This window comes from Nonomuraea fuscirosea (genome assembly GCF_035917475.1).
In the GTDB taxonomy this organism is placed as follows: Bacteria; Actinomycetota; Actinomycetes; order Streptosporangiales; family Streptosporangiaceae; genus Nonomuraea; species Nonomuraea fuscirosea.
The window spans coordinates 5,508,316-6,419,099 of record NZ_CP109074.1 but is presented as its reverse complement, the minus strand read 5'-3'; the positions used below and the strand labels follow the sequence as shown (position 1 = coordinate 6,419,099).

The following is a 910,784-nucleotide window of genomic DNA, read 5'->3' as shown; positions in this document are numbered from 1 at the left end:
GCAGCAGGGCGGCCTGCGTCCGGTCGACGACGCGGACGCCCGCCGCGGGCGCGGGGTCGCCGCCTCTGACCCGCGTCATCAGCAGGTCCCAGCTGCGCTGATGGCGCGCGAACGTGCGCGGCGCCACCACCCGGCCGCGCTCCCGCTGGCCCGCGAGCGCCGCCTCCGGCGGCGCGTCCAGCAGCAGCAGGTGGAAGTCCGCGCCGTGCCTGCGCGCCAGCCAGGCGAAGCCCCGCAGCACGTACGCCCCGCAGCCCCGGTTGTGCGCGACGACCGAGTGACCCGCGAGCAGGGCCCGCCTGATGCGCCCGACGTGGGTGACGAACACCACGGCGCGGCGCAGCGGGTTGGGAGCCCAGGCGAGCCGGCCGTGCCAGTGCCGCTTCGACTGCGTGGAGTCGATCACCGCGACCGTGCCGGCCATGAGGGGGACGCTCTCGGCGCCGTGCAGCCCGTACAGGCGGCGCAGCAGCGTCGTCTTCCCCGCGCCCGGCAACCCGGTCAGGATGACCAGGGATCCGGGCGGGAACCGCAACCTCGCCCCCGGCACAGACTCACCCCCGCAACTCGCCGTCTCGTCCGCCACGCCGCGTCAGCATAGGGCGTGTGCGGTTCCAGCCTCCCCGAGGAGGGCCGGGAACGCGCGCGGAAGCGGATATTCGACCGTTCCGTTCCGGTCACGGACCCTCCGGCCCACCGCCGTGGCGATCGGGGCGGGGGAATCGGGGGATTGGTCGCGAGACGTGGGAAACCCCGTTAAGGTTACTGCCAACGCCTTGATCGGCCTCACTCCCCGAGCGGTTCGGAGTGAGGCCGATTTTCGTTGCTTCTGACCCCCGAGTCACATCCCAGCGATGTGCGACGCCTAGCGTCTGGATGCCCGGGTGGGGGAAGTTCCGAGCACCTTCGAGGCGTTATGGAGCTGTACGGAGCGACCGCCGGACCCCCCACGCCTCTGGTAACCGGGCGTCCAGTAAAATCGGTCTGCTCTTTATGATATTTCCGGACTTTTCGCCGTGTGTGGCGATATAGGAGGGTGTGGCATGACGACGGCTGCCCTGCAGACCGTGTTGACCGTTCCCGAGCGCTACCGTGGTCCCGTGGGTCTCGCCAACGGCGGATGGATCGCGGGAACCATGGCCGAGGCGCTGAACGGTGGTCGATCAGCCGTCGAGGTCACGCTGCACGCCCCCACGCCGCTGGAGACCGAGCTGCGGCTGGAACACGTGGCCAACACCGTGTCCCTGACCCACGGCGACAAGCTGCTGGTCGAGGCGATCCCGGTGGCCGAGGACCTGGAGGGTCCCGCGTTCGTGCCGTTCAACGACGCGGCCCGCGCCGAGGCCGGGTTCGCCGGGCTGAAGGCGCACCCGTTCGCCGAGTGCTTCGCCTGCGGCCTGCGCGAGCCGGGCGACGGCCTGCGCATCTTCCCGGGCCCCGTCGAGGGCACCGACCTGGTCGCGGCCGGATGGCGGGTGCCGCACACGGTGACGGGCGAGGACGGCGTGCCCGCCTCGATCGTCGGCGCGGTGCTCGACTGCATCTCCGGCTGGGCCCACTTCGGCCCGGGCGAGAGCGCACTGCTCGGCCGGCTGGCCGTGCAGATCCACCGCCCGGTCCTGCCCGGCGGACGCTATTCGGTGGTCGCCCGCCCGACCGGCCGCGACGGCCGCAAGATGTTCGCCCAGAGCGCCATCTACGAGGCTGACGGCACCCTGGTCGCCGCCGCGCGCGCCACCTGGATCGCTCCACGCTAGACCGGAGTCACGAAGGCCCCCGACCGTCAGGGCGGGGGCCTTCGTCATTCCTCGGCGGCGAGTCCCGCACGGGGTCACTCCGCGGCGGTGAGGTGGTTCACGACGGTCGTGACGCAGCGTTCGTCGAACAGGATCGTGTAGTGGTTGCAGTCCGGCACCAGCTCGTCCCGCAGCCCCGGCAACCGGGCGGCCCAGGGCAGGGCCAGGTCGTCGGGCAGCAGGCCGGTGTCCTGGTTCAGCAGCCCGCGCGGGGCCCGCAGCAGGCGCAGCGGCGAGGTGATCGCCTCCAGCGCGGCGGTGATCCGGTCCGGCTCCAGGCGCAGCCAGCGCCCGTCCTCCAGCACCGCCTCCCCGGCCGCGCGCGAGCGCAGCGCTCCGTCCGGCCCGGTCAGGTCGTAGCGCACGTACGCCTCCACGTCGGCGTTCCAGTTCCCGGCGAAGGCCGGATGCGCCTTGAAGAAGTCCACGTACGCCTCCGCCGACGGGTACGTGCGCCGCAGCCGCTCCAGCGCCGGGCCCAGCGTGGCCTCCGTGGCCGTGTCGGCGTCCATCCCCTCGGGCAGCGGTGGCAGCGGCAGGCCGCCGTCCACCAGCACGATCCGGGCGAAGTCGCGTCGCGCGCCGGCCAGCGCCGCCACGTACGCGCCCATCGAGTGCCCCGTCAGAACCGCGTCCCGGCCCGCCTTGACGTGCTCGGCCACCCGCAGCACGTCCTCGGCGTGCCGGTCGAGCCCGTACGGGCCGGGCAGGGAGGCGCTGTGGCCGCGCCCGCGCAGGTCCATCGCGACCAGCGACCAGCCGTCGGGCAGCCGCCGGCCGACCGCGCCCCAGGCCATCAGCGAGGCGGTGATCCCGTGCACGGCGATGATCTTGCGTGGCCCGCTGCCGAAGGTGGCGATCCGCAGGCCGCCGGCCTCATCGAATTCGACGCTCATGGTCGGAGCTTAGGTGCAGCTCAGCTGGGACGAATAGCCGGATAATGGGTGATATGCGGATCACCGTCATCGAACACGAGGCCGAGGCCGGTCTTGGGTACCTGGCCGGCTGGCTGGGACTGGCCTGCGAGGTCGTGCGGCCGTACCTGGGGGAGGAGGTGCCCGGCCGGGCGGCGGACGGGCTGATCGTACTCGGGGGCGCCGCCGCGGCCTGGGAGGACGAGCGCAGCCCCTGGCAGCCGGCCACCCGCGACCTGCTGCGCCGGGCCGTGGACGACGCCACGCCCACGCTGGCCGTCTGCCTGGGCGCGCAACTGCTCACCATGGCCTGCGGCGGCACGGTGGAGCGCGGGGCGCACGGCGTGGAGGTGGGCCTGCGCGAGGTCGCCGCCCTGCCCGCCGCCGCCTCCGACCGGCTGCTGTCCGGTGTCGGCCGGGCCGTGGCGATCCAGTACCACCAGGACGCCATCACCCGGCTGCCCGAAGGCGCGGTGCCGCTGATGACCGGCGATCCGTACCCGAACCAGGCCTACCGGCTGGGCGCGGCGGCCTGGGCGGTGCAGTTCCACCCGGAGGCCACGCCCGAGATCTTCGCCTCGTGGACGGCCGATCCGCCCCTGGAGGCGGCCGAGAAGCTGAACGCCGAGGTCGAGGCCGCCGAGAGCGCGCTGGTGTCGACCTGGCGACCGGTGGCACAGGCCTTCGCCGACGTCGTCAGAACCACCGCCCGCACCTGAGCTCGCGCGGAAGCCGCCCCTGCCCTCACTGGCGTCCGGTCCGGCGTCCGCGCCAGGCTGCGACCCCGCGGCCCCGCTCGCGCCCGTCCTTCTGGCGGCGGTTGACGAGGGTGTGGGCCAGGGCGTGCACGCCGGCCAGGACCAGCGGGAGCGCCAGCACGCCGCCGTAACCGGGCCGCACCGGGACCCCGGACGCCCGCAGCCGCCGCCACGCCCACACCGAGTACGGGAGCACGACGAGGGGCGCGGTCGCCACCCCGGGCGTGTAGCCGCGGAACAGCGCCGCCTGGGCCAGGTGCCCCACCCCGTGCGCCCCGAAGCCGGCCAGCGCCGCCTGGAACACGGCGCTGCGCCCGCCCGTGCGCGCCCCCAGCGCCGCCGCCCCCGCCACCACCCCGCCCATCAGCCCGATGGCCACGGTCACGTGCCGCTGCGAGACCTCCAGCCGCTCCCACGGCACGCCGGGGAGACGTGCCTCCAGGCGGGGCCGGGCCGCGCGGGCCCAGCGCGCCATCGTCGCCAGCTCCTCGGCGTCGTGCACGGCCCACGCGCCCAGCAGCCCCCACGCGACCGCCGCCGGCACCCGTCCGCCCGTTTTCCGCTCCTTCATCGGATTCCTCTCGCCCTTCGCAAAACGCAACGCAACGTTGCGTTCTCATGCTACGGCCGGGCGGGCGAGAGCTGTCAAGATGGAGGGGTGCCCAGGATCGAATCCACCGCCGCGCGGCTCGCCAAGCTCGGCTTCGCCGACGGCGCCAGGGCCGCCCAGCTCGTCCGCCAGTCCCCGGTCGATCTCGACGACGTCCTCGACCAGCTCGTCAACGTCGCCGATCCCGATCTGGCGCTGGCCTCCCTGACCCGGCTCGCCGAGCGCGATCCCGCCGTGCTCGACACCCTGCGCGCCGACGACGGGCTCAGGCGCAGGCTCCTCGCCGTGCTCGGCGTCAGCGCCGCGCTCGGCGAGCATCTCGTACGCCACCCCGCCCAGGTCGCGCTCCTGGCCGAGCCGCGACTCGGCGCCCCCGGCCCCGAGCTGCTCCGCGCCGTCGGCGCCGTACCGGATGGACCCGCGCGGAAAGCAGGCGCACCGGATGGAGACGCGCGAGAAGCGGGCGCTCCGGCGGAAGACGCACCAGTGGTGGGCGAGCAGGAGAAAGGCGCATCAGGAGGCGAGCCGTGGGCTACGACGCTTCCGGCGTCCGAGGCGCTGGTGGCGTTGCGGGTGGCCTACCGGGGCAGGCTGGCCCACCTGGCCGCCCGCGACCTCACCGGCCAGGCGACGCTGGCCGAGGTCACCTCCGAGCTGTCCGACCTGGCCGGCGCCGCCCTGGAGGCCGCCCTGGCCATCGCGCGGGCCGAGGTCGGGAGCGACGACGTCCGCCTCGCGGTCGTGGGCATGGGCAAGTGCGGCGCCAGGGAGCTCAACTACATCAGCGACGTCGACGTGATCTTCGTGGCCGAGCCGAAGGAGGGCGCCGACGAGGCCAAGGCGCTGCGGGCCGCCACCCGCCTGGCCCAGGCGATGATGCGGGCCTGCACCGCGACCACCCCCGAGGGCTCACTGTGGGAGGTGGACGCCGGGCTGCGCCCCGAGGGCCGCTCGGGGCCGCTGGTGCGCACGCTGGCCAGCCATCTCGCCTACTACCGGCGCTGGGCCAAGACCTGGGAGTTCCAGGCGCTGCTCAAGGCCCGGCCGGTGGCGGGCGACCTGGAGCTGGGTGAGGCGTACGTCGAGGCGGTCAACGAGATGGTGTGGGCGGCGGCCACCCGCGAGCACTTCGTCGAGGATGTGCAGGCGATGCGCCGCCGGGTCGAGGCCCACGTGCGCGCCGAGGGCGAACGCCAGCTCAAGCTGGGCCCGGGCGGGCTGCGCGACATCGAGTTCGCGGTGCAGCTGCTGCAGCTCGTGCACGGCAGGCTCGATCCGCTGCTGCGCCGCAGGGCCACGCTGCCCGCGCTGGCCGCGTTGTCGCGGGGCGGCTACGTGGGGCGCGAGGACTCCAAGGGGCTGGCGGAGGCGTACACGTTCCTGCGCCAGGTCGAGCACCTGCTCCAGCTGCACCGGCTGCGGCGCACCCACGTCGTGCCCACCGACGAGGACGACCTGCGCCGGCTCGGCCGGGCGCTCGGCATGCAGGCCGACCCGGTGGGGGAGTTCACGGCCCGGTGGCGGCGGCACGCGATGGAGGCGCGGCGGCTGCACGAGAAGCTGTTCTACCGGCCGCTGCTGCAGGCCGTGGCACGGCTGCCGGAGTCGGAGGCGAGGCTGTCCACCACGGCGGCGGCGGCCCGGCTGGAGGCGCTCGGCTACGTCGATCCCACGGGCGCGCTGCGCCACATCGCCGGCCTCGCCTCGGGCGTCTCCCGGCGGGCCTCGATCCAGCGCACGCTGCTGCCCGTCATGCTCGGCTGGTTCGCCGACACGCCCGACCCGGACGCCGCGCTGCTGGGGTTCCGGCAGGTCAGCGACAAGCTCGGCACCACGCCGTGGTATCTGCGGCTGCTGCGCGACGAGACGGCCGTGGCCGCCAGGATGGCCCGCGTGCTCGGCACCAGCCGCTACGCCACCGGCCTGCTCATGCACGCGCCCGACGCGGTCGCGATCCTCGGCTCGGACGCCGACCTCGCCGTACGCACCCCGGAATCGCTGCTCGGCGAGGCGTCGGCCGCGGTCACCAGGCACGAGGGCGCGCCGGAGACCGCCGTCGCCGCGGTGCGGGCGCTGCGGCGCAGGGAGCTGTTCCGCACGGCGGTGGCCGACATCTCCGGACTCATCGACATCGAGGCCGTCGGCTGCGCGCTCTCGCAGATCGCCGACGTGACCCTCCAGGCCGCGCTGGACGCCGCCCTGGGAGGCGCGCTCGGCCGGGCGGCCGGCGTCACCTCGTTCGCGATCGTCGCCATGGGCCGGCTCGGCGGCATGGAGTGCTCCTACGCCAGCGACGCCGACGTCATGTTCGTGCACTCGCCGCTGCCCGGCGTGGACGAGCGCGAGGCCACCGACGCCGCCTTCGCCGTGGCGAACGAGGTACGCCGGCTGCTGTCGCTGCCTGCCCCCGACCCGCCCCTGATCATCGACCCCGACCTGCGGCCGGAGGGCCGGCAGGGGCCGCTGGTGCGCACGCTGGCCTCCTACCGCGCCTACTACGCCCGCTGGTCGGCGCCGTGGGAGGCGCAGGCGCTGCTGCGGGCCAGGTTCTCGGCCGGTGACGCCCGGCTGGGGGCGGAGTTCACCTCCATGATCGACGAGCTGCGTTACCCGCGGCACGGGCTGCCCGGCGACGCCGTCAGGGAGATCAGGCGGCTCAAGGCCCGGATGGAGGCCGAGCGCCTGCCGCGCGGCGCCGACCCCGCGCTGCACACCAAGCTCGGCCCCGGCGGGCTGTCCGACGTGGAATGGGTGGCTCAGCTGCTGCAGCTGCGCCACGCCGGCGCGCGGTCGTCCCTGCGCACCCCCCGCACGCTGGAGGCGCTGCGCGCGGCCGTGACCGAGGAACTGCTCGATCCGGCCGACGAGAGCGTGCTGGCCGAGGCCTGGACCTTCGCCTCCCGCGTACGTGACGCGATCATGCTGGTCAAGGGGCGGCCCGGCGACAGCGTGCCGGCCGACTCGGGGGAGCGCAGGCGCATCGCCCAGACGCTCGGCTATCCGCCCGACGGCTCCGAGGACTTCCTCGACGACTACCGGCGAGTGACCCGGCGGGCCAGGAAGGTCGTGGACAGGGTGTTCTACGGCGCCTGAACATTGCGGCGCCACGCCGCGTGGGTGTATGAATGCGCGGTGTTATCCGTATATGTGGATCTGGCCCTCGGGCTGGTGGTGGCGTTCCTGCTGCTGTCGCTGCTGGTGAGCGGGCTCAACGAGGCTTTCGTGCGGGTGCTCGCCATCCGCAGCAAGTTCCTGTGGGCCTACCTCAGGGACACCATGGACGGCGCCGACAAGAAGAGCGGGTCGTGGCTGCCGGCCAGTGCGGCCGGCGTGTTCGGCGTGCTGCCGTTCCTGCGCGACCCCCGACCGGCGCACAGCGGCGACCCGGCGCCGGCCAAGGCCGGTGAGATGCCCGCGGCCAGGACCTCGCAGTCCATGATGAACCTGCTCTACGAGCGGGTCCGCGAGATCGACCACGCCAAGCGCGGAAAGACCAGCATCGCGGACATCCCGCCCGCGCGCTTCGCGATGGCCGTCATGGAGCTGGCCGCCGCGGGGGACCGCGACATGAGAGCGTTCCTGGACGGCCTGCGGAAGATCGACAGCCCCCTGTACGGGCACCTCAACGGCGTGTGGGAGAGCGCCCAGGGCGACCTCGACCGGTTCAGGCAGGGCGTGGAGAGCTGGTTCGACGGGGAGATGCAGCGGCTGTCCCTGCTGTACAAGCGCTACGTCAAGTGGGTGGTGGCGGCGCTCGGCATCGTGGTGACGCTGCTGTTCAGCATGGACGGGCTGGAGTACGCCAAGACGCTGCTGCGCGACAACGCCTACCGCGCCTCGGTGACGGCGGTGGCGGGGCCGGAGGCGTACGACCAGTTGCGGGCGAAGTGCCAGGGCGGCGATCCGGTACCGTGCGTCACCGAGGTGCTCAGCGAGCCCGCCCTGGTCAAGCTGATGGGCCAGGCCGTGGTCAGCGTGTCGATCCCGGCCGAGGGCGACCCGAGCGTGCACGCGAACTTCGCCGCCTGGTGGGAGCGGATCATGACGCCGAGCCACTGGCCCGGCTTCCTGCTGACGTACGTGGCGCTGCTGTTCGGGGCGCCGTTCTGGTGGGACGTGTTCCGGCGCATCACGGGCATCAAGGCGAAGCGCTGAGGGTCATGAAGCTCAGGGGGACGGGCTGATCCGGCCGCCGCCCGTGGCGGCCAGCGCGATCACGTCGGCCAGCGCGGACAGCTCGTCCTGGTCGTCGGTGAGCCGGGCGGTGGCCAGCCGCAGGTGGTGGCGGGGCGCGGGGCCGATCACGTAGCGGCTGCCGGGCGCGACCGAGATCCCGTGAGCGGCCAGCGTGACCAGGGCGGCGGGCTCGTCGCGTACCGGTACCCACAGCGCCAGCCCGTCCCGGCCGCCGGTGCGCACACCGCGCGCCGCCAGCTCGGCGGCCAGCCGGGCGCGGCGGCGCGCGTACACCTCGCGGGCGTGCGCCACCCGCTCGCGCACGTCCGCGTCGCCGAGCAGGTGGGCCAGCGTGTCCTGGAGGATCCTGCTGGTCCAGCCGGTGCCGAAGCTGCGCAGCACGCGGACCCGCTCCACCGCGTCCGCCGCCCCGCCGACGACCGCGATGCGCAGGTCGGGGCCGTGCGACTTGGAGTAGGAGCGGACCAGCACCGTACGGTCGGGGAACCGCGCGCCCAGGCTCACCATCGGCGAGACCGACAGCTCGCCGATCCCGTCGTCCTCGACGATGAGCGTCTTGGCCGGCTCCAGCAGCGCCGCCAGCTCCGCCGAGCGCTCCTCCGTCACCGCGTGACCGCAGGGCGACTGGCCGCGCGGCTGGTAGACGAACGCCACCGGCCGGGCGCGCAGGGCCTGCTCCAGCGCGGCCGGGATCGGGCCGTGCTCGTCGCAGGCGACCGGGATGATCTGCGCGCCGGTCCGCTCCAGGATGTCCAGCAGTCTGGCCCCGGTGGGCTCCTCGATCGCGATCCGGTCGCCCGGCAGCGCCGTGGTCTGGCAGAGCAGCTGGACGCCCTCGTACCCGCCGCCGACGGCCAGCCAGCCGCGCGCCGGGAAGGGCCAGCCGGGCTCGACGGCGCCGCGCAGGCCGGGCGTGATCGTCTCGCGGGCGTAGTCGTTGAGGCCCTGGGCGCCGGCCGCCGCCGCCAGCGCGGCCTCCAGCGGCGGCAGCAACGCCGTGTCGGGCGAGGCGATGGTCAGGTCGATGGCCAGGCGGTCGCCCCAGTGGCCGAGGCGTTCGTACCGGATCGGGCGGGGCACGTCGGGCGGGCCGAGCACGACCGTGCCGCGCCGCCGGTCCGTGCGGATCATGCCGTGGCGGCGCAGCTCCGACCAGGCCTCGGCCACCGTTCCCGAGCTGACGCCGAGCTCCCTGGCCAGGCCGCGGACCGTCGGCAGGCGGGTCTGGGCCGTCACCGTGCCCTCCCTGATCAGGTCGGTGAGCGCGGCGGCGATGCCGCGCGCGCTCGGGTCGCCGATCTGTCGCGCCAGCCAAGCGACGTCCACTTTGTCCCCCTGTAAATCTTTGTTCAGCAACAAAGATCTTCTTGTGCGGCTTGCGCCCTGAACATATGGTTTCTGACAATTAACGGCAACTAAAGTCCGTTTGGGGGATTTTGTGGCGACGATTCGCCTTGCCTTGCGGGATTGGGACCATCTCGTGCCGGTCGTGACCGGGGCCGTCCGGCCCGAGGGGTTCGAGCTGGACATCGACTCCCGCGCCGTCACGCCGGACGTGCTCCAGGAGCCCGGTCTCGACGGGGGCGAGACGTCCTTCAGCCGGTACGTGCTCGGCCGCGCCTCGGGCGATGACCGGCTCGTGGGGCTGCCCGTCTTCGTGATGCGCGGCTTCCGGCACCGGTGCGTCCTGGTCCGGAGCGACAGCGAGCTGACCTCGCTGGAGGAGCTCAAGGGCGCCAGGATCGGGCTCACCGGCTGGCCCGACTCGGGCAACACCTGGACCCGGGCGCTGCTCCGCGAGGCGGGCGTCGACCTGGTCGGCATCACCTGGACGGTCGGCCCCCTGGTGGCGGGCGAGACCGGCAAGGACAGGACCGGGCCGGTGCCGTTCCCCGACAACGTCTCCCTGACCGGCGACGGCCTGGCCGAAGGGCTCGCGGACGGCCACTACGACGCGATCATGACGCCGTTCATGCCGGAGGAGTTCTTCACCCCCGGCAGCCGCTTCCGCCCCCTGCTGCCCGACCACCGCGCCGCCGAGCGGGCCTACTACGAGCGGACCGGCTTCGTGCCCGGCATCCACCTGGTGACGCTCAAACGGGAGAGCGTCGAGCGCCACCCGTGGCTGCCGCAGGCCGTGACGGAGCTGTTCGAGCGCTCCAAGCGGCACTGGGTGCTGCGCCGGCGCCTGCTCGCCGACACCACGCCGTGGCTGCTCGCCGAGCTCGCCGACACCGCCGAGACCTTCGGCCGGGACTGGATGCCGTACGGCGCCGCCCAGAACGCCCCCATGGTCGCCGCCTTCTGCGCGGAACTGCACGCCCAGGGGATCTCCCACCGCCTGATCGGAGCCGAGGAGGCCTTCGCCGCATGAAGTCCCAGCTGAGGATCGCCGTAGGACAGTTCGCCTCCGCGGAGGACTGGAGCGGCAACCTCAAGACCTGCCACGAGCTCATCGACGCGGCCGCGGCCGGCGGGGCCGACCTGCTGGTCCTGCCGGAAGGCTCGCTCTCCCTCTTCGTGGACGAGCCCGGCCGCATCCGCGAGGCCGCCCAGCCGCTGGACGGGCCGTTCGTCAGGGGCCTGGTCGAGCGCACGCGCGGCTCCTCGACCACCGTGATCGCCGGCGTGCACGTGCCGGAGGCGGACGGCCGGGTGTCGAACGTCCTCGTCGCCGCCAGGGACGGCGAGGTCGTCGCCACGTACGTGAAGCTGCACCTGTACGACGCCTTCGGCCGCCGCGAGTCCGACAACGTCGTCCCCGGCACGAACGCGCCCGTCGTCATCGACTGCGCCGGCTGGAAGGTCGGCCTGATGACCTGCTACGACGTGCGTTTCCCCGAGATGGCCAGGCTCCTGGCCGACCAGGGCGCCCAGGTGCTCGCGCTGCCTTCCGCGTGGGTGCGCGGCCCCGCCAAGGAATGGCACTGGGAGGTCATGGTCACCGCCCGCGCCCTGGAGAACACCTGCTACGTGGCCGCCTCGGGCGAGTGCGGCCGGCGCAACATCGGCGCCAGCATGGTCGTCGACCCGCTCGGCATCACCCGGGCCCGCCTGGGCGACGCGCCGGGGCTGCTCTGGGCCGACGCCGACGCGGACGAGCTCGCGAGCGCCCGCCGTACCCTGCCCGTCCTCGACAACCGGCGCTTCGCCGTGGACCCGCGATTGGAGCGACATGCCTGATCACGACCTGCCTCAGCACGCCCTGCGCGGTCGGGCCATCCCCATGAGAGCCATGACCGCCGCCCTGTCCGCCGCCCTGTCCGCCGCGGTGCTCGCGCTGGCCGGATGCGGCGCCAACCCGGAGGAGGCCGAGGGGGTGCTGAACTCCCAGGAGCCGGCCGGCCCCGGCGCCGCCGCCCAGAGCAAGGACCAGAGCCTGCACGACCGGCTGCCCGCCAAGGTCAAGCAGGCCGGCAAGCTGATCTCGGTCAACAACGGCTCGTTCCCGCCGTACGAGATCGCCGGGGCCGACGGCAGGTCGCTGACCGGCGCCGCCGCCGACATGTCCGAGGCGCTCGGCCAGGTGCTCGGCGTCAAGATCGAGCACGTCACCGTGGACGGCCTGCCCAGCTCGCTCACCGGCATCGCCTCCGGCCGCTACGACTTCGCCATCGGCCCCGTGGGCGACTTCAAGGACCGGCAGAAGGCCAACGACTTCGTCGACTGGGTCAAGGAGTACGTCGTCTTCGCCGTGCCCGCCGGCAATCCGGACAAGATCGGCTCGGTCGCGGACACGTGCGGGCTGAAGATCTCGGTCATGGCCGGCGGCTCCGCCGAGAGCGTGATCAAGAACCAGTCCGCCACCTGCGAGAAGGCAGGCAAGCCGAAGATCACCGTGCAGTCGTACAAGGACCAGCCGACCTCGGTGCTGGCGGTCAGCTCGGGCCGGGCCGACGCGTTCTTCTCCTCCCAGGCGCCGCTCACGTACTTCGTCGAGCAGGCCGGCGGCAAGCTGGAGCTGGCCGGCAAGGGGCAGGCCAACGGGTTCGACGACCTCTACCAGGGGGCCGTGGTGGCCAAGGACTCGCCGCTGCGCGACGTGCTCAGGGACGGCTTCCAGAAGCTCATCGAGAACGGCACTTACCACAAGATCATGTCCAAGTGGGGCACCTCCGACAACAAGCTGGACCAGGCCGGCGTGAACCTGGCCGTGTCATGACCGGCGCCCACCGTCCGGCCGAGGCAGGCAGGACGGCCGGCACCGAGACGACCGGCACCGACGAGATGACCGGCACCGGCCGCGCGACCGGCGCCGGCGGGCTGCCCGAGATCGACGTGGCGGGCGCCGCGCGCACCCGGCACCCGCTGCGCTGGGTCGCCTCGATCGTGCTGCTCGTGCTGGCCGCGCAGCTCGTCAGCCTGCTGGTCACCAACCCCAACTTCCAGTGGGACGTGGTCGGCCGCTACGTCAACGCGCAGCTCATCGGCCAGGGCATCGCCACCACGCTGCTGCTCACCGTGATCGCCATGGCGGTGGGCGTCGTGCTGGGGGTGCTGCTGGCCGTCGGCCGGCTGTCGGAGAACCCGGTGGCGCGCGGCGCCTGCGGGCTCTACGTCTGGTTCTTCCGGGGCACGCCGGTGCTGGTGCAGCTCGTGCTCTGGTACAACCTGTCGTACCTGCTGCCGGAGATTTCCTTCGGTGTCCCGTTCGGGCCCGAGTTCGTCACCGCCGACACCAACGCGCTCATCACCCCGCTGCTCGCGGCCATCCTCGGCCTCGGGCTCAACGAGGGCGCGTACATGGCGGAGATCATCCGCGGCGGCCTGATGTCGGTGGACCCCGGCCAGAGCGAGGCCGCGGCGGCGCTCGGCATGAGCGACGCGCGCACCTTCCGCAGGATCGTGCTGCCGCAGGCGATGCGCTTCATCATCCCGCCGACCGGCAGCCAGGTCATCAGCATGCTGAAGGCCACGTCGCTGGTCAGCGTCATCGCGCTGGCCGACCTGCTCTACACCGTGCAGTCCATCTACAACCGCACCTTCCAGACCATCCCGCTGCTCATCGTGGCGTGCGTCTGGTACCTGGTGATCACCTCGATCCTGTACGTCGGCCAGTCGTTCATCGAGCGCCACTACGCCCGCGGCGCGACCAGGAACGCCCCGCAGGGCTTCTGGGCGTTCGCGGCCCTGCGCCGGCGCCGTTCCACGGAGGTGACCTCGTGAGCAGCGTCCCCATGGTGCACGCCCGCGCCGTGCGCAAGCACTTCGGCCACCTGGAGGTGCTCAAGGGCATCGACCTGGACGTCGGGGCGGGGGAGGTCGTGGTCGTCCTCGGTCCTTCCGGGTCGGGCAAGTCGACGTTCCTGCGCTGTGTGAACCACCTGGAGACCATCGACGGCGGAGCCATCCACGTGGACGGCGAGCTGATCGGGTTCCAGGCGTCCGGCAGCAAGGTCAGGCACCTGCGCAAGAAGGAGATCACCCGGCAGCGCGGGGAGATCGGCATGGTCTTCCAGCAGTTCAACCTGTTCCCGCACATGACCGTGCTGCGGAACGTCATCGAGGCGCCCGTCGGCGTCCGGGGCGAGCCGCGCGATCAGGTGCGCGAGCGCGCGCACGCCCTGCTGCGCCGCGTGGGCCTGGCGGACAAGGCGGGCAGCTATCCGCGCCAGCTGTCCGGCGGGCAGCAGCAGCGGGTGGCCATCGCCAGGGCGCTGGCGATGCGGCCCAAGCTCATGCTCTTCGACGAGCCCACCAGCGCGCTGGACCCCGAGCTCGTCGGCGAGGTGCTGGCCACCATGAAGGGCCTGGCCGAGGACGGGCTGACCATGATCGTGGTGACCCATGAGATCGGGTTCGCGCGGGAGGTGGCCGACCGGGTCGTCTTCATGGACGAAGGAGTGGTGGTCGAGTCGGGGACGCCGGCCGACGTGCTGGACAACCCGAGCAGTCCGCGGACGAAGGCGTTCCTGAGCCGCGTCCTGTAGCGACGGGCGCGTTCCTGAGCCGCGTGCTCCGGCGACGAAGGCGGTCCTCAGCCGCGTACTGTGGCTCGGATGGACACAGAGCGGCTCATCATGCGCAGGTGGCGCGAAGAGGACAGAGAGTCCTTCGCGGCTATGAACGCCGACCCCGAGGTCATGGAACACTTCCCCGCGCCGCTCAGCAGGCAGGAGAGCGACGTCCTGGTGGACAAGATCGAGGCGCAGTTCGACCGGCTGGGCTACTCGCTGTGGGCGCTGGAGGTGCGGGCGAGCGGGCAGTTCATCGGCTTCACCGGGCTGGCCCTGCAGACGTTCGACGCGCCGTTCCTGCCCGCCGTGGAGATCGGCTGGCGGCTCGCGCGGCCCGCGTGGGGGCAGGGGTACGCGACCGAGGCGGCCAGGCGGGCCGTCACGTACGCGTTCGACGAGGCCGGCCTCGACGCGATCATCTCCATGACGGCCGCGAGCAACCTGCGCTCCCAGGCCGTGATGCGGCGCCTGGGCCTGACCAGGGACCCGGCCGAGGACTTCGCCCACCCCCTGCTCCCGGCGGATCACCCCCTCTCCCCGCACGTGCTGTACCGCCTGCGCCGCCCATAGCCGCGCGCCGTCCACGCGGTCCGACGGAGGAACAGCCGGAAGTCAAGGCCGGGCAGTCCGCCGATCGTCACAGCCGATCGGCGGGCTACACGACGGACGTCAAGTCCGGGCACTCCGCCCATCGTCACGGTCGATCGGCGGGCTCCAGCACCACGACGGGGACCTGCCGGCCGGAGGCCGCCTGGAACTCGGCGAACCTCGGGACGAGCGCGACCTCCTTGGCCCAGAGCCGCTCCCGCTCCACACCCTCCGCGAGCCGGGCCGTCACCTCGACCCGCTCCGCGCCCACCTCGACCGTGGTCCGCGGATTCGCCATGAGGTTGTGATACCAGACCGGATGCCTCGGGCTGCCGCCGTTGGTGCCGAAGACGGCCCAGCCGTCACCGGCCGGCTGAAAGAACAGCGGGCTGATCCGCTCACGCCCCGTCTTGGCCCCGATGTGGTGCACCAGGATGAGCGGCAGCCCCCGCTCATCGAACCCGGGCAGCCGGGGCGGCACAGGCCGCCCCGCGGCGAACTCCTCCTCGCTGCTCCACCGCACGTACCCGGCGTTCGCCCGGAACTCCGCGATGATCCGCTCGTTCCACCCACCAGCATCAGGACCTTCGGCCTCGGGCATGGCATCCCCTTCCTTTATCCGGAGCACTTGCTCCTGTTGAAAGTAGCACAGAGCGGAGCATGTGCTCCGGATAAGCGGCTATGCTCGACCCCATGGCAGAGGCCGAACCCTTGAACCCCGCCCGCCGCCGCGCGCCGCGCGCCGACGCGGTCCGCAACCGGGAGGCGATCGTCGAGGCCGCCGCCGAAGTCCTGGCCGAACAGGGCGCCGCGGTGGACGTACGCGAGATCGCCCGCCGTAGCGGGGTGGGCATGGGCACCCTCTACCGGCACTTCCCGAAGAAGGAAGACCTCGTGCGCACGGTCGTGCGCAGAGAATTCGCGGAGTGGGCGGAATCAGCACGTCTGGCGGCGATCGACGCCGAGGACCCCTGGGCGGCCCTGGCCGACTTCTACCAGCAGGCCCTGACCGGCTACGCCCGCCACCGCGCGATCGTGGAGAACTTCGCCCTGACCTGGGCCGAACCCGACCTGGAGGGCATCCAGCAGCTCCGCCGCGTCATCGAGCGGTTGTGCGCCCGCGCCACCGCCGCCGGCCTGCTCCGCCCCGGCGTCACCACCGACGACCTGCTGCTCCTGCTGATCTCCCTGGGCCACGCCGTCCAGCTCACCGACGAGTGCCGCCCGCACCTGTGGACCAGACTCCTCCACATCTCCCTCGACGGCCTGCGCCCCGACCACCGCGCCCCCCTTCCGGCCGACCCGGACCGGCCCCGCTAGCCGCGAGCCGTAGGCCAGGGCGGTCAGCAGAGCAGGCGGCGGGCGGATTCGACGGTGCCCATGGGGGTTCTGGCGATGGTGTAGTAGTTGCCGCGGCCCGACCGGCTGCAGTACGCGTACGCCGTGACCGGGCTGGTTCCCCTCGGGCAGCAGCCGACCCGCTTGTCGAGCCCGCCCGAGACGTCGATCCAGACCTCGACCGTGATGGTCTGGCTGCCGCACGACCCGATACCCGTGATCACGTCGCCGTTCCGTCCCGGCGCGTACGCGTGCGGCTCGTAGCCGTTGCAGTGGCCGGCCGCCTGCGTGGCGGGCGCCGCCCGGGCGGCCGGGGCCGCGGACGCGGCCGGCGAGCCAGCGATGAGCCCGGCCAGGACGGTGAGCGCGGTGACGAGGGTTGCCAGTGCTCGCTTGAGAGGCATGGAACACTCCATTACTCGATGTGGTCCGGATGGACACAAGGAGTATCGAATCCCCGCGGGGTGCCGGACCAGGGCGACGTCATGACATCCGCCGGACATTCGCTCACCGGAACCCGTGCTCAGGCGGCGCTGAGGGCGTACAGGACCTCGCGCAGGGATGGCTCACGCTCGCGCAGCCAGATCAGCCGCAACGCCAGCGGGGGCGCGGCGAAGTCGAGCTCCACCAGCGCGCCCGACTCCACATCAGTGCCCAGGGCGAAGTCCGGCAGCAGCGCCGCCCCGAGCCCCTGCCTGGACCACTCGCGGGCGGTGGCGATGCTGGTCAGCTCTCTGCGGGTCACCCCCGTGCCGAACAACTGGTCGGCCGCCAGCCGGATCGAGCACCCCGGCGGGCTCACCAGCAGCGGCTCCCGGTCGCCTTCTGGAGCCGCGACCAGCGACAGCCGGACCTCGCCCACGTCCAGGTGGTCCATCCCGGCGGGCCGGGCGAACCCCAGCCCGCCGACCCGGTCGCCCAGGTCCAGCAGCAGGGCCGCGTCCAGCCGGCCGCCCGCCACCGCGTCGAGCAGCGGCTGCCTGGTGAGCGACTCGACGCTCACGTCCAGATCGGGGCGGCGCCGCGACAGGCGGCGGATCACGGCCGGGAGCTTGGCCGCGGCCAGCATCTCCAGGGCTCCGATCCGCACGCGGCGGCGGGCGCCCGTCACGGCCCTGCGTACCTCGTCGGCGTGGTCGAGCAAGCCCTGGGCCCGCGCCAGCAGCGTGCTGCCCGCCTCGGTCAGCCGCATGCCTCGCGGCGTGCGCTCGAAGAGCGTGACGCCGAGGCCGGCCTCCAGCCTGCGCACCTGCTCCGACACCGACGCCGGCGCCCGGCCCAGGCTGTCGGCGGCCGCCGTGACGGTCCCCGACCCGGCAACCGCTACAAAGCTTCTCAACTGCCGCAAATCCACGGCCTTCAGCATACGGCTTTCCCGAACGCCCCCGCAGGGTGTGCCCGTTGAGCCGCCGCACCACATTTCAGCAGGCTGAGGGGCATGTTCGGTTTCTCCCTCGCCTACTTCCTGGTGATCCTCGACACCACCGCCCTGACGATCGCGCTGCCCGACCTGCGCGCCTCGCTCGGCGGCTCGCTGGCCGGCCAGCAGTGGGCGGTGAACGCCTACACCGTCGCCTTCGCCGCCTGCCTGCTCGCCGGTGGCGCGGTCGCCGACCGGTACGGCGCGGCGCGGATCTTCAAGCTCGGCGTGACCGCCTTCGGGGTGATCTCCCTGCTCAGCGCCGCCGCGCCCGGCCTGGGCCCGCTGATCGGCCTGCGTGCCCTGCTCGGAGTGGCGGCCGCGCTCTGTACCGGTGGCTCGCTCGGCCTGCTCGCCGAGATGTTCCCTGAGCCCGCCGCCCGGGCCCGCGCCACCGGCCTGTGGGCCGCCATCACCGGCACCGCACTCGCCGCCGGGCCGCTGCTCGGCGGGATCCTCGTCGACCTGTACGGCTGGCGCGCCGTCTTCCTGCTCAACCCGCCCATCGCGCTGATCAGCCTGCTCGCCATGCGCGGGGCCGCCTCGCCGCGCGGCCACCGGCTGATCGACTGGCGGGTCCAGGTCCTCGCCTGCGCCTTCCTGGGCCTGGTCGCCGAGGCCCTCATCGACGCCGCGCCCATGGCCGGCCTGGCAGCCGCCGCCGTCCTCGCCGTCCTGGTGCTCGCGGAGCGGCGCAGCCACGCCCCCGCTCTGCCCGGCGGCCTGCTCGCCGCCACCTGGCCCCAACTGCTGGCGGGCACGGTGGCGAACTTCGCCTTCTCCGGCGCCCTGTTCGTGCTGACGCTGCTGCTGCAGGAGACCCGCCACCTGAGCCCCATGGCCGCCGGGCTGGCGTTCCTGCCGCTCACGCTGCCCATGACGGTCAACCCGCTGCTCACCGGCCGGCTGGTGGCCCGCTACGGTCCCCGCCCGCCCATTCTCGCCGGTCTCGCCCTCATCGCCGCCGGCCTGACCGGCGCGGCGCTCACCGGCCCACCGGCGCCATGGCTCGTCGTCATGGGCTTCGGCCTGTCGTTCGCCCTGCCTGCCCTGATGACCGGAATCATCGGCAGCGCGCCGCCCGGCACGGCCGGCACCGCGGGCGGCGTGCTGAACGCCTTCCGCCAGGTCGGCGCCACCCTGGGGGTGGCGGTCATGGGCGTCGCCGGACGTCCCCTGCTGCTCGCGGCCGCCCTGACGGCACTGACCTGCGCCGCGTACGCCCTGTCCACCCGCCGCTCCCGTACGCCCGCGGCCACCTGACCCCACCAGGCGGTCACTGGACGGTGCCGTCAGCGAATCGCCCGCCGACTCGCATCCCGGGCCCTGTCACCAGCGCAGACGGCCCGGCACCGATGTACGGTGCCGGGCCGTTCTGTTCCGCCTCTGTCCGGCCGACGTCGCTCAGCGACGGAGAACAGCGACAGGTGACGCCAGGATCTCCCAGCTCAGCGTCGTTTCACGGAGAATCGCCGAGGCCGGGAGACCCGCTGTCACACGTCGTAGTAGAGCTCGAACTCGTGCGGGTGCGGGCGCAGCCGGATCGGGTCGACCTCGTTCTCCCGCTTGTACGCGATCCACGTCTCGATCAGGTCGGGCGTGAACACGCCGCCCTCGAGGAGGTAGTCGTGGTCGGCCTCGAGCGCGTTGAGCACGTCGGTGAGCGAGCCGGGGACCTGCGGGACCTGGCGGGCCTCCTCCGGCGGAAGCTCGTAGAGGTCCTTGTCGACCGGCTCCGGCGGCTCGATCTTGTTGCGGATGCCGTCGATGCCGGCCATCAGCATCGCCGAGAACGCGAAGTACGGGTTGCACGACGGGTCCGGGACGCGGAACTCGATGCGCTTGGCCTTCGGGTTGGAGCCCGTGATCGGGATGCGGACGCACGCCGAGCGGTTGCGCTGGGAGTAGACCAGGTTGACCGGGGCCTCGTAGCCGGGGACCAGGCGATGGTAGCTGTTGACCGTCGGGTTGGTGAAGGCCAGCAGCGACGGGGCATGCTTGAGCAGGCCGCCGATGTAGTAGCGGGCCGTGTCGGACAGGCCCGCGTAGCCGACCTCGTCGTAGAAGAGCGGCGAGCCGTCCTTCCACAGCGACTGGTGGCAGTGCATGCCGGAGCCGTTGTCACCGAAGATCGGCTTGGGCATGAACGTGACCGTGTGGCCGTATTCGAGCGCCGTGCTCTTGATGACGTACTTGTACAGCATCAGGTTGTCGGCGGTCTTGAGCAGCGTGCCGAACTTGAAGTCGATCTCGGCCTGCCCGGCCGTGCCGACCTCGTGGTGCTGCATCTCGACCTCGATGCCGGCCTCGATGAGGTTGCGCACCATCTCCGAGCGCAGGTCGGTGAAGTGGTCCATCGGCGGGACCGGGAAGTAGCCGCCCTTGTAGCGCGGCTTGTAGCCCAGGTTGCCGCCCTCGGTCGCCTTGCCGGTGTTCCAGGCGCCCTCGATGGAGTCGATGTAGTAGTAGCCGGCGTTCTGCTTCGTCTCGAAGCGCACGTCGTCGAAGATGTAGAACTCGGCCTCGGGGCCGAAGTAGACCGTGTCGGCGATGCCCGTGCCCTTGAGGTATTCCTCGGCCTTGCGGGCGACGTTGCGCGGGTCGCGGCTGTAGGCCTCGCCGGTCAGCGGGTCGTGCACGAAGAAGTTGATGTTGAGCGTCTTGTGCTGGCGGAACGGATCGACCACGGCGCTCGTCGGGTCGGGCAGCAGGAGCATGTCGGACTCGTGGATCGCCTGGAATCCGCGGATCGACGAGCCGTCGAACATGAGTCCGTCGGTGAAGACGCTCGCGCTGAAGTTCTCTACCGGGAAGGTGAAGTGGTGCGTCGTCCCCGGCAGGTCGGTGAACCTGACATCGACGAACTGCACCCCTTCGTCACTGATGAACTTCAGGACGTCGTCGGCGGAGTTGAACACTCTCGAACCTCCCTGGGGACTGGCCATCATGCCGACGCTAGGACGTGGCCGTTTCCGTATGGTGTCTCGATTGTTTCGCACGTGTTACGCGGCGTCACGTGGGGTCGGTCGTCGTGCACTCGTCCGATTCCGGCTGGTCCAGCGCGTACGGGTCCTTGGGCTTCCCCGTGGCCTTGACCGAGTCGGGCGCGGAATCGTCGAAATAGGGATGGACGAAACCGTCGTCCGTGTCGCAGCGCGCCGGCGCGGTGGCGGCGCCCAGATCCTCCACCCAGGTGACGAGCCGGCCCTCCTGGCGGAACAGCTGGATCTCGCCGGTCACGTGCGCGACGACCCTCATCATGGTGAGCGGCCGGCCGGGCTGGTGCACCGCGTAGACGACGAGGTAGTTGAGCTTGACGCTCGCCCCGCGCAGCTCCTTCTCCTTGAACGTGCCCAGGGTGGCCCGGCCGTTCACCTTGATCACGTCGGTGGTGAGCTCGACGGAGCCGGGGGCGAAGCTGTGCACCATGTAGCGGGTGGCGTACTTCTTGTCCGTCAGGTTCTCGCGGAACCAGCCGCGCTGGTCGCGGTGCAGCAGCTTGGCGAAGGCCTCCGGCTTGCCGCCCAGCACGGTCTTCTTGTCGAGGTAGGCCGCGGCCAGCAGCTCACGCGCGCGATCGAGCCCCGTGGCGACGTCCTTCTTCGTCAGCCCGCCGATCGCCTCGGCCTCGGGCAGCGTGAAACCGGCCGCTCCGTCGGCGTACTTGTCCGCGGGCGATCCGGCGAACGGGCGCGTCACGTCCACCGGCGCCAGCTCGAACGTGTCGCCGGGCAGCGGACCCGAGGGCGCGAACAGATCGGGCCGCATGGTGACGACAACGGCGGCGGCGGCCAGCGTCACCGTGATGGCGGCCCCCGCCAGCCAGGCCCGCCCGGCCCTGCGGCGTCGTGGCGGCGGTGGCGTCGCGTCCCAGCCGGCCCGCCCGGCGTCGCGGCGGAGCCGGCCCGCCTCGCGTAAGCGTTCCTTGTCCTCGTTCGAGGCACTCCGCGCGCTCTTGGCGCCCTTCTTGGCCGACGAGCGCATCCGGCGCTGTTCGTCGGCGTCCATCTGCGAGACCAGATCGTTGAAGCGCTGGTCAAGATCATCCCCGTGTGGCATGGCGTACATTCTGGCGGCGTCGTGACGCGGTTGGGTCACGATCCGGACCGGGTTCCCGGCCGGATAACGTTGAGGGCATGAGCGGCAACGAGCCTCGGTGGACGCAGACCTGGCTGGGCGGAGTGCGCGCCGCCGGGGTCGATCTCGGATACCCGGGCGAGCGCCTGGGGCTGCCCCAGGAGGGCAGCGGATCGGTGGCGGGCTGGGGGCGCCGCATCGGCGCGCTCGTGATCGACTGGATGATCTGTACGTGGGTGGTCGTGCAGTTGCTGCTGAGGATCAACCCGGCCGAGTCGCCGTGGGCGCCGGTGGCCGTCTTCGCCGTGCAATACCTGCTGCTCATCGCGTTCATGGGCCAGACGTTCGGCCATCGGCTGATGGGCGTCAGGGTCGCCGCGATGGACGGCGGTGATCCGCGGCTGCTGCCCGTGCTCGTGCGTACGGTGCTGCTGTGCCTGGCCGTGCCCGCCCTGATCTGGGACCGCGACCACCGCGGGGTGCACGATCGTGTGTCCAACACGATGGTCGTCCGCATGTGACCCTCATCCAGGAAACCATACCGGGTTCAAAAATGTACCCGGTATGGTTTACGCTGTCCGCATGATGATGGCAGGGCTCAGGGAGCGGAAGAAGGAGCAGGCCAGGCGGCGGATCGCCGAGGTGGCGCTGCGGCTGTTCGACGAGCGCGGCTACGACGCCGTGACCGTCAATGAGGTCGCCGAGGCGGCGGGGGTCGCCAAGGTCACGCTGTTCGCGTACTTCCCGTCCAAGGACTCCCTGGTGCTCGACGGGGTCAAGGAGGACACGGCCGCGATCGTGGCCGGGCGCGGCGATCGCCCGCCGCTCCAGGCCCTGCGCGAGCACTACCGGCTGATGGGCCGGCAGGACCAGGGCGAGATGGACGTCGAAGGGCTGCTCACCAGGATCCGGGTGATCTCGTCCAGTCCGGCGCTGCTCGCGGGGGTCCAGCAGGCGCACATGAGCCAGCGCGAGGAGCTGGCGTGCGCGCTCGCCGAGGCGCTGCCGGAGCGCGGCCTGGCGCCCCGGCTCATGGCCGCGCAGATCACCGCCGCCGTCACCACGCTGCAGGAGGCGTTCTTCCACCGGCTCGCCACGGGCGTCCCGCTGGAGGAGGCCGGGCGGCTGCTCGGCGATGAGGTCGAGCTGGCCTTCGACCTCCTTGAGTACGGCTTTTCCATGCTAAAAGGAGAAATGTCGTGAAAAAGGGGATCAACTATGACGTTGGGATCCTGCCGGGGGAGGACAACTCCCGCAAGGTCTTCGACCCGGACACCGTCGCCCGCGAGATGCGGCTGATCGCCACCGAACTCCACTGCGACACCGTCAGGATCTCCGGCGGCGACCCCGCCCGCATCACCGTGGCCGCCGAGCACGCCGCCGCCCAGGGGCTGGAGGTGTGGTTCGCCCCGTTCCCCGTCGACCTCACCGAGGACGAGACGCTGGCGGTCTTCGCCGACTCCGCCGCCCGCGCCGAGGCCCTGCGCCGCTCCGGCGCCGAGGTCGTGCTGGTCACCGGCTGCGAGCTCACCGCGTTCTGCCGGGGGTTCATCGAAGGCGAGGGCTACCGCGACCGGCTCCAGGCGATGGTCTCGGGCGACATGGCGTGGTGGACCACGCTCATGCAGGTCATGCCGCGCTTCAGCGGCTACATGGCGCGGGTGGCCGAGAGCGTGCGGCCGCTGTTCGGCGGGCGGCTGACCTACGCCTCCGGCCCGTGGGAGCCGATCGACTGGGCCCCGTACGACATCGTCGGCGTCGACGCCTACCGCGCCGCCCACAACGCCCACGACTTCACCGACGAGCTGCGCGCCCAGTTCAAGCACGGCAAGCCGGTCGCCGTCACCGAGTTCGGCACCTGCGCCTACCAGGGCGCGGGGGAGCGGGGCGGCATGGCCTGGGCGGTGCCCGACGGCGCCGTGCGCGACGAGGACGAGCAGGTCCGCTACTTCACCGAGCTGATGGACGTCTTCGAGCGGGAGGGCGTTGATACCGCCCTGTGGTTCACCTTCGCGGCCTACAACCGCACCGGCGGGGCCGACCTCGGCTCGTACGGCGTGATCAGACTGGACGACGACGGCGCCTGGACGCCGAAGAAGGTCTTCGGCACCATGGCCGCTAGGTATTCGCGCAGCTGAAGATGGCCGTGCCCGGCAGGTGACGGCCGCGCAGCGGGCTCCACCCGCCCCACACCCCCTCATGGCCCTCGGGCCACTCGGGCTCCAGCAGCCCGGTGATCGTCAGGCCCGACGCCGCCAGCAGCCCCACCCAGTCGCCCATCGTGCGATGGTGCTCGACGTAGGTCAGCGTGCCGTGCTCGTCGCGCTCCTCGTACGGGCCGCGATCGAAGTAGGAACGGTCGGAGGTCAGCCCGCGCGGCCCGGGATCGTCGGGGAAGGCCCACCGGATCGGATGACTCACCGAGAACACGAACCGGCCCCCCGGCCGCAGCACCCTGCGCACCTCGCGGAAGACGGCCAGCGGATCGGCCACGAACGGCAGCGCGCCGTACGCGGAGCAGGCCACGTCGAAGCTCGCCGCCCCGAACGGCAGCGACTCGGCGTCGGCCTGCACCACCGGGACCCGCAGGCCGGTCGCGTCGTCGAGACGCTGGGAGTGACGCAGCTGGCGGTGGGAGATGTCGAACGCCGCCACCCGCGCCCCCCGCGACACCAGCCACCGCGCGCACTGGGCCGCGCCGCAGCCGATCTCCAGCACCCGCCGCCCGCGCACCTCGCCGAGCAGGCCCGCCGCGGCCTCGTCGAGGCCCTCGGGACCCCAGACGAAGCCGCTGTCACGCAGGAAACCACCGTGCTCGACCTGGTAGTCGTCGGCGTTGCCGTCCCACCAGCCGCGGTTGGCCCGCGACGAGGGCGACAGCACTAGCGCATCTTGGGGCCGCGCGGCATGCGGGCGCCCTTGGGCATCGGGCCCTTGGGCATCGGCATGTTGCGCGGCAGCGAACGCAGCCGGTCCTTCACCTCGTTGACCGACGGCTTCTTCAGGTTGCGCGGCAGCTTCATGATGTGCCGCTGCAGCTTGCCGAGCGGCACCTGCCCGTCACCGTCGCCGCACTGGATGTCGTAGATCTCGATGCCCAGCGCCACCCGCGAGATGCGCTTCTTCTCGGCCGTCAGCATCTTCGCCACCCGGTTGCCCGGCCCCTCGGACACCAGCACCACACCGGGATAGCCGACCACGAGGTGGACGATGTCCTGGTCACGGTTGACCGCGATGGCCGGGGTGACCTGCCAGTTGCCGCGCATGCCCTGCAGCACGGCCGCCGCCGCGCCGGTCTGGCCGTGCAGGATCGAGTATTGGGCCTTCTGCGCCAGCTGCCCGAACACCACCAGGCCGACCGTGAACGCGGCCAGGACGCCGATGAACACCGAATACCACAGGTAGTCCGTGACCAGGCCGATCACGACGACCACAGCCAGCGTGCCCACCGCCGAAAGGAAGACGATCGGCATCCCCTTGGGATTGGCCTGCTTGATGATCTGCGCGACCATGCGGAGCTGCTTGAGACGCCCCGGCTTCTCTGGATCCTCGGACTTTGCCATGCTCAGAAGGATACAAACCAACTGGTGCAGGAGGGAAAACGCGCCCCGGCCGTTTGCCCGTTGTGATTACATCTTCACCATTGCTGCCCGCCGAAGACCGTTCGCTTTCCGCGATGGGCCGGTGCAGGGTCGCGGACGGCGTCCGCGCCGCACCCCCGATGGGCCGGTACAGGGTCGTGGACGGGACCCGCGCCGCGCCCCCGATGGGCCCGCGCGCGGACGGCGCCCGCGCCGCGCTTCCGACGGGCGCGCGCAGGATCGTGGATAAGCCCCGCACCGCGGCGCCGCGCCCCCGATGGCACCGCGCCCTCGATGGCGCCGTGGCACCGTCACGCCGCCACGAAGAACTCCAGGACCTCCGGCACCAGCGCCTCGGGGGCCACGTTGTGCGCCTGGCCCTCCAGCACCCGCCGTACGGCGCCCGGGATCGCCCCCGCGACCGCCGCGCCCGCGTTAGCCATCCAGCGCGGGCTCAGCGCCCCGTTGAGCACGAGCGTGGGTCGCCTGATCCCGGCCAGCCGCGCGGCCGGCAGCGCGTTGCCCGGGCCGAGCACCTCGGCCTCGTAGACCAGCGTCCGGGCCATGGCCTCGGCCTGGGCCCAGAACGCGTGCGAGCGCATCGCGGCCACGTCGGCGGGCGGCACCTCCGCCGCCTCCACCATGAACCGCTCCACCGCCTCGCCGCGCCTGCCCGCACCGACCAGCGCGTCGAGCCGCCGCGCGAAGTCGAGCGGAAGCGCGGGCGCGCCGTCGTCCACGTGGTACGGCGGCTCCCACACGGCCAGCTTGGCGATCGCCGGATTGACCACCGCCGCCTCAAGCGCCAGCGCCGCCCCCGACGACCCCCCGAACACCATGACCGACCCACCGGCCCCGCTCGCAGAACCGCCCGTGGAGCCGCCCAATGAATCGCCCGCAGCGTCGCCCAAGGAGTCGCCCCGAGCGGCGCCCGTGGAGTGGCCCGCAGAGCCGCCCATGGAGTCGCCGGCAGCGCCGTCCGTGAAGTGGGCCGCGAGACCGCTGTCCGTGGAGTGGCCCGCGAGACCGTCCGGCGCTCGGTCGGGTGCGCCGATCGCCGCGTCGATGACCGCCGCGAGGTCCTCGATCTCCCGCTCCACCGCGTACGGCGCGGTGTCACCGCTGTCCCCGCGCCCTCGCCGGTCGTAGGAGTACACCGTGAACCACCGGGCCAGGCCGTCCGCGATCGCGGTCATCAGCGGATGCCGCCGGTCCGCGAACGCCCCCTGCACCAGCACCACCGCCGGCCCCTCGCCACGGCGGTCGAACGCGAGGACGGTGCCGTCCGCCGACTTCACCCGGCCGGCTGAACCAGGCACAGCGCCTCCCAGTGGTGACCGTCGAGGTCGGCGAAGCCGCGCTGGTAGCGGAATCCCGCCTCCTGCTTGACGCCCGCCGGGGTGGCGCCGGCCGCCAGCGCCTTGTCCACCAGCTCGTCCACCTGCGCCGGGTTCTCCAGCCCCAGCACCAGGATCGCCTCCGTGCTGCTGCCCGAGTCGGCGACCTGCTTGGTGGTGTACGTGGCGAACGTCGGCTCGGCCAGCAGCATCACCTGCGTCTCGTCGCTGATGACCACCGAGGCCATGTCGTCGGCCATGCCGAACAGGGTGAAGCCCAGCTCGGTGAAGAACTTCTTCGACCGGTCGAGGTCCTTGACCGGTAGGTTGACGAAGAGCTGCATCTCCGGATCCCTTCTCGTCTGCGGAACACCTCCAGTCTCCTGCGCACGGCCCCCACCGGTCTTGCACCTGAGCGCCAGGGCGATTGACGTTCAGCGCACGGGTCCTGCGCATGGGGATCAGGGCACGGGTCGAGCGCACCGGGCCGGGCGCATGAGATCAGCGCACCAGGCCGGCGGGTTCGTGGGGCGCTGCGTGCGTGCGCCGGAACTCGGCGGGTGGCATCCCGTACGCCCGCCGGAACAACCTGCTGAAATGCGCCGAATCCGGTAACCCCCACCGAGCCCCCACCGCACTGACGGACTGGCCGCCGCCCGCCATCAGGTCGGCCCGGCAGCGTTCGAGCCGGCGCTGCCGGATCCACCCGGCCACCGTCGTGTCCTCCGACTCGAACAGCCGGTGCAGGTAACGCACGGAGATGTGATGGGCGGCCGCGATCACCGCCGGATCGAGGTCGGCCTCGCCCAGGCGCTGCTCGATGAAGGCACGCACCCGCAGCAACAAGGTGCGCTGCCGGGAGTCGTCCGGCAGGGCGCGCTCCTGGTCGAGACGTTCAGCGACGGCCGCGCCGACCACGTCCGTCACCACGCTCGACAGCCGCGCCGCGCTGGCGGAGCGGTAGGTCTCGTGGTCGAGCGCCACCCGGCGCAGCAGCGGCACGGCCAGCGCGGCGGCGCCCGTCTCGGCTCCGATCGGCAGCGCGGCGAGCTCGGCCACCGCGTCGATCGGCAGGGCGAGCTGGTCGCGCGGGAAGCTGAACACCGCCAGCCGCACCTCGGCGTCGTAGCCCAGCTCGTAGGGGCGGGTGAAGTCGTAGATCGCGAACTCGCCCCGGCCGAGCACCGTCCTGCGGCCGTCCTGCTCAAGGCGCGGGCTGCCGTCGAGGGCGAGCACCACCCGGTAGTGGTCGGGGTTGTCGCGGCGGATCAGGCCGGGGGTGCGGTGCACGCTGTGCGGGGTGGAGGTGTGGATCCGGCCGACGCCCACGGCGCCGAGCCGGCCGAACCCGATCTCGCCCCGGAGCGGCGCGCCGGCGTCGATGCGCAGGTCGAGCGGGCCGAGCGTGTCGCAGACGATGCTCCGCCAGGCGTCGTGCCGACGCTCGGCGGGCAGGTCACTCGTGCGGATCAGAACGGCCATCGCGCGCCCTCCGTCGGCTGGGCTGCCCATGCTAACGACGCCCCCCGACACTCCGGAACGGCTAAACCCGCCGCACTCCGGAGACCGTCCGCCCGCCGCAACGAGACCCGCGACGTCCGGGAACGCCGACATCCGGGAACGCCCCGCCGTACACGGGGAAAAGCCCGCAGGCACGAAGAAGCCCCGGGGAACCGGCCCCGGGGCTGTTCGTGTGCGGTCAGGCGGTCTGGCGGGCCTCGATGGCCTGCTGGTAGAGCCGTCCGGCCCGGTAGGACGAGCGCACCAGCGGCCCGGACAGGACCCCGGCGAACCCGATGGCCTCGGCCTCGGCCTGCAGCTCGACGAACTCCTCCGGCTTGACCCACCGCTCCACCGGGTGGTGGCGCGGCGTCGGCCGCAGGTATTGCGTGATCGTCAGCAGGTCGGTGCCGGCCTCGTGGAGGTCGCGCATGGCCTCGGAGATCTCTTCGCGCGTCTCGCCCATGCCCAGGATCAGGTTGGACTTGGTGACCAGCCCGGCCTCACGGGCCGTGGTGATCACACCGAGCGAGCGCTCGTAGCGGAACGCCGGCCGGATGCGCTTGAAGATCCGCGGCACGGTCTCGACGTTGTGCGCGAACACCTCGGGCTTGCTGGAGAAGACCTCCTCCAGCTGGTCGCGGTTGCCGTTGAAGTCGGGGACCAGCAGCTCGACGCCGCAGCCGGGCAGCAGCGCGTGGATCTGGCGCGCGGTCTCGGCGTAGAGCCAGGCTCCGCCGTCGGGGAGGTCGTCGCGGGCCACGCCGGTCACGGTCGCGTACTTCAGGCCCATCTGCTGGACGGACTCGGCCACCCGGCGCGGCTCGTCGCGGTCGTATTCCTTCGGCTTGCCCGTGTCGATCTGGCAGAAGTCGCAGCGGCGGGTGCACTGGTCGCCGCCGATGAGGAAGGTCGCCTCGCGATCTTCCCAGCACTCGTAGATATTCGGACAGCCCGCCTCTTCACAGACCGTGTGCAGGCCCTCCCGGCGCACGAGCGATTTCAGCTCGGTGTATTCGGGGCCCGTCTTCAGCTTGGTCTTGATCCACGGGGGCTTGCGCTCGATCGGGGTTTCGGCGTTACGCACCTCCAGGCGGAGGAGCTTTCGGCCTTCAGGGGCAACGGTCACCTTCACAGCTTACGTCTCCTGAGGCGGCGGCCGGATCCAGGGTCGGAATTCACCCTTTCATCCGACCTTTCCCGGCCCGGCGTCACAGGGATCCGATGAGGCCGAAGCCGCCGATCGCCCGGGTGTAGTGGGCCAGCAGCTCCTCGTCGATCCGCCCGGAGTCGCGGGTGCCGAGCAGCTCGGAGTGCGGGGGAGAGTCGAGCACGCCGTCGTCGGTGAGCCGGAACCTGGCCAGCGCGCTCTGCCTGATCGACGCCACGCTCTCGCCGCGCAACGCCGCCGCCTGCATGGGCGCCAGGTAACCGGCGCCCGCAGCCAGCTCCTCCAGCTCGTCCAGATCCCGCTCGGAGACGGCGCGCAGGGCCCGCGCCCGCTGCCTGGCCAGCGTACGGGCTTCGCCGGCCTTGACCAGGCGGGTCAGCGCGTACCGGATCAGCAGCACCGGGCCGCCGAGCACCCGCCCGATCAGGCGGCCGAACGCGCCCGCCACCTCGTACGTGGTGCCGGGATGGTCCATGGCCCCCAGCGACGAGGCCGCGATCTTCGTCTGCGCCTCGTCCCTGACCCGCAGCGGCCCTGAGGACCCCAGCAGCGCGTCCCGCCAGGACTCCAGCGTGGCCAGCGCCTCGCTCACCACCCGCTCGCCGCCCGTCGGCAGCCGCGCGTACGCCGCCGCCAGCAGCGCCACCCGCTGCTTCGGCGGCAGCGCCAGCCACAGCGGCAACCCGATGACGAGGACGGGGGTGCGCGCCAGCCCGACACGGTCGTAGGCGGTCCGCGTGGCCAGGTCCCTGATCGCCACCTTCGCGGGCCGCGGGACCCCGATCCGTTCGGCGACCCGGTCCGCGACCGCGTACAGCTGCCCGGCCGCCGCGCGGTCGAGCACCTTGGTGTCGGCGGGCAGCGCGCCCAGGCGCGGCCGCAGCGCCCAGCCGATCGCCAGGCAGGCGCCGCCGAACAGCCACGACCAGATGAAGCCGGGCGCCCGCGCGATGGCCCACGCGCCCAGCGCGACGAACGCCAGCGTCAGCAGGTGCACCACGAGCGCGAGGACGAGAGCGAGGACCCGCTTCACGAGCGCGAACGGGTCACGGACGCGATGGGCGCCACCGACGGTCCCACACGGGGCCTGACGGGCGGTCCCACGCGAGGTCTGACGGGCGGTCCCACGCGAGGTCTGAGGGGCGGTCCCAGGCAGGGTGTGACGAACGGTCTCACAGGTGGTTCTGCGGGGGGTGTCACGGGCGTGATGGTAAGCCGGAGACGGTCCAGTTTCCGCTGCGATCAGGTGCCGATTCGGTCACCTGCGCAGCAGATCCTCCTCGTGCAGGTCGAACGGCTGCTTGCCGAGCGCCTCGGCCAGCCGCTTCTCCGCGATCGGCATGACCTCCTCGACCACGATGCGCCGGCCCGTCTCGGCCGACAGCGAGGAGACGCCGACGCCGGGGATGCCGCACGGGGTGATGCGGTTGAACCAGCGGGGGTCGTTGGCGCAGTTGAGCGCGAACCCGTGCATCGTCACGCCGCGCGCGACGCGCAGCCCCACCGCGCCGAGCTGGCGGTCGGGCAGCCCGAGCACCGGGTCGCCGGCCGCCCAGACGCCGGCCCGGCCGGGCACCCGCCGGGCCGTGACGCCGAAGTCGGCGCACACCTGGATCATCGTCTCCTCGAGACGGCAGGCGTAGGCGACCACGTCGGTGATCGCGACGATCGGGTACGCGACGAGCTGGCCGGGGCCGTGCCAGGTCAGGCGCCCGCCCCGGTCGACGTCGACGACGGGGGTGCCGTCGGACGGCCGCTCGTGCGGGGCGGTGCGCTTGCCCGCGGTGTAGACCGGCGCGTGCTCCAGGATGAGGACGGTGTCGGTGAGCTCACCTGCGGCCCGCTTGCCGTGCACCCAGCGCTGCAGCGACCAGGCCTGCTCGTAGGGAACGTCGACACCGAGTCGGACGATGGCGAGTGCGTGGGGATCGTCCCCTTGGATGGGGCGCATGAGCCTATTGTGCCGTTCCCTCACCCTTGAAGGGTAATCAGGGGGTCAGCAACCGTGGTTCGATCCTGAACTCCTTTACCCTTCCTTCGCTCTCGCTCTCCACCCGGTACGCGTACGCGCCCGGCTCGACGCTCACCGCCTGGATGAACTCCGTGCCGACGTAGTGCAGGCCCACGCCCTCGTCGGCGGCGTAGCCCATGGGCAGCTCGCCGCTCGCCACCGAGTCGTGCAGCAACTGCCTGCGCTGCGGGTCGGAGTCGTAGTGGACGCCGCACGAGTACGGCAGCAGCGCCATGCCCTCGGCCCACACCCGCAAGTCGGGGCCGAAGGAGTCGGTGTTGCCGCCGACGTGCCAGCACAGCGCGCCCGCGCTCTGGCCGGACAGCACCACCCCGGCCCGCCACGCCTCCTCGAACGCCTCGTCGAGCCCGTGCAGCCGCCACAGCGCCATGAGGTTGGCCACGCTGCCGCCGCTGACGTAGATGACGTCCTGCTCGAGCATCCAGGCCCGCGGGTCGGCCACGTTGGGCATCGGGAACACCGTGAGGTGGCTCAGCTCGACGTCCCAGCCGGCGAACGCGCCGTACATCTTCAGCGTCCAGTCCGACGAGTCGCCCATCGCCGTGGCCACCAGGCCCACCTTGGGGCGGTCCTGGCCGGTCAGGTCGAGGGCGTAGCGCAGCAGCGCGCTGGCCTCGATCTGGTTGTGGCGGCTGCTCGGGCGGAAGGACCCGCCCCCGATGGCGAGGATGTGTGATTGCCCTGACCGGGTCATGTCGGAGTTCTCCCAGCTGCTGAACGAGGATCGGGCACTAGATTACGGCGCGCAGGGCGTCGCCGAGACTCGTATGGGAGAAGGCGTAGCCGGCGGCGGTCAGCTTGGCCGGCTCGACGCGGTGACTGGGCAGCAGTCCCTCGCGGGCGAACTCGCCGATGCCCGCGGCCAGCGCGAACGCCGGCACCGGGATCGGCATCGTGCCCCTGCGCAGGGTCTTTCCGAGCGTCCTGGTGAACTCGGCGTTGGTGACGGGTCCGGGGGAGGTGAAATTGACCGCCCCCTCGATTTCCCGATTTTTCAGGACATGGAGGGCGGCCCCCACCCAGTCGTCCACCGTGATCCACGACCAGTACTGCTTGCCCGATCCCAGCGGCGCCCCCAGCCCCATCCGGAAGATCGGCAGGATCCGGCCGAGCGCGCCGCCGCGCCGGCTCAGCGCCAGCCCCGTGCGCGACCGCACGGTCCTGATCCCCGCCGTGCCCGCCCGCGCGGCCTCGTTCTCCCAGCGCTCGCACAGGTCGGCCAGGAACCCGCTGCCCCGGCCCCGGCTCTCGTCGATCACCTCGTTGCCGGTGTCGCCGTAGAAGTCCACGCCGGACGCCGACAGGAGCACCTCAGGCGGCCTGGAGAGCTGGACGAGCGCGTCGACGAGCACCCGGGTGGCGTGCACCCGGCTGGTGACGAGCTCGCGCTTGTAGGCCGGGCTCCAGCGCCTGTCGCCGATCGGCGCCCCCGCCAGGTGCACGACGGCCTCGGCGCCCTCCAGCGCGGCCAGGTCGACCACCTCTTCGCCCGGCTGCCAGTACGCCTCGTCGTCCTTCGCGGGGGTGCGGCGGACGAGCCGGACGACCTCGCGCCCGTCCGCCCGCAGCGCGTCCACCAGCGCCGTCCCCAGCAGGCCCGACGCTCCGGTCACGATGATCGTCATGCCCTCACAGTACGCCGGGGCGGGCCGGAGACGCGAAAGGCCGGGCCGGTCCCCGGAGGGACCGCCCGGCCGATCGGAGAGCCGTGTTACGCGAGCCCGAGCTGCGCCTCGAAACGCCCCTCCTCCAGACGGCGCTTGACCGTCGTGAGGAAGCGGGCGGCGTCGGCGCCGTCGACCAGGCGGTGGTCGTAGGTCAGCGCCAGGTAGACCATCGAGCGCACCGCGATGACCTCGCCCTCGGTGGTGTCGATCACCACGGGCCGCTTCACCACGGCGCCGGTGCCGAGCATGCCGACCTGCGGCTGGTTGAGGATCGGCGTGTCGAACAGCGCGCCCCGGCTGCCGGTGTTGGTCAGCGTGAACGTGCCGCCGGTGATCTCGTCGGGCGTCACCTTGTTGGCGCGCGTCCGCTCGGCCAGGTCGGCCGTCTTACGGGCCAGCCCGGCGAGGTTGAGGTCACCCGCGTTCTTGATCACCGCCGCGATCAGGCCGCGCTCGGTGTCGACCGCGATCCCCAGGTGCTCGACGTCGAAGTACGTGACCTCCATGGTCTCGTTGTTGATCGTCGCGTTGAGCTTGGGGTGCTGCTTGAGCGCCTCGATGGCGGCCATCTCGAAGAACGGCATGAACGTCAGCTTGACGCCCTCGCGGCGCAGGAAGTCGGCCTTGGCCTGGTCGCGCAGCCGCGCGATCTTGGTGACGTCGACCTCCACCACGGTGGTGAGCTGGGCGGCCGTCTGCAGCGACTCGACCAGGCGCTTCGACATCGTCTGACGCAGGCGCGACATCTTCTCGGTGCGGCCGCGCAGCGTGGTGTCCACCTCGACCGGCTCGGGCGCCGCGGCGCCCGGAGCCTGCGCGGCCGGAGCCTGGGCGGCGGCGGCCGGCTGGGCGGCGGGCGCGGGAGCGGCGGCGGGCTGGGCGGCCGCGGCCTTCTCGCGCTGCGCCTTGGCGGCCTCCAGCACGTCCTGCTTGCGGATCCGGCCGCCCACGCCGGTGCCGTTGATGGCGTCGAGGTCGACGCCGTGCTCGTTGGCGAGCTTGCGGACCAGCGGCGTCACGTAGGGGCTGTCGCCGGAGGAGGCCACCGGGGCGGGCTCGGCGGCCGGCGCGGGCTGCGCCGGAGGAGCGGCCTGGGGGGCCGGCGCCGGAGCGGGGGCAGGGGCGGGCGCGGCCTGAGCCGGAGCCGGCTGCGGGATCGAGGAGGCCGGGGGAGCCGGGGCGGGCTCGGGCTCGGGCTCAGGCTCGGGAGCCGGCTGGGCGGCCGCCTCGGGAGCCGGGGCCGCGGCGCCGGGCTGGCCGTTCTCGTCGATGACGGCGAGCTCGGCCCCGACCTCGACCGTCTCGTCCTCAGCGACGACGATCTTGGTGAGGACACCCGCGGACGGCGACGGGATCTCGGTGTCGACCTTGTCGGTGGACACTTCGAGGAGCGGCTCGTCGGCCTCGACGCGCTCGCCCTCCTTCTTCAGCCAACGGGTTACCGTGCCCTCGGTCACGCTCTCGCCGAGCTGGGGCATCTGTACGGAGACCGGCATCGTTATTCTTCTCTCGCGTTCTGATCTCGAGGGCTGGACTAGTTGTGGACGTGCAGCGGCTTGCCGGCCAGGGCCAGCATCGCCTCACCGACTGCCTCGGACTGCGTCGGGTGTGCGTGGATGAGCTGGGCGACCTCTGCGGGCAGCGCCTCCCAGTTGTAGATGAGCTGGCCCTCGGTGACGAGCTCGCCGATGCGGCGGCCCACCATGTGGACACCGACGACGGGGCCGTCCTTCTGGGCGATGACCTTCACGGCGCCCGAGGTGCCGAGGATCTGGCTCTTGGGGTTGCCCGCCAGGTCGTAGACCTGCTCGACGATCTCGATGCCGCGCTCGGCGGCCTGGGCGGAGGTGATGCCGACCGAGGCGACCTCCGGGTCGGAGTAGGTGATGCGCGGCACGCCCGCGTAGTCGATCGGCGGCGGGTTGAGGCCGGCGATGTGCTCGGCCACCATGATGCCCTCGGCGAAGCCGGCGTGCGCGAGCTGCAGGGTCGGGATCAGGTCGCCGATGGCGTAGATCCCGGGCACCGAGGTCTGGCAGTGCTCGTCGACCACGACCGCGCCGCGCTCGACGGTGATGCCCTGCTCCTCGAAGCCCATGCCCGCCGACACCGCGCCGCGGCCGACCGCGACGAGCAGCAGCTCGGCGTCGAGGGTCTTGCCGTTGGCCAGGGTGACGACCACGCCCGTCTCGGTGGTCTTGGCACCGTCGAAGAAGACGCCCAGCTCGTACTTGATGCCGCGCCGGCGGAAGGCCCGCTCCAGCAGCTTGGAGCTGGACTCCTCCTCGGTGGGCAGCAGGTGCGGCAGCGCCTCGACGATCGTGACCTCGGCGCCGAAGGAACGGTAGACGCTGGCCAGCTCGACGCCGATGACGCCGCCGCCCAGCACGATCACGGAGGCGGGCACGCGCTCCATCCTGAGCGTGTGCTCGCTGGTGATCACCCGCTCGCCGTCGATCTCCAGGCCGGGCAGCGTCTTGGGCGCGGAGCCGGTGGCCAGGACGAGGTTGCGGCCCTCGTAGACCTCGGAGCCGACCTGGATCCTGTTGCCGCCGACCAGGCGGCCCTCGCCCTCGACGACCGTCACGCCGGCGCCCTTGAGCAGGCCCTGCACGCCCTTCCACGCGCGTGTGACGATCTTGTCCTTGAAGGCGTGGACGCCCTGGACGTCGATGCCCTCGAAGCTCGCCTTGACGCCGAAGGACGCGCTCTCGCGGGTCTCGTCGGCGACCTCGGCGGAGTGGAGCAGGGCCTTCGTGGGGATGCATCCCCTGTGGAGGCAGGTGCCGCCGATCTTGTCCCGCTCGATCAGCGCGACCGACTTGCCCAGCTCGGCCGCCCTTAGCGCGCAGGCGTAACCGCCGCTGCCGCCCCCTAGGACGACGATGTCATAGGCCACAGGAAGGCTCCTTGTCGGGGTGTTCGTGATGCCGTCATCTTTTCATTTGTTTCAGATGCTCGCGTGCCGCTCTGCGAGTCCGATGAGGGTGCGGGTGAAGGCGCCCGTGCCGCCCTTCGGGATGTAACCGTACGGTTCGCCCTTGTTGAAGGCGGGGCCGGCCATGTCGATGTGGGCCCAGCGCACCCCCTGGGGCACGAATTCCTTGAGGAAGATGCCCGCCGCCAGCATGCTGCCCCAGCGCTCCGGCTGGAGGTTGGCGATGTCGGCGATGGGCGAGTCAAGGCCTTTGCGCAGTTCTTCGGGCAGCGGCATGCCCCACGCGCCCTCGCCCGCCTCGCCCGCGGCCTCGACCACGAGTTCGCGTACGGCGTCGTCGTTGGACATGACGCCGGCGGTGCGCCAGCCGAGCGCGACGATCTGGGCGCCGGTGAGGGTGGCCACGTCGACGATCAGGTCGGGGTCGTCCTCGGCGGCCCGCGCGATGCCGTCCATGAGCACCAGGCGGCCCTCGGCGTCGGTGTCGAGCACCTCGACGGTCTTGCCGCTGTAGCTGTGGATGACGTCGGAGGGGCGCTGCGCGGTGCCGCTCGGCAGGTTCTCGGCCAGGCAGAGGTAGCCGACGGCGTTGACCGGCAGGCCGAGCCTGGCGATGCCGATCACCGCTCCGAGCACCGCGGCCGCGCCGCCCATGTCGGATTTCATCCAGTCCATGGAGGCGGACGGCTTGAGCGACAGGCCGCCCGAGTCGAACGTGATGCCCTTGCCCACGAAGGCGAGCGTCTTGGCCGCCTCGGGGTGGCTGTAGGCCAGGCGGACCAGGCGCGGCGGGTTGACCGAGCCCTGGCCGACGCCGACGATGCCGCCGTAGCCGCCGTCCTTGAGCTGCTTGTCGTCCAGCACCTCGACGCTCAGCCCGGCCTTGCCGCCCGCCTGCTCGGCGAGCTCGGCGAACCTGGCCGGCCACAGGTCGGACGGAGGCGTGTTGACCAGGTCGCGCACGAGGGAGACCGACTCGGCCAGCACGCTCGCGCGCTGGGCGACCTCGTCGGACTGGCCGGTGACCACGGTGAGCTCGGCGACCGGGGCCTTCTGCTCGCCGTTCGTGCGGTAACGGGAGTAGGAGTAGGCGCCGAGCAGCCCGCCGAGCACGACCGCCTCGGCCTCGCCCGGGGTGCCGGCCGGCAGCGCGAGCACGGCGCGGGAGGTGCCGGCCAGCGCGCGCACGGCGGCGCCGGCGGCGCGGCGCAGATCCTCGGGCCCGGGGGAGTCTCCGAGGCCGACGGCGACCAGCAGCGGGGCGGCGATGGCGCCGAAGGCCGGCAGCTTGGCCAGCTCGCCGGGCTTGCCGGAGAAGCCCACGGCGCCGAGCGAGGCGGCGAGCTTGCCATCGAAGGCCGCGTCGAGGGAGTCGGCGCCCGACGCGGGAACCGGGCCGTCCTCGCCCGGTCTGAAGCCGACGATCAAGGCGTCGGTGTCGATGGAGACGGGATCTGCTGAGTTCAGCCGCACAGTGGTCACGTAAACCGATGCTATCCACGGTTTCTGCGTACTCACAAACAGGGGTTCATCCTACCAATCGCCGGCGGACGCCCGGCTGAGGAATAGTGCTAGTGTCATTAGCATCATGTTGCTGACGCTCGATCTCCACGACGCCCGCCCCCTGCACGAACAGGTGGCGAGCGCCATCCGCCGCGCCATCGGCGAAGGCTCCTACCGGCCGGGCGACCGCCTGCCGCCGGCCAAGGACCTGGCCGGCGCGCTTGGCATCAACACCAACACCGTGCTGCGGGCCCTGCGCGACCTGCGGGACGAAGGGCTGCTGGAGTTCAGGAGAGGCCGCGGGGTCAGCGTGGCGGGCCGCGCGGACGGCCGCGCCCTGCTCGCCCAGCGGGCGCGCGAGCTGCTGCAGGAGGCCAAGAAGTACGGCTACAGCCGTGAGGACCTCATCACCATCCTGGAGGAACTGAAATGAGACCCCGTGCCATGGCCGCCGTCTGGTGGCTGGCCGTGACGGCCGTGCTCATCCTGGCGCCCCTCGCCCTGCGTGACCGGCTGCCCGATCCCATGGCCACGCACTGGGGCTCGGCGGGCACCGTGCCCGACGGCTCCTCGTCGTTGACGGGACACGTGGTCACGAGCTCCGTCACCTGGGCCGTGATGTGGCTCGTCCTGTTCGCGCTGACCAGGCGGGGCCAGGCACGGCGCGCCTTCAGGTCCACCTGGTGGGGCTGCCTGTTCGGGTTCGGCACGCTGATGCTGGGCCTGACCGCCTCCACCTTGTCGGTCAACCTCGACGCCCCCGGCTGGCGCGCGGCCGAGCTGCCGGTCTGGCACGTCCCCCTGGTGCTGCTCGGCATGGTCGCCGCCGGCCTCGTGGCCGCCCGTCTGGGCCGGGGCCCGGAGGACGAGCCGTCCGCCGGCGAGCAGGCGCCGCCGCGGCTGCGCCTGCGCCCCGGCCAGCGGGCGGTCTGGGTCAGCCGCCTGGTCAACCCGTGGCTCACCGCCATCACCTTCGGCGCGCTGGTGCTCATCGTGGCGGCGATCGCGCTGAGCCTGACCGGCACGTCCGGCGCGACCGCCGTGAGCGCCGCCCTGCCCGGGTTCGTCATCGTGTTCGCGGTCGGTCTGGCCACCATGTCGCTCACCGTCAAGGTGGTCGGCGAGAAGGTGGTGATCGGGTTCGGGCCGTTCGGCTGGCCGACGCGGACCATCCAGCTGGCCAAGGTCGAGTCGGCGTGGGCCGAGGAGCGCCGGCCGGGCGAGGTCGGCGGCTGGGGCTTCCGGGGCGTGCCGGGAAGCGCCACCATCATGCTGCGCGGTGGCGAGTGCCTGATCCTGCGTTACCGTTCCGGCGGCCGGCTCGCCATCAGCATCGACGACGCCGAACGGGGCGCATCCCTCATCAACACCCTCATCGCGGAGCGTGTTTCGTCGTGAAAAAACCCCTCATCGTCTTCCTTGTCCTGGCCTTCGGGCTGTCCTGGGCCGCGGCGCTGCCCCTGTGGTTCGGCGGCGGGCTCGGCTCGCCGCTGATGCAGCCGCTGGGCGCGCTGATGATGTTCACCCCGTCCGTGGGCGTGCTCGGCGTGTGGGCCCTGTCGCGCACGCCGTTCCGCGAATGGGCCCGGCACACCGGGCTCACGCTGGGCGAGCGCAAGGGCCGCACCATCGCGATGATGCTGGCGGCCTGGCTGGGCGTGCCGGTCCTGACGTTCCTGTCCCTGTGGATCAGCGCCGCCGTCGGGCTCGTCTCGCTCGACCTGTCCGGGCTCAGCCTCTTCGGCGCCGGCCTGCGGGCGAACGGCGTCCAGCCGCCCGTGGACCTGAGCACCCTGGCCATCGTGCAGATCCTGATCGCCGCCGTGGCCGGGCCCGTCCTGAACGCCATCCCGGCGCTGGGGGAGGAGTGGGGCTGGCGGGGCTGGCTGGCGCCCCGGCTCGTCGCCTCGAACGGCGTGTTCGCCGGGCTGCTCATGTCCGGGGCCGTCTGGGGTCTCTGGCACGCGCCGCTCACCCTGCTCGGCTACAACTACCCGCGGCTCGGCTCGTGGGCGGCGCTGGCCTTCATCGGCTTCTGCATGCTGGCCGGGGTGCTGCTGGGGTGGCTGCGGCTGCGTACCGGGAGCGTGTGGCCCGCGGTGGTGGCGCACGCCTCGCTGAACGCCGTGGCCGGGGTCGCGCTGCTGCTCGGCGATGCCGCCGCCCCGCCGAACGAGGTGCTGGCCGGCATCACCGGTGTGATGGGCTGGGTGGTGCTCGCGCTGCTCTGCGTCGTTCTGCTGCGCTTCTTCCCGGTACGTCCGCCGCAGCGGGCGCCGCAGCCGGCCCCGGCCGAGTCGGAACCGGCCACCTGAACGAGCGGCGGCCCGCAGGGCCCGCCCGTGCGGCCGGTCGCCTTCGTGGTGGCCGGCCCGTTCAGGGGAGGAGGGCCCAGATCACCAGCGTGGCGGCCGTGGCCGTCTCCACGAGCGCGCCGAGCACGTCGCCGGTGATCCCGCCGAGCCGGCGCCTGGCGTGGCGGAGCAGGAGCAGGGCCACGCCCGTCCCGGCGAGCAGCGCGAGGGGCGCGCCGGCCGGGCCCGACAGCCATAGGACGACGTCCCGCACGAGGAATTCGGCCTCGGTCGGGTAGGTCCTGACCATGCCGTACACGTCCGTTCCCGCCGGAACCAGCCCGGGCGACCAGGACACGTCGCCGGGGACGCCGCTCCAGGCGCCGGCGAGCAGGCCGATCAGCACGGCCGTGAGCGAGGCGGCCAGGGTGGCCAGCCAGGCGGCGGGGCGGCGTACGGTGCCCGCGACCATCGCCCCCAGCCCCTCGGAACGGGCGGCGGGCACCCCCTCCCGGCAGGCCCACGCCAGCGTCAGCCGCCCGGCCACGCAGGCCGTCACCAGGGCCCAGTAACCGGCCTCCGCGACCGCCGCCACCTGGACGAGCAGCGTGAACACCAGCGTCATCACGCCGAACGGCCCGATGTCCGACTTTTTCATGATGTCGAGCGCCTGATCGGCCGGCTTGCCGCTCCCCAGCCCGTCCACGAGATCGGCCAGGCCGTCCAGGTGCAGCCCCCGGGTGAGCAGTGCCAGCAGCCCCACCGCCAGCGCCGCCCCCAGCAGGGGCGGGGCGGGAAGCAGCAGCGGCAGCCCGGCGAGGAGCCCGAGCACCAGGCCGACGGCCGGGGCCAGGACCATGGCCTGCCCCGCCACCTGCCGATCCACCCGCTCCACGCGTACGGGGAAGACGCTGAGCGTGCCCACGGCCAGCCGCACACCGTCCATCAGCCGCATAACGCACGATCCTAGGGCCCACTAGTGTGGCGGGATGCACGTGGTTGAACTGGAAGGCGTAGGCGTCCGGGTTGTCGGCAAAACACTGCTCGACGGCGTCGATTGGCAGGTGGACTACGGCGACCACTGGGCCGTCCTCGGCCCCAACGGCGCGGGCAAGACGACGCTGCTGTCGCTGGCGGGCGCCGTGCGGCATCCCAGCGAGGGCGCCGTCAAGGTGCTCGGCCACCGGCTCGGCCGGGTCGACCTGCGGGAGCTGCGCCGTCACATCGGCCTCGTCGCCTCCAGCCAGCGGCTGGTGGACGAGGAGCTGATGGAGGAGGAAGGGGCGACCGCGCTCGCCGTGGTGCTCACCGGGCACACCGGGACGAGCGTGCCGCTGTGGGACAAGTACGGCGACGGCGAGCACGACCGGGCCCACCGGCTGCTGGCCGACCTGGGCTGCAAGGACCTGGCCGAGCGGAAGTTCCGCGTCTGCTCCCAGGGGGAGCGGGCCCGGATCCGGGTGGCCAGGGCGCTCATGGGCGATCCCGCGGTGCTGCTGCTCGACGAGCCGTTCGCCGGGCTCGACCTGCCGGCCCGCGAGGACCTCATCACCGCCGTCGAGGACCTGGCCACCACCCGGCCCGTGCTCACCACCGTCACGGTGACGCACCACCTGGAGGAGGTGCCCGCCACCACCACGCACGCCATGCTCATGCGCGACGCCAGGGTGCTGGCGGCCGGCCCCGTGGCCGACGTGCTCACCTCCGGCCATCTCAGCGACTGTTTCGGCCGTCCGCTGAACGTGGACCGCATCGACGGCCGCTGGTACGCCCGCGCCGCCCGCCCCTGACCCGCCCGTCCTTCCTGCGGGGGTGCTCGTACGGCGAGGGCGGGGGTCAGAGTTCGAGGGGGCGGCCGGCGACCACCAGTGCCACGTACTCGGACTCGGCGGCCAGCCGTTCGTTGAGCCGGCCGAGCGCGTCCCTGAACGCCCGCCCGCTGGCCGTGGCGGGCACCACACCCATCCCCACCTCGTCGGAGACCGCCACGACCGGCCGCGGCGCCTGACGCCACGCGGCCACCAGGGCGTCGCAGGCGGCGGCGACCGGCGCGCGGTCGCCCTCCCAGGCGCCGTGCTCGTCGAACACCGCCGTCAGCCAGGTGCCCAGCCCGTCGATCAGCAGCGGGGTGGTGGCGGCGCTGATGGCCGTGACCAGGTCGGTGGTCTCGGCGGTGGCCCAGTGCGCGGGCCGCCGCTCCCGGTGCGCCCGCACCCGCGCCGCCCACTCGCCGTCACCCGCGCCCGCCGGTCCCGTGGCCACATAGGTGACGTACGGCTCGCCCGCCAGCCGCAGCTCCGCCTCGGCCGACTTGCCGGACCTGGACCCGCCCAGCAGCAGCGCCCGCCACGGGCCCGGCTCCCGTGCCACGCCGATGCCCGCGTCTGGGACCCCCAGAGGCCGTGACGCCGCTGTGAGGCCGCGTCCCGGCGTGATCTCCAGCTCCGTGCCGTCGGGGACGCTCAGGGCGCCCCACAGGCGCAGCCGCCGGATCAGCTCCCGCTCGGACCTGATCCGGTGGTCCAGGCCGGTCGCCACCACCACGGTCGCGTCGTCCGCCGATCCGGCCCTGCGCAGCTCGCCGAGACGCTCCGGCCGGTCGAGCAGGTCCATCAGGACGACGTCGTACCTGCCGTCCGTGGGCACGGCCCGGTCCGCAGGCAGGTACAGCAGCCGGGCGCCGTCCGGGGCGGACAGCCCGAGGCCGTCGGCATGGGCGTGGTAACCGTCCGGCGGGGCGTCGAAGGGGAAGCCCGCGACGCCGTCCACGACGACGCCGAACGGGCGGCGGTGACCCGGGGGCGGGCTCGCGCAGGAGACGCACCGGCAGCCGGGCTCCGGCCGGCCCGCACCGCCCGCCGTACCGGTGAGAAGGACTTTCACCGCGCCGAGCGTACAAGGAGCGGGAAAGCCTGGCGGAGCGGCCTGAGGGGTCAGCGGCGGGTTTGCGCGGGGGTGCGGGTGCGGCGGCGGGTGGCCACGACGGCGCCGGCCGTGAGCAGGGCCATCGCGCCCGCCCCGCCCGCGATCAGCAGCCCCGGCGGCCCGTCGGGGGCGGCCGGGGCGGCGGCGGTCAGCTCGGTGCCGCCGCGCTCGCGCATCGGGTACCCGGACACGGATACCACGTCACCCCGGTCGTTCACCCGGACCTGGGCGGCGGAGGCGAGGAGCCGGGCGGTGGTGGCGTCCTCGGCGCCCGCCACGCACCGCAGCACCCCCTGCGCCGGCGGCTGGTCGCCGGGGTAGGCGTCGGCGTCCCCGTCGCCGAAGTCCACCGTCACCGCCACCCGCTTGTGCCCGGAGGCCGCGGTGTCCCTGCCGCACACCGACGCGAACGACGGCAGCTCCCCGCCGGGGGAGTCGCCCGCGGCTCCCCCGGCTCCCTCCGGCGACACGGAGAAGCGCCAGCCGATGACGGAGCCGTCCGGCGGCGAGTCGGCGGGATCGGCCGCGAGCCAGGCCGTCCCGTCGCTGCGCCAGGCGCTCCACGACCGCGTGGCGCCGGGATCGGCGGCTCCGGGAGCCGGCCCGCCGGGGGCGACGGGCGGGGAGGCGAGTGCGGGAAGGGGAAGAGCGAGGAACGCGGCCGCCCCGAGGGCGACCCCGGCCGCAACACGATACGCGCGCAGCATCGATTGACCTCCGAGCTCGGGAGTAGGGTTCCAGTGCCTGCGGAGGGTGCGCCGGCGAACCCGCGGAAAAGGAGCGTATGGCATGACATGGCGGTGGCGTTATGAAAATGCAAAGGGTGGTGAGGTGACGGATCGCCCTTTGCCGCGAGAGGTTTTTCCCAGCCAGGCGGACGCGGAGTCCTGGCTCGGCGAGAACTATCGTGACCTGCTGGAATCCGGTGTCGAGCAGGTCGCTTTGCTCGAAGAGGACCGTGTTGAATACACGGGATTGTCATTGCGCCAGCAGTGAGTCCCGGATAAAAGAAAAACCCCTTGAGCGTCTTGTGGCTCAAGGGGTTTTTGTTGCGGGGGCGGGTTATGGGCGGGTCTGGGGGCTCACGGTCTTGGCGGGGTCACGCTCCACGACGTCGCCGAGCACCTCGTCGATCCGCTTCAGCACGCCGGCCTCCAGCTTGACGCCGGACGCCTTGACGTTGTCGCGCACCTGCTCGGGGCGGGTGGCGCCGACGATGGCGCTGGAGACGTTCTGGTTCTGCAGCACCCAGGCGATCGCCAGCTGCGCCATGGTGAGGCCCAGGTCGGCGGCGATCGGCTTGAGCTCCTGCACGCGGGCGAGCACGTCGTCCCGCATGAACCGGGCGATCATGGCGCTGCCGCTCTTGTCGGTGGCCCTGGAGCCCTCGGGCGGCTGCTGGCCGGGGACGTACTTGCCGGTGAGCACGCCCTGGCCGATCGGGGACCAGACGATCTGGCCCACGCCCTCCTTCTCGCTCAGGGGCACGATCTCGGGCTCGATGATGCGCCACAGCATGGAGTACTGGGGCTGGTTCGACACGATGCGGTCGAAGCCCATCTCGTCCGCGATCTTGAGCGCCTGGGCGATCTGGTCGGCGGTCCACTCGCTGACGCCGATGTAGAGGACCTTGCCCTGGCGGACGAGGTCGTCGAAGGTCTTGAGCGTCTCCTCAAGGGGGGTCGAGTTGTCGAAGCGGTGCGCCTGGTAGAGATCCACGTAGTCCGTCTGCAGGCGGCGCAGCGAGCCGTTGATCGACTCGGTGATGTGCTTGCGCGACAGGCCGCGGTCGTTGCGGCCGGGACCGGTCGGCCAGTAGACCTTGGTGAAGATCTCCAGCGACTCCCTGCGCACGCCCTTCAGCGCGCGGCCGAGCACCTCCTCGGCCTTCGTCCCCGCGTAGACGTCGGCGGTGTCGAACGTGGTGATCCCCTCGTCGAGGGCCGCCTGCACGCAGAGTTTGGCGGCCTCCTCCTCGACCTGGGAGCCGTGGGTGATCCAGTTGCCGTAGCTGATCTCACTGACCATGAGGCCGCTGCGGCCGAGGTGTCGGAATTCCATAGGTCCGACCTTAATCCCGGCGCGTGGGGTGATTCGTTTCGGGATAGGGTGCGCGACGTGCTGAAGCTAGTACGGCTGGCGCTGACGGCGGCCATCATGACCGCGATCGCGGTACGGCTGCGCCGCCGTGCCCGCCTGCCGCGGAACGAGCCCGCCCCGCCGGCGGCGCCCGGCCGCGCCCGCCGTACGGGCATGGGGGTGATCTGGGCCGGCATCGCGGCGATCGTGGCGCTGACGCTGGCCCTCGCCCTGCTGCCGGCCGGCGGGTGGCGGGCGCGGGCGGCGTACGAGGAGGCCCTGCCCCAGGACGCGAACCTCGCCACCGTGCCGGAGCCCGTCGCTCCCCCCGTGCTGTCCTCGCCCGCACCCACGGCGAGCGGGACCCCCGATCAAGAGCCCGGTTGCGCGCCCGTGCCGCGGCCGGTGACGGTGCGGCCGATCGACCCCAGAGTGAAGCGGGCCGTCGACCGGCAGTGGCGGCGGATCGAGCGGTGGCTGGAGGCGAACGCGCCCCGCACGTACCGGACGCTCCGGGCTCCCGGCAAGGCGCGCACGATCGCCGTCGCCGAGGCGCAGATGGGCGTGGACTTCCCCGACGACCTGCGGGCCTCCCTGCTGCGTCACAACGGCTCGCGCGGGGCGGCGGCGTTCGGGCTGGGGCTCGGCGTCCGGTCCGGCGGCGGGTCCCACCTCGGCGTCCGCCAGATCAGGGACGCATGGCGGACGTTGTGCGCCCCGGAGCCCGGCTCGGGCCGCTGGAACGGTCGGATGATTCCGTTCCTGTCCCGCCAGGGGCGCGCGACGGAGCACTTCACGACGTACGCGGTGGTCGACTCCACGGACGGAGCCGTCGGCTGGGAGGGCGCGGACGGCACGACAAGCCGCGTGCCGTCGTACTACGCGCTCATGCGAGCGGTGGCCGACGCCCTGGAGCGGGGCACGGCCCTCAAGCTCGGCGACGAGCCGGAGGGCCGGCACCCCACGGTCGAGCGCGGCGTCCTGCGCTGGGAGTGACGGCACCGGAGACCGTGCCCTCCGCCGGACCCCCGGCGACCAACGTCGCACCGCGAAACACGGGGGCGCTGTACCGGGGAACGGCCGAAATTTCGGAAAAAATCCGTTACTTCTTGGGCGGGACCGGCTTGCCGCCGGGCAGCACCGCGGGCGGCGGGAAGCGCAGCTTGCGGATCTGCAAGGCCCGCATCGCCGCGTAGAAGCCCACGCCTCTGACGCTCTCGTTCGGGAACTTCTCCGCGACCACCTTCTTCACCTTCCAGGCCACGTAGACCGAGGTGAAGAGCACGCCGATCATCATGATCGGCCAGCCGATCGTCACCACGTAGCCCAGCACCTGGGCCCGGATGGCCATCGGCCAGGGAACCCACGTGGCGAGCAGGATGACTAGCGAGAACGGCAGGAAATACTGGCTCGGCAACCGCCGCGAGTCGACCCATTCGCGCGCGAACTTGCGCGCTGGGCCCTTGTCACGAGCGGGAAAATACCGCTCGTCACCAGCGAGCATGCCCTGACGGGCACGATCGCGCTCGGCGGCCTGCTTGGCCCGCATCTGCCGATAGGCCTCTTTGCGGTCTTTCGGCGCGGAGACGTATTGGCGCCGTTTGCCTTCGGCAACGCGGCGCTTGGGTGTGGGACGACCTTTACCCTGGGGCTTAGGATCGTCAACGGGGACGGGGGTGTCGTCCACGGAGGTCTGGGAACGGCGTCGCAACACAGCGTCAACCCTACCTGGACTGCAACTTAGTGACGCCCTCGTGCGTTATGCGTAGGGTAATCCCAAGGCGGCTGCGCTGCACGGGATAACACCAGCACGACCTAGAAGGGGACGGCCGACGCGCATGAGCGTGATGAAGAGACTTTCGATGATCTTCAAGTCCAAGGCCAACAAGGCCCTGGACAAGATGGAGGATCCGCGCGAGACCCTTGACTACTCCTATCAGCGGCAGCTGGAGCTGTTGCAGAAGGTGCGCAGGGGGGTGGCCGACGTCGCCACCTCGCGCAAGAGGGTGGAGTTGCAGATCAACGGCCTGGAGAGCCAGGCCAAGCGTTATGAGGAGCAGGGGCGCAAGGCGCTGTCCGTGGGCCGTGAGGATCTGGCCCGCGAGGCGCTGCAGCGGCGGTCCAACCTGCAGTCGCAGATGACCGACCTCAAGGTCCAGCACGACAACCTGCAGGCCGAAGAGGAGAAGCTGACCACGGCTTCGCAGCGGCTGCAGGCCAAGGTCGACTCCTTCCGCACCAAGAAGGAGACGATCAAGGCCACCTACACCGCGGCCGAGGCGCAGACGCGCATCAACGAGGCGTTCTCCGGCATCTCCGAGGAGATGGGCGACGTCGGCCTGGCGATCCAGCGCGCCGAGGACAAGACGGCGCAGATGCAGGCCCGCGCCGGCGCGATCGACGAGCTGCTGGCCAGTGGCGCGCTCGACGACTACAGCGGCACCCGCGGCGACGACATCCAGGCCGAGCTCGACCGCATGGGCGGCGGCATGGACGTCGAGCTGGAGCTGGCCAGGATGAAGGCCGAGCTCGGCCAGGGCCCGGCGCCGCAGAGCGCCATTGAGCAGGGGCAGCCGCAGCAGCAGCCTCAGCCGCAGGCCCAGCCGCAGCAGCAGAGTGGCACCCAGCAGCTGCGCCAGCCTGGGGAGGGCGCATGATCGTCAGGATCATGGGCGAGGGTCAGGTGGAGATCTCCGCCGAAGACATCTCGGTCCTCAACGAGCTCGACACCGAGCTCGAAGCGGCCATCGACGCGGGTGACGAGCAGTCGTTCCGGGTCAAGCTGCACGCGTTGCTCGACAAGGTGCGCCATGTGGGCAAGGCGCTTTCCGACGACAGCCTTGAGCCGTCAGAGCTGATCCTTCCCCCCGCGGACGCCTCGATCGAGGAAGTCCGGGAGATGCTGGGCGACCAGGGCCTGATCCCGGGCTGAGCCCGTGAGCACGCGGTTCGCGTCCGATCGCGGCCTGACCAGCCGCATGGTTGTGACGATGTTCCTGCTCGGCCTGCTCTACGTGGTGTTCGTCGGCGTCCTGATCGCTCTCGGCGTACAGGCGCTGACCGTGCTGGTGCTGGCGGGCGGCCTGCTGCTGGTGCAGTACTTCCTGTCCGACCGCATCGCCCTGTTCGCGATGCACGGGCGGGAGGTCTCTCCGCAGGAGGCCCCTGAGCTGCACGGCCTGATCGACCGGCTGTGCGCCATGGCCGACATGCCCAAGCCACGGGTGGCGATCGCGGATTCCGACGTCCCCAACGCGTTCGCCACCGGCCGCAACCAGAAGAAGGCCGTCGTCTGCGTGACGACGGGCATCCTGCGCCGCCTGGAGCCGCAGGAGCTGGAGGGCGTGATCGCCCACGAGCTGTCCCATGTGGCCCACCGTGACGTGGCCGTCATGACGATCGCCTCGTTCCTCGGGATCGTGGCGGGGCTGATGACCCGCTTCGCGCTCTACACGGGGCTCGGTGGCCGCCGGTCCTCCAACGGCCAGGGCGGCGTGCCCATCGGGCTCGTGATCCTGCTGGTGTCGGTCATCGTGTACGCCGTCAGCTTCCTGCTCACCCGGGCCCTGTCGCGCTACCGCGAACTGGCCGCCGACCGGGCCGGCGCCCTGCTCACGCAGCGCCCATCCGCCCTGGCCAGCGCGCTGACCAAGGTGAGCGGCGAGATGGCCAGGATTCCGACCAGGGACCTGCGCGAGGCGGAGCCGTTCAACGCCTTCTACTTCGCGCCCGCCCTGGCCAAGGGCCAGACGCTGGCGACCTTGTTCTCCACGCACCCGCCGCTGGAGCGCCGGCTGGAGCAGCTGGCGAACATCTCGCGGCAACTCGGAAGGGGCTGAAACACCTCATGGGCTGGCTCGACTCGCTCCTCGGCCGGTCGAAGCCGGTCAAGCCCAACCTCGACGCGTTGTTCGCGCTGCCGTCGGCGGCCGTGACGCTGCAGGCCGCGACCGGGCTCGTCCCCACCGGTGCCGGCTCCGTGGCGTTCAGGGCCGCCGAGGGCGGCGCGTTCGCCACGCTCGAACGCGACGTCAAGGCGCTGCTCGGGGAGCGCGTCGAGGAGTCCGACGACGGCTACGGCTACACCTGGCTCCTGGTACGCCGCTCGCCCGACGCCCTCAGCGACCTGGTCACCGAGCTGCATGCGGTGAACTCGTCGCTGGAGGACGCCGGGTTCGGGCCGTCGCTGCTGTGCTCGCTGGTGTCGTTCGCCGGCCCGGACGGGGGGCGGCTGGCCGTGGTGTACCTGTACAAACGCGGCACCTTCTACCCTTTCGCCCCTACCTCCGGACAGAAGCGCGACAACGCGCTCGAACTGCAGGCCAGAGGGGCGCTGGAGGGCGAGCTGCCCCTGGAGAAGGACCTCAGCCGCTGGTTCCCCGTCTGGGGCGCCCCCGGCCTCTGACCGCGCCTTTCGCGAGAGGACTTGTCCGCGCGGGGCTCGGTCCCGGTGGGTTGCCTGCCTCTGCGGGTTTCGTGCGGGGCCTCCAGCTGGGGTGCTTATGTGCGACGATCGCCCACAGTGATCTAATCATTACGTGGAGCGAAGGTTGTTCGTGTTCGCCGCGTCCGCGTTCATCGTGGCGGCGGTACTCGGCAGCGCCTGGATGACCGGCCAGTTCACCACTCCCGCCGTGGACAGGACCGACGGCTACGTCGGCGAGCTGGCCGCCCGTGACCAGCCGTGGACACGCCTGTTCCGGGTCAGCGACGTGCTGGCCGGGCTGGCCTGCCTGCTCGGCGTGACGCTCGTGCCGAGGGTGGCGCGCGAATGGCCCGGCTGGCTGGCGCTGGCCGCCTTCGGGCTGCTCACCGTCGTGACCGGGCTCTTTCCGCTGGACTGCGCCACGGTGAGCGACCCGCTCTGCGGCCGTCAGGGGACCTCGATGGGCCACCTGATCCACCTCGCGGCGGGCGCGCTGGGCACGGCCGCCGTACTGGCCGCGATGGCGCTGCTCGGCGTGAGCTGGCGGTCGTGGGTGTCGTGGCTGTTCACCTGGCTCACCCTGGCCGCCACGGTGCTCACCGTGGCCGGTCTGGCCGGCGGCCGAGGCGCCGGGCTCGCGCACCGGGCCCAGCTCACCATGATCGCGTTCTGGCTCGTGTACGTGGCCCTGCGCCTGCTCGTCGCCGACGACCAGGAGGAGGACCAAGCCCTGACCCCCTCCATGAGAATCGCCCCCGGCCGCATGGGCGGCGTGGGCGGCGCCCGGGTCCGCCCGGACGGCGCGGGAGAGGGGTTCGGCGTAGTGAGCGGGGCTGGACACCCGCTGGAGGCGATGGACGGGGCGGATGCCGGGAGGCTCACGGGCACGGCGCAAGGACGGCGCGGTGCTGACGCCGCAGGCGAAGCGGGCGAGGACGGCGTCGCAGGCCGGGGTGTCGAAGCGGGTCCGGGTGGGGCCGGTGCTGGGGGTGCGGGTGCCGGGGCGGGTTTGGGTGGGGTGGTTGTCGGGTGTGGGAGGCAGCACGTTGTCGTGCAGGGGGAGGGGCCCGCGGTGCTGATCGCGGTGGGGGCGGCGGGGGCCTGGTTTCACTGGGATGCGGTGGCCGGTCTGCTCGCCGCCGCCGGGCACCGGGTCATCCGGTTCGACCGGCCCGGGCTCGGCCTCAGCCCGCCCTCGTCCGCGCCGCCGACCCTGTACGGCGAGGTGGCCCGGCTGGCCGCGCTGGCTCCGGCTCATCCTCAGCAGGTCACCGTCATCGCGCACGGTGTCGCCTGCTGGCATGCGGAGGCGTTCGCCCGGTTGCATCCGCTGTGCCTGGCCCGGCTCGTCCTGGTGGATCCGGCCTGCGTCACCGAACGGCCTCCGTCGGCGGCGGCCACCGGGACGGCGGGACGCTGGCTGCCCGCGCTCGGCGGGACGTGGGGTGCGACCGTCCTGGCCCGGCTGACCGGACCGGCCGCGCACCGGCTGCTCACCGGGCTGCCCGACCCGTCGGGGATCTACCGCACCGGCACGACGATCTCCGCGATGGCGGGGGAGTGGCTGGCGCGGGGCGGCATGGCCGCTGACCTGCGCAGGCTCCGGGCCGAGAAGCCGTTCCCCAGGGCGCCGGTCGTCGTGATCAGCGCGGGCGACCCGGACGGCTGCCGGGAGCGGCTGGCGTACGAACTCGGGGGCGAGCACGTCCGCGTACCAGGCCCGGGACGCCGCATCCAGCTCCACCACCCACACACCGTCGCCGACGCGGCCCTGCCTTCCGCTCACGCTCAGCATCAGCGGCAAGTACCCCAGATGCCCCAAGTGCCCGAGTTCGGTGCGGGGCCGCCCGGCAAGCCCACCACCGGCGACGACCCTCCAGCAGGCGGCGATCAGCGAGACAGCGGCGGTCCCTGAGCGGGCAACGGCCCTCCTGCGGGCGGCGGTCACTGAGGCGGTGACGGTCCTTTGGGGGGTGGGGGGCGTTGAGCTGGGGGTGGGGGTGGCGTTGGGGGAATGGGTGACGGATCTGTGGGCCACCCACCAGAATGGCGGGAAAGAGGCCATTTGTGGGGGTGCCAATGCCTGACCTGGCGGGTCTGCGGCCAGGGGATCCGGCGACGGTGGGCGCGTACGGGCTGTCGGGGCGGCTCGGCGAGGGCGGGCAGGGCATCGTCTACCTCGCCACGGCGCCGGACGGCACCAAGGTGGCGCTCAAGCTGCTGCGCGCCGACCTGGCGGGCGACGCCGAGGCGTCGGAGCGGTTCGTCCGCGAGGTGGCGATGGCGCGGCGGGTGGCGCCGTTCTGCACGGCGCAGGTCGTCGAGACCGGCCTGTACGGCGGGCGCCCGTACATCGTCAGCGAGTACATCGACGGCCCCACCCTCGCCGACGTCGTACGCCGGCAGGGCCCCCGCACCGGCACCTCCCTGCACCGGCTCGCCATCGGCACCATCACCGCGCTGGTCGCCATCCACCAGGCCGGCATCGTGCACCGCGACTTCAAGCCGTCGAACGTGCTGCTGGCCTCCGACGGCCCCCGCGTGATCGACTTCGGCATCGCCAAGGCGCTCGACCTCAGCTCGACGCTCACGGTGGCCGTGATCGGCACGCCCTCGTACATGGCTCCCGAGCAGCTCACCCAGTCGAACCCGGGGCCGAGGTCGGACATGTTCGCGTGGGCGTGCACGCTGCTGTACGCCGCCTCGGGGCAGCCGCCGTTCGGGCAGGACAGCGTGCCGGCGGTGGTCAACCGGATCATGCACACCGAGGCCGACACCGGCTCCATCGCGGATCCCGCCCTGCGCGCCCTCGTCACGGAGTGCCTGGCCAAGGACCCTGCCGGACGGCCGTCGGCGAGCGACGCCCTCATGCGACTCCTCGGCCACACCCCCGCCCCAGCCCCTCGGACGGCCTCCAGCGGGCAGCGGTTACCGGGCGTGCAGGGATCCGGGCTGCTCCAGGAGGGAAGCGCGGCGGCCGGCCCGCACGCGCCTGGCCGGCAGGCGCGGCCGGGGCCGCACACGTGGCCCACCCGGCGCCGGCGTACCGGCTGGGTGGTCACGGCGGTCGTCTCGGGCGCGCTCACGCTGGTCGCCGCCGCGGCGCTGGTGGCCGTCCGGCTCTCAGAAGGGTCCGGGGACGGCGGTACGACGCCCACGTCCACGGCCGCCCAGGTCGCCACCTCCGCCCCCGCCACCCCGCCCACGACGGCCCCCGCGACCCGCCCCGCCATCCGTTCGATCGCCCTGCCGGGCACGTCGGTGCGGGTCGAGGAGCGCGCCGGCGACCCCATCGAGCTCGTCTCCTACACCCTCGACAGCGGCAAGCGCCTCTACGTCAGGCAGCACGCCACCGGCGCATTCACCGCCGACAGCCGCTACTTCGAGTACGCCCTCGACCCCAGGACCGGCCGCGCGCTCGCCACCGACGCCGACTACACCACGGACGGCTACGCCACCGTCTCGATCGTCGACCACGCCACCGGCGGCAGGCGCGCGATCAGGCTCAGCCCCAGGCCGGTCTTCCCCACCACGCCGCGCTGGTCCCCCGACGGCAAGTACGGCCTGGTCACCCTCTTCAAGGGCGCGGAGAACAACACGGTCGAGTACGGCTACGGCATCGTCGACGTCACCTACGAGAAGGGCCGCGTGTTCGAGATCAAGGAGCAGGGCGCGGGGAAGTGGCGCTTCTTCTGGGACGCCGGCGGCCAGGCGGTGGGCACGTGGGTCGGCGACCGGATGACGTTCTACGACCTCAACGGCAGGCTCGTGCGCACGCTGCGGGACGTGGGCGCGCCGGTGTGGGTGGAGGGCGACGACGTCTCGCCGACCGGTTCCCGCTTCCTGGCCCACTGCACGACGGACGCGACCACGCTGTGCGCCCGCTCCACCTCCGGCGGCGGCGCGGACGCGGTGACGATCCCGTTCGCCGCCGTCCGCCTCATCGGCTGGTGGGACGACGAGCACCTGGCCGTGTGGCGGATCAAGGACAAGGGTTACGAGGCCGTCGTCATCGACCTGAAGGGGCAGGTCTCGCGGGTGCTGGCGACGGCGGCGGAGAAGGCCGAGTTCGACAAGATGGGATTCCGCTTCGCCCGCGTGCCCGCGTAGCCTCCGGCGGCGTCCTAAGATCGGGGTGGAACCCATGCGAAGGGGCTGGGCCTCGTGGACATCACCGTGATCGGCCAGGGTTCGGTCCTGGCCACGCCCGACATCCTGCGCCTGCACGCGGGCGTCGAGGTGCGCAGGACCTCCGCCGCCGAGGCGTTCGCCGCGGTGCGGGCCGCCGCCGCCCGGCTGGCCGAGGCGCTCAGGCGGGAGGGCGTCGCCCCAGACGACGTGACCACGGTGGAGCTGTCGCTGGGGCCCGAATACGCCAACTACCCGGAGGTGGCCGCGTACCGGGCCGTCCAGGGCGTCGAGGTCGTCGTCCGCGACCTGAGCAGGGCCGACCACGTCATCGACACCGTGGCGGGCGTGGGGGAGGAGGCCAGGCTCAACGGCGTGGCCTTCGAACGGTCCGACCCGGCCGGGGCGCTGGCCGAGGCGCGGGTGCGGGCGTTCAGGGACGCCGCGGCCAAGGCGGCGCAGTACGCCGAGCTGGCCGGGCGCCCGCTGGGGCGGGTGACGGAGGTGAGCGAGGACCTCTCCGCGGGGCCGCCGCGGCCGATGGCGCGGATGGCGGCCAGCTTCGCGGCCGACTCCGAAGCCTCGATCAGCCCGGGCCGCCAGTCGCTCACCGTCACGGTACGCCTCGGCTACGACTTCGCCTGACCTGAGCCCCGGCCCACCTCCTCACCCGCGTTACGGAAGGGCCAGCATGCGGTCCAGGGCGACCTTGGCCCAGTGGGTGGTGTCCTCGTCCACCGTGATCTGGTTGACGACCTCGCCCAGCACCAGCGACTCCAGCGCCCACACCAGGTGCGGCAGGTCGATCCTGTTCATCGTGGAGCAGTAGCAGACGGTCCGGTCCAGGAACGAGATGTCCTTGTCCGGGAAGGTCTGCGCCAGGCGCTTGACCAGGTTGAGCTCCGTGCCGATGGCCCAGCTCGACCCCGAGGGGGCCGCCTCCAGCGTCTTGATGATGTGCTCGGTCGAGCCCACGTGGTCGGCCTTGAGCACCACCTCGTGCCGGCACTCCGGGTGCACGAGCACGTTGACGCCGGGGATGCGGGCGCGTACGTCGTCCACCGACTCGGCGGTGAAGCGGCCGTGCACCGAGCAGTGGCCCCGCCACAAGATCATCCTGGCCCGCTCCAGCTGCTCGCGGGTCAGGCCGCCGTTGGGGCGGTGCGGGTTCCACACCACGCAGTCGTCCAGGGACATGCCCATCTCCAGCACCGCGGTGTTGCGGCCGAGATGCTGGTCGGGCAGGAACAGCACCTTCTGCCCCCGCGTGAACGCCCAGTCGAGCGCGCGGCGGGCGTTGGAGGAGGTGCAGACGGCGCCGCCGTTCCTGCCGCAGAACGCCTTGATGTCGGCGCTGGAGTTCATGTACGTGACCGGCACCACCTGGTCGGCCAGCCCGGCGTCCTCCAGCGCCTCCCAGCACTCCTCGACCTGGTCGAACGTGGCCATGTCCGCCATCGAGCAACCGGCCGCCAGGTCGGGCAGGACCACCTTCTGGCCCGCGCCCGTCAGGATGTCGGCGGACTCGGCCATGAAGTGCACGCCGCAGAAGACGATGAACTCGGCCCCGGGCCGCGCCGCCGCCTGCTGGGCCAGCTTGAACGAGTCACCCGTCACGTCGGCGAACTGGATGACCTCGTCACGCTGGTAGTGATGGCCGAGCACGAAGAGGCGGTCGCCGAGCGCCTCCTTGGCCTTGCGGGCCCGTTCCACCAGGCCGGGGTCGGAGGCCGGCGGCAGCTCGCCGGGGCAGTCGACTCCCTTCTCGCTGTGCGGATCGGCGCCCCGGCCGAGCACGAAGAGCGGCAGTCCAGTCTGGGTGGCCATGGCCGTACCCCCTTATCGTCGTTATGACGATACCCATCATGACACACGGATAAATGTGGTCATTCCGGGGGATGGGGCCCCGGGAATGTGTGGCATCGCCCAGGTGTTGGTAGCGTCATTAGCAAGGACGTCGAAAACAGACAGCCGGGTTAGGGAGTCAGCAGATGACGGTTGAGAGCAGCGAGACCACGGCACAGGGCCTGATCCTGACTGACGCGGCCGCCGCCAAGGTCAAGAACCTGCTCGAACAGCAGGGCGAAGAGGGTCTGCAGCTGCGGGTCGCCGTGCAGCCGGGAGGTTGCTCCGGCCTGCGCTACCAGCTCTTCTTCGACGACCGTTCGATGGACGGCGACGTCGTGTCGGACTTCGGCGGCGTCAGCGTGGTCACCGACCGGATGAGCGCCCCCTACCTGATGGGCGCCTCCATCGACTTCGTCGACACGATCGAGAAGCAGGGCTTCACGATCGACAACCCCAACGCCACGGGCTCGTGCGCCTGTGGTGACTCGTTCAACTAGAACGGGTCACCCGCGGCCGGCAGGTCCCGCTCGCCTTTGTGCGTGCGGGACCTTCGCGTATTCTCGTGGGGCTCATTGGCCTGCTGACAACGAGGAAGAAGAATCCCGTGCGCATCGCCGTAACCGGCTCCATCGCGACAGATCACCTGATGACCTTCCCTGGGAGCTTCGGCGACCAGCTCATCGCCGAGCAACTCGATCGGGTGTCGCTCTCTTTCCTGGTCGATGACCTCCAGATCCGCCGTGGCGGCTGCGCCGCGAACATCGCCTTCGGAATGGCCTGTCTCGGCCTCAAGCCGATCCTCGTGGGGGCGGTCGGCAACGACTTCGCCGACTACCGCTCGTGGCTGGAGCGCCATGGCGTCGAGTGCGGCTCCGTGCACGTCTCGGAGACCCAGCACACCGCCCGCTTCCTGTGCACCACGGACGAGAACCACAACCAGATCGCCTCGTTCTACACCGGCGCCATGGCCGAGGCGCGGCTCATCGAGCTGCAGCCCGTGGCCGACCGCCTGGGCAGCCTCGACCTGGTCCTGATCAGCCCCAACGACCCCGACGCCATGCTGCGTCACGCCGACGAGTGCCGCCAGCGCGGCATCCCGTTCGCCGCCGACATCTCCCAGCAGCTGGCCCGGATGGAGGACGAGCAGATCCGCCAGCTCGTCGACGGCGCCGCCTACCTGTTCAGCAACGACTACGAGAAGGGGCTCATCGAGCAGAAGACCGGCTGGTCCCACGAGGAGATCCTCGGCCGGGTCGGCGTCCGGATCACCACGCTCGGCCCCAAGGGCGCCGTCATCGACCGCCAGGGCGAGCCGTCCATCCAGGTCGCCCCCGCCCCCGAGCGGGGCAAGGCCGACCCCACCGGCGTCGGCGACGCCTTCCGCGCCGGGTTCCTGGCCGGCGTGGCCTGGGGCCTGCCGCTGGAGCGGTGTGGGCAGATCGGCAACCTGACCGCCACCCACGTGCTGGAGCGCGTGGGCGGCCAGGAGTACGAGCTCGGGCAGAAGGCGTTCCTGGAGCGGTTCGGCTCCGCGTACGGCGCGGAGGCCGAGGCGGAGATCGCCCCCCACGTCCGCTGCTACCACCCCTGAGCCGGAGAACGTGAGACGGGCCGCCCCTCATGGGGACGGCCCGCCACAAGACCGGCGGCCCGTCCGGCCGCCGTCAGGACGCCCGCTGAACGGCGTTTCAGCGCATGGCGTAGACGCGGTGCACGAACTCGGCGAGATCGCCGTCGGGCAGGTGCCTGGCCAGGTCCGCCTCGGTGATCATGCCGACGATGCGGCCGTTCTCCATCACCGGCAGGCGCTTGATCCGGTGCTCCTCCATCCGGGCCAGCGCCTCCTCCACGGTCGCGTCCGACGGCACCCAGACCAGCCCGACGGCCAGTTCGCCCGCCGTCACACGGGACGGATCGTGACCGGCCGCGACACACTTCAGCACGATGTCGCGGTCGGTGATGATACCGGTGACGCGGTCGTCCGGCCCGCAGACGGGCAGGGCGCCCACATCGCTCTCGCGCATCATCTGCGCCGCCCGGTCAAGGGTCTCGTGCGCCGCGACGCACTCCGCGCCCGTGCTCATGACGTCGCGGGCGGTCTCCTGCGGATTTCCGCTGATCATGACTTCCCCCCGGTTGTCGATGACTCCTCAAGGGAAGGCCCTACCCGCTGTGCGGGCGTGAATCGGCTGGTGAGCGACAGGCCGGAGATTTCAGTAGTTGCGCCGTACGTGGATCGCCCAGCCGCCCTCAGGCAGCTCGTACGACCCCACATGCCGATGCGACTTCAGCCTGCACCACGCCGGCACGTCCGTGTAGGCCGCGGGATCGTCGGCCAGCACGGCCACCACGGCGTTCAGCGGAACGTCGTTGATCTGCTCGGCGAGCATGATGATCGGGATCGGGCACTTCTTGCCGAGCGCGTCGATGGTCAAAGCCGGCTGGGTAACCTCGGTCATGCGACTCCCGCGTCCTGCCGGATCCGGCGCACCAGGTCGGGCAGCGCGGCGAGGAAGGCGTCGACCTCGTCCGCGCGGGTCCTCCTGGGCAGCGACACCCGGACATTGCCATGCGTCAGCACGCCCATCGCCTCTAGGACGTGCGATGGACGAAGCGTACTAGCGGTGCACGAACTTCCGGACGATACGGCGAAGCCCGCCTTGTCGAGCTCGGTCAGCAGCGCCTCCCCGTCGACGTACAGGCACGAGAAGGTCACGATGTGCGGGGCCCGGCCGACGGGGTCGCCGATGACCTCCACGTCGGGGACGGTCTCCTTGACCCTGGCCCTGATCCGGTCGACCAGCGCGGAGAGCCGCGCCTGCTCCCGCTCCGCCTCGGCGCGCACCGCGCGCAGGGCCGCGGCGGCCGCGACGACGGCGGGCACGTTCTCGAAGCCCGGCACCCGCCGCCGCTCCCGCTCGTCCTCCGGCAGGAACGAGCGGAACCGCGTGCCCTTCCGCACCGCCAGCACACCCACCCCGGCCGGGCCGCCCCACTTGTGGGCGCTGGCCGCCAGCACCGACCAGCCGGGCGGGATCGGCATCCGGCCCGCCGTCTGCGCCGCGTCCACCAGCAGCGGAACGCCGTGCGCGCGGCAGGCCCCGGCCGCCTCGGCCACCGGCTGGGTGGTGCCGACCTCGTGGTTGGCCGTCTGCAGGCAGGCCAGCGCCGTGCCGGGCGCGGCGACCGCCTCGGCGAAGCGCGCCAGGTCCACCCGCCCGCTCAGGTCGACGCCCACCGTCTCGACCGTGCCGCCCTCGCGTTCGTGCACCTGGCCCGCGTGCAGCACGCTGGAGTGCTCGACCGCGCTCGTCACCAGGTGGCGTCCGGCCCTGCGTCTTCCGTGTAGGGTGCCGAGCACGCCGAGATGCACGGCCTGCGTGCCCGACGCGGTGAACGACACCTCGTCAGGACGCGCGCCGAGCGCCTCGGCCACGTCCGTGCGGGCCTGTTCGAGCAGCAGGTGAGCGCGGCGGGCCGCTCCGTAGAGTCGCGCCGGATCGGCCCAGCCGGCGTCGATCGCCGCCAGCAGCGCCTCGCGCGCCTGGGGGTGGAGCGGCTCGCTGGAAGCCGCGTCGAAGTAGGCCACGGGATACATCGTCCCACTTCCGGCGCCATCGAGGGGTCGAGAGGTAGGGCGAGGCACCCGCACGCTAATGTGTCTGCTTGTCAGTCTGTGCTTGATGCAGAAAACAGCAATACGAGCGCCCAAGGGAGAGACTCTTGGGCTTCATCTGTGGGGTAGGCGATCCGTGAGTCCGACTCGCCGTACGACGCGGCGTTCGTTGGCCCGGCGCAGGGTGCCACGAGCCGCCGCTTTGGCGTTGCTGCTGGCCACTGCTACGGCGTGTGCTAATGACGTCCCCGAGGCCAACTGGTCTCGCGGCCTTCTTCCTGACCACATCACCGAAGAGGCCGGTGTGGTTCAGAGCCTGTGGAACGGGGCCTGGATCGCCGCACTCGCCACGGGCGCGGTCGTCATCGTGCTGATCCTGTGGGCGTCGTTCTTCCATCGCAAGCGCAGGGCCAAGGCCGAGCTGCCGCCGCAGGTGCGTTACAACCTGCCGATCGAGATGCTCTACACCCTGATCCCGCTGGTCATGGTGTCGGTGTTCTTCTTCTTCACCGCCCGCGACAGCGAGGTGCTGGCCAAGGTCGACGGGGATGCCACGGTCAAGGTCAAGGTCGAGGCGTACCAGTGGAGCTGGCGCTTCACCACGACCGTCAACGGCAAGACGCTGCCGCCGGTCGCGGGTGTGCCGGTGAACGACTTCCACCAGGGCCCGCAGCTGGTCCTGCCGACGAAGACGAAGGTCGAGTTCGACCTGTCGACCGACGACGTCATCCACTCGTTCTGGGTGCCGGAGTTCCTGTTCAAGCGTGACGTGATCCCCGGCATCCCCGAGGACAACCCCGGCCGCAAGTTCCAGATCAACACGCTCGGCAGGACCGGCGTGTTCGCCGGCCGCTGCGCCGAGCTCTGCGGCGTCGACCACAGCCGGATGCTCTTCTCGGTGAAGCTCGTAGACAAGCCGGACTGGGACCAGTACCTCGCGACCCAACAGGCTGGGAGTGCCCAGTGACCGCCATCCACGAACCACTGACGACAGCGCCGGTCAGGCCCATCACCAAGGGCCAGATCATCGCCAAGTGGATGTCCTCGACTGATCACAAGATCATCGGGCACATGTACCTGATCACGTCGTTCGCCTTCTTCCTGATCGGCGGCGTCATGGCGCTGATCATGCGGGCCGAGCTGGCGCAGCCCGGCCTGCAGATCACCAGCAACGAGCAGTTCAACCAGCTGTTCACCATGCACGGCACGATCATGCTGCTGATGTTCGCGACGCCGCTGTTCGCCGGCTTCGCCAACGAGCTGATGCCGCTGCAGATCGGCGCCCCCGACGTGGCGTTCCCGCGCCTCAACATGGTCAGCTACTGGCTCTACCTGTTCGGCAGCCTCATCGCCGTGTCGGGCTTCTTCACCCCGGGCGGCGCGGCCTCGTTCGGCTGGTTCGCCTACACGCCGCTGTCCAACGCGATCAACTCGCCCGGCGTCGGCGGCGACCTGTGGATCATGGGTCTGGCGCTGTCCGGCCTCGGCACGATCCTCGGCGCGGTGAACTTCATCACCACGATCATCTGCATGCGCGCGCCCGGCATGACCATGTTCCGGATGCCGATCTTCACCTGGAACATCCTGCTGACCAGCATGCTCGTGCTGATGGCCTTCCCCGTGCTGGCGGCGGCGCTGCTGGCACTGGAGTCGGACCGGAAACTGGGCACCCACATCTTCACCTCGGAGAACGGCGGGGCGTTGCTCTGGCAGCACCTGTTCTGGTTCTTCGGCCATCCCGAGGTGTACATCATCGCGCTGCCGTTCTTCGGCATCGTCACCGAGGTCCTGCCGGTCTTCAGCCGTAAGCCGATCTTCGGTTACATCAGCCTCGTGGCCGCGACGATCTCGATCGCGGGCCTGTCCATCACGGTCTGGGCGCACCACATGTTCCCGACCGGGCAGGTGCTGCTGCCGTTCTTCTCGTTCATGACGTTCCTCATCGCGGTGCCGACGGGCGTGAAGTTCTTCAACTGGATCGGCACGATGTGGCGAGGCCATCTGAGCTTCGAGTCGCCGATGCTCTTCTCGGTCGGCTTCCTCATCACGTTCCTGCTGGGCGGCCTGACGGGCGTCATCCTGGCCTCGCCGCCGCTCGACTTCCACATCAGCGACACCTACTTCGTCGTCGCCCACTTCCACTACGTGGTCTTCGGCACCGTCGTGTTCGCCATGTTCGCCGGGTTCTACTTCTGGTGGCCCAAGTTCACCGGCAAGATGCTCGACGACAAGCTCGGCAAGCTGCACTTCTGGCTGCTGTTCATCGGCTTCCACCTGACGTTCCTGATCCAGCACTGGCTCGGCATGCTGGGCTTCCCGCGGCGCTACGCCGACTACAGCCCGGCCGACGGCTTCACCGACCTCAACCTGCTGTCCTCGGTGGGCGCGTTCGTGCTGGGCGCCTCGACGCTGCCGTTCTTCTACAACGTCTGGAAGACCTGGCGCAGCGCGCCCAAGGTCACCGTGGACGACCCGTGGGGCTACGGCGGCTCGCTCGAATGGGCGACCTCCTGCCCGCCGCCGCGGCACAACTTCACCTCGCTGCCGCGGATCCGGTCCGAGCGCCCCGCGTTCGACCTGCACTACCCGCACGCGTCCGCCAAGTCCACCCAGGAGGTCGAGGGCTGATGAAGGTCCAGGGTTGGCTCTTCCTGCTGTGCGGCGTCTTCTTCGCCGGCGTCGACATCGCCTACTGGTTCTGGACCAAGGCGGCGACGGGCCACGGTGAGCCGGTCGGCACCACGGCCATGGCCATCTCGGTCGGCTTCGCGTTCATGGTGGGCTACTACCTGATGTTCACCGCGCGGCGGATCGGCGCGCAGCCGGAGGACGACAAGCAGGCCGAGATCAGCGACGGCGCGGGCGAGATCGGCTTCTTCAGCCCGAGCAGCTGGTGGCCGCTGTTCCTCTGCCTGGCGGCGGCCTTCGCCTTCGCCGGGTTCGTGATCGGCTTCTGGATGTTCCTGATCGGCGTCTTCCTGATCATCATGGCCATGATCGGATTCGTCTTCCAGTACTACCGGGGCCACTTCTCGCACTGAGGCACCACACCTGGAGCGGGCGTCTTCCTCTTGAGGAGGGACGCCCGCTTTTTGGTGTTCTTTACCAGTGTACGGATGTGGTGAATCAATTACTCAGGGTAATAAAGGAGGCGGAAGGGGTTCGATCTCGGGCGAGGGAGTACTTCGTGGGGCGAGGAGCGTATGGATCGGCCGGTTTGCTGGCCTTGGCGCTGCTGGCGGCGTGCTCGGCGCAGAGCCCGGCGCAGGACCCTCAGGGGGTCGCCATGGCCGGAGGGGCGCCCGGCGCCTCTGTGGGGTTCTCTCCGGCGGACAAGACGGCGAACGTGCCCACGGACCAGCCCGTGGTCGTCTCGGTCCAGGGAGGCACGCTGAAGAGCGTGCGGGTGGACGGGGGCAAGGCAGGGGTCCTCAAGGGCGTCCTCAGCGCCGACGGCACCCGCTGGCGCAGCCTCGGCACCGCCAGGCCCGGCACCTCGTACACGGTGACCGCCGTCTCCGCCGACGCGGCGGGCAAGCGGAGCGAGACCCGCAGCGGGTTCAGCACGGTCAAGGGCGGCAAGACGTTCGACATCGCGACCATCACCCCGAACAAGGACGACACCGGGCTGACGGTCGGCGTCGGCATGCCCGTCATGATCGCCTTCGACCAGCCCGTCACCGACCGGGTGGCCGTCGAGCGCAACCTCAGCGTGCACAGCTCCAAGCCGGTCGAGGGGGCCTGGCACTGGTTCGACGACCAGCACGTGGACTTCCGGCCGCGGAAATACTGGCCGGCGCACACGAAGGTGCGGGTGGAGGCCAGGCTGGCCGGCGTGCGCGGCGGCCCCGGCATGTACGGCAAGCGCGACGTGAAGCTCGACTTCAAGATCGGCCGCTCGCAGATCACCAAGGGCAGCACCAACGAGCACGTCCTGATCGTCCGGCGGGACGGCAAGCGGATCCGCAGCATGCCGATGAGCGCCGGGCAGGGCGGCCAGTGGAAGTACCACACGACCTCGGGCGTGCACCTGGCCATGTCGCGCGAGCCCGTGACCGTGATGACCTCGCCGGGGATCGGCCCCGGCTCGGCCGGCTACTACCAGCTGACCGTCTACAACACCGTGCGCATCTCCAACAGCGGCGAGTACGTGCACAGCGCGCCCTGGTCGGTCGGCTCGCAGGGCAACTCGAACGTCAGCCACGGCTGCGTGAACGTCAGCCCGGCCAACGCGGCCTGGTTCATCAAGAACACGCTGATCGGCGACCCGATCATCATCACGGGCACGCCGCGCAAGCTGGAGCCCACCAACGGGTGGGGGCACTGGCAGGAGAACTGGAAGGAGTGGCTCAAGTGGAGCGCGCTCAAGGACGGCCCCACCAACCTGCTCGACCGCTGACCGCCGCCCGGCCGGGCTACTACGGAACGTAGGAGGCGGTGGTCTAGGCGGGGCGGAAGGAGCCGCTGGCCTCGATCCAGCGGTCCAGCACGGCCGCCGCGCCGCCGGAGTCGACCGCCTGCACCGCGCGGGCGTACGCGTCGATCATGGCCGAGTCGAGGTCGTCGCCGGGCCCGTCGAGCGCCACCAGGGCCGCCGCCGCGTTGAGCAGCACCGCGTCGCGCACCGGCCCCGTCTTGCCGCGGACGAGGTCGTGCACCGCCTGCGCGTTGAACGCCACGTCACCGCCGCGCAGCGCGCCCACGTCGGCGCGCGGGATGCCGAGCACCGCGGGGTCGAACGTGGTCTGCGTCGCCGTGCCGTCCTTGACCACCCAGACCGTCGAGGTGGCGGCGATGGTGAGCTCGTCGAGGCCGTCGTCGCCGCGGAAGACCAGGGCCGAGACCCCGCGCTCGGCGAAGACGCCCGCGAGCACCGGCAGCATGCCCGCGTCGTAGACGCCGATGGCCTGGGCCGACGGGCGGGCCGGGTTGGTCAGCGGGCCGAGGAAGTTGAAGACCGTGGGGACGCCGATCTCCTTGCGGGTCGGCCCGGCGAAGCGCAGCGCGGGGTGGTAGACCGGCGCGAAGCAGAACGCGATGCCGGCCTGGCGGGCCACCTGCGCCGTCTGCTCGGGCGTGAGGTCGAGCCGGATGCCCAGGTGCTCGAGGACGTCGGCGGCGCCGCAGGAGGACGAGGCGGCCCGGTTGCCGTGCTTGACCACGCGCGCGCCCGCGGCGGCGGCCACGACGGCGGCCATGGTGGAGACGTTGACGGTGTGGGCCCGGTCGCCGCCCGTGCCGACGACGTCCACCACAGGGCCCTCGACGCTCAGCGGCGTGGCCAGGTCGAGCATGGTGCGGGCCAGGCCCACCACCTCGGCCACGGTCTCGCCCTTGGCGCGCAGCGCGATCACGAAGCCGGCGATCTGGGAGGGCGTCGCGGCGCCGGACATGATCTCCCGCATCGCCCAGGCCGACTCGTCGGAGGTGAGGTGCTCTCCGGACAGGAGAGCGGACAGCAGCGTGGGCCAGGTCGTCCGGGAGTCCATGGGCACCTACTTAGCGTTGAGTCGGGTGGCGGAACGACGGCGCATGAGGTCGGCCACGGTGTCGGCCAGGACCATCGGCTCCAGCGGCTGCGGCACGACGGCGTCGGCCTTGGACCACTCGGCGAGCCAGCGGTCGTCGCGCCTGGCGATGATCAGGCAGATGGGCGGGCAGTCGTAGACCTCGTCCTTGGCCTGGCGGGCGACGCCCATGCCGCCGGCCGGCTGCGTCTCGCCGTCGAGGATCGCCACGTCGATCTCACCGGAGGCCAGCCACTGGTGCACCTTGGGCTCGGTGGCGCACTCCACGATCTCCACGAGCGGTACGTCGGCCGCGGGACGCCTGCCGATGGCCTGGCTCACCTCGGCCCGGGTGGCGGCGTCGTCGCTGTAGACGAGAACCTTCATCTTCTCGTCGGTGCTCCCTGTGGACATCGGTCGCGCTCACTATCAGTCGAAGAGGTAGGGTCACCTGGATCGTACCGGTGCGACGGGGTGCGGACCCAGGCCACCATGCCTGCTGGGCGTTTTGTTCCAATTATCCCAGGTTGGCAGGCGGTTTGTACCTGCTAACGGGGGGTCGTGCGACCGACCGACCACCGGAGCCGCAATAATGCTGCCCGTGGCGACAGCATCCGCAATAACTTCGACGACGACAGCACAGTCGTACCGCAGACCGAACCTGGTCAGCGTCGGTACGATCGTCTGGCTGTCCTCTGAGCTCATGTTCTTCGCGGCGCTGTTCGCGATGTACTTCACCATCCGGTCGGTGAGCGAGGGCAAAGGCATCGAGTGGGGACCAGCGTTCCTGCAGGCCGGCGCCGACGCCTCTGAGGCAGCTCACCTGAACATCCCGTTCGCGACGGTCAACACGATCATCCTGGTTCTGTCGAGTGTGACGTGCCAGCTCGGCGTGTGGGCCGCAGAGAAGGGGCAGGTCGGCAAGCTCCGCTTCTGGTACGTCATCAGCTTCCTCATGGGCGCCGTCTTCGTCGCTGGGCAGCTGTACGAGTACATGGAGCTGGCGTCAGAGGGCGCGACCCTGTCCGCTAACGCTTACACCTCGGTGTTCTACCTGACGACGGGCTTCCACGGCCTGCACGTGACCGGTGGCCTGATCGCGTTCCTGTTCATGCTGGGACGCACGTACGCCGCGAAGCGCTTCACGCATGAGCAGGCCACCAGCGCGATCGTCGTGTCCTACTACTGGCACTTCGTCGACGTCGTCTGGATCGGTCTTTTCGCGACCATTTACATCATTCGTTAAGGAACGGGATCTCTGTGACTAGGATCACCGCTTGGCGGCGGCATCCCCTCGCGAGATACGCCGTCCTGATTTTGGCGTTGGCGCTGGTCGGGATGGTATACGCCGCCTTTGTCCAGGTGGGTAAGCCTGCCGACGCGGCACTGGCGGCAGGCAAGGTCGATGACGTGGCCGAGGGCAAGAGCCTGTTCATCCAGCACTGTGGCAGCTGCCACGGCATGAGCGCGCAGGGCACCACCACGGCGCCCACGCTCATCGGCGTCGGCGCCGCCGCGGTCGACTTCCAGATGAGCACCGGGCGCATGCCGGCCGGCGCCCCAGGGCCGCAGGCGCCGCGCAAGCCCCCGGCGAGCTGGGTCAACGAGACGACGACCCGCCAGATCGCGGCGTACGTGCAGTCGCTCGGCGGCGGCCCGCAGGTGCCCGGCCACGAGCAGGTCGACCCGGCCATGGGCGACGCCGGCAAGGGCGGCGAGCTGTTCCGCGCCAACTGCATCCAGTGTCACAACTGGGCCGGCGCGGGTGGCGCCCTGACGCAGGGCAAGTACGCCCCCAACCTCAACTCGTCGACCCCGACGCAGATCTACGAGGCGATGATCACCGGCCCGCAGGCCATGCCGGTCTTCAACGACACGACGATCACGCCGGAAGAGAAGCGCAGCATGATCGCGTACATCACCCAGGTTCGCGAGCAGCGGGACCCCGGAGGTTTCGGCCTCGGGCGTATTGGCCCGGTCACCGAAGGTCTCGTAGCGTTCGTAGTGGGCATCGCCGCCCTCGTACTTGCCGCCATCTGGATCACCGCGAAGAAGCGACAGAAGTCATGACAGACAACGAGCACGAGATCGAGCAGGCCGACGAGCGCGTACCCAAGCGCGTCATCGGCACCCCCGCGCCGGGCACCTCGATGCTCGGCGCCGCGGAGGCGCCCGAGGCCGTCGAGGAGGACGTCCCCGGCGTCACGCTGCAGGACGAGGCCAAGGCGCGCAAGGCCGAGAGGATCGTGGCGCTCTGCTTCACGATCACGTTCCTGGCCTCCATCGCGTTCATCGTCTCCTACGTCTACTTCCAGGTGGGCAGCCCCGAGGCGACCGGCACCTCCAACCTCGCCCTGGGCAGCTCGCTCACCATCGCGATCCTGGGCCTGGCGGTCGGCATCGTGATCTGGGTCCGCCAGATCATGCCGAAGTACTCGCTGGTCCAGGAGCGCCACCCGATGGCCTCCGCCGAGGAGGACCGCGAGGTCGTCGGCGAGACGTTCCTGCGCGGAGCCAACGAGAGCGGCTTCGTCAAGCGCAAGCTGCTGCGCCGCACACTGCTGCTGGCCGCCGCGCCGCTCGGCCTGGTCCCGCTGGTGCTCCTGCGCGACCTGGACAACAGCAAGATGCCGGGCGCGAAGTTCAACTCGATGCTGCGCCACACGGTCTGGGGTGAGAAGACCAAGGAGGGCAAGCCGCTCAGGCTCGTCGTCGAGGGCACCGGCCAGCCCATCAGGGCCGCCGACTTCAACTCGCCCGGCGGCATCCTGTCGGTCGTCCCCGAGGGCTACCAGCACGACCTCAACGCCCTGGCCAAGGCCACGCTGATCCTGATCAAGTTCCGCCCGGAGGAGATCAAGAGCGGCGTGCGGCAGAACTGGACGCACGACGGCATCGTGGCGTACTCGAAGATCTGCACCCACGTGGGCTGCCCCGCGGCCCTGTACGAGCAGAACACCCACCACATCCTGTGCCCCTGCCACCAGTCGACGTTCGACGCCGCCGACGGCGCCAAGGTCATCTTCGGCCCGGCCGCCCGGCCGCTGCCGCAGCTGCCGATCACCGTCGACGCCGAGGGCTACCTCATCGCCCAGGGCGACTTCGAGGTGCCGGTGGGTCCCAGCTACTGGGAACGCGGTGACGCCGAGGCCGAGGTCAGGGAGAAGGGAGGCCAGGCATGAGCGACGAGCTGAAGGCAACGCCGAAGGCCATCGCCGGGCCGTCGAACTTCCTCGACGAGCGTCTCGGCGGGGCGAGCTTCCTCAAGCGCAACATGCGCAAGATCTTCCCCGACCACTGGTCGTTCCTGCTCGGTGAGATCGCCCTCTACTCCTTCATCATCCTGCTGCTGACCGGCACGTTCCTGACGCTCTGGTTCAAGCCCAGCATGGGTGAGGTGCCCTACGACGGCTCGTACGCGCCGCTCAAGGGCGTCATGATGTCCGAGGCCTACGCGTCGTCGCTGGAGATCAGCTTCGACGTCCGGGGTGGTCTGCTCATGCGGCAGATGCACCACTGGGCGGCCCTGCTCTTCGTGGCCGGCATGATGGTGCACGCGCTGCGCGTGTTCTTCACCGGCGCCTACCGCAAGCCGCGCGAGATCAACTGGATCATCGGCGTGCTGCTGCTGACGCTGGCGCTGGCCGAGGGCCTGACCGGCTACTCCCTTCCTGACGACCTGCTCTCCGGTGCGGGTCTGCGGATCACCGAGGGCGTGGCGATCTCGCTGCCGCTGGTCGGCACGTACATCACGTTCTTCCTGTTCGGCGGCGAATATCCGGGTGAGGATGTCGTCTCCCGGTTCTACTCGCTGCACATCCTGCTCATCCCCGGCATCATCCTGGCGCTGGTCACGGCCCACATGGTGCTCATGTGGGTGCAGAAGCACACGCAGATGCCGGGCAAGGGCCGTGACAACGCGAACGTGGTGGGCGCGCCGTTCTACCCGGCCTTCATGGCCAAGGCGGGCGCGTACTTCCTGTTCACGCTGGCGGTGGTGGCCGGGCTGGCGACCTTCACCCAGATCAACCCGATCTGGCTGTTCGGCCCCTACACGCCCGCCGACGTGTCGGCCGGCTCGCAGCCCGACTTCTACATGGGCTTCCTCGAAGGCGCGCTGCGCATCATGCCGCCGTGGGAGATCAACCTCTTCGGCACCTCCCACGCGGGCACGCTGCCGCTGAGCGTCATCATCCCGGCGCTGGTGCCGATGGGCATCATCATGACGGGCCTGGCGCTCTACCCGTTCCTCGAACGCTGGGTGACCGGCGACCACCGCGAGCACCACGTCGCGGACCGCCCCCGCAACAACCCGCACCGCACCTCGATCGGCATGTCGGCGATCACGTTCTACGGTGTGCTGTGGCTGCTGGGCGCCAACGACGAGATCGCGGCGAACTTCCACATCAGCCTCAACTGGACGACGTACGCCGGCCGGGTGCTGATCTTCGTCGCGCCGGCGCTGGCCTACATGATCACCTACCGCATGTGCCTCGGCCTGCAGCGCTCCGACCAGGCGATCATCTCGCACGGTGTGGAGTCCGGCGTGATCAAGCGGCTGCCGCACGGTGAGTTCATCGAGGTCCACACGCCGCCGGCGGAGGACATCGAGGCCCACATGCGCGGCAAGACGCCGGTGCTGATGCTGCCGGTGGCCGAGGATCCCGCGGGCATCCCGCCCAAGGGCATGCGCGGGCCGCTCGGCAAGCTGCGCGCGCTCATGTCGAAGGCGTACGGCGGGGAGAAGATCCCGCTGGACGACGGGCACGGGCACGGCGACGGGCATGGCGACGGGCATGGCGACGGGCACGGGCACGACGAGGACGAGCACGCCGCGATCGGTTCCGGCAACGGCTCCGCCGGCGACGACCGCAGCATCACTCACTGACACCTGACGCCACACACCGGACGGGCCCGGACGAGTTCTCTCGTCCGGGCCCGTCCGGCGTTCGCGGGGCGCCTGCTTCGAGCGGCCGAAGCAGGCGCACAAGGTGGCTGCTCTCAGGGTGCGGCGGAGCCAGACCGCGGCACCGGGAGGGGTCAGTCGGCCTCGGGGAAGCCGATGGAGAAGGCCGCGTCGAGGTCGTGCTTGGAGTAGGCGCGGAAGGCGATGTGGGTCTCGGTGTGGAGCACCCCGGCCACCTTGTTGATCCGCCCCGGCACCACCTCGGCGATCTCCTCGTAGGCGGCGACCCTGACCATGGCCAGCAGGTCGTATTCGCCGGTGATGGAGTAGACCTCGCTGACGCCCTGGATCTCGGCGATCGTCTCGGCGACCTCCGGGATCCGGTCTACCTCTGCATTGATGTGGACGATAGCCGTGACCATGCATCAACTCTATCGTTTCACCTCAAAGGTCGCCCCTCCCGTTCGCGCCGCTGATCGAGATGCCGATAGGCGAGGTCGATGCGGGCCTTGTGCCGGGCCGCGCCCCGCGCGGGCAGGCTCCACTCGCCGTCGACCTCCACCAGGCGCACCCCCGGCGACTCCAGCCAGCGCAGGATGCACTCGGTCTCCTCGGCGCTGGCGGCGTGGACAGGACCAGGACCCGGCAGCACGACCTCCGCGGCGGCCGTCAGCGAGGCGACGAAAGGGGTCGGGTGGGCGCCCTTCTGCATCACCCCGGCCGCCGCCAGCCGCCCGTAGCGGACCACGTGGATGTCCCAGCCGCCGCCGAACGCGGGGCTGGCCGCGACGAGCTGCGGGATGCGCGTGATGGCGCTCAGCCGCTGCATGCGGGCCGCCGTGCGGACGAACGCGGCCAGCCGGTCGCGGTCGACCGAGGCCTCCTCGTAACGCTGCTCGACCGACAGGCGCTCCATCCGGGCCGCCACGGCGGTGAAGACGGGGGAGGCGTCGAGCGTCATGGCCCGCCGGGCGCTCTCGACGTGGACCGCGTATTCCCGCGGGCTCTCCCTGCCCTCGCACGGCGCTCCGCAGCGGCCCATCTCGTGCAGCGCGCAGGCCGCCCTGCGGGTGCGCAGCGTGACCGGCTGGGTGCACTGGCGCAGCGGGACCGCCTCGTGCAGCGCGATGCGGGCGTCGTCGGCCAGCCGGGCGCTGGTGAAGGGGCCGAGGTAGGTGGCGCCGTCGTCCTTCAGCTCGCGCACGATCGACAGGCGCGGGAACACCTCCGCCGTCAGCTTGAGCCACAGGACCTTCTCGGGAAAGCGGGAACGGCGGTTGTAGCGCGGCTTGGCGCCGCCGATCAGCCGCAGCTCCCTGACCTCGGCCTCCAGCCCGGTGGCGCAGACGATGTGGCGCACCCGCTCGGCGATGCCGATCATCTCGCGGATGCGCGGCCGGGTCTCGGCGGCGGTGAAGTAGGAGCGCACCCGGTTGCGCAGGTTGGTGCTCTTGCCGATGTAGAGGACCTCGCCGCGCTCGTCCTCGAACAGGTAGACGCCGGGCGCGTGCGGCACCGACTCGGCCAGGTGGCGCTTGCGCTGCTGCTCGGGCGTCGGCGCGCGGACGAACGACTTCAGCTCCTCCAGCGTGTGCACCTGGAAGGAGCCGGCCCGCTCGATCAGCCCGTGGAGCACGTCGACGGTGGCCCTGGCGTCCTCCAGGGCGCGGTGGCACGGCTCGACCGGGCTGCGGAAGAACCGGGCCAGCGTGGCCAGCTTGGCGTTGGGCGTCTCGTCGCGGGTCAGCACGCGCCTGGCCAGGTCGACGGTGTCGACCACCGGGTTGGCCGGCGGCGGATAGCCGAGCGCGGCGCAGGCGGCCTTGACGAAACGGGTGTCGAACCCGGCGTTGTGGGCCACCAGCGTGGCGCCGCGGATGAACTCGAGGAAGCTCGGCAGCACCGTCTCGATCTTGGGCGCGGCCATGACCATGCTGTCGGTGATGCCGGTCAGCACCGAGATGAACGGCGGTATCGGCCCTCCCGGATCGACCAGCGTGGAGAACTCCCCGAGCACCTCGCCGGCCCGCACCTTCACCGCGCCGATCTCGGTGATCGCGTCTTCGGCGGGCGAGCCGCCGGTCGTCTCGAGGTCGAACACGACGAACGTGACGTCGCTCAGCGGAGTGCCGAGCTCGTCGAGAGTGCCTTGAACCGGATCCACGAACCAAGACCATAGAGAGGTCGACCGACAGGAACGAGTCACCACCCCTCTTGGCGATTAGTTACCCTTCCCTTTATGTCCTCGGGAAGACTCGCCGGCCGCTACACCCTGCAACGCCCGCTCGGCGCGGGCGGCATGGGGAAGGTGTGGCTGGCCAGGGACGAGATGCTCGACCGCGAGGTCGCGGTCAAGGAGCTCACCCTGCCCGAGGGCATGGCGCCCAAGGATCGGTCACACTCGGTGACCAGAGCGGTGCGCGAGGCGCAGGCCACCGCGCGGCTGCGCCATCCCGGCATCGTGGCGCTGCACGACGTCGTGGTCGAGCAGGACCGGCCGTGGCTGGTCATGGAGCTGCTGCGGGGCCGCACGCTGGCCGAGACCGTACGCGAGTTCGGCCCCATGCCGGCCGCCCACGCCGCCAGGATCGGCGCCGACGTGCTGGAGGCCCTGAGCGTGGCCCACGCCCAGGGGCTGCAGCACCGCGACGTCAAGCCGGGCAACGTCTTCCTGACCGGGAGCGGCCGGGTGGTGCTCACCGACTTCGGCATCGCCAGGCAGGAGGGCCAGGCCACGCTGACCGAGCAGGGCCTGATGATCGGCTCGCCCGGCTTCATCGCGCCCGAGCGGCTGGAGGGTCATCCCGGCGGCCCCGCCAGCGACCTGTGGTCGCTCGGCGCCACCCTCTACGTCGCGCTGACCGGCGCGCCCGCCTTCGAGGGGTCGGTGGCCCAGCGCGTGCGCGACACGCTCACGCGACCCGTGCCCGTCGTGCCGGGGCCGCTCGGCCCCCTGGTGGCCGCGATGATGGCGACCCAGCCTGGAGCCCGTCCCGACGCGCGGGCGGCCGTCCAGGCGCTCAGGCAGGTCGCCGCCGGCGGTCCCGCGCCGCAGGTGCCCGCCGGCGGCGACACGACCGCGCCCACCAAGGTGCGCGGGCGCGGCGGGCTCGCGCTGTGGGGGGCCGCCGCCGTGGTGGTGCTCCTCGCGGCGGCCACGGGCGCGTTCTTCCTGCTGAGAGAGCAGGAGAGCACGCCGCCCGCGGCGTTCGACGTGCCGATGGACGTGTGCACGCTGCTCGCCGCGGCGGACGTGGGCGGCCTGCTGCGCACCCAGAGCCCGCCCAAGGCCCAGCCGGGCTCCGACGCGGTGGGCCCCAAGTGCGGCTGGCCCGCCCAGGGCACCGGCGTGGGCGTACAGGTGCAGAAGGACTCCGACACCGTCGACCCCTGGTCGATGACCGACGACTCGGCCCGCGCGCTCTTCCGCAACCAGAAGCGCTACTGGGCCAAGTACGACGACATCGACTGGACCTGGCCCGAGATCGGGGTGAAGAACCAGGAGCGCGCGAAGCGCACCCCGCTGCACGACATCGCCGGGCTGGGGGAGGAGGCGTTCGGCTTCGAGCTGAAGGGCCCCACCGGCCGCGTGCACTCCGCCCACGTCTACTACCGGCTGGCCAACCTCGTGGTGAGCGTCGAATACACCACGCTGGCCGACCGGCCGACCGACGAGGACGTCAAGCGCTCGGCCCTGAGAGCCGCGCAGGCGAGCGAGCGGACGTTGCGCGATGCCGGGTGACCTCTACCTGCTGGCAGGCCGCTACCGGCTGATCGAGCGGCTCGGGCAGGGCGGGGCGGGCACGGTGTGGCGCGCCATCGACGAGACGCTCGACCGGCAGGTCGCCGTCAAGCAGGTACGCGTGCCGCAGGGCATGGGGCCGCGCGAGCGGGCCGCGTTCGCCGACCTGGCCATCCACGAGGCCAGGTCCGCCGGGCGGCTGCGCGACCCGGCCATCGTGCTCGTGCACGACGTCGTCCTCGACGGCGACCAGCCGTGGATCATCATGGACCTGGTCACCGGCCGCTCGCTCGACAAGGTGATCAAGGAGCGCGGGCCGCTGCCGCCCCAGTTCGCCGCCCAGGTCGGGCTGCGGGTGCTGTCGGCGCTGGAGGTCGCGCACGCCCACGGCATGCTGCACCAGGACGTCAAGCCGGCCAACATCCTGCTCGACGCCGACGGCTCCGCCATGCTCACCGACTTCGGCATCGCCACGCCGATGGGCGGGCGGGGCGACCGGTTCGGCAGCGCGGGCTCGCCCGGCTACATGGCCCCGGAACGGCTCAACGAGCAGCCCTCGGGCCCCTCGTCCGACCTGTGGTCGCTGGGCGCCAGCCTGTACACGGCGGTGGAGGGACGCGCGCCGTTCGAGCGGGAGCTGCCCGCCGCGATCGCGGCGGCGGTGCTGCTGCACCAGCCGCCCTTCCCCGCCAGGGCGGGCCGCGACCTGGGCGGGCTGCTGATGGCCATGCTGGCCAAGGACCCGGCGGCCCGTCCCGACGCCGCCCGGGTCCGCGCGGAGCTGACCAGGCTGGCCGGCGCCACCGGCGGCGGACGTCCGCGCCGACGCGCGGCGTGGGCCGCCGCGATCGCCGCCGCCGTGGTCGTGCTGGGCGCGGGCGGCTGGTACGCGGCCTCGGCGCTCGGCGATCCCGCCCAGGACACCGGCCGGTACGCCGCGGCGCCCGACCCGTGCGCCCTGCTCGGCGACGACGAGGCAGCCCGGCTCATGAAGGGGGCCGTCGAACGCGATCCCACCAGGCCGGGCGAGTGCCAGTGGCAGCTGAGCTCCGGCTCCGGCAGGGGCAACCGCCTCATCGTGCGCGCCTGGGCCGAGCGGCCCACCCGGGACCTCGGCGGGCCCGAGGTGGCGCAGCGCCGCTTCACCAGCGAGCGGAGCACCAGGGCGGCGGCGGAGGGCACGTCCCTGCGGGCCTCCCACGGCAAGGTCAGGGACGTCGCGGGCCTGGGGGAGGCGGCCATCATCCAGAACGCCTTCGAGTTCTACCTCAACTCCACCGAAAGCGGTAAATCGGACAGCGTGCTGCTTTTCCGAACGAGTAACCTGCTGGGCGAAGTGGTCTGGCACCGTGAGGAAGCGACGCGGAAGGCCCCGGCGGACCAGGACACCGCGATCGCCGCCGCCCGCCTCGTCTTCGCGGCGCTGCCGAAGTGAGCCCCGATGCTGCAAGAACCTGGCAAGGGGCATGACTAGCATGTTTCCCCGCAAGTCAGGGCAACCCCAGGAGTCCCCGTGAATCCCGGTAGCGAGTACGAGCCGCCGACCACCCCCTACCAGGCGCCCGGCGGGCCGTCCGAGCCACCGAACACGCCCTACCAGACGCCCGGCGGGCAGCCGCCGCACTCGCCGTATCCCGGGGGACGGCCGCACTCAGGAGGGCAGCCGCCGCACTCGCCGTACGGGGCGCCAGGGGGACAGTCGCCGGACGCGGCCCAGCAGACGCCCGGCGGGCCGTACCCGCCGTCCGGAGGGTCGTACCCGCCTCCCGGAGGGCAGTACCCGCCTCCCGGAGGGCAGTACCCGCCGTATCCGCCGCCCGGCCGGCCGTACGACGCCCCCGGCATGGCTCCGACCCTCCCCCCGACCATGCCTCCGACGCCGGGGCCGCCGCGGCGGCCCAGGCCCGCCTGGATCATGCCCACGCTCGCCGCCGCCCTCGTCGTGCTGGTCGCCGCGGGAGGCGTGGGGGCCTACTTCCTCTACGGCAAGGTCACGGGCGCGAGCGCGCCCCCGACCGCAGCCCCGTCCTCACCCGCCGCGACGGCTTCCGCCGCAGCGGCCCCCGACGTGTGCGCCATGCTGCCCGCGGACGAGGCCGACCGGCTGGTGCCCGGCGCGACCGTGGCCAAGCGTTCCAGAGAGGGCGACTACACCGTCGACTTCACCTGCAACTGGGTCAACCAGCGCATCTCGTACGGCGAGTTCTGGCGCAGCAGGGAGATCGACGTCAGGATCGAGCAGCACAAGGGCGAGGGCGCCAAGACCGGCCGGGCGATGGCCCAGAACTCCTACGAGATCGAATACCGCGGCGGCAAGTACGGCGCCACCGCCACCCCGTCCCTCGACCCCGACGAGAAGCAGTACATCTCCCCGGTCAAGGACGTCCCCGGCGTCGGCGACGACGCCTTCGCCCAGTACACCTGGCGCCGCGACGGCAAACTGCTCTGGTACGCCTTCGGCACCGCCCACGCCCGCGTCGGCGACATGACGATCGAGGTCAAGTTCCAGGCCGGTCAGCAGCGCAAGGACTCCCAGGTGTTGTCCAACGAGAGCACCCAGGCAGTCACGGAGGAGAACGCCGTCCGCGAGGTGAGCGGCCTGGCCGGGCACTTCGCCAAGGGCGTGGCCGCCTGGCAGAACCGCAACCCCGGCGTGCTGGCCCAGGCGGAGAAGTCGGCCGAGGCCACGGTCTCGCCGAGCGCCGCGCCGACCCCCTCGCCGAGCGTGCTGGCCGCCTTCCCCGCCGACTGCGGCGCCGTGACGGAGACGGCCACGCGGCTCGTGCCCGAGCCGACCACCAGGGCGCGCGGCACCCAGGCCGGCGCCGACAGCCAGACCGAGTGCCGCTGGCTCAACCTCGACGTTCCCGGCGGCGAGGGCGAGAAGAGGATCCGCAGCGCGCTGATCACCGTCCACCGGTTCACGAACCGGGCGGGCGCGGTGGACGAGACCGCGGCCAGGTCCTACTACGCCAGCGGGTACGGCCGCGCCAAGACCACCGCCGGCTCCGCCCTGGGCAACATCAAGTGGGGCCCGCTGGACGAGGTCGAGGGGATGGGCGACCAGGCGTACCAGCAGTACGTGCAGACCAGGAGCGGCGACGTCGCCGCGGCCAGCGGGTCGGTCGTCATCCGCGAGGGCGCGGTGGTGGTCAGAGTCGACTTCTCCGGTCATCAGCGGCCCGAGGGCGAGGAGACCGACTCGCCCAAGGTCGAGCTCATGCCGGAGAAGGAGGCGATGCCGGGCGCGCTCGGCCTGGCCAAGGCCTACCTCCAGGCCCTGGCCGCCCATCCCGCCGGCGACTGACCGAGCCGCCGCAGATCGCCCGGCAGCCCCTTCGCGCAGCCCCTCGCCGGCCTCTCGCGCGGTCCCTCGGCCAGTCTCTCGGGCGGGCCGATCATGCGGGGACGTCACACGGGGACGTCACACGGGACCGAGGCGGTCAGCACGAGCAGCGGCTCGGTCAGCGCGAAGCGCCACACCCGCGCCCGCCGGTGCCCGCGCAGCCGGGCCAGCGCGATCTCCGCGCTGCGCGCCCTGACCAGGTCGCCCACCGTCCCGGCCTCGCCCGCCTCGATCGTAGGGTCGACGTCACGCAGCGCGACCAGCTCGACGTCACGCGCCTTGTAGATCTGCACGATCCCGTCACACCTGACCAGGCTCACCGCACCACCCACTCCTATCTCGCGGGCGGCCCCGCGCACACAGGGCGGCTCATGGGCCGCTCCTCGAACGTTGCCTGGCCACGTCGCGTACCTCGATCACCCGGTCGCAGCGCTCGGCCACCTCGGGGTCGTGGGTGGCGACGACCAGCGTGGTGCCGCCGCCGGCGACGGCGAGCAGCTCGTCCAGGACGACGGCGCGGTGGACGGCGTCCTGCTCGGCCGTCGGCTCGTCGGCCAGCAGCACCCGGGGCCGCAGCGCCAGCGCCCTGGCCACCGCGACCCGCTGCTGCTGCCCGCCCGACAGCTCCTCGACCAGGTGATCGGCGAACCTGGCCACCCGCAGCCGCTCCAGCGCGTCCGCGGCCAGCCGCATCGCCTCGCGCGGCGCGCACCCGCCCGCGCGGAGCGCGACCTCGACGTTCTCGGCCGCCGTGAGCAGGGTCAGCAGCCCGTACGACTGGAAGACCAGCGCCAGCCCGGCCCGCAGCTCGGGCCGCTCGTCCAGCGGCACGCCCCGCACCAGGACCCGGCCGCCGGCCGGCGGGAGCAGCCCGGCCAGCGTGGTCAGCAACGTCGTCTTGCCCGAGCCCGACGGGCCCATGAGCGCGACCCGCTCGCCGGGGGCGAATTCGAGGGTCAGGCCGTCGATGATCGTACGGCCCCCGGCGCGGCAGGTGAGGGCGCGACAGGCGAGCGCCGATCCGGTCGACACGGGCTGGATCATCTCCCTGACTGGAGAGGCGCGTCAACGGTCAATGAGGCTGCAACCCGGTTGCAAGTGGGACAAATAACGTTATATCTGCAAGCACTTGAGCCGCGCGATCACGTTTGTCCAGTACAGGGGCATGGGCAAACCATGGGGGATCGCGCGGCTCCTTTCATCTCCCGGCCTCGCGCCGGTCCTCGCCGGCCTTGGCCCGAGTCCTCGCTGGTCATCGCCCGGGTCCTTCCCGGTCCTTCATCGCCTCCGGCCGGCGGTTCGCCGGCTCAGGAAGGGGGCGAGCAACCCCGGCACCGCCCGATCAGCCAGGTCGAGCCCGTCGCCGTGGCCCACGTCCACCACCTCGTAGTGCCCCTTCCCCGCCGCCGTCGTGGCGCGCACGGTCAGGAGCCCGGCCCGGCGCTGGAAGTACGACTCGGTGATCGTCCAGCCGGCGATGCCCCTGCGCTCCAGCGCGACCGTCCGCCTGGCCACGGCGCCTCTCCTGATGACCAGATGCCGGGAGCTCAGCGCGTGCCCCAGGCTCGCGGCACCCGCCACGGCCAGCCACAGCCCGAATGCCAGCACCATCACGGGCAGCACCCAAACCCAGCTCCACACCAAGTCGCCCACCCCACCGTCCAGCCAGCCGATCACCTGACCGTCCCCCCGACCGTTCAGCCAGCCGGCCACCTGACCGTTCATCCGGCCGTCCACCGGCGCCGCTCCCCCCGCCACGCCCGTCGCCGGGCCCGGCAGCGGAGGCGTCACCAGGGCCCTTGTCAGGACCGCTGCCAGGGCGGTGACCAGCGCCGTCACCAGCGCCGTCACCAGGGCCGTCACCACCGCCCGGACGATCCGCCTGCGCCGCGCGGCCGGCGGGTGCGGTGTCAGGGCGGGCAGCCCGGCGCCGGCGACCAGGGCGGCGATCCGCATGGCCAGGGCGCGGGGGAGCGGCGGGGTGAGCGTGGAGGCGTCCTCGCTCTCGTCGCCCCCCGACGTGCTCAGCCCGGTGGCGACGGTCCTCACCCTCGCCCCGCCGCCCAGCCGCAGCAGCAGCGGCTCGCTGATCTCCACCCCGCGCAGCCTGCGTTCCTCCAGGGTGAGGGAACGGCTGGTCAGCAGGCCGCGCCGGACCCGGAGCCGGCCCGGCTCGCGTTCGAGGCGGTAACCGCCCCACGACTCGGCGAACAGCAGCCCCGCGCCCAGCACTCCGACCAGCAGGTTGGCCGCCAGCAGCACGGGCACCGCGAGCAGCGGCAGCGTCACCACCCAGTCCCACACCCCGGCCGCCAGCCGGCCGGTGACCTTCTTCAGCCCGAACGCGTCGAGCGCCTTGTACAACGCGCCGAGCACCACCGCCGCGCCGGTGAAGGTCCACACCGACAGCGGCGCGTACCTGAGCCACGACCAGCGCAGCTCCGCCACCAGCCCATCCGCCCGCGTCCCGTCCGCCAGCAGTCCATCCGCCCGCGTCCCGTCCGCCAGCAGTCCATCCGCCCGCGTCTTGTCCACCGACGTCTTGTCCACCGACGTCTTGTCCACCGACGTCTTGTCCGCTCGCTCGGTCGGCTCGCTCTGGTGCAGCAGGACGCGGCGCAGGGACTCGGCCTCGCGCCTGCCGAGGGAGTCGAGGACGAGTTCGGTGTCGTCGCCCGCCTGCTCTCCCGTGCCGACCTTGACCACGGTCAGGCCGAACATCCGGCGTACGGGGTCGGCGCGCAGGTCCACGCTGCGCACCCGGTCGCGCGGGACCGAGCGGTGCCGCCGGGTGGTGACGCCTGAGCGCAGTTCCAGGCGCTCGGGGGTGAGCCGCCAGCGGGCGGCGCGCAGCCGGAGCACGTCGTACGCGGCCGCACCGGCGACGATCAGCACCGCGACGCCCGCGCAGACCCCGACCACCCCCCAGAACGGCCAGTCCCTGCCCGCCAGAAACCGCACGACCCCGGCCACCGCCCCCACCACGACGGCCAGCGACTTCACCCCCGACGCCCACGGACTCCGCCCCGCCAGCCGCCGCCACCCACCCCCTCCCGTCTCCGCCACGCTCCCGACCTTGGACGCCCCTCCCACTCCCGCCGCGCCCCCGGCCCCGGGCCCACCGCCGCGTCCGGCTTCGGCCACGCCGCCGGTCTCGGGTACGTGTCCGGCTTCCGTCATGGCCCCCGCTTGCGTCGCGCGCCTCGCGTCGGCGTCGGCCGTTACCCCGACGCCGGCCCCCGCTGTGGGCGCGCCTCCAGGGGCCTGAGAGTGGGTGGTCACGTCGCGTCCCCCTGGGTGGCGTGCGTGATCGCGGTCAGGCGTTCGGCCAGGTCGGCCGCCACCTCGTGGTCCAGCGCCTCGATCTTGACGGCTCCCGCCGACGACGCCGTCGTCACCGTGACGTCCGCCAGCCCGAACAGGCGCTGCAGTGGCCCCCTCGCGGTGTCCACCCGCTGGATCCGCGACATCGGCGCCACCCGCCAGGTGTGCGTCAGCCAGCCCTTGCGCGTGTAGACCGCCTGGTCGGTGACCTCCCACCGCTCCACCCGGTACGCCGCCCGCGGCGCCACCACGGCCAGGACCAGGCACCCGGCCGCGAACACCGCGACGACGGCGCCCAGCCAGACCGGCCGCTCCGTCAGGAACCAGTACGCCGCCACCGCCGCCCCCGTCACCGGCACCATGAGGATCAGCCACTGCACGGTCCACCAGGCCACCGCCCGGGGATCGGCCCGGTGCCGCGGCGGCCGCAACGTGGTCGCGCTCATCTTCCCTCCTCCGCCCGCTTCGCGGACGCGCTGACGGCGAGCAGCGCGAAGCCGAGCACGCCGAGCACGATGGAGGCGAACACCTCGTATCCCCGCAGCACGGGAAGGAGGTTGACCACGAGCAGGTCGTGCGCCCACCGCCACCAGCCCAGCAGCGAGTTGATCAGGCCGCCCGCCCCTTGGAGGAGCAGCAGCCAGCCGAATGCCGTCAATGCCGCTTGCATGCCGCAAGTCTCATCGCGCCGGAACCGCCTCCGCGTCCGCCGTAGGTCTGCGCGGACACCGACTTTGGTCGCTGTCGCCGCGCCCGGACAGGCCGTAACCTCGGTGAACGTGACGCGACCGCGGGAAGACGGCCTCCGCGCCCACGAATACCGGTGGGCGCTGCCGTCGGTGCTGCTCGGCGACGGCGGCGCGGGCCGGCGGGTGCGGCGCTCGACCCGCGACTGGATCGTCGACACCGCCATGTTCCTGTTCGCCTGCGGCCTGACGTTCCTGTCGATGGTGGAGCTCGACGCGCAGAACCAGCCGGTGCCGCTGATGGCGGTCGAGCAGGTGACGGGGGCGCTCTCGTGCGTGTCGGTGTGGCTGCGGCGCAGGTGGCCGGTCGGGCTAGCGGTGGTGCTCGCCGTGCTCTCGTCCTATCTGGAGCTGGTCGGCGGCGCCGCGGTGGTCGCGCTGTTCACGGTGGCGGTGCACCGGCCGTTCAAGGTGTCGGGGCCGGTCACCCTGCTCAACCTGCTCACTTTGGCCCCGTACGTCGTCCTGCGCCCGCAGACCGACATGGAGAGGGGGTGGGCGGCGGCGCTCGGCGTCGCGGTCGTGCTGACCGTCTTCGCGTGGGGCATCGTGGTCAGGGCCAGGCGTCAGCTCGTCTGGTCGCTCAGGCAGCGCGCCGACGGCGCCGCCGAGGAGGCCAAACGGCTCGAACGCGAGCGCATCGCCAGGGAGATGCACGACGTGCTGGCCCACCGCATCTCGATGCTCAGCCTGCACGCGGGGGCGCTGGAGTTCCGGCCCGACGCGCCCGCGGCCGAGATCGCCAGGGCGGCCGGGGCGATCAGGACCAACGCCCACCTGGCGCTGCAGGATCTGCGCGAGGTGATCGGCGTGCTGCGCCACTCCGCGCCCGACGGCGACGACGTGGTGCCCGACCGGCCGCAGCCCACGCTCGCCGACCTGCCGGCGCTGGTCGAGGAGTGCCGTCATGCGGGCATGGACGTCCAGCTCGACTTGCGGGTCGCGGGCGCGCCGGAAGGGCTGGGCCGTAACCTCTACCGCATCGTCCAGGAGGCGCTCACCAACGCGCGCAAGCACGCGGGCGCGGTGCCGGTGCGCGTCGTCGTGGCGGGCGAGCGCGGCAAGGAGCTGTCCGTGGAGGTGAGCAACCCCCTGTGGGCGCGGCAGTCGGCGCGCATTCCCGGGCGCATCCCCGGCGCGGGGGCCGGGCTGATCGGGCTGACGGAGCGGGCCGAGCTCGCGGGCGGCCGGCTTGAGCACGGCGCGACGCCGCAGGGGGAGTTCGTGGTACGCGCCTGGCTGCCGTGGCCGGTGGAGACGACTCGGGAGGACGACACATGAGCACGCCCGCCGCGGAGCACACAGGCGCGCCGCCCGTCAGGGTGCTGATCGTGGACGACGACGCGATGGTGCGCGCCGGGCTGTCGATGATCCTCGGCGGCGTGGCCGACATCGAGATCGTCGCGGAGGCCGGCGACGGCTCCGAGGTGCCGCCCCTGGTGGCCGAGCACCGGCCCGACGTCGTGCTGATGGACATCCGCATGCCGGGCATCGACGGGCTCACCGCCACCGAGACGCTGCGCCGCAGGCCCGCGCCGCCCGAGGTGGTGGTGCTGACCACGTTCCACGCCGACGCCCAGGTGCTGCGGGCGCTGCGCGCGGGGGCGGCCGGGTTCCTGCTCAAGGACATCGCGCCCGGCGACCTGGTCCAGGCGATCAGGAAGGTGGCCTCGGGCGAGCCGATCCTGTCGCCGGCGGTGACCCGGCAGCTCATCACCCACGTCTCCGACGGCGGCGCGGGCGAGCGCACCCACCGGTCGAGGAAGCTGCTCGACCGGCTGAGCGAGCGGGAGCGCGAGGTCGCCATGGCCGTCGGGCAGGGCAGGTCCAACGCCGAGATCGGGCGCGAGCTGTACATGAGCGTGCCCACGGTCAAGGCACATGTCTCCCGGATCCTGACCAAGCTGGAGCTCAACAACCGGGTCCAGGTGGCGCTGCTCGTCTACGACGCGGGCTCGTAGCCGGCCAGCAGTTCCTCGATGGTGGCCCGGTGCAGCACCATGTCGTCGGGGTCGTCCGGCATGGTCTGCTCGCCGAAGCGGATCCTGCGCTGCCAGATCCTGGCCATGATGACGCCGTGCCGCAGGGCGGCGTACAACTCGTAGAAGTGCAGGTGGCGCGGCTCGTACCCGGTCAGGTCGCGGTAGGTGCGGCAGACGTCCTCCGCGCGCATGAAGCCGGGCATGCCGGGCAGGCCGCCGCCGGTGGTGAGGTCCTGGAAGAAGCGGTGTAAGAAGATCATCCAGGACAGGTCCAGCTCGCACGGCCCCACCGCGGCCATCTCCCAGTCGAACACCGCGACCGGCGTGAAGTCCTGGAACATCAGGTTGCCGATCCTGGCGTCGCCCCAGAGCAGCACGTCGGGCCCCGGATCGTCCGGCCAGAGCTGTTCCAGCCGGTCGAAGGCCCGCTCCAGCAGGGGAACGCGGTGCGCGCCGTGCGCCCATTCGTAATAGACGCGCTGCGCGTCGACGTGCGCGCGCAGCCCGGGAGCTCCGAACGGGGCCAGCTCGGCCGGGGTGAACGCGGTCCGGTGCAGCGCGGCCAGCACGGCCACGCTGCCGTCCTGCAGCCGGCGCTGGTCCTCGGGGGAGGCGTCGTACAACCAGCCGCCGAACGTGTACGGCATCACGTCCGCCGGCACCTCGCCCTCGGCCCGCTCCATGACGAAGAACGGCGTGCCGAGCGGCCCGGGATCCGGCTCGAACCAGAGCGTGCGCGGCGCTGGAATCCCAGCTTTTTCCCTGGCCAGGCGCATGATGGTGAACTGGGCCTCCAGGTCGTAGGAGGGGAAGACCGGAACGGCTTCCGGCGCTGGTGCGAGCCTGGCCACGCAGCGGGTGGCGCGCCCGTTCCAGGTGGCGGTGAAGAACAGGGTCTCGCTCGACATGCCGTTCTCCGACGGCCTGGACATCTCGGACACCGTGGCGCCGTCACCGACCTTGGCGCGCAGCCACGTGGTGGCGCGCCGGCGCAGTTCTTCCAGGTCACGGGTGGAGGTGCGCATCTGCTCCGTCACGACGGGCCTCCCGGATGGACATCTGTCCTTCGACAGTCGTATACCGCCTAGCAAGCGCTTGTCCATATACGGGTGGTCGTTACGGTCAGGTACGCAACAGCCGTACCCTTGTCTGAAAGGGCATGTCACGAAGGGACAAGTGGGATGAGTTCAGCGGGTGAAGGCCTGTCTCGCCCGCTTCCCGAGCAGGTGCGGCTCAACGTGGTCGATCTGGCCTCTCAGGTTCTCGGGACGATGCCCGCTGCCTCGGTGCCTCCGCCCCTGCGCGGCATCGCCAAGTTCGATCCCCGCAAACGGGCCAAGCTGGGCAGCGCGCCCATCGCGGCGCAGCTGGAGAACGACAAGAAGTTCCGTGAGCTGGTCGCCGAGTCCGTGGCCGCCGGCTGGCCCGAGCTGATCGCCTCGCTGGCCGAGGGCAACGTGCCGCCCGCCGCCGATCCCGTGCTCGTGGCCGCGGCGGCCTATCTCACCCGGCCGCCCGGCTGGGAGGAGATGATCGAGACCGCCCGCGCCGACCTGGAGCGCTCCGCCGTCGCGGCCGAGGGCTCGGAGCGCGAGGAGGTGGTGGCCCGGCTGCGCGAGCAGCTGGCCACGCAGAAGAGCGCCGCCAAGGAGGAGGCCGACCGGCTGCGCGAGCAGATCAGGGCGGCCCGCGCGGAGAACTCCGACCTGCGCCGCAAGCTGCACGACGCCCGCGAGCGCGCGAAGGGCGCGGTGCGCCGAGCCGAGGAGATGGAGCAGGCCGCCGAGGAGGCCAGGCACGCCGCCACCGCCGCCGGCAGCGCGGGCGAGTCCGAGCTGCGCCGGCTGCGCGAGCGGCTGGCCGACGTGGAGAAGCAGCTCGAAGCCTCACGCCGGGCCGCCCGCGAGGGCAGGAGCATCGAGGACGCCCGCGTACGGGTGCTGCTCGACGCGCTGCAGGACGCCTCGGCCGGGCTGCGCCGCGAGCTGGCCCTGCCCACCACGATCAGCCGGCCGGCCGACTCTGTCGCCGCGGTCACCGGCGAGCGCCCCGGTGTGCGCGGCGTCCCCGCGCGGGCCCTGGCCGACGATGACCCGCAGCTGCTCGACCAGCTGCTGGCCCTGCCCCAGGTGCACCTGATCATCGACGGCTACAACGTCACCAAAACCGGCTACGGCACCCTCACCCTGGCCGACCAGCGCAACCGGCTCATGACCGGGCTCGGCGGGCTGGTGGCGCAGACCAGGGTCGAGGTGACCGTGGTGTTCGACGGGGCGGAGCTGAACGCCCCCGTGCAGGTGACGGCCCCTCGCGGGGTGCGGGTGCTGTTCAGCGCGCCGGGGGAGATCGCCGACGACCTCATCCGCCAGCTCGTCCGCGCCGAACCGCCGGGCCGGGCCATGGCCGTGGTGTCGTCGGACCGCGAAGTCGCCGAGTCTGTCAGGCGGATGGGCGCCAGACCCGTTCCGTCAGGTTTGCTGCTGCGCAGGCTCGGTCGCGCCTAAGTTACGAAATGGCGGTTTTGGTGAACCACACCCGCCACTTCTGTACTATTTCGCCCCAGATATAATCCCTGGGAGGCGACACAGTGAGGTTTGGCCGGGTGCCGGTGGCCACGGGTCTCGCGTTCGGGCTGATGCTGATCCCCATGGGGGCGGCCACAGCTGACCCCAAGCCCACGCTCGCGCAGGCGAAGGCCAAGCTCGACAAGCTCAACGACAAGGCCGACAAGGTCGTCGACCGCTACAACACGGCGACCGAGCGCTACAAGAAGGCCAGGTCCACGTACGGCGAGCTGAACACGAGCTACAAGCGCAAGCTCGCGACGGTCGCGGACCTGCGGGCGGAGGTCGTCGGCATGGCGGTCTCCAGTTACCAGGCCGGCAACGACGTCACCTCATGGCCCGGTATCTTCGGCTCTCCCGACCCGCAGGACATGCTCGCCGGGCTGGCCCTGGCCGGGCAGGTCTCGCAGGAGAAGGCCGAGAAGTTGGCGGCCTTCGACCGGGAGAACCGGGGCCTGAAGGTCGAGCGCGGCAAGGCGCAGAAGGCGCTGCAGGACGCCGACAAGGAACGCGACGCGGTCGAGAAAGAACGCTCGGAGATCCTGAAGCTGATCAAGGATCAGAAGAAACTGCTGGAGAAGCTGGGCGCCTACAATCCGGGCAACCCCAACAGCGTGGGCCTCAAGTACACCGGCCCCGCCTCGGGCAGCGCGGCGGCGGCCCTGCGGTTCGCGTTCGCGCAGGTGGGCAAGCCCTACCGGTTCGGCGGCACGGGCCCGGGCGCGTACGACTGCTCAGGGCTGACCCAGGCGGCCTGGCGGGCGGCCGGGGTCTCGCTGCCCCGGACGACGTGGCAGCAGTGGTCGTGGGGCGCCAGCCGCAAGGTGGACATCAAGTCGCTGCAGCCCGGTGACCTCATCTTCAGCGCGGGGCTGGGGCACGTCAGCATGTACGCGGGCAACGGGCAGATCGTGCACGCGCCGCAGACGGGCGACGTCGTCAAGGTGGTCAAGCTCTCGGCGTACGGCAGCACCCTGGTGGGGGCCGTCCGCCCGTAACGCTGGTTTCCGGTCCCGCCGTCTCGCCGTTCGCGGCTTCCGGCGGGACCTTTTTTCTGCCTTCCGTTACTATGGATCATCGTTTCAACGACGGCTTCGTGCAGTGAAAGTCTTTCTTGATCTGCTGCGATGCCTACGGTTCCTGCCGTACATATGCGGATATTTCCCGTGCTCTCCCGCAAGGCGGTCACAAGCCTCGGGAGCGCTCCCAGGTGGAGAACGCATGATTTAGGCGTGAAATCTGTGACATAAGCGACAATTGGGACCTGACAATCTTGTGTTCGCGCAAGTGTGAGCAGGGTCACATTTCCATAACAGAACCTGGTGTTCCAGCAGGGGTTTCGAATCTGACAAGGTCCTCTGTCTGATCTTTACAGCCAGGCTCACGCTTTGCCGATCCTTGAACTTTGCGCGTAGCTTCTGGCGTCGTCGCGGTGCACAAGCCATGGCGCCGCGAACCCGCATCGGTCCCCTCCCGATGTGAGACAGATAGAGATCCGCCGGTCGTCCCCCGATATCCCCATGTTCATCGGGGCTTCGACCTGCCGAATCCGTGCAGCCAGGAGGCACGGAGCCGGGGACCCAGCGATCCCACGTTTCCCCAGGGATCAGGGGTGAATCGGCGCGCGTATCGCGCCGTAGGGCGACTTCCAGGCCCGAATCCGTCAGCTAACCCGGTAGGCGTTCGTGGAAGACACAAGGAGAAATCCTGTCCAGCTCCCTGCAGAACCCCCGTCTGTCCCGCCTTGCCCTGAGTGGCGTAGCGCTCACCATGACCGTGACGGCCGGAGGTGCCATCCTCCATGCCCCAACGGCTCAGGCGGAGACGACGAGCGAATCGACCGTCACGACGGTGAAAGCGGAAACCACCGCTAAGACCTCGAAGAAGGTCACGGCCGCCCAGCGAAGGGCAGCCAAGGTCGCTCGGCAGCAAGCGAAGGCCCGCAAGGCCGTCGCCGTGGCCAAGAACCAGATCGGTGACCCGTATCGGTACGGAGCCACAGGTCCTGGTTCGTTTGACTGCTCCGGTCTCGTCCAGTTCGCCTGGAAACGAGCCGGGGTGAAGCTCCCGCGGGTGGCGAGCAGCCAGTTCGCCCGCATCAGGAACAAGATCTCCTGGCGGCACCTGAAGCCCGGTGATCTCATGTTCTTCAGCGGGCTCGGTCACGTCGGCATGTACGTCGGCAAGGGCAAGATGATCCACTCGCCTCGGACAGGCGAACGGGTGCGCATCGACAAGCTGGGCGGTTGGCGCAGGTCGTCATTCGTCGGCGCGGTCCGTCCCGGCATGTGAAGAAGCCCCGCCCGGATCCACGGAGACTTTCCCGGACCCGGACGGGGCTCTCGCACGTCCAGACCATCCCCACGGAGCCACCCCGCTGGGCTCCCCACCCGCCCGGAGCCACTCCACAGGGCTCCCCACTCGTCCGGAGCCACCCCGTCGGGCTCCCCGCCCGTCCGGGGTCACCCCACGGCACGCCGGCATCCGGAACGCCGGTGCGGCCCGGCCGGGATGAAGCCCGTGCGGGTCCGGCTACGATCGGGCTTCGTGTCCGAGCAGGTGAGCCGACGAGCCGTGGTGGCCGGCCTGCTGCTCCTCGCCTCCGGCGGCGCGCCGCTCCCCGACTCCCCGATCCTTCCCCCGGAGGCCCGCGACCTCTGGCCGGGCCGCGACACGGTGATCCGCCGCGGACGGCACGCCACGATCGTGGGCCACGGCAGTGGTGACGACGGCCGCGACGGCAGCGATGGCGGCGGGCTGGAGGAGATGGCGGCTCGGGCCGACAGGGCCGGGCTCAGAGTGGGCCTGGTGCTCGGCAGACCCGTGCGCCCGCTGGTGATCGTGCCGGAATCCGCCCAGGAGGCCGCCCGCCTGGCGCGCGTGGCCCGGGCCGACGGGCTGGCCGCGCTGGCCGACGGCGGGCGCGTGATCATCGTTCCCGAGCTCTTCGCCACCCTCACCCCCACGGGTAAGGACGTGGTGCTCGCCCATGAGCTCACCCACGTCGTGGCGGGCACGGACGGCCTCCCCGTCTGGCTGTACGAAGGGTTCGCCGACTACGTGGGCTACCGCGACGCCGGGCTGCCCGTGATGACCGTCGCCGCAGAACTCGCCGCCGAGGTACGGGCCGGACGCCTGCCGGACGCACTGCCAGGCCCCGCTGACTTCGCGATGGACGATCGGGACCCGGCGCGGCCGGCGCGGGCGTACCAGGAGGCGTGGCTGGCGTGTCGCTTCCTCGCCGGCCGGTTCGGTGAGGAGACCCTGGTGAGGCTCTACCGTGCGGCCAGGGCCTCCGGAGCCGACCGGGCGCTCGCCGCACGCGGACTCACGACCGCCACACTGACGGCAGCGTGGCGCGCGTACGTGCGGGATCAGCTCGGGTGAAGGGCAGGCAGATGAGCGAACAGCAGGACGCGGAGGACTCACCGGGACAGGACGAGGCCCCGGACGGCGCCACGACGGCGGTGACCGCCCCGGAACTCGCCCCTGGGCCTGCAGCCGCGGGGGAGAGGCGTGGCGGGCCGGAGGGAGGGGAGGAGGGGGCTGTGGGGGAGCAGGAGCCCGGCAGCGACCTCAGGCGGCCGGCGGCGATCACGCTCGTGCTGCTCGGCCTCGCCGTCCTGGCCGTGGCCGCGTTCAGCACGCCCTGGCAGGCGCTGACCGGCGGCCCGCCGGACCCGTCCCGCGACTTCACCGCCGCCCAGATCGCGAAGGCGCGCGCCTTCGACGCGGCCACGAGCCTGCCCGCCTACCTCTCACTCGCCCTCACGGTGATCGTCGCCGGGCTGCTCGTCGCCACCCCGTTCGGCGCGAAGGTGACCGGCCGGCTCAGGGGCCCGTGGTGGTTGCGGGTGATCCTCGGCGTCCTGCTGATCACCGCGATCACCGAGCTGATCAGGTGGCCGCTGGGTGTCTGGTACGAGACGATCCTGCGCGACTACGGCCTGTCGGTCCAGGACTGGTCCGGCTGGGCGGGGGACCGGCTGAAGAGCATGGGCGTGCAGGCGTTCCTGCTCTGCGTCATGCTGCTGGCCCTGATGGCGCTGGCCCGCAGGGTCAGGCGCTGGTGGATCCCGGCGGCGGCGGGCGCCTTCGCGCTGACGGTGGCGGCGTCGTTCGTGTATCCGGTGGTGTTCGAGCCGATCTTCAACGACTTCACCTCGATGCGGCAGGGCCCGCTCCGTACCGAGCTGCTGGAGCTGGCCCGGCGTGACGGCGTGCCGGTCGAGGACGTGCTGGTGGCCGACGCCTCGCGCAGGACGACGGCGCTCAACGCGTACGTGTCGGGCTTCGGCGCCACCCGGCGCATCGTCGTCTACGACACGCTGCTGCGGGCTCCCGAGCGGGAGGTCGCGCTGGTCGTGGCGCACGAGCTCGGCCACGCCGAGCACGACGACGTGCTGCACGGCACGCTCCTCGGCGCCCTCGGGCCGGCTCTGGGCGTGATCGCGCTGTTCCTGATCTTCGGCCCGGTACGGCGGCGCACCGGCGTCACCTCGATCACCGACCCCCGCGCGACCGGCGCGCTCATGGGCCTGATCACCCTCGGCTCGCTGCTCCTCGGCCCCGCCCAGAACCTGATCAGCCGGCACGTCGAGGCCAGGGCCGACGCGCACGCGCTCGACCTCACCCGGGACCCGGCCACGTTCGTGGCCATGCAGCGACGCCTCGCATTGACCAATATTTCCGACTTGTCGCCGGATGCGGTGGAATATGTGCTCTATGCCTCCCATCCCTCCGCCCCCGAGCGCATCGCGCTGGCCCGCGCCTGGGCCGAGCTGAACGGCGTCCCGCGACCGTGACCCACCCCGCGAGCGGCCGGCCGAGCAGCGTGCTCTTCGTCACCAACGACTTCCCGCCCAGGCCGGGCGGCATCCAGTCGTTCGTGCACGGGCTTGCGCTGCGCACGCCGGACGCGGTGGTCTACGCCCCCGCCTGGCCGGGCTGCGCGGAGTTCGACCGGCGCCAGCCGTACCGGGTCGTCCGGCACCCGACGCGGCTGATGCTGCCCACCCCGGCCGTCGCCCGGACGGCGGCCCGGCTCGTGGCCGAGCACGGAGCGCGGACCGTCGTGTTCGGGGCCGCGGCCCCGCTCGGGCTGCTCGCCCCCCGCCTGCGCGGCGCCGGCGCGCGGCGGACGGTGATGCTCACCCACGGCCACGAGGCGTCCTGGGCGAGCGCGCCGGGCTTCCGCTCGGTGCTGCGCAGGATCGGCGCGCACGCCGACGTGGTGACCTACCTGGGCGACTACACCCGCGAACGGCTGACCGCCGCCATCCCGGAGGCCAAGCTGGTCCGCCTCGCGCCCGGCGTGGACGTCGAGCAGTTCCACCCCGGCGCGGCCCCGCCGGGATTCCGGGCCGCGCTCGGCCTGGCCGGCCGGCCCGTGGTCGTGTGCGTCTCGCGCCTGGTGCCGCGCAAGGGCCAGGACCAGCTCATCAGAGCCTGGCCCCAGGTGCTGCGCGCGGTGCCCGACGCGGTGCTGCTGCTGGTGGGCGGCGGCCCCTACCGGCGGACGCTGGAGCGCCTGGCGGCCGGGCGGGAGTCGATCAGGTTCACCGGCACGGTTCCGGCGGCGAGCCTGCCCGGCTACTACGCGGTGGCGGACGTGTTCGCGATGCCGTGCCGTACCCGGCTGAAAGGGGTGGACGTGGAAGGGCTCGGGATCGTGTTCCTGGAGGCGTCCGCGACCGGGCTGCCGGTGGTGGCGGGCGCGTCCGGCGGCGCGCCGGACGCGGTGCGGCCCGGCGACACCGGGCTCGTGGTCGACGGCGAGGACCCGGGCGAGGTGGCCCAGGCCGTCGTGGAGCTGCTGAGCGACCCGGACAAGGCGCGCAAGCTGGGCCGGGGCGGCCGCGACTGGATCGCCCGCGAGTGGGCGTGGGACCAGGTGGCCGCCCGCTTCCACGCCCTGCTCTAGTTCTGGCTCTCAGCCTTTGGTCGAGCCCAGCGTCAGCCCGGCGACGAACTGCTTGTGCAGCAACTGGAAGACGATCAGCGTCGGCAGCGCCACCAGCATCGACCCGGCCGCCAGCAGGTTGTAGTCGGTGAAGAACTGGCCGCGCAGGTTGTTCAGCGCCGAGGTGACGGGCAGCTTGTCGCCCGACGACATCAGCACCAGCGCCCACAGGAAGTCGTTGTACATCCAGGTGAACTGCAGCGTCGACAGCGCCGCCAGCACCGGCCGGCACAGCGGCAGCGTCAGCCGCCAGTACCGCTTCCACACCCCCGCCCCGTCCACCAGCGCCGCCTCGGTGATCTCCTCCGGGATCGTGCGCATGAAGTTCGCCATCACGAACACGCAGAAGCCGAACTGGAAGGCCACGTGGATGAGGATCAACCCCAGGTAGGAGTCATAGAGCGACTGCGAGTCCGACAGCCACTCGGGCAGCGGGACGAGCGTGTAGAACGTGTACAGCGGGGTGATGAGCACCTGCGGCGGCAGCAGGTTGCCCGCGGTGAACACGATCAGCAGGACCTTGCGCCCGGGGACGCGCAGCCGGGCGATCGCGAACGCCGTGAACGAGGCGAGGAAGAGCGTCACCACCACGCCGGGCACCACGATGATCAGCGTGTTCAGGTAGTAGCGCGGCAGTTCGGCCTGTGTCCACGCCTGTACGTAGTAGTCGAGCGTGAGATGTTCCGGCATCGACACGTAGCCGAGCCGGGCGGTCTCCTCGTACGGCCGTACCGAGGCGTACACCGCGAGCGCCAGCGGCAGCAGCCACCCCAGCGCCACCAGCCCCAGGAAGACGTGCAGCAGGACCCGCAGCGGCCGGACCGGGCGCCGCGGCGCGGCGGGCCGCTCCTGGGCGGGGGGAGCGGCGGCGGGGGCGGTGAGCGTCATCGTTCCTCCCTGAACAGCTGCGACAGGTACGTGACGATGAACCCGATCGAGATCACCAGCAGGATCACCGCGATCGCCGAGCCGAACCCGATCCTGCTGGCCTCGCCCACGATGTTCTCCGTGACCAGCACCGACAGCAGCTCCAGCCCGTTCCTGCCCTTGTTGATGGCGTAGACGACGTCGAACGCCCGCAGCGCCTCGATCACCGTGATGACCAGCACGATCACGTTCACCGGCCGCAGCGTCGGGAACACCACCCGGAAGAACGCCTGCCGCTCATCGGCCCCGTCGATCGCCGCCGCCTCCTTCAGCGCCGGATCGACCGCCTTCAGCCCCGCCAGATAGATGATCATGACGTAGCCGACGTGCCGCCAGGCCGCCGCCACCATGACCACCCAGATGTTGATGGAGCTGTCGCCCAGCCAGTCCACGCTCAGCCCGCTCACCGCGTTCAGCACGCCGTAGTCGGAGGAGTAGACGAGCTGCGCGATGAAGCCGACCACGGCCAGCGACAGCACCACCGGCATGTACAGGGCGCTCTGGTAGAACCGCGACAACCGCAGCCGCCGATCCAGCAGCACCGCGCAGAACAGCCCGAACGGCGTCGCGACCAGCCCCAGGAAGCCCAGCCACAGCACGTTGTTGCGGACCGCCGACCAGAACGGCGGATACTCGGCCGCCAGGTCGTGGTAGTTGCGGCCGCCGATCCACTCGATCGGCCCGATGCCGTTCCAATCGGTGCCGGAGAGCCCGACGGAGGCCAGCGTGGGCCCCCAGATGAGGCCCACGTTGACGACGATGGCCACCCCCAGCCCGATGACCAGGATGGTCACGTCGCGGGCGGAGTAGCGACGGGTCTTGACGGCCATCAGCGGAAGATGTTCGCCTTCTGCTGCTCGATGCTCTTCAGCAGGGAGTCGATCTCGTCCGGCTCGCCGACGAACGACTGCAGCGACGGGATCATCACCGTGGAGGCGAAGTCGGGCCGCGTATCGCGGTCGAGGAACTGCGCGATGTGGGTGGCCTTCGACACCAGCTCCGCGCCGCGCTTCTGCAGGGCGCTGTAGCCGGAGGTGTCGGCCTGGGAGCTGGCGGCCAGCGTGCCGGGGTCCAGCCCGGTGGCGATGTTCTGCGAGGCGGGCTGGGCGAAGTGCTTGAGCAGCGCCTTGGCGCCCTCGACGTTCTTGGCCTTGGCCGAGATCATGTAGCCGTCGATGGGGGCGTCGATCGAGTCGGTCCCGTACGCCGGGTTGATCTCGGGGAAGGTGAAGAAGTCGAGGTCGTCGCGGTCGGCCTCGGGGATCTGCTGCGCGACGAACATCCCGAGCAGGTACATCCCGGTCTTCTTCTGCGCCAGCGACTGCCCGGCCTCCTGCCAGGTGCGGCCCAGCGCGGCCGGCTGGTGGAACTCCATCAGCCCCCGCCAGGTGTCGAACACCTGCTTGACCCGCGGATCCGTCCACGACTCCTTGCCGGCCATGAGCGAGACGTGGAAGTCGTAGCCGTTCGTGCGCATGTTGAGGATGTCGAACGTGCCCATCGCCGGCCAGCCGTCCTTGTCGGCGAACGCGATCGGGATGAGCCCGTCGGTCTTCATCCTCCTGGCCAGCGCGGTGAACTCGTCGAGCGTGGCGGGCGGCGTGTACCCCTTCTCCCGCCACACGCTCTTGCGGTAGAAGACCGCCCACGGGTAGTACGTGAACGGGATGAAGTACTGCTTGCCGTCGACCCCGGTCGACTGGTCCTTGAACGCCTGCGTGTAGCCGCCGCCGATCTCCTGCCACACGTCCGAGATGTCGGTGGCCAGCCCCTGCTCGGCGAAGAACTGCATGCGGTAGCCGGCGAACCAGGTGAAGACGTCTTCCGGCGTGCCGCGCAGATAGCGGTTGATGTTCTCCTGGAAGGTGTTGTGGTCGACCGTGTTGATCCTGGTCGTGGCCTGCGTGAAGCCCTTGACCACAGTGTCGAGGCTCTTCTTCGGGATCTCGTCGGAGGCGTTCGAGCCGATCGTGACCGTACCCAGATCGCCGCCCGGCCGTCCGGGGGCGGGGGCCGGGGCGTCCGAGCCGCACCCGGCGAGTACGGCGGGCACGCCGAACGTGGCGGCGGCCCCGAGCAGGAGATGACGGCGGGTGATCGGCGAGCGTTGGGCCATGGTGGTTCCTCCTTGCCGGACCCTTCAAATTCCCCCGAGTTCCCTCACCTTCTTTCATCAGAAATCGAACATTTCCGACTGTCAACGCACAGTTTCAGAACGAATGCCCGAGAGCGGTGGTACCGGACCTGGGTCGTGCAGCCTGGCCGGCTCTGTCGGAACCTGTTGGGATCCGGCCGCCTCGCCGCTCAACCTCCCGGCCGGTCGATGCTTCCTGAGGGACGCGAAGAGGGCGGGCCACGTACGCGGCCCGCCCTCTTCGTAACCTCGCGGCTACATGCTCACGGTCAGTTGATGTCGAGCTTGCGCTGGATGGCGATGAGGATGTTCATCATGTCCACCTGGCCCTTCTGCAGGCTGGAGATCTGCCCGTCGACCTTGTCGAACCCCGCGTCGACCTTGGCCTCCAGGCACTCGACCTTGGCGTCGAGGCGGTCGACCTTGGTTTCGAGGCTCCCGACCCTGGCGTCGAGTTGATCGACCTTGCTCTCGAGACGCCCGACCCTGGTGTCGAGCTTCTGGACCGTTCCATTCAGGCTCTTGACCTGGTTGGCGACGCCGTTGATGCGGCGGGTGAGGTCTTCGCCCATCATGATCTGGTCGGTGCGGGTCTGGACGAACTCGTTGTGAACCTTGGTGGCGAACTCGACGCCGAGTTCCTCGATGGTGGCGTCCTTGATACTCACGATTGAATCCTCTACCTTTGTAGGTAGGGACCGGGGATTCAGTGTATCTCCGGTCCCGTGCTTTTCTTTGCCCCGAGGATACACCGGGAATCGGCGCCGGGAAGAGGGGAATCGAATGGAGATTCCCCTGTTCGGAAGGCGTATAACAGGCCTGATTCGGAAAAATCGACACATGTTGTGGCGGGTTATTCGTGAGAATATTTCGCTTTTTATCCGTGTCTATATGTGCGAATCGGGCACTGCATTTTTCCCAAGGACCTAGCGCCCGTCGTACAACCTGTCGATCTCGCCGGAGAAGTCCCGCATCACCACATTGCGCTTCACCTTGAGCGTCGGCGTCAGATGCCCGCTCTCCTCCGTGATGTCCGTGTCCAGGATCACGAACTTCTTGATCTGCTCGGCCTTGGACACCATCAGGTTGGCCCGGTCCACCGCACTCTGGATCTCGGCCTGCGTCGCAGGATCCTCGCGCAGCCCCGCCACGGTGGAGCCGGCCGGCACGGCCTCGGGGTCGAGCGTGATCAGGGCCGCGACGAACGGCCGCCCGTCGCCCACGATCATGGCCTGGGAGATCAGCGGATGGGCGCGCAGCGCGTCCTCCAGGGGTCCCGGCGCCACGTTCTTGCCCGCCGCCGTGACCAGGATCTCCTTCTTGCGGCCGGTGATCCGCAGGTAGCCGTCGGCGTCGAGCTCGCCCAGGTCGCCCGTGTGGAACCAGCCGTCGGAGTCGATCACGTCGGCGGTGGCGGCGTCGTTCTCCCAGTAGCCGGCGAAGACGTTGCGGCCCTTGGCCAGGACCTCCCCGTCGTCGCCGATGCGCAGCGTGACGCCGGGCAGCGGCTTGCCCACGGTGCCGATCTTGTTGGCGCCGGGCATGTTGACCGAGACGGGAGCCGAGGTCTCGGTCAGGCCATAGCCCTCGAAGACCTCGATGCCGACGCCCCTGAAGAAGTGGCCGAGCCGATCGCCCAGCGCGGAGCCGCCGGACACCGCCGCCGAGAGCCGGCCGCCGGTGGCCGCGCGCAGCTTGGAGTAGACCAGCCTGTCGAAGACCGCCCGCCGAATCCGCAGCCCGAGCGGCGCGCCACCCGAGCTCTCCGCCTTGCTCCAGGCCACCGCCACGTCCACCGCGCGGGCGAAGATCTTGCCCTTGCCGCCGGAGACGGCCTTCTGCTCGGCGCCGTTGTAGACCTTCTCGAACACGCGCGGCACGCCCAGCAGGAACGTCGGCTTGAAGTCCTGGAGGTCGGGGGCGACGTTCTTCATGTTGGGCGTGTGCGCGATGATCGCGCCCGCCTCGAACAGCACCACCTGGATCATGCGGGCGAAGATGTGGGCCAGGGGCAGGAACAGCAGCGCCGCCGGGTCCTTGCGCGCGAACAGCGGCTCCAGCGGCCCCCGCAGCACGTTGAGCGCGGTGAACAGCAGGTTGTCGTGGGTGATCCGGCAGCCCTTGGGCCGGCCCGTGGTGCCGGAGGTGTAGACGATCGTGGCCAGGTCGGACGAGCCGACCTGCCGCCTGCGCTCGTCGAGGTCGGCGTCGGTGACGGCGCCGGTCTCCAGCTCGCCGTCCACCCGCCACAGCGACTTCAGCCCGGGCGCGGCCTCCTTGACGGCCTCCTCGTGGGTGTCCAGCTCGACGAACGCCGCCTTGGCCGCGCTGTCCTCCAGGATCCACCTGACCTGTTCGGCGGAGGAGGTCTCGTAGATCGGCACGGTCACCGCGCCGGCGGCCCAGATGGCGTAGTCGACCAGCGTCCACTCGTACCGCGTCCGCGACATGAGCGCGACTCTGTCGCCGTGGCCGACGCCCGCCGCGATCAGCCCCTTGGCCACCGCGGCCACCTGGTCGCGGAACTCGGCGGCGGTGACGACGGGCCAGCCGTCGCCGGCCTTGCGGCGCATCACCACGGCGCCCGGCTCCTGCTCCGCCCGGCGGAAGACGGTGTCGGCCAGACCCGCGGACGCAGGCACGTCGACCAGGACGGGGACGCTGTACTCGCGCACGAACTCAACTCCTCTTCGGGGATGGCCTGGACGTTACCGGCTGAAGTTACGCGCCGGTAGCTCCGTCATTGAGGCGATATGAAGGGCATTTCTCACGCTAGCAGCAGCGGCTCTTAGGATTCCCCTCATGAAGGTCCATGTCGTCAGCGACGTCCACGGCAGAGCCGACGCACTGGCCAGGGCGGGTGACGGGGCGGACGCGCTGATCTGCCTCGGCGACCTGATCCTGTTCGTCGACTACGACGACCACGCGCAGGGCATCTTCGCCGACCTGTTCGGCGCCGAGAACGCCGAGCGGTTCATCGCCCTGCGCACGGCCAAGCGGTTCGACGAGGCCAGGGCCATGTCGGCGCGGCTGTGGGCGACCCTCGACGGCGATCCGCGCGAGCACATCGAGCGCAACGTGCGGGCCCAGTACGCCACCCTCTTCGCCGCCATGCCCACCCCCGCCTACCTCACCTACGGCAACGTGGACATCCCGCGCCTGTGGGCCGACTACCTCAGGCCGGGCCACCGGGTGCTCGACGGCGAGGTGGCGGAGATCGGCGGCCTGCGGTTCGGGTTCGTGGGCGGCGGGCTCAAGACGCCCTACCGCACGCCGTACGAGATCGCCGACGAGGAGTACGCCGCCAAGGTCGAGGCCGTCGGCGAGGTGGACGTGCTCTGCTGCCACATCCCGCCCGCGGTGCCCGAGCTGCTCTACGACGTGGTCGCGAGGAGGTTCGAGCGCGGCAGCGAGGCGACGCTGGAGGCGATCAGGCGCACCCAGCCGCGCTATGCCCTGTTCGGCCACGTGCACAACCCGCTGCACCCGCGCGCCAGGATCGGGCGCACCGAGTGCGTGAACGTGGGTCACTTCCGCGGAAAGGGCGTCCCGTATGCCATGGAATGGTGATCTGGCCGCCACCTCCACGGGTCCGCCGCGACCGGTGGTTTGTGCACTACGGTGTTCGCATGGCTGATCGCACCACTTCGAGCACCACCATCGGCGCCGGCCGCGCCGAGGTCATGGCGGTCATCGCGGACTTCCCCTCCTACCCGCAGTGGGCGGGCCAGGTGAAGAGCGCGGAGGTCCTCTCCCGCGACGAGGACGGCCGGCCGAGCACGGTCCGGTTCGCCCTGGACGCGGGCCCGATCAGCGACTCCTACACCCTCGCCTACGCCTGGCAGGGCGACGAGGGCGTCAGCTGGCAGGTGGCGGAGCCGGGCAGGATGGTCTCCGAGCTCAAGGGAAGTTACCGGCTGGCCGGCGCGGGCAGTGACACCGAGGTGACATACGAGCTGACGGTCGATCTCAGCGTCCCCATGATCGGCCTGATCAAGCGCAAGGCGGAGAAAGTGATCGTGGACACCGCGCTCAAGGGTCTCAAGAAGCGCGTAGAAGGCCGCTGACTTGAGCCCGCGCGTCCTGCTCTTCACCGGTAAGGGCGGCGTCGGCAAGACGACGGCCGCCGCCGCGACCGCCACGCTCGCGGCCCGCCGCGGCCTCAAGACGCTCATCGTCTCCACCGACACCGCCCACTCGCTGGCCGACGCGCTCGCGGTCGAGCCGGGCGAGATCGCGCCCGGCCTGCACCTGCGCCAGGTGGACACGCAGAAGACGCTGGAGCGCCACTGGGGCGAGCTGCGCGACTACGCCAGGGGCGTGCTGGGCGAGCTGGGCCTCGACGAGATCACCTCCGAGGAGATCACGGTCCTGCCCGGCGCCGAGGAGCTCATCGCCCTGCTCGAACTGCGCGAGCACGCCCGCGAGGGCCGCTGGGACGTGATCGTGGTCGACTGCGCCCCCACCGCCGAGACGCTGCGGCTGCTGGCCCTGCCCGAGGCACTCGACTGGCACGTCTCCAGGCTCATGCCGGTCGGCCGCAAGGTGCTGCGGCTCGTCTCGCCGTTCGTGCGCAGCGTGGCCCACGTGAGCGCCCCCGGCGAGGACGTGATGAACGCGGGCGAGCGCTTCCACCGCGGCCTCATGGAGGTGCGCGAGCTGCTCACCGGCGACCACGCCTCCGTCCGGCTCGTGCTCACCCCCGAGGCCGTGGTCCTCGCCGAGGCCAGGCGCACCCTGACCTCACTCAGCCTGTACGGCTACCGCGTCGACGCCGTCGTCGCCAACCGGGTCTTCCCGGCCGGAGGCGCCGACGAGTGGCGCGCCCAGTGGGTGGCGGCGCAGTCGCGCCTGCTGGCCGAGGCGGAGCAGTCGTTCGCGCCGCTGCCCATCCACGTCGTGCCCTACCTGCCCGCCGAGCCCGTGGGCAAGGACGCGCTGGCCGAGGTCGGGGCCGCGATGTACGGCGACGCCGATCCGTTCGCCCCCCACTCCGTCGAGCCGCCGCTGCGGATGAGCGCGGACGAGCTGTCGCTGGCGCTGCCAGGCGCCGGCCGCGAGGACGTCGACCTGGCCCGCAAGGGCGACGAGCTCATCATCACGGCGGGCCCGTACCGCAGGATTCTGGCGCTGCCGGCGGCGCTGGCCCGCAGGAAGATCAGCGGGGCGGCGCTGCGCGACGGGGTGCTCCGCGTGACCTGGGCCGCACAGCCGTACGACTCCGGGAGCGAATCCGCGACCTGATGAGTTGAATGGATGAGCGACCCACAAGTCAGGGAGGGCCCAGCATGACCGAGAGCAACGACAGAGGCACCGGCAGAAACACCGCCAGAGACAGGAACACCGCGGCCGGGGACACCAGGGACCCGATCGGCACGGTGGCCGACGAGGCGCGCAAGCTGTTCGACTCGATCCAGGGCCGGGCGACCCGCCAGGTCGGCAAGAGCGTGTTCAACTCCTTCACCGGCGGCGGTGGCCGCAGGGAGCGGGACGTGTGGGAGGAGGCCGTCTCCGAGCCGCATGACGAGTACATCTGCCGCGCCTGCCCGGTCTGCCGGGCGATCGCGGCGCAGCGTGAGTCCGGCGGCGACGTCACCGGGCACCTGGTCGCCGCGGGCGGTGAGCTGTTCGCCGCCTTCCGCGGCGCGCTCGACGCCCTGGGCCGGCCCGCGACGCGCGACAGCAGGCCGCGCGACGACCGCGACCGCGACGGACGCGATCGCGGCGACGTGGAACACATAGATCTGGGATAGAGGAGACACGGGGCATGCTCACGATCGGTGTCGACATCGGCGGGACGAAGGTGGCCGCCGGCGTGGTCGACGACAACGGCGAGATCGTCGAACACACGCTGAGGCCCACCGCCGCCGACCGGCCGGACGTGGTGGCCGAGACGGTGGCCGACGTCGTTCGCGAGCTCTCGCAGGGAAGAGACGTCGAGGCCGTCGGGGTCGGAGCGGCAGGGTTCGTGGACGAGACCCGGTCGATGGTGCGCTTCGCCCCCAACCTGGCCTGGCGCGAGGAGCCGCTGCAGAAGAAGATCAGCGGCATGGTCGGCCTGCCGGTCGTGATCGAGAACGACGCCAACGCCATGGCCTGGGGCGAGACCCGGTTCGGCGCCGGCCGAGGGCAGTCCCACGTGGTCTGCCTGACGCTCGGCACCGGCATCGGCGGCGGCCTGGTCTTCGACGGCGCCCTCTACCGCGGCCGCTGGGGCATGGGCGCCGAGCTGGGCCACATGCAGGTGCTGCCCGGCGGGCGGCTGTGCGGGTGCGGCAACGTCGGCTGCTGGGAGCAGTACGCCAGCGGCCAGGCCCTGGTCAAGGACGCCAGGGAGATCGCCGAGGCGGAGCCGGAGCGGGCCCGCACCCTGCTGGGCCTGGCCGGCGGCAAGATCGAGGGCGAGGAGATCACCGAGGCCGCCCGGCTGGGCGACGAGGCCTCGCTGGCCGCCTTCCAAAGCCTGGGCGACTGGCTCGGGCAGGGCATGGCCGACCTGGCCGCCATCCTCGACCCCGGCTGCTTCATCGTCGGAGGCGGCGTCTCCCGCGCCGCCGACCTGTTCATCGACCGGGCCAGGGAGGCCTTCGGCGAGCGGATCACCGGCAGAGGGCACCGCCCGCTGGCCGAGATCAAGCTGGCCGAGCTGGGCGCCTCGGCCGGGGTCGTGGGCGCGGCCGACCTGGCCAGGCGGCGCTAGAACCGCAGCCCGTACGTGACGATCAGGATCGCGACCTACAACGTCCACGGGATGCGCGACAGCGTGCCCGCGCTGGGCCGGGTCATGACCGCCGCGCGCGCCGACGTGCTGTGCGTGCAGGAGGCGCCCAGGTTCGGCCGCTGGCGGGCCGGGCGCGCGGCCCTGGCCGCCGCGGCCGGCCTCGCCGTGGCCACCCCCGCCAGGACCGGCGGAGTGGCCGTGCTGACCGGCCGGCGCGTGCGCGTGCTGCACGCCGAGAGCCACGCGCTGCGCTCCTTCCTCGGCCTGGAGCGGCGCGGGCTGGCCGTCGCCGTGGTGCGCGCCGAGGGGGCGTGCCTGGCCGTCGGCTCGCTCCACCTCGACCTGCACCAGGCGGCCAGGATGCACCACGCCGCCGAGGCGATGGCGATCATGGAGCGGGTGGCGGCCCGCCACGACGCCGCGATCGTGCTCGCCGGCGACATCAACGAGCGGGCGCACCAGCCGGCCTGGCGTTATCTCGCCGGCCGGCTGGCCGACTGCTACGCCGTCGCGCCGAAAGGGGACGGGCTGACCTTCCCCGCGGACCGGCCGTCCGCGCGGATCGACGCCGTCTTCGCCGCGCGCGGGACGAGCGTCCTGTCGTGCGGGGGAGTGGACGCGCCGGGCGCCGATCTCGCCGGGGCCAGCGACCATCTGCCCGTCGCCGCGGAGTTGCGACTTGGGCACTAGAGGGCAGAACAGGCTCTCCAGCCCGTAGCATTTCCTCATGACTCGTCGCTCTCAGCGGCGTGCGCTCTCCTTGATCTTGGCGACGTCCGTGGCCTTGACGCAGGTCACGCCCGCCGCGCATGCCGATCCCCGTCCCGCCCAGAGCGAGGCCCAGATCGAGGCATGGCAGCAGTCGACCAGCGTCCGCCTCCAGCCCGACGGCTCGCTGTCCGACGTGCTGGCGATCTCTCCCACCGACGTGTGGGCGGTGGGGCAGCAGGAGATCTGGGACGTCTGGAAGAACCGCGGCACCATCCGCCACTGGGACGGCGGCAAGTGGTCCGAGGTCAGCGTGCGCGATGCCACGGCCGCGGGCAACCTGCGCGGGCTGGCCGCCGCGTCGGCGTCCGACGTGTGGGCGGTCGGCGACGGGCACGACGGGGTCCCCTTCCTCGCCCACGGCGACACGAGCGGGTTCGACCGGCTCCGGCCGCAGGCCATGCGGGCGGGCGACTGGCTCGGCGGCATCGACGCAAAGTCGGGCAAGGTCGTGGCGGTCGGCAGCCGCGAGCGCAACGCGCTCATCCTCACCGGCCAGGGCAACTCCTGGACCGCGCAGGAGACCAAGGAGAAGGGCGCGCTCTACGCGGTGGCGGGCGGGTTCGCGGTCGGCGACACCGGTAACGGGCCGCTGATCATGCACAGCTCCGGCGGCACCTGGAAGTCCATGCCGGTGCCGTCCGTCCCCGGCGGCTACCTGCGCGACCTCCAGGTCGACAACTCCAAGCGGGCGCTGGCCGTGGGCGGCGTCTACCGCGGGCCCGGCGAGATCTCGCCGCTCGCCCTGGCCTGGAACGGCAAGCGCTGGCGCCGGTTGCGGCTGCCCGGCGCCGAGGCCAGGATCTACGGGGTGACCGGCGACGGCAAGGGCCGCTACTGGATGACGGGCTACGACCCCTCCGAGGCCGCGGAGCCGTTCATGACGCGGTGCGAGAAGGGGCGCTGCGAGGTCATCAGGGGCGAGGCCAAGAAGGGCAGGAGCAGCGTACGGCTGCAGGCCGTGACCTACCTCGCCGGCAAGGGGACGGTGTGGGCGGTCGGGCACGCGGTCGACAAGGCCGATCGCTACACCGACGTGGTGGAGACGTTCGCGCCCAAGACGACCACCCAGAAGTCCTGAGAGGCCCTGCGGGACTTCAGCGGACCTTCAGCGGACCACGCCGGCGTCCCGGTCCCGGCGCGCGTCCGGAGAACGGCGCCGGCGTCGGCGGCGCGTTCGCTAGAGGACCGCGCCGTCGTCCCAGCCCGAGTCGTTGGGCGGGCCGTCGCCCATGCGGACCACGAGGGCCACGAACCCGCCGATGAACGCCGCCACCGCGGTGAACAGCGCCCACCCCTCCATGTGCCAGCTGGCCATCGCCGCGACCAGGAGGTAGGCGGGGCCGCCGAACAGCGCCACCCACGCCAGCTTGGTCGCCAGGTCGACCTTGGGCAGCGGAGGCGGCGGCGGAGGCTCGAAGTGCCCCTCGTCCTCCTCGTCCTCGTCCCGGCCGGAGGGATCGTCCTCGGGATCGCGGCCGGAGGCGTCGTCGCCGTCCGCGTGCTCCGGCGGCTTGACCACGCGGCGGATCGGCTCGGCGGGGACGTTCTCGCTGTCCGGCCATGGCTGGTCGGCCGAGTCGCGCTCGGCTGTGTCGTTGAAGGACGCGACGATCTGCCGCCAGACCTCGTCCTCGTCACTCTGGGGCGTCACCTAGATGGGCCTCTCCGCAGCGATCGCGACTTCCCCCTGGGTGCGATCAGTCCCTCTGCAAGGGTACCGAGGCATGTGTCCGGATGAAGTCGAGGCTACCGGCAAAGATCCGGTCGGCATCGTTGTCCAGCGTCGCAACATGGTAGCTATCGGTAAGCTCCTCGATCGTGGCCTGCGGGACCTTCGCCCGGATGATCGCGACACTCGCGGGCTTGACCACATGGTCCTCCGTACTGTGGAAGACCAGCAGCGGTTGTGTCACCTTCGCCAGGTCGGCCTGCACCAGCGACCACAGGCCGGGCAGCGAGGCCGCCGCCTTCACCGGGGTGCGGGTGTAGGCCAGCTCTGTCACACCGGGCTTCTTGACATCGTTGGCGACGCCGGGGACCGACGCGACGAACCACTTGAGCAGGGGGGCCAGCCGCAGCAGCGGCACGTCGAGCGCGATCGACGGGTTGACCACCATCACGCCCCTGATGGCCGCGCCGTGCACCTCGGCGAGCCGCAGCGCCAGGCAGCCGCCCAGCGACAGCCCTGCCACGAACACCTCCGCGCACCGGCCCTGGAGGTCCGCGAACGCCTTCTCCACCTCGGCGTACCAGTCCTCCCAGCGCGTGCGGTTCATCTCCTGCCACCTGGTGCCGTGCCCGGGCTGGCGGGGCAGCGAGACGCTGACCCCGTGCCCGGCCAGGTACTCGGCCCACGGTCGCAGCGACTGCGGCGTCCCGGTGAAACCGTGGCACAACAGCACGCCGATCTGACCCGCGTCGTGGTGGTAGGGCTCCGCGCCTGGCATGAGCGGCATAACAGCTCCTCTGTGCTGTTTCATTCCGGCAATTTCCTCCAGAACGGCCCGATCGTCGCATGTTTCGAGGTGTTTGTGCGAGAGGTGATGTAGGAGCATGGCCGTCAAGGTGGGAAGATGACTCTGCCCGCCGGCGGATGACGGCCGGACGAAGTGCCCGCAGGACGACGTGCGCAGGAAGAGGTGCCAGGTGTTCTACTGGGTGGTCAAGGCCATCTTGGGGCCGTTCCTCCACCTCGTGTTCCGGCCGTGGACCGAGGGCGGCGAAAACGTGCCGAAGCAGGGGCCCGCGATCCTGGCCGGCAACCACCTGTCGTTCGCCGATCACTTCTTCGGCCCGCTGCAGATCCGCCGCAAGGTCATCTCGCTGGGCAAGGCCGACTACTTCACCGGCAGCGGCGTCAAGGGCTTCTTCACCCGGCTGTTCTTCAGCGGGGTCGGCACCGTGCCGATCGACCGCTCGGGAGGCAAGGCCAGCGAGGCCGCCCTGCGCACCGGGCTGCGCATCCTGCGCGAGGGCAACATCCTGGGCATCTACCCCGAGGGCACGCGCTCGCCCGACGGCCGCCTCTACAAGGGCAAGACCGGCGTCGCCCGGCTCGCGCTGGAGTCGCGGGTGCCGGTGATCCCGTGGGCGATGGTCAACACCTACGAGATGATGCCGCCGGGGCGGCCGCTGCCCAAGCTGGGCATCCGGCCGGGCGTGAAGTTCGGCAAGCCGCTCGACTTCTCCCGCTACTACGGCATGGAGGATGACCGGCTGGTGCTGCGCGCGGTGACCGACGAGATCATGTACGCGCTGATGGAGCTGTCGGGGCAGGAATACGTCGACAAGTACGCCGCCAGCGCCAGGGTCGAGATGGAACGCGCCGCCCGCGCCGCGGCGGCCAAGCACTAGACCCTGGGGTCAGGGCGGTGACTTTCGCAGGCTCCGCGGGCCCGCCTGAGGCGGTCACACGGAGGAGCGTAAGGCCTCCTCCGACTTGCGCATCGCGCTCGTCATGGCGCGCAGCTCCTCGCGGCTGAGCCGGTCGATCAGGTATTCGCGGACGATCTCCAGGTGGCCGGGCGCCACCCGTTCCAGACAGCTCATGCCCGCCTCGGTGAGCACCGCCAGCACGCCGCGGTCGTCGGACGGGCAGGTCGCCCGCCGGACCAGGCCCGCCTTCTCCAGCTGGGTGATCTGGTACGTCAGCGCGCTCTTCGAGGCGACTACGCCCCTGGCCAGCTCTGTCATGCGCAGCCGGCGGCCGGGGGCGTCGGCGAGCCGCACCAGGATCTCGTACTGCGGGTGGGTGAGCCCGGCGGCGGCTTTGAGCTGCTCTTCGATGCGCCGTTCGAGAAGGTGGGAGGTGGACAGGAAGGCGCGCCACGCCGCCATCTCGGTCGCGTCCAGCCAGCGGGGGTCTGTCCGGGGGTCCGTCACCGCATCAGTGTACTGTCGTTCGAATTTGAACGACCACTGCTAGAGTTGTCGTTCAAATTCAAACAATCATCGAGGAGAGCGCATGGTGGATCAGGCGCGTCCCGTCGTCCTGCTGCTGGCCAGGATCGCCGTCGGGGTGATCTTCCTGGTGCACGGCTACCAGAAGTTCGCGACCATGGGGATCGCGGGCACGACCAAGTTCTTCGAGTCCGTCGGCATTCCGCTGGCCGGCCTGGCGGCTCCGGCCGTGGCCGTCCTGGAGATCGCGGGCGGGCTGGCGCTGATCCTGGGCGTGGCGCTGCCCGTCGCGGGCGCGCTGCTGGCCCTCGACATGATCGGCGCGATCGTCTTCGTCCACGGCGCCAACGGGCTGGCGGGCGAGGGCGGCTACGAGTTCGTGCTGGCGCTGGCCGCGGCCAGCCTGGCCGTCGGCTTCACCGGGGGTGGCGCCTTCGCCCTCGACCGCGCACTCGGCCGCCGCCGCGGCACCGCACCGGCCATCGCATAGCCGCCGGAACCCGACGCCCAGGACCCGCGCACTCACCCGTGCGCGGGATCCCGCGGCGTCCCTGCCGGCGGCTCAGGCTCAGGCCGGTCGTCAGGGGGCTCCCGCCACGGATCCGGCGGCTTGATCCAGCCGGGCGCGGGATGCTTCGGTGGCTCCGCCGGTGGCTCAGGTCAGCCGGGCGCGGATCTGGGCGATGTACTCGGGTGTCGTACGGCAGCAGCCGCCGATCAGCGACGCGCCCGCCCGCTGCCACTCCACGGCCGCCACGCCGAACTCCACCGGGTCGGCCAGGCCCAGCCAGCGATGGCCGGCCGCGTCCCACGTCTCGCCCGAGTTCGGGTAGACCACGACGGGCAGGCCACCGGACAGGCACGAGATCAGCCCGGGCAGGTGACGGGGCGCCGTGCAGTTCGCGCCGACCGCCACCACCTGCGGATTGCCCATGAACAGCGCGGCGGCCCGGCGGATCGGCGTGCCGTCGTTGAGCCGCTCGCCGTCGCGGCAGGAGAAGCTCACCCACGCCTTCACCTCGGGCGCGCTCCGCAGCAGCCTGTCCAGCGCCCGCGCCTCCGGGTAGGACGGGATCGTCTCGCAGGCCAGGAGATCGGCCCCGGCCGCCGCCAGGATCTCCCAGCGCGGCAGGTGCCAGGCGTACAGGCCGTCCTCGTCGAGGTCGTAGTCGCCGGTGTATTCGGCGCCGTTGGCCAGGTAGGCGCCGTACGGGCCCACCGAGGCCGCCACCAGCCCCCGCCCCGCCTCGTCGCGGGCCTGCCCGGCCAGCTCGACCGACAGCCGCAGCAGCCGGGCCGCCTCGGCCGCGTCCAGCCCGCGCCGCGCGAAACCCGGCAGCGAGGCCTGGTAGCTGGCCGTGGTGGCGACGTCGGCGCCGGCCGCGAAGTAGTCGGCGTGCACGCGCCTGATCAGCTCCGGCTCCTCCAGCAGCAGCCGCGCCGACCACAGCTCGTCACGCAGGTCCGCGCCGAGCCTTTCGAGCTGCGTCGCCAGCCCGCCGTCCAGGACAAGTGTCGTCACTTATCCAGGGTATGTGCGGCATGACCACCCCCGGGACGCGACGATCACACGGCCAGGCAGGTCAGGCCGTTCCGCAGCGACCCCACCGTGATCGCCCGGCACCACCGGACACGATACTCGCGCGGAAGGCCCCACCCAGCCTTCCGGTGCGAGCTGCCCTGGCGAGCGGGGGCTCCCTGCCGGACGTCCGGTCGAAGCGGGCTCATGGGGGAGGGGTGGGCACGGCGGCGAGGTGGGCCAGGAGGCGAGGGTCGAGCACGACCACCTCACCCGCGCCGATCTCGATCAAGCCTCGGCGCTCGAACCCCCGCAGAGCCCGGTTGACGCTCACCCGCGTCGCGCCGATCTCGGCACCCAGACCGGCCTGCCCGCCGTGCAGCGGCACCCGGCCGCCCGCGCAGCGCCGTACCAGCCAGGAGGCCACCCGCGACGGCACGTCCCGCGTCGCCGCGTCCAGCAGCCGCTCGTCGAGATCCCGTACGGTGGCGGCCAGCGTGCGCAACATCCGCGCCGCCACGGACGGCTCCGAGGCGACCAGCTCCATCACGGCGGCGCGCGGCAGATAGGCGACCCGCACCGCCGTCATGGCCGTGCGCGTGGCCCGGTGCGGGCCGTCCACCAGCAGCGCCGTCTTGTCGAACGCGACCGGCGCCGCCTCCACGGCCAGGACGACCTCCCTGCCCTCCGCGCTCACCCGCCCCGCCTTGACCCGCCCCTCCAGCAGCACGATCAACTGATCGGCCGGGTCGCCCTCGGTGCACAGGACTTGCCCGGCCCCGTACCGCCGCTCGCGGCCCACCGCCTCCAGCGCGCGCAGCCGCTCCTCGCCGAGCCCGCCGAACATGGGCAGACCGGCCAGTGTGTACGTCATGTATCCCGTGATACACCACCCCCGTGACCCGCGATGCTGACCGCTCGGGCGACCGCGCCCTAACGTGACGGGGCATGGCGAGATACGTGGTGCACATGTCCTTCGACGGCGACCCCCGGCGACTCGCGGCCCGCCCCGCCCACCGGGAACACCTGCGGCGCCTCAAGGAACAGGGCCGGCTGGTGACCGCAGGCCCCTGGGCCGACGACAGCGGTGCCCTGCACGTCTACGAGGTGACCGACGAGGCGGAGCTGCGGGACATCCTCGAGCGGGACCCGTACACGGCGGTGGACGGCTACAAGATCGAGCTCCTACGGGAGTGGAGCCCGATCATGTAGCCGCCGGCGCCGCGCCGTCAGCCGCGCTTCCAGAACGGCCCGCGCCTCCTGCCGCCGGTTTCGGGCGGAGCGCCGTCGCCGGACTCGCGTCGGTTATCGCCGAGGAACGTGGTCAGGACCTCGACGGCGTGGTCGTGCAGGGAGCGCGCGTCGGCCCCTGGGCGCTCCGCCGCCTCCAGTTCGCCGGCCAGCCGCTCCAGTTCCTCGTGACCCCCGAGGTAGGCGGCCAGCGCCGCCAGTCGGGTGCCCAGGTCGGCCAGGTACAGCAGATCCGGCAGGGGCAGGGCGTTGAGGCGGTCGAGCTCGGCGGCCAGCTGGGGACGTACCGACTCCAGCCGATGCCCAGCGCGCCCGCCCGCGGACCCCGGCCGGGGGACGGACCCGCCTCTGCCCCTCCCCACGTACGGAGGCGCGGCGGGCACCGGCGGCCCGCCGAACGTGGGCGCGCCCCCGCCGAACACGGGCCCGCTCTCCGGCCCACCGGACGCGGGCGCGCCTCCAGGACCACCGGGCCCGCCCTCCGGTGCGCCGCCGCCGACGAATCCCTGGTCCAGTTCGGCCATCCCAGGCGCCGCCGGCATCCGCATCCGGGGCGCCGGCGGGGGAGCCGAGGCCAGCATCACGCCGGCCGCGAAACCGCCCATCGGCGGCGGCGCCGGCATCTCCCAGCCGCTCGGCGGCTCGACCGGCTGGATCACCCGGTGCTCCGGCCCCTCGCCGGCGACCTGCCTGGTGTCGACGGCCACGTACGCGGTGAAACGGCAGAGCACGCCGTACTCGAGCGACGTGCGCACGATCTGCTCCTCCAGGCCGTGCTCGCCCATGGCGTAACGGTCCTCCAGCTCCCGCAGGTGGGCTCGGGCCCAGACGGCGCGGACGGCCGGGCTGTCGACCGTCACGCCCTCGGCCCGCTCCTCCCACGGCGCGCCCGCCGCCATCCCGCGCACGGTGACCGACGAGCCCTCGCGGTAGCGCCCGTACGCGCGCAGCGGCACGCCCGGGAAGATCGAGCCGAGGTGGGTGAGCGTGCCGGGCTCGACGTCCAGATCCTTGATCTCCAGGTCGGTGACCAGCGGCGCGCCGATCCTGCGGTGGATGTGCTCCATGGCGGCGTCGAGGCGGTCCTCCGACTCGACCAGCTCGCACCGGCCCGCGCCGAGCCCGGCCAGCCGGCCGAGGAACCCGGCGTTCACCGCCCTGTCGATGCCGACCGTGTGCACGCGCATGGCCGACAGCGCGCCGCCCGCCTGCTCCAGGATCTGGTCCTCGTTGCCCACCTGGCCGTCGGTGACCAGCACCACGACGCGTTCGCGCCCGCTCTCGCCGTCCAGCAGCGCGATGGCCTGGCGCAGCGGCTCCAGCAGCTCGGTGCCGCCGCGGGCGTCCACCCGGGACAGGTGCTCGACCGCGCGGTAGCGGTTGCGGTCGGACGCCTGCGCCATCCCCTCGAACGCCTGCTCCACCACGGAGTCGAAGGTCAGCACCGCGAACCGGTCCTGCGGCGTCAGCGTGTCGACGATGCGCGCGGCCGCCCGCCGGGCGCACACCATCTTCCAGCCGCCCATACTGCCGGACCGGTCGAGCAGCAGCACCAGGTCGCGCGGGGTGCGCGGAGCCGGCAGCGGCGGTGGGAGCACGGTGAGCGCGAACGTGCCCCGGCCGTCGAGCTGCAGCGCCGTGGAGGCGTCGAACGACAGCCGCAGCACGAAGTCGCGGTCGAGCCGCTCGCCGGGACGCACGCGTACGGTACGGATCGCCTGATCGGGCCCGCTGGTCTCCTCCTCCACGACGTGCAGGCTGGAGGCCAGCTCGCGCAGCTCCAGACCGGCGGCGTCCACGCGCGCGGTCAGCGACAGCCGCACCGGTTCGGGGAAGCCGGGCAGCAGCACGGGAGGGCTGATCCTGGAGGCGTCGGGGACCGCGCCGGTGTCGGGCGCCGTGCCGTCACCGGCCGGCGGCCCGTCGATCGGCCGGCCGGGGATGTAACGCGGCGCCACGACCAGCGGGAACCTGAACGTGGCCGCGCCGTCCTCGTACGGCAGCGGCTGACTCATCGACAGGCTGACCGTGACGCGCTCGCCGGGCAGGATGTTGCCCACCCTGATCGTGAACACGTCGGGCCGCTCCTCCTCGGCGATGGCCGCCCGCCTGCCCTCGCGCAGCGCCCGGTCGTAGTCGGCCCTGGCCTGGCCGCGCTCCTTGAGCACGCCCTCGACCACGCGGTCGTCGGCCTCCATCCGGAACGCGGTGACGGCCGCGCGCTCGGGCAGCGGGAAGACGTACGTCGCCTCCAGGGTGACGTCGAACGGGTTCCTGAACCCCTGCGTGACCTCGACCCCGGCGATGAGCCCCGAGATGTCCGCGGCCACGTCCACGCTCTCCAGCGGCAGGTTGCCGCGCTCGGTCAGCAGCGCGCCGAACCCGGCGTCCGGCACCGGCAGGCACCGCGCGGGCTCCAGCGAAGTGATCTTCATATCAGATTCCTCTCTTCGAGCACCGCGAGCAGCGGTCCCGCCGCCGCCAGCACCGCCTGAACGTCCTCCTCCGACGGAACCCGCCCCGCGTCCAGCACGAGCCGCGCCCCGCCGCCCAGCCTGACCCCCGTAACCACCCGGCGACCGTCCCCCTCCCGCCGCGCCGCCTTCGCCGGGCTCGGCGTGCCCGCCGCCCTCTCCCGGGCCGTCACCCCCGCCGCATCCGGCCGCTCGACCCAGAACCGCCCCCGCCCCGCCCGCCCGCCGTCCCCCAGCAGAGCGCCTTCCACGGTCCCACCTTCACGGGACACGCCGTGGAGGGACCCAGCGTCCGAGGACGCGTTGTCCAGGGATGCACCATCCGGGTATCCGGCATCCACGGATCCGTTCTCAAGGGATGCGCCGTCCAGAGAGGCGGCTTCCAAGGACACGCTGTCCTGGGCTGCGTTGCCCGAGGATGCGTTGCCATGAGAGGCGCCGTTCCGGGACGCAGCATCCCTAGACGCGACATCCAGGGATGTGTTGCCCGAGGGTGCGTTGCCCAGGGTGGCGCTGTCCGGAGGGGGGCCCGCAGGGGAAGAGTCGTCTAGGAAGGTGGCGGTCTTGGGGTCTGGTGGGTGGGCCAGGTTTGCCGCTGACTCCAGCATGCGGTCCGTGGCTCCCGCCAGGGCCGTCTGGATTTCGGCGATCGAGCGGCCGGCGGCCTGTAGTCGTTTCACCGCCACCAGTTGCAGCAGGTGCCGCCGCCCGTAGCGGGCGATCCGGCCGCGCCGGGTCAGTGGCGGGTCGACCAGCCCGATGGTCGTGTACCACCTGATCAACCGCTCCCCGGGCACGTCGCGGACCCGGCCGTTGGCAGGAGGCGGCGCGCCGTCGCGCAGGGCGCGCGCCGCGTGCTCGGCCAGCTCGCCGATCGTCCAGGTGTCACTCATACGACCACACTGACACTGTCACTATTACACTGTCAACTACCGAAAATGTGGGAAGAACCACCCCAAATAGGACGTTGAGCCAGGTGTAAAGCCCACCCCTCGGGGAGGAGAAGAGCATGGCTACGATCACCGGCCCACTTTCGGGCGATGCAAAGAACACCGTCGCGGAAGCCCTCCAAGGCGCCCTGGTGGATCTGATCGATCTGTCCCTGGTCGCCAAGCAGGCGCACTGGAACCTCATCGGTTCCCACTTCCGCGCACTCCATCTCCAGCTCGACGAGGTCACCCAGCTGGCCAGGACCCACATGGACACCATCGCCGAACGCGCCGTCGCCCTCGGGATCAGCCCGGACGGCCGTTCCGCCACGGTCTCCCGTTCCACGAAGCTGCCTCAGCCGGAGAGCGGCTGGATCGAGGACGGCAAGGTGGCGGCGACGATGACGGACATCCTCGACGGCATCAGCAAGCGCATGTACGAGCGCATCCAGGCCACCGAGGAAGCCGACCCGGTCAGCCAGGACCTGCTGATCGCGGTGACGCAGGAACTGGACAAGCAGCACTGGATGTTCCAGGCCCAGCGCTGATGCGGGGGCGGAAAGCCCGGGCTCGCCAGCCCGGGCTTTCGCATGTCCGGAGGCCGGGGTGCCCGCGCCGAGGTGTTCGCGTGCCCTCGGCTGCAGGTGGGCTCGTGCCGGGGTTTTCGCGGGCCAGGCGGCAGGTGGCCCGTGCCGGGGTTTCGCGGACCTGGCGGCAGAAGGTTCGTGCCGGGGTTTGCGCGTGTCCGGTAGGAGGTGGCTGTGCCGGCTTTCTGCGTGCCCGGTAGCAGGTGGCCCGGGCTGGGGTTTCGCGTGTCCGGCGCGGGTCTTCGGGGTTTGCGCAGAGTTTGAACTCGCGAGTCCCTGCCATTCATGTCGGTGCGGTCGACTAGCGTGGCACCTAGAGGGAGGCCCAACGATGTCCCGCAAGACTCTCCTCCGCACGGGCCCGCTCTTGGCGGGCGGCATCAGCCCGTACGGACCGCTCGGCCTGACCGGCCCCGGCGGCCTCGCGCTGCCCCCGGGGTTCACCGGCAGGGTCGTGGCCCGGTCGGGCGACAAGGTCGCCGGCCTGACGTGGCACTCGGCGCCCGACGGCGGCGCCTGTTTCCCCGACGGAGCCGGCTGGATCTACGTGTCCAACTCCGAGCTGCCCCTGCTCGGCGGCGCCTCGGCGCTGCGCTTCCGCGCCGACGGCAGTGTCGCCGACGCCTACCGCATCCTGTCGGGCACCGATCTCAACTGCGCGGGCGGCGCGACGCCGTGGCACACGTGGCTGTCGTGCGAGCTCGGCCATCGGGGGCGCGTGTTCGAGTGCGACCCCTACGGCGCGCGGGCGGCGCGTCCCCGCCTGTCCATGGGGCGTTTCAAGCACGAGGCCGCCGCCTGCGACCCCGAGCGGCGCGTCATCTACATGACCGAGGACGAGCCCGACGGCTGCTTCTACCGGTTCCGGCCCGGCGACTGGGGCGACCTGACCGAGGGCACGCTGGAGGTCCTGTGCGGCTCCGGCCGTTGGCAGGCGGTGCCGTCGCCGGCGGCCCTGCTCAAGGAGGCCCGCCACCAGGTCGACGACGCCCGCCACTTCGACGGCGGCGACGGCTGCCACTACGCGGGCGGGGTCTGCTACTTCACCACCAAGGGTGACACCGGGCTGTGGGCGTACGACGCCCAGACCTCGTCGCTCGACCGGCTCTGCGAGGGCGTGCGCGCCATCACCGCCGCCCCGTCGGGTGACCTCTACGTCGCCAGGGAGCGCGCGGAGATCGACGTCATCGCGCCCGACCGCGCGGTGACCCCGTTCCTGCGGCTGGAGGGCTACGACGGGGCCGAGCTGACCGGGCTGGCCTTCTCACCCGCCGGCGAGCGCCTCTACTTCTCGGCCAGACGCGGCCGCACAGAGGGCCACACGTTCGAGGTAACGGGCCCCTTCCGCACCTGAGCCGAGCCTCCGGACAACCCTGGAGAGCCTGGACGATCTCCGTCCGTGGCCTGCCCCGGGCCGCTTGTGCCGGACCGGGGACGTCTCGACGGACCCCGCTCAGCCGGTCAGCCGGTGGGTGGGTGAGGCGGTGAACTGGTGGGACGGCTTGGCCGGGGCGGCTCAGACGGTGGGACGGTGGGCCGGGTCAGCGGTGGGGTGGTGGGTCGGTGGGTGGGTTCGGGTGGGGTGGGTCAGGTGGTGGGGTGGAGGGCTAGGGACCACATCTGTTCGTTGACCGGGACTCCGTTCTCCATCCCCTTCTCCTGCGACTCCAGCGAGAACCCCGCCGCCTGGTAGATGCGCCGGGCGCTCACCAGGCTGTCGCGGGTCCACAGGGTGATCCGCTCGCAGCCCTCGGCCCGGGCGTGCCGCAGGCACTCCTCGACGAGGCGGCGACCGATGCCGAGGCCGCGCGCGGCCGGGTCGACCAGCAGCATGCGCAGCTTGGCCGTGGTGGCGTCCTGGCGGACGTAGAAGACGCAGCCGACGCGCCGGCCGCCGGACTCGGCGATCCAGCCGGTGTCGCGGGTGAGGTCGAGGTCGCCGACGATCCGGGCGACGAGCTGCTCGAACTCGATGCCCCAGCCGTACTCGGAGCTGTAGAGGGCGCCGTGCCGCTCGACGACCCAGCCGAGGTCGCCGGGGCGCGGCGGCCTGATCACGTACGGCTCGCGCTCCCGCTCCGCCGCGCTCAGCAGGGACCTGATCGCCGCCATGCTCGACACCAGCCGCTCCTGGTCGGCCTCGGCCAGGCCGGACATCAGCCGCCCGATCACCTCGGCGGAGCGGGCGTCGAGCCCGGTGAAGACCTCGTCGCCGCCCGGGGTGAGCCGGACGAGCTGCTTGCGCGCGTCGGCGGCGGACCGCTCGCGGATGATCAGGCCGTCGGCCTCGAAGCGGGTCAGGATGCGGCTGAGGTAGCCCGCGTCCAGGCCGAGCAGGCCGCGCAGCTCGCCGGTCTCCATCCGCTCCGCCTGGGCGAGCTCGAACAGCACCCTGGCCTCGGTCAGCGAGTACGGCGAGTCGAGCATCCCCGCCTGGAGCGCGCCGATCACTTTCGTATAGAACCGGTTGAAGGCTCTCACCTCAGAGACCCTTGCTTCCGTCAACGAATTCATTGCCGCAGTCAACCATAGGAGGACCCCCGCTGTGAAGTACGTGCGCATAGGCGGATACGGCCCCGGCATCATCACGGTCGGCGGCGGGCTCACCAGGGTGACGTCACCGTCGTTCCTGGCCGCCCATCCCTCCCTGCCCGTCCTGTACGCCGTGGGCGAGCTCGAACGCGGCTGGCTCACCGCCTTCCAGGCCGACGGAAGCGACCTCGGCCCGCTCGACGAGCGCCCCAGCGAGGGCTCCTACCCCTGCCACGTCGCCGTGGCGCCCGAGGGCGGCCTGCTCGCGGCGGCCAACTACGGCGACGGCACGGCCACCCTCTACCGCCTCGACGAGCGGGGCGCGTTCGAGGGCGAGCCGATCGTGCTGCGCCACGAGGGCTCGGGTCCCGACAAGGACCGCCAGGAGGGCCCGCACGCCCACCAGGCCGTCTTCCGCGACGGGCTCGTGCACGTCTCCGACCTCGGCACCGACGAGATCCGCCGCTACCGCTACGACGGCACCGAGCTGGAGCCGATCACCCTGCCGCCCGGCACGGGACCGCGCCACTACGCCTTCTCGGGCTCCCGCCTGTACGTGGCGGGCGAACTCGACGGCACCGTCACCCTGATCGACGGCGAACGCCGCACGACCGTGCCCGCCTCCCGCCACGAGGGCGCCAACGCCCCCTCCCACCTGCAGCTCGACGGCGACCTCGTCTACGTCGCCAACCGTGGCCCGAACACGATCGCGGTGCTGCGCGCCGCCGACCTGTCGCCGGTCGCCGAGGTGCCCTCGGGCGGCGACTGGCCCAGGCACTTCGCGATCGATGGGGACCGCCTGTACGTGGCCAACCAGAATTCCGGCGAGGTCACGATCTTCACGCTGCGCGACGGCGTCCCCGAGCCGTCGGGGGAGAGGTACGAGGTGGAGAGCCCGGCCTGCGTGCTGATCCGTTAATCACTTCGCCAAGCCGGCACCGTAAGAGGAGCCCGGAGGTGACCATGGCCTCGTGCGCAAGATCCTTCTCGCCCTGGTCCTGCTGGTCGCCTCCTGTGGCGAGCCGCCGCCCGCCGCCCCGCCGCTCACGAGGGCGGCGCCGGCCGCCGAGCCGGCCCGGCCGGACGTGCAGGAGTCGTGGCGGATCACCCGGCACGGGGCCGAGCACGAGATCGAGGGGTACGCCGACCGGGTGAGCGTCCTGCCGGGGGAGCGGTTCGGGCTGCGCGTCTCCACGACCGCGCCGCGCTTCACGGCCAGTGCCTTCCGCATGGGGGCGAACCCGGCCAAGGTGTGGCAGTCGGAACGGGTCAAGGGGACGCGGCAGGCGCCGATGCGGCTCGTCCGCGGCACGGTGAGCGCCGCCCACTGGACCCCGTCGCTGACCGTGGACACCACGGGCTGGGCGGAGGGCGCGTACCTCATCCGGCTCGACGCCTCCACCGGCGCCCAGCGCTACGTGCCGATCACCGTGCGCTCGGCCTCCACCGCCGGGCGGGTGGTGATCGTGAACGCGGTCACCACCTGGCAGGCGTACAACCTGTGGGGCGGGCGCAGCCTCTACAAGGGCCCCTCCGGGTACGCCGACCGCTCCCGCGCCGTCAGCTTCGACCGCCCCTACGACGGCACCGGCGCCCGTCTCTTCCTCGACTTCGAGAAGGAGGCCCTGGCCGTGGCCGAGGCGAGCGGCGTGCCGCTGGCGTACCTGACCAGCCTCGACCTCGAACCCGGCACGCTCGACGGGGCCCGAGCGGTCGTGTCGCTGGGCCACGACGAGTACTGGTCGCCGGCCATGCGCCAGGTCGTCACCAGGGCCAGGGACCGGGGCACGAACCTCGCCTTCCTCGGCGCCAACGCCGTCTACTGGCGCATCGCCGTGGACGGCAGGAAGGTCGTCTGCGACAAGGAGGACGACTGCCCCGTGTGGCGCGCGTCGAAGCCGGAGAGCGCGCTGGTGGGGCAGATGTACGACTGCTTCCCCGCCGAGGGCGTCTACCGGGTGACCAGGCCGGGCCACTGGATCTTCGCCGGGACGAAGGGGCGCAGCTTCCCCGGCATGGTGGGCGTGGAGACCGACCGGGTCTCGCGGGGCTCGCCGCGCGACGTCCAGGTGCTGGCCGAGTCGCCGTTCTCGTGCGGCGGCCGGGCGAGCGTCACGCACAGCACGTACTACACGGCGCCGAGCGGGGCGGGGGTCTTCGCCTCCGGCACGATGCGCTGGGTGTGCGCGCTGCGCGGCTCACGCTGCGGCCACGGCGTCACCGGGGCGGCCGCCGCCTTCACCCGCCGCGCCACGACCAATCTGCTCACCCGCTTCGCCGCGGGCCCGGCGGGGAAGCGGGAAGCGCCTCGGACGGGATCTGCCCGTTTTCGGGGACAACGAGGGCTATAGCCCCTGGTGTCCCCGGCGTCGGTAGCCGACACCTGCACGAAATCTCCGCCAAATCAGGGTTTAGTCTCCGGGCCTGGCGTTTGGTCTAGACCACTGCGTGTGAGGGCGGGCACAATGCGAGTCTGACATGAAGGTCTGGTTCGTGACCCCCTATCGGGAGGAACCCGCCATGCGTATTGGAGTGCTCACCGGAGGCGGCGACTGCCCCGGCCTGAACGCCGTGATCAGGGCAGTGGTGCGTAAGGGGGTGAGCGTCTACGGCCACGAGTTCGTCGGCTTCCGCGACGGCTGGCGCGGCCCCTTGGAAGGCGACACGATGCCGCTCGACATCGGAGCGGTCCGCGGCATCCTGCCACGCGGAGGAACCATCTTGGGCTCCTCCAGGACCAACCCGATCAAGATCGAGGGCGGCGTCGACCGGATCAAGGAGAACCTCGCCTCGACCGGCGTGGACGCGTTGATCGCCATCGGCGGCGAAGACACCCTGGGCGTCGCCAAACAGCTCTACGACCGCCAGGTCAAGGTCGTGGGCGTGCCCAAGACCATCGACAACGACCTGTCGGGCACCGACTACACCTTCGGCTTCGACACCGCGGTCAACATCGCGACGGAGGCCATCGACCGGCTGCACACCACGGCCGAGTCCCACCACCGGGCGCTCATCTGCGAGGTCATGGGCCGCCACGCGGGCTGGATCGCCCTGCACGCGGGCATGGCCGGCGGCGCGAACGTCATCCTCATCCCGGAGAAGCCGTTCGACATCGACCGCGTCTGCGAATACGTCGAGTCCCGCTTCCGCACCCGCTACTCGCCCATCATCGTGGTCGCCGAGGGCGCCCACCCGATCGAAGGCCAGATGGAACTGCAGGCCGGCACGCTCGACGCGTTCGGTCACGTACGCCTCGGCGGCATCGGGGAGGTGCTGGCCAAGGAGATCGAGAAGCGTACCGGCAAGGAGGCCCGCACCACGGTGCTCGGCCACATTCAGCGCGGCGGCACCCCGACGGCCTACGACCGGGTGCTGGCCACCAGGTTCGGCCTGCAGGCCATCGACGCGGCCCACGAGGGCGACTACGGCAAGATGGTCGCGCTGCGCGGCACCGACATCGTCCGGGTCGGGCTCGACGAGGCCACGGCCGAACTCAAGACCGTTCCCGTGTCGCGTTACTCCGAGGCGGAGGTGTTCTTCGGTTAGCCGTTGTCCGGCCGGTTGTAAGTGACGTGAAAGCGGGCGGCCGTACCTTCTGAGGCAGCGGGGTTACCGCTACAACCCCCGAGGGGTACGGCTTGCGCCGCAGCGAGTCGGCGGCCCACTACGCGTCGCAAGCCGTACCCATGCACATAGCTCAAGCGCGGGGCGTGCCGAAGAGATCCACCTCCGGCGCGCCCTCGTCGTCGCGTGCGCGCAGCCGCCGCCGGTACTCCTGCTCGCTGCGCAACTCCTTCTCCGACGGCGACAGGATCACGGTGAGCAGCAGGCCGACCGTGATCAGGCTGATGCCCACGATGAGCGGCAGCAGGAAGTCGATGGCCTGGGCGCCCGCGACCGGCATCATCTCCGTGTGCGCGGCGACCGACATCGAGTACATCCCGGTGTAGTGCATGCCCGAGACGGCCACGCCCATGACCAGCGCCGCCCCGCCGATCCGCAGCGCGCCGCTGACCCGCAGCGTGAACCACAGCGCCACCGTGGCCGCGGCGACGGCGATCAGCACGGACAGCGTGACGATCACCGGGTCGTAGGACACCATGCCGGACATGTTCATCGCGGCCATGCCCAGATAGTGCATGCCGGCCACGCCGAGGCCGGTCAGGACGCCGCCGCCGAGCAGGAAGCCGGTCCCCGCGCCGCCGCGCGTGGCCCCGTGGGAGGCCAGGAAGAGGCCCATGCCCACGACGACGACGGCGAGGATCGCCGAGGCGGCGGTGAGCGGCACGTCGTACCGGATCACCGAGCCGTGCACGGAGAAGCCGAGCATGGCGATGAAGTGCATCGTCCAGATGCCGGTGCCGCCGATCGCGAACGCGGCCCCGACCAGCCAGAACTTGGTCTCGCGGCCGCGTGTCAGCCGCGCGCGCGAGGTCAGCAGGAGGCCGAGCATCGACCCCACGCTGGACATGATGTACGCGAGCACGGGCGTTAACAGCCCGAAAGAGAAGTGATCAACCGGCGACATTCCCCCACCCATCCCTTACGCACCGATAAGGGAGTATGAGCAGGGAGTCGTCGCGCGCGCAACTACCTTCGTCGGGCCTGCATCGGCTGGTGCTGCGGCACCGGGGCGGGATAGGTGAGCTGCTGCTGCTGGGCGGTGCGGCGGCGCAGTTCGAGCTTGGCCACGAGTTCGGCGTCCTCGTGCAGCTCCTCCTCCGAGGGCGACAGGATCACCATGAGCAGCATGGTCAGGGTGATCAGGCTGATCACGGTCATGAGCGGGACCAGGAAGTCGAGCGCGTCGGCGCCGGAGACGGGGGAGGCCTCGGGGTCGACGGAGACGTGCATGGCATACATGCCGGTGTAGTGCATGCCGGCCACGGCCAGGCCCATGACCAGGGCGGCGCCGGTGATCCAGATGGGCCGCTTGACGCGGAGGGTGAACCACAGCGCGACCGTGGAGGCCACGATGGCGATGGCCACGGAGGCGCCCACGGTGAGGCGGTCGTAGGAGACGTGGGCGGACATGTTCATGGCGTACATGCCGAGGTAGTGCATGGAGGCCACGCCGAGCCCCGTGAGCAGGCCGCCGCCGAGCAGTGCGATGACGCGCCCGCGCCCGTAGGAGACCAGGAACAGACCGGTGCCGACGACCACGATGGCGACCACGGCCGACGCGGCGGTGAGCCAGACGTCGTACTTGATCTGGATGCCCTCCACCTCGAAGCCCATCATCGCGATGAAGTGCATGACCCAGACGCCGGTGCCCCCGATGGAGATGGCCGCCCCCAGCAGCCAGCGCACGCGGGCGCCGCCGCGCGAGGCGTGCGCCTGCGCGGTGAGCCGCAGCCCGAGCATCGAGCCGATGCAGGACATGACGTAGGCGAGCAACGGCGTGAGCAGTCCGTAGGTGAAATGATTCACGGCGGTCATCTATCGGTTCCTTGCATTAGGGGTCCCCGGATTCTGCCATCCGGGATGTCCCTTTCGCATAGATATCGCAACTATCGGTCAACCCGGCGTGTCGGAAACGTGAGAGAGTCTCATGGCTATCGAGGGCCCGTTCTGGCGGGCGATCGCCGTCTTCCGCGTGGCCTCGCTGGCGTACGCGGCCGTCCTCATGGCCCAGCACGGCGGCTACGCCCGCCCGGTGCTCGGCTGGCTGGTCATCGGCGTGATGGCGCTGTGGACCGCGGGGGCCACGCTCGCCTACGCCCGCGCGGCGCTGCGCCGGTGGCCGCTGCTCGCCGCCGACCTGGTCGTGACGCTGGCCTGCCTGCTGGCCAGCCCGTACGTGGAGGGCGCGCGGCAGGGCGAGGCCGGCACGCTGCCCGTGCCCGCGACCTGGGTGGCCGGCCCCGTGCTGGCCTGGGCCGTGCACGGAGGCCGGCGGGCCGGCGCGCTGGCCGCCGCCGTCGTCGCGGCCGGCGACCTGTGGCTGCGCGTGCGCGCCGAGGACGTGCCCGTCTCCGTCAACGGCACGGTGCTGCTGTTCCTGGCCGGCGTCGTGGTCGGTGACGTGGCCCGGCTGGCCAGGCGGGCCGAGGAGCGCATGCAGCGCGCCACCGAGATGGAGGCCGCCCAGCGTGAGCGCGAGCGCCTGGCCCGCGGCATCCATGACTCGGTGCTGCAGGTGCTCGCCCTGGTGCAGCGGCGCGGGCAGCGGCTCGGCGGCGAGGCGGCCGAGCTGGGACGCCTGGCGGGCGAGCAGGAGGCGGCGCTGCGCCAGCTCGTCGCGGCCGGCCCGCCGCCACCCCGGGGCGGCGCCGACCTGCGCGCGCTCCTCGGCCGCCACGGCTCGCCCGAGGTCACGATCTCCACCCCCGCCACGCCGCTGGTGCTGCCCACCGAGGTGGCCGAGGAGCTGGCCGCCGCGGTGGGGGCCGCCATCGACAACGTGCGCGCGCACTGCGGGGCCGGGGCGCGGGCGTGGGTCCTGGCGGAGTCGTGCGACGGGGCCGTGACCGTCACGGTCAGGGACGAGGGGCCCGGCATCCCCGACGGGCGGCTGGAGCAGGCGGCGGCGGACGGGCGGATGGGGGTGGCCAGGTCGATCAGGGGGCGGGTGGCCGAGCTGGGCGGACGGGTGTCGATCGTGAGCGTCCCCGGCCAGGGCACGGAGGTGGAGATCACCGTCCCGGTCTGACTCCTGGGACGCGGCCTCGCGGGCGGGGTGCGGTGCCGCGTTAGAGTGACGGCATGGTGCGGGTCATGGTGGTGGACGACCATCCCATGTGGCGTGACGGCGTCGCCAGAGACCTCACGGAGGCGGGCTACGAGGTCGTGGCGGCCGTGGGCGAGGGACGGCAGGCGGTGCGCGTGGCCGGGGCGGTGCTGCCCGACGTGGTGGTGCTCGACCTGCACCTGCCCGACCTGCCCGGCCCCGAGGTGGCCGCGCGGCTGGCCGCGGTGGAGCCGGCGCCCAGGGTGCTGGTGCTGTCGGCCAGCGCCGAGCAGGAGGACGTGCTGGAGGCGGTCAAGGCCGGCGCGTCCGGATATCTGGTGAAATCGGCGGGCCGGGAGGAGTTCCTCGACGCGGTCCGGCGCACGGCCGACGGCGACGCCGTGTTCACGCCGGGCCTGGCCGGGCTGGTGCTCGGCGAATACCGGCGCCTGGCCGCGCAGTCCGGCGGCCCGGGCGACGGATCGGCGGGGGCGGCCGGCGGTGCTTCCGGTGGCCGGCCGAGGTTGACCGAACGGGAGACCGAGGTGCTCAGGCTGGTCGCCAAGGGGCTGTCGTACAGACAGATCGCCGAACGACTCGTGCTCTCCCACCGCACGGTGCAGAACCACGTGCAGAACACCCTCGGCAAGCTGCAGTTGCACAACAGGGTGGAGCTCGTTCGATATGCGATCGAGCGGGGACTCGACGCGGACTAAACTCGATGGGTCGCGACGTTGCCATCAACGGCGCTTTTCCCCATCATCCCCGGAGGTTCCACCATGACGATGTCCGCCCTGGGCGAGCCGTGCGTTCTGCTCAAGCTGGGCGAGATCGTCCTCAAGGGCAAGAACCGCGAGCTCTTCGAGCGCCGCCTCATCAGCAACATCCGCGAGGCGATCCAGCCGCTCGGCGTCAAGACCGACGTACGGAAGCGGCACGGCGTGATCGCGATCTTCCTGCCCGAGGGCGCCACCGCCGAGCAGGCCGACGCGGTGGCCCAGCGGGTCGCCGACGTGCCGGGGCTGGTCTGGATCCACCGCGCCTGGCGGATCGCCAAGGACCCCGACGCGGTGCTGAAGGCCGGGCTCGAACTGGTCGGCGAGAGCGAGGAGGCCAAGCGGGGCGCCCGCTTCGCGGTCCGCTCCCGCCGCCGTGACAAGCGCTTCCCGCTGCGCTCAAACGAGCTCGACCGGCTGGTCGGCGGCGCCATCAACGACGAGTACGGCCTGCCGGTCGACCTGAAGAACCCCGAGCTGACGGTGTTCATCGAGGTCGACAGGGACGAGGTGTTCGTCTTCACCGGCGGCATCCCCGGCCAGGGCGGCCTGCCCGTCGGCAGCAGCGGCAGGGCGCTGGTGCTCATGTCGGGCGGCATCGACTCGCCCGTGGCCGCGTACCGGATGATGCGGCGCGGCCTGCACGTCGACTTCCTGCACTTCTCCGGCATCCCGTTCACCACGTCGGAGTCGATCTACAAGGCGTACGCGCTGGTCAGGAAGCTCGACCGGTTCCAGGGCAGGTCGCGGCTGTGGGTGGTGCCGTTCGGCAAGGCGCAGCAGTCGATCCGCACCTCCGGCCAGGACCGGCTGGCGGTGATCGCGCAGCGGCGGCTGATGCTGAAGACGGCCGAGGAGGTCGCCCACCGCATCCGCGCCTCCGCCCTGATCACGGGCGACGCGCTCGGGCAGGTCTCCTCCCAGACGCTGACCAACATCACGGCCCAGGACAACGCCGTCGAGCTGCCGATCCTGCGCCCGCTCGTGGGCTGGGACAAGACGGAGATCATGGCCGAGGCCCGGCGCATCGGCACGCTGGAGATCTCCGAGCTGCCCGACGAGGACTGCTGCTCGCTGCTGGCGCCCAAGCGGGCCGAGACCCGGGCCAAGATCGAGGATCTCAAGCAGATCGAGAAGCGCCTCGACGCCGAGGAGCTGTGCGTCCAGCTGGCCGACTCGATCCAGGAATACACCCTGTGACCGCCCCGCCGCCGGCCCCGTGGACGGCGGGACGGCGGCTCAGGCGTCGACCTTGAACGGGTCGTGCTCGGCCAGCAGCTTGTCCAGCCTGGCCTGGTCGACCCGGTTGGTGACCTCCGACAGCTCCTGCCGGTCGCGCACCACCTTGCACAGGGTGATCGTCGAGGTGACGACGTACAGCAGGCCGAGGGCGAGGAAGGCCTTCACCCACGCCTGGGCGGGCAGGTAGGCCAGGGCGATGACCATGGAGGTCAGCGAGACGGCGAACGACAGGATCGCCTGCGCGTGGAAGGCGGCGGTCCGCGTGGGCTGGATGGGCTTCGTCATGCGGTCATCGTGCCGTCGCGCGGGCGTCGCGCACATGAGGATTCGTACTCAAGTTACCCATGAGTAGGAAAGCGGGCGCGTACCCGGGCGCGAGCCGCCGGCGCTCCGATGGCAGGATGGCCCAAGACGCGAGACCGGTGAGGGGAGTGATCGTGGAGGAGTCGCGCCTGCCTCCAGGCCAGTACGTCCCGCGCGGCCGGCCCGTGATCCACTACGGCCGGGTGCCCGCCTTCAAGCCGGACACCTGGGACTTCCGCGTCTTCGGCGCCACCGCCTCGGGCGAGGAGCGCCACTTCACCTGGGCCGAGTTCGAGCAGCTGCCCCGCACCACCCGCGTCGCCGACTTCCACTGCGTCACCAAGTTCTCCCTCATGGCCAACGAGTGGTGCGGCGTCACCCCCGACACGATCATGCGGGCCGCCCCGCCCGCCCCCGGCGTACGCCATGTGATGATCTGGGCCGAATACGGCTACAGCGCCAACCTGCGGATGGCCGACTTCGCCGCGCAGGACACGCTCTTCGCCCTGGAGCTCGACGAGAAACCGCTCAGCCCCGACCGCGGCTTCCCGGTGCGGGCCGTGGTCCCCCACCTGTACGCGTGGAAGAGCGTCAAGTGGGTGCGCGGCATCGAATACCTCCTGGAGGACCGCAGAGGCTTCTGGGAGGAGCGCGGCTACCACAACCTGGCCGACCCCTGGCGCGAACAGCGCTACTCCTACCAGGAAGAACCCGGCGAAGGCCCGGCCTGAAGTCACCCTTTCTTCACTCTCTGTTTCGCTTCGGACACGGTAGGTTGTCGACTACGGTTTCGGCATGCTGACCACCGCGTGCGTGGCGCTGTCCTCCCTCCTGGCCTTCCTGCTCGGCCTCGCGCTGGCGCGGCTCCTGTGGTGCCGTCCCGCGCCGCCGGGCGAGCACAGGACGGACGACGCGACCTTCACCGCGCTGCACCTCGCCGCGATGGCCGCCCCCGCCCTGCGGGCCGGCCTCGACCGTGACTCCGCCCGCAGGGCCGTGCGGCATCTGCGCGTCCTGCTCGGCACCCGCGCCGTCGCGATCACCTCCACGGAGGCGGCGCTGGCCTGGGAGGGGCCGTGCACCGACGACGTGCTCACCTACGCCCGCGCCACCCTGGCCGCCGGCCGCACCCAGGTCTTCCCCGGCCGGGCGCTGCCGCACGAGCGCGCGTCCGATGCCGGGCCTGATCGCGGGCCCGATCATGGGCCTGATCATGGGCCCGAGCATGGGGCGGTCGTGGTGCCGCTGACCGTGGACGGCACCGTGGTCGGCGCGCTGGCCGCCTTCGACGACGAGGTGAGCGCCGCGCTCGTGCGCACCGTCGCCGAGGTCGGCCGCTGGGTCTCCGGCCAGCTGGAGCTGGCCGAGCTCGACGTCTCCCGCCGCCGCGCGCTGGAGGCCGAGATGCGCGCCCTGCGCGCGCAGATCTCGCCGCACTTCGTCTACAACGCGCTCACCACGATCGCCTCGTTCGTCCGCACCGACCCCGCGCGGGCCCGCGAGCTGCTGCTCGACTTCGCCGACTTCTCCCGGTACGCGCTGCGCCGCGCGCACGACTTCACCACCCTGGCCGACGAGCTGACCTGCGTCGACCGCTACCTGCTGCTGGAGCGCGCCCGCTTCGGCGACAAGCTGCGCTTCAGCATGCAGGTGGCCCCTGAGGTGCTGTCCGTGCTGGTGCCGTTCCTGTGCTTGCAACCGCTGGTCGAGAACGCCATCAAGCACGGCATGCGCGGCCCCGGCACCCCCGGCGAGGTACGCGTCGTCGTCCGCGACGCCGGCCCCGAGGCGCACATCACGGTCGAGGACGACGGCGCCGGCATGGACCCGGAGTGCGCCAGGCGCATGCTCGACGAGGACCCCGCCCGCGAGGGCAGCGGCATCGGCCTGGCCAACGTGGACCTGCGCCTGCGCCAGATCTACGGCGACGGCTACGGGCTCGTGGTGGAGACGGCGCTCGGCGCGGGCACGAAGGTCCGGCTGCGCGTGCCCAAGAGTCAGCTCAGCTCTCTGTAGCCGAATCATTACGCTATGCTTGCGTGGCTCTGGTGACCTCTGCTTTCCTACGGCAGCGTGATGGACATGTTGAGAGTTCTGGCCGTCGACGACGAAGTGCCTGCTCTGGAGGAGCTCGCCTATCTGTTGCGCCAGGACGACCGGATCGAACACGTCACGACCGCGGCCGACGGCGTCACCGCACTGCAGGACATGGTCCAGATGGTCGGCGGCGGCGAGCGGCTCGACGGGGTCTTCCTCGACATCCGCATGCCCGGCCTCGACGGGCTCGACCTCGCCCGGCTGGTCGGCGGCTTTCCCAGCCCGCCCAAGCTCGTGTTCGTCACGGCGCACGAGGAGTGCGCCGTGCAGGCGTTCGAGCTGGAGGCCGTCGACTACCTGCTCAAGCCGGTCAGGGCCGAGCGGCTGGCCGAGGCGGTGCGCAGGCTGGAGGCCGCCAGCGGCCCCGCGCCGCTGCCGGGGCAGGACGACGTCATCCCGGTCGAGCTGGGCGGGCGCACCAGGTTCGTGCCGCAGCAGGCCGTCTGGTACGCCGAGGCCAAGGGCGACTACGTGCGCCTGCACACCGCCGACGGCAGCTACCTCGTCCGCATGTCGCTGGCCGCCCTGGAACGGCGCTGGGCGGAGGCGGGCTTCATCCGCGTGCACCGCAGCACGCTCGTCGCGGCGCGTCACGTCAGCGAGCTCAGGTTCGAGGGCGGGCGGGTGACGCTCACCGTCGGCACCGAGGAACTGCAGGTCAGCAGGCGGCACAGCCGGCAGGTACGCGAGCAGCTCGTCCGCCAGCACCGGGACGTGATCTCGTGAGGACGGCCCGGTGAACGCCACGCCCGGGGCCACCCCTGACGCCGGGTCCGGCCCCGCGCCAGGTCCCGCACCCGACCCCGGGCCCGACCCCGCGCCAGGTCCCGCACCCGACCCCGCCCTCAGCCCCACGTCAGGTCCCGCGCCCGGCTCAGTGCGCGACGGCGTGCGCGACGGCGTGCCGGGCGATCCCGTGGCCGCCCTCGCCGGGCGGCAGTTACGGCAGGCGCTGCGCACCGTGGGCGCCGTCGCCGCGCTGCTGGCCGGGCCCCCGGTGCTGGCGATGTGGGTGCCCGACCCCCGCGCCTGGGTCGTCCTGTCCCTGGCGGTGCAGGGAGTCTGGGTGGGCCTGGCCGTCCTGCAGCTCAGACGGGCGGAGCGGCTGGAGAGATGAACGTCGCGGTGCTGACCGGGATCGCGTTCGTCCTGGTGCTGGGCGTCATGGCGGGCGCCGCGCGGCCCCGCCGCGTGTCCGGCGTCCCCGTCGCCGCCAGGGGAGTGCCACCCTGGTGGAACGGGGCCGCGATCAGCTCCGAGTTCACCTCGGCCGCCGCCTGCCTGGGCACGGCCGGGCTCATCGCCACCCACGGCTCGCCCATGTTGTGGTACCCGACGGGCGCCGCCGCGGGGTTCGTCGTCATCCTGGCCCTCGTGGTCGCGCCGCTGCGGCGCTCGGGGACGTACACGCTGCCCGGGTTCGCCGAGTGGCGGCTGCGCTCGGCGCGGCTGCGCCGGCTGACCACCTGCTGCGTCCTCGTCGTCGGGCTGGCGTTCATGGTCGCCCAGCTGCACGCGGCGGGGGTCGTGGTGCGGCTGCTGACCGGGCTGCCGCCGTGGCTGGGCTGGGCGGCCGTCGCGGCGGCGGCGCTGGCCGTGGCCGTCGGCGGCGGGCTGGGCAGCGTGACGAGCGTGCAGGCCGCGCAGTTCTGGCTCAAGCTCATCGTCTTCCTCGGGGTCGGGATCGTCTGCTGGTGGCTGGCGGAGGAGGGGGCCGTGACCTGGTTCGAGGGCGCGTACCGGGGCGGGGGCGCCGGGCTGGCCGGCGCGGGCGACCCCTCGCTGCCGGGGGTGCTGGCCGTGCTGCTGGCGTGCGCGCTGGGCACGATGGGGCTGCCACACGTGATCATGCGGGTGCGCACCGACAGGGACGGCCACGCCGCGCGCCGCTCCATGGTGGCCACCCAGGCCATGCTGGCGGCCTTCTGCGTCGTGCCGCCGCTGTACGGGCTCATGGGGCACGCCCGGCTCCGCGGCGCCGCCGCGGACGAGATCGTGCTGCTGCTGCCCGCCAGGCTGTTCCCAGGGGCCACCGGGGAGGTGCTGACGGGCCTGCTGGCCGCGGGGGCGTTCGCGGCCTTCCTGGCCACCGCGGCGGGCGTCCTGGCGGCCGTGGGCGGCGCGCTGTCGGCCCGCGCGTCCAGGGCCGGGGCGCGCTCGTTCCGCGCGGCCGTGGTGGCGGTCCTGGCGGCTGCGCTCGGGCTCACGGCGGTCACCGCCCCCGGGGCGTCGGTGGCGCTCGTCCTGCTCGGGCTCAGCCTCTCCGCGGCCACGTTCTGCCCGCTGCTCGTGCTCGGGATCTGGTGGCGGCGGCTGACGGACGCGGGCGCGGCGGCCGGTATCGTACTCGGGGGCGGTTCGACGGCGGTCCTGGTGATCGGGGAGCAGACGGGCGTGCGCATGGGCGCGCTGACCTCCTGCCCCGCGCCGGTGGCCGTGCCGGTCGCCTTCGCCACGATGGTCCTGGTCTCCCTGGTCACGCCCGGCAGGACACCCCGTGACGTGGGCCGGATGATGGCCAGGATGCATCTGCCCGAGCATCTCGCAGGCCCCCTGACCTACCGCTCGTCGCACCGGGACGACCGCTGATCGCGGCAGCACTCTCCGTACATCGCTGACTACGCACCGTTCAGCGAGCTGTCCTTGAACAGGGTTTCTCCCGCAAGATCGCAACCGTAGTGTTTCGGCATCGGAGAGCTCTTCCGGCGCATCGGGAGGGACGGGCCGCACGGCTCACGATCGGCCCGATGCGCGGGATTCACCGGCGACGCGCAGGTCGCCGCGGCTGTCGGGCCCTTGACCGGGGGGTTGGGCCCGCCACGCCGGTTCCGTGAAGGGGCGCCCGCGAGGCCGTCGAACCGGGCCTCGTGATCCGGCACGCGGGGGCGGCCGGATCGCGTGAGCGGGCGCCCCTTTCATGGGCGCCGACCCGTCGGGCGTCTCGCCCGCGTCCGTGGCGATCAGCCGTCGCGCAGCTTCTTCAGCAGCGTGATGTCCTCGGCGTGCTTGGGCGCCTTGCCCGGCGTCTCGATGCAGAGCGGGATGCCGGCCGCCGCCGGATGCCGCATGAGGTCGCCGAACGGCTCGGCGCCGATGTGGCCGGCCCCGATGTTCTCGTGGCGGTCCTTCTTCGCGCCGCACACGTCCTTGGAGTCGTTGGCGTGGATCAGCTTGAGCCGCCCGGGCGCGATCGTGTGCAGCGCGTCCAGCGTCTCCTTCACCCCGCCCGCTGCGGCGAGGTCGTGGCCGGCGGCGAAGGCGTGGCAGGTGTCGAGGCAGACGCACGCGCGCGGATGCCAGTCGAGCGCGGCCAGATAGGGCTCCAGGTCCTGCACGGTGGCGCACAACATCGCGCCCTGGCCCGCCATCGGCTCCAGCAGCAGATCTGGCCCGCCCTCGGGGATCTCCTCCAGCAGCGGCAGCAGGTTGTCGTGCAACTGGCGCAGCGCCTCCTCGCGCGACTGCGTCACCGCCGAGCCGGTGTGCACCACGACCCCCTTGGCGCCGGTCTCCACCCCGCGCCGCAGCGTGTGGCGCACGATCGCGATGGAGTTGCCCAGCGTCTCGGGGCTGGGCGAGCCGAAGTTGACCAGGTAGGGCACGTGGATGTAGGTCTCCACCCCGGACTCGGCCAGCTTGGCGTCCTCGGCGGGCTTGCCCTCGGTGAGCGCCCACCCGCGCGGGTTGGTGACGAACACCTGGATCATCTCGGCGCCGATCTCGGCCATGTATTTCAGGCCGCCCGTCGCCAGGCCGCCGGCGACGGATACGTGTCCGCCGATCAGGGATTTCACGGTCATGATGACCCTCAGTTTAGGACCCGCGGGCGGATGCGGCGGCAGGTACGGCCGGGGCGCGCCCGGCGATTGGAGCATGACACGAAAACCGCCCCGCGCGGGGGCCGCCCGTTGGAGTTCTCACGGATGGACCGGGCACGTAGCGCATGTGTGTACTGCTGACATGTCACAAACGCTGACCGCGTTCAACGCGCGATCACCGGCCGAGGCGGAGGCCGGGCTGCTGAGCTGCTGCGCCTCGAAGGCCTTCGCCGGCGAGGTGGCCGCCCGGCGGCCGTACGAGAGCCTCGACCGGCTCCTCGCCACCGCCCGCGCCGCCGTGCTGGCGCTGGGCTGGGACGACGTGCTGGAGGCGCTGAGCGCGCACCCCAGGATCGGCGAGCGGCCGGCCGGGAGCGGGCGGGAGGCGTCCTGGTCGCGGCGGGAGCAGTCCGGCGTCGAGGACGACCTGCGCGCGGCGCTCGCCGAGGGCAACCGCGTTTACGAGGAGCGTTTCGGGCATGTCTACCTCGTCTGCGCAACCGGGCTGACGGGGGCCCAGATGCTGGACAGGCTCAACGAGCGGCTCGGCAACGACGAGGCGCGCGAGCGCGACGTCGTACGCGGCGAGCTGGCCGCCATCACCCGGCTGCGGCTGGGCCGGCTCATCGAGGAGGGGGCATGAGCTTCTCCACCCACGTGCTCGACGCGGTCACCGGCCGCCCGGCCGCCGGCCTGCGGGTCCGCCTGGAGCACGACGGCCGGGTCGTCGCCGAGGGCCGCACGGACGCCGACGGCCGGCTCAAGGGCTGGGACCCGGTGGCCGGCGTGCACCGCGTCGTCTTCGACACCGGCTCCTACCTGGAGGAGACGTTCTACCCCGAGGTGGTCGTCACCTTCGCCGTGACCGACCCCGCCCAGCACTACCACGTGCCGCTGCTGCTCAGCCCGTACGCCTACTCCACCTACCGAGGGAGCTAGATTGACCGTCAAGCTCGGCGCCAACCGCTACGGCAAGGCGGAGACCAGGCTCGTCCAGGTGGTCAGGCAGGGCCCCGTCCACCACGTCAAGGACGTCAGCGTCAGCACCTCGCTGTCGGGCGACATGGAGGCCGTCCATCTGACCGGCGACAACGCCACCGTGCTGCCGACCGACACGCAGAAGAACACCGTCTACGCCTTCGCCAGACGCCACGGCGTCGGCCAGATCGAGGCGTTCGCCCTCCGGCTGGCCAGGCACTTCGTCGCGTCGCAGCGCTCGATCCACCACGCCAGGGTGGAGATCGAGGAGTACGGCTGGAACCGGACCGGGCCCCACTCGTTCGTGCGCGACGGCGGCGAGGTGCGCACGTGCGTGGTGCACCACGACGAGGACGGCCGCAGCACGGTGGTGTCCGGGCTGAAGGACCTCGTGGTGATGAACTCGACCGGGTCGGAGTTCCACGGCTACATCGTGGACGAGTACACCACGCTGGAGCCCACCACCGACCGCATCCTGGCCACCGCCGTCGCCGCCCAGTGGCGCCACTCGGACGCCGGGTCCGACTACGCGACGGCGTACGCGGAGGTGCGGCGCTGCCTGCTCGACGCGTTCGCCGGCACGCACAGCCTCTCGCTGCAGCAGACCCTGTACGCCATGGGGGAGCGCGCGCTCACGGCCTGCCCCGAGATCTGCGAGGTCAGGCTCGCCATGCCGAACAAGCACCACTACCCGGTCGATCTGTCCCCGTTCGGCCTGGACAACGACAACGAGGTCTTCTTCGCCGCCGACCGCCCCTACGGCCTCATCGAGGGCGGCGTGCTGCGGGAGGACGCGCCCGACGCCGGATTCGCCTGGGAGTAGGCAGTAATGGATTTCTTGCGCCCCACGACATGGGACGAGGCGCTGGCCGCCAAGGCGGACCAGCCGGACGCCGTGCCCATCCAGGGCGGCACGGACGTGATGGTCGAGCTGAACTTCGACGTGCGCAGGCCGCCGGCGCTGCTCGACCTCGGCCAGGTGGCCGAACTGCGCGAATGGTCGACCGCGGGCGGCATGTGCCGGGTGGGGGCCGGGGTGCCGTACACGGCCGTGATCGAGGAGCTCGGCGCGACGCTGCCGGGCCTGGCCCAGGCCGCGCGCACGGTCGGCTCGCCGCAGATCCGCAACCGCGGCTCCGTCGGCGGCAACCTGGGCGCCGCCTCACCCGCCGGCGACAGCCATCCGCCGCTGCTGGCGGCGGGGGCCGTGGTCGAGGTGGAGTCGCGCGGGCGCGGCGTGCGGATGATCCCGGCCGCCGAGTTCTACCTCGGCGTCAAGCGCAGCGCGCTGGAGCCGGACGAGCTGATCAGGGCCGTGCACGTGCCGCCGGCCACCGGGCCCCAGTACTTCTCCAAGGTCGGCACCCGCAACGCCATGGTGATCGCGGTGTGCTCGTTCGCGCTCGCGCTGCATCCCCGCGAGCGGCGCGTCGGCACCGGCATCGGCTCGGCCGCGCCCACGCCGCGCCGGGCGATCGAGGCCGAGCGACTGCTGGCCGCGGAGCTCGACTGGGACGCGCCGCTCGACCCCGCGCTGCTGCGCCGCTTCGGCGACCTGTGCGCGCGGGCCGCCGCGCCCATCGACGACGTGCGCGGCACCGCCGCCTACCGGGTGCACGCGATCGGCGTCATGGCCCGCCGTACGCTCACCTGGGCCTGGAACGACCATCTGGGGAAGAGGGCCGCCTGATGCGCGTCACGTTCACCGTCAACGGCCGCGAGCAGAGCGCGCAGGACGTCTGGGAGGGCGAGAGCCTCCTGTACGTGCTGCGCGAGCGCCTCGGCCTGCCCGGCTCCAAGAACGCCTGCGAGCAGGGCGAGTGCGGCTCCTGCACGGTCTACCTCGACGGCGTGCCCGTCTGCGCCTGCCTGGTCGCCGCCGGGCAGGCCGAGGGGCGGCAGGTGCGCACGGTCGAGGGCCTGGCCGAGGGCGACCGGCTCGATCCCGTGCAGGAGGCGTTCGTGGAGTGCGGGGCCGTGCAGTGCGGCTTCTGCACGCCCGGCCTGCTGGTGCAGGCGCACGACCTGCTGGAACGCGTGCCCGAGCCGTCGGACGCCGAGATCAGGGAGGCGCTGGCGGGCAACCTGTGCCGGTGCACCGGCTACGAGAAGATCCTCGACGCGGTAAGGCTCGCCGCCGCACGGAAGGGCGCCGCCTCATGAACCTGCCCGACGACCTGCCTACCGGCACCATGCTCATCGACAACGTGCACATCGCCCCCGTCGCCGGACCCGAGGTCCGGTCAGGACACATCAGGATCGAGGGCGACCGCATCGCGAGCCTGGGCCCCGGGCCCGCGCCCGACGTCCCCGGCGCGACCAGGATCGACGGCGGTGGTTGCCTGGCCACCCCCGGCCTGGTCAACACCCACCACCACCTCTACCAGTGGGCCTCGCAGGGTCTCGTCCAGGAGGCCACCCTGTTCGAGTGGCTGACGGCGCTCTACCCGGTGTGGGCCGCGCTGGACGCCGAGGTGGTCAGGGGCGCGGCCACGGCCGGGCTGAGCTGGCTGGCGCTGTCGGGCTGCACCACCGCCAGCGATCATCACTACGTCTTCCCCAAGGGCCGGGGCGACCTGCTCGCGGCCGAGATCGAGGCCGCCCGCGAGGTGGGCCTGCGCTTCCATCCCGCGCGCGGCTCCATGGACAGGGGCGAGTCGAAGGGCGGGCTGCCGCCGGACTCCGTGGTCGAGGAGCTGGACGACATCCTGGCCGCCACCGCCGCGGCCGTGGACGCCTACCACGACCCGTCGCCCTCCTCGATGCTGCGCGTGGTGGTCGCGCCCTGCTCGCCGTTCTCGGCCAGCGCCGAGCTGATGACCGAGTCCGCCGCCCTGGCCAGGGCCAGGGGCGTACGGCTGCACACGCACCTCGCCGAGACCCTCGACGAGGAGGAGCACTGCCTGGAGCAGTTCGGGGTGCGCCCGGTGGACTACATGGAGCGGCTGGACTGGCTGGGCCCCGACGTGTGGTTCGCGCACGCCGTGCACCTGAGCGACGGCGACCTGGACAAGCTGGCCGAGACCGGCACCGGCGTCGCGCACTGCCCCTCCTCCAACGGGCGGCTCGGCGCGGGCATCGCCCGCGTCTCCGAGCTGCTGCGGCGCGGCGCGAACGTGGGCCTCGGCGTCGACGGCGCCGCCTCGTCCGAGCTCACCCCGCTCGTGGGCGAGATGCGGCAGGCGCTGCTGATCCAGCGGGCTCGGTACGGGCCGCAGGCGCTGACCGCCAGGCAGGCGCTGGAGCTGGCCACGCTGGGCGGCGCCCGCAACCTGGGACGTCAGGACGAGCTGGGCGCGCTGGAGCCCGGCAAGCTCGCCGACCTCGCGCTGTGGCAGGTGGACGGGCCGTTCACCGCCGCCGTCGCCGACCCGGTCTGCGCGCTGGTCTTCGGGCCGCCGCCGCCGCTGGCCCTGCTGCTGGTGGGCGGGCGGACGGTGGTGGCCGGCGGCGAGCTGAGGACCATGGCCCAGGACGCGGCCGGGCGCGCCGGAGCCGAGGCCCGCGGGCGGCTGGCCAAGCTGGCGGAGGGCGCCCACTAGGCTGGGAAATGTCGGAAACATGTAGGAAAGGCGGATCCCGTGTCGGCGCAACTCCCTGACGAGCGGCTGGCGCAGCTCAAGAGCACCTTCGCCGCGATCGACACCGACGGCGACGGCTACATCAGCGAGGCCGAGCTGCAGCGGCACTTCCCCGAGCTGCCTGCGGAGGCGCTCGGGGCGATGAGCCAGGAGGCCGACTCCGACCAGGACGGCCGCTACTCCTTCGAGGAGTTCGTCCGCACGATGGGCTGACCCTCGCCCGCTTCGACGTGATGCCGTGCGGGAACGCGGCCTCACGTCGCGCGGATCCACCGGCGTCCGCCTCGTGACGGATCAGGGGGCGGACAGGGCGCGCTCCAGCGGGGTCCTGAACCGGGGCGTCACCCTGACCTCGCCGACCCACGACGCGAGGAGGGCCGCCTCCGTCTCGATCGCGGCCTTCGCGTCCGCGCCCACGTCCTCCAGCAGCCGCCACACGATGTCGCCGTCCCGCCGCTGCGCCCAGCCGCCCACCACCCGGCCGTCCCACCACACGGTCGGGCCCACGTTGCCGCTGCGGTCGAACAGCTCGGCCCGGTGCTCGCCCGGCAGGTACCAGTCACGCTCCTGCCACCCCATCGGCGTCGGGTCGAGCGCCGGCAGCAGCGCCGCCCACGGCTCCCCGGCCTCCTGATCCCGCGGCAGGTCGTCGGGCAGCACGTAGCCGGTGCCGCCGCCGTCCAGCTCCACCGCCACCGCCCCGGTGGCGGCCAGCGCGCCGCGCACATCCTTCAGCGTCCACCCGGTCCACCACTTGAGGTCCGCCTCGGTGCCGGGGCCGAACGCCGCCAGCCAGCGCGCCACCAACTCCGTCCGCGCCTCGTCCGCGGTCGGTTGCGCCGGCTCCTGGGCCGGCTCCTGGGCCAGGGCCCAGTAGTGCGTGCCGCTGACCCAGGTGCCGGACACGCGCGCCCGGCGTACCAGCAGGCCGTCCATCGCCATCAGCGGCAGCAGCCGCGAGCCGACGCTCACCACGCCCTCGTACGGCTTGCCCACGGCCACCCTGACCTGCTCCCGCAGCCGCGGCTCCAGCACGCCCAGCCCGGTCGCCGTCTGATCGCCCGCCTCGGCCAGGATCCGCAGCACGGACGCCTCGACGTCCTTGAACCACGCCTCGTCCCAGCCGCCCGGTGCCAACGCCTTCAGCATCGAGGCGCGCTCCCTGCGGGCGATCGCCGGCATCGTCGAGTGGTGCACGACCGGCACCAGCTCCGCCGGCACCACGAACACCGTGCGCCGCATCCCGGTCATCCGCACCAGCGTGTGCTCGGCGTACAGGGCCCGCTCGACCGGCTCGGGCCCGGGCGCCATGAGGCGGGCGCCGGCCGACAGGAACACGGTGGCCGGATCGGTGCCGTGCAACGCCACCACGGCCGCCGCCACCTCCTCGGGCGTGCCCGCCTTGACGGCCAGCCGATGCCGCACTCCGAGCCGCGCCCGCCGCTCCCGCGTAGAAATTCGCACGAAACCCCCAATCCCGCGCTGAGCCTAATCGACCAGGCCGGCCACCGGGGAGGGCCGCACCCTCATCCGAGGACGCGGACGTCAGGCGTCTGGGCCGTCGCGGTGGCAAGCAGGTGGATCTCGTGGCGAACGAGGTGGGCGAGTACAAGGAGGTCGGGGCGTTCAACACCGTCTTCCCGCGTAAGGTGCGTGCCCTTGAGGTCACCGCGGACGGCGCGTGGACGCTCCAGGTGCTGCCCATCACGAAGGCCCGGTACTGGGCGATCAAGGCGAAGGGCGCCGGCCCCGACGTGATCCGCCTGACCGCGCCGCTCAGGGCCGCGCGGCGGATCACCCTCCGCCACCACGGCGAGTCCAACTTCATCGTGTGGGCCCTCGACAACCGGGGCCGTGTCACGAAGCTGCTCGCCAACAGGGTCGGCGACTACAGGGGCCGGGTGCTCCTCCCCGCCGGTACGCGTTACGCCACCGTCGAGGCGGACGGCGTGTGGAGCATCGCCCGGTAGGTGTGATCTTCGCGCGTGCCACCAGGACGGGGACCGGCGTGGTCTCCTGAGGGACCCCGATGTCAGGATGATGAGTCACGCCTTCCTGCCCGCTCGCACCGGGCAGGAAGGCGTGTCAGGACATTGTTCATCATCAGGTGGGAGTTCGTAGTGGTTCAGCACGTACTGGTCGCCCCCGACAAGTTCAAGGGAACGCTGACGGCGGCCGAAGTGGCCTCCCGGGTGTCGGCGGGTCTCGGCGTGCCCACCGTGGAGCTGCCGGTCGCCGACGGTGGTGACGGGACGGTGGACGCCGCCGTGGCGGGCGGCTTCGGCCGGATCACGATCGAGGTCACCGGGCCCACCGGCGAGCGGATCCCCGCCTCGTACGCCTGGCAGCCCACCGGCACCGCCGTGGTCGAGCTGGCCGAGGCGTCCGGGCTGCGCCGCCTGCCCGGCGGGCACGAGCCGCTGACCGCCACCAGCTACGGCACCGGCGAGCTGATCGCCGACGCCGTGCGCCGCGGCGCCAAGCGGGTGGTGCTCGGCCTGGGCGGCAGCGCCTGCACCGACGGCGGAGCGGGCATGGCCCAGGCCCTGGGCGCCCGCCTGCTCGACGACGAGGGCCGCGACCTGCCGCGCGGCGGGGCCGCGCTGAAGAGCCTGGCCCGCATCGACCTGTCCGGTCTGATCGACCTCGCGGGCGTGGAGTTCGTGGTGGCGAGCGACGTGGACAACCCGCTGCTCGGCCCGCACGGCGCCGCCGCCGTCTACGGCCCCCAGAAGGGCGCCACCCCGGACGACGTCAGGACGCTGGAGTCGGCGCTGTCCCGCCTGGCGGCCATCGCCACCGCCACCCACGGGCTCATGGGCGCGGTCGAGCACGACGGCCCCCCGCGCGCCATGGGCGTGGCGGGCGCGCCGGGCGCGGGCGCGGCCGGCGGCGTCGGGTTCGCCGCGATGGCGTTCCTGCACGCCGAGCTGCGGCCCGGCATCGGCTACCTGCTCGACCTGCTCGGCTTCGGCGAGGTCGTGCGCGGCGCGCGGCTGGTCGTCACCGGCGAGGGCTCGCTGGACGAGCAGTCGCTGCGCGGCAAGGCGCCGGTCGGCGTGGCGCGGGCCGCCGCGGCCGCCGGCGTGCCGGTGGTGGCCGTCTGCGGCCGCCGTACGCTCGGCGACGAGGAGCTGAAGACCGCGGGCATCGAGGCCGCCTACGCCCTGACGGACCTGGAGCCCGACGTGAGCCGCTGCATGGCCGAGGCGGGCCCGCTGCTCGAACGCCTCGCCGCCCGGATCGCCGAAGACCGCCTCGGAAGGTGATGGATGACCTCGTTCGACCTCGTCGTCAGATCCCGCAGGACCGTCACGCCCGAAGGTGAGCGGGCGGCGGCGGTCGCCGTACGGGACGAGAAGATCGCCGCCCTGTACGACTACGCCGCGCCGCTCGACGCCCCCGAGGACGTGGACCTGCGTGACGTGGCCCTGCTGCCCGGCCTGGTGGACACGCACGTGCACGTCAACGAGCCGGGACGGACCCACTGGGAGGGGTTCGACTCCGCGACCAGGGCCGCCGCCGCCGGTGGCGTCACCATGATCGTGGACATGCCGCTCAACTCCCTGCCGCCCACGATCGACGAGCCGGCCCTCGACGCCAAGCTGCGCGCCGCCGGCGGGCGGTGCCACGTGGACGTCGGCTTCTGGGGCGGGGCCGTGCCGGGCAACGTCAAGGACCTCGCGCCGCTGCACCGGCGCGGCGTGTACGGGTTCAAGTGCTTCATGTCGCCGTCCGGGGTCGAGGAGTTCCCGCACCTGACGGTCGCCGAGCTGCGGCTCGCCCTGGAGGAGGTGGCCGGGTTCGGCGGGCTGACCGTGGTGCACGCCGAGGACCCGGCGCTGCTGGCCGAGCCGGCCGGGCCGGGCTACCGGGAGTTCCTGGACTCGCGGCCGGGAGCCTCCGAGCGCAGCGCCGTCGAGCAGGTCGTCCGGGTGGCGGAGGAGTGCGGGGCCCGGGTGCACATCCTGCACGTCTCCAGCGCCGACTGCCTGGAGGTGCTGGAGGCGGCCCAGGCCAGGGGAGTGGCGGTGTCGGCCGAGACCTGTCCCCACTACCTGACGCTGACCGCCGAGCAGGTGCCGGAGGGCGGGACCACGTACAAGTGCTGCCCGCCGATCCGCTCCGAGGCCAACCGCGACCTGCTGTGGGACGGGCTGGCCCGCGGGGTGCTGAGCTGCGTGGTGTCGGACCACTCGCCCTCGACGGCCGACCTCAAGGTGCCCGACTTCGCCGCCGCCTGGGGCGGCATCGCCTCGCTGCAGCTCGGGTTGCCGGCCATCTGGACGGAGGCCGCGCGCCGGGGACACGGGCTCGGGGACGTGGTCCGCTGGATGTCCGCCAACCCCGCCGCGCTGGCCGGGATCTCCGGAAAGGGCGGGATCGAGGCGGGCAAGGACGCCGACCTGGTGGCCTTCGACCCGGCAGCCGACCTGCTGGTGGACGCCGCCCGGCTGCACCACAAGAACCCCGTCACCCCCTACCACGGCCGCACGCTCAAGGGCGCCGTCCTGACCACCTGGCTGCGCGGCCGTCCGGTGGACGGCGAGCCGCACGGACGACTGCTGATGGGAGCCCGCCGATGACCCCGTTCACCCGCCTGCCCGACCTGGCCCTGCGCACGTTCGGCGGCTCCGTCGTGGCGGCCAGCGACGAGTCGTTCGCCGAGAAGGAGAGCCTGATCAGGCCGGGGCGTCCGGCGTTCAGCCCGGAGACGTTCGGCGGCAAGGGGCAGGTGTACGACGGCTGGGAGACCCGCCGGCGCCGCTCACCCGGGCACGACTGGGCCGTGGTGCGGCTGGGCCTGCCCGGCGTGATCAGGGGCGTGGTGATCGACACGGCCTGGTTCAAGGGCAACTATCCGCCGTACGCGTCCGTGGAGGCGACGGCGGCCGACGGTCATCCGTCGCCGGACGACCTGGCGCGGGCCCGGTGGACGGAGATCGTGCCGCGGGCGGAGCTCAAGGGCGACACGGAGCACCACTTCGAGGTCGCCGGTGAAGACCGCTACACCCACGTGCGGCTCAACATCCACCCCGACGGCGGCGTGGCCAGGCTGCGCGTGCACGGCGAGGTCCGCCCCGACCTGTCCGTCCACGAGGGCCTCGGGCTCGACCTGGCCGCGCTCGCCAACGGCGGCCTGGTCACCGCCTGCTCCGACGAGTTCTACTCCGCCCCGAACAACGTCATCGCCCCCGGCCTGGCCCGGCACCAGGCGGAGGGCTGGGAGACCGCCAGGCGGCGCGACGACGGCAACGACTGGATCGTGATCAGGCTGGCCGGGCGCGGGCTGATCAAGCTGGCCGAGATCGACACCACCAACCTGCTGTTCAACGCGCCCGCCGCGGTCGCGCTGACGGGGCTGGACGGGGAGCGCGAGGTGCCGCTCCTGCCCAGGACCCCGCTGCTGCCGGACACGCCGCACCGCTTCCGCCTGGACCATCGGGAGCCGGTCTCCCGTGTACGGGTGGACATCTACCCTGACGGCGGCCTGGCCCGCGTCCGCCTGCACGGCCACCTCGCCTGAGCCGCCCCCGCCGCCCCGGCCGCCGGCTGGGGCGGCGGGACCGGCGGCGTCACTGCCAGAGGAAGACCACGCTGCCCGGCGGCCGCTCGCTGTTGGGCAGCGGCCGCTGGAACTGCACCACACCGCCGTTGCTCAACCGGTTGACCCGCACCTTGAACCCCAGCGCCTCCAACTCGGGCTTGGCGTCGTTGATGTTCTTGCCGATGACGCCGGGCACGACGCTGAACTGCTGGTCGTCGCGGGCCTCGTTGTCGCCGCGGAACCACTGCCACCAGTCCGTCTGGCACCGCGCCACCGTGATCATGACCGCCGCGCCCTGGTCGACCTCGGACTTGGCCTTGGGCGACTGGGCGATGACCGAGCACGGCTCGGCGTCGTCGTCGACCTCGTTGACCTGCACCTTGAAGCCCTGCCCGCCGAGGAAGCCGGCCGCCTCGTCCTTCGGCATGCCGCCGACGTCGGGCATGACGAGCCCGGCGCTGACGAAGATGTTGATCTTGGCGCTCTTCCTGACCTTCTCGCCCACCTGGGGCGAGGTGCGGATCACCTTGTCGCGCTCGACCTGCTGGTTGGGCAGCCGCTTGACCGTGCCGACGGTCAGCCCCGACTTGGCGATGGCGGCCCGGGCCTCGTTGCTCGACCGGCCCGACACGTCGGGCACGACGATCCGCTCGGGGCCGAGGGAGAGCACCAGCGTGACCGTCGAGCCCTTCTCCAGCTCGGCCTTGGCCGCCGGGTCGCTGCTGAGCACCAGGCCCTCGGCCACCTTCTCGTCGTACTTCCCCTCGGCCTGGCGCATCAGCAGCCCGCGGCCGGTGATGGTCTGCTCGGCCTCCGCCGCGTTCTTGCCGACCAGGTCGGGCACGGTGACGAGCTCGGGCTGGGCGAAATACCAGCCCGTCAGCCCGACCGCCACCACCATCACGGCGGCCAGCGCCACCAGGAACCAGCTGGGCCGGAACCCGCGCCGCCGCGGCTCCTCCGCCGCCCGCGGCTGGATCATCGTGTGCGCCGGCGCGGCCTGCGGCATCGAGCGCGCGCCCGTGACCGGCCCGCCCGCCGGATGGGCGTAGACCGTCGTCGGGTTCACGCCCGGCGCCATCGGGCCCGAGCCCGGCGGGGTCGTCGTGCGCGGCAGCATCCGGTGCGCGTCCACCGCGGCGACCAGCATGGCCGTCGCGTCGGCCGGCCGGTCCTGCGGCTCGCGGGCGGTCGCGTGCGCCACCAGCGTGTCGACCAGCGGCGGCACCTCGGGCGTCACCGAGGACGGCGCGGGCACGGTGTCGTGCACGTGCCGGTAGGCCACCGACATCGGCGTCTCGCCGTCGTACGGCTGCTGCCCCGTGACCAGCTCGAACAGCATGATGCCCGCCGCGTAGACGTCGCTGCGCACGTCGGCGGCGCCCGTGGTGACCTGCTCGGGCGCCATGTAGCCGATCGTGCCGATCATCACGCCGGTACGGGTCTGGTTGGTCGCCTCGATCGCCCTGGCCAGGCCGAAGTCGACGACCTTGACCCGGCCGTCGTCGGTCATGAGGACGTTCTCCGGCTTGACGTCGCGGTGCACCAGCCCGGCCTGGTGGGCGGCGCCGAGCGCGGCCAGCACCGGGATCAGCAGCTCCAGCGCCTCGCGGGCGGGCAGCCTGCCGCGCTCGCGCAGGATGTCGCGCAGCGTGCGGCCGGGGACGTATTCCATCGACAGGTAGACGACGTCGTTGTCGGTGCCCTGGTCGAAGACGTGCACCACATTGGGATGGGAGAGGCTGGCGACCGACTTCGCCTCGCCGATGAACCTTCTGACGAACGCCGGGTCCTCGGCGAGCGAGCGGTGCATGACCTTCAGCGCCACCGTCCGGTCGAGCCGGATGTCCAGCGCGAGGTAGACGGTCGCCATACCGCCCCGGGCGATTCGGCTCTCGATGCGGTAGCGCCCATCGAGGAGCCGTCCGACCAGGGGGTCCGCAGTCGTCGTATCCACCCCGCTGAGTTTACGGGCGTTTTGCCACTGGCAGGGCCCCACCGCCCGAAACCGATGCGGAGACGTTTCTCGTCGCGGGGCCCCGCTCTCGTCGCGAGGCCCCGCCGAACCCGGCCGGGCGGGTTCGGCGGCGTCGGCTCATGGGTTACGGGACGTCGGCTGGCGGGGTTACGGGGACGTCGGCTCGTGGCCTACGGAGTCGTCGGGGAGGAGGCCTCGGCGTAGCGGCGGCGGGGGATGCGCCCCGCCTGGCGGGCCAGCCGCCCGGCCGCGACCGCGCCCTTCATGGCCGCCGCCATGAGGTCGGGCCGCTGCGCCCTGGTGACGGCCGTGGCCAGGAGCACCGCGTCGCAGCCCAGCTCCATCGCCAGCGCGGCGTCGCTGGCCGTGCCGATGCCCGCGTCGAGGATCACCGGGACGGAGGCGGCCTCCACGATCAGCTCGATGCTGTGCGGGTTGCGGATGCCCAGCCCCGAGCCGATCGGCGCGCCCAGAGGCATCACGGCCGCGCACCCGGCCTGCTCGAGCCGCCGGGCCAGGGCCGGATCGTCCCCGATGTACGGCAGCACCACGAACCCGTCGGCCACCAGCCGCTCGGCCGCGTCGAACGTCTCGATCGGGTCGGGCAGCAGGGTCCGCTCGTCGGCGATGACCTCCAGCTTGACCCAGTCCGTGCCCAGCGCCTCCCTGGCCAGCCGGGCCGTCAGCACGGCCTCGCCCGCGGTGAAGCAGCCCGCCGTGTTGGGCAGCACCTTGATGTCGCGCCGGCGCAGCACGTCGAGCACGGAGCCGCGCGAGCCCGGGTCGAGCCGCCGCATCGCCACCGTGGTCAGCTCGGTGCCCGACGCGGCGAGCGCCTGGTCCAGCACCTCCAGCGAGGGCGCGCCGCCGGTTCCCATGATGAGCCGGGAGGAGAACTTCTCCCCGGCGATGATCAGATCATCCACCTTGCACCGCCGTCAGGATCTCCACGCGGTCACTGTCGCCGAGCGCCGTCGTCTCCCAGGCGCTGCGGGTGACCACCTCGTCGTTCAGGGCCACGGCCACGCCGGTGGTGGCCGAGGTCAATGTCTGTACGGCCTGCGCCACGGTGGTGCCGTCGGCCACCTCGTGCGCGGCCCCGTTGATGGTAACGATCATGAAATTCCCTGAAATCTCTCCGGCGAGCACAGCGCCGCCAGCTCGCCCTCCTCGCCCAGCAGGATGGCCGTCGTGAGCGGGGCGAGCAGCACTCCACCCCGGTGGTGCCCGGTCGCGAACGTCAGCCCCGGCGTCCCGCTGGGGCCGATGACCGGCAGGTTGTCCGGCGTGCCCGGCCGCAGCCCCGCCACCACGTCGGCGACCTCCAGCTCCGTGATGCCGGGAACCAGCTCCCTGGCGTCGCGCAGCAGCTCGTACAGCCCGCCGGCGGTGACCCTGGTGTCGAAGCCCATCTCCTCCTGGGTGGCGCCGACCACCAGCTCGCCGTCGCCCCGGGGGACCAGGTAGACCGATGAGCCGTGCACGGTGCCGCGTACGCACCGGCTCAGCAGCGGCTGCGGCGACCGCAGCCGCATGATCTGACCCTTGACCGGCCGCACCGGCACCTCGGCCAGCTCGCCGCTCCACGCCCCGGCGGTCAGGATCACCCGCTCGGCCCTGATGTCCGCGCTGGTCTCCGCCCGGGTCTCCGCTCCGGTCGCCGCCCTGCTGCCCGTCCTGGCGCCGGCCGTGGTGCACGCTCCGGTCTCCGTCCTGGCGCCCGGTCTGACCTCACCGTGCCCGCCGCCGTGCCCGCCGCCGTTCCCGGTCCAGCCGTTCCCGGTCCCGCCATTTCCGGTCCCGTACGGCTCCGGCGGCGCGAGGCGTACCCCGGTGACCCGGTCGCCTTCACGCAGCAGCTCGGTGACGCGGGCCCGCACCACCTCGGCGCCGCGCCGCTCCAGCGCGGTCAGCAGCGCCGCCGTCACCCGGCGCGGATCCACCCAGGCGTCGCCGGGCGCGAGCAGCCCGCCACGCACGGACGGGGCCAGCATGGGCTCCAGGCGGCGGCATTCGCGCCCGGTGAGCCGCTCGACCGGCAGCCCGAGTTTGTCCATGAACGCCGCCAGCTCGTCCAGCGCCGCCAGGTCGTCGGCCCCGAACGCGACGTCAAGGGTCCCCTCGGAGCGCAGATCCAGCGCGAGCGGATCGCCGCCCGCCGCGCCGTCACCGGCGAGCCCGATACCGGCGCCCGACCCCGGGCTCGCGCGCCCGGCACCGGCGCCCGGCCCGGCATCGCGATCTTCACCTGGTTTCGAGCCGGCGAGCCCGGCGTCCTCGGTGAGTTCGGCGGCGAAGGCGGGCCAGCGGCGCAGCGACGCCACTCCGAGCCGCAGCAGCGGCGCCTCGGTGTAGGTCACCTCGCTGACCGGGGCCAGCATCCCCGCCGCGGCATAGGAGGCGCCCCGCCCGGGCGCCGGATCGACCACGGTGACCTGCCGCCCCGCGCGGGCCAGCCGCCACGCCACGGAGAGGCCGACGACCCCGCCGCCCACGATCACATCCACCTGCGCTCCCTTCGCCGGCATGATCCGGATCAGGTGTCTTGCGGTCGAAGGCCCGTAGCAGCCTTCCTCTCAGCCCGGTGAACGGCCGGACTCCCGCGCGTCTTACGTGCACAGCCTACGGCCTCGGTGCGGCGGCCGCGCACCGCCCCCGTTATGGTCATGAACGTGAACCATGTCGTGGTGGTGGGAGCGGGCCTGGCCGGGCTGCGTACGGTCGAGGCCCTGCGAGGGCGCGGATTCGGCGGCCGGATCACGCTGATGGGCGAGGAGCGTCATCGGCCCTACGACCGCCCGCCCCTGTCGAAGGCCGTGCTGAAGGGCGACGCCGACACGAGCTTCGTCGACACCGACCTCGAGGCCCTGGAGGTCGACTTCTGGCCGGGCGTCAGCGCGAAGTCGCTGCGGGCCGGCGTCGTGGAGACCACCGAGGGCGAGATCGGCTACGACGGCCTGGTCATCGCCACCGGCGCCGAGCCGATCAGGCTGCCGGGCGACGGCCTCCAGCACGTGCTGCGCACCCTCGACGACGCTCACGAGCTGCGTGCCGTGCTCGTCCCCGGCGCCCGCGTCGCGATCATCGGCGCCGGCTGGATCGGCGCCGAGGTGGCCACCGCGGCCCGCCGCGCCGGATGCGAGGTGACGGTCATCGAGAGCGCGCCGGCCCCGCTGACCACCGCCGTCGGCGCCGAGATCGGCGCGCGCACCGTGCCCTGGTACGACGGCATCGACCTGCGCCTCGGCGCCATGGTGGACGCCGTCGACGAGGGCGGCGTGCGGCTGGTGGGCGGCGAGTTCGTCGAGGCCCACGTGGTCGTCACCGGCATCGGCGTGCGCCCCGCCGTCGGGTGGCTGGCCGACGCCGACATCGACCTGCACAACGGCGTCGTCACCGACGAGCACCTGCGCGCCTCGCTGCCGGGCACCGTCGCCGTGGGCGACTGCGCCGCCTGGTGGTCGCGCCGCTGGGGCACCAGGCTCAGGGTGGAACACTGGGACACCGCGCTCAACGCCCCCGACGTCGCCGCCGCGACGCTGCTGGGGGAGGAGGCGGTCTACGACCCGGTGCCCTACTTCTGGTCCGAGCAGTTCGGCCACATGATCCAGTACGCCGGCCATCATCCGGCGGGCGAACGGCTCGTCTACCGGGGCGAGCCCGAGGGCAAATGGTCGGCCGTCTGGCTCACCGCGGACGACACCCTGGCCGCCGTGCTGGCCGTGGACCGGCCGCGCGACCTCGTACAGGGGCGGCGGATCATCGACGCCGGCCACCGCCTGGACACGGAGCGCCTGGTAGATCCACAAGTCTCTCTACGGGATTGTGTTGTTTGAGCAAGCACGCCATGTGGTAGTTGTGGTTTCGTGACGCTTTCTGTTGCACAGATCGACCGGGAGACCGACCAGCTCGTAGACGAGTGGCTCACGCTCCCCGAAGTGGCTACGCGCCTTGACCTTTCGATCGGGCGGGCCAAGCAACTCCTGAAGGACCACAAGCTCCTCGGCGTACGCCGGGGCGGCGGCGGGCCACAGGTGCCCGCGGTGTTCCTCGACGGAAAGGACGTGATGAAGGGCCTGCCAGGCACCCTGACCGTGTTGCAGGATGCCGGCTACGACGACGTCGAGTCGCTGCGCTGGCTCTTCACCCCCGACGAGTCGCTGCCAGGATCGCCCATCGAGGCGATCAGGGCCGGCCGTCATACCGAGGTCAAGCGGCGTGCCCAAGCCCTCGGTTTCTGACGCGCGCCTCTATCTCTGCACAGACGGCCGCCGCGACCGCGGCGATCTGGCGGAGTTCCTCGACACGGTGCTGGCCGGCGGCGTGGACATCATCCAGCTGCGGGAGAAGAACCTGGAGGCGCGCGAAGAACTCGCGCTCCTCGAGGTCTTCCGCGACGCCTGCGACCGGCACGGCAAACTGCTGGCCGTCAACGACCGGGCGGACGTCGCGTACGCCGCCCGGCCCGACGTGCTCCACCTGGGGCAGGACGACCTTCCTGTGACGGTCGCGCGAGAGATACTCGGCGACGACATCGTCATCGGACGGTCCACCCACTCCGCCGCCGAGGCTTCCGCCGCGGCCGTGGAGGAGGGCGTCGACTACTTCTGCTGCGGCCCCGTCTGGCCCACGCCGACCAAGCCCGGCCGTCCCGCTCCCGGCCCGCCGCTGCTGCGGCACGCGGCGTCGCTGGGCACCTCGCGGCCGTGGTTCGGGATCGGCGGCATCGATCTCGCCAACCTGGACGAGGTGATGTCCCACGGGGTGAGCCGGGTGGTGGTCGTACGCGCGATCACCGACGCCGACGACCCGGGCGCGGCCGCCGCCGAGTTCGCCAAGCGCCTCTCGACAGCCTGACGACCGGCGGGCGACCGGCTGACCGGCGCAGGCCGGCAGGTGGCCTGCTGACCGCTTGGTCGGTTGGTCGGCCGGCGGGCCGGCGGGCTGGTCGTCAGGTCTTGCGGGATGTGGCGGCGATGGCCAGGTCGGTGAGCGCGGCGCGCGCCTGCGCCGTGACCGGGGCCGAGTCGAGCGCCGCCAGCGCCTCGCCCAGGTAGTCGCCGATCAGGTCCTCGCACTCCCGCAGCGCCCCGGTGTCGTCGATGATCTGCCGCAGCGTCTCGACCCCGCGCTCGTCCAGCGCGGGATCGCCGAGCAGCCGGCGCACGCTGCCGGCCTCGGCGGGCGAGGCCGCGGCCAGGGTGCGAGCCACGAGCATCGTCCGCTTGCCCTCCCGCAGGTCGTCGCCGGCGGGCTTGCCCGTCTGCGCCGGGTCGCCGAAGACCCCGAGGATGTCGTCACGCAGCTGGAACGCGATCCCGACCCGCTGCCCGAAACCGGCGCACAGCTCGTCCATCCACGGCGCCAGCTCCCGCCCGGCCAGCGCGAGGCCCAGCCTGAGCGGCTGCTCCACCGAGTATTTTCCGCTCTTGTACAGCGCCACCCGCAGCGCCGACTCGAACGAGTTCTCCCCGTGCGCCTGCTCCAGCAGGTCGAGATACTGGCCGCACATCAGCTCGGTGCGCATGTGGTCGTGGACGGGCTGAGCCGCCTCCAGCGACTCGCGCGGCAGCCCGCAGGCCCGCCACATCTCGCCCGACCAGATCAGCAGCAGGTTGCCCAGCAGGATCGCCGCGCCCTCGCCGAACTGCTGCGCCGACCCGTGCCAGCCAGAGTTCTCGTGCATCGCCTGGAAGCGGCGGTGCGCGGACGGCATGCCCCGGCGCAGGTCGCTCTTGTCCATCACGTCGTCGTGCACCAGCGCGCTGGCCTGCAGCAGCTCCAGCGAGGCGGCGGCGGTGAAGATGCCGGGCACGTCGGTGCCGCCGGCGCCGCGCCAGCCCCAGTAGCAGAACGCCGGCCGCAGCCGTTTGCCGCCGGACAGCAGTTTGTCGGCCGCCTCGCGCAGCGGCGCGAACTCGGGGTCGCCGCCGTCGGGCAGCTGCCGTTCGACGAACTCTCCGAGGGCGCGCTCGACCTGCGCGCGCAGGATCTCCAGGCCGGCTGCGTCAGTGGTCATGTCCATGAGACTAGTGGCCGGAAGCGAGGGTGCGGATCTCCAGGGTGTCTGTCTGACCGGCAGGTCTGCGAGATGTGGCGCTAATCTTGTGGGCATGGCTCTTGGTCGACCCTCCGTAAGGCCCGATCGTGTTCCCACCGTCCGCGACATGCTCGCCGCCGGTGGCCGGTCGTTCTCCTTCGAGTTCTTCCCGCCGAAGACCGACGAGGGGGCCCGGCAGTTGTGGCGGGCGATCAGGGAGCTGGAGTCGCTGCGGCCCACGTTCGTCTCGGTGACGTACGGCGCGGGCGGCTCCACCCGCGACCGCACGGTCGACATCGTCGAGCGGATCGCCCACGACACCACGCTCACGCCGGTGGCGCACTTCACCGCGGTCGACCACTCCATCCGCGAGCTGCGCCACCTCGTGGGGCGCTTCGCCGACGCCGGCGTGCGCAACATCCTGGCCGTCCGCGGCGATCCTCCCGGCGACCCGTCGGCCGAGTGGGTGCAGCATCCCGAGGGCGTGCTCTACGCCGAGGAGCTGGTCCGCCTGATCCGCCAGGCGGGCGACTTCTGCGTCGGGGTGGCCGCCTTCCCCTACAAGCATCCGCGTTCGCCCTCCATCGAATCCGACACCGAATACTTCGTCCGCAAGTGCCGGGCCGGGGCCGACTACGCGATCACGCAGATGTTCTTCCAGGCCGACGACTACCTGCGGCTGCGTGACCGGGTGGCGGCCCGGGGCTGTGACACGCCGATCATCCCGTGCATCATGCCGGTCACCCAGATGAGCACGATCGCCCGCTCCGAGCAGCTGTCGGGGGCGCCGTTCCCGCCGGACGTGGCGGCCAGGTTCGAGGCGGTCAAGGACGATCCCGCGGCGGTGCGGCGGCTCGGCATCGACCACGGCGCGGAGCTGTGCCAGCGGCTGCTCGACGAGGGCGCGCCGGGGATCCACTTCATCACGTTCAACCGGTCGAGCGCGTCGCGCGAGGTGTTCCAGCGGCTGGAGCGCATCCCGCTGTCCGCCTGAGCGCGAGCTGCCTGAGGACAGGCCGCCTGGGGACGGTGCGCGGCGTCAGGTCGTTTCCAGGACGTGCACCCGGGGCAGATCGCGGTGGCGGTGGTGGGCTTCGGCGACGAGGGCGTCGCGGGCGGCCGGGTCGCCGGTCAGCTCCTTCTGCAAGGTCGTGCAGAAGTCGTAGCCGCTCCACGGCCGCTGCCGGCCGCGCTCGATCGCGGTGTCACCGTCGACGAGTGCCCCGCCGCCGTCGAGGGTCTCCAGCCGATCAGGAGCCCCCCGCTCGCACACCTCGGGGGAGGGCCCGTAGGCGTCGTGGTAGTCCTTTCCCTGTTCGTCGCGGTCGCCGGTCTCGAAGGTCATCAGCACCTCGCGCAGGAGCCGTAGCCGGTGCCGTCGCGCGGCCAGATCAGGGTCCAGGGGGCCGGCCGGCTCGTCGTCCTCGTCTTCGAGGTCACGCCATCCCCATTCGAGCCTGCGCCGGACGGCCTCAAGAGGAGTGCCCGAGGGCAGGCCCACGCCGCCACCGTCGTTGTTGTAGTAGGAGGCGACGCCGGCGCAGGTGCGGCCGTCGTCGTACCAGAGCCCGAAGTGCAGCCCGTCGGTGCCGCCGTGCATGAAGGTGACGAATTCGGGCGGGTCACGGTAGTAGCGGCCGTGCACGCGCACGTCGATGCCGGCCTGGGTGCCGCGTCCGGGATCGGTGAACAGGTCCATGATCCCGTACGGGGCCAGTTCCAGCTCGTCGAGGGCCCGTTTTCCGGCCGGGCACAGGGACAGCAGGAAGGCCCGGAACCGGAAGATCGAGCCGGGCAACCCGAATCCCCAGTCGCGGGCGAAGCGGTCCTCGACCACGGCGCGTTCGCGCTCCACCTGGGCGAGGGCGGCCGGCCTCGCCCGTTCGCCCACCTCGCGTGGCCGGTTCGCCGCCCTCCACACCGCGTAGTCGCGCAGTTCGGCGGCCGAACGTGCGGCGGCCCGCCGATGGCGGGCCCGTTCGCGCGGCGCCGGCGCGGGATCGGACGCGCCGAAGATCGCCGCCTGCAGACGTTGCTCGGCAGTGGGGCCGTCGATGCCCGGGAACCGTGACCGGCGCTCCGCCATGGCGGCCTCGGCGGGCAGCCAGCGGCCCGGGTCGGCCGCCACCCGCCGGCTCGCCTCGGCGGCCGGCAGGGGAGCGATCTCCTGGTCGAACGCCTCCAGCGCCGCCGCCTTCCGCCGCCGCACCTGGTCGTCGATCTCGGCGCACGACGCGGTGTAGGCCTCCCACTCCCGGGCCGGATCCTCCGTGGGGAGGCCGGCGCGTTCGAGGAAGAAGTCGAACCGCTTCACGTGGGCGAGTTCGTCGTACTGGGCGGCTGTCCGCTCGCGCAGCACCGCGAGGTCCTGCCGGTCGTCCTCCGCCTCGCCCGGCCACCGCACGGGAACGTCGTCGGGGCGCTCGACCTGGTCGCGGTGGAGGACGACCGTCGTCTGCCGGCCGGAGACCGGCACGCGGGCCGTCAGCCGCGGGCCGTCCGCGGAGACGAGCTCCGCGTCGCAGCCGGCGAACGGGCCTTCGACGATCCTGACGAACTGACGCTCCACGGCCCGACCCCCCAACGATGCGAATGATCTCTGGGCAGCATGATAGAGATCGCCACCGACACGCGAATGCCGCTGATCACCGCGACCGCCGGACGTGCGGGCCCGCCACCCGCCCGCAGGGGGACCGGGCGGGTGACGGGCAGGGGACACCGGACAATCGGTAAAGGGTCGATCACTTTCCGTGACTAGTTTCTGCCCCGCGTCATGCCTGGTAAACCACGGGTCACGTGCGCGACTTCAGGTGAGCGGGAGCGGGCGACCGGCGATCGCGTACTCCTCGTGCCCGCCGGGGAAGACGAAGCGCGTCAGCAGGTCGGTGAAGCCCATGCTGGCGTAGAGGTGGCGGGCGGCCGTGGGCTGGTCGTGGGTGGACAGGATGGCCGAGCGCTCGCGGCGGCCCGCGCACAGCGTGGTGATCATGGCGCGGCCGATGCCCTTGCCGTGCCAGTCGGGGTGCACGTGGATCTCGGCCAGCTCGAACGCGTACCCCATCCAGGCGTCGGCCGCCTCCTGGCCCAGCCGGTCGGCCAGGCCGCGCCAGACGACGTCGTGCCACCACTGGCCGGGCGCGCCGCGGAAACCGTACGCGAAACCGACAATTTGCGGTTCGGTCACCGCCCCATCGGGGGATGAATCACGCAATTCCGCGAAATAACACTGAAAATGGGGATATGTCCCGTGGTTTCGCATGATGGTCTTGCGGCCGGCTATCTGGTCCACCGGCGGCTTCATCGCGGCCGCGTAAATGTCGATCACTGTCTCCAGCCGTTCGGTGAACTCGGCCGGACCGGCTCCGCGAAACTCGATCACCCGTCGCACACTACTCGACGTCCACGGGCGTACCCCCGGTGATGCGCACGAGCTCGTCGAACGTCGTCGGGAAGACGGTGTGCGGATGCCCGCCCGCGGCCCAGACCACCTCGTGCTTGCTCAGCCAGGTGTCCACCAGCGTGCGCACGGGCGCCGGATGCCCGACCGGGGCCACGCCGCCGATCGGCTGGCCGGTGGCCTGCCTGACGAACTCCGGCGTCGCCCGGCGCACCCGCTCGACGTCCGCCGTACGCGCGATCAACTCGACGTCCACCCGGTGCGCGCCGCTGGTCAGGACGAGCAGTGGCGCGCCGTCCGCGTCGAAGATCAGGCTGTTGGCGATGGCGCCGACCTCACAGCCGAGCTGCGCGGCCGCGGTCGCGGCCGTCGGGGCCTTCTCGGGCAGGACCACGATCTCGCCGCCGGCTCCCCTTTCGCGCAGTGCGGACTCGACGATGAGGGCGTTCGCGGGCAACTTCTCAGACATGACGACACTCTAAACAGGTTGGCGCCCTCATTACCCATTCATGATGGGTGGTGTATGGTCCTCTGATCCGTTCTTGACCGATGATGAGGTGGTGACGGTGGTGGCTCGACGGCTGCCCGGGGTGGCTGCTCTCCTGACCGCCGGCGCGGTCGTCCTCTCGGGGTGCGCGACGGGGGCGGAGCGCGAGCGAGCGGCCCTCTCATCCGACGTCTCAGCCCGGCCGGCCGCCGTACAGAACGCTCAAGCCGCCGGCTTGGCCCCCGTGACTCCGGCCGTCGTCGCCCCGCGCAAGACGCTCAAACTGGGTGCCAAGGGTAAGGCCGTCACCTGGATGCAGAAGCGCCTGACCGAGCTCGGCTACCGGCCGGGCAAGGCCGACGGCCAGTACGGCGGCACCACGCTGGCGGCCGTGTGGGCGTTCCAGAAGGTCAACGGCATCAGGCCGACCAGCACCGTCGCCCGCCGCACCTGGGCGGCCCTCGAAGCGCCCAAGGCGCCGAAGGTGCTGGTCAGGAACGGTAAATCGACCCGCGCCGAGGTCAACCTGACCAAGCAGATCATGGTCCTGTACGTCGGCGGCAAGGTCGAGCTGATCACCCACGTCTCCTCGGGCAGCGGCGTCCCCTACTGCGAGAGCGCCACCTGGCAGGGCAGGAAGCAGCGCTTCTGCGGCTCGGCCACCACCCCGACCGGCGACTACCGCACGACCTGGCGCGCGAACGGCTGGCACCGGTCCTACCTCGGCCAGCTGTACAACCCGATCTTCTTCAACGGCGGCATCGCCTTCCACGGGGCGCTGTCGGTGCCGCTCTACCCGGCCTCCCACGGGTGCGTGCGCATGCCGATGAACGTGGCCGAGGAGCTGCCCGGCATGCTCGGCAAGGGCGTGCCGGTGCACGTCAAGGGCCGCTTCAGGCGCGCCTGAGTGCTCTGCTAGATCTCGTCCGCGTGCGCGGCGTCCCAGCGCCCGCGGGCGTCCTCCATGGCGTCCTTGTGGTCGCGTGACCAGTCGGCCAGCCGCGCCACGGCCTCGGCCAGGCTGGCGCCCATCGGCGTCAGCCGGTAGTCGACCTGCGGCGGGATCGTCGCGTACGCCGTACGTTCGACCAGCCCGTCCCGGCACAGCCGCCGCGTCGTCAGCGTCAGCATGCGCTGCGAGATCCCCGGCACCGCCCGCTCCAGCTCCCTGAACCGGCGCACCCCCTTGGCCAGCTCCACGAGCACCAGCACCGTCCACTTGTCGCCGATGCGGTCGAGGACGTCCCTGATCCCGCAGTCGTCGTCACCGCACGGGCCCGTGGGCTGGAGGGTTACCCCGGTGTGCGCGACCGACATGAGAGTGCCTCCTTACGGCGAACGCCGCAACGCCCCCATTCTGGGGTCGTTGACCTGCAAGGACCACATTAGGGGTGTTCCATGATCGTCGTTACGGGTGTGTCCGGCGCGCTGGGCGGTTCGATCCTCGCCGGCCTGCGGGCCGCGGAGGGCGTGGAGGTGGCCGGGGGCAGCAGCTCCGGCGACGGGGAGCGGGTGCGTCACGCCGACTTCGACCGTCCTGAGACGCTGGAGAAGGCGTTCGCGGGGGCGAAGGTGCTGGTGTTCGTCTCGGCCGGGTACGCCGAGGACGACGTGGTGCTCGCCCGGCATGACGCGGTGGCCGGGGCGGCCGGGGCCGCGGGCGTCGAGCACGTGATCTACACCAGCCTGGCCGGGTCCGGTGAGCGGCTCACGATCGCCCTGGCGCACCGGTGGACCGAGGCGCGGCTGGCCGGGGCGCCCTTCGACGTCACCGTGCTGCGCAACGGCCTGTACGCCGAGATCGCGGCGGGCATGGCGCTCGCGGGCCTGCCGATGGCGGCGGAGAACGGGGTGTTCGCGGCGCCGTTCGGTGAGGGCCGGGTGTCGGTGGTGGCCAGGGAGGACCTGGCCACCGTGGCGGTGCGGGTGGCGGCCGAGGCGTGGCGCGACGTGGTCTCGGGCGGGGAGCGGCGGCATGCGGGGCGGACGTACGAGCTGGAGGGGCTGAGCGCGGTCGGCGGGCACGATCTGGCCGCGATCCTCGCCGAGGCGCTGGGGCGGCCGGTGACGTACGCGGCGATGCCGCTGGGGGCCATGCGGCCGGCGCTGGCGGGGATGGAGCCGTACCAGGCGGGGCACACGATCTCCACGTACGCCAACGCCGTCGCCGGGCTGCTGGAGGCCCGGGGGAGCGACCTGCCGGCGTTCCTGGACTCACCGCGCCCGGCCCGCGACCTGATCGCGGCGGCCGTGACAGCAGCCGTGGGGCTCAGCTCCGAGACGGTGGCTCGCTGAGGGCGGCGCGCCGGCCCGCGACGGCCGCCAGCACCAGTCCCACCGCCTGCACCAGTCCGGCGGCGAGCAGCAGGAAGGCCGTGGCCGGCTGCCACGGGGGCAGGCCGGCGGCGAAGTCGGGCGACTGGTAGGGCCGCGCCAGCAGCGCGACGGGGTTGATCAGCGCCACGAGGAAGCTCAGCGCGTAGGGGGCGATCAGCAGGCCCGCGATCACCAGCAGCGGTGTCCGCCCCCTGCGCCCCCGCCTCAGCAGCGCTCCGATGACCAGGTACGCCAGCGCCACCAGACCGGCGAACGCGGCGGTCCACCAGGTCAGCCGCCAGGCGTCCACACCCAGCGAGGTCAGGCCGCCCGCGTCGATCCGGCCGCCCTGCCACCCGGGACCCGCCACCTGCGCCCGTACCCCGGCCCGGACCGCCACGTGTCCCGCGCCCGCGTACGCCGCGACCAGGACCGGCCCCATGGCCAGCAGAACGAGACCGACCAGCCGCCCCCGGCCGCTGCCCGCCATCGGCGCTCCTCTCCGCTCGGCTCCGGGGGACAGCCTCTCAAAAGACCTTGAACCGAGCGACCCGGCGGCATCGGCCGCTCGCTCGTCCCTTCCCGGCGAGAGGCGGCGGCGGGTGCTCGCTCGTCCTTTCCCGGTGAGAGGCGGCGGGCGCGGTCAGGCGAGGGAGCGCAGGCCGGAGATCGCGATCTCCGCGGCCCGCCGGGCGGTGTCCAGGATCTCGTCGAACGAGCGGTCGTCCCGGAGGTCGGCCACGACGGCCAGCTTCACGGCCCCGATCAGGGCCCCGATCGCCGCCGCGGCCTCCACCATGCTCAGCTCCCCGGCGAAGGACCCGTGCAGTGTCCTGGCCAGCCGCAGCTGGGTGTCGAACAGCAGATGCAGCCCCCGGGCCTGCAGCGACGGCTCCGTGAGGATGAGACGCGTGCGTACCGCCGCCTCCTTCTTGCCGAGTGTCTGGTTCAGCGCGCTCTCGACGCTGGCGTCCACGAGCCTGCGCAGCACGTCCATCAGCGGCTCCTCCGGCGTCCTGCGGACGACGGCGCGGGTGGCCGTCTCCAGCCGTTCCTCGGTGTCGTGGAAGATCAGGTCGTCCTTGCTGGCGAAGTAGCTGAAGAACGTGCGCGTCGAGATCTCGGCCTGCGCCGCGATGTCCGCGAGCGTCGTCTCCTCGAAGCCCCGCTCCCCGAACAACTGGAACGCCGCCTGCACCAGCGCCTGCCGCGTGCGCTGCTTCTTGCGCTCCCGTAGACCCGCCATGCCGGGAATCGTACTGCATGGATTGAGGTGTTGCATCCATTGAAATTTTGCATCCATTGAGGTTTTCTGGAAGGGGACTGGGAAAGGAGCCCGATCATGTCCGAACTGACCATGCCCACCACCCGCCAGCGTCCGCTCGACCCGCCGGAACAGCTCACGGAGCTGCGACAACACGGCGCTCTGCACCGCATGACGTACGCGGACGGGCACCAGGGCTGGCTGGTGACCGGCTACGCGGCCGCCCGCGCGGTGCTGGCGAGCCCGCACTTCAGCAACCTGACGGACAAGCAGCACCCGCCGATCAAGGCCGCCAGGATGAACCTGTCGGACAAGGGCAAGGCCAAGCTGCCGCCCGGGTTCTTCCTGCGCATGGACGAGCCCGAGCACACGCGCTTCCGCAAGCTGCTCACCGGGCAGTTCACGGTGCGCCGGATGAAACTCCTCGAACCGCGCATCGCGGAGATCGTCGGCGAACGCCTCGACGCGATGGAGGCCGCCGGCGGTCCGGTGGACCTCGTGCAGGAGTTCGCGCTGCCGATCCCGTCGCTGGTGATCTGCGAACTGCTCGGGGTGCCGTACGAGGACCGCTCGGAGTTCCAGCAGGACACCAAGCTCCTGGCCAGCCTGGAGACCGCCGCCGATGACGCCCTGGCGGCCCTGGGGCGGATCTCCGCGTTCATGTACGGGCTGATCCAGCGCAAACGCGCGGAGCCGGGCGACGACCTCATCAGCGGGCTCGTCGAGACCGGCGAGCTGAACGACGAGGAGCTCACCGGTGTCGCGCTCCTGCTGCTGATCGCCGGGCACGAGACGACCGCCAACATGCTCGGGCTGGGGACGTACGCGCTGCTGACGAACCCGGACCAGCTCGCCTCGATGCGCGACGACCCGTCGGCGGTGGACAACGGCGTGGAAGAGCTGATGCGTTTCCTCACGATCATCCACCTCGGCCCGATCCGCACGGCGCTGCGGGACGTGGAGATCGAGGGTGTCACGATCGAGGCCGGGCAGACCGTCACCCTCCACCTGCCCACCGCCAACCGCGACCCCTCCCGCTTCCCCGGCGGCGACGAGCTCGACCTCGCCCGCCCCGCCGGCGGGCACCTCACCTTCGGCCACGGCATCCACCAGTGCCTCGGCCAGCAGCTCGCCCGCGCCGAGATGCGCATCGCCTTCCCCGCGCTGCTGCGCCGCCTGCCTGGCCTACGCTTGGCGGTAACACCCGAGGAGGTGCCGATGCGCTCGGACATGTCCATCTACGGAGTGCACCGCCTCCCTGTCACTTGGTAGGTCACATGAAGATCAAGGCAGACGAATCGGTGTGCATCGGGGCGGGCATGTGCGCGCTGACGGTGCCGGCGGTGTTCGATCAGAGTGAGGAGGAGGGCACGGTCGTGCTCCTTCAGGAGGCGCCGCCACAGGACCTGGAGGAGGCCGTACGCCGTGCCGTGACCCTGTGCCCGTCCGGGGCCATCTCGGTCGAGTGAGGGCCGGCACGCCCTTGACGCCCTCCTGACACCTCGACCGGCCGCCGTCGCGCCCTGTCCCGCGACGGCGGCTCTCGTCTTTCCACCCCGGCTCCACGGGGACCGGCTTCGGCCGAGGGCCGCTGGGCCGACTTCCGCCCGGGCCGGCTCCACTCGGGCCGGTCGCAGGCGCCGCTCGCCTCCCGGGCTTGCCTCGTCCAGGGCCGCTCGCCTCCCGGGCTTGCCCCGTCCAGGGCCGCTCGCCTCCCGGGCTTGCCCCGTCCAGGACCGCTCGCCTCCCGAACGCGTCCCGTGCGGCTGCCATCTGGACCTGCCTCGTCCGGGATCCACTCGCTTCCCGAACGCGTCCCGTCGGGGTGCCACCTCCCGGGCTCGCCTCCGTTCCCCAGCGTGGCGCGAACGCGGTGGTGAGCGGTCACCGGCGGGTACTTTTTCTTCATGGTCATCGAACCTGTGTTCGTGGAATCGGTTGACACCGAGCGTGATCGAAATTATGTTCGACCTAGTGACGGTGAGGCTCGCGGCTCAACGTCACCAGGACCTGGTCGCGGGCCGTTCGCTTCCCCAAGCGATCCCCGCGGCCAGGCTCCACGGGCGAAGGGTGCGTCCTCGTCGTCGGCGGAGACGAGCGGGCGTGTCCTGGCCGGACGGGGTGAGGGGAAGCTCCTCGTCCGGCCTGCCCGGCGGAAATGTCGGTGGCGTCTGCGATTGTTGGCACTACCGGCGGAGACGCCGGACGCCGCCCACGACTCCAAGGAGGCGCGCAAGATGGCACCACGGCCTAGAGAAACGCCCGGGCCCCGGTTGTCGGCTGCGGTTCGGGCACACCTGACCGATTCACGTTCCTGCCTGGCGGAGGCGGCCGGCGCTCGCACCCCGGCATCCCGATATGTGGCCGCCCACCTGGCGGCACTCCGAGCGGCGGCGGCGATCCTGGCCGCCCGGCCCCGCCCCATGGAGGGGCGCCGGCGCCGCCTGCGCAGCGCGTGGGAGCTGCTGCCGGAGGCGGAGCCGCACCTCGCGGAGTGGGCCGCCTACTTCGCCACCACCGCCGACAAGCGCGCGGCGGCGGAGGCGGGCATGGTGCGCCGCATCAGCGCCGCCGACGCCGACGAGATCCTGGCCGAGGCCGAGACCTTCGTCTCAGCGGTCGAAGACATTCTCGGCGTCCCAGGCCAGCCACAACTCCCGGTAAACGTGCCCTTGGCAGGCTGACCGACCCCACCCCCTCCGCCTGGTTCGGCCGAACTGCGGCAGCTCGGAGAGCTCCGTAGCCTCTCCGACGACGGCGCCATCTTCCGGTGAACATGCCACCGGCAGACCGACCGCCATGCGGCCGCGCCCACCCCACCCGGCCAGCCCCTCCGGCGGGATGCCGGTCTAGACGTCACTTGCCCCGAAGGGACCGCCCCCCTGCGGCGAGTCATCTGCCCTGCGAGTCCACCCCTCCGGTGGGATGTTCTCCGGAGGCCATTCGCCCGACCGGACCGCCCTTCCAGCGCACCCACGCTCGGCCGGTGACCCTCTCACGCCTTTCGGCAGGCCGCCGACGGCTACCACCCGGTGCTGCTGCCAGGGCTATGGCGCACTCGGGCACCGACGCATCCCGGCTCGAGCGGCACGGCGTCCCTGAGCGGCACGGCGTCCCTGAACAGCACCGGTGGACCGGCATGGGAACGGGGGCCGGGTCGGGGCCGGGGATGCCGAAGGGCCCGCCGGTGGGTGGCGGGCCCCAGGGTGAGGCGGGCGGTTTCGAGGTTGCGACCCCGGATTCAGGGTCTCGAACCGGCGGCCCCGGCGCGGAGGAATCCGGCCGGGGCCTCAAAGCTGACTGTCTCAAAGGGGTGGCCTCGGGCTGGAGGACCAGCAAGCCCGAGGCCGGACGACCTTAAGGACGGTCTCAGAAGGACTCGACGGCCCGGCGGGCCTCGGCGTCGAGGACGCCCCAGCTGATGAGCTCCTCGGTCAGCTCGCTCGGCGACTTGTCGTAGATCACGGCCAGGGAGCGCAGGTCCTCCTGGCGGATCGACAACACCTTGCCGTTGTAGTCGCCGCGCTGGCTCTGGATCGTCGCGGCGTAACGGGCAAGAGCGCCGGCCTTCTCCTTGGGCAGGGTCGCCAGGCGCTCCAGGTCGATCACAAGCTTGGGTGTCGGCCCGAGCGGGCTGGGGGCGGCTCCGCCCGGCAGCAGCTCGGAGACGGGCACCCCGTAGAAGTCGGCAAGCTCGGCAAGCTTCTGCACGGTCACCGCTCGGTCGCCGCGCTCATAAGAGCCAACGACTACGGCTTTCCACCTGCCACGCGACTTCTCCTCGACTCCATGCAGGGACAGCCCCTGCTGGGTGCGGATGGCGCGGAGTCGTGCACCCAGCGACTTTGCGTACTCAGACGGCATCGTGTGGCCCCCCGGCTCTCGTATGTATCGCTCTCAGTAGATTGTGCTCCCTTGCGGCGTATGCCCCGGCCACCGGGGGGTCTGATGCCAGGCTCGGCACCATCGGTAGCCATGGCCCTGGGTTTACCCCAGAACGCCGCGCGGTGTGGTTACGCACAGTGACGGTAAAGGGGTGGACGCCGAAGGTCAAGCTGATTGGAAAAAAGATGCCGAATCCGGTCCGGTAGGGAACGCCGCAAACGCCCCTCATGCCCCACTGGTAACGCTGCTTCGTCAGGGTTTGACGACATTTTCGGCACGGTCAAGGCTGGCGGGTGAGAACCATGACCGGGCAGGTCGAGGCCCTGACGATCTTGATCGAGGTGTCCCCGAGGAACACCCGCCTGAGTGGCCCGGTGTCGCTGGAAGCGCATATGATCATCTCGCCGGGCAGCCACGAGGTCGCGGCGAGCGCCTGGGCCACGTTGCGGCCCTCCAGCACTTCGACCTCCACGGGCGAGCGCCGCCGCTGCCCCCTGGCCGCGGCGCGCAGGTCGGCCGCGGCCTGGTCGCGCAGACGGGCGAGCATCTCTTCCTCGATCCTCACCCGCCTGCCGCTGCTGACCACCAGCGTGACCAGCCGCAGCGGCACGCCGAGCGCCGCGGCCGTCCTGGCCGCGTCCTTGACCGCCACGTCGCAGCCGGGGCCGCGCCGGTAGGCGACGGTGAGCCGGTCGAAGGCGGCCGGCGGCTCGTCGCCCCAGCCGCGCGGCGCGAGCAGCACGGGAACGGAGGAGCTGTGCAGGAGCTGGTCGGCGGTGCTGCCCACCGAGATGAGCCCCCTGCCGCGCCCCGGCGCCGAGCCGATCACCACGACGTCGGCGCCGCGCCTGCGCGCCAGCTCCACCAGCCCGCGCCCGCTGCCCCGGTGAGTGTGCGTGACGTACTCGGCGTCGTCACCGGCCAGCTCGCGGGCCTGGGCGAGGGTGGCGGTGGCCTGCTCGTGCAGGTAGGCCCGCCACGCGCTCTCCTCGGCCCTGGCCGGCCCCGGCGCGGAGGTGGCGGGCGGCAGCACGTTCGCCACCGTCAGCCGCGCCCGCGCCGCCTCCTTGAGCAGGACGGCCAGCGCCAGCCCGTCGCGCCCCCGCGGCCCCGCGACGTATCCGGCCAGGATGTTGTCCAGCTTCATTTGCCCACCTCGGCGTTCAGCCGTGAATGGCGATAGCCGTACAGGAAATAGCAGATCAGGCCGACGAGCATCCACAGCCCGAAGGCCACCCAGGTGACCCCGGCCAGCCCCGCCATGACCACGAGGCACAGGATCGCCCCCAGCGCGGGCGTGGCCGGGAACAGCGGTGTGCGGAAGCTGCGCGGCAGCTCGGGGCTGCGGTAACGCAGCACGAGCACGCCGACGTTGACGATGGCGAAGGCGAACAGGGTGCCGATGCTGGTCGCCTCGGCGAGCTGGCCGAGCGGCACCAGCCCGGCCAGGACGGAGATGAACGCGGCCACGATGAGCGTGTTGGCGACCGGCACCTGCCGGCGCGGGTTGACCCGCTGGAAGACGCGGGGGATGAGCCCGTCGCGCGACATCGCGAACAGGATGCGGGTCTGGCCGTAGATGACGGTGAGCACGACGCTGGCGATGGCGACGACCGCGCCGAAGGAGACGATCAGGCCGGGCCAGGTGGCGCCCACGGCGAGGTCGGCGATGTACGACAGGCTCGCCTCGGTGCCCTCCTCGTCGAACTCGGTCCACGGCATCGCCCCGACCGCGGCCAGGGCGACCAGCACGTAGACGGCGGTCACGATGACCAGCGACAGGATGATGGCCAGCGGCAGGTCGCGCCGGGGGTTCTTGGCCTCCTCACCGGCCGTGGAGGCGGCGTCGAAGCCGATGTAGGAGAAGAACACCTGGGAGGCCGCCGCGGTGACGCCGGCCACGCCCAGCGGGGCGAAGGGCGCGAGGTTGCCGGACCGGAAGGCGGTGAACGTCACCGCGCAGAAGAACAGCAGCACCGCGATCTTGATGAGCACGAAGAACGCGTTGGCCTTCGCGCTCTCGGAGGCCCCGTACAGCAGCAGCCAGGTGGCGAGCAGCACGATGACGATCGCGGTGACGTTGACCACGCCGCCGTCCTGGCCGGGGGAGCGGGTGATCGCGTCCGGCAGTTCGAAGCCGAACAGGGCGTGCAGGAAGGAGTTGAGGTATTCGCCCCAGCCGACGGCCACGGCCGCCACGGAGACGGCGTACTCCAGCATCAGGCACCAGCCGCAGATCCAGGCCACGAGCTCGCCCAGCGTCGCGTACGCGTACGAGTAGGACGAGCCGGACACCGGGATCGTGCCGGCCAGCTCGGCGTACGACAGCGCCGAGAACAGGGCCGTGATCGCCGCCAGCACGAACGCCAGCACCACCGCGGGACCCGCCTTCGGGACCGCCTGCCCGAGGATCACGAAGATGCCCGTGCCCAGCGTCGCGCCGACGCTGAACAGCGTCAGCTGCCACAACGTCATGGTGCGCCGCAGCTCGCCGCCTTCGCCGTGGCCCCCCTCGGCCACGATGCGGTCGGTCGGTTTGGTACGGAGCAGACGCCCGGCCAGTGTCATGGACGCCCCCTACAACGTGCTCGTCAGCGGCCACCTGCCGTTGGGTGTGACGATGGTTCCCGCCGAGCCGTCGAGTATGCGCTCGGCCTCGTCGAGCTTCCCGATGGCGGCCATGTCGCCGGTGGTCTCGACGAACCGGCAGACCGCCTCCACCTTCGGCCCCATCGACCCGGCGGGGAAGTCGAGCGCCCGCAGCTCGTGCGGGGTGGTGTGGCCGATCTCGCTCTGCTCGGGCGTGCCGAAACCGCGCATGACGCGCGGCACGTCGGTCAGGCTCAGGAACGCGTCGCAGTCGAGCGCCTCGGCCAGCATCGAGGTGGTGAGGTCCTTGTCGATCACGGCCTCCACACCCGTCAGCCGCCCGCGCTCGTCGCGCACGACGGGGATGCCGCCGCCGCCCGCGCACACCACGATCACGCCTTCGCCCGTCATGCGGCGGATCAGCCGGGTCTGGACCACGCGCTGCGGGGCGGGGGAGGGGACGACGCGCCGCCAGTGGCGGCCGTCCTGGGCGACCGTCCAGCCGCGCTCGGCGGCCAGCTTCTCGGCCTCCTCGCGCTCGTAGACCTGGCCGACGAACTTGGCCGGCTGCTCGAACGCCGGGTCGACGGCCGAGACCAGCGTCTGCGTGACCATGGCCAGCACCTGGCGGCCGGGCAGCGCGTTCTGCAGCGCCTGCTGGATCCAGTAGCCGAGCAGGCCCTGCGTCTGCGCGCCGAGCGCGTCGAACGGGTAGGGCCTGGTCAGCCCCGGGTCCGCAGCCGACTGGGCGGCCAGCAGGCCGACCTGGGGTCCGTTGCCGTGGGTGATGACCAGCTCGTGCCCGGCCGCGAGCCGGGCGAGCGTCCTGACGGCGGTGCGCACGTTGGCGACCTGCGTGTCGGCGTCCGGCCGCTGGCCGCGCCGCAGGACGGCGTTGCCGCCCAGTGCCACGATGACCCGCATTCAGTCTCCCAAGGTCGCGACCATGATGGCCTTGATGGTGTGCAGCCGGTTCTCGGCCTGGTCGAAGACGATCGAACGCGGTGACTCGAACACGTCGTCCGTCACCTCCAGCGCGTCGAGCCCGGTCCTGTCGTAGATCTCCCGCCCGACCTCGGTGCCGCGGTCGTGACAGGCGGGCAGGCAGTGCATGAACCGGACCGAGGGGTTGCCGGTGGCCTTCACCACGGTCTCGTTCACCTGATACGGCAGCAGCAGCTTGATCCGCTCGTCCCACACCTCGGCCGGCTCGCCCATGGACACCCACACGTCGGTGTAGAGGAAGTCGACCCCTTTGACGCCCTTGGTCACGTCGTCGGTCACGGTGATCCTGGCGCCGGTGCCGGCCGCCACCCGCTCGGCCGGCCCGAGCACGGACTCCGGGTCGGGCCACAGCGCCCTGGGGGCCACGACGCGGGTGTCCATGCCGAACATGGCGCCCGTCACCAGCAGCGAGTGCCCCATGTTGTTGCGCGCGTCGCCGAGGTAGGCGAAGGACACCTCGTGCAGCGGCCGGCCGGCGTGCTCGCGCATGGTGAGCATGTCGGCCAGTGTCTGCGTGGGATGCCACTCGTCGGTCAGCCCGTTCCACACCGGCACCCCGGACAGCGCCGCCAGCTCCTCGGCGTGGGCCTGCCTGCTGCCGCGGTACTCGATGCCGTCGTACATGCGGCCGAGCACCCGCGCGGTGTCGGCCACCGACTCCTTGTGCCCGAGCTGGGTGCCGGCCGGGTCCAGGTAGGTGGTGTGCGCCCCCTGGTCGTGGGCGGCCACCTCGAAGGCGCAGCGGGTGCGGGTGGAGGTCTTCTCGAAGATCAGCGCGATGTTCCTGCCGCGCAGCCGCCGCCGCTCGGCGCGGGCGTGCTTGGCCGCCTTCAGCTCGGCCGACAGGCGCAGCAGGAAGCCGAGCTCCTCCGGCGTGAAGTCGAGCTCCTTGAGAAAGCTGCGGTCGCGCAGGTCGACGGCCGTCATCGGGTGACGCTCACCGGGCTGCACTCATCTGGATCTGTCCCCCTAGACGGCGTCACGTTCGAGCGGGCAGCTCATGCACCGCGGCCCCCCGCGGCCCCGGCCGAGCTCGCTGCCCCTGATCGTGATCACCTCGATGCCGTTGTCACGCAGGTAGTTGTTGGTGGTGGTGTTGCGCTCGTAGGCCACGACCACGCCGGGTTCGAGCGCGAGCCCGTTGCAGCCGTCGTCCCACTGCTCCCGCTCGGCCGCGTACACGTCCTGGGTGGGTGTCAGGACCGTGATGTCCGGCAGGTCGAGGGCGTGCGCGATGGCCTTGTGCATGTCCTCGGGCGGGTGGTCGGTGACCTTCAGCTCCTTGGGGGTGTCGCCGGGCTCGATGGTGTACGCGGGCAGCATGCCGAGGCCCGCGTACTTGGTGAACACCCCCACGTCCAGCATGGTCATCACGGTGTCGAGATGCATGAACGCGCGCGCCTTCGGCATGTCGAGGGCCACGATCGTGTGCGCGGAGCCGGCCCTGAACAGCCGCTGCGCCAGCATCTCGACCGCCTGCGGCTGGGTGCGCTCGCTCATCCCGACGAGCACCGCGCCGCGGCCGATGACCAGCACGTCGCCGCCCTCCATGGTGGCCGGGGCCACCGACTGGCCGGGCATCCAGCAGTGGTAGCCGCCCTGGCCCGGCCGGTTGAAGCCGCCGGCGAACGTCGGGTGGTACATGTAGACGGCCTCCATGTTGACCGTCTCGCGCATGCGGGCCTTCTTCTTCATCGCGTTGATCGACACGCCGTCGTAGATCCAGCAGGACGTGTCGCGGGTGAACAGGTGGTTGGGCAGCGGCGGCAGGATGAAGCCGTCGTCGCCCGTGGCGTGGAAGGTCACCGCCTTGGGCTCGCAGCCCATCGCGATCAGCTCGCGCTTGGTGATGCCGCCGGTCAGGTAGAGCTGCAGCGTGGCGGAGTCGAGCGCGTCGAGGGTGTTGCGGATGTCGTCGATGGCGACGGGGCCGAGCCAGCGCTCGTCGATGACCGCGTCCAGGATGTGCTTGCGCGCCTCGGGGATCTCCACCGTCTCCCTGAGCAGGTCGGCCAGCTGATGGACGCGGACGCCCCGGTCGGTGAGCACCCGCTGGAACTCCTCGTGCTCCTCGACCGCCCGCTGCACCCAGAGCACGTCGTCGAAGAGGAAGGCGTCCTTGCTGGTGGGGGTCAGCCGTTTCAGCGCGAGGTCGGGCTTGTGCACCAGGACCTGGCGCAGCCGTCCGACCTCGGACTCGACATGGAAGGTCATCCCTGCTCTATCCCCCTCAAAAGGGCGTAAATCACTCAGCGGCCCCGCCCCGCGCGCGTCTGACCTGCCCCGCCGGGGGCGCGCCGACACCCCGGCGGCGCCGCGGCGGCCCGGGAAATTACCTGATCGAGGCCATCGGCTGAACCGGCGGCCGGACGGCCGCGCCCCCGGGGGGGTCACGCATCGTGGCTGGTAGCCCCTGGTACTGTGTGTCCCGACCGACACCCTTTTAAGACCCGTCCCGTGAGGCGGGAAAGGCGGTGAGATTCGCCATGTCCGATTCCAGCGCGCCCCCTTCCAGCGCGGCGAAGCCCGGAGCGTCCGGCTCCAGGGCAGTGCTGGAGGCCCCCGACATCCACCGGGCGCTGACCAGGATCGCGCACGAGATCCTCGAACGAACCAAGGGCGCCGACGACGTCGTCCTGCTCGGCATCCCCACCCGTGGCGCGACGCTGGCCCGCCGGCTCGGTGACCGCATCGAGCAGTTCGAAGGCCGCAAGATCCCCATCGGCTCCATCGACATCACCATGTACCGCGACGACCTGCGGCGCGGCCCCGTCCGCCCGCTCGGCCCGACCGAGCTGCCGCCCGACGGCATCGACGGCAGGGTCGTCGTGCTCGTCGACGACGTCCTCTACTCCGGCCGCACCGTCCGCGCCGCGCTCGACGCGCTCAACGACCTCGGCCGCCCCACCGCCGTGCAGCTCGCCACCCTGGTCGACCGCGGCCACCGCGAGTTGCCCATCCGCGCCGACTACGTCGGCAAGAACCTCCCCACCGCCAAGAGCGAGAAGGTCAAGGTCTACCTGCAGGAGATCGACGGCCGCGACGCCGTCCTGCTCATGAAGGGGGACGCCAAGTGAAGCGGCACCTCATCTCGGCCGGCGACCTGGCCAAGGACGACGCCCTGCTGATCCTCGACACCGCCGAGGAGATGGCGAGGGTCTCGGAACGTTCCATCAAGAAACTGCCGACGCTGCGCGGGCGCACGGTGGTCAACCTGTTCTTCGAAGACTCCACCCGGACCAGGATCTCGTTCGAGGCGGCGGCCAAGCGGCTGTCCGCCGACGTGATCAACTTCTCCGCCAAGGGGTCGAGCGTGTCCAAGGGCGAGTCGCTCAAGGACACCGCGCTCACCCTGGAGGCCATGGGCGCCGACGCGGTCGTCATCCGCCACAGCGCCTCCGGCGCGCCGCACCGCCTGGCCAACTGGGTGCGCGGCAGCGTGCTCAACGCCGGCGACGGCACCCATGAGCACCCCACCCAGGCGCTGCTCGACGCCTTCTCCATGCGCCGCCGCCTGGGCAACCTGGACGGGCGCAACGTCACCATCGTCGGCGACGTGCTGCACAGCCGCGTCGCCCGCTCCAACGTGCTGCTGCTGCACACGCTCGGAGCCCAGGTCACCCTCGTCGCGCCGCCCACGCTGCTGCCGGTCTCGGTCGGCACGTGGCCGTGCGAGGTGTCCTACGACCTCGACGCCGTGCTGCCCAAGTCCGACGTGGTGATGATGCTGCGGGTGCAGAAGGAGCGGATGAACGCCGCGTACTTCCCCAGCGAGCGCGAATACTCCCGCCGGTACGGCCTCGACCGGGACAGGTTCGCCAAGATGCCCGACGACGCGATCGTCATGCACCCGGGGCCGATGAACCGGGGCATGGAGATCGCGGCCGAGGTGGCCGACTCGGCGCGATCCACGATCGTCGAGCAGGTCGCCAACGGCGTGACCATCCGCATGGCCGTCCTGTACCTGCTCCTCGGGGGAGAGACCGCATGAACCTAGCCAACGTCAGGATCCTCGGCGGGGAGCCCGTCGACATCAGGATCGACGGCGGCGTCATCGCCGAGATCGGGCCGGGCGTGGCCGCGTCCCCGTCCGCCGGCGAGACCGTAGACGCCCAGGGCGCGATCGCGCTGCCCGGCCTCGTCGACCTGCACACCCACCTGCGCGAGCCCGGCCGCGAGGACGCCGAGACCGTCCAGACCGGCACCCAGTCCGCCGCGCGCGGCGGTTACACCGCCGTGCACGCCATGGCCAACACCTCGCCCGTCGCCGACACGGCCGGCGTGGTCGAGCAGGTGTGGCGGCTCGGCCGCGAGTTCGCCCACTGCGACGTGCACCCGGTCGGCGCCGTGACCGTCGGCCTGGAGGGCAGGCAGCTGGCCGAGCTGGGCGCGATGGCCGACTCCGCCGCCCGCGTGCGCGTCTTCTCCGACGACGGCAAGTGCGTGGACGACGCCGTGCTCATGCGCCGCGCCCTCGAATACGTCAAGGCGTTCGACGGCGTCATCGCCCAGCACGCCCAGGAGCCCAGGCTCACCTCCGGCGCGCAGATGAACGAAGGCGTCGTCTCCGGCCGGCTCGGCCTGACCGGCTGGCCCGCCGTCGCCGAAGAGGCGATCATCGCCCGTGACTGCCTCCTGGCCGCCCACGTCGGCTCCCGGCTGCACGTCTGCCACGTCTCCACGGCCGGCTCGGTCGACATCCTGCGCTGGGCCAAGTCCAAGGGCTGGAACGTCACGGCCGAGGTCACCCCGCACCACCTGCTGCTCACCGACGACCTGGTCGAGGAGTCGCCGGTGGGCGCGTACAACCCGATCTACAAGGTCAACCCGCCGCTGCGCACCCGCGCCGACGTCGAGGCGCTGCGCGCCGCGCTGGCCGACGGCACGATCGACGTCGTGGCCACCGACCACGCGCCCCACCCGGTCGAGGACAAGGAGACCGAGTGGTCGGCGGCGGCCATGGGCATGGTCGGGCTGGAGACCGCGCTCAGCGTGGTCCAGGAGGCCATGGTCGAGACGGGCCTGCTCGACTGGGCCGGCGTCGCCGAGCGCATGTCCGTCGCGCCCGCCCGCATCGGCCGGCTCGGCGGCCACGGCCGCCCGATCGAGGTGGGCGCCCCCGCCAACCTCACCCTCTACGACCCGTCCGTACGCACGAAGGTCGACCCCGCCGCCTTCGCCTCCAAGAGCAGGAACACCCCCTACGAGGGGATGACGCTGCCCGGCCGGGTAGTGGCCACGTTCCTGCGCGGCAGGCCGACCGTTCTCGAAGGGAAGCTGGTTTGAACACAGCGCTGCTCGTCCTGGAAGACGGCCGCGTCTTCCACGGAACCCCGTACGGAGCCGAAGGCGAGACGTTCGGCGAGATGGTCTTCAACACCGGTATGACCGGTTACCAGGAGACCCTGACCGACCCCTCCTACCACCGGCAGATCGTCGCCATGACGGCCCCGCACATCGGCAACACCGGCGTCAACGACGAGGACCCCGAGTCGGGCCGCGTCTGGGTGGCCGGCTACGTCGTGCGCGAGCCGTCCCGCGTCGTCTCCAACTGGCGCGCCTCCCGCTCGCTCGACGACTACCTCAAGGACCAGGGCGTCGTCGGCATCGCCATCCCCGGCACCCGTGCGCTCACCCGCCACCTGCGCGAGCGCGGCGCCATGCGGGCCGGCATCTTCAGCGCGCCCTCGGCGCCGGTCGAGGAACTGGTCGAGCTGGTCCGCGAGTCGCCCCGGATGGAGGGCGCCGACCTGGCCCGCGAGGTCGCCACCGGCGAGACCTACGTGGTCCCCGCCGCCGGCGACAGGCGCTTCACGGTCGCCGCCGTGGACCTGGGCATCAAGGGCATGACCCCGTACCGGATGGCCGAGCGCGGCTGCGAGGTGCACGTGCTGCCCGCCGACGCCACCTTCGAGCAGATCATGGCGGTCTCGCCCGACGGCGTGTTCCTGTCCAACGGGCCCGGCGACCCGGCCACGGCCGACGTCACCGCCCTGCGGAAGGTGCTGGAGGCCGGGGTGCCGTTCTTCGGCATCTGCTTCGGCAACCAGCTGTTCGGGCGGGCCCTCGGGCTGTCGACGTACAAGCTGCGTTACGGCCACCGGGGCGTCAACCAGCCCGTCCAGGACGTGCGGACCGGCAAGGTGGAGATCTCGGCGCACAACCACGGGTTCGCCGTGGAGGCGCCGCTCGACGGGCCGTTCGAGACCCCGTACGGGCCGGCCGAGGTCAGCCACGTCAACCTCAACGACCGCTGCGTGGAGGGGCTGCGCCTGCTGAACGGGCGGGCCTTCAGCGTCCAGTACCACCCCGAGGCCGCCGCCGGCCCCCACGACGCCGCCTACCTCTTCGACGAGTTCTGCGCGGTGATGGCCGCCGCCAGGGGCGAGGCCGCCGAGCATCCGATTCCGACCAGTTCTGTGAGGTCATGAGCCGTGCCCAAGCGTGAGGACATCAGGTCCGTCCTGGTCATCGGCTCGGGGCCGATCGTGATCGGGCAGGCGTGCGAGTTCGACTACTCCGGCACCCAGGCGTGCCGCGTGCTGCGGGACGAGGGCTTCCGCGTCGTCCTCGTCAACAGCAACCCGGCGACGATCATGACGGACCCCGAGTTCGCCGACGCCACGTACGTCGAGCCGATCACCCCCGAGTTCGTCGAGAAGATCATCGCCAAGGAGCGCCCCGACGCGCTGCTGCCCACGCTGGGCGGCCAGACCGCGCTCAACACCGCCGTGGCGCTGCACGAGTCGGGCGTACTGGAGAAATACGAGGTCGAGCTCATCGGCGCCGACTTCGACGCCATCCAGGCCGGCGAGAACCGCGAGCGGTTCAAGGAGATCGTCGCCAAGGTCGCCCGCGAGCACGGCCTGAACGCCGAGTCGGCCCGCTCGGTCATCTGCCACACGATGGACGAGTGCCTGGCCGGCGCTGCCGAGCTGGGCTACCCCGTCGTCGTGCGGCCCTCGTTCACCATGGGCGGGGCCGGATCCGGGTTCGCCTACGACGCGGAGGGCCTGCGGCGCATCGCGGGCGCCGGGCTCGACGCCTCCCCGACCACCGAGGTGCTTCTGGAGGAGTCGATCCTCGGCTGGAAGGAGTACGAGCTGGAGGTGATGCGCGACAAGTCCGACAACGTGGTCATCGTCTGCTCCATCGAGAACATCGACCCGATGGGCGTCCACACCGGCGACAGCGTCACCGTCGCGCCCGCGCTGACCCTGACCGACCGCGAATACCAGAACATGCGCGACGTCGCCATCGCCGTCATCCGCGAGGTCGGCGTCGACACCGGCGGCTGCAACATCCAGTTCGCGGTGGACCCGCGCACCGGCCGCATGATCGTCATCGAGATGAACCCGCGCGTGTCCCGCTCCTCCGCGCTCGCCTCCAAGGCCACCGGCTTCCCGATCGCGAAGATCGCGGCCAAGCTGGCCATCGGCTACACCCTCGACGAGATCCCCAACGACATCACCAAGGAGACACCGGCCTCCTTCGAGCCGACGCTCGACTACATCGTGGTGAAGGTGCCCCGCTTCGCGTTCGAGAAGTTCAGGGGCGCCGACCAGACGCTCACCACGCACATGAAGTCCGTCGGCGAGGCCATGGCCATCGGCCGCTCCTTCCCCGAGGCGCTGCAGAAGGCGCTGCGCTCGCTGGAGAAGAAGGACTCCTCCTTCTCCTGGAGCGGCGACCCGGCGCCCAAGGACGAGCTGCTGGAGGCGTGCAGGACCCCGCACGACGGGCGGCTGCGCACGATGCAGCAGGCCATCAGGGCCGGGGCCACGCCGGACGAGGTGTTCGCGGCCACCAGCGTCGACCCGTGGTTCATCGACCAGCTCTTCCTGCTGCACGAGGAGGCCGGGGCCGTGGCCGCGGCCGACGAGCTGACCGCCGAGGTGCTGGAGCGGGCCAAGCACCTCGGGTTCAGCGACGTGCAGATCGGCGAGCTGCGCGGCATCGACGAGGCCAGGGTGCGCGACCTGCGCCACGCCCTCGGGCTGCGGCCCGTCTACAACACCGTCGACACCTGCGCGGCCGAGTTCGCCGCCAAGACGCCCTACCTCTACTCCACCTACGACGAGGAGAGCGAGGTCCCCGGCGGCGACCGGCAGAAGGTGATCATCCTCGGCTCCGGGCCCAACCGCATCGGGCAGGGCATCGAGTTCGACTACGCGTGCGTGCACGCCTCGTTCGAGCTGTCGCGGGCCGGGTTCGAGACCGTCATGGTCAACTGCAACCCCGAGACCGTCTCGACCGACTACGACACCTCCGACCGGCTCTACTTCGAGCCGCTCACGCTGGAGGACGTCCTGGAAGTCGTGCACGCCGAGCAGCAGGCCGGGCCGGTGGCCGGGGTGATCGTGCAGCTCGGCGGGCAGACGCCGCTGGGCCTGGCGCAGGCGCTCAAGGACGCGGGCGTGCCCGTCGTCGGCACCTCGCCCGAGTCGATCCACCTGGCCGAGGAGCGCGGCGCGTTCGGCCGGGTGCTGGCCGAGGCGGGCCTGCCCGCCCCCAAGCACGGCACCGCCGTGACCGTCGCCGAGGCGGTCGAGATCGCCGCCGAGATCGGCTACCCCGTGCTCGTCCGGCCCTCCTACGTGCTCGGCGGGGCCGGCATGGCCATCGTGTACGACGAGGAGACGCTCACCACCTACATGGCGGCCCAGGAGGGCGGCCATCCGGTGCTGGTCGACAAGTTCCTCGACGAGGCCATCGAGATCGACGTGGACGCCCTCTACGACGGCACCGAGCTCTACCTGGGCGGCGTCATGGAGCACATCGAGGAGGCCGGGATCCACTCCGGCGACTCCGCCTGCGCCCTGCCGCCCATCACGCTCGGCAGCGCCGACATCAAGGCCATCCGCGCCGCCACCGAGGCCATCGCCGCGGGGGTGGGCGTGCGCGGGCTGCTCAACGTCCAGTACGCCATGTCGGCCGGCGTCCTGTACGTCCTGGAGGCCAACCCGCGCGCCAGCCGTACGGTGCCGTTCGTGTCCAAGGCCACGGCGGTGCCGCTGGCCAAGGCGGCGGCCCGGGTGATGCTCGGCGCGTCGATCGCCTCGCTGCGTGAGGAGGGCATGCTGCCCGCCTCCGGCGACGGCGGCACGCTGCCGCTCGACTGCTCCATCGCGGTCAAGGAGGCGGTGCTGCCGTTCAACCGGTTCCGCGGCGTCGATACCGTGCTCGGGCCCGAGATGCGCTCGACCGGCGAGGTCATGGGCATCGACGAGTTCTTCGGGATCGCGTTCGCCAAGTCCCAGGCGGCCGCCTACGGCCGGCTTCCGACCAAGGGACGCGCGTTCGTATCCGTGGCCAACAGGGACAAGCGTGCGATGATCTTCCCTGTGAAGGCACTGGCGGACCTCGGGTTCGAGATCCTCGCCACCGAGGGCACCGCCGAGGTGCTGCGCCGCAACGGCGTCCATGCCAAGATCGTGCGAAAGCACAGCGAGGGGACGGGTCCCGGAGGTGAACCCACGAGCGTGCAGGCCATCCTGGACGGCGAGGTCGACCTGATCGTCAACACGCCCTTCGGCAGCCCTGGACAGTCGGGGCCGCGGCTCGACGGCTACGACATCCGCACGGCCGCGGTGCTGCGGGGCATCCCGTGCATCACCACGGTCTCGGGGCTCGCCGCCGCGGCGGCCGGCATCCAGGCGATCGTGCACGGCGACATCGGCGTACGGTCCCTGCAAGAGCACGCACGGGCACTCCGGGGCTGACCCCGCACGGGAGGTGAAGACGACTGGCCGGCACACCGGTGCAGGTGACGGGCACGGTGCTGACGACGCGCCGGGTCGACGCCTACCATGCGCTGACGGTGGTGGCGCCCGGCATCGCCGAGCGTTACCGTCCCGGTCACTTCGTCTCCGTGGCCGTCGGAGGGGCCCACACGTCGATGGTGACGCGCCGCGCGCTGTCCATCCACGACGTGAAGGCCGACTACGGCGGCACGGTCGAACTCGTCTTCACCACCCGCGGTCCCGGCACGGCCTGGCTGGCCGATCGCCGCGCCCGTGACACGCTCGACCTGGTCGGGCCGCTCGGGCGGCCCTTCCCGCTGCCGCGCGACCCCGTCCACTGCGTGCTGGTCGGCTCCGAGTACGGCTCCGCCGTGCTGTTCCCGCTGGCCGACGCGCTGCTGGAGCGGGGCTGCCGGGTGGACTTCGTGCTCGGCGGGAGCGGGGCCGAGCGGGTGTTCGGGGCGATGCGGGCCAGGCGGATGGCCGAGACGACCACGCTGACCACCGAGGACGGCTCCCTGGGGTTGCGCGGCACGGTGACCGACGCGCTGCCCGCGGTCATCGCCGACACGCGGGCCGACGCCGTCTACGCCTGCGCGCCGATGGCGACGCTGCGGGCGGTGACGGCGGTGGCGATGGAGTTCGACATCCCGGTGCAGGTGGCCGTCGAGGAGTCGATGGCCTGCGGCATCGGGGTGTGCATGACGTGCGTGCTGCCCGTCATCGGGGACGACGGGGCGACCAGGATGGTCAGGGCCTGCGCGGAGGGGCCGGTGTTCCGGGGGGAGCGGGTGCGCTTCGAGGACGTGGGAACGATCCCGTTCGACGCGCTCGGCGCCCCCGGAGGCGGTGCACGACATGTCAGTTGATATGCGTACGTTCCTCGCTCACGTCGAGCTGGCGAACCCCATCACCACCGCCGCCGGCTGCGCCTCATCGGGGCGCGAGCTGGCCCAGTTCTTCGACCTGCACCGGCTCGGCGCCCTGACCACCCGCTCGATCACCATGGCGCCGCGCGCGGGCCGGCCCACGCCGCGCATGGCCGAGACGCCCTCCGGCATGCTGAACGCCGTCGGCCTCCAGGGGCCGGGCATCGACGCGTTCCTGGAGCGTGAGCTGCCCTGGCTGGCCCAGCGCGGCATCAAGACCATCGTCTCCATCGGCGGCGGCACCGTCGCCGAATACTCCGAGCTCGCCCGCAGGCTGGCCGACGCGCCCGGGGTGACCGCGCTGGAGGTCAACCTCTCCTGCCCCAACATGGAGGACCGCGGGCGCGTCTTCGCCCGCGAGGGCAGCGCCGCCGCCGAGGTCATCGCCTCCGTACGCTCCATCATGCGCTACGACGTGCCCGTCGTCGCCAAGCTCGCGCCCGACGTGGCCGACATCGTCTCCGTCGCCCGCGCCTGCGTGGACGCCGGGGCCGACGCCCTGTCCATGATCAACAATCCGCTCGGCATGGCCATCGACACCGAGGCGCTGCGGCCCTCGCTCGCCGCCGTCACCGGCGGGCTGTCGGGGCCGGCCATCCTGCCGCTGGCCGTACGGTGCGTGTGGCAGGTCCACGCCGCCCTGCCCGGCGTGCCGCTGATCGGCATCGGCGGCGTGATGAGCGGCCGGGACGCCTTCCAGCTCGTCCTGGCCGGCGCCTGCGCGGTCGGGGTCGGCACCGCGCTGTTCCACGACCCCTACGCCTGCCTGCGCATCGAACGCGAGCTCGAGGACCTGCTGCGGGCCCGCGGCTTCCAGCGGCTGGCCGACGCCGTCGGCCTGGCGCACCGCCCGCCGGGGAGCGCGCCCCGGCACCTGCTGGTCGACACCGAGGAGAGCACGCCGTGACTCCCGCACGGACTCCCGCACGGACTCCCGCACGGACTCCCGCACGGACTCCCGCACGGACTTCCGCACGGACTCCCGCACGCCGGGGAGGGCGCGTCCTGACTCCCGCACGCCGGGCCTCGGTTCCCTGACACTGAAGAGAGAGCACGTTTTGATCACCGAACGCCAGGAGAGCACGTCTTGACCACCGCCGCACCCATCGCCGTCGCTCTCGACGCCCCCGACCTTGAGACCGCCGCCCGCTGGGCCTCGCTGGTCACCCCCCACGTCAGCACGGTCAAGGTGGGCCTCGAGCTCTACCTGCGCTACGGCCCCGACGTGATCGCCTCCGTGCGGGGGGCCAGCGGGGTGCGCGTGTTCCTCGACCTCAAGCTGCACGACATCCCCAACACCGTCGCCGGCGCCGCGCGTGCCGTGGCCCGGCTGCGGCCCTCGATCCTCACGGTGCACGCCGCCGGCGGGCCCGCCATGATCAGGGCCGCCGTCGAGTCCGCCCCGCACACCCAGATCGCCGCCGTGACCGTCCTGACCTCCCTGACCGAGGGCGACCTGGAGCGCATGGGCCTCGCCGGGCCCGCCGAGGACGCCGTACGCCGGTTGGCAGCGCTGTCGGTCGAGGCGGGCGCGACGGCCCTGGTGTGCTCGCCCAACGAGGTCTCCGCCGTACGGTCGGAGGTCGGGGACGGGATCACGCTCATCACGCCCGGCGTGCGCCCCACGGGGGCCGCCACGCAGGACCAGATGCGCGTGGCCACGCCGGAGCAGGCTCTGGCGGACGGGGCGGACCTGCTCGTCATCGGGCGGCCGATCACGGGCTCGCCCGACCCGGGCGCGGCCGCCGCGGCCATCGCCGCCTCCCTGCGCCGCGCCTCCTGACGCCCGCCCCTCAGCGACTCGTCTTCTGACGCCCGCTTCAGGGGTCGCGCCTTCTGACGCCCGCCTCCCGGTGACTCGCCGAACGCCGGGACGCGGGGGACGGCGTCCGGTGGCGCGCGGGCACCGTGCCGCGGCGTCGCGTGCGACACGCCCGCGACGCACCGCTCACAAGATCATAATGCATCCGCGCAGGCCGCCGCGCCCTCTTGATCGATCTGGTTTCGGCCCTGGTGCGAGCCGGGTTTCGGACATCGGCCGCTGCCGGAAAGGCGATCATCGTTGCGTTTCGCGACATCGGCGCGAGCCGACGCGCGAAGGCGGATGTGAGGGCGATTTGATCAGCACAAGGTGATTTTACGCTCACGGAGAGTGATGAAGTGGATTTTGTGGGGAGAGAAACCGCTCTTGACGTTGCTTAGGGGGCGATGACCAGCTAGTTTCCCTTCCCGTCCGAGTACATCGACAGAAATTCGAGGTGACCCGGCGTGGCTCTTCCTCCCCTGACCCCTGAGCAGCGCGCCGCAGCCCTGGAGAAGGCTGCCAAGGCCCGTAAAGAGCGTGCCGAGGTCAAGAACCGGCTCAAGCATGGCGCGGTTTCTCTGGCTGAGGTGCTCAAGGATGGGCAGACCGACGACGTCATCGGCAAGATGAAGGTGTCGGCTTTGTTGGAATCGCTCCCCGGCGTGGGCAAGGTCCGCGCCAAGCAGCTCATGGAGCGGCTCGCCATCGCCGAGTCCCGCCGCGTGCGGGGTCTCGGTGCGAACCAGAGGGCCTCCCTCGAGCGCGAGTTCGGTGGCAACGAGAGCTAATCTCTGTTCCACAGGAAAGCGCGGGTTCAACGGGGGGTAGGAAGTGACCGACAGGTCCTGGTCCGGCGATGTCAGTGCCCACGAGGCGGTCGGACCCGGAGCGGAGGTCGGCTTCCCGCCCCTGAGAGAGAAACGCCTGACGGTCCTGTCCGGGCCGTCGGGCGTCGGTAAGTCCACGGTAGTCGCCGAGCTCCGGCGGGCACACCCCGAGGTGTGGCTGTCGGTCTCGGTGACCACCAGGAGGCCCCGGCCCGGCGAGGTCAACGGGGTCCACTACTTCTTCGTCGACGGCGAGGAGTTCGACCGGCTGGTGGACGGCGGCGAGCTGCTCGAGTGGGCCGAGTTCGCGGGCAACCGCTACGGCACGCCGCGCGAGCCGGTGCTGAAGAAACTCGCCAACGGGGTCCCGACCCTGCTGGAGATCGACCTCGAAGGCGCCCGCCAGGTGCGGGCCAGCATGCCGGAGGCGCTGCTGATCTTCCTGGCCCCGCCCAGCTGGGAAGAGCTGGAGAAGCGGCTGCGCGGCCGCGGCACCGAACCGGAGGACGTCATCGCGCGCCGGCTGGAGGCCGGGCGGGTCGAGATGGCGGCCGAGAACGAGTTCGACCTCACCTTGGTGAACACGAGCGTCCAAGACGTGTGCCATCGCCTGATAGCCTTGATGACTGACCCTCAGGGGGTCACGACAACCATCAACCGAGAGGTCTGACAATCGTGGCAGGCACCACCCCGGCCGCGGAGGGCATCACCAACCCGCCGATCGACGCGCTGCTCGACATCGTCGACAGCAAATACTCTTTGGTGATCATGGGTGCCAAGCGCGCCCGCCAGATCAACGCCTACTACTCCCAGCTCGGCGAGGGCCTGCTCGAATACGTCGGGCCGCTGGTCGAGACGCACGCTCAGGAGAAGCCGCTGTCCATCGCGCTGCGTGAGGTCTCCGAGGGCCTGCTCAACGCCGAGCCCATCGAAGGCGCGGTCTGACCCCTTCGATGAAGGTCGTCCTGGGCGTCAGCGGCGGCATCGCCGCGTACAAGGCGTGCGAGCTGCTGCGCTTGTTCACCGAGTCCGGCCACGAGGTGCGGGTCGTCCCGACCCGCGAGGCCCTGAAGTTCGTGGGCGCGCCCACCTGGGCCGCCCTGTCGGGCCAGCCCGTGTCGGCGGAGGTGTGGGACGACGTCCACGAGGTGCCCCACGTGCGGATCGGCAAGGGTGCCGATCTCGTCGTGGTGGCGCCCGCGACGGCCGACGTGCTGGCCAGGGCCGCTCACGGGCTGGCCGGCGACCTGCTGACCAACACGCTGCTCACGGCCACGTGCCCGGTCGTCTTCGCGCCCGCGATGCACACCGAGATGTGGCAGCACGCCGCCACTAGCGCCAACGTCGCGACGCTCCGCTCGCGCGGGGCCGTCGTGATCGACCCCGCGGCCGGCCGGCTCACCGGCGCCGACACCGGGCCTGGGCGGCTGCCCGACCCCGCCGAGATCTTCCAGGCGTGCCTGCGCGTGCTCGCCGGGCGGCCCCGTGACCTGGCCGGGCGCAAGGTCGTCGTCTCCGCGGGCGGCACCCGCGAGGCCATCGACCCCGTCCGCTTCATCGGCAACCGCTCCTCGGGGCTGCAGGGCTACGCCCTGGCCAGGACCGCCGCCGCCAGGGGCGCCGAGGTGACGCTCGTCGCGGCCAACGTCATCCTTCCCGACCCCGCCGGGGCCGCGATCGTACGGGTCGAGTCCACGGCGGAGCTGCGCGAGGCCGTGCTGTCCGCCTCCGCCGAGGCCGACGTGGTGGTCATGGCCGCCGCGGTCGCCGACTTCCGTCCCGAGTCGCGCCACGACGCCAAGATCAAGAAGACGGACGGCGAGCCCGAGGCCATCCGGCTGGTCAAGAACCCCGACATCCTCGCCGAACTCGGCGAACGCCGCCGCGCCGCGCGCACCGCCCTCACGGACGGAGATCGGGAAGCGGGTCCGGGTGCGGTGCCGCCACGAGTGATCGTCGGGTTCGCGGCCGAGACGCACGACGTGCTCGCCAACGGGCAGGCCAAACTCGCCCGCAAGGGGTGCGACCTCCTGGTCGTCAACCAGGTGGGGGAGGGGCTGGCCTTCGGCACCGCCGGCAACGCGGCCACCGTGCTGGTGGCGGGCGGCGAGGCGGTCGAGGTGCCGTTCGGGCCCAAGGAGGACCTGGCCGACGTGGTCTGGGACCTCGTGGCCGCCCGCCTCCCCTGAAATGCCCCCAAACCCCGCATGCTGGACACGACACCCATCTGTCGTACAAAACCGTTCATAACCAATTACTCGATCACCTGTTGCAACACCCCCGGACGCCTGCGGATACTTAGGTCGAAGGGGGATGGAATGCCGGTGGGTTCCGCTGTCAGGGATCGTTGTAGGACGCTGCTCGGAGACCAAGGGGAGATTCACTACGTCTTCCCCGCCTTCTGCTCGGGGGCGGAGGGAACGGGGAACTTCCTCATCGTGGTCACCAGTTCCGCCATATCCGTCCTGGCCACCAGGACACTGCGCTCCGATCGGCCCGTGTCGGTGTTCGCGGAGTTCCCGCGCGACACCAGGCTCGGGCCCATCCTGCCCGGCCACGTGATCGAGGTGGGATCGATGGTGTTCGAGTTCGACGAGGAGTACGCCGCCGTGGTGTCGGCCGCCGACGCGGAGATGTTCGCGCCGGAGACCCTCCCGCCCGATCCACTGCCCGAACTGTGACCGCGGCCACATGGTGGACGGTTTCGCGACCGGGCGCCGGGTAGGGCTAGACTTCGGCGAGGCCCAGGCATGCTCATGCGCCCCGGGCCTTACATACGTCAGCAGCCGCTGCATGAGGAGCCACTGAGTTGTCACGTCGCCTGTTCACCTCCGAGTCGGTCACCGAGGGCCACCCGGACAAGATCGCTGACCAGATCAGTGACGCGATTCTCGACACCATGCTGAAGGACGACCCCAAGAGCCGTGTCGCCGTCGAGACTCTGATCACTACCGGCCAGGTCCATGTCGCAGGCGAGGTCACGACCGAGACCTACGTCGACATCCCCGGCGTCATTCGGGAGAAGATCCTCGAGATCGGCTACGACGCCTCGCACAAGGGCTTCGACGGCGCCTCCTGCGGCGTGTCGGTGTCCATCGGCGCGCAGTCGCCCGACATCGCCCAGGGCGTCGACGACGCCTACGAGCACCGCGTGGGCGGCGACGGCGACGAGCTCGACCGCCAGGGCGCCGGCGACCAGGGCCTCATGTTCGGCTACGCCTGCCGCGAGACCCCCGAGCTGATGCCGCTGCCGATCACCCTCGCCCACCGGCTGGCCCAGCGCCTGTCCGAGGTGCGCAAGACCGGCACGGTCCCCTACCTGCGCCCCGACGGCAAGACCCAGGTCACCATCGAGTACGACGGCGACACGCCGGTCCGCCTCGACACCGTGGTCGTCTCCACGCAGCACGCGGCCGAGATCGACCTCAAGGAGATGCTGACGCCCGACATCAAGGAGCACGTGGTCGACCCCGTGCTCGCGGGCATCGAGATCGACACCGAGGGCTACCGGCTGCTGGTCAACCCGACCGGGCGCTTCGAGATCGGCGGGCCCATGGGCGACGCCGGCCTCACCGGCCGCAAGATCATCATCGACACCTACGGCGGCATGGCCCGCCACGGCGGCGGCGCCTTCTCCGGCAAGGACCCGTCCAAGGTCGACCGCTCCGCCGCCTACGCCATGCGCTGGGTCGCCAAGAACGTCGTCGCGGCCGGCCTCGCCGACCGGTGCGAGGTGCAGGTGGCGTACGCGATCGGCAAGGCGCAGCCGGTGGGCCTGTTCGTCGAGTGCTTCGGCACCGAGAAGCTGGAAGTGGAGAAGATCCAGGCCGCCGTGCTGCAGGTGTTCGACCTGCGCCCGGCCGCGATCATCCGCGATCTCGACCTGCTGCGTCCGATCTACTCGGAGACCGCCGCCTACGGCCACTTCGGCCGCGAGGGCTTCTCCTGGGAGTCCACCGACCGCGCCGAGGCCCTGCGCACCGCCGCCGGCCTCTGACCACCCACCACATCCCGGCCTGACCCGGTCCGGCCGCCGGGGCTGGTCAGGCCCGGCTTGGCTCGACCTGTGGCCTGGTCGGGCTGGGCTTGGCTTACGGCCTGACTTGACTTGTGGTCTGACCTCGCGCTGCGGTCTGACCTCGCGCTGCGGGCGGTCCAGACTGTCCCCGACGACCGGCGCCTCCCTCCGGGTGGCACCGGTCGTCGCGTATTCCACACGGCTTCGCGCGTCGTACGGGCCGCGTACTCGCGCGACTGGCGTCCCTGTGTAACGGCGTACCCGCGTCAATGGCGTCGGCAAGGCCTTGCGCACCGACGGGGCGTGCTCGCCCGGCCCGGCGCGCCCCGACGGGTCGGCGCACCTGCGGGCGCCGGTGCTGCCACGGGGCGAAGCGCCTCACGTAAAGAGGATGCGCCTCCTCGTAAGGGAGCGTGCGGTCGTGCGGCGCCTTCCCATAGGCCAGGCGCGCTCCTTCACGATCGCGACTCCGTCACGGTCGCAGTGCCGTCACGGTCGCGATGGCGGACGGCCGCTATAGGCCCAGGGATGCCGTGCCGCATGGATGTCATGGTGCTCGGTGACAGCTGAGCTGTGCTGCGCCGATGCGGTGGCGCATGGGGTGCAACGGCATCGTGGGGGTCGGACAGGTCACGTCAACGGTCGGGCTCTTAGGGGCCCTGTCGTTGTGGCGCCTGGGGTGCCGGACATGCCCGTGTGGGCCGTGCGGTGCCGTGCCATGCTCGCGCTGGTGTCGTCGGTGTGCTGGAGCAACATGGCGGTGGGCGTTCGGGTGGGCGATGGGGCGTGGGCGTTGCCGGGGGTGGAGGTCTGGTAGACGTTATGCGTGAGCCACTCCTCCGACGACGCCCTCCTGCCGCTCGAAGCCGTGCGGCCCGCGACGTCGGCGAAGGACACCAAAGGGGCGCCTGTCCCGGCTCCGGAGGACCCCGTGGCGCGGGTCGCCGTGGACAGTCCGCTGCCGCACCTCGACCGGCTCTTCGACTACCTGATCCCCGCCTCACTGCATGAGACGGCTCAGCCGGGTGTGCGGGTGCGGGTGCGGTTCGCGGGCAAGCTCGTGGACGGGTTCCTGCTGGAACGAGTGGCGGCGAGTGAGCACGAGGGCAAGCTCACCCCACTCGAACGGGTGGTGTCGCCCGAGCAGGTGCTCACCCCCGAGATCGCCGGCCTGGCCAGGGCGGTCGCCGACAGATACGCGGGCACCCTGACCGACGTCCTGCGCCTGGCCGTGCCACCCCGCCACGCCAAGGCCGAGGCGGAGGGCCTGAAGGAGGCGGAGGTCTCCAAGGGGACGGGGGTCCCCCAGGTTGCGGGGGTCTCCAAGGCGAGAATTTCCAAGGAGGCGGGGGTCCCCAAGGAGGCGGGAGCCCCCGAGAAGGCAGGGGTTCGCAAGGGGGCGGAGGTTCGCAAGGAGGCGGGACCGCCCGATCGGCCGGAGCTCGCGACGCTGCAAGCAACGACGCCGCACGCGGTGACGCCGGGATCGGCCACCCCGGAATCCGCTACCCCGGGATCAGGTGTCCCGGGATCAGCCATCCCGAAGGCCGTGGGTCAGGTGGGCGAGGGGAAGGCGGCGGGGGCTTCGCATGCGGAGGGGCCTGCGCTTGAACGGGTGGTTTCCTCCGGAGCCGGGTCCTCCGAGGTCGGGTCCGCTCAAGCCGCGTCTCCCGAGCCTTCCCGTGAGCCGGCCGGTGGTAAGGCGGGTCGGGTCGGGGAGGTGGCGGCGGAGGCGAGTGCGTGGGATGCGTATCCGGCGGGGGCCTCGTTTCTCGGGGCGTTGCGGGACGGGCGGGCGCCGCGGGCGGTCTGGTCGGCGTTGCCCGGTGCGAAGGGCTGGGCGGGGGCCGTGGCCGAGGCTGTGCGGGCCACGCTGGACGGTGGCAGGGGAGCGGTCGTCGTGGTTCCCGACGGCAAGGACGTGGCGCTGGCCGACGCCGCGTTCGCCCGCCTGCTCGGCCCCGGCAGGCACGTGGCGCTGACGGCCGATCTGGGGCCCGCGGAGCGGTACCGGCGGTGGCTGAAGGTGCTGCGAGGTCAGGTGCGCGCCGTCGTGGGCACCAGGGCCGCCATGTTCGCCCCCGTCGCCGGGCTCGGCCTGGTCGCCATCTGGGACGACGGCGACGACCTGCACGCCGAGCGCCTGGCCCCCTACCCGCACGCCCGCGAGGTGCTCGGCCTGCGCGCCCACAGGTCGGGGGCGGGGATGCTGATCGGCGGCTACGCGCGTACCGCCGAGGCCACCCAGCTCGTCGCCACCGGCTGGGCCAGGCCGATCGTGGCCGCCCGTACGACGATCAGGAGCCTGGCCCCGCGCGTGCACCCGGCCGGCGAGGACGCCGAGCTGGCCAAGGACCAGGCGGCCAGGCAGGCCCGCCTGCCGAGCATCGCCTGGCGGGCCCTGCGCCACGGGCTGGAGAGCGGCCCCGTGCTCGTCCAGGTGCCCAGGCGCGGCTATCTGCCCTCCCTGGCCTGCCAGCACTGCCGTACCCCGGCCCGCTGCGCCCTGCCCCCCACCAAGACGGCCGCGCTGGAGCCCCAGACCGAGGTGCCGCCGGCCGAGCCGGTCCCGCTGTGCCACGGCCCGCTCGCGCTGAGAGGCGGCCACGCGGCGCCGTACTGCCGCTGGTGCGGCCGGGTGGACGCCGACTGGCGCTGCGCCTCCTGCGGCAGCCCGCGGCTGCGCGCGGTGGTCACGGGGGCCAGGCGCACGGCGGAGGAGCTCGGCCGGGCCTTCCCGTCCGTGCCGGTGCGCACGTCCGGACGTGACGGGGTGCTGGCCACCGTGCCGGGCGCCCGCGCGCTCGTCGTGTCCACCCCCGGCGCGGAGCCGGTGGCGGACGGCGGCTACGCGGCGGCCGTGCTGCTCGACGGATGGGCGCTGCTCGGGCGGGCCGACCTGCGGGCGGGGGAGGAGACCGTGCGCAGGTGGATGAACGCCGCCGCCCTCCTGCGCCCCGCCGCCGAGCTGGTGGTGCTCGGTGACGCCGCGCTGCCCGCCGTACAGGCGCTGCTGCGGTGGGATCCGGTCACCCACGCCGAGCGCGAACTCGGCGACCGCGCCGAGCTGGGCTTCCCGCCGGCGGTGCGGATGGCCACGCTCACCGGCGTGGCGAGCGCGGTCAGGCAGATGCTCGACGAGGTACGCCTGCCCGCCGACGCCCAGGTCCTCGGTCCCGTGCCGGTGGGAGAGGCCGGCCAGGAACGCGCCATGATCCGGGTACGCCGGGCGGGAGGAGCCGCGCTGGCCGCCGCGCTCAAAGGGGCCAGTGGGGTGCGTGCGGCGCGTAAGACGCCTGATGTCGTGAGGGTGAGTGTCGACCCACTCGACCTGATTTAGACCGTTTCCCCGATTCGCTCATCCCGTGGGTAGCCGTTAGCGTGCCCCTGTGTCGATCGAATGGGTGAACCAGGCCATCGACGACCTGCGTGCTTGGGGGCGGGCGCGGGAAGTCGAAGTGGACGCGGACGAGGTCCGCCTGCTCTGCGACTACGCCAGCGACTACCTCAACGTCAACGAACTGGGCGATTTCACTCCCGAGACCTTCGACGAGCTGCTGCTGTCCATCTACCCGCGCAAGGTCATCGCCCCGCCGGAGAGCGCGCCCGAGACGGTCGCCGCCGCCCGCACCCTCGTCGACCACCTCAGCGATGCGGGCCATGTGAGCGCGGCCACCGTGGCGCTGATGCGCGAGCGGCTCGACGACATCGCCACCCGCATGCCCGGCGCCCTCGCCGACGAGGCGAACTTCGGCATGGCCAAGAGCCTGTTCAGCTCCATCGGCCCGGAATCGCTCGAGCAGTCGGTGGCCATCCCCTCGGGCGAGCTGCCCGACCTGGGCGAGGCGCCCTGCGACTGCCCCGGCTGCACCCCGCTGCCCGCCGTCCGGCTGGCCGGGCCCGACGAGCTGCGCGCCGCGCTGGCGGGCGTCCCGATGCTGGCCGTGGAGCCGCTGCCCGGCGGCGACGACCCGCTCGACGCCTGGGCGGCGCGTGTCGCCCGCCTGCTCGAACAGGACACCGCCGGCGCCGTCACCGGCTCGGCGGAGCTGGACGAGAGCCTCTACGACCTGTTCGACATGCTCTACCGCCTCCAGGTGCGGGTGCCCGTCACCGTGGTCGGCGACTACCTCGACGAGATCGCCGGCGACGGCGGCGCCGACCTGGACGCCGTGCTCGGCAGGCTGGAGTGGAGCGGCATGCTCCAGGTCTCCGGCGACACCGCGGAGCTCACGCCACTGGGCGTCTGGGCGCTGCGCGAGCACTACCTCTCCCTCGGCGTCGAGGCTCCACAGGCCCCCGACCTGGCCGAGGCCGACGCGCGCGGGCTCATCGAAGGACTGCTCGAAGGCGTGCCGACCGAGCTGGCCGAGGCCGACATCGACCGCTGGCTGTCCGGCCGGGTGCCGGGGGAGGCCGCCGCCGAGCTGCTCGCCGCCGCCTCCGGCGCGCCCGCCGTGGCCCGCGGCATCGCCGTCACCATCGTCGACCGGCTCGGCGCGGAGGCCGAGGCCCAGATCCGCGACTACCTGGAGGACCAGGAGCTGCGGCCGCACGCCATCCACTGGCTGGCCGCGCGGGGCCTGCCCGCGCCGCAGCTCACCCAGGAGGAGCTGCTCTGGGTCAGTGTCGACATGCTGGCCCTGGCGATGCCCGCGGCCCAGGAGGAGCCGGAGATCTTCGCCGAGAACATGGCGGCCTCCGGTCCTCCCGCCCATCTCATCGAGGAGATGTGGCGGGTCGACCATCCCGACGTCGTCGACGTACTCGAACTGCTCGGACGCTCGATCACCGACGGCACGGTGGCCAAGGCGGCGCGTAAGGCCGCGTTCAAAGCCCGCTCCCGCGCCATCCGTTGAGTACGCTCATGTGACCGGTGTGCAGTAAGTTTCGTGGGTGGCAAACAATGTCTTCGACCTCGCCGAGCTGCGCAAGCTGATCGATGAGCAGGCCGCCGTGCCGCCACGGCCCCCTGAGGAGACTCCCGTGGAGCACGAGGCGCTGACGTTCCCGCCGGTCCTCCTCGCCCCCGACGCGGAGCTGGCCAAGGCGGTGCCCGCGGTGCCGCTCGTCGCCGACGCGATCAGGCTCACCACCTGGACGGGCAACCGCCAGGTCAGCCAGGAGGGGCACCTGAGCGAGGCCGACGCGGCCGCGGCGGCCGAGGACCTCGGCCTGCCTGCCGCGCGGCTGCGCCTCATCTGGATCGTCGCCGTCAACACCGGGCTGCTGCAGATCCTCGGCGGCCGGGCCTCACGCGGGCCGCTGTCGATGCAGCTCACGGTGGAGGCCACGCTGGAGTTCTGGGACGGCGTGGTGATGGACGTGCTCGACCGCGCCGACGAGGGGCTGACCGGCTCGGCCGTGGTGGACGGCCACCTGGCCGAGATGCTGGCCACGATCTACTCCGTGCGCTCCGGCGTGGCCACCGCCAACCTCGCGCGGGGCATCCTGCAGTCCCACGAGGTCGCCTGCGCGCCCGGCCCGGTCGCGATGCGCAGGATCGCCGCCGCGCTGCCCGCGGAGCTCCTTGAGGCGCTGTCGCTGCTGACCTACTGCGGCCTGGTCGAGCAGACCCCGGCCGGCCGCACCGCGCTCACCCCGCTCGGTGTCTGGGCCGTCCGCCGCGACCTGCTGCGCGAGGGGCACGACGCGCCGACCGCGGCCGAGGTGGAGGTGTTCGCCGACCTGTCCGCGGCCGAGCTGGTGGAGGCGCTGGTCAAGGGCAGCGCCACGCAGAGCGCGGTGGCCGGGTGGCTGGAGCGCCGCGCGCCCGAGTCGGCCGCCCGCGACCTGATCGAGATCGCCAAGTCCGGCACGGCCGGCCAGCGCGGCGCCGTCGGCGCCATCCTGGAGGAGCTCGGCCCCGAGGCCGAGGCCCCCGTCCGGGAGGCGCTCGACCATCCCCTGATGCGCCGCTACGCCGCCTCCTGGCTGCACATCCGCGACCTGCCCGCCCCCACGCTCAGCTCCGACGACCACACCTGGATCGCGGTCGACTCCCTGGCGGCGCTCATGCACCTGTCGGCGCCCGCCGCGGGCCGGCTCGACCCGCCCGAGCCGGGCGAAGACCTGATCAAGCTGGTACGCGAGATGCCCGCGGTCGGCCATCCCGACACGATCGCCGTCCTCGACATGCTGGCCACGGCCCACGACGACCAGGCCGTGGTGAAGGCCGCGCGCAAGGCCGCGATGAAGGCCCGTTCGCTGGCCCACACCCGCTCGCGGACGGCGGGCCAGGGCCGGTAGCGGGGTCCGTGCCTGCACTAAACTGACCTGGTCCCGCGTACCGAGAAACGGAGTGACCCCTTGGCGATCCAGCCCATCCGGCTGTTCGGAGACCCGGTGCTGCGCACCCCGGCGACCCCCGTCGCCGACTTCGACAAGGAGCTCCGCAAGCTGGTCAAAGACCTCACCGACACGATGATGGACGCACCGGGCGCCGGCCTCGCCGCGCCGCAGATCGGCGTCGGGCTGCGCGTGTTCACCTACTACGTCGACGACCAGGTCGGTCACCTGATCAACCCCGACCTCGACCTGTCCGACGAGTGCGACGAGGAGGGCGAGGAGGGCTGCCTGTCCTTCCCCGGCCTGTCGTTCCCGACGCCGCGCGCCGTCCGCGCCGTGGCCAAGGGCTTCGACATGCACGGCGAGCCCGTCACGCTGGAGGGCACCGACCTGATGGCCCGGTGCTTCCAGCACGAGACCGACCACCTCGACGGCATCCTGTTCATCGACCGGATGGACCCCAAGCAGCGCAAGCTGGCCATGAAGGCCGTGCGCGAGGCGGAGTGGAGCGGCCTGGCCGCCCCCGTGATCAGGATGTCGCCCCACGCCACCGGCGGAAAGGCACTCTGACAGCATGCGCCTGGTCTTCGCGGGCACGCCCGAGACGGCGCTGCCGTCGCTGCGCACCCTGATCGACTCGCCCCGGCACGACGTCGTGGCCGTCGTCACCCGCCCCGACGCCCAGTCGGGCCGGGGGCGCAAGGTCCACCCGTCGCCGGTGGCCGAGCTCGCCGAGGAAGCGGGCATCGAGGTGCTGCGCCCGCAGAAGGCCGGCGACCCGGCCTTCCTCGACCGGCTGCGGGCCCTCGCGCCCGACTGCTGCCCCGTCGTGGCCTACGGCGCGCTGCTGCCGCAGGTGGCGCTCGACATTCCCCGGCACGGCTGGATCAACCTGCACTTCTCGCTCCTGCCCGCCTGGCGCGGAGCCGCCCCCGTGCAGCACGCCATCCTGCACGGCGACGAGATCACCGGGGCGAGCACGTTCCAGATCGTCAAAGAGCTGGACGCCGGGCCCGTCTACGGCGTGGTGACCGAGGAGATCCGCGCCTCCGACACCAGCGGGACGCTGCTGGAGCGGCTGTCGGTCTCCGGGGCCGGGCTGCTCGCCGCCACCCTCGACGGCGTCGAGGACGGCACCCTGGAGGCCAGGCCGCAGCCGGCCGACGGCGTCACCATCGCGCCCAAGATCTCCGTCGCGGACGCCCGCGTCGACTGGACCAAGCCCGCCATGCACGTCGACCGGCTGATCCGGGCCTGCACGCCCGGCCCGGGAGCGTGGACGGAGTTCCGCGGCCAGCGGGTGAAGCTGGGGGCGGCGCGGGTAGTCGAGGGCGAGCGCCCGGCGCCGGGAGAGATCGTCGCCACCAAGACGAGTGTGCTGGTCGGCACCGCCACCGACGCGCTGCTGCTGGGCGAGGTGCAACCGCAGGGCAAACGGCTGATGCAGGCCGGCGAGTGGGCCCGCGGGGTCCGCCCGGAGGCCAAGGAGAGCTTCACGTGACCGAGCCCGCCGCCCCCTGCCCGAAGCGGGCCGCACACGTACGACCGACCGCCCGTCCGGGCCTGGATGAGAGTTCGACGGGATGAAGACCAGGGGGCACCAGGGATCCGGCGGCCGGGGCGACGGCTCGGGCCGCGGCAGGAGCGGTGGATCGGGTGGCGGTCGGGGCGGCGGCGACCGCTCGGGAGGGCCGCGCAGGCCCGCCCGCGACCCGGCCCGCAACGCCGCCTACGACGTCGTACGCGCCGTCGACGAGCGGGACGCGTACGCCAACCTGCTTCTGCCACGTCTCCTGCGCGAGCGCGGCATCAAGGGGCGCGACGCCGCGCTGGCGACCGAGCTCGCCTACGGGACACTGCGCGGGCTCGGCACCTACGACGCCGTCATCGAGATGTGCAGCGACCGCGAGCCCGACCCCGACGTGCGCGACGCGCTGCGGCTCGGCGCCCACCAACTGCTGCGCATGCGCGTCCCGCCGCACGCCGCCGTCGGCACCACCGTCGATCTCGTACGCCTGCGCATCGGCCAGGGGGCGGCCAAGTTCGTCAACGCGGTGCTGCGCAAGATCGGGTCGAGGACGATCGAGGAATGGGTGCCCATCGTCGCGCCCGACCCGGCCGCCGACCCCGTCGGTCACCTCGCCGTCGCCCACGGCCATCCCCGGTGGATCGTCTCCGCCTTCCGCGACGCGCTCGGGCCGGGTGAGGGGCGCGCCGACGAGCTCGCCGACCTGCTCGCCGCCGACAACGCCAGGCCCCTGGTGACGCTCGTGGCGCGGCCGGGGCGCAGCTCGGTGGAGGAGCTCGAAGAGACGGGCGCCCTGCCGGGCCGCTACTCCCCGTACGCCGCCTACCTGCGCGAGGGCGACCCCGGGCAGATCGAGGCGGTGGCCGAGACGCGCGCCGCCGTCCAGGACGAGGCCAGCCAGCTGGTGGCGCTCGCCCTGACCCGGGTGCCGCTCGACGGCGACGGGGACGAGGTGTGGCTCGACATGTGCGCGGGGCCCGGAGGCAAGGCCGGGCTCCTGGACGCCATCGCCGTCCACGGCGACCTGGCCGGCCTGGACAGCGAATCCCGCCGCCGCGCCGGTGCCGCTCGTACGGTGGACGGGGCCGGCGGGGGCTCGGACGTGGACTCCGGTACGGGGGTGAGCTCGGGTTCGGGCGTGGAACCGGGCTCGGGCGTCGGTACAGGCTCGGGCATCGGTACAGGTTCGGGTGTCGGTACGGGCTCGGGCGTCGGTGGGGCCTCAGGCTCGGAGCCGGGCTCGGGTTCGGCTGAGGCGTTTCCCGGTGGGGCGCGGGTGCTGGCCGCCGACGTGCAGTATCACCGGGCGCGGCTGGTGTGGGAGACGACCAGGGACGCGACGGTCGTCACGGCCGACGGCACGGAGCCCGCGTGGCGGCCCGGCGTGTTCGACCGGGTCATGCTCGACGCGCCCTGCACCGGGCTGGGCGCGCTGCGGCGGCGACCGGAGGCGCGCTGGCGTCGCGACCCCGCCGGCATCGCCGAGCTGGGCAAGCTGCAGCGGAGCCTGCTCCGGGCGGCACTCGACGCGGTACGTCCAGGAGGCGTCGTCGCCTACGTCACCTGCTCCCCGCACCTGGCCGAGACCCGGGTCGTGATCGGCGACGTGCTGGCCCGCAGGGACGACGTCGAACAGCTCGACGCCCGCGCCTACCTGCCCGAGGTGGACGGGCTCGGCGACGGTCCGCACGCGCAGTTCTGGCCCCACCGCCACGGCACCGACGCCATGTTCCTGTCCCTCCTGCGCAAGCGCCCCTGACCCCCGCCCCTGGAGCTTCGGCCTCCGGCTGCCTGTGCTGGGGTGCGGGGGAGTGCGGGTGCCGTGTGTCTCAGCGGCTTGGGGGCGTCGGGGCGCGTGGTGTGGTGGGTGGGGGTGGTCCGATCGACGGCGTGGATCTCCTCGACGACCTGCACATGGCGGAGCTCGGGCCGATCATCTGCCTGCAGGACCTGCCCGGCCCCGTACGCCCCGTGCTGGAGCTGGTGTCGGTGTTCGGGACGGACACGTTCTTCCTGCTCTGCCTGCCGGTGCTCTACTGGTGCGTCAGCCCGGCGCTGGGTCTCCGGCTCGGTTCCGTGGTCCTGCCGGCCGCCGCCACGAACGTGATCGGCAAGCTGGTCCTGTACCAGCCCAGGCCGTACTGGATCGACGCCAGGGTCCAGCCGCTGCCGGCCGAGGGGGCGTTCGGGCTGCCGTCGGGGCACGCCTAGAACGGCGGGCCGCCTCGGCGGGCCTGTCGGCCGCGCTGATCGGCGCCGCCGCGCCGGCCGACGCGCCGTACACCGGGTGGGTCGTGCCGAGCAGCTGGAGCTCGGCCGGGACGATCGATCCCGAGAGCCTGGAGCCGATCGTCATCATGGCGGGCGTGCTGCTGGGCACGCTGGCCGGGACGTCGATCATGTACCGGCTCGGCTGGTTCGACGCGGGCGGTCCGCTGCGGTTGCGCGCCGCCCGCTGGGCTCTCGGCCAGGTCGTGGCGGTGGCCATCCGGTACGCCGGACGCGAACTGCTGCCGGGCGGTGCGGTGACGACGTACGCCGGGTACGCGCTGCTGGCCCTGTGGGTGCAGGTGGGCGCACCCGTGCTGTTCATCAGGCTCGGGCTCATGTCGCGGGCCGCCCGGGAGAAGGCCGTCCGCTGAGACGGTCCCACGAGGCCGGTCGAGGTGGTGCGGTCGTGGGCGGACGGCCAGGGCGGCCCGGGGCGTGGACGATCGGTCCAGGGCGGCCTGGGGCGTGGACGAACGACCAGAGCAGCCGGGCGGTGCGGGCTTGGGCGGCCAGGAGACCTGGAGGTGTCAATAGACTGGGCCATCATGGCCGTACAGATCTCGCCCAGCATCCTCGCCGCCGACTTCGCCAGGCTCGCCGACGAGGCCGCCGCCGTGCCGAATGCCGACTGGCTGCACGTCGACGTCATGGACTATCACTTTGTGCCCAACCTGACCCTCGGGCTGCCCGTGGTCGAGGCGCTGCGCAAGGCGACCGACACGCCGCTCGACTGCCACCTCATGATCGCCGACCCCGACCGCTGGGCGCCGCAGTACGCGGAGGCGGGGGCGGGCAGCGTGACGATCCACGCGGAGGCAGCCAAGGCGCCGATCCGTACGCTGCGGGAGATCCGCTCCCTCGGCGCCAGGGCCGGTCTCGCGCTCAGCCCGGCCACCCCCGTGGAGCCGTACGAGGACCTGCTGGGTGAGGTCGACATGCTGCTGCTGATGACCGTGGAGCCGGGGTTCGGCGGGCAGAAGTTCCTCGACGTGGTGCTGCCGAAGATCCGGCGGGCGCGTGAGCTCATCGGCCGGCACGGCGGCAGGGTCTGGCTGCAGGTCGACGGCGGTGTGGACGCCGGCACCATCGAGCGCTGCGCCTCGGCGGGCGCCGACGTGTTCGTGGCGGGCAGCGCCGTCTACGGGGCCTCCGACCCGGTGGCCGCGATCGACGAGCTCCGCGCCGCCGCCGTCCGCGCCACTTCATGACACACGGCGGTGGCACGAAGCCGTGACGTGAAGCCGTGACGTGACGGCGTGGCCGGAAGGTGTGGCCGGAAGGTGTGGCATGGAGGGCCCGTCAGCTGGGTAACTCTTCACTTATGAGCGACCATGGCATCTTCGGGCCCCGCTCGGTGACGTGGCGGGTGATGGGTGAGCCGATCCTGCTGGTGGGCGGTTTCCGTGCGCTGCTGATGCAGGGGCTGCACCCGCGGGCGATGCGTGGCGTCCTGCAGAACTCCGCGCTCATGGATCCGCACGAGTCCTGGTCGCGATTCGTCCGCACGACCGAGTTCGTCCGGGTGCGCACCTACGGCACCCTGGCCGAGGTCGAGCGCGCCGGCCGTCGCGTACGCAAGATCCACGCCAGCCTGACCGCCTACGACCCCGACACCGGCCGCACCTTCCGCCTCGACGAACCCGACGCGCTGCGGTGGGTGCACGTGGGCGAGGTCGACTCCTACCTGTCGGTGGCCCGCCGCGCCGGGGTGCGCCTGTCGGACGACGAGGCCGACACGTTCGTCGCCGAGTGGCGGCGGGCGGCCGAGGTGGTGGGCCTCGATCCGCAGGACGTGCCCGGCTCGGTCGGCGAGCTGCGCGACTACATCGACGCCGAACGCCTTGGGCTGCGCTTCGTGCCCGAGGCGGCTCATCCGCTGCGGCTGTCGCTCAACGCGCCGCTTCCGCGCCTGCTGACCCCGCTCAAGCCCGCCATGCCGGCGCTGACCCTGCTCGCGTTCGCCACGCTGCCGCGCTGGGCGCGCCGGCTCTACGGCCTGCCCGCGACACCGGTCGGCGACCTGTGGGCCACGGCGACGCTGCGTACGCTGCACACCGGGCTCGGCCTGGTCCCCGGGCAGGTGCGGTACAGCCCGGCGGCGCGGCGCGCGCACCGGATCATGGCCGCTTGAGCGAGCGCTTGGTCAAATAGGTGGGGGCGGTCGCGCTTCCCGTGACGGGCATGGCAGACTGGATGACGAAAGAGAGCTAGCGTGCTCCGGGGTCGGTGAAATTCCGAACCGGCGGTGACAGTCCGCGACCCGGCCGATGCCATCGGCCGGTTGACTCGGTGAAATTCCGGGACCGACGGTTAAAGTCCGGATGGGAGGAAGCGCGCGAGGTGTCCGGCGTCCCAGCCGGGCGCCTGCCGTGGTGCACGAGGTTGCGCCGCGGCGAGATCCCCCGGGGCCCGCCATGGCTTGGAGCTACTGGCGAGTAGGAGACCCCGGGTGGAGATACCCGCCGAAGACGTCGCCCCCATGGCGCGCGCCGTCGAGCTGGCCGGGCGCGGACACGGCACCACCAGCCCCAACCCCGTCGTGGGCTGCGTCGTGCTCGATTCCGCGGGCCAGGTCGCCGGCGAGGGCTTCCACGCGTACGCGGGCGGGCCCCACGCCGAGATCGTCGCGCTGGCGCAGGCCGGAGAGCGGGCCAAGGGCGGCACGGCCTACGTCACCCTCGAACCCTGCGACCACACCGGCCGCACCGGGCCGTGCAGCCGCGCCCTCCTCGACGCCGGAGTGGCCCGCGTGGTCATCGCCGTGCCCGATCCCACCCCCAAGGCCGCCGGTGGCGCGGCCCGGCTGCGCGCCCACGGCGTCGAGGTCACCTCCGGGGTGCTCGCCGAGCGGGCCGAGCAGGTCAACGAGGAGTGGCTGACGTACGCGCGGCTCGGCCGGCCCCACGTGACCTGGAAGTTCGCCGCGACCCTCGACGGCAGATCGGCCGCCGAGGACGGCACCAGCCAGTGGATCACCTCCCCTGAGGCCAGGGCCGACGTGCACCGGCTGCGGGCCGCCGCCGACGCGATCGTCGCGGGCATCGGCACCGTCCTCGCCGACGACCCCCGCCTGACGGCCCGCCCCTCCACCCCCGGCGAGGGGCCCGCCGCCGTCCCCGATGTCCCCGGCGTTCCCGGCATCCCCGGCGATCACCCCGGCCATCACGCGGGCGATCGCCCGCGGGTGCGGGTGCCGCTGCGGGTGGTGGTCGATCCCGACGGCAGGACACCCCCGTCCGCCCGGGTCCTCGACGGCCAGGCGCCCACGCTCGTCGCCGTCGCCGACGACGCCCGTACCGGCATCGAGACCGACCTGCTGCCCGCGCCAGGCCGCGCGGCCGCCCCGCCGCACGCGCCGGACCGCGAGGCCGGCGAGCCGTCCGCGCCGGGCCGTGAGAGCGGCGAGTCGTCCGCGCCGGATCGTGAGAGCGGCGAGTCGTCCGCGCCGGCCCACGAGGCCGATCTGGTACGCGTGCCGCGCCGCGGCGCCGGGCTGGACCTGGAGGCGCTGCTGCGGGAGCTGGCCGCGCGCGGCGTCGTGAGCGTCTTCCTGGAGGGCGGCCCGACGCTGGCCGGCTCGTTCGTCGGGCAGGGCCTGGTCGATCGGGTGGTGGCGTACGTGGCGCCGGCGCTGCTCGGCTCCGGGCGGGCGGCGCTCGGCGATGCCGGGGTACGCACGATCGGCGAGTTGCCTCGCCTGACATTTGACGAAATTTCCCAGATAGGGCCGGACCTACGGCTGATCGCCCGGCCCAACCCCCAACCAGGCAGGGAGAAGTGATGTTCACCGGAATCATCGAGGAATTGGGCGAAGTGGTGGCGATCAGGCAGGAGGGCGGCGGAGCCCTGCTGTCGGTGCGCGGCCCGGTCGTCACCTCCGACGCGAAACACGGCGACTCGATCGCCGTCAACGGCGTGTGCCTCACGGTCGTGGAGGTCACGGGCGACGTGTTCACGGTGGACGTGATCAAGGAGTCGCTCGAACGCAGCTCACTCGGCGCCCTCACCGAGGGCTCCGCGGTGAACCTGGAGCGGGCCGTCCGCGCCGACCAGCGCCTCGGCGGCCACATCGTGCAGGGCCACGTGGACGGAACCGCCGTGCTGCTGTCGCGCGACCCCGGCGAGAGCTGGGACGACCTGCGTTTCTCCCTGTCGCCCGCGCTGAGCCGCTACGTCGCGGAGAAGGGCTCGATCGCGATCGACGGAATCAGCCTGACGGTCACCACGGTTGACGACGAAAGCTTCGGCGTGAGCCTCATCCCGACCACGCTGAAGCTCACCACCATGGCCGGACGCCGGGTGGGAGACATGGTGAACATCGAGGTCGACGTGATCGCGAAGTATGTGGAGAGGCTGGTGGTCAGGCAGTGAACTGGGCCGAGGCCGGATTCGAGATATTCGGCACCCATGTGCTCTGGACCGATCTGGTCGGCAACATCGCCGCCCTGTCGACGGTCCTGCTGGCCATGCGCAAGTCGATGTGGACGTGGCCGGTGCAGTTCACCGGCTCGGTGCTGCTGTTCATCGCCTCGATCAACGCGCACATCACCGGTAACGCGCTCAAGCAGGCGTTGTTCGCGGGGCTGGCGATCTACGGCTGGTGGGCGTGGCGGCGCGGCACCCAGGACGGCAGGAAGCTGGCCGTCAGGCCCGCCCCGGTGTGGGAGCGGCTGGTCATGATCGGCCTCATGGTGCTGGGCACCGTCGTGGTGGGGCTGCTGTTCTACGCGACCGGCCTGTCGTGGGGCGCGCACGAGCCGCTGCCGAAGGGCGCCTTCCTGGTGGCCGCCGACGCCTACATCTTCGTCGGCAGCGCGCTGGCCACCTGGGCGCAGGGGCGCGCGTTCGTGGACTTCTGGATCGTGTGGGTGGCCGTGGACCTGGTCGGGGTGCCGCTCGCGTTCAGCTCGGGCCTGGTGGTCTCCGGCTACGTGTACGGCATCTTCTTCGTCCTGGTGCTGGTCGGGTTCGTGAAATGGCTGCGCGAATACCGTTCCGCGCGGCCGGTGGAAGCGGAAGTGGCGGTGGCACAGTGAGCGGCATCACGCTCGACCCGATCGAGCGCGCGATCGAGGACATCCGGGCCGGCAAGCCCGTGGTGGTCGTCGACGACGAGAACAGGGAGAACGAGGGCGACCTCATCTTCGCCGCGGCCAAGGCCACGCCCGAGCTGTGCACGTTCACGATCAGGCACACCAGCGGCATGATCTGCGTGGCCATGGACGGCAAGGAGCTCGACCGGCTCGGCCTGCCGCTCATGGTGTTCCACAACAAGGAACGCATGCGCACGGCGTACACGATCACCGTGGACGCCCGCGACGGCGTCACCACGGGCATCTCGGCGGCCGACCGGGCCAGGACGATCCGCACGCTCGCCGACTCGGCCACCGAGCCCAACGAGCTCGTCCGCCCGGGACACGTCTTCCCGCTGCGTTACCACGAGGGCGGCGTGCTGGCCCGGCGCGGCCACACCGAGGCGGCCGTCGACCTGGCCAGGCTGGCCGGGCTGTCGTCGGCGGGGGCGCTGGCCGAGGTCGTCAACGACGACGGCACCATGGCCCGGCTGCCCGAGCTGCGCCGCTTCGCCGACGAGCACGATCTCGCGCTGGTGTCCATCGAGCAGCTCGTCGACTACCGGCGGCGGGCCGAGAGCATGGTGACGCGGGTCGCCGAGACGCGGCTGCCGAACGCGTACGGGATGTGGCGGGCCTTCGGCTACGCCAGCGCGCTCGACGGCGGCGAGCACGTCGCGCTCGTCTTCGGCGACCTGGCCGGCGGCGAGAACATCCTGGTCAGGGCCCACTCCGAATGCCTGACCGGCGACGTGTTCGGCTCGCTGCGCTGCGACTGCGGGGTGCAGCTCGACCACGCCATGTCCGCCATCGCCCAGGAGGGCCGCGGCGTGATCGTCTACCTGCGCGGCCACGAGGGGCGCGGCATCGGGCTGCTGGCCAAGCTGCGCGCCTACAGCCTCCAGGACAACGGCAGCGACACCGTCGACGCCAACGTGGAGCTGGGGCTGCCGGTGGACGCGCGCGAGTTCTCCAACGCCGGCCAGATCCTGGCCGACCTCGGCGTCAAGTCGGTACGGCTGCTGACCAACAACCCGGCCAAGCTCAAGGGCATGGACGGCTACGGCATCAAGGTCCTCGGCCGCGAGCCCATGCCCGTGGCGATGAACCCGTACAACGAGCGTTACCTCAGGGCCAAGCGCGACCGCCTCGGCCACGACATCTCGGAGGCGTCGTGAGTCGGGCCCGCGCCGGGCACGTCGGGCACAGCAGTCACGACCGGCCGCGGCCGGTGAAGGAGGAGGCATGAGCGGGGAAGGACGGCCGGGCGCCACGGCGCCCGACGCGTCGGGGCTGACGGTGGGCGTGGTGGCGGCGAGCTGGCACGCCAAGATCACCGACCAGCTGGTGTCACGCGCGGTGCAGGCGTGCGCCGACAGCGGCGCGACGGCGACGGTCGTACGCGTGCCGGGCTCGCTGGAGATCCCGGTGGTCGCCCAGGCGCTGGCCCGCCGCTGCGACGCGGTGGTGGCGCTGGGCGCGGTCATCCGCGGCGAGACCGCCCACTTCGACTACGTCTGCGACTCGGTGACGTCCGGCCTGACCCGGATCTCGCTCGACGAACGGACACCGGTCGGCAACGGCGTGCTCACCTGCGAGACGATGGACCAGGCACTCGACCGCTCGGGCCTGCCGGGCAGCAAGGAGGACAAGGGGTACGAGTCGGCCGTCGCCGCGCTTGAGACCGCCCTCCTCCTGAGGGACCTGGCCTGATCTACGGTAGGTTTCCCTCGTGTCAGAGCCCGTGTCCCCGCCGCCCCTGCCCGTCACCTGGCGCCCGCGCCGGGGGCGTCTCGTCGCCTACGGTTTCGCCGTCGTGATCGTGCTGGGGGCGGTGGTGATGGCCGTCCTCATCGCGCCGCCGTTCCAGCTGCCCGACCGGGTGGCGATCGTGGCGTTCGGGTGCGCGGTGGCGTACGTGCTCCATCTGCTGGGCCGGGTGCGGGTGGAGGCCGACGAGAAGGGCCTGACGATCGTCAACGCCGTCCGCACCCACCGCTACACGTGGCCGGAGGCGCTGGAGGTGACGATGGTGGTGGGTGATCCGTGGCCGCGGATCGACTTCTCCGACGGCCACACCGTCGGCGCCATGGGCATCCAGGGCTCGGAGAAGGAGCGCGCCCGCCAGGCCTTGGCCGAGCTGAGGGCCCTGATCCGCGAGCGCGGGGAGGCGCACGAGGAAAGGCCCTGATCCGGGGGCTCAGGGAGACCGGGGTTCCGGTCCGTGCGGCTAGCCCGGCTCGGGGAAGAGCTCGTCCACCGTGTCGACGGTGAGGATGCGGATGAGCAGGTGCTGCAGGTGATCGAGGTCCTCGCAGGAGAAGATGGCCTCGCGGTTCTCCCGGCTGATCCACAGGAAGCGGGTCTGCAGGGCGACGTCGATCGCCCGCCGCGCCGCGGTTATCTTGCTCTGCTGCCTGGCCTCCTGGGACACGGGTCTGTCCCAGGGTTCGGGCGTACTGAGCTCCATCAGCATCAGTCCTCGCCGAACACTTCGGCCGCGGTGATGGCGGTGGCCGCCAGAACCGTCCAGGTGAGGACCTGGTCCCTGTCCTTGCAGGACTCGATCGCCGCCCGCCGCTCTTGCGTGATGTCCAGGTCTCTCTGCTCCAGCACTGCGAGCAGGCAGCGGATGGCGCCCGTCAGTTCTCCCCTGGCCTTCGCGGCGTCCTCGATGGGTTGGGTGAAGCGGTCGGGGATGTGGTCGGTGAGGTTGAGCTTGAGCATGTGTTCCTCCAGTTCGATGCGGATCTTCTCGTGCAGTTGCGTGCGCAGGAAGTCGTAGTAGAAGTAGCTGTGCTCGTCGCCGACCCGGGCCAGGCCGGTGCCCACGGCGAGCGCCGACTCGAGGTCGTCCGGCCGGGCCGCGGCGGACAGAGTGGCGAGCTCGGGGAAGCGCACCACCTCCTCCGGATCGCGGACGGCGGGCTGAGCACCACGGGGACGAACAAGACGCACGAGTGCTCGATCTGAAGCCCCTCCCGGTATCTGGCCGCGACCCGCTCGTCGGGGCAGATCACCAGCAGGATGACTCCGGTCTTCTTTCTCGCCATGAGACCGCCGACGTACCCGATCCAGGCCCAGACCTTCTCAGGCCGATATCGGCGCTGGACTTCGATGATGAGGTAGTGCCGCTTTCCCTGCGGATCGGCGACCGAGATGACGGAGTCGGCCCTGGCCTCCGCCACCAGCCGGTGGTGCATGTCCACCGACTCCTCGCGGGCGTCGCCGTAGCCTGCGCCGTCCGCTTCGAGGGCGCGGACCAGCAGCTCCACGCCCAGGTCCGGGCGGCGGCGGAGCATTTCTATCGGTACTTCGTGGGCAAGGCTCGGGGGCATGCCTTGTCGTCCTCTCGTTCGGTGAGCAGAAGCTTACAGTTCGTGACGGTCGCTCCGGGTGAATACGCGGGTGAATATCGCGGAGGCCGGGTGTGGACGTAGCCTGAAGGGGTGCTGCGGCGGACAATCAGGGCAATGGACATCGAGTCGCCGGACAAGCTCATCGAGCTGCTCGACCGGCACGCCTATCTGGCCGACGAGGGCCTGGCCACGGCGGCCTTCCTGGCGTTGCGCATGGGACGGCCGCTCTTCCTCGAAGGCGAGGCGGGGGTCGGGAAGACGGAGCTGGCCAAGACCCTCGCCGCGCTGCTGGACGCGCCGCTGATCAGGCTCCAGTGCTATGAGGGGCTGGACGCGGCCCAGGCCCTGTACGACTGGGACTTCGCCCGCCAGCTCCTCCACCTCAAGGCCGCCGAGGCGGCCGGGGTCACCGACGTGGCCAGGCTGGAGGGCGAGATCTACGACCGCCGCTTCCTCATCGCCAGGCCGCTGCTGAAGGCCGTCGAGACGCAGCCCAGCGTGCTGCTCGTGGACGAGATCGACCGGGCCGACGACGAGTTCGAGGCGTTCCTGCTGGAGGTGCTCTCCGACTTCACCATCTCCATCCCCGAGCTGGGCACGGTGAAGGCGAGCACGCCGCCGGTCGTCGTGGTCACCTCCAACAGGACCCGCGAGGTGCACGACGCGCTCAAGCGCCGCTGCCTCTACCACTGGCTGGAGCACCCGGGCTTCGACCGCGAGGTCGCCATCCTGCTGCGCCGCCTGCCGGAGTGCACCGAGACGCTGGCGGCGCAGGTGGCGCGGGCGGCCGAACGGCTGCGCCGGGCCGACCTGGTCAAGCCGCCGGGGGTGGCCGAGACGCTCGACTGGACGGAGGCGCTGCTGACGCTGGGCGCCAAGGAGCTCGATCCCGGCCGGGCCGCCGCCACGCTCGGCGCGGCGCTGAAATACCGGGAGGACGTCGCGGCGGTGCTCGGCAACGGGCTGCTCTCCCATGAATGAGCTGGCCGCCACCATGACGGGGTTCGCCAGGACGCTGCGCGCGGCGGGCGTCGCGGCCGATCACGAGCGGACCCAGAACCTGCTGCGCGCCCTCGACCACCTCGACGTGGACGATTCCGGCGAGGTCTACTGGGCCGGGCGGCTGACGCTGTGCGCCACGCCCGACGACCTGCCCCGCTACGACCGCTGCTTCGCCGCCTACTTCGGCGGGCAACGGGCGGCGCCGGCGCGTACGACGGTCACGAGCGTCACCCGGCACCTGGCCGCGCGCGACGGCGACGGCGAGGCGGGCCAGGACGACGGCACCACGGCCCCCGCGACCGCCAGCCGGATGGAGGTGCTCCGCCACCGTGACGTGGCCCGGCTGAGCGAGGCCGAACGGGCCGAGGTGCACCGGATGCTGGCCATGCTGAAGGGCGGCCGGGCCCGGCGGCGCTCGCGCCGCTTCGAGAGCGCCCACCGAGGCGGCCTGGACCAGCGCAGGACGATCCGCGACGCGCTCAGGAAGGGCGAGGTGGCCAGGCTCCGCCGCCGCAGGCACACCTCCAGGCCGCGCACGGTCGTGCTGCTGGTGGACGTCAGCGGCTCGATGGCCCCGTACGCCGAGACATTGCTGCGCTTCGCCCACGCGCTGGTCAGGAGCGAGCCCAGGGCCACCAGGGTCTACTCGGTCGGCACCCGGCTCACCCCGATCACGGCCGAGCTGCGCCACCGCGACCCGGGCACCGCGCTGAACGAGGCGTCCAAGGTGATCCCCGACTGGAGCGGCGGCACCCGGCTGGGCGCGGAACTCAAGGAATTCCTCACCCGTTACAGCGCCAGGGGCGCGATCGCGGTGATCGCCTCGGACGGGTGGGAACGCGGCGATCCCGAGCTGCTGGGCACTCAGATGGCCCGGCTGGCCCGGCAGGCGTACCGGGTGATCTGGGTCAACCCGCACAAGGGATACGCGGACTACCAGCCGCTCACCGGCGGCATGCGCGCCGCCCTGCCCCACCTCGACGACCTGGTGGCCGGGCACAGCCTGGCCGCCTACGAGCGACTCAGCGAAAGGCTCGCCCATGCGTGACGTGCTGCCGGAGATCATGAAGTGGTGGCGGTCGGGGCTCAAGTTCGGCCTGGCCACCGTGGTGGGCACGTGGAGCAGCGCGCCCAGGCAGCCGGGGGCGGCCATGGCGGTGCGCGGTGACGAGGTGGTCGGCAGCGTGTCCGGCGGTTGCGTCGAGGGCGCGGTGTTCGAACTGGCCGCCGAGGTCGACACCCCTGTCCTGCAGCGGTACGGGGTGAGCGACGACGACGCGTTCGCCGTCGGCCTGACCTGCGGCGGCATCATCGACATCCTCGTCGAGCCCGTCTCGCTGGAGACCTTCCCCGAGCTGGGGGAGATCGCCGCGTCGGTGGAGGCGCACCAGCCGGTCGCGGTGGCCACGATCGTCTCAGGCCCCGGCCAGGTGGGCGCGCGCCGGATCATCTGGACCGACCGCTCGGCGGGCACGCTGGGCCTGGACCGTCTCGACGAGGCCGTGGACGACGACGCCCGCGGCATGCTCGCCCAGGGCCTGACCGGCCTGCGTCACTACGGGGGGCAGGGGGAGCGGCGGCTGGACGACCTGGCGGTGTTCGTGCACTCGTTCGCGCCGCCGCCGCGGATGCTGGTGTTCGGGGCGATCGACTTCGCCGCCGGGGTGGCCAGGGTGGGCAAGTTTCTCGGCTACCACGTCACCGTGTGCGACGCGCGGCCGGTCTTCGCCACCGCCAAGCGGTTCCCCGACGCCGACGAGGTCGTGGTCAAGTGGCCGCACGACTACCTGGCCTCCGTGCAGGTGGACGAGCGCACGGTCATCTGCGTGCTGACCCACGACCCCAAGTTCGACGTGCCGCTGCTGGAGGTGGCGCTGCGCACCGGCGCGGGTTACGTGGGCGCGATGGGCTCCCGCCGCACCCACGAGGACCGTCTCGAACGGCTGCGCGAGTCCGGCCTGACCGAGGCCGAGCTGGCCAGGCTGCGCTCGCCCATCGGCCTCGACCTCGGCGCGCGTACGCCCGAGGAGACGGCCGTGTCCATCGCCGCCGAGCTCATCCAGCTGCGCTGGGGCGGCTCGGGACGCCCGCTGTCGGTGACGGAGGGGCGCATCCACCACGAGAAGCAGCCCGAGCTCCGGCCCGGCGCCGGGCCGGAGGCGCCGTGAGGACCGGCGGGGTCGCGGGGCTGCTGCTGGCCGCCGGCGAGGGCACCCGCCTGGGCCGGCCGAAGGCGCTGGTCGAGTTCGGGGGCGAGCGGCTGGTGGAGCGCGGCGTGCGGCTGCTGGACGAGGGCGGCTGCCATCCGGTCGTGGTCGTGCTCGGCGCGGCCACGGTGCAGGTACGCGGGGCGGTCACGGTGCGCAACCCGGACTGGGCCTCCGGCATGGGCTCCTCCCTGCGGCTGGGGCTGGCCGCGCTGCCGGAGGAGGCGGAGTCGGTGGTGGTGGCGCTGGTGGACCAGCCGCTGATCGGGCCGGGCGCGGTCCGCGCGCTGATCGGCTCGGGGGCCGGGCTGGCGGTCGCGACCTACGGCGGCCGGCGCAGGAACCCGGTGCTGATCGCCAGGGAGCACTTCGCCGAGGTGTCCGCGCTGGCTGTGGGGGACGTGGGAGCGCGGCCGTTCATGAAGGCGTATCCCGAGCTGGTCACCGAGGTGGCGTGCGACGAGCACGGCGACCCCGCCGACATCGACACCCCGCAGGACCTGGACCGCCTGCGGCTCAAGGCCGGCCGCCCGGGGGCGGCGCTCACCTAGCCGGACGCCCGGGTGCGCGGACGCGCGCGTACCCGGATGCGCGCACGTTCAGAAGCGCAGGGAGGCGATGGCGGCGCGGTGGTCGCTGCCGGTCGCCGGCGCGACGCCCGCCTCGGTGGCGGTCATGCCCTTGAACAGGATGTGGTCCGGCCGGGTGATCGGGAACTCGGCCGGCCAGGTGAACCCGAACCCGTCGCCCGCCGCGCTCTGGGCGTCGGTCAGGGGCGGCGTCAGCCCGCGCATGCCCCGGTCGGTGGTGGCGGTGTTGAGGTCGCCGAGCAGCAGGATGCGCTTGCTCGGGTCGGCGTCGATGAGCCTGCGCGCCTGCGCCAGCGAGGCGTCCCGCGAGGTGGTGTGGCCGGGCCTGGCCGAGGCGAGGTGCATGACGTAGACGGTCACCTTGCCCTTGGGCGTGGAGACGACCGCCCGCAGCGCGCGCGGCCAGCCCATGCCGACGTCGAGCGGCTTGGTGTCGCTGATCGGATAGCGGCTCCACAGGCCGACCGTGCTGACCGGGTAGTGGTACTTGAACATCTTGTTGAGCTGTTTGGCCGCGGGCCCGCCGCTGGTCAGCTCCTGGGCGGCCAGGACGTCGAGGTCCTTGGCGATCGCGCGTACGGCCTCGCCCGAGGCGCTGTTGCGCACGCCCACGTTGACGGTGCCGACGGTGAGGTCGCTGGGCCCTCCGGGCGGGGTGCGCAGGAGCGCGGAGCCGAACATCACCGCCCAGACCACCCCCGGCACCAGCGCGACGGCGGCGGCCCTGGTGGAACGTGCCATGGCGGCGGCCGCCAGCAGCACCGGGACCGCCAGCCCCAGCCAGGGCAGCAGGCTCTCCATGACAGGGGTGAATCCGCCGAACGCGGGGATCAGCTGATGACCCGCCAGGGCCACGGCCACCACGGCGGATACGACGACGACGACCCGGCTCAGCACTTGATCCAGGCTAGCGGCTCCCGAGGCGCCACGCCGACGCGATAGGGTGGTGCCGGCATAACAGAACATCATTCGGTTGGGCGGGAGAGCCGGGCATGCGCATCGGGATGGCACTCAAGTACTCGGGCGGTTTCAAGGAGACGGTCGCCGGGCTGGCCGACTACGAGCGGGCCGGGCTCGACATCGTGTTCGTGGCGGAGGCGTACTCGTTCGACGCCGTCAGCCAGATGGGCTACATCGCGGCGAAGACCGAGCGGCTGCAGATCGCCTCCGGCATCCTGCCGATCTACTCGCGCACGCCGACGCTGCTGGCGATGACGGCGGCGGGCCTGGACTACGTCTCCGACGGGCGTTTCACGCTCGGCCTCGGAGCCTCGGGGCCGCAGGTGATCGAGGGCTTCCACGGGGTGCCGTACACCGCGCCGCTCGGGCGTACCAGGGAGGTCATCGAGATCTGCCGCCAGGTCTGGCGGCGTGAGCGGGTCAGCTTCGAGGGGCGCCACTACACCGTGCCGCTCCCCGCCGACCAGGGCACGGGCCTGGGCAAGCCGCTGAAGCTGATCAACCATCCGGTACGCGCCCGCATCCCCATCGTGGTCGCCGCGATCGGGCCCAAGAACGTCGAGCTGACCGCCGAGGTGGCGGAGGGCTGGGAGCCGATCTTCTACGTGCCCGAGAAGGCCGCCGACGTCTGGGGCCCCGCCCTGGCCGCGGGCAGGGCCAGGCGCGATCCCGAGCTGGGCGAGCTGGACGTGATCGCGCAGGCGTCGCTGGCGATCGGCGACGACGTGTCGGGGCTGCTGGAGTTCGGGCGGCCGATGGCGGCGCTCTACATCGGCGGCATGGGCGCCAAGGGCAGGAACTTCTACAACGACCTGGCCAGGCGCTACGGCTACGAGAAGGAGGCCGAGCTGATCCAGGAGCTCTACCTGGAGGGCAGGAAGGAGGAGGCGGCCGCGCAGGTCCCGGCGGAGCTGCTGGAGAAGATGTCGCTGATCGGCAGCGAGGGGTTCGTCCGCGACCGCGTGCGGGCGCTGAAGGAGTCGGGCGTGACCACGCTGAACGTGACGCCGCTGGGCCGGACGCACGAGGAGCGGCTGCGGCTGATCGAGACCATCAGGGAGATCGCCGCCGAGTGAGGTGAATCACCCCGGATGGGGGAATCCGGCTGAATTAACCGGTGTTGTAGCGCCTCGTGAGGTTCTCCGTGGTGATCGTGTGGCTCGTCGAGCGGCTGCACATCGATCTGTGCCGGTGGCACGGATCGATGTGTCACTGACCGCCGCCCCCGCGTTCGTCCCTGTCCTCACCCGGGCGTGCCCTCGGCATGCCCTCGCACCGGAAGTCGTACCCCTCCGTGAAGAGATTCTCCTTCTCCCTGCAGTTGCTGCTGGGCCTCGTCGCCGGCGTGGCGCTGGGCTTCGCCGCCAGAACGTGGGACGTGACCTGGCTGACCGAGACCCTGACCCGGGTCGGCCAGATCTTCGTCCAGCTGCTCAAGCTGGCCGTCCCGCCCCTCGTCTTCACCGCCGTGCTGGTCAGCGTGGCGAACCTGCGCAACGTCAGCGGCGCGGCCCGGCTGGCGGGCAAGACGCTGTTCTGGTTCCTCGCCACCGGGCTGGTCGCCGTCGTCGTCGGCATCGCCCTCGGCCTGGTCATCAACCCCGGCCAGGGCGTCACCCTCGACACCGGCGCCGCCAAGGCCCCCGAGCACGCCGGCACCTGGCTCGATTTCGTCACCGGCATCCTGCCGACGAACATCGTCACCGCCTTCACCGAGATGAACGTGCTCCAGATCGTCTTCCTCGGGGCCGTGCTCGGCGCCGCGGCCCTCGCTGTCGGCGAGAAGGCCGAGCCGTTCCTCGGCCTCGCCCGCTCCGTGCTTGAGCTGGTGCAGAAGGCGCTGTGGTGGGTCATCCGCCTGGCCCCCATCGGGACCGCGGGCCTGATCGGCAAGGCCGTGTCCACGTACGGATGGGACCTGCTCGCGCCGCTGGCCAAGTTCAGCGCCGGGGTCTACATCGGCTGCTTCGTGGTGCTGCTGGCCGTGTACCCGGCCCTGCTGGCGGTCTGGGGCAAGGTCAGCCCCGTCGCCTTCTTCCGCAACGCCTGGCCCGCGATCGAGCTGGCCTTCGTCTCTCGCTCCTCGGTCGGCACGCTGCCGCTGACGCAGCGGGTCACCATCGAGCGCAACGGCGTGGACCGCGACTACGCCGCCTTCGCGGTGCCGTTCGGGGCGACCACCAAGATGGACGGCTGCGCCTCGATCTACCCCGCGCTGGCGGCGATCTTCGTGGCGCAGGTGTTCGGGGTACAGCTCGGGGTGGGTGACTACCTGCTGATCGCGTTCGTGTCGGTGGTCGGCTCGGCCGCGACGGCGGGGCTGACCGGCGCGACCGTCATGCTGACGCTCACGCTCAGCACGCTGGGGCTGCCGCTGGAAGGCGTCGGCCTGCTGCTGGCCATCGACCCGATCCTCGACATGATCCGCACCGCGACCAACGTGACGGGCCAGATGGTGGTGCCGGTGCTGGTGGCGCGGTCGGAGGGCCGCCTGGACACGGCGGTCTTCAACGCGCCGCCGCAGTCGCTCGACGACGCGCCCGCGCCGCGCGTCCCGCAGCCGGCCCTGGCCTGACCGTGCGGCGAAGGGAGGGGGCGGAGTTCCGCCCCCTCCCTTTCGCGTTCCCGTGAACGCTGCTGAACTTCGCACGGGACGCGTCCGGGGCGTTGGAGGGGCGGCGGGGGCCGTGGGGGCCTATGGTGGTCGGAAATCTCAACTTTCGAGTAATTGGCGGGGATATGTCCGACGCGACGGAGCGCGCGCCGTCCTTGATCGCTGACCGGTACCGGCTCGACGAGCGCATCGGCAGCGGCCCGATGGGCGAGGTGTGGCGCGGATACGACACGCGGGCCGACTGGGTCGTGGCCGTGAAGGTGCTCGGCGCCAAGGCCGCCGGCGCCGGCACCCGGGAGGTGCTCAGGCAGCACGCCCAGGCCGTGGCCAGGGTGATCCATCCGAACGTGGCCATGGTGCTGGACGTCGGTGAGCACGAAGGGGCCCCGTTCCTGGTGATGGAGTACCTCACCGGGAACAGCCTGCGCGAGGAGCGCGCCGCGCGCGGGCAGTTGCGGATCATGGAGGTGTGCGACCTGGTCGGCCAGGCGGCGGCCGGGCTCGACGCGGCGCACCGCGCCGGCGTCGTCCACGGTCAGGTCGATCCGGACAGCTTCCGCCTGGCGGGCAGCGGGGTGCTCAAGGTCGTCGGGTTCGGGATGGACGACCGCGAGCCGGTACGGGGCGACGAGCGGTACGCGGCGCCGGAACGGGCCGCTGGGCAGCCCGCGCAGGCACCCGGTGACGTGTACGCGCTCGGCTGCGTCTGCTACGAGCTGCTGTGCGGGCGGGTGCCCGTGGAGACGGCGGGGGAGAACGGGGGACGGCCCGTCCCGCCCAGCGCGATCAGGAACGAGGTCTCGCCCGAGCTCGACCGGCTGCTGCTGGCCATGCTCGCCGAGGATCCGGCGCAGCGGCCCACCAGCGGGGAGAACATCCGCAGGACCCTCGCCGCCATCGCCCGGCCCAAACCCGCCCCCCAGGCTCCTCCTGCGGCGCCCGGCGGGGCGGGCGCGATGGGCGCGGCGCCCGGTCAGACGGGCGCGATGGGCGCGGTGCCCGGTGTGGCGGGGGTGATGGGTGCGGGGGCGGTGGCCGGGTCCGGGCAGGGCGCCGGCTCGGGTGCCACCGAGGTGTTCCAGCACCTCGGCGGAGCGCCGCCGCGTGCCGGTGACACCGCCATCTACCAGGCGGGCGACCTGGAGCCCGCCCCGCCCTCAGGCCCCAACCGCAAGCTGATGATCCAGCTCGGCGTCGCCGTGCTGGTGATCGCGGCCGTGACGGTGGGCATGGTGATGTGGGCGGGAGCCAGGAGGGAGCCGCCGGTCGCGGTGCTGAGCCCGACGCCGACCCCCACGCTCACGACCGAGGAGCCGCCCCCCACCACGCCGTTCCCCACGCCCACCGACGATGACGACGGATCCGGCCTGGTGCGCACGCTCGATCCCGACGACGAGCCGACCTCGCTGATCGAGACCGCCGCGCCCAAGGCGACCCTCGGGGACGTGGCACCGGCCGGCGGGTACGGCAAGTGGCTGCAGCGGTTCGACGAGGCGATCACCGCGCAGGAGAAGGTGAACGGCATCAACCCCGCGGTCGCCGGCAAGGCCCACGAGAAGCTGCGGAAGGCGGCCAGGAAGGCCCGCGAGGGGCACGTCGACTCCGCGCTGGACCACGTCGCCGGCGTCTACCGCGACCTGGTGCGGGCCCAGGAGAAGGGCGACATGAACGGGTCGGGCCCCGCGGCGCGGTTCCTGCTCGACTGGCGCATCCCCGACCGGTACGGCAGGGGCGCCTGACAGCGGCGAACCGGCCCGCCTGACGGGGCTGAACGGCTCGCGTGACGGGGGGCGATCCCGCTCGCCCGACAGGGCGAAGCGGACGGCGGTGACGATCGGGGCATACCGCGTAGGTTGATCTCATGACCTTCGACTATCCGGCGCGCCGGGCGCGGGTGGCCGGGCTGCTGCCCGCCCACGGGGTCCACGCCCTGCTCGTCACCTCGCCCGTCAACGTCCGCTACCTCACCGGGCTGGCCAGCTCGAACGCCGCCGTCCTGGTCCGGGCCGACGGCGGCGCGCTGCTGGTCACCGACAACCGCTACATCGAGGCGGCCCGCGCGCTCGACGTCCCCAGCGAGGAGGCGGCCGACGTGGCGGGCCGGCTGGCGGAGCCGGGTACGGGGATCGAGGCGGCGAACATGAGCGTGGCCGCCTACCAGAGGCTCGGGGAGGGGCTCGTGCCGCTGGGGCCGGTGGTGGAGCCGCTGCGGGCGGTCAAGGACGAGGCCGAGCTGGACCGCATCCGTACCGCGTGCGAGATCACCGACCAGGCGTTCACCGACGTCTGCCCCGCCATCGCCCCCGGGATGACCGAGCGCGAGCTGGCCCGCCTGCTGGAGAGCCGCATGGCCGAGCTCGGCGCCGACAAGCCGGCGTTCGACACGATCGTGGCCGCGGGGGAGAACGGCGCCGTCCCGCACCACGCCCCCACCTCCAGGGAGCTGCGCGCGGGAGACCTGGTCACGATGGACTTCGGCGCACGGTACGACGGCTACCACGCCGACATGACGAGGACGGTCAGCCTCGGCGCGCCCGCCGCCTGGCAGCGCGAGCTCTACGACCTCGTCGCCGCGGCGCAGCGGGCCGGCCGGCACGCCCTCGTCCCCGGCACCACGGCCAGGCAGGTCGACACGGCGGCCCGTTCCGTCATCGCGGAGGCGGGCCACGGAGGCCACTTCAGGCACGGTCTCGGCCACGGTGTCGGCCTGGAGATCCACGAGGAGCCGTTCCTCGGCCCCGCCAGGACCGGTAGACTAGAGGATCGAGTTCCGATCACCGTCGAGCCCGGGGTTTATCTTCCTGGCCGGGGCGGGGTTCGCATCGAGGACACCCTGGTGACACGTGAGGGCGGGCCGGAACTTTTCACCAAGACGACCAAGGAGCTGCTCGTCCTTTAGAGCGGCCACACGCGGGAGAAGAACGAGTGGCGACGACCAACGACCTCAAGAACGGCATGGTGCTGAAGCTCGACGGCGGGGAGCTGTGGGCCGTTGTGGAGTTCCAGCACGTCAAGCCGGGCAAGGGCGGCGCGTTCGTGCGCACCAAGCTCAAGAACGTGCTCTCCGGCAAGGTCGTCGACAAGACCTTCAACGCCGGCGTCAAGGTCGACGTGGCCAACGTCGACAAGCGCGAGATGCAGTACTCGTACAAGGACGGCGACGACTTCGTCTTCATGGACACCGAGACCTACGACATGGTCAACGTGCCCCAGGGCACCGTCGGCACCGCCGCCAACTACATGCTGGAGAACACTCTGGCCACGGTCGCGTTCAACGAGGGCTCCGCGCTCTACGTCGACCTGCCCGCGGCCGTCGAGCTGACCATCTCCGAGACCGAGCCGGGCCTGCAGGGCGACCGCTCCACCGGCGGCACCAAGCCCGCCACGCTGGAGACGGGCGCCGAGATCAAGGTCCCGCTGTTCATCACCACCGGCGAGAGGGTCAAGGTCGACACCCGCAGCGGCGAATACCTCGGCCGGGCCTGAGGTGTCGGCACGCGGCAAAGCACGCAGAAGAGCGCTCGACATCCTCTTCGAGGCAGAGCTGCGCGGCGAGGATCCGCTGAAGATCCTCGCCGAGCGCGTGGAGCGGCAGGAGCCGCCGGTCAACGAATACACCTCGGCCATCGTCGAGGGCGTCGCCAGGCACCACGCGCGCATCGACGAACTGATCACCACCTACGCCGAGGGCTGGACGCTCGACCGGATGCCCGCGGTCGACCGTAACCTGCTGCGTGGCGGCACGTACGAGCTGCTGTGGATCCCCGACGTGCCGGAGGGCGTGGTCATCAGCGAGTGGGTGCACCTGGCGGGAGAGCTCTCGACCGACGAATCACCCCAGTTCGTCAACGGGCTGCTGGCCCGCTTCAAACAACTCAAGCCAAGCCTCACCCTTTAGACACCCCGTTTCGGCGGGCCTGGAGGGCGAGTTCGGGGTACGTTCCAACCACGCCGGCCCGCGCGGGCGCGCGTGGCCAGGTCTGGCGACATCCGCCCGGCCTGTGACCGCGCACCTGCCGGCCGTACGGACAAGTGGCGCGTCACCAGCCGCGACGCGCCCCTTTCCGTGCTTGTACGTCCGATACCGGCGCCCCGGTCCTGTGCCCGCGTCTCCACACCCCGCTTTCGTGGCCCGTCTCCGCGCCCGGTTCTGGGCCCGGTTCTGGGCCCGTGTGACCCGTGCGCCCGGTCTGCCCGGCCGGGCGGTCCCGCACCTCCTCCGATCCGCGGCAGCCCATGTGCTCCACGGCGAGCGGGAGCTCCCGCGTACGGCGTAGGCTGGGCCCGTCCACGAGTCCACGAGTCGAGTCCACGAGGAAAGCCCGGCGCGACGTGCACGTTCGCGAGGGCGACGGTCGCGAGGGCGGTCGTCGTCCGGGCGTCGCGAGGGAGAGGGAGGCGAGCCGACGTTGCGCGCTGAAGGCGTCACGAGGACCCCGGCGGTGCGGACCGCCGTCGTCTGGGACGCGTTGCGGTCCATGCTGGCCGAGCGCACGGCGGCCACCGGCCGCGAGTCGCTCGACATCGTCGACGCCGGCGGCGGCACCGGCGGGTTCGCGGTGCCGCTGGCGCTGCTCGGGCACGCCGTCACGGTCGTGGACCCGAGCCCCGACTCGCTGGCCGCGCTGGAACGCCGCGCCAAGGAGAAGGGCGTCGCCGTGCGCGGCCTCCAGGGCGACGCCGCCGACCTCGGCGAGCTGCTCAGCCGCGACTGCGCCGACCTGGTGCTCTGCCACAGCGTGCTGGAATACGTGGAAGACCCGATCAGCGCGCTGACCGCGGTCGCGGGCCTGCTGCGCAGGGGCGGCGCCGTCAGCGTGCTGGCCGCCAACCCCGTGGCCAGCGCCATCCACCGGGCGCTGTCGGGGCAGTTCGACGAGGCCAGGGCGGTGCTGACCGATCCGCGCGGCAGCTGGGGCGACCGTGACCCCACGCCCCGGCGGTTCGCCGCCGGCACGCTGGTCGAGCTGCTGACCGCGACCGGCTTCTCGCCCGGTCCCGTCCACGGCGTGCGCGTCTTCGCCGACCTGGTGCCTAGCCGGCTGGTGGACGGCGAACCCGGCGCGGCCGAGGCCCTGGTGGCGCTGGAGCAGGCCGCCGCGACCCATCCCGTGCTGCGTGACGTCGCGACTCAGCTGCACGTCCTGGGGCACCGTATCTAGGGCTCGCGGAGAGGAAAGAATCAATGGTGGCCTCCCTCGGTATAGAACGTCTGTTCGGATAGAATCGGTCGCGTGTCTCGCAAGCAGATCACCGGCATCGGCCCCGCTCCACGGACCGGGGCCGATGACAGCGGCTGCCCGATCCTCCACGTCGACATGGACGCCTTCTACGCCAGCGTCGAGCTGCTCGACCGGCCGGAGCTGCGCGGCCGCCCGGTGATCGTGGGCTCGCCGGCCGGGCGCGGTGTCGTGCTCAGCGCCACCTACGAGGCCAGGGCCCATGGCGTCCACTCCGCGATGCCGATGAGCAGGGCGCGCAGGCTCTGCCCGCAGGCCACGATCATCCCGCCCAGCCACGGGAAATACGCCGAGGTCTCCAAGGGCGTCATGGAGATCTTCCACGCCATCACCCCGCTGGTGGAGCCCATCGCCTCCGACGAGGCGTTCCTCGACGTCGGCGGCGCCAGGCGGCGGCTCGGCCCGCCCGCGGCCGTGGCCGCCATGATCAGGGAGCAGGTCCTCGACCGCTTCGGCATCACGTGCTCCGTGGGCGTGGCCAGCAGCAAATTCGTGGCAAAGCTCGCCTCCAAGCAGTGCAAGCCCGACGGGCTGCTGGTGGTGCCCGCCGGTCAGGTGGTCGACTTCCTCCATCCGCTGCCCGTCTCGGCCCTGTGGGGCGTCGGTGAGCGTACCGAGCAGTCGCTGGTGCGCCTGGGCATCCGTACGGTCGGAGACCTGGCCAGGGTGCCGCCCGCGACGCTCCAGCGCGAGCTGGGCCAGGCGGCGGGCGGCCATCTGGCCGCGCTGGCCTGGGGCCGCGACGAGCGGCCGGTGACCTCCCACGTGCCCGACAAGAGCATCGGCAACGAGGAGACGTTCGCGGCGGACGTGGACGATCCCGAGGTGATCAAGCGGGAGCTGCTGCGTCTTTCCGAGCGGGTGGCGGCGCGGATGCGTAAGGCCGGTCACGTGGGAAGAACTGTAAGTGTGAAGCTACGCCGAGCCGATTTCAGCACGATCACCCGCTCGCGCACGCTGCGTGAGCCCACCGACGTGGCCCAGGTCGTCTATGCCACCGCCGTCGAACTGTTCGAGGCGGCCGGTCTCGATCGGGTGCGAATGCGCCTGGTAGGGGTCAGGATGGAAAATCTGCGACCGGCCGCGGAGGCCACCCGTCAGCTCGGTCTCGGCGAGAAGGAGACCGGGTGGCGCGAGGCGGAGCAGGCCATGGACAAGGCCATTCAGAGATTCGGACCCGATGCGGTGCTCCCGGCGTCGCTAGTACGTGGCAAGCTTGATGAAATAGAGACATGACGTTCGATGTCCGGACTTGGTGGGGGCATCCGTGTCAGGATTTTGGGGAGAGGGGGGCGAGATGGTCCACAATAGAGCCATGACGTCACCTCCGGTTTGGTCTGCGTTGGACGTTTGCTTTCGCCTACGTCTACAGCCTCGTATTCTGGGGATGACCGACCGCGAGGTTCGGACACCCCGTGTCGTCCGTTGCCGTCTTCCCCGTCCTGGGGCCGTCCTTGGGAGGCGCCGTGCCGCTCTCTGAGCACGAGCAGCGCTTGCTCGACCAGATCGAGCAGGCCCTCTACGCCGAGGACCCGAAGTGGGCCAACACCGTAAGGATCAGCGATCCGCGCAGCCATTACAAGCGCCGCCTGGTCAAAGCCTCCATCGGCTTTGCCCTCGGTGTCGTGGTGATGATGGTCGGCGTCGTCATGAGCGGCAGCGCTCTGATCCCGCTCGGCGTCGGCGGTTTCGTGGTCATGCTCGCCGCGTGTCTGTGGGGCTTGTCCAGCTGGAAAAAGATGAACGGGTTCGGTGACTCCGCTCCCGCCGCCGGCGCCGCCGCTCCTCCGGGCAAGCAGGCCCGCCGGGGCAACCGGGGCACTTTCATGGAACGCATGGAAGAGCGCTGGCGCCGCCGTCACGACGAGCGCTGACCCGCCAGACCGACCGGTCGCGGCCGTCCCTCCGCAAGGAGGGGCGGCCGCGTCGGGCCGGGGTTCCTCCTTGCACAAAAGGCCCGTGAAAACCGTGGTTCCCCACCTGCGAAAGGCCAGGGTCACCGCTGCGAAAGGCCCGCGACGAGCCCCGCGACGGGGCCGCGACAAGGCCCGCGCGGAGTAACGGCCGTGCCGGAGACGACGACGCGGCCGCCCCCTCCAGGGGGAAACGGCCGCGTCGCCTCGTCCGCCGCTCAGGAGCCCTTCTGGGCCGCCGTCCGCCGCAACCCGATGTTCTCCAGCAGGTCGAACCCGTCGAGCAGCCGCTCACCCAGCAGCCGCAGCCGCCGCAGCGTCGACGGTGGCAGCAGGACCGCGCGCACCCGCCGTCCGCGTGACGTCGTCGCCGCCAGCGCCTGCCGCACCTTGCGCAGGTCCTTGCGCATGGGCTCGATCCGGCCCGCGTCCCTGGCGAACAGCACCCGCTCCACCGCCGAGGCGATGTTCGTGACGGCCGCGGCGGAGTCGGCGTCGAACTCGTACTGCTGGGTCAGCCGCCGCGCCAGCGCTCTCGGGGTCTCGCTGGCCCCGCGGGCCATGCCGTAGTCGTACAGGACGTCGTCCAGTTCGGCCCACGCGGCGGCCACCGACGTGTGACTCCTGCTCGACGCCATCCTGGCCGTCAGCTCGTCGGCGGGCTGCGCGACCTTGAAGCCCAGGCTGCGCACGCGCCTGTTCCTGGTCACCATCCGCACTCCCGCGGGGATCAGCAGGACGAGGAGCAGCGCCGCCGCCCCGATGCCGATCTGGGCGATCAGCGGCATCGAGTCGTCCGGCGGCAGCTCGCCCGGCAGGACCGTGCCCTCACGGTCCACCTCGCGCGGGTTGCGGCGGGCCGACGGGTCCTGGGGCTCGTCGGCCGAGGAACTGGTCGCCCCCGGCGTCGGCGACGTGGACTCCTCCGTGGCCTCAGGACGGGGCTGCGTGTACTCCGGCACGCGGGCGCTGCCCTGCCCGGCCGCCCCCGACGGGGTCGGTTCGAACGGCAGCCAGCCGACGCCCTCGAAGTACAGCTCCGGCCAGGAGTGGGAGTCGTTCGTGCCCACCTCCCACCGGTCGCCCATCTTGACGCCGCCGGTGTAGCCGATCGCCACCCGCGACGGGATGCCCACCAGCCTGGCCAGCACCGCCATCGACGCGGCGAACTGCTCGCAGTAGCCCGCCCGGTCGCGCAGCAGGAAGTCCCGCAGGGCCGAGTTGCCGTGCCCCTGCGTGCGCAGGCTGTAGGTGAAGCCGCCGGTCCTGGTGAAGAACTCCTGCAGCTTCACCGCCGCCTCGTAGGTGGTGCCGGCGCCCGCGGTGACCTCGTCCGCCAGCTGGGCGATCTCGGGGGGCAGGTTCTCCGGCAGCCGGAGGAAGCGCGGGTCGGTGTTCGGCTGCGCGCCGTCGAGCGATTTGAGCAGGGACGCGGTCGGCTTCGGCTCGCTGGTGAGCACCTCGTACTCGATGCCGGCGGCCTCCTCGCGGGTGGAGAAGACCATCAGCGTGTCCACGTCGGCCCGCCAGTCGCCGTCCACCCTGATCTGCCGCGGCGGGTACGGCAGCGGCAGGAACCGCAGCCGCGCCAGGTCGTCGCTGATCTGGACGCTGGTGACCACGTTGGTGATCTGCGGGTCGCGGCCGAGCCCCGGCGGCGGCGGCAGCGGGCCGTTCTCCGTCCTGTTCTGCGGCGCCCCCTTGGGCTGCGTCATCCCGAATTGCTGCCCGTCGAACGTGTCCAGCGCGTAGATCCGCAGGTAGCGCGGCGTGTCGTCGTTGTTGGTGTAGGTCAGCACGACCCGCCGCTCCGGCAGGTCCAGCTGCCCCTTCAGGCTGGCGATCGGGTTGGCGATGCTGATCGAGTTGCCCGGTCCCGAGCCCCTGCCGCCCACGCCGAACGTGAAGAACGACACCGGCTCCATCGCCGGCAGCGCCGCGGGCAGCAGCACCGCCAGCAGGATCGCGGCGAACCCGATGCGCTTGCCCGACAGCCGCAGGCCCCTGGTGTCGGCCGCGGCGCGGGCGCCGCCCGGCGCGGACCGGGACGGGGACGGCGACGGCGCCGACGACAGGGCCGAACGCGTCCTGCGCACCAGCACCGCCCGGCCCCAGTGGCCGACCCGTTCGCGTCCGTCGGAGATCAGCAGGCTGACGAAACCGAGCGCGGCCACGATGAACGCGGGCCAGCTGATCGGCTCGGCCAGGATCGTCGCCGGGACCGTGGCCAGCGCCAGCAGCGGCAGCCCGGCCAGGGCCGCCCGCCGTACGCGCGCGGCGAGCAGGTCGACCGCGATGGCGATGACCGCCACCCCGCCCGCGGTCAGCAGCGTGATGCCCCTCGTCTCCGGCACCGGCGCGGCGAAGCGCTGGATGTCGTCCCAGCCGGTGCCCAGCAGCCTGGCCAGCTCCAGCACCGACGACTTGGTCGGGATCACCAGCGCCCACGCCTTGCCGGCGGCGAACGCGACGGTCAGGTAGACCCACGTCGCGGCCAGGCCGAGCAGCGGCGCCGCCCACGCGGGCAGGGACAGGCGGGAGCTGATGAGGCCCGCCGCGACCACGGCCAGCACGGCGCCGAGCGACGTCCAGAACCAGGTCCCGCCCTGGAAGAGCGGATAGAGCAGGATGGCCGCGGTGAACGAGGCCACTCCCGAGGCGATCGTGAGTCTCATGCCGCGCCCCCCGTGCGGTCGACCGTATATCTGCCGCGGCTGGCGGCGTCCTGCCACACGGAGGCGATCGAGGTGCCCGCCGGCAGGCGGACGATGCGCCAGCCGTACCCGGCCAGGACCGTCTCCACCGCCTGCTGGTTCTCGGCGGCGGCCTGGCCGCCGCCGCTCTCCCAGGTGCCCACGTCGAGCAGGACGGCCACGCCCGTGATGCCGCTGTGCCGCAGCCGAGCCAGCTCCCTGGCCTCCTCGGGGTCGAGTGCGCCGAGCACCGCCACGATCAGCCCGTCGCCGCCGCCCTGCCGCAGCGCCGACACCCCCATCTCCAGGGAGCGGGCCGGGCTGTGGCGGATCACGGCGAGCGTGTCGAGCAGCGAGTAGCTGAGCCCGTCGTCGGTCAGGTGCTCGGCGCCCTGGTCGGTCACCAGCCGCAGGCCGAGGCCCTCACGCGCGAGGTGCACGCCGATCGAGGCCGCCGCGGAGACCGCCACCTCGAAGGACGAGCGCGGGCCCTCGCCGCGGTGGGCGTGCCTGCGGGTGTCGAGCAGGAGGGCGCCGCGGCTCTGCCACTGCTGCTCCTCCCTGCGCACCATCAGCTCGCCGTAGCGGGCGGTCGAGCGCCAGTGCACCCGGCGCAGGTCGTCGCCCTGCCGGTATTCGCGCGGCGCCACGTCGTCGTCGCCGGCCGCCGCCACACTCCTGGTCCTGCTGTCGCCGCCGCCCGTCCACTCACCCGAGAGCCGTACGTGGGGCAGCGCCGCGACGTGCGGCGTCACCACGAGCGTGTCGCTGATCGTGAACGAGCGGGTCAGCTCGACCAGCCCGAACGGGTCGGCGATGCGGATGGCCAGCGGCCCGATCGTGTAGCGGCCGCGCAGGTCCGAGCGCACCCGGTAGTCGATCTCGCGCACGCCACGCGGCTCCACCCGATCGAGCACGAACCGGGGCCGCACGCCCAGCGCGTACGGGACCGTGTCCTCGATCAGCAGCAGGCCGGTCGGCAGCCGGGTCACGTTCTCCAGCCGGAGGGTCACGGTGGCCTCACCGCCCACCTCGGCCCGCGGCGGGTCCAGACGCCTGGCGCAGCTCAGCCGGTAGCGCGTGCGCGCCACCACCATCGCGGCCAGCAGCGGCAGCGCCGTCACCAGGACCCCGATCCTGAACAGGTCGTTCTCCCCGAGGATGACGGCCATGAGCAGGGCCGCGATGCCGGAGGCGAGGAACGACCTGCCCCTGGAGGTCAGCGCCCGCAGTCCGGCCCTCACGACGCTCGCGTCTCCGGCACCGGCACGCGCCTGATCAGATCGGTCACCACCTGCTCGGGCAGCCGCCGCTGGCCCTGCGCCTCGACGCTGGGCAGCAGCCGGTGGGCCAGCACGGGGATGGCCAGGTCCTGGAGGTCGTCGGGGATGACGTAGTCGCGGCCGGTCAGCGCCGCGTGCGCCCTGGCGGCCCGGACGAGCTGCAGCGTGGACCGGGGGGAGGCGCCGAGCCGCAGGTCGGGGGAGTGGCGGGTGGCCACGACCAGGTCGATGGCGTACTTCTTGACCGCCTGCGAGACGTAGACGCCGCGTACGGCCTCGATGAGCGCGCGCACCTCCGCCGTCGTCGCGACCGGCTGGAGCTTGTCGAGCGGCGAGGTGCCCCCGTGCACGTCGAGCATCTCCAGCTCGGCGTGCGGCTCGGGGTAACCCATCGCCACGCGCGCGGTGAAACGGTCGCGCTGGGCCTCGGGGAGGGGATAGGTGCCCTCCATCTCGATGGGGTTCTGGGTGGCGATCACCATGAAGGGCGCGTCCAGCTGGTACGTCCTCCCGTCGACCGTCACCTGGTGCTCCTCCATGCACTCCAGCAGCGCGGACTGCGTCTTGGGGGAGGCCCGGTTGATCTCGTCGCCCACCACGATGTTGGCGAACACCGGGCCGGGCTTGAACTCGAACTCCCGGGTCTGCTGGTTGTAGGCGCTGACCCCGGTGATGTCACTGGGCAGCAGGTCGGGGGTGAACTGCACCCGCCGGACGGGACAGTCGATGGAGCGCGCGAGCGCCTTGGCCAGCATCGTCTTGCCGACGCCGGGCACGTCCTCGATCAGCAGGTGGCCTTCGGCGAGCAGGACCGTCAGCGTCAGACGGACGGCGTCGCTCTTACCCTCGATCACCGATTCGATCGCCTGCCGAATCCGGTGGGCGGTGGAGACCAGCTCGTCGAGCTGGGGAGGGACGTCATGGGTTACTGCCACCAGGCCTCCATGAGAAGTGCGACGGCTGTCCCGTTCGGTGCCTTTGCGGGAGCCATGCCATTCCTTTTCCATTGTCTGTACGACCCTACGACGCTGTGGGTTCTTCAGCGACATTTGTGGATATTCAGGGAACCCCGGCGATGTTCCGGTTCATGTCGCATACAGGTGCGAATCCCGTGACACAGCGCACCCGCCAAGCGCTCCACTTTCCTCCCCGCCGGGCTCCCCGTACGCCCTCCGCCCCTATTTCCGCGGCGATTCAAACCCTCGACACGCCCATGAGGGTTGACCGCGCGCTCACCCCCCTCCACTCCGCTCCATCGCTCTGACCTGCGGTAACGCAAGGGAAACCGATGATGAAGACGGTTCGAATCAGTTGACGGTGGGGAGAAGTGGAGTATGGTGGTGCGCAGTGGAGAGCCCGGCTCACCAGCGCTGAGCGCTTCACGAGGCACGGGAGGTGGGGCCGATGTTCCTCGGCACCCATCAACCGCGTCTGGACGACAAGGGACGGCTGTTCCTGCCGGCTAAGTACCGTGAGGAGCTGGCGGAGGGTCTTGTGATCACCAAAGGCCAGGAGCGATGCCTCTACGTCTTTCCCGTGGAGGAGTTCCAGCGCATTACCGAGGCTCTCAGCACCGCCCCGGTCACCGCCAAGGCGGTGCGTGACTACAGCCGCGTCTTCTTCGCCAGTGCGTCCGACGAGAAACCAGACAAACAAGGACGCATCACGATCCCGCAGAGCCTCCGCCAGTACGCGGGGCTGGAACGTGACTGCGTCGTCATCGGGGCCAACACCCGGCTGGAGATCTGGGACGCGCAGGCCTGGGACACCTATCTCAGCGCGCAGGAGCAGGCGTTCGCCGAACTGTCGGAGGAGGTGCTGCCAGGGATTCTGTAGTGACCACGGTCGATCCGTCGGTGATGTCGTTCGGCGAGGTCTCCACCCGCAACCACTGTCCGCCAGCTGATGCACCTTCCCCGGTGTCAGATGGCGGGCGTCCACGAAGAGGGTGCGGATGGGGACCTGGCCGGACGGCGCCGGGGTGGGGACCCAGGAAGAACCGGCGAACGATCGGCGATACGCGTCATCCGCGAGCAAGGACGCGAGAGGGGGGTTGGAGATGGACGACAACGTCGGCACGGGCGGTCACGTTCCGGTGATGCTCGAGCGCGTTCTGGAGCTGCTCGCCCCCGCGCTGGCCGGGCCCGCACCCGTCGTCGTCGACGCCAACCTCGGCCTCGGCGGCCACTCGGAGGCCCTGCTCGCCGCACACCCCGCACTGCACCTGATCGGGATCGACCGCGACCCTTTCGCGATCGAGTTCTCCACCCGCAGGCTCAGCCCCTACGCGGACCGGACCACCCTGGTCCACGCCTCCTCCGGCGACCTGGCCGAGGTGCTCGACCAGGCGGGCCGTCCGGTCATCGACGGGGCGCTGTTCGACCTGGGGGTCTCCTCCCCGCAGCTCGACGAGGCCGAGCGCGGCTTCGCCTACTCCTATGACGCCCCGCTCGACATGCGGATGGACACCTCGCAGGAGCTGACGGCCGAGCGGGTGGTCAACACCTACCCCGCCCGGGAGCTCGCGCGCATCCTGCGCGACTACGGCGAGGAGAGATTCGCTCAGCGTGTCGCGGGCCTGATCATCAGAGAACGGGCCAAAGAGGCAATAACCTCGACGAAGCGGCTGGCGGACATCGTGCGCGATGCGATCCCCGCCGCTACCCGGCGCACCGGGGGCAACCCCGCCAAGAGGACTTTCCAGGCGCTGCGCATCGAGGTGAACGCGGAGCTGTCCGCCCTGGAGGCGGCGCTGCCCGCGGCACTCGACGCGCTGACGCTCGGTGGGCGAGTGGTCGTGCTCTCCTACCACTCACTCGAGGACCGGCTCACCAAGCAGGCCCTCACGGCGCGAACCAAGGACACCGGCCCACCAGGGCTGCCCGTCCCGCTACCGGCTCACCAGCCGAGGTTCCGCCTGCTGACGAGGGGAGCGGAGCTCCCAAGCGACGAAGAGCTCGCCCGCAACCCGCGGGCGGCCTCGGCCCGGCTACGGGCGGCAGAGAGGATCCGTGTTGACGACTGAGCAGGAGACCGGCAGGGGTGCGCCTGTCCGCCGTGCCGTGCCCAAGACGGGCACGCGCCGGTCGGCGACGTCGTACCAGCCCAAGCCGCGTCCCCGTCCCGACACCCGCCCCGAGACCGACGGCAAGGAGCCGGCCGGCGAGCGTGAGCGCGCCGGCGGCAGCAGGCCCGTGGGCGAGCGCGCCGACGGCAGGAGAGCCGCCGGTGAGCGCGAGCGTGCCGAGGGCAAGAGCCCGGTCGGCGAGCGGGCCCGCCCCGAGGGCAGGACGCCGGGCGAACGGCCGCGCGCCGAGCCCAAGGCGCCGGCGCGCGGCCGGGCCAAGGCAGGCGCGACGCCGGTCCGCACGCGTCCCGCGACGAGCCGCACCGCGCCGCCCGCCGAGCGAGCGCGTCCCGCCGGCGCGGGCAAGCGGCCGGCCGGTACGGCACGCCCCGAGACCGGCGGCGCGACGTCGTCCCGTCCCGCCGCACGGCGGCAGCCGACGCGCCGGCAGCGGGCGCCGTTCGTGCTGCTCGTCGTCGGCCTGCTCTGTGGCGGCCTCGTCAGTCTGCTGCTGCTCAACACCATGCTGGCCCAGGACGCGATCACCGACGCGTCGCTGCGCGAGCAGATCGCGGTGGCCGAGCAGGAGAAGGAGAAGATCGAGCAGGAGTACCAGCGCAAGACGCAGCCCGGCGTCATCGCCGACCTGGCCGACAAGCAGGGCCTCAGCCGCAGGTGGGACGAGGTCAACCCGTGGACCGGCGGCACGACCGACACACAGCCCGGCCAGGCGGACAGCACACGGTGAGCGGTTCGGGCGGCAGGGGGCAGGGACCCGGCCGCGGCGCTGGCGGCGCCGGCTCTCAAGGAGGGCCAGGCGCCGCTCGTCGTACGCCGGGGGGACCGGGCAGGAGCGGGCGTCAGGGCGGCCGCTCCGACGGCGGCCGTTCTGACGGTGGCCGTTTCGACGAGGATCGTTTCGACGACGGGCGCTCCGACGGCGGCCGGTCCGACGGTGACCGTTCCGACGGCGGTCGTTCCTCCGGTACGGGCCGTTCCGGTTCGGCGGAGAATCCGCCGCGGCGGCCCCGCGACCGGCTCGACCCCCTCGACCTGCCGTTCGGGCACGACGACGGCCGGACCCGCCCGCCGCGCGAGCCGGGCGAGGAGCCGCGCGGCCGGTCGCGGCCCGGCGACGACGGCCCACAGGGCCGCTCACAGGGCCGCTCAGGGGGCCGCTCAGGGGGCCGCTCAGGGGGCCGCTCACGGGACGACGGCCCGCGCGGGCGCTCGCGCGACCGCGACGACGACGACCCGCCGAGGAGGCGCGCCCCGCAGTCGCGCGACGACGGCGACCGGCCCAGAGGCCGCGCGCCCCGGTCACGCGACGAGGACGAGCGGCTCAGAGGACGCGTCCAGGGGCGCGACGAGCGCGCGAGCGGCCGTTCCGGCGATCGAGCCGGTGACAGGGCCGGTGACAGGGCCGGTGAGCGAGGCCCCGGCAGGCCGGGTGACAGCTCCGCCGGCAGGGCGGCCGACCGGGCGGCCGACCGGGCCGCGGATCGGGCCGCGGATCGGGCGGGGGACCGGCGCAGGCCCGGCCGGCAGGAGGACGCGCCCGGACGCCGTACGCCCGCGAGCAGGCCCCCGGCAGGGGGATCCCGGCCGGACGCGGCGCGCGGCCGGACCACGGCGGGGACCTCGGGCCGGACCACGGGCCGGACCACGGGGCGCCGCGACGGAGACGGGCCGCCGCCCAGGGGCCCGCGCAGGCCGCCACCGCCGCCGCGCCCGCCACTGGTGCTGCGGTTGGGCAGCCCGCGCAGGCGGATCAACATCGGCCTCATCGGCATGACGTTCGTGCTGTCGATCTTCGCCGGGCGGCTCATCCAGATGCAGGGCCTGGAGTCCAAGGTGTACGCGGCGGCCGCGGCCGACCAGCGCCAGCACACCGAGACGATCCCGGCCAAGCGCGGCTCGATCACCGACGTCCACGGCAACGAGCTGGCCGTCACGGTCGAGGCCCGCGAGGTGTCGATCGACCCGACCAAGGTCCCCGCGGCCGTACGCGCGGGCGCGGCCAAGCTCCTCGCCCAGCAGCTCGGCAAGGACGAGCGGGAGATCGCCGCGAAGCTGAGCAGGACCGGCACCCACTACCAGCTCCTGGCCAGGGACGTCGACCCCGTCGTGGCCACCCGGCTGCTCCAGGCCCCCATCCCCGCGCTGGCGGCCAAGAAGACGTACCGGCGGCTCTACCCGGCGGGCGACCTGGCGGGCAGCCTCATCGGGTTCGTCGGCGACGAGGGCAGCGGCCTCGGCGGCATGGAGCAGGCGAAGAACTCCCTGCTGGCCGGCCGCGACGGCAAGAAACGCGTCGAGACCGGCCGCGACGGCCAGCAGATCCCGATGACCAGCAGCGAGCGCACCGCGCCGGAGGACGGCCAGGACGTGCGGCTGACCATCGACCGCGACATCCAGTGGGCCGCCCAGAAGTCGATCGGCGATCAGGTGCGCAAGTCCGGCGCCGAGAGCGGCACCGTGATCGTCATGGACGTGCGGACGGCGCAGATCGTGGCCATGGCCAACGCCCCCGAGCTCGACCTGAACAACTGGCGCAAGGCCCCGCAGTCCCACTACGTCAACAAGGCCGCCGCCGACGTCTTCGAGCCCGGCAGCACCAACAAGGTGATCACCGCGGCCGCCGCGCTGGAGGCCGGCGAGGTGACGCCCGACACGGTCTTCCAGGTGCCCGACCGGATCAGGTGCACCGACCAGGTGCTGCGCGACGCCCACGCGCACAAGACGGAGTCGATGACGTTCCGGCAGGCCATGGCCCAGTCCAGCAATGTGGCCACGGTCATGGCGGCGCGTAAGGTGGGCAGCGAGCGGCTGCACAGGATGCTCACGGCGTTCGGCTTCGGCAGCACGCCGGGCGGCGGCGTGCCCGGCGCCGAGGCGGGCCTGCTGCCCGACTACAAGAAGTGGTCGGGCAGCCAGAACTGCACGGTCGCCTACGGGCAGGGCGTGTCGGTGACCGCGCTGCAGATGGCCAGCGTCTACCAGACCATCGCCAACGGCGGCGTCAAGATCGAGCCGCGGATCGTGGCCGGCACGAAGGACGCGACGGGCAGGTTCGTCCCCGCTCCTCCCGGTAAGCAGACCAAGGTGGTGAGTGAGACGACGGCCAGGGAGATCTCGACGATGCTGGAGAGCGCTGTGGGCGAGGAGGGCACCGGCCAGCTGGCCGCCATCGACGGCTACCGGGTGGCGGGCAAGACCGGCACGGCCAACCGCTACGACGCCAGGCTCGGCCGCTACGACGGCTACACCGCCTCTTTCGTCGGGTTCGCACCGGCCGACGATCCGCGGCTGGTGGTGCTCTCGGTGCTGCAGAACCCGAAGAACGGCCACTTCGGCGGGCAGTTGGCGGCCCCCGTGTTCAAGGATGTGATGACGTTCGCCGTCAAGAGCATGAAGATTCCACCCACGGGCTCCGCCGCGCCGCAGGTGCGGATGCGCGCGGGACAGTGACCAGGGAAGGTACGCTCTCGCCGTGCGTCCCCCGTCGTCTATGCGTCCCACGACCAGCCCGCCTCGCCCGCTGACCGGGCTCGCGACCATGCTCGACGCCGATTCCGGCACGTCGAGGTCGCCCCACGCCGCCCTGACCGGCGTCACGATCGACTCCCGCGCCGTCAGACGCGGAGATCTGTACGTGGCGCTGCCCGGCAACCGCGTCCACGGAGCCACGTTCGCCGCCGACGCGATGGCCGGCGGCGCCGTCGCCGTGCTCACCGACCGGGCCGGCCGCGACGCGGCCGTGGCCACCGGGCTGCCGGTGCTCATCGTGCCCGACCCGCGCGCCCTGCTCGGGCAGATCTCCTCCTGGGTGTACGGGCAGCCGGCCCACGACATCCAGATCCTCGGCGTCACCGGCACCAGCGGCAAGTCCACCACCACGTTCATGATCGAGGCCGGCCTGCGGGCCGCCGGCCACCGGTCGGGCCTGGTGGGCGGAGTCGAGATCCACGCCGGCGAGCTGAGCTTCCAGCCCACGCTCACCACGCCCGAGGCGTCCGCGCTGCACGGCCTGTTCGCGCTCATGCGCGAGGAGGGCGTCAGCGCCGCCGCCATGGAGGTCTCCAGCCACGCGCTCGCGCTCGGCCGGGTCGACGGCCTCTACTACGACGTCGCCCTGTTCACGAACCTGTCGCAGGACCACCTCGACTTCCACAAGGACTTCGAGGACTACTTCGCGACCAAGGTGAAGCTGTTCCAGCCGGAGCTGAGCCGGGCCGGCGTGACCAACATCGACGACCACTACGGGCGTGAGCTGATCGGCCTGGCCAAGGTGCCGATGACCACGTTCTCCGCGCTCGGCGACCCCGAGGCCGAGTGGCGCGCGGTCGACGCCAGGCTCGGGGCCGACGGCAGCGCGTTCCGCGTGGTCGGCCCGGGAGGCGTCGAGGCCGACGCGCAGATCGCGCTGCCCGGCCCGTTCAACGTCGCCAACGCGCTCGGGGCCGTCGTCACGCTGGTCGAGGCCGGGGTGCCGCTGCAGACGGCGGTGCACGGCGTCGGCACGCTGACCGGCGTGCCCGGCCGCATGCAGCGCGTCACCGAGGCAGGCGACGAGTTCCAGGCCGTCGTGGACTACTCGCACAAGCCGGGCGCGGTGGAGTCGGTGCTGCGCTCGCTGCGGTCGGTCACCGCCGGGACCCTGACGATCGTGCTCGGCTGCGGCGGCGACCGCGACAAGGGCAAACGCCCTCTCATGGGGGAGATCTCCGCCGAACTGGCAGATGTCGCTATTTTTACCAGCGACAATCCCCGATCCGAGGATCCGCTGGCCATCCTCGCGACGATGATGGAGGGGGCCCTCCGCGTTCCGCAGCACGACCGCGCTCATGTGATCATTGAGCCCGACCGCGCGGCCGCCATCGGCCTGGCGATCGCCCGGGCCGGGCGCGGCGACGTGATCGTCGTGGCCGGGAAGGGCCACGAGCAGGGTCAGTACGTTTCAGGCGAGGTGATCCCCTTCGACGACCGCGAAGTGGTCGCCGAAGCGATCGACGCACGCAAGGAAAGCAGGAAGCACTAATGATCCCGTTGCCTCTGGCCAGGATCGCCGAGATAACCTCGGGCGCCCTGTCGGGCATGGCCGATCCCCGCGCGGTGGTGCGCGGGCCCGTCGTGATCGACTCGCGGGCCGTAGAACCGGGATCCCTGTTCGTCGCCATCAAGGGCGCGCGGGTCGACGGTCACGACTACGCCGCGCAGGCCGTACGCGCGGGAGCCGTCGCCGTGCTGGCCGGCCGGCCGGTCGACGCGCCCGCCGTGATCGTGCCCGACGCCGCCGCGGCGCTCGCCGAACTGGCCGCCGCCCAGGTCCGCACGCTGCCCAAGGTCACCGTGATCGGCGTGACCGGCTCGGCCGGCAAGACCAGCACCAAAGACCTCCTGGCCAAGCTGACCGGGCGGATCGGCTCGACCATCGCGCCCGTCGGCAGCTTCAACAACGAGCTCGGCCATCCGCTGACCGTCCTGCGGGCCGACCTCGAGACCCGCTTCATGGTGCTGGAACTGGCCGCGCGCAACATCGGCCACATCAAGGACCTGACCCGCATCGCGCCGCCGCAGATCGGCGTGGTGCTCAACGTCGGCACCGCGCACCTGGGCGTGTTCGGCGGCAAGGAGGCCATCGCCAAGGCCAAGGGCGAGCTGGTGGAGGCGCTGCCGCGCACGGGCGTCGCCGTGCTCAACGCCGACGATCCGCTGGTGCGGGGGATGGCCTCCCGTACGGAGGCGCGGGTCACCTACTTCGGGTGCGGCGAGTCCGCGGCGATCAGGGCCGAGGGCGTCGTGATCGACAACAGAGGGCGGGCCTCCTTCACGCTGCGCACCCCGTCGGGAGCCGCGCACGTGTCACTGAAGCTGTACGGCGCGCACGCGGTCTCCAACGCGCTCGCCGCGGCGGCGGCCGGCTACGAGCTGGGGCTGCCCGTGGCCACCATCGCCGAGGAACTGTCGGAGGCCACGCCGCGCAGCCGGTGGCGGATGGAGGTCACCGACCGGGCCGACGGGGTGACCGTGGTCAACGACGCCTACAACGCCAACCCCGACTCCATGAAGGCGGCCTTCGAGGCCTTCGCCACCCTCGGCAAGGGACGCCGGCGCTTCGCGGTCATCGCGGCGCTGCGCGAACTGGGCGACGAGGGGCCGGCCCTCAACGCCGAACTCGGCCGGCTGGCCGGCGGGGCGGGGCTCGCGGGGCTGATCGTGGCCGGCCCCGATGCGGGCCCGGTCCTCGACGGCGCCCACGAGGCCGCCCAGGCCACCGCCCAGGAGCTGGCGGCCCACACGACCTTCCCCCAAGGAGCCCCCGGCCCGATGGGTGCCGGGCCGACGGGCGCCGGGCCGGGTGGCGCGGTTCCGGGCGTTGTGGCTCCCGCCTGGCCTTCGGTGCCGGGCGCGGTGATTTCCGGCCCGCAGACACCCGCTGGGCCCGCGCAGACGCCCCCTGGGCCGCTCTCCGGCCCCCACGGGCCCGCGCCGCAGGACCGGCAGCCGACCGGCCCCGAGCAAGGGCCGCCCCAGAGCTGGTACGGACCCGACGCCGAGCACGGCGCACCCCAGGGCTGGCACGGCCCCGAAGCGGGCGGTGGGCAGCCGCAGGGGTGGCACGGGTCCGACGCTGGTGTGCCGCAGCCGGCTCCTGGGCCGGGATGGCAGGTGCCCGACGAAGGCGCGGTGCCTCCTGGGCAGGGCTGGCATGGGCAGGCCGCCGAGCACGGCGCGCCCCAGCCCGGTGGGCCGGTTCCGGACGCGGGCGGCCCGCGAGGCGGTCACGGCCCAGAGGCAGGCGGCGCGCGGTCGCCGGACTGGTACGGCCCCGAGGCGGGCAGCGCGCGGCCTCCGGGCTGGCATGGGCCCGAGGCGGGCGGTGGGCAGCCGCAGGGCTGGCACGGCCCCGAGGCGGGCGGTGGGCAGCCGCAGGGGTGGCACGGCCCCGAGGCGGGCGGTGGGCAGCCGCAGGGGTGGCACGGGTCCGACGCTGGTGTGCCGCAGCCGGCTCCTGGGCCGGGATGGCAGGTGCCCGACGAGGGTGCCGTGCCTCCTGGGCCGGGCTGGCACGGGCAGGAAGACGACGGCTCCGGTCAGGGGTGGCAGGGGCCTCCCACCGCCGGAGGACCGCTCATAGGCGGCATGCCGGGCGGAACCCCCGTGAGCGGGCCTCCCGGAGCGCCCGGTGGGTCCCAGGCGGGCGGGCCCCCGCCCGGGTTGCCGTCAGGGATGCCGTCCGGACCCCCGCCGGGAACGCCACCGGGCATGCCGCCGGTCGGGCCGCCGGTCGGTGGACCGGCGGCGGGGCCTGGGGGAGGGGCGTACTACGGGCAGCCGACGCGGATCGTGCACGTGCCGGACGCCGAGGCCGCGGCGGCCGAGCTGGGCTCGTGGCTGCGGCCCGGTGACGCGGTGCTGATCAAGGGACCGAGGGCCATGGGTCTGGAGCGCACGGCCGAGATCATCCTCGGAGGTTCCCCCCAGTGACCAACATCATCATCGCCGGCGCGGTCGGCCTGATCCTCTCCATGCTGGGCACCCCCCTGGCGATCAGGCTGTTCTCGCGGCGGGGTTACGGTCAGGAGATCCGCGAGGAGGGCGTCCAGGCCCACCTCGGCAAGCGCGGCACCCCCACGATGGGCGGCATCGTGTTCGTCCTGGCGTCGCTGCTCGCCTACGGCGCCTCCCACCTGGCCATGCTGGAGCCCCCGACGGTGTCGGGCGGCCTGGTGCTGTTCCTGATGACAGGGCTCGGCGCGGTCGGGTTCCTGGACGACTTCATCAAGATCTACAAGCAGCGCAGCCTCGGCCTGCGCAGCGGCGCCAAGGCGCTCGGCCAGCTGATCGTGGGCGCGGTCTTCGCCGTCCTGGTGACGCGCCAGCCCAACGTGTACGGCATCACCCCCGCCGAGACCCGCCTGTCGTTCCTGCGCGACTTCGGCCCGCCCTCGATCGGCATCGTCGGGTTCACCATCTGGGTGCTCATCATGATCGTCGGGTTCTCCAACGCGGTGAACCTCACCGACGGCCTCGACGGCCTGGCCAGCGGCGCGACCGGCGTCGTGCTGGCCGCGTACGTGCTGATCGGCAACTGGCAGCTGCGCAACAACTGCATCGACCAGCTCGGCCCCAACTGCTACTGGGTACGAGATCCGCTCGACCTGGCCGTGGTGGCCGCGGCCGTGCTGGGGGCGCTGATCGGATTCCTGTGGTGGAACGCCCCTCCCGCCCGGATCTTCATGGGCGACACCGGCTCCCTGGCGCTGGGCGGCGTGCTGGCCGGGCTGGCCATCGCCACCCGTACCCAGCTGCTGCTCATCATCCTGGCCGGCCTGTGCGTGATGATCACGCTGTCGGTGATCATCCAGGTCGGGTTCTTCAAGATGACCGGCAAACGGGTGTTCAGGATGGCGCCGCTGCAGCACCACTTCGAGCTCAAGGGCTGGGCGGAGACCACGATCGTGGTCCGCTTCTGGCTGATCGCCATGTTGTGCGCGGCGCTCGGTCTGGGACTGTTCTACGTCGAGTGGATGCCCCGATGAGTCTCACCTGCGTGGCCGGGCTCGGCGTGTCCGGCACCGCGGTGGCCAGGGTGCTGGCCGCGCGCGGCGAGCGGGTCGTGGTCGTGGAGGCCGCGGAGGGCGAGCGGCAGCTGGCCGCCGCGGCCGAGCTGGCCAGGGTCGGCGTCGAGACCCGCTTCGGCGAGATGGCGCTGCCAGAAGGCGTGACGCGGGTGATCACCACGGGGTGGGCGCCGCATCACCCGCTGATCGCCGCCGCGCTGCGCGACGGGGTCGAGGTCGTCGGCGAGGTGGAGCTGGCCTGGCGGCTGCGGCCCGCCCAGGCGGCCCCCTGGCTGGCGCTGACCGGCACCAACGGCAAGACCACCGCCGTCCGCATGCTCACCTCCATCCTGCTGGCGGCCGGGCGCAAGGCCCTGGCCGTGGGGAACGTGGGCACGCCCGTGGTGCGGGCGGTGGCGGAGCCGTACGACGCGCTGGCCGTCGAGCTGTCCAGCTTCCAGCTGCACTGGTCGAGCACGCTGGCCCCGCACGCCGCGGCGGTGCTCAACGTGGCCCCCGACCACCTCGACTGGCACGGCTCCATGGAGGAGTACGCAGCCGCCAAGGGCCGCGTCTTCGAACGCGCCGGCACCGTGATCTTCAACGCCGACGACCCCGAGGCCGCCCGGCTGGCCGCGCCCTACCCCGGCGCCGTCGGGTTCACCCTGCGGGTGCCGAAGCGGGGCGAGATCGGCGTGGTCGAGGACCTGCTGGTGGACCGGGCATTCGTGGCCGACCCGGTCGAGGCGGCCGAGGAGCTCGCGACGCTCGACGACGTGCGCCCCTTCGCCCCGCACAACGTGGCCAACGCCCTCGCCGCCGCCGCGCTGGCCCGCTCGCTCGGCGTGCCGTCCGAGGCCGTACGCCAGGGGCTGCGCGACTTCGTGCCCGACCCCCACCGGCTGGCGCACGTGGACCGGATCGGCGAGGTCGACTACATCGACGACTCCAAGGCCACCAACCCGCACGCCGCCGCCGCCGCGCTGGCCTCGTACCCGTCGGTGGTGTGGGTGGCGGGCGGGCTGCTCAAGGGCGCGGACGTGGACGAGCTGGTGCGCCAGGCGGCGCCGCGACTGCGCGGAGCGGTGCTGCTGGGCGCCGATCGCGCCCGGATCGCCGAAGCCATCGCGCGACACGCGCCGAATGTCCCCCTCGTGGACATCGCCGATCGGGACACTGGTGCGATGGAAAGAGTCGTCACCGAAGCCGCCCGGCTGGCCTCCCCAGGGGACACCGTGCTGCTCTCCCCGGCGGGGGCCTCCCTGGACATGTTCGCCAACTATCCCGCGCGGGGGGAGGCCTTCGCGCGTGCCGTACGCGAGCTGAGGGCGCGGCGTGAGCACGAGCGCTGAGGAACGGGTGCGGCGCCCTGCCGCCGCGCAGGAGGGGCCGGGAAGCTGGGCGCGCGAGCAGCTGGGCACGCTCAAGGAGCTGCTGGACAAGCCGCTGACGACCTACTACCTGATCATCATGTGCAGCGCGCTGCTGCTGGCGCTGGGGCTGATGATGGTGCTGTCGGCCTCCAGCATCGAGGCGCTGGCCAAGACCGGCAGCCCGTTCTCGTGGTTCATCAAGCAGTCGCTGTCGGCCGCGGTCGGCGTGCCGGTGATGTACCTGTGCTCGCGCCTGCCGGTCAAGTTCTTCCGATGGGCCGGCTACCCGCTGATGGCGCTGTCGATCATCGCGCTGGTCATGGTGCTGTTCATCGGCTCGGCCGAGCTGGGCGCGCAGCGGTGGATCTACATCGGCCCGTTCACCGTGCAGCCGTCGGAGCCGGCCAAGCTGGGGCTCGTGCTGTGGGGTGCCGACCTGCTGTCCAAGCGCGTACGGCAGGGCAGGATCGAGTGGCGCCAGATGCTGATCCCGCTCATGCCCGGCACCGCGATCCTGGCCGTCATGGTCATGCTCGGCCGCGACCTGGGCACCACGCTGGTCCTGTTCATGATCTTCCTGTCGCTGCTGTGGGTGGTGGGGGCGCCGGTCAAGCTGTTCGGCGGCATCATGGCGCTGGCGGTGCTGGCGGCGTTGATAATGATCAAGGTGGAGCCGTACCGGATGGCGCGCATCGGCGCCTTCCTCGACCCGTGGGCCGACGCGCAGGGCGCGGGCTACCAGGCCGTGCAGGGGCAGATCGCGATGGGCTCCGGCGGCTGGTTCGGCCTCGGGCTCGGCGAGAGCCGGCAGAAGTGGAACTGGCTGCCCCACGGCGAGAGCGACTTCATCTTCGCCATCCTCGGCGAGGAGCTCGGGCTGATGGGCACGCTGATCGTGGTCGCCCTGTTCGGGCTACTCGGCTACGCGGGGCTGCGCGTCGCCGTGCGGGTCAACGACGCCTTCACCCGGCTCGCCGCCGCCGCCATGGTGGCCTGGATCGTCGGGCAGGCCACCGTCAACATGGGGGCCGTGCTCGGCGTGCTGCCGATCACCGGCATCCCCCTGCCCCTGGTCTCGTACGGCGGCTCCTCGCTGCTGCCCACGCTCGCCGCGCTCGGCATGCTGCTGTCGTTCGCCAAACGCGAGCCCGGCGCGCGGGAGGCCTTGGCGGCTCGTGGCCCCGGACCGGCCGTGCGGGCCCTAAGCTGGCTTGGCCTGGGGGGTACGTCCAAAGGCCGAGCGACACGTTAGGGAGTGACCGAGATGAGGGTGGTCCTCGCCGGTGGGGGGACGGCCGGGCACATCGAGCCCGCGTTGGCCCTTGCGGACGCGCTGCGCCATCTTGACCGGAGCGTCGGCATCACCTGCGTGGGCACGGAGCGCGGCCTGGAGTCGCGGCTCGTGCCCGCCAGGGGCTACGAGCTGGAGCTGGTGCCGGCCGTGCCGCTGCCAAGGGCGATCACTCCGAGCCTGCTCACCGTGCCGGGCAGGCTCGCCGGGGCGATCAACGCCACGGCCGCCATACTCGACCGGGTCCAGGCCGACGTCCTGGTCGGCTTCGGCGGCTACGTGGCGACGCCCGCATACCTGGCGGCCAAGCGGCGCGGCGTGCCGATCGTCGTCCACGAGGCCAACCCGCGTCCCGGCCTGGCCAACCGGCTCGGCGCCCGGCTGACCGACCACGTGTTCAGCGGGTTCCCCGACACCGCGCTGCCCAAGGCCGAATACATCGGCACGCCGCTGCGCCGCGACATCGTCACGCTCGACCGGCTGTCCACGGGCGACAAGGCGCGCTCGTGGTTCGGGCTGGAGAACGACCGGCCGACGCTGCTGGTGTTCGGCGGCTCGCAGGGCTCCAGGTCGATCAACCAGGCCGCGCTCGCCGCCGCGCCCGTGCTGCGCCGGGCCGGCGTGCAGGTGCTGCACGTCATCGGCCCGAAGAACACCGTCGAGCACGAGCCGCCGCCCGGCGACCCGCAATACGTGCTGCTGCCCTACGTCGACCGCATGGACCTCGCCTACGCCGCCGCCGACGTGGCCCTGTGCCGCAGCGGGGCGCTGACCTGCGCCGAGCTGACCGCGGTCGGGCTGCCCGGCGCCTACGTCCCGCTCCCGTACGGCAACGGCGAGCAGCGCATCAACGCCGAGCGCATCGTCCGCGGCGGCGGCGGCCTGATGGCCGACGACGCCGAGCTGTCACCCGAATGGATCATCCACAACGTGCTGCCCGTCCTCCACGACCCCGAGCGGGTCGTCGTCATGTCGGAGGCCGCCTCCAGACTCGGGAGGAAGGACGCCGATATCATGCTTGCCAGGAAAGTGTTGGAGATAGCCCGATGAGTCTTGTCAAGCTGGTCGATCCCGTCACCGTGGAAGAGCTGGGGCGGGTGCACTTCATCGGCGTGGGCGGCGCCGGCATGTCGGGCATAGCCCGCATCCTGCTCAAGCGTGGTGTACGGGTGACCGGCAGCGACGCGCGCAGTTCCGAGCTGATCACCGAGCTGCGCGAGCTGGGCGCGACCGTGCACATCGGCCACGCCGCCTCCCACATCAGAGACGTCGACACCGTGGTCGTCTCGACCGCCATCCGCGACTCCAACCCCGAGCTGGGCGAGGCGCTCAAGCAGGGGCTGCGGATCATCCCGCGGGCCGCCGCGCTGGCCTCCGTCATGGCCGGGCGCACCGCGGTCGCCATCGCCGGCACCCACGGCAAGACCACGACCACGTCCATGCTGACCGTGGCGCTGCAGAAGTGTGGCGCCGACCCGTCCTACTGCGTGGGCGGCCAGCTCGTCACCACCGGGCTGGGCGCCGACGACGGGCAGGGCCGGATGTTCGTGGCCGAGGCCGACGAGAGCGACGGCTCCTTCCTCATGCTCGCCCCCGACATCGCCGTGGTGACCAACGTCGAGGCCGACCACCTCGACAACTACGGCGACCCGCGGGCCGTCCACGACAGCTTCGCCAGGTTCGCCGACCGGATCGGCTCGCTGCTCATCGCGTGCGCGGACGACCCCGGCGCGGCGGAGACGGCGCGCCGGGCGGCGGAGCGCGGGCTGCGGGTCAAGACCTACGGCGTGACCGGCGACGACTACCGGATCTCCGGCGTCAGGCCCGACGGGTTCGGCACGGTGTTCACCGTCGAGGGCAGGGGCGAGGTGCGCCTGGCCGTTCCCGGGGCCCACAACGCGCTCAACGCCACCGCGGTGATCGCCGTGGCCGACGAGCTGGGGCTGCCGTTCGAGGAGATCAGGCAGGGGCTGGGCGCCTTCACCGGGGCCAAGCGGCGCTTCGAGGCCAAGGGCGAGGCGGGCGGCATCGCGGTGTTCGACAGCTACGCCCACCACCCGACCGAGCTGGCCGCCGACCTGCGGGCCGCCCGCGACGTGGTGGCCTCCTACTCCGGCACCGGGCGGGTCATCGCGATCTTCCAGCCGCACCTCTACTCGCGCACCCGGTTCTTCGCCGACGAGTTCGGGGCGGCGCTCGGGCTGGCCGACGAGGCCATCGTGCTCGACGTCTACGGGGCCCGCGAGGATCCGGAGCCCGGGGTGTCCGGCGCGATGGTGGCCGAGCGGGTGCCGCTGCTGCCCGAGCGGGTGGCGTACGCGCCCGACCGGTCCTCGGTGCCCGGGCTGGTGGCCGAGCGGGCCAGGCCCGGCGACATCGTGCTCACCATGGGCGCGGGTGACGTGACCGAGCTCGGGCCGCAGATCGTCGCGCGCCTGTCCTGAGTCCTCGTTCCCGGGCGCCTCTCCCGCGCGGCGCCTGGCGCGGTGCGGCGGGGCCGCGGGTTGGGCGTGGCGCGCGGTGTCGGGCCGCGCGTCGGCGTAGGTTCGGTGCCGACATGGGCGCATGCTGGTGGGAGGGCGATGAAGGCGCGCACGGCTTTCCTGGTGCTGCTGACGGCGGGGGTGGTGGGCACGGCCGCGTGGCTGGTGTTCCTCTCGCCCGTGCTGGGAGTGCGTTCGATAGAGATCGTGGGAAATCTCACAGTGCCGAGCGAGCGCATCAAACAGCAGGCCGGCGTGCCCGACCTCCACCCCCTCGCCACCGTCAACCTGGCCGACGTGGAGAGCCGCGTCCTGGCCATCAGACAGCTCGCCGGCGCCAAGGTGGACCGAGTCTGGCCCGGCACGCTCAAGATCGAGGTGGTCGAGCGCGAGCCGGTCGCCGCCGTCCAGACGGGCGACAAGGTGGCGATCGTCGACGGCCAGGGCGTGGTGATCGAGGTGAAGAACGCGGTGCCGCCCATGCTGCCGCTGCTGAAGGTGGACCGCCCGGCCCAGGGCGACCCGGTCATGGCGGCGGCGCTGAAGGTCGTGCAGTCCGTGCCGGACGAGGTGGCGGCCAAGGTCAGGCAGGTCCGCGCGGGCACGGCCGAGGGGGTGACACTGATCCTCTCCGACGGCCGCACCGTCCTGTGGGGCGGCACCGACCGGCCGGGGGAGAAGGGCCGCATCCTGGTCGCGCTGCTCAAGAAAGAGAGAGCGGTCACCCTGTACGACGTCAGCTCACCCGACGTGGTGACCCTGAAGTGATCGTGATCGTCAGGGTCTGGCAACCGAGGGGCAACGGCATCGCCGAGCCTGTGCGAGGCGGGGGTCGCGCCGTGAGAGCCTGTAAGCCGGACTTTCGGCAGTGGAGGCCCGCGACCAGGCGTGACTGCGGAGCGAAACGGACAGCCCGCGACACGCCGGACGTGCTTGCGGCGCGGTTAGTTGACCCGCCTGGAGCGTAACTCCTACTGTCCGTATCAATCCTCAGGTTGACATAAATCTAAATCTCAACCTGAGGTTGAGAGTTACCCGAACTAACAAAAAGCGGAGATGATCCGCACCGAAATGGCAAGTCAACGAGCGGAAAGGCCCCTCGTCGTGGCAGCACCGCAGAACTACCTCGCGGTCATCAAGGTCGTCGGCATCGGCGGCGGCGGAGTCAACGCCGTCAACCGGATGATCGAAGAGGGACTCAAGGGCGTCGAGTTCATCGCGATAAACACCGACGCCCAGGCGCTGCTGATGAGTGACGCCGATGTGAAACTCGACGTGGGCCGTGAGCTCACGCGCGGGCTTGGCGCGGGCGCCAACCCCGATGTCGGCCGCAAGGCGGCCGAGGACCACCGTGAGGAGATCGAGGAGGTCCTCAAGGGGGCCGACATGGTCTTCGTCACGGCCGGTGAGGGCGGTGGCACGGGCACCGGCGGCGCGCCCGTCGTGGCCAACATCGCCAGATCGCTGGGCGCGCTCACCATCGGTGTCGTGACCAGGCCCTTCAGCTTCGAAGGGCGGCGCAGGGCCTCGCAGGCCGAGGCGGGCATCGAGACCCTGCGCGACGAGGTCGACACCCTCATCGTGATCCCCAACGACCGCCTGTTGTCGATCTCCGACCGCCAGGTGAGCGTGCTCGACGCGTTCAAGGCGGCCGACCAGGTGCTGCTGTCGGGTGTCCAGGGCATCACCGACCTGATCACCACTCCCGGTCTGATCAACCTCGACTTCGCCGACGTCAAGTCGGTCATGTCGGGCGCCGGCTCCGCCCTCATGGGCATCGGCCACGCGCGCGGCGACGACCGCTCGGTGGCGGCGGCCGAGATGGCGGTCTCCAGCCCGCTGCTGGAGGCCAGCATCGACGGCGCCCACGGTGTGCTGCTGTCGATCGCGGGCGGCTCCGACCTCGGCCTGTTCGAGATCAACGAGGCGGCCCAGCTCGTCTCCATGGCCGCCGCGCCTGACGCCAACATCATCTTCGGCACGGTCATCGACGACGCGCTCGGCGACGAGGTGCGGGTGACCGTGATCGCGGCCGGCTTCGACGACGTGCCCGGGCCGGCGGAGAAGCAGGTGCCGCGCCCGGCCGGGCGTCCCGCCGCCGCACAGCCCGCCGCACCGCCTCCTTCGTCTCCTGTACGGCCGAGCGTGGCGTCCCCGAGTGTGAAGTCCGAGCCGCCCGCGCTGCGCCCTGAGCCGCGCGCTGAGGTGCGTCCTGAGCCCCGCGGGGAGGTCAGGCCCGAGCCGCGCTCCGACTTCCGCGCGGAGCCGCGGCCTGAGCCGCGTACGGAGTTCAGGCCGGAGCCGCGCGCGGAGTTCAGGCCCGAGCCGCGTCCCGAGCCCAGGCCCGAGCCGCGTCCCGAGCCCGTGCGCCCGGTGGAGCCCGCGCAGTCGGCCGAGGCCGTCGCCGACGAGCCGGCGGACGAGCCGTCGGGCCCCGTCTCGATCCCCCGGCCCACGCCTGAGCCCACCACCCCGCCCACGCCCATCACCTCCCGCATGTCGGAGCCGCCCAAACGTCCTCGGGTGATCTTCGAGGAGCAGGAAGAGGAACTCGACGTGCCCGACTTCCTCAAATAACCGTCGGAAACCGCACATCGCCTGACGCCGCTCCCCGCAGGGACACGGGAGCGGCGCCGTCGTGTGCGCGTCCGGGTGCATGGGTGGGCGTACCGAGGAGAGCGAGGGGAGAGGGCACGTGAGAAGGGACGAGATCGCGGCCGGTCTCGCCGAGGTGGACGCGCGCATCGCGGCGGCCTGCCGCGCGGTGGGCCGCGACCGGGGCGAGGTCACGCTGATCGCCGTCACCAAGACGCGTCCGGCCGAAGACGTCCGCATCCTGTCCGAGCTGGGCGTGCGCGACGTCGGCGAGAACCGCGACCAGGAGGCCGCGCTCAAGGCGCGGGAGCTGGCCGGGCTGCCGCTCACCTGGCACTTCGTCGGCCAGCTGCAGACCAACAAGGTGCGCTCCGTGGTCGGGTACGCCGACGTGATCCACTCCGTCGACCGCCTCAGGCTGCTGGAGACGATCAGCAAGGAGGCGGTGCGCCAGGGCCGCTCGGTCGGGTGCCTGCTGCAGGTGGCCCTCGACGACGACCCGGCCAGGGGCGGCGCCCGCCCCGCCGACCTGCTCGCGCTCGCCGACGAGGTGGCCCTGGCCGACGGGGTGTGGCTGGGCGGCGTGATGGCGGTGGCCCCGCTGGGCGAGGAGCCCGCCAGGGCGTTCGACCGGCTCAGGGGCCTGGCGCTGCGCCTGCAGGAGCAGCACCCCAGGGCCACGATGATCTCGGCGGGCATGAGCGAGGACCTCGCGCAGGCGGTCGCGTACGGCGCGACACACGTGCGCGTCGGTACGGCGTTGCTCGGTCGTCGCAAGCCCTTCGTCAGGTAATGTCCCCTCAAGTGGGTCTTCAAGCCCGCGACCAAGTAGAGGTCGATCTAGCGGTGAGCTCCAGGGGGCACGCCTACCGCCCCGGACCCGGTGACGGTCCCCGGGGAAGTGCGACCATGAGCAGGAGGACGACGTAGCGATGGCCGGCGCGATGCGCAAGATGGCGGTCTACCTCGGTCTCGTGGAGGACGACCGCTACGAGAGATATGAGACCTACACCGACGACTACGCCTACGACGACGAGGTGCAGCGCAGCGGTGAGGAACGGCCCGTGGCGGTCCAGGACCGCGACGACGAGCCCGAGGCAGGGGTGCCCGCGCCCAGGCCCACCACGACGATCCTGGAACGCCGCACGACCGATCTGGCCCGCATCACGACCCTGCACCCCAGGACGTACAACGAGGCGCGGACGATCGGCGAGCACTTCCGCGACGGCACGCCCGTCATCATGAATCTGACCGAGATGGTTGACAGCGACGCCAAGCGGCTCGTTGATTTCGCGGCAGGTCTCGTCTTTGGCCTACATGGCAGCATTGAACGTGTTACCAACAAGGTGTTCCTGTTGTCCCCTGCCAATGTCGAGGTGACCGCCGAGGACAAGGCCCGAATCGCGGAACGCGGATTCTTCAACCAGAGTTAGAGTCTCTGTATGCCTATCGGACCCAACCCGGTCTCACCGAGGCCGGGCGGGCACATCAGAAGTGGAGGCGCGGCCGGGCCGTGGATGTCGTCGGTGGGATCTTGGTCGTTGTCCTGTCCCTCTATCTGGTGCTGCTCATCGGCAGGATGATCTTCGAGACGGTGCAGGCTTTCGCCCGGCAGTGGCGGCCTTCCGGCGTCGTACTGGTGCTGGCCGAGGCCACATACACCGCCACGGACCCGCCCCTCAAGTTCCTCCGCCGTTTCATTCCTCCGCTCCGGTTGGGTACGGTGGCCTTTGACCTAAGCTTCACTGTCCTGTTCATCGTGGTGCTGATCCTGATCCAGATCGCCGGAACGCTGCGATGAGCCGGGCCCGTGCGGCGCTCGGTCGTGATCCAACTCGTGTCCGCGCTGAGGTGATTCGGGTAACCGTCCTCCGGACAGACTCCAAGCGCGCCAAGGAGACCAAAAAATGCCGCTGACGCCCGCTGATGTGCGGAACAAGCAGTTCAGTACCACCCGGTTGCGGCCGGGCTACGACGAGGAGGAGGTCGACGCCTTCCTCGACGAGGTGGAAGCTGAGCTCGACCGCCTGATCCAAGAGAACGAGGAGCTCCGCGCCAAGCTGGCCGAGTGCCTGCGCGGGAAGGTGCCGGGCGGCATGAACATGCCCATGGCCTCCGCCCCGGTCCAGGAGCAGCCCAAGCCCGAGATGATGGCGCCGCCGCAGCCGGAGCCCATGCGGGCCCCCGAGCCGCCGCCGGTGCAGCAGCAGCCGGTCCCCGTGGCCATGAACATGCCTCCCGCCGAGGACAACATGGACACTGCGGCCCGCGTTCTCGCGCTCGCCCAGCAGACCGCCGACCAGGCGATCGCCGACGCCCGCCGGGAGGCGGACGAGACGGTGACCCGCGCCCGCCGTGAGGCCGACGAGATCCTCACCAAGGCTCGCCGTCAGGCCGAGCAGGTCATCGGCGACGCCCGTGCCCGCGCCGAGACGCTCGAGCGCGACGCGCAGGAGCGCCACCGCCAGGCGATGGGCTCGCTCGTGCAGACCCGCGACGAGCTCGAGCGCAAGGTCGAGGAGCTGCGCAGCTTCGAACGCGAATACCGCAGCCGGCTCAAGCTCTACCTGGAGAACCAGCTCGCCGAGCTCAATGTCTCCGCGGAGGGCAGCGGCGGCTTCCCGGTCATGTCCGGCGGCCCGCAGGGTCAGGCTCCCGCCATGTCGCACGCCGTGCCTCAGGGTGGCCAGCAGCCTCTGCCCGGTGGCCCCAACCCGTTCGGCGGCGAGGCTCCGCAGGGCGCCTTCCCCGGCGGTGACGGTCCCCACAACGACCGCCGGTAAAGTAACGGGTCACTAGGACCTGTCACTCGAAAGAGCCCTCTGTGATCCTTATCAGTGCTGGTTTGGTGCTCGCGGCAGTGGTTCTGCTGATCGCGGGCTTCGTACTGGCGAAGCCGTTCCTGATCATGTGGTCCATCGTGGTCAGCGTGCTGTCCGCGCTGTTCCTGGTGATCGGGGCGTTCCTACGGCGTAACGAGCTTTTTCCCGGAGGTGGGCAGGCCGCTGCGCCGGCCACCCCCCCGAAGGGGCTCATGCCGCCGGCTCCGCCGTACAACCAGACCGGTCCCACGGCTCACCAGCCACCCATGCGGCCCCAGCCGCACCCCCGACCGCAGCCGCAGGCGCCGCAGCGGACCGCCACGGTCCCCGCGCCCGCCATGCGCCGCCCCGCCGCGGGCGGCGTCGCGCCGGACGCGATCGTGCTGGTGATCCCGGGACGCAAGCGCTACCACGTACCCGGCTGCAGGCAGCTGACCGGCCGGGATCACGAGGAGCTCACCTACGAGGAGGCACGCGAGGAGGGCTTCACGCCCTGCACGGCGTGCCTGCCGGACGCAGCGCTCGGCGGACGGCAGCTGCCGCCTGCCGCCGACCCCGAGCCCGTCGCCGCCCCCGGTTCCGCCCCCGTCAAGGACGTCACGGCGAGCCGGGCCGAAAACTCCGCGGAGACCCGCGACCTCCGTCCGCCGGTCACCCCGCCGAAGCCCGACACGAAGGCTTCCACCCCCGACCCGGAGCCTGCCGCCGCCCACGAGGATGGCGCGCCCGGGTGGTTCGGCCGTCCTTCGGCCGACAGCACCGACTCTCCCTCCGCCGCCCCCGAGCCCGGCTCGGCCGCCGCGCAGGCGGAGACCTCATACTTCCGGCCGCCCCCCTTCGTCCAGAGAGCCGAAGGAACGTCCGCTTCGGGCAAGCCCACGTCCGGCAAGCCCTCCTCAGGCCGCCCGTCTCCGGCCACGCCCGCTTCGGGCGGGCCGTCCTCGGGCACATCCGCTCCTGGATCGCAGTCTTCCGGCCGCCCGTCTTCGGGCACCTCCGCCTCAGGTCGTCCGTCTTCTGGTACGCCCACCTCGGGCCGGCCGTCCTCCGGGACGCCCGGGTCCGGGAAGCCCAGCTCTGGTACGGGGGCTGCGAGTCCGGCGGCCGGTGCGAGTGTGTCCGCCACGCCCGCACCAGGCAAGCCCTCCACCGGCGACACCTCGCCCGGCGACGGCGGCACTCCGGGCAAGCCACAGACGGGTGCCGGCAAGCCTGGTCAGCCCGCCACGGGCACCACGCAGCGGCCAGGATCGTCCCCGGAAGCGTCCGGCGCCAGGCCCGGCCGGCCCGGCGTCGCACCGGGACAGCCGGGTGGAGCCGACACCAAGAGCGGGCAGACCGGCACCCGGCCGGACCAGACGGGCGACCCCGCTTCCAGGACCGGTGGCTCTGACGCCAAGGGAGGTCAGTCGAGCGCGACCCCCGGCCAGTCTGGCCCAGCCCCAGGTCAGGCGGGGGGTAAGGGCGGCCAGCCGGGTACGACGCCTGGCCAGTCCGGGAGCAAGAGCGGTCAGTCGGGCACTACGCCCAGCCAGGCCGGCGGCAAGCCCGGGCAGTCCACGGGCAAGACAGGGCGGCCCGGGGAGGCGGATGACCGGGATGACGACGGCCCGGGGCCCGCCACGGCGCCGCAGCCTCGTATAACCATTTCACCGGCATCGGGGCGTACAGGTACAGGAAGCACCGGAGCCGGCGCCAAGCCGTCCCAGCGTCCTTCTGGGCCTCCGGAGCAGGGGCCGTCGCAGGGGGAGACCGTGATCCTGCACGAGCGCCCCGCCTCCTCGTCCGAGTCGCAGGCCAAGCCCAAGGGCCCGCTGCCTCCCGGCACCCCGGCCCGTCCGACGGGCACCACGCCCGCCGCCGCTCCGGGAAAGGCCGAGAACGACGATCCCAAGGCCGCTCCCAAGGCGGCGACCGGCAAGGGAGGGACACCGCGAGCTGACGGCGGCCCGGCAACCCAGGGCGACACTCCCGCAGCCAAGGGCGGACCCTCCACGGGTGGGCCCCGACCTCCCGCTTCCGACGCTTCCACGAAGCCCCCGGCGTCCGGCGCCAAGGACGAGACGGTCTCCGGCAGCGGCAAGCCCACCTCCGGCTCCGGTGGTAGCGAACGCCAGGGAGTCGTGAAGGTCATCGTCGGCACCCGCCGCTACCACAGCACCGCCTGCCCCCTGGTCAGAGGCGCGGGCGACACCGGTATCGAGACGATGACCCTCGCCGCCGCCGAGGCAGCCGGCCTGACCAGCTGCTCGGTATGCCAGCACGACCGCCAGACCGTCTCCTGACCCCGCACCCCGCCCGCCTACCCAGCATCCCCGCCCACCCAGCACCCCCACGCCCTCACCTCCGCCTCGACCGAACGCCGGTCCGACACACCGACGCTTCGGGTGCGAGGCCGAGGGGCTCGGGCTTCTCACCGCAGGGAGGTGCCCGCTGGGCGGTGGGTGAAGGATCTTGTCGCCCGTCGCCCACCCGGATGTCGGCGACCGATGAAGACTGACCCCCGGTCGGGGGAATCCGGCCATGCGGTCGGGCCATTCACGGGACACGATGCCGCCGCTCATCCGGCCGCCGGCCGGTCCGCGTTCCCGAATGCCAGATATCGGCGCAACGCCTCTCGCCCACCGGGAACGAAAGGCCATCGATCCACGACCTCCCGCAGTTCGAGCTCTGTGAGCCAGGCGTGCCACGCGATCTCGGCCGGATCCGGCACTAACGGCTCCTTGATCACGGCCTCGTGCACACCGAACCAGACCGGGCTGACCCCGTCCCGGCACAGGAACGTGAACAGGAAACGCACCGGAACGCCGGCGCCCAGCTCCTCGGCCAGTTCGCGAGCCGCTGCGTCCTCATATGACTCGCCGACGTTCACGGCACCCCCGACCATCACGTCATAGCGGCCGGGAAAGCGAGGGTGCCGGTCCGCTCGGCGTAGCACCAGGATCCGGCCCGTCGGATCGCGGCAGATCGTCGTCGCGATCCGATGCGTCCATCGCCGGCGCTCCGCCTCCGCGCGATCCACGACCCCCAGCACGCGGTCTCGTTCGTCCACCCGCTCGACCAGCTCACCCATGCGGGACACGATCGCAGGCGCCACCGACAACCTGCTGCACGAGCGGCCCGAGCCAGTGATCCGCGTCATATGATCTGCCGGACCGGTAACGATCCCCAGCGGCAAGCCCACGATCAGCCTCGCCGCCATGGATGCCGAACTCGGCCCGTCCCCCTCACACAGGAAGAGATCCCGCATGCGCACCCTTTACGTCGTCACCCACCCGGAGGCGACACACCACGTCGAGAGGGTGGTCGGCGGCTGGCACGACTCACAACTGACACCAGCCGGCCTCCGCGCGGCCGGCTCGATCGCTCGGGCGTTGCGGGCCCGGATCCCGGGCGGTGCCGAGGTGGAGTTGTTCTGCTCGGATCTGCGGCGTGCCCGGCAAACGGCCGAGCCGCTGGCCGAGCTGTTCGGGGTGGAACCGGTGCCGGATCGCAGGCTGCGGGAGAAATCCTACGGAGTGGCGGGTGGGAGGCCGCAGGAGTGGCTGGATCAGCGGTTCGTCCCGCCACCGGCGGACGGGGAGCGGCTGGAGCACGACGAGGGCGTGGCGGGCGCCGAGACCAAAGGGATGTTGGCCCGGCGCGTCTACGCGGCCATGGACGAGATCGTGCGGCGGCCCTGCGAACACCAGGTCATCGTGACGCACGGCGGCTCTCTGACCTTCGTCGTGGCGTCCTGGATCAGGATGCCGATCCAGGCGGTCGGCCAGGTCGGTTTCCCGGTGCCGTCCGGCAGCATCACCACGCTGCGCGAGGACGACTATTTCCACAATCGTGCGGTCGTCGGCCTGGGTGACATCCGCCATCTCGGCTCCGCGGAATCCGCAGCGGGCTGACCTCGACCTGTTCCGGTGCTGTCGCCGAGCCTGTGAAGAGCGAGAGGGGCGCCCTGTGGCAGGGCGCCCCTCCAGGTCAGGCGCGGCGGAGCTGGAAGGTCAGGCCCAGGTCCTCGTCCACGTGCGACGGGAAGTCGGTCTGGGTGCCCTCCGTGAAGGTCGTGGCCAGGACCTCCTCAGTCACCACCTGCCCCTGCGTGCGCAGCGCCGCGGCCAGGTCGGCAGAGGTGGCGGTCCACCACAGGTCGATGCGGTCCGTGATGGACAGGCCGGTCGACTTGCGGGCCTCCTGGACCAGGCGGATGACCTCGCGCAGCAGGCCCGCGCGGCGCAGGTCGTCGTCGAGTTCCAGGTCCAGGGCCACGGTCTCGCCGGTGCCGGTGCCGATCGCGCCCGTCTCGACGGCCCAGCCCGAGCGGGGCTGCTCGTTGACGATCACCTCGTCGGGGCCGAGCATGATCTCGCCCAGCTCGTCCGCCTCCACCATGACCGTGGCGCCCGAGCGCAGGGCGCGGGCCACGCGGGCCGGGTCGGCGGCGGCCATCGCGGCGGCCACGAGCTTGGTCTGGGAGCCGAAGCGCTTGCCCAGGGCCCGGAAGTTGGGCTTGACCGAGTAGGACACGAGGTCGGCGCTGAAGCCGGACATGTCCTCCATGGCCTGGACGTTGAGCTCGTCGGCGACCAGGCCGCGCAGCTCGGCCGGCAGCGCCGGCCAGCCGTGCGCCCCCACCAGGGCGCGCCGCAGCGGCTGGCGGGTCTTGACGCCCGAGGAGGCGCGGGCCGAGCGGCCCAGCTCCACCAGGCGGCGCACCAGGGCCATCTGGTCCGACAGCGCCGGGTTGAGCAGGTCCTCGCGCACCTGCGGCCAGGAGGTCAGGTGCACCGAGGACGGCGCCCCCGGCGTGCGCAGGACGTCCCAGAGGTGGTCGGTGACGAACGGCGTGATGGGCGCCATCAGCCTGATGACCGTCTCCAGGCACTCGTACAGGGTCGCGAAGGCGTCCTGCGAGCCCTGCCAGAACCGGCGGCGCGAGCGGCGTACGTACCAGTTGGACAGGTCGTCGAGGAAGTCGGCCAGGCGGCGGCCGGCCCGCTGGGTGTCGTATTCGTCCAGCGCCGCCGTGACCTCGGCCACCGTCCGGTGCAGCTCGGCCAGCGCCCAGCGGTCGAGCAGCGGGCGCTCGGCCGGGGCGGTGGCCTCCGGCAGCCGCTCGGGCGTCCACGACTCGGCGTTGGCGTAGAGGGTGAGGAACGAGGAGGTGTTCCAGAGCGTCAGCAGGACCTTGCGGACGATCTCCTCCAGCGTGTTGTGCCCCACCCTGCGGGCCGACCAGGGCGAGCCGGAGCAGGCCATGAACCAGCGCAGCGCGTCGGCGCCGTGCTGGTCCATCAGCGGGATCGGTTCCAGGATGTTGCCCAGGTGCTTGCTCATCTTGCGGCCGTCCTCGGCCAGGATGAGGCCGAGGCAGAGCACGTTCTCGTAGGAGGACTGCCCGAAGACGAGCGTGCCGACGGCCATCAGCGAGTAGAACCAGCCGCGCGTCTGGTCGGTGGCCTCGCAGATGAACTGCGCCGGGTAGAGGCCCTCGGGCTTGCCGCGCTCGCCCCACTGGGCGAAGGGCATGGAGCCGGAGTCGTACCAGGCGTCGATGACGTCGGGCACGCGGCGGGCCTCGGCGCCGCACGAGGGGCAGCCGAAGGTGACGTCGTCGACGTACGGACGGTGCGGGTCGAGCGCCGAGACGTCGTGACCCGCGAGCGTGCTCAGCTCCTCCAGCGACCCGACGCACGTCACGTGGGACTCGTCCTGCGAGCACACCCACAGCGGCAGCGGCGTGCCCCAGTAGCGCGAGCGCGACAGCGACCAGTCGACGTTGTTGCGCAGCCACTCGCCGAAGCGGCCCCACTTGATCGTGTCGGGGTACCAGTTGGTGCCGGAGTTCTCCGCCAGCATCTGGTCCTTGACCGCGGTGGTGCGGATGTACCAGGACGGGAGCGCGTAGTAGAGCAGCGGCGTGTGGCAGCGCCAGCAGTGCGGGTAGCTGTGCTCGAAGTGACCGCCGCGGAACAGCAGCCCGCGCGCCCGCAGGTCCTCGGTCAGCTCCTCGTCGGCGTCCTTGAAGAACCGGCCGCCGACCATGGGCACGTCGTCGAGGAAGCGGCCGTCGGGGCCGATCGGGTTGACGACGGGCATGTCGTAGCGCTTGATGACGGCCAGGTCGTCGGCGCCGAAGGCGGGCGCCTGGTGGACCAGGCCGGTGCCGTCCTCGACGGTGACGTAGTCGCCGAGCACCACGTAGTGGGCGCCGGGGATGTCGACCAGGTCGAACGGGCGGGTGTAGGTGGTGTGCTCCAGGTCGCGGCCGGTGTGGCGGGACACCTCGGTCACGTCGTCGCCGAGCACCGACAGCAGCGGCTCGGCCACGACCAGGACCTCGCCCTCGGCCGTGCGGGCGGCCACGTAGGTGACGTCGGGGTGGACGGCGACGGCCGTGTTGGACACCAGCGTCCACGGCGTGGTCGTCCAGACCAGCAGCGCCGCGCCCAGCTCGGCCAGCGGGCCCGAGGTCACGGGCATGCGGACGTAGACCGACGGGCTGGAGACGGTCTCGTAGCCGCCGGGCTGGCCCAGCTCGTGGTCGGACAGCCCGGTGCCGCAGCGCGGGCAGTAGGGGGTGATCCGGAAGTCGCGGAACAGCAGCCCCTTGTCGAAGACGACCTTCAGCGACCACCACACGGACTCGATGTAGGACGGGTCCATCGTCCGGTACGCCTGCGACAGGTCGATCCAGTAACCCATCCGCTCGGTCATCTGCTCGAACGCGTCCACGTGCCGCAGCACCGACTCGCGGCACTTGGCGTTGAACTCGGCGATGCCGTACGTCTCGATGTCCTTCTTGCCGGACAGGCCCAGCTCGCGCTCGACGCCGACCTCGACCGGCAGGCCGTGGCAGTCCCAGCCGGCCTTACGCGGGACGCTGAATCCGCGCATGGACTTGTAGCGGGGGAAGAGGTCCTTGAACACGCGGGCCTCGACGTGGTGGACGCCGGGCAGGCCGTTGGCGGTGGGCGGGCCCTCGTAGAAGACCCAGGAGGGATTGCCGGCGTTCTGCTCCACCGAACGCTCGAAGATCTTCCCGTCCCTCCACCGGTCGAGGACCTCGCGCTCGAGCGCGGGCAGGTCGACCTGCGCGGAAAGAGAGCGGAAATACGGAGAAGACATCTCGGGCGGGACCTCCACGCTTGATCGGCCGGCAGGGCTGTTGCGTGAAGGGACGAAGCCAGGAGGCTCCGCGGTACCACCCTTCTTGGCCTCGCCCGGGGCGGGGCCCTCTTCATTGAAACTGCGGCCGGGTCTAATGAGCTCGAAGAGCCGTTCTTCCGGCGGCTCCGGGGTGATATCCCTCACATTCGGGGCCCCATCAACGCCTTGCAGACTCAAACCATAACGCAGAGCGGGAGCGAAGGCTTCCAGGTTTTCCCGGGTGGCGGCCCTGCCGGCGCCCGCGCTTCGGTACGTGAGTCGTAAACGGCGCAAAGTTGTGGGAATGGACGCCGCTGAGAAGGAGTTGAATGCGCGAGGCGGGATAGTACGGGGGAGGTAAACCGTCCGGCGGGTCGTTTGCCGTTCCGTTATGAGGATCCTAAGCTGCCCGCACCCTTTAGGCCCTTGTTCAGCATGGAGGCACAGGCATGGCGGCAGTCACGCAGACCGCTACACCGTCGATGTGGTCGGAGGAGGAGCTGGCCGAGGTACGCGACCGGCTCCAGACCGAGATCGACGAGCTCGAGGCGGACATCCACCGTCACGAGTCGGAGATAGCCTCCGGCGACGTCACCCAGGGCGCCGGCGACGACCAGGCGGACGCGGGAGCCAAGACGTACGAGCGCGAACGCGAGATCGCCCTTACCCTGAATGCGCGCGATCTGGTCGCGCAGAACGAACGTGCGATCGCCAGGATCGACGCAGGGACCTATGGAGTGTGCGAATCGTGCCACAAGCCGATCGGCAAGGAACGCCTCCAGGCGTTCCCGAGGGCGACGCTGTGCGTGGCCTGCAAGCAGAAGGAGGAGCGCCGGTAGCGGGCACCCCTGACGAGCCTGCCGAGGGCCGGGCGGAAAGCCCGGAGAAGGGCTCGGCGGAAGACCCGGTGAGGGGCTCTTCCGCCGGCCGGCAGGAGGGGGAGGGCCCGGCGGGGCGCGGGCCGCGCCGGGGCCTGTTCGCCGTCCTCGTGGCGCTGGCGGCCGTGATCTACGCGGCCGACCTCGTCACCAAGACGGTGGTGCTGCGCACGCTCGAAGGTGAGCCGCCGCTGGTCGTGCTCCCCGGTGTGCTGCAGTTCCGGGTGATCTTCAATTCGGGCGCCGCCTTCAGCATCGGCACGGGCATGACGTTCGTCTTCACGCTGATCGCGGCCGGGGTGGTCGTGGCCATCGTGCGCACCGCGCGCAAGCTCGGCAGCCGGGCCTGGGCGGTCACGCTCGGCCTGCTGCTGGGCGGCGCGCTCGGCAACCTCACCGACAGGCTGCTGCGTTACCCGTCGGGATTCGGGCGCTCCACACAGCTGCAGGGCCACGTCGTCGACTTCATCGAGGTCCTGCCCGGGAACTTCCCCGTCATCGACTACTTCCCCGTCTTCAACATCGCCGACTCCGCGATCGTCTGCGGCGGCATCCTGGCGGTGTTCCTGGCCTGGCGCAACGTGCAGATCGACGGGTCGAAGGAGGTGGGCGACGGTGAGTGAGCAGCGCAGCCTGCCCGTGCCCGACGGGCTCGAGGGAGAGCGGCTCGACGCCGCGCTGTCGCGGCTGTTCGGCTTCTCCCGCACCCGCGCGGCCGAGCTGATCCTGGCCGGCGAGGTGCTGGTGGACGGGCAGCGGCCGGCCAAGTCGGACCGGGTGCACGCCGGAGCGTGGCTCGACGTGACGATGCCGCCGCCGGTCACCACGCCGATGCCGGTGGCCGAGCCGGTGCCGGGCATGACCATCGTGTACGAGGACGACGACGTCATCGTGGTCAACAAGCCCATCGGGGTGGCCGCCCACCCCACCGTCGGCTGGACGGGCCCGACCGTGATCGGCGGGCTGCTCGGCGCCGGGCACACCATCGCCACCAGCGGCGCCGCCGAGCGCCAGGGCATCGTGCACCGGCTCGACGCCAACACGACGGGCGCCATGGTCGTGGCCAAGAGCGAGCACGCCTACTCCCACCTCAAGCGCGCCTTCAAGGAACGCACGGTCGACAAGCGCTACCACGCGCTGGTGCAGGGCCATCCCGACCCGTTCAGGGGGACGGTCGACGCGCCCATCGACCGGCATCCGTCGGGCGACGGCCGCTTCGCCGTCGTGGCCGGCGGGAAGCCGTCCGTCACCCACTACGACACGGTGGAGGCGTTCAGGGCGGCGTCGCTGCTGGACATCAAACTGGAGACCGGGCGTACCCACCAGATCCGGGTGCACATGTCGGCGCTGCGCCATCCGTGCGTGGGCGACCTGATGTACGGCGCCGATCCCACGCTGGCCGCCCGCCTGGGGGTGACCCGGCAGTGGCTGCACGCGGTGGCGCTGGGGTTCGAGCATCCGTCGAGCGGGGAGTGGATCTCGTTCAGCACCGACTATCCGCAGGACCTGCAGAAGGCGCTCGACATCGTCCGCGAGGAGTCCTGAGGCGTCGTCCGCCAGGCCCGGCCCAGGGGGCCGGCCTCGTCGGCGAGGAGATCTGAGCGGCCGCTAGGGCGTGCTACTGACCGTCGACCTGGCCGGGCGTCCTGGTCGGGGTGTCGTCCTTCTTGTCGTCCGTGGCCTCCCGCGACGGGGTCGCGCTCCGCTTGGGGGCGGGCGTCCTCGGCTGCTCGCGCGTGGGCGGCGGGGTGCTGCGCGGGCCGGTGCTCCGGGGTCCGGCCCGCTGCGGCACGGTGCTCTGGGGTACGGTACGGCGCTCAGGGGGCTGGGAAACCGGTGGGCTGGAGGACTTGGCCGGGTCGGTGGCGGCCGGCTTCGTCCCGGGGGCCGAGCTGCCGACCACGGCGGGGACGGTGTCCGGCACGCGCGGCAGGTCGTCCGAGCGGTTCGACCACCAGGCCGCGCCGCCCGTGACCACGGCCACGACGAGCGCGCCCCCGGCGATGACGGCCAGTGGCAGCGCCCGCCCGTACCCGCGCCTTCTACCGTGTCCGCCGCCGGGCCCGCCACGCCGCGTCACGCCGGGCCCAGCGGCGGGCCCAGCGGCGGGCCCAGCGGCGGGCAGGGTGACCGGGCTGGTCTGCTCCGGTGCGCCGCCCGCCAGGATCACGCTCAGCCGCTGCTCGGCCTCGTCCAGCGTCATGCGCTCGGACGGATCCTTGCGCAGCAGGCCCATCAGCACGGGGGCGAGCACGCCGGCCCGGGCCAGCGGCTCCGGCTCGGCGTGCATGACCGCCCCCAGCGTGGCCAGGGCGTTGTCGCGGTGGAAGGGGGAGTGACCCTCCACCGCCATGTAGAGCGTCACGCCCAGCGACCACAGGTCCGACGCCGGCCGGGCCCGCCCGCCGGCCGCGCGTTCCGGCGCCATGAAGGAGGGGGTGCCGATCAGGATGCCGGTCCTCGTGACCGGGGCCTCGTCCTCGGTGGTGGCGATGCCGAAGTCGGTGAGCACCGCCCGGCCGTCCTCGGTGAGCAGCACGTTGTCGGGCTTGACGTCACGGTGCAGCACGCCGGCCGCGTGCGCGGCGCGCAGCGCCTCCATGAGCTGCAGGCCGACGCTCGCGACGTCGAGTTGCGACATGGGCCCCTCGTCGCGGATCTGCTCGCCCAGCGTGCGGGAGTGCACGAGCTGCATGACGATCCAGGGGTGACCCTGCTCCTCCAGGACGTCGTAGACGGCGGCCACGCCGGGATGGGCCACCCGGCCCGCCGCCCGGGCCTCGCGGAACGTGCGGACGGCGAACTCCTCGCGTTCCTCGCCCGTCAGGCCGGTCGGAGGCAGCACCTCCTTGACGGCCACGTCCCTGCCGAGCACCTCGTCGTGCGCGTGCCACACCGTGCCCATGCCGCCCCGGCCGATCGTCCTGAGCAGCCGATATCGCCCACCGACCATCACCGCTGAATCGGACATGCACCGGCGACTACCCAAGAACGATCCGGACAAGCGCCGTGACGGCCGCCGCTGCCGCCAGAACCACCAGAAAAGGTGCGCGCAGCAGCAGCGCCACGACCGCCGCCCCGAGTCCCGCCGCGCGGGCCGGGTCGAAGCGCAGCGCGCCGTCCTCCGTGAACATCTGCACCGCGATCAGCGCCGCCAGCAGCGCCACCGGCACCAGCTCGGCGAACCTGCGCACCGTCGGATGGTCCAGCACTTTACGGGGCGCGGCCAGCCCGGCCAGCTTCAGCGCGTAGCAGCCCGCGCAGACGACGGCGATCGCCCACCACAGCGTCATCGCGCCATCACCACCAGCACGGCGACGGCCGACAGCAGCACGGGCACGCCCGGCGGGAAGAACGGGGTGGCGCACAGCGCGATCACCGCCGCGCCGGCGGCCAGCGCGGGCAGCTCGCCGCCGGCCTTCAGCCGCGGCCACAGGATGGCCAGGAACGCGACCGGGCCGACCACGTCCAGGCCCAGCACGCCGGGGTCGCCCAGGGACGAGGTGCCGTAGGCGCCGGCCAGTGTGGTGAGGTTCCAGGTCACGTAGAGGCTGGCGAACGTGGTCACGAAGCCCGTGCGGGCGGCCTCAGGGGTCGGCTGGGCGAGCGTGACGGCCGTGGTCTCGTCGATGACGCCCTGGGCGGCCAGCAGGCGGCGCGGGCCGCGTACCCGGAGCAGGTCGGCCAGGCGCAGGCCGTAGAGGGTGTTGCGGCCGCCGAGCAGCAGCGCGCCGAGCGCGGCGGCGGCCAGGTCACCGCCGGCGCCGACCGCGCCGGTCAGCGCGAACTGTGAGGCGCCGGTGAAGGCCAGCAGGCTGAGCACGCACGCCTGCGGCACCGACAGGCCCGCGGTGATCGCCGCGGCGCCGAAGGCGAGGCCGGACAGCCCCACCGCCAGGCCGACGCCGAGACCGTCCCGCACGGCGGCGGAGCGGTGTGTTGTCTCTTCCATGCCACCCGAGGCTAGGCGGTGGGAAATGTACCGGTCTTGTACGATCCTGCGGCCCGCTGGTACGCGGCCGGCGGCACGCCCATGATGCGTTTGAAGTGCCGGTTCAGGTGCGCCTGGTCGGTGAAGCCCACCTCGGCGGCCACCTGCGCGGGACGTACGCCGGAACGCAGCAGCCGGCCCGCCCGGCGTACCCGCAGCGAGATCAGGTAGGCGTGCGGCGGCATCCCCGTCGCGGCCTTGAACGCCCGCAGCAGCGCGAACGGCCGCGCCCCCACCGCGCCCGCCAGGTCGTCCAGCGTCGGCGGATCGACCAGGCTCTCGTGCAGCAGGTCGAGCGCCTCGCGGACCACCCCGGATCCCTCGGCGGGACCGCCGCCGGGCGGCCGGGGCGCGGCGTGCCGGGTCAGCAGCCGGGCGAACAGCGTCCGGCTCAGCGTCGAGGCGGCCAGCGCGTCGCCCCGCTCGGCCGCTTCGTGCGCCCGCGCCAGCAGCCGCGCCACCTGGTCGTCCCGGGCCACCTGCGCGGGGAAGTGCGGCGTGCCCGCGGGCGCGCCCAGCTCGGCGGCGATCGCCTCCAGCGCGCCGATCGACGGGTAGAGCATCCGGTACGCCCACCCGCCCGGCACCCCCGCGTGCCCGGTGTGCGCGGTGTCGGGGTTGACCAGCACGAGCTCGCCCGCCCCCGCCCGGTGCAGCGTGCCGCGATAGTCGAACTCCTCCACCCCCGACACGATGAGGCCGATCGCGTAGCCGTCGTGCGCGTGCCGGGCGAAGCGGTGGGTGACGTAGCGGGCCTTGAGCAGGTCGGTCTCCGGCACCGCCGGATGCCGCCAGAACCGGGCCTGCTCGTTCGCGGACGGGCTCATCGGGACGGCTTGAACGTCCTGGCGAACGTGTCGAAGTAGCGCCGGTCCTGCTTCCACCGGGCGTGCGTGGTCTCCCAGTAGAGGGCGTAGGGACGGCCGTCGTGGGTGTGGAAGCCCCGGTTGATCACGTGGATCGTCTCGCCGCCGCGCACCCTGGTGAACTCCCAGTCGGCGGCCCGCAGGCCGAGGTAGCCGGTGGGCCTGATGCCGATCCGCCGGTATCCGGCGAACTCGCCCCTCGCCCTGATCTCCCTCTCCAGTCCGGCCCAGTGCTCGACCGGGTCGTCCCACGGGATGGTGGGGACCGTCCACTCCACGATCAGCGCTCCCGGGCTGCCGGGTCCTGTGACGCGGATGCTGTCGCGTTCCGGGTCCTTCCTGGCCTGCCAGCGCGGCGGCAGGGCGATGCGGAAGCGGCCCGCCGCGTTGCTGTAGGAGCTCCAGCCCGCCGGGAGCGGCGTGCGCGTGACGGTGGGCTCGGGCGTGGGGGTGCGCGTCGGGGTGGGCTCAGGGGTGGCGTCACCGCTCGGCGTGGTGGTGACCTGGCCGGAGGTCGGCGTCGGGCGCGGCGTCGCGGGCGGCGCGGACCAGTGGTCGGACAGCAGCACGCCGGCCGTGCCCAGCGCCGCCACGGCGGCCAGGGCCGAGGGCACGCCGATCCACAGCGCCTTCGCGCGCCGGGCCGGCCGCTGCTTGGGCAGCGTCGGGTGCACCCCGCCGCCGGAGGGGACGGATCCGCTCGTGTCACGCCCGCGGTGTCCGGCCGGGCCGCCCGTCCGGCCGGCCGGTTCCTCCCTCCAGGGGAGATCGGGGACAGCCGGTGGGCGGGGGGCGGCGGCGATCGCGTACAGCAGCCTGGCGGCCTCCTCGGCGGGCATCCGGGCGGCGGGGTCGCGGCGCAGCAGCCCCATGATGACCGGTTCGAGCGCCCCGGCCCGCACCGGCGGCTCAGGGGCGTCGCGCAGCACCGCCGCCACCGTCGCCGCCCACGAGTCGCGCTTGTACGGCGGCCGCCCCTCGACGGCCGCGTACAGCGTCGCCCCGAGCGACCACAGGTCCGACTCGGGCCGGGCCGGTTCGCCGTTGAGCCGCTCGGGCGGCATGTAGGCGGGCGTGCCCACCAGCCCGCCGGTCGCGGTCAGCCCCGCCTCGGTCTCCAGCGTGGCGATGCCGAAGTCGGTGAGCACCACCCGGCCGTCGTCGGCCAGCAGCACGTTCTCCGGCTTGACGTCACGGTGCAGCACCCCGGTCGCGTGCGCGGCCCGCAGCGCGTCGAGCACCCGGCCGCCGATCACGGCGGCCTGGCCCTCGCGCAGCGGCCCGCTCTCGCCGATCACCTGGGCCAGCGAACGCGAGCGGACGAGCTGCATGACGATCCACGGCCGGCCGTCCTCCTCGACCACGTCGTGGATGACGACGACCGAGGGGTGGTCGAGGCGGCCCGCCGCCCTGGCCTCCCTGATGGTCCTGCGGTTCAGCTCGGCCCGCTTGGCGTCGCCGACGCCGGTGTAACGGACCTCCTTGATCGCGACCGTACGGTCGAGCAACTCGTCGTGGGCTCGCCACACCACTCCCATGCCGCCCTCGCCGAGCGGCTCGATCAGTCGGTAGCGCTTGCTGACGTGCACGCCGCGCAGTCTATTTGGCGGGCACGAACGTCGCGCAGAAGCCCTCGAAGAAGTCGTAGTCCGCCTTCCAGTGGCTTTTCAGCGTGTGCCAGTAGATCGCGTACGCCTTGCCGTTCTCGGTGACGAAGCCCCGGTCGCGGACGCGGGTCGGCCCGGTGTTGGTGTTCCAGGTGAAGTCCCAGTCCGCGGCGGCCTTGTGGAAGCCCTCGACCTTCTTGATGCCGATCTTCTTGTAGCCGCCGAAGCCCTGCTTGAGCCGCGGCTCCTGCTTCTTCCAGTCCTTGTACGGGTCCTTGCCCGGCTTGGCCGCCTGCTCGATCATGACGTAGGCGTTGGACGCCGCGCCGGGGCCCTTGAACTTGACCTGCCTGCCGCCGCGCGTCCACACGTCCCACTTCGGGGGCAGCCCGAGGGAGAAGCCGAGCTTCTTGTCCGTGTACATCTTCCACCCGGGGGGCAGCGCGGCCTTCGCCGCGTCCATCGGGCTCTTCTTCTCGGGGGACGGGCTGGCCGGCGGGCTCGTGGTCGCGCTCGGGCCGGGCTCCTCGGCCGTCTCGGAAGGGGAGGGCGGCGGCGAGGAGGCCGTGCCCGTCGGCGACTGCGCCGGAGATTGTGCCGGGGACTGCGCCGGGGACGCCGTCGCGCCCGTCGCCCCGGAGGTGCGCGCGTCGTCCGCGGGCTCGTCGGGGGCCGAGCGCAGGCCGAGGTAGCCGCCGATACCGGCGACGAGCACGACCGCGACGGCCGCGGCGATGATCGTCCCGGCCTTGCGCTGCTGCTCGGGCCGTCCCGACTCGATCGTGGACGCGGTCTCCCGGCGAGGGGGATCGGCCGGCGGGCGCGGGATGCGCGCCCCGGTCTGGGGCGGCACCATCGGCTCCGGCTCCGGCGCCGCCGCGGGGATCAGGTCCGGGTCGGTCGGCGTGTCGTCCTCGACGGGGGCGTACGGGCGCCTGGCCTTGGCCGGCCGCTTCGGCGTGGTCGCGGCGGCCGGCCGCTTCTGCCTGGCCGGGGCGGGCACGTGCAGCTCCTGCGCCGCCGGGAACTGGGCGGTCGGGGGCGCGCCGGCCTGCGCGATGGCGTTGCGCAGCTGGCGCTGCGCCTCCTCGTACGTCAGCCGCTGCACCGGCTCCTTGTTCAGTAACCCGTGGATCACGCCTTCGAGCGGGCCCAGGTTCTGCGCCGGGTCGGGCTCGTCGGTGAGCACGGCGTGCATGGTCGCCAGCGCCATCCCGCGCTCGTGCGGCGAGCGGCCCTCCACCGCCGTGTAGAGCGTGGCTCCGAGCGACCACAGGTCCGACTCGCGCCGCGCGGGCAGCCCCTTGAGCCGCTCCGGAGCGATGAACGCCGGCGTGCCCGCCAGGCCCGTCACCGTGAGCTGCGTCTCGGTCTCCAGCGTGGCGATGCCGAAGTCGGTGAGCACGACCCGGCCGTCGTCGGCCAGCAGCACGTTCTCGGGTTTGACGTCGCGGTGCAGCACGCCCGCCTCATGGGCGCGGTGCAGGGCGTCGAGCATGGCCAGGCCGATCTCCGCCACCCTTGTGGCCGGCAACGGCCCGTCCTGCTTGATCACGGCTCCGAGGGAGCGTGACTGGACGAGTTGCATGACGATCCAGGGCCTGCCGTCCTCTTCGATCACGTCGTGAACGACGATCACGTTGGGATGCTCGAACCTGGCCGCCGCCCTCGCCTCGCGCATTGTGCGCCGGTTCAGCAGCTGCACCTCTTCGCCCAGGGCGGCGGCGTACCTGACCTCCTTGACCGCGACAGTGCGGTCGAGGAGCTCGTCGTAGGCTCGCCACACGATGCCCATTCCGCCCCTGCCGATGGGTTCCTGCAGCTGGTAGCGGCCGGCGATGCGGCGTCCGTCCTGCTTGCGATCCGACATCAACGGCCTCAAACCCTCCTCTAGGCCAAGAAATACTCCCATAGGCAGGGATCAACGGCGACTCGCGTGAAGGACAGTCCGCCATACGAGATGTGCTGCCCAGCAGGTGGAGACGGGGGTGTAGGGTTCAGATATGACTTGCCGTCGTTACGCGTTTACCGAGCCGGCTCCGGGAGAGCCGGTCGCAGGCTAGCGACCACCTGGAGTCGGCACGAGGCAGAGACACCCGTCTCTGCCTTTTTCGTTGTCCGCCGGCTCCTGGGCCGGCCGAGCAGGGAGTCAGGATGTCATCGACGTTGGAACGGCGCGCGGTGCCGGTGGGCGGGCTGCTCGTGGGCGAGGGGCCCGCCGTGGTGATCGGCGGCCGGGTGAGCCTGCGGGCGCGGCGCGGGCAGGCGGGCGCGGGGCCGGTGGCGATCGAGGGGGCCACCCTCGTGGAGCCGTACTCGGCGGACGACCTGCCGGCCATCGCCGAGCACGCGGACGCCGTGGTGGTGGGGGCGTCGTGGACCCGCGACATCCCGCTCGTGCGCGCGGCGGCGGGGCTCGGGCTGCCCGTGGTGGTCGAGCGGCGGCGGGAGGCGTCCGTGGCGGAGTGGCTGGAGCTGGCCGACTACTGCGCGGCCGAGGGCGACGGGCAGGTGATCCTGTGCGAGGGCGGCCGGCCTGACCTCGGGCTGATGCGGGCGGCCAAGGTCGCCTCCGGGCGTCCCGTGCTGGCCGACGTCTCCGCCGACGTCGGCCTGTCGGCCGCCGCCGTCGCGGCCGGCGCCGACGGGCTCATCGTCGGCTCCCCCGATCCGGCCTCGGCTCAGGGAACGGGTGCAGGAACGCCCTCCCTGGGCTCTGGGACGGGCTCAGCGGGCCCGGGGCCGGGCGCGGACCGGCTGGTGGCCGAGGAGGCGGTCGTGCTCGTGGGCGCGCTGCTCAGGGACGAGGCGCCGGCCACGCTGCCGGAGTGCCGCCAGGCCATCGACCGGCTGGACGCCGCGCTCGCCACGCTGCTGGAGCGGCGGGCGGAGCTGGCGGGCATCGTGCAGCGGATCAAGCCCGTGGGCGGCTTCGCGGGGCGCGACCTCGGCAGGGAGCGGGCCCTGGTCGCGCGGATGGCCGTTCGCGCGCCCGCGCTGGGCGAGGCGCGGCTGGCCCCGATCATGAACGCGGTCATCGAGGCGGGCCTGCACCTGGCCGAGGAACGCGCCGCCGAGTGACCCGCCGCCGGATCGCGGGCGCATGACGGGCGGCGGGCAGGCGGGCGGTCAGGCGGGCGGCCAGGCGGGCGGTCAGGCGGGGCCGGGGGTGACCAGGCGGTAGTTGTGCATCGGGCGGCCGGGGCCGGCGGCGACCTGCTTGGTGATGAGGTCGGCGAAGCGGCGGTAGCCCTCGCCCGTGGGGTGGTAGCTGCGCGCGTTGACCGTCAGCTCCTCCATGTTCACCGCCAGCCCGTTCAGGTACGGCTGCGGCTGCCCCACCTCGTGCCCGGAGAAGGCCGCGTAGGCGTCCACGTACTCGGCGCTGCCCGGCGCGCCGAACGCCGCGATGCCCCGGTCGAACTCCGCCACCACGGCCCCCACGGTGTCGTTGAGCCGCCGCGTCATGCCGTTCAGCCAGCGCTGGTCGGCCACGCTCATGTTGTCGACGCTCGCCACCGGGTGCTCGGGGAAGGGCCGGGGGTAGCCGAGCACGATGACACGGGCTCCTGGGGCGCGCACGCGCAGCTCCCGCAGCACCTTGCCCATGTCGGTGCGCAGCTCGTCGATGCGCCTGCGGACGGCGGTGTCCTGGTCGACGCAGGCCGACGACCACGGGATCTTGACGATGCAGCCGGTCAGCACCTTGCTGAAGCCGGCGTCGTTGCCGCCGATGCTGAGCGTGATCAGGCTGGCGGCGGGCCCGACGCGGGTGATCTGCGGCGGCTGGCCGTGCTGGCCGGTCAGGAGCTGGCGGGTGGTGGCGCCGCTGCAGGCGTAGAAGGCGGTGCCCCCGCCGAATTCGTAAGTCGCCGCCACCAGCGGCACGTACGAGCCCGTCGCCCGGTGGCAGCGCGCGGCCCCGTCGTTGACCGGCGACTTGTCGAGGTCGTAGACGCCCTCCCCGGAGGAGTAGGAGTCGCCGAGCGCGACGTACGTGCCGCCCTGGGCCACCTGCAGCGCCGTCATCGGCACCACCTTCGGCAGGTCGCCGCGCGGCTCCGCGGTCGTGGGACAGCCCGCGTCGAGCACGGCGCAGGCCAGCCTGGGGTAGACGCCCAGGGGCAGGCACGCCAGCGCCAGCGCGACGCCGATGGCCACCGCCGCCGAGATCCGGACGATCTTCCGTCTCGTCCCGTCCAGCGCGACCTCCCCGATGACGGCTCCCTCGTACGTGCGCCATCGAGACTACCCAGCCGATCATCCGGGCGGGCGTGTCGCGCGGGCTAGGCTTCGGCCTGGGCCGGGGCGCGGCGGCGGTAGACGGTGCGCCGCCACCAGCCCACGGCGATGGCCACGAACAGGCACGGCACCAGGTAGAACGCCAGCCGCTGGTCCGCGTCGGCGAACGGCATCAGCAGCACCACCAAGGCCAGGAACGCCAGCGTCAGCCAGTTGGTCCAGGGCGTGCCCGGCATCGGGAAGTCGGAGCGGTGACCCGTGCGGCGCAGCCGCAGCTGGCAGTAGACCAGCACGCCCCACGTGGTGATCACGCCCAGGGAGGCCACGGCCGTGGCGATGTTGAAGGCCCGCTCGGGCATGAAGTAGAACAGCACCAGCCCGGCCAGGAACATGGCCGCGGTGAACACGATGCCGCCGATCGGCACGTGCCGGGAGCTGAGGGCGCCGGCGAAGCGGGGGGCCTCCCGCTTCATCGCCATCGAGCGCAGGATGCGGCCCGTGGCGTACAGGCCGGAGTTGCACGACGACAGCGCCGCGGTGATCACCACGAGGTTCATCGCGTCGGCCGCCCACGGCACGCCCATGCCCGAGAAGACCGTCACGAACGGCGACGTGCCCGCCTCGTAGGACGTCCACGGCAGCACCATGCCGAGCAGCAGCACCGAGCCCACGTAGAAGATCGCGATCCGCCACACGACGCCGTTGATCGCCTTCGGCATGACCTCGCGCGGCCTGGCCGTCTCGCCCGCGGTGATGCCGACCAGCTCGATCGAGGCGTACGCGAACACCACCGACTGCAGGCTCATCAGCACCAGCGGGAACCCCGTCGGGAAGAAGCCGCCGTGCGAGACCAGGTTGTGCGGCCCCGCCTGACCCACCGCGAAGACCACCAGCACCAGCCCGACGACCAGGAAGACCGAGATGGCGAGCACCTTGAGCATGGCGAACCAGAACTCCAGCTCGCCGAACAGCCGCACCGACAGCAGGTTGACCGTCATGACGACGGTGAGGGCGAGCACGGCCGTCAGCCACTGGGGGAAGGCCGGGGCCCAGTAATGGACGTAGGCGGCGATCGCGGTCAGCTCGGCGATGCCGGTGAACGCCCAGTTGATCCAGTACATCCAGCCGCTGGCGAACGCGGCCCATGGACCGATGAACTCGCCCGCGTACTCGACGAACGAGCCCGACGCCGGGCGGTAGAGCACGAGCTCGCCCAGCGCCCGCATGACGAAGAACGCGGCCACCCCCGCGGCGGCGTAGGAGAGCACGAGCGCCGGCCCGGCGGCGGCCAGCCGGCCCCCCGCGCCGAGGAACAGCCCCACCCCGATCGCCCCGCCGATGGCGATCATCTGGATCTGCCGGTTGCCCAGGGCGGGCAGGTAACCCTCGTCGGTCTGCGTGCGCATCGCGTGACTCCTCGATGACCTAGCGTGACCACGAGGATATCGGCGCGGCCGATCGCGGCGGCCCCGGCGCGCCGGTCCCGCGGGCCGGCGCGAGCCTCCTCCCGCAGGTCGGGCCGGGGACCCGGAGTTGTCGGTGGCGGCCACTAGAGTCGGATCGCCCACCGATTCGAGACCGGGAGGCGCCGCTCCATGTCGTCCAGCGACTCGTTCGTCCACCTGCACGTCCACACCGAATACTCGATGCTGGACGGGGCCGCCCGGCTGGAGCAGCTGTTCCGGCAGGCCGGCGAGCTGGGCATGCCCGCCATCGCGATCACCGACCACGGCAACCTGCACGGCGCCCACGACTTCTACCGGCGGGCCACCGCCGCCGGGATCAAGCCGATCATCGGCATCGAGGCCTACGTCGCGCCGGGGCTGCGCCACGACAGGAAGCCGGTGCTGTGGGGCGAGCCGCACCAGAAGCGCGACGACGTCTCGGCGGGCGGCTACTACACCCACATGACGATCTGGGCGCGCGACAAGACGGGCCTGCACAACCTGATGCGGCTGTCCTCGCGCGCCTACACCGAGGGCTTCGTGCGCAAGTGGGCGCGGATGGACGCCGAGATCCTGGCCGAGCACGCCGAGGGCCTCATGGCCACCACCGGCTGCCCGTCGGGCGAGGTGCAGACGCGGCTGCGGCTGGGGCAGTACGACGAGGCGGTCAGGGCCGCCGCGAGATACCAGGAGATCTTCGGCAGGGACGACTACTACCTGGAGATCATGGACCACGGCCTCGACCTGGAGCGCCGCGTCCGCGACGGGCTGAGCAGGATCAGCCGGGAGCTGGGCATCCCGCCGCTGGTGACCAACGACTCGCACTACACCTACGAGTCCGACGCCGCCTCCCACGACGCCCTCCTGTGCGTCCAGACGGGTAAGCAGCTGTCCGACCCCGACCGGTTCCGCTTCGACGGCAGCGGCTACTACCTCAAGAGCGCCGGCGAGATGCGCGCCGCCGACTCCTCCGGCCTGTGGGCCGAGGGCTGCCGCAACACGCTGCTGGTGGCCGAGAAGGTCGATCCGGCCGGGTTCTTCCCGTTCAAGAACCTCATGCCGACCTACCCGATCCCCGAGGGCATGACGGAGAGCGAGTTCTTCCGCAGGACCGTCTGGGAGGGCATGGACCGGCGCTGGCCCGGCGGCTACGACGAGGAGCACCGCAGGCAGGCCGAGTACGAGATCGGCGTCATCGAGCAGATGGGCTTCCCGAGCTACTTCCTCGTGGTCGCCGACTTCATCATGTGGGCCAAGGCCGGCGGCATCCCGGTCGGGCCCGGGCGCGGCTCGGCGGCCGGGTCGCTGGTGGCGTACGCGATGGGCGTCACCGACCTCGACCCGCTCCCGCACGGACTGATCTTCGAGCGGTTCCTCAACCCCGAGCGCGTGTCCATGCCCGACGTCGACATCGACTTCGACGAACGCAGGCGCGGCGACGTCATCCGCTACGTGACCGAGAAGTGGGGCGCCGACAAGGTCGCCATGATCGCCACGTTCGGCACCATCAAGGCGAAGGCCGCCATCAAGGACGCGGGCCGCGTGCTGGGCTACCCCTACGCGCTCGGCGACCGCGTCACCAAGGCGTTCCCGCCCGCCGTCATGGGCAGGGACATCCCGCTCGCCGGCATCTTCGACCAGGACCACCCGCGCTACGACGAGGCCGGCGAGCTGCGCCGGCTCTACGACGAGGACGCCGACGTCAGGGCGACGATGGACCTCGCCAAGGGCCTGGAGGGCCTGATCAGGCAGACCGGCGTGCACGCCGCCGGCGTGATCATGTCGGCCGAGGTGCTGACCGACCACGTCCCGATCATGCGCCGCGACAGCGACGGCGCGATCATCACGCAGTTCGACTATCCGACCTGCGAGGCGCTCGGCCTGCTGAAGATGGACTTCCTGGGGCTGCGCAACCTCACCATCATGGACGACTGCCTGAAGCTGATCGAGGCGACCACGGGGGAGAAGGTCGACCTGCTGGGGCTGCCGCTCGACGACCGCAAGAGCTACGAGCTGCTGGCCACGGGCGACACGCTGGGCGTGTTCCAGCTCGACGGCGGCGGCATGCGCTCGCTGCTGCGCCTCATGCGTCCCGACACCTTCGAGGACATCTCCGCCGCGCTCGCCCTCTACCGCCCCGGCCCGATGGGCGCCAACTCCCACACCAACTACGCCCTGCGCAAGAACGGCCAGCAGGAGATCACGCCGATCCACCCGGCGCTGGAAGAACCGCTCAGGGACATCCTCGACACCACCTACGGCCTGATCATCTACCAGGAGCAGGTCATGGCCATCGCCCAGCGGGTGGCCGGCTACTCGCTCGGCGCCGCCGACCTGCTGCGCCGCGCGATGGGCAAGAAGAAGAAGGCGGAGCTGGACCGGCAGTACGCCTCCTTCGAGCAGGGCATGAAGGACAACGGCTACCCCGATGCCGCCGTCAAGGCGCTGTGGGACATCCTGCTGCCGTTCTCCGACTACGCCTTCAACAAGGCCCACACCGCCGCCTACGGCCTCATCGCCTACTGGACCGCCTATCTCAAGGCCAACCACCCGGCCGCCTACATGGCGGCGCTGCTGTCGTCGGTGAAGGACGACAAGGACAAGTCGGCCCTCTACCTCCACGAGTGCCGCCGCATGGGCATCAAGGTGTTCCCGCCCGACGTCAACGACTCCGACTTCGACTTCACCCCGCGCGGCACCGACATCCGCTTCGGCCTGTCGGCGGTGCGCAACGTGGGCGGCAACGTCGTCGACGGCATCATCTCCGCGCGCAGGCGGAAGGGCCGCTTCACCGACTTCACCGACTTCCTGCGCAAGGTGCCGGCCGTCGTCTGCAACAAGCGCGTGATCGAGTCGCTGGTCAAGTCGGGCGCGTTCGACTCGCTCGGCCACGTCCGCAAGGGCCTGGTCATGGTGCACGAGCAGGCGATCGACGCGATCATCGACATCAAGCGGAACGAGGCCATCGGCCAGGACTCCCTGTTCGGCGCGATCGACGGCGGCGAGGACCGGACCTTCGACGTGCGGATCCCGGTGGGGGAGTGGGACAAGACCACGCTGCTGCAGTTCGAACGCGAGATGCTCGGCCTCTACGTGTCCGACCACCCGCTGTTCGGCGTCGAGCACGTCCTGGCGGCCGGAGCCGACTGCTCCATCGCGGCCGTGCAGGACGAGAGCCGGGCCGACGGGCAGGTGGTGACCGTGGGCGGCATCCTGAGCGGGATGCAGCGCAAGGTCACCAAGAAGGGCGACACGTGGGTGCTGACCCAGCTGGAGGACCTTGAGGGCGCGATCGAGGTGATGATCTTCCCGTCGGCGTACCAGCTGTGCTCGACGATCCTGGCCGAGGACGCGATCGTGTTCGTCAAGGGGCGCATGGACAAGCGGGAGGACGTCGCCAAGCTGATCGCCATGGAGGTGACGGCGCCGGACCTGTCCCAGGTGACGGGCGGGCCGCTGCTGGTCAGCCTGCCGCTGCGGCGCTGCACGCCGCCGGTGGTGGAGCGGCTGAAGGAGATCCTTGCGACGCATCCGGGCCCGTCGGAAGTGCACCTCCAGATCCACAACGGCCCCAGGACGACTGTTCTGCGCCTCGATGATCGTCTCCGCGTCGCACCCTCCCCGGCTCTCATAGGCGAGCTCAAGCAGTTGCTCGGTCCCGCCTGTCTGGGCGCCTGAGTTCTTTTCCATCTTTACGGCTCCGCGGCGGCCGGCTCCTGCCGCCGCACGGGGCCGGGCTCTGTCCAGGGGGACGCTCACCAGGTGGGCGTGGCCGGCCGCCGTGACGCGCGCTCAGTGGGCCGGGTCCGTGGTGATGCAGGCACCACGGACGTTCCGCCATGACGTGCGCCAGTGGGCCGGGTTCCTGGTGGTGTGGGCAATGATCGCCTGTGGGAGGTGGTTGTTCGTGGGCAAGGGTCGCCGTCGCTCTCCGGGCGGGCTTGGGGCAGGATCGCAGGCGTGAGTGAACTGCACTACCTGACCGCGACCGAGCTGGCCCAGCTGATCAGGACCAGGCAGGTGAGCGCGGTGGACGTCGTCCGAGCCCACCTCGACCGCATCGACCAGGTCAACCCGCACGTCAACGCCGTCGTCACCCTCGTCGCCGACCAGGCGCTCCAAGCGGCCGAGACGGCCGACGCCGTGCTGCGGCGGGAGGGGCCCGCCGGGCCGCTGCACGGGGTGCCGGTCGCGCACAAGGACCTGGCCGACACGGCGGGCATCCGCACCACGTACGGTTCGCCGCTGTTCGCCGACAACGTGCCCGACCGGGACGACGTGGTCGTCCAGCGGCTGCGCGCGGCGGGCGCCATCACCATGGGCAAGACGAACACCCCCGAGTTCGGCACCGGCTCCCACACCGTCAACGAGGTGTTCGGGGCGACCAGGAACCCCTACGACCTGTCCAAGTCCGCCGGCGGCAGCAGCGGGGGAGCGGCCGCCGCGCTGGCCACCGGCATGGTGCCGCTGGCCGACGGCTCCGACATGGGCGGCTCCCTGCGCAATCCCGCGTCCTTCTGCAACGTGGTCGGCCTGCGGCCCACGCCCGGCCGGGTGCCCAGCCACTCCGACACCGCCGCCTGGTACACCCTGTCCGTGCCCGGTCCGATGGCCAGGACGGTCGACGACGTCACGCTGATGTTCGGGGCCATCGCCGGGTTCGACCGGCGCTCCCCGTACTCGATCAAGGAGGTCTTCGCGCCCGAGCCCGAGGAGGGCGTGGCGGGGCTGCGCGTGGCGTGGAGTCCCGACCTGGGCGGGCTGCCCGTGGACGAGCGGACGGCGGCGGTGACCGCGACCGCGCCCGCCGTCCTGGAGCGGCTCGGCGCTCATGTCGAGCAGGTGGAGCTGGACCTGAGCGGCGCGGAGGAGGCGTTCAGGACCTACCGGGCCTGGTTCTACCTGCTCGCCCACGGCGACAAGAGCGGGCTCGGGCCCAACACCGCCTGGAACGTCGAGCAGGGCCGCGGGGTCACGGGCGCCGACCTGGTCCGGGCCGAGGTGGCGCGCAGCGGCCTCTACCAGCGCATGGCGGCCTTCTTCGACACCTACGACGTGCTGATCGCGCCGGTGAGCCAGGTGCCGCCCTTCCCGGTCGAGCAGCCGCACGTGAGCGAGATCAACGGCGAGCCGCTGCCCGACTACCTGGCCTGGATGCGCTCGGCGTACTGGATCAGCGTCCTGCACGCGCCCGCGGCCTCCGTGCCGGCCGGGTTCACCGGGGACGGGCTGCCGGTGGGGGTGCAGATCGTGGGCAGGCCGTTCGAGGACGCCAGGGTGCTGCGGGTGGCGCGGGCGTTCGAACAGGCCACCGGCCACGGCCTGCGCAGACCACCCCTGTGACGGTGGTCCTGGAAGCGGGCAGGCTCGGCGCGCGTCAGCTCGGGCCGAGGCCGCCGTACGGCTGCCGCAGGGGCGAGTCGCGGTAGCCGTGCATGCCTTCGAGCAGCCCGAAGAAGCCCACGGCCAGCAGCGGCCACGACACCATCACGCCGGAGGCCGTCAGTTTGAGCGCGCCGGGGACGACCTTCACCCCGGGCGCCGCGGCGGCCTCGACCGTGACCGCGCCGATCGTGAACGTGGACCCGGTCCACAACGTCAGGAACGAGGCCAGCGCCCCGCCCGCGCACAGCCCCAGCAGCACGGGAAGCATCCAGCGCCGCCCCGAGAACCAGGCGACGCCCCCGCACAGCAGCCCGAGCCCGCCCGTGATCACCGCGAACCAGCCGTCGGCCGCGATCAGCGCCTGCGTGGTCGGGTCGGCCAGCACCGTGCCCCGCTCGGTGACCTGGTACGGAGCGCGAGGGGTCAGCCCTGACCAGAGCAGCCCGGCGGCGACCCCGAGAGCGGCGAGTGTGAGGACAGTTACCGCAAAAGCGCGTACTTCCCTCGTCACGCCACTCCCCCTCGCATGTACGGCCGAATCAGCTCGATGGTATCCCCCGGTTAGGCTCATTTCGTGATTGCAGAAGAGGTCTGGCTCATAGAACCCTCCGGCCCGCTCCGGGGTGACGTCGAAGTACGCGGATCGAAGAACGGCGTGTCCAAGCACATGGTCGCGGCCATGCTGGGCAACGGCGAGAGCAGCATCCACAACGCCCCCGAGGTGGGCGAGGTCGAGATCACCGCCGCCATGCTGCGCGCCCTCGGCATCAACGTGGACATCTCCCGTACCGAGATCAGGATCGAGCAGGGGCCCGAGATCGAGCCGCGGGTGCCCGCCGCGTTCACGGGCCTGAACCGCATCCCCATCCTCATGCTCGGCCCCCTCCTGCACCTGGCGGGGGAGGCGTTCGTGCCGCTGGTCGGCGGCGACCCGATCGGGCGGCGGCCGGTGAACTTCCACGTCGAGGCGCTGCGCGCGATGGGCGCCGAGGTGGAGGTGGGCGACACCGGCATCTACGCCAAGGCCAAGCGGCTCAACGGCACCAGGATCGAGCTGCCGTACCCGAGCGTGGGCGCGACGGAGACGATCCTCATGTCGGCGGTGCTGGCCGAGGGCAAGACGGTGCTGAAGAACGCCGCCATGGAGCCCGAGGTGGTGGAGCTGGCCCTGTTCCTGCAGCGGATGGGGGCCAGGATCGAGCTGTCGCCCGACCGCAGGATCGTCATCGAGGGCGTCGAACGGCTGCGCGGCGCCTCCACCTGGCTGACCGGCGACCGCATCGAGGCGTTCTCCTACCTGGCGGCGGGCCTGGTCACCCAGGGCGAGGTACGCGTGCACGGCTGCCCGCAGGACCGCCTGGTCACCGCGATCACCACGCTGGCCAGGATGGGCGCCCGGTTCGACATCAACGACGAGTACGTCTGCGCCACCGCGCCCCCCGAGGGCCTGCGCGCGGCGGCCGTGCAGACCGACACCCACCCGGGCTTCATGACGGACTGGCAGACGCCGCTGATGGTGCTGTTCACGCAGAGCCAGGGCATGTCGGTGCTGCACGAGACGGTCTTCGAGAACCGCCTGGTGTACGTGCCCGCGCTGCAGAAGATGGGCTGCGAGATCGAGGTGTTCGACCAGTGCCTGGGCGGGCCGGCCTGCCGCTACCACGACACCAACGCCCGCCACTCGGCCGTCGTGCGCGGCGTGTCCAAGCTCAAGGGCGCCGACGTGACGCTGCCCGACATCAGGGCGGGCTTCTCGGCGGTGCTGGCGGCGGCGGTGGCCGACGGGACGTCCACGCTGCGCGGCGTGCACCACATCGAGCGCGGCTACCACCGGCCGTTCGAGCAGTTCGCCTCGCTGGGGCTCAACATCACCCGCCAGCGGTGAAGCCAGGCGCGACGTCACCCGCCAGCGGTGAAGCCGACGCGACGTCACCCGCCAGCGGTGAGGCCAGGCGCGTCACACGAGCTCGACGTCGCGCGTCAACGGTGACGCCCGGGGCCCGAGGTGGCGCGTCAACGGTGAACACGCCCCGGTAAAGAGGTGCCAAGCGGGCGTTTGCCGCTGATCCGGACGTCGCAGATCATCTAGCGTGAGCCTACTCAGATCGGTCGTGTCGCTCGGCCTGGCGGGGGCACTCGGAGGAGTGCTGGTGGCCGCGGTGGCCGCACCCGTGGTCGGCGGGGGCGGCCTGGCCACGATGAGCGTCGCGAACACGTTCGTGGAGTTGCCGCCCGCTCCGCGCGAGGAGCCGCTCGCGCAGGTGACCCGGCTGCTCGACAAGGACGGCCGCCAGTTCGCCCAGTTCTACGAGGCGAACAGGACGGCCGTCCGGCTCGCCGCGGTCGCGCCGGTGATGCGCAAGGCGATCGTGGCGATCGAGGACGCCCGCTTCTACGAGCACGGCGGCCTCGACGTCAGAGGCACGCTCCGGGCGCTGCTCACCAACACCCAGGCCGGCGGCATCAAGCAGGGCGGCTCGTCGCTGACCCAGCAGCTCGTCAAGAACATCCTGGTGGAGAGCGCCCGCACCGACGCCGAGCGGGACAAGGCCCGCGCCCCGAACCTGGCCCGCAAGATCACCGAGCTGCGGTACGCGCTGGCGCTGGAGAAGAAGTACCGCAAGGACGAGATCCTGGAGCGTTACCTGAACATCGCCTACTTCGGCGCGGGCGCCTACGGCATCGAGGCGGCGGCCAGGCGCTTCTTCTCCACCTCGGCCTCCCGGCTGACGCTGACCCAGGCGGCCACGCTGGCCGGGGCGGTGCGGATGCCGTACTCGACCGACCCCTCGCTCGGCGCGACGCACCAGGCGCGGCTGAAGATGCGCCGCGACCTCGTGCTCGACCGCATGGCCGGGCTCAAGCTGATCAGCCAGCAGCAGGCGGCGGACGCCAAGGCCGTGCCGCTGAACATCAGGCTCAAGCCCGAGCCGGGCGGCTGCGCGCAGAGCGACTACCCGTACTACTGCCTCTACGTGCAGCGCGAGCTGCTGTCGAACCCCGTCTTCGGCAACACCGCCCGCGAGCGCGGGGCCAGGATGGCCAGAGGCGGCCTGGTGATCAGGACCAGCCTCGACCCGATCGCCCAGCGCGCCGCCGACCGCGCCATCCGCGAGCACGTCTCGCCCGATGACACCGAGGTGGCCGCCGAGGCGATGGTGGAGCCCAGGACCGGGCGGATCAGGGCGATGGCGGCCAGCAAGCGCTTCGGCCGCAACCCCGGCAACCGCAAGAACGGCTCCAGGACCACCTTCAACCTGGCCGCCGACGTGGCGCACGGGGGCGGCCAGGGCTTCCAGGCCGGCTCGACGTTCAAGGTGTTCACCCTGGCCACGGCCCTGCAGCAGGGCTGGCGCTTCGGCGACGGCTTCCAGACGCCGGGGGCGATGTCGCCGTCGCAGGGCTACCGCGACTGCTCGGGCAACTCCGTGAACGACCCCGACACCCGCATCCTGAACGCCAGCGGCGAGGGCTCGGGCGGCCCGCACAGCATCGAGACCGGCACCTGGAAGTCGGTGAACATCTTCTACATGATGCTGGAGCGCAAGGTCGGGCTCTGCAACGTGGTCCGCACCGCGAAGAAGCTCGGCATCGCCCGCGCCGACGGCGGGCCGCTGCGCGAGGTGCCCACGTTCACGCTGGGCGTCAACGAGATGGACCCGGTGACGGTGGCGGCGTCGTTCGCGGCGTTCGCGGCCAGGGGGCTCTACTGCCGGCCGCTGGCCATCATGGAGATCATCGGCAGGGACGGGCGGCGTACGCACGTGCCGCCCTCGTGCGAGCAGGTCATCGAGCGGCCGATCGCCGACGCGGTCAACCACGTGCTCAAGGGCGTCTTCGACCAGGGCACGATGAAGGGGCAGAGCATCGGCCGCCCGGCCGCCGGCAAGACCGGCACCAACAACGGCTACACCTCGGCCTGGTTCGCCGGCTACACGCCCGCCCTGGCGGCGGCGGTCAGCGTGGGGGACATCCGCGGGTCCTACAAGTTCCCGCTGCGGGGGGTCGAGATCGGGGGCCGCTCGTACGGGTCGGTGCAGGGGGCGTCGCTGCCCGGGCCGATCTGGGTGGAGTCGATGGGGCCCGCGCTGCGGCGTACGGAGCCGCGCGGGTTCCCCGGGCCGGACATGGCGCGATTCGGCGGCGGGCACACGCCGGGGCTGAAGGAGGCGCTCGCCGAGGAGGAACGGAAGAAGCGCGGCGTACGGCCCTTCGGCCGGCGGCACCGGCGGCTGTTCGAGTGGCTGCTCGGCCACTCGGCCACGGACGATCCCGGGCCGCGGCGGTCGCAGCGGCTACGCCAGTGGCTCACCGGCGACGCCCTCGCGCCGTCACCGCCGCCGGTAGGCGTCCGCCCCGCCCAGCCGGCCGTTCCGGCCCCGAGCCGTCCGCAGCGGCCAGCCGTTCAGGCTCCGAGTCGTCCTGAGCGGCCCGCTGTGCCGCCTCCGGTACGGAGCCGTCCCGAGCGGCCGGTCGTTCAGGCTCCGCGGCGGCCCGAGCGGGTCGTCCGGCCGCCGGTGCGTGAGCGTCCGGAACAGCCCGGCGAGGGCCGTCGCGCCGGTCACTGAGCGCCCGTGCGGGGACGAGCTCAGCCGGCCTTGCCGATGGGTGCGGTCACGGCTCGGGTGAGGGTGATGAGGTTGCCGGGAGCCGTCTCGATCTGCAGCCCCCGCTTCCCGGCCGAGAAGTAGATCGTGTCGAAGCCGAGCGCCGAGGAGTCGACCACGGTCGGCAGCTGCTTGCGCTGCCCCAGCGGGCTGATGCCGCCAACGACGTAGCCGGTCACCCGCTCGACCTTCGCGGCGTCGGCCATCTCGGCCCGCTTGCTGTCGAGCGCGCCGGCCAGGGCCTTGAGGTCGAGCTTGCCCGCCACCGGCACGACCGCCACCGCGAGCCCGCTCTCGACCTCGGCGACCAGGGTCTTGAAGATCCGCTCGTACGGCACGCCGAGCGCGTCGGCGGCCTCCTCGCCGTAGGCCTGGGCCGAGGCGTCGTGCTCGTACGGATGGAGCGTGAACTCCGCCTTCGCCTTGGCCAGCGCCACGGTGGCGGGGGTGCCGCCCTTGCCTTTCGTCTTGCTCACGACATCCCAGTGTAGCGAATCTACATTGTAAAGGCCCGGCCCGGGGTGTACCCGAACGCCCGCCGGAACACGTCGATGAACGCGCTCGCCGACGCCCACCCGCACCGGTGCGCGACGGCGGTCACGGGGACGCCGTCGGCGAGCAGGAGCAGGGCGTGGTGCAGGCGGAGCTGGGTGCGCCACTGCGGGAAGCTCATGCCGAGCTCGGCCCTGAACAGGCGGGCGAGGGTGCGGCCGCTGGTGCCGGCGCGGGCGGCGAGCTGGTCGAGGGTGCTGTTGTCGGCGGGGTCGCGGTGCAGCAGGGCGCAGACGGCGGCCAGGCGGGAGTCCCTGGGCGCGGGCAGGTGCAGGGCTTGTTCCGGGGCGCTGCTGAGCTGGTCGAGCAGCACGGCCAGCAACCGCTCCCGCTCCCCGCCGTCACCCTCGCGCCCGCCGGCGGCCGGCCCTGACGACTGCGGGGTGATGGGCGCGCCGCCGGGCGGGCCGCCGGACGGGCCGGTGGACGGGCCGTCCGACGGGCCGGTGGGGTCGGTGTAGGCGATGATCAGTTCGCGGAGCAGCGGCCGTACCACCAGCACCGCCGGCCGTTCCAGCCCGAGCGGGTTGCCGGTGAGCCCCACGAGCCGCAGGTCGGTGTCCCCGTGCGCGCGGTGCTCGTGCACGGTTCCGGCCGGCACCCAGATGGCCCGGTTGGCGGGTGCGACCCAGATCCCCGTGCCGGTGGTGACGGACAGGACGCCGCGGCATGCGTACACGATCTGGTGCGTGTCGTGCCGGTGCGCGTCGATGCCCGCGCCGGGCGGGAGCGGGCGGCGGCCGGTGGGCGCTTCGGGCAGGTGGCGGATTTCCGGCATGAGTTGGCATTTTATCGGAAGCGAGCCAGAACACCCTGATGAACGATGGAACGGTGAACAGGATCCCCATGCTCGCCGCCGGCCATGCCACCGTGGACTTCTACCAGGGCGCGGTCCCCGCCCTCGTGCCGTTCCTGGTGGCCGGGCGCGGTTACGGGTACGTCGCCGTGTCCGGGATCGTGCTGGCCGCCACGCTGCTGTCGTCGATCGTGCAGCCGCTGTTCGGGGTGCTGACGGACAGGTGGCGCATGCCGTGGCTGATCCCGGTGAGCATGGTGCTGGCCGGGGCGGGGGTGGCGGCGGGCGGGGTGACGGACTCGTACGTGCTGACCTGGCTGGCGGTGGCGCTGTCCGGGCTGGGGGTGGCGGCCTACCATCCGGAGTCGGCGCGCCTGGCCAGGATCGCGAGCGAGGGCAGTCACGTGCGGATGAGCTGGTTCTCGCTGGGCGGGACGCTGGGGTTCGCCTCGGCTCCGGTGCTGGTGACGCCGCTGCTGGCGGGGTGGGGTCTGGGGGCTTCGCCGTTCCTGCTGCTGCCGGCGGTGCTGGGGGCCGTGGTGACGCTGCCGGCGATCAGGGCGCTGTCCGGGGGTGAGCGGGCGGCCGAGGCCGCAGGGCTGGCCGGGGGGCCGGTCTCGGGGAGTGACGACTGGCCGTCGTTCGTCAGGCTGACTTTGGTGATCGTGTTCCGTTCCGTCGTGTACGTGGGTTTGAGCGCCTTCGTGGCCCTTTACATGGGGGGCGGGGCGGCGGGGGCGGTGGCGCTGTTCGTGCTGTTCGCCGGCGGGGCGGTGGGGACGGTGCTGGGCGGCAGGCTGGCGGGGCGGTGGGGGAGGGTGCGGACGATGCGGCTGGCGTACGCGCTGGCCGTCCCGGCGGTGGCGGGTGTGGTGCTGGTGCCGGGGCCGGTGGCGTACGTGTTCGTCGCGGCCTCGTCGATCGCCCTGTATGCGCCGTTCTCCCTGCATGTCACGCTCGGCCAGGATTTCCTGCCGACCAGGGTGGGCACGGCCAGCGGGGTGACGCTGGGGCTGGCGGTGAGCGTGGGCGGGCTGGCCAGCCCGGTGGTGGGCGCGGTTGCGGAGGCGTCGTCGCTCAGGGTGGCGCTGGCCTGCCTGATCGTGTTCCCGGTCCTGGCCTGGCTGGTGGCCAGGACGCTGAAGGATCCGGCTCCGGTGCCGGCCCGGCCGGACGAGGGCCGCTCCGCCCCGTCCCCGGCCTGACCCGCCTGGCCGGTGTCAGGCGCGGGTGTGCAGGCGCAGGGTGCCGGTGTTGTCGCGCTGGGTCGGGTCGAGGCGGGTGGAGGTGACGCGGGCGGTGATCGGCAGCCGGCGCGCGGCGTCGTCCGCCACGTCGAGCCGGGCGGTGATCCGTACCGGCTTGCCCGGGTGCACGGCGGCGATCGTGCAGGCCACGTTCCTGCCCGTGCTCTTGCAGGCGGCCCCGCCGGCCGAGGCGGGGCGCAGGCCGGCCGGGAACGTGAGCTGGACCGGCACCTGGGTGGCGGCGGCCAGCCCGCGCATGGTGACGGTGGCGGTGACGGTCGCCGAGCCGCCGCGCGCGACCGGGCGCGCGGGGCCGCTCAGCTTGACGGACAGGGCGTCGTAGACGCCGTCCGGGTCGGCCTGCTTGACGATCGCGCCGTAGCCTTCGACGTTGAGCGCGTTGGCGACGGAGTTGCCGTCGGCCTCGCCGTCCTCCTTGCCCGCAGACAGCACCCCGACCAGGTCGCCGGTGCCCTTGATGATCCACGGCCCGCCGCTGTGCCCCTTGAACAGGTGGCAGTTGTACGTCTCCAGCCGCCCCGCCCGCGCCGCCTGCCCGGTGGCGCTGCGGGCGGAGAGCATGCTCTCCGCGTGGCTGACGCCGGCGGCCTGCCGGGTCCTGCCCAGGCACCAGAGCTGGTCCCTGCCGTCGTACGGCTTCCTGCCGAGCAGTCCGGGGTAGCCGGTGGTGGTGATGGTGTGCTTGCCGCCCTGGTTGAGCATGGGGGTGAAGGCGCCGACGGCGTCCTGAAGGGTGCGGTCGCGCTTGCCGACCTCGATGAGGGCGATGTCGTAGACGCTGTTCCAGTCGCCGCCGCCGGCGCCGGTGTATCCGTCGGGCTTCCACGCGCGCCGGCCGCCCCATCGCCCGTACGGCTCCCGCTCCCGTACGCCGGCTCCGCGGCCGTCGTAGGCCGGGACGAAGGCGAAGCTGGTGTGCCACCGGCCGGTGGACGATCCTTCCGGCACGCCGTACACGCAGTGGGCGGCGGTGACGATGAGCAGCTTGGAGGCCGAGCGGATGACGGAGGCGCTGCAGGAGTCGCCGCTGCCGGCGGCGTTGACGAAGAAGAGCCGGCCGCTGATGCGGCTGTAGGGGGCGCCGGTGTACGGCCTGGGCACGCGGGCGTATCCGTTGTCGTCGCCGCCCGGGGTGATCCGCTTGGCCGAGGGGACGCTGTGCCGAGCGGCGGCGCTCTTGGGGGTCGCGTCGCCTGGGGTCGCGTTACCTGGGACCGCCTTCCCTGGGAGCGGGCTTCCGTGGACGGTGTTGCGCGGGCCCGCGCTCTCCCGCCTCGCGCTCCGCAGGCTCTCGGGCAGGTCGGAGGCGGTGGCCTTGGCCTGCTTGCCCGGCGTCCAGTAGCGCACGGCCCGCCCTGGGCGCATCAGCGGCGACGCCTCGGCGCCCCATACGGGCCGGGCGGGCCGGATCGGAGCCGCCACCTGCTCGGCCACCTGCTCGGCCATCCGCTCGGCCATCCGCTCGGCCATCTGCTCGGCCGGCTGATCGGCCGACAGGGCGGCGGGCATCGCGGGTGGCTGGTCCGCCGTCGCGGGCAGCGCGGGCGCGGCGCCCGTCAGCGTGATCAGGGTGGTGACCAGAGTTCTTCGCACAGTTGCCCCCGAGCAGCTCGATCCACGTCTCGATCACTGTAAGTCACCATAAGGGCGCGAAGGGTGGCCAGGGGTGGCGTGTCGTGAGGATGTCGGCGAACGCGGTCCGTACCCCCTCGTCCAGAAAAGGGAGGAAACGTCAGCCGGCGGCGGCGTCGCCGGTCGTGTTCGGGGGCAGGATCTCGTTCGTGCTCGCCTCGGCCGGTTCGCGGTCGGGCCGCAGCCCGCGCCAGGACGGGTGCCGCAGCCGCCCGTCGCCGGTGACCTCGGCGTACTGCACCTCGCCGACCACCCGGGGCTCCACCCAGTGCGCGTCGCGGGCGTGCTCGCGCGGCACCGGCTCGCCGAACGGCGGGTCGCGGCGTTCCAGGGGCGTGAGCCGTTCGAGCAGGTCGCGCAGCATGGACTCGGTGAAGCCGGTGCCGACGTGGCCGACGTAGCGCAGCCGCCCGCGCGGGTCGTACGCGCCGAGCAGCAGTGACCCGATCGTCCCCGACCGGCGTCCGCCGCCGGGTTTCCAGCCGCCGATGACGACCTCGACGGTGCTGACGTTCTTGACCTTCGTCCATTCGCCGCTGCGCCGGCCGGGCCGGTACGGCGAGGTCATGCGTTTGCAGACGACCCCTTCGAGCCCGAGTTGCCGCGAGGAGTCGAAGGCCCGCGCGGCGTGGTCGGCGAACCAGACGGGCACCTGCCAGCGGAAGCCCGGCGTGAGCGTGCTCTCCAGGAGTTCGCGCCGCTCGGTGTAGGGGCGCGCGATGACGCTGTCGTCGTCGAGGTGGAGCAGGTCGAAGGCCATGAACGTGACGGGCGTGGTCCTGGCGAGCTCCGCCACGGCGACGGGGTTGCGCTGGTGCATGCGGGGTTGCAGCGCCTCGAAGCTGGGCCGCCCGGCCTCGTCGAAGGCGACGATCTCCCCGTCGATCACGGCGGGGCGCCGGCCGGTGGCGCCGGCCATGAGCTGGAGTTCGGGGTAGGCGGGGGTGATGTCCTTGCCGTTGCGCGACATCAGGTGGACGGCGCCGTCCTCGACGTAGGCGAGGGCGCGCACTCCGTCCCATTTCATCTCCACGGCCCAGTCCGCACCCTGGACGGAGGTCAGGGTGCCGAGCTGGGCCAGCATCGGCGAGTAGGCCGGCAGCCGCGACATGGTGCATGCCGTACCCCGTCTGCTTGATCGACAGTGACGGGGAGGCGTCTACAGATGGTCAAGTGGCGTGTGTTCCACGAGTTCGGCCAGGTCGACGCCGTGCCGGCCGAGTTCGGAGACAGTGGCGCAGTAGCCGCGGAGGTAGGTGCGGCCGTTGACGCGATGGGAGACACGCAGCAGCGGGCGATCGTCGAGGATGATCGCCTCCACCAGGATGCCGTCAGGGCCGTGCCACTGTCCCATGCCGGTAAGCGTAAGGGACCGGACATAATGGACACGTAATGCCGGCGAACCCACCCGTCGCCGGAGAAGGGCCGGAAAGGCCGGTGAACACGCCCTCCGCGCCCGCAAAGCGGGTAAAAACGACGCAACGTTAACTTTGGGTTACTCCACGTTTTTCTTTGTATGACGCGTTAGCCGGCCCACGCCTGGGGCAGTGGTACATGCTCGGAGCTTTCCCCGGCCGTGGCCGTACCCCCGTGACGGCCACGGCGCCACCCCGGCAGGCCCGGTCCGGGGTGCGGTGGTCGCGGGGCGTGCGTCGGCGAGCGCCGCCCCGCGACCGCCGAGACGTTCCGCCATGTGGACAGAACCAGATTCAGGGTCCGGACTCCGTAGACTGTCAGGGTGATTTCCCGTATCGACATGCGCGCTTCCCTGCCCGGGAATCTGCGCGACGTGCTGCCCCGCGCCGAGCTCGACGTCGAGGCCGCCCTGGAGAAGGTGCGGCCCATCTGCGAGGACGTGCGCCATCGCGGGGCGGCAGCCGTACGGGAGCTGACCGCCAGGTTCGACGGTGTCGAGATCGCCTCCGCCCGCGTCCCCGCCGAGGCCCTGGAGCGGGCGCTGGCCGAGCTGGACCCGAGGGTGCGGGCGGCGCTGGAGGAGTCGATCAGGCGGGCCAGGCTGGTCCACCGCGACCAGCGCCGCGCCGACGTTACCACCGAGGTCGTGCCCGGCGGCACCGTGACCGAGCGGTGGGTGCCGGTCGATCGGGTGGGCCTCTACGTCCCGGGCGGCCGGGCGGTCTATCCGTCCAGCGTGGTGATGAACGTCGTGCCCGCGCAGGAGGCCGGCGTCGGCTCGCTGGCCGTCACCAGCCCGGCGCAGAAGGAGTTCGGCGGGCTGCCGCACCCGACCATCATGGCCGCGTGCGCGCTGCTCGGCGTGGACGAGGTCTACGCGGCGGGCGGGGCGCAGGCGGTGGCCATGTTCGCCTACGGCACCGAGGAGTGCCCGGCGGCCACGATGGTGACCGGGCCGGGAAACATCTACGTGGCAGCGGCCAAGCGGCTGCTCAAGGGGCGCATCGGCATCGACTCCGAGGCCGGCCCGACCGAGATCGCCATCCTGGCCGACGAGACGGCCGACCCGGTCCACGTCGCCGCCGACCTGATCAGCCAGGCCGAGCACGACACGATCGCCGCCGCCGTGCTGGTCACCACCAGCGCCGAGCTGGCCGACGCGGTCGAGAAGGAGCTGCCGGGCCAGGTCTCGGCCACCCGCCACACCGAGCGCATCACCGAGGCGCTGAGCGGCCGGCAGTCCGGCATCGTGCTGGTCGGCTCGATCGACGACGGGCTGAAGGTGGTCGACGCCTACGCCGCCGAGCACCTGGAGATCCACACCGCCGACGCGGCGGCCGTCGCGGCGCGGGTGCGCAACGCGGGGGCGATCTTCGTGGGCGCCTACGCGCCGGTCTCGCTCGGCGACTACCTGGCCGGCTCCAACCACGTGCTGCCCACGGGCGGCTGCGCCTGCCACTCCAGCGGTCTTTCCGTGCAGTCGTTCCTGCGCGGCATCCACGTCGTCGACTACAGCCGTGAGGCGCTCGCGGGCGCGGCGGCGCACGTGTCGGTGCTGGCCGACGCCGAAGACCTGCCCGCCCACGGCGCCGCGATCCGCGCCCGATTCGACTGGCGAGTGCCCACGGAGACCGCGTGAACCTGGACGATCTGCCGATCCGCGACGATCTGCGCGGCAAGACGCCCTACGGCGCTCCCCAGATCGACGTCCCGGTCCGGCTCAACACCAACGAAAACCCCTACCCGCCCTCGCCCGAGCTGGTCGCCGACCTGGCCCGCGAGATCGGGGAGCAGGCGGGCACGCTCAACCGCTACCCCGACAGGGACGCGGTGGCGCTGCGCGCCGGCCTGGCCGGCTACCTCGGTCACGGCCTGAGCACCGAGCAGGTGTGGGCCGCCAACGGCTCCAACGAGGTGCTGCAGCAGATCCTGCAGGCGTTCGGCGGCCACGGCCGCACCGCCCTGGGGTTCGAGCCGTCCTACTCCATGCACCCGATCATCACCGGCGGCACCAGCACCGAGTGGGTCAGGGCGACGCGCGAGGAGGACTTCTCCCTCGATCCGGGCAAGGCCACCGCCGCGATCGAGGAGCACCGTCCCGACGTCGTCTTCCTCACCTCGCCCAACAACCCGACGGGCACCGCGCAGCCGCTGGAGACGATCGAGGCGGTGCTGGCCGCGGCGCCCGGCATGGTCGTGGTGGACGAGGCCTACGCCGAGTTCGCCCGCGAGGGCACGCCGTCGGCGCTGACGCTGCTGCCCGCCCATCCGCGGCTGATCGTCACCAGGACGATGTCCAAGGCGTTCGCGATGGCCGGCACCCGGCTGGGCTACCTGGCCGCGCATCCGGCCGTGGTGGAGGCGCTGCTGCTGGTACGGCTGCCGTACCATCTGTCGACGCTCACCCAGACCGCGGCGCTGGTGGCGCTGCGGCACCGGGCCGAGCTGCTCGGCACGGTCGACGCGCTGCGGCGCGAACGCGACGAGACGGTGGCGTGGCTGCGTGCCAAGGGTCTGTCGGTGGCCGACTCCGACGCCAACTTCGTGCTGTTCGGGCGGTTCCCCGACCGGCGGAAGGTGTGGGAGGGGATGCTGGAGCACGGCGTGCTCATCCGCGAGGTGGGCCCGCCCGAATGGCTGCGTGTGTCGATCGGCACGGGCGAAGAGATGACGGCGTTCCGCGCCGCCCTGGAAGGAGTCCTGTGAGTCGCGTAGGTCGCGTCGAGCGTGTCACGAAGGAGACCTCGGTCCTGGTGGAGGTGGGCCTCGACGGCACCGGCCGGGTCGAGGTGGCCACGGGGGTCGGCTTCTACGACCACATGCTGGCCCAGCTGGGCAAGCACGGGCTCTTCGACCTGACCGTCAAGACCGAGGGCGACCTGCACATCGACTCCCATCACACGATCGAGGACACCGCGCTCGCGCTGGGCGCGGCGTTCCGCGAGGCGTTGGGCGACAAGTCGGGCATCAGGCGGTTCGGCAGTGCGTCGTGCCCGCTGGACGAGTCGCTCGCCCAGGTCACCGTCGACCTGTCCGGCCGCCCTTACCTGGTGCACTCCGAGCCCGAGGGCATGGCGCCGATGATCGGCCCTGAATACGACACGACGATGACCCGCCACATCCTGGAGTCGTTCGTCGCGCAGGCCGCGATCTGCCTGCACGTGCACGTCCCCTACGGCCGCAACGCCCATCACATCGTGGAGTCGCAGTTCAAGGCGCTGGCCCGGGCGCTGCGCGAGGCGTCCGAGCTCGACCCGCGGGCCACCGGGGTGCCCAGCACCAAGGGCGTGCTATGACCGACAACCTGCTCGCCGGGGTGATGGTGTTCATCGGGCTGTTCCTGGGCGGCGGTGTGTTCTCCCTGTTCAAGCAGGGCCTGAAGATCGGTGCGGCCGTGTGCGCGGTCGGCGCGGCGCTGGCGATCACGGCGGGGGTGTTGTGGTGGTGAGCAAGAAGAACGTGGTGGTGCTCGACTACGGCTCGGGCAACCTGCGCTCGGCCGAGCGCGCCCTGGCCAGGATCGGCGCCGACGTGACCGTGACGTCCGACTTCGGCGCGGCGCTCGACTGCGACGGCCTCGTCGTGCCGGGCGTGGGCGCGTTCGAGGCGTGCATGAAGGGCCTCAAGGGCGTGCGCGGCGAGCAGATCGTCGGGCGCAGGCTGGCCGGCGGCCGCCCGGTGCTGGGCATCTGCGTGGGCATGCAGATCCTGTTCGCCAGGGGCGTCGAGCACGGCGTCGAGACCGAGGGCTGCGGCGAGTGGCCGGGTACGGTCGAGCGGCTCGAAGCGCCGGTGCTGCCGCACATGGGGTGGAACACCGTCAAGGCGCCCGGCGGCAGCGTGCTGTTCGCCGGCCTCGATGCGGCCACCCGCTTCTACTTCGTGCACTCCTACGGGGTGCGCGAATGGGAGTTGCGCCCCGGCGACGGCTTCGCCGAGCCGCTCGTCACGTGGGCCGAGCACGGTGTGCCGTTCGTGGCCGCCGTGGAGAACGGCCCGCTCATGGCCACCCAGTTCCATCCCGAGAAGTCCGGCGACGCCGGAGCCGCGCTGCTGCGCAACTGGCTCGGCACGATATGAGCCGCCGCGCCGCCGCGCGTCCGGCCCGGCACGCCGGGGGCCGCCGCGCCGCCGTGCACCCGGCCAGGCACGCCGTGCGCCGCCGCCGGGAGGCGCCGTGAGCAAGGAGCGCGCCCGGCGGCGGGCCGAGCGCGAGGCCGAGCGGGCCCGCGCGATCCAGGTCAACGAGGAGCGGCAGGCACGCAGGGCCCGCCGCCGCGCCTCGCTGGCCCGCCTGGTCCCGCGGCCGATCCGGTTCTACCGCCAGGGCGGCCTGCTCGCCCGCCGCCACCGCGCCCAGAACGCGGTGGTGGCGCTCGGCTTCCTGATCGTCCAGGTGATCGCCTGGCTGATGTGGGGCTCGCTCCCGGTCAGCTTCGGCGTCCTCATCTTCTCCCTGTTGCTCGCGCCCGTTGTCGTGACCCTCGCTTTCGACCGGAGGATCTGAATGTCGCTTGTATTGCTGCCCGCCGTGGACGTCTCCGACGGCCAGGCCGTACGCCTGACGCAGGGCGAGGCCGGGACCGAGACCGCCCACGGCGAGCCGCTGGCCGCCGCACTGGCCTGGCAGGAGGCGGGCGCCGAGTGGATCCACGTCGTCGACCTCGACGCCGCCTTCGGCCGCGGCACCAACCGCGACCTGATCGCCGAGGTGATCGGCAGGGTCGACGTGAACGTGGAGCTGTCCGGCGGCATCCGCGACGACGATTCCCTGGCCGCCGCGCTGGCCACCGGCTGCCGCCGGGTCAACATCGGCACCGCCGCGCTGGAGAACCCCGAGTGGTGCCGGAAGATCATCGCCGAGCACGGCGACCGGATCGCGGTCGGGCTCGACGTGCGCGGCACCACGCTGGCCGCCCGCGGCTGGACCGAGGAGGGCGGCGACCTGTGGGAGGTGCTCGACCGGCTGGAGTCCGACGGCTGCCCCCGCTACGTGGTCACCGACGTGACCAAGGACGGCATGCTGCAGGGCCCCAACCTCGACCTCTATCGCCGCATCTGCGCCCGTACCGACAGGCCCGTGGTGGCCAGCGGCGGCGTTGCCAGCCTCGATGACCTGCTGGCTCTCGCTTCCCTCGTCCCCGAGGGAGTGGAAGGCGCCATCGTGGGCAGGGCGCTCTACGCTCACGCGTTCACACTGGAAAACGCGCTGGCCGCGGTGCGCGTGTAGCTCTTGCCGGGAGGGGGCGAGATGAGCGTCAGCAACATCGGTATGGAAAGCACTGGCTACAGGGTGTTTTCGGGCGGCATCTGGGAGGAGAAATACGGCTACGCCCGTGCCGTGGTGGCGGGTGACCGGGTGATCGTGTCCGGTTGCACGTCCACGGTCGACGGGGAGGTGCGCCACGTCGGCGACGCCTACCGGCAGGCCCTGACCGCGATCGACATCGCGCTCGAAGCCGTCCTGATGGGCGGACTGACGCGGGAGGACGTCATCATGGTCCGCTACTACGTGGTCGAGCAGCGCCACTTCGACCTCGCCGGGCGGGCCATCAACGAGGTCTTCGGCAAGGTACGTCCCGCCTGCACCGGGGTGCGGGTGGCAGGACTGATCGACCCGCGCATGCTGGTCGAGATCGAGATAGAGGCGCTGCGAGCATGACCGTTGCGGTAAGAGTCATCCCCTGCCTCGACGTGGACGCCGGGCGTGTGGTCAAAGGCGTCAACTTCGAGAACCTGCGCGACGCGGGCGATCCCGTCGAGCTGGCCAGGCGCTACGACGAGGAGGGCGCCGACGAGCTGACCTTCCTCGACATCACGGCGTCCTCGGGCGAGCGCGAGACCATGCTCGACGTGGTGCGCAGGACCGCCGAGCAGGTGTTCATCCCGCTCACCGTCGGCGGCGGCGTCCGCGCGGTCGAGGACGTCGACCGGCTGCTGCGCGCGGGAGCCGACAAGGTGTCGCTCAACACGGCCGCCATCGCCAGGCCCGAGCTGCTCACCGAGGCGTCCCGGCGCTTCGGCGCGCAGTGCGTCGTGCTGTCCGTGGACGCCCGCCGGGCGCAGGGCACGGCGAGCGGGTTCGAGGTGACCACCCACGGCGGCCGGCGCGGCACCGGGATCGACGCGGTGGAGTGGGCCGCCAGGGGCGAAGAGCTGGGCGTGGGCGAGATCCTGCTCAACTCGATGGACGGCGACGGCACGCTCGACGGTTACGACCTGGAGATGCTGCGCGCGGTCAGGGCGGCCGTGCGGGTGCCGGTGATCGCCAGCGGTGGCGCCGGCCGGCTGGAGGACTTCCCGCCGGCGGTCGCGGCGGGCGCCGACGCCGTGCTGGCGGCCAGCGTGTTCCACTTCGGCACCCTGAAGATCTCCGAGGTCAAGGAGACCCTGCGGATGGCGGGCCACCCGGTCCGCTGAACGACGGACTGACGCCCGGGGCGCCCCGGGCGTCAGCGCCGCTCCGCTCCTGTCGCGGGCCTCAGAACACCCGCAGGTGGTTGAACAGCTCGTAGGAGACGTCCTTGGCGGCGAACGCGGCCGCCTCGGACCGTTTGACGGTCAGGTACGCGCTGCGCCGCAGCGGCCCGAGCGCCTCCATGAGCACCTCGTCGCCCTCCAGCGCGTCCAGCGCCTCGTCCAGCGAGGCCGGCAGGCGGGGATAGCGGCCGGGCACCGTGTCGGGGTCGACGTCCACGGCCTCGCCCGGGTCGAGCTTGCGCCGGATGCCGTCGAGCCCGGCGTGGATGACGGCGCCGAGCGCCAGGTAGGGGTTGGCCGAGGAGTCGGAGGGCTTCAGCTCCAGGTTCGGCTCGCCGCTGTCGCCGAGCGGGGAGCACAGGCGCACGGCCGCCTCCCTGTTGTCGGGGCCGTACACGGCGTACGCGCTGGACCACATGCGCGGCGCCAGCCGGCGGAAGCTGTTGACGCTGCCACAGGTCAGCGCGGTGAGGGCGGGCAGGTGGGCGAGCAGGCCGCCGATGAAGCCGGAGCGCGCCTCGCCGTCCTCGGCGAACAGGTTACGGGAGTCGCTCCAAAGAGACAGGTGCAGATGGGTGCCGTTGCCGGCCTGGTCGGCCAGCGGCTTGGGAGCCAGCGAGGCCCACATCTGCATGCGCAGGGCCACCCCGCGTACGGTCTCGCGGTAGATGACGTGGTTGTCGGCGGCCCGCAGGGCGGGCGCGTGGCGCACGGACAGCTCCTGCTGGCCGGGACCCAGCTCCGGATGGTAGTGCTCGACGCGCAGCCCCTGCGTCTCCAGGGCGCGCATCAGCTTGATCGTGTAGTCGTGGGCGGTGTCGAAGCCCAGCCCGGCGTAGCAGAGCGAGTCGTCGATCGGCACCAGCCGGTCGGGCCCGCCCGACGGGTCGGGCAGCCTGCGGCCGAGGGTGAACTCCGGCTCGAACGCGGCAATGAGGGTGTAACCCTCGGTCGCCAGGTCGGCGATGGCGTCCTTGAGAAACGTCCGCGCGCACGCTTCCCACGGAGTGCCGTCGGGACGGCGCAGGTCCGACAACATGGCCGCGGCGCCGGGAGCGTAGGGCAGCGGCACATACGTGGCGGGGTCGGGAACGATGCGCACCTCACCCACCGGACCCATGTGCTCGACGTCCTGGAGCTGGTCGAGCATGTTCATCGCCATCATGGCCACCGTGTGCCCGATGCCTGTGCTGAGCCGTTCGGCCAGCCGCGACCGAGACACCGCCTTGCCACGGATCACGCCACCGTGGTCGGCGTACAGGAACCGGATCAGCTCGATACCCTCGAGCTCAGCCCGTTCGAGGATCCGCCGGGCGTGGGGATCGAGCTGATTGATCTTGGTGCCGCTCGGGCGATCTGTCATTCTGCCTGCGTAACACGATCCGGCAGCGCGGGGAAGCACCTGACGCAGACAGAACCATCCGTCAGGTCAGAACACTCGAGAAGAACACGGCCAACTGATTGGCTCCCTGAATGATTCCGTCGAACACACCGTTGACCGCGGCGGCGGCTTGGGCCGGCCGGGTGAACAGGTAGAAGACCACGAACGCGACAGCCGCGTAGGTGATCACCTTCTTGACCTGCATGGGGGGCCTCCTGCAGTCCATTCCCAGCCGTATATACCCGGATCTGGGCGATCACTAGGCATCTTCTGTGAAGATGTACATGATCCTAACCGGGGGGCTTCTTTCTGTTGCCATGGTACGGGCTTGAATCCGCGCGCGAGCGCCTGCCGCGCCGGGATTTCCGTGACGGCCGGGGCGCAGCAGGTGAGTGCCTCATGACAGAAGATTGATCGGCTTCCGGCCTGGTCATCGGGCCTGAGCGGAGGGCCGCTCGGCGGGCGTGAGCACGAATCGCGTGGCCCGATCGGGGGCCCGGCCGGCGGGGCCCGGCCGGTCGGCGTGTCGTCAGACCCCCAGGGTCGCCTCGCGCAGCGCGCTGACGGCGTCGGGCTCGCCGGTGAGCTCCACCCTGGCGTGCGCCTGCCGGCCGAAGCAGAACATCAGCAGCTCGCCCGCCCGGCCGGTGACCTCGACCCGGGAGCCGCCCTTGGGCCCGCCGAGCGCGACGCCGCCGCCGAGCCGGTGCAGCACCACGCCCACCGGCGACTTGCGCAGCGTCAGCCGGGCCCCGCTGGAGACCCGCTTCCAGATCAGCCGTTCGAGGTCGTCGGGCAGCGCGCGGGGCTCCCAGTCCGGCTGGGCGCGGCGCACGTCCTCGTGGTGCACGAACAGCTCCAGCGTGTTGACCGCCTCGTCGAGCGCGGGCAGCAGCCCGTACACGCCGCCCGGTTCGCGGACCAGGCCGACCAGCTCGGGGTAGGGCAGGCGCGTCTTGAGGCGGTTCTGCACCGAGGCGGTGTAGCCGGCCAGCGGCTTGAGCGCGATGCCGGGCATCGCGTCCGGCCTGCGCTCGCGGATGGCGAGGTGGGCGGCCAGGTCGGCGGTGGTCCAGCCCGCGCACAGGGTCGGCTCGTCCGGGCCGAGCCGGTCGAGCAGGTCGCAGAGCGCGGCGCGTTCGCCACGAGCATGAGTCACGGGCCCAACCCTACCGGTGGGAATAACGAAGTGATCAGACGTGATACTGACATACGTATAAACGTGCGAGTCTGAGAGGAAATCCCCCGCGTGGCGAGCAAGGTCACCTCGGCCGTGATGCGTCAAGGACTCCGTGTCCTTGGGGTGGCCATCCGCACCGAAAAGGCGGTTTTCACACTGGCGGTCACCGCCAGCGCCCTGTACGGAGGCATGACCGTCGCCTCCGCCTGGGCGCTCGGCTGGGCGACGCAGAACGTGGTGCTGACCTCGTTCACCGCAGGCGACGTCACGACGGGCGCGCTGTGGACCGGCGTGCTGCTCATCTTCGGCACCGCGCTGCTCAAGGCCATCGGCGTGGCCGGGCGGCGGATCCTGGCCGGAGTCATGCAGTACCGCATGCAGGCCAGGTCGCGCCGCGACGTGACCAAGCAGTACCTGCGGCTGCCCCTGTCCTGGCACCACCGCCACCCCACCGGCCAGCTCCTGTCGAACGCCAGCGCCGACGCCGAGGCCGCCTGGGCGCCGCTCGCGCCGCTGCCGATGGCGGTCGGCGTGATCGTCATGCTGGTCACGGCGGCGATCGCGATGCTCTTCACCGACCTGGTGCTGGCCCTGGTCGGCTTCCTCATCTTCCCGGCCATCGCCGTGCTCAACCTGGTCTACCAGCGCCGGCTCAGCCCGCTGGCCACCCGCGCCCAGCAGCTGCGCGCCGAGGTCAGCGAGATCGCGCACGAGAGCTTCGACGGCGCCCTCGTCGTCAAGACCCTCGGCCGCGAGGAGCTGGAGACCGACCGGTTCCGGCGGCGCGCCCACGAGCTGCGCGACGCCAACATCGCCGTCGGCCGGGTGCGCGGCCTGTTCGACCCCATGCTGGAGGCCCTGCCCACGCTGGGCGTGCTCGCGGTCCTGGCCGTCGGCGCGGGCCGCCTGTCGGCGGGCGCGATCGACGCCGGCGGGCTGGTGCAGGTGGCCTACCTGTTCACCCTGCTGGCCTTCCCCATCAGGGCGCTGGGCTGGGTGCTGGCCGAGCTGCCGCGCAGCGTGGTCGGCTGGGAGCGGGTGCAGGCCGTCCTGGACGCGACCGGCTCCATGGAGTACGGCTCCGCCGCCGCCACCTCGACCGCCCCGGCGGAGCTGCGCATCCGCGACGTCTCCTACGCCTACGGCGAGGCCGAGGTCCTGCACGACGTCACCTTCGAGGTGCCCGCCGGCCGCACGGTCGCCCTCGTCGGCCCCACCGGCTCGGGCAAGTCCACGCTCGTCCAGCTCCTGGCCCGCCTGGTCGACCCCGACTCGGGACAGGTGCTGCTCGACGACGTCGACCTGCGGGAGCTGCCCTACGGCGGCGTGGCGGAGTCGGTGGCGCTGGTCCCGCAGCAGACGTTCCTGTTCGACGACACCGTACGCGGCAACATCGCGCTCGGCGGCGGCGGTGACAGCGACACCGGCATCGGCGACGAGGACGTGTGGGCCGCGCTGCGCCTGGCCCAGGCCGACGGGTTCGTCGCCCGCATGCCCTCCGGGCTCGACACCCGCGTCGGCGAGCGCGGCGCCACCCTGTCCGGCGGCCAGCGCCAGCGCCTGGCCCTGGCCAGGGCCGTCGTGCGCCGCCCCCGCCTGCTCGTCCTCGACGACGCCACCTCCAGCGTGGACCCCCAGGTCGAGGCCAGGATCCTGCACGGCCTGCGCGACGCCGCCCAGGCCTCGACCGTCGTGGTCGTCGCCTACCGGATGGCGACCATCGCGCTGGCCGACGAGGTCGTCTACCTCGACCGGGGCCGCGTCGTGGACCGCGGCACGCACGAGGAACTGCTCGTGCGCTGCCCCGGCTACCGCAACCTGGTGACGGCCTACGAGCGCGAGGAGGCCGAGCGCGCGGCCATCGACATTCCCCCGATCGAGGAAGAAGAGATCAGCGCATGACGGTCCAGAGCATCCGGCGCGATTCGGAACGTTCCGCGCTGGCCACGGTCCGCCGCGGACTCTCCCTGACCCCCGAGTTCCGCAAGGGCCTGGCCGGCACGCTGGCGCTGGCCGTCATCGCCACCATCGGCAAGATCATCGTGCCGGTCGCGGTGCAGCAGACGATCGACACCGGCCTCAAGGGCGGCACCCCCGACGTCCCGTACATCACCGGCGCGGTCGTGATCTGCGCCGCCGCGGTCGTGCTCACCGCCCTGGCCGCGTACGTCATGAACGTGCGCCTCTACAAGGCCACCGAGTCCTCCCTGGCCACCCTGCGGGTGCGGGGCTTCCGGCACGTCCACGACCTGTCCGTGCTCACCCAGAACACCGAGCGCCGCGGCGCCCTGGTCTCCCGTGTCACCAACGACATCGACCAGATCAGCACCTTCATGCAGTGGGGCGGGCTGATGATCATCGTGGCGTTCGGCCAGCTGTTCGTGGCCACCGTGCTGATGTTCGTCTACTCCTGGCAGCTCACCCTACTGGTCTGGGCCTGCTTCGTCCCGCTCATGATCGCCCTGCCGCGCTTCCAGCGGCTGCTGTCGCGGGCGTACACGGTCGTGCGCGAGCGCACCGGCGACATGCTGGCCGCCGTCAGCGAGTCCGTCGTCGGCGCCGCCGTCATCAGGGCCTACGCCTCGGAGCGGCGCACCGCCGAGCGGATCGACCAGGCCGTGGACGCCAACAAGAAGGCCCAGACCAGGGCGCAGACCATCGTCGGCTTCGTCTTCCCGCTGACCGAGATCGTGGCCGCGCTCGCCATCGCCGGCGTCGTCCTGCTCGGGGTGCGGCTGGGCATGTCGGGCGACATCACCCAGGGCGAGCTGGTGGCGTTCCTGTTCCTCGTGACGCTGTTCGTCTCGCCGCTGCAGACCGCCACCGAGGTGCTGAACGAGGCGCAGAACGCCGTCGCCGGATGGCGCCGCATCCTCGGTGTCCTCGACACCCCGCCCGACGTCGCCGACCCCGGCGAGCAGGGCGTGCAGCTGCCCCGGGGGCCCATCGAGGTCGCGTTCGAGAACGTGCACTTCTCCTACCCGGGCGGCGTGCCCGTGCTCAGCGAGGTCACGATCGAGATCCCGCCGCGCTCCCGCGTCGCGATCGTGGGGGAGACCGGCTCGGGCAAGACCACGTTCGCCAAACTCCTGACCAGGCTCATGGACCCCGGCTCAGGCCGTGTCACGGTGGACGGCCACGACCTGCGCGACGTGCGCTTCTCCTCCCTGCGCGAACGGATCGTCATGGTCCCGCAGGACGGCTTCCTGTTCGACGGGACCCTGGAGGACAACATCCGCTTCGGCAAGCCGGCGGCCACCGCCGAGGAGATCGAGCTGGCGCTGACCGAGCTCGGCCTGGCCGACTGGCTGGAGGGCCTGCCCGCCGGCCTGGCCACGCCGGTCGGGCAGCGCGGCGAGTCGCTGTCGGCGGGCGAGCGCCAGCTCGTCGCCCTGGCCCGCGCCTACCTCGCCGACCCCGACCTGCTGCTGCTGGACGAGGCCACCTCCGCGGTGGACCCGGCCACCGAGGTACGCCTGGCGCGCGCCCTGGAAGGCGTCACCAGGGGCCGCACGGCCGTCTCGATCGCGCACCGCCTGTCCACGGCGGAGAACGCGGACGAGGTGCTGGTCTTCGACTCCGGCCGCCTGGTGCAGCGGGGGCCGCACGCGAAGCTGGTGGACGAGCCCGGCGTGTACGCCGACCTGCACGCCTCCTGGATCTCCGCCGCCCGCTCCTGACGCTCCCGCCCGCCTGGCATGGACGCTTCACGGGTGCACGGAGGCTTATGCGTGCGGGCCCGGGAACGCGTCGAGGCTCACGCGCGCATGGCGGCGAAGGTGACGCTCGTGCCCGCGGGACCCGACACGATCGTGATGTGCTCGCACAACATGCTGGTGAGCCACAGCCCCCGCCCGCAGGAGTCGAATCCCGCGGGCGGGCGCATGTCGCCCATCCACCCCGCCGGCAGCCCCGGGCCCTCGTCGGTGATCTCGCACCACAGCCGCTCGCCCCGCGTCCACAGCCGCAGCCGCCCGTGCCCGCCGCCGTGCACGACCGCGTTCGTGACGATCTCGTTGACCGCCAGCACGAAGTCCTCCAAACCCCTGCCGGTCAGTCCCGCGCGGCCGGCGTGCTCGGCGACGGCCCTGCGCAGGAACGTGATCCGTCCCCGGGCGAAGCTCGTGCAGAACACCTGTCTACACATCGCCCACCCGGCGCACGGCGATGACCTCGTCGGCCCTGATCAGCCTGAGCACCCGGGCCACGGACGCCCCGCACACCACGGAGGTGCTCCCGTACGGCCTGGCCAGGGCCGTGACGGTGAGGAGCTGGGCCGAGCCGGCGTCGATGAAGTCGAGCCCGGTGGCGTCGACCACGACCTCGCCCGGCTCGTGCTCCAGCCGCGCCAGCAGCGAGGCGAACGCCGGCCGGTTGGTCAGGTCGATGTCCCCCCACACCCGCAGCCCCGGCGGCGAGCAGGTGTTGGCGAAGCGCAGCAGCGCCTGCTCGGGGGAGATCGGATGCACCGAGGCGGCCCGGTCGAGGGCGTCGCGGGGGAACAGCCGGCGGTCGTACTGGCACACGGCGGCCAGCCACCGCTCCCCGAACAGCTCGTTGGTCGCCGCCTCGAACGCCGCCTGCCCGCGGGCGTCGCCCACGCCCCAGGAGGCGTCGATCAGCGCGTACACGCCGTGCTGCCCGTGCTCGCGGGCCCGGTCGTGGGCGCCGGTCAGCTTCGCGTGCACCCGCTGGAGATCGAGCGAACCGCCGGTGAAGTAGGTGTCGGCGCAGGCCAGGATCTCGATCCGGCCGGCGTCCTCGGCGTCGGCGAACCCCGGCACCAGCGGTGCCAGCCACGCGCGCGTCCGCTCGGGGCTGTCGGCGTGCGTGATGAGCACCACCCTGGTGCGGCGGCGCAGGCCGTTCAGCGTGAACTCCTGCGCGGCCGTCATCCGCTCCCGCTCGCCCTCGAACGGCAGGCAGACGTGATCACCCAGATCGGGATCGAGGACGGAGCCCGCGACGTGCACCACGATCGTGTCCTCCCCTAGCACGCGTCGGCTCCGAAATTACTCCGATCCACGCCATCACGTAGCGCGTTCTCAGTAAAACCCACTGTGACGCGCCCCAGACCGGTGTACCTTTTCGGCGGGGCCACCCGTGGGAGGGGACATGAGGAGCATGGGCGTGGATGTGCTGGAGATGTCACGACACCAACACGGGGAGCTGGTGGTGGTCAGCCTGGCGGGGGAGCTCGACGTCGACAACGTCTCCCGGGTGCGCCAGTGCCTCGACGAGGCCGTCCGCGCGCACGGCCCCCGGCTGGTGGTCGACCTGAGCGCGCTGACGTTCATCGACACCACGGGGCTCGGCGTGCTGGTGCGGCAGCTGGCCGCTCTGCGCGACCGCGACGGCACCATGGCGCTGGTCGTCCCCGACGGGCTGGTGCTGCGGCGGCTGCGGCGCACCAACCTGGCGCCGCTCTTCCCCATCTACGACACGCTCTCCCAGGCCCTGGCCTGATACCGGGGGAGGCGGGCGCGGCACAGCGGTGGCGGGGGCACGAGGCGGGGCTGGTTGAATGGCAGCATGTCGCTCGACCCCAAGATCGCCGCCCGGCTCAAGCGCAACCCCGACGGCCTGATCCCCGCCATCGCCCAGCAGTACGACACCGGTGAGGTGCTCATGCTGGCCTGGATGAACGACGAGGCCCTGCACCGCACGCTCACCACCGGCCGGGCCACCTACTGGTCGCGCAGCCGCGCGGAGTTCTGGGTCAAGGGCGACACCTCCGGCCACGTCCAGCACGTCAAGTCCGTGGCGCTCGACTGCGACGGCGACACCCTGCTCGTCAAGGTCGACCAGGAGGGCGCGGCCTGCCACACGGGCGAGCGCACCTGCTTCGACGCCGACCGGCTCGACGTCGTGCTGAGCTAGGCGGGACGGCATGCGGGCTGACAAATCAGACGGGGCCGACAGAGCTGACGGCGCCGGCAGGGTCGGCGAAGCCGACGAGGTCGGAGGCGTTGGCGGAGCTGACGGGGTCGGCGGAGCCGTCGAGGGCGGCGGGGCGGCGGTCCGGCGTGGCGAGCTGTGGGGCTGGGTCGTGGCGACCGCGCTCGGCAGCCTCCTGGTGCTCGTCGCCGCCGGGCAGACCTGGGCGCGGGTGCTCGGGAACGGCGACACGGCCGCGCCCACCGGCGGCGACCTCAGCCCGGTGCTGACACCCGCGGCGCTGGCGGGCCTGGCCGGCGTGGTGGCCGTGCTGGCCGCCAAGGGGCTCGGCCGCCGCGTCGTCGGCGTGCTGCTCGCCCTCTGCGGCGTGGCCACCGCGGCCGGGACGTGGACGGCGCTCGACGACGCCGGCGTCACCGGCTGGCTGCGCGAGCGCAACGTGCTCCACGGCGTCACCGACCTGCCCTGGGAGCCGGTGACCTGGTGGCCCGTCGTGTCCGGCGCGGGGGCCGTACTGATGATCGCCGGAGGAGCGGTCGCGGTCGTGCGCGCGAGCGCGTGGAGCGGCATGTCGGCCCGCTACGACCGGGAGCGGCGCCCGCCGGCCGGCGCCGAGACGCAGGTCGCCGACGACAGGGCGCTCTGGGACGCGCTCGACCGCGGCGACGACCCGACCGATTCCCGCTGAGCACCGGCCCTGGCGAATCCCGCATTGTTCTGATTCCTTGGCCGCCCGGCGAACATTTCCTCAATAGGCTGCCGTTGCAACTCGCCACGGACATTTGAGGAGCCGGCTCATGAGCTACGGGGATCAGGGTGAAAACGGCGGCTACGGGGCCCAGCCGCCGGGGGGAGGCTATGGCCAGCAGCCACCCGGCTACGGCCAGCCTCAGGGGGGCAACGGAGGATACGGCCAGCAGCCGCCGTCGGGGGGCGGCTACGGGCAGCAGCCCTACAGCGGCGACGGGGCCTACGGGCAGCAGCCCCAGAGCGGCGGTTACGGCCAGCAGCAGCCCGGCCATGGAGGTTACGGCCAGCAGCCGGCCAGCCATCCGCAGGAGCTCGGCTACGGGCAACTGCCGCCCAGCGGCGGTTACGGCCAGCAGCCCCCCAGCTACGGCGGTCACGGTCAGCAGGGGTACGGTCAGCAGGGCTACGGGCAGCCGGGCTACTACGGGCCGCCCCGCTCCACCAACGGCATGGCGGTGGCCTCGCTGGTCCTGGGCATCATCGGCCTGGTCGCCTGCGGTCTCACCAGCATCCCCGGCGTGATCCTCGGCCACGTCGCGCTCAACCGGATCAAGCGCACGGGCGAGGAGGGCTCCGGCATGGCCGTCGGCGGTCTGGTCACTTCGTACATCACGGTTGCCATCTGGGTGTTGTGCTGGCTCATCTTCGGCGGCATGCTGCTGTCTCTGATGGGCCTGAGCGCTGCCGCCACGTCGTCCTCGTACGACTACTGAAACCGGCGGTGACCTGCGCCGCGCGTAGCCGGACCGTGACGACCCGCTTGCGGTCCGATTACGAATTGTCCGCAAGATGGACGTTAGTCCTCGTAGTAGATGGTTTCTCGCTAGGCTGCCGCGCGCAACTCAGACTCGAAGATGACGACATGAGGGGTCATTAGCATGAGTTACGGTAACCAGGGCGACGGCGGATACGGCGCTCAGCCGCCCGGCGGCGGTTACGGTCAGCAGCCTCCGAGTGGCGGTGGCTACGGCCAGCAGCCCCCGAGTGGTGGCGGTTACGGCCAGCAGCCCCCGAGTGGTGGCGGTTACGGCCAGCAGCCCCCCAGCGGTGGCGGCTATGGCCAGCAGCCCCCCAGCGGTGGCGGCTACGGCGGTGGTTACGGTCAGCAGCCCCCGAGCGGTGGCGGCTACGGCCAGCAGCCTCCCGGTGGCTACGGCGGCGGTTACGGTGGCGGCCCCGGCGGCAACCCGCCGGACAACCACCTCGTCCCCGCCATCCTCACCACCCTGTTCTGCTGCCTCCCGCTCGGCGTCGTGTCGATCGTCAAGTCGTCGCAGGTGAACCAGAAGTGGCAGATCGGCGACTTCGCGGGCGCTCAGCAGGCCTCCGAGGAGGCCAAGACGTGGTGGAAGCGCAGCCTGATCATCGGCGCCGTCGGCTACGGTCTGCTGATCATCGCGTACGTGCTGTTCTTCGTGATCTTCGCCGCCAGCATGTCCTCGTACTCGTCGTACTAGGCCGCGAAAGACGACGAGCACGTACCGGAAGGCGGATACTGGAGACATGAGTTTCGCAACAACCGAGCGGCGCGGCACGAGACGCCTCAAGGCGCTGCTTCCGCCGCTCGGTGTTGCGGCCGCCGCCGGCGTGGCGTTCGCCGTGGTCGGCGCGGTGGACCCCAACGAGCCGGGTCACTACCCGACCTGCCCGTTCCTGATGATCACCAAGCTCTACTGCCCGGGATGCGGCACGCTGCGCACCATGCACGCCCTGGCGCACCTCGACCCGGTCGCCGCGCTCGGGCTCAACCCGCTCGCCATGGCGATGATCCCGTTCCTGCTGTTCTGGTGGGGACGGTGGGTCCTGCGGTCGTGGCAGGGCCGGCCGCGGCGCACGACGCTGGCGCATCCGGCGTGGCTGTGGGTGTTCATCGGAGTGGTCATGGTCTACTGGGTCGTCCGTAATCTGCCCTTCGGGGCGTTCCTCGCTCCCTGACCGGGTGCCGGTGGCGAGGTGACCCCATGCGGGCCGATAGCATCGCAGGATAAAGGCGAGAGAGCGGACGCGACGCGAACTCTCCGCCACCCCCAGCAGCCGACCGGAGGGACCTCAAGCGCGTGAGTGAGCGGACGGAAGGGCCGAGTGTCCTCGACGACATCCTCGACGGGGTGCGCGCCGACCTCGCCGCACGTCAGCGGGACGTCTCCATGGACGAGCTCAAGCAGCGGGCCGAGCGGGCGCAGCCGCCCAGAGACGCCATGGCCGCGCTCGGAGGCGACAGGATCTCGGTGATCGCCGAGGTCAAGCGCTCCAGCCCGTCGAAGGGCGCGCTCGCCGCGATCGCCGACCCGGCGGCGCTGGCGGCCGACTACGAGGCGGGCGGCGCCCACGTCATCAGCGTGCTGACCGAGCGGCGCAAGTTCGGGGGCAGCCTCGAAGACCTGGCCGCGGTCCGCGCCCGCGTCGACATCCCGATCCTGCGCAAGGACTTCATCCTCACCTCCTACCAGCTCTGGGAGGCCCGCGCCCACGGCGCCGACCTGGCCCTGCTCATGGTCGTCTGCCTGGAGCAGGAGGCTCTGGTGTCGCTGATCGAGCGGGCCGAGTCGATCGGGCTCACCCCGCTGGTCGAGGTGCACACCGACGAGGAGCTCGACCGGGCGGTCGCCGCCGGCGCCCGGGTCATCGGCATCAACGCGCGCAATCTGAAGACACTCGAGGTCGACCGCGACGTCTTCACGAAACTGGCGCCGAAGATCCCCGATAATGTGATCAAGATCGCCGAGTCGGGGGTGCGCGGGCCGCACGACCTGCTCGCCTACGCCCGTGGCGGCGCCGACGCCGTGCTGGTGGGGGAGAGCCTGGTCACCGGAAAGGACCCGCGCAAGGCAGTGGAGGCGCTGGTCACCGCCGGCGCCCACCCGTCGACGCGCCCCGACCACTCAGCAGAGGGATAGCAGTGGCAAACGAAGGCACCATCCTGACCGCCGCCGACCTGGCCGGCAACGGCGCGCGCGGCGACGACCCCGACGTGCACGGCAAGTTCGGCATCTTCGGGGGCCGCTACGTGCCCGAGGCGCTCATCCCGGCGCTCGACGAGGTGGCCGCCGTCTACGAGAAGGCCAAGAACGACGCGGAGTTCCTGCGCGAGTTCGACCACCTGCTGCGCACCTACGCCGGCCGGCCCACCACGCTGACCGACGTGCCGCGCTTCAGCGAGCGGGCCGGCGGCGCCAGGATCGTGCTCAAGCGCGAGGACCTCACCCACACCGGCGCCCACAAGATCAACAACGTGCTGGGCCAGGCCCTGCTGACCAAGCGGCTGGGCAAGAAGCGGGTGATCGCCGAGACCGGCGCCGGCCAGCACGGCGTGGCCACCGCCACCGCCGCGGCCCTGCTCGGGCTGGAGTGCGTCATCTACATGGGCGCGGTCGACTGCGAGCGCCAGGCGCTCAACGTGGCCAGGATGAAGCTGCTCGGCGCCACCGTGGTGCCGGTGACCAACGGCTCCCAGACGCTGAAGGACGCCATCAACGAGGCCTTCCGCGACTGGGTGACCAACGTCGACACCACCCACTACCTGTTCGGCACCGTCGCGGGGCCGCACCCGTTCCCCGAGATCGTGCGCGACTTCGCCCGCATCATCGGCGTCGAGGCCCGCCGCCAGATGCTGGAGCTGACCGGCAAGCTGCCCGACGCGGTGTGCGCGGCGGTCGGCGGCGGCAGCAACGCCATCGGCGTCTTCCACGCCTTCATCGGCGACCAGGACGTCGCGCTGCACGGCTACGAGGCCGCCGGCCACGGCCTGGAGAGCGGCGAGCACGCGCTCACCCTCACCGCCGGCTCGGTCGGCGTGCTGCACGGCTCGCGCACCTACGTCCTGCAGGACGACGAGGGCCAGACGATCGAGTCCCACTCCATCTCCGCCGGGCTCGACTACCCGGGCGTCGGCCCCGAGCACGCCTGGCTGAAGGACTCCGGCCGCGCCACCTACCACGGCGTCACCGACGACGAGGCGATGGCCGCGTTCTCGCTGCTGGCCAGGACCGAGGGCATCATCCCCGCCATCGAGTCCTCCCACGCGCTGGCCGGAGCGCTGGAGCTGGGCCGCGAGCTCGGCCCCGCGGCGACCATCCTGGTCAACCTGTCCGGGCGCGGCGACAAGGACATGGGCACGGCGATGAAGTACTTCAACCTCTGACACCTGAGACTCCGTGACCCGCCGCGAACGGGCGCCCCGGCTCCCGGCGTCGGCGGCTCCGGGCGACGCGGCGTCGGATGCCGGCGGACCCGGCTTCCGGTGCCGGCGGCTCGGGGCGATTCGGCTCCGGGCGCTGTTGGCGGCCCGGGACGATCCGCTGACGACCCGCGCCGGGCCGGGCCGGGTTGCCGCCCGCGACACATCGGCGTCCGACCGGCGCGGGGGATTCTGGGGCGGGCGGGCGGCAGGGCATCATGGTGAGACTCGACCTTCGAAACGGATAGACATGACGACTCTTCAGACGGTTTTCGCCAAGGCGAAGGCGGACAACCGGGCCGCGCTCGTCGGCTACCTGCCCGCGGGCTTCCCCTCCAAGGACGGCGCCATCGCCGCCGCCGCGGCCCTGGTGGAAGCCGGCTGCGACGTCATCGAGATCGGCCTGCCCTACTCCGACCCGCTCATGGACGGGCCGACGATCCAGGACGCCGTGCACAGGTCGCTGACCAACGGCACCCGCATCGCCGACGTGATGCGCACGGTGGAGGGCGTCGCCGCGACCGGCGCCGCCACGCTCGTCATGACGTACTGGAACCCGATCGACAAGTACGGCGCCGACCGCTTCGCGCGCGACCTGGCCAACGCGGGCGGCGTCGGCACCATCACGCCCGACCTGACGCCCGAGGAGTCCGAGCCGTGGCGCGCCGCCTCCGCGGCGGCGGGCATCGACACGGTCTTCCTGGTCGCGCCCAGCTCCACCGAGCAGCGCATCAAGGCCGTCGTCGACTGCTGCACCGGCTTCGTGTACGCGGCCTCGCTCATGGGCGTCACAGGCGCCAGGGAGAGCGTCAACGTCGCCGCCGAAGGCCTGGTCGAGCGGACCAAGGCCCACACCGACCTGCCCGTGTGCGTCGGGCTCGGCGTCGGCACCGGCGCGCAGGCGGCCGAGGTGGCGGCCTACGCCGACGGCGTCATCGTCGGGTCGGCGTTCATCCGCCGCATCCTCGACGCGCCCGACGAGGCGGCCGGCCTCGAGTCCGTCGCCACGCTTGCCAGGGACATGGCGCGAGGCGTACGCCGCTGACCGCGTTCTGAACACGGGCCCGCGAGAACACGCGGGCCGATACGGGCGTGTGACGCCGCGCGAGCCTGCCGCCCGGTGCGCTGAAGTGTGCCGCGCAGCCTTCGTGTCGTTTGTCATGAAAAGTGGCGACTCTCCCAGGTCAGCCAGGGGGAACCCGCTTAGCTGATGCTTATCTCCGGCGTGGTCAGATGGAGATCCCGGTACTGTGCGCGACTTCCGCGCAGATCCAGAGGAGAACACACGTGGCCGCGTCACTAGCATTGCCGAGAGCGACAACGGCGATACCCTGGGTGACAACCGTTGCCCGGCTCGTGCTGGGCGGGGTGCTGGTCGCGGCGGGCGCGCTCAAGATCGGCAACCCGGCCGACTCCGTCGTGGCGGTCAAGGCCTATCAGCTGCTGCCTGAGCCGGTCGCCGTCGCGGTCGGATACGCCCTGCCGATCCTGGAGATCGTGGTCGGCGTGCTGCTCATCGTCGGGCTGCTCACCAGGGTCGCCGCGGTGATCGCCGGGCTGCTCATGTTCGCGTTCGTGTTCGGGATCGCCTGGGCATGGGCCAACGGCCTGCGGATCGACTGTGGCTGCTTCGGCGGCGGCGGGCAGCTGGGGGTGGGCCAGGAGCCGACCTACCTGCTCGACATCCTGCGCGACTTCGGCCTCGTCCTGCTCGGCGTCTGGACGGTGCGTTTCCCGCCGGGCCGCTTCGCGCTCGACGGTGCCCTCGGAATCGGGGGCGACACAGGTGATGACGACGAGGGGGACGACCGATGAGCAAGGGCGAACGTACCAAGACGAAGTCGCAGTCGGCGCGCGAGAAGATCAAGGCGCAGCAGGCGGAGGCGCGGGCGCGGGAGAAGCGCCGCCGGGTGGTGGCCTACACGACCGCGGGCGTGGTCGCGGTGGCCGCCGTCGGGCTCGGCGTGTGGTACGCCGCCAGCACCTCCCGTTCCGAGGAGGCCGGGGCGGCGCTCGCGCCGGTCACCGTGCAGCCCGACGGCAGCGTCGTGATGGCCAACGCGGGCGTCGCCGCGCCCGTGGTGGACATCTACGAGGACTTCCAGTGCCCGGCCTGCAAGGAGCTCGAGCGGGTCAGCGGCCCGACATTCAAGAATCTGGCCGCGGAGGGCAAGGCCAAGGTGGTCTTCCACCCGATCACGATCTTCTCGCAGGAGCCGACCAAGTCCAACTCCGTACGGGCGGGCAGCGCGGCCAGGTGCATCGCGGACGGCAAGCAGTGGATGGCCTTCCACGACCTGCTGTACAAGAACCAGCCCCCCGAGAGCGAGGTGGGCTTCACGGCCGACCAGCTCAAGCAGTGGGGCAAGGACGCCGGCGTCACCGATCCCGGCTTCGACGCGTGCGTGACCTCGAACAAGAACGCCGACGCGCAGCTCGCGTACAGCAAGAAGGTCAGCGAGGAGCAGAAGCTCGATCACACGCCGACAGTGAAATTGAACGGTACAGAGATAGACAATCCGGTACTGTTCAGCCCGTCGCAACTTCGCGATGAGATTACGAAGGCGGCCAAGTAGCCTCGCTTCCGCTACCCTCACCTGACATGCCCCTTGCCTCGATTCCCAGCCCTTCCCAGGGGGTCTGGTATCTCGGAATCATCCCGATCCGGGCTTATGCGCTATGCATCGTGCTCGGCGTCATCGTCGCCGTCTGGCTGAGCGAGCGGCGCTGGCGCGCCCGCGGCGGCCAGCAAGGGACGATCATCGACATCGCGGTCCCCGCGGTCATCTTCGGTCTGATCGGCGGCCGGCTCTACCACGTCATCACCGACTGGCAGACCTACTTCGGCAGCCGCGCGATCAAGGAGCCCATCCAGGCGCTGTTCATCTGGGAGGGCGGCCTCGGCATCTGGGGCGCCGTCGCCCTCGGCGCCCTCGGCGTCTGGCTGTCCGTGCGCAAGCGCGGCATCTCCATGGGCGCCGTCGCCGACACGGTCGCGCCCGGCATCGCCTTCGCGCAGGCCATCGGCCGCTGGGGCAACTGGTTCAACCAGGAGCTCTACGGCTCGCCGACCACGTTGCCGTGGGGGCTGGAGATCGACATCGAGCACGGCGGCGAGCCCGGCGTGCTCTATCACCCGACCTTCCTGTACGAGTCGCTGTGGGACGTCGCGCTCGGCTTCGCGCTCATCTTCGTGGGCCGTAGCCTGGCGCTGCGCCACGGGCGGCTGTTCGCCCTCTACGTCGCCGGTTACACGCTCGGCCGCTTCTGGATCGAAGGGCTGCGCATCGACCCGGTCGGCGGCGTCGACCACGCGGTGGAGTTCCTCGGGCTGCGGATCAACCAGTGGACCTCGATCGTGCTGTTCGTGCTCGCCCTGGTCTACTTCTTCGCCACCCGCAACAAGACGGGCGTGGAGATCGTGTCGCCGCCGTCGGCGGACGACCCGGACGCGCAGGCCGAAGTGGACCCGGAACACGCGGCGGGCCAGGCCGATCCCGGCACGGGCGAGTCCTCCACGACCGACGCCCCTCCAGGCGACTCCACGGTCGGCGAGACCTCGGAGCCGGAGACGGCCGCGAAGCCATCGGCGACGGCCTCCGGAGACTCTCCGGCGGCGTCCGCGCAGGACTCCGCGGCCTCCGACCAGCCGGAGACCGGGAAGCAGCAGCCGGGCACGGCCGACGCCGGCGAGTCAGCGGACGCGACGCGTACGGAAGACTCCCAGAGCAGCACCGCGGATGCCACCGACGACACCCCGGCAGACCCCGGACCCACCACGACCGGCTCCACCGGCGCCGCTTCCACCGAAACGGCTACCGCCGGGACGGATGCCGCACCAGCCGCTGAAGCCGACACGGGCACCAAGGCAGCGGACGACGATTCGGGAGAGCCCTCCGGGCCAGGAGAGCCCTCCGGCACAACAACCTCTCCCGAGACGCTCGCCGAGCCTGAACCCGTGACGAAGGAGAAGAACTCGCGATGAGCGGTCGCGCGGAGGCCCACCACCGACATCGCGACGTCACCGGAGGCTGGCTACGGCCGTCGGTGTTCGGCGCGATGGACGGCCTGGTGTCGAACTTCGCGCTCATCGCAGGCGTCGCGGCCGGCACCGCCAACACCCGCATCATCGCCCTCGGCGGAGCCGCCGGCCTGGCCGCCGGGGCGCTGTCCATGGCGGGCGGCGAATACGTCTCGGTGGCCAGCCAGCGCGAGCTGGCCCAGGCCGAGATCGCCGTCGAGCGGCGCGAGCTGGCCAGCCATCCCGATGACGAACGGGAGGAGCTGGCGCAGACGTTCGTGGACAGGGGCGTGGCGCCCGACCTGGCCGCCGAGGTGGCCAGGCAGATCTCGCTCCACCCTGACCAGGCGCTGGAGGTGCACGCGCGCAACGAGCTCGGGGTCGCGCCAGGCGACCTGCCGTCGCCGGTGCTGGCGGCGGTGTCGTCGTTCCTGTCATTCGGGGTAGGGGCGTTGCTGCCGCTGCTGCCGTACCTGCTGGGGGCGCACGACCTGCTCTGGTCGGCCGGATTGTCCGGTGTGGCGCTGTTCGTGGCCGGGGCGATCGTCTCGGTGGTGACGGCGCGCAGCTGGTGGTATTCCGGGCTACGCCAGCTGCTGGTGGGAGCGCTGGCGGCGGCGGTCACCTTCACCGTCGGGAACTTCGTCGGGGCGGCGGGGCTGTGATGGCCCGCAAAAGATCACCCTCCAAGGGCGGCCGCACGGGCGGCAACGACGAAACTGGCCGCACCAGAGGCACCCGCTCGACGCCGCCCACAGACAGCACAGGCTGGCCCGCCACCGACCCTCACGGCACACCCCCGGACACGGGGTGGCCCGGCGCGGGCCCGGAGGGCGGCCGCCGTGGCGCCGCTGCCGGTCCGGACGGCGGCCACCACGGCCCGGGTACCGAAGGCGCTCGGCCCGGCCCTGGGACGGACGGCGGCGGCTGGCCCGCCCCCGGCACTGACGGCGGTGGCTGGCAGGCCGCTGGGACGGATGGTCGCGGTCGTCGGCCTGCCGGTATGGAGAGTGGTAGTTGGCAAGCCAGTGGGACCGACGGCGGAGGTCGGCGCGCTGCCGGGACGGATGGCCGCGGTCGTCGGCCTGCCGCTGCGGACAGCGGCAGTTGGCAGGCCGCTGGTGCGGCTGGGACGGATAGTGGTGGCTGGCCGGCGGCGGGTGATGGTCGGTCGGGAGCGGGTGCAGGTGGTCGGAGCCGCCGTTCGGACGGTGGCGGCTTCGGTCGGGGTCGTGGCAGGTCCGGCGCGCATACCGACGGCGGCGGCTGGCCGGCGGGCGGCGCCGAGGGTATCGGCGCGGACGGCGGCCGACATGGTGCCGCTCCAGAGAGCCGGCGTCGCGGCGTCGGTGCTGACGGTGCTCGGCCCGGTACCAGCGCCGACGGCGGTCGGTCTCACGCGGGCGTGGACGGTGGCTGGCACGGTGCCGGTGCCGACAGCGGCCGGTCCCACGCGGGTGCGGACGGGGGCCGGCACGGTGTCGGTCCCGAGGGTGGGCGGCGCGGTTCTGGGTCCGACGGCGGTAGACCGGCTGCCGGGACGGATAGCAGAGGCTGGCCGGCTGCCGGTTCCGGCTGGCACGCCGCTGGGACGGACGGTGGTGCTCAGCCGGCTGCCGGTACCGATGGCGGCTGGAACGCCGCTGGAACGGATGGTGGCGGTAGGCAGGCCGCTGGGACCGATGGTGGTGGTCGGCGCGCTGCCGGGACGGATGGTCGCGGTCGGCGGGCTGTTGGTCCGGACAGTGGCGGTTGGCAAGCCGCTGGGACTGGGACCGCTGGGACGGACGGTCGCGGTCGGCGGGCTGTTGGTCCGGACAGTGGCAGTTGGCAAGGCGCTGGGACGACCGGGACCGCCGGGACGGATGGTCGCGGTCGGCGGGCTGTTGGTCCGGACAGTGGCGGTTGGCAAGGCGCTGGGACGGCCGGGATGACTGGGACGGCCGGAACGGATGGTAGTGGTCGGCCGGCGGCTGGTGACGGCCGGTCGGGAGCGGGCGCAGGTGGTCGGAGCCGCCGTTCGGAGGGTGGCGGTTTCGGCCGAGGGCATGGCCGGTCCGGCGCGCACACTGACGGCGGCGGCTGGCCGGCAGGCGGTGCCGAGGGTATGGGCGCGGACGGTGGCCAACCCCTGACAGGCACCGACGGCCGCGGTTGGCACGCCACCGGCGGCGGCCCGCAGGCGGCCGAACCGGACGACCGGCGTTCGGAAGGCGGCCGCGGCAGCCGCAGAGCCGGCCGCTCTCATGGCGGCCGATCCGAGGAGCCGGTGAACGGCAATTGGCAGGCGTCCAGCACAGGCGACGGCCTGCTGTCGAACGACGGCTGGTCCACCGACGCGCCCGGCGCCGGACTGATGGCAGGCGGCCGGTCGGCAACCGACAGCCGAGCCGCGAACCCGGCAGGTGGCCGACCGGCGGATGACACCTGGTCAGCAGATGCGACCGGCGGCGGGTCAGAGGGCGCGACTGGCGGTCGGCGGTGGGGCCGTGGCCGGAGCCGGGGCGCGAGCGCGGACGGTGGTCGTTCGGCGGATGATGCACGGTCAGCGGATGGGACCGGTGGCCGGCGGTCGGGTCGTGGCTCGGGCGTGAGTGCGGGCGATGGCCGGTTCGCGGAGGATGCGTGGTCGGCTGATAGGCGACCGGGGACCGGTGACGGAGGTACGAACGCGGGTCATGGTCGGCCGACCGACGATGGGTGGTCGGCGGGTGCGGCCGGAGGACGGCGGCCGGGCGATGGCAGGTCTGCAGGTGCTGACAGTGGCGCCATGTTCATGGCCGGAACGGTTGACGGCGGCTGGTCGGTCGACAGCGCTGGCAGTACCGGCGGTGTCGGCGGTGTCGGCGGTGTCGGCGGTGTCGGCGGTGTCGGTGGTGCTGGTGGCGGGGACGGTGGTGCGCGGCAGGCATCGGAGACGGAGGGCAGGCGGCGGTTCGGGCGTGGGCGGAAGTCGGCGTCGGGCGGGCGGAGGGCCGAGCCCGGTGATGGGGAGGCGGAGTCCGGCTGGCTGAACGGTGAGGACAGTGACCGGGCGTCGGCGTTCGGGTGGCCGGAAGAGGACTCCGATGGTGCGGATGCGGCGTCCGGGAGGCGGAAGGCCGAGTCCGGCGGTTCGAAGGGCGTGTTCGGGCGCGGGCGGAGGGCCGAATCCGGTGCGCCGGAGGTGGCGTCCGGGCGTCGGCAGGCCGAGTCCGGTGGTTCAGAGGCGGTGTCCAGGCGTCGGACAGCGGAGTCCAGTGGGCCGGAGACGACGTCCGGGCATCGGATAGGGGAGTCGAGTGGGCCGGCTGCGGCGCACGGAAGGCGGAAAGCTGACTCCGGTGGGTCGGAGCCGGTGTCCGGGAGGCGGAAAGCGGAGGCCGGGCGGCGGAAGGCGGAGGCCGGTGGGCCCGCGACCGGGGAGTTCGACGCCGAAGGGCTGACGGTCGCCGGCCGTGGCGCGGGTGACGACGACGGATCCGGGCGACGGGAGCCCGCCTACCACAAGCGGCGCCGGACCCCACGTTCCGACTGGCAGTTCCCCGTACTCACCGACATGGGTTTCCGCCCCGAGCAGCAGCGCCTGTTCGTCATCATCGCCACGGTCGCCGGAGTGCTGGTCGCCGCCGGAGCCTTCGTCGCGGTCGTCAGCTCCCTCGGCACCTACTCGCCGGAACGGCAGATCACCGCCTCCGTGCTCGGCCCCGACGCTGCCGTCCCGCAGGTGTTCCATGGCTGGAACTCGCCCAAGCTGTTCAACCCCGTCACCGAGCGGGCCAAGGACCCGAAGGCGCTCACCGAGAAGGAGGTGTTCAGCCAGAAGGGGCTCGCCGTCTCGAAGAAGCTGAAACTCAAGCTCGTCGCCAAACAACTCGACGCCGACTGCTCCACGGCCCTCTGGGGTGAGCGCCTGCACGAACTCACGTCGAACGCCGGCTGCACCCAGGTCGCCCGCGGCCTGTACGCCAGCTCCGACGGCCGGTACGTCGGCCAGTACACGCTGCTCAACCTCAAGGACGGCAAGTCGGCCTCAGAACTGGTCGAGTCCTTGAAGACCCTCTACCGCGGCGGCTGGGCCCGACCGCTGACCTCCCCCAAGGCGGCCTTCCCGCCGGGCGGCTATTCGGAGGCGGGCGGCTACGCGCTCGGCCATTACGTCGGGCTGGTGTGGCTCGGCAGGCTGGACGGCACCGAACCCACCGCCAAGGACGACTTCGTCTCCCTCACCCTGGCTCTGCGCGGGGCGGAGAAGGCCGTCTACCGCCGCGTCGTCGCGATCACGGGGCCGTCCTCCTGATGTCCCGCCGTATCGTCCTCCCCGCAGTGGCCGCCGTCCTGGCAGGCGCCGCCGTGGCGGGCTGGCTGTGGCTGCGCGGCGACGACCCGCGTCCCACCACCCTGCACGCCGAGCTCACCTCCGCCTTCTACGCGGCCATCGACACCCGCCAGCGCGACGCCACGCCGCTGACGATCGAGGAGGTCTTCCCGCCGGCCGCTCAGAGCCTGGCAGGCATGGGGCAGGTGTCCACCCGCCAGTTCACCGACTGCGACGAACTCCTCTGGGGCACGTCGGCCACCGGGTGCACGCAGGCGCTGCAGGCCACGTACGAGGGCGGCTCCATGGCGGGTCAGTTCGTCATCTTCAACCTCAGCGACGGGCGCGCGGCCGACGGTCTGGTCTCCGCCCTGCGCAAAGACGGGTTCGTACGGCAGGACGTGGCGTTCGCACCCGCCGGCAGCCTGGCCCAGGTCCGGGCGATGGGCCATTACGTAACGGTGAGCTGGACCGGCACCACCCAGCCCACCCAGCCAGGCCAGAAGCCGGCTGGTTTCGAACAATTCGGCCCGCTGAACCAGCCCACCCACCCCGAGCAACTCGACGACTCCGGCCAACCGGGCCGGCCCACAGAGACAGGCCGCAGAGGACCATCCGCAGAAACGGACCAACCTGGGCGATCCGCGGAAACAGGTCAGCCTGGCCAGCCCACGGACACCGGCCGGCCCGGACAGTCCACGGACACCGGCCAATTGGCTCGGCCGGAGGACGCCGGCCGGCCCGAGCGGCCCGCTGACACTGGCCAACTAGGGCGACTCGCGGGCACCGGCCGGCCAGGGCAGCCGGCGGACCCCGGCCAGGTGGAGCAGCCTGCAGACCCTGGGCAGGCTGGGCAACCCACGGGGTTCACACAGCCTCAGGATCCAGGGCAGGCTTCGCAACCCGCCCAACCTACCCAGGATCTGGTCGCTGCCCTGGTCGCGCTGGACGGCCTCGGCCGAGCAGTACAGGGCCGCGTCGTCGCCGCCACTTGACGACCTCGGGGCCGCTCACGGTGCATGCGGCAGGCTTGGCGGTGCTGAGACTGGTGAGGGTGTCGTTCGGTTGACGAACTTGGGTGTCGCCTGTGATTGGGGCGGAGCGGCGTGTTGAAGTGGCGAGAGCCATGCCGTTGGGGTATCGGCGATTCTGTTGCGACCGTGGCAGTAGGTGCGCGCGGGGGCTCGGTTACTCGCCTTAGGTGTTCGTTGCGAGAGAGACACTTCCGTCTGCCGGTGCCGCAGAGTGGGACGCAGGCGCGAGCAGGCCACAGCGTTGGTGTCCGAGCCTTGGTCGCCGGACGTGGCGACGGGTGGGAGGAGCGCGGGATACTGCCTTGATGACTGCTGAGTACGCCCACAGTGACCAGTTCCGTGGTGGACGCATTCACCTGTGCGATCTTGCCGGGCTGGAGATCCGGGATTGTGAGGTCAGCGGTCTGAAGGTCGTCGACTGCTATGGGAGCGATGTCTACCTCGGTGGCGACTTCGAGCGGGTCGTCGTCAACGACGTCGATGTGACCGCCTACGTCGAGGCCGAGCTCGACCGGCGGCACCCCGCGCGGGTGCTGGCGCGTGATGCCGCGTCCCCCGACGACTACCGGGCTGCTTGGGAGGCCGTCGAGACGCTGTGGGCGGCGACGCTCGACCGCGCCAGGCTGTTGCCCGAGGCCAGGCTGCACGAGCGGGTCGACGGCGAGTGGTCGTTGGTGGAGACCCTGCGGCACCTGCTGTTCGCCGGCGACGCCTGGCTGGGCAGCGCGGTGCTGGAGGAGGAGGCGCCGTACCATCCGCTGGGCCTCTGTGGCGGCTGGATGTCGCCCGACGCGATGACGAAGCTCGGTCTCGCCCGCGATGCCGCCCCGACGCTGGACGAGGTGCTGGCGCCGCGTCTCGCCCGGATGGCCGCGATGCGGCGTGTCGTCGACGGGCTCACCGAGGATGAGCTCGATCGGGTATGCGGTCGCAAGCCTGCGGATCCGTATCCCGACCAGGAGTATGTCGTGCGTAGGTGTCTCAAGGTGGTGCTGAAGGAGGAAGCCGAGCACCATCGTTATGCGGTACGTGATCTCGCCGTGCTCGAGGCAGCCGGTGCCTGAGGCGGCGCTTGTCTTCGGGCGTGTGGGTGGTCAGGTGGTGGTGGTCAGGGCGGTGATCGTTCTGGTGACTGCCTCGTGGAGGGAGGACAGGCGGTGGAGGGGCGCTTCCAGGGGGGTCAGATCGTCTGACCAGTCGGCGGCCTCGCGGATCAGGGAGCGGGCCTCGTTCTTCGTCAGCGAGGTGCCCTGTGCCGCGGCCACCGCGATGAGGGCCTCGCGCCAGGTGTTGGCCAGTTTGGCGTGGGCGTTGTCCAAGATTCGGCGCAGTACCGTGTCGGCCTCGCCTTCCGGCTGCGGCCGGCGTACGGCGTCCAGGATGCCTTTGCCTGCTTCGTTCACCTCGTAGACGAGTGACAGGGCCTTGGGCAGGGGTGGGAGGGCGGTGCCGACGAGGCGGACGTGGGCGGCTCGGGTGGCGAGGAGGAGGCGGGGGAGTGCGGACTCCAGGCCGGGCGGCATCGCCACGGCGACCCGCTGCGGTGCGGCGGCGTACGGCTTGGCCAGCCAGGTCGAGAGGCGGACCCGCGGCTGTGAGAGGCCCTTGGGCCAGTCGCCCACCAGGAGGTCCGCTTCGAAGCCCGCCAGCGCGTCCGCGGCGGCCGGTCCGGAAACCAGCGCGCCGCTTACCCCGGAGGAGATGGGGGTGGAGGCTTTTGCGGTGGATGGTTCGAAGGTGGATTCGACCGACTGGGGGCCGTGGGTGTAGATGGCGGTGGTCTGACGGGTGAGGCGGGACTGGACCGCGGGGCGGGTCTTGGTGGTGGGGCGCAGGAGGTAGAGGTCGGCGGCGGAACCGATCGCCTCCGCCCCGAAATAACGGTTGAAGTCGGGATAAATGGCCTCGTAGACCAGGTTGAGCTCCGACAACTCCTGCTGCACCTTGAAGGCCAGCATCGGCGTGCGCTCGCTCGCCCCGTACGCCAGCAGCACCCGCCCGTCGTCCGTCAGCCCCTCCACCGCGCGCGCCACGAACAGCCCGATCCCCTCGGGCGTGTACGGCGGGTCGGTGAGGGCCAGGTCGTGGTCCCTGGCCGAGGCGGGCAGGCCGAGGCGCAGGTCGGCCCAGCGGGTGCGGATGCCCAGCCGCTGCTCGTCGATGTAGGCCAGGACACGCTCGTCGACGTCGACCACCGTCACGTCGGTCTCGGGGTGGACGAGCTTGACGGCCAGCGAGGTCAGGTCGTGGTCGCCCACGCACAGCAGGCGGGCCCCGGGCAGCCAGAAGCGGGCGCCGAGCAGCAGCGCCCGGCGCAGCACGGTCTCCGGCGTGGCCGAGACGTGGTCGAGCACATGCCGGGCGCGCGGGGCCTTGGCCACCAGGGCGGTCAGGCGGTCGAGCACGTGGGCGTAGTGCGGCAGCAGGTGGGCGACCGGGTCTTCCGGAGGCGCGGCCACGGCGAGCAGATCCTGGTAGGCGGGGGTGTCGATGAGCGCGACGCGGAAACGTTCGCCGTCGCGCTCCAGGACGACCTCGCGCAGCAGCGACTCGACCGTGCGCCTGGACGTGGCGCTCTGCCTGACCAGCTCGGCCAGCGTGCACCAGCGGCCCTCGCAGAGCAGGGCCAGCGCGTGCCTCAGCCGCCTGCTGTCGGCCCCTGCCCCGGCGAGCAGCCGTTCGACCCCGTCACGCTCCATGGGTGAACCCTATCGGGGGCCGGGGACACTCGATCTCCGTGACGCGAATCCGCGGCGTGCGCGGGGAATTTCGGGCCCCACGCCGGAGGTTTGGGATAGAGCGTTCGGATGCCGGAGTAGTGCGAATGTTCTCAATGCGGACGCGGCGGGCACCATTCCGGCAGGGTGGGGTAACCTCTATCCACGATATGCAGCAGGGCCAACGTCGTCCCCGCCTGTAGCGCAGTTCAGACAGACGAAGACGACGGGAGGGATTCAATGCCTGCTGCCCACCTCGGGATCCCCGAGCCCCAGGGCCTGTACCACCCCGCCAATGAGCACGATGCCTGCGGTGTCGCCATGGTTGCCGACGTCGCGGGACGCCGTGGACATGGGATCGTGGTGAAGGCGCTGACGGCGCTGTGCAATCTTGACCATCGGGGGGCCAAGGGTAGCGAGCCGGACACCGGCGACGGAGCCGGGATCCTGACGCAGATCCCCGACACGTTCTACCGCGCGACTGTGCCGTTCGCGCTGCCCGCCGCCGGGTCGTACGCGACCGGCATCGCGTTCCTGCCGTTCGACGAGCAGGCCAGAGGCGTGGCCACCCGCCTCATCGAGGAGATCGCGGCCGAAGAGGGCCTCACCGTGCTCGGCTGGCGTGAGCTGCCGGTCGACCGTGACCTGCCGGGGCCGAGCGCCCGGGCCGTCATGCCGCACTTCGCCCAGCTGTTCGTCTCCTCCACCGGCGGTCACGAGGGGCTCGAACTCGACCGGCTCGCCTTCTGCCTGCGCAAGCGCGCCGAGCACGAGGCGGACGTCTACTTCCCCTCGCTGTCGGCCAGGACCGTGGTCTACAAGGGCATGCTCACCCCCGACCAGGTCGAGCCGTTCTTCCCCGACCTGAGCGACGAGCGCTACGAGAGCGCGATCGCGCTGGTGCACTCGCGTTTCTCCACCAACACCTTCCCCAGCTGGCCGCTGGCCCACCCCTACCGCTACATCGCCCACAACGGCGAGATCAACACGGTCAAGGGCAACCGCAACTGGATGCGCGCCCGCGAGGCGATGCTGGCCTCGGCCCGCATCCCCGGCGACATCTCGCGGCTCTTCCCCATCTGCGACCCCGACGGCAGCGACACCGCCAGCTTCGACGAGGCGCTGGAGCTGCTGCACATCGGCGGGCGCAGCCTGCCGCACGCCGTGCTGATGATGATCCCCGAGGCGTGGGAGAACCACACCGAGATGGACCCCGCGCGGCGGGCGTTCTACGAGTTCCACTCCACCCTCATGGAGGCGTGGGACGGGCCGGCCTCGATCACGTTCACCGACGGCACCCTGGCCGGCGCCGTGCTCGACCGCAACGGCCTGCGCCCGGGGCGCTTCTGGGTGACCGCCGACGGCCTCGTCGTGCTGGCCTCCGAGGCCGGCGTGCTCGACTTCAAGCCCGAGGACGTCGTACGCAAGGGCCGCCTGCAGCCGGGTCGCATGTTCCTCATCGACACCGCCCGCGGCAAGATCATCGAGGACGACGAGATCAAGGCGGAGCTGGCGGCCGAGCTGCCGTACGCCGACTGGCTGCACGCCGGCCTCGTCCGCTTCGAGGAGCTGCCGGCCCGCCAGCGCGAGATCCCCACCCACGAGGCGCTCGTCAAGAGGCAGCAGACCTTCGGCTACACCGAGGAAGAGCTGCGGATCATCCTGTCGCCGATGGCGAAGGCGGGCCAGGAGCCGATCGGCTCCATGGGCACCGACACGCCGGTGGCCGTGCTGAGCGAGAAGCCGCGGCTGCTGTTCGACTACTTCACCCAGCTGTTCGCGCAGGTCACCAACCCGCCGCTGGACGCCATCAGGGAAGAGCTGGTCACCTCGCTGGCCAGCACCCTCGGGCCCGAGGGCAACCTGCTGGACCCGGGGCCGAGCTCCTGCCGCCAGCTCGTGCTGCCGTACCCGGTGATCGACAACGACGAACTCGCGAAGATCATCCACATCAACGACGAGCACGACCTGCCCGGCTTCCACCCGTACGTCATCAGCGGCCTGTACGAGGTCGCCGGCGGCGGCGAGGCGCTGCTGCGCCGGCTCGCGGAGATCAGGGCCGAGGCGTCCCAGGCCATCGCGGACGGGGCGCGCATCGTCGTGCTGTCCGACCGCGGCTCCTCCGACGCGCTCGCGCCGATCCCGTCGCTGCTGCTGACCGGCGCGGTGCACCACCACCTGATCCAGGAGAAGACCCGCACCAAGATCGGCCTGGTCATCGAGACCGGCGAGGCCCGCGAGTGCCACCACATGGCGCTGCTGATCGGCTACGGCGCCGCCGCGATCAACCCCTACCTCGCCATCGAGACCATCGAGGACCTGGTCGACACCGGCGCGCTGGAGATGGACAAGCGCAAGGCCGTGCGCAACCTGATCAAGGCGTACGGCAAGGGCGTCATCAAGGTCATGTCCAAGATGGGCGTGTCCACGGTGGCCTCCTACACCGGCGCGCAGATCTTCGAGGCGCTCGGCCTGAGCCAGGAGGTCATCGACGCCTGCTTCACCGGCACCACCTCCCGCCTCGGCGGCGTCGGCTTCGACGTGCTGGCCGGCGAGGTCGCGCAGCGTCACGCGCACGCCTACCCGCGGGTGGAGAACGCCCACCGCAGGCTCCAGGTGGGCGGCGAATACCAGTGGCGGCGCGAGGGTGAGCCGCACCTGTTCAACCCCGAGACCGTCTTCAAGCTGCAGCACGCCACCAGGACCCGCCGCTACGAGATCTTCAAGGAGTACACGAACCTCGTGGACTCCCAGGCGGAGCGGCTGATGACCCTGCGCGGCCTGTTCAAGCTGCGCGCGGGCGAGCCGATCCCGATCGAGGAGGTCGAGCCGGTCTCCGAGATCGTCAAGCGCTTCTCCACCGGCGCGATGTCGTACGGGTCCATCTCGATGGAGGCGCACGAGACGCTCGCCATCGCGATGAACCGGCTCGGCGGCAAGTCCAACACCGGCGAGGGCGGCGAGGACCCCGAGCGGCTGTACGACCCGGCCCGGCGCAGCGCGATCAAGCAGGTGGCCTCCGGCCGCTTCGGCGTCACCTCCGAATACCTGGTGAACGCCGCCGACCTGCAGATCAAGATGGCCCAGGGCGCCAAGCCCGGCGAGGGCGGCCAGCTGCCCGGCCACAAGGTCTACCCGTGGATCGCCAAGACCCGCCACTCCACGCCCGGCGTCGGCCTCATCTCGCCGCCGCCGCACCACGACATCTACTCGATCGAGGACCTGGCCCAGCTCATCCACGACCTGAAGAACTCCAATCCGGAGGCCAGGGTCCACGTGAAGCTGGTCGCCGAGGTCGGCGTCGGCACGGTCGCTGCGGGCGTGTCGAAGGCGCACGCCGACGTGGTGCTCATCTCCGGCCACGACGGCGGCACCGGCGCCTCCCCGCTCACCAGCCTCAAGCACGCGGGCGCCCCGTGGGAGCTCGGCCTGGCCGAGACCCAGCAGACGCTGCTGCTCAACGACCTGCGCGACCGCATCGTGGTGCAGGTGGACGGCCAGCTCAAGACCGGCCGCGACGTCGTCATCGCCGCGCTCCTCGGCGCCGAGGAGTACGGCTTCGCCACCGCTCCGCTGGTCGTCTCCGGCTGCGTGATGATGCGGGTCTGCCACCTCGACACCTGCCCGGTGGGCGTGGCCACGCAGAACCCCGAGCTGCGCAAGCGCTTCACCGGCAGGCCCGAGTTCGTGGTCAACTTCTTCGAGTTCATCGCCGAGGAGATCCGCGAATACCTCGCCGAGCTGGGCTTCCGCTCGCTCGACGAGGCGATCGGGCACGTCGAGATGCTCGACATGACGGCGGCCGAGGACCACTGGAAGGCCAGCGGCCTGGACCTGTCGCCGATCCTGCACCGGCCCGAGCTGCCCGCGGGCACCGCGCTGCGCCGGCTCGTCGAGCAGGACCACGGGCTCCAGCACGCGCTGGACAACACGCTCATCCAGCTCGCCGAGGGCGCCATCCAGGACGGCACCCCGGTCACGCTGGAGCTGCCCATCCGCAACGTCAACCGCACGGTCGGCACCATGCTCGGCCACCAGGTCACCAAGCGCTACGGCGGCAAGGGCCTGCCCGACAACACGATCGACATCTCGTTCACCGGCTCGGCGGGCAACTCGTTCGGCGCGTTCGTGCCGCGCGGGATCACGCTGCGGCTGACCGGCGACGCCAACGACTACCTCGGCAAGGGCCTGTCCGGCGGGCGGATCACCGTCCGGCCGCACGACGAGGCCCCGCTGGACGGCCACATCATCGCGGGCAACGTCGCCCTGTACGGGGCCACGTCCGGCGAGGTGTTCGTCCGCGGCGTCGTGGGCGAGCGGTTCTGCGTGCGCAACTCCGGCGCCACGGCCGTCGTCGAGGGCGTCGGCGACCACGGCTGCGAGTACATGACCGGCGGCAAGGCCGTGGTGCTCGGCCCGACCGGGCGCAACTTCGCGGCCGGCATGTCGGGCGGCATCGCGTACCTGCTGGACGTACGTCCCGAGCGGGTCAACCGCGAGATGGTCGCCATCGAGGCGCTCACCGAGGAGGACGCCGAGTTCCTCAAGGAGACGGTCGAGAAGCACTTCGCCGAGACCGGCTCGCCGGTCGCCAAGCAGCTGCTGGCCGACTGGGACGCGGCGCTGGCCCGGTTCGGCAAGATCATGCCGAGCGACTACAAGAGGGTGATGGAGGCCGCCGAGGCCGCCCGCATCGAGGGCAGGGACATCGACGAGGCCGTCATGGCGGCCGCGGTGCGGTCATGACCCGCCGTCACGAGCCCCGCCGTCCTGGCGGGCTGACCCGGCAAACGCATGTTCACGACAAGGGAGGCGTACCGAATGGCTGACCCGAAGGGTTTTCTCACGCACGACCGGGAGCTGCCGGCACGCCGTCCCGTGGACGTCCGCATCAGCGACTGGCGTGAGGTCTACCAGGACTTCTCCCAGGAGAAGCTGACCAAGCAGGCGGCCCGCTGCATGGACTGCGGCATCCCGTTCTGCCACAACGGCTGCCCGCTGGGCAACCTCATCCCCGAGTGGAACGACCTCGTCTACCGCACCGACTGGCGCGAGGCGATCGAGCGGCTGCACGCCACGAACAACTTCCCCGAGTTCACCGGCCGGCTCTGCCCGGCTCCGTGCGAGGCGGCGTGCGTGCTCGGCATCAACTCCGACCCGGTGGCGATCAAGCGGGTCGAGGTCGAGATCATCGACCGGGCGTTCGCCGAGGGCTGGGTCACCCCCCAGCCGCCGGCGGTGAAGACCGGAAAGCGGGTCGCGGTCGTCGGCTCGGGCCCCGCCGGCCTGGCCGCCGCCCAGCAGCTCACCAGGGCCGGGCATGACGTGGTGGTGTTCGAACGGGCCGACCGCGCCGGCGGCCTGCTGCGTTACGGCATCCCCGAGTTCAAGATGGAGAAGCGGCACATCGAGCGCCGCCTCGACCAGATGCGGGCCGAGGGCACCGAGTTCCGCACCGGCGTGAACGTCGGCGTCGACGTCACCGCCGCCGAGCTGCGCGAGCAGTTCGACGCGGTGGTGCTGTCCGGCGGGGCCACCCAGTGGCGCGACCTGCCGGTGACCGGGCGCGAGCTCAAGGGCGTCTACCAGGCGATGGAATACCTGCCGCTGTCCAACAAGGTGCAGGAGGGCGACTACGCCACCCCGCCCGTCTCGGCCGAGGGCAAGCACGTGGTCGTGATCGGCGGCGGCGACACCGGCGCCGACTGCATCGGCACGGCGATCAGGCAGGGCGCCGCGTCCGTCACCCAGCTGGAGATCATGCCGCGGCCTCCGGCGGAGCGGCCGGCCGGCCAGCCGTGGCCGACCTACCCGATGCTGTTCAAGATGGAGAGCGCCCACGAGGAGCTGGCCGACGGCGGGGGAGAGCGGGTCTACGCGGTCTCCACCACCGAGTTCGTCGGCGACGCGGACGGCAACGTGCGCGCGCTGCGGCTGGTCGAGGTCGAGGGGCCGCAGGCCGGCTTCAAGCCGATCCCGGGCAGCGAGCGGGAGATCCCCGCCGAGCTCGTCACCCTGTCGATGGGCTTCCTCGGCCCGGAGAAGGGTGCGCTGCTGCAGGACCTGGCCGAGGCCGCCGGTGACGGCTTCTACGACGCCAGGGGGAACGTGGCCCGCGACAAGACGTACATGTCCAAGGTGGACGGCGTCTTCGTGGCCGGTGACATGGGGCGCGGGCAGTCGCTCATCGTCTGGGCCATCGCCGAAGGCCGGGCCGCCGCCTCCGGCGTGGACCGGTTCCTGACCGGGGACACGGCGCTGCCGTACCCGATCCTGCCGACGGCGCGTCCGCTGGTCTGACGCCGCTTCTCGGAACGGCCCGGCTTCGGCCGGGCCGTTTCCTTTTTGCACCACGTGCAAAGCTTGCAGGGCGTGCAAAAAGTGCGTAGAGTGCAAGGCATGGAGACTCCACAGGAGCGGCGTGACCGGCGCCGGGCCGAGAAGCGGCAGGCCATCAGGACGGCCGCCGTCAAGATCGCGCTCGACCAGGGTCTCGAAGCCGCGACCGTGGAGGCGATCAGCGCGGCGGCCGACATCTCGCCGCGCACGTTCTTCAACTACTTCTCCGTCAAGGAAGAAGCGCTCGTCATGGAGCCCCTGTGGCGCCCTGAGGAGTTCACCGGCCTGCTCGCCGCCCGTCCTGACGACGAGCCCGCGTTCGAGTCGCTGAAGGCGGTGGCGCGGATCCTCGCGGCCCGCGTCGGCCCGATCTGGGCGGACGCGCGGCTGTTCGGAGAGCTGCGCCGGCGCCATCCCGAGCTGGCCGCCAAGGTCAGGGCGGCCGACGAGACGAAGCTCATGGAGGACGTGTTCGCCGCCGTCAGGGACCGGCCGGGCGTGGCGGGCAAACTGCACGCCAGGCTGCTCGTCATCGGGACGTTCGGCGCCACGATCTCGGCCGTCCAGGAGGCGGCCGAGTCGGGCGGATCGGTGGAAGAACTGCTCGAGGAGGCGCTGACCCTGCTCGAAAACGGGCTCTGATCTCCATGTCTCAGTGAAAAGCGGCGACCGGGGTGGCACCCCCGATCGCCGCGGATTCCTCCTGCCCTCTGCGAAAAGAAGCAAGGAGTCGACCCCCATGGTAGCGACACTCTCCCCCGAGGCCCCGCCTCGGCGATCACTCTGGGTGAGCATCGGCTCACTCATTCTGGTCATGTTCCTGGCCGCGCTCGACCAGACCGTCGTGGCGACCGCCATGCCGACCATCGCCGGCGAGCTGAACGGCCTGCAGGACCTGTCGTGGGTGGTCACGGCGTTCGCCCTGGCCTCGGGCATCGTGACCCCCCTCTACGGCAAGCTCAGCGACATGTACGGCCGCAAGACCCTCTACCTGACGGCCATAGTGGTCTTCCTGGCCGGCTCGGCCCTGTGCGGCCTGGCCCAGACGATGGGCCAGCTCATCGCCTTCCGCGCCTTCCAGGGCCTCGGCGCGGGCGGCGTGATGGTGCTCACCATGATCATCGCGGCCGACCTGGCCACCCCGCGGGAACGCGCCAAGTTCCAGGGCATCTTCGGCGCCGTCTTCGGCATCGCCTCCATCGCCGGCCCCGTCATCGGCGGCTACCTCACCGAGCACGCCTCCTGGCGCTGGATCTTCGCCATCAACCTGCCGCTCGGCGCCATCGCCCTGGCCGTGGCCTTCACCGTGCTCAAGCTGCCCCGCCGCACCTCCCCCCACCGCGTCGACTGGCTCGGCGCCGCGCTCATCGCCGGGCTGCTGACCTGCCTGACCCTGCTCGCCTCCTGGGGCGGCTCCGCCTACGCCTGGACCTCGCCCGTCATCGTCGGGCTCGGCGCCGGGGCGGTGCTGCTGGCCGTGCTGTTCGTCCTGGTGGAACGACGGGTCGCCGAACCGGTGCTGCCGCTGCGGCTCTTCCGCGACAGGGCGTTCACCATCCCCGTGGTCGCGGTCGTGCTGCTGGCCACCGCGATGCTCGGCACGGCCACGTTCCTGCCCCTGTTCCTGCAGCTCGCCTCCGGCGCGAGCGCATCGGACTCCGGGCTGCTGCTCCTGCCCATGATGGCCGGCATGATCGCGGCCTCGACGCTGGGCGGGCAGATCGTCACCCGGCTCGGGCACTACAAGTGGCTCATGGTCGGAGGAGCGGTGTCGGCGGCCGCGGCCGGGTTCCTGTTCGCCACCATGGGACTGGAGACGAGCACGTTCGCCTCCAGCGCGTACATGGTGCTGGCCGGGGCCGGGATCGGCGTCATCGGGCAGAACCTGCTGCTCGCCGTGCAGACGACCACGCCCGAGGCCGACAGGGGAGCGGCGACCTCGGCCGTCACGTTCGCCAGAGGCGTCGGCGGGGCGGTCGGGGTGGCCGTGCTGGGCGGCGTCTTCAGCGGACGGCTGGGCGGCGGGCAGGCCGCGCTCACGCCCGAGGCGATCCAGGCGCTGCCCGAAGGGGTGCGGCACGCGACCCAGCTGGTCTTCTCCGACGCGATCACCGGGGTGTTCGCCTGGATCGGGCCGATCATGCTGGCCGTCGCGGTGCTGCTGGCGTGCCTGCGGAACGTACGCCTCACCCACCACACCTGACAGGCCCACGAAGCGGGCCCCGCAAGGGGTCCGCTTCGCCCGCCATCAACCGAAATTTCACCACTAAGTTGCATCAGCCGATGACTGTCGGGAAGATGCAGGTTCTGCGGCAAGTCGGCGGATGGGGGAACAATGCGGCGGGTCGCCTCTGGCATCATGGCGCTGGCCGCCGTCGTCGCGGCCGGCGCCTGCGCGTCGGCCACGCCCCGCGAACCCGCCCCCAGGAAAGCCGAATACCTCGTCTTCTACGCCGACGGCAAGCAGCATCAGGCGGAGGCGGCCGTCGAACGCGCCGGCGGCTCCACATACTCCGCCGAGACCAAGCTCGGCTACCTCCTCGCCGGCGGCTCGGGCGCCGGATTCGAAGAAGCCGTCGGAGCGGACCCGTCCATCGTCGGCGTCTCCCCCGACCGCCAGATCGGCTTCGCCACCGCCCGCCCCGCCACCTCGGGAACCAGCTCATCGGGCCGGTTCCCCGACGAGCAGTCGTTCACCAAGACCAGAGGCGAGCCCCTGGCAGGCCGCCAGTGGGACATGCGGATGGTCGGCGCCGACCGCGCGAACGCCAAGGCCCCCGGCACCAAGAAGGTCCTCGTCGGCGTCATCGACACCGGCGTGGACGGCAAACACCCCGACATCGCCCCCAACTTCAACCGCGAGCTCAGCCGCAACTTCGTCACCGACCGGCCCAAGGACGACAAGGGCGAGACCCTCGACGGCCCCTGCGAGGCCGCCGACTGCAAGGACCCCGTCGACGCCGACGACGACGGCCACGGCACCCACGTGGCCAGCACCATCGCCTCCCCGATCAACGGCATCGGCATCGCCGGCGTCGCCCCCGGCGTCCAGATCGTCAACCTCAGGGCCGGCCAGGACTCCGGCTTCTTCTTCCTCAAGCCCAGCCTCGACGCCCTCACCTACGCCGGCGACATCGGCGTGGACGTCGTCAACATGAGCTACTACGTCGACCCCTGGCTGTTCAACTGCGCCGCCAACAAGGCCGACAGCAAGAAAGAGCAGCTCGAACAGCGCGCGATCATCACCGGCATGCAGCGCGCCCTCGACTACGCCAGGCAGAAGGGCGTCACGCTCATCTCCGCCCTCGGCAACGGCTCCACCGACCTCGGTCACCCAACGGTCGACAAGCAGAGCCCCGGTTACCCCAAGGGCGACGAGAAGACCCGCCAGGTCGACAACTCCTGCGTCAACGTGCCCGCCGAGTCCAAGGGCGTCATCTCCGTCTCCTCCGTCGGGCCCTCCGGCCGCAAGGCCATCTACAGCGACTACGGCGAGGAGCAGACCGACGTGGCCGCCCCCGGCGGCGACGCGCTCGACGGCGAAGGCATCAAGGTCACCAGGACCATCCTCGCCGCCGCGCCCGAACGCGTGCTGCGCGCCGCCGGCCGCATCGACGCCAAGGGCGAGCCCAAGGGCGCCGACGTCGTCAAGGACTGCGAGAACGGCGTCTGCTCCTACTACCAGTACCTCGAAGGCACCTCCATGGCCTCGCCGCACGCCGCCGGCGTCGCCGCGATCCTCATCAGCCGCTTCGGCGAACCCGGCAGGGGCGGAGTCGAACTCGCCCCCGCCACCACCGAGGAACTCCTCTTCAAGACCGCCACGCCCAAGGCCTGCCCCACCCCCCGCCAGTACGTCTACAAGTCCTTCGGCCAGAGCGAGACCCACGCCTGCGACGGCGGCGAGTCCGACAACGGCTTCTACGGCCACGGCATCGTGAACGCCTGGAAGGCCGCCACAGTAGAGCGATGACGTGCCGCGCGGCGTGCGGCGTCCGACGCACGTGGAAGACTGGGCCCGGCGCAGCGCAGGTCACCCGGGCCTGCCCGCCGGCGGCTTCATCGACCACCGCATCGACGGCGTCGTCCACCCGGAGGAGTACCCGAACTTGGCACGTCTGGGGGTCTCGGTTCTCGTTCTGTTCGCCTCCGTCGGGTACGTTCTCCGTCGTCAATGACTGCCAAGTGGTCTGTACCAATTAAGGTAGGACTCGTGACTCGTCGCGCGAAAATCGTCTGCACCCTAGGCCCCGCCACCTCCAGCAAAGAACGCCTCCGCGAGCTGATCGCCGCAGGCATGGACGTGGCACGGTTCAACCTCAGCCATGGCAACCATGACATGCACAGAGAGGTCTACGACCGGGTCAGGGAGGTGGCGGCCGACCTCGGCCGCGGTGTAGGCGTGCTCGCCGACCTGCAGGGCCCCAAGATCCGTGTCGGCACGTTCGAGGAAGGCCCCGTCAGGCTGGGCTTCGGCGACGTCTTCACCATCACCACCGAAGACGTCCCCGGCGATCGCGAGCAGGTCTCCACCACCTACAAGGGGCTGCCCAACGACGTCCGCCCCGGTGACACGATCCTGGTCGACGACGGCCGTCTCGTCCTCGAAGCCACCCGCGTCGACCCCGAACGCATCGTCACCCGCGTCGTCATCGGCGGCATGATCTCCGACAACAAGGGCCTCAACCTGCCGGGCGTCAACGTCAGCGCCCCCGCCCTCACCGACAAGGACGAGGCCGACCTGCGCTGGGCCCTGCGCACCGGCTGCGACATGATCGCCCTGTCCTTCGTCCGCCGCCCGTCCGACGCCGACGTGGTGCGCAACATCATGGAGCAGGAGGCCGTCCGCCTCCCGCTGATCGCCAAGATCGAGAAGCCGCAGGCCGTCGACCGTCTCCCCGAGATCGTCGACGCCTTCGACGGCATCATGGTCGCCCGCGGCGACCTCGGCGTCGAGCTGCCGCTCGAAGAGGTCCCGATCGTGCAGCGGCGCATCATCGAGCTGTGCCGCGAGAAGGCCCACCCGGTCATCGTGGCCACCCAGATGCTCGACTCCATGATGAACGCCCCGCGCCCCACCCGCGCCGAAGCCTCCGACGTCGCCTACGCCGTCATGGACGGCGCCGACGCGGTCATGCTGTCGGGCGAGACCTCCGTCGGCAACTACCCGATCGAATCCGTCAACACGATGGACCGCATCGCCTGCGCCGCGGAGAAGTCCTTCCTGCACGCCACCCACACCCTCGAACGCATGCCCGAGACCACCGGCGGCGCCATCGCCAGGGCCGCGGCCGAGGTCGGCGCCATCGTCGGGGCCAAGGCGCTGATCGCGTTCACGATGTCGGGGGAGACGGCGCGCCGGCTGGCCCGCTACCGCTCACCGATCCCGCTGCTCGCCTTCACCTCCGCGCCGCACGTGCGCGGTCAGCTGTCGCTGACGTGGGGGGTGGAGACGTTCCACGTGCCGTTCGTGCACCACACCGACGACATGGTGCGGCAGGTGGAGGCTTCGCTGCTCTCGCTCGGACGGCTGGAGAAGGGCGACAAGGTGGTCATCGTGGCCGGCTCGCCTCCCGGCACCCCGGGCAGCACCAACGCTCTGCGCGTCCACACGATCGGCTCCGCCGTCTCGCACGCGCATTAGAGCTCGAATATTTCACGCTGCGACGTGGTCGGCCACCCGTCGTAGATCCCTGAGGGCCCTCCAGGGAAACGGCCGCTGACCCTGCACCGGCCGGCCGCCGTCACGGCGCGCCCTGTGGGCCCTCTCCGTGGTTACAGCGGCCGGTGCCGCGGTCGAGCAGGCCGTCACGTCCATGCCGGGTCGCCGGCCGGCCGTCACGCCGATGGCGAGTCGCCGGCTGGTCGTCACCCCCACGGCGAGTCGCCGGCCGCCACCCCATGGGGAGAGACGGCCGACCACAAGCCTCGTGAAGCTGAGCCGGGGTCAGTTGGCGTGCAGGGCGGCGTTCAGTTCGATGCCGCCGCCCTTGCGCGGCACCGCCTCCACCGCGCCCGACTGCGAGTTGCGCCGCAGCAGGACGCCGTTCGTGCCCGACAGCTCGGCCGCCTTCACCACCGTGCCGTCAGGCAGGGCCACCTTCGTGCCCGCCGTCACGTACAGGCCCGCCTCCACCACGCAGTCGTCGCCCAGCGAGATGCCCAGCCCCGAGTTCGCGCCCAGCAGGCAGCGCTCGCCGACCGAGATCACCTGCTTGCCGCCGCCCGACAGCGTGCCCATGATCGACGCGCCCCCGCCGACGTCGGAGTGGTCGCCGATGACCACCCCGGCCGAGACCCGGCCCTCGATCATCGCCGCGCCCAGCGTGCCCGCGTTGAAGTTCACGAACCCCTCGTGCATCACCGTGGTGCCGTCGGCCAGATGCGCGCCCAGCCGCACCCGGTCGGCGTCGGCGATCCGCACGCCCGCCGGCATCACGTAGTCGACCATGCGGGGGAACTTGTCCACCCCGTACACCGACACCGGCCCCTTCGTCCGCAGCCGCACCCGCGTGTGCTCGAAGTCCGCCACCGGGCACGGGCCGAAGTTCGTCCACACCACGTTGGCCAGCAGGCCGAACAAGCCGTCGAGGTTGACGCCGTGCGGCCGGACCAGGCGGGAGGACAGCAGGTGCAGGCGCAGCCAGACGTCATGCGTGTCCACCGGCGGCTCGGCGAGGTCGGCGATGCCGGTGCGCACCGCCACCACCTCCACGCCGCGCACCGGGTCCGGGCCGGCCAGCTCGGCCAGTTCCCCGTCCAGTTGCCCCGCCTCCTCGGCGGAGAGCCGTTCGGTGCCCTTCACGGGCGGCGCGCCCAGCTGAGGAGCGGGGAACCAGGTGTCGAGTACGGTGCCGTCGGCGGCGATGGTCGCGAGGCCGACGCCGAAGGCGCCGGTCGAGTCGGGAGCGATAGCAGTCACGGGCCCAAAACTACCGTTTCGCAGGTCAGCTCAGGGCACCCGGCAGGTCAGCGGCACATCGCAGATCAGCCCAGGGCGCCGAGGTCCGCGGAGAGCCAGCGTTCTGGACGCATCCTGAACGTCACCAGCACCTTCAGATCCGAGCCCTGCACATATCCCGACACGGCGTCGGGCGGCAGGTAGCGAGCCGAGATGCGGGTCAGCTCCTCCAGCGTCGTCGGCCCCGACCGCACGACCGGCCCCTCCACCGAGACGTACCGGTAGGTCGGGCTGGCCCGCTGCACCAGCATCGAGAACCGGCCCGCCTTCGCGATCAGCCTGGCCTTGTGCGAGTCGCCGTCGGTCAGGAACCGGATCTCGCCGCCGGGGCTGTAGTCGTACCAGACCGGCACGGTCAGCGGCGCCCGCCCCTCGCCGGACTCCACGGCCAGACCCGCGATGTGCGTCTCCGCCAGAAACGCCTCCCGCGCCGCCACGCTCAACGGCATCCCGCCCACCCCCGTATTCATCGATCTTGAAACGGCTATTCCCCCTGGGAGCGATCCCGAAAAGTCCCCACCCACGTCGGCCCGGCCGCTCCTGCTCGCAACGACCTGATGAACTCGGCCGCCACCCACCTCCGCGCCAACTGTTTGCAGTGTTATAGTCAAAAGCAAACAGTTGGAGGTCGCCATGAACCGTTCCTCCGATCTCGCGGCGCGAGGACGCCTGCGCCGCCTGACCCTGACCGCGGTTCCCCTGCTGCTGGTGGTGGCCGCACCCATGATCATGCTCAGCTGGTACGGCGAGCAGCTGCCCGACCGCGCCTACGTCGACAGCTGGGCGGCCCTGCCCCAATACGCGCCCTCCTGGGAAGGCTGGCTCTCCCAGCAGTGGTTCACGCTGGTGCTGTTCGAGGCGTCGCTCCTCTTCCCGTTCGTGTGCTACTGGCGCCTGCCCCAGCTGCAGCGCGGCGTGGTGGCCCTGGCGTTCTTCGTCGGCGGCTCCCGCGCGACAGCCGTCGTGCTCTCCGTGACCGCGCTCGCCGGGCAGGCGGGCCCGGTTCCCGCGCCACCGTGGCACCGGGCCGTGGAGATCGCCGTGACCGTCGCGGCAGCCGCACTGGGCTACCTGGCCGCGGGCCGGATCCCGGCGCCGCCCGAAGCCACCGCCGCACCACCCGCGCACGCGCCCACCATGGCACTCGCACCGACGCAGCGCGTCCTCTTCGTGACGTCGTCCTGGTCGGCCCCCAGGCTGGCCGTCGCCGCCGTGCTGGGCACGCTGACCGTGCTCAGCGTCCCCTACGGCTCCGGAACCTGGCAGGGTACGGCACTGCTGGGCGCATGGACGATCTTCGAGGTGGCGCAGGCGCGCACCCGCCTGCAGATCGACCACTCGGGCATCACCGTACGGGCCGCCTGGCTGCCTGCCCTGCACCGGACCCTGCCCTACCCCCTGATACGGTTCGCGCAGGCCAGCGCCGGACGTCCCCCAGGACGCTACCGGCTGCACGACGGCGACGAAGGCTGGGGAATCATCAGCGGGAAAGGACCGGCCCTGGTGGCGAGACTGAGCGACGACCGCCAGTTCGTCTACTCCACCCGCGCCGCCGAGACCGCTGCGGCACTCGTCAACGGATGGCTCAGCAGACAGCGCCAGGGGGAGACGGCCTGATGCTCATCAGCATCGACCCGGCCTCGCCCCAACCCCTCGCCGACCAGGTGGCCGCCTCCGTACGCGCCGCGCTGGCCGGCGGCACGGCGGCACCCGGCGACCGGCTCCCCTCAGCTCGCAACGTGGCCGCCACGCTCGGCATCAACCTGCACACCGTCCTGCGCGGCTACCAGCAACTACGCGACGAAGGCCTGGTGGAGCTGCGCCGCGGCCGGGCGGCCGTCATCACCGACAACGCCGACCGGCTCCGGCTCCGGCTCGCCGAAGCAGCCGAGGAGTTCGCCCGCGCCGCCCTCCACACCGGCGCCTCCGAAGAGGAAGCCCTGGCGGCGGCCCGCGCGGCCTGGAAAACTCTGAGCGGCTGAGCGGCGCCGGGCCTCAGACGGTCAGTATTTGGGGCCGACATGCCGATCGAGCAACTCCACGGCCTCCCGCCTGGCCACGGACAGCTCGTTGCGCTTGTTGAAGCGCCAGGCGACCCCGAGCAGGTCGAGCGCCTCGCCGCAGAGGGCGAGAATGTCGGAGGACTCGTTCTTGAACAGGTAACGGGGGTATTCGTACCAGTGGACACCGCTGGGCAGGTCGCGGCGGACGCGGTTGACGCCTCGGTAGCCGTCGGAGTGCATGAGCCCTCTGACCAGCCGTCCAGGGTGTGCTGAGACGATCTCTCGCTGCCAAGGGGCGAGCACGATCTCACGCTCGTGCTTCTTGCCGGGGCCGTGCTGGGGGAACAGATGCGGCCAGTGCTTCGAGTAGGAGTTGACGTCTTTGCAGCCCTGCTTCTGCAGCACGCGGACCCTGTTGGTCGGCCGGACGGCGCGCAGCGCGTCGACACATTCCTGGACCAGGCCCGGCCACGTGTCGGCACAGGCGATCCGCAGCGCCCAGACCTGCTTGGCGCGGTCGCCCACCCAGGAGATGCAGCCGTCACCCAGATAGAGGCCCAGGAGGTAGGCGTAGGCCTCAGGAGGCGAGGGCAGCCGAGGAGAGGCGGCACAGCGAGGGCAGGTGCCGGTCATGGTCGAGTCGTCCCCAGGCCGGTCGCGCCACCTGCGAACCGTGGCAGGGCTGACCCCGATCCGGCGGCTCGTCTCATTGACACTCAGCCCGGAGCTCAGCAGTCGGCGCGCCCGATCGCGCAGAGCGAGGTCATGCATGCGGAGAGTGTCGCAATCGGGTACGACAAAAGCCGCCCGGCCAGGAAGCCGGGCGGCTGATGGTGCCCCGGGTGGGATTCGAACCCACACTGTACGGGTTTTGAATCCGTTCCCTGCTGCCAGTTGGGGTACCGGGGCTGATATCCGGAGAAATCCAGATTCATCCGTGATGCACGGACCTGAAGTTTAGCTCAACCTGGGCCACATCGATCCGGCGTGGATCTAATCTACCGGACGTCTGTACTCTTCTGCTCGTGAGTACGCAGCGGCGAGTAGTGATCGCGGAAGACGAGGCGCTGATCCGCCTCGACCTCAAGGAGATGCTCCAGGAGGACGGCTACGTCGTCGTGGGCGAGGCCGGTGATGGTGAGCAGGCGATCCGGCTGGCCGCCGATCTGAGACCCGATCTGGTGATTCTGGACGTGAAGATGCCGGTGCTCGACGGCATCTCGGCGGCCGAGCGGATCGTGGCGGACCGGATCGCCCCGTGCCTGATCCTGACCGCGTTCTCCCAGCGTGATCTGGTGGAGCGGGCCCGTGACGCGGGGGCGATGGCTTATCTGGTGAAGCCGTTCACGAAGGCGGATCTGGTGCCGGCGATCGAGATGGCGGTCTCCAGGCATGAGGAGATGGTCGCGCTGGCGGCCGAGGTGTCGAATCTGTCGGAGCGGCTGGAGACCAGGAAGCTGGTCGAGCGGGCCAAGGGGCAGTTGATGACGCAGCACGGCTGGAGTGAGCCGCAGGCGTTCAGGTGGATTCAGAAGGCGTCGATGGATCGGCGGTTGAGCATGCGTGAGGTTGCTCAGATCGTTATAGACGACGCTGCGGAGCGGTCCTGAGGGAGTCTGCCGGCGGGGCGGGGGCGTGGATGGTCAGCGCAGAACGGCTGTGAGCAGGTCGGCGCCGAGGGCCGTGAGGTCGGGGAGGTTGACGCTGTAGCGGACGTGGCGGCCGTGCCGCTGGGTTGTGAGCAGGCCGGCGCGGCGCAGGACGGCGAGGTGGCGGGAGACCTCCGGGGGCGTGAGTTCCCAGGCGTGGGCCAGTTCGCCGGTGGTGTGCGGGCCGCGGGCCAGGGTGCGGAGGAGTCGTAGCCGTACGGGGTGGGCGAGTGCCTCCAGGCGGAGGGTGACGGTTTCCAGCGTCACTGGTTTGGGCGGGTCCGCGTCGGCCACGGGGTACTGCACGACGGGCGGCCGGCCGGGTGTGTGGATCGCCACGAGGTGCGGGCGGCCGAAGACGCTGGGCAGGAAGGTGATGCCGGTGTGCCGGGCGGTGGTGGCGTCGTCCTGGAGTTTGTCGACGATGAGGTGGTCGCCGTCCGGGGTCAGGGTGAGGGCGTCGGAGATCGACGCGAGTGCCGCTCCGATGCCGTGGCGTTGCCGCAGGTCGCGTCTCATGCGCAGGTCGGCGGCGAGTTGCGGGGCGACGCGGGTCCAGGTGGCGTCGAAGAAGGCTTCGGCGCACTGTTCGAGGGTGTGACGGATTCGGGCCCGTACGGCGGCGGGGTCGGCGAGCAGGCGTTCGGCGAAGGTCTCCTGGAGGGTGCCGCGGGCCTGGGCCAGGTTCATGGCCCGGTCGCGGGCGGTGGTGTCGGTGAGCGGTGACGGTGCGGTGAAGTGCACGCGGTTGCTGCCGCAGGTGGTGATGAGCGCGGCGGTCACGTAGGTTTCGTCGTCGATCCGGTCCACGTCGTCGAGTTCTTCGGCGAGGGTGGGCCGGGGGCGGGCGGGGACGAGGAAGTCGGCTCGTGAGGAGCGCCAGAGGAACTCCGCCTCGCGCAGCCGCTCGGCGAGTTCGGGCCGCAGCCCGGCCCAGACGTCCGCGGCCCAGCCGGCGAGCTTCGGGTGGTGCCCGGGTTCGGCCAGGACGTGCAGCATGGCGGTCAGCTCGGCCAGGGGGAGGCGGCGAACCGCAGTCGTTCGGGCGGCAGGCCGCTGATGTCGATCCGCAGCGTCATCCTCTCATCATCGCTGGTCGGACGGCCGGGGCCGGCGTCGGTTGACGGTATCGGTCAATCGTCGCGGCCGGTCCGGGCGGCTGGACGCACGGTTGACGCCATGGCAACCATCGACACTCGGGCCCTGGTCCGTGCCTCGGGAGGTCCTCGCTATGCCGTCGCCCTTGCCGTGGACGCGCTCGGCACGGGCCTGCTGCGGCCTTTTCTGCTGCTGTACGGGGTGACGGTGCTGGGGTTGTCCGCGCCGGTCGCGGGCGTCGCCATGACGGCGGGTGTCGTCGTGGGGCTGGTGTGTGTGCCGGGGGTCGGCCGGTGGCTGGACCGGGGTGCGCGCAGCACGGTCGTGGCGGCGTCGATGCTGGTACGGGTGGTGGGTGTGGTGCTGCTGGTGGCCACTCCGGCGGGGAACGTGTGGTTGTTCGCGGCGGCGGCGCTCTTCCTCGGGGTCGGCAACCAGGCGTGGCCGGCCGCCCATGCGGCTCTGGTGGCCACGGTCGCGCATGGCCGGGACCGGGATGCCGCCCTCGCGGCGGGTCGCGCGCTGCGTAACGCCGGGCTGGGCGCGGGTGCGCTGCTGGCCACCGTGTGCCTGGCGGGCGGGGCCGCCGGATCGCGGGTGTCGGCGGTCGTCACCGGGTTCGCCTATCTCGCCGCGGCGGGCTTGGCGTGGTCTGTCCGCGTACGCGCTCATCCTGCGGCCGCCATGGAGGGGAACGGCGAGCCCGCGCCCCGGATGGGCGTGCTGCTGGCCGCCAACGTGATCTACGTCTTCTGCCTCAACGTGCCGGAGATCGCGCTTCCGCTGGTCCTGGTGGCGCAGTTGCACGCTTCGCCGGTCTGGCCGGCGGCCGTCTTCGTGGCCAACACGGTCCTGGTGATCACGCTGCAGGTTCCGGTCACGGTCCTGTTGTCCCGTTTCCGCCGGCGGATCGTGCTGGCGCTCGCCGGTGTGGTGCTGGCCGTGTCCTATCTCGGTTTTCTCGTGGCCATGTCCCTGGGGCAAGGGTGGGGCGCTCCGGCCGTCGCGGTGGTGTCCGTGGTCTGCACCTTGGGCGAGATCGTCTATGCCGGCAGCGCCACCGCGCTGGTCGCGGCGCGTGCCCCGGCGCGGGTTCTGGGACGCGCTCTGGCCCGCTTCCAGCTCTCCACGGGTTTCGGCCTGGCCGTTTCCCCGGCGGTCATCACGGCGCTCGCGTCCCACGGTCCGGCCGTGCTCTGGGGCGGCCTCGCCGGTGCGACGCTGCTGTCCGCCTCGGCCGTCGCCGTCGGGACGGATCGGGAGGCCCGGGAGCGGCGCGATCATGACCGGCATTGACCAGGCCGGTCAGGACAGGATCACCGCCGTCCGGGGCAGGATGCACGCCGCCCGGGGCAGGATCCACGCCGTCCGGAGGAGGATCGACGCCGTTGGGGGCTTATGACCCGATTTTCCGAGCCGGCGCCCCAAGGCGGCATCGCGCGGTTGAGGCCGCGACTTCCGGCAATATTATCTAGATCCGGAAATTTCGGATCAGGTCATCTCAAATCGTGGAGTGTCCGTAACTCTCATGAAACATACCATTACTATGGGTGTTTAGGACATTACGAATCGGCATAAAAGCCCCAGAAGAACTCCCCACAACCGCCCAAAAGAGGCATGCTGAGCTCGGAAAACCCGGCGAAGGTGATCGTCACTTCGCTGAGATAGGGGGAGTCTCTTTCATGATGCGCATTGCTCCAGCGGGGCGCTTGCTGGCCGTCGCGGCCGCGGCGAGCCTGGCCCTGACGGCCTGTGGTGGTGGCGGCGACACGGCCGCCGAGCAGTCAGGCACCGCCGCGCCGTCCACGGCGGCCTCCTCGGCCCCGGCGGCTGCGGGCGACGGCACGCTGACCATCGGCACGGTGCTGCCCCAGACCGGTTCGCTGGCCTTCCTCGGCCCGCCCGAGTTCGCGGGGGTCGACCAGGCCGTCAAGGAGATCAACGAGGCCGGGGGCGTGCTCGGCAAGCCGGTCGAGAAGCAGCACACGGACTCCGGCGACACGACCACGAACATCGCCTCGCAGTCGGTGGACAAGCTGCTGGCGCAGAAGGCCGACGCCATCATCGGCGCCGCCTCCTCGTCGGTGTCGGAGTCGATCATCGACAAGATCACGGGCGCGGGCGTCGTGCAGTTCTCGCCGGCCAACACCTCCGACAAGTTCAGCACGATCAGCGACAACGGCCTGTACTTCCGTACGGCGCCGCCGGACAAGCTGCAGGGCCGGGTGCTGGGCGACCTGATCGCGGCCGACGGCAACGACACCATCGGCATCATGGCGATGCAGGACTCCTACGGCTCGGGCCTGGCCGACCAGGTCACCAAGACGGCCGAGGAGGCCGGCGCGAGTGTCGTGGAGCGGGTGGACTACGACCCGAAGGCGGCCGAGTTCTCCGCCGACGTCGCCAAGATCAAGGCCAAGAACCCGAAGGCGATCGTGCTGATCGGTTTCGAGGAGGGCGCCAAGGTCGTGGCGGAGCTGGTCAAGCAGGGCCTGACCGCGGACAAGCACAAGTGGTACATGGTGGACGGCAACATGTCGAACACCAACTACCTGAAGATGCCCAAGGGCACGCTCAAGGGCGTCAAGGGCACGATCCCCGGCGCCGAGGCTCCCGACGCGTTCAGGAAGAAGCTGCTGGAGCTCAACCCCGAGCTCGACGACTTCACCTACGCCGCCGAGTCGTACGACGCGACGAACCTGATCGCGCTGGCCGCGGAGGCGGCCAAGGACGACACGGGCAAGTCGATCGCGGCCAAGCTGCCGGAGGTGAGCAAGGGCGGCGAGAAGTGCAAGAGCTTCAAGGAGTGCGCCGACCTGCTGAAGGCGGGCAAGGACATCGACTACGACGGTGTCAGCGGCCCGATCGAGTTCAACGAGGCCGGTGACCCGGCCGTGGCCACGATCGGCGTCTACGAGTACGGCGACGACAACAAGTACCCCGGCAAGGCGCTGGAGTACCGTACCGGCAACATCGAGGGCTAGGAGCCGAGCCCGCAGGCGGCCATCGCGTAGGCGATGAGCCGGTCCTGCAGCGGCCTGGGCGGCGTGACGATGACCACGCGCTCCTGCCCGCCGTCGACGGCGGCCCGCACCGGGAACTGGAAGGCCTTCTTGGCCTCGGCGAACGCGTGCGGGTCGCACCGGCCGGGGGTGAGCTCGACCGGCGCCTCCAGCCGTTGCGCGCCGGCTTTCAGCAGGCCCATGGGCCTGCTGCGGGGCGTGGCGATGTAGTGGGTGGTGCCGCCCATGTCGTTCAGCGAGACCTCGCCGGGACCGCGCCTGGTGACCACGAGGCTCCCGCGCATGACCTTGCCCGACTGCTTCCAGTCCGGGCCGAACTCGATGCTGGCCGCCTGCTTGATGAGGAATTCGGAGCATTCGTCGCGCAGCAGTCTGGCCAGGAGAGGGTCGGGGTGCGGCACGTCGAAGACGACCTTGTGCGGCTGCTCGGAGCCGGTGGCGACGTGGGCCACGACGGTGGCGGGGCGGACCTCGGGCAGGGCGCCGGGGGAGCAGGTGGCGGCGCCGTACGGGATGGGCAGGTCGGTCCGCTCGGTCTTGCCGATGACGGCGCCGGCCCGTCGCGGCGGGAGGGTCCTGAAGGACTCCGTGACAAGCTGGACATCAGCGAAATAAACGGGCGTTTCACTCGTATTTCGGACAGCCACTTGAAGCGCGTGCGCCGGCTCGTCGGAACGCCATTGGGCCAAGGAGACGGATACGCCGGCGGGCGGTCCGGCCGGTGGCGGCGACGGCAGGGGAGTGGTCCCCTGGGCGGAACCGCAACCGGCGGCGAGGACGGTCAGCGCCAGGAGGGGCGTAATGCGCTTCACCTGTCGCACATTAGGCGTCCTTGCGCAGGTCCGTAAGTTGAGGAGTGATTACGACTCCGCATCCAAGTGCCGACAGTTCCCACGGGGACCTAGTTACAGTCCTTCACCATTTTGTACGTTTCCGTCATTCGATCGGGAACGCTCGGCGGTGCTGACGGATCCCGGCCTGGATTGAAGGAGACACTTCATGATCCGCATTGCTCCCGTGGGACGGGCGCTGGCTGTCGTGGCCGCCACGAGCCTCGCCCTGACAGCCTGCGGCGGTGGCGGCGGCGACACCGCCACGCAAACGTCCCAGAGCGCCGCGCCGGCATCGTCCGCGCCCGCGGCGCAGGGGGACGGCACGCTCACCCTCGGCACGCTGCTGCCCCAGACCGGTTCGCTGGCATTCCTCGGCCCGCCCGAGTTCGCGGGTGTCGACCTGGCTCTCAAGGAGATCAACGAGGCCGGCGGCGTGCTCGGCAAGCCGGTGGCCAAGTTCGACACCGACTCGGGCGACACGACGACCAACATCGCCTCGCAGTCGGTGGACAAGCTGCTGGCGCAGAAGGCCGACGCCATCATCGGCGCCGCCTCCTCGTCGGTGTCGGAGTCGGTGATCGACAAGATCACGGGCGCCGGTGTGGTGCACTTCTCGCCGGCCAACACCTCCGACAAGTTCACCACCATCGCTGACAAGGGCCTGTACTTCCGCACCTCGCCGCCGGACAAGCTGCAGGGGCGTGTGCTTGGTGACCTCGTGGTGGCCGACGGCAACGACACGGTCGGCATCATGGCGATGCAGGACTCCTACGGCACCGGCCTGGCCGACCAGGTCCAGAAGACCGTCACCGACGGCGGCGGCGAAGTGGTCGAGCGCGTCGACTACGACCCGAAGGCGGCCGACTTCTCCGCCGACGTCGCCAAGCTCAAGGCCAAGAACCCGAAGGGCATCGTGCTCATCGGGTTCGAGGAGACGGCCAAGGTCGTCCAGGAGCTGGTCAAGCAGGGCCTGCCCGCCGACAAGCACAAGTGGTACATGGTGGACGGCAACACGTCCAACACGAACTACATCAAGATGCCCAAGGGCACGCTCGACGGCGTCAAGGGCACCATCCCCGGCGCCGCGGCTCCGGAGGAGTTCCAGAAGAAGCTGCTGTCGGTCAACAAGGACCTCGAGGACTTCAGCTACGCCCCCGAGTCCTACGACGCGGCCAACCTGATCGCCCTGGCCGCCGAGGCCGCCAAGAGCGACGCGGGCGTCGACATCGCGGCGAAGCTGGCCGAGGTCAGCAAGGGCGGCGAGAAGTGCACCAGCTTCAAGGCCTGCGTCGACCTGCTGAAGGCCGGCAAGGACATCGACTACGAGGGCGTCAGCGGCCCGGTCGAGTTCAACGAGGCCGGTGACCCGGCCGTCGCCACCATCGGCATCTACCAGTACGGCGACGACAACAAGTACGCCACCAAGGCGCTGGAGTACCGCACCGGCAACATCGCCGGCTAGTCGGTCACAGGTCAGCACGGCAGGGGCCCGGTCGTCCCCGACCGGGCCCCTTTGGCGTGCGCTTCCCGCGGGGGCTCAGCGGCAGCCGGCCACGATCCGGTCCGCCGCCTGCCGGTAGCGCTTCAGCAGCGCCACCCGCCGCTCCCTGGGCACGTCGTTCTTCGACAGGCCCTCAGTGGTCGTCCTGACGGCCTCCACGGCCTCCTGGAGCGAGTCCGGCAGCCTGGGGCCGAACTCCAGCGTCGTGCCGTGCACCTCCGCCAGGCGGCCTGTCAGGGCGTCCTCGAACGTCTGCCGCTCCTCCCGGCCGGCCGGCTCCAGCATGAGGCCCGCGTACCCGATGGAGGAGACCACGCGGGCGCACGGGCTGTCGGTGGGGTCGCCGCCGGTGCTGAACTTCGCGGCCGAGGAGGCGTCGTCCTGGCACCCGACGAGCAGGACGGGCAGTATGAGCGCGACTGTCGCCAAACGTTTCACATCGCGTATTAAAAAACAGCGAAGGGGCTCCCCGGGAGGAGCCCCTTCGCCTTCTCGACCGTTTCGTTACGTACGGACGCCGCGTCCCGTCATGCCTTGGCGAGCGTCCCGAGGTAGAGCTCGATGACCTTGGGGTCGTTGGCGAGCTGCTGCCCGGTCCCGGTGTAGGCGTTGCGGCCCTGGTCGAGCACGTAGCCGCGGTGGCAGATCTGCAGGCAGCGCCGCGCGTTCTGCTCCACCATGATCACCGTTACGCCGGCCTTGTTGATCTGCTGGGCCTGGATGAACACCAGGTCCTGCAGCTTGGGCGACAGGCCCGCCGACGGCTCGTCGAGCAGCAGCACCGACGGCTCCGTCATCAGGGCCCTGGCCATGGCCACCATCTGCCGCTCACCGCCGGACAGGGAGCCGGCGCGCTGCTTGCGCCGCTCCGCGAGCGCGGGGAACAGCTCGGCCACGAACTCGAAGCGCTCCTTGAACTTCCCCGGCACCTGGTAGGCGCCCATCTCGAGGTTCTCCTCGATGGTGAGGCTGGGGAAGACGTTGTTGGTCTGCGGCACGTAGCCGACGCCGCGTGAGACCAGCGAGTGGGCCTTCATGTTCGTGATGTCCTCGCCCTTGAGCAGGACCTTGCCGCTGCGGATGTTGACCAGGCCGAACATGGCCTTGAGCAGGGTCGACTTGCCGGCGCCGTTGGGGCCGATGATGCCGATCAGCTCGGCCTGCTTCACGTACAGGTCGGAGCCGTTGAGGATGTTGACGCCCGGCAGGTAGCCGGCGATCAGCTCGTCGCAGCGCAGCACCGCGTCCTCGGCCCCGGCCAGGTGGGCGGAGCGGTCGGTGATGGCCGCCTTCGACTCGGCCGGCTCTTCGGCGTTCACTTCTGCGTCTCCTCCTCGATTTCGGCCTCCAGAGCCGCCTCGGCCTCATGCAGCTGAGACTCCAGCTCGGTGTCCGACAGCGGAGCGTCGTGGTGGGCGCCCAGGTAGGCGTCGATCACGCGCTCGTCCGACATGATCGTCGAGGGCGGGCCCTCGGCGATGACGGTGCCCTGGGCCATGACGATCACCCAGTCGCTGATGTCGCGGACCATGTCCATGTCGTGCTCCACGAACAGCACCGTCATGCCCTGCTCGCGCAGGTCCTTGACGTGGCCGAGCAGCGACTGCGTCAGGGCCGGGTTGACGCCCGCCATGGGCTCGTCGAGCATGACGAGCTCGGGCTCGACCATGAGCGCGCGGGCCATCTCCAGCAGCTTGCGCTGGCCGCCGGACAGCGACCCGGCGAAGTCCTCGCGCTTGGCGTCCAGCTTGAAGCGGACGAGCAGTTCCTCGGCCCGCTCGGTGATCTCGTCCTCCTGGCCGCGCCAGAAGGCGGGGATCATGGCCCGCCAGAAGCTCTCGCCCTTCTGCTTCTGGGCGCCCAGGCGCATGTTCTCCAGCACCGTCAGGCGCGACAGCGCCTTGGTGAGCTGGAACGTGCGCACCATGCCGTTCCTGGCGACCTTGTGCGCGGGGACGCCGTTCATGGCCCGGCCGTTGAACGTCCACGCGCCGGCGTCGGCCGTGTCGAAGCCGGTGAGCTGGTTGAAGAAGGTGGTCTTGCCCGCCCCGTTGGGACCGATCAGCGCGGTGATGGAGCCCCGCTGGATCTCGACGTGGTCCACGTCGACGGCGGTCAGGCCGCCGAAGCGGCGCACGACCTTGTCCACCACGAGGATGGGGTCGGGCTTGGGCACGCCCGGCTCGCGCGGCATGTCCTTGAACGCGGCCAGCGCGGACGCCTTCCGGCTGGTGGTCATCGTGTCATCGGGCATTGATGGCGATCTCCCTCTTGTCCCCGAAGATGCCCTGTGGCCGGATGACCAGCAACAGGATGAATCCGAGACCGACCAGGGCGTACCGGATGGGGCCTACCTGGGTGGTGGTCATGAACGGGATGAACCCGTTGCGGACCAGCTCCGCGAGGGTGTTGCCGACGAAGACGAACAGCACCCAGAAGATCATCGCGCCGACGACGGGCCCGAAGACGCGGGCGGCGCCGCCGAGGATGACGATCGTGTAGGCGAAGAAGGTCATCTCGGTGCCGAAGATGTCGGGCTGCACGGCGCCGTTGTAGAGGCCGTAGAAGAAGCCGGCCAGGCAGCCGATGATGCCGCCCAGCATGAGCGACTGCATCTTGTACGAGAACACGTTCTTGCCCAGGGCGCGTACGGCGTCCTCGTCCTCGCGGATGGCCTTGAGCACGCGGCCCCACGGGCTCTTCATCAGCAGGTAGACGACGAGACAGCTGAGCAGCACCACGCTCCAGCCGACGGCGAGGAACCAGATGACGCGCTCGTCGAAGCCGAACGGGCCGATGCCGTAGTGGCCGGGCGGGAACGGGTTCATCGCGTAGAAGTCGCCGGTGAAGCCGCGCCGGCCGTCGGAGCCGCCGAAGATGTCCTTGAAGTACACCGAGCGGAAGACGAGCCGGACGATCTCGGCGGCGGCGATGGTGACGATCGCCAGATAGTCGGCGCGCAGTTGCAGCGTCGGGATGCCCAGCAGCAGCGCCAGGATCGCGGCGGCCGCCAGGCCGATCACGATGCCCATCCAGAACGGCAGGTTCATGACGGTGACGGCGACGGCGAGGCCGTAACCGGCCACGGCCATGAACGCGGCCTGGCCGAAGTTGAGCAGGCCGGTGTAGCCGAAGTGGATGTTGACGCCGATCGCGGCCAGGCCGTAGACGACGGACTCCCAGCCGATGGCGGCGTGGACGGTGGTGGTGATGATCGTGAGCCAGTCCATGGTTACCCCCGTCACCCGATCCGCTCGCGGCGGCCCAGGATGCCCTGCGGCCTGAAGAGAAGCACGATGATCAGCACGGCCAGCGCGCCGACGGACTTCAGCTCGGGCGGCACCCACAGGGTGGACACCTGGATGAAGATGCCGACCACGAGCGAGCCGACCAGGGCGCCGAAGGCCGTGCCGAGCCCGCCGAGCGTGACGCCCGCGAAGATGAGCAGCAGGATGTCCTGGCCCATGGTGAACTTCAGCGACTGCGACAGGCCGAGCATGATGCCGGCCAGCGCGGCGATGGCGGAGCCCGAGGCCCAGATGATGCGGATGATGCGGTCGACGTTGATGCCGGAGGAGGCGGCCAGGGCCGGGTTGTCGGCGACGGCGCGCGCCGCCTTGCCGGTGCGGGTCTTCATCAGGGCGATGCCCACGACGATCAGGACCGCGAGCTCGATGCCGATGGCCCAGAGGTTCTTGGGCGCGGCGCTGATCGGGCCGATCTCGATGCCGGCCTGGGTGTTGTAGTCGGTGTAGCTGTCGTTCTGCGCGCCGAAGAAGAACTGGATGAGGTTGCGCAGCAGGATCGCCATGCCGATCGAGATGATCATCATGGCGATGGTGCCGGTGCCGCGTTTGCGCAGCTGGCCCCAGAACAGCCGATCCTGGCCGTAGCCGAGGGCGCCCGAGACGATGATCGCGATGATCGCCGCCGGGATGAGCTGGAGGCCGAACCCGACGTTGAAGGCGTAGGCGATGACGGCTCCGAGCGTGATCAGCTCGCCGTGGGCGAAGTTGGTCAGGCCGGTCGTGCCGTAGATGAGCGACAGGCCGAGCGCGCCGAGGGCGATGATCAGGCCGAGGTTGACGCCCTCGAAGGTCAGCTGGGCCGCCTGCTCCCAGAACGTGCTCTGCCCGGTGTCCTCGGGGGCCGCCCCGGGGGCGGCCTTGGGCTGCAGCGCGAACAGCACGGTGGAGCAGTTGCCCTCGTAGACGGTCGGCGTGCGGACGTTGCTGCCGCCGCGGACCTCGGAGTCGGCCGGCAGGCTGCTGGGATCCAGGGTGACCTTGTACTTGCCCGGTTCGTCGACCTGAACGTCCCACGTGCCTTGTGCGTTACTCGTTACCTCCTCGACGGGTTGTCCGCCTTCGGTGGTGACAGAGATCTTGGCGCCGTTCACTGGCTGGCCTTGGAGTTTGAGTGTTCCCCTCAGTCCCTGGCAGTCGGCCGGATCCGCATGGGCGGGGACGGCCAGCAGGAAGATGAGTCCACCCAGGAAGGCCGTGAACGCGATCACGGCTCTGCGCAATGGTGCTCCCTCGAAAGTAAGTCAAGGCGGGGTTGTGCCCCTCCATCTCGACACGCGCGCATCGCAGGCACAACTGGGATGCAATGGCGGGAGCCTATTCTGGTGTCGCCCGTTTCAGTATCGTTCGTCACCAATTAGAGACATGTGTGTGTCACTGATGTGAGCAAACAACGAGCCAGGTCAGGGGCTAAATCGGGCTTGACGCCTGGCGCTTCGACGGAACGAATCGGTAACGATCGCGGGAGCACGCGACGAGCCCGCGGGGTGGCCTTTGGGGCCGTGTCCGGTCTCATCCCTCGACGTGCGCGGAAGACCTCCCGCGTACGCGGGGCCGGACACGTTTTCTACTAAGCCTCCCCGCGGGCTCTGGTGCAGCAACCGTAGCGACCCGCGGGGGGCATGCGCAAAGGGTCGGTGAAAGTGACGTAAGGGTCAGCGGTCACGCAACATGCACGTGAGCCGCGCGGTGCAGACCCGCCGCCCCTGCTCGTCGGAGATCTCGATGTCGTACGTCGCCAGGGTGCGCCCGCCGTGCAGCCTGGTCGCGATCCCGGTGACGTGGCCCGAGGTCGCCGAGCGGTGATGGGTGGCGTTCAGCTCGATGCCGACGGCGATGCGGCCGGGACCGGCGTGCACGGCCGCGCCCACCGAGCCCAGCGTCTCGGCCAGCACCGCCGAGGCCCCGCCGTGCAGCAGCCCGTACGGCTGGGTGTTGCCCTCGACCGGCATCCGGCCCACGACCCGCTCGGGGCCGGCCTCGAGGAACTCGATGCCCATCCGGTCGGCCAGCGTGCCCTCGTGCAGGCCGTTGAACAGGGAGGCGTCGAGCGGATGGTTCAAGGGGTCGGTCTGCGTCAAGGGGACGCCTCCACTCTTTCGAGCTCAGGTTTTCTGTCGCAGACGCAGACTAGGCTGCGTACGTGCCGAAGAGTGAAGTGACCCCCAGCCGCCCGTGCCTGCTGCTGCTTGACGGGCATTCCCTGGCCTATCGCGCGTTCTACGCGCTCAAGGACGCCAACCTGATGACCACCGACGGTCAGCACACCGAGGCGGTCTACGGGTTCACCTCGATGCTGACCAACATCCTGCGCGACGAGCGGCCCACGCACGTCGCGGTGGCCTTCGACCGGTCGGAGCCGACGTTCCGCCACGAGGAATACGCCGACTACAAGGCCAACAGGAGCGAGACGCCCGAGGACTTCCGCGGCCAGATGCAGCTCATCTACGAGCTGCTCGACACGCTGCGCGTGCCGCACCTGTCCAAGGCCGGCTTCGAGGCCGACGACCTCATCGCCACGCTGGCCACCCGCGCCGCCGGCGAGGGGATGGACGTCCTCATCGTCACCGGCGACCGCGACGCGCTGCAACTGGTCGACGAGCACGTCACCGTGCTGATGACCCGGCGCGGCATCAGCGACATGACCCGCTTCACGCCCGAGGCGGTCGAGGAGAAATACGGCCTCACCCCCGCGCAATACCCCGACTTCGCCGCCCTGCGCGGCGACCCCAGCGACAACCTGCTCAGCATCCCCAGCGTGGGGGAGAAGACCGCGGCCAAGTGGGTGCGCGAGTTCGGCTCGCTGACCGCGCTCGTCGACCGGGTCGACGAGGTCAAGGGCAAGGTCGGCGACAAGCTGCGCGAGCACGTCGCCCAGGTGCTGATGAACCGGCGGCTGACCGAGCTGCTGCGCGACGTCCCGGTGGAGGTGGAGCTGGGCGACCTCGTCCAGGGCGCCTGGGAGCGCGAGGAGATCAACAAGCTGTTCGACACCCTGCAGATCCGCGGCGAGCTGCGCGAGCGGGTCTTCAAGGTGCTGGGCACCGGCGAGCAGGAGCCCGAGCAGGGCTTCGAGGTCGAGACCGTGCTGCTCGGCCCCGACCGGGTCCAGGGCTGGCTGGCGGCCCTGCCCGAGGGCCGCGCCGGGCTCGCCTTCAAGGGCGCCTACGGCAGCGGCACCGGCCGCGTCGACGGCATCGCCGTCGCCTCGCCCGACGGCACCGCCGCCTACATCGACCCCGTCAAGCTCACCGAGGCCGACGAGGCGGCCCTGCGGGCCTGGCTGGGCGACGACGCCAAGGCCAAGGCCGTCCACGACGCCAAGGGGCCCATCCTGGCCCTCTGGGCGCAGGGCATGGAGCTGCGCGGGCTGAGCTGCGACACCGCGCTGGCCGCCTACCTCGCGATGCCGGGGCAGCGCACGTTCGCCCTCGAAGACCTCGCCCGCCGCTACCTCCACCGCGACCTGCGGGCCGAGGAGGAGCCGAGCGGGCAGGCCGCGCTGTTCGGCGACGACGAGGACGCCCCCGCCAAGGACCTCGCGCTGCGCGCCCACGCCGTGCGCGAGCTGGCCGAGAGCCTGGAGGCCTTCCTGGCCGGGCGCGGCGGCACCCAGCTGCTGGCCGACGTGGAGCTGCCGCTGCTGTCGGTGCTGGCCGAGATGGAGCGCGCCGGCATCGCCGTCGACAGCGCCTACTTCACCGGCCTGGAGGCCGAGTTCGGCGCCGCGGTCAAGCACGCCGTGGAGGAGGCCCACCGCTCGGTCGGCGAGCAGTTCAACCTGGGCTCGCCCAAGCAGCTGCAGGAGATCCTGTTCACCCGGCTCAACCTGCCCAAGACCAAGAAGATCAAGACCGGCTACAGCACCGACGCCGACCAGCTCGCCTGGCTGGCCGCCCAGACCGAGCACGAGCTGCCGACGATCATGCTGCGTCACCGCGACCAGCAGAAGCTGCGCACCACCGTCGAGGGCCTGATCAAGGAGATCTCCGACGACGGGCGCATCCACACCACGTTCAACCAGATCATCGCCGCCACGGGCCGGTTGTCGTCGGAGAAGCCCAACCTGCAGAACATCCCGATCCGCACCGCCGAGGGCCGCCGCATCCGGCAGGGCTTCACCGTCGGCGAGGGCTACGAGACGCTGCTGACCGCCGACTACAGCCAGATCGAGCTGCGCATCATGGCCCACCTGTCCGGCGACGAGTCGCTGATCGCCGCGTTCGAGTCCGGCCACGACTTCCACCAGGCCACCGCCGCCCGCGTCTTCGACCTGCCGCCCGAGCAGATCGACGGCGAGCTGCGGGCCCGGATCAAGGCGATGAACTACGGCCTGGCCTACGGGCTGTCCGACTTCGGGCTGTCCGGGCAGCTCAACATCCCGGTGGCCGAGGCGCGGGCGCTGAAGGAGGAATACTTCCAGGAGTTCGGCGGCGTACGCGACTTCCTGCACGCCATCGTCTCCCAGGCGCGCACCGACGGCTACACCGAGACGATCATGGGCCGCCGCCGCTACCTGCCCGACCTCACCAGCGACAACCGCCAGCGGCGGGAGATGGCCGAGCGGATGGCGCTCAACGCGCCGATCCAGGGCTCGGCCGCCGACATCATCAAGGTCGCCATGCTCAACGTGCGCCAGGCGCTCGGCGAGGAGGGGCTGGCCTCCCGGATGCTGCTGCAGGTGCACGACGAGCTTGTGTTCGAGGTGGCGCCGGGCGAGCTGGAGCGGCTCAGGCAGCTCGTCCGCGACCAGATGAACGCCGCGTACACGCTGCGGGTGCCGCTGGAGGTCTCCGTGGGCGTCGGCCGTACGTGGGAGGACGCGGGCCACTGAGCCGGCTCGATGGGCCACTGAGCCGCTTCCGGCCGGCCGCGGCGGGCCGGAAGCGGTCGGCCGCGGCGGCAGGGCGGGCCGGCGCGCGGCTTCTGCACTAGTCTGGAGCGGATTTCACCGATCGGCCGGGAGTTCTGTGCGGCTACCAGCTTCCCTCATGCGCATCATCGGGCTGGCGAACGTGGTGGTGATCTCGGTCGCCATCGTCGGGCTGAGCCTCTTACCCGGCGAGCCGAGACCACACGCCAAGCCTCAGGAGACGGCCACGGTGAAGGGCGCCGACGAGGCCGCCCGCCCGCCCGCCACGCCGGCCCCCGTCGGATTGCCGCCCGGCGTGGTCTCCACGCCGGAGTTCGCCCGGCAGGTGCGCGCCAACGAGGCGGGGCTGGTGCCGGTGCTGATGTACCACCGCATCCTGGCCAAGCGGCTCGCCTCGCTCGACCGGACGCCCGCCCAGCTCAGGAAGGAGCTGGAGAAGCTGGCCAAGCGGGGTTACGTGCCGATCACCGCCAGGGAGTTCGTCCGCGGGGAGATCCACGTGCCGGCGGGCAAGTTCCCGGTCGTGCTGACCTTCGACGACGGCCACCCCAGCCACTTCGGGCTGGACGCGAGCGGCGATCCCCGGCCCGACACGGCCGTCGGCGTGATCCAGGACGTCGCCTCCCGCCATCCCGGCTTCCGGCCGGTGGCCACGTTCTGGGTCAACAAGGAGCCGTTCGGCCTGCGCGAGCACGACACGCAGGCGGCCGCCGTACGGTGGCTGACCGAGCACGGCTACGAGGTGGCCAACCACACCTGGACCCACCCCAATCTGCGCGTGCTCAAACGCAAGAAGGTCCGCGAGCAGATCGTCAGGGTCGAACGGCTGCTCAAGAAGCTCGGCGCGCCGCCGTCGGAGACCATGGCCCTGCCGTACGGATCCATGCCGCGGGGCAAGAAATCCGCCAGAAGCGGATCATGGGACGGCACGAGGTATGATTTCGCGGGCGTGTTCCTCGCGGGAGCCGAGCCATCGCTTTCGCCCTACGCGAAAAAGTTCGACCGTGGTGCGATCCAGCGCATCCAGAGCAACGGCAAGAAGGGCGAGTGCCGCAAGTGGTGCTCGCAGTACTGGCTCGACTGGCTGGACAGGCACCCTGGTGAGCGCTACGTCAGCGACGGCGACCCGGAGCGGATCTCCATCCCGGAGAAACGGCGGGGTAATATCGTCGCCAAGCGAGGGCTCCAGGTCATCGCCTACTGAATCCTCCCCGGATTGACCCAGTGGCGAAGGTCTCATATGCTGATCGCTGCGCTGTGGGCTCGCGCGCGCCTCAGACGGAGCGGGCTCGCGCTCGGTCACGTCGATGTCGTAATTCCTCGGCTTGATGCGGAAGAGGGCCTGCCGCGCATCCGCCACATCGACATCCTGTCCGCGTTCGGAGCAATTCCACACATGACGTCCAGCACTGAGGCCACCTCGAGCACCCCGCAGGTAGCGGTCAACGACATCGGGTCCGAGGAAGCCTTCCTCGCGGCGATCGACGAGACCATCAAGTACTTCAACGACGGCGACATCGTCGAGGGCACCGTCGTCAAGGTCGATCGAGACGAGGTTCTTCTCGATATCGGCTACAAGACCGAGGGTGTCATCCCCTCGCGTGAGCTTTCGATCAAGCACGATGTCGATCCTGCTGACGTCGTGGAAGTCGGAGAGCACGTCGAAGCCCTGGTCCTCCAGAAGGAGGACAAGGAGGGCCGGCTGATCCTGTCCAAGAAGCGCGCTCAGTACGAGCGGGCCTGGGGCACGATCGAGAAGATCAAGGACGAGGACGGCATCGTCACCGGCACCGTCATCGAGGTCGTCAAGGGCGGCCTCATCCTCGACATCGGCCTGCGGGGCTTCCTGCCCGCGTCCCTCGTCGAGATGCGCCGGGTCCGCGATCTGCAGCCCTACGTCGGCCGTGAGCTCGAAGCCAAGATCATCGAGCTCGACAAGAACCGCAACAACGTGGTTCTGTCGCGCCGCGCCTGGCTGGAGCAGACGCAGTCCGAGGTCCGCCAGACCTTCCTCAACACCCTCCAGAAGGGGCAGGTCCGCAAGGGCGTCGTCTCCTCGATCGTCAACTTCGGTGCGTTCGTGGACCTCGGCGGCGTCGACGGCCTGGTCCACGTGTCCGAGCTGTCCTGGAAGCACATCGACCACCCGTCCGAGGTCGTCGAGGTGGGCCAGGAGGTCACGGTCGAGGTCCTCGACGTCGACATGGAGCGCGAGCGCGTCTCCCTGTCGCTCAAGGCCACCCAGGAAGACCCGTGGCAGCAGTTCGCCCGCACCCACCAGATCGGCCAGGTCGTGCCGGGCCGCGTCACCAAGCTGGTGCCGTTCGGTGCGTTCGTCCGGGTCGAGGAGGGCATCGAGGGCCTGGTCCACATCTCCGAGCTGGCCGAGCGCCACGTGGAGATTCCGGAGCAGGTCGTCCAGGTCGGCGACGAGATCTTCGTGAAGATCATCGACATCGACCTCGACCGTCGCCGCATCAGCCTCTCGCTGAAGCAGGCCAACGAGGGCGTCGGCACCGAGGTCGAGTTCGACCCGACCCTCTACGGCATGGCGGCCACGTACGACGACCAGGGCAACTACATCTACCCCGAGGGCTTCGACCCGGAGACCGGGGAGTGGCTCGAGGGCTTCGACAAGCAGCGCGAGGACTGGGAGCGGCAGTACGCCGAGGCCCAGACCCGCTTCGAGGCCCACAAGAAGCAGATCGAGGAGGCCCGCAAGGCCGAGGCGGAGGCCGGCGAGGCCGCTCCCTCGTCCTACAGCGGCGAGACGCAGGCCCCGCAGGGCGGCTCCTCCTCGTCGGCTCCGGCCAGCGGCGCGCTCGCCTCTGACGAGGCGCTCGCGGCTCTGCGCGAGAAGCTCGCGGGCGGCCAGAGCTGAAGTCCCTGACTTCGGCCGCCTGAGGCACCGCTAGAACGAAGGGCCCCGCACGGAAACTCGTGCGGGGCCTTTCGCGTGCCCGGCTGCTCGGGCCGGGCTCGGTCTGCCCGGGCGGGTCAGCACGGATGCCCGTACGAGCGGCGTGCGATGTTTCATCGACTCGGCGTGTGGCGTGTGGCGTGTGGCGTGTGGCGTGTGGCGTGTGGCGTGTGGCGTGTGGCGTGCGGCGTGCGGCGTGTGGCGTGCGGCGTGCGGCGTTTCGTGCGAGCCGTGTGTTCCCGCGAGCTCTCCGCCCGGGCAGGATCTCTCGGACCTCGCCGACGATTCCCGGACCTTGCCGATGATTTTCGGACCTTGCCCGCGGTTCGCGGACTTTGTCGGCGATTCGTAGACCTGGTCGGCGATTCGTGGCGAAATCATCGCGCGGCGGGGTAACGCGGAAGCAGGCTTTCCGCATGTCCTTCTACTGTCGCCGGTATGGACGAGATCATCAAGCCCTTCCGCATCGATATCCCGCAAGCAGACCTCGACGACCTGCGCGAACGGCTGCGGCGTACCCGGTGGGCGGCGCAACTGCCCGGCGGCTGGAGCAGGGGCGTGCCCGTGGCCTACCTGCGGGACCTGGCCGGCTACTGGGCCGACGGGTTCGACTGGCGCGCCCAGGAGGCCAGGCTGAACGCGTTCGCGCAGTTCAGCACCACCATCGACGGCCAGCCCCTCCACTTCATGCACGTCCGCTCACCCGAGCCGGACGCGCTGCCGCTGATCATCACGCACAGCTGGCCCAACTCCGTCGCCGAGTTCCTCGACGTCATCGGGCCGCTCACCGACCCGCGCGGGCACGGGCTCGACCCCGGCATCGCCTTCCACGTCGTGGCCCCGTCGCTGCCCGGCTTCGGCTTCTCGCCGTTCCCCGCCCCCGCCGACGAGCGGCCGTGGAGCGTCGATCGCGTGGCCCGCACGTGGGCCGAGCTGATGAGCCGGCTCGGGTACGAGCGCTACGGCGCGCACGGCAACGACGCGGGCGCGCTGGTCACCCCGCGGCTGGCCGCCCTGGCTCCCGAGCACGTGGTGGGCTCCCTCATCACGGCCGGCCTCGGCATCCCCACAGGCGACCCGGCGGAGCTGGACGGGCTCTCCGACGAGGAGCTCGCCGAGCTGAAGGAGCTGACCCAGTGGATGGGCCAGGGCAGCGGGTACGGGCCGTACCTGGCCGCCAGGCCGCAGACGCTCGCGTACGGGTTCGCCGACTCGCCGGTGGCGCAGCTGGCGTACCTGGTGGAGCGATACAAGGAGTTCGACGGGTGGGGGCCGGGGGCCGAGCCGATCGACCGGGACCTTGTGCTGACCAACGCCACCCTGTACTGGCTGACGGAGACCGGCGGCTCCTCCTCCTGGACGTACTACGAAGGGGCCGCCGGCCTGCCCCGCGACCAGCGCGCCGTACCCACCGGGGTGACGCACGGCGGGCCCGCGGCGATGCGGCGGATCGCCGAGCGTGGGAACGACATCGTCTACTGGGGAACGGCCCAGAGCCCCAGCCACATGGTCGCCATGGCGGCCCCCGAGCCGCTGGTGGACGGCATACGCGCATTTTTCCGGACAGTCCGCTGAGGAGTCGCAAGATTTTACCCACCGCTCTTTGCAAGGCTCTGACCTGCGCGCTTGGCTGCTGGGAGACTGTCGTCCTGCTGTTGGTCACGACTTTCTCGGGGGCTACGCGGTGGGCATGGTTCAACGAACGATCTGGGCTACACCCCTCCGGCCGCTCGCCATGACGGCACTCGCAACAGCCCTGGCAACAACCCCGACACTCACCCCAGCCACCGCCACCACCGCCACCAACTCCACCGCCTCCACGGCCGCCACCTCCACGGCCGCCACCTTCACAACCGCCACAGCCGCCACCGCCACGGCTCCACCACCGACCGTCGGCGTGGACGCACCCGATCAGGGGTCTTCGGAGGCAAAAGTCGGCGATCGGAGGTCCTCCGAAATGGGGGTACGCGATTACGCGTCCTCCGAGGTGGGGGTTCGCGATCAGGGGTCCTTCGGTGTGGAGGGGCGCGAGCACGAGTCGTCCCGGGCGGAGCCGCGGGACGTGAGGTTCTTCGGGGCGCAGATGAGCGCTGCCCGGCCCGTCGGCACACCGGTGGTGAAGGGGCCTGAGGTGAACGGGCCTGGGGTGAGCGGGTCTGGGGTGAGCGGGTCTGGGGTGAGCGGCTCTGAGGTGAAGGGGCCTGAGGTGAGCGGGTCTGGGGTGAGCGGCTCTGAGGTGAATGGGTCTGGGATGAACGCGTCTGAGGTGGCCGGGCCTGTCGCGGCCGGGTCTGGGGGAGCGCGGCCGTGGGTTTCGCCCTCGCCGCCTCCTTCGGGGGGATTGGTGAACGACGGGAGCGGGGTGGTGTGGCGGGGCTGTGGTGACGGGCTGGAGTGCGCGAAGCTGGCCGTGCCCGTGGACTGGGCGGCTCCGCGCGGGCCCCGTACGGAAGTCGATGTGGCCAGGATGCCCGCGCGTGACCCCGCCCGGAGTCTGGGCCCGCTGGTGGTGAACGTCGGTGAGGGGTCCACCATTCAGAGTGTGCGTGCCAGGCCCGATGCGGTGAGTGAGCTGGCGCGGTGGTTCGATGTCGTGTTCGTCGAGGGGCGCGGGATCGGCGACCGGGGGAGTGCCGCCATGGTGCGTTGCTCCGTGCCGCCGCCCGACCCGCGCCGGATCCAGCTCGCCCCCGGCCCGGCCGCCTGGCGCGCCTACGCCCGTGACAACGCCGCCTACGACCGCAGTTGCCGCCTCGCCGCCGGTCCCGCGTACGCCGGCCTCACGTCCAGGCAGGTGGCGCACGACCTCGACGCCCTGCGCGCCGCGCTCGGCCAGCACCGGCTGCGGTACTTCGGCAACGCGTACGGGGCGGTGTACGGGCGGGCGTACGCGGAGCTGTTCCCGCGCCGGGTCGGGCGGATGTACCTGGAGGGGCTGCCCGACCATCCCGGGACCGGCCTGGGACGGCGGCTGATCGCCCACGCCCGCGCGGCCGAACGCCGGCTGTCGGCCTTCAGCGACTGGTGCGCCAACCAGCCGGGCTGCCCCCTCGCTGACGACGACGCCGTGGCGGTGCTCGACGACCTCCTCGAACGAGCACCGTCGGCCGCGAACCCGTCGGGCCGGCTGGGCAAGGCGGGCCCGGGGCACGGGGCTGGTGTGGTGAGCGGCTACCAGGTGGTGGCCGCCGTACTCGCCGGACTCACCCCGGAGCGCTGGCCGGAGCTGGCACGGGCACTGTCGGCGGCCGAAGCGGGCGACCTGAGCGCCCTGGCCGCGATGGCGTCCGTGACACGCCCGGCGGAACCCGGGACAGTGGCCCGCTCGACGTGGTGCCACGACTTCATGCCGGTCGTGCCCGGCTACCGGCGCTTCCTGACGATGGAGTCACGCCTGCGTGCCTTGGCTCCGCGCGTCGGATGGCTGACCGGCCGCCACGAAATCGCCCGCTGCCTCGGCCTGCGACCCCTCCCACCCCGGCCACCCCGGCCACCCCACGCGGCGACATCGGTCGGGGAGAACAGCGGCGGCCAAGGAGATGGCGCCAAGGGCTCCGTGCCGCCGGTGGCGACGGCGGGTGGTGGGGATCCTGTGGTGCGAGTGACGCGCGGTGGCGAGAGTTCTGTGCCGCTGGTGGAGATGATCGAAGGCGAGGAGTTGGTGGCGCCAGTGCCGGTGAGGGCTGGGGATGAGGGCGCCGTGGTGTGGATGTCGCCTGGTGGCGGGGGCTCCGTTCTGCGGGTGCCGGTGATCGGAGGTGAAGGATCAGTGCTGCCGGGGACGATGGCCGGTGGTGAGGGGTCCGTTGTGTCGGTGGCGGCAGGTGGGAGGTCGTCGGTGCTGGTTGGCATCGGCAGGCTGGATGCGGGTAACCCGCCCGCCGCTGCGGCGAGGGCTGCCAAGCGGATTCCCGGGGCGAGGGTGTTGTGGCACGGTGATGGGCAGGACGCGTATCTGTTGCAGGGAGCCGGCAAGTTGCGTGCGGCCTGTCTGCGTGCCCGTGTCCACGACTATCTCGTCAACGGGGTGCTGCCCAGGCCGCGCACTCTGTGCCCCGGAGAGCTCACGGCCGGGCGCTTCCACTGAGGAGAGCTCATGGTCGGCCCGAGATCAGCTTGCGGTCCGGCATTCCCTCTGAGATGAGCCCGGGGTCGGGTGCGTCCCCTGGGATAGGGTGCTGGACGTGGTGATCGAACGGGCGGTGGCGGCGGACGCGGGCGAGATCCTCACCCTGCAGCGGGCGGCGTACGTCAGCGAGGCGCAGCTCTACGGCGACCCCTACATCCCGCCGCTGATCGAGTCGCTGGAGCAGGTGCGCAAGGTCATCGAGAGCGCGGTCGTGCTCAAGGCGCTCGATGGAGCCCGGATCGTCGGTGCGGTGCGCGGGCAGATGTCCGGCGCTACCTGTCTGGCCGGCCGCCTCGTCGTCGCTCCCGACTGGCAGGGCCAGGGAGTGGGTACGGCGCTGCTGCGCGCGTTGCACGAGCAGGTGCCGGAGGCGACGGCGTTCGACCTGTTCACCGGTCACCTGTCGGAGGGGAATCTGCGGCTCTACCGTCGTCTGGGCTATCGGGAGACGAGCCGCGAGCGGATGGACGACCACCTGACGATGATCCATCTGCGCCGGACACCGGATGGAGCCCTTCCATCGCGGTGACGGCGGTCCGGGTCGCGTTCGTGATCGATTCCTTCCGCTGCGGTGAGGGCGGCTCCGGTCGTTCGTGATCGGGTGCTCGTGAGGGTCCCATGCGCCCCGAGGGTCGATAGGCTGCAACAGTGCTGAAAATCGGGCTTACCGGTGGCATCGGATCCGGCAAGAGCGAGGTGTCCAAGCGGCTGTCGGCCAAGGGTGCGATGGTGATCGACGCCGACAAGATCGCTCGTGAGGTGGTCGAGCCCGGCACGCCGGGCCTGGCCAGGGTGGTGGCCACGTTCGGTGAGGAGGTGCTCCGCGCGGACGGTTCGCTCGACCGGGAGCGGCTCGGCTCCGTGGTGTTCGCCGACTCCGAGCGGCTGGCGGCGCTCAACGCGATCGTTCACCCGCTGGTCGGGGAACGGGTGGCGCAGCTGCAGCAGGAGGCCGCCGACGACACGATCATGGTGTACGACGTGCCGCTCCTGGTGGAGAACAACCTGGCCCCGATGTACGACGTGATCATCGTCGTCGACGCGCCGGACGATCTGCGCATCCGGCGGCTGGCCGAGCATCGCGGCATGCCGGAGGCCGACGCCAAGGCCCGCATCGCCGCCCAGGCGAGCCGGGAGGACCGGCTGGCCGCGGCCGACATCGTGATCCCCAACGACGGCCCGCTGGAGGAGCTGGACGAGCGGGTGGAGGAGGTCTGGCCCGAGCTGCTCCGCCGCGCCGCCCGCGGTTGACCAGCACCCGAGGGGGTTGCTGGGCGGGGTCGTACGTCGGTTGACGGGATGACTTTCTTCCATGACCATCGGAAAGATCGTCCGACAAGGTTCGTGGAAGGACCGCCGATGCCGCGCCCGACCCCCTGGCGTGCCGCCTTACTGGCCTTGACCGTCGCCCTGGGCATGATCGTCCCCGGGGTTCCGGCCGCCGCGGCGACGCGGTCGTTCCGTAATCCGGTCAACCCGTCGGCGGACCCGAGCCTGATGTACCACGCCGGCCACTACTACGTGGCCACCACGCGCGGCGACCGGATCGGCATCTGGCGCTCGCCCAGTCTGGCCACGCTGCCGGCCGCCCCCGAGCAGGTCGTCTGGCGCGACAGCGACGGCAGCCGCAACACCCAGATGTGGGCCCCGGCCTTCCGTCACGTCGGATCGCGCTGGTACATCTACTACACCGCCTCCGACGGCGTGGACGCCAACCACCGCATGTACGTGCTGGAGTCCGCCGGCGACGACCCCATGGGCCCGTACGCGTTCAAGGCCAAGATCGCCGACTTCGGCGAGTACGCCATCGACGGCGAGCCCATCACCCACAACGGTCAGTCGTACTTCGTCTGGACGGGGCCGGGACGCGGCATGGGCGGGCCCGCGCAGCTCTACATCGCCAGGATGAGCAACCCGTGGACGGTCACCGGCGGCCGGGTCGCGATCCCGGCCGACGGCGGCTGCACGGAGGTGCGCGAGGGCCCCACACCGCTCTACCGCAACGGCAGGACGTTCCTGACCTACTCCACCTGCGACACCGGCAAGCCCGACTACCAGCTCTGGATGAAGAGCATCGCCGACGGCGCCGACCCGATGGTGGCGGCGAACTGGCGGCAGCACGCCGGGCCGGTGTTCTCGCGTAACGACGCGACGGGCGTGTGGGGGCCGGGCCATCACTCGTTCTTCCGCTCGCCCGACGGCACCGAGGACTGGATCGCCTACCACGGCAAGAACACGAGCACGTACACCTACGACTTCCGCACCACCCGGGTGCAGCGGTTCGGCTGGAACGCCGACGGCACTCCGAGCTTCGGCCGGCCGCTCGCCGCGGGCGCCACGCAGCAGCTGCCGTCCGGCGATCCGGGCGCGGCCACGTCGGTGATCAACGACTTCGATCCGCAGGTCGTCTACGCCGGCTCGTGGCAGTCCGGCTCGGGCTGCGGCAACCAGTGCTTCTGGAGTGACGACCACTGGAGCGGCCAGGCCGGCGCGACCGCGACGGTCAGCTTCACCGGCACCCGCGTGGCGCTGCTGAGCGTGCGAGACCGGGGCAACGGCATCGCGGCCATCTCCATCGACGGCGGCCCCGAGCAGCGCGTCGACTACTACAGCGGCATCCGGGTGGGAGAGCAGCTCAACTATCTGAGCCCGGTGCTGGCGCCCGGCGCGCACACGCTGCGGGTCCGGGTGACCGGCGAGCGCAACCCCGCCTCGGGCAGCACGGTGATCAGCATGGACCGCGTCGAGGTCTTCTGAAGCGGGGAGCCTCAGAAGCCGAGGTCTTCCGCATCAGAAGGGGGAGTCGAGCGGCACCTGCCGCACCCCGGGCAGGTACGGGTCGAGCTCGCCCAGCTCGAACCGCGACATCCCGACGACGTGCCAGAACTGCCCGGCGAAGTCGCCCTGCACCTTGTAACGGCCGTCGGGCGCCAGGGCGGCCCACCCCTCGGCCAGGCCGAGCAGGGTCGCCCGCCGCTCGCCGCCCTCCCACAGGATGACCACACCGTCGTCGCCGGCGCTGGCCAGCAGGTCGGCCGCGGGGCTGTAGGCGACCGAGAGGACCCGGCGGGCGTGCCCGGCCAGGGAGTGCCGCGGGCGGCCGGTGGCGGTGTCCCAGACCCGGACGAGCAGGTCGTCGCCGCCGGTGGCCAGGCTGCGGCCGGAGGCGTCGAACGCCACGCTCCACAACCTGCCGCCGGCGTGGGTGAGCGTGTGCACCAGGCGGGGCTGCCACGGCTGGCCGGGGCGCAGCTCCCACAGCAGAGCCCTGCCGTCGTTGCCCGCGCTGGCGAGGTGGCGGCCGTCGGGGGAGAAGGCCACGGAGTAGACGCGGTCGGTGTGCCCCTCCAGGGTCGCCACCCGGCCGCCGGAGGCGACGTGCCACAGACGGACGAGCTTGTCGTCGCAGCCGGTGGCCACGTAGTTGCCGTCAGGGCTGAACGCGATCGAGCGCACCCGCCCCCGGTGGTCGGTGAGGTGGCCCGCCAGCCGCCCGGTCGGGCGGTACCAGATGCGGACGCTGTCGTCGTCGTTGGCCGTGGCCAGCAGGTTGCCGTCGGGGCTGAACGCCTCGGCCCACACGTGCTCGGTCTCGGCGTGCAGCTCGCGCTCGTAGTCGCCGGTGGCGGCGTTCCAGAAGTGCACGCCGCCGTCGTTGCTGGCGGTGGCCAGCGTCGGCCCGGCCGGCGAGAACGAGGCGGAGACCAGCCGGTCGGCCGTGCCGGTGAACTCGCGCAGCCGCCGCGCGGTGCGCGGCTCCCACAGGCGGACGATGCCGTCGTTGCCGCTGGTGGCCAGCATGGTGCCGTCGGCGCTGAACCTGACCGAGGAGATCCGCCGGCCGTGGCCGCGCAGCACCCGCTGGCACTGGCCGCTGCCAGGGTCCCACAGGCGCACGGTGCCGTCGTTGCTGCTGGTGGCCAGCTGGCGGCCGTCGGGGCTGAACGCGAACGGCCACACCGAGCTGCGGTGCCCGGTGAGCTCGATCTGCTGGCCGCCGCCGAGCCGCTGCAGGCGTACGGAGCCGTCGGAGTCGCCGGTCGCCAGGAGCTGCCCGTCGGGGCTGAAGGCGACCTGGTAGACGGCCGCCGCGTGGGTGAGGTGCACGCCGCGCGACTCGCCCGACGGGTCCCACAGGCGGACGCTGCCCGCCGTGTCGCCGGTGGCCAGCAGCGAGCCGTCGGGGGCGAAGGTCACGCAGTAGACGCTGCCCAGGTGCCCGTGCAGCTCGTGCAGCAGCCGCCAGGTGGCGGTGTCCCAGAGCCGGACGGTGCCCGCCTCGTCGCCGGTGGCCAGCAGTGAGCCGTCGGGGCTGTGCACGGCGCGGTAGACGCTGCCCCGGTGCTCGCCGAGCGTCACCCGCACCTTGCCCGAGCGCAGGTCCCAGACGCGGACCACGCCCGCCGAGTCGCCGATGACCAGCGACGAGCGGCCGAAGGAGGCGGTGAAGACGGGGGCCTGGTGTCCGGCCAGTTCGTGCACGAGCCGGCCGGTGGCGCTCTCCCAGACGCGGACGACGCCGTCGCCGCCACCCGCGGCGACCAGCTCGCCCGAGGCGTCGAAGCGGACCGGCCAGACGCCGTCGGGGTGGCCGCGCAGGCCACGCAGGGGCTCGCCGGTCATCGCGTCCCACAGCAGCACGTTGCCGTCGCTGGCGCCGGTGGCCAGCATGCCGCCGCCGAACGTGACCGCGTACACCCGGCCCTGGTGTCCTTGCAGTGTGCGCACGGGCGCGCCGCCCGCGCACAGCAGCACGCCGCCGTCCTCGTTGCCGATCGCGAGCGTGGAGCCGTCGGGGCTGTAGGCGATCGGCTCGGGCAGGCGGCTGGTCTGGAAGTGGTAGCCGTACGGGACGCCGATGCCGGCGGGCGCGAACTGCACCTCGACCGGCTGCCCCGGCACCACGGCCGCGCCCGGCAGGTGCGGCAGCGTGCCGGTCACGTCGATCAACGCGGCCCGGTGCCAGCGGGCGCCCTCGACCGCGGCGTCGCTCAGGTCGACCCGGGCCAGCCTGGCCCCCGACAGGTCGGCGCCGCGCAGGTCGGCCCCGGTGAGCTGGGCGCCGTCGAGCCGCGCGCCCACCAGCCTGGCCTCGCGCAGGGTGGCCCTGGACAGGTTGGTGCCCGCCAGTGTCGTCTCCGACAGGTCGGCGCCGGTGAGGTCGACCTCGCGCAGGTCCCTGGCCGACAGGTCCTCGCCCTTCAGGTTGGCGCCGCGCAGGTCCGTACGGGCGGGCGTGCGCAACCTGGCGGCGATCTTGACCGCGTTGGCCTTGGCCTGGTCGTCGGGCTGGGGGTCGGCCACCCAGGCGCGCAGCGCGCGGACGTCGGCCAGGTCGCACAGGAACTCGACGGTCAGCGCCGACAGCGGCCGCAGCGACAGCAGGACCGGGTTGTCCAGGGTCGTGGCGATGTGGCGGGCGATCAGCCACTCCATCACCGACGCGTGGATGAACCCGAACATCCCCTCCTCGGTGCGGACCAGCAGGCTGCCCGAGCCCATCCGGAACGCGGCGTGGGCGGCCGAGAGCTGCCCGTCGGCCAGGTCGGTCAGCGTCTCGCCGATCTCGGTCAGCTCGTCCACGCCCAGCAGCGACTCGCCGCTCTCCCACAGCCGCACCGCCAGCGCCGTCACGACCCGCCACAGCTCCTGGACGGTCAAGGCCACGGCCGAGCCGGGGACCCGGGCGCGCCGCTCCTCGAAGGCCAGCCACGAGGTGAGGATCTCCTCGTACAGCAGGGCCGGGCTGATCGTGTGGCGGGCCTCGGCGACCGTGCGGAGCCGGTCGGCGTCGAGGTCGGCGATGAAGCTCAGCATGCGCGGGTTCTGCGCCAGCGCGAGCAGGTCCTCGATCTCGGCCATCAGCGACATGCGGGCGCCGGCCTCGTCGCCGTCGGCGAACCTGTTGGCCAGGTAGGAGCGGATCTGGTCGTGGGTGAAGTCCTCGACGCCGAGCACCCGCCGCTGCGGCAGCACGCCGACCATCTCGCCGAGCGAGGTCAGCACCTGGCTGTGCGACTTGAAGTGCTGGGTGCGGCTGGCCACCACGATCTTGGCCTTGTCGTCGGCCGCCGCCAGCAGCGTGGACAGGTGGTCGGCCGCGCGGTCGTAGGTCAGCCGGGTCACCAGCTCGTCGAACCCGTCGAACAGCAGCACGATCCGGCCCTGCCGGAGCAGGTAGCGGAACGCCTTGAGATCGATCACCTCCTCGCCGTGGCTCGCCAGATGGGCCGCGACCAGCGCGTCCACCGAGTGGGCCTTGTCGAGGGCGCGCAGTTCGATCAGGATCGGCGTCAGGTGCGGCAGCTCGGCGGGGATGCGGCGGGCCAGCTCGCGCAGCGCGAACGTCTTGCCGTGGCCGAAGTCGCCCAGCAGCAGCAGGAACCGGCCGTGGTCGGCGGCCAGCAGCCGCATCAGCTCGTCGGTCAGGCCGTGCTTGACCTGGCTGCCGGGGCGGTCGAGCTCGCGGTAGCGCTGCGGCACGTACAGGTGGGGCGGGTAGCGGCGGTCGTTGGTCAGGCGGGCGGTCTGCTCGCCGACGTAGCCGCTCAGATCGAGCAGCCCCTGGAACTCGGTGAAGCTGCGCAGCCGCACGCCCTTGCGCATCAGCTCGTCGCGCAGCGCGCGGGAGGCGGGCGGCCCCTGGTAGACGAGCTCGGCGGGCAGGCCGGCGGCGTGGGCCCGCCGGGCGAACTCGTTCGCGGCCTCCTCGGCCGCGTCGCCCGCGTACGCGCCGATCATCGTCTGGCGGACGAACCCGTCCTCAGGGTGGGTGACCACCAGATGGGTGCCGAACCTGCGGATCCTGGCCCGCTCGTGCCGGGCCTCGCACACCTCGGTGATGCGGTCGAGCAGCAGCTCCACCGGGCTCGGCTCGCGCTCGGCCGCCTGGGGCGCGGGCGCGGCGGCGGGCGGGCTCTGGCCGGTGAACGTGGTCCGCGCGGCCCGCCAGCGTGAGCGGATCAACTCGGGGCGCCCGTCCGGCCGGCCTTCCGGCAGCCAGACGCGCAGCCCGTCGGGGCCGATCTCGACGACCTGGTGCCGCCCCGAGCGCGGCGCGGCGATGCGCCCCTCCACGGCGGACCCGGTGGCTGTGCCGCTTCCTGAACCGCCGTGGAGGAGCAGGTTGAGCCGGTGGCCCAGCAGCCGCTCGAACGTCTGGACGTCGCGCAGCTCGCCCGGCGGATGGCCGAGCACGCCGAGGCGCAGCCAGGCGTCCTCCTCGAACTGCCGCAGCCGCTCGGCGAACCACGCCGCCTGCGCCTCCCCGAGCAGCGCGTACGCGTCGCGTTCCAGATGACTCATCGCCATCGTCGAGTTGAGCCCCGCCACGACCACCTTCAGATCGGGGATCTCGAACAGTGTCCACGGCTGCGCGGCGTCGAACACGCGGTCGTCCAGCCCCTGGTAGACCTCGCCGAACAGCTTCGCGAAGTGCCGCCACTTGGGCCAGTAGGGGGGCTGCGGGCTGACGTCGTCGGCCTCGCACGTCATGAAGTACGCGCTCGCGGCGGCCTTAGTCACGTCGCGCGGGCCGGGCAGCAGCACCAGCCGGTGCGGCTCCAGCCCGATCAGCAGCCGCAGGTCGGTGATGAACCGCGTCGCCTGCCCGAACTGCCCGAGACTGCCCGACTCGGTCAGGTCACCGCTGACGACCATGAGATCGGGGCGAGGCATGCCGCGGTCGTACATGGCGGTCAGATCGGCCCAGATGTGCGCCTGCATGTCCTCCGGCGTGAACGGGTCGCCGGGGTCGGGCAGCGCCCGGCCGAACCTGGGGCCGCCGATGTGCAGCACGCTGATCGACTCGCGCCCCCGGTCGTCGCCCGCCGCCGGCGGGAACTTCGGCGCCGTCACCGGCGAGCGCCGCGTCCTGGCCCGCTCGGCGGGCGGCGGCAGCGTCGGCGGGGACGGCGGCACCCGGGAGCCGTCGGGGAAGGCCGGCGCGGCCTCCGGCTTGGCCCGGCCGGACATCGCCTCCCTGACCCGGCTCAGCAACTGCGCCCTGGCCTGCCCCGGGTCGGTGACCCCGAGCAGATCGACCCACGTGATCGTGGACAGCAGGCCCTCGACCTGGACGTCCTCCAGCCTGATCGTGACGAGCTTGTTGGACGGATTGTCGGGGTCGGCGCGCAGCGCGGCCTGCCACTCCATGCGCCCGTAGCGGGAGCCGAGATAGTTGCGCGAGAGCACGGCCACGACCAGCTGCGCCTCGCTGACCCCGCGGTCCATGAAGTCGATGAAGTTGGTGCCGGGCACGAAGTCCCACGCCTGGATCATGGTCTTGTAGCCGGCCGCCTCCAGCTCCCAGGCGATCCAGGTCGCCCATGCCGTGTCGGCGGGGGAGTAGCTGACGAAGATCTCGGTCGGCCTGCCGTCACGTGCCATCTGCTCAGTATCCCCCGGCGATGCGGGCACGGGATCGGCATTTTCCCGGCGGTGTGCGGTCGTCCTCGGGTGTTGCCGCTTCCCGCCTTGTGCGATCATCGTCGGGTGTTGCGGCGTCTCGGCGTGCTCGACCTGATCAGGGTCGGGCTGCTGCTTCTCGGCCTGGTCTTCGTGGCGACCGGGCTGCTGCCCTGGGCCGAGGCGGTCGGGAGCCTCACCGAGATCGGCCCGCTGCTGGTCTTCCTGGTCGCGATCATCCTGCTGGCCGAGCTGACCAAGGAGGCCCAGGTCTTCGACGCCATCGCGGCGAGGATGGCGGTGCTCGGCCGCGGCAATTACGCCGCCCTCTTCTTTCTTTGTACCGCTTTCGCGTCTTTTGTCACGATATTTCTGAACTTGGACACGACGGCGGTGCTGCTCACCCCGGTCATGCTCGCCCTCGCCCCCCGCGCCCGCATCGCCGCCCTCCCCCTGGCCATGACCACGATCTGGCTGGCCAACACGGCGAGCCTGCTGCTGCCCGTGTCCAACCTGACGAACCTGCTCGGCATCAGGAAGATCGGCCTCGACGCCCAGGAGTTCGCCGCCCGCATGTGGGTCCCCCAGATCGCCGCCATCGCGGTCACGATGGCGTTCCTGTGGGCGTTCTACTGGCGCCGCGGCGAGCGCCGCGACCTGCGCTACACCCCGCCGATCCTGGAGCCCGTGGCCGACCGCGCGCTGTTCGCCGCCGCCTCGGCCGGCTGCCTGCTGTTCATCGCCCTGCTGCTGTTCAAGGCGCACGTCGCCGTCGCCGCCACCGCCGCGGCGGCCATCGTCCTGGCGGCCTTCCTGCTGCGCGCCCGCGAACGCCTGACCTGGAGCCTGGTGCCCTGGCAGCTGCTCATCTTCGTGACCGGCCTGTTCCTGGTCGTGCCCACGCTCAGCAACCACGGCCTGTCCGCCCTCATGACCTGGATGATCGGCGGCGAGGGCGACCCATACCGCGCCGCCGCGGTCGGCGCGGGCCTGTCCAACCTGATCAACAACCTGCCCGCCTACCAGGCCGTCCAGCTCGTCATCCCGGCCGCCGACCGGGACCTGCTGCTGGCGCTGCTGGTCGGCACCAACGTCGGCCCGGTCGTCACCCCGTGGGCCTCGCTGGCCACGCTGCTGTGGTTCGAGTCGTGCCGCCGCCACGGGGTCAAGGTCCCGATGCGGCGCTTCCTGCTCACCGGCGCCGGGCTGGCCGTCGTCGGCCTGCTCGTGACGGTGTGGACGCTGGTCACGTTCGGCTGAACGCGCTCAGGGCTCAGGGGCTCAGGCGGCGGCCGGCTCGTAGGCGGCGGTGACCGCGTCCAGGGCCCAGCGCATCCGGCGCACGTACGTCTCGGGGTGGTCGCCGGCCTCCTGCGCCACGTACGCCGCGCACCACGCCGGGTCGCCGCCGCACGCGCACAGCCGCTCGTCCACGGCCGCGCGGATCCGGTAGGCGGACAGGTCGTCGGACGGCTGCAGGGGGGTGGCGAAGAGCACCTGCGCCAGTTCGGTGGTGGTCATCATGTCGGGCTCCTCTCCGCGGTGCCGTTTCCTCGGCACTCTCTAATAAGACGTCGAACGGCGGCGGAACTCATCGACAAAAGACACACATCATCCGTGCACTTTTCCTCACCCCAGAAGGGAGAGAAGTGCAGGCATGGAGCGGGGGTGGGCCGCCACGAAGCTGCGCGTCTCCGCGGCGTCCACGCGCTCCTCGTACGGCCCGCCGTCCAGCGCCCGGATCTCGGCGCCCGCCTCCATCGCCAGCAGCGCCCCCGCGGGCAGGTCGATCACCCCGGCCCGGTAGCCCACGACGCCGTCGATGTCGCCGCGTGCCAGCATCGCCCACGCCAGCAGCGGCGCCCACAGTTGCAGCACCCGGCGCGCGTCGAGGTCGAGCGCCGTCTTCAGCCGGCGCAGGGTCGGATCGTCCCTGGCGACGTCGTACCCCTGGATCCAGGCCAGCAGCGGCCCGCGCGAGTGCGGCCGGTGGACGGCGGTCAGGCGCGCGCCCGATGAGGCCGTCGCGCCCCGCCCCCGCACGGCCGACCACGTGCACGCCGACACCGGGTCGTGCACCACGCCGACCTGCGGCAGCCCGTCGCGGCACAGCGCCAGGCCCACGACGTAGGCGGGCAGCCCGATCGCCACGTTGTTGGTGCCGTCGAGCGGGTCGACCAGCCACGTCCACTCGCCGCCCGCCGCGCCGACCAGCCCCGACTCCTCGGCGATCACCGTGTGCGACGGGTACGCCGTCAGGATCCGGTCCAGCAGCAGCCGCTCCGAGGCCAGGTCGAGGTCGGTGACCACGTCACCCGCGTCGCCCTTGGCCCGCACGCCCAGTGCCCCCCGCGTGCCCTTCAGCAGCAGCGCGCCGGCCGCCTCCGCGGCCTCGACAGCGATCTTGCGAGCGTGGTCCAGGTCCATCGAGGTGCCCTCTCAGGTCAGGTGCGCGGTGATCAGGCGCACGGCCGCGGCCGTCTCGCCGGGGTCCAGCGGCTGCCTGGACACGTGGTGGGCGCCGCCGTGCAGCGGGCCCAGGGACAGGTCGCGGCTGCCGGGGCGGCCACTGCCGAGCGCGATCGTGGCCGCCTCGCCGCCCTCGGGCACGACGCTGCTGTGGAAGAGGCCGGCGGCCAGCGTGTAGGTGTCGCCGGGCCCGAAGACCTCCACCAGGCCCGTCTCGTGGCGCACGGTGCGGGAGGTGGGCGAGATGCGGTCGCCGTCGGCGCCACTCACCACCTCGTAGACCCGGTGCGTGGCGTCCGCCCCGGCGTCGGCGACCACCGCGTGCACGTTGCGCATCTGGCCGTAGAGCACATGGCTGACCAGGTCCCAGCTGTGGCAGTGGATCTGCGACGTGGTGCTCTCGGCGTGCGCGAGCGAATCGGACCACAGATGGAGGCATACCCCCTCACCGCCGTCACGCTCCAGGGGCAGGCAGACGAATCCCAGCGGATGCCGGACCGCGCCCAGATCGGGCCGGGCCAGCACGTCCAGGGCCCACCGCCTGGCCTCGCCCGCGGCCAGCACGTCACGTACGCCGGAGTAGCTCATGACCCGTAGGGATCGACGGCGCGCAACGCCTTGCGGGCGATGTCGACGACGTCACGGCCGTCGTACGACTTGGGCAGGGGCACCCCGATCCGCTCGAACAGCTCCTGCACCTCCTCGATGGTGGGCTCGTCGCCGAGCGGGACCTTCTTGTACATCTCCAGCGGCACCCGCCGCGCCTGCTCGAAGCTGAGCCGCAGCTCGGTGTCGCAGTTCTCGTAGTAGAACGTGTCGGCCAGCGCGGTCATCGCCATGTTGGGGTCCTCGACCGTCATGATCAGGCGGGTCGTGGCCAGGTCCCAGCGGAACGTCGTCATCGTGGCCGACAGGCCGACCCCGATGTCGAGCAGGCCGTAGCGCTGGCGGTGCCAGAAGGCGGCCAGGATGGTCGCGTACGACTCCTTCCTGGCCCGGTCGGTGGTCCACGTCTCGCCGGTGGCGTCGGGATGGTCCTGCAGCGAACGGCGATAGTGCGCGTACGTCTCGCACACCTCCGCGTTGGTCGGGTCGATGACCTCGACCCTGACCGTGAGGTGGCGTTTGTCCCTGCGCGCGGCCGCCACGCACGCCGGCAGCGTCACCGCGCGCAGATAGGTGCCGGTGCCGCCCTTGAAGCTCCACCTGGTCGTGTCCTTGCGGGCCTCGGCGTGGGACTGGGCGATCTCCTGACTGCTGCCCAGCACCCTGACGAGTTCGAGCGCGTCGAGGGCCCGGCGCGTGCTGTGGGCCAGGCTCTCCAGCTCCTCCAGCCTGGCCAGGCGCAGCGGGAGCTCGGCCAGCGCGCCGGAGGTGATCGTCTTCTCCACGGGCGCCTGCCTGACCCGGTCGCGCAGCAGCGCGGTGGCCACCAGCGCCAGGATCACCAGGGTCGCGGCGGTCACGAGCTGGCGCTGGATGTCCTCGCCCTCGGGGCCGAAGATCTCGTCCGGCATGATGCCCAGCACGCCGACCACGATCGCCAGCCCGAGCGCGATGGCGCCGTCCGCGTTGTGCGCCGCCCATGAGGCGGCCTGTCTCAACGCCGCCATGAACCGTGCCATCGCTCGCCCCGCCGTCCGACGATCAGTCAGTTCCCGACGTCATGGTAACGACCGCGCCATGCGACTGCCAGCACACGCAAAGGAGTGATCCCCTGTCGGAAGGTGGCCCGGAATATTGCCTCGCCTGCGCGAAACCGGCGATTGTAGGATCCGACGGCATGATCATGGATCCGCACCTTCTGCGCTACTACGAGCAGGGCGGCGAGCTGACCAGGCTGCGGCAGGGGCGGGGCCGGCTGGAGTTCTGGCGTACCCGTGACGTGCTGCTGCGCACGCTGCCGCCGGCGCCGGCGAAGGTGCTCGACGTGGGCGGCGGCACCGGCGCGCACGCCGAGTGGCTGGCCGCCGAGGGCTACGACGTCGAGGTGATCGATCCCGTGCCGCTGCACGTCGAGGAGGCCGCGGCGCTGCCCGGCGTACGCGCCCGCCTGGGGGACGCCCGTGATTTGCCCGTCCCCGACGGCGCGGCCGACGTGGCGCTGCTGCTCGGCCCGCTCTACCACCTGCCCGAGCGCGCCGACCGCGTCCGCGCGCTGCGCGAGGCCCGCCGCGCCGTCCGCGCGGGCGGGCTGGTCGTCTCGGCCTTCATCAGCCGGTACGCGGCCCTGCACGACAGCGTCCGCCTGGGCACGCTGCCGCTGGACGGGCGGGTGGAGGTCGAGTACCGCACCCTGGAGACCGGGGAGATCGTCTCGGCGCGGGAGGGCGGCTTCCGTGGTTACGGCCATCGTCCCGAGGAGATCGTCGCCGAGTTCACCGACGCGGGGCTGCCCCGGCCGCGTGTCCACGGCCTGGAGGGCGCGTTCTGGCTCTACGAGGACGTGGACGACTGGCTGGACGACGACGGGCGGCGCGAGCTGCTGCTCGACGCCGCCCGGCGGCTTGAGTGCGAACCGTCGCTCCTGGGGGTCAGCGGCCACCTGCTGGCCGTGACCCCCGCCGTGACCCCAGTAGGAGACCTGTGACCTAGAACCAGCCGCGGTGGCGGGCCATCTGCTCCAGGCCGCGCTGCAGGGCCGCGTCCGCCGAGTTCGGCGGGTCGTCGTACCGCACGGTGAACCGGTTGTAGGCGTCGTGGCTGGAGCTGAGGAAGCCGCCCCGCTTGTCGGCCTCCAGGATGACGTCAACCTGCCGCGGCCCGGCGATGAACGTCAGCTCCAGCTCGTTGAAGTGCCGCCGCCACTGACCGCCCGCGTAGTACTCGATCTCCTGGAAGAACGGCATCGTCGAGCCGTACAGGGTGCCCCGTTCGAGATCGGCCTTCTTGAACTGGAAGCCCAGCCGGTCGAGGGCGCCGAGCACGTGGTCCTGCGCCGGCAGCGGACTGACGAACAGCGGGTCGAGGTCGCCCTTGTCGAGCGCCCCCGCCAGCGCCAGCTCCGTCTGGACGCCCAGCCGCATACCGCGCAACGGATGCCCCGCGATCGCGCTGATGGGGGTCTCCCACGGGATCGGGACCTCGAACGGATGCTGGTGCTGCGCGCCCGCGGCTAGCTGGAACGTCCCCGCGACCTGCTGGCGCAGGAAGCTGTAGGACGTCTTGTACTCGTTGTCGCCCTGCTCGACCTCGACCACGGCGGTGAGGTCGATGTGGATGCCCTCGACCTTGTACTCGGAGTTGCCGCCACGGAAGTGGACGACGCCGCGCAGCAGCTCGCCAGGGCGCACGCCCGTGTCGGTCAACACCGTGTCAACCTCGACGCCCGCGCCGAACGCGGCCATCAGCTTGCGGAACACCATGGAGTTCTCCTATGCGGAAGGTGTACGGCCGTTCACTTGACCCGCTCCCGTACCCGAGATGCGGGGGAGCAACTGAGCGAGCAGGAGGGTGGACAGCGCGGAGTCGGCCTGACCCTGCTGGGTGCGTACGACCAGCGGCTGGGGGGCATTCTCCGCCAGTTTCGCGCCCACGTCGAGACGCTTGCGGGCCAGCTCGTACTGCAGCACGGCCCGGTTGTCCCGATACGACTCGGCCAGCCGGCGCAGCGCCTTGGCCTCGTTCTCGGCGGAGGTGAGCTCGGCGCGGCCGCGCGCCTCGATCTCCCACGTCACCCGCTGCGCCTCGGTCTCCTGCTCCTCCAGCATGCGGGCCACGTCCTTGCGGGCCGTGTTGTGGGCGGCCTTGACCTCGACCACGCGGGCGTCACGGGTCTTCTTGGAGCGCTCGATCTCCATCAGCAGGGTGTCGATGCGGCGCTTGCGGGTCAGCTCCCACTCGCGCTCGTAGGCCGACAGCTCCTTGGCCACCTTCTCGCGGGTGGCCAGGTGCTGCTGGTACTGGTCGGGCAGCTGCACGTCGGGGATGTTGGAGCCGGTGACGCGCACGCCGTAGCGGCCCAGCTGGCGGTTGAGCGCGTCCTGCATGTCGCCGACGTCGGAGCCGCGCAGGTCGTACGCGCGCTCGGTGTTGACCCGGCGGCTGCGCTGCCTGATCGCGTCCTGCACCGCGCTGGACAGCACCAGGTCGAAGTTGCCCGCGCCGATCGTGCGGACGAACGCGACCGGGTCGACGATCCGGAACTTGAGGAAGAACTCGATCGACTTCAGCGGCACGTTCTCGGCGGTCGGGCAGGCCACGATCGGCGCGGAGTACGGGATCTCGGTGGAGGTGTCGACGACCGCGTCCACCCGGTCCCACGGCAGCCAGAGGTAGTGCCGGCCGGGCGGCAGCGTGCCGGTGATGGCGCCCCAGCGGCTGCGCACGCCCGTGGTGCCCTCCTCGATCTCGATGATGGCCTTGCGCCACATCGTGATCAGGGCGATGAGCAGGAAGAACAGCGCGGCCAGCGCCGCCGGGACGGTGAAGTCGGTCAGCGCCGCCATGCCGGCGAAGTAGAGCGCCAGGAAGATCAGCGTCATCCAGGCGAAGCCGCGCCGGTCCTTGGGGATGACGACGGGCACGAGCTGGCCCTGCTCGCCGCCGCGCAGGAGCTGGCGGATGTCGCCCCAGGAGGCGACCGATTCCTTGATCTTGGAGAAGTCGCGGCTCATCAGATCTCACTCCCAGCCTGTCCGTGGTGCTTGCCGCCGGGCAGCAGCCGTTCGACGGTGGATTCGAGGTCGGAGTCGGGCTCCGGCACCTGCGGCGGCTGCTCCACGTCGGCGGCCGTCTTGGCCAGCAGCGACGCGATCTCGCCCTCGCGGCCCCGTACGCGCAGGCCGATCTCGTCGAGCCTGGACCGGATGGCGGCCATGTCCTCGGCGGAGAACAGCGCCGCGCCCTTGCCGCCCACGAGCTGCTGGGCCAGGGCCAGGAAGTCGATGTCGGTCTGGTCGCCCACCTGGACGACCTGCGGCAGCCGGGTGGAGACCGACTCCAGCTTGGTCAGCAGGTCCTGCTGGAAGCGGTAGTCGAGGATCTCGGGCGCCTCGGCGGCCGACAGCGCCCTGATGTCGAGCGCCTGGGCCTCCAGCAGCGCGGCGTTGGCGTTGGCCGTGGACTCGGCCTCGACCAGGCGCTGCCTGGCCTGCGCGGTGGCCTGGTGGGTGGCGCGCTCGAGCGCGGTGTCCATGCGGGCCTGGTAGCCGGCGATCTCGGCCTGGATGGCGCTCAGCGTCTCCTGCAGGCCGGCCAGCTCCTTGACCAGGTCGCCCTCGTTCTGCTCCTTGCGCAGCTGGAGCTCGTACTCGTAGGTGTAGGCCTCCTTGGCGACGCGGACCATCTCGGGCGCGGCCAGGTCCATCCGGTATTCCTGGCTGGACGGCTCGGCGTGCGTGATGTTGACGTCGGTGAGCCGCACGGCGGGCAGGAACTGCTGGTTGAGGCTCTCCAGCATGCCGAGCGTGCTCTCGCCGACCAGGTCGTAGATCTCCTCGGCGCGCTGGGCGTAGATCAGGGAGCGGGTGACCTCGCTGATGGCGTTCTGCAGCTTGGACTGGAAGCCGCTGACCGAGCCGAGCACGAAGATGAACTCCGCCGGGTTTTCGATCCTGAACTGCAGGAACAGGTCCACGCTGGCCTTGACGCCCTGCTGGGTGGGCGCCTCGCTGATCGGCGCGTTGAACGGGTACTCGCGGGTGGTGTTGACGATGTAGCTGACCCGCTTCCACGGGTTGAACAGCGTCACCCGGCCCGGGTCCGCGATGTGCACCAGCTTGCCGAACTGGGTGATCAGGGCCTTGCAGCCCTCGGGGACCATCACCACGCTGCGCCGCCACCACAGGAACGCGGCCGACAGCACCAGCACCACCCAGTAGTGCGGGCCGAACACCACGTCCGCCTGCGGGACGATGTTGCCGAGCGCGCCGATGAGCCCGAGCAGCACGAGGATGCCCAGCGGCACGATCACCTTGGCGGTGCTGCCCTTGGGGATCACCACGGGGGAGATGACGTGCATGCCGTTCTCGGCGAAGCTGCGGTTGACGATCTCGCCGGCCTCGTTGAGCGACGCGGTGCGCGCCTCGATGAGGGTGCCGACGGACACACCGCCGTCGCGGGCCGCGGCGAAGTCGTGCGGGTTCAGCGCGAAGCCCTGGGCGCCCTGGCCCTGCATCTGGCCCACCTGGCCGGTGACCTGTCCCACGGCTTGGCCCACCGCCTGGCGTACGTCACCCCCTTGGGCCACCGTTCGGGCTATGCCCTGTCCTGCCTGGATCAGTGCCTCTCTGGGTCGTGACATGAAACCTTCCTCTTCCGCTACAGGCGAATTCGACCGTATCGGGTATGACTTACTGTTCGCTTGCAATGCGGTGTCACAGGTGTATTGCTATTCGTCGCAGGTATGCTATGGATGTCAGATCCCTGCTATCGGGGGGTGCGATGAGAGGGGCTGGGAAGTCAGGCCGTGATGAGCGAGAGCGTCCACAACCGGATCGCGCTGCTGCGCGCGGAGCGCAACGTGACCCGCAGGCAGCTGTCCGACGCCCTGGGGGTGCACTACCAGACCATCGGCTACCTCGAACGCGGCGAATACAGCCCCAGTCTTCACCTGGCGCTGCGCATCGCCGCCTATTTCGAGGTTCCGGTGGAGGTCGTCTTCTCCACCACGCCCTTCCCCCGCATCGGCGAGCGTCCGGCCTGACGCTTTCTGTCGGTGGCGCCACCTACAGTGGGCACCATGCGACCGGTCACTGATTTGCAGCGGAAGGTGGCGCCCTTCGAGGTCGTCACCGAGATGACTCCATCGGGCGACCAGCCGACGGCCATCGCCGAGCTGGAGCGCCGCGTCAAGGCCGGGGAGAAGGACAACGTCCTGCTGGGCGCCACCGGCACCGGCAAGACCGCCACCGTGGCCTGGCTGATCGAGCGGCTGCAGCGGCCCACCCTGGTCATGCAGCCCAACAAGACCCTCGCCGCGCAGTTCGCCAACGAGCTGCGCGAGATGCTGCCCAACAACGCGGTCGAATACTTCGTCTCCTACTACGACTACTACCAGCCCGAGGCCTACGTCCCGCAGAGCGACACCTACATCGAGAAGGACTCCTCGATCAACGACGAGGTCGAGCGGCTGCGCCACTCGGCCACCAACTCGCTGCTCACCCGCCGCGACACCATCGTCGTCGCCTCGGTGTCGTGCATCTACGGCCTGGGCACGCCGCAGGAATACGTCGACCGCATGGCCCGGCTGCGCGTCGGCATGGACGTCGACCGCGACCAGCTGCTGCGCCGCCTGGTCGACATGCAGTACACCCGTAACGACCTGGCCTTCACCAGGGGCACCTTCCGGGTGCGCGGCGACACCATCGAGATCATCCCGAAGTACGAAGAGCTGGCCGTCCGCATCGAGATGTTCGGCGACGAGATCGAGAAGCTCGCCACCATGCACCCGCTGACCGGCGAGGTCATCACCGAGGACGAAGAGCTCTACATCTTCCCGGCCTCCCACTACGTCGCGGGCGAGCAGCGCATGGCCGCCGCGGTGGCCGGCATCGAGGCCGAGCTGGCCGAGCGGCTGTCGGAGCTGGAGCGGCAGGGCAAGCTGCTGGAGGCGCAGCGGCTGCGGATGCGCACGACGTACGACATCGAGATGATGCGCCAGATCGGCACCTGCTCCGGCATCGAGAACTACTCGCGTCACATGGACGGCCGCGAGGCCGGCAGCGCGCCCAACACGCTGCTCGACTACTTCCCCGAGGACTTCCTGCTCGTCCTCGACGAGTCCCACCAGACCGTCCCGCAGATCGGCGCCATGTACGAAGGCGACGCCTCCCGCAAGCGCACCCTGGTCGACCACGGGTTCCGGCTGCCGTCGGCGCTGGACAACCGGCCGCTGAAGTGGGAGGAGTTCCTGGAGCGCATCGGCCAGACCGTCTACCTGTCGGCCACGCCCGGCCCCTACGAGCTGGGGCGGGCCAAGGGCGAGGTGGTCGAGCAGGTCATCCGCCCGACCGGCCTGGTCGACCCCGAGATCGTGGTCAAGCCGACCAAGGGCCAGATCGACGACCTGGTGCACGAGATCCGCGAGCGGGCCGAGCGCGACGAGCGCGTCCTGGTCACCACGCTGACCAAGAAGATGTCAGAAGACCTCACCGACTACCTGCTGGAGCTGGGCATCCGGGTCCGCTACCTGCACAGCGAGGTCGACACGCTGCGCCGCATCGAGCTGCTCCGCGAGCTGCGCTCGGGCGAGTTCGACGTGCTCGTCGGCATCAACCTGCTGCGTGAGGGCCTCGACCTGCCCGAGGTGTCGCTGGTGGCCATCCTCGACGCCGACAAGGAGGGCTTCCTGCGCTCCGAGACGTCGCTGATCCAGACCATCGGCCGTGCCGCCCGAAACGTCTCGGGCCAGGTCCACATGTACGCCGACAAGGTCACCCCGTCGATGGAGCGGGCGATCGACGAGACCAACCGGCGCCGGGCCAAGCAGATCGCCTACAACGAGGCCAACGGCATCGACCCGCAGCCGCTGCGCAAGAAGATCGCCGACATCCTCGACTCGCTCCAGCGCGAGGACGCCGACACCGACAAGCTGCTCGGCGGCAGCGGCCGGCAGCAGTCGCGCGGCAAAGCCCCCGTGCCGGGCTTCGCGGCCCGCCAGGCCGGCCAGCACGCCAAGGCCATCGCCGGCGAGATGCCGCGGGCGCAGATGGAGTCGCTCATCGAGTCGCTGACCGAGCAGATGCACCAGTCGGCCGCCGACCTCCAGTTCGAGGTGGCCGCGCGGCTGCGCGACGAGATCAAGGAGCTCAAGCGGGAGCTGCGCGACATGCGCGAGGCGGGGGTCAAATAGACCATAACCCGCCTGACCTGGGCGAATGCTTTACCTGGCGCCGGGCAGCGTCCAGATATGAACAAGACGATCATCGGTGCCCTGGTCGGCGCGACGGTGCTCGCGGGCGGCTGCGGCACCGCGTTCCGTGAGGTGGAGTGGCTGGCCGCCCAGCCCTCCCCCTCCCTCGGCACCCCCACCTCGACCACGGCCCCAGGCGCCCCGGGAAGCCCGGGCGACTCGCCCTGTCCAGGCTGCCCGGGCGGGCCTGGCGGTCCAGGTGGCTCTGGCATGCCGGGTGGTCCGGGTGCGCCGGGTGAATCCGGCGGTCCAGGCATGCCGGGCAGCCCCGGTGGTCCCGGCCAGAACGCCCTCGACGACCTGAAGCAGGCCGGTCAGGCGGCCCTGGCGGCGGTGCCCGGCTCCACGCTCATCTCGATCGAGACGGAGGAGGGCGGGCGCACCTGGGAGGTACAGGTCGTCGGCAAAGACGGAACCGAGCACCAGGTGGACGTCGAAGCGGGCAAGGTCGTCAGCGGCCCCACCACCGAGAACGAGGACCAGTCGGACAAGACGAAACACCGGGACCGGGTGGCGGCCGCCAAACTCGACTATGCCCAGGCCGCCGACAAGATCGCAGCCGCGGTCCCGGAGGGCCGCGTCACGGAGCTCAACCTGGACACGGAGCAGGGCAAGACCGTGTGGGAGTCGGACGTGATCACTCCGAACGGCACCAAACACGAGGTAACCGTGGACGCCACCACCGGCCAGGTCACCCAGTCCAACAGCACCGCAACCTGACCCTTCGCCCCCGACGACCGCCGACCAGGCCGGTGCGCCGCCGAGGGAGCGGTCTGCGACCGGTCGCGGCCGAGAACGCCGGCCGGTGCGGCAACCCGGCCACCGTCGGCAGGCAGGAGATCCCGGGCCGCGCCCGAACATGGCCCGCCCTCGGAAGGGCCCGCTTCGGCGGGGTCCGGTTTGACGGGGAGTTGTCCTCGGGAGGGTTCGGCTGGGTGAGGTCCGGTCTGACGGGGTTCGGCGCGCCGCTGGCCTGTCGCGCCGTGGATCCCGCCACGCCATCGGTCCCGTCGCGTCATCGGCCTGGTGAGCGCGCGCTCAGTCAGCAGCAGGGGTTGCCTGGAGTCTTCGATGGGGGTTGGGGGATCAGGGGAGGAGGGCGCGCAGGGTGTGGGCGAAGGCTTCGGGGTTGTCCAGCATGATGTTGTGGCCCGACTCCGGGATGGCCAGCACCTGGACGCCCGCCTCACGTAGTTCGTCCGCCCCCTTGGGCGCGGAACCCTCGGGGTGCAGGTAGGCGCGGGGGATCGGCAGACCGAGGAGCAGCTCGCGGGTCGTGGGGGTGGTGTTTCCGGCCAGGCTGACCGCCGTACGGTGCAGGCCGCGCAGGTCGGCCAGGCGCATCGTGGACCACCAGTGTGGCCCCACGCGGTCGCGTACGTCCTTCCAGCCCTCCGTCACGAACTCCTCCTCCTCGTAGTCCGCGATGCCGCTGGTGCCCGGCCGGACGGGGGACGGCGGGTAGGGGTCGAGGTTGGCGTCCACCAGGATCAGGCCGGCCACCAGATCGGGGTTACGGGCGGCCAGCGTCGTCGCCACCGCCCCGCCCATGCTGTGCGCGATCAGCGACGCGCCCTCGACCCCCGCCGCCCGCAGCGCCGCCGCCAGGGCGTCGGCGTGGGCCTCAAGCGTGTAGGAGAACTCCTCTGGACGGTCGCTGATGCCGAACCCGAGCAGGTCGACCAGCAGGGAACGGTGGCGCGGCAGCAGCGGATGAACGGCGACCTGGGCGTAGTAGGGGGCCGAGGTGGCACCGAGCCCGTGAACGTAGACGCGGGCGGGCTCGGCGCCGGGCAATTCCACCCAGCGCATGTGAGCGCCGCTGGGATGGACGATGGCATGGTGCATGGTGGGCCTCCTTGTGTATCGGGCTCAATATACATCGGCTGCGAGGTATAGTGGCATACATGTTGGAGCTGGCCATACTCGGGTTCCTCAGGGATCGGCCGTTACACGGTTACGACCTGCGTCGGCGCATCGCGGCGCTGATGGGGCACGTGCGTCCGGTGGCCGACGGCACTCTCTATCCGGCGATCAAGCGGATGGAGGCCTCCGGCCGGCTGATCAGGAAGGACGAGCCGGGCATCGCCGCCGCGCCCCGGCGCACGCTCTACCTGACGCCCGAGGGGCGGGCGGAGCTGGAGCGGCGGCTGCGCGACCCGGACGACCTCGACATCAGCGATGAGAACCGGTGGTTCGTGCTGCTGGCCTTCCTGCGTCATCTCGACGAGCCCCGAGATCAGGCGGCGGTGCTGCGCAGGCGCCTGACCTTCCTGGAGGAGCCGACGAGCTTCTTCTACGACGACGGCGACCGGCCGATGGGGGCGGAGGAGTTCGGCGACCCGTTCCGGCAGGGCCTGCTGACCATCGCCCACGCCACCAGCCAGGCCGAGCTCGCCTGGCTCCGCGCCACCATCGAGGCCCTGGAACGCGGCGGGGCTGGTGCTGGTGCTGGTGCTGGTGCTGGCGCCGGCGCCGGTGCTAGTGCAGACGCAGACGCGGGTGCTGGTGCGGGGGAGTGAGTGGGCCTCTCGACAGACGTTCAGCCACCCTGGCATCAGGGCTGGTGCGCGGGCGGATCACCTCGGTGGTCTGCTGCCGATATGGGCTCTGCGGGGGTGGGGAGAGCCGGCCGCCACGTGTGAGTGATGCTGGGGCACGCGGACATGGAGTCCACGCCGCAACTCCTCGGCCAACCCGTGCAGGGCTCTCGTGAGGGCTGCGACGGGCAAGGTTCTCACTGGTGGGCCAGGTTTTGAGTGGTGGGCAAGGTTCTCACCGGTGGCAAGGTTCCCGCCGGCGGGTGAGACCCGTGGGGCGGGGCGACTCCGGTCGCGGACCTGGTGGCCGGCAGGGGTAGGCCGGGTCCGGATGAACTCGCCGAGTCGCCGAGCTGGGAACGGGTGGCGGGGCGGGGCCCCGGTGGGATGTGGTTCGTGCGAGCGGAGTCTCGGTGGGGTGCGGTTCGTGCCGGAAGGGTCCCGGTGGGATGTGGTTCGTGCGGGAGGGGTCCTGGTGGGGTGTGGTTCGTGCCGGAGGGGTCCCGGTTGGGCGCGGGAGGGGGTGCGGTGGTGGTGCGGGAGCCTGTCAGCCTCGGTCAGTTGGGCGGCTGGTCGAGGTGGAGGTCGATGTCCACGTCGAAGCCGATGTGGGTTTGCAGTCGCTTGCGGTGGATGCCGGTCGGGACGTAGGTCCTGACAGCGGGCTCCGGTTCGAAGGTGTAGACGACAGGCGAACCGTGGTCTTGCTCCACCCGCCAGAGGTGCTGGATGCCGGAGTTGGCGTATTTGATCGGCTTGGTCGTCCTGTCTCGGTCGATGGACTCTGCTGAGGCCACTTCGATCACCAGATGGACGTCTTCTGGTCTGAAGGACGTGGTGTCGTCCCTGATCGTCATCCTGGCGACCAGCATGACGTCGGGCTCGGGACGCTGGCGTGGTCCGAGGGTCGCGGGCATCTCGCGGATAACCGCAAGGTGCGGCGGCGGTGTGAGGTGATTCTCGAACAGGCGGAGCGTGCGCATGTGGAAGCGGGTCTGCGGTGGCCTCAGCAGGAGGGAGCCGTCGATCAGTTCGACGTGCCGGGGCGCGTCGGGAGGAAGGTGGTCGAGCATGTCGGCGGTCCACCCGCCGGGAGGGCCGGGGTACAGCCATTCCGGCAGGGCTGTGCTCATGAGGGCGGCTCCTCAGGGGGAGTGACGGGCCGCGTTCATGATGTCACAGGGCGTGGCTACCGGGGGTGGTCTTTGCGTTCCTCCATGGTGCGGCGGTAGAGCTCGTCGATCTCGTCGAGCGGGTCCTTGACGGGGGCCTGGCGGCGGGCCTCGATCTCCAGGTCGGTGCGGGAGGAGAGGTCGGCGATGCCGGTCGCCGTGTGGTGCACCTGGTCGCCGAGGAGGTCGGCGCGGATGCGGGCGCACATGGCCGTCAGCTTGGCCTGGTGCTCTCTGAGCCGGTTGAGGGTGGCATGGTCGACGTACGGGGACACGCGGCGCTGCTGGGCGTACATGCCGAGCTGCCCGTCGTGGACGTCGGCCTGGGCCGTCAGGTCGGCCAGCAGGCGGGGCAGCTCGCCCAGGCCCCAGCCCTGGCGCTGGGCCTGCTCGACGGCCTGGCGGGTGAGGGAGACCTCGCGGCGCAGGTCGAGGCGCAGACGCTCGACCTCGGCGGCGTCGCCGGTGCCCATGGCGTTGACGTGTGTGGTGAGGCGGGTGGTGGCCTCCTTGGCCTTCACCGCGGCCTTCCTGCCCAGCTTGACCAGGAGGTAGATGCCCACGCCTCCCAGCAGCAGGAGGAACGCCAGGATCACCAGCACGATGACTAGGAACTCGCCGATCTCCGCCACCTCCCGTTGGTGTTGATGTCTTGAAGGATAGTCGGCCGGACGGGATCGGGCGCGCGAGACCAAGCAAGCCCTTGATCAGGGCCAAGCGGTGTGTTTCAGTTCACATGATTCCTGAAACACCCCCAGAAAGGGCATAGCGCGTGCTTGACGGCAAAGTTGTGATCATCACCGGCGGAGCCCGGGGCATGGGGGCGGCCACCGCCCGGCGCTGCGTCGCCGCCGGGGCACGGGTCGTGATCACCGACGTCCTCGTGGAGGAGGGCACGGCCACGGCCAAGGACCTGGGCGCCCGCTTCGTCGAGCACGACGTGACGAGCCAGGACGGGTGGGCGGCGGTCGTCGCCGAGACCACGCGGGAGTACGGCAGGCTCGACGGCCTGGTCAACAACGCCGGCATCGCCTCCGTCGCGATGATCGAGGACCAGTCGCTGGAGGAGTTCGAGCGCGTGCTCCAGGTGAATCTGGTCGGCACCTTCCTGGGGCTCAAGGCCGTGGCGGGCGCCATGCGTGAGTCGGGCGGCGGCGCCGTGGTCAACCTGTCGTCGGTCGCGGGGCTGTTCGCCCTGCCGGCCACGGGCGGGTACGGCGCCTCCAAATGGGGAGTGCGGGGGCTGACGAAGATCGCGGCGCTGGAGTTCGGGCGGCACCGCATCCGCGTCAACTCCGTACATCCCGGGATGATCATCACCCCTATGACGCAGCCGCTCGGCGCCCGGTCGGGCGACGGCACGTTCCCGCTGGCCCCCGCCGGGCGCTGGGGCGAGCCCGAGGAGGTGGCGGAGGCGATCGCGTTCCTGCTGTCCGACGCCGCCTCGTACATGACCGGCGCGGAGCTGGCCATCGACGGTGGCTGGACGGCGGGTGAGAGCGCGCTGATGCTCCCACCTGAGCGGCCCGGAAGAAGTGACGGGCCGCAGGCATCGGAAAAGCCGGGGAGGCCGGAGGGGAGTGCGGGGTAGATGCCGTACGCGGAGGTCGGGCCGGGCGTCCGGCTCTTCTACACCGACGACGGGCAGGCGGACGACGATCAGCCCCCGTTACTGCTCGTCCACGGCTGGGGCGCCGATTCGCACCAGTGGTCCTGGCACATCGACGCGCTCGCCGCCCGGCACCGCGTGATCGCCGTGGACCTGCGCGGCCACGGCTACTCCTCGGTCCCCGACACGGGCAACACCCCGCGCATGATGGCCGCGGACCTCGACGTGCTGCTCGACCGGCTCGGCGTCCCCCGGGTGATCGCCGTCGGGCACTCCATGGGCGGTCAGGTGGTCTCCATCCTGGCCGTCGAGCACCCCGAGCAGGTGCGCGCGCTCGTCACCCTCGACCCCGGCTACGGCATGAGCGCCTCCCTGGCCCGCGGCTTTCCCCAGATGATCGCGTCGCTGCGCGGCGAGGACCCGCACGCCGCCGCCGAGCGCATCGACGAGTGGTGCACGAACGCGGGCACCCCCGACGTCATCAGGCGCTGGCACAAACGCAGGCTGTACGGGATGGCGCCGCACGTCCTCGCCGAGGCGTTCGAGGCCATGTTCACCGGGCCCGGGGCGATCGGGGTGCGCCCGGCCAGCGATGAGTACCTGGCCCGCCGGCGCTGCCCGGTGCTGTCGATCTGGGCCGATCAGGGGCGGGCCGGCTGGGAGGCGGCGCTGATCGACAACTCCGGGTCCGTGGTGGTGTGCTGGGAGGGGGCCAGCCATCGGCTGCACGAGGAGCGGCCGCGGGACTTCGTCCAGACCCTGGAGGGCTGGGTGCGCAAGCTCTGAGTGCCGCGAAGGGTTTCGCGGCGGCGGATCAGCCCGCGGGCGGAGCCGGGGTCAGCCTCACGGGTGACCCCTGGCCGCCCTCCTACGGGCGCGGCGCCGCCGTACGCGCCGCAGCACCCACCACGCCAGCGCCGCCAGCAGCAGCAACGCCAGGATCACCAGCACGGGCAGGAAGATCGCGATCAGGCTCATGCCGAACGCGCCGGCGTCCTCGGCCGCGCTCACGACCGGCGCGCCCGTCCCCGCCGTGCTCACGTTGACCACGGGACGGGCGACGGTCTTGATCGTGTGGACGACGAGCGCCAGCACGATGCCCAGCAGCCAGCCCACCCAGGGGTGCTCGGTCATCCAGGTCGAGTTCTCGAACTCGGCCGCCGCGCTCGTCGCGGAGAAGACCACGCCGCCCGAGGCCGGCCGGACCACGGTCTGGATGGCGTCGTTGACGCTGTCGACGGCGGGCACCTTGTCCAGCACCATCTCGGCGACGAGCAGCACCGCGATCACGGCGAGCACGCCCCAATCGGACAGCCAGGAGTAGCCGTCGGGCAGTTTCACGGTGTCGGTGAAGTTCGCGAGCACCCCCACGACCAGCAGCGGGATGTACGCGTTCAGCCCGGCGGCCGTGGACAGGCCCATACCGGTCAATGCGGCGAGCATGCCCCTAGTCTGCCCGTGCCGCCTCGTCCATGAGGCTGATCAACCCGGAATGGGTGAATTCGGCCACCGCCCGCTCGTACTTCTCCATCCCCCACGACCAGAAGTCGAAGTCGATGGTCGCGTTGGCGCCGTCCTGGATCGAGGCCCAGAGCGTCCAGCCGTACTTGGACATGAGGCCCAGCAGCCGCGCCCTGGCGATCTTGTGGCGCAGGCGGCGGCCGTAGTAGGCCGTGACGAGCTCCTCCAGGTGGCCGAGCGGCAGGTCGGACTCGCTCCAGATGTTGCCCAGCTCGAAGCAGGGGTCGTTGTTGCCGGAGTATTCGTAGTCGATCAGCCAGAGGCGCTCGCCGTCGTCGAGGATGTTGCCGGGCAGCAGGTCGTTGTTGCACGGGACGGTTCCCTCGTCGCGTACCGCCAGACATTTCTGGATCTGGGCGACGGTGGGCATGAAGTCCAGATAGTCCGGCGGCAGCCGGAAGCCGCGCTCACGCACGATGCTCAGGTAGCGCCGCTGCACGTCGAACATGTCGAAGTCGCGGACGAACCGCGGCCCGGCGTGCAGCAGGCGGCACGCCCGCGCCACCCGGGGCAGGTTGGCCGGCTCGCGCAGGTCGGCCTCAGTGAACGTACGCCCCGGCAGGTATCCCACCACCAGCACCCCGAGCGCGGGCAGATAGGCGTGCACCGGCGCGCCGACCCCCGCGCGCGCCGCCGCGATCGAGTTGGCGTGCTCGGCGTCCCTGTCGATGGCCAGCAGCTCGCCGTCGCTGGCCCACACGCGCGCCACATACGTGCCATCGGGCGTGGTCACCTTGTAGTTGTGGTTGGTGAGCCCGCCGGGCAGCTCCTCCACGGAGCGCGGCAGGCCGGACAGCAGGGGGATGCGATCGAGGACCTCGGGCGCGGCCATGCTCGATGCTAGGCCGCCCCGCCGCGAACGGTCTAGACCTTTACCGGCGCGCCGGTTAGCCTCGCGACCATGAGCGACTCGGCCCGCATCGTGATCATCGGCGGCGGGGTGGGCGGCGCGTCCGTCGCCTACCACCTCACTCAGCTCGGCGAACGCGACGTCGTCCTGCTCGAACGGGACGAGCTCACCAGCGGCTCCACCTTCCACTCGGCCGGGCTCGTCGGGCAGCTGCGCGCCGACCCCACGCTGACCAGGATGAACCAGTACTCGGTCGAGCTCTACCGCACCCTGGACGCCGGATGGACGGAGTGCGGCGGCATCAAGCTGGCCTCGACGCCCGAGCGGATGGAGGAGATCCGCCGCCAGATCGGCTGGGCGCGCACGTTCGGGCTGCCGCTGGAGGAGATCTCGGTGGCCGAGGCGGTGGAGCTGTTCCCGCTCATGGACCCCGAGGGCGTGGTGGGGGCGGCGTACCTGCCGACGGACGGGCAGATCGACCCCTCCCAGCTCTGCTACGCCCTCGCCACCCGCGCCCGCGAGGGCGGCGCGCGGCTGCGCACCCGCACCCGCGTGCTCGGCGTCAGAACGGCCGGCGGCCGGGTCACCGGCGTGCGCACCGACCAGGGCGACATCGACTGCGAGATCGTGGTCAACTGCGGCGGCATGTTCGCGGCCGAGATCGGCCGCATGGCCGGGGTACGCGTGCCGATCGTGCCCATGTCGCACCAGTACGTGGTGACCGACGCCTTCCACGACCACGCGGGCCTGCCCACGCTGCGCGACCCCGACCTGCTCGTCTACTACCGGCAGGAGGTCCAGGGCCTGGTCATGGGCGGGTACGAGCGCACCTGTGCCCCCTGGACGGCCGGGCCGAACGCCTTCGACGCCGTGCCCGCCGACTTCAACGGCCGGCTGCTGCCCGAGGACTACCCCAGGTTCGAGGAGATCTCCGACAACTCCAGGGTCCGCGTGCCCGCGATGGCCGACGTCGGCATCCGCAAGCTGATCAACGGCCCCGAGGCGTTCACCCCCGACAACGAGTTCTGCCTGGGCGAGACCGAGGTGGCCGGCTTCTACGTCGCGGCCGGGTTCTGCGCGCACGGCATCGCGGGCGCGGGCGGCATCGGCCGGATCATGGCCGAGTGGATCGTCGACGGCGAGCCGAGCATGGACGTCTGGCACATGGACGTCCGCCGCTTCGGCCGCCAGTACCGCTCGCCGTCGTACACGATCAAACGGGCGGTCGAGAACTACGAGACGTACTACGACATCCGCTACCCCGGCCACGAACGGTCGGCGGGGCGGCCGCTGCGGCTCTCGCCCGCCTACGGCTGGCACGCCGCCCACGGCGCCGTCTTCGGCGAGAAGTCGGGCTGGGAGCGGGTCAACTACTACGCCTCCAACGAACAGGCCGGGCAGGACGAACGGCCGCGCGGCTGGGCCGGGCGGCTCTGGTCGCCCGCGATCGGGGCCGAGCACCGGGCCACGCGCACGGCCGCCGGGCTGTTCGACGAGAGCTCGTTCGCCAAGATCGAGGTCACCGGGCCCGACGCCGCCGCGCTGCTGGAATGGGTGTGCGACAACCGGGTCGCCCGCGAGGCCGGCGCGGTCACGTACACGCAGGCGCTCAACCGGCGCGGCGGCATCGAGTGCGACTTCACCGTGACCCGGCGCGGCGAGGAGGAGTTCCTGATCGTCACCGGCACCGCGTTCGGCTCGCACGATCTTGGCTGGCTGCGCAAGCAGGCCGCCCAGACCGGGTCGAAGGCCCGCATCGCCGACGTCACCGGCCAGTACGCCTGCTTCGCTCTGTGGGGGCCGCGCGCCCGCGACGTCATGGCCGGGCTGACGCCCGACCCGCTGGACTTCCCGTTCATGTCGGCGCGGGAGCTGACCGTGGGCGACGTGCCGGTGCTGGCGCTGCGGGTGACGTTCGTGGGCGAGCACGGGTGGGAGCTGTACTGCTCCAGCGAGTACGGGCTCGGCCTGTGGCAGACGCTGTGGCGGGCGGGCGAGCCGTTCGGGCTCGTGGCCGGCGGCTACCGGGCCATCGACAGCCTCAGGCTGGAGAAGGGTTATCGGGTGTGGGGCGCCGACATCGGGCCGGAGACCACGCCGTACGAGGCCGGGCTGGGCTTCTGCGTCAAGAACGACAAGGAGTTCCTCGGCCGCGACGCGCTGGACCCGGCGCCTGGGCGCAGGCTGCGCTGCGTGACGCTGGACGACCCCCGCGCGGTCGCGCTGGGCAACGAGCCGGTACGGGTGGCGGGCGACGTGGTCTCCCGGGTCACCTCGGGCGGCTACGGCTACACCGCCCGCGCCTCCATCGCCTACGCCTACCTGGAGGCCGGTCCCGGCACGCCGGTCGAGATCGAGGTGGAGGGCGCCTGGGTGGCGGGGACCGTGGTCAAGGGGCCGGTGGTTCCCTGACCCCGCTGCGCACCGAGATGCGCACCCGGTCGGGGCGGAACAGGTCGAGCGCGTACTCCACCGGGGTCCCGTCGCCCGCGTAGGCGGTGCGCTCGATCAGCATGAGCGGCGTGCCCGGCTCGATGCCCAGCTCGGCGGCCTCGGCCGGCCGGGCGATCACCGGGTCGAGGCGCTCCACCGCCGTACGCGGCTCAAGGTCGTAGCGGGCCGCCAGGAGCGCGTACAGGGAGCCGGTGAGGTCCTGGTCGAGCAGGCCGGGCAGGTCGGGGAACCAGGAGCGCTCCAGCGCCACCGGCGACCGGCCGGCCGAACGCACCCGCGCCACCTCGTGCACCGGTGCCCCGGCCGCGACGCCGAGCGCGGCGGCCGCGGCGGCGGGCGCGGGCACGGTCGCGGCCCCCAACACCCGCGCCTCGGCCCGCAGGTGGGCGCGGCGCATCTGCTCGGTGAACCCGGCCAGCCCCGTCAGGTCGCACTCGATCCGCGGCTCGGCCACGAACGCCCCGCCCGACCTGCCGGGCACGCGCAGCAGCACGCCGTCGCGCTCCAGCGAGGCCAGCGCCTGCCTGAGCGTCATCCTGCTCACGCCGAGGCGCCCGGCCAGCTCCCGCTCGCCGGGCAGGCGGTCGCCCGGCGCCAGCTCGCCGCCGGCGATCGAGGCGAGCAGCCAGCGCTCGATCTGCACGTGCGCGGGGACGCCGGTGCCGCGCACCAGCTCAGGCGGGATCCCGACCACAGGCGCAGATTACCCTTTGCCGGACATCTTCCCTACGGGGTCCGCGTCGGGCCGCACGGGGTCAGGCGCCGGGCCGCACGGGGGCCCGGTGCAGGGCCGCACCTCCGGTGCCGGGCCGCATCGGGTCCGGCGCGGAGCCTCGCCGAGCGCGCGCCGGGTTCACTCCGACAGGCGTCGCAGGCGTTCGACCGCGTCGCCGAACTCGGCGATCATCTCGTAGACCACGTCCCTGGCCGGCCGGACCCGGTCGAGCTGGCCCACGACCTGCCCGACGAAGTAGTTGGCCAGCTCCAGCGCCCCAGGCTCGCCCTTCTCCGCCGCCGCCACGATGCGCCCCATCGCGCCCTCGGCCAGCAGCATCTGCAGTGGCATCCCCAGCGGTCCAGGGCTCTCCTGCCCCGCGTCCCACTCCTCGGTCCAGGCCGACTTGAGCTGCCGGGCCGGCTTGCCCGTACGGGAGCGGGACCGGACGGTGTCCAGGGACGAGGCCGCCAGCATCTTCTGCTTGACCGCGGGCGACGTCTCCGCCTCCTCGGTCGTGAGCCAGACGGAGCCGCACCACACGCCCTCGGCCCCGAGCGCCATGGCGGCGGCCATCTGCCGTCCCGACGCGATCCCGCCCGCGGCCAGCACCGGGATCGGGCCGACCGCGTCCACGACCTGCGGCACCAGCACCAGCGTGGAGATCTCGCCGGTGTGCCCGCCCGCCTCGGTGCCCTGCGCCACGATGAGGTCGGCGCCGGCGGCCACCTGCCTGCGGGCGTGCTCGACGGTGCCGACCAGCGCGGCCACCGGCACGCCCGCCTCCCTGGCACTGGACACCATCTCGGGCGGGGGCGGCCCGAGCGCGCTGGCGATCAGGCCGATGCGATGCTTGAGCGCCACGTCGATCAGCCCCGTCGCGCCGGACGCGGTCACCCGCCGGCCGATCTCGTCGGCCACCGGCGTCATCGGCCGGCCGGGCGCGCTGACGCCGTACTTGGCCAGCAGGTGCGTGACGAAGTCCCGGTGCCGGTCGGGCACGGCGTCCATGAGGTGCACGCGCCGGTCGTGGGCCGAGGGGTCGACCTTGCCGGGCACGAGCACGTCCACGCCGTACGGCCGGCCGCCCACCTGCCCGTCCAGCCAGGTCAGCTCCGTGTCGAGCTGGTCGGGCGAGTACGCGACCGCCCCCAGCACCCCGAAGCCGCCCGCGTTGGTGACGGCGGCCACCACGTCACGGCAGTGGCTGAAGGCGAACAACGGGAACTCGATGCCTAAACGCTCGCAAATGGCGGTCCGCATGCCCCCGACGCTAACGGTCAGAACCTTGTTCGGTCCATCCCCGCGCGGGTTCTCATGCGGTCGCGTCCGCGGGATCTCGTACGGCCGCGTCCGCGGGGTCTCGTACGGCCGCGTCCGCGGGGTCTCGTACGGCCGCGTCCGCGGGGTCTCGTACGGCCGCGTCCAGGAACGCTCACGTGGTCGCGTCCAGCGTGATGGGCGTGTGCCAGCCCCGCTCCGGCGTGTAGCCGCGGACCCGCCTGGCCGGCACGCCGGCGACCACGCTGTGGTCGGGGAACTCGCCGCGCACCACCGCGCCGCCCGCCACCACGCACTGCCGGCCCAGCGTGGTGCCCGGCAGGATGATCGCCCCCGCGCCCAGCCACGAGCCGGAGCCGATCGAGACCGGGCTGTTGCGCGGCCACTGCCGCCCGATCGGGATGTCGGGGTCGTCGTAGACGTGGTTCTGGTCGGTGATGTACACGTACGGGCCGGTGAAGACGTCGTCGCCGATGTCGATCGACTGGTGCGCCACGATGTGCGTGCCCCTGCCGATCGAGCAGCTCCCGCCGATGCGCAGGATCGAGTCGGGGCCGAGGTCGGGGCCCGGCATCATGCCGCAGGAGATCGACACCCGCTCACCGATGAGCGTGTGGTCGCCGATCTCGATCCACCGCTCGCCGAAGATCGCGCCGGGCGGGAAGGCGATGCTGACGCCGTCGCCGAGGCGGCGGAACCGGTAGCCGGATGGACTGGCCGGAGTGATCTCGCCGGCCCGGCGGATCGCCCGGTAGGCGCGGTGTACAAAAGCGCCCAAAGCCCGGCGTACAAGTGACATAGGGACCAAAGTTACCCGCTAGGTCATGCCGTTAGGGCATGTGAGGGGCGTTGTTTGATATCCTGAGAGCCCGTGGACACTTCGACCACACCTCGAGCCACGGGAGCCCCTTTGCGCAGCGCATCGCAAACCAAGCATCTGTTCGTCACCGGCGGTGTCGCCTCCAGTCTCGGCAAGGGGCTCACGGCATCCAGCCTCGGTCGCCTGCTCAAAGGGCGCGGTCTCAGGGTCACCATGCAGAAGCTCGACCCTTACCTCAACGTCGACCCCGGCACCATGAACCCGTTCCAGCACGGCGAGGTGTTCGTCACCGACGACGGTGCCGAGACCGACCTCGACGTCGGCCACTACGAACGCTTCCTCGACACCGACCTGCACGGCTCGGCCAACGTGACCACCGGGCAGGTCTACTCCAACGTCATCGCCAAGGAGCGGCGGGGCGAATACCTGGGCGACACCGTCCAGGTCATCCCGCACATCACCAACGAGATCAAGGACCGCATCCGGGGCATGGCCGGCCCTGACGTGGACGTCGTCATCACCGAGGTCGGCGGCACGGTGGGCGACATCGAGTCGCTGCCGTTCCTGGAGGCCGTACGCCAGATCCGGCACGAGGTCGGGCGCGACAACGTGTTCTTCCTGCACGTCTCGCTGCTGCCGTACATCGGTCCCTCGGGCGAGCTGAAGACCAAGCCGACCCAGCACAGCGTGGCCGCGCTGCGCAGCATCGGCATCCAGCCGGACGCGATCGTGCTGCGCTCCGACCGGCCCGTGCAGACCGCGATCAAGCGGAAGATCAGTCTCATGTGCGACGTGGACGAGGACGCCGTCGTCTCCGCCGTCGACGCCGCCTCGATCTACGACATCCCGAAGGTGCTCCACTCCGAGGGGCTCGACGCGTACGTGGTGCGCCGGCTCGGCCTGCCCTTCCGCGACGTCGACTGGAAGGAATGGGAGCAGCTCCTGCGCCGGGTGCACCGCCCGGCCAAGGAGGTCACGATCGCGCTGGTCGGCAAATACATCGACCTGCCCGATGCCTACCTGTCCGTCACCGAGGCGCTGCGGGCCGGCGGTTTCGCCAACGACGCCCGCGTCAACATCCGCTGGGTCAAGAGCGACGACTGCGAGACCCCGGAGGGGGCCGCCCGCGAGCTCGACGGCGTGGACGGCGTGCTGATCCCCGGCGGGTTCGGCGTGCGCGGCATCGAGGGCAAGATCGGCGCCATCCGCCACGCCCGCGAGGGCAAGGTCCCGCTGCTCGGCATCTGCCTCGGCATGCAGGGCATGGTCATCGAGGCCGCGCGCAACATGGCCGGCATCGAGGACGCCAACTCCGCCGAGTTCGACCCCGACACCAAGCACCCGGTCATCTCCACCATGGCCGACCAGGAGGACGTCGTCGCCGGCGAGCGCGACATGGGCGGCACCATGCGCCTCGGCAGCTACACCGCCAAGCTCGGCGAGGGCACGCTCGCGCGGCGGCTCTACGCCGGCAAGGCCAAGGCCGACGAGCGTCACCGTCACCGCTACGAGGTCAACAACGCCTACCGCGACAAGCTCGAGAGCGTCGGCCTGATCTTCTCGGGGCTGTCGCCCGACGGCCGCCTGGTCGAGTACACCGAGCTGCCCGCCGACCTGCACCCGTTCTTCATCGGCACCCAGGCGCACCCCGAGTTCCGCTCCCGGCCGACGCGGGCCAACCCGATGTTCAAGGGGCTCGTCAGCGCCGCGCTCGAATACGCCGACAGCCGCGTGGGCGCCACCAAGGTGGGTCCGTGAACGGCGCCGGGGCGGAGGGCTCCGGTCCGTACGACGGCTCCGGTCCGTACGACGGCGAGGGCGAGGGTCCGTACGACCGCGAGGGCGACGGTCCGTACGACGGCGGCGGCGCGCCGGCCGCGCCGCGGCGGGAGCGGAGCGCGACCATGATCGCGGACACGCCCGAGTCGTGGGAGGTCGTCGAATCGAGACCCCGCTTCAAGGGTCACGTCATCGAGGTCGTCACCGACACCGTCAGGATGCCCCGCGACGAGGTCGCCGACCGCGACTACGTCGTGCATCCCGGCGCGGTGGCGGTGCTCGCCCTCGACGAGCACGACCGCGTCCTGATGATCAGGCAGTACCGCCATCCCACCCGCCGGCTGATGTGGGAGCTGCCCGCCGGCCTGCGCGACGTGGAAGGCGAACCGCTGGTCGACACCGCCGCCCGAGAGCTCGCCGAGGAGGCCGGCTACCGGGCCGGCGTCTGGCACACGCTGGTCGACCTGCGCTCCTCGCCCGGTATGAGCGACGAGCGGATCAGGGTGTTCCTGGCCCGCGAGCTGACCAAGATCCCCGACGAGGAGAACGGCTTCGTGCACCGGCACGAGGAGATCGACATGCCGGTCGAATGGGTGCATCTCGCCGACGCCGTCGAGAAGGCGCTCATGGGAATGATCCACAATTCCCCGGCCGTGGCCGGTATCCTCGCCGCATATGCGGCTTCGGTCGAGGGGTACTCCTTGTTGCGCCCCGCCGACGCCCCGGAGGCGTGACGGAAGGACCAGTTCGTGGAGGCGGTGCTCTCCAGCTACCTCGCCCACCTCGCGGTGGAACGGGGCCTGGCTGCCAACACACTCGCGTCCTACCGGCGTGACCTGCGCCGATACTTCGAGCACCTCCAGGCGCGGGGCCGCCTGGAGCTGGGCGAGGTGGGGGAGGCCGACGTGCTGGCCTTCCTCGCCGCGCTGCGCGAGGGTGACGGCGAGCACCCCGCGCTCGTGGCCAGCTCCGCCGCCCGCGCCGTCTCCGCCGTGCGCGGCCTGCACCGCTTCGCCCTGCGCGAAGGCGTGACCGCCCACGACCCCGCCCACGAGGTACGCCCGCCGCGCCAGCTCCGCCGGCTGCCCAAGGCCATCGCCGTCGATGAGGTCGAACGCCTCATCGCCGCCTCGGGCCCCGACGGCGCCCCGCTCACCCTGCGCAACCGCGCCCTGCTCGAAGTCCTGTACGGCACCGGCGCCCGCATCTCCGAGGCCGTCGGGCTGGCCGTGGACGACCTGGAGGACGACCAGGTACGGCTGCGCGGGAAGGGCGGGCGTACCAGAGTGGTGCCCTTGGGGCGCTATGCCCGCTCAGCCCTGGACGCCTACCTCGTGCGGGCCCGTCCCGGTCTCCTGGCCCACGGCCGCGGCACCCCCGGGGTCTTCCTCAACGCCCGTGGCGGGCGGCTGACCAGGCAGGGAGCCTGGGAAGTGCTTCAGGCCGCCGCCGAACGCGCCGGACTCGACCGGATAAGTCCCCACGTACTCCGCCATTCCTTTGCAACTCACCTTTTGGACGGCGGCGCGGACGTTAGGGTGGTACAGGAGTTGCTCGGCCACGCCTCTGTGACGACCACCCAGGTCTACACGCTGGTCACGGTCGACAAGCTCCGCGAGGTGTACGCGGCCGCGCATCCGCGTGCCCGTCAGTGATCTATAGTCTTTTGACACGTGCGCCACCCTCGGCGTGCCGCCTTGCCGCGTTAAGTGGTGACGCCATAGTGTCCGTCCGGACGGTCCGGTTCGGGATCGTCAGGGAGGTTCGAGCTGGTGACTGTGACGACCAAGGGTTCGACCCCGGGGACCCCCGACAACCCCTGGGGCGACACGAAGACCAACGCGCCTTCCAACGGCGTCAACCTGGGCCCCACGCAGCGGCCCAGACCCGTGTTCCCCGAGCCGGTGCCACCGGCGGTGCACGGCCCGGCGCGCGTGGTCGCGATGGTCAACCAGAAGGGTGGCGTCGGCAAGACCACGACCACCATCAACCTGGGTGCCGCCCTGGTCGAATGCGGTCTCAAGGTGCTGCTCGTCGACTTCGACCCGCAGGGGGCGCTGTCGGTCGGCCTGGGCATCAACCCGCTCCAGCTCGACCTGACCGTCTACAACCTGCTCATGGAGCGCGGCGTCACCGCCGAGGACGTGCTGCTCGAAACCGGCGTCGAGGGGCTCGACCTGCTGCCGAGCAACATCGACCTGTCCGCCGCCGAAGTCCAGCTCGTCACCGAGGTGGCCCGCGAGCAGGTGCTCGGGCGCGTGATCAAGCCGCTGCTGCCGCACTACGACGTGTGCCTCATCGACTGCCAGCCTTCGCTGGGCCTGCTCACCATCAACGCGCTGACCTGCGCGCACGGCGTGATGGTGCCGCTGGAGTGCGAGTTCTTCGCCCTGCGCGGCGTGGCGCTGCTCATGGACACCATCTCCAAGGTGCAGGAGCGGCTCAACGAGGACCTCGAGATCGAGGGCCTGCTCGCCACCATGTACGACGCCCGCACCCTCCATGGGCGCGAGGTGCTGGCCCGGGTGGTGGAGGCGTTCGGCGACAAGGTGTTCCACACCGTCATCAACCGCACCGTGCGCTTCCCGGACGCCACCGTGGCCGGCGAGCCCATCACCACGTTCGACCCGTCGTCCCTCGGCGCCAACGCCTATCGTGAGCTGGCCCGCGAGGTGCTCTCGCGCTGGCCGGCGCCTGCCACAATGGCCAGGTGACCGAAGAGCAGAGCACACCTGGAGGCTTCCAGGTCCACCTGGACGTCTTCGAGGGCCCGTTCGATCTGCTCCTCGGCCTCATCGCCAAACACAAGCTGGACATCACCGAGGTCTCGCTCTCCAAGGTCACCGACGAGTTCATCGCCTACATCCGGGCCAAGGGGCCCGAGTGGGACCTCGACCAGACCAGCCACTTCCTGCTGGTGGCGGCCACCCTGCTCGACCTCAAGGCGGCCAGGCTGCTGCCGTCGGGCGAGGTCGAGGACGAGGAGGACCTGGCGCTGCTGGAGGCCAGGGACCTGCTGTTCGCCCGGCTGCTGCAGTACAAGGCGTACAAGGAAGTGGCCAAGATCTTCGCCGGGCGGATGGCGGCGGAGGCGCTGCGCTTCCCGCGTACCGTGCCGATGGAGGAGCAGTTCGCCAACCTGCTGCCCGAGCTGATCCTCGGCATCGGGCCCGAGCAGCTGGCCAGGATCGCCGCCAAGGCCTTCACCCCGAAACTGCCGCCGACCGTCAACGTCGGGCACATCTACCAGCCGCTGGCCAGCGTCAAGGAGCAGGCGGCGATCCTCGTCATGCACCTGCGCCGGCTCCGGCGGGCCACCTTCCGGGCGCTGACGTCCGACTGCGAGGGCACGTTCGAGGTCATCGCACGGTTCCTGGCCGTGCTGGAGCTGTTCCGGGAGTCGGCGGTGACGTTCGAGCAGGTGGAGCCGCTCGGCGATCTGCACGTGACCTGGACGGGGACGGACGACGGGGACGTGGCGGTGGGCGACGACTACGAGGAATCCGCGGAGAGACCATCGAATGACTGACGACAACCCCCTGCCCAACCCGCGCAGGTCACCCGACTCCGACCCGCCGCTGCCCGCCTGGATGACTTTGCCCGGTTCCCTCGTGCAACCGGGCGCGCCCGCGGTGGAGGAAACCTCCACCGCCCCCGACCCCGCCGAGCCGGCACAGCCTGCCACGGCTCCCGCCGAGAACACCGCGTCCGTCGCGGAGACCACGACGGACTCGGGGCCTCAGGATGCCGGGACGGACTCCGACTCCGGCTCCGAGGGGGGCATGCCGAGCCTTGGAGCTTGGGACGGCGCGACGTCCGAGGAGACCACGGAGGATTCCCGGCTCGCGGATGCCGGGCCCGCGGAGCCGGATGCGGCGGACGAGCCGACGGGCGACGCCGAGCCCGAGCCTGCGGCGGGTGCGGTGGAGCAGGGTGCGCCGAAGCCGGATGGGCCGGAGCCGGACGTGGCGGGATTTGGCGCCTCGAAATCCGGTGCGGCCGAGCAGGGTGAGCCGGAGCCTGGCGTGGTGGAGCACGGTGAGCCGGAGTCCGGTGCGGCGGAGCCGGATGGTCCAGAGCCGGATGTGCGCGAGCCGGAGTCGAAGGTGACGGGGTTCGGTGCCTCGAAATCCGGTGCGGCCGAGCAAGGTGGGCCGGAGGCTGGCGCCTCGGAGCCGGGTGTGGCGGGGTTTGGGGCGCCGGGGGCTGGTGCGCCGGGGCGGAGTGGGCTGGGGTCGGATGTGGTGGAGCAGGCTGCGGAGGGGGGATCGGAGGGTGGGCCGACGCTTGCGGCGGCGTTGGAGGCTATCCTTCTTGTAGTCGACGAGCCCGTCGCCGAGGTGACCCTCGCGCAGGTGCTGGAGCGGCCCACACACGAGGTGGGTGCCGCTCTGCGTGGCCTGGCCGCGGAATACACCGCGTCGGGGCGGGGTTTCGACTTGCGAGAGGTCGCGGGCGGCTGGCGGTTCTACACCCGTGCCGACTGCGCGCAGCTGGTCGAGCGGTTCGTACGCGACGGCCAGCAGTCGCGGCTGACCCAGGCCGCGTTGGAGACACTAGCGGTCGTGGCCTACCGGCAACCGGTGAGCCGCGCCCGAGTCGCCGCCGTGCGCGGCGTCAACAGCGACGGCGTCATGCGGACGCTCGTCGCCAGGGGACTGGTCGAAGAGGCCGGCTCCGACCCGGAGAGCCAGGCAGTGCTCTACCGGACAAGCTCATACTTCCTTGAACGTCTGGGACTGCGGGACCTGAGCGAGCTTCCCGAGCTCGCACCCTTCCTTCCCGACGACTTGGAGAATCTCGAGGAGACGACAAAGTGATCAACAGGCGCAGCACCCCGTCCGGTGATGGACGCGGTCGTGGACGCACCGGCGGCTCCGGCCGCGGCGGGCGTCCCGCCTTCCGCTCCGACGACAACCGCGGCGGCCTCCGCCGCGACAACGACTCCCGCGGTGGCTACCGCGGTGACAGTGACTCCCGCGGCGCGTCCCGCGGCGACAACGGCTTCCGCGGCGGATCCCGCGGCGGCGACGACAACCGCGGCGGATCCCGCCGCGACGACTTCCGTGACCGGCCCGCGCGCGACTCCCTCCGCGCCGACCGCGGCGGATCCCGCGCCCGTTACGGCGACGGCGACCGCCAGAGCCGCTTCCAGCGCGACGAGCGCACCCCGCGCGGCGACCGCGAGGACCGCTTCGGCGGCGCGGACCGCAGGGAGAGCCGACCCACCGGCGGTGACCGCGGCGCGAGCCGTTTCGGCGGTGGCGACCGTGGTACGAGCCGGTCCACCGGTGGCGACCGTGGCGCGAGCCGTTTTGGCAGTGGCGACCGTGGCACCAGCCGCTTCGGTGGCGGTGACCGTGGTACGAGCCGCTTCGGCGGTGGCGACCGTGACGGCCGTTCCGGTGGCGGTGACGGTCGTGACTCCCGTTCCGGCGGCGGCGAGCGGCGTGAGAGCCGCTTCGGCGGCGGGGACGACCGGCGTGAGAGCCGGTACGGCCGTGACGAGCGGTCCCGCGACGGCGACCGGGGCGGCTACCGCTCCGAGGGCCGGGACAACAGGTACGGCGACTCCCGTGGCGACCGGCGTGACGGCGGACGTGGTGACGGTGGCCGCGGCGACTTCCGTGGTGCCGCACGTGATGGTGGGCGCGGTGACTTCCGTGGCGCCGGGCGTGACGGCGAGCGCGGCGACTTCCGCTCCGAGCGGCGTGACGGCGCACGGGACGACTCCCGTGGTGACCGGTACGGCGACCGGCGTGACGGTGGGCACGGCGACTCCCGTGGCGACCGGCGTGACAGCGGACGTGACGGCGGACGTGACAGCGGACGTGACAGCGGGCGTGACGAGCGTGGCGCTGGGTTCAGGGCCGGGCGGAGCGGGCGTCGTGAGGACGCCGCTCCCACGGGCGCGAACTCGACCCGCTCCCGCTACGGCAGGCGCGACGGCGACGACCGCGGCGGCAGGCCCGGCGGCGACGGGCGCGGTGCCAGGTATGGCGGTGGCAGGCCCGGTGACGGGTCCGCCGGTGACAGGCGCGCTGGTGGCGGGCGCGGTGGTGACGGGCGCGGCGCGCGTACGTCCCGCCGTGACGAGGTGCAGACGCTCGGCGGCGGCGGACGCGACGGTTACCGTGGCTCCCAGCGCGGGCGTGACGGCTTCGGCGGCTCGGGGCGCGGGCGGGAGGGCTACGGCGGCTCGCCGCGCGGGCGCGACGGCTCTGAGGGCTCCTCACGCGGTCGCGACGGCTTCGGCAGCCCGCAGCGCGACCGGGTGAAGGCCGCCCGCCAGCCGCTTCGTGACCACGACTTCTACCCCGAGGGCTACACCGACGAGCGCGACACCACCGAGGTGCCGGGCGGCGTACGGCTGCAGAAGGTGCTCGCCCAGGCGGGCGTGGCCAGCCGCAGGGCCTGCGAGGAGATGATCGGCGACGGCCGCGTCACCGTCAACGGCCAGGTGGTACGGAGGTTCGGCGCCAAGGTCGACCCGGCCGCCCAGGTCATCCACGTGGACGGCAAGCGCATCCCGACCGCCCCCGACCTGGTCTACTACGCGCTCAACAAGCCCATCGGCGTGGTCTCCACGATGGACGACCCGCAGGGCCGGCCGTGCCTGGCCGACTACGTCGAGGAGCTGGCGCCGCGGCTGTTCCACGTCGGGCGGCTCGACACCGAGACCGAGGGCCTGCTGCTGCTCACCAACGACGGCGAGCTGGCCAACCGGCTGACGCACCCGAGCTACGGCGTGCAGAAGAAGTACTGGGCCAAGGTGCCGGGGCCGATCCCACGCGACCTGGCCCGCCGCCTGAAGCAGGGCATCGAGCTGGAGGACGGCCTGGCCAGGGCCGACTCCTTCGCGATCGTGCAGGAGCACGGCCAGCAGGCGCTGGTCGAGGTGGTGCTGCACGAGGGCCGCAAGCACGTGGTCCGGCGGATGCTGGAGGAGGCGGGTCACCGGGTGATCGACCTGGCCAGGATCGAGTTCGGGCCGGTGAAGCTGGGCCGGACCAAGCCGGGCACCGTCAGGGCGCTGAGCCTGAAGGAAGTCGGCGAGCTGTACGCGGCCGTGAAGCTGTAATCTGGCCGGACGCAGGAGCCCGTGCGAACCTCCGCACGGGCTCTCCGGCATAAGAGGGGACGAACCACATGGTGCGGGCGATCCGCGGGGCGATCCAGGTGGACGCCGACGACCGCGACTCGGTCATCTCCGGGACGACCGAGCTGGTCAGCGCGATCATGGAGCGTAACCGGCTGACCCCGGACGACGTGATCAGCGTGCTGTTCACGGCCACGCCCGACCTGACCTCCGAGTTCCCCGCCCTCGCGGCGCGTAAGCTGGGCTTCCACGACGTGCCGCTGATCTGCTGCACCGAGATCGACGTCCCGGGCGCGCTGCCTCGCGTCGTACGCCTGATGGCGCACATCGAGACCGACCGCCCGCGGTCGGAGATCCAGCACGTCTATCTGCGCGGGGCGGTGGCCTTGCGCCAGGACATAGCCCAGTGAACACCGGCCAGCCGGACGCACGACCCTCCACATCCGTATAGCCCGATAAATCAGGACATCGAGATGGAACTTCGTACCGTGCTCGTCGTCGGCACCGGTCTCATCGGCACCTCCGCGGCCCTGGCGCTGCGCAAGCGGGGCGTGCGCGTGCTGCTCGCCGACCGCGACCCCGGAGCCGTACGGCTGGCACGGGAGCTCGGCGCGGGCGAGGACTGGCAGCCCGGCACGGCGGCCACCGACCCGGCGGACCTCGCGATCATCGCGGTGCCCCCGGCGTACGTGGCCACCGAGCTGCTGGAGCTGCAGCGGATCGGCGCGGCCCGGTTCTACACCGACGTCGCCAGCGTGAAGGCCGAGCCCATCCACCGGGCCGCGCAGCTGGGCTGTGACCTGGCCACCTACGTCGCCTCCCACCCGCTGGCCGGGCGCGAGAAGTCCGGGCCCGGCGCGGCGCGTGACGACCTGTTCCTCGGCCGCCCGTGGGCGCTGTGTCCCACGGAGGAGGCCGACCCCGAGGCGAAGGCGGCCGTGCTGCGGCTGATCGACCTGTGCGGGGCCAACGCGGTCGAGGTGAGCGCGATGGACCACGACCGCGCGGTGGCCGTGGTCTCCCACGCGCCCCACGTGGCCGCCTCCGCCGTCGCCGCCCGCCTGGCCGACGCCACGGACGTGGCGCTGGGGCTGGCCGGGCAGGGCGTGCGCGACGTCACCAGGATCGCGGGCAGCGACCCCGGGCTGTGGCTGGGCATCCTGTCCGGCAACGCCTCCCCGGTCGCCGAGGTGCTGGAGGCGGTGGCCAACGACCTGGCCGACGCCGCGAGCGCGCTGCGCGCCCTGGCCGACGGCGACGGCACCGCCACCGGCGAGCTCACCCAGCTGCTCAAGCGCGGCGTGGTGGGCCACGACCGCATCCCCGGCAAGCACGGCGGCCCCGCCTCCTCCTACGCCGCCGTCCAGGTGGTCATCGGCGACAGCCCCGGCCAGCTGGCCCGGCTGTTCCGGGTGTGCGACGAGGTCGGCGTCAACGTCGAGGACGTGCGCCTCGAACACGCGCCGGGCCTGCCCCTGGGCATCGCCGAGCTGGCGGTGCAGCCCGACGCCGCCGCCTCGCTCACCGACGCTCTGCGCGAACGCGGCTGGCAGGTCCCGTAGCCCCGGCGACCCCGTAGCCGGAAGCGTTCCCTGACGATTCTCCGGGACGATGTCACGCCCGTGCCTCCTCGATCCGTCTTCAGGTCAGAATCGAGGAGGTAAGGACAATGAGCGACATCCTGGTCCTGGGCGGGGGCTACACCGGCATGATGGCGGCCATCAGGGCCGCCCGGCTGACGCGCAAGACGGGCGGCAGGGTCACCCTGGTGAACGCCGCGCCGACCTTCACCGAGCGGCTGCGCCTGCACCAGACGGCCGCCGGGCAGGAGCTCGGCGATCATCCGCTGGCCGAGCTGCTCGCCGGGAGCGGCGTCCGGCTGCAGATCGGGCGGGTGACGGCGGTCGATCCGGTACGCGGGCAGGTGCGCCTCGACGCCCGGGACGGCGGCGAGCGGGTGCTCGGCTACGACAAGCTGGTCTACGCGCTCGGCACCGTCACCGGCACCTCCGTCCCCGGCGTCGACGAGCACGCCTACACCTATGACGACCACGACTCCGCCGTACGGCTCTCGCGGCGGCTCGACGACCTGACGCGCGGCACCGTGGTCGTGGCCGGCGGCGGGCTGACCGGGGTCGAGTCGGCGGCCGAGCTGGCCGAGACCCGCCCGCACCTGCGGGTGGTGCTGGTGACCAGGGGCCGGCCAGGCTCGATGATGGGCGCGAGTGCCCGCGCCTACCTGGACGCGGCCCTGGAGCGGCTCGGCGTCGAGGTGCGCTCCGGCGCGGACGTCACCAAGGTGCTGCCCGACGGCGTCGAGCTGGACGGCGGCGAGCTGATCCACTCCGACGCCACCCTCTGGACCACCGGCACCAAGGGGCTGCCCGTCGCCGCGGAGTCGGGGCTCACCGTGGACGCGCAGGGCCGGATCGTGGTGGACTCCGCGCTGCGCTCGGTCTCCCACCCCGACGTGTACGCCGTCGGCGACGCCGCCGCGATCACGCAGAAGTTCGGGGTCATGCACGGCACCTGCCAGGGCGGGATCCCGGCGGGGCTGCACGTGGCCGGCTCGCTGGCCGCCACGCTGCGCGGGAAGGATCCGGCCGCCTTCCGGTTCGGTTACGTGCATCAGCCCGTCAGCCTGGGCCGCCGGGACGCGGTCGTCCAGTTCACCCACCAGGACGACAGTCCGCGCAGGTGGTACCTGACCGGGCGCGCGGCCATCAGGTACAAGGAGACGCTGTGCGCGAGCGCGATGCCGACGTTCAAGCTGCTCAAGCGGGGCCTGGTGCCCGTCTGGATGTTCCGCCTCACCGCCACCCTCTGAGGAACGGCGAACGGCGAACGGCGGGCGGGGCCAGGAGGCCCCGCCCGCCGCGTTCAGCGTGGTTACGCGTGGTTCAGCGTTTGGTGATCGCCTGGCTGACGGCGTTGGGGCCGTCGTACTGGCGGTCCGGCATGGCCTCAAGGGCCTCGATGATGTCGTCGTCCGCGTCCTGCTCGCGCGCGGCCTCGACGAGGTCTTCCTTGCTGGCCGGATAGTCGACCCCGCTCAGGTGCCGCTGCAGGTCGATCGGGTTAGGTGCTGTGCTCATACCTGCTTGCTGCCCATCCGTCACGCTACGTAACCGTCCGTGCGCGAAACGGTGTGTCCGGTGTCCAATGCGCGCCGTGCCCGTTCCACCGAGGCGGGCAGCAGACGGCGTTCGGCCAGGGCCCGGGGCGCCCTGCCCAGGGCGGCGCGCAGCCCCTTCCAGCCGGCGGGCCCGCCGCGCAGCGCCTCGAACGCGCGCCGCGCCACCACGGGCCACGGGCGCCGCAGCAGAGCCGTGAGCAGCGCGTTGCGGGCGGCCAGCGACTTCCTGGCCTGATGGTCCCTGGCGGGCGACGGGTGGTGGTGGCCCACGACGGAGTCCACGTACGCCAGCCCCCAGCCGCGCGCGGCCAGGTCGAGGGCCAGCCGTTCCTCCTCGCCGAAGAAGAAGATCACGTCGTCGAAGCCGCCCGCCTCCAGGAACGCCTCCTTGCGCACCACCGCCCCGCACGCCAGGAACCCCAGCACGCTCGGCCCCGGCAGGTCGGGCTCGAGGCCGAGCGGCGAGTCGCGCATCAGCGCGGACACGGGATCCAGCCGCTCCTCGGGGCCCACCAGCACGCGCGCGCCGAGCACCGCCAGGCGCGGATGGGCGTCCAGCACGTCGGCGGCCCGCTCCAGCGCCCCGGGCGCCCACCAGGAGTCGTCGTCGGCGAAGGCCACGTAAGGCGTCTCGGCCAGCTGGACGCCGAGGTTGCGGGCGGGCGCGCCGAGGTTGCGGCCCGCGTCGACCACGTGGACGTCGGGGAAGTGGCGGTGCACGAACCGGGCGGTCCCGTCGGTGGAGCCGTTGTCCACCAGGATCACCGGGCGTGGATGCAGGGGGAGCGAACGGGTCAGCGTCCGCACCCTGTCCCTGCTGGCCACGACCACCGTGACCCTGGCTCCGTCGTTCACACCGTGTCACTAACCGGGCCGGACGGCGTTAGTCCTCCCGCTGCTGTTGACGGGCCGGGGGAGGGGGCGTACAAAGGAGGGGTAACAGTGTTACCCGAGAGAAACGGCGTTACCAGCATGACGGTCACCGCGTATCAGCAGGCCCAGCGGCAGGGGCAGGGCGTCGTCAGGGACGTCATCCTCGACGCGGCCAAACGGCTGCTCGTCGGCGAAGGGCCGGGCGCGCTGACGGTGCGGCGGATCTCCGCCGAGGTCGGCTGCTCCACCAAGGTGATCTACACGCTCTTCGGCGGGAAGGACGGGCTCAGCGAGGCGCTCTGGCTGGAGGGGTTCGCCCGGTTCGAGCGGCGGCTGCTGGAGGTTCCCGCGCACGACGACCCGCTGGCGCGGCTGCACGGGGGGCTGGCCGCCTACCGCGACTACGCCCTGAGCGAGCCCGACTACTACCGGGTCATGTTCCAGGGCGCCATGCCGGGGTTCAAGGCCGGCGAGGAGTCGGTGCGGGTGGCCAAGCGCACGTTCGACCTGCTGGTACGCGGAGTGGCCGCCTGCCTGGAGGCCGGCGTGCTGCGCGGCGGGACGGCCGCCGAGATCGCCGACGTGCTGTGGATGGCCATGCACGGCGCCGTAAGTCTCGAAATCTCGGATTTCTTCGATCAGGGCGAGGCCGAGCAGCGCTACCGGCTGCTGTGCGCCTCGGTGCTCACGCCGTTCCTGGCTTCAGCAGAGAAGGACGCATCATGACGACCACCCCCTTCCAGCACGGATTCGCCCCGGTGACCGAGGAGGTCACCGCGTTCGACCTGGAGGTCACCGGCCGCATCCCGGCCGAGCTCAACGGCCGTTACCTGCGCAACGGCCCCAACCCGCTCAGCCTCGACGACCCCACCGCCAGTCACCTGTTCCTCGGCGAGGGCATGGTCCACGGGGTGCGGCTGCGCGACGGGCGCGCCGAGTGGTACCGCAACCGCTGGGTGCGCAACGCCGCCGTCGCCGGGCGGCTCGGCGAGGCCGTCCGGCCGGGGCCCGTCCACGGGGGCATGGACTTCGCGCCCAACACCCACGTCATCGGGCTGGCCGGGCGCACGTTCGCGACCGTGGAGGCGGGGCCGCTGCCGTACGAGCTGAGCTACGAGCTCGACACCATCGGCGCCTGCGACTTCGACGGCGGGCTGCCGGGCGGGTTCGCCGCCCACACCCACCTCGACCCGGTCAGCGGGGAGTTGCACGCGCTGGCCTACTTCTTCGGCTGGGACCACCACCAGCACGTCGTCCTCGACCCCAAGGGCACGGTGACGCAGGTCAGGGACATCCCGATCGCCGACGCGCCCATGGTGCACGACTTCGCGATCACCGAGCGGTTCGTGGTCATCTACGACCTGCCGGTCACGTTCAGCATGCCCCACGCGGAGAAGGGCACGCTGCTGCCGTACGCGTGGAACGAGGCCCACCCCGCCCGCGTCGGGCTCCTGTCGCGCGAGAGCGGCGACCTGCGCTGGTTCGACCTGCCGTCCTGCTGGGTCTTCCACACGCTGAACGCCTATGACGACGGCGACGAGGTGGTGGTCGACCTGGTGAGCTACCCGAAGGGGTTCGTGGACGCCCGTCTCGACCTGGGCGGCATGCCCACGCTCGACCGGTGGCGGATCGACCTGACCACCGGCCGCGTCGGCGTCAGCACGCTCGACGACCGGACGCAGGAGTTCCCGCGGATGGACGAGCGCCGCACGGGCCGGGCCTACCGTTACGGCTACACCGCCGCCACCCGCGACATCCACGACGTGGTCGGCCCCGGCCGCGCCGAGATGGAGGACCTGCCGGACGAGACGTTCGACAACACGCTCATCAAGCACGACCTGCGGCAGGGCACGCAGGAGTCGCGGCAGTTCGGGCGCGGCGCGTACGTGGGCGAGCCCGTCTTCGTCGGCTCGGGGGAGGCGGAGGACGACGGCTACGTCATGACGTACGTGAACAATCCGGCCAGAGGAGCGGCCGACCTGGTGATCCTGGCCGGCCAGGACTTCACCGGCGAGCCCGTCGCCACCGTCCACCTGCCCGCCCGCGTGCCGCTCGGCTTCCACGGAAGCTGGATCGCCGACTGAGCGGGAGGCGGTAGCCTTCTCAGGTTGGGAAAACGTGAAGAAGGAGAGGCCGTGACCGGTCTGGTCGTCGCGATGGACGGGCCTTCGGGGTCGGGTAAGTCGAGCGTGTCGCGCGGGGCGGCCCGCGCGTTGGGCCTGCGTTACCTCGACACCGGGGCGATGTACCGCGCGATGACCTGGTGGATGCTGCGCCAGGGCGTCGATCTGACCGATCCCGCCGCGGTCGCGGCCCGCTGCGGCGAGCCCGCCGTGCTCTCCGGCACCGACCCCGACGGCCCCGCGATCCACGTCGACGGCGTCGACGTGGCGGGGCCGATCAGGGAGGCCGAGGTCACCGGCGCGGTCTCCGCCGTCGCCGCGGTGCCCGAGGTGCGGGCGCGCCTCGTCGCGCTGCAGCGGGAGATCATCGGCGACGGCGGCATCGTGGTCGAGGGCCGTGACATCGGCACGGTCGTCTGGCCGGACGCCGCCGTCAAGATCTACCTGACGGCCAGCCCCGAGGCCCGCGCCCGCAGGCGCAGTGCCGAGCTGGCCGGCTCCACGGTGGAGGCGCAGCAGCAGGCCATGGCCAAGCGCGACGCGCTCGACTCGACACGGAAGACCGACCCGCTCTCGATGGCGGTGGGCGCCGTCGAGCTCGACACCTCCGACCTGACCCTGGAAGAGGTCATCGCCGAGGTGTTGCGGCTGGTCGCGGAGCGAGAGGGCTCGGCAAGCGAGTCCTTGAGCGACCGCATACACGAGCGCACCTGAGCCGAACTCAGGTGCGGTACTCACAAAGGATGAAAAATCGTGACAACGGGGGATTGGGTCGAGGCTGACCTCGACGACCTTGAGATCGGCGAGCACGAGCCGAGTGTGCCGCTGCCGGTCGTCGCCATCGTCGGACGGCCGAACGTCGGCAAGTCCACGCTCGTCAACCGCATCATCGGCCGCCGTGAAGCGGTCGTGGAAGACGTTCCCGGGGTCACCCGCGACCGCGTCACCTACGACGCCAACTGGCGCGGCCGCCGCTTCACCGTCGTCGACACCGGCGGCTGGGACCCCGACGCGACCGGCATGAACCTGCGCATCGCCGAGCAGGCGCAGGTCGCCGTCGAGCTGGCCGACGTGATCGTGTTCGTGGTCGACGCCACCGTGGGCGCCACCGACGCCGACGAGATCGTGGGCTCGGTGCTGCGCCAGTCCGGCAAGCCGGTCATCCTGGCCGCCAACAAGGTCGACAACCAGCAGCTGGAGCTGGAGGCCGCCGCGCTGTGGTCGCTCGGGCTGGGCGAGCCGTTCCCCGTCTCCGCCCTGCACGGCCGCTCCAGCGGCGACCTGCTCGACGTGATGCTCGACGCGCTGCCCGAGACTCCGCAGGTCACCTTCGAGGCCGAGCGCGGGCCGGCCCGCGTCGCCCTGCTCGGCAAGCCCAACGTGGGCAAGTCCTCGCTGCTCAACAAGCTCGCCGGCGAGGAGCGGGTGCTGGTCGACCCCATGGCGGGCACCACCCGCGACCCGGTCGACGAGCTGATCGAGCTGGGCGGGCGCACCTGGCGCTTCGTCGACACCGCCGGCATCCGGCGGCGCGACCGCGAGCTGCAGGGCGCCGACTTCTACGCCGCCATGCGCACCCGCGCGGCGCTGGAGCGCACCGAGGTGGCGATCGTGCTCATCGACGCCAGCGAGCCGCTCACCGAGCAGGACCTGCGCATCATCGGCCTGGTGATCGAGTCGGGCCGGGCCATGGTGGTCGCCTTCAACAAGTGGGACCTGGTCGACGAGGACCGGCGTTACTACCTGGAGAAGGAGATCGACCGCCAGCTCGTCCGCACCCCGTGGGCGCTGCGGGTCAACATCTCCGCCAAGACGGGCCGGCACGTCGACCGGCTGGTCCCGGCACTGGAGAAGGCGCTCGACTCCTGGGCCACGCGGGTGCCGACGTCCCGGCTCAACGCGTTCCTGACCGAGCTGGTGCAGCAGACGCCGCCGCCGGTGCGCGGGGGCAAGCAGCCGAAGATCCTCTTCGCCACGCAGGCGTCGATCGAGCCGCCCAAGTTCGTGCTGTTCACCTCGGGCTGGCTGGAGGACACCTACCGGCGCTTCATCGAGCGGCGCATCCGCGAGGAGTTCGGTTTCGCCGGCTCCCCGATCGACGTGTCGATGAAGATCCGCGAGAAGCGGGCCAAGAAGGACAAGTGATAGGCTCCGCGGCAACGCGTTGACGGAGACGAGTAACCAGCGGGGCCCACGGCCCCAGAGAGCCGCCGTACGCTGCGAAGGCGGCGCCGTGTCCCGCTGGCGAAGACACTCCCGAGCGCGGGGAGGAAATGCCCCGCCGGTCTGACCCCCGTCATCGGGTCGTGGAGGCCGCCCTCGCACGGGGCGGCGAAAGTGCGGTGGCACCGGGAGCTCCCTTCTCCCCCGCACTCCCAAGGGGTCATGCACTTCCTTCTCAAGGAGCTGTGATGATCTCTCGTGTCATGTCGGCGGAGCTCGCTGAGCACGCCGGGCAACGAGTGACGATCGCCGGTTGGGTCCATCGCCGCCGGCACCTGAAATCCGTGTCCTTCCTGATCGTCAGGGACCGTACGGGGCTGGCCCAGGCGGTGACCGGCCCGAACCCGCCCGTGGGGGACCTGCCCGCCCAAGACTTGCCCGCTCGAGACCTGCCCGCCGAGGAGAGCGTCGTCGCGGTCACCGGCACCGTGACGGCAAGCCCGCAGGCGCCCGGCGGCTACGAGCTGGTCGCGCCGGAGGTCGAGGTTCTGGCCGAGCCCCGCACGGCGCCGCCGTTCGACCTCTACCGGCCGATCGTCGGGGCCACGCTCCCGACCGTCCTCGACCACGCGCCGGTCGCGCTGCGGCATCCGCTGCTGCGGGCGCCGCTGGAGATCTCGGCCGCGAGCGTGGCCGGGTTCAGGGAGACGCTCGACCGGCTCGGGTTCACCGAGATCCACACCCCGAAGATCGTCGCGTCGGCCACCGAGTCCGGCGCGAACGTCTTCGGCATCGACTACTTCGGCCGCCCCGCCTACCTGGCGCAGTCGCCGCAGTTCTACAAGCAGGCGATGACCGGGGTGTTCGAGCGGGTCTACGAGGTCGGGCCGGTCTTCCGCGCGGAGCCGCACGACACGGTGCGGCATCTGGCCCAGTACACCAGCCTGGACGCGGAGCTGGGCTTCATCGAGGACCACCGCGACGTGATGACGGTCCTGCGCGAGGTGGTGGCGGGCATGCTGGAGTCGGTACGCCGCCGCGCCGCCCCCGCGCTCGACCTGCTCGGCGTCGAACCGCCGGTGGTGCCCGCCGAGATCCCGGCCGTCCACTTCACCGAGGCGCAGCGGCTGACCTCGTCCGGCGAGCCCGACCTGGCGCCCGCGCAGGAGCGGTGGCTGGGGGAGTGGGCGCGGCGGGAGCACGGGTCGGAGTTCCTGTTCGTCACCGGCTACCCCATGTCCAAGCGGCCCTTCTACACCCACCCCGACCCCGCCAGGCCCGGTCACTCCAACGGCTTCGACCTGCTGTTCAGGGGCATGGAGCTGGTCACGGGCGGGCAGCGGCTGCACCGGTACGAGGACTACGTGCGGGCGCTGGCCGACCGGGGCGAGGGTACGGAGGCGTACGAGGGTTACCTGCAGGCGTTCCGGTACGGGATGCCGCCGCACGGCGGGTTCGCGCTGGGGCTGGAGCGGTGGACCGCGCGGCTGACGGGCGCCGCCAACGTCCGTCAGAGCACCGCCTTCCCCCGCGACCTGCACCGCCTGTCGCCGTGACCCCGGCGTAGCGTCGCGCTCATGCCGTTCCGGTTCGCGGCCGGGACGGCATGAGCACCGCCACCGCCGCGCCCAGCAGGCAGATGAACGCCGTGACCAGGAACATCTCGGTGTATTCGGTGTGCAGCGCCGCCTGCACCTTCGCGGTGTAGTCGGCCAGCCTGCGCTGGTAGGTCTCCGCGTCCACGCCGAACGGCAGTGGCGTGTCCAGGTTCGCGGTCAGCGACTGGAACCGGTAGAAGCCCCACGCCGACACGGCGGCGATGCCGATCAGCATGCCCATCATCCTGGCCACCACGACCGCCGCCGACGCCACGCCGTGCTGCGCCGCCGTACTCACCCGCAGCACCGCCGACGACACCGGGGCGATCACCAGGCCGAGGCCCAGCCCGGCCACGACCAGGTCGAGGTCCACCACCAGGCCCGCCCCGGCCAGGTCGAGCGGCCAGCGGCTCATCAGCCAGTAACCCGCCGCCGCCAGCAGCAGGCCGCCGACCGCGACGGGCCGGTCACCGAGCCGGCGCGCCAGCAGCCCGCCGAGCAGGGCGGCCACGGTCAGCGCGGCCAGGAACCTGGCCAGCACCAGCGCCGCCCCCAGCGCGTCCGCGCCGAGCAGCGTCTGGGCGGTGAACTGGACGAACACCATGGTGACCAGCAGCGCCGCCCCGGCCAGGAAGCTCACCGCCAGGGTGGCGAGCAGCGGGCCCTTGCGGGCGCCGGTGAGGTCGAGCAGGCGTACGGGGGAGCGGATCTCCCACCAGACGAAACCGGCGGCCGTCAGCACCCCGGCGGCGATCACCGGCGGGCCCCACGGGGGGAGCACCGCGGCGGCCGGATCCGGGTTGTAGAGCCCGACGACGAGCAGCCCGAGCGCCAGCGCCAGCAACACCCCGCCGACCACATCCACCCGCCCGACTACCGCACCACCGACCGCACCACCGAGCGGCCCACCCTCCGGCCCGCCGACAGGCACACCGTCCGGCTCAGCGATCGGCTCAGCGATCGGTCCACCGTCCGGCCCACCGATCGGCTCAGCGATCGGCTCAGCGATCGGCGTGGCCGCGACGGCCGCTTCGGTGCCCGGGGAGAGCGGCCGGCCGGCCGAGGCGTCCGAGGGCGCCGGGTCATGGCCTGAGCCGCGCTGGGGCACCGGTTCGGGGTCGGCGCGGTGGGGTGCGGCGGCGGTGTCGGCCGGGAGGGACGCTTGCGGCGCGGGGCGGGAGCGGGACGGGAGGGTGAGGTGGACGGCGAGGGCGGCCAGGGCGGCCAGGGGGAGGTTGATCCAGAAGATCGCGTGCCATTCCCCCAGCTCCACCCCCGCCACCACCGTGCTCGGGATCAGCGCCACCAGCCCGCCGTACAGGGGCCCGAGCGCACTGCCCAGTTCCTGGGCCGCACCCACCGCCCCGAGGGCCACCGGCCGCTCCCGTTCCTCCCACAGGTCGCCGATGAGCGCCATCGTGATCGGCAGCAGCGCGCCCCCGGCCACCCCTTGGACGGTCCGCCCGGCCACCACCATGATCTCGCCGGACGCCAGCGCCGTCAGCACCGAGCCGAGCGCGAAGGCCGCCAGGCAGGCGTGGATCAGCGGCCGCCGCCCGTAGCGGTCGGACAGTTGCCCGAGCAGCGGCATCGCGGCCACGTACCCGAGCAGGAAGCCCGTGACGATCGGGGTCGCGCGCTCCAGGTGGTTGAGCGGGATGCCGACGTCCTCGGCGATGTCGATGAGGACGGTCACCACCACGTACGCGTCGAGCGCGGCCAGCAGCACCACCGCGCCCCCCGCGCCGAGCACGACCCGGCGGGCGCGCCTCATTTCGCGGCGGGCGGCGTGATCGTGACCGGCGCGTCGTAGTCGCTGAACGACACCGTCACCGTGCCGTCCTTCAGCGGCAGGCTCGCCTTGGTGAGCCGGCTGGTGGCCTGGTCGAGCCAGACCTTGCCGTTCACGCCCTGCGTGACGCCGGGGATGATCTGCCCCACGACGTCGCCGGGGAAGGTGGTGGCGACCCGGTAGGAGCCGCTCTCGACGGCTTCGACCTTGGGATCGGTGGCCCGGGCGAGCAGCTGCGCGATGCCTTTGGTCGGTTCGAGGATGACCGAGGGGTCGTAGAACTGCGCGAGCTGGGCGCGTGTCATCTTCTGGAAGCCGCCGGTCGGCCCCTTGAAGTGCACGGTGTCGCCGACCAGGGCGAAGTTCACCTCCTGCAGGGTGCCCAGCACGTCGAGCGTGATCGTGCCGTCGGCGTTCCCCTCCGCGGTGAGCCGGCCGTCGGCCTTCTTGACCGGAACGTTGGGCTTGCCCTCGGTCGCGATCGAGAAGCCGGCCGACTTGACGGCCTTCATGGCCTCGGAGGCCTTCTTCATGAGATCGGGCCCGGCGGGCAGCTCGGCCCCGCCGCCCGCCGACGAGCACGCCGACGCCAGGGCGAGAACCGCCACGATCACTAGCTTTCTCAGCATGACCGGGATGCTAGCGACCGGTCGGGAACGCTGTGAGGCTTCCCCGGTATCGGTTGGATGTCAGCGCAGCTTCTTCAGGTGCTCCACGATCGGCGCGTACGCCGCCTCGATCGCTTCGAGCTGCTCGTCGGTGAGCCGGTCGACGAAGTGCTCGCGCACGCCGCCCACGTGGACGGGCGCCACCCGCTGCGTCGTCTCCCATCCTTCGTCGGTCAGCACGGCGTACGTGCCCCGCCGGTCGTCACGGCAGTCCTCCCTGACGACCAGGCCCTTGGCCTCCATGCGGGAGATCTGGTGCGACAGCCGGCTGCGCGACTGGATCGTCGCGTCGGCCAGGTCGCTCATCCGCATCCGGCGGCCGGGACTCTCGGAGAGGTTGACGAGGATCTCGTAGTCGTTCAACGAGAGGGAATGCTCCTGCAGCTCGCGGTCGAGCCGGTGCATGAGCAGCTTGTGCAGCGCCAGGTGTGTACGCCAGGCACGCTGTTCGGCGGGGGAAAGCCAGCGAGGCGCGCTCATGATCTCCAATCTAGCGCACGTAGGGTGATGCGCCATGGACGAGAAGTCGGGCGAGAGTCTCACCACCGTACTCGTGGCGGGAGCGGCGAACCTCACCATCGCCCTGGCCAAGCTGGTCGCCGGCGTCGTCGGCGGCTCGGCGGCCATGCTGTCGGAGGCGGCCCACTCGGCCGCCGACACCGTGACCGAGGTCCTCCTGCTGGTGTCGGTCCGCCGTTCCGGGCGGCCCGCCGACCGGCGGCATCCGTTCGGGCACGGCAAGGCGGGGTTCGTCTGGGCGATGATGGCGGCCGTCGCGACGCTGGTGGGCGGGGCCGGCTTCTCGATCACGCACGGCCTGCACGAGATCGCCCACGGCGAGCGGCTGTCGAACCTCACGCTGTCCTACGTCGTGCTGGCGGTCTCGTTCGTCATGGAGAGCGTCTCGCTGGCCAGGTCGGTGGCGCAGCTGCGCGCCGAGGCGGCGCGATACGAGGTCACCCCGATCCGGCTGGTGCGGGTCACGTCCGACACGGCGCTGAAGGCCGTGCTGTTCGAGGACGTCGCCGCCCTCGCCGGGCTGCTCATCGCGGCCGGCGGCCTGCTGGGCTCGCACCTGACCGGCTCGGCGCTCTGGGACGGCGCCGCGTCCGTCGCGATCGGCCTGCTCCTCCTGGTCATCGCGCTCAGCCTGATCCAGGCGAACCTGTCGCTGCTCATCGGCCAGGCCGCGCCCCCGCAGCTGGAGACCGGCATCCGCGCCGTGCTGGTGACGCAGCCCGAGGTCGAGAACGTGGTCGAGCTGCTCACGATGATGATCGGGCCGGGTGCCGTCCTGGTCGCCGCCAAGATCGACTTCAGGGACGAGGCCAGCGCGGCCGGAGTGGAGATCGCCTGCGACGAGGTGGACCGGCGGCTGCGCGAGTCCTTCCCCGGCGTCGAGCAGGTCTTCCTCGACCCGACGCCTACCCGCCGCCGCTGAGCTCGGGGATGGGCGCCCGGCTCGCCGGCACGTCGGTGACGACGGCCACCCTGATGTCCGGGCCCGCGCTCCACTCCAGCAGGTGCCGGCCGGTCAGGTCGTCGCCGCCGTCGCCGAGCTTGTCGAGCGTCAGCTCGCCGCGCTTGATCAGCGCCTCCTTGCGGGTCCAGTGGCGCATCAGCTCGTCGTTGCCGGTCACCAGCGCGCGCTCGCGCGGCGTGAGCACCCGGTCGGCCAGCATCGTGTCCAGCGGGCCAGGACGCACCCGTTCGGCGTCCACCCCGACCTTGCCGGGGCCGGCCCCCGCGCACACGTAACCGCGCGTGTGGCTGAAGCTGACGCCCAGCTCAGGAGCCTGTTCGAGGTACGGCCTGCCGTGGCCGGGGCCGTGCAGGTCGCAGACCTGGAGCAGCGTCAGCCCGGCCGGGTCGGCGTCGAGCACGGCGGCGGCGCAGAGCCGCACGAGCAGGTGGGCGGCGACGAAGGAGGCGCGGTCGTGCTCGTACACGAAGCGGGCGGCCCGCTCCTTCTCCACGTCGGTGAGCCAGTCTTCGGGGGCGCGGACCTCGTCGGGGCGCCCGCCCATCGCTAAGGGGCCGATCGTCAGTCCTTCTCGTCCTTGTCGCCGTCGAGGGAGTACTGGTCCTCCGAGGCCGCGCCGAGCGCGGTCACGTCATGGATCTTCCAGCTGCCCTTCTCCTTCACAAGACTGATCTTAAGGTGCGAATCCCTGACCGAGCGGATCGCCTGCGAACTGTTCACCTGCTGATCCACGACGACGATGGCGTGCGCGGTGGCCTCGTCCACGTCGGCCAGGTAGACCTCGCGCACGGTGGCCTGTGAGGTGGCCTTGAGCTTGACGATGACCTGCGCCATCGTGCCGCCGAAGGCCGTGTCGTAGGTGGCCAGGAAGTCACCCGTGGCCTGGGCGGCCAGGGTGGAGCGGGTGGTCTGCAGGTCGCGGTAGTCGTAGCTGAGCAGGGCGCGGCTGAACGCGCTCGCCGCGCCGGACACCTCCAGGCGCAGCGCGCGCTCGGACTCCAGGGCGGCCCGCGCGTCCTGGGCCTGGCCGGCGGCGACCCACTGGAGCACGGCGGTGGCGGCGACGGCGGTCACCAGCATGGCGGCCAGCGCGCCGAACACCTTGGCCCGCGTGAACCGCCCGCCCCCGCGCCGCTCCCCGGCAGGCTCAGTTCCGGGCTCCTCGTCGGGCTCGGCGTCGGGCACAGCGTCGGGCTCGGCGTCGGGCACAGGGTCGGGCACAGCGTCGGGCACAGCGTCAGGCTCGGCGGGTTCAGCGTCGGACTCGGCGCTGGACTTCCCGGTGGGTTCGGCGTCCGGGGCGGGAGCGGTGGTGCCGGTCGCCTCGGCGACCGTCTCCGTGTCCTCGGCGGGCGGGGTGGTGGGGGTCTCCGGGCGGGCCTGCTCGGCGAGCTCTTCTTTGGTGGTCAAGACGACTCCTCACGGCGGCGGGCGGCCCGGCCCGCCGCGATCCAGCCCACGATGCCACCACTCGCCACCACGGCGAGGAACATCGCGGCAATCAGCGGGACGGTGTTCGCGGGCGTTCCGGACGCGGCCCGGCCGGCGGTCGCGTCCGCCGATGACCCGGTGGCTCGCGGGGTTCTGTCCGTGCCGTCCGCGTCCTTCCTGTTCGTGCTGTCCTCCTTCGCGCCGGGTTCCGGTGTGCCGCCGCCCGGCCGGTCGTTCGCCGAGACCGGGGCGCCGGAGTCGCGGGGCCGGGCGGCGACGTCCTGGCGCTCACCGCCCGGCCGCCCGGCCGCGTCCGGATGCGGCGCTCCGTCGCGGTCCCCGTCGCGGTCCCCGTCGCGGTCCCCGTCGCGGCCCGCGTCCGGGTCGGGTTCCGGCGCGCGGTCGGGGCAGGCGCGGAGCTTGGGCACAGAGGGCGGGCCGAGCGGCCCCGCGTACTCCTCGGCCGGCTGCGGCCCGCCCGGCACGCTGAAGACGAACGCCGCCTTGCCGTACACCGTGTCCCCGCGCCGGTCGCTGATGTCGTCGGACAGGCTCAGCGCGGTCGGCACGATGCTCAGCAGATGGTGCACGTTCCGCTCGGTCGCGGCCGAGAACGCGGGCCGGTGCGGCAGCCCGGCCGCGGTCAGCAGGCAGGAGAAGCCCGGCCGTGACTTCCTGACCGCGTCGTCGAGCTGGGCGAAGAACCCGGGCCCGTGGTCGAGGAAGGCGTTGAGATCCGATCGGGACTCCCGCAGCGTGGCCGTCACCGTGCTCAGGTCCGTGATCCCCGAGGCCAGTTGGCCGCGCTTGCCGGCCAGCGTGTGCGTGAGCCGGGTGAGCTGCACCGCCAGGTCGTCGAGCACCTCGGTGTTGTCGGCGAGCGTGCCGGTCAGCGTGTGGGCGTTGTCGATGATGCGCCTGATCGCGGGCGCCCGCCCGTCCAGCGCGACGGCCAGCTCGTGCACGATGGTGTCGGCGTCCTTCGGCGGGACCGCGTTCAGCAGCTTGCCGACGCCCTCGAACAGCTTCTTGTAGTCGAGCGGCACCGTCGTCCTGGCCAGCGGGATCGTGTCGCCGGCGGCGAGGACGGGCCCGGTCACGCCGGCGGCGGGCGGCGAGAGCTCCACGTACGGCTCCCCGATGGCCGACTTGCGCCGCACCTCGGCGGTGACGCCCTTGGGCAGCCGGATCTCCCTGTCGATGTCCAGCCCCACGACGATCTTTCCCGGCGCCAGCCGTACGTCACCGATCTTGCCGACCCGGACGCCCAGGTAGGCCACGTCGAACCCGCGGATCAGCCCGGGGGAGGAGACGAACTCGGCCGAGACCCGGTAGGGCCGCTCGATCGCGTCCAGCTTGATGATCGTGCTGAACGCCCAGACCGTCATGACGATCCCGAGCAGGACGAAGAAGCCGAGGTTGAGGAGGATGCGGTGTCTCATCGCGGCGGCTCCAGCAGCATGCGGAAGTCCTCCACGGGATTGCGTACGGGATCCTCGCGCACCGACGGCAGCACGCCCTTCAGCCAGACGTAGATCATCACCTGGCCGTTCACCGTGATCGGCGGCGCGTCGATGAACCTCTGCAGCTTGGCCACCAGCGCCTTCAGGTCCTCCTTGCCCCGCTGCATGGACGAGGAGATGGCCTCCAGCTCGCGCAGCAGCGTGCGCAGCCGGGCGGCGTGGCGCGGGTACACGGTGAGGTTGGCCTGCTCGGCCAGTTCGGTGAGCGCGACGATGGTCTTCTTCACGTGGCCGCGCCCGTGCGCGAGGCGTCCGGTGGCCGCGGCCAGCGTGCCGGGCAGCCGGTCGAGTTCGGCGCTGCCCTCGGCCAGGTCGTCGCCCAGCTTGGCCAGGGCGTCGATGCTGGTGCCGAGGTCGCGGCGGGCGGCCGCGTAGGCGTCGGTGACCTGCGCCGTCTGCCTGATCAGCCGGTTGACGTCGTCGCCCCGCCCGTCGAGCGCGGTCGAGGCGGCGTCGAGGACGGCGTTGACGTCCTGCGCGCCGAGCGCCTCGATGAGCGGCCCGGCCTTGGCGGTGACCTGCTCGATGTCCGGTTCGACCGAGGTGTCGGCGATGGTGGCGCCGTCCTTCAGGTAGGGGCCCGAGGCCAGGTCCTTGCCCGGCGGCGGGCTGAGCAGCACGTAGTTCTCGCCCAGCACGGACGTCTTGGCCACGGTGGCCGTGCTGCCCTGGGGCACCCGGTGCGCGGACTGGACCGACATCGTCACCTTGGCCCGGTAGCCCTGCAGCGCGATGGCGGTGACGGTGCCCACCCGCACGTCGGAGATCTGCACGCTGTGCCCGGCCACCAGGCTCTGCACGTCGTCGAAGACCGCGTACAGGGTCATGTCGCCGGTGGTCGCGCCCAGCGTCTGCAGTGAGCAGGACGCGGTCAGGGCGAGCGCCGCCAGCGCGGCCGGAAGCCGGATCCTCATCGCGCGCCTCCCCTCCGGGAGAAGGGACAGTTGCTCAGCCCGGCGGGCAGGCACGGCACCTCGCCCAGGTTCAGCGCGTCGAACAGCGGCCGGAGCCACGCCCTGGTCATCGCGTTGAGCACGATCCTGATCTTCAGCACGTGCTGCTCGCGATCCCAGGAGTCGATCAGGACGTCGGCGAAGTCGGCCGCGCCCTTGACCGCCCGCGCCATGGAGTCGCTGTTGGCCCGGACGGTCAGCACCAGCTCGGCCAGCGTGGTCGCGGCCTGGGGGAGCCGCTCGGCGTACTGCTCGATGAGCACGTCCCCGCGCCGGACGAACCCGGCCATCGACGCGACGAAGCCGCGCAGCCGCCGCCGTTCCTCCGCCAGGATGGCGCTGGCCTCGGAGAAGGCGTCGATGGCGCCCGTCACCTGGCTCTCGCGCTCGTTGAGGCTGCCGGCCAGCTCGCTGAGCCCCTTGGCCAGGTCGATGAGCCGCTGGTCCTGCGCGGCCAGCACGCCGGTCAGCTCGGAGGTGTCGGCGATGGCGTTGTTGATCGTCTTGCCCCGGCCCCTGACGCCGTCGGCCAGGTCGCCCGCCACGTCGCCGAGCCGTTCGTCGTCGAGCGCGTCGGTGAGCTTGGTGAACGCGTCGAGCGCGTCGTCGATCTCCACCGGCAGGTCCGTGCGCTCCAGCGGGATCGTCGCCCCGGCGCCGATCCGCCGGTCGCCGGGCTTCCACGGGGGGTAGAGGACGACGTTGCGCTCGCCGAGCGTGTTCTGCGGCGCGACCACGGCCTTGACGTCGGACGGCAGCGGCACTCGCGGGTCGATCCGCAGCTCCGTCCGCACCCTGTCCCCGTCGATGGTGATGCTGTGCACGTAGCCGGCGTCGAGGCCCATGACCTTGACCCGCGCCTCCTCGTACAGGGAGGGCGCGGCGCGGAAGAAGGCCACCAGCCGGTACGGCTCCGCCCCCGTCACCGAGCACCCCGACGCCAGGAGCGCCCACCCCAGCAGCACCGCCACGAGCCGTCTCATCTGTCGCTCTTCCTGTCTTTGGCGATGGCCCCCAGCACCTCCGGGTTGATCGGCCCCAGGCCGGTGGCGATGGCCTCCAGCCACGGCCCCTGTCCGCCCATCGTGGACAGGCCGGAGAACGTCGGCCCCGCCCACGCCAGCAGCGAGTTGAGCCGTTCGTTGCTGCCGCTGAGCCGGGTGGTGATCGCCGCGTTGTCGTCGAGCACCTGGACGAGCGACTTCTCGTGCTCGTCGATCAGCCGGGTCGTGCTCTGGACCAGGTCGCTGCCGTCGCCGAGCAGGGTGCGCAGCTCGGCGCGCCGTTTGCGCAGCTCGTCCAGCATGACCTCGACGGCGTCGATGAGCCGGACGAGCTGCGCGTCCTTCTTCTTCAGCACGTCCATGATCCGGGTGCCGTTGTCGAGCAGCCGCTGGAGCTGCGGCTCGCTCTTGCTGATCGTGTCGGACAGGTCGCCGATGTTGTCCAGCAGCCGGGTGACGCGCCCCTTCTTGACGGTGTCCAGCTTGTCCAGCTCGGCGAGCAGGTCGTCCACGGCGTCGGTGTCGAGCCGCTCGACGAGCCGGGTCGCGTCCTTGATGGCGTCGTTGATCAGCGTGGGCACGCCGGTCCGCTGCACGGGGATGCGCCGCCGGTCCTCGGGCAGCTGGTCCAGGTACGGGGGCGTGACCGGCCCGGTGAGCTTGACGTACCGGCCGCCGAGCAGGTTGGACAGGGCGACGTCGGCGCGGGTCGCCCGGCCGAGGCGCACGCCGTCGTCCACCTTCCAGGTGACCACCACGTGGCCCTGCGCGTAGTCGGCGCGCACCTCGGTGACCTTGCCCACCCGCACCCCGGCCACCCGCACGTCGTTGCCGGTGCGCAGCCCGCCGGAGTCGGTGAACACGCCCGACACGGTGTAGCCGCCCTCCAGCAGGCCCAGGTTGCCGACCAGGAAGGTGGTGACGAGGACCGCGGCGAGCACGGCCAGCGACACCAGGCCGACGGCGTGCTTGTTGCGGTCCCTGAAGGATCCGACGCTGAAGGACTTGAGCGCCATCAGCGGCCCACCAGCAGTTTCCGCAGGTCCTGCTCGCTCTGGATCCTGGTGTTGCGCAGCGGCGGAGGCGTCTTCATCCCGTACGGGCACGGGGCGGCGTTCAGCGCCACGCAGGGGACCGCGGTGATGAAGTAGTGGCCGCGGTTGACGCTCGAGTACGCCCGCGCGAACAGCGGCTGGAACGTGCTGACCGTCTTGTCGATCCTGCCGACGTTCCGCCGGATGCCGCCGGTCAGCCCGGACAGGTTGTCGACCAGCCGGCCGAGCTCGCCGGCGTTCTTGCCGAGCACCTCGTTGGAGGTGTGGACGGTGGCCGACAGCTCCACCAGCGCGTCGTCCACCAGCTCGCGGTTGTCGGCGAACGCCTCCGTCAGCGTGACCAGGTTGTCCACCAGCCGCTCGATCTGCCGGTCCCGCCTGGCCACCACGCCGGTGACGGTGGCGTAGTCCTTGAGCAGTTGCTCGATGGTCCGCTTGCGCTCGTTGACCGTGGTCGTGATGGCGTTGACGTTGTCGAGCAGGCGCGGGATGTTGTGCTGGTTGCCCTTGAGCGACTTGGCGGCGGCGGTCAGGAGCTGGTTGATCTGGTCGGGGTCCAGGCTGCGGGTGAGCGGGCCGAGGTCGCTGATCAGCTCGCCGATGTCCACGACGGACGAGGTGCGCGTGAGGCGCGCCCCCGGCGGCAGCCGGCCGGGCGCGGTGCCGGGCAGCAGGTAGATGACGCGCTGGCCGACGGCGTTGCGCCAGCGTACGGCGGCCTCGGTGTCAGTGGGCACCCTGACCGCGTCCTGCACCTCCATGGTCACCTCGGCCCGGCCGTTCACGACCCTGATCGTGTCCACCTGCCCGACGGGGGCGCCGGCGATCTTCACCTGGTCGCCCTCGATCAGGCCGGACACGTCGTCGAACACGGCGACCAGGCGGTAGCCGCCGCCCGTGCTCACCCGCTCGATCTGCACCGCGATCACCACGATCAGCGACAGGGTGAGGCCGATGAACAGCGTGAACCGCATGAGGGTCCAGCGGCGGCGCAGGCGTTCCACGTCAGCGCCTCCCGTCGGTCGGGCCGCAGGCGCCCACGATCAGCTCGCAGACGTCGGTGGCGATGAACGCCTCCACCTGCAACTGGCGGTTGCCGCCCGGGCCCGGCGCCTCGATCAGCTCGTTGAGCAGGTCCACCAGCCGGTTGAAACCGCGTACGCCGTCTCCGGCCAGGCCGAGCTGGGCGTAGATGAGCGCGGCGACCCGCTCGCCCGAGTGCACGCCGGCCCGCAGGTTCCCGCGGTGCTTGGCCAGGCCGTGCGAGACCTGCCCGGAGACCGAGGTGACCTCCTGGAGCAGGGCGCGTACCTTGTCGGCCCGCTTGAGCAGGTCGGGGGTGATGACGTTGACGTCGGAGGAGATGGAGACGAGCTCGTCGCCCTTGTCCGACAGCGCCGTGCCCAGCAGCGCCGCGTCGTGCAGGAACCGCCGCGCCTCCGCCCGGTGCCGGTGCGCGACGCCGACGACCGTGCCCGCGTCGCCGATCAGCTCGCGCAGGTTCTCGCCCTCGCCCTCCAGCCCCTTGGCCAGCGTGTGCACGATGACCGTGACCTCGCGCGGGTCCACGGCGTCCAGGCCGCGGTAGGCGTCGCCGAGCGTGTCGGACAGGTCCAGCGGTTCCTCGGTGTCGGTGATGACGGCTCCGGCGGACAGGTACGGGCCGGTCGTCTCGCCCGCGCCGGGCCGCAGATCGACGAACTTGGGGCCGAACACCGACGCCGGCTCCACGGAGGCCACCGCGGTCGTGGGAACCTTGACCCCCGGATCGACGTGCATGGTCACCACGGCCCTGCCCTTGACGTCCAGCGCGATGCCCGTCACGTCGCCGACCGTGATACCGCGGATCTTGACCGGCGAGGCGGTGTCGAGGCCCTGCCCGGCCCGGCCGAACACGGCGTCGATGCGGGTGCCGCGTAACTCGGTGGTGGTGCGCACCACGTACAGGGTGGCCGCGGCGAACACCGCCAGCACGGCGAGCGCGATGCCCATCCGGGTGGCGAGGGAGAGTTCAGCTCGGTTCACCGGCCTCACCCCGTCAGCGGTATGTTGCCGCCGCCGCCCCAGAACAGGTACGACAGCAGCAGGTTGAGCAGCACGATCGTCACGATCGACTGGCGGATGGCCCTTCCCGCCGCCACCCCCACGCCCACCGGACCGCCGGTGGCGTGGAAGCCGTGGAAGCAGTGGATGACGATGACGGCGAAGGCGAACACGGCGACCTTGGAGACGCTGAACAGGATGTCGCTGACCGGCAGGTACAGGTAGAAGTAGTAGTCGTAGACCCCGGGCGCCAGCCCGAACAGCACCGTGCACATGAGCCGCGTGGCGAAGAAGCTGGCGAACAGCGCGATCAGGTAGATCGGCACCAGCGCCAGCAGCGCCGCCACGACGCGGGTGCAGATCAGGTAGGTGAACGCGTTGATGCCCATCACCTCCAGCGCGTCGATCTCCTCCGAGATCCGCATCGCGCCCAGCTCCGCCGTGAACGACGAGCCGACCTGCGCCGCCAGCGCCGTGGCCGCGATGATCGGGGTGATCTCGCGGACGTTGGCGAAGCTGCCGACCAGGCCCATGAACGACTCCGCGCCGATGGCCTGCAGCCCCTGGTAGCCCTGCAGTCCCACGGTCGCGCCCACGACGAACGCCATCGTGAACACCACGAAGACCATGCCGCCGCCGATGACGGTGGCTCCGACGCCCACCACGACGTCGCTGACCTGGCGCAGGACGACCTTGGCGTACTTGAGCCTGAGCACCACGTCGCGGACGGAGTAGAACAGGACCTTCCACACGAACAGCGGCCAGTCGGCCAGGGCAGCGAACCGCTCGGCGGCGTCCCGCCCCCTGAGGGCGAGTCTGAGGCCGGCCGTCCGCGTCGCCATCAGCCGGTCACCATCACAGCGACCTCGGCGGATAGGCCAGGAAGTACACGGCGGAGATCACGTAGTTGAACGTGAACACCAGCATGAACGTCACCACGGTCGCCTGGTTGACCGCCCGCCCCACGCCCACCGGGCTGGTCGCGCACGTCATGCCCTTGTAGCAGGCCACCCCGGCCGCGATGAACCCGAAGATCCACGCCTTGAACAGCGTCACGTACAGGTCGGAGGCCACGACCAGCGACAGCGCGCCCTCGAAGTACGCGCCCGGCGTGACGCCCTGCACGATGACGTTGAAGAAGTAGCCGCCGGTCGCGCCCGCCAGGATGACCAGCGGGCACAGGCACACCGCGATCGTGCTGGCCGCCCACATGCGCGGCGTGACGAGGCGGTGGATCGGGTTGACCGACATGACCTCCATCGCGCTCAGCTCGTCCCTGATGTGGCGGGCGCCGATGTCGGAGGTCATGGCGCTGCCGCCGGCCCCGGCGATCAGCAGCGCGCTGGCCAGCGGCGCCACCTCGCGGATCAGGCCGACGAAGACGGCGCTGCCGGTGGCCGAGCCGGCGCCGAGCTGCCGGGCCAGCTCACCCACCTGCAGCGCCACGGTCGCGCCGAGCGGCAGGGAGACCAGGAGCACGGGGACGCTGGTGACGCGGGCCAGGAACCAGCACTGGTCGACGAACTCCCACCACCAGCGCCTGACGTCCCAGCTCCGGCGCAGGCCCTCCAGGACGATGACGAACAGGTCTCCGACCTGGCCGAGGGCCGAGCCGGCGCGGCGTCCGACGTACCCGGACCAGGCCATCACCACCTCCGCCGCCTACGGATCAGCAACCCTACTGACGGGTTGTCCAGTAGGCCATGGCTTGGCGGTAATTTGCGGAAAAGGTATGAGGGCCGGGCCGCGCCTTGTCAGCCACGTACGAAACGTGACCGTCCCGTTACAGCTCCGTCCTGTCAGAGCAGGGCGCCCATCCAGGACTCGATGCCGTCGGGGTCGCGGGGGAGCGCGTCCGACATCAGCCGGGCCCCGCCGGCGGTGATCACGAGATCGTCCTCGATCCTGATGCCGATGCCGCGCAGCTCCTCGGGCAGCGTCAGGTCGTCCGGCTGGAAGTACAGGCCGGGCTCCACGGTCAGCACGTTGCCCTCCTCCAGCACGCCGTCCAGGTAGACCTCGGCCCGCGACCTGGCGCAGTCGTGCACGTCCAGGCCGAGCATGTGGCCGCTGCTGCACAGCGTGTAACGCCGGTACAGGCCCGTCTCCATCAGCGTGTCGACGCTCTCCTTCAGCAGGCCCCAGTCGCGCAGCCCTTCGCAGATCACCCGCATGGCCGCCAGGTGGAAGTCACGGAAGCGAGCGCCGGGCCGCAGCGTGGCGATGGCCGCCTCCTGCGCCTGGTGGACCAGCTCGTACGCCTGCCGCTGCACGCCGCTGAAACGGCCCGACAGCGGGAAGGTGCGGGTCACGTCGGCCGTGTAGAGCGTGTCCGACTCGACGCCCGCGTCCATCAGCAGCAGGTCACCGCGGCCGAGCGCGCCGTCGTTGCGGATCCAGTGCAGCACGCAGGCGTGCGCCCCGGCGGCCACGATGCTGTCGTAGCCGGTCGCGTTGCCCTCCAGCCTGGCCCGCAGCCCGAAGACGCCCTCCAGGTACCGCTCGCCGCGCGGATGGCCGAACGCCTGGGGGAGCGCGCGGACGACGTCCTCGAAACCGCGCGCGGTCGCGTCCACGGCCGACTGCAGCTCGCCGACCTCCCACTCGTCCTTGACCAGCCGCATCTCCGCCAGGAACGACTCCAGCTCCGCGTCACCGTCCACCCTCGGGACGGCGGCGTCCACAGCGGCGTCCACGCCCCGCAGCACCCGGGCCGGACGGCCCAGCTCCAGGTCGCGGATGTGGGCGCACTCGACCTGGTAGAGCGCCGCCGCCTCGGCCAGGTCGGGGCGCGGTCCGGCCCAGAACTCGCCGTAGCGGCGGTCGCGGTAGAACTCCTGGCCCTCCTCGCGCGGGGCGCGCGGCCTGACGTACAGCACGGCCTCGCCGGACGGCTCGATCACCAGCACGTCGTCCGACTCGCCCGCCCCCGTCAGGTAGGAGTACGCGCTGTGCGGCCGGAACCGGTAGTCGCTGTCGTTGCTGCGCACCTTCAGCGTGCCCGCGGGGATCACCAGCCGCTCACCCGGGAACCGCTGCGCCAGCGCGGCCCGCCGCTTGGCCGCCCACGGCGCGATCGGCCGCGGCCCGGCCTCGGCGCCCGCCTCCTGAGGGGCCCAGCCGGTGCGCATGAACGCGGCAAGGTCGTCGGTGACGGGCAGATCGTGGCTTCCGATGTTGAGCGCCTCGGCCATGGAGCGTTCCTTGAGTGGTATGTCGGTCGATGTCGTGATCCAGTACAGGGAGCAGCCTACGGGACCGCTTGACGAGGGCCCCGGGGGGTTGTTTGCCTGGACGCAGGGTTGGAACACTGAGGGCAAGAGGTGGTGCACATGCTCATCGGGACGATCCTTCGTGGCAAGGGCAGTGACGTGACGACCGTCGCGCCCGCCGCCACTGTACGCGAGCTGCTCGCCCAGCTGGCCGAGCACAACATCGGCGCCGTCGTCGTCTCCTCCGACGGGGTCACCATCGAGGGGATCGTCTCCGAGCGCGACGTGGTGCGGCGCCTGCACGACCGCGGCGCCGCGATCCTCGACTCCCCGGTCTCCTCGATCATGACCACCGAGGTGACCACGGTCGGTCCGGGGGAGAACGTCGACTCGCTCCGGCAGACCATGACCACGCAGCGCTTCCGGCACATGCCGGTGGTGGACGGCGGCCGGCTGGTCGGCATCGTCAGCATCGGCGACGTGGTCAAGAGCACGATCGAGGAGCTGGAGACGGAGAAGGCGTCGCTGGTCGACTACCTGCATCGTTGACAGCATCGTTGACAGGGATGGGACGCTTGGTCCGTGATGTACGGGCCGCCCCCTCCTGACCATCAGCGGGTACCTGAGTACCCCCGGGCCACGAGCAGCCCGCCGATCATCGTGCTCGTCTCGGGGCTCGCCGCCCTGCTGGGCTTCCTGCTGGGCGTCTTCGTCGGGTTCGGCGCGCAGACGACCTCCGCCGAGGAGCCGGAGCCGCGGGTCACGGTGACGGTCGAGGAGAGTCAGCCGGGTCTGCCGGACAGCAGCGCGCCGGCCGCGACGCCGCCCCAGGACGGGCAGCCCACGCCCGGCCAGACACCCCCGGACCAGACCCAGCCCGGTCAGACCCAGCCAGGACAGACGCAGCCCGGCCAGACCCCACCCGGGCAGACGCCGGGCCAGACCCAGCCGGGTCAGACCCAGCCAGGACAGACTCCGCCCGCGACGCCTCCCGGGCAGACCACCCCGCCGGGAGCCGGGGACGCGGCGACGCCGCCGCTGAACGGCGCCTCCCTGCGTACCCTCGTCGTCGGCACGGACATCCAGCCCGGCACCTACCGCACCACCGGCCCCACCGCCGGGTTCCCGCTCTGCTACTGGGCCAGGCTGCGGAACACGACCGGCGACATCATCACCTCCGGTATGCCGACGGGGCCCGCCAGCGTCACCATCCTGGCCACCGACAAGGCCTTCCAGACCGGTGGTTGCGTCGAGTGGAGCAAGGCGTAACTTTCTGCCGGAAACGCTGGACAACAGCGCAGAAACGCGCAATTCTGCTCACCGGCAGAAAGGAGGCACGCCCCAGCGTGCTGGCGTGACGCCCTGCGGTCATGGGCCACGCCACTCCGGCGTCCCTGGCCGGGACGCGTAGCGGAGAGTGCGGAACAGCGCGCGTCGCCACCGATCCCGAACCGTTCTGTTCGCGAGGAGTGTCCATGCGTCTGTCCGCTCTCGTCTCCGCCGCCGCCCTGGCGGCCGTCACCGTCGTCACCTCACTCACCACCGCCCCGGCCGCTGCCGGATCCGCCTCCGGAGCGGCCTTGGCGACCGCGTCCGGGGCCGCCGCGCTGCCCAGTCCGGTCGCCTGCAACGGCTGCTGGAAGCCCGCGCTCAACACCAGCTGGGACTGGCAGCTCATCGCCCTGCCGAAGAAGCCGTACCCCAACGTGCAGATGTTCGACATCGACGGCTTCGACGCCACCGACGACGGCACCATCGTCAAGTCCCTCAAGGCCGACAAACCTGGCCGTCGCGTCGTCTGTTACATCAGCGCGGGCACGTATGAGGACTGGCGCCCCGACTCCGGCCGCTTCCCCGCCGCGGTCCTCGGCGACCCGCTGGAGGACTGGGAGGGCGAGCGGTGGCTGGACATCCGCCGCTACTCCGGCGAGCTGGGCCAGATCATGAAGGACCGGCTCGACATGTGCAAGGCGGCCGGGTTCGACGCCGTCGAGCCCGACAACGTCGACGGCTACACCAATGACACCGGCTTCCCGCTCAAGGCCGCCGACCAGCTCGCCTACAACGCCTGGTTGGCCAACGAGGCGCACAAGCGCGGGCTGTCCGTGGCGCTGAAGAACGACGTCGCGCAGATCCCGCAACTGCTGCCGTACTTCGACTTCGCGATCAACGAGGAGTGCTGGGAGCACTCCGAGTGCACCACCGCCCAGAACGGCGGGTCGTACGGCTACGACCAGTTCGTCAAGGCCGGCAAGGCCGTGTTCCAGGTCGAGTACAACCTGGCCACCTCGAAGTTCTGCTCGAAGTCCAACGCCCAGAACTTCAACTCGCTGAAGAAGACCTACGACCTCGACTCCTACCGCGTGGCCTGCCGGTAGGACAGGCGTTTGCACTGGTAGGGCGAGCGTAGGAGGATGCGCTCAGCCCACCAAGGAGGAAGACATGTCGGTGTTGCAGAGCTTTGTGGACAGCGTGCGCAACGGGGCGATCGAGGTGATCGACCTCACCGCGCCGCTGACGGCGGAGACGCCGATCCTGCAGCTGCCCGAGCCGTTCGGCAACACGATCCCGTTCCGGCTGGAGGAGATCAGCCGGTACGACGATCGCGGCCCGGCCTGGTACTGGAACGACATCCACACCGGCGAGCACACCGGCACCCACTTCGACGCCCCCGTCCACTGGGTCACCGCCCGCGACGGCCAGGACGTCTCCCAGGTGCCCGCGCGCAGCCTGATCGCGCCCGCCGTGGTGCTCGACCTGGCCGCGGAGGCGTCGAAGGACCCTGACTTCCTTCTCCAGATCGACCACGTCAAGGAGTGGGAGCGGGCCAACGGCCCGCTCCCCGAGGGCGGCTGGCTGCTCTACCGGACCGGCTGGGACGCCCGCTCCGCCGACCAGGCCGCCTTCCTGAACGCCGACGAGACCGGCCCGCACACGCCCGGCATCTCGGTCGAATGCGCCCAGTGGCTGGCCGCCGAGACCCCCATCCTCGGGCTCGGCGTCGAGACCGTGGGCACCGACGCGGGCGCCGCCCACTCCTTCGACCCGCCCTTCCCCTGCCACTCCTTCCTGCTGGGCGCGGGCAAGTACGGCCTCACCCAGCTGCGCAACCTCGACCGCCTGCCGGTGACGGGCGCCGTCGTGGTCGCGCCGCCGCTGCCCATCGAGGGCGGCTCGGGCAGCCCCGTACGCGTGCTCGCCCTGGTCGAGCGTTGATCGTCGCCGAGGCCGTGGGCCGGGTCCTGGCCGCGTGCGGGGCCGGGACCGCCTTCGGGGTGGTGGGCAGCGGCAACTTCCACGTCACCAACGCCCTCGTGGCCGCCGGCGTGCCCTTCGTCGCCGCCCGCCACGAGGGCGGGGCCGCCACCATGGCCGACGCGTACGCCAGGATGAGCGGCCGGGCCGGCATCGTCTCGGTGCACCAGGGTCCGGGGCTCACGAACGCGATGACCGGCATCACCGAGGCCGCGAAGAGCCGCACCCCGCTGATCGTCCTGGCCGGCGAGGCCACCGAGCCCCAGTCGAACTTCCACATCGACCAGTCCGCCCTGGCCGTCGCCGTGGGCGCGGTGGCGATGCGGGTCACAGGGGCCGTGGACGTGGTGGAGCAGGTGGTCCGGGCGTACCAGGTGGCCGTGGGGAACCGCCGCACGGTGCTCCTGAACCTTCCGCTCGACGTCCAGTCCACTCCCTGCCCCGACCTCGACCCCACCACCCTGACCACCCGAACCACCCGCCTCCTCGCCGCAGCCCCGCCCTCGGCCGGTCCCTCCGCTTCCACCGCGACCGGCTCCACCCCCACGCCGGCCGGGCGCTCCAGCGGGGAGCCGGCGGGCGGGGCGGGTTCCGGGCGGGAGCCGTCGCCTTCCACAGGTGTGCCTTCAGCGGAGGACGGGCTGCTGGAGCTGGCGCGGGCCCTGGAGGGGGCGCGGCGGCCGGTGTTCATCGCCGGACGCGGTGCCCGGGGGGCCCGGCGGGAGCTGGAGGAGCTGGCCGAGCGGACCGGGGCGCTGCTGGCGACCTCCGCCGTGGCCAAGGGGCTCTTCCGCGGCAGCCCGTGGGACCTCGACGTCTCCGGCGGCTTCGCCACGCCCCTGACGGCCGAGCTGATCCGCGCCGCCGACCTCGTCGTCGGCTGGGGCTGCGCCCTGAACATGTGGACCACCCGGCACGGATCCCTGATCTCGCCCGGCACGCGGGTGGCGAAGGTGGACCTCGACCCGGCGGCGCTCAAGACGCACGTGCCCGCCGACGTGGGCGTGGTGGGCGACGTGGCGGAGGTCGCCCGGTCGCTGACCGCCCGGGTGCGGGCCGGCGCTCCTGGTTACCGCTCGCCGGAGCTGGCCGGCCGGATCGAGGCGGAGGGCCGCTGGCGGGGGGTCCCGTACGAGGACGAGAGCGGCGGCGGCCGGATCGACCCGAGGACGCTCACCATCGCGCTCGACGACCTCCTGCCCCAGGACCGGATCGTCTCGATCGACTCCGGGAACTTCATGGGATATCCGTCGATGTTCCTCGACGTCCCCGATGAGAACGGGTTCTGCTTCACCCAGGCGTTCCAGTCGATCGGGCTCGGCCTGGCGACCGCGATCGGCGCCGCCGTGGCCCGCCCCGACCGGGTGCCGGTGGCCGCGCTCGGCGACGGCGGCGCGCTCATGGGGCTGGCCGAGCTGGAGACCGTGGTCAGGCTCGGCCTGCCGATGGTGATCGTGGTGTACGACGACGAGGCGTACGGGGCGGAGGTGCACCACTTCGGCCCGCACGGCCATCCGCTGGACACGGTCAGGTTCCCCCCGGCCGACCTGGCCGCCATCGCCCGCGGCCACGGCCTGGCCGCCGTGACCGTCACCGGGCCCGACGACCTGGCGGGCGTGGCGGAGTGGACCGGAGGCGAACGGGACCGCCCGCTGCTGGTGCACGCCAAGGTGACACGCGAACGCGGCTCATGGTGGCTGGAGGAGGCCTTCAAGGGCCACTGATCCAAGGACCTCTGATCCGGGGGTCCCTGGTCCAGGGACCCCGGTCCGAGGGCTGCGGATCAGAGTTTGCGGAAGGCGCGGGACTCCTCGGCGGCCTCCAGCACCTCGGCCAGCGACGAGCCCGCGCCCGCCGCCACCGCGGCCGCGATCGCGCCCTCCACGAACGGCACGTCCGCCACCACGATCCGCTCTTCCTCCTCCAGCAGCCGGGCGTTCAGCACCGAGCTGCCCAGGTCGGGGATGAGCACCACCCCGTGGCCCTGATCGACGCTGCGCACCGCCGCCTCGACGCGGTCGATGGAGGTGCCCAGCCCGTTGTCCGAGGTGCCGCCGGCCGCCGCCACGGGGGCGTCCGGCCCCGCGATCCCGAGGGCCAGCGCCATCGCCTCGGCCGCCAGCCCGGCACTGTGCGAGACCAGCACCACGCCCACCATCACACCGCCTCCACAGTCGCTCCGGCGGCAGCCCGTCCCCCATCGGCCTCTCCGGCAGCAGCCCGTCCCCCAGTGGCCCGTCCCCCAGCAGCCCGTCCAAGTCCAGTGACAGTCCGTCCGGTCACGGGCCTAGCCCGCCACGGTGGCCAGCGCCGTCATGAACAGCACCGCCGACGCCGCCCCCGGATCCTCGTGCCCGATGCTGCGCTCACCCAGGTAACTGGCCCGCCCCTTGCGCGCCTGCATCGGGATCGTCGCCTTGGCGCCCTCGGCGGCCGCGCGGGCCGCCTGGTCGAGCGCCTCCTGGACGCCCACGCCGTCACGTACGGCCAGCGCCAGCGCCCGTGAGGCCGGGGCGAGCGCGTCCACCATGGTCTTGTCGCCCAGGGCCGCCTTGCCGAGCCGTTCGACGGCCACCACCCCCGCCTCGAAGGCCGCCGAGAACCCGGCCAGCGTCACCGGCGTCAGCAGCGCCTTGCCCATCTGCCGGAACACCGATCCGTACAGCGGGCCTGACGCGCCCCCGACCCGGCGGATCAGCGTCGTGCCCGCCGTCGTCAGCACCTCCGCCGCCGACTCCGGCGCGGAGTCGGCCAGTGCCTTGCACACCTCGGTGAGGCCGCGGTCGAGGTTGGTGCCGTGGTCGGCGTCACCGATGGCCGCGTCGAGCCGGGTCAGGCGGTCGCGCTCCTCGCGGACGAGCCGGGCCGTCTCCTCGAACCAGGCCACGAACAGGTCGGTGTCCATCAGCGCCCCCAGCGCAGCGCGGGCGTCTCGACCGGCGCGTCCCACAGCCGGGTCAGCGCGTCGTCCAGCAGGCAGACCGAGACCGAGAAGCCCTGCATGTCCAGACTCGTCACGTAATTACCCACCAGCGAGCGCGTCACCCGGGCTCCCTTGCCCTTGATGAACGCGGCCACCTCCGCGAACACGACGTACAGCTCCATGAGCGGCGTCCCGCCCATGCCGTTGACCATGACCAGCAGGTCGCCCCGCAGCGGCTGGTCGCGATGGACGGCCTCCATCGCCACCCCGGCCAGCTCGCGCGCCGGCGCCAGCGGCACCCTGGCCCGCCCCGGCTCGCCGTGGATGCCGATGCCCAGCTCCACCTCCGTCTCCGGCAGGTCGAAGGTGGGCTTGCCGGCGGAAGGGGTGGTGCAGGAGGTCAGGGCGATGCCGAAGGACCTGCTGCGCTCGTCCACCTCCTGCGCCACGGCCGCGACCCGGGCCAGCGGCGCGCCCTCCTCGGCCAGCGCCCCCGCGATCTTCTCCACGAACAGCGTCGCCCCGGTGCCGCGGCGGCCGGCCGTGTAGAGCGAGTCCTGGACGGCGACGTCGTCGTCCACCAGCACGCTCGCCACCTCGACGCCCTCGACCAGCTCCGCGGCCATCTCGAAGTTGAGCACGTCGCCGGTGTAGTTCTTGACGATGTGCAGCACCCCGGCGCCGCCGTCGACCCCCAGGGTCGCCTCGATGATCGGATCGGGCACCGGCGAGGTGAAGATCTCGCCGGCGCAGGCGGCGTCGAGCATGCCGTGGCCGACGAAACCGACGTGCAGCGGCTCGTGGCCGGAGCCGCCGCCGGAGACCAGGCCCACCTTCCCGCGGCGCGGGCCCTGCGCGCGGTAGACCACGTGGTCACGGATCCGCAGCGAGGGGTGGGCCGCGGCCATGCCGTTCAGCGCGTCTTCAACGACGGATTCTGCCGTGTTGATGAGCTTCTTCATGGTCGAAACATCTGCCCGTTTTCACGACCGCGCAAGCGTCGTAGCGTGGGCGGAGTGGATATCGTCTACAGTCCCTTCGACGCCGCGACCAACGACGACCCCTATCCCGTCTACGCGCGGCTGAGGGCGGAAGCGCCGCTCTACCACAACGCCGAGCTCGGTTTCTGGGCGCTGTCCCGGCACGCCGACGTCTCGGCCGCCCTCGCCGACAGCGCGCTGCTGTCCAGCGACCACGGCCCCATGCTGGAGCCGGGCGCCTCGGGTCCCGAGGCGCGCAGGTTCCTGTCGTTCGTGGCGATGGACCCGCCCGAGCACACCCGCATGCGCGCCGCCATCTCCAAGGGCTTCACGCCGCGCCGGGTCGCCGCGCTGGAGCCCATGATCAGGCAGATCGCGCGCGAGCACATCGTCCGGGCGGTGGACCGGGGCACGTTCGACTTCGCCCGCGACATCGCGGCCAGGCTTCCGCTGGACGTGATCTCCGAGCTGGTGGGCGTGCCGCCGTCCGAGCGCGCGGGCGTACGCCGTGACTTCAGCGCCCTGATCGGGTACGCCCTCGACGGCGAGACGGCCGACGACGGACTCAAGAGCCTGGTCTCGCTCGGCGGCCACTACGGCTCGATCATCGCCGAACGCCGGGCCGAGCCGCGCGACGACCTCGTCTCCGTCCTCGTCGCGGACGAGGAGCTGAGCGACGACGACATCGTGGCGTTCCTGTTCCTGCTCATCGGCGCGGGCGCGGAGACCACCACCCACCTGCTCAGCGCCGCCTGGTACTGGGCGTGGCGCAACCCGGACCAGCGCGCCGCCGCCTTCGGCGGGGCGATCACGCCGTGGATGGAGGAGTCGCTGCGCTACGACACCCCCGCCCACGGCACCGCCCGCCGGCTCACCCGCGAGAGCGAGTGGTACGGCGTCCGCGTCCCGGAGAACGCCAAGATGTGGCTGCTGATCGGCTCCGCCAACCGCGACGAGCGGGTCTTCCCCGGCGCCGGCGACTACGACCTGAGCCGCGACACCGCCCGCTCCCTCAGCTTCGGCGTCGGCCGCCACTACTGCCTCGGCGGCGCCCTCGCCCGGCTGGAGGCCAGGATCGCGCTGGAGGAGCTGACGAAGGCCGTCTCCCCCGGCTACGACATCGATCCGGCCGGCATCAGGAGGACCGCGCACGGCAACGTCAGGGGCATGGTGAGCCTCCCGACGTCCGTGAAACCCGCCTGAGTACGTTACCTTCTGCTCATGGCTGAGATCGTGTACCCGCCGGTGATCGCCGCCGCGCGGACCCTGTTTCGCGTGCTCGACATCAAGTTCCACATGGAGGGGACCGAGCACGTGCCGCGCACCGGGGGAGCGGTGCTGGTGAGCAACCACATCAGCTACCTCGACTTCATCTTCGCCGGGTTCGCCGCGCTGCCGTCGAAGCGGCTGGTGCGCTTCATGGCCAAGCAGGACGTGTTCGACAACCGGATCTCGGGGCCGCTGATGCGCGGCATGCACCACATCCCGGTGGACCGGGAGGCGGGGGCCGGCTCCTACGCCACGGCGCTGCGCATGCTGAAGGCCGGTGAGGTCGTGGGCGTGTTCGCCGAGGCGACGATCAGCCGGTCGTTCACCGTGAAGGAGATCAAGAACGGCGCCATCCGGATGGCCCAGGCGACCGGCACGCCCGTCATCCCGGTGGCGTTGTGGGGCGACCACCGGCTGTGGACCAAGGGGCGGCCGCGCAACCTGCTGCAGCGGCACGTGCCGGTCACCATCCTGGTCGGCGAGCCGATGCACCCCAAGCGCGGCGAGAACGTCAACGACCACACCACCGACCTGCACCGGCGCTTGTCGGAGCTGGTGGACCGGGCGCAGCGCACCTATCCGGAGGTGCCGCAGGGGGTGTGGTGGCAGCCGGCCCACCTCGGCGGCACCGCGCCGACCCCGGAGGAGGCGGCGGCGATGGACGCCGCCGAGGCCGAGGCCCGCGCCAAGAAGGAGTGACCACGTGACCACCACTGGCCGGCCGTCCCGCGAGGGGCGGCCGGCGGGTCAGATGGCCGCCTGGTAGGCGCTGGCGCGCATGCCGGCGAGTAACCCCGCCGTCTGCTCCGGCGTGTAGCGGCGCACGGGGTCGTGGTGCAGCAGGCCCTCGATGAGCGGCCGCATCACCCCGGCCCGCCGCGGCGGCGGGTAGGGGCCGCTCCTGGCCATGCCGAGGACGGTGGCGGCGTCCTGGCCGGGGTAGGGCGGCTGGCCCTCGATGGCGCTGTAGAGCGTGGCGCCGAAGGACCACATGTCGGCCTCCTTGCTGGCCGGCCCCCCGTGCAGCCGCTCGGGCGCCATGAAGGCCGGAGTGCCGCGCAGCCGCCGCGAGGTCGTCATGCGGATGTCACCCTCGGCGGTCGCTATCCCGAAGTCGGTCAGCACCACCCGGTCACCGGTCAGCATGACGTTGGCGGGCTTGACGTCGCGGTGCAGCACGCCCGCCTGGTGGGCGGTGCGCAGCGCCGCGAGCAGGTGCTGCCCGATCGCCGCCACCGACTGCGCGGGCAGCGTGCCCACCTGTGACAGCAACTGGTGCAGCGAGAGCCCGTCAAGGTATTCCATCACGATCCAGAGCTTCCCGCCCTCCTCGATCAGGTCATGCACCGTGACGATGTTGGGATGCGTCAGCCCGGCGGCCATCCTGGCCTCGCGCAGCACCCGGCGGCGGACCATCTCGGCCTCACCGGCCAGGGTCAGCTCCTTCAGCGCCACCGTACGGTGGAGGAGCTGATCGAACGCCCGCCAGACGACTCCCATACCCCCACGACCGGCCTCCTCGTTCAGGAGGTACCGTCCGCCGATCTCCCGCATACCATCCCCTCTAGCTCGGGGATAATCATGTCACCTCAGCACAGGCTCTTGGGTGCCTAACGTGATCCGGACATGTCGGAAAGTGCAGCTTCGCTGGTCAGAGGCCCAGAAATTTGATCTGACAAGGCGCGCCGCATCAGTCCGACACCGACCAAACATACTCCAGTCGCGCCCACGAGGACGGCTCCAAGCCCGGCGAACTCGGCCACGACGCCTCCCGCGGCCGCTCCGAGCGGCATGCCACCCATCCCGACGAGCCGATATGCCGAGTTGACCCGCCCGAGCAATTTCGCCGGAATCAGCCGCTGCCGGGTGGAGATCACCAGCACGTTGCCCCCGGCGCCGATCACCCCCCACAGCACGGCGGTCGGATAGAGCGTCCACGGCGAGGGCACGATCACCGGCACGAGCAGCAGCAGGCTGCTGACCAGCCAGCAGCCGGCCAGCGTCCTGAACTCCCCGAACAGCCCCGCCGCCCGGTCGGCCAGCAGCGAGCCGAACACGGCGCCGGCGGCGAAGGCCGTGGCCATCAGGCCGTAGCCGGCCGGTTCGAGCCCGATCTCGGACCCGTCGCCGACCGCCCACAGCACGAAGACGGCGAAGTAGGCGGAGTTGGCCAGGTTGAGCAGCCCGGCGGTGACCGCCAGGCCGCGCAGGACGCGGTGGGACCACAGGAAACGCAGGGCCTCGGCGATGTCGGCACGCATCGGCCGCCGAGCCTCCGCCTCGTCCCCCGTTCCCTCTCCCTTCGTGGTGGTTCCGGTCCCGCCCGGGGGCCGGTACGCGCCGCGCATCCCCAGCAGGAGCAGGCCGGCGGCGGCGTACAGCAGGGCGGGCGCGCCGAAGACGACGGCGGGCAGCGTCGCCACGAGCAGGCCCGCCACCGGAGCGCCGACGAAGTCGTTGCCGATCATCTGGGCGCTCGACACCCGTCCGTTCGCCCTGGTCAGCGCGTCGTGAGGGACGGTCATGGGCAGGACGGACTGCGCCGAGAGGTCGGCGAAGACCTCGCTCACCCCGGCCAGCAGCACGGCGGCCAGCAGGAGCCAGAGGTTGAGCAGGCCGAGCACGGCGAGGAGCGTGACGCCGGCCAGGATCACGGCCCGGACGAGGTTGGCGCGCACCATGACGCGGCGGCGGTCGGCCCGGTCGGCGATCGCGCCCGCGTGCAGCGCCAGCAGCAGCCACGGCAGCGTGGTCGCGGCGGCCACCAGGGAGACCAGGGTGGGGGAGCGGGTCATCGAGACGGCCAGCAGCGGCGTGCCGATCTTGAGCACGCCGTCGGCCAGGTTGGACAGGGCCGTGGAGGACCACAGATAGGCGAACGAACGCCCGAGACGCGCCATGGCGGCCTCCGCTATCGTGTAAGGGAAAGTGTGCACAGGATTCTTTGCAAAGATAGGCTTGCACAGTATGAGGCGCAAGAGCTTTTCCGCCAGAACGCTCGACGCGAACGCCATGAAGTCCTTCGCGCACCCGCTGCGCCTGCGGCTCTACGACCTGCTCGACGAGCGCGGGCCGTCCACGGCGACCCGGCTGGCCGGCCTGGTCGGGCAGAACACGGGGGCGACCAGCTACCACCTGCGCGAGCTGGCCAGGCACGGCATGATCGAGATCGCGGAGGGGATGGGGCGGGGGAAGGAGAAGTACTGGCGCGTCACGCCGGGCGGCTTCTCCTACGGCGAACCGTCCGAGGCCGACCCGGAGGCGGCGGGAGCGGTCGAGTACCTGCTCGACGATCTGGTCCGCCAGCGCGGGGAGGAGCTGTCCCGATGGCGCGAGGAGTCGCCGACGGCCCCGGAGGAGTGGGTGGCGGCGAGCGTCTTCGGGCGGCGCTCGCTGCGGCTCACGGTGGCGGAGACGGCGCGGATGCGGGACGAGGTGTTCGCGGTGCTGGAACGCTACCGCGCGGTCTCCGACGGCAGGCCGCCCGAGGTCACGGAGGACCTCGGGCGCGTGATCGTGCACTTCGACGTCCTGCCGGTGGGAGGCGGCCGCCCGGCGCCGGATGACGACGACTGATCAGGCCGCTCGCTCACCGGCTCGGCCTGACGCGACGAGGCCGCGGGCTCCGGCGTCAGGTGCGGAGGCCGTGCGGGGTCACGTGATGAGGCCGAGGGCGCGTTCGGCCAGGCCCTCCGGCGCGGTGCCAGGGGAGCCGCAGGCGAACGGCGGGCGCGGGTCGTACTCGATGGCCAGTTGCACGCTCTGCGCCGTCACCGGATCGGCGGCCTGCGCCAGCAGCGTCAGCGCCATGTCGATGCCCGCCGACACCCCCGCCGCCGTCACGATCTTCCCGGCCGTCACCACCCGCTCGCTCACCGGCTCGGCCCCGAAGCGGGTGAGGAAGTCGAGGATGGCCCAGTGCGTGGTGGCCTTACGCCCCTCCAGCAGCCCGGCCGCCCCGAGCAGCAGCGAGCCGCTGCACACCGAGGTCGTCCACTGAGTGTGCTCGTGCGCCCGCCTGATCCACCCGACCAGGGCCTCGTCGGACAGGACGTCGAGCGTTCCAGAGCCGCCGGGGACCACGATCACGTCCGGGCCGGGCAGCTCGGCGTACGAGGCCGTGGCGTTCAGCAGGAGCGTGCCTTTGTCGTCGGCGACCGGCCCGCGCTCGGCGGCCACGAACGTGACCGTCCAGCCGGGCGCGAAGGCCAGCACCGTGTACGGGCCCACCGCGTCGAGCGCGGTGAAGCGGGGATAGAGGGGGATGGCCACGTGCATGGGTCTGCCCTTCCTCGGTGGAGACGTGCGCGCTTCGAAACTACCCCGGAACGCCGAGAGCCCCCGGGGGCAGGACCGGGGGCTCTCGCCGGAGATGGGTGATGGAGAGATCAACCCATGTGCGGGTAACGGTGGTCGGTCGGCGGCACGAACGTCTCCTTGATCGCGCGGGCGCTCACCCAGCGGGTCAGGTTGAGGATCGAGCCGGCCTTGTCGTTGGTACCGGACGCGCGCCCGCCGCCGAACGGCTGCTGGCCCACGACGGCGCCCGTCGGCTTGTCGTTGACGTAGAAGTTGCCCGCCGCGAAGCGCAGCCGCTCGGCCGCCGCGGCGATGGCGTAGCGGTCCTGGGCGATGATCGAGCCGGTCAGCGCGTACGGCGCGATGCCCTCCATCTGGTCGAGCACCGTGTCGTAGGCGCCGTCGTCGTAGACGTGCACGCCGAGGATCGGCCCGAAGTACTCCTTGACGAAGAGCTCGTCGGCCGGGTCGGCGCACTCCAGCACGGTGGGCTTGACGAAGTAGCCGACGGAGTCGTCGTAGGAGCCGGTGAGCACGTCGATGTTCGAGGACGCCTTCGCCCGGTCGATCGCCTCCTTGTGCTTGGCGAACGCCCGCGCGTCGATGACCGCGCCCATGAACGTCGACAGGTCGGCGGCCACGTCGCCCACGGTCAGCGACTCGGCGGTGGCGACGAAGTCGTCACGCATGCGGTTCCAGACCGAGCGCGGCACGTACGCCCGCGAGGCGGCCGAGCATTTCTGCCCCTGGTACTCGAACGCGCCCCTGATCAGCGCCGTCGTGAGCACCGCCGGGTCGGCGGACGGGTGGGCGAGCACGAAGTCCTTGCCGCCGGTCTCGCCGACGAGGCGCGGGTAGCCGTGGTAGGAGGCGATGTTCGCGCCGATCGTGCCCCACAGGTGCTGGAACGTCGCGGTCGAGCCGGTGAAGTGCACGCCGGCCAGCGCCGGGTGGGTGAGCGCCACCTCGGATACGGCCTGCCCGTTGCCGGTGACCAGGTTGATCACGCCCGGCGGCAGCCCGGCCGCCTCCAGCAGCCGCATCGTGTGGTGCGCGGCGAGCTGCTGGGTGGGCGACGGCTTCCAGACGACGACGTTCCCCATCAGCGCCGCCGAGGCCGGCAGGTTGCCGGCGATGGCGGTGAAGTTGAACGGCGTGATGGCCAGCACGAAGCCTTCGAGCGGCCGGTACTCCATCCGGTTCCACACGCCGGGCGACGAGATGGGCTGGTCGGCGTAGAGGCGGCGGGCGTAGGCCACGTTGAACCGGAAGAAGTCGATCAGCTCGCAGGCCGCGTCGATCTCCGCCTGCTGCGCCGACTTCGACTGGCCCAGCACGGTCGCCGCGTTCAGCGTCTGCCGCCACGGGCCCGCCAGCAGGTCGGCCGCCTTCAGGAAGATCGCCGCCCGCTCGTCGAACGACAGGGCCCGCCACGCGGGCGCCGCCGCGAGCGCGGCGCCGACGGCGTCCTGCACGTCCTGGGCCGTAGCGTCGTTGGTACGGCCCAGGACGGAGGCGTGGTTGTGCGGCTGCACGACGTCGACGCGGGCGCCGCCACCCTGTCGCTGCTCGCCGCCGATGGTCATGGTCAGGTCGATCGAGGCCCCGGCCAGCTCCTTGATGCGGTCCTCCAGCGCCGCCCGCTCGGCGCTGCCGGGGGCGTAGCCGAGCACGGGCTCGTTGGCCGGCGTGGGGACGTTGCTGATGGCATCCATTTACTTACCCCCAAGGGCACGAAGGAAGAAGGCGACGTTGGCGGGGCGCTCCGCCAGGCGGCGCATGAAGTAGCCGTACCAGTCGTCGCCGTACGGGACGTAGACGCGGACCGTGTGGCCGGCCCCCGCCAGGGCCTCCTGCCGGTCGGTCCTGATGCCGTAGAGCATCTGGAACTCGTGGTCGCCGATCGCCCGCCCGAACCGGTCGGCGAGCAGCTCCGTGATCGCGATCATGCGGTCGTCGTGCGTCGCCACCATGGGGTACCCCTTCCCCGCCATGAGGATCCGCAGGCATCGCACGTACGCCTTGTCCACGGCCGTCCGGCCCTGGTGCGCGACGGAGGCCGGCTCGCGGTAGGCGCCCTTGACCAGCCGCACCCGCGAGCCCTCCGCGGACAGGTCCCGGCAGTCCTGCTCGCTGCGGAACAGGTACGCCTGGATCGCCACGCCCGTCGCGGGATGGTCCTCGCGCAGCTTGCGCAGGATGGACAGGGTGGAGTCGACCGTGGTGTGGTCCTCCATGTCGAGCGTGACGGTCGAGCCGCCGGCCGCCGCGGCGGCGCAGATCTCGCGGGCGTGCTCCAGGGCCATGGCGTCGTCGAGCCGCTGGCCGACGGCCGACAGCTTCACCGACACCTCGCCCCGCGATCCGAGGCCGAGCGGCCTGATCGCCTGGAGCAGCGTGATGTAGGCGTCGGCGGTCGCCTCGGCGGCCCGCGCGTCGAGCGTCTCCTCACCGAGGTGGTCGACGGTCACGGCGAGCTTCGCGTCACTCAGGCGTTCGACCGCGTTGCGGGCCTCTTCGACGCTCTCGCCCGCGACGAACCGGCCCACGACCTTCTTGGTGGGCGGGAAACCCGACACGGCACGGCGTACGGCACCGCTCCTGGAGGCGGCGAGCAGCAGTTGACCCAGCATGTGTCCAAGTGTAGAAACCGCAGCTCAGCGGGGGCCATCGACGGGCGTAACGCCGCATGTGGCAGGCTGTCGTACAAATGCACAACACGGCAGACCTACAAGAGATCGTCGACGAGATCGCCGCCCGGCTGGGGGCGTCCGCGACGCTGGAGGACCGCTCGTTCCGGCTGCTCGCCTATGGGGCGCAGCACGGTGACATCGACACGGTCCGCCAGGAGTCGATCCTGCGCCGCCGCGCCACGGGAGAGGTGCGCGACTACTTCGAGCGCTACGGCATCGCGCGGGCCGGCGGCCCGGTCAGGATTCCCGCCGACGCCGAGCTCAGGGTCCTGGCCAGGGTCTGCTGGCCGTTGCGCCACGCCGACGTCACGTACGGCTACCTGTGGCTGCTGGACCCGGGCGAGCTGGCCGACGGCCCTGAGCACCCGGAGTCGCCGCAGGGCGAGCTGGGCGGGCGCACCGACCCGAGGCCCCACGGCGAGCGGGGCGGGCTGAGCGACGCCAGGCTGCGGGCGGTGGCGCCGCTCGTCGCCAGGGCCGCCGCCGCGCTCGCCCAGGAGGCCAGGAGCAGGCAGGACCTCGGGCGCGGCCTGCGCGCGCTGCTGTCGCCCGACCCCGAGGTGCGCGCGGGCGCCTCGCTGGAGGTCCCCGGCCCGGTCGCGGCCATCGCCGTACGTGAGTCGCCGGAACGGGTGGCCGCCCTCTGGACGCTCCCGCGCGGCGTCCTGGCCCGCACCGGCTCGCCGGTCGCCCTGCTCGCCCCCGCCCACCTGGCCGGAGAGGTGGCGCAGACCGTGCAGAGCGCGTACGGCACCGCGGCCGGCATCGGCGCGCCCAGGGACGATCCGGCCGACGCCTGGCTGAGCTGGCGTGAGGCCCGCCAGGCGCTGCGCATCGCCGAGCACTTCCCCCGCCACGCCCCCGTCGCCCGCTGGGAGGAGCTGGGCGTGCACCGCCTGCTGTCCCGGCTGAGTCAGACGGACCTGCGCGAGCTGGCCGAGGAGACGGCGGCGCTGGACGCCGAGCTGGCCCAGACCGTGGAGGTCTACCTGGACCGCGGCGGCCACGTGCAGAAGACCGCCGCCGAGCTCGGCATCCACCGCCAGACGCTCTACTACCGGCTGGGCAAGGCCGAGCGCCTCACGCACAGGGACCTGTCGGACGGTGACGACCGCCTGGCCGTCCACCTGGGGCTCAAGGCGGCCCGGCTACGCGGCGCCGACGCCTCGTAGCGCGCCACCCGGGCCCCGGCGCCTCGTCGTAGGGCGTCACTCGCGGCCCGCCGCCTCGTGAAGCGTTGCTCAGGCGTCGTGAGGCGTCACTGGCTTTCGTCGAGGACCCGGCGCAGGGTGACGGCGAAGGCGTCGGGGTCGCCGGGCATGCCGAACTCGTCCCCGAGGAAGCCGCCGTGGTTGCTGGGGAAGGTCACCGGCTCCGTCCCGAGCCGCCCGGCCACCGCCACGGCCGACCGGCAGGCCATCTCGCCCTCCGACTCGACGCCGACGCCGACGACGATCCTGGTGGAGGCGGCCCGCAGCGCCTCGAAGTCGTGCCGGTGGTGCGTACAGGTGATGAGGTTCTGCGCGAACAGCACGTCCTCCCTCGACCCGTCGTCCTCCGTCGGCATCCCGAGCTCGGCCGGGTCCTGGACGGGCAGCTCGGACAGGTCGGCGGGAAGCTCCCCGCGCCACCCGGAGGTGCCGATGAACTTGGCCATCGCCGCGCCGAAACCGTCGCGCTCGTACGTGGCGCGGATGTCGGCGATGGCCGCCAGCGCCCGCTCGCGGTCGGGCAGCTCCTGGGCCGCGGGCGGCTCGTGCGCCACGAGGACGCGCACCTGCTCAGGATGCCGGGCCACCAGCGCCAGCCCGTTGACCGCGCCGCCGCTGCTGGCGAAGATGTCCACCGGCCCGGCGCCGAGCGCGCCGATCAGCAGGTGCAGGTCGTCGGCGTGCAGGTCGGGCGTCGACTCGACGAGCCCGTCGGTGCGGGTGCTGCGCCCGATGCCGCGCGGGTCGTACGTCACCACCGTGCGGTCCTGGAAGTGCCCGGCCAGGGTGGTGAAGCCGGTCGCGTCCATCGGCGAGCCGATCATCAGCAGCACCGGCCGGCCGGAGCCGGACTCGGGCTCGCGCACGTCGTAGTGGAGGGTCGCTCCCGGCACCTCGATGGTGTGGGTCTTGGGGTCGGTCATGGGTCGCTCCTTCTCGATGACGATATGCAGACCGGCGGGCGCGGTGAAACTCATCGGCGAGGTGACCCATCATGCCCTCAGACCGTGCTCAGGCCCACAGCACCGACCCGATGATCAGCAGGAACAGGAACGCCAGCAGGCCGAGCGGGATCGCCATGAGGGCGATCGTGATGCCCATCCCGTTCCACTGCTGAGGCGGAGGGCCGAGCGCGCCGCGGGAGTAGGCCCACATGGGTGCGCGGTACTCGACGTCGAGCGACATGCCGGGCTGCAGCCAGATCGTCAGGTCCGCCGGGCCGATCTGCGAGGGCAGCAGGTATGGCAGGTGGACGTGCAGGTGGTGCTGGCCGGGAGGCAGCACGAAGGCGTTGCGGCCCCACCGGCCGGGCATCGGGCGCCCGTCGACGACGACGGTGGGCGTGATCATGGACAGCATGAAGCCGAGCCAGTGCCGCTGGATGTCGAGGACGAGCTGCGCCTGCGGCCCCTGGGGCATGGGCGGGGGCGGCTGACCGTGACTCCACGGTCCCGAGTGCGGCCCTGGCGGTGGCCCAGGTGGCCCAGGCGGTCCTGGTGGTGGTCCGTACGGCGGCTGGGGCGGATGCATGGCGCCAGATGCTATCGCCACCGCCGCGCCTCATGCCCACGCTTCGAAATCCGTGGAAGCACATCAAAACGGACAAATACATACAATGCGGACAGAATGGGTAGGAGTCCGTAGGGATCGATTGCCCACCCCACCGAGGCGCCCCGGCTGTGGGGAAGCAGCCGGGGCGTTCTCCTGCCTCAGGACGTATGGACGGGCCGCGCCGCGGGCGCCACGATCTCCTCGTCGTCCGCGCGGCGCCGTACCCAGAGGTAGACCAGCGCCCCGGCGAACAGCACGATCGACGTCCACTGGTTGACCCGCAGCCCGAGGAACTCCACAGCGTGGTCGACCCCGCCCACCGGATCGATCCGCAACCCCTCGATCCAGAACCGCCCGAACGTGTAACCGGCGACATAGAGGGCGAACAGCCGGCCGTGGTGCAGCGCGAACCGCCGTCCCGCCAGGATCAGGGCGAAGCCGAGCGCCGCGTCCCAGATCGACTCGTACAGGAAGGTCGGGTGGTAGAGCACGCCCGGCTCGCCGCCGTGCGCCTGGTCGATCTCCAGGCCCCACGGCAGCGTGGTCGGGCTGCCGTACAACTCCTGGTTGAACCAGTTGCCCCAGCGGGCGATCGCCTGCCCGAACGCGATGCCGGGCGCGACCGTGTCGGCCATGGCGCCGACGGAGATGCCCCGGCGGCGGCAGGCCAGCGCCACGCCCACGCCACCCAGGATGACCGCGCCCCAGATGCCGAGCCCGCCCTCCCAGATGAACAGCGCCTGGTACGGCTCCTTGACCGCGCGCGGGCCGAAGTAGGTCTGCCAGTCGACGATGACGTGGTAGAGCCGGGCGCCGATCAGCCCCAGGATCACCCCGGGGACGGCGATGTCGGCGATCGTGCCCTGCTCGCCGCCGCGGGCGCGCCAGCGGCGGTCGCTCAGCCAGGCGCCGAACAGGATGGCGACGATGAAGCACAGCGCGTACGCCCGGATCGGCAGAAAGCCGAGATGCCACACCCCTTGGGGCGGGCTGGGAATGGCGGCTAAGACCATGCCGGTGAGGCTAGCGAACGCCGGCCGCCCCGGGCCTTTCCGTGACCTGATCGCGGCTGAACCGACAGGCTTCAGATCACCGGGCGCGGTAGATCTTGACCCAGTCCACGTACATCGAGACCGTGCGCGGCGTCGTGGAGTCGCGGCACTTCGGCTCGCACACCACGTCGTTCTGCAGCGCCAGCCCCATCTTCCGCCCGTCGGGGACGTGCGGCCCGCGGTAGTCCCAGAGCCTCTTTCCGTCCAGCCAGAACGTCAGCCGCCCCGGCAGCCAGTCCACCGCCACCGTGTGCCATCGGGTGAAGTCCGCCCGCAGCACCTTCCTGGCCCGGCCGTGGCCGCCGTGGACGAAGATGCCGCCGCCCTGCCGCTTCGGGTCCACGATCTCGGCGAAGTCGACCTCCGAGTAGCCGGAGCCCTCACCCTGCGCGGCCGGCCACAGCAGCGCCACCGGCGTGTACCCGGCCCCTGCCTCCGCCTTGAAGCGCACCTCCCAGCGGCCGTACCGCTGCGCGAGCTTGGTGGCCACCCCGCCCGACAGGTCCTTGCCGCCGTACCTGCCGCCCTTGAGGCGCAGCACGCCGTTCGCGACGGTCGAGGCGCGGCCGGTGCGGGGGTTACGCTCGGCCTGCGGCGAGTGGTAGATCATCCATTTTCCGGTGTCGATCGAGGAGCCGGAGAAGTTCTCCACCAGGACGGGGGCTCCCCACCTCGAAGTATGCGTCGGGGTCTGCGCGTGCGCGGTCTGGGGAAGGGCGGCGAGGCTCGCGAGCATCGCCGCCGCCACGATCGGGCTGCGTTGAGACATGCGGACCATCGAAGCAAAGATCTCGCTCAGATAACACCCCAACCGTCCCATCTGTCACTTTCGTCAGCCCGGACGGCCCCGGACATGGTGCCGGCAGGTGGCGGTGCCACCTGCCGGTGTCCATGGGGGTGACGCGATGTCAGGCGCAGGTCGCCTCGTAGACCCGGACGAGCTCCTGGCTCACCCGCTCCCACGAGTAGCGCGACCGCGCCCGGTCGGCGCCCGCGTAGCCGAGGGCGGTGCGCAGGGTGGGGTCGTACAGCAGCTCGCGGGCCAGCCGCGCGGTGCGCGCGGGGCGGTCCGGCGGGACCAGCAGCCCGGTGACGCCGTCGATGATGGAGTCCATGTGCGCGCCCACGGCGGAGGCGATCACCGGCACGCCGCAGGCCATGGCCTCCAGCGCGACGATGCCCGTCCCGGCCTCGCGCGGCACCGACACCACGGCGTCCGCGCTGCGCATCAGCTTCGGCACGGCGGCCCGCTTGACCTGGCCGAGCAGCGTCACCCGGTCGGCCACGCCGAGCTGCTCCGCCAGCGCGCGCAGGCGGCGCGCGTCCCGGTCCTGGTCGAGGTCGTCGGGCTCGGGCCCGCCGGCGATGACCAGCTCGACGTCGCCGAGACCCTGCAGCGCCCGCACGATCGTGTGCGCGCCCCGCTCGACCGTGAGCGGTCCCACGTGCACCAGGCGCTTGCGCGACCCGCGCGTGGCGACCGCGCCCCGGCGCTGGAAGCGCTCGGTGTCCACGCCGTACGGCACGACGGCGATGTTGTTGCGGGGGACGCCCAGCCGGATCAGCGCCGACTCCTCGTCGCCCGACCCCGCGATGACCGCGTTGGCCCGGCGTCCGAGCGCCCGCTCCAGCTCCTTGTGCGCGGTGTCGACCGCGTGGAACGTCTGCGTGACCGGCACGCCCATGCCCTTGGCGCCCGCCACGGCGACCAGTCCACCGGTCCACGAGTGGGCGTGGATCACGTCGGGCCTGTCCTCGCTCCAGCGCCGTGACAGGTGAGTGCCGACCTCGTTGAGGTAGGGGACCACGTCGTCACTCGCGAGCGGCTTGGCCGGGCCCACGTCGATGTGCTCCACGGTGACGCCCGGGGCCACCCGCGTCTTGGGCTTGCCCTCGGCGTTGTCACGGCGGGAGTAAATGGTGACGTGGTGATCGCGGCCCAGCTCACGCGCGACCGACAGGATGCGGTGGCGCTGGTTACCGTTGGTGGAAGCGACGATCGCGATATTCATGGCACACCTCAGCGTGGAAAGCCTTCAAGGTGTGCCTGCGTCTTAGGCACGTCGTTACTCTGTCTCTGACCTTACCCAGTTTTCCCGCGATCGCAAACCCCCACAGATCAGACACCTCTGAGGGCGAACACCACGATCTCATCCCAGACCTGGCCGCCCGAGAACGCGTGCCGGTCCGCCTCCACCGCCTTGACCACGGTCGACGGCGCCTGCCCCGCGCATCGGCTGAGCACGTCGGCCAGCCGTTCCTCCCCGTACGGCTCGCCGCGTTCGTTCCTGGAGGAGATCAGGCCCTCCGAGTAGAACACCAGCGTCTCTCCCGGGGAGATCGTCAGCACCTCCACGCCGGTCTCCGCCTCCGGCGCGATGCCCAGCGGCACGCCGCCGCCGGCCGCGAACCGTACGCCGCCGTCGGGCAGCAGCAGCGCGGCCGGATGGTGACCGGCCGAGGACAGCCGGATCTGGCGCCCCTTCACGAAGCCGGCCGCGGCCATCACGAACATGCCGGTGCCCTGCGCGACCAGCGCCTCGTTGACCTTGCGCATCACCAGGTCGGGATCGGACTCCCAGGCGCTGAGCACGCGCAGCCCGCCGCGCACCATGGCGCTGACCGAGGCCGCCTCCTCGCCCTTGCCCGCCGCCCCGCCCAGCGCGAAGCCCCACCCGCCCGAGACGGGGAACACGTCGTAGAACTCGGCGCCGACCGACGACCCCGGGTGGTAGACGGCCGCCGCCTCGTAGCCGGGCACGTCGGGCAGGTTGCGCGGGGCGACGCTGGCCGACAGCGCGTCCGCGGCCCGCGAACGGCTCTGGAAACTGCTCTGAGCGCGTACGGCCAGGCCGATCTGCAGCCCCACCTCCTGCATGACGGCCAGATCCGCGAGCGAGAAGGGCGGCCGGTCGTGGCCGCGGACGAGCGTCAGCACGCCGTCGGAGCGGCCGATGGCCACGCTCAGCACCGAGCCCGCGCCCATCACGGTCAGCAGCGGCCCCTCGGCGCTGAAGCCGAGCAGCGTCTCGTCGTCCACCATCTCCAGCACCACGCCGGAGCCGCGCTCCAGCACCTGCAGCACCACCTGGCTGGTCGCCGGGTCGGCCGTCTCCACCCGCCGTACCAGTTCGCCCAGCGGATGGTTCTTGGGCGCCATCACCACCGACCGGCGCGGCACCCCGTCGCGCACCATGTCGGCGATGACCCAGTCGGCCCACTCCGCCGCCAGCAGGCGCGTCGCCCGCTGCAGCGCCACCGGGCGCAGCAGCGCCTCCTCGTCGAGCAGCAGCCTGGCGATCTTGACCAGCAGGTCCTGCCGCTTGGCCGTGGCCAGCAGCAGCGCGCCGTCGGTCTGCTCGGCCCGGCGCGCGCCCGGCTCGGGCAACTGCACCTCCGTCGGCAGCGCAACCGCCGCGACCATCTGCTGCGGCTCGCCCGGCATCGTCAGCCTGGTCAGCGCGATCTGCACGGTGTGCGTACGCCCCTGATGCGCCAGCCGCGTCTCGAACGCCGCCGGCTGCCCCGTCTGCAGCACCGACGTCAGGTGCGAGCGGAACGCCGCCCGCCTCGACACGTCCACCAGCAGCGGGAACGAACGGCCCACCAGGTAGCCGTCCGGGCTGCCCAGCACCCGCGAGGTCTCCGGATTGATCCGCCGGACGACGCCGCCGCCGTCGAGCACGACGACGGGCACGGGGAAGGCGCGGAACACCTGGCGCAGCAGCTTCAGCTCGCGCTGGGTCCCGTCCTTCTTGCTTCCCGCCCGTTTGGGGGCCTTGCGCAGCTCTTCGCCCGCCTCGGCCAGCAGCTCGGCGGCGGTGTCGAGCTCGGCGAGCGCGGCGTCGAGCGTGGGCGCCAGGTCCGCGGGGTAGGCGGCCCTCGCCTCGCGCAACGAGGTGACGCGCCCGGCCAGTGCGTCAAGCGCGTGTTCGAGGTCCGGCATGGTCATGGTCTGACGCTACGCCACTCGGGATAATGCTAGCCATAAGGGGTAGAGGCTTGTTGCTATGGAATCGACCGCGATGATCACCCCCGGACTCGCCCGCGACCTCGCCACCCTGGGCAGACTCGGCGAGGACACCTCGACGGAAAGCGTGCTGCGCGGACTCACCACGGCGTTGACCGCCGGAGTCCCCGGCTGCTCGGGATCCTCCGCCGAGCACTGGCGCGACCACCGCGTCATGGTCTCGGGCTCCCACAGCGAGCTCATCATGCTCGTCGAGGGCGAACGCCAGCTCGGCGAGGGACCGTCCATCGAAGCCCGCCAGAGCGGTGGCCGCGCCACCATCACCGACGTGCTCGAAGAGACCCGCTGGCCCCGCTACGACGCCCTGGCCACCCGCTGGGGCGTGCGTTCCGTGCTGATCGTGCCCATCGAGGCGCCGCCGGCCATGCTCGTCGTCGGCCTCTACTCCGTCCGGCCGGGCGCGTTCTCGCCCCAGGGCGCCCACTCCCTGGCCGACATGCTGACCGAGCAGCTCGGCGTGGCCATGGCCAACATGTCGGAGTTCGAGGAGGTGCGCACCGACGCCGCGCAGCTCCAGGAGGCCCTCGCCGGGCGCTCCGTGATCGACCAGGCCAAGGGCATCATCATGCAGACCAGCGGATGCAGCGCCGAGGCCGCGTTCGAGGAGCTGCGCCGCATCTCCCAGCACCACCAGGTCAAGGTGGCCGACCTGGCCCGGCTCCTGGTCGACGAGCACCAGCGCAAGTCGGCCAAACGCTGACAGCCCGCCGGCGTTATTTGATGGCCGCGAGTGCGTCGTCCAGGGTGTCGTAGAGCGGCAGGCGCTGCGCCAGCCCGGTGATCCACATCACCTTCGACTTGGAGTATTCGACTCCGATCAGCGCGAACTTGGCGCCCGACGCCAGGCTCGTCTGCCAGTGATGAACGATCAGCCCGAGCGCGCGCGAATCCATGAACGTCACCCCGGCCAGATCGAGGATCAGGTCGGCGCCCGCCATCACGAGATAGTCGGCGAACTGCGCGCGTGTCGTGGCGTCGAGCACGCCGTCGACCCTGACCACGGTGATCTCGTCCACGGTCGACGACGTCAGGCTGAGGGCCGCCACAGGCTCCCCGCCGTTCTCCGGCATTGTCACGGGGCAACCCTACTGTCACCGCGCGATCGAGGAATACTTCCCGCGAGATGGGGGACACTGGATCCGAAGTCCAGCAGAGGGCTTCGGTCTCGAGAGTCGAGCGAGGCGTGCCTCTGCATGGGCTTTTTCGCATGTGGCGGCCCGCCTGCGACCCATATGAGGAGCAGCGATGGCTGTGCAGGACTACATCCTCGAGGAGATGACCGCAGAAGAGCTCCTAGCCGAGATGGTCAGGGAAGACACGCCCGGCAGTCAGAGGGAGCGCCTGCGTGAGCGCATCGTCGAGATGCACCGGCCGCTCGCCATGGAGATCGCCCGGCGCTACCGCTACCGGGGCGAACCTTTGGAGGATCTCCTCCAGGCCGCGTATGTTGGCCTGATGAAAGCCGTCAACGGCTTCGATCCGACCCTGGGGCACGCCTTCAGGGGCTACGCCGTCGTCACGATGACCGGCGAGGTGAAGCGTCACTTCCGCGACCGCACCTGGGCCATCCGGGTGCCCCGCCTCTACCAGGAGCGGCGCTCCGAGCTCAACCGCCTCGTCGCCGACCTCAGCCAGGACCTCGGCCGGTCCCCGACCGTGGCGGAGCTGGCAGCCAAGATGAACATCACCGAGGAGGACGTCCTGCTCACGCTCGACGCCTCCGCCGCGTACAGCACCCTGTCGCTCGACGCGCCCCTCGGCACCGACGACGACGCCGCCTCACTGGGCGACGTCATCCCCGAGGACGACGATACGCTGAGCAACATGGTCGACAGGGAAGCCGTCAAACCGCTCATCGACGCGCTACCCTCCCGCGAGAAGCACATCCTGTTGCTGCGCTTCTTCGGCAACATGACCCAGGCCGAGATCGCGGCCGAGTTCGGGATCTCACAGATGCATGTCTCACGTATTCTCCGCAAGGTTCTCGACCAGCTGCGCACCGAGCTGGTCGGCTGACAAGGACGGTCACCGGGTGAACGAGGACGTCGAGCCTCAGTCGGGCCACACGAGCCCGCCACCCGGCGCGCCCGTGAAAGACCTCGACTTCCGGCTGCCGGACCTGCCCCAGGTCCGGCAGTTCGCCGAGGACGAGGCCCGCGCCGCCGGCATGCCGGAAGAGGCCATCGGCGACTTCGTCATCGCCGTCAACGAGGTCGCGACCAACGCCGTCACCCACGGCGCCGACCGGGCCGCCCTGCGCACCTGGGTGACCGGCGGGGATCTGGTCGTGGAGGTGCACGACGAGGGCACCTGGAAACCGGGGCCGATGCCCGGCGCGGTGGGCGGGATGGGGCTGTGGGTGGCCCGCCTGCTCTCCTCCGACCTGACGCTGCGGGTGGGCAACGGCGGCAGCACGGTCATCATGCGCTTCCCCGGCAAGGCCTGACCGGCCGTTCGCTCGAAGCGGCCACAGGGCAACGCGCCGCCCCCGCCCAGTGAAGGGGGGACGGCGCACTGTCTTCCACCGGCCTAGGGGGGCCGGCCTGTAGGTCATCGGCGGGCCCTGCCGCCGCGCCAGTTGCTGTATCCGGTGCGGATGCTGGCCGTACCGACGCCTGCCTGATGCAGGGCCAGCAGGGTGAGCCCCAGCAGGACGAACGTCATGCCGGAGAACCCGCCGGGAATCCGCACGCCGATCAGGTCGAGCAGGAAGCCCAGCCCGAAGACGATCGCTGCGACAACCGCGAGCATGTCATGTCACCTCATTCCCTCACTCGAAGCGGGCGTGGACTGCCCCGAGGGCTGGCCGGAGAGCGCGAGCAGCCGCTCCAGAACGGTCCTGTACTCGCGCAGCGCCAGCCGCAACTGCTCGGTGTCGCCGCCTCCGGCGTCCTTCCAGCGGTCGCGCAGGGCGCCCGTCCGGTTGTTCAGCGCGCTGGTCAGGGCGTCCACGACCTCGCCGACCAGCCCGTCCGCGCGCTGGACCGCCTCGCCGGGATCGTCCACGAACGACGCCTGCAGGTCGCGCCAGCGGGCCTGCACCTGCGTGGGGTCCTGCTCGAACAGCACGATCTCCTCGGGGGCGGCATGCGCCGGGACCTCGCCGGGGGCGGCCTGGCCGTCGTGCACCACCGGATCGGCCTGCTCGGGCTCGACGTCGTGCGCGTGCTCAGGCTCGGCCAGCATGTCGCCGCCGGTCCTGGCGTACGGGTCCCGGTAGGACGCGTCGTCCTCGTCGTCGGGGGCGGCACCGTCTCGGGGAGCGGCGCCGTCATGGGGAACGGCGGCGGGGTAAGCGTCGTGGGAGGGGCCACCCTGCCTCGCGTCTCCGTAGAGATCGCCCTGCCCCGCGTCCTCGTACCGATCCCGATCCTGATCCGGATCACCGGCGACGAGACGATCCTCGTGCACCCTCTTCTCATCAGCCGTTGCCTCGGCCCCTGCATAGGGCCGCTCATCAGGCTGCTCATCGGGGATGTCGTTGCGTTGCGACGGCACCTTCAGCTCGTCGCTGCTCATATCCTTCACCGTCCTCGGCTGGTCTCGTGCAGCAGCTCCTCGAACAGCGCGCGGTAGTGGACCATGGCCTGGCGGAGATCCTCCGTGGAGGCCTCCTTCCTGGCGGCCCGCCCGCTGATCTCGTGCGCGGTCCTGTAGTGGTCGAGCGTCGCCGCGTGCCCCACCGACAGATGGGAGACGCGCTGCTCGAAGTCCTCCGTCGGGTAACCCCGATCCGCCATGACCGAGGTGACCAGCTGATCGGCCTCGGTGACCGCAAAGCCTGGGGCGTCCACGAAGCGTTCCTGGACCTCGGTCCACCGGGCGGCGTAGGAGTCGCGCGACTCCTCCGACAGGGGCTTGATATCGAGTTCCGAATGCCGCTGCTCCCGGTCGAGCAACTCCTGCTCGGCCTCCCGGCGGTTGTTGTCATGCTCGGCGACTATGCGTTCGTACTCAGGGCCGAAGCGTTCGCGGAGATGGGAGCGACGCTTCTGTTGCTGCAGCACGAAATAAGCCACTGCGGCGAGCGCCAGCACCGCGACCACGACGACGGCCACCCATGCCCAGGTGGTCATGATGTTCGCCTCCGGTCTATGTGTTGAGACCAGCGACTGCCCGCCGACGGCGTGTCGAAACGCCTGATTCAGCGGTCGTCGAGCGCTTTCCTGGCCGCCGCCAGCACCGACGCCACGTGCGACCCGCCCTCCCCTGCGGCCACCTCACTGAACCCGCCGGCGGGGTCGTACCGGACGTCGAGCCCTGCCTCCACCAGCCGCTCGGCCCACCGCAGCGCGGTGTTCAACCGCTCAGCCGCCGGCGGCCTGCCCTGCGCCGCCGCCGACAGATTCCGCAGATTCGTGGCCGGCCCGGACTGGGAGTGCTCACGCGCCAGCTTCCACGGCAGGGCGGCACTGTGGTCCATCATCGGCTTGGCCAGCCCTGCGGCCCGCTTGGCCTGCAGCACCCCCGACTCACTCACCCCGAAGTGAGCGGCCAGCTCCTGCACACTCCTGCCCTCGGCGACGAGCCTGGCCAGCTCCTTGCGATCGATGGTCGCCTTGCGCCCCACCTGACCCCCTCGCTCCCGCTCTCCGTGTACGCGTACACCTCCGATGTGCGCTAAGGTTATGACGTCCCGCCCCGCAGGGGGCGGCCGACACAACCGGGACGTAGCGCAGCTTGGTAGCGCACTTGACTGGGGGTCAAGGGGTCGCAGGTTCAAATCCTGTCGTCCCGACGGTTGGGCAAAGCCCGTCACTTGGAGAGTTCTCCGAAGTGACGGGCTTTCCGCTTTCCCGGCCCGCGATCACCGGTCATCCTTGATCAATCGAAGCTGGGGACCACTCAGTCCAGCGTCCTCGAGGATCTTCCTGAACGACCGGCCTGACCTCGCCGCTCCTCCGCAGGAACGCAACGGCAGCGGCATGACCTGTGATCTAGGCGCTGCCGTACAGCTCGCGCATGTAACGGTTGATCCGCGGCAGCCTTCGGGCCGACTCTTCCTCGTCGTCCAATTCCCAATCCTCGTCGCTGGGTGGGGGAGTGCGAACAATTCATGGCCGCGTGCCTCCAGATAGTCGTAGAAACTTTCGCGGCCATGGGTTGTCACTCGTTCCCACGCCTTATCAGCCACGTAGTCCAAGATCTCGAACTGTGGCCAGTCATCGTTCGTCCACGAGGGGCCTCGATGCTCCATGGCCACCAGGCGCTGCACCTCCGGTACATCTGCCAGGGCGTCTGGGTCACGGGCCACCTGTTCGAAGACCTCGCGTCCCAGACCCACGAGCCACATGTGGAAGTACCAGAAGCCGTCGTCGGAGCCGAAGCCGAACAGGGCGCGCATGGCACCCCACATCAACCAAGTGTCCACGCGGCGCCTGGCCGAGAGTAGGCACGACTTGAAATCGATGATGTCCTCGGCGGAGCGTTGTTCGAGCGCATCCTGAAGCCATGCCGCTCGCGTCTCCTTCCCGCTTGCTTCGCGCCCTGATTGCTCTATCAGGCGCCAGAACTCGTCGGCATCCATGAGGGACGATCATGGCAGGGGCCGACGACAGAACCTCGCCGACAGCCCTTCGAGGTCGATACGGCGACGAGCGCATCGCCATGAGCGTGTTCTTGTCCGACACGGAGATGGCCGTCACGCCTCATCTGGCCAAGCTCGTTGGGTATGACCCGCCGATGTTGCACCTGTGGAGACTGAGCTGGGGACTGTGGAGAGCAGGAGCGGGGTGTCGATGTTGTGCTGGTGGGCGGCGTGGGTGAGAGAAGGTCGGTGAGGACGTCCGTTTCAGGTTCTGTAGCCATGTGAGCAGGTGGGGTGCTGTTGATGGGAGGGCTGGGTTCTGGCCGCTGTCCCGTGTTACGCGGATGGGGTTTTTGCCGGAGGTGCGGGTGTTGTCACTCAGGGCGGGTTGCGCGGACGTAGTAGAGCAGGTGGGGTAGGTGGGCTTCGGTTTCCACCTGGAAGCCGGCGTCGGGGATCAGGGTGCCGAGCAGGTCTTGGGGGTCGTGGCGCATGGCGGGGCCGGAGAGGAGGCCGATGATGCGCCGGGCGAGCGGGTTGGCCGGTGGGCGGAACTCGGCGATGAGCAGGCGTCCGCCCGGGCGCAGCACCCGGAACATCTGCCGCAACGCCTCGGGTCTGGCGTCGGCGGGCATGTGGTGGACGGCCAGGCTGGAGACCACCAGGTCGAACGAGCCGTCCGGGAACGGCAGGTTCTGGCCCTCGCCGACGACGTAGGTGCAGTTCGCGGGAGCCCGGTCGGTGGCGTGGTCGATCATCGCCGGGGACGGGTCGAGGCCGGTGACGTGGCCGGTGGGCGTGACCACGGGGGAGAAGATGCGGGTGAGGTAGCCGGTGCCGCAGCCGACGTCGAGGACGCGGTCGCCGGCTCGGGGGCGGGCGGCGGTGGCCAGGCGGGTGAAGGTGGCGCGGCGGGCGCCGAGGAAACCGATCGTGGCGAAGGCTTCGTAGGCGCGCGGCCGGTCGATGGTGCCGCCCTCGTCGGCATGTTCGTGGTGGCCGTGCAGCAGCTTGCCGAGTCCCATGGTGGTTCGCTCCGTTTCCGTACGATGTGTTCGGTATGAAGCATGCGTTCGTGATGGCGTGCGTGTTCGGTATGAAGCATGCGTTCGGGATCGAGCGCGGGTCAACGAGCAGATCGGATGTGGTGTGCCGTACCGAACAGAGGGCGAGAAAGTGTCCGGGGACCGGAGGGTGCGACGCACGCGGCGGCTCGTTCAGCAGGCGCTGGTGGAGCTGATTCTGGAGAAGGGCTACGACGCGGTGACGGTCACCGACATCATCGCCCGCGCGGATGTCGGCCGGTCCACCTTCTACGCGCACTTCACCGACAAGCGGGACGTGCTGTTCAGCAACCTCGACGAGCTGGCCTTCCTCCATCGGCTGCCGGTGGCGGGGGAGACGGGGGAACTGTTCGCGTTCAGCCGGCCGATGTTCGAGCACGTACGCGAGCAGGAACGGCTGGTGCGGGCGCTGCTGGGCCGGCGAAGCGGCGGGCTGGTGCAGACCCGGGGTGAGGAGCTGCTCGCCGCCGCCGTCAGGAACGAGCTCGTCGCCGCGGGCGCCCGTCCGTCGGCCGAGCTCGATCTGCTGGTGGTCTGCGTGGTGGGGGCGTTCATGGGGCTGATGCGGGCGTGGGTGGACGGCGCGACCAGCGCCTCGCCCGCCGAGCTGGACGCCGCCTTCCGCGCGGCCGTGACTCCCGGCGTGCGCCTCGCATTACCGCCGGACGGTTGCGCGGGCTCCGGCCCGGTTACGGTCGTGGGTGGTTGATGCCGTTCTCGTAGGCGAAGATCACGGCCTGGACGCGGTCGCGGAGGCCGAGTTTCATCAGGATGCGCTTCACGTGGGTCCTGGTCGTCGACTCCTCGACGACGAGGGTGGCCGCGATCTCGCGGTTGGACAGCCCCTTGGCGATCAGTTCGAGTGTCTCGCGTTCCCGTACGGTCAAAGTGCTGAGCCGGGACTGGCCGGCGAGGTCGGGCACGGGCTGCTGGGCCAGGCGGTCGATCACGCGCCGGGTGACCGAGGGGGACAGGAGGGAGTCTCCTGCGGCGACGGTGTGCACGGCGGCGATCAGCTCCTCCGGGCGGGCGCGCTTGAGCAGGAAGCCCGACGCGCCGGCGCGCAGCGCGCCGAAGATGTAGTCGTCCTGTTCGAAGGTGGTGAGGATGAGGATCTTCACGTCCGGCGCCGTCCGCGAGAGCTGCCGGGTGGCGGCGATGCCGTCCAGGTCGGGCATCCGGACGTCCATGAGCACGACGTCGGGGGTGAGCCGGCCGGCCCGCTCGACGGCTTCGCGGCCGGTGGCGGCCTGGCCGGTGATCTCGATGCCGGGGTCGGCGGTGAGCAGCTCGATCAAGCCGGCCCGCATGAGGTGGTCGTCGTCGGCGATCAGTACGCGGGGCATGACGGGGATCCTCCGTAGGGGAGCCGGGCGTGCAGGCGGTAGGCGCCCTCCAGCCTGGTGGCGTCGAGGGTTCCGCCGACCAGGGCGGCTCGCTCGCGCATGCCGATCACTCCGTGGCCGTTCGCCCGGCGAGGTGTGCCGTGCACGGGGTTGGTGACGGTGAGCGCGAAGTCAGGGCCGGTGTGGTCGAGCTCGACGCGGGCGTCACCGGTGCCGTGGCGGGCGCTGTTGGCCAGGGCCTGCTGGAGGATGCGGTACGCGGCCTGGTCGGCGGCCGCGCCGAGTGGCCTGGCCGGGCCGGTGACGTCGAGCGCCACGCGGAGTCCGGCGGTGCGTGGTGGGCGATCAGCGTGTCGAGCGAGGCGAGCCCCGGCGGAGTGGCAGGTTCCTGGTCGTCCTCGCGTAAGGAGCCGACGAGCTGGTCGATGTCCGAGACGGTCTGCCTGGCCAGTTCCTCGATCGCCTCCAGGGCACGCGCGTCGCCGTCCTGGCGCAGCCGGGCCGCGCCCGCGCGCACGGCGATCAGGCTGATCGCGTGGCCGGCCGAATCGTGCAGGTCGCGGGCGATCCTGGCGCGTTCCTCAGCGACGGCGAGCCGCCGCTCCCGTTCGGCCTCCCGCACCGCTCGCCGGCGTTCGGCCTCGGTCTCGCGTTCGGCGTCCACGGCGCGTTGCCGCAGCTCGGCCAGTTGCTGGCGGCGCAGCTTGGTCCGTTCGCCGGCGAACCACGCCGCCGCCAGGGCAGGGCGGTGTGCACGAGCCCGATCACCGGGAAGGTGCCCGCGGCGGAGGCGCCGAGGTAGGCGAGCAGCAGTCCGGCGGTCACGGCGGCGCTGCGCAGCGTCCATCCCGCGTTCGCGGCGAGCAGGTAGAGGGCGGCGATGGGCCCGGGCAGCAGGCCGGTCGGATAGCCGAACCAGGCCAGGACCAGGCTGACCGCCGCCGCCACCGTGTAGACGAGCAGCGGGAAACGCCGCCGGAGCAGGAACGGCACGGCGGCACAGCCCACGAGCACGATGCCGAACGGATCGAGCCCGCGGCTGTTCGGCCGGATCGCCAAGGGGCCGTCGTGGGCGAGCAGCAGCAGCGATACGGCGAACACGGCGGCCGCGAGAGCGGCGTCGAGGAGGACCCGCGAGCGGGCGGTGGCCGTCGAGGACATGGCACGGCCAGCGTAACCCCGTACCTCCCCAGGGGAGTCCCCCTGTGAGGGGATCGCCGTCCACGGAACGGGGAGGCCGAAGACCCGCTCGCGGGGTGTTTCGGCGTGGTGCGCGGCGCTCGTAGCGTGATCGCCCGTCATGACACCGGCGTACGGAAGGAGTGGGGCGTATGACCGGAACGGGCGAAGGCCCGGCCCGCTGGATGAGGGTGGCCGGCATCGCGGCGGCCATCGTGGTCCTGCTGGTCGTCGCCGGAATGCTCATCGGCGGTGGCGGCGGGCACCGGATTCCCGACCACGGCGGCAGCGCGTCACCTGCCGGTGCGCCGAAGGGAGCTCACGAATGATCGAGATCACCGACGTGGTGAAGGCTTATCCCCTGGGCGAGGGTGAGGTGGTCGCCGTCGATCGGCTCAGCCTGTCGATCGGGGCGGGAGAGTTCGTCGCGGTGGTGGGACGGTCGGGCAGCGGCAAGACCACGCTGCTCAACCTGCTCGCCGGGATCGACCGGCCCTCGGCGGGGACGGTGCGGGTGTCGGGGACCGATCTCGGCGCGCTGTCCGAGTCGGCGCTGGCCGAGTGGCGGGGACGCAACGTCGGGCTGGTGTTCCAGTTCTTCCAGCTCCTGCCCACGTTGACGGTGGCCGAGAACGTGATGCTGCCGATGGACTTCGCGGCCGCGATCCCGGCGGTACGGCGCCGCGACCGGGCACTCGAACTGCTGGACCGGGTCGGCATCGGCGACCAGGCCGGCAAGCTGCCGTCCACGCTGTCCGGCGGACAGCAGCAGCGCGCGGCCATCGCCCGCGCGCTGGCCAACGATCCGCCGCTGCTGCTGGCCGACGAGCCGACGGGCAACCTCGACTCGCACACGGCCGGGGCCGTCCTGGACGTGTTCGCCGGTCTCAACGCCGAGGGACGCACGATCGTGGTGGTCTCGCACGAACGTGACATCAGGTCCGTCGTGGACCGGGAGATCGTCCTGGTGGACGGGCGCGTGGTCGCCGACGAGGGGGTGACGGCATGAGCACCCTGTTACGCGTGAAGCTGCGCCGTGACCTGCGGGCGAGCTGGTCCAGGTTTGTGCTGATGGTGGTGGCGATCGCGGTCAGCCTGACGGTGTTCGGGGGCATGCTGTGCGCCTGGGCCGCCATCGGCAGGGAGACCGGCGGCGCGTACCTGAGCACTGAACCGGCTTCGGCGACCATCGTGCTCGACCGGGGCGTCACCCCCGAGCGGATGGCGTCGGTGCTCGCCGCGGCCCGTACCCGGCCGGGCGTGCGCGAGGCGACCGGGCGGACCCAGTTCGAGGGCGCGGTCGAGGTCGGCGGGACCGTGCTGGACATCCCGCTGCAGGTGTTCGTGGCGGCGGCGGACGATCCGATGCGGATGGTGCGGTTCGACCTCGGGCAGCGGGGACGCTGGCCGCCGTCCGACGGGGAGATCCTGCTCGGGACGGACTCCCTCGGGCTGCTCGGCGTGGCCGTCGGCGACTCGATCACCGTTCATGGACCGGACGGCCCGGTACGGCTGCGGGTGGCCGGCACGGTGTACGACCCCGGCCTCGCCCCCTCGCCCCAGGAGCAGCGCGGCCGCGGCTACGTCTCGGCGACGGCCGTCGCGCTGCCGTTCGATCAGGTCAAAGTGCAGGTCACCGACCCGGAAGGGCGGGCACGCGACCGCGTGGTGGCCGTCGCCACCGACGTCGGCGACTGGCTGCGGCGCGAGCAGGGGCTGACGGTCGCCGAGATCCAGGTGCCCGAGCCGTACGCGCATCCGCACCAGTGGCAGGCCGACGTGCTGCTGCTGTCGCTGATGGCCGGTGGGGCCGCGGCGCTGCTGCTCAGCACGATCCTGGTGGCGACCATGCTCAACACCCTGTTCACCCGGCAGATCCCGCAGCTCGGCATCATGAAGGCGATCGGCGCCCGGACCGGCACCGTCGGGCGCCACTACCTCGTCATGATCTCGCTGGTCGCGGCGGCGGCCACGCTGAGCGCGTTGGCGCCGGCCGTCTGGATCGGCCGGACGCTCCTCGGCACGCTGCTGACCACGCTCGGCGTCCGGCCGGTGAGCCTGGCCGCGCCGTGGTGGGCGTACGTGGTGATCCTCGTCGCGGGACTCGGCCTGCCGCCCCTGATGGCGCTGCCGCCGCTGGTCAGAGCCAGCCGGACGACCGTACGTGCGGCGATCGACCACCACGGGGCCGCGTCGGAACCGGGTGGTCTCGCGGTGCGGCTCGGCCGCGTGCCGCGCCTCGACCGCGGGCTGCTCATGGCGCTGCGCAACACGGTGCGGCGACCGGCCCGGTTCTGGCTCTCGACCGGGCTGCTGGCGGCGGCCGGCGCGGTGTTCGTGGCCGGCATGTCGCTCGAAGCCGGCGTCGACGCCATCACCCGGGAAGAGGCGGCGCGGCGAACGTGGGACGTGGACGTGCAACTGGCCGCCCCGGCCGCCAGGGAGGCCGCCGTCGAGGCGGCCCGGCGGGTACCCGGCGTCACCCGCGCAGAAGGGTTCGGCGTCATGCCGGTGGGGGTGGCGGGGCCACGAGGATTCCCCGTCACCTGGACCTATCCCGACCAGGGGCACGGCCGCATCACGCTGACCGCGCTGCCCCGTGGCCTCACCACGTTCCCGAAGCTGCTCGAAGGCCGTGCGCTGCACCCGGGGGAGAGCGGCGCGATCGTGCTCAGCCAGACGGTCAGGAAGAAGACCGTCCCGGACCTCGTGCCGGGGGACGACGTGCGGCTGTTCATCGAGGGGCGGGTCACGTCGTGGCGGGTGGCCGGCATCGTCGAGGAGCGGGGCGGCGACAACGTGTACGTGACCGCGGAAGGGCTGGCCGCCGCACAGGGACGGCCGCAGCAGGTCGACCGGCTGCGCGTCCAGACCGGCGGGCACGACGAGCGCACGCGCGACACGGTCGCGGCGGCCGTCCGCACCGCGCTGGCCGACGCCGGGATCGCGGTGCGGTCGGCGGCCTCGGTCAGCCGCGCCGAAGCCGTCGGCGAGGGACACATGGGGCCGTTGCTGCTGGTCCTGCTGGGCATCGCCGTCCCGCTGGGGGTGCTCGGCGTCATCGGCCTGGCCTCGACGATGAGCGCCAACGTGCTCGACCGGACGCGCGAGTTCGGCATCATGCACGCCATCGGGGCCCGGCCGCGGACCGTACGCCGGATCGTCGCCGCCGAGGGGCTCCTGCTGGCGTTCGCCGGGTGCGTGGCCGCGGTCGTGCCGGCGGTCGCGCTCACCTGGCTGCTGGGCGCCGGGCTGGGCAACCTGTTCATGAACGTGCCCGTGCCGTTCCGGATCTCGGTCCCCGGGGCGGCGATCTGGGTCGTGCTCGCACTCCTCGGCGCGGCGCTGGCCACAGACGCCGCCGCCACCCGCGCCTCCCGCCTCACCGTCCGGGAGGCCCTCGCCCACCTGTGAGGTCGGTCGTGGCGGGAGATGCCCGACACGACCGACCCCGCGGGGGCCGATCACCACGCCCTCTTGCTCACGCCATCTCGGCGGTGGAGGGGTGAATATGCAGGTCAAGGAGCTTTGGAGGAGACTTTCATGACCTTGGTCAGGGCATAACGCCCCCTGCCAGGAAGGCGACGCGCCGGCCGGGCATCGGGGATCGGGGGCAGGGCATGGTTGTGATGGACGAAACGCCCGCCGGGGTGCGGGAGGACGCGGCGGCGCGGGTGGCCGGCCGGAGCGAGCAGCGCCGGCGGCAGATCGCCCTGCTCGCCGAGCCGGGCGGGATCGTCCGGGCCGATGAGCCGGTACGGGTGGCCACCCGCATCGATCGGCTCAGCCACCACTACCGCGACATCCACCCGATCGATCCCGCGTCGCTCGCCGCCGCGGACCCGGCGGCCGTGACAGCGGCGGTGGCGGTGCTGGAGCGGATCATCCAGACCAACGACCTGCTTCCCGTCGGCTACCTGGAAGGCGGAGCGGCGGCGGCGCGAGCGGTCGGGCGGGTGGTCGTACGTGACGCGCACGGGCGGCTGGCCGGTTACGGCACCGGATCGCTGGTCTGCCCAGAGCTGCTGCTCACCAACCACCACGTGCTCGGTGACGCCGGCATGGCCGGCCGCAGCAGCGTCGAGTTCGACTACCAGGACGGCATCGACGGCACTCCGCTGCCGCTGCGCGCCTTCTTCCTGGATCCGGGCCGGTTCTTCTTCGCCGACCGGGAGCTGGACTTCGCGCTGGTGGCGGTGAAGGACGCCACGGGGGAGCTGGCCAGGTTCGGGTTCAACCGGCTGATGGCTCCGGAGGGGAAGGCCATCGTCGGCGACTTCGTCACGATCATCCAGCATCCGGGTGGGGAGAAGAAGCAGGTCGCTCTGCGGGAGAACCGGATCGTCGACGTCCTGGAGTCGTTCCTGCACTACCAGACCGACACCGAGCCGGGCTCCTCCGGCTCACCGGTCTTCAACGATCAGTGGGAGATCGTGGCGTTGCATCATGCCGCCGTTCCCGCGCCTGAGCACGACGCTTTGGGTGGGGTCATCAACGAAGGGGTGCGGATCAGCCGGCTGCTGGGCGCCCTGCGCCGACAGTCGTTTCCGCCGGAGCAGCGGGCTCTGCTCGACCGGTTGTTCGCCGAACGCACCACCCTTCTGTCCGCTGTGACCGTTCCGACGGCTGCGCCCGCTTCGACGGCTGCGCCCGTTTCGGCGGTTGGGCCCGCTGCGATGGGTGGGCCCGCTTCGACGGTTGAGCCTGCTTCGCTGGTTACGCCTGCTCCGGCTGGTTTGGCTGCTTCGACTGACGGCTTGAGCACTTGGCCGGCCGAGCCGGTGGCGGGGCGGTGGGCCGACGGGCAGGTGCCGCTGACGCTCACGCTGACGGCTCCCGTCGTTCTTCACCTCGCGGGGCCGGTGGTCACCGCGGCTGGCCCGGCCGCGGCCGGTCCCGCGGGGGCGGCTGGCCCGGCGGTTGCGGCCGGCCCGGCGGCGGCTGCTGCGGCGGCTGCGCCGGAGGCGATCCAGATAGATCAGGACTATGCCGGTCGCCGCGGTTACGACCCGGACTTCCTGCCAGGCGGGCATCGGGTCGCGCTGCCCACACTGCACCCCGATCTCCTCCCGCTGGCGGCACTCAACCCGCACGCCGGTGACGGGCAGGCGTACGTGCTCAACTACCACCACTTCAGCGTGGTGATGAACCGGCAACGGCGGCTGGCCTTCTTCACCGCGGTCAACATCGACGGCCCGACCAGCCTGCGCATCCGCCGCGACCCCGACCGCTGGATCTTCGACCCGCGCCTGCCCGACAGCCAGCAGACCGGCGAGGACGTCTACCGCGACAACCCCCTCGACCGAGGCCACCTGGTGCGCCGCCTGGACCCCGCCTGGGGAGCGAGCCTCGCGGTGGCCAAATCCGGCAACGACGACACCTTCCATTTCACCAACTGCACCCCGCAGCACAAGGATTTCAACCAGAACCAGACCACCTGGGCCGGCCTGGAGGACTACATCCTGGACAACGCCGACACTGGCGACCTGAAGGTCACCGTCTTCACCGGCCCGGTCCTGGCGGCCGACGACGACCCGTACCGCGGCGTGCAGCTACCCCGCCAGTACTGGAAGGTCGTGGTGATGGTGAAACACGACGACGAGCTCTCGGCCACCGGCTACCTGCTCAGCCAGGACCACCTCATCGACGGCCTGGAAGCCGCTCCCGCGGAGTTCTCGTACGGCGCCTACAAGACCTACCAGGTCCCGATCCGGCGCATCGAGGATCTCACCCGGCTGTCCTTCGGCACCCTCGCCGACGCGGACCCCTTGGCCCGCATGGAAGTGGCCACCACAGCCAGGGAGATCACCCACCTGCACCAACTCACCCTCTGAACGACCCGGCGCCTGAAAGGACTCGGAGCCCACGTCCGCCCACGTCCGCCCTTGCTCAGCGGCGCCGCCCGCGTCCTGGTCGGGTCCGTCCAGTGAATTGGACGGACCCGACCTCGTTGCTGCCGGGACCACCCACATGAGGGTGTTCTCATGTACGACTCACCATGGTCCAATCACCGCGGGTCAGGATGGGCGCAGCCGAGAGATGAGGGGGACGCGGTGGTGAGCGGATTGCGGTGGGTGCTGCCTCTGGCCGCAGTCGCTCTTGTTGTCGCCGGCGGTCCGACGCCCGCCGACCGGCCGGCTTCTCAGCCGATACCTGGGGCCGATGTCCTGCTCGTCGCGGCGGATGACGACGACGATGACGATGACGAGGGAGGGGGCGACGATGACCGCGATGACCACGCGCTACGGGCACGGCCCGGTCGGGATCGACCCTCCAGCCGGTCTCGTACCAGTACGGGCAGGAACCCACGGGATGGTGAGAGGGCGCCGAGCAAGTCCACTACGGACCAGGCCGCAGGGCCGCCCTCGGGAGAGCACGGATCGGAGGCGTTTCAGCCCCCCGGCAAGGACGACGGGATTTCCACGTCAGACGGGAGTTCCACGTCAGACGGGAGTTCGATGTCCGGGAATTCAAGGTCTGGGGGGAGTTCGACGTCCGGGAGTTCGACGTCCGGGAGTTCGACGTCCGGGAGTTCCACGTCAGACGAGAGCTTGAAGTCAGACAGGAGCTCGAAGTCAGGTGAAGGCGGACAGGACAGCTACTCCAGCCACACATCCAGAGACAGGGGCGACTCGGCGACCGACGCTCGGTTGCCGGGGCTTATCGCGCTGATGGCCATCGCCGGCACAGCCGGCCTCATAGCCGCGATGTACCGGTTGATGCCCAAGCTCATTCCACACGGTCCTTCTCCGCCCGCCGTACCCGTAGGCGATCACCCCGCCACGCCCGTAAGCGATCACGACCCGGCCACGTCGGAGCCTGCGAGGCGACCTTTCGCGGCGCCGGTGATGATCACGTTCAGCCGAGGCGAGAGGTCCGCGTCGGGACGGCGATGGAGGCGACCACGATGAAGACGATGACAAGCACGACGATGCGTCCCTGCTGGTCGCCTGCACCACCTGTGGCCAAGAGGATGCGTGGCGGGCAGGGCAACCGCCTCGCTGTCCCGCCGCGGTGCGCGGGCCAGGGCGCTGATGCTTTCACCACGTACGACACCGACTTCAACACCCTCGCGGAGATCAGGACCGGCTACCTGTTCAAGCAGGCTCCACGCGACACCGGCTCTCTGCTCAAGGACGGCTCCGCGCGATGAACTGTTCGGCGCCTTACGGGCCGTCGCGCACGGCCGTAGCGTGCTGCCCCGGAGATCGCCGCCCAGTTCGTCTCCCTGGGTGTGCTCGCCGGCGACGACACGCTGAGCAGCCGCGAGCGCGACGTGCTTCGCCCGGTCGCCGAAGCTTTCTCCAATCAGGAGATCACCGTGCTGCTGTGCAGCCCAGATCACCGAGTCGATGTCCAGCCTGGAGATCGTGGCGCAGTTGTCCAGCCCGGGAGGTCGACGAGTCGCCCTTGAGCCCTAGAAATCGCGGCGCTGCTGTTCAGGCCGGGAGTTCGTCGGGTTGCTGTTCAGCCTGAGAGATCGCGGCGCTGTTGTTCATCAGCGGGCCATCGTCAAGAGGCGTCTCACCCACATGTCGGCAAGCTCGGGGCCAAGGACCGCACGGCCGCTCGCCATCGGCTGCGACGGGGCATCCTCGGCTGGGGTGCGTGGGGTGGGCCGCTTCTGCTGCTGAGGTGGCCGGGGTGGCGATCGGCCGGGCCGAAACAGCGGGGGAGAGGAGCGCGATAGCCAAGAGGAGGTGGGCATGGAGCTGGAATTGCTGGCCGGGTACGTGGTGGGCTACTTGGTGCAGAAGTTCGGGCGGGTGTTCCGGCGGGCCGATGAGGAAGTGGATCTGGCCATCGACGCCGGGATGGACCGGTTGCACGAGGTCGTGGCCGAGCGGCTGGGGAACGAGCCCGCCTTGACGCAACTCGCGGAGGAGACCGAGGAGGGGCGGGAGAGCCCGCGGACTCGGCAGCGAGTGCGGCTGGCGCTGGAGGAGGCGGCGGAGAACGATCCGGCGTTCGCCGCCGAACTCGAGCGCCTGGTCGGTGAGCTGCGACCGCCCGGGGGAGCGCAGGCTGGCGATCATGGGCTGGCGGCCGGTGGGTCTATCAGGATCGAGGCGTCGCACGGCGGCGTCGCGGCAGGAGTGATCCACGGGTCGGTGTCCACAGGGAGCCAGGCGGTAACGGGAAACCAAGCGGCAACAGGAGGCCAGGCGGAAACGGGAGGCCAGGCGGCAACAGGGGGCCAAGCGGCGACCGGGAGTCAGGCAGCGCCAGGGAATGAGGCGGCGACGAGAAGCCAGGCGGCGCCAGGGAGCCAGGTGGCAACAGGAGGCCAAGCGGCGACGGGAAGTCAGGCAGCGCCAGGGAGTCAGATGGCGACGGGAGGCCAGGCGGTAACAGGAGGCCAGGCGGGGACGGGAAGTCAAGCGGCGACGGGAAGTCAGGCGGCGCCAGGGAGTCAGATGGCGACGGGAGGCCAGGCGGTAACAGGAGGCCAGGCGGGGACGGGAAGCCAGCTGGGGACGGGAAGTCAGGCGGTAACGGGGGGCCAGGCGGCGACGGGAAGTCAGGCGGCGACGGGGAATCTGGTGTCCAGCGGTGGTCCGGTGATTGGGGAGGGGGCGGTGGGTTCTGGAAACCCTCCGTGGCCGGGGTCGTTCGACAGCTGACCGGTCCCGGGGTTGTTCAGGCCGATCGTGGTGGGATCGCGATCGGGACGCTGTACCAGGAGAGGCCGGCGGCTCCGGCGCGTCCCCTACGGCTGATGCCCCGGCCGCTGCGGCTGGCCGGGCGTGAGACGTTGCTGGCCGGGATCGAGCGGCGGTTCCGTGCGGCGGGTGCGTTGCCCGCGGTGGTGGTGCTGCACGGTCTGGGCGGGGTGGGCAAGACGAGCGCGGCGCTGGAGTACGCGTACCGCCACCAGGACGGCTACCGCCTGGTGTGGCAGTTCGCGGCGGAGGACGAGGTCGTGCTGTCGAACGGCCTGTCGGAGCTGGCGCTGCTCCTGGGCGTGCGCGGCCTGGTCGACGGCGCCGATCCGGCCGCCCAGGTGCACGCCGCCCTGGCCGTTCACCCCGGGCCGTGGCTGCTCGTCCTGGACAACGTCACCGATCCTGGGGCGATCCGCCGGGTGCTGCCCCCTGCCGGGCAGGGGCACGTGCTGATCACCAGCCGGTACGCCCACTGGCCGCCTCCGCTGGGCATCGAGGTGGACACGCTCGAACCCGAGGTGGCCGCCGGCTTCCTGCGGACCAGGACCGGAGACGACGACCCCGGCTCCTCCGCCGAGGTGGCCAGGGAGCTGGGACTGCTGCCGCTAGCTTTGGAGCAGGCGGCGGCGTACACCCTCGAATCCGGGCGAACACTGAGGGAATACCTGGCCCTGCTGCGTCGGCGCCGCACCGAGCTGCTGAGCAGGGGCCGCCCCTGGGAGTACGACCAGCCGGTCTCCGCGACCTGGACGCTGGCCCTGGACCGCCTGGCCGGGCGCAATCCCGAGGCCATCGCGATGCTGCGCTTCTTCGCCTGCCTCGCACCCGACGACATCCCGCTGCGCCTGCTGCTCCCGGCCGCCTCGCCCACGGCGGAGGCACGGATCCTGCTGGGGTCGCTGCTCGACGACGACGCGGCGGTGGACGACGCCGTGCGGGCGTTGCGGGCGTACTCCCTGATCCGTCCCGTCGGCGATGGGAGCATGTCCGTGCACCGGCTGGTCCGGCTGGTGGTCCTGGACCAGGTGGCCGAGCAGCGGGAATGGCGCGCCGCCGCGGCGGAGGTGCTGGCCGCGGCGGTTCCCGAGGTGCCCGAGCACCGCAAGGACTGGCCGGTCTTCGCCCGGCTGCTGCCGCACGTCGCCGCCGCGCTCGACCCCTTCGAGCCCGCCTTCCGCCGCGTCGCCGAGTTCCTGGCCTGGAGCGGCGACTATCCCACCTCGCGCCTGCTGCACGAACGGGTGCTGGCCACCCGTCTGGAGCGCCTCGGCCCCGACCACCCGGACACCCTGTGGTCGATGGACGACGTCGCCTTCGTGATCGGGCTGGCCGGCGACTTCCCGACCGCCCGCGAGCAGTACGCCGACGTCCTGGAAGGCCGCAAACGCGTGCTGGGCCTGACACACGAGGACACACTGACCGCCTGGGACCGCCTGGCGTTCTGGACCGGCAAGTCCGGCGACGCCGCGGCCGCCCGCGACCTGTGCGCCGAACTCCTTCCCCTGCGCGAGCGCGTCTCCGGCCCGGAACATCCGGAGACCCTCCAGGTCGTCGGCAACCTGGCCTGGCAGACCGGCGAGGCGGGCGACGCCGAGGCAGCCCGCGACCGGCTGGCCGCCCTCATCCCCGTCGCCGTCCGTGTCTACGGTGCGGACCGCCACGACACCCTCACCATCCGCGCCAACCACGCCCACTGGTGCGGCGGGGCCGGCGATCCGGTCGTCGCCCGCGGCCTGATGGCCGCCGTCGCCGTCGACCGCGACCGGGTCTCGGGCCCCGAGCACCCGGAGACCCTCCTCGTCCGCGCCGCCCTGGCCCGCTGGACCGGCGAGGCCGGCGATCCGGGGCGGGCCTGCGAGCTGTATGAGGAGCTGATTCCGGTACGTGTCCGCGTCCTGGGCCGCGACCATGCCGACGTGCGCAAGGACCTTGCCAGACTCGCCCACTTCAGATCCCTGACCGGCCGCTGAGCGGTGTCCGCGCGGTTGCGGTGAGTAATCGCGCGAGACAGCCGTTCGCGAAGGTGCTTACGATCTCGGCCTGGGTCTCCGGACCGCTGTTCGTGCGGCTCCTATGGAGGGCGTCGGATATAATTGATCATGCGTCGGCGATCTCCCAGCCCGACGCTTTTTTTATGCTCACCGAATCTGCTCAGCAGCGCGCTCGCGGCATCCTCTTCCACGCCATGATCGCGGATCCGCGCGGCGACCACTTGTTGCCGCTGGCAATGCTCCGAGAGCGCTACCCCGACCTCCACGCGCGCCACATCGCCAAATACGTCGGCCGAGAGCACCTTCTAGATGAACGCGTGGGTCCGCTCGCATGCACCTGGGCCGAGGTGGTCTTCCTTTCGCCGGTCAATCCCACGGTGTTGTTCGACGCGATACGGAGTGGCGGCCGGCGCATGGGCGACGTCCCGCTCTGGACACTCGACGCCTCGCAGCTCGACCCAGCGCGATGCTGCATCCGGCTCATGCGTGTCACATCAGGAGCCCGGACAGCCGATCCCGGCACCGATGACGACTACCTTCCGCTGACATCCGCCACGCTGCGAGCAGTCTCCGAGGTGACCGACCGAGCTCTTGAGCGGCTCCGAAACCTCGGCCCAGACGAACCGCTGCTGCCCTGGGGCGACGTGCCACACGTTCTGCACCGTGGGCCGGTGCCGCTCAACCTCTTCCAGGAACTGCTGCCACCTCCGACGCGGCATTGACCCGGTTCGGCGGACAGCTGACTCCAGAGAACCATCACGGTACCTACCGTTGATGAAGGAGCTACCGGCCCACTTCGCCTGCGAGCGGCTCCTAGGTGCGGGACCAGCGTTGGTTGGCGGCGCCTGTGCAGGTCCAGATCTGCAGTCTGGTGCCGTTCGCCGTGGCGTTGCCCGCTACGTCCAGGCACTTGTTCGCCCCGACCGCGGTGATGCTGCCGTCCGTGTTGAAGCGCCATTTCTGGTTGCTCTGGCCGTTGCAGTCCCAGATGATGACGCCGGTGCCGTCGGCGGTGCCGGCGTGGTCGACGTCCAGGCACTTGGTGCCGTAGACGCGCAGCTCACCGGCGGACGTGCTCGTCCACTGCTGGTTGGTCTGCTGGTGGCAGTCCCAGATGACCACCTGGGTGCCGTTGGTCTGGGAGGCGCCGGTCACGTCGAGGCACCGGCCGGAGCCGGCGCCCTGGATGCGGGTGCCCGTCGGGGCGGGGGTGCCGCCGCTGACCCGGTACACGGCGGTGCCGTGGGCGGGGACGCTCGCCGAGATGGCGCCGGTCGTCGTGGTGACGGCGTTCGTCCAGGCGTCACGGAGGGTGAACGGGCCGCCGGTCAGGCCGATGGCGGAGGCGGTGGTGCTGATCGTGGTGGTGCTGCCGCCCTGGTTGAACAGGGCGACCGCGACGTCGCCGTTGTCCAGCCGTTTGGCCAGGACGCGGCGGGTGCCGTCATTGCTGACCTGGGTGGCCTGCAGACCGAGCGGGTCCTGGTTGATGGCGGTGAGGTTCGCGTTCTTGAGGATCGCCGAGGTCGCGGAGTCCATGTTGCGGACGTCGTTGCCGGCGATGAGCGGGGCGGCCATGACGGCCCAGAGGGCGAAGTGACTGCGCATCTCGGTGTCGTTCATGCCGCCCCGGCCGACGACCATCATGTCGGGGTCGTTGAACTGCCCCGGCCGGGCGCGGCCGGCGAGCGGGACGTTGACGTTGACGATGTTCTGGATGCCCATCGGGTACCCGTTGGTCTGGCCGGTGTTCCAGGCGTTGGTGATGTCCTCGGTCGTGCGCCAGATGTTGGCGACGTCGCCCCAGTCGCGCTGCGGGCCGGTCTTCTCGTGGATGCTGTTGGGGTTGATGCTGTAGAGGATCGGCCGGCCGCTCGCGGCCAGCGCGTCGCGCATCTTCGCGAAGGTGCGCACCTGGTCGTCGATGGTGCCGGTGGGGGAGCACCAGTCGTACTTGAGGTAGTCGACGCCCCAGGCGGCGAACTGCCGGGCGTCCTGGACCTCGTGGCCGAGGCTGCCGGTCGCGCCCGGGTAGGAGCCGAAGTACTGGGCGCAGGTCCGGTCCAGCGGCGCCTGGTAGAGGCCGAACTTCAGGTTCCTGGCGTGCAGGTAGTCGCCGAGCGCCTTCATGCCGCTCGGGAACCGGGACAGGTTGGCCTGGAGGTTTCCGGACGAGTCGCGGTTGGGGTCGAACCAGCAGTCGTCGACCACGACGTACTCGTAGCCCAGGTCGCGCATGCCGGAGCTGACGATCGCGTCGGCCGTCTGCTTGATCAGCGACTCGCTGATGTTGCACCCGAAGGTGTTCCAGGTGTTCCAGCCCATCGGCGGGGTGCGGCCCACGCCGTTCTCCAGCGCCTGCGCCGGCAGGGACGGGCCGACCGCGACGGCCGCTGCCGTCAGCGTCAGCATCGTGGTCAGGGCGAGGGAGAAGCGCGTTCGTCTCCTGCTGGTCATCGAGGTCTCTCCTCAGTGGGGGGCGCGTGGGTCCTGGACACGGCTGAAGCTCCCAGATGCCGTGTCCAGGACCCGGTTCGCTGAAGGATCGGGGCGGAACGGGTCAGGCCGTCATCGTTGCAGCGTCAGCAGGCCCGGCCGGTAGGGCAGCAGGCCGTAGTCGCCGCCGGAGCTGGGGCTGCGGCCCTGGTAGAGGAGCTGCAGGTTGCAGGCGTCGACGGTGAAGGTCTGGTCGGCGCTGGTCCGGATGAGCTCGCCGTGGCTGATGTCGTTGGTCCAGGTGGCGCCGCTGTTGGCCTTGCCGGCGAAGGGGTTCGACTCGGAGGTGGCCTGCGGCGTCCAGGAGCCGTTCAGGCTGGTGGCGGTGAACGAACGGAAGTAGCGGCCCTGCGAGCCGATCGCCTCGACGATCATCAGGTACTTGTTCAGGCCCTGGAGCTTGTAGACCTGGACGGCCTCGAACAGGTTGTTCGTGCTGTCACTCATGATCACGGTCGAGGTGCTGCCGAAGCTGCCGGGGAAGTTCCCGATCGGCATGCTGGCCCGGTAGATCTTGCCGTTGTCGCCGGCGAAGAACAGGTACATGTTCGTGCTGTCACCGATGACCGTCTGGTCGATGGGGCCCGTGCCGGAGCCGGAGATGCTGCCGGAGAAGAGCGTCTGCTGCGCCGACCAGCCGTTCGGGTTGGTGGGGTCGCTGGAGGTACGGTACGAGAAGGCGGTGCTGCCCCACTGGTAGGCCAGCACCCAGATGTTGCGCGGCGCGAAGTAGAACAACGTGGGCGCGACCGTGGCGTTGGACATCGCGTTCTGGCTCGCCGAGCCCATCTCCGACCAGTTGCCGAACAGGCTGAAGTTCATCGAGCCCCACCGGGTGCCCGTGTCGTGGGTGGTGGCGTACACGAGATGGCGGCCGTTGTAGGGGGCGACGGTGAAGTCCTTGAGCGAGACCCAGCCCGACCGCGGGTTCGCCAGCACGCCGGTCGAGGACCAGCGGTAGGAGGACGGAAGGTCGCACGTGCCGGGGTTGCCGGGGTCGCCGCCTCCGCCGTCCACGCGGACGAGTTGCCATTGCTGGTTGGCGCCGCCCCAGTCGTCGTACTGGACGATGTTGGCGTTGTCGGTGGTGGCGGCGCCTTGGACTTCGAGGGCTTTGCCGCTGTGGCGGCTGATGAGTCTGACGTGGCCGTCGCTGCTGTCGGCGAGTCGCCATTGCTGGTTGGTGCCGTTGAGGTCGGACCATTGGACGATGGCGCCGCCGTTGGCGGTGGAGAAGTTGTAGACGTCGAGGACTTTGCCGGAGTGGCGGGATTTGACGCGGTAGTAGCCGCCACCGGAGTCGACGAACTGCCACTGCTGCTGGTTCTGGTTGTTACGGCTCCATTGGGTGATGCGGGCGCCGTCGTTGGTGGCCAGGTTGTAGACGTCCAGGGCCTTGCCGCTGTTGCGGTTGACGAGGACGTACCAGGCGTTGGTGTCCACGGTGGCGGCGCCGGCGGGCTGCGTGGCGATGAGCAGGCTCGCCAGTAAGGCGGCCAACGCCGCCAGGACGGTCGGAAGTCTCAATCTCACGGCTGTGCCTTTCGGTCAGGGAGTGGTGAGGTCGAAGCGGCGCACGGTGATCGCGCCGCCGAGGGACTGGGTGGCGTAGTTGAAGATCCCGAAGCGGTAGCCCATGAAGAACTGCCAGGCGTTGTTCAACGTGAACGCCGGGCCGAGACTCACGAACGTGCTGCCGTCGGTGCTGTAGGAGAAGCGGGCCTGCCGGCCGGACCCCGGCCGGATGTCGGCGGTCGCCCGCAGCCAGATCCGGCCGCCGGAGACGGTCGCGCTCGCCGCCTCGGTGCCGGTGCCGGTGGTCTGCCACGAGCTGTTCATGGTCAGGCCGTTGGTCATCACGACCCGGTTGACGCCGTTGTCGCGTTTGACGCCGATCCAGGCCGACTGGTCGCGCAGCATGGCCAGCCCGGCGCGGTCGCCGTTGCTCATCTGGGTGTAGTCGAGTTCGATCGTGGCCGTGGACGACGGGCCCTGGATGCGGTGGGTCAGCGTGTTCCGGGCGTTGTAGAGGTCGCCGGTGACGGTCGCGGTCTGCAGGCGCAGGCCGTTGCCGGTGGAGAAGCGGCTGGTGTCGGGGTTGTGGTTCCACTCCCAGCGGTGACCGAGGCTGCCCGAGGTGAAGGTGTCGGGGCCGGTCATGGAGTCGACGGTGCGGTTGGTCTGGATGTTCGGCTTGGGGTAGGTGGCTCCCCAGCCGCCGTTGACGGTCTGGAGGGTGGGCCAGTCGCCGTTCCAGGTGATCGGTGCGAGGGCGGGCACGCGGCCGCCTGGGTAGGCGTCCACGAACGACATGTAGTACCAGTCTCCGTTCTGCGTCTGGACGAGCCCGCCCTGGTGCGGGACGCCGCCGCCGGAGATGGGGCCGGGCAGGTTGAGCAGGACCTGGCGCATCTCGTACGGGCCCCACGGCGAGGTGGAGCGGAGCACGTACTGGCCGTTGGCGGGGCGGGTCAGCCAGATGTAGTAGTAGCCGTTCCGCTTGTAGAACCGGGCGCCCTCCAGCGTCCCGACGCTGCTCGGCGTCTGGAACACCTGCTGGGCCCGCACCTGGCTCAGCCCGTCCGCGGAGAGCTGGGCGACGCTGATGGTGCTGTTGCCGTAGGCGACGTACATGGTGTCGTCGTCGTCGATCAGCAGGCCGGCGTCGTAGTAGCAGTTGTTGATCTGCGAGCGCTTGGTCCAGGTGCCGTCCACGGCGGAGGCGGTGTAGACGTAGGTGCGGTTGAACTCGACGCAGCCGATCCAGTAGTACGTGCTGGTGCTGGGCCGGTAGTTCAGGGTCGAGGCCCAGATGCCCTTCACGTACGCCCGGCCGCCGTTGAGGTCGTACGCGCCCGAGCCGAAGTCGAGCCTCGGCACCGAGTGGCCGGCGTACTCCCAGTCGACCAGGTTGTACGAGCGCAGGATCGGCGCGCCCGGCGAGTAGTGCATCGTGGAGGCCGAGTAGTAGTAGGCGTCGCCGACCCGGATGATGTCGCCGTCGGCGAAGTCCTGCCAGACGACCGGGTTGCTGAAGCCGCTGCCGCCTCCGCCGTCCACGCGGACGAGTTGCCATTGCTGGTTGGCGCCGCCCCAGTCGTCGTACTGGACGATGTTGGCGTTGTCGGTGGTGGCGGCGCCCTGGACTTCGAGGGCTTTGCCGCTGTGGCGGGAGATGAGTCTGACGTGGCCGTCGCTGCTGTCGGCGAGTCGCCATTGCTGGTTGGTGCCGTTGAGGTCGGACCACTGGACGATGGCGCCGCCGTTGGCGGTGGAGAAGCCGGAGACGTCGAGGACCTTGCCGGAGTGGCGGGATTTGACGCGGTAGTAGCCGCCACCGGAGTCGACGAACTGCCACTGCTGCTGGTTGCCGTTGTTGCGGGTCCACTGGGTGATGCGGGCGCCGTCGTTGGTGGCCAGGTTGTAGACGTCCAGTGCCTTGCCGCTGTTGCGGTTGACCAGCACGTACCAGGCGTTGGTGTCCACCGTCGCGGCCGACGCCTGGGGCGGGAGGAACACCCCGACCATGAGCAGGGACGACAGGATCACGAGCAGGCGCCTCACAGGAACCTCCAGAGAGTGGTGTCGGCCCCGTTGTCGTCGGCGAGCACGACCTGCGCGCCCTGCGCGGCGCCGGCCAGCCCGAGGACGCGGCCGCCGTTGGCGCACTGGACGCGGAAGGCGGCGCCCGTCCCGTAACGCAGCCGCCAGCGGTGGTCGGCGGTGCCGTTGTCGGCCCACTGCACGACGCGCGAGCCGGCGGCGGTGCCCATGTTCTCCACGCCCAGCACCTTCTGGCTGTGGGAGTTACGCAGCCGCAGGTAGCCGCCGGCGTCGGCGACCGCCGTCCACAGGTGGTCGGCGGTGCCGCTGTCGCCCCACTGGACGACGAGCGCGCCGTCGGCCGTGGACATGCCGGTGACGCCGAGCACCATGCCGGTGCCCACGTTCTGCAGGCGGCGCGCGCCGTTCGGCAGGAAACGCCACTGGTTGTCCAGGCTGCCGTTGTCGGCGTCCTGCACCACCGGGGCGCCGTTGGCCGTCGAGCCGCCCCGGACGCCGAGCAGCTTGCCGCTGTGCGCGTTGCGGATCTTGACGGAGCCGTCGCCGGCGTCGGTGACCGTCCAGCGGTGGTCGGCGGTGCCGGTGTCGCCCCACTGGAGCACGCGGGCGTCATCGGCCGTCGACATGTTCTCGACGCCGAGCACCTTGCCGCTGTGGGCGTTGCGGAAGCGCAGGGCGCCGCCGTCGACGACCGTGATCCAGTCGTGGTCGGCGGTGCCGTTGTCGGTCCACTGCAGGGCGGGGCCCCCGTCGGCGGTGGACATGTCCTGGATGCCGAGTACGAGCCCGCTGGCCGCGTTGACCAGCCGGAAGCTCGCCGCGCCCGCGTCTGACCTGCCGCTCGTGTTCCAGTAGACGACGTAGTTGTGGTCGTGGGCGTCGTGGAACGGCTCCAGCCGCACCTGCGCTCCGCCGGCCGTGGCCGTGAAGGTGAGGGCGGAGGTGCTGGTCCGGGAGATCGAGGAAGGGGTCAGGACGGGGGCCGCCGACAGGGCGGTGTCGCCGTAGTCGCCCGACAGCACGAGCGGGCCGTAGGTGACGGCCTGCAGATCCGGGTCGTCGTTGGCGGCCTTCATGACCACCCGCATGGGCAGCCGTACGGTCACGGTGTCGCCCGCCGTCCACGACCGGGTGAGGTCGGCGTACGTGCCCGGTGTCGTGGCGACGCTCTGCTGGACGCCGTTGACGCTGATCGTCGCGTCCCGCGTCCAGGCCGGGATGCGGACGCGCATCGACCACGACCCGCTCACGTTCCCGGTGACCCGCAGCGACGTGGTGTCACTCGCGGGGTAGGAGGTCGTCTGGGTGACCGTGATGCCGCGACCGCTCCAGTCGAGCGTGGAGGGCACGAAGAGGTTCACGAACAGGGTGGTGCCGTCGTGGAAGTAGATCGAGTCCATCAGCTTGGTGTTGGTCTCGATCCCGGTGCCCTGGCAGCACCAGAAGGAGTTGTAGTCCGTGCTCCAGGTGCCGCCGCCCCAGGCCGGGCCGACGCCGCGGCGCCCGCCGGGGTTGAGCGGGGTGAAGTAGGTGACGTGCCCGTGCGCGTCGGCCGGGCGCTGCTGGCCGAGCAGGTGGTTGAACAGGGCGTTCTCGTAGTAGTCGAAGTAGTCGGCCCGGCCGGGTGCCAGCAGCCACAGCTCCCGGGTCAGCTTGAGCATGTTGTAGGTGTTGCACGCCTCGCCGGTGTCCCTGGTCAGATGGCCGGCGATCGCGTTGGGGGCGCGGAAGTGCTCGGCCCGGCTGTTGGAGCCGTTCGCGTACGTGTGCGCGCCGACGGTGATGGACCAGGCGTTGACGGCGATGTCCCGGTAGCGGGTCGTGCCCGTCGCTTTGTACTCGCGGGCCGCCCCGATCCACTTGGGCACCTGCGTGTTGGCGTGCAGGCCGTCGAGCCGGTCCTGGCCCGCGGCCAGCGGGTCGAACACGGCCGCGTGGTCGAACCGCCGGGCCGTGGCCAGCCAGCGGGAGTCGCCCGTCATCTGGTACAGGTCTGTCAGCACCGCGTTCATGCCGCCGAACTCGGTGCCGAGCATGGCCTGCATCTGGCTCGTGCTCAGCCGGGACGTGCGGGTGTCCACCCATCCGGCCAGGGCCAGCAGCACGGTCCTGGCCTGCGTGTCGCCGATCAGCCGCCAGACGTCCAGCAGCCCGGCCATGGTCTTGTGGACGCAGTAGTACGGCACGTTGCCGTTGCTCAGCGTGCGGTTCTCCACGGCGGTGATGTCCGACTCGGGAAAGCCGGACAGGTAACCGCTGGTGAACCCGGCGGCGCCGTTGTTGGCCTGGCATTTCGCCAGCTCGGTCACCATGTGGGCGGCCTTGTCCCGGCAGGTGGTGTCGCCGAGCACCGCGTACGCCTGCGCCCACGCCGTCAGGAAGTGGCCCTGCATGTGGGAACGGAAGGGGAAACTGGGCGCGTCCCAGCCGCCGTTGGCCGCCGCGCCGCCGGTGGACAGCCGGTGGTTGGCGCGGAAGACGTACAGGAGCCGGTCGACGTCGACGAAGCGCAGGTAGCTCAGGGTGCGGTTCTGATTGTCCAGCAGGCGGCCGGAGGTCAGCCGGACCTGGCCGAGGTCGAACTCGTAGGCCGACACCCCGAGGTCTGATCTGGCCCAGGGGATCGCGGCCAGGGCGGGGGACATGCCGGTCAACTGGCCGGTGGCCGAGAGCGCTGCGGTCGCGCCCGCGGCCTGCAGAAGCCGGCGGCGGCTCAAGGACATGCGGACTCCTTGGCTTCCCAACGTGATGTTAGCGCTAACATTCCGGGCTGCAGGGGTACGGGGGCCTCCTCCGGTGAGGGCGTTGTGGCGGAGTACATCCGACGGTCCGGCCTGACGTCAACGAGGGGAAGCCCCTGCCGACCCGGGCCGCGCCGCGGAACCCGCGGGAACGCCCGTCCTGCCTGGAGTTTCTCGTCTCCGGGGAGATCACGGCGCACCGCCCGTGGAAGTGAAAGTTTCACAGGAGTTACCGGTTGGCAAGAGATAACTTGCGACGGGTTCGAAGTTACGTTGCGGAGGAGTCGCGCCCGCATCGGTGGGGCCGCCCGGCCGGGTGGGCGTACGCGGTGGCCGGCGAGGCTGGTCGAGCTCTTCCCGCTGGGCTGGTCCTGAATGTTGTAGCAGCGCTCTGACGTGGTGAAAGGCTCCTGCCGAGTACGGGGTGCGATGCCGCGGAGCGCGTTCCGCGGCGCGGGCGGCGTGGGCCCGGGAGCATTGGTGTGAACCCGATGATCTTAGTTAAGTTTCCGGCCGCGCCTGGTTGACGACTCCCGTCAGAGGCATTTACCTTCCTCCAGGAAGTCGGCCGCGACAACATGCACCACCCGTCCAGAGCCCGCACGCCCGTCCAAAGCTCGCACGTCTGTCCCAAAGCCCGCACGCCCGTCCAGAGCCCGCACGCCCGTGCGGAGAACGAGAGCGTCATGTCGGATTTATCGCGAAGACAAGTGCTGAGGTTCGGCGCGGCCGGCGCCGGAGCCGCGATGGTGCCGCTGTCCTGGACGGCCGCCGCCCGGGCCGCCCCGGCGCCCCCCGCGGAGGTGCGCGCCGCCGGCGACCTGGCCCTGTGGTACGACGAGAGCGCCGGCACGGACTGGCTGAGAGCGCTGCCGATCGGCAACGGCCGCCTGGGCGCCATGGTGTTCGGCGGCACCGACACCGAGCGGCTGCAGCTCAACGAGGACACCGTCTGGGCGGGCGGGCCGTACGACCAGAGCAACCCCCGAGGCGCGGCGGCGCTGGGGCGGATCAGGGAGCTGGTGTTCCAGAACCAGTGGGCCCAGGCCCAGGCCCTGATCGACCAGAACATGCTCGGCGCCCCGGCCGGCCAACTGGCCTACCAGACCGTCGGCGACCTGCGCCTGACGTTCGGCGGCGCCGGCGGCGTCTCGGAGTACCGCCGCCACCTGGACCTGACCACGGCCACCACGGGCGTGTCCTACCTGCGCGACGGTGTGCGCTACCAGCGTGAGGCACTCGCGAGCGCGCCCGACCAGGTGATCGCCATCCGCCTGACCGCCGACAGGCCCGGCTCGATCACGTTCTCCGCGACGTTCGGCAGCCCTCAGCGCACGACGCGCACCAGTCCGGACGGGTCCACCGTGGCGCTCGACGGCGTCTCCGGAGACATGGAGGGCGTCACCGGCTCCGTCAGGTTCCTCGCCCTGGCCCGGGCCGTCGCCGAGGGCGGGGGCGTCAGCAGTTCCGGCGGGACGCTGCAGGTCCGCGACGCCGACAGCGTGACCGTGCTGATCTCCATCGGCTCCAGCCGGGTCGGCTGGCGCGACGTCGGCGGTGACCACCAGGGCATCGCCCGGCGCCATCTCGACGCCGCGGCCGGCCGGGCCTACGACGACCTGCGCGAGCGGCACGTCGCCGACTACCGGCGGCTGTTCGAGCGCACGACGCTCGACCTCGGCCGCACCGCGGCCGCCGACCAGCCGACCGACGTACGGATCGCGCAGCACGCGAGCACCGACGACCCGCAGTTCTCCGCGCTGCTGTTCCAGTTCGGCCGCTACCTGCTGATCTCCTCCTCCCGGCCCGGCACCCAACCGGCCAACCTGCAAGGCATCTGGAACGACTCGCTGACGCCGGCGTGGGACTCCAAGTACACGATCAACGCCAACCTGCCGATGAACTACTGGCCGGCCGACACCACGAACCTGGCGGAATGCTACGAGCCGGTCTTCGCCATGATCGAGGACCTCACGGTCAGCGGCGCCCGCACGGCCCGGGCGCAGTACGACGCCGGCGGCTGGGTGACCCACCACAACACCGACGCCTGGCGGGGGACGTCGGTCGTGGACGGCGCGTTCTGGGGCATGTGGCAGACCGGCGGCGCCTGGCTGGCCACCCTGATCTGGGACCACTACACCTTCACCGGCGACCTCGGCTTCCTCCGGCGGTACTACCCGGCCATGAAGGGCGCCGCGCAGTTCTTCCTCGACACCCTCGTACGCGAACCGAATCTCGGCTACCTGGTCACGAACCCGTCGAACTCCCCGGAGCTGGGCCATCACCAGGACGCCAGTGTCTGCGCCGGACCCACGATGGACAATCAGATCCTGCGCGACCTGTTCGACGGCTGCGCCAAGGCCGCTCAGGAGCTCGGCACCGACGCCGGTTTCAGGACCCAGGTCCTGGCCGCCCGCGACCGGCTGCCACCGATGAAGATCGGCTCGCGCGGCAACATCCAGGAGTGGCTGTACGACTGGATCGAGCCCGAGACCAGCCACCGGCACGTCTCCCACCTCTACGGCCTGCACCCGAGCAACCAGATCACCAGGCGCGGCACCCCGGCCCTGCACACCGCCGCCCGGCGCACCCTCGAACTGCGCGGCGACGACGGCACCGGCTGGTCACTCGCCTGGAAGATCAACTACTGGGCGCGCCTGGAGGAGGGAAGCAGGGCGCACGCGCTGCTCCGCCTCCTGGTCCGGACGGACCGGCTCGCGCCCAACCTGTTCGACCTGCATCCCCCGTTCCAGATCGACGGCAACTTCGGCGCCACGTCCGGCATCGCCGAGATGCTGCTGCAGAGCCACACCGGCGAGCTGCACGTGCTGCCGGCCCTGCCGTCCGCCTGGCCGGCCGGCACGGTGCGGGGGCTGCGCGGACGCGGCGGCCACACCGTGGACGCGACCTGGAGGTCCGGCGGCGCCACCGACGTCGTCATCGGCTTCGACCGGGACGCGACGGTCGATGTCCGCAGCCGCTCGTTCGCCGGAACCGTCCAGGTGACCGACACCACGACCGGCGGCGCCGTCACGGTCACCCGCCCCGAGCCGGACGTCGTCACCCTGACCGGCACGGCCGGCCGCGCCTACCGCGTCACGGTGACCGCCGCACCCGCCGCCTACGTCCGCATCGCCAACGTCACCACCGGCCTCGTCCTGGACAGCGGCGGCAACGTGGCCGCCGGGTCGGTGCTCAAGCAGTGGACCTACGACGGCAGCACCAACCTGCAGTGGCAGCTCCTCGACCTGGGCGGCGGCTGGTACCGCATCGTCAACCGCACCAACGGCATGGTCATCGACAGCCGGGGCGCCACCGCGAACGGCGCGAGCGCGCGGCAGGCGCCCTGGAACGGCGGCGACAACCAGCAGTGGCGGCTCAACGCGGTGACACAAGGGAGGTATCAGATCATCAACCGGGGCACCGGGACCGCTCTCGACGGGATGGGCAACGGCGCCGCCGGCTCCACCGTGGCGATGTGGGCGCCGAACAGCAGCACCAACAACCAGTGGACCGTCATCTCCTGACGGCCGGACAGCTCGTGACGGCCGGGCCTTCACGCCGGTGCGCCGGTGCGCCGGGGACGATCGTGCTAGCGCCGCAGGCGTACGGGGTCGGCCGTGCCGTCGCGGCGCACGATCCAGGCCTCGGTGATGTGCTGGAACATCGCCTCGGCGGCGCCCTCGGGATCGTGGGCGGCGATGCGCTCGTAGATGCGGCGGTGGCCCCGGTTCGAGGCCACGCACAGGGCCCGCTCGGTCCGGCCCAGGTAGCGGGCGGTGTTGACGACCTGGCCTTCCAGCGACCGCACGACGCCACGCGCGATGCGGTTGCCCGACGCCCGCATGATCGTGTCGTGGAAGGCGCGGTCGCTCTCGGCGTACGTGACCGGGTCGTCCACGAGCTCGTCCATCTCATCGACCAGGGTGCGCAGCCGGTCGACGGTGTCGGGCCCGGCCAGGCGGGCGGCGACGTTGGCCATGTCGGACTCCAGCACGCGCCGCGTGACGACGAGGTCGTCGAGGATCGCCAGGCTCTCGTCCACGGCGATGGTCGCGGTGAGGACGAGCTCGTCGAGCATGTCCCACGTCGCCGGCGGGGTCACCATGGTGCCCGAGCCCTGGCGGACCTGCACCAGCCCCTTCTCCTGGAGGATCTTGACCGCCTCGCGCACGACGGTGCGGCTCACGGAGAACGCCTCGCACAGGGCGGGCTCGGGCGGCAGCGAGGTGCCCGGCGGGTGCACACCGCGCACGATGCGCTCCACCAGCTCGGCCGTCACCGCTCTGGCCAGGCTCGCCGGGCGGCGTACCCAGGCCGGTTGCGCCGGGACACTGCCGGTCGATTCCCGCGATGCCGTCATTTCGCCTCCGCTGACCCGGCAAGCAGTATACGCGAGACTCTCTTGCCGTCAGACGTCATACGAATTATGTTTGGCCGGAGTCGGCCGGATCCGGTGGCCGCTCCCGGGAGGCGGGCAACGATGCAGCAGCGAACGTTATGGTCGGCTCTGATGGCCGTGGCACTGACCGTGGCGGGCTGCGGCAGCGCCACCCGGACGGAGTCACCGTCCGGACAGGCGTCTCAGCCGCAGCAGAAACTCCTGGTCTGGGACTGGAAGTCCGGGGAGGCGGCCGCCGCCACCTACATCGAGCAGGCCAAAGCGGACTTCGCCAAGCGGCACCCGGACGTCACCGTCGAGTTCGTCGCCCAGCCGTTCGACCAGTACTACACCCTGCTCGGCACGGCGATCCAGACCGGCAAAGGGCCCGACGTCATGCTCTTCAACGGAGGAGGGCAGATCCGCGACCGGGCCGACGCGCTCCTCCCGCTGGATTCGTACGTGGCCCAGGACAAGAGCCGGCTGGCGGGCTGGGACGCCTTCAGCAAGGATGGCAAGATCTACGCCGCGCCGGTGACCCTGCAGGGCCACCCGATCTACTACAACAAGGCGCTGTACGAGCGGGCAGGGCTCGACCCGGCCGCCCCGCCCAAGACGTGGAGCGAGTTCGTCAGCGGCTGCGCCGCCGTCAAGAAGGCGACCGGGGCCGCCTGCTTCGCGCTCGGCAACAAGGAGGGCTTCGGCATCCAGTTCTTCCTGTCGGGCCTGGGGTCCGGTGTCCTCACTCCCAAGGAGTACGACGACTGGATCGCCGGCAAGCGCGACTGGAACTCTCCCGGCGTGAAGCGGATCTTCGAGCTGTGGAAGGACGTCGGCGACAAGGGGCTGAACAACGACGGCGCCAACTCCACCGCGATGTTCAGCGACGTGTTCCGCGTCTTCGAGACCGGTAAGGCCGCGCACATCATCGGCCTCATGTCGGATATCGGGCACTGGAACGACTTCAAGGAGTTCCTGCCGCCCGACAAGATCGGCGTCATGCCGGCTCCGGTCGTCACCGACGGCGCCGTTCCGAGCCTCCCGTACGACGGCGGCATCGGCTACGCGGTCGCGAAATGGACGAAGGCCCCCGAGCTGGCCGCCGATCTCGTGCGGTCCCTGACCTCCACCGGCGCGCTGACGGCGTTCTACGGCAAGGCCGGCGCGATCGTGTCCGACACGACGGTCGACGTCTCGCAGGCCGGCCCGGCCGTCGCCGCGATCACCGCCCAGATCCGGACCGGCAAGCCCGCCCTGCACGTGGCGCTGTCCTCCAAGACCCTCGACGTGATGGGCCGGCTGTCCCAGCAGCTGCTGAGCGGGTCGACCACCGTGGACAAGGCTCTGGAGCAGCTGGCCGCCTCCGACCGGAAGGGCTGACCGCGTGCGGATCGCGGAGCCGTCGTCGTCGGCGCTGGCCGAGCGCCTGGCTCCCTACGTCCTGGTGGCCCCGGCCGTGCTGATCATCGTGGCGCTGCGGCTGTGGCCGCTGGCCCTGGGCGTCAACTTCTCCTTCACCGGCGACGGCGACCTCAACGGCACCCCCGTCGGGCTGGGCAACTACCTGGAGCTGGCCGCCGACCCGCTGTTCCGCGTCTCGCTGCGCAACGTCGGGCTGCTGGTCCTGCTGCTGCCGGTGGCCGTGGCGATCCCGGGCCTGCTCGCGACCTTCATCTACCTGCGCGTGCCGGGCCACCGGGTCTACCGCAGCGTCTACTTCTTCCCGGCCGTGCTCTCCCCGGTGATCGTCGGCGCGATCTTCAACCTCATGCTCGGGTACGACGGCCCGCTGAACTCCCTGCTCGGGGCGGTCGGCGCCGGCCCCGTCGACTGGCTCGGCGATCCGGGCATCGCCATGTTCACCGTCGTCGGCGTGCACGTATGGGCGACCTTCGGGATGGCCCTGGTGGTGTTCCTCGCCGGATTCAGCACCTTGGACTCCTCGTTGCTGGACGCCGCCCGGGTGGACGGCGCGTCGCTCCGCCAGTCGATCTGGCACGTGATCATCCCGAGCCTGACCCGGACCATCCAGTTCGTCTTCGTGACGACCATGATCGGGATGCTGACGTCCATGTTCGGCCTGCTCTTCGTCATGACCAGCGGCGGCCCGGAGGGCGCCACCTATCTGCCGGAGTACTACATCTGGCATCAGCAGGGACAGCTCAACCGGCCGGCGCTCGCCTCGGCCGCCTCGACGGTGCTCTTCGTCGTCATGCTCGTGGTCGGGCTGCTGCAGATCACGCTGCTCCGGCGCGCGGGAAGGCAGGACTGATGCCCGGAGGACGCCTGGCCAGGTGGGCGGCCACCGTGCCGATGGCCGGTCTCGCGCTGGCGACGATCTATCCGCTCGTGTTCACCGCCAACGTCGCGATGAAGACCCGCCGCGACTACGTCCTCGACCGGTTCGCCCCGGCGGGCGGCCTGCGCTGGGACAACATCGCCGAGGCGTGGACCGGCGCCGGGATGGGGCGCTACTTCGTCAACTCGTTCGTCGTCGTCGCCTGTGCCGTGGCGCTGCTGCTCCTGCTGGGGTCGATGGCCGGCTTCGCGCTGGCCCGGCTGCGGTTCCGCGGTTCTTCGATGATCTTCCTGGGCTGTCTCGCCGGGCTGTTCATCCCGTTTCAGGTGATCATGGTCCCGCTCACCCGGGTCATGGCCGACAGCGGGCTCGTCGACACCTACCCAGGGCTGATCCTGGCCTACGTCGCCCAGTACCTGCCCTTCACCGTCTTCCTGATGACGAGCCACTACCGGACCATCCCGGCGGAGATCGTCGACGCGGCCAGGATCGACGGCAACTCGGTGTACGGCGTCTACCGGCGGATCATGCTCCCGCTGGGCGTGCCCGCGCTGCTGTCGGTCGGCATCCTCGACGCCCTGTTCTGCTGGAACGACGTGCTCATCGCCCTGCTCATGATGCCGTCGCCGGAACACCGCACCCTCATGATCGGGGTCAACGCGCTGCGCGGGCAGTACTCCGGCGACATTCCCACCTTCGCCTCGGGTGTCCTGATCGCCGCGGTACCCGTACTGATGATCTATCTGTTCCTCCAGCGGCAGATCGCCGACGGCGTCACCGCCGGTTCCACGAAAGGCTGACATGCGGATCACGGGGTATCGCACCATGACGACGGTCCAGGAATGGGGCCGTCCCGTCGGGGACGTCAACGGCGTCTTCGCCGACGGAACCGTCCCGGTGCCGCTCGTCCTGGTGGACACCGACGAGGGGATCACCGGCGTCGGCCTCGGGCCGCAGGTGGAGATCGACACCGTCTTCGCCGCGATCGAGGGTGAGGACCCGCGCGGGGTGACGGCGCTCTACGACCGCATGCTGCGGCGGACCTTCAAGGCCGGCCACGCCGGCGCCGTCTTCGGCACGATCGGGGCGCTGGACACCGCCCTGTGGGACATCAAGGCCCAGGCGGCCGGTGAGCCGCTCTGGCGCCTGCTCGGCGGGCGCGACCGGCGGGTGCCCGCCTATGCCTCCGGCCTCGACATCGGCCTGACCGACGACGAACTCGTCGCGGTCTACCAGGTCTACGCCCAGCACGGGCTCCGCGCGGCCAAGATCAAGGGCGGCCTCGACATCGAACGCGACCTGCGCCGCCTGACGCTGGTCCGCGATGTCCTGACCGAGGCCGGGCAGGGCGCGCGGCCGGGCCTCATGCTCGACGTGAACGAGGCCTGGACCCGCAAGCAGGCCGTCCGTCACGTCTGCGAACTGGAACGCACGCTGGACCTCACCTGGATCGAGGAGCCGGTACGGCGGTGGGACGCCGAGGGCCTGGCCGCCGTCGGCCGCGGGATCCGCGCCTCCGTCGCCACGGGGGAGAACCTCACCGGGCTGGAGCAGTTCCGCCCGCTGCTGGCCGCGGGGGCCGTGGACATCGTCCAGACGGCCGTCGTCTGGGGGGTGTCCCACTTCCTGCGGGTCTCCGCGCTGGCGCACGCGCACGACCTGCCGGTCAGCCCGATCGGCGGCACGCCCGTCGCGCTGCTGCACGCCGCCACGTCGGTGCCGAACCACCTGGCCAGCGAGTTGCAGAATCTGCACCCGCCGCTCGGGCTGTCCCTCGACCTGCACGTCGAGGACGGTGCGGTCGTCCTCGGCGACTCGCCCGGCCTCGGCGTCACGGTCGACGAGCAGGCGGTGAACGCCTTCCACCGGCCGGCCGTCAGGACGGCCGAGAGCCCCGACGTCCGGCCGGAGCACGCCGGACGGCGGCTGCTGGCGGTCGCCGACCACTCCTTCCCGGCGCGGTCACCGGGATGAGCCGGCCCCGCTCCCGCCCGCCCGGCCCCGCCCCGCCGCCCGGACCCGGCCGGTCGGCCGTGCGCGGCCCGCGCCGGTCCGGGCCGGCCGCCTCAGCGGTCGCCTCAGCGGGCCGAGAAGAGGCGCTGCTGGATCTCCCTGCGGTAGTCGGCGAGGGTGTTGTCGATGTGCGTGGCCGCCGCCTGCGCGGCCGCTTCCGGATCGCCGGCGCGGATGGCCCGGTGGATCGCGTCGTGCTCCTCGACCGCCTTGGCGGCGTGACCGCCCACCGAGCCGCGCAGGCCGATGAGGCTCGACTGCGCCTGCAGCCTGCGCGCCTCCCGTACGGCGATCTGGAGGAACATGTTGTGCGAGGCGGTGGCGACGGCGGTGTGGAAGGCGTCGTCGCCCTCGTTGAACAGCTCTTCGCGCCCGGTCTCGAAGCCTCGGCGGCACAGGGCGGCGGCTTCCTCGATGGCCCTCAGCTCGGCCGGGGTGGCGCGGCGGGCGGCCAGCCGGCTGGTCTCCATCTCCTGCGCCTGGCGGAACTCGAACAGCATGTAGACGTGGTCGAGGTCGGTCGGGAGGAAGAAGGACGCCCGGCGCTCGGAGCCGAACATCCCCTCGTCGTCGGCCACGTACAGCCCGCGGCCCTTCTGGGCGCGCACCCGGCCCAGCGCGGAGAGGATCTTCACCGCCTCGCGCACCACGGTGCGGCTGGTGCCCAGCCGCCGGGCCAGCTCGTTCTCGGTCGGCATGCGGTCGCCTGGACGCAGGCCGAGCTCGACGATCAGTTCCAGCACCTGCTCGGCCGCCACCTCGTAGCCCGGCCGGTATCCGCTCTCGCGGGGAGTGTCGGTCACCGTGCTCCTTCCTCGCCGTTCCCTGCCTGAGTATGACTGATGGCCCGAAATCCCCGAGGCCGGGCTGATGATGAGTACGACTTATATGAACGGTTCATTCGCGACCGCTCGATCCGAAAACGCGCCATTCGCAGAGTAATCGCTGGTGAGTGTGGCTATCGGGGCACCGGGATCGCAGCGTGCGGGCGTGGCGCGAGGAGATAAGCCCGCCTAATCCCTTGACGGGCCGTCAAGATCTGACGCTAATGGGGAGGCAGGCCGGCGCCCCCACCCCCCTCGGAGGAACGACTGTGCCCTCACCCTCGCCCGTCACGCCGCCGAGACCTACCGTGATCGGCCTCGTGACCGCCGTGCTCGCCGCGGCGTTCGTCCTGATCGCCCCCGCTCCGGCGCTCGCCGCCACCACGACCCTTCACGCCGCACCGTCCGGCACCGGTACCGCCTGCACCTCCGCCCAGCCGTGCGCGCTGTCCGCCGCGCAGGCGGCGGTACGTGCGCTGAACGCCGGGATGTCCGGTGACATCGTCGTCGAGCTGGCCGGCGGGGTGTACCGGCTCTCCGCGCCGCTCCGGCTGACCGCCGCCGACTCCGGCACCAACGGGTACACGGTCACGTGGCGGGCCGCGGCGGGAGCCGTTCCGGTCATCAGCGGGGCCAGGGCGGTCACCGGCTGGTCACTGGCGGACTCCGGCAGGAACATCTGGCGCGCCGGCGTCGGCGCCGGGATCGACACCCGGCAGCTGTACGTCGACGGCGCGCTCGCCACCCGGGCGCGCACCGCCGTCAACCGGTCCGACTTCACCGCCGGCAGCACCGGAATGAGGTTCACCAGCGGCGCGCTGAGCTACCTGAACAACCTCACCGGCCAGGGCCGGATCGAGATGGAGAGCGTCGGCTCCTTCACCGACCGGTACGCGCCCGTGCGGAGCATCGGCGGCAACCTCATCACGATGCGGCAGCCCGCCTGGAGCAACAACAACTTCGGCTACGACACCTTCACCAGCCCGCACCGGGCGGGGCCGCTCTACCTGGTCAACGCCTACGAGTTCCTCGACTCGCCGGGGGAGTGGTACCTCGACCCCGCGACCGGCGTCCTGTCCTACATCCCGCTCGCCGGGCAGAACATGGCCGACGTCAGCGTGGAGCTGCCGGTGCTGCAGTCGCTGGTACAGGTCGGGGGCACCTATGACGCGCCCGCGCACCACATCACGTTCAGCGGGATCACCTTCACCGGCACCAGCTGGCTCGGCCCGAGCGGCGACCAGGGCTACGTGGACCAGCAGACCGGCGCCTACATCGCCGGCGACTGGAGCCGGCCCGCCTTCACCGCCTGCCATCAGGGCTGCCGCGAGTTCGAGGCGACCCGGCCGAACTGGTTCCAGATGCCCGCCGCGGTGCAGGTCTCCGCGGCCGACACCATCACCTTCACCGGCTCGCGCTTCGTCAACCTGGGACAGACCGCCATCGGCATCGGCAACGACGCCAACGCGCACGCCTCCGGGGTCGGCCTGGGCGCCACCGGCATCACGGTCACCCGGTCGGAGATCGCCCACAGCTCCGCCGGCGGCATCGTGGCCGGCGGCGTGCGCGCCGACGCGCACCACCCGGGCGACCCGCGCATGGTCAACCGGAACATCACCGTCAGCCACAACCACATCCACGACCTCGGCCTGGACCACCGTGGCGTCGTCTCGGTCCTGACCACATACGTCACCGGCACCGACGTGTCCCACAACGAGGTCTACAACCTGCCCTACACCGGCATGTCGATCGGGTACGGCTGGGGCGCCAACGAGCCGGGCGGCAGCGACCACTACGCCCAGCGCGGCCTGTACGACTTCCAGCCCCGCTACACCACGCCCACCACCGCCTCCGGCAACCGGCTCGTCGGCAACTACGTGCACGACGTCATGCGTCAGATGACCGACGGCGGCTGCATCTACACCCTCTCGTGGAACCCGGGCGCGGTGATCAGCGACAACCACTGCCTGCGCACCAACGGCTGGTTCGGCGTCTATTTCGACGAGGGCTCCAGGTACTACACCGTCAGGAACAACGTGCTGTCCAGCACCGGCACCTGGGCCACCGCCAACTACTGGTACGGCGAGAACATGGGCGACTTCACCGTCACCGGCAACTGGTCCACCAACGGGAGCACGAACGTGACGAACGGCGACCGCGGCAACGTGGTGAACGGCAACGTCACCGTCTCCGGCGGCTCCTGGCCGGCCGGCGCCCAGGCCGTGATCGCCGCCGCCGGGCCTGAGGGCGCGCCTTCCGGCGGCACCGGCGCGCTGAAGCACGCGGGGTCGGGCCGCTGCCTGGACGTCAACGGCGCCTCGCAGGCCAACGGCGCGCAGGCCCAGCTCTGGGACTGCCACGGCCAGGCCAACCAGCAGTGGACCCAGACCGGCGCCGGTGAGCTGCGCGTCTACGGCGGCAAGTGCCTGGACGTGAACGGGGCCGGCACCGCCGACGGCACCGCGGTGATCATCTGGGACTGCAACGGCCAGAACAACCAGAAGTGGCGGCTCAACGCCGACGGCAGCGTCACCGCCGTCGGGGCGGACAAGTGCCTGGACGTGCCCGGCACCGCCAACGGCGCCAAGGCGCGCATCCGGACCTGTACCGGCGGCGCCGACCAGAAGTGGTCCCGCGCCTGACACCGTCCGACCGGTCTTCCTGTCGCAGGAGGGAACCCTCATGTCCCGACGTCCGTGGCGCGTGCTGCTGACCGCGCTGGCGCTGATCGCCCCCGGAGCGCTCGCGCTCGACGCCACCCCCGCGTACGCCCTCGACATCCCGCCGTCCGACTACCAGCAGGTGTCGCTCGCCTCGGGCGGCACGGAGCTGGGTGAGGCGATGTCGCTGGCCGTGCTGCCGAACCGGTCGGTGGTGCACACGGCACGCGACGGCACGGTACGCATCACCGACGCCGCCGGCGCCACGAAGGTGGCCGGCCGGCTCAACGTCTACACCCACGACGAGGAGGGATTGCAGGGCGTGGCGGCCGATCCCGGCTTCGCCTCCAACCGGCACCTGTGGCTCTACTACTCCCCGCGGCTGAGCACGCCGAGCGGCGACGCGCCGAGCACCGGCACGCAGTCCCAGTTCGACCAGTGGAAGGGCGAGCTGTATCTGTCCCGGTTCACCCTGAAGACGGACGACACGCTCGACCTGTCCAGCGAGAAGGTGGTCCTGCGGGTGCAGAACGACCGCGGCATGTGCTGCCACGTGGGCGGGGACATCGACTTCGACGCCGCCGGCAACCTCTACCTGACCACCGGGGACGACACCAACCCGTTCGAGTCGGCCGGCTACTCCCCGCTGGACGAGCGGACCGGCCGCAACCCGCAGTACGACGCCCAGCGCTCCGCCGCCAACACCAACGACCTGCGCGGCAAACTCCTGCGCATCAAACCGCAGGCCGACGGCACGTACACCATCCCCAGCGACAACCTGTTCCCGCCGGGGACGGCGCGGACCCGGCCGGAGATCTACGCGATGGGCTTCCGCAACCCGTTCCGGATGAGCGTGGACAAGGCGACCGGCATCGTCTACCTCGGCGACTACGGGCCCGACGCGGGCGTGTCCAACTCGGCCCGCGGGCCGAGCGGGCAGGTGGAGTTCGACCGCGTCACCGCTCCGGGCAACTACGGATGGCCGTACTGCACGGGCACGAACACCACCGCCGAGACCTACAACGAATGGAACTTCGCCACCAACGCCACCGGCCCCAAGTACGGCTGCGCGGGCGGCCCGGCCAACAACTCCTTCCGCAACACCGGCCAGGCCACGCTGCCCGCCGCGAAGCCGGCCTGGATCCGGTACGCGGGGGACGCGGGAAGCCCGCCGGAGTTCGGCTCCGGGTCGGAGTCGCCGATGGGCGGCCCGGTCTACCGCTACGACCCCGGCCTGAACTCGGCCGTCAAGTTCCCCCAGTCGCTCGACGGGCGGTACTTCGCCGGCGAGTACGGGCGGCGCTGGATCAAGGCGATCGAGGTCGAGCAGGACGGAGGCTACGGAGAGATCGCGGCGTTCCCCTGGTCGGGGACGCAGGTGATGGACATGGCCTTCGGCCCCGACGGGGCCCTGTACGTCCTCGACTACGGCACCGGGAACAACAACCAGGCGCTCTACCGCATCGAGTACATCGGCGACGCCGACCGCAACCCGATCGCCAAGGCGTCCGCCGACAGGACGTCAGGGCCGGCGCCGCTCACCGTGGCCTTCTCCTCGGCGGGCAGCTCCGACCCGGAGGGCGGCGCGCTGACGTACGCGTGGAACTTCGGCGACGGCACCACCTCCACGGCGGCGAACCCGACCAAGACCTACTCCGCGAACGGCTCCTACACGGCCACGCTCACGGTCCGGGACCCGCAGGGCCTCACCGGCACGGCGAGCGTGACCGTGACCGTCGGCAACACCGCGCCCACGGTCACCCTCACCACACCGGGTGACGGACAGCCCTTCTCCTTCGGCGACACCGTGCCCTTCCAGGTCACCGTCAGCGACCCGGAGGACGGCACGATCGACTGCGCCGGGGTCACCGTCGCCTACTTCCTCGGCCACGACAGCCACCGCCACCAGATCACCTCCCGAACCGGCTGCTCGGGTTCCATCGCGGTGCCCGTGGACGGCGAGCACGACGCCGCGGCCAACATCTACGGGGTCTTCGAGGCCTCCTACACCGACGGCGGCGGCCTGACCTCGACCAGCGCCCGCGTCCTCCAGCCACGGCACCGGCAGGCGGAGCACTTCGGCGCCCAGCAGGGCGTCCAGACGGCCGAGCACGCCACGGCGGAGGGCGGCAGCACGGCCGGCTTCATCGACGACGGCGACTGGATCTCCTTCCAGCCGTACCGGCTGGCGGACGCCACGCGGATCACCGCCCGCGTGTCCTCGGCCGGCGCGGGCGGCCGGATCGAGGTGCGGGCCGGCTCGGCGACGGGCACGCTGCTCGGCACCGCGACCGTGGCGAGCACCGGAGGCTGGGACGTCTTCACCGACGTCTCGGCGTCCCTCGCCGGTGCGCCGTCCGGGACGACGACGCTGTACCTCGTCTTCCGCGGCCCGTCCGGGCAGGGCTACCTGTTCGACGTGGACGCCTTCACCCTGTCCACCGGTGGCGGCACGGGCGGCACGGGCGCGCTCAAGGGCGTGGGCTCGAACCGCTGCCTGGACGTCAACGGCGCCTCGCAGGCCGACGGCGCACTGGCCCAGCTCTGGGACTGCAACGGGCAGCCCAACCAGCAGTGGACCTCCACCGACGCGGGAGAGCTGAGGGTCTACGGTGGCAAGTGCCTGGACGTGAACGGGGCCGGCACCGCCGACGGCACCGCGGTGCTCATCTGGACCTGCAACGGCCAGAGCAACCAGAAGTGGCGGCTCAACGCCGACGGCACGGTCACCGCCGTCGGCGCGAACAAGTGCCTGGACGTGCCCGGCACCGCCAACGGCGCCAAGGCACGCATCTGGACCTGCGACGGAGGAACCGACCAGCGCTGGACCCGCATCTGAAAGGGACACCCATGCTGCGACATCTGACTTCGGCCCTACCCGGGAACGGCCGCAGGACGCTGCGGCGCCTGACCGTGACAGCGGCGGCGATCGGCCTCGCCGCGACGATGCTCCCCGCCCTCCCCGCCGCGGCCGCCGCCGTCAAGGTGCTGGTGTTCTCCAAGACGGCCGGCTTCCGGCACGACTCGATCCCCACCGGGATCCAGGCCATCCGCGACCTGGGCGCGGCCAACGACTTCGCCGTGGACGCCACCGAGGACTCGGCCGCCTTCAGCACGGGCAACCTGGCCCAGTACCAGGCGGTGGTGTTCCTCAGCACGACCGGCGACGTGCTGAACGCCGACCAGCAGGCCGCCTTCCAGACGTACGTGGACGGCGGGGGCGGCTACGTCGGCGTGCACGCGGCCGCCGACACCGAGTACGACTGGCCCTACTACGGGCAGCTCGTGGGGGCCTGGTTCAACAACCACCCGGCGATCCAGCGGGCCACCGTGCGGACCGAGGACCGGGCGCACGCCGCGACCGCGCACCTCGGGGCGACCTGGTCGCGCACCGACGAGTGGTACAACTACCGCACCAACCCCCGCCAGAACGTCCGGGTGCTGCAGAGCCTGGACGAGAGCAGCTACAGCGGCGGCGGCATGGGCGACCATCCGATCACCTGGTGCCACCCGCAGTCCTCGGGCCGCTCCTTCTACACCGGCCTGGGGCACACCCAGGAGTCGTACGCCGATCCGGACTTCCGCGCGCTGCTGGCCGGCGGGATCCGGTACGCGGCCAAGGCCGTCAACGCCGACTGCCGCCAGGAGACCGGGTACACGACGTTGTACAACGGCTCCACGGCGGGCTGGTCGCAGGCGGGGCCGGGGTCGTTCGCCGGCAGCGACGCCACGCTGACCTCCCAGGGCGGCATGGGCATGCTGTGGTACGACGCCAAGGAGTTCGGCTCCTACTCACTCAAGCTCGACTGGAGGCTGACCGGCGACTCCAACTCCGGGGTGATCGTCGGATTCCCGGCCACCGGCGACCCGAACGCGGCGCTCAGCACCGGGTACGAGGTGCAGATCGACGCGACCGACACCCCCGACAGGACGACCGGGGCCGTCTACGGCTTCAAGTCCGCCGACCTCGCCGCCCGCGACGCCGCGCTGAACCCGCCCGGCCAGTGGAACACCTACGAGCTGCTGGTGGAGGGTGAACGGCTGCAGGTGTTCCTGAACGGCACCAGGGTCAACGACTTCACCAACACCGACCCGGTCCGCTCGCTCCAGCAGGGCCACATCGGCATCCAGAACCACGGCTCCGGCGACGTGGTGTCCTTCCGCAACATCCGGATCAAGGAACTGGCCGGCTCGCCGGGCGGCACCGGAGCGCTGAAGCACGCCGGGTCGAACCGCTGCCTGGACGTCAGCGGCGCCTCGCAGGCCAACGGCGCGCAGGCACAGCTCTGGGACTGCCACGGCCAGGCCAACCAGCAGTGGGCCTCGACCGCCGCCGGTGAGCTGCGCGTCTACGGCACCAAGTGCCTCGACGTGAACGGGGCCGGCTCGGCCGACGGCACCGCGGTGCTCATCTGGACCTGCAACGGCCAGAACAACCAGAAGTGGCGCATGAACGCCGACGGCACGATCACCGCCGTCGGCGCGAACAAGTGCCTGGACGTCGCCGGCACCGCCAACGGCGCCAAGGCGCGCATCTGGACCTGCAACGGCGGAACCAACCAGCGCTGGACCCGTGGCTGAGCCCCCCGGGAGCCCGAGAAGGCAGGCCACGTGCTGAGCATGCGCGGCATCGGCAAGGGCTTTCTGGGCGTGCGAGTGCTGTCCGGCGTGGACCTGGAGGTGACGGCCGGTGAGGTCCACGCCGTCGTCGGCGAGAACGGCGCCGGCAAATCCACCCTCATGAAGATCATCTGTGGGGTGCACGCGCCGGACGAGGGCACGATCGAGATCGACGGCCGGCCCGTCTCCTTCGGCCACCCGATCGAGGCGCAGCGCTCCGGCATCGCCATCATCCACCAGGAGTTCAACCTGCTGCCGGAGCGCACCGTCGCCGAGAACGTGTTTCTCGGCCGCGAGCCCGTCAGGCGCGGCCTGGTCGACCGCGCCGCCATGGAGGAGGCGACCGCCAGGCTCCTCGACGAGCTGGGCGAGGGCACCTTCGGCCCCCGCGACACCGTCAAGCGCCTGCCGGTGGCCCAGCGGCAGATCGTCGAGATCGTCAAGGCGCTGTCGGTGAACGCCCGGCTCCTCGTCATGGACGAGCCCAGCGCGGCGCTCGCCGAGCACGAGGTCGAGCTGCTCTACCGGCTGATCGGGCGGCTGAGGGAGCGCGGCGTCGCCGTCGTGTACATCTCCCACCGATTACGCGAGGTGTTCGACCTCGCCGACCGAGTCACCGTGCTCAAGGACGGCGCGCGCGTCACCACGCTCCCGATCGGCGAGGTGACCTCCGACGAGCTGATCCGCCTGATGGTGGGCCGCGACCTCGGCACCTACTACCCGCCCCGCTCGGCGGGCGCCGGCGAGGTGCGGCTCAGCCTGCGCGCGGCCGGCAACCACAAGCTGCGCGACATCGATCTGGAGCTGCGCGCCGGGGAGATCGCCGGCATCGCGGGCCTGCAGGGGTCGGGCAGGTCGGAGCTCGCCAAGGCGATCTTCGGCGCGGAGCCGTTCACCACCGGCGAGATGACCCCCTCGCGCCCGCGCTCGGTCCGGGAGGGCGTGGCCATGGGCATCGGGCTCGTGACCGAGGACCGCAAGGCCGAAGGGCTCGCGCTGCGCCAGTCCGTGCGCGACAACGTCCTGCTCGTCGCCCGCGCGGTCGGCGCCGGGAACCGCGGAGGTGTCCGCGACCTGCTCGAACGGGTGCGCCTGTCGCCCGCGCGCCGGGAACAGGAGGTCCGCTACCTGTCCGGCGGCAATCAGCAGAAGGTCGTGCTCGTCAAATGGATGACGATGGCGCCACGGGTGCTGCTGTTCGACGAACCGACCCGGGGCGTCGACGTCGGGGCCAAGGCCGCGATCCATGACCTGATGCGCGAACTGGCGAACGACGGCATGGCCATCATGATGATCTCGTCCGAGCTGCCCGAGCTCATCGGCATGAGCGACCGCATCGTCGTCCTGCGCGACGGCCGCGTCGCGGGCACGCTGCCTGCCGGGGCCTCCGAGGAAGCCGTCATGCGCCTGGCCGCGGGCGAGGTGGGCTGAGTGGACCTGCCCACGCGCGCCCGCCGCGCCGCCCGACAGGCGCGCGGCGGCCCGGCGAGTCACGCGCACGACCCCGCGCGAGTGGTGTTCCTCGCGCTGTTCGGCCTGGTCGCGGCAGGCTGGGCCCTCGTCGCGATCGACGGCGGCCAGTTCCTCACCATGGAGAGCGTCGTCGGGATCCAGCAGCGCTCCGCCGCCCTCGGCATCGTGGCGATCGGGCAGACGCTGGCCATCCTGGCCGGGTCGCTCGACCTGTCGGTGGCGTACCTGATCAGCCTGGCCTCGCTCGTCGCGGCGGAGATCATGGCGGGCCAGGACGGGAACATCGGGCCGGCGATCGCCGCGGTGCTGGTCATCAGCGCGCTGGTGGGACTTTTCAACGGGCTGGTCATCACCCGGCTCCAGGTCCACGCCTTCATCGCCACGCTCGGTGCCGCACTGATCATCAAGGGCGTCGTCGACCACCTGTACGACGGCCCGGCGGGCGAGGTGCCCGAGTCGTTCCAGCTCCTCGGCTACTCCCGCGTCGGGCCGATCCCCGTCTCCGCCATGCTGTGGGCGGGCGTCGCCGTCGTGGCCTGGTTCTTGCTGAGCAGGACCCGGCTGGGCCACCGGATCTACGCGGTGGGCGGTGACGAGGAGGTCGCCCGGCTGTCCGGGATCCGCACCCCCCGTGTCATCGTGATCACCCACGTGCTCTGTTCGGTCTGCGCCGGCATCGCGGGCCTCCTGCTGGCCGCCAGGCTGGGGGCGGGAGCGCCCACGGTGGGCACCGACGGCGGATACGACCTGGAATCCATCGCCGCGGTCGCGCTCGGCGGGACCGCGCTGGCCGGAGGCAGGGGCGGGGTCGCCGGAACCGTGGGCGGGGTCCTGCTGCTGGCTGTCCTGGACACCATCTTCAACCAGCTCGAGATCAACTCCTTCGTCAAGGATGTGGTCCGCGGCGCGGTCATCGTCGTCGCGGTGGCCGTCTACGCCCGGCGCGGCACGAGGCGGACGGCATGAGGCGGGCCCTTCCCATCCTCGCGGTCCTCGTGGTGCTGCTGGCCGCGATCGCGATCGCCAACCCCTTCATCCTGGAGCCCGCCGGGTTCCTGGCGTTCCTCAAGCGGGCCGCGCCGCTGGCGGTCCTCGCCGCGGGACAGTATTTCGTCGTCGTCTCCGGCGAGTTCGATCTGTCGGTCGGCTCGCTGGTGACGGCCGAGGTGGTGATCGCCGCCCGGCTCATCGACGGCGACGAGTCCGCCACCTGGCCGGTGCTCGCCCTGCTGATCGTCGCCGGGCTGCTCGCCGGCCTCGTCAACGGCGTGCTCACCACCAAGCTGCGGGTGCCGTCGTTCATCGTGACGCTCGGCATGCTGCTCGTCCTCAGCGGGGCGGTCTTTCTCTGGACCGGTGGTGCGCCGCGCGGTGCGCTGTCGGAAGGCTTCCGGGAGTTCGGCCGCGGCGGCCTCGGACCCGTGCCGTGGTCGGTGCTGATCCTGCTGGTCACGGGAGTGGCGGCGATCTGGCTCATGCGCGCCGACTTCGGCAGGACGCTGATGGCCACCGGCGACAACGAGCGCGCCGCGGCACTGTCCGGGGTGCGGGTCGATCGGGTCAAGATCTTCGCCTTCATGCTCTCCGGCCTGTCCGCGGCCGTCGCGGCGATCCTGCTCGGCGGCTTCGCCGGGGTCTCGGCGCAGGCGGGCCAGGGGCTGGAGTTCTCCGCCATCACCGCGGTCGTGCTCGGCGGCGTGGTGCTCGGCGGCGGCCGCGGTTCCGTGCTCGCCGCCATGGCCGGGGCGGTCACGCTGGAGGCACTGTTCACCCTGCTCAACCTGTACGGGATCTCGGGGGCGCTGGAGTTCACCGTGCAGGGCGTCATCATCATCGCCGCGATCGCGGCAGGAGCCATCCGGCTTCCCCGGAAGCCCACCCCCCGAAGAGGAGACGCACATGCCGCGTCCTAGGGCCGCAGTCGCCGTGCTCGCCGTGCTCGTCGCCGCCGGCTGCACCACCGACAAGCCGGCGGCCACCACCCCGTCCGCGGCGCCCGCCGCGAGCGCTCAGGGCTCCGGAACGGGCGCGCAGTCGAAGTTCTTCGTCCAGGCGGATTTCGACGCCCAGCTCGCCATGCGTTCCCAGCCGCCGCAGGGTCCCGCGGACCGGCCCTGGGAGCAGGCCATCGCCCCGAAGATGATCGACACGGCGCAGTACAAGAAGGACGGGCCGTACCACCTGTGCTTCTCCAACGCGGCGGTCGACAACCCCTGGCGCCAGGTCGGCTGGAAGACGATGCAGGCCGAGGTGAGCCTGCACGAGGAGATCGAGAAGTTCACCGCCCTGGACGCCGAGGGCAAGGACGACAAGCAGATCTCCGACATCGCCGAGCTGCAGGCCAAGGGCTGCGACGCGCTGATCGTCTCGCCGAACACCACGGCGACGCTCACTCCCGCCGTGACGGCCGCCTGCGGGAAGGTGCCCGTCATCGTGTTCGACCGGGGCGTGGAGACGGACTGCCCGGTGACGTTCATCAAGCCCATCGGCGGCTACGCCTTCGGCGCCGACGCCGCCGAGTTCCTGGCCGGGAAGGTGCCGGCGGGCGGGAAGGTGCTGGCGCTGCGCATCCTGCCCGGCGTGGACGTGCTGGAGACCCGCTGGTCGGCGGCGAAGGTGGTCTTCGACCGGAGTCGCCTCCAGGTCGTGGGGGTGGAGTTCACCGACGGCGACGCCGCCAGGACCAAGAGCATCGTCAGCGACTACATCCAGCGGCACGGCAGGATCGACGGCGTCTGGATGGACGCGGGCGCCACGGCGGTGGCCGCGGTCGAGGCGTTCGAGGACGCCGGCCTGCCGGTGCCGCCGATCAACGGCGAGGACCAGCAGGACTTCCTGCAGAAGTGGAAGGACGCCGGCCTCACCGCCGTAGCGCCCACGTACCCCACCTACCAGTGGCGGACCCCGGTCATCGCCGCGCTGAGGATCCTCAAGGGCGAGGAGGTGCCCGAGATGTGGAACCTGCCGCAGCCGAAGGTCACCAGCGAGACTCTGCCGGCCTACCTCAAGCCCGACATGCCACCCCTGCACTACGCGCTGTGCGGGTGTGAGGACCTGCCCGGCTTCCCGGAGACCTGGGGCGGGAAGAAGGGCTGACCGGTTCCTTCCCGCGAACGACGACGAAGAGGGACGCCATGTTCTCCATCGGAGTGAACACCTGGGTCTGGGTCTCCCCGCTGACCGACGACGAGCTGGCGCGGCTCGCCCCCCGCGTCGCCCGGTGGGGCTTCGACGTCATCGAGTTGCCCGTCGAGCGGCCCGGCGACTGGGACCCCGGCAAGGCCGCGGCGGTGCTGGCCGAGCACGGGCTGACCGCGTCCGTGGTGCTGGTCATGCCGCCGGGGCGCGAGCTCGTGGCCGCCTCCCCGCAGACCGTCCGCGACACCCAGGACTATCTGCGGCACTGCGTCGACGTGGCGGTGACCGTCGGCTCCCCGGCGATCGCGGGGCCGGCGTACGCCTCGGTCGGCCGCACCTGGCGGCTCTCGCCGGACGAACGCCGGGCCGTCTACGCCGAGCTGCGCGAGAACCTGCGTCCCGTCCTGGACCACGCGGCGGGGCGCGGGATCAAGCTCGCGGTCGAGCCGCTCAACCGGTACGAGACCAGCCTCCTCAACACCGTCGAGCAGGCGCTCGACGCATTGCCGGAGGACTGCCACCTGGCCCTCGACGTCTACCACCTCAACATCGAGGAGAAGGACCCCGCCCGGGCGGTGCGGGCCGCGGCGGATCGCCTCGCGCACGTGCAGGTGTGCGGCACCGATCGCGGCACACCGGGGGCCGACCGCTTCGACTGGCCGGGCTTCACCCGGGCCCTGCGCGACGCCGGCTACGAAGGCCCGCTCGTCATCGAGTCGTTCACCGCGCACAACCGGACCATCGCCACCGCGGCCTCCATCTGGCGGCCTCTCGCGCGGAGCCAGGACGCCCTGGCCGTGGACGGCCTCGCCTACCTGCGCGCGCTCTGAAAGTTCCCACCGTTGCCGGCACCCCCTCAGGAGATCCTTCATGCGAAGATCACGCCTGTTCTGCGCCCTGGTCGCAGCCTTATCAGGGCTGCTGCTGTCCTTGTCGCCGCCGGTCGCGCACGCGGCCGCGCCCCAGTTCAAGGTGCTGCTGTTCACCGAGACGGCGAGCGGCGCCTTCCGGCACGACTCCATCCCCGCCGGCGTCGCGATGTTCCAGCAGCTGGCGACCGACAACGACTTCCAGCTCGACCACAGCGAGAACTCCTCCGTCTTCACCGCCGCGACGCTGAGCACCTACGACGCGGTGATCATGTTCCAGACCAACGGCATGGTGTGGGACAACGACGCCCAGCGCCAGGCCTTCCAGGCCTACGTCCGCAGCGGCCGCGGCGTCGTGGCGATCCACAACGCCACCGACATGAACATCGAGGCGCAGTTCCCCTGGTGGGACCAGGTCGCCCTGGCCGGCGCCCACATGACCGCGCACTCGTCGATCCTGCAGGGCACCGCCAAGGTGGCCGACAAGGCCCACCCCGCCACGAAGGGGCTGCCGGACCGGTGGGTGCGCTCGGAGGAGTGGTACAACTTCGACAAGAACACGCGGGGCTCCGTCCACGTGCTGGTGACCGCCGACGAGACCACCTATGACGCGGGGCCGAGCAGGATGGGTGCCGACCATCCGATCTCCTGGTGCCACAACCCGGAGGGCGGCCGGGTGTTCGCCACCGCGATGGGGCATCAGACGGCCTCCTACGCGGAGCCGCTGTTCAAGCAGCACCTGCTGGGCGCGGTGCAGTGGGCGGCGGGCGCGGCGCCGGGCGACTGCGGCGGCACCGTCGCGGCCCGTTTCCAGAAGGTCACCCTCGACGGTGCGCCGGACCAGCCGATGGAGCTGGACGTGGCCGCCGACGGCAGGGTCTTCTACATCTCGCGCTCCGGCAAGGTGAACCTCATCCCCGCCAACGGCGGTGGCACGCGCGTCATCGGCACCCTGCCGGTGTACGACGGCGGCGAGGACGGCGGCATCGGACTGGCGCTGGACCCGGGCTTCGCCACCAACGGCTGGATCTACATCAACTACTCGCCGGCCGGCGGCGGCGAGGTGAACAGGGTCTCGCGGTTCACCTTCAACGGCACCGGCCTCGACCTGGCGAGCGAGAAGAAGGTCATCGAAGTGCCGGCGTACCGCAACGTCGACGAGCCCGGCCACACCGGCGGCTACCTCGCGTTCGGGCCGGGCGGAAACCTGTACATCGGCCCCGGCGACGACACCAACCCCAACGGTTCCAGCGGCTACGCCCCGATCGACGAGCGGCAGGGCCGGGAGCACTACGACGCCCAGCGGTCCTCGGCCAACACCAACGACCTGCGCGGCAAGATCCTGCGCATCCACCCCGAGGCCGACGGCACCTACACGATCCCGTCCGGCAACCTGTTCGTGCCCGGCACCGCCAGGACCCGGCCGGAGATCTACGCGATGGGCTTCCGCAACCCGTTCCGCTTCGCGGTCGACAAGGTGACAGGCTGGATCTCGGTGGGCGACTACGGTCCCGACGCGGGCGCCGCGAACTCCAACCGCGGTCCCGAGGGCACCGTCGAGTGGAACCTGATCAAGCAGCCGGGCTTCTACGGCTGGCCTTACTGCGTCGGCAACAACCTCCCGTTCAACGACTACAACTTCGCCACCGGCACCTCCGGCGCGAAGTTCGACTGCTCGGCGCCGGTCAACAACTCGCCCAACAACACCGGCCTGACCAGCCTGCCGGCGGCCAAGGCCGCGACCGTGTGGTACAACTACCACGCCTCGGCCGAGTTCCCCGAGATCGACTGCTGCGGCGGCGCCGCCCCGATGGGCGGCCCCTTCTACCGCTACGACGCGACCGGCGGCTCGGACCGGAAGTTCCCCGCCTACTACGACGGCACACCGTTCTTCTACGAGTGGAGCCGCAACTTCGTCAAGGAGCTCCGCCTGGACTCCTCGGGCAACCTCCTGAAGATCAACCCCTTCGTGGCGCAGCTCGCCCCGCGGGCGCCGATCGACATGAAGTTCGGCCCGGACGGCGCCCTCTACATGGCCGACTGGGGCAACGGCTTCGGCCACGCGAACACCGACGACAGCATCTACCGCATCGACTACGTGGCCGGGAACCGAGCACCCCTGGCCAAGGCGAGCGCCAGCCCCGACTCGGGCACGGCGCCGCTGACGGTGGCGTTCTCCTCGGCCGGCTCGGCCGACCCCGACGGCGACGTCATCACCTTCGCCTGGGAGTTCGGCGACGGCGCGACCTCCACCAGCGCCAATCCCTCCCACACCTACACCGCCAACGGCAGCTACACCGCCAGGCTGACCGTACGGGACGCGGGCGGCAAGACGGGCAGCGTCACGGTGCCCGTCGTCGTCGGCAACACCCGTCCCGAGGTGGCCTTCACGGCTCCGCCCGACGGCGGGTTCATCGACTTCGGCGACGAGGTGGACTACACGGTCGACGTCACCGACGCCGAGGACGGTGCCGCCGACTGCGCCCAGGTCAACGTGATCACGGCGCTCGGCCACGACCAGCACGCCCACGACACCGGCCAGTACACCGGGTGCACCGGGACGGTCACGACCACGGCCTCCGGCCATGACGAGGCCTCCAACGTCTACTACGTCCTGTCCGCCGACTACACCGACTCCGGGGGCCTGAAGGGCTCCGCCGGCATCACCCTGCAGCCCAAGCACAAGCAGGCCGAGCACTTCACCGGCTCGTCCGGGATCCGCGTCGTCGACGAGTCCGGAGCCGAAGGCGGCAGGCGCATCGGTGACATCTCCAACAACGACTGGATCTCCTTCACCCCGATCAGCCTGTCCGGCATCGACACGGTGTCCTTCCGCGTCTCGGCGCCGTCCGGCACCGGGGCCTCCATCGAACTGCGCGCCGACTCGCCGACCGGTGCCCTCCTCGCCACCAGCACCGTGCCGGCGACCGGGGGCTGGAACACCTACGTGTCGCTGCCCGCGGTGCGGGTCACCGACCCCGGCGGCACGCGCAACGTCCACGTCGTGTTCAAGGCGCCGTCCGCGAACGCGTTCGACCTGGACTCCATCACCTTCAACGGCAGGGGCGTGGGCCAGGGCGACGGCTCGCCCCCGGACACCACGAGCGCGCTGCGAGGCGCCGGGTCGGGCCGGTGCCTGGACGCCGGGTCCTCGCAGGCCAACGGCACGCAGGCGCAGATCTGGGACTGCAACGGGCAGGCGAACCAGCAGTGGACCACGACCAGCGCGGGCGAGCTGCGGGTCTACGGCGGCAAGTGCCTGGACGTGAACGGCGCAGGCACGGCCGACGGCACCACGGCCATCATCTGGGACTGCAACGGGCAGAACAACCAGAAGTGGCGCCTCAACGCCGACGGCACCATCACCGCCGTCGGCGCGAACAAGTGCCTGGACGTGCCCGGCAACGCCACCGCCAACGGCACCAAGCTGACCATCTGGTCGTGCAACGGCGGTGCCAACCAGCGCTGGGCCCGTACCTGACCCCAGCGGGTGCGGGCCGTCGCCGGCATCGCCTGCTGACGGCCCGCACCATGGTCAGGACGCCTGGGTCAGCGACATCACCGCCCACGGAGCGAGTTCGACGTCCAGGTCGAGCACCCCGTCGTCGGGCACCGTCAGCGTGTACCGCAGGAGCGCGTCGGCGACGCCGCTCAGATGGTCGTGCTCGGCCCGGGACAGGTTCAGCGGCGAGCCGAGCCGGTACCACGCCTCGGCCACGTTGCCGTGCTCCCAGTCCAGGATCTCGACGAGGAACGTGCCGCCGGGCCGCAGGCCGCCGATCGAGTGGCGGACGCGCCTGGCGGGTCCCCGTTCGGCCAGCTCGCGGACCTCCGGATAGGAGCCGCACGCGGCGACGCCCTTCGTCTCCATGTCCTCGGGATAGTTGAAGAACACCGCCGAGACGGCCGACGTCCGGCTGTCCCGGGTGACGACCCCGTGGGGCGTCGAGAGGAGCAGCCGGTCGCCGAGCCGCCCCAGCATGGTGAACGCGTGGAACGTGGGCTTGTGGATGCCGCCCTCGTTCACCAGCCCGAACCCGCCGTGGAACGGCCCGATCCCGGCGCCGCCCTCCTCGAACACGTCCGTGAACGTCCAGTACGAGATGGAGTCGGCCAGGGCCGCGCACCGCAGGTACGACCGGGTGATGTAGGTCGCCGCGAACGGCGTGTCGTGGATGAAGTCGCGGGCCGAAGGAGACGTGGACCACTCGCTGATGTGGATCTCCGCCTCGGGATACGGGCTGTCGCGCACGATCTCGCCCAAGAGGGTCAGGTCGTCGTAGGTGGCGTCGGCGTACCGGGTGATGTGCACGGCCTCGCCGTTCGCGCCGTAGGCGAAGTCGGTGGGGTAGAGGTGGGCCGAGACGAAGTCGATCGGCAGGGCCCGTCCGGCGCACCAGGCGATGAAGTCCTCGATCCAGACCGGGCGCCAGTCGAGCGCGTCCACGTCGGTCGCGGCGGCCGTCGCGAGCGAGGCGGAACGATCCTCGCTCTCGCCCTTGTAGCGGTCGTCGGGCACGAAGACGCTCGTGGCCGGCCCGCCGACCTTGAGGGCCGGGTCGATCGACTTGATCGCCCGTACGGTGTGCTCGTACAGCTCGAAGTACTCGCTCTTCGTGCCGGTCCAGAAGTAGGGGACGAGGTTCGGCTCGTTCCACACCTCGAAGCGCCATCGCCGCACCTCGTCGAGGCCGTACCGGTCGATCCAGTGCTCGACCGTTCGCGTGACCAGCTCGACCCAGCGCGCCATGTCGTTGGGCGGGCTGCAGTGGGCGCCCCACCAGAACACGGTCTCGGTCCGCGTGGCCAGCCCGCGCGGCATGAAGCCCAGCTCGACGAAGGGACGGACACCGAGGTCCACAAGGAAGTCGAAGACCTTGTCGACGTAGGAGAAGGTGTACACGGGGGAGGGGAGAGGCGAGTCGGGGCCGAAGCCGCCGCCGTAGCCGTCCCGGTAGACGAACATGTCGTCGTGGAAGACGCCGTGGAAGCGGAGGTACTCGACCCCCGTCGCGGCGACCACCTCGGCGAACTGGCGCTGCCAGTCCGCGCGCAGCGCCTCGTTCGCCCGGCCGGCGCCGATGCACCTGCTCCAGACGTGCGGCAGCGCGGTCTCCGCGCGCGGCTCGCCGTCGATCCGCAACCGGGGCTCGCTCTTCATCGCCTCACTTCTCTTCGACGAATTGCCATGGATGGATCAGCCCTTCACGGCGCCCAGCGACAGGCCCGACTGCCAGTACCGCTGCAGGCTGAGGAACGCGATGATCAACGGGACGATCGTGAGCAGCGCCGAGGTGATCACGAGGTTCTGGACGAGGGCGCCGTTCCCGGCGGTCGAACCCAGCTTGTTCCACTGGTTGATGCCCACGGTCAGCGGATACCAGGCTGGATCCTTGAGCATGATCAACGGCAGGAAGTAGTTGTTCCAGATGGACACGAACGAGAAGAGCAGCACCGTCACGCCGGCCGGCGCGAGGAGCGGCAGCGCGATCTGCAGGAAGGTCCTGAACTCCCCGGCGCCGTCGATCTTCGCGGCCTCCAGCAGGCCCGACGGCACCGCCTCGGCCGTGAACACCCACATCAGGTACAGCCCGAACGGGTTGATGAAGGACGGGATGAGCACCGCCCACGGCGTGTTGGTCAGGCCGATGTGCGCGAACAGCAGGAACTGCGGGATCGCCAGGGCGATGCCGGGGACCGAGATCGACCCGAGCACGACCAGGAGGAACGTCCGCTTGCCGCGGAAGTCGAGCTTGGCCAGGGCGTACCCGCCGAGGGCGGCCAGGAAGGTGGACACGGTCGCGCCCACGACGACGTAGAGCACGGTGTTGAGCAGCCACCGCGCGAAGATCCCGTCCTGGTAGGTGAACACCTGCGCGATGTTGTCCCACAGGGCGAACTCGCGGCCGGGCGCGAGCCCGAACGTCGACACGAAGTCGGCCTGCGACTTGGTGGCGTTGACGACCAGCCAGCCGAGCGGCAGCAGGCAGTACAGGGTGAACAGGCCCGTCATCACCGTGAGGGTCGTGCTCTTCCTGGGATTGTCCACCGTGGGGAGCCGGCGGCTAGCGATCTGCATTCCTCAGCCCTCTGATCTGGACGGCGTAGGCGACGGCGATCGTGATCGCCGCCATGACGAGCGCGAGCGCCGCCGCGTAACCCTGCTGCGACCCGGTGAACGCCAGGTTGTAGGCGTACAGGTTGGGCGTGTAGAAGGTGGTGACGCCGCTGTTGGCCACCATCGACGGCAGGATCTGCGGCTCGTTGAACATCTGGAACGTGCCGATGATCGAGAAGATGATCGTGACGACCAGCGACCCGCGCAGGGCCGGCAGCTTGATCCGCCGGACGATCTGGAACTCGCCGGCCCCGTCGATGGCCGCCGCCTCGTACAGTTCGCGCGGGACGGCCTTGAGCGCGGCGTAGAAGATGAGCATGTTGAACCCGGTGAACGCCCACGTCACCATCACCCCGATGGAGATGAGCGTGGTGCCGGGGGCGAACGGGTCGAGGTCGGTGCCCAGGGCCCGGTTGAGGCTGCCGAACAGGCCGTACTTGACGCCCAGAAGGAAGCCCCACATGAGCGTCGACACGATCGCCGGCACCGCGTACGGCAGGAAGATCGTCACCCGCAGGAACCTGGCGCCGTGCAGACGCATGGAGTCCAGCGCCAGCGCCAGGGCCATGGCGAAGAACAGCATGATCGGCACCTGGACGACGGTGAACCAGACGACGCGTCCCGCACCGTCCCAGAACTGCGGGTCCTGGACCAGCTTGACGTAGTTGGCGAAGCCGACGAACGTGTTGCCGCCGACGAGCTTGTCCTGGAAGAGGCTCAGGTAGGCGGCGTAGAGGATGGGCACGACGAAGACGAGCGCGAACAGCGTGCCGAAGGGCGCGATGAACGCCAGTCCGATCGGTGACCTCCGGCGCTTGGGGGTCGGCGCCACCGGTCAGCTCACCTCGAAACCCTGCTCGTTGCCGTACTGGATGCAGCGCTGCCGCCACTGTTCGAGGACCTCGGCCAGCGAGCCCTTGCCCGTCGTGTACAACGGGGAGGCCAGGTCGCCGTAGATCGAGCGGGCCCACTCGAAGAACGGCGGGTACTGCCAGCCGTCACCGACGATCTCCGACGCCTCGGCCAGCACGGCGCCGACCTTCTGGCCGCCGAAGTACGGGTTGGCCTTGCCCTGGAACTCCTCGTTGTCCAGCACCGACAGGTTCGGCACGAAGGCGCCGGCGTCGACGCGGGTGGACAGACCGCCGCCGTGCGCGAAGTACTCGAGGAAGGTGAAGGCCGCCTCCTTGTGCTCGGCCGCGGCCGGGATGCCGAAGGAGCTGCCGCCGTTCGCCGCTCCGGTCTTGGCGCCCTGCTGCCACTGCGGCATCAGCGCGACCCGGAAGTCGCCGGAGGACTTCGGCGCGCGCTCGGGCAGCGTGGAGGTCAGCCAGCCGCCCATGGTCTGGGTGGCCAGGGTTCCGTCGTTGAGCGCCCGGTTCCAGTCGTCGGACCACCCGGTGATCTTGGTGTTGATCAGGCCCTCGTCGAGCAGCTTCTGCCAGAAGGCCACGGCCTTGGTCGTGCCGGGGTCGGTGAAGTCGATGCGCACCTTGGTGCCGTCCACCTTGAAGGGGCGGCCGCCGGCCTGCCAGATGAGGGAGAGCAGGAAGAAGATGTCGCCGGTGTCCTGGGCGATGTAGTAGTCGTCGCCGAGGGCGTGGATCTTCTTGGCGGCCTCGTAGTACGCCTCCCAGGTGGCGGGGGGCTCGTCGATGCCGGCCTTCTTGAGCGTGGATTCGTTGTAGAACATCGCCGACGGCCCGTAGTCGGAGGGCACCGCGTAGACCTTGCCGTTGACCGTCACGTCGCTCCACGCGGCCGGGACGAAGTCCTGCTTGAGCCGGTCGGCGCCGAGCTCCCCGAGGTCGGCGAGCTTGCCGGGGACGGCGAAGTACGGCACCGCGAAGTACTCGAACATGACCAGGTCGGGGACGCCCGAGCCGGCCTGGATGGCGTTGTCGAGCGCCTTGTACTCGTCCTGGGACGAGCCCGCGTTGACGACCTCGACCGTGATGTCGGGGTGGGCGGCCTGGAAGCCGGGGACGGCCTTCTCGACGGTGCCGTCCCAGCTCCAGACCGTGATCTTCGTTCGCTCGCCGACGCCACCACCGCCACCGTCGCCGGCGCTGGAGCCGCCGCCCGAGCACGCGGTCAGCGCGAGCATCGGCGCGAGTGCCGCGGAAAGGAGCCTGAGCTTGTGGGAGAGCCTCATGGCCCTCTCCTCTCGTTCCTGGGCGTTCCGAAATTATTTCGCAACTTATTCGGTCTGGCGAGGACACTAGGTGTCCCCTCTTCGCCGTGTCAACGGGGTGACGAACGGAAACCGCTGGAGCGCAGCGCGCATGATAGGTTTCGAAATAATTTCGGAGCCCGGGGAGGGGAGCGTCGTGGTGCGAGGGCGAGGTCGTTCTGATCGAGCCACCCTGGCCGACGTCGCCCGGCTGGCCGGCGTCTCGCCGACGACCGCGTCCAAGGTGCTCAACGGGCGCAGCGACGTGGGCGCCAAGACGCGCGAGCTGGTGCTCGGCGTCATGGCCGAGATCGGCTACAAGCCGACGGCGGCGCGGCACGAGCAACCCCGCGAGCGCACCCTCCTCACCGTGCTCGACATCGTGGAGTCCCGTTACGCCGGAACGGTGCTCCAGGGCATCCTCATGGCCGCCACGTCGGCGCGGGCCGAGCTCCTGCTCCGCCTGCCGCCCGGCGAGCCGATCAGCATGAGCCGCCCGGCGGCGGGCGCCTGGATCGGGGAGCAGCAGGCGTCCGGCGTCGTCGGCCTCATCGCGCTGGCCGTCGCGGTACCCGACTCGGTGCTCGGCGCAGCCGAGGATCTCCAGCTGCCCGTCGTGACCATCGATCCCATCGACACGACGGAGTCACGGCTGGTCAGCATCGGCTCCACCAACTGGGCGGGCGGCCGTTCCGCGACCGAGCACGTGATCAAGTTCGGCCACCGCAGGATCGGCTGGATCGGCGGGCCGATCGGCTCGGCCCCTTCGATCGAACGTTTCCACGGCTACCAGGCCGCGCTCGACTCGGCCGGCCTCGCCCCGGACCGCGCGCTGATCCGCCACGAGGCGTTCTCCGTCGAGGCCGGGCGGCGGCACGCCCGCGATCTCCTCACGTCCGGGGAGCGGCCGACCGCGATCGTCGCGGGCAACGACGAGATCGCCGTCGGAGTGCTGGCGGCGGCCAAGGAGCTGGGCGTCTCCGTGCCGGGCGAGCTGTCGGTCACGGGGTTCGACGACACGCCGCAGACCGAGTGGACCACGCCGCGGCTCACGTCGGTCCGGCAGCCGCTGGAAGGCATGGGGCGGATGGCCGTGGAGACCATTCTCGGCATGGCGGACGGTGTCCAGCCCGCCTCGCGGCATCTCCAGCTGGCGACCACCCTCAGTGTCCGCGACTCGACGGGCCCCGCCCCCGCGTCATGAACAGAATGATTCGGTCATGTCTCTACCCCAAGAACATCCAGCCGAAAAGCCCTTGTTTCCAGGATCGACTTCGCTTAACTTGGCGCCTGCAAACGTAACCGATAACGATTGCAATTGGTGAGGCACCATGGCCGACGGCGGCGCTCCGGTGACGATGAGTGATGTCGCCCGGCTGGCGGGAGTCTCCACGGCGACCGTCTCGCGGGTGGTGAACCGGCGCTACGGCGTCAGGGCGAGCACCGTCGAACAGGTCCGCGCGGCCATCGAGCAGCTCGGCTACGAGACGAGCCTGGTGGCCACAAGCCTGCGCAGCAGCCGGACCAACGTCCTGGGGCTGGTCACCCACAGCTTCCAGTCCTACACCGCCGAGGTGCTGAAAGGGGTGATGGACGCCCTGCGTCAGTCGGGTTTCGATCTGATCGTCTACGCCAACAGCGACCTCTACGGCACCTGCTCCGACGGCTGGGAGCAGCGGCACCTGGCCCGCCTGTCGGGCACGCTCACCGACGGCTGCATCGTGGTCACGCCCTCGCGCGAGGTGCGCAGCGGCACGCCGGTCGTGGTCATCGATCCGGCGCGGGGCTCGGAGGCGCCGTCGGTGACGGCCGACAACTTCGCGGGCGCCACCGCGGTGGTCGAGCATCTGCTCGGCCTCGGGCATCGGCGCATCGGCTTCATCGCCGGCCGGGCCGGCATCGAGGCCGCGTGGTCACGCGAGCAGGGCTATCGCACGGCGCTGGCCGAGGCAGGCGTGCCGATCGACCCGCGGCTGATCGCGCGGGGGAGCTTCGACCCCGACTCGGCGGCCCCGCTCGCGCGTGCGCTGCTGGAGCGGCCCGACCGGCCGACGGCCGTCTTCGCGGCCAGCGACGGGATGGCGCTGAAGACCCTGGAGGTCGCCGGGGAACTGGGGCTCCGCGTTCCGGGCGACCTGTCGGTGGCCGGCTTCGACAACATCCCCGAGTCGGCGCTGGCCGAGCCGAGGCTGACCACCGTGGACCAGTCGATGTACCGGCTCGGGAACGAGGCCGCGCGCATGCTCATGTTGCTGGTGCGTGGCGACTGGGAGGGCCCGCGCCGGGTCGTGCTCCCGACCCGCCTGGTGGTGCGCGGCTCCACCGCCGCACCTGGCTAGTCCTGTGATCGTGACGTCACCATGAGGTATGGCGTCCCGGCGCACCTGACGCTCGCGGCAACGAACGTCAGGTGGGCAAGCTGACGACCCCGACGACGGAATGGGAGGTGCGAACACCGCCACTGAGGATCCACCGTAGACATCCGGCCGGCCGCCCGGGCATCAACCGTGGCCGGCCATCAAGGGAGTTTTCGCATGCCATTTTTAGATTATCACGGCAGGTCACACCCCCAGAGCGGCGGGCGCGGGCTCGCCGCGATCACCGCCGCGCTCCTGACGATCGCGGCACTGCTGCTCGTGCCGGGGCCGGCGGCGGCGGACACGCCGTGGCTGACGGTCTCCGAGGACGGCTACGCGTCCTTCACCGTTCCGGTGGCCGCCGTCGAGGCCGCTGTGGGCCCGGTGTCGCAGGTCGCCATCGAGGGCAACTTCGGCCCCTCGTCCACCAGGGCGGAGTTCGGCCTCACCCGGCGGGGCGACGCCTGGTCGGGCGTCCTCGGCCCGCTCAAGCCCGGGCTGTATTCGTACCGGGTCACGGGCGATGACACCAAGGGGCTCAAGGACCCGACGAACAGCACCGTCGTGGCGTCCGACCCGCTCCGGAGCACCTTCTTCGTGGCCGGAGACGCGGCGCGCCCGCTGGCGGACGCGCCCGAGGGGCAGCGCGGCACGATCGACACCCTGACGTACGGCGAAGGGGGCAAGGCCCTGGTCTGGACGCCCCCGGGATACACCGCCACAAAGCCCTACCCCGTGCTGTTCCTGCAGCCGGGCGACGGCGTGAGCGCCACCGACTGGCTCGACCTCGGCCGGGCCGGGCAGATCCTCGACAACCTGACGATCCGGCGGGCCATGGAGCCGATGGTGGTCGTGATCAGTGACGGCGGCGCGGCGGTCGGAGAGGACCTGCGGAAGGCGGTCGCCGACCGCTACCGCGTCCACCGCGACCCGGAGCACCAGGCGATCGCCGGAGTGGCCGAGGGCGGCGCGCGGGCGCTGCGGGCCGCGCTGGCCCGCCCGTCCCGCTACGCCTACGCCGGCTCGTTCTCGGGTCTCCTGACGGAGGTGAAGGCGGACAACCGCCAGGTCAAGCTGGTACGTCTGTACACCGGCAACGTGACGGACCCCGCGTACAACGTGACCGTCCGCCTGACGAAGGCGCTGGACCGCGCCCGCGTCGGCTACGAGTTCGACGGGGTCAACCCCGACGCCGGGGCGAACTGGAACGCCTGGCAGGAGAACCTCGTCGACTTCGTGCCGCGGTTGTTCCGCAAGGTGCGCGACCACGGCCCGAGCGCCGGGCACAGGCGGCTGAAGGGCGAGTTCACCCCGCCGGCGCCGGGCACCACGCCGACGCCGTTCGTGACCAAGGACGGCTTCGTCACCTTCGAGACGACGACGGACTTCCAGAACGCGCAGAACGTCAAGGTCTGGGCGAACTGGGCGCCGGGCGGTAGCTGGCTGCGCGTGCCGATGACGCGTGCCGGTGACCGCTGGCGGGTGACCGTGGGGCCGCTCGACCCGTGGTTCTACTACTACCGGCTGATCGTGGACCGCACCTCGGTCAAGGACGTGTCGAACCCGACGAAGGTGACCACCGAGCCGACCTGGAGCACCTTCCTGGTCGCCGGTGAGCGGGCCCGCATGGTCACGGACGTGCCCGCCGGGCGGGGCGGCGAGGTCGAGCGCCTGACGTACCGGAGCGCCGTCGCGAACGAGGACCGGACCGCGCTGGTCTGGACCCCGCCGGGCTACGACCCGGAGCGCGCGGAACCGTACCCCGTCTTCTACCTCCAGCACGGTGGCGGCCAGAACTACACCGACTGGGTGGAGATGGGCCGGGCCAAGCAGATCCTCGACCACCACTTCCTCGACGGGAACCTGGTGCCGATGGTGGTCGTGATGGGCAACGGCAACGTCTCCGACTTCAACAAGGAATTGCTGGAGAACCTCGCACCGGCGGCCCGCGAGCACTACAACGTCTCCAGCGACCCCTCGCGGCAGGCCCTCGCCGGTCTGTCGATGGGCGGCGGGCAGACGTTCGGGATGCTCAAGGCGAATCCCGGCCAGTTCGCCTACGTCGCGGCCTTCTCGGCCGGGTTCGGCAGCGGCGCCGGCGTCGACGCGCAGGCGATCAACGACGGCACCAGGCTGCTGCGCCTGTACGTCGGCGACCGGACGGACTTCGTCTACCCGTCGTTCATGGCGTCCCTGGACACCCTGAACACGCTCGGCATCCGCTACGAGTTCGACGGGGTCACCCCCGGGCCGCACGGCTGGGACGTGTGGCAGAAGAACCTCATCGATCTCGCTCCGCGCCTGTTCAAGCGCTGATCGTCCAACGCTGAGCCGCAAGCGCTGAGCGAGATCTGCCTGGGCGTGCTGTTAGCGCTCACATGAGGATCGGCGCGACGGACGGGGCCCGGGTGCTCGCCACCCGGGTCCCGTTCCCGCCCGATCGCCCGGTCTCCACGGCGGCGCACGACCTTCGTGCGCCGCGATCCGCAAGGGAAACATGCGAATGAACATGAACCGGCTCTCTGCCGCGGTGGCCGTGCTGGCCGCCGCGACCGCGCTCACGGCCTGCTCCTCCGGTGGAGGAGGGGGCGGCGCCACCACCGCGAGCGGCGGCGGCGCGAGCAACTGCACGAACACGATCCCCAAGAAGGACCTGCCGGTCGTGACGATGTGGGGCTGGTACCCCAACATGCAGCTCGTCGTCGACAACTTCAACAAGCAGAACGCCGAGGTGCAGGTCTGCTGGACGAACGTCGGCCAGGGCAGCGACGAGTACGACAAGTTCCAGACCTCCATCTCGGCCGGCACCGGCGCACCCGACGTGATCATGATCGAGATGGACCGGATCCCGACCTTCCAGATCCAGAACGCGCTGGTCGACATCAAGAAGTACGGCTACGACGCGGCCAAGGCCAACTACAGCGAGGGCGCCTGGAAGGACGTCTCCGTCGGCGGCGCCGTCTACGGCGTGCCCGTCGACGGCGGCCCGATGGCGATGATCTACCGCAAGGACATCTTCGACAAGTACCACATCAAGCCGCCGAAGACGTGGGCCGAGTACGAGGAGGCGGCCAAGAAGGTCAAGGACGCCGGCGGCCCGGCGTTCGGCGACTTCGCCGCGAACGTGTCGGCCCTCACCATGGCGCTGCAGATCCAGAAGGGCGCGGCCCCCTTCGCCTACGATCCGGCGCAGCAGAGCTCCATCGGCGTCAAGCTCAACGACCAGGCCTCCAAGGACGTGCTCGACTACTGGGGCCGGCTGGCGAAGGACGGGCTGGTCGGCACGCAGGACCAGTTCACCCCCGAGTACATCTCCGGCGTGATCAACGGCAAGTACGCCACGTACATCTCGGCCGCCTGGGCGCCCGGCTACCTCACCGGCGCCGGCGTCGGCAAGGGCGAGGACACCGGGAAGTTCGCCGTCGCGCCCCTCCCGCAGTGGGATGCCGCCAACCCGGTGCAGGTGAACTGGGGCGGATCCGCCTTCTCCGTGACGAGCCAGGCCAAGAACCCCGAACTCGCCGCGAAGGCCGCCTTCGGCCTGTACGCCGACAAGGAGTCGCTCACCCACGGCTGGACCAACCAGATCATCTTCCCGCTCAACCTCCAGGCGCTCAACGATCCCGAGTTCGTGAACCTGAAGGTGGACTTCTTCGACGGCCAGCAGGCCAACAAGGAGGTCTACGTCCCCGCCGCGAACGCCTACAAGGGCGTCACCTACAGCCCGTTCGGCCAGTACTACTTCGACGCCATGACCAAGCAGGTCAGCGCGCTCATCGAAGGCTCCGTCACCGGTGCGCAGGCCGCCGACCGGGTGCAGGAGGACGTGGCGAAGTACGCGAAGGAACAGGGCTTCACCGTTCAGTGACCCGCGGGGTGGGCCGTCCCGCACCGGGCGGCCCACCCGCGACCCCCCAGCATCCACCTACCGGGAGTCCAGGTTGACCCTCATGATCGACAAGAGTGCGCCGAGCACCCGAGACAAGCCCAGGACGCCCGGCAAGGCGCGCCTGCGCGAGCACGTGATGGGATGGCTCTTCGTCGGGCCGTTCGGGATCGTGTTCCTCGCCCTGCTCATCGCGCCGCTCGCGTACGCGCTCTATCTCAGCCTCTTCCAGAAGAAGCTGATCGGCGGCACCAGTTTCGTCCTCTTCGACAACTACGTGAAAGCCTTCACCGACCCGAGTTTCCTCTCCGGGTCGTGGTTCGTCATCCGTTTCTCGCTGGTCTCCATCCCCTTGCAGATCATCATCGCGCTCGCGATGGCCCTGATCCTGGATGCGGTGACCTCCCTGTTCGCCCGTTTCTCCCGTCTCATGATCTTTCTCCCGTATGCGATTCCGACCGTCATCGGCGCCGTCATGTGGGGATTCCTCTACAGCAAGAGCTTCGGGCCGCTCTCCGACCTGTTCGGCCTGTTCGGCGTCACCCCGCCCGACTTCCTCGGCGGCAACCTGATCTTCTACGGCCTGGTCAACATCGTCACCTGGCAGTGGGCCGGCTACTACATGATCATCCTGTACGCGGCGCTCCAGGGCATCGACCCCGCGCTCTACGAGGCCGCCCGCATGGACGGCGCCGGCAAGTGGCAGATCGCCCTGCGCATCAAGATCCCGCTGATCGCGCCGGCGCTGCTGCTGATCCTGGTCTTCTCACTCATCGGCACCCTGCAGTTCTTCAACGAACCACAGATCCTGCGCTCCCTCGCGGCCGGCACGATCGGACCCGACTTCACCCCCAACATGTACGCCTACCAGCAGGCGTTCGCCCTGGCGAACTTCAACTACGGATCAGCGATCTCCTTCGCTCTCGGCGGGATCGTCTTCGTCGGCGTCTACGCCTTCCTGTTCTTCACCCGCAAGCGGAGGAGCTTCCTGTGACGAATGCCCGCTCCCGCGCCGGCGTCCGCCGCCGGCCGCAACGCCACCTGCCCCTGCAGGTGCTGCTCGGTTTCCTGGTCGTGTACTTTCTCGTGCCGTTCTGGTGGGTCATCGTCAACAGCTCCAAGGACGCGCCCGGCCTGTTCGGCGGCGGCAACACCCTGTGGTTCGCCGACCGGATCGACTACCTCGGCAACCTCCAGCAGCTGTTCACCTACGACAACGGCATCTATGGCAAGTGGATACTCAACTCCACCCTGTACGCCTTCGCGGGCGGGATCGGCGCCACGGTCCTGGCCGTCATGGCCGGCTACGGGTTCGCCAAATACCGTTTCGCCGGCCGGCGCTTCAGCTTCGCGCTCGTGCTCGGCGCGCTGATGGTGCCGGCGACGGCCCTGGTCATCCCCACCTTCATGATGTTCTCCGAGTTCGGCCTGACCAACACGATCTGGGCGGTGATCCTCCCCTCCCTGCTCAACCCGTTCGGTGTCTACCTGATGCACGTCTACGCGCGCGACGCCGTCCCGGACGAGATCCTGGACGCGGCGCGGGCCGACGGCGCGGGCGAGATACGCACGTTCCTCCAGGTCGCCTTTCCGCTGATGCGGCCCGCGGTGGTCACGGTGCTGCTCCTGTCGGCCGTGGCCTCGTGGAACAACTACTTCCTGCCGCTCGCCATGCTGTCGGACAACCGGCTCTTCCCCGTCACCGTCGGGCTCGGCCTCTGGCAGGGCATCGCGTCGGCCAACAACGCGGGCAGCACCTCACTCTGGAGCCTGATCATCCTGGGCGCGCTCGTGTCGGTCGTCCCGCTCGTCATCGCCTTCTTCAGCCTCCAGCGGCACTGGCGGGGCGGGTTGTCCGTCGGCGGCCTGCGGTAGCCGGAAGGCCGGCTCAGACGGCCGGGGGCGGGGCGGTGCTGGCGCGGACGACGAGCTCCGTGGCCAGCTCGACCCGGTTCTGCGCCGGCGGCTCGCCCTGGGCCAGCGCCAGCAGCATGGTCGTGGCGGCGGCGGCCATGGCGGTCAGCGGCTGGCGGATGCTGGTCAGCGGCGGGATCGCCCATCGCACCGACGGCATGTCGTCGAAGCCGACCACGCTGAGGTCGTCGGGGATGCGCAGGCCGAGCTGGTGGGCCGCGTGGTAGGCGCCGATGGCCTGGCCGTCGTTGGTGGCGAAGATGGCGGTGGGCCGGTCGGGCAGGCGGAGCATGCGGTGCGCCGCCGCCAGGCCGCCTTCGATGAGGAAGTCCCCGCGGCCGATGAGCTCGGGGTCGACGGGCAGGCCGGCCATGTCGAGGGCGGTGCGGTAGCCGTCGAGCCGGGCCCGGCTGGACAGGGCGGCGTCGGGGCCGGTGATGATGGCGATGCGGCGGTGCCCGAGTTCGAGGAGGTGACGGGTGGCGGTGAGGCCGCCGTTCCAGTTGCCGACGCCGACCGAGGGGATGTCCCCGCTGGGCACGTCCGCCGGGTCGAGCAGGACCAGCGGGATCTCGCGGCGGGCGAGCTGCTCGTGCTGGATCTCGGCCAGGCCGGAGAACACGGCGATCACGCCGCTCGGGCGGCGCCGCAGCACGCCCTCCAGCCAGGCGTCCGCGGTGGACTGGTCGCGGCGCAGGTCGGAGATGCCGACCGTGAGGTCGTGCTCGCGCGCGACGTTCGTCACGCCCTTGGTGATCTCGACCGGGTAGTCGCCTTCGAGGGCGTGGAAGACCAGCTCCACCAGGGCCGTCGGGGTGGAGCGGCGGCGCTGGCGGCGGTAGCCGTGCCGGCTGATGAGCTCCTCGACGGCGGCGCGGGTTTTGGACGACACCTCGGCGCGGCCGTTCACGACCTTGGAGACCGTCGCGGTGGAGACTCCGGCCAGCTCGGCGAGCTGGGCGATGGTGAGAGGGGACGACTCCGTGGTCATGGCCGCAGTCTAGTCAGGGGATGCGGGACGGACGGGTGGCGCGGGCACGCCGTGCGGCCACCGACGGGTGACGCGGGCACGCCGTGCGGCCACCCCCGTCCGCTCCCGGTGCGGACGGGGGTGGCCGCTGTCTTCAGGGGCCGAGACCCGCTGTTCTTCAGCGGAGGGCGATCAGCCGGGGGAACTCACGCGGCGTAGGTCCACTTCTGGTTGCTGCCGCCCCAGCAGCTGTAGAGCTGCAGGCCCGTGCCGTTGCCGGTGCCGCCGCCGACGGCGTCGAGGCAGAGCCCGGACTGGACGCCCACGATCGTGCCGTCGGAGTTGACCTGCCACTTCTGGTTGTCGCCGCCCCAGCAGGAGTAGATCTGGATCCGGGCGCCGTTGCCGGAACCGGCCGCGTCCAGGCACTTGTTGCCGTAGACCCGCAGCTCACCGGACGAGGTCTGCTCCCATTGCTGGTTGCTCTGGCCGTTGCAGTCGTACAGCTGCACCGCGGTGCCGTCGGCGGTGCTGGCATTGGTCACGTCCACGCAGCGGCCGGAGGCCGAGCTCCTGATCTGCCCCTCGTCGCCGCCGCCGGGCGGCGGTGTCGTGGTGCCGCCGTTGAGCGCGTTCAGCACCGCGGTGTAGGCGGCCTTCTTGTTGCCGTTGCCGTCGAAGAGCAGCGCGCTGGCGCCGGAGCCGAGCCAGGAGTCGGTGTCGCGCACGCCCCAGACCGAGATGCCGGCGCACCGCGGCACCGCCAGGCAGTCGTTGACGACGTTGGCGTACGTGGTGGCCGAGCCGCCCTGGATGTCCAGCTCGGTGATCTGCACGTCGACGCCCAGTGCGGCGAAGCTCTGGATGGTCGTACGGTAGTTGCTGTTGTAGGGGCTGTTGCCGTTGAAGTGCGACTGCAGGCCGACGCAGTCGATCGGCACGCCACGGGACTTGAAGTCGCGGACCATGTTGTAGACGCCCTGCGTCTTGGCCCAGGACCAGTTGTCGATGTTGTAGTCGTTGTAGCAGAGCTTGGCGGCCGGGTCGGCGGCGCGGGCGGTGCGGAAGGCCACCTCGATCCAGTCGTTGCCGGTGCGCTGGAGGTTGGAGTCACGCCGGCCGCCGGAGTTGCCGTCGGCGTAGGCCTCGTTGACCACGTCCCAGGCGTAGATCTTGCCCTTGTAGTGGTTCATGACGCCGTTGATGTGGTTGATCATCGCCTGGCGCAGCGTGCTGCCCGACAGCTGCTGCATCCAGCCCGGCTGCTGGTTGTGCCAGGCCAGCGTGTGCCCGCGGACCCGCTTGCCGTTCTGCACGGCCCAGTTGTAGACCCGGTCCCCTGCGGAGAAGTTGAACTGTCCCCGGTTGGGCTCGGTGGCGTCGATCTTCATCTCGTTCTCGGCCGTGACCATGTTGAACTCGCGGTTGGCGATGGTCGTGTAGGCGGAGTCGCCGAGCTTGCCCGAGGCGATGGCGGTGCCGAAGTAGCGGCCGCTCTGCGCCGCCGCCGCGCCCAGCGTGCTCTCCGCGGCGACGGCCGGGATCGCCGTCGCCAGTGCCGTGATCAGGCCGAGTGCGCCGATCGCGCCGGTGATCAGCGCTCGGCGGCGGGCGCGTTGCGGTCGCCTGGCGGTGAGTGGGGGCATGTCGGGTACAGCCATGCTTGAGCCTCCAGGGGCGAATCATGGGTGCGGTACGAGCTCGTCGTCGGAGCGCGTACTGGAGGTGGGGGAGCTCACCTCGGGCACTCAGTGTGTGGAGGTCGCCGAAAGTTGTCAAGAATCCAGTGAAACTTTCGTAACAGCCCGTTCTTCGAGGAGGGTGCTGTACTGGTGTGTTGCGGCGCCAGGGCACTTGAAATGTTTCGGATCGAACACCGGGCAGGCTGAGCTTTCGTGAAACTTTCATCGCCCCGTCGTGCTCGATTGATCGCCTCTACCTGGCCTATCCCCAGGCGGCCGGGATCCACCGCCGTCACCGTAAGCTAAGGCGCTCTTGACAGTACCTTTCCGGGTCATGTTCGCTACCTCCCGCCACTGCCTTCAAGGAGCTCGGCCCCGTCGGCGTTAGCGCTAACAGCGGAGAGGCGGAACCATGAACCGAGGCGGACCGCGAACGAGCCGGTACGTGGGCGTCGGCGCCGCCGTGGTGGCGCTGCTCACGGCGGGGATCACCGCGCTGGCCATGTTCCTGACGGCCACGCCGGGCGCCTCAGCCGCGGCGTTGACCGAGGTGACGGGCTTCGGCGCCAACCCCGGCGGCCTGCGGATGTACGTGTACGTCCCGGACGGGGTGGCGGCCAGACCCGGCGTGCTGGTGGCGATGCACGGCTGCAACGGCTGGGCTCCCTCCTTCCACCAGGGCACCGAGTTCGCCTCCCTCGCCGACCGGTACGGCTTCGTGGTCATCTACCCGCAGGCGAACAAGAGCGCCAACGGCCTGTCCAACTGCTTCGACGTCTGGTCCGCCGAGGCGCTGCGGCACGGCGGCGGCAGCGACCCGGTGTCGATCGTCTCCATGACGAACTACGTGCTGCAGCGCTACAACGGCGACCCGGGGCGGGTGTTCGCCACCGGCTTCTCCTCCGGCGCGATGGAGACGCTCAACCTGCTCGCCACGTACCCGGACGTGTTCCAGGCCGGCGCGCCGTTCGCGGGGGTCCCGTACGGGTGCCTCGGTCCCGCGGGCTGCGGCGACAAGACCCCGCGGCAGTGGGGCGACCTGGTCAGGGATGCCTATCCCGGCTACACCGGGCCCCGGCCGAGGGTGATGGCCTGGCACGGCACCGCGGACAACGTGCTGCCGTACACGATGCTGCATGAAGAGACCGACCAGTGGACCGACGTGCACGGGCTGAGCCAGACCCCCACCGCCACGGACAGCCCGCAGTCCGGCTGGACGCGGCGGGTGTACGGGCCCGGGCAGGTGGAGACGTACACGATCAGCGGCGCCGGCCACGACCTGCCCCACCCCGGGATGGCCGCGCACGCCATCCGCTTCTTCGGCCTGGACGACGGCTCGTCCACCACCACGCCGACCGCGCCGCCCGCCGGGCAGATCAGGGGCGTCGGCTCCGGGCGCTGCCTGGACGTGCCAGGAGCGGCCACCGCCGACGGCACCCAGGTGCAGCTGTGGGACTGCAACGGCCGCGCCAACCAGCAGTGGGCCGCCACCGCGGCCGGTGAGCTCCGGGTCTACGGCGGCAAGTGCCTCGACGCGGCCGGCGCGGGCAACGGCGCCGGTATCCAGATCTACGCCTGCCACGGCGGCGCGAACCAGCGCTGGCGGCTGAACGCCGACGGCAGCATCACCGGCGCGCAGTCCGGGCTGTGCCTGGACGCGGTGGGCCAGGGCACCGCCAACGGCGTCCGGCTCCAGCTCTACACCTGCCACGGCGGCGCGAACCAGCGCTGGACCCGCACCTGAGCCCTCCGGCGGGCTACCGGCCCGACTCCGCCAGGTCGTGGGCCGCGCCGATCACCCGCTCCACGACCTCGGCCGGCGGCTCGGACGCGTCGACGATCGTCGCGCCCCGGCGCTCGTAGATCTCGCGCAGCCGGGGGTTCCACATCAGGGATGCCGCCAGCTCCTCGGGGTGCCGGCCGAACGTGTTCGTGGTCCGGGTGGCGAGGCGGTGGCGGAGGGTGTCGTCGTCGATCACCAGGCACACGACGAGGTCGAACAGATCGCGTACGTCCGCCTCGTTCTCCACCGACCCGCACAGGAACGCGACCCGCGAGCGGGACTCCTCGGCGAGGGCCTCGACCCGCTCGCGGACGATCGCCCACCCATGCCGATCGAGCCAGCCCTCGGGAACGGGGTACGGAGGGTCCGTCACCACCTCGCCCGTGTCCCGATCGACCCAGCGGCTGAAGCCGTCGTCATCGGCGTCGAACGCGGCGTACCCGCGCGCCCGCAACATTCCGCAGACCGTGGACTTACCGGTCCCCGAGTTGCCCGTCACCCACACCAACGGCATGCCGCCAGTGTAGAGACGATCACCGCGACCCCGCGCCCCCTTATCCTGCCTTCGATGAACGGTTCCGAGGCCGCCGGCGAAGACTTCCGCGAGCATGGACGGGTCACCGGGGCATGAACGGCGATCAGGAACGCCCCCTGCTCTTCCTCGACGTCGACGGGCCGCTCCTGCCCTTCGGCGACGGCGCGCGACCGTCGTGCGGCGGGCTCGGCGACGGCGCGCGGCCATCGGGCGGTGGGCACCTGGCCCGGCTCGACCCGCGGGCAGGGCTTCGGCTGGCGGCGCTGCCGTGCGACCTGGTCTGGGCCACGACCTGGGAGGACCAGGCGAACACCGAGATCGCGCCCCGGCTCGGCCTGCCACGGCTGCCGGTCGTGAACTGGCCCGAGCCGTCCCCCGAGAACGAACGCGAGGACCGGTGGTTCGGGCTCTGCTGGAAGACCAGAACGCTGGTGGCGTGGGCGAGCGGGCGGCCGTTCGTGTGGATCGACGACGAGATCACCGACGCCGACCGCGCCTGGGTGTCCGCACACCACCCCGGCCGAGCCCTCCTCCATCACGTCCCGTCGGCCCGGGGCCTCACCGACGACGACTTCACCGCCCTCGACCACTGGTTACGAGCGGTCTGATCCGGCGGTCGCCCGGGGATTTGAGTTCGCCCATAGGCGAACTCCTAGCGTCGTCACCATGACCGACAACATCGATGGCCGGCTCCGTATCGCCGTGGTGATCGGGTGCGTGCGCACGCCCAGGATGGCCGACTCTCTCGCGGCGTGGCTGGAGCGTGAGCTCGCCGCGGTCGACTGGCTCGACCTCGACCTGATCGACCTGGCCGCCGTCTCGCTGCCGATGCACGCGATGCAGCTTGGCGGGGCGGGCGGGTCGCCGATCTCCGGGCGGCTGGCCGACGCCGACGGGTTCGTGTTTCTGACCCCTGAGTACAACCACAGTTTTCCCGCGGCGCTGAAGAACGCGATCGACTGGCACTTCACCGAGTGGGCGTACAAGCCCGTCGCCTTCGTCGCATACGGGTCCTCCGGTGGCATCAGGGCGGTGGAGCAGTTGCGCGGCGTCATGCCCGAACTGCGGGCCACCACGGTCCGGGAGGCGGTGCTGATCCCGATGGCGTGGGAGCACCTGGACGCCGGCGGCCGGTTCGTTCCGCCGCCCGGCACGGCGCAGGCGCTGCACGTGACGATGGACGAGTTGCGGACGTGGGCCAGTGCGCTGCGCTCCGTCCGGCTCCCGGATCCGGCCGGTCGGCAGTGAACGAGCCGACCCGGCCGGAGGTGAGCACGCCGACCCGGCTGGAGGTGGGCAGGTTGACGCGGCCGGCGGTGGGCAGGCTGACGCGGCCGGAACTGCGGGTCGCGGTCGTGCTGGCGTTCGGTGGGTTGATGGCGGTGCTGGACGCGACGATCGTCGTGGTGGCGCTGCCGCGGCTGATGGCGGCGTTCGGCGCGTCGCTGACCTCCGTCCAGTGGATCATCACCGCGTACACGCTCGGCATGGTGACGACGATGCCGCTCGCCGCCGGTCTCGCCACGCGCTGGGGCGTCCGGCGCGTGTACCTGGTGGCGCTGGCCGGGTTCGCGGTCGCCTCCGCCGTCGCCGGCGCGGCCGGCGACCTGGGCTGGCTGATCGGCGCGCGGGCGGCGCAGGGCCTCAGCGGCGGGCTGATGACGCCGCTGGGAATGGCGATCGGGTTCGGCGCGGTCGCCCCGGAACGGCGCGGCCGGATGGTGGCGGTCACCGGGCTGCCGCTGCTCATCGGGCCGATCCTGGGCCCGGTGCTCGGCGCGGCGCTCCTGGGTACCGGCTCGTGGCGGGCGCTGTTCTTCCTCACCGTGCCGCTGGCGCTGGCAGGAGCCGCGGGCACGCTGGCCTGGCTGCCGGCCGATCCCGCGCGGCGGCAGCGGGTCCGGCTCGACCTGCCGGGAGCGATGCTGCTGGTGCCGGGCATCGTCGCGGTGGCGTACGGGATCAGCGCGAACGACAACGCGGCCTGGACGCGGGTCGCCACGGTGGTCGTCGGCGCGGTGCTGGTCGCGGCCTTCTCCGTCCGGGCGCTGACCCATCCGGAGCCGCTGCTGCGGATCCGCCTGTTCGGCGATCCCACGTTCGGCCGGGGCGCCGCGGTGCTCGCCTTGTACGCGGCCCCGTACTTCGGCTCGGCCCTGCTGATGCCCGCGTACGTGCAGACGCTGCGGCTCGACAGCGCCTCGGTCACGGCCGCGCTGATGATCCCCGGCGCGGCCGGCATGGGCCTCAGCCTTCAGGTCGCGGCCCGGCTGCTGGAACGGCTCGGCCCCCGGCTGGTCGTCGGCACCGGGCTCGGCCTCGCGATCGCGTCCGGCGTGGTCCAGGTGATCATCCTGCGGCCGGACACCTCGTACCCGCTGCTCGGCCTGCTCGGATTCGTCCAGGGAGCGGGCACCGGCGCGATCATGATGCCGACGATGTCCGGTTCCAGCAGGAATCTGCACGGCCCCGATCTGGCCTCGGGCTCGGCGTTGCTGGCGCTGGTGAGCACGATCGCCAACGGCATGGGCACCGTACTGATCAGCGCGCTGTTCACGGTGCTGACCGCCGCGACGACCGGCGGCGCGTCGCTCACCGCCCTGGCCGGGCAGGGAACGGCGGAGCGAGCCGCCCAGGCGGTCGCCGTCACCGACGCCCTGCGCTGGGCTCAGGCGGCGGCCCTCGTCCTGATGTCGCTGGCCCTGCTCGTACGGCTGCGCTCCCCGGGCCGGGCATCGGCGATACTGGACCGGCGAGAGCCGGCGGCCGCGAGGACGAGAGGTGGGACATGACCGTCACCGACCACCCCGGCTTCCAGGCGTCGCTCACGGTCGGGCAGGTGGCCAAGGCCGCCGGGGTGACGGCCAACGCCGTCCGCTTCTACGAGCGCTACGGCGTGATCAACGCCCACCGCAACAGCGGCAACGCCCGCCGCTTCACCGTCGACGCGATCTGCCGGATCAAACTCGCCCTCGCCGCGCAACGGGTGGGCATCACCCTCAAGGAGAGCGCCGAGATCCTGGCCGGCATCCCGCCCCTCTCCCGCGATCTCGACCAGTGGCTCGCCGCGGGTGAAGAACTCGTCCGGATCGGCCGTTCCCGCGTCGACCGGCTCCAGGCCACCGTGGACGAACTGGCCACCTTGGACTTCCTCCAGAACGATCCGCGCGCCTGACCCTCCGCCCTCGCAGCTGACGCCCCGGCGCCTCGGCGCCGGCCGCCCGTACAACTGCGCCCACCGCCGCCCGTACAACTGCGCCCGCCGTCCCGCGTACGACCGCGCGCGCCATCCCGTGTACGACCGTGCCCGCCGCTGTCCGGAAGACGGCGGTGGCCTCCACCTCACTCACAGCAGAAAGCCGACATGCGTACTCTCCATGGCAAGACCGCCCTAGTCACCGGCGCGAGCAGAGGCATCGGCCGGGCCATCGCCCGGCGCCTGGCCGGTGACGGCGCCCGCGTCGCCGTCCACTACGGCGGCAACGAGAAGGCCGCCGCGGAAACCGTCGCCGCCATCGAGGCGGCCGGCGGGCAGGCCTTCGCCCTGCGGGCCGAACTGGGCACGCCCGGCGACGCCGACCGCCTGTGGGCCGCCTTCGACGCCCACGCCGGCGAGCTGGACATCCTGGTCAACAACGCCGGCATCCTCAACGACGAGCCCGGCATCGAGCACGTCACCAGAGGACAGTTCGAGCGGATCTTCGCGGTCAACGCCACCGCCCCGTTCTTCGTCACCCAGCTCGCCCTGCCCCGGCTGCGCGACGGGGGCCGGATCATCAACATTTCCACGATGCTGACCCGCGGCGCGTTCATGCCGCAGTCCATCAGCTACGCCATGTCCAAGGGCGCGCTCGACGTGCTCACCGCGACCCTCGCCAAGCAACTCGGCCCGCGCGCGATCACCGTCAACACCGTCGCGCCCGGCGTCATCGACACCGACATGCACGAGGGCCGACTCGTCGGGGACGCGCTGACCTGGGTGTCGTCGCTGTCACCCCTGGGCCGCGTGGGCACCCCCGAGGACGTGGCCGGCGCGGTGGCCTTCCTGGCCCGCGACGACAGCCGCTGGGTGACCGGCCACTGGCTGGACGCCTCAGGCGGAACCCTGCTCTGACACTCCTACGCGCCACCCAGTACGTGACGCGTTGCTTGCATCGGGACCTACTGCACACCCGAGGTGTCGGCGCTGGTGGGAGTATCACCTTTGAAGTGACGATCTCGTTCAGGCCGACCGGTCCACCTACGCCGACGCCTCAGCCCCTGACCCGCACCTACCCAGCGGCTCAGGGCAGTCCCGTACTGGCCGCTATACGTCGGCGGATGGCAGCGAGTGCGCGATCTGCCCGGGAGAAGTCGACACGTGAACCCTTCCCGTCATCGGTGCTGACCTTCGTCGTCACGGTGAAGCGATCTCCCGGCACGATCAGAGTGAAACGTTCGGCGACGGTGTCCTTCTCCTGCGCATCGACGAACGCGTAAGTGGGCTCAGCGTCCTCCGTCCTCTTCGCGCCTGGCGGGAGATCCAGTCGAACGGTATTGACGTTCACCGAGACGATGTCTCGATAGCGGTACTCGCTCGTCTGTTCCTCAGGCTCCCGCACGCCGGTGATGGAGTTCAGCGCGGTTCGATACGCGCCCAGTTTCTGATCTGCCATACATACGACGAAGACGGTGTAGCGGGATGCGATGTAGCCATCACCCACCCTGTGATGTCTCACCAGTTTGGTCTTGGGAGGGTTGGCGGGACCGACGATGACGAGAGGATCGGTGATGCGTCGTCCGGTGTTATGCAGTTCCTCCTTCACGATGCCCAGGCGGGTGAGGGCCCGATCGACGATGACGTTCACGTCGTGTTTCAGCCATCGGCTTATCTGCTCTTCTGAGGGAAGGTTCTCCTCATAGACGCGCATTTCTTCTCGGTAATCCACCATGGCCCGCTGGAACACACGATGGTGCCGCCAGTTGGCGAACAGCGCCTGGAACGTAACACAGCCACCGAGACAGGCCGTGATGACGCCGGTGATGCCTATGTACGGGGCCGGGGATAGTAACGACCACAAAGGACTGCCGTACGCCGTCAAAAGTGTGATGGCGACCCAAAGGATGCTGGCGCCGCCCGCCATGGGCAGCAACCCGTAGAGGGGGTTGAGCCGTTGTTCCCGCACCGGTGCGGCGGGTACCGGAGTGAACAAGGTGCGCATACGACGTTCACGCTCGTCTCGTTCGTCATCACTGAGTGACGATACCGGAACGGATACGGTGCCACCGGGAGTCACCCGTTCGTCCAATGCCTGCCACGTTGGTGATTCACGGACCGAGATAGTGGTGACTATCCGCTGTGCCCATTCCAGGTCCAGGCTCGCACTCGCCTCTTGAGCCTCATCCGAAAATCCTGCTTCGCGTAAGAAAGCATGATCAAGGTCTTCGTCGACGATAGCCCTGAGGACGAGGGCGGCCTTTGAGTCTGGATCGAGTTCGCAGGCTTTGGTCAAGAGGGCATGAATCTCATTATGAGTCTGGTCTGGATGAGAGCGCGGACGTCTCCCTTGCAATTTGGCGAAGGCGTGCTCTGTTCGGACCTCGGCCATTTTTCTTGCGGATGAGGATGGTTCGTGGGCCAAGTATTCCGTGTAGCGCTGGCAGGCCTGTTGCCACTGGTGTTCCGCCAGCGCCCGGCGAGCCGTAGCCAGATCCTCCTGAGGGTTCCTGTTGCCCGAGTAGAAGTGCCCTATGTTCTGCTGGTTTGCGACCGGCGCGTGATTGTTGACGTGCATCTCGCTCGGGTCAGGGCCGCCCGTCTCCTTGTCGTCCGCGAGATCCGTCATCTCACCCGCCGATGATCGCCGATATCGCGCTGATCGCTCCAGCGACCTTGGCCACGTCATCTGCGGATGCTCCACCGACTGAGAGCATGTCCCGGAGTCTCAGCAATGACGCTTTAAGCCGGCTGGTAGGTTGCCCGCCTGCCTCGTTCAGGCTCTTTTCGACTTCTGCGACCACCTCCATCCCAATGGTCTGCGGGATGGATCCGGCGGCGATCAACTGGCTGAGCTGGGCGATCCCGGCCTGAACGTCGGCCTGGGGCCAAGTGACGCTGTGGTCGATGTTCGTCTGGTTGGTCACTGACCCAAAGTTGTTGACCTGCATGTTCTCTCCGCTCAGCTCGGTGACGTCATCTCGGCTGCCTGTGGATGAGGACGACTGCATCTGGTCTATAAATCGCTCCAGACGGGAGGAACGTTGCATCTGCTCACATGCGCGGCTACGGGGATATTGCTGGAAATGTGTCGATCTATGGGGATGCCAGGCTCGTGAAGTCACTAGTGGAGAGATCCCGCCTTCCTGCGGGCGGCATGGCTCCACACACTGGTGTTCCGGCGGAGCACACCGATGGGAACAGCGCCGAACCGGTGGCGGAGTGGGTTGTTTGACTGGCGATGTACTCATCAGGCTCGCGCCATGCCTGGTCTGACCGGTGATGGCGTGCTCTCGCCACGCCGGAGTTCACCGCTCGGCTGCAGTGGGCGATCGTGTCCAACCGGTCCGCTGCCGCAGTCGCTCGCGCCGTTCGTGCCGGCGAAGCCGGGTCACTGCCAGGCGGAGAGGAGGCGCTGGAACTGCTCGTTCGCCTGGATCGGGTCGAAGTCCGGCATGGCCTCGCGCATGAGCTCGTGCGTCTGGTTCTGGGCGTCGGCGCGGGCCGCCCGTACCGCCGCGAGGGTCTGTTCGGCCAGTTCCTGGCTGTTCATCCGCTTCGTCCGGGGGCCGTAGGTGACGGCGAGGACGCGGCCGTTCACGTCCGTGGTCGCCTTGACCTGGCCTCCGGCCGTCTCGCCCGCTCCCACGATCTGGTCGAGGTCCTCCTGCGCCGTCTCCAGCCAGGCCAGCACCCGCTCGCCCTGGCGGGCGATCTCCTCGATGTGCTGGTCGGTGATGTCGGCGGGGTCGAACCGGGGGTGGTCGTGCACGCTGCTTCCTCCGTGCCCGATGAGCGGGCCGTACGAGATGGGGCGGGTCATCAGGGCGCGGTCATCCGAGCAGGTCGCGGGCGACCTGCTCGACCCGGCCGCGGACGAACGTCTCGTCGAGCGGCTGGGGGAGAGTGGCGGCGCCCTCGGCCGCGTCCGCGATCTCCTGCGCCTTGCGCGCCGCCTCGTCCTGCGCCGCCCGGAGCACGGCGGTCACCTCGCGGGCGAGCGCCGCCTCTTCGAGCCGCAGCGCCCTCGGGTCGATGCGCAGCCGGGTCGGCTCGCCCTCGCCGACGGCGGCCGCCTCGATCAGCCCGTCCTTGCTCCTGGCCACACCCTCAACCCGCCGCATGGCGGCCTGCGCCTCCCGGAGGTCGCGGATGACCCGCTGGCCCTGGGCGAAGTATTCGAGCAGGTATTCATCGTCGTTGTCGGGTGTGGGTGGCCGCATGTCGGACCTCCGGCGGTGAGGAGAGCGGACGGCCGACCAGTCTAGACACACCCGGCCGGGTTTTTACACGGAGATTTACGTCTCATGAACAACAAAAATCATGAAGATCCTGACAAGTGACGATATCGTGCTGCGCCATGACGGGACTCGAGATCGCCTTGGGGACGGTGGGGCAACAGGCCACCCGGATCAGGGCCCACGGTGAGGACTACGACGCCGCGCTCTCCCCGATGAAGGAGCGCGGCGACGGGGTGTCCTCGTTCGGGGACGACGGTCTGTTCGGCATGTTCACCAGCGTGTACGCCGAGTGCCGCGCGGTGTCGATGGCCGCGCTCGACGGGCTGTCGGGGACGATCGCCGGCACCGGCGACAACCTGCACGCGGTGATGAGGAACACGCAGGAGGGCGAGGCCGCGAGCAACGAGAGCGTCCAGGCGCTCGACCGGTCATGGCTGTAGTACTTCCCCCGGCGGCGGCCGGGATCATGCAGATGCTCGGCCCCTGGCCGAACATGAACGAGGACGAGGTCAGGGCCGAGGGGAACGCCGCGCGTACGGCGCAGTCCGGTACGGCCCCGGCTGCGGGCGGCGCCGACGCGGCGGTCCGCAACACGCAGCAGGTCTACCGTGGCCAGTCCGCCGCCGGCATGGAGACGCACTGGAACAGGACCGGCGCCCAGGGCGGCCACGTCGCGCAGGCGAACGCGGCGATGCGGGTGATGCCGGCGGCCCTGGACGGCACCGCCACCGTGGTGTCGGCGGTGAAGGTGGCGGCGGGCACGCAGGCGGTGTTCACCGCGGTCGGGGTGGCCAAGGCGCTGGCGTTCGGCGGGGCGGTCGGCGCGACCGTCGCGACGGCCCGGATCCTGGCCTCGCGCCAGGCGGTCAGGAAGATCCTGCGCGAGGGCAGCGAGGGCACCGGCAAGGTGATCGCCCCCATCGTGCGCCGCCGGGTCACCGAGCCGATGCGCCGCATCCTGGACGACCTGCGTCCCCCCGGGCCACGCCTGGCCATGGCCGGCCCGCGCGGCGGAGTCCCGCTCCGGCCGTCCGGCCTGCGCAACCCGGCCGGGCCCCGGACCGTCAAGGACGGCATGATGCAGATGGCCCGCGGCAACCGGCGTGGCGGCCGGGGCAACAGCGGCGGCCGGGGGAGTGGCGGCGGTGGCGGCTTCTTCTCCCGCAACTCGAACCAGGGCTCGCGCCACGACGGAAGAGTCCACGGCGATCCGCCCAGCAGCGCCAGGGGCATGAGCGAGGCGGAGGCCAAGAAGGCCGAGGAGATGCTGGAGAAGAGCATCAAGGCCAGGAAGGCGGAGGAGGAGAGGAAGGGCTGGGAGTCCGGGCACGCCGAACGGATCAGGCGCGAGGAAGCAGCGCTGCGCCAGCTGAAAGAGGACATCAAACGGCAGTACGGTCAGTGAGAGCAGCAGAAGAGCAACAGGAGGCAGGAGAGCCGGTGCAGACGCAGACAGGCGAGGACCTGATCGAGCGCATCCTCGCGCATCCGGGCGACGCCGACCTCGTGGGCCCGGCGGCCAACGATCTGCTCAGCGAGCTGTACGCGGGATTCCCCGTCCAGAACCTGGTCAGGCTGCTGCACAGCGGCGACGACCGGATCCTGCCGACGGCGGCCTGGCTGCTGTCCGAGCTCACCGACCTCGCCGCGCCGCTGGTCGAGGAGTTGCCGCCGCTGCTGTCCCACCCGATCCGCAGCGTACGGTACGACGCCGTCGCGGCGGCGCTGGTGATCGCCGACGAGCGGCACGGGCCTCTCATCGCCCGGGTGATCGAGTTGAGCCGCGATCCCGAGAGCGGGGTCCGCTGGAAGGCGCTCGAATTCCTGACCGAGGCGTCGATCGAGCAGCTTGAGGCGGGAGCGGCCTGCCTGCCGCCCGGGCAGCTCAAGGACCTGACCGAGTGGCTGATCGGCCAGGACGGCGAGGAGCCCGACCTGACCGGCATCGTCCACCGGCTGGAGGACGGCGACGCGGTGAGCCGGCTGTTCGCGACTGCGGCCGCCGCGAGCCTGTCCGACGAGCAGGACACCAACCTGCTGGAGCACGCGGTCATGGTCGAGGAAGAGGAGATCCGCTCGTTCGCCGAGGAACGGCTGAACGAGCTGCGCGGCTCCGCCTGAGCATGCCCGCCCCGGCGCGGGGGGCTCGGCCGCGACGGCGGGGCTGACCGGCACCCCGGCGGCACACCTCGATGAGCCGGACCGGCGCGCCCCCGCGAGGGCGCGCTCCCCGGAACCGGGCGGGGCGGTCCCCTGAGGGGGTCGCCCCGCCCGTGCCGTTGGAGCTCCCCCTGCCCTGCTTCCGCGACGCCCGCGCCGTTTCCGGCGTCGGCCGGAGCGGGTGGTTCCGTCGCCGGGCGGGAATGGACATGCCTTTTCCCGAGGTCTGGGCTATGGTCGGCCGTATGACGGGACCGTGGAGAACACCACAAGGGTCCATCGCGCATGTCGGCGCGATGGTCCTGGTCCTGCTGTCCCTGGTCGTGGCCAGCGCCTCCGCCCCGGCGAGCAACGCCGTCGCGGCGGCCGCGCAGTCCTCGGCCGCCGGCCCCGTGTGGAGCGCGGGCGGATCCGGCACCGACCTGTCCAGCCTGCCGCCGCAGGCGGGCAGCGCCCGCGAGCACCACGTGCTGTCGCTCTGGCCGCCCCTGCGCGGCGAGCGCCAGGCCGACCTCGCCCACCTGGCCCTGCTGCCGGCGCCCGGATCCGACGCGGACACGCGCCGCGATCCCCAGCAACTGGCGCACCGCACCGCGGGATCGCGCAGCCCGCCGCAGGCGTAACCGACGTCTTCCGCACCGGAGTCCGCCGCCACCAGCGCCGCGGGGTCCGGTGACCCGCGCTGCGCGCACGCTCACCTGACGCCTTGGACGGTGTCCGTCCGCAGGTGTGCCGCCGCGCCGTGAAGCCGTCACGCGGCCGTCATCCCCGGCAGGAGAAACGGGCAGGCCGTCCCTGCGTCCAGTGCCCCCACGTACGGGGCCGCTCCGGCCTGCCGCCGTTCCGCTGACGTTGTCAGGAGTCGATCATCGTCATGGCTGTTGTCGCCTCTGTCCCAGTTCATCCGCGCCAGAAGCCCGCGCATCCCGGCACCCGCGCCGCCCGGGTCCGCCCGGCAGGCGCCGGTGTCGCACGGCTCCACCCGGCCGATGCCCCTGCCGTACGGTTCCGTCCGGCGGCGCGGGGGAGTGCGGGATGAGTCCGGCTCGGCGCTTTCTGGCGCTCGACCTGGGCACCGCCCGGACGCGGTCGCTGGCCGCGGGCGGGCACGCCATCGCCGACCGGCCGTCGGCCATCGTCAGGCGCTCGGCCGGCTCCGGCCGGACCGACGTTGCCTCGCCCATCCGGCACGGCATGGTGGCCGACCCGGGCGCCTGCCTCCGGCTGGTGCGCATGGCGGTGCAGGACACCCGCCACTACGACACCAGGCCGCTGGAGCAGGTGCTGGCCGGGGTGCCGGTGGCGGCCTCGCCCAGCGACCGGGCGGCGGTCCGGGCCGCGGTCGCCGACGTCGCCGGCTGCGAGGTGCGGCTGGTGGAGGAGCCGCTGGCAGCAGCCGTCGGCGTCGGCATCGACGTGCTCGATCCGCGCCCCTGCCTGCTGTTGGACGTCGGGGCGGGCATCGTCGAGGCCGTGGTGATCCGCGCGGGAGTCGTGACGGACGCGGCGGCACTCCAGCTCAGTGCCACGACCGGCGCGGGGCTGGCCGCGTACGCGCTGGAGAGCGTCGTCGACATGACGGCGAGCCTGCGACGCCGCCTGCCCGGGGACGCGCGCCCGGCCGCGCAAGCCAGGGGGCTGCTGGTGACGGGCGGTGGTGCGCAGCAGGAGTTGTTGCTGCGCCGGCTGCGCGCCGCGCTGCGGCTGCCGGTCAGCGCGGCGCCCCAGCCGCAGCACGCCACCATCCGCGGCCTGATGCGGCTCTGCCTGCAACCGGAGCTGGCCTCCGGCCTGACCCTGTCCACCCGCTGACCGGCCGCGACGCGGGACACCTTCGCGGGCGGGGCACCTCGCCCCGCACGTACGTGACGCATACCCTTCGCAGAAAGGACCACCTGGTCATGACCGACAGTCACACGACGCCACACCTCAGCACCGTCCAGCTCCAGGCGCTCCGCCAGGACCTGGAGGAGCAGCTGGAGCAGCGGACGAGACAGCTGAGCAGCCTTCGCGTCCAGGAGCAGGACGGCAGCGGCGCCGACGGCACCTGGCAGGAGCTGATCGTCTCGATCACCACCGCCGAGCGGGCCATCGCCGAGCTGTCCCAGGCTTTCGCCAGGCTGACGAACGGCGAGTACGGCCGCTGCGCCAACTGCGAGAGGGCCATCCCGTTCGAGCGGCTCAAGGTCCGGCCGCTGGCCCGTACCTGCATCGACTGCCAGCGGCGGCGCGAAGCCGCCTGACCTCACGGAAGGGGGCGGGGAGCCCCGCCCCCTTCCGGCGACCCGGAGCTGATGATGATCACATTGGACCGTCTGGTGAACGTGCTCGGCGGGTACGGCGTGCGCCTGTGCGGCCGTCCCGAGGCGCGCACGATGTGGCTGCGCGGCGTGGCGATGCCGGAGACCGCCGACCGCCACGCCGCGGGCGACCTGCTGCTGGCCGTCGGTGCTCCCGGCCTCGACGAGGCCGTACGGTGGGCGGCCGCGGCCAAGGCCAAGGCGGTCCTGGTACGTCCCGAGGCAACCGCCGCCGGAGAGGAGGGAGACCTCGAACGGGAGGCCGCCGCGCTCGGCGACCGGCACGGAGTGGCCGTGCTGCTGGCCGACCCCGCCGTCTCGTGGAGCCAGCTGGCCGGCATGGTGTACGGCCTGGTGCTGGAGAGCCGCGAGACCGCCTCGGGCCGGGGCCCGACCGACCTGTTCGCCCTGGCCGACAACCTGGCCGACGTGGTCGGAGGCGCGGTCACCATCGAGGACCGGCACTCGCGGGTGCTCGCCTACTCCCGTTCCCAGGAGGGCGGCGATCCGGCCAGGCTGGAGACCATCCTCGGCCGGCGCGTCCCCGATCGGCTGCGCGAGCTGCTGCAGCGGCGGGGCGTGTTCGCGCACCTGGCGGCGACGGACGAGCCCGTGTTCGTGCCCGCCGACGCCGCGAACGGCCTGACCGGGCGGATGGTGGTGGCGGTCCGGGCCGGCCGCGAACTCCTGGGCTCGGTGTGGATCGGCTGCGCCAGTCCGCTGACCGGCGCCCACCGCCGCGCACTGGCCGACGGCGCGCGTACCGTCGCCCTGCACCTGCTGCGCTCCCGCGCCAGCGCCGACCTCGAACGGCAGGTGGAGTCCGACCTGGTCATCCGGCTGCTGGAGGGCAGCGCCGACGCCGCGACGACGGCCAGCCGGCTGGGCCTGGCGCCGCAGGGGCTGCGCGTCATCGCCGTACGCGCCGACACCGCCGACGACCGGCACGCCGCGCTGCTGCTCGCCTTCGAGCAGGCCACCACCGGCTTCGGCTGGTCGCGGCCGGGACGCAGCGCGCTGCTCGGCGACACGCTCTACACCGTCCTGCGCGCGGAAGAGGCCGGCGCGGCCCGGCAGTGGATCACCGCGCTGCGCGCCGAACTGCCCGCCCGGGTCCGCGTCGCGGCCGGGATCGGCGCGCCCGCCGAGGTGGCGGAGCTGCCCGCCGGCCGCCAGGAGGCGGACGAGTGCCTGGCACTGCACGAGAGCGCCGCACCCGGCTCCGTCCCGCCCGCCTATGACGAGTCCTGGGACGACCTGCTGCTGCGCCGGCTCCGCGCCGCCGCGCGGACCGGCAGGACGCCCGCCCGCGGGCCGGTCAGCACGCTGCTGCGGCACGACACCCGGCACGGCACCCGATTCGTCCCCACGCTGCGGGCCTGGCTGGAGTCCCAGGGGGACCTCACCCTGGCGGCCGAGCGCCTCCAGGTGCATCCCAACACCGTCCGCAACCGGCTGCGCAAGATGGCCGAGCTCACCCCGCTCGACCTCGACGACGCCCGCCAGCGGCTGGCCATGACGATCATGCTGGCGGCCATGGAGGACGAACTCCGGTTGTAGCCCGTCCACAACGGCGGCGCCGCGATTGTCGTCCGCCCACAACGCCCCCGGCCGCCGCCGGGGCGATGCTGTCCACGGCAGCGGTAATCACCTGGAGCGTTGGAGGACGTCATGAGCGGCAACTGGCCGCGGTCGGTGGTCGTGGTGGGCGCGGGCATCGTGGGCCTGTCGACCGCCTGGTTCCTGCAGGAGCGTGGCGTGCGGGTCGACGTGGTCGACCGCGGCGGCGTGGCGGCCGGCGCGTCGTGGGGCAACGCCGGCTGGATCGCGCCGGGCCTGGCCGTCCCGCTCAACGAGCCCGCCGTCCTGCGTTACGGCCTGCGCTCGCTGCTCAACCCGGCGGCGCCGCTGCACGTGCCCGCCAGCCTCGACCCCGGCCTGTGGGCGTTCCTGGCCCGGTTCGCCGCCAACAGCCGGTGGGCGGCGTGGACCCGCGCGGCGCGGGCCAACCTGCCGCTCAACGACGAGGCCGTCGAGGCGTACGAGGTGCTCGCCGCCAATGGCGTGTCCGCGCCCGTCGTCGCGGCGCCCATCACCGCCGCGTTCCGCACGCCGCGCCAGGCCGGTAGCCTGCTGCGCGAGCTGCGCCGGCTCCAGGACGCCGGGCAGCGGGTCGAGCACACCGTGCTCGACCGGGACCGGCTGGCCGAGCAGGTCCCGCTGGCCGGCGAGGCGCTGACGGCGGGCGTACGCCTCGACGGGCAGCGTTACGTCGACCCGGGCGCGTTCGTGCACGCCCTGGGCCAGGCCGTGATGAAGCGCGGCGCGACCGTGTACGCCGTCGAGGTCGACGAGGTGCGCACCGACGACAGGAAGGCCGTCGTCCGCTCCGCCAAGGGCACGGTGCTCTCCGCCGACGCGGTGGTGCTGGCCACCGGCGCCTGGCTGCCGCGCCTGGCCAGGCAGTGGGGCGTGCGTGTGCCGGTGCGGGCGGGCCGCGGCTACTCCTTCACCGTGCCGGTCGACCACCCGGTGCCCGGCCCGATCTACCTGCCCGATGTGCGGGTCGCCTGCACGCCGTACCGCGACGGGCTGCGGGTGGCGGGCACGATGGAGTTCCGCGACCCGGACGCCCCGCAGGTGCCGGCCCGGCTGGACGCCATCATCGCCTCCGCCGAGCCGCTGCTGCGCGGGGTGCGCTGGGAGGAGCGCACCGACGTCTGGGTCGGTCCCCGCCCCGTCACCCCGGACGGACGGCCGCTGGTCGGCGCGACGATCGCCCCCACCGTGTACGTCGCGGGCGGGCACGGCATGTGGGGCATGGCCCACGGCCCGATCACCGGCCGGCTGCTGGCCGAGCAGATCACCACCGGCAAGCAGCCCGCCGCCCTGGCCGACTTCGACCCCCTCCGCTGAGGATCCCGTCCGCGTGCACAGCGCGGCGGGCCTCCTCAGCCCTTGATGGCGCCCTGGGTGATGCCGCTGACGAAGCTGCGCTGGAAGACGAGGTACACGACGACGATCGGCGCGATGACGATCAGGCAGGCCGCCGCCAGCAGCGGGATGTCCGTCGTGTACTGGCCGACGAAGAGCCCCAGCCCGCTCGGCGCCGTACGCCGGTCCGGGTCCTGCATCATGACCAGCACCAGCATGAACTGGTTCCACGACCACATGAAGTACAGCACGGACAGCGTGGTGACCGCGGGCCACGAGATCGGCAGCAGCACCCGCGCCAGCACCACGAGGTCCCTGGCGCCGTCGATGCGGGCCGCCTCGATCAGCTCTTCGGGCACGTTCGAGAAGTGCGTCTGCATCCAGTACACCCCGAACGGCATGAACAGCGCCGCCTCGGCCAGGATGACGCCCACGTACGAGTCGGTGAGGCCGACCTCGCGCAGGTTGAAGTAGAGCGCCACCACGATGACCTCGATCGGCAGCGTGAGCCCCATCACGAACGCGAACGACAACGTCCGGTGCCCCCACACCCTGAGCACCGCGAGACCGTAGCCGGCCAGCGTGGCCATCACCACCGCGAGCGGCACCACGAAGACCGCGATCAGCACGCTGGAGCGCATGAGGTTGGTGAAGTTGCCCCGCTCCCAGGCCAGCGCGAAAGTCTCCCACGACCACCGGTCGGGGATGCTCAGCCCGTCGAGCTGCGCGCCCGACGGATGCAGGGCGGCCAGCACGATGCCGGCGAAGGGCACCAGGACCATCACCGCCAGCAGGACGAGGACGCCGTACCGGAGACTGACACCGCCGCGCATGCTCAACGCTCCTCATCCCTGGTGAAGTACCGGACGGCGGAGACGACCGCGATCACGATGACGGTCAGCACGACCGCCAGGGCGCTGGCGCCGCCGATGTCTCCCTCGTTGAAGGCCAGCCGGTAGACGAGCAGGCCGGGCACGTTGGTCTGTCCCGCCGGGCCGCCGTTGGTGGTGACGAAGACGAGGTCGAAGCTGGCCAGGGCGGCGATCGTGGTGATCACGCCGGCGACCGTGATCTCCCTGCGCACCCCGGGCACGGTGACGTGCCGGAACTGCCGCAGCGCGCCCGCGCCGTCGAGCCGGGCCGCCTCGTACAGGGACGGGTCGATCTTCTGCGCGCCCGCCAGGAAGAGCATCATGCACAGGCCGCTCATGACCCACGTCCCGATGAGGCCGAGCGCGATCAGGGCCAGGCCGTAGTCGCCCAGCCAGGCGCGGGTGACGGAGGCCAGCCCGATCGCGTCGAGGAGCTGGTTGACGGCGCCGTTCTCGCTGTAGAGCCAGCGCCAGGTGATGCCGACGGCGACGAGCGGCAGGACCTGGGGCAGGAAGAAGACGATGCGGAAGAACGTCATGCCCCGGCGCACCTTGCCCATCAGCAGCGCCGTCATGAGCAGGCCGACGCCGATGGGGATGACCGAGAAGAAGACGATCAGGGCGAGGCTGTGCAGGATGGCCTCGTACAGCGCCGCATCCTGAAAGATCTTGACGTAGTTGGACAAGCCCGCCCAGACCGGCGGCAGGATGCCGTCCCAGGTGAGGAGCGACAGGCGGAGCGTGTTCAGCGCCGGCCAGATGGCGAAGCCGAGGTAGACCGCGAGTGCGGGCAGCACGTAGAGCCAGCCCCGCGCCCGCCGTCCCAGCCGGCGCGCCGGGCGGACGGGGCCGCCGGCCGTCTCCCCGCCGCGGGCGGGAGCGGCCCGCGGCGGGGAGACGGCCGTGCTCGGCTCACGAGCCATGATGCGCTTCCCATGACTCCTGGAGGGACGTCAGGAACGCGTCGGGCGTCATCTTGCTGTTGATCAGGCCCTGGATGCCGGGAGTCAGCTTGTCGATCATGCCGGGGGAGGCGTAGTCGGGGAACGGCACGATCCCGTTGCCCTGCGCCACCGGCGCGAAGACCTTCGCGATGTCGCCGCGCAGCCCCGTGGCCCCGAGCTCGGCCTTCGTGTCGACCGGCATGAACCCGCCGTCGAACTCGATCTTCGCCGCCTCCGGCGAGCTCAGGTAGTCGAGGAACGCCGCCGCCACGTTCGGGTGCTTCGACTTCGCCGAGATCGCGTACGCCACGCTCGCGCCCGAGGCGACTCTCACCGACTGGTCCGCCGACGGCGTGGGCATCAGGAAGAAGCCCACGTCGTCCTTCATCTCCGTCTCCAGCGTCTGGGCGGCCCAGTTGCCGGTGATGACGAACGCGGTGTCGCCCTTGGCGAAGCTCGCCAGCGCGTCGGGGTCCGACGTGGCGCTCGCCCCTGAGGGGATGTATCCCTTCTTGGCCCAGTCGGTGATGGTCTGGGCGGCCTGCCGCGCGGCCGGGTTCACGATCGTCCCGCCCGGCTTGCCGTACACCCACGACCGGTAGGCGTCGACGTCGCCGGTCACGTTGAGCAGCGCGTTCCACAGCTGGAAGCCGCCCACCTGGAGCGCGCCCATGCTCAGCGGGGTCCGGCCGGCCTCCTTGGCCTTGGCCATCGCGGTCTCGAAGTCGGCCAGCGTCTTCGGCACCTCGGTGACGATCTTCTTGTTGTAGAAGACGCCGAGCACCGACAGGCCGCCGGGGACGGCGTACAGGCTGCCGGTGCCGAACTGCTTGGCCGACTTGTCGGAGCTGAGCACCTCCAGGCTGGCCGGCGGGAACTTCCCGCTCCAGCCGTACGCCTGGGACCACGGGCTCAGGTCGAGGATGAGACCGGCCGGGACCAGGGAGTTCATCGCGCCCGGGTTGTACTGGGCGATGTCCGGCGCCGAGTCGGACGACATCGAGAGCTTGATGGACTTGATGTAGTCGTTGAACGGCGTCATCTGGGGCTTGATGGTGACGTTCGGGTGCTTCTTGGTGAAGCCGTCGATGAGCGTCTTGGTGGGCGGGTCGTTGCTGTAGGCCAGGGTGAGCGTCACCGGGTCCTGCGGGATGGTGGTCGACACCTCGATCTTGGGCGCCGTACCTCCTCCCGAGCTGCTCGCGCCCGCGCAGGACGTCAGCGCGAACGCCGTCGTGACGCTGAGCGCCACGGCCGCCGCGCGCCTGGCCGGTCTCGTCATCCTGGGCATGACTTCTCTCCTCAATCCGGTCTCCTCAATCGGGGGCGCGTCGTTCGCGCGACGGTGCTCATGACGGGGGCGCGTCGTTCGCGTGACGGTGCTCATGACGACCGCTCCTCACCAGGCCGAGCCCGGTCTCACCAGGCCGAACCTGGTCCGTTCGATCTCGGCCAGCGAGTGGAGCAGCGCCCCGTGGACAACGGCGTCCTGCCGCAGCGCCGAGACCTCCAGCGCCGGCTGGTCCAGCGGCTCGCCCGCCAGATGCCGCCGCAGCGCCGCGAGCAGCGGCTCGCCGCACCTGGCCAGGGGCCCGCCGATGACCACAAGCCGCGGGTCGAGGATCGCCCTGATCGCGGCGATGCCCTTGGCGAAGCGGCGGGCCACCACGTCGATCGCCTCCAGCGCCGCCGGGCTGCCCGCGACGACGGCGTCGAGCACGGCTTCGAGGGCGTGCTCGCCCATGGCCTCGATCCGGGACAGCAGCGCCTCGTCGCCGGCGCGTCCCGCCGCCGCGGCGGCCTGGCGGACGATCTCCGCGCCGCCGACCCGATCCTCGAACGGCCCCAGACCCTGCGGGGACCGGGCCGTGCCGGGCGAGTCGGCGCCGAGCAGGTCGAGGAACCCGACGTCGCCGGAGTCGTTGGACGCGCCGCGGTAGAGCTCGCCGTTCAGCACGATGCCGGCGCCGACCCGTTCGCCCCAGTGGATCATCACCAGGGAGTCCTCGCGCCGGTCCGCGTCGCGCCGCCGCTCGCCCTGCGTGGCCAGCTTGACGTCGTTGTCCAGGTAGACGGGACAGCCGAGCGCCTGCGTCAGCCGGCGGACGAGGAGGTCGCCGGCCAGGCCGGGCACGCTCGGGATGAGTCTGATGACGCCGGCCGCCGGGTCGACGATGCCGGGGGTGCCGACCGAGGCGAACCAGAGGCCGCCGGCCGTGATGCCCGCTGTGACTCCGGCCGCGCGCAGGGTGCCGTCCACCGTGGACAGGAGCGTCTCCACGACCTCCGCACCGCCGAGGCCGGCGGCGAGCTGCACCGCGTCGGTGGCCGTGACCGCGCCGGACAGATCCGCCACCGCCACGCGCACGTCCTGCGGGCTGATCGACACGCCGAGCACGTGACCGGCCTCGGCCCTGAACCGCACGAGCTGCGCCGGCCGCCCCGCCCGGGTGGAGTCGCGATCGACGGGGCCGAACTCGACCAGGCCCTCGGCGGCGAGCGCGTTGAGCGAGCGGGTGACCGCCTGGCGGGAGAGCCCCACCGCCTTGGCCAGCGCGGAGACGCTCATCCTGTCCTCGGTCCGCAGCCTGCGCACGACGGCGACGGAGTTGACCTCACGCATGAACTGCGTGCCGGCGGCCACGACCTGTTCCATGCTCTGTCTCCTCGCGTCCGGGTGCCGTAGGGTAATAATTATGGACCGTACGGAACTAATTAGTCGAGGGGTGTGAGCCGCAGATGTCGTCAGGTGACGGCCCGGCGTGGGCGGACACCGTCCGCGGCCTGGCCCGCCGCGTGCTCGGGCCCGCGGCCGAGCCGGTCCGGTTCGCCGCCCGCGACGGCGGCGAGCGCGCGTACGCCTACGAGGCCGCCGCGGGCGTGCTGACCATCGCCGCCACGGACGGGGTGAGCGCCTCGGTGGCGCTGCACCACTACCTCCGCGAGCGCTGCGGCGTCTCCGTCGGCTGGGACACGGTGCTGCCCCTCGGCCTGACGGCCCTGCCCGACGCCCCGCCGAGGGAGGGCACGGCGCGGGTCGGGGAGGGCTACTACTTCAACTTCTGCACCTTCAGCTACACGATGCCGTACTGGGACTGGGCCGACTGGGAACGCGAGATCGACTGGATGGCCCTGCACGGCATCACCATGCCGCTCGCCGTCACCGGGCACGAGGCCGTGCTGCACGCCGCCTACTCCGCGCTCGGCCTCGACGACGAGCGCATCCGCGCCTTCCTGGGCGGCCCGGGCTACCTGCCGTTCCAGTTCATGGGCTGCCTGGACGGCTTCGCCGGCCCGCTGCCCGCGTCCTGGCTCGACGGTCACCGCGAGCTCGGGGCGCGCGTCCTCGACCGTGAGCGCGCCTTCGGCATGACCCCCGTGCTCCCGGCCTTCACCGGGCACGTCCCGCCCGAGCTCGCGGCCACGGCGCGGGCCGGCCGCCGCACCTGGCAGGGGTTCGAGACCTGGGTCCTCGACCCGGCCGACCCTCTGTACGAGCGGATCGGCGCCGAGATCACCCGCGCCCAGATCGAGCTCTTCGGCACCGACCACCTGTACGCCGCCGACCCGTTCATCGAGATGATCCCCATCGACGCCGACCCCGCCTTCCCCGGCGCGGTCGCGGCGGCGACGCTGGCCGGCCTCCAGGCGGCCGACCCGGACGCGGTCTGGCTCATGCAGGCCTGGCCGTTCTCCTACCAGCGGGACTTCTGGACCGAGGAGCGCGTCAACGCCTTCCTCGACGCGATCCCGGACGAGCGGATGCTCGTGGCCGACCTGTGGGCGGAGTACGACCCGCTGTGGGGCCGCTTCCGCGAGTTCTCCGGCAAGCCCTGGCTCTGGTGCGCGCTGCTCAACTTCGGCGGGCGCACCGATCCCGGGGCCGACCTGCGGAGCCTGCCGGCCGGGGTGGACGCGGCCCTGGCGGCGCCGAGCCCGCCGGCGGGGATCGGCCTGTCCATGGAGGCCACCCGCAACAATCCCGTCTTCTTCGAGCTCGTCGCCGACCAGATCTGGACCGAGGTGCCCGACCTCGACGCCTGGCTCGACGCCTTCGCCGCCCAGCGGTACGGCACCGGGGGACGGTGGGCGGAGGAGTTGCGGGCGGCCTGGCGCGGGCTGCTCGGCACCGTCTACGACGCGCGGGGTGTGCGGATCGCCCCCGACCAGTTCAAGGGCGTCATCACCGCCGCCCCCTCCTACGCGTGGATCCCGGACGGGCCGGCCGAGCTGCGTGCCGACGCCGCCCGCTTGCTCTGGTACCGGCCGGAGGTGCTGGCGCGGGCCTGGGAACGGCTGATCGAGGTGGCCGAGCACGACCGCGACCTGCTGGCCGGTCCGCTCGGGCACGACCTCGCCGAGTTGGGCGTGGCCTATATGGCCAGGGTCGCCGACCGCTGCCACCTCGACGCCGCCGAACGGTCGATCGAGCTGGGCGCGGCCGCCGGGCCCGAGCTCGACCGGTTCCTGCGGGTCTTCGACGACCTGGACCGGATGCTGGCCTGCCGTCCCGAGTACACCTTCCAGCACTGGGAGTCCAAGGCGCTGGCGCACGCCACCGACGCCGCGGAGCGCGAGCTCCTGGCCGACAACGCCCGCCGCATGATCACGGTGTGGGGCACGTCGGACAGCCCGCTGCTCGACGACTACGCCGGGCGGCACTGGAGCGGGCTCGTCGGCGGCTACTACCGCGACCGCTGGGCGTTGTGGGCGACCGGCCTCGACCAGGCCCTCCACCGCGACCCGGGCCGGCCTCTCTCCGGGCGCGACGCTCCGGAGGCCGAGCTGCGCGAACGGCTGCGCGAACGCGCCGAGCTCTTCCTGCAGGAGGGCCCGCCACCGGCGCCACGCGACCTGGGCGACCTGGCCACGGAGTCACGCCGCCTCTTCACCGCGTACGCGGGCCAGGCCACCCCGTTCGACCGGCCCGCAGACCACGACCGATGAGCACCATGTTGCCTCCGGACCCTCGCCGATGAGGAGCCCGATGCCTCCGCACCACGACCGATGAGGAGCCTGATGCCCGAGCCGGCCCCACCCACCGAACGCCGCAACCCGCGCACCACCGGGATCGACACCCTGGAGCCAGAAGCCGTCCTCCGGCTGCTGCTCGACGAGGACGCCAGGGCCGTCGAGGCCGCCCGCGCCGCCATCGGGCCGCTCGCCCGGGCGGTGGAGGAGACGCATCTCCGGCTGACCCGCGGCGGCGACGTGCACTACTTCGGCGCCGGCGCGTCGGGACGGCTGGCGGTGCTCGACGCCACCGAGATCACGCCGACGTTCGGGGTGGCCCGTGACCTGTTCACGGCCCACTTCGCCGGCGGGCCCGGAGCGCTCACCGACCCGTCCGTCGATCGGGAGGACGCCGCGGAGCTCGGGGCCGCCGACGCCGCCGGCGCCGGGCTCGGCCAGAACAGCGTGGCCGTGGGGATCACCGCGTCGGGCACCACCCCGTACGTGGCCGGGGCGCTGCGGGCGGCCCGCGCGGCGGGCGCGCTCACCGTGCTGATCACCTGCGCCCCCGGCGCGCCGCTGCGCGAGTCGGCCGACCTTCTTGTCGTCGCGGACACCGGCGCGGAGGCGCTCACCGGCTCCACCAGGCTGAAGGCGGGCACGGCCACCAAGGTCCTGCTCAACGCGTTCTCGACGGCACTCATGATCAGAGCGGGACGTACGTACTCGAACCTCATGGCCGGGCTCGTCGCCACCAACGCCAAGCTGGAGACCCGAGCCGTGAACCTGCTCGTCGAGGCGACGGGAGAGGACGCCGAGGTCTGCCAGGCCGCCCTGGCCGAAGCCGGCGGCCGCATCCCGGAGGCGCTCGTCCGGCTGCTCACGGGCTGCCCGCCCGACCAGGCCCGGGCCGCGCTCGCCGCCCACCCCGGCGTCCGCGCGGCCGTCGCCGCCCTGGGCGGGCACGCCGGATGAGCGGCCTCGGCCTCGCGGGCGTGGACGTCGGCGGCGGCGGCATCAGAGCCCGCATCGAGACCGACGACGGGCCCGCGTACGGCGAGAACACCTCACCGGCGCCCCGCACCGGAGGCCGGGTGGACCTCGCCCGGCTGGCCGCCGAAATCACCACGGTCATCGAGAACGCCACCCGCGCCGGCGGACAGAGGGACGCCGGCCGGATGGCCGACGGGCGGGCGGACATGACCCGGGGGCCGGAGCGGCTGGCCGGGATGGCCATCGGGGTGACCGGAATGCCCGGGCTGGTCAGGGAGCCCGAGCCGCTGTGGCACGCTCTGCGCGAACGCTTCGGGCTGGGCGCGCTCGTGGTGGCGGGCGACACGGTGACCACGCACGTCGGCGCGCTCGGGTTCCGGCCGGGAGTCGTCGTCGCCGCCGGGACCGGCGTCATCACGCTGGGCACCGACCTGGACCGCGTCTGGAACCAGTCCGACGGCTGGGGGCACCTGCTCGGTGACCACGGCAGCGGCGCGTGGATCGGCATGAACGGGCTCCAGGCCGCCCTGCGCGCTCACGACGGCCGCGGCGGCGGGTCGCCCGCCCTGCTGGAACGCCTGACCGCCCGCTTCGGCCACCCCCTGGACCTGGTGGCGCTCGTCTACGAGTCGGCCTCGCCGGCTCACCACCTGGCCTCGTTCGCCCCGTCCGTGGCCGACGCCGCCCACGAGGGTGACGCGGTCGCGCGGGCCATCTGGGACGAGGCCGGACGGCAGCTCGCCCAGGCCGCCGTCGCCGCCGCGACCGGGATCGAGCCGGTCATCTCCTGGGGCGGACGCCTCTTCGACGCCGGCGATCTGCTGATGGAGCCGTTCCTGGCCACCGTACGAGTCCTGCTGCCCGAGGCCCGCCCCACACCGCCGCTGGGCACCTCGGTGGACGGGGCACTCGCCCTGGCCAGGGCCGCCGCCCGGGGCGAACTGCGTTCGCGCCACCCGTACCTCTACGTCTTCACCACCGACCGCAGCGCGGATCGCAGCGGCTCGCCCTCGCCGCGCACCCACTGATCAGCGCCACTCCACGAAGCCACTCGTCATTCGGCGATCTCATCCACCAGTCGCGTCCAGAACGTCGTCAGCTCGTCGCCGATGTAGCGCTGATAGTGGATGCGGACATGGCCGCCGCCGTCACCCGCCCGATAGACCGACACCTCCGTGTACGGCGTGCCGTCGTCGACGAAGCCCGTGTACAGGTGGGCCCAGTCGCCGCTCTGGGGCGTCCAGTCCGTGAACGCGAGCTGGGCGGCGTGGTTGCGAAGGGCGCTGAGCCACCGATCTTCCCTCGAGGTTCGCATACTCCACGGTGGCAGGACGGGCACCAAGAGCAGGCAAAACACGGCCGTCCGCAACACCAGCCGCCGAAGAACGGCCCGGACGGAAGTGACCAAGGTCCCGGCCCGCGCGGGCTGTACGGCACTGCCGCGCGGGCCGCGCGCAGGGTGTGCTTGGGGTGACAGCGAAACGGTAGATCACCCCTTGGAAAGGGGGCCGTCATGGCCGCCACCATCAACAGCCCCGTCGTGAACGCCACCACCGCGACGCCCCGCCCCGCCGCCGGCTACGTCTGGGCGCTCGCCCGGATCTCGCTCGGCTGGATCTTCCTGTGGGCGTTCCTGGACAAGACCTTCGGCTGGGGCTTCGCCACCCCGGCGGCCAAGGCCTGGATCAACGGCGGCAGCCCGACCACCGGCTTCCTCAAGGGCACCGGCGAGAACGCGCTCGGCGGCCTCTTCTCGGCCCTGGCCGGACAGGCATGGGTGGACTGGCTGTTCATGACCGGCCTGCTCGGCATCGGCCTCGCGCTCGTCCTGGGCATCGGCATCCGCATCGCGTCCGGCGCCGGCACCGCGATGCTGCTGCTCATGTGGGCCGCCGAACTGCCCCTGGCCACCAACCCGTTCATGGACGACCACATCGTCTACGCCATCGTCCTCGTCGGCCTCGCCCTCACCGGCGCCGGCACCACCCTCGGCCTCGGCAACCTCCCCATCGTCCAGCGAAACGGCTGGCTGAAGTAGTGCGAATGACCCCACGCCCACCCCCGGCCTCCGGAGGTGGGCGTTCGGTGCGCAAAGAGGTAAATGACGTACTTATGCGGCCGGCTTGACGGTTGACCGGGGTGTGTGAGAGCGGTGGCTTCCTAAGCTGGGCGGGGTGGCAAACCTGAAGCGGGTCGCGTGGCCGGGGCTGCTCGTCGCCCTGGTCGTGACCGCGGGCGTCGTCACTCTGTGCGGGATCGGGTTCTTCACCAGCGGGGAGAAGGGGCCCGGCGGCAGCCGGATCGTGCGGTCGATCACCGGGTCCGGGTCGACCGCGCAGAAGGGGGCGATGGACGCCTGGCGGGCCGAGTTCCGTCGGATGCATCCCGACTTCCGGGTGGACTACCGCGCCGACGGGTCGGGGGCCGGGATCCGGGACTTCATCGCCGGCGCCACCGCGTTCGCCGGGTCCGACGTCGTCATGTCGCCGGAGGAGCAGGGGCGGGCGGACCGGCGTTGCGGGGGCAGGGCGCTGCATCTGCCCATGGTGATCGGTCCGGTTGCGGTGACGTACAACCTGCCGTCCGTACCGGATCTGAGGTTGTCGCCGGGCACGCTGACCGGCATCTTCAGCGGGCGGATCACCCGATGGGACGCCAAGGAGATCGCCGCCGACAACCCCGGCGTGCGGCTGCCGGCCGCGCGGGTGCGGCCCGTCCACCGGGCCGGTGAGTCGGGGACGACGCACAACTTCACCGCGTTCCTGCGGGCGATGGGCCGGTGGCCGCACGAGCCGTCGATGGTGTGGCGGGGCGCGGGGCGGGCGATCGGGGGGTCTGACGGGATCGTCCAGGTCGTCCAGTATTCGGAGGGTTCCATCGGGTACGTCGAGTACGGCTACGCCAGCAACGCCCGCCTGCGCATCGCCAAGATCCGCAACGCCTCCGGGCGTTTCGTCGAGCTGTCGCCCGAGAGCGCCACCCGGGCGATGGAGGGCGCCAGGGTCGTGGACGGGGAGCACGGCCCGACCGTGCGGTTCGACCACCGGACCAGGATTCCGGGCGCGTACCCCATCGTCATGATCACATACGAGATCGCCTGCGAGGGCGAGGCCGACCCGCTGGTGCGCACCTTCCTGAGCTACACCGCGGGCGACGCCGGCCAGTCCTACCTCGCCCTGTACGGCTACGCCCCGCTCCCGCACGACATCCTGGCCTCCGTGCGCACCCGGCTCGGCTTCAGTAGCTGAGCATGTTGTCATATGACTTATGCATTTGTACGATGACGTACGAATTCTGTCGCCCCACGCCCGAGGACCACCATGGCTTCCGACCGCATCCGCCACGTCGCGCTCTCCTCCGTCACCCTCCCGCTCGACGTCCCCGTCAGCGACGCCAAGGTCCTGACCGGCCGGCAGAAGCCGATGACCGAGATCGCCTTCCTCTTCGCCGAGATCACGACCGAGGACGGCCACGGCGGCACCGGCTTCAGCTACAGCAAGCGGGCCGGCGGCCCGGCGCAGTACGCGCACGCCAAGGAGGTGGGGGAGAACCTGCTGGGTGAGGACCCGTCGGACATCGGCCGGGTGTACGAGCGGCTGTTGTGGGCGGGGGCCTCGGTGGGCCGCTCAGGGGTCGCCACTCAGGCGCTGGCCGCGATCGACGTCGCGTTGTGGGACCTCAAGGCGAAGCGGGCCGGGTTGCCGCTGGCCAAGCTGCTCGGCTCCTACCGCGACTCCGTCAGGACGTACAACACCTCGGGTGGCTTCCTGCACGCGCCGATCGAGGAGGTGCAGGCGCGGGCCTCCCAGTCCCTGGCGGACGGCATCGGCGGCATCAAGATCAAGGTGGGGCAGCCGGACATGCGGGAGGATCTGCGGCGGTTGGCGGCGGTCCGGGAGCACCTGGGGGAGGGGGTGCCGTTGATGGTGGACGCCAATCAGCAGTGGGATCGGGCGAGTGCGTTGCGGTTCGGGCGGGCGGTGGAGGAGCTGGGTCTGGTGTGGATCGAGGAGCCGCTGGACGCCTACGACGCCGAAGGACACGCTCAGCTCGCCGCCGCGCTCGACACCCCGATCGCCACCGGTGAGATGCTCTCCAGCGTGGCCGAGCACGTACGCCTCATCGAGGCCCGCGCCGCCGACATCATCCAGCCCGACGCCCCCCGCGTCGGCGGCATCACCTCCTTCCTGCGCCTGGCCACGCTGGCCGACCACGCGGGGCTGCAGCTCGCGCCGCACTTCGCCATGGAGATCCACCTCCACCTGGCCGCCGCCTACCCGCGCGAGCCCTGGGTCGAGCACTTCGAGTGGCTCAACCCGCTGTTCGAGGAGCGGCTCGAGACCCGCGACGGACGCATGATCGTCCCCGACCGGCCTGGGCTCGGGTTCACGCTGAGCGAGCAGTGCCGCAAGTGGACCGTGGACAGCGTCGAGATCGGAAAGGCGTAAGGCGTGCCCGGTACGCGGTCGCGCGTCGCGTCAGGGACCATCGGCGGCGGGACTCGCGCCCGCCACCAGCCGAGCGGGCCGGTGGGGGCCATCGGCTCTGTGCGGTTCGGCCGGTACGCGGTGCCGCTGGACCGGCCCGTGAGCGACGCCAAGGTGGCCACGGGACGGCAGCGGCCGCTGTCCCAGGTCGACGTCCTGACCTGCGAGATCACCACTGCCGACGGCCTGGAGGGGCTGGGCTTCTCCTACACGACCAGGGCCGGCACGCCGGCGCAGTACGCGCACGCCAAAGAGGTGGGGGAGAACCTGCTGGGCGAGGACCCGTCGGACATCGGCCGGGTGTACGAGCGGCTGTCGTGGGCGGGGGCGTCGGTGGGCCGGTCGGGGGTGGCGACGCAGGCGCTGGCCGCGATCGACGTGGCGTTGTGGGATCTGAAGGCGAAGCGGGCGGGGCTGCCGCTGGCCAAGCTGCTCGGCTCCTACCGCGAGTCGGTACGGGTCTACAACACCTCCGGCGGCTACCTCCAGGCTCCGATCGAGGAGGTCAGGGAGAAGGCTGAGCGCTCGCTCGCCGGCGGCATCGGCGGCATCAAGATCAAGGTGGGGCAGCCGGACATGCGGGAGGATCTGCGGCGGTTGGCGGCGGTCCGGGAGCACCTGGGGGAGGGGGTGCCGTTGATGGTGGACGCCAATCAGCAGTGGGATCGGGCGAGTGCGTTGCGGTTCGGGCGGGCGGTGGAGGAGTTGGGTCTGGTGTGGATCGAGGAGCCGCTGGACGCCTACGACGCCGAAGGACACGCTCAGCTCGCCGCCGCGCTCGACACCCCGATCGCCACCGGTGAGATGCTCTCCAGCGTGGCCGACCTCGTCCGCATGATCGACCTGCGCGCCGCCGACTTCCTCCAGCCCGACGTGCCCCGCGTCGGCGGCATCACCCCCTACCTCAAGGTCGCCGCCCTCGCCGACCACGCCTGCCTCCAGGTCGCGCCCCACTTCGTGATGGAGATCCACGTGCACCTGGCCGCCGCCTACCCGCGCGACTCCTGGGTCGAGCACATCGAATGGCTCTCGCCGCTGTTCGAGGAGCGGCCCGAGATCGCGGACGGGCGCATGCTGGTGCCCGACCGGCCCGGCCTCGGCCTCACCCTGGCCGCGCACGCGCGGGACTGGCGGCTCGACGGCGTCCTCCTCGGAGGCGGGTAAATTGTCAGCCGTGCCGCCAGACCACCAGCCCGACCGCGACACCGGGCCCAAACTCGACCAGGACACCGGGCGCAGGCTCGATCGTGACAGCGGGCGCGGGCTGGCGCACGAGCTCGTCGAGCGGCTCAAGGCCCGCATCCTGGCCGGGGAGATCCAGCCCGGCCAGAAGCTGCCGACCGAGTCCTCCCTCATCCAGGAGTTCGGCGTGAGCCGTACCGTGGTCCGCGAGGCCGTCTCGCGGCTGCAGGCCGCGGGGCTGGTGGAGACCTTCCAGGGGCGCGGGTCGTTCGTGCTCGCGCTGCCCGCCTCCACGGCCTTCTCCGTGGAGGCGTCCGGCATCCGCACCCACCGCGATGTGCTCGACATGATCGACTTCCGGATCGGCGTCGAGTCGGAGGCGGCCGGGCTGGCCGCGGAGCGCCGGACGGACCTGCAGCTCAAGGCGGTCGAACGGGCCCTGGTCGACCTCGGGCGCACCGGCGAGCAGCCGGGCAACGCCGTCGAGGCCGACTACGCCTTCCATCTCAAGATCGCGCTCGCGTCGGGGAACCGGTTCTACTCCGACCTGCTCGCCTCGCTCGGGCCGATGATGATCATGCTGCCGCGTACGCGACTGCCGCACGTCTACACGGTGTCCGACGCCACCCACTTCACCAGGGTGACCCTGGAGCACGAGAACATCTACCGCGCCGTCGCCGACCGGGACGCCGCGGCGGCGCGGGCGGCGATGCGGCTGCACCTGTCCAACTCCCGCGCCCGCCTCCAGGCGCCCTAGAGGGCCGGCCGCGACGCCATGGCCGGCGCTCCAGGCGTCCCGAAGGGGCCCGGAGGGTCACGTCACCAGCGGGCCGTGTTCGGGGTGAAGTCCGGCACGATCGACCGCATGTACGCGGTGTCCTCCCGCCCCCGCTGCCCGCACTTCACGTACTGCTCGTGCAGCCCGGCCAGCGCGTCCTCGTCCAGCTCCACGCCCAGCCCGGGCCCGGTGGGCACGGCCACGCTCCCGTCGCGGAACTCCAGCGCCCCCGGCTTGACGACCTCCTCCGTCTTCCACGGGTAGTGGGTGTCGCAGGCGTAGGTGAGGTTCGGGGTCGCCGCCGCGAGATGGGTCATGGCGGCCAGGCTCACGCCCAGGTGCGAGTTGGAGTGCATCGACAGCCCCAGCCCGAACGTCTCGCAGATGCCGCCCAGCAGCGCCGAGCGGCGCAGCCCGCCCCAGAGGTGGTGGTCCGACAGCACGACCTGCACCGCGTCGGCGGCGACGGCCGGCTTGAGGTGCTCGAAGGCGATGACGCACATGTTCGTGGCCAGGGGGATCGACGTCTGCCGGGAGACCTCCGACATGCCGGGGATGCCGGGCGTCGGGTCCTCCAGGTACTCCAGCACGCCCGACAGCCGCTCGGCCGCCTTCACGGAGGTCTCGACAGTCCAGGCGCCGTTGGGGTCGATCCGCAGGGCGTGGCCGGGGAAGGCGGCGGCCAGGGCCTCGACGGTCTCGAACTCGTGGCGGGGCTCGTACACGCCGCCCTTGAGCTTGAGCGCGGTGAAGCCGTACTCGTCGACCATCCGCCGCGCCTGGGCGACCAGCTGCTCGGGCGTGCGGCCCTCGCCCCACGAGTCGTCGTCGTGGCCGGGGTGGCCGGCCCACTTGTAGAACAGGTAGCCCGAGTAGGGGACGCGGTCGCGTACGGCGCCGCCGAGCAGGTCGCTGACCGGGCGGCCGAGCGCCCGGCCCTGGAGGTCGAGCAGCGCCACCTCGAACGGCGCCACCACCGTGTCCACGGCGCTGGAGACCTCCAGCATGCCGCCGAAGCTGGCGCCCGCGCCGCCGGTGCCCTCCCCGAGCGTCTTCACCACGATCGCGCGCAGCGCGTTGAGGTCGAACACGTCCGCGCCCGGCAGCGCGGCGGCCACCGCGCCGAGCCGGTCGAGGTGGGACTGGTCGGCGTACGTCTCACCCAGGCCCACCAGCCCGGCATCGGTGTGCACCTGGACGATCGCGCGCAGCACGTACGGCTGGTGCACGCCCACGACGTTGAGCAGCGGCGGGTCACGGAAGGCGACCGGCGTGACGACCACCCTGCTCACCCGCCCGGCCTCGCGCGGGCTCACAGCTCGGCTCGCACGGCAGGCGCCTTCACGCTGAGAACGGGCACGCTGGCCTCCATGAGGATCCGCTGGGCCTCGCTGCCCAGGATGAACTTGCCCACCAGCGAACGATGCCGCAGCCCGATGACGATGAGCGTGCCGCCGCATTCTCTGATCAGTTCTTCGAACGTCCCGGGCAGGTCGTCGTCGTGCAGCGGCTGGCGCAGCTCCGCGTCCACGCCGGCCTCCCTGGCCCGCCGCAGCAGCTCCGTGCCGGCCGCGTCGGAGATCTTCCGCTCGTCCACGGGCGCGCCCCGCCGGGGGGAGTTGACGATGATCACGCGCTCTCCGCGCAGCCTGCCCTCGCGCAGGCCCGCGTCGACGGCGGCCTCGCCCTCGGGGGTCGGCAGGTAACCGACGAGGATGGTCATGTGATCTTCTCCTCCACACGATCGGGGGTCTTGCGGCGCAGCGCCTTGCGGATGAGCGGCCAGGCCGCGACGATCACGACCAGCGCGAGCACCGTCCCGGAGATGGGGCGGGTCAGGAAGCCCGCCGGATCGCCGCCGAAGATCAGCAGCGACTGCCGCGACGAGTTCTCGATCATCGAGCCCAGCACGAACGCCAGCACCAGCGGCCCCGGCTCGAAGCCGAACTTCTTCATCAGGTACCCCAGCACGCCGAACACGATCACCAGGTAGATGTCGTATGCGGAGTTGTTCACCGTGTACGCGCCCAGCAGCGTGATGAGCACCGTGATCGGGGCGAGGATCGCCGGCCGCACCCGCAGGATCCGGACGAACACCCCGACCATCGGAATGCTCATGATCAGCAGCAGGATGTTGCCGATGTACATCGAGTTGATGACGCCCCAGAACACGTCCGGATGCTCGGTGACCAGCTGCGGCCCCGGCTGGATGCCCTGGATGAGCAGCGCGCCGAAGATCAGGGCCATGGTCGCGTTCGCCGGGATGCCCAGCGTCAGCAGCGGGATGAACGAGGAGGTGGCGGCGGCGTTGTTGGCCGTCTCGGGCGCGGCCACGCCCTCGATCGCGCCGCGGCCGAAGCGCTCGGGCTGCTTGGCGCGCCGCTTCTCCAGCGCGTACGCGGCCAGCGAGGACAGCACCGCGCCACCCCCGGGCAGCACGCCGAGGACGAACCCGATCAGCGACCCGCGCCCGATCGCGCCCTTGGCCTGCCCGAGGTCCTTGCGCGACGGCCAGACGTTGCCGACCTTGGCGGGGGAGTGGACCTGGTTGTGCCGTTCCTCCAGGTTGTAGAGGATCTCGCTGAGGCCGAACAGGCCCATGGCGATCGGGATGAAGTCGATGCCCTCGGCGAGGTTGAGGCTGCCGAAGGTGAAGCGCTCGGCGCCGGTGAACGTGTCGCGGCCCACGGTCGCGAGCAGCAGGCCGATGCAGGCGGCGATGATGGCCTTGAGCCGGTTGCCGTTGCCGACCGAGGAGATCAGCAGCACGCCGAGGATGCCCAGGGCGGCGTACTCGGGCGGGCCGAAGTCGAGCGCGAACCCGGCCACGACCGGGGCGACCAGCGTCAGGGCCAGGATCGAGACCGTGCCGCCGACGAAGGAGCCGATGGCCGCGATGCCCAGCGCGGTGCCCGCCCGGCCCTGCTTGGCCAGCGCGAACCCGTCGAAGACGGTCACCACCGAGGACGCCTCACCGGGCAGGCGGAGCAGCACGGAGGTGATCGTCCCGCCGTACTGGGCGCCGTAGAAGATGCCCGCGAGCATGATGATCGCCGACACGGGGCCGATGCCGTACGTGATGGGCAGCAGGATCGCGATCGTCGCGCCGGGGCCGAGGCCGGGCAGCACGCCGATGAGCATGCCGATGATGACGCCGATCAGGCAGTAGAGCAGGTTGGCCGGTTCGAGGACGACGCCGAAGCCGTCGAGGATCGGGGAGATGTCCATGTGACTTTCTCAGATGAGTCGCGGGAGCGGGATCTGCAGCAGCAGCACGAAGAGCACGTAGAACGCGGCCACGGCGCCGACGCTGATCACGATGGACGAGCGCCACGACTCCCTGCCCAGCCAGCGCAGCCAGACGAACATGAGCAGCAGGGAGGGGATCTCGAAGCCGATCACCGGCAGCAGAGAGGCGAGCCCGACCAGCGTCACCAGGCCGACCACGGTGAGCAGGCTCGACCGGGAGAACCGCTCGGTGTCCTGGAGCCCGCGGCCGGTGAAGGCCAGCGTCGCCGACAGCACGATGATGATGACGCTGATGGCGAACGGCCACAGGCCCGGACCCGGCTGGGTGAGCCGCCCGAGACCGAGCGTGGACGACACGACGACCCCGAACACGCCCGCGGCCAGGGCCACCAAGGCCGCGCCGAGCTGCGCGTACGGGCCCGCGTGCGGCGGCCTGGCCTCCTCCAGCTCGGCCTGGAGCCGGTCGGCCTCGGCCTGCAGCACGTCGGCGTCGTCCAGCGGCGGCGCACCGGGCGGATCCGGCTCGGGCCGGGCGGTGGCGGGCCGGGTGGGATCGGGCCGGGTGGGATCGGGCGGGGACATGCACACTCCTTAGCGGGGGCCGGAGGTAGCGGTCAGCCGGCCAGGCTGATGCCGAACTTGTCCAGCTGCGCCTTGTACGTGGTGGAGTCGTTCTGCAGCGAGGTGAGCACCTCCTGCGGCGCGACCTCCATCGGGGTGAGCGAGTTCTGCTCGTTGAACTTCTTGTACTCCGGCGTGGCGAACACCTTCTTCGCGGCGTCGAGCAGCTTGGTCTTGACGTTCTCCGGCGTGCCCTTGGGCGCGGTCAGGAAGCGGTACTGCGTCACCAGGACATCGAAGCCCTGCTCCTTGGCCGTCTTCACGTCCGGCAGGTACGGGATGCGTTCCTGCGAGAAGACGGCGAGCGGGACGAGCTTGCCGGCCTTGACGTTCTCGATGGCCTCGCCGATCTGCATGGTGGAGACGTCGACCTGGTTGCCCAGCAGGGCGGTCAGGGCGGGCGCGCCGCCGTCGAACGGCACGGCCGTGGCCTCGATGCCGGCGGTCTTGAACGTCAGCGCCGAGGCGAGCTGCGCGCCGGTGCCGACGCCGGTGGTGCCGTAGCGGATGGTCTTGCCGGCCTTCTTCATGTCCTCGATGGACTTGTAGCCGGACTCGGCGTTGGTCGCCATGACGTAGTCGTCGCGTGAGATGCCGGTGATGACGTCGAACGAGTCGATCTTCGTGGCCTCGGCGGCCGACACCGTGAGCGGGGTGATCGTGAAGAGCGAGGCGTTCTGCACGGCGATCTTGTAGCCGTCGGGCTTGGCCGACTGCAGCTCCTTGGCGTTGAGCGCGCCGTTGGCGCCGGGCTTGTTGAGCACGGGCGCGGAGACGCCGAGCTCCTTGGCCATGCCCTGGGCCAGCGCCCGGGTGATGAGGTCGGTCGAGCCGCCGGCGGAGGCGCCGACGCTGAACTCGATGTTGCCGGTCGGATATTCGCCGTCGCCGCCACCGGAGGAGGTCGTCTTGACGCCGCCACACGCCGTCAGTGCGATCGCGGCGGCAGCGCCGGCGACGCTCACGAGGATGCGGCGGGAGGCTGGCCGAGATGTCGGCATTGACTTCTCCTTTGCCCGGGCGGAAAGCCGCCCGTGGTGTGCTATGGAGCGGAGTGAGGGGGTTGCGTAAGGTTACGGCAAGGTTTCCGCTCGTCAGTCCCCGGAGACTATGGACGTGCCTCGATGCCTGTCCAGGCTTAATTTGGTATCGAATGATACTCTACGCGCATCATGCTAACACTGGATCAGATCCGGGCTTTCGTGGCGGTCGCCGAGGAGCTGCACTTCGGCCGCGCGGCCGACCGGCTGCGGATGACCCAGCCGCCGCTCAGCCGCCACATCCAGAAGCTGGAGCGCTCGGTCGGCGTGGTCCTGCTGGAGCGTGACAACCGGCGCGTGGTCCTCACCGACGCCGGCCGCGCCTTCCTGGACGACGCGCGGCGCATGCTCTCGCTCGTCGACACGGCCGGCGACCGGGCCCGCCGGATCGCCAGCGGCGCGGCGGGCACCGTACGCCTCGGGTTCACCGCCGTCTCGGCGATCAGCATGCTGGGCGCGCTGCTGCGGCGGCTGTCGGAGCGGCTGCCCGAGATCGACGTCATCCTGCACGAACGGGTGACCGCCGGGCAGGTGGACGGCCTGCTGCGCGGCGAGCTCGACCTGGGCCTGGCCCGCCCGCCGTTCGACATCGCCACGCTCGACTCCCGCGTGGTCTTCCGCGAGCCGCTGTGCGCGGTGGTGCCGGCCGGGCACCGGCTGGCCGAGCTGGGGCGACCGCTCACGCCCGACGACTTCGACGGCCTGCCGGTGGTCAGCTACAACCCGGTCCAGTCGCGTTACTTCCACGAGCTGACCGTCCGCTTCCTCACCAACGCCCACCCGCGCATCGAGCAGCAGGTGCACCAGATCCTCACCGCCGTGCTGCTGGTGGCGGCCGGCCGCGGCGTCGCCCTGGCCCCGGCCAGCGCGCGCTCGCTCGGCGTGGACGGCGTCTCCTTCTGCGACCTGGTCCGCGGCGGCGGCGACCCCCTCGACGACGGCGGCGGCACCGGCGAGCCCGTCGAGCTGCACGTCATCTGGGACCGCACCTCGACCAACCCCGCGCTCGCCCGCGTGCTGGAACTGCTGCCCGATCTGGGAGCATGATGCCCTGGGGGTATCACCGGATTCAGAATCGCACTTGGACAGGAATTGTCCCACCTCCTTAGCCTGGCGAGCGTCAGACCTTACCGGCGGTGCGGGGGAATCCCACAGCCGCATGTGAAGCGAGGAGCGCCCGCGATGCCCAGTTACTCCCCACAAGAGCTCGCCACGCGGCTCAAGAGCGGCCTGCTGTCCTTCCCCGTCACGCATTTCACCGCCGGGCTGGAGTTCGACGAGGCCGGTTACCGCGATCACCTGTCCTGGCTGAGCGGATACCCGGTGGCCGGTCTGTTCGCCGCCGGCGGCACCGGTGAGGGCTTCTCGCTGACCGCCGCCGAGATCGACCGGGTGGTACGGGTGGCGGTGGACGAGGTGAACGGCAGGCTCCCGGTCGTGGCCCCCGCCACCGGCGGCACCGCGAACGCCGTGGCCCAGGCGAAGGCCGCCGAGGAGGCCGGGGCCGACGGCGTGCTGCTGATGCCCCCTTACCTCACGGAGGCCGGTCAGGAGGGCCTGATCGAGCACGTCTCCGCGGTCTGCGCCGCCACCGGCCTGGGCGTGGTCGTCTACAGCCGGGCCAACGCCGTGCTGAACGACCGCTCCGTGGCCGCTCTGGCCGAGCGGAACGAGACGCTCGTGGGCTTCAAGGACGGCGTCGGCGACATCGAGAACCTGACCCGCATCTACGCCGCCGTCGGCGACCGCCTGGCCTACATCGGCGGCCTGCCCACGGCCGAGACCTTCGCGCTGCCGCTGCTGCAGCTCGGCATGAGCACGTACTCCTCGGCGATCTTCAACTTCGTCCCGCAGTACGCGCTCGACTTCTACGCCGACGTCCGCGCCCAGGACCGCGAGGCCGTCTACCGGCGCATCCGCGAGTTCGTCATCCCCTACCTCGACATCCGTGACCGGATGAAGGGGTACGCTGTGTCGATCATCAAGGCGGGCCTGACCGCCGTCGGCCGCCCGGCGGGGCCGGTGCGCCCGCCGCTGCAGAACCTGAAGGACGGCGAGCTGGCCGAGCTGACCGCCCTCATCAACAAGATCAGCTAGGGGCGGGGCGCATGTCACCCACCATCCGGAGCGTCGAGGTCGTCCCGGTCGCCGGGTACGACAGCATGCTGCTCAACCTCAGCGGCGCGCACGGGCCGTTCTTCACCCGCAACGTCGTCATCGTCACCGACTCGGGCGGCCGCACCGGGCTGGGCGAGGTGCCCGGCGGCGAGGCCATCCGCGCGACCGTCGAGGAGGCGGCCGATCTGCTGACCGGCCGGCCGGTGGCCCGCTACCGCACGCTGCTGCGCTCGGTCGCCGAGCGCTTCGCCGGCCGCGACGCGGGCGGGCGCGGGCAGCAGACCTTCGACCTGCGCACCACCGTCCACGCCGTCACCGGCCTGGAGTCCTGCCTGCTCGACCTGCACGGCCAGTTCCTCGGCCTGCCCGTGGCCGACCTGCTCGGCGAGGGCCGGCAGCGCGACCGGGTGCCGATGCTGGGCTACCTGTTCTACGTCGGCGACCCGGGAAAGACCGACCTGCCCTACCTCGTGGACGACGGCGCCGGCGACCGCTGGTCCGAGCTGCGCCGCCGCGAGGCGCTCACCCCTGACGCGGTGGTCGCGCTGGCCGAGGCCGCCCAGGAGCGCTACGGCTTCACCGACTTCAAGCTCAAGGGCGGCGTGCTGGCCGGCGAGGAGGAGATCGAGGCGGTCACCGCCCTGGCCCGCCGCTTCCCCGACGCCCGCGTCACCCTCGACCCCAACGGCGGCTGGCTGCTGGCCGACGCCGTCCGGCTCTGCCGGGGGCTCGGCGGCGTCCTCGCCTACGCCGAAGACCCGTGCGGGGCGGAGGGCCGCTTCTCGGGCCGGGAGACCATGGCCGAGTTCCGGCGGGCCACCGGGCTGCCGACGGCGACCAACATGATCGCCACGGACTGGCGGGAACTCGCCCACGCCGTGCGCTCGGACGCCGTGGACATCCCCCTCGCCGACCCGCACTTCTGGACCATGGCCGGGTCGGTGCGGGTGGCCCAGCTCTGCCACGACTTCGGGCTGACGTGGGGATCGCACTCCAACAACCACTTCGACATCTCACTCGCGATGTTCACCCACGTCGGGGCCGCCGCTCCGGGCGAGATCACGGCGCTGGACACGCACTGGATCTGGCAGGACGGCCAGGCGCTGACGACGAAGCCGTTCCAGATCAGCGACGGCGCGATCGACGCGCCGACCACGCCGGGGCTCGGCGTCGAGCTGGACCGGGAGGCGCTGGACCGGGCGCACGAGCTCTACCTGCGCCACGGCCTCGGCGCCCGCGACGACGCCGTGGCCATGCGCTACCTGGTGGAGGGCTGGGTCTTCGACCCGAAGCGCCCCTGCCTCGTGCGCTGAGACTCGAAAGCTGACGGCTCGAAAGCTGACGGCGCAGAAGCCGGCGGCTCAGAAGAGGGTCAGCGGCTCGTCGGGGCTCTCCAGGGGCATCGGCTCGGGCAGCGGGGCCAGCGCGGGGACGCGGGCGCGCACCTCGTCGTGGAACCGGCGGGCCAGCCGCGGCGCCTCCGCGTTGTCCGGCGTGTGCACGAACACGGTGGGCGAGCGCCCCTCACGCAGCCACTCCGCCACCGTGTCCACCCACGGCCGCCAGCCCTCGACCGTCCGCTCCTCGTCGTCGCGGCCGAGGTAGCGGACGATCGGATGCCCGGTGAGGGCCCGGCTGCGCCGGGGCACGCGCGGCTTCTTCGTCCAGGCGTCACGCTCGGCGTCGCTGGTGGGCGGGCTGGCGAACATCACGGTCGTGTCGAACGGGACCCACTCGGCCGACACGGTGGCCAGCACCCGCTCCAGCAGCCGCGCCGAGCGCTCGTCCGCGAAGAAGGCGCGGTGCCGGACCTCGACGGCGTAACGGTGCCCGCCGGGCAGCGCGCGCAGGAACGCGGCCAGGGCGCCCACGTCGGCGGGGGAGAAGGAGCCGGGAAGCTGGATCCAGAACGCGTGCACGCGCGGGCCCAGCGGCTCCATGACGTCCAGGAACGCGGCCACGTCCGCCTCGGCGCCCCTGAGGCGGCGTTCGTGGGTGATCGGCTTCGGCAGCTTGATCACGAACCGGAAGCCGGGATCGGTCTGGGCCGCCCAGGACTCCACCGTCGCCCGTGACGGGGTCGCGTAGAACGTGGTGTTGCCCTCCACGGCGTCGCACCAGCTCGCGTAGCCCCGCAGCCGGTTGGCCTGGTCGAGGTGGCCGGGCAGGAGACGTCCGCGCCAGCGCGCGTGCGTCCACATCGCGCATCCCACGTGAAGCCGCATGGATCCGACGTTAGCCGAGATCCTGCGACGGGACGCCGGGGCACTGACGGACCGGCGTCCCCGGCCGTCGTAAGGTGGGCGCATGGGCATGATCGGGACGGTCGGGCTGGTGCTGCATCCCCGGCGCGACTCCAAGCAGGCGATCGACACCATCCTGCGCTGGGCCGCCGGCAAGGGCGCCACCGTGCTCGGCCTGCCCGAGGAGGTGGGGCGCATCGACTGCACCGCCGTGCCGGTCGACGCCGCCAGCATGGTGGAGCGGGCCGACCTGATGGTGGGGCTCGGCGGCGACGGCACGATGCTGCGCACCATGCGGCTGCTGGCCGGGCGGCCGACCCCCATCCTGGGCGTCAACCTCGGCCGGCTCGGCTTCCTGGCCGAGATCGACGTGGACGAGCTGTCCGAGACGCTGTCGGCGATCGACGCGCACGAATACTCCATCGAGCCGCGCATGGCCATCCGCTGCACGGTGGCGGGCGCGAGCATGACGGCCTTCAACGACATCGCCCTCGTGCGGACGCCCGGCGACGGGCTGGCCGGAGTGTCCGTCACGCCGTCGGGCAGCCCCTTCGTCCGCTACGCCGCCGACGCCGTCATCGTGGCCACCTCCACCGGCTCGACCGCCTACAGCTTCTCCGCCGGAGGGCCGATCGTCTCGCCCAGGGTCGAGGCGATCCTCGTCGTGGCCGCCGCCGCCCACTCCTCCTTCAACCGGGCCCTGGTGCTGCCCGCGGACGAGGAGGTGACGCTGCAGGTGCTGTCGAGCAGCGGGCGGCTGGCGGTGGAGGTCGATGGAGCGGTGATGGGCCATCTGTGCCCCGGCGACAGCCTGACGGTCACCGCCTGGCCCGGCGCGGCCAACGTGGTCCGGGTGGGCACCACCTTCTACGAACGCGCCCGGCGCAAGCTCCGGGTGGACGGCAGCGCCGAGGCCTACTGACGCCGGCGGGGCGTGAAGAAGCCGGTGTCGTCCGGCTGCGGCGCGAAGAAGCCGTCGTCTTTCTGCGGCGCGAAGAAGCCGTCGTCGTCGTCCTTCCGCGCCCGCCGATGCGAGCCGGCCCGTTCCCTGGGAGGCTCCTGAGGTTCGTCGGGCGCGGACTCGGGCAGGTCGCGGTGGCGGGAGGCCGTCAGCGCGGCCAGGGCCGTGGTGATGGGGACGGCCGCGATGAGGCCGAGCGTGCCGACGATGCTGCGGACGATCTCCTGCGCGATGACCGGCGTCGTCATCACCTCGCCCAGCGGCTGCCGGCCGATGCTGAACAGCAGCAGCAGCGGCAGCGACGCACCCGCGTACGCCAGGATGATCGTGTTGATCACCGAGGCGATGTGCGCGCGCCCGATGCGGCCGGCCGCCCGGTAGAGGCGGGCGAAGCCGTAGGACGGGTTGGCGCGGGCGAGTTCGGCCACCGTCACCGCCTGGGTGACCGTGACGTCGTCGAGCACGCCGAGCGCGCCGATGATGATGCTGGCCAGCAGCAGCCCCTGCGTGTCGAGGGACAGGCTCATGTCCAGCGCGAGCGCGCTGTCGTCGGTGATCCCGTTGAGCCGGGCGAACCCCAGCGCCCCGTACGACAGCACCCCCGTGAGCGCCAGGCTGGCCAGCGTGCCCAGCACCGCCACGGACGTGGACAGCGAGAACCCGTGGGTCAGGTAGAGGACCGCCAGCATGATCGCCGCCGCCCCCACGATGGCCACCAGCATGGGCGGCCGTCCCTCCAGGATCCCGGGGATGACGAACGTGAGCAGCAGCACGAACGTCACCGCCAGCCCCACCAGCGCCGTCACCCCGCGCCAGCGCCCGAACGCGATCACCGCCAGCGCGAACGCGGCCCCGAACAGCCACAACGGCATCGCCCGGTCGTGGTCGGAGAGCTGGTAGGCCCCGTCCGGCCCGCGCAGCAGGATCACGTCGTCGTGCACGGTGAACCGCTGTGCCCCCGGCCCGCCGGGCAGCCGCAGCTCGACGTCCTTGCCCGCGTCGGGACCTTCGGAGACCTTGACGACGGCCCGGCCGCAGGTGGCGGGGTCGGGCGCGGGCAGCCCCTCGGAAGGCGCGGGGCAGCGGCCGAGCGTGACACCGACGACGGTGCCGGTGAGCCGCTCGACACCGGCCTCGGCGGGGACGGTGTCCTTGCCGCCGTCGGGCCACAGCCACAGCAGCGCGGTCAGAGTGACGACGGCCAGCGGCACCAGGACGGCCAGACCGGCCACCACCGTGCGCCGCGAACCGGGTACGGCGGTGCCGTGGACGTGATTGGCGCCCATCGCGTGAAAGGTCCTCCTCGGCTGACGACGCAAGGACAGTACTGCATCCGGGCGTCCTGGGTAGGGCCAACGGCATGACCTGGCTGGTGGGCACCTCCGGATGGCAGTACAGGGACTGGCGCGGGCCCCTGTATCCGGAGGGCGTGCCGCAGCGGCTCTGGCTGGAGACGTACGCGGCGGAGTTCGCCACCGTCGAGAGCAACAACGCCTTCTACCGCCTGCCGAGCCCCGAGTCGTTCGCCGCCTGGCGCGACCGCACGCCGCCCGGCTTCGTGATGGCGGTCAAGGCGAGCAGGTTCCTCACCCACATCAAGCGGCTGGCCGACCCCGAGGAGCCGGTCGCGCGCCTGATGGGCGCCGCCTCGGAGCTGAAGGACAAGCTCGGCCCGATCCTGCTGCAGCTGCCGCCGACGCTGAAGGCCGACCCCGGCCGCCTCGACCGGTGCCTGTCCTGCTTCCCCGCCCACGTCAGGGTGGCCGTCGAGCCGCGCCACCCGTCCTGGTGGAGCGAGGAGGTGCGCGCGATCCTGACCGCCCGCTCGGCCGCCCTGTGCTGGGCCGACCGCCGCAGCCGCCCCACCGGCCCGCTCTGGCGTACGGCCGGCTGGGGCTACGTCCGCCTGCACGAGGGCCGCGCGGGCTTCGAGTACGGCGAGCGCGCCCTGCGCACGTGGGCGGGCCGGATCCGCGAGGCCGGCTGGCCGGACGCCTGCATCTACTTCAACAACGACCCGGGAGGGGCTGCCGTGCGTAACGCGAGACGATTTGCCACACTCCTCTAGTGCTGCACACGCGTCTCTACCGGAACGGCGTCCTCGAGAAGGAAGGGTTCCCCGTCGAGGAGGTCTCCGACCATGTCCCGGACCGCGGTAACACGGTCTGGTTCGACCTGTGCGCCCCCACGCCGGCCGACCTCGCCCTGATCAGCGAGGAACTGGGCCTGCACGAGCTGGCCGTCGAGGACGTCTTCTCCGACCACCAGCGGCCGAAGGTGGACGTCTACGACAACCACCTGTTCATCACCGTCTACGGGGTGCACTGCGTGGAGGGCAGGCTCCGCCCCGTCGAGGTCGACATCTTCGTCACCGCCAACGCCCTGGTCACCGTCAGGGAGAATGCGAACTTCCCCATCGACGAGGTGGTCAGGCACTGGGACGCGAACTCCCGCATGGCCCGCCACGGCGTCACGTTCCTGCTGCACGGCCTGCTCGACTACGTCGTGGACAGTCAGTTCGAGCTGGTGCAGGACCTCGACGCGCAGACGGAGGCGCTGGAGGAGACGCTGTTCGAGGGCCAGGTGCGCGACCCCATGGAGCTGCAGCGCTCCATGTACGTCCTGCGCAAGAACACCACCAAGCTGCGCAAGATCGCTTTGCCGATGCGGGAGGTGATCGGCACCCTGATGCGCCGCGACCAGGACCTCGTCGCCGACCCCCAGATGATGCCCTACTACCAGGACGTCCTCGACCACGTCCTGCGCGCGGCCGAGTGGGTGGAGGCGGTCCGCGACATGCTCGCGAGCGCGGGCGAGACCCGCCTGGCCCAGCAGGGCTTCCGGCTCAACGAGATCATGAAGCGGCTGACGAGCTGGGCCGCGATCATCGCGGTACCCACCATGATCACCGGCTTCTACGGGCAGAACGTCCCCTATCCCGGCTCGGGGACGTCCTGGGGCTTCTGGGTGTCCACGATCCTGGTGGCGGTGACGTCCGTGGCGCTCTACTCGGCGTTCAAGAAGAAGGACTGGTTGTAGGGCGGGGCGCAGGGGCCGCCCCGCGCGCCGGACGTGAGCCGCAGCGTCAGGCGCACCTCGCCGCCGGCGGGGAAGAGGGGCAGGCAGCGCCCGCCGGAGATCACGGTCCTGCGCCCGATCGACGTCGTGAGCAGCGACAGCGACTCGTACGCGGCGGGCTCGGCCAGCACCAGCTTCCACAGGCCGCCGGGGAGCCGGACGCGCTCGCCCGGCACCGCGTAGTAGTCGAGCACGCCCTCGTTGCGCGAGAGCACCGCCCGCATGGTGAACCGGCGGCCCTCCACGGTGAACACCTCCGCGGAGGGCGCGCGGTAGATCGAATGCACGTACCCGATCGCAAAGCGGCCCCGTACGACGGGCAGGCCGTTCACGGTCAGGTGACCGGCGCCGCCGCCGGCGCCGAGCGCGGCGACGGCGGCCAGCGTCACGAGCAGCCGGGTCAGGCCTTCTCCTTGTAGTAGCGCGCCGCGCCGGGGTGCAGCTCGACCGGGGCCACCTGCTGGCCCAGCGCCGGGTCCAGCTTCTCGGCCTCCGGGTGCACGGCCGTCAGCTCGGCCTTCTTCTCGAAGAGCGTCTTGGTGATGTCGTACGCGAGCTGCTCGTCCATCGAGTCGGGCACCAGCAGCACGTTCGCGATGCCGACGGTCTTGACCGCGCCGGTCAGCTTGTAGACCGTCAGGTCCACGTCCAGCGGGACGTACTGCTGGCCGTAGGTGGCCTGCATCTTCTGCAGCACGTCGGTGGTGTCGAGGATCTTGATGTCCGGCCTGCTCGCGGCCAGATCGGTGATGCCCGCCGTGGGCAGGCCGCCGACCCAGAAGAAGGCGTCGATGGTGCCGTCCTTGGCGGCCTGCACCGACTCGTTGATCGACAGCTGCTGCTTGGTGATGTCGGCGTCGGGGTCGAGCCCGGCCGCCTCCAGCACGCGCCGCGCGATGACCTGGGTGCCGGAGTTGGCCGGCCCGAGCGAGACACGCTTGCCCTTCAGGTCGGCGACCCTGTTGGCGGCGACGCCGGGGGCGACCACCAGGTGGGTGTAGTTGTCGTAGATGCGGGCCAGCGCCTTGATCGGCTGCTTGCCGGTGAAGGTGTCCTTGCCGTTGACGGCGTCGGCGGCGGTGTCGGCCTGGGAGAAGCCGAGCTGGGCCTTGCCCGAGACCAGGAGCTTGATGTTCTCGACCGAGGCCGAGGTGACCGAGGCGGTGGCCTGGGTGCCCGGAATGTTCGCCGATAACTGCTTGGCCAGGCCGCCGCCGTACACGTAGTAGACGCCGGTCGTCCCTCCTGTGGCGATGAAGATCCGGTTGCCCGAGCCCCCTCCCGCGCCACCGCCTCCGCAACCCGCCGCCAACAGGACTGCGGCGGCGACGATCGTGAGTATCCGCTTCACGCTGGGTCCCTTCTCCTTCTTCTGACGAGATGCACGACGGCGGCCACCGCCAGGACGGCCAGACCGGCGACGATGGGAACGGGTTCGAGGAAGAGCAGGAGCACGGCGGCCACCGCCGCCAGCAGGCGTTCCGGCCAGGCGGCCATCCCGCCCGTGGCCACGGCCAGGGCGGCGACCGCGACCGCGGAGACGGCGGTCATCAGCAGCACGGTCCCGATCGGTCCCTGCCCGAGCAGCGCCTGCCCGTTCGGCGTCAGCACGAAGGCGAACGGCACCAGGAAGGCGGGCAGCGTGTAACGCCAGGTCATCATCATGGTCTTGTACGTGTTGCCGCCGGTGATCGCCGCCGCCGCGACGGCCGACAGCGCGGTCGGCGGGCTCACCTCCGACAGCACCGCGTAGTAGAAGATGAACATGTACGCCTCGGGCCGGTCCACCCCGAGTTCGAAGAGCGCCGGCGCGATGATGACCGCCGTGATGATGAAGCTGGCCGTCACCGGCACGGCCAGGCCGAGCAGCAGCACCGCCAGCGCCGCCATGACGGTGGTGATGACCAGGTTGCCCGCGCCGACGCCGATGATGATGTCGGCCAGCTGCTGGCCGAGGCCGGTCAGCGTGATGGCGCCGACGATGATGCCGGCCGCGGCGCAGACCGCGGTCACGGGCAGCACCTCCAGGGTGCCCTTGGCCAGCGCCTGCCCCACCCGCTTGGGGCCCATCCGGTGCTTCGGGTCGAGGAACGACAGCAGGAACGCGACGGCCGTGGCGATCACCACCGACTGGAACGCCGAGCGTTCCATCGCCATCAGCACGACGATGAGGATGAGCGAGCTGAAGTGGTAGCCGAAGCGCAGCAGCAGCCGCCCGATCCTGGGCGCGTCCACGTCCACGGTGTGGGTGCCGAAGCGGCGCGAGTCGATCTCGATGGCCAGGAAGATGCCCAGGTAGTACAGGATCGTGGGGATCGTCGCGTACAGCAGGACCTGGAGATACCCCGTACCGAGGTATTCGGCGATGATGAACGCCGCCGCGCCCAGCGTGGGCGGCGACAGGATGGCGCCGATGCCCCCGGCCGCGAGGATCCCGCCGGCCGCCTCCTTCGGATAGCCGGCCCGCCGCAGCACGGGCCAGGCCACGCTGCCCAGGCTGACCGTGGTGGCCACGCCCGAGCCGGAGACGGTGCCGAGCAGGAATCCGGCCGTGGTGACCGTGCGGCCGGGGGCGGCCCGTGATCTGCGGAAGGCGGCGAAGCTCAGGTCGATGAAGAACTTGCTCGCGCCCGAGTGGTCGAGCACCGCGCCGTAGATCGTGAACAGGATGATGTAGCTGGCGGCGACCTGCATCGGCACCCCGAAGAAACCCTCGGTGCCGGTGTAGAGCTGCGAGACGATCCAGTCGATCGGCAGCGCCGCGACGTAGTAGGTGTAGAGCAGGAACAGCACGCAGATGACGGAGAAGATCGCGCCGACGGTCCTGCGCACCGCCTCCAGCAGCAGCACCGTCAGCACCACGCCCGCCACGATGTCCAGGTCGGTCATCGCCGCGCCGGAGCCGCGCTCGCGGAAGGCGTCCATGTCGGCCAGCGGATGGAGCAGCACCGCCAGCGACGCCGCGGCCAGCAGCCAGTCGGCCACGGTCGGCCACTCCGCCCCGCCCTCACGCGGGGCGGGCGGGGGCCGCCGCAGCAGCCGGCGCACCCGCGCGGCCAGCCCCGAGCGGTAGCAGAGGAAGACCAGCGGCAGCGCCACCGCCAGGAACGTCATCCGGTGCTCGATCGCCTCCACCGGGCGGAACACCACCAGCAGCGAATAGACCGACAGCAGGCCGCCCACGACCCACACGCCGAGCCGGAGCGGCCCGCCCAGGCGCCGGGCCGGACGCTCCTGCTCGTGTGCCGAAAGTAACTCGGCCTCGCGGTCGCTCAGCTCGGTCAAGATCTTCCTCCCCGACACGGCGTTGCAGGGACTGTACGAGCCGGTTACGCGCTCAGGGAACCCTCCGTTATTAGATTGATCTCCAGCGATCAGCCGAACGGCCGCGATCCTGCGGCGAGCTGCTCGACCGGCACCTCCCCGGCCTGGCTCCCGTCGCGCATCCGCACCGACGCGCCCCCGCTCGCCGCCTCACGCGGCCCCACCACGAGCTGGTACGGCACCAGCCGGTGTGCCCTGATCCTGGCCCCCAGGCTGCCCCGGTCGGCCGGCGCCAGCTCCGCCCGCAGCCCCGCCGCCAGGCAGCGGCGCAGCACCTCGTCCGCGGCCGGCCGCTCGGCGTCCGACAGCGGCAGCACCACGGCCTGCACGGGCGCCATCCAGGCGGGGAACGCGCCGCCGTGCACCTCGACCAGATGCGCGACCAGCCGCTCGATGCCGCCGACGACGCTGCGGTGCACCATGACGGGCCGCCCGCCGCCCGCGTAACGCAGGTCGAAGCGCTCCGGCTGGAAGTAGTCCACCTGGACGGTCGACAGGGTGGACTCGCGGCCGGCCGGATCGGCGATCTGGATGTCGATCTTCGGACCGTAGAAGGCGCCCTCGCCGCGCTCCTCGTCGTACGCGCGGCCTCGTTCCTCCAGCACCTCGCGCAGGAGCGACTCCGAGCGCGCCCACATGGCGGGGTCGTCCACGAACTTGGCACCCTCGCCGCCCAGCGACAGCCGGTAGCGGGCGGCCTGGATGCCCAGCCGGTCGTGCGCCGCCTCGATCAGGTCGAGCGCGGCCGACACCTCCCGCGCGGCCTGCTCGGGCGCGCAGAAGACGTGGCCGTCGTTGAGCTGGATGGCCCGCACCCTGGACAGCCCGCCGAGCACCCCGGACGGCTCGGAGCGGTACATGCCGCCCAGCTCGGCGATCCGCAGCGGCAGGTCACGATGGCTGCGCGGGCGCGAGCGGCAGATCAGCGCGTGGTGCGGGCACAGGCTCGGCCGCAGCACGAACTCCTCCCCGCCCACCCGCATGGGCGGCCACATGTCCTCGGCGTAGTGGGCCCAGTGGCCCGATCGCTCGTACAGCTCGCGTTTGCCCAGCACCGGCGAGTTGACGTGCTGGTAGCCGTTGCGGCGTTCCAGCTCGTACACGTAGTCCTCGATCGCCTTGCGCACCGCGGCGCCGGCGGGCAGCCAGTAGGGCAGGCCGGAGCCGATCAGCGGGTCGGTGTCGAAGATGCCCAGCTCGCGGCCGAGCCTGCGATGGTCGTTCATGATCATCCTTTCCAGGGAAAGGGCGAACGACCAGGCTCCCGGGCGTCCGCCCGGGAAGCATGCGATCAGCGCGCCGGGACGGTGTCCGGCGTCGTCGTGACGAGAGCGCGCTGCATGGGTACGACCCTAGCACCCGGCCTCCGGGGTTGTCCTCGGCCGGGATTCGGCAAAGCCACGGGCTGATTTCGGCAAATGATATAAAGAGCTGCATGAGCCGTAGCGGCGGAGGCCACAGCGGCGTGGACCGTGGCGGCGCGGACGGCGGGATCACCGTGGACGCGCGCCAGGTGCGGGCGTTCGCCGAGGTCGGCTACCAGGTCGCGGGCGGCGGCGGGGCCCACGGGGCGATGGCGGCGCTGCGCCGCGTGATCCCGCTCGACGCCTACGAGTTCGTCGCCTACGACCCCGCCACCGGGCGTCACCACAGCGTCGTCTCCGACGGTCATCCGCGCATCGACCACGACGCGGCGGAGGAGTACGCCGGACTCGAGGCCTGCCGCAGGGCCAGGGCCACCCGCGCGCCGGTCGGCATGCCCGAGCCGGGCACCGAGCGCTACTTCCGCCGCCACCTGGCCCCCTACGGCTGGCGGGCCGGGCTGACGGCGCCGCTCTTCCTCGACGACGGCCGCTACACGGGGCTGCTGCACCTTGCGACCAGAGACGCCTTCCCCCGTCGCACCGGAGCCCTGGTGAGCGCGGTCAGCCCGATGCTGGCCCACCTCACCGACCTCAACCGGTGCGTGATCGACCCGGTGGGGCTGCCGCCCGACTACCGCGCGGTGGCGTTCGACCGGCTCGGCACGCGGCGCGAGGTGCCGGGCCGCGAGATCTCGGCCGCGCTGTGCGACGACCCGGCGATGGCCGCCTGCGCGCGGGAGTTCATCGACTCGCGCGAGCTCAGCCGGCACGGGCTCTGGCTCGGCGCCGACGGCCGCTGGCACGAGGTGCGGCTGCTGCGGGCGGGCGTCGGATACCAGGGCACGCTGCAGGGGGCGGTGGCGGCCGAGCGGCCGTGCGTGCTGCCGTACGAGCTGACCGGCCGTGAGCTCGACGTGCTCACCCGGGTGGCGGCGGGCGACTCCAACCCGCAGATCGCGGCGGCGCTCGTGCTCAGCGTCCGCACGGTCACCACGCATCTGGAGCACATCTTCGCCAAGCTGGGCTGCGACAGCCGCACGCGCTTGACGACCAAGGCGCTGGCCGAAGGGCTGTGCCGGCTCGACGGCTGAAAACTTCTTCCCGGGCCTGTCCTTCTGCCGGGGCGCCGTTCGTCGTCATAGGGAAGCGGCGGACGGCGCCGTACGATCGACGACACGAGGAGAGCCGATATGAAGTACATGCTGCTCATCAACAGCCCCGCCACGCCGCAGGACGAGCCGGACCCCGAGGCGGCGTCGTTCGAGGAGTGGGTGACCTATGACAAGAGCGTCAGGGAGTCGGGCGTCCACGTCTCGGGCCACTCGCTGGCCGACCTGACCACGGCCACCGTCGTCCGGGTGAACGCGTCGGGGGAGCGGGCCGTCACCGACGGGCCGTTCGCCGAGACGCGGGAGGTGCTCGGCGGCTACTACGTGATCGACGTGCCCGACCTCGACGTGGCGCTCGACTGGGCGGCCCGCTGCCCGGGGGCGCGCGGCGGCGGCTCGGTCGTGGTCCGCCCGATCGCCGACTTCGACTGACGCGACCTGGCCGGAGGCGTGGGGGTGACGGCGGCTGTGGGCGAGGACCCGATGGACGCGACGGGGCCGGTCGAGGAGGTGGGGACCTCCGTGGAGGCGGTCTTCCGTGAGGAGCGGGGGCGGCTGCTCGCCGCCCTGGTCCGCCGCTTCGGCGATCTGGACCTGGCCGAGGAGGTCGCCTCGGAGGCGATCGAGGCGGCGCTGGTGCACTGGCCGGCCGGCGGGGTCCCGTCGAAGCCGGGCGCGTGGCTGCTCACCACCGCCAGGCGCAAGGCCGTCGACCGGCTGCGGCGCGACCGCGCGTACGCCGCCCGCCTCGCCGTCCTCCAGGTCGAGGCCGACCGCGCCGCCCCCGCCCCGGCCGCCGACGCCGGAGAAGAGCTGCCCGACGAGCGGCTGCAGCTCTTCTTCACCTGCGCCCACCCCGCCCTGCCCGCCGAGGACCGCATCGCGCTGACCCTGCGCTGCCTGGCCGGCCGCACCACCCCGGAGGTCGCGCGCGCCCTCCTGCTCCCGCCCGCCACCATGGCCAAGCGGATCGTCAGGGCCAAGAAGAAGATCCGCGAGGCGCGCATCCCGTTCCGCGTGCCGGGCGCGGACGAGCTGCCCGACCGGCTGCCCGGCGTGCTCCAGGTGATCTACTCGATCTACACCGAGGGGTACGCGGCCAGCTCGGGCCCCGGCCTGCTCCGGGTCGACGTGGCCGAGGAGGCCATCCGGCTGGCCCGGATCCTGCGCCGGCTGCTGCCCGGCGAGCGCGAGGTGGCCGGGCTGCTCGGCCTGATGCTGCTCACCCACGCCCGCCGCGCCGCCAGGATCGGCCCCGGCGGCGAGCTGGTGCTGCTCGGCGACCAGGACCGCGCGCTGTGGGACCGGCCGATGATCGAAGAGGGGCAGGCGCTGGTGGTCACCGCCCTCACCGGCGGCTCGCCAGGGCCGTACGGCGTGCAGGCCGCCATCGCCGCCCTGCACGACGAGGCCCCCGACTGGCCGGCCACCGACTGGCCGCAGATCGTGGCCCTGTACGACGTGCTGCTCGCGCTCGCGCCCTCCCCGGTGGTGGCGCTCAACCGGGCGGTGGCGGTGGCCATGCGCGACGGGCCGGAAGCGGGGCTGGCGCTGCTCGACGAGCTGGCCGGGGAGCAGCGGCTGCGCGGTTACCACCCGTACGCGCTGGCCCGGGCCGACCTGCTGCGGCGGCTGGGCCGCCGCGACGAGGCGGCCGCGGCCTACCGCGAGGCGCTCGCCACGGCTGGCACCGAGCCCGAGCGGGCCCACCTGCGCCGCAGACTGCGGTCCTGCGAGTGAGCATCCGCCCGGTCAGCAGTGGGCGACGCCGGGGTACGGGTCGGTCGACGTCCACACGTTGACCGCGGCCACGTAGCCCCAGCGGCCGGTCACGTCGCCGTAGGTGTAGTACCAGATGCTGTTGCCGCCGCCGTGCCGCTGGCCGGAGACGTAGCACTTGAAGTAGCTGACCGTCGTGAGCAGGCGGTCGACCACGGTCTCCGGGTTGCCGCCGGGCTTGGTGTAGCCGGGCGACGCGTAGATCAGCGCGTTGGCCGCGTTGCCGCAGTAGAGGTTCCCGCTGCTCGCGTAACACTCCGCGGCGGCCGCGCTGCTCGTCTCTGTGCCGGTCGCGGCCTGTGCCGGCGACGCGCAGGACGCCGCCAGCGCCGCGCCCGAGATGATCGCCGCGACGGCCGCTCTGCCGAACTTCCCCATCGTTGTCTCCCCACCGTAGGACCGGACGGGAGGCAACGCTACGACGCGCCCCTCGGGCCAGGAACCCCGGAGAACGGCGGTGAAGCGGCCATGAAGCCGATCTGAAACCCCGGCGCTCGTTTCTTCGTGTCAGGGTGGGTTCCGGTCGCCCACCTGTCTCGCGAATCCGGGGAAACCGATGAAGAGAATCCTGCCGGCCCTCATCCTCGTCCTGGCGGCCCTGGCGGCGCCCGCGCAGCCGGCCCTGGCGGGGGATGCTCGGGCGATGCCCCGGCCTCCCGCCGTCATCTTCGACACCGACATGGACTTCGACGACGCGGCCACCCTGGCCTACCTGTCCCAGGAGCACAGGGCCGGGCGGATCGACCTGCGCGCCATCACCGTCACCGAGGCCGGCGCCGGGTTACCCGGCCGGGCCATCCGGCACGCGAGGTGCCTGGCCCAGCGGCTCGGCCTGCGCGGCGTGGCCGTCGCCGACTCCCCGGCCACCGGCCCCAACTCCTTCCCCGCCGACCTGCGGCAGCTGTTCGACCGGGTGCTCACCGCGGCCACCCCCGGCTGCGCCGGCGACGAGACGCCGTCGCGGACCCGTGCCCCCGAACTGATCAGGCGGCTGGTACGGGCCGAGCCCTCGATCCAGATCGTCGCCACCGGCCCGCTGACGAACGTGGCCGAAGCGCTGCCGTACTCCGCCGCCCGGCTGACCACGATGGGCGGGGCCGTGGCCGTCGGCGGGAACCTGTGCTGCGGCACGCCGCCCGAGTTCGACGGGAGCCAGGAGTTCAACTACTGGCTCGATCCCGCCGCCGCGCGGGCCGCGCTGACCCGCAGCCGCGGGAGCGTGCGCATGGTGTCGCTCGACGCCGCCAACCAGGTGCCGATCACCGCGGCCTTCCTGGACCGGCTCGCCGCCGACCACGGCGCCGCGGCCGCGGACACCGTACTGGAGATCGTCACCCATCCCGAGGTGCGGCCGCTGATCGACGCCGGCCTGCTCTACTGGTGGGACCCGCTGGCCGCGATGAGCGCCGTGCACCCCGGGCACGTCACGTTCACCGCCGGGCGCGTCGACGTGGTGACCGACGGCCCTTCGGCCGGGCGTACCGTACTGTCACCTTCCGGCCGCCTGCTCCAGTACGGCACCGCGGCCGGCACCGCCGCCTTCGAGCGGCGCTTCCTCGACACCCTGAACGGCCGCACCTGACGCGTCGGCACAGTCAGACGGCGACGCCGGCGGGCACGTGGGCGCGCAGCAGTTCGAACCAGACGGTCGTGGTGCCGGCCTCGCGGGTGAAGCCCCAGCGGTGGCTGAGCGCCTCGATCAGCGGCAGGCCGCGGCCGCTGGTGGACTGCGTGCTCGTCCGGCACACGCACGGCGGCCCGTCGGAGCCGGCGTCCGACACGAACACCCGCACCCCCGTCTCCGAACTGGCCACCGTCACCGTGAACGAGCCCCCGGCGCCGGACCTGGTGTGCAGGATCGCGTTCGTGGCCAGCTCGCTGGTGAGCAGCACCACGTCGTCGTAGAGCGGATGATCGCGGCCCAGCACCGCCGTGACGAGCTCCCTGGCCCTGGACACCTGGGAGGGCACCCCGCGCAGCCGGACCACGTGATCACCTGGATCCGGCCGGTCGTCCTCATCTGCGTGGTGCGGAATCGGCGCTGCCACGGTGACCTCCCCCAGAACCGGCGACGTTATGAGACGCGCCAGGGGTGGGGTGGAGATTATCGCGAAAAGGTAGGAATGGGCTTTCCCAAGGTCCGTATTTACCCCCGGGGAGGTCGGTTTCGCGGGTGGGGACGCCGACCGAGTACGCTGCGATCGACGAGTCGTCTAGGCCCGTGGGGGAACAGGAGGTCGCGTGAGCAGCCTGGAGGCCGTCTGGGTGCAGCCGTACGAGCTGCCGGGAGCGGCGGTCGTGACCGGCGTCTTCGACATCCTGCACGTGGGCCATGTGCGCTACCTCGGCGCGGTGGCGGCGCGCGGGCTGCCGCTGGTCGTGGGCGTCGAGGACGATCCGCGCGTGCGCGCGTGGAAGGGGCCGACCCGCCCGTTCAACCCGTCGGCGGAGCGAGCCGAGGTGCTCGCCGCGCTCCGGTTCGTGACGGGGGTCTTCGTGGTCAAGGGGCCGCCCGGGGCGCACGGGCCCGACGACTACATCGACCTGCTCGCCCCGATGCGCCCGGCCGCGCTCGCCCACACGGCGGGCGACCCGCACGCCGGCGCCCGCGCGGCGGCGGCCGCGATCCTGGGGGCGGAGTGCTGGGAGCTGGAGGCCATCCCCGACCGCTCGACCACCCGCATCGTCAACGCCGCAGGCAAGGGCTGACCCGCGTTCCCACCACCGCCACGAACGCGACGCCCACGACACCACACACGGCCCCACCACGTACGCGCACTTGGGGCGTGCGACGGATGACGTACTCCGAGGGGTGAGGGGCCGTAGGGCGGGTTGCTAGGCAGCTCATCGGCCATGATCGCGTAATCTGTCGTGACATGACAGCCGACCTCGTAGCCAGACGGGTGACGAACCTGCTGGCGCCCCAGGTGCTGGTGATCGTCATGCCACCGCTGGTCGGACTGCTCGCCCAGGGGTGGAGGGGCGCCGCCTGGGGCCTGGTGGCGTCGGCGTTCTGCGGTGGCGTGCCGGCGGCGGTGATCGCGCTGGGCGTGCGCTCGGGACGCCTCGACTCCCACCACATCGTCGACCGCGCCCGCCGCACCGGCCCGCTGCTCGCGGCCGCCGCGGCCGTGCTGGTGGCGCTGGCCCTGCTCGTCCTGATGGGCGCGCCCACCCTGCTGGTGGCGACCGTGACCGCGATGCTGGTGGCGCTGGCGGTGACCGTCCCCATCACCCTGCGGTGGAAGATCTCCTTCCACGCCGCCGTGTCCGCCGGCACGGTGGTGGTGTTCGCGCACGTCCTGCCCGTGTGGCCGGCCGTGCTCGCCGGAGCCGCCGTCGTGGCGCTGGTGTGCTGGGCCAGGGTACGGCTCACGCACCACACCTGGCCCCAGGTCGCCGCCGGCACCGCCGTGGGCACGCTCACCACCTGGGCCACTCTGAGCGCCTTCGGCCTCAGCTGATTCCGTCCCGGAATAGGGAGGGAACCGCCGGGGTTGCCGCGAACATGGATGTCACGAACCGCGGCCGGGTGCGCGTGGAGCGCACCGCCAAGCGTGTGCGGACCTACCTCGGCGGCCGGGTGGTGGCCGACACCACCTCCGCCCTGCTCGTCTGGGAAGTCCCGTACTATCCCGCCTACTACTTCCCGCTCGCGGACGTGGACGAGTCCGCGCTGAAGCCCACCGGGGCCACCCAGCACTCGCCGAGCAGGGGCGACGCGGTGGTCTACACGGTCACGTCCGGGTCCTCCGAGGCCGTGGACGGGGCGCTGGCCTATCCCGACTCGCCGCTGGAGCAGATCCGCGGCCACGTCCGCTTCGACTGGGACGCCATGGACGCCTGGTTCGAGGAGGACGAGGAGGTGTTCGTCCACCCGCGCAACCCGTACACGAGGGTGGACATCCTGAGCAGCTCGCGCCACGTGCGGGTCGAGGTGGACGGCGTCACCGTCGCCGACTCCCACAGCCCGCGCATCCTCTTCGAGACGGGCCTGCCCGCCCGCTACTACCTGCCGAAGACGGACGTACGCCTCGACCTGCTGGAGCACACCGACACCGTCACCCACTGCCCGTACAAAGGCAGCGCCGAATACTGGACGGTCAACGGCCAGAAGGACCTCGCCTGGTCCTACCGCACACCACTGCCGGAGAGCGAGAAGGTGGCTGGGCTGGTCGCGTTCTACAACGAGAAGCTCGACATCTACGTCGACGGGGAGCTTGAGGAGCGCCCGAAGACGGTGTTCTCCTGATCAGAGCGCTGTTCCCGGCACCGACCGTGTGCAGGTTCAAATCGCGCCGACGCTGTCCGCGAGGCGGACGGTGGGCAGGTCGGCCGGGCTTCGCCAGCCGAACGCGGTGACCTCTTCGGTCTGCAGGGTGATGGGCGTGTCCTTCACCCAGAACGCGAACCGGAAGTCCGCGTGCCAGTGGGCTGGTTCCGGCTTGGCCGGGTTGGCAGGGATCTCGTGGACATCGACGTCCACGGGGATGACGTCATGCGCCGGCGGGGAGACGGCGTGCTGCCACGGGATGCCGGTCTCCTCCTCCAGTTCGCGCAGCGCGGCGCCGTACAGGCTGTGGTCGCCGGGCTCGACGTGGCCGCCGGGCAGCAGCCAGCGGTTCAACGCCCGATGGTGGATCATCAGCACGCGGCCGGTGCCGTCGATCGCGGCAGCGCTCGCCGTCACATGGAGCGGGAACGTGCTGCGCGAGGCGAGATCCCGCCCCGGGACGAGCGCGTGGGTCAGCCGGGCGACGCCGGGTGCACGATCAGGGTGGGCGTCGAGATAGCGGGCCAGAACGCCGCGGATCTCGGCGAGAGAGACGGTCATGACACCCCATGGAAGTAGGTCAGCCAGGTCGCCGCAATCGACTGCCGGACTTCCGGAGGAACCTCCCACATGCCCGGATCATGTCGGCCGCCGGCCAGCAGGCCCAGAGCGGCGAGGATCTCCGCCTGCACGAGGAGGATGAACGTCCCCACCGAAGCGCCGTGCAGGAAGTTGACCGCGTCCCCGTCGGCGAGCAGGTAGAAGTAGTGGCCGGTACGCGCGTACCGCGTGATCTGGTCGTTCACCGGGGTGCGCGTGTACAGGCCCGTCAGCGCCGTCAGCTCCAGCTCGTCGTCGCTCGAGGTGACGGACGCGATGTAGGCCCCGTTCGGGACGCGGGTGAAGTCGTCCTCTCTCAAGGCGTGGTTGCCGGTCGCGCACATGATGATGCCGGCGTCGCCGAGCGCCTCGGACAGCGTGCCTGCGGTGCGGTAGCCCTGGGACAGCGCCTGAACGCGGCGTATCGGATCGATGTCGTAGACGGTGACGCCTACGTGCTTGGCGTGCAGCATCTCGGCGATGGACCGGCCCAGCTTGCCGTACCCGATGACGCAGGCCGGGCGGCCGTTGAGGATGTCGTCGCGGCGTCGTACGAGGGCCTCGGTGGAAAATACGACGGACTGGCCGACCAGGTAGTCCTCCGGGTCCTTCAACGGTGAGCGGGCCACGGAGAAGACGGGCACGGGCACCTTGTCGAGCGCGGCATAGCGCTGGTGGCCGTTCTCGGTGTCCTCGACGACGCCGAGCAGGCGGCCGGAGAAGTGCGTGTGCAAGTGCTCCAGGGCGGGTGCGAAGTAGCCGCCGACGTCGAGCAGGATCAGGTCGCGACCGGGCGCGCGTGACTCGACGTACGCGAGGGCCTGTTCGGGATCGGCGAGCCGATCGCGGTCGAGGTCGTCGACTTGCACCCTGGAGTTGATCTGCCGAAGCGCGCCGTCGTCGATGCTGCGCGGCTTGGGCAGCACGGCGGCCATGTCCGAGAGCCGCTCGATGCCCTCCAGGAAGCGGGGGCGCTCGGCGAGCAGGTGCGGGATGCCGATGCAGTCGTTCAGCCAGGCCGTCGCCCGGGCCCGCCGCGACTTCACCGCGACCCGATACGCCGGCCTCGCCGACGACCTCGCCGGGCTGATCCCCGTTGCCCGGGCGGCAACGGATCCGGCCGGGCAGGCCCTGGCCGCCCAGGTGTACCACCTCGCGGCCCTGACGCTGATCAAGCTGTCGGCGCCGCCGTACGCGTGGGTGGCGGCCCATCAGGGGGAGCAGGCCGCGGCGGCGAGTGGCGACCTGCGCGCACTCGCCGAGGCCCGCCGCGACATGGTGTCTCTGTTCCACCGGGCCGCCGACTACGCCAAGGCGCGCGACCTCACCGCGCGGGCGGCTGACCTTCTGCGCCCGCGGCTGGCCGACGCGCCGCCGGCCGCGTGGGGTGCGTACGGGGCGCTCATGTCCACCGGTGCTGTCGCCGCCGCACGGATGGAGGACCGGCACAGCGCGCTGGCCATGCTGGAGGAGGCCGCCGAGGCGTCGCGGAAGGCGCCCAAGCTGGTGCTGTCGGCCGGGCACGTGGTCACGTACCGAATTGGCGTGTCCATCGTGCTGGGCGATGCCGGCATGGCGATCGAGCATGCCCGTGCCATCTCGCCCGAAGACATCCCCACGGTGGAGCGGCGGGCCTCGTACTACACCGGCAGCGCCGAGGCGTACACGCTGTGGGGGAAGACGGACCGTGCCGTCCGCGCACTGCTCGTCGCGGAGAAGATCGCGCCCTCCGAGGTGCGACGGCCGGGCCCCCGCCGGGTCATCGAAGATCTGTTGCATCGGGATCCGCACAGCCACCTGTCCGGGCTTCGGGCGCTCGCGATGCGTGCGTCCGTCGCGTTGTGACAGCGATCGCGATGGAAGAGAGCCCTCAGCCCGTGAGGTAGCCATGAAGGATGAGCGCAAGCCGGCATCGGCATGGGCCGTTCGCCTGAAGGCGGAACGCAACGCGCGGTTCTGCTCGCAGAAGGAGATGGCCAGGCAGCTCCACGACGAAGTGCTCACGGCGATCCTGCCCGAGAGGAACCCGCTCGTTGCCAGGGCGGGACGTCGTATCGGGCGCAGTACCGTCGAGGACCTGGCCGCCCGCGTTCACGGGATGCGCCTCGCCGACGACGTGCTCGGCGGGGAGGACCTCATCGGCCCTGCCTTCCGCGAGCTCGACGGCGTCGTGCGCACCTACCGCGAGGCCGCGTACCCGGAGGAGGTCGGCCGCGCCCTGCTGACCGTGATCGGCGAGGCGGCCCAGATCGCCGGATGGATCGCCTCGGACGCCGGGCGGCACGAGCAGGCGGAGCGGACCTACCGCTTCGGTGTCAGCGCCGCCCGCGAGGCCGGCGACGCCACGCTCGAATCCAACCTGATCGGTTCGCTGGCCTACCAGGTGGCGAACGCCGGTGACCCGGCGGACAGCGTCGCTCTGGCCCTTGCCGCCGTCGAGGCGGCCGGGCCGCACGGGCCGGCTCGGAGCCGCGCGCTGGCGTGGGATCGGCTCGCCTGGGCGCACACTCGCGACGGCGACGCCCAAGCCGCGATGCGCGCCCTCGGCGAGGCCAGGGACGCGCTCGCCCTGACCCGCGGACGTGATGAGCCGGCCTACCTCTACTGGGTCGATCCGGGCGAGCTGCGGGTGATGCAGGCCCGCGTCTACACGGAGCTGCGCCGCCCGCTCCGCGCCGTTCCCCTGCTCACGGACGTGCTGAGCCGGTATGACACGACTCACGCCCGGGAGCTCGCGCTCTATCTGTCGTGGCTCGCCGTGGCGTTGGCCGACGCGAACGAGCCGGAGGAGGCGGCACGGCAGGCTCCGCATGCTGGAGATGTCCGCCCACGTGGCCAGCGACCGGACCTCGCTCCGGGCCACGGTCGTGCTCGACCGGCTCGCCCGGCATCGTGAGGTACGCGAGGTGCGCGAGCTGCTGGCCGGCTACCCGCCCGGCGCATGATGGTTGTCGCCCCGCCGTCGGGATAGGACTCCAGCGCGCGCCGCACCCTGGCCGAGTGGGGGAAAGCCCCGTCACCCGGGTGGGTGACGGGGCGCCGATGGGCCGGTCGTACGCCACAGCTCTCTCAGGCGGCGGTCCAGTGGGGGTCGCGGCCGAGGTAGCGCAGGAGGGCGGCCACGTCGTCGTCGCCCTCCTCCGGCGTGAGGGCGGCGGCGTAGGCGCCCCACGCGCGCAGCGGCTCGACGATCTCCTTGGCCACCTTCATCAGCGGCCGGGCCAGCTCGGGGGTGAGCGGCGATGACTGGCCGGTCGCCATGGCGATGTCCCAGGCGTGCACGCCGGCGTCGAGCGCGCACGCCGCCGAGCCGGACCAGGGTGACATCTTGTGCGGCGGCACCGGCGTCGGCACCTCCTCCGCCTCGCGGTCCACCCCGGCCCACGCCCGCGCCGAGCGGCCCAGGGCGTCTTCCAGGACCGCCGCCGGGTCCCCGTCCAGCTCGCCCGAGGGCTCGAACGGGTTGAAGGCAGGGCCGGGCTCGCCGGTCAGGGCGGAGGCGAAGCCGATCTGGTCGCCGACGGCGTGCTGGAAGACCTGGGCGAGGTTCCAGCCGGCGCAGGGCGTCGCGCGGGTCCAGTCGTCCTGGCCCACGCCGCTCACGGCCTGGCGCAGCGCGTCGTGGGCGGCGTCGAGGGCGGTCCAGCCGGTGACGATCTTGCTGCTCATGAGGAGCCCTTCCGTTCGTGTGTCTTCACTCTATCAGAACGGAATGCTTTGTTCCACTATCCTGCGCTGCCGGTTGGACGCCGGTACGCGGGTGGGAGTGGAGCAAACGTCCGCTGAGTCGGGCATGCGGTGCATGCCCGACTCAGCGTGGGGGCAGCTGGTATGCCTTAGGCGTCTTTTTCGGTTTTTTCGAACTGTGGGGATCAGGTGAGCAGGCGGGTGAGGACCCGGGTGCCGAACTCCAGGCCCTCAACCGGCACCCGCTCGTCCTTGCCGTGGAACATCCCGAAATAGTCGAGATCGGGCCGGAGCATGAGAGGCGCGAAGCCGTACCCCTTGATGCCGATCCTGGCGAACGACTTGGCGTCCGTGCCGCCTGCCATCACGTACGGTACCGGCCGGGCCCGCGGGTCCTCGGCCACGAGCGCGCCCGCCAGCTCGTCGAAGAACGCCGACGGGTACGGCGCGTCCGGCGCGTCCTCCAGGTTGACGAACTCCCGGGTGATCTTCGGGCCGAGCAGCTCGTCGATCGTCTCCAGGAACTCCTGCTGCAGCCCCGGCAGGTAGCGCCCGTCCACGTGGGCCCCGGCCGTCGAGGGCACCACGTTCACCTTGTAGCCGGCGTCCAGCATCGTCGGGTTGGCCGAATTGCGGATCTGGCTCTTGAACAGATTGCCGAGCTGCCCCAGCCGGGCCGCCTCGGCGTCCAGGCGGTCGAGGTCGATCGGCTGCCCGGTGATCTCCGACAGCCTCTCGACGAGCGCCGCGACCGACGGCGTCAGGCGTACCGGCCACTGGTGGGCGGCCACCCGCGACAGGGCGTGCACGAGCGTCGCGACCGGATTGTCCACGGGGGGCCTGGAGCCGTGGCCGGCCACGCCGTGCGCGGTCAGCCGCATCCAGGCGGTGCCGCGTTCGCCCACCGCGATCGGGTACACCCGGTGATCGCCGGCGGCCACGCTGAAACCGCCGGACTCGCTGATCGCCTCGGTCACGCCGTCGAACAGCTCGCGGTGCTCGGTGACCGCGTGCCGGGAGCCGTAGTCGCCGGTGGCCTCCTCGTCCGCCAGGAACGCCAGCACCAGGTCCCGCCGGGGCCGCACACCCCTGGCCGCCAGGTCCAGCACCGTGGCCAGGGTCATCGCGCACGAGCCCTTCATGTCGACCGCGCCCCGGCCGTACACGCAGTCGTCCGTGATCTCTCCCGAGAACGGGTGCATCCGCCACTCGGACGGGTCGGCGGGCACCACGTCGAGATGGCCGTGCACGAGCAGCGCGTCGGGGGAGTCGCCGGCGATCCTGGCCACGACCGTGGTCCGCTTCGGCGCCGACTCGAACACCACCGGCTCCAGCCCGGCGTCGGCCAGCAGCGTGGCCACGTACTCGGCGGCCGGGCGCTCCCCCGAACCGGGATTGGTGGTGTCGAACCTGATCAGATCCGAGCAGATCTCGGCGACGCTCTTCACGCTCTTCCCTTCAGTGTCAGTGGCGGCACCCCGGGCGTCTCCATGTCGAAGATCAGCCCGTAGAAGGCCAGCTCGGCCTCCAGCACCGCGACGATGGTCTCCTCCCTGCGCCAGCCGTGCTGCTCGCCGGGGAAGGTCAGCAGGGCCCACTCCTTGCCGTGCCGGTCGAGCTCGGCGGTGAACCGCTCGGCCTGGCCGACGTCCACGATCGCGTCCTCCAGGCCGTGCAGCATGAGGCATGGGCCGGACGCCTTGAAGGCGTTCAGCAGCGGGGAGCGTTCCGTGTAGCGGTCCCGGGTCTCCGGCAGCGGGCCCACCAGGCCGTCGAGGTAGCGGGACTCGAAGTCGTGCGTCTCGGCCGCCCAGCTCTCCGGGTCGGTGATCGCGTAGTGCGCGACGCCGCCGGCGAACACGTCACTGTGAACGAGCGCCGCGACGGTGGTCCAGCCGCCCGCGCTGCCGCCCCTGATCGCGAGCTTGGCGGCGTCGGCCCGGCCCATCTCCACCAGGCCGCGCGCCACCTTGGCGCAGTCGTACACGTCCACCACGCCCCACTGGTGGCGCAGCCGTTCCCGGTAGGCGCGGCCGTAGCCGGTCGAGCCGCCGTAGTTCACCACGGCCACGCCGATGCCTCTGCTGGTGAAGTACGCGATCTCCAGGTCGAGCATGATCGGCATGTTCCCCGTCGGGCCGCCGTGCACGAAGATCACGTACGGGCTCGGCCCCTGCTCACCGGCCGGCGGGTACAGGTGCGCGTGCACGCCCTCGACGGTCACGGCCTCGGGAGTGGGCAGCAGGTCCCGGTCGGGGAGCGGCTTGGGCGCCGACACCACCTCGTGCGCGCCGTCGTCCAGGCCGACGAGCGTCACCTCCAGCGGCGTGTACGGCGTCGCCCCCACCGCCGCCGCCCGGCCGCCCGCCACGGACACCGTCGAGGCCCAGTGGGTGGCCGCTCCGCCCAGCTCGCGCAGCTCGCCGCTGGCGGGGTCGAGCACGCCCAGGCGGCGGCGGTCGGCGGTGCCGTGCACGACGACGAGGCGGCCGTCGTCGGCGACGGCGAAGCAGGCCAGTCCCGGTTTCCAGGCGGCGGCGCCGAACTCCAGCTCCGTCGGGGTGAGGTTGCGGGCGGGGGAGCCGTCCAGGGGGACGAGGTGGACATTCCACCAGCCGGTGGGGTCCGTGACCGCGTACAGGGCGGTGGCGTCGCGCCACTCGGCCTGCGTCACCGACTCGGCCGGGCCGCCCGCCAGTACTCGGTACGGGCCGGCGGTGCCGTCCTCTCGCAGCTCGGCCACGCACAGTTCGGTGCCGTCCCAGGGCATGTTGGGGTGGTTCCAGCCGATCCAGGAGACATGACGGCCGTCGGGCGAAATGCGGGGATTCATCAGGAAATGTTGGGCTTTGGTGATGACTCTGGTCGGGCCGCCGTCCAGCGGCACCGCCACCAGGTCACGCGCGTCGTCGATCTCCCTGACCGCCCACACCTCGTCCCGGCCGGGCGGGAGGTAGAGGTCGCCGTAGCGGGACGGGCCGGCCTCGGTCAGCGGCACGGGGGTGTCCCCGTCCAGACGGTAGAGGCGCTGGTCGGACCAGTTCGTGAACACCAGGCCGCCGCCGGGCAGGGGGCGCCATGAGCGGCCGCCGTACTCGATGAGGCGGTTGCGCGCGTTCCACCCCTCGGGCAGCGCGTCCACGCGGGAGCCGTCCGGCAGGCGGCGCACCACGCAGCGCCGGCCGCCCTCGTGCGGACGCGGCTCGTCCCACCAGACCTCGACGCCGGAGGGCGTGTCCACCGCCTCGACCCACTGGGGGCCTCCGTCGGTACGGGCCACGTCGATCGGTCGAATGCTCATCAACTCACCAATTGCCGTTGGTACAGGGAGGAAGGGGGAACTCGGGTGGATGCACGACGTACACGATGCCGCCGCTGCCCGAGCTCCTGAGCCACACGTGCTCGAACGCCGCCCTCGGATAGACCCTGCGCACCTCGGAGTCGCGCGGCGCGGCCGGGTCGTTCACGATCACGTCGCCCTCGGCGGTGAAGCCGGTGACGACCATGATGTGGCCGCTGGTCGTGTAGCAGGAGCCGGGCAGCTCATGGGACTTGAACGACTGCGAGGTGATCACCGGGATCCCGGCCCGGACGAACCGCTCCAGCTCCGCCGCCGACCGCAGCCGCGTGACGAATCCGGACAGACCGTATCGGCCCGCGTAGGCCACGTTGAACGCCCAGTTGCCGGTGCCCTGGTAGCTCACGTCGTACGTGCCCGCCGCCGCGTGATCCACACCCGGCGCCGGATCACCGTCACCCACCCAGGCCAGCTCGCCTGGGCTCGGCCCTCGTCCCCAGAACTCCAGCACCATCGCCGTCGAGGCGGGAGCACACCAGTTGGCGCCGCCGCCGTCTAGGTGGGGGTGGTGACCGGCGTGCGTGTGCTGCGACCGCCGCGGCACCACCAACTCCACGGCCCCACCGACCGCTGACCCCGGATCGGTGATCCCTGGATCGGGTACCGCTGGACCGGGCATCCCAGGACGGGGTACCGCTGGACCGGGTACCGCTGGACCGGGCACCGCGGGACCGGGCACCGCAGGACCGGGCACCCTCGGATCGGGCGTCCCAGGGTCGGGTACCGCTGGGCCGGGCATCCCGAGACCAGGCATCGCAGGACCAGGCATCGCAGGACCGACCGGTCTTTGACTGGGGAAGCCTGTGCCGGGGGTGAACGGATCGGGAAGGTTCGTGCCTAGGTGGGGTGGATCGGGGAGGTCCGTGGTGGGTGGGGCCGGGGCGAGATCGGGCTGGTGTCGTGGGGGCGCAGAGGCCATCGCGCCCAGCCCCGTCAGGCGGGCGTCCGGGCCGTGCAGGGTCACCCGCAGTTGGTACGCCACCACCGGTCGCCTGGCCACGAACGTGTCCACGGCCACGTCCCCGTCCTCGTCACCCTGGCCGGGCACCGAGGTACGCGGCTCGCCGTGCTCAGACCAGCGGCCCATCACGTACCACTTGGTCAGCCCGCCGGCCGCGGTCCTGGCACGCAACTCGACCTCGATCCAGGAACCGGGCGCGGTGCGCGCGGTCCACGACGGCACGATCTGGGTGGCCTCGAAGCCGATCGCGCGCTCCTCGCCGATCCACACGCGCGCAGGGGTCTCTGGCAGAGCGAACCGGGTGAAGGCGACGCGGGCCAGGTCGACGGTGAGCACCAGGCACATTGTGCTTTCGTGCTCCATGTCGCACATCGGATGTTTTACGTACCAGCCGGTCACACGCCGGCCCGATTGTGTCAGTGATCATCTCTATGGTGCCGGTCATGACATCCGCACTGCAGACACACCCCTACGCCATCTCCGGCGCTGGCCGCACCACCTTCTCCACCGGCCGTACCGCCTCCTGCCGGAGCCTCACCGCCTTCTGCGCGGACCTTGCCGCTCCAGGCGCGGGCCTCTCCTTCTCCTGCACAGGCCCGTCCACGCTGACCGGTAGCAGACCCGGAAGCTCGAATCCCGGCGACGCGGCGTTACCCGGCTTCCTGACCCACCCCAAGCCATCCGGTGCAGCGCTGCCATCGCCCGCATCCGGGCCGCCTGCCGTGGCCGGCACGGCGCTCGGGGCACGGGCGGGCGAGAGCGCGTGCCAGGGGTGGCACGACCCCAAGGGCTCATGCAGCGTGCACAAGCACGTGCTGACGACCCGGACCACGGCACGCACGGCGGTGGAGGCAGCTCCGTGACCGCCGACCAGCCGATCACCCGCAGAACGACCACGGCCCCGGTGGGCCGGAAGGCGCCCGACCGGGAGGCAGGTGTCCGGGAGACGGCGGCTCGGGGCACGGGGGAGTCGGCATCGGCAGAAACGGGTGCGACTTCGCCGTCCACAGGGGCGACGGCGGGTTCGATCAGGAGGAGTTCAGCGGGGGTGGCTTGGCGGGCCGGGAACTCGGCGGGGATGGGTTCGCAGCACGGAGGCTCGGCGGCCGGGACCAGTTCAAGTGCTGTGGGCTCGGCTGGGACGGGTTTGACGCCTGTGGAGGTGGGCTGGGACGCCGTGGTGGCGGCCATCGATACCGGGGATCTGGAGTTGGTGGCCGGGCGCCTGCTGCGGCTCGATGAACGGGCCCGCCGGGAGGTCGCCACGGCGCTTCCTGGTTACCTCGCCGTGGCCAGGAAACGGGCGGAGGCCAGGCGTCAGGCTCGCGAGATCAGGCGGCAGCAGGTCACGGAAGCCGCCTGGCGGGAGCACGTACGCGCGGCCGCCCGCGCCGGCCGTACCGTATCCGCTCACGAACGCTGGCAGCGGGACACCCCCTGGAACCCGCCCTGGACCCTGGCCGCGGACGAGAGCTGGGCGGCCCCCATGCTCGTCGCCGGAGCGGCCGCGATCGGCGGCGTGGCGGCCGTCGTCGCCTGGCTCAATCGGCGCGACCTCCAGGACCACTGGGACGCGTACGGCGGTGACACCACCTCCGCCGTACTCGAACGCGTGCTGTCGGCCCGTCCGCCCGCCTGGCAGGCCGAGCTCGCCGTCCGCGCCGCGCTCAAGCTGCGCCCGGTCTCGCGCAGGAGTGCCGTCACCACGAGTCCTGTCTCGGGACTGGTGCTTGCCATGCTGCGGCGCAGTGGCGCTACCCCGCCCGAGCATGATCCTCTCGTGGTGGCCTGGGCCGCTCATTCACCCAGCGTGGCGAGCCTCCGTACGGACCCGCTGCTCGACCACCTCCTGCCACGGCTCTTCGAGGCGGAAGGCGTCGGCGCGGCCCTGCGCCACGACCGCCCCGACCTCACTACGACAAGCATCGCCGGATCCTCTTGGGCCGCCAAGTCCGCGGAGTCGTCCGGGCACGCTGGGTCCTTCGGATCCTTCGAGGACGGCGGATCGGGGGATGACGGGCTCGCAGGGCGCGTCGAGTCCGCCGGGCGTCCCGAGTCCGCCGGACCCTCCAAGTCCGTCGGGCGTGCCGAGTCCGCCGGGCACGCTGAGTACTCCGACTCTGCCGGGTTGTCCGTGGCCGTCGATTCCGCCAGGCCTTTGGGGTCTGTCGACCGCAGTCTCTCCGGGTCGGTCAGCCGCGCTGGTCTCGCTGCCGCCGACCCTGCCGGCGCCACTGCTGCCAGCCCTGCCATCCCCGTCGGGTCCGTGCTCAGGGCCCGGGGTTTCGCGCGGACCGGGGATGCGGGGTGTGGCTGGCTGACAGCGCTAACTGCGCTGGCGCGCGAAGGGAGGATCGGTCGGGATGTGCTGCTCGACGGGTGCCTGCGGCGGTTTCTGCGCGGCGGGCATGCGGCTGATCTGCGCTTCTTCGTACGGCTGCATGATTTGCTCGCGCCTACGCGCGACGAGGTGAGGGAGCGCCATCGCGACTACCTGAGACTGTTGCCCGCCGCGCCAGGGGCCGTGGCGGAGACGGCCCTCAAGCAGGTGCGGCGGCTCGGGGAGGCGGACCCGGCGGAGGTGACGGAGGCGTTGCGGGCCCTGCTGGCCAGGGGTGAGCGCAAGCTGCTGACGGCGGGGCTGACGTGGCTCGACGAGTTCGCCGCCGCCCATCCGGACGCCGACCTCGATCCGCTGGCGGCGGCGCTGGGGAAGGCGTTCGGCTGCGAGTCCGGTGACGTGCAGGGCCGGGCGGTGCGGGTGGCGGTCAAGCATGCCAGACGGTTCACGGGCGCGGGGGCGCAGGCGCTGAGGGAGGCGGTCGCCGTATTGCCGCAGGGGGTCGGGGAGACGTTGGCTGAGCTGTTCGGGGAGAGGACAGGCCTTGATGCGCGGGACGGCGGCGGGTTCGTGCCAGTGTCGTTGCCTGAGCCGCCGCAGGTTCCCGATCTTCCCCCGCCCGTGATGTCGGCCGCGGATTTGGACGTTCGTCCGGTGGTGACGAGATGGGAGGTCGCGGAGGCGTGGCTGGCCGGGGTTGTGCGGCTGTACGAGCAGGACCGGGTTGGGCTGGAGGCGCGCCTGTCGCAGGTTCCGCACGCGGCCGACCCACCGCCGGGACCGTGGACGGAGGTCGAGCAGTGGGTGGAGGAGATCGCCCGCTCGATCGCGAACGGCTCCACCGAGCTGATGGCACGACCTGCTGTCGGCGCCGCCTCCGCACCGGAGAACGGTTGGCCGGGGATTGAAGGGTCGGGCGATGGCGAGCAGGTAAGCAGCGCGCTGACCGGTGATGGGCGGGTTAGGGGCGCGTTGGGCGGTGGTGGCCAGGTGAGCGACGCCCCTGGTCTCGGCGGGCCGGGGAGCGATGGTCGGGTGAGCGGCGCGCTGGGTCTTGGCGGGCTGGAGAGCGGTGGTCCGGGGAGCGGCGGGCAGGTAAGTGGCGGGTGGGGGAGTGGTGTGCCGATTGCGGGCGCGGCCGGGGTGTCGGCTGGTGGTGTGTTTGCCGTGGGGGACGGGGGACCGGGTAAGGGGTCGGCTGGTGTCGGGGTCGGGGGTTCGGCGCAGGGGATGAGGAAGGGGAGGCGGGGGTGGGGGCATTTACGGCTGCCGGAGGTCGGGGAGGTGGCGCCGCCGCACTTGTTCCTGCTGCGGCGTCTGGCCGAGGTGTACGACGGGATCGTGGCGGGGACGCTGCCCCCGTACCTGCTGGCTGAGCCCACCGAGGGGACCGGGCATGTGGACGCCGGGCGGCTGGTCGAGCGGGTGGCCGGTTATGAGCGCGGTGGAGTCGAGCCCATGCCGGCCGACCTGGCGCAGGCGCTGTTGCGGGTTCCGCGTACGGTCGCGCCGGACGTGGTCGTACGGGCCGGGCGGCTGACCTCGGCGGCGGGTCAGGCGTTGGCCCTCCGGCTGCGCGGTGAACAGCCGGAGCCCCGCGCCGAGATCACCTGGGTGCGCCTGCTCGTGGAGGGGTCGGGTTCTGGGGCATGGGTCGCCGACGGGGATGATCGTGGGATGGGCCTGTCCGTGGAGGGGGAGGCTTCGGGTGCGGGGGTCGCCGACGGGGATGACCGTGGGATGCGCGTGTCCGGGGGAGGGTCCGGATCCGGTGCGGGCGTCGCCTATCGCGATGACCGTGGGATGCGGCTGCCCGTGGAGGGGGCGGGATCTGGGGCGGCGGTTGCGTATCGTGACGACCGCGAGCCGGTCCAAGGTGGGGTGCACGCGCTCGTGCCACGGCTTCTTGGGGCGGAGCCGACCGGCCTGGCGATGGTTGACGAGTTGATGACCGGGGCCGTCGTTCGCGGGAGGCGGGGGGCCGGTGGTTGCATGCATGGGTGGCCGTATCTGATGCCGTCTCATCGGGAGGTCGTGGCGGCTCATCTCGTGCCGTATCTGCTCGAACGGTGGCGTCCGGATCGTGTCGAGCCGCGACTGGCTCAGGCGCTGGTGTCGGGCGGTGGGGTTGCGGGGGAGGCGGTGGCGCTGGTGCAGGCGTACTTCGTGGCTGATCGGAGCTGGTCCGGGGATCCACGGGAGCGGGCGCGGGCGGTGGTGGGCATGGCGGCCCGGGGGGATCTCGATGGTGAGCAGGTGGGGCGGCAGTTGGCGCTGCTGGTTCGCAGGGCGGGGCTGAGGACGGGGCCGGTGTTCGAGACGCTGGAGGGGGCGGCCGGGCTCGGGGCGCATCGGGAGGTGTGGGGGATCATGACGGGGTTCCTGACCGCCTATCTGCCCGGGCCTGGGGAACGGTCGCACACCCGGCACACGCAGGCGCTCACGTTCGCGCTGCGGGCGGCGCGGTGGGCGGGGGCGCGAGGAGTGGTGGGTTGCGTGGCGGAGATCGCGCGGCGCCGGGCGTCGAACAACTTCGTCCGCGAGGCGCGCCGGCTGCACACCTACCTCACCTGACTCGCCTCCAGACCTCGGCCTGGCGCTCATCCCGCCCTCCTCAGTGCCCGCCCGGTCCGGGGGAACCGGTCATGCTGGGCCGGGCGACCGGGGCTCGGGGGAGTCCCGCGCTCCGGTGGGAGCGCGGGAGACAGGGCTCAGGCGGGGTGGGTGGTCACAGGTAGAGGCCGGTGGATTCGTCGCCGGGGGTCGGGACGATGTCGCGGCCCGCTCGCAGCGCGTACAGCTGCGCCAGGGTCGCGCCCGACGGGCCCACGCCCTCCTTCGAGCCCAGCCACGTGACCGCCTCCTCCTTGCTCAGCGGGCCCACCTCGATCTGGGCCAGGCAGCGGCCCGGGCGGACGACGGCGGGGTGGAGGCGGGCCAGGTCCTCGTTCGTGGTGATCGCCACGAGGACGTCGCGGCCCTGGCCGAGCAGCCCGTCGGTCAGGTTGAGCAGGCGTGAGAGGCCCTGCCCCGCCTGCGCCTTGGCACCCGAGCTGATCAGCTCGTCGCAGTCTTCGAGCACCAGGAGACGCCAGCGCTGCGCGTCCTCGTCGGTGTCGTAGCCGACGGCCACCTCCATGAGGTAGCCGGGCTCGTTGAACAGCCGCTCAGGGTCGAGCACGCAGTCGACCTGGCACCAGTCGCGCCACTGCTTGGCCAGCGAGCGCAGCAGGGTGGTCTTGCCGGTGCCCGGCTCACCGTGGAGCAGGATGAGGCGGCCGTTGACGTCGGCCGGGGTGATCGACATCAGCCGGTCGAGGGAGGGGCGGACCTTGGCCGAGTAGTTGGCGCTGATCTCGGGCCACGGCTGGGCCGTGATCGGCTTCTCCGACCGGGTGCCGCCGTGCATGCCGCGCCACCAGAAGCCCATCTCGATGTGGTCGACGTCGGGAGCGGCCTCCTCCGCGCCGTCGATGCTCTCCGCCAGCACGGTCTTGGCCAGGTCCTCGTCGACCGCCGTGACGCTGACGGTCGCGGTGCGGTTGCGGTGGCGTACGACGCGCAGAGTCCAGCCGTCGCCGCAGATCAGCCGGGACTCGGAGCCGTCCTCGACTCGCGCGGTGCGCAGCACGCGACCGCCCGCGGGGGTCAGCGTGGCGTCGGGCCGCACCCGCTCCAGGTTGGCCAGCCGCGACCACGGCTGCGTGCCGGTCGCGAACGGTGACAGCGCCAGCGCGTCGATGACGTCGATGGCGGAGTCGGCGTCGTCGATCCAGATGTTCATCGGAAGCTCGGAGGAGTCCGGGCTGGCGAACGGCACCTCCCTGATCACAGACATACCGTTAATGATCTCCGTCTCGGCGCCGGATGTCGAAGGGTTTTGACTGCGAAACCGCTCAGTTCTTCTCGAGCTTACCCGTCTGGGTCACCAATCCGAGGCCCGGCACGTCGCGCCAGGTATAGGTGAGGGCGTCTCCGTCCCGATCCAGGGTGATCGTCCCGGGGACGCAGCCGCCCTCGTTCGCGCCCAGGGAGAAGGTGAGACGGGTCTGCTCCACCTTGGTCAGCGTGATGGTGCCCTTGCAGTCGGCGCTCGCCCCCTTCTCCGCCCATCCCGCGGTGGATTCGCCCTCCCGCAGGTCCACCTCGTTGTCGGCGCCGCCGGGGCTCATCGGGTTGGTGCTGGTGGTGTGCCCGCGCCAGTCGCCCTCGAAGGCGGCGGGGATCTTCAGGTCGGGGTCGGCCGTGGGCGTTTCGCTCTCGCCTGAATCCGTCGGCGTGTCACTGGCCGTCGGGCTCGCCGTCTCACTGGGAGCGGGCTCCGGGGTCGTCTCCTCCTCCGTCGCCGTCCGGGAGTCCGTAGGAGAGGGGGAGGTGTCGGTGGTGGAGGTGGCCGGCGGCGTGCGTTCCGCTCTCGTGCCGGACGGAGGGTTCAGCATGAGGACGGTGCCGCCGGCCACGCCCAGGGCGATCATCGCCACCACCACTCCGATCAGCACGTTGCGCCCAGGAGGTCGGCGCGAGGTGCCCGCCGTGGTCTCCGCCGGGGACCGCGGACCGGTCGGCCCTCCGTCCTGTGGACCAGTACCGGTAGGTCCTCCGCCCTGCGGACCGGTAGGTCCTCCGTCCCGAGGTCCCGTCCTCTGTCCCTGGAACGCGGCGGGCGGAGGATCCGGATGATGCGGATGAGCTTGAACGGAGCCGGGGCCGACAGCGGTGCCAGGGGTAACGATGCCGGGAGGGACGGTGCCGGGGGCGGCCGTGCCGGGGGCGGCGGTGCCGGGAGCGGCGGTGCCGGGAGCGATGGTGCCGGGAGTGATGGTGCCCGGGCCGACCAGGGACATCATCAGGTCCCGTGCGGAAGGCCGCAGCGCCGGATCCTTGGCCAGGCACGACCCGATCACCTCCCGCAGCCGCGCCGGCAGCGGCGACAGGTCCGGCTCGGCGTGCAGCACCCGATGTAACACGGCCGGTACGGTGTCGGCGCCGAACGGGCTCGTCCCCGACGCCGCGTACACCATCGACGTCGCCCACGCGAACACGTCGGAGGCTGGCGAGGCGGGCACGCCGGAGATCTGCTCGGGCGCCAGGTAAGCGGGCGTGCCGATCAGCCCGGACGTCATGGTGGCCGCGCCCTCGGCCCTGGCGATGCCGAAGTCGACCACGCGCGGCCCGTCGGGCCCCAGCAGCACGTTGGCCGGCTTGAAGTCGCGGTGCACGATCCCGGCCGCGTGGATGGCGGCGAGCGCGGTGGCGGTGCCGACGACGAGCCGTTCGAGGTCGCCGCCGCGCAGCGGGCCGCGTTCCCGCACCCGGTCGGCCAGCGAGGGGCCGTCGACGTACTCGCTGACCACGAAAGGCCGCGGCCCGTCGGTCGAGACGTCGAGCACGCGCGCCGTGCAGAACGAGGCGACGCCCTCCAGGGCTTCGAGCTCGCGCGCCAGGCGGGCCCGTGTCTCTCTGTCACCGGTGTTGAGCAGCTTGATCGCGACCGGTTCGCCGTCGCCGGAATGGGCGAGGTAGACCACGCCCTGCCCGCCTTCGCCGAGGCGCCCGGACAGGCGGAACCCGCCCAGTGACGCCGGATCGTCGGGGGTGAGGGGCTGCGCCATGGCCGATACGTTACCTGTCGTCATGCGGAACGAAAGATCCACCGGTACCTTGTGTCGTCGGGTGAAATCACTCCTTACGCGGAGGTATCGGGGAAGTGTCCAAGGTCACGTTCCGTGAACGGGCGCGTTACTGGTTCGACAACACCATGTCCAAGGGCACGGCCTCGCTGATCGGCTGGCTCGCGGTCGTCTCGGTGGGTCTGATCGTGCTGGTGACGGCGTTCACCCTGTGGCTTGCGCCCAATGAGCCGGACGGCGTGTCGCACGCCGGCGAGGTGCTCTGGATCGCTCTCATGCACGCGCTCACCCCGAGCCGGGTGGCCAGCGACAAGGGCTCGCTCGGGTACATGGCGGTGATGTTCGCCGGCTCGCTGGGCGGGCTCTTCATCGTGAGCATGCTCGTCGGCCTGCTGTCGAACGGGCTCAAGCAGAAGGTGGACCGCCTGCGCAGGGGGCGCTCGCGGATCGTGGAGTCCGGGCACACGGTGGTGCTCGGGTGGTCGGACCAGATGTTCACCATCGTGACCGAGCTGGTCAAGGCCCAGGCCAGCCAGAAGGGCTCGGTCATCGCCGTGCTGGCGGACCGTGACAAGCTCGCCATGGAGGAGGACATCCGCGAGCACGTCGGCGACCTCGGCAGGACCCGCCTGGTGTGCCGTACGGGCAGGCCGACGGAGCCGCGCGACCTCGACCTGATGAACCTGGCCGCCGCCCGTTCCGTCGTGGTGCTCTCGCCCGAGGGCGAGGATCCCGACGCCCACGTCATCAAGATCCTGCTCGCCCTCGCCAAGCGCGACGGCATCCACCCGCCGGTCGTGGCCGGGCTCACCTCCAGCCGCAACGCCGCCGCCGCCCGCCTGGCCGGCGGCCCGGACGTGCACCTGGTCGACTCCGACGACACCGCCTCGCGGCTCATCGTGCAGTCCTCGCGCCAGTCGGGCATGTCCGTCGTCTGCATGGACCTGCTCAACTTCGACGGCGGCGAGATCTACCTGCGCACCCCGAAGAAGCTCGTGGGGGTCACGTACGGGGACGCGCTGCACGCGTACCAGACGGCCTCCGTCATCGGCCTGCGCCGGCCGGCCGGCGTCGTGCTGAACCCGCCGGGCGACACCGTGATCAACGCCGACGACCAGGTCGTCGTCATCGCGCACGACGACTCCCACGTGCGCCTGGCCGCCGGCAAGCCCAGCATCGACGAGTCCGTGATCGCCGCGGCCCCGGCGACGCCCACCGCGACCGAGCGCACGCTCCTGCTCAACTGGAACGGCCGCGCCGAGCAGATCGTGCGCTACCTCGACGGCTACGTCGCCCCCGGATCGGTCCTGGAGATCGCCGCCGACCATCCCAAGGCGGGCACGAACCTGGCCGGCCTGCGCAACCTCACGGTGAACGTCAAGGACTGCGACACCACCGACAGGTTCGCCCTGGAGTCGCTCGGCGTCGGCCTCTTCCAGCACGTCATCGTGCTCTCCGACGACCGCTTCGACGCCCACCACTCCGACACGCGCACCCTCATGACGCTGCTGCAGCTGCGCGACATGCAGAGCACACTCGGCGAGCACTACTCGATCGTCAGCGAGATGCACGACGAGAGCAACCGCGCCCTGGCCGAGGTGACCGAGGCCGACGACATCGTGATCAGCGACACCGTGATCGGCCTGCTGCTGGCCCAGCTCGCCGAGAACCGGCACCTGGCCGACGTCTTCGGCTACCTCTTCGACTCGCGCGGCTCGGAGATCTACCCGCGGCCCGCCGGCGACTACGTCACACCGGGCTCGGAGGTGACGTTCTCCACCGTCGTGGAGGCGGCGCGGCGCAGGGGCGAGACCGCCATCGGCTACCGCGACGCCGCGACCAGGAACGATCCGCCCCATTACGGCATCGTGCTGAACCCGGACAAGACGCGGCCCATCGTCCTGGCGGAGCAGGACTCCGTGATCGTCCTGGCCGAGCGCTGAGCCCGGGCGCCGGGTGGGTTAGCGTTCCTGCTGTGAGGACCATCGACTGGGTCGACGGGGCCGTCGAGCTCGTGGACCAGACCCTGCTCCCCGACAAGTGCGTGATGCTGCGCATCAGCACCGTCGCCGAGCTCGTCGCCGCCATCAAGCGGCTGGCCGTGCGCGGCGCCCCCGCGCTCGGCGTGGCCGGGGCGCTCGGCGTGGTGCTGGCCGACGGCGACCCGGTCCTGCTGGCCGAGCTGCGCGCCGCCCGGCCCACCGCGGTCAACCTCGCCTGGGGCGTCGACCAGGCCGCCGCCCACCTGGACGAGGGCCGCGAGGCGGTGCTCGCCGCCGCGCTGCGCGTGCGCGACGACGACCTCGCCGCCTGCGTGGCCATGGGCGAGCGCGGCGCCGACCTGCTCGAAGGCGACCGGCTGCGCGTCATGACCGTGTGCAACACCGGCGGCCTGGCCGCCGTCGAACGCGGCACCGCACTCGGCGTGGTCCAGACGCTGCACGAACGCGGGCGGCTGGCCGAGGTGCTCGCCCTGGAGACCCGGCCGCTGCTGCAGGGAGCCAGGCTGACGACCTGGGAACTGGCCAGGATGGGGGCGCCGCACCGGCTCATCGCCGACTCCGCGGGGCCGTACCTGCTGGCCAGGGGTGAGGTCGACGCGGTGCTCATCGGCGCCGACCGGATCGCCGCCAACGGCGACACCGCCAACAAGATCGGCTCGTACGCGCTCGCCCTCGGCGCGGAACGGGCCGGCGTGCCGTTCATCGTGGTCGCGCCCGAGTCCACCATCGACGCGAACACCCCCACCGGCGACCAGATCGAGATCGAGGACCGCGGCGCGGACGAGATCGTGTCCGTCAGGGGCGTCCGGGTGGCGCCCGAGGGCACGCGGGCGCTGAACCCGGCGTTCGACGTGACGCCGCACGACCTGATCAGCGCGATCGTCACGGACCGGCGGGTCATCAGGCCCTAGACGAAATCGCCGATCTCCAGGACCTGTCCGCGCCCGCCGCGTTACGCTCAGTGGTCCCGACAGCGACCCTTCGGAGATCACCGTGGCCATCGACCTGGTGTTACGGCGCGATTGGAACGCACGCGCTCCGCGCGGCGACTACACACAGCTCGACTCCGCCAAAGGGGTCAAGGTTCACTACACGGGCGGAAGGGTCGATCCGGACATCGTCTCCGACCACGCCCGCTGCGTCGCCCTGGTGCAGTCGATCCAGGGCTTCCACATGGACGGCAACGGCTGGATCGACATCGGCTACTCCTTCGTGGCCTGCCCGCACCGCAAGGTCTTCGAGGGACGCGGCCTGCACCACCTGCCGGCCGCGAACGGCCCAGGGCTCAACGCCGGCCACTACGCCGTGCTGGGCCTGGTCGGCAACGCCGGTCTCGTCCAGCCGCCCGACGGGATCCTGCACGCCGTCCTGGACGCGATCCAGCACGTACGCGACCGCGGCCGCGCGGGCAGGGAGATCAAGGGACACCGCGACGGCTATGCCACCGACTGCCCGGGCGAGCCCCTCTACGCCTGGGTCAGGCGCGGCGCCCCACGCCCAGGGCAGAGCGGGCCTTCCGCGCCTCCGCTCCCCGGCCGGCTGCTGACCTACCCGCCGGTGACGCGCGGGCAGGACGTGCGCACCTGGCAGGAGCAGATGCTGCGGCGGGGCTGGGAGCTTGAGGTGGACGGCGCGTACGGGGCCGAGTCCCGTGACGTGTGCCGCCGCTTCCAGCGTTGCCAGGGCGTCGACGACGACGGGATCGTGGGGCCGGTCACGTGGCGGCTGACGTGGGAGGCGCCGATCGCCTGAGCCGCTGCTCCGCCGCAGACCGCCGGTCGTCAGGGACAGGGGTGACCTGGAACACAGGGGGCTACCCGGGGTTACTGCGATTCCGGCATTCCGCCTACTATCCGAACCATGGAACTGGCAGCGGGATTCGCGTCCATCTCGCGGGACGACTGGCGCGCGCTGGCGGCCGAGGTCCTGCGCAAGTCGGGGGCCGAGGCCGGCGCGCCGGAGGAGGTGCTGTCCAGGACGACGTACGACGGGATCACGGTCGCGCCGCTGTACGACGCGGACGATCTGCCGGGCGACCCGGGGGTGCCCGGCGCGACCCCCTACGTACGCGGTTCCGCGACCGCCGCCGGCTGGGACGTACGGCAGCGGCACGCCGTGGCCGACCCCGAGGCCGTGCTGGCGGACCTGGAGAACGGCGTCACCTCGCTCTGGCTGGTCGTCGGCCCGGACGCGATCCCGGTGGGCGAGCTCGGCACGGTGCTGCAGGACGTCTACCTCGACCTCGCCCCGGTCGTCCTGGAGGCGGGCGAGCTGACGGCGGAGGCCGCCGAGGTCCTGTTCGAGCTGGCCGCCGCCCGGGACGTCACGCCCAGCGGCAACCTGGGCGCCTCCGCCGCGCGCGGCCCCGCCGGGATCGAGCTGGCGCGGCGCTGCGCCGCCGGGTTCCCCGGGCTGCGGGCCGTCACCGTGGACGCCACGCACTACCACGACGCCGGCGGCAGCGACGCCGAGGAGCTGGCCTGCTCGATCGCGGCGGGCGTCGCCGAGTTGCGGGCGCTCACCGGCGGCGGCCTGTCCGCCGGGCAGGCGCTCGGGCAGATCGACTTCCGCTACGCCGCCACCGCCGACCAGTTCGCCACCATCGCCAAGCTGCGCGCGGCCCGCCGCCTGTGGGCCAGGGTCGCCGAGGTCTGCGGCGCGCCCGAGGCCGGTGGCCAGCGGCAGCACGCCGTCACCAGCGCGGCCATGATGACCGCGCGCGACCCGTGGGTGAACCTGCTGCGGACGACCCTGGCCTGCTTCGCCGCCGGCGTGGGCGGGGCGCAGGCGGTCACCGTGCGGCCGTTCGACGCCCGCCTCGGGCTGCCCGACGCCTTCTCCCGGCGGATCGCCCGCAACACGCAGTCGCTGCTGCTGGAGGAGTCGGGGCTGGGGCGGGTGCTCGATCCCGCCGGCGGCTCCTGGTACGTCGAGCGCCGCACCGCCGACCTCGCCGAGGCGGCCTGGGCGTTCTTCCAGGAGATCGAGGCGGCCGGCGGGATCGCCGCGGCCGGGGACCTGGTGGCCGGCCGGATCGCCGCCACCCGGGAGCGCCGCGCGGACGACATCGCGCACCGGCGCTTCCCGATCACGGGGGTGAGCGAGTTCCCCGACCTGCACGAACGCCCGCTCCGCCGCCCGGCCCCACCAGAAGGCCCGCCATCGGAAAGCGGCGCGCCTGAGGAAGGCGCCCGGCTGAGGGAGGGCGGCGGGCCGCTCGCAGGTCGCGACGGCCTTCCGGTGATTCGGTACGCCGAGCCGTTCGAACGGCTGCGCGACCTGGCCGACGCCCTGCCCGAGCGCCCCAAGGTGTTCCTGGCCACCATCGGCCCCCTGTCCGCCCACACCGCCCGCGCCGCGTTCGCGGCCAACCTGTTCCAGGCGGGCGGCCTGGCCACCGAGACCTCCGGCCAGGGCACCGACCCCGAGCAGATCGCCACCGCCTTCGCCGTCAGCGGCGCGTCGGTGGCCTGCCTCTGTTCGAGCGACAAGCTCTACGCCCAGCACGCCGCCGCCGTGGCCACCGCCCTGCGCAAGGCGGGAGCGAGAAAGGTGTGGCTGGCGGGGAAGGGACACTACGAGGGCGTGGACGCCAACTTCCACGCCGGCTGCGACGCGCTGGCCGTCCTGCACGAGACCTACGACGACCTGGAGGTGAGCCGATGATCCCCGACTTCTCCGGCATCCCGCTGACCCCGCTGCCGGGGCGGGCGGCCGAGAGCGCGGACGCGGAGGGAGAGGTCTGGGAGACCCCGGAGGGCATCGCGGTCAAACCCCTCTACACCGCCGCCGACCTCGACGGCCTCGACTTCCTGCGCACCTACCCGGGCGCCGCCCCCTTCCTGCGCGGCCCGTACCCGACCATGTATGTCAACCAGCCCTGGACGATCCGCCAGTACGCCGGCTTCTCCACGGCCGAGGACTCCAACGCCTTCTACCGGCGCAACCTCGCGGCCGGCCAGAAGGGCCTGTCGGTGGCCTTCGACCTGGCCACCCACCGCGGCTACGACTCCGACCACCCCAGGGTGGCGGGCGACGTGGGCATGGCGGGCGTGGCCATCGACTCCATCTACGACATGCGGCAGCTGTTCGACGGGATCCCGCTCGACCGGATGTCGGTCTCCATGACCATGAACGGCGCCGTGCTGCCCGTGCTCGCGCTCTACATCGTGGCGGGCGAGGAGCAGGGCGTCGCGCCCGAGCAGCTCGCGGGGACCATCCAGAACGACATCCTCAAGGAGTTCATGGTCCGCAACACCTACATCTATCCCCCGGCGCCCTCCATGCGCATCATCTCCGACATCTTCGCCTACACCAGCGAGAAGATGCCGAAGTTCAACTCCATCAGCATCTCCGGCTACCACATCCAGGAGGCCGGGGCCACGCTGGACCTGGAGCTGGCCTACACCCTCGCCGACGGGGCCGAATACCTGCGCGCCGGGGTCGGCGCCGGCCTGGACGTGGACCGGTTCGCGCCGCGCCTGTCGTTCTTCTGGTGCATCGGCATGAACTTCTTCATGGAGGTCGCCAAGCTGCGGGCCGCCCGGCTGCTCTGGGCCAGGATCGTGTCCGGTTTCGGGGCGGAGAACCCCAAGTCGCTGAGCCTGCGTACGCACAGCCAGACCTCCGGCTGGTCGCTGACCGCGCAGGACGTCTACAACAACGTCGCCCGCACCTGCGTCGAGGCCATGGCCGCGACCCAGGGCCACACCCAGTCGCTGCACACCAACGCCCTGGACGAGGCGCTGGCGCTGCCCACCGACTTCTCCGCCCGCATCGCCCGCAACACCCAGCTGCTGCTGCAGCAGGAGTCCGGCACCACGCAGGTGATCGACCCGTGGGGCGGCTCCTACTACGTCGAACGCCTCACCCACGACCTCGCCGAGCGTGCCTGGGCCCACATCGAGGAGGTCGAGGCGGCGGGCGGGATGGCGCGCGCCATCGAGGCGGGGCTGCCCAAGCTGCGCATCGAGGAGGCGGCCGCGCGCACGCAGGCCCGCATCGACTCCGGCCGGCAGCCGGTGATCGGGGTGAACAAGTACCGGGCCGACGGCGACGAGGTCATCGACGTGCTCAAGGTCGACAACAGCGCCGTACGCGCCCAGCAGCTCGCCAAGCTGGCCCGTCTCAGGGCCGAACGCGACCCCGAGGCCGTGGCGCGCGCCCTCGGCGCGCTCACCAAGGCAGCCGGGCATCCCGCGCCCGGCCTGGAGCACAACCTGCTCAAGCTGGCCGTGGACGCCGCCCGAGCCAAGGCCACCGTGGGGGAGATCTCCGACGCGCTGGAACGGGTGTTCGGCCGGCACGCCGAGCAGGTGCGTACCATCACAGGGGTGTACCGCGACGAATCGGGCACGGCCGGCAACATCGAGCGCGCCCGTGCCGCCTGCGACGACTTCGCCAAGGCCGAGGGGCGCCGCCCGCGCATCCTGGTGGCCAAGATGGGCCAGGACGGTCACGACCGCGGCCAGAAGGTGATCGCCACCGCCTTCGCCGACCTGGGCTTCGACGTCGACGTCGGCCCGCTGTTCCAGACGCCGGAAGAGGTCGCCAGGCAGGCGGTCGAGGCCGACGTGCACGTGGTGGGCGTCTCGTCGCTGGCCGCCGGGCACCTGACGCTGGTGCCCGCGCTGCGCGCGGCGCTGGCCGAGCTCGACGCCGCCGACATCATGATCGTCGTGGGCGGCGTGATCCCGCCGGGCGACCACGACGAGCTCCGGGCCGCGGGCGCCGCCGCGATCTTCCCGCCCGGCACGGTGATCGCCGACGCCGCCCTCGACCTGCTCCGGCAGCTCACCGCCCGCCACGCCGCCTGACCCCCGTCCGCCGGCGGCTATCATCCTGCGGATGATCGAGGAGCTGATACGCCGCGCGGCGGCCGGCGAGTTCGCCGCGGAATACGAGCTCGAACAGCTGGCCGCCGAGACTCCGGCAGCGCTCACCCCGCACCTGCCGGACCTGCTCGCGGCCGGCTCCTGGTTCTCGCCGAAGCTCTACCGCACCGCCGGCGACGACATCCAGCAGGCCGTGGTCACCATGATCGACGAGGGCGGGTCAGACCTGAACGCGTTGCTGCTGATCCTGGCGCACGCGCGCGGCCCCGTCGCCGAGAACGCCTTCCGCCGCTGGCGGGACCAGCCGCCGCCCGGCGCCGGCGAACTCTTCATCGGCCCGGCCGACTACATGGTCGAAGGCGGCTGGATGCTGGAGGACGGCCGGGCCCGCGACCTGTGCGGGCGGACCGCCTACGCGCTGCGGCCCGATCCCGACCGGACGGTGGAACCTCCGGACCAAGGCGAGTGCCCGTGGTGCCGCGCCCCGCTGTGGACGGTGCTCGACGTCGACACCGGCGACCGGCGGGTCGCCGAAGCGCTCGCCCACACCGGCTGGGACGGCCGGCTCAGGATCGTCACCTGCCAGGGGTGTTACGCCTACACGACCCTCTACTCCACGGTGGGCCCCGACGGCCGATCCGGTCTCTCCGGCCACTCCGCGGCACCCGTCCGCGTCATCGACGACCAGAGCCCGCCCATGACCCTGCGCAAGGTGCCGGCAGAGCTCCTCACCGATCCCGGCATGTCCGCCGGCGGCTGGGACATGACGACCCCGTCCATCGGCGGACACCCCGGATGGATCGGCGACGCCGAGTACCCCGCCTGCCCCGCCTGCGCGCGGACCATGGACTACATCGGGATGGAGGAGGCACAGGACCCGGAAGGCGAGCCCGTCGCCGAAGGCACCACGTACCTGTTCCTCGACGCGTCCTGCGGCCTCGCCGCCACGATCTACCAGCAGACCTGACCCGCGGAGCGGCGCCGCCCCGGTGCGGTCAGAACGTGCCCTGGTCGCACATGGCGACCGCGATCGTCCGCTGGGCGGTGACGGGGGAGGTGATCCGCAGCGTGACGCTGTGGGTGCCTCCCGTGCTCCGCAGGGGGCGCGGCGCGTTGAGGTAGCGGCGGCCGTTCTCGGCGATGAGCGCCGTGGCGCGGCCGGTGGCGGTGCCGTCGACGAGCCAGGTGTAGCTGAACGTCACCGGCCCGCCCGTGCGGCGGATGATCGCGCGCAGCGTCGCCTGGCCGCCGGCCCAGCAGTCGCCGTTCCTGGTGCCGCCCGCCCGCAGCGAGGTGACCCTGAGCCCGTCGGGCCCGCCGGTGGCGGTGTCGTCGGGCAGGATGCTGGGCGTGCCGTCCGTCTGCGGGGTCGGCCTGGTGGCGCGGCTACGGCGGGGGGACGACGTGGCGACCGGCTCGGTCGTGGCGCCGGTGGTGGTCACCGGCGCGCTCTTCGACTTGGGGGTGGGCTCGGTGGGGGTGAGCCAGATGATGGCCGCGGCCAGCGCGCACACGCACAGGCCCGAGACCGCGGCGATGATCACCGTCTTGATCCGGCGTCCCTTCGCCCGGCGGGCCGGCGCCCGTCCTTCGCCGGTCCCGGGAGGCGCGCCCGCGCCGCCGTTCGCGGCGGGCCCGCCGTCGTAGGCCGGGGCCTGCTCGAACGCCCCCGCACCCGTTCCCTGTCCGTGCTGTCCCTCGAACGGCCGGTCGTGACGGACCTCGTGCTGCCCGGTGGCGGGCGAGTAGGCCAGGCGGTCCTGGGCCGAGGCCGCGGGGGAGTACGCCAGCCGGTCCTGCGCCCCTGTGTCCCTTCGCCCGGCCGAGGGCCCGGCGGAGGGAGCGGCGACCGGGGCGGAGAGCGGCGTCGAAGCCTGCCGTTCCTGCGGCCGGAACCCGGCGGGCGGCTCGACGGGGGAGGAGAGGTCGAACAGCGCCTGCATCGGCGACGTGGCCGCCCCTGGCCCCTCATGTCCGGCCCCGGGCGACGGGTGTGCGCCCTGACTCGCGCTTCCAGGCGCGGGGTGGCCCCGGCGGGTGGAGCGGCGGTCGCGTGCGGGGAGGCCGTGCGCCGCCCCGGGGTCCTGGGCGCCCTCGTGCGGCTGGTCGAGGGTCTGCTGCCAGGACGCCGAGACACGATCGGGTGTGTGCTCGCCCACGAGCGGCCCGGCGGCCGCCTGAGACGCCTGCGTACCCGCGGTCGAAGGGGAGGGCCGGCGGGAGGGCGCGGCCAGGCGGAGCAGGACGTCGCGCATCGCGGGCCGCAGCGACGGATCCTTGGCCAGGCAGGCCGGCACGATCTCGCGCAGCGGCCCGCTCACCTCCCCGAGCTGCGGCTCCTCACGGAGGATGCGGTTGATCACCGCGGGCAGCGAGTCGTCCCCGAACGGCGGCACGCCGGTGGCCGCGTACACGAGGACCGACCCCCACGAGAACACGTCGGCGGCGGCCCCGACCGGCTTCCCCGCGAGCTGCTCCGGCGCCATGTACGCGGGCGTCCCCACGATGTTGCTGGTCGCCTTCATCCCCGAGCCCAGCGCCCCGGCGATACCGAAGTCGACCACCCGCGCCCCGTCGGGCCCGAGCAGGACGTTGGACGGCGTCAGGTCACCGTGGACGACGCCCGCCTGATGGATCGCGTCGAGCGCGGTGGCGGTCGCCACGGCGATGCGCTGCAGCTCCGCCGCGCCGCGCCGGCCGGCCTGCTGCAGCGAGGGCCCGTCCACGTACTCGGACACGATGTACGCCCGCCCGCTGGTCGAGGCGTCGAGCACCTGCGCGAGGCAGAACGGCTCGACCCGGCGCGCGGCGGCGATCTCGTTCGCCAGGCGCTCGCCCACGGCCAGTCCCTCGCGCAGCACCTTGACGGCGACGGGGGTGCCGTTGCGAGCCTGACCGAGGTAGACGACACCGTGGCCGCCCGCGCCGAGCCGCCCGACCAGCCGGTAGGGTCCCACCGCTGCCGGGTCGCCCTCGCGGAGGGGTTCGACGTTGGGCATGAGGGGAGTGACTCCTGTGACGGCTGAGACAGAACTCCAGCACCCTACTGGCAAAAGTCAAGACTTGTCAGAAGTTAGGCTGATCTAACTGGGAAGGAAGGGGCGATTCGGGTGCATTCGCTGGAGAACTACGCCGACGGCGTACGGGCCGGTTCGCGTACCTGGATCGCCCGCGCCATCACGCTTGTCGAGTCGGCCAGACCCGATCACGTGGCCCTGGCCCAGCGGCTGCTGATCGAGCTCACCCCGCTTTCCGGACAGGCCTGCCGCGTCGGCGTGTCGGGCGTGCCGGGCGTCGGCAAGTCCACGTTCATCGACGCGCTCGGCACGCGCCTGACCGGCCAGGGCCACAAGGTCGCGGTCCTGGCCGTGGACCCGTCCTCCACCAGGACGGGCGGCAGCATCCTCGGCGACAAGACCCGCATGGCCCGCCTGTCCGCCGACCCGGCCGCCTTCATCCGCCCCTCCCCGACCTCGGGCACCCTCGGCGGCGTCACCAAGGCGACCAGGGAGGCCATGGTCGTCGTGGAGGCGGGCGGCTACGACGTCGTCCTGGTCGAGACCGTCGGCGTGGGCCAGTCGGAGACCGCCGTGGCCGACATGGTGGACACGTTCCTGCTGCTCACCCTGGCCCGCACCGGCGACCAGCTGCAGGGCATCAAGAAGGGCGTGCTGGAGCTGGCCGACGTCGTCGCCGTCAACAAGGCCGACGGCGAGTACGAGCTGCCCGCCAGGAAGGCGGCCCGCGAGCTGTCGGGGGCCCTGCGCATGCTCCGCTCCGACTCCGCCCCGCCGCCCGTGCTGACCTGCAGCGGCCTGACCGGCGACGGGCTGGACAAGCTCTGGCGGCAGGTGCTGGCCCACCAGGACGGCCTCGACCTGGCCGCCAAGCGCCGCCGCCAGCAGGTGGGCTGGACCTGGACGCTGGTGCGCGAGCGGCTGCTGGCCGAGCTGCGCGACGACCCGGCGGTCACGGCGATCGCGGCGCAGGTGGAGCGGGCGGTGCTGGCGGGCGACCTCACGCCCGCCCTGGCCGCCGACCGGCTCCTGTCGGCGTTCAAGCGCCCCTGACGCGTCGCGCTCCGCTCGGCGTTCGAGCGCCTCCGACACCTCCCGACCGGCTCCTCCCAGGCATTCAACCACCCCTTGTACGCCCCATCGGAGCAGCATCGAGCACCTCCGGGTGGAGATACCTCTCCCGGGGGTGAACTTTCCCCCACCCCCTCTTCCCGGCCGCCCGGACCGTTCCTGTGATCCATGCCACGATGGCGCGCAACGACGTGGGAAGGGCTCATATGAGTGCGGATTCGATGCTGCCCGGAGGGGTGACGGACGCTCTTGAGGAGTACGGGCGCCTCCTTGAGGAGCACGGCATCACCTGGGGTGAGCCGGAGATCCATTACGTGAAGTTCTTCGCCCGGCGCAGGGTGTTGCGCCCCGCGCTGTTCGACCGGTTCTGGGAGCTGGTCCATCAGGCCGTCGCCGAGACCCATCCGGACGAGCCGAGAGACCGGCTCGCCGCCCGGCTGGCCGAGCCCGACTACGACCGCGTCCTGCGCGACACCCTCGACGGCGAGCTGCCCGCGCACCTCTACGCCATCAGGATCGGGGAGGAGGGCGCCGTCCTGGAGGGGGCGGCGCGCACGGTCCTGCTGCCCTCGCCGAGGCTGCCGCCGCTCGCGGGCGACGAGGACGGCCCCGGCCCGCGCCGGGCCGGTGAGGAGCGGATGTCGCTGCTCATCGACTCGCGGCGGGACGAGCCCTGCCAGGTCGGCGTGGACGACACCCAGCGGCTGCTGCCCGCCCGCGGGGCCTGGCTGGTCGAGGTGGACCAGGACAGCATCGTCGTCGTGGACGGCGTCCGCGTCCGCCTCGACACCCTCCTGTGCCCCATCCCGTCGTCGCGGCTGCGGCTGGTGTCCGGGACGCCCTGCCGCTGGAGCGTGGTGAGCGCCGACGGCGCCGGCTGGTTCCCGCCCGGCGTCCCCAACCGCCACGACTACCACGACCGCCCGTACTTCCACGGCGACGACCTGCTCGTGGACGTCCCGTGCATGCCGCTGACGATCATCGTGGCCAGGGGCATGGAGTACGGCGCCGCCACGCACGAGCTCACCCCGATGCCCGGTGAGGAGCACGTGGTCGAGCTGGCCCCCGAGCGCCTCTACGACGCCGCCGCGGCCGGCTGGTACGGCGGCGACCTGCACGTCCACCTCAACTGGGCGGGCGACCTGGTGGCCGAGCCCGCCGACGCGGCCGCCGCCCAGCACGGCGAGGACCTGCACGTGCTCAACCTCCTGGCCGGCAACGTCTCCGGCCGCCGGGTGTACGACCGCGAGGCCTTGGAGCACTGGACCGGCAAAGACCTGCCGTGGTCCGACGCCACGCACGTGGCCAGGATGGGCGTCGAATACCGCAACGACCTGCTCGGCCACATCTACGCCTTCGGGCTGCACTCGGCCCCCGGCCGTTACCACACCGGCTTCGCGGGCGACGCCGACTGGCCGCCCAACGCCGACGGGCTGCGCGAACTGCGCGGGCTCGGAGCGCTGGTGGGCTACAGCCATCCCTTTCGCACGCCCATCGGCGACGGCGACCCGCCCAGGGGCGTCGTCTCGCCCGTGCCGCGCAACTGCGCCGCCCGCGAGCTGGTCGCCGACGCCGCGCTCGGCCTGGTGGACAGCCTCGACGTGCTCACCCACGCCTCGATCCCGGCCACGGCCGCGGTCTACCGGCGGCTGATCGGCGCGGGCAACCGGATCGCCGTGACGGCGGGCACGGACGCGATGATCTCCTTCACCCGCTCCGACAGCCAGTCGAACCCGCCCGGCTGGGCCCGCGTCTACGCCCGGGTCGAGGGGGAGCTGAGCGCCCGGTCGTTCGCGGCGGCCGTACGCGCGGGCCGCACGTTCGCCACCAACGGCCCGTGGCTGGAGCTGACGGTGAACGGGCACGGTCCAGGCCACGTGATCCAGGCCCGCAAGGGGGACCGGATCAGCGTCACCGCCAGTGCTGTCGGGCCCGAGGTTGCGGCCGTGCGCATCCGCACCGCGGACGGGGTCAGGGCGGGGGCCGAGCGGCTGCCGCCCGAGCCCGGCAGGCAGGGGCAGGAGCGGCTGACCGTGACGGCCGAGCTGGAGGTGGACGCGCCGACGTACGTGGTGGCCGAGGTCCTGTGCGAACCGCATCCCCGTACGCTGACCTCGACCGGATACGCCCTGACCAGCCCCGTGTACGTGGACGTCGGCGGCCGGCCGGTCGCCAGGCGCGAGGACGTGCTCTGGTGCCTGGAGTGGCTGGACCTGCTGGAGGACCTGATCAGGCAGCACGGGCGGCTGGCCAGCGCCTACCAGTTCGGCGACCACGTGTCCCTGCTGCAGCAGGCCAGGAGCATCTACCAGGCACGGCTCGGCTGACCCACCGAAGCCGCAAAAAAGGGCGATTCATCCGTGTGTGCTAGATTTTGGCCATGCGGTCAGAAAATGAACCGTCCGGCCAGAAGCCGCGGTCCTTCATCGAGGAGGCCAGGCGCGCGCAGATCGTGGGCTCCGCCGTCGCCGTCATCGCGGAGGCGGGGTTCGCCAAGGCGTCGCTCGCCCGGATCGCCGAGCACGCCGGCGTCAGCAAGGGCGTCATCTCCTACCACTTCGCCGGCAAGGACGAGCTGATGGAGGAGGTGGTGCGGCATTCGTACGAGGGCGCGGCCGAGCACGTGGCGGCGCGGATGGAGGGGCTGAGCACGGCGACCGAGCTGGTCAGGACGCACATCCTGGCGGTCGCCGAGCACATGCGCGGCCACCGCGACCAGATCAAGGCGCTGGGGGAGATCTTCAACAACCTCAGGACCGCCGACGGATCGCCCCGCTTCGGGATCAACGGCAACGAGGAGCTCTACCGGATGCTGGAGCACCTCTACCGGCTCGGCCAGGCCGCCGGCGAGTTCAGGCCGTTCGACACCCGCGTCATGGCCGTCACCCACCAGGCCGCCGTCGACACCATGTTCGCCTACTGGGTCGCCAACCCCGATCACGACCTCGCCGCACACGCGCGCGAGCTCGCCGACCTCATCGAAAGGGCATGCCGCGCATGAAGGCGGAGACCACGACCAGGCTCTATGCCGTCGACAACCTCAGGATCGTGCTGACCGCACTGGTGGTCACGCACCACGTCGCGATCACGTACGGCAACCTCCCCCTCTGGTACTACGTCGAGCCCGCCAAGGACCCCAGCGGCCTCCTGCTCGACCTGCTGGTGATGTTCAACCAGGCGTTCTTCATGGGGTTCTTCTTCCTCGTCTCCGGCTACTTCACCCCCGGCTCGCGCGACCGCAAGAGCGGCGGCGCCTTCGTGCGCGACCGGTTGCTGCGGCTGGGCGTCCCGCTGCTCGTCTTCGTCCTGCTGCTGCGCCCGCTGCTGAACGCCGCCGGGTACGCCGAGGCCGACGGGATGTCGTACGCGGAGTACTACCTGCGCTCGTGGGATCCGGGGCCCATGTGGTTCGTCGAGGTGCTGATCGGGTTCGTGCTGGTCTACGCGGCGTGGCGGAGCCGGCGGCAGCCGATGGAGGCGCGCGTCGTCCCGCTGCGGCTGTCCTGGGTCGCGGCCTTCGTGCTCGGGCTCGCGGCCGTCACCTTCCTGTGGCGCATACCGGTGCCCACCGGGACGTACGTGCCGGTGCTCGGCCTGCCGTCGCCGCAGTACCTGCCGCAGTACGCCGCCATGTTCGTGCTCGGCTGCGTCGCCTACCGCCGTGGCTGGTTCGAGACGCTGCCCGCGCGGGCGGGCCGGGCCGGGCTCGTCGCCGCCGGCGTGGTGAGCGTGGTGCTGGTGCCGGCGGCGCTGACGACCACCGGCGCGCTGTCCTCGGCCCTGATGGCGCTCTGGGAGTCGGCCTTCGCGGTCAGCATGATCATCGGCCTGACGGTGCTGTTCAGGGAGCGGTTCGGCGAGCAGGGGCCGCGCGGCAGGTTCCTGTCGCGGCACGCCTTCACCGTCTACATCATCCACCCGCTGGTGCTGGTCGGGCTGGGCTGGGGCCTGCGCTGGCTGGACGCCGTCGCGATCGTGAAGTTCGTCATCATGCTCGCGCTGGCGCTGCCGCTGTGCTGGTCGCTGGCCTACCTGGTGCGCTCGCTGCCCGGGGCCAAGAAGATCCTCTGACCCGCACGGGCCACGGATCGGGCAGCGGATCCGGTCCGCGCGTCCGAGCCGCGGATCCGGGCAGCGAGCGGGGGAGGAGCCGGGCGGTGCTCGCGGCCGCCCGGCGTCCGTGCCCGGTCAGGTGTAGAAGGAGTCGAGCACCTCCGCGTTCCGCTCCTCGACGGCCTTGCGCTTGATCTTGAGGCTGGGCGTCAGCTCGCCCGTCTCCACCGCGAAGTCGGCCGCCAGGATCGCGAACTTCTTGACCGTGGCATAGCTGGCCTCGCCCGCGTTGACCTGGTCGATCGCCTTCTGCACCTCCTCGCGCATGCGCGGATGCTCGCGCAGCTGCTCCGGGTCGTCCGGCAGCGACTCGGCCCGCGCCCACGGCCCGGCCACGTCCATGTCGAGCGTGACCAGCGCCGTGACGTAGTTGCGCCGGTCGCCGTGGACGAACACGTGCGACACGTACGGGCAGGCCGCCTTGATCCGGCCCTCCAGGTACGTCGGCGCGACGTATTTCCCGCCCGAGGTCTTGATCAGCTCCTTCTTGCGGTCGGTGATGCGCAGCCGCCCGGCCTCGTCGATCTCGCCGATGTCGCCCGTGTGCAGCCAGCCGTCCCGCAGCGCGGCGGCCGTCTCCTCGGGCAGCCCGTGGTAGCCGCGCATGATGCCGCGCCCGCCGATCAGGATCTCCCCGTCGTCGGCGATGCGCACCTCGGTGCCGGGGAACGGCGGGCCGACCGTGCCGAACCGCACCGACTCCGGACGGTTGAGGAAGCTGCCCGCCGACGACTCCGTCAGGCCGTACCCCTCGTAGATGGTCAGGCCCGCCGCGTCGAAGAACTCGGCGATGTCCTGCGACAGCGGGGCGGCGCCGGAGATGAACAGGCGGATCCGGCCGCCGAAGCGCTCGCGCAGCTTGGCGAAGACCAGGCGGTCGGCCAGGGCGTACTCGGCGCGCATGGTGATAGGCAGCTCGGCGCCGCGCTGGCGGGCCCGGCTGACCCGCAGCCCCGTCCTGCGGGCCCAGGTGAAGATGCGCAGCTTGAGGCCGCCCTCGCGGTGCATGTTCGCCACGACCGTGTTGTGGATCTTCTCGAAGATGCGCGGCGCGGCGGCCATGAGCGTCGGCCGCACCACGCCGAGGTTCTCCGCGATCTTGTCGAGGCGGCCGTCGATCACGGTGGGCACGCCGAGGTCGATCATCACGACCTCCAGCAGCTTGCCGAACGAGTGCGACAGCGGCAGCCACAGGAAGTGCAGGTCGTCGGGGGAGATCAGGTCGAGCTCGCGCACCGCCTGGCCGGTGTAGAGCCAGTTGTCGTGGGTCAGCTCGACACCCTTGGGCCGCCCGGTGGTGCCCGAGGTGTAGATCAGCGTGGCCAGGTCGTCCTGGGCGATGGCGTCCACCATCGCGTCGTAGTCGCGCCCGCCCTCGGCCGGAGCGCGGCTCACCGAGTCGAGCGTGATCACCCAGCCGTCGTCACTCGGCGAGCCGTCCACGACGATCACGTGGGAGACGTCGGGCAGCTCCTTGCGCACCGATGCGAGCTTGGCGACCTGGTCGTCGTTCTCGGCGATGACCACGGTGCTGCCGGAGTCGGTGATGACGAAGGCGGACTCGGCGGCGGTGTTGGACGGGTAGATCGTGGTCGTGGCCGCACCGGTCGCCAGCACCGCCAGGTCGCAGAGGATCCATTCGAGGCGGGTGGAGCACAGGATCGACACGCGGGCACCCGGGCCCGCGCCCAGGTCCGCCAGGCCCAGCGCCAGCCCGCGTACGCGCTCGTCCACCTCTCGCCAGGTCAGCGAGGTCCAGCCGTCGCCCTCGGGCACACGGTACGCCTCGGCGTCGGGGGTCGCCGCGATCCGGTCGCGGAGCAGGGAGGGAATGCTCGACATGCCTGACCTCCAGGGGGTGTTGGCCCCGACTCTAGGACCACGGCGGCGTCCCGGTCGATGGGTCACGCTCACGGACGGGCCGGTTGCCAGGTGATCGGGAGGTCGCATAAGCTGCTGCCGTCTTATCGCCGAGCCGTGGGGGCAGCTGACGTGAGGATCTGAGGTCGCGGGCACCGCGCCGTTCTGCCCTGTCGTGGGCATGCGCGCGTACACTCCTGGACCTCTCGCGGATCTTCTCCGTCGTCCCGCCGGCCTGTTCCGGCTCCCTGGTGTTGCGTGCGTCTGCGGTGTTTCCCGCCAAGTCACGAAATTTCGACTTTTGTGATGGGAATCGCCTTATGTCTATGTCCATCGTCGTCGATCAGGTCTCCTTCGCCTGGCCGGACGGCACCACCGTGCTCAACAGGCTCGACGCCGCGTTCCCCGCGGGCCGCACCGGGCTCATCGGGCTGAACGGGTCGGGCAAGTCGACCCTGCTCAGGCTGATCGCCGGGGAACTCACCCCGGCCTCCGGGTCGGTGTCCGTCCAGGGAGTCGCCGGTTACCTGCCGCAGAACCTCCCGCTCGGCGCCACCCGTACGGTGTCGGACCTGCTGGAGATCAGCCGCACCCGGGCGGCCCTGCACGCCATCGAGGCCGGCGACGCGGCGGAGGAGAACTTCGCCGCCGTCGGCGACGACTGGGACGTCGAGGAGCGCGCCAGGGCCGAGCTGGACCGGCTCGGCCTGCCCCACGTCGGGCTGGACCGCACGGTCGGCACGCTGTCCGGCGGCGAGACCGTCATGGTCGCGCTGGCCGCGCGGCTGCTGAAGCGGCCCGACGTGCTGCTGCTCGACGAGCCCACCAACAACCTCGACCTGGACGCGCGGCGCCGCCTCTACGACGCCGTCTCCGCCTGGCAGGGGGTGCTGCTCGTGGTCAGTCACGACCGGGCGCTGCTGGAGCTGGCCGACCAGATCGCCGAGCTGCGCGAGGGCTCCGTGCGCATGTACGGGGGCAACCTCACCTCTTATGAGGAGCAGGTCGAGGCGGAACAGCAGGCCGCGGAGCGCTCCGTGCGCACCGCGGAGGGCGAGATCCGCCGCCGGAAGCGCGAGATCGCCGATACCGCGATCAAGATCGACAGGGGGCGGCGTTACGGCAGGAAGGCGTTCGAGAACAAGAAGGTGCCGAAGATGGCGGCCGGCGCGCTCAAGCGCAAGGCCCAGGTGAGCGCGGGCAAGCAGCGCGCGCTGCACGCGGAGCGGCTGGAGGAGGCCCATGAGCGGCTGAGCGAGGCCGAGCAGGCTGTGCGCGACGACGCGGAGATCCGCATCGAGCTCCCGGGGACGGAGGTGCCCGCGGGCCGCACGGTCCTGACCCTGCCGCTGGAACCCCGTCCAGCTCCCGCCGAAAGCCCGGCTGACGGCAGGGATGCCGACGCGGGTGAGGGCGCGGGTGAGGGCGCGGGTGACGGCAGGGATGCCGGTGCGGGTGGCGGCGCGGGTGACGGTGACCGCAGGGCGGCCGTTCTGGAGACGCTGGTCGTGCGCGGGCCCGAGCGGATCGCGCTGGTCGGCCCCAACGGCTCGGGCAAGACCACGCTGCTCAAGCGCATCGTCGCGCACGGCGCGCACGTGCCGGTCCGCTACCTGCCGCAGCGGCTCGACCTGCTGGACGACCGGCTGAGCGTGGTGGACAATGTGCGCGCGGTGGCCCCGTCCGCCTCCGTGAACGAGGTACGCGCCCGCCTGGCGCGCTTCCTGTTCCGGGGCGAGCGGGCCGAGCGGGCCGCGGGCACCCTGTCGGGAGGCGAGCGCTTCCGCGCCACGCTGGCCGCCCTGCTGTCGGCCGAGCCGCCGCCGCAGCTCCTCCTGCTCGACGAGCCGACCAACAACCTCGACATGGCCAGCGTCAGGCAGCTCGCGCAGGCGCTGGCGGCCTACCGGGGCGCGCTCATCGTGGCCAGTCACGACCTCCCGTTCCTGGAGGAGCTGGGGATCACCCGCCGGCTGAGGCAGGATCGGGACGAGGGACTGGCGGAATCGTAATTGACGGTTGGGGATCAACCCGACGATAGTGTGGCAGGTGGCTACACCCCGTTTGATCTCCTGTGTTCTCGCGCTGGCGACGCTCACGACCGTCGGGGCATGCTCCACGGGCCCGGCGTCGCCGACCGGTGGCGAGCCGAGGGTCACGGGTGTCGCGGGTGGCCAGGGCGCCGCCCCCGCCGGCACCGAGGCCGGGGTGCGGAGCCCGGCGGCGCTGACGCCCGAGGCGTACAAGAGCGAGCTCGAGACCCGGCACAAGGCGATGTCCGGCGCGATCACCTCACTGGCCGGGGCGCGCGGCGTCAAGGCGCTGGACAAGCGCGTGGGCCGGGCCGAGGAGGCGCTGAGCGGCGCCGCCGACGCGCTGTCCGCGCTCGCGCCGCCCGAGACCGTGCGCGCCCAGCACGAGGCGTACGTGAGCAGCCTGCGTGACTTCGCCACCGCGCTCGGCGCCACCGCGGGCAAGGTCGGCGCCCGCGACCTGTGCACGTCCTCGGCCGTGTTCACCGACATGGACGACAAGCTGACCGCGCTCGACGAGGCGGGCCAGGCGCTCCAGGAGGCCGGCGACTACCCGGCCGACATCGTCAGCGTCAAGGCCGCCGGCAAGAAGAGCAGGCGGCTGGGCAACGGCTCGTTCCTGCGCAAGGGCACGCTCAACGGCCGCGGCTCACTGGAGATCGACAACGGCGGCAGCCGCGACGCGGTGGTCACCGCCGTGCGCGGCGGCAGCAAGGCGTTCAGCGTCTATGTGCGCAGGAGGGCGACGTTCAAGGTCAAGGGCGTGCGCGACGGCAGCTACAAGATCTACTTCACCCACGGCTCCGACTGGGAGGGCAAGACCAAGGCCTTCACCCGCGACTGCAGCTTCGAGCGGTTCGAGAAGACGGTGAAGTTCAAGACCACGTTCACCGCCACGCAGATCCGCTGGCACGACTGGCGGATCACGCTGCACGCGATCACGGGCGGCAACGCCCGCACCAAGCCCGTGGACCCGGACGACTTCCCCGGCGGCTGAGCGACGGAGCGCGGCGCGGCGGCGGGGGCGCCGGCCGGGAGGCCGCGCACCGGCGTGCGCGGCCCGTCCGATCAGAGGGAGCCGATCAGGTGGAGAACAGCATGCCCACCCAGCTGCGCTGACCGCGGTGGTGGCCGTAGTGGCCGCCTCCGTGGTGCGGCGCGCCCCAGGCGGGGCCGGGGCCGGGGGCGGGCGGGGGAGCGGCGTGGTACTGCGTCTCCATCCGGGTCAGCGTCTCGAGCTCGCCGTAGTCGAGGAAGATCCCGCGGCAGTTGTCGCACTGCTCGATGTGGACGCCGTTGCGCTCATAGGTCCGCATGCTTCCGCGGCACTTAGGGCACTGCATCTAAGTCGCACTCCTTGGCTTCGAGGTCTCAGGGTGAAACCTACCGCGCGCAACCCCGTCACGCTCGGACGATTCTGTTGCACGATTCGACCAACGAATGTTCGACCTCGTCGAGTTCCCGATGTTCGCGCCAGGCGTTGACCACGGCCACGGCGGCCAGTTGCACGGTCAGCGCCCTGGCGGGCGCGTCGAGCCGCTGCCAGGGGTCGTCGCCCTGGCCGAGCGCGGGCCCGCCGGAGGCGAGATAGGCGCCCAGGAACCGCTCCCACACGGCGGGGGCGAGCAGCCCGGCCGCGTACCAGGCGGCCGGCCTGGCCAGGTCCCAGGCCGGGTCGCCGAGGCCCAGGTCGTCGACGTCGATGAGCAGCCAGCGGTCGCGGTGGACGAGCTGGCCCAGGTGCCAGTCTCCGTGCGTGAGCAGGGCCGGCATCGGCCGCGGCTCGGGCAGCTCCTTGAACGCCCGCCTGACGAGCTGCTCGACCGGTCCGTCGCCGGGCATGCGGGCCACCGCGCGGGCGGCCCTGGCGGGCCCTCCGGCGGCCGGCAGGCCGGGCATCAGCGTCAGGGGGACGGCGTGCAGCCGGGCCAGCAGCCTGGCGCCCTCCTCCCACGGCGCGTCCACGGGGTCGTCCTCCTGCGCCACGGGCCGGCCCGCCGGCCACACCGTGACCGCGCGCCCGCCCGCCGACAGCACCTCGGGCTCCAGCGGGGCCAGCATCACGCCGCTCACCGCGGCCGAGGCCGCCGCCTTCAGCCTCGGCCGTAAGTCCCCGGCGTCGTCACGCGCCGAGTGGGCCTTGACCACGACCTCTCCTCTGCGCAGCACCACGACGTCGGTGCGCGTCGGATGTAACACGGGCTCGCCCGCGCCGCCGTACGCCGCGGCGATGCCCGCGAGCTCCTCCTCCAGACCCACCCGTACAGAGTAAGGGGGCGGTGGCCCGGCTCAGGTCCGGCGGCGGGGCCGTGGTTCCCGGGCGGCGAAAGTGAACCTACTCGTTGGTATGATCCTTTACCGCACCAGGCAAGCGCTCTCCGGGACGACCTCGATAAAAAGGTCGAATGCGGAGGTGAAGCGCGATCCACCGAAATATGTCTTGATGCTGTGACGAAGATGCCCCTTTCGAAAAATGTCTTGGTATCGACATAATGGGATTCGGCTGGCTGGCAAATTAGACATTTCGCAACACCTTGCCAGTTCGCACCGTGACCTTGTAGTCGGGTCTGTACGTTGCGTAGATCTGAAGAGGCGCGTGAAACGGCGAGGCGAGGCCGGCGACGGGCGAGCACGGCCGCTTCCGCGACTCTCCGAGGGGTAACTCAAAGGGGGAAGGGGCCCACCGTGGTCCGGCCGGGCGATGGCCGGGGTGAACCCCTTCCGGGTTATCTGGCGGCCCTGCGGCCGCGCCGGCGGTAACCGGTGCGGCCCGGGGCCGTCAACTTCTCCACTTGTCCACCAGGTCCATGATCAGCCTGGCGACCGCGGCGGCGGCGGCGACGATCGTGGCGCGCCGCGTCGTCCTGTCCTTCCCCGGATCCTCGGGCCTCTTCCTGTGGCGGCACATGGCCACCTCCCTGATCTCAGCTCTCTTGGGGGAGAGCGGGCGAGGCCGACCCCATGGGGGCGGTCGGCCGGGCCACCGCGCGGCGACCCACCGGTGAGATCACCGACGGACTGGTGCAGATCAGGGAGTGTCGCAGGATGTCCTGCGGCACGGCAGAAACCTACCGTGTGTGAGGGACTAACTCCGGGAGCGAGCGGGTGTGAATGGTCCTCGCGACGGCGGTAAAATCCGGGACCTTCGCGGGTGGTCGCGCGGCGATGCGGCCGACGGACGATTTCCCTCCAGAAGGCACCGACCAGGGCGATCCTGGCCAGAGCGGTAATAGCGATCTTCGCCGAGTGGTCCGGTGGTCGAGGGCGCCGTTCGCGCCAGGCGTCTTCTGTGAGCTGCGTCACATTCTTCCGCTTCGGCGTGTCGCGGCCGGATCGGCAGCCCGCCGGTCGAAGTTCAGCGTTCTGCTCATCTCTGTACCCGCCAGATGAGCGGCACTTATGCACGTGCAGATGAAAATGTCACTCCGTCGCCCGCCGTCAAGCATGGTGCCGGCGGCGCGGCCTCGGGGGCCGGAGGCCGCTTGCCGGGGAGCGATGAGGCGTCGTAGACACTAGGACCATGAGAGTCGGTTTCGCCGTACCGCAGTCAGGGGCGTGGGCCACGCCGGGAAACATGCGCCGGGTCGCCGTCCGGGCCGAGGAGCTGGGCTACGCCGAGCTCTGGACGTTCCAGCGGCTCCTCTACCCCGTCGGGCATCCCATGGGCCCCACCTACCGCGCCGTGCACGACCCGCTGATCACGCTGGCCCACCTGTCGGCCGTGACCGGCAGGATCGGGCTCGGCGTCGCCGTGCTCAACGCGTACGCGCAGCCGGTGGCGCTGGCCAAGCAGCTGGCCACGCTGCAGACGCTGTCGGGCGGCCGGGTCACCGCCGGGCTGGGCCTGGGCTGGCTGCCCGAGGAGTTCGCCGCGGCCGGCGTCGACATGGCCGGGCGCGGGCGCAGGGGCGAGGAGTTCGTCGAGGTGCTGCGCGCGGCGTGGCGGGACGACGTGGTCGCGCACGAGGGCGAGTTCTACCGGGTGCCGCCCGCCCACATCGACCCCAAGCCCGAGCCGGGCCCGCCGCGGATCCTGCTCGGCGGCACCGCCGACGTCGCGCTGCGCCGCGCGGCCCGGCTGGCGGACGGCTGGGTCAGCTCCAGCAGGGAGGACCTGTCGGCCATCGCCGGGCGGATCGCGCTGATCAAGGACGAGCTGGCCGCGGCCGGGCGCGACCTGGACGCGTTCAGGTTCGTGGTCCGCGGGGTCACCCGGGTGCGGGCGGCCGACGAGGACCGTCCGCTGAGCGGCACGTACGACAAGATCCGGCGCGACGTGGCCGAACTGGCCGAGAAGGGCGTCACCGACGTCTTCCACGACCTGAACTTCGACCGCGACATCCCCGAGTCCGATCCGAAGGAGGCGCTGCGCCGGGCCGAGGAGGCGCTCGAAGCCCTGGCGCCCTGAGGCGGGACGGTCGCCGGCCGCACGCTTCACGGCGGCTACCGGCCACACGCCTCAGTGGCGGCTACCAGCCGCCGTACGGCACCGTGATGATCTCCAGGTTGTGCCCGTCGGGGTCGGACCAGTAGAGGCCGCGCCCGCCGTCGTTGGTGTTGATCTGCCCAGGCCGCTGATGGTAGGGGTCGGCCCAGAAGGTCAGGCCGCGCTCCTTGATCCGGCCCCAGATCTCGTCGAACTCGGGCTCGCTCACCAGGAACGCGTAGTGCTGCGGCGGCACGTCGCCGTCGGCCCTGGCGACGTCGAGCGAGACGCCGTTGCCGAGCGAGACGACCCGGAACGGCCCGTAGACCGGTGCGGGCTCCAGCCCGAGTATCTCGACGAGGAAGGCGGCGGTCGCGTCCCTGTCGGTGGCCGGCACGATCGTGTGGTTCAGATGCACGGGCATGCCCGCAGATTACGCCGGACGGGTCTCCGGTGCCGGGAGGTGGCCTGCCAGGCGCGCGGCGAGTTCCGCCACCGCCCCGCGCAGCTCCCTGACGCCGTCGCGGCCGCGTACCGGGTGCACGGCGTTGGTCAGCAGCACCACGGTCAGCCGGCGGGCGGGGTCGACGACGAGCGAGGTGCCGGTGAAGCCCGAGTGCCCGTACGCGTCCGCCAGCGGACCGGCGATGCCGGGATCGCCGATGCGCACGCCGAGCCCGTGCCGGAACGGCGCCCCCGCCACCCCCTGGTCGCGCGTCATCTCGGCCACGCTCTCCGGGCGCAGCACGCCCCCGCCGCCCAGCCGCAGCGCCTCGCCGAAGGCCAGCAGGTCGGCGGCGGTCGCGAAGACCCCGGCGTGCCCGGCCACGCCGCCCAGCGCGTACGCGGTCTCGTCGTGCACCTCGCCCCTGACGCAGCCGGGTCTGGCCCGCTCGGGTTTGAACTCGGTGGCCGCGATCCGCTCCAGCAGCGCGGGCTCCGGCCGGTAGCCGGTGTCCGGCAGCCCGAGCACGCTCGTGATCCGGTCGCGGACCAGCACGTCCAGGGGCGCGCCGCCGGCCAGCTCGGCCAGGCGGCCGGCCATGACCATGCCGACGTCGCTGTAGAGGTAGGGCCCGCCGGCCGGGTGCGCGACCGGCGTGCTCAGCATGGCGGCCATCCTGGCCCCGGCGAGCCGCTCCGCCGTCGCCGGGGTGAGCGGGCCGGGCAGCTCGTCACCGATGCGGCGGCCCGCGGGCAGGCCCGCCGTGTGGGTGAGCAGGCGCCGCGGCGTGATGCTCCGATCGGCCGCCGCGATCCGGCCGCTCACCGGCTCGTCCAGGTCCAGCCGGCCCTCCTCGGCCAGCGAGAGCAGCACGACCGTGGTGAACAGCTTGCTGATCGAGGCCAGGTCGAAGATCGAGTCGCGACCGACGGGAGGCCGGTCCGCGGCCAGGGCGCCTTCCGCGCCGGCGTACCGGACGAGCTCCCCGGCGGCGGCCGCGGCCACCACGGATCCGTCGACGGCGATCAGCGCGACCGCGGCCGGGCAGAGGCGCGGCACCGCGTCCGCCAGGATCGCCTCAAGGCGATCGGACATTCCCACCCCCATGGATCGGCCGCCCGGGACCTCAGCCGCTCAGGGCGTCGCTGAGGCGTTCCCCGTGCGACTCCAGCAGCGCGCGGGCCGCCTCGGCGTCGATGCCGTGCTGGATCATCAGGACCGCGATCTTCGCCTGGCCGCCCGCCGCGTCCAGCGCCGCGACCGCGCTCTCCTGGTCGGCCCCGGTGATGTCCCTGACCATGCGCAGCGCCCGTCCCGCGAGCTTGCTGTTCATCGCCGACATCTCGATCATCTGGTTCCCGTACGTGCGGCCGAGCTTCACCATGGAGATCGTCGAGATCATGTTCAGGACGAGCTTCTGGGCCGTGCCCGCCTTCAGCCGGGTCGAGCCGGTCACCACCTCGGGCCCCACCACGACCTCCACGGCGTGCTCGGCGGCGGCCGACAGCGGCGCGCCCGCGTTGCACGACAGGCCCACGGTCAGCGCGCCCCTGGCGGCGGCCTCGGCCAGCGCGCCCAGCACGAAAGGAGCCCGCCCGCTGGCGGACACGCCCACCACCGAGTCGAGCGGTCCCACCTCCAGGTCCTTCAACGCGGACGCGCCCGCCTCCGGGTCGTCCTCGGCGCCCTCGACGGAGCGGGTCAGGGCGTCGGGCCCGCCGGCGATGACGCCCTGGACCAGCGACGGATCGGTGCCGAAGGTGGGCGGGCACTCGCTGGCGTCGAGCACGGCGAGCCGGCCGGACGTGCCGGCGCCCACGTAGAGGAGCCGGCCGCCCTCGGCCATCCTGGCGGCGATCGCGTCGATCGCGGCCGAGATCGCGGGGACGGCGGCGGCGACCGCGGCGGGCACGGCGGCGTCGGCCTGGTTCATCAGCCGGGCGATCTGCTCCGTCGGCAGCCGGTCGATCTGGCTGTAGCGGGGATCGCTCTGCTCGGTGGACAGCTCGGGTAGCGGATCAATCATGTCGCTAATTTCCACCCTCTACTTCTCTCTTGTAAATATCTTTCAGACAATGGGTTCATGCAACATGTGAGAACCGGAGCAGAACGGCTGGCCGCGGATCCCTCCCTCGCCGGAGGCTCCCGCCTCGGCCTGATCACCAACCCGACCGGCGTGCTGCCCGACCTGACCGCCACCCCCGACGCCCTGCTGGCCGCGGGGCTGAAGCTGACCGCCCTGTTCGGTCCCGAGCACGGCATGCGCGGCACCGCCCAGGCGGCGGGCAGCGAGGGCGACACGGTCGACCCCAGGACCGGGCTGCCGGTGTACGACACCCACAAGCTGTCCGGCGAGCCCCTCGACCGCGTGGTGGCCGCCTCCGGCGTCGACACCCTGGTCTTCGACATCGCCGACGTGGGCGCCCGCTTCTACACCTACGTGTGGACCATGTACGACCTGATGGAGTCGGCCGCCCGGCTCGGCCTGCGGTTCGTGGTGCTCGACCGGCCCAACCCGCTGGGCGGCGAGGTGCAGGAGGGGCCGCTGCTCGACCCGGCGTTCGCCAGCTTCGTCGGCCGCTTCCCTCTGCCGCTGCGGCACGGCAGGACCGTGGGCGAACTGGCCGGGCTGTTCGGGTTCGACCTCGACCTGACCGTGGTGACCATGGAGGGCTGGCGGCGGGACATGACCCACCACGACACCGGGCTGCCCTGGGTGATGCCGTCGGTCAACATGCCGACCCCGGACACCGCGCTCGTCTACCCGGGCACCGGGCTGTTCGAGGGGACCAATTTCTCCGAGGGGCGCGGCACGACCCGGCCGTTCGAGCTGATCGGGGCTCCGTACGCCGACGACAGGTTCGCGCCGGCCCTGGCCGCGCTCGGCCTGCCGGGCGTGCGGTTCAGGGAGACGTGGTTCACCCCGACCTTCCACAAGCACGCCGGCACCCCCGTCCGCGGGGTGCAGCTCCACGTGCACGACCGCCGGGCCTTCAGGCCGGTGCTGACCGGTCTGTCCATGCTGCACGTGGCCCGTACGCTCTATCCTGACGACCTGCGCTGGTGGGGCCCCGACCTGTTCCTCGACCACCTGTGGGGATCCGACACCCTCACCAGGGGCCTGGAGGCCGGTGAAGATCCCCGCGAGCTGTGCCCGCCGCCGGGCCGCCCTGAGGGACACCTGCTCTATACGTGACATCACGCCAGATCGCGCCGGTAGAGCCAGAAGACGCGTTCCGCTCGCGCGCCGACGGCGCGCGAGTAGAACCGCAACGGCCCCACCCACCCGATCTGGGCGCTGTCCTGCCCGGCGGCCCGCTGGTCGGCCAGGCACCGGCGCAGCAGCACCCGGCCGAGACCCAGCCCGCGCGCGTCCTCGGCGGTGCCCATCGGCCCGAACCAGGCCGGGCGCGACCCCCACGCGGCGAAGCCGAGGATCCGGCCGTCGCGCTCGGCGTAGTGCAGCCCGGCGGCGTTGACCGCCTCCCAGGCCCACCGCTCGTTCCAGTGCTCCTCGACGAACGCGGCGACGCGCTTCCTGTCGTCGCCTGCCGCGTGGACGGTGACCCCCGACTCCGCCAGCCGGGCCACCTCGTCCGCCACGGACAGGTCGGCGGTCCGGAGATCCGCCGTCATGTTCCAGGCCACGTGGTAGCGCTCGTAGCCGAGGCGCTCGGCCAGGCAGGCGGCGGCGGTGTAGCGCACGTCGATCCCCGGCCAGGCGTAGCACGGCGGGTTCCCGGCGAAGCGGGCCTGGCGCGCGCCCTGCTCGCGCAGCCACTCCTCGGCCGCGCGCACGAGCGCAGTGCCGCGGCCCTCGCCCTGCGCGGAGGGGTGCACGGCGAGCAGGTCGATGTGCCCGGCCTGCGGATCCTTCTGCGAGATCGAGGCCATCACCACGCCGCCGTCGGTGGCCAGCGCCGTCCACCGCCGCCCGGCGGGAGGCCGCCACAGCGCCTCTGTCAGGGCCACGGCCTCGCCGGCGTCCAGCGTCAGCGCGGCCTCGGCGGCGCGGGCCGCCTCGGCGGGCTCCGCGGCCCGTACGGCGTGGGACATCACACCTCGCTCATCGGCCGGGCGATCACGTCGCGGCGCTCGGGGTAGTAGCACGCGTGCTCCTGCGGCGCCCCCTCGGTGATCCGCAGCAGCGGCCGCTCCTCGGCGCACCGCTCGCCCCTGAACGGGCAGCGACGGGCGAACAGGCAGCCCGCGTCGGACTGGCTCTCGTCCAGCGACTCCAGCGGTACCACGGGATGCTCGCCCGGCTGCTCCAGGCCGTGCAGTACGGGGATGGCCGACAGCAGCGACTGCGTGTACGGGTGCACGGGATCGGCGATGATCGTGTCCACGGCGCCGCGCTCGACGACCTGCCCCCGGTAGATGACGTACAGCTCGCCGTCGGCGCCGATGTAGCGGGCGGTGGCCACGTCGTGCGTGATGAACAGCACGCTGACCCCGAGCCGCTCGCGCAGGTCCTTCAGCAGCGCCAGGATGCCCAGCCGGAGCGAGACGTCGATCATCGACACGGCCTCGTCGGCGACCAGCATCTCCGGGTCCACGGTCAGCGCGCGGGCGATGACCACCCGCTGGCGCATGCCGCCGGACAACTGGTGCGGATAGCGCGACAGCACCGTGCCGGGATCCAGCCCGACCAGCGACAGCACCTCGGCCGCCCGCTCCTCGATCCACGCCCGCGAACGCCCGGTCTGCCCGGCCCGCAGGGTCAGCGGGGCGTGCAGCGTCTGGTGCACGGTCCTGGTCGGGTTCAGGGCCGAGTACGGGTCCTGGTGGATCATCTGGATCTTGCGGAAGTGCGGCTGGCGCTGCTTGTGCTTGAGCCCCGACATGGGGACGCCGCCGATCTCGATCTCGCCCTCGTCGTACGTCTCCAGCCCCGCGATGATCCGCCCCAGCGTGGTCTTCCCGCACCCGGACTCGCCGATGAACGAGGCCGCCCCGCCCTTGGGGATGGCGAAGTCCACGCCCCGCAGCGCCCGCACCTCGCGCGCGCCGAGCATCTTGCCCCGCTGCTTGAAGGTCTTGACGACCCCGGTCCCGGTGATCATGCGTGCTCCTTCACCGTCACGGCGTGGCAGGCGACCGTCCTCGGCCCGCGCTCGCCTTGGTCGACCTGGGGCGCGGGGTCCACGTCGTCGCACACGTCCATGCGCAGCGCGCAGCGCTCCCTGAACACGCAGCCCTGCTTCGGCACGGTCGCCAGCGTCGGCGGGCGTCCCGGCAGCGCCCGCGCCTCGTCGATGTCGCCGACGAGCCGGGGGATGGCCTTGATCAGCCCCTTCGTGTACGGGTGCTGCGGCGCGCCGAGGACCTCCCTGGTGGGGCCCTGCTCGACCAGGCGGCCGCCGTACATGACGGCCAGCCGGTCGGCCACCTCGGCCACCACGCCGATGTCGTGCGTGATGACCAGCGTGGTCAGGCCGCGCTCGGCGTGCACCTCACGGACGATCTTCAGGATGTTCGCCTGAGTGATCATGTCCAGCGCGGTCGTCGGCTCGTCCAGCACCACCAGGTGCGCGTTGAGCACCAGCGCCAGCATGATGCCGACCCGCTGGCGCATGCCGCCGGACAGCTCGTGCTGGTGCGAGTCGAGCACCCGGGCGCCGTCGAGACCCATCCGGCCGAGCAGTTCCTGGGCCTCGCGCACCAGCCCGCGCAGGTCCTCCACGCCGTGCGAGCGGCCGAGGTCGAGCAGCTGCTTGCCGACCGTCTTGAGCGGGTTGAGCGAGTTCTGGGCGGCCTGGAAGACGTAGCCGATGTGCCGGCCCCTGGCCTTGCGCAGCTCCTCGCCGGCCAGGCCGACCACGTCGCCGAGCCCGTCGATCTCGACGCTGCCCGCCGCGATCCTGCCGGGCGGCTGGACGGCGTTGAGCAGGGACAGCGCCAGCGTGGACTTGCCCGAACCCGACTCGCCGACGATGCCGGTGATCGTGCCGGGCTCCAGCGTCAGGCTGATGTCCCTGACGGCGGGCAGCTCGCCCGCCGGGGTCTTGTAGACGACCGTCAGGCCGCCGATGCGCACTCCCGGCGCTTGTGTACCCACCGTTACTCCTCGCGCAGCCGGGGATTGAAGATCTCGTCCATGGCGTCGACCACGAGCACGATGCCGAGCGTGAGCAGCAGGATCGCCAGCAGCGGGGCCAGCAGGTAGCCGAGCGCGTTCGGTGTGATCATGGCGCCGGCCTGGAACACGGCCAGGTTGAGCATGACGCCCCAGTTGTCCGACTCGTACGGCAGCACGCCCAGGAAGAACAGGCCCACCTGGGAGTACACCGCACCGGTCACCGAGATGAGCATGTTCATCGCGATGTACGGCGCCATGCTCGGCAGCAGTTCCTTGCCGATGATGTGCGTCGTGGACAGGCCCAGCCCGCGCGCCGCCTCGATGAAGCCGCGCTCGCGCAGCGACAGCGTCTGGGAGCGCACCGCCCTGGCCACGCCGCCCCAGCCGAGCAGGCCCAGCACCAGGCCCATCTGCAGCGGGCTGCCGAACTGCCACACGGTGGCCAGCACCAGCAGCAGCGGCAGGCCGGGGATGGTGAGTTTCATGTCGGTGAACCGCATCAGCACGGTGTCCCAGCGGCCCCGCTTGAAGCCGGAGAACAGGCCGATCGCGGTGCCCACGACGACCGTGATGACCGCGGTCACCGCGGCGGTGAGCAGCACGTACCGCGAGCCGGTGATGACCAGCGCGAGCACGTCCCTGCCCTGCGGGTCGGTGCCGAACCAGTGCTCCCAGCTGGGCGCCTGGGTGATCGCGTTCGTGTCGGAGGGCAGGTGCTCGGGGAGCACCATCGGCCCGACGACCCCCATGAGGATGAAGCCCGCGATGATGACGACCCCGACCAGGCGGCTGGGCTTGCGCCGCATCACCCGCCACACGCCGCGCCAGAAGTTGCGGCGCATCTCCGAGGCGGCCGAGCCGGTCTCGGGAATCAGCGTGGCACTCACGACGCCTCCTCTCCGCTGCGCACGCGCGGGTCGATGACCGTGTAGAACAGGTCGGCCACGATGTTGGCCAGGATGGTCCCGACGGTGATCAGCAGGAACGCCCCGCCCATCAGGGCGTAGTCGCGGTCGGTGACGCTGCTGATGAGCAACCAGCCGAGCCCCGGATAGTTGAAGATCTTCTCGATGAAGACCGCGCCGCCGAGCAGCAGGCCCAGCGACAGGGCGAGCATCGTGAACAGCGGCAGGATCGCGTTGCGCGCGATGTAGCGGAAGACGATCGAGCGCTTCACCCCGCGCAGCTCGGCTGCCAGGATGAAGTCGTCGCCGAGCACGGTGACCACGCTCGACTTCATCGCCAGCACCCATCCGCCGTAGGCCGACAGCGCGTACGTGAGCACCGGCAGCACCGCGTGCTCGACCAGCGAGCCGATGTACGGGCCGTTGAAGCCCGGCTCGTACAGGATGTCCACCGAGCCGTCGGCGGGCAGGATGGGGATGAGCGTGGCGAAGATCACCACCAGCAGCATCGCCAGCACGTACTGCGGGATGCCGTGCAGCAGCGAGCCGGAGATCGACAGGGCGTCGCCGAGCTTGCCGGTGCGCTTGATGGCGGCGTACACGCCGAAGATGATCCCGACCAGGAAGCTCAGCAGCGTGCCCACCAGCACCGGGACGATGGTCCACTTGGCCGCGTCGGTCAGCACGTCGAGCACGGGCGTCCCCGGCCTGGTCACCGAGACGCCGAGGTCGAGGTGGAGCAGGCCGGTGATGTAGTCGGAGTACTGCTGCCAGAGGGTGCCGGTGGGCTGGAAGCCGTACAGCACCTTCACGGCCTGCCTGGCCGCCTCCGGCGCCATCCCCTGCTCGATCAGCTTCTCGTAGCGGGCGGCCATGGGGTCGCCGGGGATGTTGTTGACGATGAAGAAACTGATCGTCGCGACGACCAGGATCATGACGAACCCGCGGGCCAGGTGGCCCGCGAGTCGCCGTGTGATGAGCGTCATAGGCTACTGCTTCGCCTTGATCAGACCCTGCTGGATCCACACGCCCGAGGGCAGGACGCCGGTGCCCATGCGCAGCACTTCGTCGTCGTGCGGCCAGCCGGTGAAACGGTTGTTGTTGACGAACTGGGCGTTGATGTAGTCCCAGAGCTGGATGACGGGCAGGTCCTGGTTGGCGGCCTTGGCCAGCTTCGCCATGATCGGCTTGGCGGCCTGCTCGTCGGCCGAGTTCAGCTGGCCGGTCAGCTCACCGGGGTTGATCTTCTCGCCGTCGACCTCGATCTCCTCGGGGCCGCCCATCCAGTTGCCGCTCTTGCCCGCGTCGGCGTGCTTGACCTTGCCGGCGACGTTGGTCCAGCCGTTGGAGGCGCCGTAGAGGCGCTGGAAGATGTCGTACGGCGCGGGGCCGAGCGCCATCAGCCAGAAGCCGACGTCGTACTTGCCGGCGGCCAGTTCCTCCAGGTAGAGCGGGTAGTCGGCGGTCGTCACGACCTCGGCGTCCACGCCGGCCTTGACGAGCTGGCTCTTGATGTTCTCCTGGGCCGACAGCCAGTCGGAGAACCCGGACGGCGCGTGCATGGACACCTTCCACGGCGAGCCGTCGGAGAGCGTCCACTTGCCGTCCTTCTTGACCAGGCCGGCTTCCTTGAACTCGGTCTCGGCCTTGGCCACGTCCGGCTTGTACTGCTCAAGCTGCGGCACGGTCTCGGGGATCCACGCCTGCGCCGCCTTCTGGTGGATGCCGCTCGTCGTCGCGGCGGGCGTGCCGCCCTCGGGCGAGGCGACCTTGGTGACCTGGTCGCGGTCGATCAGGTAGGCCAGGCCCCTGCGCACGTGCACGTTGTCGTACGGCTTCTTGGTCTGGTTGAAGGCCATGCCGACGGCGACGGGGGAGTAACCCTTGATGACCTCGTTGCCGGAGGCGGCCTTGATCCGGTTCATCACGTCCGTCGGGGCGGCGGTGAAGCCGGCGTGGTCGAGCTTGCCCTGGGTCAGGTAGTTCCAGATCTGCTCGTTGCCGGTGTAGTTGAGGAACTTCACCTGCGCCGGCGCGACGTTGGCGGCGTTGAAGAAGTACTTGTTCCTGACCAGCAGCGCCTCGGAGGGGTTGACCCGCTCCAGCACGAACGGGCCGGCGGAGACGTCCTTCGGCGGGGCGAAGGAGATCACCTTCTCGCCCAGACCGGTGATCTCCTCGCGGGCCTTCTCGGCGTCGGCGCCCTCACCGCGGGCGGCCTTCAGCTTGTCCCAGAAGTCCGCGGGGAGCACGCTGCTCCACACGTGCGCGGGCAGGATCGTGGTGTCGAGCACGCCGCGGGCGAACTTCGGACTGGGGTTGGCCATGTCCTGAGTGATCTTGACGGTCTGCGGGTCGACGACCTCGACCTCCGCGGCGGCGCCCGCCGCTCCCGGCGTGGTCGAGAAGGCCGTGCTGCCCTGCGTGTAGGCGATGCCGATGGACATCTTGACGTCCTCGGCCGTGACCGGCTTGCCGTCGGACCACTTCGCGTTCGGCTGCAGCTTCAGCGTGATCGCGGAGTTGTCGTCCGCGAGCTCCCAGCTCGCCGCCAGACCCGGCAGCGCCTTGTTCGGGTCGGTCAGGTGGTTGACCACCCAGCCCAGCTTCATGGAGCTGTAACCCGGGAAGGAGTTGCCCTTCGGGTTGTACGGGTTGGCCGGGGCCGAGGCCTCAAGGCCGGGCCGGTTCACGTCGATCGTGGTGAAGAGCCCGCCTCCACCGCCGCCCGAGCCGCCGGACTTGTTGGTCGTACCGCCGCTGCACGCCGCTGTCGCGGTGGCAAGGCCCAGCAACGCCACTACCGCTGCCAGTCGCTTCATTTGCCGCTCCGGGGGATGTCTCTAGGGATTGACCGGACATTACGATCGCGTCGAACCAGCGTCAATAATCTCCAGTGGTTGTGAGGCTAATGTAACTTTCCTTCATGAGTGTACGAAGTGGTGCTAAGCGCCATCAAGCATTCGGTCAGGTCTTTACCAGCACGGCCGCGCCGTTGACCTGGTCCGCGGCCAGATCGGCCAGCGCCCGGCCGGCCTCCTCGAAGGGGTAGGGCGTCGTCGTCACCCGCGGCGGATGCGCCAGCGCGAGCTCCAGATACGCCCGCCCGTCGGCCCTGGTGTTGGCCGTCACGCTGCGCAGCGTCCGCTCCTGGAACAGGTGCCGCTCGTAGTTCAGCGACGGCACGTCGGTGAGGTGGATGCCCGCGACGGCGAGCGTGCCGCCCCGGTCGAGTGCCTCGAGCGCCGGTGGTACCAGGGTACCCACGGGCGCGAACAGAATGGCCGCGTCGAGCGGCTCGGGTGGCCGGTCCCCGGCCGAGGCCGCGCCCAGCTCAAGGGCCAGCCGCCGGGAAGCCTCCGACCTGCTCACCGCGTGCACGGTGGCGCCCTGCGCGATGGCCGCCTGCGCGGTCAGATGGGCCGAGGCGCCGAACCCGTAGATGCCCAGCCGCCCGCCGGAGGGCAGGTCGCACCGCGCCAGCGCCCGGTAGCCGATGATCCCGGCGCACAGCAGCGGGGCCAGCCACTCGGCGGGACGGTCGTCGGGCAGGGGATAGACGTAATCGGCCGGCGCCACGAGATAGTCGGCGTAGCCGCCGTCGGCGTCCCACCCGGTGTAGGTGGAGTCGGGGCACAGGTTCTCCATGCCGCGCAGGCAGTAGCGGCACCGGCCGCACGTCGAGCGCAGCCAGGCCACGCCCACCCGCGCGCCGGGTGTGCCGGCCCCGCCCGCGACGCGGCCCACCACCTGGTGCCCGGGGGTGGTCCTGGGCCGCCGCGGTGCCAGGTCGCCCTCGGCCAGGTGCAGGTCCGTCCGGCACACGCCGCACGCCTCCACCTCCACCAGGACCTCGCCCGGCCCCGGCTCGGGCACCTCCCGCTCGATCAGCGCCAGCGGCCGGGACGCCATCGGCCCCGGCCGGTCCACCACCCAGGCCCGCATGTCAGGACAGCCGGGAGAAGGCCAGGGACGCGTACAGCGCGGCCCCGTCGGGCAGCACCGCGTCGTCGAACTGCGCCTCGGGGGAATGGTTGTAGGGCGCCGTCGCCGGGTCCCTGCCGGGCGGGCAGGCCCCCAGGAACACGAACGCGCCCGGCACGTTCTCCAGCACGTACGAGAAGTCCTCCGACCCCATCACCGGCTGCGGCGAGACGAAGTAACGGCCGGGACCGAACAGCTCGCCCGCCGTCGCGCCGACGAACTCGGCCTCGCCCTGGTCGTTGACCGTCACCGGGTAGCCCATGCCGAGCGCCGTCTCCACCTCCAGCCCGTGCGCCGCGGCCACCCCCCGCACGACCTCCTCCAGCCGCCGCTTGACCAGCGCCCGGTTCTCCTTGCTGAACGTGCGCACCGTCGCCTCGAACCTGGCCTCGTCGGGGATCACGTTGTCCGCCGACCCGCCGTGGAAGCTGCCCACCGTCACCACGACCGGATCGAACACGTTGAACGTCCTGGTCACCATCGTCTGCATCGCGGTCACCATCTCGCAGCCCGCCTGGATCGGGTCCAGCGCCATGTGCGGGGTCGAACCGTGCCCGCCGCGCCCCTTCACCGTCACGGCGAACACGTCCGCCGCCGCCATGATCGGCCCCGGCCGCGACGCGAACAGCCCCGGCGGCAACATCGACGACACCACGTGCATGCCGTACGCCGCCACCGGCCGCGCCCCCGCCGCGTCCAGCACGCCCTCGCCGATCATCTGCTTGGCGCCGTCGTGCCCCTCCTCGCCCGGCTGGAACATGAAGATCACATCACCGGCCAGCTCGTCGCGCCGCGCGCTCAGCAGGTGCGCCGCCCCGGCCAGCATCGCGGTGTGCAGGTCGTGCCCGCAGGCGTGCATCTGGCCGGGCAGCTGGGAGACGTAGGGCAGGTCGTTCTTCTCGGTCACGGGCAGGGCGTCCATGTCGCCCCGCAGCAGCACCGCCGGCCCCGGCCGGCCGCCCCGCAGCACGGCGGTGACGGAGCTGAGCGTCTTCCCCGTGGTGATCTCCAGGGGCAGTCCCTCCAGCGCCGCCAGCACCTTCTCCTGCGTACGCGGCAGGTGCAGGCCGAGCTCGGGGGTGGTGTGCAAGGAGTGCCTGAGCCGGACGAGCTCGTCCCGCATGTCCTGGGCGGATTCGATGAACGACATGAAGAACATTGTTCACGTGCCGGGCGGGAAGTCGATAAGGCGCGCTCGGTACCATGGGCCGCGTGACTCAGCGTAAGCGGATCGACTCCTGGTTGTCCGACATGGACGGCGTGCTCGTCCACGAGGGACGTCCGGTCCCGGGTGCGGACGAATTCATCAAAAGGCTCAGCGAGTCCGGCCGGAAGTTCCGGGTCCTGACCAACAACTCGATCTACACCCAGCGGGACCTGTCGGTACGGCTGGCCGGCGCCGGCCTCGACGTGCCCGCCGAGTCCATCTGGACCTCCGCGCTGGCCACCGCCCAGTTCCTCGACGACCAGCGGGCGGGCGGCTCGGCGTACGTGATCGGCGAGGCCGGCCTGACCACGGCGCTGCACGAGGTCGGCTACATCCTGACCGACCTCGACCCCGACTACGTGGTGCTCGGCGAGACCCGCACCTACAGCTTCACCCAGATCACCCGCGCCATCCGCCTCATCGAGGGCGGCGCCCGCTTCATCGCGACCAACCCCGACCCCATCGGCCCCTCCACCGAGGGCTCGCTGCCCGCCTGCGGCGCCGTCGCCGCGCTCATCACCAGGGCCACCGGGGTCGAGCCCTACTTCGTCGGCAAGCCCAACCCGCGGATGATGCGCAGCGCGCTCAACGAGATCGAGGCCCACAGCGAGACCACGGCCATGATCGGCGACCGCATGGACACCGACATCGTCTCCGGCATGGAGGCGGGGCTGTTCACCATCCTCGTCCTCACCGGGGTCACCCAGCGGCACGAGATCGACCGCTTCCCCTACCGCCCCTCCCTGATCGTCGAGTCCGTGGCCGACCTCATCGAGCTGATCTGAGGCCGCCGGGGGAGAATCCTCTACCCCGCTGAGATGGCGGGTGGACAGATCCGTACCCGCCGTTCTCCTCCGGGTGGGCAGCACCGCTCACCGGCTGCGACGATGTCCTTACAGGCATGTAGACGGCCGGCAAAGGGGGAGGTGGCGGTGGACATGCGGGCGGAGATCCTCGACTTGAAACTCCGCGTCGATGATCTTGAAATCACGTTGGAACACGGTGGCGAACTCGAACGGCAGGCGCTTCTCCTGCACGACATCGCCGAACGGTCGCTGAAGCTGCAGGAGGGGATCGCGGAGCTGCGGGCCAGGCTGGACCAAGGCATGATGCTGGCCGGCGAGGAGTTCGCCGCGTTCGGCATCGAGATCGCGGGCGTGCGCAGGGAGGTGTCGCAGCCGGCGGTGATGGAGAGCGTCGAGGACATCCGGATCTGGATCGCCGGCGAGGTCGACGCCTTCAGGCAGCAGTGGCGGCGCGAGATGGACTTCCTGCGCTCCGAGACGATGGACATGAACATCAAGCTCGACCGGCTGCTGAAACGCACGCCCTGGGACACGTGACGGCTGCGGGGGCGGTCCCGGCTAGAGCGACAGCGCCGGTTCCATGACGTCCGACGGGCACAGCCGCCGGATCACGGCGCGTACCTGGTCGCGCAGGTCGGGGACGATCAGCTGGCCGTCGTCGCCGAACAGCGGCCAGGCGGGTGAGATCACCAGCTCGGCCCCGCTCACGACGGCGCCCGCCCCCAGCAGTTGCTTGTAGAGCTCCGCCTGCGCCCACATGGCCCCGCAGGCGCGCGCGCTCGCGCTCATCACCGCCACGTGCTTGCCCGACAGCCCGTCCCTGGCCGACATCCAGTCCAGCGTGTACGTCAGCTCCAGCGGCAGCAGACTGTGCTCGGGAGCGGTCAGCAGCACCCCGTCACCGCCCGCGACCAGGGTGAGCAGCTCGCGTGCCGCGGCCGGGACCGGCCCGCTCCGGTACGGCGGGATCTCCTCCAGCCCGCGCCACACCTCGAAGCCGACACCGTCCGGCAGTTCGCCGCCCGCCGCGTCCAACAATCTGGTGATGAATGACCCCGCGTGGAGACTGGCGGCGATCCCGATGATTTTCACCCACTGCTCCCAAGGGGTTCCGGATGTTACCGAGAACCTGCCCGATGCCGCGGATGTCCAAGACCACGGCCGGGTCAAGAGGCGCACAGCCTTTGCCGTCCGCGGGGACGCGCTGGTAGATCCGTCTACCGGGCGCCCGTCCCGCGCGCTCGCCTGCCGGGTGTTCGGGCGTTCGCCTACCGGGCGCTCATGCGTTCGTCTGACGCCGGCGGGCGGCGGAAGACGAGCGCCAGCACCCGCAGCCCCAGGATCGCCGAGATCACCAGCAGGTTGTAGCCGATGAGGTGGAGCAGGCCCGTCGAGCCCACCAGCGGGGCTCCGCCGTCGGTGCCGAGGAGGATGACCGCCATCAGCCCGGCCGTCGCGCCCAGCACCGTGAGCAGCACCTGGTGCAGCAGCCCCGTCACGTAGCGGCGGTCGCGCTCGTCGGCCAGCAGGCGCACGTTGACGGCGAAGCGGCCGTGCTCGGCGGCGCTGGCGATCCGCTCGATCCGGCGCGGCAGACGGCGCAACATCGGCACCAGCGCGGTCAGCTCATGGGTGAGCGACTCCTTGATCGTCTCGGGGGTGACCTGCTCGCTGAGGTAACGGCTGGCGAACGCGCGGGCCTCGCCGATCAGGTTGAAGCCGGGCGACAGGCGCACCAGCGTGCCCTCCAGGGTGGCCAGGGCGCGGAAGACGGCGGCCACCTCGGGCGGGATCGACAGGCCGTACTCCGAGACGATCCTGAACAGGTCGGTGAACATCCGCGCGCTGTCCATGCCGGGCCCCAGGTGCCTGGCCATGAACTGGCCGAGGGCCCGTTCGAGGGCGGGCTCGTCGATCTCCTCCGGCCTGGGCACCACCTCCAGCAGCGCGTCCGTGACGCCCAGGGGGTCCTGGCGGTTCATCGCGAACAGGAAGCGCTGGAGCGCCGAGCGCACGGAGCCGTCGAGCCGGCCGACCGAGCCGAAGTCGAGCAGGCCCAGCGTGCCGTCGTCGAGCAGCATGAGGTTGCCCGGGTGCGGGTCGGCGTGGAAGACGCCCTCGACCAGGATCTGCCTGAGCAGGCAGTCGAGCAGGTCGCGGGCCAGGCGCGGCCCCTCTTCCGGCCCCGCCGCGGTGACCGGCCGTCCCGCCAGGCGCTCCATGACCAGCACCCGCTCCGAGCACATGGCGCCGACCGGCGCGGGATAGGCGACGGCCGCGCCGCTCCCGTTCCGGAGGTCGCCTGTGCCTGCGAGGTCGGTGGGTTCGGCGGGAGTGCCGCGGGAGGCGGAGACGGCGGCCATGTTGGCGGCCTCGACGCGGAAGTCGAGCTCCTCCCTGATCGCCGTGGCGAACCCCTCGGCCAGGTCGCGCAGGCCGAGCGAGCGGCCCCACCGGGTCCTGCTCTCCAGCGTCGCGGCCAGCCGCCGGACGATCTCCAGGTCCTTGCCCACGACCGCCTCGATGCCCGGCCGCTGCACCTTGACCACGACGTCCGCGCCGGAACGCAGCCGGGCGGCGTGCACCTGCCCGATCGAGGCGGCGGCCAGCGGCGTCCGGTCGAACTCGGCGAACACCTCGTCCACCGGCCCGCCCAGCTCCGCGCGCAGCACCGGCTCGATCTGCTCCCACGGGGCCGGGGCGACCTGGTCCTGCAGCCGTCCGAGCTCCTCGACGAACTCGGCGGGCAGCAGGTCACGCCGGGTGGACAGCACCTGCCCGAGCTTGACGAACGTCACCCCGCCGTCGTCCAGCGCCGCGCGCAGCGACGCGGCCAGGCGCAGCTTGCCCGAGCGGTCGTCCAGCCGCTCGCCCCGCCCGCGCAGATAGGGGCCGAGGCCGTGCCTGACGGCGATCCTGGTGATCTGGGAGTAACGCCGGCCCCGGGACAGGCGGCCGCGTACGGACCTGGCCAGCTCCAGCGGCCCGGGCAGCGAGCCGGGCGGCACCAGCGCCTCGGCCACCACCAGCAGCGTCATCGGGATGAGCACCATGCACATGAGGACCAGCAGGAGCATGCCCAGGGCGGCCGCGTCGGGCGGCCGCGTGCCGTCCATCGGGCCGATCGTGCCCAGGATCGGCTCCAGCACCGGCTGCGCCAGCCCGAACGCGAGCAGCGCGGCCAGGAACGTGCGCAGCGCGCCGAACCTGACATCCAGCAGCCGCTGCGCCGCGACCGCGAGCAGGATGATGGTCAGCAGTGTGGCGATCCCGACGACCACCGCGGTGGGAATGTCCATGGGCCAGGATCCTCCCACGCCGACACGAGTGTCCTGTCATGTTCCTTGTCAGGGGGAATCGACGTGCTCGTGCCGGTATCGCCGGGCGAGGGCGCGCACGCCCGGCGGTTCGCCTCTGTTCGGTCTCGTCCGTTCGCTCAGCCTCGGGCGGCGGCGCGGGCGCGGCGCTCCTCGCGGCGCTCGACGAACTTGGCGGCGGTGGCCTCGGTCCTGGCCAGGAACTCGGACAGCTCCTCGCGTGCCTTCTCACCCTCGGCGTCGAGCCCGCTCTTGTCGAACACCGACCACTGGCGCAGGACCGGCATGAGCACGTCGTCGAGGTGCAGCCGCAGGTCGTAGATGCCCTCGTTGGCGATGATCAGGGCCTTGCGGGCGAAGCCGTCCATGCCCTGGCCGGGCATCTGGAAGGTGGTGACCACGTCGGTCACCGCGCGCATCGTCTGGTTGGGGTCGAGCTCGAAGGCCGCCTTGAGCAGGTTGCGGTAGAAGAGCATGTGCAGGTTCTCGTCGGCGGCGATCCTGGCCAGCAGCCGCTCGCAGCCCTCGTCGCCGGAGGCCCGGCCGGTGTTGCGGTGCGCGATGCGGGTGGCCAGCTCCTGGAAGGAGACGTACGCCAGCTGCTGCAGCATCGTGTCGTACTCGGTGACGAACCCGCTCTCCATGTGCGCCATGCGCGCCCGCTCCAGCGCCACCGGGTCGACGGCGCGGGTGACGGTGAGGTAGTCGCGGATGGCGGTGCCGTGGCGGTCCTCCTCGGCCGTCCACCGGTGCACCCACGTGCCCCAGGCGCCGTCACGGCCGAAGGTCGTGGCGATCTCGTGGTGGTAGCTGGGCAGGTTGTCCTCGGTGAGGAGGTTGACGATGAGCGACACGCGGGCCGCTTCCGGGATCTTGGAGTCGGCGTCCTGCCACGCCTCGCCGCCGTAGATGCCGTCGAAGTCGCGGCCCTGGCTCCACGGTACGTACTCGTGCGGGAACCACTCCTTGGCCATCTTCTCGTGCCGGTCGAGCTCTCCCGCGACCACCGGCTCGAGCTCGTGGAGGAGTTCCGTCTGAGTCATCGCCATCTATGATCTTCTCCTTCAGGTTACGGTACCGTAGGTTAGGCTACCCGAAGGACATACCGGTCAAATAGGGTGGTTGTATGCGACCCAGTGTCCGTGGTGTCCTGCTCGACCATGACGAACGGCTGGTCCTGTTCCGGCGCACGGTGCCGGGGCGCCCGCTCTACTGGTCGGTGCCCGGCGGGCACGTCGAGCCGGAGGACGGCTCGCTGGAGGACACCCTGCACCGGGAGCTGCTGGAAGAGCTGGGCGCGACGGTGTACGCGGTGACGCCTCTGGTCACCGTGTCGTACCCGTGGCGGGGCGAGGTCAAGACGCAGCATGTTTTCGGCTGCAGGCTGAAGACGATGGACCCGGAGCTGCGTCACGGGCCGGAGTTCGAGGACCCGGCGTACGGGCTGTACGAGGTCGAGCACGTTCCCCTGGCCCGCTCCGAGCTGCACGCCAGGAATCTGATCCCGCAGGCCGTGGCGGGCTATCTCGCCGCCCTCGTCACCCGGCTGCCGCGCCTCATCCCTTGACCTCGTACCTGGGACTCAGGGGTCGCGGCGCAGGCGCTTGACGTCGGAGCGGTGCTTCTTGGACTTGATCCGCCGCTCGACGGCGCCCCTGCTCGGCTTGGTGGCCCGGCGGCGCTTGGGCGGCGGGGCCACGGCCTCGCGCAGCCGCTGCGCCAGCCGGTGCAGAGCGGCCTCCCGGTTGCGCAACTGGGAGCGGTATTCGGAGGCGGCGATCGTGATCGTGCCGGAGCCCAGCCGCTCGATCGCCCGCGCCTTGAGCGCCGGCGTCAGCGCGGTGGTCGCGGCCACGTCGAAGGTCAGCTCCACCCGGCTGTCGGTGGTGTTGACACCCTGGCCGCCCGGACCTGAGGAGCGGGAGAAGCGCCAGACGAGCTCGACGTCGGGGATGACGATCGAGTTGTTGACGACCAGCGGGCCGGGCATGGGTGGGGCTCCTGTTCGGGAACGAGCGTTCTTCAGTGACATGTCACCGTATCGGGGCGACCTATGCCGCCCCCAGTGGTTTTCTCCCGCCGGCACCTGGTTGACGGCCGGGTGCAAGCGGCGTATGCCAAAATCGCGCGAGAAGATCACGGGGTAGGGGAGGCGCGGATGGCGGGCATCGTCGGCGTTCACGGGATCGGCAAGTACAACTATTACCTCCAGGCCGGCCGGTCCGCCACGGGCGCGGCCGAGGCGATGCGGCGCAAGTGGGACCGCTACCTGCACGCCGCGCTCGGCGGCGAGGCGCGGGCGTACTTCGCCGAGATCGCCTACTTCTCCCACCTGCTGCACGACGACGAGGACGACGACGGCCGGGACGCGGCCGTGCCGCGCCGGGCGGCCGCCGCCATGGAGCTGCAGGCCCAGCAGGTGCTCATCGGCTGGGCGCGCAACCTCGGCGTGGGCGAGCACGTCACCGGCGTGCTGAAGTCGGCCACCGGCTGGCTGCTCAACCGGCTGGACGGCAGGTCGGCGGCGTTCGCCAAGCTGTTCGCGCCGGAGGTCGCCGCCTACCTCACCGACGCGGCCAAGCGGGAGAAGTCCCGGCAGGCGGTGGCGGAGGTGATCAGGCGGAACCGGCCCCAGGTCGTCATCGCCCACTCGCTCGGCAGCGTGGTCGCGTACGAGGCCCTGTGGGCGAACCCGGACCTCGAGGTCGACCTGCTCGTCACCCTCGGCAGCCCGCTGGGCATGCGCAACGTCGTGTTCGAACGCCTCCTGCCCGCCCCCGTCAACGGCCGCGGCGAGCGGCCCGCGGGGGTCGGCCGCTGGGTGAACATCGCCGACAAGGACGACATCGCCGCCATCCCGCCCGCGCTGGCCGCCAGCTTCACCGGCGTGGACGTCGAAGAGCTGGTGAACCTCGACTGGATCGACTTCCACACCGTGGAGAAGTACCTGGGCTGCCCGGCGCTCGACCCGCATCTGCGACCATTCGTGGCATGACGTGGATTGTCTTCGACTACGGCGGTGTCCTGTCCCTGCCCCAGCCCGAGTCCGACGCCGACGCCATGGCGCGGGCCGTGGGAGCCGAGCCCGGCCCGTTCAAGCTCCGCTACTGGGAGCACCGCCTGGAGTTCGACCGGGGCGGCCTCAGCCCGCACGCCTACTGGTCGGCCGTCCTGGACAGACCCGCCACCACGACCGAGGTCGCCCGGCTGGTCGCCAGAGACGTGGCGAGCTGGGCCTACCCCGACGAGGGCACGGTCGCCCTGCTCGACGACCTGCTCACGGCGGGCCGCGACGTGGCGCTGCTGTCCAACGCGCCCGTCTGCGTCGGTGACGGCCTCGACGAGCTGCCCTGGATCGCCGCGATCGGGCACCGCTTCTACAGCGGCAGGATCGGGCTGGTCAAGCCCGACCGGGCCATCTACGACCACCTGGCCGCCGCGCTCGGCGCCGACCCCGCCGAGATCGTCTTCATCGACGACCGGGAGGAGAACGTCGAGGGGGCGCGGCTGGCGGGCATGACCGGCGTGCACTTCACCGACGCCACCGCGCTGCGCGCCGCCCTCCCGGACGTCCCCGGCCCCGTCCACTGACCGCACGTTCGACCGTACCGATGCTGTTCATCCGCGCTTGACTCCGCTGTCACGGCGGAGTCAGCGCGGGCGGCGATACCTGAGGATGTGGACCGCAGAGCCTTCCTGACAGCGGCGACAGCCGGCCTCCTCCTCCCGCAGCCCGCCGCCCCGGCGGCGGCCTCCTCGTCCAGAACGCTCAGAGCCGACCCGTTCACGCTCGGCGTGGCCTCGGGCGACCCCTCGGCCGACGGCTTCGTGTTGTGGACCAGGCTCGCCACCGACCCGATGAGCGGGGACGGCCGCGGCGGCATGCCCTCCCGCGACGTGGCGGTGGACTGGCAGGTCGCCACGGACGAGCGCTTCTCCAAGATCGTCGAATCCGGTACGGCCACCGCCAGGGCGCGCGACGCGCACAGCGTGCACGTGGAGCTGAAGGGGCTGCGGCCGGGGCGCGACTACTTCTACCGGTTCAGGAGCCAGGGCCGCCTCTCACCGGCCGGCCGCACCAGGACGACGCCGGCGGGGGAGACGCCGCTCACGTTCGCCGTGGCCGCGTGCGCGCACTACGAGCACGGCTACTACACCGCCTACCGCCGCCTGGCCGAGCAGGAGCCCGACCTGGTGGTCTTCCTCGGCGACTACATGTACGAGTACGGCCCCAGCGGCTACACCGCCCTGGCCGGCCGCGTGCGCACCCACACGCCGGGCAAGTGCCGCACGCTCGCCGACTACCGGCTGCGGCACGCCCAGTACAAGAGCGACCCCGACCTGCAGGCCGCGCACGCGGTGGCGCCGTGGCTGGTGTCGTTCGACGACCACGAGGTGGAGAACAACTGGGCCGGCCCCGTCTCCAGCACCGGCGCGGCGGGGTTCGAGCAGCGCCGGGCGCAGGCGTTCCGGGCCTACTACGAGAACATGCCGCTGCGCGCGGGCAGCCTCCAGGGGGCGGTGCTGCGCGTGAACCGGCGCGTCTCCTGGGGCACGCTGGCCCGCTTCCACCTGCTCGACACCCGGCAATTCCGCGACGACCAGGCGTGCCTCGACGGCGTGCGGGCGGGCTGCGACGAACGCCTCTCCGACGGGCGCACGCTCCTCGGCGCCGACCAGTGGCGCTGGCTGGAGAGCGGCCTGAACGGCTCCACCACCCGCTGGAACCTGCTCGGCCAGCAGATCCTGATGGCACAGCGCGACTTCAAGGTCGGGCCGGGGCGCGAGGTGAACCTCGACTCCTGGGACGGCTACGCGGCCGAGCGCACCCGGCTGCTCGGCTCGCTCTCGCGTACCCCGAACCCGGTGGTGCTGACCGGGGACGCGCACATGCACCACCTGGCCGAACTCAAGACCGACTTCGACGACCCCGGCTCGCCGGTGGTGGCCAGGGAACTGGTGGCGTCGTCGATCGCCAGCGACGGGGACGGGTACCGGGACCGCACGTGGATCTCGGAGGCCCTCCAGGAGAACCCACACATCTCGTACATCGACCAGCGGCGTGGGTATCTGATGGCGCGGCTGACCAGGGACGAGCTGTCGGTGGACTTCCGAACCCTGGACTACATCTCCCGCAAGGGCGCCCCCGCCAAGACCTCCCACCACATCACCATCCCGTCCATCATCGCCCCCTCGGCTGCAGCAGCCCAGGCCGCCCCACCCCGCACCGGCTGAAACCCCGCCCGGTTCTCCGTCCGTCGGGTCTCCCGTGTGCTGCGTGCGGGCCTCCCGTGTCCGGCCGCCCTACGTCCCGCACGCCTGTGCTTCACGCCTGCGCTCCAGGCTCATCCCTACGTTCGTCCGCACGCCCGGCTGGGTCTTGGCCGGGCGGGTGGTCTGGGGCGGCTGAATGTCGGCTGGGAGGAAGCTGAGGGTTTGCTCAACCGCTTCGGGCTCTCCGAGGCGCTTCGAGGGCTGTAGGCGGGCCGTCTGAGGCACTACGGGGGCTTTTGGTGGGTGTGGTGGGACCCGGCCGGACTCCGGATGGCAGGTGGTTGGAGTCCGGCCGGGTTGACGACCGGGCCGGGCGGGCGGGTGGTTGCCGTCCGGGCCGGTCGGCTCAGGTGCCGGGCCAGTTTCCCTCCGGGAATTCGCCCGACGTGCCATCCGACAGGACCACCTGGTCGCTTTCGACCAGGCCCGAGACGACCTCCACGTACTGGTCGCCGCGCACCCCGGTCCGCACCACCTTGGCCGTGTCCTGGCCGCCGGATCGTACGGTGACCACCTGTGTGCCGTCGGAGCGGCCGCGTACCGCTGCGGCGGGGACGTAGATCGTGTCGCTTGCCTGGTCCGTCGTGATCGTCACCGACGCGGTCTGACCGAGCATGAGCCCGGCCGGCGGGTCGTCGAAGGCGACCGTCACCGGGTAGCGGACGAGCCGGCCGTCGACGGTCGCGGTGGGCGCGATGGCCGTGACCGTTCCTTCGTGGCGCTCGTCGCCGCGCGTGGCCAGCGTGACCACGGCCTTCTGGCCGAGCTTGAGCCGGCCCACGTCGGATTCGGTGACCATGGCCTGGACCTGCAGCTCGTCCAGGTCGCCGAGGCTGATGAAGGTGCTGGTGCCTGCCCGGTCTCCGGTCCCGCCCACGACCGAGAGGACCGTGCCGGCTGCCGGGGCCACGATTCTGGTCGCCCGTACGGCGTCGGCCGCCTGCTGAAGGGCGGCCTCGGCACGCTCCACCTCCACCGCGGCCTGCTCCTCGCTCAGGCCGCCCTTGGCCTGCGACCCCGCGCTCCCCTCAGCACCGGTGGTGTCCTTGGCGCTGGTCTCTGTGGCACCTGTGCCTGTGGTCCCTGTGCCTGTGCCTGTGGTGCCCGCGGCTTTGGTGGTGCCCGCAGCGCCCGTGCTGCCGGTCCCGCTGCACGAACCCTGGGAGGGGTGGCCGGGGCCGGTTGATGGCTTGCCGCCGCGTGTGGGTTTGCCGGTCGCTGATGGCTTCGTGCCGGCCGTGGGTTCGCCGGTGGCCGCGGGCTTCTCGGTGGACGGCTTGGCGCTGGTGGGCGGCCCAGCAGGGGGTCCGGTGGGAGCTGTGGTGGCGGGCTGGTCGGGTGGGGCGGCGGTCATGGAGGGGTGGCTTCCGGGGTGCTCGGTGCCGCCGTTCGAGGAGCCACCGGTCGGCCTGGTGGTGACGGTCGCGGTCACCGTGGCTGTGGCTGTGGTTGTGACGGTCTCGGTTGCGGTCACGGTGACCGTCACCGTGGGCTGGGGCTCGGGTGCCGTGGGGCCGGACGTCGGCGCAGGTGTCGGCTTGAGCGTCGGGTGCGGGCTCCTGCCTCGTGTCGGGCCCGCCTCAGGATCCGCCTTCGCGCCGTACGGCTCCTCGGGTCCGTAACCCCCGCCGCCGCCCCGCGCGGTGCCCACCGCCCCGTCAACCGGGCCGTTCCCGGTCACGTCCACCGGCCCGTCTGCGGGCCCGTTCACCGCACGGTCTGCTGAGCCGTTCGCCGGGACGGACGTCGTCGAGCCGCCGGACGGAACGGGCGTCGCGCCGGTGGGGATCGGGGTAGCGCCGGTGGGGACGGGCGTCGCGCGGCCCGTGCTCGCGGGCGTCGCCGCCTTCTTCCCGGGGCCGGTCGAGGGCACGCAGGTGGCGGGGGCCCGGTCGCCGGCGCCCGTCGTGGGGGCCGCCGCGGCCTCGTCCCTGGCTTCCTCGGCCGCCGCCAGGTCGGCCTTGGCCGCCGCGTACGCCTCCCTGGCCGCCCGCCCGTCGATCCTGGCCAGCACCTGGCCCTTCTTCACCTTGGCCCCGACCTTGACGTACACCTTCGTCAGCGTCCCCGAAGAGCCGAACGCCAGGTCCCTGCGCGAGCCGTCCACGGTGTCACCGGCCGCGCTCACCGCGGCCGTGACCTGCCCGCGCTGGGCGGCGGCCAGCCGTACCCGGACGGCGGGCGGGGTGTCGTCGCGCAGGGCCAGCGCCAGGCCGGACCCGGCCACGAGCACGGCGAGGGCGAGCCCGCCCAGCGCGAAAGTCCGTCTCATGAGGGGCCATCCTGACCCAGCAGGATCGCGCTGAGCTGTCAGCACCCTCAGAGTCTCCTGAGTGCCCGCGCGGGACGCCGGCTTGTCAGCGAACGTTCAGGCTGCTCGCGGCTGCGGCGCAGCATCGTGTGCAAGGGTCACCGCCGTGAAGGTGTCGATCAGGCGCAGAGCGCTGATTACCAACGGAGTGCTCACGGTGCTCCTTCTGGGCGGTGCCGGGCTCGCCTACTCCCAGCTCGGCACGGGCCAGGCGTCGGGGGAGAGCGCCGTGCGGACGGTGACCGCCTCCCGCGGCTCGGTGACCGCGTCGGTGTCCGCCTCGGGCGCGGTCGAGAGCTCCCGGTCCAGGGCGCTCTCGTTCGGTACGAACGGAACCGTGGCGAAGATCTACGTCAAGCCCGGGGACAAGGTGGCCAAGGGCGACCTGCTCGCCAAGCTGGACGACACCGCCGCCCAGGAGAGCCTGTCGGCGGCCAAGGCCGCGTACGACAGCGCCCTCGACGACGGGACGGACACGGCCCGGCTCTACGCCGCCTTCGTCAAGGCCCGCAACGCCTACCGGGAGGCGCGACGCACGGTCGCGGCCACGGTGCTGAAGGCGCCGTTCAAGGGCACGATCACGGCGGTGAACGGCTCGGTCGGCGGCACGAGCACAGGCTCCGGCGACGGCTCGGGATCAAGCTCAGGTTCGGGCTCAGGGGCGGGCTCCGGCTCGGGGGCCGGCTCCGGGTCGGGTGGCGCGACATCGGGCGGTACGACGTCCGCCGGCTTCGTCGAGCTGGCCGACACCACCGAACTGCGGCTCGTGGGCACCTTCACCGAGTCGGACGTCGGCCGGCTCAAGCAGGGCCAGGAGGCCACGATCACGTTCGACGCGCTGCCCGGCGTGACGGCCGCCGGCAAGGTCACCCAGATCCAGCCGGTCGCCTCGACCAGCGACAACGTGGTGCGCTACCCGGTCACGGTCACCTTCGGCGAGGTCCCCGGCCAGGTCAGGCTGGGCCAGACGGCCACCGTCGAGGTCGTGGTGGGCCGGGCCGACGACGTCGTCACCGTCCCCTCGACGGCGCTGTCCACCAACGGCGGCCGCAGCACCGTCACCGTGCTCCGCGACGGCCGCCAGAGCAGGGTCCCGGTCGAGGTCGGCGTGCGGGGGAGCACGCTGACGGAGATCAAGTCCGGCGTGTCGGAAGGCGATCTGATCGTGCCCCCGGCGCCCGCGAACGGCACGACGGGCGGCCGGGGCCAGTTCGGCGGCGGGGGCGGGTTCCCCGGTGGCGGCGGCGTGCCGGGCGGAGGCAGGCGATGACCGTCCAGGAGGAGAGCCCCGCGCCCGTGCTGCGCGTACGCGACCTCGTCAAGGAGTACGGCGAGGGCGACGCCCGGGTACGCGCCCTGCGCGGCGTCAGCCTGGACGTCGAGCGGGGCGACTACGTGGCCGTCATGGGCGCGTCCGGCTCGGGCAAGTCCACGCTGATGAACATCCTCGGCTGCCTCGACGTCCCGACCTCGGGCACGTACCTCATCGACGGCGCCGACGCCGGCCGTCTCGATGAGCACCAGCTCGCCGTCCTGCGCAACCGCAGGGTCGGCTTCGTCTTCCAGTCGTTCAACCTGATCCCGCGCATGAGCGCGCTCGCCAACGTCGAACTGCCCCTCGTGTACGGCGGCGTCCCCCAGGCCGCCCGGCGCGAACGGGCCCTGGCCGCGCTGGAGCAGGTCGGCCTGACCGACCGCGTGCACCACGAGCCGAACCAGCTCTCCGGCGGCCAGCAGCAGCGCGTCGCCGTGGCCAGGGCGCTGGTCACCGCCCCCGCGCTGCTACTGGCCGACGAGCCGACCGGCAACCTCGACACCGCCTCCACCGGCGACGTCCTGGAGATCATGGACCGGCTCAGCGCGTCCGGCCGCACGATCGTGCTGATCACGCACGAGGACGACGTGGCCGCGCACGCCAAGCGGGTGATCAGGCTGGTGGACGGCGAGGTCGTCGAGGACCGCAGGCAGGCGCCGGTGGACGGCCCGCCGCCCCGGCTGCCCCAGGGCGAGGACGCCGCGTGAACCGGATCGAGATCCTCCGCTTCGCCCTGCGCGGCCTGCTGGCCAACAAGCTGCGCAGCGCGCTGACCACGCTCGGCATCCTCATCGGGGTGGCCGCGGTCATCATGCTGGTCGCCGTCGGCGAGGGCTCCTCGCGCAGCATCCAGCAGAACATCCAGCGCCTCGGCGCGAACACGCTCACGATCTCCCCGTCGTTCTCGGGCGGCGGGGGTGGTGGCGTACGCGGTCCGGCGGGCGGCGGCGGGAACACCGGGCCGCGTACCCAGGCCAGGCAGCTCAGCCTGGCCGACGCCAAGGCGCTGACGGACCGGACGCTCGCCCCGTCCGTCAAGAGCGTCTCGCCGATCGTCAACGCCCCCTCCGCCACCGCCGCGTACGGCGCCGCCAGTCACACGATCGCGCAGTTCGTCGGCACCTACCCCAGCTACTTCGAGGCCGTGAACAAGCCCGTGTCCGAGGGCACGTACTTCTTCAACGACGACGTCCTGGCCGCCAGGAAGGTCGTGGTGCTCGGCCGGACCGTGGCCGGGGAGCTGTTCGGCGACGCCGACCCGATCGGGCGGCGGATCAGCGTGTCCGGGGTGCCGTTCACGGTGGTCGGCGTGCTGAAGGCGTCGGGCTCCACCGGCATGCAGGACGCCGACGACGTGGCCGTCGCGCCGCTGCCGGCCGTGCAGCAGAGCCTGAGCGGGTTCGGCCCGCTCGGCCAGATCGTCGTGCAGGCCACCGGTGCGGGCACCACGACGACGGCCCAGGCCGAGGTCACGGCTATCCTCAACCAACGACACGGCATCACGAACGACAATCCCGACTACCGCATACTCAACCAGGCCACGTTGCAGGAGACCGTCAGTGAGGCGACCGGCACCTTCACCGTGCTGCTCGGCGCCGTCGCCGCGATCTCGTTGCTGGTCGGCGGCATCGGCATCACGAACATCATGCTCGTGACGGTCACCGAGCGCACGCGCGAGATCGGCATCCGCAAGGCCATCGGGGCGCCCAGGAGCGCGATCCTGGGCCAGTTCCTGATGGAGGCCACGTTGCTGAGCCTGGTGGGCGGGCTGTCCGGGGTGCTGGTGGCGTTCGTGGGGACCAGGTTCAGCGTGGCCGGCATCGAGCCGGTCCTCGTGCCGTCGTCGGTCGTGCTGGCGCTGGGCGTCTCCCTGGCGATCGGGCTGTTCTTCGGCAGTTATCCCGCCAACAGGGCGGCCAAGCTCAGGCCGATCCAGGCCTTGCGCCACGAGTAAGGAGAAGGACATGTCCCACCTGGACTCCTCGCCGTTCCCCGGCGACCTGCGGGAGGAGCTGGCCGTCCGGCCCGTCAGGGGCCCGTCGAAGCTGACGATGACGCTGGGCGCGGGCGTGGTGCTGGTGGCCGGGATCCTCGTCGGCATCCAGGCGCAGAACCTGTTCGGCTCCGCCGGCGCCGCCGCCCAGGCGGGCGCGCAGCAGCGCTTCGGCGGCCAGACCGGCGCCGCCCGCCAGCCGGACGCGAGCCGGCAGCCCGGCGGACGGCAGCGCATGGGCGGCGGAGGGGAAGGCACCGCCGGGACCGTGGAGAAGGTCGAGGGCGGCAAGGTCTACGTCAGGACCATGGACGGCGCCACGGTCACGGTGAACACCACCGATCAGACCACCGTGCGGATCTCCCGCCCGGCCAAGGTCGCCGACCTGCGGAAGGGCAGCACGATCGTGGTACGCGGCCAGCAGGGCGCCGACGGAGCGGTCACCGCCGACTCGATCAGCGAGGGCGGCCAGGGCTTCCAGCGCCCGCAGGGAGGAGGCCCGCGATGAACCCGCCCGAGGCCAGGCTGCTGGTGGTCGACGACGAGCCCAACATCAGGGAGCTGTTCTCGGCCAGCCTGCGCATGGCCGGGTTCGAGGTGCTGACCGCGGCCGACGGCAAGGAGGCGCTGCGGGTGGCCGAGGAGAGCTCGCCCGACCTGGTGATGCTCGACGTGATGCTCCCCGACCTCGACGGCCTGACGGTGGCCGGCCGGCTGCACTCGCGCGGCCGGCGGGTCCCGGTGCTGTTCGTGACCGCCAAGGACACGCCCGAGGACAGGATCGCCGGGCTGGGCCTCGGCGAGGACTACGTGACCAAGCCGTTCAGCCTGGAGGAGGTCATCGCCAGGATCAGGGCCGTGCTGCGCAGGACCCGGCGCGGCACGCCGCCGCCGAACCGGATCCGGGTCGCCGACCTGGAGCTGGACGAGGAGAGCCACGAGGTCTGGCGCGACGGCGTGCCCGTACGGCTGTCGCCGACGGAGTTCAGGCTGCTGCGGTACTTCATGCTCAACACCGGCCGGGTCCTGTCGAAGACGCAGATCCTCGACCACGTCTGGAACGGCGACTGGCGCACCGACGTCGGGCTCGTGGAGTCGTACGTGTCGTACCTGCGCCGCAAGGTCGACACCGGCGAGCGCAAATACCTGCACACGCTGCGCGGGGTCGGCTACATCCTGCGCCCGCCCCGCATATGACCGCCCGCATATGACCGCCCGCATATGACCGCGCCCAAGAAGCCGCCGCGCCCGCCGCGCCCCGGGAAGAAGCCGCACGCGCAGTCCGGGAAGAAGCCGCACGCGCAGTCCGGGAAGAAGCCGCACGCGCAGTCCGGGAAGAAGCCGCGCCCGCACGCGCGGCTCAGGAAGCAGCTGGCCAGGGCGCCGCTCTGGCTGCGCCTGGTGTCGGCGACCCTCCTGCTGGTCACCCTCGCCATCACGCTGACCGGCCTGTTCGCCGTACGGCTGCTGCGCAGCTACCTCGTCGAGCGCGTAGACCAGCAGCTCCGTGTGGCCGCGCTGCCGCGAGACGCGCCCCCGCCGGCCGAACCGCGTCCCGACGGGCGCACCCAGCGCTTCTTCGGCCTGTTCCACGGCGTCGTGCTCAGCCCGGGCGGCGATCTGGTCCGGATCATCAGCGAGTCCACCGAGACGAACACCCCCGACCTGCCCCGCCTCACCGCCGCCGACGTGATCGCCATGAGGGGCCGTCCCTTCACGGTGGAGTCACGCTACGCGGACGGCCCCAGCTGGCGGGTCGTCGCCGTGCCGACGCGCGGCGGCCTGACCCGGATGACCGCCATCAGCCTCGGCGACGTGGACGCCACGGTCTCCCAGCTCTTCGTCATCGTGGCCGCGGCCGGTGGGGGCACGCTGGTCGTGCTCGGGTTCGCCTGCTTCTGGCTGGTACGCAGGAGCCTGCGCCCGCTGGGCGAGATCGCGCGTACCGCGAAGGACATCGCCGGCGGCGACCTGTCGCGCCGCGTGCCGATGTGGGCCGGCACCACCGAGGTCGGCAAACTCGGCCGCTCGCTCAACGCCATGCTGGCCCAGATCGAGGTGGCGGTGCGCGAGCGGGAGGAGGCCGCCGAGTCGGCGCGCGAGTCCGCCACCGCCGCCCGGCGCTCCGAGGAGGTGATGCGCCGCTTCATGGCCGACGCCTCGCACGAGCTGCGCACGCCGCTGACCTCGATCAGGGGGTTCGCCGAGCTGTTCCGGCTGGGGGAGGAGAAGGAACTCGCCGAGGCGGTACGGCTGCTCAGCCGCATCGAGGGGCAGGCGGCGCGGATGGGGTTGCTGGTGGAGGACATGCTGCTGCTGGCCCGGCTCGACCAGCGGCGCGAGCTGGCGACCCGGCCCGTGGACCTGCTCAGCCTGGCCGCCACCGCCGTGATAGACGCCCAGACGCTCGCCCCCGACCGGAGGATCGAGCTGGTCCGGCTCTTCGGCGGCGAGGGCGACGTCGTCGTGACCGGCGACGAGCCGCGCCTGGCCCAGGTGATCAACAACCTCGTGGCCAACGCGCTCACCCACACCTCGCCCGGCACCGCGTTCCAGGTGCGCGTGGGCGTGGACGGCGACCGGGCCGTGGTGGAGGTGGCCGACGAGGGGCCCGGGTTCGCGGAGGAGGTGGCGGAGCGGGTGTTCGAACGCTTCTACCGGGCCGACCCGGCGCGGGCCGCGGGCGGGGCGGGGCTGGGGCTGTCGATCGCGGCCACACTGGTGGAGGCGCACGGCGGGATCGTCGTCGCCGAGAGCGAACCGGGCAAGGGCGCCCTGTTCCGAATCATCCTCCCGGCACGTGACGGCGAAGCTCAGCCGAAGGGCGCGTGACGGTGACTTCAGCCGAAGGGCGTGTTACGGCGACCTCAGCCGCAAGGGCGCGTGACGGCGAGCGCCAGCCGCAAGGCTCGTGACGGCGAGCCTCAGCCGAAGGGCTTGTGGCGGCGGGCCTCAGCCGAAGGCGTAGCCGTACAGGCCGGTGCCCTTGCTGAGCGGGCGCACCTTGCCCAGTTCCAGCCCGGACCGCCGCCGCCCGGGAACGTACATGACGAGCCCCTGATCCGGCGCCGCCACCACCAGCCCGTCGAGCGCGGGCCTCCCTGCCGACAACGACCGGTACCGCTCCCCTCCCGGCAGCGCGGTCACCTGGGCGCCGAAGTCGCGTCCTTCGCCCTTCACCAGCAGGTTCCCCGCGCGCGTCAGCCCACCCGAAGACCGCCCGGCCAGCACCTGGACGGCCTTCTCGCCCGGCACGCCGACGGCCAGCTCGTCGTTGCCGTCGCCGTTGAAGTCCCCGGCGGCCAGCGACGCCCCGAACCGGTCGTAGTAACGCGGTTTCCCGTCGAGCGAGTTCTGCGACCACGCCTCGGTCCTGTCGGTCCTCAGCCCGCCGGACGAGCCGTACAGCACGTCCACCGTGCCGTCGCCGTAGTCCATGGCCCGCTGATTTGCGCTCAGTCCCTCGCCGGGCACGCCGATGGCCAGGTCGCCGTCGCCGTCGCCGTTGAAGTCCCCGGTCGCGAGGGCGGCCCCGAAGCCGTCCCACTTCTCGGCGGCGCCCTTGATCCCCGGCGTGCTCTGCGTCAGCAGCCGCGCCCGCCGGCCGCGCACGTCGATCACCGTGACCGAGCCCTGACCGTCCGCCGTCACGCTGTCCGCCGGCGCCCCGACCACCAGCTCGTCCCGTCCGTCGCCGTCGAAGTCGCCGGTCGTCAGCGACGCGCCCCACTGGTCGGTGACGGCCGCCGCCTGCCGCACCCACGACGTCTTCTGCGTGATCTGGTACGGCTTGCGCCCCTTCATCCAGTACACGGTCACCGCCCCGCCCGACCGGTGGCTCGGCGCGCCCACGACCAGCTCGTCCCTGCCGTCCCCGTCGAGGTCGCCCGCCGCCAGCGCGGCCCCGAACCGGTCGCTGGACGGCTTCGCCAGGGCCAGCTCCGCACCGGCCACGAGCCCGTCCGGAGAGCCCTTGAAGATCTGCACGACCCCGTTGCCGTCGCCGCCCGGCACCCGCTCGCCTGCGAACTCCTCCGACACCCCCACCGCCAGGTCGGCGCACCTGTCGCCGTCGAAGTCCCCGACGGCCAGCGCGGACCCGAACGCGTCACCCGGCTCGGCGCCGTCCTGGGTGAGCTTCACCTTCGCGCCGGAGCCGTACATGACGGTCACCGAGCCGGCCCTGGCGGAGTCGTACGGGGCGGCCACGGCGAGGTCGGGCCGGCCGTCGCCGTCGAAGTCGAGCGGATGGCCGCCGCACGCGCGGGTGGCGGCCGGGGAGACACCTGAGGCGAGCGGAAGAACCAGACAGGCGACGAGCAAAGCATTCATACCGGAAGTAATGACCAACCAGCTCGAACCCCACCTGAACAGCGCGAGAACGGCCCAAGAGGCCAGGATGCACATCCCGCTCGCCGGCATCCAGACCGAACTCCACCCCGGCTCCCAAGGCCCTGCGTTCCTGCTCCCGGGGCCCGCGCGCCGCCACATCCGAGCGCCGCGCTCCTTGATCACCTCAACCGGGTGACGGTCGGCACTTGTGGCCCGGTCGCCCGGTTCTGCGGGCCTTTCGAAGGGCGGGAACGTGCCAGGATAGACGGGTGGACATCGACCTCGCGGATCTGAACTTCTGGCGGAAGAGCCTCAAGGAGCGCAATGAGGCTTTCGCCCAGCTTCGGCAGTTGGAGCATCCGGTGTTCTTCCCGGAGAAGAAGGTGCCGTTCCTCCGTTCCGGCAAGGGCTTCTACGCCCTCGTCCGGCACGCGGACGTGATCGAGGCCAGCCGCAACGCCAAAATCTTCTCCAGCGAGCCCGCCGTCACCAACCCCGAGCCGCCCGGCTGGGTGAAGCAGGTGTTCGGCGAGTCGATGGTCAACATGGACGACCCCCGCCACGCCCGTCTGCGCCGCATCGTCACCCGCTCCTTCAGCCCCAAGATGCTGGCCGGCCTGCAGAGCGACATCGAGACGGCGTGCGCGCGCATCGTCGACGACGCCGTCAAGGAGGGGCCGGGCGACTTCGTCACGCAGGTGGCGGCCAGGCTGCCGATCCACGTCATCTGCGACATGCTCGACATCCCGCAGGAGCTGCGCGAGCAGGTGCACAAGCACGTCGACATCTCCACCGCCTACACCGGCGTGCGCCCCAGCCTGGCCCGCAGCGTGCAGATGGCCGGCCAGAACATGCTGGCCCTGCTCGCCCTGCAGCGCATGGTCATCAAGCTCGGCCACGAGCGCATCGCCGAGCCCAAGGGCGACCTGGTCTCGCTGCTGGTCAACGCCAACCCCGACGGGGAGAAGCTGACCGACAAGGAGCTCGGCTCGTTCTTCGCGCTGCTGCTGGTCGCGGGCAACGAGACGGCCAGGAACACGATGGCGCACGGCATCAGGCTGCTCACCGAGAACCCGGCGCAGCGCGAGCTGCTCATGAGCGACTTCGACGCCCACATCAACAACACCATCGAGGAGATGGTCCGCTACGTGTCGCCCATCATGCAGTTCCGGCGCACGGTCACCGAGGACTACTCGCTGCGCGGGCTGGAGCTGAAGAAGGGCGACAAGGTCGTGCTCTTCTACGGCTCCGCCAACCGGGACGAGTCGGTCTTCCCCGACCCCGACACGTTCGACATCACCCGCGAGACCAAGCCTCACGTCGGTTTCGGCGGCCCCGGGCCGCACTTCTGCCTCGGCGCCAACCTGGCCAGGCAGGAGATGCGCACGATGTTCCGCGAACTGCTCACCCGCCTGCCGGGCATCCGCTCGGTGGGCGAGCCCGAACTCCTGCTGTCCAACTTCGACAACAGCGTCCGCAGCCAGTCCTACACCTTCTGACCCCGCCCCCCGGGGGCGCGTCTCCAAGGACCGTCGTCACGGACCCGTCCCTGGGACCCGCTCTCACGGACCCGTGGCCGGCGCGATCACCAGGGGACGGGCTCGCCGTGGCGATCCAGGAACCGCAGCCCGGGAGCGCCGGCCCGCGCTTCGAGGACGTCCACGACGGCCGGGACACTGGGCGCGTAGCGGGCCCAGGGTGTTGGTGATCATCACTTCGGTGAACATGTCGGCCGGGACCTCGTCGATCGTCAAATCGCCCCGATCGATCGCGGCGTTCACGAAGAGCAGATCGAGCCGGCGCCCGGCGAGGCGTTCCCGCAGCGCCTGGCGTGGGAACGCCGGAGATCTGGCGGCGATGCTGAAATCAGGAACGGTCGTCGTCGTCATCGTCGGCGGTCAGGACGTTCGTCCTGATGGTGAAGAAGGTGATCAGGGCCGCCACGACCATCAGCGCGGCACTGATCAGCATGGCCATGCGGAAGCCCGCGTCGAACACCGCCGGCTGCTGGAACGCGTCGCCCACCAGGCCGACCAGGGGCGGGACCGCGGCCACCGCCAGGAGGCTGCCGGTGCGGGCCACCGCGTTGTTGACGCCGCTGGCCGTGCCCGCGTAACGCTCGTCGGCGGTGGCCAGGACGGTCGCGGTCAGCGGGGCGACCGTCGCCGACAGGCCGAGCCCGAACACGAACACCGCGGGGAGCACCTGGAACGGGTAGGACGCGCCGAACCCGATCGTGCTCATCGCCAGGAACCCGCAGCCCGCCACCAGGATGCCGAGCGTCATGGGCCAGCGCGGGCCCACGCGTTTGGCCAGCTCGCCGGCCCGGGCCGACAGCAGCATCATCAGGATCGTGGTCGGCAGCATCGACAGGCCGGCGGCGATGGGCGAGAACCCGGAGACCACCTGGAGCTGCACCACGAGCAGGAAGAACACCACGCCCATGGCCGCGTACATGATCAGCGTCACCACGTTGACCGCCGTGAAGACGCGGTCGCGGAACATGCCCACCGGCACCAGCGCGTCGGGCGACCTGCGGATCTGGACCGCCACGAACGCCGCCCCGGCCACCGCCCCCGCCAGCAGCGGCAGCCACGCCCCTTCCCCGATCAGCCCGTAGGTGATCCCGGCCAGCGCCAGCGCCGCCAGCACCGCGCCGAGCACGTCGAAGCGCCCCACCGCCTGCTCGTCCCTGCTCTCCGGCACGTGCCGCAGCGTGACGAAGACGATCAGCGCCGCGAACGGCAGGTTGATCAGGAACGCCCACCGCCAGCCGGCCGTCTGCACCAGCCAGCCGCCCAGCAGCGGCCCGATCGCGCTGGCCACGCCGCCCAGCCCGGACCACACCCCCACGGCCTTCGGCCGGTCGTGCCGGACGAACGACGCCTGGATGATCGCCAGCGACCCAGGCGTGAGCAGCGCCCCGCCGATGCCCTGGAGGGCGCGGGCGGCGATGAGGAACTCGATGTTGGGCGCCAGGCCGCACAGGGCCGAGGCGATCGCGAACCAGACGGTGCCGACCAGGAAGAGCGTGCGCCGGCCGTAGCGGTCGCCGAGCGAGCCGCCGAGCAGGATCAGCCCCGCGAGCGTGAGCGTGTACGCGTTGATCGTCCACTGCAGGCCGGCCATGCCCGCGTCGAGCTCGCGGCCGAGGAACGGCAACGCCACGTTGACCACGGTGCTGTCGAGCAGCGCCAGCCCCGACCCGAGCACGGTCGCGCCGAGGATCCACCGGCCGCGCGCTGACTTGAGCTCGACGTGGTCGTGCGCCGCGTCCGGGAGGTTGGTCATGGAGCCATCCTGTCACCGGCCCCCGACACTTCCATCGCCCGGCCCGGCCCTCGCGCCCGCCGTGCCGGTGGACGAGGTCAGTCGCTGGCCAGGGCGCGCAGGACGAACTCCGACACCGCGGCGGCGGCCGCCTCGACCGTCACGTCGCCGCTGATCAGCGGGAGCCGCTCGGCGCCGATGACGGCGAGGACCATCCGGGCCGTCGCGGGCACGTCGAGCACCCGGAAGTCGCCGGCCTCGACGCCGCTCTCCAGGATGCCGGCCAGGATCCGCTGCATCGGCGCGACATGCTCGGCCAGCCGCTGGTAGGCGTCCGGCCCCAGGGCGGCACTGAGGTCGGCCGCGCCCGGATGCGGGTGGGCCAGCAGCCCCGCCAGCTGCAGCCGGACGAACACCCGCAACCGGTCGGCGGGACCGGCCTCGGCGGGCAGCTCCTGCTCGTAGGCGTCGATGAAGTACTGGGTCACCCGCTCGGTGAACGCCAGCAGCAGCGCCGCCTTGTCGGGGAAGTAGTTGTAGAGGACGGTCCGGGTGATGCCGGCCTCGCTCGCCACCTCGGTCAGGGAGATGGCGTCGATGCCCTGCACTCTCGACAGGCGCGAGACGGCCTGGAGGATCCGGTCGCGCGTCTGGGCGCGGTGCTCGCCGATGGTCGCGGCCTGGATGCGGGGCATGCGTCCATCGTAAGCCGGGCGCCCGCCGGCGTTCCCGGCACTGCGCCGATCAGAGCTCCGGCTTGGCCTGCCCTCAACCGGTTGTCGATTTCTTGCGTAAGTCATTTCCATCCTTGCAATACGCGTTGTAACATCGCCTCATGCCGAGACGACTCTCCGACGTGGCCGCCTTCGCCGGCGTCAGTGTGGCCACCGTCAGCCGGGTGCTGCACGACAAGCCGGGCATCGCCCAGGCCACCCGCGACTCCGTGCTCACCGCGCTCGACGTCTTCGGCTACGAGCGGCCGCAGAAGCTGCGCAACCAGCGCGCCCCGCTGATCGGGCTGGTGCTGCCCGAGCTGCAGAACCCGATCTTCCCCGCCATGGCCGAGCTGGTCGTCACCGAGCTGATCAGGCGCAACCTGCTGCCCGTCCTGTGCACCCGCACCGCCGACGGGCTGCCGGAGGCGCACTACGTGCAGATGCTGCTGGCCCAGGACGTCGGCGGCATCGTCTTCATCGGCAGCAGCTACGCCGACGCGGGCGCGGCGCAGGTCAAGGAGCTGCGCGCGCGGAAGCTGCCGATCGTGCTGATCAACGCGGCCGACGAGAACCTCGACGTCCCCCGCGTGTGCGTGGACGACGGCGTCGCCGTACGGCAGGCGCTCGGCCACCTGCGGGCCCTGGGGCACGAGCGGATCGGGCTGATCCTGGGCCCGGTCGGTCATGTCCCGTCCGCGCGCAAGCTCGCCGCCTTCGGGAGGGAGGCCGCGGAGCGCGGTGAGCCGGGGTGGCGCGCGCTCGTGGCGCACACGATCTTCACCATGGAGGGCGGCGCCACCGCCGCCGCGCGCCTGGTGGGCGAGGGTGCGACGGCGCTGGTGTGCGCCAGTGACGCGCTCGCGCTCGGCGCCGTCAAGGCCGTGCGCAAGCAGGGCCTGCGCGTGCCGGCCGACGTGTCCGTGGTCGGGTTCGACGATTCGAGCCTGATGAGCGTCACCGATCCGCCCCTGACCACCGTGCGCCAGCCCGTCGCGGCCATGGGCGGCGCGGCGGTCGCCGCGCTGATGTCGCAGATCAACGGCCATGTGGTGCCTGTCGACGAGGTGCTGTTCGACCCTGAGCTGATCGTGCGGGGTTCCACGGGGATGTGTCCCGCCCGCTAGCCCTGAGCCGCTGTCAGTAAATTTCATATCACAGCAAGATTCTTGCGGCACGCTATGGACATCCGACGAGCGCGGTCCTACGGTTCTGGCAACACCTCGGCGCTCGGAAACCTCCAGGCGACATGCCGGTCATCACCACGTGACACCAGCGCGCACCGCTGGCGATCCGGGCTGCCCAGGTGCGGAAGTTCCCCCCACGGAAGGGATCGCTTGGGATGAAGCGCGGCAGAGCCCTCGGGCTGTCACTGGCCGTCTGCGCGACGCTGGCCTGCGCGGCATGCGGCGGCGGGGCGCCGCAGGGGCAGGAGCCCGCGGGCGGTCCGGTGACCATCACGGTGAACGGCCTGCCCCCGGCCACCGACGAGTACAACCGGGCCGTCTTCGAGGAGAACGTCAAGGCGTTCGAGGCCCGCTACCCCGACTACCGGATCGAGGCCAAGGAGGGTTTCATGGACCCTCAGACGTTCAGCGCCAAGATCGCCGGCGGTCAGCTGGAAGACGTCTTCTACGTCTACCTCACCGACGCCCAGAACCTCATCGCCCGGCGCCAGGTCTCGGACGTCAGCCCGTACCTCGCGGACTTCCCCGTCACCAAGGACTACAAGCCGGGCCTGATGCGGGTCTTCTCCGACGACAAGGGCAAGGTGTACGGCCTGCCCGACGACAACTACTCCCTGGGCCTGCTCTACAACCGCGCCCTGTACAAGAAGGCCGGCCTCGACCCCGACAAGCCCCCGCTCACCTGGGCCGAGGTCCGCGAGAACGCCAAGAAGCTGACGGCGCTCGGCGACGGCGTCGTCGGCTACGGCGACTACAGCAAGTCCAACACCGGCGGCTGGCACTTCACCGCCGAGATCTACTCCGTCGGCGGCGACGTCGCCGTCAAGGACGCCACCGGCGCCTGGAAGCCCGCCTTCAACAGCGACCAGGGCCGACAGGTGCTGCGGCAGCTCAAGGACATGCGCTGGACCGACGACACGATGGGGAAACGGCAGCTGCTGGAGTACGACGACCTGGTCAAGCTCATGGCCTCGGCCAAACTCGGCCAGATGGTCGGCTCGACCGGCGACCTGACCAACACCGTCACCCGGTTCAAGGCCACGTACGACGACTTCGGCATGGGCCCCATCCCCGGCGGCCAGGGCACGCTCGGCGGCGGCTCCGGCTACATGTTCAAGGCCGGCCTCAGCCCGGAGAAGATCAAGGCTGGCCTGGCCTGGCTGACGTTCAGGAAGAACCCCGACCGCATCGACGCCGACAACGCGCGGGCCGCCGCCAAGGGCCTGCCCGTCGGCCTGCCCGAGCCGAACGTGTGGACCGGCGACTCCGAGCGCAAGCAGCGTGCGGCGACCGAGAAGCACGCCACCGTCCCCACGAAGAACTTCGCCCCGTTCGCCGCGGCGCTCGGCCGCGTCCCGGTCAAGTTGGAGCCGCCGAACGCCCAGCAGATCTACGCCGTGCTCGACACCGCCATGCAGAAGGTCCTCACCGACGCGAACGCCGACGTCGAGGCGCTGCTGGCGGACGCCGAGAAGCAGGTCGGCCAGATCCTGGCCACGGTCAAGTGACGGCCGTCCCCGCGCACCGCGGCCGCCGAAGGGGGGCCTGGCTGCGCCGCAACCTGCACGCCTGGGCCTTCCTGGCGGCCGGCGTCGCCTGCTTCGCCCTGTTCTCGTGGTACCCGCTGGTCAGGGGGATCGTCCTCAGCTTCCAGCAGGTCAACTTCGTCACCGACGCGGTCTGGGTGGGCTGGGACAACTTCCGCGCCCTGTTCGACGACCCGCTGTTCTTCACCGCCTGGGCCAACACGCTGGAGTTCACCGGGCTGGCGCTGCTGTTCGGGTACGCGGTGCCGTTCGTGGTGGCCGTCGTGATCAACGAGTTCCGGCACCTCAAGGGCTTCTTCAGGATCGCCGTCTACACGCCGGTCATGCTGCCGCCGATCGTCAGCGTGCTGCTCTGGCAGTACTTCTACGACCCCGGCAACGGCCTGTTCAACTCGATCCTGACCGGTCTCGGCCTGCCCGCCTCCGACTGGACGCAGTCCCCGAAGATGGCCATGATCTCCCTGGTCCTCGTCTCGACCTGGGCGAACATGGGCGGCGCCACGATCATGTACCTGGCCGGCCTGGCCACCATCCCGAGCGAGCTGTACGAGGCCGCCGAGCTCGACGGCGCGAGCGTGCGGCAGCGCGTCAGGCACGTCGTCCTGCCGCAGATGCGCTTCATCCTGCTGGTGCTGCTCCTGCTGCAGATCGTGGCGACCATGCAGGTCTTCATCGAGCCGTACCAGCTGACCGGCACCACCAACCCGGACACGATCACGGTGCTGGTGCTCGTCTACCGCTACGCCTTCACCGTCAACAACGACTTCGGCCTGGCCGCCGCGATGAGCGTGCTGCTGTTCGTGGTGCTGGGCGCGTTCTCGGCCGCGTACCTGCGCCTGACCCGCGACAAGGACTGAGATGACCCTCACCACCGTGCGCCGCCCGGCCGCCGTCACGGGGCCGCCGCCCCGGCGGGCCCGCCGGTCACGGCCGGCGCGGCGCGAACCCGCCGCCAGGACGCTGATCTCCGAGGCCGACCTCAACCGGGGCCACCGCCGCGTCCTCTACTGGGCCGCGCTGACGGCGATGGCCGCGCTGTTCCTGCTGATCTTCCTCTTCCCCCTGTACTGGATGATCACCGGGGCCATGAAGGCGCCCGCCGAGCTGGCCGAGCCGGTGCCGACGCTGGTGCCGCGCGCCTGGCACCCCGAGACGTTCGCGGTCGCGTGGGAGCGGCTGGACCTGGGCCGGTTCCTGCTCAACACCGCCTTCTACACGGCCGGCGTCTGGCTCGTCACCCTCGTGGTGGACGTGGCGGCGGCGTACGCGCTGTCGCGGCTGCGACCCGTGCTCGGCAAGCTGGTGCTGGGCCTGATCCTGGCCAGCCTCATGCTGCCGGCCGACGCGCTGCTCGTGCCGAAGTACCTGGCCGTGGTGGACGTGCCGATCTTCGGGGTCAACCTGGTCGATTCACCGTGGGCGCTGTGGTTGCCGGCCGCGGCCAACGCCTTCAACGTCTACGTGCTCAAACGTTTCTTCGACCGGATCCCCGGCGAGCTGCTGGAGGCGGCGGCCATCGACGGGGCCGGGCGGCTGCGCACTCTGTGGAGCGTCGTGCTGCCGCTGTCGCGGCCGGTGCTCGCCGTCGTGTCGATCTTCGCGATCATCGGCTCATGGAAGGACTTCCTCTGGCCGCTGCTGGTGCTGCGCGACCCCCAGGCGCAGACGCTCAGCGTGGCGCTGAGCCGGCTGGCCATGACCGGGTACGTGCCCCAGAACGAGATGTTCGCGGCGCTCGCCATCGCCTCCCTCCCCATGATCGTCATCTTCATGATCTTCCAGCGCGGCATACTCAACGGCCTGTCGGCCGGCGCGCTCAAGGGCTGACCCACCCCCCACCCCGAGTAAGGAGCCCGGTCCGCCATGCCTGGAAACACGCTCAAATCATTGTTACTCGCCCTCCTCCCCGCCATCGCCCTCGCCTTCGTGGCCCTTCCGGCCGCGCACGCCGCCACCCGCACCTACCAGGCCGAGTCGGCCGCCCTGTCCGGCGGCGCGGCCGTCAGCACCGAGCACGCCGGCTACACCGGCAGCGGCTTCGTGGCCGGCTACACCGACGGCAACAAGGGCCGCGCCGCCACCACGTTCACCGTCACCGCCGCCACCGCGGGCCCGGCCACCGTCGGCCTGCGCTACGCCAACGGCACCACGGCCACGATGTCGCTGTCCGTGTACGTCAACGGCGCCAAGATCCGCCAGATCTCCCTGCCCGCCGTCGGCGCCTGGAACACCTGGGCCACCAGGGACGAGACGTTCACTCTCAACGCCGGCCAGAACACCATCGCCTACCGCTTCGACGCCACCGACCTCGGCAACGTCAACCTGGACAGCATCACGGTCGCCGACCCGGTGGCGGCGCTGCCGTACGAGATGGAGACCGCGTTCCTGTCCGGCGGCGCGAGCGTGGCCACCGCGATCGGCGGCTACGCCGGAACGGGCTACGCGACCGGGTTCACCACGCCGGGCGCCCGCGCCATCCGCACCGTGACCATGCCGGCCGCGGGGTCGGCCGCCACCACCCTGCGCTACGCCAACGCCACCGGCGGCGCCAGGACGCTCACCGCGTACGTCAACGGGCTCAAGGCCGGCCGTCTCACCCTGCCCGCCGGCTCCGGCTGGCTCACCCTCACCCATCCGCTGACCCTGCGCGCGGGCCTCAACCTGATCGGCTACCAGTACGACAGCGGCGACACCGGCGGCATCGCCCTCGACGGCATCACCGTCGCCGGCGCCGGCACCCTCGCCGCCAGGGGCGCCACCGTCCCCTACACCGAGTACGAGGCCGAGCAGGGCACGACCAACGCCTCCGTCATCGGCCCCGACCGCGCCTACCTCACCCAGGCCGCCGAGTCGTCCGGCCGCCGCGCGGTCAAGCTCGACGCCACCGGCGAGTACGTTCAGTTCACCCTGACCAGGCCGGCGAACTCGATCGTCGTGCGCCACATCGTCCCCGACAACGCGGCCGGCACCGGCACCACCGCGCCGCTGGCCCTCTACGCCGACGGCGTCAAGCTGCAGGACCTCACGCTGAGCTCTGCCTACAGCTGGGTGTACGGCGCCTACCCCTACGGCAACGACCCGGCCGGCGGCAGCCCGCACCACTTCTACGACGAAGTCCGCGCCCGCATCCCCGCCCAGCCCGCCGGCACGGTGCTGAAGCTGCAGAAGGACGCCTCGTCCAGCGCCGCCTACTACGTCATCGACCTCGTCGACACCGAGCAGGTCGCCGCTGCGCTGCCCATGCCCGCCGACGACCTGTCCATCACCTCCTACGGAGCCGTCGCGAACGACGCCGGCGACGACACCGCCGCGCTCAACGCCGCCATCTCCGCCGCCCGCGCCCAGGGCAAGGGCGTGTGGATCCCGCAGGGCACGTTCGTCATCGGCGCCCGCGTCAACGTGGCCGGAGTCGCGGTGCGCGGCGCGGGTCAGTGGTACAGCACCGTGCGCGGCACGAACGGCAAGGGCGGCTTCTTCGCCACCGGCTCCGGCGTGCAGATCGCCGACCTGACCATCGCCGGCGACGTCCGTTACCGCGACGACGCTGCCTTCGACACCGGCATCGAGGGGAACTTCGGCACCGGCTCCCTGGTGCACAACGTCTGGATGGAGCACGTCAAGGTCGGCATGTGGATCGACTCCGGCACCGACGGCCTCTACGTCGCCGGGGTGCGCATCCGCGACACGTTCGCCGACGGCGTCAACATCCACGCGAACGTCCGCGACACCCGCTTCGACCAGAGCGTCGTCCGCAACACCGGGGACGACGGGCTGGCCATGTTCTCGCAGGGCGCGGCGGTGACGAACTGCGCGTTCACCTTCAACACGGTCACGCTGCCGATGCTGGCCAACGCGGTCGGCGTCTACGGCGGCTCCGGCAACCGGGTCGAGGACAACCTGCTGTCCGACACCGTGACCGCCTCCGCCGGCATCGCGATCAGCACCCGCTTCGCACCGGTGCCCTTCAGCGGCACCACCTCCGTCCGGCGCAACACGCTGACCAGGACCGGCGGGTACGAGCCCAACTGGGGAGCCCAGCTCGGCGGCCTGTGGATCTACGCCGACACGGCCGACATCACCGCGCCCGTCGTGGTCCAGGACGTCACCGTCAGCGACAGCCTCCACCAGGGGCTGCTGCTGAGCTGGCAGCGCACCATCTCGGGCCTCACCCTCGACAACCTCACCATCGCCGGGGCCGGCACGTACGGCATCGAGGCCGCCGCGGCCGGCAGCGCCGTCGCCGGCGGCGTCAGGGTCACCGGGGCCGCGTCCGGCGGCCTGAACAACCTCACCGGCTACACCTTCGTCCGAGGCCAGGGCAACAGCGGCTGGTGACAGCCACACCCAGGGGGCGTCCCGCGGGACGCCCCCTTCCCCCTCCGTCCGACAGTCAGGAGCCACGTGTCCCACCCCCAGCCGTCCGCCGCCTGGTGGCGTACCGCCGCGATCTACCAGATCTACCTGCGCAGCTTCGCCGACGGGAACGGAGACGGCGTCGGCGACCTCGCCGGGCTCCGGCTGCGCCTGCCCTACCTGCGCGACCTGGGCGTGGACGCCCTCTGGCTCACCCCCTGGTACGTCTCCCCGATGGCCGACGCGGGCTACGACGTCGCCGACTACCGCGACATCGACCCCGTCTTCGGCACGCTGGCCGAGGCCGAGCGGCTCATCGCCGACGTGCACGCGCACGGCCTGCGCCTGCTCATCGACCTGGTGCCCAACCACTGCTCGGCCCGGCACCCCTGGTTCGTCGAGGCGCTGGCGGGCGGGCCGGCGCGGGAGCGGTTCTGGTTCCGGCCTGGACGGGGGCGCGACGGCGAGCTGCCGCCCAACGACTGGCGTTCCTACTTCGGCGGGCCCGCGTGGACGCGGATCGAGGACGGGCAGTGGTACCTGCACCTGTTCGCCCCCGAGCAGCCGGACCTGAACTGGGAGCATCCCGAGGTGCGGCGCGAGTTCGAGGACATCCTGCGCTTCTGGCTGGATCGCGGGGTGGACGGGTTCCGCGTGGACGTGGCGCACGGGCTGGTCAAGAAGGCCGGGCTGCCGGACGTGGGGGAGGAGCCCGACCCGGCGGACCTGCCGTACCAGGACGTGGACGGCGTGCACGAGATCTACCGGTCGTGGCGGCGGGTCGCCGACTCCTATCCGGGTGAGCGGGTGTTCGTCGGCGAGGTGTGGCTGCCGACCCCCGCCCAGTACGCCCGCTACCTGCGGCCCGGCGAGCTGCACTCGGCCTTCAACTTCGAGTTCCTGTGCGGCGCATGGGAGCCCGGACCCGTCCGCGAGGTGATCACCGCCACCCTGGCCACGCACGAGAGCGTCGGCGCGCCGCCCACCTGGGTGCTGTCCAACCACGACACGATCCGCCACGTCACCCGGTACGGCCGGGAGGAGACGGCCTTCGACATGGGGGACAAGCGCCACGGCGCGCCCAGCGCCCTGGAGCTGGGCGTCCGCAGGGCCCGCGCGGCCGCGCTGCTCACGCTGGCGCTGCCCGGCGGCGTCTACGTGTACCAGGGCGACGAGCTCGGGCTGGCCGAGGTGGAGGACCTGCCCGATGAGCTGCTGCAGGACCCCACGTGGGAGCGCTCCAGCCACACGGACCGGGGCAGGGACGGCTGCCGGGTGCCGCTGCCCTGGTCGGGCGAGGAGCCGCCGTTCGGCTTCTCGCCGCCCGGCGCGGACCGCGCCCCCTGGCTGCCGCAGCCGCCGACCTGGAAGGGCCTGACCGCCGCCGCCCAGGCGGCCGACCCCCGCTCGATGCTCTCCCTCTACCGCGCCGCGCTGGCGCTGCGCCGCGACCTGCTCGCCGGGCTTCCCTCGGCGCTGACGTGGCTGGACACGGAGCCCGGCGTGGTGGCGTTCGCCAGGGAGGGGGGATTCGCCTGCTTCGTGAACTTCACCGGCGCTCCCGTGCCGCTGCCCGGCCAGGTCCTGCTCGCCAGCGTGCCGGTCGAGGACGGGCTGCTGGCCCCGGACGGCTGCGCCTGGGTACGGCTCAACCCGCGCTGACCCGTACGGTAAAGTCGCCGGGGCTCTGAACAGGAGCGCTCGTCTCGCGCAGAAGGAACTTCTTGCCCAGCCCCGCACCCGCAGCAGCAGTCCGCAAGCCCGTGTTCGCCCGCCCGGCCTGGCTCCACCCCAGGGTCGCCCGTACCGAGTTCCTGGCCGGGCTGGTCGTGGCCCTCGCCCTCATCCCCGAGGCGATCTCGTTCTCGATCATCGCCGGCGTCGACCCCAGCGTCGGCCTGTTCGCCTCCTTCACCATGGCGGTCGTCATCGCGGTGGCCGGCGGACGCCCGGCGATGATCTCGGCGGCCACCGGCGCCATCGCCCTGGTGGTGGCGCCGCTGGCGCGCGAGCACGGCTTCGGCTACCTGATCGCGACCGTCATCCTCGGCGGCCTCATCCAGATCGTGCTCGGCGCCCTCGGGGTGGCCAAGCTGATGCGGTTCGTCCCGCGCAGCGTGATGGTGGGCTTCGTCAACTCCCTGGCCATCCTGATCTTCATGGCGCAGGTGCCGGAGCTGGTCGGCGTGCCGTGGGCGGTCTATCCGCTGCTGGCCGGCGGGCTGGCGCTGATGGTCTTCTTCCCCCGCCTGACCAGGGCAGTTCCCGCGCCGCTGGTGTCCATCGCCGCGCTCACCGCCATCACCGTCGGCGCCGGGCTGGCCGTCCCGACGGTCGGCGACCGCGGCGCGCTGCCTTCGGCGCTGCCCGTGCCCGGCCTGCCCGACGTGCCGCTCACCCTGGACACGCTCACCCTGCTGGCCCCGTACGCGCTCGCCTTCGCCCTGGTCGGCCTGATGGAGTCGCTGATGACGGCCAAGCTCGTCGACGACATCACCGACACCCGCTCCAGCAAGACCCGCGAGTCCATCGGCCAGGGCGTGGCCAACATCGTCACCGGCCTCTTCGGCGGCATGGGGGGCTGCGCCATGATCGGCCAGACCATGATCAACGTGAAGAACGGCGCCCGCACCCGGCTGTCCACGTTCACCGCCGGGGCGATGCTCATGGTGCTGTGCATCGTCTTCGGGCCGTGGGTGTCGCAGATCCCGATGGCCGCCCTGGTCGCGGTGATGGTGCTGGTCTCGTTCGGCACCTTCGACTGGCACTCCGTCGCCCCGGCCACGCTGCGGCGCATGCCCGCCGGCGAGATCACCGTCATGGTCGTCACCGTGGCCGCCGTGGTCGCCACGCACAACCTGGCGATCGGCGTCGTCGCTGGGTCGCTGACCGGTCTGGTGATCTTCGCCCGCCGTGTCGCGCACCTGGCCCAGGTCTCGGCCGTCGTCGACCCCGACGGCGAGCAGGCCGTCTACGCCGTCACCGGGCAGCTCTTCTTCGCCTCCACCGGGGACCTGGTCACCCGGTTCGACTACGCCGGCGACCCCGCGCAAGTGGTCATCGACCTGTCCGGCGCCCACATCTGGGACGCCACCTCGGTCGCCGCGCTGGACGCCGTGCAGGCCAAGTACGCCGCCCGCGGCAAGACCGTGCGGATCGTCGGCCTGAACGAGCCGAGCGCGGAGATGCACGCCAAGCTGTCCGGCGAACTGTCCGGAACAGCCCATTGAGCACCGGCCCGCCGCTACCGGCGGGCGGGTGCGTCAGGCCGCCGCCCTGGCCAAGTGCGCCAGGTCGCCCAGCACCTCGGTGTTGAGCTGGTAGGCCAGCTTGACCTCGCCGATCATCCGCTCCCGCTCCCGCTCGCCGAGCCCCGTGCCCAGCTCGTCGAGCCGGGAGCGGTACTCGGTCTTGAACCGCGGCAGGCTGCCCAGCTCGTCGAAGAGGTAGAAGTCGACGCCGCCGCCCTTGGCGTAGCCGTAGATCTTCTGCAGCTCCATCCGGATGAACTGCCCGCCCGAGAGGTCGCCCAGGTAGCGGGTGTAGTGGTGGGCCACGTAACCGGCCGGCCAGTCGGCCACCTGCTGGATGCGGGCCACCAGCGTGCGGGTGGACTTCGACGGGGTGATCCGCTCCCGCCAGCCGGAGCCGTAGATCGTGGCGAGGTCGCGCTCCAGCGCGGGCTCCCGGTAGAGCTCGGGAAAGACGAAGCGGCCGGCCACCGGGTGGTCGGCGAGTGCGCGAGAGACGCCGTCGAGCGCGGTGTAGGCGAAGTAGTGTTGAGCCACCATCTCGCCGTAGTCGTGCTCGCTCAGCCGGCCGGCCATCAACGCCGAGAGGTAACCCTCCGACTCGGCGGACTCGTGGTCGGCCCAGGTGGCGGTTCGCAGGGTCTCGGAGAACGACGCGGTCACGCGGCCCACCTCTCGTGCTGACGTTTCATGACGAAGTGTCACAAACGCTGGTATCCGGCGTCAAGCTGATGACGACACCATGTCAGCAAATCCGGCCTCTCCTCTTCAGTACCCATGAACGGCGCCGTCAAGTGCTCGGCGCTCCGAGGACCCTGTGTGACGGGCGCTTCGCCGGTTCCGATGGCGGAGGAGCATTCGTCCGCCCCGCATATAGTGAAATCCGTCCCGGATACGGGACGCTCAACGGCAAAACCTCCATTTGTCGGGCGATCCACAAGTAAGAGATCGTTTTTCGCGGATGTCGCGAAGGCGTCCCGGAGCGCACGGGCGTACACGGTCGGTGACGCTGGAGAGCCCCCCGATGGAGTGCCTGATGCCGATAAGTCGCACTAGCATACGAGCATTGCTGACCGCCCCTTCTGGAGTGATCCTTGTCCGTTCAAGCCGACACAGCCAGGCGACGTATAGAAGAACTGCTCAGAACCCATGAGGAGCAGATCATCGGCCGCTGGGCCAAGATCGCCAAGGCGTCCTCCGAGGAGCTCTCGGAGCTCTACCGGGCGCTGCTCGCCTCGCTCGACGAGGGCAAGAACGACCTCGCCGACGTCCGCGGCCTGCTGGCCGACCTCTCCCGGTCGCGGGCCCGCGCCGGCTTCGCGCCCTCCGACACCGCCAGGGCGGTGTTCGGGCTGAAGGAGGTCGTCTTCGAGCTCGCCGAGTCCGACGCCGACTGGGCCGAGGCGGCCGGCGGGCTGGTCTGGTTCTCCCGGCTGATCGACGACCTGGGGCTGTACACGTTCGAGACGTACACCGACGCCCGCGAGAAGATCATTCTGGACCAGGCCGAGCAGCTGCTCGAACTGTCCACCCCGGTGGTCAAGATGTGGGACGGCATCGTGGCGGTGCCGCTGATCGGCACCCTCGACTCCGCCCGCACCCAGGTCGTGATGGAGAAGCTGCTGCAGGCGCTGGTCGACACCGGCGCCGAGCACGCGATCATCGACATCACCGGCGTCCCCGCCGTCGACACCCAGGTCGCCCAGCACCTGCTGAAGACCGTCGTCGCCGCCCGCCTGATGGGCGCGGAGTGCGTCATCTCCGGCATCCGCCCGCAGATCGCGCACACCATCGTCACCCTCGGCGTCGAGTTCGGCGACATCGTGACGAAGGCCTCGCTGGCCGACGCGCTCGCGCACACCTTCAGGCGCGCGGGCATCGAAGTGGGCCGGGCGCGTCAGGCGCACGTCTCCATCCGGGCGGAGAACGTCTAGTGCAACGCGTTCCCGTACTCAAACTCGGTGACGTCCTCATCGTCTCGATCCAGATCGATCTGGAGGACCAGAGCGTGCTCGCCCTCCAGGAAGACCTCGCCGACGCCGTGGTGGACCACGGCGCCAGAGGAGTGATCATCGACATCACCGCCGTGGAGATCGTCGACTCCTTCATCGGCCGGATGCTGGCCACGATCGCCGGGATGTGCCGCATGCTCGACGCGCAGACCGTGGTCGTCGGCATGCGGCCGGCCGTGGCCATCACCCTCGTCGAGCTCGGGCTGTCGCTGGGCGGCGTCCGTACCGCACTCAATCTGGAGAAGGGGGTCGCGCTCCTGGACCACATCCGGAGCGCGACGCAGTGACCGGTGAGCGCGAGGTCGTCATCACGAGCAGCGCCGACGTCGTCGCCGTGCGGCAGCTCGTACGGAGCGTCGCCATCGAGGTGGGCCTGTCCCTCGTCGACCAGACCAAGATCGTCACCGCCGCCAGCGAGCTGGCGCGCAACGCCCTGGTGTACGCCGGCGGCGGTGACGTACGCATCCTGGTCGTCGAGAGCGGCCACCGGCGCGGGCTCAAACTGATCGTCACCGACGACGGCCCCGGCATCCCCGACCTCGAACTGGCCCTGACCGACGGCTGGACCACCGGGAAGGGCCTCGGGCTCGGGCTCAGCGGGTCGCGCCGGCTGGTCGACGAGTTCGACCTGCTGTCCGGGCCGGGAAAGGGCACGACCGTGACGGTGACCAAATGGGCCCGATGACACGGGACGCGGTGACCTGGGATGCGGTGACCTGGGATGCGGTGACCTGGGGCCCGGCGAGTTGGGATGCGGTGACCTGGGACGGGGGGACATGGGTGCGGTGACCGGCCCCCGCGTGGACGACTGGATCCGCGCCGAGGACCCCAGCGCCGTCGGAGCGGTCCGCCGCAAGGCCGTCGGGCTGGCCGAGGCGGCCGGGTTCGACCCGGTGCTCGTCGGGCAGACCGCCGTGGCGGTCAGCGAGGCGGTCTCCAACCTGGTCAAGCACGCCGTCGAGGGCACGGCCATGGTGCGCCCCCACCCGGAGGCCCCCGCCACCGTGGAGCTCATCTGCCTGGACCGGGGGCCCGGCATGGCCGACGTGGCCCGCGCGCTGCGCGACGGCTACTCCACCTCCGGCACCCTCGGCATCGGGCTGGGCGCCATCTCCCGCATCGCCTCCGGCTACGACGTGCACTCCCTGCCGGGCCGGGGCACCGTCCTGGCCATGTACTTCACCGCCACCGGCACGCCCCCGCCGCCGCTGCGGGCCAGCGGCGTGACCCGGCCGATCGGCGAGGAGCCCGTGTCCGGCGACAGCTTCGCGATCGTCAGGTCGGGCCCGGCGACGACCGTGCTGGTCTGCGACGGGCTGGGGCACGGCCACATCGCCGCCCAGGCCTCGAACCGGGCGGTGGAGCTGTTCCGCGACGCGAGCGAGCAGGAGCCGCTGGACATCGTGGCACGCCTGCACGCCGGCATGTCCGGCACCAGGGGCGGCGCGGTGGCCGTCGCGCGCGTCGAGCCGGGCGGCGTGTCCTACGCCGGCCTGGGCAACGTCTCCGGCTGGGTCGCGCACGCGGAAGGACGGCAGGGCATGGTGTCGGTTCCCGGCATCGCGGGGCATCGAGGAGGCCGGCTGCGCCAGTACTCCTACGAGCTGCCCCCGTACGCCATCGTGATCATGCACACCGACGGGCTGACCGACCGCTGGGACCCGGCGACGGTCCCCGGTCTGTTCGCCCGTACCCCGGCGGTGATCGCCGCGGGGCTCATGCGGGAAGCGGGCAGCAGGCGCGACGACGCCTGCGTGGTGACGGTGAGGCCGGCCCGTGGCGCCCGCTGAGCTCGTCCGCGTCCGGCTCGACGCCGACCAGGACGTCTTCGTCCTGCGCCGCATCGGCCGCGCCGCCGCCGAGCTGGCCGGGCTGGACCAGCAGGACCAGATCCGGGTGGCGACGGCGCTCAGCGAGGCCGGCCGGGAGGTCTACGGCCCCGGATCGAGCGCCACGATCGCCCTCGACCACCAGCGGCTGCTCATCACCCTGGAGCACACCGGGCGCTCCGACCCGGCCGGTTCCGAGGGCCTGACGCTGGCCGGCCGGCTGGTGGACTCGGTCGTGGTCGGCGAGCACAGCGTGACGCTGTCCAAACGGCTGCGCTTCCGCCCGCGGGGCGTCCCCGTCGAGGAGATGCGGGCCAGGCTGGCCCGCCTGTCGCCGGTCTCCGCGCTGGACGAGCTGCGCGAGCAGAACAAGGAGCTGGCCGGCACACTGGAGGACGTGCTGCGGCTCAACGCCGAGCTGCAGGAGACCAACTCCGGCGTGCTGGCGATGTACAACCAGCTCTCCGACGAGCTGGAGGAGACCAACAGGGGAGTGGTCGCCCTCTACGCCGAGCTGGACGAGAAGTCCAGCCTGCTGCGCGAGACCACCGACGCGCGCAACCGCTTCTGGGCCACCGTCAGCCACGAGCTGCGCACGCCGCTCAACTCGGTCATCGGCCTGGTCAGGCTGCTGACCGGCCCCGGAGGCGACGACCTCACCGAAGAGCAGGAGCATCAGGTACGGCTGATCGGCAGCTCCACCGAGACGCTGCTGGAGCTCGTCAGCGAGCTGCTCGACATGGCCAAGGCGGAGTCGGGCCGCCTGGACCCGCAGCCGGCGCACGTGAACCTGCCCCGGCTGGCCGAGCAGCTGCGGATGACGATGCGCCCGACGAGGGAGCAGGCCGGCGTCGAGCTGCGCCACGACGTCGCCCCCGAGGTCGCCGAGCTGTACGCCGACGAGGGCATGCTGGTCAGGATCCTGCGCAACCTGCTGTCCAACGCGCTGAAGTTCACCGAGCGCGGCGAGGTGACGCTGGCGGCCCGCCTCGACGACGGCAAGAACGAGGCCGTCATCACTGTGCGCGACACGGGCATCGGCATCCCGCCAGACCACATCGACCGCGTCTTCGAGGACTTCTACCAGATCCCCGGCTCCCTGCAGGTCAGGTACCGGGGGACGGGGCTCGGCCTGCCGTACGCGCGCAGGCTCGCCGAGGCGCTCGGCGGCACGCTGGAGCTGGCCAGCGCGGAGGGCGAGGGCACCACGGCCACGCTGCGCCTGCCCCACTACAGCGGGCCGCCCGAGCTGGAGCGGGTGCTGGTCGCCGACGACGACGAGGTGTTCCGCGCCGCGGCCCGCCGCATGCTGTACGGCTTCGCCACGCACATCGACGAGGCCCCCGACGGAGCCGTCGCGCTGGAGCTGATGGCGGCGGACCCGCCGGACGCGGTCCTGGTCGACCTGCTCATGCCCCGCCTGGACGGCAACGTGCTGCTCCAGCGGATGGCCGAGGACGAGCGGCTGCGCGAGATCCCCGTGGTCGTGGTGACGATCGCGCCGCAGCACGCTCCCGACGCCGGCAAGGTGCTGTCCAAGCACGGTCTGCGCAGGGAACAACTGCTGCACGCCATCCGCGGCGCGAGGGGGGCGAAGGATGCCTGAGACGGCGACCGTCATGGTGGTCGACGACACGCCGACGAAGCGGTACATCCTGTCCAGCTGGCTGCGCCGGTCGGGCCACACCGTGATCGAGGCGAGCGGCGGCGAGGAGGCGCTGACACTGCTCGCCGCGCAGCACGTCGACCTGGTCGTCCTCGACGTGCGGCTGCCCGACATCCCCGGTTACGTGGTGTGCGAGCGGATCAAGGCCGACCCCGCGACCGCCGCGATCCCGGTGATCCAGGTCTCGGCCAACGCCATCACCGTGGCCGACCGGGCCGAGGGGCTGGAGCGCGGCGCGGACGCCTACCTGGCCGAGCCGATCGAGCCGGCCGAGTTCGCCGCCACGGTCGAGGCCATGCTGCGGTACTACCGGGCGCGCTGGCGGGCCGAGCTCATGGCCAGGCGCCTGGCCGGGCTGGCGGAGGTGACGCTGCGCATCAACGAATCCGAGAGCTTCGACGAGCTGCTCACGGTGGCCGTCGAGGGCTCGGCCGAGCTGCTGGGGCGCTACTGCGGCACTCTGGCGCTGATGCCCGACGGGCGGACCCGCCGCTACCGCGCCCGGCCGGGCGAGCGGGCCGTCGCCGCGCCCGCCGGGCCCGACCTGCTCGACCGGCTCAGCCGGATGGTGCAGCGGGAGGCGGCCCGCACCCACGTGTTCACCCTGCACGCGGACGAGTGGCGCGGCCTGCTGCCCGACGTGCGGATGGAGGGCAGCAGCACGGGCGTGCTCTGCCGGACGAAGAACTCGGAGGCGCCCCTCTACCTGGGGGTGGAGGCCGCGCCGCCGCTGGACACCGACGAGGTGAACCTGCTGCGCCAGCTCGGCCAGGAGCTGGCCCTGGCGGTGGACGCGCGGCGCGCGTACGCCGAGGAGCACACGATCGCGCTCACGCTGCAGCGCAGCCTGCTGCCCACCCGCATCCCCGAGGTGCCGGGCCTGCAGGTGGCGATGCGCTACCAGCCGGCCGCGGACAACATCGAGGTGGGCGGCGACTTCTACGAGGTGCTGCCGATCGACGAGCGGGTGCTGGTGGCGATCGGCGACGTGGAGGGCCACTCGCTGCACGCCGCGACCGTGATGGCCGAGCTGCGGCACGCCATGCGGGCCTCGTTCATCGGCCAGGTGGACCTCAGCGCCTCGCTCGACCTGCTCAACCAGATGATGCGGCGCTACCACCCGCGCATGACCGCCACGCTGTGCCTGGTGCTCATCGACCCGGCCACGGGGGAGATCGAGGTGGCCAACGCCGGGCACATCCCGCCGCTGTTCTCCGGCCCCGGCTGCGCCTACCACAATCTGGGCAACCTGCTGCTCGGGGCCCTGCCCGAGACGTACACGGTGGACCGGTTGAAGCTGCCGCCCGGCGGCACGCTGCTGCTGTTCACCGACGGGCTCGTGGAGGACCGGCACATCTCGCTGGACGAGAGCATGGAGGCGGCCAGGCGGCTCGCGGAGGTCGTCGAGGACGACCTGGAGGAGTTCGCCGACCGGATGCTGGCCGCGTTCGGGGCCCGCGAGGACGACGTGGCCCTCGTCGTCGTCCGCCGGGACCCCTGACCCGGGACGTCCGACGGGGCCCCTGACCCAGGACGCCCTACGGGACCCGTGACTCAGGAGGCCCGCTCCGCGTAGTGGCAGGCGGCGTGGTGATCGCCGCCGTCCGGTCCCGGCTCCAGCACGGGCTCCACCTCGGCGCACCGCTCGGTGGCCTTCCAGCAGCGGGTGTGGAACCGGCACCCGGGCGGCGGCGCGACCGGGCTCGGCGGATCCCCGGCGAGCATGATGCGCGAGCGCCCCTTCAGCCGCGGCTTCGGCACGGGAGCCGCCGACAACAGCGCCATCGTGTACGGATGCGCCGGCGCCCCGTACACTCCGGCCGCCGGCCCGGTCTCGGCCACCCGCCCGAGGTACATCACCCCCACCCGGTGCGACACGTGCCGCACCACGGCCAGATCGTGCGCGATGAACACCAGTGCCACTCCGAGCGTGCGCTGCAACTCCGCGAACAGGTTGACCACCTGCGCCTGCACCGACATGTCCAGCGCGGAGACGGGCTCGTCGCAGACGATCACGTCGGGCTCGGTGGCCAGGGCCCTGGCGATGCCGATGCGCTGCCGCTGCCCGCCGGAGAACTCGTGCGGGAACCGGTTCATCCGGTCGGGGGACAGGCCCACCAGCGTCAGCAGCTCCCCGACCCGGTCGCGCATGGCGCGCGAGCCCTGCGCCAGCCGGTGCACGCGCAGCGGCTCGGCCACGATGTCGTGCACCGTCATGCGCGGGTTGAGCGAGGTGAGCGGGTCCTGGAAGACCATCTGGACCCGCCGCCTGATGTCGCGCGGCACGCCGCCCCTGGCGAAGAACGGCCGGCCGCGGAAGGTGACCTCGCCCTGGTCGGGACGTTCGAGGCCGACGAGCATGCGGGCCAGGGTGGACTTGCCGCAGCCGGACTCGCCGACGATGCCCAGCGTCTCGCCGGCGTACAGCTCCAGGTCCACGCCCGCGACCGCGCGCACGCCGCCGCCCCTGGACAGCAGGCCGCCGCGGTAGGTCTTGTGCAGGTCGGTGGCCCGCAGCACGGGCTCGCGGGCCTCAGGCTCACGGACGTCAGGCGAGGGCGCCATCGAGCATCTCCTCCGAGTGGTGGCAGGCGGTGTACCGGCCCGCGCCGGTCCGCAGCGGCGTCAGGGCGGGCCTGGTGGTCACGCACACCTCGCTCGCGCGCTCGCAGCGCGGCGCGAAGGAGCAGCCGGGCGGCGTCTCGGCGGGGCTGGGCGGCGCGCCCGGGATGGCGCGCAGCTCCGAGGCGGGGGCGTCGAGATCGGGGACGGCGGCGAGCAGGGCCTCCGTGTACGGATGCGCGGGCAGGTCGTAGATCGCCTCGACCTCGCCCCGTTCGACGATGCGGCCCGCGTACATGACCGCCACCCGGTCGCTGACCTCGGCGGCGACGCCGAGGTCGTGGGTGATGAGCAGCACCGCGGTGCCCAGGTCGCGGCGCAGCCGGTCGATCAGCTCCAGGATCTGCGCCTGCACGGTCACGTCGAGCGCGGTCGTCGGCTCGTCGGCGATGATCAGGTCCGGCTCCAGCGCCACGGCCATGGCGACCAGGATCCGCTGCCGCATCCCGCCGGAGAACTGGTGCGGGTAGTCGTCGACGCGCCTGGCCGCGGCCGGGATGCCGACCAGGTCCAGCATCTCGATCGAGCGGGCCCTGGCCTGCCGCCGGGACAGGCCGCGGTGCACCCGGTACAGCTCGCCGATCTGGTCGCCGATGCTGAGCACGGGGTTGAGCGCCGACAGGGCGTCCTGGAAGACGAGCGTCATCTCGCTGCCGCGCAGGGCGCGCAACTGGTCCTCGCTCATCGCGAGCAGGTCGCGCCCGCCGAGCCTGGCGCTCTCGCAGCGCACCCGGGCGCCGGGCTGGTCGAGCAGGCCCATGACGGCCTTGGCGGTGACGGATTTGCCCGAGCCGGACTCGCCGAGCAGGGCGAGCGTCTGGCCGCGCTCGATGGTCAGGTCCACCCCGCGCACCGCCGGGATCTCGCGTCCGTGGGCGGTGAACGTGACGTGCAGGTCGCGTATCTCCAGGACCGGTGGCTCGTTCACCGCACCCCCTCCTATGATCATGACGAAACGTGGCGTTAACAAAGTCTGTGATGCCGGAAAACAACTCCAATATTGTCTTTCGCGCCTGATTCTGGCAAGCTGCCCGCAATTGGACAAGAGGGGTTACCAGATGCTGGAAGCTGCGAAGAGCTACAAGGGCTACCGTTCGTACGAATACCTGGAGGCGGGTGTCGACTACCGCCGGTTCGACCTGGCGCCGGAGCTCGGCCGGGTGCCGGCCTACCAGGGGCCCGAGCTGACCTCCGAGCAGAGCGAGCGCGTCCGTCGCCTGCTCACCGACAGCCTGGTCGTCTCCCTGCACGACCACCCGTCGATCTTCCCCGACGACATCGGCCAGACCGTGGACTACAACCGCACGGCCCGCCACCACACCGGCTATGAGGGCCTGGCCCGCTCCGGCATGACCGTCGTCTTCGACAACCTCATGGACGGCACCTGCTGCATCACCAGCCAGGCCGGCTGGAAGTGGAACGACGTGGTGGCCGACATCGGCATGCGCCTGTCGGACCTGGCCCACCAGGACTACCTGATCAAGGTCGAGCGCCTGGCCGACGTGCGCGAGGCGCACGCCAGCGGCCGGATCGGCCTCGTGCTCGCCCTGGAGGCGGCCACGATGATCGAGAACGAGGTCGACCGGATCGACATGCTGTACGGCTTCGGCGTCCGCCAGATGGGCATCGCCTACAGCGAGGCCAACACCCTGGGCAGCGGCCTGAAGGAGCGCGGCGACGGCGGGCTGACGCTGTTCGGCGAGAAGGCCGTGCGCCGCATGAACAAGCTGGGCATCGCCATCGACGTCTCCCACTCCGGCGACCAGACCTCGCTCGACACGATCCGCCATTCCGAGCGGCCGATCCTCATCACCCACGCGGGCGCCCGCTCCGTCTGGCCGACCAACCGGATGAAGCCGGACTCGGTCATCAAGGCCGCGGCCGAGCGCGGCGGCGTGATCGGCCTGGAGGCGGCCCCGCACACCACGCTGTCGCCCGACCACCCCCGGCACAGCCTGGAGTCGGTGATGGACCACTTCACGTACTGTGTAGACCTGGTCGGCATCGACCACGTGGCCTTCGGGCCCGACACGCTGTTCGGCGACCACGTGGGGCTGCACGACACGTTCGCCGAGCACCTGTCGCTCAACGAGGCCCACGCGGGCCAGGCGTACGAGAAGGTCCCGTACGTGGACGGCCTGGAGAACCCGGCCGAGTGCTTCTGGAACATCATCTCGTGGCTTGTCACCCATGGTTACTCCGACGACGAGATCACCAAGGTCGTCGGCGGCAATGTCATGCGCGTGCTGGAAGAGGTCTGGATCTGATGAGACGTGCGGTTCTTCTCACCGCGCTGGCCGTCGCGCTTACGGCCTGCGCTCCCAGCGTGCCCGGCTCCTCAGGCTCCTCCGGCTCTCCCGGCGCGCAGGCGCCCGCCAGCGCCGACCGGCTGACCATCGGCACGACCGCCGACGTGGTCAACTACAACCCGCTGGTCGGCAACAGCCGGACGGACTCGTGGGTCACCGACCTCATGTACCCGAAGCTGACCCAGATGGACGCCACCGGCAAGCGGATCCCGTACCTGGCGACCGAATGGTCCTACTCCGAGGACGGCAGGACCGCCACCGCCAAGCTGCGCGATGACATGAAGTGGTCCGACGGCAAGCCGGTCACCGCCTCCGACGTCGTGTTCTCGGTGACGGCGGTGCAGAAGGAGAAGTTCGGCGTGGTGGCCGGGCTCATCACCGCGCTGGACGAGGCCGAGGCGGTCTCGCCGACCGAGGTGCGCTTCAAGCTCAGCCGCCCCGACGGGACGTTCCTCGACAACGTGGGCTTCTGGCTGCCCGTGGTGCCCGAGCACGTCTTCTCCAAGGTGCCGAGCGTGCAGAAGTTCGCCAACGACAAGGACTGGGTCAGCGCCGGCCCGTTCAAGCTGACCAAGGTCGAGCGCGGCCAGCGCTACATCATGGACCGGGTGGACGACTTCGGGCCCGGCAAGCCCACGGTCAAGCAGGTCGTCTTCCGCGTCTTCCCCGACGTCAACACCGAGGTCCTGGCGCTGCGCAACGGCGAGATCGACATGATCGGCAACGTGCTGCCGCCGGCCACCGCGACCGAGCTGAAGAGCGACGCCGCGGTCAAGCTGCAGGAGATCCCGTCGCTGGGCTGGGCGCACCTGCAGTACAACACCAAGCGCAAGCCGCTCGACGACGTCCGCGTCCGCCAGGCGCTGGCCCACGCCGTGGACTACGAGGCGATCAGGAACATCGCGCTGAAGGGCTTCGCCAAGTCCTCCAACTCCAGCGTGCTGACGCCCTCGCTGCCCCAGTGGACCGACCAGGCCTCGAAGGAGTACGCCTTCGACCCCGAGCAGTCCAAGAAGCTGCTGGCCGAGGCCGGGCAGACCAACCTGCGCCTGGGCATGATCTACGACCAGGCCGACCCGAACATCGCCCGCTGGGCGCCCATGGTCCGCGACGCGGCCAAGAAGGCCGGGATCACCATCGAGCTGCAGGGCCTGGAGCGCAACACGTACCTGGACAAGACCACCAAGCGGGACTTCGACATCTACGCCGGCTCGTGGGCGGTCATGGACAACCCGCCCGCCAACCTGGGGCTGGCCTTCAAGAGCGGCGGGTTCATCAACTACGCCCAGGTCGAGGACCCCAAGCTGGACGACCTGATCGACCAGGCGCAGCGCGCGCTCACCCAGGAGGAGGCCAAGCCGCCGATCCAGGAGGCGGCCCGGATGATCCACGACCAGGTCTACGACAACGTCCTGTACGTCGAGACGTTCAACGTCGCCCACTCCGCCAAGTGGACCGGGTTCCAGCCGATGCCCAGCGAGCTGCTGTCCATCCTGAACCCGCTCTCCCTGGCCGCGGCGAAGCCGGCGGGCTGATCGGCATGCGCTTCATCGGCCTCCGGCTGGCCCGCGGCCTGCTCACCCTCTGGTTCGCGGTCACGGTGACGTTCTTCCTGGTCCGTCTGCTGCCAGGAGACCCGGTGCTGGCCGTGGCCGATCCGAACATGACCGAGGAACTGCGCCAGAAGCTGCTGGCCGACTTCGGCCTGGACAAGCCGCTGGCGGCGCAGTACCTCGACTATCTCGGCCAGCTCGTGCAGGGCAACCTCGGCATGTCCTTCCGCCAGTCGATCCCCGTGACGACCGTGCTCATGGAGCGGCTGCCGTGGACGCTGATCCTGACGATCTCGGCCATGGTGGTGACGATCGCGCTGGGCATCCCGCTCGGCGTGCTCGCCGCCACCAGGGCCAAGGGCTGGCTGGACCGCGTCATCCAGCTCACCGGCGTCACCGCGCAGTCGCTGTTCGTGCCGAGCGTCGGCATCCTGCTCATGTACGTGCTGGGCGTCTGGCTCGGCTGGTTCCCCATCGGCGGCGCGGTCGACCTCGACGCCACCGGCCTGGGCGCCACGCTCAGCATGCTGCACCACCTGGTGCTGCCGTGCCTGTCGCTGGTCTTCATCCAGCTCGGCGGCTACGTGCTGACGATGCGGACCACGCTCATCGAGGCGCTCGGCGAGGACTACGTCTCCCTGGCCAAGGCCAAGGGCGTGCGGCCGGGGAAGGTCGTGTGGAAGCACGCCCTGCGCAACGCGCTGCTGCCCACCACCACGATCGCCGGGCTGCAGCTCGGCACCCTCGTCGGCGGTGCGGTGCTGACCGAGACGATCTACGCCTATCCCGGCATCGGCCGCGCCATCTACGAGGCCGTCGGCCAGCTCGACTTCCCCGTCCTGCAGGGCGCGTTCGTGCTGCTCGCGGCCGCCGTCGTGGCGGCCAACCTGATCACCGACGTGGCCTACGGAATCCTCGACCCCAGGGTGCGTACCTCATGACGGCAGCCGCCGTGGAACTCACGCCGCGCCAGCGGACCTGGTCCTCCTTCCGCCGCAACCCCCTCGGCGTGGCCAGCGGGATGCTGCTGCTCCTGCTGGCCCTGGTCGCGATCTGCGCGCCGCTGATCGCGCCCTTCCCCGAGGGGTACGGCGCCGACACCTCCCAGCCGCCCTCCTCCGCCCACTGGTTCGGCACCGACGACATCGGCCAGGACGTCTTCGCCCAAGTCGTCTGGGGCACCAGGGTCAGCATGGCGGTCGGGGTCAGCGCCTCCGTGCTGGCCATCGTCATCGGCCTGCTCATCGGCGTCTGCGCCGCCTACTTCCGCCGCCTGGACACCCCGCTCGGCGTGCTGGTGGACCTGTCGCTGTCGCTGCCCGTGCTGCCGCTGATGATCCTCGTCGCGGCGCTGGCCGGGCCCAGCGTGCGCACGCTGGCCGTGGTGATCGCGCTGTTCAGCTGGCCCGAGGTGGCCCGCGTGGTGCGCTCGCAGGCCCTGGCCATCGTGCCGATGCCGTTCGTGGCGGCGGCCAAGGTCGTCGGCGGCTCGTCCCTGTGGATCGTGCGCAAGCACCTGCTGCCCGGCGTCGTCCCCGTGGTCGGCGTGTCGGTCGTGCTGACCACCTCCCGCGCCGTGCTGTCCGAGGCCGGGCTCTCCTTCCTCGGGCTCGGCGACCCGAACAGCTGGTCGTGGGGCACGATCCTGCACAAGGCCCAGCAGTCCGGCGCGCTGGCCTCCGCCTGGTGGACCACCCTGTTCCCGTCGCTGGCCATCCTGCTGCTCGTCCTGTCCACGACGCTGCTCTCCGTGGCCTACAACGACGCCCGCAACCACAGGAGCGACACATGACCTTCTCCCAGCGGCTGCCCGGCGCCTTCTACGCGGGCGCGCTCGACCGGGTACGAGCGGAGATGTCCCGCGAGGGCCTGTCCGCCCTGATCCTCGACGACCCGCTCGACGTCGCCTACCTCACCGGCTTCCACCACTTCCCGAACGAGCGGCCGGTCGCCTGCTGGCTGCCGCTCGACGGCGAGCCCGTGCTGCTCGTGCCCGACCTGGAACGCGAGTACGCCCAGGACCAGCGGGCGCGGGCCGAGATCGTGGCCTACCCCGAGTTCCCCGGCGTCAGGTCGCCGTTCGCGGTCCTGGCCGCGCACGTCCCCGCTCCCGGCGCCGCCGCGTACGCGCCCTCGACCAGCGTCGGCCGGGTGGAGGCGCTGGCCGAGGCGTTCCCCTCGACCCGCTGGAGCGCCTCGGGCGCGCTCGGCCGGGTACGGCTGCGCAAGCTGCCCGAGGAGATCACGCTGCACGAGGAGGCCGCCCGCATCGCCGACCAGATGATCGAGGCCGGCGTCGAGCTGGTCAGGTCGGCCGTCGAGGCGGGCGGCGAGCTGCCCACGGAGACCGACCTGGCCGGGCACGTCATCTCCCACGGCTCCCGCCTCATGTACGCCAGGCACGAGGACGTCGTCGTCGTGCCCATGCTGACCGGCGGCCTCGTCTACGGCGGCCCCAACTCCGCCCAGCCGCACCGCCTGCCCGGCGGCGACCGGCTGCGCGCGGGGGAGACGTTCATGCTCTCGCTCGGCTGCGCCGTCGGCGGCCGGTTCGTGGAGAGCGAGCGCACGTTCGTCATCGGTGAGCCCACCCCCGAGCAGGCCCGCTACTACGAGGTCGTCCGCGAGGCGCAGGAGACCGGCACTGAGGCGCTCGTCCCCGGCACCACCTGCGAGGAGGCCAACCGCCGCTGCCTGGCGGTGATCGAGCGGGCCGGGCTCGCCGAGCACATCCGGCACCGGCAGGGGCACGGCATCGGGCTCGGCTTCCACGAGCCGCCCTGGCTGTCCTACGGCGACACGACCGAGCTGGCCCCCGGCATGATCCTGTCCAGCGAGCCCGGGGTCTACGTGCCCGGCCACGCCGGATACCGCATCTCCGACACCGTCCTGGTCACCGAGTCAGGGCCGCGCCGGCTGACGGCGTACCCGCGCGAGCTCACCGACGTCATCATCTGATCATCTGTTCTGGAAGGACCGTCTTGTTCGTCGACATCAACGGCAACCGGCTCAACGTCGAAGTCCTCGGCGAGGGCGACGACGTCATCATCGCCCACCACGGCGCGCCGGGCCTCGGCTCGCTCGCCGAGCCCAGGAGCAGCTTCGGCCGGCTCGCGGACGCGTACAAGGTGGTCGTCTTCGACGCCCGCGGATCAGGACAGAGCGGGCAGAACGGCCCGTTCACCCACGAGCAGTGGGTCGCCGACGTCGAGGGCCTGCGCCGGTGGCTCGGCGTCGAGCGCGTCGTCATCGCCGGCGGCTCCTACGGCGGCTTCATCGCCATGGAGTACGCCGCCCGCCACCCCGACCGGGTCGGCGCCGTCGTGCTGCGCGACACCTCCGCCGACAACGCCAACCAGGACCTGGCCATCCGCAACGCCGCCGCCTCCTCCCGGGTCACCATCGACCGGGCCAAGCTCGACCGGATCATGTCCGGCACCGTGCGCGACGACGACGACCTGCGCGACTGCTGGCGCGAGATCCTCCCCCTGTACGACCACGACTACGAGCCCGCCGCGGTGGAGCAGCGCGTGGCCGCCACGCCGTACCACTACGCCACCCACAACTACGCCTTCGCCGTCAACCAGCCGAACTACGACATCAAGCACCTCCTGCCCGGCATCACCGCGCCGACCCTGATCACCGTCGGCCGCCACGACTGGATCACCCCCGTCGAGTGCAGCCGCACCATCGCCGGCCTGATCCCCAGCTCCGAGCTGCGGATCTTCGAGAAGTCCGGGCACTCGCCGCAGGTCGAGGAGGCCGAGCTGTGGGAGGCCACCGTGCGCGGCTTCCTGTCCGAGGTGCGCGACCGGGGCTGAACGCGCGATGATGCCTCCGATGGATGATCTCGACGACCTGGACCGCAGGATTCTCGCAGCGCTCCACGTGAACGGCCGCGCCAGCTGGACCGACATCGCCCAGTTGCTCGGCATCTCCACCACCACGGTGGCGCGGCGGGCCCAGCACCTCATGGGCGCCGGCCTGGCCCGCGTGGCGGTGCTGCCGCACCTGGAGCACGACGGGCCGATCCACGTGTTCCTGGTGCGGCTGACCTGTGCGCCCGGCAGCCAGCTCAGAGTGGCCGGGCTTCTGGCGAAAAATCCGGACATCCGGTACGTCACCATCGTCACCGGCGGCTACGACATCGTCTTCGAGCTGGTCGCGCCCAAGCACCGCGACCTCTACTCGATGCTGGTCGACTACGTGCACTCCGTGCCGGGGGCGCAGCAGAGCAACGCCGACCTGGTGCTGCACACGTACAAGGTGAGCTACGACTGGAGCGTGCCCGTCCTGGGCGAGAAGGCGGCGCCGTTCGCGCTGCACCGGCCCGTCCACACCTGCGAGCGCGGCCACCTCGACGACGTCGACCGCGAGGTGCTGGCCGCCCTGCGGGAGGACGGCCGGGCCAGCTTCCAGTCCGTCGGCCGCCGCCTCGGCATCAGCGAGAGCACCGCCAGGCGGCGGCTGGAGTCCATGCTCGACCGGGGCTGCGCCAGCGTCACCACCTTCATCCCGGCGGCGGCGCTCGGCTACGAGGCCGAGATCCTGCTGTGGCTGACGGTCGAGCCGAGCATGCAGGAGAGCGTGGCCGAGCGGCTGGCCGGCGAGCGCGGCGTCCGCATGATCGCCTCCACGCTGGGGCAGGCCTCGCTGGTCTGCGAGGTGATCGTGCCCACCACCGCCGACCTGCACCACTTCACCTCCCGCACGCTGGCCGCGGTGCCGGGGATCCACTCGTGGACGGCGGGCGTGCAGGTGCTGACGGTCAAGCGCGGCTTCCTCATGGTGCCCTGGGCGGAGTCGCGCATCGCCGCCGCTCTGACGCCCGCGGGGCTGCCCGCGTAGCGCCGCCCTCGCTCCCGCGTAGGTCCTACCGGGTGTAGCGGTGCTTGGCGCCCGGCGGGAAGTAGTCGGGGTCGCCGGCCTCCCGGAGCCGGACGAACGGCATCTGCCGTCCGGCCGGCACGTACGCGGCGAACTCGCTGTTCAGCCGGAGCAGCTGGGCCAGGATCGACGCGCCCGCCGCCTGGGCGATCTCCTCGGAGGGCCGCTCGCCCGGCGCCAGCTCCACCGTCACCGTCAGATGCCGGTCGTGCCGCTCGTCCTCGGCCACCTCCAGCACGAACTTTGCCGGTGACCGACCCGCTCACCTCCGCCTGCTCCAGGCCGATCGCGATGTTCTCCGGATAGACGTTCGCGCCGTAGTAGGACACCGTGAAGTGGCTGCGGCCGAAGACGTACACGAAGGGCCGCTCGGGGCCCTCCCGCTCCGGCCGGTGGCCGTGGGCGCGGACGAACCCCAGCAGCTCATCGTACGGCAGCACGCCGCCCTCGTCGGCGATGTGGTAGCGGACGAGCGGCACGCCGTTGTCGCCGGAGAACAGCAGCGTGCCCTGATGCTCCTCGAAGTAGCGGACGTCCGGGTCGTACTGGACGAGGGTGGGCAGCCTGGACTCCCCGAACAACTCCCTGGCCAGGCCGGGGCGGGCGGCCAGGAAACGGCGGATGCCGACCGACAGCGCGGTCTCGTTGCCCAGGACGCCCGCGTCGGCGGTGCCGTACAGGGAGGCGACGCCCCGCACCGGGTCGGCGATGCCGGCCCGCTCGGCGACCAGCGTGCGCCACTCCTCGCTGAACACCTCGCCCGCGGTGACCAGCTTGACGTTCCACTCCGCCCAGGGCAGGTCCTCGCCGTCGATGACGTTCTTCAGGAACGGCGGATAACCGAGCAGCACGACCTGGTCGAAGTACGGGGCCAGCTCGGGCAGCACCCGCGCGATCTCCCGCCGGTCGGAGCCCGGGGCGACCACGGTGATCGGGTAACCGCGCTCGGCCAGGTGACGGCAGCACCCGAGGGTGAACAGGCCGCCGACCCAGGTGCCGAGCGCGAAGCAGACCACGGCGAGCGTCCGGCGCTCCAGGGCCTGGAAGGAGTCCCTGAACACCTCCTCGAACCGCTCGGCGATGACCCGCTCGTCGCCCGCCGAGCGCGGCCAGAACGACGGCGTGCCGGTGGAGCCGGACGAGACGGCGATCATGTCCCCGATCACGCCGTTCCTGCACAGGTCGGGCAGCGGGTGCCGCAGGGTGTAGGTGTCCTTCGTGGTCATGGGCAGGCGGGCGAAGTCGTCCAGCGTGGTGATCTTCTCCGGGTCCACCCGCTGCTCGGCGAGGAACCTGCCGTAGGCGGGCACGGTGCCCGCCACCTCGTGGAAGAGCTCAACCGGGTCCATTGGCCGACTGTACGACGGGACCCGCTCTCGATGCGGCGCTTACATGATTACGATCGCCGTGAGCGAACATCGGCAAGGAAGGGAACACGACAGGGCTCCGATGAGTTGAGCCGGTATAACTCAACCCTTGGGAGTTCGTATGAGTGAGAGCTTGATCCTCCCGGTCCTGCCGCTGGACGACGAGGTCGTGCTGCCGGGCATGGTGGTTCCGCTGGACCTGTCCGACTCCGAGGTGCGCGCCGCGATCGACGCGGCCCGTGCATCCGGTGGCAACAAGCCACGGGTCCTTCTCGTTCCCCGGATCGACGGCCGTTACGGCGCCATCGGTGTTCAGGCCGTCGTCGAGCAGGTCGGGAGGCTCCCCGGTGGCGAGCCCGCCGCCGTCGTGCGCGGCGTCAACCGGGTCAGGGTCGGCACCGGCACCACCGGTCCCGGCGCCGCGCTGTGGGTCGAGGCCGACACCATCGACACCGTGGCCGTCGGCGAGCGCGCCCAGGAGCTGGCCAAGGAGTACAAGGTCCTGGCCACCACCATCCTGCAGAAGCGCGGCGCCTGGCAGGTCGTCGACCAGGTCAACCAGATCGACGACCCGTCCGTGCTGGCCGACAGCTCCGGCTACACCCCGTGGCTGACCACGGCGCAGAAGGTCGAGCTGCTGGAGGCGGCCGACCCGGCCGACCGGCTGGCCAAGCTGGTCGAGTGGTCCCGCGACCACCTCGCCGAGCTCGACGTCGCCGAGACGATCCGCAAGGACGTCCAGGAGGGCATGGAGAAGCAGCAGCGCGAGTTCCTGCTGCGCCAGCAGCTCGCCGCCGTGCGCAAGGAGCTCAAGGAGCTCAACGGCGACTCCGCCGAGACCGAGGAAGAGGACTACCGGGTCCGGGTGGAGGCCGCCGACCTGCCGGAGAAGGTGCGCGAGGCCGCCCTCAAGGAGGTCGACAAGCTGGAGCGCACCTCCGACCAGTCGCCCGAGACCGGCTGGATCCGCACCTGGCTGGACACCGTGCTCGACATCCCGTGGAACGAGCGCACCGAGGACAACTACGACATCGCCGGCGCCAGGGCCGTGCTCGACGCCGACCACACCGGCCTGGCCGACGTGAAGGACCGCATCATCGAGCACCTGGCCGTGCGCAAGCGCCGCCAGGACAAGGGCCTCGGCGTGGTCGGCGGCCGGCGCAGCGGCGCCGTGCTGGCGCTGGCCGGCCCTCCCGGAGTCGGCAAGACGTCCCTGGGCGAGTCCGTGGCCCGCGCGATGGGCCGCAAGTTCGTCCGCGTCGCGCTCGGCGGCGTCCGCGACGAGGCCGAGATCCGCGGCCACCGGCGCACCTACGTCGGCGCGCTGCCCGGCCGTGTCGTCCGCGCGATCCGCGAAGCCGGCTCGATGAACCCGGTCGTCCTGCTCGACGAGGTCGACAAGGTCGGCGCCGACTACCGCGGCGACCCGACGGCCGCCCTGCTCGAAGTGCTCGACCCGGCGCAGAACCACACGTTCCGCGACCACTATCTGGAGGTCGAGCTCGACCTGTCCGACGTGCTGTTCCTGGCCACGGCCAACGTCCTGGAGGCCATCCCCGGGCCGCTGCTCGACCGCATGGAGATCGTCACCCTCGACGGCTACACCGAGGACGAGAAGGTGGCCATCGCCCGCGACCACCTGCTGCCCAGGCAACTGGAGCTGGCCGGGCTGACCTCCGAGGAGGTCACGGTCGAGGACGCGGCGCTGCGCCGGCTGGCCGCCGAATACACCCGCGAGGCCGGGGTCCGCTCGCTGGAGCGCTCGGTCGCGAGGATCCTGCGCAAGGTGACCGCCAAGGGCGAACTGCCCGTCACCGTGGGCGAGGCCGACCTGGTCGACTACATCGGACGGCCCAGGTTCGTGCCGGAGTCGTCGCTGCCCGAGGCCAAGCAGCGCACCTCCGTGCCGGGTGTGGCCACCGGGCTGGCCGTCACCGGGGCCGGCGGCGACGTGCTCTACGTGGAGGCGTCGCTGGCCGACCCGGAGACCGGCGAGACCGGGCTCACCCTGACCGGCCAGCTCGGCGACGTGATGAAGGAGTCGGCCAGGATCGCCCTGTCCTACCTGCGTTCGCACGGCGCGGAGCTGGAGCTGCCGGTCACCGCGCTGAAGGACCGCTCGGTGCACGTCCACTTCCCCGCGGGCGCCGTGCCGAAGGACGGGCCCTCCGCCGGCGTGACCCTGACGACGGCGCTGGCCTCGCTCCTGTCCGGGCGGCTGGTGCGCGGCGACGTGGCCATGACCGGTGAGATCTCGCTGACCGGGCGGGTGCTGCCGATCGGCGGCGTCAAGCAGAAGCTGCTGGCGGCGCACCGGGCGGGCATCACGACCGTCCTCATCCCGGCCCGCAACGAGCCCGACCTGGACGACGTGCCCGAGGAGGTCCGCGCCGAGCTGACCATCCACGCGGTCAGCGACGTGCGCGAGGTCCTGGACATCGCGCTCGCCCCGGCCTCGGTCGCCTCGACCTCCGTGGCCGCCTGACCGTCCGGCTGAGAGAGCCCCGTGATCTTCTGATCACGGGGCCCTCTTCTGGGAACCATGGAGCGCGCCGCGCACGTTGTCCCTCATGTCACCTTCCGACACTAGGAGCGATATGGGCAACATGGGCGTTCCGGAACTTCTCCAGCTGCTGGTGATCGGCGCCGTGGTGTTCCTCATCGTGCGCCTGGCGATGCGCCTGCGCCGGAAGTAGCGGCGCTCGTACCGTAGTGTGAAGTAGCGGAGCGTGACACAGATCACGAAACCGACGGGGAATAGCGGAAATCGCCCGGCCGTTACCTAGGGCGTGAACGAGGCAACCGCGACCGCGAGCAGCGCCCCAGGAGGCGCCGTGGATCGCCGTGCGTGTACGGGGCGAATGCCGGCCTGTTGAAGCAACCCGTCCGCCCGTTCTCTCCGAAGGTCGTCATGATCACACCTGGTTACGTGCTGCGCAGGCTGAGCCACCTGCCGTTCCACCCCGGCACCCGCTGAGCCTCCCAGGCTCTTTCCTTCCAGGTGATGTACGTTTCCGCGGCCCCGCCACAGGCCGCCCTCAGTCGTGGGGATTCTCCGTGATCCAGGCTTCCGGCCTGCGCAAGCAGTACGGCGACACCGTCGCGCTCGACGGCGTCGACCTGCACGTGCGCGAAGGCGAGATCTACGGCGTGCTCGGCCAGAGCGGCGCCGGCAAGAGCACGCTCCTGCGCTGCGTCAACCTGCTCGAACGCCCCACCGCGGGCACCGTCACCGTCGCGGGCCAGGACCTGACCGCGCTCGGCAGCCGGGAGCTCAACCGGGCCAGGCAGCGCATCGGCATGATCCACCAGCACTTCGCCCTGCTCTCCTCGCGCACGGTCGCCGGCAACGTCGCCTTCCCGCTGGAGGTCATGGGCGTGCCCGCGGCCGAACGCGAGCGCCGCGTCGCCGAGTTGCTGGAGCTCGTCGGCCTGGACGGCCGCGGCAAGGACCGCCCGCACCAGCTCTCGGGCGGCCAGAAGCAGCGCGTCGGCATCGCCAGGGCGCTGGCCGGCAACCCGGCGGTGCTGCTGTCGGACGAGGCCACCTCGGCGCTCGACCCGGCCACCACGCAGTCGATCCTCGCCCTGCTCAAACGGCTCAACACCGAGCTCGGCCTGACGATCCTGCTCATCACCCACGAGATGAACGTGGTCAAGAGCGTCTGCGACTCGGTCGCCATCATGACCGGCGGCCGGATCGAGGAGTCCGGCGCCATCGCCGACCTGATCAGGACGCCCGGCTCCCGCCTGACCAGGGAGATCTTCCCGCTGCCCGAACCAGGGCCGGCCGGCTCGGTGACGCTCACGTTCACCGGCGACCCGCGCCAGCCCGTGATCTCGGAGGTGGTGCGGAAGTTCGACGTGGACCTCAGCATCCTCGGCGGCTCCATCGAGGACCTCGCGGGGGGCTCGGTGGGCCGGTTGCGTGTCGCGCTGGAGGGCGCGGACACAGGGGCGGCGCTTTCCTACCTGCGCGAATGCGGGCTGATCGTCGAAAGGGCGGGGGAGGCCGCGTGACCTGGGAAGAGATGCTGCCGCTGCTCGGGCCGGCGACCGTCGAGACCGCGCTGATGGTCGGGTGGTCGACGCTGTTCACCCTGCTGCTCGGGCTGCCGCTGGGGGTGGCGCTCGTGGTGTTCGACCGGGGCGGGCTGCGGCCGGTCCCGGCGCTGAAGTCGGGGCTCGGGTTCGTGGTGAACGTCGGGCGGTCGCTGCCGTTCATCGTGCTGATGATCGCGATCATCCCGTTCACCCGGCTCGTGGTCGGGACCACCATCGGGACGGCCGCGTTCGTGGTGCCGCTGACCGTGGGCGCGGTGCCGTTCTTCGCCCGGCTGGTCGAGACGGCGCTGCGCGAGGTCGGCGCGGACGTCGTGCAGGCCGCCCAGGCCATGGGCGCGAGCCGGGCCACGATCGTGCGCAAGGTGCTGCTGCCCGAGGCGCTGCCCGGCCTGATCGCCGGGCTGACCGTGACCGTGGTGGCGCTCATCGGCTATTCCGCCATGGCCGGCACGCTCGGCGGGGGCGGGCTGGGGGACCTCGCCGTCCGCTACGGCTACCAGCGCTTCGAGACGCTCCTGATGATCGTGACCGTCGTGCTGCTGCTCGTCATCGTGCAACTGCTGCAGAGCCTGGGCGACTGGGTCGCCCGGCGCCTTTCGCACAAGTAAGGAAAAATCATGAGAATTCACCGCTTTGTAGGTGCCGTCGCGCTGGCTCTGTCGCTCGCCGCATGTGGTACGTCGCAGTCCGCCACCACCGGCGCCGCCGCCGCCGAGGGCGCCGACGCCGTGATCAAGGTGGGCGCCAACCCGGTGCCGCACGGGGAGATCCTCGACTTCGTCAAGCAGAACCTGGCCCCGGCGGCCGGGCTCAAGCTGGAGGTCGTGGAGTTCACCGACTACGTGCAGCCGAACGTGCAGCTGCAGGAGGGCCAGCTCACGGCCAACTTCTTCCAGCACAAGCCGTACCTGGACGACTTCAACGCCTCCAAGGGCACCGACCTGACCTTCGTCGCGCCGGTCCACCTGGAGCCGCTCGGCCTGTACTCCAAGAAGATCACGAACGTGACGGCGCTGGCCGCCGGCGCGACCGTGGCGCTGCCGAACGACGCCACCAACCTGGGCCGCTCGCTCAAGCTGCTCGCCGACAACGGCGTGATCAAGCTCAAGGACGGCGCGGGGACCGCGGCCACCGAGCGCGACGTCGTCGACAACCCCAGGAAGCTGCAGTTCAAGCCGCTGGAGGCGGCCCAGCTGCCGCGCTCGCTGGAGGACGTCGACGCCGCGGTGATCAACGGCAACTACGCCATCGAGGCCGGGCTCAAGCCCGCCACGCAGGCGCTGGTGCTGGAGAAGACCGAGGGCAACCCGTACGTCAACGGTCTGGTCGTCCCGGCCGGTCACGAGAAGGACCCCAACATCGTCACCCTCGGCAAGCTGCTCCAGGACCAGAAGGTCAAGGACTTCATCAAGCAGAAGTACGAGGGCTCGGTCATTCCCGCGGAATGATATTACGCAATCGTCGGACATGATCGGGGCCGACCACAAGGCGAAGGCCTATGGTCACGTGTCCGTCGAGAAGAAGCGGTTCAAGCACTGGTACTGGAAGACGGACGTCGTCAAGAAGCGCGAGTGCCGCAAGGACCACAAGGGTCACCGGCACTGCGTGTGGGTCGTGAAGACGTTCAAGAAAAAGGTGTGGGAGTGGCGTTTCGACTCCTTCTACTCCGTGCGTGAGCCGGGGCGGCCACCACCGTCCGACCGGCCACTACTCCGGCTGGCAGGACGTGTACCACGCGGCCGTCTGATCGCCTTTCACCGGCACACCGCGAAGAAACACCGCGAAGACACCTTGAAACACCGCGAAGCCGCGGCCTCGACGAGGAGGCTGTGGCTTCCGTCATTCTCGGACGGGTTCCGGCGCGCCGGAGCAGCGCGCCGGGCTTCGTTCGCGAGAGGATCCTGGCGCGGCGGGCGATCAACCGAATACTGTTCTAATCATGCATCCGGGAGCCATCGCAGCAGTCACCCCCGACAAGCCCGCTGTGATCATGGCGGGCTCCGGCCGGGTCGTCACCTACCGCGAGCTGGACGAGGAGTCGAACCGGCTGGCCCACCTGTTCCGCTCGGCGGGGCTGCGGCCGGGCGACCACGTCGCCTTCATGCTCGCCAACCACCCCCTCTTCCTGGCCGTCGCCTGGGCCGCGCACCGCTCGGGCCTGTACTACACGCCGGTCAGCTCGCGGCTGCAGGCCGACGAACTGGCCTACATCGTCGGCAACTGCGGCGCCCGGGTGTTCATCTCCAGCGCGGACCTGGCCGGCGTCGCCACCTCGATCACCGCCGCCACGCCGGGCGTCGAGCTGCGGCTCATGCTGGACGGCGTGGCCGACGGCTTCACGTCGTACGAGGAGGCGGTGGCGGGGCAGCCGGTCACCCCCGTCGAGGACGAGTGCACCGGCGTCGACATGCTCTACTCCTCGGGCACCACGGGCCGCCCGAAGGGCGTCAAGCTGACCTCCTCGCACGGCCCGCTGGACGAGCCCGGCATGCTGTTCAAGCTCATCCAGGGCCTGTTCGCGCCGTCCGCCGACAGCGTCTACCTCTCGCCCGCGCCGCTGTACCACGCCGCGCCGCTGCGCTACAGCCTGACGTTCCAGCGGCTCGGGGCCACGGTGGTGGTGATGGAGCGCTTCGACCCCGAGCAGTACCTGGCGCTGGTGGAGCGGTACGGCGTGACGCACTCGCAGCTCGTCCCGACGATGTTCATCAAGATGCTCAAGCTGCCGCCAGAGATCCGGAAAAAGTATGATCTTTCCTCGCTCCAGTACGCGATCCACGCCGCCGCCCCCTGCCCCGTCCCCGTCAAGGAGCAGATGATCGACTGGTGGGGCCCGATCGTCCACGAGTACTACGCGGGCACCGAGGGCAACGGTTTCCTCTACGTCGGCCCCGACGACTGGCTGCGGCACAAGGGCACCGTCGGCCGCTCGCTGCTCGGCGTCGTGCACATCTGCGACGAGGACGGCGACGACGTGCCGCCCGGCGAGCACGGCACCATCTACTTCGAGAACGGCGGCCGGTTCGAGTATCACGGCGACCCGGGCAAGACCCGCTCCGCCCAGGACCCCAAGGGCCGGGGCTGGACCACGCTGGGCGACATCGGCTACCTCGACGAGGAGGGCTTCCTGTACCTCACGGATCGCCGCTCGTACATGATCATCTCCGGTGGTGTGAACATCTACCCGCAGGAGGCCGAGAACGTGCTGTCGGTCCACCCGAAGGTGGCCGACGTCGCGGTCATCGGGGTGCCGGACGAGGAGATGGGCGAGCAGGTCAAGGCCGTGGTCGAGCCGGTGTCCATGGATGAGGCCGGCCCGGAGCTTGAGGCGGAGCTGATCGCGTACTGCCGCGAGCGGCTGGCCCACTACAAGTGCCCCAAGTCGGTGGACTTCCGGCCCGAGCTGCCCCGCCACCCGACGGGCAAGCTCTACAAGCGCCTGCTCAGGGACGAGTACTGGCCGGCGGGAAAGTAAAAATCTTGCCGCTTTTTCCGGCCGGCGGTGGTCGTCCCACCTCGATCGATAAGGCCGTCGTCAGACGCCGCCGCCCCCCGGAATCATCCCCTTAACCAGCTCTTACGCGGGACTTGACATCCTTGAATCATCGGGATTCGAGGAGATGACAGATGAACGCGAACGAGCCTCACGAGCAGGGCCCGCAGGAGAAGGGCGCCGGTGGGTGGAGCCAGTTCGGATCCGCCCCGCCGCGCCCCGGGGGCTTCCCCCGGCGCGACACGATCGCCATGGAGATGCCGCCACCACCCCCGGCCGCGCCTCCACTCAAGCACCGGTTCACCACCGGCCAGAAGGTCGTCGCGGGGCTCGCCATGGCCGCCATGGCGATCGGCGGCGGCGCCGTGGGGGCCGTCGTCGCCACCTCGTTCCAGCCCGAACCGGTGGCCAGCAGCAGCGCCAACACGCCGAGCCCGGTCTTCAAGTCGGCCGGCGACCCGCTCACCGTGGCCGAGGTCGCGGCCAAGGTGCAGCCCACCGTCGTCATGATCCAGGGACAGACCGGTGAGGGCTCGGGCGTGGTGCTGTCGGAGGACGGGCTCATCCTCACCAACAACCACGTCGCCGTGGGCGCGGGGCAGGGCGGTCAGATGACCGTCAAGTTCAGCGACGGCAAGACGGCCAAGGCCACCGTCGTCGGCACCGACCCCGCCACCGACCTCGCCGTCATCAGGGCGGAAGGCGTCTCGGGGCTGACCAAGGCCACGCTCGGCGACAGCGACCAGCTCAAGGTCGGCGACGCCGTGCTGGCCATCGGCAGCCCGCTCGGCCTGGACGGATCCGTCACGGCCGGCATCGTCAGCGCCCTCGACCGCACCCTCAACCTCGGCAACGACCAGCGGCAGCAGATCCCGCCCGGCTGGGGTCAGGAACAACAGCAGCAGAGCGCGCCCACGACGATCGGCGGCGCCATCCAGACCGACGCCTCCATCAACCCGGGCAACTCCGGCGGAGCGCTGGTGAACGCGGCGGGTGAACTGGTCGGCATCAACACCGCCATCGCCTCCGAGGCCGCGGGCGGCGGCGTCGGCTTCGCCATCCCCGTCAACACCGCCAAGCAGGTCTCCGACCAGCTCATCCGCAACGGCAAGGTCAGCCACGCCTTCCTCGGCGTGAGCGTCACCGACGCGACGGGCGACGTGCCGGGAGCTCTCGTCCGTCAGGTGACCGCCGGAAGCCCGGCGGAGAAGGCCGGACTGCAGCAGGGCGACCTCATCACCAAAATCGGCGACAAGGCGGTTGACGGAGGCGATACCGTTGTCGGGCAGGTCAGAGGTTTCAAACCGGGCCAACAGGTCAAGATCACATATATGAGGGACGGCAAGACCGCCGACGTCACCGTGACCCTCGATGAGAACAGATAACAGGACCCCCTCATGGACGGGTGTGCCGTTGAGATCGCTGCGGACTCGGCGGCACACCCCCCCATTTCAGGAGAAGCGCCGGCCCTCGTCACGGCGGTAGGCCCAGCCCGCCGCCAGTGCCGCCAGCACGGTCCACACCGCCAGCGAGACCAGCGCCACCGGATCAGGCGTGGTCCGCGCCATGACCGCCCAGAGCAGCTCGGCCACGCCTCTGGTGGGGGTGAACGGCGAGACGACCTGGATGAAGTCCGGCAGGATCGCGGGCGGCAGCAGCAGCCCGCCCAGGATCGCCAGCGGGAAGAACAGGATCTGCGACACCGCGATCGCGCCCTTGGCCGCCGTCAGATAGCCGATGAGCAGGCCCAGCAGCATGAACGGCACGGTGCCCGCGACCAGCACGCCCAGCCCCGCCAGCAGCCGCGGCGCCGTGAACGTCGCCTCGGTGAACAGCGCCCCGACCACCAGCACCGGAACCGCCGAGGTCACCGTCGTGACGAGCGTGGCCAGGATCCGGCCGGTGAAGTGGGCCGCCGGCCCGGCGGGCAGCGTGCGCAGGTAAGGGCTCCACGGCTGCTCGCGGTCCTGGGCCACGGTGATGCTCAGCCCGATGAGCGCCCCCGACATCGCGCCGAAGAACATCAGCGACCCGGTGGCCATCGTGGCGGCCCGCGGATCCTGGCCCGCGAACGGCACCACGAACGCCACCATCGAGACCGCGGGGAACAGGGCGCCCGCGATCAGGCCGATGGGCACCCTGACCTGTTCGAGCAGGAGGTAACGGGTGTGTGCGAGGGCCAGGCTAGACATGCGCGGACTCCTTCGTGGTCAGGGCCAGGAAGGCCTCCTCCAGGGTGGTCGGCCTGATCTCGAGGCCGGAGAACGGCGTGCCGCTCCGTACGAGCTCGACGACCAGCCGGTCGGGATCGGTGGTCACCAGGGTGGTGCGGCCGTCCACGCGCTCGCTGCCGAGCACGCCCGGCAGCTCGGGCAGGTCGCCGGCGACGAGCGAGACGCGCCGCACGCCCACCAGATCGCGTACGGCCCTGACGGTGTCGTCGGCGAGCACGCGGCCGGAGCCGATCACGACCACGCGCTGTGCCAGCGCCTCGATCTCCTCCAGGTAGTGGCTGGTCAGCAGGACGGTGCCGCCTTCCTCGTGGAAGGACCTGATGCCGTCCCACAGGGCGTGCCGCGCCTCGACGTCGAGGCCGGTCGTCGGCTCGTCGAGGAACACCAGCCGCGGCCGGCCGGCGAACGCCAGCGCCACGGCCAGCCGCCGCCGCTGCCCGCCGGACAGCCCGCCGACCTGCCGCCCGGCCAGGTCGTCCAGCCCGAACCTGGCCAGCAGCTCCTTCCGGCCGGTCCGCTCGCGGAAGTGGGCCGACACGAAGTCGACGATCTCCTTCACCCGTAACGACTCGGGCAGCCCCGTCTCCTGCGGCGTCACCCCGATGCCGCGCCGCATGACCGGGTCCAGCGGCGAGCCGCCGAACAGCTCGACCGTGCCGGACGTGGGCCGGCGCAGCCCGGCGAACAGGTTGATCAGGGTGGACTTGCCCGCCCCGTTGGGGCCGAGCAGGCCGACCAGCTCGCCCGCCCCGATGTCGAGCGAGAGCCGGTCGAGGGCCAGGACCTGGCCGTAGCGGCGGGTGACCTCGTGTGCCCGGGCAAGGACCGTCATGGTCTTCCTCCAGCGTTGTCCAGCAGCGCACGGACCGCCTTCGTGTACTCCTCGAAGGCCAGCCGCCCGCGCTTGGTGAGAGCTACGAACGTGACGGGGGTGCGGCCCCTGTGGGTCTTGTTGATCCGGACGTATCCGGCGTCTTCCAGCTTGGTCAGGTGCACCGACAGGTTGCCCGCGGTCATGCCGAGCAACTGCTTCATCGAGTTGAACGCCATCTCGTCGCCGTCGGGCAGGACGTTGAGCGTGGCGACCACGCGCAGCCTGGCCTGAGCGTGGATCACGGGGTCGAGCTCGGGCACGCCGAGCTCGGGCCCGTGACGATCGGACACGTCGCGATCGGCTGCGGTGCTGCCGGGCCCGTGACGATCCGACGCGGTGCCGTCGGGCTGGGTGTCGCCGGGCTGGGTGTCATCGTCGCTCACTTGTGACGCCTCAGCCACAGCCCGATGACGATGAAGCCGCCGCCCAGCAGCACGGCCGTGAGCAGCGCGTGCCAGCCCGCGCCGAGCAGCACGCCGAGCGCGTCGACGCCGGCGACCCAGGCGCCGACGAAGAACATCTGCCAGTTGCTCCAGACCGCGCCGCCGGCCATGTGCAGGACGGCCACCACCATGAGCGAGCTGCCCGCCCAGAGCAGGCCGCTCTCCTCCGGAGGCAGTTGCGGGCTGAGCCTCAGCGCGATGACCGTCATGAGGAACATCCCGGCGAACCACGCGTAGCCGTACATCGCCCCCTTCGTGGCGGAGCCCCCGCGCACCAGCCGGTTCATGCGCACCATGCCGAACACGGCGAACGCCCCCGCGACGACCTGGCCCGCCATGAGCACGCCGACCGCCTGCATCTGCGTGATCGGCGCGTAGGGCTGCCCGTCGAGCCCGTAGTGCAGGAAGAGCGCGGTGAAGCCGAACAGCCAGGCCACGCCCCACGGCACGTAGAGCAGGACGGTGTCGGCGTAGAGCATCTTCACCGTGGCGGCGTTCTGCTCCTCCATGACGCGGAGCATCTCTTCAGGGCTCGGCGCGCGATCGTCGTCCACCATGCAAACTCCTCGAATCAACAAACTAGTTTGCATCATAAACCTGATGGCGCCGCAAACGCCATCGGGAGCGGTGAATCGCGCCTTACCGCCGGGTGAGGACCTCGGACTCCCACAGGTCGCGGTAGTAGCCGGGCACCGCGACCAGCTCGTCGTGCCGGCCCCGCTGGACGACGCGGCCCTCCTCCAGCACCACGATCTCGTCGACCAGCTCCAGCCCCTTGAGCCGGTGCGTCACCAGCAGCGTCGTCCGCTCGCGGGTCACGTCGAGCAGGTCGCTCACCAGCCGGTCGGCCGCCTCCTCGTCCAGCGCCTCGGCCGGCTCGTCGAGCAGCAGCACCGGCGGGTCGTAGAGGAGCGCTCTGGCCAGGGCCAGCCGCTGCAACTGGCCGCCGGACAGGGTCCTGCCGTCCTCACCCAGCTCCGCGTCCCATCCGGTCCGCTCCACCCACTCGCCGAGCCGGGCGTCGCGCACGGCCTGCGACAGCCGCTCGTCGTCGGCCTCAGGACCGGCCAAACGCAGGTTGTCGCGCAGGCTGGCGCGGAAGATGTAAGGGTCCTGGGTGAGACCGGTCATCAGCGTCCGTACGTCGTCGCCGGACAGGTCGCGCAGGTCGGTGCCGTTCACCCTGACCGCGCCCGACTCGGGCTCGACCAGCCGCATCAGCGCGGCCAGCAGGGTGCTCTTACCGGCCCCGCTGGGACCGACGATCGCGACCCGTTTGCCCGGCGTGAGCCGCAACGACACCCCGTCGAGCGCCGGCCGCCCACTCGCCGCGGCCGGCGGCACCATACCGTCCGACCGCGGGAGCCCGTCGCCGCCCGGTGCGGGGACGCCGCTGTCCGGCGAGCGTGCGTCGCCGGGGGAGGGGAACGAGGAGGCGTCGCCGGGAGCGGAGGGGCGTCGGCCGGGGACGGGGCGGGGTGACGCGTCGCCCATGGCCGTGAGGTCGTCGCCGTCATGGGCGGGGTGGCGTACCACCAGGTGCTCGATCTCGACGGTCAGCGGGCCCTCCGGGCGGGGCGCGGGTGCGGGCGGTTCGGTGGTGGCCGGGGCGGTGGCGCGTACCTCGCGCAGGCGTCTGAGCGCGGCTGTGATGCCCGCCATCCGCTCGCCCGCCGCCGCCAGGGGCAGCACGGGCTCGAACGCGACCAGGGACGTCAGCGCGAGCACCGCCGTACCGACCGAGCCCGCCCCCGCACCCTGCGCGATCAGCACCACGGCGGCCACCGTCAGCCCCTGCACCAGGGTGCCTCCGGCCAGGGCGGCGGCGTGCACGCGGGCCTGCCGTCGCTCCAGCGCCGCCAGCGCGCCGTCCGCGGCCAGGGCCCTGTCCAGCGCCTGCCCGTCGGCGCCGTACGCCGCCAGGTCGGCCGAGCCGTGCACCAGGTCGGCCACCCGGCCCGCCAGCGCCGCCCGCGCCGGGGCGATCCTGGCCGACCAGCGCCGGGCCGCGGCGGCCGTGCCCGCGGGCAGCAGCACCCCGGCCACCACCAGGCCCGCCACCAGCACCAGCGCCGACACCGGCAGGATCGTCAGCCCGACGACGACGGCGGCCAGCCCCGCGATCGCCGCCGCCGCGGCCGGGAGCAGGCAGCGGACGAGCAGGTCCTGCACGGCCTCGGTGTCGTCCACCATCCGGCTCAGCAGGTCGGCGCCGCCGTGCCGGGGCCGCTGCGGCGGGATCAGCGCCTCGTACAGCCGCTCCCTGGTGCCGGCCTGGGCACGGAGGGCGACGTCGTGTCCGGTGAGGCGCTCGGCGTAGCGGAAGACGCCCTTGCCGGTCGCGAACGCCCTGGTCGCCACGATCGCCACGCTCAGCGCGGCCAGCGGCGGCTGCTCGGCGGCCCGCGTGATCAGCCAGGCCGCGGCGGCGATGAGCCCCAGCCCGGCCAGATCGGCCGCCGCTCCGGCCAGCACCGCCCAGAAGAGCCGCACCCCCATGCGCCGGTTCACCGCCCACCCCTTTCCCGCCACGCCACCGTCACCCGCTCCTGCACGCCACCCGCAGAACCGGCCTGCGCCGGGTCCGCCTGCGCCGAGCCGGCCTGCGCCGGGTGCACCGACGTCCGATCGTCAGGCGGCGAATCTGTAGGTGCCGGGTCCGTGCCTTGCGGGTCCGAAGGTGTCGGATCCGCGTGTGTGATGCCTGGGTGGGTGGTGCCGGAGGGTGGGGTGGCGGTGTCGGAGACGATGTGGCCGGCGTGGACGCGGATGACGCGGTCGGCCAGGTCGATCATGGCGGGGCGGTGGGCGACGATGATCGCCGTGCGGCCCCTGGACAGCTCGGCGGTGCCCGCCACCACGGCGGCCTCGCTGCGGCCGTCCAGGCGGGCGGTGGGCTCGTCCAGCAGCAGCACCGACGCGGCGGGGCGGCAGAACGCCCTGGCCAGCGCGATGCGTTGGCGCTGGCCCGCCGACAGGTTGGTGCCGCGTTCGCCGAGGACGGTGTCGAACCCCTCCGGCAGGTCCACGACGAAGTCCGCGTGAGCCGCGCCGGCCGCCCGGCGTACCTCGTCCAGGGAGGCCGAGGGCGCTCCCAGCCGGATGTTGTCGGCCACCGAGGTGGCGAACAGGTGCGGCCGCTGCGCCACGAACGCCAGCCGCGCGCGCCACCGCGTCAGGTCCAGCTCGCGCAGGTCCACGCCGTCCACGAGGACCCGTCCCTCGGACGGGCTGACGAAGCCGAGGACGAGGTGGAGCAGGGTGCTCTTGCCGCCGCCGCTCTCCCCGACCAGGGCGACCCGCTCGCCCGCGCCGATGGTGAGCGACACGTCCCGCAGGGCCGGCACGTCGCGGCCCGGGTAGCGGACGGTCACGTTCTCGAGCCGGATCTCCGGCGTGCCTTCGAGACGGACTCCCGGCGCACCGCCGGCTCGGAGGTCCGGGTCGCTCGCGGGGACGCCGGATCCGGGGTCCGGGTCGCTCGCGGAGGCGCTGGTTCCGGGGTCCGGGTCGGCTGCGGAGGCGCCGGTTCCGGGGGCCGGTTCGTCGGAGGTCCGGTCCAGGACGGCGAAGGCCGCGTCGGCGGCGGCCACGCCCTCCATCGAGGCGTGGAAGCGCGTCCCCATCGCCCGCAACGGCAGGTAAGCCTCCGGCGCCAGCAGCAGCACCAGCAGCGCCGTCGTCAGGTCCAGGGACCCCCCGAGCAGCCGCAGGCCGATCGGCACCGCCACCAGGGCCAGCGACAGCGACGCGCACAGCTCCAGCACGAGCGACGACAGGAACGCCACCCGCAACGTCCGCATGGTGGCGCCCCGGTGCGCGTCGGCGATCTCCTTGATGACGGTGGCCTGGTAGCGGGCCCGGCCGAAGGCGCGCAGGGTGGGCAGGCCGCGGACGACGTCGAGGAAGTGCCCGCCGAGCCGCGACAGCGCCAGGTACTGCCGTTCGGTCACCGCCTTGGTGGTCATCCCGACCAGCGCGCCGAAGATCGGGATCAGCGGCAGCGTGATCAGCACGATCACCGCGCTGCCGAGGTCGGCGGCGAACAGCCGGACCAGCACCGCGATCGGCACCACGGCGGCCACCGCGATCGACGGCAGGTAGCCGGTCAGGTAGTCGTCGAGCCGGTCGAGGCCGCGCCCGGCCAGGGTGACCAGCTCGCCCGAGCGGTGCGCGGCGAGCCGGGCGGGGCCGAGCTCGCGCAGCCGTTCCAGCAGCCGGTGCCGCAGCGCGGACTTCACGCCCGTCGCGGTGCGCCCGCCGAAGATCCCCTGCGTCCACGCCAGCAGCGCCCGCGCGCCCACCACCATCGCCAGCACCGCGAGGGCGGCGGCGGTGAAGCGGCCGGACAGCACGCCCGCCAGCAGTTCGGCCTGCACCAGCACGAGCAGCCCCGCCAGCAGGGCGGCGGCCATGGTGACACCCAGGTGGCGGCGCACGGAGCGCTCGGCCCGCATGAGCGCGAGAAGATCCTTATGCACGTTCCCTCAGAAGAACGACGGGAGGAGCCGGACGGCGTCCTTACCTGGCCGGAAAGTGCGCCATACCCATACTTGCGCGCCCAGCATGATGGGTGCGAACGGCAGGACCATGAGACTGAGCACATTCAGCGTGGCCGGCGGCGCGCTGTGCGCCAGCAGGTACGGCATGGCGCCCCCGAGCACCCCCAGCGCGGGCAGCGCCGCGACCAGAGCCGTCCCCAGCAGCACCCGCCCCGGCCTGGTGACCCCGAACACGCCCGGCAGCCGCCAGCCCAGGAACGTCCATCCGTGGAAGGCGAACAGCAGCGTCACCACCACGCCCAGCATGAGGCCCACCGGATGCACGGGGGAGGCGGCGAAGCCGGTGGCGGCCGCGTACAACGTCATGCCCCAGCCCACCGACAACCCCAGGGAGCCGAACGCGATCGCGCCGTCCCAGAAGCCGCGCCACAGGGCGCCGTCCAGCCGGCGGCGGAACCACAGCCCGGCGTCGCGCAGGACCCAGCACAGCAGCATGGCCACGACCAGCGGATACAGCCCGAACAGCACGTCGTGTTCGAGCAGCGGGTAGACGCCGAACAGCGTCCCGGCCACCGCCACCAGCCACACCTCGTTGGCCAGCACGTACGGGGCCACGGCGGCCACCATGCGGTCCCGGTTCGCGCGGGTCCTGCCGAGCACCGGCAGCAGCAGCCCGACGCCCAGATCGAACCCCTCAAGGGCGAAATATCCGGCCAGCAGCACCGTGAAGACGGCGAACCAGATCACTTCCATGCTCAGCACTCCTCAGTAGCTCAGCGCGGGGGCGCGCGTCTCGTCGGCGGTGGCGCCGAGGTCGAGCCCGTACGGGCCGCGCCTGATCACCCGGGCGATGAGGACGTAGTCGACGACGGCCAGCAGCCCCAGCACCGCCGCGAACCCGATGAGCGAGCCCATGACCATGCCGGAGGTCAGCCCTGGCGACAGGGCGTCGGCCACGGTGAGCCGCTCCCAGATCATCCAGGGCTGCCGCCCGATCTCCCTGGCCATCCAGCCCAGGATCGACAGCACGAACGGCAGCGGCGTCATCGCGATCAGGATCGGATGCGTCCACCGGAGCCGCGGCAGGACGGAGATCATCGGCAGCATCACGAGCAGCACGACGAGCCCGAGCAGCTGCCCGATCTCGATCATGAAGCCGAGCCCGACGGCGGCCAGCGGGTCGCGGCCGGAGCCGAACTTGCCCTCCGCGACGCCGCCGAACTGGGCGTACCCGAAGCCCATGGCCAGGAAGATGCCGACGGCGGCGGTGACCACGCCGGTGCGCAGGGACCGGGTGAAGAACTCCACCTCGGGGGTGCGCCGGCGCAGCCGCCACGCGCTCGCGCCCACCAGCACCATGCCGCCGGTGAACAGCCCCGCGCCGATCACATGCGGGAAGGAGAAGACGAGGGCCTTGTTCGTGAGCAGGGCGCCGAAGTCGGTCAGGTGCATGCGCCCGCCGCCGACCACCGCCCCGGCCGGGTTCTGCAGGAACGAGTTGGCCACCATGATGAAGAACGCGCTCGCGTACGCCGTCAGCGTGACCGCCCAGATGCAGGCCACGTGCGCCCATCTGGGCAGCCGCCCCCACCCGAAGATCCACAGTCCCAGGAACGTGGACTCCAGGAAGAAGGCGACCAGCGTCTCCATGGCCAGCGGCGCGCCGAACACGTCGCCCGCGTACTGCGTCAGCCCGCTCCAGGTGAGGCCGAACTGGAACTCCATCACCAGCCCGGTCACGATGCCGAGCGCGTAGTTGATGACGTAGACCTGCCCCCAGAACCTCGTCATGGCCTCGTGCACCGGCCGGCCCGACCGTGCCCACCGCGTGTGCATGATCGCCACCAGCGGCGCCAGGCCGAGCGTGAGCACCACGAACAGGAAGTGCAGGCTGCCCGTCACCGCGAACTGTGTCCGCGCCAGATCGACTACGTCCATCACCGCTCCGTCGTCGTACGTCCTCTTATAAGTAGCCAGTCTACATGTAGTCTGTCTACATGAGGGATCGGTGTTTAGGATCGGAGTCATGAATCCGGACGCGCTTCGCGGGCACATGGACGCGCTGCTGCTCTCTGTGCTGGAGCGGGAGCCGCTGCACGGCTACGCCATCATCGAGGCGCTGCTGGAGCGGAGCGGGGGCGCGCTCAACGTGCCCACCGGCACCGTCTATCCGGCGCTGCGCCGGCTGGAGCGCATCGGCTACCTGTCCAGCGAGTGGGCGACGGTCGGCGGGCGCAAGCGCCGCACCTACCGGCTCACCGCCTCGGGCCGGAAGCAGCTGGAGGGGGAGCGGTCGGCCTGGCGGGAGTTCACGAACGTGATCGGCGGCGTCCTGCGCGCCGAGGCGATCGCCCAAGGCTGAGCGGCAAGGGGTCTCAGAACGGGAGCGGGCGGGCTCAGGCGGTCCGTACGGACGCCCGCGTGATCCGCACGCATCGGGTGGCGCCGTAGATCTGCAGCCCCCACATCGCCAAGGTCACCAGGTTGGCCAGCAGGGCCGGCAGCGCGGTGAGGGTGTTGGGGGAGGCGGCGCCGGTGCCGTACGACAGCACCAGGCTCAGCCCGAAGGTGACCGGCAGCGCCGTCCAGACCAGCACGCCCAGCGACCTGGTCGCCAGCCGCGGCCGGCGGATCCAGCGCGAACCCCGGCTCAGCGCGAACGTGACGAGGCCGCCGTACACGCCGACGCCCAGCTGCACGACGTCGAGCAGCCGCGAGACGACCGGCCACCAGGCCGGCTGCGACGCCCACGCCTGCTCGGTGGCCGGGTAGAGCCGCCACAGCACCGACCACATGGCCACCGTGATCGGCACGCTGACGAACAGCAGCAGGCCCAGCCGCCGCCCCGAGTGCGCGGTCAGCTCGGCCTGGTAGCCCGGCGCGATCTCGGCGACCGCCCCGAACTCCGTCACCGCCAGCCGCTCCGCCTCCGCCCGGCCGAGCCCTTCGGCCTCCAGCGCCTCGGCCGTGTCGAGCAGGCTGTCGCGGGCTTCGACGACCAGGTCCCGCTTGGGTCCGTGCGGGCCGGCCAGGGCGTCGTCGAGCTCGGCCACGTAGTCGTCGATGAGCATGCCCCCAGTCTACGAAGGCCGCGCTCGGGGTCCCATCCGGGAAGCCCCTGATATTTCCGGGCTTGTCATGTAGGAAAATTCCTACGTATAGTGGCCGGCATGCCGATCTCATCGATCCTCACCGTCACCGTGCCCGTCACCGACCAGGAACGGGCTCTCGCCTTCTACACCGGCGTGCTCGGCTTCGAGGTGCGCACCGACAACCCGTTCCCCATGGGCCGCTGGCTCACCGTCGCGCCCAAGGGCGCCGACACCTCGTTGCTGCTGGCCGCCTGGTTCCCCGACATGCGGCCGATCAGCGGCCTGGTCGTCGCCGCGCCCGACCTCGACGCGCTGGCCGCCCGGCTGGCCGAGCACGAGGTCGCCTTCGAAGGGCCGGACCCGCAGCCGTGGGGCCGTCAGCTGCTCTTTCACGACCCGTTCGGCAACGGCTTCGTGGTCAGCCAGGCGTGACGGCCGACCACGTCTTCACGGCGCTGGCCAGCCCGGCCAGGCGCGAGCTGCTGCGGCTGCTGCTCGACGAGGGCGCGCAGCCCGCCGGTCGGCTGGCCGAGCGGTTCGACATGAGCAGGCCCAGCGTGTCGGAGCATCTCAAGGTGCTCAAGGACGCCGGGCTGGTCGCCGAGAGCCGCAGGGGCAGGGAGCGCCACTACCGGCTGGAGGCGGGACCGCTGATGGAGATCCGCGACTGGCTCAGCCCGTACGAACGGTTCTGGCGGGAGCGGCTCGCCGGCCTCGTGACCCTGCTCGACGAGATGGAGGACGACGATGTCCCGCCCCGCTGACGACAAGAGCGCGATCAGGCTCGACCAGTTCATCGCGCACCCGCCCGCCAAGGTGTGGCGGGCGCTCACCGAGCCGGAGCTGGTCGCCCGCTGGCTCATGCCCAACGACTTCAGGGCGGAGGTGGGGCACCGGTTCACGTTCACCACCACGCCCAAGAAGCAGGTCGGTTTCGACGGGATCGTGTACTGCGAAGTGCTGCGGATCGAGCCGGAGAAACTGCTGAAGATCAGCTGGAGCGACGGCGGGAGCGCCGACTGGACGGTCACGTGGCGGCTGGAGCCCGAGGGGAAGGGCACCCGGCTGTTCCTCGACCACGAGGGCTTCGACCCGGGGGACGAGCTCCAGCAGCTGTCGCGGCGCATCATGGGCGGCGGCTGGCCGCGCCACTTCGGCGCCATCGAGGCCATCGCGGCCGGCCTCTGACGGCCCGCGCCCTCCAGGAAGGCGCCTGCCGGGACCTCGGCTCAGCCGGTCCAGGTGGAGTGGACGGGGGCGGAGGGTAAGGCGGGTGCGCCGGTGTGGCCGGCGGCGTGGGAGGCCGTGCTCCACAGCACCGCCGCCGCGGTGATCGCCGCCACCAGCGCGCACCACGCCGCCGCCCGCCCCATCCGCATGCCGTACCCGCAGACGAGCCACGACACCGACAGCCACCACCCGTGCCCGGCCTGGCGGCGCATCTCCATGGCCGCGAACGCGAAGTCGGCCGCGGTCGCGCGGTCGCTGGGCCGCAGGCCCGCGTAGAGGGAGGCCAGGCTGTCGGGCGAGGCGCCGGTGTCGCCGGCGTGACCGTGGCCGCGCCTGGTGCGCTCGTCGGCCAGCGCGCGCCGCCGCGAGAACCAGCGCAGCATCGGCCAGCGCAGCCCCACCTGGACGCCGCGCGGCGTGAGCGCGAACGTGCAGTCCTTGACCCGCACCCCCGACGGATGGGCGAGCCCGGCGAACCGGCACGACGACAGGTCGAGCCCGAACAGCTCCAGGCTGGCCGCCTCGACCTCCCGCAGCGAGGTCAGCGTGGACCTGCCCCGGCCCGTCACGGTGGCGGGCCCGCGCAGCCGCGCGCCCTCCAGGTCGGCCTGCGCGTCGGTGAGCCGCACCGTCAGCGGCCCCGTCACCTCCACGCCGCGCAGGTCGACGCCGCAGCGCGTGACCACCACGTCGAGCAGCCCGTCGGCGCGAGCCCTGGCCGCCGACAGCCGGCCGGTCGCCGACAGGTACGCGTCGGCCGCGAAGTGCGCCGCGTCGAACCCGGCGTGCCCGCTGACCTTGCGGAACGACAGCGTCCGGCCGAAGCGCGCGCCCCTGAAGGCGGCCCCGTCGCCGAGCCTGGCGCCGTCGAAGGTGGCGTAGCCGTCGAACCTGGCCCGCTCGCACGACAGCCCGTGCCCGAACACGGCCTGGCTGAACAGCGCGTCCCTCGCCATCACGGCCCGGTCGAGCGAGACGTGACCGCGCACGGTGACGCCGTGGAAGGACAGCTCACGCCGGAACCGCACGCCGGCCAGCGACACGTTGCCCTCGAAGCGGGCGCCGAAGAACGAGGCGAGCCGGTCGAACGTGGCGTCGTCGAGCGACACGTCGCCCTCGAACGTCACCCCGGCCAGCTTGACGTCGCCGGTGAACCTGACCCGGTCGAGCCGGGTCCTGCCGGGCCTGGCGCCGGTGGCGTCGAGCACCCTGGACAGCAGATCGCTCGTGACGGTGGTGCCGCGCAGGTCGAGCAGGCGGCCGGGGGACAGCGCGCCGAGCGCCGCGCCGAGTTGTTCTGGGGACAGATGTGCCAGGCAGAGGCCGGACGGCCGGCCGGCGATTCCGGTGCAACCAGCAGAATGCGCGCAGGTGACCCAGTCCATGCATGGGTGATACCCGCCGCGGCCGATGTCAAGGTTCGGTGATTTCATGTTCTATCCACTTTTATGTGGAATTATGCGATCTAAATTGGCTCTAAAGTGCGTGCATGCGAGCTTTATCCCAAGCCTCCTTGGCCGCCCTTCTCGCGGTGGCCTTGTGCGCCGGTCCCGCGGCCGCCGAACCGGCGGCCCCCTGTGACACCCCGGCCACCCACCGCATCAACCAGGTGCAGGGTGACGGTGACGCCACCCCGCTGGCCGGCCAGACGGTGCGGGTCGAGGGGATCGTCACCGGCGACTTCCAGCGCTCCGACCAGCTCAGCGGGTTCTTCCTGCAGGATCCGCGCCCGGACGCCGACCCGCGGACGTCGGAGGGGCTGTTCGCCTTCGCCAGGGACTCGGTCAAGGACGTCAAGCCCGGTGACCGGGTCCTCGTGACCGGCCGGGCGACCGAGTTCAACGGCTGGACCGAGTTGTCGCCGGTCACCGCGGTGGACGTGTGCGGCACCGGCAGGGTCAAGGCGCGGTCGTACCGGCTGCCCTCCGACGGGCTGGAGCCCGTCGAGAACATGCTGCTGACCTTCCCGCAGCCGCTGACCGTGAGCGAGCACTACAACCTCGGCCGCTTCGGCGAGGTCGTGCTCTCCTCGCAGGGCCGGCTGTTCCAGCCGACCGACCGCCGGGGCGTCGACGCCGCGCTGAACGAGCGCCGCTCCCTGCTCGTCGACGACGGCTCCACCCGCGAGAACCCGGCCACCCTGCCGCCCATCGTGCGGACGGGCGACGTGGCCGCCGGCGTGACAGGCGTGCTCGGATACGGATTCGGCGCCTACCGCCTGCAACCCACCAAGCCCGTGAACTACCTGAACGCCAACCCGCGCCTGCTCAAGCCGTTCCCGGTCGTCGGGAACGTCAAGGTGGCCTCGTTCAACACGCTGAACTGGTTCACCACCCTCGGCTCCAGAGGCGCGAGCAACGCCGAGGAGCAGCAGCGCCAGCTCACCAAGCTGGTCGCCGCGCTCAAGGGGCTGAACGCCGACGCGGTGGCCCTCATGGAGGTCGAGAACAACGGCCAGACCGCCCTGCAGGCGCTCGTGGACGCCGTCAACGCCCAGGTCGGAGCCGGTACGTACGCCGCACTCGCGCACCCGTTCCCCGGCACCGACGCCATCCAGGTCGGCCTCATCTACAAGCCCGCCAAGCTGACCCCTGTCGGCGCGGCGAAGTCCTCGCAGGACGCCGTGTTCAGCCGCCCGCCGCTGATCCAGACCTTCCGCAGGAAGGGCGGCGGCCAGCCGTTCACCATGCTGGTCAACCACCTGAAGTCCAAGGGCAGCTGCCCGTCGAGCGGCCCCGACGCCGACCAGGGCGACGGCCAGAGCTGCTGGAACCCCACCCGCGTGGCCCAGGCCCAGGCGCTGCTCGGCCTCGTCGAGGACCAGGACCTGCCCAACCCGATCGTGCTCGGCGACCTCAACGCCTACGGCGAGGAGGACCCGATCGACACCCTGGAGGCGGGCGGCCTGACCAGCGTCACCAAGAGGTTCGTGCCCGAGCCGCTGCGCTACAGCTACCTGTTCGACGGGCTGGCGGGCGAGCTCGACCACGCCCTCGTCGGCAGGCAACTGCTCAAGCGGGTGACGAGCGCGACGATCTGGCACATCAACTCCGACGAGCCGCGCATCCGCGACTACAACCAGGAGTTCAATCCGCCCGGCCTCTACCAGCCGGACGCCTACCGCTCCTCCGACCACGATCCGCTGGTCATCGGCCTGACGCTGCCCGGCGGACGCTGACCCCTCGCGCGGGCGCGGCACGTGCGGGGCCGCGCCCGCCCGCCGGGCATGGAATGCTGGTGATGGGTACGTGGTTGAACCCAATGCATTTTTGCGACAAACCGCACGACAGCGACACGAGCGAGGAGCCACTTGTGGCGACCATCGAAGTAACAGAGAAGAACTTCAACGACATCGCCGACAAGGGGATCGTGCTGCTCGACTTCTGGGCCGAGTGGTGCCCGCCGTGCAAGAAGTTCGGGCCGATCTTCGAGCAGGCGTCCGACAAGCATGGCGACATCACCTTCGGCAAGATCGACACCGACGCCGAGCAGGGGCTCGCGCAGGGATTCGACATCACCTCGATCCCCACGCTGATGGCGATCCGTGACGGCATCGTGGTCTTCGCGCAGGCCGGCGCCATCCCCGGCCCCGCGCTCGAAGACCTCATCCGCCAGGTGAAGGCGCTCGACATGGACGCGATCAGGGCCGAGCTCAGCGAGGAGCTGAAGAACGCCCAGCAGAACTGACCCCTCGCGCGAAAGACCCCGCCCTCGGGGGCGGGGTCTTCGCATGTCCGGCGGAGAGTCCGATCGTCAGGGCTTGCGGCCGACCCCCACGTAACCGAACGTGATGCCGTTCCCCGGCGCGTCCGGGTCCTCCGGGCGCCAGCCGTTCGGGTACGTCAGTCCCGGCTCCGCCAGCTCGTAACCGTCGAAGAAGCGCAGGACCTCCTCCCGCGTGCGCAGGTTGAGCGCGGCGGTGGCCCGGCGGTAGATCTCCAGCGCCTGCGGGGTGGTGTCCGGAGTGCTGTCCACGGCGTGGCTGATGACCAGGTGGCTGCCCGGCGCGCTGGCCTCGCGCAGCTTCGTCACCACGTCGTAGGCCTCGTCGTCCGGGATGAAGTGCAGGATCGCCAGCATGAGGAACGCCACCGGCTGCTCGAAGTCGATCATCGTGCCGAGCTTGTCCAGCAGCGCCTTCGGCTCGCGCACATCGGCCTGGAGGAAGTCCACGTTCGCCCGCCTGGCCAGCAGCGCCCTGCCGTGCACGCACACCACGGAGTCGTAGTCGACGTACACCACGCGCGCCTCCGGGGCGATCTCGTGGGTGTTGCCCTGCGTCGGCAGGCCGGCGCCGAGGTCCACGATCTGCCGGACGCCCTGGTCCACCAGATACCGCACGGCCCGGCGCAGGAACGCCCGGTTCGCGCGGGCGCCCTCCTTGGTGTGCGGGAAGGTCTGGAGGATCTGCTCCGCGGCGGCCCGGTCGGCCGCGAAGTTGTCCTTGCCGTCGAGAAAATAGTCGTACATTCGCGCGACGTTGGGGACGTTCGGGTCGACCCCCTCTGGAGCATTATCCACGGATCATCTCCCGAAAAATTAGTGTCTTTCGGGGCGATCATAGCCCTGGAGTCACAGGGTTCACCGGCGGTTCGTCACGTACGGCAATGAGACCTGAATCACTTTCACCTCAGCCGTTCACCGCGAAGGCCCGGCCGGGTGAGGGTCGCCGCCGGAGGGCCGGCGGCGACAGGACGACGGGAGGTCAGCCGCGGTAGAGCTCGGCCACGCGGAAGGCCAGGTCGAGTGACTGGCTGCGGTTGAGCCTGGGGTCGCAGGCCGTCTCGTAACGGGTCGCGAGGTCGGTCTCGCCGATCTCGTGCCCGCCGCCGACACACTCGGTCACGTCGTCGCCGGTGAACTCGATGTGGATGCCTCCGGGGTGCGTGCCGAGCGAGCGGTGCACCTCGAAGAAGCCCGCCACCTCGTCCAGCACGTCGTCCACGCGGCGCGTCTTGTGCCCGCTCGGCGCCTCGAACGTGTTGCCGTGCATCGGGTCGCAGATCCACGCTACCCGGGCCCCGGTCGCCGTGACCTCCTTGACCAGCGCGGGCAGGTGCTCGCGGATCTTGGCGGCGCCCATGCGGGTGATGAACGTGAGCCGCCCCGCCTCGTTGCCCGGATTGAGCTTGTCGATGAGCGCCAGCGCCTCGTCCGGCGTCGTCGTCGGGCCGAGCTTGACGCCGATCGGATTGCGGATCTTGGAGAAGAACTCGACGTGGGCCCCGTCGAGCTGGCGGGTGCGCTCGCCGATCCACACCATGTGCGCCGACACGTCGTAGGGCAGGCCCGTACGCGAGTCGATGCGGGTGAGCGCCTGGTCGTAGTCGAGGATGAGAGCCTCGTGCGAGGAGTAGAACTCGACCGTGTGGAACTCCTCGGGGTCGGCCCCGCAGGCCCGCATGAACGCGAGCGCCTGGTCGATCTCCCTGGCCAGCTGCTCGTAACGGCGGCCGGCCGGCGACTCGCCCACGAAGTCCTGGTTCCAGGCGTGCACCTGGCGCAGGTCGGCGTAACCGCCCTTGGTGAAGGCCCGGGCCAGGTTGAGCGTCACGGCCGAGGAGTGGTACGCCTTGAGCAGCCGCCACGGATCGGGCCGGCGCGCCTCGGGGGTGAAGTCGAACCCGTTGACCATGTCGCCCCGGTAGGCGGGCAGCTCGACCCCGCCCCGGGTCTCGGTGCCCTTGGAGCGCGGCTTGGCGAACTGCCCCGCGACCCGGCCGATCTTCACCACCGGCACCCGGCCGGCGTAGGTCAGCACGATGGCCATCTGCAGCAAGGTCTTCAGCTTTTGGCGCACGTTGTCGGCCGTGGCGCCGGAGAAGGTCTCGGCGCAGTCGCCGCCCTGAAGGACGAACGCCTCACCACGCGCGACGGCGGCCAGCTGCTCCTTGAGCTGGTCGCACTCGCCGGCGAAGACCAATGGGGGCAGGCCGCCGAGCTCGGCGACAACCTTGTCGAGCTCGCCGCGGTCTGGCCAGTCAGGCTGCTGCGCCGCGGGGAGGGCTCGCCAGGTATCGAGATCCACTAGATTGCTGCTCACGAGATACGAGGGTATTCCACTGGCTCGGCCCCACCGACCCCCATGTCCACGTTGTGAGAATGCGGTTATACCTGTACGAACCCAGAGGCGGTCAAAGTTCCTTTACCGCCACGTGCTCGGGTCTGACACCGTGGCCGATGAAGCGCGGCGCCAGCAGGCCGACCAGCGGGAATCTGGTCAGGTCACGCGGCAGCCTGGTCGGGTCGAGCCGCCGGTTCAGCGCCGGGCCGATGACCCGGTTCTGCACCAGCCGCTGGGCCGCCTGGGTCACCCTGGTCGGGAGCATGCGCCGGCGCTGCAGCCGGTGCAGCGTCCGCTCGGGGATCGGCGCGCCCGCCCTGAGCGCTCCGGCCAGCAGGTTGGCGGTGGCGACCGCGTCCTGCACGGCCAGGTTGATGCCGACCCCGAAGACCGGCGACATGGCGTGCGCGGCGTCCCCGATGCACAGGAATCCCGGCCGGTGCCAGCGGCGCAGCCGGTCGAGCCGGACGGTCAGCACGCTGACGTCGTCGTAGCCGCCGATCCCGGCGACCCGGTCGGCCAGCCACGGCATCAGCCTGGCCACGGGCTCGCGCAGCGCGTCGATGCCCTGCCGGCGCATCTCGTCGTAGCCGCCCTTGAGCACGAGATAGGCCAGTTGCCAGTAGCTCTCGCGGTTGATCGCGACCATCATGCGCCCGTCGGCGAGGCGCAGGAACGTGTCGTCCCGGTCGGTGTCGTGGCGGGGGAGCCGGAACCAGACCACGTCCATCGGCGCGCCGAGGTCCTCGGGCACCAGGCCCGCGCGGGCGCGCAGCGCCGAGTACCGCCCGTCCGCGGCGACCGTCAGGTCCGCCCTGATCTCGTGCTCGCCTGACCCGTCGCGGTAACGCAGCCCGCGGACGGCGCCGCCCTCGCGGATCAGGTCGTACGCCTCGGCGTTCATCAGCAGCCGGAAGCCCGGATAGCGCTCGGCCGCCGACGTGATGAGTGTCAGGAAGTCCCACTGTGGCACGAACGCGATGTACCTGTACGTGCCCCGCAGCCCGCGCAGGTCGGCCAGCCTGACGTCACCGGCGTCGGTGACCAGACTGATCTCGTACGCCTTGCGGTGCGGGATCTTCATGAAATCCGGCGCCAGTCCCAGCTCGTCGAGCACCTGCAGCGTCGAGGGGTGGATCGTGTCACCCCGGAAGTCGCGCAGGAAGTCGCCGTGCTTCTCCAGCAGCGTCACCTCGACGCCCGCTCTGGCCAGCAGCAGGGCCAGCATCGCGCCGGCGGGTCCGCCGCCGGCAATCACACACCCCATAATTCATCACCCAATGAGATTGTCTCATATCGCCGGAAAAGAGCAAGACCGGGACCATCCGGCGTGCCCGAACGGCCGAAGTACATGCGTGAGCCGCCTCTCACACCAGGGAGTGGACGATGAAGGACGAACTCCACACCCTCTCTGGCGCCTACGCCGTGCACGCACTGCCGTACGCCGAGTGGGTGCGGTTCGAGCAGCATCTGCACGTGTGCCAGGGCTGCTCGGACGAGGTACGACGGTTGCGCGAGACCGCCGCGAAACTGGCCGAATCGGTGGCCGAGCCGCCGCCCACGGCACTCCGCGGCCGCCTGCTCGCCGCCGCCCACCGCTCCCGCGACCCTGAGAGCCGTCCCGATGACGTCCGCACCCTGCTCTGGACGGACCCGGCGACCGCGCCGCACACCACCGCCATCGAGCCGCCCGTCACCGGCGACGGGCCGCACCCCACCGCCGAGGGGCCGTACGTCGCCGCACCCGGCCCGTACCTCGTCGCTGACGGCGGGCTGCCGGTGCCGGCGCGGAGGCGGACGAGGGTCATGGCGGCGCTGACGGCCGTCTGCGCGGCGGCGGCCGTCGCGCTCGGCGTGGTCGCCTTCGACGCCCGCCGCGACCTGGAGGAGGCCGCCACCCGGAACGAGCGGCTGGTCGCGGTGCTGGCCGCGCCCGACGCCGAGACGCTGCGCCGGCCGATCACCGCCGGCGGCACGGGCACGATCGTGGTCTCCCGCGACGCGGGCGGCGTGCTGTTCACCTCGTCGGGCCTGCCGGAGCTGCCCGCCACGAAGGCGTACGAGCTGTGGCTGATGGACCCGCGCGGCCCCCGCCCGGCCGGCCTGCTGCACCGGGGCGCGGACGGGATGACCGCGCCCCTGGTGCTGGTGGCGCTGAAGCGCGACGATCGCGTCGCGCTGACCGTCGAGCCCGCCGGCGGCTCCGACCGCCCCACCACACGCCCCATCCTGCTGGCGGAACTCCCGCGCGCCTGATCGTACGGGGCCGAGCGTGCGGCCCTGTCTGGACGGGTTCTGATCAGGACATGTCCCGACCAGAACGGGTCTGATCGTGACATGTCCCCGAACGAGATGGTTTCGACCGTGATGGGGGATGGACGCGCGGGCCGCGGCGGTCCGATAGTGCTGATCATGCGTATCTTCACGGCCCTGACTCTGGCCGCCGCCATGTTATGCGTCTCTCCGGCCGTCCAGGCGAGCGCCGCCCAGGCGAGCGCCGCCGAGCCGGGCTCGGCCACGGTCGTGCCCGTGCAGGTCACGGGGACGACCGCCAAGCGGTTCAACCTGATCGTCATGGGTGACGGCTACACCGAGGCCGAGCAGGAGAAGTTCCGGGCCGACACCGACCGGCACCTCAACGTCATGTGGTCGATCGAGCCGTTCAAGTCCTACCGCAACTACATCAACGTCTACCGGATCGACATCGTCTCCGGCGAGTCGGGCATCAGCTGCGACCCCGGGCTCGACGCGCCGCGCCGGACGACCCCGCTGAGCATGGGCTTCTGGGGCCAGTGCAACCCGGGCAGCGTCCAGCGCCTGATCACCATGGACAACACCGCCGCCACCCGCTACGCCAACCTGGTCACCGGCACCACGTCGGCCAACCGGCAGATCCTCGCGCTGGGCAACAGCGGCACGTACGGCGGCGCGGGCGGCTCGTACGCCACCGCCTCCGGCAGCAACAGCATGTCGGCCCTGATCAGCCCGCACGAGCTGGGCCACTCCCTGGGCGGGCTGCAGGACGAGTACGACTACTACCAGCGCGGCGTCCCCGGCGGCCCGTACGCGGGCCCCGAGCCGTCCAGCGCCCACCACACGCTGCTCACCGAGCGCGAGATGCGCGACCAGCGCAGGAAGTGGTGGCGCTGGCTGGGCGAGCCCAGCGAGTCCGGCGGCCCGATCGGCCGCTACGAGGGCGGCATGTACGCGACCACGGGCGTGTGGCGGCCCAGCGCGCACTCGATGATGAAGACCCTCGGTTACTACTTCGACCAGGTCAGCCGCGAGGTCATGGTGCGCAGCATCACCGCCAAGACGATGGTCGTCCAGGACGCCACACCCTCGGGCGCGCCGGTCGGCGCCGACCGGGTGCTGTGGGTCGAGCCGATGCGCCCCGTCGGCCACTCCCTGGTCACCACCTGGAACGTCGACGGCCGGGACCTGCCGGGCGACCGCGACACCCTCGACCTGCGCCCGCTCGGTCTGGCCCAGGGCCGGCACACGGTCACCGCGACCGTCTCCGACCCGACCGCGTTCGTCCGCGACCCGGACGTCAGGACGGCCATGACGAGGACCCGCACCTGGACGGTGGACACCGCGATCACCACCCCGCCGGACGCCGCCGAGCCCGCGTTCGTCTCCTCCACCCCCACCGACCGGCCGCTCGGCCGCGCGGACGTCGTGTACGTGGAGACCACCCACCCCGCGCAGACCGTCCCCCAGGTCACCTGGACGCTGAACGGCACCCGGTACGAGGGCACCGACCTGGACCTGGGCGAGCTGGACCTGAAGCGGGGCACGCACACCCTCACCGCCGCCCTCGGCGGCCAGACCCTGACCTGGACGATCGACGCCACCGGACCGGCCACCGCGTACGAGCTGTCGCGCCCGCTGGCCCGCTCCGGCCACACCTACGTCTACAACGGCCCCTTCACCATGCGCCTCACCGGCACCGACGACCAGGACGGCTACGTCGTGTCGGAGTCGCGGGTGGACGGCGACGGCTGGTTCAACTACTTCGGCTGGCCCACCTCGTCGGAGCTGCCGTGGACGTTCTCGGAGCAGGGCACGACGATCGACTCGCTCGTGTACGGCAGGCTGCCGCGTGGCCGGCACACGATCGAGTACCGCTCGATCGACGCGGCCGGCAACCACGGCGATCCGGGAAGGTTCACCGTCACCACGGTCGCCCCGCCGCCCGCCTGCACCCGCACGGTCACCGGCGTGCACCGCGGCGCGCTCGTCGTGTCCTCGGGAGTCACCTGCCTCGACGGCGCCGAGGTGACGGGGGCGGTCACGGTCAGGCCCGGCGCCTCGCTGGTCGTCACCGGCGGCCGTGTCACCGGCGCGCTCACCGCCGCGGGGGCCGCGCAGGTGCACCTGCTCGGCGCGCGCGTCAGCGGCGCGCTCGCCGTGAGCGGGGCGGGCAACCTCACCGTCGTGGGCGCCGACCTGCGCGGCGCCGCGCTGCTCAGTGGCAACACCGCGCCGATCCTGTCGGGCAGCACCATCGCGGGCGCGCTCGCCTGCTCGGGCACCATGCCGGTCGACCTCGGCGTGCCGAACACGGTCAAGGGCGGCGGCGCGTGCGCCGACCTAGCCGACGGCTCCAGGGGACGTGCGTACGAGGCGGTCGAGCACCCCGCTCAGTGAAGCCGTCGCCTGGTCGCGGACCCTGGCGTACTCGTCCTCCGGGTACTGCCGGGGTCCGTTCTCGATCAGCAGGATCAGGTAGAGGTAGGCGCGGTAGAGGTCGAGCCGGATCATCGCGGCCGGCGTGAGCTCCAGCGGCGTCACCTCGCGGTAGCCCGCCAGCAGCGGATCGTCCTCGCTCAGCTCGCCGAAGATCGTCGGGGTGACGAACTCGGCGAGCGGGTCGCCCCAGAAGGCGCGCTCGTGGTCGATGATGGCCTCGATCCGCGGCGTGCCGCGCAGGTCGAGGAAGACGTTGCCGGCCCACACGTCGAAGTGCACCAGCCGCGGCGTGGTGACCTCGTCCAGCGCGGGCGCGGCGGCCTCGAACACCTCCATGATCCGCGCGGCCGGCAGCGGCAGCGGCGCCGGGTAGCGCTCGGTGTCGCCCAGCAGCGCCGCCACCATGGCCAGGAACGCCTTCCGCCACGTCGCGCCCACGATGCCGGCGTGCGGATAGCCGAACACCTCACCCGTCACCGCGTTGAACCGGGCCAGGTGCGCGCCCAGCTCCCGGCGCAGCGCGGCCTCGCCCTCGGGCTTGACGTCGTTCCACGACACCCCGTTCAGCGCGGCCAGCAACAGGTAGTCGCCGCCCAGCACCGGGTCGTCGAAACCGGCCCGCAGCAGCCCCGCCACCGGCACGCCCGCCTCCAGCGCCAGGCCGATGGCGGCGGCCTCCATGCGCAGCAGGTTGGTCTCGTAGCTGAGCTGCCGCAGGTCGGGCGGCGGCGACAGCTTGAGCACCGCCTCCCGCCCGTCCTCCAGCTTCAGCCGCCAGACGGCGTTGGCGTAGCCGTCGGTCAGCTCGGTGGCGCTGGCGACACCCGTGCCCACCGCCCGCCGGACGAGCGCGTCCAGCTCGGCGGGCGCTAACCGGCGCTTGGTCCTGCTGTCCACAAGGACCCCTCTCGCGAATGTCAGGCGGACTCGCGCCGCACCAGGTGGGTGTCGAGGATCACGACGGGCTGGCGCAGCTGCTCGCCGTTGATCCTGGCCACCAGCAGTTGCGCCATCTGGCGGCCCATCGCCTCGGTCGGCTGGTGCACGGTGGTCAGCGGCGGGTCGGCGTGCAGCGCGGCCTTGGAGTCGTCGAACCCGATCACCGCGACGTCGCCGGGGACCGCCCGGCCCTGGGCCTTGAGCACGCGCATCGCGCCCAGCGCCATCGGGTCGGACGCGGCGAAGACCGCGTCGAGATCGGGATGGGCCCGCAGCAGCTCGGTCATCGCGGTGGCGCCGCTGTGCTCGGAGAAGTCACCGTAGGCCACCAGCTCCGGCAGGCGCGAGGGCAGCAGCGCGTCGCGGTAGCCGGCCAGCCGGTCGACGCCCACGCCCATGTCCTGGGACCCGGCGATCGTGGCGATGGCGGTGCGGCCGAGGCCCAGCAGGTGTTTGACCGCCTGCCGGGCTCCTGCCCTGTTGTCCATGTCCACGTAGCTGTAGGGGTCGAGGCCGACGGGCCGGCCGCCGAGCACGGTCGGCACGCCCATCGCCTCCAGCCGCCCCGGCAGCGGGTCGGCGCCGTGCAGCGACAGGAGCAGCACGCCGTCGACGTGCTGCCCCGTCAGGTAGTGCTCCAGCCGCGCGTGCTCCTCCGGGGTGCGCGCCATCGCCAGGATGAGCTGCAACCCGGTCTCGGCCAGCGCCGAGCCGATGCCGCGGATCGTGCCCGCGAAGTACGGCTCGTCGAAGACCCGGAACTGCGACTCGGACACCACCAGCGCCACGGTGTCCGTGCGGCGCGTGACCAGGGCCCGCGCCGCGCGGTTGGGCACGTAGCCCAGCTCGCTGATGGCCAGCTCGACGGCCTCGCGGGCCTTGGCGCTGACGTTCGGCGAGCCGTTGATGACTCTCGACACCGTGCCCCGGCCCACGCCGGCCCGGGCAGCGACTGCCTCAAGAGTCGGTCGGTTCATGTGGCCTATTCTGCCGGATGATCTCCGCGTACCAGAGCGCGCTGTCCTTCAGCAGCCGTTCCTGCGTATCGAAGTCCACGTGGACCAGGCCGAACCGCTTGCCGTAACCCCAGGCCCACTCGAAGTTGTCCATCAACGACCAGGCGAAATACCCCTCCAGGGGCACCCCCGCCTCGATGGCCTCCTTGCACGCGCCGAGGTGCGCCTCCACGTACGCCCGCCGCTCCCGGTCGTGGATCCGGCCGTCGGCCAGCACGTCGTCGAAGGCGGCGCCGTTCTCCGAGACCACCATCGCGATCGGCGGGTAGTCCCGCATCACCCGGGTGAGCACCTCCACCAGGCCGTCCTCGTCGATCTCCCAGCCCATCGCGGTGACCGGCCGGCCGCCGTTGACGAACGACACGTGCTCGCTGCCCACCCACGGGGAGGCGGAGTCCGTGGGGGCCGCCGCCGCCGACGCCTTGCCGCCCGGCGCGCCCGAGACGGTGAAGCGGCTGTAGTAGTTGACGAGCAGCAGGTCGATCGGCGCGCCGATGGTCTTCATGTCGCCCGGCTGGATGAAGTCGTCCGGCTCCACCCGCAGGTCCGCCAGCACGTCCTCCGGATAGCGCCCGGTCAGCAGGGCGTCGAGGAAGAACCGGTTCTGCAGCCCGTCGATCCGCCGGGCCGCGTCCAGGTCCCGCTCGCTGTCGGTCTCCGGGGTGACCGCGTACAGGTTCACGCAGCCGCCGACACGGCGGGCGTTCATCGCCTGCACGGCCAGCCCGTGGGCCAGGTTGAGGTGGTGCGCGCCCCTGATCGCGTTCTCCGGCTCACGCCTGCCCGGGGCGTGCTCCCCGGAGGCGTAGCCGAGAAACGCGGCGCACCACGGCTCGTTGACGGTGCTCCACGTGTGCACCCGGTCCTGCAGCGCCTCGTGCACGGCCGCCGCGTAGTCCGCGAACCGGTAGGCCGTGTCACGGTTCGGCCAGCCGCCCTGGTCCTCCAGCTCCTGGGGCAGGTCCCAGTGGTAGAGGGTGAGCCAGGGGTCGATGCCGTGCCCCAGCAGCTCGTCGGTGAGCCGCCGGTAGAAGTCCAGGCCCTTCTGGTTGATCGCGCCGGAGCCGGTCGGCTGGATCCGCGGCCACGACACCGAGAACCGGTAGGCCGTCAGCCCCAGGTCCGCCATGATCGCGACGTCTTCCGCGAACCGGTGGTAGTGATCCATGGCAACGTCACCATGATGGCCGTTCAGCACCCTGCCCGGCGTCTTGGTGAAGGTGTCCCAGATGGAGACGCCGCGCCCGTCCTCGGCGACGGCACCCTCGATCTGGTACGCCGACGTCGCCGCGCCGAACGAGAAACCAGGAGGGAAGCACAGGTCGGAACGTGTCTGTTCCTCTTGAGTCGTCACGCCTTGACCGCACCTTCCATGAGTCCGCCGACGATTTGGCGGCCGAATGCGACGAATACCGCGATGAGCGGAATGATGGACAGCGCCGTGCCCGCGAAGATCAACGTGTAGTTCGTGGAGAACCTGGCGTTGAGCGAGGTGATCGCGATCTGCACGGTCGGGTTGTCCGGGGTGAGCACGATCAGCGGCCACATGAAGTCGTTCCACATGAGCATGAACGTGTTGATGCCGAGCACGGCCATCCCGGGCCGCACGGCGGGCAGCACGACGTTCCACCAGATGCGCAGCGTGGCCGCGCCGTCCACCCGGGCGGCCTCGACCAGCTCCATCGGCACGGCCTGGCGCGTGTACTGCGTCATCAGGAACACGCCGAACCCGTTGAGCAGGTACGGCAGGATGACCGCCTTGAGCGTGCCCGTCCACTCCAGGCTCACCATGAGCCGGTAGAGCGGCACCACGCCCATCTGCTGCAGCGGCACCGCCATCGTCAGCAGCACGAGCACCAGCAGCAGGTTGCGGCCCTTGAAATTGAGGTTGGCGAACGAGAAGCCCGCCAGCGTGGAGATGATCACCACGGAGACGGTGACGACCGTCGCCACGATGAACGAGTTCGTCAGTCCCAGCAGGAACTTGGCGTCCTCGTTGTTGAGCACCGCGACGATGTTCTCGCCGAGGTTGCCGCCCGGCAGGAACGGCGGCGGCACCGAAACCGCGTCGGCGTTGGTGCGCGAGGCGATCACCAGCATCCAGTACAGCGGGAACGCCGACAGGAAGACCGCCACGCCCAGCATGACCCTGGTGAGGATGGTCGGTGACCAGTTGGTCATTTCGTGCCCCCGATCCTGCGCACGAACAGGAAGTTGATCGCCGCTCCGATGAGAATCAGCAGGAACAGCAGCCAGGCGGCAGCGGCGGCGTAGCCGTAGTCGAACTCGCGGAAACCCTGCTTGACGATGAACATGGCCACCGTCTGGAACTGGCCCTGCGAGCCGCCGTCGACGTTGCCGTTGTAGAACGTGGTCGGCTCGGAGAACAGCGTCAGCCCGCCGATCGTCGAGTTCAGCACCACGAAGATCATGGTCGGGCGCAGCATCGGCAGTGTGATCTGCCAGAACTGCCGGCGCCTGGACGCGCCGTCGATCGCGGCGGCCTCGTACAGGTCGCGCGGGATCGTCTGCATGCCGGCCAGGAAGATGATCGCGTTGTAGCCGGTCCAGCGCCAGTCGACCATGGTGGCGATGGCGATCCAGGACGGGACGCGCTCGGCCCGCCAGTTGGTGTTCTCCACGCCGAACGCGCCCAGGATCCAGTTGACCAGGCCCCAGTCGCGGGCGTACAGCTGCGTGAACACCACCGCGACCGCGACCACCGACGTGACGAGCGGCAGCAGCACGCTCATCCGGATCGCCAGGCGGAACCGGAAGCGCTTGTTCAGCGCGTTGGCCAGGAACAGCGCCAGCAGCATCTGGGGGACGGTGGCGATGAGGAACATGGCCACCGTGTTCACCACGGCCCGCCAGAAGTCGTCGTCCGCCAGCAGCGCGGCGTAGTTGTCCAGCCCGGCCCACTCCGTGGTCCCGGCCAGGTCGTAGTCGTAGAGCGAGTAGTAGAGCGTGAAGGCCAGCGGGAACAGCCCGAAGGCGGCGAACAGAATGAAGTAGGGAGACACCAGGGCGTACGGCATCGCCCTGACGTCCATCCTGGAACGCCAGCGGCGACCGGGCGGACGATCACGACGGTACGTCGTTGGGGTGTCGAGGCTCATACCAGACCTTTCAGCGGCGACATGCCCGGCCCGCCGGTGGCGGGCCGGGCGGGACGGTCATCAGCCCGCGGCCTTGACCGCGTCGTCGACCAGCTGCTGCCAGGCCTTGTCGTAGGGGACGGAGCCGTCGTCCATGCCCTGGATGACCGACTCGATGGCGTTCTTGACCTGGGCGTGCTTCACGCCGAGGAAGACCGGCTGGAGGCTCGACGCCGACTTGGCGAAGATCTCACCGATGGGGGCGTCGTTGAAGAACTCGTTCTTGGCGCCCTGCACCGCGGGGTCCTGCTGCGCCTTCGTGTTGCTCGGCATGTTGCCGAAGTCGGTGAAGATGCTCGCCTCGGTCTGCGCCTGCGTCAGGTAGTCCGCGACCTGGGCGGCCTCCTTCGGGTGCTTCGACTGCTTCGGCACAGCCAGCCAGGAGCCGCCCCAGTTCCCGCCCCCGCCGGGCACCGAGGCCACGTCCCACTTGCCCGCGCCCGCGTCGCCCGCGTTGCCGCTGACCACGCCGAGCATCCAGGACGGGCAGCCGACCGTGGCGAACGCGCCCTTCTGGGTGCCCGCCGCCCACTCGTCGGTGAAGTTGCGCAGCTTGGCGGTCAGGCCCTGCTGGCTCATCTTCGAGGCGAAGTCGAAGCCCGTCCGCACCGCCGGGTTCTTGTCGACGATGAGGTTGTTGTCCTTGTCGAAGTAGGTGACGTTGCCGTTCTTGGCCGCCTCCTGATACAGGACCACCTGGTAGAGGGTGTTGGTCCCGTCAGCCCACTTGGTGTCCTTGACCTTCGCCTGGAACTGCTGGCCCACCTTCATGAAGTCGTCCCACGTCGGCCACAGCGCGCTGACCTTCTCACGGTCCGTGGCCAGGCCGGCCTTCTTGAACAGGTCCGTGCGGTAGCAGATGCTCATGCCGCCGATGTCGGTGCCGAGGCCGAACAGCTTGCCGTCGGCGGCGACGCCGTTCTCCCACTTCCACGCCGGGAAGTCAGCCTTGCGCGACTCCAGGCCGTGCTCCTTCAGGTCGGCCCACCACTCCGGGTGCGCCTTGGCCAGGCCCATGCCGCCCTCGTCGATGCCGACCACGTCACCGGCGCCGTTGCCCGCCTGCAGCCACTGGATCATCTGCGGCCAGTACTGCTGCTCGAACTGGTCGGTGAGGTGCTCCTCCTTGATCTGGATGTCCTTGTGCTCGGCGTTCCACTTCGTGATGGCGTTCTTGTAACCGAAGTTGGTGCCGCCGCCGAAGGTCTGCACGCGGATGGTGACGGGCTCAGCGGCCGCCGACGAGGCTGGAGCGCTGGACTCCGGGGTGCTGCCGGAACCGCAGGACGCGACGGTGAGCGCCGCCGCGGCCAGGGCCGAGGCCACGGCAAGACCGCCGCGACGCTTGCTGATCATCATGGTGGACCCCTTCTCGGGTGACTGGTTGGGGAGTGCACCGCGGCACACGCTCCGCCGCGGTGGGAGTCTTGGGAGCGCTCCCACAAAGGGTGCACTTAGCCGCTCTGCCCGTCAATCCCGCGAAACGGAACCGTTACCAATGGGGCGGTTTAGCGGCTCTGAAAAGGATTTACGGTATGAAACCTCGCAAAGGCCCGTTTGGGAGCGCTCCCATCTCAAGAGGCACCATTCGTGTCACATCCAGGGCAATGTCACCCAGCGTGAGCCTCAGTCGGTCTCGGCGGGCGATGTCCGGGTGACGCCTTCTGAAGCGCCGGTGTCGCCGCCGGCGGCGCGTTCCTCCACGCCGGTGCCGCAGCCGGCGGCGCGTTCCTCCAGCAGGGCGCGCTCACGCGCGTTGCGGGTCATACCCGCCGCCCGCTCGAACTCCGCCCGCGCCTCCGCCGTCCGTCCCAGCTTGACCAGCAGATCGCCGCGTACGCTCGGCAGCAGGTGATAGTCCTTCAGCGACGGCTCGTCCACGATCTGGTCGAGCAGCCCGAGCCCGACCGCCGGCCCGTACGCCATCGACAGCGCCACCGCCCGGTTGAGCTCCACGACGGGGGAGCGGGACAGGCGGGCCAGCGACTCGTACAGGCTCGCGATCCGCACCCAGTCGGTCTCCTCGGGAGCGGTCGCGCGCGCATGACAGGCGGCGATGGCCGCCTGCAGCGTGTACGGCCCCAGCCCCGTGCCGGCTTCCCCGGCTCCACCCGCTCCTCGGCCTTCGCCCCGTTCCGCGTCGCCACCCGACCCTGCGACAGCTTCGACGGGTGCCGCACCCTCCGTCCTGGACAGCTCCTCGGCCCGGTCCAGCGCAGCCAGACCGCGGTTGATGAGCAGCCGATCCCACTTCGCCCGGTTCTGCTCCAACAGCAGGATCGGCTCACCCGACGGACCCACACGGGCCGCCGCCCGGGACGCCTGGATCTCCATCAGCGCGACCAGGCCGTGCACCTCGGGTTCCGCGGGCATCAGCCCGGCCAGGACCCGGCCCAGCCGCTGAGCGTCCGCGCACAGACCGGGCCGCATCCAGTCGTCACCGGCGGTCGCCGAGTAGCCCTCGTTGAAGATGAGGTAGATGACCTCCAGCACGGAGGACAGGCGCCCGGCCAGCTCAGTGCCCTGTGGCACCTCGAACGGGACCTTCCTGTCGGCGAGCGTCCGCTTGGCCCGGACGATGCGCTGCGCCACGGTCGGCTCCGGCGCCAGGAACGCCCGCGCGATCTCGTCGGTGGTCAGCCCGCCGAGCACCCGCAGCGTCATCGCCACCCGCGCCTCCACCGACAGCGCCGGATGACAGGCGGTGAAGACCAGCCGCAGCAGGTCGTCCTCGATCTCGTCGGCCTCGGGCAGCTCCTCCTCCAGATCGAGACGGTGGCCGAGCTCGACGAGATTGCGCTGGAGCCGTTCGTTGCGCCGGATCAGGTCGATGGCGCGCCGCTTGGACACCGTCATCAGCCAGGCGCCCGGATTGCGCGGCACGCCCGACTCCGGCCACTGCTCCAGCGCCGCGACCAGCGCGTCCTGCGCCAGCTCCTCGGCCAGGCCGACATCGCGCACCAGGCCGGCGAGCCCGGCGATGAGCCGGGCCGCCTCGATCCGCCAGACCGCCTCGATGGCGCGGTGAGTGTCCGTAGCCGTCACCGGCCCATGAGACCAGCCCGCCCAGCACCCCCGCAACCCGCCTCAGTGGTGGTCAGGCGTCGGGCTGGTCCATGCCGAGCCGCTCCCGCAGCGCCTCCTCGCGCTCACGCTCCTCGGCCGGCATCGAGTCATCCGGTACGTCGGAGGCGTCGAACACCCGCCACACGTCCAGCCCGATCCCGTCGTTCCCCGGCGGCACCGGCACCCGCAACGCCCACTCGATGGCCTCCTCACGCGACTTGACCTGAATCAGCCAGAACCCGGCGATCAGCTCCTTGGCCTCCGCGAACGGCCCGTCGATCACACTCGCCTTGCCACTGCTGTAGGCGATCTGCGCCCCGTGCGAGCTGGGATAGAGGCCCTCGCCCGCCAGCAGCACCCCCGCCTTGGCCAGCGACTCGTTGTAGGCGTTCATGTTGTCCACGAGCTCCTGGCTGGGCAGTTCCCCCGCCTCGGTCTCGGGACTGGCCTTACCCACGATCATGAACTTCATCGCTCTGCTCTCCTTCACTCGTGAACGGGCGGCCACCTCGCTCGCCGCCTCTTCGTCAACGCGTCGAACGACACAACGGCGAATCGACAGCCCCGGTACACATCCTTTGCGGCCTTTCGGCACCGCACCCGAACCCCCGCCGCCGCCCAGAACCTACTCAATCCCGGCCGCCCCCTGACACCAAAAGGGATCGCACGCGAATTCCAATTCGACCACATTGGTTTGACCAGCGCCACATCGCCGGGTTACGGTCGCGTCCATGGCAGACCAATACAGCCACATCGGATTGAGATGCCGATGAAGTACGCCGCGCTGCTACGACTGGCCGGGACACGCAGACTGCTGCCGTTCATGCTGCTCAGCGCGGGTGCGGCCACACTCGGCCCGCTCAGCACGGTGCCCCTCGGCCTCCTCGTCTCCCACGGAGGCGCCATGCCGCTGATCACACTGCTGCTCGCACTGCTCGCCCAGGAACTCTGCACGGCACTCCGCGAACCGGCCGGAACCGCCACGGCCCGCCGAATCGACGGCGTCCTCCGAGACCGCGTACGCACCGCCGCCTCGAACCTGCCGCTCGCCCTCCTGGAAACACCGGCGACACAGGCGGACCTACGGCCGGCCCTCCACGGCCACCGTGGCAGGACACCGGGCACGGCGGCGGTGGCCGCGGCCGGCGAGGCGAGCCGCCTGACCTCCGCCCTGCTGGGCACGGCGATCCTGGCCCTGCACGTGTGGTGGGCGGCGCTCCTCGCCCTGACCCTCTCCCTGCTCCAGAACCACCGCATCGCCACCATGCTCGTCGGCCCCGGCGGGGCGGACACCCTGGCCGACAGCCCCGCCCAGGCCCGCCGCCGACGCTGCGCCGACTACCTGGCCGAGGTCGCGGGAGGCCCGGCCGCCGCCAAGGAACTGCGCGTCTTCTCCCTCCAGCCCTTCTTCATCGACCGGTACGTGACCGCGATGCGCGCATTCCTCACCCCGCAGTCACGCGGCCGACGAGCCGTGGTGCGCGGATACGGAACGGTGTCGGCCCTGCAGTTGCTCTCCGCCGCCGGCACGTTCGCCCTCCTCGCCTGGCACACCGGCACGGGCCTACTCGGCCCCGGTGACCTGGCGCGCTGCGTACTGGCGGCCCTCCTGGTCTTCGCCTACGGCGCGGGCAGCCACCACATGTTCGAACTGGCCCACGCAAGAGAGCCCTGCAACGCCACCCTGCGCCTCCTCGCCCCCACCCGACACCGATCCACACCCGACCACGCCACCATCGCCCCGAAAACCACCAGCAACCCACGCGCACCGAAAGACGTCTCGTCCGCCCGCGCAGCGCAGAACGGCGACGCCTCCGCACCGGAAAGTGCCTCGCTCGCCCGCCTGGCGACGGACGAGGACGCCTTCGCACCGACCCGCACCTCGTTCGCCCGCGACGGGAGCGTCCTCGCGCTGGACGGAGTCACGTTCGCCTATCCCGGTGCCGCGACCCCCCTCCTCCGCGATCTCCACCTCCACGTCCACCCTGGGGAACGACTGGCCATCGTCGGCCGCAACGGCGCCGGCAAGACCACCCTGGCCAAGCTCCTCACCGGCCTCTACACCCCCACCAGCGGCACCGCCACAATCGGCACCGCCACCTCCGGCACCGGCACCGCCACTTTCGGTACCGATACCAGCACCGGAACCACCGGCGTTGCCACCACCGCTTCCGCCACCGCGGCGGCCGTCTTCCAGGACTTCATCCGCTACCCCCTCTCCCTCCGCGACAACGTCCGCCTGGGCGACCCCGCCTTCGACGGCACCGACGCCGACGTCCTGTCCGCCCTGGAGTCGGCCGCCGCGCTCGACCTCCTGGACGTCCTCCCCGACGGCCTGGACACCCCGCTCTCGCGCGCCTTCACCGGGGGCCGCGACCTGTCCGGCGGCCAGTGGCAGAAGGTGGCGCTGGCCCGAGCCATGTACGCACTCCACCCGCACGGACGCCAGATCCTGATCGTCGACGAACCCACCGCCCACCTGGACGCCCGAGCCGAGCGCGAAATCTTCGAACGCCTGCTGCAGCGCACCCGCGGCCGCACCCTGATCCTCATCTCACACCGCTTCGCCACCGTACGCAGAGCGGACCGCATCGTCGTCCTCGACGGAGGCGCCATCGCAGAGGAAGGCGACCACGCCGAGTTGCTGGCCGCGAACGGCCACTACGCGCACTGGTACCACCTCCAGGCAAACCTGATCACCCAGGACGCCCCATGACCACGAACCCGCCCCCGCCCCCGGCCCCGTCCCCCGAAGCGACGTCCCCCGGGACCACCTCCACGGATGCCGTGACGGCTGGCGCCACAGCCGCCCCGGAAACCTCCACGCGGGTCACGACCGGCGTAACGTCCACCCCGGCGACCTCCACCACGTGGGGCACCCTCCGCACCCTGCTGGTTCTCGCCTGGCACACCAACCGCCGCGCCGGCCTCGTCCTGACCGCGTTCCTCCTGTCCGGCGCGCTCAGCCACGGCCTGGTCGGCGTCTTCCTCCGGGAGTTGACCGACGCCGCCACCGCAGGCCAGGCCGTCCGTGCCGCGCTCTGGGCCGTGGCGGCGGGCGCGTCCCTGGCGACGGGCGTCGCGCTCGGCCGCGCCGAACTGGCCCTGATGCAGGACCTGGCCGAACGCATGGGCCTGTCCGTCCAGGAGGAGATCCTCACCCTCACCTCGTCCATCCCCACCATCGAACACCTGGAACGCCCCGCGTACCTCGACCGGCTGCGGACGCTGCGCGAGGAGAGCTGGCACCTGTACTTCGCGGTGTGGGCCCTCGCCCTCGTGGTGGAGCACACGGCCCAGATCGCGTTCGGCGTGGGGCTGATGGCCGCCGTACACCCGCTCCTCCTGCTTTTGTTCGGCGCAACCGTCCTGCCCTCCCTCCTGGTCCGCGGCCGCGCAGCCCGCCACATCGACGCCGCCGTGGAACGTACCGCCGAGACCACCCGCCTGGAGGAAGCGCTGTCGGAAACGATCACATCAGCCGGCTCAGCCAAGGAAGCCCGCCTGAGCGGCGCCGCACCGGTACTGGGCACGATGGCCGGCCAAAGATGGGAGCAGACCTCGGCCGCTCTGACCGAAGCCGGGTTCCGAGCCGCCCTGCTGACGTTCGCCGGCTCGGCCACGTTTCTGGCCGGCTACGTCTCGGCCCTCGGCTACACCGCCTGGCTGGCCCGAAACAGTCAGGCCACGGCGGGGGACATCGTGCTGGTGGCCACGGTCGGCGTCCAGTTCGTCACCCAAGCCTCTCGCCTGGCCTTCCACTTCGGCTCGGTCGCCTCAGGCCTACGCGCCGTCTCCCGCCTGTCCTGGCTCCGCCACTACGCCACCACCACCCACCCGAACACGACGGAGCTCTCCGTCTCCCAGCCCCCTCCCACACCGACAACGCCGGACGTCGGAACCGCTCGCCCAGCCTCGCCGGCTTCCTCCATCGAGCAGCCTGTTCCCGAACCGACCGTCCCAGACGGCGGCGGCTCCCGGGACGAGCAGCCGCTGGACAAGCACCTGGACCACGGCATCACCCTGCGCCAGGTGTCATTCGCCTACCCCGGCACGTCCCGCCAGGTCCTGCGTGACCTCGACCTTCATCTGCCCGCCGGATCCACCGTCGCCCTGGTCGGCTCGCACGGCTCGGGCAAGACCACCCTGGCCAAGCTCCTGTGCGGCCTCTACCGCCCGGACCACGGCGAGATCCTGGTGGACCACGTCCCCCTCGACCACCTGGCACCCGAGTACTGGCGTCACCGCATCAGCGCGGTCTTCCAGGACCTGGCCCGCTTCGAACTGACCGCCGCCGAGACGGTCGGCGTCGGCGACCTGCCCCGCCTCCACGACTTCACCGCCGTGGCAACCGCACTCACCCGCGCCGACGCCACCGGCCTCATGGCCGACCTCCCGCACGGCCCGGCCACCGAACTGGGCGACACGTTCGAGCACGGCGTACGCCTGTCGGGCGGCCAGTGGCAGAAACTGGCCCTGGCCCGCGCGTCGATGCGCGACGCCCCGCTCCTGCTGGTGCTGGACGAGCCGACCGCCTCCCTCGACGCGCCGGCCGAGAGCGCGGTCTTCGCCCGCTACGCCGAAGCCGCGCGCCGCCACCCCGGCGCCGTCACCCTGCTGATCACCCACAGGTTACCGACCGTCCGGATGGCGGACCTGATCGTGGTCCTCGACAACGGCCGCATCGTCCAGCAGGGCACCCACGCCGACCTGGTCACCCGCCCCGGCCCGTACGCGGACCTGCACACCATCCAACGCGACGCGTTCACATGAGCTCAGCGAGAACGCCACCCGAGAACAATTCAGCGACACCCGAAAACCGGCGGCGACCGGCCTGATCCCCGGACCTCGACCACGGAACGCACGGCCGGGACGCCCACGGGCGCCGGTCAGGCCAGCTCGTCGAGGTCGATCTCCCGTAAGGAACCATCGCCCTGAAGCCGGAAGAACCGCGGCTCTCCCATCCGCTCCCGAACCGCCATGAGCTCGGCCCGCCGCTCCTCGGGAGTGGGACCGTCGGGATCGGCGATGTTGAATCCGAGAAGCGCGACATCTTCCGGATCGACGTCGTCCGGATGCACCTCGCCCTCGATGGTGAAGCCGAACAGCACGTGCAAGGCCACCTCACCGAGCTCGAGAGGATGGAACGGCAGCGCGTACGGCTCCGCGTCGGCCCAGGCGGGATCGGGCTCGACGGGATGCAGCCCCTCCCAGAAGGGCAATTCGAAGGGGAAGGGCTCGCCGATGTCCTCGATGACGCCGTGACCGGGGGAGAGGCTGAGCGACCGTACGAGCCGGCCGTCCTCCCACACGGCGAAGGCCAGCCAGTCGACCACGCTGTGCATGGCGTGCAGAACGAGCCTGCGACCTCCGCTCGCCGCGACGATATGGGCGGGCAGAAGGGACGGGTTGTCCAGCATGAAGCTGTCGGCGCAGATCAACTCAACCCCGGGAAAGCTCGTCGCATAGGCCAGATCTTCCGGCGGACGGACGTCGTCCGAGAGATTGCCCGGCCCGGCGGGAGAGACGACCCAGCCGGGAAAGACCCGGTCGATCAGGGTCGCCGTCGCGGAGACGTCAGGACGGTGAAGAGTGCGGAGGAGTCCGGGCAGATCGCCGTCGGAGTAGGCGATCAGACTGGTTTTCGCTCCCATGCTGCGGACTCCCGTGGCTGTGTCGCGGAGGGCTTCTGAGATCACGAAACTTAGCGGGCGCGACTGACAACTTCTCGCGGGTGATCAGAAGCCGTCGCTGGACGCCGGCCGGCGGTCCGGCCGTCAAGCTGCGCAACTCGCGAGCCGATGAGCGATTCTCGGTGCAGATGGCGCGCCGAGGTCTTTTTCGGCGTCAGGCCCGGCTCGTAGGCCCCAGATCACACCAAACCCGGGGGCTGGCAAGAAGTGCGCCGGCTCTGGCCAGAAGACCGCCGCTCATGAGGTCGCCGCCGGGAAATCAGCGCGCCCGAGCCCTTCGGCAGACCCAGGTGGCTCCTGCCAGGACGATCGCCGCCGCCAGTACGGCGATCACCGTGACGCCGGTCCGGTCAGGGGCGGGCGCGGGTTCGGCATCGACCCGGACAGGGGTCCCGAGGGCGGTGATCAGTTCGGGAGTGAGCGGCCCCATGCCCTGGGTGCGGTCGGAGAGCCGCAGCGGGTGGTCGCCGGCAGGCAGGCGTCTGTTGCCCGAGCACATGGTCGTGGCCAGCCCCGAGTCGCGGGTACGGGCGAACACCAGGTAACGAGCACCTTTCACGAACTCATACCCGCAGGCCGTCCCCTGCGCCTTGGTGAACACCTCGACCTCGGCGTTCGGCGTGCCCTTGTAGACGTGGTCGCCACGGAGCCTGGCGGTGACGGCGCCGCCGTTCAGCATCGGCTCGTCCACGCGGACGTCCGTGACGGTCGCGGTGAAGACGGCCGTCGCCTCGCTTACCTGCTGCTCCGGTGTACGTATCGCGCAGCTGCAACCCGCAGCGGCGGTAACCGGACCGGCGGAAACCAGGAACAGTGCCGTCGCCATGGAGAACGCCGCGAGCACGCGCATCATCATGCCTTCATGACGTGCCGCGGACGTGATCGGTTCGACATGATGTGCGCTGGGAGCGATCGGTCGCGGAGGAGCGTCGTTGAGCAGGACAGTACCGGTGATGTTCGGGGACGCGATGTTCTGGGCTTATGACGTGGCGCTCGGGGTTCTCTTCGTCGAAGCGGCGCGGGTCTGTGCGGAGGCGCCGGCGGATCCCCGGCCCTCGTGGTGGCCGGAGCTGGAGCAGGATCTCCGCACCCATGCGTTGGCCGGCAGCAGTTGCGCGGTCCTGCTGGACGGCTTCGGCGAGGACCGGCGACAGGTACTCCTGAACTGCGTCGTGGAGGCGGCTCGCCGGATCGAGGCCCGTGGCGGCGTGCACCGAGCCGAAGTCGCGACCTGGCCCGAACTGGAGGAGAGCGCTCCCGGCTTCCTGCGCGGTGCGGAGCACATCGACGCGGCTCCGCTGGTTGAGCTGGCAGAGGCGCTGGTCGATCTGGCTGCCGGTACGCTCCCTCCCGCTCCGGCTGAGCGGCATTGGTACTACGGAACGCCGGCGGGCCGGATCGTGCAGGGCGGATCGTGATGGGCTGCGAATCGTGCCGGGCGGCGGACAGGCTTAGCTGCCCATGCGCTGGTCATGGCCATTTGTTGATGTTGACGACCGGCACGGCCGTGTTGTAGCGAACGGCCCGGCTTGCTGCCCGGCGGTTACGGCTCCAGTCGCTCGCCACTGGTCGTTTGTCGGATCGCCCCGCCCACGGGACCGCTCGTCTCGGATCTTGATCTACTTTTCGACAGATCCCCATGTCCAGGCGGCTGCTGCCTCACCTCTGTGGGCTGATCGTTTGCTTCATCTTCCGCCGACGGCTTTCGGAGTCGTCGGGTAACCGGGGTCGGCCGGGTTCCACGGCGAGCGGAGCGAGCGGGGGGTTGGGGGATCGAAAGGGGGCGGCAGCCCCCCTTGGGGGATGCCGCCTGGAACCTCGTGGCGCGAAGCGCCCCCTTGTGGAAGGCCTTGTAGTTTCCCCCGAAGCCCCCGCGCGGGCCCCGTACCCCGGAAAGGCGCGAGCGCGCGCCCCACAGTGGGGCGCGCGCTCGTGTCGGCGGGGTTTGTCAGGCGGCGTATTCCGGGTAGCCGTAGCCGACGACCTGCGACTTCGGACGGATGCGCTCCTCGACCTTGCCGTTGCCGGTGTTGCCTTCGATCGTGGAGATGGTGCCGTTCTGGTTGTCCTTCACGACGAAGCCGACGTGCTGGATGTCGCTGAGGGACTTGCCGCCCTTCCAGGAGAAGAAGACCACGGCGCCGGGCTTGGCTTCGCTGCCGAAGCGGTGGTTGGCCTTGAACCACTTGGCGTGGGCGACGGTGTAGGCGTCCCAGCCGACCTGCGGGCGGGCGCCGGTCTGCTCGCCGACCCAGGAGACGAACATCGAGCACCAGGCGGCGTTCAGGTACGCGTTGCGGTTGCCGCCGTCGCGGGCGACGGTTTCGGCGGCGCGCTGGGAGCTGGCGTACCACTGCTGGTACTTGGTGCCGCCGCCCGAGGAGTCCTCGGAGGTGCCGATCTGGGCCTTGGCCAGGGACAGGACCTGGTCGGCCGTGACGTTGACCTTGGTCTCCTCGCTCTTGCCGCCGGCCTCGTGGGCGGCGACGGCGGTGTCCGGGTGCCTGGCGGCGGTGGCCGCGGCTACTCCGGTGGCGGTGTCGGCGTTGGCCGCGATGGGGGCGCCGAGTGCGGAGGCCAGGATGGTGGCGCCCAGGAGGGCGCGGGTGATGCCGGTTTTGGGTGCAGCGGTAAGACGGTACTTGGCCATCGAGGGGGTTACTCCTTGCTTCCATGCCGCTTACCGGGTTAGCTGACGGGTTCGGGCGTGGAAGCTGCCCTACGGCACCGAGGTGCCGATTCACCCCAAGGACGTGGGTCCCCGGTTCCGTACGAAGACGGATTCAGCGGTCACAGGACGATCCTGTGATCTTTCGTGCGATGGTCAGACATAGCCGGACAAACCGGGCGTATGCCTCAAGGTGCCTCATAAGGTAATACATGAGGCAAGAGGATTACAAATCCATAAAAGCGCAGTCAGGTGAGTTGTCTACGCGCGTCGGCCAGAAGTCCCATCATGGCAAGGGATTCATCAAGCGGCATGATCGAGGATTCGGTCCTGCCATCGGCCGTGGCGGCGCGGACTTCGCGAAGCTCCCCGGCGTAACCGTTGTCCGCCGGATCGAGCACGTGCTCTTCCGGCTCCATGGAGGGCCCGGTGAGGAGGATCCGCTCCGGCGCCCAGAACGGCGCCGGGATGTCCGCCCGCATCCGGGTACCCACAACGCTGGCCATGTTCGGGTAATTCCCCAGCAAGGAGGCCGCCACGAGAGCGTGCCGTCCGCCGGGGTAGAGCAACGTCCCGGCCACCTCCGCGTCCACCCCGGTCGGGGCCAGGGAGCCGGTGACGTGCAGGCCCGAGGGCGTGCCGAGGAGCAGCTGAGCCAGGCTGAACGGGTAGATCCCCAGGTCGAGCAGGGCGCCGCCGCCCAGATCGGGCGCCCAGAGCCGATGGGCGGGATCGTACGGGGCGGCGAAGCCGAACGTGGCCTGCACCGAGCGGAGGTCGCCGAAGCGCGGATCGGCCGCGATCGACTGGATGAGGGGGTTGAACCGCATCCACATCGCTTCCATCAGGAACACGCCCGCCTCGCGCGCCAGTCGCACCATCTTCTCGGCGTCGTCCACGCTCGCCGCCAGCGGCTTCTCGCAGAGCACGGCCTTGCCGGCCGCGATGGCGGCCTCGGCCACCTGGAGGTGCTGGGCGTGCGGCGTGGCCACGTAGACGGCGTCGATCGCCGGATCGGCGCACAGCCGCTCGTAGGAGCCGTAGGCCGACTCCGCCCCCAGCGTGGCGGCCAGGGCCTGCGCTCTGGCCAGGTTCCGTGAACCGACGGCGCCGACCCGCATGCCCGGTTCGGCGGCGATGGCCGCCCCCACGGTACGCGCGATGCCGCCGGTCGCCGCTATTCCCCAGGTGAATTCTCGCACGCCGCAGATCGTACAGGAAAGGTAAAAAGATGGTTATGTGGGGATAAATCGGGACAGCCCCAATGTCTCTCCTGTCACAAAAGCGGTGAAGCGCCAATCACGTCACGTTGAACGTGTCCGGGTCAGGACCGATCCGCTGCCCCCTGTTCATCGCCCCGATGGCCGCCATCGTCTCCGTGTCGAGAATGAAGTCGAACACGTCGATGTTCTCCTTGATCCGCGCCGGCGTCACCGACTTCGGGATGACCACGTTCCCGAGCTGCAACTGCCAGCGCAGCACGATCTGCGCCGGCGTCCTGCCGCACTTCTCCGACAGCACCGTCAGCGCCGGGTCGGTCAGCAGACCCTTGCCCTGCCCCAGCGGGCTCCACGCCTCGGTGATCATGCCGTTGGCCTCGTGAAAAGCGCGTAGCTCGCGCTGCTGCAGGTACGGGTGCAGCTCGATCTGGTTGATGGCCGGCGTGATGTCGGTCTCCTCCATGAGCCGGGTGAGCGCGCCGACGGTGAAGTTCGACACGCCGATGGCCTTGGCGCGCCCGTCGCGGTAGATCCGCTCCATGGCCTTCCATGCCTCGACGTACTTGTCCTGCCGCGGCACCGGCCAGTGGATGAGGTAGAGGTCGATGTGGTCCAGCCCCAGCCGGGTCAGGCTCTCGTCGAAGGCGGCCTCGGCACGGCCGTGGTCGCCGTTCCACAGCTTGGTGGTGACGAACACCTTCTCGCGCGGCAGCCCGCTCGCGCGGACGGCCCGGCCCACCCCCTCCTCGTTGCCGTACGCGGCGGCCGTGTCGATGTGGCGGTAGCCGGCCTGGAGCGCGGTGGCGACCGCCTGCTCGGCCTCGTCGGCCGGCACCTGGAAGACGCCGTACCCCAGCTGCGGGATCTGCACGCCGTCCGTGTTGAGCAAGAGCGAGTTCATACTCCCCATTGTTCATGCCGCGTTCCGGCCGGCTTAAGCCGGCCGGGCTACCTTGAAGCGGTCGTGAACGGCCCATCACCCCGCTGGGAGGGCAAGGAGTGGTCGAACAGGCGTCGGCCTGGGTGGAGTCCCCGCTCCAGATGCTGTGCGCCGTCGAGGCCCACCACGCCGGGCTGCTCGGCCCCGCGACGGCCGTCGTGCCCCGCGCGGGCCTGCGGCCGCTCCAGGCCACGCGGCGTGAGCTCAGCATGCTGGAACTGCCCGGCGGCCTCGAACTGGCCGAGCCGCGCGAGCGCATGCCGGGACGCGTGCGGGCGGTCGGGGACGCCTTCTCCGGCCGGGTGCAGCTGCGCTGGCTCACCTCCAGGACCGGCCGCGTCGTCATCGTGGACGACGGGCTGGCCACGCTGCGGCTGCTGGAGCTGCTGGCGGCGGGCCCGTACCGGCCGCTGCTGCGCGCCCGCGCCCGGTCCACCAGGGCACGCGCCCTGCTCGGGCTGGCCGCCGCGGTGCGGTTGCGGCTGAGCGAGGTGGCCGTGTTCACCGCGCTGCCCGTGGCCGACCGGCTCGAAGCGGCCGTCCGCCGCGCCGGCGTCGATCTCGTACGGCACGACTTCGCCTGGCTGCGCGCCCAGCCGCCGAGCGCCGAGGGCCCGGCCGAGCGCACGGTCGTGCTCGGCACCTCGCTGGTCCGCAACGGCCTCGTGCACCGCGACCACTACCTGCGCTGGCTGACCGACCTGGCCACCCGCGAGCCCCTGGCCTACTACCCGCACCGCCGCGAGGACCCCGTGGACGTCGCGCTGATCCGGGACCGTCCCGGCATCACCGTCCACGACGCCGGCGCGCCGGCCGAGCTGACGCTGCGCGGCCTGGACGCCGGCCAGCGCGTGCTCAGCCTGCCCTCGACCGCGATCACCTCGCTGCGGGTGCTGCTCAGCTCGCGCGGCGTCGCCGTCGAGCCCGTGGACGTACCCGATGACTGGTGGACCAGCAGGGCGGAACCCGCCCTGCGCTCGCATTTGACAGGAGTGTCCGGTTGAGAGTGCTGGCGGTCGCCGACTCCGACTCGTATCTGAAATGGGCCGCCTGCCTGCTCGGTGACCTGCCCGAGGGCTGCGTGACGGAGCTGGTCGTGGTGCGCACGCCGATCGCGCCCTCGCCCGAGCAGATCGCCGCGGCCGTGGGCACGCGGGCCGAGGGGCCGCCGCCGGTGCTGTCCGCGCGCTCCGTGCGGCGGCTGGCCGAGCGCACCCGGCCCGACGTGATCCTCGTGGCCTGTACGGGCCCCGTGGTGGACGTGCTGGTGGCCGAGGTGCTCGACGGGCTGCGCCCGCGCCCGGTGTTCGTCAGCGGGCTGCCCGGGATCTCGGTGCCCGCCACCGAGAAGGCGTGGCTGTTCCGCAGCGGCTGCGACCTGTTCGTGGTGCACAGCGAGCGGGAGGTGGCCGAGTTCGCGGCAATTGCCGGCCGGCTCGGCGGAGGAGGTGCGGTGGGGCTGGCCCGGCTGCCGTTCCTGCGCCCCGAGGCGGGCGCGGGCAGCGGGAACCGGGTGGTGTTCGCCACCCAGGCCAAGGTGCCGCGCGAGCGGGAGCGGCGCGAGCGCATCCTGCTGTCGCTGGCCGAGCTGGCCGAACGCCGGCCCGACCTGGACGTGGTGGTCAAGCTGCGCGCGCTGGAGGGCGAGCGGCAGACGCACAACGAACGCCACCACTACCAGCGGCTGTGGCGGGAGATGGGCGAGCCGGGCCGGCTGACGTTCGCCGCCGGGTCCATGCGGGAGCAGCTGGAACGGGCGGCCGGGTTCGTCACGGTGAGCTCGACGGCGGCGCTGGAGGCCATCGCCATGGGCGTGCCGTCCCTGGTGCTGCGCGACTTCGGCGTGAGCGCCGAGATGATCAACCTGGTGTTCGAGGGCAGCGACCTGCTGGGCACGATGGAGGAGCTGGCCAAGGGCGACTTCCGCGCGGCCTCGGCCGCCTGGTGCGCGGCCAACTACTTCCATCCGGCCGAGCGCGACTCCTGGACGGGGCTGCTGACCGGGCTGGTCGCCGGGCCGCGCGTGCCCGCCAGGTCGCTGCTCGACGGCCCCGAGCACGCGGCGGCCCGGCGCAGGGCCCGGCTCCGCGTGGAGGTGCCCCCGAAGATGCTGCGGGCGGGCTACCGGGCCAAACGCCGCATGCGCCGCTACCTCAAAGCGCTGACCTGACCTCTACATCAGAGATCAGAGCGCCGACCTGAGCTTCCTGCGGATCCTGGTGAACGCGCCGGGCCTGGCCACCTCGGCGAGACCCAGCGCCTCCAGGCGCCTGCGCTTGAAGTAGCGCGGGTCGAACGCGATGCCGTCGGGCCGCAGCTCGGGGTAGGCGTCGGCCTGCATGCAGTAGCCCACCGCGCGCAGCAGCGCGGGCAGGTCCAGCTCGGGCGGCCGCTCGATGTGGCCCTCGGCCGACAGCCTGGGCAGCAGGGCGTCCACGATGGTGGCCGGGATCCGGTTGCTGTTCTCGTACGGGGTCAGCCGCCGCAGCACCGTCCCGGTCCCGTACGAGGCCACCGGCAGCCCGAAGTAGCGCCAGGCCGTCACCAGCCCCGTGGAGAAGCAGCCCACGACCAGCTCGGGCCGCAGCGCCGCGAAGCACACCTCGGCCGGCACGCTCTCCCCGGCCACCGTCAGCCGCACGCCCAGCGAACCGGCGGCGGCTCGCAGCAGCTGGGCGTGGCGGCGGCCGGCGGCCGGGTGCGGCTTGAAGAGGACGTCGGTGTGGCCGCGCGCGACCAGGGCCTTGAGCATGCTCTCGTGCAGGCCGGCCTCCTCCTCGGGGGTGACGATGTCCAGCGCCGACAGGTACTGACCGAGGATCATGGCCGTCCCGGACACCCCGGACACCCCGGACACCCCGGACACCCCGGACACTCCGGACACATCCGAAAGTTCCGACACTTCGCGGACGACCGCCAGGAACCGCTCCCCGGGCAGGACCTCGGGGGCGACGCCGTACTCGCTGAGCAGCAACGGTTCGAGCCCCGGCACCAGGTCCAGATGGATCAGCCGGTCGATCCGCCGGAAGATCTCGGCCGGCAGCGGGTCGCGGGTCGGCCCGTAGCTCATCAGCCCGTCGGAGTAGACCGAGATCGGGCAGTCGCGCACCAGCCCCGCGATCGTCCGCGCCGGCGGCACCGCGATCGACTCCAGCACCAGCTCCTCGACGCCGTCCAGCCCCCAGTGGGAGCGGATGAGCCGCTCCGTCATCGGCACCTCGATCACCCGCGCCCGCCAGTCCGACGGGTGCAGCGGCGCGATGAGCTCGTTCCACGAGCGCACCTCGTCGAAGCGCGAGCGCAGCGCGGCGAAGCCGGGCGCCTGGTCGGCCGGTGTGGCCACCTCGGGGACGGCCGCGTTGTTCGACACGATGAGGACCCGGCGGCCTGAGCCGAACCGGCCGTCGTCGATGGCGGCCGCCAGCGACATCACCCCGAACAGCGTCGAGGCGTAGAAGACCTTCATGACGTCTCCTCCCGGTCGCGGCGGACCCGGATGTGCGGGCTGGGGGGCAGATCGGGCACCAGGGCGCGCAGCGCGGCCTCGCGCTCGGCGGACATCCGCGCCACCGACTCCGCCACCAGCTCCGGCGGCAACGCCCGCACCATCTGCGCGCCGCGCTCCTCGAAGCGGGCGCGCAGGGCGGGTGTGAAGCGGTCGGCGAGCTCCAGATGGTGGGCGAGCAGGGCGCAGAAGTTGCGCGCCGCCTTGGGCAGGAACTCCGGCTCCAGGTCCTTGAAGACCAGTTCGAACGCGTCGAAGAAGTGCAGCTGGCGCTCGTCGCCCACCTGCGTCAGCGACCCGGACACCAGGCGCCGGTAGAACACCCCGGCCAGCGACACCACCGCGAACGTGGCGGCCTCCCTGTGCAGCCGCCAGATCCACGGCCGGTCCTCCGCGGTGTGCAGGGAGCCGGGGAAGTGCAGCAGGTCACCCAGGGAGCGCCGGTAGACGCCCGCCCACGCGTACGGGTAGTCCACCATGGTCCGCATCCCGGCGGGCAGGATGGCGGCGCGCGGGTCGAGCACCGCGCCCCGCTGCGCCTGCGGGGCGCGGTGCACGACCCGTTTACGGCCCTCGACCTGCACGTGGTCGGTGCGGACGAAGTCGCAGCCGAGCCCGTCGATGGCCGCCACGAGCCGTTCCAGGTAGCCGGGGGCGAGCCAGTCGTCGCCGTCCATGAACGTGACGTACCGGCCGGTCGCGGCCGACAGGCCCGCGTTCCGCGCGTCCGCGAGCCCCACCGGGGCGGGGTTGCGCAGCACGGTCAGCCCGGGCAGGTCACCGGCGAAGTCGTCGATGATGTCGCCCGTGGCGTCCGCGGACCCGTCGTTCACGACGATGAACTCGAAGCCGGGGCGCGCGTTGCGGGACAGCGAAGTGAGCGCGTCGGCGATGAAGCGCTCGCCGTCCCGCACGGGCACGACGACCGAGAGTGTGATCAAGGGGGGTTTCTCCTGGAGGGCGGCGGAATCAGACGGTCACCCGGCGCAGGCGGGCCTTGGGGGCCTGCTCGCCGGGGAAGACGCGCTTGACGCCGTCGCCCATGGCCTGCTCGATGATGCGGATGTCGCGGACGAGGTGCTCAAGACCCGACGGCTCCAGCGAGGCGGCATGGTCGGAGCCCCACATGGTGCGGTCGAGGGTGATGTGCCGCTCCACGCAGACGGCGCCGAGCGTGACGGCCGCCAGGGAGATCTGCAGCCCGCGCTCGTGCCCCGAGTAGCCGACGGGCACGCCGTAGCGCTCCTTGAGCGTGGTGATCGTGCGCAGGTTCGCCTCCTCGGGCGGCAGCGGGTACGTGGACGTCGCGTGCATCATGATCAGCCGGTCGGTGCCCAGGATCTCCACCGCCGCGTCGATCTCCGGGAGCGTGGACATGCCGGTCGACAGGATGAGCGGCTTGCCGGTGGCGGCCAGGGCGCGCAGCAGTTCGTGGTCGGACACGCTGGCCGAGGCCACCTTGTGCACCAGGACGTCCATGTCCTCCAGGAACGCGACCGACGGCACGTCCCACGGCGAGGCGAACCAGTGCAGCCCGCGCTCACGGCAGTGCTCGGCGATCTGGGCGTACTCCTCCCGCCCGAACTCGGTGCGCTCCTTGTACTCCAGGTATGTCATCTCACCCCACGGCGTCTGCCTGATCTGCCCCTTCTGCTCCTCGGGCACGCAGATCGCGGGAGTGCGCTTCTGGAACTTGACCGCCTGGCAGCCGGCCTCGGCCGCCACGTCGATCAGCCGCCTGGCCAGCTCGACGTCGCCGTTGTGGTTGATGCCGATCTCGCCGATGACGTAGACGGGCTCGCCGTCGCCGACCCGTACGTCGCCGATCGCCACGGGCCCGAGGCGCGGCCGGGTCCGCGCCGCGGCGGCCGGGGGCTCGGGGCGGGCGGCCACCACGCGGTCGCACAGCTCGCGCACCGCGCCGTCGCCGCCCGGCCTGGTCAGCACCACCCTGGCCGCGGCCCGCACCCGCGGGTGGGCGTCGGGGGTGGCGACGGGCCAGCCGACCTCGCCCATCGGGCCCAGGTCGTTGACGTCGTTGCCGACGTAGGCCACGCGGGCCGGGTCGAGCCCTTCGATGGTCAGCCAGTCGCGCAGCACGGTGCGCTTGTCGGCCAGCCCCTGCAGCACGGGTACGCCGAGCTTGCGGGCGCGGGCGGCCACCACCGGGTTCTGCTCGGTGGACATGACCAGCACCTTCACCCCGGAGCGCCGCAGCAGCGACACGCCCATCCCGTCGGACCGGCTGACCAGCACCATCTCGCGGCCCTCCGAGTCGACGTAGGCGCGGTCGTCGGTGTGCACGCCGTCGAAGTCGGTGATGACGGCGTCCACGTCGATCGGCTCAGGCGCGTCCACGAAGGGGGCCAGCGCGCGGACGAGCTCCAGGTCCTCCGGATCGTCGATCTCGATGGCGTGCCGGGCGGGCACGGGCTGCACGGCGACCGCGCCGAAGAAGCGGTGCCCGTGCTCGCGCAGGCCGGCGGTGCGCATGACGTAGAAGGCGCCGTTCTCGCGGAACTCCGGCTCGCGGTCCTGCCTGCGCGGCCTGACGGCCGGGTCGTGGTTGACGCCCGCGCCGCCGGCCGTCCAGAGGAACTCGTGCGTGGGCAGCCCGGACACGACCGAGTCGGCCTCGCCGTCGAGCACCTTGCGCACCGCCGCCGACAGGTCGGCCGGGTCGATGAACGCGCTGGTGCACTGCACGAGCACGACGACCTCCGGGTCCTCGCCGAGGGCGTCGAGCGCGTGCAGCAGCGCGGACTCGCTGGAGGCGGTGGCGCCGCTCAGCTCGGCGGGGCGCTCCACGACCTGCGCGCCCGCCTCGCGGGCGGTCTCGGCGATCCCGTCATGATCGGTGCTGACCACGACCTCGTCGATCAGCTCGGCGCGCCGGCACGCCCGCACCGCCCGGGTGACCAGCGGAACGCCCCCGACCAGGGCGAGGTTCTTCAGGGGTACGCCCGCCGAACCTCCGCGGGCGGGAACTACGGCCAGGACTCGCAAGGTGTCTCCTCAGTGCATCGGATTGCACCCAGAAGCTAGAAGGCCGGATTGAACGCCCAGCGTCACCCTCATTAACTTTCCATGGGGATCCGGTAGAGCAACTCTGGCCGGCCCACTCCGCCGTACTGCGGGATGCGGACCGCCACCCCCAGCTCCACCAGGTATTCCAGGTAGCGCCGCGCCGTCACCCTGGACACTCCGACCGCGTCGGCCACGGCCTGCGCGCCGGCCCCGCCGGGGTGCTCGCGCAACCGGGCGGCCACGCCGTCGAGGGTGTCGCGGGCCATGCCCTTGGGCAGCTCGGACGAGCCGCGCAGCGTGCCGAGCACACGGTCCACGTCGCCCTGCCCGACCGCGGTGGCGCCGCCGCCCGCCTCCTGCTTGAACCGGGCGTAACGGGTCAGCTTCTCGGCGAGTGTCGCGTACGTGAACGGCTTGAGCAGGTACTGGGAGATCCCCAGCGACACCGCCGAGCGCACCATGGCCAGATCGCGCGCGGAGGTGACCGCGATGACGTCGCACATGAGGCCGCCCGCGCGCACCGCCCGGCACACCTCCAGCCCGTGCATGTCGGGCAGGTAGAGGTCGAGCAGGATGAGGTCCACCGGCCGCCCGCGCAGGAAGCGCAGCGCCTCCCCGCCGGACCTGACCACGCCGGCCACCTCGAACCCGGGCACCCGCTCCACGTAGATGCGGTTCGCCTCGGCGGTGATCTCCTCGTCCTCGACCACCAGCACGGAGATCGTCATGGCACCGGCAACCTCACCGTGAACGTGGAGCCGGCCATCTCGATGGAGCCGCCCAGCCGCCGCACCGCCTGCCCGACCAGCGCCAGGCCGAGCCCGTGCCCGTCGCCCTTGGTGGTCCAGCCCTTCTCGAACGCGGCCAGGTCGGCCGGTCCTGGCCCGTCGTCGGCCACCCTGATCACGACCTCCTCCTCCCCGCCCCGCAGCCGCACCTCGACCCGGCCCGCCGCGTCGAGCGCGTTGTCGATCAGGTTGCCCACGATCGTCACCAGCTCGCGCGGGTCCAGGCCCGGGTCGTCCAGCTCGCTGTCCTGGCTGATCACCAGCTCGGCGCCGCGCTCGGCGGCCTCGGCGCTCTTGCCCAGCAGCAGTGCCGCCAGCACCGGCTCGCGGACCGAGCCCACCACCCGGTCGGTCAGCTCCTGCGCCGCCCGCAGCTCCGCCGTGCCCAGCGCCACCGCCTGCTCCGTACGGCCCAGCTCCACCAGCGTGATCACCGTGTGCAGCCGGTTGGCCGCCTCGTGCGCGGCCGAGCGCAGCGAGTCGGCGAAGCCGCGCTCGGCGTCGAGCTGGCCGGTCAGCGCCTGCAGCTCCGTGTGGTCGCGTACGGTGACGACCGTCCCGAGCCGGCTGGCCGCGCTGTTGACGGCCAGCACCCGGTCACCGACCAGGTGGACCCGCTCCTCCGCGCCGGTGAGCAGCTCGCCCAGCCCCATCTCGCCCACGTGCCGGCCCTCGGCGTCGGCGGGCAGTCCGAGCAGCTGCCTGGCCGCGTCGTTGCACAGCGTCAGCGTGCCGTCTTTGCCGACCAGCAGCAGGCCCTCCCTGACGGCGTGCAGGACGGCGTCGTGGTGCTCGTGGATGCGGCCCAGTTCGACCGGGCCGAGCCCGTGCGTCTGGCGGCGCAGCCGCGCGGTGACCAGCCAGGTGCCGGCCGCGCCCAGCGACAGCGCGAGCGCGATGACGAGCGCGCCCCAGGCGAGCTGGTCGCGCAGCCTTGCGCTGATCCTGTCGATCGTGATGCCGGCGCTGACCAGGGCCCGCACCCGGCCGCCCGACACGACCGGCGTCACCGCCCTCCTGGAGGCGCCGAGCGTGCCGGTGTAGGTCTCGGTGAACGTCTCGCCCGCCAGCGCCCGTCCGGTGTGCCCGAGGAACCGCTTGCCGATCTCGGCCGGGTTGGGGTGGGTGTAGCGGGTGCCGTCCGGCCGCATGATGGTGATGAAGTCGACGCCCGTCGCCAGGCGCACCCGTTCGGCGTACGGCTGCAGCCGCAGGCTCGGGTCCGGCTCGTCCAGGGCGGCCAGCACGTCCGGCGAGACCGCCACACTCAGCGCCACGGCGCTCGCCGTGCGGCCCGCGTCCTCGGTCAGCACCTCCCTGGCCTGCACCAGCGCGAGCACCGCGCCGCCCGCCACGGTGACGGCGACCACGAGCAGCTGCAGGACCAGCATCTGCCCGGCCAGGCTCCAGCGCCGCATCTGAGCACTCTCCCGTGAACGAAACTTACGCAATGGTGACCTGCATCACTGGTGAGGCGCATATTCGCACATCAAGAAGGTCCCTCCAAAACGCCGGAGCAGCCCCCCTATGCGCGATCGCACTCGTTATCTCTATCTGGCCGTCATCGTGGCGGTCCTGCTCGGGATCCTGGTCGGCTTCGTCTGGCCGGACGTGGGCAAGGAGCTCAAACCCCTCGGCACCGGATTCGTGGCCCTGATCCAGATGGTGATCGGCCCGATCATCTTCTGCACCATCGTGCTCGGCATCGGCTCGGTGCGCCAGGCCGCCCAGGTCGGCAAGGTCGGCGGCCTCGCCCTCGGCTACTTCATCGTCATGTCCACGGTAGCGCTGGTCATCGGCCTGGCCGTGGGCAACGTCATCGATCCCGGCTCCGGCCTGCACATCACCGACACCGCCAGGCAGGCGGCCGAGGCCGAGGCGGCCAAGGGCGCGGAGGCGAGCACGGTCGACTTCCTGCTCGGCGTCATCCCCAAGACGGTCGTGTCGGCGCTGACCGACGGCTCCGTGCTGCAGGCGCTGCTGGTCGCGCTGCTGACCGGGTTCGCGCTGCAGGCCATGGGACCCAAGGGCGCGCCGATCCTGCGCGGGATCGAGCACTTCCAGCGGCTCGTGTTCCGAGTCCTCGCCATGATCATGTGGGCCGCGCCGGTGGGCGCGTTCGGGGCGATCGCGGCCGTCGTGGGCGCCACCGGCATCGAGGCGCTCAAGAGCCTGGCCATCATCATGATCGCCTTCTACGTCACCTGCGTGCTGTTCGTCGGCGTGGTGCTGGGCGCGCTCCTCTGGGCCGTCGCGCGGATCAACCTGTGGTCGCTGCTGAGCTACCTGGGCCGCGAGTTCCTGCTGATCCTGTCCACCTCGTCGTCGGAGACCGCCCTGCCCCGGCTCATCGCCAAGATGGAGCACCTGGGCGTGAGCAAGACCGTGGCCGGCATCACGGTGCCGACCGGCTACTCCTTCAACCTCGACGGCACCGCGATCTACCTGACCATGGCCACGCTGTTCATCGCCTCGGCGACCGGCTCGCCGCTGGAGTTCGGGGAGCAGGTGGCGCTGCTGCTTTTCATGATGATCGCCTCCAAGGGCGCGGCCGGCGTCACCGGCGCGGGCCTGGCCACGCTGGCCGGCGGCCTGCAGGCGCACCGGCCCGAGCTGGTGGACGGCGTGGGCCTCATCGTGGGCATCGACCGGTTCATGTCCGAGGCCAGGGCGCTGACGAACTTCGCCGGCAACGCCGTGGCCACCGTACTCGTCGGCACCTGGACCGGGGAGTTCGACCGGGAGCGCGCCGGACGGGTGCTGGCCGGGCAGGCGCCGTTCGACGAGGCCACACTGCTGGACGACCCCGGTGACACGCCCGCCTCCGAAGGTCCGCGCGGGGAGCCCGAGAAGGAGATGTCGCCGGCCTAGCCGTACCGGGCCCATCTAACGCGGCTGCCGGCCCACGGCCGGCAGCCGCAGCACGAATCTCGCGCCGCCCGCGCAGTCCTCCACACAGATCTGGCCGCGATGGGCCAGCGCCACGTCCCTGGCGATGGCCAGGCCCAGTCCCGTGCCGCCCGAGTCGCGGTCGCGGGCGGCGTCCAGGCGGGTGAACCGTTCGAAGATGCGCTCGCGGTCGCCTACAGAGATCTCCACGCCGTCGTTCTCGACCGCCAGCACGGCGGTGCCCGCCCCCGGGCCCGGCTCGCGGCCCACCTCCACCCGTACGGTGTGCTCGGCGTGCCGCTGGGCGTTGTCCAGCAGGTTCGTCAGGACCCTGGCGAGCTGGAGGCGTACACCCTCGACCATGACTCCCTCGGTCAGGTCCGTCTGGACGGGCAGCTTGTCGCTGCGCACGGCCAGCTCATGGCGTACCAGGTCGGCCAGGTCGACGGGCTCCTTGACCACGTCCACCCGGGAGCCGATCCTGGCCAGCAGCAGCAGGTCGCTGATGATGACCTCCAGCCGGTCGGTGTCGCGCAGCGCGCTGTCCACCAGCGCCTCGATGTCGGTGTCGTCCGGATAGAGCTGGGCGCTCTCCAGCTGGGCGCGCAGCCCGGCGATCGGGGTGCGCAGCTCGTGCGAGGCGTCGGAGGCGAACTGGCGCTGCTGCTCGGCCGAGTGCTCCAGGCGGGCCAGCGTCCCGTTGATGGAGCGGGCGAGCTGGGCCACCTCGTCGTCGCCCGGCGGCTCGATCACGCGGTGGCTGAGGTCTCCGGCGTGCACGGCGTCCAGCTCGGTCCGCATGGCCGCCACCGGCCGCAACGCCCTGCCGGTGACCAGCCACGTCGCCCATCCGGCCAGCGCGATGAGCAGGGCGACCTCCCCGAGCACGACGACCTCGAGGATCCGGGTCGACAGCACCTCGGGAGTGCTGCGGCCGGCGTAGACGACGGGGGAGTCGTCGAAGGGGCTCACCCGCACCGCCGTCAGGTGCACGCACTCCGTCGGCAGGCAGGTGGTGGTGTTGACGATCCGGTTCTCGGCGGTGGGGCGCACGTCGCTGAGCGGCGGCAGGTTCCTGGCCGCGTCGCTGCTGGCCATCAGGCGCCCTTCAGGCCCGACCACCTGGATCAGGTCGACGGACGGGATGGGCACGGGGATGGCGGCGCCCGTGGGCAGGCTGCCGCCGCGCATCTCGAACGCGACCCGCTCGGCGGCGTCCCTGGTCTGGCCGAACACGCTGGCGGTGACCATGGACCGGGCCGCGACGACGCCGACGATGCCCACGGGAATGAGCACGAGGGCGGCTACGGCCGTCGCGATGAGGGTGACGCGTGCGCGCAGGGACCTGGCCCACCAGGGTGCCATCCCCCGAGGCTACCGAGAGTGATTACTCCGCTATGTCGGGCATTTCACGTGAAAAGGGAAAGATTGCACCAACCGTCCGCGCTGGAGTGAGACGTCGGCTTCGGAACGTAACCGTCAGCGCTGGAGCCAGACCGTCGTGTCCGGCGGGAGCATCCCGTCGGCGGCGAGCGGGCCGCTGGACAGCAGCACCTCGCCCCGCACGTCGAGCCGTACCGGCGTCTCGCCCGTGTTGAGGGCCACGACCAGCCCCGGATCGCGCTCGATGACCAGCACGTCCTTGGGGGAGTCCAGCCACGTCAGCGTGCCGCCGCCGAGCGCGGGATGCGCCTTGCGCAGCTTCAGCGCGGCCCGGTAGAGGTTCAGCGTCGAGGCGGGGTCGTCCTCCTGCGCCTCGGCCGACAGCGCCGCCCACTCCGCCGGGATCGGCAGCCACGGCTCGCGCCAGCCCAGGTCGCCCGAGGAGGTCCACGGGATCGGCACGCGGCAGCCGTCGCGGCTCTCGCCGCGCCGCAGGAACGCCGGGTCCTGGCGCAGCTCGTCCGGCAGGTCGAGCACCTCCGGCAGGCCCAGCTCCTCGCCGTTGTAGAGGTAGGCCGAGCCGGGCAGGGCCAGCATGAGCAGCGTCGCCGCCCGGGCGCGGGCGAGCCCGCCGTGGCGGGTGACGTGCCGCGGCTTGTCGTGGTTGGACAGCACCCACGTGGTGGGCGCGCCGACCAGATCGGCCTCCTTCAGCGACTTCTCGATCACGGTACGGAACGACTTCGCGTGGAAGTCCGCCATCATGAACTCGAAGTTGAACGCCTGGTGCAGCTCGTCGGGCCCCACGTAACGGGCCAGCCGCTCGGGTGAGGACACCCACGCCTCGGCCACCGCCATCCGCCCGCCGGGGTAGGAGTCGAGGATCGGCCGCCACTCGCGGTAGATGTCGTGCACGCCGTCCTGGTCGAAGTAGGGCACCTGCTCGTCGCCCAGCATCTCGGCCTGCGGCCCGTCCTTCTGTCCCACGTCGGGCAGCCCTTCGGCCTTGATCATGCCGTGCGCCACGTCGATGCGGAAGCCGTCCACGCCCCGGTCGAGCCAGAAGCGCAGGATGTCGCGGAACTCGGCTCGCACGTCCGGGTTGTCCCAGTTGAGGTCCGGCTGCTCGGGAGCGAACAGGTGCAGGTACCACGAGCCGTCCTCGACCTGCGTCCACGCCGGGCCGCCGAAGATCGACTCCCAGTCGTTGGGCCGGTCGCGGAACATGTACCGCTCGCGCAGCCCCTGCTTGAACCAGGGGTGCTGGTCGGAGGAGTGGTTGGGCACCAGGTCCACGATGACCCTGATGCCCCGGCCGTGGGCGTCGGCGACCAGCCCGTCGAAGTCGGCGAGCGTGCCGAACATGGGGTCCACGTCGCGGTAGTCGGCCACGTCGTAGCCGCCGTCGGCCATGGGGGAGGTGTAGAAGGGGCTCAGCCAGACGGCGTCCACGCCCAGCTCCGACAGGTATCCCAGGCGCTCGCGCACGCCGGCCAGATCTCCCATGCCGTCGCCGTCGGAGTCGGCGAAGCTGCGGGGGTAGACCTGGTACACGACGGCGTCACGCCACCAGTCGTCAGTGCCGAGCATGATTGTCCTTCTTCTGGGATGACCCGGATGCCGGGGGATTTTCTGGTCAACGATGTCGCGATCACCCGCGAGCGGTCAAGTGTAAGTTGCGGAAAGTTGCAGATCTGCCCTCGGGGGCCGGCGGGGAGGCTGAGCAGGTCAGATGAGCGCTCGGTGACGACGTTCTTGCGCAAGTTCTTCCACGGCTTTCCCCTGCGCGCTCGTCATGTTCACGGAGAGTGTGTGCATCATGCACACCGTGTACCGGCGAGACCGCCCTCCCGCACCCGCGTCCACAGGGGCTCCCACCGTCTCTAACGGCGGCGTCATGCCAAGTGAACACCTTCGTAACGTCTGTGGCGCCTGCCACACCCATCACGCTACGGTGGCCCCTGCTGATCCTCCGTGTCCCCCAACTAGATAGTGGTGTGCCTGTTATGAGGTTGCTGTCCGTAGCCGTGATGGCCTCGCTCCTGCCTGCCGTACCGTCCGCGGCCCTCGCAGCACAGGCGGGCACCACGTACTACGTCGACTCGCGGGCGGGGAGCGACGGCGCGGCCGGCACCAGCGCCGCGGCCGCCTGGAAGTCGCTGGAGAAGGTCAACGCGGCCGAGCTCAAGCCCGGCGACACCGTCCTGTTCAAGCGCGGCGGCAAGTTCACCGGGCCGCTCACGCTGGAGGCCAGCGGCACCGCGGCCGAGCCCATCACCGTCAAGTCGTACGGCAAGGGCGCCCTGGCCACCATCACCGGCGACGAGGCCGACTGCGTCAGCGTGAAGGGTGACCACTGGCGGATCAGCGGCCTGCGCGCCTCCCGCTGCCGCTGGGCCGGCTTCGCCATCGGCGGCGACTCCAACGAGCTGATCGGCGTGCAGGCCGACCACAACATCACCGGCGTCTACGTCCCGGCGTCCGGATCGCGCAACACCATCCGCGACAGCGTCCTGACCGACAACAACCGGATGAGCGTCAACGACGAGGGCGGCGACAACGACTCCGGCGCCTTCGGCGTGCTGCTCAACGGCGACGACAACGTGGTGACCGGCAACACCATCACCGGCAGCTTCGCCAAGAGCAAGGACTACGGCACCGACGGGGCCGCCGTAGAGATCTACAACGGCGACCGCAACCGCGTCACCCACAACGTCGCGAGGAACAACGAGACCTTCACCGAACTCGGCGCCCAGAAGGGCAAGACCGCCACCGGCAACGTCTTCGCCTTCAACGTCGTCACCTCCTCCCGCAGCCGCGGCTCCTTCCTCATCACCCGCGGCCCCCGCCACATCGTCGGCCCGGTCAAGGGCACGGTCGCCGTGCACAACTCGGTCTACCTGCCCGCCAGGGACACCATCGGCTGGTCCTGCCACGACGGCTGCTCGCCGTCGATACTCAAGCTGCGCAACAACGTGATCGCGGTCGGCGGGGAGGCCGGCTGGGAGGACGGCTCAGGCGCCGACGAGGACGGCGGCGTCTACAAGGGCCGCTCCGCCCGGTTCAAGCTCGGGCCGAAGTCGGTCATGGCCGACCCGAAGTTCGTCTCCCGCACAGACCTGCGCCTGCGCCCCGGCTCCCCGGCGCTCGGCCGCGGCCTGCTCCTCACCCCGAGGTGGTACGGCGGCAAGGCGTTCGGCAAGGACGTCAAGGGCAAGGCCCTGCCCGCCGCACCCGACGCCGGTGCCTACCAGCGCTGAGCCCCGCTCCCGACGTTCTAGAGTGGGCCCCGTGGTTCCAGATCTTCGCCAGCCGCTCGTGCGGCAGCTCGCCGAGTCCGACAACCCGCGCCGCTACTGGCACATGGGCGACGAGGACGGGCGCGCCTGGCTGTTCGAGAGTGTCGAGGGCGACGGCGAGCAGTGGGCGGTGCGCCAGGTCGAGGTCGGCGCCGACCGGACCGCCCGCCGCTACTGGTGGCGGCACCTCCAGGACGAGGCCGGCTTCCTCACCGACCAGCCGCTGGAGATCTGGGAACTGACCGAGATCCCCTGCGAGACCTTCGAAGCCGTCTGGGAAGCCACGGGCTGACCCGGGCGGCCGGTCAGGGGCCGAGGTCGTGGGTCTCGCGGGCGTCGTGGGCCAGCACCGCGAGCTGGGTGCGGTTGGTCAGCCCGAGCTTGGTGAGCGCGCTGGAGATGTGCGCTTTGACCGCTCCGACCGACAGGTGCAGGCGCGCGGTGATCTCGGCGCCTGCCTCGCCACCTCGTCCCCGGCCGAGTAGTCGACCCGCTGGCCCGCCGCCTCGGCCTCCGCGACGAGGCGGGGCAGGTCGGCCAGGCCGGGCTGGGGCCGGGTGGCGGCGGGCTCGCCGTCACGCAGGACCGCCAGGACGTCGCGCAACTCGTCCACGCAGGAGAGGTTCGATGACCACCAGAAGGCTGCTGTTCTGCGGCTTGCTCATCACGGCCTTCGCGGCGGGTGTGCGCCGCAGCCCGGCGTCGGGGTGGGCGGCCGTGCCGATCGGGCTGATCGGCGCGGGCGTGTTCGTGATGGACCCGATGCAGGGTCATCCGCCCGGATCCCCGGAAGGGGTCGTCATGACCGGCAGCCGGCACCACACTGCGCACGACCTGGCGTCCCTGCCGGTCTTCTTCGGACTGCCCGTCGCGTGCGTGGCGGTCGCGATCCGGCTCAAGGGCTGGTGGCGGCTCTACTCGTCGGTCACGGCGGTGGCGACGCTCGTCCTCTTCCCGGTGTACGGGCAGGCGTTCACGGACGACGCCGCCAACGCGGGCCTGGTGCAGCGGGGCCTCATCGTGACCGGCTGGACCCGGCTCACCCTGCTCGCCGTACACCTGATCCGCCGGGAGGACCCAGCGGATCAGGCGGGCCCGTTCAGCGACCTGATCAGGCGGAGACGTCCTGAGAGGGCGTGACGAGCTCCGGATACAGCAGCTCCAGGCCGCCCGACAGGCCGGCCCTGACGTTGCGGCTGACGTCGTCGGCGAGCACCTCGTACGCGCCCGCCTCCAGCCCGTCGAGCGCCTGGACCACCACGTCCTCCGGGCTGATCTTGGGGCCGGTGATGTCGGCGGCCATGTCGGTGTCGATGTAGCCGGCGTGCACCCCGAGCACGTGGGTGCCCTGCTCGCGCAGCTCCAGCCGCAGCGCGTTCGTCAGCGACCACGCCGCCGCCTTCGACGCCGCGTACGTCTTCGGCCGCGGGAACGTCACCCACGACAGCACCGACAGGATGTTCACCAGCGCGCCGCCGCCGTTGCCGGCCAGCACGGGGGCGAAGGCGCGGCTCATGGTGAGCGGGCCGAAGTAGTTGACCTCCATCTCCGCGCGGGCCGACTCCACGCTGCCGCCGCCGATGGACACGCCCGCGTTGTTGATCAGGAGGTCGACGTCGGCGTAGCGTTCGGCGGCGGCCGCCACGGAGGCGGGGTCGGTGACGTCGAGCGCGATCGGGGTCAGGCCCTGGCCGGTGATCGAGTCCGGGTTCCTGGCGGCGGCGTACACCGTGCGGGCCCCGCGGTCCAGGAGGGCACGGGCAAAGACGGCGCCGAGGCCGCGGTTCGCGCCGGTGACGAGGGCGACACTGCCGGAGATCTTCATGAGGTTCGCTCCAATATGAGGGCGTTGGCCAGGCCGCCCGCCTCGCACATGGTCTGCAGTGCGTAACGGGCGCCGTGCTCTTGCATGGCGTGGACGAGAGTGGTGGTGATGCGGGCGCCACTGGCGCCCAGAGGATGGCCGAGGGCGATGGCGCCGCCCTTGACGTTGACCTTGGCCGGGTCGGCGCCGGTCTCCTGCTCCCAGGCCAGGACGACGCTCGCGAACGCCTCGTTGACCTCGAACAGGTCGATGTCGGCCAGCCGCAGCCCCGCCCGGCGCAGGACCTTCTCCGTCGCCGGGATCACGCCGGTGAGCATGAGAATCGGGTCGGACCCGGTGACGGCGAAGCTGTGCAGCCGGGCCAGCGGTTTGAGGCCGAGGCGGGCCGCCGTCGCCGAGGTGGTGACGAGCACGGCCGCCGCCCCGTCGTTGATCGGGCTGGAGTTGCCCGCGGTGACCGACCAGTCGATCTGCGGGAACCGCTCGGCGTAGCCGGGGTCGGCGAAGGCGGGCTTCAGACCGGCCAGGATCTCCTCCGTGGTGGAGGGGCGTACCGACTCGTCCCGGTCGAGGCCCGCCAGCGGGGCGAGCTCGGCGGAGAACGAGGCGGCGGCGGCCCTGGCGTGCGAACGGGCCGAGAACGCGTCGAGCCGCTCGCGGCCGAGCGACCACTTGGCGGCGATCAGCTCGGCGCTGATGCCCTGCGGCACCAGGCCCCCGGGGAAGCGGGCGGCCAGGGCGGCGCCGAACGGGTCGGCCCCAGGAGGCACGTTCGACCACATGGGGACGCGGCTCATCGACTCCACCCCGCAGGCCACGACCAGGTCGTACGCGCCGGACATCACCCCCTGGGCGGCGAAGTGCACGGCCTGCTGGGACGAGCCGCACTGACGGTCCACGGTGACCGCGGGCACGGACTCCGGCAGCCCGGCGGCCAGCCAGGCGTTGCGGGTGGTGTTCATGGCCTGCTCGCCCACCTGGTCGACGGAGCCGCCGATCACGTCGTCCACCAGGGACGGATCGATCCCGGCGCGCTCTACCAGGGCGCTCAGGGCATGGGCGAGCAGGTCCACCGGGTGCACCCCGGCCAGGGCGCCGCCGGGTTTGCCCTTGCCGATCGGGGTGCGTACGGCCTCCACGATCACGGCGTCGCGCATCGCGGCCTCCTTGTCAGTTGGAAAACCAAACCCACTCTAGGTGGGTTGGATTTTCCAACGCAACTCCGCGGCCCGAGAGCCGCGTCACACCGCGCGGCCGGCCGGGGTGGTCCGGTGGGAGGACTGGGCATGGGCGATGACCACCCGCTGGCCTGCGAAAACCGCAACCGCCCTTTATCGACAATCCGGACTTAACGCGTCATCCTGGGATATAAGCGCAGCATGTGCGACATATGCATGGAACATCCTGGAAACCTTTGCGCGGCAATGTGGGAGCCTTCGGAAGGGAGGCGGCAATGCTGCTGCGGCTGAGGGTGTCGTTGCCGGACCGGCCGGGCGGTCTCGGTCAGGTCGCGAAGGCGCTGGGCGCGCTGGGGGCGGACATCCTCCAGGTCACCGTCCTGGAACGGGAGGCCGGCCGGGCCGTGGACGACTTCACCGTCTCCTGGCCGGGACAGGTGAGCGCGGCCGAGGTGCGCGACCGGATGTCCGCCATGCCGGGCGTACGCGTCGAGGGGGTCTGGCCCACCAGGGAGATGCCCGGCTCGGCGCCCGACTACGACCTGCTCATGCACGTCGCCGCCGAACCCGCCAGGGGTTACGCCACGCTGGTGGACGCGCTGCCGGGCCTCTGCGGCGCCGAATGGTCGCTGGCGGTGGCCGACGGCGCCGTCCAGCATGCCTCCATGGCCGCGCCCGCCGAGTTCGAGCTGCCCCAGCAGCCGCCGCGGGCCATCACCGTGGACGCCAAGGAGATGCAGTTGCTGCTGCTGCCCGTCGTCACCGCCGGGCTGCACGTGGTGGTCGCCCGCGCCGACGGGCCGGTGTTCCACCGCGCCGAGGTGGAGCGCGCCGCCCGCATCGTCGACGTGGTGGCCAAGCTCGCGGCCCGCGCGTAGGCGCCCACGGCGCGCGGGTGCTCGGGGCCCGCGCGCGCGGGTGATTGACCGAACAATCATCTGGTCACTAACGTGATCGGTCTGATCGTCGGTGAACAGGAGCCGCACGTGACCGTCCACGAGCCCAGCATCGGCCGCTACTACGAGGACTTCACCATTGGGGACGTCTACCAGCACCCCATGGGGCGGACGATCGGCGAGTCGGACAACACCTGGTTCACGTTGCTGACCATGAACACCAACCAGAACCACTTCAACGCCCACTTCGCCGCCAAGGCCCCCACCGGAAAGATCATCGTGAACTCCGGGCTGAGCGTGGCCATCGTGCTCGGCCTGTCGGTCATCGACGTCAGCCAGACCGCGATCATGAACCTGGGCTGGGACGGCATCAAGCTCACCCACCCCGTCTTTGTGGGCGACACCCTCTACGCCGAGTCCAAGGTGACCGGCAAGCGGGAGTCGAAGTCGCGCCCGTACGCAGGGATCGTCACCTGCTACACGCGCGGGCTCAACCAGGACGGCGACGAGGTCATGTCGTGGACGCGGACCGTCATGGTCTACAAACGCGACGCCCCGCACGACAAGGGCTACTTCCCCCAGGCCAAGACCGGACCGCTCTGAGAAGAGGCACATGGACTTCGAGCTGACCGACGAGCAGAAGGCGTTCCGCGAGACCCTGCGCGCGTTCGTGGACAAGGAGATCCTGCCGGTGGCCACCGAGTGGGAGCACTCCGGCCGCTATCCCACCGAGATCGTCGACAAGATGAAGCGGATGGGACTGTTCGGGCTGTCCGTGCCGGAGGAGTACGGCGGCATGGCGGCCGACATGGTCTCGTTCGCGCTGGTCTTCGAGGAGATCGCGCGCGGCTGGATGGGCGTGGCCGGCACCATCGGCTCCCACTCGCTGGCCTGCTGGATGATCGCCCGCCACGGCACCGAGGAGCAGAAGCGGCTGCACCTCGCCGACCTGGCGAGCGGCGCCCGCCGTACCGGGATCGCGCTGACCGAGCCCGGCGCGGGCACCGACCTGCAGGGGATCCAGACCAGGGCGGTACGCGACGGCGACCACTACGTCGTCACCGGCACCAAGACGTGGATCACCAACGCCCGCCACGCCGATCCGCTGCCCGTGCTGGTCAAGACCTCCATCACCGAACCCGCGCACAAGGGCATGTCGGTGCTGCTCGTCGACCCCTCGTCCGCCGGCTTCGGCGTCAGCCGCGACCTGCCCAAGCTCGGCTACAAGGGCACCGAGACGTGCGAGGTGGTGCTCGACGAGGTACGCGTGCCGGTCTCGTGCCTGCTCGGCGGCGTCGAGGGGCGGGGCATGCAGCAGGTGCTGGGCGGGCTGGAGATCGGGCGGATCAACATCGCCGCCCGCGCCGTCGGCGTGGCCCAGGCCGCGTACGACGCCGCGCTGGCCTACTCGCGCGAGCGCACCGCGTTCGGGCAGCCGATCGCCGACTTCCAGGCCGTCCAGCTCAAGCTCGCCGACCTGGCCACCGAGATCCAGGCCGCCCGGCTGCTCACGTACTGGGCCGCCTCCCAGGCCGACGGCGGCAAGCGGGTGGACATGGAGGCGGGCATGGCCAAGTACTTCGCCTCCGAGGTGGCGCTCAAGGCGTCGCTGGAGGCGATGCGGATCCACGGCGGGTACGGGTACTCGCAGGAGTTCGTCGTCGAACGGCTCTACCGGGACGCGCCGCTGATGGCGATCGGCGAGGGCACCAACGACGTCCAGCGCCTGGTCATCGCCCGCGCGCTGATCTCCGGCAAGGGGAAGGTGGGCTGGTAGGGGGCCTTATCCTGCTCGAAGGGATGACGTGCGTGATCGGGGGATGCCATGGGTGACCAGCCGAACACCGGCCCGTCGGCGCACCATCACGACCACGACCCCGTTCCCGACCATGACCACGGCCACGGTCACGGGCACAACCCCGGGCCCGAGCACGACCCCGAGCACGACCCCGAGCACGACCCCGGTCACGGCCACGGTCACGGCCATCAGCGGAGGCGGGGGATCAAGGCGGTGCTGGGGTGGGTCGCGCACGCCGTGACCCCGCACAGCCACGACTCCGCCGGCAAGACGGATACCGCACTGGAGTCCAGCAGCCGCGGCATGCGGGTGCTGGCCATCTCGTTCGCCGTCCTCATGGTCACCGCCGCCGTCCAGGCGGTCATCGTCGTCGCCTCCGGCTCGGTCGCGCTGCTCGGCGACACCCTGCACAACCTGGCCGACGCGCTCACCGCCGTGCCGCTGGCCATCGCGTTCTCGCTCGGCCGCCGCGCCGCCACCCGCCGCTACACCTACGGCTACGGCCGGGCGGAGGACCTGGCGGGCATCATCATCGTGCTGCTCATCACCGCCTCCGCGGCTCTGGCCGGGTACGAGGCCGTCCTGCGGCTGCTGGACCCCCAGGAGATCAGGGCCGTGGGGTGGGTGGCCGCGGCGGCGGTGATCGGGTTCGCCGGGAACGAGTGGGTGGCCCGCTACCGCATCAAGGTGGGGCGGGAGATCGGCTCGGCCGCCCTGGTCGCCGACGGCCTGCACGCCAGGACCGACGGCTTCACCTCGCTCGCCGTCCTGCTGGGCGCGGGCGGCGCCGCGCTCGGCTTCCCGCTCGCCGACCCCGTCGTGGGGCTGCTCATCACGATCGCCATCTGCTACGTCCTGCGCGACGCGGCGCGCGAGATCTACCACCGGCTCATGGACGCCGTCGACCCCGCACTGGTGGACGCGGCGGAAGACGTCCTGGCCGGGGTGGAGGGGGTGCGGCGGGTGGAGTCGGTGCGGCTGCGGTGGATCGGGCACGCGCTGCACGCCGAGGTGGAGATCCTCGTCGATCACGACATGTCGGTCGTACGCGCGCACGAGGTGGCGGTACGGGCCGAGCACCGGCTCATCCACGACCTGCCGCGCCTGCGGGCCGCCACGGTGCACACCGACCCGGACGGTCCTGACGGCGCCGACCACCACGCCCCCCTGGCCGACCACCACACCCCGTAGCCGGTCGCGGGCCGGATCCGGCGGCGCCGGCCACGGAAAGACCCCAGCATCACTCACCCCGTAACGGGTAGGTTGGGCCGGGTGTCCGCAGCCGCCCCGCATCCCGACGCCACCCCTTCCCGCGCTCCCGCCGCAGCTTCGGCACCGGCGTCCGCCCCTGCCCCGGCCTCCGCGTCAGCCGCCGACCAGACCCCGGCCGCCGCCCAGAGCCCGGTCACCGGACAGGCCCCGGTCGCTGAACAGACCTCGGTCACGGAACAGGCCCCGGCCGCCGCCAAGGCCCCGGCCGTCGGCACGAGGCTCGCCTGGCTGGACGCCCTGCGTGGCATCGGCGCCCTGGCGGTGGTGGCCGAGCACCTCCTGCCCTGGTTCCTGCCCGGCCTGCGACCGTACTGGTTCAACCTGGGCGTCTACGGCATCCTGGTGTTCTTCCTGGTCAGCGGCTACATCATCCCCACGTCCCTGGAACGCCACGGCGACGTACGCGCCTTCTGGATCAGCCGCTTCTTCCGCCTCTACCCGCTCTACCTCGGCGTCATCGTCGCGGTGCTGGCCCTGTCCTGGTGGGTGCCGGTGCGGGAGGCCGTTCCCCGTGACGGGAGCGCGGTGGCGGCGCACGCGACCATGCTGCTCGACGTCGTCAGCGTGGGCGGGGTGGCCGACACGATGTGGACGCTCTCGTACGAGATGGTGTTCTACCTGCTGGTCACGGCGCTGTTCCTGACCCGCGGGCACGATCGCAGCGGGTTGCTGTCGATGCTCTTCGCGCTGGCCGCGGTCGTGGTCGGGCTGATCGTGTCGGGGGCGGTGCTGAAGGGGGCGTGGCCGGCGTACGTGTCGTGCGCGGTGTTCGTCGTCGGGCTGACGGGCGTGGTGGCGGGCCGGTTCCGTACCGCCTCGGCCTGCGTGCTGGGCGTCATGGCGGTGGTGCTGCTGCTGATGAGCAGCCGGGTGCCGTGGCTGGGCGCGGCGGTGCTGGCGGTGATGTTCGCGGGTACGGCCGTGCACCGGTGGGAGCGCGGCACCGGCCGGCTGTGGCCGGTGGCGGTCACCGCGGTCCTGGTCGGCATCGCGCCGCTGTGGGCCATCGAGAGCGGCTGGTGGTGGGTGCAGGCCGACGTGTGGTTCACCACGATCGCGCTGGCCGGTGCCACGTTCGCGGGCGGGATGGCGCTGCGCGGCAGGCGGCTGCCCCGGGTGCTGGTCTGGTTCGGGCTGATCAGCTACTCGCTCTACCTGGTGCATCATCCGGTGCTGAAGTACTTCGTGCAGGTCAGCGGCGATCTGCGGCGGGCGGAGGCGCCGTACCAGGTGGCCATGACCGCCCTGGCCCTGGCGCTGCTCGTCGGCGTCAGCGCGCTGACCTACCGGTACGTCGAGCGGCCGATGCAGGACCTCGGCCGGCGGATCTCACGCCGATACCGTGACCGGCCCCAGGGCGGCGCCGACGCGCGGGTGGCGGGACAGGGCGCGGGCGACGACGGGGTCCTCGGCCAGCAGGAAGGCCAGGTGCCTGACCGCGTGCGCGACCACGTTGGCCAGGGTGACGCTCTGCGGTGACGGCATCGCCGGCGCCTGGCCCCTGGTGATCTCCAGCACCGGCACCTCGGTCGCGGGCAGCCAGGGCGACGGATCGGGGCAGACCGCGTACGTCAGGACGATCTCCCCGTCCGGTTCGTAGCGCCAGCTGGTGGAATGCAGCACCGTGTCCGGGTCGCCGGGCGCGACCCCGCTCAGCCGGCGCGCCGTCTCGTCGGGGCTCTCCCCACGTAGCGGCCGGGTAAGGGCATGCCGATAGGCCCAGCGACTGTCGGTGCCCACCCGTAGCATGAGCGTCTCAACCGAGATCACGTGTCTTCCCGTCACCACCCATAACTTACTGCCCATCATGTGCAGGTGCGTTCCATAGGCATATCGTCATCGCTCTTGCACCAGCGCGGTGAGCCGGGTTGTAGTCGATGGCGTGCGAGAGAGAGGCCGACAGCCATGCCCGGTTTGCTGGTGCTGATGGGGTCGGGCGAGACGAGCCCGACCATGGTCGAGATCCACCGCGCCGCGGCGCGGACCCTGCGCGCGGGGGCGCGGGCCGTGCTGCTCGACACTCCCTACGCCTTTCAGGAAAACCGCGCCGACATATCCGCCCGCGCCTGCCAATATTTCGCCCGCAGCGTCGGCCTGGACGTGGAGGTGGCGCCCGCGATCACCGGCGCCGACTGGGTGTTCTCCGGCCCCGGCAGCCCCACCTACGCCCTCGACCGGTGGGCCGGCTCCGGCGTGGCCGGCGACCTGCGGGCCAGGGTCAGGGCCCGCGAGGGGGTGACCGTGCTGGCCTCGGCGGCGGCCTGCACGGCGGGCCTGGCCACGGTGCCGGTCTACGAGATCTACAAGGTGGGCGCCGAGCCCCACTGGCGCGAGGGCATCGACCTGCTGGAGCCGCTGGGGCTGCAGGCCGTGCTGATCCCCCACTACGACAACGCCGAGGGCGGCACCCACGACACCCGCTACTGCTACCTGGGCGAGCGCCGGCTCTCACGCATGGAGCGCGAGCTGCCGCCCGGCACCGCCGTGCTCGGTCTCGACGAGCACACGGCGCTCGTCATCGATCTGGAGAGCGAGTCCGTACGGATCGCGGGCCGGGGCGGTCTGACCGTGCGCCGGCCCGGCGCGCAGACGGTCCTGCCCAGCGGCACCCGCCTCGACCTGGCCGAGCTGCGCCGCCTGGCCGAGGGCGGCGCGGGCGGCCCCGTCCCGGCCCTGCCCGAGCCGGAGACTCTGCCCGCCGAGGTGACGCTGGAGGAGTCGATCCAGTCCTGCGAAGAGCTGTTCAAGGCCGCCGCCGACCGCCCCGACCTGGTGGCGGCGGCGCAGGCCGTGCTCGACCTGGAGGCGGAGATGGTCAAGTGGGCCGCCGACACGGAGGAGGACTCCGGCGGGGTCGAGCAGGCCAGAGAGCTGATGCGGCTGCTGATCGCCCGCCTCGGCGAGCTGGCCGCGACCGCCACCCAGCGCTCCCAGGCCCTCCCGTCCCTGATGGAGCCGCTGCTCGCGCTGCGGGCCGAGCTGCGCGGCCAGGGCTGCTACGACGTCGCCGACGCCCTGCGCGCGGCGTTGACCCGCGGCGGCGTCACGATCGAGGACACCCCCGACGGCTCCCGCTGGACGATCTCCTGATGACCTGCGGGACTTGCGCGGACGGCTGCGCACCTTGGCAAAGGCGAGGTAATGTGATCTCGTCACTCGACGTAGTTGGACTGCTACCCTTTGCCCCCGCCTTGGGGGCGTGCCAGACTCTCACTCATGGAAGGCGATGAGGCGATGACTGCTCTGCCGGAAGACGGCTGGCTCGATGCTCATCCGCCGCCCGGTCGTGCCAGGCTTTTCGCCGTGCCACAGGATACAGGCGACTACACCGTCGAGGACTGGTTGAGGCTGCCCGAAACGGGGGAGCGCATCGAGTTGATCGACGGGAGTTTTCTGGTGAGTCCCATGCCCGGCTACGATCACGCGATCGCAGCCAAGCGCCTGCTTCGCATCCTTGATGACGCTCGTCCTGAGGACTACGAAGTGGTGGAGACGGGCAACCTCGAAGTCGGTGAGGATGGGTTGATCCCCGACATCGTGGTGGGGCATGCAGAGGCGATGCTTTCAGGCGTCGCCAAACTCTCCTCGGCCGACGTCGTCTGCGTCGTCGAGATCGTCAGCCCGGGCAAGAGCAGTCACCGTCGTGACTACGAGATCAAGCCGCCCAAGTATGCGGCGGGAGGCATTCCGCACTTCGTCCGGGTCGAGCTCATGGGTGACGGCGCGCCCAGGGCCGAGGTGTTCGAGCTGCGCGCCCAGGGATACGAGCTGGTCGCCGAGGCGAAGGCGGGTGACGTGCTGGTGACCGTGGTGCCCTTCCCCGTCTCCTTTGACCCCGGCACGCTGACCGGGCTGCACCGCCAGGGCTGAGGGGGTCGTCATGCGGTCTTGGCGTGAGGACGAGTCGGCGCGCGAGACGCTCCACTTGATGGCCTCGCCCGAGAATCGCAGGCGGCTGTCGGAGGCGATCGCCAGTCTGGAGGCCGGCGGTGGCACCGTCCGTGAACTGGCCGACGACGACGCGTAGCAACCGGACCCGGGACGCGAAAGGTGGTCCCGGCTAGCGGCGCGGGGGGTCGATGCGGGTGCCGTCCGAGGTGAAGATCATGATGCGGGAGAGGTCGACCGCCACCTTGGCGGCGTCGCCGGTGCGCCAGACGGGCCGGTTGCCGAGGCGGACGATCAGGTCGGAGCGGCGGTGGATGCCGCTGTTGGTGTTCTGGCCCACCTGCTCCTGGTCCTGCGGCTCCGGCACCCGCGGCGAGAAGAGCCGGCGCATCATGCCCGACACCTTGCCCGTCCCGTTCCTGGCCCCGTTGACGCGCCGGCGCGGGTCCGGCGGCTCGGGCACCGGCACGGCGGGCATCCCGCACTCCAGGTACGCCAGCCACTCGTGCCCGTGATACTCCAGCGCCCGCACCCGCCCGTAGAAGGACGGCCCCTCGTACGACTCCGGCACCGGAGCCAGCCCGTCCGGCCGCAGCCCGACCAGGACCTGCCCGCCGGTGTGCTGCGAGATCGCGTACGCCCTGGGATCGCTCCACGGTAACGTGAGCCGGTGCGGGCCGAAATCCAGCATGACGTACTGGTTCTGCGGCGTCCTGACCCCGGCCGCCAGAAGGTTCAACTGCTGGGAGTTGAGGAAGGCCGCCACGAAGGCCGTCGCTGGATCGTTGTAAATCTGGGCCGGAGTGCCGACATCCTGCAGGACGCCGCGATTCAGGATCGCGATCCGGTCCGCCAGCGTCAGAGCCTCCACCTGGTCGTGCGTGACGTAGATCGTGGTCACGCCGAGCGACCTGACCAGCGAGGAGATCTCCATCCGCAGCTCGGTGCGCATGCCGGCGTCCAGGTTCGACAGCGGCTCGTCCATGAGGAAGAGCTTCGGCTGGCGCACGATCGCCCGGCCCATCGCCACCCGCTGGCGCTGACCGCCGGAGAGCGTGCCGGGACGGCGGTCGAGGGTCTCGTCGATGTGCAGCGCCTTGGACAGCTCGGTGACGCGCTCGCGCACCATCGACGGGTCCGACTTGGCGATCTCCAGGGGGAAGGCGATGTTCCCGCGTACGGTCCTGTGCGGGTAGAGCGCGCCGTTCTGGAACACCATCGCCACGTCACGGTCGCGCGGGGCCAGGTGGTTGGCCATCTCGCCGTCCAGCCACAGGTCGCCTTCGGTGATCTCCTCCAGTCCGGCGATCATGCGGAGCAGCGTGGACTTGCCGCATCCTGAGGGGCCGAGGAGGACGAGGAACTCGCCGTCATCGGCCTGAAGGCTCAGCCGGTCGACTGCCAGGTAGCCGCCCGGATACACCTTGGTCACTTTGTCGAGAACGACCGAGCTCATGGGCCCACACCTTGCGTGTCACCTGGGACGAGGCTGATTGAAGAGGTAGTACATCGCGGTTTAACGCTACATGTCCACCCTGGAGATAAAGAATCTCATTCGGCGGCGTTTCGGTCAGGGGTTTTGGGCATCCGTACGCCGTTATTTCCGTATTTCGGGTTAGAAAGGGCTTGCGTAAATTTGCGGAAAGAGATTTCATATGGGGAACCGTCCGGGGAGGCACGCGTTGCGCGCAGGGGAGACGATGGTCGCTCGGCATCCGGATGCGGTGATCCACCAGGCCGGGACCCGCGCGCGCCACGACGTCTCAGGAGAGCTCACGATCGCCTCCGATGTCCCCGTAGCAGCGGATTCGGCCGCCCGGCGGAAAGTAAAGTAAGGGCATGAACGGTCACGCTCGTCTCGCCGACATCGCCGCCCAGGCCGGGGTGAGCGAGGCCACCGTCAGCCGGGTGCTCAACGGCAAACCCGGGGTCTCGGCCGCCACCCGCCAATCGGTGATGACCGCGCTCGACCTGATGGGCTACGAGCGCCCGCCCCGGCTGCGCCAGCGCAGCAACGGGCTGGTCGGCCTGGTCACGCCCGAGCTGGACAACCCGATCTTCCCCGCGTTCGCGCAGGCCATCGAGAAGGCGCTGACCCAGCACGGCTACACGCCGGTGCTCTGCACCCAGCTGCCCGGCGGCGCGCCGGAGGACGAGTTCACCGAGCTGCTCGTCGATCGCGGCGTCAGCGGCATCGTGTTCGTCTCCGGGCTGCACGCCGACACCACCGCGCGGATGGACCGCTACACCCGCCTCACCGACCGCGGCCTGCCGATCGTGCTGGTCGACGGCTACAGCGAGCACATCGACGCCCCCTTCATCTCGCCCGACGACCGCCTGTCCGCGCGGCTGGCCGTGCAGCACCTGGTAGACCTCGGCCACGAGCGGATCGGCATCGCGCTCGGGCCGCCCAGGTTCGTGCCGGTGATCAGGAAGATCGAGGGCTACCGGCAGGCCATGACACAGCTGCTCGGCGCGGGCGACGCGGACGACCTGATCGCCCACTCGCTGTTTTCCGTCGAGGGCGGGCAGGCCGCCGCCGCGCAGCTGCTCGACCGCGGCTGCACCGGCATCGTGTGCGCGAGCGACCTGATGGCGCTGGGCGCGATCCGGGCGTGCCGGCAGAAGGGGCTGTCGGTGCCGGGCGAGGTGTCCGTGGTCGGGTTCGACGACTCGCCGCTGATCGCGTTCACCGATCCGCCGCTGACGACCGTGCGCAAGCCGATCGGGGCGATGGCGTCGGCGGCCGTGCAGACTCTGCTCGAAGAGGTCAACGGCGCCCCCGCCAAACACGTCGAGCTGATCTTCCAGCCCGAGCTGGTCGTCCGCGGCTCCACCGGCTCAGGGCCGCTGGTCAACCGGTGAGCGGGCACGACGTCCTCGTCCTCGGCGGGGCCGGGGTCGACACGACGGTCTACGTGCCCGAGCTGCCGCTCCCGTACCGCGACACCTATCAGGTACCGCCGGTCACCGACCGGATCGGCAACACCGGCGCGGGCGTCGCGCTCGGCTGTCACGCGCTCGGGCTCGGCGTCGCCTTCGCCGATCTCATCGGCGACGACCCGCAGGGCGCGCTGATCCGCCACGCGCTGCGCGACCTCGACTGCCGCTGGGGTCCTGCTGAGGCGGGCACCCGGCGCAGCGTCCTGCTCGTGGGTCCCGACGGCCGGCGCACGTCGTTCTACGACGCCAAGGCGACGCCCGGCGAGCTCATGCCCAGGCAGTTGTACGCGGACGTGCGCCCCCGCCACGTGCACCTGTCGATCATGGACTTCTGCCGTCACCTCATCCCCGAGTTCGACGGCGTGCCGCTCTCCACCGACCTGCACGACTGGGACGGCGCCGCCGGCTACCAGAAGGACTTCGCCTACGGCTGCGACCTGGTCTTCCTGTCGGCCGCGGCCCTGCCCGACCCGCCCGCCGTCATGCGCGACCTGATCGCGCGCGGGCGCGCCCGCACGGTCGTGTGCATGCGCGGAGCCGACGGCTGCCTCGTCCTGACCCGCGACGAGGTGCTCGTCGGCGGCGGCGAGGGCGAGGTGCGCGTCCGCGAGGGTGAGGTGCTCTCCCGCGAGGGTGAGGTTCGTGCCTTCCCGGCCGCGCCACTGCCCGGTCCGGTGGCCGACAGCAACGGCGCCGGCGACGCGTTCGTCTCCGGGTTCCTGTACGGGAGCCTGCGCGGCGAGCCGCTGGAGCGGTGCGTCCGCCTGGGCGCGGTCGCGGGCGCCCACGCCTGCACGGTCACCGGCACCCACGAGTCTCCGATCACCGAGCCGCTGCTGCTCGCCAGAGCCGCCGGCTGAACCCTCTGACGCGTCGTCCGGATGCCCGATCGCGTCTGCCGGACGCCTGCTCGGGCGTCGGCCGGATGCCTGATCGCCCCGGTCGGATGGGCGTTCAGGCGTCGGCCGGGCGGCCTCTGTCCAGTTCCCGCCAGGTGCGCAGGACGAACGGCGGCACCGAGATCAGCACGTAGACCACGGTGAAGGCGAGCAGGGTGGTCTCGAGGCCGGTCAGCGTGGACAGCGCCCCGGCCAGCAGGCCGCCCACCGGCATGCCCGCGTACGCCGCCGCCGTCATCGCCCCGATCACCCTCGCCCGCATCCGTACGGGGATCCGGGCGTACTGCAGGATGCCCAGAATGGGGTTGATCGCGCCTGCCGCGAACCCGGACAGGGCGGTGACCGCCATCGCGACGAGGAACGGCGCGTCCAGGGCGAGCACGAGCACGCGCGGCACCCCGGCCACCAGGAAGCACAGCCCGTACGTCAGCCGCATCGGTAATCGGCTGCCGACCGCCCCGTACACCACCGTCCCCGCCACCGCGCCGGCTCCCAGCGCCCCTGTGAGCAGGCCGAACGCGCGTGGATCGCCGACCACGTCGCGCGCGTACAGGGCCAGCAGCACCTGCGTCACACCGGTGTCGAGCAGGTTGACCACCACGATCATCGCGGTGGCGCTCAGCTGCAGCCGGTCCCGCCACAGGAACGCCAGCCCCGCCCGCAGGCCGTCCAGATAGCCGCCGCGCTCCCGTTCGCGCCGGGCCACCCGCGGCACCCCGCCCGCCACCAGCAGCGCGGACAGCAGGAACGTGACCCCGTCCACGAACAGCGGCAGGCTCGGCCCGAGCCAGAGGATCAGCACCCCGGCCAGCGGCGCGCCCACCATCGCCGCGCCCCGGTACACCCCGTCGTAGGCGGCGGTCGCCCGCTCGATCGGCACGCCGGCCAGCGCCGCGAGGTCGGGCAGCATGGCCTTGCGCGCGGTCTCCCCGGGAGTGGAGGCCGTCCAGCGCAGGAACAGCAGCACCAGGAGCAGCGGATAACTCAGGCCGCCGGTCAGGAACAGCACCGGCAGCGCCAGCACGAGCAGGCCGCTGACCAGGTCGGACAGCACGCTCGTGACCCGGAACCCGAGCCAGTCCACCAGCGTGCCGCCGAAGGCGGCGGAGATGACGATGGGAAAGGTCATCGCGAACGCGGCCAGCCCGGTCAGGGCGGCGCTGCCGGTCGTGTCCAGGACGAACCACGGGACGGCGAGGATGGAGAGCATGTTGCCGGTGGTGGACAGGGCGTTGGCGGCCAGCAAGGTGATGAATGGACGCCTCACGAGTGATGCCCCCGCACTGTTCTCCTGTTTCAGCGTCACTCAGGGGCGGCTCGTGGTCAAGGGAACCGCCTGCGGGGCTGGTGACCGATAAGTCGCAATAAAGGTGATTTGATAGTACGGCTCACCGCCCCCGGTGGAGCAGAGACGATCAGGGAGCTCGAAGCGTGAGTGTCGTGGTGTGCGGTGAGGCGATGCTGCTGATGCTGGCCGAGCCGGGCATCCCGCTGGAACGCGCCACCACGTTCCGGCGCTCTGTGGCGGGAGCGGAGACCAACGTGGCCGCCGGCCTGGCCCGGCTCGGCCACGAGGTGCGCTGGCTCGGCCGGGTCGGCGCCGATCCGGCCGGCGCGTCCGTGCTGGCCATGCTGCGCGCCGAGGGCGTCGACACCCGCCACGCCGTCACGGACCCGTCCGCGCCGACCGGGCTGCTGCTGCGTGACAGCCATCCGGCCAGGGCCATCGACGTGCAGTACTACCGCGCCGGCTCGGCCGCCTCCCGGCTGGAGCCGGAGGAGCTGACGTTCGACATGGTGCGGGGGGCGCGGATCGTCCACGTCACCGGGATCACGCCCATGCTGTCCGGCTCGGCGCACCAGGCCACGCTGCGGCTGCTCGACCTGGCCCGGCAGGCGGGCGCGCTGGTCTCCTTCGACCCGAACATCCGGCTCAAGCTGGGCCCGCCCGCGCTGTGGCGGGAGCGGGTCGCGCCGCTGCTCGGCCGGGCCGACGTGGTGCTGGCGGGGGAGGACGAGCTGGAGCTGCTCCAGGTGGATCCGGCGGGCCTGGACGGGCTCGTCGTGGTCAAGCACCGCGACAAGTCGGCCACGTGCGGGGCGCTGCGGCAGGAGGCGTACCCGGTGCCCGTCACCGATCCGGTCGGCGCGGGGGACGCCTTCGCGGCCGGGTTCCTGTCCGGGTTGCTGCGCGGGATGGCGTACGAGGTGTGCCTGCGCGAGGCGGCGGCCGTGGCGGCACTCGTGGTGCAGTGCGCCACCGACACCGACGGGCTCCCCGACCGGGCCGCCCTGGACCGCGCGCTGGCCGGGTTCACCGAAGCGGGGGAGACCGTGTACCGCTGACCGCCGCCTCCGGCGAGGTCGGGGAGACTGTTACCGCAAGCCGCCGCCTTCACGGGGGCGCGATCGAAGGGACGTCATGTACCGCTGGGAGATCGTCGAGGCCGTCACCGCGCAGCGGGTGTTCGGGATCGTCAGGAGCGCGGGGCCGCAGGAGGCGGTCGCCGCCGCCGAGGCGGTGCTCGACGCCGGGCTGCGCGCGGTGGAGGTGGCGCTCACCACGCCCCGCGCGCTCACCGCCGTCGCGCGGCTCACCGAGCAGCGGCCCGAGGCGCTGATCGGGGCCGGCACCGTGCTCGACGCCGCCGCCGCCCGCGCCGCCGTCGAGGTGGGGGCGCGCTTCCTGGTCTCGCCCAACCTCCACCCCGAGGTGATCCGCGCCGGCCACCGTTACGGCGTGCCCGTCTTCCCCGGCGTGGCCACGCCGAGCGAGATCGTCCGGGCATTGGAGGAGGGGGCGGACGCGGTCAAGATCTTCCCCGCCTCCGCCGTGTCGCCGTCCTGGCTGCGTGACGTACGCGCCGCGCTGCCCCAGACGCCCGCGATCCCCACCGGCGGCGTGACGATCGACAACGCGCCCGACTGGATCGCGGCCGGCGCCGTCGCCTGCGGCATGGGCTCGGCCCTGACCTCGGGCGGCGCCCAGGCGGCGGGCGAGCGCGTCACCGCCCTCCTCGCCCGCCTCGCCGAGGCCCGCTGAGCACCCACGCCGGGAGCCGTGCGGGCGCTCAGCCGCCTGAGTACCTGGGCCGGGCGCCGTGCTGATGCTCGGCGGACCTGGGCACCCGCGCCGGACCCGTCCGCATCACGTACGGTCATGGCGGCGAACTCCCGGCATCGGGTGCGATATATGCTCACCCGTGATCAATGAGTTACGACCGGAAGGCCGCCCTCGATGACCGTCGCCGTTCACGTCGGGCCCGAGCCCGTACCCGCGCTCATCGACGCCGTACGCCGCGCAGGCGGGCGCGTCGTGCCCCTGGAGGAGGCCGAGGCGATCGTCTACTACGGCAGCGACGACCCGGCCGAGCTGCGTTCGATGATCCACGAGGGCATCTCCTGGGTGCAGCTGCCGCACGCGGGCGTCGAACGCTGGACCACCGCCGGCGTCGTCACCGACGACCCCGTCTTCACCGCCGCCACCGGCTCGTACGGCCCGCAGGTCGCCGAGCACGCGCTGGCCATGATGCTGGCCGCGGCCAAGGGGCTGTACCGGGCGGCCAGAGTGAAGAGCTGGGGGCCCAACGGCTCCAGGGAGCTCGCCCGTTCGACGGTCGCGATCATCGGCAGCGGCGGCATCGGCCAGTCGCTGATCCGGCTGCTGGAGCCGTTCGGCTGCACGGTGGTGGCGGTCAGCGACCGCGGCGAGGTGCCCGGCGCGGCCAAGGTCGTGCCGCGCGCCCGTTATCGCGAGGTGCTGCCCGAGGCCGACTACGTCGTCGTCGCCGCTCCCGCCACTCCGCAGACCGCCGGTATGTTCGGGGCGGGCGAGTTCGAGCTCATGCGCGGGGACGCGTGGCTGGTGAACGTCGCCAGAGGCCGTCTCGTGGTCACCGACGACCTGGTACGGGCGCTGCGCGCGGACCAGATCGGCGGGGCGGCGCTGGACGTCACCGACCCGGAGCCGCTGCCGGACGGGCATCCGCTGTGGGAACTGGACAACGTGCTCATCACCCCGCACAGCGCGAATCCGCGCGCCGCCTACTGGCGCGGCCTGGCCGAACGCGTCACCGCCAACGTCCGCCGCTTCGGCACAGGCGCGCCGCTCGAGGGAGTGGTCTCCCCGAAGCAGGGCTTCTGACCCGGCCCCCGTCTCCGGACTGGGTGGTTACGAGCCCAGGCTGACCTTGGCCCCGGCGCTCTGGCCCGAGTCGTGCACTTCGAGGGTCGTCGCCGCCAGGTCCTTCGGCAGTTCGAAGACCAGGGTGCCGGCGAACGACTGGCCCGCTTCGATGCGGATCGGCGTGATCTCCTTGCCGTCCTTGTCGAGCAGCTTGGTGCCGCCGTGTCGCGCGTCGTCCTCGTCGATCAGTTTCTGCTGGCCGGGGTTGAGCACCGTGGCCTCCTGGCCGACGTTCCTGACCTGTACGCCGACCCGGCACGTGCGCTTGGCCGCCGCCTTGGCCGGTTTGGGGCAGGTGGTGCCCGTCACGGTGAAGCGCAGCTTGCCGTCCTGCACGGGCCCGTCGTCACCGGCGGCAGAGGAACGGAACACCCACGCCAGTACGGCCAGCACCACCACCACCAGCACGACCGCGATCACCAGAGCGGTCAGACAGCCCGCGAACAGCCCCCGCCTCGGCTTGGCCGGCCGATAGCCGGGCAACCGCCCCGAACCGGTGGTCGAGTGGTGCGGCAGCGGTACCTGCCCCGTCTGATGGGGGAGCGGCCCCTGCCCGGTCTGGTGCAGCGGCACATGCCCGCGTGACGCCCCGCCCGTGGGCCCGGTGCGCTCAGCGGGCGGCGGCTGCTGTGGCCCGCGCGGCACCCTAGGCGTCGGCCCCGTACGCTCGGCGAGCGGCGGCTGGTGCGGCATCCGCGATGGCCTGGGCGTGGGCCCGCTGCGCTCGGCCGGCGGTGGCTGGTGCGGCATGCGCGGCGATCCGGACGTCGGTCCGGTGCGTTCGGCGGGGGGCGGTTGGGGAGACCTGTGTGCGGAGCCCGGTGTCGGTCCGGTGCGTTCGGCCGGTGGGGGCTGTTGCAGGCGTGACTCGGGGGTCAGCGGTGGCTGGGCGGAGCCGGGCCCGGGGCCGTGGCTCGGGCCGGCATGGCCTGACGCCGCATGGCCGTGAGGGGCCTGGCCAGGGGCAGCGGGGCCGGGGGCGGCTTGACCAGGGGCAGCCTGACCGGGGGCGGCGGGGCCCGGGGTGGGGCCGTGGGCGGGGCCGTGGCTTGGAGCGGGGCCGGGGGCGTGGCCTGGTGGAGGGCCGGCGTTGGGGCCGGGGAGTTGGCCGGTGCGGTCGGGAGGGGTCAGGGGGCCGAACTCGGACGGGTTCCACGCGCTGGTCAGATGCTTGGTCGCGGCGAGCTGGGCGGCCGGCTCGTCGGCGGCACCCACCAGTTCGAGCAGCAGCTGCTTGGCATCGGGCCGGCGCGCCGGGTCGGGGTGGATGGCCGCGGCGACCAGCCGGTCGAGCGGCGCGGGCAGCCCCCGCAGGTCCGGCGGAGCCTGGCGGGCCCTGGCCGCCATCACGTACGCGTCGCCCTCGCCGAACGGATGCCCGCCCAGCCCCGCGTACGCGATCAGCGACCCCCACGCGAACACGTCGCCCGCCGGGCTGGTGCGCCCCTCGAAGACCTGCTCGGGAGCGATCCAGCCGGGCGTGCCCATGACCATGCCGGCGTTGGTGTGGCGGGAGTTGACGTGGGTCGAGCGGGCCAGCCCGAAGTCGATCACCCGGGGCCCGGCCAGCGTCAGCATCACGTTGGCCGGCTTGAGGTCGCGGTGCACGAGCCCGGCCGCGTGGATCGCGGTCAGCGCGGCGGCCACGCCCACGGCGGCGGCGTGCAGCACGGACGGCGACAGCGCGCCGTGCTCGATGAGGTGATCCTCGAGCGAGATGCCGTCGATGTACTCGGTGACGAGGTAGAGGACGCCGCGGTCCTCGCCGTGGTCGAGCACGCGGGCGGTGCAGAACGAGGCCACCTTGCGCGCGTTGGACACCTCTTCGTGGAACCGCGCCCGGTAGACGGGGTCGGCGGTGTAGTCGCGCCGGATGGCCTTGAGCGCCACCCGGGGACCGTCGGCCGCCCTGGCGAGGTAGACCACGCCCATGCCGCCGGAGCCGAGGCGGCTGATCAGCTCATAGGGGCCGATCGCCGGCGGATCTTCCGGCTGCAGAGGAGTGCCTCCCGAGCGCCCCAACGTCGCCGTCCTCTCGCCGTCGTCATCCCGTCGCAAACCGAACCGTTCCTCCCGCCGGTTCGTCCCTGTGACAACCCGAACCGTTCCGCCGCCCGGCATCCCGTTTGTACCCCAGACTCTAACGGAGGAAGGGGCCGCCCGTTGGCCACTAGCCCTGAGCAGGGTCGCGTCGCAGCGGGCGCATCGAGACGCGCAGCCGGGTGAGGTCGATCGCATGGGGGAGCGGGCGATGCGGCGACAGCAGCCGCCCGATCGGCTTGGGGCGGGAGGTGCGCAGGATCCCGCCCAGGAACGCCGTGCCGACGGCGAGCGCCAGGCGCAGCCCGTCGCAGCCGGACATGGCCCACCACTCGTCGGCGGCGGTGCCGTCGAGCCAGATCTCGGGCGCGAACGTGTTCGCGTACGGCAGGCGCGGGCTGCGCTGGTGGGCCGCGACCGGGACGAGCACGGTGGTGCCCGTCGGCAGGGCGGTGCCGTACCAGTCGGTCTCGGTCGTGGTGACCCGCGACAGCACCGGCGCGGGCGGCCACAGGCGCAGCCCCTCGCGCAGGCAGGCGCGCAGGTGGTCGTGGTCGGTGCGGGCGGCCTTGCGGTGGGCCGGGTGGGCGGCGAGCAGCGCCAGGGTCTGCGTCAGGCCGGCCGCGGTCGAGCCCAGCCCCATCAGCCAGTACGCGGCCTGCATGAGCGCGCGCGACTCGTTCTCCGGCGTCTCGGCGATCAGCCCGGCCAGGCTGCCGGGCTCGGCACGGCGCAGGTGGTCGATGACGCGGGTGTCGTAGCGGCCGGACAAGATCTCCTGACGCCGCCTGGCCCGCCACCGGCCGGCCCGCGTCAGGTCCTCCAGCAGCCGGGTCAGCTCCTCGTCCCTGGCCGCGCCGTCGCCGTACACGCAGCGCCTGGCCACCCGCCGCCAGCAGGCGTCGAGGCGGGCGTGGTCCACCACGCCGCCGCTCAGCTCGGCCGCCTCCTGCGCGGCGATCTCGATGAAGCGCGGGCGCAGCACGTCGGTGGGCAGCTCGAAGGCGTGCTGCTCCAGCACGGGGGTGTAGGCGGGGTCCGCGCGCGACAGCACCCGCAGCACGTCCCGCTTGGACATGATGAGCAGGACCCGCCCGCGCAGCCCGCGCACCAGCACGGGCCGGCCGCCGTAGCGGGACTCCAGCGCGGCCAGCAGCGCCCGGCAGCGCAGCGGGTCGCGGCCGTGGGTCATCTGCGCCGATCCTGGCGGTACGAGCGTCGCGGCCAGGCGCAGGCTCTCCAGCACCGTGGCCCTGGGCAGCCCCCTAGGCACGGGTCGCCTCCCGCGATCCGGCCGGCGCCCGCGAGCCCGGGGCTCTCCGGGGCCTGACCCGGCGGGTCGCGGACGCCTCCTCGGTGGCCGGAGCGGCGGGGACGTTCATATGCAGATGTGATCGTCCCGGGCCCGCGTCCGCAATCGAGGATTTCGGCCAGTGGAACACTTCCGGCCTCAAGATCTGACGCCGTTCCGGTCACCGGAACGGCTCCTCCCGCCGAGGACGGCGGCGCAGACAGCTTGTCGGAACGGGGTCAGCCGCCGAGCAGGGCAGGGGGAGCCGGCTGACCGGAACGGGGCCACCCGCGAAGCCGGCTCTTCGGGACGAGGTCAGCCGCCGAGGAAGGCGGCGGAGATGGCCTGGGCCGCGCCGCGGACGGAGATGCTCAGTTTGGCCAGCGGCGCCGCGTGGGCCGGTGCCGCCACCCCCACCGCCATGCGGATCCGCCCGCAGGGGCCGAAGACCGGCGCGGCCACGCAGGCCACGCCCTCGGTGAACTCCTCCTGGCTGTAGGCGACGCCGTGCCTGCGGACCTGGGCCAGCTCGCGTTCGAGGCCGGCCAGGGTGGTGATCGTGCGGCGGGTCATCCGTTCGAACGAGCCGCGCGCCAGCACCTCCCTGCGCAGGCGCGGGTCATAGGCCAGCAGCGCCTTGCCGGTCGCGGTGCAGTGCAGCGGCGCGCGGTCGGAGTCGTCGGAGCGCGAGCGCACCCGGTCGTGGCCGTAGAGCCGCTCGACGTAGCGGGCCTCCAGACCCCAGGGGACGGCCAGGTTGACCGTCTGCCTGGCGGTCTCGTACAGGTGGAGCAGGTAGGGGAGCACGACCGTGCGGGTGCCGGGGACGCGGGCGCGCGTGATGCCCGCCATCGACTCCAGCAGCTCGCCCGGCAGGTACGCGCTGCCCACCCGCCGCGCCAGCTCCCGCGAGCACAGCACGCCCAGGATGCGGTGCGCCGTCGACTTGGGCAGGCCGGTGCTCCGGCACAGCTGCGACAGCGTGACAGGGCGGGAGGCCGCGCTGAGCGCGAGGAGGAGGTCGATGCCCCGCTCCAGGCTGCCCGGCTGGGACCGGCCCTGGTCCGGGGCGGGGCGCTCGTCCGTCAGTGCTTGACCGGCCGTTTTCGTCAGCATGGACATCCCTTTCGCTCGCCGAGGAGCGGCAGGGAGCTTCCCGGGGCTGCGTTGTACCTTGCATGACGTACCCGGACCGTCACGCGCTGATACCACCGCTCAGCGAAGTGCGATGACCTCCGCGTACACGGAGACCGCCACCTCGCCGGGCGTTCTGGCCCCGATGTCCAGACCCGCCGGAACGTGCACCCGCTCTCCTCCCTCCACCCGCGCCAGCACCGCCGCGCCGCGCTTGCGGCTGGCGATCAGCCCGATGTACGGCACGCCCCGCTCCAGCGCCTCGCGCAGTACGGGCTCCTCGCCGACGCCGTGCGAGGCGACCAGCACGGCGGCGGTGTCCGCGGCGATGGGCATGGCGGCGGTGTCCGCGGCGACAGGCGGGGCGGCGGTGCCGGTGGCGGTCGGGCCCGCGGCGGACTCGACGGTGTAGCCGAGCGCCGCGCCGACCGTGACCAGAGCGCGTGCGATGGGCCCGTCGCCGTGCACCCGCACCAGTACGGGCGGCAGCACGGCCTCCAGGAAGATCTCCAGCGTGCCGCCGGACAGGCACGGCTGGCCCACCGCGACCAGGCCCTCCTCCTCGTGCGGCGCCTCGGCCTCCGGCGTGATCCGCAGCAGTGTGGAGTCGCCGGTGCGCAGCAGCCGCAGGCCCTGGGCGCGGACGGTGTCGGTGGCGCAGATCCCGCCGACGAACCCCTCGATGGTCCCGTCGGACAGCACCAGCGCGCGGTCTCCCGCCTTCGCGCTGGTGGGCCGCCGCGCCCGCACGACCGTGGCCAGCACGTACGGCACCCGCGACGACCGCAACGAGGCCACCCTGGCCTCCAGATCCCGGGACCGGACGGCCTCGGGCCCAGGGAAGCGAGTGGCATCCGGGCCCGGAGGATGTGCGGCGTCCAGGCCCGGGGGATGTGCGGCGTGCGGGACCGGCGCCCGCCCGGATGGGCGGGGCGCCGGCATGCCCAGGAACTCGGTCACGAACTCTCCTCCGCCGCGCCGCCGCGTGCGCGGCCCCGCCCGCTCACGGGATCGCCAGGTCCGTACGGAAGGGATCGCCGTTGACGACCCGCCACACGTTCGCCGGAGTGAGCGGCATGTCCGCGTGCCGCACCCCGTACGGCCCGAGCGCGTCCACCACGGCGTTGACCACGGCCGCCGGCGACCCGACCGTGGCCGACTCCCCGACGCCCTTGGCCCCGATCGGATGCGTCGGCGAGGGCGTCACGGTCGCGCCCAGCTCCCACGACGGGCACTCCATCGCGGTCGGCAGCAGGTAGTCCATGAACGAGGCGCCCAGGTGGTTGCCGTCCTCGTCGAACGCCATCACCTGCATGAGCGCCATGCCCACGCCGTCGGCCAGCCCGCCGTGGATCTGCCCCTCGACGATCATCGGGTTGATCCGCACCCCGCAGTCGTCCACCGCGACGAACCTGCGCACCTTCACCTGCCCGGTGCCGGGGTCGACGTCCACGACGCAGATGTAGGCCCCGAACGGGTAGGTCAGGTTGGGCGGGTTGTAGACGGTGACGGCGTCCAGGTGGCCCTCGACGCCGTCGGGCAGCTCCAGGTTGGAGTGCGCGGCCAGCGCGATCTCGGCCATCGACCGGCCGGCGGACGGGTCGCCCACCACCGACCACTTCCCGTCGGCCCACTCCAGGTCGTCGGGCGACGCCTCCAGCATGGCCGCCGCGACGATCTTGGCGCGGTCGCGCACCTTCCGCGACACCAGGGCCGCGGCGGCGCCGGAGACGGGGGTGGAGCGCGAGCCGTAGGTGCCGAGGCCGAACGGTGTCTGGTCGGTGTCGCCGTGCACGACCTCCACGTCGTCGGCCGGGATGCCCAGCTCCTGCCCGACGATCTGGGCGAATGTGGTCTCGTGCCCCTGGCCCTGCGACTGGCACGACACCCGCAGCACCGCCTTGCCCGTCGGGTGCACGCGCAGCTCGGCGCCGTCGGCCATGCCGAGGCCGAGGATGTCCATGTGCTTGCGCGGGCCCGCCCCGACGGCCTCGGTGAAGAAGCTGACGCCGATGCCCATCAGCTCGCCCCTGGCCCGCTTGTCGGCCTGCTCGGCGCGGAGCTTGTCGTAGCCCGCCATGTCCATGGCCAGGCGCAGCGCCTTGGGGTAGTCGCCGGAGTCGTACTCCCAGCCGGTGGGCGAGGTGTAGGGGAACTGCTCCGGCTTGAGCAGGTTGCGCATGCGCAGCTCGGCCGGGTCCAGGCCGAGCTCGGCCGCCAGCACGTCCACCATGCGCTCGACCAGGTAGACGGCCTCGGTGACACGGAAGGAGCAGGCGTAGGCGACGCCGCCGGGGGCCTTGTTGGTGTAGACGCCGGTGACCTCGCAGTGGGCGGCCTCGATGTCGTACGAGCCGGAGAAGACGTGGAAGAAGCCGGCCGGGAACTTGGTCGGCTGCGCGGTGCCGTTGAACGCGCCGTGGTCGGCCAGCACCTTCACCCTGATCGCCTGGATGCGGCCGTCGCGCGTCGCGGCGACCTCGCCGCGCATGTGGTAGTCGCGGGCGAAGGCGGTGCTCATGAGGTTCTCCGAGCGGTCCTCCATCCACTTGACCGGCTTGCCGGTGACGATCGAGCCGACGATCGCGCAGACATATCCTGGATAAATCCCGACCTTTCCGCCGAAGCCGCCGCCGATGTCCGGCGAGATCACCCGGATCTTGTGCTCGGGCAGCCCGGCCACCATCGCGTACAGCGTGCGGTGCGCGTGCGGCGCCTGCGTCGGGCACCAGACCGTGAGCTTGCCGGTGACCTTGTCGAAGTCGGCCAGCGCGCCGCACGTCTCCAGCGGCGCCGGATGCACGCGCGGATAGACCATGTCCTGCGCGACCGTCACCTCCGCCTGCTCGAAGAGCGCGTCGGTCCGCGCCCTGTCGCCGGCCTCCCAGTCGAAGATGTGGTTGCCGGTACGCCCTTCGAGATCGTCCCTGATCACCGGGGCGCCGGGGTCGAGGGCGTTCCTGGCGTCGATGACCGCGTCGAGGGGCTCGTACTCGACGTCGATCAGCTCCAGCGCGTCGCGGGCCGAGTAGGCGTCCTCCGCCACCACGAACGCGACCTCCTGCCCCTGGAAGCGCACCTTGTCCGTGGCCAGCACGGCCTGCGTGTCCTGCGACAGCGTGGGCATCCAGGCCAGGTTCAGCCCCGCCAGGGTCTGGCCGGTGATGACGGCCCTGACCTTCGGATGCGCCTCGGCCGCGCTCGTGTCGACCGAGACGATGCGGGCGTGGGCGTGCGGGCTGCGCAGGATCGCGCCGTACAGCATGCCGGGCAGCCGCACGTCGTCGGTGTAGTTGCCGCGCCCCCTGATGAAGCGCGCGTCCTCCTTGCGGTGCATGGGTCCGTAGCTCATCTGCCCGCCTCCGCCGCCCATCGGATCGACCGCACGATGTTCTCGTAGCCCGTGCACCGGCACAGCTGACCCGAGATCGCCTCGCGGATCTGCCCCTCGTCCGGGTCCGGGTTCCGGTCCAGCAGCCAGCGCGCGGTCAGCAGCATGCCCGGCGTGCAGAACCCGCACTGCAGCCCGTGGCACTCCACGAACCCCTTCTGCACCGCGTCCAGCTCGCCGTCCCGCTCCAGGCCCTCGACCGTGGTCACCTCGTGCCCGTCGGCCATGACGGCCAGCACCGTGCACGACTTGACCGGCACGCCGTCGAGCTGGACGGTGCAGACGCCGCAGTTGGAGGTGTCGCAGCCCCAGTGGGTGCCGGTCAGGTCCAGCTCGTCGCGCAGGAAGTGCACGAGCAGCAGCCTCGGCTCGACGTCCCTGGTGTACGGCTGCCCGTTCACCGTGACCGTGATCCGCATGTCAGATCCTCCCCGCTGCGGTGGCCAGCGCGCGCCGGGTCAGCTCGGCGGCCAGATGACGCTTGTAGTCGGCGGGCCCGCGCTGGTCGGCGCTGGGCGCGCAGTGCTCGGCGGCGATCCGCCCTGCCTCGGCGAACGCCTCCGCGCCCGGGGGCCGCCCGGTGAGGTGCTCCTCGGCCTCGGGGGCGCAGAAGTGCGCGGCGCCGACCGCCGTCAGCCCGATGCCGGCCTGCGCGATCACGCCGTTCTCGACCCTGAGCACCGCGCCCGCCGCCGCGACCGGCCAGTCGCCGACGCGCCGCTCGACCTTCTCGTACGCGCTGCCGGTGCGCGGCGCGATGGGCACGCGCAGCTGGATCAGCAGCTCGCCCGGCCCGACCGCGGTCTCGTAAGGACCCTCGTGGAATAGCCTGACCGGCACCGTACGCGTTCCGCCCGGTCCTTGAATGACGGCGGTCGCCCGTAATGCCGCGAACACCGCCGACAAATCCTCGGAAGGATCTCCTTGGCACAGGGAGCCGCCAACGGTCCCCCGATTTCGCACAATCGGGTCGGCAATAACACGCTCCGCATCACGAAATATCGGGAAAAGGTCGGTGGCGGTGGTGCTCTCCAGCAACTCCGCGTGCCGCACCAGTGCCCCGATCGCCAGCTCACCGCCCTCGACGGCGATCCGCCCCAGCTCAGCGGCCAGGCCGTTGATGTCGATCAGCGCTTCCGGCTGGGCCAGGCGGAGCTTCATCATCGGGATGAGACTGTGCCCGCCCGCCACGACCCTCGCCTCGGGGCCGTAGCGTTCCAGGAGTTCGAGGGCGTGCGTGACGCTGTCGGCCCTCTCGTATTCGAATGTCGCGGGAACCTGCATGACTGCACATTGCTGTTACCGATTTATCCCGACAATCGGTAAATAAGGCTTTCCTTAATGAGGGGCGGCGAACTATGAAGGGTGGGTGACCCTCAGCCAGCTCGGCGCGTTCGTCTTCGTCGCCCGACTCGGATCCGTCAAGGCCGCGGCACGGGCGCTCGGCGTCAGCGAGCCCGCCGTCTCCCAGTCGCTGGCCCAGCTCCGCAGGCACCTCGGGGACCCGCTGGTGACCCGCTCGGGCGACCGGATGGTGCTCACCGAGGGCGGCAGCCGGCTGCTCGGCATCGCCGCGCAGATCGTCGCGCTCGGAGCCGAGGCGGTCGCCGCCGTCCAGCCGGGCCGTCCCGCCCGCCTGCACGTGGTGATGGACGCGGGAATGGCCGAGTACGTGGCGGGCCCGCTGCTCTGCCTGTTCACCCAGCGCAAGCAGGTGGACGCCACCACCGGCGTGGCCGCCACCGCCGAGATCCCGCTGCTGCTGTCCAGCCGCCTGGCCGACGTCGCGCTCGGGGCCCAGCTCGCCGGAGCCGGCCTGGTGAGCCGGCCGGTCCTGCGCTGCCGCCTCATCGTGGTCGGCTCGCCGCACGGGCGCAGGGACCACTGGCTGGTCGGCCCCTCAGGCACCGACCCGGCCAGCGACACCAGCCGCCTGCTGCGCCTGTTACGGGTCAAGGAGGCGCAGGTACGGGTCTTCGCCAATCAGACGGCGGCCTGGAAGGCGGCGGCCGAGGGCGCCGGCGTCGCGCCCGCCACCGCCCACCTGGTGGCCTCCCAGCTGCGCAGGGGCGAACTCGTCCCCATCGAGACCGCGGCGACCCCGCTGGCCGCCTACTGGTACGCCACCACCCTCGAACCGGCGGCGCGCTCGGCGGCGGCGGGCACGTTCATGGACTTCCTCACCACGCCCGCGGCCACCCAGGTGATGCGCACCCCGGACGACGGCGTCCCCCGCAGCCGCTTCCGGCCCACGGTTCACGTGTCGATCTGGAGCTGACGCCCGGCGCCGGCCCCTCTGGCACCGGCCCCGTCGCACGCCCGGCGCAGGGGGCGTACGCGCGCGTCAGCGGAGTGCGGCGGCCTCCGCGGCCAGCTTCTCCACCCGCGCCCAGTCGCCCGAGGCGAGCGCGTCCGCCGGGGTCAGCCACGTCCCGCCGACGCAGCCCACGTTCGGCAGCGCCAGGTAGTCGGGGGCGGTCTCCACGCGGATGCCGCCGGTCGGGCAGAAGCGCACGTCGGGCAGCGGCCCGCCGAGCGACTTCAGGTACGTGACGCCGCCCGCGGCCTCGGCCGGGAAGAACTTCAGCTCCTTGATGCCACGCTCGGCCAGCGCCATCGCCTCGGACACGGTGACCGCCCCCGGCAGGAACGGCACCCCGCTGGCCTCCAGCGCCTCGACCAGAGACGGGGTCGTCCCCGGAGACACGAGGAACCTGGCCCCGGCCGCCACGGACGCGGAGATGTCGTCGGCGGTCCTGACCGTCCCGGCGCCCACGGTCGCCTCGGGGACCTCGGCGGCGATCCTGGCGATGGCCTCGCGCGCGGCCGGCGTGCGCAGGGTCACCTCGATGGCCGGCAGCCCGCCGGCCACCAGCGCCCGGGCCAGCGGCACCGCGGTCTCCACGTCATCGATCACCACGACGGGGATCACCGGGGCGAGATCGAGCAGGCTCATGGATGCTTCTCTCCTCATCGGCCACCACCACGGGGGCCGCTGCTAGTTCAAGTCGTGCGGTCCGGGACGGCCAAGGTCCGGCCGTCCCGCGTAGGTCGTTCCTTGCGAGCAGGTGGTCCGGTCAGCTCACGAGCTCCTTGCGGGCCCGCCGGCTCAGCCAGGCGGCCGCGCCCGTCAGCGCCGGTTGCGGCGCGACGATCAGCGCGGTGCCGATGCCCGCCAGGTAGGCGGCCATGTCGGGGTTGGCCTCGAACCGGGCACGGAAGCCGCTGGCCCGCACGCGTTCCACGATACGGGGCAGCACCCCGCCGCCCAGATAGACCCCGCCCCTGGCCCCGAGGGTCAGCGCCACGTTGCCGGCGAAGCCGCCCAGCAGCCCGCAGAACACCTCGACGGTCTCCGCGCACAACGAGTCGTCCACCCTGGCCACGATGTCGGAGGCGGTCAGATCGGGTGCGGCGACGCCGTTCACCGACGCCAGCGCCCGGTGCAGCCGGACGAGCCCCGGTCCGGACAGCAGGTGCTCGGCCACCACGTGCGGCAGGCCCTGCGCGCGCAGCGCCCGCACCACCTCGAACTCCTTCGGCTCCACCACCGGCACCGTGACGTGCCCGCCCTCGCCGGGGATCGGCGTCCAGCCGTCGTCGACCGGCACCAGGCCGCCGACGCCGAGCCCGGTCCCCGGCCCGAGCACCGCCTTGACACCGTGGCCGGGCGCGGGCCCGCCCAGGGAGACCAGGTCGGCGCCCTCCAGGTGGGGGAGCGAGAGGGCCAGGGCCTCGAAGTCGTTCAGCAGCCGGGCGTAGGGGATGCCGAGATCGCGTACGGAGCCGGCCCAGGAGGAGTTCGTGAGCCGGTAGCCGTCGCCGTCGATCGGCCCGGCCAGGGCCAGGCAGGCCGCCCCTGGTCGCACCCCGCCCGCGTGCGTCGCGAGGTAGGCGGTGACGGCGTCCGGGAGGGTCGGATAATCGGCCCCCGGCAGCACCGCGACGTTCGACGGGGGCGCTCCGAGCGAGGTGACCAGGCCGAACCGGGCGTTGGTCCCCCCGATGTCGGCCACCAGCCAGGGAAGGTCAAAGGCACTCACGCATACCTCCGGCGTCCGGGGCGGCGTCAAGATCGCTCGCCGTACTCCGAAGGATCCCACGACCGCCCGCGCCACCCCAGAGGGGACGGCGAGTACGTACGGGCTCTGTCAGGTCGGTAACCCCCCGAACGGACACAGCTCCCCGAACGGACACAGCTCCCCGAGCGGAGACAAGCCCCCGAGCGGACACAGCCCGCCGGGCCGGCGCGACCCGCCGGACAGACGTGGGACCGGTCACCGGGCCAGTCCGGCCGGCCGGGCGCCGAGCGGCGCGCCCGTCTCCAGGTGCGAGGAGCCGGCCTCGGCCGGGAAGCCCAGGCCGGGCCCGTGGTGCGGCGACTCGGCGCCGCTCACCCCGAAGATGCCCGCGCCCTGCTCGGCGTGCCCCGCCATCCGGCGGAAGGCGGCGAACAGCTCGCGCCCGGTGCCGACCCACTGCGCGTCGCTCAGCGGCCGGCCCTCGGGCGCGCGCCGGGCCAGTTCCTCGGCCGGCACCAGCAGCTCCAGCGTCCCCGCCGCGGAGTCGAGCCTGATCACGTCGCCCTCGCGCACCAGCGCGATCGGCCCGCCGTCGGCGGCCTCGGGCGACAGGTGGATGGCGGCCGGCACCTTGCCGGACGCGCCCGACATGCGGCCGTCGGTGACGATCGCCACCCGCTGCCCCCTGTCGAGCAGCACGGCCAGCGGCGAGGTGAGCTTGTGCAGCTCGGGCATGCCGTTCGCGCTCGGGCCCTGGTAGCGGATGACGGCCACGAAGTCCTGCCCGTCCAGCTCGCCCGCCTCGAACGCCTTCAGCAGGTCGAGCTGGTCGTGGAAGACCTTGGCCGGCGCCTCGATGACCAGGTGCTCCGGCTTGACCGCCGACACCTTGCTGACCGCGCGGCCCAGGTTGCCCTCGACCATGTGGATGCCGCCGTCGGCCGAGAACGGCTTGGCGACCGGCCGCAGCACGTCCAGGTCGGAGCTGCCGCCGGTGACCGGCGACCAGACCAGCTCGCCGTCCACCAGCTCCGGCGCCTCGCGGTAGCGGTCGAGGCCGGGGCCCGCGACCGTCAGCACGTCGGCGTGCAGCAGGCCCTCGTCGAGCAGGTCGCCGATGAGCACCTGCATGCCGCCGGCGTCGCGGAAGTGGTTCACGTCCGCCTGGCCGTTGGGGTAGATCTTGGTGAGGGACGGCACCACCCGCGACAGCTGGGCCAGGTCGTCCCAGGTCAGCACGATGCCCGCGGCGGCGGCCATGGCCACCAGGTGCAGCGTGTGGTTCGTGGAGCCGCCGGTGGCCAGCAGCGCGACGCAGGCGTTCACGATGGACTTCTCGTCCACCAGCTCGCCGATCGGCGTGTAGTCGGCGCCGTGCGCGGTGATCTCCACCGCCCTGCGCCCGGCGGCCTCGGTGAGGGCGTGGCGCAGCTCGGTGTGCGGGTTGACGAACGTCGAGCCGGGCAGGTGCAGGCCCATGACCTCCATCAGCGCCTGGTTGGAGTTCGCGGTGCCGTAGAAGGTGCAGGTGCCGGGGGAGTGGTACGACTTCGCCTCGGCGTCCAGCAGCTCGACCCTGCCGACCTTGCCCTCGGCGAAGAGCTGGCGGGTGCGCGCCTTGACCTTGTTCGGCAGACCCGACGTCATCGGCCCGGCGGGCACGAAGATCGCGGGCAGGTGCCCGAAGTGCAGCGCCCCGATGAACAGGCCCGGCACGATCTTGTCGCACACGCCCAGCAGCAGCGTGGAGTCGAACATGTCGTGCGACAGCGCGATCGCGGTGGCCATGGCGATCACGTCGCGGCTGTAGAGCGACAGCTCCATGCCCGCCCGGCCCTGGGTGATGCCGTCGCACATCGCCGGCACGCCGCCCGCCACCTGGGCCACGCCGCCGGCCTTGCGCACGGCCGCCTTCAGCTCCGGCGGGTACGTCTCGTACGGCTGGTGCGCGGACAGCATGTCGTTGTAGCTGGTCACGATGGCCACGCCCGGCTTGGCCGCGGCGCGCAGGGCCGGCTTGTCCTCGCCCGTGGCGCCCGCGAAGCCGTGCGCCAGGTTCGCGCAGCCGAGGTGCGCCCGCGCCGGGCCGTTCGCCCTGGCCTGCTCGCCGTCCCGGCGGATCCGGTCGAGGTAGGCGGCCCGGCTGACGGCGCTGCGCTCGGCGATGCGGTCGGTGATCTCCTGGATGAGGGTGTTCACGGGGTTTCCTCCGCCGGATCGGTTGGTTCGCTCGTTCACGCTTCCTCCTCGTGCCAGGCGCGACCGCTGCGGCCGAGCAGCTCATGCGCTCCTGCGGGGCCGGTGGTGCCGGCGGGGTACGGCTCGGGCAGGCCGGCGGCGGCCTTCCAGGCGTCCTGGATCGGATCGATCCAGCGCCAGGCCGCCTCGACCTCGTCGCGGCGCATGAACAGGGTCGGGTTCCCGGCCAGCACGTCGGTCAGCAGCCGCTCGTACGCCTCCGGCACCCGCGCCGTGAACGTCTCGCCGAAGCTCAGCGACATCGGCACCGGCTGCAGCGCCACCTCGCCCGCGCCCGGCTCCTTGGCCATGATGTGCAGCTCGATGCCCTCTTCCGGCTGCAGCCGCAGGACCAGCCGGTTCGGCGTGCCGCCGGGGAAGATGGCGTGCGGCACGTCCTTGAACTGCACCACGATCTCCGAGCGCCGGTAGGGCATCCGCTTGCCGGTGCGCAGGTAGAACGGCACCCCGGCCCAGCGCCAGTTCCTGATCTCGGCCCTGATCGCGGTGAACGTCTCCACCCGGCTGGACATCTCGGTCGTCGGCGTGGAGCCGGGCTCGTCGAGGTAGCCGGGCAGATCACCGGCCCCGGTGTACTGGCCGCGCACGGTGAAGCGCTCCACCTCGCCGCCCGCGATCGGCCGCAGCGCCTGGAGCACCTTGACCTTCTCGTCGCGGATGGCCTCGCGGTCGTTGCGGGCCGGCGGCTCCATCGCGGTCAGGGTGAGCAGCTGGAGCAGGTGGTTCTGCACCATGTCGCGCAGCGCGCCCGCGTGGTCGTAGTAGCCGCGGCGGCCGGGCGTGCCGACGGTCTCGGCGGCGGTGATCTGGACGTGGTCGATCCACAGGGAGTTCCAGATCGGCTCCAGGAAGGCGTTGGCGAAGCGCAGCACCAGCAGGTTCTGCACCGTCTCCTTGCCCAGGTAGTGGTCGATCCGGAAGATCTGGCGCTCGTCGAAGATGGCGCCGACCTCGTCGTTGATGCGCTGCGCGCTGGCCAGGTCGTTGCCCAGCGGCTTCTCCAGCACCACGCGCGAGCGGGGCGTCACCAGGCCGGCCTCGTGCGCCTCGCGGCAGAAGGGGCCGAACGTCCTGGGCGGGCTGGCCAGGTAGAAGATCCGGTCCCGGTCCTCGTGCCCGGCCAGCAGCGCGGCCAGCGCGCTCCAGCCGGAACCCGCCTCGGTGCCGGCGCCGTGGCCGACGTCCACCGACACGTGGTGCAGCCGGCCGAGGAAACGCTGCCACACGCCGGGGTCGTCGACCGGGACGCTGTCGCGTACCTCGGCGTCCACCTTGCCGCGGAAGTCGGCGTCGGTCAGCCCGCCCCTGGACAGGGCGATGACGCGGGTCTCCGGGGCGAGCCTGCCGTCCCTGTCGCTGTGGTAGAGCGCCGGCAGCAGTTTGCGCATGGACAGGTCGCCCGTGCCGCCGAAGACGACGAGGTCGGCGGCGTGGGTGCCGGGGTGAGTGACGGGGTGGGTGCCGGGGTGGACGGGGACGTTCGGTGGTGCGGTCGACACGGTTCCGGGCTCCGGGGGATCTACCAAGCAGGGACAGAACGGACACTAACGAGAGTTTGGGTCGTGCACAAGCGGAGTTTTGGTATTTGAGATGAAAAAGTCGTCACTTTTCATTACACAACCCCGTGTGGTTCACTTAGCCGATGCCTCGACGTACCGCAGCCGCGCTCGCCACGAGTGGCGAGGTGCTCCGCCTCATCCGCGCCGGTGAGGCCGTGACGCGCGCCGACCTGGGCCGGGTCACCGGCCTGTCGCGCCCCGCGGTGCAGTTGCGCGTCGGTGAACTGCTCGAACGCGGGCTCGTCGTGGAGCGGACCGACGCGCCGTCCACGGGCGGGCGCCCGCCGGTCCGGCTGGAGTTCAACGCCTCGGGCGGCGTGGTGCTCGTGGCGGCGCTCGGCGCCAGCCGCACCAGGGTGGCCGTGTGCGACCTGGCCGGCCGTGAGCTGGCCGGGCGCGAGTTCGCGATGGACGTCGAGCAGGGGCCGGACACCGTGCTGCCGCTGCTCATGGACACCTGGGACGACCTGCTCGGCGACCGGCCGCGGGCCATGATCAGAGGCGTCGGGATGGGCGTGCCGGCCACGGTCGAGTTCGCCCAGGGCCGTACGGAGAGCGCCCGCGTCATGGCCTCGTGGACCGGCGTGGTCATCCCGCCGATCATCCGCGAGCGCTTCCCCGTGCCCGTCCTGGTGGACAACGACGTCAACGTGCTGGCCATCGGCGAGCACCGGGGCACCTACCCCGAGCTCGACGACCTGATGTTCGTGAAGATCTCGACCCGCATCGGCGCGGGCGTGATCGCCGGAGGCGGCATCCTGCGCGGCGCGATGGGCGCGGCCGGCGAGATCGGGCACATCCCGGTGATCGACGGCGGCGGCGTGCTGTGCCGCTGCGGCAACATGGACTGCGTCGACTCCGTCGCCAGCGGCACCGCGCTGCTGCGCGAGCTGCGCGGCCGGGGCAAGGACGTGCGGACCATCGCCGACGTGACGACTCTGGTGCGCGCGGGCGACGCCGAGACGATGGCCACGGTCCGCGAGGCCGGGCGGCGCATCGGGGAGGTGCTGGCCGGGGCGGTCAACATCCTCAACCCGTCGGTGGTGGTGCTGGGCGGCGACGTGGCGGAGGCGTTCGGGCCGCTGGTGTCGAGTATCCGCGAGGTCGTCTACCGCCGCTCCACCGCGCTGGCCACCCGCCGGCTGCGGATCGAGCCGAGCCGGCTCGGGGCGGGGGCGGGCATCAGCGGCTGCGCGGTCATGGTACTGGACCACGTGCTGTCACCGGAGGCCGTGGACGAGACCATGACCCTCACGACCCTGCGCCGCCCCCCGGCGCTGCCGACCCCGGTCGAGGCCGGCCAGTCCTGACCCCGGCCCGCGTCCGGCCCGCGTCCAGGCCACGCACGGACCGGAACGCGCACGGGCCAGAACGCGCACGGGCCAGAACGCGCACGGGCCAGAACGCGCACGGGCCAGAACGCGCACGGGCCAGAACGCGCGGGTCGGCACCCGCACAGGTGAGTGCGCGCGCGGGTCAGCAGGTGCAGAGCAGGCCGCGTAGCGCCGTCTCCAGGCACAGGTCGGAGCGGGCCGGCACCGGCCAGGGGAAGCGGACGAGCGTCTCGTCCACCCGCACCGTCGCCCCGAACCGGTCCAGCTCCCACAGCCACACCTCCGCCGCCGGCTCCCCCAGTTGCCTGGTCACCCCGGCGGTGAGCTGCGTCCGGTGGGCGGAGTTGACGTGCGCGAGCACCCGCTCGGCCGTCTCCGACAGCGGGTCGGGCGCCGCCCCGAGGTAGTCGTCGGCGTCCAGCAGCCCGGACTCCTGCCCGGTCAGGTACACGACCTGCCCCACGTCCAGCCGCAGCAACCGCGGCGCGTCCGGCCGCCCGAACCGCTCCAGCGCCTCGAACAGGCTCTCGTCGGCGCTGTGCGCGGCCACCGCCACGGCCGCGGCGCGGGCCTCGGCCTCCGGTACGGCCTCCGCCCAGCCCTGCACCTCCAGCAGCCCGCGCGGATGCGTCACCGGGCCGAGCTGCCGCATCGAGGTCAGGTTGACCGCCACGACGGCGTCCGCGCGCAGGCCGTGCAACGCCTCGCCGGGCCGTACCAGCAGCACGGGACGGCCGCGCTCGTCCACCCCGCCGCGGGCGGGGGAGGGGGCGCCGTCAACGGTGAGCTTGGCGACGTCGGCGGTCGCGGCGAGGGTGCGGACCCGCTCGGGGATCGGCAGCATGACGCCTCCTTGGAGAGCAATGGTGTAGGTTAGGCTTGCCTAAGTAAGGATTACCTAATCACATCGAGGTGAACGTGCGCTACACCGGCCCGAAGGTGCGACTGTCGCGTCGCGCGGGCGTCCCGCTGACCAGGAAAGCCGTCCGCTACTTCGAGACGCGCCCGTACCCGCCGGGCGAGCACGGGCGCAAGACCAACCGCCGCAACACCGGCGACTACGGGCTGCGGCTGCTGGAGAAGCAGAAGCTGCGCTGGTACTACGACGTGTCGGAGCGCCAGCTGCGCCGCTACTGGGACCTCGCCGTACGCAAGCCGGGCGCCTCGGGCGCCGAGCTCGTCACCCTGCTGGAGACCCGCCTGGCCTCCCTCGTGCTGCGCTCGGGGCTGGCTCCGTCGATCTACGCCGCCCGCCAGTACATCGCTCACGGTCACATCGCCGTGGACGGCCGCAAGGTCGACATCCCCAGCTATCTGGTCAAGCCCGGACAGGTCGTCTCCGTACGGACGCGCTCGCGCCAGATGCAGCCCTTCGTGGCGGCGGCCGAGGGCGTGCACGCCGACGAGCGCACGGCCGCGTACCTGTCGGTGGAGCTGAAAGAACTGCGCTTCACGCTGGTGAGCCGGCCCGAGCGCGAGCAGATCGTGGTCCCCGTGGACGAGCAGCTCGTGGTGGAGTTCTATTCTCGTTAGCCGTGAGTGAAGCGGAAGAGCGTCACGCGAGCTGGTTAGAGCTGTTCTTCGACCTGGTGGTCGTGGTGGCGGTGATCCAGCTGGCCCACCGGCTGGCCCACCCGACCTGGCCGGACGTGGCGCTCTTCGTCGTCCTGTACTACGCGGTCTGGAGCGTGTGGACCGCCCTGACCCTGTACTCGAACGTGCGGGCCGAGCGCACCCGCATGCTCAGCATGCTGATCGGCATGTTCGGCATCGCCGTGATGGCCGCCGCCGCGCCGGACGTGGCCCGCGAGATGGACGCGGGCGGCACGCACGACGGCTGGTTCATCGCCGCGTACATCGTCTCCAGGTCGAGCGCCTCCAGAAGCCTCCAGCGAGCCGGCGCGATCATGACCGCGTGGCCCGCGGCCCAGCTGGGCGCGGGGCTGACGCCGTGGATCGCGTCCATCTGGGTCGAGGGCCCCTGGCGCTACGTCATGTGGGGCATCGGCGTCCTGCTCGACCTCGGCTTCTCCGTGGCCCGCGGCCGCCGGCCCGAACGCATGATCGAGGAGCTGAACGAGCAGATCCGGCGGCGGATGAAGCGCGACAGGCACCTCATCAGGTCCCGCCCCGTGCCCGGTGAGTACGCCCCCGCCGTGCTGGAGCCGGTCCATCTGGGGGAGCGGCTGGGACTGTTCGTGATCATCGTGCTCGGCGAGGCCGTCATGCAGGTCGTGCTGGCCGCCTCCGGGCAGTCCTGGGGGCCGGAGCTGGCGCTGGCCGCCCTGGCGGGGTTCGGGCTGATCGTCTCACTGTGGTGGATCACCCTCCAGTACGGCCTCAGCGCCGTCCCCGGCGCCGCGGAGCGGGGACTGAAGGCGTACGTGGCCCTGCCCGCGCACTTCGCCATGACGGCCGGCCTCACCGCGACGGCGGCCGGGCTGGGCGTGGTCGCCGCCGAGCCGGGCGCGCACCTGCACGGCGGGGCCGGCTGGGTGCTGGGCGGCGGGCTGGCGGTGTACTTCGCCGCCTCCGCGGCGCTGGGCCTGGCCCTGCGGGCCGAGCGGCGCTGGATCTGGGGCTGGGCCGTGCCCTCCGTCCTCGTGCCGCCGATCGTGGCCGCGGTGTCCGGGCTGCTGCCCGCCTGGCTCGTGGTCGTGCTGCTGCTCCTCGTGGCCTTGTGGCGGGTCGCCTACCGCCACCGCGGCGGCGAGGCCCCCGGCACCGCCCCCGACGCCGCCGCCGCATAGTCCCGGCCGCCGGCGCGGGCCGCGCCTTCGGGAACGGCCGCGCCTGATCGTGGCCGGGTGGTCAGTTGCGGCCGGCCTTGGCCCGGCGTGAGCGCCTGGGCTGCGGCTCGGACCGCTCCCGCACGCCGTCAGGCAACCTCTCGCGCAGGTGGGCGACCTCCGCGCGCAGCGCGGCCAGCTCGTCCAGGATCCGCTGCGTGTGCGCCGTCGTGTCCTCGATCGCCGCCAGTTCCTCGGCCCGCTCCGCCCGCTCCTCGGCCCGCTCCTCCGCGCTCTCCTCGTCCATGGCGCTCACCACGACCGCCAGGAAGAGGTTCAGCACGACGAACGTGCACACGAGGATGAAGATGGTGAAGAAGATCCACGCCGTCGGATGCCGGCTCATCACCTCCCTGGCGATGTTGCCCCAGTCGTCGCCCGTCATCGTCTGGTAGAGGGTGAACAGCGAGGTCGGCAGGTCGCCGAAGCGATCGGGCGCGGTCTGGCCGTACAGCTTCGTGGCCATGACCGCGGCGACGTACAGCACCAGCGACAGCAGCACCACGATCGAGCTCATCCCCGGCATCGCCCGCAGCAGCGCCGAGACGACGCGGCGCAGGCTGGGCACGACCGACAGCAGCCGCAGCACCCGCAGGATGCGCAGCGCCCGCAGCACCGACAGGCCGCCGGTCGTGGAGGCGAAGGCGATGCCGACGATGATCGTGTCGAAGATGTTCCACGGGTCGCGCGGGAAGGCGGCGCGTTCGACGTAGATCTTGGCGATCAGCTCGGCGGCGAAGATGTAGAGCGCGAGGTGATCGATCACGGTGAGCAGGGTGCCGTACCGCTCGACCAGGGGAGGGAAGGTCTCCATGCCGAGGGTGGCCGCGTTCAGCACGATCAGGCCGATGATGAACCGCTGGAAATGCCGGTGGGCGAGCAGGGCTCGAGTGCGTTCGCGCACGGGTGCAGGCTCCTCAGGGGTGGATCAGGTCGGCACCATGATGGCGCAATATGATCAACCCGAGGACTGTGGTATAAAACCCCCCTGACTTGTCGATGTGGGGGATCATACGACCATGTCTTATCCCGACTACGGCCAGAGCCCCTACGGTCCCGTGCCGCAGAGTCACCCCAACGGCACCACCATCCTCGTGCTGGGGATCCTGAGCCTGGTGGTGTGCTCGTTCATCGGCCCCTTCGCCTGGTCGATGGGCAACAAGGCGCTGCGCGAGATCGACGAGAGCGGCTACTGGTACGAGAACCGCGGCCACGTCCAGGCCGGCCGCATCTGCGGCATCATCAGCAGCGCGATGCTGATCCTCACCCTGGGCCTGGTGGCCATCGGCCTGCTGTTCGGCCTCCTCGGCGCCCTGTCGGACATCTGAGACCCTTCGCGCTACAGCTCGCCCAGCCCTTTCTCCAGCAGGTCGAACGCCTGGTGGGCCTGCGCCGTCAGCAGCGGCCCGATCTGCTCCCACGGCTCGCCGGCCAGCATCATGGCCTGGGCGCGCTCGCTCAGGATCCGGGTGACGGCCAGGATCTGCGCCGCCGCGACCCGCGGGACGAGGTCGCCCGGATCGGTGCCGAGCTCGCCGGCCAGCGCCCGCGCCAGGCCCTGCTCCCGCTGGAGATGGACGTCACGCAGCCGGGCCGTCAGCGCGGGACTGTCGTTGATCACCCGTGAGAAGGCGTCGTTGCCCTCGTTGAGCCCGTAGCGCCAGTCGCGCGTCTCGATCGCGCCGAGGTAGTCGCGCCGGAACGCGCGCACCACGCCCTCTCCCGGCCCCCGCTCGCGCAGCACCTGCTGCGGCAGGTCGACCACGAGGTCGTAGCGGTCGGCGAACAGGTCCTCCTTCGTGCTGAAGTAGTTGAAGACCGTGTTGACCGACACGTCGGCGGCCCGCGCCACCTCGGCCACCGTCACGTTGTCGAACCCCCGGGCCAGGAACAGGCCCGTCGCGATGTCGGAGATGCGCTCCCGCGTCTCGCGCTTCTTCCGCTCCCGCAGCCCTTCAGCCATGCCCCCATCCTATCCAATTTGCAGTCACTCTAAAATTATGGTTACTTAAATTTTGGAGGCGATACAATGATCAACACCAAGGGTCTGAGCAAGACCTTCAGGGGCGGCGCCGAGGCCGTCAGAGGCGTCGACATCTCCGTGGAGCCGGGGGAGATCGTCGGCTTCCTCGGCCAGAACGGCGCCGGCAAGACCACGACGATGCGCCTGCTGACCACCCTGCTGCGCCCCACCGCGGGCACCGCGACGGTGGCCGGCCACGACCTGATCGGCGCGCCGAAGGAGGTGCGCCGCCGCATCGGGTACGTCGCCCAGAGCGGCGCCATGCCCCCCGTTTCGCCGGTGAAGGGCGAGCTGGAGCTGCAGGGCATGCTGTACGGCCTGAGCCGGCGCGAGGTCGCCGCCAGGGCGGAGGAGGTCCTGGCCAGGATGGCGCTCACCGGCCTTGAGACCGCGTTCCCCGCCGCCCTGTCAGGCGGACAGCGCCGCCGTTTCGACATCGCGTTCGCCCTGCTGCACGATCCGGCGCTGCTCTTCCTCGACGAGCCGACCACCGGCCTGGACCCGCAGAGCCGGGCCAATCTGTGGGACCTCATCCGCTCGCTGCGCGCCGATCAGGGCATGACGGTGTTCCTCAGCACCCACTACCTGGACGAGGCCGACGCGCTCTGCGACCGGGTGCTGATCATCGACCACGGCCGCATCGTGGCCGAGGGCGCCCCGGCCGCGCTCAAGACCGGCGGGCGCACGCTCGACGACGTGTTCCTCGACATCACCGGCAGGTCGCCGCGCGCGCAGAGTGACGTGCCGACCGGCAAGGAGGCCTGATGCCACGAGAGACGTGGGTGCTGTTCCGCCACGGGCTGAGCGTCACCCTGCGGCAGAAGGTCGGCATCGCCTTCGGCGCGATCCAGCCGCTGCTGTTCCTGGTGCTGTTCGGGCCCATCTTCGCCACGTTCGGCACGTGGGAGACGCTGGTGCCCGGCCTGATCCTCCAGCTCGGGCTGCTCAGCACGGGCATGGCCGGGTTCGGGGTGGTCTTCGACAAGCGCATGGGCGTGCTGGAACGGCTGCGCGTCACCCCCGCCAGCCGGCTGGCGCTGCTGCTCGGGCGGGTGCTCAACAACGTCGTCACGCTGGTCCTGCAGACGGCGCTGCTGCTCGCGGTGGCCTTCGCGCTCGGCCTGCGGGCGCCGGCGGCCGGGCTCGCGGCCGGCTTCGTGCTGGTCGTCGTGCTGGGGGCGAGCCTGGCCGCGCTGTCGTACGCGATCGCGCTGACGATCGACGAGAACCTCTTCGCGCCGGTGATGAGCACCGCCGTGATGCCGCTGATCCTGCTGTCGGGCGCGCTGCTGCCGATGTCGATGGCGCCGGGCTGGCTCGACGGCCTGTCCTACCTGAGCCCGTTCCGCTACGTGCTGGAGGCGCTGCGCGACCTGTTCGCCGGCCGGTACGCGACCGGCACCGTGGCCACCGGCGTGGCGGTCACCGTCGTCTTCACCGCGATCAGCCTGACGATCGGCACCCGGGTGTTCAACCGCGAACAGGAGTGAGGAAGGGCCGAACGCCCCTTTCGCCGTGAAGCGGCCGGCGTTTCTCCCGGGGCGTCGGACTTCCTTGTTTTCCGTCCGTTCACTACGGTGAGACATCATGACGCTCCAGGCGCAGAAGCCGGTCGACGACGGGGAAAAAGCACACTGGCTGGCGGTGCGGCCGAGGCTCGTCCTCGCCAGTGCCTTCATGCTCTTCCTAGAGCTGGCGCTGATCCGGTGGACCGGGTCCAACATCGTCCATCTCAGCTATTTCACCAATTTCGTGCTGCTCGGGTCGTTTCTCGGCATCGGGCTCGGCTTCCTGCGCGTGGGGCGCTCGCGGCGGCAGCCCTACTACTCGCCCGTCGTGCTCGCCCTGCTCGTCATCGTGGTGCTGACCTTCCCCGTCACCGTCGACCGCAACACCGAAGGCGTCCTGTACTGGACGAGCCTGGCCACCAGCGGGCCGCCCGCCTGGGCGATCCTGCCGGTGATCTTCTGCGCCGCGGCCCTGGTGCTCATGGGGCCGGCCGAGCTGGTCGGGCGGTGCTTTCCCGAGCTGCCCCGCCTGGAGGCCTACCGCTACGACCTCATCGGCAGCCTCACCGGCATCGCGGCGTTCACCGCGCTGTCGTTCCTGAGCGCGCCGCCGGTGTTCTGGGGGCTGATCGCGGCCGTCTGCTACGGCCTGCTCCTGGTGCCCCGGCCGCCCGTGCCGTGGGTGCTCATGGTGGTCGTGCCCGCCGTGGCCGTGGTCGGGCTGCTGCTGGCCGAGACGCTCACCGCCGGGGCGCTCTGGTCGCCCTACTACAAGGTCACCACCAGGCAGCTGCAGCAGCTCGGCATCCCCGTCACCGACATCGCGGTCAACGGCATCCCGCACCAGCAGGCCGTGCCCGCCGCCGCCCGCCTGCAGTGGGAGGCCCAGTACGGCCTGCCGTACGAGCGCACCACCAAGCCGCCGAAGGACGTGCTGATCGTCGGCGCGGGCAGCGGCACCGACGTGGCCATCGCCCTGTCCAAGGGCGCCGCCCGCGTCGACGCCGTGGAGATCGACCCCAAACTGCGCGAGCTCGGCGGCTCCGTCCACCCCGACCGGCCCTACGACGACCCGCGCGTCACCACCCACGTCACCGACGGCCGCGCCTTCCTGGAGCGCACCGGCGAGAAGTACGACCTGATCCTGTTCGCCCTGCCCGACTCGCTCACCCTCGTCTCCGGCGCCAGCTCGCTGCGCCTGGAGAGCTACCTGTTCACCGAGGAGGCCATGCGGGCGGCCCGCGCCCACCTGCGGCCGGGCGGCACGTTCTCGATGTACAACTACTACCGGGAGAGCTGGCTGGTCGACCGGCTCGCCTCGACCATGCAGCGCGCGTTCGGCCACAAGCCGTGCGTGGACGTGGTCAGCACCGCCGGGCAGCAGGCCGTGATCACCGCCGGCCTGGGCGCCGCCGACCAGCGCTGCGCCACCGAATGGCCGGGTGCGGCCGCGGGCACCCCCGAGCCGGCCGGCGACGACCGGCCCTTCCTCTACCTCAAGGACGCCACGATCCCGCCGATCTACGTCATCACGCTCGGCCTGATCCTCATCGTCAGCCTGCTCGCCGTGCGCGTGGTGGCCGGCCCGTACCGGCGGATGCGCCCGTACGCGGACCTGTTCCTGCTGGGCGTCGGGTTCATGCTGCTGGAGACCAAGAGCGTGACCGGGTTCGCGCTGCTGTTCGGCACCACCTGGGTGGTCAACGCGATCGTCTTCGCCGGCGTGCTCGTCGCGGTGCTCGCCGCCGTCGAGGTGACCCGCCGCTTCCGCGTCCCGCCCCTGCCGGTCATGTACGGCGTGCTCTTCGCCGGCCTGCTGCTGGCCTGGCTCGTGCCGAACGAGTGGCTGCTCGGCCTGCCGCTCCCGGTGCGCGCGGTGGCCGCCGTGACGGTGGCGTTCCTGCCCATCTTCGCCGCCAACGTGATCTTCGCCAAGCGCTTCGCCGAGACGGCCGACGCCACCACCTCCTTCGGCGCGAACCTGCTGGGCGCGATGGTCGGCGGCTGCCTGGAGTACGTGGCGCTGGTGATCGGCTACAAGGGCCTGCTCATCGTGGCGGCCCTGCTCTACGTCGGCGCGCTCGTCCTGCTGCCGAAGAAGAACTCCGCCCTGGTGTGACCGGCCGCCGCGAATACCGGAATTGATTTCGGCGATCGCTTGACCGCGGGTCAGGGGATTTGTTTTCGGCGACGGTTGATTTGTCGCCGATCGCGAGGTGAGGTAGAGACATCAGGCTTTCCGGATAACGGTGATCGGCGTCATGAAAAGGGAAATTCAGCTTGCCCGTCGCCCGGGTGCGGCCGACCCGGGCGGCACCAGTGCGATTCCCGGAACTCCCGCCACGGCCGGATGAGCGCCGCACGCGCCGGCGGGATTTCCGGACAGCTCGGCGAACAGCCGGGGAATCGGCCCGCGGGTTGCCGCGTCGCCCCGCGGGCCGCTTTCATGACATGACTGGATTTCGCGCGACCCCGTTCCGACGCCGGATCGGCTCACCCGGAGAGGACGCATGCTGGAGGAGATGCTGCCCGGCCACGAAGGGCTGCTCGCCGACCCCTATCCCGCCTACGCCGGGCTGCGCGAAACGGGCGCGCCCCACTTCGTGAAACTGCGCGGCGGACTGTACGGCTGGCTCGTGACCCGCTACGACGACGCCAGGGCCGCGCTCGCCGACCCGAGGCTGAGCAAGGACCCGCGGCACGCCCCCGCCGACTGGCGGGAGGCGGGGCGCGGCCGGCCGCTGGAGGACCGCGCCGGGCTCGGCACGCACCTGCTCACCACCGACCCGCCCGAGCACACCAGGCTGCGCCGCCTGGTCTCCGTCTTCTTCACCCCGCGCCGGCTGGCGGAGCTGCGGCCGGGGATCGAGGAGGCGGCCCGCGCGCTCGCCGCCGGGCTGGCCCCGGGCGACGACCTGGTGGCCGGCTTCGCCTCGCCGCTGCAGTCGGGCGTGCTGTGCGACGTGCTGGGGGTGCCGATGGCCGACCGGACGGACTTCCAGCGGTGGACCACGGCGGTGGTGTCCTCCGAGGCGGTGCCGGGGGAGAGCCGGCCCGAGGCGCTGCGGGCGCTGGCCGGCTACGTGCGCGGGCTGGTCGAGGGCAGGCGGCACGCGCCCGGCGACGACCTCATCAGCACGATCACCGCCGCCGCGCTCGACGGCGACCGGCTCAGCGAGGACGAGCTGCTGTCGATGATCTTCCTGCTGCTCGTCGCCGGGCACGAGACGACCGTCGGGCTGATCGCGCTGGGCACGTACACGCTGCTGCGCCACCCCCGGCAACTGGAGCTGCTGCGGGCCAGGCCCGAGCTGATCGAATCGGCCGTGGAGGAACTGCTGCGCCACGACAGCCCGGTCGAGCTGGCCACCTGGCGCTTCCCGCTGGAGCCGGTGGAGCTGGGCGGCGTGCTCCTGCCCGCCGGTCAGCCGGTCCTGGTGGCGCTGGCCGCCGCCAACCGCGACCCGCGCCGCTTCGCCGACCCCGACCTGCCCGACCTCACCCGGACCGACAACGCCCACCTCAGCTTCGGCCACGGGCCGCACTACTGCCTGGGCGCCCTGCTGGCCCGCGTCACCGGCCGCGCCGCCCTGAGCCAGGTCGTCCGCCTGCCGGGGCTCGCCCTCGCGGTGCCGCGGGAACGCCTGCGCTGGCGGGCCAGCCTGACCGTGCGCGGGCCCGTGAGCCTGCCGGTGACCTTCGGCTGACCCCCGGGCTCACCCCGGGCGCCCGCGGCCCCGGGATCGTGCTCCTGGCGCCTTACAAGGGCCTTCGCCGTGACGCTGCTCCCAAGAGGCGTGGGCTCAGAGGCCGCAGAGCTCGTCGAGGCCCTTGGCACCGGCCCGCTGCGAGTTGCGGGTGGGCGTCTGCGTGGGACGCTGCGGCGTGACCGTGCGGGTCCTGGACGCCGTCACGCTCGGGGAGGCGCTGACGCCGGCCGTCTGCGCCTGCCGGGCCGGGCGCAGCGAGTCGTTGATCGCCTTCTTCGTGGCGGTACGGATCTTCGCCCAGTCCGGCCGGCCCGAGTAGAACTCCGGCGGCACGAACTGCAGGCTGGTGATCTTGGCCTCCTTGACCTTGACGGCCAGCTCGACGAGCGGCTGCACCAGGTGCCGGGGGATGTTCGTCTGGGCCAGCCGCTTGGCCGCGCCGGCGATCTTGTTGAACCTGGTCAGGATCACCGTGGGCGTGGCCTGCTGGGCGAAGGCGCCGATGACGCAGCGCTGGCGGCTCATCCGGGAGAAGTCGTCGCTGCCGACGCGGGAGCGGCCGTACCAGAGGGCCTGCTCGCCGGTCAGCTTGCGCTCGCCGGCCTTGATGACGCCGGCGGTGCCGTACAGGCCGCCCCACTTGACGTCCTGCTCCACCCGGATCCGCAGGCCGCCGATGGCGTCCACCAGGTCGGCGAAGCCGTACATGTTCATCAGCATGTAGTAGTCGATCTTGAGGTTCAGCGTGTAGCCGATGGCGTCCATCAGCGCCCGCGGGCCCTTGTTCCGGCCGCCCATGAGCTGCGGGTTGTCGGTGGCGTACTGCCAGACCTCGTTGAGCAGGCCGCCGTTGGGCAGTTCGGCCATGAAGCCGTTCGGGAACTGCTTGTGCAGCGGCGAGGACGGGGGGAAGCGGACGTGCTGGAGGTTGCGCGGGAGGCTGAACAGCACGGTCGTGCCGGTCTTGAGGTCCACGCTGGCCACGTTCATGCTGTCGGTGCGCACGCCGGTCCTGTTGCCTGCCGCGTCGCCGCCGATGAGCAGGAAGTTGACCCGCTCCTTGCCGTCCCAGGGGTCCTCCGGGTTCTGGGCGACGGCGGGAGTGTCGGAGTCGGGCTCCGAGGGGAAGATCGCGCCGACCGCGTCGCGCACGGTCAGCACGCTGTTGGCGGCCAGCGCGAACGGCGACATGACGGTCACGCAGAGCAGGCCCACCACGATGCCGGTCAGGATCTGGCCCTGCTGGGGCAGCTTGTTCGGCCCCAGCGCCACGTAGGAGGTCACCAGCAGCGCGAACCAGGCCAGGGCCAGCACCGAGGAGCCGATGACCACCGCGAGCATCGCCCCGTCGCCGGCCAGGCCCGCCACGTTCGACAGGTCGCCGGCCACGCTCAGGCCGTAGGCCAGGGCCCCCAGCAGCAGCACCGCGTACACGCTGACCAGGATCAGCCCGGTACGGCGGTGCCCGGCCCGCAGGTGGGCGGCGCCGGGCACGATGGCCGACAGCGCGGTCCAGCCGAGGACGGCGCCCGGCGTCAGCGGCTTGGCGAAGCGCGGGGCGGCGGGAGCGCCTTTGGCACGGCCGGCGCCCCGCTGGGCGCTCGGCCGCGTTCGTCGGATGGGGCGCCGTTTCTTGCCTTCTGGCACGGTGTCTACCCCATCGCGATTGCTCACACCCGGCTCCTTACGCGTCTACCAGGCAAAACTGACGTTTGCCCCCCGATGGGCACAAGATTGCCAGGATTCTAGTCCCCATATATGGACAACAGAGACATGTGCTCAACATGAGATGAACGCCACGCGGCTGTCAGGAGACCGTCGACGAGCTCGCCAGCCACGTATTGCACTGGTATGTCTTGCTCTTCTCCCACCCCTGGCGGAACCAGAGATTGTTGTTCGCCGGCTTGCCGTGGTCGCGCGGCCGGCCCGGCCAGTCGCCGACCTGACCGTAGAACCAGAACAGCCGGCTGCGCTGGGCGGTGCTCACCGGGTACGACGACGCGACCGACCGCATCCACATGCCGGCGAAGCAGGTTGCCTGGAGCTCCAGCCGGCGGCTCAGCGCCAGCTTGCCGCTCTGGCTGCTGGACTCCAGGGTCGAGGACCACCAGGAGTTCATCAGGCCGGTGATGTTCTGGACGTGGTGGCCGTACTCGTGGGCCATCATGCTGATGGTGCCGCCGTGCCAGCTGATGATCTCGCCGTACCCGGGGGCGTTGCCGACGCCCGACGCCAGCGCGGAGGTGGAGGCGTAGATGGTGCTGTTGCGCGGGCAGTAGTACGGCACCATGCTCCCCGGCGACGGATAGTCGCCGCAGGCGCCCCTGCCCTTCCTGGAGGCGATGGCGTAGTTGGGCGGGCGGAACCGGATGCCCTGCTTCTCCAGGATCGGCTGCCACGCCTTGTCCATGCACCTGCCGGTCTTCAGGATCAGCGCCTTGAGCTGGCCGTGGTTGAACTGGTTGACGTTGCCGCCGCGGCAGTTGAGCCGGGGCAGCGAGCCGGCCCGGTACATCGTGTTGTTGCGCAGGCTCGTGTTCACCGACACCCGGGCGGGCGTCGTCGGACGCGTCGTCGGCCGCTGGGTCGGCCGTTCCGTCGGGCGCTCCGTGGGCTGCTCCGTGGGCTGCTCGGTGGGACGTTCGGTGGGCCGGTCGCTCGGATCCGGGGTGTGCTCGTACTCGTCGGGGTCGTACGTCGGGATCGCGACCGGCGTCGAGGTCTCCGAGCTCGACGCGTTGCCGATCACCGCGATCCCGATGACCAGCAGCACGAAGAGCGCCGCCAGCGACCCGAAGACGGCGCCGAGCACCCCCGCGACGCCCATCCCCGGCTTCTTCTGCGGCGGCCGCTGCCACTGCTGGGGCGGCGGCATGGGGGGCGGCGGCGGAGGAGGCGGCTGCTGCGGGTACCCCGGCCCAGGCCCGTACTGCGGACGTCCGTACGGCGGTCCCTGGGGCGGTCCCTGCGGCGGACCCTGCGGCGGTCCCTGCGGCGGCCTGTAGGCCGGCCGGGCGTGCTGCGGGTACGGCTGCTCCTGCGGACGCGTCGGCGCGGGATGGTACGGGCGCCCCTGAGGCGGCGGCGGGGGAGGCGGCGGTGGTGGCGGGGGAGCGCCCTGACCGCCGCCGCCCGGCTGCCGGTAACCGGGCGGCGGCCAGGGCAACGAGGGTGGTCGCTGTGGCTGTCCTGGCCCATGTGGCGGGGGTGGATACTGCCCGTTCCCTGTCACCTTGTCTCCCCGTTTACCCCGATGAGTGCGATGCCTGCTTTGTGACTCGACTTGTCGGACCCTTGGCAAATTTGGGGCAAAAGCATACTGATTTAACACCCGTCACGGATGTAGCCGTGCTCGGTTACAGTCCGAAATCATTCGAGGTGATCTCCGCTATCTCCCGGTCCCGGCGGCGGGCGGTGTCCTAGCTTCTTTGGCATGAATCTCCAGCAGCTCCGCTATGTGGTCGCGACAGCGGAGCACCGCACCATGACCGACGCGGCCAGATCGCTCTACATCGCGCAGCCTGCGCTGTCTCGCGCGATCCGCGATCTCGAGCGTGAGCTCGGCATGACGCTCTTCGCCCGTTCCGGACGCGGGGTGGTCGTCACCGCGCAGGGACGCCGGGTGGTCAAGCTGGCGAGGGAGGCACTCGACGCGGTCCACGAGATCGAGGGCCTGGCCAACCAGAGCACGGCCACCGAGGCGGAACTCCGCATCGCCGCCACCCCGAGCCTCGAACCCGGCCTCGCCGGACGGCTGCTCCCCGCCTACGCGGCCGAGCATCCGGGAGTGCGCGTGCACATCGTCCGCTGCGACGGCCGTGACGGCGTCGTCAGCGCCATCCGGGATCAGCGGGCCGACCTGGGTCTCACCGACCTTCCCGTGCCCACCGACCTCATCACCCATCCGCTCGAACGCCAGGAGATCGTGCTGATCTCGCCGCCGGGGCTCGAACTGCCCAACCCGGTGCCGATGGGCAAACTGCACGGCATGCGCCTGGCGCTGCCCGCCCGCGGCAGCATGCGGCGCAGGGACCTCGACGCCATGTTCGGCAAGTACGCCGTCACCCCGGTCGTCGTCCTCGAGACCGACGAACGCAACGGCTGGCTCAACGCCGTACGCGCCGGGCAGGCCTCGCTGCTGTGGTACCGCGGGATGGCCGAGCAGGCCGGACGCGCGGGCCTGGTGGTGCGTTCGCTCGAACCCGCTGTGCGCCGCGTCATCGCGGTCGTGCACGCCCGCCGCCGCCTGCCGCTCATCGCCCAGGACTTCCTGGCCACCGCAGAAAAGGGGACAGCCGCCTGACCACTTTCGGAACGCTCCATGTCCATCCCCCGACGAGCCGCACCACGATCAACTGACAGGGCTTGGAAGACACCGAGCCCAGGGGGCCCGGCGACGACGCCGTGCCCCTGAGGGTCACCGGAATCCGCTGTCAGCTCCTGATCCGCAGCACCTCCCCGCGAACCCGCACCCGTGATACGCGCATGCCTCGTGCCTAGCACGCGGCCCGCCGGCTGACCAGGGTCCCGTGCCCCGACAGGACACAACCGGTCTGGCCCGCGCGCATCCGCAGGGGTCAGCCGCGGGCGACGGGCAGGGTGATCACGACCCGCAGTCCCGGCTCGGCGTCTTCGAGCGACACCGTCCCGCCGTGCGCCCGCACGGTCTCCCTGACGATGGCCAGGCCCAGCCCGGCCCCGCCCTCGTCGCGGCTGCGCCCGGTGTCGAGCCGGGTGAAGCGGTTGAAGACCCGTTCACGGTCCTGCGCGGGAATGCCGGGACCGTCGTCGGTGACCGTCAGGACGCCGTCGGCGGTCAGCGCCACCTCGACCTTCGAGGCGGTGTGGCGTACGGCGTTGTCCATGAGGTTCGTCAGCACCCGGCTGAGGTCGAGCGCGTCGCCGCGGACCACGACCGGGTCGCAGACCGTCAGCCGGGCCTCGGCGTAGCGGTCGGCGCTCTGCCGCACCACCTCGTCGAGGTCGACCGGCTCGCGCCGCGCGGGCACGCCGCCGCGCTCGTCCAGCCTGGCCAGCGCGAGCAGGTCCTCGGCCAGCCGGGACAGCCGCAGGGTGTCCTCCAGCACGCCCTCGGCCGTCTCCCGCCAGTCCTGCCCCTCCGGATGCCCGAGCGCCACCTCCAGCTGCAGCCGGATGCTGGCCAGCGGGCTGCGCAGCTCGTGGGCGGCGTCGGAGACCAGCCCCCGCTGACGCTGCTCGGCCTCCTCCAGCCGGGACAGCATGCCGTTCAGCGTGGTGGCCAGCGAGTGCACCTCGTCGCGCGACTCGGGCACCGGCAGCCGGCGCGACCTGGCCGTGTGCGTGATGTCCGCCGCTCCCTTGCGCAGCGCCGCGATCGGGCGCAGCGTCCGGCCGATCATCAGCCAGCTCGCCACCGCCAGCAGCACCACCAGCGCCGGGGTGCCGATCAGCAGCACCTTCCCGGCGGTGACGAGGCTGGTCTGGATCTCGGAGATGGGCCTGGCCGCCACCACCGTCTGCCCCCGGTCCGCGCGCAGCACGATGACTCGCAGGAACCCCGGGATGGCGTACGGCCGCCCGTCCAGCAGCGTCGCCTTCCCCTCCGCCAGCACCTTCGCCCTGGCCCGCGCGTCCAGCAGCGGCACCAGCCGGTCGGTGCCGTACGTGACGTGCGTGATCCGCCCCCGGTCGTCGATGACCTGCACGAGCGTGCCGTCGTGCGTGGTGATCGGGCTGGTCAGCGTGCCCCCGTCGGCTGCCACCCGCACCGCCTGCGCCTGCTGCCTGGTGGACTCGTCCACGGTGTCCATCAGGGCTCGTTCGAGCACGCTGACCAGCACGGAGGCCGACAGGGCGAGCGCCAGCGCGAGCACGGCCGCGGCGGCCACCGTGAGCCTGAACCGCAGCCCCTGCCGCCGCCACCAGGCCAGCGGAGAGTCAGCCACCGTCGCCCGCCAGCCGGTAGCCCGCGCCGCGCACGGTCTGCAGCGCGTTCCTCCCGTACGGGGCGTCGATCTTGCGGCGCAGGTAGCCGACGTAGACCTCGACCACGTTGGGGTCGGTGTCGAAGGTGTCCCACACGTGCTCCAGGATCTCCGACTTCGACACCACCTCGTCGCGCCGCCGCAGCAGGTACTCCAGCAGCGCGAACTCCCTGGGCGTCAGCTCGATCGCGTTCTGCCCCCGCTCGACCTTGCGCCTGGCCGGGTCCAGCGACAGGTCCCCGGCGCTCAGCACCGACGGCCGCCGCCCGGCGTCGCGCCGCATCAGCGCCCGCAGCCGGGCCACCAGCACCACGTACGAGAACGGCTTGGTCAGGTAGTCGTCGGCGCCCAGGTCGAGGCCGTCGGCCATGTCGTACTCGCCGTCCTTGGCGGACAACATCAGGATCGGCACCCAGTTCTCCTCGGCGCGCAACTGCTTGCACACGTTGTAGCCCGACAGCCGGGGCAGCATGATGTCCAGCACCACGACGTCGTAGTCACCCTGCCTGGCGGCGTACAGGCCCTCCTCGCCGTCGTGCGCGAGGTCCACGGCGAACCCCTCGGCTTGGAGCCCCCGCTGGAGCGCGGCGGCCATCCGCCGCTCGTCCTCGACGACAAGTACCCTCATGTGGCGATTCTCCTGTTCCGGCCCTGAGACAACGCTGAGAAGGCTGAGAGCCATCTCAGACTGTCTCAGGTCCGCCACAGGATCCATGACGCAGGCTCTGGGCATCGACATACCGTTAAGGAGTGAAATGCGCAGAGGCACGTTCGTGAGGTGGGGAGTCCCGATCGCGGCCGCGGCCGTGATCGGAGCCGCGATCGGCGCCGGCCCCGTCATCGCCGCCGTGAGCGGTGAGCCCGCGCTGCCGGAACGTTCGGCGGCACAACTACTGGCCGACGCGGTGGCGGCGACCAACAAGGAGGGCGGCGCCGCGCCGATGTCCGGCACGGTGCAGCAGACGTCCTCGCTCGGCCTGCCGGCGTTGCCGTCGTCGGGCTCGGCCTCGCCGCTGAGCCTGCTGTCGGGCTCGCACGAGGTGAAGGTCTGGTTCGGCGCCGCCGACAAGCTGAGGGTGGCCATGCCGACCCAGCTCAACGAGACCAACCTGATCCTGAACGGCGGCGAGGGCTGGTACTGGGACAGCGCCACCAACACCGCGACCAAGCTGACCATCAAGAAGGGCGACACGCACACGCCGGCCACGCCGGTGCCGCAGCCCAGTGACCTGACCCCGCAGCAGGTGGCCGAGCGGGTGCTGGCCCACGCCGACGAGCACACCGCGGTCCGGGTGATCAACAACGCCGAGGTGGCGGGCCGCCCGGTCTACCAGCTCGTGCTGTCGCCCAAGGAGGAGGGCTCGCTGGTGCAGGAGGTGCGGATCGCGCTCGACGGCGAGACGTACGTCCCCCTCCAGGTCCAGGTGTACGCCAAGGGCTCGGCCGAGCCGGCCTTCCAGCTTGGCTTCACCCAGGTGACGTTCACGCCGCCGGCGGCCGAGAACTTCACCTTCACCCCGCCCGCGGGCGCCAAGGTGGAGGAGAGGACGATCGGCCTGGAGGACATGCGCGGCAAGCAGGCCGAGCAGCACGCCGAGCACGCCGAGCGCGTCGCGAGCGAGGCCAAGGTCGTCGGCGACGGCTGGGCGAGCGTGGCCGTGATCCCGTTCTCCCTGTCGGACCTGACCGCCGCGGCCACCGGGACGCCGGACGCGTCCGCGACGCCCGGCGGCCCCGGCGAGCACTTCGGCGAAGGGGCCGACCCGCAGGCGCTGCTGGACAGCGTGCTGAAGTCCGCCACCCCGGTGAGCGGCACGTGGGGCTCGGGCAAGCTGATCAAGACCAAGCTCGTCACCGCCCTGCTGACCGACGACGGCCGCCTCCTGGTCGGCGCGGTCACCCCGGAGGAGATCACCAAGGCGGCGGGCACCAAGTGACCGCCGTCATGCAGGAAGCGGGGGCGCCCTTCGGGGCGGCCCCGCCCTCCGGGGACGCGATCGTCACCGAGGGGCTGACCAAGCGCTTCCGCGGCGGCCAGGTCGCGGTGGACGCCCTCGACCTGGCGGTGCCGCGCGGCTCCGTCTTCGGCTTCCTGGGGCCCAACGGCTCGGGCAAGACGACGACGATCCGCATGCTGCTCGGCCTGGTGGCGCCCACGGCCGGCGATTACTCGGTGCTCGGGCTGCCGCAGGCGGAGGCGCTGCCCAAGGTGGGGGCGCTGGTCGAGGGCCCGGCCTTCTACCCGTACCTGTCGGGCACGGCCAACCTCATGCGCTTCGACGCCGCCGACCCCTACGCGGTCCGCGGCACCGTCAGGCGCCGGGTCGAGGAGGCGCTGGAGCGGGTCGGCCTGTCGGCCGCGGCCGGCAAGCATTACCGCAACTACTCGCTCGGCATGCGCCAGCGCCTGGCCATCGCCGCCGCCCTGCTCGGCCCGCGCGAACTGCTCATCCTGGACGAGCCGACCAACGGCCTCGACCCGCAGGGCACCCGCGAGGTACGCGCGCTGGTCAAGGAGATCGCCGCGGACGGCACCACGGTCTTCGTCTCCTCGCACCTGCTGGCCGAGGTCGAGCAGATGTGCACGCACGCCGCGATCATGCGCGCCGGCAAGCTCGTCGCGCAGGGCACGATCGCCTCGCTCAACGGCGGCCTGGTCACCCGCATCCGGGTGGAGACCCCTGACGAGCCGGGAGCGGCGCGCGTGCTGGACTCGCTCGGCCTGGCCGAGGTGCGGATCGAGGGCGGGCAGGTGCTGGCGGAGCTGGGCGGGCACGCGCCGGAGCAGATCAACGCCGCTCTGGTGGGGGAGGGCGTGGCCGTACGGGGGCTGGCCGTCGTGCGGCCGAGCCTGGAGGACGTGTTCGTGGGACTGACAGGGGAGGGCTTCGATGTCGACGGCTGAAAGCGCGACCTCGACGGCCACACGGCGGACGCCCGGCCTGGTGCCGGTGACGGAGACCATGCGGACGACCGAGCGCACGGAAGAACCCGCGACCGATCATTCCGCAGCCGCCGGGCCCTCCGCGCCGTCCGGCCGCGGTTCCGCGGCGCGGGCGACGTGGGCGTTCTGGCGGCTGCTCGGCTCCGAGCTGGGCCTGACCTTCCGCCGCCCGCGCAACCTGGTGATGCTGGCCGTGCTCGCCGCCGTCCCGGTCGTCATCGGTGTGGCGCTGCGCCTGGTCGGCGGCTCCGACGACGGGATGGGCGGGATCATCCAGGCCGTCGCGGGCAACAGCCTGATGCTGACGTTCGCGTCGTTCTCGTTCCTGGTGCTGCTGCTGATGCCGGTGGCGATCAGCGTGGTGGCGGGCGACTCGATCGCGGGGGAGGCGGGCGGCGGGACGCTGCGTTACCTGCTGGCCGCGCCGGCCGGGCGCACCCGGCTGCTGGCCGTCAAATACCTCAACGCGGTCGTCTACGCGTACGCGGTGACGGCGGTCGTGGCGCTGTCGGCGCTGCTGACGGGGCTGGTGCTGTTCCCCGCCGGGCCGGTGACGCTGCTGTCGGGGACCACGATCCCGGTGCTGGACGGCCTGGTGCGCATCGCCATCACCGTCGGGTACGTCGGCGCCGGCATGGCGGCGCTGGCCGCGATCGCGCTGGCGCTGTCGACGTTCACCGAGGTCTCCATCGGGGCCATCGCGGGCACCATGGTGCTGGTCATCGTCTGCCAGGTGCTGCGTGCCATCCCCGAGCTCGGATCGATCACGCCGTACCTGCTGCCGACCAAGTTCACGAACTTCGACGCGGTGCTGCGCAGCCCGATCGACACGGGGGCGCTGGCGGACGGGCTGCTCACGTTCGGGGCCTACATCCTGCTGTTCGGCACGATCGCCTGGGCGCGCTTCTCCGGCAAGGACATCACGTCCTGACCGCCGCCTGACCGCCGCCTGATACCGGGCCGTCCCCGCGCGCTTGGCGCGGGGACAGCGACGGTGGCCTGTGGCAGGCCGGGCTCCGGAGGGGTGTGCCCGGACGGCCGGCTCAGGCGGACGGGCGGCGGCGCAGCCCGAGGAAGCCGACCACCACGCCGACGATCCCCACGACCAGCCCGGCCCCGCCGAGCAGCCGGGCCGTGCCGTCCGAGGAGTCAGAGGACGACGCGGTGCCGGCCGCGACCGGGCTCACCGACGGCGCGACGGCGGGAGCGGTGGTCGCGGCGGCGGCGCCCTCGTCGGCGGCGGGCACCAGCTTGAGCAGCGGCGCCGGGTGCTCGGCCTCCGTGCCGTCCGTCTTGGGGGCATCCGACCAGTCCACGACCTCGCCGCCCGAGTACGTCTGCTTCGTCGGGAACGACAGCGAGTCGACGTCCTTGGGCAGCTGCCCCATGGACACCTCGAACTCCTGGAACTCCCCAGGGGCGATCTTGCCGCCCGACCAGACGACCTTGGTGACGGCCTCCTCCAGATCCCCGTACTCGGTCTTGACCGGCGCGGGCAGTTTGCCCTCGGTCACCTTGACCTTCCATCCCGGCACGGGCTTGACGGAGACGAAGGCCAGCGGGTGGTCAGCGGGGAAGCTGACCTCGATCTTGGTGGTCGAGGCGTCGTCACGCTCGTTGGGCACCCGGAAGGCGACCTTGGTGAACCCGCCCGCCTCGGCGGTGCCCGGCTGGATGGTGACGTGGGCCAGCGCGGGCAGGGCCAGGCCGGCGGTGAGGGCGGTGGTGGCGGCGAGCACGGTCGCCGCACGGCGTACGAAGGACATGGGGAATCTCCACTTGGTGTTCGGGGGGACGGACCGGGTGTCAGAGGCTCAGGCGGGAAGTGGAGGACCCCGCCTGGCCATGCTGTGCCGGAAACCCGGCTGCAGCGGAACCACCCTGGTGTGCACGATCGCCGCGCACGGCCGCGGCACGAGAACGCGCACGGCCGCGAGCGGCGTCAGCCGCCGGCCGAGGCGGCGCAGCAGCGACCACAGCGCGGCCTCGCCGCGCGACAGCCACAGCCCCGTGAGCACCGTCGCCGTCAGGTGCGTGAGCAGCATGCCGGCGTTGACGCCCAGGCCGCCCTGGGCGTGCCCGTGCACCGAGACGTAGGCGGCGCCCTCGCCCGCGAACAGTTCGTGCAGCCCCAGCTGCGCCCCGACCAGCATCAGGTTGATCGTGCCCGCCGAGCGCTCCCTGCCGCCCAGCGCCAGCCCCAGCGCGGCCACGCCGCAGAACCCGAGCGCGGCGGTCGCCGGCGCGGGCGCCGATCCGCCGCCGAGGACGTGGGCGAGCGCGGCCAGAGCCCCGCAGACGGCGGCGAAGGCGGCCGTCCGCGCAAGCCTCAGGGGGAGTTGCGCACGCATGGGTGTGCCCCATGCTCTCACGGGGCAGGGTTGCTTGAGACCTCGAGTTCCAGACTGCTCAATGCCATGTCCGAAATTGGCATTTGTCGCTAGGGTCGTGCCGATCCACGTTGACATAGAGGTGAGAACGTTGCGGCACTTAGGTGGTTTGCTCATCGGGCTTGTGGTGACGGTCGCCGTGCTGGGAGGCGGGGGCTGGGCGGTGCAGCAGGCCGTGGGGAACGCGGCGGCGAACCCTCCCGACATGCAGAGGATATGGATCGCGCTGGGCGCGATGGCCGCCGTCGGGCTCGTCTTCGGGCTCGTGACGGCGGGCCGGATCTCGCCGCTGGCCACGTTCGTCCCGTCCCTGGTCCTGCTGGCCTGGACGGTCGTTTACGCGCTCGACATGAACCGGGCGCTCTCCCTGATCCCCTCCGAGCCCTCGGTCAACCAGATCATCCGCGACGCCGGCTTCGGCGCCAGGACCATGCTCACGACCGGCGTCCTGGCCCTGATCGGCGTGGCCCTGTTCATCCCCGTCCTGATGCCGTCGCGCTGGTCGCGCCGGCAGGACGAGCTCGACGAGGACTACGAGACCACGCCGGAGGGCAGCTACTACTAGCCGGTCCCGCTCCTGGAGGCGCCGCCGGTGTAGAGGCGGGTCACCACGTCCTCGATCGACGACTCCTCGGGGGCCGTGGCCATCAGGTCGTCGAGCGTGCCGTCGAACGCCAGCCGCCCGTGGTCGATCAGCATCACCCGGCGGCACAGGCGCTCGATGTCGCCGAGGTCGTGCGTGGTCAGCAGCACGGTCGTGCCCCGCTCGGCGTTGAGCCGCTTGAGGAAGTCCCTGATGCCGTTCTTGCTGACCACGTCGAGCCCGATCGTCGGCTCGTCCAGCACCAGCACGTCCGGCGCGTGCAGCAGCGCCGCCGCCAGATCGCCGCGCATGCGCTGGCCCAGGCTCAGCTGGCGCACCGGCGTGCGCAGGAAGCCGCCCAGGTCGAGCGTCTCGGTCAGCTCGGCCAGGCGCGCGGCGAAGGCGCCGCGCTCCACCCGGTACAGGTGCCTGATCAGCTCGAAGCTGTCCTTCAGCGGCAGGTCCCACCACAGCGTCGTCCGCTGGCCGAAGACCACGCCGATGCGCCGGGCCAGCGTGGTTCGCCGGCGCGCCGGCTCCAGCCCGGCCACCCGGACCCGGCCCGTGGTGGGGGTCAGGATGCCGCACAACATCTTGATCGTGGTGGACTTGCCCGCGCCGTTGGGCCCCAGGTAGCCGACGAACTCGCCCGCCGACACGGTGAAGGACAGGTCGCGCACGGCGTGCACGACGTTCCGCTTCACCTTGAACGACCGTCCGACCTGGTCAAGCTCGATCATGTACGTCAACTCCCCGTGGATCGGTAGTGCCGGACGCCCTGCCGCCAGGCCAGCGCGGCCACCAGGGCGAGGACCAGCGCGGCGGCCGGCCCGGCGAAACGCGTGTACTCGGGCGTCCCGAAGGGATCGTCCCGGCCCAGCACGTACAGGCCCGGCTGCCAGTTGACGAAGGCCAGCGGGAGCACGTACGTCACGCCCCTGACCACGTCGCGGGCGTAGATGCCGAGCGGATACTGGCTGAGCTGATAGCTGCCGTAGGTGAAGGCGTTGACCACCTCGGGCGCGTCGGTCAGCACGAACTGCGCCGCGCCGGCGAGCGTCCACAGCGCCCCGAAGATGACGATCCCGGTGAGCACCATGACCGGGATCATCCAGCCGCGCCGCCAGTCGAGGCCGAGCGCCGTGATCGCGTACCCGAGCACGAGAGCGGCCTGGAGGATGCGGCCGAGCCGGGTGATCTGGAACCGGTCGGCGGTCAGCTGGATCCAGGCGCTGACCGGCCTGATCAGGAACGTGTCCAGGGTGCCGGCCCTGATGTGCGCGCTGACCCGGTCGATGTTGCTGACGAACGTGTCGCAGATGGTGAACGCCAGGGCGGCGGCGCCGTACAGGAAGAGGACCTCGTCGCGGGAGAAGCCCGCGAGCGTGGTCGTGTTGGCGAAGATGACCAGGATCACGGCGACGTCGATCGCGGCGGTGACGAAGCCGAGCAGGTTCATCAGCGCGAACGAGGCGGGGTAGGCGGCGGCGGCCCTGGTCCACGTCCACAGCAGCAGGAAGTACGTCCTAACCACCCTGGATCACCACCTTGTGGCGGATCGCCCTGGTGCCGGCCGTGCCGAGCCCGATCAGGATCACGGCCCAGAGCGCCTGGAGGGCGAGCGTCTGCGCCACGGCGGCCTTGCCCAGGTAGAGGTCGGTGGGCAGCTGCACCATCGCGGCCCAGGGCAGGACCGCGGCCAGGTCGCCGAGCCAGCCGGAGAACAGGTGCAGCAGGATCATCATGCCGCTGAATGTCAAGTCTGCACCTATACTCACATCATGCCGAAAGCTGCCGCGATCTACTGCAGACTCAGCTATGCCCCGGATGGGTCGGTGGAGAAGGTTGAGCGGCAAGAGGACGACTGCCGCCAGCTCGCCGATCGCCTCGCCTGGCCCATCGATGAACGTCACATCTACAGGGACAACTCCCGTTCCGCCTGGCAGCGTAACCGCAAACGGCCCGGCTGGGACAAGCTTCTCGAAGCGATCGAACGCGGAGACGTGGACGGCGTGCTCGTCTGGCATGGTGACCGCCTGATGCGACAACCGTGGGACCTGGAGAAACTGCTCAAGCTGGCCGACGACCGATCGGTCGCGCTCGCATCCCCGCAGGGCGTGCGTGACCTCTCCAGCGAGGACGATCGCTTCATCCTCCGTATTGAGGTCGCCCAGGCATGCAAGTCGTCGGCGTCCACGTCCCGCAGGGTGAAGCGAGGCGTGGACGCGAAAGCGGCCAAGGGCGAAGCGTGGAGCGGCGGGAAGCGGCCCTTCGGATACGGGGTTCCCACCGGCAAGAAGGGCATCACCGGCAAGCCCATCTACGACACGAACCAGGCCCACCCCGACGAGTTCCCGATCCTTCGCGAGGCGCTCACGAAGCTGCGAGGCGGGCTCTCCTTGAACGGCACGATCCGCTGGCTGAACACGGTGTCCACCACAACCGAGGGCGGCCGGTGGCGCGCCGTCGTCCTCAAGAAGATCATCCGGTCGCCACGTATCGCTGGCCTCATCGACCGCAATGGCACGCTCCACCCGGCCGTCTGGCCCGCAATCGTGACACTGGAAGAGTGGGAGGATCTCAAGGGAATTCTCAGCCAGAACGGCCAGGAGTCTCACGGTGGCCCAGGCCGCCACTACCTGCTCACCGGCATCGCCGAGTGTGTTTCCTGCGGCACTGGCGTCCACACGAAGCCGGCGACGGGCCGTAAGCGCGTCGGCAAGCCTATGAAGCTCTACTACTGCCGCGACGAAGAGTGCACCCGGCGCGTCTCCCGCAGCGTCGCCCACCTGGACGAGTACGTGATCGGCCGGGTGCTGCGCCGGCTCCAGGCCCCAGACCTTCTGACGATGGTCCTGGGGCCGGAGCCGGGAGCGGCCGCCGAGATCGTGGCCCTGAGAAGGCGTAAGGCCGATACGAAGCAGCAGTTGCGGAATCTCGCCGACCATCCGGGCCTCGACGCGGGTGATGTAGTGGTGGCACTCGCCAGCTTCGACAAGAGGATTACCGAGCTGCGAAGCCGACAAGCGGCGACTGCCCGCCAGCGGCTCCTGATCCGCATGGCGGGCATCACCCGCGACCAGTGGGACGCGACCCCCATCGACATCCGCGCCGAGACCGTGCGCGCCCTCTATCGGGTGATCATCCTCCCAGCGATGCGGCGAGGCCCTGGGTTCGACCCCGCCAGCGTCGAGATGATCCCGGTGCCGATCTCACCCGAGCAGGCAGACGTCGAGGTCGAGCAGGTCGCCGACGCCGACGTCTAACCCGATCCCGCCGCAGCCTGGTTGTGCCGCGGGGGTGTCGGCCGTGGGCGTGTCTGGCATCGGCTCGGACGGGCCGTCGTCGTCCGCGGGCGGGGGCGTGGTCGGCGGCGGCTGTGTCGGCCGGGCTGGTCCCACATCGCTCTCGCCTCCCGGTGGCGTCTGCGTGGGCGTCGGAGTGCTGGGGCGGGGTGTCGCTGGCCGCGTCCTCTTGGGAGTGGCCGACGGCGTTCGGCGGTCCGGCCGATCAACCCGGCTCGGCTGGTGCGGCGGCGGAGCCACGATGTGGAGCCGGGTCGGCGGGGGCGAGGCCGGAGGCTCCGCGCGCCTTGTGCTCCGCTTCGGCGTTGGCCGCGGGGAGGGCGGCCGCGCGGTGGAGCTCGTCCAAGGCCCTCGGACAGGCAGTGGCCCAAGACGTCGGACTTCCGCCGGGCGAAGATTTACATGTCCTCCGCGGTCGGCTCGCCGAGCTCGAAGAGCTTGTACAAAGCCTGCGCGATCAGGTCTCCGATCTCACCGACGACCTCGACGCAGCCCGCGCAACCAATCGAGAATTGATGGCATGCCTCAACACCACCCGGGTGGCAAGCACTCCAGAAGTTCGCCCGCAGCGAGTGCTTGTCTCTTAGCGTTCTTGCAGAGATCCTCGCACCTTCTGTGCGGGTCAGCCGTCGGCGTACGAGTGGGTCTGTACGTCCATGTGCACTTCCAGGTGTACGCCGACAGTTGCCCGCCGACCGCTCCCTGCACCTGATCCGCGGAGATTCCACCAGGCATGACCGATGATTCAGTTCCGATCTGTCGTGCATTGGATGGATCTCGAAGAGAATCATCTTTGTTCGTTGGTGCGCCATCTGTCAGGAGGCGTCAGGACCCCGGTAGCCGCCGTAGAAGTCGCCATACTTGGTCATCCACTTCGCTTTCCGGGATTCCTCTTCGTGCCGATCAAGTTCCCTGAGGCCTCCTCGTCCGCGAGCTGCTGCTTCGGCATTGCCGCTCTGCTTCGCCCGTAGAAACCAGGTCCGTGCCTCCTCCAGTCGGCCCTGCTCGTATTCCAGGACCCCCAGGTTGGCCATCGCTCTCGGTGCCTCGTCGTCGTGGCCGCTGTCGGCCGCCCGCAGGAACCAAGCACGTGCCTCCCTCATCCGGCCGTGCTCGTATTCCAGCACCGCCAAGCTGATCATCGCCTCCGGCCCGTGGAGGTCGTGGCCGCTCTCGGCTGCTCGCTTGATCCAGGCCCGCGCCTTCTCTACCTGGCCCTGCTCTCCTTCAAGTCTTCCCAGGTCGGCCATGGCCCTCGGCCCCACGTCGTCATGGCCGCTCTCTGCCGCCCGCAGGAGCCAGGTCCGCGCCTCTTCCACCCGGCCCTGCTCGCGTTCCAGCACGCCCAGGTTGGCCATCGCTTCCGGCGCCACGTCGTCATGGCCGCTCTCTGCCGCCCGCAGGAACCAGACCAGTGCTTTCTCCAGCTGGCCTTGCTCGTATTCCAGTTCTCCCAGGCTGGCCAGGGAGCCCGGCGCCACGTCGTCATGGCCGCTCTCGGCCGCCCGCAAGTACCAGGTCCGCGCCTCTTCCATCCGGCCCTGCTCGCGTTCGAGCATCCCTAGTTTGGCCATCGCTTTCGGCACCTTGTCGTCATGGCCGCTCTCTGCCGCCCGCAGCAACCAGACCCGAGCCTCCTCCACCCGCCCCTGCACTCGTTCCAGCACCCCCAGCTCGACCATCGCTATCGGCGCGGCGTCCTCGTGACCGCTCTCGGCCGCCCGCAAGTACCAGGTCCGCGACTCTTCCACCCGGCCCTGTTCTCCTTCCAGCCCTCCCAGAGCGGCCATCGCCCTCGGCGCCGCATCGTCGTGACCACCTTCGATTGACCGCAAGTACCAGGTCCGCGCCTCCTCCACCTGGCCCTGCTCTTCTTCCAGCGCCCCTAGAGTGGCCATCGCCCTCGGCGCCACGTCGTCGTGGCCGCTTTCGGCCGCCCGCAGGAGCCAGGTCCGTGCCTCTTCCACCTGGTCCTGCACTCGTTCTAGCAGCCCCAGAGTGGCCATCGCTCTCGGCGCCACGTCGTCGTGACCACCTTCGATTGTCCGCAAGTACCAGGTCCGCGCGGCATTCAGGCGGCCCTCGCCCATCAGCTGGTCGGCAAGATCTCGCATTGTCCTGGATTCCAGGCGTTGCAGAGAGACGTTCAGGAGCAGGCGGTCTGCAGCTTCGAAATTGCCATGGTCGAGGGCGGCCTGGCCCAACTTGAGCAGGCCGCCCTCGTCGAGGCAGCGTTCGGCGTGGGCCCAGAGCGGTGTGCTGATGGCCCAGCCAGTGGGTGCCGGTTCAGCCGCGACCAAGGCCAGCAGAGGGTGGGGCTGGTAACCGTTGTCGCGAGTGATCAGTTGCGGGCCGGCTGCGCTGCCCTGTGCGGTGGCCCATTCGAGTGCCCGGGTGAAGGCATCCTCGGGCAGACGAGTCCGCGGGGGGAGGTCACTGAGCTGCCGACGGTAGGCCCGCCACAACTTCAACAGTGTCTTCTTGGTGAGTGGGGGTGGCATCTGGGCGCGCTGCCAGTCGGTAACCGCGTGCAGGAGCGCAACTCGGTCTGCGTCGCTCTCCCCCCTTCCGAGGGTGAGTGCTTGACGCAGGTGGTCAAGTGAGATCATGAGCCGACCGATCAGCCAATCTCGGCTGCGGTCGTGAAGCGCGGGCCGGAGGGCGGCGTAAGCGGGGGTACATGTGATCAAGTCGCGCTCGGACGAGGTTAGGACGCCGAGGTTGAGGTGAAGAGCGTACTCGTCTAGCAGGCTTGGCACGTGCGAGTCGAGGCGGGCGCTGGGCGCGCCGTCCCGGTCGGTGATGTCCTCGGTATGAACGGTGGCGGCGATCACTAGCCTGCGAGGGAGATTGGTGATTAGCTGAGCGGTGAATTCGCTGAGCCGGTCGACGGTGATGGCGTCCAGCCACACGATCACACCCGTCTGCGGAGTGATCCAGCTAGCAGCTTGCGCCACGAGTTCCGGGAGTCGGACGCTTTGGTCGTCGACGAAGGCCGTGACCCGCCAACCGGGCAGGGATTCCGTGAGTGCGCGGGCCAGCGCATGGGTGGTGCCGGCGAGCCGCTCTCCTTCCACGATCAGGAACTGGCGGGCGTCTTCGTCGCCTTCTGCGACCTCGGTGAGGGCGGCGCGTAACGCCTCGTCGATTGGGCGCCTGATATGTGGGCCAGGACCGCTCAGGAAGCTAGAGAGATGGATGCCCCAACCTGCGTCAGGAAGCTCGTCGGCTATCGGTGGGAGCCCGTTCTGATCGGAGAGTTTCAGACGGCCCGCAGGATCGGGCTGACCGCGCCAGTGCTCGACGCCAAGGTAAACCAAGGCGGCGGCGAGGGCTGCCAGCAGCCACCACCAACTGAACCTTTCGTTGTCGAGGATCTGATTGATGGCCACGCCAGCGGCCACCGTGAGACTGGCCGAGACGGCGCTGCCTACAGCCAACCGTGTCCCGCGCTTCATGGCCAACCCCTCCTGCTCGCGTGGGCCGACTCGCGAGTCCACCCCATAGGTTCGTTGTAACTCCTGCGCCGCGTGGACGTCAGCGGTTGATGTCAACGAACTGGTAACTCTCCGTGTTCTTCTATCTGGTCGTCCCACATGGTTTGCTTACGTCACAGCGTCGAGGTTGCCTGCGGGCCAGGCGGAGCATCTCGGTCGTAATCTCGGGCAGCGCCAGAGCCCCCGTCATCGGCCCCTTGCCTGCGCAAAGCGGGTGGGACACCTTAGGGGAGATCTGCTGACCCAGCGGGGGTTTCCGTGCCGGCTGAGGGCCCGGGGAGCGGATGGTAGATGCGCCTGCGTACGTGGAAATCTTCGGCCACCGCGCTCACTCGGTGATCTTTGGAAGGGATCCGACAAGCGTTGAGCAACACCTGTCGGCGACAGCAATCAGGCACCGACGCCCAGTTCCCCGCCGACGCCCACGGCCCCGGCTGCTCTTGCTCCAGGCGGCCAGCCACCGCAGAGTTGCAGACCGGTCAACATCCCCACCGGCTCGGCGTCTCAGACATAAAGTCTCATCGTGGACATGATGAGCCTGATGATCGGTGCTCTGATCAGCATCCCCCTGAGCATCCTCGCGAACATCCTCACGCCCAGGTTGCAGACGTGGAGCGCAAAGCGCAGCGAAGCCGCTTCGCGCAGACAAGCTTCACTCGATGAAGAATTCTGCCAACTGGTCGATCGCTACAGGGCCGACCTCGTGGCCTACCAGGCTCACGTTCACCTGGCGACGATGCGCATGACTCTTTACTTCGGTTGGGCACTTCTCTGCACGGTGACCGGCTGGATCGCAGCGTTTTCGCCAACGATCGGGCCGCAAGTCATGGGAGTGATCCTGGCGCTGCCGGCCGGAGGGCTGCTGGTGGCGGCCACCAAGGTAGCGAGCAGCGCGATCCACCTCGCGAGGGCGTTGGATTTCAAGGGCGACAGCAATTCGACATTGGCCGCAGACTCTTCGACTGAGGCATGATGGCTGCGTGGATGGCTGGACCGTCGAGGACGCGGCGACGCTGCTCTATCCGGCGCTGACCGCCTCCGAGCTGCGTACGGTGATTGACCTATTCGGCATTGCGCCCGTTGGCGCGCGTCGTACGGGGCGCCGGGGCCGGCCGCTGCCTACCTACGACCCGAGCACTCTCCAGGAAGCACATGCCATCGTCGTGCGCGCCCGTGTTGACCTTGGAGGATTTCGGGCGGCATAATTCGCCCTAACAACGCATCCCAAAGCCCGGCACTTTGTCGGGCTTTCGTCGTTTTCGGGGGTGGTCCGCATGACCGTGGTCCTGCCGTTCAACATGATCGTGACCGAGTGCCCCGACAACGCCACCGCCTCGGCGAGCACTGGGATCATCTGGCTCGACTGACGTAACCCACCTCCCAGCCAACTCCCAGGATCGCCCAGCGCTGGGAGGCGGCCATGGCCCGCTTCATGCCGTCCGGCAAGCCTGTCGAACCGGTCAAGCCCACGAAGAGCAAGCGGCAGATCAGCCGCCTGCACGGCGAGGACTTCGGCTCCGGCTGCGAAGAGCACGGCGGCAAGAAACACGTCTGCGCTCGGACCTGGCGGCACGCGCCGCCATGCGAATGCGGCTGCGGGGAGGAGACGACATGATCCCCGAGTGGATGTGGATCGCCTGGCTCGCGGTGGCCGCCGGCGGCTTCGCCATCCTGGAGATCATCGCCCTGATCAACCGGCGGCGCGGCGACACTCTCAGCGAACGCACCCGGGCCTGGCTCGGCATCACCCCGCCGAACGCCAGACGACGGATCGCCGTCCCGGTGTTCGCCGCGGTGCTCATCCTGTTCCTGGTGTGGTTCCTGCCGCACATCATCTTCGACATCCTCTGACCCGGAGCGCTGGCCATGATCGGCATGCACGTCCCCGAGCCCACCCTCGGGCGCATCGTCCACTACCGAGGCAAGCAGGGCCGCAAGGCCATGCGCGCCGCCATCGTCACCGGCACCATGGACAGCCTCGACCCCGACGGCATCGCCTCCGGAGACGTCCCCCCGCTGACCGACGACCGGCACGTCCACCTGTGGGTCTTCACGCCCGGCAGCTCGGCAGGCTTCCCCGAGTACAACGTCGGACCCGGCGAAGAGCCCGGCCAGTGGATCTGACCGCCGAGGATTTGACGTGGGCGACCAGGAACAGCCCGCTGAGGGCGGCGGGTCGAACATCCTGTACGAGCCGACCGGGTGCGACGGATGGATCCCCGGCGTGCCGAAGACGGTGCCGCGCGCCCAGATCCTCGAACTGATCAAGGCGCTCGGCCTCGACCCCGCGCAGATCTACAGCCTTAGGCTTGAACCGCACACCGTCTACGCCGAGGTGTACGCCCTCAAGGACGGCGGCCGCTATTGGGACGGCGGGCCAGACCAGCAGGTGGCCAAGCACCGCTTCGCCATCGCGATCGAGGACCGCGTTCCGGAGGCGGATTCAGCGCCCAAGCTCGGCGTCCACGTGTCGCTGGGAGCTGACCCGCCGAGGTGGGGCGCAAGGTGGTCGACGCCATCCGGAGGTACGAAGGCCGCGGCGACGGCCCCGAACCGCAACCAGCTGATCAGCCGATCGACAGCTCGATCGGAGTGGTCATCTGCTCGGCCGTGTACTGGACCCGGCCGCGGTGGCTTACCTCGATCCCGTAGAACTTCTCACCGGCCGGCACCTCGGGCACTGTGAACAGGAAGCTGCAGCCCACGTCTCGCTTCCAACCGCCGGCGCCCAGCTGGCCCAGGGCGATCGTCTTCCCGGCCGCGTCCGTCACCACCACCTGAGCGCCCTGCCGGATGTCGTCATACCCGCCGCCCGTGGTGCACGCCAGCTCATTCTCGGTCAGCACCTGCGGAGAGGAACCGCGGACTAGCACCGAGCCACTCACAGTCTGCGTCGCCGGCGCCGCTGACGTCGACGGCCGGGGAGTCGCCGCAGTGTCCGGCAACAGCACGATGACCAGAACGGTGACCGCGGCCAACACCAGGACCACCACCGCGGACACGGCCAGAGTCTTCACGCGGGCATCGTCCTATCTCACACCCCGCCCGCGCCAGACCCAGGGACAAACCTCGACGTCACGATTCGGAACGTGCCATGCCCCGTAGCCACGGCCGCAGCGGCTATCGCTGGCGCAAGGCCAGGGCCACGCTCCTGCTCGAAGCGCCCGATGTCTGCCACATCTGCGGCTATTCGGGTGGGGCCAATGAAGCGGATCACGTGCCCGCCCTCGTTGAGCTCGAACGCCTCGGCCTCGACCCTTGCGACCTCAGATACCTGCGTCGAGCGCACGGCACCTGGTATCCGTGCCCGGTGTGTCTGAGGCGGTGCAACCAATCGAAGGGGGACAGGGAACTGCCCCCCGCCCCTCGTCATTCCCGTGCGTGGTGATCTACCAGACTGGCAAGAGCTGGCAGAACCTGGGAGTTCAGGGTGCTGTACGTGGTGACCGGCCCACCAGCAGGGGGGAAGCCAACATGGGTCCGGGGGAGAGCGAAACCAGGGGACGTAGTGGTGGACTACGACCTTGTGGTGGGGGCTCTATCGGGGCCACATCCAGGCGACCCCCACGACCACCCCGAGGCCATACGCCAGGTCGCGTTCCGTGCCAGGACAGCCGCCATCCGCGAGGCACTGCGACACATCAACAAGGTTGATGTGTACGTGATCCACTCCATGCCCAAGCCAGAGTGGATGGCCACGTACACCGAGCATGGTGCACAGATCATCACCATCGACCCAGGTCGAGACGTGGTCATGCAGCGCATCGCACAGGAGCGACCAGCCACGGCCAAGGCCGTAGCCACCCGCTGGTACAACAACCGGGGCACAGGGACAGGGCAGGGTGGCCAGGCCCCCAGCCCCCAGGGTGCAGGCACCCCTCACCCACCGTGCACCCCACTGGTCGAGACGGTCACCGGCATGGGCATCTACGTCAGGGACCGCCGGTCATAGCGCCCACGCCTCACCGGAGCCACACCTCCTGACTGCCGGGCCCCACCAGCATCCGGTACGCGTCAGGGCGTGGCCGGCCGACGCTCAGCCACTCCATGTAGGCCCCTTCGAGGGTGGACCACAGTTGCCGGTCGCCGCTCTGGGAGATGTGCGCGTCCTCGCCGGGCCGGGCGGTGATGAGCGCCCACCCGGGGCCGCGCAGATCGCGGAGCCTCATCACCCACGCAGGGCCGTCCTCCTGCTCCTCCCAGCCCGCCGTGGTGATGGTGATGTGCGGCGCCACCGAGGCGAGGTGGAGCCCGAACCCTTGGTCGATGGCCGCCCAGGGCCCGCGCGGGTCGAGCCGGGTGGCGCCCTTGACTCCGCTGTCGCCGTACGGCGGCCACGCTCCGGTGCGCTGGTCGCGCATCATCATGTAGCGGCACGCTGCATGGAAGGCGCCGACGGCCCGCCCGTCGTCGAGCACGTCGAGCCGCAGCTGGTGACCCCAGCCGCCGTGAGGCGGCATGTACGGCAGGACGATCACGCCGCCCGGCGGGGTTTGCTCCACCCACGCGTACGGGATGTCCCGCACACCGCAGGTGGCATGCACCCTGTCGTACGGGGCGTGGTCCGGAGCGCCGAGGGCGCCGTCGCCGATGAGCAGCGTCGGCGCCAGCCCGGCCTCCTTCAGGGTTGCGCCGGCAGCCTCGGAGACCGTCTCGTCGACTTCGACGGTGACCACCAGGTCATCGCCGAGCCACCAAGAGAGCAGACCGGCGGTCCAGCCGGTTCCGGTGCCGATCTCAAGCACGCGATGGTGCCGCGCCGGCTCCAGCAGGCGCAGGAACTCGGCGGCGACGTGCGGGGAGGAGATCGACGACGTGAGGGGCGCGCTCGTGTCGTCGACGCTGGTCTGCCCGTCGCCGCGCTGTGTGATGACGGCGCCGGTGCCGTAGACGGCGTCCAGCCAGTCGCCGGGGTCGGCGTCCCTGTCGATCAGGCGGGCGGGGCGGTCACCGGTGGCCTTGGCCCAGGCCCGGCGAGGCACGAACAGTTCCCTGGGGACGGCGCGGAGCCCGTCCAGCCACGGATCGCCGCGATCGAGCACGCCGGCGCCGATTAGGAGGTCGCGAGGCGTACGCCGGGCTGCGTGAACAGCTCCCACATCGCGGGAGTGACGTGCACGAGGTTCGAGTACACCTCGACCTCCATGCCGCGGTCGAGCGCGCGCGTGACGAGGCCGGGCAGGCCGGCGTACAGGGTGGGCTCGCCGCCGATCATCTGGACCATCGACACGCCGAGAGCGGCGGCCTGGTCGAGGACGGAGATCCAATCGCGGTAGCTCATGCTGCCGTCAGTGCCGGCGGGTCCAGAGTCGGCGTAGCAGTGCCTGCATTCGAGCTGGCAGCGGCCGGTCACCTCCAGCCACATGAAGGTGGCCGGGGCGGGGGGTGTCTTCATGATCGTGCCCTTTCTCGTCGTCAGGGAAGGCGGGCATCCACGGGTTGGCGTCGGCGAGTACGAGGATGATCAGATCCATGCGAGCTGCCTCCTGGGGGGTGCGGCGGCTGCCGGGACGGCGGCCCCGCTCGGTGGGAGGCGGGGCCGCGGCGCGGCGGCGGGACCGGTCGAATGGAGGCGCCGTCGCGCTTGAGGCGGGCCCGGCGCCCGAGGGGGCCGGCCCGCCGCCCGACCTGCCGCCATTCGCAGGCGACAGGCCGGGCCGTCATGGGGCTTCTGTGAAGCAGGGCTCAAAGGGGCCGTGCTGGGGACCGGGAACGCAGTACCCGATCGCCCAGAGGCTGGCCCGCAGCGGCGGCCACAGGAGCGGCGTTGACCCTGGTGGCATCTCCAGCCCGGGAGTCGCCTCGGTCGATGTGTCCGGCTCATCATTCAGCATGCGACCACACCGCCCTCGCGCTCCGCTGACCGGCGACCGAAGCGCCAGACCACCGCCACGTGGATGTAGGACGGCTGGCGCGCGCTCCGGTCGAGCCGGACCCTCTCGACGACACCGCCGGCGTCGGGGGAGAGCCGGGCCAGCGCTTCCCGTACGCACTGCCGGGCCTGCTCAGGCTCTTCGGTGATGCCGCCGGAGCCGCGGGTGGTGTCCTGGGCGCTCCAGGAGTAGAGGAAGTCGTCGGCGGCGGCGAGCGGCGCCGGGCTAGGGTTGGTCATGGGTCAGGAGCCTCGTTTCCTGATCAAGTCCCTGGGCGGGCGGTGATGTCGCTGCGCCCAGGGGCGACTGATGCCTCACGATGTGGAGCGCGCAGGCGACGACGGGCCAGCGGCGCCCCCGATGGAGGATGTCACCCGCGGGCTGCAGGCGTCTGGTGACGGCGCCGCAGTCGATGCATGCCAGGCCGTGCAGACGCGCGATGCTGACTGAGTCGCACACCGTGATGGGTGCGGGCGGTGCTGCTGACTCCGTCATGGGTCAGATAGTGGCGGGCTGTCGAGGCCGCAAGTAACCCAGTGTGGGTCACCCGTATCAGGTGGCGTGGCACCACTCGGCGAAGCTCGTCAGCGACTCGGCGTCGGCGCGCTTCAGCCGGCGTAGCGTCCCCGCATCCTCCCGCACCCACCGGTGGTCGCGGGTGTGCTGGGGCGCGATCTTCCGGGCGACCTTGAGGCTCTCGAACGCATCGTCGGGCAGGCCAGACCACAGCTGGGCGCGCGCCAGCTCGATATAGAACCCGCTGCGCCGCTCGGCAGGCAACTCCGGCGGTGGCGCCCACTCGCGGGCCACCTCCAGGGCGCGGTGGACATGTTCGCTGCCGAGGCTGACCGCGACGGACACCTCGTGAATGCGCACCGAGTGCGGCCCGAACGCCGTCCCGACGTACACCGCTTCCGGCACCTGGTCGCCGAGCCGCCGGGCCTCGGCAAGGTGCATGTCGGCCGCGTCCACGTCGCCGTCGCGGCCAGCGATGACAGCCGCGCGCATGTGCAGAGCACCGCGGGCTGCGATGGCGGGGACGGCGTCCGGCGGGGTGGCGGCGTCGATAGCGATCTCCAGCGCGCGCAGGCCTCGCCCGTAGGCGTGGGCGGCGAAGAACGTCTCCGTGCGGGTGTAGGCGACAGCGCTGTCCAGGATGGGGTCGTCGGCCGCCGTGCACGCCCAGCGCATGAGCTCGATGAGCCTGGCCGACAGGTCGTGTGCCCCGAATTTGAAGGCGACACTGTCGGCGCTGCGCAGAGCGGACGCGACGAGCCGTGCCACGTCCGGGTCGGTGGCGGGCGTGGCGTGCAGCGCCCGGAACAGCTCGGAGAGCAGCGCCGGGACGTGGCCGGCGATCCTCACGTATTGGGAACCGAGACGCCACGTCGTCGCTTGGGCGACCGCCTGGCGCAGCTCCGGCATCGGGCGCACGGGCCCGTCGTCCGGCAGGTCGTAGGCCGCGATCGCGGCAGACAGGCCCGGCAGCGCCGCGCGGACGCGGGAGCTGGCGTGCTCCCGGTCCGCCAGGAGCATGGACGGGTCGATGTCGAGCGCCGCGGCGATCGCCTCGACGATGCCGTCGCCGGCACCCCGTGCCCCGCGCTCGATTTTCCGCAGCGTCCCGACATGGATGGTGGCGGCGTCGGCCAGCTGCTGCTGGGTGAGGCGGGCGACGCTGCGGTGGTAGGCGATGCGCCGGCCTATCCCGCCGTGGGCTGTGGGCATGGGGGTGCTCCAGGTCGAGTCGTCATCTCGGACTGTAGCGGCCTGGTGACAGCCCTGCCCAGAGGTCAGGAAGAGATGGTCGCCAGGTCGGCCAGCGTGGCGATCTGCCAGTCCGCGGCGGAGGCCTCCGGCTGGCCCGCCCAGAGATGCCCCCAAGGGCCTCGCAGGATGTGCGCGGTCAGGAGGCCTACGGCCTTGGCTGGGCCGATGTCGTTGGCCGGGTGGTCGCCGATGTACACGATCTGGGCCGGCGGTGCCTGGGCGAAGTCGGCCAGGCGGGCGAAGAACCGCGGGTCCGGCTTGGCGACGCCCCACTCACCCGACGTGGCGATGCCGTCGACGGGCAGGTTAAGCGCGCGCAGCAGCTCGGCGACGCGAGCGGTCTGGTTCCCGGCGATGAGCACTCGGTGGCCGGCCGCGCGCAGAGTCGCCAGGGCCGGGCGGACGTCGGGGTACAGGTCGGCCTCCTCGATGCGCTCGCCGCGGCCGGCGGCCTCGCGGGCGGCGTACTCCGCATCGAGGTCGATGCCGGGCCGTAGGAGCCGGAGGGCGTCGGCGTTGTCGCGGCCCTGGGCGACCACGGCGCCGACGAGTGCGGACAGGGTGTGGTGGGGGACGTTGAGCCAGTCGGCCCACGAGGCCCAGTAGCGGTCGTCACGGACGATGGTTTCACCGATGTCGAGGGCGAAGGTCAGCACACGCTCAGTGTCGCTCAGCCCTGGACCGCACGGCCGGGCGGGAGCCTGGGACGCTCCGGTGGCCTGGCCGTGCGGCGCATGTAAACCGATGTATACGGAAATGCAGCCGTGCGCCACCCGGCCAACGCATGTACGAGTGTTCTATTTTGTCGCCTCGGTAGAAGATTCTTTTCCCCGAGTGGAAGGATTTTTACCTCAGGAGGCGCGCCGGTCCGGGACGCCCGCCGCCTCCAGACGTGCCCGGCGCCGCTCCCGCAGGCTCACGACGCCCAGGCGCTGACGCTGCGCCTCCAGCAGCGCGCGCCCCTTCTGGATCAGCTTGTGCACGGACTGCTTCCGGATGCCGAGGATCGCGACGATCTCGCCGAGGGTGTAGTCGCCACCCTCGCGAGCGGACCGGGCCGCCCGCGCGATCGCGCGCAGCTTCGTCCGGCGCAGGTCCTCCATCAGCTCATCGATGAGCACCAGGTTGGCCGGGTCGCCGGCGGCGTGGTCTTCCATCTGGCGAGCTCGGCCGGCTCGGTCACGTGATCGCGGCGGCTCATCGATCCACCTCGCTCGCGTCGAGGATGGCGTCGCACGCGAGCAGGTCGCGCAGGCGCTGCCGGTTCCGCTCGACGCTGGCGGCCCACTGCCGGGCGCCCTCGGCCCGCACGGCCTCCTCGGCGATCCGCTTCTCCTCCGGCGTGGCCGCACGGTCGACTGCGTCCAGCAGGCCGACCAGCGTGCGTACATCCGCCAGCATCTCGCGGCCGGCCGCGTCGCTGTCATGCATGCCGGACCACCCCCGCGTACCGGGCGCCGTACGTGCGGGCGATGCTGCGCGCCGCGTCCTCGATGCCGACGTCGTCGGGGAGGTCGCTCTGGACGGCGCAGAGCTTGCCGCGGCGGCCCTCGTGGCACTCCACGATCCCGAGCCGCAGGAGCGCGTCGGGCCGGTTGGCCTCGCGCGCCATGTCAGCGCCGATCGTCTCCACGATGATGCAGTGTCCGGTCAGGTCCGGGCCGCGCTTCTCGCGCTGGTGGGCGCGGTGCCGGGCCGTGCCCTCGATCCGGGCCAGCTTGCGGCGGGCCTCCTTGAGCGGCTTCTCGATTTGGTCGAGGATGTCGCGGGCTTCGGAGAGCAGCGCGGGAACGTCGCCGCGCGCGGCCCACGATGTCCAGCCGTCGCCCACCCGGTGAAAGCTGATGTCCTCGATCTTGGCCATGACCGGGTAGACGGCCTCGAGGGCGTTCTCCCAGTCCCACTCGCCGAAGTCGGCGCGGGTGATCTCGGTCATGACCCCGCCTCCTCGTCGTCGAGGGCCGCGGCGGTGGCCTCCAGTGCATCGGCGACGTCGGTGCGGCCGTGGTCCTGATCCCACCACGCGAACGCGGTCAGCGGACTCTCCGCCGGGGTCAGTGACAGGCGGGCCGCGAGGGCGCGGATTGCGCGCCCGGCCAGCCCGTCCCTCGCCGCACCTGCGGGCACCACCTGGGCGACCGCAGCCAGGACGGCGTTGCCCGCGCGGAGCTCCTCCCCGGACCGGATGAGGGCGGCCGCGTGCCGGAGGACGGCCGGGCGTAGGTCAGGCTGGGCCTGACTCGCCGACTCGGGGACGTCGGCCGCCGTGAGGTCAGGCTGAACCTGACCCTGGATCGCCGAACGGAGCGAGCGCAGGACACCGTGAAGGCTGGCCCGCGGGAAGATGGTAGAGAAGTTTCTTCTGATACGTCGTTGCTGAGCTTTTATGGCGCCACCAGGTGCGCTTTCCATTCGCCGCTTGCGCTTTTGCCGCCGCGACTGTAACTCTCGAATGAGGAGAACAAAGCCGCGCCGAAGGAGACATGAAAATGTCTGCGCTCGTAGCACCTCCGACTTTGTCGGTGCAGCAACCGGCAGATTCCAGCTTCCTGCTGTTTACCGTCACGTTCACCGCCAGGTACGCACCGCACGAGATAGGAAGGCAGTTCGCCAGGAGTTGCGCCTTCTTTGAAAGCGATGCTGGCGAACCCTTCGGTGGTGATGATGATCACATCACCAATACGCCGATAGAGACCTACTTCCCCTCATCCGCCGAACACACGGAGAGATTTTTCGTCGAGATCCATAAGGACCTACTGGACACGGAATCAGGAGGCGAAGAGATCTACGCAATTGTTCACTGGCGCCCCGCCAACGAAACGGTTAGTCAGACGGCCAGAACCTCCGAATTGCCCATCGCGGTCTGAGCCTGGGACCCGGTTTCGAGGGCCGTTTACACAGTAGGCGCGGGGCATGTGGCGACAAAACATGCTGACACCTTGCCCCGCCTCGTCCTGCGACATTCATGAATTGGTTCTCAGGGTATGGCCAGCGGTAGCGCTGGCATCAAGTGAGCGCGGCCTCCCAGCAGGTGGCGTCCCACTCCAGCGGGTCCGACCCCGAAACCGGGATCTTGAACGCCGACTTGAACGCCTGGACCTTCTCCGCCAGGTCGACCTCGTTCGAGTCGTAGGTGGTGCTGTGCAGGTTCGACGGCTCGTGCCTGCGCGCGAACAGCACCGCGCGCATCGTCTTCACGTGTCGGTGCGAGTCGCCGGGCTTGAGGATGGGCAGGTTCTTCACCAGGGTCTCCGTAGTCTTTGGGGATGGGCTGGATGTACACGACCGGCGTCGCGGGCGGAGACGGCGGCCGCGGCGCCACGCGGCCACTCAGCCATCCGGGCCTCCAGCCACGCGGCCGGGTCGTCGAGGTCGAACGCGACGGTGAACGCGGAGACCCGCACGCTCGGCTCGGGGGCGCGGTCGAGGACCGCGATTAGCGCGCGGCGCTGGCCGTCGGTGATGTGGATGCGGACTCGCACGGCACTCTCCAGGGCGGGGGGTGCGCCCATCGTGGCCTGTTCGAGTGCTGCAGGGGAAGCGGGGAGTGGGGGCATCGGATGCCTCTCTAGACCTACAGAAGTGTTGGTGCTATTGAGACATTCAGTTCGCTGAAGAACGTGGTAAGGACCAGCGACACGACGGCCACGCCCCGGTCGTCGAGCAGCCAGCAGACCGACAGCGCGATCAGGTAGCGCCAGCCGAAGCTGACGACGACGCCGAGCGCGAAACCGGTCAGGAAGGCCAGCCAGCGGCCGGGGCCGGCCGGGAAGTGGATGCCGAACACGAGCGCGCCGACCAGCATGGGAGGGATGCCGCGGACCAGGAACAGGTACGCGGCCCGGCCCGCGTCCTCGGCCAGCGACCAGGCCTGGAGGGGCGCGGGGCGGACCAGGTCGAGCGCGATGTCGCCGCTGCGGATGCGCTCGGGCAGGCCGAGGCCGCCGCCGAACAGCTGCATCGGGCCGATGAACGCCTGCGTGACGAAGCAGTAGGTGATGGCGTCGGTCATGTCGTAGCCGGCCAGCCCGGGGCGGGCCTGCCACAGCGCGATGAGGATGTAGGCGCGCAGGATGCCGAACACGCTGTTGGTGAACGCGCCGGCGAGCGTCGCCCAGACGTAGGTGGCGTGCTTGCGGAAGCCGTACCGGACGAGCCGGGCATAGAGCGGGATGGTTGGGCACCTCCGGGGGGTGATGGCACGGTTGCGCACCGTGCCTGGACCCGGGCACGGGTCTGTCGGGCAGGGAGCACGGAATTATCTGCGGGGTGCGTGGTGGCTCGCAACGCGAATAATCCTGGACAAATCAGACGCTGACCTGCTCAGGTCCGGTTCGCCCGCGCCCGCGGGGGCCGAAATGCGGGCGTAAGAGATTAGTTACCTACTGATGGGTAGGACGATCTTGAACGTGGGAAGAATCATCCTGGAGGGTCGAGCATGCTCATCGACAAGGACGTGATACCCGGCTACCCCTTGAGCTGGCAGGCCCGCGCGCTCACCGGCCTCATGCGCGGCACCCTCAAGCCGGCCTCCAGCCTGCTGATGCGCCACCCCATCGCCCTGGCGGGGGCGGCCCGCCTGGGCGACCTCACCCGGATGGTCAAGGTGCCCCATCCCGAGCACGTGACGATCGAGCCGGCGGCCTTCTCCGCGTGCGGCGGGGAGTGGGTGCGCGGCGGGCCGGACCTGGACGAGGGCAAGGTGGTGCTCTACTTCCACGGCGGCGGCTACTTCTCGTGCTCGCCGCGTACGCACAGGTCCATCACGTGGCGGCTGTCGGTGGCGGCCGGGCGGCCGGTGCTGGCGCTGGACTACCGGCAGGGGCCTGTGCACCGGCTGGCGGACTCGCTGTCCGACGCGCTGGACGCCTACGACTGCCTGCTGAGCCGCGGATTCGATCCCGAGGACATCGTGCTGGCCGGCGACTCCGCGGGCGGCCACCTGACCCTGGCGACCCTGCTGGCTTTGCGTGACCAGGGCTCGCCGCTGCCGGGCGCGGCCGTCTGCCTGTCGCCGTGGGCCGACCTGACCGACGTCCCGCGCCGGGTCAACCGCTGGCAGGACCCCATGCTGCCGGCCGGGCGGGTGCGCTGGCTGGCGCGCAGGTGGACCTCGGGGCTGGACCCGTGGGACCCGCTGGTCTCGCCGGTGCACGGTGACTTCACCGGCCTGCCGCCGCTCATGATCGTGACCGGCTCGACCGAGGTGCTGCGGGACGAGGGCAGGCAGGTGGCCCGGCGGGCGCGGCTGGCGGGGGTGCCGGTGCGTTACGAGGAGTGGCCGCGGATGCCGCACGTCTTCCCGATCCTGGCCGACGTGCTGCCCGAGGCGCGGCTGGCCTTCGAGCACGTGTCGCGGTTCCTGGCGGCGGTGGGGGCCTCGTCGATGTCCGCGTCGATGCCCGCGTCGATGCCTGCTGACGACTCGGCGGCGGCGTGAGACTGAATTTCGCTCGTCCGGAATGAGGTGATTGGCATACGCCGGGAAACGAGGAGAGTATAAGGTTAGGTATACCTAACTCCACCAGGGGGCTAGTTCGATGGCGAACAAGCGGACGGATCATCACCGGGGTGTGGTCCAGCGGACCGAACGCATCTCCCGCCACATGGTACGCGTCGTGGTCGGCGGCGACGGGCTGGCGGACTTCGCGACGACGGGGCTGACCGACCACTACGTCAAGCTGGTGTTCCCGTACGAGGGGGTCGACTACCCCCAGCCGTTCAGCGTGAAGACCTGCCGCGAGACGATGCCGCGCGAGCTGTGGCCGCGCCTGCGCACCTACACCGTGCGCGCCTGGGACCCCGACTCCCGCGAGCTCACCCTCGACTTCGTCGTCCACGGCGACGAGGGCCTGGCCGGGCCGTGGGCGGAGCGGGCGGCGCCCGGGGACGAAGTGCTCATGCTGGGTCCCGGCGGCGGCTACGCGCCCGACCCCGAGGCGGGCTGGCATCTGTTCGTCGGCGACGAGAGCGCGCTGCCGGCCATCGCGGCCTCGCTGGAGGCGCTGCCGGCGGACGCCACGGCGTACGTGCTGGTGGAGGTGGACGCGCCCGAGGACGAGCTGAAGCTCGGCACGGCCGCCGACGCGCACGTGACCTGGGTCTACCGGGGTGACGGGCCCGTGGGCCTGCGGCTGGTGGAGGCGGTGCGGGCGCTGGAGTTCCCCGAAGGCGAGGTGCACGCCTTCGTGCACGGCGAGGCCGGGTTCGTGAAGGAATTGCGCCGGCATCTGCGGATCGAGCGGGGGATCGGGCTGGACCGGCTGTCGATCTCCGGGTACTGGCGGACCGGGGTCGACGACGAGGCGTGGCGCGAGGTCAAGCGCGAGTGGAACCGTCAGGTCGAGGCCGAGGAGTCGGCCGCCATCGCCTCCTGATTCCCGCCGTTTCCCGTCTCTTCCCGCCGGGTGGCCGCCCTCGTTCCCGCCCGGCACGCCAGGCGCGAAGAGCCACTTCAGGCCGCTATGTCACAGCATTTACTCACCTAAAGGGAACGACCGCCTTACCTCCAATACCCCTTATGTAAGACATGCGGACAGCCTCCACGGGAGCCGCCACAGTGTGCTTTGCCGTGACCCTGATCAGGAGAGGCGAAACCCGGATGGCGCGTGGGGCGAGGGACATGCCTGCCGGAGTGCGACCGCTGACGGTGGGCGACCCGGTCATCATCGGCCGACATCTACTCCTCGGCCGCCTGGGAACCGGTGGGATGGGAGTGGTGTATCTGGCCGAACACCCTCAAGGGGGCCTGGTAGCCCTCAAGACACCGCATGCGGTGCATCTCAACGATGCCACGTTACGGGCCCGCTTCGCCGAGGAAGTGGCTTTCTCGCGGAGATTGGTCCCGTTCTGCACCGCCGCGGTCGTGGAGGACGGCACCGACAAGGACCGTCCCTACCTGGTCACCGAGTACATCCCCGGACCCGCGCTCTCCCAGGTCGTCAAGGCCAGGGGGCCGCTCCCGCCGGACCTCGCCTACGGGGTGGCGCTCGGCGTCGCGGCCGCGCTGGTGGCCGTGCACGAGGCCGGGCTCGTGCACCGGGACCTCAAACCGGGCAACGTGCTGCTGTCCACGCGGGGCCCGCGGGTCATCGACTTCGGCATCGCACGGGACGTGGACACGCTGTCCGCGCACACGCAGGCCGGGCAGGTCATGGGCAGCCCCGGCTGGGTCGCGCCCGAACGGCTGACGGGCGGGCCCGCCGTGCCCGCCTCCGACGTGTTCGCCTGGGGCTGCCTGGTGGCCTACGCCGCCGGCGGGCACCATCCGTTCGGCGGCGGGGAGACCGACGTGCTGACCCGGCGCATCCTCTTCGACCCGCCGCGCCTGGAGAACGTGCCGGCCCTGCTCAGACCCGCCGTCGAGGCTGCCCTGGCCAAGGCGCCGGGCGACCGGCCCAGGGCCGCCGACCTGCTGCGCGCGCTGCTGGCCGCCGGCGGGGTCGGGGATCCATGGGACCTGCGGCACTCGGTGGCGGGGGTGCTGGCGGAGATCTGGACGCCGGTGCCGTACCCGGCCGGGGGCGGGCTGGTACGGCCGGCCCGCTCGCCCGGCGACCCGGAGCCGCCCGAGGACGAGGACGGCCCGCTTGTGGACCGTTCCGACGGCGAGTACGCCTGGGACGACGATTCCGGCGGCGGTCCCGATGGCGCGGCCTCCGATTCCAGGAGGCGTTCTGGCGGCGTTGCCACGGGCCGAGGCGGCGGCCGGGGCGAGGGCCGCGCCGGGGGCAAGGGGCGATCCGGGGCGCGGGGGCGGGGGAGCAGGGCGAAGGCGAGGGCGCAGCTCTCGCACGCGACCTTCGCCGCCCTGGCCACGGTCTCGATCGCGGCCGTCACCGTCATCGCGGCCTCGGGCGGGGACGGCCTGAGCATGGGAGGAGGCTCGCTGCTGCCCGCCGACCCGCCCGCCGTACAGCCGCAGAGCAGCGCCGGCTCTCCTGTGCGGCCCGTGGCCACGACCAGGAATCCGCCGCCGGTACGCCTGACGACGACCGCGCCGCCGTCGTCGTCCGGCACGCCCACGGTGTTCGTCACGCGGACCCGTACGACGAGCCCGGTCTCCGTGCTCACGCCCGACCGCGAGCGCGAGCGCAGGAGGACCGTCGTCCCGACGTCGCACACGTTCGGCCCTGGCGGCCAGGGCGGGAACGACCCGGGGGAGTGCGCGAACCCGGCCGCCCGCAGGCGCGGCAACGCCGCGGCCAGGCGCGACTGCCCGCGGCCCTCCGGCTCGATCACCACGATCCCGCAGGACGGGCCGGGCGAGTCACCGGGCCCGACCCCGACCGTCACGGCCACCCCCACCCCGACGGGCGGCACCACCCTCCCCTGACGGGTCATCCGAGCCCGGCTGTCCGCCCCGTCCAGATGGTGCGGCGTTCTCCTGACAGGTCGGCCACCGCAGCCGTTCCCGTGCCGGTGCGCGTGAAAACGGGCCGCGCCGGCGCTGGGAGCCGGCGCGGCCCGGTCGCCGGGGAACCGTCCCATGCCCTGGAGGTGACCGGCGAGATCGGGGGCGCTAGTGGCCGAACTGCTCCTCCTCGGTGGAGCCGCGCAGCGCCGTGGTCGAGGAGCCGGGCGCCACGGCCGTGGAGACCAGGTCGAAGTAGCCGGTGCCGACCTCGCGCTGATGCCGGGTCGCGGTGTAGCCGCGCGCCTCGGCGGCGAACTCCGCCTCCTGCAGTTCGACGTACGCGGTCATGCCGTCGGCCGCGTACCCCTGGGCCAGGTCGAACATGCCGTAGTTGAGTGAGTGGAATCCGGCCAGCGTGATGAACTGGAACTTGTACCCCATGTGCCCCAGCTCGCGCTGGAACTTCGCGATCGTCGAGTCGTCGAGGTGCTTCTTCCAGTTGAAGGACGGCGAGCAGTTGTAGGCGAGCATCTGGTCGGGGTACTCGGCCTTGATCGCCTCGGCGAACTCACGGGCCACGTCGAGGTCGGGCGTGCCGGTCTCCATCCAGAGCAGGTCGGAGTACGGCGCGTACGCCAGGCCGCGCGCCACGCACGCCTCCAGGCCGTTCCTGACCCGGTAGAAGCCCTCCGCGGTGCGCTCGCCGGTGGTGAACGCCTGGTCGCGCGGGTCCACGTCGCTGGTCAGGAGCGTCGCGGCCTGGGCGTCGGTCCGCGCGACCACCAGCGTGGGAACTCCGGCGACGTCTGCGGCGAGGCGGGCGGCGTTCAGGGTCTTGACGTGCTGGCCGGTCGGGATCAGCACCTTGCCGCCGAGGTGGCCGCACTTCTTCTCCGAGGCCAGCTGATCCTCCCAGTGCACGCCCGCGGCGCCGGCCGCGATCATGCCCTTCATCAGCTCGAACGCGTTGAGCACGCCGCCGAAACCGGCCTCCGCGTCCGCCACGATCGGGGCCAGCCAGTGGGGGGCGTCACCGTCGCCCTCCGACCAGGTGATCTGGTCGGCGCGCAGCAGCGCGTTGTTGATCCGGCGCACGACGGCGGGCACGGAGTTGGCCGGGTAGAGACTCTGGTCGGGATAGGTGTGCCCGCCCAGGTTGGCGTCCGCGGCGACCTGCCAGCCCGACAGGTAGATCGCCTTCAGCCCGGCCCGCACCTGCTGCACCGCCTGGTTGCCGGTGAGCGCGCCGAGGGTGTTGACGTAGTCCTCGGTGTGCAGCAGGCTCCACAGCCGCTCGGCGCCCAGCCGGGCGAGCGTGTGTTCCTCCTGGACACTGCCGCGCAATCTGATCACGTCTTCGGCGCTGTAGGTGCGCTCGACGCCCTCCCACCGAGGGTCGTTGTCCCATTCGTCCTGCAGCTGCTCAGCAGCTCCCTTGAGGCGATCGATCATGGCTCACTCCTTTGTCGTCCCCTGGGGGCTCACGCCGAGTCTCTGCCCTGGCCGCCCGCGACAAATAGGGCAAACTGCAGAGAAGAACCGTCGAAATTCTCGTCTTGAGCATTACTTGTCGGTATTCAGCAGCGAAGAAATCGCATGTTTTACCGTTGGCCTAGACCAATCCCCTCTGCGGAAGCGGGGTCCTGGATCCCTCGGCCACGGAGTCCCGAAAGCCTGGAAGATGGGCCGAATTTCTGTCTAAGATTCGGTATGGCCTCCTTGCTGGGCGAAGAACCGCTGTCTTTGACGCAGGAGCTCGATCTGATCGCGTTTGGCCAGCGCCTGCGTCACCTGCGCAAACAGCGCGGGCTCACGCTGTCCGACCTCGGCGCGCGCGTCAGCAGAGCCCCCAGCCAGCTCTCCCTGCTGGAGAACGGCAAGCGCGAGCCCAAGCTCTCCCTGCTCAAGTCGCTGGCCACCGCGCTCGGCGTCCCCGTCGAGGAGCTGCTGCGCCGCCAGCCGCCCAACCGCCGCGCCCAGCTGGAGATCGCGCTGGAGGAGGCCCAGCGCGACCCCGTCTACGCCGGGCTCGGCCTGCCCCGGCTGAAGGTGTCCGCGCGCGTGCCCAACGACGTGCTCGAACACCTCCTCGGCCTGTACGGCGAGCTGCGCGCCCGCCAGGCCCGCGGCACCGCCACGCCCGAGGAGGCCAGGGTCGCCAACGCCGAGCTGCGGCGCCGGCAGCGGGAGGTGGGCAACTACTTCCCCGAGATCGAGAAGGCCGCCGCCGAGGCGCTCGAAGCGGTCGGATACCGTACGGGGGCGCTGTCCCAGAGCATGATCCAGAGCCTGGTCACGCACTTCGGCTACACCGTGCACACCGCCCAGGACCTGCCCCGTTCGGTGCGTTCCATCACCGACATGCGCAACCGCCGCATCTACGTCAAACACGAGCAGCTGGGCATGCACACCCCGCGCACGATCCTGCTCCAGACGCTCGGGCACCTCGCGCTCGGGCACGACAAACCCCGCGACTTCGCCGACTTCCTGCGCCAGCGCACCGAGGCCAACTACTTCGCCGCCGCCGTCCTCGTCCCCGAGAAGGCCGCCGCGCTCTACCTCCAGGAGGCCAAGGCCGACCGGGCGCTGTCGGTGGAGGACCTGAGGGACGTGTTCGCGGTGTCGTACGAGATGGCCGCCCATCGCTTCACCAACCTCGCCACCCACCATCTCGGCCTGGTCTGCCACTTCGTCCGCAACGACGCGGGGGGCACGATCTACAAGGCGTACGAGAACGACGGCATCGTCTTCCCGGCCGACGAGCAGGGGGCCATCGAGGGGCAGCGGATGTGCCTGCAGTGGTCGGGGCGGCAGGTGTTCGCCTCGCCGGACCGCTTCTCGGTGTTCTACCAGTACTCCGACTCGCCCACCGGGACGTACTTCTGCGTGGCCCACGTCGATCCGTCGCGCGAACGGGACTTCGCGATCACGCTCGGGGTGCCGTACAAGGAGTCGCGCTGGTTCCGGGGCCGCGAGACCACCAACCGCACCAAGTCGAGCTGCCCGAGCGGCGAGTGCTGCCGCCGCCCGCCCGCCGACCTGGCCGAACGCTGGGAGGGCTACGCCTGGCCGTCGGCCAGGGCCAACTCCCACGTGCTCGCCGCGCTGCCGCCCGGGTCGTTCCCCGGTGTGGACGAGGCCGACGTCTACACCTTCCTGGAACGGCACGCCACCGCCGGCTGAACGAGTGGCCCATTGCGGCCGTAATGCATTTGTTATCCAAATTGGGGGTTTAGGCCGCCGTCTGCGGGCATTCTTGATCGCAGAAGTCCAGCAGAGGGCTTCCCTCACGCGTCACCGAAGCGTGCCTCTGCCTGGGCTTTTTGTCATGGGCGGAGCCGCTGGCACCTGTTGGAGCAGCACATGTCCGTCATGACCGTCGCATTCGAGCAGCTCACCGCCGAAGACCTGCTCGCCGAACTGGCCGACCCGAGCATCTCCGACCAGCACGCCGACCGCATCCGCGAACGCCTCGTCCAGATGCACGAAGGACTCGTCTCCGAGGTCACCCGCCGCTACCGCTACCGCGGCGAACCCATGGAAGACCTGCGCCAAGCCGCCTACGTCGGACTCATGAAAGCCGTCAACGGCTACGACCCCGACCTCGGCCACGAATTCCGCGGCTACGCCATGATCACCATGATGGGCGAAGTCAAACGCCACTTCCGCGACCGCACCTGGGCCATCCGCGTCCCCCGCGTCTACCAGGAACGCCGCATCGAGCTCAACAAGGCCACCGCCGAACTCACCCAGACCCTCGGCCACGCCCCCACCGTCGCCGAACTCGCCGCCAAACTCCGCATCTCCGAAGAGGACGTCCTGCTCGCCCTGGAGGCCTCCACCGCCTACAGCACCCTGTCCCTGGACGCCCCCGTCAACAACGGCGAAGACGACGCCGCCGAACTCAGCGACTTCCTGCCCGCCCAGGACGACTCCCTCAACCACCTCCTCGACAAGCACGCCGTCAAACCCCTCATCGACGCCCTGCCGGCCCGGGAGAAGAACATCCTGCTGATGCGCTTCTACGGCAACATGACCCAGAGCGAGATCGCCCAGGAGTTCGGCATCTCCCAGATGCACGTCTCCCGCATCCTGCGCGCCGTCCTCACCCAGCTCCGCACCGCCCTCACCGACTGACGACGGGACCTTCTTCCCGCGGACGGACGGGGCCGGGGGCCGCGAACAGGGTTCGCGGCCCCCGGCTTGGCGGACGGCACGGATACGCGCGGCCGGCCTCGGCGGACGGCATGCTTCTGTCGGGGCCAGGTGCGAGGATGCGGGGCATGACTGACTGGGACCCGAAAACGGACCTGCGCCACTACCTGCAGACCGTGCGCGAGGCACTGTTGTGGAAGCTGGACGGCCTGTCGGAATACGACGTCCGCCGGCCGTTGACACCTACCGGCACCAACCTGCTGGGGCTGGTCAAACACCTGGCCGGGGTGGAGGCGGGCTACTTCGGCGACATCTTCGGCAGGCCGTTCGCCGAGCCGATGCCGTGGATGGAGGACGACGCCGAGCCCAACGAGGACCTGTGGGCGACCCCTGAGGAGTCGCGCGAGGACATCATCGGGCTCTACCACCGGGTGTGGGCGCACGCCGACGCGACGTTCGACGCGCTGCCGCTCGACCACGTGGGCGAGGTGCCGTGGTGGCCGGAGGAGCGGCGGCGGGTGACGCTGCACCGGATCCTGGTCCACGTGATCGCCGAGACCAACCGGCACGCCGGCCACGCGGACATCGTGCGGGAGCTCATCGACGGCTCGGCGGGGCTGCGGCAGGGCGTCGACAACCTGCCGCGGGTCGGCGAGGAGTGGTGGGCGGAGCATCACGACCGGGTCGAACGCGCGGCCCGGGAGGCCGGCCAGGCACCGGCTCGGTAGCCGCTGCTCGGCCTCCTTCATTGATCTTTGATCGGCGGGCAGTCCGCGGCGTAATCCCGTACCTCTCCTACGACGACGCGGCGGTCTCCTTCGGCTGATCGTGACCGGGACGAGGCTGCCCAAGCCGGTGTCCCTTCCGTGGGCACGGACGTCTCCCGGCGGTGTCCCTCCGTAGGCAGCACGGACGTCTCCCGGCGGTGTGCCTCCCCGGTGGGCACGGGGTTGGCCCCGTGGCCGGTCAAGGTGGGCTCGCGTTACGGCGCTCAGCCGGTGAAGGGTCAGAGGCCGTTTCCTGGAGGGCCGTCAGCCGGAGTGCGGTGGGTGGGGAGCCACGGCGCCGCCGTAATGGATGGGGCTGGAAGCCGCAGAAGAGCTCATGCCGCACCGCCTCCTGTGTCGCCACGTGCGGCGCGGGGCCGAGATGGTGCGGAGGCCGGGATTGTGCGAAGGCTAGGAGGGGGCGGGCTCTTCAACTTGTGGTGTGCCGTCGAGGGGGATGCCGCGCACGCTGAGCAGCATGAGCAGGGCGCAGCCGCCGGTGAGGGCGACGTCGGCGACGTTGCCCACGAACAGCCCGCCGTAGTCGATGAAGTCGACGACGTGGCCGTGGGCGAAGCCGGGCGGGCGGAAGAGCCGGTCGAGCAGGTGGGAGGTGGCGCCGCCCAGCAGCGCGCCCAGCACGACGGTCCACGCGGACGAGCGCAGCCGCCTGCCCACGTACAGGATGCCGATCACCGCGGCGGCGGCCGCGAGGGTGAACACCCACGTCACGCCCTCGCCGATGGAGAACGCCGCCCCAGGGTTGAGCAGCAGACGTAGCTGGATCACCTGGGGGACGACCGTGACGCGTTCACCGTCCGCGAGCGCCGAGACCGCCCAGAACTTGGAGGACTGGTCGACGGCGAGCACCACGGCGGCGAGGACGAGCATCCACCCGTACCGCCGCATCCCGCGTCCTGTCGCCTGTGCAGTGTGTTCGTCCGGCACCCGTTACCTCGCCATCACGTCCGTGTGCGTACGAATCTACCGAAAGCATGCCGCCGTCACGCCGGATGCCGTCCCGCATTTCCCTAGCCGGGTCATGACGTGTCCGGCGGGAAGCGGGGCTGTGTCCGCGGTCCGGAGACGTGCTGTGATCAAGGGGTAGGTACCGAGCCGGCAGCAGCCGGACGACGGCGGGAGCCACAGGCCGGTGTCCCCAAAATGGCAATGTCCGGCCCAGGAGTAGGACATGCCCCGCGCGTCGCTGCTGACGGCTTTGCCCGGGTATGCCATCGTGGCTGCTTCCAGCAGCGCCCCCGAGGGTCCGCCGTCGGGCCGTCCACCGGCCTCCGGCGCTTCGCACATCACGCTCACGACCAGGTCGCGGCCCCAGTGCCGCACCCTGGCCGCAGGCATGCACGGGCGCGGGAACCCACACACCCACCACGGGGCGCGCCCGCGCCCGACCATGAGGAAGGCTGGCCAGCGCAAGCATGACCGGCAGGCGACCAACCCCGACCAGCACCACCAGACGCGACCGCGGCAAGCGGCGCGCGGCGCGCCTGAGCGGTGCGCAGATCACCGGCGGCGGCCTGGCCGCGCTCACCGCCGCGGTCACGGCCTCGTACCTCGGGGTGACCGGCACGGTGATCGGCGCGGCCGTGATGAGCGTGGCCACCACGGTGGGGACCGAGTTCTACGCCCATCTCCTGCGCCGCACCGGCCACAGGGTCAAGCAACACACCGTGCCCAGCCGCCGAACCCGCCCAGCCCGGCACGACACTCCGGCCGGTGGTGACGCTCCGGCTCAGGCAGGCGATGACCCGGCGGGTCACGAGGCCCGGGCAGACGAAGATCCGGTATGCGATGCTCCAGCGGGCGGCGGCCTCATCGGCGGCGGGCCTGTGGGTGAGGGGCAGGCGGATGGGACGTCGGTGGTAGGGCCGGCGGCCGGGGGCGGTGGATGGTCGCACGGGTTGCGGGGGCGGCTGGGTTGGCTGCGGGTCGGGGCGGTGCTCGCGCTCGTGTTCACGGTCAGCTTCGGTGGCGTCCTCATCTACCAGGCGTTCAGCGGGCAGATGGCGGCTGATCAAGGGGACGGCACGAGCGCGAAGAAGGCGGGCACGGGCAAGCGTCACGGTCCTGACCGGGAGCGGCGCGCAGCCCGCAGGCCGCAGCCGTACCTCCCGATGCAGTCTGGGCCGCCCGCCACACCGTCACCCACCGGCCCGTCCGGGTCGCCCGCTGCGGTCACCGCTTCACCCACCGGCCCAGCCATCGGTACGACGACCGGGCCGGACGGTGGCACGGCCGACGGCGCAGGCGGCGACCTGGAAGAGGGCACGGGCATCGTTGGAGACGGCGGCACAGGCGGCGCGGTGAACGGCACCGCCGCGCCGCCGGACGGCTCGGCGTCTGGAGCGTCCGCGCCACCGCCCGGCTCATCCACTGCCGCCCCGCTCGAAGCACCGGAGGCCGCACTGCCGGACACCATGCCCTCCGCCTCGACCGCCCCCGGACGACCCCACACCGGGAACTCACCGGCCCCCACCCGGCCTTCGGGCGAGGACACGGGAAACCGCCACCGGTGACTGAGGGCCCGGAAAGCCGTGGTCGCCCTATGCGAACGGGGGAGCCGCCCGGATGGTACTGCCGTCGCGTGGCGAGCACGGGAGCCGTCCGGATGGTCCCGGTTGCCGCGTGGTGGGCGGGGAGAGCCCGTCCGGTCCTGGCCACCGCATGGCGAGCGGAGGGTCCGTCCGGGGATCTGGCCGGCGCGTGGCGAGCGGGGAGAGGTCAGGGGTGTCGTTCGATGAAGGGGGCGAGCAGGCCGGGGAGTGCGATCTCGGCCAGGGGCAGGCCCTCGTTCACCGAGACGTCGCGGACCCGGTAGACGCCGTCGCCCGCCGCCGTGGTGGCTCCCAGGGTGAGCAGGCCGGTGCGTGGAGTCCGCCGCCGGCATCACCGTCGTGGGCGAGGCGGGCTCGGGGGAGGAGGCGGTCGCCAGGGCGCCGGTGCTGCGGCCCGACGTCGTCCTGCTCGACCTGCGCATGGGCGGCGTGGACGGCGTCGCCGCCACCGGGCACATCCTGCGCGAGCTGCCGGACGCCAAGGTCGTCATCGTGACCACGTACGAGGACGACACCGACATCCTGCGCGCCGTGGAGGCGGGCGCGGCCGGCTACCTGCTCAAGGGCAGCTCACGGCAGGAGCTGATCGACGCGGTCCGCGCCGCCGCGCGCGGGGAGACCGTGCTCACCCCCTCCCTGGCCGGCAAGCTCTTCCGCGCGCGGACGCCCGAGCCGGCCGCGCTGTCCGAGCGTGAGTGCGCGGTGCTGCGGCTGGTCGGCCAGGGGCTGACGAACGCCGAGATCGGCGGCCGGCTGTTCATCAGCGAGGCGACGGTCAAGACGTACCTGCTGCGTTCGTTCAAGAAGCTCGGCGTCTCCGACCGCACCGCCGCCGTCATGACCGCCGTCGAGCGCGGTCTGCTGTCCTGATCCGAGTGTTTCCGCCGCGTCGCGGGGGATGAGGATCACGGGGGGCTGTGGCCAGGGGGAGGTCACGATGGGTGGTGGTCTCGGTGCCGGCGCCGGCTGCGGCGACGGGCCGGCCTTCGAGATGCTGGATCCGGCGCCGGTGGGCGTGGCGGTGACGCGCGGCCCCGAGCACCGGCTGATCTACTTGAACCGCATGTGCCGGTCCCAGCTGGGCGATCCCGAGCTGGGCAGCCCGTTCCCGTGCGCCTTCACGTCGCTGACGCGGGAGCGTTTCTGGCGGCTGTGCGACCAGGTGTTCAGGACCGGCGAGTCCGTCGTGCTCACCGCCGTCCCCTTGAAAACGGAAGCGCCGCCCGACCAGGTCCCGAGCCAGGAGCAGAACGCGAGCCAGAGTCAGGACCAGGGCCCGAGTCAGGATCAGTGCCAGAACCCGACCCAAGATCAGGATCAGGATCAGGGTCAGGATCAGGGCTCGACTCGGGATCAGGAGCGGTTCTTCACCTGCAGCCTGTCGCGGATCTCGTTCGGGCCCGGCGATCACGGCGTGCTGGTGATGGCCATGGAGGTCACCGAGCAGATCTCCGCCGCCCGGCAGGTCCAGGCCATCGCCGACGAACGCCGCCGCATCCTGCGCCGCTATCAGAGCCTGATCCAGGTCAGCGCGCAGATCATCTGGGTGACGGGGCCCGGAGGCGACCCGATCGAGCCGAGCCCCAGCTGGGAGCGGGTGACCGGGCAGCCGTGGGAGGAGTTCGGCGGCAACGGCTGGCTGCGGATGGTGCACCCCGACGACCAGGCCGAGGTCCTGCGTACGTGGCAGGACGCCCTCGACAGCAGGGCGCAGTCGTACGACAACGTCTGCCGGCTGCGTGTCGCCGACGGCGGCTACCGGCACTTCCGGGTGCGGGCCGTGCCCGTCTACGAGCACGGCCGGCTGGTGGAGTGGGTCGGGAGCTGCAGTGACGTCGAGCGGCAATGGCAGGAACGACGCTCCCAGGACCTGCTCGACCGGGCCGCCGCGGCCATGGGGGAGCTGTCGAGCCTGCCCGACATGCTGCGCGCCCTGGCCGAGGTGATCGTGCCGGAACTGGCCGACGGGTGCGGCATTCACCTGATCACCGACATGTCCGGCGCCGATCGCGGGGGGCCGCTGCTGGTCGAGCGGGTCGCGGCCGCCGTACGCCCCGGCCTGCCCATGATGACCCCGTACGGGCAGGAGCAGGTGCGGCCCGAGAACACGCTCGTGCAGGCCGTCCGGCAGCGGCGCCCGTTGCTGGCGACGTTCGCGCCGGGCAACCCGCCGCCGGACCTCGCCCCCTCGGGAGCGCAGCGGTGGGTGGCGGAGAACGACGTCAACGGCATGCTCATCCTGCCCGTCGTCGTCGACGGCGCGGTCCCGGCGGTGGTCACGACGCTGACCTGCGGGAACCGTCCGCCGCTCGATCAGGCCGACATCGCGCTGCTCACCCAGATGTTCGACCACGCACACGACGCCCTGAGCAACGCCATCCGCTTCCAGCGGGCCCAGCAGATCGCGCTGGCCCTGCAGCACAGCCTGCTCGCCGAACCGCCCCTCCTTCCCGGCCTGCGCATCGCCGCCCGCTACCGGGCCAGCCCGGCCGCCGCCGAGGTGGGCGGCGACTGGTACGACTCCTTCGTCCTGCCCGACGGCGCCCCCGTCATCGCCATCGGCGACGTCGCCGGCCACGACCTCGCCGCCGCCGTCGAGATGAGCCAGCTCCGCAACATGCTGCGCGCGCTGGCGATGGACCGCCGCGAGCCGCCGGGCGAGATCCTCACCCGGCTCAACAAGGTGATGTCGGCCCTGTCCGGCGAGGTCACGGCCACCTGCGTGCTCGCCCGCGTCGAGGAGACCGAAGGTGATCACCGGCTCCACTACGCCGTCGCCGGTCATCCGCCGCCCCTGCTCGTCACGTACGACGGAACAGCGCGTTTCCTCGACGACCCGACCGGCTCACTGCTCGGCATCGGCGACGTGTTCGACTGCCCCTCGTCAACGGTGCCGCTGCCGCCGGGCAGCACCCTGCTCCTCTACACCGACGGCCTGATCGAACGGATGGGCGAACACCTGGACCTGGGGCTGGAACGGCTGCGCGAGCTGGCGCAGACACTCGCCCGCGAACCCGTGGACGCCTTCTGCGACCGCTTGCTCAGCGGACTCCCGACGACCGGCCTCGACGACATCGCCGTCCTCGCCCTACGCCGACCAGGACCCGACTGACCCCCGATCGCCCGCGAGACTGACCCGGACCTTCCCACAGGCAGACGCCGAACCGCCCGAACGACTCATGCGGCACCTTCCCGGGCGTGGACGCTGGACCGTTCGACATCTCAGGCGGGACTCTTCCCGAGTGCTGACGCTGGACCGTTTGGACGTCTCGGGCGGGGCCTTCCCGGGCGCGGACGTCGGGCCGATCGGACGACTCAGGCGGGATCTCTCCGTAGGTCGGCGCGGGACCGTCTAGGAGATTGGTGCTGGGTCGGCCGTGCTATGGCTTGAGGACCATCTTGCCGCGGGTGTGTCGCTGTTCCAGGTCGCGGTAGGCGTCCTGGACCCGGTCCAGCGGGTACGTGGCGGCGATCGGGATCTCCAGCCGGCCCGTGCGGATGAGTTCGGTCAGCTCGGCCAGCACCTCGGCCGTGGCCGCCGCGGCGCTGCCCTCGTTCTTGACCCCGTAACGCTCGACCGCGGCGACGTCGATGATGGTATCGATCCGGTCGGGGCTCACTCCGAGCTCGATCGCCAGGTCCACGTAGCCGCTGCCGAAGTTGTCGATGAAGGCGTCGACGTGCCCGGCCGCGGCCTTGATCCGGGCGGCGACGCCCTCGCCGTACGTGACCGGCACGGCCCCGTGATCGCGCAGCCACTGGTGGTTGCGCTCGCTCGCCAGCCCGATCACCGTGGCGCCGGCCTCGACCGCGAGCTGCGTCGCGATCGTCCCGACCCCGCCGGCGGCCCCCGCGATGACCACCGTGTCGCCGGAGCGCAGGCCGACCGCCCGCACCTCCGCCACCGCCGTCGTGCCCGCGACGTACAGCGAGCCCGCCTGCTCCCACGACACCTCAGGCGGCCGCCGGACCAGATCGGACGCCTGCACCACGACGTATTCGGCATGGCTGGCCCGGTTGTCGGTGAAGCCGAGCACCTCCTCGCCCGCCACGAAGGCCTCCACCCCGCCACCGGTCGCCACGACCACCCCGGCCAGGTCGCTGCCCTGCCCGGACGGGAACGTGGAGGGCCAGACGTCGCGGAACACCCCGAGGCGGATCGCCGCCTCACCCGGATTGATCCCGGCGGCCACCACCTTCACCAGGACCTGCCCGGGACCGGGCGCCGGCCGCTCCACCTCGGCGATCCGCAGCACCTCGATCCCGCCGTAGTCGTCGAACCGGACCGCTCGCATCGTCTCGACCGTCATCTCGACCTCCCTGACCTGTTGTTCTTACTCCGGGTGCCGTGGTGAAACCCGGTTCGGGACTCACCTTGCCAAGCGTTGACGAGAGGCGGAATCGGACAGGCCTCCCTAGGATCCACGCTCCTAGGCTGAGCGGTCGGCCGGACCCCGAGGCCGCGCCATCATGGACGCATGGACATGGACCGGGCCCAGCTCGCCGACTTCCTGCGCCGGGCGCGCGAGCGGCTGCGTCCCCAGGAGGTGGGGTTGCCGGCCGGGCCGCGCCGCCGTACGCCCGGCCTGCGCCGCGAGGAGGTCTCGCAGCTCGCGGGCATGTCGGCCGACTACTACATGCGCCTCGAACAGGCCCGCAGCCCGCAACCCTCGCTGCAGATCCTGGCCGCGCTGGCCCGCGGGCTGCGGCTGACCGATGATGAGCGCGACCACCTCTATCTGCTGTCCGGCCACCGGCCCCCGAGCGGCCCGCTGGCCCACGACCACGTCAGTCCCGGTCTGCTCTACCTCCTCGACCAGCTCACCGAGACCCCGGCCCACATCACCAACGACCTCGGCGACCTGCTCGCCCGCAACCAGATGGCCGAGGCGCTGCTGGGGTGCATCTGCTCGATCCGAGAGCAGGACCGCAACTTCGTCTGGCGGTGGTTCACCGACCCGGCGATGAGCCAGGCCTACGATCCGGAGGAACGCGCCGCGCTCAGCCGGGACCACGTCGCCGACCTGCGCGCCTCCTACGCCCGCCGGGGCGGCGACGAGCCCTCCGCCCGCCTGGTCGCCCGCCTGCGCGCCACGAGCGAGGAGTTCACCCGGCTGTGGGACCTGCACGAGGTGGCGGTACGACGCGTCAGCCGGATGCGGGTCGCCCACGCCGCCGTCGGCGCGATCGAGCTGCACTGCGAGACCCTGCTCAGCCCCGCCGAGGATCAGCGGCTCGTCATCTACACGCCGGTGCCGGGGACGTCCGCCATCGAGCATCTGAGCCTGCTCCGCGTCCTCGCGCACAACGACTTCGTCCCCGCTGCCCCGGCCCGCCGCTGAACGCCGTCCGCCCGCGACGAAGGCGATCGGCCGTCGTTTCCGTGCCGGGGGATGCCGCGTGGCCGCCACTGACCGGTTTGGGGTGAACTCCGGTCGCCGGTCGCGCGTATCCCAGGTACGCGGCGACTGCACGGCGGGCCGCCGCGTGCGACGGTGTGGTCCCTGACGACGTGGCGGTTCCCTGATGGCAGTTTCCGCACGGCTGTACGCCGTACTCGCGGTGGGCTCGGGCGTTCTGGTGCTGGTGGCGGCGCTGCGGTTCGGGGGAGGTGCCGGGGTGCCGCCGATCGCCGGGCTGCCGGCCGCGGGGCCGCTGACCGACTGGGGCCTGCCGCTGGCACGGTTCGCGCACGAACTGTGCGCGGTGGCGTGCGTGGGGACCGCGCTGGCGGCCGTACTGGCTCCGGCGGCCTCGCCCGAGTCGGCGCGCTGCCTGCGCGCGGCCGGCTGGTGGGCACTCGGATGGGCGTTCGCCGGCTTGCTGGGCTACGTGCTCACGCTGTCCAGCTTCATCCCGATGCCGGTGGCGGACCTGCTCGCGGCCCCCGGCCTGCTCAGCGTCGGCACGGACCTGCCGCAGACGCGGGCCCTGCTGGTGGTGACGGCGGTGACGTTCGTGGTGGCGGTGGCGACGATGATACCGCGGCTGCCGAGGGGGATCCCGGTGGCGGTCGCGGTCTGCGGGCTGCTGCCGCCCGCGTACGTCGGCCACGCCGCCTCGGCGGGCGATCACGACCTGGCCGTGTCCGCGCTGATGGCGCACCTGGTGCCGATGGCGTTGTGGGTCGGCGGGCTAGGCGCGGTGCTGGTCTACTTCCGCCGCTCCGGTGACCTGCCGGTGGTGCTGCCGAGGTTCAGCACGATCGCTTTGTGCTGCTTCGCGGCGGTGGCGTTCTCCGGCGCTGTCAGCGGCTGGGTGCGGCTGAACGCCCTCTCCGACCTGTGGCGGAGTCCGTACGGGCTCCTTCTGCTGGCCAAAATCGCCGCCCTGGCGGTGCTCGGCTGGTTCGGCTGGGTCCACCGGCGCAGGACCGTCGCGGGCGTCGCCGATCGCGCGGTACGCCGTACCTTCGTCCGGCTGGCGGCGGGTGAGCTGGGCGTGATGGCGGTGGCGATGGGCCTCGGCGTCGGCCTGGCCAGGACTCCGCCGCCGCCCGGCGGCGAGGGCGGCGGGCACGCGCATCCTCTGCTGGAGTACACGCCGGCCCCGTTCTCCCCAGGCGCGCTGATCGGCGAGTGGCGGCCGGACGTGCTGGTGGTGCTGCTGCTGGCGCTGCCCGCCGTCGCCTATGCGCTCGGCGTGCGCAGGGTGGCCGAGTGGCCCTTCAGCCGCACGATCGCCTGGTACGCGGGGCTCGGCCTGGCCGCGCCGGCGCTGCTCGGCGGAGTGGCCGGCTACGCCAGGGCGATGCTGCCCGCGCAGGCGCTCCAGCACGTCGCGCTGGCCGTCGCGGTGCCGCTGCTGCTCTGCCTCGGCGCTCCACTGACCCTGGCGGGCCGGGTTACCTCGCCGGCGTCCCGGTCCGGCGCCCTCGGTTCGCCTGAGTCCCGGTCCGGTGCTCTCGGTTCACCTCAGTCCCGGTCCGGCGGCCTGGGTTCGCCCGCCTTCGGGCGGCGCCTGACCGGGCCCGTCCTCCTGGCCGCCTATCCGCTGCTCTTCCTGCTCCTGTACGGGACGGACTGGCTGGCGTGGTCGCTGACCGGGTACGCCCCGCATCTGGTCACCGAACTGCTCTTCCTCGGCGTCGGCCTGGTGACGTCATGGGTGCTGACCGGAGCCGACCCGCTGCCCAGGCCGTTCGCGCGGGGCGAGCGGGCGCGCCTGCTGGGGGTGGTCGCCGGGACGAATGTGGCGGTGGGCACGTACCTGATGCTGGGGCCGCCGGTCGCGGCGGACTGGCTCGTGCAGACCGCCCCGCCCGGCGCGCCGGACCTGCTCACCGGCCAGCGGGCGGCGGCGGCCGTGTTCCTGGTCGTGCCCTTGCTGACCCTCGCGCCCCTGGCCCTGCGCCTGGCCAGACGGCGACCGGCCGCGCGATGGCTCTGGTCCCACGTCCGCGTCGCCGACGGGAGCGTCGGCCGTGCGCAGGGTCGTGCCGTGCGGGACGACTCCGCGCCGCTCACGGACGGGGCGCTGCTCCTTGATAGAGGCCGGCGACGGCCGCCAGCACCCGCTCACGGGCGACGCCCCCCGGGGTGACGCCGGTGAGCACGTAGGCGGCCAGCCCTTCGGCCAGCGCCACGAGCGACAGCGCGGCCCCGTGCGGGTCGATGGCCGCGGGGACGCGCCCCGCCCGCTGGTCCCGCTCGACGAGGCCGGCCATGTCGCGGTGGAAGGCGGCGTACAGGACGCGCAGCCGGGCGGCGATGGCCTCGTCGGCGAAGGCGAAGGCGTGGAAGGACTGGCGGACCCGCATGTGGGCCTCGGTCGTGGCGTCGTACGGGATGAGCTCGGTGAGCACGGTGGTCAGGACCAGCCGCGGCTCGGCGGCGCCGAGGTCGGAGCCGACCCGCTGCCGGATGCGGGCGCTGGACAGGTGGTTGCCGCGTTCGAAGGCCGCTTCGATGAGCTGCCGTTTGGCCGGGAAGTAGTGCTGCACCCGGCCGGGCGAGATGCCGGCCTGGGCGGCCACCTCGGTCAGGGAGACGGCGGCCAGGCCGCGTTCGGCGACGATGGCGAGCACGGCGTCCGCGATCTCGGCGCGCCGCTGCGCGTGGTGCGCGCCGGGCCCCCGTGTACGCCGCTCAGCCGGCTGTTCCGCCACTCCGCCACCTTCTCGATAAGACCACACCGGATTGCCCGTTCAGTGTAGTGGTTGTGACCCGCGATCCCCGCCCTCGTCGACGATCCAGCCGCCGGCCCCGCGCGGAGACGTATGTGACCTGAGGGGCTGCGGACGACTAGCGATACAGACGGGACCAGGCGACCGGGAAGACTTCGCATAAGCTGACAAATGGGATAGCGGGGGGAGGGGTCGCATGCTGCCTGAGGTGCGCGGATGGTTGGGACGCCGTACGTCGACCGCCGGGGACTGGCCGCTGCGGGACCTGGTGGCCGCCAAAGGGGACAGCACGATCAGCGTGGTGCTTCCCGCCCGCGACGAGCGGGAGACCGTGGGGGAGATCGTGGGAATCATCCTCCGGGACCTCGGCGCGCTGGTCGACGAGGTCGTCGTCATCGACTCACGTTCCACCGACGACACCGCGCGCGTGGCCGCGCGGGCCGGGGCCACGGTGCACGCGCAGGACGAGATCCTGCCGCGGCTCAAGCCGCTCGACGGCAAGGGGGAGGCGTTGTGGAAGTCGCTGGCCGTCACGTCGGGGGACGTGCTGGTGTTCGCCGACGCCGACATCAGGAACTTCCGTGCCTCGCTGGTCGCGGGGGTGCTCGGCCCGCTGCTGGCCGATCCCACGATCGTCTACGCCAAGGGGTGCTATGACCGTCCGCTGAACGGCGCCCCCGACGGCGGCGGGCGGGTCACCGAGCTCGTCGCCCGGCCGCTGATCAACCTGCACTGGCCTCAACTGGCCGGCTTCGTGCAGCCGCTCGCGGGGGAGTACGCCGGCCGGCGCTCCGCCCTGGAGCGCGTACCGTTCCTCACCGGTTACGGCGTCGAACTCGGCCTGCTCATCGACCTGCTGGAACTGGCGGGGCTGGACGCGTTCGCCCAGGTGGACCTGGGATCGCGCGAGCACGCGCCGCAGTCCACCGAGGCGCTCGGAGGCATGGCCGCGCAGATCATGCTCGCCGCCTGGTCGCGGCTCGACCGGCAGGGGAAGATCGCCGCGCTGGGCGAGCCCTCGGTGCGGCTGGCGCAGTTCAGGAGAGGCCAGGAGGGGTACGACGTGCGCACACGGGACGTCGGCATCGGCGAACGCCCGCCCATGCTCACCCTCGACGAGTGACCGGCCGCTAAGGTGTTACCACCGGTAACGTCTCGGTTCGAGGAGTGCGGCGCGATGACGGGGTTCTGCCCGGAGCTCAGTGACAACGTGGTCGAGGTACGCGACTGGGTGCACACGTTCGCCCGCGACGTGATCCGCCCCGCGGGCGCGGAATGGGACGAACGCGAGGAGACGCCCTGGCCGGTCATCCAGGAGGCGGCCAAGATAGGGCTCTACTCCCTCGACTTCTTCGCCACCCAGTGGTTCGAGCAGAGCGGCCTGGCGCTGCCCGTGGCGTTCGAGGAACTCTTCTGGGGCGACGCCGGCATCGGCCTGTCGATCACCGGCACCGGCCTGGCCGCCGCGGCCCTCGCCTCCAACGGCACCCCCGAGCAGATGGGGGAGTGGCTGCCGCAGATGTTCGGCACGGAGAACGACGTCAAGCTGGGCGCCTTCTGCGCCTCGGAACCGGACGCGGGCTCCGACGTCGGCGCCATCCGCACCCGTGCCGTACCCGACGGGTCCGACTGGGTGCTCAACGGCGTCAAGACCTGGGCCACGAACGGCGGCATCGCCGACGTCCACGTGGTCGTCGCCTCGGTGGACCCGTCGCTCGGCACCAGGGGCCAGGCCTCCTTCGTCGTCCCGCCGGGCACGCCGGGGCTGTCGATGGGGCAGAAGTTCCGCAAACACGGCATCCGCGCCTCCCACACGGCCGAGGTGGTGCTGAACGACGTGCGCGTGCCCGGGGAGTGCCTGCTGGGAGGCAGGGAGAAGCTGGAGGCCAGGCTGGCCCGCGTACGCAACGGGGAGCGGGCGGGGGAGCAGGCCGCGATGCGCACGTTCGAGACCACCCGCCCGTCGGTGGCCGCGATGGCGGTCGGGATCGCCCGGGCCGGCTTCGAGTACGCCAGGGACTACGCCCGCGAACGCGAGCAGTTCGGCCGCAAGATCGGCGCCAACCAGGCCATCGCCTTCCTCCTCGCCGAGATGGCCACCCGCGTGGACGTGGCCCGGCTGCTGACCTGGCGCGCCGCATGGATGGCCCGCAACGGCAGGCAGTTCGAGCAGGCGGAGGGCTCGATGTCGAAACTGGTGGCGGGGGAGACGGCGGTGTGGGTGACCGAACAGGCCATCCAGATTTTGGGCGGCGCCGGCTACACCAGGGAGCACCCGGTGGAACGCTTCCACCGCGACGCCAAGATCTTCACCATCTTCGAGGGGACGTCGGAGATCCAGCGGCTCATCATCGGCCGCGCCGTCACCGGGCTGCCCGTCCGGTGACAACGCCGCACGTCAGGGGGCGGTTTCATGGGCTCGTCAACCTCGGGTAAACATCAGTAGCGGGAGGCTTTCGGGTCCTTCATCCAGGAAAGAACTCGCGGCATGAGCGACGAAGCCCAGCCGACGATCGACGACCTGCTGAGTCACGCCCGGCAGTCTCATGAGCTGATGGTCCTGCTCAAGCATGACCGGGAGTTCGAGCGCCAGTTCAGCGCCGCCGTCGACGCGGACGACGACCAGCGGCTCTCCGCCTTGCTGGCGCCTTTGGGGATCGAGCGGGCCTCGATCGTCGCGAAGGACGAACGGCTGTTCAGTGTGTGTGAGCGGTGCTATCTGTGGCATGGCAAGTGGGTTTGCCATCCCATCTGCAAGTGATCACTTGATGCCGCGCGTCGCTACCTGAGGGAGTTGGTGGCGAGGGCGTCGAAGTCGCGGTCCGGGAGGGTGCGGTCGAGTTCGAGGAGTTTGTCCGCCAGCCAGCCGACGGCGTAGCGCGTCCGGGGCTTGTCGGCCTCGATGGCTTCGCGGATGGTGGTCGCGACGAGGTCCGGGTCGGAGGCCGGAGCGTCGGCGGCGCTCTGGGCCTCGGCCTTCTGGGCCATCTTCTCGGCCATCGGGCCGTAGGCGGTCGAGCCGGAGATCTCCCGCAGGTCCTGGGCGGTGTGGTCCTCGAAGTCGGTTCTGATGATGCCGGGCTGGATGATCACGACGTCGATGCCGAACGGTTCCACCTCCATGCGGAGGCTGTCGGAGTACGCCTCCAGCGCGTGCTTCGAGGCGTAGTACCAGCAGCCGAGCGGCAGGGAGATCTCGCCGCCGACGGACGACACGTTGACGATCGTGCCCGACCCCCGCGCGCGCATGTGCGGCAGGGCGAGCTGGGTCAGCCGGGCCGGGGCGAACAGGTTGACCTCGAACAGGTCGCGGGCCCGGGACAGCGGGACGTCCTCGGCGGCCCCGTGCAGGACGGTGCCGGCGTTGTTGATCAGGACGTCGAGCCTGCCCTGCTTCTCGACGACGGTGCGGACGACCCGCTCCAGGTCCGCGGGCTCGCGGGCGTCCATGGGGAGGGCGTGGCCGCCGGCGTCGCGGAGGTCGTCCATCGCCGGGACACGCCTGGCCGCGCCGTACACGGTGTGGCCGACCCGCAGGAGTTCGAGCGCCGTGGCCTTGCCGATGCCGGACGAGGCTCCGGTGACGAGGATGACTTTCATGAACGATTCTCCTCGTGTGCCGGTACGTCCCACGTGACGGGGAGGTGGTGCACGCCGTAGATCAGCATGTCTTCGCGCATGGGGATCTCCTCCGGCGGTACGGCCAGGCGCAGGGACGGGAAGCGGTCGAGCAGGGCGGGGATGGCGACCTGCATCTCGACCCGGGCGAGCTGCTGGCCGAGGCACTGGTGGATGCCGTGGCCGAAGGCGACGTGCGCGGACGTGGGGCGGTGGAGGTCGAGCGTGCCGGGGTCGGGGAAGTGCTTCGGGTCGCGGTTGGCGGCCGGGACGGAGACGGTGACCGACTGCCCGGCCTTGATCAGCGTGCCGCCGAGCTCGACGTCCTCCAGGGCGGCGCGCACCGTGGCGGGGATGATGCTCAGGTAGCGGAGCAGTTCCTCGACGGCGTTGCCGGCGAGGGCGGGGTCGGAGCGCAGGGCGGCGAGCTGCCCGGGGTGGCTCAGCAGGGCGAAGACGCCGGTGGCGATCATGTTCGCGGTGGTGTCGAAGCCCGCGCCGGTCAGTACGCCGCCGATGACCGCCAGCTCGTCATCGGTCAGGTCACTGCCGCTGACCAGCCCGCCGAGCAGGTCGTCCGTGGGCCGCTCGCGCTTGGCGCGGATGAGATCGAGCATGAGGGCCTGCATCCTGCCGAAGGCGGCCGCCTTCTCACCGGCGGGCACGTCCAGGCGGCCGAGGATGCCCATCGCGCGGACGAACTCGTCCTGGTCGCCCACAGGAACGCCGAGCAGCTCGCAGATCACCAGCCCGGGAAGGGGGCCCGAGAACGTCTCCACCAGATCGGCGGGAGGGCCGTGCCGCTCCATCGCGGTCAGCAGCTCGGCGGCGATCTCCTCGATCCGGGTGGTCCACCGGCGCATCCGGCGGACGGTGAACTGGCCGGTGAGCAGCTGGCGGTAGCGGGTGTGCTCGGGCGGGTCCATCGCGGTGAAGGCCCCTGGCGGCGCCGGTTGCGGCTCGGCGTGGAGCGAGGCTCCCGGCAGCGGAAAGTGGACGAGCTCGGCCCGATGACTGAAGCGCGGGTCGGCCAGCACCTCGCGGACCAGGGCGTGCTCGGTCACCAGCCAGCCCTCGTGACCGTCCGGGTAGGTCATCGGCGCCACGGGCCGTTCGGCGCGCAGCCGCGCGAGCTCTTCCGGCGGATCGAAGGGGCAGGCCTCGGCGTGCTGGACCAGCAGTCTCGGCAGTTCTGATGGATCGGACATGTCACTCCTCGGGTGGGTACGCCGTGCGAGCGACGTCCTGCCCGGCGGCACTCGCACGGCCGATGCAAGCCATTAAGCCTCACGATGTGTAAAAGTACAAGGTGTGTAAAAATTTCTGGCGTGTAAGATGCGTCACCGTGGAGGAGACGCGACGGGCGCGCAAGAAACGCCAGACCAGGGAGCTGCTGGTCCGTACGGCCTTCAGGCTGTTCAAGGAGCAGGGGTACGAGCAGACCACCATCGCGCAGATCAGTGCAGAGGCGGACATAGCAACCAAGACCTTCTTCAACTACTTCTCCGGCAAGGAGGACGTGGTCTTCACCGACGCCGAGCGCTACTACGAGCTGACCCTGTCCGTGATCGAAGGGCGCCGGCCCGGTGAACGCATGGGCGACCTGCTGCTGCGGACCTGCGAGCTGTCCCTGTCGGCCGGATACATGGCCGAGGGGCCCATGGCGGGCGACCGTGAGCTGACGGACGTCTACCGCAATCTGCTCGCCACCGTTCCCAGCGTCCAGGCCAAGGGCCTGCACGTGCTGTTCGACCTGCAGCGCAGGATCGCCGACGCGTTCGTCGCCGCGTTTCCCGACGAGATCGACCGGATGACGGCGCTGGCCGCGGTGGGCGCGATGACGGGCTCCGTGGGGGCGCTCGGGCTGGTCAGCATGGAGATGGGGCAGTCGGACGAGGAGTTGCTGGCCACGATGCGGCGTGCGATCGACCTCGTCATGCGCGGGCTCGGCACGCTATGACGCGACGCCGGTCGAGTCGCACCACTCGGCCCCGGTCAAGCGGACGGCGCAAGCGCCGACATGATGCTCGGCCTGCCCGGGCGGGCCGACGTAAAATGGCCGCGCGGGCTCCGTGAGGCGCGCCTGTGCAGGCTGAGCGCGAAGGCGGCAGACACATGGCTGATCCGTACCCGGCATACGCGAGGCTCCGCGACCGCGGCGCCGTGCACCGCGTCAGCACCCCGTTCGGCGGCGACGCCTACCTGATCACCAGGTACGCCGAAGCCCGCGCCGCGCTCAACGACCCGCGCCTGTCCAAGCATCCGAAGAACGCGCCGGCCTTCCTGCGCGAGGCCGGGCTGATCACCGGCGACGCCGGGCCGCTCGGCGTCAACATGCTCTCCTCCGACCCGCCCGACCACACCCGCCTGCGCCGGGTGATCGGCGGGGCCTTCACCGCCAGGCGGGTGCTGGCCCTGCGCCCGCGCATCCAGCGGATCGCGGACGACCTCCTCGCCGCCCTGCCGGAAGAGGAGGAGGCGGACCTGATCGAGGGGTTCGCCTTCCCGCTGCCGATCACGGTGATCAGCGAGATGCTCGGCGTTCCCGGCAGCGATCGCGATCGGCTCCGTACGTGGAGCCGCGACCTGATCACCACCTCGTCGGCCCCCGAGCTCAGGCGGCGGCGGGAAGCCGGCGCCGCGGCGCTCACCGGCTACCTGTCCGGCCTGGTCGCCGAGCGCAGGAAACACATGGACATGGAGCTCGCGAGCGAGGCGCAGCCCGACCTGATCAGCGCCCTGATCCTGGCCGCCGACCGGCAGGGCGAGCTGGACGAGGCCGAACTGCTCGGCATGCTCATGCTGCTGCTCGTCGCCGGGCACGAGACCACGGTCAACCTCATCGGCAACGGCACCCTGGCCCTGCTGCGCGCCCCCGAGGTGCTCGGCGCTCTCGTCGCCGATCCCGGGCTGGTGCCGGCGGCGGTGGAGGAGCTGCTCCGCTACGACGGGCCGGTCGAGCGGGCCACGTTGCGCACCGCCGTCGAGGACGTCGACGTGGACGGCGTCACCGTCCCCGCCGGCAGCCTGGTCGTGGTCGCCCTCGCCTGCGCCGACCGTGACCCCGCCCGGTTCGACCGGCCCGACGAGCTCGACCTGGGCAGGCGGGACAACCAGCACCTCGCCTTCGGATACGGCCCGCACTTCTGCCTCGGCGCGCCGCTGGCCAGGCTGGAGGGCACGATCGCGTTCACCTCGCTGCTCGGCCGCTTCCCCGGGATCCGGCTCGCCCGCCCGCCGGAAGAGCTCCGGTGGTGCGAGCAGAGCGCGATGATGATCCTGCGCGGACTGGAGGCCCTTCCCGTCATCCTGCGCGCGGATCCGCCGGCACCGGCTGAGGCGGCGGGTCGCCGACGTACCGGGCCGACGGCCTGATGATCTTGCTGTCCTCGGCCTGCTCCAGGATGTTCGCGCTCCATCCGACGGTACGCGCGGCGGCGAACGTCGGCGTGAACATCGAGCGCGGGATGCCGCAGATCTCCATCACCACCCCCGCGTAGAACTCCACGTTGGTGTGCAGCTCACGGCCCGGCTTGAGCTCGGCCAGGATGTCGACCACCCGCCGTTCCACTTCGTGCGCGAAGTCCACCAGGTCGCCGCCGAAGCCCTTGGCGATGCCGGACAACATCCGCGAGCGCGGGTCCTCCGTACGGTAGACCGGATGCCCGAATCCCATGATGCGGTCGCCCGCGAGGACGCGTTCGCGCACCCAGGCGTCGATGCGATCGGGACTGCCGATCGCGTCCAGGGTGTCCAGGGCGCGGCTCGGCGCGCCGCCGTGGAGCGGTCCCGACAGTGCGCCGAGCGCTCCCGCCACGCACGACGCCAGGTCGGCGCCCGTGGAGGCGATCACCCGCGCGGTGAACGTGGAGGCGTTGAAGCCGTGGTCGACGGTGGAGATCAGGTACTGCTCGACGGCCCTGGCATGGTCGGGGGAGGGCACCCGGCCGGTCAGCATGTAGAGGTAGTTGGCCGCGTGACCCAGGTCGTCGCGCGGCTCGACCGGCTCCAGCCCGGCGGCCAGCCGGTGCAGCGCGGTGAGCAACGTGGGCATCAGGGCGGTGACGAACAGGGCGTCGTCCAGGCGTTCGCCGGGGTCGAGGTCGTACAGCGGCCGCATGCCGCGCACCGCGCCCGCGGCCGATATGGCGCTGCGCACGTTGTCCAGCTGGCCACCCCGCCCCGACGCGGCCAGGGCGGGCAACAGGGGGCGCAGGGCGTCCGGCACGCGCCGCAGCGGCAGCGTGCGTCCGGCGAAGCGCTCGCGCTCCTCCACTGACGGCAACGTCCCGAGCAGCATCAGGTGCCACACGTCCTCGAACGTGCGTCGCTCCGCCAGGTCGATCGCCGAGTACTGGCGGTAGTGGTAAAAGCCTTCGCGCCCCCGTACGTCGCTCAGGCGCGTCTCGGTGACGACCACGCCCTTGAGCCCTCTGGGTACGTCCACGGACGCCGGATCGGTAGTCATGCTGGGGTCCTCCTTCATCCCAGGAACCCTCCAATCCACGTCGCCGACTGTCAACATTGATTTTCGTCCATGTGAAGTTTCTTGACAGCCAGGTGTGCTGCCGAAAGGCTTTGGCCTTCGGCACGACTCAGTGGGGGAGCGCTGGTTGATGAGGCACACCGAACTGAAGGACTTCTGGGAGCGCCGCCTCGAGTCCGACTGGACCGAGAGCGGGGTCGGCTACAAGCAGCTCGGGCGGGCGTTCAACGCGTACATGTATCTGGTGCGAGGAGAGGTCTTCCGGCGTGAGGTGGGCCGGCTCGGGCTCGACCTGGCCGCCGCCGAGGTCCTCGACGTCGGCTCGGGCACCGGCTTCTACCTGCGCCAGTGGCGGGCGCTCGGCGCCCGGTCGATCACGGGGGCCGACCTCACCAAGGCCGCCGTCGAGCGCCTGAGCGCCCGCTTCCCCGACTCCGAGATCCTCCAGCTCGACCTCGCCGACCCCGGCGACCTGATCGAGCCCGGCTCGTACGACGCGGTCTCGGCCATGGACATGCTGTTCCACATCACCGACGACGAGCGCTACCGCGCGGCCCTGCGCACGCTTGGGCGGGCCACCAAGCCGGGCGGCGTCCTCGTCCTGTCGGAGAACTTCCTGCACCGGCCCGAGCAGCGCGGCGACCACCAGGTGAACCACACGCTGCCGTGGATCACCACGGCGCTCGGCGAGGCCGGCTTCGACGTCGTCCGGCGCGCGCCCATGCTCGTGCTGATGAACGCCCAGGTGGACGCCAACCCCGTGTGGCGCAAGCTGTGGGGCGGCTTCCTGCGCGGCGTCACGCTCACCGAGGCCACCGGCCGGGTGGCCGGGGCGCTGCTGTCGCCGGTGGAGCGGCGGCTCGTGCGCGTCGTCCGCGAGAGTCCCACGACGGAGCTGATGATCTGCCGCCGCCGCCGCTGAGCGGAAGCGCCGTGACGCGGGCCGAGGCTCGCCTCATGACGAACGAGGCCCGCGTCACCTGAATGGGGCCCGCGTCACGGTTGACGCGTGACCCAGATGGTTACGATATCTCTCACACGATTGTTGACAATCTGAGTGAGGGAACGTGTCCACAGACGCGGGAACGGTCCTCGACGCGATCCGCGAGGGGATCATGCGGGGCGATTTCGTGCCTGATCAGCGGCTCGTGGAAGCCGACCTGTCCGAGCGCTTCTCCGCGAGCAGAAGTTCCGTGCGCTCCGCGCTGCTGCAACTGGCCAACGAGGGCCTGGTGGAGCGGGTGCAGAACCGCGGCGCGCGGGTGCGGGCGGTCTCCCTGGACGAGGCCGTCGAGATCACCGAGGTGCGCATGGTGGTCGAGGGACTGTGCGCGGCCAAGGCGGCCGGCCGGGTCACCCCTGGCGCGGTCGCGGAGCTGCGCGAGATCGGCGCTCTCATGTCCGAAGCGGTGCGGTCGGGCGACGTGCTCGGCTATTCGGAGCTCAACCAGCTCCTGCACCGCCGCGTCCGCGAGCTGAGCGGCCAGTCCATCGCGGGCCGGGTGCTGGAACGGCTGCGCGGCCAGGTCGTCCGCCACCAGTTCCGGCTGTCCCTGCAGCGCGGCCGCCCGGCCAGGTCGCTGGGCGAGCATCTGGCCATCATCGACGCCATCTGCGCGGGGGATCCGGGCGCGGCCGAACAGGCGGCCCGCCGCCATCTGCGCAGCGTGATCGCGGCTCTGCGCGATTCTCAGGACTGATCGCCCTTGACGGTTGTCGCCCATATTGTTAACAATCTGTTTCAGTAAACAGATCGTGGGAGACCTGCATGCCGGACCACCCCCAGCCCTCCGCGCGAGCACGTGATCTCGTCGCGGACGCCTACGACATCCACGTCCACGTCGCGCCGGATGTGATGCGCAGGCGGATCGACGACCTGACGCTCGCGGCGCGTTTCGCCGAGGTCGGGCTCGCCGGCTTCGTGCTCAAGTCCCATTACGTGCCCACCGCGGAACGAGCCGAGGTCGTGCGGGCCGCGGTGCCCGGCTTCGACGCCGTCGGGGCGATCACGCTGAACGCCTCCGTCGGCGGCATGAACCCCATCGCCGTCGAGATCGCCGCCAGAGGCGGCGCCCGGTTCGTCTGGCTGCCCACCGTGGACAGCGCCAACCAGCGGGCCTGCACCGCGAGCGACCCCGAGGGTGCCACGCCGCCCATGTGGGCCAGGCTCCAGGACGACCTGCGGGAGGCCGGGATGGCGGCCGACCCCGTGGACGTGCTGGGGCCGGACGGGACGGTGCTGGAGCGGGTCAGGCAGGTGCTGCGGCTGATCGCCCAGCACGACCTGACCCTCGCCACCGGCCACCTCAGCGCCGACGAGATCGACGCGGTGGTCGCCGCCGCCGTGGCCGAGGGCGTACGCCGCATCGTGATCACCCATCCCGAGTTCACCTCACAGCGGGTGGCGATCGACCGCCAGCGCGCCCTGGCCGCCCAGGGCGCCCTGCTCGAACGCTGCTTCACCACCCCGCACTCCGGCAAGGTCACCTGGCGGACCTGGTTCGAGCACATCGACGTCGTGGGCCCCGAGTACTCCGTGCTCTCCAGCGACCTCGGCCAGCCCTTCAACCCGCCCGTGGAGGACGGCCTGGCCCTGCTGGCCGACCGGCTGCTCGCCGAGGGCTTCACCGACAAGGACGTACGCACCATGGCCGTGGACAACTCCCGCCTGCTGGCGGGCCCCCGATGAGCGGCACCGTGACCAGCGAGACCGTGATCGAGGTCAGCGGGCTCGGCAAGCAGTTCGTCAAGGACGCCGTCGGCATCGTGGCACTGCGCGACTTCGACCTCACGATCGCGCAGGGCAGCTTCGTCACCGTGCTCGGCCGTAGCGGCTGCGGCAAGTCCACCATGCTCAACCTGCTCGCCGGCCTCACCACGCCGACCTCGGGCACGGTCTCCTACCGCGGCCGGCCGGTCGCGGGCCCGCGGACCGAGGTGGGCTACCTGACCCAGTCCGACACCCTCATGCCGTGGCGCAGCGTACACAAGAACGTCGAGCTGCCCCTGGAGATCGCCGGCGTGCCCGCGCAGCGACGCACGGAACACGCGGCCGAGCTGATCGGGAAGGTCGGCCTCGAAGGCTTCGAACGGCACTACCCGCGCGAACTGTCCGGCGGGATGCGCCGCCGGGTCAGCCTGGCCAGGATGCTCGCGGGCGATCCTGAGACGCTGCTCATGGACGAGCCGTTCGGCGCCCTCGACGCCCAGCTCCGCGGCGAGCTGCAGGCCGAGCTGCTCCGGCTGTGGGCGGACGGCGGCCAGACGGTGGTGTTCGTGACCCACGACATCGAGGAGGCCCTGCTGCTCGGCGACCGGGTCGTGGTGCTCGGCCCGGTCGGCCGCATCGTGCTCGACCGTCCCATCGACCTGCCCCGGCCCAGGGACGCCGACGAACTCAGGATCGACCCGGAGTTCGTCGCCCTGCACCGGGAGCTCACCGCCGCGCTGCGGGAGGGAGCCCGATGACCGCGATCCAGACCGTGCGGCTCGACCGGAGCTGGTGGGGACGGCACGGCGGCACCGCCACGGTGTGGTCGCTGCGAGCGCTGCTGGTGGTGGCGCTGCTGGTCGTGTGGGAGCTGACGGCCGAGCGGTGGTTCGACATCACCTTCACCAGCAAGCCCAGCGACATCTGGACCCGCCTGGTCCAGTGGCACCAGGACGGGACGCTGTGGTCCAACACCTGGATCACCGTCCAGGAGGTGGTCTACGGCTTCCTGCTCGGAGCCGCCGCCGGCGCGCTGACCGGCTTCGTGCTGGCCTCCGCACGGGCCTTCTACCAGGTGCTCGACCCGTTCATCATGGCGCTGTACGCCATCCCGAAGGTCGCCCTGGCGCCGCTGTTCATCGTCTGGTTCGGCATCGGCATGAGCATGAAGGTGCTGCTGGCCGCCGCGACCGTGTTCTTCCTCGTCTTCCTCAACGTCGCCGCGGGCGTGCGCGAGGTGGACCGCGGCCTGATCGACGCCGTACGGCTGATGGGCGGCAGCCGGCGCGACATCCTGGTCAAGGTCGTCGTCCCGTCGTCCATGACCGGGCTGCTCACCGGGCTCAAGGTGGCCGTCCCGTACGCGCTCATCGGCGCCGTGATCGGCGAGCTGGTGGCCTCCAACCGGGGCCTGGGCTACCTGATCAACGACGCCGCCGCGCAGTTCGACACCGCCGGCGTGTTCGCCACGCTCGTTGTCCTGAGCGTGATCGCGGCGCTGCTCAACCTGGTCGTCGGGCTGCTCGACCGGCGGGCCAGCCGGTGGAAGCCGCTGGGAGAGGAGCGGTGAGCCGGGCCGGGACCCGCCGCCCCCGGCCGGCACTGAGCGTGCTGATCGTCGCCGCGCTCCTGCTGGCCGTGACCGGCTGCGCGCAACGCAGCTCGACCACGCCGCCCGGCGTCCTGAACGTCGGCCAGATCAGCAACTCGCTCGCGTTCTTCCCGCTGTTCGTGGCCGAGCAGAAGGGTTACTTCGCCGAGGAGGGCGTCAAGCTCGGCGAACGGCCCAGGCTCGGCACCGGGGCCAAGGTCGCCGCGGCCCTCAAGTCGGGCAGCATCGACCTCGGCGCCGGAGTGATGACCGACGCGCTCAACCTGGCCAGGATCGACGACAAGGGCCGGCTGGTGGCCAACCTGGTCGACCGCTACTACGTGGACGTCGTGGTCGGCGCCTCCTTCACCGGCGCGAGCCCGTCCGACCCGCTCGACCAGCGCATCCGCGCCCTGCGGGGCAAGAAGATCGGCATCACCGGGCCGGGCAGCGGGACCGAGGCGCTGGTGACGTACCTGTTCGCCAAGGCCGGGATGAACTCCGCGACGGACAGCGAACTCGTCAACCTCGGCAGCACCGCCGCCGCCGCACTGGGCGCCCTCAAGGGGGGACGGGTGGACGCGCTCGCCTTCTTCCAGCCGATCGCCCAGCAGGCCACGGCGGCCGGCATCGGCGTGCGTTTCATCTCGCCCGCCGCGGGCGACGTGCCGGGGCTGGAGCGGACCTCGCACGGCGTCGTGTTCACCACGCAGCGGATCATCGACAAGAAGCCCAAGGAGGTCGCCGCCTTCCAGAACGCGCTCGGCCGCGCCCAGCGCTTCATCCACCAGGCCGACACCGGCGAGATCATCCGGCTGCTCGGCCTCTACCTCAAGGGCATCGACCCGAAGGCGCTGACCGAGCTGCCCGCGCTCATGCGGAGCGAGATCCCGGAGAGCATCGGCTTCTCGCGCTCGTCCTTCGACACCGCCATCGGCTTCCACCGGGTGACCGGGCTGGTCAAGCATCTGCCGTCGTACGAGCAGATCGTGCCGCCCGCGCTGCGGACGAACGCCACCTGACCCGCTGGGGCGGACTCCCCCTCCTGCCCGCCCCAGCCTCCGCCTTGCGCCCGCCTCCGCTGAACCTTCCCGCGCTGTCGCGGAAAGCCCGAGAAAGCCTTTTCCTCCGTACGGCGCCCCGTAGGGACAACGTCAACGGAGGATAAAGTAGGAGCGGCGAGGGATGGGGAAAGCGGAGGAAAAGTGGGGAAATTGGAGCGGCACGTCACGATCACCGACGTCGCGGCGCTGGCCGGGGTGTCGGTGGGCACGGCCTCCAAGGCCCTCAACGGGCGCGGATCGCTGCGCGAGGAGACCAGAGCCCGGGTCAGGGAGGCGGCCAGGCAGCTCAACTTCGAGGTGAACGCGGGTGCGCGCAGCCTGCACTCGGGCCGGACGTACACCGTGGGCATGATCACCACGGACACGATCGGGCGGTTCAGCATCCCCGTGCTCATGGGCGCGGAGGACGCGCTGGGGGCGGGGCAGATGTCGGTGTTCCTGTGCGACGGGCGCGACGACCCGATCAGGGAGCAGTACCACGTCAAGACGCTGATCGGCCGCCGCGTGGACGGCATCATCGTCACCGGCCGCCGCACCGAGGCGCGCGCGCCGATCTCCCCGGCCCTGCCCGTCCCCGTCGTGTACGCCTACATCGGCTCGACCGACCCCGACGACTGCTCCGTGGTGCCGGACGAGGCGGGCGGGGCGCGCAAGGCGGTCGAGCACCTGCTGGCCGTCGGCCGCACCCGCGTCGCGCAGATCACCGGTCCGGAACACCATCACTCCGCCCGGGTCAGGGCCGGCGCCGCGGCCGAGCGGCTGGCGGAGTCGGGGCTCGCGCCGGCCGGGCCGCCCCTGTTCGGGGCGTGGAGCGAGGTGTGGGGGCGGCAGGCGATCGGGATGCTGCTGGCCGGCGGGACGGACTTCGACGCCGTCTTCTGCGGCAGCGACCAGATCGCCCGCGGCGTGGCCGACGCGTTGCGCTCGGTGGGGCGGCGGGTGCCCGAGGACGTGGCGCTGGTCGGGTTCGACAACTGGGGCGTGATGGTGGAGGGCTCGCAGCCGCCGCTGACCAGCGTGGACATGAACCTGGAAGGGCTGGGCAGGACGGCGGCGGAGATGCTGCTGGCCGCGATCAACGGCTCACCGTCGCCGGGGCGGCACGCCCGCCCCTGCCACCTGGTGGTCCGGGAGTCGACCACGGTGCCGCTGGTGCCCGGCGCCGCCTGACGGCGTCCCTTCGTCGTGCTGCTCGACGCGCATTTCGGCATGACCGGAAACGCGTCACGGGCGGGGTGTCACGGGCGGTGGAGCAGGAGCATCGCGGCGTCGTCGTGCAGCGGGCCGCCGGTGTGCTGCACCAGGTCCGTCCGCAGCGAGTCGAGCGCCTCCTGCGGATCGTCGCGGCGCAGCAGCCACACCCGCTCCGTCAGCGGGTAGAACTCGCCGGCCGCGTTCCTGGCCTCGATCACCCCGTCGGTGAAGAACAGGACGCGGTCGCCGGAGCCGAACGGGATCCGCTGCGGCTTCGGGGCCGAGGTCTCGAACACGCCCAGGCCGAGGGGCAGCCCCTGCTCGGTCGGCTCGGGAGCGTGCACCTCGCCGTCGCTCAGGATCAGCAGCGGCGCTGGGTGGCCGAAGTTGACCAGCGACATCTCCTTGTCGTGGATCTCCGCGATGATCGCGGTGACGAACTGCTCGCCGCCTAAGTGCCTGGCCAGGCTCGCCTCCAGGCGGTCGCCGATGTCGCCCAGGTCGGCCTCGTCGTAGGCGGCCTCGCGGAAGGCGCCCAGCACCCACGCCGCCGTCTCGACCGCCGCCAAGCCCTTGCCCTGCACGTCGCCGATCAGCAGCCGGACGCCCTGCGGGGTCGTGACGACCTCGTACAGATCGCCGCCGATCCGCGCCTCGGCCGCCGCGGAGGTGTACGACAGCGCCACCCGCAGGTCGCCCGCCCGCCGCGGCACCGGCCGCAGCAGCACGCGCTGGGCGGCCTCGGCGACCTGCCGCACGCTGGCCAGCTCGCGCTCGCGCTGCAGGCGCAGCCGGCTGGCCAGCATGCTCGCCGCCGTCACTCCGGCGATGGAGATGAGGGTGAGATTGTTGGTCCAGGTGAACAGCAGGCCGTTGTAGATCGCCATGGGCACGCAGACGGCCAGCGCCACCGCTCCGACGGCGGCCGTGCGCCGAACGCCGCCCGACACCGACGCGAAGGCCGGGCCCAGCGTGAGCAGCGGCAGGAAGACGAGGCTCTGGCCGGCGAGCAGATCGGCCAGGGTGACACCCAGCATGACGATGAACGGCAGCCAGCGCAGGACCCGCAGAGACGACCTCATCCCACCCCCCGTACGGACTTCACGCGCTGTTGACATACCAGCATCGCGCAGGACCCGTCCGGTTCTCAAGCGGGACAGTTCCAGGTTTCCTGTGTATTCGGGCCGCCAGAAATATCCCCCTTTTCAGCAGAAAGCCGCAGAATCGTGTCCGTGCAGGTACGTAGCGTGAAATTGTACTGGAATTCTACTTACGCGCATTTCACCGCGCCGCGCTAGATTCGAGTCGTCGGGAAATCGGGCCGTCGAAAGGGGACGTCAAGTGGCGTTGGCCAATACTGGTATGCGGCGTTTACTCGCGGATTCAGGTGAACCGCGCGGCTGGGTCTCTCCCCGGACCGACCTCGTGACGGCGGTGCTGGGCATCTGGTTCGGCGTCGGGCTGATGATCGACGCGTGGGCGCACACCAACCTCACCGAGCTGGAGACGTTCTTCACGCCGTGGCACGCGGTGTTCTACACGGGGTTCGCCGTGGTCTCGGGCTGGATCTTCTGGCAGGTGTGGCGTGGGGTGCGCGCCGGGCGGCAGGGGCCGGCGGCCGTGCCGAACGGATATCTGGCCGGGCTGGTGGCGATTCCCGCGTTCGCCGCCTTCGGATTCGTGGACATGATGTGGCACACGATCCTCGGCATCGAGACAAATCTGGATATTCTGTTCAGTCCCTCGCATCTCGGCCTTATCGTGACAATGCTCATCATCATCACGACACCGCTCCGCTCGGCCTGGAACGCCCCTAACATGGGCGCCGCGCCGTCACTCGGACGCCTGCTCCCCGCGCTGATCGGGCTCGGTTTCGCCACGGCGCTGGTATGGCTCTTCCTCTCGTACGGCGACGCCATGCAGTACGGGCCGCAGCGCATCGTCGAGAACTTCTCCGCCACCGACAACGGGGGCGCAGCCCGGCTCGCGTCCGCGCTGGTCATCACCAACGTCATCACGCTCACGCCCGTGCTGTTCCTCGTCCGCCGCTGGCGGCTCCCGTTCGGCGCGGTGACCGTCCTGTACGCGCTGAGCGTCCTCATGCCCGGCGCGCAGACGGAGTTCAGTAACCTGCCGATCCTGCTCGCGTTCGTGGCCGGCGGGCTGGTGAGCGACCTGCTGATCCTCCGGCTGCGCCCGTCGGCCGCGCGCCGGGGCGCCTACTGGGCCTTCGCCGGGCTGTCGGCCCTCGCCACCTGGTCGCTCTACTTCGCGATCGCCTCGGTGGCGGGCGGCGGCCTGCCCGCCGTACCGGAGCTGTGGACCGGCGCGCCGGTCGTGGCCGGGCTGATCGGGCTGGCACTCGGAGCCCTGTTCCTGCCCAACGCGCTCACCGACTCACGCCCCGATCCGGACGCGACAGCGGGCCGCCAGGTGCTCGCCGACTCCAGTGCATCCACCGGCTCCAGCGCGTCCCCTGACTCCGGCGTGCTCGCCCGTACCAACGCGCTCGACGACCCCGAGCGGGCATGATCCGACGGCTCCGAGCGGCGGCGATCCTGGTGCTGTGCCTCGTCGCCGTGCTGGTCGTGGGCGCCGCCGCTCCCGCCGCGGCGCACAACGTCACGGCGGGGGCGGATCTGCGGATCGCCCAGACGATCGCCGGCGCCGAGGTCACGGTGGTGATCAAGGGGACGCCGCGCGTGCCGGGGCCGCTGCGGATCGGGGTCGTCGCGTACCAGCCGGTCGCCGCGCTGCCGGTCGGCCTGGAGGTGCGCTCGGTCGAGGACGGGCGGACCGTGACCGGCACGGCGCGGGCGGCGGCGCGCGATCCGCAGTACGCGCGGCTCCAGGTGGAACGGACCGGGCCGCACGAGCTGAAGCTGAGCGCGGGGAACGAGGTCGCCGTCATCCCGTTCCGCGTTCTCGTGGACCGCGGTTCCGCGGGCGACTTCCTGATCTACGGCGGCCTGTTCGTGGCCGGGCTGCTGCTGGCAGGCGGCCTGCTCACCGGGGCGCCGGCCCGGCGGGGTGCGGCGATGCTGCTGGCGGCGGGGGCCGCGGCCGGGGTGACGGTCGCCGTCATGGTCATCGTGTTCGAACCCTGGATACCCCCTCCCCTCCCCGACGGCGCCGCGCCTGAGGCGTCCTCGTCCGGGGCGGGGGTGGCGGCGGGCGGGCGGCCGTACGCGCAGGCGCGGGTGGCGACGGTGCCGGCCCGGCCTGAAGCCGGGGAGGAGTTCACGCTGCGGATCGACCTCGTGGACGGCTCCACCGGGCGTCCCGTGGACGACCTCACCGTGCACCATGAGGCGCTCGCGCACGTGGTCCTGACCAGCGAGGACGGCCGCTACTTCCGCCACCTGCACCCTCTGCGCACGGCGCCGGGGCGGCTGGAGGTCAGGATGCGCGCCGACCGCCCGGGCCGCTACCTGACCCATACCGAGCTGGAACGGGAGAACTCAGGCGGCCAACTCACCTCCGCGACCGTCACGGTGGGCGGCGAGGCCCCTGCGCCGGAGACACAGTCATCGGACCCGGCCACCTCGGACCCGGCCACCTCGGACCCGGCCACCTCGGACCCGGCCACCTCGGACCCGGCCACCTCGGACCCGGCCACCTCGGACCCGGCCACCTCAGATCCCGCCACTCCAGAGCCCGCCACTCCAGATCCCACAGTGACGGACCCGGCTGCCACGAGCGCGCCGGTCGCGACGGATTCGGTGGCGGAGGATCCGGCTGGGGCGGGTGCCGGGGGCGTGGGCGCCGTGCCGCGGTTGCGGCCCGGCAGTCCGGTGGCGGGGCGTCCGGCGACGATCGAGCTGGACACCCCCGCAGGGGTACGGCCCTGGCTCGGCATGGCCGGTCACCTGCTCATCCGCAGCCAGGACGGCGCCTTCTTCGGCCACGTCCACGAGATGGGCACCCCGGGCTCCCGGCTGCGCTTCACCTTCAGCTTCCCGCAGGCCGGCCGCTACCTGGCCTGGGCCCAGTACGCCACCGGGGAGGGCGTCGTCACCGTGCCCTTCGCCGTGGACGTGACGGCGTCGGAGGCTACGCGATGAGCGGGAAACGGGCTCTGGCGGCGGTGGCGCTCGTGGTCGTCGCCGTGACGCTGTTCGTCGTGGGCCGGAGCATGGCGGCCGAGCCGCTGCGTCTGACGACCACGGGCACGCGCTACGCCGTCACCGTGCTGATCGAGGATCCGGCGCCAGGGCGCGTCACCGCTGAGGTCGAGGTGACCTCGGGCGACGCCGACTCCGTGACCCTGTCGGCGGTGATGGCCGACATGGGGCACTCGACGCCCGAGGTCGCCGCACGCGAACGGGAGCCCGGCCGTTTCCTGGCCGAAGGGGAGCTGTTCGCGATGAGCGGCGTGTGGGAGCTGTCGATCCGCCTCGACGGCCCGGCCGGCGAGGAACAACTCGCCGTCAAGGCCCTGATTCCCGGCTGATCCCCGCTCCGAGAAGAGCCGCCGCGGCCGCTTCGTCCCGTTCGAGGGGCGGGGCGGCCGTCGTCGTCCGGGGCGCCGGCGTTCAGTTGTTCCCCTGCCAGGGGTTGACAGGACGGCCCTCGCCTTTAATTATTATTCCTACTTGTATAGTAGGAATGGTAGGAAAGGGGAGATCGTGCGGGCACTCATCCTGCTCGGGCTGGTCGGTCTCGCGGCCCAGCTGGTCGACGGCAGCCTAGGCATGGCCTACGGCGTCACCTCGACCACGCTGCTGCTGGCCATCGGCACCAACGCGGCGGCGGCATCCGCCACCGTCCACCTCGCCGAAATCGGCACCACGCTCGCATCGGGCATCTCCCACTGGCGCTTCGGCAACGTGGACTGGAAGGTCGTCGCCAAGATCGGCATCCCGGGGGCCGTGGGCGCGTTCGCCGGCGCGACCTTCCTGTCGAGCCTGTCCACCGACGTCGCCGCCCCGGTCATGTCGATCATCCTGCTCGCCCTGGGTGTCTACATCCTCATCCGCTTCACCGCCTTCGGCCTGCCGCGCGGCAACCTGGGCAAGCCGCTGCGCCGGCGCTTCCTGGCGCCGCTCGGCCTGCTGGCCGGCTTCGTGGACGCCACCGGCGGCGGTGGCTGGGGCCCCGTCGGCACCCCGGCCATCCTGGCCAGCGGGCGCATGGCCCCGCGCAAGGTGATCGGCTCGATCGACGCCAGCGAGTTCCTCGTCGCCATCGCGGCCAGCGTCGGCTTCTTCGTCGGCATCGGCTCGGAGAACATCAACTTCTCCTGGGTGGCCGTGCTGCTGCTCGGCGGCGTCATCGCCGCGCCGATCGCCGCCTGGCTGGTCCGGCACATCCCGCCGCGCATCCTCGGCTCGGCCGTCGGTGGCGTCATCGTGCTGACGAACGTGCGCACGCTGCTGCGCAGCGACTGGATCGACGCCTCCACCGGCGTCCAGACGGTGGCGTACATCATCATCGCCGTCATCTGGGCGGCGGCCATCGCCTACTCGGTCCGCGAGTACCGCCGTGACAAGGCCAACGAGTCCGTCGAGGCGGTGGAGAGCGAGTTGCGCGAGCGCGGTTCAGAGGAGGAGACGGCCTCCGCCTGAAGCCCGCCGCCGATGAGAATCTCCGCCCGTACCCAGTACGCCCTAGGCGCCATGCTCGCCCTGGCCGTGGCCGACCGCCCGGTGCACGCCGAGCGGATCGCCGTCACGCAGGAGATCCCGCGCCGCTTCTGCGACAACATCCTGCTCCAACTACGCCGGGCGGGCCTGATCCGCAGCCAGCGGGGCCCCGACGGGGGCTACTGGCTGGCCCGCCCGGCCGGGCAGATCGCGCTCGCCGACGTCATCCGCGTCACCGAGGGCGCGGAACCGCCCGCCCGCCCCTTCTCCCCGGCCGCCGCGCCGCTGGCCGAGATCTGGGACCGGCTGCGCAGCCACGAGAACGCGCTGCTCAGCGAGATCACCCTGGCCGACGTCATCGCCGCCGGCGACCCGCGATCGCCGTCCAACGGCTCGGTCGCCGGTCAGGAAGTGCGGTGAAGAGCATCGGCCACTGACGGACGTGGCGCCCCCGAGGTGCTGGCAAGCTGGTCCCGTGGCTTTTCGGGTGCGCGAGTTCGAGCTGGCGCTGATGCATCGCATGCAGGACCTCAACGCCGGCAAGGTGGAGGAGGCGCTGCACGGCATGGGCGCCTCCCGCGCCGAGCTGCGCGCGGCCCACGCCCACTGGACGCGGCTGGCCCACGCCCCGAGGGCGCCCAAGGGGGCCGCGGCGTTGCGGATGGCGCTGGGGGCGCCGCCGTACCGCGAGAGCAGGCCCGCGGGCAGTCTGACCTGCGACGTCCTGCGCTGGCCGCTGCCGAGCTGGCCGGGCCTGGCGTTCGAGGCCCTGCTCGGCCCCGGCGGCGAGGTGTGGAACCAGTGGTTCGTCCGCCCGGAAGGGCCGGCGGCGGTCGCGTTCACGGACCTGACGCCGTGGACGTGCGTCGTGGGCGACCTCGGCGCGAGCTTCCCCGGCGCCGTCCAGATCGAGGGCCCCGCCCCGCACCACTGGACGGTCGACTTCCCCCACGACGGCCGCACGTACCGCGCCCGTTTCGTGTACGGGCTGATCCAGCGCCTGGACGGTTCTCCGCAGGAATGAGACGCCCAGGTCCTCACCCGATCGCGAGTGAGGACCTGGGGCAGGCCGGGAGGTGCCGCGTCAGCGCGGGCGCTTCACGTTCAGCAGCGCCCGGTACGCCGGCTTGGGCGCGAGGTTCTCGTCGAGCAGGCAGGCCGAGCCCTCACCGTCGAACCAGCCGGGCACCCACGAGTGCCGGTCGGTGTAACCCCACACGGTGAACTCGCGGCACGCGCGGACACTGAGGCAGTCGGACAGCGCCCGGCTGTAGTACGTGGCCTGGGTGGCCAGCTTCTCCGGCGTCACGGGCAGCACCATGCGCACGTCCAGCTCGGTGACCGCCACTTCGAGGCCCAGGTCGGCGAAGCGGCGCATCACGTTCGCCCAGTCGCCGGGGTAGTCGTACTGGATGCCCAGGTGGCCCTGGAAGCCGGCTCCGTGGATCGGCACCCCCTGCGCCCGCAGCTCCTTGACCAGGGCCAGGGTCGTCTCGATCTTGGGGGCGTTCCACTCCAGGTTGTAGTCGTTGATGTAGAGCTTGGCGTGCGGGTCGGCCTTGTGCGCCCAGCGGAAGGCGTCGGCGATGTAGCCGGGGCCGAGATGGGTCAGCCACAGGGTCTGCCGCATCGTGCCGTCTTCCTCCACGACCTCGTTCACCACGTCCCAGGCCCGGATCTTGCCCTTGTAGCGGCGTACCTGGGTGGTGATGTGGTCGCGCAGGATCTTCCTGAGCTCGGTGGCGTCGATCGAGCCGTCGGCCACGCCGCTGGTCAGCCAGGCGGGCAACTGGTTGTGCCAGACGAGGGTGTGGCCGCGTACCTGCTGGTGGTCGCGGCGCGCGTTCTCGACCAGCGTGTCGGCGTCGGCCCAGGTGAACACCCCGCGCTCCGGCTCGACGGACTCCCACTTCATCGCGTTCTCCGCGGTGACGTGGCTGAACTCGCGGTTGAGCACCTTGCGGTAGTCGGACTCCGCGCGCAGGGCGGCGATGTCGACGGCAGAGCCGATCTTGACGCCGGTCTGCTGCGCGAGCTGCCGCAGGTCGCGCGGTGGGCGCGGATGAGCGGACGCGGGCAGGGCCGGGGTGGCGAGGACGAGCGCTAAAGCGAGGATCAGGAGCTTCACCGTGTTACCTCCGATGCCGGAGCCGGGGGGTGCCAGACGAGCGACGACACGCGACCGAAAGTTTCGGTGGTGTGTCGATAATTTCACCGGCTGCCGGAACCGTAAGCGCTGCCCGGACAGGTCGTCAACCTCCGGGCAAGGACGAATCGCCGGACGCCGCCGGGTCAATCGGACGAGCATCCGAGATCGAGCTCGCGTCGCTCAGACGAGCACTCAAAATCGCAGACGAGCACTCAAAATCGACCACGCGTCGCTCAGACGGGCACCCGGGATCGACCCGCGTCGCTCAGACGAGCACCAGGATCGCCACGCCGAGCGTGAAGTCGAGCACCGCGCAGAACTCCGCCAGCGACCGCGTCACCACCTGGTTCGCCCGCCAGACGATGACGTCCTGCACGGCGTGACCGATGAGGGCGGCGGCGACGAGATAACTTCCCGCGACCGGCGACAGGGACACCGCCACGACGGCGGCGCCGCCGAAGAGCAGCATGGCGGGCAGTTGCAGAGCCGTCAGCGGTGGCCGCCGCGCCACGCCGCCGGCCAGGGCCAGCACGGCGAGGCACACCCCGCCTCCCACCAGCGCGGGCCACGGCTCCGCGTCGAGCAGCCGCAGCACCGTCACCCCCGCCACGCACGCGCCGAACAGCGGCCAGACCACGGCAGGCCGGCCGAGCAGCGCGGTGCCCAGGTAGATGAGCGCGGCCAGGAACACGATGAGCGCCTGCGGGCGGCCGTCGTCCAGGCCGAAGGCGTTCTGTGCCATGACCGCCAGCCCCAGCCAGGTGGGCCAGCGGTGGGCGACGCCGAGCAGTACGCGGATCGGCAGCGGTCGCCCGGGGCCGGCGGTGGGCGCGGCTGAGGGTGATATGTCGCTCATACAGACGACTGTCAGGTACGGCCGCGCCGGCCGCCGAGCCGCGGGAAACACCAGGTCCGCAATCTTGGGCATCCTGTCCGCCCGGCCCTTGTCCTCGCATACTTCGGGCCCGACCTGAACCTCGTCTGTCGTCGCAGGACTCGTGAGTGCTCACCGAGCATCAGGGGCGCTCTCATGGTAGATCATTGACTCTATTAACCCATCTTTCCTACCGTTTGATCCGGTATAGAGGAGGCGCATGACGAGCCGGCAGGCCACGGTTCCCGTGCGGACGGCGGCGGGACGGGCGTGCCGTCACCGGCATCGACGAGCGATGTGCCGTATCCGAGGCCGCGTGATCGTGCCCGTCCCGAACTCGCCGTGCTCCGTGCCGATCTGCTGGAGCGGCTCGGCGTCCCCCGTCCCACCCCCGCCGAGGAGCCCACCCATGAGCCGCCGTCGTTCCCTGGTCGCCGTCGTTTCGCTCGTCACGCTGCTCGCCCCCCTGGCCACCGCCTGCGCGGCGGGGGAGGGCGACAGCACCGCGACGTCCTCCGCGCGGCGGCTGCGCCTCGACTACGCCTACTACAACCCGCTCAGCCTCGTCGTACGAAGGCAGCGCTGGCTGGAGACCGAGCTGAGAGGCACCATGATCACCTGGGTGCTGTCGGCGGGCAGCAACGAGGCCAACGAGAACCTGCGCGCCGAGACCATCGACGTCGGCTCCACGGCGGGCGCCGCCGCGTTGCAGGCGCGGGCGAACGGGACCCCGATCAAGACCATCGGCGTCTACACCCGGCCGGGGTGGACGGCGCTCGTGGTCCCCAAGGATTCCGACGTCACCAAGGTGACCCAGCTCAAGGGCAGGAAGATCGCCGCCACCAAGGGCACGGACCCGTACTTCTTCCTGCTCCAGGCCCTCCAGGAGGCCGGGCTGAAGGGCACGGACGTCGAGGTCGTCAACCTCCAGCACGCGGACGGCAGGACGGCGCTGGAACGCGGCGACGTGGACGCCTGGGCGGGGCTGGACCCGCTGATGGCGCAGAGCCAGGTGGACGCCGGCACCAAGCTCGTCTACCGGAATCCGGCCTTCAACTCCTACGGCTTCCTCAACGCCAGGGAGAAGTTCCTCACCCACCAGCCCGAGCTGGCGCAGAAGGTGATCGACGTCTACGAGCGCGCCCGCGTGTGGATCGGCGAGCATCCCGACGAGGCGGTAGAGCTGCTGGCGTCCGAGGCCGAGCTCGCCCCCGAGGTGGCCGCGGTGGTGCTGAAGGAGCGGACGGAGGTCAGGGTCGGCCCGGTGCCCGGCGACGAGCAGCGCGCGGTGCTGGAACGCATCCTGCCGACGCTGGTACGCGAGGGTCAGGTCCGTTCCGAGCAGGAGGCGAGGACGGCCCTGGACACCCTGTTCGCGCCGGACTTCCGTTGACGGCGGTGGCCGCCTGGCAGCCGGCCTCCGGCGGCTCTACCGGCCTGCTTCGCTCACCTGCTCCACCTGCCCGCCTCCGGCGCGCGTCCGTCGCCACGGGGCCTGGTAGGCCCACTGCCAGGCCAGTTCGATCGGCCCGCGGTCGAAGCGGCGCAGCCACAGCGACGACAGGGTCATGAACAGCACGCAGATCCCGGCCCAGGCGACCGGCACCCACCAGGGCCGCAGCCCGTCCAGGCGGGTGGCCAGGCCCAGGCCCCAGCCGTAGCAGAGCGCGCCGGCGACCAGGTTCTGGAAGACGTAGCACGACAGGGCCGTCCGGCCGACGTTGGTGAAGCCGCGGCGCAGCACGCCCGGCGCGCTCCGCATCCGCAGCACGATCGAGGTGATCAGCGCCAGCAGGCCCAGCGAGACCAGCGGCGCCACGAGGTAGCGGTCCACCATGAACCAGGCGGGCCCGGCGAAGGAGGTGAGCAGGTTCAGCGGCACGCCGGCGCCGATCCCGGCGGCGATCAGCCGGCCGCGCAGTCGCGCGCCGCGTTCCTCGAAGACGCCGGCGCGCATCAGCCGCGCGCCGAGCAGGAACAGCACGATGCCGAGCGGCACGATGAAGAGCAGCTCCGCGCGGAAGATCGCGGCATATCGCAGGCGCAGCTCCACCTGCTCCAGCCAGCCGGACGGGTGCGCGGCCGCCGTGCCACCGCCCGCCGGCATCGTCATGAGCAGCGCGGTGAGCAGGCCCACCATGGCCAGGAGCAGCGTCCCGGCCGCGACCATCCAGGCCGTGACGACGCGTTCGCTCCGCCCGATCAGGTACGCCACGATCATCGAGGTGATCGCGTACCCCATGAGCACGTCGAACTCGAAGATCAGCACGTAGTGCAGGATCCCCTCGGCCAGCAGCAGCGTGGCCCGCCAGAGGTAGCGGCCCGGCCACGTCAGGCCCCTGCGCACCGCGCTTCGGTACTGCAGTTCGAGCCCGACGCCGAACAGCAGCGTCAGCAGCCCGAGGAACTTGCCGTTGGACAGGAACCGCAGGAACGTCTCCACCCCGCCGGCGTCCGCGCCGAAGCCCAGGAGTGCCCCGGGGCCGCCGGGGTCGGTGAAGATCCAGATGTTGGTGCCCAGCGTGCCCGCGATGGCCACGCCGCGCAGAAGGTCGAGTGCGCCGATGCGTCTGTCCACACCCTCAAGCGTGCTGGCGCGCGGGCCCGTTCTGATCGTCCCCAGGAGCGAAATGGGCGGTACATCGATCGATGTACCGCCCCGATACTTCGGTCACCCCGTCGGGTCAGGACTCGACGCCCGACTCCTTCGCGGCCCGCTCGATGGTGGCCAGTTCGTCGTCGGTGAAGTCGAGCCGGTCCACCGCGGCCACGTTCGCCTCCAGCTGCTCGGGGCTGGAGGCCCCCACCAGCACCGAGGTGATCCGCGGGTCGCGCAGCGCCCACGCCAGCGCGAGCTGGGCCACCGTCTGCCCGCGCGCGCTCGCCAGGTCGGCCAGCGCCCGGACGAACGTCAGCACCTGCGGCGTCACCCGGTCCGGCGTCAGGAAGCGCCCCTCGGCGGCGCGCGAGTCGGCCGGGATGCCGTTCAGGTACCGGTCGGTGAGCAGGCCCTGCGCCAGCGGCGAGTACACCACGCAGCCCATGCCCTCCTGTTCGAGCACGCCCAGCAGCGCGTCCTCGATACCCCGGTTCAGCAGCGAGTACGACGGCTGGTGCACCAGGAGCGGCGTGCCGAGCCCGCGCAGCAGGCGGGCGGCCTCGGCGGTGCGCTCGGGGGAGAAGTTGGAGACGCCGACGTAGAGGACGCGGCCGGTGCGGACCATGTGGTCGAGCGTGGCGACCTGCTCCTCCAGCGGGGTGTCCTCGTCGTCGCGGTGCAGGTAGAAGATGTCCACGTAGTCGAGGCCGAGCCGGGCCAGCGAGCGGTCCAGCGTGGCCAGCAGGTGCTTGCGTGAGTTGCCCTTGCCGTACGGGCCGTCCCACATGGGGTTGCTGCCCTTGGTGGTCACCACGGCCTCGTCGCGCAGCGACCGGGGGAAGAGCTGCCCGAACGCGGTCTCGGCGGCGCCGATCGGCGGGCCGTACCGGTCGGCGATGTCGAAGTGGGTGATGCCGAGATCGAGCGCCTTGTGCAGGATCGCGCGCTGGCTCTCGAGCGGCTTGGCCTCGCCGAAGTTGTGCCACAGGCCGAGCGAGACGGCGGGGAGGAGCAGTCCGCTGCGGCCGCACCTCCGGTACGGCTGACGTTCGTAGTCCACGGGGGTGACCTTCCGCAAAGATCGCAATGAAACGTTTTACGGAGCACAGTCAATCATCTTCTTCCTCCTTCCGGGCGGCCGGTGCCCGGCACAGACCAGTACGAAGTGGGCCGGCGGCCTGCAGTGGGCATGACCATGAAGGGACTGGAGGGCTGCATGAACGAGATCTCCCCGGCACTGTTCTACCGGGACAACGGCTACGCGCTGCTCAGGGGCCTGATCAGCGCCGACGAAGCAAGGGCCTACCGCGAGGAGTGTCACGCGCTCCTGGCGCGGCTGCGCCCCTCCGACCCCACCTGGGGCAGCGCACGGCGGATCGCCGGCGGCGGCACCGAGCTGCGGCACTGCCACGACGCCCAGTTCTACTCGGCCGCCTTCGCCCGGCTCATCGTCGACCCGCGTTTCACCGACGTGGCGGCGGAGCTGATCGGATCGGGCAACGTCCAGCTCCACCACACCAAGATCTTCGTCAAGCCGGCGGAGAAGGGCTCGCCGTTCCCGATGCACCAGGACGCCGCCCACTTCCCGCACACCCGGCACACGGTCGGCGCGGCCATCTTCCACTTCGACGACGCGCCCGAGGAGAAGGGCTGCGTACGCGTCGTGCCGGGCAGCCACCGGCAGGGCCCGCTGCCGCACGTCGAGGAGGGCGGCTGGCACCTGCCTCCGTCGAGCTGGCCGCTGGAGGAGGCGGTGCCGGTCGAGGCGCGGGCGGGCGACGTGCTGTTCCTCGACTACCTGACCGTGCACGGGTCGGGGGTGAACCGGTCGGACGAGGCCCGTACGACGCTGCTGGTGCAGTTCCGCGACCCCGAGGACCTGCCCGCCGACGACGTGCACCGCTCGCGCGGGCAGGGGATGATGCTGCGCGGCGTCGACCCGCTGGCCGGCTCCCGGGGATGACCGGCCCGGCGGCGGTCAGGGGGCGGCGCGGAATCGGTCGGCGTGTTCCCGTGCCCACTGGGCGAAGGTTCGCGCGGGTGTGCCGGTGACGTCCTCGACGGTGGGCAGGACCACGCCGGCGGCCTCGGGCGGGCTCGTGGCCAGCTGGATGCCGAACTCCACGTAGTCCTCGTCGTATCCGTAGCCGCGCAGCCGGGCGCGCTCCGCCTCCTCGTCGAGCTGCACGAACGCGATCTCCTGCCCGGTGGCCTCGGCGATGATCCGGACGCGTTCCGCCGGGGTGAGGGCCTCCGGCCCGGTGAGCGGGTATTTCCGTCCCTCGTGGTCCTCATGGGTGAGCGCGGTGGCGGCCACGGCGGCGATGTCCGCCTCGTGCACCATCGCGCTGGGGAAGCCGGCGAACATGGACGCGCTGCCCTGGGAACGGATCTCGTCGGCCCATTCGAGCGCGTTGGCCATGAACTCCACCGGACGCAGCAGGGTCCAGGGGATCCGGCCGGCCTCCAGGGCGCTCTCGACGCTGGTCGGCGACCAGCCGCCGAGGACCGTGGCCCGGGTGACGCCGTGGCGGGCGGCGAGGTCGATGATCTCGGAGCCGTTGGTCAGGTCCTGGTCGCCGCCGAAGGTGATCAGGTGCACCGCCTCGACCCCGTCGAACGCCGCTCCGAGCGTGGCGGCGTCGGTGAGCTCACCGGCCACCACCTCGACGCCGCCCGGGAGATCGGCCTTGGCGGGGTTGCGGGAGAGCGCGCGGACGTGGTGCCCGTCCCGGTGGAGCCGCGTGACGAGGTGCCGCCCGACCTGGCCGGTCGCTCCGGTGACGAGAATGCGCATGTGCGTGGGTCCTTTCGTACAGGGGTGATCAATGCGTGGCGGCGCGCAGGGCGCGCAGCCCGAGGAGGAAGCCGAGGACGGCGGTCGTGCCGGCGGCGAGGAATCCGTAGCCGACCTCGGGGGTCGTGATCTGTCCGGCGAAGAGGTCGCGTTCGGCCTCGACGACGTGGGTGAGCGGGTTGAACCGGGCGAGGACGCGCATCCAGGCCGGCCCCTCGTCGAGGGGGAGCAGCATCCCGGACAGGATCATCAGCGGGAAGAGCACCGTCTGGTGCACGGTCCAGAACATCCAGTCCTGCTCGCGTACGGCGATGGCCAGCGCGTAGCTGAGCGACCCGATCCCGACGCCGAGCACGCCCAGGAGCAGCAGCCCGAGGACGCCGCCGCCGGCGTGGGGGCGGAACCCGAACGGGACCATGACCAGGACGATCACGACGGCCTGGACGACGAGCGGCACGAACTCCTTGAGCGCGCGGCCGACGAACAGCGACGAGCGCGCCAGCGGCGTGACCAGGAGGCGTTCGTGCGAGCCGTCCTGGAGGTCGTACTGGAGGTTCGATCCGGTCCCCGCCGTGCCGAAGAGCGAGATCATCACGAGGATCCCCGGGACGAACCACGCCCACGGGTGCGCGGTCCCCGCCGTCGTGCCGGACACGACCAGCGGCCCGAAGAGGAGCAGGAAGAACAGCGGCTGGATCAGCCCGACGACCAGGGAGAACGGGTCCGCGGCCACGGGACGCAACTCGCGGGTCGTCACGATGAGGACGTCGCCGGCGAGACCACGTCGGCGCGGTGGGCTGACGGCGCTCACACGGCCTGCCCGGGGACCCGGTCGCCGCCCTCGGCACCGGTGGCCGGCCCCCCGCGGTCTTCCGTGCAGGTGGTCGGTCCTTCGCGGTCTTCGGCGCCGGTGGCCGGTCCCTCGCGGTCCTTGACGCCGGTGACGGGACCTCCGCGCTCCTCGGCGCCGGTGGCCGGGTCTTCGCCGGCGTCGCGCAGGCTCCGGCCGGTGAGTTCGAGGAACACGTCGTCGAGCGTGGGAAGCCGGGTGTCGGCCGCGACCACAGTGATCCCCTGGTCCCGGGCGGCGACGATCGCGCTCGCCAGCGCCGCGCGGCCGTCGGCGGCCCGTCCGGTGACCACGGCGCCCCGCCGGGTCACCGTCCCGACGCCGTCCATCGCCGCGACGAGCCCGCGCAGGCGCTCGGCGGAGGCGGGATCGGCGGTCTCCAGGGTCAGCCGGTCCCCGGCGTGACGCTGTTTGAGCTGGGCCGGCGTGCCGTCGGCGATGACCCGCCCGTGATCGACGACGACGATCCGATCCGCCCGCCGATCGGCCTCCTCCAGGTAGTGGGTGCTGAAGACGACGGTCGTGCCGCCGCGGCGCCGCATCCCGATGATGTGCTCCCAGAGGTTGTCGCGGTTCTGCGGGTCGAGGCCCGTCGTCGGCTCGTCCAGGAACAGCAGCTCCGGGAGGTGCACCAGCCCGATCGCCAGGTCGAGGCGGCGCCGCTGACCGCCGCTCATCGCCTGCGTCCTGCGCCGCGCCAGCCGTTCCAGGCCGAGCGCCGCGAGCAGTTCGGCGGCCCTGGCGCGGGCCGCGGCCCGGCCGAGGCCGTGGATGCGGCCCTGGGTGACGACCTCGTCCACGGCCCGCTGGGCGTGCCCGGCGCCGTGGCCCTGGCCGACGTAGCCGATGCGCTCGCGCACCAGCGGAGCCTGGGTCCGTACGTCGAAGCCGGCGACGCGCGCGGTCCCGCCCGTGGGCGGGAGCAGCGTCGAGAGCATCCGCATGAGCGTGCTCTTGCCCGCGCCGTTGGGGCCGAGGACGGCGACCGTCTCCCCGCGCGCCACGGAGAGGTCGATGCCCCGGACGGCGCGGACCTCCTCGCCGCGGGGGGCCAGGAAGGTCCGGGAGAGATGGGAAGTGCTGATCATGTACGCTCCGGTTCCGTTGTCGGTGGCGGCTCCCATCCTCGGTGGGCTTGTGGCCGCTATATGTCCGCAAGGGGACCTAGATTGGGCGCATGTCGACCGGCACCCGCGCCCTCGAACTCCTCGGCCTGCTGCAGAACCGGCGCCACTGGCCCAGCCCCGAGCTCGCGCGCCGCCTCGGCGTCAGCCAGCGCACGCTCCGCCGCGACATCGACAGCCTCCAGGAGCTCGGCTATCCGATCACCGCCACGCGCGGCACCGGCGGCGGCTACCAGCTCAGCCCGGGCGCCTCGCTCCCGCCGCTGGTCGTCAGCGAGGACGAGGCCGCCGCCATCGTCATGGGGCTGCAGGAGATCACCTCCGGGCCCTTCCCCGCGTCGGCCGACGCCGCGCTGAGCGCCATGGCCAAGATCGTCCAGGTGCTTCCCGTACGGATCCGGCGCCGCATCGACAGCCTGCGCGCCGTCGCCGTCCCGGCGCGGAACCCCGAGGCGCGCGCGGGCGGCGCCGATGTCGCCTCGCTGACCACCCTCGCCCTGGCCTGCCGCGACGCAGAGACGGTGGAGTTCGCCTACCGCACCCGCACCGGCGGGACCGCGGCCAGGACGGTCTGCCCGCACCACGTCGTCCGCGTCGACAGCCGCCTGTACCTGCTCGCCTGGGACCTCGACCGGGCCGGCTGGCGCACCTTCCGCGTCGACCGCGTCGGCGACGTGAGCCGCACCGGCACGACGTTCGCCCGCCGCCCGCTGCCCGACGACGATCCCGTCGCGTACGTGCGCGCCCGGATCAGGGCGACGCCGACCAGGTATCTCGTCCGCGCCACGGTCCAGGCTCCGGCCGGACGGGTGCGGAAGGAGATCGCGCACTACGGCACGGTGGAACCCCTCGACGACACCTCGTGCCGGGTGGAGATCCCCACCGACTCCCTCGACTGGGCCACCTTCTGCATCGGCGCGATCGAGGCCCCCGTCGTGATCCACGGCCCGCCGGAAGCCGTCGCCTACATGCGCGCCTGGGGCCGGCGCCTCACCGACGGCACCCAGCGGCCCCCGCTCGACGATCTCAGGGGGCCGGTATCGTGATGCTTCCGTTACCCGGCGCCGCGTATCGCCGCCGCCGATCCGCTCTCGTACGCCACAGAGGCCAGAACGGAGGCGGTGCAATTGACCATCGACTACATCTCCGAGCCCTACCGGCACGGCGGGGGCGAGCCCTTCGGGCCGTCCTGGCAGGGCGTCAACCTTCCCCGCGAGATCCTCGACCGGCACGGCGCCAAGGTGCTCGACCCCTGGGCCGTCGGCCTGGACCCGGGCGAGACCCGTCCCGACTCCACCGTCTACCGCACGGACGTGCTGCTGATCCCCGGTCAGCTGCTCCGCACCGACGAGCTCACCGACTGGATCGACGGGGCACTGGACGAGGTCGGGCTGAGACTGTCGCGGGCCAGCATCGACCGCGCCCGCGACCGGGACCTCGGCGCCGGGACCGTCTGGATGCCCGCCGTCCTGGAGATCGCCCCGGACCGCCGGGACGTCGTGGCGGACGCCTGGCCCGCGCTCAGGGCCGTGCGCAGGCGGCTCGCCGCGGAGTCCGGCACCGACCAGGCCATCAGGGACGGCGTCGCCCAGATCTCGCTCGACCACCTGTTCGTCGGCTCGGCCACGAGCGGGATCGGCTCGCTCGGCCTCGGCGGCGAGCCCGCCACCAGCGGGCACGCCGTCACCGACGAGCCGGGCACGGGGGCACACCCCGGATACGGCCGCGTCCCCCTGACCGTGGTCGCCGGGCCGCCGCGCCGCCGCACGCTCGAAGAGCTCGGCGGGCGCAGGATCACCGTGGTCACCCTCGACACCGGCGTGGCCGCGCACCCCTGGTTCCTGCCGGTCACCGACCCCGACGCGTTCCTCACCGTCGACCCGGACGGGCAGCAGCTCATCGAGGACACCCACCCCGCCTACGCGGGCCGCGACATCGCCAGGCTCGTCGGCTACGAGGACCTCGGTCACCTGCCCAACCCGCTGATCGGCACGCTCAACTCGCACACCGGCCACGGCCTCATGCTGGCCGGCCTCATCGCCCAGATCGCGCCGGACGCCCGCGTCCTTGCGTACAAGGTCATGCACAGCGACGGCGTGGTGCCGGAGGAGGCCGTGCACGCGGCGCTCGACCGCCTGCTCGCGCTGATGGACGAGGGCCGGAACATCGACGTGCTGTGCTGCTCCTTCGGCGGGTTCGCCGAGACCGGCGACGCGGCGATGCGGGCGCTGTTCGACAAGGTCAACCAGCTGCGGGCGCGCGGCGTCATCGTGGTCAACGCGGCCGGCAACTACGCCACCACCCGGCCGTTCTACCTCGCCGCCCTCTCCGAGACGGCCGTGCCGGGCCCGCCGGTCGCGCCCATGCTCGGCGTGGCCGCCAAGAACCCCGACGGCACGATCGCCATCTTCAGCAACGACCATCCCGCCGTACGCTGGCGCGCCCCCGGCGCGATGGTCGTCAGCACCTTCCCGCCCCAGTTCGGCGGCGCCCAGAGCGCACTGCTCGCCACGGGGGAGCGGGCCTCGCTCGACAGCGACGCCGTGGGGCCGTTCTGCGGCTGGAGCGGCACCTCGTTCGCCGCCCCGATCGTCGCGGGCGTCATCGCCGCCGAGCTGACCAGGACCATCGGGCAGGTGGGCGCCGATCCCGTCGAGCGGGCCAGGGCGGTCATCGACCGGATGATCGAGGACAAGGTGGCCCGGCCGGAAGTCGTGCGCATCTGATGGCCGGCGACCCCGCGACAGACCACGCCCCCGCCGCCGGCTCCCGCGCCGGCGGGGCCCCCGCCGGTGGCGCCCGCGCCTCCGGCTCCCGCGTCTCCGCCGCCGGGGCCGAGCGGCGCGCCCGGCTCGCCGAGTGGCTGGTGGCGGCCAGGCAGGGCGACAGCGCCGCGCTCGACGCCATCGTGGCCGAGCTCACGCCCGTGCTCTGGCACACCGCGCGGAGCCAGGGCCTGACCAGGCAGGCCGCCGAGGACGTCGTCCAGACGACCTGGCTCATCCTGCTGCGCCGCCTGCACACCATCGCCGCGCCGGGCGCGCTCATCGAATGGCTGGTCACCACGGCCCGCCGCGAGGCGTGGCGGGCCGGCGCCGCCTCCCGCAAGGACGACCTGCCCGGCGACGACGTGTTCGACGACCTGCCCGACGGCGTGCTGACCCCCGACGAGCTGCTCGTGGACGACGAGCGGCGCCGGGCGCTCTGGCAGGCGGTCGAGAGCCTGCCGAAGAGGTGCGCGGAGCTGCTCAGGATCATCGCCTTCGTGCCGCGCCCGCACTACGACGCGGTGGCCGCCGCGCTGGACATGCCGCTGGGCAGCATCGGGCCCACGCGCGGCCGGTGCTTCGCGAAACTGCGGGTCCTGCTCGCGAAGGATCCGGATTGGAGTCCCCGATGAACACGGCCGAGGGGAGCAGCTCTCCCCATCTCACCCCCGAGGACCAGGTGCTCGCCGCGGAGATCGCGGACGTCTACCGCATGATCGACCCCGTTCCCGCGACCCTGGTCGAACGCCTGCGGTTCGCGCTGGCCCTGGAGTCGGCGGACTTCGCCGTGCTGCGGCCGTTCGAGGAGGCCGGGCTGCCGTCGGGCGTGCGCGGCGGCGAGGACAGCCGCACGATCACCTTCGACAGCGAGATCCTCACCATCATGATCAGCGTGAGCGCGCGCGACGACCACGCCGTACGGGTGGACGGCTGGCTGGCGCCGCCCGGCGAGCACCTGGTCGAGCTGCGCACCGGGGGAGGGGCGCAGCAGGTGCGGGCGGACGACCAGGGCAGGTTCGTCCTGGACGTGGTGCCGAGAGGACTGTCGCAACTCGTGGTGCGCCAGGGGCTTGATGATCCGGCGCGGGCGACGATACTGGCGGTGACTCCCTCACTCATCCTCTGACCCCCGCGAGGTCCGATTGCGTGACCACGAGCCGGTGACCGAGCTGCGCGAGCGGGTGGAACGCCTGCACAGGCTCAGCGTCGAGGCGACCGACGACGGCCGCCCGGCGCTGGCGGCCCGCAGGCTGCGCCAGGGCCTCCGGCTGCTCGGCTGGGACACCGCCACCACCCCCGAGGAGCATCACGACGGGCTGCTCGCGCGGCTGCTGACCAGCCTCGCCCACGCCGAGGCCGAGCAGGGCCGCACCATGCTCGGGATGGAGTTGCTCGACGAGGCCCAGCGCCGCGCGCCCGACAGCGAGGAGGCCATCGTGCACGCCCAGCGCGGCCTGCTGCACCTGCGCCTGGGGTCGAACGCCGAAGCCCTGCGGGAGCTGGACATCGCCGCCCCACGGTTGCTCGGCGGCGACCCCGTCGAGCTGGCCAGGGTGCTGCTCAACCGGTCGGTCATCCGCCTCATGACCGGCAGCGTCCGGCAGGCCAGGGACGATGCCCGCAGGAGCGCCCAGCTCGCCCAGGCCCACGGACACCCGGTGATCGCGGCCAAGGCCCTGCACAACGACGGCTACTGCGACCTGCTGCTCGGAGACGTGCCGGCGGCGCTCGGAGTCTTCGCCCGGGTGGAGGAGCTCTACCGCGACCTGAACCCCGGCTTCCTGCCCGTGCTGGCGCTCGACCGGGCGCGGGCGCTGCTCGCGGTGGGCCTGACCGACGAGGCGGGCCGCACGCTCGACCGGGCCGCGGACGGCTTCCGCAGGCAGCGCCTCATGCAGGACTACGCCGAGGCCGAGCTGGCCAGGGCCCAGTGCGCGCTCGACGCGGGCCGGCACGACGAGGCCCGCGACCGGGCCAGGCAGGCGGAGACCCACTTCCGGCGCAGGGGCAGCACGGCGTGGGCGCTGCGCGCGGCTCTCATGCGGCTGCGCGCGGAGCTGGCCCTGGGGAAGGCACCCGGCTCGGTGGCCCGGCGCGCGGGCGACCTCGCGGCGCGGTTCGCGGAGCTGGACATGCGCGACGACGCGGAGATGGCCCGCCTGGTCGCCATCCGGGCCCTGGTGGCAGCGGGCACCGTGCCCGCCACGACCGCCGGGGCCAGGGGTGGGCCGCTCGGGGTGCGGCTCATGCGGCAGCTGGCGGAGGCCGAGCTGGCCGGGGCGCAGGGGCGGCGCGGGCCGGCGCTGCGCAAGGTGCGCTCGGGGCTGGCGCTCATCGACTCCCACCGGGGCCGGCTGGGCAGCCTCGACATGCTCACCGGCGTCGCCGCCCTCGGCGCGGACCTGGCCGCCCACGGCCTCAGGGCGGCCCTCGACGGCGGCTCGCCACGCCAGGTGTTCGCCTGGTCGGAGCGGTGCCGGGCGCAGGCGTTCCGGTACCGCCCGCCGCGTGCCCCGCAGGACCCCCAGACCGCCGAAGCGCTGGCCGAGCTGCGCCAGCTGGCCCAGCGGATGCACGCCGACGAGGCCGCAGGCCGCCGCCGGCCGGCGCTGCGCAGGCGCTGCCTGGAGCTGGAGCAGGTGATCAGGGAGCGCGGCTGGCAACTGCCCGGCGTCGGCGAACGGCTGGCTCCCGCTCCGGCCCCGGACGTCGAGGCGGCGCTGGCGGAGGACGATCTCGCCCTCGTCAGCCTGCTGAACGTGGACGGCGCGCTGCTGGCGCTCGTCCTCGTCCGCGGGCGGTGCCACCTGCACCGGCTGAGCGCGTACGAACCGGTCGCGGAGGCCGCGCGACGGCTGGCCGGCGACCTCAACGCCCAGGCGGGACGCGCCCTGCGCCCCGCGCTGAAGGAGGTCATCGAGGCGTCGGTCCGGCGGCAGCTCGGCGTCATCGCCGGCGCGCTGGAGGCGCCCCTGCGGCAGGCGCTCTCCCGGGCCAGGGGAATCGTGCTCGTCCCGACCATGGGCCTGTCGGCCGTGCCCTGGGGCCTGCTGCCCGGCCTGACCGGCACGCCGCTGGTGGTGGCCCCGTCCGCGCTGGTGTGGCTGGCGGCCAGGCGGGCCGGCGACCCGTACGACGGCGGCCCTCCCGTCCTGGTCGCCGGGCCCGACCTGGAGCACGCCGAGCGGGAGGTCGAGCGGCTCGGCGTCGTCCACCCGAAGGCCCTGCGGCTCAGCGGCGAGCAGGCCACCGTGTCGGCCACGCTCGCGGCGCTCGACGGCGCGCCGTTCGCCCACTTCGCCGTGCACGGCCACCACGAGCGCGAGAACGTGCTCTTCTCCCGCCTCGACCTGGCCGACGGCCCGCTCATGGCGCACGACCTGCAGAGCCTGCACCGGGCGCCGGGACACGTGGTGCTGTCGGCCTGCGACGTCGGGCAGGCCGTGGTCAGGCCCGGCGACGAGCTGCTCGGCTTCACCGCCGCGCTGCTCCACCTCGGCACCTCCACCGTCGTCTCCAGCATCACCCGCGTGCCCGACCAGGTGGCCGAGCGGGTCATGCTGGCCTACCACCAGGGCGTGGCCGACGGAGCCCGCCCCGCCGACGCGCTCGCGACCGCCTCGGCCGCCGAACCCGCCGCCACCTTCGTCTGCTTCGGCGCCGGCTGAACACCCCCGGTCGAACACCCCCTTCGGGTCAGGGGGTAACGCGGCGGGCGTGCCCGGGTATGAAGAGGGCGGCGATTCCCTTCGTCCCCCCCGGCTGCGGAACGAGGTTAGATGAAGGAAACGACCTCCATCAGGTCCTCCGTCATGGCGGCGTTCGGGGTGCTGGCGCTGCTGTCGCTGGTCCTGGGCTACGCGGGGCTGCGCGCCTACCTCGCGGACCAGCCGCAGGTCTCCTTCCTCGACCTCGTCTACTACGACCTCCAGCTGTTCGTCATCGACAGCACGCCGCTCGGCGAGGGCGGCCCGCTGCCGTGGCCGCTGGAGATCGCCAGGTTCACGGCCCCCGCGGTGACCGTCTACGCGCTGATCGAGACCGTGCGGCTGCTGCTGAGCAGCGAGGTGCGCCGGCTCAGGGCACGGGAGGCGAGCCGGCACGCGATCGTGTGCGGCACGGGGGCGCTGGGCCAGGCCCTGACCCAGCGGCTGCGCGAGGAGGGCCGCAAGGTCGTCGTCATCGGCACCGGGGGCGGCGACCTGCCGCGCGGCCCGGGCGTCCTGCACGTCACCGGGGACGCCACCGACCCGCTCGTGCTGCGGGCGGCCGGCGCGAGCCGGGCCAGGACGGTCTACGCCTGCGAGGACGACGCCACCGTCAACGTGGCCATCGCCGCGACCGTCCACGGCATGAACCCGCCCGCCCCGGTCGCGGCGTACGCGCACGTCCCCGACCCTGGGCTGTGCGCCGCGCTGCGGGCCCGGCGGCTGGGCGTGAGCGAGCCGCGGGACCACCGGCTCGACTTCTTCAACCTCGACGAGCTGGCCGTCCGGGTGCTGCTGGCGCGCGACCCGGTCGAGCAGCCCCGGCCGGTGCTGCTGCTGGGGCTGAAGACGTTCGGCGCGGCCCTGCTCGTCGAGCTGGCCAGGCGGTGGCGGCTGATCGCCCCGCCCCCTGGCACCCGTCTCCCCGTACGGGTGATCGCGCCTGAGGCGGAGTCCGAGGTGGCGGCCGTGTGCCGCACGTACCCGTTCGTGGCCGAGAACTGCGCGCTGACCTGCGAGAACGCCGGCGTCGACGACCTGCGGGACCTCCTCGGCGCGGGCGGGGAGCACCCCCAGCGGGTGTACGTGTGCTACGCCGACGACCACCTGGCCCTGACCGCCACGCTGACCGTCGCCCCGCTGTGGATGGGCGCGCCCGTGGTCGTCCGGGTGAGCCGGCGGCGGATGTTCGGCGAGGTGTTCCGCGACGGCCGGCTGATGGAGGACCTGGCCGGGTCCCTCCAGATCTTCGCCGTCACCGAGGAAGCGGGGAAACCGGACTTGATCGCCGAGGACGTGATCGAACGCATCGCGCGGGCGATCCACGACAGGTACGTGCTCGCGTGCGTCCAGCGGGGAGACACGCCCGGCGGCAACGCCTCCATGGTCCCGTACGAGGAACTCAGCGAGGCCAAGAAGGGGCAGAACCGCGACCAGGCCGCCCACATCGGCGCCAAGCTCGCGGCCGTCGGCTGCGTGCCGGCGCCGAGCACCGAGGCGCCGCACACGTTCGCGTTCACCGGGGACGAGGTGGAGCGGCTGGCCCGGATGGAGCACACGCGCTGGATGCGGTACCTCACCGACCGGGGATGGACGCACGGCCCCGAGCGCGACGACGACGCCCTGCGCCATCCCGACCTGCTCGACTGGGAGTACCTGTCCGAGCAGGCCCGCGACAAGGACAGGGAGGCCGTCGCGCAACTCCCCGACATCCTCCAGGACGCCGGCTTCCGCATCGTCAGGCTCCCCGCGAGCACAGGCCCCTGACCCGGGCGGCGGGAGTCAGGAGGGGAGCAGGCGGCGTTGCTCCTCCTCCACGACCTGGCGGGCCAGCGACTGCTCCGACACGTCCACCGCGTCGCCGGAGGACTCGGCCAGGTCGCTGCGCCTGGCGTAGGCGTCGAACAGCTTCGACTTGCGCCGCAGGATGTCCAGCATGCGCTGGTCGACCGAGTCCACGCTGAGCAGCCGGTGCACCTGCACCCGGCGTACCTGCCCCATGCGGTGCGCCCGGCCCGCCGCCTGCGTCTCCATGCTCGGCTTGACCTGCGGCTCGCACAGGATCACGACCGACGCCGCCTGCAGGTTGAGGCCGACCCCGCCCGCCTGCACCTGGCTGAGCAGCACCGCGTGCCCGGCGGCGGCCGAGAAGTCGTCCACGACCTGCTGCCGCCGCGCCGCCGCCAGGTCACCGGACAGAGGCCCGTGCGCCCGCCCGTCCAGCGCGTCGCCCACGGCCGCCAGCACCGCCCTGAAATAGGAGAACACGACCACCTTCAGCCCGTTGGCCTCGGCGTCCTCGACCAGTTCGAGCAGGCGCTTGAGCTTGGCCGAGGTGGCCGGCTCGGCGTACGCGGCGCGCCGCATGGCCATGAAGTTGCCCGCGGCCACCGCCCGCCGGTAGGCCTCGAAGTCGGCCCCGCTGAACTCCACCCACTCGTCGGCCTCCACCCGCTCGGGCAGCTCCGACAGCACGTCCTGCTGGTTGCGCCGCAGGTAGACGGGCGCGACCGCCTTGCGGAACGCCTGCGCCCCCGCCACCACGTCACTGCTGCGCAGGCCGGCCGCCAGTTCGGGCCGCAGGTAACCGATCAGCGTACGGAACTCCTCGACCCGGTTCTCCATCGGCGTCCCGGTCAGGAACAGCACCCGCCGCGCCCGCCCGCACCACGCGGCGACCGCCCGCGAGCGCCTGGTCTCCGGGTTCTTGACGTAGTGCGCCTCGTCCACGACCAGCATGCCCACCTCGGGCAGCCCCTCCGCACCGCTCGTCGTGCCCGGCTCCAAGCGGTGCAGGCCGTCCAGGGTGACCACGGCGACGCCGCCCACGCGGGTCCACTCCCGCAGGGCGGCGAGCCGGTCGGGCCCGTGCAGCGGGTACGCGCCCAGCGTGCTGCGCGTCTCGATCTCGCGGACCCAGTTGATCAGTACGCTCGCCGGGCAGGCCACCAGGAAGTGCGTCTCCCCGCCCGCCCGCAGGTGCGCCAGCGCCGCGATGGCCTCGATCGACTTGCCCAGCCCCATCTCGTCGCCGATGATCACGCGCTCCTGCGCGAGCGCGAACCGGGCCCCGAACGCCTGGTAGCCGCGCAGCGACACGCGCCGGTGACGGTCGTCGAGCGGCTGCGCCGCGACCTTGGCGGCCAGGTCGTCGGGCAGCAGCCCCTGCTCACGCCCGATCGGCTCCCCGGCCATCTCCGCCAGTAAGCCGAAATATTCGGGTGAACGGGACTCGAAGTCCGCCCACGCCTCGAAGTCCCGCGCCGCGGGCCGCAGCAGGTCGGTGGTGACCTGCGTGAGCAGCAGCCGCTCCCCGAACCCGGCCAGCAGCTCCTCGATCGCCGCCACCGCCTCGCGCGCCCGACGGCGCCGCCGGGCGAGGGTGAGCGCCATCCGCAGCCGGCTGCGCGCCGGGCGCGCCTCGGCCAGCAGCGGCTCCAGCCGCCCGGCCAGGTCGCGGGCGGCGTCGAGGGCGCGCGGCAGATCGGGGCCCACGTTCACCAGGCGGTGCAGGGCGATCACGAGCTCGGTGGTGTGGTGGTCGGGCTCGTCCACGTCGAGCCGCAGGCTCGCGGCCTCGGCGGCGGCCTGCTCGATCTGCCGGGCGGCCGCGTGGATCTGCCCCGCCGTGCGCGCGCCGATCCCCGGCAGCAGTTGCAGCTGGTACGGGGTCGTCTCCAGCACCTGCCGTACCGTCGTGTATCCGGCCTTCTCCAGCGTGCCGACGCGCAGCCGTCCGTCGGTCACGTCCTTCAGCCGGGAGAAGGGCACGGCCTCCAGCCCGGCCCTGGCCAGGTCGCGGCGGAGCGCGTCGAGCGCGTGCGCGGCCTGCGCGCGCACCGAGCCGTGCTCGTCGAGCAGCGCGCGTGCGTCGGCCAGCAGCCGGTCCGCCTCACGGAAGTCCACCGGATCAAGCATGCCCCAGCCGGGGCGCCGCACGAAATCCCCGGCCACCCTGTCAGGTGACATGTACGCCGATGAGGCAGGTGTCGTCGTCGGTGTCGGAGTTGCAGTGGGTGAGCAGATCGTCGAGGCGGTGCTCGAGGGTGGCCGCCGGCCGTCTGGCGATGTCCAGCAGCCGGTCCTGGGCATGCCGCAGGTTGTGGTCGCGCCGCTCGATCAGGCCGTCGGTGTACATGAGCAGCGTGTCGCCGGCCTGTACCTGCACCTGCCCCTCCTCGTACCGGGCGTCCGTGAACGCCCCCAGCAGCGGCCCCTTGACCAGCGCCAGCTCCGCGCCGTCGCCCTCGCGCAACAGGATCGGCGGCAGGTGCCCGGCCCTGGCCCAGCGCAGGGTCCTGGTCGGGGGGTCGTACAGGCCGCAGACGGCGGTGGCGGTCATGCGGTCGGCGAGATGGTGGGCGACCTGGTTGAGCCAGGACAGGAGCTGGGCGGGGCCGGCCCCGGTGGCGGCCAGGCCGCGCAGCGCGTTACGCAGGACGACCATGCCCGTGGCCGCCTCCACGCCGTGCCCGGCCACGTCGCCCACCGACAGCAGCACCTGCCGGGAGGGGAGCGCGACCGCGTCGTACCAGTCGCCGCCGACCAGGTGCTCCTTCTGCGCGGGCCGGTAGCGGACGGCGATGCGCAGGCCGAGGGAGTCGATCCGGCCGTGCGAGGGCGGCATGATGGCCTGCTGCAGCTGCAGGGCCAGCCGGTCGCGCGCGGCGGACTGCTCCTCGGTGTGGGCGAGCTGGTCGCGGGTGACGGCCAGCGCGACCTCCGTCCAGTGCTGGGAGGAGATGTCCTGGTACGCCCCCCGGACCGCCATCAGCCGCCCGTCCGGCCCGAAGACCGGCTCGGCCACCACCCGCATGTGCCGGGCCACCCCGTCGGGACGCTGGAGCCGGAACGCGGTGGCGGCGAAACGCCGGTGGTGCAGCACCGTGCGCAGGAAGCGGCCCAGCGCGACCTCGTCGTCGGGGTGGGCGTGGTCGCGCAGGCGTTCCAGGGGGATGGGCGGGTCGCCGGGCGCGAGGCCGTACAGGGAGTAGAGCTGGGCGTTCCAGGTGATCTGGCCGGTGAGCGCGTTCTCCTCGAAGCCGCCGATGCGGCCCAGCCGCTGCGCGTGCTCCAGCAGCCCGGCCAGCCGGGCGTCCTCGTCGTGCTCGCGCCACACCAGCAGCAGGCTGTCGCCGTGACGGGTGATGCTGACGTCGGCCACGCCGGTCGTGGTCAGGCCGAACGGCATCCGCTCCGCGCGGAACGGCTCGCCGGTGGCGTGGACGTGCTCCAGCCGCGCGAACAGGCCCTCGGCGGCCGGCGGGCAAGCCTCCAGCAGCCGCGCGCCGGGCACCAGCGGGTACGCCTCCAGCAGCAGCCCGTCACCGGCGGTGATCCGCTCGTTGACGTGCCGGACCAGGAAGTCGGCCGGCTCGCCGTCCGCGTCCGGGTGCGCCCGCAGCACCAGGGCCGGATCGGGCAGCGTGTCGGCCAGGTCCACGATCTCGGTCTGGGCGGGTGTGGCGGGCGCGTGGGCCGCGTACGGGGCGTCCAGCGTGTGCGCGCACAGCTCGGCCAGGGCCTCGATCTGCCGCTCGATCCTGGGCGGTCGCGGCGGCAGGTCGTGCGGCCAGCAGATCTCCAGCACGCCGAGCTGCCGCCCGGCCGCGGTCATGGGCACGGTGACCCGGCCGCCGGCGGAGGCGGGGCGGCCGATGGCGGGCAGGCTGGAGTCGGGATGCCAGATCATCCGCCGCTCGGTCAGCGACCGCCCGGCCGGGGTGAGCACGCCGGGCGGCACGTGCCGCCACCGCCGGGCCTCCTCGGCCGTGAAACCGGCGTAGCCGGCCAGGATGAGGGCGCCGCCGGGCTCGGTCGCCCACAGCGCCACCGCCGTGGCCCCGAGCGGGGCGAGCGCGTGCTCCAGGAGCCCGGCGGCCGCCGCCTGGGTGTCGGGGGCGCCGAGTGCCGCGCTCTCGGCCACGCGCAGCCGTACCGCGGCCTCGGGATCCGCCGCGCCGGCCGCGCCGATGCGGTCGCCCGCCACCGCGCGCAGCACGTCGGCGGCGACCTCCAGCCGTGACACGCCCGCCTTGGCGGCGAGCGTGGTCAGCTGCCCGGCCGCCTGCGCGGGCCCGCAGCCGAGCCGCTCGACCAGCACGCCCGTGGCCAGCTCGATCAGCGCGCGGTCGTCGGCCTCTCGCCGGGCCCACTCGGCCTCGCGCCGCAGCCGCTCGACGGTGGCCACCAGCCGCTCCAGACCGCGCTCGTCCGGGGCGGGGTGGGGGTGGCCCGTCATCGGGACGGGTCCATCCAGTGCTGGATGCGTTCGATGAGATGGTCGGCGTCGACCGGTTTGGTGACGTAGTCGCTGGCCCCCGCCGCCAGGCTCTTCTCCTGATCGCCCGGCATCGCCTTGGCGGTGACCGCGATGATGGGCAGGTCGGCGTACTGCGGCATGGCTCTGATCGTCTCGGTGGCCGTGTAGCCGTCCATCTCCGGCATCATGACGTCCATGAGGATCAGGTCGGTCTCCTCGTGGGCGGTCAGCGTGTCGATGCCCTTGCGGCCGTTCTCGGCGTGCAGCACGTTGATGCCGTGGATCTCCAGCATGCTGGTGAGCGCGTAGAGGTTGCGGGCGTCGTCGTCCACGACCAGGACCGTGCGGCCGGCCAGGGTGTTGTCGATCTCCCGGCCCGCCGCCGCGGCCACGGTGCCGGTCCTGACCAGGGGCAGCACGTCGCCGGGCTGGTTCGCGGTCAGGTGCAGGGCGATCCGCTCGCGCAGCTCGTCGAGGCTCGACAGCAGCTCCAGCGGCTGGTGGGCCAGGCCCACCTCCTGCTGCGGGTGGGAGCGCCAGTTGTTGTAGGCCAGCACGGGCACGCCGTGCAGGCGCGCGTCCCCGTCCATGACCTCCAGCAGCCGATATGCCGACATGTCGGGCATGTCGAGGTTGATGACGATGCAGTGGCACGTCTCCCCGGTCAGCAGCAACCGGCCCGCCTCCTCCGCCCCGGCGGCCGTCACCACCTCCAGCGAGCCGCCGAGATGGTGCGCGCTCGCCAGATCGCCCACCACGCTCTCGGTCACCAGCGACAGCAGCCCGTGCCGCCGCTCCTCGATGACCAGCACCCGCCGCGCCGGCATCGGCGCCCCCTCCGCGAGCTGCGCGTCCTGCCCCCTCTCCGCGGGCACCACGTCCACCTGGGCGTCGAACCCCGGCCGCGCCACCGGCAGATACAGCGAGAACACGCTGCCCTGCCCCGGCGTGCTGTGCACCGTGATGGCCCCGCCCAGCAGGTACGCGATCTCGCGGCAGATCGACAGGCCCAGCCCCGTGCCGCCGTACTTGCGGCTGGTGGTGCCGTCCGCCTGCTGGAACGCCCCGAAGATCACCTCAAGCTGCTGCTCCGGGATGCCCACGCCGGTGTCGATCACCCGCAGCGCGATCGCCGGCCCGTTCGGGCGCACCGACGGCGGCAGCTCGCTGGCGGCGGCCGGCTCGATGCGCAGCTCCACGCTGCCCGTCTCGGTGAACTTGACCGCGTTCGAGAGCAGGTTGCGCAGCACCTGGCGCAGCCGCGAGTCGTCGGTGAGCAGCTCGGCGGGCACGTTCGGCGCGGTGGTGACGCGGAAGTCGAGGCTCTTCTGCCCGGTCATGGGCCGGAACGTGGCCTCGACGTAGTCGAGCAGTTGCGGCAGCTGCACCCACTCGGGGTTGATGTCCATCTTGCCCGCCTCGACCTTGGACAGGTCGAGGATGTCGTTGATCAGCTGCAGCAGGTCCGAGCCGGCCGAGTGGATGATCCCGGCGTACTCGACCTGCTTGGGCGTCAGGTTGCGGGTGTGGTTCTGCGCCAGCAGCTGGGCCAGGATGAGCAGCGAGTTGAGCGGCGTGCGCAGCTCGTGGCTCATGTTCGCCAGGAACTCGCTCTTGTACGTGGACGCCAGCGACAACTGGTGCGCCCGGTCCTCCAGCTCCTGCCTGGCCTGCTCGATCTCCAGGTTCTTGGTCTCGATGTCCTGGTTCTGCCGCACCAGCAGCGTGGCCTTCTCCTCCAGCTCGGCGTTGGAGCGTTGCAGCTCCTCCTGCTGCTGCTGCAACTCCTCGGAACGGGCCTGCAGCTCCACGGCCAGCCGCTGCGACTCCTTGAGCAGCTCGTCGGTGCGCACGTTGGCCACGATCGTGTTGAGGTTGACGCCGATCGTCTCCATGAGCTGGTCGAGGAAGGCCCGGTGCACCGGCGTGAACGCCTGCACCGACGCCAGCTCGATCACGCCGAGCACCTGCTCCTCCACCACGATGGGCAGCACGATCACCGACGTGGGCTCCGTCCGGCCGAGCCCGGAGGAGATCGTGATGTAGCCGGGCGGCAGATCGGTCATCGCGATCGTCCTGCGGCTGCGTGCCGCCTGCCCGACCAGCGCCTCGCCCAGCTTGAACCGGGCCGGGCGATCGGGGGCCACCGGGTAGCCGTACGCGCTGATGAGCTGCAGCTCGCTCTCCTCGGCCAGGAAGAACGCGCCGTACTGGGCCGCGACCAGCGGCGCCAGCTCGTTCATCACCAGCTCGGCCACGGCGGCCAGGTCGCGGTGCCCCTGCATCAGCCCGGACATGCGGGCCAGGTTGGACTTGAGCCAGTCCTGCTGCTCGTTGGCGCTGGTCGTCTCGCGCAGGGACTTCACCATCGAGTTGATGTTGTCCTTCAGGTCCGCCAGCTCGCCCTCGGCGTCCACGGTGATGGACCTGGTCAGGTCGCCGGAGGTGACGGCGCTGGTCACCTCGGCGATGGCGCGGACCTGGCGGGTCAGGTTGCCCGCCAGCTCGTTGACGTTCTCCGTCAGCCGCTTCCACGTGCCGGACACGCCCTCGACCTCGGCCTGGCCGCCGAGCCTGCCCTCGCTGCCCACCTCGCGGGCCACCCGGGTGACCTCGGCGGCGAACGACGACAGCTGGTCCACCATCGTGTTGATCGTGGTCTTGAGTTCGAGGATCTCGCCGCGGGCGTCCACGTCGATCTTGCGGGTCAGGTCGCCGCGGGCCACGGCCGTGGTGACCTGGGCGATGCTGCGCACCTGGTTGGTCAGGTTGTCGGCCATCGAGTTGACGTTGTCGGTGAGGTTCTTCCACGTGCCGGCCACGTTGGGGACCCGCGCCTGGCCGCCGAGCTGCCCCTCGGTGCCGACCTCGCGGGCCACCCTGGTCACCTCGTCGGCGAACGCGCCGAGCGTGTCGACCATGGTGTTGATCGTCTGGGCCAGCGCCGCGACCTCGCCCTTCGCCTCGACCGTGATCTTCTGCGACAGGTCGCCGCGGGCCACGGCGGTGGCCACCTGGGCGATGCTGCGCACCTGGTTGGTCAGGTTGGAGGCCATGACGTTGACGTTCTCCGTCAGGTCCTTCCAGGTGCCGGACACACCCCTGACCGTGGCCTGGCCGCCCAGGTTGCCCTCGGTGCCGACCTCGCGGGCCACGCGGGTGACCTCGTCGGCGAACGACGACAGCTGGTCCACCATCGTGTTCAGGGTGTTCTTCAGCTCCAGGATCTCGCCCCGCGCCGACACCGTGATGCGCTGCGACAGGTCGCCGCGGGCCACGGCGGTGGCCACCTGCGAGATGTTGCGCACCTGGTCGGTGAGGTTGCCGGCCATGAAGTTCACCGAGTCGGTCAGCGCGCGCCAGGTGCCGGCCACGCCCTTGACGTCGGCCTGGCCGCCTAACTGGCCCTCGGTGCCGACCTCGCGGGCCACGCGGGTGACCTCGTCGGCGAACGACGACAGCTGGTCCACCATCGTGTTGACGGTGTTCTTCAGCTCCAGGATCTCGCCGCGCGCGTGCACGGTGATCTTCTGCGACAGGTCGCCCTTGGCCACGGCCGTGGTGACCTGGGCGATGCTGCGTACCTGATCGGTCAGGTTGCCCGCCATGGCGTTGACGGACTCGGTGAGGTCCTTCCAGGTGCCGGACACCGCCGGCACGTCGGCCTGCCCGCCGAGCCGCCCGTCCGTGCCGACCTCCCGCGCCACCCTGGTCACCTCGGAGGTGAACAGCGAGAGCTGGTCGACCATGCCGTTGAAGACCGAGGCGATCTCGCCGAGCAGCCCGTCGGCGTCGTCGGGGAGCCTGGTGCGGAAGTCGCCGTCCCTGACGGCGGTCAGCCCGGCCAGCAGCCGGCGCAGCTCCGGTTCCTCGCCGGCCTCGCCTGAGCCTCTGGGGCGCTTGACCCGTGCCGGCGGACGGGACGAGCCGACGCTGGGATCGCTCATCGAATCTCCTTGAGCAACGCGGAAAGGTGCTGCGGGGCGGAACGTCTGCGCGATGCGTAAGACCTCAAGAGGAATCCTCCTCGGCGGGCGATCGGCGATGAAGCAGAGCTCCTCTCCCCGGAGGGAGAGGATCGATACCGGACCTCCGTGCCTGAGTTGCTCAGGTAGCGGCGAGAGTAGCCGGACGTGCCCGCCGCGCGCGCTAGCCGCGAGTCGTCATCTATCTATCACAGGACGTGTAGGGGTGGTGAGAACACTCTCACCCTGCCTGGCGCGGCCGTGCCCCTCGGCCCGCACAGCCGTTGCACGGCTTCGCGGGGCGCGGTCAGTGGGAGGGTTGCGAGGAAGGGGCGGCGGCGGCCACGGCCTGCTCGACCGTGTCGTGCATCGGCAGGTGCGCCACCACGCCGGTGATCTCGAAGAGCCGGGACGGCAGCGGCTGCACGCCGGCCAGGTGCACGGCCCCGCCGCGCCTGAGGCACTCGGTGGCGCACACCAGCAGGACGTGCAGGCCCGAGCTGTCCATGAACGGCACCCGTGCCAGGTCGAACACCAGGGTCTCGGCCGGGCTCCGCCTGACCTCGCGCAGATAACCTTCGAGCTGCGCCCGGTTCGTGGCGTCCATCTCGCCGGTCACGACGATCACGGTCACCTCGGGCAGATGCTGGTGCGCCAGCGTCAGGGACGGCATCGGCGGGGTCACCGCTCTCGCCGGGGTAATGCGACCATCAACGAAGGATAGACCGCCGGACTCGTCGGCGATATCCCACATTCGTGCGTCCTGTCAGGTCCGGTCAGGCCGGCTGCGGTAGGTCGTGTCAGGCCGGGTCAGGCCGGATGTCGCGCCGCCGGAAGCGGCCGGCTCCCGGGCGGTGCCCGGACGGGACCTCGCTTCAGCGTGAGCGGTCGCCGGCGGGCGCGAGCAGCGACAACATCGTGGTGGCCAGCACGTGCCCGACCTCCTCCGGCTTCAGCCGGCCCGCCTCCCGCTCCTGCGCGGCGCCGCGGATGATCGCGAAGAAGGTGGTCACCAGCCACGGCAACGGCAGGTCGTGCCGGAAGTCCCCGTCGCGCCTGCCGCGCTCGATGAGCCGCCGCACTCCACGCAGCGGGCGCTCGCGATGCTCCCTGTCCTTCTCCGTGGCCGGTGCCGGGTCCACGGCCAGGAACAGGCGGCGATGCCGGTCGAGCACCTCCCACGCCGACCGGAGCAGCCCGGCCATCGCCTCCGGGGCGGGCGCCGCGTCGATGCACTCGTGCTCCAGCACGGCGTCCGCCAGGTCCGCCGCCCGGTCGAGCACGGCGTCGACCAGCGCTTCCCGTGACGGGAAGTGGCGGTGGAGTACGGCCAGACCGACGCCGGCCGCCGTGGCGACGTCGGCCGGGCCGGCGGTGGGATCGGCGCTGAGCAGCCGGGCACCGGCTTCGAGGATCGCGGCGACGTCCCGCTCGGCGTCCGCGCGCCGGGCGGGTACGGGCTGACATGCCACGGTCGTCACCATGTGACCAGCCTACGACCCCGTCAGGACCTGTTTCCGCAGGCACCACCCCTGACCGGCGCACGTTCTCCCGAGGGTCGTGACCAGGGGAGCCGGTGGCGCGCCTTCGTCAGAGCAGCAGCGCCCGGTCGAGCAGGGACTGCAGGGTCACCGCCCCGATCAGGCGATCGTCCTCCACCACCGCCACCAGCGGGCTGTGCGTGCGTGCCATCAGCGCCGCCAGCTCCAGCACGGTCGCCCCCGGGTCCGCCACCGGCAGCTCGCGCCGCCGCTCGGGCAGGCACTCCCGGACGCTCTTGCCGCCGAGCCGGTGCAGGAACCGGTCCGCGTGTGCCTCGTCCACCACCCGCGCCAGCGCCGGATCGTCCTGGCAGTACGCCGGCACCGCCAGCCGCAGCACCTGCGTGCCGGGCAGGATGCTGTGCGGCCGGCCGTCGTCGTCCACCAGGATGAGGCCCGGCAGATCCTGGTCGGCCAGCAGCTTGGCGGCCTCCAGCGCAGGGGTGCCGAGAGTGACCGTCGGGAACTCGACGGCGAGATCGCGTGCGCGCATCAGTGATCCTCCGCGGGCCAGCCTAGCCAACCGCCGCGCCCGGCGCTCCCGGCCAGGCCCAGGCGAGGTCGTCGACCGCCAGGAACGTCTCATCCGCCACCGCCGCGGGGGTCGTCCCGGTGAACGCCATGACGTCCCGGTGCAGGTGGGACTGGTCGGCGTAACCGGCCTCCGCCGCGACGGCGGCCGCGGGCTCGCCGGCGACCAGGCGGTGCGCGGCCTCGTCGAAGCGGACCAGCTTGACGGCCCGCTTCGGGGCCAGCCCGAGCTGGGACCTGAACCTGGACCACAGGCGCTTACGGCTCCACCCGACCTCGTCCGCCAGCCCCTCCACCCGGAGCAGGCCGTGACGGTCCACGATGCGCCGCCAGGCCCAGGCCACCTCCGGGTCCACCGGCGGCCCATACTCGCGGCGTCGGGTGATCAGCGCGTCGGTCAGCGCGAAGCGCTCCGGCCACGACGCGGCCTCGCTCAGCCGTTCCCTGATCAACGGCACGTCCCGGCCCCACAGGTCGTCGAGGGCGACCGGGGCGTCGTCGAGCGCGGCGGGGGAGACGCCGAGGACCGCCTGGGCGATGACGGGCGACAGGCGCACCTGCACGCACTCGACGTTCTCGCCGCGCGCCCGTACCGTGCCTCCTGAGCCGAAGCCGGGCCCGGCGACGAGGCTGCCCCGGTGCCGCCGCCCGGCGGCGCACTCCACCACGGAGGTGCCGGCGCCGAAGTCGAGCAGCAGCGTCACGGCCGGGTGCGGGACCATCCTGAGCGCGTGGAGGTCACCGACGCGGAACCCGGCCATGGTGACGCCGGCCACCCGGCTGGACCGGCGCGGCCGCGCGACCCCCCACTCCGCCGCACCGTGCACGAACCTACGCACCGGGCCATGCTACGTGAGCCGGGCGAGGGGAACATTCGTTCAAGACCCCGCCGCCCACCGGCGGCCACAGTGACCCCGTGACTCTTCACGACAGCGAACCGCACCCGACGGAAAGCCTGCTCCTGCCCCTGGACGGCGGTGACGTCCACGTGTGCCAGGACGGCCCGCGTGAGGCCCCCGCGCTCCTGCTCATCCACGGATCCGCGTCCTCGGCCCGGTCGTGGGACGCGCTGGTCCCGCTGCTGACCGGATCCCACCGCGTCATCAGGATCGACCTGCTCGGGCACGGCCGGTCGGCGAAACCGGCCGGTGACCACTACGCGCTGCCCGGTCAGGCGCGCCGGGTCGCCGCCGCGATGGACCTGCTCGGCGTCCGGCGGGCGGTGGTGGCCGGCCACTCCAGCGGGGGCGTGGCCGCCACCGCCCTCGCCGAGCTGCGGCCCGGCCTGGTGACCGCGCTCGTCCTGATCAACACGGGGCCGGGCCTGGACGCCTTCATCGCCTCGGAGCAGGCCGCGATCAGCCCCGAGACGTGGCCGCCGGCCGACGAGGAGATCCGCCGGTTCGCGCGCACCGGGTTCAGCCGCCCCGGCTACCGGATCCCGGACGAGCTCCTGGACGAGGTGCGCGCCATGACCTACCACAGCCTCACCGCGACGATGCGGGCCACCAGCGAGTACCTGGCGGCCCGGGCGCTCCCCGAGCGGCTGGCGGAGCTGGGCAAGCCGCTCCTGGTGCTCTTCGGGGCGGACGACCGCAGGTGGCGGTCCTCCTCGGCCGCCCGCTACCGCGTCGTCCCCGGCGCGACGGTGGAGCTGCTGCCCGGTCTCGGGCACTCGCCCATCCTGGAGGACCCGCCGCGTACGGCCGCGCCCCTCCTGGCCTTCACCGCCCGCCGGTGATCGTCCTCAGGGCAGTTCGGCGAAGCGTTCGACGTGCTCGGTCCGCCCCGAGACCAGGACGATGTCGCCGTAGGTCAGCTCCGTGTCGGCCGTCGCGTACGTGAAGTCCTCGCCGGGCGGCTTCACCGCCACGATCGTGACGCCGTACTTGCGGCGCAGGTTGGAGCGGCCCAGCGGCACCCCCACGTACTCCTTCGGCGGGCGGGTCTTGGCCAGGGCGAAGCTCTCGTCCACCTGCATGTAGTCGAGCAGCCGCCCGCTGACCAGGTGGGCCACCCGCTCGCCCATGTCGTGCTCGGGGAAGACGACGTGGTGGGCGCCGATGCGGCTCAGGATGCGGCCGTGCTGGGTGCTGATCGCCTTGGCCCAGATGTCGTTGATCTCCAGCTCGGCCAGCAGCGACGTGGTCAGGATGCTGGCCTCGATGTCGCTGCCGACGGCCACGACCGCCTGGTAGAAGTCGGGGACGCCGAGCTGGCGCAGCGCCTCCATGTCGGTGGCGTCGGCGGTGGCGATCTGGGTGATGTGACCGGCCAGGCTCTGCGTGATCTTCGGCCGGTGGTCGATGGCCAGGACCTCGGTGCCGCGCCGGGTGAGCTCCAGGGCCAGCGACGTGCCGAACCGGCCCAGCCCGATGACGACCACCGGGTCGCCCTTGTACTCAACCAACGATGACTCGCTCCTCGGGTAGTTCGTAGTGTCGTGCGCGCGTGTTGAGGGCCAGCGCGGAGCCCAGCGTGAGCGGGCCGATCCGGCCGATGAACATGAGCACGACCAGCAGCAGGTGGCCGGCCGTGCCGAGGCTCGCGGTGATGCCGGTGGTCATGCCGGCCGTGCCGAACGCGGAGATCACCTCGAAGAGCACCACGTCGAGGCCGTGCGGGGTGAGGGCGAGCAGCAGGTACGTGGCCAGGCCAACGAGCGCCACGCCCAGCGTCGTGATCGTGACGGCCTGGCGCTGGGTGGTGTCCGGCAGCCTGCGGCGGCCGACGTTGACCCGGCTCTCGCCGCGCATCTCCGCCCACACGACGAAGGCCAGCAGCCCGATCGTGGTCACCTTGATGCCGCCCGCCGTGCCCGCGCTGCCACCGCCGATGAACATCAGCAGGTCGGTGGCCAGCCAGCTCGACGGGTACAGCTGCGTGATGTCGAGGGTGTTGAACCCGGCCGAGCGCGGCATGACGGCGGTGAAGAACGCCGCCAGCACCTTGCCCGGGTCGTCGAGCCGCCCGAGCGTCCCCGGGTTGCTCCACTCGGTGACCAGGAAGACCCCGGTGCCGAGCAGCAGCAGGGCCAGGCTCGTGCCCAGCGTGATCCTGGTCAGCACGGACCAGGTGCGCGGCCGCCGCCAGGCGCGGGCCAGCTCGAACACGACGGGGAAGCCGAGCCCGCCGACGATGCAGGCGAACGCGACGGTCAGGCAGATCCACGGGTCCGCGACGAACCGGACCAGGCTGTCCGGCCAGAGCGCGAAGCCGGCGTTGTTGAACGCGCTGACCGCGTGGAAGGCGCCCAGGTAGAGGGCGCGGCCGAACGGCTCGCCGTACCCGATGAGGAAGCGCGCGGCCAGGACGGCGGCGGCGACGCTCTCGCACAGCAGGCTGAACAGCACCACCTTGCGCACGACCCGGCGCACGTCGCCCATGCTCAGCGCCTTGGTCTCGGCCTGGGCCGCGATCCTGGCCCGCAGTCCTAACCGGCCCGACACGAGCAGGGTGAACAGGGTGGCCAGCGTCATGATGCCGAGACCGCCCACCTGGACCAGCCCGGCGATCACCGCCTCGCCGAACGCCGACCAGTGCGACTCGGTGTCGACGACGGCCAGCCCGGTCACGCACACGGCCGAGGTCGAGGTGAACAGCGCGGCCATCCAGCCGGCCGACTCGCCGGACGTGGTCGCGACCGGCAGCGTGAGCAGGAGCGTGCCGGCCGCGATGACCAGGCCGAACCCGGCCACGACGACCTGGGCCGGCTGCTGGAAGCGGATGCTGAACGGCAGGCGCACGCTCACCACCGCGCCGTCCGGCGGCTGCGGCCCCGGCGCCGGCTTCGGCAACGGCCACACATCGTGAACGCCTCCCCCAGGCAGCGGACCGGCAGTCGATGCCGACCGTACTTCCCGGCGTGCCGCGCACTACCGTAACAGGCCCCGCCGCCACCAGCGCACCTACGCCTCCTTGACGGAGAAACGACGAATCCTTACGGGAAACATACGCGTCCCGAGCTGGGGCGTTCACTTGAGCGGGTCGTGGCCCCAGTTCATCAGCGAGTAGCGCCAGTGGGTGTCCTTCACGTCGCCGGAGGGGCGCTGGGCCAGGTGCCGACGCACGTAGCCGATCACCTTGCGCATGTGGGCGTAGTCCTCTTCGGTCCGGTCGGACGCCTTCCCCTGCAGCAGCTTGACGATCTTGCGGCCGGACTCGTGGCCCACGGACTCGCCGCCGCCGTCCTTCTGGCCGACGGACTTCGACTCGTCCGTGTCCAGCCAGTGTTCGATCTCCTTCGCGGTCATGTTGACGACCTCGCCGAACTCGGCCGCGACCGCCTTGCCGTCGTCGCTCACTTGCCGCCCTTCCGCAGGGCGGACGGTTTGTGCACGGCCTTCTTGCCGCTCTTCTCGCTGCGCACGACGTACTGGGGGTCGTCGGGCGAGGCGGCGACCTCGCGGCCCGCCTCGTGCTGCCGCTCGGTCAGCTTCTTCTCGACCTTGCCCTTGGCGGTGGAGCCATGGCTGCGCCAGGTGACCTCGTCGCCCGGCTTCGGCTCCTTCTTCTTCGTCATGCCGATCCGGGCTACCCGGCGCCCCGCCCCGTAGCCGCCACCTGCCGTTTCTTTACGCTTCACCGCCGTCGGCAGGCGTACGCCGCTCAGCTGAGCGCGCCGAATAACGCGCGCAGCTCCGCGACCAGCACCTCCGGCGTCTCCAGGGCCGCGAAATGGCCGCCGTGCCCGAACTCCGTCCAGCGCACCACGTTGTGCTGCCGTTCGGCCAGCGGCCGCACCGAGAAGTCCGTCGGGAACACCGCCACGGCCGTCGGCACGCTCCCGCGCTCGACCGGCCGCCACATGCCCGGATCGGTGAAACGCTCGAAGTACGTGTGCGCCGACGAACCCGCCGTCCCCGTGAACCAGTAGACGCTCACGTCGGCCAGGATCCGATCCCGGTCCACGGCGTCCTCGGGCAGCTCGGCGGCCTTGTCCGTCCAGTCCTTGAACTTCTCCACGATCCAGGCCAGTTGCCCGGCGGGGGAGTCGTGCAGCGCGGCGGCGAGGGTCTGCGGGCGGGTGCCCTGCAGCCGCATGTACGCGCCGAGCCGCTCCTGCCACTCCTCCATCCCGGCCAGCCGGGCGCGCTCGGTCCCGGTCAGCGCGCCCATCACCGCCGGGTCGCCGGTGGGGAAGGTCAGCAGCGCGTTGACGTGCACGCCGATGACGTGGTCCGGCGCGGCCCGGCCGATCAGCGGCGCGATGAAGGCCGAGACGTCGCCGCCCTGGACGCCGTAGCGGTCGTAGCCCAGCCGGTCCATCAACGCGGCCAGGGCGGCGGCCGTGCGGCCGTCGGTCCAGCCGGTGCCGGGCAGCGGCCCGGAGAAGCCGTAGCCGGGCAGCGACGGGATCACCAGGTGGAAGGCGGGCGCGGTGGCGTCACCGCCGTGCGCGGCCGGGTCGGTGAGCGGGCCGATCAGGTCGAGGAACTCGATCACGCCGCCCGGCCAGCCGTGCAGGAGCAGCAGCGGGGTGGCGTCCGGCACGGCCGAGCGCACGTGCAGGAAGTGCACGTCCGCGCCGTCGACGGTGGTGACGAACTGCGGGTACGCGTTCAGCGCCGCCTCCTGGGCGCGCCAGTCGAAGCCGTCGGCCCAGTACGCGGCCAGGTCGCGCAGGTAGCTCGTGGGCACGCCGCGCTCCCAGCCGGCGCCGGGCAGGTCGGGAGCCCAGCGGGTGCGCCGGAGCCGGTCGCGCAGGTCGTCCAGCTCCGCCTGCGGGATCTCGATGCGGTACGGGCGGATCTGGGAGGTGCTGTCGCTCTTCGTCATGTCACCGACGATAGAAACGATTGGTGTCAGCTTCTGGCACCGATTCATCGGCGGAATCGTGGTCTCGCCCAGGGGGCCGTCGGGGTCGCAGTCTTCCACCGATCCCACGGCTCATCGGTGTCACACTCTGGCACCGATGCCAGGGCAGAATCGGGGGCATGCTGGAGACCTCCGCGCGGCTGCTGCGCCTGCTGTCCCTGCTGCAGTCGCGTACGGACTGGACCGGCGCCGAGCTGGCCGGGCGGCTCCAGGTCGGGCTGCGTACCGTGCGGCGCGACATCGACCGGCTGCGCGAGCTCGGCTACCCCGTGGACGCCACCCCCGGCGTGGCCGGCGGCTACCGGCTGGGGCCCGGCGCCGCGCTGCCGCCGCTGCTGCTCGACGACGAGGAGGCGGTCGCCGTGGCCATCAGCCTGCGCACGGCCGCCACCGGCAGCGTCGCGGGCCTGGAGGAGGGCGCGCTGCGGGCGCTGGCCAAGCTGCGGCAGGTGCTGCCGTCGCGGCTGCGGCACCGGGTGAGCGCCTTCCAGGCCGCCACCGTGCCGCTGGCGGGAGCCGCCGCGCCCGCCGTCGGCGCCGACCTCCTGGCGGACCTGGCCGCCGCCTGCCGCGACCGGCGGCGGCAGCGCCTGCGCTACCGGGGCCGTGACGGGGTCACGGAGCGGGAGGTGGAGCCGCACCGGCTCGTGCACACGCCGTGGCGCTGGTACCTGCTCGCCTGGGACACCGGCAAGGACGACTGGCGCACGTTCCGGGTGGACCGGATCGAGGAGCCGCTGAGCCTGCCCGGGGCCCGGTTCACGCCCCGGCCGCTGCCGCAGGACGACGTGGCCGCGTACGTGTCGCGCTCCATCACCTCCGCCCCCTACCGCTACCAGGCCCGCATCCTCTTCCACGCGCCCCTGGCGGCGGTCGCGCCGCGCACCTCGCCCGGCGCGGGCCGGCTGGAGGCGGTGGACGCGCACACGTGCCTGTTCCTGGCCGGCTCCGACTCGCTCGACGACCTGGCCGTCTACGTCGCGACGAAGGGCTTCGACTTCGAGGTCCTGGAGCCGCCGGAGCTGGTGCCGGTGCTCCGCGCCCTCTCCGACCGCCTCAGCCGCGCCGCCGGACCGGAGGAACGGTGAGGCGATGCGGTGGGGCGCCCGCTCGCCCGGAGAAATGACACGAAGTCGTGGCCCGAATTGTGGGACGGTGAGGGTCATGTCCGACGAGCTCCCCCTGCCCATGACCGTGGCCGAGGCCATCGCCGCCGAGCGATCCGGCCGGCGTCTCAAGTACCTCTGCTTCTGGGGTCACCGGCCCACCCGCGACGGAGGCGTCGGGGCCGGCTGCCTGAGCCAGTGGTGGCCGGTGACCTTCACCGAGGACGGGCACACGTTCGCCTCCGCCGAGCACTACATGATGGCGCACAAGGCCTGGCTGTTCGGGGACGAGGCGACCGCGGCCGCGATCCTGGCCGCCGGCAGCCCGGGCGAGGCCAAGGCGCTCGGCCGCGGCGTACGGGGCTTCGACGAGGCGGTGTGGGAGGACCAGCGCTTCGCCATCGTGGTGCGCGGGAACACGGCCAAGTTCGGGCAGCACCCGCAGCTGGCCGCCTACCTGCTCGGGACGGCCGGCCGTGTCCTGGTGGAGGCCAGCCCGCTGGACCGGGTGTGGGGGATCGGCCTGGCCGCCACCGACGAACGCGCCACCACGCCGTCCGCCTGGAAGGGCCTCAACCTCCTCGGCTTCGCCCTCATGGCCACCCGCACCGCCCTCACCACCGACCACGCCCGCTGACCTCCGCGTAACCGGGCCGGTCGTCAGGACGGGAAGCGCAGGTGGGCCGGGGGGACGTGGTCGGTCAGCCACACGCCGTTCGCGCTGCGCCGGAACGTGTGCCCGTCCCGGTGCATGTCACCCGCGGCCACCACCAGCACCACGGGAACGCCGCGCCGTGCCCCCACCCGGGTGGCCGTCTCCCGGTCGGGCGACAGGTGCACGTGGTGCCGGCTCATCGGACGCAGCCCCTCCGCCCTGATCGCCGGCAGGAAGCGGCCGACGGTGCCGTGGTAGAGCACCTCGGGCGGCTCGACGGCGGGCAGGCCGAGGTCCACCGGCACCGAGTGCCCCTGACTGGCTCTGATGCGGCCGCCCTCGATCGTGTAGCGCCGCTTGTCGTTGGCCGCGACGACCTCCCGCAGCTCCTCCGGCGTGATCGCGAAGCCGTGCTCGGCGGCGGCGCGCAGCAACTCGTCCACCTCCGCCCAGCCGCCCTAGTCGAGGGTGAGGCCGATGCGCCGCGGATCGTGCCGCAGGTGCCTGGCGAGGTATTTGGAGATGCGGATCATGCGCGGTTCGTCCATCACCGGCCATGCTGCCGTGCCGGAGACGACCCCGCCAACCGGATGACCGAAGAACCCGCCGCCGGGTCCGGTCAGGCGTCGAGGGCCGAGGCGAGGCGGCGGGCGAGGCCGGTGTTGCGGCGGTGGCCGAGGCGGTGCACCGCCAGCTCCAGCGCCTCGCGCTGCCCCACCAGCACCACCCACGCCTTGGCCCGCGTCACCAGCGTGTAGAGCAGCTTGCGGCGCAGCATGACGCCGCCGGACTCGGCCACGATCGGCGCCACCACGAACGGGTATTCGCTGCCCTGCGACCGGTGCACGCTGATCGCGTAGGCGTGGGTCAGGTCGTCGAGCTCGTCGAAGGAGTAGCTCACGCTCTCGCCGTCGTCGGTGCGGAGCTCGACCACGCGCTCCTCGCGCACCACGGCCGTCACCGTGGCTGTCTCGCCGTTGAAGACGCCCTTGTCGTAGTTGTTGCGGATCGGCATGACGCGGTCGCCCACCCGGAACACCGAGGAGCCCGACCAGTGCTCGGGCTTGTCGTCGGCGGCCGGGTTGAGCTGGTCCTGGATGAGCCGGCCGAGCGCGGTGGCGCCGGTGTCGCCCTTGCGCATCGGGCACAGCACCTGCACCTGCCCGGGATCGACGTTCTGCTTGCGCGGGATCGCCACCATCGCCAGATGTGCCACCCGCCGCGCCACCTGCTCGGGGTCGTCGAGCTCCTCGAACCAGAACCCGCCCCCGCCCGGGGTCGAAGGCAGCCGGCCGGCCCTGATGCGGTGGGCGGCGTCGATGATGCCGCTGCCGCCCGCCTGCCGGAAGACGTGGGTGAGCTGGACCCGGGGCAGCGCCGGCACCCGCAGCAGGTCGGCCAGGACGTCGCCGGGGCCGATGCTGGGCAGCTGGTCGCTGTCGCCGATGAGGAGCAGATGGCTGCCGGGCCGGACGGCGGCGGTCAGCCGGGTGGCGAGGTGCAGGTCGAGCATGGACGCCTCGTCGACCACGATCAGGTCGGCCTGCGCGGGCAGCTCGTCGAAGAGCGTCTCGGGGTCGGGGTCGGGCTGCTGGGCGAGCATGCGGTGCACGGTCATCGCGGGCAGCCCGGTCAGCTCCGACAGCCGCTTGGCGGCCTTGCCCGTGGGGGCGGTGAGCGTCACCGTGCCGCCCGCCGCGCGCACGGTGGTCGCGATGGACTTGACCGTGTGGCTCTTGCCGCAGCCAGGACCGCCGGTGATGATCGAGACGGTGCTGGTCAGGGCCATGGTGAGGGCGGCCCGCTGGTCCTCGTGCAGGCCCGGGTCCTCGCGGTAGGAGCGCAGCGGCAGCGTCGAGCGGGCCTCCATGAGCGCGGTGAGCTGGGCGGTGAGCGCCACCTCCCGGCTGTGCACGTGTTTCAGGTACGCCACCACCTGGCCGGGCTGGTCCGGGGCCGCCTCCACGACCAGCCGCCGCTCGGCCGCCAGCGCGTCGACCATCGGCCGCACCAGCTCCTGGTCCTGCTCGATCAGCTCGGCCGCCTCCCTGACCAGCGTGGCGACCGGGACGAAGCAGTGGCCGTCGCGGCTGCCGGCCGCCTCCAGCCGGTCGAGCAGCGCCGCCTTGACCCGCTGCGGGCTGCGCTCGGGCACCCCGGCCTGCAGGGCGATCCGGTCGGCGACCCGGAAGGCGACGCCCCTGACCCGCCCGATGAGCCGGTAGGGGTCGGTGGTCAGGACCTCGTCGGCGTCCTGCCCGAAGACCTGGTAGATCTTGGCCGCGAGCAGCGGGCTGACGCCGAGCCCCTGCAACGTCACCATCAGCGCGGCGATGGCCTTCTGCTCCTGCCACGCCTCGACGATCTGCCCCTGCCGCAGCGGCCCGATGTTGACCACCTCGGTGAGCCGCTCGGGCTCGCCGTCGATGACCTTGAGCGTGGCCTCGCCGAAATGGTCGACGATCGCGTACGCCAGCCTCGGCCCGATGCCCCTGATCAGCCCCGAGCCCAGGTAGATGCGGATGGCCCGGACCGACGACGGCGTCACCCGCTCGCACCCGGTGACCGCGAACCGCCGCCCGAACCGCGCGTGCCTGCTCCAGTCGCCGAACAGCCGCAGCGTCTCGCCCGGCTGCACCCCGGCCAGCGCCCGCCCGGTGGCCACGAAGTCGGGCTCGCCGTCGGCGCTCATGCGCGCGACGGTGTATTCGTCATCACGGACGTAGACGAGCTGCTCGACGGACGCCTCCACACGGGAGATCCAACCATCCGCGACCGACAAACGGCACAACCGGCCGCGGGGACACCACCGGCGGCGAACGGCTCACCCGGCGGCCGGACCGCTCACCCGGAGGCGGACGGCTCACCCCGCCGTCGGGAACTTCTCCGGCTCGTCGTCCTCGGCGAGGGCGCGCAGGCATTCGCGGGCCAGCTGCAGCTCCTCACGTACCTGCACCACCAGGACGGGCACGCCGCCGTCGCTGACCGGCCCGTCGTCGGAACGGTTGCCCAGCACCGGCGGGAGCACGCCGAGCAGCCCGAGCCGCCGGCACACCGCTTCGCGCACCTCGGGCTGGTCCCAGCCGATCTCCCCGGTGAACACCAGCGCGTCGATCCGCCCGAGCGAGGTGGCCGCGGCGGCGATCTCCCGGCTCACCCGGTGGGCGAAGACTCGCAGCGCCAGCCCGGCCGCCTCGTCGCCGTCCCGCTCGGCGGCGACCAACTCGCGCGTGTCCCCCGAGCGCCCGTCCGACAGCCCGAGCAGCCCCGAGCGGCGTTCCAGGCCCTCGGCCAGCTCCTCGGCCGTCAGCCCGCCGTACCGCAGCAGCCAGAGCAGCATCCCGGGATCCACGCTGCCCGAGCGCTTGCTCATGGGCAGGCCCTCCAGCGGCGTGAACCCCATCGAGGTGTCCAGGCTGCGCCCGCCCGACAGCGCGCACACCGAGCAGCCGCCGCCCAGATGCGTCAGCACCAGGTCCAGCTCGGCCACCGGGCGGCCGAGCAGCTCGGCCACCCGGTCGGCGGCCCAGGCGTAGGAGAGCCCGTGGAAGCCGTACCGGCGCAGGCCGTGCCGCTCGCGCCACTCGCGCGGCAGCGGGTAGACGGCGGCCTCCTCCGGCAGCCCGGCGTGGAAGGCCGTGTCGGGACAGATCACCTGCGGCACCGCGGGCAACTGCTCGCGGGCCGCCTCGATCAGCGCCAGCGCCGGCGGCAGGTGCAGCGGCGCCAGGCCGGTCAGGCCGCGCAGCGCGCGCACCGTCTCGTCGTCGGCGACCACGGGAGCGGGGACGACGTCGCCGCCGTGCACCACCCGGTGCGCCACCGCCCTGACGTCGCGGTCGAAGTGCCCGCCGAGGAAGTCCGACAGCTTCTCCCCGGCCGAGCCGGCGTCGACGGCGCGCTCGGAACGGGCGCTGTCGATCACGCACCCGCCCTGTACGAGATCGAGGCGCAGGCTCGACGACCCGGCGTTGACGGTGAGCACCGCCGCCGACTCCGTCACCTGCTCGTCCATGGCCAGGACCATGCCCGCCCGGCTACCCCCGACCGCCCCAGTAAAACGGGCATCTTTGGACGAACGGTCACATGTTTTGCCGCACTCATAGGTTGTCTCGTCGTCAGGTCGGGTAGTCGAGCGCCATGGAGATCACCCTGCGGGTGAACGGCGTGCCGCGCAAGGCGGACGTGGACCCGCGAATGTCGCTGCTCGACCTGCTCCGCGAACGACTCGGCCTCATCGGCGCCAAGAAGGGCTGCGACCACGGCCAGTGCGGCGCCTGCACGGTGCTGATCGACGGCCGCCGGGCCAACTCCTGCCTGGCCCTGGCCGTGGCGGTGGACGACCGCGACATCACCACCGTCGAAGGGCTGGCCGACGGCGACGAGCTGCATCCGCTGCAGGCGGCCTTCCTCGAGCACGACGCCTTCCAGTGCGGCTACTGCACGCCGGGCCAGCTCTGCTCGGCCGAGGGGATGCTGGGAGAGCCGGGCCCGAGCGCGATCACCGAGGACCTCCTGACCGACCCGGGGCTGACACCCGACGAGATCAGGGAACGCATGAGCGGCAACCTGTGCCGGTGCGGCGCGTACGTCAACATCGTCACCGCGATCGGCGAGGTGGCCCGGTGAAGCCCTTCGAGTACGCCCGCGCCGCCAGCTCCGCCGAGGCCGTGCGCGGCTTCGCCCCCGGCACCATGTACCTGGGCGGTGGCACCAACCTCGTGGACCTGATGAAGCTGGGCGTCGCCGAGCCGGAACGGCTGCTCGACGTCAGCCGCCTGCCGCTCGACGCGATCGAGCAGACGGACGGCGACCGCGTCCGCGTCGGCGCCACCGTGCGCAACACCGACCTGGCGGCCCACCCCGTCATCAGGAGCCGCTACCCGATGCTGGCCAGGGCGGTGCTGGCGGGGGCCTCCGGCCAGGTGCGCAACGTCGCGACCGTCGGCGGCAACCTGCTCCAGCGCACCCGCTGCACCTACTTCCAGGACGTCAGCAGGCCGTGCAACAAGCGCCGCCCCGGCTCCGGCTGCCCCGCCATCGAGGGCGACCACGCCGGCCTGGCCGTGCTCGGCGCGTCCGACGCCTGCGTGGCTACCCATCCCTCCGACATGGCCGTCGCCCTGGCCGCGCTCGGCGCGGATGTGCACGTCACCGGGCCCGGCGGCGACCGGATCATCCCTATGCCCGGCCTGCACCGGCTGCCCGGCGACGAGCCCGAGCGCGACACCGTGCTCGAACCCGGTGACCTGATCACCGCGGTGGAGCTGCCGCCGCCGCCCCCGGGCGCCTCGCACTACCGGAAGGTGCGCGAGCGGTCGTCGTTCGCGTTCGCGCTGGTGTCCGTCGCCGCCGTGCTCGACGTGCGCGACGGCGCCGTGGCCGGCTGCCGGATCGCGCTCGGCGGCGTGGCGCACGTGCCGTGGCGGGCCGAGCGCGCGGAACAGGCCCTCATCGGCGGCCCGGCGACCGGGGAGGCGTTCCTCCAGGCCGCCGAGACCGAGCTGGAGCAGGCGGGCCCGCTGCCGCGCAACGCCTACAAGGTGCCGCTGGCCCGCAACCTGATCGTCGCCACGCTGGAGGAGCTCGCACCGTGAACCGCATCGAGGGCCGCGTCAAGGTCACGGGGCTGGCCACGTACGCGGCCGAATACCCGGCCGAGGGCGTCGCCTACGCCTGCGCCGTCCAGTCCCGGATCGCCAAGGGCCGGATCAAGCGCGTCGACGGCGGGCCCGCGCTGGAATCGCCCGGCGTGCTGGCCGTGCTGTCCTGCGAGGACCCGCCGCGCATGTCCGAGGACGCCGATCCTGAGCTGGCTCTGTTCCAGCACCGCGAGGTCGCCTACCGCGGGCAGATCGTCGCCGCCGTCGTCGCCGACACCTATGAGAACGCCCGCGCCGCCGCGGCGGCCGTCCGCGTCGACTACGACCCCGACGACCACGACGTCACCCTGAGCGCCGACCATCCCGGCCTCTACAAGCCGGACGTCGTCAACCCGGGCTTCCCCACCGACACCGGCAAGGGCGACGTCGAGGCGGGCCTGGCCGCGGCCGCGACCACCGTCGAGGTCACCTACGAGACGCCCGTCCTGCACAACAACCCGATGGAGCCGCACGCCGCGCTGGCCTACTGGGACGCGGAGGGCCGGCTGCTGGTGTACGACACCGCGCAGGGCACCTCGACCAGCCGCGACATGATCGCCACCGCCCTGGGCCTGCCACCGGAACGGGTCCGCGTGGTCTCCAGGCACGTGGGCGGCGGGTTCGGCTCGAAGGGCAGCACCAGGCCCCAGGCGGTGCTGGCCGCGCTGGCCGCCAGGGCGGTGGGCCGCCCGGTCAAGATCGCGCTCACCCGGCAGCAGATGTTCGACGTCACCGGCTACCGCACGCCCACCATCCAGCGGCTGCGGCTCGGCGCGGACGCCCAGGGCCGGCTCACGGCGCTGGAGCACGTGGCGTACGAGCAGAGCTCCACCCTGGTCGAGTTCGCCGAGCAGACCACCGTGCCCGGGCGGGTCATGTACGCCACCCCCGCGCTGCGCACCGCGCACCGGCTGGTCCGGCTGGACGTGGCCACGCCGTCGTGGATGCGCGCCCCGGGGGAGTGCCCCGGCATGTACGCGCTGGAGTCGGCCATGGACGAGCTGGCCTACGCGGCCGGCCTGGACCCGGTCGAGCTGCGGATCGTCAACGACGCGGAGACCGAGCCCGGCACCGGCCTGCCGTTCAGCTCCCGCGACCTGGTCGGCTGCCTGCGCGAGGGCGCCCGCCGGTTCGGCTGGGAGCGCCGCGACCCGGCGCCGGGGATCAGGCGCGAGGGGGAGTGGCTGGTCGGGACCGGCGTGGCCGCCTCCACGTACCCGGCCAGGCGCAGCCCCTGCCAGGCCGTGGCGACCGTCCGGGACGGCGACTTCCTCGTCCAGGTCGCCGCCGCCGACATCGGCACCGGCGCGCGCACGGCGCTGACCAGGATCGCCGCGGACACGCTGGAGGTCTCGCCGGAGCGGGTGCACGTCGAGCTGGGCGACAGCGACCTGCCGCGGGCGCCGGTGGCGGGCGGATCCATGGGCACGGCCTCGTGGGGCTCGGCCGTCGTACGCGCCTGCGAGGAGCTGAAGCGCGACGGCAAGGAGGGCCGGGCCGACACCACCGAGGAGATCAAGGGCGACGCCGAGCTGGCCAGGCACGCCTTCGGCGCGCAGTTCGCCGAGGTGCGGGTCAGCTCGGTGACCGGCGAGATCCGCGTCGCGCGCCTGCTCGGCGTCTTCGCCGCCGGGCGGATCGTGGATCCGACGCTGGCCAGGTCGCAGTTCATCGGCGGGATGACGATGGGCCTGGGCATGGCGCTGATGGAGGAGACGCTCACCGACGCGGAGTTCGGCGGCTTCCTGCACCGCGACCTGGCCCAGTACCACGTCCCCGTCTGCGCCGACGTGCGGGACGTGGAGGCGGTCTGGCTGGACGAGCGCGACGGCGAGCTCAACCCGATGGGCAGCAAGGGCATCGGCGAGATCGGCATCGTCGGGACGGCCGCCGCGATCGGCAACGCCGTCTTCCACGCCACCGGCCATCGGGTGCGCGAGCTTCCGATCACTCCGGCGAAGGTCCTCCTGCCGAGGTTTTAGCCCCCTTTGGCAGAGAAGAGGAAGTCTCTCGTGGAAGGCGGGAGGCGGCGTTGAAGAACGAGTCGGATCAGGAGCGCGCGGATCGTAATTTCGTCGAGCTGCTCCAGGGTGCCAGGGTCGCGGTCACCGGCGTGCAGGTGCTGTTCGCGTTCCTGCTCACCGTGCCCTTCTCCACCGGGTTCGCCCGGATGGACCAGGCCGACCGGTGGCTCTACTTCGCGGCGCTGCTCAGCGCCGCGGTCGCGTCGATCTGCTACATCGCGCCGACGGCGCAGCACCGCGTGCTGTTCCGGCAGGGGCGTAAGGAGACGCTGGTACGCCGGTCCAACCTGTACGGCATCGCCGGGGCGCTCGCGCTGGTGGTGTCGATGACCACGTCGACCATGTTCGTCATCGACTACCTGTTCGAGGCGACGCTGGCGTGGGTCACCGCGGGGCTGCTGGCCGCGTTCGCGCTGTGGACGTGGTTCGGCCAGGCCGCCCTGGACCGGCAGGACGGCTCCGGGGACGGGCCGGCGGGCGACGCCCCCGACGACGAGGGCCGGTCCGAGGACGCCGGTTCGCTCGACCGGCGGGGCTGACCCGCCCGGGGCTCAGTCCGCGGCGGGCAGCTCGGTGTCGTCGTCGGACGACTCCCGCGAGTAGGCAGCCCGCCCGATCATGTACGCCGCCACCGGCACGGTGACCACCTGGGAGATCGCGACCAGCAGCAGCGGCCCGGCGGTCGACCAGGTGGGCCGGTGCAGCCACATGGCCAGCAGCACCAGCAGCACGCCGAGCACCTGCGGCTTGGTGCCGGCGTGCATGCGGTTCAGCGTGTTGTGGAAGCGCACCAGGCCGACTCCGGCCGACAGCGCCAGCAGCGCGCCCGCCAGCAGGCAGGCCGCCGCGGCCACGTCCAGCGCGCTCATCGCGTCATCACCGGGACACTCATCGGGACCTCCCCGCGAAGAACCTGGCCAGCGACACCGACCCGACGAACCCCAGCAGCGACAGGACCAGCAGGATCGGCAGGTCCGAGTAGTCGTCCCTGGCCACCGCGAACGCCCCGACGCCGCACATCGACAGCGACGTGAACACGTCCAGCGACATCGCCCGGTCCAGCATCGAGGGCCCGCGCGCCACCCGGTAGAGCGAGGCCGCCGCCCCGGCCCCCAGCAGGACGAGCGTCACCGCGTACACCGACGTCATTCCAGCTCCTTCCGGTCCCGGCGGGTGCCGAACGCGGCCACGACGCGTGACTCCAGCCGGGTCACATCCGCCCGCACGGCGTCCGCGACGTCGCCGGGCCGCCCCAGCACGTGCAGCATCAGCGCCCTCGGGTAGGCCTCCAGCACCAGGCTGCCGGGCACGGTCGACAGCGCCACCATGATGATCACCGTCATGGCCTCGGACGACGTGCGCAGCGGCACCAGCACCAGCTGCGCCGGCGGCCGGCCGGGATGCGCCACCCAGAACACCACCCGCACGGTCGAGATCACCATGTCCCAGCCGAACCAGAGCAGGAACCGCACCAGCCCCACCGGATGGATCCGGATGCCCGGGTCGAGGACGGGCAGTGGCAGCAGCCACGTCACCACCAGCCCGGTCACCACCCCGCCCAGCACGTTGCCCGCCGACAGGTCGCCCCACAACGTCACCCACACCAGCGCCAGCCACGCCACCAGCGCCAGGGGCACCCGCCGCCCGAAGAGCCGCACCGTCGTCAGAACCCGCCGCTTCACGGACGCCTCCCCGCAACCCGCCGCCTCACGGGTGCCTCCCCAGAACCGCCGAGATGTACGGCTCGCGCGCCATCAGCTCCGCCGCCACCCGCTGCGCCAGCGCCGACAGCGGCCCTGCCAGCACCGTGAACGACAGCCCCAGCGTGACCAGCGCCGCCACCGACAGCGGCAGCGCGGCGGGCATCGCGGTCGTGGTCACGACCGGGTCCTCGCCGGTGCCCTCCTCGCTCTCCACGACCCGGCCCATGCGGTCGGCCCGGGGGCCGCGCCAGAACGCCTTGCCCCACACCTTCGCGACCGCGTACAGCGTGAGCAGGCTCGTCATCAGGCCGGCCGCCACCAGCGTGACCGGCAGCCACCCTCCGTCGGCCAGCCCCGCCTGCACCAGCATGAGCTTGCCCAGGAAGCCCGACATCGGCGGGATGCCCGACAGGTTCATCGCCGGGACGAAGAACAGCACGGCGATCAGCGGCGCCGCCCGCATCAGCCCGCCCAGCCGGGTCACCGACGTGGTGCCGGTGCGCCGCTCGACCATCCCCACCACCAGGAACAGGCTCGTCTGCACGGTGATGTGGTGCACCACGTAGAAGACGGCCCCGGCCAGCCCGGCCACCGTGGACAGGCCGACGCCGAACACCATGTACCCGATGTGGCTGAGCAGCGTGAAGGAGAGCATCCGTTTCATGTCGGTCTGCGCCACCGCGCCCAGCACCCCGGTCAGCATGGTGGCCAGCGCCACCCACATCAGCAGCGTCGAGACCGGCCCGCCGGGGAACAGCAGCGCCTCCAGCCGGATGATCGAGTACACGCCGACCTTGGTGAGCAGCCCGGCGAACACGGCCGTGGCCGGGGCGGGCGCGGTCGGGTAGGAGTCGGGCAGCCACGCCGACATGGGGAAGATCGCCGCCTTGATCGCGAACGCCAGCAGCAGCGTCAGCTCCACCATCAGCTTCACCTGGCCGGGCAGCGTGGCGAAGCGCTCGGCGAGCTGCGCCATCGACAGCGTCCCCGTGGCGCCGTAGGTGATGGCCAGCGCGATCAGGAACAACATCGACGAGGCCAGCGCCATCAGCGTGTACGTGGCCCCCGCCCGGATCCTGGCCTCGGTGCCGCCGAAGGTGAGCAGCACGTACGAACCGCTCAGCAGCAGCTCGAACGCCACGAACAGGTTGAACAGGTCCCCCGACAGGAACGCGTCCGCCACCCCCGCAACCATCACCAGGAACGCCGGATGGAAGATCGCCATCGGCGCGTCGTGCTCCTGCTCGTCGTAGGAGTTGGCCACCGAGTACGCCATCACGCACAGCGTCACCGCCGACGACACCACCAGCACCAGCGTGGAGAGCCGGTCGGCGACCAGGCAGATCCCGACCGGGGCCGCCCAGCCGCCCAGGTCGGTCACCAGCGGGCCGCTCGTGTCGGCCGCGACCAGCAGCAGCACCGAGACGGCGAGCGAGAGGCCGAGCGTGACGAGGCTGATGAGCGACTGCAGCCGGCGCAGCCGCCCGCCGATCGCCAGCTTCACCCCCGCCGCCAGCAGCGGCAGCAGCACGGGCACGCAGACCAGGCTGGAAAGGGGCACCGGACCGTCCATGGGTCAGTCGTCGCCCTCCAGTTCGGGGTCCTGCGCGAGCGCCTGCCGCTCCCGCTCCTCCCTGATGGCCGTCCGCATCTGCTTGCGCGCCTCCTTCTGGCGCGCCTTGAGCTGCTTGAACAGCTCCTTCTCGCGGCCCGCCTGCCGGGCCCGCCTGCGCTCGTACTCCTCGCGCAACTGCTCGATGCGTTCCAGGTTCGACAGGGCGCCCGTGTCGTCGCGCAGCCCGGCCTCCTCCAGGCGCAACTGCAGTTCCTCCTCCGGCAGGCCCTGCTCGCGCAGCCGGGTGGCCCACTGTTCGAGCTCGTTGTGCACCCGGGAGATGCGCCGCTCCAGGTCGGCCTCCTCCAGCCGCTCCCGCTCGGCCTGCTCGGCCTCCAGGTTCGCCAGCTCGGCCCGCTGCTCGACGACCAGCCGCCGGTAGGCGTCGCGCCGCGCGCGGACGGCGTCGCCCAGCTCGCCGCGCCTGAGACGCAGCCGCACCCAGCGGTCCTCGGTGTCGTCCTGGACCTCGTCGCTGCCGGTGAGCTGCCAGGAACGGTGCACCATGGCCAGCAGGAACGCGGTCACGCCCAGCGTGATCACGATGGCGGTGAGCACCATGGCCTGCGGCAGCGGGTCGGCCATGCCGGGCCGGCCGACGAAGGGCGGGCCGCCCGCGTCGCCGCCCGAGGTGACGATGAGCAGGTTGACCCCGTTGCCCAGCACGATGACGCCGGCCAGGACGCGGACCAGGCTCCGTTCCAGCAGCAGCGTCACCCCGACGGTGATCATGACGCAGCAGGCGGCGAAGGGCAGCAGGGAGACGCTGTTCACGGGATCTCCTCCGCGGTCACGGGGTCTCCTCCGCGTCGATCTGCCGGTCCAGCTCCGCGCCCAGGCCGCGCAGGACGTCCTGGACCATGCCGACGATGGACACGTACACGCCGAGGTCGAACAGCAGGCCGGTGGACAGGTGCACGTGCCCCAGCAGCGGCACGCTCACGTCCGTGGCCAGCATCTCCAGTCCCGCCCGCCCGAACAGCAGCCCGATCAGCGCCGTGCCGGCCGACAGCGTCAGCCCGGCGCCCATCAGCACGCCCGCGTGCGCCGGCACGGCCACGGCCAGCTCGTTCCTGCCGCCCGCCAGGTAGCGCACGGTGATCGCCAGCCCGGCCACGATGCCGCCGGCGAACCCGCCGCCGACGCCGCTGTGCCCGATGAACAGCAGGAACACCGACAGTGTGAGCACGGTGTGGAACGTCAGCCTGGCCACCACCTCCAGCGCCAGCGCCCGCTGCCCGCGCGGCAGCGTGGCCGCCAGCCAGTGGGGACGCTCCTCGGTGCGGTGCCCGGCCGGACTCCGCTCGATGGCGAACGTCCTGCGCCGCAGGAACACCATGCTCGTCACGCCCAGGGTCAGCACGATGACCACCGCGCTCTCGCCCAGCGTGTCCCACGCCCGGATGTCGAGGATGATGGCGCTGACGATGTTGCGGGCGCCGGACTCCCGGGCCGCCTCCTCCATCAGCGCGCCGACCGGCTCGGTGCCCCGCGCGGCCATGGCCACCATGCCGCCTCCCGAGGCCACCACGCCCACCGCCAGCCCCAGCGCCAGCCTGACCGCCACCGGCACCCGCGCTCTGACCGGCTGGATCGGCAGCCGCCGCAGCACCAGGGCGAACACCACCAGGCTCAGCGTCTCGGCCAGGAACTGGGTCAGCGCCAGGTCGGGTGAGCCGTGGGCGAGGAACAGCAGGGCGGTGCCGTAGCCGGTGAGGCCGACGACGAGGGCGAGGAGCACGTACGCGCGGGAGAACAGGGCCAGCACGGCGGCGGCGGCCAGCAGCGCCACGACGATCGGCTGCTCGGGCCGCTGCCAGGCCACGATCGGCACGTCCACGTGGGGCGCGCCGCCGTACACGACGGAGAACAGCCCGACCCCGACCGCCGCCAGCAGCGTCAGCATCAGGTATTCGGGCACGGATCCGCGCTGGATGAAACCGGTGAGCTGGATGGCGAAGCGGTCCAGCCGGCGTACGGTCAGCCAGAAGAACTGGCCGGAGTCGGCCACGTGCAGCGCCGCCCCTGCCCGTGCCACCGGCGCCCTGGTCAGGAAGAGCAGCACGCCGGCGGCCAGCGCCAGCGCGGACAGCAGCAGCGCGGGTGTGAAGCCGCTCCACGGCGCGAGATGGGGGTGATGGCCCGCTTCGCGGTACGTGTCCGTGTAGCCGGACATCGCGCCGGCGTACCAGGAGGTCAGCGGGGCGAGCACCAGCCCCAGCACGGCGAGCAGCGCGGCGGGGCCCGACATGGCCGCCGGCGTCGGGTGCACCGGGCGCGGCGGCACGCCGGGCTTGGCGGCGAACGCCCCCCACAGGAAGCGCAGCGTGTACGCCGCCGTCAGCGCCGAGCCCGCCACCACGCCCACCAGCGCCGGCGAGCCCATCAGCGACTCCAGCGCCGCCTCTTTCCCGGCGAACCCCGCCAGCGGCGGCAGTCCCGCCATCGACGCGCCCGCCAGCACCGCCGCCGCGCACACCCACGGCATCGCCCGCCCGGCTCCGCTCAGCTCGCGCAGGTCCCGGGTGCCGGCCGCGTGGTCGACGATGCCCACCACCAGGAACAGCGCCGCCTTGAACAGCGCGTGCGCCAGCAGCATCCCCACGCCGGCCAGCGCCGCGCTCCTGGTGCCCGCCCCGAACAGCAGCACCAGGAAGCCGAGCTGGCTGACCGTCCCGTAGGCCAGCAGCCGTTTCAGGTCGTTCTCGCGCAGCGCCCGCCAGCCGCCCAGCAGCATCGTCAGCACGCCGAGCGGCACTGCGACCGCCCGCCACAGCGTCAGGTCGCCGTACGCGGGACCGAGCCTGGCCAGCAGGTACACCCCGGCCTTCACCATGGCCGCCGCGTGCAGGTAGGCCGACACCGGCGTGGGCGCGGCCATCGCGGCCGGCAGCCACATGCTGAACGGGAAGATCGCCGACTTCGCCAGTGCGCCCACCAGCACCAGCACCACGGCGGCCGGAGCGAGGCCGGGAGGGCTGGCCACGATCTCCGAGATCCGGAACGTCCCCGCCGCCTGCCCCAGCAGCACGAACCCGGCCAGCATGGCCAGTCCGCCGAGCGTGGTGACCGTGAGCGCCTTCATCGCGGCCTGCCTGCTCGGCCGGCTCTGCGGGTCGGAGCCGATGAGCAGGTAGGAGAAGACCGTGGTCAGCTCCCAGAACACGTACAGCAGCAGCAGGTTGTCGGCGGTGACCAGCCCCAGCATCGACCCGGCGAAGGCCACCATCACGCCGCCGTAGCGGCCGAGTCCCTCGTCGCCCTCGGGGAAGTAGCGGGCGCTGTAGCAGAGGACGAGCACGCCGACGCCGGTCACCAGCGCCGTCATCAGCAGCGCCAGGGGGTCGACGCGGAAGGAGAGCTCCAGGCCCGCCACCGGCGCCCACGGGGTGTTCTCGCGGGCGGGCAGCCCGCGCCACCCCGTCCAGCCCGCGTACGCGAATCCGGCCGCCGGAGGCAGCGCCAGCAGCGCGAACGAGGCCCGGCCCAGGCGGACGACCAGCCAGGGAGCACAGGCCGCGGCGACCGCGTGCAGAATCAGCAGCGACTCGACAGGCTGCAGGGGACCCACGGGCTCCTCGGGCTCTCGGGCGGAATTTCGGGTTACGTCCGCCCAATCTCTCCCGCCACGCCACCGCGGCCACGCAGGCGCGGCCGGGATTGACCCGAACGTCACCAGTCCCACACCGAGGGGTGGAACTGGTGCCGCCGGCCCCTAAGCCTTCTCGTTCGTGCAGGTGCTCGGTTTCGGCGCCACCGCCGTGATGAGGTACCGGTCCACCTTGGCGTCCAGGCACGCCGAGCCCGTCGCGTAGCCGGTGTGGCCGTCGGCGTCGTTGGTCAGCAGCACGCCCTTCGACAGCTGCCCGGCCAGCGCCTTGGCCAGCTTGTACGGCGTCGCCGGGTCACGCGTGGTCCCCACGACCACGATCGGCGGCGCGCCGTCGGCCGTCACCTTCTTCGGGTAGCGGGTGCCCTTGACCGGCCAGTACGGACACGGCTCCTCGGGATGGTCGACGCAGTTGACGGCCATGAGGGCGTCGAGGCTGTTGTCGTACCTGCCGTCCGGCATGCGCCCGTTGTAGCCGTCCGCCAGCAGCAGCAGCTTGGTGCCGTCGCCGCTCTCGTACGCCTTCGCCAGCGCCCGCCGCAGCAGCGGCCAGCTGGAGGCCTGGTACATGGCGGCGTTCACCGCGGTGCGCACGATGGCCTCGTTGACCTGCCTGCCGTCGTGGTCGTTGCGCAGCGGCGACTCGTCGGCCCGCCGGTAGAGCTCGTCGAGCTGCTTCATCGCCGCCTTGACGGTGTGCACGCGGAACGGGCAGTCCTTGGACCTGAAGCAGTTACGCAGGAACGACTTCGTCGCCACGTCGAACCCGCGGTCCTGGTCGGCGTAGAAGTCCGCGGCGGGCTGCGAGGGGTCTTCGGCGCCGTCCAGCACCATCGTCCTGATGCGCTTCGGGAACAGGTCGGCGTAGATCGAGCCGAGGTAGGTCCCGTACGAGAAGCCCAGGTAGTTCAGCCGCTGGTCGCCCAGCGCGGAACGCAGCACGTCCATGTCCTTGGCCACGTCCACGGTGCCCACGTGGGACAGCAGCGCTTTGCCCGAGTGCGCCAGGCAGGACTTGGCGAACACCTTGTCCCACTTGTCCGCCCGCTTGGCCTCGGCGCGATTGTCCGGGGTAGGGTCGAGCGCGAGGTAGGTGTCCTGCCTGACGGTGTCCAGGCAGCGCACCGGCGAGGAGCCGCCGACGCCCCGCGGATCGAAGCTGACGATGTCGAACCGCTCCCGCACGGCCGGCGAGACCGTGGCCCCGCTGCCCCGCAGCGCGTCCACGCCCGAGCCGCCCGGGCCGCCGAAGTTGAGCACGAGCGAGCCGATCTTCTCGCCGGTGGCGGGAAGACGGGTCAGCGCGATCTTGATCTTCTTGCCGTCCGGCTTGGCATAATCGAGCGGGACCGTCACGTCCGCGCATTCGTAACCGTCGCCGCAGGCGGTCCAGGCCGGTCGCTGCCGATAGTAAGCGCCAAGCCCGCCGGGCTCCGCGGCCTTGACCGGGCAGGCGGGGCCCGCCACGGCGAGCAGGCCCGCGACCGCGGGCGTCATGACTTTGCTTAGAATTCGCATACTCAGACATGGGTAGGCAAACGATTCGACGACCTTTATAGGCAACGGAAAAGATCCATCGCAAGGGCCATCAGATCGTTTAGGGCGCGCATTTGCCCAGGTGCGCGGCGGGGAAAGGGATAGCGATTTTAGTAAAGGAATTCGCGCCGCCCGGCCCTTCTCCCCGCCCTGCTCACCAGGCCATCGGGCCCCTCCGGTCACGGAAGGCCCCGGTGGGACCGTCCTTCCCGATGGTGGCCAGTTCGACGATCGCGTCGGTCCCCTCGGTCACCGTCTGCGGCCCCCTGTGCGCGTTGAAGTCGGTCGCGGTGTAGCCCGGGTCGGCCGCGTTCACCTTCACGTCGGGCAGGGCCTTGGCGTACTGCGTCGTCAGCATGGTCACGGCGGACTTCGACGGCGAGTAGAGCGGCTCGACGGCCTTCGACTCCGGGCGCGCGGGGTCCTGGGTGGCGGCGAACGACCCCATGCCACTGGACACGTTGACGATGACCGGGTTCGCCGACCGGCGCAGCAACGGGAGGAACGCGTGCGTCACCCGGACGATTCCCACCACGTTGACCTCCAGCACCTCCCTGGCGTCGGCGGCGGTGATCCGGTCGGCGGGCTTGTGCGTCCCGTGCACGCCCGCGTTGTTGACGAGGACGTCGATGTGGCCCTCGTGCGCTTCGATGTCGGTGGCGGCCGCGGCCACCGAGGTGTCGTCGGTCACATCGATCTGGACGAAACGGGCGCCGAGCGCGTCGGCGGCGGCCCGGCCGCGCTCCGGGTCGCGGGCGCCGACGAGGACCGTGTGCCCGGCCTCGATCAGGCGGCGGGCGGTCTCGTACCCGAGTGACTTGTTGGCTCCGGTGATGAACGTCGTGGTCATGCCTCCACTCTCGGCCGGTGGCGAGCGGGCGGGCCAGTGCCCTGCGCGACGGTGGGTCGGCCAGTACCAGGCAGGACGGCGGGGCGGGGAGGCATGATGGAAGATGTGGACGAGACCTTGGGAACGGCGCTGCGCCGCTGGCGCGACCGCCTCTCTCCGGCCGACGTCGGGCGGATCGCGCGGGCCGGGCGGCGCGCGGCCGGGCTGCGCCGCGAGGAGCTGGCCGAGCTGGCCGGCCTGTCGGTCGACTACGTCGTACGGCTGGAGCAGGGCCGTGCCACGCACCCGTCGGCGCAGGTCGTCGCGAGCCTGGCCAGGGCGCTGCAACTGGAGCCCGCAGAACGCGACCACGCCTATCGGCTGGCCGGCCTGCTGCCGCCGCGCGACGGGACGATCTCCACGCACGTCCCCGCCGGGGTGCAGCGGATGGTGGCCCGCCTCGGGGAGTTCCCCGTGGGCGTCTTCAGCGCCGACTGGACCCTGCTGTCCTGGACGCCCGCGTGGGCGGTGCTGATCGGCGATCCCGCCGCGCGCTCACCGGCCGAGCGGAACCTGGTGCGGGCGGTCTTCGCCACCGGGTCGCGCGGGCTGGCCTCCTGGCCCGTGCTGAACGACGGTGACGGGCTCAACCGCGCGCTCGTCGCCGACCTGCGTACCGCGCTCGTCGACCACCCGGCCGATCGCGGCCTGACCGACCTCATCGCCGAGTTGCGGGCCGGCAGCGCGGAGTTCGCCCGGCTGTGGGACGAGGGCGCGGTCGGCCGGCACGTCTCCGCCCGCAAGGTCATCGTGCATCCCCAGGTCGGCGAGGTGACGTGCGACTGCGACGTGCTCACCGTCCCCGGGTGCGAGGTCCGGCTCGTCCTCTACACGGTGGCGGCGGGCTCGGCCGACGCGGAGAAGCTGGAGTTCCTGCGGGTCACCAACGGCCTGTCCGCCGACGGCTCCGCACCCTCGCTGCGCGGCCCGTTCCCCACGCCGTGACCCGGCCGCCTGGTCAAGCGGCGGGGACGGCGGGGGTCGTAGGACGCATCCTGGTGTAGAGGAACAGGGCGAGCCCGCCCAGAATGGCCACCAGCCCCAGGATCGACAGCCCCAGCGTGTACGTCCCCGTGGCCGCCAGCAGCGCGCCCACCAGGGCTCCCGCCACGACGCCGCCCCCGCCGGCCCCGAAACCGTTGATGATGCCCGTCGCCGGGCCCACCACGTGCGCGGGCAGGTCGGTCACCGCGATCGCCCAGATGTTCGGCGTGTACGCGGCGGTGAAATAGCCCAGCCCGAGGCAGATCAGCGAGAACTGCGCCACCGGCGACCCGGTCAGCGCCACGCACGCCAGCAGCACGCCTCCCACCACCAGGCCGGAGACCGCGATCGGCCCGCGCCGCCCCGTACGGTCGCCGAGGAGCATCATCGGCACCGTGAGCACCAGCGAGACGAGGTACGGCGCCGCCGACAGCAGCCCGTTCACGCTCGGCGCGAACCCGAACGTCGGCACGATCAGCGGGATGTACAGCGTGATGCCCCAGAACAGCATGCCGTTGGCGAAGTAGCTGAAGACGAGCAGCAGGAAGCGCCCGCCGCCGAAGGCCGCGAACGTGAGCCGCCCGCCCGCCCCGCCGCCGCGCTCCTCCGGGGTGGCGCGTGTGGTGGTCCCGGGCGCGGTCGGCAGGAAGCGGGCGTAGAGCGGCAGGACGACGAGCAGGCCGATCGCGCCGAGCGCCCAGAACATCGGCCGCCAGCCGAACGACGCCTCGATCGGGGTCAGCAGGAAGAACCCGAGCGCCAGCGCGAGATATTGCCCGTAGTACTGGATCATGGCGCTGGCCCGGGTCATCTCCCGCTCGTCGAACCAGGCCTTGGCCATCCTGAACTGCTGCGGCCAGTAGACCCCCTCGAACACGCCGACGCCCACGCGCAGCGCGACGAGCACGCCCACGGAGTCGGTGAACCCGATGAGCAGCGTGCACAGCGAGTAGCCCGCGACCGTGACGAGCAGGATCCACTTGGCGTCCACGCGGGCGGTGAGGAAGCCGCCGAGGAAGTTGGAGATCAGATATCCGACCAGGAACGCGGTCAGCGCCAGGCTCGACGTGGCGGCGAAGCCGTCGCCGGCGAAGCCGAGGTCGGTGCTGATGTTCTTGATCCCGATCGACAGGTTCGAACGGTCGAGGTAGGCGACGAACAGGCCGACGAGCAGCAGCCCGCTGATGCGCAGCCACTTGTGCGGAAGCGAGGGGACGGTGGCGGGAAGGGGGTGCGGGGTGGAACGCGGATCCGATGGCACGGGGTCTTCCTTAGGGCTGGAACTGTGGTGGTGGTCAGGCCCGGTACGCCTCGATCACCGAACGGTCGATCTCGATGCCGAGCCCGGGACCATGGGGCACGGACATCACCGGCCCGATCTCCAGGTCCGACAGGGTCTGGCGGAACGAGTTGGGCGCCTGGTCGAGCTCGATGACCGGCGGCGTGCGGCCCAGCGAGGGAGTCACCACCGGCAGCGCGGTGGCCAGGTGCAGCCCGGCCGCCACCGTGATCGCCGACCCCCACACGTGCGGCAGCGTCGGGATGCCGTGGACGCTCGCCATGCCGGCGATCAGCAGCGTCTCGCGCAGCCCGCCGCAGGCCGTGGCGTCGGGCTGGAGCAGGTCCACCGCCCGCGACTCGATCAGCTCGGCGAAGCCCCACCGGGTGAACGCCGACTCGCCACCCGCGATGGGCACCGCCGTGGCCGCCCGCAGCTCGCGGTAGCCGGCCAGGTCCTCGGGGATGACCGGCTCCTCGAAGAACCACAGCCCGTCGGACTCGGTCTCGCGGGCGAACGCCAGCGCCTCCGCCGTCGTGTAGCCGCGGTTGGCGTCGGCGGCCAGGCGCACGCCGGGGCCGAGCGCGGCGCGTACGCGGTGCACGCGCTCGATGTCGGAGCGCAGGTCGGCGCCGACCTTCATCTTGACGTGGCGGTAGCCCTGATCGAGGAGGTGACGCGCCTCCGCCTCCAGGTCGCCGGCCCACTCGCCGTCGTAGTAGAACGCGGAGGCGTAGGACTCGAACGAGGCGGGCGCCCGGCCGCCGAGCAGCCGGTGCACCGGCTGGCCGAGCGCCTTGCCGACGGCGTCCCACAGGGCGATCTCGATGCCGGAGACGGCGGCGATCGGCACCCCCGCGCGGCCCCATTCGCGGCTGCGGTTGTACATCGACTCCCACAGGGCCACGTGCTCGAACGCGTCCGCCCCGATCAGGAGCGGGGCGAACACCGTCTCGATCAGCGCCCGGCTGCCCTCGGCCGGGCCGAAGCACTCGCCCCACCCGGTGACGCCCTCGTCGGTCACGATCTCGACGAGGCAGCTGGAGCGCGTCTCCCAGTGCCACTGGGACATGCCGAACGGCGTCCGCAGCCGCTCGGTGACGACGTGCGTCTCCACCCGGTCGATCTTCATGACCTCTCCTCGTTCGTGTCCGGCGCGGCGGTCTTCGTGACCGGCCCCGTGACCGGCCCCGTGACCTGAGTGGCCGGCTCGTCGACCTGAGTGGCCGGCCCGGCGATCTTCATGGCCGGTGCGGCGACGGAGCCGCGCCGGATCAGGGTGCTCGGGACCACCCGCGGGCCGGGGGCGACGCTCTCGCCCGCGGCCAGGTCGAGCAGGAGCCGCCCGGCCAGCGCGCCCATCTCCTCCACCGGCTGGTCGATCACGGAGATGGGCGGGCGGTGCAGCGTCATCCAGCCGGCGTCGGTGAACCCCACCACCGAGACGTCCTCGGGGCAGCGCAGACCGGCCGCCATGATCGCGCTGACGATCCCCTCGGTGACGAGCGCGTTGAACCCGACCATCGCGGTCGGGCCCATCGCGGTCGGGCCCGTCGCGGTCGGGCCCATTGCGGCCGAGCCTGGTCGCGTGCCGAGCAGCTCGCCGGCCGCGGCCTGCGCGCCCGCCCTGGTCCCGTCGGTGTGCCGGACGATCCCGCGCCGCCCGGGGTGCCGGGCCAGCGCCTCGTGGAAGCCCTCCTCGCGGGCGCGGGCGGTGGAGGCCTGCTCCGGGCCGGAGATCAGGGCGAGCTCCGTGTGCCCGTGCGCGATCAGCTCCTCCGCCGCCGCCCTGACGGACTCCCGCTCGTCGGTGACGACGGCGGGCACGGGCAGGCCGTCCAGCACCCGGCTGACGCTCACCACGTGCCCGTACGCCGGCAGGTCCGCCGCGCTCAGCGAGCTGCCCACCGACGGGACGATGACCAGCCCCGTCGGCCGGTACGAGCGCAGCAGCTCCAGCTGGCGGCGCTCGATGCGGGCGTCGTCGTCGCAGTTCATCAGCATCAGCGAGTAGCCGCTGCCGGACAGCCGGCGCTCGATGGCGCGGTGCAGCCGGGCGTAGAAGGGGTTGCCGATGTCGGCCACCAGCACCCCGACCATCGGGGTACGGGAGGCGCGCAGGCTCCGGCCGACCGCGTTGGGCCGGTAACCCTGCGCCTCGATCGCGGCCAGCACGGCGGCTCTGGTCTTCTCACTGACCTGGCCGGTCCCGTTGAGGACCCGCGACACCGTCTGGGCGCTCACACCGACCGCCCGCGCGACCGTGTAGATCGTCGCCTTCGCTTCCGCCACCGTCCGGCTACTCTCCGCGCTGTTATCGATAACTGTGGACAAAACCGCACGTTACCCCGTCGTGGGACGGAGCGACAAGCCCCATCCCGAACCCGGCCAGATCGCCCCCCGGCGTCCCCATGCGAGCGCCGAACGCCCGTGATCTGCTCGCAAACAGCGGTCCCGCCGCCGGTCTCTCCCGCTACGGTGGCGTCCGGACAATCGTGCGGCGAGGGGAGCGGGGCGATGGCGGAGCCGCCACGGGTGCCGCCGGAGATGTTCCGGTTCACCACCACCGAGCGGGCCGACCTGCACACGGCGGTCCTGCACGCCTTCGGCGAGGCCGGCGAACGGCTCGAAACGGCCCTGACGGTCGAGCAGGTCCGCGAACGGCTGCGCGAGTCGGGATGGTACGCCCCGGTACGCGAGCAGGAGCTGGCCGCCACGCTCAAGCAGCTCGCGGGCTGGGGCCTGCTCGACGTGATCTTCAACCACGCCGGCAGCTTCGCCACCGCCGAGGAGTACGAGCGCAAGAACCTGCACTACTCGCTGACCAGGCGGGGCGAGGCGGCGGTCGCGGGCGTACGGCACGCCATGGCCGCGCTGGAGTCGGCCGGCGCGCTGCAGACGGCCGTGCTCGACGCCATCGCCGACCGGCTGCGCGAGCTGGACGCCCTGCTGCGCGACCCCGACCCCGGCCGTGACCGGCGCATCTTCACCGCGCTCCAGGAGCTGGAAGGCCACCTCGAAGGACTGCGCGGCAACACCCAGCGCTTCAACGGTGAGCTGCAGCGGCTGCTGCGTGTCGAGGGCGCCGACCTGGCCACGTTCCACGAGGTCAAGGCGGCCACGGTGGCCTACCTCCAGGAGTTCGTGACCAACCTGGAGCAGCGCGGCGACGCCGTCGCGGCCGGCGTGCGGGCCGTGGCCGGCCACGGCGTCGGCGTGCTGCACGCCCGCGCGCTCGACGGCGCCGACCTGCCCAGGGTTCCGGGGGCCGACCACGCCACCCCGTGGCTGGCCGCGAGACAGGCCAGGTGGGAGGGGCTGCGGCAGTGGTTCGCGCCCGAGGAGGGGTCCGCCGACCCCCGGCCGCGCGTGCGGCAACTGCACGACGTGGCGCGGCGGGCCATCGTCTCGCTGCTCCAGGTGCTCGACCGGATCACCGACTCGCGCCGCCGCTCCTCCAGCGCCGCCGCCGACTTCCGTACGCTGGCCCGCTGGTTCGCCGCCGCGCCCGGCGAGCAGGACGCGCACCGGCTGTGGGAGGCGGCCTTCGGGCTCGGCTCGGCCCGCCACGCCCACCTCGGGCACGCCGACGCCGAGCTGATCCCGGCCGGGGTGCCCTGGGCGCGGGCCGAGCCGGTGGAGGTGTCGGCGCTGCTGCGCTCGCGCGGCCGTACCGAGCGGATGGGCCGGACCGGCCGGGTGCGCGATGTGGCGGCGCTGCGGGCCCAGCGCAGGGCGCTGGCCGGACGGGAGCGGGCCGAACTGGAGGCCGCCTGGGCGGCGCTGGTCACGACCGGCGCGATGCGGCTGTCGCGGATGGGCGACCTCGACCACGACACGTTCGGGCGGCTGCTCGACCTGCTCGGCCGGGCCCTGGCCGAGCGGCCCGACTCCACCGGCTTCCGGCGGGCCGTCACCTCCGACGGACGGGTCGAGATCGTGCTGCGAGCGCCCGACGACGGCGCGGTGGCGGTGCTGCGCACGCCCGCGGGCTGGTTCAGGGGGCCCGACTACCTCATCGACGTGCGCTCCCTGGGCGAGGCGCGCGGCGGCGCGGGCCTGCGCGGGCGGGCGGCGGGCGAATGAGCAGCCTGGCCAACCAGCTCGTCCGGGCCGAGAAGGAGGAGATCGCCCGCGCGATCAGGACCCTGCTCGGCCGCCCGCTGGTGTCCCGGCACGACGACCCGGCCGCGTTCGACCTCATCAGGAAGCGGCGTCAGCCGCTGATCCAGTGGTTCGACTACTTCTGCGGCTGGCGGCTGGTCGTGGAGCCGCGCCAGGGGTACGCCCGGCTGGTCAAGGTCAAGACCGAGCCCGGCGCCACCCGGCCGGCGCGCCGCCGCCGTACCACCAGGGCGCCCTTCGACCGCCGCCGCTACACGCTGCTCTGCCTGTGCGCGGCCGAGCTGCTCAGCTCGCCGGTCACCACGATCGGGATGCTGGCCCAGCGGGTCGTGCAGGCGGCGGCGGTGGAGGACGGGGTGCCCGCGTTCGACCCGGTCAGGAGCGAGGAGCGGGCCGCGTTCGTGGACGCGCTCAAGCTGCTTGAGCACTACGGGGTGCTCACCGCCATGGACGGCGCCACCGACGCCTACCTGGACGACGAGGAGGCCAAGGTGCTCTACCGGGTGGACACCACCCGGGTGATCCGCCTCCTGGCCGCCCCGGTCCCGCCCTCCCGTGTGGCCGCCACGCTGCCCGGCGGGCATCCGGCGGCGAGCGCCGGACCGGCAGGGAAGGGACCGGCAGGGAAGGGGCCGGCAGGGGAGGGGCCGGCAGGGGAGGGGCCGGTGGGGGAGGGGTCGGTGGGGGAGGGGTCGCCTGTGACGGCGGAGCTGACGTTCGAGGCGCGTTACGGCGGCGACGAGCCGACCGCCACACAGCGCAATCTCTGGGCCCGCCACTCGCTCATCCGCCGCCTGCTCGACGAGCCCGTCGTCCACCGCGACGAGCTCACCCCCGACCAGGCCGCCTACGCCGACTCCCTCACCGGCCGCCGCCTGCTGCGCCGCGCCGCCGGGGAGGCCGGGTTCGTGCTGGAGGAGCGCGCCGAGGGTTTCCTGCTCATCGACCCCGACGGCATCGCCACCGACACCCGCTTCCCCGACGACGGCAGCCACGCCAAGGTGGCCGCCCTCCTCATGCTCGACCTGCTCGTCACCTCCGGCCCCGTCACCGACGCCAGGCTCGACGCCGAGGCGGCCGGGCTGCTGCGCCGTTTTCCCCAGTGGGCCAAGGCGTACCAGTCCGACGGGGGCGGGCCGCGGCTGGCCGCCGACGCGCTGGAGGTGCTCACGTCGTTCGGGCTGGCCCGCCGCGCCGGGGGCCGGATCGCCGCCCTGCCCGCCGCCGCCCGCTACCGCAACCGTCCGCAGAACTCCGGCCTCCAGCTTCAGGCTACGCACGTACAGGAGGAAGTTTGACGGTCACCGAGCTCACCCCGTCGCGCCCCGCGCACGGGATGGACGCCCGCTGGACTCCCGTACGCGCCGGGATCCTCAACGTGTGGCGCTACTACGACGAGGTGTTCGAGTTCCACCGGGGGCGGCTGCTGCTGCGCGGGCCCAACGGCAGCGGCAAGTCCAAGGTGCTGGAGCTGTTGCTGCCCTACGTACTGGACGCCAGCCTCAAGCCGAGCCGGCTGTCCACGTTCGGCGGCACCGAGCGCACCATGCACTGGAACCTCATGGGCGACGGCGCCGGCGGCGCCACCCGGGTCGGCTACGTGTGGCTGGAGTTCCGGCACGCCGACGGCCGCTGGTTCACCTGCGGCGCCCGGCTGCAGGCCACCGTCCACACCAAGAACGTCACCGCCACCTACTTCACCACCGAGGCCCGCGTCGGCGCCCCCGACGGCGTCAGTCTCAGCGGCGAGGCCGGCCAGCCGCTGACCAAGGCGCAGCTCGCCGACGAGCTCGACGGCTGTGGAACGGTCCACGAGTCGGCCGCCTCCTACCGCACCGCCGTACGCCGGACGCTCTACCCGGGGCTCAACGAGCAGCGCTACGACTCCCTGCTCACCGCGCTGCGCCAGCTCCGCACGCCCAAGTTGTCCGAGCGGCTCGACCCCGGGCTGCTGTCGGAGCTGCTGTCCAGCGCGCTGCCGCCGCTGGGCGAGGGCGAGATCCACGAGATCGCCGAGGGGTTCGAACGGCTCGACCGCCGGCGCGAGGAGCTGCGGCTGCTCGACCGCGACGTGGAGGAGGCCGACCGGCTGGCCGTCCGGCAGCGCGGCTACGCCCAGCGGGTCCTGCGGGCCGCCGCCCACGCCGTCACCTCCGCCGGCCACACCCTGGAGACGCTCGCCGCCGAGGTCAGGGCCAGGCGCGACGGGCTCAAGGAGGCCGAACGGGAGCTCGATGCCACGACGCTGCGGCTGGGGGAGGAGGAGGCCCAGGAGCTGGCCCTGGCCGCGCAGATCGACGGGCTCAAGGAGAGCGAGGCGTACCGGACGGGCGGCGACCTGCACCGGCTGCGCACCGAGGCCCGCGCCGCGCACGAACTGGCCGCCCGCCTGCGCGACCAGGCCGGCCAGGCGGCCCGTGCCGTGACGGCCAAGCAGGAGCTGTCGGCCCGCGCCGCCGGCACGGCCCGCGCCGCCGCGGCCCTGGCCGACCGCGCCCGCGCGGAGGCCCGCCACGCGGCCGAACGCGCCGGCCTGCTCAGCGTCCACGAGGAAACCGAACGAACGGTCACCGACGCCACCCCCACCCTCCAC

Annotated in this window: 829 protein-coding genes, 2 tRNA genes, 3 pseudogenes and 4 riboswitches (2 of these 838 only partly in view); of the genes and pseudogenes, 471 read left to right on the top strand and 363 right to left on the bottom strand. The window is 71.6% G+C overall.

Annotated elements, in window-relative coordinates:
* On the bottom strand, positions 1-586 hold the 5' portion of the coding sequence (locus OIE67_RS29325) for an AAA family ATPase (protein ID WP_326626457.1). It extends 143 nt beyond the left edge of the window; only the first 586 of its 729 coding nucleotides appear in the window; it begins with the start codon at positions 584-586; its stop codon lies beyond the left edge, outside the window.
* A 457-nt stretch (positions 587-1,043) separates the two neighbouring features.
* Here OIE67_RS29325 and OIE67_RS29320 point away from each other — a divergent pair, with 457 nt between their 5' ends.
* The gene (locus OIE67_RS29320; RefSeq protein ID WP_326626455.1) at positions 1,044-1,757 is read left to right on the top strand and encodes a PaaI family thioesterase; all 714 of its coding nucleotides are present in this window, start codon (positions 1,044-1,046) and stop codon (positions 1,755-1,757) included.
* 74 nt (positions 1,758-1,831) lie between these two features.
* Here OIE67_RS29320 and OIE67_RS29315 read toward each other — a convergent pair whose 3' ends face one another.
* Positions 1,832-2,692: an alpha/beta fold hydrolase gene (locus OIE67_RS29315; RefSeq protein WP_326626453.1), complete on the bottom strand. Its 861-nt coding sequence runs from the start codon at positions 2,690-2,692 to the stop codon at positions 1,832-1,834.
* Between the two features lie 53 nt (positions 2,693-2,745).
* Between OIE67_RS29315 and OIE67_RS29310 the strand changes: the two genes are divergently transcribed.
* Entirely contained in the window at positions 2,746-3,429 is a 684-nt protein-coding gene (locus OIE67_RS29310) for a type 1 glutamine amidotransferase (RefSeq protein WP_326626451.1), read from the top strand.
* A 25-nt stretch (positions 3,430-3,454) separates the two neighbouring features.
* On the opposite strand, the gene OIE67_RS29305 is transcribed toward OIE67_RS29310, so the two are convergent.
* A complete protein-coding gene (locus tag OIE67_RS29305; protein ID WP_326626449.1) occupies positions 3,455-4,039 on the bottom strand; it encodes an HXXEE domain-containing protein in 585 nt (194 codons plus the stop codon).
* Positions 4,040-4,126: 87 nt separating this feature from the next.
* Between OIE67_RS29305 and OIE67_RS29300 the strand changes: the two genes are divergently transcribed.
* Positions 4,127-7,171, top strand: coding sequence for a bifunctional [glutamine synthetase] adenylyltransferase/[glutamine synthetase]-adenylyl-L-tyrosine phosphorylase (locus tag OIE67_RS29300; protein ID WP_326626447.1), 3,045 nt, complete (start codon positions 4,127-4,129; stop codon positions 7,169-7,171).
* 54 nt (positions 7,172-7,225) lie between these two features.
* Positions 7,226-8,233: a hypothetical protein gene (locus OIE67_RS29295; protein WP_326626444.1), complete on the top strand. Its 1,008-nt coding sequence runs from the start codon at positions 7,226-7,228 to the stop codon at positions 8,231-8,233.
* Positions 8,234-8,245: 12 nt separating this feature from the next.
* Here OIE67_RS29295 and OIE67_RS29290 read toward each other — a convergent pair whose 3' ends face one another.
* On the bottom strand, positions 8,246-9,601 hold the full coding sequence (locus OIE67_RS29290) for an aminotransferase-like domain-containing protein (RefSeq protein ID WP_326626442.1): 1,356 nt from the start codon (positions 9,599-9,601) through the stop codon (positions 8,246-8,248).
* Positions 9,602-9,764: 163 nt separating this feature from the next.
* On the opposite strand from OIE67_RS29290, the gene OIE67_RS29285 reads away from it, so the two are divergent.
* From OIE67_RS29285 to OIE67_RS29260, 6 genes are all read left to right on the top strand, one after another.
* Complete coding sequence (locus OIE67_RS29285) at positions 9,765-10,649, top strand: substrate-binding domain-containing protein (RefSeq protein ID WP_326626440.1); 885 nt, start codon at positions 9,765-9,767, stop codon at positions 10,647-10,649.
* Complete coding sequence (locus OIE67_RS29280; RefSeq protein WP_326626438.1) at positions 10,646-11,458, top strand: deaminated glutathione amidase; 813 nt, start codon at positions 10,646-10,648, stop codon at positions 11,456-11,458. Before OIE67_RS29285 ends, OIE67_RS29280 begins: the two co-directional genes overlap by 4 nt.
* Complete coding sequence (locus OIE67_RS29275; protein WP_326626437.1) at positions 11,451-12,437, top strand: ABC transporter substrate-binding protein; 987 nt, start codon at positions 11,451-11,453, stop codon at positions 12,435-12,437. Before OIE67_RS29280 ends, OIE67_RS29275 begins: the two co-directional genes overlap by 8 nt.
* Positions 12,434-13,441: an amino acid ABC transporter permease gene (locus tag OIE67_RS29270; protein WP_326626435.1), complete on the top strand. Its 1,008-nt coding sequence runs from the start codon at positions 12,434-12,436 to the stop codon at positions 13,439-13,441. The genes OIE67_RS29275 and OIE67_RS29270 overlap by 4 nt, the downstream gene beginning before the upstream one ends.
* A gap of 11 nt (positions 13,442-13,452) precedes the next feature.
* Complete coding sequence (locus OIE67_RS29265; protein ID WP_326645511.1) at positions 13,453-14,205, top strand: amino acid ABC transporter ATP-binding protein; 753 nt, start codon at positions 13,453-13,455, stop codon at positions 14,203-14,205.
* A gap of 69 nt (positions 14,206-14,274) precedes the next feature.
* On the top strand, positions 14,275-14,802 hold the full coding sequence (locus tag OIE67_RS29260) for a GNAT family N-acetyltransferase (RefSeq protein ID WP_326626433.1): 528 nt from the start codon (positions 14,275-14,277) through the stop codon (positions 14,800-14,802).
* Positions 14,803-14,926: 124 nt separating this feature from the next.
* On the opposite strand, the gene OIE67_RS29255 is transcribed toward OIE67_RS29260, so the two are convergent.
* On the bottom strand, positions 14,927-15,421 hold the full coding sequence (locus OIE67_RS29255) for a nitroreductase/quinone reductase family protein (protein ID WP_326626432.1): 495 nt from the start codon (positions 15,419-15,421) through the stop codon (positions 14,927-14,929).
* Between the two features lie 92 nt (positions 15,422-15,513).
* Here OIE67_RS29255 and OIE67_RS29250 point away from each other — a divergent pair, with 92 nt between their 5' ends.
* Positions 15,514-16,140 carry a TetR/AcrR family transcriptional regulator gene (locus OIE67_RS29250; protein ID WP_326626430.1) on the top strand — a complete coding sequence of 209 codons (627 nt, stop codon included), beginning with the start codon at positions 15,514-15,516 and terminating at the stop codon, positions 16,138-16,140.
* A 23-nt stretch (positions 16,141-16,163) separates the two neighbouring features.
* Here OIE67_RS29250 and OIE67_RS29245 read toward each other — a convergent pair whose 3' ends face one another.
* The gene (locus OIE67_RS29245; protein ID WP_326626428.1) at positions 16,164-16,562 is read right to left on the bottom strand and encodes a hypothetical protein; all 399 of its coding nucleotides are present in this window, start codon (positions 16,560-16,562) and stop codon (positions 16,164-16,166) included.
* A gap of 119 nt (positions 16,563-16,681) precedes the next feature.
* The gene (locus tag OIE67_RS29240) at positions 16,682-17,497 is read right to left on the bottom strand and encodes a LysR family transcriptional regulator (RefSeq protein WP_326626426.1); all 816 of its coding nucleotides are present in this window, start codon (positions 17,495-17,497) and stop codon (positions 16,682-16,684) included.
* Positions 17,498-17,596: 99 nt separating this feature from the next.
* Here OIE67_RS29240 and OIE67_RS29235 point away from each other — a divergent pair, with 99 nt between their 5' ends.
* Positions 17,597-18,841 (top strand): MFS transporter, encoded by a 1,245-nt coding sequence (locus OIE67_RS29235; RefSeq protein WP_326626424.1) that lies wholly within the window; start codon positions 17,597-17,599, stop codon positions 18,839-18,841.
* A 230-nt stretch (positions 18,842-19,071) separates the two neighbouring features.
* On the opposite strand, the gene glnA is transcribed toward OIE67_RS29235, so the two are convergent.
* On the bottom strand, positions 19,072-20,496 hold the full coding sequence (gene glnA, locus OIE67_RS29230) for a type I glutamate--ammonia ligase (RefSeq protein ID WP_106242596.1): 1,425 nt from the start codon (positions 20,494-20,496) through the stop codon (positions 19,072-19,074).
* A gap of 94 nt (positions 20,497-20,590) precedes the next feature.
* On the bottom strand, positions 20,591-21,637 hold the full coding sequence (locus OIE67_RS29225; RefSeq protein WP_326626420.1) for a hypothetical protein: 1,047 nt from the start codon (positions 21,635-21,637) through the stop codon (positions 20,591-20,593).
* 77 nt (positions 21,638-21,714) lie between these two features.
* Between OIE67_RS29225 and OIE67_RS29220 the strand changes: the two genes are divergently transcribed.
* The 3 genes from OIE67_RS29220 (at position 21,715) to OIE67_RS29210 (ending at position 23,793) form a co-directional block, all read left to right on the top strand.
* Positions 21,715-22,176, top strand: coding sequence for an RDD family protein (locus OIE67_RS29220; protein WP_326626418.1), 462 nt, complete (start codon positions 21,715-21,717; stop codon positions 22,174-22,176).
* A 61-nt stretch (positions 22,177-22,237) separates the two neighbouring features.
* Positions 22,238-22,858, top strand: coding sequence for a TetR/AcrR family transcriptional regulator (locus OIE67_RS29215; protein WP_326626416.1), 621 nt, complete (start codon positions 22,238-22,240; stop codon positions 22,856-22,858).
* Complete coding sequence (locus OIE67_RS29210) at positions 22,855-23,793, top strand: hypothetical protein (RefSeq protein WP_326626414.1); 939 nt, start codon at positions 22,855-22,857, stop codon at positions 23,791-23,793. Before OIE67_RS29215 ends, OIE67_RS29210 begins: the two co-directional genes overlap by 4 nt.
* Here OIE67_RS29210 and OIE67_RS29205 read toward each other — a convergent pair.
* The 13 genes from OIE67_RS29205 to OIE67_RS29145 form a co-directional block, all read right to left on the bottom strand.
* On the bottom strand, positions 23,774-24,538 hold the full coding sequence (locus OIE67_RS29205) for a class I SAM-dependent methyltransferase (protein ID WP_326626412.1): 765 nt from the start codon (positions 24,536-24,538) through the stop codon (positions 23,774-23,776). The genes OIE67_RS29210 and OIE67_RS29205 overlap by 20 nt on opposite strands.
* On the bottom strand, positions 24,538-25,218 hold the full coding sequence (locus OIE67_RS29200; protein WP_326626411.1) for a DUF4191 domain-containing protein: 681 nt from the start codon (positions 25,216-25,218) through the stop codon (positions 24,538-24,540). Before OIE67_RS29200 ends, OIE67_RS29205 begins: the two co-directional genes overlap by 1 nt.
* A gap of 329 nt (positions 25,219-25,547) precedes the next feature.
* Positions 25,548-26,555 (bottom strand): alpha/beta fold hydrolase, encoded by a 1,008-nt coding sequence (locus OIE67_RS29195; protein ID WP_326626409.1) that lies wholly within the window; start codon positions 26,553-26,555, stop codon positions 25,548-25,550.
* Positions 26,531-26,917 (bottom strand): VOC family protein, encoded by a 387-nt coding sequence (locus OIE67_RS29190; protein WP_326626407.1) that lies wholly within the window; start codon positions 26,915-26,917, stop codon positions 26,531-26,533. The genes OIE67_RS29195 and OIE67_RS29190 overlap by 25 nt, the downstream gene beginning before the upstream one ends.
* A gap of 157 nt (positions 26,918-27,074) precedes the next feature.
* Complete coding sequence (locus tag OIE67_RS29185) at positions 27,075-28,055, bottom strand: AraC-like ligand-binding domain-containing protein (protein WP_326626405.1); 981 nt, start codon at positions 28,053-28,055, stop codon at positions 27,075-27,077.
* 217 nt (positions 28,056-28,272) lie between these two features.
* The gene (lipA, locus tag OIE67_RS29180) at positions 28,273-29,202 is read right to left on the bottom strand and encodes a lipoyl synthase (protein ID WP_106242817.1); all 930 of its coding nucleotides are present in this window, start codon (positions 29,200-29,202) and stop codon (positions 28,273-28,275) included.
* Between the two features lie 82 nt (positions 29,203-29,284).
* Positions 29,285-30,277, bottom strand: coding sequence for a M48 family metalloprotease (locus tag OIE67_RS29175; protein ID WP_326626401.1), 993 nt, complete (start codon positions 30,275-30,277; stop codon positions 29,285-29,287).
* Positions 30,278-30,502: 225 nt separating this feature from the next.
* On the bottom strand, positions 30,503-31,195 hold the full coding sequence (gene lipB / locus OIE67_RS29170) for a lipoyl(octanoyl) transferase LipB (RefSeq protein WP_326626399.1): 693 nt from the start codon (positions 31,193-31,195) through the stop codon (positions 30,503-30,505).
* 37 nt (positions 31,196-31,232) lie between these two features.
* A complete protein-coding gene (locus tag OIE67_RS29165; RefSeq protein WP_326626397.1) occupies positions 31,233-31,970 on the bottom strand; it encodes a Type 1 glutamine amidotransferase-like domain-containing protein in 738 nt (245 codons plus the stop codon).
* Between the two features lie 37 nt (positions 31,971-32,007).
* The gene (locus tag OIE67_RS29160; RefSeq protein ID WP_326626395.1) at positions 32,008-32,901 is read right to left on the bottom strand and encodes a TIGR01777 family oxidoreductase; all 894 of its coding nucleotides are present in this window, start codon (positions 32,899-32,901) and stop codon (positions 32,008-32,010) included.
* A gap of 86 nt (positions 32,902-32,987) precedes the next feature.
* Positions 32,988-34,439: a 2-oxoglutarate dehydrogenase, E2 component, dihydrolipoamide succinyltransferase gene (gene sucB / locus OIE67_RS29155; protein WP_326626392.1), complete on the bottom strand. Its 1,452-nt coding sequence runs from the start codon at positions 34,437-34,439 to the stop codon at positions 32,988-32,990.
* A gap of 38 nt (positions 34,440-34,477) precedes the next feature.
* Positions 34,478-35,842 carry a dihydrolipoyl dehydrogenase gene (lpdA, locus tag OIE67_RS29150; protein ID WP_106242632.1) on the bottom strand — a complete coding sequence of 455 codons (1,365 nt, stop codon included), beginning with the start codon at positions 35,840-35,842 and terminating at the stop codon, positions 34,478-34,480.
* Between the two features lie 51 nt (positions 35,843-35,893).
* Positions 35,894-37,363 (bottom strand): leucyl aminopeptidase, encoded by a 1,470-nt coding sequence (locus OIE67_RS29145; RefSeq protein ID WP_326626388.1) that lies wholly within the window; start codon positions 37,361-37,363, stop codon positions 35,894-35,896.
* 106 nt (positions 37,364-37,469) lie between these two features.
* Between OIE67_RS29145 and OIE67_RS29140 the strand changes: the two genes are divergently transcribed.
* From OIE67_RS29140 to OIE67_RS29130, 3 genes are read left to right on the top strand one after another with little or no spacing between them, the layout of a single operon-like run.
* Positions 37,470-37,817 (top strand): GntR family transcriptional regulator, encoded by a 348-nt coding sequence (locus OIE67_RS29140; RefSeq protein ID WP_326626386.1) that lies wholly within the window; start codon positions 37,470-37,472, stop codon positions 37,815-37,817.
* Positions 37,814-38,782 (top strand): DUF1648 domain-containing protein, encoded by a 969-nt coding sequence (locus OIE67_RS29135; protein ID WP_326626384.1) that lies wholly within the window; start codon positions 37,814-37,816, stop codon positions 38,780-38,782. The genes OIE67_RS29140 and OIE67_RS29135 overlap by 4 nt, the downstream gene beginning before the upstream one ends.
* Entirely contained in the window at positions 38,779-39,699 is a 921-nt protein-coding gene (locus OIE67_RS29130) for a CPBP family intramembrane glutamic endopeptidase (RefSeq protein WP_106242641.1), read from the top strand. Before OIE67_RS29135 ends, OIE67_RS29130 begins: the two co-directional genes overlap by 4 nt.
* A gap of 61 nt (positions 39,700-39,760) precedes the next feature.
* On the opposite strand, the gene OIE67_RS29125 is transcribed toward OIE67_RS29130, so the two are convergent.
* A complete protein-coding gene (locus OIE67_RS29125; RefSeq protein ID WP_326626381.1) occupies positions 39,761-40,633 on the bottom strand; it encodes an adenosylcobinamide-GDP ribazoletransferase in 873 nt (290 codons plus the stop codon).
* A gap of 34 nt (positions 40,634-40,667) precedes the next feature.
* On the opposite strand from OIE67_RS29125, the gene OIE67_RS29120 reads away from it, so the two are divergent.
* Positions 40,668-41,468: an ABC transporter ATP-binding protein gene (locus OIE67_RS29120; RefSeq protein ID WP_326626379.1), complete on the top strand. Its 801-nt coding sequence runs from the start codon at positions 40,668-40,670 to the stop codon at positions 41,466-41,468.
* A 46-nt stretch (positions 41,469-41,514) separates the two neighbouring features.
* Here OIE67_RS29120 and OIE67_RS29115 read toward each other — a convergent pair whose 3' ends face one another.
* On the bottom strand, positions 41,515-42,561 hold the full coding sequence (locus OIE67_RS29115) for a bifunctional adenosylcobinamide kinase/adenosylcobinamide-phosphate guanylyltransferase (RefSeq protein WP_326626377.1): 1,047 nt from the start codon (positions 42,559-42,561) through the stop codon (positions 41,515-41,517).
* 50 nt (positions 42,562-42,611) lie between these two features.
* Positions 42,612-43,310, bottom strand: a complete 699-nt coding sequence (locus OIE67_RS29110; RefSeq protein WP_326626375.1) for an SCO2322 family protein — start codon at positions 43,308-43,310, stop codon at positions 42,612-42,614.
* Positions 43,311-43,392: 82 nt separating this feature from the next.
* Between OIE67_RS29110 and OIE67_RS29105 the strand changes: the two genes are divergently transcribed.
* Complete coding sequence (locus tag OIE67_RS29105; protein ID WP_106242654.1) at positions 43,393-43,599, top strand: hypothetical protein; 207 nt, start codon at positions 43,393-43,395, stop codon at positions 43,597-43,599.
* A 66-nt stretch (positions 43,600-43,665) separates the two neighbouring features.
* Here OIE67_RS29105 and OIE67_RS29100 read toward each other — a convergent pair whose 3' ends face one another.
* Entirely contained in the window at positions 43,666-44,664 is a 999-nt protein-coding gene (locus OIE67_RS29100) for an aldo/keto reductase family protein (protein ID WP_326626372.1), read from the bottom strand.
* A 57-nt stretch (positions 44,665-44,721) separates the two neighbouring features.
* Between OIE67_RS29100 and OIE67_RS29095 the strand changes: the two genes are divergently transcribed.
* Entirely contained in the window at positions 44,722-45,678 is a 957-nt protein-coding gene (locus OIE67_RS29095; RefSeq protein WP_326626370.1) for an SMI1/KNR4 family protein, read from the top strand.
* 106 nt (positions 45,679-45,784) lie between these two features.
* Here the strand turns inward: OIE67_RS29095 and OIE67_RS29090 are convergent, their stop codons facing one another.
* Positions 45,785-46,369, bottom strand: a complete 585-nt coding sequence (locus OIE67_RS29090) for a DUF3043 domain-containing protein (protein ID WP_326626368.1) — start codon at positions 46,367-46,369, stop codon at positions 45,785-45,787.
* A 151-nt stretch (positions 46,370-46,520) separates the two neighbouring features.
* On the opposite strand from OIE67_RS29090, the gene OIE67_RS29085 reads away from it, so the two are divergent.
* From OIE67_RS29085 to OIE67_RS29055, 7 genes are all read left to right on the top strand, one after another.
* Positions 46,521-47,339, top strand: coding sequence for a PspA/IM30 family protein (locus tag OIE67_RS29085; protein WP_326626366.1), 819 nt, complete (start codon positions 46,521-46,523; stop codon positions 47,337-47,339).
* On the top strand, positions 47,336-47,614 hold the full coding sequence (pspAA, locus tag OIE67_RS29080) for a PspA-associated protein PspAA (protein ID WP_106242669.1): 279 nt from the start codon (positions 47,336-47,338) through the stop codon (positions 47,612-47,614). The genes OIE67_RS29085 and pspAA overlap by 4 nt, the downstream gene beginning before the upstream one ends.
* A gap of 46 nt (positions 47,615-47,660) precedes the next feature.
* The gene (htpX, locus tag OIE67_RS29075; protein ID WP_245955973.1) at positions 47,661-48,521 is read left to right on the top strand and encodes a zinc metalloprotease HtpX; all 861 of its coding nucleotides are present in this window, start codon (positions 47,661-47,663) and stop codon (positions 48,519-48,521) included.
* An 8-nt stretch (positions 48,522-48,529) separates the two neighbouring features.
* On the top strand, positions 48,530-49,087 hold the full coding sequence (gene pspAB, locus OIE67_RS29070; RefSeq protein ID WP_326626362.1) for a PspA-associated protein PspAB: 558 nt from the start codon (positions 48,530-48,532) through the stop codon (positions 49,085-49,087).
* Positions 49,088-49,220: 133 nt separating this feature from the next.
* The gene (locus OIE67_RS29065; RefSeq protein WP_326626361.1) at positions 49,221-51,023 is read left to right on the top strand and encodes an alpha/beta fold hydrolase; all 1,803 of its coding nucleotides are present in this window, start codon (positions 49,221-49,223) and stop codon (positions 51,021-51,023) included.
* A 164-nt stretch (positions 51,024-51,187) separates the two neighbouring features.
* Positions 51,188-53,218 (top strand): serine/threonine-protein kinase, encoded by a 2,031-nt coding sequence (locus tag OIE67_RS29060; protein WP_326626359.1) that lies wholly within the window; start codon positions 51,188-51,190, stop codon positions 53,216-53,218.
* A gap of 54 nt (positions 53,219-53,272) precedes the next feature.
* A complete protein-coding gene (locus OIE67_RS29055; RefSeq protein WP_326626357.1) occupies positions 53,273-53,881 on the top strand; it encodes an SIMPL domain-containing protein in 609 nt (202 codons plus the stop codon).
* 30 nt (positions 53,882-53,911) lie between these two features.
* Here the strand turns inward: OIE67_RS29055 and nadA are convergent, their stop codons facing one another.
* Positions 53,912-55,063, bottom strand: coding sequence for a quinolinate synthase NadA (gene nadA / locus OIE67_RS29050; RefSeq protein ID WP_106242684.1), 1,152 nt, complete (start codon positions 55,061-55,063; stop codon positions 53,912-53,914).
* 164 nt (positions 55,064-55,227) lie between these two features.
* Here nadA and erpA point away from each other — a divergent pair, with 164 nt between their 5' ends.
* Positions 55,228-55,581 (top strand): iron-sulfur cluster insertion protein ErpA, encoded by a 354-nt coding sequence (gene erpA / locus OIE67_RS29045; protein ID WP_106242686.1) that lies wholly within the window; start codon positions 55,228-55,230, stop codon positions 55,579-55,581.
* A 107-nt stretch (positions 55,582-55,688) separates the two neighbouring features.
* Positions 55,689-56,675, top strand: coding sequence for a carbohydrate kinase family protein (locus tag OIE67_RS29040; RefSeq protein ID WP_326626353.1), 987 nt, complete (start codon positions 55,689-55,691; stop codon positions 56,673-56,675).
* A gap of 97 nt (positions 56,676-56,772) precedes the next feature.
* Here the strand turns inward: OIE67_RS29040 and OIE67_RS29035 are convergent, their stop codons facing one another.
* From OIE67_RS29035 to OIE67_RS29025, 3 genes are all read right to left on the bottom strand, one after another.
* Positions 56,773-57,207, bottom strand: coding sequence for a CBS domain-containing protein (locus OIE67_RS29035; RefSeq protein ID WP_326626352.1), 435 nt, complete (start codon positions 57,205-57,207; stop codon positions 56,773-56,775).
* Positions 57,208-57,297: 90 nt separating this feature from the next.
* Entirely contained in the window at positions 57,298-57,543 is a 246-nt protein-coding gene (locus OIE67_RS29030; protein WP_326626350.1) for a sulfurtransferase TusA family protein, read from the bottom strand.
* Complete coding sequence (locus OIE67_RS29025) at positions 57,540-58,682, bottom strand: cysteine desulfurase family protein (protein WP_326626348.1); 1,143 nt, start codon at positions 58,680-58,682, stop codon at positions 57,540-57,542. Before OIE67_RS29025 ends, OIE67_RS29030 begins: the two co-directional genes overlap by 4 nt.
* A 154-nt stretch (positions 58,683-58,836) precedes the next feature.
* On the opposite strand from OIE67_RS29025, the gene ctaC reads away from it, so the two are divergent.
* From ctaC to OIE67_RS29005, 4 genes are all read left to right on the top strand, one after another.
* The gene (gene ctaC, locus OIE67_RS29020; protein WP_456094132.1) at positions 58,837-59,667 is read left to right on the top strand and encodes an aa3-type cytochrome oxidase subunit II; all 831 of its coding nucleotides are present in this window, start codon (positions 58,837-58,839) and stop codon (positions 59,665-59,667) included.
* A complete protein-coding gene (gene ctaD / locus OIE67_RS29015; RefSeq protein ID WP_435875068.1) occupies positions 59,664-61,328 on the top strand; it encodes an aa3-type cytochrome oxidase subunit I in 1,665 nt (554 codons plus the stop codon). The genes ctaC and ctaD overlap by 4 nt, the downstream gene beginning before the upstream one ends.
* Positions 61,328-61,741, top strand: coding sequence for a cytochrome c oxidase subunit 4 (locus OIE67_RS29010; RefSeq protein WP_106242697.1), 414 nt, complete (start codon positions 61,328-61,330; stop codon positions 61,739-61,741). The genes ctaD and OIE67_RS29010 overlap by 1 nt, the downstream gene beginning before the upstream one ends.
* A 146-nt stretch (positions 61,742-61,887) precedes the next feature.
* Positions 61,888-63,099, top strand: a complete 1,212-nt coding sequence (locus OIE67_RS29005; RefSeq protein ID WP_326626344.1) for a L,D-transpeptidase — start codon at positions 61,888-61,890, stop codon at positions 63,097-63,099.
* Positions 63,100-63,142: 43 nt separating this feature from the next.
* Here the strand turns inward: OIE67_RS29005 and trpD are convergent, their stop codons facing one another.
* Together trpD and OIE67_RS28995 are read right to left on the bottom strand one after the other, a co-directional pair.
* Positions 63,143-64,189: an anthranilate phosphoribosyltransferase gene (gene trpD / locus OIE67_RS29000; RefSeq protein WP_106242702.1), complete on the bottom strand. Its 1,047-nt coding sequence runs from the start codon at positions 64,187-64,189 to the stop codon at positions 63,143-63,145.
* 6 nt (positions 64,190-64,195) lie between these two features.
* A complete protein-coding gene (locus OIE67_RS28995; protein ID WP_326626341.1) occupies positions 64,196-64,621 on the bottom strand; it encodes a response regulator in 426 nt (141 codons plus the stop codon).
* Positions 64,622-64,799: 178 nt separating this feature from the next.
* Here OIE67_RS28995 and ctaE point away from each other — a divergent pair, with 178 nt between their 5' ends.
* The 4 genes from ctaE to qcrB are packed head-to-tail and all read left to right on the top strand — an operon-like array spanning position 64,800 to position 69,095.
* A complete protein-coding gene (gene ctaE / locus OIE67_RS28990; protein WP_326626339.1) occupies positions 64,800-65,453 on the top strand; it encodes an aa3-type cytochrome oxidase subunit III in 654 nt (217 codons plus the stop codon).
* A 14-nt stretch (positions 65,454-65,467) separates the two neighbouring features.
* On the top strand, positions 65,468-66,277 hold the full coding sequence (qcrC, locus tag OIE67_RS28985; RefSeq protein WP_326626338.1) for a cytochrome bc1 complex diheme cytochrome c subunit: 810 nt from the start codon (positions 65,468-65,470) through the stop codon (positions 66,275-66,277).
* Positions 66,274-67,389, top strand: coding sequence for a cytochrome bc1 complex Rieske iron-sulfur subunit (qcrA, locus tag OIE67_RS28980; protein ID WP_326626335.1), 1,116 nt, complete (start codon positions 66,274-66,276; stop codon positions 67,387-67,389). The genes qcrC and qcrA overlap by 4 nt, the downstream gene beginning before the upstream one ends.
* Entirely contained in the window at positions 67,386-69,095 is a 1,710-nt protein-coding gene (gene qcrB / locus OIE67_RS28975; RefSeq protein ID WP_326626333.1) for a cytochrome bc1 complex cytochrome b subunit, read from the top strand. The genes qcrA and qcrB overlap by 4 nt, the downstream gene beginning before the upstream one ends.
* Positions 69,096-69,247: 152 nt before the next feature.
* Here the strand turns inward: qcrB and OIE67_RS28970 are convergent, their stop codons facing one another.
* Both OIE67_RS28970 and OIE67_RS28965 read right to left on the bottom strand, forming a co-directional pair.
* Positions 69,248-69,535, bottom strand: coding sequence for an Lrp/AsnC family transcriptional regulator (locus OIE67_RS28970; protein WP_106242714.1), 288 nt, complete (start codon positions 69,533-69,535; stop codon positions 69,248-69,250).
* Between the two features lie 17 nt (positions 69,536-69,552).
* Positions 69,553-71,277 carry a DEDD exonuclease domain-containing protein gene (locus OIE67_RS28965; RefSeq protein ID WP_326626328.1) on the bottom strand — a complete coding sequence of 575 codons (1,725 nt, stop codon included), beginning with the start codon at positions 71,275-71,277 and terminating at the stop codon, positions 69,553-69,555.
* A 75-nt stretch (positions 71,278-71,352) separates the two neighbouring features.
* Here OIE67_RS28965 and OIE67_RS28960 point away from each other — a divergent pair, with 75 nt between their 5' ends.
* The 3 genes from OIE67_RS28960 (at position 71,353) to OIE67_RS28950 (ending at position 76,162) form a co-directional block, all read left to right on the top strand.
* Positions 71,353-72,855: a serine/threonine-protein kinase gene (locus OIE67_RS28960; protein WP_326626326.1), complete on the top strand. Its 1,503-nt coding sequence runs from the start codon at positions 71,353-71,355 to the stop codon at positions 72,853-72,855.
* Positions 72,845-74,290: a serine/threonine-protein kinase gene (locus OIE67_RS28955; RefSeq protein ID WP_326626324.1), complete on the top strand. Its 1,446-nt coding sequence runs from the start codon at positions 72,845-72,847 to the stop codon at positions 74,288-74,290. Before OIE67_RS28960 ends, OIE67_RS28955 begins: the two co-directional genes overlap by 11 nt.
* Positions 74,291-74,368: 78 nt before the next feature.
* Entirely contained in the window at positions 74,369-76,162 is a 1,794-nt protein-coding gene (locus tag OIE67_RS28950) for a hypothetical protein (RefSeq protein ID WP_326626323.1), read from the top strand.
* A 104-nt stretch (positions 76,163-76,266) separates the two neighbouring features.
* Here OIE67_RS28950 and OIE67_RS28945 read toward each other — a convergent pair whose 3' ends face one another.
* From OIE67_RS28945 to OIE67_RS28925, 5 genes are all read right to left on the bottom strand, one after another.
* Entirely contained in the window at positions 76,267-76,521 is a 255-nt protein-coding gene (locus OIE67_RS28945) for a hypothetical protein (RefSeq protein ID WP_326626321.1), read from the bottom strand.
* A gap of 49 nt (positions 76,522-76,570) precedes the next feature.
* Positions 76,571-77,245 (bottom strand): ABC transporter ATP-binding protein, encoded by a 675-nt coding sequence (locus OIE67_RS28940; protein WP_326626319.1) that lies wholly within the window; start codon positions 77,243-77,245, stop codon positions 76,571-76,573.
* Between the two features lie 234 nt (positions 77,246-77,479).
* On the bottom strand, positions 77,480-79,381 hold the full coding sequence (locus OIE67_RS28935; RefSeq protein ID WP_326626318.1) for a PH domain-containing protein: 1,902 nt from the start codon (positions 79,379-79,381) through the stop codon (positions 77,480-77,482).
* A 98-nt stretch (positions 79,382-79,479) separates the two neighbouring features.
* A complete protein-coding gene (locus tag OIE67_RS28930; RefSeq protein ID WP_326626316.1) occupies positions 79,480-79,971 on the bottom strand; it encodes a PH domain-containing protein in 492 nt (163 codons plus the stop codon).
* Positions 79,968-80,195 carry a hypothetical protein gene (locus OIE67_RS28925; protein ID WP_326626314.1) on the bottom strand — a complete coding sequence of 76 codons (228 nt, stop codon included), beginning with the start codon at positions 80,193-80,195 and terminating at the stop codon, positions 79,968-79,970. The genes OIE67_RS28930 and OIE67_RS28925 overlap by 4 nt, the downstream gene beginning before the upstream one ends.
* 109 nt (positions 80,196-80,304) lie before the next feature.
* On the opposite strand from OIE67_RS28925, the gene OIE67_RS28920 reads away from it, so the two are divergent.
* Complete coding sequence (locus OIE67_RS28920) at positions 80,305-81,552, top strand: sensor histidine kinase (protein ID WP_326626312.1); 1,248 nt, start codon at positions 80,305-80,307, stop codon at positions 81,550-81,552.
* Positions 81,549-82,232 (top strand): response regulator transcription factor, encoded by a 684-nt coding sequence (locus OIE67_RS28915; RefSeq protein ID WP_326626310.1) that lies wholly within the window; start codon positions 81,549-81,551, stop codon positions 82,230-82,232. Before OIE67_RS28920 ends, OIE67_RS28915 begins: the two co-directional genes overlap by 4 nt.
* On the opposite strand, the gene OIE67_RS28910 is transcribed toward OIE67_RS28915, so the two are convergent.
* On the bottom strand, positions 82,214-83,290 hold the full coding sequence (locus OIE67_RS28910; protein WP_326626308.1) for a phosphotransferase family protein: 1,077 nt from the start codon (positions 83,288-83,290) through the stop codon (positions 82,214-82,216). The genes OIE67_RS28915 and OIE67_RS28910 overlap by 19 nt on opposite strands.
* A gap of 144 nt (positions 83,291-83,434) precedes the next feature.
* Between OIE67_RS28910 and OIE67_RS28905 the strand changes: the two genes are divergently transcribed.
* The 6 genes from OIE67_RS28905 to OIE67_RS28880 all read left to right on the top strand — a co-directional run bounded on the left by OIE67_RS28905 (position 83,435) and on the right by OIE67_RS28880 (position 90,740).
* Positions 83,435-84,757 (top strand): NYN domain-containing protein, encoded by a 1,323-nt coding sequence (locus OIE67_RS28905; protein WP_326626306.1) that lies wholly within the window; start codon positions 83,435-83,437, stop codon positions 84,755-84,757.
* Between the two features lie 83 nt (positions 84,758-84,840).
* A complete protein-coding gene (locus tag OIE67_RS28900) occupies positions 84,841-85,815 on the top strand; it encodes a C40 family peptidase (protein WP_245956041.1) in 975 nt (324 codons plus the stop codon).
* A gap of 533 nt (positions 85,816-86,348) precedes the next feature.
* Positions 86,349-86,514, top strand: a riboswitch (cyclic di-AMP (ydaO/yuaA leader).
* 73 nt (positions 86,515-86,587) lie between these two features.
* The gene (locus tag OIE67_RS28895) at positions 86,588-87,109 is read left to right on the top strand and encodes a C40 family peptidase (protein WP_326626303.1); all 522 of its coding nucleotides are present in this window, start codon (positions 86,588-86,590) and stop codon (positions 87,107-87,109) included.
* A gap of 255 nt (positions 87,110-87,364) precedes the next feature.
* On the top strand, positions 87,365-88,204 hold the full coding sequence (locus OIE67_RS28890) for a gluzincin family metallopeptidase (RefSeq protein WP_326626301.1): 840 nt from the start codon (positions 87,365-87,367) through the stop codon (positions 88,202-88,204).
* A gap of 161 nt (positions 88,205-88,365) precedes the next feature.
* Entirely contained in the window at positions 88,366-89,622 is a 1,257-nt protein-coding gene (locus OIE67_RS28885; protein WP_326626299.1) for a M48 family metallopeptidase, read from the top strand.
* Complete coding sequence (locus OIE67_RS28880; RefSeq protein WP_326626297.1) at positions 89,619-90,740, top strand: glycosyltransferase family 4 protein; 1,122 nt, start codon at positions 89,619-89,621, stop codon at positions 90,738-90,740. Before OIE67_RS28885 ends, OIE67_RS28880 begins: the two co-directional genes overlap by 4 nt.
* 9 nt (positions 90,741-90,749) lie before the next feature.
* On the opposite strand, the gene OIE67_RS28875 is transcribed toward OIE67_RS28880, so the two are convergent.
* The 5 genes from OIE67_RS28875 to OIE67_RS28855 all read right to left on the bottom strand — a co-directional run bounded on the left by OIE67_RS28875 (position 90,750) and on the right by OIE67_RS28855 (position 96,515).
* Positions 90,750-91,667: a carbohydrate ABC transporter permease gene (locus OIE67_RS28875; RefSeq protein WP_106244423.1), complete on the bottom strand. Its 918-nt coding sequence runs from the start codon at positions 91,665-91,667 to the stop codon at positions 90,750-90,752.
* Positions 91,664-92,536 carry a carbohydrate ABC transporter permease gene (locus OIE67_RS28870; protein ID WP_326626295.1) on the bottom strand — a complete coding sequence of 291 codons (873 nt, stop codon included), beginning with the start codon at positions 92,534-92,536 and terminating at the stop codon, positions 91,664-91,666. The genes OIE67_RS28875 and OIE67_RS28870 overlap by 4 nt, the downstream gene beginning before the upstream one ends.
* Complete coding sequence (locus OIE67_RS28865; RefSeq protein WP_326626294.1) at positions 92,536-93,822, bottom strand: ABC transporter substrate-binding protein; 1,287 nt, start codon at positions 93,820-93,822, stop codon at positions 92,536-92,538. Before OIE67_RS28865 ends, OIE67_RS28870 begins: the two co-directional genes overlap by 1 nt.
* 287 nt (positions 93,823-94,109) lie before the next feature.
* On the bottom strand, positions 94,110-94,508 hold the full coding sequence (locus tag OIE67_RS28860) for a coiled-coil domain-containing protein (RefSeq protein WP_326626292.1): 399 nt from the start codon (positions 94,506-94,508) through the stop codon (positions 94,110-94,112).
* Between the two features lie 258 nt (positions 94,509-94,766).
* Positions 94,767-96,515: an AMP-dependent synthetase/ligase gene (locus OIE67_RS28855; RefSeq protein ID WP_326626290.1), complete on the bottom strand. Its 1,749-nt coding sequence runs from the start codon at positions 96,513-96,515 to the stop codon at positions 94,767-94,769.
* Between the two features lie 127 nt (positions 96,516-96,642).
* On the opposite strand from OIE67_RS28855, the gene OIE67_RS28850 reads away from it, so the two are divergent.
* Genes OIE67_RS28850 through OIE67_RS28820 form a run of 7 tightly spaced genes read left to right on the top strand, consistent with a single transcriptional unit; the run spans position 96,643 to position 102,410 of the window.
* Positions 96,643-97,410 carry a metallophosphoesterase family protein gene (locus tag OIE67_RS28850; protein WP_326626288.1) on the top strand — a complete coding sequence of 256 codons (768 nt, stop codon included), beginning with the start codon at positions 96,643-96,645 and terminating at the stop codon, positions 97,408-97,410.
* Positions 97,411-97,469: 59 nt separating this feature from the next.
* A complete protein-coding gene (locus tag OIE67_RS28845; protein ID WP_106244433.1) occupies positions 97,470-97,907 on the top strand; it encodes an SRPBCC family protein in 438 nt (145 codons plus the stop codon).
* Position 97,908: 1 nt separating this feature from the next.
* A complete protein-coding gene (locus tag OIE67_RS28840; protein ID WP_106244435.1) occupies positions 97,909-99,084 on the top strand; it encodes an ArsA family ATPase in 1,176 nt (391 codons plus the stop codon).
* 44 nt (positions 99,085-99,128) lie between these two features.
* The gene (locus OIE67_RS28835; RefSeq protein WP_326626284.1) at positions 99,129-99,593 is read left to right on the top strand and encodes a DUF5304 family protein; all 465 of its coding nucleotides are present in this window, start codon (positions 99,129-99,131) and stop codon (positions 99,591-99,593) included.
* A 14-nt stretch (positions 99,594-99,607) separates the two neighbouring features.
* Complete coding sequence (locus tag OIE67_RS28830; RefSeq protein WP_106244439.1) at positions 99,608-100,540, top strand: ROK family glucokinase; 933 nt, start codon at positions 99,608-99,610, stop codon at positions 100,538-100,540.
* A 15-nt stretch (positions 100,541-100,555) separates the two neighbouring features.
* Entirely contained in the window at positions 100,556-101,251 is a 696-nt protein-coding gene (locus OIE67_RS28825; RefSeq protein ID WP_326626281.1) for an endonuclease/exonuclease/phosphatase family protein, read from the top strand.
* 37 nt (positions 101,252-101,288) lie between these two features.
* Positions 101,289-102,410, top strand: a complete 1,122-nt coding sequence (locus OIE67_RS28820; protein ID WP_326626279.1) for a hypothetical protein — start codon at positions 101,289-101,291, stop codon at positions 102,408-102,410.
* Positions 102,411-102,509: 99 nt separating this feature from the next.
* On the opposite strand, the gene OIE67_RS28815 is transcribed toward OIE67_RS28820, so the two are convergent.
* Together OIE67_RS28815 and OIE67_RS28810 are read right to left on the bottom strand one after the other, a co-directional pair.
* The gene (locus tag OIE67_RS28815; protein WP_326626277.1) at positions 102,510-102,983 is read right to left on the bottom strand and encodes a hypothetical protein; all 474 of its coding nucleotides are present in this window, start codon (positions 102,981-102,983) and stop codon (positions 102,510-102,512) included.
* A 46-nt stretch (positions 102,984-103,029) separates the two neighbouring features.
* Positions 103,030-103,788, bottom strand: a complete 759-nt coding sequence (locus OIE67_RS28810) for an alpha/beta hydrolase (RefSeq protein WP_106244443.1) — start codon at positions 103,786-103,788, stop codon at positions 103,030-103,032.
* Positions 103,789-103,978: 190 nt separating this feature from the next.
* On the opposite strand from OIE67_RS28810, the gene OIE67_RS28805 reads away from it, so the two are divergent.
* Positions 103,979-104,686, top strand: coding sequence for a lysophospholipid acyltransferase family protein (locus tag OIE67_RS28805; RefSeq protein ID WP_106244445.1), 708 nt, complete (start codon positions 103,979-103,981; stop codon positions 104,684-104,686).
* A 54-nt stretch (positions 104,687-104,740) separates the two neighbouring features.
* On the opposite strand, the gene OIE67_RS28800 is transcribed toward OIE67_RS28805, so the two are convergent.
* The gene (locus OIE67_RS28800; protein WP_326626272.1) at positions 104,741-105,214 is read right to left on the bottom strand and encodes a MarR family winged helix-turn-helix transcriptional regulator; all 474 of its coding nucleotides are present in this window, start codon (positions 105,212-105,214) and stop codon (positions 104,741-104,743) included.
* Between the two features lie 82 nt (positions 105,215-105,296).
* On the opposite strand from OIE67_RS28800, the gene OIE67_RS28795 reads away from it, so the two are divergent.
* Positions 105,297-105,722, top strand: a complete 426-nt coding sequence (locus OIE67_RS28795; protein ID WP_326626270.1) for a DoxX family protein — start codon at positions 105,297-105,299, stop codon at positions 105,720-105,722.
* Positions 105,723-105,887: 165 nt separating this feature from the next.
* Here the strand turns inward: OIE67_RS28795 and mmuM are convergent, their stop codons facing one another.
* Together mmuM and OIE67_RS28785 are read right to left on the bottom strand one after the other, a co-directional pair.
* Positions 105,888-106,754: a homocysteine S-methyltransferase gene (gene mmuM / locus OIE67_RS28790; RefSeq protein ID WP_326626269.1), complete on the bottom strand. Its 867-nt coding sequence runs from the start codon at positions 106,752-106,754 to the stop codon at positions 105,888-105,890.
* A 202-nt stretch (positions 106,755-106,956) separates the two neighbouring features.
* On the bottom strand, positions 106,957-107,625 hold the full coding sequence (locus tag OIE67_RS28785) for a Crp/Fnr family transcriptional regulator (RefSeq protein ID WP_326626267.1): 669 nt from the start codon (positions 107,623-107,625) through the stop codon (positions 106,957-106,959).
* A 74-nt stretch (positions 107,626-107,699) separates the two neighbouring features.
* Between OIE67_RS28785 and OIE67_RS28780 the strand changes: the two genes are divergently transcribed.
* On the top strand, positions 107,700-107,963 hold the full coding sequence (locus OIE67_RS28780) for a YciI family protein (RefSeq protein WP_326626265.1): 264 nt from the start codon (positions 107,700-107,702) through the stop codon (positions 107,961-107,963).
* A gap of 17 nt (positions 107,964-107,980) precedes the next feature.
* On the opposite strand, the gene OIE67_RS28775 is transcribed toward OIE67_RS28780, so the two are convergent.
* Together OIE67_RS28775 and OIE67_RS28770 are read right to left on the bottom strand one after the other, a co-directional pair.
* Positions 107,981-110,437, bottom strand: coding sequence for a VIT domain-containing protein (locus tag OIE67_RS28775; RefSeq protein WP_326626263.1), 2,457 nt, complete (start codon positions 110,435-110,437; stop codon positions 107,981-107,983).
* Positions 110,434-111,369, bottom strand: a complete 936-nt coding sequence (locus tag OIE67_RS28770; protein WP_326626260.1) for a helix-turn-helix domain-containing protein — start codon at positions 111,367-111,369, stop codon at positions 110,434-110,436. The genes OIE67_RS28775 and OIE67_RS28770 overlap by 4 nt, the downstream gene beginning before the upstream one ends.
* A 116-nt stretch (positions 111,370-111,485) precedes the next feature.
* Here OIE67_RS28770 and OIE67_RS28765 point away from each other — a divergent pair, with 116 nt between their 5' ends.
* Both OIE67_RS28765 and OIE67_RS28760 read left to right on the top strand, forming a co-directional pair.
* On the top strand, positions 111,486-111,953 hold the full coding sequence (locus OIE67_RS28765) for a Dps family protein (RefSeq protein ID WP_326626258.1): 468 nt from the start codon (positions 111,486-111,488) through the stop codon (positions 111,951-111,953).
* A 370-nt stretch (positions 111,954-112,323) separates the two neighbouring features.
* Positions 112,324-113,346, top strand: coding sequence for an alkaline phosphatase PhoX (locus OIE67_RS28760; protein WP_106244458.1), 1,023 nt, complete (start codon positions 112,324-112,326; stop codon positions 113,344-113,346).
* Positions 113,347-113,579: 233 nt separating this feature from the next.
* Here OIE67_RS28760 and OIE67_RS28755 read toward each other — a convergent pair whose 3' ends face one another.
* Positions 113,580-114,443 (bottom strand): bifunctional helix-turn-helix transcriptional regulator/GNAT family N-acetyltransferase, encoded by an 864-nt coding sequence (locus OIE67_RS28755; protein ID WP_326626255.1) that lies wholly within the window; start codon positions 114,441-114,443, stop codon positions 113,580-113,582.
* Positions 114,444-114,537: 94 nt separating this feature from the next.
* Between OIE67_RS28755 and OIE67_RS28750 the strand changes: the two genes are divergently transcribed.
* From OIE67_RS28750 to OIE67_RS28740, 3 genes are all read left to right on the top strand, one after another.
* Positions 114,538-115,443, top strand: coding sequence for a lactonase family protein (locus tag OIE67_RS28750; RefSeq protein WP_326626253.1), 906 nt, complete (start codon positions 114,538-114,540; stop codon positions 115,441-115,443).
* 52 nt (positions 115,444-115,495) lie between these two features.
* On the top strand, positions 115,496-116,875 hold the full coding sequence (locus OIE67_RS28745) for a N,N-dimethylformamidase beta subunit family domain-containing protein (RefSeq protein WP_326626251.1): 1,380 nt from the start codon (positions 115,496-115,498) through the stop codon (positions 116,873-116,875).
* A gap of 169 nt (positions 116,876-117,044) precedes the next feature.
* Positions 117,045-118,070 (top strand): 6-phosphofructokinase, encoded by a 1,026-nt coding sequence (locus OIE67_RS28740; RefSeq protein WP_106244870.1) that lies wholly within the window; start codon positions 117,045-117,047, stop codon positions 118,068-118,070.
* Positions 118,071-118,221: 151 nt separating this feature from the next.
* Here the strand turns inward: OIE67_RS28740 and OIE67_RS28735 are convergent, their stop codons facing one another.
* Entirely contained in the window at positions 118,222-119,010 is a 789-nt protein-coding gene (locus OIE67_RS28735; protein WP_326626247.1) for an MHYT domain-containing protein, read from the bottom strand.
* Between the two features lie 104 nt (positions 119,011-119,114).
* The gene (locus OIE67_RS28730; protein WP_326626245.1) at positions 119,115-119,963 is read right to left on the bottom strand and encodes an MHYT domain-containing protein; all 849 of its coding nucleotides are present in this window, start codon (positions 119,961-119,963) and stop codon (positions 119,115-119,117) included.
* Between the two features lie 112 nt (positions 119,964-120,075).
* On the opposite strand from OIE67_RS28730, the gene macS reads away from it, so the two are divergent.
* The 3 genes from macS (at position 120,076) to thiI (ending at position 123,170) form a co-directional block, all read left to right on the top strand.
* The gene (gene macS / locus OIE67_RS28725) at positions 120,076-121,176 is read left to right on the top strand and encodes a MacS family sensor histidine kinase (protein ID WP_326626243.1); all 1,101 of its coding nucleotides are present in this window, start codon (positions 120,076-120,078) and stop codon (positions 121,174-121,176) included.
* 53 nt (positions 121,177-121,229) lie between these two features.
* A complete protein-coding gene (locus OIE67_RS28720; RefSeq protein ID WP_326626241.1) occupies positions 121,230-121,910 on the top strand; it encodes a response regulator transcription factor in 681 nt (226 codons plus the stop codon).
* 63 nt (positions 121,911-121,973) lie between these two features.
* Complete coding sequence (thiI, locus tag OIE67_RS28715; protein WP_326626239.1) at positions 121,974-123,170, top strand: tRNA uracil 4-sulfurtransferase ThiI; 1,197 nt, start codon at positions 121,974-121,976, stop codon at positions 123,168-123,170.
* Between the two features lie 39 nt (positions 123,171-123,209).
* Here thiI and OIE67_RS28710 read toward each other — a convergent pair whose 3' ends face one another.
* Complete coding sequence (locus tag OIE67_RS28710) at positions 123,210-123,497, bottom strand: YiaA/YiaB family inner membrane protein (protein ID WP_326626236.1); 288 nt, start codon at positions 123,495-123,497, stop codon at positions 123,210-123,212.
* A 152-nt stretch (positions 123,498-123,649) separates the two neighbouring features.
* Between OIE67_RS28710 and OIE67_RS28705 the strand changes: the two genes are divergently transcribed.
* The 5 genes from OIE67_RS28705 to OIE67_RS28685 all read left to right on the top strand — a co-directional run bounded on the left by OIE67_RS28705 (position 123,650) and on the right by OIE67_RS28685 (position 128,201).
* On the top strand, positions 123,650-124,246 hold the full coding sequence (locus OIE67_RS28705) for a molybdopterin-dependent oxidoreductase (RefSeq protein WP_245956045.1): 597 nt from the start codon (positions 123,650-123,652) through the stop codon (positions 124,244-124,246).
* Positions 124,247-124,310: 64 nt separating this feature from the next.
* Positions 124,311-125,531 (top strand): sensor histidine kinase, encoded by a 1,221-nt coding sequence (locus OIE67_RS28700; protein WP_326626233.1) that lies wholly within the window; start codon positions 124,311-124,313, stop codon positions 125,529-125,531.
* Between the two features lie 66 nt (positions 125,532-125,597).
* Complete coding sequence (locus OIE67_RS28695) at positions 125,598-126,338, top strand: LytR/AlgR family response regulator transcription factor (protein ID WP_106244874.1); 741 nt, start codon at positions 125,598-125,600, stop codon at positions 126,336-126,338.
* A 10-nt stretch (positions 126,339-126,348) separates the two neighbouring features.
* On the top strand, positions 126,349-126,729 hold the full coding sequence (locus tag OIE67_RS28690) for a hypothetical protein (RefSeq protein ID WP_326626230.1): 381 nt from the start codon (positions 126,349-126,351) through the stop codon (positions 126,727-126,729).
* A complete protein-coding gene (locus OIE67_RS28685) occupies positions 126,726-128,201 on the top strand; it encodes a sodium:solute symporter family transporter (protein WP_326626229.1) in 1,476 nt (491 codons plus the stop codon). The genes OIE67_RS28690 and OIE67_RS28685 overlap by 4 nt, the downstream gene beginning before the upstream one ends.
* 371 nt (positions 128,202-128,572) lie before the next feature.
* On the opposite strand, the gene OIE67_RS28680 is transcribed toward OIE67_RS28685, so the two are convergent.
* A complete protein-coding gene (locus tag OIE67_RS28680) occupies positions 128,573-129,412 on the bottom strand; it encodes a deoxyribonuclease IV (RefSeq protein WP_326626227.1) in 840 nt (279 codons plus the stop codon).
* Positions 129,413-129,572: 160 nt separating this feature from the next.
* Between OIE67_RS28680 and uraD the strand changes: the two genes are divergently transcribed.
* From uraD to OIE67_RS28645, 7 genes are read left to right on the top strand one after another with little or no spacing between them, the layout of a single operon-like run.
* Entirely contained in the window at positions 129,573-130,073 is a 501-nt protein-coding gene (uraD, locus tag OIE67_RS28675) for a 2-oxo-4-hydroxy-4-carboxy-5-ureidoimidazoline decarboxylase (protein WP_106244478.1), read from the top strand.
* Positions 130,070-130,369 carry a hydroxyisourate hydrolase gene (gene uraH / locus OIE67_RS28670; protein WP_326626224.1) on the top strand — a complete coding sequence of 100 codons (300 nt, stop codon included), beginning with the start codon at positions 130,070-130,072 and terminating at the stop codon, positions 130,367-130,369. The genes uraD and uraH overlap by 4 nt, the downstream gene beginning before the upstream one ends.
* A 1-nt stretch (position 130,370) precedes the next feature.
* Complete coding sequence (pucL, locus tag OIE67_RS28665; RefSeq protein WP_326626222.1) at positions 130,371-131,231, top strand: factor-independent urate hydroxylase; 861 nt, start codon at positions 130,371-130,373, stop codon at positions 131,229-131,231.
* 6 nt (positions 131,232-131,237) lie between these two features.
* Positions 131,238-132,098: an FAD binding domain-containing protein gene (locus OIE67_RS28660; RefSeq protein ID WP_326626221.1), complete on the top strand. Its 861-nt coding sequence runs from the start codon at positions 131,238-131,240 to the stop codon at positions 132,096-132,098.
* Positions 132,098-132,571 (top strand): (2Fe-2S)-binding protein, encoded by a 474-nt coding sequence (locus tag OIE67_RS28655; protein WP_106244485.1) that lies wholly within the window; start codon positions 132,098-132,100, stop codon positions 132,569-132,571. Before OIE67_RS28660 ends, OIE67_RS28655 begins: the two co-directional genes overlap by 1 nt.
* Positions 132,568-133,950: an 8-oxoguanine deaminase gene (locus OIE67_RS28650; RefSeq protein WP_326626219.1), complete on the top strand. Its 1,383-nt coding sequence runs from the start codon at positions 132,568-132,570 to the stop codon at positions 133,948-133,950. Before OIE67_RS28655 ends, OIE67_RS28650 begins: the two co-directional genes overlap by 4 nt.
* Before the next feature lie 39 nt (positions 133,951-133,989).
* Positions 133,990-134,202: an EF-hand domain-containing protein gene (locus OIE67_RS28645; protein WP_326626218.1), complete on the top strand. Its 213-nt coding sequence runs from the start codon at positions 133,990-133,992 to the stop codon at positions 134,200-134,202.
* Between the two features lie 81 nt (positions 134,203-134,283).
* Here OIE67_RS28645 and OIE67_RS28640 read toward each other — a convergent pair whose 3' ends face one another.
* On the bottom strand, positions 134,284-135,453 hold the full coding sequence (locus tag OIE67_RS28640; RefSeq protein ID WP_326626216.1) for a winged helix DNA-binding domain-containing protein: 1,170 nt from the start codon (positions 135,451-135,453) through the stop codon (positions 134,284-134,286).
* A gap of 122 nt (positions 135,454-135,575) precedes the next feature.
* Here OIE67_RS28640 and OIE67_RS28635 point away from each other — a divergent pair, with 122 nt between their 5' ends.
* The 4 genes from OIE67_RS28635 to alc all read left to right on the top strand — a co-directional run bounded on the left by OIE67_RS28635 (position 135,576) and on the right by alc (position 139,516).
* The gene (locus tag OIE67_RS28635) at positions 135,576-135,959 is read left to right on the top strand and encodes a hypothetical protein (protein WP_326626214.1); all 384 of its coding nucleotides are present in this window, start codon (positions 135,576-135,578) and stop codon (positions 135,957-135,959) included.
* Positions 135,960-136,109: 150 nt separating this feature from the next.
* Positions 136,110-137,258, top strand: a complete 1,149-nt coding sequence (locus OIE67_RS28630; RefSeq protein WP_326626212.1) for a glycerate kinase — start codon at positions 136,110-136,112, stop codon at positions 137,256-137,258.
* Between the two features lie 3 nt (positions 137,259-137,261).
* Positions 137,262-138,575 (top strand): allantoinase AllB, encoded by a 1,314-nt coding sequence (gene allB / locus OIE67_RS28625; protein ID WP_326626210.1) that lies wholly within the window; start codon positions 137,262-137,264, stop codon positions 138,573-138,575.
* Positions 138,572-139,516 carry an allantoicase gene (gene alc, locus OIE67_RS28620; protein WP_326626208.1) on the top strand — a complete coding sequence of 315 codons (945 nt, stop codon included), beginning with the start codon at positions 138,572-138,574 and terminating at the stop codon, positions 139,514-139,516. The genes allB and alc overlap by 4 nt, the downstream gene beginning before the upstream one ends.
* A gap of 49 nt (positions 139,517-139,565) precedes the next feature.
* On the opposite strand, the gene pknB is transcribed toward alc, so the two are convergent.
* The 4 genes from pknB to OIE67_RS28600 form a co-directional block, all read right to left on the bottom strand.
* A complete protein-coding gene (pknB, locus tag OIE67_RS28615; protein WP_326626206.1) occupies positions 139,566-141,494 on the bottom strand; it encodes a Stk1 family PASTA domain-containing Ser/Thr kinase in 1,929 nt (642 codons plus the stop codon).
* A 191-nt stretch (positions 141,495-141,685) separates the two neighbouring features.
* Positions 141,686-142,441: a thiazole synthase gene (locus OIE67_RS28610; RefSeq protein ID WP_326626204.1), complete on the bottom strand. Its 756-nt coding sequence runs from the start codon at positions 142,439-142,441 to the stop codon at positions 141,686-141,688.
* The gene (gene thiS, locus OIE67_RS28605) at positions 142,434-142,634 is read right to left on the bottom strand and encodes a sulfur carrier protein ThiS (RefSeq protein WP_326626203.1); all 201 of its coding nucleotides are present in this window, start codon (positions 142,632-142,634) and stop codon (positions 142,434-142,436) included. Before thiS ends, OIE67_RS28610 begins: the two co-directional genes overlap by 8 nt.
* Complete coding sequence (locus OIE67_RS28600) at positions 142,631-144,022, bottom strand: FAD-dependent oxidoreductase (RefSeq protein WP_326626201.1); 1,392 nt, start codon at positions 144,020-144,022, stop codon at positions 142,631-142,633. The genes thiS and OIE67_RS28600 overlap by 4 nt, the downstream gene beginning before the upstream one ends.
* A riboswitch (TPP riboswitch) is annotated at positions 144,012-144,129 on the bottom strand. It overlaps the preceding gene by 11 nt.
* Positions 144,130-144,187: 58 nt before the next feature.
* Between OIE67_RS28600 and OIE67_RS28595 the strand changes: the two genes are divergently transcribed.
* The 3 genes from OIE67_RS28595 to thiE are packed head-to-tail and all read left to right on the top strand — an operon-like array spanning position 144,188 to position 146,372.
* The gene (locus OIE67_RS28595) at positions 144,188-145,351 is read left to right on the top strand and encodes an NAD(P)/FAD-dependent oxidoreductase (RefSeq protein ID WP_407674755.1); all 1,164 of its coding nucleotides are present in this window, start codon (positions 144,188-144,190) and stop codon (positions 145,349-145,351) included.
* A 30-nt stretch (positions 145,352-145,381) separates the two neighbouring features.
* Positions 145,382-145,756, top strand: coding sequence for an Rv2175c family DNA-binding protein (locus OIE67_RS28590; protein WP_326626197.1), 375 nt, complete (start codon positions 145,382-145,384; stop codon positions 145,754-145,756).
* Positions 145,734-146,372, top strand: a complete 639-nt coding sequence (gene thiE / locus OIE67_RS28585; RefSeq protein WP_326626195.1) for a thiamine phosphate synthase — start codon at positions 145,734-145,736, stop codon at positions 146,370-146,372. Before OIE67_RS28590 ends, thiE begins: the two co-directional genes overlap by 23 nt.
* A 94-nt stretch (positions 146,373-146,466) precedes the next feature.
* Here thiE and OIE67_RS28580 read toward each other — a convergent pair whose 3' ends face one another.
* The gene (locus OIE67_RS28580) at positions 146,467-147,534 is read right to left on the bottom strand and encodes a polyprenyl synthetase family protein (RefSeq protein WP_326626193.1); all 1,068 of its coding nucleotides are present in this window, start codon (positions 147,532-147,534) and stop codon (positions 146,467-146,469) included.
* A 148-nt stretch (positions 147,535-147,682) separates the two neighbouring features.
* Here OIE67_RS28580 and metF point away from each other — a divergent pair, with 148 nt between their 5' ends.
* Positions 147,683-148,549, top strand: a complete 867-nt coding sequence (gene metF, locus OIE67_RS28575) for a methylenetetrahydrofolate reductase [NAD(P)H] (protein WP_326626191.1) — start codon at positions 147,683-147,685, stop codon at positions 148,547-148,549.
* 45 nt (positions 148,550-148,594) lie between these two features.
* Here the strand turns inward: metF and OIE67_RS28570 are convergent, their stop codons facing one another.
* From OIE67_RS28570 to OIE67_RS28560, 3 genes are all read right to left on the bottom strand, one after another.
* A complete protein-coding gene (locus tag OIE67_RS28570; protein ID WP_326626189.1) occupies positions 148,595-150,124 on the bottom strand; it encodes a KOW domain-containing RNA-binding protein in 1,530 nt (509 codons plus the stop codon).
* 237 nt (positions 150,125-150,361) lie between these two features.
* Positions 150,362-150,739, bottom strand: coding sequence for a GNAT family N-acetyltransferase (locus tag OIE67_RS28565; RefSeq protein WP_326626187.1), 378 nt, complete (start codon positions 150,737-150,739; stop codon positions 150,362-150,364).
* 205 nt (positions 150,740-150,944) lie between these two features.
* Positions 150,945-151,421 (bottom strand): YbaK/EbsC family protein, encoded by a 477-nt coding sequence (locus OIE67_RS28560; RefSeq protein WP_326626186.1) that lies wholly within the window; start codon positions 151,419-151,421, stop codon positions 150,945-150,947.
* A gap of 73 nt (positions 151,422-151,494) precedes the next feature.
* Here OIE67_RS28560 and OIE67_RS28555 point away from each other — a divergent pair, with 73 nt between their 5' ends.
* The gene (locus OIE67_RS28555; protein WP_326626184.1) at positions 151,495-152,346 is read left to right on the top strand and encodes a L,D-transpeptidase family protein; all 852 of its coding nucleotides are present in this window, start codon (positions 151,495-151,497) and stop codon (positions 152,344-152,346) included.
* 8 nt (positions 152,347-152,354) lie between these two features.
* On the opposite strand, the gene OIE67_RS28550 is transcribed toward OIE67_RS28555, so the two are convergent.
* On the bottom strand, positions 152,355-152,756 hold the full coding sequence (locus OIE67_RS28550) for a winged helix-turn-helix transcriptional regulator (RefSeq protein WP_326626182.1): 402 nt from the start codon (positions 152,754-152,756) through the stop codon (positions 152,355-152,357).
* An 81-nt stretch (positions 152,757-152,837) separates the two neighbouring features.
* Here OIE67_RS28550 and OIE67_RS28545 point away from each other — a divergent pair, with 81 nt between their 5' ends.
* Positions 152,838-153,734 carry a Rossmann-fold NAD(P)-binding domain-containing protein gene (locus tag OIE67_RS28545; protein WP_326626180.1) on the top strand — a complete coding sequence of 299 codons (897 nt, stop codon included), beginning with the start codon at positions 152,838-152,840 and terminating at the stop codon, positions 153,732-153,734.
* Here OIE67_RS28545 and OIE67_RS28540 read toward each other — a convergent pair.
* Positions 153,709-154,245: a hypothetical protein gene (locus OIE67_RS28540; protein WP_326626179.1), complete on the bottom strand. Its 537-nt coding sequence runs from the start codon at positions 154,243-154,245 to the stop codon at positions 153,709-153,711. The two genes, OIE67_RS28545 and OIE67_RS28540, sit on opposite strands and share 26 nt — an antisense overlap.
* Positions 154,246-154,398: 153 nt before the next feature.
* Complete coding sequence (locus tag OIE67_RS28535) at positions 154,399-155,001, bottom strand: TetR family transcriptional regulator (protein ID WP_326626177.1); 603 nt, start codon at positions 154,999-155,001, stop codon at positions 154,399-154,401.
* 96 nt (positions 155,002-155,097) lie between these two features.
* Between OIE67_RS28535 and OIE67_RS28530 the strand changes: the two genes are divergently transcribed.
* The 3 genes from OIE67_RS28530 to OIE67_RS28520 all read left to right on the top strand — a co-directional run bounded on the left by OIE67_RS28530 (position 155,098) and on the right by OIE67_RS28520 (position 157,703).
* Positions 155,098-156,291 (top strand): cytochrome P450, encoded by a 1,194-nt coding sequence (locus OIE67_RS28530; RefSeq protein ID WP_326626175.1) that lies wholly within the window; start codon positions 155,098-155,100, stop codon positions 156,289-156,291.
* A 5-nt stretch (positions 156,292-156,296) separates the two neighbouring features.
* Positions 156,297-156,488: a ferredoxin gene (locus OIE67_RS28525; RefSeq protein ID WP_106244522.1), complete on the top strand. Its 192-nt coding sequence runs from the start codon at positions 156,297-156,299 to the stop codon at positions 156,486-156,488.
* A 438-nt stretch (positions 156,489-156,926) separates the two neighbouring features.
* On the top strand, positions 156,927-157,703 hold the full coding sequence (locus OIE67_RS28520) for an SAV_6107 family HEPN domain-containing protein (protein ID WP_326626172.1): 777 nt from the start codon (positions 156,927-156,929) through the stop codon (positions 157,701-157,703).
* Between the two features lie 685 nt (positions 157,704-158,388).
* Here the strand turns inward: OIE67_RS28520 and bldD are convergent.
* The 6 genes from bldD to OIE67_RS28490 form a co-directional block, all read right to left on the bottom strand.
* Positions 158,389-158,883, bottom strand: a complete 495-nt coding sequence (gene bldD, locus OIE67_RS28515; RefSeq protein WP_026214021.1) for a transcriptional regulator BldD — start codon at positions 158,881-158,883, stop codon at positions 158,389-158,391.
* A 301-nt stretch (positions 158,884-159,184) separates the two neighbouring features.
* A complete protein-coding gene (locus tag OIE67_RS28510) occupies positions 159,185-160,051 on the bottom strand; it encodes a universal stress protein (protein WP_326626166.1) in 867 nt (288 codons plus the stop codon).
* A complete protein-coding gene (locus OIE67_RS28505; protein WP_326626165.1) occupies positions 160,048-161,472 on the bottom strand; it encodes an amino acid permease in 1,425 nt (474 codons plus the stop codon). The genes OIE67_RS28510 and OIE67_RS28505 overlap by 4 nt, the downstream gene beginning before the upstream one ends.
* A gap of 9 nt (positions 161,473-161,481) precedes the next feature.
* Positions 161,482-162,417: a carbamate kinase gene (gene arcC / locus OIE67_RS28500; protein ID WP_326626163.1), complete on the bottom strand. Its 936-nt coding sequence runs from the start codon at positions 162,415-162,417 to the stop codon at positions 161,482-161,484.
* Positions 162,418-163,425: an ornithine carbamoyltransferase gene (argF, locus tag OIE67_RS28495; RefSeq protein ID WP_326626161.1), complete on the bottom strand. Its 1,008-nt coding sequence runs from the start codon at positions 163,423-163,425 to the stop codon at positions 162,418-162,420.
* A gap of 42 nt (positions 163,426-163,467) precedes the next feature.
* Positions 163,468-164,712, bottom strand: coding sequence for an arginine deiminase (locus tag OIE67_RS28490; RefSeq protein ID WP_106244533.1), 1,245 nt, complete (start codon positions 164,710-164,712; stop codon positions 163,468-163,470).
* Positions 164,713-164,984: 272 nt separating this feature from the next.
* Between OIE67_RS28490 and pyrR the strand changes: the two genes are divergently transcribed.
* From pyrR to OIE67_RS28340, 30 genes are all read left to right on the top strand, one after another.
* Positions 164,985-165,575 (top strand): bifunctional pyr operon transcriptional regulator/uracil phosphoribosyltransferase PyrR, encoded by a 591-nt coding sequence (pyrR, locus tag OIE67_RS28485; RefSeq protein ID WP_326626157.1) that lies wholly within the window; start codon positions 164,985-164,987, stop codon positions 165,573-165,575.
* Complete coding sequence (locus OIE67_RS28480) at positions 165,572-166,489, top strand: aspartate carbamoyltransferase catalytic subunit (RefSeq protein ID WP_106244537.1); 918 nt, start codon at positions 165,572-165,574, stop codon at positions 166,487-166,489. Before pyrR ends, OIE67_RS28480 begins: the two co-directional genes overlap by 4 nt.
* The gene (locus tag OIE67_RS28475) at positions 166,486-167,784 is read left to right on the top strand and encodes a dihydroorotase (RefSeq protein ID WP_106244538.1); all 1,299 of its coding nucleotides are present in this window, start codon (positions 166,486-166,488) and stop codon (positions 167,782-167,784) included. The genes OIE67_RS28480 and OIE67_RS28475 overlap by 4 nt, the downstream gene beginning before the upstream one ends.
* Positions 167,781-168,929, top strand: a complete 1,149-nt coding sequence (gene carA / locus OIE67_RS28470; RefSeq protein WP_326626154.1) for a glutamine-hydrolyzing carbamoyl-phosphate synthase small subunit — start codon at positions 167,781-167,783, stop codon at positions 168,927-168,929. Before OIE67_RS28475 ends, carA begins: the two co-directional genes overlap by 4 nt.
* A 3-nt stretch (positions 168,930-168,932) precedes the next feature.
* On the top strand, positions 168,933-172,220 hold the full coding sequence (gene carB / locus OIE67_RS28465; RefSeq protein ID WP_326626152.1) for a carbamoyl-phosphate synthase large subunit: 3,288 nt from the start codon (positions 168,933-168,935) through the stop codon (positions 172,218-172,220).
* A 38-nt stretch (positions 172,221-172,258) separates the two neighbouring features.
* Entirely contained in the window at positions 172,259-173,110 is an 852-nt protein-coding gene (locus tag OIE67_RS28460; RefSeq protein ID WP_245956052.1) for a dihydroorotate dehydrogenase electron transfer subunit, read from the top strand.
* Positions 173,100-174,077, top strand: coding sequence for a dihydroorotate dehydrogenase (locus OIE67_RS28455; protein WP_106244887.1), 978 nt, complete (start codon positions 173,100-173,102; stop codon positions 174,075-174,077). Before OIE67_RS28460 ends, OIE67_RS28455 begins: the two co-directional genes overlap by 11 nt.
* 180 nt (positions 174,078-174,257) lie before the next feature.
* On the top strand, positions 174,258-174,953 hold the full coding sequence (gene pyrF, locus OIE67_RS28450) for an orotidine-5'-phosphate decarboxylase (RefSeq protein WP_326626146.1): 696 nt from the start codon (positions 174,258-174,260) through the stop codon (positions 174,951-174,953).
* Positions 174,954-175,438: 485 nt separating this feature from the next.
* Entirely contained in the window at positions 175,439-175,762 is a 324-nt protein-coding gene (gene mihF / locus OIE67_RS28445; protein WP_020541698.1) for an integration host factor, actinobacterial type, read from the top strand.
* A 121-nt stretch (positions 175,763-175,883) separates the two neighbouring features.
* Complete coding sequence (gene gmk / locus OIE67_RS28440) at positions 175,884-176,471, top strand: guanylate kinase (RefSeq protein ID WP_326645506.1); 588 nt, start codon at positions 175,884-175,886, stop codon at positions 176,469-176,471.
* A gap of 5 nt (positions 176,472-176,476) precedes the next feature.
* Complete coding sequence (gene rpoZ / locus OIE67_RS28435; protein WP_043638590.1) at positions 176,477-176,746, top strand: DNA-directed RNA polymerase subunit omega; 270 nt, start codon at positions 176,477-176,479, stop codon at positions 176,744-176,746.
* Between the two features lie 8 nt (positions 176,747-176,754).
* Positions 176,755-177,990 (top strand): bifunctional phosphopantothenoylcysteine decarboxylase/phosphopantothenate--cysteine ligase CoaBC, encoded by a 1,236-nt coding sequence (coaBC, locus tag OIE67_RS28430; protein ID WP_326626121.1) that lies wholly within the window; start codon positions 176,755-176,757, stop codon positions 177,988-177,990.
* 249 nt (positions 177,991-178,239) lie between these two features.
* A complete protein-coding gene (locus OIE67_RS28425) occupies positions 178,240-178,482 on the top strand; it encodes a hypothetical protein (protein ID WP_326626119.1) in 243 nt (80 codons plus the stop codon).
* 128 nt (positions 178,483-178,610) lie between these two features.
* Entirely contained in the window at positions 178,611-179,798 is a 1,188-nt protein-coding gene (gene metK, locus OIE67_RS28420) for a methionine adenosyltransferase (RefSeq protein WP_106244549.1), read from the top strand.
* 847 nt (positions 179,799-180,645) lie between these two features.
* Positions 180,646-183,159 (top strand): primosomal protein N' family DNA-binding protein, encoded by a 2,514-nt coding sequence (locus tag OIE67_RS28415; RefSeq protein ID WP_407674754.1) that lies wholly within the window; start codon positions 180,646-180,648, stop codon positions 183,157-183,159.
* Between the two features lie 49 nt (positions 183,160-183,208).
* Positions 183,209-184,678: a hypothetical protein gene (locus tag OIE67_RS28410; protein WP_326626117.1), complete on the top strand. Its 1,470-nt coding sequence runs from the start codon at positions 183,209-183,211 to the stop codon at positions 184,676-184,678.
* A 37-nt stretch (positions 184,679-184,715) separates the two neighbouring features.
* A complete protein-coding gene (locus tag OIE67_RS28405) occupies positions 184,716-186,068 on the top strand; it encodes a hypothetical protein (protein WP_326626115.1) in 1,353 nt (450 codons plus the stop codon).
* Positions 186,069-186,128: 60 nt separating this feature from the next.
* Positions 186,129-186,677: a peptide deformylase gene (def, locus tag OIE67_RS28400; RefSeq protein WP_326626113.1), complete on the top strand. Its 549-nt coding sequence runs from the start codon at positions 186,129-186,131 to the stop codon at positions 186,675-186,677.
* A gap of 4 nt (positions 186,678-186,681) precedes the next feature.
* A complete protein-coding gene (gene fmt / locus OIE67_RS28395; protein ID WP_326626111.1) occupies positions 186,682-187,608 on the top strand; it encodes a methionyl-tRNA formyltransferase in 927 nt (308 codons plus the stop codon).
* An 82-nt stretch (positions 187,609-187,690) separates the two neighbouring features.
* A complete protein-coding gene (locus tag OIE67_RS28390) occupies positions 187,691-189,394 on the top strand; it encodes an RsmB/NOP family class I SAM-dependent RNA methyltransferase (protein WP_326626109.1) in 1,704 nt (567 codons plus the stop codon).
* A 131-nt stretch (positions 189,395-189,525) separates the two neighbouring features.
* Positions 189,526-189,846: a phosphatase PAP2 family protein gene (locus OIE67_RS28385; protein WP_326626107.1), complete on the top strand. Its 321-nt coding sequence runs from the start codon at positions 189,526-189,528 to the stop codon at positions 189,844-189,846.
* A gap of 83 nt (positions 189,847-189,929) precedes the next feature.
* Positions 189,930-190,277: a hypothetical protein gene (locus OIE67_RS28380; RefSeq protein ID WP_326626105.1), complete on the top strand. Its 348-nt coding sequence runs from the start codon at positions 189,930-189,932 to the stop codon at positions 190,275-190,277.
* A 174-nt stretch (positions 190,278-190,451) separates the two neighbouring features.
* The gene (gene rpe, locus OIE67_RS28375) at positions 190,452-191,114 is read left to right on the top strand and encodes a ribulose-phosphate 3-epimerase (RefSeq protein WP_106244558.1); all 663 of its coding nucleotides are present in this window, start codon (positions 190,452-190,454) and stop codon (positions 191,112-191,114) included.
* A gap of 113 nt (positions 191,115-191,227) precedes the next feature.
* Complete coding sequence (locus tag OIE67_RS28370) at positions 191,228-192,037, top strand: oxygenase MpaB family protein (RefSeq protein WP_326626102.1); 810 nt, start codon at positions 191,228-191,230, stop codon at positions 192,035-192,037.
* Positions 192,038-192,114: 77 nt separating this feature from the next.
* A riboswitch (FMN riboswitch) is annotated at positions 192,115-192,245 on the top strand.
* Positions 192,246-192,355: 110 nt separating this feature from the next.
* Positions 192,356-193,687 carry a bifunctional diaminohydroxyphosphoribosylaminopyrimidine deaminase/5-amino-6-(5-phosphoribosylamino)uracil reductase RibD gene (ribD, locus tag OIE67_RS28365; RefSeq protein WP_326626100.1) on the top strand — a complete coding sequence of 444 codons (1,332 nt, stop codon included), beginning with the start codon at positions 192,356-192,358 and terminating at the stop codon, positions 193,685-193,687.
* On the top strand, positions 193,687-194,277 hold the full coding sequence (locus OIE67_RS28360) for a riboflavin synthase (protein WP_326626098.1): 591 nt from the start codon (positions 193,687-193,689) through the stop codon (positions 194,275-194,277). Before ribD ends, OIE67_RS28360 begins: the two co-directional genes overlap by 1 nt.
* Positions 194,274-194,942 (top strand): nicotinamide mononucleotide transporter family protein, encoded by a 669-nt coding sequence (locus OIE67_RS28355; RefSeq protein WP_106244563.1) that lies wholly within the window; start codon positions 194,274-194,276, stop codon positions 194,940-194,942. The genes OIE67_RS28360 and OIE67_RS28355 overlap by 4 nt, the downstream gene beginning before the upstream one ends.
* The gene (locus OIE67_RS28350; protein ID WP_181307827.1) at positions 194,939-196,156 is read left to right on the top strand and encodes a bifunctional 3,4-dihydroxy-2-butanone-4-phosphate synthase/GTP cyclohydrolase II; all 1,218 of its coding nucleotides are present in this window, start codon (positions 194,939-194,941) and stop codon (positions 196,154-196,156) included. The genes OIE67_RS28355 and OIE67_RS28350 overlap by 4 nt, the downstream gene beginning before the upstream one ends.
* A 67-nt stretch (positions 196,157-196,223) precedes the next feature.
* A complete protein-coding gene (ribH, locus tag OIE67_RS28345; protein ID WP_106244567.1) occupies positions 196,224-196,691 on the top strand; it encodes a 6,7-dimethyl-8-ribityllumazine synthase in 468 nt (155 codons plus the stop codon).
* A 19-nt stretch (positions 196,692-196,710) separates the two neighbouring features.
* On the top strand, positions 196,711-197,169 hold the full coding sequence (locus OIE67_RS28340; RefSeq protein WP_326626092.1) for a PH domain-containing protein: 459 nt from the start codon (positions 196,711-196,713) through the stop codon (positions 197,167-197,169).
* A gap of 39 nt (positions 197,170-197,208) precedes the next feature.
* Here the strand turns inward: OIE67_RS28340 and OIE67_RS28335 are convergent, their stop codons facing one another.
* Together OIE67_RS28335 and OIE67_RS28330 are read right to left on the bottom strand one after the other, a co-directional pair.
* Positions 197,209-197,448, bottom strand: coding sequence for a hypothetical protein (locus OIE67_RS28335; protein ID WP_326626090.1), 240 nt, complete (start codon positions 197,446-197,448; stop codon positions 197,209-197,211).
* 5 nt (positions 197,449-197,453) lie between these two features.
* Positions 197,454-197,936, bottom strand: coding sequence for a hypothetical protein (locus OIE67_RS28330; protein WP_326626088.1), 483 nt, complete (start codon positions 197,934-197,936; stop codon positions 197,454-197,456).
* A 2-nt stretch (positions 197,937-197,938) separates the two neighbouring features.
* On the opposite strand from OIE67_RS28330, the gene OIE67_RS28325 reads away from it, so the two are divergent.
* The 5 genes from OIE67_RS28325 to OIE67_RS28305 are packed head-to-tail and all read left to right on the top strand — an operon-like array spanning position 197,939 to position 202,097.
* Entirely contained in the window at positions 197,939-198,418 is a 480-nt protein-coding gene (locus OIE67_RS28325; RefSeq protein ID WP_326626086.1) for a hypothetical protein, read from the top strand.
* Positions 198,419-198,451: 33 nt separating this feature from the next.
* Positions 198,452-199,318, top strand: a complete 867-nt coding sequence (locus OIE67_RS28320) for an AAA family ATPase (RefSeq protein ID WP_106244570.1) — start codon at positions 198,452-198,454, stop codon at positions 199,316-199,318.
* Complete coding sequence (locus OIE67_RS28315) at positions 199,311-200,387, top strand: vWA domain-containing protein (RefSeq protein WP_326626084.1); 1,077 nt, start codon at positions 199,311-199,313, stop codon at positions 200,385-200,387. The genes OIE67_RS28320 and OIE67_RS28315 overlap by 8 nt, the downstream gene beginning before the upstream one ends.
* Entirely contained in the window at positions 200,380-201,507 is a 1,128-nt protein-coding gene (locus OIE67_RS28310) for an XdhC/CoxI family protein (protein WP_326626082.1), read from the top strand. The genes OIE67_RS28315 and OIE67_RS28310 overlap by 8 nt, the downstream gene beginning before the upstream one ends.
* Positions 201,504-202,097 (top strand): nucleotidyltransferase family protein, encoded by a 594-nt coding sequence (locus tag OIE67_RS28305; RefSeq protein ID WP_326626079.1) that lies wholly within the window; start codon positions 201,504-201,506, stop codon positions 202,095-202,097. Before OIE67_RS28310 ends, OIE67_RS28305 begins: the two co-directional genes overlap by 4 nt.
* Before the next feature lie 48 nt (positions 202,098-202,145).
* Here OIE67_RS28305 and OIE67_RS28300 read toward each other — a convergent pair whose 3' ends face one another.
* Positions 202,146-203,033: an endonuclease/exonuclease/phosphatase family protein gene (locus tag OIE67_RS28300; RefSeq protein ID WP_245956056.1), complete on the bottom strand. Its 888-nt coding sequence runs from the start codon at positions 203,031-203,033 to the stop codon at positions 202,146-202,148.
* Between the two features lie 95 nt (positions 203,034-203,128).
* Between OIE67_RS28300 and OIE67_RS28295 the strand changes: the two genes are divergently transcribed.
* From OIE67_RS28295 to OIE67_RS28255, 9 genes are all read left to right on the top strand, one after another.
* Complete coding sequence (locus OIE67_RS28295) at positions 203,129-204,172, top strand: LLM class F420-dependent oxidoreductase (protein ID WP_326626075.1); 1,044 nt, start codon at positions 203,129-203,131, stop codon at positions 204,170-204,172.
* A 218-nt stretch (positions 204,173-204,390) separates the two neighbouring features.
* Entirely contained in the window at positions 204,391-205,671 is a 1,281-nt protein-coding gene (locus OIE67_RS28290) for a dicarboxylate/amino acid:cation symporter (protein ID WP_326626074.1), read from the top strand.
* A gap of 194 nt (positions 205,672-205,865) precedes the next feature.
* Complete coding sequence (locus OIE67_RS28285; RefSeq protein ID WP_326626072.1) at positions 205,866-207,449, top strand: serine/threonine-protein kinase; 1,584 nt, start codon at positions 205,866-205,868, stop codon at positions 207,447-207,449.
* A 122-nt stretch (positions 207,450-207,571) separates the two neighbouring features.
* The gene (locus OIE67_RS28280) at positions 207,572-208,609 is read left to right on the top strand and encodes a M24 family metallopeptidase (protein WP_326626070.1); all 1,038 of its coding nucleotides are present in this window, start codon (positions 207,572-207,574) and stop codon (positions 208,607-208,609) included.
* A 26-nt stretch (positions 208,610-208,635) separates the two neighbouring features.
* A complete protein-coding gene (gene efp / locus OIE67_RS28275; RefSeq protein ID WP_106244583.1) occupies positions 208,636-209,196 on the top strand; it encodes an elongation factor P in 561 nt (186 codons plus the stop codon).
* A 1-nt stretch (position 209,197) separates the two neighbouring features.
* Positions 209,198-209,608, top strand: coding sequence for a transcription antitermination factor NusB (gene nusB / locus OIE67_RS28270; protein WP_106244585.1), 411 nt, complete (start codon positions 209,198-209,200; stop codon positions 209,606-209,608).
* A gap of 544 nt (positions 209,609-210,152) precedes the next feature.
* Complete coding sequence (locus tag OIE67_RS28265; RefSeq protein ID WP_245956058.1) at positions 210,153-210,872, top strand: methyltransferase domain-containing protein; 720 nt, start codon at positions 210,153-210,155, stop codon at positions 210,870-210,872.
* Positions 210,873-210,944: 72 nt separating this feature from the next.
* Positions 210,945-212,186 (top strand): DNA polymerase IV, encoded by a 1,242-nt coding sequence (locus OIE67_RS28260; protein WP_326626056.1) that lies wholly within the window; start codon positions 210,945-210,947, stop codon positions 212,184-212,186.
* Between the two features lie 230 nt (positions 212,187-212,416).
* Positions 212,417-212,824: a DUF3040 domain-containing protein gene (locus tag OIE67_RS28255; protein ID WP_326626054.1), complete on the top strand. Its 408-nt coding sequence runs from the start codon at positions 212,417-212,419 to the stop codon at positions 212,822-212,824.
* Between the two features lie 257 nt (positions 212,825-213,081).
* Here OIE67_RS28255 and OIE67_RS28250 read toward each other — a convergent pair whose 3' ends face one another.
* Genes OIE67_RS28250 through OIE67_RS28240 form a run of 3 tightly spaced genes read right to left on the bottom strand, consistent with a single transcriptional unit; the run spans position 213,082 to position 217,846 of the window.
* The gene (locus OIE67_RS28250) at positions 213,082-215,538 is read right to left on the bottom strand and encodes a transglutaminase TgpA family protein (RefSeq protein WP_326626053.1); all 2,457 of its coding nucleotides are present in this window, start codon (positions 215,536-215,538) and stop codon (positions 213,082-213,084) included.
* Positions 215,535-216,800: a DUF58 domain-containing protein gene (locus tag OIE67_RS28245; RefSeq protein ID WP_106244590.1), complete on the bottom strand. Its 1,266-nt coding sequence runs from the start codon at positions 216,798-216,800 to the stop codon at positions 215,535-215,537. Before OIE67_RS28245 ends, OIE67_RS28250 begins: the two co-directional genes overlap by 4 nt.
* A complete protein-coding gene (locus OIE67_RS28240; protein ID WP_393268755.1) occupies positions 216,797-217,846 on the bottom strand; it encodes an AAA family ATPase in 1,050 nt (349 codons plus the stop codon). The genes OIE67_RS28245 and OIE67_RS28240 overlap by 4 nt, the downstream gene beginning before the upstream one ends.
* A gap of 397 nt (positions 217,847-218,243) precedes the next feature.
* On the opposite strand from OIE67_RS28240, the gene mraZ reads away from it, so the two are divergent.
* The 18 genes and pseudogenes from mraZ (at position 218,244) to OIE67_RS28150 (ending at position 241,322) form a co-directional block, all read left to right on the top strand.
* A complete protein-coding gene (gene mraZ, locus OIE67_RS28235) occupies positions 218,244-218,675 on the top strand; it encodes a division/cell wall cluster transcriptional repressor MraZ (RefSeq protein ID WP_106244593.1) in 432 nt (143 codons plus the stop codon).
* A 223-nt stretch (positions 218,676-218,898) separates the two neighbouring features.
* The gene (rsmH, locus tag OIE67_RS28230; protein ID WP_326626045.1) at positions 218,899-219,864 is read left to right on the top strand and encodes a 16S rRNA (cytosine(1402)-N(4))-methyltransferase RsmH; all 966 of its coding nucleotides are present in this window, start codon (positions 218,899-218,901) and stop codon (positions 219,862-219,864) included.
* The gene (locus tag OIE67_RS28225; RefSeq protein ID WP_326626044.1) at positions 219,854-220,654 is read left to right on the top strand and encodes a hypothetical protein; all 801 of its coding nucleotides are present in this window, start codon (positions 219,854-219,856) and stop codon (positions 220,652-220,654) included. Before rsmH ends, OIE67_RS28225 begins: the two co-directional genes overlap by 11 nt.
* Before the next feature lie 992 nt (positions 220,655-221,646).
* Positions 221,647-223,377: a peptidoglycan D,D-transpeptidase FtsI family protein gene (locus OIE67_RS55780; protein ID WP_456094170.1), complete on the top strand. Its 1,731-nt coding sequence runs from the start codon at positions 221,647-221,649 to the stop codon at positions 223,375-223,377.
* A gap of 40 nt (positions 223,378-223,417) precedes the next feature.
* A complete protein-coding gene (locus tag OIE67_RS28215) occupies positions 223,418-224,947 on the top strand; it encodes a UDP-N-acetylmuramoyl-L-alanyl-D-glutamate--2,6-diaminopimelate ligase (RefSeq protein WP_326626040.1) in 1,530 nt (509 codons plus the stop codon).
* A pseudogene (locus OIE67_RS28210) lies at positions 224,947-226,176 on the top strand (UDP-N-acetylmuramoyl-tripeptide--D-alanyl-D-alanine ligase); the annotation flags it as partial. The gene OIE67_RS28215 and the pseudogene OIE67_RS28210, both read left to right, overlap by 1 nt.
* A 1,217-nt stretch (positions 226,177-227,393) precedes the next feature.
* Positions 227,394-228,452: a phospho-N-acetylmuramoyl-pentapeptide-transferase gene (mraY, locus tag OIE67_RS28205; protein WP_106244599.1), complete on the top strand. Its 1,059-nt coding sequence runs from the start codon at positions 227,394-227,396 to the stop codon at positions 228,450-228,452.
* Positions 228,449-229,825, top strand: a complete 1,377-nt coding sequence (gene murD / locus OIE67_RS28200; RefSeq protein ID WP_326626037.1) for a UDP-N-acetylmuramoyl-L-alanine--D-glutamate ligase — start codon at positions 228,449-228,451, stop codon at positions 229,823-229,825. Before mraY ends, murD begins: the two co-directional genes overlap by 4 nt.
* Entirely contained in the window at positions 229,809-231,098 is a 1,290-nt protein-coding gene (gene ftsW / locus OIE67_RS28195; protein WP_181307831.1) for a putative lipid II flippase FtsW, read from the top strand. The genes murD and ftsW overlap by 17 nt, the downstream gene beginning before the upstream one ends.
* A 12-nt stretch (positions 231,099-231,110) precedes the next feature.
* Positions 231,111-232,187, top strand: a complete 1,077-nt coding sequence (gene murG / locus OIE67_RS28190) for an undecaprenyldiphospho-muramoylpentapeptide beta-N-acetylglucosaminyltransferase (protein ID WP_326626033.1) — start codon at positions 231,111-231,113, stop codon at positions 232,185-232,187.
* Complete coding sequence (murC, locus tag OIE67_RS28185) at positions 232,184-233,581, top strand: UDP-N-acetylmuramate--L-alanine ligase (protein WP_106244602.1); 1,398 nt, start codon at positions 232,184-232,186, stop codon at positions 233,579-233,581. The genes murG and murC overlap by 4 nt, the downstream gene beginning before the upstream one ends.
* Before the next feature lie 138 nt (positions 233,582-233,719).
* Positions 233,720-234,388, top strand: coding sequence for a cell division protein FtsQ/DivIB (locus OIE67_RS28180; protein WP_326626030.1), 669 nt, complete (start codon positions 233,720-233,722; stop codon positions 234,386-234,388).
* A 336-nt stretch (positions 234,389-234,724) separates the two neighbouring features.
* Positions 234,725-236,197, top strand: a complete 1,473-nt coding sequence (gene ftsZ / locus OIE67_RS28175; RefSeq protein WP_326645502.1) for a cell division protein FtsZ — start codon at positions 234,725-234,727, stop codon at positions 236,195-236,197.
* Between the two features lie 79 nt (positions 236,198-236,276).
* Positions 236,277-237,008: a YggS family pyridoxal phosphate-dependent enzyme gene (locus OIE67_RS28170; RefSeq protein ID WP_407674753.1), complete on the top strand. Its 732-nt coding sequence runs from the start codon at positions 236,277-236,279 to the stop codon at positions 237,006-237,008.
* A gap of 139 nt (positions 237,009-237,147) precedes the next feature.
* Positions 237,148-237,648 (top strand): cell division protein SepF, encoded by a 501-nt coding sequence (locus OIE67_RS28165; RefSeq protein ID WP_106244609.1) that lies wholly within the window; start codon positions 237,148-237,150, stop codon positions 237,646-237,648.
* Between the two features lie 80 nt (positions 237,649-237,728).
* Entirely contained in the window at positions 237,729-238,016 is a 288-nt protein-coding gene (locus OIE67_RS28160; protein WP_106244610.1) for a YggT family protein, read from the top strand.
* Positions 238,017-238,122: 106 nt separating this feature from the next.
* Positions 238,123-238,998 (top strand): DivIVA domain-containing protein, encoded by an 876-nt coding sequence (locus tag OIE67_RS28155; protein WP_326626022.1) that lies wholly within the window; start codon positions 238,123-238,125, stop codon positions 238,996-238,998.
* A 1,793-nt stretch (positions 238,999-240,791) separates the two neighbouring features.
* Positions 240,792-241,322: a hypothetical protein gene (locus OIE67_RS28150; RefSeq protein WP_326626021.1), complete on the top strand. Its 531-nt coding sequence runs from the start codon at positions 240,792-240,794 to the stop codon at positions 241,320-241,322.
* A 275-nt stretch (positions 241,323-241,597) separates the two neighbouring features.
* On the opposite strand, the gene OIE67_RS28145 is transcribed toward OIE67_RS28150, so the two are convergent.
* Positions 241,598-242,110 carry an NUDIX hydrolase gene (locus tag OIE67_RS28145; RefSeq protein ID WP_326626019.1) on the bottom strand — a complete coding sequence of 171 codons (513 nt, stop codon included), beginning with the start codon at positions 242,108-242,110 and terminating at the stop codon, positions 241,598-241,600.
* Between the two features lie 175 nt (positions 242,111-242,285).
* Here OIE67_RS28145 and OIE67_RS28140 point away from each other — a divergent pair, with 175 nt between their 5' ends.
* On the top strand, positions 242,286-242,933 hold the full coding sequence (locus tag OIE67_RS28140; RefSeq protein WP_326626017.1) for a histidine phosphatase family protein: 648 nt from the start codon (positions 242,286-242,288) through the stop codon (positions 242,931-242,933).
* A gap of 76 nt (positions 242,934-243,009) precedes the next feature.
* Here OIE67_RS28140 and ileS read toward each other — a convergent pair whose 3' ends face one another.
* Positions 243,010-246,156 (bottom strand): isoleucine--tRNA ligase, encoded by a 3,147-nt coding sequence (gene ileS, locus OIE67_RS28135; protein ID WP_326626015.1) that lies wholly within the window; start codon positions 246,154-246,156, stop codon positions 243,010-243,012.
* Between the two features lie 470 nt (positions 246,157-246,626).
* Here ileS and OIE67_RS28130 point away from each other — a divergent pair, with 470 nt between their 5' ends.
* From OIE67_RS28130 to OIE67_RS28120, 3 genes are all read left to right on the top strand, one after another.
* The gene (locus OIE67_RS28130) at positions 246,627-247,016 is read left to right on the top strand and encodes a TraR/DksA family transcriptional regulator (RefSeq protein WP_106244614.1); all 390 of its coding nucleotides are present in this window, start codon (positions 246,627-246,629) and stop codon (positions 247,014-247,016) included.
* A gap of 68 nt (positions 247,017-247,084) precedes the next feature.
* On the top strand, positions 247,085-247,678 hold the full coding sequence (gene lspA / locus OIE67_RS28125) for a signal peptidase II (protein ID WP_326626012.1): 594 nt from the start codon (positions 247,085-247,087) through the stop codon (positions 247,676-247,678).
* Entirely contained in the window at positions 247,671-248,600 is a 930-nt protein-coding gene (locus OIE67_RS28120) for an RluA family pseudouridine synthase (protein WP_106244617.1), read from the top strand. Before lspA ends, OIE67_RS28120 begins: the two co-directional genes overlap by 8 nt.
* A 73-nt stretch (positions 248,601-248,673) precedes the next feature.
* Here OIE67_RS28120 and OIE67_RS28115 read toward each other — a convergent pair whose 3' ends face one another.
* From OIE67_RS28115 to OIE67_RS28090, 6 genes are read right to left on the bottom strand one after another with little or no spacing between them, the layout of a single operon-like run.
* A complete protein-coding gene (locus OIE67_RS28115; protein ID WP_326626009.1) occupies positions 248,674-250,026 on the bottom strand; it encodes a serine/threonine-protein kinase in 1,353 nt (450 codons plus the stop codon).
* Between the two features lie 10 nt (positions 250,027-250,036).
* A complete protein-coding gene (locus tag OIE67_RS28110) occupies positions 250,037-250,348 on the bottom strand; it encodes an AzlD domain-containing protein (protein ID WP_326626008.1) in 312 nt (103 codons plus the stop codon).
* Entirely contained in the window at positions 250,345-251,007 is a 663-nt protein-coding gene (locus OIE67_RS28105; RefSeq protein ID WP_106244623.1) for an AzlC family ABC transporter permease, read from the bottom strand. The genes OIE67_RS28110 and OIE67_RS28105 overlap by 4 nt, the downstream gene beginning before the upstream one ends.
* A gap of 11 nt (positions 251,008-251,018) precedes the next feature.
* Entirely contained in the window at positions 251,019-251,873 is an 855-nt protein-coding gene (locus OIE67_RS28100) for an AraC family transcriptional regulator (RefSeq protein WP_326626003.1), read from the bottom strand.
* On the bottom strand, positions 251,870-253,501 hold the full coding sequence (locus OIE67_RS28095; protein ID WP_326626001.1) for a serine/threonine-protein kinase: 1,632 nt from the start codon (positions 253,499-253,501) through the stop codon (positions 251,870-251,872). Before OIE67_RS28095 ends, OIE67_RS28100 begins: the two co-directional genes overlap by 4 nt.
* A 10-nt stretch (positions 253,502-253,511) precedes the next feature.
* On the bottom strand, positions 253,512-255,389 hold the full coding sequence (locus OIE67_RS28090; RefSeq protein WP_326625999.1) for a serine/threonine-protein kinase: 1,878 nt from the start codon (positions 255,387-255,389) through the stop codon (positions 253,512-253,514).
* A 284-nt stretch (positions 255,390-255,673) separates the two neighbouring features.
* On the opposite strand from OIE67_RS28090, the gene OIE67_RS28085 reads away from it, so the two are divergent.
* On the top strand, positions 255,674-256,600 hold the full coding sequence (locus tag OIE67_RS28085; RefSeq protein ID WP_326625998.1) for a chorismate mutase: 927 nt from the start codon (positions 255,674-255,676) through the stop codon (positions 256,598-256,600).
* A gap of 72 nt (positions 256,601-256,672) precedes the next feature.
* Here OIE67_RS28085 and OIE67_RS28080 read toward each other — a convergent pair whose 3' ends face one another.
* Positions 256,673-257,680: an SGNH/GDSL hydrolase family protein gene (locus OIE67_RS28080; RefSeq protein WP_326625996.1), complete on the bottom strand. Its 1,008-nt coding sequence runs from the start codon at positions 257,678-257,680 to the stop codon at positions 256,673-256,675.
* A 125-nt stretch (positions 257,681-257,805) separates the two neighbouring features.
* Positions 257,806-259,167, bottom strand: coding sequence for an amino acid permease (locus OIE67_RS28075; RefSeq protein WP_326625994.1), 1,362 nt, complete (start codon positions 259,165-259,167; stop codon positions 257,806-257,808).
* A 189-nt stretch (positions 259,168-259,356) separates the two neighbouring features.
* On the opposite strand from OIE67_RS28075, the gene dnaE reads away from it, so the two are divergent.
* Both dnaE and OIE67_RS28065 read left to right on the top strand, forming a co-directional pair.
* A complete protein-coding gene (dnaE, locus tag OIE67_RS28070) occupies positions 259,357-262,884 on the top strand; it encodes a DNA polymerase III subunit alpha (protein WP_326625992.1) in 3,528 nt (1,175 codons plus the stop codon).
* A gap of 282 nt (positions 262,885-263,166) precedes the next feature.
* On the top strand, positions 263,167-264,549 hold the full coding sequence (locus OIE67_RS28065) for an amidase (RefSeq protein WP_326625990.1): 1,383 nt from the start codon (positions 263,167-263,169) through the stop codon (positions 264,547-264,549).
* Between the two features lie 34 nt (positions 264,550-264,583).
* Here the strand turns inward: OIE67_RS28065 and OIE67_RS28060 are convergent, their stop codons facing one another.
* Positions 264,584-265,102 (bottom strand): hypothetical protein, encoded by a 519-nt coding sequence (locus OIE67_RS28060; RefSeq protein WP_106244636.1) that lies wholly within the window; start codon positions 265,100-265,102, stop codon positions 264,584-264,586.
* 63 nt (positions 265,103-265,165) lie between these two features.
* Between OIE67_RS28060 and murA the strand changes: the two genes are divergently transcribed.
* Both murA and OIE67_RS28050 read left to right on the top strand, forming a co-directional pair.
* The gene (murA, locus tag OIE67_RS28055; protein WP_245956061.1) at positions 265,166-266,476 is read left to right on the top strand and encodes a UDP-N-acetylglucosamine 1-carboxyvinyltransferase; all 1,311 of its coding nucleotides are present in this window, start codon (positions 265,166-265,168) and stop codon (positions 266,474-266,476) included.
* A gap of 205 nt (positions 266,477-266,681) precedes the next feature.
* The gene (locus OIE67_RS28050; protein WP_326625987.1) at positions 266,682-269,159 is read left to right on the top strand and encodes a transglycosylase domain-containing protein; all 2,478 of its coding nucleotides are present in this window, start codon (positions 266,682-266,684) and stop codon (positions 269,157-269,159) included.
* A 20-nt stretch (positions 269,160-269,179) separates the two neighbouring features.
* Here OIE67_RS28050 and ybaK read toward each other — a convergent pair whose 3' ends face one another.
* Together ybaK and OIE67_RS28040 are read right to left on the bottom strand one after the other, a co-directional pair.
* Positions 269,180-269,674 carry a Cys-tRNA(Pro) deacylase gene (ybaK, locus tag OIE67_RS28045; RefSeq protein ID WP_326625985.1) on the bottom strand — a complete coding sequence of 165 codons (495 nt, stop codon included), beginning with the start codon at positions 269,672-269,674 and terminating at the stop codon, positions 269,180-269,182.
* A gap of 20 nt (positions 269,675-269,694) precedes the next feature.
* Entirely contained in the window at positions 269,695-270,528 is an 834-nt protein-coding gene (locus OIE67_RS28040; protein WP_326625983.1) for an AraC family transcriptional regulator, read from the bottom strand.
* 53 nt (positions 270,529-270,581) lie between these two features.
* Here OIE67_RS28040 and OIE67_RS28035 point away from each other — a divergent pair, with 53 nt between their 5' ends.
* Positions 270,582-271,751 carry an MFS transporter gene (locus tag OIE67_RS28035; protein ID WP_326625981.1) on the top strand — a complete coding sequence of 390 codons (1,170 nt, stop codon included), beginning with the start codon at positions 270,582-270,584 and terminating at the stop codon, positions 271,749-271,751.
* Positions 271,752-271,766: 15 nt separating this feature from the next.
* Here the strand turns inward: OIE67_RS28035 and OIE67_RS28030 are convergent, their stop codons facing one another.
* The 3 genes from OIE67_RS28030 to OIE67_RS28020 all read right to left on the bottom strand — a co-directional run bounded on the left by OIE67_RS28030 (position 271,767) and on the right by OIE67_RS28020 (position 274,800).
* Positions 271,767-273,407 (bottom strand): trypsin-like peptidase domain-containing protein, encoded by a 1,641-nt coding sequence (locus tag OIE67_RS28030; protein WP_326625979.1) that lies wholly within the window; start codon positions 273,405-273,407, stop codon positions 271,767-271,769.
* 139 nt (positions 273,408-273,546) lie between these two features.
* Positions 273,547-274,557, bottom strand: coding sequence for a non-homologous end-joining DNA ligase (gene ligD / locus OIE67_RS28025; RefSeq protein WP_326625977.1), 1,011 nt, complete (start codon positions 274,555-274,557; stop codon positions 273,547-273,549).
* A gap of 48 nt (positions 274,558-274,605) precedes the next feature.
* Entirely contained in the window at positions 274,606-274,800 is a 195-nt protein-coding gene (locus OIE67_RS28020; RefSeq protein ID WP_326625975.1) for a hypothetical protein, read from the bottom strand.
* A 384-nt stretch (positions 274,801-275,184) separates the two neighbouring features.
* Here OIE67_RS28020 and hisD point away from each other — a divergent pair, with 384 nt between their 5' ends.
* From hisD to hisF, 9 genes are all read left to right on the top strand, one after another.
* On the top strand, positions 275,185-276,501 hold the full coding sequence (hisD, locus tag OIE67_RS28015) for a histidinol dehydrogenase (RefSeq protein WP_326625973.1): 1,317 nt from the start codon (positions 275,185-275,187) through the stop codon (positions 276,499-276,501).
* Entirely contained in the window at positions 276,498-277,568 is a 1,071-nt protein-coding gene (locus OIE67_RS28010; protein ID WP_326625971.1) for a histidinol-phosphate transaminase, read from the top strand. The genes hisD and OIE67_RS28010 overlap by 4 nt, the downstream gene beginning before the upstream one ends.
* Complete coding sequence (hisB, locus tag OIE67_RS28005) at positions 277,565-278,158, top strand: imidazoleglycerol-phosphate dehydratase HisB (RefSeq protein WP_106244651.1); 594 nt, start codon at positions 277,565-277,567, stop codon at positions 278,156-278,158. The genes OIE67_RS28010 and hisB overlap by 4 nt, the downstream gene beginning before the upstream one ends.
* The gene (locus OIE67_RS28000) at positions 278,155-278,310 is read left to right on the top strand and encodes a hypothetical protein (RefSeq protein WP_326625969.1); all 156 of its coding nucleotides are present in this window, start codon (positions 278,155-278,157) and stop codon (positions 278,308-278,310) included. Before hisB ends, OIE67_RS28000 begins: the two co-directional genes overlap by 4 nt.
* A complete protein-coding gene (gene hisH / locus OIE67_RS27995) occupies positions 278,304-278,942 on the top strand; it encodes an imidazole glycerol phosphate synthase subunit HisH (RefSeq protein WP_106244915.1) in 639 nt (212 codons plus the stop codon). Before OIE67_RS28000 ends, hisH begins: the two co-directional genes overlap by 7 nt.
* Positions 278,943-279,039: 97 nt before the next feature.
* A complete protein-coding gene (locus tag OIE67_RS27990; protein ID WP_106244653.1) occupies positions 279,040-279,369 on the top strand; it encodes a hypothetical protein in 330 nt (109 codons plus the stop codon).
* Positions 279,370-280,092 carry a bifunctional 1-(5-phosphoribosyl)-5-((5-phosphoribosylamino)methylideneamino)imidazole-4-carboxamide isomerase/phosphoribosylanthranilate isomerase PriA gene (gene priA, locus OIE67_RS27985; RefSeq protein ID WP_326625964.1) on the top strand — a complete coding sequence of 241 codons (723 nt, stop codon included), beginning with the start codon at positions 279,370-279,372 and terminating at the stop codon, positions 280,090-280,092.
* A 42-nt stretch (positions 280,093-280,134) separates the two neighbouring features.
* Complete coding sequence (locus tag OIE67_RS27980) at positions 280,135-280,524, top strand: Rid family hydrolase (RefSeq protein ID WP_326625962.1); 390 nt, start codon at positions 280,135-280,137, stop codon at positions 280,522-280,524.
* Positions 280,521-281,282 carry an imidazole glycerol phosphate synthase subunit HisF gene (gene hisF / locus OIE67_RS27975; RefSeq protein ID WP_106244659.1) on the top strand — a complete coding sequence of 254 codons (762 nt, stop codon included), beginning with the start codon at positions 280,521-280,523 and terminating at the stop codon, positions 281,280-281,282. The genes OIE67_RS27980 and hisF overlap by 4 nt, the downstream gene beginning before the upstream one ends.
* Positions 281,283-281,343: 61 nt before the next feature.
* Here hisF and OIE67_RS27970 read toward each other — a convergent pair whose 3' ends face one another.
* The 3 genes from OIE67_RS27970 to OIE67_RS27960 all read right to left on the bottom strand — a co-directional run bounded on the left by OIE67_RS27970 (position 281,344) and on the right by OIE67_RS27960 (position 283,882).
* Positions 281,344-282,705, bottom strand: a complete 1,362-nt coding sequence (locus OIE67_RS27970) for a glutamine synthetase family protein (RefSeq protein ID WP_326625958.1) — start codon at positions 282,703-282,705, stop codon at positions 281,344-281,346.
* A 61-nt stretch (positions 282,706-282,766) separates the two neighbouring features.
* Complete coding sequence (locus OIE67_RS27965; protein ID WP_181307840.1) at positions 282,767-282,928, bottom strand: hypothetical protein; 162 nt, start codon at positions 282,926-282,928, stop codon at positions 282,767-282,769.
* Positions 282,929-283,252: 324 nt separating this feature from the next.
* Complete coding sequence (locus OIE67_RS27960; protein ID WP_106244662.1) at positions 283,253-283,882, bottom strand: TIGR03085 family metal-binding protein; 630 nt, start codon at positions 283,880-283,882, stop codon at positions 283,253-283,255.
* 117 nt (positions 283,883-283,999) lie between these two features.
* Here OIE67_RS27960 and OIE67_RS27955 point away from each other — a divergent pair, with 117 nt between their 5' ends.
* The gene (locus OIE67_RS27955) at positions 284,000-285,805 is read left to right on the top strand and encodes an ABC transporter ATP-binding protein (RefSeq protein ID WP_326645500.1); all 1,806 of its coding nucleotides are present in this window, start codon (positions 284,000-284,002) and stop codon (positions 285,803-285,805) included.
* Positions 285,802-287,583: an ABC transporter ATP-binding protein gene (locus OIE67_RS27950; protein ID WP_326625953.1), complete on the top strand. Its 1,782-nt coding sequence runs from the start codon at positions 285,802-285,804 to the stop codon at positions 287,581-287,583. The genes OIE67_RS27955 and OIE67_RS27950 overlap by 4 nt, the downstream gene beginning before the upstream one ends.
* Positions 287,584-287,660: 77 nt before the next feature.
* Here the strand turns inward: OIE67_RS27950 and OIE67_RS27945 are convergent, their stop codons facing one another.
* Both OIE67_RS27945 and OIE67_RS27940 read right to left on the bottom strand, forming a co-directional pair.
* Complete coding sequence (locus OIE67_RS27945) at positions 287,661-288,050, bottom strand: ATP-binding protein (protein ID WP_106244666.1); 390 nt, start codon at positions 288,048-288,050, stop codon at positions 287,661-287,663.
* Positions 288,043-288,900, bottom strand: coding sequence for an MEDS domain-containing protein (locus tag OIE67_RS27940; protein ID WP_326625950.1), 858 nt, complete (start codon positions 288,898-288,900; stop codon positions 288,043-288,045). The genes OIE67_RS27945 and OIE67_RS27940 overlap by 8 nt, the downstream gene beginning before the upstream one ends.
* Before the next feature lie 133 nt (positions 288,901-289,033).
* Between OIE67_RS27940 and OIE67_RS27935 the strand changes: the two genes are divergently transcribed.
* From OIE67_RS27935 to OIE67_RS27855, 17 genes are all read left to right on the top strand, one after another.
* Positions 289,034-289,369 (top strand): STAS domain-containing protein, encoded by a 336-nt coding sequence (locus tag OIE67_RS27935; protein WP_326625948.1) that lies wholly within the window; start codon positions 289,034-289,036, stop codon positions 289,367-289,369.
* A 66-nt stretch (positions 289,370-289,435) separates the two neighbouring features.
* On the top strand, positions 289,436-289,783 hold the full coding sequence (gene hisI, locus OIE67_RS27930; protein ID WP_106244671.1) for a phosphoribosyl-AMP cyclohydrolase: 348 nt from the start codon (positions 289,436-289,438) through the stop codon (positions 289,781-289,783).
* Positions 289,784-289,793: 10 nt separating this feature from the next.
* Complete coding sequence (locus OIE67_RS27925; RefSeq protein ID WP_326625944.1) at positions 289,794-290,489, top strand: Trp biosynthesis-associated membrane protein; 696 nt, start codon at positions 289,794-289,796, stop codon at positions 290,487-290,489.
* Between the two features lie 109 nt (positions 290,490-290,598).
* Entirely contained in the window at positions 290,599-291,264 is a 666-nt protein-coding gene (locus tag OIE67_RS27920; protein ID WP_326625942.1) for a DUF4190 domain-containing protein, read from the top strand.
* Between the two features lie 165 nt (positions 291,265-291,429).
* On the top strand, positions 291,430-292,008 hold the full coding sequence (locus OIE67_RS27915) for a CD225/dispanin family protein (protein ID WP_326625941.1): 579 nt from the start codon (positions 291,430-291,432) through the stop codon (positions 292,006-292,008).
* Between the two features lie 46 nt (positions 292,009-292,054).
* Positions 292,055-292,486, top strand: a complete 432-nt coding sequence (locus tag OIE67_RS27910) for a DUF2752 domain-containing protein (RefSeq protein WP_326625939.1) — start codon at positions 292,055-292,057, stop codon at positions 292,484-292,486.
* Positions 292,487-292,608: 122 nt separating this feature from the next.
* Positions 292,609-293,448 (top strand): indole-3-glycerol phosphate synthase TrpC, encoded by an 840-nt coding sequence (gene trpC / locus OIE67_RS27905; RefSeq protein WP_106244679.1) that lies wholly within the window; start codon positions 292,609-292,611, stop codon positions 293,446-293,448.
* A 20-nt stretch (positions 293,449-293,468) separates the two neighbouring features.
* A complete protein-coding gene (gene trpB, locus OIE67_RS27900) occupies positions 293,469-294,692 on the top strand; it encodes a tryptophan synthase subunit beta (protein ID WP_407674914.1) in 1,224 nt (407 codons plus the stop codon).
* 286 nt (positions 294,693-294,978) lie between these two features.
* The gene (gene trpA, locus OIE67_RS27895; RefSeq protein WP_181307842.1) at positions 294,979-295,773 is read left to right on the top strand and encodes a tryptophan synthase subunit alpha; all 795 of its coding nucleotides are present in this window, start codon (positions 294,979-294,981) and stop codon (positions 295,771-295,773) included.
* A gap of 290 nt (positions 295,774-296,063) precedes the next feature.
* Positions 296,064-296,543 (top strand): DoxX family protein, encoded by a 480-nt coding sequence (locus OIE67_RS27890; protein WP_245956063.1) that lies wholly within the window; start codon positions 296,064-296,066, stop codon positions 296,541-296,543.
* Positions 296,540-297,304 (top strand): DsbA family protein, encoded by a 765-nt coding sequence (locus OIE67_RS27885; RefSeq protein WP_326625933.1) that lies wholly within the window; start codon positions 296,540-296,542, stop codon positions 297,302-297,304. Before OIE67_RS27890 ends, OIE67_RS27885 begins: the two co-directional genes overlap by 4 nt.
* 26 nt (positions 297,305-297,330) lie before the next feature.
* Positions 297,331-298,713 carry a prolipoprotein diacylglyceryl transferase gene (gene lgt, locus OIE67_RS27880; protein WP_326625930.1) on the top strand — a complete coding sequence of 461 codons (1,383 nt, stop codon included), beginning with the start codon at positions 297,331-297,333 and terminating at the stop codon, positions 298,711-298,713.
* A complete protein-coding gene (locus OIE67_RS27875) occupies positions 298,710-299,414 on the top strand; it encodes a VIT1/CCC1 transporter family protein (protein WP_326625928.1) in 705 nt (234 codons plus the stop codon). Before lgt (OIE67_RS27880) ends, OIE67_RS27875 begins: the two co-directional genes overlap by 4 nt.
* A gap of 312 nt (positions 299,415-299,726) precedes the next feature.
* Positions 299,727-300,683 (top strand): hypothetical protein, encoded by a 957-nt coding sequence (locus tag OIE67_RS27870; protein WP_326625926.1) that lies wholly within the window; start codon positions 299,727-299,729, stop codon positions 300,681-300,683.
* Between the two features lie 1,403 nt (positions 300,684-302,086).
* A complete protein-coding gene (locus tag OIE67_RS27865; RefSeq protein WP_326625925.1) occupies positions 302,087-303,028 on the top strand; it encodes a hypothetical protein in 942 nt (313 codons plus the stop codon).
* The gene (locus OIE67_RS27860; protein WP_326625923.1) at positions 303,028-304,041 is read left to right on the top strand and encodes a hypothetical protein; all 1,014 of its coding nucleotides are present in this window, start codon (positions 303,028-303,030) and stop codon (positions 304,039-304,041) included. Before OIE67_RS27865 ends, OIE67_RS27860 begins: the two co-directional genes overlap by 1 nt.
* A gap of 344 nt (positions 304,042-304,385) precedes the next feature.
* The gene (locus OIE67_RS27855; RefSeq protein WP_326625921.1) at positions 304,386-305,144 is read left to right on the top strand and encodes a DinB family protein; all 759 of its coding nucleotides are present in this window, start codon (positions 304,386-304,388) and stop codon (positions 305,142-305,144) included.
* Between the two features lie 30 nt (positions 305,145-305,174).
* Here OIE67_RS27855 and OIE67_RS27850 read toward each other — a convergent pair whose 3' ends face one another.
* Positions 305,175-306,779 carry a bis-aminopropyl spermidine synthase family protein gene (locus tag OIE67_RS27850; RefSeq protein WP_326625919.1) on the bottom strand — a complete coding sequence of 535 codons (1,605 nt, stop codon included), beginning with the start codon at positions 306,777-306,779 and terminating at the stop codon, positions 305,175-305,177.
* A 258-nt stretch (positions 306,780-307,037) separates the two neighbouring features.
* On the opposite strand from OIE67_RS27850, the gene gltB reads away from it, so the two are divergent.
* From gltB to pyk, 7 genes are all read left to right on the top strand, one after another.
* Positions 307,038-311,543 carry a glutamate synthase large subunit gene (gene gltB, locus OIE67_RS27845; protein ID WP_326625917.1) on the top strand — a complete coding sequence of 1,502 codons (4,506 nt, stop codon included), beginning with the start codon at positions 307,038-307,040 and terminating at the stop codon, positions 311,541-311,543.
* Between the two features lie 75 nt (positions 311,544-311,618).
* Positions 311,619-313,097, top strand: a complete 1,479-nt coding sequence (locus OIE67_RS27840) for a glutamate synthase subunit beta (RefSeq protein WP_106244698.1) — start codon at positions 311,619-311,621, stop codon at positions 313,095-313,097.
* A gap of 99 nt (positions 313,098-313,196) precedes the next feature.
* Positions 313,197-313,778: a TetR/AcrR family transcriptional regulator gene (locus tag OIE67_RS27835; protein ID WP_326625913.1), complete on the top strand. Its 582-nt coding sequence runs from the start codon at positions 313,197-313,199 to the stop codon at positions 313,776-313,778.
* Between the two features lie 97 nt (positions 313,779-313,875).
* Positions 313,876-315,339, top strand: coding sequence for an MDR family MFS transporter (locus OIE67_RS27830; RefSeq protein WP_326625911.1), 1,464 nt, complete (start codon positions 313,876-313,878; stop codon positions 315,337-315,339).
* Positions 315,340-315,471: 132 nt separating this feature from the next.
* The gene (locus tag OIE67_RS27825) at positions 315,472-317,109 is read left to right on the top strand and encodes a S8 family peptidase (RefSeq protein WP_326625909.1); all 1,638 of its coding nucleotides are present in this window, start codon (positions 315,472-315,474) and stop codon (positions 317,107-317,109) included.
* Between the two features lies 1 nt (position 317,110).
* Entirely contained in the window at positions 317,111-317,314 is a 204-nt protein-coding gene (locus OIE67_RS27820; RefSeq protein WP_326625907.1) for a DUF2784 family protein, read from the top strand.
* A gap of 35 nt (positions 317,315-317,349) precedes the next feature.
* A complete protein-coding gene (pyk, locus tag OIE67_RS27815) occupies positions 317,350-318,780 on the top strand; it encodes a pyruvate kinase (protein WP_106244706.1) in 1,431 nt (476 codons plus the stop codon).
* 303 nt (positions 318,781-319,083) lie between these two features.
* On the opposite strand, the gene dapD is transcribed toward pyk, so the two are convergent.
* The gene (dapD, locus tag OIE67_RS27810) at positions 319,084-320,058 is read right to left on the bottom strand and encodes a 2,3,4,5-tetrahydropyridine-2,6-dicarboxylate N-succinyltransferase (RefSeq protein ID WP_326625904.1); all 975 of its coding nucleotides are present in this window, start codon (positions 320,056-320,058) and stop codon (positions 319,084-319,086) included.
* A gap of 65 nt (positions 320,059-320,123) precedes the next feature.
* The gene (locus OIE67_RS27805) at positions 320,124-320,546 is read right to left on the bottom strand and encodes a pyridoxamine 5'-phosphate oxidase family protein (protein WP_326625902.1); all 423 of its coding nucleotides are present in this window, start codon (positions 320,544-320,546) and stop codon (positions 320,124-320,126) included.
* Between the two features lie 184 nt (positions 320,547-320,730).
* Between OIE67_RS27805 and OIE67_RS27800 the strand changes: the two genes are divergently transcribed.
* Positions 320,731-321,714: a hypothetical protein gene (locus OIE67_RS27800; protein ID WP_326625900.1), complete on the top strand. Its 984-nt coding sequence runs from the start codon at positions 320,731-320,733 to the stop codon at positions 321,712-321,714.
* Positions 321,714-322,079 (top strand): GntR family transcriptional regulator, encoded by a 366-nt coding sequence (locus OIE67_RS27795; protein WP_326625898.1) that lies wholly within the window; start codon positions 321,714-321,716, stop codon positions 322,077-322,079. Before OIE67_RS27800 ends, OIE67_RS27795 begins: the two co-directional genes overlap by 1 nt.
* Before the next feature lie 21 nt (positions 322,080-322,100).
* On the opposite strand, the gene OIE67_RS27790 is transcribed toward OIE67_RS27795, so the two are convergent.
* Positions 322,101-322,871 (bottom strand): helix-turn-helix domain-containing protein, encoded by a 771-nt coding sequence (locus OIE67_RS27790; protein WP_326625896.1) that lies wholly within the window; start codon positions 322,869-322,871, stop codon positions 322,101-322,103.
* Positions 322,872-322,931: 60 nt separating this feature from the next.
* Positions 322,932-323,009, bottom strand: a tRNA-Leu gene (locus OIE67_RS27785).
* A 116-nt stretch (positions 323,010-323,125) separates the two neighbouring features.
* Here OIE67_RS27785 and OIE67_RS27780 point away from each other — a divergent pair.
* Positions 323,126-323,710: an ANTAR domain-containing response regulator gene (locus tag OIE67_RS27780; RefSeq protein WP_326625894.1), complete on the top strand. Its 585-nt coding sequence runs from the start codon at positions 323,126-323,128 to the stop codon at positions 323,708-323,710.
* 33 nt (positions 323,711-323,743) lie between these two features.
* Here the strand turns inward: OIE67_RS27780 and OIE67_RS27775 are convergent, their stop codons facing one another.
* Complete coding sequence (locus tag OIE67_RS27775; protein WP_326625892.1) at positions 323,744-324,748, bottom strand: helix-turn-helix domain-containing protein; 1,005 nt, start codon at positions 324,746-324,748, stop codon at positions 323,744-323,746.
* Positions 324,749-324,928: 180 nt separating this feature from the next.
* Here OIE67_RS27775 and OIE67_RS27770 point away from each other — a divergent pair, with 180 nt between their 5' ends.
* Together OIE67_RS27770 and OIE67_RS27765 are read left to right on the top strand one after the other, a co-directional pair.
* The gene (locus OIE67_RS27770; RefSeq protein ID WP_326625891.1) at positions 324,929-326,143 is read left to right on the top strand and encodes an MFS transporter; all 1,215 of its coding nucleotides are present in this window, start codon (positions 324,929-324,931) and stop codon (positions 326,141-326,143) included.
* A gap of 386 nt (positions 326,144-326,529) precedes the next feature.
* Entirely contained in the window at positions 326,530-327,831 is a 1,302-nt protein-coding gene (locus OIE67_RS27765; protein WP_106244718.1) for an ABC transporter substrate-binding protein, read from the top strand.
* Here OIE67_RS27765 and OIE67_RS27760 read toward each other — a convergent pair.
* On the bottom strand, positions 327,828-328,517 hold the full coding sequence (locus tag OIE67_RS27760; protein WP_326625888.1) for a hypothetical protein: 690 nt from the start codon (positions 328,515-328,517) through the stop codon (positions 327,828-327,830). The genes OIE67_RS27765 and OIE67_RS27760 overlap by 4 nt on opposite strands.
* A 352-nt stretch (positions 328,518-328,869) precedes the next feature.
* Here OIE67_RS27760 and OIE67_RS27755 point away from each other — a divergent pair, with 352 nt between their 5' ends.
* Positions 328,870-330,165 carry an ABC transporter substrate-binding protein gene (locus OIE67_RS27755; protein WP_326625886.1) on the top strand — a complete coding sequence of 432 codons (1,296 nt, stop codon included), beginning with the start codon at positions 328,870-328,872 and terminating at the stop codon, positions 330,163-330,165.
* A gap of 75 nt (positions 330,166-330,240) precedes the next feature.
* On the opposite strand, the gene OIE67_RS27750 is transcribed toward OIE67_RS27755, so the two are convergent.
* The 6 genes from OIE67_RS27750 to OIE67_RS27725 form a co-directional block, all read right to left on the bottom strand.
* Positions 330,241-330,642 (bottom strand): hypothetical protein, encoded by a 402-nt coding sequence (locus OIE67_RS27750; RefSeq protein WP_146178338.1) that lies wholly within the window; start codon positions 330,640-330,642, stop codon positions 330,241-330,243.
* An 89-nt stretch (positions 330,643-330,731) separates the two neighbouring features.
* On the bottom strand, positions 330,732-331,523 hold the full coding sequence (locus OIE67_RS27745; RefSeq protein ID WP_393268857.1) for an ABC transporter ATP-binding protein: 792 nt from the start codon (positions 331,521-331,523) through the stop codon (positions 330,732-330,734).
* The gene (locus OIE67_RS27740; protein WP_245956079.1) at positions 331,520-332,443 is read right to left on the bottom strand and encodes an ABC transporter ATP-binding protein; all 924 of its coding nucleotides are present in this window, start codon (positions 332,441-332,443) and stop codon (positions 331,520-331,522) included. The genes OIE67_RS27745 and OIE67_RS27740 overlap by 4 nt, the downstream gene beginning before the upstream one ends.
* A 4-nt stretch (positions 332,444-332,447) precedes the next feature.
* Complete coding sequence (locus tag OIE67_RS27735) at positions 332,448-333,434, bottom strand: branched-chain amino acid ABC transporter permease (protein ID WP_106244727.1); 987 nt, start codon at positions 333,432-333,434, stop codon at positions 332,448-332,450.
* 11 nt (positions 333,435-333,445) lie between these two features.
* Complete coding sequence (locus tag OIE67_RS27730) at positions 333,446-334,732, bottom strand: branched-chain amino acid ABC transporter permease (protein ID WP_245956066.1); 1,287 nt, start codon at positions 334,730-334,732, stop codon at positions 333,446-333,448.
* A gap of 432 nt (positions 334,733-335,164) precedes the next feature.
* Positions 335,165-335,509 (bottom strand): PaaI family thioesterase, encoded by a 345-nt coding sequence (locus OIE67_RS27725; protein ID WP_106244926.1) that lies wholly within the window; start codon positions 335,507-335,509, stop codon positions 335,165-335,167.
* A 143-nt stretch (positions 335,510-335,652) separates the two neighbouring features.
* On the opposite strand from OIE67_RS27725, the gene polA reads away from it, so the two are divergent.
* The 4 genes from polA to OIE67_RS27705 all read left to right on the top strand — a co-directional run bounded on the left by polA (position 335,653) and on the right by OIE67_RS27705 (position 342,877).
* Positions 335,653-338,343 (top strand): DNA polymerase I, encoded by a 2,691-nt coding sequence (gene polA / locus OIE67_RS27720; protein ID WP_326625880.1) that lies wholly within the window; start codon positions 335,653-335,655, stop codon positions 338,341-338,343.
* 157 nt (positions 338,344-338,500) lie between these two features.
* Positions 338,501-339,586: a polysaccharide deacetylase family protein gene (locus OIE67_RS27715; protein ID WP_326625878.1), complete on the top strand. Its 1,086-nt coding sequence runs from the start codon at positions 338,501-338,503 to the stop codon at positions 339,584-339,586.
* 192 nt (positions 339,587-339,778) lie between these two features.
* Entirely contained in the window at positions 339,779-341,263 is a 1,485-nt protein-coding gene (rpsA, locus tag OIE67_RS27710; RefSeq protein ID WP_106244732.1) for a 30S ribosomal protein S1, read from the top strand.
* A 477-nt stretch (positions 341,264-341,740) separates the two neighbouring features.
* On the top strand, positions 341,741-342,877 hold the full coding sequence (locus OIE67_RS27705) for an epoxide hydrolase family protein (RefSeq protein WP_326625876.1): 1,137 nt from the start codon (positions 341,741-341,743) through the stop codon (positions 342,875-342,877).
* 120 nt (positions 342,878-342,997) lie between these two features.
* On the opposite strand, the gene OIE67_RS27700 is transcribed toward OIE67_RS27705, so the two are convergent.
* Positions 342,998-343,171, bottom strand: coding sequence for a hypothetical protein (locus tag OIE67_RS27700; RefSeq protein ID WP_326625874.1), 174 nt, complete (start codon positions 343,169-343,171; stop codon positions 342,998-343,000).
* Positions 343,172-343,646: 475 nt separating this feature from the next.
* On the opposite strand from OIE67_RS27700, the gene OIE67_RS27695 reads away from it, so the two are divergent.
* The 4 genes from OIE67_RS27695 to OIE67_RS27680 all read left to right on the top strand — a co-directional run bounded on the left by OIE67_RS27695 (position 343,647) and on the right by OIE67_RS27680 (position 348,188).
* A complete protein-coding gene (locus OIE67_RS27695) occupies positions 343,647-345,389 on the top strand; it encodes an alpha/beta hydrolase (RefSeq protein ID WP_326625872.1) in 1,743 nt (580 codons plus the stop codon).
* 100 nt (positions 345,390-345,489) lie between these two features.
* Complete coding sequence (locus tag OIE67_RS27690; RefSeq protein WP_326645492.1) at positions 345,490-345,960, top strand: GNAT family N-acetyltransferase; 471 nt, start codon at positions 345,490-345,492, stop codon at positions 345,958-345,960.
* 119 nt (positions 345,961-346,079) lie between these two features.
* The gene (gene coaE, locus OIE67_RS27685; protein ID WP_326625871.1) at positions 346,080-346,682 is read left to right on the top strand and encodes a dephospho-CoA kinase; all 603 of its coding nucleotides are present in this window, start codon (positions 346,080-346,082) and stop codon (positions 346,680-346,682) included.
* Between the two features lie 108 nt (positions 346,683-346,790).
* Complete coding sequence (locus OIE67_RS27680; protein ID WP_326625869.1) at positions 346,791-348,188, top strand: glycoside hydrolase family 43 protein; 1,398 nt, start codon at positions 346,791-346,793, stop codon at positions 348,186-348,188.
* A 33-nt stretch (positions 348,189-348,221) separates the two neighbouring features.
* Here OIE67_RS27680 and OIE67_RS27675 read toward each other — a convergent pair whose 3' ends face one another.
* Positions 348,222-353,819, bottom strand: coding sequence for a WD40 domain-containing protein (locus tag OIE67_RS27675; protein WP_326625867.1), 5,598 nt, complete (start codon positions 353,817-353,819; stop codon positions 348,222-348,224).
* A 105-nt stretch (positions 353,820-353,924) separates the two neighbouring features.
* Here OIE67_RS27675 and OIE67_RS27670 point away from each other — a divergent pair, with 105 nt between their 5' ends.
* The gene (locus OIE67_RS27670; protein WP_326625865.1) at positions 353,925-355,097 is read left to right on the top strand and encodes an ArsB/NhaD family transporter; all 1,173 of its coding nucleotides are present in this window, start codon (positions 353,925-353,927) and stop codon (positions 355,095-355,097) included.
* A gap of 21 nt (positions 355,098-355,118) precedes the next feature.
* Here OIE67_RS27670 and OIE67_RS27665 read toward each other — a convergent pair whose 3' ends face one another.
* From OIE67_RS27665 to OIE67_RS27650, 4 genes are all read right to left on the bottom strand, one after another.
* Complete coding sequence (locus OIE67_RS27665) at positions 355,119-355,361, bottom strand: hypothetical protein (RefSeq protein ID WP_146178341.1); 243 nt, start codon at positions 355,359-355,361, stop codon at positions 355,119-355,121.
* 105 nt (positions 355,362-355,466) lie between these two features.
* Positions 355,467-356,264, bottom strand: a complete 798-nt coding sequence (locus OIE67_RS27660) for an inositol monophosphatase family protein (protein ID WP_106244744.1) — start codon at positions 356,262-356,264, stop codon at positions 355,467-355,469.
* 12 nt (positions 356,265-356,276) lie between these two features.
* Positions 356,277-356,894, bottom strand: coding sequence for a hypothetical protein (locus OIE67_RS27655; protein WP_326625859.1), 618 nt, complete (start codon positions 356,892-356,894; stop codon positions 356,277-356,279).
* Positions 356,891-357,931: a hypothetical protein gene (locus OIE67_RS27650; protein ID WP_326625857.1), complete on the bottom strand. Its 1,041-nt coding sequence runs from the start codon at positions 357,929-357,931 to the stop codon at positions 356,891-356,893. The genes OIE67_RS27655 and OIE67_RS27650 overlap by 4 nt, the downstream gene beginning before the upstream one ends.
* A gap of 158 nt (positions 357,932-358,089) precedes the next feature.
* Between OIE67_RS27650 and OIE67_RS27645 the strand changes: the two genes are divergently transcribed.
* Positions 358,090-358,896 carry a class I SAM-dependent methyltransferase gene (locus tag OIE67_RS27645; protein WP_326625855.1) on the top strand — a complete coding sequence of 269 codons (807 nt, stop codon included), beginning with the start codon at positions 358,090-358,092 and terminating at the stop codon, positions 358,894-358,896.
* A gap of 1 nt (position 358,897) precedes the next feature.
* Here OIE67_RS27645 and OIE67_RS27640 read toward each other — a convergent pair whose 3' ends face one another.
* From OIE67_RS27640 to OIE67_RS27630, 3 genes are read right to left on the bottom strand one after another with little or no spacing between them, the layout of a single operon-like run.
* Positions 358,898-359,671 (bottom strand): sporulation protein, encoded by a 774-nt coding sequence (locus OIE67_RS27640; protein WP_326625853.1) that lies wholly within the window; start codon positions 359,669-359,671, stop codon positions 358,898-358,900.
* A gap of 9 nt (positions 359,672-359,680) precedes the next feature.
* Positions 359,681-360,922: an SPFH domain-containing protein gene (locus OIE67_RS27635; protein ID WP_326625851.1), complete on the bottom strand. Its 1,242-nt coding sequence runs from the start codon at positions 360,920-360,922 to the stop codon at positions 359,681-359,683.
* Positions 360,922-362,550, bottom strand: a complete 1,629-nt coding sequence (locus OIE67_RS27630; protein WP_326625849.1) for an SPFH domain-containing protein — start codon at positions 362,548-362,550, stop codon at positions 360,922-360,924. The genes OIE67_RS27635 and OIE67_RS27630 overlap by 1 nt, the downstream gene beginning before the upstream one ends.
* Positions 362,551-362,718: 168 nt before the next feature.
* Between OIE67_RS27630 and OIE67_RS27625 the strand changes: the two genes are divergently transcribed.
* From OIE67_RS27625 to OIE67_RS27615, 3 genes are read left to right on the top strand one after another with little or no spacing between them, the layout of a single operon-like run.
* Entirely contained in the window at positions 362,719-362,952 is a 234-nt protein-coding gene (locus OIE67_RS27625; RefSeq protein WP_106244753.1) for a helix-turn-helix transcriptional regulator, read from the top strand.
* Positions 362,953-362,988: 36 nt separating this feature from the next.
* Positions 362,989-365,100 (top strand): excinuclease ABC subunit UvrB, encoded by a 2,112-nt coding sequence (uvrB, locus tag OIE67_RS27620; RefSeq protein ID WP_106244932.1) that lies wholly within the window; start codon positions 362,989-362,991, stop codon positions 365,098-365,100.
* A 57-nt stretch (positions 365,101-365,157) separates the two neighbouring features.
* Positions 365,158-365,880, top strand: a complete 723-nt coding sequence (locus tag OIE67_RS27615; RefSeq protein WP_326625844.1) for a PepSY domain-containing protein — start codon at positions 365,158-365,160, stop codon at positions 365,878-365,880.
* Between the two features lie 366 nt (positions 365,881-366,246).
* Here the strand turns inward: OIE67_RS27615 and OIE67_RS27610 are convergent, their stop codons facing one another.
* Positions 366,247-367,008, bottom strand: a complete 762-nt coding sequence (locus OIE67_RS27610; RefSeq protein WP_326625842.1) for an alpha/beta fold hydrolase — start codon at positions 367,006-367,008, stop codon at positions 366,247-366,249.
* A gap of 59 nt (positions 367,009-367,067) precedes the next feature.
* On the opposite strand from OIE67_RS27610, the gene OIE67_RS27605 reads away from it, so the two are divergent.
* The gene (locus OIE67_RS27605; RefSeq protein WP_326625840.1) at positions 367,068-367,682 is read left to right on the top strand and encodes a PadR family transcriptional regulator; all 615 of its coding nucleotides are present in this window, start codon (positions 367,068-367,070) and stop codon (positions 367,680-367,682) included.
* Between the two features lie 575 nt (positions 367,683-368,257).
* Here the strand turns inward: OIE67_RS27605 and OIE67_RS27600 are convergent.
* Positions 368,258-368,833, bottom strand: coding sequence for a Uma2 family endonuclease (locus OIE67_RS27600; protein ID WP_326625838.1), 576 nt, complete (start codon positions 368,831-368,833; stop codon positions 368,258-368,260).
* A gap of 56 nt (positions 368,834-368,889) precedes the next feature.
* Positions 368,890-369,504: a hypothetical protein gene (locus tag OIE67_RS27595; RefSeq protein ID WP_326625836.1), complete on the bottom strand. Its 615-nt coding sequence runs from the start codon at positions 369,502-369,504 to the stop codon at positions 368,890-368,892.
* A gap of 140 nt (positions 369,505-369,644) precedes the next feature.
* Here OIE67_RS27595 and OIE67_RS27590 point away from each other — a divergent pair, with 140 nt between their 5' ends.
* Positions 369,645-370,463, top strand: a complete 819-nt coding sequence (locus OIE67_RS27590) for a glucose 1-dehydrogenase (protein WP_326625834.1) — start codon at positions 369,645-369,647, stop codon at positions 370,461-370,463.
* Positions 370,464-371,267, top strand: a complete 804-nt coding sequence (locus OIE67_RS27585) for an alpha/beta fold hydrolase (protein ID WP_326625833.1) — start codon at positions 370,464-370,466, stop codon at positions 371,265-371,267.
* Positions 371,268-371,324: 57 nt separating this feature from the next.
* On the opposite strand, the gene OIE67_RS27580 is transcribed toward OIE67_RS27585, so the two are convergent.
* Positions 371,325-371,924: a DUF4126 domain-containing protein gene (locus OIE67_RS27580; RefSeq protein ID WP_326625831.1), complete on the bottom strand. Its 600-nt coding sequence runs from the start codon at positions 371,922-371,924 to the stop codon at positions 371,325-371,327.
* Between the two features lie 4 nt (positions 371,925-371,928).
* Positions 371,929-372,834, bottom strand: coding sequence for a choline kinase family protein (locus OIE67_RS27575; protein ID WP_106244763.1), 906 nt, complete (start codon positions 372,832-372,834; stop codon positions 371,929-371,931).
* 69 nt (positions 372,835-372,903) lie between these two features.
* On the opposite strand from OIE67_RS27575, the gene OIE67_RS27570 reads away from it, so the two are divergent.
* Positions 372,904-375,264, top strand: a complete 2,361-nt coding sequence (locus OIE67_RS27570; RefSeq protein WP_326625828.1) for a GcvT family protein — start codon at positions 372,904-372,906, stop codon at positions 375,262-375,264.
* Here the strand turns inward: OIE67_RS27570 and OIE67_RS27565 are convergent.
* The 3 genes from OIE67_RS27565 to OIE67_RS27555 form a co-directional block, all read right to left on the bottom strand.
* Positions 375,242-376,000 carry a GntR family transcriptional regulator gene (locus OIE67_RS27565; RefSeq protein WP_326625826.1) on the bottom strand — a complete coding sequence of 253 codons (759 nt, stop codon included), beginning with the start codon at positions 375,998-376,000 and terminating at the stop codon, positions 375,242-375,244. The two genes, OIE67_RS27570 and OIE67_RS27565, sit on opposite strands and share 23 nt — an antisense overlap.
* Positions 376,001-376,159: 159 nt before the next feature.
* Complete coding sequence (locus OIE67_RS27560) at positions 376,160-377,284, bottom strand: NAD(P)H-dependent flavin oxidoreductase (protein WP_326625824.1); 1,125 nt, start codon at positions 377,282-377,284, stop codon at positions 376,160-376,162.
* Positions 377,285-377,456: 172 nt separating this feature from the next.
* Positions 377,457-378,101 (bottom strand): acyltransferase, encoded by a 645-nt coding sequence (locus tag OIE67_RS27555; RefSeq protein ID WP_326625822.1) that lies wholly within the window; start codon positions 378,099-378,101, stop codon positions 377,457-377,459.
* Between the two features lie 111 nt (positions 378,102-378,212).
* Here OIE67_RS27555 and OIE67_RS27550 point away from each other — a divergent pair, with 111 nt between their 5' ends.
* From OIE67_RS27550 to OIE67_RS27505, 10 genes are all read left to right on the top strand, one after another.
* Entirely contained in the window at positions 378,213-379,880 is a 1,668-nt protein-coding gene (locus OIE67_RS27550) for a CTP synthase (protein WP_326625820.1), read from the top strand.
* Positions 379,881-380,026: 146 nt separating this feature from the next.
* Complete coding sequence (locus OIE67_RS27545) at positions 380,027-380,635, top strand: NUDIX domain-containing protein (protein WP_106244939.1); 609 nt, start codon at positions 380,027-380,029, stop codon at positions 380,633-380,635.
* Between the two features lie 15 nt (positions 380,636-380,650).
* Complete coding sequence (locus tag OIE67_RS27540) at positions 380,651-381,556, top strand: site-specific tyrosine recombinase XerD (protein ID WP_106244773.1); 906 nt, start codon at positions 380,651-380,653, stop codon at positions 381,554-381,556.
* Positions 381,557-381,679: 123 nt separating this feature from the next.
* Entirely contained in the window at positions 381,680-382,615 is a 936-nt protein-coding gene (locus tag OIE67_RS27535; RefSeq protein WP_393269013.1) for a ParA family protein, read from the top strand.
* Positions 382,612-383,430 carry a segregation and condensation protein A gene (locus OIE67_RS27530; protein WP_326625816.1) on the top strand — a complete coding sequence of 273 codons (819 nt, stop codon included), beginning with the start codon at positions 382,612-382,614 and terminating at the stop codon, positions 383,428-383,430. The genes OIE67_RS27535 and OIE67_RS27530 overlap by 4 nt, the downstream gene beginning before the upstream one ends.
* A 700-nt stretch (positions 383,431-384,130) precedes the next feature.
* Positions 384,131-384,721: an SMC-Scp complex subunit ScpB gene (gene scpB / locus OIE67_RS27525; RefSeq protein WP_407674913.1), complete on the top strand. Its 591-nt coding sequence runs from the start codon at positions 384,131-384,133 to the stop codon at positions 384,719-384,721.
* Positions 384,718-386,982 (top strand): pseudouridine synthase, encoded by a 2,265-nt coding sequence (locus OIE67_RS27520; RefSeq protein WP_326625814.1) that lies wholly within the window; start codon positions 384,718-384,720, stop codon positions 386,980-386,982. Before scpB ends, OIE67_RS27520 begins: the two co-directional genes overlap by 4 nt.
* A gap of 68 nt (positions 386,983-387,050) precedes the next feature.
* Complete coding sequence (gene aroH / locus OIE67_RS27515) at positions 387,051-387,410, top strand: chorismate mutase (RefSeq protein ID WP_106244778.1); 360 nt, start codon at positions 387,051-387,053, stop codon at positions 387,408-387,410.
* Between the two features lie 63 nt (positions 387,411-387,473).
* On the top strand, positions 387,474-388,562 hold the full coding sequence (locus OIE67_RS27510; protein WP_106244780.1) for a prephenate dehydrogenase: 1,089 nt from the start codon (positions 387,474-387,476) through the stop codon (positions 388,560-388,562).
* A gap of 107 nt (positions 388,563-388,669) precedes the next feature.
* A complete protein-coding gene (locus OIE67_RS27505; RefSeq protein WP_326625809.1) occupies positions 388,670-389,827 on the top strand; it encodes an NAD(P)/FAD-dependent oxidoreductase in 1,158 nt (385 codons plus the stop codon).
* A 73-nt stretch (positions 389,828-389,900) separates the two neighbouring features.
* Here OIE67_RS27505 and OIE67_RS27500 read toward each other — a convergent pair whose 3' ends face one another.
* Together OIE67_RS27500 and OIE67_RS27495 are read right to left on the bottom strand one after the other, a co-directional pair.
* Positions 389,901-390,095, bottom strand: a complete 195-nt coding sequence (locus tag OIE67_RS27500; protein WP_106244783.1) for a DUF2795 domain-containing protein — start codon at positions 390,093-390,095, stop codon at positions 389,901-389,903.
* A 20-nt stretch (positions 390,096-390,115) separates the two neighbouring features.
* Entirely contained in the window at positions 390,116-390,991 is an 876-nt protein-coding gene (locus OIE67_RS27495) for a glycosyltransferase family 2 protein (protein ID WP_326625805.1), read from the bottom strand.
* A gap of 117 nt (positions 390,992-391,108) precedes the next feature.
* Between OIE67_RS27495 and OIE67_RS27490 the strand changes: the two genes are divergently transcribed.
* From OIE67_RS27490 to aspS, 5 genes are all read left to right on the top strand, one after another.
* Complete coding sequence (locus OIE67_RS27490; RefSeq protein WP_326625803.1) at positions 391,109-391,735, top strand: TetR/AcrR family transcriptional regulator; 627 nt, start codon at positions 391,109-391,111, stop codon at positions 391,733-391,735.
* On the top strand, positions 391,732-393,093 hold the full coding sequence (locus OIE67_RS27485; RefSeq protein WP_326625802.1) for a carotenoid oxygenase family protein: 1,362 nt from the start codon (positions 391,732-391,734) through the stop codon (positions 393,091-393,093). The genes OIE67_RS27490 and OIE67_RS27485 overlap by 4 nt, the downstream gene beginning before the upstream one ends.
* A 51-nt stretch (positions 393,094-393,144) precedes the next feature.
* Positions 393,145-393,846 carry a (d)CMP kinase gene (cmk, locus tag OIE67_RS27480; protein WP_326625800.1) on the top strand — a complete coding sequence of 234 codons (702 nt, stop codon included), beginning with the start codon at positions 393,145-393,147 and terminating at the stop codon, positions 393,844-393,846.
* Positions 393,847-393,885: 39 nt separating this feature from the next.
* Positions 393,886-395,277: a ribosome biogenesis GTPase Der gene (der, locus tag OIE67_RS27475; protein ID WP_106244789.1), complete on the top strand. Its 1,392-nt coding sequence runs from the start codon at positions 393,886-393,888 to the stop codon at positions 395,275-395,277.
* A gap of 266 nt (positions 395,278-395,543) precedes the next feature.
* Entirely contained in the window at positions 395,544-396,851 is a 1,308-nt protein-coding gene (aspS, locus tag OIE67_RS27470) for an aspartate--tRNA(Asn) ligase (RefSeq protein WP_326625796.1), read from the top strand.
* A gap of 19 nt (positions 396,852-396,870) precedes the next feature.
* Here aspS and OIE67_RS27465 read toward each other — a convergent pair whose 3' ends face one another.
* From OIE67_RS27465 to OIE67_RS27455, 3 genes are read right to left on the bottom strand one after another with little or no spacing between them, the layout of a single operon-like run.
* Entirely contained in the window at positions 396,871-398,667 is a 1,797-nt protein-coding gene (locus tag OIE67_RS27465; RefSeq protein WP_326625794.1) for an MFS transporter, read from the bottom strand.
* Positions 398,664-399,314, bottom strand: a complete 651-nt coding sequence (locus OIE67_RS27460; RefSeq protein WP_106244793.1) for an LppX_LprAFG lipoprotein — start codon at positions 399,312-399,314, stop codon at positions 398,664-398,666. Before OIE67_RS27460 ends, OIE67_RS27465 begins: the two co-directional genes overlap by 4 nt.
* Positions 399,315-399,374: 60 nt before the next feature.
* Positions 399,375-399,833 carry a MarR family winged helix-turn-helix transcriptional regulator gene (locus OIE67_RS27455; RefSeq protein WP_106244794.1) on the bottom strand — a complete coding sequence of 153 codons (459 nt, stop codon included), beginning with the start codon at positions 399,831-399,833 and terminating at the stop codon, positions 399,375-399,377.
* Between the two features lie 34 nt (positions 399,834-399,867).
* Here OIE67_RS27455 and OIE67_RS27450 point away from each other — a divergent pair, with 34 nt between their 5' ends.
* A complete protein-coding gene (locus tag OIE67_RS27450; protein ID WP_326625788.1) occupies positions 399,868-400,794 on the top strand; it encodes a cation diffusion facilitator family transporter in 927 nt (308 codons plus the stop codon).
* Here OIE67_RS27450 and OIE67_RS27445 read toward each other — a convergent pair.
* From OIE67_RS27445 to OIE67_RS27395, 11 genes are all read right to left on the bottom strand, one after another.
* Positions 400,778-401,380: a 4'-phosphopantetheinyl transferase family protein gene (locus OIE67_RS27445; RefSeq protein ID WP_326625786.1), complete on the bottom strand. Its 603-nt coding sequence runs from the start codon at positions 401,378-401,380 to the stop codon at positions 400,778-400,780. The two genes, OIE67_RS27450 and OIE67_RS27445, sit on opposite strands and share 17 nt — an antisense overlap.
* Before the next feature lie 17 nt (positions 401,381-401,397).
* Positions 401,398-402,246: a hypothetical protein gene (locus OIE67_RS27440; RefSeq protein WP_326625783.1), complete on the bottom strand. Its 849-nt coding sequence runs from the start codon at positions 402,244-402,246 to the stop codon at positions 401,398-401,400.
* Positions 402,243-403,709, bottom strand: a complete 1,467-nt coding sequence (locus OIE67_RS27435; protein ID WP_326625781.1) for an MCE family protein — start codon at positions 403,707-403,709, stop codon at positions 402,243-402,245. Before OIE67_RS27435 ends, OIE67_RS27440 begins: the two co-directional genes overlap by 4 nt.
* Positions 403,706-404,704 carry an MCE family protein gene (locus OIE67_RS27430; RefSeq protein WP_326625779.1) on the bottom strand — a complete coding sequence of 333 codons (999 nt, stop codon included), beginning with the start codon at positions 404,702-404,704 and terminating at the stop codon, positions 403,706-403,708. Before OIE67_RS27430 ends, OIE67_RS27435 begins: the two co-directional genes overlap by 4 nt.
* The gene (locus OIE67_RS27425) at positions 404,701-405,726 is read right to left on the bottom strand and encodes an MCE family protein (RefSeq protein WP_326625777.1); all 1,026 of its coding nucleotides are present in this window, start codon (positions 405,724-405,726) and stop codon (positions 404,701-404,703) included. Before OIE67_RS27425 ends, OIE67_RS27430 begins: the two co-directional genes overlap by 4 nt.
* Positions 405,723-406,763, bottom strand: a complete 1,041-nt coding sequence (locus OIE67_RS27420) for an MlaD family protein (protein WP_326625775.1) — start codon at positions 406,761-406,763, stop codon at positions 405,723-405,725. The genes OIE67_RS27425 and OIE67_RS27420 overlap by 4 nt, the downstream gene beginning before the upstream one ends.
* Positions 406,763-407,806, bottom strand: a complete 1,044-nt coding sequence (locus OIE67_RS27415) for an MlaD family protein (protein WP_326625773.1) — start codon at positions 407,804-407,806, stop codon at positions 406,763-406,765. The genes OIE67_RS27420 and OIE67_RS27415 overlap by 1 nt, the downstream gene beginning before the upstream one ends.
* A gap of 1 nt (position 407,807) precedes the next feature.
* Positions 407,808-408,827, bottom strand: a complete 1,020-nt coding sequence (locus tag OIE67_RS27410; protein ID WP_326625771.1) for an MlaD family protein — start codon at positions 408,825-408,827, stop codon at positions 407,808-407,810.
* Between the two features lie 5 nt (positions 408,828-408,832).
* On the bottom strand, positions 408,833-409,687 hold the full coding sequence (locus OIE67_RS27405; protein WP_326625768.1) for an ABC transporter permease: 855 nt from the start codon (positions 409,685-409,687) through the stop codon (positions 408,833-408,835).
* A gap of 13 nt (positions 409,688-409,700) precedes the next feature.
* The gene (locus OIE67_RS27400; protein WP_106244946.1) at positions 409,701-410,492 is read right to left on the bottom strand and encodes an MlaE family ABC transporter permease; all 792 of its coding nucleotides are present in this window, start codon (positions 410,490-410,492) and stop codon (positions 409,701-409,703) included.
* Positions 410,493-410,644: 152 nt separating this feature from the next.
* Positions 410,645-412,039, bottom strand: a complete 1,395-nt coding sequence (locus OIE67_RS27395) for an aminopeptidase P family protein (RefSeq protein WP_326625767.1) — start codon at positions 412,037-412,039, stop codon at positions 410,645-410,647.
* A gap of 138 nt (positions 412,040-412,177) precedes the next feature.
* Here OIE67_RS27395 and OIE67_RS27390 point away from each other — a divergent pair, with 138 nt between their 5' ends.
* From OIE67_RS27390 to OIE67_RS27370, 5 genes are all read left to right on the top strand, one after another.
* Positions 412,178-412,606 (top strand): CBS domain-containing protein, encoded by a 429-nt coding sequence (locus OIE67_RS27390; RefSeq protein WP_106244948.1) that lies wholly within the window; start codon positions 412,178-412,180, stop codon positions 412,604-412,606.
* A gap of 33 nt (positions 412,607-412,639) precedes the next feature.
* Positions 412,640-413,326 (top strand): hypothetical protein, encoded by a 687-nt coding sequence (locus tag OIE67_RS27385; RefSeq protein WP_326625764.1) that lies wholly within the window; start codon positions 412,640-412,642, stop codon positions 413,324-413,326.
* Between the two features lie 206 nt (positions 413,327-413,532).
* Positions 413,533-414,435 (top strand): endo alpha-1,4 polygalactosaminidase, encoded by a 903-nt coding sequence (locus OIE67_RS27380; protein ID WP_326625762.1) that lies wholly within the window; start codon positions 413,533-413,535, stop codon positions 414,433-414,435.
* 64 nt (positions 414,436-414,499) lie between these two features.
* A complete protein-coding gene (locus OIE67_RS27375; RefSeq protein WP_106244820.1) occupies positions 414,500-415,273 on the top strand; it encodes a cyclase family protein in 774 nt (257 codons plus the stop codon).
* The gene (locus tag OIE67_RS27370; RefSeq protein ID WP_326625757.1) at positions 415,270-417,036 is read left to right on the top strand and encodes a thiamine pyrophosphate-binding protein; all 1,767 of its coding nucleotides are present in this window, start codon (positions 415,270-415,272) and stop codon (positions 417,034-417,036) included. Before OIE67_RS27375 ends, OIE67_RS27370 begins: the two co-directional genes overlap by 4 nt.
* Before the next feature lie 59 nt (positions 417,037-417,095).
* Here the strand turns inward: OIE67_RS27370 and dhaM are convergent, their stop codons facing one another.
* From dhaM to dhaK, 3 genes are all read right to left on the bottom strand, one after another.
* Positions 417,096-417,470, bottom strand: coding sequence for a dihydroxyacetone kinase phosphoryl donor subunit DhaM (gene dhaM / locus OIE67_RS27365; protein WP_326645488.1), 375 nt, complete (start codon positions 417,468-417,470; stop codon positions 417,096-417,098).
* A gap of 129 nt (positions 417,471-417,599) precedes the next feature.
* Positions 417,600-418,217 (bottom strand): dihydroxyacetone kinase subunit DhaL, encoded by a 618-nt coding sequence (gene dhaL, locus OIE67_RS27360; protein WP_326625755.1) that lies wholly within the window; start codon positions 418,215-418,217, stop codon positions 417,600-417,602.
* Positions 418,217-419,197, bottom strand: coding sequence for a dihydroxyacetone kinase subunit DhaK (dhaK, locus tag OIE67_RS27355; RefSeq protein WP_326625752.1), 981 nt, complete (start codon positions 419,195-419,197; stop codon positions 418,217-418,219). The genes dhaL and dhaK overlap by 1 nt, the downstream gene beginning before the upstream one ends.
* Positions 419,198-419,251: 54 nt before the next feature.
* Between dhaK and OIE67_RS27350 the strand changes: the two genes are divergently transcribed.
* Together OIE67_RS27350 and OIE67_RS27345 are read left to right on the top strand one after the other, a co-directional pair.
* A complete protein-coding gene (locus OIE67_RS27350; protein WP_326625750.1) occupies positions 419,252-420,418 on the top strand; it encodes a cytochrome P450 in 1,167 nt (388 codons plus the stop codon).
* 18 nt (positions 420,419-420,436) lie between these two features.
* Entirely contained in the window at positions 420,437-421,183 is a 747-nt protein-coding gene (locus tag OIE67_RS27345) for a lysophospholipid acyltransferase family protein (RefSeq protein WP_326625748.1), read from the top strand.
* Positions 421,184-421,231: 48 nt separating this feature from the next.
* On the opposite strand, the gene OIE67_RS27340 is transcribed toward OIE67_RS27345, so the two are convergent.
* Positions 421,232-422,038: a serine/threonine-protein kinase gene (locus OIE67_RS27340; RefSeq protein ID WP_106244829.1), complete on the bottom strand. Its 807-nt coding sequence runs from the start codon at positions 422,036-422,038 to the stop codon at positions 421,232-421,234.
* Between the two features lie 56 nt (positions 422,039-422,094).
* Positions 422,095-423,384: an MFS transporter gene (locus OIE67_RS27335; protein WP_326625745.1), complete on the bottom strand. Its 1,290-nt coding sequence runs from the start codon at positions 423,382-423,384 to the stop codon at positions 422,095-422,097.
* Positions 423,385-423,451: 67 nt separating this feature from the next.
* On the opposite strand from OIE67_RS27335, the gene OIE67_RS27330 reads away from it, so the two are divergent.
* Entirely contained in the window at positions 423,452-424,060 is a 609-nt protein-coding gene (locus OIE67_RS27330) for a winged helix-turn-helix domain-containing protein (protein WP_326625744.1), read from the top strand.
* A 78-nt stretch (positions 424,061-424,138) separates the two neighbouring features.
* On the opposite strand, the gene OIE67_RS27325 is transcribed toward OIE67_RS27330, so the two are convergent.
* The 3 genes from OIE67_RS27325 to OIE67_RS27315 form a co-directional block, all read right to left on the bottom strand.
* Positions 424,139-424,762 (bottom strand): DJ-1/PfpI family protein, encoded by a 624-nt coding sequence (locus OIE67_RS27325; RefSeq protein WP_326625742.1) that lies wholly within the window; start codon positions 424,760-424,762, stop codon positions 424,139-424,141.
* A gap of 110 nt (positions 424,763-424,872) precedes the next feature.
* Positions 424,873-426,498: an L-glutamate gamma-semialdehyde dehydrogenase gene (pruA, locus tag OIE67_RS27320; RefSeq protein ID WP_326625740.1), complete on the bottom strand. Its 1,626-nt coding sequence runs from the start codon at positions 426,496-426,498 to the stop codon at positions 424,873-424,875.
* The gene (locus OIE67_RS27315; RefSeq protein ID WP_106244838.1) at positions 426,499-427,416 is read right to left on the bottom strand and encodes a proline dehydrogenase family protein; all 918 of its coding nucleotides are present in this window, start codon (positions 427,414-427,416) and stop codon (positions 426,499-426,501) included.
* A gap of 77 nt (positions 427,417-427,493) precedes the next feature.
* Here OIE67_RS27315 and OIE67_RS27310 point away from each other — a divergent pair, with 77 nt between their 5' ends.
* Positions 427,494-428,648, top strand: a complete 1,155-nt coding sequence (locus OIE67_RS27310; RefSeq protein WP_326625735.1) for a PucR family transcriptional regulator — start codon at positions 427,494-427,496, stop codon at positions 428,646-428,648.
* An 86-nt stretch (positions 428,649-428,734) separates the two neighbouring features.
* Here the strand turns inward: OIE67_RS27310 and OIE67_RS27305 are convergent, their stop codons facing one another.
* The 6 genes from OIE67_RS27305 to OIE67_RS27280 form a co-directional block, all read right to left on the bottom strand.
* Positions 428,735-429,610, bottom strand: a complete 876-nt coding sequence (locus OIE67_RS27305; RefSeq protein ID WP_326625733.1) for an alpha/beta fold hydrolase — start codon at positions 429,608-429,610, stop codon at positions 428,735-428,737.
* Between the two features lie 88 nt (positions 429,611-429,698).
* Complete coding sequence (locus tag OIE67_RS27300; RefSeq protein WP_326625731.1) at positions 429,699-430,106, bottom strand: hypothetical protein; 408 nt, start codon at positions 430,104-430,106, stop codon at positions 429,699-429,701.
* A 290-nt stretch (positions 430,107-430,396) separates the two neighbouring features.
* On the bottom strand, positions 430,397-431,251 hold the full coding sequence (gene lgt, locus OIE67_RS27295) for a prolipoprotein diacylglyceryl transferase (RefSeq protein ID WP_326625729.1): 855 nt from the start codon (positions 431,249-431,251) through the stop codon (positions 430,397-430,399).
* A gap of 76 nt (positions 431,252-431,327) precedes the next feature.
* Positions 431,328-432,059: a glycoside hydrolase family 16 protein gene (locus OIE67_RS27290; RefSeq protein ID WP_326645155.1), complete on the bottom strand. Its 732-nt coding sequence runs from the start codon at positions 432,057-432,059 to the stop codon at positions 431,328-431,330.
* 139 nt (positions 432,060-432,198) lie between these two features.
* On the bottom strand, positions 432,199-433,302 hold the full coding sequence (locus OIE67_RS27285) for a glycosyltransferase (RefSeq protein ID WP_326645153.1): 1,104 nt from the start codon (positions 433,300-433,302) through the stop codon (positions 432,199-432,201).
* 107 nt (positions 433,303-433,409) lie between these two features.
* Positions 433,410-435,242, bottom strand: coding sequence for a PP2C family protein-serine/threonine phosphatase (locus OIE67_RS27280; RefSeq protein ID WP_326645151.1), 1,833 nt, complete (start codon positions 435,240-435,242; stop codon positions 433,410-433,412).
* Positions 435,243-435,300: 58 nt separating this feature from the next.
* Here OIE67_RS27280 and OIE67_RS27275 point away from each other — a divergent pair, with 58 nt between their 5' ends.
* Positions 435,301-436,020 (top strand): GAF and ANTAR domain-containing protein, encoded by a 720-nt coding sequence (locus OIE67_RS27275; RefSeq protein ID WP_326645149.1) that lies wholly within the window; start codon positions 435,301-435,303, stop codon positions 436,018-436,020.
* 13 nt (positions 436,021-436,033) lie between these two features.
* Here OIE67_RS27275 and OIE67_RS27270 read toward each other — a convergent pair whose 3' ends face one another.
* A complete protein-coding gene (locus tag OIE67_RS27270) occupies positions 436,034-436,390 on the bottom strand; it encodes an STAS domain-containing protein (protein WP_326645147.1) in 357 nt (118 codons plus the stop codon).
* A gap of 175 nt (positions 436,391-436,565) precedes the next feature.
* On the opposite strand from OIE67_RS27270, the gene OIE67_RS27265 reads away from it, so the two are divergent.
* Together OIE67_RS27265 and OIE67_RS27260 are read left to right on the top strand one after the other, a co-directional pair.
* Positions 436,566-437,336 (top strand): SigB/SigF/SigG family RNA polymerase sigma factor, encoded by a 771-nt coding sequence (locus OIE67_RS27265; protein ID WP_326645144.1) that lies wholly within the window; start codon positions 436,566-436,568, stop codon positions 437,334-437,336.
* Between the two features lie 16 nt (positions 437,337-437,352).
* Entirely contained in the window at positions 437,353-437,766 is a 414-nt protein-coding gene (locus tag OIE67_RS27260; RefSeq protein ID WP_106244856.1) for an ATP-binding protein, read from the top strand.
* Positions 437,767-437,870: 104 nt separating this feature from the next.
* On the opposite strand, the gene OIE67_RS27255 is transcribed toward OIE67_RS27260, so the two are convergent.
* From OIE67_RS27255 to OIE67_RS27240, 4 genes are all read right to left on the bottom strand, one after another.
* A complete protein-coding gene (locus tag OIE67_RS27255; protein ID WP_106244858.1) occupies positions 437,871-438,071 on the bottom strand; it encodes a hypothetical protein in 201 nt (66 codons plus the stop codon).
* A 6-nt stretch (positions 438,072-438,077) separates the two neighbouring features.
* Entirely contained in the window at positions 438,078-438,839 is a 762-nt protein-coding gene (locus OIE67_RS27250) for a hypothetical protein (protein ID WP_326645141.1), read from the bottom strand.
* 5 nt (positions 438,840-438,844) lie between these two features.
* The gene (locus tag OIE67_RS27245; RefSeq protein WP_326645139.1) at positions 438,845-439,396 is read right to left on the bottom strand and encodes a hypothetical protein; all 552 of its coding nucleotides are present in this window, start codon (positions 439,394-439,396) and stop codon (positions 438,845-438,847) included.
* A gap of 68 nt (positions 439,397-439,464) precedes the next feature.
* On the bottom strand, positions 439,465-439,890 hold the full coding sequence (locus tag OIE67_RS27240; RefSeq protein WP_106244861.1) for a helix-turn-helix domain-containing protein: 426 nt from the start codon (positions 439,888-439,890) through the stop codon (positions 439,465-439,467).
* Positions 439,891-439,984: 94 nt separating this feature from the next.
* On the opposite strand from OIE67_RS27240, the gene OIE67_RS27235 reads away from it, so the two are divergent.
* Positions 439,985-440,058, top strand: a tRNA-Pro gene (locus OIE67_RS27235).
* Between the two features lie 69 nt (positions 440,059-440,127).
* Here OIE67_RS27235 and OIE67_RS27230 read toward each other — a convergent pair.
* Positions 440,128-440,847: a DUF4240 domain-containing protein gene (locus OIE67_RS27230; protein WP_326645136.1), complete on the bottom strand. Its 720-nt coding sequence runs from the start codon at positions 440,845-440,847 to the stop codon at positions 440,128-440,130.
* Positions 440,848-441,221: 374 nt separating this feature from the next.
* Entirely contained in the window at positions 441,222-441,872 is a 651-nt protein-coding gene (locus OIE67_RS27225; protein WP_326645134.1) for a class I SAM-dependent methyltransferase, read from the bottom strand.
* A 169-nt stretch (positions 441,873-442,041) separates the two neighbouring features.
* On the opposite strand from OIE67_RS27225, the gene OIE67_RS27220 reads away from it, so the two are divergent.
* Complete coding sequence (locus OIE67_RS27220; protein ID WP_326645132.1) at positions 442,042-442,620, top strand: TetR/AcrR family transcriptional regulator; 579 nt, start codon at positions 442,042-442,044, stop codon at positions 442,618-442,620.
* Here the strand turns inward: OIE67_RS27220 and OIE67_RS27215 are convergent.
* The 4 genes and pseudogenes from OIE67_RS27215 to OIE67_RS27205 all read right to left on the bottom strand — a co-directional run bounded on the left by OIE67_RS27215 (position 442,601) and on the right by OIE67_RS27205 (position 444,418).
* The gene (locus OIE67_RS27215; protein ID WP_326645130.1) at positions 442,601-443,257 is read right to left on the bottom strand and encodes a response regulator transcription factor; all 657 of its coding nucleotides are present in this window, start codon (positions 443,255-443,257) and stop codon (positions 442,601-442,603) included. The two genes, OIE67_RS27220 and OIE67_RS27215, sit on opposite strands and share 20 nt — an antisense overlap.
* On the bottom strand, positions 443,242-443,574 hold the full coding sequence (locus OIE67_RS27210; RefSeq protein ID WP_326645128.1) for a sensor histidine kinase: 333 nt from the start codon (positions 443,572-443,574) through the stop codon (positions 443,242-443,244). Before OIE67_RS27210 ends, OIE67_RS27215 begins: the two co-directional genes overlap by 16 nt.
* Before the next feature lie 134 nt (positions 443,575-443,708).
* Positions 443,709-443,780, bottom strand: a pseudogene (locus tag OIE67_RS55545) (hypothetical protein); the annotation flags it as partial.
* Positions 443,780-444,418, bottom strand: coding sequence for a hypothetical protein (locus OIE67_RS27205; protein ID WP_326645126.1), 639 nt, complete (start codon positions 444,416-444,418; stop codon positions 443,780-443,782). The gene OIE67_RS27205 and the pseudogene OIE67_RS55545, both read right to left, overlap by 1 nt.
* Before the next feature lie 170 nt (positions 444,419-444,588).
* Here OIE67_RS27205 and OIE67_RS27200 point away from each other — a divergent pair, with 170 nt between their 5' ends.
* The 5 genes from OIE67_RS27200 (at position 444,589) to OIE67_RS27180 (ending at position 451,589) form a co-directional block, all read left to right on the top strand.
* Positions 444,589-444,765 carry a hypothetical protein gene (locus tag OIE67_RS27200; RefSeq protein ID WP_326645124.1) on the top strand — a complete coding sequence of 59 codons (177 nt, stop codon included), beginning with the start codon at positions 444,589-444,591 and terminating at the stop codon, positions 444,763-444,765.
* Entirely contained in the window at positions 444,762-445,445 is a 684-nt protein-coding gene (locus OIE67_RS27195; protein ID WP_326645122.1) for an ABC transporter ATP-binding protein, read from the top strand. The genes OIE67_RS27200 and OIE67_RS27195 overlap by 4 nt, the downstream gene beginning before the upstream one ends.
* Positions 445,442-447,850, top strand: a complete 2,409-nt coding sequence (locus OIE67_RS27190) for an ABC transporter permease (RefSeq protein WP_326645120.1) — start codon at positions 445,442-445,444, stop codon at positions 447,848-447,850. The genes OIE67_RS27195 and OIE67_RS27190 overlap by 4 nt, the downstream gene beginning before the upstream one ends.
* A gap of 215 nt (positions 447,851-448,065) precedes the next feature.
* Positions 448,066-450,270: a DNA/RNA non-specific endonuclease gene (locus OIE67_RS27185; protein WP_326645118.1), complete on the top strand. Its 2,205-nt coding sequence runs from the start codon at positions 448,066-448,068 to the stop codon at positions 450,268-450,270.
* A 1,082-nt stretch (positions 450,271-451,352) separates the two neighbouring features.
* Positions 451,353-451,589 (top strand): hypothetical protein, encoded by a 237-nt coding sequence (locus OIE67_RS27180; protein ID WP_326645116.1) that lies wholly within the window; start codon positions 451,353-451,355, stop codon positions 451,587-451,589.
* A gap of 286 nt (positions 451,590-451,875) precedes the next feature.
* Here the strand turns inward: OIE67_RS27180 and OIE67_RS27175 are convergent, their stop codons facing one another.
* Entirely contained in the window at positions 451,876-452,472 is a 597-nt protein-coding gene (locus OIE67_RS27175) for a hypothetical protein (protein WP_326645115.1), read from the bottom strand.
* Between the two features lie 683 nt (positions 452,473-453,155).
* On the opposite strand from OIE67_RS27175, the gene OIE67_RS27170 reads away from it, so the two are divergent.
* Positions 453,156-455,072, top strand: a complete 1,917-nt coding sequence (locus tag OIE67_RS27170) for a tetratricopeptide repeat protein (protein WP_326645112.1) — start codon at positions 453,156-453,158, stop codon at positions 455,070-455,072.
* A gap of 164 nt (positions 455,073-455,236) precedes the next feature.
* Positions 455,237-455,815: a hypothetical protein gene (locus OIE67_RS27165; RefSeq protein ID WP_326645110.1), complete on the top strand. Its 579-nt coding sequence runs from the start codon at positions 455,237-455,239 to the stop codon at positions 455,813-455,815.
* A 91-nt stretch (positions 455,816-455,906) separates the two neighbouring features.
* Here the strand turns inward: OIE67_RS27165 and OIE67_RS27160 are convergent, their stop codons facing one another.
* The 4 genes from OIE67_RS27160 to OIE67_RS27145 all read right to left on the bottom strand — a co-directional run bounded on the left by OIE67_RS27160 (position 455,907) and on the right by OIE67_RS27145 (position 463,876).
* Entirely contained in the window at positions 455,907-457,550 is a 1,644-nt protein-coding gene (locus OIE67_RS27160) for a glycoside hydrolase family 27 protein (RefSeq protein ID WP_326645108.1), read from the bottom strand.
* Positions 457,551-457,661: 111 nt separating this feature from the next.
* A complete protein-coding gene (locus tag OIE67_RS27155; protein ID WP_326645106.1) occupies positions 457,662-459,122 on the bottom strand; it encodes a non-reducing end alpha-L-arabinofuranosidase family hydrolase in 1,461 nt (486 codons plus the stop codon).
* A 15-nt stretch (positions 459,123-459,137) separates the two neighbouring features.
* Positions 459,138-461,153, bottom strand: a complete 2,016-nt coding sequence (locus OIE67_RS27150; protein WP_326645104.1) for an RICIN domain-containing protein — start codon at positions 461,151-461,153, stop codon at positions 459,138-459,140.
* Positions 461,150-463,876 (bottom strand): beta-L-arabinofuranosidase domain-containing protein, encoded by a 2,727-nt coding sequence (locus OIE67_RS27145; RefSeq protein ID WP_326645101.1) that lies wholly within the window; start codon positions 463,874-463,876, stop codon positions 461,150-461,152. The genes OIE67_RS27150 and OIE67_RS27145 overlap by 4 nt, the downstream gene beginning before the upstream one ends.
* A gap of 728 nt (positions 463,877-464,604) precedes the next feature.
* On the opposite strand from OIE67_RS27145, the gene OIE67_RS27140 reads away from it, so the two are divergent.
* The gene (locus tag OIE67_RS27140) at positions 464,605-467,421 is read left to right on the top strand and encodes a glycosyl hydrolase family 95 catalytic domain-containing protein (RefSeq protein WP_326645099.1); all 2,817 of its coding nucleotides are present in this window, start codon (positions 464,605-464,607) and stop codon (positions 467,419-467,421) included.
* A gap of 65 nt (positions 467,422-467,486) precedes the next feature.
* On the opposite strand, the gene OIE67_RS27135 is transcribed toward OIE67_RS27140, so the two are convergent.
* Entirely contained in the window at positions 467,487-468,257 is a 771-nt protein-coding gene (locus OIE67_RS27135) for a FadR/GntR family transcriptional regulator (protein WP_181307913.1), read from the bottom strand.
* A gap of 150 nt (positions 468,258-468,407) precedes the next feature.
* Between OIE67_RS27135 and OIE67_RS27130 the strand changes: the two genes are divergently transcribed.
* From OIE67_RS27130 to OIE67_RS27115, 4 genes are read left to right on the top strand one after another with little or no spacing between them, the layout of a single operon-like run.
* Positions 468,408-469,655, top strand: coding sequence for an ABC transporter substrate-binding protein (locus OIE67_RS27130; protein WP_326645095.1), 1,248 nt, complete (start codon positions 468,408-468,410; stop codon positions 469,653-469,655).
* 4 nt (positions 469,656-469,659) lie between these two features.
* The gene (locus OIE67_RS27125; protein ID WP_326645092.1) at positions 469,660-470,547 is read left to right on the top strand and encodes a carbohydrate ABC transporter permease; all 888 of its coding nucleotides are present in this window, start codon (positions 469,660-469,662) and stop codon (positions 470,545-470,547) included.
* Positions 470,547-471,374, top strand: a complete 828-nt coding sequence (locus OIE67_RS27120; protein ID WP_106245352.1) for a carbohydrate ABC transporter permease — start codon at positions 470,547-470,549, stop codon at positions 471,372-471,374. The genes OIE67_RS27125 and OIE67_RS27120 overlap by 1 nt, the downstream gene beginning before the upstream one ends.
* Positions 471,375-471,399: 25 nt before the next feature.
* A complete protein-coding gene (locus OIE67_RS27115) occupies positions 471,400-472,548 on the top strand; it encodes a mandelate racemase/muconate lactonizing enzyme family protein (protein ID WP_326645090.1) in 1,149 nt (382 codons plus the stop codon).
* A 104-nt stretch (positions 472,549-472,652) separates the two neighbouring features.
* On the opposite strand, the gene OIE67_RS27110 is transcribed toward OIE67_RS27115, so the two are convergent.
* On the bottom strand, positions 472,653-473,390 hold the full coding sequence (locus OIE67_RS27110) for a FadR/GntR family transcriptional regulator (protein ID WP_326645088.1): 738 nt from the start codon (positions 473,388-473,390) through the stop codon (positions 472,653-472,655).
* A gap of 341 nt (positions 473,391-473,731) precedes the next feature.
* Between OIE67_RS27110 and OIE67_RS27105 the strand changes: the two genes are divergently transcribed.
* From OIE67_RS27105 to OIE67_RS27065, 9 genes are read left to right on the top strand one after another with little or no spacing between them, the layout of a single operon-like run.
* Positions 473,732-476,053 (top strand): RICIN domain-containing protein, encoded by a 2,322-nt coding sequence (locus OIE67_RS27105; protein ID WP_326645086.1) that lies wholly within the window; start codon positions 473,732-473,734, stop codon positions 476,051-476,053.
* A gap of 40 nt (positions 476,054-476,093) precedes the next feature.
* Entirely contained in the window at positions 476,094-478,910 is a 2,817-nt protein-coding gene (locus OIE67_RS27100; RefSeq protein ID WP_326645084.1) for a PQQ-dependent sugar dehydrogenase, read from the top strand.
* 11 nt (positions 478,911-478,921) lie between these two features.
* Positions 478,922-480,652 (top strand): ThuA domain-containing protein, encoded by a 1,731-nt coding sequence (locus OIE67_RS27095; RefSeq protein WP_326645082.1) that lies wholly within the window; start codon positions 478,922-478,924, stop codon positions 480,650-480,652.
* Positions 480,653-480,691: 39 nt separating this feature from the next.
* The gene (locus OIE67_RS27090; protein WP_326645486.1) at positions 480,692-482,122 is read left to right on the top strand and encodes a sugar ABC transporter ATP-binding protein; all 1,431 of its coding nucleotides are present in this window, start codon (positions 480,692-480,694) and stop codon (positions 482,120-482,122) included.
* Positions 482,123-483,130 carry an ABC transporter permease gene (locus tag OIE67_RS27085; RefSeq protein WP_326645081.1) on the top strand — a complete coding sequence of 336 codons (1,008 nt, stop codon included), beginning with the start codon at positions 482,123-482,125 and terminating at the stop codon, positions 483,128-483,130.
* Complete coding sequence (locus tag OIE67_RS27080; protein ID WP_326645079.1) at positions 483,127-484,077, top strand: ABC transporter permease; 951 nt, start codon at positions 483,127-483,129, stop codon at positions 484,075-484,077. Before OIE67_RS27085 ends, OIE67_RS27080 begins: the two co-directional genes overlap by 4 nt.
* Complete coding sequence (locus OIE67_RS27075; RefSeq protein ID WP_326645077.1) at positions 484,064-485,260, top strand: substrate-binding domain-containing protein; 1,197 nt, start codon at positions 484,064-484,066, stop codon at positions 485,258-485,260. Before OIE67_RS27080 ends, OIE67_RS27075 begins: the two co-directional genes overlap by 14 nt.
* 38 nt (positions 485,261-485,298) lie before the next feature.
* The gene (locus OIE67_RS27070) at positions 485,299-486,132 is read left to right on the top strand and encodes a sugar phosphate isomerase/epimerase family protein (protein ID WP_326645075.1); all 834 of its coding nucleotides are present in this window, start codon (positions 485,299-485,301) and stop codon (positions 486,130-486,132) included.
* Positions 486,133-486,172: 40 nt separating this feature from the next.
* Positions 486,173-489,652 carry a ThuA domain-containing protein gene (locus OIE67_RS27065; protein WP_326645073.1) on the top strand — a complete coding sequence of 1,160 codons (3,480 nt, stop codon included), beginning with the start codon at positions 486,173-486,175 and terminating at the stop codon, positions 489,650-489,652.
* 54 nt (positions 489,653-489,706) lie between these two features.
* On the opposite strand, the gene OIE67_RS27060 is transcribed toward OIE67_RS27065, so the two are convergent.
* The 4 genes from OIE67_RS27060 to OIE67_RS27045 are packed head-to-tail and all read right to left on the bottom strand — an operon-like array spanning position 489,707 to position 494,444.
* Positions 489,707-491,332 (bottom strand): GH39 family glycosyl hydrolase, encoded by a 1,626-nt coding sequence (locus OIE67_RS27060; RefSeq protein WP_326645072.1) that lies wholly within the window; start codon positions 491,330-491,332, stop codon positions 489,707-489,709.
* Positions 491,333-491,368: 36 nt separating this feature from the next.
* Complete coding sequence (locus OIE67_RS27055; RefSeq protein ID WP_326645070.1) at positions 491,369-492,250, bottom strand: carbohydrate ABC transporter permease; 882 nt, start codon at positions 492,248-492,250, stop codon at positions 491,369-491,371.
* Positions 492,237-493,121: a carbohydrate ABC transporter permease gene (locus tag OIE67_RS27050; protein WP_326645068.1), complete on the bottom strand. Its 885-nt coding sequence runs from the start codon at positions 493,119-493,121 to the stop codon at positions 492,237-492,239. Before OIE67_RS27050 ends, OIE67_RS27055 begins: the two co-directional genes overlap by 14 nt.
* A 3-nt stretch (positions 493,122-493,124) precedes the next feature.
* Positions 493,125-494,444: an ABC transporter substrate-binding protein gene (locus tag OIE67_RS27045; protein ID WP_326645066.1), complete on the bottom strand. Its 1,320-nt coding sequence runs from the start codon at positions 494,442-494,444 to the stop codon at positions 493,125-493,127.
* A gap of 175 nt (positions 494,445-494,619) precedes the next feature.
* Between OIE67_RS27045 and OIE67_RS27040 the strand changes: the two genes are divergently transcribed.
* The 6 genes from OIE67_RS27040 (at position 494,620) to OIE67_RS27015 (ending at position 502,580) form a co-directional block, all read left to right on the top strand.
* Positions 494,620-495,666, top strand: coding sequence for a LacI family DNA-binding transcriptional regulator (locus OIE67_RS27040; protein ID WP_326645063.1), 1,047 nt, complete (start codon positions 494,620-494,622; stop codon positions 495,664-495,666).
* Between the two features lie 127 nt (positions 495,667-495,793).
* Positions 495,794-496,801 carry a LacI family DNA-binding transcriptional regulator gene (locus tag OIE67_RS27035; RefSeq protein WP_326645061.1) on the top strand — a complete coding sequence of 336 codons (1,008 nt, stop codon included), beginning with the start codon at positions 495,794-495,796 and terminating at the stop codon, positions 496,799-496,801.
* A 195-nt stretch (positions 496,802-496,996) separates the two neighbouring features.
* The gene (locus tag OIE67_RS27030; protein ID WP_326645059.1) at positions 496,997-499,135 is read left to right on the top strand and encodes an alpha/beta hydrolase-fold protein; all 2,139 of its coding nucleotides are present in this window, start codon (positions 496,997-496,999) and stop codon (positions 499,133-499,135) included.
* Positions 499,136-499,328: 193 nt separating this feature from the next.
* The gene (locus OIE67_RS27025; RefSeq protein WP_326645057.1) at positions 499,329-500,687 is read left to right on the top strand and encodes an ABC transporter substrate-binding protein; all 1,359 of its coding nucleotides are present in this window, start codon (positions 499,329-499,331) and stop codon (positions 500,685-500,687) included.
* A gap of 82 nt (positions 500,688-500,769) precedes the next feature.
* Positions 500,770-501,699, top strand: coding sequence for a carbohydrate ABC transporter permease (locus OIE67_RS27020; protein WP_326645054.1), 930 nt, complete (start codon positions 500,770-500,772; stop codon positions 501,697-501,699).
* Positions 501,696-502,580 carry a carbohydrate ABC transporter permease gene (locus OIE67_RS27015; protein WP_326645052.1) on the top strand — a complete coding sequence of 295 codons (885 nt, stop codon included), beginning with the start codon at positions 501,696-501,698 and terminating at the stop codon, positions 502,578-502,580. Before OIE67_RS27020 ends, OIE67_RS27015 begins: the two co-directional genes overlap by 4 nt.
* A gap of 13 nt (positions 502,581-502,593) precedes the next feature.
* Here OIE67_RS27015 and OIE67_RS27010 read toward each other — a convergent pair whose 3' ends face one another.
* Both OIE67_RS27010 and OIE67_RS27005 read right to left on the bottom strand, forming a co-directional pair.
* A complete protein-coding gene (locus tag OIE67_RS27010) occupies positions 502,594-503,610 on the bottom strand; it encodes a LacI family DNA-binding transcriptional regulator (protein WP_326645050.1) in 1,017 nt (338 codons plus the stop codon).
* A gap of 185 nt (positions 503,611-503,795) precedes the next feature.
* Positions 503,796-505,250: an endo-1,4-beta-xylanase gene (locus OIE67_RS27005; protein ID WP_326645048.1), complete on the bottom strand. Its 1,455-nt coding sequence runs from the start codon at positions 505,248-505,250 to the stop codon at positions 503,796-503,798.
* A 433-nt stretch (positions 505,251-505,683) separates the two neighbouring features.
* On the opposite strand from OIE67_RS27005, the gene OIE67_RS27000 reads away from it, so the two are divergent.
* Entirely contained in the window at positions 505,684-507,015 is a 1,332-nt protein-coding gene (locus OIE67_RS27000; protein ID WP_326645046.1) for an extracellular catalytic domain type 1 short-chain-length polyhydroxyalkanoate depolymerase, read from the top strand.
* A 13-nt stretch (positions 507,016-507,028) separates the two neighbouring features.
* Here the strand turns inward: OIE67_RS27000 and OIE67_RS26995 are convergent, their stop codons facing one another.
* A complete protein-coding gene (locus tag OIE67_RS26995; RefSeq protein WP_326645044.1) occupies positions 507,029-507,568 on the bottom strand; it encodes an AAA family ATPase in 540 nt (179 codons plus the stop codon).
* A 113-nt stretch (positions 507,569-507,681) separates the two neighbouring features.
* Between OIE67_RS26995 and OIE67_RS26990 the strand changes: the two genes are divergently transcribed.
* From OIE67_RS26990 to OIE67_RS26970, 5 genes are all read left to right on the top strand, one after another.
* Positions 507,682-508,197, top strand: a complete 516-nt coding sequence (locus OIE67_RS26990; RefSeq protein ID WP_326645042.1) for an HAD domain-containing protein — start codon at positions 507,682-507,684, stop codon at positions 508,195-508,197.
* A 58-nt stretch (positions 508,198-508,255) separates the two neighbouring features.
* The gene (locus OIE67_RS26985; protein ID WP_326645040.1) at positions 508,256-508,837 is read left to right on the top strand and encodes an NADPH-dependent FMN reductase; all 582 of its coding nucleotides are present in this window, start codon (positions 508,256-508,258) and stop codon (positions 508,835-508,837) included.
* A gap of 20 nt (positions 508,838-508,857) precedes the next feature.
* Positions 508,858-510,381, top strand: coding sequence for a DHA2 family efflux MFS transporter permease subunit (locus tag OIE67_RS26980; RefSeq protein WP_326645038.1), 1,524 nt, complete (start codon positions 508,858-508,860; stop codon positions 510,379-510,381).
* Positions 510,378-510,764 (top strand): MerR family transcriptional regulator, encoded by a 387-nt coding sequence (locus OIE67_RS26975; protein ID WP_326645036.1) that lies wholly within the window; start codon positions 510,378-510,380, stop codon positions 510,762-510,764. Before OIE67_RS26980 ends, OIE67_RS26975 begins: the two co-directional genes overlap by 4 nt.
* Positions 510,765-510,953: 189 nt before the next feature.
* Positions 510,954-511,703: an SDR family oxidoreductase gene (locus OIE67_RS26970; protein ID WP_326645034.1), complete on the top strand. Its 750-nt coding sequence runs from the start codon at positions 510,954-510,956 to the stop codon at positions 511,701-511,703.
* Positions 511,704-511,872: 169 nt separating this feature from the next.
* Here OIE67_RS26970 and OIE67_RS26965 read toward each other — a convergent pair whose 3' ends face one another.
* The 4 genes from OIE67_RS26965 to OIE67_RS26950 form a co-directional block, all read right to left on the bottom strand.
* A complete protein-coding gene (locus OIE67_RS26965) occupies positions 511,873-513,414 on the bottom strand; it encodes a hypothetical protein (protein ID WP_326645032.1) in 1,542 nt (513 codons plus the stop codon).
* A 1-nt stretch (position 513,415) separates the two neighbouring features.
* On the bottom strand, positions 513,416-513,736 hold the full coding sequence (locus OIE67_RS26960; RefSeq protein WP_326645030.1) for a hypothetical protein: 321 nt from the start codon (positions 513,734-513,736) through the stop codon (positions 513,416-513,418).
* A 440-nt stretch (positions 513,737-514,176) separates the two neighbouring features.
* On the bottom strand, positions 514,177-514,608 hold the full coding sequence (locus OIE67_RS26955) for a YbaB/EbfC family nucleoid-associated protein (RefSeq protein ID WP_326645028.1): 432 nt from the start codon (positions 514,606-514,608) through the stop codon (positions 514,177-514,179).
* 10 nt (positions 514,609-514,618) lie between these two features.
* Complete coding sequence (locus tag OIE67_RS26950; protein WP_106245311.1) at positions 514,619-515,008, bottom strand: YbaB/EbfC family nucleoid-associated protein; 390 nt, start codon at positions 515,006-515,008, stop codon at positions 514,619-514,621.
* 137 nt (positions 515,009-515,145) lie between these two features.
* Between OIE67_RS26950 and OIE67_RS26945 the strand changes: the two genes are divergently transcribed.
* The 8 genes from OIE67_RS26945 to OIE67_RS26910 all read left to right on the top strand — a co-directional run bounded on the left by OIE67_RS26945 (position 515,146) and on the right by OIE67_RS26910 (position 522,402).
* Positions 515,146-515,466: a hypothetical protein gene (locus OIE67_RS26945; protein ID WP_326645025.1), complete on the top strand. Its 321-nt coding sequence runs from the start codon at positions 515,146-515,148 to the stop codon at positions 515,464-515,466.
* The gene (locus OIE67_RS26940) at positions 515,457-516,431 is read left to right on the top strand and encodes a WXG100-like domain-containing protein (protein WP_326645023.1); all 975 of its coding nucleotides are present in this window, start codon (positions 515,457-515,459) and stop codon (positions 516,429-516,431) included. Before OIE67_RS26945 ends, OIE67_RS26940 begins: the two co-directional genes overlap by 10 nt.
* A 35-nt stretch (positions 516,432-516,466) precedes the next feature.
* Complete coding sequence (locus OIE67_RS26935; protein WP_326645021.1) at positions 516,467-517,147, top strand: HEAT repeat domain-containing protein; 681 nt, start codon at positions 516,467-516,469, stop codon at positions 517,145-517,147.
* Between the two features lie 284 nt (positions 517,148-517,431).
* Positions 517,432-517,809, top strand: coding sequence for a hypothetical protein (locus tag OIE67_RS26930; protein ID WP_326645019.1), 378 nt, complete (start codon positions 517,432-517,434; stop codon positions 517,807-517,809).
* 412 nt (positions 517,810-518,221) lie between these two features.
* Positions 518,222-518,998 (top strand): rod shape-determining protein, encoded by a 777-nt coding sequence (locus tag OIE67_RS26925; protein ID WP_326645017.1) that lies wholly within the window; start codon positions 518,222-518,224, stop codon positions 518,996-518,998.
* A gap of 89 nt (positions 518,999-519,087) precedes the next feature.
* A complete protein-coding gene (locus tag OIE67_RS26920; protein ID WP_106245299.1) occupies positions 519,088-519,429 on the top strand; it encodes a TraR/DksA family transcriptional regulator in 342 nt (113 codons plus the stop codon).
* Positions 519,430-519,483: 54 nt separating this feature from the next.
* Positions 519,484-521,046, top strand: a complete 1,563-nt coding sequence (locus OIE67_RS26915; RefSeq protein ID WP_326645484.1) for a helix-turn-helix domain-containing protein — start codon at positions 519,484-519,486, stop codon at positions 521,044-521,046.
* Positions 521,047-521,157: 111 nt separating this feature from the next.
* Positions 521,158-522,402 (top strand): NAD(P)/FAD-dependent oxidoreductase, encoded by a 1,245-nt coding sequence (locus OIE67_RS26910; RefSeq protein ID WP_326645014.1) that lies wholly within the window; start codon positions 521,158-521,160, stop codon positions 522,400-522,402.
* A gap of 35 nt (positions 522,403-522,437) precedes the next feature.
* Here the strand turns inward: OIE67_RS26910 and OIE67_RS26905 are convergent, their stop codons facing one another.
* The 4 genes from OIE67_RS26905 to OIE67_RS26890 all read right to left on the bottom strand — a co-directional run bounded on the left by OIE67_RS26905 (position 522,438) and on the right by OIE67_RS26890 (position 526,892).
* Positions 522,438-523,253 (bottom strand): carbohydrate ABC transporter permease, encoded by an 816-nt coding sequence (locus tag OIE67_RS26905; protein WP_106245297.1) that lies wholly within the window; start codon positions 523,251-523,253, stop codon positions 522,438-522,440.
* A 2-nt stretch (positions 523,254-523,255) separates the two neighbouring features.
* A complete protein-coding gene (locus tag OIE67_RS26900; RefSeq protein ID WP_326645012.1) occupies positions 523,256-524,215 on the bottom strand; it encodes a carbohydrate ABC transporter permease in 960 nt (319 codons plus the stop codon).
* Positions 524,205-525,527 (bottom strand): ABC transporter substrate-binding protein, encoded by a 1,323-nt coding sequence (locus OIE67_RS26895; RefSeq protein WP_326645010.1) that lies wholly within the window; start codon positions 525,525-525,527, stop codon positions 524,205-524,207. The genes OIE67_RS26900 and OIE67_RS26895 overlap by 11 nt, the downstream gene beginning before the upstream one ends.
* A 108-nt stretch (positions 525,528-525,635) precedes the next feature.
* Positions 525,636-526,892, bottom strand: a complete 1,257-nt coding sequence (locus OIE67_RS26890) for an ROK family transcriptional regulator (protein WP_326645009.1) — start codon at positions 526,890-526,892, stop codon at positions 525,636-525,638.
* Between the two features lie 83 nt (positions 526,893-526,975).
* On the opposite strand from OIE67_RS26890, the gene OIE67_RS26885 reads away from it, so the two are divergent.
* From OIE67_RS26885 to OIE67_RS26875, 3 genes are all read left to right on the top strand, one after another.
* Positions 526,976-529,183, top strand: a complete 2,208-nt coding sequence (locus OIE67_RS26885) for an alpha-N-acetylglucosaminidase (RefSeq protein ID WP_326645006.1) — start codon at positions 526,976-526,978, stop codon at positions 529,181-529,183.
* 72 nt (positions 529,184-529,255) lie between these two features.
* Positions 529,256-530,164: an N-acetylmuramic acid 6-phosphate etherase gene (locus tag OIE67_RS26880; protein WP_326645004.1), complete on the top strand. Its 909-nt coding sequence runs from the start codon at positions 529,256-529,258 to the stop codon at positions 530,162-530,164.
* The gene (locus OIE67_RS26875) at positions 530,161-531,210 is read left to right on the top strand and encodes an N-acetylglucosamine kinase (RefSeq protein ID WP_326645002.1); all 1,050 of its coding nucleotides are present in this window, start codon (positions 530,161-530,163) and stop codon (positions 531,208-531,210) included. The genes OIE67_RS26880 and OIE67_RS26875 overlap by 4 nt, the downstream gene beginning before the upstream one ends.
* A gap of 26 nt (positions 531,211-531,236) precedes the next feature.
* On the opposite strand, the gene OIE67_RS26870 is transcribed toward OIE67_RS26875, so the two are convergent.
* A complete protein-coding gene (locus OIE67_RS26870) occupies positions 531,237-531,497 on the bottom strand; it encodes a hypothetical protein (protein WP_326645000.1) in 261 nt (86 codons plus the stop codon).
* 198 nt (positions 531,498-531,695) lie between these two features.
* Here OIE67_RS26870 and OIE67_RS26865 point away from each other — a divergent pair, with 198 nt between their 5' ends.
* From OIE67_RS26865 to OIE67_RS26845, 5 genes are all read left to right on the top strand, one after another.
* Positions 531,696-532,220, top strand: a complete 525-nt coding sequence (locus OIE67_RS26865) for a hypothetical protein (protein ID WP_326644998.1) — start codon at positions 531,696-531,698, stop codon at positions 532,218-532,220.
* Positions 532,221-532,356: 136 nt separating this feature from the next.
* Complete coding sequence (gene pstS, locus OIE67_RS26860) at positions 532,357-533,430, top strand: phosphate ABC transporter substrate-binding protein PstS (RefSeq protein WP_326644996.1); 1,074 nt, start codon at positions 532,357-532,359, stop codon at positions 533,428-533,430.
* A gap of 72 nt (positions 533,431-533,502) precedes the next feature.
* The gene (locus OIE67_RS26855) at positions 533,503-534,630 is read left to right on the top strand and encodes an L-talarate/galactarate dehydratase (protein WP_326644994.1); all 1,128 of its coding nucleotides are present in this window, start codon (positions 533,503-533,505) and stop codon (positions 534,628-534,630) included.
* A gap of 39 nt (positions 534,631-534,669) precedes the next feature.
* Positions 534,670-535,833 (top strand): L-talarate/galactarate dehydratase, encoded by a 1,164-nt coding sequence (locus tag OIE67_RS26850; protein WP_407674912.1) that lies wholly within the window; start codon positions 534,670-534,672, stop codon positions 535,831-535,833.
* A 10-nt stretch (positions 535,834-535,843) separates the two neighbouring features.
* Positions 535,844-536,608, top strand: a complete 765-nt coding sequence (locus tag OIE67_RS26845) for a FadR/GntR family transcriptional regulator (protein WP_326644992.1) — start codon at positions 535,844-535,846, stop codon at positions 536,606-536,608.
* 62 nt (positions 536,609-536,670) lie between these two features.
* Here OIE67_RS26845 and OIE67_RS26840 read toward each other — a convergent pair whose 3' ends face one another.
* Genes OIE67_RS26840 through OIE67_RS26820 form a run of 5 tightly spaced genes read right to left on the bottom strand, consistent with a single transcriptional unit; the run spans position 536,671 to position 541,500 of the window.
* On the bottom strand, positions 536,671-537,945 hold the full coding sequence (locus tag OIE67_RS26840; protein ID WP_326644990.1) for a glucarate dehydratase family protein: 1,275 nt from the start codon (positions 537,943-537,945) through the stop codon (positions 536,671-536,673).
* Entirely contained in the window at positions 537,942-538,352 is a 411-nt protein-coding gene (locus tag OIE67_RS26835; RefSeq protein ID WP_106245271.1) for a universal stress protein, read from the bottom strand. The genes OIE67_RS26840 and OIE67_RS26835 overlap by 4 nt, the downstream gene beginning before the upstream one ends.
* Positions 538,349-539,857, bottom strand: a complete 1,509-nt coding sequence (locus OIE67_RS26830; RefSeq protein ID WP_326644987.1) for a tripartite tricarboxylate transporter permease — start codon at positions 539,855-539,857, stop codon at positions 538,349-538,351. The genes OIE67_RS26835 and OIE67_RS26830 overlap by 4 nt, the downstream gene beginning before the upstream one ends.
* Before the next feature lie 9 nt (positions 539,858-539,866).
* The gene (locus OIE67_RS26825) at positions 539,867-540,460 is read right to left on the bottom strand and encodes a tripartite tricarboxylate transporter TctB family protein (protein ID WP_326644985.1); all 594 of its coding nucleotides are present in this window, start codon (positions 540,458-540,460) and stop codon (positions 539,867-539,869) included.
* A 32-nt stretch (positions 540,461-540,492) separates the two neighbouring features.
* Positions 540,493-541,500 (bottom strand): tripartite tricarboxylate transporter substrate binding protein, encoded by a 1,008-nt coding sequence (locus OIE67_RS26820; protein WP_326644983.1) that lies wholly within the window; start codon positions 541,498-541,500, stop codon positions 540,493-540,495.
* Positions 541,501-541,671: 171 nt separating this feature from the next.
* Between OIE67_RS26820 and OIE67_RS26815 the strand changes: the two genes are divergently transcribed.
* The 3 genes from OIE67_RS26815 to OIE67_RS26805 all read left to right on the top strand — a co-directional run bounded on the left by OIE67_RS26815 (position 541,672) and on the right by OIE67_RS26805 (position 544,970).
* Positions 541,672-542,586 carry a LysR family transcriptional regulator gene (locus OIE67_RS26815; protein ID WP_326644981.1) on the top strand — a complete coding sequence of 305 codons (915 nt, stop codon included), beginning with the start codon at positions 541,672-541,674 and terminating at the stop codon, positions 542,584-542,586.
* A gap of 135 nt (positions 542,587-542,721) precedes the next feature.
* Entirely contained in the window at positions 542,722-543,636 is a 915-nt protein-coding gene (gene kdgD / locus OIE67_RS26810; RefSeq protein WP_326644979.1) for a 5-dehydro-4-deoxyglucarate dehydratase, read from the top strand.
* Positions 543,637-543,647: 11 nt separating this feature from the next.
* The gene (locus OIE67_RS26805; RefSeq protein WP_326644977.1) at positions 543,648-544,970 is read left to right on the top strand and encodes an enolase C-terminal domain-like protein; all 1,323 of its coding nucleotides are present in this window, start codon (positions 543,648-543,650) and stop codon (positions 544,968-544,970) included.
* 48 nt (positions 544,971-545,018) lie between these two features.
* On the opposite strand, the gene OIE67_RS26800 is transcribed toward OIE67_RS26805, so the two are convergent.
* Positions 545,019-545,882 (bottom strand): DUF72 domain-containing protein, encoded by an 864-nt coding sequence (locus OIE67_RS26800; RefSeq protein ID WP_326644975.1) that lies wholly within the window; start codon positions 545,880-545,882, stop codon positions 545,019-545,021.
* 82 nt (positions 545,883-545,964) lie between these two features.
* On the opposite strand from OIE67_RS26800, the gene OIE67_RS26795 reads away from it, so the two are divergent.
* Positions 545,965-546,822: an NAD(+)/NADH kinase gene (locus OIE67_RS26795; protein WP_181307907.1), complete on the top strand. Its 858-nt coding sequence runs from the start codon at positions 545,965-545,967 to the stop codon at positions 546,820-546,822.
* On the opposite strand, the gene OIE67_RS26790 is transcribed toward OIE67_RS26795, so the two are convergent.
* Positions 546,816-548,147: a YibE/F family protein gene (locus OIE67_RS26790; protein ID WP_326644973.1), complete on the bottom strand. Its 1,332-nt coding sequence runs from the start codon at positions 548,145-548,147 to the stop codon at positions 546,816-546,818. The genes OIE67_RS26795 and OIE67_RS26790 overlap by 7 nt on opposite strands.
* A gap of 74 nt (positions 548,148-548,221) precedes the next feature.
* Here OIE67_RS26790 and OIE67_RS26785 point away from each other — a divergent pair, with 74 nt between their 5' ends.
* Positions 548,222-548,929, top strand: a complete 708-nt coding sequence (locus OIE67_RS26785) for a DUF72 domain-containing protein (protein WP_326644971.1) — start codon at positions 548,222-548,224, stop codon at positions 548,927-548,929.
* Entirely contained in the window at positions 548,929-549,900 is a 972-nt protein-coding gene (locus OIE67_RS26780) for a magnesium transporter CorA family protein (RefSeq protein WP_326644969.1), read from the top strand. The genes OIE67_RS26785 and OIE67_RS26780 overlap by 1 nt, the downstream gene beginning before the upstream one ends.
* On the opposite strand, the gene OIE67_RS26775 is transcribed toward OIE67_RS26780, so the two are convergent.
* The 4 genes from OIE67_RS26775 to thrS all read right to left on the bottom strand — a co-directional run bounded on the left by OIE67_RS26775 (position 549,867) and on the right by thrS (position 554,504).
* On the bottom strand, positions 549,867-550,328 hold the full coding sequence (locus OIE67_RS26775; protein WP_326644967.1) for a hypothetical protein: 462 nt from the start codon (positions 550,326-550,328) through the stop codon (positions 549,867-549,869). The two genes, OIE67_RS26780 and OIE67_RS26775, sit on opposite strands and share 34 nt — an antisense overlap.
* 11 nt (positions 550,329-550,339) lie before the next feature.
* Positions 550,340-551,290 (bottom strand): TAXI family TRAP transporter solute-binding subunit, encoded by a 951-nt coding sequence (locus tag OIE67_RS26770; protein WP_326644965.1) that lies wholly within the window; start codon positions 551,288-551,290, stop codon positions 550,340-550,342.
* Positions 551,287-553,224: a TRAP transporter permease gene (locus OIE67_RS26765; RefSeq protein WP_326644963.1), complete on the bottom strand. Its 1,938-nt coding sequence runs from the start codon at positions 553,222-553,224 to the stop codon at positions 551,287-551,289. The genes OIE67_RS26770 and OIE67_RS26765 overlap by 4 nt, the downstream gene beginning before the upstream one ends.
* Positions 553,225-553,313: 89 nt before the next feature.
* Positions 553,314-554,504: a threonine--tRNA ligase gene (gene thrS, locus OIE67_RS26760; RefSeq protein WP_326645480.1), complete on the bottom strand. Its 1,191-nt coding sequence runs from the start codon at positions 554,502-554,504 to the stop codon at positions 553,314-553,316.
* 194 nt (positions 554,505-554,698) lie between these two features.
* Between thrS and OIE67_RS26755 the strand changes: the two genes are divergently transcribed.
* From OIE67_RS26755 to OIE67_RS26745, 3 genes are all read left to right on the top strand, one after another.
* Positions 554,699-555,718 (top strand): helix-turn-helix transcriptional regulator, encoded by a 1,020-nt coding sequence (locus OIE67_RS26755; protein ID WP_326644961.1) that lies wholly within the window; start codon positions 554,699-554,701, stop codon positions 555,716-555,718.
* A 99-nt stretch (positions 555,719-555,817) separates the two neighbouring features.
* Positions 555,818-556,168, top strand: coding sequence for a YciI family protein (locus OIE67_RS26750; protein ID WP_326644959.1), 351 nt, complete (start codon positions 555,818-555,820; stop codon positions 556,166-556,168).
* A 24-nt stretch (positions 556,169-556,192) separates the two neighbouring features.
* The gene (locus OIE67_RS26745; protein WP_326644957.1) at positions 556,193-557,476 is read left to right on the top strand and encodes an RNA polymerase sigma factor; all 1,284 of its coding nucleotides are present in this window, start codon (positions 556,193-556,195) and stop codon (positions 557,474-557,476) included.
* 12 nt (positions 557,477-557,488) lie between these two features.
* On the opposite strand, the gene OIE67_RS26740 is transcribed toward OIE67_RS26745, so the two are convergent.
* Positions 557,489-557,893 carry a hypothetical protein gene (locus OIE67_RS26740; RefSeq protein WP_326644955.1) on the bottom strand — a complete coding sequence of 135 codons (405 nt, stop codon included), beginning with the start codon at positions 557,891-557,893 and terminating at the stop codon, positions 557,489-557,491.
* Positions 557,894-558,071: 178 nt separating this feature from the next.
* On the opposite strand from OIE67_RS26740, the gene OIE67_RS26735 reads away from it, so the two are divergent.
* A complete protein-coding gene (locus OIE67_RS26735) occupies positions 558,072-559,097 on the top strand; it encodes a nucleoside hydrolase (RefSeq protein ID WP_326644953.1) in 1,026 nt (341 codons plus the stop codon).
* Positions 559,098-559,110: 13 nt separating this feature from the next.
* Here OIE67_RS26735 and OIE67_RS26730 read toward each other — a convergent pair whose 3' ends face one another.
* Complete coding sequence (locus tag OIE67_RS26730; protein ID WP_326644951.1) at positions 559,111-559,563, bottom strand: ATP-binding protein; 453 nt, start codon at positions 559,561-559,563, stop codon at positions 559,111-559,113.
* Positions 559,564-559,756: 193 nt separating this feature from the next.
* On the opposite strand from OIE67_RS26730, the gene OIE67_RS26725 reads away from it, so the two are divergent.
* The 3 genes from OIE67_RS26725 (at position 559,757) to OIE67_RS26715 (ending at position 561,767) form a co-directional block, all read left to right on the top strand.
* Entirely contained in the window at positions 559,757-560,224 is a 468-nt protein-coding gene (locus OIE67_RS26725) for an adenylyltransferase/cytidyltransferase family protein (protein WP_326644949.1), read from the top strand.
* A gap of 167 nt (positions 560,225-560,391) precedes the next feature.
* On the top strand, positions 560,392-560,979 hold the full coding sequence (locus OIE67_RS26720) for a hypothetical protein (RefSeq protein WP_326644947.1): 588 nt from the start codon (positions 560,392-560,394) through the stop codon (positions 560,977-560,979).
* Positions 560,980-561,023: 44 nt separating this feature from the next.
* Positions 561,024-561,767: a DUF427 domain-containing protein gene (locus tag OIE67_RS26715; protein WP_326644945.1), complete on the top strand. Its 744-nt coding sequence runs from the start codon at positions 561,024-561,026 to the stop codon at positions 561,765-561,767.
* A gap of 36 nt (positions 561,768-561,803) precedes the next feature.
* On the opposite strand, the gene OIE67_RS26710 is transcribed toward OIE67_RS26715, so the two are convergent.
* Positions 561,804-562,349 (bottom strand): NUDIX hydrolase, encoded by a 546-nt coding sequence (locus OIE67_RS26710; protein WP_326644942.1) that lies wholly within the window; start codon positions 562,347-562,349, stop codon positions 561,804-561,806.
* Positions 562,346-563,434 (bottom strand): adenosylhomocysteinase, encoded by a 1,089-nt coding sequence (locus OIE67_RS26705; protein ID WP_326644940.1) that lies wholly within the window; start codon positions 563,432-563,434, stop codon positions 562,346-562,348. Before OIE67_RS26705 ends, OIE67_RS26710 begins: the two co-directional genes overlap by 4 nt.
* On the opposite strand from OIE67_RS26705, the gene OIE67_RS26700 reads away from it, so the two are divergent.
* Together OIE67_RS26700 and OIE67_RS26695 are read left to right on the top strand one after the other, a co-directional pair.
* Positions 563,388-564,233, top strand: a complete 846-nt coding sequence (locus OIE67_RS26700) for a hypothetical protein (RefSeq protein ID WP_326644939.1) — start codon at positions 563,388-563,390, stop codon at positions 564,231-564,233. The two genes, OIE67_RS26705 and OIE67_RS26700, sit on opposite strands and share 47 nt — an antisense overlap.
* Positions 564,234-564,276: 43 nt before the next feature.
* Positions 564,277-565,284 (top strand): transcriptional regulator, encoded by a 1,008-nt coding sequence (locus tag OIE67_RS26695; protein ID WP_326644937.1) that lies wholly within the window; start codon positions 564,277-564,279, stop codon positions 565,282-565,284.
* 173 nt (positions 565,285-565,457) lie between these two features.
* Here the strand turns inward: OIE67_RS26695 and OIE67_RS26690 are convergent, their stop codons facing one another.
* The 4 genes from OIE67_RS26690 to OIE67_RS26675 all read right to left on the bottom strand — a co-directional run bounded on the left by OIE67_RS26690 (position 565,458) and on the right by OIE67_RS26675 (position 570,730).
* On the bottom strand, positions 565,458-566,057 hold the full coding sequence (locus tag OIE67_RS26690) for a TIGR03086 family metal-binding protein (RefSeq protein ID WP_326644935.1): 600 nt from the start codon (positions 566,055-566,057) through the stop codon (positions 565,458-565,460).
* 203 nt (positions 566,058-566,260) lie between these two features.
* Positions 566,261-567,523, bottom strand: coding sequence for a M20/M25/M40 family metallo-hydrolase (locus OIE67_RS26685; protein WP_326644933.1), 1,263 nt, complete (start codon positions 567,521-567,523; stop codon positions 566,261-566,263).
* On the bottom strand, positions 567,520-569,376 hold the full coding sequence (locus OIE67_RS26680; RefSeq protein WP_326644931.1) for a dipeptidyl-peptidase 5: 1,857 nt from the start codon (positions 569,374-569,376) through the stop codon (positions 567,520-567,522). Before OIE67_RS26680 ends, OIE67_RS26685 begins: the two co-directional genes overlap by 4 nt.
* 4 nt (positions 569,377-569,380) lie before the next feature.
* Positions 569,381-570,730 (bottom strand): C39 family peptidase, encoded by a 1,350-nt coding sequence (locus OIE67_RS26675; RefSeq protein ID WP_326644929.1) that lies wholly within the window; start codon positions 570,728-570,730, stop codon positions 569,381-569,383.
* 107 nt (positions 570,731-570,837) lie between these two features.
* Between OIE67_RS26675 and OIE67_RS26670 the strand changes: the two genes are divergently transcribed.
* Positions 570,838-571,257, top strand: a complete 420-nt coding sequence (locus tag OIE67_RS26670) for a hypothetical protein (RefSeq protein WP_326644927.1) — start codon at positions 570,838-570,840, stop codon at positions 571,255-571,257.
* 284 nt (positions 571,258-571,541) lie between these two features.
* Positions 571,542-575,309: a hypothetical protein gene (locus tag OIE67_RS26665; RefSeq protein WP_456094163.1), complete on the top strand. Its 3,768-nt coding sequence runs from the start codon at positions 571,542-571,544 to the stop codon at positions 575,307-575,309.
* Positions 575,310-575,463: 154 nt separating this feature from the next.
* On the opposite strand, the gene OIE67_RS26660 is transcribed toward OIE67_RS26665, so the two are convergent.
* Entirely contained in the window at positions 575,464-576,573 is a 1,110-nt protein-coding gene (locus tag OIE67_RS26660) for a DUF5925 domain-containing protein (RefSeq protein WP_326644925.1), read from the bottom strand.
* A 58-nt stretch (positions 576,574-576,631) separates the two neighbouring features.
* Positions 576,632-578,347, bottom strand: a complete 1,716-nt coding sequence (locus tag OIE67_RS26655; protein WP_326644923.1) for a serine/threonine-protein kinase — start codon at positions 578,345-578,347, stop codon at positions 576,632-576,634.
* 95 nt (positions 578,348-578,442) lie between these two features.
* Between OIE67_RS26655 and OIE67_RS26650 the strand changes: the two genes are divergently transcribed.
* From OIE67_RS26650 to OIE67_RS26625, 6 genes are all read left to right on the top strand, one after another.
* On the top strand, positions 578,443-580,308 hold the full coding sequence (locus OIE67_RS26650; RefSeq protein WP_326644922.1) for a CASTOR/POLLUX-related putative ion channel: 1,866 nt from the start codon (positions 578,443-578,445) through the stop codon (positions 580,306-580,308).
* Between the two features lie 32 nt (positions 580,309-580,340).
* A complete protein-coding gene (mtnA, locus tag OIE67_RS26645; protein WP_326644920.1) occupies positions 580,341-581,279 on the top strand; it encodes an S-methyl-5-thioribose-1-phosphate isomerase in 939 nt (312 codons plus the stop codon).
* An 82-nt stretch (positions 581,280-581,361) separates the two neighbouring features.
* Positions 581,362-582,120 carry a peptidoglycan recognition protein family protein gene (locus OIE67_RS26640; protein ID WP_326644918.1) on the top strand — a complete coding sequence of 253 codons (759 nt, stop codon included), beginning with the start codon at positions 581,362-581,364 and terminating at the stop codon, positions 582,118-582,120.
* A gap of 108 nt (positions 582,121-582,228) precedes the next feature.
* Positions 582,229-584,034, top strand: coding sequence for a methylmalonyl-CoA mutase subunit beta (locus OIE67_RS26635; RefSeq protein WP_326644916.1), 1,806 nt, complete (start codon positions 582,229-582,231; stop codon positions 584,032-584,034).
* Complete coding sequence (gene scpA, locus OIE67_RS26630; protein WP_326644914.1) at positions 584,031-586,184, top strand: methylmalonyl-CoA mutase; 2,154 nt, start codon at positions 584,031-584,033, stop codon at positions 586,182-586,184. The genes OIE67_RS26635 and scpA overlap by 4 nt, the downstream gene beginning before the upstream one ends.
* Positions 586,185-586,215: 31 nt before the next feature.
* Positions 586,216-587,169 carry a hypothetical protein gene (locus OIE67_RS26625; protein WP_326644912.1) on the top strand — a complete coding sequence of 318 codons (954 nt, stop codon included), beginning with the start codon at positions 586,216-586,218 and terminating at the stop codon, positions 587,167-587,169.
* Positions 587,170-587,197: 28 nt separating this feature from the next.
* Here the strand turns inward: OIE67_RS26625 and OIE67_RS26620 are convergent, their stop codons facing one another.
* Complete coding sequence (locus OIE67_RS26620) at positions 587,198-589,201, bottom strand: serine/threonine-protein kinase (RefSeq protein ID WP_326644909.1); 2,004 nt, start codon at positions 589,199-589,201, stop codon at positions 587,198-587,200.
* Between the two features lie 111 nt (positions 589,202-589,312).
* Between OIE67_RS26620 and meaB the strand changes: the two genes are divergently transcribed.
* From meaB to OIE67_RS26600, 4 genes are all read left to right on the top strand, one after another.
* Positions 589,313-590,272 carry a methylmalonyl Co-A mutase-associated GTPase MeaB gene (gene meaB, locus OIE67_RS26615; protein WP_326644908.1) on the top strand — a complete coding sequence of 320 codons (960 nt, stop codon included), beginning with the start codon at positions 589,313-589,315 and terminating at the stop codon, positions 590,270-590,272.
* A 224-nt stretch (positions 590,273-590,496) separates the two neighbouring features.
* Positions 590,497-592,617 carry a CehA/McbA family metallohydrolase gene (locus OIE67_RS26610; RefSeq protein ID WP_326644906.1) on the top strand — a complete coding sequence of 707 codons (2,121 nt, stop codon included), beginning with the start codon at positions 590,497-590,499 and terminating at the stop codon, positions 592,615-592,617.
* 53 nt (positions 592,618-592,670) lie between these two features.
* The gene (locus OIE67_RS26605; protein WP_326644904.1) at positions 592,671-593,291 is read left to right on the top strand and encodes a TetR/AcrR family transcriptional regulator; all 621 of its coding nucleotides are present in this window, start codon (positions 592,671-592,673) and stop codon (positions 593,289-593,291) included.
* The gene (locus OIE67_RS26600) at positions 593,279-594,361 is read left to right on the top strand and encodes an acyltransferase family protein (protein ID WP_326644902.1); all 1,083 of its coding nucleotides are present in this window, start codon (positions 593,279-593,281) and stop codon (positions 594,359-594,361) included. Before OIE67_RS26605 ends, OIE67_RS26600 begins: the two co-directional genes overlap by 13 nt.
* A gap of 117 nt (positions 594,362-594,478) precedes the next feature.
* On the opposite strand, the gene OIE67_RS26595 is transcribed toward OIE67_RS26600, so the two are convergent.
* Positions 594,479-596,245, bottom strand: coding sequence for an AMP-dependent synthetase/ligase (locus OIE67_RS26595; protein ID WP_326644900.1), 1,767 nt, complete (start codon positions 596,243-596,245; stop codon positions 594,479-594,481).
* A gap of 338 nt (positions 596,246-596,583) precedes the next feature.
* Between OIE67_RS26595 and OIE67_RS26590 the strand changes: the two genes are divergently transcribed.
* Together OIE67_RS26590 and OIE67_RS26585 are read left to right on the top strand one after the other, a co-directional pair.
* Positions 596,584-598,275, top strand: a complete 1,692-nt coding sequence (locus tag OIE67_RS26590) for an ABC-F family ATP-binding cassette domain-containing protein (protein WP_326644898.1) — start codon at positions 596,584-596,586, stop codon at positions 598,273-598,275.
* Positions 598,276-598,312: 37 nt separating this feature from the next.
* On the top strand, positions 598,313-599,293 hold the full coding sequence (locus tag OIE67_RS26585) for a hypothetical protein (protein ID WP_326644896.1): 981 nt from the start codon (positions 598,313-598,315) through the stop codon (positions 599,291-599,293).
* An 85-nt stretch (positions 599,294-599,378) separates the two neighbouring features.
* Here the strand turns inward: OIE67_RS26585 and OIE67_RS26580 are convergent, their stop codons facing one another.
* From OIE67_RS26580 to OIE67_RS26570, 3 genes are all read right to left on the bottom strand, one after another.
* On the bottom strand, positions 599,379-599,639 hold the full coding sequence (locus OIE67_RS26580; RefSeq protein ID WP_326644894.1) for a TFIIB-type zinc ribbon-containing protein: 261 nt from the start codon (positions 599,637-599,639) through the stop codon (positions 599,379-599,381).
* Positions 599,640-599,697: 58 nt separating this feature from the next.
* The gene (locus OIE67_RS26575; RefSeq protein WP_326644892.1) at positions 599,698-600,555 is read right to left on the bottom strand and encodes an aminoglycoside phosphotransferase family protein; all 858 of its coding nucleotides are present in this window, start codon (positions 600,553-600,555) and stop codon (positions 599,698-599,700) included.
* A gap of 520 nt (positions 600,556-601,075) precedes the next feature.
* Complete coding sequence (locus OIE67_RS26570; RefSeq protein WP_326644890.1) at positions 601,076-601,204, bottom strand: hypothetical protein; 129 nt, start codon at positions 601,202-601,204, stop codon at positions 601,076-601,078.
* Between the two features lie 612 nt (positions 601,205-601,816).
* Here OIE67_RS26570 and OIE67_RS26565 point away from each other — a divergent pair.
* On the top strand, positions 601,817-602,704 hold the full coding sequence (locus OIE67_RS26565; RefSeq protein WP_326644889.1) for a TIGR03619 family F420-dependent LLM class oxidoreductase: 888 nt from the start codon (positions 601,817-601,819) through the stop codon (positions 602,702-602,704).
* A gap of 61 nt (positions 602,705-602,765) precedes the next feature.
* On the opposite strand, the gene OIE67_RS26560 is transcribed toward OIE67_RS26565, so the two are convergent.
* From OIE67_RS26560 to murQ, 3 genes are read right to left on the bottom strand one after another with little or no spacing between them, the layout of a single operon-like run.
* Positions 602,766-603,146, bottom strand: a complete 381-nt coding sequence (locus tag OIE67_RS26560) for a VOC family protein (protein ID WP_106245191.1) — start codon at positions 603,144-603,146, stop codon at positions 602,766-602,768.
* Positions 603,147-603,155: 9 nt separating this feature from the next.
* Positions 603,156-604,262 carry a serine hydrolase domain-containing protein gene (locus tag OIE67_RS26555; protein ID WP_326644886.1) on the bottom strand — a complete coding sequence of 369 codons (1,107 nt, stop codon included), beginning with the start codon at positions 604,260-604,262 and terminating at the stop codon, positions 603,156-603,158.
* 31 nt (positions 604,263-604,293) lie between these two features.
* Positions 604,294-605,193 carry an N-acetylmuramic acid 6-phosphate etherase gene (gene murQ / locus OIE67_RS26550; RefSeq protein ID WP_326644884.1) on the bottom strand — a complete coding sequence of 300 codons (900 nt, stop codon included), beginning with the start codon at positions 605,191-605,193 and terminating at the stop codon, positions 604,294-604,296.
* A 57-nt stretch (positions 605,194-605,250) separates the two neighbouring features.
* Here murQ and OIE67_RS26545 point away from each other — a divergent pair, with 57 nt between their 5' ends.
* A complete protein-coding gene (locus OIE67_RS26545; protein WP_326644881.1) occupies positions 605,251-606,363 on the top strand; it encodes an exo-beta-N-acetylmuramidase NamZ family protein in 1,113 nt (370 codons plus the stop codon).
* A gap of 2 nt (positions 606,364-606,365) precedes the next feature.
* Here the strand turns inward: OIE67_RS26545 and OIE67_RS26540 are convergent, their stop codons facing one another.
* The 8 genes from OIE67_RS26540 to OIE67_RS26505 all read right to left on the bottom strand — a co-directional run bounded on the left by OIE67_RS26540 (position 606,366) and on the right by OIE67_RS26505 (position 615,288).
* The gene (locus tag OIE67_RS26540; protein WP_326645476.1) at positions 606,366-607,223 is read right to left on the bottom strand and encodes a GNAT family N-acetyltransferase; all 858 of its coding nucleotides are present in this window, start codon (positions 607,221-607,223) and stop codon (positions 606,366-606,368) included.
* Positions 607,223-608,233, bottom strand: coding sequence for an ABC transporter ATP-binding protein (locus OIE67_RS26535; protein WP_326644879.1), 1,011 nt, complete (start codon positions 608,231-608,233; stop codon positions 607,223-607,225). Before OIE67_RS26535 ends, OIE67_RS26540 begins: the two co-directional genes overlap by 1 nt.
* A complete protein-coding gene (locus OIE67_RS26530; protein ID WP_245956099.1) occupies positions 608,230-609,228 on the bottom strand; it encodes an ABC transporter ATP-binding protein in 999 nt (332 codons plus the stop codon). Before OIE67_RS26530 ends, OIE67_RS26535 begins: the two co-directional genes overlap by 4 nt.
* A 2-nt stretch (positions 609,229-609,230) precedes the next feature.
* A complete protein-coding gene (locus OIE67_RS26525) occupies positions 609,231-610,136 on the bottom strand; it encodes an ABC transporter permease (RefSeq protein ID WP_326644876.1) in 906 nt (301 codons plus the stop codon).
* On the bottom strand, positions 610,133-611,140 hold the full coding sequence (locus OIE67_RS26520; RefSeq protein WP_326644874.1) for an ABC transporter permease: 1,008 nt from the start codon (positions 611,138-611,140) through the stop codon (positions 610,133-610,135). Before OIE67_RS26520 ends, OIE67_RS26525 begins: the two co-directional genes overlap by 4 nt.
* Before the next feature lie 3 nt (positions 611,141-611,143).
* Positions 611,144-612,976: an ABC transporter substrate-binding protein gene (locus OIE67_RS26515; RefSeq protein WP_326644872.1), complete on the bottom strand. Its 1,833-nt coding sequence runs from the start codon at positions 612,974-612,976 to the stop codon at positions 611,144-611,146.
* Between the two features lie 145 nt (positions 612,977-613,121).
* Complete coding sequence (locus OIE67_RS26510) at positions 613,122-614,099, bottom strand: zinc-dependent alcohol dehydrogenase family protein (RefSeq protein WP_106245174.1); 978 nt, start codon at positions 614,097-614,099, stop codon at positions 613,122-613,124.
* A gap of 1 nt (position 614,100) precedes the next feature.
* Positions 614,101-615,288, bottom strand: coding sequence for a M20 metallopeptidase family protein (locus tag OIE67_RS26505; protein ID WP_106245420.1), 1,188 nt, complete (start codon positions 615,286-615,288; stop codon positions 614,101-614,103).
* Positions 615,289-615,341: 53 nt separating this feature from the next.
* Between OIE67_RS26505 and OIE67_RS26500 the strand changes: the two genes are divergently transcribed.
* The gene (locus OIE67_RS26500; protein WP_326644868.1) at positions 615,342-616,130 is read left to right on the top strand and encodes an HAD-IIA family hydrolase; all 789 of its coding nucleotides are present in this window, start codon (positions 615,342-615,344) and stop codon (positions 616,128-616,130) included.
* Between the two features lie 147 nt (positions 616,131-616,277).
* Positions 616,278-616,688, top strand: a complete 411-nt coding sequence (locus tag OIE67_RS26495; RefSeq protein ID WP_326644866.1) for a hypothetical protein — start codon at positions 616,278-616,280, stop codon at positions 616,686-616,688.
* 21 nt (positions 616,689-616,709) lie between these two features.
* Here OIE67_RS26495 and OIE67_RS26490 read toward each other — a convergent pair whose 3' ends face one another.
* The 3 genes from OIE67_RS26490 to OIE67_RS26480 all read right to left on the bottom strand — a co-directional run bounded on the left by OIE67_RS26490 (position 616,710) and on the right by OIE67_RS26480 (position 620,517).
* Positions 616,710-617,243 carry an NADPH-dependent FMN reductase gene (locus tag OIE67_RS26490; protein ID WP_326644864.1) on the bottom strand — a complete coding sequence of 178 codons (534 nt, stop codon included), beginning with the start codon at positions 617,241-617,243 and terminating at the stop codon, positions 616,710-616,712.
* Between the two features lie 176 nt (positions 617,244-617,419).
* Positions 617,420-619,450: an ABC1 kinase family protein gene (locus OIE67_RS26485; RefSeq protein ID WP_326644862.1), complete on the bottom strand. Its 2,031-nt coding sequence runs from the start codon at positions 619,448-619,450 to the stop codon at positions 617,420-617,422.
* A gap of 137 nt (positions 619,451-619,587) precedes the next feature.
* Positions 619,588-620,517, bottom strand: a complete 930-nt coding sequence (locus tag OIE67_RS26480; protein ID WP_326644860.1) for an acyl-ACP desaturase — start codon at positions 620,515-620,517, stop codon at positions 619,588-619,590.
* Positions 620,518-620,594: 77 nt separating this feature from the next.
* Here OIE67_RS26480 and OIE67_RS26475 point away from each other — a divergent pair, with 77 nt between their 5' ends.
* Positions 620,595-621,035: an NUDIX domain-containing protein gene (locus OIE67_RS26475; protein WP_106245167.1), complete on the top strand. Its 441-nt coding sequence runs from the start codon at positions 620,595-620,597 to the stop codon at positions 621,033-621,035.
* A 15-nt stretch (positions 621,036-621,050) separates the two neighbouring features.
* On the opposite strand, the gene arfB is transcribed toward OIE67_RS26475, so the two are convergent.
* Positions 621,051-621,458, bottom strand: coding sequence for an alternative ribosome rescue aminoacyl-tRNA hydrolase ArfB (gene arfB / locus OIE67_RS26470; protein ID WP_106245165.1), 408 nt, complete (start codon positions 621,456-621,458; stop codon positions 621,051-621,053).
* A gap of 168 nt (positions 621,459-621,626) precedes the next feature.
* Here arfB and OIE67_RS26465 point away from each other — a divergent pair, with 168 nt between their 5' ends.
* The 3 genes from OIE67_RS26465 to OIE67_RS26455 all read left to right on the top strand — a co-directional run bounded on the left by OIE67_RS26465 (position 621,627) and on the right by OIE67_RS26455 (position 624,703).
* Positions 621,627-622,463 (top strand): hypothetical protein, encoded by an 837-nt coding sequence (locus OIE67_RS26465; protein ID WP_326644853.1) that lies wholly within the window; start codon positions 621,627-621,629, stop codon positions 622,461-622,463.
* Positions 622,460-623,059 carry an HAD family hydrolase gene (locus OIE67_RS26460; protein ID WP_326644851.1) on the top strand — a complete coding sequence of 200 codons (600 nt, stop codon included), beginning with the start codon at positions 622,460-622,462 and terminating at the stop codon, positions 623,057-623,059. The genes OIE67_RS26465 and OIE67_RS26460 overlap by 4 nt, the downstream gene beginning before the upstream one ends.
* Before the next feature lie 87 nt (positions 623,060-623,146).
* A complete protein-coding gene (locus OIE67_RS26455; protein ID WP_326644849.1) occupies positions 623,147-624,703 on the top strand; it encodes an alkaline phosphatase D family protein in 1,557 nt (518 codons plus the stop codon).
* Between the two features lie 385 nt (positions 624,704-625,088).
* On the opposite strand, the gene OIE67_RS26450 is transcribed toward OIE67_RS26455, so the two are convergent.
* Positions 625,089-627,014: an efflux RND transporter periplasmic adaptor subunit gene (locus OIE67_RS26450; protein ID WP_326644847.1), complete on the bottom strand. Its 1,926-nt coding sequence runs from the start codon at positions 627,012-627,014 to the stop codon at positions 625,089-625,091.
* Between the two features lie 196 nt (positions 627,015-627,210).
* Between OIE67_RS26450 and OIE67_RS26445 the strand changes: the two genes are divergently transcribed.
* Genes OIE67_RS26445 through OIE67_RS26420 form a run of 6 tightly spaced genes read left to right on the top strand, consistent with a single transcriptional unit; the run spans position 627,211 to position 633,193 of the window.
* Positions 627,211-628,323, top strand: a complete 1,113-nt coding sequence (locus OIE67_RS26445) for an efflux RND transporter periplasmic adaptor subunit (RefSeq protein WP_326644845.1) — start codon at positions 627,211-627,213, stop codon at positions 628,321-628,323.
* Positions 628,320-629,075: an ABC transporter ATP-binding protein gene (locus tag OIE67_RS26440; RefSeq protein ID WP_326644843.1), complete on the top strand. Its 756-nt coding sequence runs from the start codon at positions 628,320-628,322 to the stop codon at positions 629,073-629,075. Before OIE67_RS26445 ends, OIE67_RS26440 begins: the two co-directional genes overlap by 4 nt.
* Positions 629,072-630,322 (top strand): ABC transporter permease, encoded by a 1,251-nt coding sequence (locus OIE67_RS26435; protein WP_326644841.1) that lies wholly within the window; start codon positions 629,072-629,074, stop codon positions 630,320-630,322. The genes OIE67_RS26440 and OIE67_RS26435 overlap by 4 nt, the downstream gene beginning before the upstream one ends.
* Before the next feature lie 10 nt (positions 630,323-630,332).
* Positions 630,333-630,869 (top strand): hypothetical protein, encoded by a 537-nt coding sequence (locus OIE67_RS26430; RefSeq protein ID WP_326644839.1) that lies wholly within the window; start codon positions 630,333-630,335, stop codon positions 630,867-630,869.
* Positions 630,866-631,558, top strand: a complete 693-nt coding sequence (locus OIE67_RS26425; protein ID WP_326644837.1) for a response regulator transcription factor — start codon at positions 630,866-630,868, stop codon at positions 631,556-631,558. Before OIE67_RS26430 ends, OIE67_RS26425 begins: the two co-directional genes overlap by 4 nt.
* A 24-nt stretch (positions 631,559-631,582) precedes the next feature.
* On the top strand, positions 631,583-633,193 hold the full coding sequence (locus OIE67_RS26420) for a sensor histidine kinase (RefSeq protein ID WP_326644835.1): 1,611 nt from the start codon (positions 631,583-631,585) through the stop codon (positions 633,191-633,193).
* A gap of 120 nt (positions 633,194-633,313) precedes the next feature.
* On the opposite strand, the gene OIE67_RS26415 is transcribed toward OIE67_RS26420, so the two are convergent.
* The gene (locus tag OIE67_RS26415) at positions 633,314-634,693 is read right to left on the bottom strand and encodes an FG-GAP and VCBS repeat-containing protein (RefSeq protein ID WP_326644832.1); all 1,380 of its coding nucleotides are present in this window, start codon (positions 634,691-634,693) and stop codon (positions 633,314-633,316) included.
* Positions 634,694-634,962: 269 nt separating this feature from the next.
* Between OIE67_RS26415 and OIE67_RS26410 the strand changes: the two genes are divergently transcribed.
* The gene (locus OIE67_RS26410; protein WP_106245148.1) at positions 634,963-636,192 is read left to right on the top strand and encodes a cytochrome P450; all 1,230 of its coding nucleotides are present in this window, start codon (positions 634,963-634,965) and stop codon (positions 636,190-636,192) included.
* 63 nt (positions 636,193-636,255) lie between these two features.
* Here OIE67_RS26410 and OIE67_RS26405 read toward each other — a convergent pair whose 3' ends face one another.
* From OIE67_RS26405 to OIE67_RS26395, 3 genes are all read right to left on the bottom strand, one after another.
* Entirely contained in the window at positions 636,256-636,582 is a 327-nt protein-coding gene (locus OIE67_RS26405) for a Rossmann-fold NAD(P)-binding domain-containing protein (protein ID WP_326644829.1), read from the bottom strand.
* Positions 636,560-637,984: an MFS transporter gene (locus OIE67_RS26400; RefSeq protein ID WP_326644827.1), complete on the bottom strand. Its 1,425-nt coding sequence runs from the start codon at positions 637,982-637,984 to the stop codon at positions 636,560-636,562. Before OIE67_RS26400 ends, OIE67_RS26405 begins: the two co-directional genes overlap by 23 nt.
* 77 nt (positions 637,985-638,061) lie before the next feature.
* On the bottom strand, positions 638,062-638,658 hold the full coding sequence (locus OIE67_RS26395; protein WP_326644826.1) for a TetR/AcrR family transcriptional regulator: 597 nt from the start codon (positions 638,656-638,658) through the stop codon (positions 638,062-638,064).
* 140 nt (positions 638,659-638,798) lie between these two features.
* Between OIE67_RS26395 and OIE67_RS26390 the strand changes: the two genes are divergently transcribed.
* From OIE67_RS26390 to OIE67_RS26360, 7 genes are all read left to right on the top strand, one after another.
* Complete coding sequence (locus tag OIE67_RS26390; RefSeq protein WP_326644824.1) at positions 638,799-639,803, top strand: LacI family DNA-binding transcriptional regulator; 1,005 nt, start codon at positions 638,799-638,801, stop codon at positions 639,801-639,803.
* Between the two features lie 215 nt (positions 639,804-640,018).
* Positions 640,019-641,371: an extracellular solute-binding protein gene (locus OIE67_RS26385; RefSeq protein ID WP_326644822.1), complete on the top strand. Its 1,353-nt coding sequence runs from the start codon at positions 640,019-640,021 to the stop codon at positions 641,369-641,371.
* Positions 641,368-642,267 carry a carbohydrate ABC transporter permease gene (locus tag OIE67_RS26380; protein WP_219912040.1) on the top strand — a complete coding sequence of 300 codons (900 nt, stop codon included), beginning with the start codon at positions 641,368-641,370 and terminating at the stop codon, positions 642,265-642,267. Before OIE67_RS26385 ends, OIE67_RS26380 begins: the two co-directional genes overlap by 4 nt.
* Before the next feature lies 1 nt (position 642,268).
* Complete coding sequence (locus tag OIE67_RS26375; protein ID WP_326644820.1) at positions 642,269-643,237, top strand: carbohydrate ABC transporter permease; 969 nt, start codon at positions 642,269-642,271, stop codon at positions 643,235-643,237.
* Positions 643,238-643,273: 36 nt separating this feature from the next.
* Positions 643,274-645,745, top strand: a complete 2,472-nt coding sequence (locus OIE67_RS26370) for a CBM35 domain-containing protein (protein WP_326644818.1) — start codon at positions 643,274-643,276, stop codon at positions 645,743-645,745.
* Between the two features lie 66 nt (positions 645,746-645,811).
* Positions 645,812-647,425: a glycoside hydrolase family 13 protein gene (locus OIE67_RS26365; RefSeq protein ID WP_326644816.1), complete on the top strand. Its 1,614-nt coding sequence runs from the start codon at positions 645,812-645,814 to the stop codon at positions 647,423-647,425.
* 101 nt (positions 647,426-647,526) lie between these two features.
* Positions 647,527-648,993: a SulP family inorganic anion transporter gene (locus tag OIE67_RS26360; protein WP_326645474.1), complete on the top strand. Its 1,467-nt coding sequence runs from the start codon at positions 647,527-647,529 to the stop codon at positions 648,991-648,993.
* Positions 648,994-649,026: 33 nt separating this feature from the next.
* On the opposite strand, the gene OIE67_RS26355 is transcribed toward OIE67_RS26360, so the two are convergent.
* Positions 649,027-649,677 carry a biliverdin-producing heme oxygenase gene (locus OIE67_RS26355; RefSeq protein WP_326644814.1) on the bottom strand — a complete coding sequence of 217 codons (651 nt, stop codon included), beginning with the start codon at positions 649,675-649,677 and terminating at the stop codon, positions 649,027-649,029.
* A 431-nt stretch (positions 649,678-650,108) separates the two neighbouring features.
* Between OIE67_RS26355 and OIE67_RS26350 the strand changes: the two genes are divergently transcribed.
* The 6 genes from OIE67_RS26350 to OIE67_RS26325 all read left to right on the top strand — a co-directional run bounded on the left by OIE67_RS26350 (position 650,109) and on the right by OIE67_RS26325 (position 656,022).
* Positions 650,109-650,948: an STAS domain-containing protein gene (locus OIE67_RS26350; RefSeq protein ID WP_326644812.1), complete on the top strand. Its 840-nt coding sequence runs from the start codon at positions 650,109-650,111 to the stop codon at positions 650,946-650,948.
* Entirely contained in the window at positions 650,948-651,313 is a 366-nt protein-coding gene (locus OIE67_RS26345) for an STAS domain-containing protein (RefSeq protein WP_326644810.1), read from the top strand. Before OIE67_RS26350 ends, OIE67_RS26345 begins: the two co-directional genes overlap by 1 nt.
* Entirely contained in the window at positions 651,310-651,711 is a 402-nt protein-coding gene (locus OIE67_RS26340; protein WP_326644808.1) for an anti-sigma regulatory factor, read from the top strand. Before OIE67_RS26345 ends, OIE67_RS26340 begins: the two co-directional genes overlap by 4 nt.
* A gap of 91 nt (positions 651,712-651,802) precedes the next feature.
* The gene (locus OIE67_RS26335) at positions 651,803-652,816 is read left to right on the top strand and encodes an ATP-binding protein (protein ID WP_326644806.1); all 1,014 of its coding nucleotides are present in this window, start codon (positions 651,803-651,805) and stop codon (positions 652,814-652,816) included.
* Positions 652,803-654,461: an ATP-binding response regulator gene (locus tag OIE67_RS26330; protein ID WP_326644804.1), complete on the top strand. Its 1,659-nt coding sequence runs from the start codon at positions 652,803-652,805 to the stop codon at positions 654,459-654,461. Before OIE67_RS26335 ends, OIE67_RS26330 begins: the two co-directional genes overlap by 14 nt.
* Positions 654,454-656,022 carry a fused response regulator/phosphatase gene (locus OIE67_RS26325; protein WP_326644801.1) on the top strand — a complete coding sequence of 523 codons (1,569 nt, stop codon included), beginning with the start codon at positions 654,454-654,456 and terminating at the stop codon, positions 656,020-656,022. The genes OIE67_RS26330 and OIE67_RS26325 overlap by 8 nt, the downstream gene beginning before the upstream one ends.
* 53 nt (positions 656,023-656,075) lie before the next feature.
* Here the strand turns inward: OIE67_RS26325 and OIE67_RS26320 are convergent, their stop codons facing one another.
* Positions 656,076-657,086: an ABC transporter ATP-binding protein gene (locus tag OIE67_RS26320; RefSeq protein WP_326644800.1), complete on the bottom strand. Its 1,011-nt coding sequence runs from the start codon at positions 657,084-657,086 to the stop codon at positions 656,076-656,078.
* Entirely contained in the window at positions 657,070-658,071 is a 1,002-nt protein-coding gene (locus OIE67_RS26315) for an ABC transporter ATP-binding protein (protein WP_326644798.1), read from the bottom strand. The genes OIE67_RS26320 and OIE67_RS26315 overlap by 17 nt, the downstream gene beginning before the upstream one ends.
* Before the next feature lie 130 nt (positions 658,072-658,201).
* Here OIE67_RS26315 and OIE67_RS26310 point away from each other — a divergent pair, with 130 nt between their 5' ends.
* The 13 genes from OIE67_RS26310 to OIE67_RS26250 all read left to right on the top strand — a co-directional run bounded on the left by OIE67_RS26310 (position 658,202) and on the right by OIE67_RS26250 (position 676,202).
* Positions 658,202-659,410 (top strand): dipeptidase, encoded by a 1,209-nt coding sequence (locus OIE67_RS26310; RefSeq protein ID WP_106245407.1) that lies wholly within the window; start codon positions 658,202-658,204, stop codon positions 659,408-659,410.
* On the top strand, positions 659,410-660,987 hold the full coding sequence (locus OIE67_RS26305) for an ABC transporter substrate-binding protein (protein ID WP_326644795.1): 1,578 nt from the start codon (positions 659,410-659,412) through the stop codon (positions 660,985-660,987). Before OIE67_RS26310 ends, OIE67_RS26305 begins: the two co-directional genes overlap by 1 nt.
* Positions 660,988-660,992: 5 nt before the next feature.
* A complete protein-coding gene (locus OIE67_RS26300; RefSeq protein WP_326644793.1) occupies positions 660,993-661,946 on the top strand; it encodes an ABC transporter permease in 954 nt (317 codons plus the stop codon).
* Entirely contained in the window at positions 661,943-662,797 is an 855-nt protein-coding gene (locus OIE67_RS26295) for an ABC transporter permease (RefSeq protein WP_326644791.1), read from the top strand. Before OIE67_RS26300 ends, OIE67_RS26295 begins: the two co-directional genes overlap by 4 nt.
* On the top strand, positions 662,794-663,963 hold the full coding sequence (locus tag OIE67_RS26290) for a M24 family metallopeptidase (RefSeq protein WP_326644789.1): 1,170 nt from the start codon (positions 662,794-662,796) through the stop codon (positions 663,961-663,963). The genes OIE67_RS26295 and OIE67_RS26290 overlap by 4 nt, the downstream gene beginning before the upstream one ends.
* A 23-nt stretch (positions 663,964-663,986) precedes the next feature.
* Complete coding sequence (locus OIE67_RS26285) at positions 663,987-664,826, top strand: alpha/beta fold hydrolase (RefSeq protein WP_326644788.1); 840 nt, start codon at positions 663,987-663,989, stop codon at positions 664,824-664,826.
* A gap of 19 nt (positions 664,827-664,845) precedes the next feature.
* A complete protein-coding gene (locus OIE67_RS26280; RefSeq protein ID WP_326644786.1) occupies positions 664,846-665,853 on the top strand; it encodes an Lrp/AsnC family transcriptional regulator in 1,008 nt (335 codons plus the stop codon).
* A 1,527-nt stretch (positions 665,854-667,380) separates the two neighbouring features.
* Positions 667,381-669,744, top strand: coding sequence for an endopeptidase La (gene lon, locus OIE67_RS26275; RefSeq protein WP_106245118.1), 2,364 nt, complete (start codon positions 667,381-667,383; stop codon positions 669,742-669,744).
* Positions 669,745-670,316: 572 nt separating this feature from the next.
* Positions 670,317-671,279 carry a methionine ABC transporter ATP-binding protein gene (locus OIE67_RS26270; RefSeq protein ID WP_326644783.1) on the top strand — a complete coding sequence of 321 codons (963 nt, stop codon included), beginning with the start codon at positions 670,317-670,319 and terminating at the stop codon, positions 671,277-671,279.
* Positions 671,276-671,932 (top strand): methionine ABC transporter permease, encoded by a 657-nt coding sequence (locus OIE67_RS26265; protein WP_106245114.1) that lies wholly within the window; start codon positions 671,276-671,278, stop codon positions 671,930-671,932. The genes OIE67_RS26270 and OIE67_RS26265 overlap by 4 nt, the downstream gene beginning before the upstream one ends.
* A 9-nt stretch (positions 671,933-671,941) precedes the next feature.
* Positions 671,942-672,772, top strand: a complete 831-nt coding sequence (locus OIE67_RS26260; RefSeq protein WP_326644780.1) for a MetQ/NlpA family ABC transporter substrate-binding protein — start codon at positions 671,942-671,944, stop codon at positions 672,770-672,772.
* A 491-nt stretch (positions 672,773-673,263) separates the two neighbouring features.
* Positions 673,264-674,799, top strand: a complete 1,536-nt coding sequence (locus OIE67_RS26255) for an AMP-binding protein (protein WP_326644778.1) — start codon at positions 673,264-673,266, stop codon at positions 674,797-674,799.
* 152 nt (positions 674,800-674,951) lie between these two features.
* On the top strand, positions 674,952-676,202 hold the full coding sequence (locus tag OIE67_RS26250; RefSeq protein ID WP_106245109.1) for a S1C family serine protease: 1,251 nt from the start codon (positions 674,952-674,954) through the stop codon (positions 676,200-676,202).
* Positions 676,203-676,268: 66 nt separating this feature from the next.
* On the opposite strand, the gene OIE67_RS26245 is transcribed toward OIE67_RS26250, so the two are convergent.
* The 8 genes from OIE67_RS26245 to OIE67_RS26210 all read right to left on the bottom strand — a co-directional run bounded on the left by OIE67_RS26245 (position 676,269) and on the right by OIE67_RS26210 (position 684,808).
* Positions 676,269-677,009, bottom strand: coding sequence for an ABC transporter permease (locus OIE67_RS26245; protein ID WP_326644774.1), 741 nt, complete (start codon positions 677,007-677,009; stop codon positions 676,269-676,271).
* A complete protein-coding gene (locus OIE67_RS26240) occupies positions 677,002-677,883 on the bottom strand; it encodes an ABC transporter ATP-binding protein (protein ID WP_326644772.1) in 882 nt (293 codons plus the stop codon). Before OIE67_RS26240 ends, OIE67_RS26245 begins: the two co-directional genes overlap by 8 nt.
* On the bottom strand, positions 677,880-678,308 hold the full coding sequence (locus OIE67_RS26235; RefSeq protein ID WP_326644770.1) for a winged helix-turn-helix domain-containing protein: 429 nt from the start codon (positions 678,306-678,308) through the stop codon (positions 677,880-677,882). The genes OIE67_RS26240 and OIE67_RS26235 overlap by 4 nt, the downstream gene beginning before the upstream one ends.
* A complete protein-coding gene (locus tag OIE67_RS26230; RefSeq protein WP_326644768.1) occupies positions 678,305-678,925 on the bottom strand; it encodes a hypothetical protein in 621 nt (206 codons plus the stop codon). Before OIE67_RS26230 ends, OIE67_RS26235 begins: the two co-directional genes overlap by 4 nt.
* An 82-nt stretch (positions 678,926-679,007) precedes the next feature.
* Positions 679,008-680,867: an amino acid ABC transporter ATP-binding/permease protein gene (locus OIE67_RS26225; protein WP_407674911.1), complete on the bottom strand. Its 1,860-nt coding sequence runs from the start codon at positions 680,865-680,867 to the stop codon at positions 679,008-679,010.
* An 8-nt stretch (positions 680,868-680,875) separates the two neighbouring features.
* The gene (gene cydD / locus OIE67_RS26220; protein WP_326644764.1) at positions 680,876-682,849 is read right to left on the bottom strand and encodes a thiol reductant ABC exporter subunit CydD; all 1,974 of its coding nucleotides are present in this window, start codon (positions 682,847-682,849) and stop codon (positions 680,876-680,878) included.
* A 6-nt stretch (positions 682,850-682,855) separates the two neighbouring features.
* Positions 682,856-683,623, bottom strand: coding sequence for a cytochrome d ubiquinol oxidase subunit II (locus OIE67_RS26215; RefSeq protein ID WP_326644763.1), 768 nt, complete (start codon positions 683,621-683,623; stop codon positions 682,856-682,858).
* A 12-nt stretch (positions 683,624-683,635) separates the two neighbouring features.
* Positions 683,636-684,808, bottom strand: a complete 1,173-nt coding sequence (locus OIE67_RS26210) for a cytochrome ubiquinol oxidase subunit I (protein WP_326644761.1) — start codon at positions 684,806-684,808, stop codon at positions 683,636-683,638.
* An 88-nt stretch (positions 684,809-684,896) separates the two neighbouring features.
* Between OIE67_RS26210 and OIE67_RS26205 the strand changes: the two genes are divergently transcribed.
* Positions 684,897-685,232: a helix-turn-helix transcriptional regulator gene (locus OIE67_RS26205; protein WP_326644759.1), complete on the top strand. Its 336-nt coding sequence runs from the start codon at positions 684,897-684,899 to the stop codon at positions 685,230-685,232.
* Between the two features lie 34 nt (positions 685,233-685,266).
* On the opposite strand, the gene OIE67_RS26200 is transcribed toward OIE67_RS26205, so the two are convergent.
* A complete protein-coding gene (locus OIE67_RS26200; protein ID WP_326644757.1) occupies positions 685,267-685,941 on the bottom strand; it encodes a permease prefix domain 1-containing protein in 675 nt (224 codons plus the stop codon).
* Between the two features lie 99 nt (positions 685,942-686,040).
* Between OIE67_RS26200 and OIE67_RS26195 the strand changes: the two genes are divergently transcribed.
* From OIE67_RS26195 to OIE67_RS26185, 3 genes are read left to right on the top strand one after another with little or no spacing between them, the layout of a single operon-like run.
* Positions 686,041-686,394, top strand: coding sequence for a VOC family protein (locus OIE67_RS26195; protein ID WP_326644755.1), 354 nt, complete (start codon positions 686,041-686,043; stop codon positions 686,392-686,394).
* Positions 686,391-686,726, top strand: coding sequence for an ArsR/SmtB family transcription factor (locus OIE67_RS26190; RefSeq protein WP_106245094.1), 336 nt, complete (start codon positions 686,391-686,393; stop codon positions 686,724-686,726). Before OIE67_RS26195 ends, OIE67_RS26190 begins: the two co-directional genes overlap by 4 nt.
* Positions 686,710-687,150, top strand: coding sequence for an SRPBCC family protein (locus tag OIE67_RS26185; protein ID WP_106245093.1), 441 nt, complete (start codon positions 686,710-686,712; stop codon positions 687,148-687,150). The genes OIE67_RS26190 and OIE67_RS26185 overlap by 17 nt, the downstream gene beginning before the upstream one ends.
* Positions 687,151-687,191: 41 nt before the next feature.
* On the opposite strand, the gene OIE67_RS26180 is transcribed toward OIE67_RS26185, so the two are convergent.
* Positions 687,192-688,577 carry a pentapeptide repeat-containing protein gene (locus tag OIE67_RS26180; RefSeq protein ID WP_326644750.1) on the bottom strand — a complete coding sequence of 462 codons (1,386 nt, stop codon included), beginning with the start codon at positions 688,575-688,577 and terminating at the stop codon, positions 687,192-687,194.
* A 104-nt stretch (positions 688,578-688,681) separates the two neighbouring features.
* Between OIE67_RS26180 and OIE67_RS26175 the strand changes: the two genes are divergently transcribed.
* On the top strand, positions 688,682-690,370 hold the full coding sequence (locus tag OIE67_RS26175; RefSeq protein ID WP_326644748.1) for an ExeM/NucH family extracellular endonuclease: 1,689 nt from the start codon (positions 688,682-688,684) through the stop codon (positions 690,368-690,370).
* Positions 690,371-690,504: 134 nt separating this feature from the next.
* Positions 690,505-690,879 carry a thioredoxin family protein gene (locus OIE67_RS26170; protein ID WP_106245088.1) on the top strand — a complete coding sequence of 125 codons (375 nt, stop codon included), beginning with the start codon at positions 690,505-690,507 and terminating at the stop codon, positions 690,877-690,879.
* 66 nt (positions 690,880-690,945) lie between these two features.
* Here OIE67_RS26170 and OIE67_RS26165 read toward each other — a convergent pair whose 3' ends face one another.
* From OIE67_RS26165 to OIE67_RS26155, 3 genes are all read right to left on the bottom strand, one after another.
* Positions 690,946-691,713 (bottom strand): SAM-dependent methyltransferase, encoded by a 768-nt coding sequence (locus OIE67_RS26165; protein WP_326644745.1) that lies wholly within the window; start codon positions 691,711-691,713, stop codon positions 690,946-690,948.
* A gap of 184 nt (positions 691,714-691,897) precedes the next feature.
* A complete protein-coding gene (locus OIE67_RS26160) occupies positions 691,898-693,235 on the bottom strand; it encodes a class II 3-deoxy-7-phosphoheptulonate synthase (RefSeq protein WP_106245085.1) in 1,338 nt (445 codons plus the stop codon).
* Between the two features lie 91 nt (positions 693,236-693,326).
* Positions 693,327-694,523 (bottom strand): FAD-dependent oxidoreductase, encoded by a 1,197-nt coding sequence (locus tag OIE67_RS26155; RefSeq protein ID WP_326644743.1) that lies wholly within the window; start codon positions 694,521-694,523, stop codon positions 693,327-693,329.
* A gap of 119 nt (positions 694,524-694,642) precedes the next feature.
* Here OIE67_RS26155 and OIE67_RS26150 point away from each other — a divergent pair, with 119 nt between their 5' ends.
* Together OIE67_RS26150 and OIE67_RS26145 are read left to right on the top strand one after the other, a co-directional pair.
* Positions 694,643-695,512 (top strand): anti-sigma factor, encoded by an 870-nt coding sequence (locus tag OIE67_RS26150; RefSeq protein ID WP_326644741.1) that lies wholly within the window; start codon positions 694,643-694,645, stop codon positions 695,510-695,512.
* A gap of 156 nt (positions 695,513-695,668) precedes the next feature.
* Positions 695,669-697,909 (top strand): M64 family metallopeptidase, encoded by a 2,241-nt coding sequence (locus tag OIE67_RS26145; protein ID WP_326644739.1) that lies wholly within the window; start codon positions 695,669-695,671, stop codon positions 697,907-697,909.
* Here the strand turns inward: OIE67_RS26145 and OIE67_RS26140 are convergent.
* From OIE67_RS26140 to OIE67_RS26105, 8 genes are all read right to left on the bottom strand, one after another.
* Positions 697,853-698,848, bottom strand: a complete 996-nt coding sequence (locus tag OIE67_RS26140; protein WP_326644737.1) for a phosphotransferase family protein — start codon at positions 698,846-698,848, stop codon at positions 697,853-697,855. The genes OIE67_RS26145 and OIE67_RS26140 overlap by 57 nt on opposite strands.
* 20 nt (positions 698,849-698,868) lie before the next feature.
* Entirely contained in the window at positions 698,869-699,867 is a 999-nt protein-coding gene (locus tag OIE67_RS26135; RefSeq protein ID WP_106245078.1) for a LacI family DNA-binding transcriptional regulator, read from the bottom strand.
* Positions 699,848-701,260, bottom strand: coding sequence for a GH1 family beta-glucosidase (locus tag OIE67_RS26130; protein WP_106245077.1), 1,413 nt, complete (start codon positions 701,258-701,260; stop codon positions 699,848-699,850). Before OIE67_RS26130 ends, OIE67_RS26135 begins: the two co-directional genes overlap by 20 nt.
* A complete protein-coding gene (locus tag OIE67_RS26125) occupies positions 701,257-702,087 on the bottom strand; it encodes a carbohydrate ABC transporter permease (protein ID WP_106245075.1) in 831 nt (276 codons plus the stop codon). Before OIE67_RS26125 ends, OIE67_RS26130 begins: the two co-directional genes overlap by 4 nt.
* A complete protein-coding gene (locus OIE67_RS26120) occupies positions 702,084-703,025 on the bottom strand; it encodes a carbohydrate ABC transporter permease (protein ID WP_407674882.1) in 942 nt (313 codons plus the stop codon). Before OIE67_RS26120 ends, OIE67_RS26125 begins: the two co-directional genes overlap by 4 nt.
* A 60-nt stretch (positions 703,026-703,085) precedes the next feature.
* Positions 703,086-704,423 carry an ABC transporter substrate-binding protein gene (locus OIE67_RS26115; RefSeq protein ID WP_326644728.1) on the bottom strand — a complete coding sequence of 446 codons (1,338 nt, stop codon included), beginning with the start codon at positions 704,421-704,423 and terminating at the stop codon, positions 703,086-703,088.
* Between the two features lie 267 nt (positions 704,424-704,690).
* The gene (locus OIE67_RS26110) at positions 704,691-706,109 is read right to left on the bottom strand and encodes an RNA polymerase sigma factor (RefSeq protein WP_326644726.1); all 1,419 of its coding nucleotides are present in this window, start codon (positions 706,107-706,109) and stop codon (positions 704,691-704,693) included.
* A gap of 52 nt (positions 706,110-706,161) precedes the next feature.
* Entirely contained in the window at positions 706,162-706,602 is a 441-nt protein-coding gene (locus OIE67_RS26105) for a YciI family protein (protein WP_326644724.1), read from the bottom strand.
* A gap of 1,434 nt (positions 706,603-708,036) precedes the next feature.
* On the opposite strand from OIE67_RS26105, the pseudogene OIE67_RS55775 reads away from it, so the two are divergent.
* Positions 708,037-708,846 (top strand): annotated as a pseudogene (locus tag OIE67_RS55775) (ATP-binding cassette domain-containing protein); the annotation flags it as partial.
* Positions 708,847-708,917: 71 nt separating this feature from the next.
* Positions 708,918-710,903, top strand: coding sequence for an ABC transporter ATP-binding protein (locus OIE67_RS26095; protein WP_326644721.1), 1,986 nt, complete (start codon positions 708,918-708,920; stop codon positions 710,901-710,903).
* Positions 710,904-711,019: 116 nt separating this feature from the next.
* Here OIE67_RS26095 and OIE67_RS26090 read toward each other — a convergent pair whose 3' ends face one another.
* Positions 711,020-711,784, bottom strand: coding sequence for a DUF6928 family protein (locus tag OIE67_RS26090; RefSeq protein ID WP_326644718.1), 765 nt, complete (start codon positions 711,782-711,784; stop codon positions 711,020-711,022).
* 298 nt (positions 711,785-712,082) lie between these two features.
* A complete protein-coding gene (locus OIE67_RS26085; protein WP_326644716.1) occupies positions 712,083-712,679 on the bottom strand; it encodes a hypothetical protein in 597 nt (198 codons plus the stop codon).
* Between the two features lie 97 nt (positions 712,680-712,776).
* Here OIE67_RS26085 and OIE67_RS26080 point away from each other — a divergent pair, with 97 nt between their 5' ends.
* Complete coding sequence (locus tag OIE67_RS26080) at positions 712,777-713,241, top strand: hypothetical protein (RefSeq protein ID WP_326644714.1); 465 nt, start codon at positions 712,777-712,779, stop codon at positions 713,239-713,241.
* A gap of 530 nt (positions 713,242-713,771) precedes the next feature.
* Here the strand turns inward: OIE67_RS26080 and OIE67_RS26075 are convergent.
* The 3 genes from OIE67_RS26075 to OIE67_RS26065 all read right to left on the bottom strand — a co-directional run bounded on the left by OIE67_RS26075 (position 713,772) and on the right by OIE67_RS26065 (position 716,612).
* Complete coding sequence (locus OIE67_RS26075; RefSeq protein ID WP_326644712.1) at positions 713,772-714,473, bottom strand: CHAP domain-containing protein; 702 nt, start codon at positions 714,471-714,473, stop codon at positions 713,772-713,774.
* Between the two features lie 12 nt (positions 714,474-714,485).
* A riboswitch (cyclic di-AMP (ydaO/yuaA leader) is annotated at positions 714,486-714,622 on the bottom strand.
* 117 nt (positions 714,623-714,739) lie between these two features.
* Complete coding sequence (locus OIE67_RS26070; RefSeq protein WP_326644711.1) at positions 714,740-715,693, bottom strand: Gfo/Idh/MocA family protein; 954 nt, start codon at positions 715,691-715,693, stop codon at positions 714,740-714,742.
* A gap of 97 nt (positions 715,694-715,790) precedes the next feature.
* Entirely contained in the window at positions 715,791-716,612 is an 822-nt protein-coding gene (locus OIE67_RS26065; RefSeq protein ID WP_326644709.1) for an aldo/keto reductase, read from the bottom strand.
* A gap of 98 nt (positions 716,613-716,710) precedes the next feature.
* On the opposite strand from OIE67_RS26065, the gene OIE67_RS26060 reads away from it, so the two are divergent.
* Together OIE67_RS26060 and OIE67_RS26055 are read left to right on the top strand one after the other, a co-directional pair.
* Positions 716,711-717,655, top strand: a complete 945-nt coding sequence (locus tag OIE67_RS26060; protein WP_326644707.1) for a hypothetical protein — start codon at positions 716,711-716,713, stop codon at positions 717,653-717,655.
* 2 nt (positions 717,656-717,657) lie between these two features.
* Positions 717,658-718,821 carry a DUF6716 putative glycosyltransferase gene (locus OIE67_RS26055; protein WP_326645471.1) on the top strand — a complete coding sequence of 388 codons (1,164 nt, stop codon included), beginning with the start codon at positions 717,658-717,660 and terminating at the stop codon, positions 718,819-718,821.
* A gap of 15 nt (positions 718,822-718,836) precedes the next feature.
* Here the strand turns inward: OIE67_RS26055 and OIE67_RS26050 are convergent, their stop codons facing one another.
* The 5 genes from OIE67_RS26050 to OIE67_RS26030 form a co-directional block, all read right to left on the bottom strand.
* Entirely contained in the window at positions 718,837-720,117 is a 1,281-nt protein-coding gene (locus OIE67_RS26050) for a polysialyltransferase family glycosyltransferase (RefSeq protein WP_326644705.1), read from the bottom strand.
* Positions 720,114-721,097, bottom strand: coding sequence for a glycosyltransferase family 2 protein (locus tag OIE67_RS26045; RefSeq protein WP_326644703.1), 984 nt, complete (start codon positions 721,095-721,097; stop codon positions 720,114-720,116). The genes OIE67_RS26050 and OIE67_RS26045 overlap by 4 nt, the downstream gene beginning before the upstream one ends.
* 28 nt (positions 721,098-721,125) lie before the next feature.
* The gene (locus tag OIE67_RS26040) at positions 721,126-723,162 is read right to left on the bottom strand and encodes an N-acetylneuraminate synthase family protein (RefSeq protein WP_326644701.1); all 2,037 of its coding nucleotides are present in this window, start codon (positions 723,160-723,162) and stop codon (positions 721,126-721,128) included.
* 71 nt (positions 723,163-723,233) lie between these two features.
* Positions 723,234-723,911, bottom strand: a complete 678-nt coding sequence (locus OIE67_RS26035; RefSeq protein ID WP_326644699.1) for a response regulator — start codon at positions 723,909-723,911, stop codon at positions 723,234-723,236.
* Positions 723,908-725,389 carry a sensor histidine kinase gene (locus OIE67_RS26030; RefSeq protein ID WP_326644697.1) on the bottom strand — a complete coding sequence of 494 codons (1,482 nt, stop codon included), beginning with the start codon at positions 725,387-725,389 and terminating at the stop codon, positions 723,908-723,910. Before OIE67_RS26030 ends, OIE67_RS26035 begins: the two co-directional genes overlap by 4 nt.
* A gap of 109 nt (positions 725,390-725,498) precedes the next feature.
* Here OIE67_RS26030 and OIE67_RS26025 point away from each other — a divergent pair, with 109 nt between their 5' ends.
* Positions 725,499-726,842, top strand: coding sequence for a cation:dicarboxylate symporter family transporter (locus tag OIE67_RS26025; RefSeq protein WP_326644695.1), 1,344 nt, complete (start codon positions 725,499-725,501; stop codon positions 726,840-726,842).
* Positions 726,843-726,857: 15 nt separating this feature from the next.
* Here OIE67_RS26025 and OIE67_RS26020 read toward each other — a convergent pair whose 3' ends face one another.
* Entirely contained in the window at positions 726,858-728,225 is a 1,368-nt protein-coding gene (locus OIE67_RS26020; protein ID WP_326644693.1) for a sensor histidine kinase, read from the bottom strand.
* Positions 728,226-728,339: 114 nt separating this feature from the next.
* On the bottom strand, positions 728,340-729,833 hold the full coding sequence (locus tag OIE67_RS26015) for a glycoside hydrolase family 13 protein (RefSeq protein WP_326644691.1): 1,494 nt from the start codon (positions 729,831-729,833) through the stop codon (positions 728,340-728,342).
* A 416-nt stretch (positions 729,834-730,249) separates the two neighbouring features.
* Here OIE67_RS26015 and OIE67_RS26010 point away from each other — a divergent pair, with 416 nt between their 5' ends.
* Both OIE67_RS26010 and OIE67_RS26005 read left to right on the top strand, forming a co-directional pair.
* Positions 730,250-731,503 (top strand): right-handed parallel beta-helix repeat-containing protein, encoded by a 1,254-nt coding sequence (locus OIE67_RS26010; protein ID WP_326644689.1) that lies wholly within the window; start codon positions 730,250-730,252, stop codon positions 731,501-731,503.
* Positions 731,504-731,534: 31 nt separating this feature from the next.
* Positions 731,535-731,834, top strand: a complete 300-nt coding sequence (locus tag OIE67_RS26005; RefSeq protein ID WP_326644687.1) for a hypothetical protein — start codon at positions 731,535-731,537, stop codon at positions 731,832-731,834.
* 13 nt (positions 731,835-731,847) lie between these two features.
* On the opposite strand, the gene OIE67_RS26000 is transcribed toward OIE67_RS26005, so the two are convergent.
* Positions 731,848-731,970 carry a LuxR C-terminal-related transcriptional regulator gene (locus tag OIE67_RS26000; RefSeq protein WP_326645469.1) on the bottom strand — a complete coding sequence of 41 codons (123 nt, stop codon included), beginning with the start codon at positions 731,968-731,970 and terminating at the stop codon, positions 731,848-731,850.
* Positions 731,913-732,155 (bottom strand): hypothetical protein, encoded by a 243-nt coding sequence (locus tag OIE67_RS25995; RefSeq protein WP_326644685.1) that lies wholly within the window; start codon positions 732,153-732,155, stop codon positions 731,913-731,915. The genes OIE67_RS26000 and OIE67_RS25995 overlap by 58 nt, the downstream gene beginning before the upstream one ends.
* Before the next feature lie 14 nt (positions 732,156-732,169).
* On the opposite strand from OIE67_RS25995, the gene OIE67_RS25990 reads away from it, so the two are divergent.
* On the top strand, positions 732,170-732,682 hold the full coding sequence (locus OIE67_RS25990) for a DUF998 domain-containing protein (protein ID WP_326644683.1): 513 nt from the start codon (positions 732,170-732,172) through the stop codon (positions 732,680-732,682).
* Here the strand turns inward: OIE67_RS25990 and OIE67_RS25985 are convergent.
* Positions 732,654-733,367, bottom strand: coding sequence for an SDR family oxidoreductase (locus OIE67_RS25985; protein ID WP_326644681.1), 714 nt, complete (start codon positions 733,365-733,367; stop codon positions 732,654-732,656). The two genes, OIE67_RS25990 and OIE67_RS25985, sit on opposite strands and share 29 nt — an antisense overlap.
* Positions 733,364-734,524, bottom strand: a complete 1,161-nt coding sequence (locus tag OIE67_RS25980; protein WP_326644679.1) for a thiolase family protein — start codon at positions 734,522-734,524, stop codon at positions 733,364-733,366. The genes OIE67_RS25985 and OIE67_RS25980 overlap by 4 nt, the downstream gene beginning before the upstream one ends.
* Positions 734,525-734,820: 296 nt before the next feature.
* Here OIE67_RS25980 and OIE67_RS25975 point away from each other — a divergent pair, with 296 nt between their 5' ends.
* The 8 genes from OIE67_RS25975 to OIE67_RS25940 all read left to right on the top strand — a co-directional run bounded on the left by OIE67_RS25975 (position 734,821) and on the right by OIE67_RS25940 (position 742,538).
* Complete coding sequence (locus OIE67_RS25975) at positions 734,821-735,423, top strand: ACT domain-containing protein (protein ID WP_326644677.1); 603 nt, start codon at positions 734,821-734,823, stop codon at positions 735,421-735,423.
* A 72-nt stretch (positions 735,424-735,495) separates the two neighbouring features.
* Positions 735,496-736,044, top strand: coding sequence for a MaoC family dehydratase (locus OIE67_RS25970; RefSeq protein WP_326644675.1), 549 nt, complete (start codon positions 735,496-735,498; stop codon positions 736,042-736,044).
* A gap of 10 nt (positions 736,045-736,054) precedes the next feature.
* On the top strand, positions 736,055-737,218 hold the full coding sequence (locus OIE67_RS25965) for an acyl-CoA dehydrogenase family protein (protein WP_326644673.1): 1,164 nt from the start codon (positions 736,055-736,057) through the stop codon (positions 737,216-737,218).
* Positions 737,219-737,266: 48 nt separating this feature from the next.
* Complete coding sequence (locus OIE67_RS25960; protein ID WP_326644671.1) at positions 737,267-738,430, top strand: cation diffusion facilitator family transporter; 1,164 nt, start codon at positions 737,267-737,269, stop codon at positions 738,428-738,430.
* Between the two features lie 81 nt (positions 738,431-738,511).
* On the top strand, positions 738,512-739,990 hold the full coding sequence (locus tag OIE67_RS25955; protein WP_326644669.1) for an acyltransferase family protein: 1,479 nt from the start codon (positions 738,512-738,514) through the stop codon (positions 739,988-739,990).
* A gap of 426 nt (positions 739,991-740,416) precedes the next feature.
* Positions 740,417-741,601, top strand: a complete 1,185-nt coding sequence (locus OIE67_RS25950) for a hypothetical protein (protein ID WP_326644667.1) — start codon at positions 740,417-740,419, stop codon at positions 741,599-741,601.
* Positions 741,602-741,727: 126 nt separating this feature from the next.
* Positions 741,728-742,381, top strand: a complete 654-nt coding sequence (locus OIE67_RS25945) for a Uma2 family endonuclease (RefSeq protein ID WP_326644666.1) — start codon at positions 741,728-741,730, stop codon at positions 742,379-742,381.
* Between the two features lie 10 nt (positions 742,382-742,391).
* On the top strand, positions 742,392-742,538 hold the full coding sequence (locus OIE67_RS25940; RefSeq protein ID WP_326644663.1) for a hypothetical protein: 147 nt from the start codon (positions 742,392-742,394) through the stop codon (positions 742,536-742,538).
* Positions 742,539-742,571: 33 nt separating this feature from the next.
* Here the strand turns inward: OIE67_RS25940 and OIE67_RS25935 are convergent, their stop codons facing one another.
* Positions 742,572-743,855 (bottom strand): ABC transporter ATP-binding protein, encoded by a 1,284-nt coding sequence (locus tag OIE67_RS25935; RefSeq protein WP_326644661.1) that lies wholly within the window; start codon positions 743,853-743,855, stop codon positions 742,572-742,574.
* A gap of 383 nt (positions 743,856-744,238) precedes the next feature.
* Between OIE67_RS25935 and OIE67_RS25930 the strand changes: the two genes are divergently transcribed.
* On the top strand, positions 744,239-745,264 hold the full coding sequence (locus tag OIE67_RS25930) for a LacI family DNA-binding transcriptional regulator (RefSeq protein ID WP_106245021.1): 1,026 nt from the start codon (positions 744,239-744,241) through the stop codon (positions 745,262-745,264).
* Complete coding sequence (locus OIE67_RS25925; RefSeq protein ID WP_326644659.1) at positions 745,261-746,202, top strand: carbohydrate kinase family protein; 942 nt, start codon at positions 745,261-745,263, stop codon at positions 746,200-746,202. Before OIE67_RS25930 ends, OIE67_RS25925 begins: the two co-directional genes overlap by 4 nt.
* Before the next feature lie 94 nt (positions 746,203-746,296).
* Here the strand turns inward: OIE67_RS25925 and OIE67_RS25920 are convergent, their stop codons facing one another.
* Positions 746,297-747,508 carry an MFS transporter gene (locus tag OIE67_RS25920; protein ID WP_326644657.1) on the bottom strand — a complete coding sequence of 404 codons (1,212 nt, stop codon included), beginning with the start codon at positions 747,506-747,508 and terminating at the stop codon, positions 746,297-746,299.
* A 164-nt stretch (positions 747,509-747,672) separates the two neighbouring features.
* Between OIE67_RS25920 and OIE67_RS25915 the strand changes: the two genes are divergently transcribed.
* The 3 genes from OIE67_RS25915 to OIE67_RS25905 all read left to right on the top strand — a co-directional run bounded on the left by OIE67_RS25915 (position 747,673) and on the right by OIE67_RS25905 (position 750,385).
* The gene (locus tag OIE67_RS25915) at positions 747,673-748,587 is read left to right on the top strand and encodes a sugar kinase (RefSeq protein WP_326644654.1); all 915 of its coding nucleotides are present in this window, start codon (positions 747,673-747,675) and stop codon (positions 748,585-748,587) included.
* 76 nt (positions 748,588-748,663) lie between these two features.
* Positions 748,664-749,284: a bifunctional 4-hydroxy-2-oxoglutarate aldolase/2-dehydro-3-deoxy-phosphogluconate aldolase gene (locus OIE67_RS25910; RefSeq protein ID WP_326644652.1), complete on the top strand. Its 621-nt coding sequence runs from the start codon at positions 748,664-748,666 to the stop codon at positions 749,282-749,284.
* A gap of 195 nt (positions 749,285-749,479) precedes the next feature.
* Positions 749,480-750,385: a D-isomer specific 2-hydroxyacid dehydrogenase family protein gene (locus OIE67_RS25905; protein ID WP_326644650.1), complete on the top strand. Its 906-nt coding sequence runs from the start codon at positions 749,480-749,482 to the stop codon at positions 750,383-750,385.
* A gap of 27 nt (positions 750,386-750,412) precedes the next feature.
* Here OIE67_RS25905 and OIE67_RS25900 read toward each other — a convergent pair whose 3' ends face one another.
* From OIE67_RS25900 to OIE67_RS25870, 7 genes are all read right to left on the bottom strand, one after another.
* Complete coding sequence (locus tag OIE67_RS25900; RefSeq protein ID WP_326644648.1) at positions 750,413-752,449, bottom strand: protein kinase domain-containing protein; 2,037 nt, start codon at positions 752,447-752,449, stop codon at positions 750,413-750,415.
* A 148-nt stretch (positions 752,450-752,597) separates the two neighbouring features.
* Positions 752,598-753,740, bottom strand: a complete 1,143-nt coding sequence (locus tag OIE67_RS25895; RefSeq protein ID WP_326644646.1) for a cytochrome P450 — start codon at positions 753,738-753,740, stop codon at positions 752,598-752,600.
* 333 nt (positions 753,741-754,073) lie between these two features.
* Entirely contained in the window at positions 754,074-754,874 is an 801-nt protein-coding gene (locus tag OIE67_RS25890) for an IclR family transcriptional regulator (RefSeq protein WP_326644644.1), read from the bottom strand.
* Positions 754,875-754,973: 99 nt separating this feature from the next.
* The gene (locus OIE67_RS25885; protein ID WP_326644642.1) at positions 754,974-755,852 is read right to left on the bottom strand and encodes an XdhC family protein; all 879 of its coding nucleotides are present in this window, start codon (positions 755,850-755,852) and stop codon (positions 754,974-754,976) included.
* A 43-nt stretch (positions 755,853-755,895) separates the two neighbouring features.
* Positions 755,896-758,244: an aerobic carbon-monoxide dehydrogenase large subunit gene (locus OIE67_RS25880; protein ID WP_326644640.1), complete on the bottom strand. Its 2,349-nt coding sequence runs from the start codon at positions 758,242-758,244 to the stop codon at positions 755,896-755,898.
* Positions 758,241-758,702 (bottom strand): (2Fe-2S)-binding protein, encoded by a 462-nt coding sequence (locus OIE67_RS25875; RefSeq protein WP_106245005.1) that lies wholly within the window; start codon positions 758,700-758,702, stop codon positions 758,241-758,243. The genes OIE67_RS25880 and OIE67_RS25875 overlap by 4 nt, the downstream gene beginning before the upstream one ends.
* A 1-nt stretch (position 758,703) precedes the next feature.
* Positions 758,704-759,567: an FAD binding domain-containing protein gene (locus tag OIE67_RS25870; protein ID WP_326644637.1), complete on the bottom strand. Its 864-nt coding sequence runs from the start codon at positions 759,565-759,567 to the stop codon at positions 758,704-758,706.
* A gap of 85 nt (positions 759,568-759,652) precedes the next feature.
* Between OIE67_RS25870 and OIE67_RS25865 the strand changes: the two genes are divergently transcribed.
* The gene (locus OIE67_RS25865; protein ID WP_326644635.1) at positions 759,653-760,561 is read left to right on the top strand and encodes a LysR family transcriptional regulator; all 909 of its coding nucleotides are present in this window, start codon (positions 759,653-759,655) and stop codon (positions 760,559-760,561) included.
* Positions 760,562-760,627: 66 nt separating this feature from the next.
* Here the strand turns inward: OIE67_RS25865 and eda are convergent, their stop codons facing one another.
* The 4 genes from eda to zwf form a co-directional block, all read right to left on the bottom strand.
* Positions 760,628-761,239, bottom strand: coding sequence for a bifunctional 4-hydroxy-2-oxoglutarate aldolase/2-dehydro-3-deoxy-phosphogluconate aldolase (gene eda, locus OIE67_RS25860; RefSeq protein ID WP_106245000.1), 612 nt, complete (start codon positions 761,237-761,239; stop codon positions 760,628-760,630).
* A 121-nt stretch (positions 761,240-761,360) separates the two neighbouring features.
* On the bottom strand, positions 761,361-762,326 hold the full coding sequence (gene glk / locus OIE67_RS25855) for a glucokinase (protein ID WP_326644632.1): 966 nt from the start codon (positions 762,324-762,326) through the stop codon (positions 761,361-761,363).
* 234 nt (positions 762,327-762,560) lie between these two features.
* Complete coding sequence (gene edd, locus OIE67_RS25850; RefSeq protein ID WP_326644630.1) at positions 762,561-764,504, bottom strand: phosphogluconate dehydratase; 1,944 nt, start codon at positions 764,502-764,504, stop codon at positions 762,561-762,563.
* Between the two features lie 35 nt (positions 764,505-764,539).
* A complete protein-coding gene (gene zwf, locus OIE67_RS25845; RefSeq protein WP_326644628.1) occupies positions 764,540-766,063 on the bottom strand; it encodes a glucose-6-phosphate dehydrogenase in 1,524 nt (507 codons plus the stop codon).
* A 143-nt stretch (positions 766,064-766,206) separates the two neighbouring features.
* On the opposite strand from zwf, the gene OIE67_RS25840 reads away from it, so the two are divergent.
* Positions 766,207-767,433, top strand: a complete 1,227-nt coding sequence (locus OIE67_RS25840; protein WP_326644627.1) for an ROK family transcriptional regulator — start codon at positions 766,207-766,209, stop codon at positions 767,431-767,433.
* A 166-nt stretch (positions 767,434-767,599) separates the two neighbouring features.
* Here OIE67_RS25840 and OIE67_RS25835 read toward each other — a convergent pair whose 3' ends face one another.
* Positions 767,600-768,301 carry a DUF2470 domain-containing protein gene (locus OIE67_RS25835; RefSeq protein ID WP_106244992.1) on the bottom strand — a complete coding sequence of 234 codons (702 nt, stop codon included), beginning with the start codon at positions 768,299-768,301 and terminating at the stop codon, positions 767,600-767,602.
* A 74-nt stretch (positions 768,302-768,375) separates the two neighbouring features.
* Here OIE67_RS25835 and rpsD point away from each other — a divergent pair, with 74 nt between their 5' ends.
* Complete coding sequence (rpsD, locus tag OIE67_RS25830) at positions 768,376-768,990, top strand: 30S ribosomal protein S4 (RefSeq protein ID WP_326645467.1); 615 nt, start codon at positions 768,376-768,378, stop codon at positions 768,988-768,990.
* Between the two features lie 2 nt (positions 768,991-768,992).
* Positions 768,993-770,207 (top strand): low temperature requirement protein A, encoded by a 1,215-nt coding sequence (locus OIE67_RS25825; protein ID WP_326644623.1) that lies wholly within the window; start codon positions 768,993-768,995, stop codon positions 770,205-770,207.
* Positions 770,208-770,268: 61 nt separating this feature from the next.
* Here the strand turns inward: OIE67_RS25825 and OIE67_RS25820 are convergent, their stop codons facing one another.
* Complete coding sequence (locus OIE67_RS25820; RefSeq protein WP_326644621.1) at positions 770,269-771,150, bottom strand: ion transporter; 882 nt, start codon at positions 771,148-771,150, stop codon at positions 770,269-770,271.
* Between the two features lie 115 nt (positions 771,151-771,265).
* Between OIE67_RS25820 and OIE67_RS25815 the strand changes: the two genes are divergently transcribed.
* Positions 771,266-771,574 carry a DUF4190 domain-containing protein gene (locus OIE67_RS25815; RefSeq protein ID WP_326644619.1) on the top strand — a complete coding sequence of 103 codons (309 nt, stop codon included), beginning with the start codon at positions 771,266-771,268 and terminating at the stop codon, positions 771,572-771,574.
* A gap of 11 nt (positions 771,575-771,585) precedes the next feature.
* Here OIE67_RS25815 and OIE67_RS25810 read toward each other — a convergent pair whose 3' ends face one another.
* Positions 771,586-772,209 carry a TetR/AcrR family transcriptional regulator gene (locus OIE67_RS25810; protein WP_326644617.1) on the bottom strand — a complete coding sequence of 208 codons (624 nt, stop codon included), beginning with the start codon at positions 772,207-772,209 and terminating at the stop codon, positions 771,586-771,588.
* 66 nt (positions 772,210-772,275) lie between these two features.
* On the opposite strand from OIE67_RS25810, the gene OIE67_RS25805 reads away from it, so the two are divergent.
* The 4 genes from OIE67_RS25805 (at position 772,276) to OIE67_RS25790 (ending at position 777,484) form a co-directional block, all read left to right on the top strand.
* Positions 772,276-773,034, top strand: coding sequence for an ABC transporter ATP-binding protein (locus OIE67_RS25805; protein ID WP_326644615.1), 759 nt, complete (start codon positions 772,276-772,278; stop codon positions 773,032-773,034).
* The gene (locus tag OIE67_RS25800) at positions 773,034-773,759 is read left to right on the top strand and encodes an ABC transporter permease (protein ID WP_326644613.1); all 726 of its coding nucleotides are present in this window, start codon (positions 773,034-773,036) and stop codon (positions 773,757-773,759) included. The genes OIE67_RS25805 and OIE67_RS25800 overlap by 1 nt, the downstream gene beginning before the upstream one ends.
* Before the next feature lie 97 nt (positions 773,760-773,856).
* Positions 773,857-775,896, top strand: coding sequence for a spermidine synthase (locus OIE67_RS25795; protein ID WP_326644610.1), 2,040 nt, complete (start codon positions 773,857-773,859; stop codon positions 775,894-775,896).
* Positions 775,897-776,287: 391 nt separating this feature from the next.
* Positions 776,288-777,484 (top strand): cytochrome P450 family protein, encoded by a 1,197-nt coding sequence (locus OIE67_RS25790; RefSeq protein ID WP_326644608.1) that lies wholly within the window; start codon positions 776,288-776,290, stop codon positions 777,482-777,484.
* Between the two features lie 96 nt (positions 777,485-777,580).
* Here OIE67_RS25790 and OIE67_RS25785 read toward each other — a convergent pair whose 3' ends face one another.
* A complete protein-coding gene (locus OIE67_RS25785; protein ID WP_326644606.1) occupies positions 777,581-779,161 on the bottom strand; it encodes an LCP family protein in 1,581 nt (526 codons plus the stop codon).
* Between the two features lie 133 nt (positions 779,162-779,294).
* The gene (locus tag OIE67_RS25780; RefSeq protein WP_326644604.1) at positions 779,295-780,314 is read right to left on the bottom strand and encodes a neutral zinc metallopeptidase; all 1,020 of its coding nucleotides are present in this window, start codon (positions 780,312-780,314) and stop codon (positions 779,295-779,297) included.
* 606 nt (positions 780,315-780,920) lie between these two features.
* Between OIE67_RS25780 and OIE67_RS25775 the strand changes: the two genes are divergently transcribed.
* Positions 780,921-781,790 (top strand): LysR family transcriptional regulator, encoded by an 870-nt coding sequence (locus OIE67_RS25775; protein ID WP_106244972.1) that lies wholly within the window; start codon positions 780,921-780,923, stop codon positions 781,788-781,790.
* A gap of 274 nt (positions 781,791-782,064) precedes the next feature.
* Here OIE67_RS25775 and OIE67_RS25770 read toward each other — a convergent pair whose 3' ends face one another.
* The gene (locus OIE67_RS25770; RefSeq protein WP_106244971.1) at positions 782,065-783,414 is read right to left on the bottom strand and encodes a sensor histidine kinase; all 1,350 of its coding nucleotides are present in this window, start codon (positions 783,412-783,414) and stop codon (positions 782,065-782,067) included.
* A complete protein-coding gene (locus tag OIE67_RS25765) occupies positions 783,407-784,081 on the bottom strand; it encodes a response regulator transcription factor (protein ID WP_106244969.1) in 675 nt (224 codons plus the stop codon). Before OIE67_RS25765 ends, OIE67_RS25770 begins: the two co-directional genes overlap by 8 nt.
* A gap of 127 nt (positions 784,082-784,208) precedes the next feature.
* Here OIE67_RS25765 and OIE67_RS25760 point away from each other — a divergent pair, with 127 nt between their 5' ends.
* From OIE67_RS25760 to OIE67_RS25750, 3 genes are read left to right on the top strand one after another with little or no spacing between them, the layout of a single operon-like run.
* The gene (locus OIE67_RS25760; protein ID WP_326644598.1) at positions 784,209-785,390 is read left to right on the top strand and encodes a LolA family protein; all 1,182 of its coding nucleotides are present in this window, start codon (positions 784,209-784,211) and stop codon (positions 785,388-785,390) included.
* A complete protein-coding gene (locus OIE67_RS25755) occupies positions 785,387-786,358 on the top strand; it encodes an ABC transporter ATP-binding protein (protein ID WP_326644596.1) in 972 nt (323 codons plus the stop codon). The genes OIE67_RS25760 and OIE67_RS25755 overlap by 4 nt, the downstream gene beginning before the upstream one ends.
* Positions 786,345-787,328, top strand: a complete 984-nt coding sequence (locus tag OIE67_RS25750; RefSeq protein WP_326644594.1) for an ABC transporter permease — start codon at positions 786,345-786,347, stop codon at positions 787,326-787,328. The genes OIE67_RS25755 and OIE67_RS25750 overlap by 14 nt, the downstream gene beginning before the upstream one ends.
* Positions 787,329-787,440: 112 nt before the next feature.
* Here OIE67_RS25750 and OIE67_RS25745 read toward each other — a convergent pair whose 3' ends face one another.
* Together OIE67_RS25745 and OIE67_RS25740 are read right to left on the bottom strand one after the other, a co-directional pair.
* Entirely contained in the window at positions 787,441-788,163 is a 723-nt protein-coding gene (locus OIE67_RS25745; protein WP_326644592.1) for a YcnI family copper-binding membrane protein, read from the bottom strand.
* A 48-nt stretch (positions 788,164-788,211) separates the two neighbouring features.
* Positions 788,212-788,748 (bottom strand): MFS transporter, encoded by a 537-nt coding sequence (locus OIE67_RS25740; RefSeq protein ID WP_326644590.1) that lies wholly within the window; start codon positions 788,746-788,748, stop codon positions 788,212-788,214.
* Positions 788,749-788,896: 148 nt separating this feature from the next.
* Between OIE67_RS25740 and OIE67_RS25735 the strand changes: the two genes are divergently transcribed.
* On the top strand, positions 788,897-789,352 hold the full coding sequence (locus OIE67_RS25735; protein WP_245956085.1) for a hypothetical protein: 456 nt from the start codon (positions 788,897-788,899) through the stop codon (positions 789,350-789,352).
* On the opposite strand, the gene OIE67_RS25730 is transcribed toward OIE67_RS25735, so the two are convergent.
* From OIE67_RS25730 to OIE67_RS25720, 3 genes are read right to left on the bottom strand one after another with little or no spacing between them, the layout of a single operon-like run.
* Entirely contained in the window at positions 789,349-790,110 is a 762-nt protein-coding gene (locus OIE67_RS25730; RefSeq protein ID WP_326644587.1) for an ABC transporter ATP-binding protein, read from the bottom strand. The two genes, OIE67_RS25735 and OIE67_RS25730, sit on opposite strands and share 4 nt — an antisense overlap.
* 5 nt (positions 790,111-790,115) lie before the next feature.
* The gene (locus OIE67_RS25725; RefSeq protein ID WP_326644585.1) at positions 790,116-790,904 is read right to left on the bottom strand and encodes an ABC transporter permease; all 789 of its coding nucleotides are present in this window, start codon (positions 790,902-790,904) and stop codon (positions 790,116-790,118) included.
* A complete protein-coding gene (locus OIE67_RS25720) occupies positions 790,897-791,130 on the bottom strand; it encodes a hypothetical protein (protein WP_326644583.1) in 234 nt (77 codons plus the stop codon). The genes OIE67_RS25725 and OIE67_RS25720 overlap by 8 nt, the downstream gene beginning before the upstream one ends.
* Positions 791,131-791,151: 21 nt before the next feature.
* Between OIE67_RS25720 and OIE67_RS25715 the strand changes: the two genes are divergently transcribed.
* Complete coding sequence (locus OIE67_RS25715) at positions 791,152-792,636, top strand: recombinase family protein (protein ID WP_326644581.1); 1,485 nt, start codon at positions 791,152-791,154, stop codon at positions 792,634-792,636.
* 854 nt (positions 792,637-793,490) lie between these two features.
* Here the strand turns inward: OIE67_RS25715 and OIE67_RS25710 are convergent.
* Positions 793,491-796,133, bottom strand: coding sequence for a tetratricopeptide repeat protein (locus OIE67_RS25710; RefSeq protein WP_326644579.1), 2,643 nt, complete (start codon positions 796,131-796,133; stop codon positions 793,491-793,493).
* A 562-nt stretch (positions 796,134-796,695) separates the two neighbouring features.
* Between OIE67_RS25710 and OIE67_RS25705 the strand changes: the two genes are divergently transcribed.
* The 5 genes from OIE67_RS25705 (at position 796,696) to OIE67_RS25685 (ending at position 798,296) form a co-directional block, all read left to right on the top strand.
* Positions 796,696-797,145 carry a hypothetical protein gene (locus tag OIE67_RS25705; RefSeq protein WP_326644577.1) on the top strand — a complete coding sequence of 150 codons (450 nt, stop codon included), beginning with the start codon at positions 796,696-796,698 and terminating at the stop codon, positions 797,143-797,145.
* A 7-nt stretch (positions 797,146-797,152) separates the two neighbouring features.
* A complete protein-coding gene (locus tag OIE67_RS25700) occupies positions 797,153-797,377 on the top strand; it encodes a hypothetical protein (RefSeq protein WP_326644575.1) in 225 nt (74 codons plus the stop codon).
* Positions 797,378-797,592: 215 nt separating this feature from the next.
* A complete protein-coding gene (locus tag OIE67_RS25695) occupies positions 797,593-797,787 on the top strand; it encodes a hypothetical protein (protein WP_326644573.1) in 195 nt (64 codons plus the stop codon).
* The gene (locus OIE67_RS25690; RefSeq protein ID WP_326644572.1) at positions 797,784-798,023 is read left to right on the top strand and encodes a hypothetical protein; all 240 of its coding nucleotides are present in this window, start codon (positions 797,784-797,786) and stop codon (positions 798,021-798,023) included. Before OIE67_RS25695 ends, OIE67_RS25690 begins: the two co-directional genes overlap by 4 nt.
* Positions 798,024-798,038: 15 nt before the next feature.
* Positions 798,039-798,296: a hypothetical protein gene (locus OIE67_RS25685; RefSeq protein WP_326644570.1), complete on the top strand. Its 258-nt coding sequence runs from the start codon at positions 798,039-798,041 to the stop codon at positions 798,294-798,296.
* Positions 798,297-798,739: 443 nt separating this feature from the next.
* Here the strand turns inward: OIE67_RS25685 and OIE67_RS25680 are convergent, their stop codons facing one another.
* Positions 798,740-799,189: a hypothetical protein gene (locus OIE67_RS25680; protein WP_326644568.1), complete on the bottom strand. Its 450-nt coding sequence runs from the start codon at positions 799,187-799,189 to the stop codon at positions 798,740-798,742.
* A 494-nt stretch (positions 799,190-799,683) separates the two neighbouring features.
* Here OIE67_RS25680 and OIE67_RS25675 point away from each other — a divergent pair, with 494 nt between their 5' ends.
* Complete coding sequence (locus OIE67_RS25675; protein ID WP_326644566.1) at positions 799,684-800,124, top strand: hypothetical protein; 441 nt, start codon at positions 799,684-799,686, stop codon at positions 800,122-800,124.
* Positions 800,125-800,134: 10 nt separating this feature from the next.
* Here OIE67_RS25675 and OIE67_RS25670 read toward each other — a convergent pair whose 3' ends face one another.
* The 9 genes from OIE67_RS25670 to OIE67_RS25630 form a co-directional block, all read right to left on the bottom strand.
* On the bottom strand, positions 800,135-801,214 hold the full coding sequence (locus OIE67_RS25670; protein ID WP_326644564.1) for a methyltransferase domain-containing protein: 1,080 nt from the start codon (positions 801,212-801,214) through the stop codon (positions 800,135-800,137).
* 11 nt (positions 801,215-801,225) lie between these two features.
* Positions 801,226-801,567 (bottom strand): radical SAM protein, encoded by a 342-nt coding sequence (locus OIE67_RS25665; protein WP_326644563.1) that lies wholly within the window; start codon positions 801,565-801,567, stop codon positions 801,226-801,228.
* A 432-nt stretch (positions 801,568-801,999) separates the two neighbouring features.
* Positions 802,000-802,284, bottom strand: coding sequence for a hypothetical protein (locus OIE67_RS25660; RefSeq protein WP_326644562.1), 285 nt, complete (start codon positions 802,282-802,284; stop codon positions 802,000-802,002).
* A gap of 313 nt (positions 802,285-802,597) precedes the next feature.
* Positions 802,598-803,773, bottom strand: coding sequence for a helix-turn-helix transcriptional regulator (locus OIE67_RS25655; protein WP_326644560.1), 1,176 nt, complete (start codon positions 803,771-803,773; stop codon positions 802,598-802,600).
* A gap of 65 nt (positions 803,774-803,838) precedes the next feature.
* Positions 803,839-804,471, bottom strand: a complete 633-nt coding sequence (locus OIE67_RS25650) for an HAD family hydrolase (protein ID WP_326644558.1) — start codon at positions 804,469-804,471, stop codon at positions 803,839-803,841.
* Positions 804,472-804,666: 195 nt separating this feature from the next.
* On the bottom strand, positions 804,667-804,972 hold the full coding sequence (locus OIE67_RS25645; protein ID WP_326644556.1) for a hypothetical protein: 306 nt from the start codon (positions 804,970-804,972) through the stop codon (positions 804,667-804,669).
* Positions 804,973-805,012: 40 nt separating this feature from the next.
* On the bottom strand, positions 805,013-805,246 hold the full coding sequence (locus tag OIE67_RS25640) for a hypothetical protein (protein ID WP_326644554.1): 234 nt from the start codon (positions 805,244-805,246) through the stop codon (positions 805,013-805,015).
* Entirely contained in the window at positions 805,239-805,751 is a 513-nt protein-coding gene (locus tag OIE67_RS25635; protein ID WP_326644552.1) for a hypothetical protein, read from the bottom strand. The genes OIE67_RS25640 and OIE67_RS25635 overlap by 8 nt, the downstream gene beginning before the upstream one ends.
* Positions 805,748-805,945 (bottom strand): hypothetical protein, encoded by a 198-nt coding sequence (locus OIE67_RS25630; RefSeq protein WP_326644550.1) that lies wholly within the window; start codon positions 805,943-805,945, stop codon positions 805,748-805,750. Before OIE67_RS25630 ends, OIE67_RS25635 begins: the two co-directional genes overlap by 4 nt.
* 359 nt (positions 805,946-806,304) lie before the next feature.
* Between OIE67_RS25630 and OIE67_RS25625 the strand changes: the two genes are divergently transcribed.
* The gene (locus OIE67_RS25625; protein WP_326644549.1) at positions 806,305-806,682 is read left to right on the top strand and encodes a hypothetical protein; all 378 of its coding nucleotides are present in this window, start codon (positions 806,305-806,307) and stop codon (positions 806,680-806,682) included.
* 139 nt (positions 806,683-806,821) lie between these two features.
* On the opposite strand, the gene OIE67_RS25620 is transcribed toward OIE67_RS25625, so the two are convergent.
* From OIE67_RS25620 to OIE67_RS25610, 3 genes are all read right to left on the bottom strand, one after another.
* On the bottom strand, positions 806,822-807,058 hold the full coding sequence (locus tag OIE67_RS25620) for a hypothetical protein (RefSeq protein ID WP_326644547.1): 237 nt from the start codon (positions 807,056-807,058) through the stop codon (positions 806,822-806,824).
* A complete protein-coding gene (locus OIE67_RS25615) occupies positions 807,055-807,297 on the bottom strand; it encodes a hypothetical protein (RefSeq protein ID WP_326644545.1) in 243 nt (80 codons plus the stop codon). The genes OIE67_RS25620 and OIE67_RS25615 overlap by 4 nt, the downstream gene beginning before the upstream one ends.
* Positions 807,298-807,389: 92 nt before the next feature.
* Positions 807,390-808,028: an ABC transporter permease gene (locus OIE67_RS25610; protein ID WP_326644543.1), complete on the bottom strand. Its 639-nt coding sequence runs from the start codon at positions 808,026-808,028 to the stop codon at positions 807,390-807,392.
* 225 nt (positions 808,029-808,253) lie between these two features.
* Between OIE67_RS25610 and OIE67_RS25605 the strand changes: the two genes are divergently transcribed.
* The 3 genes from OIE67_RS25605 to OIE67_RS25595 all read left to right on the top strand — a co-directional run bounded on the left by OIE67_RS25605 (position 808,254) and on the right by OIE67_RS25595 (position 812,150).
* Positions 808,254-809,255, top strand: coding sequence for an alpha/beta hydrolase (locus OIE67_RS25605; protein ID WP_326644541.1), 1,002 nt, complete (start codon positions 808,254-808,256; stop codon positions 809,253-809,255).
* Positions 809,256-809,355: 100 nt separating this feature from the next.
* A complete protein-coding gene (locus tag OIE67_RS25600) occupies positions 809,356-810,192 on the top strand; it encodes a siderophore-interacting protein (protein ID WP_326644539.1) in 837 nt (278 codons plus the stop codon).
* A 152-nt stretch (positions 810,193-810,344) separates the two neighbouring features.
* On the top strand, positions 810,345-812,150 hold the full coding sequence (locus tag OIE67_RS25595) for a serine/threonine-protein kinase (protein WP_326644536.1): 1,806 nt from the start codon (positions 810,345-810,347) through the stop codon (positions 812,148-812,150).
* A gap of 186 nt (positions 812,151-812,336) precedes the next feature.
* Here the strand turns inward: OIE67_RS25595 and aceA are convergent, their stop codons facing one another.
* A complete protein-coding gene (aceA, locus tag OIE67_RS25590) occupies positions 812,337-813,623 on the bottom strand; it encodes an isocitrate lyase (protein ID WP_326644534.1) in 1,287 nt (428 codons plus the stop codon).
* A 258-nt stretch (positions 813,624-813,881) separates the two neighbouring features.
* Here aceA and OIE67_RS25585 point away from each other — a divergent pair, with 258 nt between their 5' ends.
* The 3 genes from OIE67_RS25585 (at position 813,882) to OIE67_RS25575 (ending at position 817,054) form a co-directional block, all read left to right on the top strand.
* Positions 813,882-815,354 (top strand): helix-turn-helix domain-containing protein, encoded by a 1,473-nt coding sequence (locus tag OIE67_RS25585; RefSeq protein WP_407674879.1) that lies wholly within the window; start codon positions 813,882-813,884, stop codon positions 815,352-815,354.
* A 180-nt stretch (positions 815,355-815,534) separates the two neighbouring features.
* Entirely contained in the window at positions 815,535-816,308 is a 774-nt protein-coding gene (locus tag OIE67_RS25580; protein ID WP_407674862.1) for a SigB/SigF/SigG family RNA polymerase sigma factor, read from the top strand.
* 146 nt (positions 816,309-816,454) lie between these two features.
* Positions 816,455-817,054, top strand: a complete 600-nt coding sequence (locus OIE67_RS25575) for a DinB family protein (RefSeq protein WP_326644532.1) — start codon at positions 816,455-816,457, stop codon at positions 817,052-817,054.
* Positions 817,055-817,504: 450 nt separating this feature from the next.
* On the opposite strand, the gene OIE67_RS25570 is transcribed toward OIE67_RS25575, so the two are convergent.
* The gene (locus tag OIE67_RS25570) at positions 817,505-818,002 is read right to left on the bottom strand and encodes a signal peptidase II (RefSeq protein WP_326644530.1); all 498 of its coding nucleotides are present in this window, start codon (positions 818,000-818,002) and stop codon (positions 817,505-817,507) included.
* 527 nt (positions 818,003-818,529) lie between these two features.
* Here OIE67_RS25570 and OIE67_RS25565 point away from each other — a divergent pair.
* From OIE67_RS25565 to OIE67_RS25555, 3 genes are all read left to right on the top strand, one after another.
* A complete protein-coding gene (locus OIE67_RS25565; RefSeq protein WP_326644528.1) occupies positions 818,530-819,627 on the top strand; it encodes a hypothetical protein in 1,098 nt (365 codons plus the stop codon).
* A gap of 351 nt (positions 819,628-819,978) precedes the next feature.
* Entirely contained in the window at positions 819,979-820,536 is a 558-nt protein-coding gene (locus OIE67_RS25560; RefSeq protein WP_326644526.1) for a response regulator transcription factor, read from the top strand.
* 67 nt (positions 820,537-820,603) lie between these two features.
* The gene (locus tag OIE67_RS25555) at positions 820,604-822,778 is read left to right on the top strand and encodes a SpoIIE family protein phosphatase (RefSeq protein ID WP_326644524.1); all 2,175 of its coding nucleotides are present in this window, start codon (positions 820,604-820,606) and stop codon (positions 822,776-822,778) included.
* 268 nt (positions 822,779-823,046) lie between these two features.
* On the opposite strand, the gene OIE67_RS25550 is transcribed toward OIE67_RS25555, so the two are convergent.
* Positions 823,047-823,976 (bottom strand): NADP-dependent oxidoreductase, encoded by a 930-nt coding sequence (locus OIE67_RS25550; RefSeq protein WP_326644522.1) that lies wholly within the window; start codon positions 823,974-823,976, stop codon positions 823,047-823,049.
* A gap of 168 nt (positions 823,977-824,144) precedes the next feature.
* Here OIE67_RS25550 and OIE67_RS25545 point away from each other — a divergent pair, with 168 nt between their 5' ends.
* Entirely contained in the window at positions 824,145-825,008 is an 864-nt protein-coding gene (locus tag OIE67_RS25545; protein WP_245956614.1) for a helix-turn-helix transcriptional regulator, read from the top strand.
* Between the two features lie 184 nt (positions 825,009-825,192).
* A complete protein-coding gene (locus OIE67_RS25540) occupies positions 825,193-827,208 on the top strand; it encodes a bifunctional copper resistance protein CopD/cytochrome c oxidase assembly protein (RefSeq protein WP_326644519.1) in 2,016 nt (671 codons plus the stop codon).
* Here OIE67_RS25540 and OIE67_RS25535 read toward each other — a convergent pair.
* Positions 827,129-827,773 (bottom strand): TetR/AcrR family transcriptional regulator, encoded by a 645-nt coding sequence (locus OIE67_RS25535; protein WP_326644517.1) that lies wholly within the window; start codon positions 827,771-827,773, stop codon positions 827,129-827,131. The genes OIE67_RS25540 and OIE67_RS25535 overlap by 80 nt on opposite strands.
* A gap of 214 nt (positions 827,774-827,987) precedes the next feature.
* Here OIE67_RS25535 and OIE67_RS25530 point away from each other — a divergent pair, with 214 nt between their 5' ends.
* The 3 genes from OIE67_RS25530 (at position 827,988) to OIE67_RS25520 (ending at position 830,552) form a co-directional block, all read left to right on the top strand.
* Entirely contained in the window at positions 827,988-828,914 is a 927-nt protein-coding gene (locus tag OIE67_RS25530; protein ID WP_326644515.1) for a glucosyl-3-phosphoglycerate synthase, read from the top strand.
* A gap of 54 nt (positions 828,915-828,968) precedes the next feature.
* Positions 828,969-830,177 (top strand): acyl-CoA dehydrogenase family protein, encoded by a 1,209-nt coding sequence (locus tag OIE67_RS25525; RefSeq protein ID WP_326644513.1) that lies wholly within the window; start codon positions 828,969-828,971, stop codon positions 830,175-830,177.
* 102 nt (positions 830,178-830,279) lie between these two features.
* Positions 830,280-830,552 (top strand): hypothetical protein, encoded by a 273-nt coding sequence (locus OIE67_RS25520; RefSeq protein ID WP_326644511.1) that lies wholly within the window; start codon positions 830,280-830,282, stop codon positions 830,550-830,552.
* A gap of 20 nt (positions 830,553-830,572) precedes the next feature.
* On the opposite strand, the gene OIE67_RS25515 is transcribed toward OIE67_RS25520, so the two are convergent.
* Entirely contained in the window at positions 830,573-831,391 is an 819-nt protein-coding gene (locus OIE67_RS25515) for an oxidoreductase (RefSeq protein ID WP_326644509.1), read from the bottom strand.
* The gene (locus OIE67_RS25510; RefSeq protein ID WP_326644507.1) at positions 831,388-832,617 is read right to left on the bottom strand and encodes a cytochrome P450; all 1,230 of its coding nucleotides are present in this window, start codon (positions 832,615-832,617) and stop codon (positions 831,388-831,390) included. The genes OIE67_RS25515 and OIE67_RS25510 overlap by 4 nt, the downstream gene beginning before the upstream one ends.
* Before the next feature lie 137 nt (positions 832,618-832,754).
* On the opposite strand from OIE67_RS25510, the gene OIE67_RS25505 reads away from it, so the two are divergent.
* Both OIE67_RS25505 and OIE67_RS25500 read left to right on the top strand, forming a co-directional pair.
* Entirely contained in the window at positions 832,755-833,369 is a 615-nt protein-coding gene (locus OIE67_RS25505) for a TetR/AcrR family transcriptional regulator (RefSeq protein WP_326644505.1), read from the top strand.
* Between the two features lie 155 nt (positions 833,370-833,524).
* Positions 833,525-834,784, top strand: coding sequence for a cytochrome P450 family protein (locus OIE67_RS25500; RefSeq protein WP_326644503.1), 1,260 nt, complete (start codon positions 833,525-833,527; stop codon positions 834,782-834,784).
* Here OIE67_RS25500 and OIE67_RS25495 read toward each other — a convergent pair.
* Positions 834,714-835,877: a citrate synthase/methylcitrate synthase gene (locus tag OIE67_RS25495; protein ID WP_326644501.1), complete on the bottom strand. Its 1,164-nt coding sequence runs from the start codon at positions 835,875-835,877 to the stop codon at positions 834,714-834,716. The genes OIE67_RS25500 and OIE67_RS25495 overlap by 71 nt on opposite strands.
* 145 nt (positions 835,878-836,022) lie before the next feature.
* Between OIE67_RS25495 and OIE67_RS25490 the strand changes: the two genes are divergently transcribed.
* The 7 genes from OIE67_RS25490 to OIE67_RS25460 all read left to right on the top strand — a co-directional run bounded on the left by OIE67_RS25490 (position 836,023) and on the right by OIE67_RS25460 (position 842,430).
* Positions 836,023-836,817, top strand: coding sequence for a class I SAM-dependent methyltransferase (locus OIE67_RS25490; RefSeq protein ID WP_326644499.1), 795 nt, complete (start codon positions 836,023-836,025; stop codon positions 836,815-836,817).
* Between the two features lie 145 nt (positions 836,818-836,962).
* Entirely contained in the window at positions 836,963-837,595 is a 633-nt protein-coding gene (locus OIE67_RS25485) for a GntR family transcriptional regulator (protein WP_326644497.1), read from the top strand.
* A 68-nt stretch (positions 837,596-837,663) separates the two neighbouring features.
* Positions 837,664-838,584, top strand: a complete 921-nt coding sequence (locus OIE67_RS25480) for a DUF6282 family protein (protein WP_326644495.1) — start codon at positions 837,664-837,666, stop codon at positions 838,582-838,584.
* A gap of 8 nt (positions 838,585-838,592) precedes the next feature.
* Positions 838,593-839,363: an ABC transporter ATP-binding protein gene (locus tag OIE67_RS25475; RefSeq protein ID WP_219912377.1), complete on the top strand. Its 771-nt coding sequence runs from the start codon at positions 838,593-838,595 to the stop codon at positions 839,361-839,363.
* Positions 839,360-840,175 (top strand): ABC transporter permease, encoded by an 816-nt coding sequence (locus tag OIE67_RS25470; RefSeq protein ID WP_326644491.1) that lies wholly within the window; start codon positions 839,360-839,362, stop codon positions 840,173-840,175. The genes OIE67_RS25475 and OIE67_RS25470 overlap by 4 nt, the downstream gene beginning before the upstream one ends.
* Entirely contained in the window at positions 840,172-841,218 is a 1,047-nt protein-coding gene (locus tag OIE67_RS25465) for an ABC transporter substrate-binding protein (protein WP_326644489.1), read from the top strand. The genes OIE67_RS25470 and OIE67_RS25465 overlap by 4 nt, the downstream gene beginning before the upstream one ends.
* Before the next feature lie 183 nt (positions 841,219-841,401).
* Complete coding sequence (locus OIE67_RS25460) at positions 841,402-842,430, top strand: LacI family DNA-binding transcriptional regulator (RefSeq protein ID WP_326644487.1); 1,029 nt, start codon at positions 841,402-841,404, stop codon at positions 842,428-842,430.
* Positions 842,431-842,498: 68 nt separating this feature from the next.
* On the opposite strand, the gene OIE67_RS25455 is transcribed toward OIE67_RS25460, so the two are convergent.
* The gene (locus tag OIE67_RS25455; RefSeq protein WP_326644485.1) at positions 842,499-843,536 is read right to left on the bottom strand and encodes a PP2C family protein-serine/threonine phosphatase; all 1,038 of its coding nucleotides are present in this window, start codon (positions 843,534-843,536) and stop codon (positions 842,499-842,501) included.
* Between the two features lie 343 nt (positions 843,537-843,879).
* On the opposite strand from OIE67_RS25455, the gene OIE67_RS25450 reads away from it, so the two are divergent.
* From OIE67_RS25450 to OIE67_RS25425, 6 genes are all read left to right on the top strand, one after another.
* A complete protein-coding gene (locus tag OIE67_RS25450) occupies positions 843,880-844,986 on the top strand; it encodes a hypothetical protein (protein WP_326644483.1) in 1,107 nt (368 codons plus the stop codon).
* Positions 844,983-846,518 (top strand): hypothetical protein, encoded by a 1,536-nt coding sequence (locus OIE67_RS25445; RefSeq protein ID WP_326644481.1) that lies wholly within the window; start codon positions 844,983-844,985, stop codon positions 846,516-846,518. The genes OIE67_RS25450 and OIE67_RS25445 overlap by 4 nt, the downstream gene beginning before the upstream one ends.
* Complete coding sequence (locus OIE67_RS25440; RefSeq protein WP_326644479.1) at positions 846,515-846,907, top strand: hypothetical protein; 393 nt, start codon at positions 846,515-846,517, stop codon at positions 846,905-846,907. The genes OIE67_RS25445 and OIE67_RS25440 overlap by 4 nt, the downstream gene beginning before the upstream one ends.
* A gap of 175 nt (positions 846,908-847,082) precedes the next feature.
* Positions 847,083-848,021, top strand: a complete 939-nt coding sequence (locus tag OIE67_RS25435) for a sulfite exporter TauE/SafE family protein (protein WP_106251016.1) — start codon at positions 847,083-847,085, stop codon at positions 848,019-848,021.
* Positions 848,022-848,033: 12 nt separating this feature from the next.
* Positions 848,034-848,459, top strand: coding sequence for an RrF2 family transcriptional regulator (locus OIE67_RS25430; protein WP_326644477.1), 426 nt, complete (start codon positions 848,034-848,036; stop codon positions 848,457-848,459).
* A gap of 55 nt (positions 848,460-848,514) precedes the next feature.
* Positions 848,515-849,063: a hypothetical protein gene (locus tag OIE67_RS25425; protein ID WP_326644475.1), complete on the top strand. Its 549-nt coding sequence runs from the start codon at positions 848,515-848,517 to the stop codon at positions 849,061-849,063.
* 60 nt (positions 849,064-849,123) lie between these two features.
* Here OIE67_RS25425 and OIE67_RS25420 read toward each other — a convergent pair whose 3' ends face one another.
* On the bottom strand, positions 849,124-850,167 hold the full coding sequence (locus OIE67_RS25420) for an endo-1,4-beta-xylanase (RefSeq protein ID WP_326644473.1): 1,044 nt from the start codon (positions 850,165-850,167) through the stop codon (positions 849,124-849,126).
* A gap of 286 nt (positions 850,168-850,453) precedes the next feature.
* Complete coding sequence (locus OIE67_RS25415) at positions 850,454-851,044, bottom strand: hypothetical protein (RefSeq protein ID WP_326644471.1); 591 nt, start codon at positions 851,042-851,044, stop codon at positions 850,454-850,456.
* A gap of 427 nt (positions 851,045-851,471) precedes the next feature.
* On the opposite strand from OIE67_RS25415, the gene OIE67_RS25410 reads away from it, so the two are divergent.
* Positions 851,472-852,455 carry an aliphatic sulfonate ABC transporter substrate-binding protein gene (locus OIE67_RS25410; RefSeq protein WP_326644468.1) on the top strand — a complete coding sequence of 328 codons (984 nt, stop codon included), beginning with the start codon at positions 851,472-851,474 and terminating at the stop codon, positions 852,453-852,455.
* Positions 852,456-852,491: 36 nt separating this feature from the next.
* On the opposite strand, the gene OIE67_RS25405 is transcribed toward OIE67_RS25410, so the two are convergent.
* Entirely contained in the window at positions 852,492-853,640 is a 1,149-nt protein-coding gene (locus OIE67_RS25405) for a DUF418 domain-containing protein (RefSeq protein WP_326644466.1), read from the bottom strand.
* A gap of 106 nt (positions 853,641-853,746) precedes the next feature.
* Complete coding sequence (locus tag OIE67_RS25400) at positions 853,747-854,721, bottom strand: aldo/keto reductase (RefSeq protein ID WP_326644464.1); 975 nt, start codon at positions 854,719-854,721, stop codon at positions 853,747-853,749.
* Between the two features lie 129 nt (positions 854,722-854,850).
* Between OIE67_RS25400 and OIE67_RS25395 the strand changes: the two genes are divergently transcribed.
* Positions 854,851-855,624 (top strand): phytanoyl-CoA dioxygenase family protein, encoded by a 774-nt coding sequence (locus tag OIE67_RS25395; RefSeq protein WP_326644462.1) that lies wholly within the window; start codon positions 854,851-854,853, stop codon positions 855,622-855,624.
* A 15-nt stretch (positions 855,625-855,639) separates the two neighbouring features.
* Here OIE67_RS25395 and OIE67_RS25390 read toward each other — a convergent pair whose 3' ends face one another.
* From OIE67_RS25390 to OIE67_RS25380, 3 genes are read right to left on the bottom strand one after another with little or no spacing between them, the layout of a single operon-like run.
* Positions 855,640-856,458, bottom strand: coding sequence for an SDR family oxidoreductase (locus OIE67_RS25390; protein WP_326644460.1), 819 nt, complete (start codon positions 856,456-856,458; stop codon positions 855,640-855,642).
* A gap of 28 nt (positions 856,459-856,486) precedes the next feature.
* Entirely contained in the window at positions 856,487-857,269 is a 783-nt protein-coding gene (locus OIE67_RS25385; protein WP_326644458.1) for an ABC transporter permease, read from the bottom strand.
* Positions 857,266-858,396, bottom strand: coding sequence for an ABC transporter ATP-binding protein (locus tag OIE67_RS25380; RefSeq protein ID WP_326644456.1), 1,131 nt, complete (start codon positions 858,394-858,396; stop codon positions 857,266-857,268). Before OIE67_RS25380 ends, OIE67_RS25385 begins: the two co-directional genes overlap by 4 nt.
* 89 nt (positions 858,397-858,485) lie before the next feature.
* Between OIE67_RS25380 and OIE67_RS25375 the strand changes: the two genes are divergently transcribed.
* From OIE67_RS25375 to OIE67_RS25350, 6 genes are all read left to right on the top strand, one after another.
* Positions 858,486-859,478, top strand: coding sequence for a helix-turn-helix transcriptional regulator (locus OIE67_RS25375; RefSeq protein WP_326644454.1), 993 nt, complete (start codon positions 858,486-858,488; stop codon positions 859,476-859,478).
* An 81-nt stretch (positions 859,479-859,559) separates the two neighbouring features.
* Positions 859,560-861,158 (top strand): S8 family peptidase, encoded by a 1,599-nt coding sequence (locus OIE67_RS25370; protein WP_326644452.1) that lies wholly within the window; start codon positions 859,560-859,562, stop codon positions 861,156-861,158.
* Positions 861,158-861,832, top strand: a complete 675-nt coding sequence (locus OIE67_RS25365; protein ID WP_326644450.1) for an RNA polymerase sigma factor — start codon at positions 861,158-861,160, stop codon at positions 861,830-861,832. The genes OIE67_RS25370 and OIE67_RS25365 overlap by 1 nt, the downstream gene beginning before the upstream one ends.
* Positions 861,829-862,326 carry a hypothetical protein gene (locus OIE67_RS25360; RefSeq protein WP_106250995.1) on the top strand — a complete coding sequence of 166 codons (498 nt, stop codon included), beginning with the start codon at positions 861,829-861,831 and terminating at the stop codon, positions 862,324-862,326. Before OIE67_RS25365 ends, OIE67_RS25360 begins: the two co-directional genes overlap by 4 nt.
* A gap of 16 nt (positions 862,327-862,342) precedes the next feature.
* Positions 862,343-864,868 carry a CHAT domain-containing protein gene (locus tag OIE67_RS25355; RefSeq protein WP_326644447.1) on the top strand — a complete coding sequence of 842 codons (2,526 nt, stop codon included), beginning with the start codon at positions 862,343-862,345 and terminating at the stop codon, positions 864,866-864,868.
* Positions 864,869-864,979: 111 nt separating this feature from the next.
* Positions 864,980-866,674: a RyR domain-containing protein gene (locus OIE67_RS25350; RefSeq protein ID WP_326644445.1), complete on the top strand. Its 1,695-nt coding sequence runs from the start codon at positions 864,980-864,982 to the stop codon at positions 866,672-866,674.
* Positions 866,675-866,689: 15 nt separating this feature from the next.
* On the opposite strand, the gene OIE67_RS25345 is transcribed toward OIE67_RS25350, so the two are convergent.
* The 7 genes from OIE67_RS25345 to OIE67_RS25315 form a co-directional block, all read right to left on the bottom strand.
* Positions 866,690-868,813 carry a DEAD/DEAH box helicase gene (locus OIE67_RS25345; RefSeq protein ID WP_326644443.1) on the bottom strand — a complete coding sequence of 708 codons (2,124 nt, stop codon included), beginning with the start codon at positions 868,811-868,813 and terminating at the stop codon, positions 866,690-866,692.
* Positions 868,814-868,865: 52 nt separating this feature from the next.
* Positions 868,866-871,148, bottom strand: a complete 2,283-nt coding sequence (locus OIE67_RS25340) for a SpoIIE family protein phosphatase (protein ID WP_326644441.1) — start codon at positions 871,146-871,148, stop codon at positions 868,866-868,868.
* Positions 871,145-875,116, bottom strand: a complete 3,972-nt coding sequence (locus OIE67_RS25335) for a HAMP domain-containing protein (RefSeq protein WP_326644438.1) — start codon at positions 875,114-875,116, stop codon at positions 871,145-871,147. The genes OIE67_RS25340 and OIE67_RS25335 overlap by 4 nt, the downstream gene beginning before the upstream one ends.
* 325 nt (positions 875,117-875,441) lie before the next feature.
* Entirely contained in the window at positions 875,442-875,807 is a 366-nt protein-coding gene (locus tag OIE67_RS25330; protein WP_326644436.1) for an STAS domain-containing protein, read from the bottom strand.
* Between the two features lie 202 nt (positions 875,808-876,009).
* Positions 876,010-876,618: a TetR/AcrR family transcriptional regulator gene (locus OIE67_RS25325; protein ID WP_326644435.1), complete on the bottom strand. Its 609-nt coding sequence runs from the start codon at positions 876,616-876,618 to the stop codon at positions 876,010-876,012.
* A 106-nt stretch (positions 876,619-876,724) separates the two neighbouring features.
* Positions 876,725-877,168 carry a CBS domain-containing protein gene (locus tag OIE67_RS25320; RefSeq protein ID WP_106250983.1) on the bottom strand — a complete coding sequence of 148 codons (444 nt, stop codon included), beginning with the start codon at positions 877,166-877,168 and terminating at the stop codon, positions 876,725-876,727.
* A gap of 22 nt (positions 877,169-877,190) precedes the next feature.
* Positions 877,191-878,045 (bottom strand): helix-turn-helix domain-containing protein, encoded by an 855-nt coding sequence (locus OIE67_RS25315; protein WP_326644432.1) that lies wholly within the window; start codon positions 878,043-878,045, stop codon positions 877,191-877,193.
* 77 nt (positions 878,046-878,122) lie between these two features.
* Between OIE67_RS25315 and OIE67_RS25310 the strand changes: the two genes are divergently transcribed.
* The gene (locus OIE67_RS25310; RefSeq protein WP_326644431.1) at positions 878,123-878,947 is read left to right on the top strand and encodes an alpha/beta fold hydrolase; all 825 of its coding nucleotides are present in this window, start codon (positions 878,123-878,125) and stop codon (positions 878,945-878,947) included.
* A 6-nt stretch (positions 878,948-878,953) separates the two neighbouring features.
* Here the strand turns inward: OIE67_RS25310 and OIE67_RS25305 are convergent, their stop codons facing one another.
* The 5 genes from OIE67_RS25305 to OIE67_RS25285 form a co-directional block, all read right to left on the bottom strand.
* Positions 878,954-879,616: a potassium channel family protein gene (locus OIE67_RS25305; protein WP_326644429.1), complete on the bottom strand. Its 663-nt coding sequence runs from the start codon at positions 879,614-879,616 to the stop codon at positions 878,954-878,956.
* Positions 879,609-880,958: a TrkH family potassium uptake protein gene (locus tag OIE67_RS25300; protein ID WP_407674910.1), complete on the bottom strand. Its 1,350-nt coding sequence runs from the start codon at positions 880,956-880,958 to the stop codon at positions 879,609-879,611. Before OIE67_RS25300 ends, OIE67_RS25305 begins: the two co-directional genes overlap by 8 nt.
* A 222-nt stretch (positions 880,959-881,180) precedes the next feature.
* Entirely contained in the window at positions 881,181-881,510 is a 330-nt protein-coding gene (locus tag OIE67_RS25295) for a DUF3140 domain-containing protein (protein WP_326644427.1), read from the bottom strand.
* Positions 881,507-881,728, bottom strand: a complete 222-nt coding sequence (locus OIE67_RS25290; RefSeq protein WP_106250979.1) for a hypervirulence associated TUDOR domain-containing protein — start codon at positions 881,726-881,728, stop codon at positions 881,507-881,509. The genes OIE67_RS25295 and OIE67_RS25290 overlap by 4 nt, the downstream gene beginning before the upstream one ends.
* An 86-nt stretch (positions 881,729-881,814) precedes the next feature.
* Positions 881,815-882,984, bottom strand: coding sequence for an epoxide hydrolase family protein (locus OIE67_RS25285; protein WP_326644423.1), 1,170 nt, complete (start codon positions 882,982-882,984; stop codon positions 881,815-881,817).
* A gap of 158 nt (positions 882,985-883,142) precedes the next feature.
* Between OIE67_RS25285 and OIE67_RS25280 the strand changes: the two genes are divergently transcribed.
* On the top strand, positions 883,143-884,111 hold the full coding sequence (locus OIE67_RS25280; RefSeq protein WP_326644421.1) for a helix-turn-helix transcriptional regulator: 969 nt from the start codon (positions 883,143-883,145) through the stop codon (positions 884,109-884,111).
* Between the two features lie 76 nt (positions 884,112-884,187).
* Positions 884,188-884,766, top strand: a complete 579-nt coding sequence (locus OIE67_RS25275) for an NADAR family protein (protein WP_326644419.1) — start codon at positions 884,188-884,190, stop codon at positions 884,764-884,766.
* A gap of 23 nt (positions 884,767-884,789) precedes the next feature.
* Here OIE67_RS25275 and OIE67_RS25270 read toward each other — a convergent pair whose 3' ends face one another.
* The 3 genes from OIE67_RS25270 to OIE67_RS25260 form a co-directional block, all read right to left on the bottom strand.
* Entirely contained in the window at positions 884,790-885,227 is a 438-nt protein-coding gene (locus tag OIE67_RS25270) for an RNA 2'-phosphotransferase (protein ID WP_326644417.1), read from the bottom strand.
* A 176-nt stretch (positions 885,228-885,403) separates the two neighbouring features.
* Positions 885,404-887,536 carry an SF1B family DNA helicase RecD2 gene (gene recD2 / locus OIE67_RS25265; protein ID WP_326644416.1) on the bottom strand — a complete coding sequence of 711 codons (2,133 nt, stop codon included), beginning with the start codon at positions 887,534-887,536 and terminating at the stop codon, positions 885,404-885,406.
* Positions 887,537-887,647: 111 nt separating this feature from the next.
* A complete protein-coding gene (locus OIE67_RS25260; RefSeq protein WP_326644414.1) occupies positions 887,648-888,799 on the bottom strand; it encodes an acetate/propionate family kinase in 1,152 nt (383 codons plus the stop codon).
* A 125-nt stretch (positions 888,800-888,924) separates the two neighbouring features.
* Between OIE67_RS25260 and OIE67_RS25255 the strand changes: the two genes are divergently transcribed.
* From OIE67_RS25255 to OIE67_RS25240, 4 genes are read left to right on the top strand one after another with little or no spacing between them, the layout of a single operon-like run.
* Positions 888,925-889,413 carry a (2Fe-2S)-binding protein gene (locus OIE67_RS25255; protein ID WP_326644412.1) on the top strand — a complete coding sequence of 163 codons (489 nt, stop codon included), beginning with the start codon at positions 888,925-888,927 and terminating at the stop codon, positions 889,411-889,413.
* A complete protein-coding gene (locus OIE67_RS25250) occupies positions 889,410-890,381 on the top strand; it encodes an FAD binding domain-containing protein (protein ID WP_326644410.1) in 972 nt (323 codons plus the stop codon). Before OIE67_RS25255 ends, OIE67_RS25250 begins: the two co-directional genes overlap by 4 nt.
* The gene (locus tag OIE67_RS25245; protein ID WP_326644408.1) at positions 890,378-892,408 is read left to right on the top strand and encodes a xanthine dehydrogenase family protein molybdopterin-binding subunit; all 2,031 of its coding nucleotides are present in this window, start codon (positions 890,378-890,380) and stop codon (positions 892,406-892,408) included. Before OIE67_RS25250 ends, OIE67_RS25245 begins: the two co-directional genes overlap by 4 nt.
* A 50-nt stretch (positions 892,409-892,458) precedes the next feature.
* On the top strand, positions 892,459-892,989 hold the full coding sequence (locus OIE67_RS25240; protein ID WP_326644406.1) for a DUF6328 family protein: 531 nt from the start codon (positions 892,459-892,461) through the stop codon (positions 892,987-892,989).
* Between the two features lie 12 nt (positions 892,990-893,001).
* On the opposite strand, the gene mnhG is transcribed toward OIE67_RS25240, so the two are convergent.
* From mnhG to OIE67_RS25200, 8 genes are all read right to left on the bottom strand, one after another.
* Positions 893,002-893,319, bottom strand: coding sequence for a monovalent cation/H(+) antiporter subunit G (mnhG, locus tag OIE67_RS25235; RefSeq protein WP_106250962.1), 318 nt, complete (start codon positions 893,317-893,319; stop codon positions 893,002-893,004).
* Between the two features lie 19 nt (positions 893,320-893,338).
* Positions 893,339-893,599 (bottom strand): monovalent cation/H+ antiporter complex subunit F, encoded by a 261-nt coding sequence (locus OIE67_RS25230; protein WP_326644403.1) that lies wholly within the window; start codon positions 893,597-893,599, stop codon positions 893,339-893,341.
* A complete protein-coding gene (locus OIE67_RS25225) occupies positions 893,596-894,132 on the bottom strand; it encodes a Na+/H+ antiporter subunit E (RefSeq protein WP_245956594.1) in 537 nt (178 codons plus the stop codon). The genes OIE67_RS25230 and OIE67_RS25225 overlap by 4 nt, the downstream gene beginning before the upstream one ends.
* A gap of 25 nt (positions 894,133-894,157) precedes the next feature.
* Complete coding sequence (locus tag OIE67_RS25220) at positions 894,158-895,714, bottom strand: Na+/H+ antiporter subunit D (RefSeq protein ID WP_326644399.1); 1,557 nt, start codon at positions 895,712-895,714, stop codon at positions 894,158-894,160.
* A 15-nt stretch (positions 895,715-895,729) separates the two neighbouring features.
* Positions 895,730-896,542 carry a Na(+)/H(+) antiporter subunit C gene (locus tag OIE67_RS25215; protein ID WP_245956592.1) on the bottom strand — a complete coding sequence of 271 codons (813 nt, stop codon included), beginning with the start codon at positions 896,540-896,542 and terminating at the stop codon, positions 895,730-895,732.
* Positions 896,543-896,558: 16 nt separating this feature from the next.
* Positions 896,559-899,339 (bottom strand): Na+/H+ antiporter subunit A, encoded by a 2,781-nt coding sequence (locus tag OIE67_RS25210; protein WP_326644396.1) that lies wholly within the window; start codon positions 899,337-899,339, stop codon positions 896,559-896,561.
* Positions 899,340-899,483: 144 nt separating this feature from the next.
* Positions 899,484-900,875, bottom strand: coding sequence for an alpha/beta hydrolase (locus OIE67_RS25205; protein ID WP_326644394.1), 1,392 nt, complete (start codon positions 900,873-900,875; stop codon positions 899,484-899,486).
* 193 nt (positions 900,876-901,068) lie between these two features.
* Positions 901,069-901,764, bottom strand: coding sequence for an SDR family NAD(P)-dependent oxidoreductase (locus OIE67_RS25200; RefSeq protein ID WP_326644392.1), 696 nt, complete (start codon positions 901,762-901,764; stop codon positions 901,069-901,071).
* A gap of 105 nt (positions 901,765-901,869) precedes the next feature.
* On the opposite strand from OIE67_RS25200, the gene OIE67_RS25195 reads away from it, so the two are divergent.
* Positions 901,870-902,748, top strand: coding sequence for a helix-turn-helix domain-containing protein (locus tag OIE67_RS25195; RefSeq protein WP_326644390.1), 879 nt, complete (start codon positions 901,870-901,872; stop codon positions 902,746-902,748).
* Between the two features lie 13 nt (positions 902,749-902,761).
* Here the strand turns inward: OIE67_RS25195 and OIE67_RS25190 are convergent, their stop codons facing one another.
* The 3 genes from OIE67_RS25190 to OIE67_RS25180 are packed head-to-tail and all read right to left on the bottom strand — an operon-like array spanning position 902,762 to position 906,358.
* Entirely contained in the window at positions 902,762-904,048 is a 1,287-nt protein-coding gene (locus tag OIE67_RS25190) for an MFS transporter (RefSeq protein WP_326644388.1), read from the bottom strand.
* 34 nt (positions 904,049-904,082) lie between these two features.
* Positions 904,083-905,198 (bottom strand): mandelate racemase/muconate lactonizing enzyme family protein, encoded by a 1,116-nt coding sequence (locus OIE67_RS25185; protein ID WP_326644386.1) that lies wholly within the window; start codon positions 905,196-905,198, stop codon positions 904,083-904,085.
* Positions 905,195-906,358, bottom strand: coding sequence for a LacI family DNA-binding transcriptional regulator (locus OIE67_RS25180; RefSeq protein ID WP_326644381.1), 1,164 nt, complete (start codon positions 906,356-906,358; stop codon positions 905,195-905,197). The genes OIE67_RS25185 and OIE67_RS25180 overlap by 4 nt, the downstream gene beginning before the upstream one ends.
* Before the next feature lie 225 nt (positions 906,359-906,583).
* Between OIE67_RS25180 and OIE67_RS25175 the strand changes: the two genes are divergently transcribed.
* The 3 genes in view from OIE67_RS25175 to OIE67_RS25165 are tightly spaced (at most 38 nt apart) and all read left to right on the top strand, a layout consistent with a single transcriptional unit that may run on beyond the window.
* Positions 906,584-908,152, top strand: coding sequence for a TIGR02677 family protein (locus OIE67_RS25175; RefSeq protein WP_326644380.1), 1,569 nt, complete (start codon positions 906,584-906,586; stop codon positions 908,150-908,152).
* Positions 908,149-909,489: a TIGR02678 family protein gene (locus OIE67_RS25170; RefSeq protein ID WP_326644378.1), complete on the top strand. Its 1,341-nt coding sequence runs from the start codon at positions 908,149-908,151 to the stop codon at positions 909,487-909,489. The genes OIE67_RS25175 and OIE67_RS25170 overlap by 4 nt, the downstream gene beginning before the upstream one ends.
* 38 nt (positions 909,490-909,527) lie before the next feature.
* Positions 909,528-910,784: the 5' end (the start) of a TIGR02680 family protein gene (locus tag OIE67_RS25165; protein WP_326645462.1), read on the top strand. 3,054 nt of this gene lie beyond the right edge of the window; 1,257 of the gene's 4,311 nt are visible here — the first part of the coding sequence; its start codon is at positions 909,528-909,530; its stop codon lies off the right edge, out of view.

What these genes read in the sequence shown, in the direction of transcription:
- OIE67_RS26715 (WP_326644945.1), top strand. Translation starts at nt 561,024, where the DNA reads ATGGATGTCACGAACCGCGGCCGGGTGCGCGTGGAGCGCACCGCCAAG.
- OIE67_RS26150 (WP_326644741.1), top strand. Translation starts at nt 694,643, where the DNA reads ATGAAGGACGAACTCCACACCCTCTCTGGCGCCTACGCCGTGCACGCA.
- OIE67_RS25175 (WP_326644380.1), top strand. Translation starts at nt 906,584, where the DNA reads ATGGCGGAGCCGCCACGGGTGCCGCCGGAGATGTTCCGGTTCACCACC.
- OIE67_RS25960 (WP_326644671.1), top strand. Translation starts at nt 737,267, where the DNA reads ATGGGTGACCAGCCGAACACCGGCCCGTCGGCGCACCATCACGACCAC.
- OIE67_RS26635 (WP_326644916.1), top strand. Translation starts at nt 582,229, where the DNA reads ATGGAACTGGCAGCGGGATTCGCGTCCATCTCGCGGGACGACTGGCGC.
- OIE67_RS26950 (WP_106245311.1), bottom strand. Translation starts at nt 515,008, where the DNA reads ATGCGGCCACCCACACCCGACAACGACGATGAATACCTGCTCGAATAC.
- OIE67_RS27205 (WP_326645126.1), bottom strand. Translation starts at nt 444,418, where the DNA reads ATGTCCTCGACGGCCACCGCCCGCTCGCGGGTCCTCCTCGACGCCGCT.
- OIE67_RS26605 (WP_326644904.1), top strand. Translation starts at nt 592,671, where the DNA reads ATGCGGTCAGAAAATGAACCGTCCGGCCAGAAGCCGCGGTCCTTCATC.
- OIE67_RS26835 (WP_106245271.1), bottom strand. Translation starts at nt 538,352, where the DNA reads ATGACCATCCTCGTCGGTTACCTGCCGACCCCCGAGGGCGAGGCCGCC.
- OIE67_RS26120 (WP_407674882.1), bottom strand. Translation starts at nt 703,025, where the DNA reads ATGAGCCTCGACACCCCAACGACGTACCGTCGTGATCGTCCGCCCGGT.
- rpe (WP_106244558.1), top strand. Translation starts at nt 190,452, where the DNA reads ATGGCCGTACAGATCTCGCCCAGCATCCTCGCCGCCGACTTCGCCAGG.
- OIE67_RS26465 (WP_326644853.1), top strand. Translation starts at nt 621,627, where the DNA reads ATGGCGGGCATCGTCGGCGTTCACGGGATCGGCAAGTACAACTATTAC.
- lipB (WP_326626399.1), bottom strand. Translation starts at nt 31,195, where the DNA reads ATGCGCCCCATCCAAGGGGACGATCCCCACGCACTCGCCATCGTCCGA.
- OIE67_RS25975 (WP_326644677.1), top strand. Translation starts at nt 734,821, where the DNA reads ATGCTGCTGCGGCTGAGGGTGTCGTTGCCGGACCGGCCGGGCGGTCTC.
- OIE67_RS26900 (WP_326645012.1), bottom strand. Translation starts at nt 524,215, where the DNA reads ATGGCTCGTGAGCCGAGCACGGCCGTCTCCCCGCCGCGGGCCGCTCCC.
- OIE67_RS28710 (WP_326626236.1), bottom strand. Translation starts at nt 123,497, where the DNA reads ATGACGAAGCCCATCCAGCCCACGCGGACCGCCGCCTTCCACGCGCAG.
- OIE67_RS25375 (WP_326644454.1), top strand. Translation starts at nt 858,486, where the DNA reads ATGTCGACCGGCACCCGCGCCCTCGAACTCCTCGGCCTGCTGCAGAAC.
- OIE67_RS25230 (WP_326644403.1), bottom strand. Translation starts at nt 893,599, where the DNA reads ATGACGTCGGTGTACGCGGTGACGCTCGTCCTGCTGGGGGCCGGGGCG.
- OIE67_RS25330 (WP_326644436.1), bottom strand. Translation starts at nt 875,807, where the DNA reads ATGCCGTCCCTGACGCTGGCGCACCAGCATCTGCCCGAGGTGACCGTG.
- htpX (WP_245955973.1), top strand. Translation starts at nt 47,661, where the DNA reads ATGGTTGTGACGATGTTCCTGCTCGGCCTGCTCTACGTGGTGTTCGTC.
- OIE67_RS25540 (WP_326644519.1), top strand. Translation starts at nt 825,193, where the DNA reads ATGGCAGTTTCCGCACGGCTGTACGCCGTACTCGCGGTGGGCTCGGGC.
- OIE67_RS26015 (WP_326644691.1), bottom strand. Translation starts at nt 729,833, where the DNA reads ATGCTCGGCACTGACGACTGGTGGCGTGACGCCGTCGTGTACCAGGTC.
- OIE67_RS27635 (WP_326625851.1), bottom strand. Translation starts at nt 360,922, where the DNA reads ATGAGCCGCGACTTCTCCAAGATCAAGGAATCGGTCGCCTCCTGGGGC.
- OIE67_RS27185 (WP_326645118.1), top strand. Translation starts at nt 448,066, where the DNA reads ATGGACGAAACGCCCGCCGGGGTGCGGGAGGACGCGGCGGCGCGGGTG.
- OIE67_RS28940 (WP_326626319.1), bottom strand. Translation starts at nt 77,245, where the DNA reads ATGATCCAGCCCGTGTCGACCGGATCGGCGCTCGCCTGTCGCGCCCTC.
- OIE67_RS26250 (WP_106245109.1), top strand. Translation starts at nt 674,952, where the DNA reads ATGAACGCGAACGAGCCTCACGAGCAGGGCCCGCAGGAGAAGGGCGCC.
- OIE67_RS25715 (WP_326644581.1), top strand. Translation starts at nt 791,152, where the DNA reads ATGCCGAAAGCTGCCGCGATCTACTGCAGACTCAGCTATGCCCCGGAT.
- OIE67_RS27345 (WP_326625748.1), top strand. Translation starts at nt 420,437, where the DNA reads ATGGCTGAGATCGTGTACCCGCCGGTGATCGCCGCCGCGCGGACCCTG.
- OIE67_RS28875 (WP_106244423.1), bottom strand. Translation starts at nt 91,667, where the DNA reads ATGACGCTCACCGCCCCCGCCGCCGCTCCCCCCGCCCAGGAGCGGCCC.
- OIE67_RS28830 (WP_106244439.1), top strand. Translation starts at nt 99,608, where the DNA reads ATGCTCACGATCGGTGTCGACATCGGCGGGACGAAGGTGGCCGCCGGC.
- OIE67_RS26385 (WP_326644822.1), top strand. Translation starts at nt 640,019, where the DNA reads ATGAAGCGCGGCAGAGCCCTCGGGCTGTCACTGGCCGTCTGCGCGACG.
- OIE67_RS28505 (WP_326626165.1), bottom strand. Translation starts at nt 161,472, where the DNA reads ATGACACTGGCCGGGCGTCTGCTCCGTACCAAACCGACCGACCGCATC.
- OIE67_RS25940 (WP_326644663.1), top strand. Translation starts at nt 742,392, where the DNA reads ATGCGGTCTTGGCGTGAGGACGAGTCGGCGCGCGAGACGCTCCACTTG.
- OIE67_RS27950 (WP_326625953.1), top strand. Translation starts at nt 285,802, where the DNA reads ATGACGGTCCAGAGCATCCGGCGCGATTCGGAACGTTCCGCGCTGGCC.
- OIE67_RS29010 (WP_106242697.1), top strand. Translation starts at nt 61,328, where the DNA reads ATGAAGGTCCAGGGTTGGCTCTTCCTGCTGTGCGGCGTCTTCTTCGCC.
- OIE67_RS27230 (WP_326645136.1), bottom strand. Translation starts at nt 440,847, where the DNA reads ATGGATGCCGACGAGTTCTGGCGCCTGATAGAGCAATCAGGGCGCGAA.
- OIE67_RS25510 (WP_326644507.1), bottom strand. Translation starts at nt 832,617, where the DNA reads ATGTCCGATCCATCAGAACTGCCGAGACTGCTGGTCCAGCACGCCGAG.
- OIE67_RS28770 (WP_326626260.1), bottom strand. Translation starts at nt 111,369, where the DNA reads ATGAGTGACACCTGGACGATCGGCGAGCTGGCCGAGCACGCGGCGCGC.
- OIE67_RS27615 (WP_326625844.1), top strand. Translation starts at nt 365,158, where the DNA reads ATGAACAAGACGATCATCGGTGCCCTGGTCGGCGCGACGGTGCTCGCG.
- OIE67_RS29100 (WP_326626372.1), bottom strand. Translation starts at nt 44,664, where the DNA reads ATGGAATTCCGACACCTCGGCCGCAGCGGCCTCATGGTCAGTGAGATC.
- OIE67_RS25800 (WP_326644613.1), top strand. Translation starts at nt 773,034, where the DNA reads ATGCCACGAGAGACGTGGGTGCTGTTCCGCCACGGGCTGAGCGTCACC.
- OIE67_RS26540 (WP_326645476.1), bottom strand. Translation starts at nt 607,223, where the DNA reads ATGTCCCACGCCGTACGGGCCGCGGAGCCCGCCGAGGCGGCCCGCGCC.
- OIE67_RS26020 (WP_326644693.1), bottom strand. Translation starts at nt 728,225, where the DNA reads ATGGCACCCTGGTGGGCCAGGTCCCTGCGCGCACGCGTCACCCTCATC.
- OIE67_RS28525 (WP_106244522.1), top strand. Translation starts at nt 156,297, where the DNA reads ATGAAGATCAAGGCAGACGAATCGGTGTGCATCGGGGCGGGCATGTGC.
- OIE67_RS27575 (WP_106244763.1), bottom strand. Translation starts at nt 372,834, where the DNA reads ATGGCCGCGCCCGAGGTCCTCGATCGCATCCCCCTGCTGTCCGGCCTG.
- OIE67_RS26610 (WP_326644906.1), top strand. Translation starts at nt 590,497, where the DNA reads ATGAGTGCGGATTCGATGCTGCCCGGAGGGGTGACGGACGCTCTTGAG.
- OIE67_RS25255 (WP_326644412.1), top strand. Translation starts at nt 888,925, where the DNA reads ATGGAGATCACCCTGCGGGTGAACGGCGTGCCGCGCAAGGCGGACGTG.
- OIE67_RS25950 (WP_326644667.1), top strand. Translation starts at nt 740,417, where the DNA reads ATGCCCGGTTTGCTGGTGCTGATGGGGTCGGGCGAGACGAGCCCGACC.
- OIE67_RS27170 (WP_326645112.1), top strand. Translation starts at nt 453,156, where the DNA reads ATGCCCCGGCCGCTGCGGCTGGCCGGGCGTGAGACGTTGCTGGCCGGG.
- OIE67_RS28740 (WP_106244870.1), top strand. Translation starts at nt 117,045, where the DNA reads ATGCGTATTGGAGTGCTCACCGGAGGCGGCGACTGCCCCGGCCTGAAC.
- OIE67_RS27910 (WP_326625939.1), top strand. Translation starts at nt 292,055, where the DNA reads ATGAGTTTCGCAACAACCGAGCGGCGCGGCACGAGACGCCTCAAGGCG.
- OIE67_RS26920 (WP_106245299.1), top strand. Translation starts at nt 519,088, where the DNA reads ATGACCGACAGTCACACGACGCCACACCTCAGCACCGTCCAGCTCCAG.
- OIE67_RS25595 (WP_326644536.1), top strand. Translation starts at nt 810,345, where the DNA reads ATGCGGACAGCCTCCACGGGAGCCGCCACAGTGTGCTTTGCCGTGACC.
- OIE67_RS26590 (WP_326644898.1), top strand. Translation starts at nt 596,584, where the DNA reads ATGTCTATGTCCATCGTCGTCGATCAGGTCTCCTTCGCCTGGCCGGAC.
- OIE67_RS26995 (WP_326645044.1), bottom strand. Translation starts at nt 507,568, where the DNA reads ATGCCGTTGGTGTGGGTGACGGGCAACTCGGGGACCGGTAAGTCCACG.
- OIE67_RS27065 (WP_326645073.1), top strand. Translation starts at nt 486,173, where the DNA reads ATGCGAAGATCACGCCTGTTCTGCGCCCTGGTCGCAGCCTTATCAGGG.
- OIE67_RS27010 (WP_326645050.1), bottom strand. Translation starts at nt 503,610, where the DNA reads ATGACCACGGAGTCGTCCCCTCTCACCATCGCCCAGCTCGCCGAGCTG.
- OIE67_RS28785 (WP_326626267.1), bottom strand. Translation starts at nt 107,625, where the DNA reads ATGACGTACACACTGGCCGGTCTGCCCATGTTCGGCGGGCTCGGCGAG.
- OIE67_RS26145 (WP_326644739.1), top strand. Translation starts at nt 695,669, where the DNA reads ATGCGTATCTTCACGGCCCTGACTCTGGCCGCCGCCATGTTATGCGTC.
- OIE67_RS26865 (WP_326644998.1), top strand. Translation starts at nt 531,696, where the DNA reads ATGGCCGCCACCATCAACAGCCCCGTCGTGAACGCCACCACCGCGACG.
- OIE67_RS27450 (WP_326625788.1), top strand. Translation starts at nt 399,868, where the DNA reads ATGGACGAGAAGTCGGGCGAGAGTCTCACCACCGTACTCGTGGCGGGA.
- OIE67_RS26030 (WP_326644697.1), bottom strand. Translation starts at nt 725,389, where the DNA reads ATGCGGCGCTGGAGCCTGGCCGGGCAGATGCTGGTCCTGCAGCTGCTC.
- OIE67_RS25495 (WP_326644501.1), bottom strand. Translation starts at nt 835,877, where the DNA reads ATGACTACCGATCCGGCGTCCGTGGACGTACCCAGAGGGCTCAAGGGC.
- OIE67_RS27915 (WP_326625941.1), top strand. Translation starts at nt 291,430, where the DNA reads ATGAGTTACGGTAACCAGGGCGACGGCGGATACGGCGCTCAGCCGCCC.
- OIE67_RS26750 (WP_326644959.1), top strand. Translation starts at nt 555,818, where the DNA reads ATGAAGTACATGCTGCTCATCAACAGCCCCGCCACGCCGCAGGACGAG.
- OIE67_RS26940 (WP_326645023.1), top strand. Translation starts at nt 515,457, where the DNA reads ATGGCTGTAGTACTTCCCCCGGCGGCGGCCGGGATCATGCAGATGCTC.
- OIE67_RS26085 (WP_326644716.1), bottom strand. Translation starts at nt 712,679, where the DNA reads ATGATGATGCGCGTGCTCGCGGCGTTCTCCATGGCGACGGCACTGTTC.
- OIE67_RS25340 (WP_326644441.1), bottom strand. Translation starts at nt 871,148, where the DNA reads ATGACGGGCCACCCCCACCCCGCCCCGGACGAGCGCGGTCTGGAGCGG.
- OIE67_RS25365 (WP_326644450.1), top strand. Translation starts at nt 861,158, where the DNA reads ATGGCCGGCGACCCCGCGACAGACCACGCCCCCGCCGCCGGCTCCCGC.
- OIE67_RS29245 (WP_326626428.1), bottom strand. Translation starts at nt 16,562, where the DNA reads ATGCCTCTCAAGCGAGCACTGGCAACCCTCGTCACCGCGCTCACCGTC.
- OIE67_RS28895 (WP_326626303.1), top strand. Translation starts at nt 86,588, where the DNA reads ATGACCGTGACGGCCGGAGGTGCCATCCTCCATGCCCCAACGGCTCAG.
- OIE67_RS26560 (WP_106245191.1), bottom strand. Translation starts at nt 603,146, where the DNA reads ATGCCCGTGCATCTGAACCACACGATCGTGCCGGCCACCGACAGGGAC.
- OIE67_RS29310 (WP_326626451.1), top strand. Translation starts at nt 2,746, where the DNA reads ATGCGGATCACCGTCATCGAACACGAGGCCGAGGCCGGTCTTGGGTAC.
- OIE67_RS26905 (WP_106245297.1), bottom strand. Translation starts at nt 523,253, where the DNA reads ATGCGCGGCGGTGTCAGTCTCCGGTACGGCGTCCTCGTCCTGCTGGCG.
- OIE67_RS27120 (WP_106245352.1), top strand. Translation starts at nt 470,547, where the DNA reads ATGCCCGGAGGACGCCTGGCCAGGTGGGCGGCCACCGTGCCGATGGCC.
- OIE67_RS27425 (WP_326625777.1), bottom strand. Translation starts at nt 405,726, where the DNA reads ATGAGACGGCTCGTGGCGGTGCTGCTGGGGTGGGCGCTCCTGGCGTCG.
- OIE67_RS26025 (WP_326644695.1), top strand. Translation starts at nt 725,499, where the DNA reads ATGCGCGATCGCACTCGTTATCTCTATCTGGCCGTCATCGTGGCGGTC.
- OIE67_RS29200 (WP_326626411.1), bottom strand. Translation starts at nt 25,218, where the DNA reads ATGGCAAAGTCCGAGGATCCAGAGAAGCCGGGGCGTCTCAAGCAGCTC.
- OIE67_RS28390 (WP_326626109.1), top strand. Translation starts at nt 187,691, where the DNA reads ATGAAGACCAGGGGGCACCAGGGATCCGGCGGCCGGGGCGACGGCTCG.
- OIE67_RS26690 (WP_326644935.1), bottom strand. Translation starts at nt 566,057, where the DNA reads ATGAGCAGCAAGATCGTCACCGGCTGGACCGCCCTCGACGCCGCCCAC.
- OIE67_RS27310 (WP_326625735.1), top strand. Translation starts at nt 427,494, where the DNA reads ATGCACAACACGGCAGACCTACAAGAGATCGTCGACGAGATCGCCGCC.
- OIE67_RS28580 (WP_326626193.1), bottom strand. Translation starts at nt 147,534, where the DNA reads ATGACCACTGACGCAGCCGGCCTGGAGATCCTGCGCGCGCAGGTCGAG.
- OIE67_RS28680 (WP_326626227.1), bottom strand. Translation starts at nt 129,412, where the DNA reads ATGACCGTGAAATCCCTGATCGGCGGACACGTATCCGTCGCCGGCGGC.
- OIE67_RS27335 (WP_326625745.1), bottom strand. Translation starts at nt 423,384, where the DNA reads ATGGCGCGTCTCGGGCGTTCGTTCGCCTATCTGTGGTCCTCCACGGCC.
- OIE67_RS28935 (WP_326626318.1), bottom strand. Translation starts at nt 79,381, where the DNA reads ATGACGGAAGCCGGACACGTACCCGAGACCGGCGGCGTGGCCGAAGCC.
- ileS (WP_326626015.1), bottom strand. Translation starts at nt 246,156, where the DNA reads ATGTCTTCTCCGTATTTCCGCTCTCTTTCCGCGCAGGTCGACCTGCCC.
- OIE67_RS27340 (WP_106244829.1), bottom strand. Translation starts at nt 422,038, where the DNA reads ATGCGGGAGATCGGCGGACGGTACCTCCTGAACGAGGAGGCCGGTCGT.
- OIE67_RS26260 (WP_326644780.1), top strand. Translation starts at nt 671,942, where the DNA reads ATGAGAATTCACCGCTTTGTAGGTGCCGTCGCGCTGGCTCTGTCGCTC.
- OIE67_RS26895 (WP_326645010.1), bottom strand. Translation starts at nt 525,527, where the DNA reads ATGCCCAGGATGACGAGACCGGCCAGGCGCGCGGCGGCCGTGGCGCTC.
- thiI (WP_326626239.1), top strand. Translation starts at nt 121,974, where the DNA reads ATGACGATGTCCGCCCTGGGCGAGCCGTGCGTTCTGCTCAAGCTGGGC.
- OIE67_RS25965 (WP_326644673.1), top strand. Translation starts at nt 736,055, where the DNA reads ATGGACTTCGAGCTGACCGACGAGCAGAAGGCGTTCCGCGAGACCCTG.
- OIE67_RS26210 (WP_326644761.1), bottom strand. Translation starts at nt 684,808, where the DNA reads ATGGACGTAGTCGATCTGGCGCGGACACAGTTCGCGGTGACGGGCAGC.
- OIE67_RS25545 (WP_245956614.1), top strand. Translation starts at nt 824,145, where the DNA reads ATGGACATGGACCGGGCCCAGCTCGCCGACTTCCTGCGCCGGGCGCGC.
- priA (WP_326625964.1), top strand. Translation starts at nt 279,370, where the DNA reads ATGTCGCTTGTATTGCTGCCCGCCGTGGACGTCTCCGACGGCCAGGCC.
- OIE67_RS25585 (WP_407674879.1), top strand. Translation starts at nt 813,882, where the DNA reads ATGGCCTCCTTGCTGGGCGAAGAACCGCTGTCTTTGACGCAGGAGCTC.
- OIE67_RS28180 (WP_326626030.1), top strand. Translation starts at nt 233,720, where the DNA reads ATGAAGGCGCGCACGGCTTTCCTGGTGCTGCTGACGGCGGGGGTGGTG.
- uraD (WP_106244478.1), top strand. Translation starts at nt 129,573, where the DNA reads ATGTCACAAACGCTGACCGCGTTCAACGCGCGATCACCGGCCGAGGCG.
- OIE67_RS28970 (WP_106242714.1), bottom strand. Translation starts at nt 69,535, where the DNA reads ATGGTCACGGCTATCGTCCACATCAATGCAGAGGTAGACCGGATCCCG.
- OIE67_RS26125 (WP_106245075.1), bottom strand. Translation starts at nt 702,087, where the DNA reads ATGACCAACTGGTCACCGACCATCCTCACCAGGGTCATGCTGGGCGTG.
- OIE67_RS26580 (WP_326644894.1), bottom strand. Translation starts at nt 599,639, where the DNA reads ATGCAGTGCCCTAAGTGCCGCGGAAGCATGCGGACCTATGAGCGCAAC.
- OIE67_RS25660 (WP_326644562.1), bottom strand. Translation starts at nt 802,284, where the DNA reads ATGACCAACCCTAGCCCGGCGCCGCTCGCCGCCGCCGACGACTTCCTC.
- OIE67_RS27250 (WP_326645141.1), bottom strand. Translation starts at nt 438,839, where the DNA reads ATGAGCAGCGACGAGCTGAAGGTGCCGTCGCAACGCAACGACATCCCC.
- OIE67_RS27945 (WP_106244666.1), bottom strand. Translation starts at nt 288,050, where the DNA reads ATGTGTAGACAGGTGTTCTGCACGAGCTTCGCCCGGGGACGGATCACG.
- OIE67_RS29250 (WP_326626430.1), top strand. Translation starts at nt 15,514, where the DNA reads ATGGCAGAGGCCGAACCCTTGAACCCCGCCCGCCGCCGCGCGCCGCGC.
- nadA (WP_106242684.1), bottom strand. Translation starts at nt 55,063, where the DNA reads ATGGCCACCCAGACTGGACTGCCGCTCTTCGTGCTCGGCCGGGGCGCC.
- sucB (WP_326626392.1), bottom strand. Translation starts at nt 34,439, where the DNA reads ATGCCGGTCTCCGTACAGATGCCCCAGCTCGGCGAGAGCGTGACCGAG.
- OIE67_RS29110 (WP_326626375.1), bottom strand. Translation starts at nt 43,310, where the DNA reads ATGCTGCGCGCGTATCGTGTTGCGGCCGGGGTCGCCCTCGGGGCGGCC.
- OIE67_RS28075 (WP_326625994.1), bottom strand. Translation starts at nt 259,167, where the DNA reads ATGCGCACGCAGACCGACGAGGGTTACCTGCCCGCCCTGGGCAACCGG.
- metF (WP_326626191.1), top strand. Translation starts at nt 147,683, where the DNA reads ATGCTCGCCGCCGGTGGCCGGTCGTTCTCCTTCGAGTTCTTCCCGCCG.
- OIE67_RS25360 (WP_106250995.1), top strand. Translation starts at nt 861,829, where the DNA reads ATGAACACGGCCGAGGGGAGCAGCTCTCCCCATCTCACCCCCGAGGAC.
- OIE67_RS28930 (WP_326626316.1), bottom strand. Translation starts at nt 79,971, where the DNA reads ATGAGCGCGACCACGTTGCGGCCGCCGCGGCACCGGGCCGATCCCCGG.
- OIE67_RS27420 (WP_326625775.1), bottom strand. Translation starts at nt 406,763, where the DNA reads ATGGCGCTCAAGTCCTTCAGCGTCGGATCCTTCAGGGACCGCAACAAG.
- scpA (WP_326644914.1), top strand. Translation starts at nt 584,031, where the DNA reads ATGATCCCCGACTTCTCCGGCATCCCGCTGACCCCGCTGCCGGGGCGG.
- OIE67_RS26695 (WP_326644937.1), top strand. Translation starts at nt 564,277, where the DNA reads ATGAAGGATGAGCGCAAGCCGGCATCGGCATGGGCCGTTCGCCTGAAG.
- OIE67_RS27095 (WP_326645082.1), top strand. Translation starts at nt 478,922, where the DNA reads ATGCTGCGACATCTGACTTCGGCCCTACCCGGGAACGGCCGCAGGACG.
- OIE67_RS25410 (WP_326644468.1), top strand. Translation starts at nt 851,472, where the DNA reads ATGAGCCGCCGTCGTTCCCTGGTCGCCGTCGTTTCGCTCGTCACGCTG.
- OIE67_RS25275 (WP_326644419.1), top strand. Translation starts at nt 884,188, where the DNA reads ATGTCCGACGAGCTCCCCCTGCCCATGACCGTGGCCGAGGCCATCGCC.
- OIE67_RS25575 (WP_326644532.1), top strand. Translation starts at nt 816,455, where the DNA reads ATGACTGACTGGGACCCGAAAACGGACCTGCGCCACTACCTGCAGACC.
- OIE67_RS27570 (WP_326625828.1), top strand. Translation starts at nt 372,904, where the DNA reads ATGAGCGACTCGGCCCGCATCGTGATCATCGGCGGCGGGGTGGGCGGC.
- OIE67_RS28000 (WP_326625969.1), top strand. Translation starts at nt 278,155, where the DNA reads ATGACCGACAACCTGCTCGCCGGGGTGATGGTGTTCATCGGGCTGTTC.
- OIE67_RS26790 (WP_326644973.1), bottom strand. Translation starts at nt 548,147, where the DNA reads ATGGGCGCCAATCACGTCCACGGCACCGCCGTACCCGGTTCGCGGCGC.
- OIE67_RS27465 (WP_326625794.1), bottom strand. Translation starts at nt 398,667, where the DNA reads ATGAGGCGCGCCCGCCGGGTCGTGCTCGGCGCGGGGGGCGCGGTGGTG.
- OIE67_RS26430 (WP_326644839.1), top strand. Translation starts at nt 630,333, where the DNA reads ATGTCCCACCTGGACTCCTCGCCGTTCCCCGGCGACCTGCGGGAGGAG.
- OIE67_RS26205 (WP_326644759.1), top strand. Translation starts at nt 684,897, where the DNA reads ATGAATCCGGACGCGCTTCGCGGGCACATGGACGCGCTGCTGCTCTCT.
- OIE67_RS27650 (WP_326625857.1), bottom strand. Translation starts at nt 357,931, where the DNA reads ATGGCACGGTTCATGGCGGCGTTGAGACAGGCCGCCTCATGGGCGGCG.
- OIE67_RS27715 (WP_326625878.1), top strand. Translation starts at nt 338,501, where the DNA reads ATGCGCATCATCGGGCTGGCGAACGTGGTGGTGATCTCGGTCGCCATC.
- OIE67_RS28530 (WP_326626175.1), top strand. Translation starts at nt 155,098, where the DNA reads ATGTCCGAACTGACCATGCCCACCACCCGCCAGCGTCCGCTCGACCCG.
- lgt (WP_326625930.1), top strand. Translation starts at nt 297,331, where the DNA reads ATGCCCCTTGCCTCGATTCCCAGCCCTTCCCAGGGGGTCTGGTATCTC.
- OIE67_RS27380 (WP_326625762.1), top strand. Translation starts at nt 413,533, where the DNA reads ATGCGTCTGTCCGCTCTCGTCTCCGCCGCCGCCCTGGCGGCCGTCACC.
- OIE67_RS25395 (WP_326644462.1), top strand. Translation starts at nt 854,851, where the DNA reads ATGACCATGAAGGGACTGGAGGGCTGCATGAACGAGATCTCCCCGGCA.
- arcC (WP_326626163.1), bottom strand. Translation starts at nt 162,417, where the DNA reads ATGCGGGTCATCGTGGCACTGGGCGGCAACGCCGTCCTGCGGCGCGGC.
- OIE67_RS29280 (WP_326626438.1), top strand. Translation starts at nt 10,646, where the DNA reads ATGAAGTCCCAGCTGAGGATCGCCGTAGGACAGTTCGCCTCCGCGGAG.
- OIE67_RS26545 (WP_326644881.1), top strand. Translation starts at nt 605,251, where the DNA reads ATGCAACATGTGAGAACCGGAGCAGAACGGCTGGCCGCGGATCCCTCC.
- OIE67_RS26255 (WP_326644778.1), top strand. Translation starts at nt 673,264, where the DNA reads ATGCATCCGGGAGCCATCGCAGCAGTCACCCCCGACAAGCCCGCTGTG.
- OIE67_RS28720 (WP_326626241.1), top strand. Translation starts at nt 121,230, where the DNA reads ATGGTGCGGGTCATGGTGGTGGACGACCATCCCATGTGGCGTGACGGC.
- OIE67_RS26415 (WP_326644832.1), bottom strand. Translation starts at nt 634,693, where the DNA reads ATGAATGCTTTGCTCGTCGCCTGTCTGGTTCTTCCGCTCGCCTCAGGT.
- OIE67_RS26625 (WP_326644912.1), top strand. Translation starts at nt 586,216, where the DNA reads ATGATCGAGGAGCTGATACGCCGCGCGGCGGCCGGCGAGTTCGCCGCG.
- OIE67_RS28370 (WP_326626102.1), top strand. Translation starts at nt 191,228, where the DNA reads ATGAGCGACCATGGCATCTTCGGGCCCCGCTCGGTGACGTGGCGGGTG.
- OIE67_RS26600 (WP_326644902.1), top strand. Translation starts at nt 593,279, where the DNA reads ATGCCGCGCATGAAGGCGGAGACCACGACCAGGCTCTATGCCGTCGAC.
- OIE67_RS26390 (WP_326644824.1), top strand. Translation starts at nt 638,799, where the DNA reads ATGCCGAGACGACTCTCCGACGTGGCCGCCTTCGCCGGCGTCAGTGTG.
- OIE67_RS25390 (WP_326644460.1), bottom strand. Translation starts at nt 856,458, where the DNA reads ATGCGCATTCTCGTCACCGGAGCGACCGGCCAGGTCGGGCGGCACCTC.
- uraH (WP_326626224.1), top strand. Translation starts at nt 130,070, where the DNA reads ATGAGCTTCTCCACCCACGTGCTCGACGCGGTCACCGGCCGCCCGGCC.
- OIE67_RS25580 (WP_407674862.1), top strand. Translation starts at nt 815,535, where the DNA reads ATGTCCGTCATGACCGTCGCATTCGAGCAGCTCACCGCCGAAGACCTG.
- OIE67_RS26450 (WP_326644847.1), bottom strand. Translation starts at nt 627,014, where the DNA reads ATGAGACGGACTTTCGCGCTGGGCGGGCTCGCCCTCGCCGTGCTCGTG.
- OIE67_RS27445 (WP_326625786.1), bottom strand. Translation starts at nt 401,380, where the DNA reads ATGGGCGGGCGCCCCGACGAGGTCCGCGCCCCCGAAGACTGGCTCACC.
- OIE67_RS26240 (WP_326644772.1), bottom strand. Translation starts at nt 677,883, where the DNA reads ATGACGGTCCTTGCCCGGGCACACGAGGTCACCCGCCGCTACGGCCAG.
- murD (WP_326626037.1), top strand. Translation starts at nt 228,449, where the DNA reads ATGAGTCTCACCTGCGTGGCCGGGCTCGGCGTGTCCGGCACCGCGGTG.
- OIE67_RS25555 (WP_326644524.1), top strand. Translation starts at nt 820,604, where the DNA reads ATGGGTGGTGGTCTCGGTGCCGGCGCCGGCTGCGGCGACGGGCCGGCC.
- OIE67_RS25605 (WP_326644541.1), top strand. Translation starts at nt 808,254, where the DNA reads ATGCTCATCGACAAGGACGTGATACCCGGCTACCCCTTGAGCTGGCAG.
- OIE67_RS29035 (WP_326626352.1), bottom strand. Translation starts at nt 57,207, where the DNA reads ATGATCAGCGGAAATCCGCAGGAGACCGCCCGCGACGTCATGAGCACG.
- uvrB (WP_106244932.1), top strand. Translation starts at nt 362,989, where the DNA reads ATGCGACCGGTCACTGATTTGCAGCGGAAGGTGGCGCCCTTCGAGGTC.
- OIE67_RS26955 (WP_326645028.1), bottom strand. Translation starts at nt 514,608, where the DNA reads ATGACCCGCCCCATCTCGTACGGCCCGCTCATCGGGCACGGAGGAAGC.
- OIE67_RS27800 (WP_326625900.1), top strand. Translation starts at nt 320,731, where the DNA reads ATGAACCGTTCCTCCGATCTCGCGGCGCGAGGACGCCTGCGCCGCCTG.
- OIE67_RS29140 (WP_326626386.1), top strand. Translation starts at nt 37,470, where the DNA reads ATGTTGCTGACGCTCGATCTCCACGACGCCCGCCCCCTGCACGAACAG.
- OIE67_RS26735 (WP_326644953.1), top strand. Translation starts at nt 558,072, where the DNA reads ATGAAGAGAATCCTGCCGGCCCTCATCCTCGTCCTGGCGGCCCTGGCG.
- OIE67_RS26805 (WP_326644977.1), top strand. Translation starts at nt 543,648, where the DNA reads ATGTCACCCACCATCCGGAGCGTCGAGGTCGTCCCGGTCGCCGGGTAC.
- OIE67_RS28780 (WP_326626265.1), top strand. Translation starts at nt 107,700, where the DNA reads ATGGCGAGATACGTGGTGCACATGTCCTTCGACGGCGACCCCCGGCGA.
- OIE67_RS25745 (WP_326644592.1), bottom strand. Translation starts at nt 788,163, where the DNA reads ATGTCCTTCGTACGCCGTGCGGCGACCGTGCTCGCCGCCACCACCGCC.
- OIE67_RS25640 (WP_326644554.1), bottom strand. Translation starts at nt 805,246, where the DNA reads ATGCATGACAGCGACGCGGCCGGCCGCGAGATGCTGGCGGATGTACGC.
- OIE67_RS25710 (WP_326644579.1), bottom strand. Translation starts at nt 796,133, where the DNA reads ATGAAGCGCGGGACACGGTTGGCTGTAGGCAGCGCCGTCTCGGCCAGT.
- OIE67_RS26555 (WP_326644886.1), bottom strand. Translation starts at nt 604,262, where the DNA reads ATGTCCGATCGCCTTGAGGCGATCCTGGCGGACGCGGTGCCGCGCCTC.
- OIE67_RS25775 (WP_106244972.1), top strand. Translation starts at nt 780,921, where the DNA reads ATGAATCTCCAGCAGCTCCGCTATGTGGTCGCGACAGCGGAGCACCGC.
- OIE67_RS27435 (WP_326625781.1), bottom strand. Translation starts at nt 403,709, where the DNA reads ATGAGACACCGCATCCTCCTCAACCTCGGCTTCTTCGTCCTGCTCGGG.
- OIE67_RS27000 (WP_326645046.1), top strand. Translation starts at nt 505,684, where the DNA reads ATGAACCGAGGCGGACCGCGAACGAGCCGGTACGTGGGCGTCGGCGCC.
- OIE67_RS27395 (WP_326625767.1), bottom strand. Translation starts at nt 412,039, where the DNA reads ATGGCCGAGGCGCTCAACATCGGAAGCCACGATCTGCCCGTCACCGAC.
- OIE67_RS27025 (WP_326645057.1), top strand. Translation starts at nt 499,329, where the DNA reads ATGAACCGGCTCTCTGCCGCGGTGGCCGTGCTGGCCGCCGCGACCGCG.
- OIE67_RS27505 (WP_326625809.1), top strand. Translation starts at nt 388,670, where the DNA reads ATGAGCGACATCCTGGTCCTGGGCGGGGGCTACACCGGCATGATGGCG.
- lon (WP_106245118.1), top strand. Translation starts at nt 667,381, where the DNA reads ATGAGTGAGAGCTTGATCCTCCCGGTCCTGCCGCTGGACGACGAGGTC.
- OIE67_RS28090 (WP_326625999.1), bottom strand. Translation starts at nt 255,389, where the DNA reads ATGTCGGATCGCAAGCAGGACGGACGCCGCATCGCCGGCCGCTACCAG.
- OIE67_RS28455 (WP_106244887.1), top strand. Translation starts at nt 173,100, where the DNA reads ATGTCAGTTGATATGCGTACGTTCCTCGCTCACGTCGAGCTGGCGAAC.
- OIE67_RS29025 (WP_326626348.1), bottom strand. Translation starts at nt 58,682, where the DNA reads ATGTATCCCGTGGCCTACTTCGACGCGGCTTCCAGCGAGCCGCTCCAC.
- OIE67_RS27020 (WP_326645054.1), top strand. Translation starts at nt 500,770, where the DNA reads ATGATCGACAAGAGTGCGCCGAGCACCCGAGACAAGCCCAGGACGCCC.
- coaBC (WP_326626121.1), top strand. Translation starts at nt 176,755, where the DNA reads ATGAAGGTCGTCCTGGGCGTCAGCGGCGGCATCGCCGCGTACAAGGCG.
- OIE67_RS25655 (WP_326644560.1), bottom strand. Translation starts at nt 803,773, where the DNA reads ATGCCCACAGCCCACGGCGGGATAGGCCGGCGCATCGCCTACCACCGC.
- OIE67_RS26945 (WP_326645025.1), top strand. Translation starts at nt 515,146, where the DNA reads ATGACGGGACTCGAGATCGCCTTGGGGACGGTGGGGCAACAGGCCACC.
- OIE67_RS27955 (WP_326645500.1), top strand. Translation starts at nt 284,000, where the DNA reads ATGCGTCAAGGACTCCGTGTCCTTGGGGTGGCCATCCGCACCGAAAAG.
- OIE67_RS27665 (WP_146178341.1), bottom strand. Translation starts at nt 355,361, where the DNA reads ATGATGACCACCACCGAACTGGCGCAGGTGCTCTTCGCCACCCCCCTG.
- OIE67_RS25480 (WP_326644495.1), top strand. Translation starts at nt 837,664, where the DNA reads ATGCCGGACCACCCCCAGCCCTCCGCGCGAGCACGTGATCTCGTCGCG.
- OIE67_RS27580 (WP_326625831.1), bottom strand. Translation starts at nt 371,924, where the DNA reads ATGCTCGCCGCATTGACCGGTATGGGCCTGTCCACGGCCGCCGGGCTG.
- OIE67_RS26320 (WP_326644800.1), bottom strand. Translation starts at nt 657,086, where the DNA reads ATGGCGCCCTCGCCTGACGTCCGTGAGCCTGAGGCCCGCGAGCCCGTG.
- OIE67_RS27925 (WP_326625944.1), top strand. Translation starts at nt 289,794, where the DNA reads ATGCGGGCTGACAAATCAGACGGGGCCGACAGAGCTGACGGCGCCGGC.
- OIE67_RS27630 (WP_326625849.1), bottom strand. Translation starts at nt 362,550, where the DNA reads ATGTCACGACCCAGAGAGGCACTGATCCAGGCAGGACAGGGCATAGCC.
- OIE67_RS27490 (WP_326625803.1), top strand. Translation starts at nt 391,109, where the DNA reads ATGACGGTCACCGCGTATCAGCAGGCCCAGCGGCAGGGGCAGGGCGTC.
- OIE67_RS26565 (WP_326644889.1), top strand. Translation starts at nt 601,817, where the DNA reads ATGAGAGTCGGTTTCGCCGTACCGCAGTCAGGGGCGTGGGCCACGCCG.
- OIE67_RS26915 (WP_326645484.1), top strand. Translation starts at nt 519,484, where the DNA reads ATGATCACATTGGACCGTCTGGTGAACGTGCTCGGCGGGTACGGCGTG.
- OIE67_RS29105 (WP_106242654.1), top strand. Translation starts at nt 43,393, where the DNA reads ATGACATGGCGGTGGCGTTATGAAAATGCAAAGGGTGGTGAGGTGACG.
- OIE67_RS27705 (WP_326625876.1), top strand. Translation starts at nt 341,741, where the DNA reads ATGGACGAGATCATCAAGCCCTTCCGCATCGATATCCCGCAAGCAGAC.
- mnhG (WP_106250962.1), bottom strand. Translation starts at nt 893,319, where the DNA reads ATGAGCGCGCTGGACGTGGCCGCGGCGGCCTGCCTGCTGGCGGGCGCG.
- gltB (WP_326625917.1), top strand. Translation starts at nt 307,038, where the DNA reads ATGCCTGCTGCCCACCTCGGGATCCCCGAGCCCCAGGGCCTGTACCAC.
- OIE67_RS28865 (WP_326626294.1), bottom strand. Translation starts at nt 93,822, where the DNA reads ATGGCCCAACGCTCGCCGATCACCCGCCGTCATCTCCTGCTCGGGGCC.
- OIE67_RS26420 (WP_326644835.1), top strand. Translation starts at nt 631,583, where the DNA reads ATGACCGCGCCCAAGAAGCCGCCGCGCCCGCCGCGCCCCGGGAAGAAG.
- kdgD (WP_326644979.1), top strand. Translation starts at nt 542,722, where the DNA reads ATGCCCAGTTACTCCCCACAAGAGCTCGCCACGCGGCTCAAGAGCGGC.
- OIE67_RS26970 (WP_326645034.1), top strand. Translation starts at nt 510,954, where the DNA reads ATGCGTACTCTCCATGGCAAGACCGCCCTAGTCACCGGCGCGAGCAGA.
- hisF (WP_106244659.1), top strand. Translation starts at nt 280,521, where the DNA reads ATGACCGTTGCGGTAAGAGTCATCCCCTGCCTCGACGTGGACGCCGGG.
- OIE67_RS28850 (WP_326626288.1), top strand. Translation starts at nt 96,643, where the DNA reads ATGAAGGTCCATGTCGTCAGCGACGTCCACGGCAGAGCCGACGCACTG.
- OIE67_RS29120 (WP_326626379.1), top strand. Translation starts at nt 40,668, where the DNA reads ATGCACGTGGTTGAACTGGAAGGCGTAGGCGTCCGGGTTGTCGGCAAA.
- OIE67_RS28140 (WP_326626017.1), top strand. Translation starts at nt 242,286, where the DNA reads ATGCGCACCCTTTACGTCGTCACCCACCCGGAGGCGACACACCACGTC.
- OIE67_RS28700 (WP_326626233.1), top strand. Translation starts at nt 124,311, where the DNA reads ATGCTGACCACCGCGTGCGTGGCGCTGTCCTCCCTCCTGGCCTTCCTG.
- OIE67_RS27830 (WP_326625911.1), top strand. Translation starts at nt 313,876, where the DNA reads ATGGTAGCGACACTCTCCCCCGAGGCCCCGCCTCGGCGATCACTCTGG.
- OIE67_RS28655 (WP_106244485.1), top strand. Translation starts at nt 132,098, where the DNA reads ATGCGCGTCACGTTCACCGTCAACGGCCGCGAGCAGAGCGCGCAGGAC.
- OIE67_RS26425 (WP_326644837.1), top strand. Translation starts at nt 630,866, where the DNA reads ATGAACCCGCCCGAGGCCAGGCTGCTGGTGGTCGACGACGAGCCCAAC.
- OIE67_RS27680 (WP_326625869.1), top strand. Translation starts at nt 346,791, where the DNA reads ATGCCGCGCCCGACCCCCTGGCGTGCCGCCTTACTGGCCTTGACCGTC.
- OIE67_RS26035 (WP_326644699.1), bottom strand. Translation starts at nt 723,911, where the DNA reads ATGACGATCTCCGTGCTGGTGGTCGAGGACGAGGAGATCACCGCCGAG.
- OIE67_RS28105 (WP_106244623.1), bottom strand. Translation starts at nt 251,007, where the DNA reads ATGGAAGAGACAACACACCGCTCCGCCGCCGTGCGGGACGGTCTCGGC.
- OIE67_RS26370 (WP_326644818.1), top strand. Translation starts at nt 643,274, where the DNA reads ATGCCTGGAAACACGCTCAAATCATTGTTACTCGCCCTCCTCCCCGCC.
- OIE67_RS28110 (WP_326626008.1), bottom strand. Translation starts at nt 250,348, where the DNA reads ATGACGCTGTGGTGGGCGATCGCCGTCGTCTGCGCGGGCTGCTACGCG.
- OIE67_RS25550 (WP_326644522.1), bottom strand. Translation starts at nt 823,976, where the DNA reads ATGACGGTCGAGACGATGCGAGCGGTCCGGTTCGACGACTACGGCGGG.
- OIE67_RS25600 (WP_326644539.1), top strand. Translation starts at nt 809,356, where the DNA reads ATGGCGAACAAGCGGACGGATCATCACCGGGGTGTGGTCCAGCGGACC.
- OIE67_RS28085 (WP_326625998.1), top strand. Translation starts at nt 255,674, where the DNA reads ATGTCATCGACGTTGGAACGGCGCGCGGTGCCGGTGGGCGGGCTGCTC.
- OIE67_RS25350 (WP_326644445.1), top strand. Translation starts at nt 864,980, where the DNA reads ATGAAGGAAACGACCTCCATCAGGTCCTCCGTCATGGCGGCGTTCGGG.
- OIE67_RS25945 (WP_326644666.1), top strand. Translation starts at nt 741,728, where the DNA reads ATGGAAGGCGATGAGGCGATGACTGCTCTGCCGGAAGACGGCTGGCTC.
- OIE67_RS26595 (WP_326644900.1), bottom strand. Translation starts at nt 596,245, where the DNA reads ATGTCGAGCATTCCCTCCCTGCTCCGCGACCGGATCGCGGCGACCCCC.
- OIE67_RS27080 (WP_326645079.1), top strand. Translation starts at nt 483,127, where the DNA reads ATGAGGCGGGCCCTTCCCATCCTCGCGGTCCTCGTGGTGCTGCTGGCC.
- OIE67_RS28535 (WP_326626177.1), bottom strand. Translation starts at nt 155,001, where the DNA reads ATGGCGGGTCTACGGGAGCGCAAGAAGCAGCGCACGCGGCAGGCGCTG.
- OIE67_RS25645 (WP_326644556.1), bottom strand. Translation starts at nt 804,972, where the DNA reads ATGGAAGACCACGCCGCCGGCGACCCGGCCAACCTGGTGCTCATCGAT.
- pspAB (WP_326626362.1), top strand. Translation starts at nt 48,530, where the DNA reads ATGGGCTGGCTCGACTCGCTCCTCGGCCGGTCGAAGCCGGTCAAGCCC.
- OIE67_RS26115 (WP_326644728.1), bottom strand. Translation starts at nt 704,423, where the DNA reads ATGATGATCAGCAAGCGTCGCGGCGGTCTTGCCGTGGCCTCGGCCCTG.
- OIE67_RS28905 (WP_326626306.1), top strand. Translation starts at nt 83,435, where the DNA reads ATGAGTTCAGCGGGTGAAGGCCTGTCTCGCCCGCTTCCCGAGCAGGTG.
- OIE67_RS27005 (WP_326645048.1), bottom strand. Translation starts at nt 505,250, where the DNA reads ATGGCTGTACCCGACATGCCCCCACTCACCGCCAGGCGACCGCAACGC.
- OIE67_RS28165 (WP_106244609.1), top strand. Translation starts at nt 237,148, where the DNA reads ATGGCCGGCGCGATGCGCAAGATGGCGGTCTACCTCGGTCTCGTGGAG.
- pyrR (WP_326626157.1), top strand. Translation starts at nt 164,985, where the DNA reads ATGTCCGATTCCAGCGCGCCCCCTTCCAGCGCGGCGAAGCCCGGAGCG.
- OIE67_RS26680 (WP_326644931.1), bottom strand. Translation starts at nt 569,376, where the DNA reads ATGAGCATTCGACCGATCGACGTGGCCCGTACCGACGGAGGCCCCCAG.
- OIE67_RS27855 (WP_326625921.1), top strand. Translation starts at nt 304,386, where the DNA reads ATGACTGCTGAGTACGCCCACAGTGACCAGTTCCGTGGTGGACGCATT.
- OIE67_RS25790 (WP_326644608.1), top strand. Translation starts at nt 776,288, where the DNA reads ATGCTGGAGGAGATGCTGCCCGGCCACGAAGGGCTGCTCGCCGACCCC.
- OIE67_RS27825 (WP_326625909.1), top strand. Translation starts at nt 315,472, where the DNA reads ATGCGGCGGGTCGCCTCTGGCATCATGGCGCTGGCCGCCGTCGTCGCG.
- OIE67_RS27135 (WP_181307913.1), bottom strand. Translation starts at nt 468,257, where the DNA reads ATGACGGCATCGCGGGAATCGACCGGCAGTGTCCCGGCGCAACCGGCC.
- OIE67_RS26325 (WP_326644801.1), top strand. Translation starts at nt 654,454, where the DNA reads ATGCCTGAGACGGCGACCGTCATGGTGGTCGACGACACGCCGACGAAG.
- dhaL (WP_326625755.1), bottom strand. Translation starts at nt 418,217, where the DNA reads ATGGACACCGACCTGTTCGTGGCCTGGTTCGAGGAGACGGCCCGGCTC.
- trpD (WP_106242702.1), bottom strand. Translation starts at nt 64,189, where the DNA reads ATGGACTCCCGGACGACCTGGCCCACGCTGCTGTCCGCTCTCCTGTCC.
- OIE67_RS28490 (WP_106244533.1), bottom strand. Translation starts at nt 164,712, where the DNA reads ATGACCTTCCATGTCGAGTCCGAGGTCGGACGGCTGCGCCAGGTCCTG.
- OIE67_RS27765 (WP_106244718.1), top strand. Translation starts at nt 326,530, where the DNA reads ATGATGCGCATTGCTCCAGCGGGGCGCTTGCTGGCCGTCGCGGCCGCG.
- OIE67_RS25665 (WP_326644563.1), bottom strand. Translation starts at nt 801,567, where the DNA reads ATGAAGACACCCCCCGCCCCGGCCACCTTCATGTGGCTGGAGGTGACC.
- OIE67_RS25320 (WP_106250983.1), bottom strand. Translation starts at nt 877,168, where the DNA reads ATGCGCGCACGCGATCTCGCCGTCGAGTTCCCGACGGTCACTCTCGGC.
- OIE67_RS29265 (WP_326645511.1), top strand. Translation starts at nt 13,453, where the DNA reads ATGGTGCACGCCCGCGCCGTGCGCAAGCACTTCGGCCACCTGGAGGTG.
- murG (WP_326626033.1), top strand. Translation starts at nt 231,111, where the DNA reads ATGAGGGTGGTCCTCGCCGGTGGGGGGACGGCCGGGCACATCGAGCCC.
- dhaM (WP_326645488.1), bottom strand. Translation starts at nt 417,470, where the DNA reads ATGGTGGGCGTGGTGCTGGTCTCGCACAGTGCCGGGCTGGCGGCCGAG.
- OIE67_RS29220 (WP_326626418.1), top strand. Translation starts at nt 21,715, where the DNA reads ATGAGCGGCAACGAGCCTCGGTGGACGCAGACCTGGCTGGGCGGAGTG.
- OIE67_RS27675 (WP_326625867.1), bottom strand. Translation starts at nt 353,819, where the DNA reads ATGGCACGTGACGGCAGGCCGACCGAGATCTTCGTCAGCTACTCCCCC.
- dnaE (WP_326625992.1), top strand. Translation starts at nt 259,357, where the DNA reads ATGTCGTCCAGCGACTCGTTCGTCCACCTGCACGTCCACACCGAATAC.
- OIE67_RS27560 (WP_326625824.1), bottom strand. Translation starts at nt 377,284, where the DNA reads ATGCGGACCGCCATTTGCGAGCGTTTAGGCATCGAGTTCCCGTTGTTC.
- OIE67_RS29135 (WP_326626384.1), top strand. Translation starts at nt 37,814, where the DNA reads ATGAGACCCCGTGCCATGGCCGCCGTCTGGTGGCTGGCCGTGACGGCC.
- OIE67_RS26890 (WP_326645009.1), bottom strand. Translation starts at nt 526,892, where the DNA reads ATGGAACAGGTCGTGGCCGCCGGCACGCAGTTCATGCGTGAGGTCAAC.
- OIE67_RS27265 (WP_326645144.1), top strand. Translation starts at nt 436,566, where the DNA reads ATGGCTGTGCAGGACTACATCCTCGAGGAGATGACCGCAGAAGAGCTC.
- OIE67_RS26305 (WP_326644795.1), top strand. Translation starts at nt 659,410, where the DNA reads ATGAGACGTGCGGTTCTTCTCACCGCGCTGGCCGTCGCGCTTACGGCC.
- OIE67_RS27275 (WP_326645149.1), top strand. Translation starts at nt 435,301, where the DNA reads ATGGAATCGACCGCGATGATCACCCCCGGACTCGCCCGCGACCTCGCC.
- OIE67_RS27790 (WP_326625896.1), bottom strand. Translation starts at nt 322,871, where the DNA reads ATGCATGACCTCGCTCTGCGCGATCGGGCGCGCCGACTGCTGAGCTCC.
- OIE67_RS26670 (WP_326644927.1), top strand. Translation starts at nt 570,838, where the DNA reads ATGACATCCGCACTGCAGACACACCCCTACGCCATCTCCGGCGCTGGC.
- OIE67_RS26910 (WP_326645014.1), top strand. Translation starts at nt 521,158, where the DNA reads ATGAGCGGCAACTGGCCGCGGTCGGTGGTCGTGGTGGGCGCGGGCATC.
- OIE67_RS27655 (WP_326625859.1), bottom strand. Translation starts at nt 356,894, where the DNA reads ATGAGCTACTCCGGCGTACGTGACGTGCTGGCCGCGGGCGAGGCCAGG.
- qcrA (WP_326626335.1), top strand. Translation starts at nt 66,274, where the DNA reads ATGACAGACAACGAGCACGAGATCGAGCAGGCCGACGAGCGCGTACCC.
- OIE67_RS25990 (WP_326644683.1), top strand. Translation starts at nt 732,170, where the DNA reads ATGACCACCAGAAGGCTGCTGTTCTGCGGCTTGCTCATCACGGCCTTC.
- alc (WP_326626208.1), top strand. Translation starts at nt 138,572, where the DNA reads ATGACCCCGTTCACCCGCCTGCCCGACCTGGCCCTGCGCACGTTCGGC.
- OIE67_RS26195 (WP_326644755.1), top strand. Translation starts at nt 686,041, where the DNA reads ATGCCGATCTCATCGATCCTCACCGTCACCGTGCCCGTCACCGACCAG.
- OIE67_RS26800 (WP_326644975.1), bottom strand. Translation starts at nt 545,882, where the DNA reads ATGCGGCTTCACGTGGGATGCGCGATGTGGACGCACGCGCGCTGGCGC.
- OIE67_RS25740 (WP_326644590.1), bottom strand. Translation starts at nt 788,748, where the DNA reads ATGCGTGCGCAACTCCCCCTGAGGCTTGCGCGGACGGCCGCCTTCGCC.
- OIE67_RS28360 (WP_326626098.1), top strand. Translation starts at nt 193,687, where the DNA reads ATGTTCACCGGAATCATCGAGGAATTGGGCGAAGTGGTGGCGATCAGG.
- OIE67_RS27805 (WP_326625902.1), bottom strand. Translation starts at nt 320,546, where the DNA reads ATGCCGTTGAGCGTGGCGGCGCGGGAGGCGTTTCTGGCGGAGACGCAC.
- pruA (WP_326625740.1), bottom strand. Translation starts at nt 426,498, where the DNA reads ATGGATGCCATCAGCAACGTCCCCACGCCGGCCAACGAGCCCGTGCTC.
- OIE67_RS26460 (WP_326644851.1), top strand. Translation starts at nt 622,460, where the DNA reads ATGACGTGGATTGTCTTCGACTACGGCGGTGTCCTGTCCCTGCCCCAG.
- OIE67_RS27255 (WP_106244858.1), bottom strand. Translation starts at nt 438,071, where the DNA reads ATGCTCGCGGTTGTCGCAGCGATCGTCTTCGGGCTGGGCTTCCTGCTC.
- OIE67_RS27190 (WP_326645120.1), top strand. Translation starts at nt 445,442, where the DNA reads ATGAGCACCCTGTTACGCGTGAAGCTGCGCCGTGACCTGCGGGCGAGC.
- OIE67_RS27585 (WP_326625833.1), top strand. Translation starts at nt 370,464, where the DNA reads ATGCCGTACGCGGAGGTCGGGCCGGGCGTCCGGCTCTTCTACACCGAC.
- OIE67_RS29260 (WP_326626433.1), top strand. Translation starts at nt 14,275, where the DNA reads ATGGACACAGAGCGGCTCATCATGCGCAGGTGGCGCGAAGAGGACAGA.
- OIE67_RS26480 (WP_326644860.1), bottom strand. Translation starts at nt 620,517, where the DNA reads ATGGCGATGACTCAGACGGAACTCCTCCACGAGCTCGAGCCGGTGGTC.
- OIE67_RS27200 (WP_326645124.1), top strand. Translation starts at nt 444,589, where the DNA reads ATGACCGGAACGGGCGAAGGCCCGGCCCGCTGGATGAGGGTGGCCGGC.
- OIE67_RS25690 (WP_326644572.1), top strand. Translation starts at nt 797,784, where the DNA reads ATGATCCCCGAGTGGATGTGGATCGCCTGGCTCGCGGTGGCCGCCGGC.
- OIE67_RS28545 (WP_326626180.1), top strand. Translation starts at nt 152,838, where the DNA reads ATGATCGTCGTTACGGGTGTGTCCGGCGCGCTGGGCGGTTCGATCCTC.
- OIE67_RS25815 (WP_326644619.1), top strand. Translation starts at nt 771,266, where the DNA reads ATGTCTTATCCCGACTACGGCCAGAGCCCCTACGGTCCCGTGCCGCAG.
- OIE67_RS26620 (WP_326644909.1), bottom strand. Translation starts at nt 589,201, where the DNA reads ATGCCCAACGTCGAACCCCTCCGCGAGGGCGACCCGGCAGCGGTGGGA.
- OIE67_RS28475 (WP_106244538.1), top strand. Translation starts at nt 166,486, where the DNA reads ATGAACCTAGCCAACGTCAGGATCCTCGGCGGGGAGCCCGTCGACATC.
- OIE67_RS27775 (WP_326625892.1), bottom strand. Translation starts at nt 324,748, where the DNA reads ATGCTGCACGTCCTGGCCGAACCCGGGCACCACCCGAAGCTCGCCGGC.
- OIE67_RS28145 (WP_326626019.1), bottom strand. Translation starts at nt 242,110, where the DNA reads ATGGGTGAGCTGGTCGAGCGGGTGGACGAACGAGACCGCGTGCTGGGG.
- OIE67_RS29160 (WP_326626395.1), bottom strand. Translation starts at nt 32,901, where the DNA reads ATGACGATCATCGTGACCGGAGCGTCGGGCCTGCTGGGGACGGCGCTG.
- OIE67_RS25890 (WP_326644644.1), bottom strand. Translation starts at nt 754,874, where the DNA reads ATGCTGACGAAAACGGCCGGTCAAGCACTGACGGACGAGCGCCCCGCC.
- OIE67_RS27600 (WP_326625838.1), bottom strand. Translation starts at nt 368,833, where the DNA reads ATGAGCACAGCCCTGCCGGAATGGCTGTACCCCGGCCCTCCCGGCGGG.
- OIE67_RS25835 (WP_106244992.1), bottom strand. Translation starts at nt 768,301, where the DNA reads ATGCTGCCGATCCCCGAGCGGGTCCGCACCCTCGCCGCGACCGCCGAC.
- OIE67_RS26975 (WP_326645036.1), top strand. Translation starts at nt 510,378, where the DNA reads ATGACCGTCACCGACCACCCCGGCTTCCAGGCGTCGCTCACGGTCGGG.
- OIE67_RS26200 (WP_326644757.1), bottom strand. Translation starts at nt 685,941, where the DNA reads ATGCTCATCGACGACTACGTGGCCGAGCTCGACGACGCCCTGGCCGGC.
- OIE67_RS25500 (WP_326644503.1), top strand. Translation starts at nt 833,525, where the DNA reads ATGGCTGATCCGTACCCGGCATACGCGAGGCTCCGCGACCGCGGCGCC.
- OIE67_RS28250 (WP_326626053.1), bottom strand. Translation starts at nt 215,538, where the DNA reads ATGAGACTCACGATCGCCTCGGGAGTGGCCTCGTTCACCGCGGCCATC.
- OIE67_RS26290 (WP_326644789.1), top strand. Translation starts at nt 662,794, where the DNA reads ATGACCTTCTCCCAGCGGCTGCCCGGCGCCTTCTACGCGGGCGCGCTC.
- OIE67_RS28280 (WP_326626070.1), top strand. Translation starts at nt 207,572, where the DNA reads ATGACCTTCGACTATCCGGCGCGCCGGGCGCGGGTGGCCGGGCTGCTG.
- OIE67_RS26175 (WP_326644748.1), top strand. Translation starts at nt 688,682, where the DNA reads ATGCGAGCTTTATCCCAAGCCTCCTTGGCCGCCCTTCTCGCGGTGGCC.
- OIE67_RS26280 (WP_326644786.1), top strand. Translation starts at nt 664,846, where the DNA reads ATGGATGATCTCGACGACCTGGACCGCAGGATTCTCGCAGCGCTCCAC.
- OIE67_RS26855 (WP_326644994.1), top strand. Translation starts at nt 533,503, where the DNA reads ATGGCTTCCGACCGCATCCGCCACGTCGCGCTCTCCTCCGTCACCCTC.
- OIE67_RS25750 (WP_326644594.1), top strand. Translation starts at nt 786,345, where the DNA reads ATGTCGACGGCTGAAAGCGCGACCTCGACGGCCACACGGCGGACGCCC.
- OIE67_RS26720 (WP_326644947.1), top strand. Translation starts at nt 560,392, where the DNA reads ATGACAGCCGACCTCGTAGCCAGACGGGTGACGAACCTGCTGGCGCCC.
- OIE67_RS26405 (WP_326644829.1), bottom strand. Translation starts at nt 636,582, where the DNA reads ATGACGACGACGACCGTTCCTGATTTCAGCATCGCCGCCAGATCTCCG.
- OIE67_RS28995 (WP_326626341.1), bottom strand. Translation starts at nt 64,621, where the DNA reads ATGTCCACAGGGAGCACCGACGAGAAGATGAAGGTTCTCGTCTACAGC.
- OIE67_RS25930 (WP_106245021.1), top strand. Translation starts at nt 744,239, where the DNA reads ATGAACGGTCACGCTCGTCTCGCCGACATCGCCGCCCAGGCCGGGGTG.
- OIE67_RS26830 (WP_326644987.1), bottom strand. Translation starts at nt 539,857, where the DNA reads ATGGACATCTCCCCGATCCTCGACGGCTTCGGCGTCGTCCTCGAACCG.
- OIE67_RS28730 (WP_326626245.1), bottom strand. Translation starts at nt 119,963, where the DNA reads ATGACCGCCGTGAATCATTTCACCTACGGACTGCTCACGCCGTTGCTC.
- OIE67_RS26700 (WP_326644939.1), top strand. Translation starts at nt 563,388, where the DNA reads ATGCAGTCGTTCAGCCAGGCCGTCGCCCGGGCCCGCCGCGACTTCACC.
- OIE67_RS25875 (WP_106245005.1), bottom strand. Translation starts at nt 758,702, where the DNA reads ATGCGGATCACGGTCACGGTGAACGGGCAGCCGTACACCAGGGACGTC.
- OIE67_RS25840 (WP_326644627.1), top strand. Translation starts at nt 766,207, where the DNA reads ATGCCTCGACGTACCGCAGCCGCGCTCGCCACGAGTGGCGAGGTGCTC.
- OIE67_RS25880 (WP_326644640.1), bottom strand. Translation starts at nt 758,244, where the DNA reads ATGAGCTACGGACCCATGCACCGCAAGGAGGACGCGCGCTTCATCAGG.
- OIE67_RS25525 (WP_326644513.1), top strand. Translation starts at nt 828,969, where the DNA reads ATGACGGGGTTCTGCCCGGAGCTCAGTGACAACGTGGTCGAGGTACGC.
- pspAA (WP_106242669.1), top strand. Translation starts at nt 47,336, where the DNA reads ATGATCGTCAGGATCATGGGCGAGGGTCAGGTGGAGATCTCCGCCGAA.
- OIE67_RS25205 (WP_326644394.1), bottom strand. Translation starts at nt 900,875, where the DNA reads ATGACGCCCGCGGTCGCGGGCCTGCTCGCCGTGGCGGGCCCCGCCTGC.
- OIE67_RS27180 (WP_326645116.1), top strand. Translation starts at nt 451,353, where the DNA reads ATGACAAGCACGACGATGCGTCCCTGCTGGTCGCCTGCACCACCTGTG.
- OIE67_RS29030 (WP_326626350.1), bottom strand. Translation starts at nt 57,543, where the DNA reads ATGACCGAGGTTACCCAGCCGGCTTTGACCATCGACGCGCTCGGCAAG.
- OIE67_RS27290 (WP_326645155.1), bottom strand. Translation starts at nt 432,059, where the DNA reads ATGTCTCAACGCAGCCCGATCGTGGCGGCGGCGATGCTCGCGAGCCTC.
- trpA (WP_181307842.1), top strand. Translation starts at nt 294,979, where the DNA reads ATGACGACTCTTCAGACGGTTTTCGCCAAGGCGAAGGCGGACAACCGG.
- OIE67_RS26065 (WP_326644709.1), bottom strand. Translation starts at nt 716,612, where the DNA reads ATGAACTCGCTCTTGCTCAACACGGACGGCGTGCAGATCCCGCAGCTG.
- OIE67_RS26185 (WP_106245093.1), top strand. Translation starts at nt 686,710, where the DNA reads ATGTCCCGCCCCGCTGACGACAAGAGCGCGATCAGGCTCGACCAGTTC.
- OIE67_RS25440 (WP_326644479.1), top strand. Translation starts at nt 846,515, where the DNA reads ATGAGCGGGAAACGGGCTCTGGCGGCGGTGGCGCTCGTGGTCGTCGCC.
- OIE67_RS26815 (WP_326644981.1), top strand. Translation starts at nt 541,672, where the DNA reads ATGCTAACACTGGATCAGATCCGGGCTTTCGTGGCGGTCGCCGAGGAG.
- OIE67_RS26400 (WP_326644827.1), bottom strand. Translation starts at nt 637,984, where the DNA reads ATGACCAACCTCCCGGACGCGGCGCACGACCACGTCGAGCTCAAGTCA.
- OIE67_RS25325 (WP_326644435.1), bottom strand. Translation starts at nt 876,618, where the DNA reads ATGGTGACGACCGTGGCATGTCAGCCCGTACCCGCCCGGCGCGCGGAC.
- dhaK (WP_326625752.1), bottom strand. Translation starts at nt 419,197, where the DNA reads ATGAAGAAGCTCATCAACACGGCAGAATCCGTCGTTGAAGACGCGCTG.
- OIE67_RS26515 (WP_326644872.1), bottom strand. Translation starts at nt 612,976, where the DNA reads ATGAAGCGACTGGCAGCGGTAGTGGCGTTGCTGGGCCTTGCCACCGCG.
- OIE67_RS28820 (WP_326626279.1), top strand. Translation starts at nt 101,289, where the DNA reads ATGACTCGTCGCTCTCAGCGGCGTGCGCTCTCCTTGATCTTGGCGACG.
- OIE67_RS27330 (WP_326625744.1), top strand. Translation starts at nt 423,452, where the DNA reads ATGAGGCGCAAGAGCTTTTCCGCCAGAACGCTCGACGCGAACGCCATG.
- OIE67_RS28155 (WP_326626022.1), top strand. Translation starts at nt 238,123, where the DNA reads ATGCCGCTGACGCCCGCTGATGTGCGGAACAAGCAGTTCAGTACCACC.
- OIE67_RS28550 (WP_326626182.1), bottom strand. Translation starts at nt 152,756, where the DNA reads ATGTCGGTCGCGCACACCGGGGTAACCCTCCAGCCCACGGGCCCGTGC.
- OIE67_RS26010 (WP_326644689.1), top strand. Translation starts at nt 730,250, where the DNA reads ATGAGGTTGCTGTCCGTAGCCGTGATGGCCTCGCTCCTGCCTGCCGTA.
- OIE67_RS25380 (WP_326644456.1), bottom strand. Translation starts at nt 858,396, where the DNA reads ATGATCAGCACTTCCCATCTCTCCCGGACCTTCCTGGCCCCCCGCGGC.
- OIE67_RS26740 (WP_326644955.1), bottom strand. Translation starts at nt 557,893, where the DNA reads ATGGGGAAGTTCGGCAGAGCGGCCGTCGCGGCGATCATCTCGGGCGCG.
- OIE67_RS28915 (WP_326626310.1), top strand. Translation starts at nt 81,549, where the DNA reads ATGAGCACGCCCGCCGCGGAGCACACAGGCGCGCCGCCCGTCAGGGTG.
- OIE67_RS27795 (WP_326625898.1), top strand. Translation starts at nt 321,714, where the DNA reads ATGCTCATCAGCATCGACCCGGCCTCGCCCCAACCCCTCGCCGACCAG.
- OIE67_RS26300 (WP_326644793.1), top strand. Translation starts at nt 660,993, where the DNA reads ATGCGCTTCATCGGCCTCCGGCTGGCCCGCGGCCTGCTCACCCTCTGG.
- OIE67_RS26820 (WP_326644983.1), bottom strand. Translation starts at nt 541,500, where the DNA reads ATGCCGACATCTCGGCCAGCCTCCCGCCGCATCCTCGTGAGCGTCGCC.
- OIE67_RS28560 (WP_326626186.1), bottom strand. Translation starts at nt 151,421, where the DNA reads ATGTCTGAGAAGTTGCCCGCGAACGCCCTCATCGTCGAGTCCGCACTG.
- OIE67_RS27305 (WP_326625733.1), bottom strand. Translation starts at nt 429,610, where the DNA reads ATGACCGACCCCAAGACCCACACCATCGAGGTGCCGGGAGCGACCCTC.
- OIE67_RS27215 (WP_326645130.1), bottom strand. Translation starts at nt 443,257, where the DNA reads ATGCCCCGCGTACTGATCGCCGACGACGACCACCTCATGCGGGCCGGC.
- OIE67_RS29185 (WP_326626405.1), bottom strand. Translation starts at nt 28,055, where the DNA reads ATGGCCGTTCTGATCCGCACGAGTGACCTGCCCGCCGAGCGTCGGCAC.
- OIE67_RS28845 (WP_106244433.1), top strand. Translation starts at nt 97,470, where the DNA reads ATGGCTGATCGCACCACTTCGAGCACCACCATCGGCGCCGGCCGCGCC.
- OIE67_RS27165 (WP_326645110.1), top strand. Translation starts at nt 455,237, where the DNA reads ATGCTCACCGAATCTGCTCAGCAGCGCGCTCGCGGCATCCTCTTCCAC.
- OIE67_RS27400 (WP_106244946.1), bottom strand. Translation starts at nt 410,492, where the DNA reads ATGGCCTGGTCCGGGTACGTCGGACGCCGCGCCGGCTCGGCCCTCGGC.
- mraZ (WP_106244593.1), top strand. Translation starts at nt 218,244, where the DNA reads ATGTTCCTCGGCACCCATCAACCGCGTCTGGACGACAAGGGACGGCTG.
- OIE67_RS29190 (WP_326626407.1), bottom strand. Translation starts at nt 26,917, where the DNA reads ATGCAGCTCTTCGTCAACCTACCGGTCAAGGACCTCGACCGGTCGAAG.
- OIE67_RS28320 (WP_106244570.1), top strand. Translation starts at nt 198,452, where the DNA reads ATGGACATCGAGTCGCCGGACAAGCTCATCGAGCTGCTCGACCGGCAC.
- OIE67_RS27740 (WP_245956079.1), bottom strand. Translation starts at nt 332,443, where the DNA reads ATGACCACCAGCCGGAAGGCGTCCGCGCTGGCCGCGTTCAAGGACATG.
- OIE67_RS27300 (WP_326625731.1), bottom strand. Translation starts at nt 430,106, where the DNA reads ATGCCCCAGGGGCCGCAGGCGCAGCTCGTCCTCGACATCCAGCGGCAC.
- OIE67_RS26660 (WP_326644925.1), bottom strand. Translation starts at nt 576,573, where the DNA reads ATGTCTGTGATCAGGGAGGTGCCGTTCGCCAGCCCGGACTCCTCCGAG.
- OIE67_RS26310 (WP_106245407.1), top strand. Translation starts at nt 658,202, where the DNA reads ATGCTGGAAGCTGCGAAGAGCTACAAGGGCTACCGTTCGTACGAATAC.
- OIE67_RS27860 (WP_326625923.1), top strand. Translation starts at nt 303,028, where the DNA reads ATGTCCCGCCGTATCGTCCTCCCCGCAGTGGCCGCCGTCCTGGCAGGC.
- OIE67_RS26655 (WP_326644923.1), bottom strand. Translation starts at nt 578,347, where the DNA reads ATGGCGCAGCCCCTCACCCCCGACGATCCGGCGTCACTGGGCGGGTTC.
- OIE67_RS29305 (WP_326626449.1), bottom strand. Translation starts at nt 4,039, where the DNA reads ATGAAGGAGCGGAAAACGGGCGGACGGGTGCCGGCGGCGGTCGCGTGG.
- OIE67_RS28100 (WP_326626003.1), bottom strand. Translation starts at nt 251,873, where the DNA reads ATGAGCCCGTCCGCGAACGAGCAGGCCCGGTTCTGGCGGCATCCGGCG.
- OIE67_RS25200 (WP_326644392.1), bottom strand. Translation starts at nt 901,764, where the DNA reads ATGACCACGACGTTCATCACCGGAGCCAACAAGTCACTCGGGTACGAG.
- OIE67_RS27835 (WP_326625913.1), top strand. Translation starts at nt 313,197, where the DNA reads ATGGAGACTCCACAGGAGCGGCGTGACCGGCGCCGGGCCGAGAAGCGG.
- OIE67_RS26135 (WP_106245078.1), bottom strand. Translation starts at nt 699,867, where the DNA reads ATGAACCGACCGACTCTTGAGGCAGTCGCTGCCCGGGCCGGCGTGGGC.
- OIE67_RS26335 (WP_326644806.1), top strand. Translation starts at nt 651,803, where the DNA reads ATGGGTGCGGTGACCGGCCCCCGCGTGGACGACTGGATCCGCGCCGAG.
- OIE67_RS28520 (WP_326626172.1), top strand. Translation starts at nt 156,927, where the DNA reads ATGGTCATCGAACCTGTGTTCGTGGAATCGGTTGACACCGAGCGTGAT.
- OIE67_RS25430 (WP_326644477.1), top strand. Translation starts at nt 848,034, where the DNA reads ATGAGAATCTCCGCCCGTACCCAGTACGCCCTAGGCGCCATGCTCGCC.
- thiS (WP_326626203.1), bottom strand. Translation starts at nt 142,634, where the DNA reads ATGATCGTTACCATCAACGGGGCCGCGCACGAGGTGGCCGACGGCACC.
- OIE67_RS26225 (WP_407674911.1), bottom strand. Translation starts at nt 680,867, where the DNA reads ATGGGGGTGCGGCTCTTCTGGGCGGTGCTGGCCGGAGCGGCGGCCGAT.
- OIE67_RS26875 (WP_326645002.1), top strand. Translation starts at nt 530,161, where the DNA reads ATGAGCGGCCTCGGCCTCGCGGGCGTGGACGTCGGCGGCGGCGGCATC.
- OIE67_RS29085 (WP_326626366.1), top strand. Translation starts at nt 46,521, where the DNA reads ATGAGCGTGATGAAGAGACTTTCGATGATCTTCAAGTCCAAGGCCAAC.
- OIE67_RS26520 (WP_326644874.1), bottom strand. Translation starts at nt 611,140, where the DNA reads ATGACGCTCATCACACGGCGACTCGCGGGCCACCTGGCCCGCGGGTTC.
- OIE67_RS25985 (WP_326644681.1), bottom strand. Translation starts at nt 733,367, where the DNA reads ATGAAGATCTCCGGCAGTGTCGCCCTCGTCACCGGCGCGAACCGCGGC.
- OIE67_RS25470 (WP_326644491.1), top strand. Translation starts at nt 839,360, where the DNA reads ATGACCGCGATCCAGACCGTGCGGCTCGACCGGAGCTGGTGGGGACGG.
- OIE67_RS26245 (WP_326644774.1), bottom strand. Translation starts at nt 677,009, where the DNA reads ATGTCTAGCCTGGCCCTCGCACACACCCGTTACCTCCTGCTCGAACAG.
- OIE67_RS29060 (WP_326626359.1), top strand. Translation starts at nt 51,188, where the DNA reads ATGCCTGACCTGGCGGGTCTGCGGCCAGGGGATCCGGCGACGGTGGGC.
- OIE67_RS27075 (WP_326645077.1), top strand. Translation starts at nt 484,064, where the DNA reads ATGCCGCGTCCTAGGGCCGCAGTCGCCGTGCTCGCCGTGCTCGTCGCC.
- OIE67_RS25805 (WP_326644615.1), top strand. Translation starts at nt 772,276, where the DNA reads ATGATCAACACCAAGGGTCTGAGCAAGACCTTCAGGGGCGGCGCCGAG.
- ligD (WP_326625977.1), bottom strand. Translation starts at nt 274,557, where the DNA reads ATGTCGCGGCTGCCGGCCTACTCGCCGATGCTGGCCCAGCTCGGCACC.
- OIE67_RS28540 (WP_326626179.1), bottom strand. Translation starts at nt 154,245, where the DNA reads ATGGCGGGCAGCGGCCGGGGGCGGCTGGTCGGTCTCGTTCTGCTGGCC.
- erpA (WP_106242686.1), top strand. Translation starts at nt 55,228, where the DNA reads ATGACGGTTGAGAGCAGCGAGACCACGGCACAGGGCCTGATCCTGACT.
- OIE67_RS26375 (WP_326644820.1), top strand. Translation starts at nt 642,269, where the DNA reads ATGACCCTCACCACCGTGCGCCGCCCGGCCGCCGTCACGGGGCCGCCG.
- OIE67_RS27225 (WP_326645134.1), bottom strand. Translation starts at nt 441,872, where the DNA reads ATGGGACTCGGCAAGCTGCTGCACGGCCACCACGAACATGCCGACGAG.
- OIE67_RS27405 (WP_326625768.1), bottom strand. Translation starts at nt 409,687, where the DNA reads ATGGCGACGCGGACGGCCGGCCTCAGACTCGCCCTCAGGGGGCGGGAC.
- OIE67_RS27755 (WP_326625886.1), top strand. Translation starts at nt 328,870, where the DNA reads ATGATCCGCATTGCTCCCGTGGGACGGGCGCTGGCTGTCGTGGCCGCC.
- OIE67_RS25870 (WP_326644637.1), bottom strand. Translation starts at nt 759,567, where the DNA reads ATGCAGGTTCCCGCGACATTCGAATACGAGAGGGCCGACAGCGTCACG.
- OIE67_RS28660 (WP_326626221.1), top strand. Translation starts at nt 131,238, where the DNA reads ATGGATTTCTTGCGCCCCACGACATGGGACGAGGCGCTGGCCGCCAAG.
- OIE67_RS26570 (WP_326644890.1), bottom strand. Translation starts at nt 601,204, where the DNA reads ATGTGCCGCCACAGGAAGAGGCCCGAGGATCCGGGGAAGGACAGGACG.
- OIE67_RS27270 (WP_326645147.1), bottom strand. Translation starts at nt 436,390, where the DNA reads ATGCCGGAGAACGGCGGGGAGCCTGTGGCGGCCCTCAGCCTGACGTCG.
- OIE67_RS28295 (WP_326626075.1), top strand. Translation starts at nt 203,129, where the DNA reads ATGCGCATCGGGATGGCACTCAAGTACTCGGGCGGTTTCAAGGAGACG.
- OIE67_RS26215 (WP_326644763.1), bottom strand. Translation starts at nt 683,623, where the DNA reads ATGGAAGTGATCTGGTTCGCCGTCTTCACGGTGCTGCTGGCCGGATAT.
- OIE67_RS28795 (WP_326626270.1), top strand. Translation starts at nt 105,297, where the DNA reads ATGGTGGATCAGGCGCGTCCCGTCGTCCTGCTGCTGGCCAGGATCGCC.
- rpsA (WP_106244732.1), top strand. Translation starts at nt 339,779, where the DNA reads ATGACGTCCAGCACTGAGGCCACCTCGAGCACCCCGCAGGTAGCGGTC.
- OIE67_RS25635 (WP_326644552.1), bottom strand. Translation starts at nt 805,751, where the DNA reads ATGACCGAGATCACCCGCGCCGACTTCGGCGAGTGGGACTGGGAGAAC.
- OIE67_RS26155 (WP_326644743.1), bottom strand. Translation starts at nt 694,523, where the DNA reads ATGGGGTGTGTGATTGCCGGCGGCGGACCCGCCGGCGCGATGCTGGCC.
- rsmH (WP_326626045.1), top strand. Translation starts at nt 218,899, where the DNA reads ATGGACGACAACGTCGGCACGGGCGGTCACGTTCCGGTGATGCTCGAG.
- OIE67_RS27625 (WP_106244753.1), top strand. Translation starts at nt 362,719, where the DNA reads ATGAGCGAGAGCGTCCACAACCGGATCGCGCTGCTGCGCGCGGAGCGC.
- murQ (WP_326644884.1), bottom strand. Translation starts at nt 605,193, where the DNA reads ATGATTGATCCGCTACCCGAGCTGTCCACCGAGCAGAGCGATCCCCGC.
- OIE67_RS26510 (WP_106245174.1), bottom strand. Translation starts at nt 614,099, where the DNA reads ATGCGGGCCTGGGTGGTGGACCGGCCGGGGCCGATGGCGTCCCGGCCG.
- OIE67_RS26500 (WP_326644868.1), top strand. Translation starts at nt 615,342, where the DNA reads ATGGGCCGCGTGACTCAGCGTAAGCGGATCGACTCCTGGTTGTCCGAC.
- OIE67_RS25685 (WP_326644570.1), top strand. Translation starts at nt 798,039, where the DNA reads ATGATCGGCATGCACGTCCCCGAGCCCACCCTCGGGCGCATCGTCCAC.
- OIE67_RS27770 (WP_326625891.1), top strand. Translation starts at nt 324,929, where the DNA reads ATGGCAACCATCGACACTCGGGCCCTGGTCCGTGCCTCGGGAGGTCCT.
- OIE67_RS26825 (WP_326644985.1), bottom strand. Translation starts at nt 540,460, where the DNA reads ATGTCCCCGCCCGATCCCACCCGGCCCGATCCCACCCGGCCCGCCACC.
- OIE67_RS28040 (WP_326625983.1), bottom strand. Translation starts at nt 270,528, where the DNA reads ATGCCGGAAATCCGCCACCTGCCCGAAGCGCCCACCGGCCGCCGCCCG.
- OIE67_RS28695 (WP_106244874.1), top strand. Translation starts at nt 125,598, where the DNA reads ATGTTGAGAGTTCTGGCCGTCGACGACGAAGTGCCTGCTCTGGAGGAG.
- OIE67_RS28650 (WP_326626219.1), top strand. Translation starts at nt 132,568, where the DNA reads ATGAACCTGCCCGACGACCTGCCTACCGGCACCATGCTCATCGACAAC.
- OIE67_RS26475 (WP_106245167.1), top strand. Translation starts at nt 620,595, where the DNA reads ATGCGACCCAGTGTCCGTGGTGTCCTGCTCGACCATGACGAACGGCTG.
- OIE67_RS26180 (WP_326644750.1), bottom strand. Translation starts at nt 688,577, where the DNA reads ATGGACTGGGTCACCTGCGCGCATTCTGCTGGTTGCACCGGAATCGCC.
- OIE67_RS29315 (WP_326626453.1), bottom strand. Translation starts at nt 2,692, where the DNA reads ATGAGCGTCGAATTCGATGAGGCCGGCGGCCTGCGGATCGCCACCTTC.
- OIE67_RS27870 (WP_326625926.1), top strand. Translation starts at nt 299,727, where the DNA reads ATGGTCGCGGTCGTCGGCCTGCCGGTATGGAGAGTGGTAGTTGGCAAG.
- OIE67_RS27840 (WP_106244698.1), top strand. Translation starts at nt 311,619, where the DNA reads ATGGCTGACCCGAAGGGTTTTCTCACGCACGACCGGGAGCTGCCGGCA.
- OIE67_RS27885 (WP_326625933.1), top strand. Translation starts at nt 296,540, where the DNA reads ATGAGCAAGGGCGAACGTACCAAGACGAAGTCGCAGTCGGCGCGCGAG.
- OIE67_RS28020 (WP_326625975.1), bottom strand. Translation starts at nt 274,800, where the DNA reads ATGGGACAGTGGCACGGCCCTGACGGCATCCTGGTGGAGGCGATCATC.
- OIE67_RS25905 (WP_326644650.1), top strand. Translation starts at nt 749,480, where the DNA reads ATGACCGTCGCCGTTCACGTCGGGCCCGAGCCCGTACCCGCGCTCATC.
- murC (WP_106244602.1), top strand. Translation starts at nt 232,184, where the DNA reads ATGAGTCTTGTCAAGCTGGTCGATCCCGTCACCGTGGAAGAGCTGGGG.
- OIE67_RS26505 (WP_106245420.1), bottom strand. Translation starts at nt 615,288, where the DNA reads ATGTCGTTCATCGAATCCGCCCAGGACATGCGGGACGAGCTCGTCCGG.
- OIE67_RS29165 (WP_326626397.1), bottom strand. Translation starts at nt 31,970, where the DNA reads ATGACCCGGTCAGGGCAATCACACATCCTCGCCATCGGGGGCGGGTCC.
- OIE67_RS25455 (WP_326644485.1), bottom strand. Translation starts at nt 843,536, where the DNA reads ATGAGGTCGTCTCTGCGGGTCCTGCGCTGGCTGCCGTTCATCGTCATG.
- OIE67_RS27430 (WP_326625779.1), bottom strand. Translation starts at nt 404,704, where the DNA reads ATGAGGATCCGGCTTCCGGCCGCGCTGGCGGCGCTCGCCCTGACCGCG.
- OIE67_RS25625 (WP_326644549.1), top strand. Translation starts at nt 806,305, where the DNA reads ATGTCTGCGCTCGTAGCACCTCCGACTTTGTCGGTGCAGCAACCGGCA.
- OIE67_RS27055 (WP_326645070.1), bottom strand. Translation starts at nt 492,250, where the DNA reads ATGCAGATCGCTAGCCGCCGGCTCCCCACGGTGGACAATCCCAGGAAG.
- OIE67_RS26785 (WP_326644971.1), top strand. Translation starts at nt 548,222, where the DNA reads ATGACCTGGCTGGTGGGCACCTCCGGATGGCAGTACAGGGACTGGCGC.
- OIE67_RS27375 (WP_106244820.1), top strand. Translation starts at nt 414,500, where the DNA reads ATGTCGGTGTTGCAGAGCTTTGTGGACAGCGTGCGCAACGGGGCGATC.
- OIE67_RS27735 (WP_106244727.1), bottom strand. Translation starts at nt 333,434, where the DNA reads ATGGACTGGCTCACGATCATCACCACCACCGTCCACGCCGCCATCGGC.
- OIE67_RS29235 (WP_326626424.1), top strand. Translation starts at nt 17,597, where the DNA reads ATGTTCGGTTTCTCCCTCGCCTACTTCCTGGTGATCCTCGACACCACC.
- OIE67_RS25335 (WP_326644438.1), bottom strand. Translation starts at nt 875,116, where the DNA reads ATGAGCGATCCCAGCGTCGGCTCGTCCCGTCCGCCGGCACGGGTCAAG.
- OIE67_RS25695 (WP_326644573.1), top strand. Translation starts at nt 797,593, where the DNA reads ATGGCCCGCTTCATGCCGTCCGGCAAGCCTGTCGAACCGGTCAAGCCC.
- OIE67_RS27485 (WP_326625802.1), top strand. Translation starts at nt 391,732, where the DNA reads ATGACGACCACCCCCTTCCAGCACGGATTCGCCCCGGTGACCGAGGAG.
- OIE67_RS27070 (WP_326645075.1), top strand. Translation starts at nt 485,299, where the DNA reads ATGTTCTCCATCGGAGTGAACACCTGGGTCTGGGTCTCCCCGCTGACC.
- OIE67_RS27245 (WP_326645139.1), bottom strand. Translation starts at nt 439,396, where the DNA reads ATGACCACCTGGGCATGGGTGGCCGTCGTCGTGGTCGCGGTGCTGGCG.
- OIE67_RS25780 (WP_326644604.1), bottom strand. Translation starts at nt 780,314, where the DNA reads ATGGGCGTCGCGGGGGTGCTCGGCGCCGTCTTCGGGTCGCTGGCGGCG.
- OIE67_RS27725 (WP_106244926.1), bottom strand. Translation starts at nt 335,509, where the DNA reads ATGGGCATCGAGTTCCTCGAGGCCGGCCCCGAGCGGGTCGTGGGCCGG.
- OIE67_RS26710 (WP_326644942.1), bottom strand. Translation starts at nt 562,349, where the DNA reads ATGACCGTCTCTCTCGCCGAGATCCGCGGCGTTCTGGCCCGCTATCTC.
- OIE67_RS28775 (WP_326626263.1), bottom strand. Translation starts at nt 110,437, where the DNA reads ATGAAGATCACTTCGCTGGAGCCCGCGCGGTGCCTGCCGGTGCCGGAC.
- OIE67_RS28685 (WP_326626229.1), top strand. Translation starts at nt 126,726, where the DNA reads ATGAACGTCGCGGTGCTGACCGGGATCGCGTTCGTCCTGGTGCTGGGC.
- OIE67_RS25795 (WP_326644610.1), top strand. Translation starts at nt 773,857, where the DNA reads ATGACGCTCCAGGCGCAGAAGCCGGTCGACGACGGGGAAAAAGCACAC.
- OIE67_RS27970 (WP_326625958.1), bottom strand. Translation starts at nt 282,705, where the DNA reads ATGACAGATCGCCCGAGCGGCACCAAGATCAATCAGCTCGATCCCCAC.
- OIE67_RS25285 (WP_326644423.1), bottom strand. Translation starts at nt 882,984, where the DNA reads ATGACGAAGAGCGACAGCACCTCCCAGATCCGCCCGTACCGCATCGAG.
- OIE67_RS25570 (WP_326644530.1), bottom strand. Translation starts at nt 818,002, where the DNA reads ATGCGGCGGTACGGGTGGATGCTCGTCCTCGCCGCCGTGGTGCTCGCC.
- OIE67_RS26985 (WP_326645040.1), top strand. Translation starts at nt 508,256, where the DNA reads ATGACCGACAACATCGATGGCCGGCTCCGTATCGCCGTGGTGATCGGG.
- OIE67_RS26230 (WP_326644768.1), bottom strand. Translation starts at nt 678,925, where the DNA reads ATGGTGGACGACGATCGCGCGCCGAGCCCTGAAGAGATGCTCCGCGTC.
- OIE67_RS29270 (WP_326626435.1), top strand. Translation starts at nt 12,434, where the DNA reads ATGACCGGCGCCCACCGTCCGGCCGAGGCAGGCAGGACGGCCGGCACC.
- OIE67_RS25280 (WP_326644421.1), top strand. Translation starts at nt 883,143, where the DNA reads ATGCTGGAGACCTCCGCGCGGCTGCTGCGCCTGCTGTCCCTGCTGCAG.
- OIE67_RS26090 (WP_326644718.1), bottom strand. Translation starts at nt 711,784, where the DNA reads ATGGGAGCGAAAACCAGTCTGATCGCCTACTCCGACGGCGATCTGCCC.
- OIE67_RS28760 (WP_106244458.1), top strand. Translation starts at nt 112,324, where the DNA reads ATGTCCCGCAAGACTCTCCTCCGCACGGGCCCGCTCTTGGCGGGCGGC.
- OIE67_RS28130 (WP_106244614.1), top strand. Translation starts at nt 246,627, where the DNA reads ATGGCGGCAGTCACGCAGACCGCTACACCGTCGATGTGGTCGGAGGAG.
- OIE67_RS29225 (WP_326626420.1), bottom strand. Translation starts at nt 21,637, where the DNA reads ATGCCACACGGGGATGATCTTGACCAGCGCTTCAACGATCTGGTCTCG.
- OIE67_RS28335 (WP_326626090.1), bottom strand. Translation starts at nt 197,448, where the DNA reads ATGGAGCTCAGTACGCCCGAACCCTGGGACAGACCCGTGTCCCAGGAG.
- OIE67_RS25415 (WP_326644471.1), bottom strand. Translation starts at nt 851,044, where the DNA reads ATGAGCGACATATCACCCTCAGCCGCGCCCACCGCCGGCCCCGGGCGA.
- allB (WP_326626210.1), top strand. Translation starts at nt 137,262, where the DNA reads ATGACCTCGTTCGACCTCGTCGTCAGATCCCGCAGGACCGTCACGCCC.
- OIE67_RS28810 (WP_106244443.1), bottom strand. Translation starts at nt 103,788, where the DNA reads ATGCCGCTCATGCCAGGCGCGGAGCCCTACCACCACGACGCGGGTCAG.
- argF (WP_326626161.1), bottom strand. Translation starts at nt 163,425, where the DNA reads ATGACGGCCGTCGACCTGCGCGACCGCAGCTTTCTCAAGGAGCTCGAC.
- OIE67_RS27875 (WP_326625928.1), top strand. Translation starts at nt 298,710, where the DNA reads ATGAGCGGTCGCGCGGAGGCCCACCACCGACATCGCGACGTCACCGGA.
- OIE67_RS28765 (WP_326626258.1), top strand. Translation starts at nt 111,486, where the DNA reads ATGGCTACGATCACCGGCCCACTTTCGGGCGATGCAAAGAACACCGTC.
- OIE67_RS27045 (WP_326645066.1), bottom strand. Translation starts at nt 494,444, where the DNA reads ATGAGGCTCTCCCACAAGCTCAGGCTCCTTTCCGCGGCACTCGCGCCG.
- OIE67_RS26885 (WP_326645006.1), top strand. Translation starts at nt 526,976, where the DNA reads ATGTCGTCAGGTGACGGCCCGGCGTGGGCGGACACCGTCCGCGGCCTG.
- OIE67_RS27660 (WP_106244744.1), bottom strand. Translation starts at nt 356,264, where the DNA reads ATGGACCTGGACCACGCTCGCAAGATCGCTGTCGAGGCCGCGGAGGCG.
- OIE67_RS29215 (WP_326626416.1), top strand. Translation starts at nt 22,238, where the DNA reads ATGATGATGGCAGGGCTCAGGGAGCGGAAGAAGGAGCAGGCCAGGCGG.
- OIE67_RS26880 (WP_326645004.1), top strand. Translation starts at nt 529,256, where the DNA reads ATGCCCGAGCCGGCCCCACCCACCGAACGCCGCAACCCGCGCACCACC.
- OIE67_RS27160 (WP_326645108.1), bottom strand. Translation starts at nt 457,550, where the DNA reads ATGACCAGCAGGAGACGAACGCGCTTCTCCCTCGCCCTGACCACGATG.
- OIE67_RS25935 (WP_326644661.1), bottom strand. Translation starts at nt 743,855, where the DNA reads ATGAGCTCGGTCGTTCTCGACAAAGTGACCAAGGTGTATCCGGGCGGC.
- OIE67_RS27285 (WP_326645153.1), bottom strand. Translation starts at nt 433,302, where the DNA reads ATGAATATCGCGATCGTCGCTTCCACCAACGGTAACCAGCGCCACCGC.
- OIE67_RS26080 (WP_326644714.1), top strand. Translation starts at nt 712,777, where the DNA reads ATGTTCGGGGACGCGATGTTCTGGGCTTATGACGTGGCGCTCGGGGTT.
- OIE67_RS27280 (WP_326645151.1), bottom strand. Translation starts at nt 435,242, where the DNA reads ATGACCATGCCGGACCTCGAACACGCGCTTGACGCACTGGCCGGGCGC.
- aroH (WP_106244778.1), top strand. Translation starts at nt 387,051, where the DNA reads ATGGTGCGGGCGATCCGCGGGGCGATCCAGGTGGACGCCGACGACCGC.
- ctaE (WP_326626339.1), top strand. Translation starts at nt 64,800, where the DNA reads ATGCTGCCCGTGGCGACAGCATCCGCAATAACTTCGACGACGACAGCA.
- OIE67_RS28240 (WP_393268755.1), bottom strand. Translation starts at nt 217,846, where the DNA reads ATGGAAAAGGAATGGCATGGCTCCCGCAAAGGCACCGAACGGGACAGC.
- OIE67_RS26050 (WP_326644705.1), bottom strand. Translation starts at nt 720,117, where the DNA reads ATGAAGGTCTTCTACGCCTCGACGCTGTTCGGGGTGATGTCGCTGGCG.
- OIE67_RS26535 (WP_326644879.1), bottom strand. Translation starts at nt 608,233, where the DNA reads ATGATCACCGGGACCGGGGTCGTCAAGACCTTCAAGCAGCGGGGCAAG.
- OIE67_RS28310 (WP_326626082.1), top strand. Translation starts at nt 200,380, where the DNA reads ATGCGTGACGTGCTGCCGGAGATCATGAAGTGGTGGCGGTCGGGGCTC.
- OIE67_RS25260 (WP_326644414.1), bottom strand. Translation starts at nt 888,799, where the DNA reads ATGGACGAGCAGGTGACGGAGTCGGCGGCGGTGCTCACCGTCAACGCC.
- OIE67_RS28870 (WP_326626295.1), bottom strand. Translation starts at nt 92,536, where the DNA reads ATGGCCGTCAAGACCCGTCGCTACTCCGCCCGCGACGTGACCATCCTG.
- fmt (WP_326626111.1), top strand. Translation starts at nt 186,682, where the DNA reads ATGCGCCTGGTCTTCGCGGGCACGCCCGAGACGGCGCTGCCGTCGCTG.
- arfB (WP_106245165.1), bottom strand. Translation starts at nt 621,458, where the DNA reads ATGCCCGGCCCGCTGGTCGTCAACAACTCGATCGTCATCCCCGACGTC.
- hisI (WP_106244671.1), top strand. Translation starts at nt 289,436, where the DNA reads ATGTCGCTCGACCCCAAGATCGCCGCCCGGCTCAAGCGCAACCCCGAC.
- OIE67_RS25910 (WP_326644652.1), top strand. Translation starts at nt 748,664, where the DNA reads ATGTACCGCTGGGAGATCGTCGAGGCCGTCACCGCGCAGCGGGTGTTC.
- aceA (WP_326644534.1), bottom strand. Translation starts at nt 813,623, where the DNA reads ATGATCGATCGCCTCAAGGGAGCTGCTGAGCAGCTGCAGGACGAATGG.
- lgt (WP_326625729.1), bottom strand. Translation starts at nt 431,251, where the DNA reads ATGGTCTTAGCCGCCATTCCCAGCCCGCCCCAAGGGGTGTGGCATCTC.
- OIE67_RS27115 (WP_326645090.1), top strand. Translation starts at nt 471,400, where the DNA reads ATGACGACGGTCCAGGAATGGGGCCGTCCCGTCGGGGACGTCAACGGC.
- OIE67_RS25515 (WP_326644509.1), bottom strand. Translation starts at nt 831,391, where the DNA reads ATGAAAGTCATCCTCGTCACCGGAGCCTCGTCCGGCATCGGCAAGGCC.
- ribH (WP_106244567.1), top strand. Translation starts at nt 196,224, where the DNA reads ATGAGCGGGGAAGGACGGCCGGGCGCCACGGCGCCCGACGCGTCGGGG.
- OIE67_RS26440 (WP_326644843.1), top strand. Translation starts at nt 628,320, where the DNA reads ATGACCGTCCAGGAGGAGAGCCCCGCGCCCGTGCTGCGCGTACGCGAC.
- OIE67_RS28510 (WP_326626166.1), bottom strand. Translation starts at nt 160,051, where the DNA reads ATGAAGCTGGACAACATCCTGGCCGGATACGTCGCGGGGCCGCGGGGG.
- bldD (WP_026214021.1), bottom strand. Translation starts at nt 158,883, where the DNA reads ATGCCGTCTGAGTACGCAAAGTCGCTGGGTGCACGACTCCGCGCCATC.
- OIE67_RS28835 (WP_326626284.1), top strand. Translation starts at nt 99,129, where the DNA reads ATGACCGAGAGCAACGACAGAGGCACCGGCAGAAACACCGCCAGAGAC.
- OIE67_RS25765 (WP_106244969.1), bottom strand. Translation starts at nt 784,081, where the DNA reads ATGAGGGTACTTGTCGTCGAGGACGAGCGGCGGATGGCCGCCGCGCTC.
- OIE67_RS29320 (WP_326626455.1), top strand. Translation starts at nt 1,044, where the DNA reads ATGACGACGGCTGCCCTGCAGACCGTGTTGACCGTTCCCGAGCGCTAC.
- OIE67_RS27130 (WP_326645095.1), top strand. Translation starts at nt 468,408, where the DNA reads ATGGCCGTGGCACTGACCGTGGCGGGCTGCGGCAGCGCCACCCGGACG.
- OIE67_RS26930 (WP_326645019.1), top strand. Translation starts at nt 517,432, where the DNA reads ATGACGGGACCGTGGAGAACACCACAAGGGTCCATCGCGCATGTCGGC.
- OIE67_RS27500 (WP_106244783.1), bottom strand. Translation starts at nt 390,095, where the DNA reads ATGAGCACAGCACCTAACCCGATCGACCTGCAGCGGCACCTGAGCGGG.
- OIE67_RS28115 (WP_326626009.1), bottom strand. Translation starts at nt 250,026, where the DNA reads ATGTCCGATTCAGCGGTGATGGTCGGTGGGCGATATCGGCTGCTCAGG.
- OIE67_RS25445 (WP_326644481.1), top strand. Translation starts at nt 844,983, where the DNA reads ATGATCCGACGGCTCCGAGCGGCGGCGATCCTGGTGCTGTGCCTCGTC.
- OIE67_RS27060 (WP_326645072.1), bottom strand. Translation starts at nt 491,332, where the DNA reads ATGAAGAGCGAGCCCCGGTTGCGGATCGACGGCGAGCCGCGCGCGGAG.
- OIE67_RS29275 (WP_326626437.1), top strand. Translation starts at nt 11,451, where the DNA reads ATGCCTGATCACGACCTGCCTCAGCACGCCCTGCGCGGTCGGGCCATC.
- OIE67_RS27510 (WP_106244780.1), top strand. Translation starts at nt 387,474, where the DNA reads ATGGAACTTCGTACCGTGCTCGTCGTCGGCACCGGTCTCATCGGCACC.
- OIE67_RS26105 (WP_326644724.1), bottom strand. Translation starts at nt 706,602, where the DNA reads ATGAAGTTCATGATCGTGGGTAAGGCCAGTCCCGAGACCGAGGCGGGG.
- OIE67_RS27145 (WP_326645101.1), bottom strand. Translation starts at nt 463,876, where the DNA reads ATGTCCTTGAGCCGCCGCCGGCTTCTGCAGGCCGCGGGCGCGACCGCA.
- OIE67_RS26795 (WP_181307907.1), top strand. Translation starts at nt 545,965, where the DNA reads ATGGGCATGATCGGGACGGTCGGGCTGGTGCTGCATCCCCGGCGCGAC.
- aspS (WP_326625796.1), top strand. Translation starts at nt 395,544, where the DNA reads ATGATCTCTCGTGTCATGTCGGCGGAGCTCGCTGAGCACGCCGGGCAA.
- OIE67_RS27605 (WP_326625840.1), top strand. Translation starts at nt 367,068, where the DNA reads ATGTTGGAGCTGGCCATACTCGGGTTCCTCAGGGATCGGCCGTTACAC.
- OIE67_RS27850 (WP_326625919.1), bottom strand. Translation starts at nt 306,779, where the DNA reads ATGGAGCGTGACGGGGTCGAACGGCTGCTCGCCGGGGCAGGGGCCGAC.
- eda (WP_106245000.1), bottom strand. Translation starts at nt 761,239, where the DNA reads ATGAGCCTGCTCGATCTCGCCCCGGTGATCCCCGTCGTGGTGATCGAT.
- OIE67_RS27640 (WP_326625853.1), bottom strand. Translation starts at nt 359,671, where the DNA reads ATGGTGTTCCGCAAGCTGATGGCCGCGTTCGGCGCGGGCGTCGAGGTT.
- OIE67_RS26075 (WP_326644712.1), bottom strand. Translation starts at nt 714,473, where the DNA reads ATGGCCAAGTACCGTCTTACCGCTGCACCCAAAACCGGCATCACCCGC.
- OIE67_RS25760 (WP_326644598.1), top strand. Translation starts at nt 784,209, where the DNA reads ATGCGCAGAGGCACGTTCGTGAGGTGGGGAGTCCCGATCGCGGCCGCG.
- OIE67_RS26960 (WP_326645030.1), bottom strand. Translation starts at nt 513,736, where the DNA reads ATGCAGGTCAACAACTTTGGGTCAGTGACCAACCAGACGAACATCGAC.
- OIE67_RS26965 (WP_326645032.1), bottom strand. Translation starts at nt 513,414, where the DNA reads ATGACGGATCTCGCGGACGACAAGGAGACGGGCGGCCCTGACCCGAGC.
- OIE67_RS27545 (WP_106244939.1), top strand. Translation starts at nt 380,027, where the DNA reads ATGATCGCGGACACGCCCGAGTCGTGGGAGGTCGTCGAATCGAGACCC.
- OIE67_RS27920 (WP_326625942.1), top strand. Translation starts at nt 290,599, where the DNA reads ATGAGCTACGGGGATCAGGGTGAAAACGGCGGCTACGGGGCCCAGCCG.
- OIE67_RS28170 (WP_407674753.1), top strand. Translation starts at nt 236,277, where the DNA reads ATGGGTGGGCGTACCGAGGAGAGCGAGGGGAGAGGGCACGTGAGAAGG.
- OIE67_RS27090 (WP_326645486.1), top strand. Translation starts at nt 480,692, where the DNA reads ATGCGCGGCATCGGCAAGGGCTTTCTGGGCGTGCGAGTGCTGTCCGGC.
- OIE67_RS28955 (WP_326626324.1), top strand. Translation starts at nt 72,845, where the DNA reads ATGCCGGGTGACCTCTACCTGCTGGCAGGCCGCTACCGGCTGATCGAG.
- OIE67_RS27555 (WP_326625822.1), bottom strand. Translation starts at nt 378,101, where the DNA reads ATGTCACTTGTACGCCGGGCTTTGGGCGCTTTTGTACACCGCGCCTAC.
- OIE67_RS29125 (WP_326626381.1), bottom strand. Translation starts at nt 40,633, where the DNA reads ATGCGGCTGATGGACGGTGTGCGGCTGGCCGTGGGCACGCTCAGCGTC.
- OIE67_RS26755 (WP_326644961.1), top strand. Translation starts at nt 554,699, where the DNA reads ATGAGCCGTAGCGGCGGAGGCCACAGCGGCGTGGACCGTGGCGGCGCG.
- OIE67_RS27645 (WP_326625855.1), top strand. Translation starts at nt 358,090, where the DNA reads ATGATCATGGATCCGCACCTTCTGCGCTACTACGAGCAGGGCGGCGAG.
- OIE67_RS27100 (WP_326645084.1), top strand. Translation starts at nt 476,094, where the DNA reads ATGTCCCGACGTCCGTGGCGCGTGCTGCTGACCGCGCTGGCGCTGATC.
- OIE67_RS25530 (WP_326644515.1), top strand. Translation starts at nt 827,988, where the DNA reads ATGCTGCCTGAGGTGCGCGGATGGTTGGGACGCCGTACGTCGACCGCC.
- OIE67_RS27035 (WP_326645061.1), top strand. Translation starts at nt 495,794, where the DNA reads ATGGCCGACGGCGGCGCTCCGGTGACGATGAGTGATGTCGCCCGGCTG.
- OIE67_RS25980 (WP_326644679.1), bottom strand. Translation starts at nt 734,524, where the DNA reads ATGCGCGACGCCGTGATCGTGGAGGCCGTACGCACCCCGATCGGCAAG.
- OIE67_RS25520 (WP_326644511.1), top strand. Translation starts at nt 830,280, where the DNA reads ATGAGCGACGAAGCCCAGCCGACGATCGACGACCTGCTGAGTCACGCC.
- OIE67_RS27195 (WP_326645122.1), top strand. Translation starts at nt 444,762, where the DNA reads ATGATCGAGATCACCGACGTGGTGAAGGCTTATCCCCTGGGCGAGGGT.
- OIE67_RS25185 (WP_326644386.1), bottom strand. Translation starts at nt 905,198, where the DNA reads ATGAAGATCGACCGGGTGGAGACGCACGTCGTCACCGAGCGGCTGCGG.
- OIE67_RS27980 (WP_326625962.1), top strand. Translation starts at nt 280,135, where the DNA reads ATGGAAAGCACTGGCTACAGGGTGTTTTCGGGCGGCATCTGGGAGGAG.
- OIE67_RS26990 (WP_326645042.1), top strand. Translation starts at nt 507,682, where the DNA reads ATGAACGGCGATCAGGAACGCCCCCTGCTCTTCCTCGACGTCGACGGG.
- OIE67_RS28315 (WP_326626084.1), top strand. Translation starts at nt 199,311, where the DNA reads ATGAATGAGCTGGCCGCCACCATGACGGGGTTCGCCAGGACGCTGCGC.
- OIE67_RS26925 (WP_326645017.1), top strand. Translation starts at nt 518,222, where the DNA reads ATGAGTCCGGCTCGGCGCTTTCTGGCGCTCGACCTGGGCACCGCCCGG.
- OIE67_RS27390 (WP_106244948.1), top strand. Translation starts at nt 412,178, where the DNA reads ATGCTCATCGGGACGATCCTTCGTGGCAAGGGCAGTGACGTGACGACC.
- OIE67_RS29255 (WP_326626432.1), bottom strand. Translation starts at nt 15,421, where the DNA reads ATGCCCGAGGCCGAAGGTCCTGATGCTGGTGGGTGGAACGAGCGGATC.
- OIE67_RS26870 (WP_326645000.1), bottom strand. Translation starts at nt 531,497, where the DNA reads ATGCGAACCTCGAGGGAAGATCGGTGGCTCAGCGCCCTTCGCAACCAC.
- OIE67_RS26395 (WP_326644826.1), bottom strand. Translation starts at nt 638,658, where the DNA reads ATGCCCCGCATCCAGGCCGCGACCATCGGCGAGCACCGCGCCCAGACG.
- OIE67_RS27315 (WP_106244838.1), bottom strand. Translation starts at nt 427,416, where the DNA reads ATGCTGGGTCAACTGCTGCTCGCCGCCTCCAGGAGCGGTGCCGTACGC.
- OIE67_RS28960 (WP_326626326.1), top strand. Translation starts at nt 71,353, where the DNA reads ATGTCCTCGGGAAGACTCGCCGGCCGCTACACCCTGCAACGCCCGCTC.
- OIE67_RS25170 (WP_326644378.1), top strand. Translation starts at nt 908,149, where the DNA reads ATGAGCAGCCTGGCCAACCAGCTCGTCCGGGCCGAGAAGGAGGAGATC.
- OIE67_RS27175 (WP_326645115.1), bottom strand. Translation starts at nt 452,472, where the DNA reads ATGATCGCCAGCCTGCGCTCCCCCGGGCGGTCGCAGCTCACCGACCAG.
- qcrB (WP_326626333.1), top strand. Translation starts at nt 67,386, where the DNA reads ATGAGCGACGAGCTGAAGGCAACGCCGAAGGCCATCGCCGGGCCGTCG.
- OIE67_RS27455 (WP_106244794.1), bottom strand. Translation starts at nt 399,833, where the DNA reads ATGAGCGCGCCTCGCTGGCTTTCCCCCGCCGAACAGCGTGCCTGGCGT.
- OIE67_RS27030 (WP_326645059.1), top strand. Translation starts at nt 496,997, where the DNA reads ATGCCATTTTTAGATTATCACGGCAGGTCACACCCCCAGAGCGGCGGG.
- OIE67_RS27460 (WP_106244793.1), bottom strand. Translation starts at nt 399,314, where the DNA reads ATGCTGAGAAAGCTAGTGATCGTGGCGGTTCTCGCCCTGGCGTCGGCG.
- OIE67_RS26295 (WP_326644791.1), top strand. Translation starts at nt 661,943, where the DNA reads ATGACGGCAGCCGCCGTGGAACTCACGCCGCGCCAGCGGACCTGGTCC.
- OIE67_RS25565 (WP_326644528.1), top strand. Translation starts at nt 818,530, where the DNA reads ATGACCGGCAGGCGACCAACCCCGACCAGCACCACCAGACGCGACCGC.
- OIE67_RS28215 (WP_326626040.1), top strand. Translation starts at nt 223,418, where the DNA reads ATGCGTCCCACGACCAGCCCGCCTCGCCCGCTGACCGGGCTCGCGACC.
- OIE67_RS27325 (WP_326625742.1), bottom strand. Translation starts at nt 424,762, where the DNA reads ATGCACGTGGCCATCCCCCTCTATCCCCGCTTCACCGCGCTCGACGCG.
- OIE67_RS27610 (WP_326625842.1), bottom strand. Translation starts at nt 367,008, where the DNA reads ATGCACCATGCCATCGTCCATCCCAGCGGCGCTCACATGCGCTGGGTG.
- OIE67_RS27965 (WP_181307840.1), bottom strand. Translation starts at nt 282,928, where the DNA reads ATGCAGGTCAAGAAGGTGATCACCTACGCGGCTGTCGCGTTCGTGGTC.
- OIE67_RS26485 (WP_326644862.1), bottom strand. Translation starts at nt 619,450, where the DNA reads ATGGACATTCCCACCGCGGTGGTCGTCGGGATCGCCACACTGCTGACC.
- OIE67_RS25810 (WP_326644617.1), bottom strand. Translation starts at nt 772,209, where the DNA reads ATGGCTGAAGGGCTGCGGGAGCGGAAGAAGCGCGAGACGCGGGAGCGC.
- macS (WP_326626243.1), top strand. Translation starts at nt 120,076, where the DNA reads ATGGCTATCGAGGGCCCGTTCTGGCGGGCGATCGCCGTCTTCCGCGTG.
- OIE67_RS25290 (WP_106250979.1), bottom strand. Translation starts at nt 881,728, where the DNA reads ATGACGAAGAAGAAGGAGCCGAAGCCGGGCGACGAGGTCACCTGGCGC.
- OIE67_RS28925 (WP_326626314.1), bottom strand. Translation starts at nt 80,195, where the DNA reads ATGCAAGCGGCATTGACGGCATTCGGCTGGCTGCTGCTCCTCCAAGGG.
- OIE67_RS25730 (WP_326644587.1), bottom strand. Translation starts at nt 790,110, where the DNA reads ATGATCGAGCTTGACCAGGTCGGACGGTCGTTCAAGGTGAAGCGGAAC.